Source organism: Spirosoma montaniterrae, assembly GCF_001988955.1.
Lineage (GTDB): Bacteria > Bacteroidota > Bacteroidia > Cytophagales > Spirosomataceae > Spirosoma > Spirosoma montaniterrae.
Window position 1 is genome coordinate 1,381,429 of record NZ_CP014263.1, and the last position, 922,746, is coordinate 2,304,174.

At 53.0% G+C, this 922,746-nt stretch carries 801 protein-coding genes, 8 tRNA genes and 8 pseudogenes (1 of these 817 only partly in view); 368 read left to right on the forward strand and 449 right to left on the reverse strand.

Annotation, left to right across the window (positions count from 1 at the left end):
* The first annotated feature begins 61 nt into the window (after positions 1 to 61).
* On the forward strand, positions 62 to 2,548 hold the full coding sequence (locus tag AWR27_RS05975; RefSeq protein WP_077130350.1) for a heavy metal translocating P-type ATPase: 2,487 nt from the start codon (positions 62 to 64) through the stop codon (positions 2,546 to 2,548).
* 16 nt (positions 2,549 to 2,564) lie between these two features.
* Positions 2,565 to 3,242, forward strand: a complete 678-nt coding sequence (locus AWR27_RS05980; protein WP_077130351.1) for a hypothetical protein — start codon at positions 2,565 to 2,567, stop codon at positions 3,240 to 3,242.
* A gap of 13 nt (positions 3,243 to 3,255) precedes the next feature.
* On the opposite strand, the gene AWR27_RS05985 is transcribed toward AWR27_RS05980, so the two are convergent.
* Positions 3,256 to 3,663 (reverse strand): hypothetical protein, encoded by a 408-nt coding sequence (locus AWR27_RS05985; RefSeq protein WP_077130352.1) that lies wholly within the window; start codon positions 3,661 to 3,663, stop codon positions 3,256 to 3,258.
* 268 nt (positions 3,664 to 3,931) lie between these two features.
* On the opposite strand from AWR27_RS05985, the gene AWR27_RS05990 reads away from it, so the two are divergent.
* The 8 genes from AWR27_RS05990 (at position 3,932) to AWR27_RS06020 (ending at position 10,841) form a co-directional block, all read left to right on the forward strand.
* Positions 3,932 to 4,327 carry a hypothetical protein gene (locus tag AWR27_RS05990; RefSeq protein WP_077130353.1) on the forward strand — a complete coding sequence of 132 codons (396 nt, stop codon included), beginning with the start codon at positions 3,932 to 3,934 and terminating at the stop codon, positions 4,325 to 4,327.
* Between the two features lie 179 nt (positions 4,328 to 4,506).
* Positions 4,507 to 4,710 carry a cbb3-type cytochrome oxidase assembly protein CcoS gene (ccoS, locus tag AWR27_RS05995; protein ID WP_077130354.1) on the forward strand — a complete coding sequence of 68 codons (204 nt, stop codon included), beginning with the start codon at positions 4,507 to 4,509 and terminating at the stop codon, positions 4,708 to 4,710.
* Complete coding sequence (gene ccoN, locus AWR27_RS06000) at positions 4,707 to 6,917, forward strand: cytochrome-c oxidase, cbb3-type subunit I (protein ID WP_077130355.1); 2,211 nt, start codon at positions 4,707 to 4,709, stop codon at positions 6,915 to 6,917. The genes ccoS and ccoN overlap by 4 nt, the downstream gene beginning before the upstream one ends.
* A gap of 88 nt (positions 6,918 to 7,005) precedes the next feature.
* Positions 7,006 to 7,173 (forward strand): hypothetical protein, encoded by a 168-nt coding sequence (locus AWR27_RS25475; RefSeq protein WP_198045098.1) that lies wholly within the window; start codon positions 7,006 to 7,008, stop codon positions 7,171 to 7,173.
* A gap of 16 nt (positions 7,174 to 7,189) precedes the next feature.
* Positions 7,190 to 8,002: a cbb3-type cytochrome c oxidase N-terminal domain-containing protein gene (locus AWR27_RS06005; protein ID WP_077130356.1), complete on the forward strand. Its 813-nt coding sequence runs from the start codon at positions 7,190 to 7,192 to the stop codon at positions 8,000 to 8,002.
* Between the two features lie 120 nt (positions 8,003 to 8,122).
* Positions 8,123 to 9,556, forward strand: a complete 1,434-nt coding sequence (ccoG, locus tag AWR27_RS06010) for a cytochrome c oxidase accessory protein CcoG (RefSeq protein ID WP_077130357.1) — start codon at positions 8,123 to 8,125, stop codon at positions 9,554 to 9,556.
* A 164-nt stretch (positions 9,557 to 9,720) separates the two neighbouring features.
* Entirely contained in the window at positions 9,721 to 10,155 is a 435-nt protein-coding gene (locus AWR27_RS06015) for a FixH family protein (protein ID WP_077130358.1), read from the forward strand.
* Positions 10,152 to 10,841 carry a sulfite exporter TauE/SafE family protein gene (locus tag AWR27_RS06020; protein WP_077130359.1) on the forward strand — a complete coding sequence of 230 codons (690 nt, stop codon included), beginning with the start codon at positions 10,152 to 10,154 and terminating at the stop codon, positions 10,839 to 10,841. The genes AWR27_RS06015 and AWR27_RS06020 overlap by 4 nt, the downstream gene beginning before the upstream one ends.
* Before the next feature lie 82 nt (positions 10,842 to 10,923).
* Here the strand turns inward: AWR27_RS06020 and AWR27_RS06025 are convergent, their stop codons facing one another.
* Entirely contained in the window at positions 10,924 to 11,235 is a 312-nt protein-coding gene (locus tag AWR27_RS06025; RefSeq protein ID WP_077130360.1) for a thioredoxin domain-containing protein, read from the reverse strand.
* A gap of 132 nt (positions 11,236 to 11,367) precedes the next feature.
* Here AWR27_RS06025 and AWR27_RS06030 point away from each other — a divergent pair, with 132 nt between their 5' ends.
* The gene (locus tag AWR27_RS06030; RefSeq protein ID WP_077130361.1) at positions 11,368 to 12,621 is read left to right on the forward strand and encodes a PAS domain-containing sensor histidine kinase; all 1,254 of its coding nucleotides are present in this window, start codon (positions 11,368 to 11,370) and stop codon (positions 12,619 to 12,621) included.
* On the opposite strand, the gene AWR27_RS06035 is transcribed toward AWR27_RS06030, so the two are convergent.
* The 21 genes and pseudogenes from AWR27_RS06035 to AWR27_RS06135 form a co-directional block, all read right to left on the reverse strand.
* Complete coding sequence (locus AWR27_RS06035) at positions 12,595 to 13,968, reverse strand: hypothetical protein (protein WP_232325988.1); 1,374 nt, start codon at positions 13,966 to 13,968, stop codon at positions 12,595 to 12,597. The genes AWR27_RS06030 and AWR27_RS06035 overlap by 27 nt on opposite strands.
* Positions 13,969 to 14,054: 86 nt before the next feature.
* Positions 14,055 to 14,612 (reverse strand): bifunctional nuclease family protein, encoded by a 558-nt coding sequence (locus AWR27_RS06040; protein WP_077130362.1) that lies wholly within the window; start codon positions 14,610 to 14,612, stop codon positions 14,055 to 14,057.
* The gene (locus AWR27_RS06045) at positions 14,599 to 14,829 is read right to left on the reverse strand and encodes a hypothetical protein (protein WP_077130363.1); all 231 of its coding nucleotides are present in this window, start codon (positions 14,827 to 14,829) and stop codon (positions 14,599 to 14,601) included. The genes AWR27_RS06040 and AWR27_RS06045 overlap by 14 nt, the downstream gene beginning before the upstream one ends.
* A gap of 2 nt (positions 14,830 to 14,831) precedes the next feature.
* Positions 14,832 to 15,488 (reverse strand): urease accessory protein, encoded by a 657-nt coding sequence (locus tag AWR27_RS06050; protein ID WP_077130364.1) that lies wholly within the window; start codon positions 15,486 to 15,488, stop codon positions 14,832 to 14,834.
* Between the two features lie 11 nt (positions 15,489 to 15,499).
* A complete protein-coding gene (locus AWR27_RS06055; RefSeq protein ID WP_077130365.1) occupies positions 15,500 to 16,624 on the reverse strand; it encodes an NHL repeat-containing protein in 1,125 nt (374 codons plus the stop codon).
* A gap of 3 nt (positions 16,625 to 16,627) precedes the next feature.
* On the reverse strand, positions 16,628 to 17,665 hold the full coding sequence (gene hypE / locus AWR27_RS06060) for a hydrogenase expression/formation protein HypE (RefSeq protein ID WP_077130366.1): 1,038 nt from the start codon (positions 17,663 to 17,665) through the stop codon (positions 16,628 to 16,630).
* Entirely contained in the window at positions 17,662 to 18,786 is a 1,125-nt protein-coding gene (gene hypD, locus AWR27_RS06065) for a hydrogenase formation protein HypD (protein WP_077130367.1), read from the reverse strand. Before hypD ends, hypE begins: the two co-directional genes overlap by 4 nt.
* Complete coding sequence (locus AWR27_RS06070) at positions 18,783 to 19,058, reverse strand: HypC/HybG/HupF family hydrogenase formation chaperone (protein WP_077130368.1); 276 nt, start codon at positions 19,056 to 19,058, stop codon at positions 18,783 to 18,785. Before AWR27_RS06070 ends, hypD begins: the two co-directional genes overlap by 4 nt.
* The gene (gene hypF, locus AWR27_RS06075) at positions 19,036 to 21,372 is read right to left on the reverse strand and encodes a carbamoyltransferase HypF (RefSeq protein WP_077130369.1); all 2,337 of its coding nucleotides are present in this window, start codon (positions 21,370 to 21,372) and stop codon (positions 19,036 to 19,038) included. The genes AWR27_RS06070 and hypF overlap by 23 nt, the downstream gene beginning before the upstream one ends.
* A gap of 3 nt (positions 21,373 to 21,375) precedes the next feature.
* Entirely contained in the window at positions 21,376 to 22,089 is a 714-nt protein-coding gene (gene hypB / locus AWR27_RS06080; protein WP_077130370.1) for a hydrogenase nickel incorporation protein HypB, read from the reverse strand.
* Between the two features lie 4 nt (positions 22,090 to 22,093).
* Positions 22,094 to 22,435: a hydrogenase maturation nickel metallochaperone HypA/HybF gene (locus tag AWR27_RS06085; RefSeq protein WP_077130371.1), complete on the reverse strand. Its 342-nt coding sequence runs from the start codon at positions 22,433 to 22,435 to the stop codon at positions 22,094 to 22,096.
* A 17-nt stretch (positions 22,436 to 22,452) separates the two neighbouring features.
* Entirely contained in the window at positions 22,453 to 23,955 is a 1,503-nt protein-coding gene (locus AWR27_RS06090) for a tetratricopeptide repeat protein (protein ID WP_077130372.1), read from the reverse strand.
* A 6-nt stretch (positions 23,956 to 23,961) separates the two neighbouring features.
* Positions 23,962 to 24,267 (reverse strand): hypothetical protein, encoded by a 306-nt coding sequence (locus AWR27_RS06095; protein ID WP_077130373.1) that lies wholly within the window; start codon positions 24,265 to 24,267, stop codon positions 23,962 to 23,964.
* Positions 24,254 to 24,733 carry a hydrogenase maturation protease gene (locus AWR27_RS06100; RefSeq protein ID WP_077130374.1) on the reverse strand — a complete coding sequence of 160 codons (480 nt, stop codon included), beginning with the start codon at positions 24,731 to 24,733 and terminating at the stop codon, positions 24,254 to 24,256. Before AWR27_RS06100 ends, AWR27_RS06095 begins: the two co-directional genes overlap by 14 nt.
* Positions 24,730 to 26,325: a nickel-dependent hydrogenase large subunit gene (locus tag AWR27_RS06105; RefSeq protein WP_077130375.1), complete on the reverse strand. Its 1,596-nt coding sequence runs from the start codon at positions 26,323 to 26,325 to the stop codon at positions 24,730 to 24,732. The genes AWR27_RS06100 and AWR27_RS06105 overlap by 4 nt, the downstream gene beginning before the upstream one ends.
* 30 nt (positions 26,326 to 26,355) lie before the next feature.
* Complete coding sequence (locus AWR27_RS06110; protein WP_077130376.1) at positions 26,356 to 27,336, reverse strand: NADH-quinone oxidoreductase subunit B family protein; 981 nt, start codon at positions 27,334 to 27,336, stop codon at positions 26,356 to 26,358.
* Positions 27,337 to 27,508: 172 nt separating this feature from the next.
* A complete protein-coding gene (locus AWR27_RS06115; protein ID WP_077130377.1) occupies positions 27,509 to 28,132 on the reverse strand; it encodes a TetR/AcrR family transcriptional regulator in 624 nt (207 codons plus the stop codon).
* Between the two features lie 6 nt (positions 28,133 to 28,138).
* Entirely contained in the window at positions 28,139 to 28,498 is a 360-nt protein-coding gene (locus AWR27_RS06120; protein WP_077130378.1) for a hypothetical protein, read from the reverse strand.
* Between the two features lie 135 nt (positions 28,499 to 28,633).
* Positions 28,634 to 29,920 (reverse strand): annotated as a pseudogene (eat, locus tag AWR27_RS06125) (ethanolamine permease); the annotation flags it as partial.
* Between the two features lie 47 nt (positions 29,921 to 29,967).
* Entirely contained in the window at positions 29,968 to 30,528 is a 561-nt protein-coding gene (locus AWR27_RS06130) for a hypothetical protein (protein ID WP_077130380.1), read from the reverse strand.
* A gap of 85 nt (positions 30,529 to 30,613) precedes the next feature.
* On the reverse strand, positions 30,614 to 30,817 hold the full coding sequence (locus AWR27_RS06135) for a YgaP-like transmembrane domain (RefSeq protein WP_198045099.1): 204 nt from the start codon (positions 30,815 to 30,817) through the stop codon (positions 30,614 to 30,616).
* A gap of 200 nt (positions 30,818 to 31,017) precedes the next feature.
* On the opposite strand from AWR27_RS06135, the gene AWR27_RS06140 reads away from it, so the two are divergent.
* A complete protein-coding gene (locus AWR27_RS06140) occupies positions 31,018 to 32,364 on the forward strand; it encodes a transposase (protein ID WP_077130382.1) in 1,347 nt (448 codons plus the stop codon).
* A 70-nt stretch (positions 32,365 to 32,434) separates the two neighbouring features.
* On the opposite strand, the gene AWR27_RS06145 is transcribed toward AWR27_RS06140, so the two are convergent.
* The 6 genes from AWR27_RS06145 to AWR27_RS06175 form a co-directional block, all read right to left on the reverse strand.
* Positions 32,435 to 33,721 (reverse strand): adenylosuccinate synthase, encoded by a 1,287-nt coding sequence (locus tag AWR27_RS06145; RefSeq protein ID WP_077130383.1) that lies wholly within the window; start codon positions 33,719 to 33,721, stop codon positions 32,435 to 32,437.
* Between the two features lie 272 nt (positions 33,722 to 33,993).
* Positions 33,994 to 34,224 carry a hypothetical protein gene (locus AWR27_RS06155; RefSeq protein ID WP_077130385.1) on the reverse strand — a complete coding sequence of 77 codons (231 nt, stop codon included), beginning with the start codon at positions 34,222 to 34,224 and terminating at the stop codon, positions 33,994 to 33,996.
* 1 nt (position 34,225) lies between these two features.
* The gene (locus AWR27_RS06160) at positions 34,226 to 34,729 is read right to left on the reverse strand and encodes a DUF3291 domain-containing protein (protein ID WP_077133833.1); all 504 of its coding nucleotides are present in this window, start codon (positions 34,727 to 34,729) and stop codon (positions 34,226 to 34,228) included.
* Between the two features lie 90 nt (positions 34,730 to 34,819).
* On the reverse strand, positions 34,820 to 35,365 hold the full coding sequence (locus AWR27_RS06165) for a Fur family transcriptional regulator (RefSeq protein WP_077130386.1): 546 nt from the start codon (positions 35,363 to 35,365) through the stop codon (positions 34,820 to 34,822).
* 120 nt (positions 35,366 to 35,485) lie between these two features.
* Complete coding sequence (locus tag AWR27_RS06170) at positions 35,486 to 37,804, reverse strand: RelA/SpoT family protein (protein ID WP_232325992.1); 2,319 nt, start codon at positions 37,802 to 37,804, stop codon at positions 35,486 to 35,488.
* A 127-nt stretch (positions 37,805 to 37,931) separates the two neighbouring features.
* Positions 37,932 to 38,300, reverse strand: a complete 369-nt coding sequence (locus AWR27_RS06175) for a helix-turn-helix transcriptional regulator (protein ID WP_077130387.1) — start codon at positions 38,298 to 38,300, stop codon at positions 37,932 to 37,934.
* A gap of 220 nt (positions 38,301 to 38,520) precedes the next feature.
* Here AWR27_RS06175 and AWR27_RS06180 point away from each other — a divergent pair, with 220 nt between their 5' ends.
* From AWR27_RS06180 to AWR27_RS06240, 12 genes are all read left to right on the forward strand, one after another.
* Positions 38,521 to 40,548, forward strand: coding sequence for a prenyltransferase/squalene oxidase repeat-containing protein (locus AWR27_RS06180; protein WP_077130388.1), 2,028 nt, complete (start codon positions 38,521 to 38,523; stop codon positions 40,546 to 40,548).
* 380 nt (positions 40,549 to 40,928) lie between these two features.
* Positions 40,929 to 43,328, forward strand: a complete 2,400-nt coding sequence (locus tag AWR27_RS06185) for a TonB-dependent receptor (RefSeq protein WP_077130389.1) — start codon at positions 40,929 to 40,931, stop codon at positions 43,326 to 43,328.
* 2 nt (positions 43,329 to 43,330) lie between these two features.
* Entirely contained in the window at positions 43,331 to 44,212 is an 882-nt protein-coding gene (locus AWR27_RS06190; protein WP_077130390.1) for a DUF4249 domain-containing protein, read from the forward strand.
* Positions 44,213 to 44,214: 2 nt separating this feature from the next.
* Positions 44,215 to 45,489, forward strand: a complete 1,275-nt coding sequence (locus AWR27_RS06195; protein WP_077130391.1) for a zinc metalloprotease — start codon at positions 44,215 to 44,217, stop codon at positions 45,487 to 45,489.
* A 74-nt stretch (positions 45,490 to 45,563) separates the two neighbouring features.
* Positions 45,564 to 47,024 carry a radical SAM/SPASM domain-containing protein gene (locus AWR27_RS06200; protein WP_077130392.1) on the forward strand — a complete coding sequence of 487 codons (1,461 nt, stop codon included), beginning with the start codon at positions 45,564 to 45,566 and terminating at the stop codon, positions 47,022 to 47,024.
* Positions 47,017 to 47,889, forward strand: a complete 873-nt coding sequence (locus AWR27_RS06205; RefSeq protein ID WP_077130393.1) for a TlpA family protein disulfide reductase — start codon at positions 47,017 to 47,019, stop codon at positions 47,887 to 47,889. Before AWR27_RS06200 ends, AWR27_RS06205 begins: the two co-directional genes overlap by 8 nt.
* Positions 47,890 to 48,028: 139 nt before the next feature.
* Entirely contained in the window at positions 48,029 to 48,673 is a 645-nt protein-coding gene (locus AWR27_RS06210; protein ID WP_077130394.1) for a head GIN domain-containing protein, read from the forward strand.
* A 197-nt stretch (positions 48,674 to 48,870) separates the two neighbouring features.
* Positions 48,871 to 48,952 (forward strand) — tRNA-Leu (locus AWR27_RS06215).
* A 105-nt stretch (positions 48,953 to 49,057) separates the two neighbouring features.
* Positions 49,058 to 50,419: a trigger factor gene (tig, locus tag AWR27_RS06220; protein WP_077130395.1), complete on the forward strand. Its 1,362-nt coding sequence runs from the start codon at positions 49,058 to 49,060 to the stop codon at positions 50,417 to 50,419.
* A 363-nt stretch (positions 50,420 to 50,782) separates the two neighbouring features.
* Complete coding sequence (locus AWR27_RS25045; RefSeq protein ID WP_083732766.1) at positions 50,783 to 52,024, forward strand: adenylate/guanylate cyclase domain-containing protein; 1,242 nt, start codon at positions 50,783 to 50,785, stop codon at positions 52,022 to 52,024.
* Positions 52,021 to 52,227 carry a hypothetical protein gene (locus AWR27_RS06235; RefSeq protein ID WP_077130396.1) on the forward strand — a complete coding sequence of 69 codons (207 nt, stop codon included), beginning with the start codon at positions 52,021 to 52,023 and terminating at the stop codon, positions 52,225 to 52,227. The genes AWR27_RS25045 and AWR27_RS06235 overlap by 4 nt, the downstream gene beginning before the upstream one ends.
* A gap of 36 nt (positions 52,228 to 52,263) precedes the next feature.
* A complete protein-coding gene (locus tag AWR27_RS06240) occupies positions 52,264 to 52,602 on the forward strand; it encodes a hypothetical protein (RefSeq protein WP_077130397.1) in 339 nt (112 codons plus the stop codon).
* 216 nt (positions 52,603 to 52,818) lie between these two features.
* Here the strand turns inward: AWR27_RS06240 and AWR27_RS06245 are convergent, their stop codons facing one another.
* From AWR27_RS06245 to mltG, 6 genes are all read right to left on the reverse strand, one after another.
* The gene (locus AWR27_RS06245) at positions 52,819 to 53,835 is read right to left on the reverse strand and encodes a hypothetical protein (RefSeq protein ID WP_198045100.1); all 1,017 of its coding nucleotides are present in this window, start codon (positions 53,833 to 53,835) and stop codon (positions 52,819 to 52,821) included.
* 101 nt (positions 53,836 to 53,936) lie between these two features.
* Positions 53,937 to 54,557 carry an L-threonylcarbamoyladenylate synthase gene (locus AWR27_RS06250; RefSeq protein WP_077130398.1) on the reverse strand — a complete coding sequence of 207 codons (621 nt, stop codon included), beginning with the start codon at positions 54,555 to 54,557 and terminating at the stop codon, positions 53,937 to 53,939.
* A gap of 74 nt (positions 54,558 to 54,631) precedes the next feature.
* Positions 54,632 to 55,702 (reverse strand): glycosyltransferase, encoded by a 1,071-nt coding sequence (locus AWR27_RS06255; protein WP_077130399.1) that lies wholly within the window; start codon positions 55,700 to 55,702, stop codon positions 54,632 to 54,634.
* Positions 55,703 to 55,957: 255 nt separating this feature from the next.
* The gene (locus tag AWR27_RS06260) at positions 55,958 to 56,911 is read right to left on the reverse strand and encodes a YihY/virulence factor BrkB family protein (RefSeq protein WP_077130400.1); all 954 of its coding nucleotides are present in this window, start codon (positions 56,909 to 56,911) and stop codon (positions 55,958 to 55,960) included.
* 32 nt (positions 56,912 to 56,943) lie between these two features.
* Positions 56,944 to 57,357, reverse strand: coding sequence for an acyl-CoA thioesterase (locus AWR27_RS06265; RefSeq protein ID WP_077130401.1), 414 nt, complete (start codon positions 57,355 to 57,357; stop codon positions 56,944 to 56,946).
* 5 nt (positions 57,358 to 57,362) lie between these two features.
* Complete coding sequence (gene mltG, locus AWR27_RS06270; RefSeq protein WP_077130402.1) at positions 57,363 to 58,400, reverse strand: endolytic transglycosylase MltG; 1,038 nt, start codon at positions 58,398 to 58,400, stop codon at positions 57,363 to 57,365.
* Between the two features lie 117 nt (positions 58,401 to 58,517).
* Here mltG and AWR27_RS06275 point away from each other — a divergent pair, with 117 nt between their 5' ends.
* From AWR27_RS06275 to AWR27_RS06285, 3 genes are all read left to right on the forward strand, one after another.
* A complete protein-coding gene (locus AWR27_RS06275) occupies positions 58,518 to 59,018 on the forward strand; it encodes a YybH family protein (protein ID WP_232325993.1) in 501 nt (166 codons plus the stop codon).
* A 101-nt stretch (positions 59,019 to 59,119) separates the two neighbouring features.
* Positions 59,120 to 60,331 (forward strand): MFS transporter, encoded by a 1,212-nt coding sequence (locus AWR27_RS06280; RefSeq protein ID WP_077130404.1) that lies wholly within the window; start codon positions 59,120 to 59,122, stop codon positions 60,329 to 60,331.
* A complete protein-coding gene (locus tag AWR27_RS06285; protein ID WP_077130405.1) occupies positions 60,328 to 60,729 on the forward strand; it encodes a hypothetical protein in 402 nt (133 codons plus the stop codon). Before AWR27_RS06280 ends, AWR27_RS06285 begins: the two co-directional genes overlap by 4 nt.
* Before the next feature lie 35 nt (positions 60,730 to 60,764).
* Here the strand turns inward: AWR27_RS06285 and AWR27_RS06290 are convergent, their stop codons facing one another.
* The 5 genes from AWR27_RS06290 to AWR27_RS06310 all read right to left on the reverse strand — a co-directional run bounded on the left by AWR27_RS06290 (position 60,765) and on the right by AWR27_RS06310 (position 64,734).
* On the reverse strand, positions 60,765 to 61,166 hold the full coding sequence (locus AWR27_RS06290; protein ID WP_077130406.1) for a VOC family protein: 402 nt from the start codon (positions 61,164 to 61,166) through the stop codon (positions 60,765 to 60,767).
* Between the two features lie 2 nt (positions 61,167 to 61,168).
* On the reverse strand, positions 61,169 to 62,089 hold the full coding sequence (locus tag AWR27_RS06295) for an RluA family pseudouridine synthase (RefSeq protein WP_077130407.1): 921 nt from the start codon (positions 62,087 to 62,089) through the stop codon (positions 61,169 to 61,171).
* 32 nt (positions 62,090 to 62,121) lie between these two features.
* Positions 62,122 to 62,907, reverse strand: coding sequence for a LytR/AlgR family response regulator transcription factor (locus tag AWR27_RS06300; protein ID WP_077130408.1), 786 nt, complete (start codon positions 62,905 to 62,907; stop codon positions 62,122 to 62,124).
* Between the two features lie 138 nt (positions 62,908 to 63,045).
* On the reverse strand, positions 63,046 to 64,176 hold the full coding sequence (locus AWR27_RS06305; protein ID WP_077130409.1) for a sensor histidine kinase: 1,131 nt from the start codon (positions 64,174 to 64,176) through the stop codon (positions 63,046 to 63,048).
* A 204-nt stretch (positions 64,177 to 64,380) separates the two neighbouring features.
* Positions 64,381 to 64,734, reverse strand: coding sequence for a T9SS type A sorting domain-containing protein (locus tag AWR27_RS06310; protein WP_077130410.1), 354 nt, complete (start codon positions 64,732 to 64,734; stop codon positions 64,381 to 64,383).
* A 193-nt stretch (positions 64,735 to 64,927) separates the two neighbouring features.
* On the opposite strand from AWR27_RS06310, the gene AWR27_RS06315 reads away from it, so the two are divergent.
* The gene (locus tag AWR27_RS06315; RefSeq protein WP_077130411.1) at positions 64,928 to 65,797 is read left to right on the forward strand and encodes an SdiA-regulated domain-containing protein; all 870 of its coding nucleotides are present in this window, start codon (positions 64,928 to 64,930) and stop codon (positions 65,795 to 65,797) included.
* A gap of 120 nt (positions 65,798 to 65,917) precedes the next feature.
* Here the strand turns inward: AWR27_RS06315 and AWR27_RS06320 are convergent, their stop codons facing one another.
* Complete coding sequence (locus tag AWR27_RS06320) at positions 65,918 to 66,280, reverse strand: hypothetical protein (protein ID WP_077130412.1); 363 nt, start codon at positions 66,278 to 66,280, stop codon at positions 65,918 to 65,920.
* Positions 66,281 to 66,395: 115 nt separating this feature from the next.
* Here AWR27_RS06320 and AWR27_RS06325 point away from each other — a divergent pair, with 115 nt between their 5' ends.
* Together AWR27_RS06325 and AWR27_RS06330 are read left to right on the forward strand one after the other, a co-directional pair.
* Entirely contained in the window at positions 66,396 to 67,418 is a 1,023-nt protein-coding gene (locus AWR27_RS06325; protein WP_077130413.1) for a S66 peptidase family protein, read from the forward strand.
* 16 nt (positions 67,419 to 67,434) lie between these two features.
* Positions 67,435 to 70,842, forward strand: coding sequence for a S8 family serine peptidase (locus AWR27_RS06330; RefSeq protein ID WP_077130414.1), 3,408 nt, complete (start codon positions 67,435 to 67,437; stop codon positions 70,840 to 70,842).
* An 18-nt stretch (positions 70,843 to 70,860) separates the two neighbouring features.
* On the opposite strand, the gene AWR27_RS06335 is transcribed toward AWR27_RS06330, so the two are convergent.
* Both AWR27_RS06335 and AWR27_RS06340 read right to left on the reverse strand, forming a co-directional pair.
* A complete protein-coding gene (locus AWR27_RS06335) occupies positions 70,861 to 71,082 on the reverse strand; it encodes a DUF433 domain-containing protein (protein ID WP_077130415.1) in 222 nt (73 codons plus the stop codon).
* 34 nt (positions 71,083 to 71,116) lie between these two features.
* On the reverse strand, positions 71,117 to 73,795 hold the full coding sequence (locus AWR27_RS06340; protein ID WP_077130416.1) for an MGH1-like glycoside hydrolase domain-containing protein: 2,679 nt from the start codon (positions 73,793 to 73,795) through the stop codon (positions 71,117 to 71,119).
* 278 nt (positions 73,796 to 74,073) lie between these two features.
* On the opposite strand from AWR27_RS06340, the gene AWR27_RS06345 reads away from it, so the two are divergent.
* Complete coding sequence (locus AWR27_RS06345; RefSeq protein WP_157579158.1) at positions 74,074 to 74,871, forward strand: hypothetical protein; 798 nt, start codon at positions 74,074 to 74,076, stop codon at positions 74,869 to 74,871.
* A gap of 1 nt (position 74,872) precedes the next feature.
* Here AWR27_RS06345 and AWR27_RS06350 read toward each other — a convergent pair whose 3' ends face one another.
* The 4 genes from AWR27_RS06350 to AWR27_RS06365 are packed head-to-tail and all read right to left on the reverse strand — an operon-like array spanning position 74,873 to position 78,268.
* Complete coding sequence (locus AWR27_RS06350; RefSeq protein ID WP_077130418.1) at positions 74,873 to 76,024, reverse strand: serine hydrolase domain-containing protein; 1,152 nt, start codon at positions 76,022 to 76,024, stop codon at positions 74,873 to 74,875.
* A gap of 17 nt (positions 76,025 to 76,041) precedes the next feature.
* Complete coding sequence (locus AWR27_RS06355; RefSeq protein ID WP_077130419.1) at positions 76,042 to 77,556, reverse strand: M28 family peptidase; 1,515 nt, start codon at positions 77,554 to 77,556, stop codon at positions 76,042 to 76,044.
* Between the two features lie 35 nt (positions 77,557 to 77,591).
* Positions 77,592 to 77,948 (reverse strand): helix-turn-helix domain-containing protein, encoded by a 357-nt coding sequence (locus AWR27_RS06360; RefSeq protein WP_077130420.1) that lies wholly within the window; start codon positions 77,946 to 77,948, stop codon positions 77,592 to 77,594.
* Positions 77,945 to 78,268: a type II toxin-antitoxin system HigB family toxin gene (locus tag AWR27_RS06365; protein ID WP_232325994.1), complete on the reverse strand. Its 324-nt coding sequence runs from the start codon at positions 78,266 to 78,268 to the stop codon at positions 77,945 to 77,947. The genes AWR27_RS06360 and AWR27_RS06365 overlap by 4 nt, the downstream gene beginning before the upstream one ends.
* Before the next feature lie 31 nt (positions 78,269 to 78,299).
* Between AWR27_RS06365 and AWR27_RS06370 the strand changes: the two genes are divergently transcribed.
* Entirely contained in the window at positions 78,300 to 79,835 is a 1,536-nt protein-coding gene (locus AWR27_RS06370) for a serine hydrolase (protein ID WP_077130422.1), read from the forward strand.
* A gap of 7 nt (positions 79,836 to 79,842) precedes the next feature.
* Here AWR27_RS06370 and AWR27_RS06375 read toward each other — a convergent pair whose 3' ends face one another.
* On the reverse strand, positions 79,843 to 80,748 hold the full coding sequence (locus AWR27_RS06375) for a LysR family transcriptional regulator (protein WP_077130423.1): 906 nt from the start codon (positions 80,746 to 80,748) through the stop codon (positions 79,843 to 79,845).
* 99 nt (positions 80,749 to 80,847) lie between these two features.
* Between AWR27_RS06375 and AWR27_RS06380 the strand changes: the two genes are divergently transcribed.
* Entirely contained in the window at positions 80,848 to 81,246 is a 399-nt protein-coding gene (locus AWR27_RS06380; RefSeq protein ID WP_077130424.1) for a hypothetical protein, read from the forward strand.
* 5 nt (positions 81,247 to 81,251) lie between these two features.
* Here the strand turns inward: AWR27_RS06380 and AWR27_RS06385 are convergent, their stop codons facing one another.
* The 4 genes from AWR27_RS06385 to AWR27_RS06400 all read right to left on the reverse strand — a co-directional run bounded on the left by AWR27_RS06385 (position 81,252) and on the right by AWR27_RS06400 (position 87,096).
* Positions 81,252 to 83,606 carry a gliding motility-associated C-terminal domain-containing protein gene (locus AWR27_RS06385; RefSeq protein ID WP_077130425.1) on the reverse strand — a complete coding sequence of 785 codons (2,355 nt, stop codon included), beginning with the start codon at positions 83,604 to 83,606 and terminating at the stop codon, positions 81,252 to 81,254.
* 204 nt (positions 83,607 to 83,810) lie between these two features.
* The gene (locus AWR27_RS06390; protein WP_077130426.1) at positions 83,811 to 84,416 is read right to left on the reverse strand and encodes a YceI family protein; all 606 of its coding nucleotides are present in this window, start codon (positions 84,414 to 84,416) and stop codon (positions 83,811 to 83,813) included.
* 212 nt (positions 84,417 to 84,628) lie between these two features.
* Positions 84,629 to 85,444 (reverse strand): PepSY-like domain-containing protein, encoded by an 816-nt coding sequence (locus tag AWR27_RS06395; RefSeq protein ID WP_077130427.1) that lies wholly within the window; start codon positions 85,442 to 85,444, stop codon positions 84,629 to 84,631.
* Between the two features lie 173 nt (positions 85,445 to 85,617).
* Complete coding sequence (locus AWR27_RS06400) at positions 85,618 to 87,096, reverse strand: S41 family peptidase (RefSeq protein ID WP_077133836.1); 1,479 nt, start codon at positions 87,094 to 87,096, stop codon at positions 85,618 to 85,620.
* A gap of 247 nt (positions 87,097 to 87,343) precedes the next feature.
* Between AWR27_RS06400 and AWR27_RS06405 the strand changes: the two genes are divergently transcribed.
* From AWR27_RS06405 to AWR27_RS06415, 3 genes are all read left to right on the forward strand, one after another.
* Complete coding sequence (locus AWR27_RS06405; RefSeq protein ID WP_077130428.1) at positions 87,344 to 88,489, forward strand: sensor histidine kinase; 1,146 nt, start codon at positions 87,344 to 87,346, stop codon at positions 88,487 to 88,489.
* Positions 88,482 to 89,222, forward strand: a complete 741-nt coding sequence (locus AWR27_RS06410) for a LytR/AlgR family response regulator transcription factor (RefSeq protein WP_077130429.1) — start codon at positions 88,482 to 88,484, stop codon at positions 89,220 to 89,222. The genes AWR27_RS06405 and AWR27_RS06410 overlap by 8 nt, the downstream gene beginning before the upstream one ends.
* A gap of 84 nt (positions 89,223 to 89,306) precedes the next feature.
* Positions 89,307 to 90,179: a sugar phosphate isomerase/epimerase family protein gene (locus AWR27_RS06415; RefSeq protein ID WP_077130430.1), complete on the forward strand. Its 873-nt coding sequence runs from the start codon at positions 89,307 to 89,309 to the stop codon at positions 90,177 to 90,179.
* Between the two features lie 67 nt (positions 90,180 to 90,246).
* Here AWR27_RS06415 and AWR27_RS06420 read toward each other — a convergent pair whose 3' ends face one another.
* The 4 genes from AWR27_RS06420 to AWR27_RS06435 all read right to left on the reverse strand — a co-directional run bounded on the left by AWR27_RS06420 (position 90,247) and on the right by AWR27_RS06435 (position 93,052).
* Complete coding sequence (locus AWR27_RS06420) at positions 90,247 to 91,662, reverse strand: PQQ-dependent sugar dehydrogenase (protein ID WP_077130431.1); 1,416 nt, start codon at positions 91,660 to 91,662, stop codon at positions 90,247 to 90,249.
* A gap of 16 nt (positions 91,663 to 91,678) precedes the next feature.
* Positions 91,679 to 92,053, reverse strand: coding sequence for a hypothetical protein (locus AWR27_RS06425; protein ID WP_077130432.1), 375 nt, complete (start codon positions 92,051 to 92,053; stop codon positions 91,679 to 91,681).
* A gap of 67 nt (positions 92,054 to 92,120) precedes the next feature.
* Positions 92,121 to 92,606 carry a nuclear transport factor 2 family protein gene (locus AWR27_RS06430; protein WP_232325996.1) on the reverse strand — a complete coding sequence of 162 codons (486 nt, stop codon included), beginning with the start codon at positions 92,604 to 92,606 and terminating at the stop codon, positions 92,121 to 92,123.
* A 53-nt stretch (positions 92,607 to 92,659) separates the two neighbouring features.
* Positions 92,660 to 93,052: a helix-turn-helix domain-containing protein gene (locus AWR27_RS06435; protein ID WP_157579160.1), complete on the reverse strand. Its 393-nt coding sequence runs from the start codon at positions 93,050 to 93,052 to the stop codon at positions 92,660 to 92,662.
* A gap of 772 nt (positions 93,053 to 93,824) precedes the next feature.
* Here AWR27_RS06435 and parS (AWR27_RS06440) point away from each other — a divergent pair.
* Both parS (AWR27_RS06440) and AWR27_RS25220 read left to right on the forward strand, forming a co-directional pair.
* Positions 93,825 to 94,229, forward strand: coding sequence for a type II RES/Xre toxin-antitoxin system antitoxin (gene parS, locus AWR27_RS06440; RefSeq protein WP_077130435.1), 405 nt, complete (start codon positions 93,825 to 93,827; stop codon positions 94,227 to 94,229).
* Positions 94,177 to 94,422 carry an RES family NAD+ phosphorylase gene (locus tag AWR27_RS25220; RefSeq protein ID WP_157579162.1) on the forward strand — a complete coding sequence of 82 codons (246 nt, stop codon included), beginning with the start codon at positions 94,177 to 94,179 and terminating at the stop codon, positions 94,420 to 94,422. Before parS (AWR27_RS06440) ends, AWR27_RS25220 begins: the two co-directional genes overlap by 53 nt.
* Here the strand turns inward: AWR27_RS25220 and acs are convergent.
* From acs to AWR27_RS25225, 11 genes are all read right to left on the reverse strand, one after another.
* A complete protein-coding gene (gene acs, locus AWR27_RS06445; RefSeq protein WP_077133837.1) occupies positions 94,417 to 96,312 on the reverse strand; it encodes an acetate--CoA ligase in 1,896 nt (631 codons plus the stop codon). The genes AWR27_RS25220 and acs overlap by 6 nt on opposite strands.
* A 131-nt stretch (positions 96,313 to 96,443) precedes the next feature.
* Positions 96,444 to 96,668, reverse strand: coding sequence for a DUF6814 family protein (locus tag AWR27_RS06450; RefSeq protein ID WP_077130436.1), 225 nt, complete (start codon positions 96,666 to 96,668; stop codon positions 96,444 to 96,446).
* Between the two features lie 125 nt (positions 96,669 to 96,793).
* Positions 96,794 to 98,386: an MFS transporter gene (locus tag AWR27_RS06455; RefSeq protein ID WP_077130437.1), complete on the reverse strand. Its 1,593-nt coding sequence runs from the start codon at positions 98,384 to 98,386 to the stop codon at positions 96,794 to 96,796.
* A gap of 83 nt (positions 98,387 to 98,469) precedes the next feature.
* Positions 98,470 to 99,000: a DUF4385 domain-containing protein gene (locus AWR27_RS06460; RefSeq protein ID WP_077133838.1), complete on the reverse strand. Its 531-nt coding sequence runs from the start codon at positions 98,998 to 99,000 to the stop codon at positions 98,470 to 98,472.
* Positions 99,001 to 99,099: 99 nt separating this feature from the next.
* Entirely contained in the window at positions 99,100 to 100,548 is a 1,449-nt protein-coding gene (locus AWR27_RS06465; RefSeq protein ID WP_077130438.1) for a DEAD/DEAH box helicase, read from the reverse strand.
* 116 nt (positions 100,549 to 100,664) lie between these two features.
* Positions 100,665 to 101,438, reverse strand: coding sequence for an SDR family NAD(P)-dependent oxidoreductase (locus AWR27_RS06470; RefSeq protein ID WP_077130439.1), 774 nt, complete (start codon positions 101,436 to 101,438; stop codon positions 100,665 to 100,667).
* Between the two features lie 5 nt (positions 101,439 to 101,443).
* Complete coding sequence (locus AWR27_RS06475; RefSeq protein ID WP_077130440.1) at positions 101,444 to 102,259, reverse strand: phytanoyl-CoA dioxygenase family protein; 816 nt, start codon at positions 102,257 to 102,259, stop codon at positions 101,444 to 101,446.
* 318 nt (positions 102,260 to 102,577) lie between these two features.
* On the reverse strand, positions 102,578 to 103,246 hold the full coding sequence (locus tag AWR27_RS06480; protein ID WP_077130441.1) for a phosphatase PAP2-related protein: 669 nt from the start codon (positions 103,244 to 103,246) through the stop codon (positions 102,578 to 102,580).
* 48 nt (positions 103,247 to 103,294) lie between these two features.
* On the reverse strand, positions 103,295 to 104,377 hold the full coding sequence (locus tag AWR27_RS06485) for a complex I subunit 1/NuoH family protein (RefSeq protein WP_077130442.1): 1,083 nt from the start codon (positions 104,375 to 104,377) through the stop codon (positions 103,295 to 103,297).
* A 98-nt stretch (positions 104,378 to 104,475) separates the two neighbouring features.
* Positions 104,476 to 105,963, reverse strand: a complete 1,488-nt coding sequence (gene asnS, locus AWR27_RS06490) for an asparagine--tRNA ligase (RefSeq protein WP_077133839.1) — start codon at positions 105,961 to 105,963, stop codon at positions 104,476 to 104,478.
* A gap of 192 nt (positions 105,964 to 106,155) precedes the next feature.
* The gene (locus AWR27_RS25225) at positions 106,156 to 106,584 is read right to left on the reverse strand and encodes a hypothetical protein (RefSeq protein ID WP_157579164.1); all 429 of its coding nucleotides are present in this window, start codon (positions 106,582 to 106,584) and stop codon (positions 106,156 to 106,158) included.
* A 163-nt stretch (positions 106,585 to 106,747) separates the two neighbouring features.
* Here AWR27_RS25225 and AWR27_RS06495 point away from each other — a divergent pair, with 163 nt between their 5' ends.
* Entirely contained in the window at positions 106,748 to 107,248 is a 501-nt protein-coding gene (locus tag AWR27_RS06495; RefSeq protein WP_077130443.1) for a SixA phosphatase family protein, read from the forward strand.
* A 108-nt stretch (positions 107,249 to 107,356) separates the two neighbouring features.
* Here AWR27_RS06495 and AWR27_RS06500 read toward each other — a convergent pair.
* A tRNA-Thr gene (locus AWR27_RS06500) sits at positions 107,357 to 107,440 on the reverse strand.
* A 104-nt stretch (positions 107,441 to 107,544) separates the two neighbouring features.
* Complete coding sequence (locus AWR27_RS06505) at positions 107,545 to 109,902, reverse strand: DUF349 domain-containing protein (RefSeq protein ID WP_077130444.1); 2,358 nt, start codon at positions 109,900 to 109,902, stop codon at positions 107,545 to 107,547.
* 91 nt (positions 109,903 to 109,993) lie between these two features.
* Here AWR27_RS06505 and pdxH point away from each other — a divergent pair, with 91 nt between their 5' ends.
* The 6 genes from pdxH (at position 109,994) to AWR27_RS06535 (ending at position 116,046) form a co-directional block, all read left to right on the forward strand.
* Positions 109,994 to 110,635, forward strand: coding sequence for a pyridoxamine 5'-phosphate oxidase (gene pdxH, locus AWR27_RS06510; RefSeq protein WP_077130445.1), 642 nt, complete (start codon positions 109,994 to 109,996; stop codon positions 110,633 to 110,635).
* A gap of 39 nt (positions 110,636 to 110,674) precedes the next feature.
* Positions 110,675 to 111,559, forward strand: coding sequence for a bifunctional 5,10-methylenetetrahydrofolate dehydrogenase/5,10-methenyltetrahydrofolate cyclohydrolase (locus tag AWR27_RS06515; RefSeq protein WP_077130446.1), 885 nt, complete (start codon positions 110,675 to 110,677; stop codon positions 111,557 to 111,559).
* Between the two features lie 59 nt (positions 111,560 to 111,618).
* Complete coding sequence (truA, locus tag AWR27_RS06520) at positions 111,619 to 112,386, forward strand: tRNA pseudouridine(38-40) synthase TruA (RefSeq protein WP_077133840.1); 768 nt, start codon at positions 111,619 to 111,621, stop codon at positions 112,384 to 112,386.
* Positions 112,387 to 112,447: 61 nt separating this feature from the next.
* Positions 112,448 to 113,047: a nucleotidyltransferase family protein gene (locus AWR27_RS06525; RefSeq protein ID WP_077130447.1), complete on the forward strand. Its 600-nt coding sequence runs from the start codon at positions 112,448 to 112,450 to the stop codon at positions 113,045 to 113,047.
* An 87-nt stretch (positions 113,048 to 113,134) separates the two neighbouring features.
* Positions 113,135 to 113,710 carry a DinB family protein gene (locus tag AWR27_RS06530; RefSeq protein ID WP_077130448.1) on the forward strand — a complete coding sequence of 192 codons (576 nt, stop codon included), beginning with the start codon at positions 113,135 to 113,137 and terminating at the stop codon, positions 113,708 to 113,710.
* Positions 113,711 to 113,724: 14 nt separating this feature from the next.
* A complete protein-coding gene (locus tag AWR27_RS06535) occupies positions 113,725 to 116,046 on the forward strand; it encodes a glycoside hydrolase family 65 protein (RefSeq protein ID WP_077130449.1) in 2,322 nt (773 codons plus the stop codon).
* Positions 116,047 to 116,108: 62 nt separating this feature from the next.
* On the opposite strand, the gene AWR27_RS06540 is transcribed toward AWR27_RS06535, so the two are convergent.
* Positions 116,109 to 116,849 carry an FkbM family methyltransferase gene (locus AWR27_RS06540; protein WP_083732768.1) on the reverse strand — a complete coding sequence of 247 codons (741 nt, stop codon included), beginning with the start codon at positions 116,847 to 116,849 and terminating at the stop codon, positions 116,109 to 116,111.
* 99 nt (positions 116,850 to 116,948) lie between these two features.
* Between AWR27_RS06540 and corA (AWR27_RS06545) the strand changes: the two genes are divergently transcribed.
* The 7 genes from corA (AWR27_RS06545) to AWR27_RS06575 all read left to right on the forward strand — a co-directional run bounded on the left by corA (AWR27_RS06545) (position 116,949) and on the right by AWR27_RS06575 (position 123,548).
* The gene (gene corA, locus AWR27_RS06545) at positions 116,949 to 117,899 is read left to right on the forward strand and encodes a magnesium/cobalt transporter CorA (RefSeq protein WP_077130451.1); all 951 of its coding nucleotides are present in this window, start codon (positions 116,949 to 116,951) and stop codon (positions 117,897 to 117,899) included.
* 47 nt (positions 117,900 to 117,946) lie between these two features.
* Positions 117,947 to 119,485 (forward strand): glycoside hydrolase family 32 protein, encoded by a 1,539-nt coding sequence (locus AWR27_RS06550; protein ID WP_198045101.1) that lies wholly within the window; start codon positions 117,947 to 117,949, stop codon positions 119,483 to 119,485.
* 72 nt (positions 119,486 to 119,557) lie between these two features.
* The gene (locus AWR27_RS06555) at positions 119,558 to 120,439 is read left to right on the forward strand and encodes a cell division protein FtsX (protein WP_077130453.1); all 882 of its coding nucleotides are present in this window, start codon (positions 119,558 to 119,560) and stop codon (positions 120,437 to 120,439) included.
* 21 nt (positions 120,440 to 120,460) lie between these two features.
* A complete protein-coding gene (locus AWR27_RS06560) occupies positions 120,461 to 120,805 on the forward strand; it encodes a DUF3098 domain-containing protein (RefSeq protein ID WP_077130454.1) in 345 nt (114 codons plus the stop codon).
* 93 nt (positions 120,806 to 120,898) lie between these two features.
* The gene (locus tag AWR27_RS06565; protein ID WP_077130455.1) at positions 120,899 to 121,744 is read left to right on the forward strand and encodes an undecaprenyl-diphosphate phosphatase; all 846 of its coding nucleotides are present in this window, start codon (positions 120,899 to 120,901) and stop codon (positions 121,742 to 121,744) included.
* Between the two features lie 116 nt (positions 121,745 to 121,860).
* Positions 121,861 to 122,562: a tRNA pseudouridine(55) synthase TruB gene (gene truB, locus AWR27_RS06570; RefSeq protein ID WP_077130456.1), complete on the forward strand. Its 702-nt coding sequence runs from the start codon at positions 121,861 to 121,863 to the stop codon at positions 122,560 to 122,562.
* Positions 122,563 to 122,618: 56 nt separating this feature from the next.
* Positions 122,619 to 123,548 carry a bifunctional riboflavin kinase/FAD synthetase gene (locus AWR27_RS06575; RefSeq protein WP_077130457.1) on the forward strand — a complete coding sequence of 310 codons (930 nt, stop codon included), beginning with the start codon at positions 122,619 to 122,621 and terminating at the stop codon, positions 123,546 to 123,548.
* Here the strand turns inward: AWR27_RS06575 and AWR27_RS06580 are convergent.
* The gene (locus tag AWR27_RS06580) at positions 123,545 to 124,771 is read right to left on the reverse strand and encodes a BaiN/RdsA family NAD(P)/FAD-dependent oxidoreductase (protein ID WP_077130458.1); all 1,227 of its coding nucleotides are present in this window, start codon (positions 124,769 to 124,771) and stop codon (positions 123,545 to 123,547) included. The two genes, AWR27_RS06575 and AWR27_RS06580, sit on opposite strands and share 4 nt — an antisense overlap.
* Before the next feature lie 46 nt (positions 124,772 to 124,817).
* On the opposite strand from AWR27_RS06580, the gene AWR27_RS06585 reads away from it, so the two are divergent.
* Positions 124,818 to 125,876 carry a DNA/RNA non-specific endonuclease gene (locus tag AWR27_RS06585; protein ID WP_077130459.1) on the forward strand — a complete coding sequence of 353 codons (1,059 nt, stop codon included), beginning with the start codon at positions 124,818 to 124,820 and terminating at the stop codon, positions 125,874 to 125,876.
* A gap of 133 nt (positions 125,877 to 126,009) precedes the next feature.
* Here AWR27_RS06585 and AWR27_RS06590 read toward each other — a convergent pair whose 3' ends face one another.
* Positions 126,010 to 127,272 (reverse strand): asparagine synthetase B, encoded by a 1,263-nt coding sequence (locus AWR27_RS06590; RefSeq protein ID WP_077130460.1) that lies wholly within the window; start codon positions 127,270 to 127,272, stop codon positions 126,010 to 126,012.
* Between the two features lie 169 nt (positions 127,273 to 127,441).
* On the opposite strand from AWR27_RS06590, the gene AWR27_RS06595 reads away from it, so the two are divergent.
* A complete protein-coding gene (locus AWR27_RS06595) occupies positions 127,442 to 128,680 on the forward strand; it encodes an ABC transporter permease (RefSeq protein ID WP_077130461.1) in 1,239 nt (412 codons plus the stop codon).
* An 82-nt stretch (positions 128,681 to 128,762) separates the two neighbouring features.
* Here the strand turns inward: AWR27_RS06595 and AWR27_RS06600 are convergent, their stop codons facing one another.
* Positions 128,763 to 131,132 (reverse strand): ATP-binding protein, encoded by a 2,370-nt coding sequence (locus AWR27_RS06600; protein ID WP_077130462.1) that lies wholly within the window; start codon positions 131,130 to 131,132, stop codon positions 128,763 to 128,765.
* A gap of 208 nt (positions 131,133 to 131,340) precedes the next feature.
* Between AWR27_RS06600 and AWR27_RS06605 the strand changes: the two genes are divergently transcribed.
* The 6 genes from AWR27_RS06605 (at position 131,341) to AWR27_RS06630 (ending at position 140,221) form a co-directional block, all read left to right on the forward strand.
* Positions 131,341 to 131,424 (forward strand) — tRNA-Leu (locus AWR27_RS06605).
* Positions 131,425 to 131,979: 555 nt separating this feature from the next.
* Positions 131,980 to 135,339, forward strand: a complete 3,360-nt coding sequence (locus AWR27_RS06610) for a HEAT repeat domain-containing protein (protein WP_418346635.1) — start codon at positions 131,980 to 131,982, stop codon at positions 135,337 to 135,339.
* A 128-nt stretch (positions 135,340 to 135,467) separates the two neighbouring features.
* Positions 135,468 to 137,102, forward strand: a complete 1,635-nt coding sequence (locus AWR27_RS06615) for an NADP-dependent glyceraldehyde-3-phosphate dehydrogenase (RefSeq protein ID WP_077130463.1) — start codon at positions 135,468 to 135,470, stop codon at positions 137,100 to 137,102.
* Positions 137,103 to 137,114: 12 nt separating this feature from the next.
* Positions 137,115 to 138,101, forward strand: coding sequence for an SPFH domain-containing protein (locus tag AWR27_RS06620; RefSeq protein WP_077130464.1), 987 nt, complete (start codon positions 137,115 to 137,117; stop codon positions 138,099 to 138,101).
* A 19-nt stretch (positions 138,102 to 138,120) separates the two neighbouring features.
* Entirely contained in the window at positions 138,121 to 139,215 is a 1,095-nt protein-coding gene (locus AWR27_RS06625; protein WP_077130465.1) for a TFIIB-type zinc ribbon-containing protein, read from the forward strand.
* 1 nt (position 139,216) lies between these two features.
* Positions 139,217 to 140,221 carry an ABC transporter ATP-binding protein gene (locus AWR27_RS06630; RefSeq protein ID WP_077130466.1) on the forward strand — a complete coding sequence of 335 codons (1,005 nt, stop codon included), beginning with the start codon at positions 139,217 to 139,219 and terminating at the stop codon, positions 140,219 to 140,221.
* 8 nt (positions 140,222 to 140,229) lie between these two features.
* On the opposite strand, the gene AWR27_RS06635 is transcribed toward AWR27_RS06630, so the two are convergent.
* The 7 genes from AWR27_RS06635 to AWR27_RS06665 all read right to left on the reverse strand — a co-directional run bounded on the left by AWR27_RS06635 (position 140,230) and on the right by AWR27_RS06665 (position 148,204).
* On the reverse strand, positions 140,230 to 141,192 hold the full coding sequence (locus AWR27_RS06635) for an AAA family ATPase (RefSeq protein WP_077130467.1): 963 nt from the start codon (positions 141,190 to 141,192) through the stop codon (positions 140,230 to 140,232).
* Between the two features lie 91 nt (positions 141,193 to 141,283).
* Positions 141,284 to 142,663, reverse strand: coding sequence for a peptidylprolyl isomerase (locus AWR27_RS06640; RefSeq protein WP_077130468.1), 1,380 nt, complete (start codon positions 142,661 to 142,663; stop codon positions 141,284 to 141,286).
* Between the two features lie 60 nt (positions 142,664 to 142,723).
* On the reverse strand, positions 142,724 to 145,087 hold the full coding sequence (locus tag AWR27_RS06645; protein WP_077130469.1) for a peptidylprolyl isomerase: 2,364 nt from the start codon (positions 145,085 to 145,087) through the stop codon (positions 142,724 to 142,726).
* A 47-nt stretch (positions 145,088 to 145,134) separates the two neighbouring features.
* Positions 145,135 to 145,836, reverse strand: a complete 702-nt coding sequence (locus tag AWR27_RS06650) for a hypothetical protein (protein ID WP_077130470.1) — start codon at positions 145,834 to 145,836, stop codon at positions 145,135 to 145,137.
* The gene (locus AWR27_RS06655) at positions 145,826 to 146,173 is read right to left on the reverse strand and encodes an avidin-fold protein (RefSeq protein ID WP_077130471.1); all 348 of its coding nucleotides are present in this window, start codon (positions 146,171 to 146,173) and stop codon (positions 145,826 to 145,828) included. Before AWR27_RS06655 ends, AWR27_RS06650 begins: the two co-directional genes overlap by 11 nt.
* Positions 146,174 to 146,410: 237 nt before the next feature.
* Complete coding sequence (locus AWR27_RS06660; protein ID WP_077133842.1) at positions 146,411 to 147,451, reverse strand: agmatine deiminase family protein; 1,041 nt, start codon at positions 147,449 to 147,451, stop codon at positions 146,411 to 146,413.
* Positions 147,452 to 147,523: 72 nt separating this feature from the next.
* Positions 147,524 to 148,204 (reverse strand): HAD family hydrolase, encoded by a 681-nt coding sequence (locus AWR27_RS06665; protein ID WP_077133843.1) that lies wholly within the window; start codon positions 148,202 to 148,204, stop codon positions 147,524 to 147,526.
* Positions 148,205 to 148,240: 36 nt separating this feature from the next.
* On the opposite strand from AWR27_RS06665, the gene AWR27_RS06670 reads away from it, so the two are divergent.
* Positions 148,241 to 148,813, forward strand: a complete 573-nt coding sequence (locus tag AWR27_RS06670; RefSeq protein ID WP_232325997.1) for a GAF domain-containing protein — start codon at positions 148,241 to 148,243, stop codon at positions 148,811 to 148,813.
* Here AWR27_RS06670 and AWR27_RS06675 read toward each other — a convergent pair.
* The 3 genes from AWR27_RS06675 to mnmA all read right to left on the reverse strand — a co-directional run bounded on the left by AWR27_RS06675 (position 148,810) and on the right by mnmA (position 150,944).
* Positions 148,810 to 149,016 carry a hypothetical protein gene (locus AWR27_RS06675; RefSeq protein WP_077130473.1) on the reverse strand — a complete coding sequence of 69 codons (207 nt, stop codon included), beginning with the start codon at positions 149,014 to 149,016 and terminating at the stop codon, positions 148,810 to 148,812. The two genes, AWR27_RS06670 and AWR27_RS06675, sit on opposite strands and share 4 nt — an antisense overlap.
* A 10-nt stretch (positions 149,017 to 149,026) precedes the next feature.
* Positions 149,027 to 149,713 carry a 3-keto-disaccharide hydrolase gene (locus tag AWR27_RS06680; RefSeq protein WP_077130474.1) on the reverse strand — a complete coding sequence of 229 codons (687 nt, stop codon included), beginning with the start codon at positions 149,711 to 149,713 and terminating at the stop codon, positions 149,027 to 149,029.
* A gap of 79 nt (positions 149,714 to 149,792) precedes the next feature.
* Positions 149,793 to 150,944: a tRNA 2-thiouridine(34) synthase MnmA gene (gene mnmA, locus AWR27_RS06685; RefSeq protein ID WP_077130475.1), complete on the reverse strand. Its 1,152-nt coding sequence runs from the start codon at positions 150,942 to 150,944 to the stop codon at positions 149,793 to 149,795.
* Positions 150,945 to 151,149: 205 nt separating this feature from the next.
* Here mnmA and trpF point away from each other — a divergent pair, with 205 nt between their 5' ends.
* From trpF to AWR27_RS06700, 3 genes are all read left to right on the forward strand, one after another.
* A complete protein-coding gene (trpF, locus tag AWR27_RS06690; protein ID WP_077130476.1) occupies positions 151,150 to 151,770 on the forward strand; it encodes a phosphoribosylanthranilate isomerase in 621 nt (206 codons plus the stop codon).
* A 126-nt stretch (positions 151,771 to 151,896) separates the two neighbouring features.
* The gene (locus AWR27_RS06695) at positions 151,897 to 152,352 is read left to right on the forward strand and encodes a PspC domain-containing protein (protein WP_077130477.1); all 456 of its coding nucleotides are present in this window, start codon (positions 151,897 to 151,899) and stop codon (positions 152,350 to 152,352) included.
* A gap of 2 nt (positions 152,353 to 152,354) precedes the next feature.
* Entirely contained in the window at positions 152,355 to 153,389 is a 1,035-nt protein-coding gene (locus AWR27_RS06700; protein ID WP_077130478.1) for a LiaI-LiaF-like domain-containing protein, read from the forward strand.
* Between the two features lie 126 nt (positions 153,390 to 153,515).
* Here AWR27_RS06700 and AWR27_RS06705 read toward each other — a convergent pair whose 3' ends face one another.
* From AWR27_RS06705 to AWR27_RS06760, 12 genes are all read right to left on the reverse strand, one after another.
* On the reverse strand, positions 153,516 to 153,950 hold the full coding sequence (locus tag AWR27_RS06705; protein WP_077130479.1) for a Spy/CpxP family protein refolding chaperone: 435 nt from the start codon (positions 153,948 to 153,950) through the stop codon (positions 153,516 to 153,518).
* A gap of 30 nt (positions 153,951 to 153,980) precedes the next feature.
* Positions 153,981 to 154,445: a hypothetical protein gene (locus tag AWR27_RS06710; protein ID WP_077130480.1), complete on the reverse strand. Its 465-nt coding sequence runs from the start codon at positions 154,443 to 154,445 to the stop codon at positions 153,981 to 153,983.
* A gap of 84 nt (positions 154,446 to 154,529) precedes the next feature.
* A complete protein-coding gene (locus AWR27_RS06715; protein WP_077130481.1) occupies positions 154,530 to 155,102 on the reverse strand; it encodes an RNA polymerase sigma factor in 573 nt (190 codons plus the stop codon).
* A gap of 33 nt (positions 155,103 to 155,135) precedes the next feature.
* Positions 155,136 to 156,089: a transketolase family protein gene (locus AWR27_RS06720; RefSeq protein ID WP_077130482.1), complete on the reverse strand. Its 954-nt coding sequence runs from the start codon at positions 156,087 to 156,089 to the stop codon at positions 155,136 to 155,138.
* 30 nt (positions 156,090 to 156,119) lie between these two features.
* On the reverse strand, positions 156,120 to 156,680 hold the full coding sequence (locus AWR27_RS06725; RefSeq protein ID WP_083732770.1) for a hypothetical protein: 561 nt from the start codon (positions 156,678 to 156,680) through the stop codon (positions 156,120 to 156,122).
* A 2-nt stretch (positions 156,681 to 156,682) separates the two neighbouring features.
* On the reverse strand, positions 156,683 to 157,678 hold the full coding sequence (locus AWR27_RS06730) for an AAA family ATPase (protein ID WP_077130484.1): 996 nt from the start codon (positions 157,676 to 157,678) through the stop codon (positions 156,683 to 156,685).
* Positions 157,679 to 157,797: 119 nt separating this feature from the next.
* A complete protein-coding gene (locus AWR27_RS06735; RefSeq protein WP_077130485.1) occupies positions 157,798 to 158,655 on the reverse strand; it encodes a transketolase in 858 nt (285 codons plus the stop codon).
* A gap of 83 nt (positions 158,656 to 158,738) precedes the next feature.
* Entirely contained in the window at positions 158,739 to 159,188 is a 450-nt protein-coding gene (bcp, locus tag AWR27_RS06740; protein ID WP_077133844.1) for a thioredoxin-dependent thiol peroxidase, read from the reverse strand.
* Positions 159,189 to 159,211: 23 nt separating this feature from the next.
* Entirely contained in the window at positions 159,212 to 161,125 is a 1,914-nt protein-coding gene (locus AWR27_RS06745) for a M23 family metallopeptidase (protein ID WP_157579316.1), read from the reverse strand.
* 152 nt (positions 161,126 to 161,277) lie between these two features.
* Positions 161,278 to 161,535, reverse strand: coding sequence for a Txe/YoeB family addiction module toxin (locus AWR27_RS06750; protein WP_077130486.1), 258 nt, complete (start codon positions 161,533 to 161,535; stop codon positions 161,278 to 161,280).
* Positions 161,528 to 161,779: a type II toxin-antitoxin system Phd/YefM family antitoxin gene (locus AWR27_RS06755; protein ID WP_077130487.1), complete on the reverse strand. Its 252-nt coding sequence runs from the start codon at positions 161,777 to 161,779 to the stop codon at positions 161,528 to 161,530. The genes AWR27_RS06750 and AWR27_RS06755 overlap by 8 nt, the downstream gene beginning before the upstream one ends.
* A 60-nt stretch (positions 161,780 to 161,839) precedes the next feature.
* Complete coding sequence (locus AWR27_RS06760; protein WP_077130488.1) at positions 161,840 to 162,451, reverse strand: fumarylacetoacetate hydrolase family protein; 612 nt, start codon at positions 162,449 to 162,451, stop codon at positions 161,840 to 161,842.
* Positions 162,452 to 162,591: 140 nt separating this feature from the next.
* Here AWR27_RS06760 and AWR27_RS06765 point away from each other — a divergent pair, with 140 nt between their 5' ends.
* Positions 162,592 to 163,401, forward strand: a complete 810-nt coding sequence (locus tag AWR27_RS06765; RefSeq protein ID WP_077130489.1) for a M48 family metallopeptidase — start codon at positions 162,592 to 162,594, stop codon at positions 163,399 to 163,401.
* An 81-nt stretch (positions 163,402 to 163,482) separates the two neighbouring features.
* Here the strand turns inward: AWR27_RS06765 and AWR27_RS06770 are convergent, their stop codons facing one another.
* Together AWR27_RS06770 and arr are read right to left on the reverse strand one after the other, a co-directional pair.
* The gene (locus tag AWR27_RS06770) at positions 163,483 to 163,773 is read right to left on the reverse strand and encodes a hypothetical protein (RefSeq protein WP_077130490.1); all 291 of its coding nucleotides are present in this window, start codon (positions 163,771 to 163,773) and stop codon (positions 163,483 to 163,485) included.
* 174 nt (positions 163,774 to 163,947) lie between these two features.
* Positions 163,948 to 164,394: an NAD(+)--rifampin ADP-ribosyltransferase gene (gene arr / locus AWR27_RS06775; protein ID WP_077133846.1), complete on the reverse strand. Its 447-nt coding sequence runs from the start codon at positions 164,392 to 164,394 to the stop codon at positions 163,948 to 163,950.
* A gap of 124 nt (positions 164,395 to 164,518) precedes the next feature.
* Here arr and AWR27_RS06780 point away from each other — a divergent pair, with 124 nt between their 5' ends.
* From AWR27_RS06780 to AWR27_RS06805, 6 genes are all read left to right on the forward strand, one after another.
* Positions 164,519 to 165,640: a vWA domain-containing protein gene (locus tag AWR27_RS06780; protein ID WP_077130491.1), complete on the forward strand. Its 1,122-nt coding sequence runs from the start codon at positions 164,519 to 164,521 to the stop codon at positions 165,638 to 165,640.
* 115 nt (positions 165,641 to 165,755) lie between these two features.
* Positions 165,756 to 168,011 (forward strand): phosphoribosylformylglycinamidine synthase subunit PurL, encoded by a 2,256-nt coding sequence (purL, locus tag AWR27_RS06785; protein WP_077130492.1) that lies wholly within the window; start codon positions 165,756 to 165,758, stop codon positions 168,009 to 168,011.
* A gap of 2 nt (positions 168,012 to 168,013) precedes the next feature.
* The gene (locus AWR27_RS06790; RefSeq protein ID WP_077130493.1) at positions 168,014 to 168,928 is read left to right on the forward strand and encodes an Rpn family recombination-promoting nuclease/putative transposase; all 915 of its coding nucleotides are present in this window, start codon (positions 168,014 to 168,016) and stop codon (positions 168,926 to 168,928) included.
* A gap of 50 nt (positions 168,929 to 168,978) precedes the next feature.
* Positions 168,979 to 169,779 carry an inositol monophosphatase family protein gene (locus tag AWR27_RS06795; RefSeq protein ID WP_077130494.1) on the forward strand — a complete coding sequence of 267 codons (801 nt, stop codon included), beginning with the start codon at positions 168,979 to 168,981 and terminating at the stop codon, positions 169,777 to 169,779.
* Between the two features lie 127 nt (positions 169,780 to 169,906).
* Positions 169,907 to 170,443 (forward strand): YfiT family bacillithiol transferase, encoded by a 537-nt coding sequence (locus AWR27_RS06800; protein ID WP_077130495.1) that lies wholly within the window; start codon positions 169,907 to 169,909, stop codon positions 170,441 to 170,443.
* Positions 170,444 to 170,461: 18 nt separating this feature from the next.
* Positions 170,462 to 170,605: a FeoB-associated Cys-rich membrane protein gene (locus AWR27_RS06805; RefSeq protein WP_077130496.1), complete on the forward strand. Its 144-nt coding sequence runs from the start codon at positions 170,462 to 170,464 to the stop codon at positions 170,603 to 170,605.
* A 12-nt stretch (positions 170,606 to 170,617) separates the two neighbouring features.
* Here AWR27_RS06805 and AWR27_RS06810 read toward each other — a convergent pair whose 3' ends face one another.
* From AWR27_RS06810 to AWR27_RS06850, 9 genes are all read right to left on the reverse strand, one after another.
* A complete protein-coding gene (locus tag AWR27_RS06810; RefSeq protein WP_077130497.1) occupies positions 170,618 to 171,052 on the reverse strand; it encodes a nuclear transport factor 2 family protein in 435 nt (144 codons plus the stop codon).
* Between the two features lie 12 nt (positions 171,053 to 171,064).
* Positions 171,065 to 172,396, reverse strand: a complete 1,332-nt coding sequence (locus AWR27_RS06815) for a four-carbon acid sugar kinase family protein (RefSeq protein ID WP_077130498.1) — start codon at positions 172,394 to 172,396, stop codon at positions 171,065 to 171,067.
* The gene (locus AWR27_RS06820) at positions 172,393 to 173,052 is read right to left on the reverse strand and encodes an aspartate/glutamate racemase family protein (protein ID WP_077130499.1); all 660 of its coding nucleotides are present in this window, start codon (positions 173,050 to 173,052) and stop codon (positions 172,393 to 172,395) included. The genes AWR27_RS06815 and AWR27_RS06820 overlap by 4 nt, the downstream gene beginning before the upstream one ends.
* 4 nt (positions 173,053 to 173,056) lie before the next feature.
* Positions 173,057 to 174,379 carry a GntP family permease gene (locus tag AWR27_RS06825; protein ID WP_077130500.1) on the reverse strand — a complete coding sequence of 441 codons (1,323 nt, stop codon included), beginning with the start codon at positions 174,377 to 174,379 and terminating at the stop codon, positions 173,057 to 173,059.
* 15 nt (positions 174,380 to 174,394) lie between these two features.
* Positions 174,395 to 174,613, reverse strand: a complete 219-nt coding sequence (locus AWR27_RS06830; protein WP_077130501.1) for a hypothetical protein — start codon at positions 174,611 to 174,613, stop codon at positions 174,395 to 174,397.
* A gap of 180 nt (positions 174,614 to 174,793) precedes the next feature.
* The gene (locus tag AWR27_RS06835) at positions 174,794 to 176,227 is read right to left on the reverse strand and encodes a RagB/SusD family nutrient uptake outer membrane protein (protein WP_077130502.1); all 1,434 of its coding nucleotides are present in this window, start codon (positions 176,225 to 176,227) and stop codon (positions 174,794 to 174,796) included.
* Positions 176,228 to 176,239: 12 nt separating this feature from the next.
* Positions 176,240 to 179,755 carry a TonB-dependent receptor gene (locus tag AWR27_RS06840; protein ID WP_077130503.1) on the reverse strand — a complete coding sequence of 1,172 codons (3,516 nt, stop codon included), beginning with the start codon at positions 179,753 to 179,755 and terminating at the stop codon, positions 176,240 to 176,242.
* A gap of 123 nt (positions 179,756 to 179,878) precedes the next feature.
* Positions 179,879 to 180,970: a FecR family protein gene (locus tag AWR27_RS06845; RefSeq protein WP_077130504.1), complete on the reverse strand. Its 1,092-nt coding sequence runs from the start codon at positions 180,968 to 180,970 to the stop codon at positions 179,879 to 179,881.
* Between the two features lie 72 nt (positions 180,971 to 181,042).
* On the reverse strand, positions 181,043 to 181,633 hold the full coding sequence (locus AWR27_RS06850; protein ID WP_077130505.1) for an RNA polymerase sigma factor: 591 nt from the start codon (positions 181,631 to 181,633) through the stop codon (positions 181,043 to 181,045).
* A 237-nt stretch (positions 181,634 to 181,870) separates the two neighbouring features.
* On the opposite strand from AWR27_RS06850, the gene AWR27_RS06855 reads away from it, so the two are divergent.
* From AWR27_RS06855 to AWR27_RS06870, 3 genes are read left to right on the forward strand one after another with little or no spacing between them, the layout of a single operon-like run.
* The gene (locus tag AWR27_RS06855) at positions 181,871 to 182,833 is read left to right on the forward strand and encodes a pentapeptide repeat-containing protein (protein WP_077130506.1); all 963 of its coding nucleotides are present in this window, start codon (positions 181,871 to 181,873) and stop codon (positions 182,831 to 182,833) included.
* A 16-nt stretch (positions 182,834 to 182,849) separates the two neighbouring features.
* Positions 182,850 to 183,350 carry an ATP-binding cassette domain-containing protein gene (locus tag AWR27_RS26005; protein ID WP_198045102.1) on the forward strand — a complete coding sequence of 167 codons (501 nt, stop codon included), beginning with the start codon at positions 182,850 to 182,852 and terminating at the stop codon, positions 183,348 to 183,350.
* 55 nt (positions 183,351 to 183,405) lie between these two features.
* Positions 183,406 to 184,794 (forward strand): DUF4403 family protein, encoded by a 1,389-nt coding sequence (locus AWR27_RS06870; protein WP_077130507.1) that lies wholly within the window; start codon positions 183,406 to 183,408, stop codon positions 184,792 to 184,794.
* Here the strand turns inward: AWR27_RS06870 and AWR27_RS06875 are convergent.
* Entirely contained in the window at positions 184,751 to 185,428 is a 678-nt protein-coding gene (locus tag AWR27_RS06875) for a DNA-3-methyladenine glycosylase family protein (protein WP_077130508.1), read from the reverse strand. The two genes, AWR27_RS06870 and AWR27_RS06875, sit on opposite strands and share 44 nt — an antisense overlap.
* The gene (locus tag AWR27_RS06880; protein ID WP_077130509.1) at positions 185,415 to 186,572 is read right to left on the reverse strand and encodes a hypothetical protein; all 1,158 of its coding nucleotides are present in this window, start codon (positions 186,570 to 186,572) and stop codon (positions 185,415 to 185,417) included. The genes AWR27_RS06875 and AWR27_RS06880 overlap by 14 nt, the downstream gene beginning before the upstream one ends.
* Before the next feature lie 203 nt (positions 186,573 to 186,775).
* On the opposite strand from AWR27_RS06880, the gene corA (AWR27_RS06885) reads away from it, so the two are divergent.
* Both corA (AWR27_RS06885) and AWR27_RS06890 read left to right on the forward strand, forming a co-directional pair.
* Positions 186,776 to 187,858: a magnesium/cobalt transporter CorA gene (corA, locus tag AWR27_RS06885; protein ID WP_077130510.1), complete on the forward strand. Its 1,083-nt coding sequence runs from the start codon at positions 186,776 to 186,778 to the stop codon at positions 187,856 to 187,858.
* A 99-nt stretch (positions 187,859 to 187,957) separates the two neighbouring features.
* On the forward strand, positions 187,958 to 190,429 hold the full coding sequence (locus AWR27_RS06890; RefSeq protein WP_077130511.1) for a bifunctional UDP-N-acetylmuramoyl-tripeptide:D-alanyl-D-alanine ligase/alanine racemase: 2,472 nt from the start codon (positions 187,958 to 187,960) through the stop codon (positions 190,427 to 190,429).
* A 72-nt stretch (positions 190,430 to 190,501) separates the two neighbouring features.
* Here AWR27_RS06890 and AWR27_RS06895 read toward each other — a convergent pair whose 3' ends face one another.
* Both AWR27_RS06895 and AWR27_RS06900 read right to left on the reverse strand, forming a co-directional pair.
* Positions 190,502 to 191,191 (reverse strand): hypothetical protein, encoded by a 690-nt coding sequence (locus tag AWR27_RS06895; RefSeq protein WP_077130512.1) that lies wholly within the window; start codon positions 191,189 to 191,191, stop codon positions 190,502 to 190,504.
* A gap of 40 nt (positions 191,192 to 191,231) precedes the next feature.
* Positions 191,232 to 192,428 carry a THUMP-like domain-containing protein gene (locus AWR27_RS06900; protein ID WP_077130513.1) on the reverse strand — a complete coding sequence of 399 codons (1,197 nt, stop codon included), beginning with the start codon at positions 192,426 to 192,428 and terminating at the stop codon, positions 191,232 to 191,234.
* 106 nt (positions 192,429 to 192,534) lie between these two features.
* Between AWR27_RS06900 and AWR27_RS06905 the strand changes: the two genes are divergently transcribed.
* Together AWR27_RS06905 and AWR27_RS06910 are read left to right on the forward strand one after the other, a co-directional pair.
* Complete coding sequence (locus tag AWR27_RS06905) at positions 192,535 to 194,136, forward strand: SulP family inorganic anion transporter (protein WP_077130514.1); 1,602 nt, start codon at positions 192,535 to 192,537, stop codon at positions 194,134 to 194,136.
* 51 nt (positions 194,137 to 194,187) lie between these two features.
* Positions 194,188 to 195,459, forward strand: coding sequence for a Gfo/Idh/MocA family protein (locus AWR27_RS06910; RefSeq protein ID WP_077130515.1), 1,272 nt, complete (start codon positions 194,188 to 194,190; stop codon positions 195,457 to 195,459).
* Positions 195,460 to 195,476: 17 nt separating this feature from the next.
* On the opposite strand, the gene AWR27_RS06915 is transcribed toward AWR27_RS06910, so the two are convergent.
* From AWR27_RS06915 to AWR27_RS06925, 3 genes are read right to left on the reverse strand one after another with little or no spacing between them, the layout of a single operon-like run.
* Positions 195,477 to 196,694: an Lnb N-terminal periplasmic domain-containing protein gene (locus tag AWR27_RS06915; protein WP_077130516.1), complete on the reverse strand. Its 1,218-nt coding sequence runs from the start codon at positions 196,692 to 196,694 to the stop codon at positions 195,477 to 195,479.
* A complete protein-coding gene (rsmI, locus tag AWR27_RS06920; protein WP_077130517.1) occupies positions 196,672 to 197,394 on the reverse strand; it encodes a 16S rRNA (cytidine(1402)-2'-O)-methyltransferase in 723 nt (240 codons plus the stop codon). Before rsmI ends, AWR27_RS06915 begins: the two co-directional genes overlap by 23 nt.
* Positions 197,391 to 197,630 (reverse strand): 4a-hydroxytetrahydrobiopterin dehydratase, encoded by a 240-nt coding sequence (locus AWR27_RS06925; RefSeq protein ID WP_077130518.1) that lies wholly within the window; start codon positions 197,628 to 197,630, stop codon positions 197,391 to 197,393. The genes rsmI and AWR27_RS06925 overlap by 4 nt, the downstream gene beginning before the upstream one ends.
* 93 nt (positions 197,631 to 197,723) lie before the next feature.
* Between AWR27_RS06925 and AWR27_RS06930 the strand changes: the two genes are divergently transcribed.
* Complete coding sequence (locus AWR27_RS06930) at positions 197,724 to 199,661, forward strand: hypothetical protein (protein ID WP_077130519.1); 1,938 nt, start codon at positions 197,724 to 197,726, stop codon at positions 199,659 to 199,661.
* Positions 199,662 to 199,741: 80 nt separating this feature from the next.
* On the opposite strand, the gene AWR27_RS06935 is transcribed toward AWR27_RS06930, so the two are convergent.
* Positions 199,742 to 199,828 (reverse strand) — tRNA-Ser (locus tag AWR27_RS06935).
* Between the two features lie 23 nt (positions 199,829 to 199,851).
* A tRNA-Ser gene (locus tag AWR27_RS06940) sits at positions 199,852 to 199,941 on the reverse strand.
* Positions 199,942 to 200,609: 668 nt separating this feature from the next.
* On the opposite strand from AWR27_RS06940, the gene AWR27_RS06945 reads away from it, so the two are divergent.
* Positions 200,610 to 202,385: a hypothetical protein gene (locus tag AWR27_RS06945; protein WP_157579165.1), complete on the forward strand. Its 1,776-nt coding sequence runs from the start codon at positions 200,610 to 200,612 to the stop codon at positions 202,383 to 202,385.
* A 63-nt stretch (positions 202,386 to 202,448) separates the two neighbouring features.
* Here AWR27_RS06945 and AWR27_RS06950 read toward each other — a convergent pair whose 3' ends face one another.
* Together AWR27_RS06950 and AWR27_RS06955 are read right to left on the reverse strand one after the other, a co-directional pair.
* Entirely contained in the window at positions 202,449 to 203,564 is a 1,116-nt protein-coding gene (locus tag AWR27_RS06950; RefSeq protein WP_083732986.1) for an asparaginase, read from the reverse strand.
* An 81-nt stretch (positions 203,565 to 203,645) separates the two neighbouring features.
* The gene (locus AWR27_RS06955) at positions 203,646 to 204,449 is read right to left on the reverse strand and encodes a TatD family hydrolase (RefSeq protein WP_077130521.1); all 804 of its coding nucleotides are present in this window, start codon (positions 204,447 to 204,449) and stop codon (positions 203,646 to 203,648) included.
* A 153-nt stretch (positions 204,450 to 204,602) separates the two neighbouring features.
* On the opposite strand from AWR27_RS06955, the gene AWR27_RS06960 reads away from it, so the two are divergent.
* Together AWR27_RS06960 and AWR27_RS06965 are read left to right on the forward strand one after the other, a co-directional pair.
* Positions 204,603 to 205,421 (forward strand): MBL fold metallo-hydrolase, encoded by an 819-nt coding sequence (locus tag AWR27_RS06960; protein WP_077130522.1) that lies wholly within the window; start codon positions 204,603 to 204,605, stop codon positions 205,419 to 205,421.
* Positions 205,418 to 205,891 carry a hypothetical protein gene (locus AWR27_RS06965; protein ID WP_077130523.1) on the forward strand — a complete coding sequence of 158 codons (474 nt, stop codon included), beginning with the start codon at positions 205,418 to 205,420 and terminating at the stop codon, positions 205,889 to 205,891. Before AWR27_RS06960 ends, AWR27_RS06965 begins: the two co-directional genes overlap by 4 nt.
* 1 nt (position 205,892) lies before the next feature.
* Here AWR27_RS06965 and AWR27_RS06970 read toward each other — a convergent pair whose 3' ends face one another.
* From AWR27_RS06970 to AWR27_RS06985, 4 genes are all read right to left on the reverse strand, one after another.
* Complete coding sequence (locus AWR27_RS06970) at positions 205,893 to 206,897, reverse strand: glycosyltransferase (RefSeq protein ID WP_077130524.1); 1,005 nt, start codon at positions 206,895 to 206,897, stop codon at positions 205,893 to 205,895.
* Positions 206,884 to 207,513 carry a polysaccharide deacetylase family protein gene (locus tag AWR27_RS06975; RefSeq protein ID WP_077130525.1) on the reverse strand — a complete coding sequence of 210 codons (630 nt, stop codon included), beginning with the start codon at positions 207,511 to 207,513 and terminating at the stop codon, positions 206,884 to 206,886. The genes AWR27_RS06970 and AWR27_RS06975 overlap by 14 nt, the downstream gene beginning before the upstream one ends.
* Positions 207,514 to 207,630: 117 nt before the next feature.
* On the reverse strand, positions 207,631 to 208,749 hold the full coding sequence (locus AWR27_RS06980; RefSeq protein WP_198045103.1) for a glycosyltransferase: 1,119 nt from the start codon (positions 208,747 to 208,749) through the stop codon (positions 207,631 to 207,633).
* Positions 208,746 to 209,705: a lysylphosphatidylglycerol synthase transmembrane domain-containing protein gene (locus tag AWR27_RS06985; RefSeq protein ID WP_077130526.1), complete on the reverse strand. Its 960-nt coding sequence runs from the start codon at positions 209,703 to 209,705 to the stop codon at positions 208,746 to 208,748. Before AWR27_RS06985 ends, AWR27_RS06980 begins: the two co-directional genes overlap by 4 nt.
* 46 nt (positions 209,706 to 209,751) lie before the next feature.
* Here AWR27_RS06985 and ruvC point away from each other — a divergent pair, with 46 nt between their 5' ends.
* Entirely contained in the window at positions 209,752 to 210,342 is a 591-nt protein-coding gene (gene ruvC / locus AWR27_RS06990) for a crossover junction endodeoxyribonuclease RuvC (protein WP_077130527.1), read from the forward strand.
* Between the two features lie 180 nt (positions 210,343 to 210,522).
* Here the strand turns inward: ruvC and AWR27_RS06995 are convergent, their stop codons facing one another.
* The 4 genes from AWR27_RS06995 to AWR27_RS07015 all read right to left on the reverse strand — a co-directional run bounded on the left by AWR27_RS06995 (position 210,523) and on the right by AWR27_RS07015 (position 216,250).
* A complete protein-coding gene (locus tag AWR27_RS06995; protein ID WP_157579166.1) occupies positions 210,523 to 210,936 on the reverse strand; it encodes a DUF3592 domain-containing protein in 414 nt (137 codons plus the stop codon).
* Between the two features lie 412 nt (positions 210,937 to 211,348).
* A complete protein-coding gene (locus AWR27_RS07005; protein WP_077130530.1) occupies positions 211,349 to 212,416 on the reverse strand; it encodes a DUF3500 domain-containing protein in 1,068 nt (355 codons plus the stop codon).
* 113 nt (positions 212,417 to 212,529) lie between these two features.
* Positions 212,530 to 214,545: a thioredoxin domain-containing protein gene (locus AWR27_RS07010; protein WP_077133849.1), complete on the reverse strand. Its 2,016-nt coding sequence runs from the start codon at positions 214,543 to 214,545 to the stop codon at positions 212,530 to 212,532.
* A 55-nt stretch (positions 214,546 to 214,600) separates the two neighbouring features.
* A complete protein-coding gene (locus tag AWR27_RS07015; RefSeq protein WP_077130531.1) occupies positions 214,601 to 216,250 on the reverse strand; it encodes a T9SS type A sorting domain-containing protein in 1,650 nt (549 codons plus the stop codon).
* A 114-nt stretch (positions 216,251 to 216,364) separates the two neighbouring features.
* Between AWR27_RS07015 and AWR27_RS07020 the strand changes: the two genes are divergently transcribed.
* The 3 genes from AWR27_RS07020 to AWR27_RS07030 all read left to right on the forward strand — a co-directional run bounded on the left by AWR27_RS07020 (position 216,365) and on the right by AWR27_RS07030 (position 218,297).
* Entirely contained in the window at positions 216,365 to 216,823 is a 459-nt protein-coding gene (locus AWR27_RS07020) for a hypothetical protein (RefSeq protein ID WP_077130532.1), read from the forward strand.
* A gap of 6 nt (positions 216,824 to 216,829) precedes the next feature.
* Positions 216,830 to 218,161: an MFS transporter gene (locus AWR27_RS07025; RefSeq protein WP_077130533.1), complete on the forward strand. Its 1,332-nt coding sequence runs from the start codon at positions 216,830 to 216,832 to the stop codon at positions 218,159 to 218,161.
* A 61-nt stretch (positions 218,162 to 218,222) separates the two neighbouring features.
* A tRNA-Val gene (locus tag AWR27_RS07030) sits at positions 218,223 to 218,297 on the forward strand.
* Between the two features lie 35 nt (positions 218,298 to 218,332).
* Here AWR27_RS07030 and AWR27_RS07035 read toward each other — a convergent pair.
* From AWR27_RS07035 to AWR27_RS07050, 4 genes are all read right to left on the reverse strand, one after another.
* Complete coding sequence (locus AWR27_RS07035; protein WP_077130534.1) at positions 218,333 to 219,364, reverse strand: MlaD family protein; 1,032 nt, start codon at positions 219,362 to 219,364, stop codon at positions 218,333 to 218,335.
* A 170-nt stretch (positions 219,365 to 219,534) separates the two neighbouring features.
* Positions 219,535 to 220,281 carry an ABC transporter ATP-binding protein gene (locus AWR27_RS07040; protein WP_077130535.1) on the reverse strand — a complete coding sequence of 249 codons (747 nt, stop codon included), beginning with the start codon at positions 220,279 to 220,281 and terminating at the stop codon, positions 219,535 to 219,537.
* A 136-nt stretch (positions 220,282 to 220,417) separates the two neighbouring features.
* The gene (locus AWR27_RS07045; protein WP_077130536.1) at positions 220,418 to 221,230 is read right to left on the reverse strand and encodes an MlaE family ABC transporter permease; all 813 of its coding nucleotides are present in this window, start codon (positions 221,228 to 221,230) and stop codon (positions 220,418 to 220,420) included.
* Positions 221,231 to 221,388: 158 nt separating this feature from the next.
* Entirely contained in the window at positions 221,389 to 222,186 is a 798-nt protein-coding gene (locus AWR27_RS07050) for a lytic transglycosylase domain-containing protein (protein ID WP_232325998.1), read from the reverse strand.
* A gap of 172 nt (positions 222,187 to 222,358) precedes the next feature.
* Here AWR27_RS07050 and AWR27_RS07055 point away from each other — a divergent pair, with 172 nt between their 5' ends.
* Positions 222,359 to 223,201 (forward strand): CvfB family protein, encoded by an 843-nt coding sequence (locus AWR27_RS07055; RefSeq protein ID WP_077130537.1) that lies wholly within the window; start codon positions 222,359 to 222,361, stop codon positions 223,199 to 223,201.
* A 2-nt stretch (positions 223,202 to 223,203) separates the two neighbouring features.
* Here AWR27_RS07055 and AWR27_RS07060 read toward each other — a convergent pair whose 3' ends face one another.
* Complete coding sequence (locus AWR27_RS07060) at positions 223,204 to 224,454, reverse strand: cation:dicarboxylate symporter family transporter (protein WP_077130538.1); 1,251 nt, start codon at positions 224,452 to 224,454, stop codon at positions 223,204 to 223,206.
* A 182-nt stretch (positions 224,455 to 224,636) separates the two neighbouring features.
* Here AWR27_RS07060 and AWR27_RS07065 point away from each other — a divergent pair, with 182 nt between their 5' ends.
* The 7 genes from AWR27_RS07065 (at position 224,637) to AWR27_RS07095 (ending at position 234,817) form a co-directional block, all read left to right on the forward strand.
* On the forward strand, positions 224,637 to 225,227 hold the full coding sequence (locus AWR27_RS07065) for an RNA polymerase sigma factor (protein WP_083732771.1): 591 nt from the start codon (positions 224,637 to 224,639) through the stop codon (positions 225,225 to 225,227).
* Between the two features lie 49 nt (positions 225,228 to 225,276).
* A complete protein-coding gene (locus AWR27_RS07070) occupies positions 225,277 to 226,431 on the forward strand; it encodes a FecR family protein (RefSeq protein ID WP_077130540.1) in 1,155 nt (384 codons plus the stop codon).
* A gap of 14 nt (positions 226,432 to 226,445) precedes the next feature.
* Positions 226,446 to 229,871: a SusC/RagA family TonB-linked outer membrane protein gene (locus AWR27_RS07075; RefSeq protein ID WP_083732772.1), complete on the forward strand. Its 3,426-nt coding sequence runs from the start codon at positions 226,446 to 226,448 to the stop codon at positions 229,869 to 229,871.
* Between the two features lie 96 nt (positions 229,872 to 229,967).
* Positions 229,968 to 231,338 carry a RagB/SusD family nutrient uptake outer membrane protein gene (locus tag AWR27_RS07080; protein WP_077130541.1) on the forward strand — a complete coding sequence of 457 codons (1,371 nt, stop codon included), beginning with the start codon at positions 229,968 to 229,970 and terminating at the stop codon, positions 231,336 to 231,338.
* Positions 231,339 to 231,444: 106 nt separating this feature from the next.
* Positions 231,445 to 232,647: a mandelate racemase/muconate lactonizing enzyme family protein gene (locus AWR27_RS07085; RefSeq protein WP_077130542.1), complete on the forward strand. Its 1,203-nt coding sequence runs from the start codon at positions 231,445 to 231,447 to the stop codon at positions 232,645 to 232,647.
* Between the two features lie 11 nt (positions 232,648 to 232,658).
* Positions 232,659 to 233,684 carry a hypothetical protein gene (locus AWR27_RS07090; RefSeq protein WP_232325999.1) on the forward strand — a complete coding sequence of 342 codons (1,026 nt, stop codon included), beginning with the start codon at positions 232,659 to 232,661 and terminating at the stop codon, positions 233,682 to 233,684.
* A gap of 50 nt (positions 233,685 to 233,734) precedes the next feature.
* Positions 233,735 to 234,817, forward strand: coding sequence for a WD40 repeat domain-containing protein (locus AWR27_RS07095; protein WP_077130543.1), 1,083 nt, complete (start codon positions 233,735 to 233,737; stop codon positions 234,815 to 234,817).
* 2 nt (positions 234,818 to 234,819) lie between these two features.
* Here the strand turns inward: AWR27_RS07095 and AWR27_RS07100 are convergent, their stop codons facing one another.
* Both AWR27_RS07100 and AWR27_RS07105 read right to left on the reverse strand, forming a co-directional pair.
* Complete coding sequence (locus tag AWR27_RS07100) at positions 234,820 to 235,164, reverse strand: XisI protein (protein ID WP_077130544.1); 345 nt, start codon at positions 235,162 to 235,164, stop codon at positions 234,820 to 234,822.
* Positions 235,152 to 235,565, reverse strand: coding sequence for a XisH family protein (locus AWR27_RS07105; RefSeq protein ID WP_077130545.1), 414 nt, complete (start codon positions 235,563 to 235,565; stop codon positions 235,152 to 235,154). The genes AWR27_RS07100 and AWR27_RS07105 overlap by 13 nt, the downstream gene beginning before the upstream one ends.
* Positions 235,566 to 235,630: 65 nt before the next feature.
* Here AWR27_RS07105 and AWR27_RS07110 point away from each other — a divergent pair, with 65 nt between their 5' ends.
* A complete protein-coding gene (locus tag AWR27_RS07110) occupies positions 235,631 to 236,914 on the forward strand; it encodes a mandelate racemase/muconate lactonizing enzyme family protein (RefSeq protein ID WP_077130546.1) in 1,284 nt (427 codons plus the stop codon).
* A gap of 5 nt (positions 236,915 to 236,919) precedes the next feature.
* Complete coding sequence (locus AWR27_RS07115) at positions 236,920 to 238,161, forward strand: mandelate racemase/muconate lactonizing enzyme family protein (protein ID WP_077130547.1); 1,242 nt, start codon at positions 236,920 to 236,922, stop codon at positions 238,159 to 238,161.
* Positions 238,162 to 238,177: 16 nt separating this feature from the next.
* Here AWR27_RS07115 and AWR27_RS07120 read toward each other — a convergent pair whose 3' ends face one another.
* The 4 genes from AWR27_RS07120 to AWR27_RS07135 all read right to left on the reverse strand — a co-directional run bounded on the left by AWR27_RS07120 (position 238,178) and on the right by AWR27_RS07135 (position 242,509).
* A complete protein-coding gene (locus AWR27_RS07120; RefSeq protein WP_077130548.1) occupies positions 238,178 to 239,836 on the reverse strand; it encodes a glycoside hydrolase family 5 protein in 1,659 nt (552 codons plus the stop codon).
* 76 nt (positions 239,837 to 239,912) lie between these two features.
* Entirely contained in the window at positions 239,913 to 240,587 is a 675-nt protein-coding gene (locus tag AWR27_RS07125) for an outer membrane beta-barrel protein (RefSeq protein WP_077130549.1), read from the reverse strand.
* A 99-nt stretch (positions 240,588 to 240,686) separates the two neighbouring features.
* Entirely contained in the window at positions 240,687 to 241,412 is a 726-nt protein-coding gene (locus AWR27_RS07130; RefSeq protein ID WP_077130550.1) for an alpha/beta fold hydrolase, read from the reverse strand.
* Positions 241,413 to 241,546: 134 nt separating this feature from the next.
* A complete protein-coding gene (locus AWR27_RS07135; protein ID WP_157579167.1) occupies positions 241,547 to 242,509 on the reverse strand; it encodes a helix-turn-helix domain-containing protein in 963 nt (320 codons plus the stop codon).
* A 117-nt stretch (positions 242,510 to 242,626) separates the two neighbouring features.
* On the opposite strand from AWR27_RS07135, the gene AWR27_RS07140 reads away from it, so the two are divergent.
* Complete coding sequence (locus AWR27_RS07140; protein WP_077130552.1) at positions 242,627 to 244,327, forward strand: IlvD/Edd family dehydratase; 1,701 nt, start codon at positions 242,627 to 242,629, stop codon at positions 244,325 to 244,327.
* Positions 244,328 to 244,373: 46 nt separating this feature from the next.
* Here the strand turns inward: AWR27_RS07140 and AWR27_RS07145 are convergent, their stop codons facing one another.
* Positions 244,374 to 244,544: a hypothetical protein gene (locus AWR27_RS07145; protein ID WP_157579168.1), complete on the reverse strand. Its 171-nt coding sequence runs from the start codon at positions 244,542 to 244,544 to the stop codon at positions 244,374 to 244,376.
* 229 nt (positions 244,545 to 244,773) lie between these two features.
* Between AWR27_RS07145 and AWR27_RS07150 the strand changes: the two genes are divergently transcribed.
* Entirely contained in the window at positions 244,774 to 245,409 is a 636-nt protein-coding gene (locus AWR27_RS07150) for a class I SAM-dependent methyltransferase (RefSeq protein ID WP_077130554.1), read from the forward strand.
* 7 nt (positions 245,410 to 245,416) lie between these two features.
* Here AWR27_RS07150 and AWR27_RS07155 read toward each other — a convergent pair whose 3' ends face one another.
* From AWR27_RS07155 to AWR27_RS07165, 3 genes are all read right to left on the reverse strand, one after another.
* Positions 245,417 to 246,022 (reverse strand): cysteine hydrolase family protein, encoded by a 606-nt coding sequence (locus AWR27_RS07155; protein WP_077130555.1) that lies wholly within the window; start codon positions 246,020 to 246,022, stop codon positions 245,417 to 245,419.
* Between the two features lie 73 nt (positions 246,023 to 246,095).
* Positions 246,096 to 246,467: a helix-turn-helix domain-containing protein gene (locus AWR27_RS07160; protein ID WP_083732774.1), complete on the reverse strand. Its 372-nt coding sequence runs from the start codon at positions 246,465 to 246,467 to the stop codon at positions 246,096 to 246,098.
* A gap of 27 nt (positions 246,468 to 246,494) precedes the next feature.
* Complete coding sequence (locus AWR27_RS07165; protein ID WP_077130556.1) at positions 246,495 to 246,788, reverse strand: type II toxin-antitoxin system HigB family toxin; 294 nt, start codon at positions 246,786 to 246,788, stop codon at positions 246,495 to 246,497.
* Between the two features lie 106 nt (positions 246,789 to 246,894).
* Between AWR27_RS07165 and AWR27_RS07170 the strand changes: the two genes are divergently transcribed.
* The 7 genes from AWR27_RS07170 (at position 246,895) to AWR27_RS07195 (ending at position 252,614) form a co-directional block, all read left to right on the forward strand.
* A complete protein-coding gene (locus AWR27_RS07170; RefSeq protein ID WP_077130557.1) occupies positions 246,895 to 248,991 on the forward strand; it encodes a TonB-dependent receptor in 2,097 nt (698 codons plus the stop codon).
* A gap of 84 nt (positions 248,992 to 249,075) precedes the next feature.
* Positions 249,076 to 249,357 carry a TerC family protein gene (locus tag AWR27_RS25925; protein WP_250637984.1) on the forward strand — a complete coding sequence of 94 codons (282 nt, stop codon included), beginning with the start codon at positions 249,076 to 249,078 and terminating at the stop codon, positions 249,355 to 249,357.
* A 20-nt stretch (positions 249,358 to 249,377) separates the two neighbouring features.
* Positions 249,378 to 249,815: a TerC family protein gene (locus tag AWR27_RS25930; RefSeq protein ID WP_250637985.1), complete on the forward strand. Its 438-nt coding sequence runs from the start codon at positions 249,378 to 249,380 to the stop codon at positions 249,813 to 249,815.
* Complete coding sequence (locus AWR27_RS25480) at positions 249,808 to 250,551, forward strand: hypothetical protein (protein WP_198045104.1); 744 nt, start codon at positions 249,808 to 249,810, stop codon at positions 250,549 to 250,551. Before AWR27_RS25930 ends, AWR27_RS25480 begins: the two co-directional genes overlap by 8 nt.
* Positions 250,551 to 251,096 (forward strand): BamA/TamA family outer membrane protein, encoded by a 546-nt coding sequence (locus tag AWR27_RS07185; RefSeq protein ID WP_077130559.1) that lies wholly within the window; start codon positions 250,551 to 250,553, stop codon positions 251,094 to 251,096. Before AWR27_RS25480 ends, AWR27_RS07185 begins: the two co-directional genes overlap by 1 nt.
* 73 nt (positions 251,097 to 251,169) lie before the next feature.
* The gene (locus AWR27_RS07190) at positions 251,170 to 251,709 is read left to right on the forward strand and encodes a TetR/AcrR family transcriptional regulator (RefSeq protein WP_077130560.1); all 540 of its coding nucleotides are present in this window, start codon (positions 251,170 to 251,172) and stop codon (positions 251,707 to 251,709) included.
* A gap of 50 nt (positions 251,710 to 251,759) precedes the next feature.
* Entirely contained in the window at positions 251,760 to 252,614 is an 855-nt protein-coding gene (locus AWR27_RS07195) for an SDR family oxidoreductase (RefSeq protein WP_077130561.1), read from the forward strand.
* 7 nt (positions 252,615 to 252,621) lie between these two features.
* On the opposite strand, the gene AWR27_RS07200 is transcribed toward AWR27_RS07195, so the two are convergent.
* Positions 252,622 to 253,848 (reverse strand): mandelate racemase/muconate lactonizing enzyme family protein, encoded by a 1,227-nt coding sequence (locus AWR27_RS07200; protein ID WP_077130562.1) that lies wholly within the window; start codon positions 253,846 to 253,848, stop codon positions 252,622 to 252,624.
* A gap of 116 nt (positions 253,849 to 253,964) precedes the next feature.
* On the opposite strand from AWR27_RS07200, the gene AWR27_RS07205 reads away from it, so the two are divergent.
* Both AWR27_RS07205 and AWR27_RS07210 read left to right on the forward strand, forming a co-directional pair.
* A complete protein-coding gene (locus AWR27_RS07205; RefSeq protein WP_077130563.1) occupies positions 253,965 to 254,603 on the forward strand; it encodes an ABC transporter ATP-binding protein in 639 nt (212 codons plus the stop codon).
* Between the two features lie 7 nt (positions 254,604 to 254,610).
* Entirely contained in the window at positions 254,611 to 255,687 is a 1,077-nt protein-coding gene (locus AWR27_RS07210; protein WP_077130564.1) for a hypothetical protein, read from the forward strand.
* 7 nt (positions 255,688 to 255,694) lie between these two features.
* Here AWR27_RS07210 and AWR27_RS07215 read toward each other — a convergent pair whose 3' ends face one another.
* From AWR27_RS07215 to AWR27_RS07225, 3 genes are all read right to left on the reverse strand, one after another.
* The gene (locus tag AWR27_RS07215) at positions 255,695 to 257,002 is read right to left on the reverse strand and encodes an aminotransferase class V-fold PLP-dependent enzyme (RefSeq protein ID WP_077130565.1); all 1,308 of its coding nucleotides are present in this window, start codon (positions 257,000 to 257,002) and stop codon (positions 255,695 to 255,697) included.
* Between the two features lie 138 nt (positions 257,003 to 257,140).
* Complete coding sequence (menB, locus tag AWR27_RS07220) at positions 257,141 to 257,965, reverse strand: 1,4-dihydroxy-2-naphthoyl-CoA synthase (protein WP_077130566.1); 825 nt, start codon at positions 257,963 to 257,965, stop codon at positions 257,141 to 257,143.
* A gap of 86 nt (positions 257,966 to 258,051) precedes the next feature.
* Positions 258,052 to 258,510, reverse strand: coding sequence for a DUF2452 domain-containing protein (locus AWR27_RS07225; RefSeq protein ID WP_077130567.1), 459 nt, complete (start codon positions 258,508 to 258,510; stop codon positions 258,052 to 258,054).
* Positions 258,511 to 258,738: 228 nt separating this feature from the next.
* Here AWR27_RS07225 and AWR27_RS07230 point away from each other — a divergent pair, with 228 nt between their 5' ends.
* From AWR27_RS07230 to bioB, 13 genes are all read left to right on the forward strand, one after another.
* Complete coding sequence (locus tag AWR27_RS07230; RefSeq protein WP_077130568.1) at positions 258,739 to 259,191, forward strand: QcrA and Rieske domain-containing protein; 453 nt, start codon at positions 258,739 to 258,741, stop codon at positions 259,189 to 259,191.
* A gap of 110 nt (positions 259,192 to 259,301) precedes the next feature.
* The gene (locus AWR27_RS07235; protein WP_077130569.1) at positions 259,302 to 260,378 is read left to right on the forward strand and encodes an AMP-binding protein; all 1,077 of its coding nucleotides are present in this window, start codon (positions 259,302 to 259,304) and stop codon (positions 260,376 to 260,378) included.
* Positions 260,379 to 260,426: 48 nt separating this feature from the next.
* Complete coding sequence (locus AWR27_RS07240) at positions 260,427 to 261,164, forward strand: hypothetical protein (protein WP_077130570.1); 738 nt, start codon at positions 260,427 to 260,429, stop codon at positions 261,162 to 261,164.
* A 151-nt stretch (positions 261,165 to 261,315) separates the two neighbouring features.
* On the forward strand, positions 261,316 to 262,773 hold the full coding sequence (locus AWR27_RS07245; RefSeq protein ID WP_077133854.1) for a DEAD/DEAH box helicase: 1,458 nt from the start codon (positions 261,316 to 261,318) through the stop codon (positions 262,771 to 262,773).
* 55 nt (positions 262,774 to 262,828) lie between these two features.
* On the forward strand, positions 262,829 to 263,806 hold the full coding sequence (locus AWR27_RS07250) for an MBL fold metallo-hydrolase (protein WP_077130571.1): 978 nt from the start codon (positions 262,829 to 262,831) through the stop codon (positions 263,804 to 263,806).
* Between the two features lie 53 nt (positions 263,807 to 263,859).
* On the forward strand, positions 263,860 to 264,498 hold the full coding sequence (locus AWR27_RS07255; RefSeq protein ID WP_077133855.1) for a ribonuclease H1 domain-containing protein: 639 nt from the start codon (positions 263,860 to 263,862) through the stop codon (positions 264,496 to 264,498).
* A gap of 120 nt (positions 264,499 to 264,618) precedes the next feature.
* Positions 264,619 to 265,347 (forward strand): tRNA1(Val) (adenine(37)-N6)-methyltransferase, encoded by a 729-nt coding sequence (locus AWR27_RS07260; protein WP_335695414.1) that lies wholly within the window; start codon positions 264,619 to 264,621, stop codon positions 265,345 to 265,347.
* A 53-nt stretch (positions 265,348 to 265,400) separates the two neighbouring features.
* The gene (locus AWR27_RS07265) at positions 265,401 to 266,399 is read left to right on the forward strand and encodes a glycosyltransferase family 2 protein (RefSeq protein WP_077130573.1); all 999 of its coding nucleotides are present in this window, start codon (positions 265,401 to 265,403) and stop codon (positions 266,397 to 266,399) included.
* Positions 266,400 to 266,585: 186 nt separating this feature from the next.
* Entirely contained in the window at positions 266,586 to 267,197 is a 612-nt protein-coding gene (locus tag AWR27_RS07270) for an inorganic pyrophosphatase (protein ID WP_077133856.1), read from the forward strand.
* Between the two features lie 117 nt (positions 267,198 to 267,314).
* Entirely contained in the window at positions 267,315 to 269,081 is a 1,767-nt protein-coding gene (sppA, locus tag AWR27_RS07275) for a signal peptide peptidase SppA (protein ID WP_077130574.1), read from the forward strand.
* A 97-nt stretch (positions 269,082 to 269,178) separates the two neighbouring features.
* Entirely contained in the window at positions 269,179 to 270,372 is a 1,194-nt protein-coding gene (locus tag AWR27_RS07280) for a helix-turn-helix domain-containing protein (RefSeq protein WP_077130575.1), read from the forward strand.
* Positions 270,373 to 270,448: 76 nt separating this feature from the next.
* Positions 270,449 to 271,648, forward strand: coding sequence for an acyltransferase family protein (locus tag AWR27_RS07285; RefSeq protein ID WP_083732776.1), 1,200 nt, complete (start codon positions 270,449 to 270,451; stop codon positions 271,646 to 271,648).
* Positions 271,649 to 271,860: 212 nt separating this feature from the next.
* Complete coding sequence (gene bioB, locus AWR27_RS07290; protein WP_077130576.1) at positions 271,861 to 272,856, forward strand: biotin synthase BioB; 996 nt, start codon at positions 271,861 to 271,863, stop codon at positions 272,854 to 272,856.
* A 158-nt stretch (positions 272,857 to 273,014) separates the two neighbouring features.
* On the opposite strand, the gene AWR27_RS07295 is transcribed toward bioB, so the two are convergent.
* The gene (locus AWR27_RS07295) at positions 273,015 to 273,800 is read right to left on the reverse strand and encodes a hypothetical protein (RefSeq protein ID WP_077130577.1); all 786 of its coding nucleotides are present in this window, start codon (positions 273,798 to 273,800) and stop codon (positions 273,015 to 273,017) included.
* A 164-nt stretch (positions 273,801 to 273,964) separates the two neighbouring features.
* Between AWR27_RS07295 and AWR27_RS07300 the strand changes: the two genes are divergently transcribed.
* The 3 genes from AWR27_RS07300 (at position 273,965) to AWR27_RS07310 (ending at position 275,357) form a co-directional block, all read left to right on the forward strand.
* Entirely contained in the window at positions 273,965 to 274,741 is a 777-nt protein-coding gene (locus tag AWR27_RS07300; RefSeq protein WP_077130578.1) for a UDP-2,3-diacylglucosamine diphosphatase, read from the forward strand.
* A gap of 74 nt (positions 274,742 to 274,815) precedes the next feature.
* Positions 274,816 to 275,034, forward strand: coding sequence for a hypothetical protein (locus AWR27_RS07305; RefSeq protein WP_077130579.1), 219 nt, complete (start codon positions 274,816 to 274,818; stop codon positions 275,032 to 275,034).
* Entirely contained in the window at positions 275,031 to 275,357 is a 327-nt protein-coding gene (locus AWR27_RS07310; RefSeq protein ID WP_077130580.1) for a type II toxin-antitoxin system RelE family toxin, read from the forward strand. Before AWR27_RS07305 ends, AWR27_RS07310 begins: the two co-directional genes overlap by 4 nt.
* Before the next feature lie 19 nt (positions 275,358 to 275,376).
* On the opposite strand, the gene AWR27_RS07315 is transcribed toward AWR27_RS07310, so the two are convergent.
* The 4 genes from AWR27_RS07315 to AWR27_RS07335 all read right to left on the reverse strand — a co-directional run bounded on the left by AWR27_RS07315 (position 275,377) and on the right by AWR27_RS07335 (position 278,413).
* On the reverse strand, positions 275,377 to 276,105 hold the full coding sequence (locus AWR27_RS07315; RefSeq protein ID WP_077130581.1) for a carboxypeptidase-like regulatory domain-containing protein: 729 nt from the start codon (positions 276,103 to 276,105) through the stop codon (positions 275,377 to 275,379).
* Between the two features lie 231 nt (positions 276,106 to 276,336).
* Positions 276,337 to 277,170 carry a phosphatidate cytidylyltransferase gene (locus AWR27_RS07325; protein WP_077130583.1) on the reverse strand — a complete coding sequence of 278 codons (834 nt, stop codon included), beginning with the start codon at positions 277,168 to 277,170 and terminating at the stop codon, positions 276,337 to 276,339.
* Positions 277,151 to 277,381, reverse strand: a complete 231-nt coding sequence (locus tag AWR27_RS07330; protein WP_077130584.1) for a putative signal transducing protein — start codon at positions 277,379 to 277,381, stop codon at positions 277,151 to 277,153. Before AWR27_RS07330 ends, AWR27_RS07325 begins: the two co-directional genes overlap by 20 nt.
* Positions 277,382 to 277,465: 84 nt before the next feature.
* Complete coding sequence (locus tag AWR27_RS07335) at positions 277,466 to 278,413, reverse strand: CPBP family intramembrane glutamic endopeptidase (RefSeq protein ID WP_418346615.1); 948 nt, start codon at positions 278,411 to 278,413, stop codon at positions 277,466 to 277,468.
* 127 nt (positions 278,414 to 278,540) lie between these two features.
* Here AWR27_RS07335 and dusB point away from each other — a divergent pair, with 127 nt between their 5' ends.
* From dusB to AWR27_RS07360, 5 genes are all read left to right on the forward strand, one after another.
* The gene (dusB, locus tag AWR27_RS07340; protein WP_077133859.1) at positions 278,541 to 279,578 is read left to right on the forward strand and encodes a tRNA dihydrouridine synthase DusB; all 1,038 of its coding nucleotides are present in this window, start codon (positions 278,541 to 278,543) and stop codon (positions 279,576 to 279,578) included.
* A 60-nt stretch (positions 279,579 to 279,638) separates the two neighbouring features.
* Positions 279,639 to 280,544, forward strand: a complete 906-nt coding sequence (locus AWR27_RS07345) for a DMT family transporter (RefSeq protein ID WP_335695415.1) — start codon at positions 279,639 to 279,641, stop codon at positions 280,542 to 280,544.
* A gap of 42 nt (positions 280,545 to 280,586) precedes the next feature.
* Positions 280,587 to 281,810, forward strand: coding sequence for an alpha/beta hydrolase family protein (locus AWR27_RS07350; protein WP_077130586.1), 1,224 nt, complete (start codon positions 280,587 to 280,589; stop codon positions 281,808 to 281,810).
* Positions 281,811 to 281,933: 123 nt separating this feature from the next.
* Positions 281,934 to 282,431: an acyl-CoA carboxylase biotin carboxyl carrier protein subunit gene (locus tag AWR27_RS07355; protein ID WP_077130587.1), complete on the forward strand. Its 498-nt coding sequence runs from the start codon at positions 281,934 to 281,936 to the stop codon at positions 282,429 to 282,431.
* A gap of 160 nt (positions 282,432 to 282,591) precedes the next feature.
* A complete protein-coding gene (locus tag AWR27_RS07360; protein WP_077130382.1) occupies positions 282,592 to 283,938 on the forward strand; it encodes a transposase in 1,347 nt (448 codons plus the stop codon).
* 540 nt (positions 283,939 to 284,478) lie between these two features.
* Here AWR27_RS07360 and AWR27_RS07370 read toward each other — a convergent pair.
* On the reverse strand, positions 284,479 to 285,090 hold the full coding sequence (locus AWR27_RS07370) for a hypothetical protein (RefSeq protein WP_157579169.1): 612 nt from the start codon (positions 285,088 to 285,090) through the stop codon (positions 284,479 to 284,481).
* Between the two features lie 340 nt (positions 285,091 to 285,430).
* On the opposite strand from AWR27_RS07370, the gene pyrH reads away from it, so the two are divergent.
* The 10 genes from pyrH to AWR27_RS07420 all read left to right on the forward strand — a co-directional run bounded on the left by pyrH (position 285,431) and on the right by AWR27_RS07420 (position 299,843).
* On the forward strand, positions 285,431 to 286,147 hold the full coding sequence (pyrH, locus tag AWR27_RS07375; protein ID WP_077130590.1) for a UMP kinase: 717 nt from the start codon (positions 285,431 to 285,433) through the stop codon (positions 286,145 to 286,147).
* A gap of 105 nt (positions 286,148 to 286,252) precedes the next feature.
* A complete protein-coding gene (gene frr / locus AWR27_RS07380) occupies positions 286,253 to 286,813 on the forward strand; it encodes a ribosome recycling factor (protein ID WP_077130591.1) in 561 nt (186 codons plus the stop codon).
* 160 nt (positions 286,814 to 286,973) lie between these two features.
* Entirely contained in the window at positions 286,974 to 289,028 is a 2,055-nt protein-coding gene (locus AWR27_RS07385; RefSeq protein WP_077130592.1) for a beta strand repeat-containing protein, read from the forward strand.
* Positions 289,029 to 289,190: 162 nt separating this feature from the next.
* Entirely contained in the window at positions 289,191 to 291,788 is a 2,598-nt protein-coding gene (locus tag AWR27_RS07390; protein ID WP_077130593.1) for a YfhO family protein, read from the forward strand.
* A 143-nt stretch (positions 291,789 to 291,931) separates the two neighbouring features.
* Positions 291,932 to 292,558, forward strand: a complete 627-nt coding sequence (locus AWR27_RS07395) for an HAD family hydrolase (RefSeq protein WP_052672571.1) — start codon at positions 291,932 to 291,934, stop codon at positions 292,556 to 292,558.
* A gap of 58 nt (positions 292,559 to 292,616) precedes the next feature.
* On the forward strand, positions 292,617 to 293,768 hold the full coding sequence (locus AWR27_RS07400) for a site-2 protease family protein (RefSeq protein ID WP_077130594.1): 1,152 nt from the start codon (positions 292,617 to 292,619) through the stop codon (positions 293,766 to 293,768).
* Positions 293,769 to 293,876: 108 nt separating this feature from the next.
* Entirely contained in the window at positions 293,877 to 294,467 is a 591-nt protein-coding gene (locus tag AWR27_RS07405; protein ID WP_077130595.1) for an RNA polymerase sigma factor, read from the forward strand.
* Complete coding sequence (locus AWR27_RS07410; protein WP_077130596.1) at positions 294,464 to 295,231, forward strand: tetratricopeptide repeat protein; 768 nt, start codon at positions 294,464 to 294,466, stop codon at positions 295,229 to 295,231. Before AWR27_RS07405 ends, AWR27_RS07410 begins: the two co-directional genes overlap by 4 nt.
* 17 nt (positions 295,232 to 295,248) lie before the next feature.
* A complete protein-coding gene (locus tag AWR27_RS07415) occupies positions 295,249 to 297,009 on the forward strand; it encodes a S8/S53 family peptidase (RefSeq protein ID WP_077130597.1) in 1,761 nt (586 codons plus the stop codon).
* A 50-nt stretch (positions 297,010 to 297,059) separates the two neighbouring features.
* Positions 297,060 to 299,843: a CHAT domain-containing protein gene (locus tag AWR27_RS07420; protein ID WP_083732777.1), complete on the forward strand. Its 2,784-nt coding sequence runs from the start codon at positions 297,060 to 297,062 to the stop codon at positions 299,841 to 299,843.
* Here AWR27_RS07420 and AWR27_RS07425 read toward each other — a convergent pair.
* The 12 genes from AWR27_RS07425 to AWR27_RS07480 all read right to left on the reverse strand — a co-directional run bounded on the left by AWR27_RS07425 (position 299,809) and on the right by AWR27_RS07480 (position 312,882).
* Positions 299,809 to 300,426, reverse strand: coding sequence for a 3'-5' exonuclease (locus tag AWR27_RS07425; RefSeq protein WP_077130598.1), 618 nt, complete (start codon positions 300,424 to 300,426; stop codon positions 299,809 to 299,811). The two genes, AWR27_RS07420 and AWR27_RS07425, sit on opposite strands and share 35 nt — an antisense overlap.
* A gap of 182 nt (positions 300,427 to 300,608) precedes the next feature.
* Positions 300,609 to 301,838, reverse strand: a complete 1,230-nt coding sequence (locus AWR27_RS07430; protein ID WP_077130599.1) for a helix-turn-helix domain-containing protein — start codon at positions 301,836 to 301,838, stop codon at positions 300,609 to 300,611.
* Between the two features lie 63 nt (positions 301,839 to 301,901).
* The gene (locus AWR27_RS07435; RefSeq protein ID WP_198045106.1) at positions 301,902 to 303,377 is read right to left on the reverse strand and encodes a S41 family peptidase; all 1,476 of its coding nucleotides are present in this window, start codon (positions 303,375 to 303,377) and stop codon (positions 301,902 to 301,904) included.
* Between the two features lie 34 nt (positions 303,378 to 303,411).
* Positions 303,412 to 304,065, reverse strand: a complete 654-nt coding sequence (locus tag AWR27_RS07440) for a hypothetical protein (RefSeq protein WP_077130601.1) — start codon at positions 304,063 to 304,065, stop codon at positions 303,412 to 303,414.
* A gap of 8 nt (positions 304,066 to 304,073) precedes the next feature.
* Positions 304,074 to 304,457 carry a hypothetical protein gene (locus AWR27_RS07445; RefSeq protein ID WP_077130602.1) on the reverse strand — a complete coding sequence of 128 codons (384 nt, stop codon included), beginning with the start codon at positions 304,455 to 304,457 and terminating at the stop codon, positions 304,074 to 304,076.
* 138 nt (positions 304,458 to 304,595) lie between these two features.
* Positions 304,596 to 304,952: a hypothetical protein gene (locus tag AWR27_RS07450; protein WP_077130603.1), complete on the reverse strand. Its 357-nt coding sequence runs from the start codon at positions 304,950 to 304,952 to the stop codon at positions 304,596 to 304,598.
* Positions 304,953 to 305,064: 112 nt separating this feature from the next.
* On the reverse strand, positions 305,065 to 305,925 hold the full coding sequence (locus tag AWR27_RS07455; RefSeq protein ID WP_077130604.1) for a hypothetical protein: 861 nt from the start codon (positions 305,923 to 305,925) through the stop codon (positions 305,065 to 305,067).
* A complete protein-coding gene (locus AWR27_RS07460; protein WP_077130605.1) occupies positions 305,922 to 306,107 on the reverse strand; it encodes a hypothetical protein in 186 nt (61 codons plus the stop codon). The genes AWR27_RS07455 and AWR27_RS07460 overlap by 4 nt, the downstream gene beginning before the upstream one ends.
* 76 nt (positions 306,108 to 306,183) lie before the next feature.
* A complete protein-coding gene (locus tag AWR27_RS07465; protein WP_077130606.1) occupies positions 306,184 to 308,592 on the reverse strand; it encodes a TonB-dependent receptor domain-containing protein in 2,409 nt (802 codons plus the stop codon).
* Between the two features lie 158 nt (positions 308,593 to 308,750).
* A complete protein-coding gene (locus AWR27_RS07470) occupies positions 308,751 to 309,893 on the reverse strand; it encodes an RNA-guided endonuclease InsQ/TnpB family protein (protein WP_077130607.1) in 1,143 nt (380 codons plus the stop codon).
* A 186-nt stretch (positions 309,894 to 310,079) separates the two neighbouring features.
* On the reverse strand, positions 310,080 to 312,251 hold the full coding sequence (locus AWR27_RS07475; protein WP_077130608.1) for an FUSC family protein: 2,172 nt from the start codon (positions 312,249 to 312,251) through the stop codon (positions 310,080 to 310,082).
* 202 nt (positions 312,252 to 312,453) lie between these two features.
* Entirely contained in the window at positions 312,454 to 312,882 is a 429-nt protein-coding gene (locus AWR27_RS07480) for a ribose-5-phosphate isomerase (protein ID WP_077130609.1), read from the reverse strand.
* A 212-nt stretch (positions 312,883 to 313,094) separates the two neighbouring features.
* Between AWR27_RS07480 and zwf the strand changes: the two genes are divergently transcribed.
* From zwf to AWR27_RS07520, 8 genes are all read left to right on the forward strand, one after another.
* Entirely contained in the window at positions 313,095 to 314,597 is a 1,503-nt protein-coding gene (gene zwf, locus AWR27_RS07485; protein WP_077130610.1) for a glucose-6-phosphate dehydrogenase, read from the forward strand.
* A gap of 5 nt (positions 314,598 to 314,602) precedes the next feature.
* Positions 314,603 to 315,331: a 6-phosphogluconolactonase gene (pgl, locus tag AWR27_RS07490; protein WP_077130611.1), complete on the forward strand. Its 729-nt coding sequence runs from the start codon at positions 314,603 to 314,605 to the stop codon at positions 315,329 to 315,331.
* 147 nt (positions 315,332 to 315,478) lie between these two features.
* On the forward strand, positions 315,479 to 317,170 hold the full coding sequence (locus AWR27_RS07495) for a CTP synthase (protein ID WP_077130612.1): 1,692 nt from the start codon (positions 315,479 to 315,481) through the stop codon (positions 317,168 to 317,170).
* Between the two features lie 125 nt (positions 317,171 to 317,295).
* Positions 317,296 to 319,149: a membrane protein insertase YidC gene (gene yidC / locus AWR27_RS07500; protein WP_077130613.1), complete on the forward strand. Its 1,854-nt coding sequence runs from the start codon at positions 317,296 to 317,298 to the stop codon at positions 319,147 to 319,149.
* An 89-nt stretch (positions 319,150 to 319,238) separates the two neighbouring features.
* Positions 319,239 to 321,026, forward strand: a complete 1,788-nt coding sequence (gene bamD / locus AWR27_RS07505) for an outer membrane protein assembly factor BamD (protein ID WP_077130614.1) — start codon at positions 319,239 to 319,241, stop codon at positions 321,024 to 321,026.
* 124 nt (positions 321,027 to 321,150) lie between these two features.
* Entirely contained in the window at positions 321,151 to 322,443 is a 1,293-nt protein-coding gene (gene hemL / locus AWR27_RS07510; RefSeq protein WP_077130615.1) for a glutamate-1-semialdehyde 2,1-aminomutase, read from the forward strand.
* Between the two features lie 82 nt (positions 322,444 to 322,525).
* Positions 322,526 to 323,533: a glycosyltransferase family 2 protein gene (locus tag AWR27_RS07515; RefSeq protein WP_077130616.1), complete on the forward strand. Its 1,008-nt coding sequence runs from the start codon at positions 322,526 to 322,528 to the stop codon at positions 323,531 to 323,533.
* Positions 323,534 to 323,615: 82 nt separating this feature from the next.
* A complete protein-coding gene (locus tag AWR27_RS07520) occupies positions 323,616 to 323,957 on the forward strand; it encodes a hypothetical protein (protein WP_077130617.1) in 342 nt (113 codons plus the stop codon).
* 4 nt (positions 323,958 to 323,961) lie between these two features.
* Here the strand turns inward: AWR27_RS07520 and AWR27_RS25485 are convergent, their stop codons facing one another.
* Positions 323,962 to 324,111: a hypothetical protein gene (locus AWR27_RS25485; protein ID WP_198045107.1), complete on the reverse strand. Its 150-nt coding sequence runs from the start codon at positions 324,109 to 324,111 to the stop codon at positions 323,962 to 323,964.
* A gap of 122 nt (positions 324,112 to 324,233) precedes the next feature.
* On the opposite strand from AWR27_RS25485, the gene hisS reads away from it, so the two are divergent.
* Positions 324,234 to 325,628, forward strand: a complete 1,395-nt coding sequence (gene hisS / locus AWR27_RS07525) for a histidine--tRNA ligase (protein ID WP_077130618.1) — start codon at positions 324,234 to 324,236, stop codon at positions 325,626 to 325,628.
* 193 nt (positions 325,629 to 325,821) lie between these two features.
* Here hisS and katG read toward each other — a convergent pair whose 3' ends face one another.
* A complete protein-coding gene (katG, locus tag AWR27_RS07530; RefSeq protein ID WP_083732779.1) occupies positions 325,822 to 328,173 on the reverse strand; it encodes a catalase/peroxidase HPI in 2,352 nt (783 codons plus the stop codon).
* A 90-nt stretch (positions 328,174 to 328,263) separates the two neighbouring features.
* Here katG and AWR27_RS07535 point away from each other — a divergent pair, with 90 nt between their 5' ends.
* On the forward strand, positions 328,264 to 329,583 hold the full coding sequence (locus AWR27_RS07535; RefSeq protein ID WP_077130619.1) for a gliding motility-associated C-terminal domain-containing protein: 1,320 nt from the start codon (positions 328,264 to 328,266) through the stop codon (positions 329,581 to 329,583).
* Positions 329,584 to 329,666: 83 nt separating this feature from the next.
* Here the strand turns inward: AWR27_RS07535 and AWR27_RS07540 are convergent, their stop codons facing one another.
* The 3 genes and pseudogenes from AWR27_RS07540 to AWR27_RS07550 form a co-directional block, all read right to left on the reverse strand.
* A complete protein-coding gene (locus AWR27_RS07540; protein ID WP_077130620.1) occupies positions 329,667 to 329,909 on the reverse strand; it encodes an OmpA family protein in 243 nt (80 codons plus the stop codon).
* 172 nt (positions 329,910 to 330,081) lie between these two features.
* Positions 330,082 to 331,625 (reverse strand): annotated as a pseudogene (locus AWR27_RS07545) (flavin-containing monooxygenase).
* Positions 331,626 to 331,685: 60 nt separating this feature from the next.
* The gene (locus AWR27_RS07550) at positions 331,686 to 332,408 is read right to left on the reverse strand and encodes a hypothetical protein (protein WP_077133862.1); all 723 of its coding nucleotides are present in this window, start codon (positions 332,406 to 332,408) and stop codon (positions 331,686 to 331,688) included.
* 188 nt (positions 332,409 to 332,596) lie between these two features.
* Between AWR27_RS07550 and AWR27_RS07555 the strand changes: the two genes are divergently transcribed.
* The 4 genes from AWR27_RS07555 (at position 332,597) to AWR27_RS07570 (ending at position 338,974) form a co-directional block, all read left to right on the forward strand.
* The gene (locus tag AWR27_RS07555) at positions 332,597 to 334,522 is read left to right on the forward strand and encodes a sensor histidine kinase (RefSeq protein WP_077130621.1); all 1,926 of its coding nucleotides are present in this window, start codon (positions 332,597 to 332,599) and stop codon (positions 334,520 to 334,522) included.
* Positions 334,519 to 336,390 carry a sensor histidine kinase gene (locus tag AWR27_RS07560; RefSeq protein WP_077130622.1) on the forward strand — a complete coding sequence of 624 codons (1,872 nt, stop codon included), beginning with the start codon at positions 334,519 to 334,521 and terminating at the stop codon, positions 336,388 to 336,390. Before AWR27_RS07555 ends, AWR27_RS07560 begins: the two co-directional genes overlap by 4 nt.
* 68 nt (positions 336,391 to 336,458) lie before the next feature.
* On the forward strand, positions 336,459 to 338,321 hold the full coding sequence (locus tag AWR27_RS07565) for a sensor histidine kinase (RefSeq protein ID WP_198045108.1): 1,863 nt from the start codon (positions 336,459 to 336,461) through the stop codon (positions 338,319 to 338,321).
* Positions 338,322 to 338,335: 14 nt separating this feature from the next.
* Complete coding sequence (locus AWR27_RS07570; protein ID WP_077130624.1) at positions 338,336 to 338,974, forward strand: response regulator; 639 nt, start codon at positions 338,336 to 338,338, stop codon at positions 338,972 to 338,974.
* A 120-nt stretch (positions 338,975 to 339,094) separates the two neighbouring features.
* Here the strand turns inward: AWR27_RS07570 and AWR27_RS07575 are convergent, their stop codons facing one another.
* Complete coding sequence (locus AWR27_RS07575; RefSeq protein ID WP_418346617.1) at positions 339,095 to 339,568, reverse strand: AraC family ligand binding domain-containing protein; 474 nt, start codon at positions 339,566 to 339,568, stop codon at positions 339,095 to 339,097.
* Between AWR27_RS07575 and AWR27_RS26100 the strand changes: the two genes are divergently transcribed.
* Complete coding sequence (locus AWR27_RS26100) at positions 339,510 to 339,701, forward strand: phytanoyl-CoA dioxygenase family protein (protein ID WP_198045110.1); 192 nt, start codon at positions 339,510 to 339,512, stop codon at positions 339,699 to 339,701. The two genes, AWR27_RS07575 and AWR27_RS26100, sit on opposite strands and share 59 nt — an antisense overlap.
* A 218-nt stretch (positions 339,702 to 339,919) precedes the next feature.
* On the opposite strand, the gene AWR27_RS07585 is transcribed toward AWR27_RS26100, so the two are convergent.
* From AWR27_RS07585 to AWR27_RS07620, 8 genes are all read right to left on the reverse strand, one after another.
* Entirely contained in the window at positions 339,920 to 340,663 is a 744-nt protein-coding gene (locus tag AWR27_RS07585; protein WP_077130626.1) for an RraA family protein, read from the reverse strand.
* A 136-nt stretch (positions 340,664 to 340,799) separates the two neighbouring features.
* On the reverse strand, positions 340,800 to 342,068 hold the full coding sequence (locus tag AWR27_RS07590; protein WP_083732780.1) for an MFS transporter: 1,269 nt from the start codon (positions 342,066 to 342,068) through the stop codon (positions 340,800 to 340,802).
* Between the two features lie 13 nt (positions 342,069 to 342,081).
* Entirely contained in the window at positions 342,082 to 344,985 is a 2,904-nt protein-coding gene (locus tag AWR27_RS07595) for a glycoside hydrolase family 2 protein (RefSeq protein ID WP_077130627.1), read from the reverse strand.
* A 26-nt stretch (positions 344,986 to 345,011) separates the two neighbouring features.
* A complete protein-coding gene (locus AWR27_RS07600; RefSeq protein WP_077130628.1) occupies positions 345,012 to 345,779 on the reverse strand; it encodes an SDR family NAD(P)-dependent oxidoreductase in 768 nt (255 codons plus the stop codon).
* Positions 345,776 to 346,774: a mannonate dehydratase gene (locus tag AWR27_RS07605; RefSeq protein WP_077130629.1), complete on the reverse strand. Its 999-nt coding sequence runs from the start codon at positions 346,772 to 346,774 to the stop codon at positions 345,776 to 345,778. The genes AWR27_RS07600 and AWR27_RS07605 overlap by 4 nt, the downstream gene beginning before the upstream one ends.
* Before the next feature lie 17 nt (positions 346,775 to 346,791).
* Positions 346,792 to 347,256 (reverse strand): DUF4843 domain-containing protein, encoded by a 465-nt coding sequence (locus AWR27_RS07610; RefSeq protein ID WP_077130630.1) that lies wholly within the window; start codon positions 347,254 to 347,256, stop codon positions 346,792 to 346,794.
* Positions 347,257 to 347,264: 8 nt separating this feature from the next.
* Complete coding sequence (locus AWR27_RS07615; protein ID WP_077130631.1) at positions 347,265 to 348,677, reverse strand: RagB/SusD family nutrient uptake outer membrane protein; 1,413 nt, start codon at positions 348,675 to 348,677, stop codon at positions 347,265 to 347,267.
* A 14-nt stretch (positions 348,678 to 348,691) separates the two neighbouring features.
* On the reverse strand, positions 348,692 to 351,745 hold the full coding sequence (locus AWR27_RS07620) for a SusC/RagA family TonB-linked outer membrane protein (RefSeq protein ID WP_077130632.1): 3,054 nt from the start codon (positions 351,743 to 351,745) through the stop codon (positions 348,692 to 348,694).
* Between the two features lie 260 nt (positions 351,746 to 352,005).
* Here AWR27_RS07620 and AWR27_RS07625 point away from each other — a divergent pair, with 260 nt between their 5' ends.
* Positions 352,006 to 352,746 (forward strand): IclR family transcriptional regulator, encoded by a 741-nt coding sequence (locus tag AWR27_RS07625; protein WP_077130633.1) that lies wholly within the window; start codon positions 352,006 to 352,008, stop codon positions 352,744 to 352,746.
* 376 nt (positions 352,747 to 353,122) lie between these two features.
* Here the strand turns inward: AWR27_RS07625 and AWR27_RS07630 are convergent, their stop codons facing one another.
* The 7 genes from AWR27_RS07630 to AWR27_RS07660 form a co-directional block, all read right to left on the reverse strand.
* Positions 353,123 to 353,515, reverse strand: coding sequence for a hypothetical protein (locus AWR27_RS07630; protein WP_077130634.1), 393 nt, complete (start codon positions 353,513 to 353,515; stop codon positions 353,123 to 353,125).
* Positions 353,516 to 353,765: 250 nt separating this feature from the next.
* Positions 353,766 to 354,446, reverse strand: coding sequence for an SAM-dependent methyltransferase (locus AWR27_RS07635; protein WP_077130635.1), 681 nt, complete (start codon positions 354,444 to 354,446; stop codon positions 353,766 to 353,768).
* Between the two features lie 50 nt (positions 354,447 to 354,496).
* Complete coding sequence (locus AWR27_RS07640; RefSeq protein WP_077130636.1) at positions 354,497 to 354,967, reverse strand: DoxX family protein; 471 nt, start codon at positions 354,965 to 354,967, stop codon at positions 354,497 to 354,499.
* 9 nt (positions 354,968 to 354,976) lie between these two features.
* Positions 354,977 to 355,696 carry a DUF4386 domain-containing protein gene (locus AWR27_RS07645; protein ID WP_077130637.1) on the reverse strand — a complete coding sequence of 240 codons (720 nt, stop codon included), beginning with the start codon at positions 355,694 to 355,696 and terminating at the stop codon, positions 354,977 to 354,979.
* A gap of 13 nt (positions 355,697 to 355,709) precedes the next feature.
* Positions 355,710 to 358,046 carry a TonB-dependent receptor gene (locus tag AWR27_RS07650; RefSeq protein ID WP_077130638.1) on the reverse strand — a complete coding sequence of 779 codons (2,337 nt, stop codon included), beginning with the start codon at positions 358,044 to 358,046 and terminating at the stop codon, positions 355,710 to 355,712.
* A gap of 78 nt (positions 358,047 to 358,124) precedes the next feature.
* A complete protein-coding gene (locus AWR27_RS07655) occupies positions 358,125 to 358,895 on the reverse strand; it encodes a response regulator transcription factor (RefSeq protein ID WP_077130639.1) in 771 nt (256 codons plus the stop codon).
* A 156-nt stretch (positions 358,896 to 359,051) separates the two neighbouring features.
* Positions 359,052 to 359,390 (reverse strand): hypothetical protein, encoded by a 339-nt coding sequence (locus AWR27_RS07660; protein WP_077130640.1) that lies wholly within the window; start codon positions 359,388 to 359,390, stop codon positions 359,052 to 359,054.
* A gap of 156 nt (positions 359,391 to 359,546) precedes the next feature.
* On the opposite strand from AWR27_RS07660, the gene AWR27_RS07665 reads away from it, so the two are divergent.
* The 3 genes from AWR27_RS07665 (at position 359,547) to AWR27_RS07675 (ending at position 363,152) form a co-directional block, all read left to right on the forward strand.
* A complete protein-coding gene (locus AWR27_RS07665) occupies positions 359,547 to 360,932 on the forward strand; it encodes an ethanolamine ammonia-lyase subunit EutB (protein ID WP_077130641.1) in 1,386 nt (461 codons plus the stop codon).
* 158 nt (positions 360,933 to 361,090) lie between these two features.
* Complete coding sequence (eutC, locus tag AWR27_RS07670) at positions 361,091 to 361,888, forward strand: ethanolamine ammonia-lyase subunit EutC (RefSeq protein WP_077130642.1); 798 nt, start codon at positions 361,091 to 361,093, stop codon at positions 361,886 to 361,888.
* 124 nt (positions 361,889 to 362,012) lie between these two features.
* Complete coding sequence (locus tag AWR27_RS07675) at positions 362,013 to 363,152, forward strand: acyl-CoA dehydrogenase family protein (RefSeq protein ID WP_418346636.1); 1,140 nt, start codon at positions 362,013 to 362,015, stop codon at positions 363,150 to 363,152.
* A gap of 6 nt (positions 363,153 to 363,158) precedes the next feature.
* On the opposite strand, the gene AWR27_RS07680 is transcribed toward AWR27_RS07675, so the two are convergent.
* Together AWR27_RS07680 and AWR27_RS07685 are read right to left on the reverse strand one after the other, a co-directional pair.
* On the reverse strand, positions 363,159 to 363,539 hold the full coding sequence (locus AWR27_RS07680) for a VOC family protein (RefSeq protein ID WP_077130644.1): 381 nt from the start codon (positions 363,537 to 363,539) through the stop codon (positions 363,159 to 363,161).
* Between the two features lie 126 nt (positions 363,540 to 363,665).
* Complete coding sequence (locus tag AWR27_RS07685) at positions 363,666 to 364,628, reverse strand: helix-turn-helix transcriptional regulator (protein ID WP_077130645.1); 963 nt, start codon at positions 364,626 to 364,628, stop codon at positions 363,666 to 363,668.
* Positions 364,629 to 364,718: 90 nt separating this feature from the next.
* Here AWR27_RS07685 and AWR27_RS07690 point away from each other — a divergent pair, with 90 nt between their 5' ends.
* Positions 364,719 to 365,030, forward strand: a complete 312-nt coding sequence (locus AWR27_RS07690) for a GNAT family N-acetyltransferase (RefSeq protein ID WP_077130646.1) — start codon at positions 364,719 to 364,721, stop codon at positions 365,028 to 365,030.
* Between the two features lie 90 nt (positions 365,031 to 365,120).
* Here the strand turns inward: AWR27_RS07690 and AWR27_RS07695 are convergent, their stop codons facing one another.
* From AWR27_RS07695 to AWR27_RS07705, 3 genes are all read right to left on the reverse strand, one after another.
* A complete protein-coding gene (locus tag AWR27_RS07695; protein ID WP_157579170.1) occupies positions 365,121 to 365,843 on the reverse strand; it encodes a DUF6090 family protein in 723 nt (240 codons plus the stop codon).
* 516 nt (positions 365,844 to 366,359) lie between these two features.
* Positions 366,360 to 367,445 (reverse strand): toll/interleukin-1 receptor domain-containing protein, encoded by a 1,086-nt coding sequence (locus AWR27_RS07700; protein WP_077130648.1) that lies wholly within the window; start codon positions 367,443 to 367,445, stop codon positions 366,360 to 366,362.
* 304 nt (positions 367,446 to 367,749) lie between these two features.
* Positions 367,750 to 368,349, reverse strand: coding sequence for a hypothetical protein (locus tag AWR27_RS07705; RefSeq protein ID WP_157579171.1), 600 nt, complete (start codon positions 368,347 to 368,349; stop codon positions 367,750 to 367,752).
* A 142-nt stretch (positions 368,350 to 368,491) separates the two neighbouring features.
* Between AWR27_RS07705 and AWR27_RS25240 the strand changes: the two genes are divergently transcribed.
* Positions 368,492 to 368,710, forward strand: a complete 219-nt coding sequence (locus AWR27_RS25240; RefSeq protein WP_157579172.1) for a hypothetical protein — start codon at positions 368,492 to 368,494, stop codon at positions 368,708 to 368,710.
* A 123-nt stretch (positions 368,711 to 368,833) separates the two neighbouring features.
* Here the strand turns inward: AWR27_RS25240 and AWR27_RS07710 are convergent, their stop codons facing one another.
* The 4 genes from AWR27_RS07710 to AWR27_RS07725 all read right to left on the reverse strand — a co-directional run bounded on the left by AWR27_RS07710 (position 368,834) and on the right by AWR27_RS07725 (position 375,637).
* The gene (locus AWR27_RS07710) at positions 368,834 to 369,391 is read right to left on the reverse strand and encodes a hypothetical protein (RefSeq protein WP_077130650.1); all 558 of its coding nucleotides are present in this window, start codon (positions 369,389 to 369,391) and stop codon (positions 368,834 to 368,836) included.
* A gap of 424 nt (positions 369,392 to 369,815) precedes the next feature.
* Complete coding sequence (locus tag AWR27_RS07715) at positions 369,816 to 371,318, reverse strand: TolC family protein (RefSeq protein ID WP_077130651.1); 1,503 nt, start codon at positions 371,316 to 371,318, stop codon at positions 369,816 to 369,818.
* Positions 371,296 to 374,490: an efflux RND transporter permease subunit gene (locus AWR27_RS07720; protein WP_077130652.1), complete on the reverse strand. Its 3,195-nt coding sequence runs from the start codon at positions 374,488 to 374,490 to the stop codon at positions 371,296 to 371,298. The genes AWR27_RS07715 and AWR27_RS07720 overlap by 23 nt, the downstream gene beginning before the upstream one ends.
* 10 nt (positions 374,491 to 374,500) lie before the next feature.
* Positions 374,501 to 375,637, reverse strand: a complete 1,137-nt coding sequence (locus AWR27_RS07725; protein ID WP_077130653.1) for an efflux RND transporter periplasmic adaptor subunit — start codon at positions 375,635 to 375,637, stop codon at positions 374,501 to 374,503.
* A gap of 200 nt (positions 375,638 to 375,837) precedes the next feature.
* On the opposite strand from AWR27_RS07725, the gene AWR27_RS07730 reads away from it, so the two are divergent.
* Positions 375,838 to 377,232: a DUF389 domain-containing protein gene (locus AWR27_RS07730; protein ID WP_077130654.1), complete on the forward strand. Its 1,395-nt coding sequence runs from the start codon at positions 375,838 to 375,840 to the stop codon at positions 377,230 to 377,232.
* Positions 377,233 to 377,265: 33 nt separating this feature from the next.
* Here AWR27_RS07730 and AWR27_RS07735 read toward each other — a convergent pair whose 3' ends face one another.
* The 8 genes from AWR27_RS07735 to AWR27_RS07765 form a co-directional block, all read right to left on the reverse strand.
* Positions 377,266 to 377,475 (reverse strand): DUF4395 domain-containing protein, encoded by a 210-nt coding sequence (locus AWR27_RS07735; RefSeq protein WP_077130655.1) that lies wholly within the window; start codon positions 377,473 to 377,475, stop codon positions 377,266 to 377,268.
* 90 nt (positions 377,476 to 377,565) lie between these two features.
* Complete coding sequence (locus tag AWR27_RS25720) at positions 377,566 to 378,324, reverse strand: sensor histidine kinase (RefSeq protein WP_232326003.1); 759 nt, start codon at positions 378,322 to 378,324, stop codon at positions 377,566 to 377,568.
* Positions 378,243 to 378,932 (reverse strand): hypothetical protein, encoded by a 690-nt coding sequence (locus AWR27_RS25725; RefSeq protein ID WP_232326004.1) that lies wholly within the window; start codon positions 378,930 to 378,932, stop codon positions 378,243 to 378,245. Before AWR27_RS25725 ends, AWR27_RS25720 begins: the two co-directional genes overlap by 82 nt.
* Positions 378,933 to 378,954: 22 nt before the next feature.
* The gene (locus tag AWR27_RS07745; RefSeq protein WP_077130656.1) at positions 378,955 to 379,632 is read right to left on the reverse strand and encodes a response regulator transcription factor; all 678 of its coding nucleotides are present in this window, start codon (positions 379,630 to 379,632) and stop codon (positions 378,955 to 378,957) included.
* Positions 379,633 to 379,737: 105 nt separating this feature from the next.
* The gene (locus AWR27_RS07750; protein ID WP_077130657.1) at positions 379,738 to 380,601 is read right to left on the reverse strand and encodes an Rpn family recombination-promoting nuclease/putative transposase; all 864 of its coding nucleotides are present in this window, start codon (positions 380,599 to 380,601) and stop codon (positions 379,738 to 379,740) included.
* A gap of 371 nt (positions 380,602 to 380,972) precedes the next feature.
* Complete coding sequence (locus AWR27_RS07755; protein ID WP_077130658.1) at positions 380,973 to 381,554, reverse strand: Swt1 family HEPN domain-containing protein; 582 nt, start codon at positions 381,552 to 381,554, stop codon at positions 380,973 to 380,975.
* Entirely contained in the window at positions 381,551 to 382,195 is a 645-nt protein-coding gene (locus AWR27_RS07760; RefSeq protein ID WP_077130659.1) for a DUF5343 domain-containing protein, read from the reverse strand. Before AWR27_RS07760 ends, AWR27_RS07755 begins: the two co-directional genes overlap by 4 nt.
* A gap of 469 nt (positions 382,196 to 382,664) precedes the next feature.
* Positions 382,665 to 383,639: a hypothetical protein gene (locus tag AWR27_RS07765; protein ID WP_077130660.1), complete on the reverse strand. Its 975-nt coding sequence runs from the start codon at positions 383,637 to 383,639 to the stop codon at positions 382,665 to 382,667.
* Between the two features lie 414 nt (positions 383,640 to 384,053).
* On the opposite strand from AWR27_RS07765, the gene AWR27_RS07770 reads away from it, so the two are divergent.
* Complete coding sequence (locus AWR27_RS07770; RefSeq protein ID WP_157579173.1) at positions 384,054 to 384,323, forward strand: hypothetical protein; 270 nt, start codon at positions 384,054 to 384,056, stop codon at positions 384,321 to 384,323.
* Here AWR27_RS07770 and cobA read toward each other — a convergent pair.
* From cobA to AWR27_RS07785, 3 genes are all read right to left on the reverse strand, one after another.
* Positions 384,292 to 385,044, reverse strand: coding sequence for a uroporphyrinogen-III C-methyltransferase (gene cobA / locus AWR27_RS07775; RefSeq protein ID WP_077130661.1), 753 nt, complete (start codon positions 385,042 to 385,044; stop codon positions 384,292 to 384,294). The genes AWR27_RS07770 and cobA overlap by 32 nt on opposite strands.
* Before the next feature lie 96 nt (positions 385,045 to 385,140).
* Positions 385,141 to 387,360, reverse strand: coding sequence for a nitrite/sulfite reductase (locus tag AWR27_RS07780; RefSeq protein WP_077130662.1), 2,220 nt, complete (start codon positions 387,358 to 387,360; stop codon positions 385,141 to 385,143).
* Between the two features lie 161 nt (positions 387,361 to 387,521).
* Positions 387,522 to 387,770: a hypothetical protein gene (locus tag AWR27_RS07785; protein ID WP_077130663.1), complete on the reverse strand. Its 249-nt coding sequence runs from the start codon at positions 387,768 to 387,770 to the stop codon at positions 387,522 to 387,524.
* A 102-nt stretch (positions 387,771 to 387,872) separates the two neighbouring features.
* Here AWR27_RS07785 and AWR27_RS07790 point away from each other — a divergent pair, with 102 nt between their 5' ends.
* From AWR27_RS07790 to AWR27_RS07800, 3 genes are all read left to right on the forward strand, one after another.
* A complete protein-coding gene (locus tag AWR27_RS07790) occupies positions 387,873 to 388,907 on the forward strand; it encodes a tetratricopeptide repeat protein (RefSeq protein ID WP_418346618.1) in 1,035 nt (344 codons plus the stop codon).
* Positions 388,908 to 389,149: 242 nt separating this feature from the next.
* Positions 389,150 to 391,687, forward strand: a complete 2,538-nt coding sequence (gene gyrA, locus AWR27_RS07795; protein ID WP_077130664.1) for a DNA gyrase subunit A — start codon at positions 389,150 to 389,152, stop codon at positions 391,685 to 391,687.
* 159 nt (positions 391,688 to 391,846) lie between these two features.
* Positions 391,847 to 393,298, forward strand: a complete 1,452-nt coding sequence (locus AWR27_RS07800; protein ID WP_077133866.1) for a tetratricopeptide repeat protein — start codon at positions 391,847 to 391,849, stop codon at positions 393,296 to 393,298.
* Between the two features lie 246 nt (positions 393,299 to 393,544).
* On the opposite strand, the gene AWR27_RS07805 is transcribed toward AWR27_RS07800, so the two are convergent.
* Together AWR27_RS07805 and AWR27_RS07810 are read right to left on the reverse strand one after the other, a co-directional pair.
* Positions 393,545 to 394,030 (reverse strand): helix-turn-helix transcriptional regulator, encoded by a 486-nt coding sequence (locus AWR27_RS07805; protein ID WP_077130665.1) that lies wholly within the window; start codon positions 394,028 to 394,030, stop codon positions 393,545 to 393,547.
* A 171-nt stretch (positions 394,031 to 394,201) separates the two neighbouring features.
* Positions 394,202 to 395,017: a 2,3,4,5-tetrahydropyridine-2,6-dicarboxylate N-succinyltransferase gene (locus AWR27_RS07810; RefSeq protein WP_077130666.1), complete on the reverse strand. Its 816-nt coding sequence runs from the start codon at positions 395,015 to 395,017 to the stop codon at positions 394,202 to 394,204.
* Positions 395,018 to 396,034: 1,017 nt separating this feature from the next.
* Between AWR27_RS07810 and gap the strand changes: the two genes are divergently transcribed.
* Positions 396,035 to 397,030: a type I glyceraldehyde-3-phosphate dehydrogenase gene (gene gap / locus AWR27_RS07815; protein WP_077130667.1), complete on the forward strand. Its 996-nt coding sequence runs from the start codon at positions 396,035 to 396,037 to the stop codon at positions 397,028 to 397,030.
* 90 nt (positions 397,031 to 397,120) lie between these two features.
* Here gap and trmB read toward each other — a convergent pair whose 3' ends face one another.
* Genes trmB through AWR27_RS07830 form a run of 3 tightly spaced genes read right to left on the reverse strand, consistent with a single transcriptional unit; the run spans position 397,121 to position 400,014 of the window.
* A complete protein-coding gene (gene trmB, locus AWR27_RS07820) occupies positions 397,121 to 397,783 on the reverse strand; it encodes a tRNA (guanosine(46)-N7)-methyltransferase TrmB (RefSeq protein ID WP_077130668.1) in 663 nt (220 codons plus the stop codon).
* A 2-nt stretch (positions 397,784 to 397,785) separates the two neighbouring features.
* Positions 397,786 to 399,072, reverse strand: coding sequence for a bifunctional folylpolyglutamate synthase/dihydrofolate synthase (locus AWR27_RS07825; protein WP_077130669.1), 1,287 nt, complete (start codon positions 399,070 to 399,072; stop codon positions 397,786 to 397,788).
* Positions 399,073 to 400,014 carry an energy transducer TonB gene (locus tag AWR27_RS07830; RefSeq protein ID WP_077130670.1) on the reverse strand — a complete coding sequence of 314 codons (942 nt, stop codon included), beginning with the start codon at positions 400,012 to 400,014 and terminating at the stop codon, positions 399,073 to 399,075. It lies immediately after the preceding gene.
* 262 nt (positions 400,015 to 400,276) lie between these two features.
* Between AWR27_RS07830 and menD the strand changes: the two genes are divergently transcribed.
* Positions 400,277 to 402,010 (forward strand): 2-succinyl-5-enolpyruvyl-6-hydroxy-3-cyclohexene-1-carboxylic-acid synthase, encoded by a 1,734-nt coding sequence (gene menD, locus AWR27_RS07835; RefSeq protein ID WP_077130671.1) that lies wholly within the window; start codon positions 400,277 to 400,279, stop codon positions 402,008 to 402,010.
* Positions 402,011 to 402,132: 122 nt separating this feature from the next.
* Here menD and AWR27_RS07840 read toward each other — a convergent pair whose 3' ends face one another.
* Positions 402,133 to 404,325 carry a molybdopterin-dependent oxidoreductase gene (locus AWR27_RS07840; protein WP_077130672.1) on the reverse strand — a complete coding sequence of 731 codons (2,193 nt, stop codon included), beginning with the start codon at positions 404,323 to 404,325 and terminating at the stop codon, positions 402,133 to 402,135.
* Between the two features lie 263 nt (positions 404,326 to 404,588).
* Here AWR27_RS07840 and AWR27_RS07845 point away from each other — a divergent pair, with 263 nt between their 5' ends.
* The 6 genes and pseudogenes from AWR27_RS07845 (at position 404,589) to AWR27_RS07870 (ending at position 408,129) form a co-directional block, all read left to right on the forward strand.
* On the forward strand, positions 404,589 to 404,966 hold the full coding sequence (locus AWR27_RS07845) for a VOC family protein (RefSeq protein ID WP_077130673.1): 378 nt from the start codon (positions 404,589 to 404,591) through the stop codon (positions 404,964 to 404,966).
* Complete coding sequence (locus AWR27_RS07850) at positions 404,956 to 405,456, forward strand: helix-hairpin-helix domain-containing protein (RefSeq protein ID WP_083732782.1); 501 nt, start codon at positions 404,956 to 404,958, stop codon at positions 405,454 to 405,456. The genes AWR27_RS07845 and AWR27_RS07850 overlap by 11 nt, the downstream gene beginning before the upstream one ends.
* Before the next feature lie 55 nt (positions 405,457 to 405,511).
* Positions 405,512 to 405,673 (forward strand): annotated as a pseudogene (locus AWR27_RS07855) (antitoxin Xre/MbcA/ParS toxin-binding domain-containing protein); the annotation flags it as partial.
* A 362-nt stretch (positions 405,674 to 406,035) separates the two neighbouring features.
* Positions 406,036 to 406,263: a hypothetical protein gene (locus AWR27_RS07860; protein WP_077130674.1), complete on the forward strand. Its 228-nt coding sequence runs from the start codon at positions 406,036 to 406,038 to the stop codon at positions 406,261 to 406,263.
* A 37-nt stretch (positions 406,264 to 406,300) separates the two neighbouring features.
* Positions 406,301 to 406,666 carry a putative toxin-antitoxin system toxin component, PIN family gene (locus tag AWR27_RS26105; RefSeq protein WP_418346637.1) on the forward strand — a complete coding sequence of 122 codons (366 nt, stop codon included), beginning with the start codon at positions 406,301 to 406,303 and terminating at the stop codon, positions 406,664 to 406,666.
* 323 nt (positions 406,667 to 406,989) lie between these two features.
* Positions 406,990 to 408,129 carry a hypothetical protein gene (locus AWR27_RS07870; RefSeq protein WP_077130676.1) on the forward strand — a complete coding sequence of 380 codons (1,140 nt, stop codon included), beginning with the start codon at positions 406,990 to 406,992 and terminating at the stop codon, positions 408,127 to 408,129.
* A 205-nt stretch (positions 408,130 to 408,334) separates the two neighbouring features.
* On the opposite strand, the gene AWR27_RS07875 is transcribed toward AWR27_RS07870, so the two are convergent.
* Positions 408,335 to 410,191 carry a M61 family metallopeptidase gene (locus AWR27_RS07875; protein WP_077130677.1) on the reverse strand — a complete coding sequence of 619 codons (1,857 nt, stop codon included), beginning with the start codon at positions 410,189 to 410,191 and terminating at the stop codon, positions 408,335 to 408,337.
* A gap of 214 nt (positions 410,192 to 410,405) precedes the next feature.
* On the opposite strand from AWR27_RS07875, the gene AWR27_RS07880 reads away from it, so the two are divergent.
* The 4 genes from AWR27_RS07880 (at position 410,406) to AWR27_RS07890 (ending at position 416,389) form a co-directional block, all read left to right on the forward strand.
* Positions 410,406 to 413,420: a tetratricopeptide repeat protein gene (locus AWR27_RS07880; RefSeq protein WP_077130678.1), complete on the forward strand. Its 3,015-nt coding sequence runs from the start codon at positions 410,406 to 410,408 to the stop codon at positions 413,418 to 413,420.
* 133 nt (positions 413,421 to 413,553) lie between these two features.
* Positions 413,554 to 415,227, forward strand: coding sequence for a hypothetical protein (locus AWR27_RS07885; protein WP_077130679.1), 1,674 nt, complete (start codon positions 413,554 to 413,556; stop codon positions 415,225 to 415,227).
* An 11-nt stretch (positions 415,228 to 415,238) separates the two neighbouring features.
* Positions 415,239 to 415,493 carry an HU domain-containing protein gene (locus AWR27_RS25730; protein WP_232326005.1) on the forward strand — a complete coding sequence of 85 codons (255 nt, stop codon included), beginning with the start codon at positions 415,239 to 415,241 and terminating at the stop codon, positions 415,491 to 415,493.
* Positions 415,406 to 416,389, forward strand: a complete 984-nt coding sequence (locus AWR27_RS07890) for an SPOR domain-containing protein (RefSeq protein ID WP_232326006.1) — start codon at positions 415,406 to 415,408, stop codon at positions 416,387 to 416,389. The genes AWR27_RS25730 and AWR27_RS07890 overlap by 88 nt, the downstream gene beginning before the upstream one ends.
* 95 nt (positions 416,390 to 416,484) lie before the next feature.
* Here the strand turns inward: AWR27_RS07890 and AWR27_RS07895 are convergent, their stop codons facing one another.
* The 11 genes from AWR27_RS07895 to AWR27_RS07945 form a co-directional block, all read right to left on the reverse strand.
* Entirely contained in the window at positions 416,485 to 418,263 is a 1,779-nt protein-coding gene (locus AWR27_RS07895) for a D-apionate lactonase family protein (RefSeq protein ID WP_077130680.1), read from the reverse strand.
* 1 nt (position 418,264) lies between these two features.
* The gene (locus tag AWR27_RS07900; RefSeq protein ID WP_077130681.1) at positions 418,265 to 419,272 is read right to left on the reverse strand and encodes a substrate-binding domain-containing protein; all 1,008 of its coding nucleotides are present in this window, start codon (positions 419,270 to 419,272) and stop codon (positions 418,265 to 418,267) included.
* Between the two features lie 65 nt (positions 419,273 to 419,337).
* On the reverse strand, positions 419,338 to 420,345 hold the full coding sequence (locus tag AWR27_RS07905) for an ABC transporter permease (RefSeq protein WP_077130682.1): 1,008 nt from the start codon (positions 420,343 to 420,345) through the stop codon (positions 419,338 to 419,340).
* A 16-nt stretch (positions 420,346 to 420,361) separates the two neighbouring features.
* Positions 420,362 to 421,822 carry a sugar ABC transporter ATP-binding protein gene (locus AWR27_RS07910; protein WP_077130683.1) on the reverse strand — a complete coding sequence of 487 codons (1,461 nt, stop codon included), beginning with the start codon at positions 421,820 to 421,822 and terminating at the stop codon, positions 420,362 to 420,364.
* 147 nt (positions 421,823 to 421,969) lie between these two features.
* Positions 421,970 to 422,986 carry a Gfo/Idh/MocA family protein gene (locus AWR27_RS07915; RefSeq protein ID WP_077130684.1) on the reverse strand — a complete coding sequence of 339 codons (1,017 nt, stop codon included), beginning with the start codon at positions 422,984 to 422,986 and terminating at the stop codon, positions 421,970 to 421,972.
* 86 nt (positions 422,987 to 423,072) lie between these two features.
* On the reverse strand, positions 423,073 to 423,903 hold the full coding sequence (locus AWR27_RS07920) for a phosphogluconate dehydrogenase C-terminal domain-containing protein (RefSeq protein ID WP_077130685.1): 831 nt from the start codon (positions 423,901 to 423,903) through the stop codon (positions 423,073 to 423,075).
* Positions 423,900 to 424,736, reverse strand: coding sequence for a sugar phosphate isomerase/epimerase family protein (locus tag AWR27_RS07925; RefSeq protein ID WP_077130686.1), 837 nt, complete (start codon positions 424,734 to 424,736; stop codon positions 423,900 to 423,902). Before AWR27_RS07925 ends, AWR27_RS07920 begins: the two co-directional genes overlap by 4 nt.
* Positions 424,737 to 424,812: 76 nt before the next feature.
* Positions 424,813 to 425,670, reverse strand: a complete 858-nt coding sequence (locus tag AWR27_RS07930; protein WP_077130687.1) for a fumarylacetoacetate hydrolase family protein — start codon at positions 425,668 to 425,670, stop codon at positions 424,813 to 424,815.
* Positions 425,667 to 426,680 (reverse strand): zinc-binding alcohol dehydrogenase family protein, encoded by a 1,014-nt coding sequence (locus tag AWR27_RS07935; protein ID WP_077130688.1) that lies wholly within the window; start codon positions 426,678 to 426,680, stop codon positions 425,667 to 425,669. Before AWR27_RS07935 ends, AWR27_RS07930 begins: the two co-directional genes overlap by 4 nt.
* Positions 426,681 to 426,721: 41 nt before the next feature.
* Positions 426,722 to 427,495 carry an MBL fold metallo-hydrolase gene (locus tag AWR27_RS07940; protein WP_077130689.1) on the reverse strand — a complete coding sequence of 258 codons (774 nt, stop codon included), beginning with the start codon at positions 427,493 to 427,495 and terminating at the stop codon, positions 426,722 to 426,724.
* 121 nt (positions 427,496 to 427,616) lie between these two features.
* On the reverse strand, positions 427,617 to 428,540 hold the full coding sequence (locus tag AWR27_RS07945) for a ketopantoate reductase family protein (protein ID WP_077130690.1): 924 nt from the start codon (positions 428,538 to 428,540) through the stop codon (positions 427,617 to 427,619).
* Between the two features lie 132 nt (positions 428,541 to 428,672).
* Between AWR27_RS07945 and AWR27_RS07950 the strand changes: the two genes are divergently transcribed.
* On the forward strand, positions 428,673 to 429,530 hold the full coding sequence (locus AWR27_RS07950) for an AraC family transcriptional regulator (protein ID WP_077130691.1): 858 nt from the start codon (positions 428,673 to 428,675) through the stop codon (positions 429,528 to 429,530).
* Here AWR27_RS07950 and AWR27_RS07955 read toward each other — a convergent pair whose 3' ends face one another.
* Positions 429,531 to 431,753, reverse strand: coding sequence for a patatin-like phospholipase family protein (locus AWR27_RS07955; RefSeq protein WP_198045111.1), 2,223 nt, complete (start codon positions 431,751 to 431,753; stop codon positions 429,531 to 429,533).
* Positions 431,754 to 431,971: 218 nt separating this feature from the next.
* Between AWR27_RS07955 and fdhA the strand changes: the two genes are divergently transcribed.
* A complete protein-coding gene (gene fdhA, locus AWR27_RS07960) occupies positions 431,972 to 433,162 on the forward strand; it encodes a formaldehyde dehydrogenase, glutathione-independent (protein WP_077130693.1) in 1,191 nt (396 codons plus the stop codon).
* Between the two features lie 96 nt (positions 433,163 to 433,258).
* Here fdhA and AWR27_RS07965 read toward each other — a convergent pair whose 3' ends face one another.
* The 5 genes from AWR27_RS07965 to AWR27_RS07985 all read right to left on the reverse strand — a co-directional run bounded on the left by AWR27_RS07965 (position 433,259) and on the right by AWR27_RS07985 (position 438,841).
* A complete protein-coding gene (locus AWR27_RS07965) occupies positions 433,259 to 434,122 on the reverse strand; it encodes a sigma-70 family RNA polymerase sigma factor (protein WP_009282104.1) in 864 nt (287 codons plus the stop codon).
* 75 nt (positions 434,123 to 434,197) lie between these two features.
* Positions 434,198 to 436,324 carry a polyribonucleotide nucleotidyltransferase gene (locus AWR27_RS07970; RefSeq protein ID WP_077130694.1) on the reverse strand — a complete coding sequence of 709 codons (2,127 nt, stop codon included), beginning with the start codon at positions 436,322 to 436,324 and terminating at the stop codon, positions 434,198 to 434,200.
* A gap of 151 nt (positions 436,325 to 436,475) precedes the next feature.
* Positions 436,476 to 436,751 carry a 30S ribosomal protein S15 gene (rpsO, locus tag AWR27_RS07975; protein WP_077130695.1) on the reverse strand — a complete coding sequence of 92 codons (276 nt, stop codon included), beginning with the start codon at positions 436,749 to 436,751 and terminating at the stop codon, positions 436,476 to 436,478.
* A 110-nt stretch (positions 436,752 to 436,861) separates the two neighbouring features.
* On the reverse strand, positions 436,862 to 438,367 hold the full coding sequence (locus tag AWR27_RS07980; protein WP_077130696.1) for an LptF/LptG family permease: 1,506 nt from the start codon (positions 438,365 to 438,367) through the stop codon (positions 436,862 to 436,864).
* 81 nt (positions 438,368 to 438,448) lie between these two features.
* Positions 438,449 to 438,841 (reverse strand): START-like domain-containing protein, encoded by a 393-nt coding sequence (locus tag AWR27_RS07985; protein WP_077130697.1) that lies wholly within the window; start codon positions 438,839 to 438,841, stop codon positions 438,449 to 438,451.
* Between the two features lie 132 nt (positions 438,842 to 438,973).
* Between AWR27_RS07985 and AWR27_RS07990 the strand changes: the two genes are divergently transcribed.
* A tRNA-Met gene (locus tag AWR27_RS07990) sits at positions 438,974 to 439,047 on the forward strand.
* Between the two features lie 76 nt (positions 439,048 to 439,123).
* On the opposite strand, the gene AWR27_RS07995 is transcribed toward AWR27_RS07990, so the two are convergent.
* The 4 genes from AWR27_RS07995 to AWR27_RS08010 form a co-directional block, all read right to left on the reverse strand.
* Positions 439,124 to 440,305, reverse strand: a complete 1,182-nt coding sequence (locus AWR27_RS07995; RefSeq protein WP_077130698.1) for an ATP-binding protein — start codon at positions 440,303 to 440,305, stop codon at positions 439,124 to 439,126.
* 113 nt (positions 440,306 to 440,418) lie between these two features.
* Positions 440,419 to 441,714 carry an MFS transporter gene (locus AWR27_RS08000; protein ID WP_077130699.1) on the reverse strand — a complete coding sequence of 432 codons (1,296 nt, stop codon included), beginning with the start codon at positions 441,712 to 441,714 and terminating at the stop codon, positions 440,419 to 440,421.
* A gap of 44 nt (positions 441,715 to 441,758) precedes the next feature.
* Positions 441,759 to 442,544: an SDR family NAD(P)-dependent oxidoreductase gene (locus AWR27_RS08005; RefSeq protein ID WP_077130700.1), complete on the reverse strand. Its 786-nt coding sequence runs from the start codon at positions 442,542 to 442,544 to the stop codon at positions 441,759 to 441,761.
* A 1-nt stretch (position 442,545) separates the two neighbouring features.
* Positions 442,546 to 443,616 (reverse strand): sugar phosphate isomerase/epimerase family protein, encoded by a 1,071-nt coding sequence (locus tag AWR27_RS08010; protein ID WP_077130701.1) that lies wholly within the window; start codon positions 443,614 to 443,616, stop codon positions 442,546 to 442,548.
* Positions 443,617 to 443,740: 124 nt separating this feature from the next.
* Here AWR27_RS08010 and AWR27_RS08015 point away from each other — a divergent pair, with 124 nt between their 5' ends.
* Positions 443,741 to 444,496: an SDR family NAD(P)-dependent oxidoreductase gene (locus AWR27_RS08015; protein ID WP_077130702.1), complete on the forward strand. Its 756-nt coding sequence runs from the start codon at positions 443,741 to 443,743 to the stop codon at positions 444,494 to 444,496.
* An 82-nt stretch (positions 444,497 to 444,578) separates the two neighbouring features.
* Here AWR27_RS08015 and AWR27_RS08020 read toward each other — a convergent pair whose 3' ends face one another.
* The 4 genes from AWR27_RS08020 to AWR27_RS08030 form a co-directional block, all read right to left on the reverse strand.
* Positions 444,579 to 445,148, reverse strand: coding sequence for a hypothetical protein (locus AWR27_RS08020; RefSeq protein WP_077133868.1), 570 nt, complete (start codon positions 445,146 to 445,148; stop codon positions 444,579 to 444,581).
* 43 nt (positions 445,149 to 445,191) lie between these two features.
* Entirely contained in the window at positions 445,192 to 447,633 is a 2,442-nt protein-coding gene (locus AWR27_RS08025; protein WP_077130703.1) for a TonB-dependent receptor, read from the reverse strand.
* 167 nt (positions 447,634 to 447,800) lie between these two features.
* The gene (locus tag AWR27_RS25245) at positions 447,801 to 447,941 is read right to left on the reverse strand and encodes a hypothetical protein (protein WP_157579174.1); all 141 of its coding nucleotides are present in this window, start codon (positions 447,939 to 447,941) and stop codon (positions 447,801 to 447,803) included.
* Positions 447,938 to 448,204, reverse strand: coding sequence for a hypothetical protein (locus tag AWR27_RS08030; protein WP_077130704.1), 267 nt, complete (start codon positions 448,202 to 448,204; stop codon positions 447,938 to 447,940). The genes AWR27_RS25245 and AWR27_RS08030 overlap by 4 nt, the downstream gene beginning before the upstream one ends.
* 173 nt (positions 448,205 to 448,377) lie before the next feature.
* Between AWR27_RS08030 and AWR27_RS08035 the strand changes: the two genes are divergently transcribed.
* The gene (locus AWR27_RS08035; RefSeq protein WP_077130705.1) at positions 448,378 to 449,526 is read left to right on the forward strand and encodes an RNA-guided endonuclease TnpB family protein; all 1,149 of its coding nucleotides are present in this window, start codon (positions 448,378 to 448,380) and stop codon (positions 449,524 to 449,526) included.
* A 39-nt stretch (positions 449,527 to 449,565) separates the two neighbouring features.
* Here AWR27_RS08035 and holA read toward each other — a convergent pair whose 3' ends face one another.
* Both holA and AWR27_RS08045 read right to left on the reverse strand, forming a co-directional pair.
* The gene (gene holA / locus AWR27_RS08040) at positions 449,566 to 450,600 is read right to left on the reverse strand and encodes a DNA polymerase III subunit delta (protein WP_077130706.1); all 1,035 of its coding nucleotides are present in this window, start codon (positions 450,598 to 450,600) and stop codon (positions 449,566 to 449,568) included.
* 54 nt (positions 450,601 to 450,654) lie between these two features.
* Positions 450,655 to 451,632, reverse strand: a complete 978-nt coding sequence (locus tag AWR27_RS08045; protein ID WP_077130707.1) for a sterol desaturase family protein — start codon at positions 451,630 to 451,632, stop codon at positions 450,655 to 450,657.
* A gap of 69 nt (positions 451,633 to 451,701) precedes the next feature.
* Between AWR27_RS08045 and AWR27_RS08050 the strand changes: the two genes are divergently transcribed.
* Positions 451,702 to 452,268, forward strand: coding sequence for a Crp/Fnr family transcriptional regulator (locus tag AWR27_RS08050; protein WP_077130708.1), 567 nt, complete (start codon positions 451,702 to 451,704; stop codon positions 452,266 to 452,268).
* On the opposite strand, the gene AWR27_RS08055 is transcribed toward AWR27_RS08050, so the two are convergent.
* Both AWR27_RS08055 and AWR27_RS08060 read right to left on the reverse strand, forming a co-directional pair.
* Positions 452,258 to 452,857 carry an acyl carrier protein phosphodiesterase gene (locus tag AWR27_RS08055; protein WP_077130709.1) on the reverse strand — a complete coding sequence of 200 codons (600 nt, stop codon included), beginning with the start codon at positions 452,855 to 452,857 and terminating at the stop codon, positions 452,258 to 452,260. The genes AWR27_RS08050 and AWR27_RS08055 overlap by 11 nt on opposite strands.
* On the reverse strand, positions 452,854 to 453,375 hold the full coding sequence (locus tag AWR27_RS08060) for a deoxycytidylate deaminase (protein WP_077130710.1): 522 nt from the start codon (positions 453,373 to 453,375) through the stop codon (positions 452,854 to 452,856). Before AWR27_RS08060 ends, AWR27_RS08055 begins: the two co-directional genes overlap by 4 nt.
* 260 nt (positions 453,376 to 453,635) lie before the next feature.
* On the opposite strand from AWR27_RS08060, the gene AWR27_RS08065 reads away from it, so the two are divergent.
* Both AWR27_RS08065 and AWR27_RS08070 read left to right on the forward strand, forming a co-directional pair.
* The gene (locus AWR27_RS08065) at positions 453,636 to 456,266 is read left to right on the forward strand and encodes a TonB-dependent receptor (RefSeq protein ID WP_077130711.1); all 2,631 of its coding nucleotides are present in this window, start codon (positions 453,636 to 453,638) and stop codon (positions 456,264 to 456,266) included.
* A 254-nt stretch (positions 456,267 to 456,520) separates the two neighbouring features.
* Positions 456,521 to 459,052, forward strand: coding sequence for a DUF5686 and carboxypeptidase-like regulatory domain-containing protein (locus AWR27_RS08070; RefSeq protein WP_077130712.1), 2,532 nt, complete (start codon positions 456,521 to 456,523; stop codon positions 459,050 to 459,052).
* 135 nt (positions 459,053 to 459,187) lie between these two features.
* On the opposite strand, the gene pgmB is transcribed toward AWR27_RS08070, so the two are convergent.
* The gene (gene pgmB / locus AWR27_RS08075; RefSeq protein ID WP_077130713.1) at positions 459,188 to 459,850 is read right to left on the reverse strand and encodes a beta-phosphoglucomutase; all 663 of its coding nucleotides are present in this window, start codon (positions 459,848 to 459,850) and stop codon (positions 459,188 to 459,190) included.
* A 66-nt stretch (positions 459,851 to 459,916) separates the two neighbouring features.
* Positions 459,917 to 461,044: a dioxygenase family protein gene (locus AWR27_RS08080; protein ID WP_077130714.1), complete on the reverse strand. Its 1,128-nt coding sequence runs from the start codon at positions 461,042 to 461,044 to the stop codon at positions 459,917 to 459,919.
* 180 nt (positions 461,045 to 461,224) lie between these two features.
* Between AWR27_RS08080 and AWR27_RS08085 the strand changes: the two genes are divergently transcribed.
* The gene (locus AWR27_RS08085; RefSeq protein WP_077130715.1) at positions 461,225 to 462,019 is read left to right on the forward strand and encodes a LytR/AlgR family response regulator transcription factor; all 795 of its coding nucleotides are present in this window, start codon (positions 461,225 to 461,227) and stop codon (positions 462,017 to 462,019) included.
* Positions 462,020 to 462,070: 51 nt separating this feature from the next.
* Here the strand turns inward: AWR27_RS08085 and AWR27_RS08090 are convergent, their stop codons facing one another.
* The gene (locus AWR27_RS08090) at positions 462,071 to 462,277 is read right to left on the reverse strand and encodes a hypothetical protein (RefSeq protein WP_077130716.1); all 207 of its coding nucleotides are present in this window, start codon (positions 462,275 to 462,277) and stop codon (positions 462,071 to 462,073) included.
* Between the two features lie 22 nt (positions 462,278 to 462,299).
* A complete protein-coding gene (locus AWR27_RS25490) occupies positions 462,300 to 462,455 on the reverse strand; it encodes a hypothetical protein (RefSeq protein ID WP_198045113.1) in 156 nt (51 codons plus the stop codon).
* Between the two features lie 98 nt (positions 462,456 to 462,553).
* Between AWR27_RS25490 and AWR27_RS08095 the strand changes: the two genes are divergently transcribed.
* Positions 462,554 to 463,480 (forward strand): formylglycine-generating enzyme family protein, encoded by a 927-nt coding sequence (locus AWR27_RS08095; RefSeq protein ID WP_232326007.1) that lies wholly within the window; start codon positions 462,554 to 462,556, stop codon positions 463,478 to 463,480.
* Between the two features lie 40 nt (positions 463,481 to 463,520).
* Here AWR27_RS08095 and AWR27_RS08100 read toward each other — a convergent pair whose 3' ends face one another.
* The 5 genes from AWR27_RS08100 to AWR27_RS08120 all read right to left on the reverse strand — a co-directional run bounded on the left by AWR27_RS08100 (position 463,521) and on the right by AWR27_RS08120 (position 472,634).
* Entirely contained in the window at positions 463,521 to 465,044 is a 1,524-nt protein-coding gene (locus AWR27_RS08100; protein ID WP_077130717.1) for a RagB/SusD family nutrient uptake outer membrane protein, read from the reverse strand.
* Positions 465,045 to 465,050: 6 nt separating this feature from the next.
* A complete protein-coding gene (locus AWR27_RS08105) occupies positions 465,051 to 468,512 on the reverse strand; it encodes a SusC/RagA family TonB-linked outer membrane protein (RefSeq protein ID WP_083732785.1) in 3,462 nt (1,153 codons plus the stop codon).
* Between the two features lie 186 nt (positions 468,513 to 468,698).
* Entirely contained in the window at positions 468,699 to 469,811 is a 1,113-nt protein-coding gene (locus AWR27_RS08110) for a FecR family protein (RefSeq protein WP_077130718.1), read from the reverse strand.
* A gap of 124 nt (positions 469,812 to 469,935) precedes the next feature.
* Positions 469,936 to 470,550, reverse strand: coding sequence for an RNA polymerase sigma factor (locus tag AWR27_RS08115; protein WP_077130719.1), 615 nt, complete (start codon positions 470,548 to 470,550; stop codon positions 469,936 to 469,938).
* 212 nt (positions 470,551 to 470,762) lie between these two features.
* A complete protein-coding gene (locus AWR27_RS08120; protein ID WP_077133870.1) occupies positions 470,763 to 472,634 on the reverse strand; it encodes a glycoside hydrolase family 13 protein in 1,872 nt (623 codons plus the stop codon).
* A gap of 110 nt (positions 472,635 to 472,744) precedes the next feature.
* Here AWR27_RS08120 and AWR27_RS08125 point away from each other — a divergent pair, with 110 nt between their 5' ends.
* Both AWR27_RS08125 and AWR27_RS08130 read left to right on the forward strand, forming a co-directional pair.
* Positions 472,745 to 474,562: an alpha-amylase family glycosyl hydrolase gene (locus AWR27_RS08125; protein WP_077130720.1), complete on the forward strand. Its 1,818-nt coding sequence runs from the start codon at positions 472,745 to 472,747 to the stop codon at positions 474,560 to 474,562.
* A 61-nt stretch (positions 474,563 to 474,623) separates the two neighbouring features.
* On the forward strand, positions 474,624 to 475,505 hold the full coding sequence (locus AWR27_RS08130) for an N-acetylmuramoyl-L-alanine amidase-like domain-containing protein (RefSeq protein WP_077130721.1): 882 nt from the start codon (positions 474,624 to 474,626) through the stop codon (positions 475,503 to 475,505).
* 75 nt (positions 475,506 to 475,580) lie between these two features.
* Here the strand turns inward: AWR27_RS08130 and AWR27_RS08135 are convergent, their stop codons facing one another.
* The 7 genes from AWR27_RS08135 to AWR27_RS08165 form a co-directional block, all read right to left on the reverse strand.
* On the reverse strand, positions 475,581 to 478,415 hold the full coding sequence (locus AWR27_RS08135; RefSeq protein WP_077130722.1) for a M14 family metallopeptidase: 2,835 nt from the start codon (positions 478,413 to 478,415) through the stop codon (positions 475,581 to 475,583).
* A gap of 80 nt (positions 478,416 to 478,495) precedes the next feature.
* Positions 478,496 to 479,122, reverse strand: a complete 627-nt coding sequence (locus AWR27_RS08140; RefSeq protein ID WP_077130723.1) for a hypothetical protein — start codon at positions 479,120 to 479,122, stop codon at positions 478,496 to 478,498.
* Positions 479,123 to 479,233: 111 nt separating this feature from the next.
* Positions 479,234 to 480,832: a SusD/RagB family nutrient-binding outer membrane lipoprotein gene (locus AWR27_RS08145; protein ID WP_077133871.1), complete on the reverse strand. Its 1,599-nt coding sequence runs from the start codon at positions 480,830 to 480,832 to the stop codon at positions 479,234 to 479,236.
* Positions 480,833 to 480,871: 39 nt separating this feature from the next.
* The gene (locus AWR27_RS08150) at positions 480,872 to 484,117 is read right to left on the reverse strand and encodes a SusC/RagA family TonB-linked outer membrane protein (RefSeq protein WP_077130724.1); all 3,246 of its coding nucleotides are present in this window, start codon (positions 484,115 to 484,117) and stop codon (positions 480,872 to 480,874) included.
* 383 nt (positions 484,118 to 484,500) lie between these two features.
* A complete protein-coding gene (locus tag AWR27_RS08155) occupies positions 484,501 to 485,751 on the reverse strand; it encodes a sialidase family protein (protein WP_157579175.1) in 1,251 nt (416 codons plus the stop codon).
* 186 nt (positions 485,752 to 485,937) lie between these two features.
* Positions 485,938 to 486,333, reverse strand: a complete 396-nt coding sequence (locus tag AWR27_RS08160; protein WP_077130726.1) for a hypothetical protein — start codon at positions 486,331 to 486,333, stop codon at positions 485,938 to 485,940.
* A 38-nt stretch (positions 486,334 to 486,371) separates the two neighbouring features.
* Positions 486,372 to 486,758 carry a hypothetical protein gene (locus tag AWR27_RS08165; RefSeq protein ID WP_077130727.1) on the reverse strand — a complete coding sequence of 129 codons (387 nt, stop codon included), beginning with the start codon at positions 486,756 to 486,758 and terminating at the stop codon, positions 486,372 to 486,374.
* Positions 486,759 to 487,080: 322 nt separating this feature from the next.
* Here AWR27_RS08165 and glmM point away from each other — a divergent pair, with 322 nt between their 5' ends.
* Positions 487,081 to 488,481, forward strand: coding sequence for a phosphoglucosamine mutase (gene glmM / locus AWR27_RS08170; RefSeq protein ID WP_077130728.1), 1,401 nt, complete (start codon positions 487,081 to 487,083; stop codon positions 488,479 to 488,481).
* A 118-nt stretch (positions 488,482 to 488,599) separates the two neighbouring features.
* Here the strand turns inward: glmM and AWR27_RS08175 are convergent, their stop codons facing one another.
* Positions 488,600 to 489,532, reverse strand: a complete 933-nt coding sequence (locus tag AWR27_RS08175) for a YsnF/AvaK domain-containing protein (protein WP_077130729.1) — start codon at positions 489,530 to 489,532, stop codon at positions 488,600 to 488,602.
* A gap of 69 nt (positions 489,533 to 489,601) precedes the next feature.
* On the reverse strand, positions 489,602 to 490,015 hold the full coding sequence (locus tag AWR27_RS08180) for a YsnF/AvaK domain-containing protein (protein WP_077130730.1): 414 nt from the start codon (positions 490,013 to 490,015) through the stop codon (positions 489,602 to 489,604).
* A gap of 308 nt (positions 490,016 to 490,323) precedes the next feature.
* Between AWR27_RS08180 and AWR27_RS08185 the strand changes: the two genes are divergently transcribed.
* Together AWR27_RS08185 and AWR27_RS08190 are read left to right on the forward strand one after the other, a co-directional pair.
* Positions 490,324 to 490,587, forward strand: a complete 264-nt coding sequence (locus AWR27_RS08185; protein WP_157579176.1) for a hypothetical protein — start codon at positions 490,324 to 490,326, stop codon at positions 490,585 to 490,587.
* A gap of 26 nt (positions 490,588 to 490,613) precedes the next feature.
* On the forward strand, positions 490,614 to 492,230 hold the full coding sequence (locus AWR27_RS08190; RefSeq protein ID WP_077130732.1) for an FAD-binding protein: 1,617 nt from the start codon (positions 490,614 to 490,616) through the stop codon (positions 492,228 to 492,230).
* 44 nt (positions 492,231 to 492,274) lie between these two features.
* Here AWR27_RS08190 and guaA read toward each other — a convergent pair whose 3' ends face one another.
* A complete protein-coding gene (gene guaA / locus AWR27_RS08195) occupies positions 492,275 to 493,807 on the reverse strand; it encodes a glutamine-hydrolyzing GMP synthase (protein WP_077130733.1) in 1,533 nt (510 codons plus the stop codon).
* Between the two features lie 40 nt (positions 493,808 to 493,847).
* Positions 493,848 to 494,999 (reverse strand): exo-beta-N-acetylmuramidase NamZ family protein, encoded by a 1,152-nt coding sequence (locus AWR27_RS08200; RefSeq protein ID WP_077133872.1) that lies wholly within the window; start codon positions 494,997 to 494,999, stop codon positions 493,848 to 493,850.
* A gap of 242 nt (positions 495,000 to 495,241) precedes the next feature.
* Here AWR27_RS08200 and AWR27_RS08205 point away from each other — a divergent pair, with 242 nt between their 5' ends.
* Positions 495,242 to 496,468 (forward strand): ABC transporter permease, encoded by a 1,227-nt coding sequence (locus AWR27_RS08205; protein WP_077133873.1) that lies wholly within the window; start codon positions 495,242 to 495,244, stop codon positions 496,466 to 496,468.
* Between the two features lie 138 nt (positions 496,469 to 496,606).
* Here the strand turns inward: AWR27_RS08205 and AWR27_RS08210 are convergent, their stop codons facing one another.
* Positions 496,607 to 497,470, reverse strand: a complete 864-nt coding sequence (locus tag AWR27_RS08210) for a TraB/GumN family protein (protein ID WP_077130734.1) — start codon at positions 497,468 to 497,470, stop codon at positions 496,607 to 496,609.
* Positions 497,471 to 497,547: 77 nt separating this feature from the next.
* On the opposite strand from AWR27_RS08210, the pseudogene AWR27_RS25060 reads away from it, so the two are divergent.
* Positions 497,548 to 501,116, forward strand: a pseudogene (locus AWR27_RS25060) (methylmalonyl-CoA mutase family protein).
* A 3-nt stretch (positions 501,117 to 501,119) separates the two neighbouring features.
* Here AWR27_RS25060 and AWR27_RS25065 read toward each other — a convergent pair.
* Both AWR27_RS25065 and AWR27_RS25735 read right to left on the reverse strand, forming a co-directional pair.
* Positions 501,120 to 501,461: an META domain-containing protein gene (locus tag AWR27_RS25065; RefSeq protein WP_335695424.1), complete on the reverse strand. Its 342-nt coding sequence runs from the start codon at positions 501,459 to 501,461 to the stop codon at positions 501,120 to 501,122.
* On the reverse strand, positions 501,347 to 501,979 hold the full coding sequence (locus AWR27_RS25735; protein WP_077130736.1) for a hypothetical protein: 633 nt from the start codon (positions 501,977 to 501,979) through the stop codon (positions 501,347 to 501,349). Before AWR27_RS25735 ends, AWR27_RS25065 begins: the two co-directional genes overlap by 115 nt.
* Positions 501,980 to 502,087: 108 nt before the next feature.
* Between AWR27_RS25735 and AWR27_RS08235 the strand changes: the two genes are divergently transcribed.
* Positions 502,088 to 503,086: a bile acid:sodium symporter family protein gene (locus AWR27_RS08235; protein WP_077130737.1), complete on the forward strand. Its 999-nt coding sequence runs from the start codon at positions 502,088 to 502,090 to the stop codon at positions 503,084 to 503,086.
* A 111-nt stretch (positions 503,087 to 503,197) separates the two neighbouring features.
* Here the strand turns inward: AWR27_RS08235 and AWR27_RS08240 are convergent, their stop codons facing one another.
* The gene (locus AWR27_RS08240; protein WP_077133874.1) at positions 503,198 to 504,220 is read right to left on the reverse strand and encodes a hypothetical protein; all 1,023 of its coding nucleotides are present in this window, start codon (positions 504,218 to 504,220) and stop codon (positions 503,198 to 503,200) included.
* Between the two features lie 154 nt (positions 504,221 to 504,374).
* On the opposite strand from AWR27_RS08240, the gene AWR27_RS08245 reads away from it, so the two are divergent.
* The 3 genes from AWR27_RS08245 to AWR27_RS08255 all read left to right on the forward strand — a co-directional run bounded on the left by AWR27_RS08245 (position 504,375) and on the right by AWR27_RS08255 (position 508,879).
* Positions 504,375 to 505,892 carry a sensor histidine kinase gene (locus tag AWR27_RS08245; protein WP_077130738.1) on the forward strand — a complete coding sequence of 506 codons (1,518 nt, stop codon included), beginning with the start codon at positions 504,375 to 504,377 and terminating at the stop codon, positions 505,890 to 505,892.
* A 146-nt stretch (positions 505,893 to 506,038) separates the two neighbouring features.
* The gene (locus tag AWR27_RS08250) at positions 506,039 to 507,439 is read left to right on the forward strand and encodes a GH1 family beta-glucosidase (protein WP_232326008.1); all 1,401 of its coding nucleotides are present in this window, start codon (positions 506,039 to 506,041) and stop codon (positions 507,437 to 507,439) included.
* A 162-nt stretch (positions 507,440 to 507,601) separates the two neighbouring features.
* Positions 507,602 to 508,879, forward strand: coding sequence for an acetyl-CoA hydrolase/transferase family protein (locus AWR27_RS08255; protein ID WP_077130739.1), 1,278 nt, complete (start codon positions 507,602 to 507,604; stop codon positions 508,877 to 508,879).
* 3 nt (positions 508,880 to 508,882) lie between these two features.
* Here the strand turns inward: AWR27_RS08255 and AWR27_RS08260 are convergent, their stop codons facing one another.
* The 5 genes from AWR27_RS08260 to AWR27_RS08280 form a co-directional block, all read right to left on the reverse strand.
* Positions 508,883 to 512,566 carry a T9SS type A sorting domain-containing protein gene (locus AWR27_RS08260; RefSeq protein ID WP_232326009.1) on the reverse strand — a complete coding sequence of 1,228 codons (3,684 nt, stop codon included), beginning with the start codon at positions 512,564 to 512,566 and terminating at the stop codon, positions 508,883 to 508,885.
* 1,261 nt (positions 512,567 to 513,827) lie between these two features.
* Positions 513,828 to 514,982 (reverse strand): acetyltransferase domain-containing protein, encoded by a 1,155-nt coding sequence (locus AWR27_RS08265; RefSeq protein ID WP_077130740.1) that lies wholly within the window; start codon positions 514,980 to 514,982, stop codon positions 513,828 to 513,830.
* On the reverse strand, positions 514,979 to 515,878 hold the full coding sequence (locus tag AWR27_RS08270; protein WP_157579177.1) for a 3-keto-disaccharide hydrolase: 900 nt from the start codon (positions 515,876 to 515,878) through the stop codon (positions 514,979 to 514,981). Before AWR27_RS08270 ends, AWR27_RS08265 begins: the two co-directional genes overlap by 4 nt.
* A gap of 33 nt (positions 515,879 to 515,911) precedes the next feature.
* Positions 515,912 to 516,871, reverse strand: coding sequence for a Kelch repeat-containing protein (locus AWR27_RS08275; RefSeq protein WP_077130741.1), 960 nt, complete (start codon positions 516,869 to 516,871; stop codon positions 515,912 to 515,914).
* 77 nt (positions 516,872 to 516,948) lie between these two features.
* Positions 516,949 to 517,413, reverse strand: a complete 465-nt coding sequence (locus AWR27_RS08280; RefSeq protein WP_077130742.1) for an Lrp/AsnC family transcriptional regulator — start codon at positions 517,411 to 517,413, stop codon at positions 516,949 to 516,951.
* A gap of 172 nt (positions 517,414 to 517,585) precedes the next feature.
* Between AWR27_RS08280 and ald the strand changes: the two genes are divergently transcribed.
* A complete protein-coding gene (gene ald / locus AWR27_RS08285) occupies positions 517,586 to 518,719 on the forward strand; it encodes an alanine dehydrogenase (RefSeq protein ID WP_077130743.1) in 1,134 nt (377 codons plus the stop codon).
* 128 nt (positions 518,720 to 518,847) lie between these two features.
* Here ald and AWR27_RS08290 read toward each other — a convergent pair whose 3' ends face one another.
* The 6 genes from AWR27_RS08290 to AWR27_RS08315 all read right to left on the reverse strand — a co-directional run bounded on the left by AWR27_RS08290 (position 518,848) and on the right by AWR27_RS08315 (position 523,832).
* The gene (locus AWR27_RS08290; protein WP_077130744.1) at positions 518,848 to 519,135 is read right to left on the reverse strand and encodes a hypothetical protein; all 288 of its coding nucleotides are present in this window, start codon (positions 519,133 to 519,135) and stop codon (positions 518,848 to 518,850) included.
* Between the two features lie 13 nt (positions 519,136 to 519,148).
* Positions 519,149 to 520,165 carry a hypothetical protein gene (locus AWR27_RS08295; protein WP_077130745.1) on the reverse strand — a complete coding sequence of 339 codons (1,017 nt, stop codon included), beginning with the start codon at positions 520,163 to 520,165 and terminating at the stop codon, positions 519,149 to 519,151.
* A 49-nt stretch (positions 520,166 to 520,214) separates the two neighbouring features.
* Positions 520,215 to 521,012 (reverse strand): DUF3298 and DUF4163 domain-containing protein, encoded by a 798-nt coding sequence (locus AWR27_RS08300; protein WP_077130746.1) that lies wholly within the window; start codon positions 521,010 to 521,012, stop codon positions 520,215 to 520,217.
* 93 nt (positions 521,013 to 521,105) lie between these two features.
* Positions 521,106 to 521,834: a LytR/AlgR family response regulator transcription factor gene (locus tag AWR27_RS08305; protein ID WP_077130747.1), complete on the reverse strand. Its 729-nt coding sequence runs from the start codon at positions 521,832 to 521,834 to the stop codon at positions 521,106 to 521,108.
* 67 nt (positions 521,835 to 521,901) lie between these two features.
* Entirely contained in the window at positions 521,902 to 522,987 is a 1,086-nt protein-coding gene (locus tag AWR27_RS08310) for a sensor histidine kinase (protein ID WP_077133878.1), read from the reverse strand.
* 200 nt (positions 522,988 to 523,187) lie between these two features.
* The gene (locus tag AWR27_RS08315) at positions 523,188 to 523,832 is read right to left on the reverse strand and encodes a histidine phosphatase family protein (RefSeq protein WP_077130748.1); all 645 of its coding nucleotides are present in this window, start codon (positions 523,830 to 523,832) and stop codon (positions 523,188 to 523,190) included.
* Between the two features lie 69 nt (positions 523,833 to 523,901).
* Between AWR27_RS08315 and AWR27_RS08320 the strand changes: the two genes are divergently transcribed.
* The 8 genes from AWR27_RS08320 (at position 523,902) to AWR27_RS08355 (ending at position 532,237) form a co-directional block, all read left to right on the forward strand.
* Complete coding sequence (locus tag AWR27_RS08320; protein WP_077130749.1) at positions 523,902 to 524,318, forward strand: hotdog fold thioesterase; 417 nt, start codon at positions 523,902 to 523,904, stop codon at positions 524,316 to 524,318.
* Positions 524,319 to 524,345: 27 nt separating this feature from the next.
* Positions 524,346 to 525,359 carry a hypothetical protein gene (locus tag AWR27_RS08325; RefSeq protein ID WP_077130750.1) on the forward strand — a complete coding sequence of 338 codons (1,014 nt, stop codon included), beginning with the start codon at positions 524,346 to 524,348 and terminating at the stop codon, positions 525,357 to 525,359.
* Positions 525,360 to 525,493: 134 nt separating this feature from the next.
* Positions 525,494 to 527,761, forward strand: a complete 2,268-nt coding sequence (locus AWR27_RS08330; protein ID WP_077130751.1) for an NADP-dependent malic enzyme — start codon at positions 525,494 to 525,496, stop codon at positions 527,759 to 527,761.
* Between the two features lie 104 nt (positions 527,762 to 527,865).
* Entirely contained in the window at positions 527,866 to 528,840 is a 975-nt protein-coding gene (gene trpS, locus AWR27_RS08335) for a tryptophan--tRNA ligase (RefSeq protein WP_077130752.1), read from the forward strand.
* A gap of 72 nt (positions 528,841 to 528,912) precedes the next feature.
* On the forward strand, positions 528,913 to 529,827 hold the full coding sequence (locus tag AWR27_RS08340) for a sugar phosphate isomerase/epimerase family protein (RefSeq protein WP_077130753.1): 915 nt from the start codon (positions 528,913 to 528,915) through the stop codon (positions 529,825 to 529,827).
* 94 nt (positions 529,828 to 529,921) lie between these two features.
* Entirely contained in the window at positions 529,922 to 530,353 is a 432-nt protein-coding gene (locus AWR27_RS08345) for a hypothetical protein (RefSeq protein ID WP_083732791.1), read from the forward strand.
* A 30-nt stretch (positions 530,354 to 530,383) separates the two neighbouring features.
* Positions 530,384 to 530,950 carry a phosphatase PAP2 family protein gene (locus AWR27_RS08350; protein WP_077130754.1) on the forward strand — a complete coding sequence of 189 codons (567 nt, stop codon included), beginning with the start codon at positions 530,384 to 530,386 and terminating at the stop codon, positions 530,948 to 530,950.
* Positions 530,951 to 531,007: 57 nt separating this feature from the next.
* Positions 531,008 to 532,237 (forward strand): glycosyltransferase family 2 protein, encoded by a 1,230-nt coding sequence (locus tag AWR27_RS08355; RefSeq protein WP_232326010.1) that lies wholly within the window; start codon positions 531,008 to 531,010, stop codon positions 532,235 to 532,237.
* On the opposite strand, the gene AWR27_RS08360 is transcribed toward AWR27_RS08355, so the two are convergent.
* From AWR27_RS08360 to AWR27_RS08370, 3 genes are read right to left on the reverse strand one after another with little or no spacing between them, the layout of a single operon-like run.
* A complete protein-coding gene (locus tag AWR27_RS08360; RefSeq protein WP_077130755.1) occupies positions 532,161 to 532,769 on the reverse strand; it encodes a class I SAM-dependent DNA methyltransferase in 609 nt (202 codons plus the stop codon). The genes AWR27_RS08355 and AWR27_RS08360 overlap by 77 nt on opposite strands.
* 47 nt (positions 532,770 to 532,816) lie before the next feature.
* Positions 532,817 to 533,578, reverse strand: a complete 762-nt coding sequence (locus AWR27_RS08365) for a PIG-L deacetylase family protein (RefSeq protein ID WP_077130756.1) — start codon at positions 533,576 to 533,578, stop codon at positions 532,817 to 532,819.
* Positions 533,562 to 534,737 carry an acyl-CoA dehydrogenase family protein gene (locus AWR27_RS08370; RefSeq protein ID WP_083732792.1) on the reverse strand — a complete coding sequence of 392 codons (1,176 nt, stop codon included), beginning with the start codon at positions 534,735 to 534,737 and terminating at the stop codon, positions 533,562 to 533,564. Before AWR27_RS08370 ends, AWR27_RS08365 begins: the two co-directional genes overlap by 17 nt.
* Before the next feature lie 139 nt (positions 534,738 to 534,876).
* Between AWR27_RS08370 and AWR27_RS08375 the strand changes: the two genes are divergently transcribed.
* On the forward strand, positions 534,877 to 535,818 hold the full coding sequence (locus tag AWR27_RS08375) for a ribose-phosphate pyrophosphokinase (RefSeq protein ID WP_077133882.1): 942 nt from the start codon (positions 534,877 to 534,879) through the stop codon (positions 535,816 to 535,818).
* 89 nt (positions 535,819 to 535,907) lie between these two features.
* Positions 535,908 to 536,474: a 50S ribosomal protein L25/general stress protein Ctc gene (locus AWR27_RS08380; protein ID WP_077130757.1), complete on the forward strand. Its 567-nt coding sequence runs from the start codon at positions 535,908 to 535,910 to the stop codon at positions 536,472 to 536,474.
* Positions 536,475 to 536,579: 105 nt separating this feature from the next.
* Here AWR27_RS08380 and AWR27_RS08385 read toward each other — a convergent pair whose 3' ends face one another.
* Positions 536,580 to 536,786, reverse strand: coding sequence for a heavy-metal-associated domain-containing protein (locus tag AWR27_RS08385; protein ID WP_077130758.1), 207 nt, complete (start codon positions 536,784 to 536,786; stop codon positions 536,580 to 536,582).
* A 681-nt stretch (positions 536,787 to 537,467) separates the two neighbouring features.
* Here AWR27_RS08385 and AWR27_RS08390 point away from each other — a divergent pair.
* The 3 genes from AWR27_RS08390 to trxA all read left to right on the forward strand — a co-directional run bounded on the left by AWR27_RS08390 (position 537,468) and on the right by trxA (position 540,370).
* Positions 537,468 to 538,061, forward strand: a complete 594-nt coding sequence (locus AWR27_RS08390) for a hypothetical protein (RefSeq protein WP_232326011.1) — start codon at positions 537,468 to 537,470, stop codon at positions 538,059 to 538,061.
* Positions 538,015 to 539,682 carry a S8 family serine peptidase gene (locus AWR27_RS08395; RefSeq protein ID WP_077130760.1) on the forward strand — a complete coding sequence of 556 codons (1,668 nt, stop codon included), beginning with the start codon at positions 538,015 to 538,017 and terminating at the stop codon, positions 539,680 to 539,682. The genes AWR27_RS08390 and AWR27_RS08395 overlap by 47 nt, the downstream gene beginning before the upstream one ends.
* A 358-nt stretch (positions 539,683 to 540,040) precedes the next feature.
* Positions 540,041 to 540,370: a thioredoxin gene (trxA, locus tag AWR27_RS08400; protein ID WP_077130761.1), complete on the forward strand. Its 330-nt coding sequence runs from the start codon at positions 540,041 to 540,043 to the stop codon at positions 540,368 to 540,370.
* A 94-nt stretch (positions 540,371 to 540,464) separates the two neighbouring features.
* Here trxA and AWR27_RS08405 read toward each other — a convergent pair whose 3' ends face one another.
* A complete protein-coding gene (locus tag AWR27_RS08405) occupies positions 540,465 to 542,219 on the reverse strand; it encodes a pyruvate dehydrogenase complex dihydrolipoamide acetyltransferase (protein ID WP_077130762.1) in 1,755 nt (584 codons plus the stop codon).
* A gap of 102 nt (positions 542,220 to 542,321) precedes the next feature.
* Positions 542,322 to 543,515 carry a class I SAM-dependent rRNA methyltransferase gene (locus AWR27_RS08410; protein WP_077130763.1) on the reverse strand — a complete coding sequence of 398 codons (1,194 nt, stop codon included), beginning with the start codon at positions 543,513 to 543,515 and terminating at the stop codon, positions 542,322 to 542,324.
* A 48-nt stretch (positions 543,516 to 543,563) separates the two neighbouring features.
* Here AWR27_RS08410 and AWR27_RS08415 point away from each other — a divergent pair, with 48 nt between their 5' ends.
* From AWR27_RS08415 to metF, 3 genes are read left to right on the forward strand one after another with little or no spacing between them, the layout of a single operon-like run.
* Positions 543,564 to 544,412 (forward strand): sugar phosphate isomerase/epimerase family protein, encoded by an 849-nt coding sequence (locus tag AWR27_RS08415; RefSeq protein WP_077130764.1) that lies wholly within the window; start codon positions 543,564 to 543,566, stop codon positions 544,410 to 544,412.
* 15 nt (positions 544,413 to 544,427) lie between these two features.
* Positions 544,428 to 545,270 (forward strand): phosphatase PAP2 family protein, encoded by an 843-nt coding sequence (locus AWR27_RS08420; protein WP_077130765.1) that lies wholly within the window; start codon positions 544,428 to 544,430, stop codon positions 545,268 to 545,270.
* Positions 545,271 to 545,282: 12 nt separating this feature from the next.
* Positions 545,283 to 546,242, forward strand: a complete 960-nt coding sequence (gene metF, locus AWR27_RS08425) for a methylenetetrahydrofolate reductase [NAD(P)H] (RefSeq protein ID WP_077130766.1) — start codon at positions 545,283 to 545,285, stop codon at positions 546,240 to 546,242.
* A gap of 104 nt (positions 546,243 to 546,346) precedes the next feature.
* Here metF and AWR27_RS08430 read toward each other — a convergent pair whose 3' ends face one another.
* Both AWR27_RS08430 and cobT read right to left on the reverse strand, forming a co-directional pair.
* Positions 546,347 to 547,129, reverse strand: a complete 783-nt coding sequence (locus AWR27_RS08430; protein WP_077130767.1) for an adenosylcobinamide-GDP ribazoletransferase — start codon at positions 547,127 to 547,129, stop codon at positions 546,347 to 546,349.
* The gene (cobT, locus tag AWR27_RS08435; protein ID WP_077130768.1) at positions 547,126 to 548,115 is read right to left on the reverse strand and encodes a nicotinate-nucleotide--dimethylbenzimidazole phosphoribosyltransferase; all 990 of its coding nucleotides are present in this window, start codon (positions 548,113 to 548,115) and stop codon (positions 547,126 to 547,128) included. The genes AWR27_RS08430 and cobT overlap by 4 nt, the downstream gene beginning before the upstream one ends.
* Positions 548,116 to 548,315: 200 nt before the next feature.
* On the opposite strand from cobT, the gene AWR27_RS08440 reads away from it, so the two are divergent.
* On the forward strand, positions 548,316 to 548,810 hold the full coding sequence (locus AWR27_RS08440; RefSeq protein WP_077130769.1) for a DUF421 domain-containing protein: 495 nt from the start codon (positions 548,316 to 548,318) through the stop codon (positions 548,808 to 548,810).
* A gap of 51 nt (positions 548,811 to 548,861) precedes the next feature.
* On the forward strand, positions 548,862 to 549,824 hold the full coding sequence (locus AWR27_RS08445; protein ID WP_077130770.1) for an alpha/beta hydrolase family protein: 963 nt from the start codon (positions 548,862 to 548,864) through the stop codon (positions 549,822 to 549,824).
* Here the strand turns inward: AWR27_RS08445 and AWR27_RS08450 are convergent.
* The 3 genes from AWR27_RS08450 to proS are packed head-to-tail and all read right to left on the reverse strand — an operon-like array spanning position 549,799 to position 552,533.
* Complete coding sequence (locus tag AWR27_RS08450; RefSeq protein ID WP_077130771.1) at positions 549,799 to 550,332, reverse strand: hypothetical protein; 534 nt, start codon at positions 550,330 to 550,332, stop codon at positions 549,799 to 549,801. The genes AWR27_RS08445 and AWR27_RS08450 overlap by 26 nt on opposite strands.
* Complete coding sequence (locus tag AWR27_RS08455; protein ID WP_077130772.1) at positions 550,329 to 551,033, reverse strand: alpha/beta fold hydrolase; 705 nt, start codon at positions 551,031 to 551,033, stop codon at positions 550,329 to 550,331. The genes AWR27_RS08450 and AWR27_RS08455 overlap by 4 nt, the downstream gene beginning before the upstream one ends.
* 27 nt (positions 551,034 to 551,060) lie before the next feature.
* Complete coding sequence (gene proS / locus AWR27_RS08460; RefSeq protein ID WP_077130773.1) at positions 551,061 to 552,533, reverse strand: proline--tRNA ligase; 1,473 nt, start codon at positions 552,531 to 552,533, stop codon at positions 551,061 to 551,063.
* A gap of 259 nt (positions 552,534 to 552,792) precedes the next feature.
* On the opposite strand from proS, the gene AWR27_RS08465 reads away from it, so the two are divergent.
* Together AWR27_RS08465 and AWR27_RS08470 are read left to right on the forward strand one after the other, a co-directional pair.
* Positions 552,793 to 554,163, forward strand: a complete 1,371-nt coding sequence (locus AWR27_RS08465; RefSeq protein ID WP_077130774.1) for a hypothetical protein — start codon at positions 552,793 to 552,795, stop codon at positions 554,161 to 554,163.
* Between the two features lie 137 nt (positions 554,164 to 554,300).
* Positions 554,301 to 555,866, forward strand: a complete 1,566-nt coding sequence (locus tag AWR27_RS08470) for a hypothetical protein (RefSeq protein WP_077130775.1) — start codon at positions 554,301 to 554,303, stop codon at positions 555,864 to 555,866.
* Between the two features lie 124 nt (positions 555,867 to 555,990).
* Here the strand turns inward: AWR27_RS08470 and AWR27_RS08475 are convergent, their stop codons facing one another.
* The 3 genes from AWR27_RS08475 to AWR27_RS08485 all read right to left on the reverse strand — a co-directional run bounded on the left by AWR27_RS08475 (position 555,991) and on the right by AWR27_RS08485 (position 558,305).
* A complete protein-coding gene (locus AWR27_RS08475) occupies positions 555,991 to 556,497 on the reverse strand; it encodes a shikimate kinase (RefSeq protein WP_077130776.1) in 507 nt (168 codons plus the stop codon).
* Positions 556,498 to 556,571: 74 nt separating this feature from the next.
* A complete protein-coding gene (locus AWR27_RS08480) occupies positions 556,572 to 557,720 on the reverse strand; it encodes a BT_3928 family protein (RefSeq protein ID WP_083732793.1) in 1,149 nt (382 codons plus the stop codon).
* 30 nt (positions 557,721 to 557,750) lie between these two features.
* Positions 557,751 to 558,305, reverse strand: coding sequence for a DUF1599 domain-containing protein (locus AWR27_RS08485; protein WP_077133884.1), 555 nt, complete (start codon positions 558,303 to 558,305; stop codon positions 557,751 to 557,753).
* An 11-nt stretch (positions 558,306 to 558,316) separates the two neighbouring features.
* Here AWR27_RS08485 and folP point away from each other — a divergent pair, with 11 nt between their 5' ends.
* From folP to AWR27_RS08535, 9 genes are all read left to right on the forward strand, one after another.
* On the forward strand, positions 558,317 to 559,162 hold the full coding sequence (folP, locus tag AWR27_RS08490; protein ID WP_077130777.1) for a dihydropteroate synthase: 846 nt from the start codon (positions 558,317 to 558,319) through the stop codon (positions 559,160 to 559,162).
* A 78-nt stretch (positions 559,163 to 559,240) separates the two neighbouring features.
* Positions 559,241 to 559,313: transfer RNA gene (locus AWR27_RS08495), tRNA-Lys, on the forward strand.
* A 364-nt stretch (positions 559,314 to 559,677) separates the two neighbouring features.
* Positions 559,678 to 564,276 (forward strand): glutamate synthase large subunit, encoded by a 4,599-nt coding sequence (gene gltB / locus AWR27_RS08505; protein ID WP_077133885.1) that lies wholly within the window; start codon positions 559,678 to 559,680, stop codon positions 564,274 to 564,276.
* 104 nt (positions 564,277 to 564,380) lie between these two features.
* A complete protein-coding gene (locus AWR27_RS08510) occupies positions 564,381 to 564,716 on the forward strand; it encodes a DUF2442 domain-containing protein (RefSeq protein WP_083732794.1) in 336 nt (111 codons plus the stop codon).
* 73 nt (positions 564,717 to 564,789) lie between these two features.
* Positions 564,790 to 565,005 carry a hypothetical protein gene (locus tag AWR27_RS08515; protein ID WP_198045115.1) on the forward strand — a complete coding sequence of 72 codons (216 nt, stop codon included), beginning with the start codon at positions 564,790 to 564,792 and terminating at the stop codon, positions 565,003 to 565,005.
* Positions 565,006 to 565,010: 5 nt separating this feature from the next.
* Complete coding sequence (locus tag AWR27_RS08520; protein ID WP_077130780.1) at positions 565,011 to 565,436, forward strand: DUF29 domain-containing protein; 426 nt, start codon at positions 565,011 to 565,013, stop codon at positions 565,434 to 565,436.
* 6 nt (positions 565,437 to 565,442) lie between these two features.
* Positions 565,443 to 566,933, forward strand: a complete 1,491-nt coding sequence (locus tag AWR27_RS08525; RefSeq protein WP_077130781.1) for a glutamate synthase subunit beta — start codon at positions 565,443 to 565,445, stop codon at positions 566,931 to 566,933.
* A gap of 149 nt (positions 566,934 to 567,082) precedes the next feature.
* Positions 567,083 to 567,385 carry a DUF4160 domain-containing protein gene (locus tag AWR27_RS08530; RefSeq protein ID WP_077130782.1) on the forward strand — a complete coding sequence of 101 codons (303 nt, stop codon included), beginning with the start codon at positions 567,083 to 567,085 and terminating at the stop codon, positions 567,383 to 567,385.
* Positions 567,382 to 567,636, forward strand: coding sequence for a DUF2442 domain-containing protein (locus AWR27_RS08535; protein WP_077130783.1), 255 nt, complete (start codon positions 567,382 to 567,384; stop codon positions 567,634 to 567,636). Before AWR27_RS08530 ends, AWR27_RS08535 begins: the two co-directional genes overlap by 4 nt.
* 24 nt (positions 567,637 to 567,660) lie before the next feature.
* Here the strand turns inward: AWR27_RS08535 and AWR27_RS08540 are convergent, their stop codons facing one another.
* Entirely contained in the window at positions 567,661 to 568,509 is an 849-nt protein-coding gene (locus tag AWR27_RS08540) for a hypothetical protein (protein WP_077130784.1), read from the reverse strand.
* Between the two features lie 60 nt (positions 568,510 to 568,569).
* Positions 568,570 to 570,285, reverse strand: coding sequence for a glutamine--tRNA ligase/YqeY domain fusion protein (locus AWR27_RS08545; RefSeq protein ID WP_077130785.1), 1,716 nt, complete (start codon positions 570,283 to 570,285; stop codon positions 568,570 to 568,572).
* Positions 570,286 to 570,518: 233 nt separating this feature from the next.
* Between AWR27_RS08545 and AWR27_RS08550 the strand changes: the two genes are divergently transcribed.
* The gene (locus tag AWR27_RS08550) at positions 570,519 to 571,556 is read left to right on the forward strand and encodes a spore photoproduct lyase family protein (RefSeq protein WP_077130786.1); all 1,038 of its coding nucleotides are present in this window, start codon (positions 570,519 to 570,521) and stop codon (positions 571,554 to 571,556) included.
* 141 nt (positions 571,557 to 571,697) lie between these two features.
* Here AWR27_RS08550 and AWR27_RS08555 read toward each other — a convergent pair whose 3' ends face one another.
* From AWR27_RS08555 to AWR27_RS08565, 3 genes are all read right to left on the reverse strand, one after another.
* Positions 571,698 to 572,504, reverse strand: a complete 807-nt coding sequence (locus AWR27_RS08555) for a DUF2490 domain-containing protein (RefSeq protein WP_232326012.1) — start codon at positions 572,502 to 572,504, stop codon at positions 571,698 to 571,700.
* Entirely contained in the window at positions 572,501 to 573,247 is a 747-nt protein-coding gene (locus tag AWR27_RS08560; protein WP_232326013.1) for a carbonic anhydrase, read from the reverse strand. Before AWR27_RS08560 ends, AWR27_RS08555 begins: the two co-directional genes overlap by 4 nt.
* A gap of 213 nt (positions 573,248 to 573,460) precedes the next feature.
* Entirely contained in the window at positions 573,461 to 573,895 is a 435-nt protein-coding gene (locus AWR27_RS08565) for a DoxX family protein (RefSeq protein WP_077130787.1), read from the reverse strand.
* Between the two features lie 441 nt (positions 573,896 to 574,336).
* Between AWR27_RS08565 and AWR27_RS08570 the strand changes: the two genes are divergently transcribed.
* Positions 574,337 to 574,777: a RidA family protein gene (locus tag AWR27_RS08570; protein WP_077130788.1), complete on the forward strand. Its 441-nt coding sequence runs from the start codon at positions 574,337 to 574,339 to the stop codon at positions 574,775 to 574,777.
* A gap of 22 nt (positions 574,778 to 574,799) precedes the next feature.
* On the opposite strand, the gene AWR27_RS08575 is transcribed toward AWR27_RS08570, so the two are convergent.
* Complete coding sequence (locus AWR27_RS08575) at positions 574,800 to 575,093, reverse strand: hypothetical protein (protein ID WP_077130789.1); 294 nt, start codon at positions 575,091 to 575,093, stop codon at positions 574,800 to 574,802.
* A 115-nt stretch (positions 575,094 to 575,208) separates the two neighbouring features.
* On the opposite strand from AWR27_RS08575, the gene AWR27_RS08580 reads away from it, so the two are divergent.
* From AWR27_RS08580 to AWR27_RS08595, 4 genes are all read left to right on the forward strand, one after another.
* Positions 575,209 to 576,126, forward strand: coding sequence for a helix-turn-helix domain-containing protein (locus AWR27_RS08580; protein WP_198045116.1), 918 nt, complete (start codon positions 575,209 to 575,211; stop codon positions 576,124 to 576,126).
* Between the two features lie 89 nt (positions 576,127 to 576,215).
* Positions 576,216 to 576,680: a hypothetical protein gene (locus tag AWR27_RS08585; protein ID WP_077130791.1), complete on the forward strand. Its 465-nt coding sequence runs from the start codon at positions 576,216 to 576,218 to the stop codon at positions 576,678 to 576,680.
* Positions 576,681 to 576,692: 12 nt separating this feature from the next.
* Positions 576,693 to 577,028 (forward strand): DUF3817 domain-containing protein, encoded by a 336-nt coding sequence (locus AWR27_RS08590; RefSeq protein WP_077130792.1) that lies wholly within the window; start codon positions 576,693 to 576,695, stop codon positions 577,026 to 577,028.
* A gap of 66 nt (positions 577,029 to 577,094) precedes the next feature.
* Complete coding sequence (locus AWR27_RS08595) at positions 577,095 to 578,699, forward strand: Na+/H+ antiporter (RefSeq protein ID WP_077130793.1); 1,605 nt, start codon at positions 577,095 to 577,097, stop codon at positions 578,697 to 578,699.
* A 120-nt stretch (positions 578,700 to 578,819) separates the two neighbouring features.
* Here AWR27_RS08595 and AWR27_RS08600 read toward each other — a convergent pair whose 3' ends face one another.
* Positions 578,820 to 579,794, reverse strand: coding sequence for a helix-turn-helix transcriptional regulator (locus tag AWR27_RS08600; protein WP_077130794.1), 975 nt, complete (start codon positions 579,792 to 579,794; stop codon positions 578,820 to 578,822).
* Between the two features lie 71 nt (positions 579,795 to 579,865).
* Here AWR27_RS08600 and AWR27_RS08605 point away from each other — a divergent pair, with 71 nt between their 5' ends.
* Positions 579,866 to 580,567 (forward strand): HAD family hydrolase, encoded by a 702-nt coding sequence (locus tag AWR27_RS08605; RefSeq protein WP_077130795.1) that lies wholly within the window; start codon positions 579,866 to 579,868, stop codon positions 580,565 to 580,567.
* 11 nt (positions 580,568 to 580,578) lie between these two features.
* The gene (locus AWR27_RS08610) at positions 580,579 to 582,003 is read left to right on the forward strand and encodes an MFS transporter (protein ID WP_077130796.1); all 1,425 of its coding nucleotides are present in this window, start codon (positions 580,579 to 580,581) and stop codon (positions 582,001 to 582,003) included.
* On the opposite strand, the gene AWR27_RS08615 is transcribed toward AWR27_RS08610, so the two are convergent.
* Both AWR27_RS08615 and AWR27_RS08620 read right to left on the reverse strand, forming a co-directional pair.
* A complete protein-coding gene (locus AWR27_RS08615) occupies positions 581,957 to 583,126 on the reverse strand; it encodes a hypothetical protein (protein ID WP_157579178.1) in 1,170 nt (389 codons plus the stop codon). The genes AWR27_RS08610 and AWR27_RS08615 overlap by 47 nt on opposite strands.
* A gap of 40 nt (positions 583,127 to 583,166) precedes the next feature.
* The gene (locus tag AWR27_RS08620; RefSeq protein WP_077130798.1) at positions 583,167 to 583,676 is read right to left on the reverse strand and encodes a DUF2911 domain-containing protein; all 510 of its coding nucleotides are present in this window, start codon (positions 583,674 to 583,676) and stop codon (positions 583,167 to 583,169) included.
* 104 nt (positions 583,677 to 583,780) lie between these two features.
* Here AWR27_RS08620 and AWR27_RS08625 point away from each other — a divergent pair, with 104 nt between their 5' ends.
* The 4 genes from AWR27_RS08625 to AWR27_RS08640 all read left to right on the forward strand — a co-directional run bounded on the left by AWR27_RS08625 (position 583,781) and on the right by AWR27_RS08640 (position 592,117).
* Positions 583,781 to 585,055, forward strand: coding sequence for a hypothetical protein (locus AWR27_RS08625; protein WP_077130799.1), 1,275 nt, complete (start codon positions 583,781 to 583,783; stop codon positions 585,053 to 585,055).
* Between the two features lie 153 nt (positions 585,056 to 585,208).
* On the forward strand, positions 585,209 to 587,134 hold the full coding sequence (locus AWR27_RS08630) for a heparinase II/III domain-containing protein (protein ID WP_077130800.1): 1,926 nt from the start codon (positions 585,209 to 585,211) through the stop codon (positions 587,132 to 587,134).
* A 185-nt stretch (positions 587,135 to 587,319) separates the two neighbouring features.
* The gene (locus AWR27_RS08635) at positions 587,320 to 590,442 is read left to right on the forward strand and encodes a SusC/RagA family TonB-linked outer membrane protein (protein WP_077130801.1); all 3,123 of its coding nucleotides are present in this window, start codon (positions 587,320 to 587,322) and stop codon (positions 590,440 to 590,442) included.
* Positions 590,443 to 590,473: 31 nt separating this feature from the next.
* The gene (locus tag AWR27_RS08640) at positions 590,474 to 592,117 is read left to right on the forward strand and encodes a RagB/SusD family nutrient uptake outer membrane protein (RefSeq protein ID WP_083732796.1); all 1,644 of its coding nucleotides are present in this window, start codon (positions 590,474 to 590,476) and stop codon (positions 592,115 to 592,117) included.
* A gap of 144 nt (positions 592,118 to 592,261) precedes the next feature.
* Here the strand turns inward: AWR27_RS08640 and AWR27_RS08645 are convergent, their stop codons facing one another.
* The 3 genes from AWR27_RS08645 to AWR27_RS08655 all read right to left on the reverse strand — a co-directional run bounded on the left by AWR27_RS08645 (position 592,262) and on the right by AWR27_RS08655 (position 594,269).
* Positions 592,262 to 593,140 carry a DUF3822 family protein gene (locus AWR27_RS08645; RefSeq protein WP_077130802.1) on the reverse strand — a complete coding sequence of 293 codons (879 nt, stop codon included), beginning with the start codon at positions 593,138 to 593,140 and terminating at the stop codon, positions 592,262 to 592,264.
* 74 nt (positions 593,141 to 593,214) lie between these two features.
* Positions 593,215 to 593,715: an NUDIX domain-containing protein gene (locus AWR27_RS08650; RefSeq protein WP_077133890.1), complete on the reverse strand. Its 501-nt coding sequence runs from the start codon at positions 593,713 to 593,715 to the stop codon at positions 593,215 to 593,217.
* Positions 593,716 to 593,831: 116 nt separating this feature from the next.
* Entirely contained in the window at positions 593,832 to 594,269 is a 438-nt protein-coding gene (locus tag AWR27_RS08655) for a CBS domain-containing protein (RefSeq protein ID WP_077130803.1), read from the reverse strand.
* Positions 594,270 to 594,381: 112 nt separating this feature from the next.
* Between AWR27_RS08655 and AWR27_RS08660 the strand changes: the two genes are divergently transcribed.
* The 3 genes from AWR27_RS08660 (at position 594,382) to AWR27_RS08670 (ending at position 597,773) form a co-directional block, all read left to right on the forward strand.
* The gene (locus AWR27_RS08660; RefSeq protein ID WP_077130804.1) at positions 594,382 to 595,872 is read left to right on the forward strand and encodes an ATP-dependent DNA helicase; all 1,491 of its coding nucleotides are present in this window, start codon (positions 594,382 to 594,384) and stop codon (positions 595,870 to 595,872) included.
* A 107-nt stretch (positions 595,873 to 595,979) separates the two neighbouring features.
* The gene (locus tag AWR27_RS08665) at positions 595,980 to 596,558 is read left to right on the forward strand and encodes a DUF4126 domain-containing protein (protein WP_077130805.1); all 579 of its coding nucleotides are present in this window, start codon (positions 595,980 to 595,982) and stop codon (positions 596,556 to 596,558) included.
* A 15-nt stretch (positions 596,559 to 596,573) separates the two neighbouring features.
* A complete protein-coding gene (locus tag AWR27_RS08670; RefSeq protein WP_077130806.1) occupies positions 596,574 to 597,773 on the forward strand; it encodes a carboxypeptidase-like regulatory domain-containing protein in 1,200 nt (399 codons plus the stop codon).
* A 117-nt stretch (positions 597,774 to 597,890) separates the two neighbouring features.
* On the opposite strand, the gene htpG is transcribed toward AWR27_RS08670, so the two are convergent.
* The 3 genes from htpG to AWR27_RS08685 form a co-directional block, all read right to left on the reverse strand.
* The gene (gene htpG / locus AWR27_RS08675) at positions 597,891 to 599,720 is read right to left on the reverse strand and encodes a molecular chaperone HtpG (protein ID WP_077130807.1); all 1,830 of its coding nucleotides are present in this window, start codon (positions 599,718 to 599,720) and stop codon (positions 597,891 to 597,893) included.
* Positions 599,721 to 599,879: 159 nt separating this feature from the next.
* Complete coding sequence (locus tag AWR27_RS08680) at positions 599,880 to 601,358, reverse strand: beta strand repeat-containing protein (RefSeq protein ID WP_077130808.1); 1,479 nt, start codon at positions 601,356 to 601,358, stop codon at positions 599,880 to 599,882.
* A gap of 84 nt (positions 601,359 to 601,442) precedes the next feature.
* Positions 601,443 to 605,897: an endonuclease/exonuclease/phosphatase family protein gene (locus AWR27_RS08685; RefSeq protein ID WP_077130809.1), complete on the reverse strand. Its 4,455-nt coding sequence runs from the start codon at positions 605,895 to 605,897 to the stop codon at positions 601,443 to 601,445.
* Between the two features lie 332 nt (positions 605,898 to 606,229).
* Here AWR27_RS08685 and AWR27_RS08690 point away from each other — a divergent pair, with 332 nt between their 5' ends.
* Positions 606,230 to 606,697: a MarR family winged helix-turn-helix transcriptional regulator gene (locus tag AWR27_RS08690; RefSeq protein ID WP_077130810.1), complete on the forward strand. Its 468-nt coding sequence runs from the start codon at positions 606,230 to 606,232 to the stop codon at positions 606,695 to 606,697.
* A gap of 566 nt (positions 606,698 to 607,263) precedes the next feature.
* Positions 607,264 to 607,572 (forward strand): rhodanese-like domain-containing protein, encoded by a 309-nt coding sequence (locus AWR27_RS08700; RefSeq protein ID WP_077133892.1) that lies wholly within the window; start codon positions 607,264 to 607,266, stop codon positions 607,570 to 607,572.
* On the opposite strand, the gene AWR27_RS08705 is transcribed toward AWR27_RS08700, so the two are convergent.
* From AWR27_RS08705 to rplS, 3 genes are all read right to left on the reverse strand, one after another.
* Complete coding sequence (locus AWR27_RS08705; protein ID WP_077130811.1) at positions 607,565 to 608,494, reverse strand: bestrophin family protein; 930 nt, start codon at positions 608,492 to 608,494, stop codon at positions 607,565 to 607,567. The genes AWR27_RS08700 and AWR27_RS08705 overlap by 8 nt on opposite strands.
* 48 nt (positions 608,495 to 608,542) lie before the next feature.
* Complete coding sequence (gene dapF, locus AWR27_RS08710) at positions 608,543 to 609,316, reverse strand: diaminopimelate epimerase (RefSeq protein ID WP_077130812.1); 774 nt, start codon at positions 609,314 to 609,316, stop codon at positions 608,543 to 608,545.
* Positions 609,317 to 609,513: 197 nt separating this feature from the next.
* On the reverse strand, positions 609,514 to 609,888 hold the full coding sequence (rplS, locus tag AWR27_RS08715; RefSeq protein WP_077130813.1) for a 50S ribosomal protein L19: 375 nt from the start codon (positions 609,886 to 609,888) through the stop codon (positions 609,514 to 609,516).
* Positions 609,889 to 610,002: 114 nt separating this feature from the next.
* Between rplS and AWR27_RS08720 the strand changes: the two genes are divergently transcribed.
* Both AWR27_RS08720 and AWR27_RS25495 read left to right on the forward strand, forming a co-directional pair.
* Positions 610,003 to 611,505, forward strand: a complete 1,503-nt coding sequence (locus tag AWR27_RS08720) for an NAD(P)H-hydrate dehydratase (RefSeq protein ID WP_077130814.1) — start codon at positions 610,003 to 610,005, stop codon at positions 611,503 to 611,505.
* A 227-nt stretch (positions 611,506 to 611,732) separates the two neighbouring features.
* Complete coding sequence (locus AWR27_RS25495; RefSeq protein ID WP_198045117.1) at positions 611,733 to 611,897, forward strand: hypothetical protein; 165 nt, start codon at positions 611,733 to 611,735, stop codon at positions 611,895 to 611,897.
* A gap of 281 nt (positions 611,898 to 612,178) precedes the next feature.
* Here AWR27_RS25495 and feoB read toward each other — a convergent pair whose 3' ends face one another.
* A complete protein-coding gene (gene feoB / locus AWR27_RS08725; protein WP_077130815.1) occupies positions 612,179 to 614,314 on the reverse strand; it encodes a ferrous iron transport protein B in 2,136 nt (711 codons plus the stop codon).
* A gap of 19 nt (positions 614,315 to 614,333) precedes the next feature.
* Positions 614,334 to 614,558, reverse strand: a complete 225-nt coding sequence (locus AWR27_RS08730) for a FeoA family protein (protein WP_077130816.1) — start codon at positions 614,556 to 614,558, stop codon at positions 614,334 to 614,336.
* A 95-nt stretch (positions 614,559 to 614,653) separates the two neighbouring features.
* Here AWR27_RS08730 and AWR27_RS08735 point away from each other — a divergent pair, with 95 nt between their 5' ends.
* From AWR27_RS08735 to AWR27_RS08750, 4 genes are all read left to right on the forward strand, one after another.
* Positions 614,654 to 615,832 carry a methionine aminotransferase gene (locus AWR27_RS08735; RefSeq protein WP_077130817.1) on the forward strand — a complete coding sequence of 393 codons (1,179 nt, stop codon included), beginning with the start codon at positions 614,654 to 614,656 and terminating at the stop codon, positions 615,830 to 615,832.
* Between the two features lie 132 nt (positions 615,833 to 615,964).
* Positions 615,965 to 616,507, forward strand: coding sequence for a carboxymuconolactone decarboxylase family protein (locus tag AWR27_RS08740; protein ID WP_077130818.1), 543 nt, complete (start codon positions 615,965 to 615,967; stop codon positions 616,505 to 616,507).
* Entirely contained in the window at positions 616,504 to 617,307 is an 804-nt protein-coding gene (locus AWR27_RS08745; protein ID WP_077130819.1) for a mycofactocin-coupled SDR family oxidoreductase, read from the forward strand. Before AWR27_RS08740 ends, AWR27_RS08745 begins: the two co-directional genes overlap by 4 nt.
* A 55-nt stretch (positions 617,308 to 617,362) precedes the next feature.
* A complete protein-coding gene (locus tag AWR27_RS08750) occupies positions 617,363 to 619,255 on the forward strand; it encodes a beta-N-acetylhexosaminidase (RefSeq protein ID WP_077130820.1) in 1,893 nt (630 codons plus the stop codon).
* A gap of 81 nt (positions 619,256 to 619,336) precedes the next feature.
* On the opposite strand, the gene AWR27_RS08755 is transcribed toward AWR27_RS08750, so the two are convergent.
* Both AWR27_RS08755 and AWR27_RS08760 read right to left on the reverse strand, forming a co-directional pair.
* Complete coding sequence (locus tag AWR27_RS08755) at positions 619,337 to 620,410, reverse strand: phosphotransferase family protein (RefSeq protein WP_077130821.1); 1,074 nt, start codon at positions 620,408 to 620,410, stop codon at positions 619,337 to 619,339.
* 82 nt (positions 620,411 to 620,492) lie between these two features.
* Positions 620,493 to 621,764: an acyl-CoA dehydrogenase family protein gene (locus tag AWR27_RS08760; protein WP_077130822.1), complete on the reverse strand. Its 1,272-nt coding sequence runs from the start codon at positions 621,762 to 621,764 to the stop codon at positions 620,493 to 620,495.
* Positions 621,765 to 621,862: 98 nt separating this feature from the next.
* Here AWR27_RS08760 and AWR27_RS08765 point away from each other — a divergent pair, with 98 nt between their 5' ends.
* The 3 genes from AWR27_RS08765 to AWR27_RS08775 are packed head-to-tail and all read left to right on the forward strand — an operon-like array spanning position 621,863 to position 623,427.
* Entirely contained in the window at positions 621,863 to 622,228 is a 366-nt protein-coding gene (locus AWR27_RS08765; protein ID WP_077133893.1) for a type II toxin-antitoxin system RelE/ParE family toxin, read from the forward strand.
* Positions 622,194 to 622,502 carry a helix-turn-helix domain-containing protein gene (locus AWR27_RS08770; protein WP_077130823.1) on the forward strand — a complete coding sequence of 103 codons (309 nt, stop codon included), beginning with the start codon at positions 622,194 to 622,196 and terminating at the stop codon, positions 622,500 to 622,502. The genes AWR27_RS08765 and AWR27_RS08770 overlap by 35 nt, the downstream gene beginning before the upstream one ends.
* 31 nt (positions 622,503 to 622,533) lie before the next feature.
* On the forward strand, positions 622,534 to 623,427 hold the full coding sequence (locus AWR27_RS08775; protein ID WP_077130824.1) for an aminoglycoside phosphotransferase family protein: 894 nt from the start codon (positions 622,534 to 622,536) through the stop codon (positions 623,425 to 623,427).
* A 30-nt stretch (positions 623,428 to 623,457) separates the two neighbouring features.
* Here AWR27_RS08775 and AWR27_RS08780 read toward each other — a convergent pair whose 3' ends face one another.
* A complete protein-coding gene (locus AWR27_RS08780; protein ID WP_077130825.1) occupies positions 623,458 to 624,363 on the reverse strand; it encodes a 1-aminocyclopropane-1-carboxylate deaminase/D-cysteine desulfhydrase in 906 nt (301 codons plus the stop codon).
* A 101-nt stretch (positions 624,364 to 624,464) separates the two neighbouring features.
* Here AWR27_RS08780 and AWR27_RS08785 point away from each other — a divergent pair, with 101 nt between their 5' ends.
* The 4 genes from AWR27_RS08785 to AWR27_RS08800 are packed head-to-tail and all read left to right on the forward strand — an operon-like array spanning position 624,465 to position 628,753.
* Positions 624,465 to 625,490 (forward strand): RluA family pseudouridine synthase, encoded by a 1,026-nt coding sequence (locus AWR27_RS08785; RefSeq protein ID WP_077130826.1) that lies wholly within the window; start codon positions 624,465 to 624,467, stop codon positions 625,488 to 625,490.
* A gap of 60 nt (positions 625,491 to 625,550) precedes the next feature.
* Entirely contained in the window at positions 625,551 to 625,976 is a 426-nt protein-coding gene (locus tag AWR27_RS08790; RefSeq protein WP_077130827.1) for a four helix bundle protein, read from the forward strand.
* Positions 625,977 to 626,026: 50 nt separating this feature from the next.
* A complete protein-coding gene (locus AWR27_RS08795; RefSeq protein ID WP_077130828.1) occupies positions 626,027 to 626,479 on the forward strand; it encodes a GNAT family N-acetyltransferase in 453 nt (150 codons plus the stop codon).
* Positions 626,480 to 626,524: 45 nt separating this feature from the next.
* A complete protein-coding gene (locus AWR27_RS08800) occupies positions 626,525 to 628,753 on the forward strand; it encodes a transglycosylase domain-containing protein (RefSeq protein WP_077130829.1) in 2,229 nt (742 codons plus the stop codon).
* Between the two features lie 60 nt (positions 628,754 to 628,813).
* Here AWR27_RS08800 and trmD read toward each other — a convergent pair whose 3' ends face one another.
* Genes trmD through AWR27_RS08815 form a run of 3 tightly spaced genes read right to left on the reverse strand, consistent with a single transcriptional unit; the run spans position 628,814 to position 630,695 of the window.
* The gene (trmD, locus tag AWR27_RS08805; protein WP_077130830.1) at positions 628,814 to 629,497 is read right to left on the reverse strand and encodes a tRNA (guanosine(37)-N1)-methyltransferase TrmD; all 684 of its coding nucleotides are present in this window, start codon (positions 629,495 to 629,497) and stop codon (positions 628,814 to 628,816) included.
* Complete coding sequence (gene rimM / locus AWR27_RS08810) at positions 629,487 to 630,071, reverse strand: ribosome maturation factor RimM (RefSeq protein WP_077130831.1); 585 nt, start codon at positions 630,069 to 630,071, stop codon at positions 629,487 to 629,489. The genes trmD and rimM overlap by 11 nt, the downstream gene beginning before the upstream one ends.
* A gap of 60 nt (positions 630,072 to 630,131) precedes the next feature.
* The gene (locus tag AWR27_RS08815) at positions 630,132 to 630,695 is read right to left on the reverse strand and encodes a 30S ribosomal protein S16 (RefSeq protein ID WP_077130832.1); all 564 of its coding nucleotides are present in this window, start codon (positions 630,693 to 630,695) and stop codon (positions 630,132 to 630,134) included.
* Between the two features lie 168 nt (positions 630,696 to 630,863).
* On the opposite strand from AWR27_RS08815, the gene AWR27_RS08820 reads away from it, so the two are divergent.
* Positions 630,864 to 631,313, forward strand: coding sequence for a hypothetical protein (locus AWR27_RS08820; protein WP_077130833.1), 450 nt, complete (start codon positions 630,864 to 630,866; stop codon positions 631,311 to 631,313).
* Between the two features lie 32 nt (positions 631,314 to 631,345).
* On the opposite strand, the gene AWR27_RS08825 is transcribed toward AWR27_RS08820, so the two are convergent.
* On the reverse strand, positions 631,346 to 631,798 hold the full coding sequence (locus AWR27_RS08825; protein WP_077130834.1) for a hypothetical protein: 453 nt from the start codon (positions 631,796 to 631,798) through the stop codon (positions 631,346 to 631,348).
* A gap of 395 nt (positions 631,799 to 632,193) precedes the next feature.
* On the opposite strand from AWR27_RS08825, the gene AWR27_RS08830 reads away from it, so the two are divergent.
* From AWR27_RS08830 to dnaE, 3 genes are all read left to right on the forward strand, one after another.
* Positions 632,194 to 632,382, forward strand: a complete 189-nt coding sequence (locus AWR27_RS08830; protein ID WP_077130835.1) for a hypothetical protein — start codon at positions 632,194 to 632,196, stop codon at positions 632,380 to 632,382.
* Complete coding sequence (locus AWR27_RS26110) at positions 632,375 to 632,569, forward strand: type II toxin-antitoxin system RelE family toxin (RefSeq protein WP_198045118.1); 195 nt, start codon at positions 632,375 to 632,377, stop codon at positions 632,567 to 632,569. The genes AWR27_RS08830 and AWR27_RS26110 overlap by 8 nt, the downstream gene beginning before the upstream one ends.
* 65 nt (positions 632,570 to 632,634) lie before the next feature.
* Positions 632,635 to 636,249, forward strand: coding sequence for a DNA polymerase III subunit alpha (dnaE, locus tag AWR27_RS08840; protein ID WP_077130836.1), 3,615 nt, complete (start codon positions 632,635 to 632,637; stop codon positions 636,247 to 636,249).
* A gap of 48 nt (positions 636,250 to 636,297) precedes the next feature.
* Here dnaE and AWR27_RS08845 read toward each other — a convergent pair whose 3' ends face one another.
* Complete coding sequence (locus AWR27_RS08845) at positions 636,298 to 637,197, reverse strand: hypothetical protein (RefSeq protein WP_077130837.1); 900 nt, start codon at positions 637,195 to 637,197, stop codon at positions 636,298 to 636,300.
* Between the two features lie 102 nt (positions 637,198 to 637,299).
* Between AWR27_RS08845 and AWR27_RS08850 the strand changes: the two genes are divergently transcribed.
* From AWR27_RS08850 to AWR27_RS08865, 4 genes are read left to right on the forward strand one after another with little or no spacing between them, the layout of a single operon-like run.
* Positions 637,300 to 637,974: a porin family protein gene (locus AWR27_RS08850; protein ID WP_077130838.1), complete on the forward strand. Its 675-nt coding sequence runs from the start codon at positions 637,300 to 637,302 to the stop codon at positions 637,972 to 637,974.
* A gap of 13 nt (positions 637,975 to 637,987) precedes the next feature.
* On the forward strand, positions 637,988 to 639,067 hold the full coding sequence (locus AWR27_RS08855) for a sensor histidine kinase (RefSeq protein ID WP_077130839.1): 1,080 nt from the start codon (positions 637,988 to 637,990) through the stop codon (positions 639,065 to 639,067).
* Positions 639,064 to 639,822 carry a LytR/AlgR family response regulator transcription factor gene (locus AWR27_RS08860; protein WP_077130840.1) on the forward strand — a complete coding sequence of 253 codons (759 nt, stop codon included), beginning with the start codon at positions 639,064 to 639,066 and terminating at the stop codon, positions 639,820 to 639,822. The genes AWR27_RS08855 and AWR27_RS08860 overlap by 4 nt, the downstream gene beginning before the upstream one ends.
* Before the next feature lie 29 nt (positions 639,823 to 639,851).
* Positions 639,852 to 640,334, forward strand: a complete 483-nt coding sequence (locus AWR27_RS08865; RefSeq protein ID WP_077130841.1) for a GNAT family N-acetyltransferase — start codon at positions 639,852 to 639,854, stop codon at positions 640,332 to 640,334.
* Positions 640,335 to 640,592: 258 nt separating this feature from the next.
* Here the strand turns inward: AWR27_RS08865 and AWR27_RS08870 are convergent, their stop codons facing one another.
* On the reverse strand, positions 640,593 to 641,249 hold the full coding sequence (locus AWR27_RS08870; RefSeq protein ID WP_077130842.1) for an ABC transporter ATP-binding protein: 657 nt from the start codon (positions 641,247 to 641,249) through the stop codon (positions 640,593 to 640,595).
* 140 nt (positions 641,250 to 641,389) lie between these two features.
* Between AWR27_RS08870 and sucC the strand changes: the two genes are divergently transcribed.
* From sucC to AWR27_RS08885, 3 genes are all read left to right on the forward strand, one after another.
* Positions 641,390 to 642,607, forward strand: coding sequence for an ADP-forming succinate--CoA ligase subunit beta (gene sucC / locus AWR27_RS08875; RefSeq protein ID WP_077130843.1), 1,218 nt, complete (start codon positions 641,390 to 641,392; stop codon positions 642,605 to 642,607).
* Positions 642,608 to 642,860: 253 nt separating this feature from the next.
* Complete coding sequence (locus AWR27_RS08880; protein ID WP_077130844.1) at positions 642,861 to 643,376, forward strand: hypothetical protein; 516 nt, start codon at positions 642,861 to 642,863, stop codon at positions 643,374 to 643,376.
* A 210-nt stretch (positions 643,377 to 643,586) separates the two neighbouring features.
* Entirely contained in the window at positions 643,587 to 644,669 is a 1,083-nt protein-coding gene (locus tag AWR27_RS08885) for an FAD-dependent oxidoreductase (RefSeq protein ID WP_077130845.1), read from the forward strand.
* 323 nt (positions 644,670 to 644,992) lie between these two features.
* On the opposite strand, the pseudogene AWR27_RS08890 reads toward AWR27_RS08885, so the two are convergent.
* From AWR27_RS08890 to AWR27_RS08905, 4 genes and pseudogenes are all read right to left on the reverse strand, one after another.
* Positions 644,993 to 645,244: pseudogene (locus tag AWR27_RS08890) on the reverse strand (acetyl-CoA carboxylase carboxyl transferase subunit alpha); the annotation flags it as partial.
* Between the two features lie 192 nt (positions 645,245 to 645,436).
* Positions 645,437 to 646,201 (reverse strand): SDR family NAD(P)-dependent oxidoreductase, encoded by a 765-nt coding sequence (locus tag AWR27_RS08895; RefSeq protein ID WP_077130847.1) that lies wholly within the window; start codon positions 646,199 to 646,201, stop codon positions 645,437 to 645,439.
* 123 nt (positions 646,202 to 646,324) lie between these two features.
* Positions 646,325 to 646,711 carry a hypothetical protein gene (locus tag AWR27_RS08900; RefSeq protein WP_077130848.1) on the reverse strand — a complete coding sequence of 129 codons (387 nt, stop codon included), beginning with the start codon at positions 646,709 to 646,711 and terminating at the stop codon, positions 646,325 to 646,327.
* Positions 646,712 to 646,791: 80 nt separating this feature from the next.
* Positions 646,792 to 647,334: an NUDIX hydrolase gene (locus tag AWR27_RS08905; RefSeq protein WP_077130849.1), complete on the reverse strand. Its 543-nt coding sequence runs from the start codon at positions 647,332 to 647,334 to the stop codon at positions 646,792 to 646,794.
* A gap of 70 nt (positions 647,335 to 647,404) precedes the next feature.
* Between AWR27_RS08905 and AWR27_RS08910 the strand changes: the two genes are divergently transcribed.
* The 7 genes from AWR27_RS08910 (at position 647,405) to AWR27_RS08940 (ending at position 660,771) form a co-directional block, all read left to right on the forward strand.
* Positions 647,405 to 648,304 carry a DUF2911 domain-containing protein gene (locus AWR27_RS08910; RefSeq protein WP_077130850.1) on the forward strand — a complete coding sequence of 300 codons (900 nt, stop codon included), beginning with the start codon at positions 647,405 to 647,407 and terminating at the stop codon, positions 648,302 to 648,304.
* Between the two features lie 226 nt (positions 648,305 to 648,530).
* On the forward strand, positions 648,531 to 650,927 hold the full coding sequence (locus tag AWR27_RS08915; protein WP_077130851.1) for an ABC transporter permease: 2,397 nt from the start codon (positions 648,531 to 648,533) through the stop codon (positions 650,925 to 650,927).
* Positions 650,928 to 651,052: 125 nt separating this feature from the next.
* The gene (locus tag AWR27_RS08920; protein WP_077130852.1) at positions 651,053 to 653,446 is read left to right on the forward strand and encodes an ABC transporter permease; all 2,394 of its coding nucleotides are present in this window, start codon (positions 651,053 to 651,055) and stop codon (positions 653,444 to 653,446) included.
* Between the two features lie 109 nt (positions 653,447 to 653,555).
* Complete coding sequence (locus AWR27_RS08925; RefSeq protein WP_077130853.1) at positions 653,556 to 655,958, forward strand: ABC transporter permease; 2,403 nt, start codon at positions 653,556 to 653,558, stop codon at positions 655,956 to 655,958.
* A 148-nt stretch (positions 655,959 to 656,106) separates the two neighbouring features.
* Positions 656,107 to 656,445, forward strand: a complete 339-nt coding sequence (locus AWR27_RS08930) for a PadR family transcriptional regulator (protein ID WP_077130854.1) — start codon at positions 656,107 to 656,109, stop codon at positions 656,443 to 656,445.
* Complete coding sequence (locus AWR27_RS08935; protein ID WP_083732799.1) at positions 656,442 to 659,126, forward strand: ABC transporter permease; 2,685 nt, start codon at positions 656,442 to 656,444, stop codon at positions 659,124 to 659,126. The genes AWR27_RS08930 and AWR27_RS08935 overlap by 4 nt, the downstream gene beginning before the upstream one ends.
* A 115-nt stretch (positions 659,127 to 659,241) precedes the next feature.
* Positions 659,242 to 660,771, forward strand: a complete 1,530-nt coding sequence (locus AWR27_RS08940; protein ID WP_077130855.1) for a T9SS type B sorting domain-containing protein — start codon at positions 659,242 to 659,244, stop codon at positions 660,769 to 660,771.
* A gap of 25 nt (positions 660,772 to 660,796) precedes the next feature.
* Here the strand turns inward: AWR27_RS08940 and AWR27_RS08945 are convergent, their stop codons facing one another.
* From AWR27_RS08945 to AWR27_RS08955, 3 genes are all read right to left on the reverse strand, one after another.
* Positions 660,797 to 662,827 carry a beta-L-arabinofuranosidase domain-containing protein gene (locus AWR27_RS08945; RefSeq protein WP_077130856.1) on the reverse strand — a complete coding sequence of 677 codons (2,031 nt, stop codon included), beginning with the start codon at positions 662,825 to 662,827 and terminating at the stop codon, positions 660,797 to 660,799.
* 73 nt (positions 662,828 to 662,900) lie between these two features.
* Positions 662,901 to 664,592 carry a sodium:solute symporter family protein gene (locus AWR27_RS08950; RefSeq protein ID WP_077130857.1) on the reverse strand — a complete coding sequence of 564 codons (1,692 nt, stop codon included), beginning with the start codon at positions 664,590 to 664,592 and terminating at the stop codon, positions 662,901 to 662,903.
* 179 nt (positions 664,593 to 664,771) lie between these two features.
* Positions 664,772 to 665,992 carry a hypothetical protein gene (locus tag AWR27_RS08955; RefSeq protein WP_077130858.1) on the reverse strand — a complete coding sequence of 407 codons (1,221 nt, stop codon included), beginning with the start codon at positions 665,990 to 665,992 and terminating at the stop codon, positions 664,772 to 664,774.
* 41 nt (positions 665,993 to 666,033) lie between these two features.
* Here AWR27_RS08955 and AWR27_RS08960 point away from each other — a divergent pair, with 41 nt between their 5' ends.
* Positions 666,034 to 667,311 carry an aspartate aminotransferase family protein gene (locus tag AWR27_RS08960; RefSeq protein ID WP_077130859.1) on the forward strand — a complete coding sequence of 426 codons (1,278 nt, stop codon included), beginning with the start codon at positions 666,034 to 666,036 and terminating at the stop codon, positions 667,309 to 667,311.
* 69 nt (positions 667,312 to 667,380) lie between these two features.
* On the opposite strand, the gene AWR27_RS08965 is transcribed toward AWR27_RS08960, so the two are convergent.
* Positions 667,381 to 668,214 (reverse strand): DUF5694 domain-containing protein, encoded by an 834-nt coding sequence (locus AWR27_RS08965; protein ID WP_157579179.1) that lies wholly within the window; start codon positions 668,212 to 668,214, stop codon positions 667,381 to 667,383.
* Positions 668,215 to 668,561: 347 nt separating this feature from the next.
* Complete coding sequence (locus tag AWR27_RS08970) at positions 668,562 to 670,136, reverse strand: acyl-CoA carboxylase subunit beta (protein WP_077130861.1); 1,575 nt, start codon at positions 670,134 to 670,136, stop codon at positions 668,562 to 668,564.
* 127 nt (positions 670,137 to 670,263) lie between these two features.
* Here AWR27_RS08970 and AWR27_RS08975 point away from each other — a divergent pair, with 127 nt between their 5' ends.
* The 6 genes from AWR27_RS08975 to AWR27_RS09000 all read left to right on the forward strand — a co-directional run bounded on the left by AWR27_RS08975 (position 670,264) and on the right by AWR27_RS09000 (position 674,708).
* Positions 670,264 to 670,797, forward strand: a complete 534-nt coding sequence (locus tag AWR27_RS08975) for an LVIVD repeat-containing protein (protein ID WP_077130862.1) — start codon at positions 670,264 to 670,266, stop codon at positions 670,795 to 670,797.
* Positions 670,798 to 670,802: 5 nt separating this feature from the next.
* Positions 670,803 to 671,546, forward strand: coding sequence for an LVIVD repeat-containing protein (locus AWR27_RS08980; RefSeq protein WP_077133895.1), 744 nt, complete (start codon positions 670,803 to 670,805; stop codon positions 671,544 to 671,546).
* Positions 671,543 to 672,259, forward strand: a complete 717-nt coding sequence (locus AWR27_RS08985; protein WP_077130863.1) for a DUF3575 domain-containing protein — start codon at positions 671,543 to 671,545, stop codon at positions 672,257 to 672,259. The genes AWR27_RS08980 and AWR27_RS08985 overlap by 4 nt, the downstream gene beginning before the upstream one ends.
* The gene (locus AWR27_RS08990; RefSeq protein ID WP_077130864.1) at positions 672,256 to 672,993 is read left to right on the forward strand and encodes a hypothetical protein; all 738 of its coding nucleotides are present in this window, start codon (positions 672,256 to 672,258) and stop codon (positions 672,991 to 672,993) included. Before AWR27_RS08985 ends, AWR27_RS08990 begins: the two co-directional genes overlap by 4 nt.
* A gap of 160 nt (positions 672,994 to 673,153) precedes the next feature.
* Positions 673,154 to 674,185 (forward strand): type IX secretion system protein PorQ, encoded by a 1,032-nt coding sequence (porQ, locus tag AWR27_RS08995; protein ID WP_157579180.1) that lies wholly within the window; start codon positions 673,154 to 673,156, stop codon positions 674,183 to 674,185.
* 16 nt (positions 674,186 to 674,201) lie between these two features.
* On the forward strand, positions 674,202 to 674,708 hold the full coding sequence (locus AWR27_RS09000) for a KdsC family phosphatase (protein ID WP_077130865.1): 507 nt from the start codon (positions 674,202 to 674,204) through the stop codon (positions 674,706 to 674,708).
* Positions 674,709 to 674,723: 15 nt separating this feature from the next.
* On the opposite strand, the gene AWR27_RS09005 is transcribed toward AWR27_RS09000, so the two are convergent.
* Positions 674,724 to 675,611 carry a dienelactone hydrolase family protein gene (locus AWR27_RS09005; protein WP_077133897.1) on the reverse strand — a complete coding sequence of 296 codons (888 nt, stop codon included), beginning with the start codon at positions 675,609 to 675,611 and terminating at the stop codon, positions 674,724 to 674,726.
* A 130-nt stretch (positions 675,612 to 675,741) separates the two neighbouring features.
* Here AWR27_RS09005 and hslU point away from each other — a divergent pair, with 130 nt between their 5' ends.
* Complete coding sequence (hslU, locus tag AWR27_RS09010) at positions 675,742 to 677,130, forward strand: ATP-dependent protease ATPase subunit HslU (protein ID WP_077130866.1); 1,389 nt, start codon at positions 675,742 to 675,744, stop codon at positions 677,128 to 677,130.
* A 272-nt stretch (positions 677,131 to 677,402) separates the two neighbouring features.
* Positions 677,403 to 677,954 carry an RNA polymerase sigma factor gene (locus tag AWR27_RS09015; RefSeq protein WP_077130867.1) on the forward strand — a complete coding sequence of 184 codons (552 nt, stop codon included), beginning with the start codon at positions 677,403 to 677,405 and terminating at the stop codon, positions 677,952 to 677,954.
* Positions 677,955 to 678,026: 72 nt separating this feature from the next.
* On the opposite strand, the gene AWR27_RS09020 is transcribed toward AWR27_RS09015, so the two are convergent.
* The 7 genes from AWR27_RS09020 to AWR27_RS09045 all read right to left on the reverse strand — a co-directional run bounded on the left by AWR27_RS09020 (position 678,027) and on the right by AWR27_RS09045 (position 685,422).
* Positions 678,027 to 678,632 (reverse strand): CAP domain-containing protein, encoded by a 606-nt coding sequence (locus AWR27_RS09020; protein ID WP_077130868.1) that lies wholly within the window; start codon positions 678,630 to 678,632, stop codon positions 678,027 to 678,029.
* 129 nt (positions 678,633 to 678,761) lie between these two features.
* Positions 678,762 to 679,316 (reverse strand): RNA polymerase sigma factor, encoded by a 555-nt coding sequence (locus tag AWR27_RS09025; RefSeq protein WP_077130869.1) that lies wholly within the window; start codon positions 679,314 to 679,316, stop codon positions 678,762 to 678,764.
* A 197-nt stretch (positions 679,317 to 679,513) separates the two neighbouring features.
* A complete protein-coding gene (locus tag AWR27_RS09030) occupies positions 679,514 to 680,200 on the reverse strand; it encodes a LytR/AlgR family response regulator transcription factor (protein WP_077130870.1) in 687 nt (228 codons plus the stop codon).
* A gap of 91 nt (positions 680,201 to 680,291) precedes the next feature.
* Positions 680,292 to 680,996, reverse strand: coding sequence for a SanA/YdcF family protein (locus tag AWR27_RS09035; RefSeq protein ID WP_083732800.1), 705 nt, complete (start codon positions 680,994 to 680,996; stop codon positions 680,292 to 680,294).
* Positions 680,997 to 681,047: 51 nt separating this feature from the next.
* Positions 681,048 to 683,750: a DNA gyrase/topoisomerase IV subunit A gene (locus AWR27_RS09040; protein ID WP_077133899.1), complete on the reverse strand. Its 2,703-nt coding sequence runs from the start codon at positions 683,748 to 683,750 to the stop codon at positions 681,048 to 681,050.
* A gap of 139 nt (positions 683,751 to 683,889) precedes the next feature.
* Positions 683,890 to 684,018 carry a hypothetical protein gene (locus tag AWR27_RS25965; RefSeq protein ID WP_257788525.1) on the reverse strand — a complete coding sequence of 43 codons (129 nt, stop codon included), beginning with the start codon at positions 684,016 to 684,018 and terminating at the stop codon, positions 683,890 to 683,892.
* Positions 684,019 to 684,039: 21 nt separating this feature from the next.
* A complete protein-coding gene (locus AWR27_RS09045; protein ID WP_077130871.1) occupies positions 684,040 to 685,422 on the reverse strand; it encodes an OmpA family protein in 1,383 nt (460 codons plus the stop codon).
* A 227-nt stretch (positions 685,423 to 685,649) separates the two neighbouring features.
* Between AWR27_RS09045 and AWR27_RS09050 the strand changes: the two genes are divergently transcribed.
* Together AWR27_RS09050 and AWR27_RS09055 are read left to right on the forward strand one after the other, a co-directional pair.
* Positions 685,650 to 687,632 (forward strand): sensor histidine kinase, encoded by a 1,983-nt coding sequence (locus AWR27_RS09050; protein WP_077130872.1) that lies wholly within the window; start codon positions 685,650 to 685,652, stop codon positions 687,630 to 687,632.
* Positions 687,629 to 688,387: a LytR/AlgR family response regulator transcription factor gene (locus AWR27_RS09055; RefSeq protein ID WP_077130873.1), complete on the forward strand. Its 759-nt coding sequence runs from the start codon at positions 687,629 to 687,631 to the stop codon at positions 688,385 to 688,387. The genes AWR27_RS09050 and AWR27_RS09055 overlap by 4 nt, the downstream gene beginning before the upstream one ends.
* Before the next feature lie 8 nt (positions 688,388 to 688,395).
* Here AWR27_RS09055 and AWR27_RS09060 read toward each other — a convergent pair whose 3' ends face one another.
* The 3 genes from AWR27_RS09060 to AWR27_RS09070 form a co-directional block, all read right to left on the reverse strand.
* Complete coding sequence (locus AWR27_RS09060; protein ID WP_077130874.1) at positions 688,396 to 689,700, reverse strand: acetylxylan esterase; 1,305 nt, start codon at positions 689,698 to 689,700, stop codon at positions 688,396 to 688,398.
* A gap of 396 nt (positions 689,701 to 690,096) precedes the next feature.
* Positions 690,097 to 691,065 carry an acetyl-CoA carboxylase carboxyltransferase subunit alpha gene (locus AWR27_RS09065; RefSeq protein ID WP_077130875.1) on the reverse strand — a complete coding sequence of 323 codons (969 nt, stop codon included), beginning with the start codon at positions 691,063 to 691,065 and terminating at the stop codon, positions 690,097 to 690,099.
* A gap of 101 nt (positions 691,066 to 691,166) precedes the next feature.
* On the reverse strand, positions 691,167 to 692,597 hold the full coding sequence (locus AWR27_RS09070) for an MBL fold metallo-hydrolase RNA specificity domain-containing protein (protein ID WP_077130876.1): 1,431 nt from the start codon (positions 692,595 to 692,597) through the stop codon (positions 691,167 to 691,169).
* A gap of 141 nt (positions 692,598 to 692,738) precedes the next feature.
* On the opposite strand from AWR27_RS09070, the gene dacB reads away from it, so the two are divergent.
* On the forward strand, positions 692,739 to 694,304 hold the full coding sequence (dacB, locus tag AWR27_RS09075; protein ID WP_232326014.1) for a D-alanyl-D-alanine carboxypeptidase/D-alanyl-D-alanine endopeptidase: 1,566 nt from the start codon (positions 692,739 to 692,741) through the stop codon (positions 694,302 to 694,304).
* 66 nt (positions 694,305 to 694,370) lie between these two features.
* On the opposite strand, the gene AWR27_RS09080 is transcribed toward dacB, so the two are convergent.
* The 4 genes from AWR27_RS09080 to AWR27_RS09095 all read right to left on the reverse strand — a co-directional run bounded on the left by AWR27_RS09080 (position 694,371) and on the right by AWR27_RS09095 (position 697,421).
* On the reverse strand, positions 694,371 to 694,832 hold the full coding sequence (locus AWR27_RS09080) for a response regulator (RefSeq protein WP_077130878.1): 462 nt from the start codon (positions 694,830 to 694,832) through the stop codon (positions 694,371 to 694,373).
* Positions 694,786 to 696,276, reverse strand: a complete 1,491-nt coding sequence (locus AWR27_RS09085) for a sensor histidine kinase (RefSeq protein ID WP_232326015.1) — start codon at positions 696,274 to 696,276, stop codon at positions 694,786 to 694,788. The genes AWR27_RS09080 and AWR27_RS09085 overlap by 47 nt, the downstream gene beginning before the upstream one ends.
* A 52-nt stretch (positions 696,277 to 696,328) precedes the next feature.
* Positions 696,329 to 696,862, reverse strand: coding sequence for an ATP-dependent protease subunit HslV (hslV, locus tag AWR27_RS09090; RefSeq protein ID WP_077130879.1), 534 nt, complete (start codon positions 696,860 to 696,862; stop codon positions 696,329 to 696,331).
* A 64-nt stretch (positions 696,863 to 696,926) separates the two neighbouring features.
* Complete coding sequence (locus AWR27_RS09095) at positions 696,927 to 697,421, reverse strand: Lrp/AsnC ligand binding domain-containing protein (protein ID WP_077130880.1); 495 nt, start codon at positions 697,419 to 697,421, stop codon at positions 696,927 to 696,929.
* Positions 697,422 to 698,016: 595 nt separating this feature from the next.
* Here AWR27_RS09095 and lepA point away from each other — a divergent pair.
* The 4 genes from lepA to AWR27_RS09115 all read left to right on the forward strand — a co-directional run bounded on the left by lepA (position 698,017) and on the right by AWR27_RS09115 (position 703,092).
* Entirely contained in the window at positions 698,017 to 699,804 is a 1,788-nt protein-coding gene (gene lepA, locus AWR27_RS09100; RefSeq protein ID WP_077130881.1) for a translation elongation factor 4, read from the forward strand.
* A gap of 93 nt (positions 699,805 to 699,897) precedes the next feature.
* Positions 699,898 to 701,493, forward strand: a complete 1,596-nt coding sequence (locus AWR27_RS09105) for a hypothetical protein (protein ID WP_157579181.1) — start codon at positions 699,898 to 699,900, stop codon at positions 701,491 to 701,493.
* 107 nt (positions 701,494 to 701,600) lie between these two features.
* Entirely contained in the window at positions 701,601 to 702,323 is a 723-nt protein-coding gene (locus AWR27_RS09110; protein WP_077130883.1) for an OmpA family protein, read from the forward strand.
* A 13-nt stretch (positions 702,324 to 702,336) separates the two neighbouring features.
* Positions 702,337 to 703,092: an oxygenase MpaB family protein gene (locus AWR27_RS09115; RefSeq protein WP_077130884.1), complete on the forward strand. Its 756-nt coding sequence runs from the start codon at positions 702,337 to 702,339 to the stop codon at positions 703,090 to 703,092.
* 31 nt (positions 703,093 to 703,123) lie between these two features.
* Here the strand turns inward: AWR27_RS09115 and AWR27_RS09120 are convergent, their stop codons facing one another.
* Positions 703,124 to 706,534 (reverse strand): hypothetical protein, encoded by a 3,411-nt coding sequence (locus AWR27_RS09120; RefSeq protein ID WP_077130885.1) that lies wholly within the window; start codon positions 706,532 to 706,534, stop codon positions 703,124 to 703,126.
* Positions 706,535 to 706,696: 162 nt separating this feature from the next.
* Between AWR27_RS09120 and AWR27_RS09125 the strand changes: the two genes are divergently transcribed.
* Both AWR27_RS09125 and AWR27_RS09130 read left to right on the forward strand, forming a co-directional pair.
* Complete coding sequence (locus tag AWR27_RS09125) at positions 706,697 to 708,070, forward strand: L-serine ammonia-lyase (protein WP_077130886.1); 1,374 nt, start codon at positions 706,697 to 706,699, stop codon at positions 708,068 to 708,070.
* A gap of 60 nt (positions 708,071 to 708,130) precedes the next feature.
* Complete coding sequence (locus AWR27_RS09130) at positions 708,131 to 709,204, forward strand: AI-2E family transporter (RefSeq protein WP_077130887.1); 1,074 nt, start codon at positions 708,131 to 708,133, stop codon at positions 709,202 to 709,204.
* 63 nt (positions 709,205 to 709,267) lie between these two features.
* Here AWR27_RS09130 and AWR27_RS09135 read toward each other — a convergent pair whose 3' ends face one another.
* Both AWR27_RS09135 and AWR27_RS09140 read right to left on the reverse strand, forming a co-directional pair.
* Positions 709,268 to 711,808, reverse strand: coding sequence for a GIN domain-containing protein (locus AWR27_RS09135; protein WP_077130888.1), 2,541 nt, complete (start codon positions 711,806 to 711,808; stop codon positions 709,268 to 709,270).
* A 48-nt stretch (positions 711,809 to 711,856) separates the two neighbouring features.
* Positions 711,857 to 712,267 (reverse strand): PadR family transcriptional regulator, encoded by a 411-nt coding sequence (locus AWR27_RS09140; RefSeq protein WP_077130889.1) that lies wholly within the window; start codon positions 712,265 to 712,267, stop codon positions 711,857 to 711,859.
* Between the two features lie 328 nt (positions 712,268 to 712,595).
* On the opposite strand from AWR27_RS09140, the gene AWR27_RS09145 reads away from it, so the two are divergent.
* Both AWR27_RS09145 and porU2 read left to right on the forward strand, forming a co-directional pair.
* The gene (locus AWR27_RS09145; protein ID WP_077130890.1) at positions 712,596 to 712,997 is read left to right on the forward strand and encodes a DoxX family protein; all 402 of its coding nucleotides are present in this window, start codon (positions 712,596 to 712,598) and stop codon (positions 712,995 to 712,997) included.
* Between the two features lie 47 nt (positions 712,998 to 713,044).
* Positions 713,045 to 716,779: a putative type IX secretion system sortase PorU2 gene (porU2, locus tag AWR27_RS09150; RefSeq protein WP_077130891.1), complete on the forward strand. Its 3,735-nt coding sequence runs from the start codon at positions 713,045 to 713,047 to the stop codon at positions 716,777 to 716,779.
* A 5-nt stretch (positions 716,780 to 716,784) separates the two neighbouring features.
* Here porU2 and AWR27_RS09155 read toward each other — a convergent pair whose 3' ends face one another.
* From AWR27_RS09155 to moaC, 5 genes are all read right to left on the reverse strand, one after another.
* Positions 716,785 to 717,453, reverse strand: a complete 669-nt coding sequence (locus tag AWR27_RS09155) for a thiamine diphosphokinase (RefSeq protein WP_077130892.1) — start codon at positions 717,451 to 717,453, stop codon at positions 716,785 to 716,787.
* A 93-nt stretch (positions 717,454 to 717,546) separates the two neighbouring features.
* Entirely contained in the window at positions 717,547 to 718,020 is a 474-nt protein-coding gene (locus AWR27_RS09160) for a nucleoside deaminase (RefSeq protein ID WP_077130893.1), read from the reverse strand.
* 64 nt (positions 718,021 to 718,084) lie between these two features.
* Complete coding sequence (locus AWR27_RS09165) at positions 718,085 to 718,690, reverse strand: DUF6992 family protein (RefSeq protein ID WP_077130894.1); 606 nt, start codon at positions 718,688 to 718,690, stop codon at positions 718,085 to 718,087.
* Positions 718,687 to 719,280, reverse strand: a complete 594-nt coding sequence (locus tag AWR27_RS09170; protein ID WP_232326016.1) for an NTP transferase domain-containing protein — start codon at positions 719,278 to 719,280, stop codon at positions 718,687 to 718,689. Before AWR27_RS09170 ends, AWR27_RS09165 begins: the two co-directional genes overlap by 4 nt.
* Positions 719,252 to 719,719, reverse strand: a complete 468-nt coding sequence (moaC, locus tag AWR27_RS09175; RefSeq protein WP_077130895.1) for a cyclic pyranopterin monophosphate synthase MoaC — start codon at positions 719,717 to 719,719, stop codon at positions 719,252 to 719,254. Before moaC ends, AWR27_RS09170 begins: the two co-directional genes overlap by 29 nt.
* Positions 719,720 to 719,826: 107 nt before the next feature.
* Here moaC and AWR27_RS09180 point away from each other — a divergent pair, with 107 nt between their 5' ends.
* The 3 genes from AWR27_RS09180 to AWR27_RS09190 all read left to right on the forward strand — a co-directional run bounded on the left by AWR27_RS09180 (position 719,827) and on the right by AWR27_RS09190 (position 722,831).
* Positions 719,827 to 721,035 (forward strand): molybdopterin molybdotransferase MoeA, encoded by a 1,209-nt coding sequence (locus tag AWR27_RS09180; RefSeq protein ID WP_077130896.1) that lies wholly within the window; start codon positions 719,827 to 719,829, stop codon positions 721,033 to 721,035.
* A 32-nt stretch (positions 721,036 to 721,067) separates the two neighbouring features.
* Positions 721,068 to 721,667 (forward strand): DUF4254 domain-containing protein, encoded by a 600-nt coding sequence (locus AWR27_RS09185; RefSeq protein ID WP_077133902.1) that lies wholly within the window; start codon positions 721,068 to 721,070, stop codon positions 721,665 to 721,667.
* Positions 721,668 to 721,739: 72 nt separating this feature from the next.
* Entirely contained in the window at positions 721,740 to 722,831 is a 1,092-nt protein-coding gene (locus AWR27_RS09190; RefSeq protein ID WP_077130897.1) for a glycosyltransferase family 9 protein, read from the forward strand.
* On the opposite strand, the gene AWR27_RS09195 is transcribed toward AWR27_RS09190, so the two are convergent.
* The 4 genes from AWR27_RS09195 to AWR27_RS09210 all read right to left on the reverse strand — a co-directional run bounded on the left by AWR27_RS09195 (position 722,782) and on the right by AWR27_RS09210 (position 729,099).
* Positions 722,782 to 723,768 carry a glycosyltransferase family 9 protein gene (locus AWR27_RS09195; RefSeq protein ID WP_232326017.1) on the reverse strand — a complete coding sequence of 329 codons (987 nt, stop codon included), beginning with the start codon at positions 723,766 to 723,768 and terminating at the stop codon, positions 722,782 to 722,784. The two genes, AWR27_RS09190 and AWR27_RS09195, sit on opposite strands and share 50 nt — an antisense overlap.
* A gap of 64 nt (positions 723,769 to 723,832) precedes the next feature.
* Complete coding sequence (locus AWR27_RS09200) at positions 723,833 to 724,879, reverse strand: DUF4249 domain-containing protein (protein ID WP_077130899.1); 1,047 nt, start codon at positions 724,877 to 724,879, stop codon at positions 723,833 to 723,835.
* 77 nt (positions 724,880 to 724,956) lie between these two features.
* Positions 724,957 to 727,347 carry a TonB-dependent receptor gene (locus tag AWR27_RS09205; protein ID WP_077130900.1) on the reverse strand — a complete coding sequence of 797 codons (2,391 nt, stop codon included), beginning with the start codon at positions 727,345 to 727,347 and terminating at the stop codon, positions 724,957 to 724,959.
* A gap of 42 nt (positions 727,348 to 727,389) precedes the next feature.
* Positions 727,390 to 729,099 (reverse strand): helix-hairpin-helix domain-containing protein, encoded by a 1,710-nt coding sequence (locus AWR27_RS09210; RefSeq protein ID WP_077130901.1) that lies wholly within the window; start codon positions 729,097 to 729,099, stop codon positions 727,390 to 727,392.
* Between the two features lie 107 nt (positions 729,100 to 729,206).
* Here AWR27_RS09210 and AWR27_RS09215 point away from each other — a divergent pair, with 107 nt between their 5' ends.
* On the forward strand, positions 729,207 to 729,509 hold the full coding sequence (locus AWR27_RS09215; protein WP_077130902.1) for a 2TM domain-containing protein: 303 nt from the start codon (positions 729,207 to 729,209) through the stop codon (positions 729,507 to 729,509).
* A gap of 241 nt (positions 729,510 to 729,750) precedes the next feature.
* On the opposite strand, the gene parS (AWR27_RS09220) is transcribed toward AWR27_RS09215, so the two are convergent.
* The gene (parS, locus tag AWR27_RS09220) at positions 729,751 to 730,134 is read right to left on the reverse strand and encodes a type II RES/Xre toxin-antitoxin system antitoxin (RefSeq protein ID WP_077130903.1); all 384 of its coding nucleotides are present in this window, start codon (positions 730,132 to 730,134) and stop codon (positions 729,751 to 729,753) included.
* A gap of 436 nt (positions 730,135 to 730,570) precedes the next feature.
* On the opposite strand from parS (AWR27_RS09220), the gene AWR27_RS09230 reads away from it, so the two are divergent.
* Complete coding sequence (locus tag AWR27_RS09230; protein WP_077130905.1) at positions 730,571 to 730,810, forward strand: hypothetical protein; 240 nt, start codon at positions 730,571 to 730,573, stop codon at positions 730,808 to 730,810.
* Positions 730,811 to 730,838: 28 nt separating this feature from the next.
* Here AWR27_RS09230 and AWR27_RS09235 read toward each other — a convergent pair whose 3' ends face one another.
* The 3 genes from AWR27_RS09235 to AWR27_RS09245 form a co-directional block, all read right to left on the reverse strand.
* The gene (locus AWR27_RS09235; RefSeq protein ID WP_077130906.1) at positions 730,839 to 731,741 is read right to left on the reverse strand and encodes a hypothetical protein; all 903 of its coding nucleotides are present in this window, start codon (positions 731,739 to 731,741) and stop codon (positions 730,839 to 730,841) included.
* 59 nt (positions 731,742 to 731,800) lie between these two features.
* Positions 731,801 to 733,729, reverse strand: coding sequence for a molecular chaperone DnaK (gene dnaK, locus AWR27_RS09240; RefSeq protein ID WP_077130907.1), 1,929 nt, complete (start codon positions 733,727 to 733,729; stop codon positions 731,801 to 731,803).
* A 324-nt stretch (positions 733,730 to 734,053) separates the two neighbouring features.
* Entirely contained in the window at positions 734,054 to 734,596 is a 543-nt protein-coding gene (locus AWR27_RS09245; protein WP_077130908.1) for a DUF937 domain-containing protein, read from the reverse strand.
* Positions 734,597 to 734,761: 165 nt separating this feature from the next.
* Between AWR27_RS09245 and AWR27_RS09250 the strand changes: the two genes are divergently transcribed.
* Positions 734,762 to 735,157, forward strand: coding sequence for a nuclease A inhibitor family protein (locus AWR27_RS09250; RefSeq protein WP_232326018.1), 396 nt, complete (start codon positions 734,762 to 734,764; stop codon positions 735,155 to 735,157).
* A 50-nt stretch (positions 735,158 to 735,207) separates the two neighbouring features.
* On the opposite strand, the gene rplT is transcribed toward AWR27_RS09250, so the two are convergent.
* The 8 genes from rplT to AWR27_RS09290 form a co-directional block, all read right to left on the reverse strand.
* Positions 735,208 to 735,552, reverse strand: coding sequence for a 50S ribosomal protein L20 (rplT, locus tag AWR27_RS09255; RefSeq protein WP_077130910.1), 345 nt, complete (start codon positions 735,550 to 735,552; stop codon positions 735,208 to 735,210).
* Positions 735,553 to 735,721: 169 nt separating this feature from the next.
* Positions 735,722 to 735,916, reverse strand: coding sequence for a 50S ribosomal protein L35 (gene rpmI / locus AWR27_RS09260; RefSeq protein ID WP_077130911.1), 195 nt, complete (start codon positions 735,914 to 735,916; stop codon positions 735,722 to 735,724).
* Positions 735,917 to 735,976: 60 nt separating this feature from the next.
* Positions 735,977 to 736,531: a translation initiation factor IF-3 gene (infC, locus tag AWR27_RS09265; RefSeq protein WP_077130912.1), complete on the reverse strand. Its 555-nt coding sequence runs from the start codon at positions 736,529 to 736,531 to the stop codon at positions 735,977 to 735,979.
* Between the two features lie 267 nt (positions 736,532 to 736,798).
* Complete coding sequence (thrS, locus tag AWR27_RS09270) at positions 736,799 to 738,742, reverse strand: threonine--tRNA ligase (RefSeq protein ID WP_077130913.1); 1,944 nt, start codon at positions 738,740 to 738,742, stop codon at positions 736,799 to 736,801.
* A gap of 59 nt (positions 738,743 to 738,801) precedes the next feature.
* Positions 738,802 to 740,079 carry a tetratricopeptide repeat protein gene (locus tag AWR27_RS09275; RefSeq protein ID WP_083732801.1) on the reverse strand — a complete coding sequence of 426 codons (1,278 nt, stop codon included), beginning with the start codon at positions 740,077 to 740,079 and terminating at the stop codon, positions 738,802 to 738,804.
* 76 nt (positions 740,080 to 740,155) lie between these two features.
* Complete coding sequence (locus AWR27_RS09280; protein WP_077130915.1) at positions 740,156 to 741,043, reverse strand: class I SAM-dependent methyltransferase; 888 nt, start codon at positions 741,041 to 741,043, stop codon at positions 740,156 to 740,158.
* 62 nt (positions 741,044 to 741,105) lie between these two features.
* The gene (locus AWR27_RS09285) at positions 741,106 to 741,519 is read right to left on the reverse strand and encodes an EVE domain-containing protein (protein ID WP_077130916.1); all 414 of its coding nucleotides are present in this window, start codon (positions 741,517 to 741,519) and stop codon (positions 741,106 to 741,108) included.
* 123 nt (positions 741,520 to 741,642) lie between these two features.
* Entirely contained in the window at positions 741,643 to 742,218 is a 576-nt protein-coding gene (locus tag AWR27_RS09290; RefSeq protein WP_077130917.1) for a DinB family protein, read from the reverse strand.
* Positions 742,219 to 742,557: 339 nt separating this feature from the next.
* Between AWR27_RS09290 and AWR27_RS09295 the strand changes: the two genes are divergently transcribed.
* Positions 742,558 to 743,967 carry a capsule assembly Wzi family protein gene (locus tag AWR27_RS09295; protein WP_232326019.1) on the forward strand — a complete coding sequence of 470 codons (1,410 nt, stop codon included), beginning with the start codon at positions 742,558 to 742,560 and terminating at the stop codon, positions 743,965 to 743,967.
* 4 nt (positions 743,968 to 743,971) lie between these two features.
* On the opposite strand, the gene AWR27_RS09300 is transcribed toward AWR27_RS09295, so the two are convergent.
* A complete protein-coding gene (locus AWR27_RS09300; protein ID WP_077130919.1) occupies positions 743,972 to 745,300 on the reverse strand; it encodes an ABC1 kinase family protein in 1,329 nt (442 codons plus the stop codon).
* 90 nt (positions 745,301 to 745,390) lie between these two features.
* Positions 745,391 to 746,071: a TetR/AcrR family transcriptional regulator gene (locus AWR27_RS09305; RefSeq protein ID WP_077130920.1), complete on the reverse strand. Its 681-nt coding sequence runs from the start codon at positions 746,069 to 746,071 to the stop codon at positions 745,391 to 745,393.
* Positions 746,072 to 746,273: 202 nt separating this feature from the next.
* Here AWR27_RS09305 and AWR27_RS09310 point away from each other — a divergent pair, with 202 nt between their 5' ends.
* Complete coding sequence (locus AWR27_RS09310) at positions 746,274 to 746,825, forward strand: hypothetical protein (protein WP_077130921.1); 552 nt, start codon at positions 746,274 to 746,276, stop codon at positions 746,823 to 746,825.
* 156 nt (positions 746,826 to 746,981) lie between these two features.
* Here the strand turns inward: AWR27_RS09310 and AWR27_RS09315 are convergent, their stop codons facing one another.
* From AWR27_RS09315 to AWR27_RS09330, 4 genes are all read right to left on the reverse strand, one after another.
* Positions 746,982 to 749,105: a ComEC/Rec2 family competence protein gene (locus AWR27_RS09315; RefSeq protein ID WP_077130922.1), complete on the reverse strand. Its 2,124-nt coding sequence runs from the start codon at positions 749,103 to 749,105 to the stop codon at positions 746,982 to 746,984.
* Complete coding sequence (locus AWR27_RS09320; RefSeq protein ID WP_077133903.1) at positions 749,102 to 749,560, reverse strand: GNAT family N-acetyltransferase; 459 nt, start codon at positions 749,558 to 749,560, stop codon at positions 749,102 to 749,104. The genes AWR27_RS09315 and AWR27_RS09320 overlap by 4 nt, the downstream gene beginning before the upstream one ends.
* A gap of 64 nt (positions 749,561 to 749,624) precedes the next feature.
* The gene (locus AWR27_RS09325) at positions 749,625 to 751,064 is read right to left on the reverse strand and encodes a M43 family zinc metalloprotease (protein WP_335695416.1); all 1,440 of its coding nucleotides are present in this window, start codon (positions 751,062 to 751,064) and stop codon (positions 749,625 to 749,627) included.
* Positions 750,976 to 751,938 carry a PhoH family protein gene (locus AWR27_RS09330; RefSeq protein ID WP_077133904.1) on the reverse strand — a complete coding sequence of 321 codons (963 nt, stop codon included), beginning with the start codon at positions 751,936 to 751,938 and terminating at the stop codon, positions 750,976 to 750,978. Before AWR27_RS09330 ends, AWR27_RS09325 begins: the two co-directional genes overlap by 89 nt.
* A 364-nt stretch (positions 751,939 to 752,302) precedes the next feature.
* Between AWR27_RS09330 and AWR27_RS25250 the strand changes: the two genes are divergently transcribed.
* Positions 752,303 to 756,220 carry a replicative DNA helicase gene (locus AWR27_RS25250; protein WP_157579182.1) on the forward strand — a complete coding sequence of 1,306 codons (3,918 nt, stop codon included), beginning with the start codon at positions 752,303 to 752,305 and terminating at the stop codon, positions 756,218 to 756,220.
* Between the two features lie 92 nt (positions 756,221 to 756,312).
* Here AWR27_RS25250 and AWR27_RS09340 read toward each other — a convergent pair whose 3' ends face one another.
* From AWR27_RS09340 to AWR27_RS09375, 8 genes are all read right to left on the reverse strand, one after another.
* The gene (locus AWR27_RS09340) at positions 756,313 to 757,113 is read right to left on the reverse strand and encodes an LOG family protein (RefSeq protein WP_077130924.1); all 801 of its coding nucleotides are present in this window, start codon (positions 757,111 to 757,113) and stop codon (positions 756,313 to 756,315) included.
* Positions 757,114 to 757,306: 193 nt separating this feature from the next.
* Positions 757,307 to 758,518: a pyridoxal phosphate-dependent aminotransferase gene (locus AWR27_RS09345; RefSeq protein ID WP_077133905.1), complete on the reverse strand. Its 1,212-nt coding sequence runs from the start codon at positions 758,516 to 758,518 to the stop codon at positions 757,307 to 757,309.
* Positions 758,519 to 758,624: 106 nt separating this feature from the next.
* Entirely contained in the window at positions 758,625 to 759,632 is a 1,008-nt protein-coding gene (locus AWR27_RS09350; RefSeq protein ID WP_077130925.1) for an MBL fold metallo-hydrolase, read from the reverse strand.
* Positions 759,633 to 759,738: 106 nt separating this feature from the next.
* A complete protein-coding gene (locus AWR27_RS09355) occupies positions 759,739 to 760,221 on the reverse strand; it encodes a methylated-DNA--[protein]-cysteine S-methyltransferase (protein ID WP_232326020.1) in 483 nt (160 codons plus the stop codon).
* Between the two features lie 14 nt (positions 760,222 to 760,235).
* Positions 760,236 to 760,646: a response regulator gene (locus AWR27_RS09360; protein ID WP_077130927.1), complete on the reverse strand. Its 411-nt coding sequence runs from the start codon at positions 760,644 to 760,646 to the stop codon at positions 760,236 to 760,238.
* Positions 760,612 to 761,826, reverse strand: a complete 1,215-nt coding sequence (locus tag AWR27_RS09365; protein ID WP_232326021.1) for a sensor histidine kinase — start codon at positions 761,824 to 761,826, stop codon at positions 760,612 to 760,614. Before AWR27_RS09365 ends, AWR27_RS09360 begins: the two co-directional genes overlap by 35 nt.
* Before the next feature lie 37 nt (positions 761,827 to 761,863).
* Positions 761,864 to 764,041 carry a S9 family peptidase gene (locus tag AWR27_RS09370; protein ID WP_077130929.1) on the reverse strand — a complete coding sequence of 726 codons (2,178 nt, stop codon included), beginning with the start codon at positions 764,039 to 764,041 and terminating at the stop codon, positions 761,864 to 761,866.
* Positions 764,042 to 764,165: 124 nt separating this feature from the next.
* Positions 764,166 to 765,401, reverse strand: a complete 1,236-nt coding sequence (locus AWR27_RS09375; RefSeq protein ID WP_077130930.1) for a PQQ-dependent sugar dehydrogenase — start codon at positions 765,399 to 765,401, stop codon at positions 764,166 to 764,168.
* Positions 765,402 to 765,624: 223 nt separating this feature from the next.
* Between AWR27_RS09375 and epsC the strand changes: the two genes are divergently transcribed.
* Positions 765,625 to 766,443 carry a serine O-acetyltransferase EpsC gene (epsC, locus tag AWR27_RS09380; protein WP_077130931.1) on the forward strand — a complete coding sequence of 273 codons (819 nt, stop codon included), beginning with the start codon at positions 765,625 to 765,627 and terminating at the stop codon, positions 766,441 to 766,443.
* A 17-nt stretch (positions 766,444 to 766,460) separates the two neighbouring features.
* A complete protein-coding gene (locus AWR27_RS09385) occupies positions 766,461 to 767,333 on the forward strand; it encodes a YitT family protein (protein ID WP_077130932.1) in 873 nt (290 codons plus the stop codon).
* On the opposite strand, the gene AWR27_RS09390 is transcribed toward AWR27_RS09385, so the two are convergent.
* The 5 genes from AWR27_RS09390 to AWR27_RS09410 all read right to left on the reverse strand — a co-directional run bounded on the left by AWR27_RS09390 (position 767,330) and on the right by AWR27_RS09410 (position 770,897).
* Positions 767,330 to 768,193: an SDR family oxidoreductase gene (locus tag AWR27_RS09390; protein ID WP_077130933.1), complete on the reverse strand. Its 864-nt coding sequence runs from the start codon at positions 768,191 to 768,193 to the stop codon at positions 767,330 to 767,332. The genes AWR27_RS09385 and AWR27_RS09390 overlap by 4 nt on opposite strands.
* Before the next feature lie 45 nt (positions 768,194 to 768,238).
* Positions 768,239 to 768,880, reverse strand: a complete 642-nt coding sequence (locus AWR27_RS09395; RefSeq protein ID WP_077130934.1) for a DsbA family protein — start codon at positions 768,878 to 768,880, stop codon at positions 768,239 to 768,241.
* Positions 768,881 to 768,897: 17 nt separating this feature from the next.
* Positions 768,898 to 769,491, reverse strand: coding sequence for a TetR/AcrR family transcriptional regulator (locus AWR27_RS09400; RefSeq protein WP_077130935.1), 594 nt, complete (start codon positions 769,489 to 769,491; stop codon positions 768,898 to 768,900).
* 145 nt (positions 769,492 to 769,636) lie between these two features.
* The gene (locus AWR27_RS09405; protein WP_077130936.1) at positions 769,637 to 770,392 is read right to left on the reverse strand and encodes an SAM-dependent methyltransferase; all 756 of its coding nucleotides are present in this window, start codon (positions 770,390 to 770,392) and stop codon (positions 769,637 to 769,639) included.
* A gap of 37 nt (positions 770,393 to 770,429) precedes the next feature.
* Positions 770,430 to 770,897 carry a redoxin domain-containing protein gene (locus tag AWR27_RS09410; protein WP_077130937.1) on the reverse strand — a complete coding sequence of 156 codons (468 nt, stop codon included), beginning with the start codon at positions 770,895 to 770,897 and terminating at the stop codon, positions 770,430 to 770,432.
* A gap of 153 nt (positions 770,898 to 771,050) precedes the next feature.
* On the opposite strand from AWR27_RS09410, the gene AWR27_RS09415 reads away from it, so the two are divergent.
* Positions 771,051 to 771,971, forward strand: a complete 921-nt coding sequence (locus AWR27_RS09415) for an ROK family protein (RefSeq protein ID WP_077130938.1) — start codon at positions 771,051 to 771,053, stop codon at positions 771,969 to 771,971.
* Between the two features lie 9 nt (positions 771,972 to 771,980).
* Here AWR27_RS09415 and AWR27_RS09420 read toward each other — a convergent pair whose 3' ends face one another.
* Positions 771,981 to 774,629, reverse strand: a complete 2,649-nt coding sequence (locus AWR27_RS09420) for a TonB-dependent receptor (RefSeq protein ID WP_083732802.1) — start codon at positions 774,627 to 774,629, stop codon at positions 771,981 to 771,983.
* Positions 774,630 to 774,791: 162 nt separating this feature from the next.
* Positions 774,792 to 775,550 (reverse strand): SOS response-associated peptidase, encoded by a 759-nt coding sequence (locus AWR27_RS09425; protein ID WP_077130939.1) that lies wholly within the window; start codon positions 775,548 to 775,550, stop codon positions 774,792 to 774,794.
* Between the two features lie 131 nt (positions 775,551 to 775,681).
* Here AWR27_RS09425 and AWR27_RS09430 point away from each other — a divergent pair, with 131 nt between their 5' ends.
* From AWR27_RS09430 to AWR27_RS09460, 7 genes are all read left to right on the forward strand, one after another.
* Complete coding sequence (locus tag AWR27_RS09430; protein ID WP_232326022.1) at positions 775,682 to 776,269, forward strand: pyridoxamine 5'-phosphate oxidase family protein; 588 nt, start codon at positions 775,682 to 775,684, stop codon at positions 776,267 to 776,269.
* Between the two features lie 66 nt (positions 776,270 to 776,335).
* Complete coding sequence (gene parS / locus AWR27_RS09435; RefSeq protein ID WP_077130941.1) at positions 776,336 to 776,761, forward strand: type II RES/Xre toxin-antitoxin system antitoxin; 426 nt, start codon at positions 776,336 to 776,338, stop codon at positions 776,759 to 776,761.
* The gene (locus AWR27_RS09440) at positions 776,758 to 777,216 is read left to right on the forward strand and encodes an RES family NAD+ phosphorylase (RefSeq protein WP_083732803.1); all 459 of its coding nucleotides are present in this window, start codon (positions 776,758 to 776,760) and stop codon (positions 777,214 to 777,216) included. The genes parS (AWR27_RS09435) and AWR27_RS09440 overlap by 4 nt, the downstream gene beginning before the upstream one ends.
* Before the next feature lie 74 nt (positions 777,217 to 777,290).
* Positions 777,291 to 779,411, forward strand: coding sequence for an outer membrane protein assembly factor BamB family protein (locus AWR27_RS09445; RefSeq protein ID WP_077130942.1), 2,121 nt, complete (start codon positions 777,291 to 777,293; stop codon positions 779,409 to 779,411).
* On the forward strand, positions 779,408 to 780,265 hold the full coding sequence (locus AWR27_RS09450; protein WP_077130943.1) for a sterol desaturase family protein: 858 nt from the start codon (positions 779,408 to 779,410) through the stop codon (positions 780,263 to 780,265). Before AWR27_RS09445 ends, AWR27_RS09450 begins: the two co-directional genes overlap by 4 nt.
* Before the next feature lie 449 nt (positions 780,266 to 780,714).
* The gene (locus AWR27_RS09455) at positions 780,715 to 781,134 is read left to right on the forward strand and encodes a hypothetical protein (RefSeq protein ID WP_077130944.1); all 420 of its coding nucleotides are present in this window, start codon (positions 780,715 to 780,717) and stop codon (positions 781,132 to 781,134) included.
* Between the two features lie 205 nt (positions 781,135 to 781,339).
* Positions 781,340 to 782,224: an Rpn family recombination-promoting nuclease/putative transposase gene (locus tag AWR27_RS09460; RefSeq protein ID WP_077130945.1), complete on the forward strand. Its 885-nt coding sequence runs from the start codon at positions 781,340 to 781,342 to the stop codon at positions 782,222 to 782,224.
* Between the two features lie 513 nt (positions 782,225 to 782,737).
* On the opposite strand, the gene AWR27_RS09465 is transcribed toward AWR27_RS09460, so the two are convergent.
* From AWR27_RS09465 to AWR27_RS09500, 8 genes are all read right to left on the reverse strand, one after another.
* A complete protein-coding gene (locus tag AWR27_RS09465) occupies positions 782,738 to 785,104 on the reverse strand; it encodes a TonB-dependent receptor (protein ID WP_077130946.1) in 2,367 nt (788 codons plus the stop codon).
* A gap of 43 nt (positions 785,105 to 785,147) precedes the next feature.
* Positions 785,148 to 786,185, reverse strand: coding sequence for a DUF4249 domain-containing protein (locus tag AWR27_RS09470; protein ID WP_077130947.1), 1,038 nt, complete (start codon positions 786,183 to 786,185; stop codon positions 785,148 to 785,150).
* 28 nt (positions 786,186 to 786,213) lie between these two features.
* On the reverse strand, positions 786,214 to 787,464 hold the full coding sequence (locus AWR27_RS09475; protein ID WP_077130948.1) for a Kelch repeat-containing protein: 1,251 nt from the start codon (positions 787,462 to 787,464) through the stop codon (positions 786,214 to 786,216).
* 55 nt (positions 787,465 to 787,519) lie between these two features.
* Positions 787,520 to 788,503, reverse strand: coding sequence for a DUF4249 domain-containing protein (locus AWR27_RS09480; protein ID WP_198045120.1), 984 nt, complete (start codon positions 788,501 to 788,503; stop codon positions 787,520 to 787,522).
* 193 nt (positions 788,504 to 788,696) lie between these two features.
* The gene (locus AWR27_RS09485; protein ID WP_157579183.1) at positions 788,697 to 789,995 is read right to left on the reverse strand and encodes a Kelch repeat-containing protein; all 1,299 of its coding nucleotides are present in this window, start codon (positions 789,993 to 789,995) and stop codon (positions 788,697 to 788,699) included.
* A 109-nt stretch (positions 789,996 to 790,104) separates the two neighbouring features.
* Positions 790,105 to 791,304, reverse strand: coding sequence for a DUF4249 domain-containing protein (locus tag AWR27_RS09490; RefSeq protein ID WP_077130951.1), 1,200 nt, complete (start codon positions 791,302 to 791,304; stop codon positions 790,105 to 790,107).
* A 185-nt stretch (positions 791,305 to 791,489) separates the two neighbouring features.
* A complete protein-coding gene (locus tag AWR27_RS09495) occupies positions 791,490 to 792,644 on the reverse strand; it encodes a DUF4249 domain-containing protein (RefSeq protein WP_083732805.1) in 1,155 nt (384 codons plus the stop codon).
* A gap of 228 nt (positions 792,645 to 792,872) precedes the next feature.
* Entirely contained in the window at positions 792,873 to 795,284 is a 2,412-nt protein-coding gene (locus AWR27_RS09500; RefSeq protein ID WP_077130953.1) for a TonB-dependent receptor, read from the reverse strand.
* Between the two features lie 64 nt (positions 795,285 to 795,348).
* Here AWR27_RS09500 and AWR27_RS09505 point away from each other — a divergent pair, with 64 nt between their 5' ends.
* Complete coding sequence (locus AWR27_RS09505; protein ID WP_077130954.1) at positions 795,349 to 796,608, forward strand: DUF4249 domain-containing protein; 1,260 nt, start codon at positions 795,349 to 795,351, stop codon at positions 796,606 to 796,608.
* Positions 796,609 to 796,902: 294 nt separating this feature from the next.
* On the opposite strand, the gene AWR27_RS09510 is transcribed toward AWR27_RS09505, so the two are convergent.
* The 4 genes from AWR27_RS09510 to AWR27_RS09520 form a co-directional block, all read right to left on the reverse strand.
* Positions 796,903 to 799,866 carry a PD-(D/E)XK nuclease family protein gene (locus tag AWR27_RS09510; protein WP_077130955.1) on the reverse strand — a complete coding sequence of 988 codons (2,964 nt, stop codon included), beginning with the start codon at positions 799,864 to 799,866 and terminating at the stop codon, positions 796,903 to 796,905.
* A 187-nt stretch (positions 799,867 to 800,053) separates the two neighbouring features.
* On the reverse strand, positions 800,054 to 802,705 hold the full coding sequence (locus tag AWR27_RS09515) for an outer membrane beta-barrel protein (protein ID WP_232326023.1): 2,652 nt from the start codon (positions 802,703 to 802,705) through the stop codon (positions 800,054 to 800,056).
* Positions 802,669 to 803,223 (reverse strand): carboxypeptidase regulatory-like domain-containing protein, encoded by a 555-nt coding sequence (locus AWR27_RS25740; RefSeq protein ID WP_232326024.1) that lies wholly within the window; start codon positions 803,221 to 803,223, stop codon positions 802,669 to 802,671. The genes AWR27_RS09515 and AWR27_RS25740 overlap by 37 nt, the downstream gene beginning before the upstream one ends.
* A gap of 172 nt (positions 803,224 to 803,395) precedes the next feature.
* A complete protein-coding gene (locus tag AWR27_RS09520; protein ID WP_077130956.1) occupies positions 803,396 to 803,974 on the reverse strand; it encodes a Crp/Fnr family transcriptional regulator in 579 nt (192 codons plus the stop codon).
* A 105-nt stretch (positions 803,975 to 804,079) separates the two neighbouring features.
* On the opposite strand from AWR27_RS09520, the gene AWR27_RS09525 reads away from it, so the two are divergent.
* The gene (locus AWR27_RS09525; RefSeq protein ID WP_077130957.1) at positions 804,080 to 805,096 is read left to right on the forward strand and encodes an alkaline phosphatase D family protein; all 1,017 of its coding nucleotides are present in this window, start codon (positions 804,080 to 804,082) and stop codon (positions 805,094 to 805,096) included.
* A gap of 10 nt (positions 805,097 to 805,106) precedes the next feature.
* Here AWR27_RS09525 and AWR27_RS09530 read toward each other — a convergent pair whose 3' ends face one another.
* Entirely contained in the window at positions 805,107 to 805,703 is a 597-nt protein-coding gene (locus AWR27_RS09530; RefSeq protein WP_077130958.1) for a MiaE family protein, read from the reverse strand.
* Between the two features lie 101 nt (positions 805,704 to 805,804).
* Here AWR27_RS09530 and msrA point away from each other — a divergent pair, with 101 nt between their 5' ends.
* The 7 genes from msrA (at position 805,805) to AWR27_RS09565 (ending at position 812,374) form a co-directional block, all read left to right on the forward strand.
* Entirely contained in the window at positions 805,805 to 806,458 is a 654-nt protein-coding gene (gene msrA, locus AWR27_RS09535) for a peptide-methionine (S)-S-oxide reductase MsrA (RefSeq protein WP_077130959.1), read from the forward strand.
* A 181-nt stretch (positions 806,459 to 806,639) separates the two neighbouring features.
* Positions 806,640 to 807,347 carry a hypothetical protein gene (locus tag AWR27_RS09540; protein WP_077130960.1) on the forward strand — a complete coding sequence of 236 codons (708 nt, stop codon included), beginning with the start codon at positions 806,640 to 806,642 and terminating at the stop codon, positions 807,345 to 807,347.
* Between the two features lie 116 nt (positions 807,348 to 807,463).
* Positions 807,464 to 808,492, forward strand: coding sequence for a hypothetical protein (locus tag AWR27_RS09545; protein WP_077130961.1), 1,029 nt, complete (start codon positions 807,464 to 807,466; stop codon positions 808,490 to 808,492).
* A gap of 137 nt (positions 808,493 to 808,629) precedes the next feature.
* Positions 808,630 to 809,700, forward strand: coding sequence for an acetate and sugar kinases/Hsc70/actin family protein (locus AWR27_RS09550; RefSeq protein WP_077130962.1), 1,071 nt, complete (start codon positions 808,630 to 808,632; stop codon positions 809,698 to 809,700).
* Positions 809,697 to 810,200 carry a hypothetical protein gene (locus AWR27_RS09555; RefSeq protein ID WP_077130963.1) on the forward strand — a complete coding sequence of 168 codons (504 nt, stop codon included), beginning with the start codon at positions 809,697 to 809,699 and terminating at the stop codon, positions 810,198 to 810,200. The genes AWR27_RS09550 and AWR27_RS09555 overlap by 4 nt, the downstream gene beginning before the upstream one ends.
* A gap of 99 nt (positions 810,201 to 810,299) precedes the next feature.
* A complete protein-coding gene (locus AWR27_RS09560) occupies positions 810,300 to 810,977 on the forward strand; it encodes a response regulator (protein WP_198045121.1) in 678 nt (225 codons plus the stop codon).
* Complete coding sequence (locus tag AWR27_RS09565; protein WP_077130965.1) at positions 810,974 to 812,374, forward strand: sensor histidine kinase; 1,401 nt, start codon at positions 810,974 to 810,976, stop codon at positions 812,372 to 812,374. The genes AWR27_RS09560 and AWR27_RS09565 overlap by 4 nt, the downstream gene beginning before the upstream one ends.
* A gap of 3 nt (positions 812,375 to 812,377) precedes the next feature.
* Here AWR27_RS09565 and AWR27_RS09570 read toward each other — a convergent pair whose 3' ends face one another.
* From AWR27_RS09570 to AWR27_RS09620, 11 genes are all read right to left on the reverse strand, one after another.
* On the reverse strand, positions 812,378 to 812,653 hold the full coding sequence (locus AWR27_RS09570) for a hypothetical protein (protein WP_077130966.1): 276 nt from the start codon (positions 812,651 to 812,653) through the stop codon (positions 812,378 to 812,380).
* Positions 812,654 to 812,709: 56 nt separating this feature from the next.
* Positions 812,710 to 814,155: an NADP-dependent isocitrate dehydrogenase gene (locus AWR27_RS09575; protein WP_077130967.1), complete on the reverse strand. Its 1,446-nt coding sequence runs from the start codon at positions 814,153 to 814,155 to the stop codon at positions 812,710 to 812,712.
* A gap of 76 nt (positions 814,156 to 814,231) precedes the next feature.
* Positions 814,232 to 814,924 carry a hypothetical protein gene (locus AWR27_RS09580; RefSeq protein WP_077130968.1) on the reverse strand — a complete coding sequence of 231 codons (693 nt, stop codon included), beginning with the start codon at positions 814,922 to 814,924 and terminating at the stop codon, positions 814,232 to 814,234.
* Positions 814,921 to 815,301 carry a GntR family transcriptional regulator gene (locus AWR27_RS09585; protein WP_077130969.1) on the reverse strand — a complete coding sequence of 127 codons (381 nt, stop codon included), beginning with the start codon at positions 815,299 to 815,301 and terminating at the stop codon, positions 814,921 to 814,923. Before AWR27_RS09585 ends, AWR27_RS09580 begins: the two co-directional genes overlap by 4 nt.
* A gap of 2 nt (positions 815,302 to 815,303) precedes the next feature.
* Positions 815,304 to 816,134, reverse strand: a complete 831-nt coding sequence (locus tag AWR27_RS09590) for a hypothetical protein (RefSeq protein WP_077130970.1) — start codon at positions 816,132 to 816,134, stop codon at positions 815,304 to 815,306.
* Positions 816,131 to 817,003 carry an ABC transporter ATP-binding protein gene (locus AWR27_RS09595; protein ID WP_077130971.1) on the reverse strand — a complete coding sequence of 291 codons (873 nt, stop codon included), beginning with the start codon at positions 817,001 to 817,003 and terminating at the stop codon, positions 816,131 to 816,133. Before AWR27_RS09595 ends, AWR27_RS09590 begins: the two co-directional genes overlap by 4 nt.
* Positions 817,004 to 817,150: 147 nt before the next feature.
* Positions 817,151 to 817,387 carry a hypothetical protein gene (locus tag AWR27_RS09600; protein ID WP_077130972.1) on the reverse strand — a complete coding sequence of 79 codons (237 nt, stop codon included), beginning with the start codon at positions 817,385 to 817,387 and terminating at the stop codon, positions 817,151 to 817,153.
* Positions 817,388 to 817,430: 43 nt separating this feature from the next.
* On the reverse strand, positions 817,431 to 817,757 hold the full coding sequence (locus AWR27_RS09605) for a hypothetical protein (protein WP_077130973.1): 327 nt from the start codon (positions 817,755 to 817,757) through the stop codon (positions 817,431 to 817,433).
* A gap of 109 nt (positions 817,758 to 817,866) precedes the next feature.
* Positions 817,867 to 819,462, reverse strand: a complete 1,596-nt coding sequence (locus AWR27_RS09610) for a peptide chain release factor 3 (protein ID WP_077130974.1) — start codon at positions 819,460 to 819,462, stop codon at positions 817,867 to 817,869.
* A gap of 114 nt (positions 819,463 to 819,576) precedes the next feature.
* Entirely contained in the window at positions 819,577 to 819,954 is a 378-nt protein-coding gene (locus AWR27_RS09615) for a DUF423 domain-containing protein (RefSeq protein WP_077130975.1), read from the reverse strand.
* 133 nt (positions 819,955 to 820,087) lie between these two features.
* Positions 820,088 to 820,747: a YggS family pyridoxal phosphate-dependent enzyme gene (locus tag AWR27_RS09620; RefSeq protein WP_077130976.1), complete on the reverse strand. Its 660-nt coding sequence runs from the start codon at positions 820,745 to 820,747 to the stop codon at positions 820,088 to 820,090.
* Positions 820,748 to 820,933: 186 nt separating this feature from the next.
* Here AWR27_RS09620 and AWR27_RS09625 point away from each other — a divergent pair, with 186 nt between their 5' ends.
* The 20 genes from AWR27_RS09625 (at position 820,934) to AWR27_RS09720 (ending at position 844,561) form a co-directional block, all read left to right on the forward strand.
* On the forward strand, positions 820,934 to 821,875 hold the full coding sequence (locus AWR27_RS09625; protein WP_077130977.1) for a hypothetical protein: 942 nt from the start codon (positions 820,934 to 820,936) through the stop codon (positions 821,873 to 821,875).
* Between the two features lie 151 nt (positions 821,876 to 822,026).
* Positions 822,027 to 822,395, forward strand: a complete 369-nt coding sequence (rpsF, locus tag AWR27_RS09630) for a 30S ribosomal protein S6 (RefSeq protein WP_077130978.1) — start codon at positions 822,027 to 822,029, stop codon at positions 822,393 to 822,395.
* Positions 822,396 to 822,397: 2 nt separating this feature from the next.
* Complete coding sequence (gene rpsR / locus AWR27_RS09635; RefSeq protein WP_077130979.1) at positions 822,398 to 822,649, forward strand: 30S ribosomal protein S18; 252 nt, start codon at positions 822,398 to 822,400, stop codon at positions 822,647 to 822,649.
* Between the two features lie 98 nt (positions 822,650 to 822,747).
* On the forward strand, positions 822,748 to 823,191 hold the full coding sequence (gene rplI / locus AWR27_RS09640) for a 50S ribosomal protein L9 (RefSeq protein ID WP_077130980.1): 444 nt from the start codon (positions 822,748 to 822,750) through the stop codon (positions 823,189 to 823,191).
* Positions 823,192 to 823,350: 159 nt separating this feature from the next.
* The gene (locus AWR27_RS09645) at positions 823,351 to 824,013 is read left to right on the forward strand and encodes a Uma2 family endonuclease (RefSeq protein WP_077130981.1); all 663 of its coding nucleotides are present in this window, start codon (positions 823,351 to 823,353) and stop codon (positions 824,011 to 824,013) included.
* A gap of 73 nt (positions 824,014 to 824,086) precedes the next feature.
* Positions 824,087 to 825,100 (forward strand): GSCFA domain-containing protein, encoded by a 1,014-nt coding sequence (locus AWR27_RS09650; protein WP_077130982.1) that lies wholly within the window; start codon positions 824,087 to 824,089, stop codon positions 825,098 to 825,100.
* Positions 825,093 to 826,196: an Mrp/NBP35 family ATP-binding protein gene (locus AWR27_RS09655; protein ID WP_077130983.1), complete on the forward strand. Its 1,104-nt coding sequence runs from the start codon at positions 825,093 to 825,095 to the stop codon at positions 826,194 to 826,196. The genes AWR27_RS09650 and AWR27_RS09655 overlap by 8 nt, the downstream gene beginning before the upstream one ends.
* Positions 826,197 to 826,284: 88 nt before the next feature.
* Entirely contained in the window at positions 826,285 to 826,551 is a 267-nt protein-coding gene (locus AWR27_RS09660; RefSeq protein WP_077130984.1) for a NifU family protein, read from the forward strand.
* 5 nt (positions 826,552 to 826,556) lie between these two features.
* Positions 826,557 to 826,799: a DUF433 domain-containing protein gene (locus AWR27_RS09665; protein ID WP_077130985.1), complete on the forward strand. Its 243-nt coding sequence runs from the start codon at positions 826,557 to 826,559 to the stop codon at positions 826,797 to 826,799.
* Positions 826,783 to 827,106 carry a DUF5615 family PIN-like protein gene (locus AWR27_RS09670; RefSeq protein ID WP_077130986.1) on the forward strand — a complete coding sequence of 108 codons (324 nt, stop codon included), beginning with the start codon at positions 826,783 to 826,785 and terminating at the stop codon, positions 827,104 to 827,106. The genes AWR27_RS09665 and AWR27_RS09670 overlap by 17 nt, the downstream gene beginning before the upstream one ends.
* 57 nt (positions 827,107 to 827,163) lie before the next feature.
* Entirely contained in the window at positions 827,164 to 828,810 is a 1,647-nt protein-coding gene (locus AWR27_RS09675; RefSeq protein WP_077130987.1) for a D-alanine--D-alanine ligase family protein, read from the forward strand.
* 110 nt (positions 828,811 to 828,920) lie between these two features.
* Entirely contained in the window at positions 828,921 to 830,678 is a 1,758-nt protein-coding gene (locus AWR27_RS09680) for a phospho-sugar mutase (RefSeq protein WP_077130988.1), read from the forward strand.
* A gap of 200 nt (positions 830,679 to 830,878) precedes the next feature.
* Positions 830,879 to 834,034, forward strand: coding sequence for a SusC/RagA family TonB-linked outer membrane protein (locus AWR27_RS09685; RefSeq protein WP_083732991.1), 3,156 nt, complete (start codon positions 830,879 to 830,881; stop codon positions 834,032 to 834,034).
* Positions 834,035 to 834,049: 15 nt separating this feature from the next.
* Positions 834,050 to 835,615 carry a RagB/SusD family nutrient uptake outer membrane protein gene (locus AWR27_RS09690; protein WP_077130990.1) on the forward strand — a complete coding sequence of 522 codons (1,566 nt, stop codon included), beginning with the start codon at positions 834,050 to 834,052 and terminating at the stop codon, positions 835,613 to 835,615.
* Positions 835,616 to 835,828: 213 nt separating this feature from the next.
* Positions 835,829 to 839,074, forward strand: coding sequence for a SusC/RagA family TonB-linked outer membrane protein (locus AWR27_RS09695; protein ID WP_335695417.1), 3,246 nt, complete (start codon positions 835,829 to 835,831; stop codon positions 839,072 to 839,074).
* A gap of 54 nt (positions 839,075 to 839,128) precedes the next feature.
* The gene (locus tag AWR27_RS09700; protein WP_418346638.1) at positions 839,129 to 840,850 is read left to right on the forward strand and encodes a RagB/SusD family nutrient uptake outer membrane protein; all 1,722 of its coding nucleotides are present in this window, start codon (positions 839,129 to 839,131) and stop codon (positions 840,848 to 840,850) included.
* 112 nt (positions 840,851 to 840,962) lie between these two features.
* Positions 840,963 to 842,270, forward strand: coding sequence for a Gfo/Idh/MocA family protein (locus AWR27_RS09705; protein WP_077130993.1), 1,308 nt, complete (start codon positions 840,963 to 840,965; stop codon positions 842,268 to 842,270).
* A gap of 21 nt (positions 842,271 to 842,291) precedes the next feature.
* Positions 842,292 to 842,714 carry a tRNA (adenosine(37)-N6)-threonylcarbamoyltransferase complex ATPase subunit type 1 TsaE gene (gene tsaE, locus AWR27_RS09710; protein WP_077130994.1) on the forward strand — a complete coding sequence of 141 codons (423 nt, stop codon included), beginning with the start codon at positions 842,292 to 842,294 and terminating at the stop codon, positions 842,712 to 842,714.
* 77 nt (positions 842,715 to 842,791) lie between these two features.
* Entirely contained in the window at positions 842,792 to 844,003 is a 1,212-nt protein-coding gene (locus tag AWR27_RS09715; RefSeq protein ID WP_077130995.1) for an alanine dehydrogenase, read from the forward strand.
* A gap of 153 nt (positions 844,004 to 844,156) precedes the next feature.
* Positions 844,157 to 844,561: a hypothetical protein gene (locus tag AWR27_RS09720; RefSeq protein WP_077130996.1), complete on the forward strand. Its 405-nt coding sequence runs from the start codon at positions 844,157 to 844,159 to the stop codon at positions 844,559 to 844,561.
* Between the two features lie 227 nt (positions 844,562 to 844,788).
* Here AWR27_RS09720 and AWR27_RS09725 read toward each other — a convergent pair whose 3' ends face one another.
* The 8 genes from AWR27_RS09725 to AWR27_RS09760 form a co-directional block, all read right to left on the reverse strand.
* Positions 844,789 to 846,102, reverse strand: a complete 1,314-nt coding sequence (locus tag AWR27_RS09725) for a DUF3748 domain-containing protein (protein WP_232326025.1) — start codon at positions 846,100 to 846,102, stop codon at positions 844,789 to 844,791.
* Between the two features lie 103 nt (positions 846,103 to 846,205).
* On the reverse strand, positions 846,206 to 847,390 hold the full coding sequence (locus AWR27_RS09730; protein ID WP_077130997.1) for a sialidase family protein: 1,185 nt from the start codon (positions 847,388 to 847,390) through the stop codon (positions 846,206 to 846,208).
* A gap of 4 nt (positions 847,391 to 847,394) precedes the next feature.
* A complete protein-coding gene (locus AWR27_RS09735; RefSeq protein ID WP_077130998.1) occupies positions 847,395 to 848,870 on the reverse strand; it encodes a RagB/SusD family nutrient uptake outer membrane protein in 1,476 nt (491 codons plus the stop codon).
* A 4-nt stretch (positions 848,871 to 848,874) separates the two neighbouring features.
* Positions 848,875 to 851,925 (reverse strand): SusC/RagA family TonB-linked outer membrane protein, encoded by a 3,051-nt coding sequence (locus AWR27_RS09740; protein ID WP_077130999.1) that lies wholly within the window; start codon positions 851,923 to 851,925, stop codon positions 848,875 to 848,877.
* A gap of 69 nt (positions 851,926 to 851,994) precedes the next feature.
* Positions 851,995 to 852,921: a dihydrodipicolinate synthase family protein gene (locus tag AWR27_RS09745; RefSeq protein WP_077131000.1), complete on the reverse strand. Its 927-nt coding sequence runs from the start codon at positions 852,919 to 852,921 to the stop codon at positions 851,995 to 851,997.
* Positions 852,918 to 854,477 carry a sodium:solute symporter family protein gene (locus tag AWR27_RS09750; RefSeq protein ID WP_077131001.1) on the reverse strand — a complete coding sequence of 520 codons (1,560 nt, stop codon included), beginning with the start codon at positions 854,475 to 854,477 and terminating at the stop codon, positions 852,918 to 852,920. Before AWR27_RS09750 ends, AWR27_RS09745 begins: the two co-directional genes overlap by 4 nt.
* Complete coding sequence (locus AWR27_RS09755) at positions 854,470 to 856,092, reverse strand: ribulokinase (RefSeq protein WP_077131002.1); 1,623 nt, start codon at positions 856,090 to 856,092, stop codon at positions 854,470 to 854,472. Before AWR27_RS09755 ends, AWR27_RS09750 begins: the two co-directional genes overlap by 8 nt.
* A gap of 4 nt (positions 856,093 to 856,096) precedes the next feature.
* Positions 856,097 to 857,614: a fucose isomerase gene (locus tag AWR27_RS09760; RefSeq protein ID WP_083732992.1), complete on the reverse strand. Its 1,518-nt coding sequence runs from the start codon at positions 857,612 to 857,614 to the stop codon at positions 856,097 to 856,099.
* Positions 857,615 to 857,970: 356 nt separating this feature from the next.
* Between AWR27_RS09760 and AWR27_RS09765 the strand changes: the two genes are divergently transcribed.
* The 3 genes and pseudogenes from AWR27_RS09765 to AWR27_RS09775 all read left to right on the forward strand — a co-directional run bounded on the left by AWR27_RS09765 (position 857,971) and on the right by AWR27_RS09775 (position 860,510).
* Positions 857,971 to 858,831, forward strand: a complete 861-nt coding sequence (locus tag AWR27_RS09765; protein ID WP_077131004.1) for an AraC family transcriptional regulator — start codon at positions 857,971 to 857,973, stop codon at positions 858,829 to 858,831.
* Positions 858,832 to 859,195: 364 nt separating this feature from the next.
* A pseudogene (locus AWR27_RS25745) lies at positions 859,196 to 859,354 on the forward strand (IS481 family transposase); the annotation flags it as partial.
* A 358-nt stretch (positions 859,355 to 859,712) separates the two neighbouring features.
* Positions 859,713 to 860,510: a bestrophin-like domain gene (locus tag AWR27_RS09775; RefSeq protein WP_077131005.1), complete on the forward strand. Its 798-nt coding sequence runs from the start codon at positions 859,713 to 859,715 to the stop codon at positions 860,508 to 860,510.
* 101 nt (positions 860,511 to 860,611) lie between these two features.
* On the opposite strand, the gene AWR27_RS09780 is transcribed toward AWR27_RS09775, so the two are convergent.
* The 8 genes from AWR27_RS09780 to AWR27_RS09815 form a co-directional block, all read right to left on the reverse strand.
* The gene (locus tag AWR27_RS09780; protein ID WP_077131006.1) at positions 860,612 to 862,123 is read right to left on the reverse strand and encodes a S8 family peptidase; all 1,512 of its coding nucleotides are present in this window, start codon (positions 862,121 to 862,123) and stop codon (positions 860,612 to 860,614) included.
* Positions 862,124 to 862,135: 12 nt separating this feature from the next.
* On the reverse strand, positions 862,136 to 864,136 hold the full coding sequence (locus tag AWR27_RS09785) for an NAD-dependent epimerase/dehydratase family protein (RefSeq protein ID WP_077131007.1): 2,001 nt from the start codon (positions 864,134 to 864,136) through the stop codon (positions 862,136 to 862,138).
* A gap of 35 nt (positions 864,137 to 864,171) precedes the next feature.
* A complete protein-coding gene (locus tag AWR27_RS09790; protein WP_077131008.1) occupies positions 864,172 to 866,295 on the reverse strand; it encodes an aminotransferase class III-fold pyridoxal phosphate-dependent enzyme in 2,124 nt (707 codons plus the stop codon).
* A gap of 46 nt (positions 866,296 to 866,341) precedes the next feature.
* Positions 866,342 to 867,346: a lantibiotic dehydratase C-terminal domain-containing protein gene (locus AWR27_RS09795; RefSeq protein WP_077131009.1), complete on the reverse strand. Its 1,005-nt coding sequence runs from the start codon at positions 867,344 to 867,346 to the stop codon at positions 866,342 to 866,344.
* Positions 867,343 to 869,985 (reverse strand): lantibiotic dehydratase, encoded by a 2,643-nt coding sequence (locus AWR27_RS09800; RefSeq protein ID WP_077131010.1) that lies wholly within the window; start codon positions 869,983 to 869,985, stop codon positions 867,343 to 867,345. Before AWR27_RS09800 ends, AWR27_RS09795 begins: the two co-directional genes overlap by 4 nt.
* Before the next feature lie 2 nt (positions 869,986 to 869,987).
* On the reverse strand, positions 869,988 to 871,544 hold the full coding sequence (locus AWR27_RS09805; protein WP_077131011.1) for a hypothetical protein: 1,557 nt from the start codon (positions 871,542 to 871,544) through the stop codon (positions 869,988 to 869,990).
* On the reverse strand, positions 871,495 to 873,438 hold the full coding sequence (locus AWR27_RS09810; protein WP_077131012.1) for a RiPP maturation radical SAM C-methyltransferase: 1,944 nt from the start codon (positions 873,436 to 873,438) through the stop codon (positions 871,495 to 871,497). Before AWR27_RS09810 ends, AWR27_RS09805 begins: the two co-directional genes overlap by 50 nt.
* 188 nt (positions 873,439 to 873,626) lie before the next feature.
* On the reverse strand, positions 873,627 to 873,836 hold the full coding sequence (locus tag AWR27_RS09815; protein WP_077131013.1) for a hypothetical protein: 210 nt from the start codon (positions 873,834 to 873,836) through the stop codon (positions 873,627 to 873,629).
* A 546-nt stretch (positions 873,837 to 874,382) separates the two neighbouring features.
* Between AWR27_RS09815 and AWR27_RS26115 the strand changes: the two genes are divergently transcribed.
* From AWR27_RS26115 to AWR27_RS09835, 4 genes and pseudogenes are all read left to right on the forward strand, one after another.
* Complete coding sequence (locus AWR27_RS26115) at positions 874,383 to 874,574, forward strand: DUF4143 domain-containing protein (RefSeq protein WP_418346639.1); 192 nt, start codon at positions 874,383 to 874,385, stop codon at positions 874,572 to 874,574.
* Between the two features lie 966 nt (positions 874,575 to 875,540).
* Positions 875,541 to 875,654 (forward strand): annotated as a pseudogene (locus AWR27_RS25750) (transcriptional regulator); the annotation flags it as partial.
* 172 nt (positions 875,655 to 875,826) lie between these two features.
* Positions 875,827 to 876,051 carry a DoxX family protein gene (locus AWR27_RS09830; RefSeq protein WP_335695418.1) on the forward strand — a complete coding sequence of 75 codons (225 nt, stop codon included), beginning with the start codon at positions 875,827 to 875,829 and terminating at the stop codon, positions 876,049 to 876,051.
* 22 nt (positions 876,052 to 876,073) lie between these two features.
* The gene (locus AWR27_RS09835; protein ID WP_198045123.1) at positions 876,074 to 876,631 is read left to right on the forward strand and encodes a DUF4256 domain-containing protein; all 558 of its coding nucleotides are present in this window, start codon (positions 876,074 to 876,076) and stop codon (positions 876,629 to 876,631) included.
* Here the strand turns inward: AWR27_RS09835 and AWR27_RS09840 are convergent.
* The 3 genes from AWR27_RS09840 to AWR27_RS09850 all read right to left on the reverse strand — a co-directional run bounded on the left by AWR27_RS09840 (position 876,592) and on the right by AWR27_RS09850 (position 879,285).
* Positions 876,592 to 876,999, reverse strand: a complete 408-nt coding sequence (locus tag AWR27_RS09840; RefSeq protein WP_077131016.1) for a DoxX family protein — start codon at positions 876,997 to 876,999, stop codon at positions 876,592 to 876,594. The genes AWR27_RS09835 and AWR27_RS09840 overlap by 40 nt on opposite strands.
* A gap of 270 nt (positions 877,000 to 877,269) precedes the next feature.
* Complete coding sequence (locus AWR27_RS09845) at positions 877,270 to 878,799, reverse strand: serine hydrolase domain-containing protein (protein WP_077131017.1); 1,530 nt, start codon at positions 878,797 to 878,799, stop codon at positions 877,270 to 877,272.
* Positions 878,800 to 878,826: 27 nt separating this feature from the next.
* Positions 878,827 to 879,285: a DUF4440 domain-containing protein gene (locus AWR27_RS09850; protein ID WP_198045124.1), complete on the reverse strand. Its 459-nt coding sequence runs from the start codon at positions 879,283 to 879,285 to the stop codon at positions 878,827 to 878,829.
* 175 nt (positions 879,286 to 879,460) lie between these two features.
* Between AWR27_RS09850 and namA the strand changes: the two genes are divergently transcribed.
* Positions 879,461 to 880,525, forward strand: coding sequence for an NADPH dehydrogenase NamA (gene namA / locus AWR27_RS09855; protein WP_077131018.1), 1,065 nt, complete (start codon positions 879,461 to 879,463; stop codon positions 880,523 to 880,525).
* Positions 880,526 to 880,531: 6 nt separating this feature from the next.
* Here namA and AWR27_RS09860 read toward each other — a convergent pair whose 3' ends face one another.
* The gene (locus tag AWR27_RS09860) at positions 880,532 to 881,248 is read right to left on the reverse strand and encodes an SDR family oxidoreductase (protein WP_077131019.1); all 717 of its coding nucleotides are present in this window, start codon (positions 881,246 to 881,248) and stop codon (positions 880,532 to 880,534) included.
* A 177-nt stretch (positions 881,249 to 881,425) separates the two neighbouring features.
* On the opposite strand from AWR27_RS09860, the gene AWR27_RS09865 reads away from it, so the two are divergent.
* A complete protein-coding gene (locus tag AWR27_RS09865) occupies positions 881,426 to 882,586 on the forward strand; it encodes a PQQ-dependent sugar dehydrogenase (RefSeq protein ID WP_077131020.1) in 1,161 nt (386 codons plus the stop codon).
* 81 nt (positions 882,587 to 882,667) lie between these two features.
* Here AWR27_RS09865 and AWR27_RS09870 read toward each other — a convergent pair whose 3' ends face one another.
* Positions 882,668 to 883,537 (reverse strand): alpha/beta hydrolase, encoded by an 870-nt coding sequence (locus AWR27_RS09870; protein ID WP_077131021.1) that lies wholly within the window; start codon positions 883,535 to 883,537, stop codon positions 882,668 to 882,670.
* Positions 883,538 to 883,650: 113 nt separating this feature from the next.
* Between AWR27_RS09870 and AWR27_RS09875 the strand changes: the two genes are divergently transcribed.
* From AWR27_RS09875 to AWR27_RS09900, 6 genes are all read left to right on the forward strand, one after another.
* On the forward strand, positions 883,651 to 884,223 hold the full coding sequence (locus tag AWR27_RS09875; RefSeq protein WP_077131022.1) for a DinB family protein: 573 nt from the start codon (positions 883,651 to 883,653) through the stop codon (positions 884,221 to 884,223).
* On the forward strand, positions 884,223 to 884,930 hold the full coding sequence (locus AWR27_RS09880; protein ID WP_077131023.1) for a pseudouridine synthase: 708 nt from the start codon (positions 884,223 to 884,225) through the stop codon (positions 884,928 to 884,930). The genes AWR27_RS09875 and AWR27_RS09880 overlap by 1 nt, the downstream gene beginning before the upstream one ends.
* A 47-nt stretch (positions 884,931 to 884,977) precedes the next feature.
* Entirely contained in the window at positions 884,978 to 886,093 is a 1,116-nt protein-coding gene (locus AWR27_RS09885; protein WP_077131024.1) for a Fic family protein, read from the forward strand.
* Entirely contained in the window at positions 886,090 to 886,341 is a 252-nt protein-coding gene (locus AWR27_RS09890) for a DUF3820 family protein (protein ID WP_077131025.1), read from the forward strand. Before AWR27_RS09885 ends, AWR27_RS09890 begins: the two co-directional genes overlap by 4 nt.
* Positions 886,342 to 886,413: 72 nt before the next feature.
* Positions 886,414 to 886,737, forward strand: a complete 324-nt coding sequence (locus tag AWR27_RS09895; protein WP_077131026.1) for a nucleotidyltransferase domain-containing protein — start codon at positions 886,414 to 886,416, stop codon at positions 886,735 to 886,737.
* Positions 886,734 to 887,114: a HEPN domain-containing protein gene (locus AWR27_RS09900; RefSeq protein ID WP_077131027.1), complete on the forward strand. Its 381-nt coding sequence runs from the start codon at positions 886,734 to 886,736 to the stop codon at positions 887,112 to 887,114. The genes AWR27_RS09895 and AWR27_RS09900 overlap by 4 nt, the downstream gene beginning before the upstream one ends.
* Positions 887,115 to 887,123: 9 nt before the next feature.
* Here the strand turns inward: AWR27_RS09900 and AWR27_RS09905 are convergent, their stop codons facing one another.
* Positions 887,124 to 888,719 (reverse strand): serine hydrolase domain-containing protein, encoded by a 1,596-nt coding sequence (locus AWR27_RS09905; protein WP_077131028.1) that lies wholly within the window; start codon positions 888,717 to 888,719, stop codon positions 887,124 to 887,126.
* A 33-nt stretch (positions 888,720 to 888,752) separates the two neighbouring features.
* The gene (locus tag AWR27_RS09910) at positions 888,753 to 890,105 is read right to left on the reverse strand and encodes an amidohydrolase family protein (protein WP_077131029.1); all 1,353 of its coding nucleotides are present in this window, start codon (positions 890,103 to 890,105) and stop codon (positions 888,753 to 888,755) included.
* Positions 890,106 to 890,180: 75 nt separating this feature from the next.
* Here AWR27_RS09910 and AWR27_RS09915 point away from each other — a divergent pair, with 75 nt between their 5' ends.
* Positions 890,181 to 890,651: a DUF3592 domain-containing protein gene (locus tag AWR27_RS09915; protein ID WP_077131030.1), complete on the forward strand. Its 471-nt coding sequence runs from the start codon at positions 890,181 to 890,183 to the stop codon at positions 890,649 to 890,651.
* A 6-nt stretch (positions 890,652 to 890,657) separates the two neighbouring features.
* On the opposite strand, the gene AWR27_RS09920 is transcribed toward AWR27_RS09915, so the two are convergent.
* The 6 genes from AWR27_RS09920 to AWR27_RS25970 form a co-directional block, all read right to left on the reverse strand.
* Positions 890,658 to 891,371 (reverse strand): membrane or secreted protein, encoded by a 714-nt coding sequence (locus AWR27_RS09920; RefSeq protein ID WP_077131031.1) that lies wholly within the window; start codon positions 891,369 to 891,371, stop codon positions 890,658 to 890,660.
* 56 nt (positions 891,372 to 891,427) lie between these two features.
* Positions 891,428 to 892,570: a DEAD/DEAH box helicase gene (locus AWR27_RS09925; protein ID WP_077131032.1), complete on the reverse strand. Its 1,143-nt coding sequence runs from the start codon at positions 892,568 to 892,570 to the stop codon at positions 891,428 to 891,430.
* 10 nt (positions 892,571 to 892,580) lie between these two features.
* Positions 892,581 to 893,921: a DEAD/DEAH box helicase gene (locus AWR27_RS09930; protein ID WP_077133910.1), complete on the reverse strand. Its 1,341-nt coding sequence runs from the start codon at positions 893,919 to 893,921 to the stop codon at positions 892,581 to 892,583.
* Positions 893,922 to 893,991: 70 nt separating this feature from the next.
* A complete protein-coding gene (locus AWR27_RS09935; protein ID WP_077131033.1) occupies positions 893,992 to 895,248 on the reverse strand; it encodes a DUF6600 domain-containing protein in 1,257 nt (418 codons plus the stop codon).
* A gap of 515 nt (positions 895,249 to 895,763) precedes the next feature.
* Positions 895,764 to 896,069 (reverse strand): DoxX family protein, encoded by a 306-nt coding sequence (locus AWR27_RS09940; RefSeq protein ID WP_077131034.1) that lies wholly within the window; start codon positions 896,067 to 896,069, stop codon positions 895,764 to 895,766.
* Positions 896,070 to 896,291: 222 nt separating this feature from the next.
* Positions 896,292 to 896,852 carry a TetR/AcrR family transcriptional regulator gene (locus tag AWR27_RS25970; RefSeq protein ID WP_083732993.1) on the reverse strand — a complete coding sequence of 187 codons (561 nt, stop codon included), beginning with the start codon at positions 896,850 to 896,852 and terminating at the stop codon, positions 896,292 to 896,294.
* A 130-nt stretch (positions 896,853 to 896,982) separates the two neighbouring features.
* Here AWR27_RS25970 and AWR27_RS26195 point away from each other — a divergent pair, with 130 nt between their 5' ends.
* Both AWR27_RS26195 and AWR27_RS09960 read left to right on the forward strand, forming a co-directional pair.
* Positions 896,983 to 898,248, forward strand: a complete 1,266-nt coding sequence (locus AWR27_RS26195) for an ATP-binding cassette domain-containing protein (RefSeq protein WP_232326027.1) — start codon at positions 896,983 to 896,985, stop codon at positions 898,246 to 898,248.
* Positions 898,245 to 900,632: an FtsX-like permease family protein gene (locus AWR27_RS09960; protein WP_077131036.1), complete on the forward strand. Its 2,388-nt coding sequence runs from the start codon at positions 898,245 to 898,247 to the stop codon at positions 900,630 to 900,632. The genes AWR27_RS26195 and AWR27_RS09960 overlap by 4 nt, the downstream gene beginning before the upstream one ends.
* A 1-nt stretch (position 900,633) precedes the next feature.
* Here the strand turns inward: AWR27_RS09960 and AWR27_RS09965 are convergent, their stop codons facing one another.
* Together AWR27_RS09965 and AWR27_RS09970 are read right to left on the reverse strand one after the other, a co-directional pair.
* Complete coding sequence (locus AWR27_RS09965; RefSeq protein WP_077131037.1) at positions 900,634 to 901,605, reverse strand: ParA family protein; 972 nt, start codon at positions 901,603 to 901,605, stop codon at positions 900,634 to 900,636.
* A complete protein-coding gene (locus AWR27_RS09970; protein WP_077131038.1) occupies positions 901,580 to 902,797 on the reverse strand; it encodes an ATP-binding protein in 1,218 nt (405 codons plus the stop codon). The genes AWR27_RS09965 and AWR27_RS09970 overlap by 26 nt, the downstream gene beginning before the upstream one ends.
* 103 nt (positions 902,798 to 902,900) lie before the next feature.
* Here AWR27_RS09970 and AWR27_RS09975 point away from each other — a divergent pair, with 103 nt between their 5' ends.
* The 6 genes and pseudogenes from AWR27_RS09975 to AWR27_RS10000 all read left to right on the forward strand — a co-directional run.
* Positions 902,901 to 903,362 carry a hypothetical protein gene (locus tag AWR27_RS09975; protein ID WP_077131039.1) on the forward strand — a complete coding sequence of 154 codons (462 nt, stop codon included), beginning with the start codon at positions 902,901 to 902,903 and terminating at the stop codon, positions 903,360 to 903,362.
* Positions 903,363 to 903,582: 220 nt separating this feature from the next.
* Positions 903,583 to 903,831 (forward strand): hypothetical protein, encoded by a 249-nt coding sequence (locus AWR27_RS09980; RefSeq protein WP_077131040.1) that lies wholly within the window; start codon positions 903,583 to 903,585, stop codon positions 903,829 to 903,831.
* Positions 903,832 to 905,352, forward strand: a complete 1,521-nt coding sequence (locus tag AWR27_RS09985) for an efflux RND transporter periplasmic adaptor subunit (protein WP_077131041.1) — start codon at positions 903,832 to 903,834, stop codon at positions 905,350 to 905,352. It abuts the gene before it with no gap.
* A 6-nt stretch (positions 905,353 to 905,358) separates the two neighbouring features.
* Entirely contained in the window at positions 905,359 to 908,511 is a 3,153-nt protein-coding gene (locus AWR27_RS09990) for an efflux RND transporter permease subunit (RefSeq protein WP_077131042.1), read from the forward strand.
* The gene (locus AWR27_RS09995) at positions 908,501 to 909,682 is read left to right on the forward strand and encodes a TolC family protein (protein ID WP_077131043.1); all 1,182 of its coding nucleotides are present in this window, start codon (positions 908,501 to 908,503) and stop codon (positions 909,680 to 909,682) included. The genes AWR27_RS09990 and AWR27_RS09995 overlap by 11 nt, the downstream gene beginning before the upstream one ends.
* 447 nt (positions 909,683 to 910,129) lie before the next feature.
* Positions 910,130 to 910,456, forward strand: a pseudogene (locus AWR27_RS10000) (PVC-type heme-binding CxxCH protein); the annotation flags it as partial.
* Between the two features lie 61 nt (positions 910,457 to 910,517).
* Here the strand turns inward: AWR27_RS10000 and AWR27_RS10005 are convergent.
* The 6 genes from AWR27_RS10005 to AWR27_RS26130 all read right to left on the reverse strand — a co-directional run bounded on the left by AWR27_RS10005 (position 910,518) and on the right by AWR27_RS26130 (position 919,951).
* Positions 910,518 to 911,825, reverse strand: coding sequence for a serine hydrolase domain-containing protein (locus tag AWR27_RS10005; RefSeq protein ID WP_077131045.1), 1,308 nt, complete (start codon positions 911,823 to 911,825; stop codon positions 910,518 to 910,520).
* A 30-nt stretch (positions 911,826 to 911,855) separates the two neighbouring features.
* The gene (locus AWR27_RS10010) at positions 911,856 to 913,076 is read right to left on the reverse strand and encodes a serine hydrolase domain-containing protein (protein ID WP_077131046.1); all 1,221 of its coding nucleotides are present in this window, start codon (positions 913,074 to 913,076) and stop codon (positions 911,856 to 911,858) included.
* 65 nt (positions 913,077 to 913,141) lie between these two features.
* On the reverse strand, positions 913,142 to 914,431 hold the full coding sequence (locus AWR27_RS10015; protein WP_077131047.1) for a serine hydrolase domain-containing protein: 1,290 nt from the start codon (positions 914,429 to 914,431) through the stop codon (positions 913,142 to 913,144).
* Between the two features lie 10 nt (positions 914,432 to 914,441).
* Positions 914,442 to 915,596: a hypothetical protein gene (locus AWR27_RS10020; RefSeq protein ID WP_157579185.1), complete on the reverse strand. Its 1,155-nt coding sequence runs from the start codon at positions 915,594 to 915,596 to the stop codon at positions 914,442 to 914,444.
* Positions 915,597 to 915,737: 141 nt separating this feature from the next.
* On the reverse strand, positions 915,738 to 919,682 hold the full coding sequence (locus AWR27_RS10025) for a hybrid sensor histidine kinase/response regulator transcription factor (RefSeq protein ID WP_198045125.1): 3,945 nt from the start codon (positions 919,680 to 919,682) through the stop codon (positions 915,738 to 915,740).
* A 125-nt stretch (positions 919,683 to 919,807) separates the two neighbouring features.
* Positions 919,808 to 919,951 (reverse strand): helix-turn-helix domain-containing protein, encoded by a 144-nt coding sequence (locus AWR27_RS26130; RefSeq protein ID WP_083732808.1) that lies wholly within the window; start codon positions 919,949 to 919,951, stop codon positions 919,808 to 919,810.
* Between the two features lie 588 nt (positions 919,952 to 920,539).
* Here AWR27_RS26130 and AWR27_RS10035 point away from each other — a divergent pair.
* The gene (locus AWR27_RS10035; protein WP_077131050.1) at positions 920,540 to 921,862 is read left to right on the forward strand and encodes a DEAD/DEAH box helicase; all 1,323 of its coding nucleotides are present in this window, start codon (positions 920,540 to 920,542) and stop codon (positions 921,860 to 921,862) included.
* Here AWR27_RS10035 and AWR27_RS10040 read toward each other — a convergent pair.
* Positions 921,859 to 922,257 (reverse strand): hypothetical protein, encoded by a 399-nt coding sequence (locus AWR27_RS10040; RefSeq protein WP_077131051.1) that lies wholly within the window; start codon positions 922,255 to 922,257, stop codon positions 921,859 to 921,861. The genes AWR27_RS10035 and AWR27_RS10040 overlap by 4 nt on opposite strands.
* 4 nt (positions 922,258 to 922,261) lie before the next feature.
* A protein-coding gene (locus tag AWR27_RS10045) for a 3-keto-disaccharide hydrolase (protein WP_077131052.1) crosses the window boundary here: on the reverse strand, positions 922,262 to 922,746 show its 3' portion. It continues 322 nt past the right edge of the window; 485 of the gene's 807 nt are visible here — the last part of the coding sequence; its start codon lies off the right edge, out of view — the gene reads right to left on this strand; its stop codon occupies positions 922,262 to 922,264.

The following is a 922,746-nucleotide window of genomic DNA, read 5'->3' on the forward strand; positions in this document are numbered from 1 at the left end:
CTAACGTCTGTCAGGGCTAAATGGGAACCATGAGCGCAACTTGCCGGAAACTTTTACGGCTATGCCCACAACGTCGGTCACGCAAACGCAATGCTACCACTGCGGCAGCGAATGCGCTCAACACGACCTGCTGTTCGATCAGAAACATTTCTGCTGCAATGGTTGTCGCACCGTTTACGAAGTGCTGAACGCCAACCAGCTTTGTCAGTACTACGACCTCAACGAGCGGCCCGGCACGCAAACGCAGCCACTCCCGCAAACGCGGTTCGCCTTTCTGGATCTGCCCGACGTGCAACGGCAGTTGGTTGATTTTCAGAATGAAATCCAGACAACCATCACGTTTTACATCCCAACCATCCACTGCTCGTCGTGTTTGTGGCTACTCGAACACAGTTATCGGCTCAACGCGGGTATTCGGCAGGCACGGGTCGATTTCCTCAAAAAACAGGTGACGCTGACCTTCGAGCAGACCCGGATTTCGCTGCGACAGGTGGTTGAACTGCTGGCGTCGCTGGGCTACGAGCCGCTGATTAGCCTCAGCGACATGGTGAAAGAACAGCAACGGCCCACCTACCGTCCGCTGCTCTATCGGCTTAGCGTGGCTGGGTTCTGCGCGGGCAACATCATGTTGTTCAGCTTTCCCGAATACCTCGGCCTCGATGACCCGGCCTTCAAAATCTGGTTTGGCATCATCAATCTGATGCTGGCTACGCCGGTAGTTTTCTATTCAGGATCGGGCTATTTCATATCCGTATGGCAAAGCCTGCGCAAGGGTATCATTAACATCGACTTTCCAATTTTGCTGGGCATTCTGGTGGCCTACGCACGGGGGACTTACGAAGTGCTGGCGTTGGGCGGAGCGGGTTATTTCGATTCGCTTAGCGGCCTGATTTTCTTTTTGTTATGCGGCAAATGGTTTCAGCAGCGCACCTACGATTTCCTGTCTTTCGAGCGCGATTACAAAGCCTACTTCCCCCTAACGGCGTCACAATTAACAGTGAACAGTGAAAAATTAAAAGTGAAAAATGACCTGAACGCGCTTGCTACCGACGGCTCATTTTTCACTAATCACTTTTCACTTTTAACTGAAACCCCTGTTCCCGTTGCCGAACTCCGCAAAGGCGACCGGATTCGGGTGCGGCACGGCGAACTGATTCCGGCAGATGGGCTGCTGTACCAGGGTGTGGGCCTGATCGATTATTCGTTCGTGACGGGCGAATCGGTGCCGGAGCGTAAGGAGCCGGGTGCACTGCTCTACGCGGGCGGGCGTCAGATGGGCGAAGCCATTGACCTTGAACTAGTGCGCGAAACCTCACAAAGCTACCTGACTCAACTCTGGAACAACGACGCCTTCCGCAAGAGCGACACAGGCCGCTTTACCACCTTTGCCGACTACGTAGGTCGCTATTTCACGCTGACCGTACTGACGCTGGCAACACTCACGGGCTCATACTGGTACGCGCTGCGGGGCGATGCCCACACGGCAGTCAATGCCTTTACCGCTGTGCTGATTGTAGCTTGCCCGTGCGTATTGTCGCTGGCCTATCCGGTAGCGTTGGGGCATGGGCTACGGCTGCTGGGAAAACGACGTTTTTACCTCAAGAATGCCGATGTGATCGAGCAAATGGCGGCCTGCGATACGGTCGTGTTCGATAAAACCGGCACACTGACAGAGGTGAACGATAAGGCAGTAGCGGGCGTTACCGAAGATTTTTCGCCAGCGTTGACGGACCTGGAGCGGGCAATGGTGCAGGCTGTGGTGCGGCAGTCAGCGCATCCGCTAAGTCGACGGTTGACGAGGCATCTGAGCGGTGCCAGCCCGTTGCCTGTAGAAGGGTTTACCGAAGTGCCCGGACAGGGCGTTCAGGCGTTGGTCGATGGCTGGGTGGTGAAAGTAGGCCGGGCTGCGTTTGTAGGCGCGTTGGCGTTGCCAGCGAAAACCGAACCCGGCACAACCGTACACATCAGCATAGAAGGCAACTACCGGGGCTGCTTCCGGCTGGCAAACGGCTACCGGCCCGGTATCGAGACCATGCTCGATACTTTATGCCAGACCCACCGGCTATACCTGCTTTCGGGCGATACCGACGCTACTCGCCCGCACCTGCTACGGTGGTTCCGGCCCAACCGAATGGGGTTCGGATGCAGCCCTCAGCAGAAACTCGATACTGTGCGCCAGTTGCAGGCCGAAGGGCGTCGGGTGCTGATGATTGGCGACGGGCTAAACGACGCGGGTGCTCTTAAACAAGCCGACGTGGGTTTCGCCGTTACCGACGATACCATCCAGTTTACGCCCGCCAGTGATGGTATTCTGGCGGGCGAATCGCTGCGCGAACTACCTCGATTTCTGCGGTTTAGCCGGTTTGCGATGGGCCTGATTCGGTTCAGTTTCGGCATATCGTTACTCTACAATTTTGCCGGCCTGAGTTATGCACTCACGGGGCAGTTATCGCCCATTGTGGCGGCCATTCTGATGCCGCTTAGTTCTACTACGATGGTAGTGATTGCCACAATCGGGACGCGGGCGTGGTGGCGGATACGGGCGTAAAAACAGAAATAAGCCTATGCAACCCAAATTAGATCAGCAACGTATTCGGTTCTGGCAACGCTGGGCCGTTCACTGCGCCCTCGGCGAAGTGTTGGGCATTGGCACGGCGGGAGCCATTGCCTATGCTGTGAATCAGGCTATTGGCGAGCCGGAGCAATTAGGCGATAAGTTCACTGTGCTGGGGTGTATGCTGCTGGCGGGGGCTATCGAAGGGTCTGTGCTGGGTTGGTTGCAATGGCGGGTGCTGCGCGAACGGATTCCACAGTTGACGGCTACCGAATGGGTTGGCCTTACGGTTGCCATCGCCGTGCTGGGGTGGTTTCTGGGGATGTTACCCTCGCTGTTTTTCATTGACGCTACCCCGTCGAATCAACCCGCTGAAACGGCTATTGATCTGGAAAGTCCGCTTATGTTCGCAGCGTTAAGTATTGGAACGGGCCTGTTATTAGGAGCTTTATTCGGACTTTTTCAGTGGATTTCGCTCCGAAAATACGTCCGGCAATCGGGTATGTGGATACTGGCAAACGCGCTTGGCTGGGGGCTGGGCCTGGGCTGGATTTACGTAGCGGCATCGCTGCCCACTGCCCAAACGCCATTTGCGCTAACGGTTGTTTGTGGCGCAGTGGGAGGGATTTTGGCCGGGCTGTCAGTTGGAATCGTAACGGGCTGGTTTCTTCTTCGGCTTCTTTGGTGAAGCAACACGCCGATTAAATAAAACGTGATCCTGCGGGGCCTGTCATAAACTGATAACAGTCGTCGCGTACCTGATCGAAAATAAAACCGAGCGACGCGAACGCGTTGGGCAGAGCCTCATACTTCGCAAATCGCACACTGTAGCAGGGGCAAAGCAGGTTAGCTGATTCACAGGCATTTTCGTGGCATAAGTGGGTCGCCCGCAGGTACTCGACGTGTTGCCTGAGCGCGTTCAATCGGTTTGCCAAAGCGGTCGCTTTTGGGATTATGGCTGCGCTATCGGGTTGCGTTTGTACATCGATCAGCAGACTTATCAATTGATCGATTTCCTCGATGGTATGATCGAGTTTGAGGCTCCACGCGAAATTCTGGGTCAGGCAGGTTAAACGACCTGGCCGGGCGGGCGTAGCAGAAACAGACATACTAAGACAGGGTTTATATTGAATAGATACGTAAAAGTCGACTACTTCGAGTTAGTGATTTATGACATTTGTTACTATAGTGACTGACTTTGGGCAGGTCGTTCTTTAAGCCGCACAAACTGTTCAAATCCGAACACCGATTGTCCGCTTTCGTACAGAAAAAAGAATAGTACTTTCTTGAAATTACCTGTTAATCAGATAGTTAAAAACTTGGCACGTCGTTTGGCACAGGGTAGTTGAACAGTAAACAACAAAAACTACCAAAGCCATGATTACTACATTTGTTCAGGTTAGCCTGATAGCCGGTGTCAAAAACCTGATGGGTGCGTTACTTTTCAGCACCACTTTCTTCGCCAATCCAGACGCGCCCACCAAACCGACCTCGTTCGACGCCAGTGTTTATGTTACAAAGGCTGGCAAGGTCAGGTTGTCGGTTGCAAAAGTTAAGCCCACCACCGTAACGGTTCTGCTGCTCGATGAAAAGCAGCATGTGATTCATACGACAACGATTCCCAAAAAACAGATGAAAGCGGGTGTTCTGTTCGATATGAGCGAAGTGGTCGACGGCGAGTACACGCTCGAACTTCGTTCGGACGACGGGCTGCTGTTAAAGCAAATCAATCTGGCTACGCCCGTGCGAGATCGCGTCATTGCCCTGCTTTGAGGGTAAAAGTTGGTTCATCAATAGGTTAAGAAAATGAGGAAAGCCAATCCGTGCTGCGGATTGGCTTTTTTGTTTCCTGTCTGCTCTTCAACCTGATTTCTATCACCTTGCCCGTTGACGTATCTCATCGGTTACGCGCCTGCTACTCCGCACTTTTGAGGCATCAAACACCACCGGGTATGTCGGTTATCTTCTTTATGATTGGTATTAGTCTGCTGATGGCCCTGGGGTTTCTGGGGGCATTCATCTGGTCGATGCGCACAGGCCAGCAGGACGACCTCTATACGCCCTCGCTCCGTATGCTGCTCGACGATACCGTGCCCGAAGAGCCTGTCAATCAATTATCTATGGAACCAAAAAATACCTCTGCCAACACCTTATGAACGTTACATCGAACCAACCAACCGTTATAATCTCCGCCGACCGGTCCGCGATTGGTCAGCCCCCGCCGGGGTCGCGGCCCGTGGCCGAACGCTTTGCCTACGACAATCGTATTGTCCGTGATTTCGGCGTGGCTACCGTTATCTGGGGCATTATCGGTATGCTCGTAGGCGTTATTGCGGCCACACAGTTGTTCCACACGGGAGCTAACCTCGGCAATCAGTACACCACCTTCGGGCGCATCCGACCGCTGCATACCAACGCCGTAATTTTCGCGTTTGTGGGCAACGCCATCTTTATGGGCGTGTACTACTCGCTGCAACGGCTTTGCAAGGCCCGCATGTTCAGCGATTTGCTCAGCAAAATTCACTTCTGGGGCTGGCAGCTCATTATTTTGTCGGCGGTGGCAACCTTGCCGCTGGGGATTACTACCTCCAAAGAATACGCCGAACTCGAGTGGCCCATCGACATTGCCATCACGCTCATCTGGGTGGTATTTGGCGTCAATATGTTCGGCACCATCATCAAACGGCGCGAACGGCACCTGTACGTAGCCATCTGGTTTTACATCGCTACGTTCGTGACGGTGGCCGTGCTGCACATCGTCAACTCGATGGAAATGCCGGTCAGTTTCCTGAAAAGTTACTCGCTCTATGCCGGGGTGCAGGACGCGCTCGTGCAGTGGTGGTACGGGCATAATGCCGTAGCTTTTTTCCTGACAACGCCCTACCTCGGCATGATGTACTACTTCCTGCCCAAGATGGCGAACCGTCCCGTGTATTCGTATAAACTGTCGATTCTGCACTTCTGGGCCTTGATTTTCATCTACATCTGGGCCGGGCCGCACCACCTGCTGTATAGCTCGCTACCCGACTGGGCGCAGTCGCTGGGCGTCGTGTTTTCGGTAATGCTCATTGCACCCTCGTGGGGCGGCATGATTAACGGCCTGCTAACCCTGCGCGGAGCCTGGGACAAGGTTCGTGAAGACGCTATTCTGAAGTTCATGGTCGTGGGGCTGACCGCCTACGGCATGGCGACTTTCGAGGGGCCGCTGCTCTCGCTCAAGAACGTAAACGCCATTGCCCACTTCACCGACTGGGTGGTGGCACACGTACACGTGGGTGCGCTCGGCTGGAACGGCTTCCTCACGTTCGCTATGCTGTACTGGCTCATTCCGCGCCTGTATCATACGCCGTTGTTCTCGAACAAGCTGATGAACACGCACTTCTGGCTCGGCACGCTCGGCATTCTGTTCTATGCCATTCCGATGTACATTTCGGGCTTCACGCAGGGCATGATGTGGAAAGAGTTTACGCCCGAGGGCGTGATGAAGTACCCCAATTTCCTCGAAACCACCATCCGGCTGCTGCCCATGCACCAGATGCGGGCTATTGGCGGAACCATTTACCTGATTGGTGCCATTCTGATGGCCTACAACCTGTTTAAGACAATGGCGAAGGGGTCGCTCACGGCCAACGAACCCGCCGAAGCCCCGGCCTTAGCCAAAGCGTATACGCCCACCGGCCAGGATACCTACTGGCACCGCTGGCTCGAACGCAAGCCGATGCCGCTGCTGGTTGGCTCATTAGTTGTAATTCTGATCGGTTCGCTTATCGAGTTGGTGCCGACGTTTATGGTTCGCAACAACGTACCGACCATTCCGGCAGTGCAACCTTACACCGCGCTTGAGTTGCAGGGTCGCGACCTCTACATCCGCGAAGGCTGCGTGGGTTGCCACAGTCAGTTGGTGCGACCGTTCCGCTCCGAAACCGAACGCTATGGCGACTACTCGAAAGCAGGCGAGTACGTATACGACCACCCCTTTCTGTGGGGCAGCAAGCGCACCGGTCCCGACCTACAGAGACAAGGCGGCAAATATCCCGATTCCTGGCATTACCACCACATGCGCGACCCACAGTCGATGTCGCCCGGCTCGATTATGCCTGCCTACCCGTGGCTGCTGACTCAGCAACTCGACGTATCAAACACGGCAGCCAAGATGCAGGCGTTGCAGAAAGTAGGCGTTCCCTATGCCGATGCCGACGTGCTCTATGCCAACGACGACCTGAAAAAACAAGCCGACGCCGTAGCGACCCGACTCGCCGAAGATGGTATCAAGGTGAAATCGGACCGCGAAATAGTAGCCCTGATCGCCTACCTCCAGCGACTCGGCACAGACATTAAGAAAATGGAAACCGTAAATCAGTGAAAAATTAAAAGTTAAAAGTGATAAATGTCTGATGGATAATCTGTCTTATCATTTTTCACTTTTAACTCTTCACTTTTAACTTTTCCCCATGTTCAAGCAATTTATCTCTGCCATTCCGGGTGCCGATGTGTACATGGTTGGCTCGTTTCTGACCTTTCTGATTTTCTTCGTGCTGGTAGGGCTGTATCTGCTGCTGGCCGATAAAGAACACCTCCGGCATATTAGTCAACTACCGCTCGATGATACGTCTGTCTAATCAGCTACCCACCTTTATGAACAAACTTCTTGTAATCGCACCCGACTCGATCTGGAGCCTGAAATCGGGTGAGGAACTGCTCTGGCTGATGATGCTGATGCTGGTCGGCATCGGTATGCTGATTATTCTCGGCGTTACGGCGTATCTGGCGTTCGTGCTGAAGCAGGCCCTCTACCCCGATACCCAATCCGACGCGCCTAAGCTGACGTTCTGGCAACGATTTACGGGGTTGAAGCCTCTTAGCGAGGAGAAAAATCTCGCCATGGAACACGCCTACGACGGTATAGTCGAACTCAATAACCCAACGCCCCCGTGGTTTATGTATCTGTTCTACGGCACCATCGGGTTTGGGGTTATCTACCTGTTTTTGTTTCACGTTGTGAGCGTGGGCAAACTGCAAACGGAAGAATATACGCAGGAAGTGGCCGTAGCCGAAGAAAAGCGGGCCGCTTACATCAAGCTCGTGGCGGGTAAAATCAACGAAAATACCGCCACCCGCCTGACCGATGCCAAAGCCCTCGCCGATGGGCAGACGCTGTACACCCAATATTGCGTAGCCTGTCACGGAGCCGCCGGGCAGGGGGGCGTTGGTCCCAACCTGACCGATGATTACTGGCTGCACGGCGGGTCGGTGAAAGCTATTTTCCACACCATTACGGAGGGCGTTCCCGAAAAAGGGATGCTACCGTGGAAGAAACAACTCAACCCGTTGCAGGTGCAGCAGGTCACGAGTTTTATTCTGTCACTCCAGGGTACTAATCCGCCCGGTGCCAAACCCCCGCAGGGCGATAAAGTCGCGCCTGAAACCGAGAAAGTAGCGTTGCGGTAAATACGTAAATAGTTGTTACACAGAGATGCACAGAGGAAAGTGAGTTACGCGGAGATTTTTTCTCTGGGCGACTCTGTGTAATCTCCGGGCATCTCTGTGTAACAATTTGTCTCTAATAGTATGATTGACGCCGACGAATCGTTTCGTATACACCTGCCAAATCAACAGGCCGATGGCGGGCGGAAGTGGCTCTATCCACGCGCTACGTCGGGGCGGTTTACGCGCTGGCGGACGTGGGTGGCCTGGGTGTTGCTGGCTTGTTTGTTTGCCGGGCCGTTTGTTTGGGTCGATGGGCATCCGCTGTTTCTGTTCAACGTGATCGAACGGCGATTCGTCGTATTTGGCGTTCCGTTCTGGCCGCAGGATTTTTATTTGGTCGCTATCGGCCTGATTACGTTTGTCGTGTTTATCGCACTGTTTACGGTGGTGTTTGGGCGGGTCTGGTGCGGCTGGGCCTGTCCGCAGACGATTTTTATGGAGATGGTGTTCCGCAAAATCGAAACGCTGATTGAAGGTGATCACAACGCCAAACGACGCTTAGACGCCGGGCCGTGGACAACCGAAAAAGTCGCGAAGAAAACGGCCAAGCACGGCGTATTTTTTCTGATTTCGTTTCTGATTAGTAACACCTTTCTGGCATACCTGATTGGCCGCGACCAACTGGTTGCCATTATCACCGACAACCCCGCGCAACACCTCGGCGGGCTGGCGAGTATGCTGGTATTTACGGGTGTTTTTTACCTCGTTTTCGCCCGATTGCGCGAAATCGTTTGTACGACCATCTGCCCATACGGACGCTTGCAGGGCGTTATGCTCGACAAAAATTCGCTCGTCGTCGCCTACGACTACCTGCGCGGAGAGCCGAGGGGAAAGAGAGTGAAAAATGAAGAGTTAAAAATTAAAAGTGAAAATCATTTTTCACTTTTAATTTTTAACTCCCCAAAGGGGGACTGCGTCGATTGCAAACTGTGTGTGCAGGTGTGCCCGACGGGTATTGATATTCGGAACGGGATTCAGTTGGAGTGTATCAACTGCACGGCCTGCATGGACGCCTGCGACGAGGTGATGGACAAAATCAGTCGCCCACGCGGGCTGATTCGGATAGATTCGCAAAACGGTATCGAGCAGAGACGCCCGTTTCGACTAACGGGGCGAATCGTAGCCTACAGTGCGGTGCTGCTGGGGTTGCTGGGCCTGATGGGATTTCTGCTCATCAGCCGACCCGCTGCCGACGTAACGGTGTTGCGGGCACCGGGGCAACTGTATCAACGCGGGCCGGGACAGACCGTCTCGAACCTCTACAGCGTCGAAATTATTAACAAAACCTACCAATCTATGTCGCTGACTATCAAGCCCGAGCGAACAGATGCACGGTTGCGGTTCGTACAGCCGCTCTATTCGCTGCCGCCCGGTTCGCTTACCAAAGCTTTGTTTTTTATCGATCTGCCCGAACGCGCCATCCACGCCAGCAGCACACCCGTAACGCTCCACATCACCGCCAACGGCGAACCGGTGAGCGATGTAAAAACAACCTTTTTAGGACCAACGGATTGAGTGGTTGAATGATTGAATGATGGAGTGGTTGAATGATTGAGTGGTTGAATGATAGAATGAAACCATCGCGCACCATTCAACCATCCAATCACTCAACCATTCAACCACTCAACCACTCAACCATTCAACCATTCAATCATTCAATCATTCAACCACTCAACATCATGAATTGGGGAAAAGCTATTACGTTGACATTCATTGCCTTTGCCGGATTCATTGGCACAATGGTGTACTGGATGTGTCAGCAGCGCGTCGATTTGGTACGCGACGATTATTATCAGAGCGAACTGGCTCATCAAAAACACATCGACCGGGTAAGCAACGCGGCCCGGCTAACCAATTTGGTAAACATGACCTACCTCGAAACCGAACAGCAACTGGCGTTTGCACTGCCTACCTCACTCCGGCGCGGCACCATTACCTTCTACCGCCCCGCCGACCGGCAGCAGGATTTTCGCGTGTCGATACCCAACGCGCAAACCACAAGCCGCCGAACTCTTGTACCGACCAGCAAACTGGCACGGGGCCACTGGCGCGTTCAGATTAGCTGGACCGACGGGCAACGCGACTACTACACTGAAAACGAGGTGTTTTTATGAGTGCCTGGCTACTAACGGCCTTGCTGGCGGGCGTGGCCGGTAGTCTGCACTGCGTCGGAATGTGCGGCCCGCTGGCGGCTGCGCTACCCGTTGGCCGACTGCCACAAGCGCAACGCGGGATTGCCGTGGGGCTGTATCATGCCGGGCGGTTGCTGGCCTACGCGGCTTTGGGTTTAGTGTTGGGCAGTGTCGGGCATGGGCTGTTGCTGGCTGGCTTACAGCAACCGTTAGCTATTGGTGCCGGGCTGCTGCTATTGGTTTGGCCCATAGTTACCCGGAGCCGATTTGGTGGGCTAACGGCGTTGCGGCCTATGCGCTGGCTTTCGGTGCCGATGGCGCGGTTGTTTCAGTCGCCCTCGTTAACGTCATTCGGACTATTGGGGGTACTGAATGGACTGCTGCCCTGCGGCATGGTATATGTAGCCTTGGCCGGGGCCGTTGTAACCGGGAGTGCGCCGGGAAGTGCTACCTATATGGTTCTGTTTGGCTTAGGCACCGTACCCGCATTGGTGCTGGTACGTTTTGTGCCAGCGTTCTTTTCGGCAGGTCTGCGTCGGCAGTTGTCGCGACTGACACCGTTGGTAACGGTGGGGCTGGGTATTTTACTGCTGGGCCGGGGTCTGTATCAGCCTACCCTAAAATCGGATACGAAAGAGCCAATAACAATCTGTCACGGAGGGCGTTAGCAGTCGTACCTGCGGGCTTTACCTGTATTTCATATTGCTTCATTTAGCGCGCGAATTAATTCGCCCGCTAAATGAAGCAAATTCACAACAGCCCCGTAAGCGACACCACGTCATCCCAACTGCGGGTTCCTTCCCGACGACCCAATTCAACGCCTTGCTGTACCAGGACGAAAGCGGGCAACTGACTCAGGTTAAAGCTCTTAACTACGTCGGCGTGGCGAATTTCATCAACTTTCAGGAGCCGTACCGAGGGCGGTAACTGTTGTTGCAGCCGGTCTGTCAGTACCGAAAGCGATGCACCCTCTGCCGGCGGTTGAGGTTTGGCGGGCAGAAAACACAACAGCACCGCTGTCTGGGCCGGTATGTAAATTGGCGTTGTGTGCGTAGCATCCATAACAGACTGATGGAATTTCAGATTATACGGACAAAAATCGGTCGATTAATCGCTTTCAGCCCTGATGCCTGTCAGAAACGCGGCTGATTTTAGTAGGTATCGGCTATTTTTACCAGCGGTTTGCCCAACGACATGCATACGCTATTTAACAACCCTGTTTTTACCCACGCTACCATCGGCATACTTGTGTCTGACAGCGCGGGACAGATCGTATCAATTAATCAAATGGTTCAGCAACTGTTTGGTTATGAGCGTGATGAGTTATTAAACCAAAACATCGACGTGCTGGTGCCGGTGCCGGTTCAGGGTATTCATGCCCGGCTGCGGCAGTCGTTTGTCGAAAATCCATCGGTGCGGGCTATGGGCCACAACCGCGATTTACACGCCCGCCGGAAAGATGGCTCGGTGTTCCCGGTCGAAATCAGTCTCAGTTATTTTCGACAGAACGATGAGTTGTTCGTGGTAGCATACATCATCGACATCACCCTCAAGAAAGAAACCGAACGGCAGTTGCTGGACCAGCGCGACTATATTCAGCGGCTCAACGCCGACCTCGAACAGAAAGTAGCCGACCGCACCCACGCGCTCATGAATACGCTCGAACAGTTGGAGCAATCGCGTGATGAACTGACCCGCGCTTTAGCCGCCGAACGGGAATTAGGCGAACTGAAATCGCGCTTTGTGTCGATGGCGTCGCACGAGTTTCGCACGCCACTCACTACCGTGCTCACGTCAGCCGCGCTCATCGAAAAATACACAACCACCGAACAGCAGGACAAACGGCTGCGTCACCTCGACCGCATCCGGGCTTCGGTCAATCACCTGAACGATATTCTGGAAGAGTTTCTGTCGGTTGGGCGGCTGGAAGAAGGGCGTATTGAACCGCACCCCGCCGAAACGGATGTGCCGAAGCTGATTGCCGAAACTGTGGCCGACATGCAGGGGATGCTGAAAGAAGGGCAGACTGTGCAAACCGACGTGCTGTGTGACTGCCCGGTTTGGCTCGATTCGTCGCTGCTGCGTAAAGTGATGGTCAACCTGCTGTCGAATGCCATCAAATATTCGGGGCCGGGGTCGGTTGTGACGATACGGTGCCACTGCGCCGAAGAACAGCTAACCCTGGTGGTGGCCGATCAGGGCATCGGCATTCCAAAAGATGACCAGGAACACTTGTTCGGGCGGTTTTTTCGGGCCAAAAACGCTACCAATATTGCCGGAACAGGGTTGGGCCTACACATCGTTGGCCGTTACGTCGAACTGCTGGGCGGCACCGTTTCGCTCACCAGCGAACCCGGCGTGGGCACTACCGTAACCGTTGTGCTGCATAGCCTGAAAAACCCGTATCCGGGCCAGGCTGCATCACTCTTCCCGAGTCGGCACGTATGATTTTCCGTTTGTGCCATTCATGCCATTTCCGTTCGTGTGGTGTCCGTTGCGGGTCGATATGTGTCGATACCGCAAGTCCTGACGAAACTGCCGTTGTTCGTCGGGGCTTAGGGCTGTGCGGGTGGCTTCACCCTGTCCATATCCGTCGTTAAAATTATGAATGCGGCTGTCGGTTTGGGCCAGCTTCAGGTCTTCCAGCAGCACGTCGAGGTCGTTGGTCAGCGATTGTTGGCGGGTTTTCAGTTCGGCCAGATCGGGCAGCAGATCGAGGTTGTGCTGGAGAATGTTTTGGCGGGTACGCTGTTCGGCCAGTTCGGTTTCGAGCGGGGTCAGTAGTTTCTCTAATCGCTTCTGCCGACGGCGCAGTTTCCACAGCTTACTATCGGCCTGCAACCACCGGAACCAGAACGCCGACAACACCGGCAGCGCAATGCCCAGACACACAGCACCCGCCAGCGCAAACAGAATGCCGCTCAGTACGAATGAAAGCAACGCCCACGGGCTGTTTACGAGCGTCAGATTTAACTCACTCGACTCGCGTAGCTGCTGCTCGATTTTGTTGAGTGTCCGCTCGTCCAGCGTTTGCGACGTTGCCAGCGGGTCGGTGTTAAGTTGCAGTTGCCGCACCGATTTGTTGATGGCGGCTTTCAGTTGGTCGGTGCGGTAGGCTTCGTACCGAAACCAGCCCAGCACGGCCAGCGTCACAACGGCGAAACCGGCCAGTGCCAGCTTGAAACGCCCATAGCGGGAGCCATGCTTTACGGGGTCTTGCTGATACGGCTGCTCAATGAGCCGGTCGTAGGCGGGTTTCAATAGAATCGACACCATTGCCAGACCCACCGCAAAAGCCCAGGCTTCGTTGGTATCACGGATGTTGAGCGCGTAGGCCACAATTTCGTGCGAAATAATCAGATCGCCCGCCAGAAACGATATGCCTGCCACCAGAAACAGCAGCCCCGCCAGCAGCGAATACTCAGGAGCGGCTTTGGCCCGGCGTTCGCGCAGGCTCTCGCGCTCGGTCAGAATGGCCTGCCGGTCGGCTTCGTACTGACCAGCCTGTTTTGCCAGCCGGTCTACCTGTTGCGTATGCGTTTGTAAATCGGCGAAGGTGTTGCGCCGGGCTTCGGTAGTTTCAGCGGTATGCTGGTCGAGTTGACGGAGTGCGTCTCGTTTTTCCTGAATACGGTTGGTTAGCCAATCAACGCTGACCCGGCTCGACAGGTAGCCTTCGTAGGTTTCACGATTTACGCCCTCCACGCCACTCGCGTAGCCGTGCTGAAAGTCAGGCTGTTGAATTGGCTCCAGACGGTTTGGCTGTTCGGGCTGTTCGTTCATCAGGTTGTTCATCTTATTAAAACGCCTGTAAATACGCGAATAGTGCCTTAACAAACCAACTATTAGACTGGAGAATTCTATTCTTTTGCCGACATAAGCTACCCCATCCCGCGCCGTCGGTCGATGGCGTCACGAATGCGGGCCGCGCTTTCGTAATCTTCTTTTTTGATAATTTTCGTCAGTAATTCCTCCAGTTCAGCGAGCGTGTATTCAGCGTAGGAGCCTTTTTTGTCGCGTGTGCGGTCATCCACAAAATACCCCGAAGCTTCCACCACGTCGGGCGTGGCCCGGAGCGGGCAATCGAACCGAACGGCCAGAGCAATGGCATCGGAGGGCCGGGCATCCATGCTGATTGCCTCGCCATTGTCCCGAAGCAGCACGATGTCGGCGTAAAAAATATCGTTCTCGAAGCGGCTGATGAGTACTTCTTTGAGCCGCACACCTGTTTGCCGCATGATGTTCGTTATCAGGTCATGCGTAAACGGACGTAGCGGCTGCATCTTTTCCATAGCCACAGCAATCGCCTGTGCCTCGGTGGGGCCAATGACGAGTGGAATGCGCCGTTTTCCTTCCTTGTCTTCCAGAATGAGGGCGTAGTTGCCCGGCTGGGAGATGCTTTCCGACAGGGCTATAATCGATAAGTCAATTGGCGGCATCGGTTTCGTTGCGTTGAATAAACAGGCACAGTTCGCCAATGTCATCGAAGGGAGAAATTACAAATCCTTCTACTGAAAGTCGGTACAGGTTGCGCCCTTCTACCTCGATGTGATACCCGTTTTCCAGCGTAATATGCCGCCCTGCGCGTACCTGCACCGCTATCTTCATCTGCTCAAGGGCATACAGCACGAAATCTGTTTCGTTATAGTCGGACATGGTCAGTTCAGGTTTTCCCACAATACCCGGATACCGAGCACGACGCAACAGACCGACGAGAGAACGGTCAGGACGCTGCGGACGGCACTGCGACGTTGCCAGCGCAGTGCCAGGGGAACGCTAAACGCGCCGGCAGCTACCATCATGCCGCCGATGGAGCCTGTTCCGAACAGGGTCAGGTAAAGTAAACCCGCACCCGTACCTTTGATCTGGGTGAGTACCGACAAAATCAGTGCCCCGCTACCAGCCAGCCCGTGGATTAGCCCCACGCCGTAGGCCAGCCTGTGGGTGTGGTTGCTGATTGGCTGCGTGTGCAGGTGCAACACCTGACTACCCGGCACGTGTGCCACCGCATTGGTTGATTGCGTGGTCAGGCGATACAGTCTGAAAACGCCCAAACTCAGCAACATTACCCCCACGCCCGCTTCGAGGTAGCGGAAATTCTCTTCATGTAGCACGAACTTCCCGACGATGAAAATGCTACCCACCAGAAGGATTGTAGACGAGTGGCCCAGCCCCCAGAAAATCCCGTCTTTCAGCGCAAGCCCGATGTTGTTTCGGCGCGTAACGATGTTGCTGACGGCCACTAAATGGTCAGCCTCGAAGGCGTGGGCAAATCCTACGCTCAGAGCCAGCAAAAACGGCAGCAGTTGATCCATAAATCGGTTCGTTAGTGGGTAAAGTGGCTGATGACAATGCGGTGGTTGCCCGTATCGGCAATGAACAGCCGCTCTGCGTCGGTACAGATGGAGAAGGGCCAGTAAAGCTGCCTGTCGGTGCCAAAACGGGTGTTGGCGTTCTCGCTGCCAGTGTCGAAACGGGCGTGACCGATGAGGTTGTCGGCGGGTGGATTATGCTGCGTAGGTACGTTCGCGAACCACAGCAGGCGGCTATTACCGGTATCGGCTACCAGCAGCCCTTCGCCGTGAAAATAGGCGTCGTAGGTCCAGCTTTGCGTGTGCCGGGCCGGAAACAGACCGTACTGATTCTGCCCGTTGCTGTCAAAATCGGGTTGCCCCAGCACTACGTCGGCCTGTTGATGGGGGGCGGTTTGCCAGTCGTGCCAGAGCAATGTTCGGTAATATTGCGTATCGGCCACGGCCAGTTGTCCCCCCGGCCCCAGCCTGACCGAGTACGGCCAGATGGGTTGCTCCGACTCGTAGTCGCGCTCGGTAAAACTATCTTTGCCAATTACTGCCGTGGCCGGGGCGTAGGAGTCGACAGGAAGTGTGTCATAGTAGAGAATTCGCCGGTTGCCGGTGTCGGCAATCCAGAGCCGCTGTCCATCGGAGGTTACGCCGTAAGGCCAGTTCAGACTCCGCTCGGTTGGCCCGGCCCCAATGCCGCGTATGTTCGGCTCGTTATGGCTAAAGTCGGGTTGCCCCAGTACTACGTCGGCCTGTTGGCCGGTTTGGGTTGGAAACCGGTGCCAGACCAGCACCCGGTGATTCCAGGCGTCGGCCACCACCAACCGCTCACCATCCGACCACAGACCCGAAGGGTACTGCAACGTACTGGCACCGGCACCGCCCCCCGCATTGCGTCCGGTTTCAGCGGCATCGGTCTGCCCCAGCACCACGTCCGGCTCGGTAAACTCGGTGTCGGGTATGTGGTTCCAGATAAATACCCGGTTCTGCCCGGTATCGGCAACGATGAGCCGCCCACCTACGGCCCATACGCCACGCGGGGCCAGCAATGGACGCCCGGCACTGCCCCGAAAGACCCGGCTGTCATGAACCAGCGGTGGGGCATCTGGCAGCGAAGGAGTAAGATAGGAGAGGGTTGTCGTAGTCATAGTTCAACAGATACGGGGCAGTTGCTCACCCACCAGCATATTTACCACGCGCCGACCACCAATACGGCTCGTCAGAACGACCTGCCCCGGATGCGCGGCCACCACCTCGCCGATGATCGCTGCCGATTCGCCGTAGGGTAGTGACTGAAGCATGCCCACAAACCGGTCGGCAACCTCTGCCGCCACCAATGCCAGAAAGACGCCCTCATTGGCTACATAGAGCGGGTCGAGACCCAGCAGTTCGCAGGCACCCATTACTTCGTCGAGAACGGGGATGGCGGCCTGCCGGATATCGACACCGGTTTTCGTATCGCGGGCTATTTCGTTGAGCACCGTTGCCACACCCCCGCGTGTGGGGTCGCGCAGCAGGTGAATGCCTGACCCGAACTCATCGAGCAGGGCGCGCACGGTGTGGTTCAGCGGGGCCGTGTCGCTTTCGAGTGTCGTATCGAATGCCAGCCCTTCGCGCACCGACATAATGGCAATGCCGTGGGTGGCAACCGGGCCGCTGACAATGATTTTGTCGCCCGGCTGCACCCGTCGGCTGCTAATGGCCGCACGCGGATGCACCTCGCCCAGCCCCGATGTATTGATAAACAGTTTGTCGCCTTTTCCCCGCTCCACCACCTTCGTATCGCCCGTTACGACCTGTACGCCAGCCCGTTCGGCGGCTTCTTTGATGCTGACCAGCACCTGCCAGAACTCGGTCATGGTCAGCCCTTCTTCGAGAATAAAACTCAGCGACAGATACCGGGGAATGGCTCCGCACATAGCCAGGTCGTTGACTGTGCCGTTCACGGCCAGTTCGCCGATATTGCCGCCGGGAAAGAAAACGGGCGTAATCACGTAGCTATCGGTGGTGAAGGCCACCGGCCCGCCGAAAGTCAGCATAGCCCCGTCGTGGTGGGTGTCGAGCAGCGGATTTCGGAGCAGGTCGAACACGCCCGCTTCCAGCAGTTTATGGGTTAATATGCCTCCGCTCCCGTGACCGAGGGTGATTACGTCAAAATCCAGCTTGGGCATCGGGCAGGAAAGTATCATAATTTTGAAATTTGTAGAGACGCAACATCTTGCGTCTCTACGGAAGCAAAATGGTAATAGGCTGCGCAGGCTCCTTCTGATGACACCATCGGCGCACCCAGCGGACGTTCGGGGGTGCAGGCTCGACCAAACTGACTGCACTCGTGCGGTTTTTTGATGCCTTTCAGCACCAGTCCAGCAATGCAGTCGGGGCATTCGGGAGCTTTGGCAATGGTTACTGCGAATTTTTTGTCGGCGTCGAAGTCGGCCAGTTCGGGACGCACCGCCCAGCCGCTGCCCGGAATTGTGCCAATGCCCCGCCATTCGCGGTCAACGGTCTCGAACACCTGTCCGATGATGCGCCGGGCTTCGGGGTTGCCTTCGGGCCGCACCACGCGAACGTACTGATTTTCGAGACGCGCTTCGCCCCGTTCCAACTGCCGCACGGCCATCAGAATGCCCTGCAACAAATCGACCGGCTCGAAGCCCGTAACCACGATGGGCAACCCGTACCGGCGCACCAGCGGAAGGTACTCATCCAAACCCATGATGGCACAAACGTGCCCTGCCGCCAGAAAGCTCTGAATGTTGGTATCGGCATCCTGCATCACGGCCTCCATAGCGGGCGGCACCAGCACGTGCGAAGCCAGAATCGAATAGTTTTTCAGGCCCAGTTGCCGAGCCTGTAGCACGGAAAGGGCATTGGCCGGGGCGGTTGTCTCGAAACCCACGGCAAAAAACACCACGTCGCGGTGCGGGTTTTCACGGGCCAGCCGAACCGCTTCGAGCGGAGAATACAGAATCCGCACGTCGGCCCCGGCGGCTTTGGCGTCAAGCAGGCTTTTCTGCGAACCGGGCACCCGAATCATGTCGCCAAACGAACACAGCATTACGCCCCGCTCTTCGGCCAGATAAACGGCCTTGTCGATCAGGTTCAGCGGGGTTACGCAGACGGGGCAACCGGGTCCGTGTACCATCGTGATAGATGGGGGCAGCAGGTTCAGCAGTCCATTTTTCACTAAGCTGTGGGTTTGCCCTCCACACACTTCCATGAGGGTCCAGGGGCGCGTGGCGGTGCGGTGTAGTTCCGCCACGTACTGCTCAACCAGTTCTACGCTTCGGTATTCGGTCAGGTGTTTCATAGCGGGTGGCGGTCAATCTGACTGCTTTCGGTGAGTTCATCCAGTTCGCCGATTTCGGCTAAATACTGAAATGATTTCTGCGCTTCTTCTTCATCGACGACGCTGATGGCTACGCCGACGTGTACCAGTACATAGTCGCCGACCTGCGCCTGCGGCACCATGTCGAGGCTGGCTTCTTTTGTAATGCCACCGAACGAAATCTGGGCCATACGTACCAGCCCGTCGTACTGGTAATCGATGGATTTTATTTTACCGGGAATAGCTAAGCACATCGTTATCAGAGATTTCGTGAAGTAACTGAGTACAGGTAACGTGGGCCAGTTGGCCGAGCGCAATGCATTCGTCGCCGGGCGACAACTGACGATGGAAAAACAGCGTATGCGTATGTCCAAACCGGTGTCGAAGCCAATCGACCAGGAGGGCATTCTGGAACACACCCCCACTAAATGCCAGTCGGGTATGTCCCGTTTGCCGGGCCACCGCAGCAACAACTTCGACTAAGGTGTAATGAAACGTGGCCGCAATTTGCCCGACCGGCACGTTGGCGAGCCGGTCGGCCAGCACACCCGCAGCAATGTGTTGAGTCGGTACGTTGGTGCCGAACCAGGGACGGGGCAGGTAGCTACGAAGGGTCGTAAAGCCATTTTGCTCCACAAACCGGGTGGCGTGTTCCTCCAGCAGCAAGGCCGCTTCACCTTCATAACTGACCTGGTCGGTCAGCCCCAGCAGCGAAGCTACCGCATCGAAGAGCCGTCCTACACTGCTTGTTTTCAGCCGATTCTGTGGTAGCAGTTTCTGGTAGAAAGCCCACTCGACAGCCGTGAACCTGTTGCGTAGCAGGCTCTCCGCAGCGGGATGCTCATGCACCAGCGACAGGGCCGACAGGCGGGGTTCACGGGGCATTTTATCGCCCAGCAGTGCGTCGAAATAGGCGAAGTGGGCCATTCGGGTAAACGGCTCGTCGGTGTTGGCTTTGTAAGCAATAAACTCCCCGCCCCACACTTGCCCATCGGTGCCGTAGCCGGTGCCATCCCAGAGTATACCCAGCACAGGCTGGGGTTGGTTCAGCAGGTCGTGTTCGGCCAGTACAGCCGCCAGATGAGCCTCATGGTGTTGCACCAGCCGAAGCGGTATGTTCCAGGTTGCCGAGAGTTCGCGGGCCAGTTGGGTGGAGAAATAGCCCTCGTGGGCATCGGCCAGCAGCAGGGTGGGAGTAGCGTTGAACAAGGTGCGGAAGTGCGTGAGCGTTTGGCGAAACTGCTCCTGCGTGTCAAAACTTTCCAGATCGCCCAGATACTGACTTACATAGGTGTTTCCCCGCAACTGCCAGGCGAAGGTACTTTTGAGCGAAGCCCCCAACGCCAGCGTGTTTGCTCCGCTGCCTTCTGGCAGGGCCGGGATGTAGGTCGGCGCGTACCCCCGCGACCGGCGCAGCATAACCGGCTGGCGAAAAACGGGCGTCAGCCACATCACCGAATCGTCCTGCGGTACGGCAATGGCCCGGTTGTGGGTCAGGATGTAGTCGGCCACGGTGGTGAGCTGGGTCAGAGCCTGCTCGTTGGTGTAGCAGATGGGGAAACCACTCCGGTTGCCGCTCGTAGCTACCAATGGCCCACTAAAACCTTCGGCCAGCAAAGCCAGCAGCGGGGCGTAGGGCAGCATCGCGCCAATATGGTCAAGCCCCGGTGCCAGTTGCTGAACGGCAATACCCGACGCAGGCTGCTCGTGCCGACGGAGCAGCACGATTGGTGCGGCCACACCCGTCAGCAAGTCCCATTCGTCGGCCCTGACGTGGCAGTCTCCTTCCAGCGTAGCCCGGTCAGGATACAGCACCGCCAGTGGTTTGGCGGGGCGGTGTTTGCGCTCACGCAGCGTTTCAACAGTGTCGGCGTTGGTGGCATCACAGAGCAACAAATACCCGCCAATACCTTTCACGGCCACAATGCTGCCCTGCCTGAGTGCTGTTAAACACACGTCTACCTGCATTTCCTGACGCGCGTCGATGGCTGTTCCGTCTGCCCCGAACAGCCGAAACTCGACCGGACAGGCCGGGCAGGAATTGGTCTGGGCAAAAAAACGGCGGTCAGCCGGATTGTAGTACTCGGTTCGGCAATCGGCGCACATCCCGAACGGGGCCATCGTGGTGGCGGGTCGGTCGTAGGGAAGCTTTTGCAGAATCGAATAACGCGGCCCGCAGTGTGTACAGGTTGTGAACGCGTAGCCAAACCGACGGTTCGCCGGTTCGGTCAGTTCTGTTCGGCACGTAGCACACAGAGCAATATCCGGGGGCAGCAGCAGATTGGGTTGCCCCTGCACGTCGCTTTCGATAATCCGAAAGTCAGCGAAGTCTGTCGGCTCGGCTGTCTCCATCCGAATCGTGTCTATCTGGGCCAGCGGAGGGGCTTTTTCCCGCAACAGGTGCCGAAACCGCTCTGCCGTATCCCTGTCGGCATTGACGTAAATATGCACACCATCGACCCCGTTGCAGACCGTGCCGCGAAGCTGCATAGCCTGCACCAGTTGCCAGACGAATGGCCGAAAGCCAACGCCCTGTACCAGGCCGGTTAGATGGAGGTGCCAGGTCATGGGTCAGGCCGCGATGGCTACACGCCGTTTGGTTTCTGCCTTCGCCACCAGCCACTCGCACCAGGCTTCCATGCCCTCGCCCGTCAGACTCGACAGCGTAATCACCTCAATGTCGGGGTTGATGTCGCGGGCATCGGCCACTACGTTATCGACTTTGAAGGGAACGTAAGGCAGCAGGTCGGCTTTGGAAACCACCATCAATTCGCTGGTCAGAAACATACGGGGGTACTTCTTGGGTTTGTCGTCGCCTTCGGTCGATGCCAGCAGCGTAACGCGGTAATCTTCGCCCAGGTCGAAAGCCGCCGGGCAGACTAAGTTTCCTACGTTTTCGATAAACAGCACGTCTACGCCGGTGAGGTCAATGTGGTCGAGAGCCTGGTAAATCATCTGGGCTTCGATGTGGCACATACCGCCCGTCACGATTTGCAGGGCATTGATACCCACCTCGCGCATACGGATGGCATCGCGCTCGGTTTCGGGGTCGCCCACCAGCACGGCCATGTTCAGCCGATTTTGCAGGCGTTTGCCCGTTTCCTGCATGAGTGTGGTTTTACCGCTGCCCGGCGACGAACACACGTTGATAACCAGCACGTCGGGCAAACGGTCACGGATGGCTTTAGCCACAAAATCGTTGACCTTGAGCAGGCTTAGCGTTGTGTTCTCGCACTGCACGGCTCCGACCGAAGCCTGGTTGGATTTGGGTCTGTTGGTTGTCATAAGGCTATTCGTCAAATTCTACTTTGCTGATGAGTAATTCTTCGCCCTGTACTACGTTCCGGCTCGGTTTGCCACAACTGCACACAAAGCGGTACTGCTGCACTTCGGTAGTTTTATCGCAATCGTCGCAGTGAATCAGAATGGGCAGCACCTCCACGTGCAGGCTGGTCTGCTGGTAACGCGGTTCATGATCCAGCACAGCCGCAAAAGCGTTCTGCATCAGAATCGGCTGAACATTAGACAGCAGCCCCACCTTCAGATAAATGCCCCGCACCCGATTCATTTCAGCCGGAAATTCGTCTTCAAGCGTTCGGAAGATGTTGCGTACCAATGAAATCTCGTGCATGACCGAAAAAGGTAAAGTTAATCGAGACTAACCAATTGAAGCCGGTCTAACTGAGTCTGGGCCTGCCGAAGCAGGGGTTCGTCGGAAACAAGCGTTTCTACTTCCTGCGCTTTTCTGATGAGATCGTTCAGCAGGCTGCGCTGCAATCCAGGATCGTCTTCGCCCACGTACCAGCCTGCTTCTAAGTAGTTCAGGATGGTCAGGGCGCGTTCGTAAGGATACGTTTCTGCGGTGCGGATGCGGAGTGCTTCTCGGTAATACGTGATGGCTTTGGCGTAATTGTCAGACCGGGCAGCCGGGGGGTACTTGGTCAGGGCATTGGCATAGTGGTTGCAGATGGTAGCATATTCATACGGGAACTGCTCTTTGGTGAAGTAAGTCAGTGCCTGCTGAAAGGAGCTTGACGAAACGGCTGCCCAGATGCTTTTCTTTTTGGCTTCGTCGGGAACCTCGGAGTAGATGACCCCCAGATGATGCTGAATCTCGGCAAATACGGCGGGGGCGTTTTCCTGCGTAAATACCTTCAGGGCTTCCTGGTAGGCTTCCATCGCCGGACGGTAGAACTGCGGACTGCCATGCTGCGCCCAGGTATAGAGCAGCACCCCTTTCCGGTACTGCGCGTTGGCCAACAGCTCCACTGCCTCCTCTTCCCGAAAGATGCCGATGGCGCGGTTGATGTAGCCGAGTGCTTCGGCGAAACTATTCTGAAAATTAGCTACCTGCGCGGCATCGACCAGCAGCAACCCCGTTTGCAGCGTCCGGCCTTCGGTTTCGTAGGTCTGCAATACAGTCCAGAGGGCGGCTTTGGTGCGGTCGAGCAGGGCCGGGTCGTAGGGAACCGTCAGTTGCTGAAGCCACACGGCATATTGAACTGCCAGCAGATCAACCCGCGCTGTTTCGGGCGTTTGGGGGTTCTCCAGTGCCGTACTCAGCACCCGGCTGGCTTCGTCAAGCTGGCCGCTATCGAGCAGATACGTAGCAAAATGCTTGCTGGTGAAAGCGCGATGGGTTGGGTCGGGGCTGTGCCGTATAGCCATCTGGTAGGCTTCCTCCAGCGCATCGCTCGCTACGTCTTCATCGAGGTAGCCGTAGTGCAGCACAACAGCCCGATTATGCCAGCCCTGATACAGTCCGAACGTGCCAACGCCATTGACGGGCCGGGTCGGCAGTGGCACCGGCACACCCTGTTGCAGCCGGTTGGTCAGGTCGAGTGCGTCGGCTACCGAACGGTCGTGTTGGCTATATTCATACGCTTTTTCCCAGTTGCCGAGGTGCATAAACACCAGTGCCAGCAGGTTTTCGGAGCTATAGGTCAACGGGCGGGGTAGCAGCACCGGCGGCAGCGACTCGTCCCAGGGCAGGCTACCTGCCAGTTGCTGGTCGCAGATGGTCAGGTACGGCCCGGTTTCGGCTGTCTCTGCCAACGGGTAAATGCCAACCAGTTCGTCCAGCCGAAATTCGCGGCCAACGACCTGCCGGGTTGCGTCGATTTGGTCGGTAAAAAGACTCAGGTAGGGCATAGCTGTTCAGAGCGTGATACTGAGAATTCCGGTGTTTTTGAGTTCGTACAGCAGCGGTCGGTCGGTGTCGTCGAGGTCGTGATCGAGCAGAATATCCCGTATACTTACCAGCTTATCGCCCAGCAGGTTACGTTCTTTTAGTATCACCCAGTGGGTTTCGTGCAATTTCTCAAAAAATGCCTTCGACTTCCCCGCCACCAGCAGCGCATTCCGGTCGGGGTAATACACTAAGCTCACCTGTGCGTCGTTGCCGAACGCGTCGCGGGCCAGTGCCGCTTCGATGAGCAGGTTACTGTTTTTAAGGTAGAGCATGAAACGCTTCCAGGTCTTTCGTCAATACATGCGCCACCTGCTCGCCCGCCTGCCGAACGGCTTCCGACAGACCTATCTCCAGCCGGGTATCATCTACAGCAATCAGATACACCTGTATGTCGTCGGGGTAGGTATCGCCCAGGATTTTGCGGGCGTAAGACAGAGCCTGATCCCACTTGAGGCTGTGCAGAAACACCATCGGATCCTCCTGAATGGCGGCTTCTATGGCCTCGGCGGGCAGTTTATACAACGTACCCGGCGTTTCGCCCGTGTTCACAACGGCATCCACAATTCGGATACGCGTATAGCCTTTCAGCTTGAACAGCACCTCGAATGCCGATGTACCCATATCAAACAAACCAACTCCGGGCGTGCCGTCAAACACAGGCCGGAGTTGGTCGATTACGTAGCAGCCAACCCCATCGTCGCTACGAACGGGGTTGCCAAAACCCATGATGGCGGTCATAGTTTAAACTTTGCCAGTTCTTTACCCGACTTGCCATCGTGGGCGTGTACGGTGCAGACTAAGCACGAGTCGAACGAGCGGGCTACCATGCCCACTTCTACCGGGTCGTGCGGGTCTTCGATTTCGGTGCCTTCGAGTGCGGCTTCAATGGGTCCTGGTTTGCCCTGATCGTCGTTTGGGCCAACGTTCCAGGTTGTGGGGGCCATTACCTGGTAGTTTTTGATAACGCCGTTCTCGATTTCGATCCAGTGGGCCAGCGCACCCCGTGCAGCTTCGGTGGCCCCAAAGCCTTTCCCGTCTTTTTCTTCAGGCTTGATGTAAAACTCGCCGTTGAGGTCAATCTGCCGGAGCCACTCATCGATGAGCACATACAGCCGGGCGGCTTCATGCACACGGGCCAGGGTGCGGGTAAACACGTTTGGTCCCATCTTATCCATGACATCGCCAAACAGTGGGTCGAAGACCTGGTGGGGCAGCAGATTGTCTGGGTTGGCGTTCATAATCACCCGCGCCAGTGGCCCTGCTTCGGCGGCAAAATCCTGGTAGCGCGGTGCCTTCGACCAACTGTATTTTTTCTTGAAATCGGTTTGATGAAGCGTATGCGACTGCACCGGTACGGGCATCGGCTCGTCCCAGGGGTGCGCGGCTGGAACATCCTCAAACCACGTATGCGAAACGTGTTCCTTGATACTCATATGGTCGAACACGCTGTATTTATTACCGTCGTAAAATCCGCTGCGGCTAATCAGGGCTGCGTTGCGGCCTTCAACGGTTGGCTTCTGGTAGTGGTCTTTGTGGAGGTAGGTGCCATAGGCAACGAATTTGCCTACGCCCTGCCCAAACTTATGCAGCCCAAACTCTAAACTGGCCCGGACAAATAGTCCCAGATCAGAGTTGCGCTGCGACTCGTTCTCATCGACCCAGGCCATCAGGTCGTCCCAGGACTTGATTTGCAGGTAGCGTTCGATGGAGCAGCCCAGCCAGAGCGTTTCGAGCCAGTCTTTGCGAAACTGGTTCATGATGGCATGGGCGCGGGTGATGTCTTTGAGCGTGGGCGCACACATCACACCCCCCGGCACCATATAGCTCGAATGCGGCCACTGACCGCCGAAGAGGGCATACACCTCCACGGGCCGACCACTGGCTACGACACCCCGCTGAAACGAAGTGCCGACGTAAGCCGCAAAGCGTTTTACCACCTCGTCGTACAGCGGCTTGTTGGCAAATTTTTTGTTTGCCATATCGGTTGCGAAGATGGCGTAAAACCAGCGCGGAATACTCTGAATGGTTTCGGTAGCCTGCCCAATGGCACGCAAGAGCAAGGCGTTGGGAGGCAACGTAGTTTGCCAGGCCGTATCCAATGCCGACGATGCGCAGTAAAGGTGCGAGCCGCCACAGATGCCACAAATCCGGGGGGTCACAATCAGGCCCGCCTGCGGGTCTTTGCCTTCCATAATTTTTTCGAAGCCCCGAAACATGGCGGCCTGCGTGTGTGCCCGCGTTACTACGCCATCTTCCATGTACACCTTTACGTCGAGGTCGCCCTCAACCCGACCCACGGGCGAAATATTCAATTCCTTCTGAATAGCCATTTTTAGCAGGTAGTTGACAGATTAGCTTGATTATTTAGACCCCTGTGTGTACGCTTTTTCAACCCCGAGTGCGCCTTCTACGCCGTGCATAACTTTCTCGAAACCCGCCCGCATGTAGTAGCCAAGTTTAGAATTACCCGTTGGCACTTCCATTGGCAGGCCCAGGTACTTCATTGTCTTGAAAATACTGCCCTGCACCAGGTCGTGGTGAGGAAAACCCGGCTCCGTACAGCCCAGACAAGGGTGGTTAGCCCGCGTTTTGCTCGACTGTCGGTTCCACAGAATGCGGTTGCAACTCGCGCGGGTCATCGGCCCACGGCAACCCACTTCGTAGAATAAACAGCCGTTGCCGCGCTTGCCAAAGCCCCCATCCACTTTGTTGGCGAAATTGACCACGTTGGTGCAGCCCGTCTGAACAAAGTCGGTGAAGAACGTTTTGGGGCGATGGTAGTCATCGAGCAGCACGTCGCCGATGCGGCCCGTGGCAATGGCGACCAGAATCTGCGTGATCCAGTCGGGGTGGGCCGGGCAACCGGGGATATTAATAACCGGCAGTCCGCCCTTCGAGGTGTAATTACTCCCCAGAAAGCCGCCTTTGGCTTTTTTGAGGAATTGCATGCCCGTCGACTCGCTGGGATTAGGCGGAACGGCTGGAATACCTCCCCAAGTGGCGCAATCGCCGATGGCAACCACGTAGCCAACTACTTTCGAGAGGTCGCGCACCCATTCCTGCATGGGTCGGTCGGCAAAGTAGTTCATTGTGCCGGTGCCGTGGGGTCCCTGAATAATGCTACCCTCATATACCAGAATATCGCACTGGGTGCGGCCCTGTACAATGTCGTTGAGCAGGTGAATGACCTGGTCACCGATTTCCAGCCCGATAGACGGATGCCAGAGGATATTCACCCCGAAATCGGTTACTAAATCGACAACAGTCGGTTCCTCGGCGTTTAGGAATGACATGGTGTTGCCACTACATGCACCACCCTGAAGCCACAATACATTAGCCATGCGAGACGGGTTCTTAAGGTTAAGGCGACAATTGAACTATCTGTAGTGCAAATATAATTTTTATTGAGAATTAGAAAAATTTTTCTAAAATTATTTTCTGCCAACAGTACGCTCAGGTTCGCACGCCCTGAACGAGTGCCGGAGTCGCTATAGAATACGGTGGGCCAAAGGCTCAGTAATTGATCAATGGTGCCACCACATCGTCAAATTCGGCAACTCCTTCAGTGGTAAGATAAGGCTTGAGGTAATTCCAGATCGTTTGTTTATAAACGGTCTCGTTGCACAACCGCCCTCGCATGGTGTTTGATACAGGCAGAAAGATCAGACTCGTCCAGAGCGTTTCTGCCAGTTGATCGTACTGACCTGAGTTTTCTTCGGCTCGCAGTACACCGCGTTTAATCTGAAAATCGAGCCAGCTCCGAAGCTGAATAAGCATTTTATTAACGGCGCGTTGCCAAACCTGCTGAGACGGAGTCTGTTCAAGGCTCTGCTTGAAAAATTCGGCTAAGTAAAACTGGTTTTGCCGGAAAAACTGATAGTATAAACTCAACTGCTGATCGAACGCGCTCAGTTGTGGACTTTGCAGATACTGGCGGAAAATGTGGGCGAATTCATCGAGTACCTGCTCATAAACCGACTCGACAATAGCGTCTTTGGTTTTAAAATGATAGGCAAGATTGCCAACGCTGATGCCAATTTCTTCGGCAATTTGCTGAAGCCGCACTGCATCGACGCCGTACTCATTAAAAAGCCGGATCGAGGCCGATAAAATGCGTTGTTTGGTAGAGACAGACATAGGCCATTAGTTGAGGCAAACGTTGAGTTGGCTGGCCGAAACGCTGAGCGTACCGCGCTGGTCCTTGGCTGCCAGTCGGCGCATGAAGTACGCCTGCTGGGCAGCCCGCTTGGGGCAGGCGTGCGAGGTGATCCGGCGTTTGATAAACTGAAGCGGATTGGCTGTGTAGGCAAAGATAAGTTCGACCTCCCACTCGCCCCGGTACAGGTGAATATTATCGATAACAGCCGTATCAGACAGCCACAGATCGTCGTAGTAAAGCCGGAAGTCGGTCAGGTTGCCTTTCCGCTCAACAAAGTGGAGGTTGTTCAGGCCCGCCAGTAAGTTGGCGTAAGCCGCTTTATCCATTGTAAAGAGCGGATTCATAGCTACTTAAGTTAGTGGCCTTAGTATTTTCAAAACGAAAGTAGAGCGTTCTGGTCTGAAATGCTACTGTTTAGTAAAAAACTCTCACCGCACAATGCCCATACCGTTCAGATACCAAATTCATTTTTTTACGAATTAACGCACTAAAGCTTCACTTTTCAATTTGCCCACTACAAACCGCCGAAACAGTAACCACGAAATGGCCAGCAGGCCCGTAAAAATCAGACTAAGGCCCGGATTATACCACGCAATAGCCACCAGACAGACGCCCGATAACAGCAGCGCGATAAGCGGAAACGCCGGATAAAAGGGCGTTCGGTAGGGGCGGAGCAGATCAGGCTCAGTTTGCCGTAGCCGAAATAAACTCAGCAGACTACTGATATACATGACTAATGCACCAATCACCGAGAGCGTAATAATCTGGCCCGTAGTGCCCGAAAACAGGGCGGCCAGACCAATCAGCCCACCCACAATCAGCGACCAGTGTGGCGTTCGGAAGCGCGTGTTTACGTCGGCCAGAAACGCGGGCAGATACCCCGCCCGTGCCAGCGCAAACAACTGCCGCGAATAGCCGAGCGTGTTGGCATGAAACGACGCAATTAGCCCGAACAGGCCCAGCCCGGCAAAAATCCTGGCCCACGAGTTGGTGCGGCCCAACACAATTGCCAGTGTTTCGGGCAGGGGATAATCGATGCTGCTGAGTTGCCGCCAGTCGGTAGCACCGGCGCAGAAGAGCATGGTGCCCAGAGCCAGCACGACCAGTGTACCAATGCTGAGCAGATAACCGCGTGGAATGGTTTTTTGCGGGTTATGCACTTCTTCGGCTACCATCGCTACTCCCTCGATAGCTAAGTAAAACCAGATGGCAAACGGTAAAGCGGCAAACACGCTCCCAATGCCAAAACCCTCGTTATGAGCCAGAACGTTCTCAGTTTTGAAGGCTGGAGCCACCAGCACCATAAACACGAGTAATTCAACCACCGACAGTACCGTAACAATTACCGAGAAGTTGGCCGACTCACGAATGCCCAGAATGTTTACACCGATAAACACCACATACGCACCCACCGCCACCACCAGCACCGGTAAATCAGGGTTCAGGAAATGGGCATAGGCTCCCAGCGCGGCAGCAATGGCGGGCGGAGCCATCAGAAAATCAACCAACGTGGCAAACCCCGCCATAAACCCACCCGTTGGCCCAAAAGCCCGAAACGCATAGGAAAACGGTCCACCTGCTTCAGGAATGGCGGTGGTTAGCTCGGTGTAGCTAAAGATGAAGGTGAGATACAGCACCGTTACAACGAGCGTGGCAACAAGAAAGCCCAGCGTACCGGCCACGGCCCAGCCGTAGTTCCAGCCGAAATACTCGCCCGAAATGACCATACCAACGGCAATAGCCCAAAGCTGTGTGGTCGTAATAACTTTCCGTAGACCCGTCTGTGAGCCGTCGGGGGAGGTTTAGACATAGGTTATCGTTGCAGGAAAATCTGTTGAAGGGCACTCCACAGGCGTTTTTTGAGCGTTTGGTCGGCTTCTATGGTTGGCAGCGAGTCGGCCATCAGGAAGTTAATGCCAAAGAACCGAACGGGCTGGTATCGGTCCATCAGTATATCTAAATGAATGCGGCTGAACGGCACGCCGAACGTGATGAAGTGATGAATGTGCTTCCCGTGTACCAACTCGGCGAAATCGATGTCGCCCGAACCGTGGAGATTCAGCAAATCGACGCCATCGACGTTCAGGTTCACTGCCTTCAGGATTTTTTCTAAAAACAGTACGTTGCTGGGGTCCAGCTCTTCGTCGGCCAGCAGCAGCACTTTATGGTTCAACTGGGGCATAGAGCGGTGGGGCAATACTGGTGGCCGAACGGATGGCACCGTAGGCCGGGGAGCGGCTTTTGGCAGCGGTTCGGGCATAACCACCAAAACGGTAGGTTCTGGCTCGGTAGCATCAATCGCCCACGATTCGTTTCGGAACTGGAAAAGCTGATCGGTTTGGTACAGAGTCTGATAGAACGCTCGGACGGACATAGGCTTACGGCGACAATTCACCAAAACTACAAAAAAACGGCCCCGCTTTTTCGGGAGCGGGGCCGTTTCTGGTCGAAAAACGCAATTAAAAGCTGGGGCCGGAATCGCCGGACGTAGATACATCAAGCACGTCGTACAGCCAGCAGTAGGCTGTTACACAGCTTATTAACAGGTTCACTGTAATGATAATCAACAAGCCGGTGAGCAGAGCAGGCCCCCAGCCAGTAGCGGTTAGAATAATTAAATCTAAAATCAGAAAAGCCCGAACGTATCGATCAAAGAGAGACATATTGCGTTTGACTTTCATGAGCGGTTAGAGAGGAAATAGGATGAAATGTAAATATATGAAATAATGAACATAGCAATTAACCCTATGAAGAAAAATCAAACATGAGTCATCCCGAATTTTAGGGACACTCTGAAAAAAGAACCTCCTTTCTTAGCTTTGAGCATCACCACAACGCCAAAGCCAGAAAGGAGGTCTTTTTTATGGCAACGCCATGCACACAAAATAACAATACGACGCGCGTAAAGTCAACCGCGAATGACTTTCTACAAGCCCGAATACAGCACTATCTCCAACCCATTCAAGACCAGCTACTCCAGCAAATCGACAAGCGACTCGTAGCTACCTTTGCGACCTTGTTTAGCAGCATTCTGCTCTTTCGTAACACGAAGATGGGACTGCTACTGAGTGAGTTAGGAGGCTATATCGCTGGGCATGCCCACGCCCCGGCAGGTACCAAACGCCTAAGCAACCTCTTACGATGCGCCTATTGGGACGCTGCTGTTATCGAGGAGTTTTTCTGGGCCAAGACCCAACGACGCATTGCCCAACTGGCGACTATGGGCAAACGGCCTTTGCTGGTGTGGGATGATAGTCGCATCGAGAAGCCAGAAAGTTGGTTTGTCGAAGGACTTTGTTCAGTCGAAAGTAGCAAGGGGAAACGACTCACCAAGATCAAGAAAGGCTTCTACAAGCCCCCTTCAGCCCGCATCTGCGTGCCGGGCTTTCACTGGACGGGTGTATTACTGGCCGCGCTGGGCGAAACACCCAGTGTGTGCCAGATGAGTTGGTGGACGACGCGGGGCAAGCATAAAGAGGTGGGTACCAACATCATGTTCCGTCTGCTTAGGCAGTTACAGGCCCATCTGCCAGCTTCCGTGCTGCATGTGCTGGATCGGGGCTATGCCAGTAGCTGGACGATTGAGTGGATGAGCCACTTCAAACAGGACTTTCTGGTGCGCTGGAAAAAGAATCACCTACTGACTCACGGCGAAAAAGGCACCAAACAGACCCATCTGCTGGCCCGTAGTTGTGCGCCCCAGAGCCGTAAGCTCCTGCGCGACAAGGAACGTAAGATTACCAAACAGGTCAGTGTGGGTTGGCTGGCCGTTCGTCATGCGGAGCATGAGCTATTGCCTTTATGGTTGCTGGTGGTCCGGGATCGCAGGCATCAGCAACCGCCCATGTACCTGCTCACATCCGTACCCGTCCGGGATGTGCATCAGGCTTGGCTACTGGTACACAGTTACATGCACCGTTGGCAGATTGAACAGGCTTTTCGAGCGGGCAAGGCCGAGTTCGGCCTGGAGTCGCCCCGGCTGTGGTTCTGGGAGAACCGGCTAAAGCTGTTGGGCATAGTCAGTTTAGTGTATGACTTTCTGTTATCGCTGTTACGCCACTGGCCGGATTGGATACCCCTATTTTTGAAACGGTGGGTACCCCGAACAGGCAATCGGCACCGATGCTCGTCGGTGCCGATTTACAGACTGCGGTTAGCCATCTCAAACGCTTTAATGGTGGCCTTCGCCCTCACTCAAAATTCGGGATGACTCATGTTTGTCAGATAAATTGTAGTTAATTCTATGACCTGCGCGAAGGCCACTGCCCGACGCAACAACGTCAGGCTGCAACACCCTGGCGTTGAATGATGGCTTCGCGGTCGGGGCTGGTCGAAATGAAACTGATGGGCAGATTAAGTGTTTCTTCCAGAAACAGCACGTAATCGGCCAGGGCAGGGGGCATGTCATCGAATGAGCGAATCCCGGCCAGATCGGTCTGCCAGCCTTTAAACGATTTATAAATGGGCGTTACGTCGGTATCGGTCAGGTCGTATGGCATTTGCTCGGTTAGCGTACCATCGGCGAGTTGGTAGTGTGTGCAGACCTGAATTTCGTCGAAAATATTCAGCACGTCTACCTTCATCATCACCAACTGCGTTACGCCGTTAATCATAACAGCGTATTTCAGCGCGGGCAGATCGAGCCAGCCACACCGGCGCGGGCGGCCCGTGGTGGAACCAAATTCGCGTCCTTCCTGCCGCATTCGTTCGCCGGTTTCATCGAGCAACTCAGTAGGGAATGGCCCACTGCCAACGCGGGTACAATAGGCTTTAAAAATGCCGAATACCTCGCCAATCTGACGTGGTGCTACGCCCAGACCCGTGCAGGCTCCGGCGGTCATGGTGCTGGATGAGGTCACAAACGGATACGACCCGAAATCAATGTCGAGCAGTGATCCCTGTGCGCCTTCGGCCAGAATTCGTTTACCGCCCGTAAGGGCCGCGTTGATGGCATACTCGCTGTCGGTAAGCTGAAACTGCTTCATGAACTCTACAGCCGCAAAAAACTCCGTTTCGGCATCGGGCAGTATTGAGGCATAGTCAAACTGGTTTTGCTCCAGAATTATCTTGTGCGTCGTTACCAGCCGGTTATATTTTTCGGCGAAATTGGGCGACAGAATATCACCCACGCGCAGCCCCTGCCGGGCCACTTTGTCCTGATAGGTGGGGCCGATACCGCGCAGCGTTGAGCCAATTTTCGAGGCTCCTTTGGCCTGTTCGTAAGCTGCATCTAAAAGCCGGTGCGTCGGGATAATGATCGACGCTTTGCGCGAGATTTCTAAATTCTGCGTCAGGGCCAAGTTAAATTTAGCCAGCCCGTCGATTTCGCGTCTGAACACAATCGGGTCGAGTACTACGCCGTTGCCGATGATGTTGAGCGTGTCATTCCGGAAAATGCCAGACGGAATCTGGTGCAGAACATGCTTGATGCCATCGAATTCGAGTGTGTGCCCAGCGTTGGGGCCACCCTGAAACCGGGCCACAACCTGATACTGTGGTGCCAGTACATCCACAATTTTCCCTTTTCCTTCGTCGCCCCACTGGAGGCCCAATAAAACGTCTACCATTCGTCTGGAAATTAAAAAATGCCTCTATCGGGCAACCTGACTTTGTCGTTGAATCGGAAGATGTCAACGGTTACTTTACCAATAATTGATAGTGCTTCAATGAATCCGCCTACTAACCGAAAGTGTTCAGACCAGATGTCTGTACGCGGATTGTAAAAACGAACTATCTCATGATTACTCCAATCGATGGAAGCAATGTCGGTCCCTTTATTTCGCATGAATAAGCTGCTCGCTGGGCAACTTGTTTTCGGGATGAAAGGGGAACTGGAACGCTATTGGTGGGCATACTGCTTTGCTTTTGCCTTTGCCAATCGCATGATGTGTTCTACATTCATGAAGTTGTTGATTGTTTCAACCTCGTCGGGTGTAGCTGTGCCGTTTTTCTCCTTGTCCAATAGTGAATAAAAATAGTCGTGTACTTCTTCAGAAACCCTGAAACTTAACACTTTCTCTGGAGAGATATTAGCCAGCATAAAATCGACTAAAGTTGCATATGGATTCATATCAGGCAGCAGTTTTAATAACTGATTGATGGTGCAAGTTAATAATGCTTTCCGGCTCAGGCCATACGTTACGAAACGTAAACGCTGTAGGGCCGGGGCCGTGTGCGTTCAGACGTGCCAGCCGTTCTTTGGCTTCGTCGACCGTGGGAATGTGTCCCGCAGGTATCCACCAGAGTACGGTCATAAACTGGTTGGGCGAATCCACGCCGGGCTTCTCAAACCACTTCGTCCGGTCGCGCATGACGGCGGTATGCATCGAGCGAAACACGAAATGCTGCAACTGTTCCAGCGATGCCCAAACCGACATATTCACGATAATCCGCTCGTCATCGAACGGGCGCAGCGACGTAGCATCATTTCCGTCGCCGGTCAGTCGCCAGATAAATCCGTCGCTTTGTTCGGCCAGCGTATTGATGGTGTCTAACTGGGCTACGAAGTCCGCCATGATCGGATGGGCGATGGTAGAGGCGAGCATCCGCGAAATGTTCAGTTGGGCAAGGGGCATGATTTCAGTTGTCAGTGAACAGTCAGCAACCAACAGTGTTTGCAGTCCGTAGTGAGTGGTCAACAGTTATCCGTTACCATCGGCCAGCACCTATCCGTTGTTGCGGTTCCCTGCCGGGGTTGCTGACTGTTCATTGTAAACACTGTTGGTTGTTGGCTGCTCACTGTTCACTGTGTTTCGGTTTTCGCAGAAATCGCGGGCGCAGGAGCCGTAGAAGATAAGCGAGTGATGCATGACATTGAACTTCAGCATGTCGCCCACCATATTTTGAATATTCTGCACACGCGGATCGCAGAACTCCATCACTTTGTGGCAGTCGGTACAGATCAGGTGGTCATGCTGGCGATAGCCATACGATTTTTCGTATTGGGCCAGATTGCGGCCAAATTGGTGCTTCGTCACCAGATCGCAGTCAACCAGTACGTCGAGCGTATTATAGACGGTGGCCCGGCTAACGCTGTAGTTTTTATTTTTCATTGAAATAAACAACTCGTCCACGTCGAAGTGGTCTTGCCGGTTGTAGATTTCTTCGAGAATAGCAAAACGTTCGGGCGTTTTCCGTAAACCTTTCCGTTCGAGGTAGGCCGTGAAAATCATCCGGGCCGATTCAAGATTTGTTTGAATAGGAGCAGGCATAATGCAAAAGTAGTGATTTGTTAGTGATGAATGATGAACGATGAGTGATGAGTTGGCTGACGCGAGGAAATACACCGGCGTCAGCCAACTCATCACTCATCGTTCATCACTCATCACTATTCAAAAGTCAAACCGTATCACTTCATAGACGCCGGGCACCCGTTCGAGTTTGCCCATGAGCGTTTCGAGGTGGCTTGTATCCTGTACGTACAGGCGAATGTTTCCTTCAAAAACACCATCTTTCGAGTCGATGGTAACGGAGCGCATATTGATGTGTAATTCATTACTAATCACCCGCGTTACGTCGTTAACTAAACCCACGCGGTCGGTGCCGGTGATGCGTAAACCGGCCAGAAAGGCCAGTTCTTTCTGGCTCGTCCATTTAGCCTTGATAATCCGGTTGCCGTGGTTCGACATTAGCTCTACGGCGTTGGGGCAGGTGACGCGGTGAATTTTTATGCCATCGTTGATGGTCACGAAACCGAACACGTCGTCGCCTGAGATGGGGTTACAGCACTTCGAGAGCGTGTAGTCGATACGGTCCATGTCTTCGCCAATTAGCAGTACGTCGGCATCAACACGTTCGCCATGAATTTTTTTCAGTTCTTTGACGAGTGCTTTCCCGTCCTGATACGCATCGCTATTGAGTTTATTGACGCGGTTTTCTTTGGCCTCCTTGTCCGCTTTGAACTTCTTCAGCTCGGCCACGTCGATATGACCTTTGCCAATGCGATAGAAAAAATCGTCGGTGGTTTTCGAGCCGAAATACGCCCGCAGTTGGTTAATGATTTCGTTGCTCATCTCCATCCGCAGAATCCGCAGCCGCTTCGCCACCAGTTCGCGGCCATCGGTCACGTACCGCTTGTTATCCTCTTTAATGAGGTCTTTGATTTTGGTTTTCGCCTTCGACGTCACCACAAACCGCAGCCAGTCTTCGCTCGGTTTCTGCCGGTTCGATGTAATTACCTCCACCTGATCGCCATTTTGCAGGACGTGACTCAGCGGCACGAGCGTATTGTTGACCTTGGCGGCCATACAGCGTGCGCCAATCTGCGTATGAATGTCGAACGCAAAATCGAGGGCTGTGGCTCCGCGTTGCAACACTTTCAAATCGCCTTTTGGCGTAAACACGAAAACCTCTTCACTATATAGGTTGCTACGAAAATCATCGACAAACTCAATAGCCGCTTTCTTATCGCCACTACTGGCCGATTCAATCAGATCGCGTACCTGACTGATCCAGGCTTCAATGCCTGCGCCCGTTCGGGTTTCATTGCCTTTGTATTTCCAGTGAGCCGCGTAACCTTTTTCGGCAATTTCGTTCATTCGCTCCGTCCGAATCTGAACCTCTACCCACTGCCCCGATTTGCTCATAACGGTGGTGTGCAGCGACTCATAGCCGTTGGCGCGGGGCGTACTGATCCAGTCTTTCAGCCGGTCGGGGTTGGGTTTATAGTGGTCTGTCACAATAGAATAAGCTCGCCAGCAGGCTGCTTTTTCTTCTTCGGGCGGCACGTCGAGAACAATACGCACGGCAAACAGGTCGTAAATTTCCTCGAACGGCTTTTTCGATTTGCTCAACTTGTTCCAGATCGAATAAATCGACTTCGGACGTCCTTTAACTACGTAATTTATGTTTGTATCGGCCAAATCGGTTTCAATAGGTTCAATGAACCGGGCAATGAAGCGGTCGCGGGCTACTTTGGTTTCACGCAGCTTTTTGGCAATGTCTTTGTAAGCTTCCGGCTCAACGTGTTTCAGATACAGGTCTTCCAGTTCCGATTTAATGGCATACAGGCCAAGCCGGTGGGCAAGAGGGGCGTAGATATAGATTGTTTCGGCGGCAATTTTCAACTGCTTGTCACGCGGCATCGACTCCAGCGTCCGCATGTTGTGCAGCCGGTCGGCCAGTTTAATCAGAATAACCCGCACATCGTCGGACAACGTGAGCAGCATCTTCCGAAAATTCTCGGCCTGTTGCGAAGTGCCATACTCGAAAATGCCCGAAATTTTGGTCAGTCCGTCTATAATTCGGGCTACTTTCGGTCCAAACGCCCGGTCAATGTCGGCAATGGTTGTATCGGTATCTTCGACCACGTCGTGCAGCAGGGCAGCCACGATGCTCGTTGGCCCAAGCCCGATTTCTTCGACCGCAATCTGGGCTACGGCAAGCGGATGGTAAATGTATGGTTCGCCCGACCGCCGACGCATATTTTTGTGTGCCTCGGCAGACGTATTGAACGCCTTCTTAATCAGTTTGGCATCATTGTCTTTCAGCAGCGGTTTGGCTTCGCGGAGCAGCCGCCGGTATCGTTTAAGAATTTCCTGGCGTTCCTGTTCAAGGTCAATAATGGGCGTATTTGTGTCGGGCCGCACCGATTCGGCTACAGTTAGCGTGTCTGTAACGGTCGAATCAGCAGGTTCGGTTACGTTGATCATAGGTGGTGTCTGTTCAGGCGGTCGTGCAGGTTGTACTCAATAGTACAAGTTACACCAATATAAACAAAAGTTGAACAGAGCTGGTCAGAAAAATATGTTATGGAAAGACAGTCAGGCTGGACATTCATCAATCGAAGGAAGCGTGTGTCTGTCTGGCTTGCATCCGTAGCTTGTTGTTTTCGTCTCTTAATAAAGCAATGGTTTCCCTGAGCGACCCCACCAAATCTTCGTAGAGTTGTCGGGCATCGAAAGTTGCTCCCGTTTCTTCATTAGCAGGCTGAATTACCCGAACCTGTAGGCCACCGGGAAATAAATCAACTACATCGATACCAAACACCTCAGCGAGTTTGGGCAGGTAATCGACGGTGAACACCCGCTTGTCGCTCTCCCAATTGTGGTAGGTAGTTTTGCAAACGCCGATGCGCTCGGCCACTTCTTTTTGCGTGAGTTTCGTGCGCTCACGATGTTGGATAAGGACAGCACCAAAAAGAATCATACGTATTGATAAGTTATCATGTTTCTGTCCAAAAATAGCGATTTGGGTGATTTATATTATAGCTAATACTTTTGTAAATTGTAGTTGTGGATAGAAATTCACGTTTTTAGGCCGCTTTCCACGATGATAGTACAAAAAGGTTACGTTTTTTAGTCAGGCTATCAAGTTTAACCTGTCACATTTGTGATGTTAAAAATGAATTAAAAAAACAGGTTTTTTCATGAATCCGGTAAGTGCTATTCCATCATCCCAACCTCGTTACCAGAACGTCAATAAAAATGCCATTAGTACTTTCTTTGTGCAAGACCAATATATGCAGATCGTTAACAGTATTATTTGTAAGCATAGTATTAAAGATGACTTATTAAGCTTAGATACGTACAATACTCATCAGTTATACATAAAATTATTCCGATTTCTATCTCCTTTGTTCCCAGCTATTTCGGGTCAGATTGTAGACGAATTGTCGCTTAGTGGGTATCTGTATTTCCGTTCGCTACTAATTGCCGACGGTTTGGAAGATAAAATCACAAACAATTTTAATTTAGAACTATTGGATGAACAATACAACGTAGTTGAAATTTTAGCAAGTGAGTCTCTGCTATTAATGAGTAAGCATTTTCCTGAATACACGCCCTTCTGGCAAGAATTTCAGGAATTGAAGCAGGAGTACGAACGTACAACATCAGTAGAAAAGCAACTATCAGTAGACAGGCCGCTGTTTAGTGAGAACTTATTTAAAAATATAGCTACTGGAAAATCAGTAATGAGTCATGCGGCAGTAGCGGCTTTCTGTCACCTCACTGGTGATTTTGCTTATCACTGTGATTTGAAGCAATGCTTAAATCATCTTCATATCGCTATCCAGTATATGGATGATGTTGAAGATTTTGACGAGGATATAATAAACGGACAATATACTTACCCGCAGTATCTGATCGGGACCTACCTCAATGAAAGACAATTACACACAAACAACTCTCGTGAGTTACTAAAATACCTACACTTGTCTGGAATAACGAATAATTTGATCGGTCAATCTCTTATTCATTTGGAGGAGAGCAAGGCTATTGCTTTTCGTCTTAAACTTGATGATTTAGCTATATTCATCGAGCGGAAAATAGAAAAATATAAACTTCACAAGCAAGAGATAACCTTTTTGATAAAAAAGGCAGAAATAAAAATTGGTAAGAGCGTAGTATTTTCTCAAAACTATTCATTGGGTGAATCTTTAGACAGGGCCAGTAATTACTTGTCAGCAAATGCTGATGAAGAAGGCGTATGGACAGATTTTTTGACGAGTGCTGGCTTTGGTGAAAGCTGGATTACTGCATACGTAGGGCTACAATTAGCGGAATCGGGAAGACATAAGTCTTTGCTAAACAAGAGTATAGATTGGCTGATGAATCCGAAGCTTTCTGAAAGACCAATTTCGTATAACCATTCGGTAATACAGGACGGGGATACAACTACATTTTCGATTGGCTTTCAAAATGCTATGGGATGGCCCGTTAGCTCCTGTCAGTATGCAGACTGGTTTCGGTTTATGAATAATGATGGCGGCTGGGTAACCTACCGCGATGAGCAAAATCTTCGTCGTCGGCTCATGTTGGAAGAAGAGGGCGTAGCGGGGTGGCTGTCAGCTAAAAACTGTGTTTCGGCTGCTGCTGCTTATGTGCTTTCCTGTCGTCAGGATTCGCACGACCATTTCGAGCTGACGTGTCAGTATTTAACTGGGAAAATAAACGAAAATGGTTCTGTTGATTCATATTGGTGGACAGGGCCGACTTATGCTACCGCTTATACGGTCATGGCTTTGTCGAGAAGCAGACAGCATCGACACAAAACACAATCGTCGGTCGATTGGCTGCTGAGTTGCCAACATCCAGGGGGATATTGGCTTAATGAGTACGTGAAAACTCATAGCCCTCTCTTTACGGCCTTGTGTATAAAAGCCCTTATCTTATTTGATGCCAAACGGTATCAAAAGCAAATAAAGCAAGGAATTGACTGGTTATTAGCAGTTCAGACATCAGACGGTAGCTGGCAGACTAATCGCGTTCTGCAAATACCAGCCACCGATATTGACGATCCAAGTACTGTTTTTAGCTGGCGGAATAGCTCGTTCGGCGTGAACTGTATTGTAGATGACCATAACCGAGTATTCACAACAGCTACAGTCTTGAATGCACTGGAGTTGTTTGGAGGTCTCGCCAAAATATTGCCTCCGGAACGCAATGAGGTGTAAGCCAAAAAACCTAAAAAGAGTAGGCATCATTTTTTCAGTATCATGTGACTATGTCTAAATTTTTAGAAAACTCTGAGATTCAAAACGTATCAGAACTGTTTGAAGTGGAAGAGTTAGAATCACGTCTTGAGATGGCCTGGAGCAGTTCCAATCCCTGTTGTGGCAATGGATGTTGCTGCAATACTACCTGCCCTGGTTGCACAGGCACCGGCGGTGATGCGGGTTGCTCTCCTCCCCGTGATATAGTGTGTAGCATTGACGTAGCGGTTTAACAACAGTATAGGGGGCAGACGGTTTCTGCCCCTACCACTTGCCGCAGACAGAGTGTTCTACATGCAAACCGATGTATAGCCGATTTTAGTTATGATAAGCCTGCTGTTATGACCCGAATCTTACTGTTTACAGTGTTATGGATGTACGGTAGCACTGATTGGGTGTTCGCTCAGACCACGCAACGCGCCTGTACGGTTAGCGGTTTTGTGCGAAACCGCGAAAACGAACTTTTGCCACATGCAACCGTGCAGGCAATAGAAGGTGATCGGATTACACAAGCCAACAGTTATGGATTTTATTCGATTACGGTTCCATCCGCCGATTCCATACATCTGCAAACATCGTATGTAGGCTATGCAACGGCATCCGTTCGGCTGGCTTGTCGGCAGAATGCTATAGCTGATGTACAACTCGACGATACAAGCCATCAACTTAACGAGGTTGTTGTTAGCGCGTTGTCCCGACAGGCGAACAATTCGCTGACTATTTCGCCCAAACAATTAGCTGACATCCCGTTTATGCTCGGCGAGAAGGATATTGTAAAGGGATTTCAACTTATGCCCGGTGTGCAAAAGGGGATCGATGGAAGCGGAGCCTTGTATGTGCGCGGGGGCAACGGCGATCAGAATCTGATTATTCTTGATGAAGCAGTTGTATACAATGCCTATCATGCGTTTGGTATCTTCTCGGTTTTTAATGCCGACGCTATCAAAAATGCTGAACTGATAAAAGGCGGCTTTTCGGCGCAGTATGGGGGGCGGCTTTCGTCGGTTATGGCAATTCAAATGAACGAGGGCCGACGCGACAGTTTTCATGGCAAAGCATCCGTTGGCTTATTGTCGGCAAAGGCAACTGTCGAAGGTCCCCTTGCAGCCGGGAAAGGGTCATATATGCTGTCGGGTCGGCGAACTTATTTCGACGCGCTGACAGCCCCCTTTTTTGACGATAATTTTCGGGTGAACTACTTCTTTCACGATGTAAATGCTAAAGCTAATTACGATTTAGGGCGTGCTAATAAACTATTTATCAGTGCCTATATCGGTCAGGATAACGTAGGGGTCCGTGAAAAAACAACGAGTATGCCCCCCAACCGATTTTTTAACGACTTTCAGTTTAGAATGGGTTGGCAAAGTCAGACCGTAACCACCCGGTGGAATCACGTGTTTTCGGGTAAAGTGTTTATGAACACGTCGGCGATTTTTTCAGCTTACACGTTCAATCTGAGTCAGAGCCAAAACAGCCAGGCCCTTTCATCCGAAAACCGCTCATTTACGACCAATCTTCAGTATGCGTCTAAGGTGCGCGACATTAGTCTGAAAACGGATATCGATTATTTTGTGAATGCCAGTCATGCTCTCCGATTTGGCGTTCTACTCACGCGCCATTCCATCACGCCTAATTCCATACAGGCAAGCGACTCGCGGGCTGGCACCCTAACGCAAAACGTCGTTCAAAATCAGCCTGCCGTATCTATAGAGGGAGCGGCTTATGCAGAAGATACGTACCGAATAGGTAATTGGTTCAAAGCGGTGTATGGCCTGCGGCTGTCGGGTTTTCAGACAGGAGCGCGGAGTTATGTGAAGGCCGAACCTCGTTTAAATACCGCTTACACGCTAACGACGCAAACGGATTTGTATGCTACCTACGCCCGCATGAACCAGTATATAAACCTGCTGTCGAATTCAGGCGTGGGTTTCCCGACGGATATGTGGGTGCCAGCAACCGACCGGATCGCTCCGCAGCAGGCCGATCTGCTGACGGTTGGTTTCTCTACCCGGAGGGGTGTCAGTAGCTGGGTGTTTAGTGCAGAAGGCTACTACAAAACTATGCGTAACCTGTTGTCGATCAGGGAAGGGGAAAGTTTTTTAAGCCTCAATAAAACAGATAATGGTCTGCGGATTGCCTACGACGAAAACGACTGGCAGGACAAAATAACGCAGGGAACGGGCTATAGTTATGGCACGGAATTACTGGCTCGTAAAAACCACGGCAGGCTCACGGGCTGGGTCGGCTACACGCTCTCCTGGACGATGTATCAGTTTCCTGACATCAATGGTGGGGTAGCGTTCCGTCCCAGGCAAGACCGCCGTCATGACCTCTCGGTGGTGGGTGTCTATAAACTAAACCGTGTGGTTCAGGTTTCGGCGAATTGGGTTTTTGGCAGTGGTCAGCCCATAACCGTCCCGGAGAGCCGCTATGTGGCAACCGCGCATGTGCCGCTTTTTTCGCTGAATCGAGACGCATCAACTGCGCTGACTTACCCTGCGCGCGGTTCGGTGTTGCTGCCAGCCTATCATCGGCTCGATTTGGGCGTACAGTTCATAAAGCAAAAATCGCGTAACCGTTCCCGAACCTGGGAGATTAGTGCCGTGAATGTGTATAACCGGCAAAATCCAGCTTTTTTCTACGTTGATACAACCGGTGGCAGCAACACGAATGCCGGTCAGCTAAACCGGGTCGTGCTGGTGCCGTTCATACCGTCTGTCTCTTATTCGTTTACGTTCTGACTATGAAGGCGTTATTTATTGGTTTTTTGCTAAACATCAGCGTAGTAGGGTGCATACAGGTAGTAGAACCGCTGGTGCCTTTTACCGAACGGTTAGTGGTTCAATCATACATCAGCCCCCAAGATAGCGTGATTATCGTAGCCGTTGGCAAGTCGGCACCATTGACGGGAATGGGGTTAGCAAATCGTCTTGTCAATCCCAAAGACGTTACGGTAAGGCTTACGGCAGTGGGTGGTACTTCGGTTACGTTGATTAATCAGGCGATGAGCCAAGTAGATTCGGCAAATGGCTGGGTGCGATTTGGGGCTTTAGCCCGGACGTTTCCAGTTGAGTACGGAAAAAGCTATCAACTCAGCGTATCGCATCCGCAGTTGGGCGTAGCCGAAGGTACATGCACAGTACCCGCCCGACGAATCGACCGCGTCAGTGTAAACGTCGATGTTAGCAAAAGGCCCGACGTGCCCGGTGGGCCACTCACGGTCGGTATCAACTGGAAAGACCCTGACAATGCACCAACTTACTACAGTTGTACGCTTTATTCGTCCATTGAGCTAACTGACCCGCTGGCTACTCCCAGAGTGATTACTACCAGTCAGCCGACACTGTATCTATCGGACGAAAACAAGACTGGCGATTTAGTCGGCTCTGGAATAAGGTTCCCTGTTAGCGGTACCGAACGGTTGTTTACGAACCAGTCGTTTGTGGTGGTATCGGTCTGCCTTACCGACGAGTCTTATTACCAGTACAATAGCAGTTTAACCCGGCAGCGTCGGGAGCAAACTGCCAGTCAGATTCCCGAACCTGTTGCCATTGTGAGCAACATACGTGGAGGATTCGGCGTATTTGGAGCCTATACCATCACCAATATTCTTACCCGTCTGTGACAATGCAATCATTTAATGCTTTCGAACCGGGTTTACTTATTCCGCAACTTTCTGCTGATGTGGAATTTTACCCCTTCGACTCGAACACGTATTTAGTTAAACACGGGCTGTTAGGCCATCAGTTACGGGTTAGTAAAGCCATCATGCAGGTGTTGGAGTTAGTGGACGGTGAACGGCCAATTCAAACCATTGCCACTCAGATGTCAGTTCAGTTGAAAAGTGCTGTCAGCAGTCAGCTTGTTTTTGATATGCTGTACAAAGGGCGGTTGTCGCAGTGCGGCATTGTACTCTCTGAACAGACTGTAGCCTCTAAAAAAGCCGATGCATACATCTGGGCTAAGATAATTCTACTGAAAGCACATCAGATCGATAAACTCTGTGATTGGCTGGCACCGCTTTTTCGGCCTAAGTTCTTTTACGCTCTCTTTATGTTGTTGTTAGTTTATTTGCTCACTCTTATACTGAGTCAGAGTATTGACATAGCGAAGTTTGCCCACTGGAAGTTTGGCCCGTCTATGGCTTTGTATTTTTACGGTATTTTTATTCTTAGCACATTGTTGCATGAAATAGGACACGCAGCCGCCTGTCGTCATTTCAACGTTCGCCACGGTCATATTGGGCTGGGTATGTACCTGTTAGCACCAGTGTTTTTCGCCGATGTGAGCGATGCATGGCGGGTTTCTAAATACAAACGACTCGTCATTGATCTGGCCGGAATTTTTATGGAACTGCTGTTCTACTCGCTTATATCTGTCGTGTACTTCTGCATTGATAATCAACTTGTTCTACAACTTATTCTTCTCAGATTAATCGGCACAACAGCCAATTTAAACCCATTTCTACGATTCGACGGTTACTGGGCCTTGTGCGACTTGACGAATGAGCCTAATCTGAGGACAAAATCAAACGCGCTGTTTCAACAAACCCTAACCTGGCTTTTTAGTAGTACAAAATCTCCCTTGAAGACCACACGTGACTATCTGATGGTTACCTACGCTTCGGTAAGCTGGTTTGTGATTATTTTTTTCATTGCCAGTTCATTACTCTATAATTCTGGTGCTATAATGTACGCCCCCCACCATTTGGTCAGGTTGATTGAGCGCATTATTCAAAACTGGGATACCATTACTATCACATCAATATGGCAGTCGATTACCCAGTTGTTGCTACCGCTATTGTTCTATTATATGCTCATCAGGCTGCTGACTCCTCTCGTTATCCGTTTTTGGAAACGTTTGCAACACAGGAAGCTGCATTACATGCGAACGAGATATTAATTCCCATCCATCCCTGCTCAGCAATTTGTTTTTGTTGAAGGTAGGTTGTTTTGTTAACTGTTAACGCAAAATTTATGAATTACAAATTGTCGCACTACCTTGTTGCTTCTGAAGAGATTAACCAGAAGAAATCCCGCATTTTGTTTTCCACCCGTAGTTGCCGAACCATCAAAGTATCTAAACATTGCTATGATACGCTAATAGAAGGGGCGTTCGACCGTATTCCGGCTGGTCTGATTCAGAGGCTGACCGATGTGAAGGTGCTTGTGCCTGCCGAAGAAGATGAACTGCAAATTGTGGTTTCTGAAAATAAACAAGCAATTGCCGACGAATGGAATGGTGCGCTTTATGAAGTGATACAACCTTCAGCCATGTGTCAGTTAGGTTGTTACTACTGTGGGCAGAATCATACCAAGAACTACTTAAATCATGACCATTACGATAAAATTCTGCAACGCATTACCATGAAAGCTAGGATGGGCAACTTTACGTATTTCTATATTGGCTGGTTTGGAGCCGAGCCACTCATGGGACTACGGCAAATGCGCGAATTAACGCCTATGCTCAAAAAACTGGCCGCGTCGTATGGCATGGGCTACGGTGCTAAAGTCGTCACTAACGGACTGAGCCTTAAGGAAAACGTTTTCGAAGAACTCGTTAACGATCTGGCAGTGAACCACATCGAAGTGACACTTGACGGTACGGCCCCGTTTCACGACCAGCACCGATATACGAAAGAGGGAGGAAAATCATTTGACCTGATCCTACAAAACCTGACGAATATTCTCAACAAACCCAATTTCGCTGATTACAAATGCCAGATCACCATCCGTTGCAACGTTGACGAAAAAAACTGCGAGGGGGTGAGTCCTCTTATCAAATTGCTGGCTCAGCATAATCTCCAGCGTAAAGTAGCTTCTTTCTATCCAATTGGGGTGTATTCCTGGGGTAATGATGCTCATAAAAAATCGTTGACCAAAGAAGATTTTGCACAGCGGGAGTTAGACTGGATGCTGGAGATGATGCAGTCTGATTTCCCAAAATCTACCTTTATCCCAGACCGAGTCAGGCGGGTTTGTTTCGCCGTGTCGAAAATATCGGAACTGTACGATGCAGAGGGTAACATCTGGGATTGCAGCGAAGTGTCATATGTGCCGACCTACGAAGGTACTGACTATAAGCTCGGTAACTTGTCCACACAGGCAACTGACACGTTGACGCGGAGTCATTTAAACGATTGGAATGATACAGTTCTCACGGATAAACATCCGTGCCACACCTGTACAATGTTGCCGGTGTGTGGTGGTGCCTGCCCGAAATCATGGAGCGAGGGCATTAGAGCCTGTCCGCCAAACAAATTCAACATAAAGGACAAGTTGTTGATGCAGTACGTGTTAGGTGTAGCCACAAAAGAGGAGTCGCTTGAGCGATACGCCGAACTCAAAACGGTACAACCCCAATTGGGATGGTTGCCTAAAATGGAGGCTTTATTCGCAAACGTGGAACCAGGTTTACTAAATTATTCCGATGAATAAAATACGTGTATTTAATCTGACTACGATAGCTCTGGGACTCGTATTCTTGTTTTCCGGCGTCTCCAAAGGTATGGATATTGCCGCCTTTGGAAAGGTGTTGAGTCAATACGGATATAAACAATTTTTTTACGTTGCCCCAGTTGTTTCAAGTTTTGAGCAGTTTTTGGGCTTTGCTATGATTTTCGTCAGCAAGCCACCAAAGATAAGTTTTCTGGCGTTCTTGTATCTCATCATGGCAACGCTCATACAAACAATCGGCTATACAGTTTTTGACATTCAGGATAGTTACTGTTTCGGTTCGCTGCTAACACTGTCACCTATGATGGCGTTTCTAAAAAATATAATTATGTTGGGAGCGTGTTTATGGATATGGACAAGTTACCCGGCAGCGGTCAGTAACCCCCGTTGGTCAATGCTCCGAATTGGCACGGCTGGTCTGTTTAGTTTAGTTGCTTTAACGATTGGAACGTTTGAAGTAAAAGCCGCACACGACCAGAAAAAAGATTTGTTTACGGGGAAAGACATAACGAGTATTCAGCTTAATCGACTAATACCCGTCCCTAAAGTAGACAGTTATGCAGTGTTTTTTTTCCTGCCATCCTGTTCTCATTGCCAGGAAGCAGTTCCTGATGTAAAGCGATACGAAGAAAACGGCAATGTAAAGACACTCATTGGGGTATATCCCTCTTACGTGTCAAAAAGCGAAATAGAAGCGTTTAAGGCAGATTATGGCGTTACTTTTTCGACTTATGCCTGTGACATCAAGGCATTGAATCGTTTTGTGAAAACGTATCCGACAGTATTGCGTGTGAAGGGTACTAAAATCGTAGAAGCGCACATAGGCTCAATGAATGACACTCCGTAATACTATTCTTTTTGCTATTCTAAATCGCATAGAACTCATGAAAATATCAGTCTATTCCTGGCTGCAAAGGTGCCTGATTCTCTGTCTGGTTACATTAGGTGCGGCTTGCCAACCTTCATCTATCTCGACTAAAAAGGTAATGAAAATTTCAGGCGGCACTAACACAACCGACAAACGAGCCGTTTCTAATTTTATGGCTATTGATGTGTCGCGTGCCATTCAGGTGCGGATAACCAAAGGAACAATGCCCAGTTTAACGCTCGAAACAGGCGTCAACTTTCTGCCCTATATCATCACCGAAGTAAGGCAGGGCGTACTGGTGCTGACTATAAAAGATGATGTACAGTTGCTCGATGGCTCCATTATTGCGAACGTCGTTATGCCTTCGCTCGTATCGGTTCGGGCGTCGGGCGCATCGGTTATCAGCAGTTCCGATACGTTTGGAGCAACAGACTTTGCGACAACTTTGACGGGTGCCAGCCAACTAAGTATGCCCCTGACTATGCAATCGATTACAGCAACAATTGAAGGGGCATCAACGGTCCGCCTTACTGGTCAGGCACAGACGTTGACAGTAGCTGGCCTGAGTGGAGCCAGTCAGCTACTAAGCGGAGAGTTACTGACCAACGTGTGTTCGCTGAATGTATCAGGAGCGAGCCGAGCTGAAGTGAACGTTAAGAAAACACTTAGCGGAACAGTGTCCGGAGCCAGTCAAGTGCAATACTGGGGCGGTATCGTTGCTTCTTTACATGTAGATGCTTCCTCTACGGTTTCCCGACTGTAGCAGATTTTATCTATGTCAGAGAAAATTTCGCCGTGACACTACTTGCCTGTTCAAACTTATTCGTACCTTTGCAGGCCGAAAAAGAAAAGTTGTAAGGAAAAGTTGTAGAGTTTTAGAGTAGTAAAGCTGTAGAGTTGGCATGCCTTCCGATACAGCGAAGCAACTTTATAACGCTATAACTTTAAAACTGCCAGACTGCGGGCGTGGCGAAATTGGTAGACGTGCCAGACTTAGGATCTGGTGCCGCAAGGCATGGGGGTTCGAGTCCCTCCGCCCGTACAAGTTTTGAATGATTGAGTGATTGAACGATTGAATTATGAGCCTGTCACGCCCATTCAATCAATCAACCATTCAATCATTCAATCATTTTAAACCGATTCTGTTGTGGAAATTACGCTCGAAAAAGCCAGCGACACCAATGCTTCGCTGAACATCACGCTGACCCCGGCTGATTACAAGCCCGAAGTCGATAAAAAATTGAAAGAGTATGGCCGCAAGGTTCAACTGAAGGGCTTTCGGCCCGGCCACGTACCGACGTCGCTCGTGCAGAAGATGTACGGTAAGAGCATTCTGGTCGATGAGATCAACGCCATGTTGAGCCGCACGGTGAGCCAATACATCCGTGAGAACAAACTACAGGTTGTGGGCGACCCGGTGCCGAATCGCGATCAGGCCGATGCCATCGACTGGGATAACCAAACGGAGTTTGCGTTTAGCTACACGCTGGGGCTGGCGTCGGAGTTCGACATAGATTTCTCCGATCTGCCGAGTGTTACCCGCTACGACATTCAGGCTGGCGAAGCTGAAGTAAGCAGCACTATTGCCGATTTGCAGCAGCGGTTTCATAGCCATACACATGCCGACGAAGTGGGCGATTCCGACACCATTTACGGCGAACTGAAGCAGGTAAATACACCCGAAGGAGCAGAGGCTTTTGCGGCTAAAACCGCCTTCCCGATGGCGCAAATGGCCGATGACGCCAAAGGTCAATTCGTCGGTAAGAAAAAAGACGATACCATCACGTTCTTGCTGGAGCAGGCGTTTCCCGATGAGAAAGCCCGCGCCAACGCTACCGGTGTGAAAAAAGATGAAGCCGCCAACCTGACCGGCGAGTTTACATTTACGATTGACGACATTACCCGCCACGAACCTGCCGAACTGAATCAGGAGTTTTTCGATAAGGTGCTGGGAGCCGGTGCTGTCGACAACGAAGAGCAACTGCGCGTGAAGGTAGCCGAGATTATTCAGGGGAACTACGCCCGCGAGTCGGACAGTCTGCTGCGGCTCGACATTGAAAAAAACCTACTCGACAACACACCTATTCTGCTGCCCGACGAGTTCCTGAAAAACTGGTTGCTCGAAGTCAACGAAGGTAAGTTTACGCCCGAGCAGATTGACGAGCAGTACGACGATTTCACCAAGTCGGTGAAGTTGCAGCTTATCAAGAACAAAATTGCCGACAAGGCCGACATCAAGGTTGAGTTTGAGGAAGTGCTGAACGTGACCCGCCAAATGGTGCGCGAACAGTTCGGCTTCATGGGTGGTGAAAATGAGGAGATGAATCAAACCATCGACCGCATTGCCCGCAACTACCTGATGGACGAGAAAAACAACGGTCAGAACTACACGAGCACGTTTAACCGGGTGTATGACGACAAAGTAATCGAATACGCCAAAACGCAACTGACCATTGTCTCCCAGGACGTAACGGTCGATGAGTTCAAGGCAATGGCTGAGAGTAGATAACTCTACGTCAGACAATCATAGTATAAAACAGGCCCGGTCATTGATCGGGCCTGTTTGTTGTTGTTGTGGGGTTTGTTACTTTGCGGATATCAAGAAACCGACAATGAACCTAACGTACCGACTCGCCACCGAGGCTGATTTGATTGAGATCGTGCGTATGCTCTCCGACGATAAATTAGGCGCACAACGGGAAGATTTTCAGGAATCGCTATACCTTCTATAGACTTCTTATAGACAGAACAGGCTGTGTTACATTAGAACAAGCGGAGCCAGGGAAGGGCATATACATTTGGTTAATGCCTTCAACTGAGCGACGTACAGGTAGCCAGTTTTCGCGGATAATCTATCAACCACCCCAACGTTATGCCGGAACTATTCGCTACACTTCTTCGTAATTTTCGCCGGAAGCCAATCGGCATTGGAGCCAGTAATTATCCACTCAGAGTCAGCGGGGTGCTAATGGCGAACCTGATTATGTTGGGCTACGGCTATGACTTCGGCTTTTCAGACGCGCTTATCGGTATCATCCTGTACTTTCTGATTCGCCCGCACTTGTTGTATGTGCTCTATCGGTTCAGTGGCTCAAACTACAATGTCGAATTAATCTGGCTTTGGTTCGATACGTTCTGGGCGGGTATCGTGATGGTTATGCTTTCGTTTTCAATACAGGCGTCGGTTGCGCTCGCTATCATGACCTGCGCCGGTAACATCGGCGTGCGGGGTATGCGGCAGTTTTTATACGGACTACTTGCCATTGGACTGGGCATCGGTTTTGCCGGGCTGTTCATGCCCATTCAGTTCAACTATCAGCACGGTTTCTACGTCGATCTGGCAACCGGGTTTTCCATTTCGGTCTACACGCTATTTTTCTCGTATACGGCTTATCGGTCAGCCATTTATCAGAAAAAGCTGCGTAAAGAAATTGAGCGCGAAAAGCAGCATTCCGATGAACTGCTGCTCAATATTCTGCCCGAAGAACTCGTCAACGAATTAAAAGAAAAAGGCATTACCCAGACCCGGCTGCACGACGAGGTAACGATTATGTTTACTGATTTCAAAGACTCTACGCAAATCAGCGAACACCTTAGCCCAACTGAACTGGTAGAGGAAATCGATTACTGTTTCCGTAATTTCGACCGGATCATCAGCCGCTACGATAGCATCGAAAAAATCAAAACCATTGGTGATGCTTACTTGTGTGTGGGTGGGTTGCCCAGTTCGCACCCTACCCACGCTACCGATATTGTGAGTGCTGCGCTCGAAATGCGTGACTTCATCCGTCGGCGCGGAGAACAACTCCAGGGGCAGGGCAAACAGGCATTTCAGATACAAATTGGTGTTCATAGCGGGCCGGTGGTGGCGGGGGTTGTTGGGGCAACCAAATTTGCTTACGACATTTGGGGCGATACAGTGAACACCGCAGCCCGGCTGGAGTCATCGAGCGAACCGGGACACATAAACGTCTCAGAAGCAACGTATCTGCGCATTAAATCGCAGTTCGAGTGTCTGTACCGGGGAAAAATATCGGCCAAAAATAAAGCCGATATGGCGATGTACTATGTAGAGTCCGCCTTTCAATTATCCGCCCTTTATCAGCCCGTATGAACACAGCTTCTGCCTGGCAACACATCCTGCATCGATTAACCATCGGTTTAGATCCCGAACAGACTTACCATACCGTAGGAAATACGATAGACGTGGCCGAACAGGTCCACCAAATTGCCCAGGCAGAAGGCATTACCGACACCGAAGAACTGAACCTGCTTCAGATAGCCGCTTACTATCACGATGCCGACAAAATACTTTAGAGTAAATCAGGCAGGCTTTGCCGCAGGAATAAGCTTATGAATGTCAGCAAAATACTAATTGCCGTTGGGCTGTTTCTCATTGGTTCGTTTGGGCATTGGTATATTATGTACTGGCAGTTCAAATCGCCGAACTGGATACGGTCGCCGGTGCCGTATGTATTGGCCGTGGGTTGTACGTGGCTTTGGATTCAGGCATCGAAGTATGGCGTCGAAGGGCTGAATGGCTCGATGTGGGCGAACCGATTTTTGTTTTTTGCGACGGGCGTAATGGTTGGTGCCATTCTATACCCGTACCACTTCGGTCAGCCATTCACCGTCAAAGTTCTTATTCAATTGCTGCTGGCACTCTGTATTTTGCTGGTTTCTGTGATTTAATTCTGGCATATCCCAAACGCTGCATATATGAAGAGCCGTTCTGCTAATTGGAACGGCTCTTCAGGTAATACGACATTGAGTCAGGTGTGGCCCACGGCTGGCGCATGTAGAGACGCAAAGGGTTGCGTCTCTACACCGGATGGTCATTCGTAGAGACGCAACCCTTTGCGTCTCTACATGCGCCAGCCACACGTCAAATTAGTGCAACTACCTAAACTACTGATACTGAATGTACATCGGTATGGGGTTGAGAGCCAGTACCTCTTCGGGCGTCATGATGCGCGAACCGGGCTTGCGGAAGTCGTTTTTGTAGAACAACTTGAAGCCTGTGTACTGGACAGGTTCTTTTACGATGTAATCCTTGTACGAATCTTTTTTAAGCACTGGCGGCCCCCAACCGTCCATATCCATCACAATCTGCACATTGGGGTCGAGTTTGATGTTTTTGTAATTCTTAATCATGCCCTGCGTGAAGCGGTGAACCACCAGCACTTTGGGCGGCAGGTTGTTTTCTCTCACGACGCGGCTCAGAAACTGCACCGCCTGATTCACGTCGGCGGCATCGTAGGAGCCAATTTTGGTGCCGGGTTTCGCCCCTGTCACCATCGAGAATTCCGGGTCAATGCCTAAATGAACGAACGGCAGTTTCAGGTATTTCTCTAAAAACTTCATTTCGCCCGCCAGTGGTGCATGACCTCGCTGGATATCCAGAAACACAATGGCTTTGTGTTCGTTGCCCCACTTCAAAACTTTCTTGATGGTTTTATCAGACATGCGCATTCTGTAACCGCCGTCTTTACCAGGTGCGCCCTGCGCCGAAATGGCTACCAGATGGAGCGCGGGCTGAATAGGCGTTTTGGGGTCGGCTTTTTGCCAGTTCTCAATCTCATTGTCTAACCGGCGCAGCATTTCCTCTTTCGGGTACTCGCCGAGGATACCCATTTTTTTGGAGTGCGGATTGCCGTAGTACGCGAAAATGCGGTGTTTGGGCAGAATGGCCTCTGTAGGGGCGTAGGTGAGCGAATCGAGGGTGGAGTCGCCCGTGCTGACGGCTCGTGTCGATGACAGGGCTGGTGGTGTTTCTGACGAATCGGATGAAGTGGCTGACGTTGAGGAGGCTGCCGACGCTTCAGGAGCCAGCTTACCGCGTTCGGTAGTTTCTTTTGAGGAAGATGAGCAGCCAGTTAAATGGCTGAAAGCCAGCAGAGTAAGAGCGGCTATGGAAAAACGCATACAGGGCAGTAAGTTAGTCGGTTACTTTATAAAAAAAGGGTTAGTGCCAATTCGAAGGCACATAACCCTACGGTGCAAGTATAGAATCTTATGGCAACTTTTCAAAACAAAACCTCGCCAAGTCCCAGCCGCACAATCGAAAAATCGTCGTCGGTAGCGTCAATGATGGTAGAAGGTACGTTGCCGCCATAGCCACCGTCGATCACAATATCGACCTGATGCTGAAATTTCTCGAAGATTAGTTCCGGGTCGGTCGAGTATTCAATGATTTCGTCTTCGTCGCGGATGGAGGTCGTGATAATCGGGTTGCCCAGTTCACGTACAATCTGCCGGGGAATATCGTGATCAGGAACGCGAATACCTACCGTTTTCTTGCTGGTATTCAGTACTTTAGGCACACTGCCGCTGGCTTCGAGCAGAAACGTATAGGGTCCTGGCAATACCTTTTTCATAAGCTTGAACGCCTGATTACTCACGCGGGCATAGTCGGCAATGTGGCTCAGGTCGTAACAGATAAACGAGAAGTCATTTTTTTGCGGCTTCACCCCTTTGATACGGGCTACCCGCTCCACAGCGCGGGCGTTGTGAATATCACAGCCCATGCCATAAATTGTATCGGTAGGGTAAATAATTACGGCACCACCGCGTAACGCATTGACTACGTGGTCAATTCGGCGTTGGTCGGGATTTTTTGGGTAAATCTTTAAAAATTCAGCGGGCATACGTTCTCAGGAATCAATACAGCGTAAACGCTGGTTGGGTTCCAACAGTTTTGAGCTATATTGATGTAAGGTTGTCAGCCTAAGGCGGCAAAGGGGCTGTGCATCCGGTTGCGGTGAGGCAGCATCTGCTTAGAATAGTGCCATCGGATGTATTTTCGGTAAAGCCCATTCACGGGTACGTGTAAACGACTCATGCCCAGCACTAACTCGGTGAGCAGACCGGGTTGCTCGATTTGATGTAATAGCCCGCCAAACTGAAGAGCTAATTTAAATTGCTCGGCGTAAAATGCCTTGCGCACAAACCGCCGAATGCGTTCGGCTAAGGCATGACTCTCGTCGGGGGTACGGCAGCGGTCAAGGGCTTTTCGGCAAACGGCCAGCGACGATGCCAGTAGCCGGTTATCGGGCAGCACCACCTGCGCCGACAACGAATCGGGCAATCGACGTTTCTGCATTAGCACTTCATCGAGATACGCATACTGATATAGCCGCGACGAACGAACCCAGAAGTCAAAATCTTCATAGGCCAGAGATTCGTCATAACCACCTAATTCCTGCAATACGTCCCGGCGCATCATCATCGTAGGCGTAGAGATAAACGACGATTCCAGCAGTTGGCGAAAGACATCGCCCGATGGTATTTTTTCAATTGCACGCCCTTGCTCGTCTACCGGATAATGAACCGCTATTTTTTTGCCTTCACGATCAATGTAAACGGCGTTCGAGAAAACGACGGCATATGGCCCCGCCAGCCGTTCAAACAAATCAGCCTGTCGCGAAATTCGACCGGGTAGCAATACGTCGTCGGCAGCTAAATCAATAAGATAACGACCACAGGCCAGAGCCAGGCCCTGATTGAAAGCGCGATTCAGGCCAACATTGGTTGGGTTCTGAATGAACTGAATTGCGGGATGCTTCGCCACAAAATCGGCGATTCGACTGGCTGTAGCGTCGGTGCTTCCGTTGTCGATCACAATCAGTTCCACATTCGGGTAGTCCTGATCAATAACAGACTGGAGCGCATCGGCTACGTATGCTTCATGGTTGAAACTGGTACAGATAACGGTCACCCACGGTTTAATCCGGTTGAGATACGGACTCATGGGAAGCGTGTTCAGGTTGGATTGACCGGTAACGGAAATCATACGAATACTGAGTTGAGCACAACACAACAATGACGAATTGAGCTAACTGGAATTATTGGTACAATACTACAGCAGTGTTGTCACCTATTCGTTCTTCTTTTGATTAAACGGAAAACTTGGCGTAGTTTTTTTATTAAATGAACATTTTGGCATGATTTTTCCATAAATGTTTCTCTGAACGGTTCGATGAACAACTTTCGGGAAGTTCACCAACTGTGCTTTTACATTTATGGGTTAGGGTTCACAAACGTCACCTCATGTATTGGAGGTGGCGTTTGTTGTTTTAGCCGCTACATCAGGGTCTTTTTCGCCTTCCAGATTATACAACGCTACATTCATCTCAAACCCCAGAATAAGCAGAAGCGAGATCAGGTTAATCCAGATCATCAGTGCAATGAGCGTACCAATTGATCCATACACTTTGTTATATGAACCAAAATTGGCCACGTAATACGAAAAGGCCAGTGTAGTTAAAACAATTAATAATGACGCAGCAATGGAGCCGGGTGTTACAAACGCCCACTTCATATTTACGTCAGGGCCAAACCGATAAATAATAGAGACAGCTCCCACAAATACGCCAAAGACAAGGGCGTATCGGGCCAGGGTCAATAGCTTAACAACAATAACGTTATTGAGAATACCAAACCGTAGCAAATAGTCGCTCACGACACCGCCCACAATCAGCACTACAATTGCCAGAACAAGCGCAAAGGCTAACGTAAAGGTTAAGCCAATAGCAACAGCACGAATCTTGAAGAATCCCCGGCTGTCTTCTGAGCGATGCGATGAGTTGAAGGCATTCATTAGGGCAACCAACCCGCTCGTGGCCGAATACAAAGCCAGCAAAAAACCCAGCGACAGCACTCCCCCGCGTGGTCGGCTAATGATGTCGCGAATGGTAGTGTTGACCGTGCTGAACGTATCGCCCGGCAGCACCCGCTCAAAGAAGGCCATAATCTGGTTGTCCAGATTCTCGATGGGGATATACGGGATCAGCGTAAAGAGAAAAATAATGGTCGGAAAAACAGCGAGAATCAGGCTATACGATACCGAAGCAGCCCGCTCGCTCGTGTCGTTCTCAATGATTTTTGCGGTCATTTTCCGCAGAAATTCATACCAGGTTGTTTTTGAGTCGAAAGGCCGGTGATCGCGCAGCCATACACGCACGCCCCGCAGCGCGTTGAAACTCATTAATTTGTCGAACATAGCGTTGAATAGGTGTAACCCATTTGTCTAACCTATTCAACAAAAAAAGGTTTGATAGCCTCAACCAGTTCGGGTGGGGCAGAGCAGGGGCGTCCGGTATCGGCCCGTATGAAAACAAGCGTTGTTTGGCCGGTATTGAGCAAATGTCCGTGCTGGTTAAAAACCTCATAATCGAACATGAATCGCGTTTTGGGCAATTGCGGAATTGTTACCCGAATGGTTAGCAGATCATCATATCGGGCGGGGCGGATAAAGCGCGAATTCAAATCGTAAACAGGCATTTGAATACCCCGCTCTTCGATGTCTTTGTAGTTTAGGCCCAGTTGCCGCATGGTTTCGACACGGCCAATTTCGTAAAAACGGGCGTAGTTGCCATAATAAACAATGCCCATCTGATCGGTATCGTAATAACGGACCCGGATACTCGTAACGTCGTAGGTAAACATGGTGGTTATTTCATGATTTTCATTCGATTCAGTGCCTGCTGATACAGGCGGGCGTTGGCGAGGTGTTCGGCCAGCGTTTTTGAGAAGGTATGATAGCCGTTGAAACGCGCATCGACCACAAAATATAGGTAATCGTGCTGTTCGGCGTTCAGCACGGCGTCGATGGTGGCGGGGGCGGGGAGGTTGATGGGGCCGGGCGGCAAACCGGCATACCGGTATGTGTTATACGGCGAATCGATGGTCAGTTGTTTGTTCAGTAGCCGCCGGATGCTGAAATCGCGCAGGGCAAAAATAACGGTAGGGTCAGCTTCGAGCTTGATGCCCCGCTTCAGCCGGTTGAGGTACACGCCCGCAACGCGCGGCTGCTCGTCGCGTTTGTTGGTTTCGGCAGCCACAATCGATGCCAATACCTGCGTTTGCGTTTGCGTCAGACCCAACGCTTTGGCTTTAGACTGTCGTTCGGGCGTCCAGAATTTTTTATACTCAGAACCCATGCGTTCCAGAAAGGCATCGGGCTTGATGGTCCAGAACAGTTCGTAGGTATTGGGCAGAAACAGGCATACGATGGTGGTGGTGTCGAAGCCAAATTTTTCGCAGGTAGCGGGGTCGTTGAGCAACTCGCCAAGGGCTTCTGAGCCAAACGCGAACTTGCTGCCCACGCGCTGAATTAAATCGCTTTTCTGACGCATACTGTTGAATGTCAGCATCATCGGGTCCTGGCTACCATTGCGCAGTTTAACCAGCACTTCGCGGTTGCCGGCACGCGGGCGAATTTCATAGCGGCCTTCTTTTACCAACTCCGGGTATTTCATCAGCTTAGCCAGGAACCGGAACGACATCTCGTCGTTGAGCACTTTGTGTTTTTGCAGCGTGTCTATCACCGACTCGAAGGTGGAACCACGCGGAATAAGCAGCGCAAAGGTTTTGTCGCCTTCGCGGACTTGCAGGTTAGGGCTTTTGAAAATCTGCCAGAAGTAGAACGTGAACGTCGTCAGCAGGATAGAGACGGTAAGGAAAATGCCGATTTTGATAGTACGCGACATAAAGTACAGTGATGAGAGATGAGTGATGAACGATGCGTGAAGAAAAATTCATCAGTTAAAATTCATCATTCTTTCTGCAAATTTACGCCAAATCCCAACCAAACACCGTACCCGTTCATGAAGAACACCCTACTTCTTGTACTTCTTACTACACTTTTTAGCCAGGCATGCCGTTCGCGGGTCGATAGTCCGCGCGCCATGAATCCGGCGGCTGTGGTGCGTCAGCGTGCCATCGATGAAATCCGCGAAGCCGACCTGAACTTTAGCATTCTGTCTGAAAAACAAGGTATGGCGAAAGCGTTTACCACCTATGCTGCCGACGATGCCATCAAACTCAACGACGGTGCGGCACCCACCATCGGGTTCGATTCGCTGCGGGCGCAGATGGCCCGGATGCCCAAAACCGAGGCCGTGCTGACGTGGCAGGTGCTAAAAGCCGATGCAGCCCAATCGGGCGATTTGGGGTACACTTTCGGGCAGTGGCTATTGAGCAGCAAAGACGATGCCGGTAAAGTATCTTCTCTCGAAGGCGTGTATGTCACGGTCTGGAAACGGCAGCGCAACGGCCAATGGCGGTTTGTGATCGATGGTGGCAATCAAACCGGCCCGGCGAAATGAAACGGTAGATAGATAAATAGGAAAAATCTGCTTTTCGAGCTTGATTTTCGCGCCGTTCCGGGTAAAAATGGTACTTTTGCCCCGAACAAACGCACCCGGTTTTGCTAGTTCGCTCATTTTCCTTTCGTCGGCAGTCCAACAGTACTTCGCTTTATACGATCTCCTTCTGGTTGCTGAGTGCCAGTAACTTTCTTTTTTCGGCGAGTTTCTCGATGATGATTCCCGAACTGCCCGATTACCTGCGGCAGATGGGTGGTCAGGCGTATGTAGGGCTGATTATCGCCTTGTTTACGCTTACGGCAGGTGTATCGCGTCCGTTCAGTGGCAAAATTACTGACACGGTAGGGCGGGTGCCGGTCATGGCTTTCGGGTCTGTCGTTTGTTTTATTTGCGGGTTTTTATACCCATACCTGCTTACGGTCTGGGGGTTTCTGACGCTCCGGCTCATCCACGGCTTTTCGACTGGCACCAAACCCACTGCAACCTCCGCCTATGTAGCCGATGTAGTGCCTGCCAATCGCCGGGGCGAAGCAATGGGTACGCTTGGTTTGTTTACCGCAATGGGCATGTCGCTCGGGCCGGCCATTGGTAGCTGGCTGGCCGACGATTTCTCGATGAACGTGATGTTCTGGACGTCATCGGCGTTTGCCCTGCTGTCGATTCTGATTTTACTGCGGATGCCCGAAACGCTGGCCGACCCAAAACCGTTTCGGTTTGCCCTGCTAAAACTGAATAAAGACGAAATTTTCGACAAGCAGGCTATTCCGCCGTTCGTGGTACTGTTTTTACAATCGTTCGGGTCGGGTGTTGTGCTGACGGTAGTTCCGAGCCTGAGTACATCGCTGGGAATCAGTAATAAAGGGCTGTTTTTTACAGTATATACGGTGGCGTCGCTGCTGGTGCGATTGGTATTCAGCCGGTCGTCGGATCGGTATGGGCGGGTGCCGGTGCTGTTTGTCTCAACCGTTGTTCTGGCGGTGTCGATGGGGTTGCTTATACTGGCAAATTCACCGTGGTGGTTCTGGCTGGCGGCAATTTTTTACGGCATGTCGTGGGGAATGAACTCACCTACCGTACAAGCCTGGACCGCCGATTTGAGCGACGAAGCCACGCGGGGTCGGGCAATGGCAACCATGTACATTGCCCTTGAAGCAGGTATCGGTATTGGTGCCGTGGCATCAGGCTGGCTGCTCAATCACATCCTGAACGATGCCAATGGCACACCGGGCGGCATCGACGCGTCGTTTGCACTGTCGGGTGTTATGGCGGTGCTGGCCGTACTTTATTTAGGCTGGTACTGGCGCAAAAAATGACTGATATCGAACCCCAAATTCGCCCGTTGGTCGATGCGCTGAATGCTACCGGGCTGGTGCAGACGTTTTCGAGCTGCGCCGGACATTTCGCGCCCGACGAGCAAACGCTGCGCGACCGCAACCATGCCGAAGTACGGTTTGTTCCTGCGCCCGGCGTTTCAGACAATGCGGTAGAAAATTTTCTGAGCGTGCTACTGCAAACCTACAAAAAACGGCACGGCCTGTTGCCCGTCGCGCTTATCGGCTACAAACTTTTCACGCCCCTCGACGACGATACCACCGAGCAAACCTACGTACTCGAACTACGTCCGTTTAACCGCTTCGATCCGCCCGACCGCAAACGCGCCGATATAGACCGGGCCATTGTGCAGGTGTTAAGAGTGATGAGTGATGAGTGATGAGCGATGAGTTTGCTGACGCGGAAACTCATCACTCATCGCTCATCGTTCATCACGCCAATCAAATCCCACAGATTTCCGTACAGATCTTCAAAAACGGCCACGGTTCCGTATGCTTCAACCGAGGGTTCGCGCACGAAACGGACGCCGTTTTGCCAGTAGCGGTTGTAGTCGCGCCAGAAATCGTCGGTGTGCAGAAATAGAAATACACGCCCGCCGGTTTGGTTGCCGATGCGGCTCTGCTGCTCCTCGCCAACGGCCTGCGCCAGCAGCAACCGGCACGAGCCTTCGCCTTTGGGCGCCACCAGCACCCAGCGTTTGGTATCGCTCAGGGGCGTGTCTTCAATTAATTCGAAACCAAGCGTTTGTGTGTAAAAGTCGATAGCCTCGTCGTAGTTGCGCACGACGAGTGCAATGTGTGCCAGTCGTTGATTCATAACTATTCGACTTGTTTCAATATGCTCTGAAACGCCTTAGGGGTCGGTGCGTCGAAACGCATAGCCTGACCCGTAACGGGATGGTCGAATGCCAGCACTTCGGCGTGCAGGCCAAGCCGCCCGATGGGGTCGGTGGTGGCTCCGTACTTGGCATCGCCCGCAATAGGATGGCCGAGATCCTGCATGTGTACCCGAATCTGATTTTTGCGCCCCGTTTCGAGTTCAAGTTTCAGCAGTGCGTAGCCATTGGCCGCTTTTTGTACGCTGTAATTCGTGACGGCCAACTGCCCCCCTTCCGGGTTTTGGCTCGAATACACAATCAGGGCTTTGCTCTCGCGCAGGTAAGACGTAATAGTGCCGGCGGGTGGTTCGGGTACGCCCTCAACCAAAGCCAGATAAGTACGCTGCTTCGTTGTTGCGTTCCACGACTCCTGCATAAGTCGCTGCACTTCCTCGCTGCGGGCAAACACCATTACGCCCGACGTTTCGCGGTCGAGCCGATGTACAATAAAAATTTTGTTTTTTGGATTCTGCTTCTTCACATAATCGCTCAGAATGCTGTAAGCAGTACGCTCGTTGCCCTTGTCGGTTGCCATCGACAGTAGCCCGGCGTGCTTATTGATAATCAACAGATTATGATCTTCGTGAAGCAGCGTCAGGCCCCGGTACTGGGCGCTTTGGGCGGTGCGTTCGGCGGTAACGGTCACTGCCTGACCCGGTTGAAGCGGATGGTTATATTGCGTATACACGTTTCCATCGACCAGAATCTGCTTATTTTTTAGCAGCGACTTGATGTTGTTGCGGTTTTTGCCGGGCAGATTGGCAAGTAAGAATGCCATCAGTTCGCCGGGGGCTTTCACCGTCAGGTCGATGTTGCTGCGTTGCCCGCGTGGTCGGCGTTGGGGCCGGTTAGTTTCTTCCATCCGGCAAAGGTACAGCTTTCCACGTAGGCGATTTATTTTCCCAGCCACTCTTTAAAAGCTGTCATACGGTCGCCACTGACGAAAACTTCGTGCCGGGATTTAGGGCGCAGGTCGAGTTTGAGTTTGCCTGCCGAGTAGGTATGAATGGTGTGAATGGCCGACAGTGAAATCAGAAACTGGCGGCTGATACGGAAAAACTGACGCGGGTCGAGCACCTGTGTCAGTTTGTCCAAACTGTAATCAACGGGTAGGGTAGTTCCCTCTTTGTCAACTAAAAAGACGATTTTTTCTTCCAGAAAAAAATAGGCTACGTCGGCAGTTTCGATGCTGCGAATTTTGGTGCCGATGGTAATCATAAACCGGTCTTTATAGTCGGCCTGTTTGGGTCGGCCAATCAGATTCAGGAGTGTTTCCAGATCAGGCGCAGCCGGGGCCGACGGGCTACCCGCTCCGAACTGCTTTTTCAGTGCCTTGAATTTCTCGATGGCCGCTACCAGTTCGTCGTAATTGATGGGTTTAAGCAGGTAATCGATGCTGTTGACCTTAAATGCCTGAATCATGTACTCATCGTAGGCGGTAGTAAAAATAACCGGTGTAGTCAGCGTTGTTTGCTCGAAGATGCGAAAGCCGAGGTCGTCTTCGAGGTGAATATCCATAAACAGCAGATCGACCGGCGGGTGCGTTTCCTCAAGCCACGCCACGGCATCGGCCACCGACGGAATGCGGGCCAGCACCGAAATCGTGGGGTCGTATTTCAGCAACAGGCTCTCTAACCGTTTGGCTGTCAGGTTCTCGTCTTCAATAATGAGTACGTTCATAGCCGAGTGATAGAATGATTGACTGGTTGGATGGTTGAATGGTTGAATGATAGAATGATAGAATGACTGAATGGTTGAATGGAGTGCAGGGGTTACATTCAATCATTCAATCATTCAATCATTCAGTCATTCTATCATTCAACTAAGTAGGGGTATCTTCACAACAAAGCGTTCTTCGCCTTCTTCAATACTGACGGGGCGGTTGGTGAGCAGGGTGTAGCGGGTGACTATATTCTGTAAACCAACGCCTGTCGAAACTTCCGATTGCGGGCGAGGCTGGAAGTTATTTTCAACAACCATACAATCGTTTTCTAAATAAATCTGCACATGCAGCGGCTCTTTGGCCGACATGCGGTTGTGTTTTACGGCGTTTTCGACCAGCAGTTGCAGCGTGAGCGGGGCAATGGCATACCGGCTTTGGTCGGCTTCAGGTACGTCGATAATCACGTCGAATTTGTTCTCGAAGCGAATGTTGAGCAAAAACCGATACGCCTGAATAAACTCCAGTTCGGTTTTGAGCAGCACGCGCTCATTGTCGCGTTGTTCGAGGATGTAGCGATACGCCCGCGAGAGTTGATCGATAAATCTTTCGGACAACTCGGCGTCGGCATGAACCAGCGACGACAGAATGCTGAGGCTATTGAACAGAAAATGCGGATTTACCTGGCTTTTCAGCGCGGCAAACTGCGCCTGTACGTTTTCTTTTTCCAAGCGTTCGGCCCGCACCTGCACGTCTTCGAGCCGCCGATTGGCCCGGCGGTTGGCGGCTAAATAAAACGCCGATAACATGGCCATCACCGTGAGGCTATTGTTGGCTTTGGCGCGTTGGTTGCGGTTGCGGGCGCGTTGTTCCGGGCTGAGTGGTGGTTCTGCGGGGCGTTGGGGGGCAAGGCTGTACCGCGTATAACCAAAATTATCTTCCAGAAAATCGCTGGTAGAATGCCAGATGGTGAAAAAACCAATGTTGAACAGAACCGCTAATCCGTTGGCGATGAAGAGCGTAGCCAATTGAGCCGGAATCCGAAACTCGATCAGAAAATTCTCACCCTGCCGTTTGAAAATCCGTTGCTGCAACCACTCGGTAAACACCAGCCAGACGTAGAAAAACAACAACGTTAGCGCGATTTCGACCACCCAGAATGGCAGCGAACGCAGTACCATTTCCCACGACCACTCAGAAATGTTGACATACAACCGGAGCGGCCAGTAAACAGCAAATACGCTCAGGGCGAGTTGCCATTTTTGTTGGGTTGTCAGGCGGTACGTCATACGGCAGCGGGTAGCAGGTCAGTTAACAAAACTAAGTACGGCTTTAGGCCAACCAAAAACAAACCCGCCGAATGCCAGATTTCATCTGCCGAACGCCGGGTTTGTTGACCCCACCCCTGTCCCCTCCCCGTTAGGGAGGGGTGAAGCTCAACAAGCTTCGCGCTTCTTGCTCCTTTCTAACGGGGAGGGGACAGGGGTGGGGTGTTACGACTGTACCGTTATAATTTTCTGAGCGGGCTGCTCATCAATAACAAAGCGGTTCGTTACGGTTTCATTGCCGACCGATACGGCCAATTGATAGGCACCATTTTCCAGTTCAGCGATGTTGAAATACTGACGCAACCCATTGCTCAGGTCAACTTTCTGGGTATATAGTACGTTACCGTTCGCATCGCGCAGGCTGACGGTGGCAACGGCCTGTTCGCGGCCAACGATGAGTTTAACGCGCTTGTCAGTAGTAACGGTTACGCTCGTGGCAGGGGCCTTGTCGGCAGTGGTTTGGGCGAATGATGCGGTTCCGGCTACCAGACCCAACATCAACAGAAGTGTATTTTTCATGGCTTCGTTTGTTTTTGTTTCGTTTGACTGTGACAAAGTTGCGCCGTGTTATCTACTCCGGAAAACGAAGCTGACGGAATGACGATTTTTGTGGTATGAGTCTGGTTTTCAGTGTGCTGAGTGGCAATTGAAATCGTAATGCATACTATTAGAAGTTGCTGTTTTACCTTTGGTGCCAAACGTTCGTTCAACCATGCATCGTTTCTATTTGGGCCTTGCCCTATTGCTCGCCGGTTGTGGCGGCTCATCGAACAAAACCGAACAGCAAACCGAAGCCGCTACAAGGGCCGCTCCGTTTACGTTGCCCTACACGCTCAACCAGCCCGACCACAATACTACGCTACCCAAAAAGCTGAAAGAAGTGTCGGGCCTGACGTATTATAAAGCCGATAAGCTACTTTGTGTACAGGACGAAGAAGCCGTGGTGTACGTCTATGATACGAAGAAAAAGCAGGTGGTGCAGGAATTCGGTTTTGGCGGTTTTGGCGATTATGAAGGCATCGAATACGTCGATGATGAGGTATATGTGCTGCAAAGCAACGGCGACCTGTTTCGGTTTACGCCCCCCGCCGACACTGACGCTATTGAAACCGAAGTAGCCAGTAATATCCGGCGTACTAAAACAGACTTGCCCGAAAAAACGGAAGTAGAGGGACTGGGCTATGAGCCGAAAACCAAACGGTTGTTGTTGGCCGTGAAAAATGGGGGAGGAGCATCGAGCGATAAAACCGTGTACTCGTTCGATTTGCGGAATCGGGCCGTATTCAAAGATATGCAACTGAACGACGAGCAGCTAACCGGCGCGGGCATCGATCCCAAATCGTGGAAACCGTCGGGCATTGCCGTACACCCGATTACGGGCGAGTGGTATATTCTTACCTCTGCCGGAAAACGCCTGCTTATCACCAATCGTCAGGCCAAAATTCTATACTCCGAACCGCTCGATCCAAAACTGTTTCGCCAACCCGAAGGCATCTGCTTTGCTCCCAACGGCGACCTGTTCATCGCCAGCGAAGGCGACGGAAAGAAAGGCTACATTATGCAGTTTACGTATAAAAAGTAGAGACGCAAGATGTTGCGTCTCCTGACCGGATGGTTTAGGCTGGCCAACTGTCGTCTCCTGACCGGATGGTTTGGGCTGGCGCATCAGGAGACGCAACATCTTGCGTCTCTACGCGCTGGCTTACGATACCACAAAATCCATTGCCTGTTTCAGGGTGCGTTCGCTGCCCGTGTTGGGGTCGCTGTAGGAGCGTTCGCCAACGGTGATGTCGAGTTCTTTACCCAGTAGTTGTTTGGTATCCAACTCATCGCCTGCCTGCACGTCGATGCCTACCCGCTCGAATAAACTGACGATGTTCGACATGCCCGCCCGCGACTGGTAGAAACGGTGCGAAACATAGCCGGTTTCGTTCTCGAACCGAACGGCAAAAAACGGAACGCCTTTATTTTCGCTCGTACCTTCTTCAATATCGGTGATCGTAACATGCTGACGACCATCGGCCAGTAGGGGTTTGTCCTGCCCTTCTTCTATGGCGATTTTCATAACGTATTTATTATGTTTGATTTGTATTATAAACTGAGGATTTGTGTGATTGTTTTGTCGTAATATAACTCGCAGTAGGCCAATTGGTTATTTTTGACCAAATCCGTTGCCTGTCATGCTTAGTCGTCGTTCGCTTTTAAAAACTGCTGTCCTCGCGCCTGTTATCGGTGCTTTTCAACCGCCCGTTTCAACGGTGAAACCGCTCCGGCTTAAACCCGGCGATACCGTTGGGCTGGCCTGTCCGGCAGCACCTGCCTACAGTCGCGAACAGGTGCAGGTAACAATAGAATCGCTGGCTGCGCTGGGGCTGAAAACCAAACTGGCACCTCATTTCTACGACCGCTACGGCTACCTCGCCGGGCACGACGCCGACCGGGCCGCCGACCTCAACGCCCTGTTTGCCGACCCGACCGTACACATGGTCATGGCCATGCACGGTGGCTGGGGTTGTGCCCGGCTGTTGCCCCTGCTCGACTACGACCTGATGCGCCGGAACCCGAAACTGCTCATTGGCTACAGCGACATCACGGCCCTGCTGCTGAGTATCTACGCCAAAACCGGCCTCGCTACCCTGCACGGCCCCGAAGGAGCCGCCACCTGGAATGCGTACACGGTCGATTGGTTTCGGCGGGTGCTGATGAACGGCGAAGCAGTGACGTTTCAAAACCCCGCCGAGAAAAGCGATTTACTGGCGCAGACAAAAGACCGCATCTGGACAATTCAATCCGGTACGGCACGCGGCCAACTTGTAGGCGGCAATCTCACGGTACTGTGCCACCTCGTTGGCTCACCCTATTTGCCCGACTGGCGTGGTAAACTGCTGTTTATTGAAGACGTGGGCGAAGACGTCTACAGCATGGACCGGATGCTAACACACCTGAAATTAGCCGGTATTCTGGGACAGGTGGCGGGGGTGGTATTCGGCAAATGCACCCGCTGCGATGCAGGCAGTGGTGGTTATGGTTCGCTCACCCTCGAAGACGTACTGACCGAACACATTGGGCCGCTGAACATACCGGCTTATGCTGGTGCCATGATCGGGCATATTGCCGATAAATTCACTATCCCGCTCGGTATCAACGCCGAACTCGATGCTACAAAAGGAACCATTCGCCTGCTCGAAAGCGCAGTGCTGTAACTAAACAGAAATCTGTATGTCAGCTATTTTTTACCGTTTTCTGTTTGTGGGATGTATCGCGGTTGTTCCGGCTTTTGGGCAGCTTGTTGATCCAGATTACGTTGATGGTGAGGTATATATAAAAGTCAAAGCCCTTGCCGACCCAACGCAGGTGAAAACCAGCCCGGTTACGAATCTGGCTGCCGAACTACCGTCTTTAATCAAGTTTACGAACCGCTTTACGTTCGACCGTGCCGAGCAGTCGTTTTATTTTGCGACCGACGCGGGTCTGAAACGAGTGTACCGGCTGAAAATTGCCGATGCCAAGCGCGTTGATGAACTAATTGAGGAAATCAGAAAAGACGGCGATATTGAGTACATCGAGAAAGTGCCGCTGATGCGCGTATCGCTTGTGCCGAACGACCCCGCCACAAACACGCAATACCATCTAAACACCATAAAAGCGTATCAGGCGTGGGACATCAATCAGGGAAACGCGCTGATTAAAATCGCCATTTGCGACGATGCTGTCCAAACAAATCATCCTGATTTACAGGGAAATATGCTGCCCGGCTACGATGTAGCCAACGGCGACACTGACCCTAACCCGCCCAGCACCGGCTTGTCGCACGGCACGCATGTTGCCGGTATTGCCGGAGCTGTAACCAACAATGGCGTAGGTATAGCCTCGCTGGGGTTCAATAAAGTCAAGCTAATTCCGGTTAAATCAACGACCGATGCGTCGGCAGGGCAGACAATCATCACCCATGCGTATGAGGGCGTGGCGTGGGCAGCCCAAAACGGTGCCAATATCATCAACACCTCGTGGGGCGGGGGAGGGTATTCTCAAACGGCGCAGAATCTGGCTAATTCTGTTTATAATCAGGGTATTATCTGGATTGCAGCCGCTGGCAATGACAATGTATCGACCGTTAGTTACCCAGGGGCCTATAGCAACGTAGTTGCCGTAGTGAGTACCACCTCGACCGACACCCGCAGTGGTTTTAGCAACTATGGTACGGCGGCAGACGTTTGCGCACCCGGTTCGTCGATTTACAGTACAGTGCCCTTCAATACCTATGCCAGCTACAGCGGTACGTCAATGGCCTGCCCGCTGACCGCCAGTTTGTTCGGCTATATCTGGTCAATAAATCCGGCCCTGACGCCTGCACAACTTATCACGCTCATCAAAAACACCTGCGACAATATCGACGCGCAGAATCCGGGCCTGACGGGGCTGTTGGGTAGTGGCCGTATCAATGCGCTCCGGGCCGTGCAGCAGGCGTGTCCAACAATTCCGGCAGTTAATATATTGCCGGGTGGCAACACCCTTGTCTGCGCCGGAACTTCGCTTACGCTGACTGCTACCCCAGTGTCGGGCGGCACCTACCAATGGCGGAGAGATAATGTAGCGACCGGCACGAATACCAATACACTGGTGGTCAGCGAAACGGGCGTGTACAATGTTACGGTTACAACGGCAGATGGTTGCTCCGCGTCGGCAACGGCGGTAAACGTTACGGTCATTCCTGCTACGCTCACCATTTCGACCAACAAGCCGCCCGTATTGTGTGGAATCGATTCGGTAAGGCTAACTATTCCGGTTACGTATGCCGGCCTGGTCGAGTGGCGCAGAAACGGTCTTACCATCAGTAACGCCCGCAATTCGCTGGTGGTGCGCGAGCCGGGCGATTACTCGGTGCGGCTCTCGGCAGCAGGGCTAAGCTGCACCGCCGTGAGCAACGTACTCAGCGTGACGGCGGTTATGGTCGATACGCAGGTTACGGCATCGGGTAGTCCGCAACTCTGTCCGGGGCAAAGCCTGACGCTGAGCGTTGCCCCTACTGCCGGAGCAAACTACCAGTGGCGACGCAGTGGCGCGTTCGTTGGTACAAATGCCAACTCGCTGACTGTCAATGAAACCGGAGCCTATTCGGTGAGTATCACATCGGGGCTTTGTACATTCTCGTCAACATCGATAGCGGTTACGGTACTACCTGTTTCGCTGGTTATCTCGGCCACGCGCCCAACCACATTCTGTACCGGCGATTCAACCCTGTTGACAACTACCAACGTGCCGGGCCTGGCATACACCTGGCTTCGGAATGGCGCGGTCGTGAGCGGTAGTAGCTCGGCAACACTGGTGGCAAAAACCAACGGTCAGTACGTTGTAACGTCGGCGTTTAGCAGTTGTAGCGTGGCTTCAACCCCGGTAACAGTGCTAATTCCGTCGTTTAGCGTAGCCATCACGAATACGCTGAATACCTCACTGGCCTGCACGGGTGCCCGGCTTCCGCTGACGGCAACGGTAATTCCAGCGGCTGGTTATCAATGGTTTCGGAACAATGCGACTGTAGCTGGTGCGTCTACAGGGTCATTTACAGCGGTGCAACCGGGCAATTACCGGGCAGTGGCCACCACGCAGGGGTGTTCATTTAGCTCCAGTGCGGTTGCGCTTCAATTTCTCGATGTGCAGACGGCCAGCCCGGTTACGCAGTCGGTATCGCTTTGTTTGTCGCAGCCGGGCGTCCCGGTCAGCTCATCGCTCACGGCAACGGCTCCTGTTTGTCCGGCCAGCCTGACGCAAACACCGGTCTATGCAGGCGGAACCGTGGGTTACGATGCCGGACAAAAGAGCGGCTCCGACCCGACGGTAATGGTCAGTAATCTGCCACTGCTGAGCAACCTGCGCGTGTCGATCACATGGCTGAAAAAACGGGGTGGAGACCAGACCACGTGCGGAACGGCCACACAAACCGGCAACCCCTACAACAATGAAGTTCAGTTCCAGCTTCGGTCGCCCCAGGGAACGGTAATCACGCTGGTGCCTGCCGGACTATATGGCGGTGGTAACGCCGGTATGGTGACAACGGTTTTTCAGGATGGTGCAGCCACGATAGCATCGGGAGCAACGCCTGCGTCGGGAATGTTTTCGCCTGCTCAGCCGCTGGCTACGGTATATGCCGAAAACCCAAATGGCACCTGGACGCTGCTGCCCTTCGACAATGCCATGACCGACCCGCTCTGTATATCAGGATTCTCACTCACAGCCGTTTCGGTTGCCAGTTCATCGGCAACCGTAAGTTGGTGGGATGCTATAGCAGGCGGTAATCTGTTGGCGTCGGGTAGCGCGTACACGCCCGTAGCCTCAACCGTTACGAGTCAGGTCGTTTTTGCTCAGGCACTTTGTTCGGGACTGTGTCCGAGCGTTCGGGTGCCGGTTACGCTAAACCAACTGACCATGCGCACATTAAAAACCGGCGACTGGACTAACCCAACCACCTGGTCTTGCAACCGTGTGCCAACCCTTGCCGACATGGTGTACATTGATGCGGGCCACGTTGTATCGCTTACCGACAGTCAGCCACAGGCCCGGCAGATTATTTATCAGGGAGGCACACTGCGTTTCCTGACAAATGGCGTAGTCAGGCTTCAACAGAATTAGCATCTTCACTGATGATCATTACTCAATGACAATTTCGTGAGCAATTAAATTGGCTGCGTAGTCAAGGGCTGCTAAAACCTGCTCCCGGCTCAAGTGCGGGTACATACCGAGAATATCATCAATTGTAAAGCCCCCCGCCAATTTACGCACGATCAGTTCAACAGTGATACGAGTTCCGGCTATGGTAGGTTTCCCCATCATAACAGCCGGATTTCGTATGATGCTTGCTTGCTGAGTCATGGAAATGTTTTTGTCAAATTTACGAAACACCGGCCTATTTCGCTACTGGTGTTTCTACGGTTTCGGTGCGGTATTTATACAAATACTCGATCAGGTCGGCAACGAGGCCCGTCCAGCCAGTTTGGTGATTGGCACCTAAGCCAGCCCCTACGTCGCCGTGGAAGTATTCGTAGAATAAATACAAACCGTCGAAATGCGGGTCGGTCTGCATTTTTTTGTCGAAACCATAGGCTGGAATCCGCCCGTCGGCCCCGCGCCGGAAGATGTTGATGAGCCGCTCAGCCACCAGCACCGTAGCGTCTTTGATGCTCATGACCTGCCCCGAATGCGTTGGGTATTCTACCTCGAAATCATCGCCGTAATATTGGTAGAATTTCAGCAGCGAATCGACCAGCAGGAAATTCACCGGGAACCAGACCGGCCCGCGCCAGTTGGAATTGCCACCAAACATGCTCATCTCCGACTCGGCAGGCACGTAGCGCACCTGGAAAATTTCGCTGTTCAGCTCGAACTGATAGGGCGTTTTCTCATGGTATTTCGACAAGGCCCGGATGCCGTAGTCGGACAGAAACTCGGTTTCATCGAACATCCGTTTCAGAATCATCTTCATACGGTGGCCACGCAGCAAACTAAGCAGGTGCGTTTCACCCTTGCCCGGCTCATGCCAGCGCGATACTAACGACGCCAGATCGGGGCGGTTGGTCAATACCCATTCTACACGACGCTTGAAATCAGGCAGTTTCGAGAGCAGGTCTTCATCTAAAATTTCGACCGCAAACAACGGAATCAGCCCTACCATCGACCGGATTTTGAGCAGCCGGGCGTTGTTGTCGGGCATGTGCAGAACGTCGTAGTAGAACTGATCGACTTCATCCCACAGACTGATATTCTGCCGACCGAGGTTGTTCATGGCCCCGGCGATGTGCAGAAAATGCTCGAAGAACTTGCTCGCCATGTCCTGATAGCTGGGACGTGTCAGACCAATTTCGCAGGCAATGCGGAGCATGTTCAGCGTGTACATTGCCATCCAGCCCGTGCCGTCGGCCTGCTCGATGCGCCCGCCCATCGGCAGCGGCTGACTGCGGTCGAATACGCCGATATTATCGAGACCGAGGAAGCCTCCGCCGAAGATGTTGTTTCCTTCAACGTCTTTGCGGTTCACCCACCACGTAAAGTTGAGCAGCAGTTTATGAAACACCCGCTCAAGGAATGAGATGTCGCCTTCTCCGTTCAGTTCTTTATCGATCTCATACACTTTCCAGCACGCCCACGCATGAACGGGCGGGTTCACGTCCGAGAAGTTCCATTCGTAGGCCGGAATCTGCCCGTTGGGATGCATGTAATATTCGCGCAGAATAACGGCCAACTGCCGCTTGGCGAAGTGCGGGTCGAGCCGGGCCAGTGTGAGGGTATGGAAGGCCAAATCCCAGGCTGCAAACCACGGGTATTCCCACTTGTCGGGCATGCTCAGAATATTGGCCGTGTACATATGCCGCCAGCCTTCGTTCCGGGCATACACGCGCCCCTGAAACGGCACCGGCATTTTGGGGTCGCCCTTGAGCCATTCGTTGACGTTGTAATAATAAAACTGCTTGTTCCAGAGCATACCGGCATAAGCCTGTCGCTGAATTGCCAGCAGTTCGGGGTCAGTTACGTTGCGTTGCAGGTTGGCATAGAACGCATCTGCTTCATCGAGCCGTTGCTGCCAGATGGTGTCAAAATCGGCAAAAGGCTGCGACAGCGTCGTCTGATCGCTGAACCGTAACCGGATTTTAACGCTGCCACCCGCCGGAACCTGCCGCACATATTGCGCAGCCGCTTTGGTGCCAATTTCGTTTGGGTTAATAAACGATTTGCGCCCGCCCGATACAATGTAGTTGTTGATCCCGTCTTTTGGGTATTTCGATACGTTGGGGCGTCCGTAAAGCCGTTCGGTGTTTGTGTCGTTATCGCAGAACAGCAGCGCGTCGGCCTCTTCGCAGTAGAGTTTATATTTGCCTAACTGCTTGTGATTCACCTCGATTTGATTCGTACCGATGCCGTTCAGCATTGGCCGTATGTTGCTGTACTGCTCATAGCCCCAGGCCCATGTATTCCGAAACCAGATGGTAGGCAACAGCGTTAGCGGGGCGTCTTTATCGGAGCGGTTGTGCGCCGTTACGGTCACTAACCAGTCGTTCTGATCGGCTTTGGCGTACTCAATGAAAATGTCGAAATACTCATCTTTGTCGAAGATGCCGGTATCGGTGATCTCAAACTCCGGCTCCTGCCGACCACGCCGGGCGGTTTCGATTACGAGCCGGTTATAGGGGTATTCCTGCTGCGGATATTTATACAGCATTTTCATGTACGAGTGCGTGGGCGTACTGTCTAAATAATAGTACAGTTCTTTTACGTCTTCGCCATGATTGCCTTCCGGCCCGCTCAGGCCAAACAGCCGTTCTTTAAGGATCGAATCTTTATGGTTCCAGAATGCCAGTGCGAAGCAGATGTGGCCCTTGTTGTCGGCTATACCGCCAATGCCTTCTTCGCCCCACCGATATGCCCGCGACCGGGCCATATCGTGGCTGACGTAATTCCAGGCATCGCCGTAAGGACTGTAATCTTCGCGGACGGTGCCCCAGGCGCGCTCGGTTAAATAAGGCCCCCATTTCTTCCAACCTTTGTTATCGGCTCGTTCGTAGATGCGTTCGCGTTCGGCAATAGAAGTCATAAAAAAGTCAATACGGCAGGTGAGTAGATGGTCTAAGCGGATATGTAGCTTCAAAAATACGCGTAAATACGTGTCGATACAGTGGAACTGCCACGAATCCGCTGATTTAAAGTTAGTTTTACACAGGTTGAGTGGGTTATGACTGAATTTTTGCCAATAAGTATCGCTAAAAATTTACGAAAAGAGCAAATACATCGGAGTCCGTACAAAACATTTTCGTGGAACACGCCGTAAATCGTCATAGCTTTGATGTGGTTTTAGGTGGAAATAATATGACTATGCGTACAACCGTACTCATTGGATTGGCGATGGCAGGATGTATGATCCTATATGCCTGTGCAAAAACATCGCCCGATCCGATGGCCGACGATTCGCTTACGCCTAAAGGTGCGATAAGCAGTGCCGATCTGCCCAAAGGCGACATTACTGGTTTCGTAAAACTCCACGACGAGTTCGGTACGCCTAAAGCCGACAATGCCGGTATGATTGTGTCGCTGGAGGGGTTGCAAACGGCTTTCCCCGCCCGCACCCGCCCCGAAGGTCGGTTTACGATCACCAATGCTCCGGCGGGGCTGTATAATCTGAGTTATCGAAAAGAGGAGTTTGGCAATACCAAGCTAATTGGTATCATACATACCGGCGGATCAGTGCCCACCACGGCCCCGCCGATCAACATCTGGGAAACGCCCCGCACCATACCGGCTAACCTAACGGTATCGATCAATAAGCTGACTATCAGCCTAACCGGCATAGCGACGCCCGTTCAGCCTGCCGGAACCGCCCCGGAGCAGCAACGCCGGGTGCGCGTATTTTTTGGCCGCGACGATAAAGTAAACGCCCTGAATTATACAATGACACTGCCCCAGTTTACGCTGGCACCGGGTGGTACGGGCGCGTTCTCGCTGAACTTTCTGGCCGACGATCTGCTGTCGTTCAAACCCGGCGAACGGGTATATGCCATCGTCTACGGCATCACGGCCACCGAAAACGCTTATGTTGATCCCGAAACTAAGCGCACTATCTACGCTGGCATCAATCCAACGCCCTCGAATGTGGTAAGTTTCGTATTGCCATAAACTAGTTTACGGCTGCCAGCACCCGCTTTATCAGCTCATTTGGATTGCCGTCGTGCCACCGCCACACAAGTACAATGTCGTGTTCGGGGTCGATCCAGACGGTGTTTTGCCCGGCACCGAGCGCGGCAAAGCTGTTCGTGGGCGCGTCGGGCCAGGGCTTTTTGCCGCTTTCACCCTTGCCGGTGTTGAGCCACCACAAATAGCCATAATCGGGGCCAACCGGGCCAACGGTAGTGGCCTGCCGTACCCAGTTGGCCGACACAATCTGTTGGTTCTGCCAGCGTCCCTGCCGCAGAAACAGGTAGCCGAAGCGAGCGAGGTCACGGGCGTTGATCCACAGCCCACCTCCCCAGCGCGTGCCACCGCTCACCGAGGGCATAGGCTTTCCGTTGATGTCGGCCACGGCAGTAGGGTAAGGAATATACTGCCACGTATCCGATGCGCCGATGGGGTTCATCAACTCGTCGCGCACGACGTCGGGAATGGGCTTTTTCCAGAGCCGGAGCAGCGAAAGAGCCAGTCGGTTGATTCTGACGTCGTTGTACTCGTAATACGTACCGGGTTTTTGCAGGACGCGGGGTTTTCGTTCGCCCCGCCCGAAGGCTTCTCGGCCCACAAAATTGCTGTGTTTGCCCCATAATTCTCCCTCCCATTCGCTGGTCTGGCGCAGGTGCTGTTCCCACGTAACGGCCCGGTTCTGATCCGAATCGTAGCCACCATCGCGGACGCGCTTACCAACCGGTTCCTGAAGATCAGGAATCAGACCACGCTCGTGGCTGATGCCGGTAATGGTCGACAGTACGCTTTTGGCGACGCTATAGGTAGGATCGGCGCGTTGGGTTTCGCCCCATTCGGCCACGATGTAGCCGTGCCGCAGAATAATGCCATTCGTAGCTGCCCGGCTGTTGGGAATGGGGCCAAGCAACTTCCCGAAAATTTCTTCCTGCGTCGAGAAGTCAGGCTTCATCTGCTTGGTTTCCTGCGTTTTGGCGAAAGCTACTGCTGAATCGAGCCGGGCGGGGTCCATACCGGCCTTGTCGGGCGAGATTCGCGCCCAGGCGTCTTTGGGCGGGAAGTAGGTTTTCGAGGTAGTAGCAGCGGGCCGCTGACAGGCAACGGCGACGATGAGAAAGAGAGGGTAGAAACGGTTCATAGAAAGATGTAGTCAGGCTAACGCTCCAGTTTAAACCCTTCATCGAGCCGGACGCGCTGCGGGCGGTTGGCAACATCCCAGCCGGTCAGATACATCCAGCGGGTAACGTTGGTCAGCTTACCGAGGTCGATACGGGCGGGTTCGTCGCGGGGGGTGTGGTAGTCGGGGTGGAGCAGGCTCGTAAAGAAAATGGCTGGAATGTTCTGGCGGGCGTAGGGGAGGTGGTCACTGCGGAAATAAAACCCTTCACGGTGATCGACCTTATCCCAAAGCGTATCGAGCTTAAACTGCGGGCCGTTCTGATTGGCGGTCAGAGCCGCATTCACCAAATCGAGCGAGTTGCGGTGGGGTAGCTGCGAACCAAGCAGGGCCGCGCTGTCGGGGGCATTGCGGCCAATCATGTCGGCATTCAGCACTGCCACCAGCGATTGCTTCGGCACGGTCGGATGTTCGGCGTAATAGCGTGAACCAAGCAGCCCCCGCTCTTCGGCTCCGTGAAAGACAAACAGAGCCGAGCGTTTGGCAGGTTGCCGCACAAAGGCCCGTGCAATAGCCATCATTGCCACACAACTGCTGGCGTTGTCGTCGGCTCCGTTGTAGATAGAATCGCCCGGCGTGGATGCGCCCGCTACCGGCATCCGAACGCCATCGTGATCCTGGTGCGTGCTGAATAAAACGTACTCATTTTTCAGTGTCGGGTCTGTGCCGGGGGCGCGGGCAACGATATTGACCGACGGGTAGCTAAAACTTTCGACGTTGACTACGTTGGTAAATCGCTGACCGGGCTGCTGCACCAACGACAATGCACTGGCCGGAAGCCATACCGTGGGAGCCTGGGCGAAAACGCGGGTATTGGGGCCACCGGGCAGGTCGTAGCGGCCCCGTTCGAGCAGCATACTCCAGCGGTTATACACGCCCTGCGCGAAATTATCCGACACGAATAGCACCGCCGATGCACCCGCTTTAGTCAACTCTGCCGACCGGCGTTGCATGGTGCCGAACACAAACCGATACACGTTCTGATTGGCCGGGGCCGTACCTGAAAATAGCAGGGCTACCGCCTTTCCGTTCAGATCAACGCCAGCCAGTTCGGCGGGTGTGCCCGTTCCAACAAATACCAGGGGCGCATCGACCGAGGCAATGGCCGGAACCGTCACAACGGCGTCGCGGCCATGCATCAGGTCACGGTTGCCGATGCTCAGGCGGCTGGTTTCGGTGATGCGGGTGCGCTGGAGGTGAAAAAACTGAAAAAACGTGCCATCGTCGCCAGCGGGTTGCAAACCAATAGCCCGAAGCTGATCGGCCAGCCACACCGACGCTTTCAGTTCGTTGAGCGTACCGGCTTCGCGGCCCTGAAAATGATCGTCGGCCAGCGCAAACAGGTCGCGTTTGATATCGGCTTCACGAATGGCCGACAGCGCGTTGGCAGTGGCAGGTGTTGCGCTGCGGGGCTTCGGCTGGGCAGAACAGATAGGTAACAGGCGAACTATGAGCAGTACAGCTAAAAAGATGTCGATCCGGTAACAGCGCATGGTAGTGGTTTGATGGGTATGTTTTATGATAGACGCTAAGCTGTTTCGAGAATGAAATTACCGTCGATGTCCAACTTCTCATGCAGACGCTTGGCGAGTTCAAGTGTTATCCGTCTTTTCCCGTTTAAAATCTCCGAGACACGCGAAGTTTCAATATCTAAAAGCTGTGCCAGGTCTTTCTGTTTCAATTTCATTTCATACATTTTCCACTCAATCATGCCAACAAGCGTCGTCGGTTTTGGAAAGTTCATAGTTGCTTCTTCATAGGCTTGAATGGCTTCGGCCAGCGTGCGAGCCTGCTTTTGCAGAGAAATGTCTTCCCCCATTTGGCTAATCAAGGCATCGAATGTTGCGAAAGCCTGCTTGTAATCGGTTTCGTTTTGAATGGTCATGTTTTGTGTTCCACTGTTTTAGCATCGATTTTATCGTATTCGGCATGTGTACCGATAAACTTGATATAAACCGTGCGGATGCTGAATAGGATAGTTACAACTAAACGATAACGGTTGCCGCGTATGTTAAAAATGAAACGGTCATTGCCTACATAGTCAACCGTGTTGAAAGTAGCCCGAACATGGTTTATATTGGCCCAATCAATAGCCGCTACCACATCATACCACTCCATCAACGCAACCAGCACATCAGGGTGTTTTTCTGTAAATCGGATCAGGGTAGCTTTTGCAATTATTACCATAACGCAAACGTACCGCATAGATTCCATTTTTTAGAATTTTTTTACACGTATGCTAACTAAATGTACGCTCTTTCTCACCGCTGTCGGCTATTGCCTCAGCCATTCCCTTTACGCTCAGCCCCGCAGGCCACAACCCGATCCTGTGGCCCGCTACGACGCTTACGTGCAGCAGGCTCTGCGCGACTGGCGCGTGCCGGGTATGACTGTCACGGTCATTAAAAACGGGAAGGTAGTGCTCAAAAAAGGGTACGGCGTTCGCGAATCAGGAACGACGCAATCCGTTGATTCACAGACGCTGTTTGCGATGGCATCGACCACCAAAGCTATGACGGCGGCCTGTCTGGGAATGCTCGTAGATGAAGGTAAACTGCGCTGGAACGATCCCGTTATCAACTACCTGCCCGATTTTCAGCTTTACGACCCCGCCGTAACCCGCGAGTTGCGGGTGCGCGATCTGCTACTGCATAACACAGGGGTGGGCAACGCAGATCTGCTGTGGACGATCATGCAGATTCCGCCCGACGAAATACTGAACCGAATGCGGTACGTGAAACCGGCCTATTCGCTACGGTCGGGATTCATTTATCAGAATATCATGTACTTAGCTGCCGGAAAAGTAATTGAAAAAGTAAGCGGGATGCCGTGGGAGACGTTTATCCGGAAACGCATTTTCGAACCGCTGGGCATGACCCGTACCCGCGCCCTGTTCCGTGATGTAACCGACGCTAACCGGGCCAAACCGCACGTGAACGTGAACGATACGGTGCGGGTCGTGAACAGCCGACAGGAAGAAAGCGCGGTCGATGCTGTTGGACCTGCCGGGTCGGTATGGTCGTGCCCCGACGATCTGACGGCCTGGATGCAGTGTATGCTCGATTCGGGGCGATATGCTGGTAAAACGCTACTCAAACCCGGCACGTGGGCCGAACTCTTCAAGCCGCAGACCATTGTAACCGATGCCCAGTTTTACCCAACGCAGGTGCTGACAAAGCCGGTCTGGAAAACCTACGCGCTGGGCTGGTTTCAGCACGACTACCGGGGGCATCGCGTTAATTTTCATACCGGAAGTTTAACAGGAATGATAGCACTTCACGCCCAACTGCCTGACTACAAGTTAGCTGTGTATGTGCAGGGCAATCTCGACCATGCCGAAGTGCGGCACGCGCTCATTTATCGGGCCTTCGATGAGTTTGCACTGAACCCCGCCAACGTAACGGGCCGGGACTGGAGTGCGGAGTTCCGTAAACTTTACGGATCGATTGAGCAGCAGGCCAAAGCCGCCCAAGCCAAAGCCGACAGCAGCCGTGTGCCGAACACTAAACCCACGTTGCCACTTTCGGCTTACGTCGGCACATATACCGACCCGCTCTATGGTAAAATCGACGTTGCAATGCAGGATGGCTCGTTGCGCTTTTCGGCCAATAACTTTACTACCGGACGGCTCAACCACTGGCATTACGATACATTCCGGCTTACCTACGACGATTTCTGGAGCGGCACCGATGCCGTTGTGTTTATCCTCGACGCACAGGGTAAAGTTGCCAAACTCAACTGGGCCGGGGGCGAACTGGTTCGTCAAAAATAAGTGGAATTCAGGTAGTGATGGCGAACGCTTCGGTTTCCAGTAGCGCAACGGTTTCGCGGCAGATAGCCAGGAAGTTGTGCAACACGGGGTTAAGGTCGTCGGTGCGCCAGATGACATACATATCCGTTTTTGTGGGCAGAGGCAAAAACCGTAGCCGCAGCGAGGAGCCATGCTGATAACTGATTGGCAAAATGGCTAACCCCAGCTCTTTTTCTACCAGACGCAGTACCGTGGCTCCATAATTGGCTTCGTACACTTTGTGCGGCAGATAACCCGACTGCTCGAACAAACCCATCAGAAGTCGCCCATAGTTCAGACTCGCGTCTAACGAGCAAAGAATGAACGACTCATGGCGGCATTGCTCAAGGCCGGTAAACGGCCCAGCCGCCAGCGGGTGCGTGTCGGGTACAACCAGTGCGAGCGATTCGGCGAACAGATGCACCGACTGAATGCGAGAATCCGTGTTGACTTCGCGCGTTAATCCCACATCCACGCGGTGGCTCAACAGCGATTCAAACAACTCACGCTCACTGATTTCGGCCAGCGAGGTGGTTACGTCGGGGTAGCGACCTTTGAGCGTTACGAGCGTATCGGGCAGAATAGAATACAGGGCCGACCCCGGATGTCCGATGCGGAGCGTGCCAATCTGACCGTTGTGAACGCGCTGGGTTTGTGTCACAATGTCGGCTACAGTTAACCGCAGTTGCCGGGCCTGTGTGAGCAGGTAAGCACCAGCGGGTGTGAGGGCCACGTTTCGCTTGTCGCGTTTGAATAATAACACGCCCAGATCATCTTCCAACTGCTGAATCTGCCGACTCAGGGCGGGCTGAACAATCGCCATTTTTTCAGCCGCGCGCGAAAAATTCAACTCCTCGGCTACGGCTACGAAGAAGGCAAGCTGACGTAAGTCCATTTATGCATTTCCGCTATAAGATGATGCGAAAGTAGCATTTCCAATTATAAATCAATAGCGGCTATTTTGTAAACGGTATCATGCAAAGCCGCATCGATCATGAAAATGGTTTGTCTTTTACTCGTCGCGCTCAGTGGATTCAGTCCTGTTCTGGGGCAGGAAATTGGACATTACGACCTGTTGTCGGTTAACGAAGTCGTTCGCGGAGAAGGCTTTACGGTTACTATTACGTCTACGAAGGCGCAAACGCTGGACGTAACCGTTGAGAAACCCGTTCGGGTGTTGTCGGTCATCAGCATTCGGTCGGCCAACCGGCAATTGCTCTGCTCAGAGCAGGCCAACCGGCTCGACGGCGGCTATCGCCGGTTGTTTAATCTGGCGCACCTCGAATCGGGCCGATACTGGCTGGAAATACGAGTCGGAAAAGCCCGAATCTGGCGCGAACTTCGACTCGAATCCATCGTACAACCGTCGTTTCGGACACTAACGATGAAGTAGTCGGGCTATCGCGTCAGCACGACATAGCCGCGAATAACGGGTCGGTCGGGTACGGTATAGAGCGTATAGGGGTAAAGACCGGGCGGCATTTGTTCGCCCCTGAAAAGACCGTCGAAGGGCGTCGGATAGCCGCGTTCGGAGCGGAAAATAACTTCGCCCCAACGGTTAAAAACCGTTACGATGGCGTCGGGAAAGGCGCGGATGCCCGGAATTGTCCAGACATCGTTCATGCCGTCGTTGTTGGGAGAAAAAGCGTCGGGTATCCACACTTGCTCCAGCACCGTGATATGGATGGTGTCGCGGGCTTCGCAGCCTGTCGCGTTTTTCACGCTGACAACATACTGAATATCATTTCGGATACTCAGCACAGTTGGATTGGCCGCGCTGGGGTCATCCAGAAACGTGCTGCCCGACCACGTAAACCCGTTCGGATTGCCCGTGTAGGCGGGGTCCATCGTGAACGTATTGCCCCGGTACGTCACCATCGAGTCGGGCAGCGTAATTGTCGGGATGGGTGCCACAATTGCCGTGCGGGTCGCTACGGTGCCGGTGCATTCCGGGGCGGCTTTCACGGTGTAAGTCAGGGTATGATTGCCCACCCCGGCCTGTTTGGGGCTAAAGCCAGCCTCATCGACGCCCGGCCCGGCAAACGCGCCCCCCGGTGGGCTACCCACGAGTGCATAGGCAGGGGCATCAGGCCCGCACACGCCCGGCAGCGAATCGAACCGCACGTTGGGTGTAGGTAGCTGCGTGACAACGAACGGAGCCGACACGCCTTCGCACCCAAACAAATCCGTGGCCGTAACCACATAGCTGCCTGCCGTGCTGATTGAGAGTGGATTCGTAGCCGAAACGGCCTGTCCGTTAAACTGCCAGGCGTAGCGGGTTCCGCCCGATGCGGTTAAGGGTAGCGTACCGTTCGGGCAAAGGCGGCTCTGCCCGGAACCCGACTGAATAACGGCCTGCACAGCGGGCGACCGTTCGAGGTTAGCCGTGTCGGTTCTGAATAGGCAACCCAGCGTCGTATGCGTCAACACGGCCCAGTAGCGGCCCGGTTCGGTCGTGCGCAGCGTATCGGCGGTTTGGCCGGGCAAGCGTTGGTTGTTTCGTTCCCAGCGATACGTTACGGGGTCGGCAGTGTTGGCGGTCAGGCTTATGGCCCCGGTAGTGGCGCAGAGGTGGCCGCTGACCGAAAGTTTCGCCCCACTACCTACAACAGTGATTTTCAGCACCTCGGAGTTGCCAACTTTACTACACGTATTTTTGGTTGAAACCACCACGGTGTACTCACCTGACTCCCGCACGGCTAAAGTAGGCTGAGTGGCTCCGCTCAGATTGATGCCATCCCGACGCCATTGATAGTTCCAGTTTGCGTTGGCATTGGCAATGAGCACACTCGAATCGCCCCGGCAAATGGTAACGTCGCGCTGGGCAGGTGGCTGATTCCGAATCCGAACAACGGCATCGGGGGTGGTTACGGGCGGGCAGTCGATCACTAAAAACTGGAAGTCGCGCCGAACCTCACCGATTTTCACGCCATTACGGTACTCTGCCACGTTCACTGCAAATACAAACAACCCCAACTGATTGGCCGTAACCGACAACTGTCCCGTTTGCGGATCGACCCGTAGGGCCGGACTGCCGGGAATAGCGTTATCGGCACCGAATCCCGATGCCCAGATTACGTCGGGGTAGGGGGCTGGTGACACCTGCTGATTGCGGTCATTTTTCTGGTTGAGGGGCGTTGCCATCGAGTAGCGCAGTTCGTCGCCGTCGGGATCGGTGCCGCCGAAAGGAAATACAAACGGCTCGCCCACGCAGATGTATTCGCCATTGATAGGCGCAAAGCGGGGAGAGGAGTTGGCAACGTATTGACCGTTCTGCAACAGAGCCGGAAATTCGAGATAGAATGTGTAGCCGGTTTGAACGGCGTTTACGATATTGTTGATACCGCCATTGCGGTTGCGGGTCTGGTAGGAAATGTAGTAGCCGCCGGGGTCGTCGTAGCGAGCGGGGTCGAGCTGGATGTCAGCCGCAAACGTAGCGGCAATAAAGCGCAGATTGCGTTGGGCCGCGCAGGTTTCGTTGGCAAAAACAAGCGCTTTCCGCTGCCCGGTTTCGCTGACCGAAAAGCTCATCATCAGCGTATTGTCGCGTTTGCGGAAAATACCCAGTACGCCACCCGCCTGCTGATCGGCCCGAAAACCTGCTTCGAGGTAATTGGTTACAATAATACGAAACTGACCAGGCGTGTTGCCTATGGCCCGCATTTCGATCTCCCCGCCCACGTGGTGCGTGGCCCAGGCCGAAGCCGACAGAATCAGAAACCAGCTACAAAAGAGTAAACGATTCAATCCCATACGCCAGCCCCGTTCGTTTCGTGTATAAAGTTAAAATCTTTACTCAGTTACGCGCTTCTTTGTCAGGAAGTTAATTAAGCGGTAGATAAATTAGGAAGTGGGGGTGAGATGCCAATAAAAATAGCCCCGGCTGATTATGCCGGGGCTTTCGGGATGTTCGGCGTAGTCGTCAATTACGCTCAACCGCAGAGCGATTGATCAATTTTACTTTTTCTCAGCCGTAGCTCCGTCCTGTTTTATAAATTCGGCGTTGGCCTTCAGTTCAACTTCATCGCTCACGACCGTTACGGGAATGGTACCGAGCGAAAAATCAGACCGTTTGATCTGGCCGTTTACTTTAAAACCCACTTTATCCTGCTTGCCGTTGCGGCCTTCCTGCGTTACAGGCCCGTTCATGACCACGTCGAGCGTAACGGGTTTGGTGATGCCGTGCATGGTCAGGTTGCCCATCGCTTTGTATTTTTTGGCTTCTACTTTCTTGAACGACGTGCTTTTGAACGTTACGGTCGGGTTTTTGGCTGCGTCGAAGAAGTCGGGGCTTTTCAGGTGCGTGTCGCGCCGGTCGTTGTCGGTGTCGATGCTATTAACGTCGGCGGTCATTTCAAAGACCGCGTCGGAGAGGTCAGGCTTGCCTGATGTGATTTTGGCGTCGAAGGTTTTAAAATTACCGTCTACCTCCGACAGCATCAGGTGCGTAACGGTGAAACCAACTTTGGCGTGCGATTTATCGACGTTCCAGGTCTGGGTTTGCGCCTGAGCGAAGGGCAGAGCGAGCAGGGCAACGAGTGGGGTAACAAGCAGGCGTTTCATGTTGATACAAGGATTGTTTTCAGGAGTTAAAGTTGGCAATCCGGGTAAACCTACTGAAATCAATCTGGCCGAATGCCTGATTTTGAGAGCTGAAGAGTTAATTTTTAAGTTTAAACGCAGAGGAGCAGAGATGGCGCGGAGAACGCAGAGTTTTTCATGAGATATACTCTGTGCTCTCTGCGCTACCTCTGCTCCTCTGCGTTTAAACCTACCTATCTCCGGCGTCGGTTGGCCTGGATGAATGCGCCATCGGCGGCAAACAGGAGTTCGACTATACCCCCGCTGCTGGCCTGAACAATTACTTTAAACTGGCCCGTGCTGCTTTTACCAGCGACTTTGATTGTTGAACCGGCATAGTTCGTATTGATGTAGGCCGTTACGTTGGTGGGCAACGCGCTGGTTTCGATAAGCGTATAGTTTCGACCAAGACCGCGTACAATCTCCTGCACAAACTTACCAGTCGTATCGAACAGCAACGATTTGCGCTGGCCGTTCTGCGTAATCATCACGATATATCCCCGGTCGGGGTCGTTCACCGCCCCGTTGATGGTGGCACTGGCGTAATTGGTGGTGATGTACGAGGTAATGGCAGCAGGCAGAGCCGATACCGCTACTTTCGCCAGACTGTCACGGTTGCTCCGGCCCGGTCCACCGTGACCACGCCCCGGCCCGCCTTTGCCCCGCAGAGCCACTTCTTTGTTAAACGAACCATCGGCATTGAACAGCAAAGCTTTCCGACCATCGGCCTGTGTAATGGCAACTAAAAAATTGCCCGCGTCGTCTTTGGCGGCATAGTTGATGATGGCACTGGTGTACTTCGAGGTGATGTACGACGTAACGGTAGCGGGCAGAGCCGACACGGCAACGCGGGTCAGGCTGTCGCGGCAGTGGAAGCCGGTCGAGTCAGCACTCAGTCGGGCCGCGTTTACGGCAGAAGCGGCATCGACCGTCAAACCTTCCTGCTGGTTGCAACTCCATAGCGTTAAGCCGAACAGGGCGATCAGGCTGCTAAAGATTAACTGTTTCATGGTTATTGTTTGGTTTACAGTAGCCGATTACGCGGCCTGAAGCAGCTCCGTTGCAGTCACCCAAAAACTTTTTTAGTAGCGTATAAACACAATTTAACAAACGCCTTTCTCGTTCAGGCGCGAGTACCCCCAATCCCCTGAAGGGGGCACTCACACCGAATAAGCCAACGCGGTTATTGAATCGTTGGCAGCGTTTTCAACGCCTTAATCATGCGGCCACCCCCCGCTTTGCGCTCAATTGACGACCCAACAGACGTTAGCGGATTGGCCGTTACTGACGACGTTCGCCCACTCGATGTAGAGCCGCTGATCTGGGCCAGAGCCGCACTGAGCAGAGCCTCACGGGTGTCGCCCAGCGGTAGCAGGTTGAGTGGCTCCGAAACGGTTACGTTGGGCGCGAAGCCGGTCCAGTAATCAGACTGATTCTGGCTGTTGAACGACCGGAATACGATGGGCTGCATACCCCATTTGATCTTACCCGTTTCGTCTTCAATCGTAATCGAACCTACGTTTTTGCCCGTGGTTGTCGTGCCAATCGTAATGACGGGCATATAGGGGCGCAGTCCATTGATAATCAATTCGCTGGCTGACGCTGTGTGGTCAGTGGTGAGCACATAAAGTCGAGTCAGATTGTTGCCGATGTTCTGTGGTTTATCCAGAAAATTCTGCACAAAAAAATCATCGCCTTCCTGCCTGCGTATGATGGGCGTAACGGTAGCGTTCCACTCTTCGCGGAAGAACAATTTGCTGGCATTCACGCCTTTGCCAATCAGACTGGCGAGGTTGGCCGACGATGACGTATAACCGCCTGGATTATAGCGCAGATCGAGCACAAGTTCATTCACGCCCTGCGCTTTGAAGCTGTTGAAAATGGCATCTAATTGGGCGTCGTATTCTTTGGCAGTACTGTTGTTGGCACCCGGCACAAACTGATTATACACTACATAACCGACCTTACGACCGCCTACCGTGTAAATCGAATCTAAGAATACCGGGTTCTCCTGAAAAACCGTGGCCGTAACGGTGCGCGTCTGGTCGGTATCAGTAAGCGTAGTGCCAGTGGTTGTGGTGGTCGGCGTAGCTAAACCAAACGTGAACGTCGTAGAACCGCCAAAGAGCAGGTCGATGTAATTTGACCGGGTAAGCAGTTGACCGTTCACCTTCGAGATGATGTCGCCCCGCTTCAGACCCGAACGCTCGGCTGGCGAACCGGGCAGCACGTACAGCACCTGCACGATGATGTTATCGGACCCCGCCGACCGCAGATAAAAATCGTATTCCATGCCGGTTGTCACCGATTGTCCGCTCAAACTGGCCTGAAGTTCGTCGGCACTTTCGTTAATCCACGAAAACCGGTCGCCGTTGGGATTGGTGGTGGCATTGAACTTATTTAGCAGCGAGTCGAAGAACTTGTCAGGTGTCAGTGTCAGGTCAGGATTGGCCGGAATTTTGGTATTCCAGTAATATAAATCCCGCATGTTTTCCAGAATCCATTCGTTTACGGTCTGATTGGCCGAAACGGTGCTCGTACTGGTAGGTGTAGTGCCCGACTGGGGCGTAACGTCGTCAGTTTCCTGTTTACAGGCGGTGAAGAGCAGCCCAAAACTGGCGACAAAGAGCCAACGGGCAACAAACGAGTTGTTAATTTTCATACGATGAAGAAGCTTTGCCGACACGCACAGCCACGTGTCGTGGATAAAGGGTAATACGTTCATGTAACAAGGATTGTTGCATTATAAATCCATTAAATTAGTCAACTATTCGGTTGTGCCGACCAATGGCCCGGATGTGTCCACGAAGGCCCGAAACCGTTGGTTAGCCCGTTATTGGTCGGCAAAGGCGCGGTTTATGTCGGCAGAAACACAGTTGATTTCGTCGGGTTTTGTAGCTTGCTGACCCATGCGCTTTTTCGAACGATATCAGGCAATTCTGCACGTCGTTGGCTGGCTGGTGTTTATCGGTCTGCCTTTTCTGACGTTACCCGGTTTTCTGTTTAATCCGCAGGATTTGTTCAGCATGGGTATGGCCCAACTGCTGACAACAGCCCTGATTATCACGTATTTTTACGCCAATCTGCGTCGACTAACGCCAAATCTGCTTGGTCATAACAGTAATGGATTGTCGACGGGGTTGTCGTTGAATCGGTTTGTACTGATTATGGCAGGTATGCTCCTTAGCGTGGTGTTGATGCGGTACGCATGTTACCAGCTTTTTCCACCCTCGTTTGTTGTGCAACAGGGTACTTCCGACGGGCCACTTATATCCCGACCCTTCGGCACAGGAGTGTCCCCGCGTGACCCAAAGCCAGGCCCGCACAGCCCCTGGCCGGGTGCGCTTAGCAGCGGTATCTCGTTTGGATTTGCTATGATGGTCAGTTCGCTGATGGCGTTATTTCGGTTTCATGCCCGCAGTCAGGAGGTGCAGCAGCAGATGGCTCTCGAAAAAATATCTGCCGAGTTAGCCATGCTGAAATTGCAGGTAAGTCCGCATTTCCTGTTCAACACGCTCAACAACATCCGCTGGCTGGCCCGCAAAAAATCGGATCAGACCGAAACCGCTGTCGTGACGCTGGCGCAGTTGCTGCGCTATATGATTTATCAGGCCCGGCAAGACCGTGTGTCGCTCCGGCAGGAAATCGAACATCTAAAACATTACATCGACCTGCAAAAAATGCGGCTGACCGAAATTCATACGGTTTCATTTACCTGCGAAGGCGACCTCGACAGGCAGCAGATTGAGCCGTTGCTGTTTATTCCATTCGTAGAAAATGCGTTTAAGTATGGCATTCACGGGCAAAAACCGAGTCATATTCGTATCTGGCTTACCGTTACTGACGAACAGCTTACCTTTGGTGTAGAGAATCCGGTTTTCGACGTGCCCACCGTTCCGAAACCCGTATCGTCCGAAGAAACCGGTTCGGGTATTGGTATCGAAAACGTGCGGCACCGGCTGAGGCTACACTACCCCGACCAGCACGCGCTGACGCTGACCAATGCCAACAACCGCTTTCGCGTATTGCTGACCCTGCACCTCGCTCATGACTAAACTGCGCTGCATCGCTATTGACGACGAACCGTTCGCGCTCGATATGCTGGCCGACGACATTCGGAAAGTACCATTTTTAGACTTGATCGACCAGTTTTCAAGCCCGCTCGAAGCCTACGACCGGCTCCAGCAAAATAATGTCGATCTGTTGTTTCTCGACATTCAGATGCCCACACTGACCGGCATTCAGTTTCTGCGAACGCTGACCCAGCCGCCGATGGTGATTCTGACTACCGCCTACGAGCAGTACGCGCTTGAGGGCTATGACCTCGACGTGGTGGATTACCTGCTGAAACCGATTCCGTTCGAGCGGTTCATGAAAGCCGTCACCAAAGCGCGGGAACTGTTCCGGCTTCGGCAACCCGCCCTGCAAACCAATGAGTCAACCCCGCCCGTAGCCGACACGCCCGAACCGCAGCGCACGTTTTTCTTCATCTTCTCGGAATACCGGGAGATCCGAATTTTCCATGATGAGGTGCTGTATGTGGAAGGGCTGAAAGATTACGTAAAGATTTTCACGACTCAGCAACCCCGCCCTTTGCTGAGCCGCCTGACGCTCAAGGCCATCGAAGCCAAACTACCCGCAGACCGGTTTTGCCGTGTACACAAATCGTTCATTGTGGCGTTGGATAAGATAAGCTCGTTTCAGCGAACGAACTTGTATATTGGCCGCCAGGAAATTCCTGTCGGCAGCAGCTACGCCGACGAGTTTATTCGTCGGTATGGGGCCTGATTTTTAATTGTTCTCAAACTAAATAGTTGCCCACTTACACAAGCGGGCGACTTACGTTGCCCGCTTATTAAAACAAAAAACTCTATGAACAGACGTCAGGTACTTAAAATCAGCGCGTTAGCCACGTCGACTGCGCTGCTCCCTTCGGCCCGGTTGCTGGCTGCATCGCCCAAACGGGTGGGCCTACAACTCTATACGTTGCGCGAAGACATGGCGAAAGACCCCGACGCCACGCTGAAGCGGGTGGCCCAGATTGGCTACAAAGAAGTTGAATCGTTTGGCTATGGCGATGGCAAATTTTTCGGGAAGACGCCGAAACAGTACGCAGCTTTGCTAAAAGACCTCGGTCTCAGCACGCCCAGCGGCCACTACATGACGGGCAACGTGATGATGAAAGGCGAAGGTACGCTGACCAACAACTGGAAACGCGCCGTTGACGATGCCGCCGAAGTGGGCCAGAAATACATGGTCTGCGCCTACCTGTTTCCGCCCGAGCGGACAAAGATTGACGACTACAAAAAATTTGCTGAGTTGTTCAATAAATCGGCAGAGGTATGCCGGGCGGCTGGTATTCAGTTCGCCTACCACAATCACGATTTTGAGTTTCAGCCACTTGACGGTCAGATGCCTTACGACCTGCTGCTGACCAACACGGACCCAGCACTGGTGAAGATGGAACTGGACCTCTACTGGACAACCTTTGCCGGGCAAGACCCTGTGGCGTTGTTCAAAAAACATCCAGGCCGGTTCCCGCTCTGGCACATCAAAGATATGGCGAAAACGCCCCAGCGGGAGTTCGCCGAAGTTGGCACGGGCAGCATCGACTTTCAACGTATTTTCGACGCGCAAAAAACGGCTGGTCTGACGAATTACTTTGTTGAGCAGGACGTTGCCAAACGCCCCCCGCTCGAAGCTATCGAGATCAGCTACAAAAACATGCAAAAACTGTCGGTTTAATTCAGTACATATAGAACCAAAAAACGCCGGGCTGTGAGTCCGGCGTTTTTGGTTCTATATGTACTTATTACTGCGCCATTGGCACCAGCCGGAACACGTAGCCGGGGTCTTCAACGGATACGTAGATGTAGCCATCCGGCCCCATATCGACGTTGCGGAGCCGACCGATATTTTTCAGAATATTTTCCTGTTTCACCACTTTATCGCCCTCGATTACGCAGCGATTCAGGTACTGAAACCGCAGCGAGCCGACCATTAGGTTGCCTGCCCAACCGGGATATTTGTTGCCCGTTACGAACGCCATTCCGCTCGGCCCAATCGACGGTAGCCAGTAGGTGAGGGGCTGTTCCATGCCTTCTTTGGCGGTCAGGCTCGTAATTGGTTTGCCATCGTAGTTGATGCCGTAGCAGATGACCGGCCAGCCGTAATTCGCTGATTTTCTGACGATATTGATTTCATCACCTCCGCGCGGGCCGTGTTCGTGTGTCCAGACGGCCCCTGTGTTGGGGTTCACGGCCATGCCCTGCGGGTTACGGTGGCCGTAGGAGAACACCGATGCATGGGCGTCGGATTTGCCCACAAACGGGTTGTCTTTGGGAATCCGGCCATCATCGTGCAGGCGGTGTACTTTACCCGCGTCGCGGCTTAGCGATTGCGGATTTTCTTTCTCATTGCCCCGGTCGCCTACGGTTACGTACAGATAGCCGCTTTTGTCGAACGCCAGCCGCGAACCGTAGTGGTGGCGGGTTTTCGAGTAGGGGAGTGCTTCAAAAATTACCTTCGGCTCGGTCAGCGCATTGCCCGATAGTTTGGCCCGCATCACTGCCGTGGTTGCCAGCTTTTCACCGCCCTCTTCTTTTGGCACCGAATAAGACAGATAAATAAACTGATTTTTAGCAAAATTGGGGTGAATTTCTACGTCGAGCATACCACCCTGACCCTCGGCCACTACCGCCGGAACGCCCGACAGCTTCGTTTTTTGCCCGGCTTTATCGACCCGATAAACGTCGCCCGCCCGGTCGGTCACGAGCATACCGCCATCAGGCAGGAACGTCAGCCCCCACGGCGATTTCAGCCCACTTGCCACCGTATCTAACTTCACCGTCATGCCTTCCGACGCGAACACGTTTGAGGTGGGCTTGCTGGCGAATTTGTACTGATCTACGTTTTTCAAACTCACCAGGATGAGGTCGGCCAACTCGTCGATTTCTTTATCGGTCATCACACCTTTCCAGGCGGGCATACCCAGATCGGTATACCCGTTGGTAACACTGGTGATCAGATCGTTTTTGGCGTTACCATGTTTCCACTTGCGATCAACAAAAGCTTCTACTTTCTCGCCGTGGCACGACGCACAGTACGTCTCGTAGTTTTCGCGGGCAGTTTTGGCCTTGCCTTGATTAGAGTTCGGTGCCGGTTCAGCCAGAAAACTACTGAGGGCAAAAACGGCCACGAAGGCCATGCCGATGGTGTAACGGAGCATGATGGTATTTTTTAGATTAAAATGCAGCAGCGGGGCGGGTTCTACTTAGACGAATTAAGCCAGCGCAGGCCCGCCTGAAAATAGTCATGCAGTTTTTTATGTATTGACGGGCATCATCATTTTCCGAAACAAACTCAACGACAAAAGCTGGAATGGCATTATCGCCAGTAGCCATTTTCTGAAATTGCTCACGAGAAAACAAGGCTACGTCTGGCCGACGCATTACCTCTATTTGTTTCATACTGGTGGTGGGTTCCAGAACGCCGTTGTTGAATTCGTACACGTAATTATCATCCGACTCCCAGCGCAGAAATTCGGCCTTCGTCATTGTTAGACCGGCGTATTTTGGAATGCCATATCGCTCGTTATAGGCTACTGTCAGCGTCTCCATTATGATTGGTTATCTTCATTCAAAGATACAAAAAACGCCGAACCTCTCAGTCCGGCGTTTTTTTGTATCATGGGTAGTTGCCAATGTGCCACTTCCAGGCTTTGTTCTCTGTGGAAATAAACTCCCGAAAGTCGAGTGGCCCCTTCACGAAATACTCCCTCCAGAAACTGATTTTACCATTTTGCAACTGTACAACAGCCACTCCGGTCACGGCACTTTTCGTTAGGGTATTACCAAACGTAAACTCCCCGGTTCCGGTTTGCTTTTGTTCATCGAACCACAAATTATGAAACGTCATGGTTGTTCCCTTCTTCAGCGCACCGAAATAAGGCTTTAGCTGCGTATGGCCTCTATAAAACTGCTGGTCGGGCGGCTGCATGTACACGGCATCGGGCGTGAAACAGGCCAATGCCTGCTGCGTATTTTGGGTTGTCCAGGCTGTTGCAAGCTGGTTCATCAATTCCCGAAAACGCGCGTCATCCATCGCTTGTTCATGTGGTTGACACGACAGCAAAGTCAGGATGAATAATCCCATAGCGAAAGTCATTTTCATACGCATCCGTTCGCGTTTGAATAGCTCTGACGTATAGATATGCACTGGCCGACTTAGGCATGATCCAGAATGAACCCGGCGTCGATGTTTAGCTTTGTGCGCAACTTTTTGGCTAATGCCAGATTGATTGAACGTTTGCCGCGTAGCACTTCTGATAAGCGTGTTTCGGGAATTTCCAGCAGAGCTGCCATATCCCGTTGACTGGCTTTGCGCTCATACATCTTAAACTGAATCATCTCCGGGATGCTTTGCGGGACTTTAATAGGCATCAATGGGAGACTGTCTTCATAGGCTTCAGCCGCTATCGATAGCCGGGCCAGTTCATCGCCTTCGTCGGGCATTAAGGCTGCAAAACCCCCACCCGCCGTCGCTTTCTGTAAGTAGGTTTCAATCCGGACCATTAAGGCCAGATACAGATAGTCCGTTTGGTTGGTTGGTGTCTGCATACCGGCAAAGTCAAATGGTTGTACAGTCAATTGTGAAGGTAGTACGTTTGTAAATATAGTCGAAACCCGGTCTGCTCATCTAACAAAATTAACGTTGAACCAGCAAGTTTAACCTGTTTATAACGCCACTTTACCAGCATGTGTGCGCAGAACAAAAATTTGGTGGTCTGTGTTTAACTTATACCATTTTGACTTGGCTATGACGTATTGCTGACGCGAGTGAGACGCAAAGGATTGCGTCTCTACGTCGGATGGTCAACCGTAGAGACGCAACCCTTTGCGTCTCCTCATGCGTCAGCAATACGTCATAGATGATTCCATTGGGTATTAGCTGAGACATAACGGCAAAACTACATAATGCAAAAGCAACTGGAAATAGAACCATTTAAAACCCACTTTGAAAAATTTCTCAATTTTTTGGGTCAGTACAATAAAAATCGTAGAGCTAATAAATGTGTTTTACATTTAGAGAAACCTTTAAAGGATGCTTCAAGTCAGGTTAGTTGGTTTTTAAAACGAAAATAAAAACCAACTTTTAACTAACTTTCTGCACAGAAATAATGGTGTGTAAGCCAAATTCAATTTGAACGTACTGTCTGGTTCTATCCATCAATTCAACATAAGCTGACTCTTCAAGACTCTTAGGCTTAACAGTTGACGATAAGGAGATGGCACAAAGGCGTATTTCCTAACTGGTCGGGCTGAACCCATGAAAAAAATGTCAGTTGACAGTCTAATGGCATGTAAATTAGTGCCAGATAACACGAAGCTAATGGACTTCGCAACCGATACCGACTGGACGGGCAACGGCTTCGCCATCGTTGAGCAGGCCCGCGCAGGCGTCAGCCGGGCCAGAGCCGATGAACTTGCCCGACCGCTGGGCCTGACCGACAAAGAAATGGCCCGGATGCTTAACCTCTCCGAACGGACATTCCACCGGCTGCGGCCCGACGCCCGTTTCGATAGCAACGCGTCGGAACGGCTCTTGTTGCTGGAGGTGCTGATTCAGCATGGCCTTTCGGTGTTCGATGGCCGGGCCGACGTGCTGGGCCGCTGGCTGCACGGCCCACTGCCCGAACTGCGCGACCAGGCCCCTGTTGTACTCTTGGACACCACTACCGGTTTTGGTATGGTGCATACCGTACTGGGCCGTATCGAACACGGCGTTTACGCCTGAGTTTCTACATGACAACCACCGCTTTCTGGCCGACTGGCTTAACCAGCCCGACAGGCTGGCTCTCGGCGTACCGTCGGCGGTGGTGCCCGACTCGTATAACATCCTGCTGCATCCGCTACACCCGGCCTACCGACGCGTTGAGGTTATACGCACGTCTGTCTTTCCTGTCGATGCGCGTTTGTGGATTTCATAACGCCCCTGCTTTAATCTCATCTACAACGGCTGGGTCGAGCAGCGTGGTCGTGTCACCTAAGTTACTGGTGTCGCCCTCGGCGATTTTGCGAAGGATTCGGCGCATGATTTTGCCCGAACGGGTTTTGGGCAGGCCCGTCACGAACTGGATTTTGTCGGGTTTGGCAATTGGGCCGATTACGCGGCTGACCGTCGCCAGAATGTCGCGCTTGGTCAGGTCGGCGTCGTGGTCGGCGGGCATGGCGTCGGCAATGACGTAGGCGTAGATGCCTTGTCCCTTGATGTCGTGCGGATAGCCTACTACCGCGCTCTCAACTACGCCCGTGTGCATGTTGATGGCATTTTCGACCTCCGCCGTACCGATGCGATGCCCCGATACGTTCAGCACGTCGTCGACGCGGCCCGTGATGCGGTAGTAACCGTCTTCGTCGCGCAGGCAGCCATCGCCCGTAAAATACAGTCCGGGATAAGCCGAAAAGTACGTTTGGCGGCAACGTTCGTGATCGCCCCAGGTGGTGCGCAACATGCCCGGCCACGGAAACTTCATGCACAGATTGCCCGACACGCCGTTGCCCTCAATTTCTTTCCCGTTTTCATCGACCAAAACCGGCTGAACGCCCGGCAGCGGCAGCGTAGCGAAGGTGGGTTTCGTTTTCGTGACGCCGGCAACAGGCGAAATTAAGATACCGCCTGTTTCGGTCTGCCACCACGTATCTACGATAGGGCAGCGGTTTTTGCCGATGTGGTCGTCGTACCAGTGCCAGGCTTCGGCGTTGATGGGTTCGCCTACTGAGCCGAGCACCTTCAGGCTGCTTAGATCGTGGTTCTCTACTTTCTCCAGCCCAAAGCCCATCAGCGACCGAATGGCCGTTGGAGCCGTGTACAGAATGTTGACCTGGTGTTTATCGACAATATCCCAGAACCGCCCGCAGTCGGGCCAGGTTGGTACGCCCTCGAAGAGCAACGAAGTAGCTCCGCAAGCCAGTGGGCCATATACGATGTAGCTGTGTCCGGTAATCCAGCCGATGTCTGCCGTGCAGAAAAACGTTTGGTTTTCCTCATACTGGAACACATTCTGGAACGTGTAGGCGGCATAAACCATATAGCCCCCGCAGGTGTGCACCACGCCCTTTGGCTTGCCCGTTGAGCCGGACGTATATAAAATAAACAGTACGTCTTCGGCATCCATTTCTTCGGCGGGGCAGTCGGCGGTTACTTGTTTGAGTTCCTGCTCCATCCACACGTCGCGGCCTTTCAGCATGGCAACGGGCGTGCGGGTGCGCGTCATCACGATTACTTTTTCGACGCTGGGACAGCCAATCAGCGCGTCATCGACCACGCTTTTGAGCGGAATTTCTTTGTTGCCCCGGTACGCCCCATCGGCAGTGATGACCAATCGGCACTGGGCGTCGTTGATACGGTCGGCAATGCTTTGGGCCGAGAAGCCGCCAAATACCACCGAGTGAATAGCTCCAATGCGGGCGCAGGCCAGCACGGCAATTGCCAGTTCGGGCACCATCGGCATGTAGATACATACCCGGTCGCCTTTACCAACGCCATTGCGTTTCAACACATTCGCCATACGACAGACCTGCTCGTGCAGCATTCGGTAGGTCAGGGTCATGCCTGCTTCGGCGGGGTCGTTGGGTTCCCAGATGATGGCGGGCTGATCGCCCCGTGTAAGCAGGTGCCGGTCGAGGCAGTTTTCAGTAATGTTGAGTTTGCCGCCCTGAAACCATTTTACGTTAGGTTCGTCAAAATTCCACTGTAGCACCCGTTTCCAGGGTTTACGCCATTGAAATTCCTGAGCAATTTCGGCCCAGAAAGTTTCGGGGTCTTCGATACTGTGTTGGTAAGCAGCCTGATACTCGTCAAAGGTTCGGATACGCATAGGGAGAAACGAAAAGGTGAGAGGGTAAACGAGCGAATGCTGACACTCGCGTAAATCGCTCTGCAAAATTAGTGGTTGATAAATTGCTATTGCGTATAGTGATGGGGTAAGGTTGCTAAATAATTATAGCACTACTCATAGCTATCGTACTCTCCCTGCAACGCGTACCAGCCGAAGGTAATCATGCCACCAACAATGATGGGCATAAGAATGAACAGGATGATAATACCAAATACCAGATCATCGGTCTTGCCAGTACTGAGTTTAGGTAGGCCGAAATCGACAGTACCGTAATACCCTACTACGGCGGCCAATGCCAGCCAAAGAATTCCCGCGTATTTTTTCAGCATGTTCATGTGTTGAAGAGATTATGTAAGGTTGTTACGCAGAGATGCGCCGAGGAAAATGGAGACACCCTGAGGGGTTTCTCTGCGCAGCTCTTTTTTCTCCGTGCATCTCTGCGTAATAACCTCATCTTAAGTTAGTCATCGATTTTTGTGTCTTTCCCATTAATATAAAGCAGGCCAATAACGAAGCAGACGGCAGTTACGGCAATAGGATACCATAACCCTTCGAGATATGGAGCCGCGTAGGGGAGGGCAGTGCCAGCTTCTTTTGCCGCCGTGTTGGCACTGTTGGCGTTCGTGGCTAAGTAAGTGGCTACGGCAGGCATCAGACCTCCGAATACGCCGTTGCCGATATGATACGGCAGCGACATCGACGTGTACCGAATGCGGGTTGGGAACAATTCTACCAGGAAAGCCGCAATCGGGCCATATACCATCGTTACGAGCAGCACCTGCGCGAAAACCAACCAGATCAGCGTCCATCGGTCGCTGTCGTTAAGCATAACAGTCTGTTTGATGTCGGGTCGGGCTGCGTTTGGCGCGTCGGTGGCCGAAGGGTCTATTTTCGTTGTGGTTACATCGGTGGTCGTGGTGCCGTCGGTGAATGTGCGCTTCACTGTCTCGGTGCGAATCATTCCGCCGGGTGTTTTTGGATCGCGGGCCGAAGTGGTTTCGAGGATCGTTCGACTGGGTATCTCAATGCGGTTGTTCAGGCTCATAGCCTCGTACATCCGCTGATAGATAGGCCGATAAGCAAACACAGCCAGTAGCATGCCCACCATCATAATACCCTTACGCCCGATTTTGTCGGACAGCCAGCCGAAAATGACGAAAAAGGGCGTACCCATCAGCAATGCAATGGTCATTAACCCGTCGGTCTGCATCTTGTCGACATGGCCGATTTTTTCGATAAAACTCAGTGCATAAAACTGTCCGGTATAAAAAATAACGCCCTGCCCCATTGTGGCTCCAAACAGAGCCAGCAGCACAAATTTGAAGTTAAACCGATTGCCGAAACTCTCTTTCAGTGGGTTAGTAGCCGTTTTACCTTCGGCTTTGGCTTTGGCAAATAATGGCGACTCGCTCATGTTTCGGCGAATCAGGTACGACACGCCCACCATGAACACCGATGCCCAGAACGGCACCCGCCAGCCCCAGTCGTCGAAAGCTTCTTTGCTCAGAGCCAGCCGCGTACCCATAATCACCAGCAGCGATACAAACAGACCTGCCGTGGCCGTAGTCTGAATCCAGGACGTCCAGTAGCCACGTTGATGAACTGGCGCGTGTTCGGCCACGTAGGTCGCTGCTCCGCCATATTCGCCACCGAGAGCCAAGCCTTGCAAAAGTCTGAGGATCAGCACTAAAAGCGGGGCTAAGAAACCAATAGTTTCGTAGCCCGGCACCAGGCCGATGGCGAAGGTAGCTCCGCCCATCAGCAGCAGCGTGACCATAAACGTGTACTTCCGACCAATCAGATCGCCAAGTCGCCCGAAGAACAGCGCACCGAAAGGCCGCACGACAAACCCGGCAGCAAAAGTGGCCAGCGTACTCAGGAAAGCCGCCGTGGAGTTGCCTTCCGGGAAAAACTTGGTAGCCAGCACCGATGCCAGCGACCCGAAGATGTAAAAATCATACCACTCGATAAGCGTACCGACTGACGAAGCGCCGATTACACTGTAGAGACTACTTTTGTTCGCTGTCCCAGTGGCGGTTGGTTGCGTGACCATTATTTAATGTGTAATGATGAATGCGTAATGAGTAGCACGAACGAATCGATACATCGGACACGAAAGCTGTAAAGATTCTGGAACTACCCGTACATCTCCTGCCACGCTTTCCGGAGTTGTTTATAGTCAGGGTCTTCGCGGGCCTGTACATATTTGGCGTAAAAAATACGTGCCGATTCAGCCTTTACGGGGTCTTCATCGCGCGGTAACTGATCGCGCCCGTGTGCGCCCGACTGCCCTTTTTTGTCGTCGGGCACGGGGCCGTCATATTTTTGGCCTGTACGGTGGTTGGCATAACGTCTGGCCCGTGTGTATCCCATTTGCAGGTATTTTCTCGCCATATCCATGCCGATAAAATCGCCTTTGGCTTTGTAATCGAGAAATAACTGATAAATTTTTTCCGACGATTCGCGGGCAATATCGGGGGTTTTGAACCGCCAGTGAGGTAGAATTTCAGACTTATAGGGCTGCACGAGCAATACGCCCATCTCACCCTTGCCAACGCGATATAATTCGGGGTGTTCGCGCAGATTCAGTGTCTGGTAATTCAGGTCGTAGTTAAAGGCACGGTTATCAGCCGTTTCGGCTGGCTGTGGCTGCTTTCGGGTAGGCATGATTTCGGCGTATAACGTTGGTATCGTTATAACGCAAAACGCCGGGCAGATGATTTGGCGGTAAAACAAACAACCCCACCGGGGTGGGGTTGTGATTGCTTAATAATTCTTTTCATTTCCGAAGTCTAAATAGCGACTGTTTCCAGTACCCCGGCTGGGCTTCTCGCCCGTTGCAGGTCGAGAGCGTTGCGGATTATCGCTACGGCTGTGTCGCTGGGGTCGGTCGGGGCGGGCCGAACCAGCAGCCGTGGCATCGGGTCGGGTATTGCTTCGGTTCGGATTGCCGCTGTTGCGCGATAAATTGGACCGTTGCCCGTCGTGTTGCTGGCGTTGACCGCCGTTGCGCGGTGCATTTCCCTGCCTTCCCTGCCGTTGTGGGGGTGGAGGTGTTGAAACCGCCATGTCTACGGCCAGTACATACGGATGGTTTTCGATAACCGGCACCCGTTTGCCAATCAGCTTCTGAATATCTTTCAGATAGGCTGTTTCCTCGGCTTCGCAAAATGAGAGCGCGATACCATCATTCCCGGCACGGCCCGTGCGACCGATACGGTGAACATACGTTTCCGGAATGTTCGGCAGTTCATAATTGATTACGTGCGAAAGCTGGTCGACGTCGATACCACGGGCGGCAATGTCAGTAGCGACCAGTACCCGCGTTTCGCCCGACTTGAAATTCGACAGCGCACGCTGACGGGCATTCTGCGATTTGTTGCCGTGAATAGCTTCCGCTTTCACGCCCGCCTTGACGAGGTCTTTTACTACTTTGTCGGCACCATGTTTGGTGCGGGCAAACACCAGAGCCGACTTAATGGCTTTGTCGTCGAGAACGTGAATCAGCAGTTTGCGTTTATCGTCTTTACTGACAAAATACAGGGCCTGCTCAATGGTGTCGGCAGTCGATGAAACGGGCGTTACTTCTATCTTGGCAGGATTATTCAGAATGGTATCGGCCAGTTTTGCCACGTCGGGCGGCATCGTAGCTGAGAAAAACAGCGACTGCCGCCGTTCGGGAAGTTTGGCGATCACCTTCTTTACGTCGTGAATAAAGCCCATATCGAGCATCCGGTCGGCTTCGTCCAGAACAAAGAACCGGATGTCGCGCAGGTGTACAAACCCCTGGTTCATCAGGTCGAGCAAACGGCCCGGCGTTGCCACCAGAATATCGATGCCTGCCTTAAGGGTATTTACCTGGCTGTGCTGCGAAACCCCACCAAAAATAACGGCGTGGCGCAGATTCAGATGCCGCCCGTAAGCCGCAAAGCTTTCGTCGATCTGAATGGCTAATTCGCGGGTGGGCGTCAGTACAAGTGTTTTTATCCGGCGTGGACCGGTTGAGTTTTTGCTACGTTCTTCGGTAAGGAGCTGGAGAATCGGAATGGCAAAAGCGGCTGTTTTGCCGGTGCCAGTCTGGGCGCAGCCGAGTAAATCGCGTTGGCTCAGCAGAATAGGAATCGCCTGTTGCTGAATGGGTGTTGGAGTTGTGTATCCTTCTTCGGTAAGAGCCTTCTGGATCGGGTCAATAAGTGCTAAATCAGAAAATTGCATGTGTTGGTTGGACGTCGATAGGCAGTGGAATAAATTGGTTTGTGAAGTCCAGCATCCAACGTCGAAAAAATGAAAGTATATAGGCACAACCACGCCGTGGCAAATAAAGTGCCATTCTACTCGTAGATGCTCCCGGCGGCTTTTTCGACAATGCTTTTCGGCATCAGCCACGCCATAAATTTACCGACTTTATTGAGCAGCCCCGGCACCAGTTCGAGCCGCCCGGCCAACGTAGCATCGATAGCTTGCCGGGCTACGTCGGCGGGTTGCATGTACACGCGTTCAGCGGCTTTACGGCCTTTTTCGCCAATCTGCGCCCGGTCTATAAAACCTGTTTCAGTAGCACCGGGCGAAACACAGGTTACGCTCACAGACGTTTTTTTCAGTTCGTGAGCCAGCCCCCGACTGAACTGTAGCACGAATGATTTCGAAGCTGAGTACAGACTGAGCCGGGGAATAGCCTGATAGGCCGTAGAACTGGCAATGTTCAGAATATAAGCGCGGGGTTGCTGCCTGAGTTGTGCCAGAAACAGATGACAGAGTTCAACGAGCGTAGTCATGTTGACCTGCATCATGTCGGTGTGTTCGGGCAGCGGGTGACTGTCGAACGGCCCGCTCAGTCCATAGCCTGCGTTATTGACCAGCATCGTTACCACATAGCCTTCTTGCTGGCACCAGTCGAACACACGCCGGGTGCTGCCCGGCGTAGCTAAATCCATTGCCAGACAAGCCGTTTTAATGTTATACGTTCGGGCTAATCGGTTGGCGTTTTCGTGCAGCAAAGACGCTGAACGGGCCACCAGCAATACATCGAATTGACGGCGGGCCAGGTCTTCGGCAATAGCCAGACCAATACCTTTACTGGCCCCTGTAACGAGCGCGTAGGGCATAATCCCTAAATATTTACTTTCGAGATGAACCGGTGATAAAACGGCGTTTTGCTGTTTTCATCTTTAGGCATGTACTTACCCGTCACCACCGGCACGTACATTACCCGCCGACGGCTGGCTTCGCCAAAGTAAGGCGATTGCTGCGCCCGGTGCCACAGCCGCCCATCATGAACCGACAAATCGCCCGCAGCTATGTCAAATCCGATTTCGTGCTTATCGGGGTCGTTATCGACAAAATACTTTTTGCGGAACAGCATCTTCAATAATCCCTGCTTATGGGTGCCGGGAATTACGCGTAATCCACCGTTTTCATAGGGCGTGTCGTTCAGGTGGATACCCACGTTGAGCATAGGCATGATGCGCTGACCTAAAAAAATGTCGCGGGGGCTATCGGTATGCCAGCCCATCTGCGAGAACTTGCTATTGGGCGTTCTGACGTAATGGTTTAAAATTAACCCGTCTTTCTCGATTTCGGCAATGCGCCCCTCATACGGCTGAAGCAAGTCTACAACAGCCTGTAGTCGAGGGTCTTGCAAAAACTCATGAAGCGTTGTGCTATACTGCGAGAGGAAGCACATCCGTTGAACCATCGGATTACCCTCCTCGTCCTGACCGAACTTGAGCGGAACGCCGTTGACCTTGTCCCGACCTTCGGCAAGCCACTGTTTTTCTATACGTTCAGTTTCGTAAATAAACTGTTTAACGGTTTCAGCGTTAATGAAGTTACGGAAGATGATAACGCCATGCTTATTAAAAAACTGTCGTTGCTCTGGCGTAATAGTTTCGCCTAAAGTAAATGGCGGAAGGTTTATTTTGCTCATATTGGTGTTTACAGTCGGGCGGTTATTCCTGTTCCCATTGGGGCGGGCTACCCTATTTGCCGTGAGGCAGTCAAAATAATCAAGTCTCAAATCTACTAAATTTAGGTTTTTCTGATTATATAGATTTGCTATAATTAATCCGATTCTAATCAGCCCGGTGATTGCCCGTGTGCATACGACCCCGTTCAAATACTTTGCACATCTTTGTCAATCAGCTTTTTACTGCTAAAAAAGGTTTTTACCTACTCGCGAAATCTGTCGATTTGACAGCATTTAAATTTTCAGAAAACTTCCGTACAGGCTTATACGACGGCTGATTTACCTGACTTTCGGGCCAATCTGATTCCAGCCCCGGAGAGCAATTTTTTTACCAACCCAATAGAGCGGATAAGTAAATACAAACGCGCCCAATACATCGACCGTGTAATGCACATGCTGCACCAACAGCAGCCCACCTACCAGCAGCGTGCCAATGAGCGCGAATAAACGATCTGACCACCGGCGCAAGCACAAAAACATGAGGAAAATACTCGACGTGTGGCCCGAATAGAACAGATCTTTCGTGATGTAGCTTTTGCCGTAGAATGCATTGCTGATTGGATCGATAAGCGGAATAAGCCCGGCAGGTGGGTCGAGTGGCACAAGGTTGATGCTCAGCATACGCGACAGGCTCACGATGATGTAGCCATACATGAACATCATAAAAATAGCCGGACTTCGCCGGGCGCGAACGAGCAACAATAAAGCTGTAGCCCAGATGGTCAGGAAAATTGGCACCGACACGTCGTGCGGGGGAAGTTGGTTCAGCACCCAATCGTTCAATACGGGGCCGCTGTTTTTTTCGATAGTTTGAAAAAAAGCAGGAAAAGCCATCAACAGCGTCAGTACGCCTATAATGCCAATTATAAATTTCCAGCGAAAAGTTGTTGACTGCCAGGCTGTTTGCCAGGCCAGATCGCCCGTCGGATCGGGAGTGAGTATGCCCATTGGTACGCAAAAAAGGGCCGCAAAATTACGCAGTGATGCGTTAAGAAGCTACACCATCAGCAACCGCCACACGCCCGACAGCAGCAGCAGCAGCAGACTGGCGGGCGTCAGCACCTTCCAGCAGAGATACATCATCTGATCGACGCGGATGCGCGGGAACGTCCAGCGCACCCACATTTGCAGCAGCACAGCCAGATACACTTTGCTCAACAGCCAGAAACCGCCCGTCAGGTTGCCCCATACGGTGCCGGGTGCGCCACTCGTCCAGTCGGCCAGGCGTAGCGGCCCCAGGTTGGGCAGGGGCGTATTCCAGCTACCCAGAAATAAAATCACGCCCAGAAACGATACCAGCAGCATCATCGCGTATTCGGACAGGTACAACAGCGCGAACCGCATACCCGAATATTCGGTATGGAAACCGCCTACAATTTCCGACTCACCTTCGGGCAGGTCGAAGGGGGCGCGGTTGCTTTCGGCCAGCGTGCAGATAAAGAAAATGACGTAGGCGATTAGCAGGAATGGATTCCGAAGCACATTCCAGGCAAAAATGCCGCCCCAGCCCGATACGTCGATGCCGAGGGCTTTCAAACCAAAAAGGTAATTTGGTTCGATTGCGTAGATGCCCTGTTGAAAGCTGATTTCCTGTAAGTTGAGCGTCTGACAAATCATCACGGCGCACAGAATCGTGAGACCGAGGGGAATTTCGTAGGAGATAATCTGCGCCACCGACCGCATCGCCCCAAACAGCGAATATTTGTTGTTACTGCCCCAGCCCGCCATCAGGATGCCAACCACGTCGAACGAGACAATTGCCATCAGGTAGAACACGCCCACTACGGCCCCCGAACCCTGCAAATCGGGCGTAAGGGGCATCACGGCAAAACCCGCAAATACCGATGCAAAAATAACTGCCGGAGCCAGCAGGAACAGCCGCCTGTCAGCCGCATAGGGCACAATATCTTCTTTCTGAAGCAGTTTCAGCAAATCGGCGAAGAGTTGCAGCAGTCCCCACTTACCCGTTTCCATTGGCCCAAGCCGGTCCTGCATGAAAGCCGAGACCTTCCGTTCGGTATAGACCCCGACAATCACGAAGCCAGACGCAATGGCGAGAAAGATAGGAAGAGCGAGCATGTTCTTGGTAGAGACGCGACCCTTCGCGTCTCGGCAGGCGGTAGTATTTTTGTAAAACCATTCGGTTAGTGAGACGCGAAGGGTCGCGTCTTTACGCGTTAAAATTCTGCTTGTTTCGGTGCTCTTGGAAATGGAATAACGTCGCGGATGTTGCCCATGCCCGTCACAAACTGAACCAATCGCTCGAAACCCAACCCGAAGCCCGCGTGCGGAGCCGACCCAAACCGGCGCGTATCGAGATACCACCAGATGGCGTCGGCTTCGACACCAACTTCGGCCATGCGGGCTGTGAGCTTATCGAGGTCGTCTTCGCGCTGCGAACCGCCGATGATTTCACCAATACCTGGAAACAGCACATCCATTGCCCGCACCGTTGGCCCAAACACCTCGCCACGGGCACCGACAGCCGGAGCATCGTCCTGTTTCATGTAAAACGCCTTGATTTCGCGTGGATAATTGGTCAGAATCACTGGCTTTTTAAAATGTTTCTCAACCAAATATCGCTCGTGTTCCGACTGTAAATCAACACCCCATTTCACCTCATACTGAAACTGCCCTTTTTTGGCTGGCTTAGACTGTATCAGAATGTCGATAGCTTCGGTGTAGGTTAGTCGCTCGAACTCATTACTGATGACAAATTGAAGTTTTTCAAGCAGACCGAGTTCGCTCTGCTCTTCTTTTTTCTTCATTTTCTCTTCCTCTTTGAGCCGGTTATCTAAAAATGCCAGATCGTCGGGGCAGTGTTGCAGCGCGTACCGAATCACGGTTTTCACGAAATCTTCGGCCAGAGCCATATTTTCGGGCAGTTCATAAAACGCCATTTCCGGCTCAATCATCCAGAACTCGGCAAGGTGGCGGGTGGTGTTCGAGTTTTCAGCCCGAAACGTTGGCCCAAAGGTGTAGATTTTACCCAATGCCAGCGCGCCCAGTTCGCCCTCTAACTGCCCCGATACGGTCAGGTTGGTTTCGCGCCCAAAAAAGTCCTGACTATAATCTACCTTTCCGTCTTCGGTGCGGGGCGGATTAACGGGGTCGAGCGTAGTTACGCGAAACATCTCGCCCGCACCCTCGGCGTCGGATGCAGTAATAATTGGCGTGTTGAGGTAGTAGAAGCCATTATCGTTGAAGTACTTATGTACGGCAAAAGCCAGCGCGTGGCGCACCCGCAAAATTGCGCTGAACGTGTTGGTACGTGGGCGCAGGTGGGCAATTTCGCGCAGAAATTCGAGCGAGTGCCGTTTGGGTTGCAGCGGATATTTGTCAGGATCGGCAGGACCGTAGACGTGTATGTTGTTGATTTTAACTTCCACAGCCTGCCCCGCCCCCTGCGACTCTACCAGCGTACCCGTAACGGCAACGCAGGCACCAGTCGTAACTAACTTCAGAACATCGTCGGATAGTTGACCAGCTTCAGCCGGGCCGCGTTCGGCTACAGCCTGAATGTTATTGATCGTTGAGCCATCGTTGAGGGTTATGAATAAAGCGTTTTTACTTTCGCGTTTGTTGCGAACCCAGCCTTTCACAGTTACAGTGACGTGGGGGCCGGGTGTAGTTTTGAGAAGTTGTTGAATAGGTAGATAAGACATACGAATACAGCTACCGGATGGTGTTCGGCCCGCAAAAATAGGCATTGTTCACCGAACTGCCCACTGTGTATTTGGGTGAGTCTCGATTAAACAAAAGAACGCTTTGGACGTATATCCCCTTACTTCATGTATATACGTTCAAAACCACTGTTTTGTAGTAGGCAGTGACTGAAAACGTTCAACGCTTCATATTTACCATGTCAGATTGGTCGACCAGTGCTCTCGGCTAAGTGCTTTGATCAGATAGGTCAGCTCGTTGGGCTTTATTTCCAACCGAACGGTAAGGGGCGATGTAATGGCCCAGTTCCACCAGGAAGGTACAGCCTGATCGGGCTGAAATGTGACGTCGAACACGGTTGCGAAGTCAGTAGTATCAGTGAGCCGGGTTATATGACGCAGGGGATGGGGAAGCACAAATGGGCTTACAGAAGCTGTAGAAAGCCATTGTTGTAGACGAAGAATTTCATCTTCACTGAAAAATGTATTGAATCGAACACGTGGAGAAGCTGAATCCGGCAATGCATTTGGCCGACGCAACCAGATGGTTCCGCTCAACAACACACGCCCGGCCTCGAAATAAAGGCCGAATGACAGTGTGCTATTTTCACCTTGAAAGCGCATAACCAATCAGTACGTATTGATAATACTCTACTTTTGTAATTGGTAAATGTACAGTATTTTTCCGTTAATAATCATGCTCAGTGAGTCTATTTTGTTTAAGGAGTCATAAACAGGTTGCCCGCTGTCGAAAACAAACTAAGTACCGCCTAATTTAACAAGTCACATGTCGCTTACTCTTTACATCGTTCGTCATGCCAAAGCCGAAGACCGGGCTATGTTCATGGCCGACCATGATCGTGAACTGACCCCCGACGGGGTAATTGCAGCCGCCCGCATTGGGCGGTATCTGCGCGATAAACTTATTCATCCGGGCCTGATTATCAGCAGTACCGCTCCTCGTGCCTACGACACCGCGAAGGTAATTGCGGAACAGATTGGGGTTGATACGGATACAATTGTGTTAAACGAGCAACTGTATGAGGGCGGCCCAAAAGCCTATTTGGCTGCCGTAAATGCCATTCCCGAAACGGCCAAATCGGCAATGATTGTGGGGCACAACCCCGACGTATCTTACTTCGCCGAATTCTTGACTCACCAAAGCGTTGGCTCTATGAGCAAGGGGGCAGTTGTGGCTGTTACGTTTGCCGATGTAGAATGGGCAGCGGTATCGGGCCGCACCGGTGAGGTGGCCTTTGAAATCAGCCCGAAAAAACTTTTGCATTGAACGAACAGGCATGATCGTCCCTACCAAGAAAAGCCCCTATAGTTGGTAAGGTCATACTAACGAAAAAAGCACTCACGTTTTTAGGCGTGAGTGCTTTTTTCGTTAGTGAGCCAGTGGAGGGATTCGAACCCCCGACGCGCTTGCGCATCCTGATTACAAATCAGGCGGAATCGACCGCTATCCGACACTGGCGTTTCTGAATTGTGGAGCAAAAGTAAGGGTATTCTCTATTTTTTGCAAGCTTAGTTAAAAAAAACGAATGCCACTACTCAAGGTAATGGCATTCGTTTTGTTGACTAAGCTTGCGCTACGCGCAACTGATGCCGGAGGTCGGCGAGTTGTTTTTCAGCATCGGCGATTTTCTTATCGATGTCGGCGCGAAGTTTATCGGCATTTTTCGAGCGGGCGAAGAACTCGATGTTATTGCGGTAAGTAGCAATATCGTTTTCGATGGCTGTGATCCGCCGACGGATATCATTTTCACGTTTGCCGCCACCGCTATCACGGTCGTTCCGGTTATAATCACTTCGGTCGCGGCCACCACCGCGCAGGGCTTCGGCTTCGCTCTGGAGCATAATTCGCTCCTTATCTTTAGCCGGAATCTTGCCCGTTGCACCTACCAGCGCGTTGATAGCGTTGATATATCGCTTCTGCACTGATTCTTTGTCTTTCTTCGGTACAAAGCCAATAGTATTCCACTCCTTCTTGAACTCGTTGAGTTGCGAAAGATCGGCATTCTCTTTAGCTGCGGCCTCAATACGTTCGATCAGGGCAATTTTCTGGGCGAGGTTATTTTCAAACTCGCGTTCTGTTTCCTGATTTTTAGAGCGTTTCTTATTGAAGAACGCGTCGCAGGCGGCTTTGAAACGGTCAAAGATTGAGTTCTTTTGCTTTTCAGGTACCTGACCAATGTTTTTCCACTGCCGTTGCAGATCGATTACCCGCTGCGTAATTTCCGGCGATTCTTCGCCCGACGCCAGAATACCCTCTACCTGTTCGCAGAGTTCGGTTTTCAGCCGCAGATTTTCTTCGCGCTTACTTTCTAACTGCCGGAAAAACTCGCCTTTGTTATGAAAGAACGTTTTCAGCGCGGCCCAGAATTTTTTACTCAATTCTTTGCCTTCCTCGCGCGGCATAGGGCCTTTGATAGCATTCCAGCGGTCCTGAAGGGCCATTACCACTTTGGTACGGTCGTTCCAGTCATTGATACTGCTCGATGAGAACGAGGTGAGTGGCACTAACTCTTCGTAAATAGCCGACTTCTCTTCATACAACTGCGCCGATTCTTTCCGCTGTTCGTTGGTCAGTTCCCGGCGTTTGTCATACAGTACGTCGAGGGCAGCTTTCATGCGGCCCCAAAGTTCTTCCTGTTCGGCTTTAGGAGCCGGGCCAATGTGCTTGTATTCTTCAAATAATGCGTTGGCTTCGTCAATGGTCTGGCGTGTCACGGCGGTTTCGCCGGCAGCTTTTGCCATCGCTTCTACCTTCTCGATCACCTCTGTTTTCAGCGTAGCATTGCGCTTACGGTCCAGTTCTTTGAGTTCAAAGTAGATGTTCCGGTTACTGTAGTACCGATCAACCAGCGCATGATACGTAGCCCATAAGGTAGCATTGTGGGGCGAGTTCATGTTCCCCGCAGCTTTCCAGTCGTCCTGAATTTTCTTGAACTCGTTCCAGCTTGCTTTAGGGTCGCCTGCGTTGTTTTCGTCGTTCTCTACCAGTTCGCGCAGGCGGGTCAGCAATTCCGTTTTCGTCACGAAATTGCCGTCTTTAGCCTTGTCTAAGTTCTGGAAGTACGTATTTTTCAGGCTCTTGATTTGCTTGTACAAATCGTCGAACTGCTGAACGCTTTCATCGTGTTTATACTCGAAGCCTTCTTCCGAGCCTGTCTCGGCAGCGTATGCCTGCAAAGCGGCTTCGCGCTCGGCCCGCTTCATCTGATCGAAGAGAGGTTTCGCTTCTTTCAGCACCTGATCGGCCCGTTTGAAATCGCCCGGCGTTACCGACGTGCCATTTACAATAGCCAGTTGAGCTTCGAGCAAGGCTACGAATTCTGATTTGGTCAACTGACTATAATCAGCCACGGGCTGAGCAGCCACCTCTTCTTCTGCCTCGTCGGCCTCTGCCACTGTTGCGTATTCGGCAGCTACCGATGCATCGGGAGTTGGAACCGCTACGGCTTCGGGTTCAGTCACTGCGGCTTCTGCCAGCGGCTCTGTTGCCGGGGCTTCATCGACGGCCACCTGCGGTGTTGACTGCTGGGCCTCAGCGTCCGGGGAAAGTTCAGCAACTGGCTCTGTATCAGCAGCCGACGTAAGTTCTACTGAATCGGCCACCGGCTCGGCGACGATTGGTTCATTGACAACGGGTTCAGACACAGCGGGTACGTCGGCCTCAGCAACTGGCGAATCAGGTATTTCACTTGATATGTCGTTGGATGTTGGCAAGGTTTCTTCGTTGGCGGGAGCCGTTTCTGGCTGCGTTTCGGCGACAATATCGGCGGGAGCATCGGCCACAGGAGCCGTGTCCTCAGCCAAATCGTCAGGATTCGCGGCTGGGGTTGGGGTGTCGTTGGGAGTATTCACAGCCAGCGCGTCGGTAGTGGTAGAGAGAGCTTCCGGCTGCTGGTTAATTTCCTGTTCTTGGTTTGCCATGTTGGGAACGTACCGATTACTTTTGCAAAACTACGACAAAATGCGATTTCCTTGCAGTTCAGCCGGGAAAAGCCACTAAACTACCCAGTTCATGCCGTCAGTAATCAGTGATTTACGGAAAGAATATACGTTAAACGGTTTAGACATAGCTGATGTTTTACCTGATCCTTTTGCCCAGTTCCGGCAGTGGTTCGATGCGGCTTTGAGTGCAGGCGTACCGGAGCCTAACGCTATGTATGTCAGCACATTGTCTGTTAATGGACGACCTGATGGGCGCATCGTTTTGCTGAAAGACGTTACGCAAAACGGCTTCGTTTTTTACACAAATTACGAGAGCACGAAGGGCCAGAATCTGACCAAACATCCTGTAGCATCACTGACGTTTTTTTACCCGGAACTCGAACGTCAAATTCGCATTGAAGGGCAAGTTGAAAAAGTTAGTTCGGCAGAATCAGACGATTATTTCAACAGCCGCCCGCGTAGTTCGCAGATTGGTGCCTGGGTGTCGCATCAGAGCGAAGTGATTGCCAGCCGAGCCGTACTCGAAACGCGTCAGCGCGAAATCGAAGCACAGTTTGCCGACCAGCTTATACCGCGCCCTCCACACTGGGGCGGTTTTCGGGTAATTCCTGATAGTATTGAGTTTTGGCAAGGCCGCCCCAGTCGCCTGCACGACCGCATTCGCTACCGGCTCGACAACGCAACATGGCTAATTGAACGGTTATCGCCTTAACCAGTAAAAAGCACTCCCACTCATTCATTAATTAATCACATGCAACTTCTTGACGGTAAAGTACTTTCAGCAGAAATCAAACAGGAAATCGCGGCAGAGGTCGCGCAGATTCGCGAACAGGGCGGCAAAATTCCGCACCTTGTCGCCATTTTGGTGGGTAATGCCGGTCGGTCGGAAACATACGTTGCCAGCAAAATGAAAAGCTGCGAAGAGGTGGGTATGCACTCGACGCTTATCCGGTTCGACGATGATGTTACTGAGACACAACTCCTTGATGCTGTGCAGGATGTGAATACCAATCCCGATATGGATGGGCTGATTGTGCAGTTGCCGTTGCCGAAACACATCAACCCAGACCGCGTGATGGAAACCATCGACCCGGCTAAAGATGTCGATGGGTTTCACCCCATTAATATTGGTCGCATGGCAAAAGGGTTGCCTGCTTACGTGTCGGCTACTCCTCAGGGGGTGCTGGAAATGCTGAAACGCTATGGCATCGAAACTGCCGGAAAGCACTGTGTAGTAGTCGGTCGCAGTCAGATTGTGGGCCTGCCGATGAGCATTCTGATGCAGCGTAACACCTATCCGGGCAACTGCACCGTTACGCTGACTCACAGCCGTACCCAAAACTTAGCCGATATTTGCCGCTCGGCAGATATTCTGGTAGCGGCCCTCGGCAAGCCAGAGTTTGTAACCGCCGACATGGTAAAAGAGGGCGCGGTCGTAATCGACGTAGGTCTGGAAAAAGTACCCGATGTCAGCAAAAAAAGCGGTTTCGCGCTCAAAGGAGATGTTAAATTCGATGAGGTAGCTCCCAGAACCAGCTACATTACGCCCGTACCCGGTGGGGTGGGCCTGATGACGATCTGCTCGCTGATGCAAAATACGCTGAAAGCTGCACGGGGCGAGGTCTACGGTAAATAGCTACGATATGTGTATACAGGATTAACCTTTATCAGTCAACATTGACCAGCAACCGTCGCGTGCGTTATTTTCTTGAATTAGCTTACAGAGGTACCAATTACCACGGCTGGCAGCGGCAACCCAATGGCCTGAGCGTACAGGAAGTGCTCGAAACAGCTTTTTCAACCGTACTGCGCGAAACCATCGTTATTGTGGGTAGTGGCCGCACCGATGCCGGTGTTCATGCCGGTCAGCAATACGCTCATTTTGAAACCGACGTGCTGCTGCCTACGCACCTGCTCCGGTCAGTGAATCGAATTATTCCCAACGACATTGTGGTATTCGATTGCTTCCCCGTTGGTCCGCGCGACCACGCCCGCTACACAGCTACGTATCGGTACTACCAATACAGTATTATTCGGCGGAAAGACCCGTTTCGCGATGGACTGGCCTGCGTATTTTTTCTGCCGCTCGACGTTGATCGGATGAACGATGCCGCTGATAAACTGCGACAATACACTGATTTCAAGAGTTTTAGTAAAGTTAAAACCGATGTTCGGACGTTTAACTGCCGCATCGACTTTGCTTACTGGGAAGTGAAACCAAACGGCGAATTGATGTTTCATATTCGGGCCGACCGGTTTTTGCGCGGTATGGTGCGGGCCATTGTCGGTACGCTGATGATGGTGGGGCAGGGGCGCATGACCGTAGCCGATTTCGAGCGTATTATTCAGACGCGTGATCGGCAGGCGGCTGGTCGGGCGGCCCCCGCCGAAGGGTTGTCACTGGTAGAAGTGGGCTATCCCGACGCGGTGTTTAGCCAACGGACGAACCCCCTCGAACGGTAGGATGTTGAGAGAATAGATTAGACAGTCGGCTTCAAACCATACAGATCAACTGAAAGAGAAATTGAAAATCGGAACCATTATATTGGCGGCTGGTGACTCTTCGCGCATGGGGGGCGACCCGAAACAATTGTTGCAATTTAAAGGGCAATCGCTGATTCAGCGCGTTACCGAGAGTGCGCTGGCCCTGCAATGCGGGCCGGTCGTGGTAGTGCTCGGGGCGAACCGCACTCAAATTTTGCCCGAACTCAACGGCCTGCCAGTTACTATTATCGACAACCCAGCGTGGCCCACGGGGCAGGCATCGTCGCTGAAAACGGGGCTGGCGGCTCTGTATATCACCCATAAAGATATTGATGCCGTTCTGGTGTTGCACGTCGATCAGCCGTTGGTGTCGCTGGGGCTGTTGTTGCACATGCTCGAAGTCAGTAAAGACGAAGGCCGGGGAATTGTGGCCTGCCGTTACGATGCGCAGGTGAGCGTTCCGGCCCTGTTTACCCGCGATTATATTGCGGATTTACTTCAACTGGAAGGCGACAAAGGCGTAAAATGGGTGATTGGCAAGCATCGCGCTGACTGCTCTGAAGTGCTCTTTGAAGCGGGTGCCATCGATCTCGACTCCAAGCGCGACGTTGAGTTATTCCGGCAAGCGCAACTTATTTAAACGCAGAGTGACAGAGAACTTCGCAGAGTACGCGGAGTTTACTCTGTGATCTCTGCGCAACCTCCATTCCTCTGCGTTTAAAAAATTATGCAAAAGCTCGAAACTGCCCGCAACCTGCAAACCCGGCTGACTGTCATTATCGATACCGTCGAGCGTGAGTTTGCCCCGCTTTCCGACGCGCAACTCCGCACGAAGCCTGCCCCCGGTAAATGGAGTATTGTTGAATGTCTACAGCATCTCAATCTGGCCGAGCGATACTACGTTCGGCAGCTTCAGCATAAATCGGAGCGGCTTGGGCTGGTAGAGCATAGCCCTGATGATCAGACAATTGAATCCGATTTTGTGGGTCGGCTCATGCTGCGAATGCTCGACCCGAAAAGCACCATAAAACTACCCGCACCGGGCCTGGTACGGCCCCGCTCAGCGTCGGACCTTGACCCGGCTTCGGTTATAAGCCAGTTTCTGGAACTGCAAACCCTGCAACGCGAACTGACCGGGCGGCTGATTTATTTAGACTGGAACCAGGAGAAAGTGCCGACCCTATTTGGCAACTGGCTGAAAATGCGACTGGGCGACGTATGCCAGATGCTGGTGGTGCATACCGAACGACATATGCAACAGGCTATGCGCGTCAAGGCAGAAATCGCTACTTTTGTTGGTTAGTACAACCTGTGATTATGAAACAATACATTACCCAAGACCCCTGGAATATTGTTGAAGAGGGTTTCCACCGCGACCATAACGAAATCACCGAAAGTCTGATGAGCCTCGGCAATGGCCGGATCGGGCAACGGGGCAATTTTGAAGAAAAATTTACGGGTAAAACCCTGCAAGGCAACTACGTAGCAGGCGTGTATTATCCCGACAAAACCCGCGTAGGCTGGTGGAAAAACGGATACCCTGACTACTTCGCCAAAGTCCTGAACGCGGCAAACTGGATCGGCATCGACATTGACGTCGAGTACGAATCACTTGATCTCAACACCTGCGACGTGCATGATTTCCGGCGGGTGCTGAACATGCAGGCAGGCTACCTCGAACGCTCGTTTGTGGCGACGCTCAAAAGCGGGAAACAGTTGAAAGTCAACTCGAAACGCTTTTGCTCGATTGTTGACGACGAAGCGGGCGTTATTCGTTACAGCATTACCCCGCTTAATTTCGACGCCAAAATTACGATTACGCCCTACATTGACGGCACCATCCGCAACCGTGATGCCAATTATGACGAAACATTCTGGGACGAAGTGCGGAAAGAAACGGCTTATGGTGAGGCATATATCGAACTGCGTACCCGGAAAACCGGCTTCCATGTAGCGTCGGGGATGTGCGTCGAAATTGAGCAGGACGCTGCAAAAGTCGATTACCAGTCACAGCCGATCAAGTACGAAAAATACGTTGCCAACCGCATCACGCTCGACTGTTGGCAGGGGCAGGAAACGGTGATTTATAAATATGCCGTGAATCTGTCGTCGCTGAATTACGATTCAGATTCGCTCGTGAAAGAAGCCCGCCAGTACATTCAGCGGATTACGCGTAAGGGTTTCGACAAGATGCTGTTCGAGCAGAAACAAGCCTGGGCCGATAAGTGGAAAATGAACGACATCACTATCGATGGCGACGTGGCCGCGCAACAGGGCATTCGGTTCAATATTTTTCAGTTGAACCAGACTTACACCGGCGAAGACGAGCGGCTCAACATTGGCCCAAAGGGATTCACTGGTGAAAAATATGGCGGCTCAACCTACTGGGATACAGAAGCTTACTGTTTGCCATTCTACCTCTCCACCGCCGACCAGAAAGTGGCGAGAAATCTGCTTGTGTATCGCTACAAACACTTGCAGAAGGCCATCGAAAACGCGCAGAAACTCGGATTCAGGGCCGGGGCCGCGCTTTACCCGATGGTGACAATGAACGGCGAAGAATGCCACAATGAGTGGGAAATTACCTTCGAGGAAATTCACCGCAACGGGGCTATTGCCTATGCCATCTACGATTACGTGCGCTATACCGGCGACGAGTTGTATTTAGTCGACTACGGGCTTGAAGTGCTGATTGCCATCAGCCGCTTCTGGAGTCAGCGCGTCAACTGGTCGAAGGATAAAAATCAGTATGTAATGCTGGGTGTGACGGGGCCAAACGAGTACGAAAACAACGTCAACAATAACTGGTATACCAATTACATTGCTGCCTGGACGCTTCGTTACACGATTGAAGCGGTGGGGAAAGTAAAAGCCCTGAACCCCGATAAATACGCCGACCTGATCGACCGGATTCATTTCCGCGAGGAGAAGGAAATCTCGACAGCGCAGCACATTGTCGACAACATGCACTACCCGTTCGATGACGGGCGACAGGTGTTTTTGCAGCAGAGCGATTTCCTCGATAAAGACCTGATGCCCGTATCCGATATTCCGAAAGGGCAGCGGCCCCTGAACCAAAACTGGTCGTGGGATCGGATTCTGCGGTCGTGTTTTATCAAGCAGGCCGACGTATTACAGGGGTTGTATTTCTTTGAAGATGAGTTTGATACAGACACGCTTCGCCGGAATTTCGACTTCTACGAACCCATGACCGTACACGAATCATCGTTGTCGCCCTGCGTTCACAGTATTCAGGCATCAAAGCTCGGCATGGTCGAAAAAGCCTACGAGATGTATCTGCGCACGGCCCGGCTCGACCTCGATGATTATAACAACGACACCGAAGACGGATGCCACATCACGAGCATGGCCGGTACGTGGCTGGCTGTGGTAAAAGGTTTTGGCGGTATGCGCGTCGACGCCAAGGGATTGTCGTTCCGGCCTTACTGCCCGGCAGGCTGGCAGTCATTGGCGTTCAAGATTCGGTTTCGGGGCGTATTGTTGCAAATCACAACCACGCAGCAGGACGTCACGGTGCAGAATTTCTCGCAACAGCCCATCACGTTGCGCGTTCATGGCGAGCCGCTGATTATTGCCGGCAACAGTCAGGAAACGGTTGTTGTGAAGGAGTTGGCATAAACATTTTACCCCAATTCACCCTCTCGTTCCAAGAGGATGGATTGGGGTGCTTTTTCAAAAGGCTAATTTTGCTCAGACTTCAGGAAAATAGCATCCTGTTGCAGCAGCCGCCCGTCGCGGGGGCTGTGCAGTTGGTCGAAGGCACCGGCGTAGTAGAAACCGAGGCTCTGCATGGCGTCTACAATATCACAGAACAATGCCTGCCCTTCGTACATCGGCACAAACGACGTTTCGGCAATTACTATTGTGGCTTCGCGGAGCGTGTTACGCCCGCCTTCAATGACCTGCATTTCGTAGCCCTGCACGTCGATTTTTACGAGTAGGTTTCGTTTGATTGTCATTGACTTCGCGGCTTCATCCAATTGCATGACTGGCACGGTAACGGTTGTTGAAATAGCCGTTTCGGGAAAATTAGCTACGTGAACAGAGGCCATTGTCAGCATCGAAGACGACACCGTGTGCTGATTGCGTTCAAAGGGAGCATCGCCATTGTAGTTGCCGAGAGCCAGGTTGTACGTAACTAAGTTGGGAAGTTTGCTCGTCAATTTGGATAGCGTTTCGTAACAGTCGGGCAGCGGCTCGAACGAATGAATTGTAGCGTTGGGAAACACCTGCGACAGCACTAAAGCTGCCTGACCGATGTTGGCTCCAATGTCGAATACTGTACCAATTTGCAACTGCTCAATCCACAGTTGTCGGTACTGTTTATACATGTGAATATCAAGATTAAGCGAGGAATACGGCAAAAGATGTCGATTCTTCATGTAAAATCTGACCGACTTCGCTTTTTCGATTAGGTGCATGGGAGAGGAGCGTTACGCTAATATTTTTACACTTGTTTTTCTTTAAACAAACTTTGCTGCTTACAAGTCAGCTACTACCTTCGGGTAATCAACCTTATTATGATTCGGATCTTTCAGTTAGACGAAACGGCAGTTCGTAAAATTCGCGATATCGACTCATTCTCAGATACCGAACGCACTCTTTGGGTCGATTTGCAAAACGCCACACCTGCCGAAATTAAAAGCGTTGAAGAAAAGTTTGACGTCGACTTCCTGAGTCAGCAGGAGCAGCTCGAAATTGAAAGCTCATCGCGCTACATCGAAGAAGATGACTACCTGATTGCGAACTCTAATTTCCTGGTTCCCGACGACGAGCAGCGATACCGCACTGTTCCGGTTAGTTTTATTCTAAAAGACGACACCCTGTTTACATACCGTAATGCCGACTTAAAAACCTTCGCCGACACGGTAAAACGCATTAAATCGCGCCGGGCGGTGTTTAGCGATGGTGCTCAAATCCTGATTTTCATCTTCGAGTCACGCATCGATTACGACGCCGACCTTGTTGAAATGGTATCGAGCGAAATCAAGGCGATTAACCGAATGCTCGACCTCGATGCCACGCTTGACCGCGAAATGCTGCTCAACATCAACGATTACCAGGAATTGACCATGTCTATTCGCGAAAACGTAGTAGACAAGCAACGTGTTATCTCGGCCATGATTCGTTCCGACGGCTGGTTCAACGACGCCGAACAGCAACGACTTCGCACGCTCATTAAAGATATTAACTCACTAATCGATCATACAAATTTTATTTTTGAACGGTTGGAGTTTTTGCAGAATACCTACCTCGGTCTGATTGATCTGGAGCAAAACCGGGTTGTGAAAATTTTCACGGTAGTGTCGCTTGTATTTATGCCTCCTACCCTGATTGCGAGCCTGTATGGCATGAATTTCGACGTAATGCCTGAGTTGCACTGGCCCTATGGATACGCTTTTGCCGTGGGACTGATGGTGCTGTCGTCGGCATTGACGGTCTGGATTTTTCGACGCAAAAACTGGCTGTGAAGATGTCGGTAAAAATGGCGAACTTGCTCCCGTTTTCAGCCTTTCTTATGTTCCGCCCGTTTGCTTTGCTGCTGGTTGTTGGCGCGTTTCCAACGTTGCTTCTGGCCCAGCGGTATTCGTCTGATACTACCTACCAACAGCCGTTTCGGCCACAGTACCACTTTTCGCCCCGCATCAACTGGAGCAACGATCCCAACGGTCTGGTGTACTACGATGGCGAATATCATCTGTTCTTTCAGCACAACCCCGTTGATTCGCACTGGGGGCATATGACCTGGGGCCACGCCATCAGCCGCGATCTCGTTCACTGGCGCGAACTGCCACCAGCCATTCCCGAAGAAAATGGAGTGATGATTTTTTCGGGAAGCTGCGTCGTCGATAAAAATAATACGAGTGGCTTCGGGCGCGACGGACGCGTGCCGATGGTAGCCATATACACCGGTCATGAACCGAATCGGCAAACGCAGCACATTGCTTACAGCTTAGACAAAGGCCGCACCTGGACCAAATACCAGAACAACCCGATTATCGACCTGAACAAGAAAGATTTCCGCGACCCGAAAGTTTTCTGGTACGAACCCAGTCAGCGGTGGGTGATGGCTGTGGTGTTGCCTACCGAAAAGAAATTGCTGTTTTATAATTCATCGAATCTGAAACAATGGACCAAAACTGGCGAGTTTACAGCCGCCGACAGCCCGGCCAGCGTTTGGGAATGCCCCGATTTGATAGAAGTGCCGGTAGAGGGGACAATGGAGCGCAAATGGCTCCTGATGTTGTCGATGGGGAACAACGGCGCGGCTGGCGGATCGGGTATGCAGTACTACGTAGGCCGGTTTAATGGCCTGACTTTTACGAATGAATCGGCACCCGGCCCTACACGCTTTGTCGACTGGGGGAAAGATTATTACGCAGCCGTTACGTACAACAACCTGCCTGTTCGGGGTAATCGGGGCGCAATCAGCATTGGCTGGATGGCGAATCTGCACTATGCTGGTGAGGTGCCAACGTCGCCTTTTCGGGGTATGATGACCCTGCCCCGCGAGTTGCGTTTGGTGAAAACACTGACAAAAAGCTACGAACTGGTGCAGCGGCCTATTCAGGAACTCAAACAATTGCTGGGGCCTGCTTTTCGTTGGAATGGCACCGACGTGTCGCAACTGAATCAGAGTTTAGTCAATGCGGGCGTATCGGGCGATTCGTATGTGCTGACTGCCGAACTCGAACCTATCCGAACGGAATCGGGCGTTCGGGTACGGCAGGGCAAAACGGCGCAAGGCGATACCGAAGCAACGGTTGTTGGTTACGACCCGCTCAAACAGCAGGTACACGTTGATCGAACGCGGTCGGGACTGGTGGCGTTTAAGAAAGAGTTTGCAGGCCGGTTCACGGCTCCGCTGAAACCGCAGAATGGGCGTATAACGTTGCAGATTTGGGTAGATCGGTCGTCGGTCGAGGTGTTTGGCAACGACGGGCTGATAACGCTCACCAACCAGATATTCCCCAGTCCCGACAGTCTGGGCATTGAATTTTACGGCAACGCGCTGCGCTCCGTAACGGTGCAGGCGGTTGAGGGAATCTGGAAGTAGGCTTAAAAATTCTTAATTAAAGCCATCATCCGGCTGAAACTGTTAGTTTTGTTACACCAATACGAACCCTGAATGGCTCGTCAGAAAAAAAATGTAGGTCAATATCCCAGCGGCATGATTCTGTTCAGCCTGACGCTGGCGTTGTTTTTAATTGGTTTTTGCGGATTGCTCGCTATTCAGTCGAAACGACTGGTGACGTACATCCGTGAGAACTACGAAATGCGGGCTTTCTTAGACAAAGACCTCAATTCGACTGAACTGAAAAAACTATCGGAAACGCTGGCCGATCAACCTTACGTACTAAAAACCGACGGCGTAGCGCAGCTCGGTTTCGTACCGAAAGAAGACGCTGCGAAGGAGTTTATTGCTGATACCAAAGAAGATTTTTCGAAGTTTCTGGGCGAAAATCCACTCCGCGACAGCTATCGGATCAAGCTAAACGAAGCGTATTTTGAAGAAGCGAAGCTGACAGAAGTAAAACAGGACCTGGAGCAGATCGACGGAATTTTTGAGGTAGTGTACCCCGAAAATCTGGTAGACAGCATTAACCGGAACGTAACCAAGATTTACATAGTGATGTCGGCCTTTGCGCTGGTTCTGCTATTAATAATTGTGGTGCTGATGAACAACACGATTCGTCTGGCGTTGCATTCTCAGCGGCTTCTGATCCGTAGTATGCAGTTGGTGGGGGCTACGAATGCTTTTATCACGCGCCCATTTCTGGGGCGGGGTATGTGGCAGGGGTTTCTGGCCGGTGTTATTGCGGTGGTGCTGTTGCTGGTGGGTTTGTACATTGCTATTCAGAATTTGCCTGAACTGGCGGCTTTTCAGGAACCCGAAAAGATTGCCATGCTAATGGGCGGAGTTGTTGCACTGGGCGTGGTGATCGGATTTTTGAGCACGTTTCAGGCTGTAAACCGGTATTTGGGCCTAACGCTGGACGAATTGTATTAAGCAGTCAACTGTAGACGAGAAATGGCAAAAGATAAACAGGGTGGTTCTACAACCCTCGCCCGCGAGGAGTTAGCCCGGAAAACAAACGCTGCTGCCGCCCCGGCAACGGCTCCTAAAACAAATCCTGTTCGGCCCGTTACTGAGCCGACACGGACGCTGGCAGTGGCTACGCTTCCGTTTGGACGACGTAACTACGTGCTCATGCTGGCTGGCATTGGCATTATTCTGCTCGGATTTTTTATCATGAGTCTCGATAAAGAAGAGTTTGGCTTCGGCTTTCTGGGCCTTACGCTCGGCCCATTGGTGGTTATGAGCGGCTTTGTGCTGGAGTTTTTCGCCATTCTGGCAAATCCGAAAAAAGTATAAAGTTGCAGGGTTATTGAGTTGGAAAGTTGTAGAGTTGCGATACACATCCCAACTTTACAACCTTACAACTATATAACTATACAACTGTATTGAATGGAGTTAATTCACGCGATTGCGCTGGCTATCATTGAGGGCCTGACCGAGTTTTTGCCGGTTTCCTCAACCGGACACATGATTATCTACTCGTCGCTGGCGGGTATTGCCGGTAACGAATTTACGAAGTTGTATACAGTCAACGTTCAGTTTGGCTGCATACTGTCGGTGCTGGTGCTTTATCACCGCCGTTTCCTGACTGATACGCGCACGGGTGATATTGAGGTCTACGACTGGGTAAAACGACTGCCTCCCAACCTGCAACGGCTAACCGACTTTTACGCTAAAATCCTGATTGCCTTTCTCCCTGCGGCCATTATCGGTTTTCTGCTCAATGATCTTATCGACTCGTTACTCGAAAACGTAGTGGTTGTAGCAATCTCACTGCTGGTGGGAGGTATCGTACTGGTATTTATCGACAAAATCGTGGCCGAGCAACCGAAAGACCACGATGTAACGGTACCCGATGCACTGCGTATTGGCTTTTTCCAGTGCATTGCTATGATTCCGGGCGTTTCGCGGTCGGCAGCCACTATTATTGGGGGTATGTTTCAGGGGTTGACGCGCCAGCAGGCCGCTGAATTTTCGTTCTTTCTGGCCGTGCCGACAATGGCGGCTGCATCGGGCTACAAACTCCTTAAAACCTATAAGTTGCTTCAACCCGCCGATTATCAGACGCTACTGATTGGCAATGCCATTGCGTTTGTGGTGGGGCTGCTTGCCATTCGTGGCTTTGTCGGTTTTCTGACCAAATACGGCTTTAAAGCCTTTGGCTATTACCGCATCGCGCTTGGCCTGTTGTTGTTGGGCCTGATGGCATCGGGCGTGAAGTTAGATGTCTTGTGAGGAGTTATTACACAGAGATACACGGAGGGAAAAGAGATTCACAGAGATTTTTTTAAAACTTTCTCCGTGAATCTCTTCTCTTTCTGTGTATCTCTGTGTAACAAAAAAACAGTCCTGTGTCAGAAACGCAAATACCAGACCCCGGCCAGCTAATTCTCATCGATAAGCCGTTAACATGGACGTCGTTCGATGCGGTTAATAAACTGAAATACGCCTGTAAGTTTAAGAAAATCGGTCACGCCGGTACGCTCGACCCGCTGGCAACCGGTTTGCTCATTCTTTGCACGGGCAAAATGACCAAGCAAATCGACCAGTATCAGGCGCAGGAAAAAGAATATACCGGCACCCTTGTACTGGGCAAAACCACGCCCTCGATTGATCTCGAAACGGGATTTGAAGCCGAGTTCGATACAAGCGGTATTACACCCGAACAGGTTGCCGACGCAGCCCGGCAGCTAACCGGCGACATTACGCAGGTGCCGCCCATTTACTCGGCGGTACGGGTCGGTGGAGAGCGGCTCTACGAAAAAGCTCGTCGGGGCGAAACCGCCGACCGAGTTCAGGGTGGTATCAAGAGCCGACAGGTTACGGTATCGGTCTTTGAGGTAGCTACAGAGCGGTTCCCCGAAGTTGATTTTCGCATTGTGTGTTCCAAAGGCACGTATATTCGCAGCTTGGTACGCGATTTGGGCCTGTTGCTCAACAATGGAGCTTACATGAGTGCGCTGCGCCGAACCCGCATCGGCGATTTTCGCGTTGAAGACGCCGACACGATAGAAGGTTTTATTGAGAAGTTTAAACTGAACAATGAAGCGTGAAAAGTTGGGTTGTTTTACATGTTCACCCATTACTTTTCACTTTTCGCTCCTGAAGAATGCGTATTCACCGTGGTCTCGACGACCTTCAACCGATAGCCAACGCCGTTGTTACGAGCGGCACCTTCGATGGGGTGCATCGCGGCCATCAGACCATTCTTGCCAGGCTCACCGAAGCCGCCCAAAACAGCGGGGGCGAATCGGCGTTGATTACGTATTGGCCCCACCCCCGAACGGTAGTCTCCAACGACAGTCAGGATCTGAAATTGCTGACAACGCTCGAAGAGAAAATTACCCTGCTCGAACAGGCGGGCGTTAATCACCTGATCGTAATTCCCTTTACGCGTTCGTTTTCGCAGCTCACGTCCGAAGAATATATCCGCCAGATTCTGATCGAAAAAATCGAAACGAAGAAATTAGTCATTGGCTACGACCATCGATTCGGGCGCGACCGCGAAGGCGGCTTCGACTACATCCGGGCGCATCAGCACGAATACGGCTTTGAGGTGGAAGAAATTCCCCGACAGGACATTGACGCCGTGGGCGTTAGTTCCTCAAAAATTCGGGCCGCCCTCGGTGAAGGTAACATACACACGGCCAACCTGTTTTTGGGCCGACCCTACAGCCTGACCGGCACCATTGTAAAAGGCCGTCAGTTAGGCCGAACCATCGGTTTTCCTACGGCAAATATGCAGGTCGATGATCCGGTGAAGCTGATTCCGGCCAATGGTGTGTATGCCGTCGATGTGTTGTATGCCGGGCAAACGCTCGGCGGTATGCTCAACATCGGGTTTCGCCCAACCGTGGCTGGAACGCACCAAACCATCGAAACGTACATTTTTGATTTCGATAAAGATATTTACGGCGAGCATATGACCTTACAGTTCCGTGAGTTTCTACGACCCGAACAGAAATTCGACGGGTTGGCTGCCTTGGTAGAACAACTCAAACGCGACGAACAAACGGCGCGGGAAATGTTGAGTCGTTAATTCCCAATGTGTCTACCTGCCACGTAGCCGGTGGTCCAGGCGTTCTGGAAATTAAAGCCGCCCGTAATGCCGTCAACATCAAGCACTTCGCCCGCGAAAAACAAGCCCGGATGGCTGCGGCTTTCAAGCGTATCGGGGTGTAGACCGCCCGGCGCAACACCTCCACAGGTAACGAATTCCTCCTTGAACGTACTTTTGCCTACTACCTCAAACTGACTGTTAATCAGCCGTTCGGCCAGTCGGCTTAGGGGTTTGGCGGGCAGGTCGGCCCAGCGTTGGGTGTCGGTAATGCCCGATTCGCTGGCGAGAGCCGTCCAGAGTCGCGAGGGCAGGCCGAATGGGTTCTGCGACACCACCTGTTTTCGCCCGTTCTGCTGCCGAAACGCCTGCAAAGCGGCCCGTAAGGTGTTGTCGTTCAGGGTGGGCGTCCAGTTGATACGGAGCGTAAACTGGTAATTGCGTTCGGCCAATTCGCGGGCAGCCCACGCCGACAGCCGCAACACCGCCGGGCCACTGAAGCCCCAGTGCGTAAGTAACACCGGCCCGCGCTGCGCCTGTTTCGTGCCCGTAACAGACACCTGAGCGTCGGGTACGGCAACACCCGCGAGGGGAAGTAGAAAACTGTCGGGGACGTTGAACGTAAACAGCGATGGTACGGGGAAAATCAACGGTTCGGCCTGTTCGGGGAGCCAGCCGTAGGCCGGTAGTTGCGGATAACCGCCCGTAGCAATCAGCACCCGGTCGGCAGTGATGGATTCCCCCGTCAGCAGATGCAACTGCCAGCAGCCGCGCGGGTCGTGTGTCAGCGTATCGACACCACAGCTTGTCCGAACGTTGATATTGAGTTGTCGGGCCGTATCGAGCAGGCAGTTGACGATTGTTTCGGACGTGTTGGTGGTTGGAAACATTCGGCCATCGGCCTCTGTTTTCAACCGAACTCCCCGGTCTTCAAACCAGCGCACAGTTGCTGAAGCGTCGAAGGTGGGCAGCAAATTTTTCAGCGTTTTCTCGCCACGCGGATAGTGTTTGAGCAATTGCCGGTTATCGAAACAGGCATGCGTGACGTTGCAGCGGCCTCCGCCCGAAATGCGGACTTTGTTGAGAACGGTTCGGTTTTTTTCGAGAATGGTAACGTGGGCGTCTGGAAACGTTTCGGCGGCAGTAATGGCACCAAAAAAACCGGCGGCTCCTCCACCAATAACGGCAATGTGCAACGATGACATGCGTTTTTAACAGGAGTTTGCCACTTGTAGTTCGTATTTTTACGCCATGCCCTCACCAAAACACTACGTTCGCCGGGGCTTCCGGCTACGCGGCAATACGCTCGTTTTATTGTTCATCTTTTTTCTGATCGGCCTGTTTCTGCATTATGGCGGTCGGACTCAGCCGGTTGTGGCGTTTTGGAACGACATTCGGCGGATCATCGGCATTGGCCCGTCGAACGCAGACCGGCCCGAACGCAACCCATACAAAGCTCCCGAACCCAACGAAGACGTAGCTTCCGACGACCGGCGCAGGAATCCGGCCAACGACGCGAGCGAAGCCAGCGACGAAGCATCGGACGAGACTAATTCGGGCAACAAGGTTGAGATGGAGCAATCGGGCAATGCCCGGTTCGATTTTGAAAAGCAGGCTGGTTTTATATTGCCTGTTTCCAAAGCCGAGGGGACGTTGGTCGAACACGAAGGTTACACACTACACTACCGCGATGAATATAAAGTAGCCGATTGGGTCGCATACCCGCTGTTGGCAATCGAACTATCGGGCGATGCCGAGCGCGACCGTGAGCAGTTTCGCCCCGACCCGCTGGTACGCAACGGCACGGCCCTGACATCTGACTATACGCGTTCTGGCTACGACCGGGGTCATCTGGCACCCGCCGGCGATTTCAAGTATTCGCAGCGGATGATGAGCGAGACGTTTTATATGAGTAATATTTCGCCCCAGGTTCCGCAGTTCAACCGGGGCATCTGGCGTGAACTCGAAGAATTGGTGCGGGCCTGGGCCAGACGCGATAATGGGCTGTACGTGGTGACGGGGGCCGTGTTGAAGCCGGGCCTCGAAACCATTGGTCGCACTACCGAAGTAAGTGTGCCCGAGCAGTTTTATAAAGTGATTCTGTACTGTAACAAGCCCGACATTCGGATGATTGGTTTTTTGCTCCGCAATGAGCCATCGGATGCCTCGTTGCGGACGTTCGTAGTACCCGTTGACCAGATTGAGCGGCTCACCGGTATCGACTTTTTTCCGAAACTGCCCGATAATCTGGAACGAGACTTGGAAAGCCGAAATCGCGACGCGATGGTAGCCGACTGGTTTTCGTATTGATACAGTATAGCTGTAGTGGATAAACAGGTTATTACACAGAGATTCACCGAGAAAAATGGATACACGGAGTTTGCTACTGAAAACAGGTTCTGTGTATCTCTTTCTTCTTGGTGAATCTCTGTGTAATAACTTCTTACGTTTTCTGCTTCTTTTTCTTAGCTGCTGGAAACAATATGTTGTTCAGAATCAGGCGATAACCGGCTGAGTTGGGGTGCAGATTCAGGTCGGTGGGTTCTTCGCCAATTTCGTGGCGGTAATCTTCGGGGTCGTGGCCGCCGTAGAACGTAAAGAAGCCGCGTCCGTATGGGCTGTGAATGTACCGGGCCTCGCCCGCCGACCGATTTTCGGCCATAATGACCACTTCGGGCTTAATCAAATTCTTTTTAAATGCCGTCGTCTGCCCCATAAATCCTTTGATGACGTTCAGGTGATTCTGCGTCAGCATGGTTGGAATGGGATCATACTTGGCCGAAAACTGAAACAGCGTGAAATAATCGTTGTGTTCGCTCAGACCACGTTCTTCGGGCTGATTGTCGATATTCGAGAACTCGATCAGGTACGGGTTGGTATAAATCTGGAAGTTGCGAAAGGCAAACGTCTGCGAAAAATCTAACTTGTTATTGCTGGCGGGGTCGGCAGGATCGCCATCGTAGAAGCTATCGACAATATCGGTATTGTGCGAAGCCAGAGCAATGTCGTAGGTATCGGTGGCGTTGCACATGGCAAAGAGATACCCCCCGCCCAGCACGAAGTCACGAATTTTCTGCGTAACGGCTAATTTCAGCTGCGGCACTTTCGAAAAACCAAACTTTCGTGTAATAGTCTCGGCTTCAATGCGTTGGGCGATATACCACGGCTGATCCTTGAAGTGGAAGAACTTCCCAAACTGACCTGTAAAATCCTCGTGGTGCAGGTGCAGCCAGTCGTATTCGGGCAGTTTGGCATTCATTACTTCCTCGTCAAATACCACGTCATACGGAATCTCGGCATAGGTCATTACCATCGTCACGGCATCGTCCCACGGTTGTTTGGTTTTGGGGGAGTACACGGCCACTTTAGGCGGCTTTTGCAGCTTCACAGCGTCCATGTTGGCATCGGCAGCAGCAATTTCAGCTAAAATCTGCCCGGCCTGCGCTTCAGAAATAACTTCGTAGCTAACCCCGCGAATCACCATTTCATTGATAAAAGCCTGACTCTGTGGCATCATGAACGACCCACCCCGGTAGTTGAGCAGCCAATCGATCTCGGTGTCGTGGGTTTTTAGCACCCAATAGGCAATGCCGTAGGCTTTCAGGTGATTCCGTTGGGCATCGTCCATTGGAATCAGAATGCGCGACGCCCAAACCGGTCCGGTCAGTGCTAAAAACAGGATAAGCGGTAACAACAGCCGTTTCATTGGTTCTCTCCGTAAGCAAGCGTTCAGTACTTTTGTCATAACGAAAGATAAGCAAGAATTGTGCAGAGTTTTCAGTGAATGAATGATTGAGTGGTTGAGTGATTGAATGAGCTGCCGCAAGATGTCATTCAACAAGTCAATCATTTAACCATTCAACTATTTGTCATATATGAACCTGATTGAAAATATACGTGAAGGGCTGCGCTCCATTGCCGGAAACCGACTGCGGACTATTCTGACATCGCTGATTATTGCCATTGGCATTACGTCGCTGGTAGGCATTCTGACGGCTATCGATGGTATTCAAAATTCAGTCAACAGCAGTTTTGAAGGGCTGGGGGCCAATACATTTAGCATTGTGGCCCGGCAGGATGCGTTTCGGCGGGGTGGGCGCGTACAGAAGCAGGACGAACCCATCGATTACTTCGACGCCGTACAGTTCAAACGCCGGTTTCCCTACGGGGCTACTATTTCTGTTTCGACCGTAATTGCGGGTACGGCACAGGCCAAGTTTGGCTCGAAAAAAACAAATCCAAACATTCAGCTAACGGGCGTTGACGACGCTTATATGGCCGTAAAAGGCTACACTCTGCAAAGTGGTCGCAATGTTTCGATTAACGACCTGGAGTCGGCCCGAAACGTAGCCATTGTGGGTAGCGAAGTTGCTAATACGCTGTTCGAGAAAAAGTTAAACCCGCTGGGGAAGGCTATCCGCGTAGCTGGCAATCAGTACGAAATTGTGGGCGTCCTGGCAAAAAAAGGCGGCTTTTCGGGGGGCGATGCTGACCGGGTTATTCTGATTCCGCTGGATAATGCCCGCGCACTGGCGGGTACGCAGAAAATAACGTTCGACATCACGGCGTCGGTGCCAACGGTATCGGATCAGGACGAGGCCGTGGGTGAAGCGCGCGGTACTATGCGACTCGTTCGGCGCGACCAGCTCGGTCAGCCCGATTCGTTCGAGATTCAGCGTGCCGATGATCTGGCAAAAGAAACTGAAAGTATAACCGGCTATTTACGTATTGGTGGTTTTGGCATTGGTTTTATCACGTTGTTGGGCGCATCGATTGCGCTGCTAAACATCATGCTTGTGTCGGTAACGGAGCGCACCCGCGAAATTGGCATCCGTAAATCGCTGGGTGCCACGCCACAGCGCATCCGGGAGCAGTTCCTGATCGAGGCCATTGTTATCTGCCTGCTGGGTGGTTTAGGCGGGGTGGTGCTTGGGTTAGGCATCGGCAACCTGATAGCCCTGCTAATTAGTCAGGGCGAAGGCGGTTTTGTGGTGCCGTGGGGCTGGATGAGCCTCGGCTTAGTAGTGTGCGTGGTAGTCGGCTTATTTTCAGGGATATACCCCGCCGTTCGGGCATCCAAACTCGACCCAATCGAAGCACTGAGGTACGAGTGAAGTTGTATAGTTATAAGGTTGTAGGGTTGTAAAGTTGCTGCCGCGTTCTACTCGTTCGACGCAACTCTATAACAGTACAACATTACAACCCTACAACTCCCAAAGGAAGGTACACTGTGAACGTAGCTCCCTGACCTGGCTGACTTTGGGCTGTGATGGTGCCGCCGTGGTTTTCGGCTACTTTTCGGCAGATGGCAAGCCCAATGCCCGTTCCGGCGTATTCGCTGCGCCCATGCAGCCGCTCGAATAATTGGAAAATACGCTCCTGAAACTCAGGTGCAAAGCCAATCCCGTTGTCTGAAATGGCAATGGTCGCCCATGTTTTGTTGGCCCGGCTATGCGGAGGAATCGGCACATAACTGGCTTCAACAATACGAGTTGATACCGTAACTTGTGGAGGTAAACCCGGTTTGGAAAATTTTAGCGCGTTGCTGATCAGGTTTTGAAAAAGCTGCCGGAGTTGAAAGACATTACCAGCCAGGGTGGGTAGTGGAGAATCGGCCCCGATAATAACACGCGCTTTTTTCTCCTGAATAGTGATCTCCAGGTCAGTCAGTACCTCTGTCACAAGCACTTGCAGATCAACGGGCTGAAATGGCTCCTGTTGGCTCGCCAAGCGGGAAAACGTGAGCAGGTCGCGGGTGAGCAAACTCATTCGATTGGCTGCCGATTGCATCCGGCGCAGTATATCGACGCCATCTTCGGATAACGAATGACTGTACTGGTCAATTAAAATAGCTCCAAACGATTGAATTTTACGAAGCGGCTCCTGTAGGTCGTGGCTGGCAACATAGGCAAACTGTTCCAGACTGGCATTCGACCGTTGTAAATCGGCCACTAACTGCTCGGTCCGTTGCAGGGCGTTCTTTTGCTCATTGATGATCGAATACACGGATATAATACGATTCTCATCTAAGCGAGTGATCCAATTATCTGTATAATTATCCAAGCCCTCGCCCTTATAGTGCACTTCAAAACGCTGAGGTACTCCCGTTCGCAGTGTTTCCTGATAGGCCCGCCAGTAGTCGGTTTCTTTCACAGACGGAAATAGGGCGAGTACGGTGCTGCTCAGGGTTTGTGCTTCGGTCAGACCAGTATCCTGCAAAACCGACCGGCTGGCCCGAACGTAGCGCAGATCGGCTACCTCACCATTTTGGTCGCGAATGGCTTCCAGTATTGTGAGTCCATTGGTCATGTTTTCCAGGACGCTGTCGAAAAGCCGCGCCTGCTCTTCTACCTGCTGCCGAACCCACTTAATTTGGGTGGTCTCATTAAAAGTAGCCACCAGGCCGTCGCCTAATTTGTTGATCGTTACATCGAACCATCGGTCAACGCTATTGTAATAATGTTCACCCCGGAATATTTCGCCAGTATTATACACTTGCATGTACTGATTCCACATGCCGTCTACCTGCGTTACTGGATATAAGTCGGTCAGCAACCGGCCAATCACCTCCTCACGCGACCGACCGCTCATTCGCGTGGCGGCATCGTTGGCAAGAATGATCTGAAAATTCTGAACCTGGCCCAAATCGTTTTTAACCGCTTCGTACACCACAATCGAACTATCGGACGTGCGCAAAATGCCATCGAGCAGTGTATTTTTCTGGCGCAGATCATCAGCGTACTGTTTCGCCTGTGTGATGTCGTTAAACAACACCACAATGTGATCGCTGTCCATCCGGGTCGCCAGCAGTTCGAGGTGTTTATTGGCAGGCGGATAGAATACGTCGAGATGGAGCGGATAACCTGACTCAAGTACACGGCAATACGCATCGAGTAAACCCGATGATTTGAAGTTTGGATTCAGTTCGCTGATGCGCTTCGTCAGCGCGGCTTCTTCCGAATGCCCACCTAGTTGCAAGGCGGCAGCGTTAATCAGAGTCGCCTGAAAGTCAATGATCTGCCCGGTTTCGTCGCGCACGGCCCGCTCAACGGTGATGCTGCTGGGCGATGTATCCAGCACGCTTTTCAGCAACGTTTGCTGTTGAGTAGCCTGTTCGGCCTGCTGCTGGAGCCGCACAGCCTGGTCTTTAAGCTGGCTTTTGGCTTCTTCCAGATCAGTAACGTCTTGAAAGGTAGCAAAGAAGCCCCCCGTTAGTGATCGGTTTTGTACGTTCAGCCACCGACCCGACCGTTCGTTGAAATACAAAAAATCGAATGGTTTTCCTTCTTCGGTCAATTCCCGGAACTGACTGGCCTGGACACGGGCATACGGTGCCCGCTCGAACAACATGCGCTGGTAAAGTTCTTCGGTCGAATAGCCGGTAATGGCAATCAGTTGCGGGTTAACGTAAAGCGTGCGGTAATCAATGATTGGGTTACTGGCATTGCCTGTGTTTTCCTGCCTGACAGCTTCGTAGGCAATCACACCGTGGGGTGACTGAGCCAGTAGATCAGCTAAAAGAGCAGGAATCGGTTGCGAGCTGTTCGTCGAGTACACAGATGTCATACGGAAAAGTAAGCAGAAACAAAAGTAAAGCTAATGAGTTGGCTACGAACTTACAACGCCTAAACTATTCTCCAAGCTTTGACAGCCTGATGGCGAAGAATAAATTAGATTTTTGTTTTGATTTGGAAACCAACCCGCAAAACGCTACTTTTGCACCCACGTTTGACGAACGCTTTGCTCTTTACAGGGTAAAAAATCGATTCTACATGCCGGGATGGCGGAATCGGTAGACGCGATGGTCTCAAACACCATTGTCTGCAAGGACATGCCGGTTCGAGTCCGGCTCCCGGTACAACCTATAAGTCGTAGCTAATTGTAAATCAATTGGTTACGACTTTTGGCTTTTATGGTGGATAGGAATTCGGAAAATAGATTCTTATCACCAGCAAAAAGCCACCCTGTAGAGTGGCTCTTATCTTACCGACGTGATTAGAGGCTCTACAAGCCAATTCCGGTTCAGTCGTTGTTTCGGGGCAGCTATGCTGTTATAGGTGCAATTAAAGCGGAATACACAGGTTAAAACGGCGAAAATTACAATACTATCTCTTATGTTATCTATGGCGTATTGCTGACGCGAGTGAGACGCAAGGGATTGCGTCTCTACGTTTGACTGTCCGGCGCGTAGAGACGCAACCCTTTGCGTCTCACTCGCGTCAGCAATATGCCATAAATAACTCCATTTGCCACGTATACATCATCTCGCAGCACGGGTAAATAAAGGACGTTTTGATGCTTTGTCTGAACATCTATCAGCAATTCGTCATTTGTTTGCCTTATGAACCGAATACCGCGCTCCCGGCTTCGTCAGTCAATACTTCCGCTGACTGTTTTGTGCCTTACCACCTGGATGGGCCTCGCCAGCTTTATGGATGACCCGATTAGCCGACGCATTAAACGGCTGGCTCCCCAAAAAGCCGCCGACATGGCAAAGGCGGTTGAAGCGTTGGTGAAGCCGCAACTCGCCGAAGGGCTGACGCTCAGTGTGTGGGGCGTCGATTCGCTGGTCATGGACCCCATTGCCATCGACATCGACGATCTTGGTCGGCTGTACTACACCCGCACCAACCGCCAGAAAAATTCGGAGTTCGATATTCGCGGACATCAGGATTGGGAGATTGAGTCGAATCGGCTTCAGACGGTTGAAGATAAGCAGGCCTTCCTGCGCCGGGTGCTGTCGCCGGCCAATAGTAAGCAAAACGAATGGCTGACCGATGTGAACGGCGATGGTTCGCACGACTGGCGCGACATGACCGTTGAGAAAGAGCAGGTGTTTCGGCTCGAAGACAGCGACAACGACGGAGTGGCCGACCTTTCGCGGCTATCGGTCGAAGATTTTCACGATGAAACAACCGATGTGATGGGGGGCGTGCTGGCCGATGGCAACGACCTCTACGTGGCGGTTGCACCCGACCTCTGGCGGCTGCGCGACAAAAACGGCGATGGCATTGCCGATGAGAAAAAGTCGCTTTCGCACGGCTACGGGGTGCATATTGGTTTCAGTGGCCACGGCCTGTCGGGGGTAGAAATGGGTCCCGACGGTCGGATATACTGGCAGATTGGCGACATTGGGTTTAACGGCAAAGGCCCGGACGGGCGTAAGTGGGAACACCCCAACAGCGGAGTGGTGGTGCGGGCTAACCCCGATGGCAGCGACTTTGAAGTGTTTGCTCATGGCGTTCGCAACACCCACGAGTTTGTTTTTGACGAATACGGCAACCTCATCAGCGAAGATAACGACGGCGACCATCCGGGCGAAAAAGAGCGGTTGGTATACATCGTCAACGGGTCGGATACGGGCTGGCGGAGCAATTGGCAATACGGCAAATACCGCGATCCGCTCAACAATACGTATAAAGTCTGGATGGATGAGCAGATGTATAAGCCCCGTTTCGACGGGCAGGCGGCCTATTTTCTGCCACCCATTGCCAACTTCGTCAGCGGCCCAACGGGGATGCTCTACAACCCCGGTACGGCACTTAGTCCCAAATATAGAAATACGTTCTTCATCGCCGAATTCGTGGGCAGTCCGGCGCAGTCGGGCATTCATGCCTTTACACTGAAACCAAAAGGGGCTGGTTTTGAACTGGATACGCACAAGAAAATTCTGGGTGGCGTACTGGCAACGGGCTTAGACTTCGGCCCCGATGGGGCGATGTACGTGGCCGACTGGATTAATGGCTGGGGAACCAAAGACTATGGTCGCATCTGGAAACTCGATGATAAAGATGGAGCCGCCTGGACCGAACGCGCACAGACCAAAAAACTGCTGGCGCAGGATTTCGGCAAAACGTCGGTAAGTGACCTGGGCAACCATCTCAAAAATCCCGATATGCGCGTTCGCCTGAAAGCCCAGTTTGAACTGGTGAAGCGCGGGGCAGCGGGGGCTACCGTGCTGGGGCAGATGGTGCAGCAAACCGGTAATCAACTGGCGCGGGTGCATGGCATCTGGGGACTTAGCCAACTGGCCCGGCAAGATGCGAAGTACGCCCAACGCTTATTACCTCTGCTGACCGATTCCGACCCCGAAATTCGGGCGCAGGCGGCCCGGTGGCTGGGCGACATTCGCTACGCTGGGGCAGGCACGGCGTTGGTGCCGATGCTGACCGATGCCAACAGCCGCGTTCGTTTTTTTGCTGCCGAAGCCCTCGGACGCATTGCCCATGCTCCGGCGATTCAGCCCCTGATTAAGATGCTCGAAGCCAACAACGACGGCGATACCTACCTGCGCCATGCCGGTAGCCTGGCTCTGGCCCGAATCGGTAAACCTGAACCCGTTGTCGCACTGGCGAAACACCCTTCGCGGGCCGTGCGGATTGCGGCTGTGGTGGCCCTGCGTCGGATGAGTCACCCCGGCATTGCGCAGTTTCTGGCCGACAGCGACGAGTTTATTGTGACCGAAGCCGCCCGTGGCATCAACGACGACCTTTCAATTCCGGCAGCCTTGCCTGCTTTGGGTACACTATTGACTACCACCCGGTTTTCCAACCAGCCACTCATCCGTCGGGCCATTAACGCCAACCTGCGTGTCGGTACGCCCGACGCCTTACAAAACCTGATTCGATACGCGAACGCTGATGGAAATCCGGCTGCGCTGCGTGCCGAAGCAATGGACGCTCTCAGCACCTGGGCCAAACCATCGCTGCTCGACCGGGTCGATGGCCGGTATCGTGGGCCGGTCACGCGTGATCTGGCAGTGGTAAAAGCGCAGTCGGGGCCACTCTATGCGTCGCTGGCAACAAATCCCGAACAACCCCTCCGCCGGAGTGCCATTCGGGCCATTAGCCGGTTATCGCTCAATACGGCGAGTCCTGTGCTGTTCGACCGATTGAAAACCGACCGCGAAGCCGAGATTCGGGTAGAAGCCCTACGGGCCTTAGCTGCGCTTAACGACAGGCAGATTGGGCAGGCCATCGAAACAGCGTTGAACGATACCGACAAGCGGGTGCGGGTTGCCGCACTCGACCTGATCGGCAAAACCAATATGCCTAAAGCACAGGTGGTGACGCAACTGGCCGAGGTGCTGAAAACGCATTCTAACGAAGAAAAACAGGCCGCGCTGGTAACGCTCGGAAAACTGCCCATTGCCAATACGAAACCCGTTTTCGATCAGTTACTAAACGATCTGGCCGCCAATAAAATACCTGTAGAGATTTCGCTCGAACTTGATGAAGCCATTACGGCCACGAAATCGGCCCCATTGATAGCGCGTTATAACGAGATTTTGGCGAAACAATCGCCCGACGCGCTGCTGGCATCGTATCAGGCCAGTTTATACGGGGGCGAACCCGATCAGGGCCGACGTGTTTTCTTCCGGCATCAAACGGCGCAGTGCATCCGCTGCCATGCCTACGATGATCTGGGTGGTAACGCAGGTCCCCGGCTCAATGGTATTGCCAGCCGCCTGACTCGTCAGCAGTTGCTCGAAGCGGTGATTAACCCCGACGCGCGGCTGGCTCCCGGCTATGGTACGGCCACTGTTGAGTTGAAAAGTGGTAAAACGCTGAGCGGGATTGTGCAGCGCGAGACTGATACGGAACTTGTGCTGAAGAGTGGCGACGACCCCGATGCCGTCATTCGCAAAGATCAGATTGGTAAAATCACCTACTCCCCATCGAGTATGCCCGATATGAAGTATCTGCTTACCAAGCGCGAAATCCGGGATGTCGTTAGTTTTCTCGCAACGTTAAAGGAAGAAAACAGGCATTGAACCAAACTTGCTCTTTTCCGGCGACGTGTGAATTGATAAATCAATAATTTTCCTGAGTTGTAATTCATCAACTGAATGGTGAAGTTTACGGTTATTGTATCTTTCGATTTGTGAATACAACCAACTGTATGTCTCAAACTACCTTTATTCCGTTAGAAACTCTTTTTCCTGTCAACGCTTCGCAGATTCCTGCCGAGTTTCAGATTGAACCCGTCCACCAGCGCGAGTACCTGCTCAATGGCGAGATGCGCCCGTGGCAAGGCAAACTATCCGATGTGTATTCGCCCATCTGTATGCCCGATGCAGACGGAAAGCTGCAACGTCAGCTCGTTGGTAGCTTCCCGGTCTGTGGCCCCGAACAGGCAATGGAAGCCCTCGATGCTGCCGTGGCCGCTTACGATAACGGTCGGGGCGAATGGCCGCAGATGTCGGTGGCGGGCCGCATTGCCTGCATGGAAACCTTCGTGGGCAAAATGCTCGATCAGCGGAAGTTAGTTATCAGCCTGATTATGTGGGAGATCGGCAAAAACCTCGCCGATGCTACCAAAGAATTTGACCGGACGGTGAAGTATATCTACGACACTATCGACACGCTCAAAAACATGGACCGCAACTCGTCGAGGTTTCGGATCGAAGAGGGTGTGATTGGGCAGATTCGGCGGTCACCCCTCGGCGTGGTGCTGGCAATGGGACCGTTCAATTACCCGCTCAACGAAACGTACACGACGCTGATTCCGACGATTCTGATGGGCAATACCATTCTATTTAAAACGCCCAAACACGGTTCATTGCTGCATTACCCGCTGCTCGAAGCCTTCCGAACCAGCTTCCCGAAAGGCGTCATTAACTCGCTCTACGGGCGCGGGGCCGACGTGGTGCCGCCCGTGATGCAGTCGGGTAAGGTCAATGTGCTAACCCTTATCGGTAGCAGTCGCGTGGCCGACGAGTTGCAGCGACATCATCCTAAACTAAACCGGCTGCGTTCGATTATGAGCCTTGATGCCAAAAATGCGGCCATCATTCTGCCCGATGCCGACCTCGACGTGGCCGTGAAAGAATGCCTGTTAGGTGCGCTATCGTTTAATGGGCAGCGATGTACGGCCATCAAGATTATCTGGGCGCACCGTTCCGTCGTTGATGCGTTTCTGAACCGTTTTTGCCCTGAAGTAAGCAAACTCAAACCCGGTATGCCGTGGGTCGATGGCGCGCAGATTACGCCCTTGCCTGAACCCGGCAAAACCAAATACTTAGCCGATATTATTGCCGATGCTGAGGCCGGAGGGGCTACCATCCAAAACGAAGGCGGTGGCGACACGGTGGCTTCACTTTTCCGCCCGGCGGTAATGTATCCAGTGCAGGAAGGAATGCGACTGTACCGGGAAGAACAGTTCGGTCCGGTAATACCGGTGGTGGCTTACGACGACGAAGAGGAGTTTATCCAATACCTCATCACCGACGACCATGGGATGCAGGCCAGTATTTTTGGTACTGATACTGACGCCATTGCCCGGCTCATCGACCCGTTGGTAACACTCGTGAGCCGCGTCAACATCAATGCTCAGTGTCAGCGGGGGCCGGACACGTTCCCGTTCACGGGTCGCAAAGACTCTGCCGAAGGAACGCTCTCGGTAGAAGACGCGCTACGTTCATTCTCCATTCGCTCGGCAGTGGCTACGAAAGACACACCTGCCAATAAACATATTCTGAACGAGATTGTCAGTCAGCACAAATCTGAATTTTTAAGCACGAATTTCATCTTTTAAACCTACAGTCGCGTGGGCCTTTTTGATTTTATTCGCAACGAGTTTATTGAGGTTATCGACTGGGTCGATAACTCGACCGATACGGTTATCTGGAAATTTCCCGACAACGGCAACAACATCAAATACGGAGCGCAATTAACCGTTCGTGAATCGCAGATGGCCGTGTTTATGAACGAGGGTAAGATTGCCGATGTGTATCCGCCGGGCCGCTACGAACTCACCACCCAGAACATGCCAATCATGACCACGCTGCGGTCGTGGAAGTTCGGGTTCGAGTCGCCGTTCAAAGCCGATGTGTACTTTGTTTCGACCAAGCAGTTTACGAATCTGAAATGGGGTACGCAGAATCCGATCATCGTGCGCGACCCCGAACTGAAGCAGGTACGTATTCGGGCATTTGGCGTTTTTTCGCTGCGTGTTACCGACGGAGGCAGGTTCATTAAAGAGTTTGGCGGCACAACGCCCGTGGTGCGGCTGGGCGATCTGGAAGAACAACTCCGCACGGCTATCGTCAGTAAGTTTTCGGATACGCTGGCCGAACTGGGCGTGTCGGTCTTCGATCTGTCGCGTAACTACCAGGAATTGGGTGAGAAACTCCGCCCAGTTTTGCAGGACGACTTTTCGGCTTATGGGCTGGAACTGACGAAGTTTTACATCGAAAACACCAGTCTGCCGCCCGAAGTCGAAGCGTTTTTGGACAAAACTACGCAGATGAACATGGCGGGCGACATGGCCCGGTTTCAGCAGTTTCAGGCCGGGGTTGCGCTCGAAAAAGCCGCCGAAGAGGGCGGAGTCGGTGGTGCGGCTGTGCTGATGGGTGGATTGGGTAATTTTATGGGTAACACCAACGCCCAAAACGCTCAGCCTCAGCAGCCTGCTGTAGATGAGAAGACCAAAACAATGGAATTGCTCAAACAGTTGGCCGATCTGAAAAACGCGGGTGTGCTGACCGAAGACGAATTTGCGGCTAAAAAAGCCGAACTGCTGGCTAAACTCTGACGCCCGCGTTGCTGCCTGTATGGAAATGTCTGCCCAGATCGATTCGTTTCGCGTTCCCTGTCCCAACTGTGGTGCTCAGTTAACGTTTTCGCCGGAGAAACAACAACTTGCCTGCGTTCACTGCGGCACCACGGAGGCTATTCCGTTCACCAAAGAAAAATTGCAGGAGCGGCCCCTTCATGCGGCTCAAACCGGCTTTCAGTCGCTGGCAGCTACGCGGGAGAAACGGGTGTTCGGCTGCCCCAACTGCGGTGCGCGTACCACCGTCGAAACCGATCAGCCGACGATTACCTGTGCGTTTTGCGGGACAAAAAACGTAAATCCAGAAGCCGTTACGACTCGCCTGATTGAACCCGCCGGAGTAGTACCTTTTCGGCTCTCGAAACAACAGGCTCTCGAACGCTTCAAAGGCTGGGTTGGCGACGACTGGTTTGCGCCCTCCGACCTGAAAGCTGGTGCCATACCCGATAATATCCGGGGCGTTTACATTCCATTCTGGACCTTCGATGCACAGGCCGATTCAGATTGGCAGGGCGAGGCCGGTTTTTATTACCACGTCCCTGTCTCGGTATCCGATGGTAAGGGCGGCACCGTGCAACAACAGCAACGGCGGGTGCGCTGGGAATACCGAAATGGCTATCATTCAGCATTCTACGACGATGTATTGGAAATGGCTTCCCGGCAATTAGCCGGTCAGTTGAATAATGTAGTGGAAGTTAGTCAGTACGACCTCAAAGAGGTTGTAGACTATGACCCGCGTTTTTTGCTGGGCTGGGAGGCCGAAGTGTATAGCATTGATGTGGCCGAGAGTGCCCAACAGTCCGAAGCCGCCATTCGCCAACGCGAAGAAAATGCCTGCGCCAATCAGATGGGGGGCGACGTGCAGCGCAACCTACGCGTATCGACCCGGCTCAGCCAGCAAACCTTCAAACACATTTTGCTGCCGCTGTGGGTGTGCGCTTACGTTTATAATGGCAAATCATACCGGTTTCTTATCAACGGCCAAACGGGGCGGGTAGCGGGCAATCGGCCAAAATCGGCCTTGAAGGTGGGTATCGCTATCGCACTCTTCGTACTATTTGTGTTGATTCTGATTTTCTTAGCGAAAAAATAACTTGCTCACCGCCACCAAACTGACCAAATATTACCCCGACGTGCGGGCCGTGCGGAACGTATCGCTGACGCTTGATGCGGGGCGGATTATGGCACTGGTGGGCGAGAGCGGTTCCGGTAAAAGTACGCTGCTGAATTTGCTGGCGGGTTTGGCCGATGCCGACGCGGGTGAGGTGCGATTCAACGATGAACGCGTAGTAGGGCCAAGTGAGAAGCTGGTGCCGGGCCACCCGCAAATTCGGCTCGTGCCGCAGGAGTACCAGTTGATGCCGAACGTATCGGTTCGCGAAAATATCACCTTCGCGCTGCGCTATTACGAGAAAAACTACCGCGACTTCCGGGTGAACGAACTGCTCCGCCTTTGCCGCCTGACCGATGTGCAGCATCGATTGCCACGTCAGGTGTCGGGGGGCGAAAAACAGCGCACGGCCATTGCCCGTGCTGTGGCCGACCGTTCGCCGGGTAGCGCGGGTGTAGTGCTGTTGTTAGACGAACCGTTCAGTCATCTTGATTTACCCAACCGACTCATTGTCCGCGACCTGCTGTTCGATCTCGTTCAGCACGATCATATGACTTGCCTGTTCGTCACGCACGACGCCACCGACGCACTCTCCATTGCCGATATGCTCGGTATCCTGCGCGATGGGAAACTTGTTCAGCTTGGTTCGCCTTTCGACGTTTACCGGCAACCCGCTACAGCCTATGCTGCCCGAATGACCGGCACCGCCAACATACTGAAAGCGAAACATTTGCCCGCCCTCGGCTTGCCCAAAACCGACGACCCCGACGCGTTGGTTTGCCTGCGCCCTGAAGCGATTATGTTCGATGATACAGGCGTAGTGGGTACTGTGCGTGCGGTATTCTTCCGGGGAAGTTTCTCCGAAGTTGATGTCGAACTGTCGCGTTACGTATGCGTTCGTGCGCTCACAAACCGCCACGGCCTGCGGGCAGGGCAGCAGGTAGGAGTGAGGGTGGCCGCAGAATCAGTTTGGCAGATAGGCTATTGATTTTCGTGTTACATCATCCGTTTCACCAACTGTTCAACCGTAATGCCTTCGGCTTCTGCCTTGAAGTTTCGCACGATACGGTGGCGCAGAATAGGCATAGCCACCGCCCGCACGTCTTCAATATCGGGTGAATACTTGTTGTTGAGCAGAGCATTGCATTTAGCTGCCAGAATCAGTGCCTGTGAAGCTCGTGGCCCCGCACCCCACTCAAGGTATTGATTGGCATCGGCTGAACCGCGTTCAGTGTTGGGTCGGGTTTTATGCACGAGCGACACGGCGTATTCAACCACATTGTCAACTACCGGCACCCGGCGCACTAACTGCTGAAACTCCCGAATTTCGTCGCCCGTAATGACGCGCTGCACGTCTGGTCTCTTATCCGATGTAGTGCTTTTCACAATGTCCAACTCCGATTGGTACGATGGATAATCGAGGTAGATATTGAACATGAAGCGGTCTAACTGCGCTTCGGGCAGCGGATACGTACCCTCCTGTTCGATAGGGTTTTGTGTTGCCAGCACAAAAAACGGACGACCCAGCGGGTATTTCTGCCCGGCAATCGTTACCGAATATTCCTGCATGGCTTCAAGCAGGGCCGATTGTGTTTTCGGGGGTGTCCGGTTAATCTCGTCGGCCAGAATAATGTTCGCGAAAACAGGCCCTTTAATAAATTTGAAGTTGCGTTCCTGATCCAGCGTTTCGGAGCCGAGAATATCGGACGGCATCAGGTCGGGCGTGAACTGAATCCGATTGAAATCGAGGTGCAATGCGCTGGCAATGGTCTGGATGAGCAACGTTTTTGCCAGCCCCGGTACGCCCACCAACAGGCAGTGGCCCTGACAGAAAATGGCCGTCAGCAGCAGCCGAACGGTGTCGTCCTGACCAATAACAACTTTAGAAATTTCGGATTTAAGCTTCTGATATGAATGGGAAAGGGCTTCAGCAGCCGCTACGTCGGATGAGTAAGGCACAGTTTTTTAAGTGATAAGTGATGAGAGATGCGTGATGAGTTTTATACGTGATGGGCAACCAAACTCATCGCTCATCACTTATCACTCATCACTAATTGCCGCCCCCGCCGACCTGGGCCGCGCTGTTTTGCGTGGTGCCAAAAATGCGGCAGCTACTGAACTCAGGATCGACGGTAATGTACACATCGGCAACCGATTTGCGGAACCACTCATCAATAGCGCGGTTCTTTTTGTTGGTCAGCACAATGTTCTGCAACTTCTCGAAATCGAGTTTATAATCAGCCGTGTGAGGGGCAATTTTGCTTTTGTAAAACAACAATCGTACCGCACTTTTACCATCTTCAGTGCGGTAGGCTAAAGGTTTGGAGATGCTGCCCACGGCCATTGTATCGAGCATCTGAAACATGGCGTATTCCATCGATCCGTCCATTGCCAGCCGCGAGCTACCCGTTTCGGGGTTACGCAGCAAACCACCGGCATCGGCAGTCGATTTATCGTCGGAGTATTCTTTAGCCGCTTTTTCAAACTTGAGCGAGTCCACTACAATCAGTGCCCGCAGACTGTCTAAATATTTCGTTGGGCCGGCAAGATCCAGCCGGTTATAATCGGGGCGAAGCAGGATGTGCCGGGCGTGGTATTCGGCTCCGCGCGTTTCGAGCAACTGAATCAGGTGCAGACCAAAGTCCGACTCTACTACGTCCGACATCTCGTTGGGTTTCAGTTTCAGGGCCGCACCTTCAAACGGGGCCACCATCATACCGCGCTTGGCAAAACCGAGGTCGCCCCCATTTTGGGCCGAGCCTACGTCTTCCGAAAATTCTTTGGCTAATTTGGCGAAGTCTTCACCGTCCTGAACGCGCTTTTTAATATCGAGCAAACGTTGTTTAAGGGCATCTTTCTGCTCTTTGGTTGGCTTGGCAAAACGAACAATCTGGCCGACTTCAACTTCGGCGGGCATGTACGGAAGGCTATCTTTGGGGATTTCTTCAAAGAATTTTTTTACCTCGCGGGGTGTCACCTTCATATCAGAGGTGATTTTCTGCTGCATTTTCTGCACCACCTTCTGGTCTTTCACCTGCTGGCGCAGTTCGCTCTTCAGCATCTCTAAACTTTTACCGTATGCTTCAACGATATTTTTGTCTGAACCAAACTGCTGAATCATATACTGCATCCGCGAATCGAGTTCATTATCAACCAGTTTGTCTTCAACCACCACCGAGTCGATTTCGGCTTTGGCGAGCATCATTTTGTTGATAACCAGGCTTTCAAGTAACTGACACTTTTGCGGGGGTGTTTGATTCTGCCCAACGTAAGACTGGTACGCTTCTTCCAGATCTGTCTTCAGCACGTAATAGTTGTCGACCTTCGCAATGATTTTGTTCAGACTAATGCCTTGTCCCTGCCCGAAAGCGGGTGCTATGGCAAAAAAGCCCATAAACAGAATCAGCGTGTTGGTTAGTACTTTTTTCATGTTTTAAAGATACGCAATTCAGCCGCAAGCGGCTCTGTTTTAATGTTTTTTAACGATTTATCACTTCATCAGTTTCCTGATTTCTTCCTCATTCACGTTAACCGGGTACTTCTGCCGGAGTTGAGCCAGCCATTGTTTTTCCAGTACGGCCTGATAGTCGTTGATAACAGTGCCCCGCGCTTCGGCGAATGTTTTGGCACGAGCCGGTTCAATACGGTCAATACGAACGGCAATCACGCTGTCGTTACGCCGGAGCGTAGTAGTGCCGGGTCTCCACTGCTCAATGGCATCAACGTATGAGTTAGCCCCCTGAGCAAAGACGCCTTCGACAAGACTGATGGCCGGTTCGTTCGGATTGCCACTTGTTTGCAAGGCTTTGTTGTTCAATACGTTGACTACATCGGCTTTGGCGTTGGAAAAATACTGAAGCCCCACCCGACGCTGTGCGGCACCGCTGCTGCCGGGTCGTGCGCCCTGATAGTCTTTCTCCATGATGCGGCTTAGGGCAATGCCGCGTGTCTGTAAATAGCTAACCACCGACCGGATGCGCCCTGCCGATACCGAGTCCTGTTCGGTCGGGTCGTGCGAACCGGATACTTCAACCACATAATCGGGGTTACGGGTCATTGCTACCAGCACGTCGTACAGCGATTCGCGCAGATTGGGCGTTAGCGTTGTCTGACCCTTCTCAAATGTCAGGTCGGGGGCCGAACGCCGGAGTTGATACGGAGCTTTACCGCTTAGCCGCTCTGTAGCCTGCCGAATCAGGGTATCGTGTTTAGCTACTAAAATTGTGGCAACGGCGCGTTCGGGAAGCGTGTATTTGGCGCGGTTTTGCTCGAAATACTGCCGTTGACTCGTCGTGTCGGCCATCGAACGCTCCCAAACGTTCTTTTCCATCATCTGCGACAAGAGCACACCATCGCGGATTTCAGCCAGTAACGACCGAAATTCGGGTGATTTTTTTTCTAAGTTCGCTTCTTCGGTGGCAATAAGCTGATCGCCTATGAACCGGTCGAACAACCGGCGCATGGCAACGGGTGGGGAGCCAGCCGCTGCGGGCGTAGGATCGGTGGCTGTAGCGGCTAAAGCCGGATTACGCGGTGGCTGTTGACGCTGCCGCACGTAGTCGAAAAACTGATTAACGGTATGGTCTTTACCGCCAATAGTCACAAGGGTTTTGTTCTGCAACGTCTCGTCTAACGGTTCGCTGAATCGCCACCGACCACGCAGCAAACTGCTGTCGGCCTTTGCCAGCGCGGCTGTCAGTACAGCTTTATCTTCACGAACGGGGTATTCCTGCCGAAGCCGTTGCACCGCCGATTGGCGCAGCACGTCGGCGCGGGTGTCGGTCGTAACGCGCTGCCGCAGCGACGGGGCCAGGTCGGCGTAAGCCGGGACGCCCTGCCGTTCGAGTAGTTTAATAACGTGCCACCCGTAGTTCGTCCGCACCGGTTTGGAAACATCGCCCGGATTGACGAGCGAGAAGGCTGCTTCCTCAAAAGCAGGCACCTGCCGCCCGGTCTCAAAAGGCGGTAGCTGACCGCCGTTCTGCCGCGACGTTACATCGTCCGACATCTCCCGGCAAACGTCTTCAAAACGATCTCCTTTCTGTAGGCGGGCATAGGCCGTATTGATGCGCTCTTCGGCGACCCGCTGCCCCGGCACGTCGGCACCTGGGCTGAGCCGTACCAGAATATGGGCTACGCGCAATTTACCCCGGCTGGGTCGGCGGTCGTTGACGCGCACAAGATGATAGCCAAAGCGCGTTCTGACGGGGGGCGACACCTGCCCGACGGGGGTGGTGTAAGCTGCCGTTTCGAGCGGATAAATCGCCGAAAAGACGGTAAAATAACCGAGGTTGCCGCCATTGGGCGCGGTAGTAGGATCTTGCGAGAACTCGCGGGCGAGCTTGCTGAAATCTTCCCCGCTGGTAGCCCGCCGTCGAAGCGTTTGCACCGATTCGTAGGCCGTGAGTGTATCGGTGGGTGCCGCGTCTTCGGGTACGTTAATCAGCAGGTGCGATGCATTGACCTCCTGCTGCATACGCTGGTATGCTTCAGCCGTCAGCGATTCAACCAGCACTTTATCGGTCAGGTATGACTGCGCCAGTTGTTTGCGGTAGGTATTCATCTCCTCCCGAAAGGCTTCGGTAGTGTCGTAGCCTTCGCTTTCAGCAGCCAGTACCTTTAATTTCAGGTTGGTGTAAAGGTCGAAATAGTCCTTGATATCGGTCCGCTGTGCCGAGTCAGTCGAGAGTTGATTCTTGGTAAACGACTGAAAAAAATCGTCGGTTGTAAACGATTTCTGGCCTAATTTCAGGATAACAGGCTGCGGAGGAGCGGGCTGCTGAACAACCGGTGCTGCCGTTTTACAGGCTGCAACCGCAAGAGCTACCAGAAAGCCGCCGGTGAGTTGGCGCATAAATGGGGAAAAATTATTCGTTTAATAGAACGTTTCGGGCGGGTCACTTATTGGCGAACGGGCCGAATTTGCACGGTTTTGAGCGTAATATCATATACCAGCCTGTACTCGTATGCATCTTTCATGTGTTGCCCCGTAAAGATTGCAGGAACCTCCATGCGCGTCTTTTTCTGTCTACGCAGGTCGGCTTCCTGCACCTCCACGCTGCTTTGGCCCAGCAAGTCGTCGCTGTCAAGCTGATCGACTAATTTCAACCCTACGCCCGATGCCCACAGCCCTGCCGTGACATATTTGAGCGGTGTCAGCACCTCGGTAGCCGTCAGCACCAGCGACACCGGAACGCTCACGATGTTGTGAATCTTTCGCACCTGTTCGAGCATCTGCTGCGCCCGTGCGTACTCATCGACTTCAATGAGCACTAAACTCGCCACCATGCGCCCGTTGCGGGGCAGTTCGAGCCGAATCGACTGGGCTGGGTTTGTGCCGCCACTCAAGTCGAGTTGCTGGCCTTTCTGCACGGTTTCAACGCCCCAGCCGCCGTTTACTACGCCGACGGGTTTGTTTTTTGCGTCGTAACTCGTTAGCGTGTAAGCCAGCATCAGTTCGTCGCGTCGGCTGATGTTTTCTTCTAAGTTCACCGCCTGCAACGACCGGGGCTGCAACTCCGCCGTGAGGGCTGTGGGGCGGGTGCAGGATGTCTGAACCAGGATTAACAGGCTTACAAAGATTGGCTGGATTTTATAGTTCATGCGCTAAAACTTCTTCAATAATAGACTCGCCCGCCGAGCCGTCGCCACTGGTCCACTGCCAGCGTTCGTGAAGCCGAATGCGGCCATCGGGCAGAATTTCGGGTGTAGATTGGCAGCGGCCCGTCATCAGTTCGCCCCGCTTGTTAACGTGTTGATACCGCATATTCAAACTATTATCGTTCTGCACCGTGGCGATGAGGAAGCCTTTGACGATACTGCCCCCGCTATAGTCAGCCCAAACAATTTGCCCCTGCTGGCGATAGTAGAACAAGGTCTCATTGCCTACTTCGCCATTGGCCGTATTCGTGACAGAGCGGAACGTTTTGTTGTTGTACATCTGAACCGGGATTAGCCAGGATTTACTGGATTAATACAAGATTTTACGCTTCGCTGTTCGGGACATAAGTTCCGAACTACTTAATAGCGGGTATTTACCCGCCCATTTACTTAGACGGACAAATGTCCGGTATTATCGGGTCCGGGACTTGTGTCCCAAACAGCTTCGGGTAGTTTCGGGCAATTAAGCGCAGCGCAGCATCTTGTATTAATCCAGTAAATCCTGGCTAATCCTGGTTCAGACAGGCTCCTGCTGACTCAGGCAGTGGAAACTGCCTAATCCCCAAACAATATCGGTTGAGTCGATACCGATGATTTTTCGGGTTGGAAAGCACTGCCCGATGATGTCGAGCGCGGGCTGGTCTTTAGCACAGCGGAACGTCGGTACAATTACGGCACCATTGGTAATCAGGAAGTTGGCGTAGGAAGCCGGGAGCCGCAGGCCATCGCTCACGACAGGGTTGGGCATGGGCAGTTCAACGATGTTGAGTTGTTTGCCGTTTAGCAGCCGCATCTCGCGGAGTTCGCGGTGAATGTCCTGCAAAAATGGGTAATTGTCATCGTTGGGATTCGACTCGTAAGCGGCTACAACGGTATCTTCGTTTACAAACCGAACTGTGTCATCAATATGCCCGTCGGTATCATCGCCAACAATACCTTCTTCTACCCAGAGCACCTGCTGAACACCGTAATAATCGCACAGATACTGTTCAATATCAGCCTGGTTGAGATGGCTGTTGCGGTTCTGATTGAGCAGGCAGGCCCGGCTTGTCAGCACGGTTCCGGCTCCGTTGAACTCCACCGAACCACCTTCCATAATGATGCCCGGCGTCACATAGGGTAACTGGCGGTAGTGGGCAATCTGCACCGGAATCAGGTCATCGCGGTCGTAGGGCGGGTATTTGTTGCCCCAGGCATTATAGCCCCAATTGACAATCATCCGCTGGTTGGTATCGGGATTAATCAGGAATGCCGGGCCGTGGTCGCGGCACCACGAATCGTTGGTGGGGTGGGGCAGGAGCGTGATGCGGCTCATATCGGCCCCGGCCAGCAGTAGCCGCATGTTGGCCGCCTGCATCACGGTTTCATCGTGCGCGTTGATACACACGTGTTCGCTTTCGGCAATGGCTTTGATGAAGTCGATATAGGCCGGAAACATCAGCTCCTGCCGGTCGCGCGTCCACGACGCTTCGGTATGCGGCCAGCTAAGCCAGGTTGCTACGTGCGGATGCCACTCAGCCGGAAAGAAAAAGCCCTCGCGGGCGGGAACAAGAGACATTGGATACTGTGCCATTTTTGGTGGGGCAAAGATACGGTTTGTCGGGCCGGGTCTGTTCAGTAAGGGGTCGAATTAATTCGATTCCTCATCGAGCAACGCCAGCAATTGCTCCACGGTTAGTTCGGTAAAATCGTTTATAATCAAGGCTGCGCCGGTATCCTGCAATTCATTATGTGTGTGTGTCGTTGCCAATGCGATAACGGTCATGCCTGCCCGCAGACCCGCTTCGATGCCCGCAAAGGCATCTTCAAACACAACACAACGGCCCGGTAATACGCCCACGCGCCCGGCGGCTGTCAGGTAAATTTCGGGGTTGGGTTTGCCATGCCGAACCATGCTGGCATCGACAATGGCGTCGAAGCGGTTGCGGATGGTTAGCCCGTCGAGCGTGAAATCAACGTTACTGGCAGGAGCCGAGGTGCCAACGGCAAGCCGGGCGTTGGCAGCCTTCAGAACATCTAAAAACGCCAGCAGACCAGGTGCCGGTTGCAGGTGTGAACGATATAAATCGCGATAAATACCTTCTTTTTCTTCGGTCAGGGCTACTAATTCCTCACCCGAAACGGTACGTTTAAGCACATACGCCATAGCATCTGCCGATACGCGCCCATTGATGTTGTCGATGTATTGTTCTTTGGTGATCGGGTTGTTGTGATGCTGCGAAAATTGCAGCCACGCATTGATGTGAAAGTCGGTATTGTCGATCAATACGCCGTCCATATCGAAGAGGGCGGCAAACGGGGGCGTTGGCATGAGCAGATAAATGGTTTTGGCCGCAATGATAAGATAATGACCACACAAAAAACAGTAAAGCCCAGCCAGAGTTTATCGGGCATGACACTACTCCATGCGCTTCCTGCTGCTATCGACGCGCTTATCATGAAGGAATACAATCCCGAAAAAACCCTGAACGGGGTGGTTGACATCGTAGGGTCAACGCTCAACGCCGACCGCTGTTTTCTGTATGTTCGCCAACCCGACAAAGAAAGGGGGCGTATTGCATTCCAGTGGCGCAAAGACAACAGCATCCCCGATGTGATTCAACCTGACTGGCAAACTGATACCACCAGCCTGCCACAGGAAGACCCGCTTTTTCGGGCCGCCATCGAGCTACGCCCGTCGGTGTACGTCGATGATGTAGAAACTGCCAGCCCCGATGTACTGAATCGGGCGTTTGAACACAAAACCTTCGGCCATCGCGCCCTGATTCATGCCCATATTCAACAGGACGGCCAGCTTTGGGGCATTCTACAGCCCTGCGTATTTGGTCAGCCGCGCCTGTGGACGATTGACGAGCAAACACAGATCGAGGCAATTCTGCCCCGTCTGCAACCCATTATTGCAGCTTATGTTAATGATTAATCAACATCGCCCACCAGCACGGCGGCTTCGTGAAGCAACTCGGTCGCAACCAATTCGTCGGTAACGTCTTCAATTCGTTCATCGAAGGTGTCTACCTGTTCGTTGTTTACCGATGGCTGCATACCCAGCAAAAAACGCCCGACGTATAGCAGGTTCAGCGAAAAGCGCAGTTCGGGCAGTGCGTTACTATACCGGGTTTGCATGAATCAGGCCCTACAGGGCTTTTATTTTCAAATTTCTATAATAGATGGGAGCACCCGCATGTTTGCCCTGCAAGCCTATAAAACCGCGCAACGGTAACTCGGCAGGTGGCTTACTGAGCCAAGCGGGCACTTCCGACCCGTCGGGGTTGGTTTTGGCTGACGTGAATTTCGACAGATCAATGCTATTGACCAATTCGTTATTCAACACGATGAACAGCATACTGCCCTGACACGTGATGGTGTACCGATTCCATTCGCCCGGACGTTTTACTGCACTTTTAGTTGGAGCCTGATGCCCGAATAATGCCCCGCACTGCCAGTTTTTGGGCGATTCCGACCATTTCTGTGCGTAATCGTCGGCAATCTGAATTTCAACGGAATTGGGTATCCAATTGGTTGTGTCTGAGCAGTGTACTACGACTCCGCTGTTGGTGCCATCGGCAGTTTGGAAGAACAGATCCAGCACAAAATCATCATACGGAACGGTTGTCCAGATGGCTTTGTCAGCCGATGCGGTCAGTACGCCTTCTTCATATGTCCAGACGCCTTTGGGGAAATTGGCATCGGAGAGGTCTGCCGCAAACAACGGTTTCCAGCCGGCTCCGCTTGGGTTGGGATGGCCTTTGGGTGGTGTTTGGGCAAATACTGACGTGACAACGCCAACGGTCAGAAGCAGCAACAGGCAATAGTTGTTCATGCAGTGTTTGGTCAGAAGTTAATCTCCGTTAGAACCCGTCAGAGCAGATTTTCTACCCATGTATTTTACCCGGCCAACGCTACATGGACATGGTTAAGTGATGCTCGGCCTGTTGAATGTCATCGCGTTGCCGGTAACTTTTCATAATCCAGCCGCCCCCAATCACATCATCGCCTTCGTAAAAAACGGCAGCCTGACCGGGTGCAATGGCCGATACGCCTTCGTGGAAACGCACGTCGATACGGTCGTCGGCGGTTTGCCGGATGAGGGCGGGTGTGCCGTCGTGTTTATAGCGTACTTTGGTGACGGTCTCCAGCGGCTCCGGTACCGATGCGTATTTCTGGAGGTTCAACTTAGTCACAATCATGCCATCGCGTAGCAGATCGTGGTCAACGCCCAGCACCACCTCATTGGTGTCTTTGCGGATTTCGGTTACGAACATGGGCTTGCCGAACGCCATGCCCAGACCTTTACGTTGCCCAATGGTATAAAACGGGTAGCCTTCATGTTTGCCCAGCACACGGCCCGTATGTTCTTCGATAAAATTGCCACCCGCTACTTCGGCTTCCAGACCCGGCAGGCGTCGTTTCAGAAATCCGCGATAATCATTATCGGGTACGAAACAGATCTCATACGATTCTGATTTGGTGACGAGTTCAATGAAACCCCGCTCTTTCGCCATTTCACGGATTTCCGACTTGCGCAAATGGCCCAGCGGGAGCTTCGTGCGGCTCAAACTCTCCTGCGACACTCCCCACAGCACATACGACTGATCTTTGAGCGAATCGACGCCTTTCGAAATCACGTATCGGTCGTTCTCATGACGGATGTTGGCGTAGTGGCCGGTAGCAATAAACGCACAGTCGAGCCGGTCGGCCCGCCGGAGCAGGGCATCCCATTTGATGTGCGTATTGCACAACACGCAGGGATTGGGTGTACGCCCTTCGAGGTATTCGCCCGTAAAATGGTCAATGACATAATCGCCGAACTCCGCGCGAATGTCTAAGATATAGTGCGGAAAGCCGAGGTTGACGGCAATGTTACGGGCGTCATTGATGCTGTCTAAACTACAGCAGCCCGTTTCTTTTTTAGTGCCGCCCGAAGAGGCATAATCCCAGGTTTTCATGGTCATGCCAATGACCTCATAACCTTCTTCGTGGAGCATGACTGCTGCCAGCGAAGAGTCAATGCCGCCACTCATGGCGACCAAAATACGTCCGTGTTTGCTCATGATCTGCGAGGGGTCAAAGCCCTCCGATTGATGGTTGCGGTAAACATACCCAATATGAACGCAACATCTGAAACGCTGAATTTGGTTTCCGGGCGACGCAACGGTTTTTCACGTGTATCACGAATGCCATTATTCTAAGTAATGGCATTCGTGATACACTTTTGTACCTTCGCCCCATAAATGGTTAACTGCTCATTCGTCAAAGATGGCTCTGAAAACACTCGTTAAAGTTTCTAACGTTACCAATTTAAGCGATGCCCGCTACTGCGCCGGGATGGGCGTCGATATGCTCGGCTTTTCGATGGATGCCGACGCGCCAGACTACGTCGAACCTGGAAAATTTGCCGAAATCCGGTCGTGGGTGGCGGGTGTGCAGATTGTGGGCGAAACCCGCAGTACGGACCCCGATCAAATCGAACAATTACTTGAAACCTACCAACCCGATTGGTTGCAGGTCGATGAAGCGGCTCTGTTACCGTATCTGCACACCTTCGGGAAGTCGCTTATTCTTCGCATCGATCTGGCGCAACTGACGCTCGACCAACTCGAAACACTCGTTCAAACCAGTGCCGCCGGAGCCGATTACGTGCTATTGGAGAGCGATGCAGCCGTTCATCTCGATCCTGACCTGAAAGCGACCCTGAACCGCGTTGCCAGCCGGTCTTCGATTCTGCTCGGTTCGGGTATTTCTGCCGATGGCGTTCATAACCTGCTGGCCGAACTACCCCTACGCGGCATTGCGCTGCGTGGTGGTGATGAAGAACGCCCCGGCAACAAAGAGTTCGGAGAACTTATGGATATTCTGGAATCACTTGAAGAAGATTAAGTACTTTGTATTACCTACTATCATTGAAAACATACTTCTATCCATAGCCGCGTCCATTTGTCTAAATCTGCTTCCGCAGGTTGTGGCTGGCTCCTACGTTTGTTACGGTTTTAGACACAAAAAGCCATGAACAAACGATTAGAACGCATCTCCGATGAAGCCATCCTGGGGGGCGTATGTGCGGGCTTAGCCCACTATTTTGGCCTGAATCGCACTGTGGTGCGACTCCTTTTTCTGATTGGTATTCCGCTGCCCGGTTTTCCGGCATTCCTGATTTACATTATCTTGTGGATCGTGATGCCAAAGCAGCCGCAGGGCGCATCGGTCAATTCCTTAACCTTCTATGCAAACCCCGTTTTTTCTATGAATCCCTACAATCCAAATCAACCCGCTCCCCGCGACCGGAGCATTATTGGCGGTGCCGTGCTCATCATTCTGGGCGTACTGTTTCTGCTCGACCGCTACTTAGACATCGATTTCGGCGATCTGTGGCCGTTTGTCCTCATCGCCATCGGTCTGTGGCTGATTTTCAAAGACCGCATCAAAACGCCTTACGACTCCAATGATAACAACCCGCTCTAACTATGCAACGACGTAACGGACTCTTTTGGGGGCTGTTTCTCCTGACGCTCGGCGTACTATTTCTGGCACGCCGGGCCGGGTGGCTCGACGTAGACTGGCATTCGTTGGTCAACCTGTGGCCGGTGCTTCTCATCCTGGCTGGTATCAATGTCATTCTCGAACGGCAGGGTAGCCCGGCGGCCTTTGTGACCACGGTAATGCTGGCCGTAGCTGTTCCTACAACACTCTTTGGCTTCTTATCCCGTGACCGAGACCATGGCCGGTATGGATGGAATTGGCACGACCGCGACGATGAACGCGACGATGAAAATGAGGAGTCGGAAGACGAAACGGACGGTGAAGACAACGAAGACGCCTATCGGTCGGAGCGCGAAAATCGCGATGAAGAGCCGAAAACAGTGCAAACCAACACGTTTGTGGAATCGATGGATGCCACAACGAACGAGGCCGTACTGAAACTGGCAGGTGGAGCAGGTCGATTCATTTTCAGTGAGCCTACTACCGAGTTGATCAAAGCCGAAACAAAGAACAACATCGGTGCTTACTCCATGACGGTCGACCGCGATGCCACAACCCGCGTTCCGACGATTGACCTGAAACCGACGGAAGAAAAGCAGGAGATTGATCTGGAAAATGGTAAGATCGAAAACCGGGTCGAGGTGCATCTGAATGCCAAACCTATCTGGCAGATGGACATCGCCATTGGAGCCGGTCAGGGCGACCTGGATTTAAGTGCTTATGCCGTAAAACAACTCAAAGTAGAAGCCGGAGCTGCCGACATTGACCTGAAGTTGGGCAACAAAGTGGATCAGGCCGATGTGAAACTCAATGTCGGTGCTGCTTCGGTTACGGTTCGAGTGCCTAAAGACATAGGTTGTCTGGTCAAGAAAGACGGTGCGCTGAACCTGACGCAGTTAGACGATTTTACCGACGCGGGTGGGGGCGAATTCACCAGTCCCGGTTATGCATCGGCCACAAAAAAAATAACGATACGCTTCGACGGGGGCGTATCGCGGTTCAAAGTGGTGCGGTATTAACCCGGATTCGTCGGATTCTACTGACCGACTATGATTTGTTAGATTTTGCTGCCGAAGGCAGCGATTCAGCCAAAATCATAGTCGGTCAGCAAAATCCGATGAATCAGACCGGGCTGGCGTTCCAGTTTAGTTTTGCCGGTTCAACTGATTGATGAGCATTTTATTGAATACCTGCTCTGTCTTGTTGAGCTCGGCCAATTGCGCCGGGGTGATAACCTTGAGAAAACGGTCCATATACTCCTGATCGAGGTCAGCCAATTTCTGTTTGGTTGCGTTGAGTTCGCGCAGGCCATTCCGTAGCTGATCGTCGGAGAGGTTGGTGCGCGAGGGTTCGTTGGTTAACTGCCGAACGCGCCGGTTCAAATCCTGTTTGCGGGCATTGTATTCATTATAAACAGCCCAGAATTGCGGAGCCTGATCGGTGGTCAGGTTAAGCCGATTCGTAATCAATCCTATTTTAGCGGCTTCAATCTTCTGGCGTCCGCCCGGTTCACCCTGCGCATTGGCTGCGTGGGTAGTCAGCGTCAGCATAAGCAAAAAGCCAATCCATACGTGTCTCATTGTATGATATAGTAAGCAGACTGTGCTGTCTTAAGATTCTTGATTCTGTGTTTCAGGTGCGGTTTGGGCATCAATATGCTGCTGAATATCAGTTGGTTCTACATTCAGATAATCAATGCCATCGGTCTCATCATTGAGCGACGAGTGCAGTTGCTGACTTTCCATCAACTGATCAGGATCAACGCCCTGTTCTTCCAGATAAGCTGTAATGGTGGCGTTGCTCACACCCGCCAATGTCTCGCCGGGCAGCGACTCCTGCCGTTCGGGCAGCGTTTGCCAGACCAGTACGGCAATCAAACCTGCCCCCGCCAGCGTTGCCGCCGTGCGCTGCCACGACCAGCTAATGCTAAACGCAGGCTTGGGCCTGCGCATCGCACGGGCCTGAATTTGTGCGGGCAGAGCATCAAAATAACCCTCCGGTGCGCTAAACGGCTGTTGCCGAAGCGGGTGTTCGGGAGGCAATTCGTCGAGCCGGATGTAGTTTTTTTCGTTCATTTTCTTTGATGTGTACAAATTACACGATTCACCGCCCACGTTTGGGCCATTTCGTTGGTTTGACAGGCCCAGCTACGTCCAGGTTTAATCTGTAGTATCAGTTTTATTCAGGAAATCCTCAATTTTCTTGACCGCCAGGTGGTACGACGCTTTCAGCGCACCCACCGACGTACCCGTAATATCGGCAATTTCCTCATACTTCATATCATCAAAGTACTTCATGTTGAACACCAATCGCTGCTTATCAGGCAGTTTGAGCAGCGCCTTCTGCAGCTTCAGTTCAATACGTTCGCCACTCAATTCGCCACCTGAAGTCACAAAGTCGGAATTGCTTTCTAATTTCTCCATCAGTTCGCCCTCCACATCGCCGATAGGCAGGAAAAACCGTCTTCGCTTTTTATTGAGGAAGTTCAGGCATTCGTTGGTGGCAATCCGATAAATCCAGGTGTACAACTGACTGTCGCCCCGAAACTGTTCCAGGCTGTTCCAGACTTTAATAAACGTCTCCTGCACCAGGTCATTGGCATCGTCGTGGTCGATTACCATCTTTCGTACATGCCAATAAATTTTCTGCTGGTACTGTCGCACCAGCAGATTAAAGGCGTAGTTACGGCTCGATGGATCGCGGTATTTGGCGAGGAGTTCTTCGTCAGTCATTTTTTCTTTGTGGAGACGCAAGATATTGCGTCTCTACTTCCGGGCCATTACTTTTTTCACCTGCTGAACAATTTTGTCGGCGGTGAGGCCATATTTCTGCATCAGTTGGTCGGGGGTTCCGCTTTCGCCGAACGTGTCGTGAACGCCGACATATTCGAGCGGGGCAGGGTAGTTGCGGGCCAGCACCTGCGCCACGCTGTCGCCCAGGCCGTTGTTCAGCATATGCTCTTCTGCCGACACGGCACAACCCGTTTTCTTCACCGATGCCAGAATGGCTTCTTCATCTAACGGTTTTATCGTGTGAATGTTGATAATATCAGCTTCAATGCCCTGCTCGCTCAGGATTTCGCCTGCTTTAATGGCTTCCCAGACTAAATGCCCGGTGCAAAAAATCGATACATCTTTTCCTTCGTTTACGGTCCAGGCTTTGCCAATCTCAAATTTCTGATCGGCGGGCGTAAACACCGGAATCACGGGCCGGCCAAAGCGCAGATACACTGGTCCAACGTGTTCGGCGATAGCGAGGGTAGCCGCTTTGGTTTGGTTATAGTCGCAGGGGTTGATGACCGTCATGTTAGGCAGTGCCTTCATCATGCCGAGGTCTTCCAGAATTTGGTGCGTAGCTCCATCTTCACCCAGCGTCAGGCCCGCGTGACTGGCGCAGATTTTCACGTTTTTGTTCGAGTACGCCACCGATTGCCGAATCTGATCGTAGACGCGCCCCGTGCCGAAGTTGGCAAACGTAGTGGCGAACGGAATTTTGCCGCCGATGGTCAGCCCCGCCGATACGCCAATCATGTTGGCTTCGGCAATGCCGCACTGCACAAAGCGGTCGGGGTTTTCTTTGATAAACGTTTCGAGTTTGAGCGACCCCGCCAAATCGGCGGTCAGCGCAATCACGTTGGGGTTCGAGCGGCCCAGTTCGGCGATACCCGCGCCAAAGCCCGAGCGTGTGTCTTTTTTGTCGGTGTATTCGTACTTTTTCATGGTCTGTATGGGCGCAGGGTTCGCGCCCTGTTAGTTCGCCGAAGCGAGGGTTTGCAATTTAGTGAGAAAATACCGTGCCGAAGGGCAATTGGGGTGTTTGGCGGCTGCTTCGATGCTAAAACCGTATTTAAGCATTCGGCGTGCTAACATAGGTTTGGTGCCAACGCCCCGGCCCGTTTTGTTCAAAAAGATTTGTTTGATCGTTTCAAAAGGCTGCTCTTCCTTTTCAGGATGATCGAAGTAAACAGGCGCACCGATTAAATCTGTCAATACGTCGCTATCCGCCAAAAACCAGGCTTCAATTTCTTTGACGGCTACAACCACAACCTGATTGGAAAAGTCCTGTATGCGCTGCTTTGTTTTCGTGATGCAGGCATCTTTATCTAAATCAGTGAGTATAACAATGAGCGAAGCCCCTGCTGAGAATAGCTTATTACGCTTTTCTTCAATAGTATGCGGTAATAAATTTCCGTTGCCTTTGGCATCTTCAACCGGCCCAACACACCGGATGCCATTACGGATCAAGAATTGCTGGAAAGCACTCGATTCAATAATTTTTCGTTCGGTGTCGCCTTCGCAGATAAAGCCCATTTTTACCACGCCAGCCCACCTCCGAGGGAGTTGGTTAGCCAGGCTTCGTCGGCCCGCATACCGTGGAAATCTTCACCTTTAAACTGCCTGACCTGCGTGGCTCCGTCTTTCTTCTCAACGATAACCAATTCCTCTGCCCGAACCCGCGATACCATCGACTGCGAATGTGTATTGAGCCAGATGTAATGCCCACGTTCTTCGCACATAATGCGAAAAAAATCGACCAATTCACGCGCCACCTGCGGATGCAAGCCATTCTCCGGCTCTTCAATACACAAAAATTGTGGCTGATCGTCGCTTTGATAAACTGCCGTAAGCAAGGCCAAGATGTTATACGTGCCGTCGGAAATGAGGTCTTTAGTGAAGTAGTCGGCTGATGAATTTTCAAACCAATGCAATTCGTTCCGGTCGTCCACTTCAATCGCTTTGAAGCCGGGGACGAACAGTTCGAGCCACTCGAATATTTCGGTACGAATCGTCTCGTTGGAGAGTATGCGTTTTAGAACTTTTTCGAGGTTGTAAGCTGACAATGATAACTTTTGATTGTCGTTTAAAGGGAATTTAACTAAACGTTCATTTTTTATAAAAACTCTACTAAAATTATTTTCAAACATATGAATGGAGGGATTAAATATCTGAGTGGAAGAATCAGAAAGTAGCCGATTTCTATTGTCTTCAAGATCAGAAGAGTAAGATATTGTCTGTTTAGGAAAGAACGTATAGTATTCAGATAAGCGAATGAAATCAAAATCAATTTCAAAATAAGCTGGTTTATCTTTAACAGTTTTTCTTGAAAGGGATTCTGAGCCGCCAAATAAACTTCCCACTATTTCATGGAAACGTATACGAGTTAAAGCGTTCATAAACTCCAGCCCCTCGAAAATATTCGACTTGCCCGACCCGTTGGGGCCGACAAAGACCGTGAACGGATTCGGCTCAATAAGCTCGATCCGTTCAATGGACTTGAAATTTTCGATGACTAACCGGTTGATTTTCATTCGTTGGCATGTGTGTAGAGACGCAAGATGTTGCGTCTCCTGACCGGATGGCTTTTTACACCATCTAAACGATTGCTGACGCACAGGAGACGCAACATCTTGCGTCTCTACACAAAATATTAATAATCCGTAACTCCTACCGATAGGGGCAGGCCGTTGAGGGCTTGTTGCAGTTGGTCGGCGTTGGGGGCGGTGCCGTGCCATTTATAGTTGCCCACCATGTACTCAACGCCGAAGCCCATTTCGGTGTGCATCAGAATTAATGTTGGCACGTCGGGGTCTTCCTGTGATTTGCGGAGCGTCCGAATCACGTCGGCCATGTCGTTGCCTTCCATCTCGTCGATGTGCCAGCCGAAAGCGCGGTATTTGGCGGCCAAATCGCGGTTGTCGTTCACGTTCTGCGTCGTGCCGTCGATTTGCGCGTGGTTCAGGTCGATGATTGCCGTCAGGTTGCCGAGTTTTTTGTTGGGTGCAAACTGAGCCGCTTCCCAGATTTGACCTTCCTGCTGTTCACCGTCGCCCATGAGCACGTACACATGTTTATCGTCGCCGTTCAGTTTTTTAGCGTAGGCCGCACCAGCCGCTACCGACAAGCCCTGCCCCAGCGAACCCGATGCAATGCGAACGCCCGGAATATGTTCGGCAGTGGCGGGGTGGCCCTGCAACCGGCTGTCGAGCTTACGGAACGTAGCCAATTCTTCGATGGGGAAGTAGCCCGCCCGCGCCAGCACCGAATAGAAAACGGGCGAGATGTGGCCGTTCGACAAGAAGAACAGGTCTTCGTCGTGGCCGTCCATATCAAAAATGGGTGTGCCACTTTCGTCGCGTTTCAACCGCATGATGTCGAAATAAAGGGCGACCATAAAGTCGGTGCAGCCGAGCGAGCCGCCGGGGTGTCCTGAGTTAACAGCCGCAACCATGCGGAGAATGTCGCGCCGAACGGCGGTAGCAATACCTTCGAGTTGTTGGAGTTCCATAGTTATTGAATGATGAGTGATGAACGATGAGTGATGAGTAGCTTACGCACAAATACTCATCACTCATCGTTCATCACTCATCATTATTTTAAAATTTGTTCTGCGTGTTTTTTTGTGTCGACTTTACCGATGATGTTGGTGATGATACCGTTTTCATCAATCAAAAACGTTGTCCGAACCGTACCCATGTATTTGCGGCCATACATCGATTTTTCCTGCCAGACGCCGTAAGCTTCCACTACCTGCTTGTCGGTATCGGCTACGAGCGTGAACGGTAGACTGTACTTATTGATAAACTTCTGATGCGACGATTGGTTATCGACGCTTACGCCCAGCACCTCGTAGCCAGCCGCCCGCAGGTCGGCATAATTGTCGCGCAGGCTACACGCCTGGGCCGTACAGCCCGAGGTGTCGTCTTTTGGATAAAAGTACAGGACTACTTTTTTACCCCGATAATCGGACAGCCGAACTGGATTACCGGTCTGGTTGGTGCTGGTAAAATCGGGAGCGGGGTCGCCTATGTTTAAAGCCATTTTTTCGGACATTGAATAAAATATTAACGTCTTTTTCGCTTTCGTGCCGGTGCCTTCTTCCGAACGGGCGGGCGGGGTGTTTCTACAGTTGTGCTGTCGGAACCGATGTTGCCGCAACGGTCTTTAACCTGCACCAGCACTTCAGCCCCGTTTTCAAAATCAACGGCGGGGTCGAGCTTATCCGACCAAAGCAACGCCCGCTTATAATCATACTGCATCAGTACCCACTCGCCGTTGACCAACGCCCGAAAATCGGCAATGCCCGACAAATCATCGCGGATTCGGGCCGAAATTCCTTTCGGGGTTGCGCCCAAAATTTCAACTCTGGGCGGGGTGGCGTCGGTCATGAGCCGGAACTGACCCAATGTGCGGGTTTTAAATTCAATGCGCCCGTTGCGCCATGTGCCACCCAGAAAACTTTCTCGCCCGCCACTTGTCCAGTAGGCTTTGGTGCGGGCCGTGTCGATGGCAATTGGGTAGTTGGGAGCATACTGAATCGTTAGGGCATCGTTGAGTGGAATGGTTGACTGATTAATCTCCAGCCCACCTCCCGGCAGCGGTCTAACGGCCAGATGGAGTGTATCGAACACCGTTTTTGGGCCGAAATCCAGCCGGGTATTCCCATCAACGAGCGTTTCGGCCCGGCCCGGTATAATTCGTTTTTTAAAGAACGTTCGGACAACGCTCCGGCCAAACTGCACCGAATCGGGCAATGTCCGGCGCAAATCTATAAGATAAAGGGCTACATTAGTGCGCACATAACTAACCGGCTGCTCGGTTACGGTGCGTCCGCTAATCAGTTTTGCCACGGGCGGGTTGGTCAGCGATACATGCTTGACGCTGATTTTCAGTACGTTCTCGTCAGTTGTAATCGTAGCTGATGGGTCGCTGACCGGTTCGGTTTCGGGAATCTCTTCATCGACTGTCTGTAACTGAACCGAGTCGGGCCGGGCTGTAGCTGTAGCAGCAGGTTCGGGCAGCAGCGTAAACGTGAGTCGGGTGGCATGTTCATAGGCGTCGTACAGCGTCAGCGTAACTTCGTGTGGCTGCCCGTCTAAGAGTGGCAACCGGCCTCGGTAGGCTGCGTTGCTTTGCAGCTTGTAGAGATTCAGAATATTACCATCGGCGATGTAGGCGCGGTGATAGCGTTGCCCGGTTATCTGCTCCACTTCGTAGTTCTCGTGTACGTTCATGAACCGCGTTTGTTCGTGCGGAAAACTGTTCATGTTATACGCGAATACCTCTTGTCCGTCGAGCCTGATTTCCAAGCAACTAATGCCGTTCCGATAAGGCGAGCCGCTGGTTTTATCATAGGCCAGTACCTCCAGCCCAATCAGGCCCGACGCCGTGATGGGTTGCGAAATCACGTAGCTGCCATCGGCCCGGCGCGTGGGTGCGTAGCTGACGCGCTGATACTCGCCGTTAATGCGTGACGTGGGCGTCATGGTCTTCAGCGCAACCCGCTCGAAATAGGGCGGCACGTCGTCGCGGATTTCTGAAAAGCCGTAGAGCAGTGGATTAATCAGGTTGTCTCGTGCATCACGAATCTCGAAGTGCAGGTGCGGCCCACCCGACCCCCCCGTATTGCCCGATGCCGCGATGATGTCGCCCCGTTTTACCGGAAACTGACCCGGTGCGGGCCGTAAATCGATCTCAAACGTTTTGCGGTCGTACTGTTGCTGACGGAGGTAGGTGCCGAGGGAATCGTTGAGGTTGCGCAGGTGGCCGTATACGGTGGTCATTCCGTTGGGATGCCTGATAAACAGCACGTTGCCGTAGCCACCCGTGAATACGGCAATGCGTGAGATGTACCCATCAGCAGCAGCGTACACGTCCAGCCCCTCGCGTCCGCCCGTCCGAATGTCTAAGCCAGCATGGAAGTGATTCGTCCGCAAATCGCCTAACCCGCCCGACAGCGAGTTGGCCGCGCCGGGCATAATTGGAAACAGAAAGTAGCCTTCCTGAATTGTGCCGGGCTGAATGTAGCCGGTTTGTGCGGTGTGCTCAACTGGCGAAGTGGTTTGCCCACAGGCAAAATGCCAGCCCAAAAGTAAAATGACAAAAAAGCTACGCTTGTTCAACGGTGCAGTTAATAATGGTATTTGCAGGCCAGTACAATAATGTGCTCGTCTGTGACTTCATAAACTAATCGATGCTCCTGTGTAATTCTCCTCGACCAGCAACCGCGCAGGTTGTATTTTAGCGGTTCAGGCTTACCTATACCGCTAAATGGCGTTTCTGTAGCATCGTCTATTAAGTCAATAATTTTCTTCACGATTTTAAGGTCAATCCGGGTCCATTCAGTGAACTCTTCCCAGGCTTCGGGCGTAAAAACTGGCCTACGCATCGGCTGACGATTGACGGTAAGCACTTAGGTCAGGAGCGACAAAATTGCCGCGCCGGGCATTCTCAAGCGACTGTAGTAATCGCTCACGGTTCGCGGGCGATTGCAGGAGATAATCTGTTTCGTCTATCTCGTCATCGACCACGATGGTTACTCGTTGTTGCTGAGTCCCTTTAAATAGAGCTTTTAGCTGATCAATCAATCCGCTATTTAACTCATCTAAGTTTAATTGAATCGTATGTCTCATAAGAGTTGCATTGTATGACAGGTAACGAAGATTCCACTGCTTTGGGTTCTTTCATCAACGCTACTTCACGTCGATCTCCAGCATTTTTCGGTCTTCGATGTAAGCTGCCAGCCGGTCGCCGATTTGCACGGGGCTAACGCCTTTGGGAGTGCCCGTAAACAACACGTCGCCCTGTTGCAACATGAAGTAGCGCGACACGAATGAGATCAGGTAGTCGATTTTAAACAGCATCAGGCTGGTATTGCCCTGCTGCCGGGTTTCGCCGTTGACTTCCAGCCGGAAATTCAGATTGTGTAAATCGGCAAAATCGGTTTTAGGCACGAAGCCCGACATCGGGGCCGAACTGTTGAAACTCTTTGCCAACTCCCACGGCAAGCCCTTTGCTTTCAGCTTGCTCTGCACGTCGCGGGCCGTGAAGTCGATGCCAACACCGATTTCATCGTAGTATTTGTGGGCAAACTTCTCGTCGATGTTTTTGCCTACGCGGTTGATTTTTACCAGAATCTCGACCTCGTGGTGCACGTCCTGCGAAAAGTCGGGGTAGAAAAACGGCTCGTTTCGTAACGGAATGGCCGTTTCGGGTTTCAGAAAAATAACCGGGTCGTCGGGTTGTTCGTTGTTCAGTTCCCGAATATGATCGACGTAGTTGCGACCAACGCAAATAATTTTCATGTCTTCTGTAAACAAAACTGGCGTCTGCAAATCTAAGCACTAAAGCCGCTTCGACCGTGCTAAGCTGGAAAATTTGAACAAATCTGTAACGTTATCGGTCTAAGTACGTCGAAGTACTCAACTAACATTACATTCACAAGATGAAGAGAATCCTCACAGCAACGCTATTTGTTGCGTTGATAATTGGCTGTCAGAAAGTCCCCCTGACAGGGCGCAATCAATTAACGGTTGTTCCCAACAGCACATTATTGCCACTAAGCTTTCAGAATTATCAGCAGGTACTCGACACCAGCCGAGTGGTTCGGGGTGGGGCACAGGCCGAGATGGTACAGCGCGTAGGTGGTCGGCTCCGGCAAGCTATGGAACAGTACATGACATCCAACGGCTACGGCGACCGGCTGAGCGGCTACCAATGGGAGTTTGCCCTTATTGAGAGTCCGCAGATCAACGCCTGGTGTATGCCTGGCGGCAAAGTGGCTTTCTATACGGGCATTCTGCCGTACACGCAAAACGAAGCCGGAGCGGCTGCCGTAATGGGCCACGAAATTTCGCACGCTATTGCCGAGCATGGCCGCGAACGTATGAGCGAAGGGGTTATTGCCAATGGCCTCCTATCGGGGGGGCAGTTGGTGCTGGGTACGCTCTCGACACCGCAGCGGCAACAAACCAATATGCTGTTGTTGCAAGCTGCCGGCGTAGCGTATCAGTTTGGGCGGCAACTGCCCCACAGCCGGGCACAGGAATCGGAAGCCGACAAATTAGGTTTGATTTTTATGGCGATGGCGGGCTACGACCCGCAGGAAGCCGTTAGTTTCTGGGGGCGTATGGCGCAGGCCGGAGGAGGCCGCAAACCACCTGAATTTCTCTCGACGCACCCATCTGACCAACGCCGTATTGCTGACCTGAAGAAGCAACTACCCGAAGCCATGAAATACTACCGGCGCGGATAAGGCACACTGTTTTATCTGTTGAGCCTATCGTTCTGTATAGAACGATAGGCTCATTGGTTATATCCCGTATCGTCGTCAAATTCAACTCCCGGCAAAGGGCGATCCGAAGAGACCAACGGCCAGTTCTACCCAAACCAGGAACAGAGCCGCCAGCAGCATCGCGCAGAGCGCAATCCGATGCGTGGTTTTATTGACTTTTCTCAGAATAAGTTCGCCCGTGAGACCGGTGCCGAGAAGCAGGGTGCCAGCAATAATGAAATCAGAAAGTGTCCAGTTTACTTCGTCTGTTAATTGCATTGCGAAAAACGGTACCGACAAAAGGAAGGCTACCGTAAGCAAAATGCCGATCAGTCGTTGATTTTTAGTGACCATGAGGAGTTTGTTTTGATTGCGATTCAAATTTATGAAAGTACTTTGTATTTCAAAGTGAATTGATTGAGTTTTTATTTATTACCCAACGTTTGTGTCCCCGCCTTGTTGACTGACGAGTAGTTAGACGCCAAGCCATCCTCTGAACCCGCTGATTATCAAATTAAACCGACTGAATTAATCGTTTAGCGAGTCAATGCCCTGTTCTTTAAGTTGTTCAAGATGTTCTTTCATTGTTTTAACTTGCTCGGGCGGGTGCCCTTGCCAACTCGTCACTTCTCCGACAACTTTAAACGGATGGGTTGACCGATACGATTTTGTTGGGTTACCTGGGAATTTTTTATCTGTCAAATCAGGGTCATCTTCAATGGCTCCTATTGGTTCTACTAAATAGATTTTTTCTCGTCCGTCTCCGAAGGCAAGTTCAGCACCCCAGATAGCGGCATCCAATGTTGCTGTTAGAAAAATATATTTCGCATTTTTTCTTTGTCCGTAGTTCGAGTTGAAACCAACGTCGATCAGGTCGCCAACCATAAGGTCTGCTTTTGTTCCGTGAAAATATGTCTGAGCGAAAGGAGTTGCCCCTTGTCTGGCTGATTTGAGTTCGTCTTTGTTTTGTTTCATTGTCGAGGTATACGTTTGATTGCTGCGTGGTTCAGTGAGTTTCTTCTGTGTGCTGACTTTAATAACCATCGCAGGCAATAGTGTTGTTTACCGAAAAGAGACCCTAAAATAACCCGTTCTACCCATGATCCTCCGCCGAACTTCGCTTTCGCACAATATCGTGGCGTTTTGCCGGTTTCTGCGGGCTAATGGGCTGGGCGTGGGGCCCGACGAAGAGGCAACGGCCCTGCTCGCGCTGGCGCAGGTCGATCTGGCCGACCGCGAGGGGTTTCGGCTGGCGTTGCGAACGGCCCTGTGCCGGCAGGTGCGCGACCTCGAACCGTTCGACCGGCTGTTTGCGCAATACTGGAAAGAACTCGAAACGGCGGTCGACGCCAAAACCAAAGACGACCCCAATAAACGGCAGCAACAGAAACCCAAACCCGGCCCCGATTTCAATCAACTCAAGTCGTGGCTGTATGGAAATAAACCCAGCGAAGAAACCGAGATTACGACCTACTCGACGCTCGAAAGCGTAAGTCGGCAGGATTTCTCGCTGGTATCTGCTGATGACCTGGCCGAGGTAATGCAGCGCATCCGCGAACTGTCGCTGACGATGGCCCGACGTGCCAACCGACGCTACCGCAAAACCCACGCCCCGCGCCGGTTCGATCTGCCCCGTACACTCCGCAAAAACCTCCGGCGCGGGGGCGAAATTCTTGACATTGCCTACCGTAAACCGCGCAAAAATCACCTCAACGTAGTCGTGCTGGCCGATGTTAGTCAGTCAATGAGTCTCTACAGCACGTTCCTGATCCAGTTTCTGTATGCTTTCCAGACGGTGTACCGGCGTATCGAAACGTTTGTGTTCAGCACGCACCTGCACCGCGTAACGCCCGCGCTCAGAAACCAACCATTTGGTGAAGCACTGCACGAACTGTCGGCCAATGCCACAGGATGGGGGGGCGGCACCCGCATCGGAGCATCGCTGCGGCAGTTTACCGACGAGTACCTAAACCTTGTTGACCGCCACACGGTAGTCATTATTCTGAGCGATGGCTGGGATACCGGCGACGTAGCGGTGCTGGCCGAAAGCCTGGCGCATATTAAAGCTAAAGCCCGTAAACTGGTCTGGCTCAATCCGTTGGCGGGTAATCCTGCGTTCAGGCCAACCGTGTCGGGCATGGAAGCTGCGTTGCCGTTTCTCGATGGTTTCGCCCCCGTACACAACGTTGAAAGCCTACGAACGCTGGAGAAGTGGCTATGAAGCTGTAGCTTTGCAAGGCATTTATTGACTGGTTGACTGATTGAGTGATTGACTGGTGCGCTTAGGCCAAATTCAATCAGTCAATCAGTCAACCAGTCAATCACTCAATAACCGAATGGACGCTACCGAATCCCTCCCCACGCTTGATACCGCCCGCAAACTGGGCCTGCTTCCCGACGAGTTTGACCGCATTCAGGAAATTTTAGGTCGTCGGCCCAACTTTACCGAACTGAGCATTTTCTCGGTGATGTGGTCGGAACACTGCTCGTACAAAAACTCGATTGTCTGGCTCAAAACCTTGCCCCGCGATGGTGACCGGATGCTGGCGAAGGCGGGCGAAGAAAACGCCGGATTGGTCGATATTGGCGATGGACTGGCTTGCTCATTCAAAATAGAATCACACAACCACCCGTCGGCACTCGAACCTTATCAGGGCGCGGCAACGGGTGTAGGCGGCATCAACCGCGATATTTTTACGATGGGTGCCCGGCCTATTGCCCAACTGAACTCGCTGCGGTTTGGCGATTTGACACTGGCAAAAACCAAGCGGCTGCTGCGGGGCGTGGTAAAAGGCATTGGCGATTATGGTAACGCCTTCGGTATTCCGACCGTTGGGGGCGAGTTGTATTTCGATGACTGCTACAACACCAATCCGCTCGTAAACGCCTTTTCGGCGGGTATCGTAAAAGTTGGAAACGTAGCGAAGGCTACAAGCTACGGCGTTGGTAATCCGGTGTTTATCGTTGGGTCGGCAACGGGAAAAGACGGCATTCACGGAGCTACGTTTGCGTCGGAGGATATTTCAGCAGCCTCGACCGACAAGTTGCCCGCCGTGCAGGTCGGCGATCCGTTCATGGAAAAACTCCTGCTCGAAGCTACGCTCGAAATCATCGCAACGGGCTATGTAATTGGTATTCAGGACATGGGCGCGGCTGGTATCATCTGCTCGACTTCGGAGATGAGCGCGAAAGGTGAGCATGGCATGGTAATCGACCTCGACAAAGTGCCAACGCGCCAGCCCAACATGCAGCCGTTCGAGATTCTGCTGTCGGAGTCGCAGGAGCGGATGCTGGTAGTGATTGAAAAAGGTAAAGAACACATCATTCAGCAGATTTTTGACAAGTGGGACCTCAACTGCGCCCAGATTGGTGAGGTAACGGCCCCCGGCCCCGACGGTATTGGCCGACTGCATTTTTACCGCTACGGCGAGTTGGTGGCCGACGTGCCTGCCCACGATCTCGTGCTGGGTGGTGGTGCGCCCCAATATCACCGCGAGTACCGCGAACCGGCTTATATCAAAGAGTTCTCAACATTCGACATCGCCGACGTTGACGACCTCGACACCGATGAACTGCCCGACGTAGCGCGGCACCTCCTGAGCCACCCGAATATCTGTTCGCGCAGATGGGTGTATGAGCAATACGACTCGATGGTTGGCACGGCCAACCGCAGCACCAACGCGCCATCCGACGCGGCAGTAGTGCGCATCAAAACCCCCGAAACGGGCCTGAGCAACAAATCGATTGTCATTACGGTCGACTGCAACAGTCGCTACGTAAACGCCAATCCGCGCCGGGGGGCTATGATTGCTGTAGCCGAAGCGGCCCGCAATATCGTCTGTAGCGGGGGCGAACCGCTGGCCGTCACCAACAACCTGAACTTTGGCAACCCCTACGTACCGGAAGTCTACTGGCATTTTGTGGAAGCCGTGCAGGGCATGGGCGAAGCCTGTCGCCGGTTCAGCACGCCAGTTACGGGCGGCAACGTCAGCTTTTATAACCAAAGCTCCGACGACGGACCGGTGTTCCCAACGCCCACTATCGGTATGCTTGGTCTGATGGACGACCCCAGCCACCAGATGACGCTCAACTTTAAAAACGAAGGCGATGTTATTTTCTTAGTCGGCCCGTCGGCCAACGACATTGCTTCGTCGGAGTATCTGTATTCGTACCGGGGCATCAAGGCTTCGCCCGCGCCTGTGTTCGATTTTGGCGATGAGTGGCAGGTGCAGGAAGGCATCAAAACCATGATTCGGAATGGCTGGCTGCAATCGGCGCACGACGTTTCGGACGGAGGTTTGTTCGTTACACTGGCCGAGTCGGCGATGGCGGGCGGCACAGGGTTTTCAATCCAGACAGATGACCGGTACAGAACCGATGCGTTTTTGTTCGGCGAAAGCCAGAGCCGTGTCGTGATTTCGGTAGCACCGGAGTTCGTAAACGAAGTGGAAAGCTACCTGACCGAAGGCACGCCATTCGTTAAACTCGGCACCGTTACGACCCACGACTTCGTCGTGGATGGCACTGCCGTGCTGACCACCGCTGAGGCCAAAAATCTGTACGACAACGCCTTAGGTCGAATTATGGCGTAAGTATGGCGGAAAATATTCACGACAAGTTTTTCAAAGAAAACTTTTCACGTCATGATATTGCGCTGGCATTTGTGGAAGAGGTGTTTCCTGCTTCATTGCTCAAAAAGCTAAAACTGGAAACATTTGCCTTAAGTAACGCATCATACGTTGATACAACGCTGGAAGAGTATTTCGCCGATATTGTTTATTCGTGTCGGTATGACGATGAACAATCGCTTGAAATAGCAATTTTGTTCGAGCATAAAAGCTATAAGGAAACATACCCGCATTTTCAACTGCTGCGTTATTTACTCAACAGTTGGGAACAGGCCCGCAAACAAAATCAGTTGCCAACGTTGCTGATTCCGATAATTATTTATCATGGCAAAGCTCGTTGGAACTATGAACCCTTGCGATCTTATTTTGGCGTGGTGGATGACAACCTGAGTCGGTTTGTGCCAGATTTTGAGTATTTGCTGTTTGATATTTCCCGCCATACTGATGATGAGATACTCGGTTTCAGAAATCGATTTCTGGCTACTTCATTATTTCTGATGAAACACAGGGAAAATGAGCAGCGATTGCTGGCTCAACGGGATCGACTATTTGTCTGGCTGGAAGATATATCAGACCTGCAAACCGGAAGCAACTACTTGCAGGCAACCCTTGTTTATCTATTCAGAAATCTTGATTTTAGAACCAAAGAGTTTTATCAACAACTATTTTCAACGCCACGTAATAGTCAGAAAGCCATGAGTACGTATGATTATCTCATAGAAGAAGGTCGTAAAGAGGGCCGGTTGGAAGTTGTGGTTGCTTTTCTCAAAATGGCTTACCAGCAGGGCATCGACATAACGAAGTTCCTGAATCAGGACTACGGCTTGCCAAAAGAACAGGTACAGGTAGTTGTTGACAAGATTAAAAAAGGACAATTATAGTAGTTATTAACCGTTTACGAGTACCTCGAACTGGAAGAAAAGTCCGACGCATGACCCACGATTTAGCCCAGCTTACCGACAGTATCTGCACCATTGCCCGCCATGCCGGGGCGTTTCTGATGGCCGAACGCGCCAAATTTCAGCGCGACGCCATCGAATACAAAGGGCTGAACAACTTAGTTTCTTACGTCGATAAAGAAACCGAAAAACAGTTGGTAGCCCGCCTGCACGACCTGCTGCCTGAAGCCGGGTTTATTACCGAAGAAGGCACCACCGGCACCACTGCCGACCAAACGGCCCTGAACTGGATCATCGACCCACTCGACGGTACGGCCAACTTCATTCACGGCCTGCCCGTATTCTCGGTTAGTATCGGGCTGGCGCAGGGCAAAACGCCCATTGCCGGCGTGGTGTATGACCCCAACCGCGACGAATGTTTTTCGGCCTGGCAGAACGGGGGAGCGTATTGCAACGGACAGAAAATCAGCGTATCACCCGCGCAGTTGCTGGGCGAGAGCCTTATTGCAACGGGTTTTCCGTATTATAAATTCGAGGAAATGTCGGTCTATCTGCGTATTCTGGAAGACCTCATGCAGCGAACGCACGGCCTGCGTCGGTTAGGGTCGGCGGCTATCGATCTGGCGTATGTGGCCGCCGGGCGTTTCGAGGCTTTTTACGAATATAACCTTAACTCGTGGGATATGGCGGCTGGCGTGTTGCTCGTGCGTGAAGCCGGTGGTATCGTCACTGACTTCGAGGGTGGCAACGAGTTTCTGTTCCGGGGCGACGTAATTGCCGGTTGTGGAATGCAACCCGAACTGCTGGCAGCTATTCAGGAATTTTGGATATAAATGGGTTGTTACATAGCGGTTGTTACACAGAGATACACAGAGGTAAAGGAGACACGCAGAGGTCTCCATGAGACTCTTTTTACTCCGTGTATCTCTGTGTAACAACCACTGTGTACAATCTATCATCATGCAAAATATCGACGCCCTCCGTTATCCCATTGGCGAATTTGTTTACGGCCAGTCGTATACACCCGAACAAACCGAGCAGCACGTCGCAGCCATTGCCAGTTTTCCGATAAAACTAACTGAACTCGCAGGTAAATGGGGTGATGACCGGCTCGACACGCCCTACCGACCCGACGGCTGGACGGTGCGGCAGTTGGTGCACCATATCGCCGACAGCCACATGAACGGCTATATCCGCACCAAACTGGCCTTAACCGAAACAAATCCAACCATCAAACCCTACGAAGAAGGTGACTGGGCGAAACTGCCCGATTCGTTGCTCGACATTGCTCTATCATTAGTCATTCTGCGGAATCTGCACCAACGCTGGGCCACTGTGCTGGGTTCTCTTTCTGAAAATGAGTTGCAACGTACCTTCTTTCATCCGGGTAGTCAGGTCACGTACACGCTTGCCGAACAGGTTGCCCATTACGCGTGGCACGGCGAACACCACTACCAGCATATCTACCGACTGGCGCAACGGAACGGATGGGCCTGAAAAAATTGTTCGGTGTTTATGCAGCAGCTCATTATTTTTCTCGCTTTCCTGGCCGCGCTGGTTTACTTAGGCAACCGGGCCTATCGCAGCTTTGTCAAAAAAGAAGCGGGCTGCGGCAAAAATTGTGGCTGTACAACCGATACCAAACTGCGGCACTTATGATAAGTGTCCAGGTCATGGTAGCTTAAACGATTGCCACGTCACCATCTGCCAGCCGCCCTTGCGTTTCACCCACACGTCGGTGTAGCGCAGGTGCAGGTCGTTGGGGTTGCCATCCTTGTCTTTGCGATAATATATGCAGACGGCGTTGATAATGGCCGTGTTCTCGTAGAGTCGCACCTTCGATTCTTCGATTTTAATATCGTCGTAGTTGCGCTTTCCGTCTTTGATGCCCTGAATAAACGAGGCTTTAGTATCGATTTCGCCGTTAGAATGCTGGTAATACAGATCGTCGCCGATGAGTTTGTCGAGCGTGGGGTAGTCTTTTTTTACCTGGGCGGCAAAGCGGGCTTTTTCGGCGTTCATTACCTCAGTTTCAGCGGCAGACGATTGAGCACGCGCCGTCAGCAGGGTACTGACCAGCGCAAGGCTAATGAAAAGGAATTTCATGTGTATAGAGGTTCAATGGGTGAGTTCCTGCCAGATAGACGATAAATCGGATGGTTGCCCCGTATTTCCGGGGAAAATAATGTAAGGTAGCTGCGGAAACCGGCTTTCTGCGTCTGTCAGCACAACGGGGATGCTGGGCCGTATCTGCCCCAGAATCAGGGCCTGTTTCATACCTAAACCCTGCGTGGCAACGTCGCTGGAGGTAATGCCTCCTTTGGCAATGACAGCACGTGGACGTACCGGAAACGCCTGCACAACGGCCATAAGCGCGCCGGATACCCGCCGGGAAAATGCCAGCGCGTCGGTGGCAGACGCATCGGTACCCTGCACCTGCCGACTGGTAAACAGCACCGGCTGGTGCCCTGCTATTACTGCATCCTGCATCTGCCGGATGGCTTCGGCCACTACGCTCGTGGCGTCGGTTTGCAGCTTAGTTACGTTCAGTTCGATAGCTTTGGTGCCGGGTCGCGCCAGTAACTCACTCAGTTGCCGGGTGGTGTTGGCCGTATGCGACCCCACCACTGTTAGCACAGGGCCATTGGTCAGGTACGGGGTCAGATCGGCGCGGGTAAGCAGCGGGCGGTCTGGAATCTGGGCGTAGGCTTTGACAAACGCGGCTGCGGTGCGAAACACAAATCGTTTGCCCCGCGCTTCGGCCTGCCGAATGGCCTCGGCAGCTATAGCCAGGTGGTCGTAGGTAACACCGTTGACTACCAGCGGTTGCCCATTTTCCAGTGTTAGCAACGTAGACAGACAGGCGGCTACGTTGCTGGCTTCGAGCCAGGCAAGCGGCAGGCTACGTACCGTCTCGGCGGGTACGCGCCCGCCCGTTTTTTCGGCCACATACGCGCTCAGGTCGGCACTACGGTAGCCGAATGTTGCATCGCGGGCGAACTCCGTGTCGGCAACGGGCCGGAGCGTACCGTCGGACTGACGGATGTAGTGAACGTTCTCCTCCGTCTGCCGACCGGCTTCGGGCAACACAAAGCACAAAATCACGCCATCGATTAATTGCCCGGCATCGGCTTCCAGCACCTGCCGAATCGTGTCGGGTTCAGCCGGGAAATGACCCCGCAACGACGAATCGCTGCGGCTGATGACCCGAAAATCGCGGCCTGTTATCTGGCTTTCGGCAAGGGCCAACTGCATAATTTGCCGGGTAATATCGATGGCTTCGGCCTCGGGCAGCGAGCGGCTATTGGTCTGAATAAAAGCGAGTTGATCACGGTCAAAGAGTGTTTGCATTACGGCTGCCGACCAACCGTAATATACCCACACGTCGTGAACGGTCTGGATGCCTGTTGGGTCGTCGTCAAGAACCAGCATCAGCGGATGGTGCATCATGTCGTCAGAATTTCCCGCAGCCGCTCGATACCCGAACGCGGGCTGGTCAGCACGGGTGTTGAAATATGGGTCAGTTCATCGAGCAGTAAAACCATGCTGCCCTGTGCCAGCACAATCACGTCCACTGAATCGGCTATGTTTTCGATGGCTTCGCGCACGAGTCGATTGTGTTTGGTCCGGTCTTTTTCCTTCATCAGCACATCCAATGCCCCATCAACCAGCACCGGCACCACGTCGATGATTTTCCCGGCGCGGTGGGCGGCATCCTCAACCAGTGCCACGCTGGGTTTCATGGTAGAGGCCACCGTGGCCACTACCGCAACCCGGCTTCCGAGCAACACGGCCTGTTCGGCCATTGCCAGATCAACCGGCACGAGCGGAATATGAATGGTTTTAGCGGCTTCAACGGCAGCTTCGCGCACCGACGAGCATTGGTTCAGAATTACATCGGCACCCCAATCTTCGGCCTGCTGCACATAGGCGGTCATGCGCCGGATAATGCCGGGCGTGATGCCATTGTGGGCCATTGCTTCGGGCAGTAGACTGTCGTCTACGATGTTACGAACTTCGGTGCCGGGCAGCAACTCCCGGCAGAGGTCGTTCAGCGTCTCGACCGAGACGAAACTGGTATGGAGAATAGTGACTTTTTTTGTCATGGCCTTACAACCAATCGATAAGCAGCACAACCGCAAATCCTACTACGCCCGCAATAGTGCTGGTTAATGTCCAGGCCCGGAGCATCTGCGGTACGGTCAGGCCCGAAAATCGCGCGACAACCCAGAAGCCCGAATCGTTGGGAAATGAGCAACACATACTGCCGCAACAGATTGCCAGCCCGACGGTGAGCGCGTTGGCACCGGCGGGGGCGATCATGGGGGCCAGCAGCGAGGCCGTTGTAACAGCCGCCACCGTAGCCGACCCCTGAGCCGCCCGCAGAATGGCCGTGAGCAGAAACCCCAGCCACAGCAGCGAGAGGTGCAGGGCCGAGAGTGTCTGCACCAGCGCGTCGGCAATACCCGACCCGTTGATGATGGCACCGAATGAGCCGCCCGCGCCCACAATCAGAATCAGCAGCCCGGCATTGGCTCCGCCTTCGGCCACTAATTCCTCAAACGATTTCCGGCGATAGCGGGCCAGCAGCCACCCCGCCACCGCAACCCCCAGGAGCATAGCCACGTTTTTATCACCCACAAACGCCAGCACCGGACGGGCCGGGTGGGTGGCGGGCAGCAACTCGGCGGTGAGACTCCCAATCAAAATCAGCAGAATCGGTAGCAAGAGCAGCAGCAACGACAACCCACCCGGAGGCACGGGTCGCCCGTCGGCTTCGGTAACGGGTGTTTTACCCGATGCTTCAGCAATCTGCATAAACGCCTGCCTGCCAAATCGTTGTGCCGCTATTAATCCAACCAGTGCGGGCGGCAGGGCCACCAGCAGACTCCAGCCAATAAAAGAGCCGGGGGCCAGACTCAGCGTTCCCATTACGGCCAGCGGGCCGGGCGTGGGCGGCACTAAGCAGTGGGTAGCAATGCCCGCAATGGTTAAGGCCGTTACGAGTGTTACCAGCGGCAGGCGGGTGGTTCGGGTAAGGTCGCGCAGCAGGGGCATAAACACGATAAAGGCTGCGTTGAGAAATACCGGAATACAGACTAAATAGCCCGTCAGGTTCATGGCGAGCGGAGCACGTTTGGCACCAACCGTTCGCAGCAGCAGGGCCGCAATCTGTTCGGTGGCGCGGGCATCGGCCAGCAAATTGCCCAGCACAATGCCCAGCCCAATCACCAGCCCGATACTGCCCAGCGTTTGCCCAAAACCGTCGCCGATGAGTTTGGCTACCTGCGGCAGGGGCAAACCGGTTGCCAGTCCCGTTAACAGCCCAACGCCCGGCAACACTAAGAATGGGTTGATTTTGAGCCGGATAATGGCAAACAGCAAGCTGGCAATAGCCACCAGAAACACAACCAGCAGATAGGTAGTTGACATAAAAGTTTTTATAACTTACTTCAGTGGGTTCTCAAACCAGACTATGCTGAATACGGATTCGTTTTTACCACCAACGGGCCGGTAATGTTCTTCAACGTTACCAACAATATCCATATCACCGTCGCGGTCTATGTCTGAGAAGAGGCAGTGATCCCACTTTTCGCCTACCCACTCGAAGCCGTCGCCGGGATTCAACGAGTTGGCAATCAGATACTGGTTATTGGGGTGGTGCATTATCCACGGCTTCGGGGTCTTTATCAACCGGGCCGGTCATGAACGCAAACATAGCGGCAAAGATGATAGTAAGAAGTAGGTGCGTCATTAGATTATTCATCATGTCTATGAGTTAAGAATAACAAGCCCTCAAGCCTAACAGGTTGCGGCTTATCATATATACTCATTTACAATGCACTATTAATAGCCCGGATTCTGCTGGATACGCTCGCGGTTGACGTCAATTTGGCTTTGTGGGATAGCAACCACCAAATTATTACTCGATAGTGTGCCTCGGATGCCTATGGCCTGCGCTTTGGCCTGCAAAACGGGCAGGGCGCGACCCGTGCGTACCAGATCGAACCAGCGGTGTCCTTCGAAAGCTAACTCCCAGCGTCGTTCGTTTTCTAAGGCGAGCCGCATATCGGCCTGTGTCGTTATTGACCGTTCGGCCAACCCGGCCCTACGCCGAATGCGGTTTAGTAGCGGAAGGGCGGTGGCTGTTTGCCCCTGCTCGTTCAGGCTCTCAGCATACATCAATAGTACGTCGGCGTAGCGAAGCACAGGCCAGTTGTCTTCCGAATCATATTTGACAATCGGCGGGTCGGTGTATTTACGAATGAAGTTATAGGCAATACGCGCCCCGGATGCGTTCACAAAGCTCGTCGCCAGCGATAGATCCCGGCGAAGATCGCCCGGTTCGTAGCTGTTGATGAGGTCGGTGCTGGGCTGGTTGTTGCCGTCGCCCCCAAACTGAATTACGGCGTTGCCGGAGTTTTCGGGCGCGTAGGAACTGGCAAACGGGCTACCTTCGCCCAGATTGCCTTTTCGGTACTGTACGTCAAAAATCGACTCACGATGATTTTTGTTTGAGGGCCGGAATACGTCGGCGTAGGTCGCCACCAGGTCGTATGTACCGGCATCGATTACCTCTTTTAGCTTGGTCGCTGCGGGCGCGTATTTGCGCTGAGTCAGCAATACCTTGCCCAGCAAGGCTCTGGCAGCACCACGGGTGGCCCGGCCCACGTTTGCGCCGGTGTACGACACAGGCAACACGGCCTCAGCCTCGGTGAGGTCTTTTTCGATCTGGGCATAGACTTCCGTAACGGCGTTCCGACCATATTGATAGCCTTCCTGCGGGTCAACGATTTCCTTTATCACCAGCGGCACGTCGCCGAATACCCGCACGAGGTTGAAATACATTAAGGCCCGCAAAAACTTGGCTTCGGCCACGATGCGGCCTTTTAGCGTTTCGTCCATCTGAATAGCCGAACTCCGGTCAATCACGGCGTTGGTGCGGTAAATGCCCCGGTATCCATCGGCCCAGCGAGTACTCAAAAACGGGTTGGTGGTACGCAAATAAAACTTGTCGAATTCGTCCTGGTCAGTTACCGATCCCGACAGGACAGGGACCGTATCGTCGGACGGAATTTCAGCCACCACGTAGTACTGACCGTACTGCCCGTTGAACTGAAGGGCACCGTAGGCTCCGTTGAGGGCATTGAGCAGGTCCGATGCGCTGCGGTAGAACGTAGCTGTGCTGGCTTGCGAGAGTGGTGCCAGTTCGATGAACGTTTCGCGGCAGGCCGTCAGGCTTAGGCACAGACCGAGTGTGAGTATGAGTTTGCGGTTCATAGTCTGTTTTGGTTAGAGGCCGATGTTCAGGCCGATGGTGTAGGTTCGGGCAACGGGATAACTGCCATAATCAACCCCTCCGGTCAGGGGGCCTTCGTAGCCGCTTACTTCGGGGTTATAGCTCAGGTAATTCGAGATGGTCAGCGCGTTCTGCACACCCGCATACACCCGTAGCGTCTGGAGCCGGGCGCGGCTCACGAGCGATTTGGGCAGGTTGTAGCCCAGGGTGATGTTGCGGATGCGAAAAAAACTGGCATCCTCAACCCAGCGCGTCGAGAGGGCGTTATTATTGCCGGTGGTCCGGGTGTTGGCCCGTGGCACAATGCCATTACCCGGCTGCTGGGGCGACCGCCAGCGGTCGAGCACGGTGGTGATTTGATTGGAATTGCCTTCCAGGTTTTCGTAGAACCGGCGCGACAGGTTAAGAATTTCGCCCCCCTGCACCCCCTGAATCACAATGCCGAGGTCAATGCCCTTGTAGGCAAACGTATTGGTTACGCCATAGATAAAGTCGGGCTGGTTATTGCCGATGCTCGTGCGGTCATTGGCATCGACGCGGCCGTCGCCGTTGACATCCTCGTACTTCACATCGCCGGGCCGGGCATCGGCAAAGCGGGGCGAAGCATCGAGGTCGGCCTGATCACGGAACACACCCAGTTGCCGGTAACCGAAGAGGTTGCCCAGGGGCTGCCCGATGAGGGTGATGTTGGTTTCGCCAACACCCGTGCCACTGCGTATGGGGTCGCCGGTGGGTCCCAGGGCCAGCACTTTGTTCCGATTGAAAGAGATGTTCAGGTCGGTGTTCCAGGTGAGCATACCCGTAAGGTTGCGCGTATTGAGCGCAAACTCGAAGCCTTTGTTTTCGACCTGACCAATGTTCTGCACCGCCGAACCGAAGCCCGTCAGCGTAGGCACCTGCACCGCCAGCAACAAGTCGGTAGTGGTGCGTTGGTAATAATCAGCCACAATAAACAACCTGTTGTTGAGCAACCCAATCTCAGCCCCTATATCCAACTGTCGGCTACGCTCCCACGACAGAGCCGGGTTCGACGTAGTGGTTACGGCCAGCCCATTGGCCAGTGCATTGCCGAACACGTAGTTATCGGTACTGACCAGACCCAGAGCCGGATAGTTTGACGTAAATGCGTTGTTGCCCGCTATGCCATAACTGACCTTAAGTTTCAGTTCAGAAAGGACACGGTTGTTTTTCAAGAACGGCTCTTCGCTCACCCGCCAGCCTACCGAGGCCGAGGGAAACGTACCCCAGCGGTTGGCTTCGCCAAAGCGGCTGCTACCATCGCGCCGAATGGATGCGTTGAACAGATACTTGTCGGCCAGCGAATAGGCCACCCGCGCAAAATACGATGCCAGCGACCATTGATCGCGTACATTACGGTTGGCGTTGTTGCCCAGAATCGTCCCGGCGTTAACGGTACGGACCAGATCGTTCGGGAAATTATTGGCATCGATACGGGTGCGCTCAAAGTCGTTTTTCTGCGCTTCCATACCCAGCAGGGCCTCAAACCGATGCTTGCCGCCGATTTGCCGGTCGTAGGTCAGTGTATGGTTCGTGACCCAGTTGACGTTCTGCGAGTTTTCAGCGAAGGCCGAATTGGGCGTTGGCGGCAGTAACTGGTTTAGCGGCAGAGCCGAGGTCTGGTACTGATTTTGCCGGAATTGGATAATGTCGCCCCCAATGGTTCCCCGGTAGTTCAGCCCCTCTATCAACCGCAGTTCCAGATAAGCGTTACCCAGCAGTCGGGTGATACGGGCCTGATTGTCCACTTCATAGATATTGGCAACTGGATTGGTGATGCCGGGCCAGTTGTACGGAGCCGCGTAGAATGCCTGCGAGTTGTAGGTAACGCCGTCGGCCTGGAAGATCGGAATGAACGGCGGTAGGTTCAGGGCCGAGTTGATAATGCCGTTGCTGGCCCAGTGTCCGTCGGTGTTTAATCGATCCTCAACCGTAAACGACGGGCTGATGCTCAGGCCCATTCGCACGGCGGGATTCAACTGTGCGTCAACGTTGGTGCGGAACGTATAGCGGTCGATGCCTGAGCGTTTGATGATGCCATCCTGCCGGAGATAGTTGCCCGACACCATAAACTGCAGTTTATCGGTACCGCCGGAGCCTGTAATCTGGTAGTTGCTGATGGGTGCCCGCTGAAAAACCATGTCCTGATAATTAAAGCTCGAGAGTGCGGTCGGGTTGTCGAAATCAACGCCCGGAAACTCGCCACGGGGATAACGAAACCGCTGCCCGGCTGGACGCGCATTGTTGAGGTCTTCAATGCGGGCACCGGTCACGCGTTCGAGATAAGCATTGTTGGCGGCTTCTTTTGAGAAATCGGCGAACTGCTGGGCGTTGAGCATGTCCATCCGCTTAGTTACTTCCTGCGTACCCGTGAAGTAATCAACGTTCAGGCGCATCTGCCCAGACTTACCGCGTTTGGTCGTCACTACAATCACGCCGTTGGCCCCACGTGAGCCGTAGATGGCCGTTGCGCTGGCATCTTTCAATACGTCAATTTTTTCTATGTCGTTCGGATTCAGCAGGTTCAATCCCCCGCCGTTGGTTAGGTCGCCGGAGTTGATCGGTTGTCCGTCGATAACCACTAATGGCCCATTACCCGCACTAATGGACCCCAGCCCACGAATTTTGATGGACGGACTATTGCCCGGTGCGCCCGTGTTTTGCTGAATCTGCACGCCCGGCATCCGGCCCGCCAGTCCTTCCACCACGTTCGGTACGGGCTGGTCTTTGATTTCACGGGTGCTGATTGATGCAATCGAACTGGTAACGTCGGCCCGGCGCTGCGTCCCATATCCTACCACCACCACCTCGTTCAGCGATTTGTCGTCGGGGCGGAGTTGTACATTCACGGTCGTTTGCCCAGACGAAAGGGCCACCTCCTGCGAGGCATAGCCCACAAACGAAAACACCAGCGTTGCAGGGCCGTCGGGAGCATTCAGGCGGTAGTTTCCTTCGCTGTCGGTGGTGCTGCCCCGGCCAGTACCTTTCACCACAACCGAAACACCCGGCATACCCTCGCCCGATTCGCTGCTGACGCGGCCCGTCACAGAACGGTCTTGAGGAGTCGTGCGTTCCGGAACTGTTGCGCCGTTGGCGTCCGGCACGTTAGTAGGCGACGAAGTTGCGGGAGCCGACCGGTTCAGAATAATGTAGTCGTTTGTGACTTCATACTGAATACTAAGCGGTTTCAGCAGCCGGTCGAGAACGCTTGCCAGTCGTTCGTTGTTGGCCGTGAGCGATACCGTCCGGGCTGAGCGTACTAAAGCCGATTTGTACACGAAGCGCGTTTGGGTAGCCCGTTCCAACTGGGCGAGGGCCGAGCGGAGGTCCTGCCCGCTAATCTGCACCGTTACGGGCCGGTCGAGGAGTTGCTGTGCCCGACCCGGTTCGGCCAGCGAGAACGTGGCGAACAGCAGGGTCAGTAGAAGCGGAAAGGCGGTTAGTTGCATGATACGTTGCCACGGAATTCGTGGGTAAAGGGCATTTTTCATACCTTTGGAAGTTTTGTTCAGGAATTAACAAACGGGGCAAAACACTCTCCGCGCCGGTCAGATTGCCGTCTGCCGGGCGGGTTACGTTGAACCGACAGTGTTGCCGCACTGTCGGTTTTTATCTTATTCGGCACACCCTTCGGCCTGAATTACCACCTGCGCCCCCACGACCTCGTAGCGGCCACCAATGGCCCGACAGATAATCGTTAGCTTATCGAAGAGTGGTTCGTTGCCGAGTGGTGCCGTGAGCGTGCAGCGTTGCAGCGCATCGCTGTCGTAAACAATGTCTACACCATAGGCTGTTTCGAGTGTGGAGAACACCTGTGCGATGGGTGCATCGGTGAATACAAAGTCGCGGTTCTGTTCGGGAATGGTGAGCAGGGCCGGTTCGTCTACTAAGCTCCGGTTCATCTGCCCGGTCTTCCGCTCAAACACCACCTGCTGATTAGGGGTTACGAGCAGGCTCGGTGCCGACAGTCCAGGCGATTGCCGCACCTGGTCGAGGTCGGTTTGGGCAAATACGGCCACGCGCCCGGTTTTCACTTCGAGCGTTACGGTCGGGTCGGCGTCGTTGGCCCTGATGCGGAAACTGGTGCCCAGCACCTTCGTCACCATGCCGTTTGCCAACACCAGAAACGGCTGATCGGGGCGTTTTGTCACCCGAAAAAACGCTTCGCCCGTTAACGCTACTTCCCGGTTTCTACCCCCAAACCGAATGGGGTAACGCAGTGTCGCACCGGGTTGCAGCAGTACTGTTGAGCCATCGGCCAGCGTCAGCCGTTGCCGGGTGCTGGTGTTGTTTCGCGTTTCGCGGGGTCTCTCGTTCGGTACGTCTATCCCCGTTTCTAATGGACGACTCACCCGATTTGGAGTACCCGACTGCATCCGCCACCAGCTCAGACCGAGGGCCAGCGTCAGCGTAGCGGCTGCTACCACCGGCCACGTCCATAACGAACGTACCCGCCCCAGCGGACGTATCTGCGTCAGCGTTTGCGCCACAAATTGTTCAGTACGTTCGGGCGAAACAGTCTCATCGGGCAGGTGGGCTGCCAGCAACAGGTTTTGTGCCTCGCGCATGGTGGGCTGTTGCGCCGGGTGGTCGTGCCAGTACCGCGACCAGTAGGTGTCGGGGTGGCGTAACCCACCGGTTCGTACCCAATCACGGAAGGTTTCGTCAGACAGAAATTTTTCTACTTGCTCGTTATCAGGTTGCATCGTTGAGAAAGAAGCTTCTACTACCAGAAGACCCCCTCATGAACCCGATAACCTCGGAAAAACAAAATTTTTTCAGGAAAAGAAAACAAGCAGCAGCAGCGGGTTAAATTCCTCGTGCCAATGTTGCCGCAGATAGGTCAGGGCGCGGTAAATGAGATTGGTAGCGGGCTGATAACCGATGTGCATGACCCCGGCAATCTGCTCATTGTTCAGATTCTGGTAGAACTTAAGATACAGAGCCTCGCGCTGCCGGGCGGGCAAGGTATTGATCAGATAGTTCAATCGACGAAGTTGCTGCTGTTGAGTTTCATCGTCAATCAGCCGTTCTTCCACCGAAAACTGCGCCAGAAACGGCAGGTCGAGCGCGTCGGTGCCTGTAAACTGGAGCCAACGGTCGCGGTTGAGGGTGCGTACCAGCCGCCGACGCAACGAAGCCAGTAAATAGGGCCGCACGGCGGTAGTAGGGCCGAGCGACTGCCGTTTGGTCCAAAGCTCCACAAACAACTCCTGCACAGCATCATCGATGCGGGCAGTGTCGGGAGTAAGCTTACGGGCGTAGCTAACCAACGGACTGTGATACCGGCGCATTAGTTCAGCAAAGGCCCCTTCATGGCCGTCGCGGAGTTGCTGCCAAAGCTGTTCGTCGGTAAAGGGCTGGGGCATTACGAATCAATTTTATGCTACAAGGTCAGAGAAATTGACTTATACTGTTCTCGTATTGTCTGATTCATTGATGCAATTATCGGCGGCAAAGGCACAACCTGTCTCGCCATACGGTTTGTTTGTCGAAATACAACCAGAAGTAGTGTAAATACAACTATAAGTGGTTGCATTTTTTCTGATTCTGGAAATGCCTCCCAATACCTTTGCGGTGTCGAATAACATAAAGACAACAGGTGTATGATGAACACGAAGATCATTGGTGAGCGAATTGCCGAAGCGCGAAAGAAACTAAATCTGTCTCAGGCGCAACTGGGTGAACAGGTATTTCTCAGTGCCCAGGCCGTGGGGAAATGGGAACGCGGAGAGTCTGTTCCAGACATTATTACGCTGAACCGTCTGGCCGAAATTCTGGGCGTTGATCTCAACTACTTTTCAGCAGCTACAGAGCCTGCATCCACTGAAACAGCACCCGTTATCTTGTCGGGAAACTACCCGAACGAACTGCCATCTGGAGGGGAGAAGAAAAAGGGTAGTTGGAATATGTCGGGCGGAAACTGGGTCGATGCAGACTTTTCCGGGCTGAAAAACCTACACGAAAAATTTAGTGGTTCCAATATCCAACGCTGCCAGTTTATCGGCTCAGATTTGTCGGGACTGTCGCTCAAAGGTAACAATGTCGATGGCTGTGACTTCTCTGATTCCGACATCAGTAGCAGCCAGATTCAGGGTTCCAACCTGGCAAAAAATCAATTCAGGAACTGTTTGCTTAACCAGGCGAAATTTTCGGGAAGCTATGTAGAAGGCTGCAATCTCTCCGGTGCTACTCTTTGCGAAACGGAATTTTCAAAAAGTTATCTGTCCAATTGCGATTTCACTGGCTGCGATTTCACCGGAATGGTGATTAAATCGGGCGGCTTTGAGAAAAATATAGCTGATGCTGCTGTGTGGAACCGGACCTCGTTTATCGACACACATATTGCTGATATAATTTTCGGCGGTACGCTGGATGATTGCTCCTTTGAGAACTGTTCATTCACCAAAGTGACGTTTCAGAACGCAACTCTACGTAGCACCTTCTTCAAGAACAACCTTAGATTGAAGCGGGTACAATTCATTGACTGCCAGGTTGATCGGTTGACCTACGAATTTCTGAAGGCCGGGAAAGCGGAGTTGTCCGGTGTTACGTTGGTAGCATCTTAAGCGGGAAAACCTCATCATGATTGCCAGACTATGGCATCGTAACCATCCGCGTCAGGTTGCGGATGATCTGCTGAACCGCTTCGGCCTGACTGATGCCGCCTACCGGGCGGTATCCACCTATTCGGGTGGGATGCGCCGTCGGCTTGATATTGCCATGAGTTTGGTAGGAAAATCACCCCTTGTTTTTCTCGATGAGCCGACCACCGGTACAGCGAATTATGTGAACTATGTAATGCCCGGCATCCTGCTCATTACCATCGCCAACGGGATCGGCTACGTGGCGTATCGTCTGCCTTACGCTGTTTACACTGTCTCTGACCTGGGTTGCGGTGATCATTACTGGAGACTATTCGAGCGTTGTCGTCAGATCAGCCCGTTGGTAACGAGATATGGGTTGCGCTGGCCTGGTGCATTGGCATTATGCTCGTGGCCTATGTCTTCGCGATGCGGACGTATAAAAACCGGGTGTAAACGACCCCCGTCGCAACAGGAAGGATCGCGTTCGGGTGATAACTAAAAAACTATAATTTTAGTAGGCTAACATTTTCATAGTCTGGTAGTTTGTTGAGAAAATGACTACTCAACGTATTACCGGAATCTTATTTTTACTGCTGGCCCTCCTTGGCGCCATTGGCTGCAATCGTGTGCGTCCCGACGCGCCCGCCACACTTGATTTTGAGCCGCCCATTCCTGACCCCGTTTCTTATGTTGCGGGCGAGGTCACGTTCCGAATAAACGATCTGGAACGTAAAATCAACAAATCGCTCAATCCGGTTTTGGTCAACGAGGAGACATTTAAGGGGCGCAAAGGCGAAGCCTGGCATCTGCGCGTTGTGCGAACGGGGCCGGTCAAGATTCAGTATGCCAATCAGCGGGTGTCGTTCTCAGCTCCGTTGCAGGTGTGGTACAGCAACCCGCTTGGTCTGCGTAAACACCGCAAGAGCCGTCCGCTTTGTGCCTTGGCCGTTAATTTTGTTTCTCCGCTGTCGGTAGAATCCAACTGGCGGTTAGCTACCCGTTCGCGTTTTGAACAATACCGCTGGATTCAGAAACCCAAAATCCGACTGCTTGGCATCAACGTGGGCATCACGAAACTGGCCGAAAATCTGCTCGATAAACGCCGGGCTGAGATTGAAGCGGCCATCGATCAGGCCGTACACAGCGAGTTGCGCCTTGACCGCGAAATTGGAAAAATCTGGCGCGATATGCAGAAACCGCTTCGCCTTGCCCGCCAACCCGATGACATCTGGCTGATTCCGCGCCCGTTCAGTATTGCAGCCGCGCCCGTTTATGGTGATGCCCGACAAATTACCGTGCCACTACAGATTGCGTTTCGGGTTGACACGCGACTGGGTACTTTGCCCGAACGCGACACACTCGAACGGTTGCCCCGGCTGCTCCGACGGGCTAAAGTACCCGAAGCGTCGCGGCTGCGGGTGCTGGCGTTTATTCCTTTCACTGACCTGAACCGGGCGTTAGACCGGCGGCTTATTACGCAAAAGCTCGAACTGGCAGGTGGTACAATCAAAATAAACAGTGCCTTGGTTTACGGCAATGGACGCTCCCTGATTGTGAAAACCGATATAGGCGGGGCCGTAAACGGAACGCTCTATTTTCGCGGACAACCCCACTACGATACGCTCCGGAATACGCTTCAGGTCAGACACGTTGACTTCGATGTTGATACGAAAGAACGCCTGTTTGCCACCGCCGACTGGCTGCTGCACGACCGCCTGCGCGACACGCTCGAAACGGTGCTGGCGGTGCCACTGCATCAGCACATTGCCAGTATCCCCGACAAAATCGAGACGGCATACGCCCGCGCTGGTGCCGGTAAAAAAACGGCTCTTGACGTCGACCAATTTCGATTGGTGCCGCAGCGTATCGTTGTCCGGCCCGACGGTGTGCAGATTTTAATCAGCGTTCAATCAAAGGTTCAGGTGCTGGTAAAACGGCTGTAGGTTTCCACCGCCACAAATACCGGCAGGCCGTGGTTCGATACGGTTGCCAGGCAGCAGCAATGTCATGCAACGCTTTGTATAAAGCTTTGCCCGTCAGGCCATTAACGCGGTCGGGGTAGGCGCGTATCATTTTCTGGCGAATAACCAGATCATCAATTGGAAATACGTCGGGGCGGTCGAGTACAAACATCAGCAGCATCTCAACCGTCCAGCGGCCCACGCCCTTGATTGGCAGTAGATACTGGACAATCTCCTCATCGCTCATAGGGTCGAGATGCGCCCGGTCGAGGGGGTGGTGTTGCGTAAACTCGGCAACGCTCTGGAGGTATTTTATCTTTTGAAACGACAGTCCTGCACTGCGTAATTCATCGGGCGTTTTCAGCAATAGCGCGTCGGCGTGGGGGTAGTTGTCGACAAATAATGCCCGGAAACGGGTAAAAATGGCATCGGCGGCTTTCACCGAAATCTGCTGCGACACAATACTTTCGAGCAAAGCCAGATAGACGTTATCGGCCCAGTCGTAGGCAGGTTTGGGTACAGGCGAATCCACGCCGGGCGTATCAACAATAATCTGAGCCAGAACGGGGTCTTTGGAAAGATGCAGTAGGGCAGGAGTGAAGTCAGTCGTGAGCATATCGGTTTCGGAGTCGGCGGGCTACGTCGCGGGCCAGTTCGTCGCGCATACTGTCGTAGAACGACCAGCGTGAGGGCGGAAACGAGTCAGCACTTTTTAAACTGTGTCCATTCAGAGCGCGGTCGTCGCCACTGAACGTTTGCCATTCAGTTACCCAACTCCGACTTTCCCAAACTGGTTCATTCCACCGTTCCTGGCCGGTTTGCGTGTCAATGGCCCGCATTCGCAACGTTAGCCCGGCTGTTATTTCCCGCCGAAACGTTGTGAGTGTACCCTTCACTTTTTCCATTATATCGACTTTTGTGGAGTCGTTGATTTTCTTCTCGCCAACTTTGTATTCCTGATTGCTGTAAACCGTTGTGCAGGACGACGATACGTGTTCGTTGTAGGACGAATAATCTGTTACCTGCATCTGCACGGCCTCATGAATCGGATAGCCTTCTCCGGCGTTTTCGTCGGGCGGATAGAGCCGCACAAAGGGTGAAGGAGCGTCGTTGCGGCCAATCTGCTCGAAAATCAGCCCCTGCAACTGCGTGTTTTCTGTGGCACTGATTTCACGGGTAGGGCTAAGCGGTTCGACCACCACCCGCAACACGGCAAACGGCAGCGCGTCCTGTGCTTTAGCCTGCGCCTGCCTGAAGTCGGGCACCCACTCGGCGGCTTTCCGGTAGTTCAGAAACGCATCTTTGGCCGCGAGTCGGTTTTCTTCGCGCAGCGCAAACGCCTGTTCGGCAACCTGATACCGGTCGGCGGCAGCTAATTGGCGCGTTTCGGTCTGCTGGTCGCGGTAAGAAATTGGGTACGCCGATAACCAGTCGGCACAGTTTGTGCATTTAGCGGCATTATCGGTCAGCTTTTGCAGGTTTTCGTATTCGGCGTACACGCGTTCCCACCGAAATGGCTCTGTTCCTGCCGACAACTGCCGGATTGTATTTTGGCGTTGTTCATAAGCCCGGACAAACGCTGCTTTCAGTACTAACGGAGCCAGCACATGACCCCGTTTCGACCAGCCCGGCTTCTGGCTGAGCCGGTGCGATGCCCGCTGCACCGCCAGATCATAATGCCCATGACGCAGGGCCGTATTGCCGCTGCTACAGGCCGTCAGCAGGGCGAGTATACCGAAGAAAATAAACAGACGAGCCATGCAACAAAATAACAAGTTTTGTTCATTTGATAAGGTAAATAAGGAGTTGGTTTAGTTTATGTACCAATTTGGTTTATTTCGCAGAAAGGGGAACACGGATTTGACGGATACAACAGATTAACACGGATTTTTTAACATACTCTGAAAAATATCCGTGTAGACCCGTGTAATCCGTGTTCCCCTAAAAAAATCCGTGGCTATTTATGTCGAAACGCAAACGATACCGGTCTGCCGAAAAAACGCTGGGTACATCGCCCGGTACACTAACCTACATAGGCGAGGAAATTGAACACGCTACCAAAATCAAACGAATCGAATACAACGCTACCGACTACCGGGTCGATGAAAGCAGCAAACTAAGCGCGTGTCGGTTGCCGGGCAATAATGCGCCTTTTGTGGGTTGGATCGACGTAGATGGCATTCACGAACCAAAGGTTGTGGAGGCTCTCGGTCAGCAATTCCGGTTGCATCCGCTGCTGCTCGAAGACGTGATGAACACCGAGCAAAAACCCAAAATTGATTTGTATGACGATACCATCGTGTTCGTGACGCTGAAAAACCTGCACCATAGCGGGCAACGGCAGGAGATCGAAACCGAACACGTCAGTTTCGTGCTCGGTAAGGGGTTCCTGATTTCCTTTCAGGAGGAGCGAAGAAAAGATATTTTCGAGCCGGTGATCGAGCGCATCCGGGCATCGGCGGGCAAAACCCGGCGCAACGGTGCCGATTATCTGTTGTTTGCCCTCATGGACCTTATCGTAGACCATTATTTTCTGATTACCGAGCGTATCGGCGAAAAAATGGACGAACTCGAAGATTATATTATTCAGGAACGGGCTAATCAGCAAACGCTGGCAACGCTCTATACACTCAAGCGCGAATTGGCCCACATCCGGCGCGTGGTAAACCCGCTGCGCGATATTGTGGGTGTGCTGCTGCGCGAAGAATCGGACCTGATCCGGCCCGGTACAGTGCCCTACCTGCGCGACCTGGCCGACCACGTTAGCCAGATTATTGAACTGCTCGAATCGTATCGCGAACAGATTGCCGGCCTAATGGACGTATATTATTCGATTGTGAACAACCGCATGAACTCGGTCATGAAAACGCTGACCATTGTATCAGCCATTTTTATTCCGCTGACGTTTATTGCCGGTATCTATGGCATGAATTTCGACAACATGCCCGAACTTCGTACCAAAACCGGCTACTTTTGGACCCTCGCGGCCATGACCGCTATCGCCATCGGCGAAATAATTTATTTTAAACGAAAAAAGTGGATGTGAAGTCAGTTAACAGTCATCAGCCAACAGCCAACAGTTGCTGCCGCCAGCTAAACTGTTGGCTGTTGACTGTTGATTGTTCGCTGTTGGTTGTTAACTGATATGATTTGGCTTACTGACTCGCGACAGGCGACGGGAAATTTATCCGACGTTCTATTTTTTGCCATTCGGGGCGAACACCACGACGGGCACGATTTTATTGATGACCTGTATAACAAGGGCGTCCGGCATTTCGTCGTTGAAACCCCGGCACTAACGCCCGCCCGTTTAGCCAAACTGGCCGACTACGCCGACGCACGGTTCACAGAAGTAGACAACAGCCTGACGCACCTGCAAACGCTGGCGGCTGCGCATCGGCAGCAGTTTCGCATTCCGGTTATTGGCATCACCGGCAGTAACGGCAAAACCATTGTCAAAGAATGGCTCGCGCAGCTTTTAGCCGATGACTTCGCTATTGCTCGTAGCCCGCGTAGCTATAACTCGCAGTTAGGTGTGCCGCTATCGGTACAGCAACTGGCTGACCATCACACGCTTGGCATCTTTGAGGCCGGTATTTCGCGCCCGCAGGAGATGGCCGCCCTCGAAGCCATAATCCGGCCTACCATCGGTATTTTCACCAACATCGGCACGGCCCACGACGAAGGTTTCCGAACGCGACGGCAGAAGATAGCCGAAAAACTTCGGCTGTTCATTCATGCCCAAACGCTCGTCTACTGCGCCGACCACACCGATATTGCCGACGAAATAAACATGGTGCTGAAGGCCGTGAACCCCGATATGCGGCTCATTACCTGGTCATTGACGGGTCAAAACGCTACCTACAAGGCGCATCGAAACGGCAATCGCCTGCACCTGACCGGGCCACGGGGCGACTATCACCTGACACTGCCTTTCACCGATCCGGCGTCGGTCGAAAACGTGCTGCACTGCCTCGTTACGATGCTTCTGTTCAGGTCGTTCAACGTTGATGCGCTGCAAACCCGGCTCAGTCGATTGCGGCCTGTGTCGATGCGGCTTGAGCAGAAAGAAGGCATCAACAACTGCGTATTGATCGATGATTCATACAATAATGATCTGGCCGGGCTACAGTTGGCACTCAACTTTCTGAATCAGCAAACGGGCCGCAGCGGGCGCGTCGTGATCTTGTCCGATGTATTGCAGTCGGGACAATCTGAGTCCGACTTATACGCGCAGATTTCGGGGTTGATAGAAGCCAACCTGATCGACCGGTTTGTGGGCATCGGCCCGGTGATGAGCCGTAACGCCGGTCTGTTTCCGCCCAACAGCCTTTTTTACGAAACCACCGATCAGTTTTTAGCCCAGTTTTCAGTCAGTGCGTTGCGCGATAGTGCGGTGCTGGTAAAAGGGGCGCGAACGTTCTCGTTCGAGCGGATCGTAAATCGACTGCAACGCAAGGTGCATGGAACGGTGCTGGAAATTAATCTCGACGCGCTGACGCACAACCTCAACTACTACCGCGAGCGCATTAGTCGTACCGATGGGCCATCAGCCACGAAAATTATGGTGATGGTGAAGGCGTTTGCCTACGGCAGCGGCAGTGCCGAAGTAGCTCAGTTGCTTCAGTATCACCGCGTCGACTACCTCGCCGTGGCCTATGCCGACGAAGGCGTTTCGCTCCGGCAAAACGGCATCACGCTGCCCATCATGGTGATGAACCCCGCGCCCGAAACGTTCGCCACATTGCTGGAATATGGTCTGGAACCCGAAATCTACAGCCTGCGCCTGTTGCGGGAGTGGGGACTGTTCGCAGCAGCGGTGGCAGGGAGCTACGGGCAGGGAGTGCCGGATAGCCAAAGCAAAGATTTGCCAAACCTGCACCTGAAAATTGACACCGGCATGCACCGGCTGGGGTTTCTGGAAACCGAAATGCCCGAACTGATTGCCTACCTGCAACAGCATCCGCAATTGCGCATTGCTACGGTGTTCAGCCATTTGGCAGGTGCCGATGAGTCGCAGTTCAACGCCTTTTCGCAGCAGCAATACCAGACGTTTTTGCGCTGTACCGAAGCCCTCGAAGCCGGGTTGGGATACCGCCCGGTGCGACATCTGCTCAATTCGGCGGGCATCGTGCGCTTTCCCGATTACCAACTCGACATGGTGCGGTTAGGCATTGGGCTGTACGGCGTTGAATCGAGTCAGACCGACGTATCAGCAGTAAGGCCCGTGGGTACGTTGCGGACGGTGGTGAGTCAGATCAAATGCGTATTGGCGGGCGAGTCGGTAGGCTACAGCCGTCGGGGCGTTCTGGACCACGATGCCCGTATTGCCACGCTGGCAATTGGTTATGCCGACGGATTCGACCGGCGATTGGGCAACGGTGTGGGTCGGGTGTGGGTCAACGGGACGCTTTGCCCCACGGTTGGCAGCGTGTGCATGGACATGACCATGATCGATGTCACAGCCGCATCGGTGCAGGAAGGCGACGAGGTAATCATTTTCGGCCCCGACCTGCCCATTACCGAATTAGCCCGACAGATAAACACGATACCTTACGAAGTACTGACCGGCATCAGCGAACGCGTAAAGCGGGTGTTTGTGAAGGAGGGAAATTAAGTTAGCAGTGAACAGCCAACAACCAACAGTTAACAGTTCGCTGAAGACTGTTGACTGCTAACTGTTGGCTGTTCACTGCCTTTTCGCTTTTACGGCTTCAACGTTTTTCTTACGGTTTTCGAGTTCGGTCAGGGCGTTCGTTTGCTCACCTTTATTCGTTTCAACGTCTTTCAGGAGTTGTTCCAGCTCTTTGGCGTTCTCATCGATGCGTTTAAGCAGCCGGTCTTTTTCCTTCGCATTGGCTTCAATATCGCGCTGGAGTTGTTCGCCTTTTTTAACCATACGCTGATGCGCTTTCTGCGCTTCGTCAAAACCATCTTCGGCAACGCGTACTTCCTGGGCGAACAGTGTTTTGCTGGCAAAATCTTTCAGGAGTTGTTCGGCTGCGTTGTAGCCTGTGCCGCCGGGTGTGACGAAATTGCCGCTGCCCAAATCGAAAGAAGCAAAAATAGTAATCGACGAGCGCGACGATTTTACCGTGCTGACCAAATTTATCGGTTCGGGTGAAACAGCGGCAATGTCGGCGTTGGTAACGCGATACGTACCCCGCGACTCCGTTAGCCGACCGTAGGTTCGTAGTTGGTTTTCCCAGTCTTTTTCAATTTGCCGACCATCGCCACTGAGTGTGAGGTTCAACCCCTTTAGCGGCACTTTGTCGACGGTGGTTTCGCCCGCATAAACGGTTTGTGCCAGAGCGGCAACCGATGCAAACAAAAAGCATGACAGACTCAGAACAGAGACGTAATAGTGAACAGGTTTCATGGCGGTTACGATTTTGTCTGAACCGGGACAGCATCCTGGTTCAGACGATTTTTCGGCAAAGTAACAATCGTTTGCTGCCATTGGCTAAGGTAGTAGCAAAAATATAGACATCGCCCCCTTCCCGCAGATTGAGCTTACGACGCAAGTCGGCCACCGACTGTGGGAAATTCCGAACGGTCAGGTTGGCTTTCAGCGTTGGCAACACGTACTGAAGCCCTTTTTTATCGACCTTTAATACGTGTTCAATCTGAAAAACACGGCCTGGGAAGCCGCTGATTAATTCGGCAGATGTGTACAGATGGCTGTTTGGAGCTAATTTTTGCAGACCAAACCGAACCCCTGCTAATCGAAACGCCCCGGCTTTCAAAATAGCCGCGTTTGGTTCATACAGGTACGTTTGCGGATCGCTCAATATAATCTCCGCCTGCCACTCCTCTCCCCGGTTGTACGAAAACGTATCTGTCTGATTTTCCGATAGGTTAACAGCGTTAACTTGAATGGTTTCTAAACTTACTGACTGTTTGCCAACGACAAATACTATTTCTTTCACTTCGCCCGCTGCCGCCACAACGTGCACAGCCTCAACGCCCGGCAACTGGCCGATTGTTGCGCCAATGTCGATCATAGGCGAAGTTTTCAGCAATAGCTGGTTAGCTTTTGCCAGCAGGTTAGCCAGTACGCCGGGGCGCGATACGTCGGGTTCGCAGTCGGCAAGTTGCACGACGCGCCCGCCCTGCTCACTGCGCCGGTGAGGGTCGAGGTAGAGCCAATCGGCAGCCGCTCCGGTTAGTCCGTCAACATAAGTCAGGCCATCGCCGGTATGTACGTCCACATTGGTTGCACCCAGCCGGGGCAGGTTGTAAGCCGCCAGATCGGCCAGATCGGGTCGGTGTTCAATGTACGAAACGCGGCCCATTCGCTGGGCAAACGCCCAGGCATCAACGCCCATGCCGCCAGTCAGGTCAACTAACAGCTCACCAGATACCAACGACGCTTTGTAGTGAGCCGTTAGCTCGGAAGACGCCTGCTCGACCGAGAGTGCGGGCGGAAAAATCAGGTCATGTTGCGCGTACCACGCTGGCAGTTTACCACGGGCTTTCTGGCGGGCCGTTATCTGTTCGGCTACCCGACGCAAATCGATGTTCGGGATCGCTTCACCGCGTAATACTAACGTGGCAACATCGTCGGTCAGGTGTTGCTGAATAAACTGCTGTTCGGCGGGTGAAATACTGGTCAAACGATACGTAGTTTAGTAACTTTCTAATCTTTTTCTAATCTAATGCAACGATGCACCGGAAAGCGTCGTTGGCTAACTACCTAACGTTAGACGAAACCAACAGTTCATGCAGCGCGTCAATCCGGTACGGACATTACGTCGGTATCAGCTATCATTTCTTAAGCAGGACATTCCGTCGGGCTTATCCGTCTTTTTAGTGGCCCTGCCGCTTTGTCTGGGTATTGCATTGGCGTCGGGTGCTCCGCTTTTTTCGGGTCTGGTAGCGGGTATGATCGGTGGCATTGTGGTTGGCGTATTGTCTGGTTCTGAGGTTAGCGTCAGCGGGCCAGCGGCTGGTTTGGCCGTTATCGTGGCCGATGCCATTGCAAAAGTAGGGTCTTACGAAGCGTTTCTGGCAGCAGTAGTGCTGGCGGGTATCATACAGATTGGCATGGGGCTGCTCAAAGCCGGAAGGTTCAGTAGCTTTTTCCCCGACAGCGTCATCAAAGGAATGTTGGTTGCTATTGGGCTGGTTATTATTCTCAAACAGATTCCGCACGCGCTCGGTCGCGACAACGACTATGAGGGCGAATTTGAATTTCAGCAATTAGCCGATGGCGAAAATACGATTTCTGAAATTTATCGGGCATTTGAAACGGCCAGTCCGGGGGCGGTTGCTATCAGTCTCGTATCGCTATTGTTTCTGCTCGGCTGGGAGCGTATGGCGGGGCGCAGCACACGCGCTTTTTTTAAAAACATACCCGGCGCGCTGCTGGTCGTATTTATTGGTATTGCGCTGAACGAGTTGTTTCGGATTGCCATACCGACCTGGTATCTGGGCGACACGGCTCATCAGCACATGGTTCGGATTCCGACGCTTGAACCGGGGCAGAGTCTTTTCTCAATCTTTGATTTCCCGGATTTTAGCAAATTTGCCGACCCGCAGATTTACGTACTCGGTGCCACCATTGCGCTGGTAGCCAGTTTAGAAACGCTATTAAACCTCGAAGCCTCGGACCGGCTCGACCGGTTGAAGCGAATTTCGTCAACGGACCAGGAATTGCTGGCGCAGGGTACAGGAAATATACTATCGGGCCTGATCGGTGGGTTGCCCATTACGTCGGTGGTGGTGCGTTCATCGGCCAACGTTTACGGTGGTGCCCGAACCCGGATGTCGGCGGTATTTCATGGTGTATTTTTGCTGATTGCTGTTTTTCTGGGCGGGCCAATTCTGAATCTAATCCCACTGTCGTGCCTGGCCGTCGTACTGATTATGGTAGGATACAAATTAGCCAAGCCTGCTATCTTCAAGAAAATCTATCGCGATGGCTGGAGCCAGTTTTTGCCGTTTATTGTAACGGTGCTGGGCATTATTTTTACTGATCTATTGAAAGGTGTTGCCTTAGGGTGGGTGGTGGGTATTGGTTTTGTGCTGTATTCTAATTTTCAGGCAACGTTTAGGGTCGTTCGTTCGGGCAGTCAGGTTACTATTTTGTTCGTCAAAGACCTGTATTTTTTAAGCAAACTGCCACTTAAAGAAACCTTAAGCAACCTCAAACCCGGCGATCAGGTGGTGGTTGACGGTACCAGGGCGTCATTCATCGACCACGATATTTACACAATGTTGCACAGCTTCGCTGAAACGGCTGAAACGCAGGGTATTCAGTACGAACTGCGGAACGTGGAGCGTCAACGTCGTCGGCGTAAAGAAGAACTAATCAGTGAATAGTAAGCGGAGTGCGTAAGTGCCTTTTGGAGAGAACACAACTGGTCATTTACGATGAATCGCAGGGAGTTTCTGAAAACCAGCGGGGGAGGAGTACTCGGCCTGACACTCCTTCCCGGCCCGGCCCGCAAGGTGGCACCGAGCGACCGGCTGCGCGTGGCACACGTTGGCCTGAACGGCATGGGAACCAATCACCTCAACTGGTTCGCCAACTTGCCCGACGTTGAGGTCGTGGGCCTGTGCGACGTTGATGAAACCCATCTCAACAAGGCATTGGGCGCACTGCAAAAACTCCAGCCCAACACAACCGCCAAAACCTACGCCGATTTCCGCTACCTGCTCGACCGTCCCGACATCGACGCCATTACCTGCGCTACCCCCGACCATTGGCACGCCCAAATCGCTATCATGGCGTTTCAGGCCGGGAAAGACGTATACGGCGAAAAACCACTGTCGTACAGTGTGCGCGAGGGGCAACAGATGCTGAAAGCACTTAACCGCTACGGTCGTATTTTTCAGTTAGGTACGCAGATTCACGCGGGCGAGAACTATCACCGCGTGGCCGAAATCATACAGGCCGGAGCCATTGGCAGGGTGCATACAGTACGACTCTGGAAAACGGGGTTCCCACCGGTGCTTGGCCCGGCCAATTACCAGACGCCCCCAACCGCGCTTAACTGGGAGATGTGGCAGGGACCCGCGCCCGCGTCGGCCTACACGCCCGAACGCTGCCACGTCAATTACCGCTATTTCCTCGATTATTCGGGTGGGGTGTTTCAGGATTTCTGGTGCCACATTGCCGACATTGTCTGGTGGTCGATTAACCCAACCGGTTTGCGGAGTATCCGGGCGAAGGGAGAAGCCCCCGAAGGTATTGCCGACGCCCCCAAATGGATTGATGTAGACTACGAATTCGACGGGCTGAACCTGCACTGGACCAGCACGCCACCCAACGTGCCGGGAGCCGCTAAACGACACATCGGCGCGTATTTCGAGGGCGATAAAGGCACATTGCTATGCGATTACAACACCCGCGAAATCACCATCAACGGGGTTGTAATGACCGACGTGCCGACAGTGCCGATCACGCTCGAACGGTCGCCGGGGCATCAGCAGAATTTTGTCAATGCCGTAAAGTCGCGGCAGCAGCCCCAATCGAATCTGGCCTATGTTCGGCAAATGACCTTGCCCATGCACCTCGGCCTGATTGCCTGGCGACTCGGCGAACCCCTTGAATGGAACCCCCGCAAAGAGAAATTCCGGCACAACCGGGCGGCCAATGCGTTGCTATCGCGCCCGTATCGGGAAGGCTGGAAGTTAATCTGAGCAATCCGAACCGACGTTTAGACGACTTCGGTACGCATCAGTGCCCGTTGCCGAACGGGTTGCAGGTTTACGATACAGCGAATGAGCAGCGTAAGCGGAAACAGCACGTCGACCCCGCCCGGCACGGTCGATAGCACCATGCCCACCAAAATCAGCACCGCCGTAATGCCAAAATAAGCTGTTCGTCGGCGGGCCGTGGTGTTGCGGCTCGTGGCCCAGAATACGAGCGGCAGATGAAACGGGGCCAGCCACAGCAGCGTTGGGTTCCAGGCCGTTACGCCGTGGTCGGTGCCAATCCAGAGCAGCAGCAGAAACCAGCCCCAGAAACCTACTACGCTAAACAGCAGCCGGTCGAGCCAGCGGTCGACGCGGCCCCGCTGATACCGGCGGGCGGTGAAGAGGGCAACAACGATACCCAGCAGCGCAAACACGACTTCAGGGTCGAAGATAAACGGCACCTGCTTTCTGAATATTTTCTGAGCCTCGAACAGCGTCGCCGAACGCGTCACAACCGGAGCCGTTAGCCCACCCGGTTGTTTGACCACCGCAGCCGCCAGATTGTCATAGACGTTGTTGGGCAGATACATCGATTCCCAATTGCTGGTCATTGCATCGGCAGGGCGACCGATTGCCAGGTTCATACCGAGTTGCGCCCAGGGTTTCTCCCCTAAATAATCGTTCATCCAGGCCCGGTACGATTTGGTGGGCTGTTGCGGAGCGCGGAATTGCAGACTGTCGCCACAGGCTTGTGCGATCATATCGCGGGGGCGAGTAGCGCAGTTGTCGTAGTAGAAACGGTAGCGGTACTCGCGGTTTTCGGGTCGGTTATTTTCTTCCAGTGCCGCAAACAGCCGCTGTTTTTGAGGGAGCGAGAGATTCAGCACCTGTTCGCGGACGCTCCGGTTGTTCTGCTGGTAATAATAGAGTACCTGATACAGACTATGTGCCGACAAGCGATAGGGCAGCGTGCCACGCAGAAATTTGACAATAAAATTGTCGGCGTTGTAATCGAAGCCGCCATAGCTATAGTTGCGGTCGAGACCCTGAACGGGGTCAAAGATGCGGATTTCGGTATGCCCAAAAGCCGACGAAATATCATCGCTGCCGGGGCCGTAAGTAATCAGGCTAACCTGCACTGACGGAGAGAGCGGCTGGGCCTGGGCAGAGTGAAACGTGAAAAGAGAAAAATAAAAAATGAGCAGCCAGTGCCAGCTACTCGGCTTCGTCTTCGTCATCGCGGTCGTATTTCTTTCGTTTCTCTTTGCTGGGTTCGTTGCCCTGCACGCATACCACCAGTTCACCTTTCACGGGCTTTTCACTAAAATAAGCCACCAGTTCGGTCAACGTGCCGCGCCGATTTTCTTCAAACAGCTTGGTCAGCTCACGCGACACGCTGGCGGGCCGGTCGGGGCCAAACACGGTGGCAAATTGCGTCAACGTTTTCAGCAGCCGGTGGGGCGATTCATAAAACACCATTGTCCGTTCTTCGTCGGCCAGTTCGGCCAAACGCGTTTGGCGGCCTTTTTTGTGCGGCAGAAACCCCTCGAACGTAAAGCGGTCGCTGGGGAGGCCGGAGTTGACCAACGCAGGAACAAAGGCTGTTGGCCCCGGCAAACACTCGACCGGGATTTCGGCCTGCGTGCAGGCCCGCACCAGCAAAAAGCCGGGGTCTGAAATACCGGGCGTACCGGCATCCGACACCAGCGCAAAGGTTTTTCCTTCTTTCAGTTGCGTCACCAACCGTTGCACGGTCTGGTGCTCGTTGAAGATATGGTAACTATGCAGCGGTTTACTGATACCCAGATGCCGAAGAAGTACGCCTGACGTACGCGTATCTTCGGCCAGGACGGCATCTACGGTTTTCAGCACGTTGATAGCGCGCAGGGTTATATCGTCAAGATTACCGATGGGCGTCGGCACGAGGTAGAGTTTCATTCACTCTTTACAAGTTCATCAATTGAAGCAGCTAATTTACGGTCTTTTTCTGTCACAATGTTGCCCGCATCGTGAGTCTGTAGTTTTATCGTTACCTGATTATAGACGTTCGACCACCAGGGATGGTGATCCATTTTTTCGGCCAGCAGTGCCACGCGGGTCATGAACGCAAAAGCCTCCTGAAAGTCGGAAAACGTGAAGTTTCGGGTTAGCTGATTATCTTCTTCCTGCCACATTGTGCGTTAGTGATTTATCTTCGTATACAACCTTATTACCGGACCGGGAGTTTGTTCAGTGTAGAAATACTACTGTCCGCAACCACCAACTGCATGAAAACCATTTTCGCTGCTATTCCGTTTCTGATTGCTGTAACCTGTCGGCAGGCTCCTTCGCAAACCACCAATGCCCCAGACACCCAGCCTTCACAAAATCCGCCTTCGGCCCGGTCGGGGGCGGTTTCCCGGCTGGGCATCCGGCTACTGACGACTTACACGCCCGAACCGAAGCGGCAATTTAACCCCGGTCAGTTTGGCCTGAATAGCTACTTTTCGCCCAATTACCGGTTCTCGGTCGATTTTGCGGCTACCGGCACACCGGCCCAACGGCGGGCGCAGGGCGTAAACCTGTTCAATATGTGGGCCGTAAGCGAAGCCGACAAGCCCCGTCTGCCGCTGGGCGACGGGTTGTATTACGTTTCGGAGAGCGGGCTGCACGGCGAACTCGAAGGCGCGGGGTATTACGAAAGTAGTTTACAGCAGTACTACACTAAAATCTGGCAAAGCTGCCCGGCGGCTGGCTACGGCAACGAAGCGGGCGTTCGGCACCTGATATTCAATATCGAAACGGGTAATCTATGGTCGAAAGATTTTTACGGCGGACCAAAATATCCCAGTTGGAACGACGCCAGGAACCGGCGTATCCTGTGCGAATCGGACGGGCAAACCCGAACCCTTGAGCAACTTCACAATTCGGGTCTGTGGGAACGCGAAATGGTGGTTCGGCGTACCAACCGGCTGGTGCTGCTGATGCAGGTGGCGAAGGAGAAAGGCAAGCCCGGCACACTCGTCAGCTATGGGGCCAGCCTGTATCAGGGTCGCCCGCGCATGGACTTCGCCAACCGCAACAACGTGTTTCAGGACGGGCAGGCCGACGTTACAAAAATTGGTGGTAACGCGCAGGGATTCATTGCGTTACGTAAACCCGGCGGTGGCACCGGCACCTACCGCATCACCGGCTCGCAGTGGGATTACGAAGACGTAATGCTGGGGTATTATTACCTGTTCAATTTCGATATTGGCCGAGCCGATTACAACGACATTTGGGTGAACCACAAACCGGGCACGCAAACGTACCCCTATCTCTGGGGCCGAATCAAGCCCATTCACATTGTGGCCGACGAGAAGGGTTACTGGCAGTTGAACCGGCGTCTGATGCAACTCCGGCAGGGAAAATACCGCCCTACGATACGCATGATGGAACCGGTGTACGAGGGGAATACGGGCGGCTACGTCGATGGCACCATTCTGCCCAACGGCGATGGCGAAGCGGCCCGCGTACCATTTCCCGACTTGCAAAACGCGTGGAAAGAGTACGATCAGTCGGGGCGCGTAGTGTACGAGGAAACGCCGAAAGTATGGCAACCGCCCTATCTGTGGTACAGCCGCTACGTGGTGCATCGGTTTCTGGAAGGCGATACCCCCGGCGCAGGTTTCCACGTGTTCCCGAACGACCCGCGTTTGGTTCGGCGCGACCCCGCTACTGTGCCGGGGTTCAACCATCATCTGCACGCCTACTCGTCGCTGTTTCAGGCGCGTCACGACATGCAGCCGTATGAAAAATTTTATGCCGGTTCTACGCTGGTCGAAGACCCTGACGTGCAACTGAACGGCTCTGGCCCGTTTCAAACGTACAACGGTACGCAGGCGTACAATTACGATGATGGCAAGCAGAATCCGCCCAAACCAGCCTACATGCTGCGCTACAAACCCACCGCTACGGGCTGGCAGGTCGTGGTGGTGGGCGGCATGAATCAAAACTGGAACGAGCAACGCACCGACGTTCTTCGCGTACCGGGCAACGGGCTGAATGGCAACGTGTTTCGGGTGACGCTACGCGGACCGTCGGCCCACGTTTTCTCGTTTACGGTTGCCAAAACCGATCAGAAACAGGTGTACCAAAGCAGCGGATCAGCTACCGGTGGTCGCACCGCTGCCATACCCGACGTACCGGGCTATGCAGGGCAGGTAATTGGAATGCCGGAACGGTAGACGTGATAACTCAGAAGTGGCTACTGATAAGCTCATAATAAAAAATCCAGCAAGTTAACTTGCTGGATTTCAACGCTTTGCAGAGAGCGAGGGATTCGAACCCCCGGTACCCTTGCGAGTACTTCTGATTTCGAATCAGACCCGTTCGACCACTCCGGCAGCTCTCTATATAGGTCACGTCACGCTGTAATGGCAGAGAGGAAGAGATTCGAACTCTCGATGCGGTTACCCGCATACACACTTTCCAGGCGTGCTCCTTCAACCACTCGGACACCTCTCTGTGTCATTTGGGAGTGCAAAGATAAGGTTTTACTGGATTCAACGCAAGATTCGCTCCCGAAAAATTTACGTCGGGTTACCTTATTCGCTCATTTCGCCCGCCAGTGGCGTAGCCAGCAACGTGCGTAAGTGGTTGGTGAATAGCCTTAATTAGTTAGTTCACGAGCTACCCTGCCACTTCGTTTGTGGTCGCAGGTGATGATAGGCTTTGCCGGGAATGACCTCGCTATGGGCGGTGCCAAGTGTCGACGGTAAGCTTTATATTTACGTCAAGCTGGGCAGAGGGCTTGCCTTTGCTGGTAACGGGTGAGCTGCTTACCGACTAATATGGTCCGACATTTAGGTAAAGAAATCAGACAATTGGGGTTCATGTGTAGCATTTAACACGCAGGACGGCAATACGATACAGGGTACTGTCAGTCCATTCAATCAGAAGACCAGCACGTTTGCAGGTAAAGATCACAATTATACAATTATTACATACCCGTGTTTGGGATGCCGCCCGGTCGGGCCGTTACGATTTTCGTACTGACCATCTTAGTCACCGACACCGGGTAGCCAGGAGATTTGCGTTCTACATTCCTGTGATACTACCGGTAAAGCGGACAATATACCACGCACCCGTTTGTTAACCGTTTAATGTGTTTAACCCAAACGAAAACCTCAATTATGCTTTTACGAACATTCATGTTTCTACTGGTATCGGCGTCGGCATTGGCGCAAACCACGCTACCGTTAAGTATGACTACGCTCCAAAACGGAGCGGCAACAATTCGGGAGGGCAAAACAGGATCATCACGGACACTGGTGACGACCTACACAGTTTCACAGCTTCGCAGTCTACGCCTGTCAAAAAACGCTGCTTTGCCAACCATTGTTGAAACAACTGACTTTGGCGGGGGACGCTGGCGATATGACCCGGCAGATACATCAACCCCCGACAACACCGGCACATGCATTGTTACCGCTAACGGTGGACGATTTAAGCGACAGTACTTTCGCTCGATAGATGTGGGTTGGTTTATTAGCCCCGGTGCTACCGATCATAGGTCGGCCCTGCAAGCAGCATTCAAGGTGGCAAAAACTGAAAAAGCCTTAGTGTATGATACGGGCATGATGACCTACAACATCAAAGGGCCGATTGTTGTTAACGGCGATGGCATTGCAGGCATTGCCCTGAACGGTACGATTTCTTGTCAGGGGGCAGGCTATACGGCCTTAACGTTCACCGGGCCGCTGCGTATGCGCACCTTTCGGATTGACTTGGAGGGCAATAACAACGCACTAAATGGAATAGATATTCAGTTTGCGCTCATTACCGAGTTTGACAACATCCGTGTTCACGCCTGTAATGGTTTCGGCCTACGTATTGGACGCACCTATGACAGCATTTATAAGAATATTTCGGTTGAGTTGTGTGGCAATGCCACTAATTATGCCTTCTCGGTTGTAAATGGAGGGGACACCTCCAACATGAGCCATTTTCTACGGCTACAAGTCGAACAGAGCCGCGAAAAAGCTATCTATGTGGCACCTGAGACATTGGGCTGTGTGTTTCATAATATTCACTCAGAGCGTCAACGAGTAAGCCGGGCAGGAACTGATACATGGTTTTTGGGGGGCAGCACAGTCACGTATGCAAATGTCCGTTTACAAGCTAATACAGAGGGTGTTTTCTCATCGGCCAACGCCATTGCAAGATTTTACGGGACGCACCTGACTGTCAATGACCTTCGTATTGAAAACAATTGTCCGCTTGTACTTGAAAACTGGGCTGAGGGACTGGCGCAGGTCGTTGTGAATCACATCAACGCGTCGGGCAATGTAAGCCGGGCAGGTAAGGGTGAGGTTTTGATTGATAAGGGGTACATAACCACCCTATTAGGGGCTACCAATCGTTTCTATCTGCGTGACGTAACGATTAATTCTGTAGTCGTAGGCTCGGCTCCGAACGAGAACTTCCCTCTGACGCTCACGCGCTGCTGGGTGAAAAATTTGTCGAGTGCGGGGGAGCTATCGTATCTGAAAGCCACTGACTCACAAATTGACGCAGGCGACTTTCCGAAGGGGGCCTGCTGGCTAATTAATTCCAAATTTTCGTTTGGCACTGAAACAGCCGGGTATAGACGCATCTATGCGAACAATAGTACGCTCGTGGGTAATTTGACGACCGACGCGGGCTACGTCGAGCTAAGCAACAATTCGAGTGTTGTGGGCAACCTGACTTGCGGTTTTGCTCGGGCAATCATCTTCGATGCATCCTCTTACGTGACTGGAGTGGTCAAGAACTATGGCCCCCCTGAATCAAGCACGTATTCGGGCGGGTTTTCGGTTGGCAGACGTACTTTCAATCCAGCCCCAACGGCAACAGGCGTACAGTACTGGGTTTGCACAGTTCCCGGCGTGAAGGGTCAACCGGGCACATGGACACCAATTTCAAATTAACTGTATGATGGGGATACGCTTCAATTCGCGCAATAGTACAGTAAGTAAATGACGCTTTTCACCTTATTCGCTCATTTCGCCCGCCAGTGGCGTAGCCAGCAACGTGCGTAAGTGGTTGGTGGCTACGGTCCCCCGGTCGTGTTCGCGCCCCAGCAGGACCATCAGTTTGGTAATAGCGGCTTCGGTGGTGATGTCGGCTCCGCTAACTACGCCAATCTGTTGCAGGTAATGGCTTGTCTGATACTGCCCCTGCGTCACGCGTCCACCTGCACACTGCGAGACGTTGAAAATGAAAACACCCCGGTCAATAGCGGCTTTGAGCAGTGCCAGCAGCCAATCGTCGGTGGGGGCGTTACCCGCGCCGAAGGTTTCCAGCACAACCCCCCGCAGCGTTGGCATAGTCAGAACGGCTTCGACTATGGGCTGGGAGATACCTGGAAATAGCTTCAGGATTGTTACGTTTGGGTCGAGGACGGTGCGAATATGCAGCGGCTGATTGGGCAGACAGGGCCGAATAAACGGTCGGTTATAATCGATACTGACCCCGGCATTGGCTAAGTGCGGATAGTTTTCGGAAACGAAGGCGTTGAACTGTACGCTTTCGCGCTTGGTGGAGCGATTACCGCGTAACAGCAGCGAATTAAAATATACGCAGACTTCCGGTACAATTGGGCAGGGGTTGCCGGTAGCGTCGGTATCAACAGCGGCAGCAATCTCCAGCGCGGTAATAAAATTTTCGCGGGCGTCGGAGCGGGCTACGCCAATAGGAAGTTGCGCACCAGTCAGGATAACGGGTTTGCTCAGACCTACGAGCATAAAACTCAGTGCCGAGGCCGTGTAGGCCATTGTATCGGTGCCGTGCAAAATGACAAAACTGTCGTACTGCGTGTAGTGCTGCTCAATAATCTGCGCCAGTTCGATCCAAACCGCTGGTTTCATATTCGAAGAATCGAGAATGGTCGGCAGCGTCAGAATTGTAATGCTAATGTCGAGCCGGTTTAATTCGGGCAGGCGGTCGAGAACGCGCTCGAAATCGAATGGTATCAACTGACCTGATTCGCGGTCGTAGACCATGCCGAAGGTTCCACCAGTGTAAATCACCAACACCGACCGGAGCAGTGCCGAACGTTTGTTACTGGAATCGATGCGCGGATCGATTCGGACAGTTTGGTACTTCATTCCCCAAAGATGAAAAACGTAGCCCAAAGAGCCATAGTCGGAGGTTGATTTCGTTCAAAACCGCTCAGCATGTGTTGCTACTCAGCCCGGCAACAAATTGGCGTACAGCGTGGGCAGTAGTGCCTGCGCGTTTGCCGTTGTATGCCGGGCCACGTCGTCGAAGCCAACATGCATCAGATCGGCCACGCGCTGGGCAATGAGCCGCAGGTAGGCGGGTTCGTTGCGCTTGCCCCGGTGCGGCACGGGCGCGAGATAAGGCGCATCGGTCTCCAGTACAATGTGTTTTAAACTAATGTGCGGCAGCACTTTATCCAAGCCACCGTTTTTAAAGGTCGACACGCCCCCAATACCCAGTCTGAAGCCCATGCCGATGGCCCGCCGAGCCTCATCGAGCGTGCCGACGAAGCAGTGAAAAATGCCCGTCAGACCCGGCAGAGCTAATTTTTCAATCAGGTCGGCGGCTTCGGCGAACGCGTTTCTGTCATGCCCGGAACGTGTGTGCATCGACACGGGCAGTTGCTGTTGAGCCGCCCATCGAAGCTGCGTTTCAAATGCTGCAAACTGCTGGTCTACGTAGCTCATGTCCCAGTAAAAATCCAGGCCGATTTCGCCCACGGCCATAAACGCATGGCGATTGAGCAGCTCTTCAACCGAGGTCAGCTCGGCGTCAACGTCGGCCTTGACATACGACGGATGCAGACCCATCATGGGCAGGCAGCGGTCGGGAAATTGTTCGGCAAGAGCCATCAGACCCCGAACGCTCTCGCGGGCGCAGTTCGGCATCCAGATTTGCGACACCTGCTGTGCTTCGGCTTGCGCCAGAATGGTATCGCGGTCATTATCAAACTGCGGATCGTAAATATGGGCGTGGGTATCGATAAGCATTTTTCGTGCGATACGTCGGATTACGGTTCTTCTCCTTTCGTCGGAAGGACAAAACAAAACAACCCTGTTTGGTTCAGCTAATCAACATTTTTCTACCACCCGCCAAACCGTTATCTTTGACCGTAACCTTGCATTTATCATCTGTTTTTCTGAATGTCTCTTTCTATTGCATCGCTGAATTCGGGCAGTAACGGCAACTGCTATTACATTGGTAATGAGCACGAAGCCGTACTGATTGACGCGGGTATCTCGTGCCGCGAAACGGAACGGCGCATGGCCCGGCTGAAGTTGTCGATGGATATGGTGAAAGCCATTTTCATTTCGCACGAACATACCGACCACGTTCGGGGTGTAGCGATACTGGCAAAAAAATATCAGCTACCCGTTTTTATTACCCGTCAGACGCTGCAACGCACGGGCCTCTCGCCCGAACGGCTTCAACTTCGCCCGCTCAACGCTTATCAACCTGTCAGTATCGGTGAACTGAGCGTGCTGGCGTTTCCGAAGCGGCACGATGCCGTTGATCCACATAGTTTTGTAATTAGCTGCCGGGGAGCTACCGTGGGCGTTTTTACTGACATCGGCCAGCCCTGCGACCACCTGACGCGTCATTTTCAGCAATGCCATGCTGTGTTTCTGGAAGCCAATTATGACGAGCAGATGCTGGAACAGGGCCGCTACCCGTTTTTTCTGAAACAGCGCATTCGCGGGGGCGACGGCCACCTGTCCAATCAGCAGGCACTGACGCTCTTTCGCGACTACAGACCGGCGTCGATGAGCCACGTTTTGCTGTCGCACCTGTCGAAAGACAACAACTGCCCCCAATTGGTACTTGAGCAGTTTGCACCGCATCAACAGAACACGACCGTAGTTGTGGCGTCGCGGTTTGAAGAGACGGAGGTGTATACCATTAATCCCAACCTACCAATCGGGCTTCAGCTTCGGGAGCCAGCCCTGCTTACTGCCGTATGAGTTTTCTGCTAAGCATATACTTGTTTTTCAGTACGTTAAGCGCACAGCAACAGCCAGCCTGGACGTATAAGCGCACCGTTGAAGCGGGAGCGGTGGTTTATAGAGCAACGGTACTGTCGCCAACCCGGCTCGATTTTGGCTACCCCTACGGCGGTGGGGCCATTCCGAGGCTGACCCTGCGTAGCCGCAGTGATGGCACTACGCACGTCTATGTCGAGGTCTCGAAAGGGCAGTTTAACCGTAGCTTCCAAAATGGTACGGCCCGCATCCGATTCGATCAGCAACCCGAACGAAAATACAGCGTATCGGCGGCTGCCAATGGTCGGGCCAATATTGTGTTTTTAGACACCGACCGGGCCTTTATCGATCAACTTAAACGCGCCAAAAAACTGACAGTCAGGCTGGCATTCGTGGAGCAGAAAGGCTGGCAAATGGACTTCCCGGTTGCCGGTTTAGTATGGGCCAGATAAGTTAGTCGAACCGGCGACCTTTCCATTCTACCCGTGTCGGCCACCAGTAGAAAAGCACCGACAGCGGCCCTGTCAGCAGTTGATACAACTCGAACAGGAGCGCGTAGGGCCACAGCCGGGTTTGTCGCAACCGGCTCATCCCGAACGACAGAACCGTGGCTTGTACCATCAGCCGGGTTATATACATTCCTACTGCCAGTGCGGGCATAAACCAGCCCAGCAACAGCAGCAATGGCCCGGCAAGGTGCTGCGCATACAGCAACGTTACCAGCCAGCATGGCAGTTCGGACGCCCCACGCATCCAGCGTTTGCGTTGATGCAGAAAGGCCCGAAGCGTATCGACTGGCTTTGTGCGCGCCAGCACACGCTCGTCGAGCAGCGTTTGCCAGGCAAATCCGTTGCTCACAATTGCCCGGAACAGGGTGTAATCTTCCGTGATAGAAAACGGTAGCGACTCGTAGCCACCAACGGCGTCGTAAGCCACCCGGTTCACGGCCATGTTGTTGCCCATCGCGGTTACTGGAATACCGACGTGGCCGAGCAGGGCCGTGAGCGTGAGGTTATAGAGCCAGTCGACCGTTTGAAGGTTGTGAAAAAGTCGCGGGCCTTCGGGCAGTGTTACCCCCGTTACAATTCCCACGTGTGGGCTACCTGGCTGAAGCATGGCCGTGAGCCAGGTGGGTGGCACCTGCGTATCGGCGTCGGTAAAAAACAGGTACTGACCCCGCGCCTGTTGGGCTAATTGTGCCAGAACGTTGGCTTTGCCGCGCAAACCCGCAACGGCTTCCTGAATCGGAATAAGCTGATAATTTGCTCTGTCGGCAATGAAACTGGCTACAATATCGGCGGTCAGGTCGGTCGATTGGTCGTTGCCAATCAGTACCTCGAAGGTATTGGCTGGCTTATTAAGTTGCGAAATGGCCCGCAGGCAGTTGGCAATAGTGGATGCTTCGTTGCGGGCGGCAATCAGGATGCTAACGGTGGGTGCTGACTCAGTAACCGGCATACACAGGCTGCGGAACAGCGCGGAACGAATACCCCCGCTCAGAAAAATAGGCCAGCATTCGGGGCAGCACGTAGCGCATTGTTGGCCAGGCTTTCAGGCTGTCGTGGAATACCACAATGGAGCCGGGTTCTGTGTGCTGAATGGTTTTGCGCAGGCAAAAATCGGCTGGCTGACTTTGGTTGAAGTCGCCGGTTAGCACGTCCCACATAATTACGGAATAATGCTCCATCACCTCGGCAGCCTGCGACTTCTTGATACGCCCGTAAGGCGGCCGAAACAGGGCTGTTTCTACCCGGAGTTCATCCTGACAATTTTGTATATTTTCCAGATAGCGTGCATCATCCGTTTTCCAGCCATTCAGGTGATTATAGGTATGATTACCTACCATGTGCCCGGCTTCAAGAACCTGATATAACACGTTGCGGTGCTTACGTACATTGTCGCCGATGCAGAAAAACGTGGCCTGCGCTGCGTATTTATCCAACTGCTCAAGCACAAATTCGGTTACGTCGGGTATCGGTCCGTCGTCGAACGTGAGATAGATCGTTGGTTCGGGTGCGTCCTGGCCGCTCACGCGGTCGATTTTCCACCAGAATTCGGGGTAAACCGTGCGCATCAGGAAGTTAGACTTATGCAAAAAGAACGACAACGTGATTTTAGTTTGCAGTTTGCAGCATTCAGTTTGCAGTATTCGGGTCACATGCCGACTGCCTACTGTAGACTGCTTACTAATTTAACTTAGTTTCCGCCCTTTCCACAGATAGCCTTTTTTCTGAGCAGCCAGCCCAAAGAAAAGCACGTAAAAAGGGTAAATAACCTGCGTTAGCGGGATGAAGACCACTGACGTTTTTTTTTGTAAAAAAACAAGAACCTGTCGTAAAAACAAAAACTCTGGAACGACCTTCAGCCCAATAACGACTAAAGCAGCTTTTCCGTTTAAAAATCCGAGTAACCAGCCACCAGCGGCCAGCACCGGCGTCAGGTTCCAGGCAAAAACCAGCATAGCCAGCAGTGTAGGCCAGACAGTGCCATACGCCCGCCACTTGCTGGCCCAGCGTTTGCGTTGCTGATAAAACGCCCGCCACGACTGGTGCGGCCCAGTTTGTACAATGGCCGCCTGACTCTTTAAAAAATGAACCCCACCCGGATACTGGTTTGCAATTTTGTGCATCAGAAACTCATCGTCGCCCGAGGCTAAATGATCGACGCCCGCAAAGCCGCCAACAGCCGTAAATACTTTCTTTACGTAACAAAGGTTCGCCCCGTTGCACATCGTTGGCCGACCCCACGCCAGCGTACAGGCTCCCGACCCAATCAGGCTCGAAAACTCAACTATCTGCAAGGAGTCGAAAATTGTTCGTTCGGTTGTAAAGGTAACGGGTCCAAACAGCATTTTTGCGCCTGTGTGCTGATACTGAGCCGCATACGACGCCAGCCAGTTCGGCCCCACCCGACAGTCGCCATCGGTAGTCAGGATCAGATCGCCCGTGGCCTGGGCGATGCTTTGCGTAATGGCGCGTTTTTTGGGCGATGCCGTTTGTTCGTCGGCGAGGGGCAGCAGACAGATAGGGTAGGAGGCCATCTGAGTATATTGCTCAACAACAGAACGCGTGTTGTCCGTAGAAGCATCGTCGGCCACAATGACCTCAAAATTGCGGTATGTCTGGTGGCTCAGGTCGTTCAGCAACAGGCCGATGTTGGGTGCTTCGTTCCGCACGGGCACCACCACGCTCAGGCGCGGGCCGGTGGCGGGTAGCGCACTCTGTTCAGACGCAGGCATTCGCAGCCATGTCAACCAAAGGGCCAGGGTGAAAACGGCATACGAAGTGGCAAGAAGCAGTAAGATTATCATCGTAATTTGATTTGCCACACCCAAACCAATCCGACCAATACGGGCGTAAGCAGATTGGCTGTCCAGAGTGTTAGCGTGGCGGTAATCAGCACTGGCGCAGGCACGCCGAATGGAGCGAACACCCACAGCGAAGCCGCTTCCCGAACGCCCAGATCGCTGAGCAGGTTAAACGCAGGCGTAATCGTTTTCGCTAAAAATACCAGCCCAATCCCCGACGCCGAGACATCGTTTGGCAAACTTACGCCGACTAAGCGCAGAGCGAGGTAAAACTGCGTCGAAAAAATCATGTACCGCGCGGTGGCCGCACCAAGAGCCAGTCCAATTTCATAATCATCGTATAAACCAGCTACATTCCAGTAGTTGGCATACCGACGCAGACCCGAACGGGTTTCAAGCCAGCGTACCAGCCGTTGCCGCACCAATCCGAACAGCACACCTGCCGCCGACAGGCCGACCAATAACACCAGTAGCCACCGTCCGGTGGGCGTGTCACGTTTGGGGACCTGCACGAGGTAATGCGCCCAGGCTACGGCTCCAAACACCAGCGCGACATAAAACTGCATTCCGCCCGATACGAGCGACGCACCAATGGCCGCCCCCCGTTCGCCCGACCGCAGCGACAGCACCCGACCAGCGGTATCGCCCAATTGCGCCGGTAGAGCAAAGCCCAGCGATACGCCTGCCAAAACGCCCCGATAGGCATCCCAGAACGACGTCTTTTCAATACGCTGGAGCAGAATTTGCCACTTCAGGGCCTCGAACCCCCAGTTGACGGGGATGAGCACTACCAGCCCCGCAGCCCAGCGTCCCGGATTGGGTACGGTTTGCCACTGCTGCCGCACCAGTGTCCAGTTGAACGGCTGTTGCCGCAGCACGTGGCCGATGTAGGCGAACATCCCGGCGAAAACGGCGATTTTCAGCCAGAAACCGATTTTTTTTGCTGGAGAGAGCGACAAAACGTATAAGAAGACGTTACTTTGTGAAAAGCCTCACTGACCCATTATGCTTATCGTTCCCAAATCAGTTGCTACAGCACCGGAAAAAATTATACTGGGCGTCGATCCTGGTACGCAGGTGGCGGGTTACGGCATCATCTCGGTGCAGGGGGGCGTTATGAAAATGATTCAGTACGGCGTGGTTCAGTTGAGCAAATATAGCACCTACCAACTGAAGCTACAGAAACTGTATGATACCATTCTGCGGCTGATTGACGAGCATCACCCCGACGAGATGGCGATTGAAGACCCATTTTTCGGAAAAAACGTGCAGGCCATGCTGAAATTGGGCCGGGCGCAGGGCGTAGTGATGGCCGCTGCCCTGTCGCGCAATATCCCAATCGTGGAATATGCTCCCCGGCGCATCAAGCAGTCGGTAACGGGCAACGGCAACGCCAGCAAAGATCAGGTATCGCACATGGTAGGTCATCTGCTGAAAGAAGACCTCAACCCGCAATTCTTCGACGCTACCGACGCGCTTGCCATTGCCGTCTGCCACCATTTCCACGAGAACGCCCTGCCCGTTGCGCCCGGCAAAAAGAACAGGAAAGGGGCCTGGGGCGCGTTTGTGAGCGAAAATTCAGGCCGGGTTATGTAAGGGAATTTGCTTCTTCGACCCGGTAAGCACATCGCCCGCGCTAATTGGTTCAATGGAATTTCCTGCCAGCTTGCTTCGCCCCGAACGCGCCAGTGCAGTTTCGGGCTACTGTCTACCAATCCTTTCCGGCTATAGTCGATGAGAGCGACATAAAGCGTTAAGGTTAGTGGCAAACAGCAGTCAAGCCAATTCGAGTAGCTTATTCACCTCTGGTTTTTGTTCAAGAAATACAATGCTCAGTGAGGTGCCTTTCGGAAGATTATACCAGCTTTTAGTCTTTGTTTCGTCCTGGTATTTGACAACGAAATCAGGGCTGAACTGGTAAAAAACGTAATACTGGTCCTCTTCGCCACGCGCATCTTTTTCATGCCCAACCACAACGGCAGTGCCGCTTATGCCGCGTTGGTTAAGTTGTCGTACCAGAAACATGTCCCGTATCTTGTCGTACACGTATAGCCACGTCCCCAATCCCAGTAAAACGATCAACAGAAACGCCAGCGCATACGCTATCAGGCCGCCCAATGGCCATTTCTGATCCAGAAATAGGTAAAGTCTTCTTCCCTGAAAGAAAATAAGGTATAGTACAAGCGTCATGGCGACCAACATGACAACCGCATCAACCATTGACCGCTTCACGTTCCGCTTTGCGTCTACGACCCTGACGTTGTCTGGGAATGATGGATTTGGTTCCATTGTCATGTTATTCTGCATCGTTGAATACCCAAAACCAACCGCCTGTTAGTGCAATGAACGGGATTAACGTAAGCAATACGAAAACGAAGAAGCTCAACAACGTTATCCATACGCGTATCAACCAACCGGCATTGCCGGACTTGACTATCCAGCCCCGTTCTGTCATTGCAATCTCGACATTGTACTGATGCTCAAGCCAATGTCGTAGTCGTGGTTCGAGGGCGCGATAAACGTATAGTAGCCAGAAACAATAAACAGCCATAGCCAGCAACCCGCACAGGGTGGCTATCATCATGGTGCCCATCATACTACGTTACTTATGGGTTTGCAGATAGTGCTGCTTCAGCAAATCGGCTCCGAAGTCCTGCTCTTTCTCGCGTAGAATGGCGTGAATGTGGTTGCCATCGTTCTGAAAACCAACGTTATCGTATTCAATCAGGAAATCGGGACCGTTGATGATGTAGTAGTGCGGCTTGTTGTTGTCTAATGCGCCCACCCAGGCGAAATGCACCTTGTCGAGACCCGATTTCAGGATTTTGTCGAAAAGCTGATGCGCTTTCTGATGCTCGAAATTGTGGGTGTATTCCTGAATCAGCACTTGCAGCAGCACGCGCTGCCCTTCGTCCATCTGCGACGCCGGAATGCCGTAGTAACTCGTGATACGCTGACTTCCCTGGGGGCTGGTAATAATGTCTTTTGGTACGTCCTGTTTCAGCACGGCGGTGGCCCGCTGTTTCTCGGTGAGGGCGTTGATGAGCATAAAACCGTAGTCTTCTTCCTTGCTCAGCACCCGTAGCCCTGCATATTTTCCCACCTTCACCTCAGAGGGATCAGTGCCAATGAAATAGGGCGACATCGAGACGTTTTTGCCGTCGGTGGTCAGGCTCAGGGCCAGGTGATGCCCACCGAAGTTCAAACCCCAGGGTTGGTCGGCGCGGGGCTGTCCCCAGACTGATACGTAGTAATTGCCATGCGCCCATTTCAACCCCTGCATCATCGTAAGCGTTCGCTGGTCTATCTCGCCCCGGTCAAACGCCTGCTGGTAGAGGGTGTTCAGAATGTCGTCTAACTGCATGATGCTGGTGGTTTTCAGATACCCCTGCGAACTGAGCATGGCCGACAGCACCCGGTGAAACGCCAGTCGGCTTTTATCGGTCAGCGAACCATACTGAATACCCGGTCGCGGCACCATGCCAACGGGCAGGTTGGTCCACTTGTAGCGTAGCGAATCGGTGAAGGCATACTGCGTTTTGGTCCGTTCGTCGGCACTGAGCGTAGCCAGAAACTGGTTTGTCGTTTCAGTAAGCGACCGGTTCGGCTGGGCTAACACGGTGGTTGACAGTCCAAGGAGCAGCAAAAAAAATGGGAAGAGCTTTTTCATAGATCGCACATTACCGTATGCAGAAAGAGAATATTCTCCGCTAAACTATAATTTTCTGGCAAGTACTATGCTGCTCTATTTTTTTAACGGAAAAGTCTATAGCACCTGTCTTTTTACTTCACTAATTGCCACATCTCGGCCACACGCATAACGGGCAACTGACAGGCGCGGTTGTAGCACACGTAAATAGCGGTTTTACCGTCGATTGGTCCGCGCTGTTGTAGCAACGGCAGGGTACTTTGGTCGGTAGTGCCACTTAGCACTTTGTTCGGGAAAAACTCCGCATCGATGTCAGCCCGGAAGGCGTCGGCGTCGGGACCAACAAGGGCGATTTCGGCGGTTGGGTAGGTGCGAAGCGCGAACTGCGCGGCCCAGTTGGTCAGGTAATCGGCGTTTTGCTGTACCAGCGGCTGCACGCGTCCCAGCATCCGGTCGGCGCGTTCGGCGTAGGTGGGGCGGTCGAGCAACAGGCTGAGTGTGAACAGATTTTCGGCCATCATCGAGTTCGATGATGGAATAACGTTGTCGAATAGTTCTTTACGCCGGGCAATGAGTTCTTCACCGTTTTTGTCGGTAAAAAACAGCAGGTCGTCGTTGGGGTCGGCAAAATTCGTCAGCACGTACTGCATCAGTTGGTCGGCTTCGGTGAGCCAGCTTTCGGTAAACGTGGCCTGATATAGAGCCAGCAATCCGTCGATGACAGCCGCGTAATCGTCTAAGAAACCCGCTTGTCTGGCCCGGCCCTGTTTATAAGTATGCCAAAGCCGCCCGTTGCGGGTGTCGCGCATGTGTTTGAGCAGGAAGTAGGCCAGTCGCAGGGCCAGCGTTAGAAACTCTGGTTCGCCAAAAACGCGGTAGGCCGTAACTAATCCTTTCAGCATCAGACCGTTCCACGAACACAAAATCTTGTCGTCTAAGCCGGGCCGGATGCGCGTATTCCGAACGGCCATCAGCCGGGCGTATGTTTTGTCGAGCTTTTCGGTTAGCTCACCCGGCGACCAGCCCATGCGGTCGGCAAACGCTTCGTTGGTTTGGGTGCGGTGCAGTATGTTACGGTGTTCCCAGTTACCCGCTTCGGTCAGGTGATGCAACTCGGCGAACCAGTCATAATCGTCGCCCAACACCTCGCTCAACTCAGGCGTCGTAAACGTGTAAAACTTGCCTTCAACGCCTTCGCTGTCGGCATCGAGGGCCGAATAGAAGCCACCTTCGTGGCTGAGCAGTTCGCGCTGGGCAAAGGCAATAGTCTGGTAAACAACGTGTTTGTAGAGCGGACGTTTGGTCAGGCTGTAGGCTTCGGCGTAGAGCGAGAGCAACTGGCCGTTATCGTACAGCATCTTTTCAAAGTGGGGTGCAAACCACTCATCGTCTGTCGAGTAGCGGGCAAAACCGCCCCCCAGTTGGTCGTAGATGCCGCCGAGGGCCATGCGGTCGAGGGTATGCGTTACCTGGCGCAGGGTGCTTTCATTACCCGTTACATCGTAATACCGCAGCAGAAACCGCCAGATGCTGGGCATCGGAAACTTGGGCGAACGGCGCATACCGCCCTTCTCGTCGTCGACTTTTACGGCTACTTTTCGGTACAGCGTTTCGAGCGTTTCGGGGGCAAACAGCGGATCGGCTTGTTTCAGCCCGTAGCGTTCAGTGTCCGACAAATTCAACTCGGTAGCAAACCCCTCTGCCGACTGCGCGAGGTCGGCGCGGTGATCGGCGAAAGCGTCGCGGATGCTGCCCAGCAGGTTCACCCAGTTCTGGGGTGGGAGGTAGGTAACACCGTAAAACGGTTTGGCGTCGGGCATCAGAAATACATTGAGCGGCCAGCCGCCCCGCACGCCCATCGCCTGTACGGCATCCATATAAATAGCATCGACGTCGGGCCGTTCTTCGCGGTCTACTTTGATACAGACGAAATGTTCATTCATGACCCGCGCCACACTGTCTTTCTCGAACGATTCGCGTTCCATGACATGGCACCAATGGCAGGCCGAATAGCCAATGCTGACTATAATCGGCTTGTCTTCGTCGCGGGCGCGGCTGAGTGCTTCTTCGCCCCATGGATACCACTCGACGGGGTTGTGGGCGTGTTGCAGCAAATAAGGGCTGGTCTCGTTGATGAGTTGATTCGGCACGGCTAACTTACGAATTACGATGTACGACTGCTGACTACGAGCCAGAATGAAAAACTCACCGCGCAATGACAACCTTACGGGTTTGGCTACCCTGTTCGTTTGTTACGCGAAGCAGGTACAGACCAGCGGGCAGGCCAGCCACATTCAGCGTTTCGGCTGAAGTGTGGGCTATTTTCTGCGCTACGGTACGTCCGGCAGTATTCTGTAGTACCAACTCCGTATCGGTCGCTGGTGTTTGGCCGAATCGTATCGTTAGTTCAGAAACAGCCGGATTGGGAAATACCTCTATGTCGGGCTGGGTAGGTTCAATAGCTGTAACGGTGCCCATATCGAATTTACACAGATAGACCTCGCGGCCTGTCAGTTCGATAGTACGTTGCCAGGCGTTTTTATAGCGCACGGTCAGGCTTGTTCTGGCTCCATCGGCAGCGTAGGGGTTCTGGGCTGCAATGAGAATTGCGTTATTTTTCACAACGCCCCGCCAAACAGGTGCCCGTTTGTCCATCAGGTCGCGGGCGGGCGTTTCGATCACGCGTTCGTAACTGCCCTGAAACATGTCTGAAAAGCGCGACAGCCGATACAGGCCGTGAATAAAATGCTCGTAGGCTGCGTAATTGTCGGTATTGGTGGTCTCTACGCTCGGATTCTCCCAAAGCCACAACCCGGCGGCACCTGAAAAAAACGGGAAAATAGCGGTGGCTTCGGCCATAAACGGCTGCACCATACGCGGATAGAACGGAGTACTGTTGTGATACCGCATCCAGACCCACGGCACCACCGGCTTATTGCTCCACGCCCGGTTGGCTTCAACCTGAAACAACAGATACGCCAGATAATCCTGCGCCAGTTGGTTCGGATAATCGTAATAGTAATAAGCCGACGGCGAAAGCGCGTCCAACTGCGTGTAGAACGGACCGCCCACCGCACGTTCGGTAGAATCTTTTACTAAATAATTCACCCGGTTGAGGTTCGTTGTCCAGTCGGCCCACGTATTGCCAATCACGTTCAAGTAATTGTTCAGAATGGGCGTATCGGCGTAGCTGCTGACCACAACGCCTGTCAGGTCGGCGTTTCGGCGGATGTAGCCGAGGGCTTCGGCATACAGGTTGCGGATGGCTTTTTTATAGGTTAAAACAAACTCACTGTCAGGTAGTTGGCGGAATTGGGCCGGTACGCGGTTGTCTTGCTTAAGCCGTAAAATCCGGCTGTCGGTTTCGGCAATGCGCTCAACATCGATAGTAAGCCGACTGGCCGGAATGATGTATTTACCGGCAGCGTTCCGGCGTCCGCCCGATACGCCTGCCAGCCATTGTTCCCACTTGGCCCGGTATGCCGTGAGGTCGTTGGCCCACGGGCTGTCGATGAGTTCCCAGGGTTGATTAAGCCCCGTAGCAATGCCATAATAGGTGATAGACCGCTGCCCCGGCTGCACCACTGATCCCGCTTCGGCGTCGGCTACCGACTCGATATGACTGAAGCCATGCCGGAGTGGTCGGGCCTGCGTATCGCCGAAGCGCGGCCCTGCATATACGACCGGGAAGGGTAGCGTAAATGCCGGAAATTTATCCCACTCAATCCGGTTCGACTGACTTACCGGTGTGAAGGTCAGCCGGTCGGCGCACTGACTTTGTGCAATCAGTGGTTGCTGACCGATGAACCAAACATGTATCCATAACGTAAGAGAATAGCCGAGTCGAACGCGCATGGCTTGTTTTTTCGCCAAAAGTACGGAATTTTAGGGGCTGTAGTGCCGAAGTCAGCACATCGGCTGTAGTCTATTCGTTATCTGCCGGCGTCAGTGCTTCGGCTTTACATACCTATGAAAACGCGCTTTTCCAAAACACTCCTGCTTTTGTTTGTCGCTCTGGCGAGCCTGACGGCCTGCAAAAAAGATGACCCGGCCACGCCGTCAGCGGCCTCGCAGACCGAACTGCTGGTTGCCAACAACTGGCAGACGTCCCGCGTAACTACGGTAGACGGGCAGACTATCAACCGCAACCGGCTGAACATCGCGACGCAGATACTATTCGAGCTGAAAATGCAGTTCCGGGCCGATGGGCGGGTGAGTGCGCTCGACCCAAACCAGTCGAATCAGATCATTAACGGCGGCACCTGGAAACTCGCGGCTGATAATCAGTCGATAGACGTAGACGTGACAGGCTTTAAAGGTAATTTTCCTATCGTGCAGCTTTCACGCTCCCGGCTTATATTGCGGCAGAACGCTCCCGTCGATGGCAAAGCCACGGACATTAATCTGGAATTTGACCCGGTGCTGTAACAAAACGTGAAAAATAATCCCCGCATTCTTAGTGCCTGGGCGTTTTATGACTGGGCTAATTCGGTACACGCCCTCGTTATTGTATCCAGCATTTTTCCGGTTTATTTCTCGGCAACGGCCCTTAATGAAGCGGGTGGGCCGGTGATACGTTTTCTGGGTTTTCAGATTAAAAATTCAGTACTGTTTTCCTACACCATATCGGCGGCTTTCCTGTTTACCGCCCTGCTGTCGCCTATCTGTACGGCCATTGCCGACTACAGCGGTCGCAAAAAGGCGTTTATGAAAGCGTTTTGCTACCTCGGTGCCGTGAGTTGCAGCCTGCTGGTTTTCTTCACCCGCGACACCACCACGGTTGCTGTTATCTGCTTCTGGCTCAGCCTGATTGGCTGGAGCGGCAGCATCGTTTTTTACAATTCGTATCTGCCCGATATTGCCACCGAAGATCAGTTCGACCGGGTGAGCGCACGGGGCTACTCGATGGGCTATGTTGGCAGCGTGTTGCTGATGATCCTGAACTTAGTAGTGATTCTAAAGCGGGAGTGGTTTGGCAATATTTCCGAAGGGCTGGCTTCGCGCCTTGCCTTTCTGACGGTAGGCTTGTGGTGGGCCGGATTCGCTCAGATTCCGTTCAATCGCCTGCCCAACCCGGTTCGGCCTGCTACCACGCCCGGCCCACCCGCCGACGGGCGACTCCGTTACCTGCTCAATGGCTTTCGCGAACTGCGGCAGGTATGGGCTGAGGTGAAGCAACAAACGCTCATCAGGCGGTTTTTGGTCTCGTTTTTCGTGTATAGCATGGGCGTGCAGACGGTCATGTACGTGGCTACGATTTTCGGCTCCGATGAGTTGAAAATGAGTGGCTCAAGCCTGATTGTGCTGGTGTTGCTGTTGCAGTTGGTCGCCATTCCGGGGGCTTATGGCTTCTCGCGGCTGTCGGAGCGGGTGGGTAATACCTACGCGCTGATGGTGGCGGTGGTTATCTGGATTGGCATCTGTGCCGGTGCTTACGCCATCCGTACCGAATCGCAGTTTTTCGTACTGGCGGGCGTAGTCGGGTTGGTGATGGGGGGCATTCAATCGCTGTCGCGGTCGACCTACGCCAAGCTGATTCCTGCCACCCACGACACGGCGTCGTATTTTAGTTTCTACGACGTAACGGAGAAATTATCTATTGTTTTCGGTACGCTGGCTTACGGCCTGATCGAGCAACTGACCGGCAGCATGCGCAATTCGGTGCTGGCCCTGCTGGGCTTCTTCGTCGTGGGGTTTTTGTTGCTCTGGCGCATTCCGTCGCAAAAAATCTATGCCACCCGCTTGCAAACCGAAGGCATCGTGTAGTATGTTTGCAAACCAATGCGTGAACAACTGTTGACTGTTCGCTCTTGGCTGTTCACTGTAAAGGAGGTTAGCTCAGTTGGTTCAGAGCGCTGCTTTGACAGAGCAGAGGTCAGCGGTTCGAGCCCGCTACTTCCTACCCGGCCCCGCTAATCGCATCGATTGGCGGGGCTTTTATAGTTTCCCGTTTGCCGCTGCCGTACTATCAGCTTTTCGTTTTTCGGCTTCTTTGGCCTGTTTGCGGAAGTAGCCACGCAGCAGGAAATTGTTTTGAGCCGCTCTCAGGTCTTCATTCAGCAGTTGGCTGCCCCGGTTCAGGTTGCGGAGCGTGCTGCGGAGATTGCCCGCCGTTTCTTCATCCGTGAGCAGTACGCCCAGCGGACTGTTGGCGTTGTTGAGCTTCTCCGATGCCCGGTTAATATTCTGCGACGTCTGGTTCAGGTTCGACACCGCCTGATTGGCAGAGTTGGCCGCGTTCTCAAACTGACCCACCGACCGGCTCAACCGCCGAAAGACCGTTGTATCGGTCACTAACTCATTCGCCAGGGTGCCTTTGTTGTTTAAGTTACTGGCAAACTGCGAAACCGTGCGGGTCAGTTGCACCGTATTTTCCGATGCCCGGTTCAGGTTCGTTAATGTATTACGGAAACGGTCGGCCAGCACCGAGTCGGTCATAACGGCCCCAACCGTGCCTTTGCCGCGCTTGATGTTGCCTACCAGCTCTTTCACGTCGTTCGTGACTTTCAGCAGGTTATTACTATTCTCCTGAAGCGTTTCGAGCAGTTTGTCGGAGCTTACGGCACCAATGGTTTTTAGCCGGTCGCCGTCTTCAATGGGAGCGGCTTTGGTGGTGCCGCCAAAAATCTGGACAATCTTATTGCCAATCAGCCCGTCGGAGCCAATAGTGGCATTGGCGTCTTTTCGGATAAACTCGGTCGCATTTTCCTCGATGTTCATATCGACTTCTATCTGCGACGGACTCAGAAAATGAATACGCTTGATATTGCCGATTTTCACGCCCGAAAACCAGACGTTGTTGCCCACTTTCAGACCACCCACGTCGTTGAAAACGGCGATTACTTTGATGCTCCGGGTAAATCGCTTCTGCTGACCGCCCAGCACGAACACGCCTGCAATGAAAATCAGGATACCCAAAGCGACAAAAATTCCGACAGTGACCGTTCGTTTATTTGATTCGGTTGACATGCTTCTGTTTGTTTACTGTTCCGCTTGCTGTGTAAATTGCGTGAGACCATTGTTACACAGAGATGCGCTGAGAGAAAGAAGATACACGGAGATTTTCTTAAAATCTTTCTCTGAGTATCTCCTTTTTCTTAGTGAATCTCTGTGCTATAGCCATTTCACACATAATGTGTTTAATTGACAAAGTTGTAATTGTAAAACTGCTGTACGCGCTCGTCGGGGTCGGCAAAAACTTCCTCGAACGTGCCGACGCGCTCGAATTTGCCATCGAGCAGCATTGCCACGCGGTCGCCTACGGTTTTGGCGCAGGTGAGGTCGTGCGTGATTACGATGGAGGTTGCCCGGTAGCGTTCGCGCACTTCATTGATCAGGTTATTGATGTCGATACTCGTGATGGGGTCAAGCCCGGCAGTGGGTTCATCGTAGAGCATAATTTCGGGTTTCAGAATCAGCGTGCGGGCAATACCGATGCGTTTGCGCTGCCCGCCCGATAGCTCCGACGGCATTTGGTTGATGGTCTGCGACAGGCCCACGTCGTCTAAGGCTTCTTCAACGGCGCGGTTAATGTCGGCCCGGCTCAGGTTGCGCACATTGCGAACGAGCGGAAACTCCAGGTTCTCACGAATGCTCATGCTATCGTACAACGCGCTGTTCTGGAACGAGAACCCAACTTTCAGCCGAAACGCGTCTAATGCTTTGCCGCTCAGTTCCTCTACTTCCTGCCCCAGCACGTTTACGCGCCCGCTATCGGGTTTGAGCAGGCCTACAATAATTTTAATCAGCACCGACTTCCCTGTTCCAGACCGCCCCAGCACCACCACGTTTTCGCCCCGATATACGTCGAGGTCAACGCCCCGCAGCACGTGCAGGTCGCCAAATGATTTGCGCAGGTTGCGGATAGAGATAATGGCGTCTTTCATAGTTGAATGGTTGGATGGTTGGATGGTTGAATGGTTGGATGGTTGAATGGTTGAATGATAGAATGGTTGAATGATAGGATGGGCGGAGACCATACATTCAATCATTCTATCATTCAACCATTCTATCATTCAATGTTTAGTTTCCCCGGATCGCATTGGCAATCTGTAGCGACAGCAGTTCTTCGATAAATACTAAAAACATGGCCGTTACGACCGAGGCATTGGCGGCTTTGCCTACGCCTTCGGTGCCTTTCGACGAATGGTAGCCCTTATAACAGCCTACCATCCCGATAGTAAAGCCAAAGACCGTCGATTTGATAATAGCTGAGAAAATATCCAAATAGGTAAGTGCTCCGAACACTTCCTGAATGAACGTCGTGAAACTGGTCTCTTCGTTCTGATTTACGTTGATGTACGCGCCCATGAGTGCAATAAACGTGGTGTACATCGTCAGAATCGGGATGGTAATGGTGGTTGCCAGTACCCGCGTTACGACCAAAAATTTAAACGGATTTGTACCCGAAACCTCCATCGCGTCGATCTGTTCGGTTACGTTCATCGAACCGATTTCAGCTCCGATACTCGATCCCACTTTCCCGGCAGCAATCAGAGCCGTAACGAGCGGGCCCAATGCCCGCACAACCGCGATGGCAATCAGCGAAGGAAGCCACGACGTAGCACCAAACTCGCTCAGCGAGGGGCGCGATTGGTTCGTAAAAACGATGCCGGTGATAAAACCCGTGGTTGAAATCAGCAGCAGCGACCGATAGCCGACTTCGTAACACTGCCGAATAATCTCCTTGAACTCGTAAGGAGGCAGCACCGCTTCGCGAAAGAAGCGGCCCATAAACGCCGATACGTCGGCTAAGTTGAGAAAAAAACGGTCGAGTCGGCGGGTCAGAACGGGCCGGGTCGAAGCCGAATCAGAAGAATTGGTGTCAGATTGCATTCAACGTTAAGCATAGTGCAGGCCAAATGGCCGGGCGAATCTATGCTAATAACTACAATCTGCCAACAGGGTTTTAAGGAAGTGATGAGTGATGAGCGATGAACGATGAGCGGCTGACGTACAAATACTCATCACTCATCGTTCATCACTCATCACTATTACGATTGCCAGGCGGGGGCGGGGGTCAGAAACGATGCGTATTCGTTGGGGCGCGACAGCACCTCTTTGTAGACCAGTACCCGGAACAGGTAGTAGCGGGTTTCGCGGGGGAGGTTCATGCGGTAATAATCGCGATGACCGTGGCGTTTCAGTTGATTTTTGATGTAGCCCGGCCCAACGTTATACGCTGCCGCTACCAGCGACCACGACCCCAGCACGTCGTAGAGCCGACGCAGATACCGACAGGCGGCATCGGTTGCTTTCACCACATTGAACCGCTCATCAACGCGCCCGCCCACGCGCAGGCCGAGTTCGCGGGCGGTGCCGGGCATCAGTTGCCAGTAGCCAGCCGCACCCATGCGCGATACGGCTTTAGGACGTAAACCGCTCTCAGCCAATGGGATATATCGGAAATCGTCGGGAATGTCGTATTTTTCCATGATCGGCTCGATGATCGGAAAGAAAGCCTCCGCTCGTTGGCGGAGGTTGCCGAGATCAGCCGCGTGGGGCCGAAACAGGGTGAAGACGTGCTTCCAGCGGTTGACCACGTCGGTTTGGTCGATTGGCAAACATTCACCGCAAAAATTAACGTCGGCCAGCAGTGGCAATTCGGGGGCTGTAAGAGCAGATGTGAGGGTCGTTCGCGGCATAAGCCGGGTAGCGTCGGGCGGGGCCAATCCAGGCCGGGCCACGAGAGGTCGGGCTGCTGCGCCAACGCTGGCTGGGTCGGCAACTGGAATTGGAGGAGGAATAAATCTGGCGGCTACACTAACAACAGGCCGCAGGGCAGTAAGCAAAATGGATAAACCAACTCGTTTAAGCAAAACTGTACTTGGATGATGATAAGTCTATAACGGCGATAGCCTTTGTTTAGTGCCTTGATTATCAGACCTAAATAGGTTACAACATGGTGATAGTTAGTAAAAAATAGCTGAACTTACCCCGAAAAAATCAGACCTTTACGCTGTTATGATTGAAATAGGACGTATCAACACGCTTACGGCTCTGCGCGAAACCAGCGTTGGCTTTTTCCTGAACGAACCCAACGGCCACCCCGACGACGATGTGCTGTTGCCGAATAAGTACATACCTGAAGGCCTGCGCGTCGACGACGACATCGACGTATTTATTTACACCGATTCAGAAGACCGGCCTATTGCTACTACCCTGACGCCCGCCGTGATGCGCGATGAGTTTGCCACATTGCAGGCTGTGGCCGTAACGAACGCAGGCGCGTTTTTAGACTGGGGACTCGAAAAAGACCTGCTCGTGCCGCACCGCGAACAGAGCCGCCCCATGACTGTGGGGCAGTGGTACGTAGTATTCGTGTATTTAGACGAAACTACCAACCGGCTTGTAGCGTCGAGTAAAATAGGTAAGTTTTTAGACCCCGACGTACAGGATTTATACGAAGGCGATGAGGTTCAATTATTGGCTTATGAACGCACCGACCTCGGCCTCAACGTAATTATCAACAACCGCTACAAGGGGCTGATTTACGCCAACGAAATGTTTCGGATAGTGCGCCCCGGCGATCCGGCCATTGGCTACATCAAGCGCGTTCGCGACGATGGCGGCATCGATGTAAGTCTGCAACGCGCCGGTTTCGAGAACGTTGAGCCGAATGCCCAGCGGATTTTAGCCACGCTTAAAGCCGAAAATGGGTTTTTGCCACTGACCGATTACAGCGAACCGGGCGAGATTTACAAGACGCTCGAAATGAGCAAGAAAACGTTTAAAAAAGCCATCGGTACACTGTACAAAGAACGCCGGATTACACTGGAAACCGATGGTATCCGATTGGTAAACTAACCTCATCGGCGCACGTAATCGATATTATCCTGCTGAATGTCTTCGGTTTGCTGTACGTTGGCAAACGCGTGTTCCAGTTTGGCGCGGTCGAGTTCGCCTTCGTTGCTGGCTAACCAGAGCGTGGCTACGCCGTTGCCGATGAAGTTGGTGATGCTGCGGGCTTCCGACATGAACCGATCAACGCCCAGCAGCAGGGCCAGCCCTTCGAGCGGTATTACCTGAATGGCCTGCAACGTGCTTGCCAGCACAATGAACCCGCTGCCCGTTACCCCCGCTGCCCCTTTCGACGTTACCATCAGAATACCAATAATAGTTAGTAACTGACTCATAGTCAGCTCAACGCCGTAGACCTGTGCCAGAAATAACGTCGCCATCGAGAGGTAGATGGTTGTGCCGTCGAGGTTGAACGAATAACCTGCCGGAACCACCAGCCCGACTACCGATTTGCTGACCCCGGCCCGTTCGAGCTTTTCCATTAAACTCGGCAGGGCTGCTTCCGACGACGACGTACCCAGCACAATCAGCAACTCCTCGCGTATATAGCGCAGAAACCGCAGCAACGAAATCCGGTAAGTTCGCAGAATCAGCCACAGCACCCCGAAAATAAACAGGGCCATTGTGGTGTAAACCGTAATCATCAGCTTGCCCAGCGGCAGCAGCGTTGCCAGTCCATATTTGCCAATGGTAAACGCCATGCCGCCGAACGCACCGATGGGCGCGAACAGCATCACCAAATGCAGCCCTTTGAACACCCACTTCGAGGCTACCGATAAGTAGCTTACAATCTGGTCTTTAGCCGAAACCCGGTTGAGCACAACGCCCAGCACAATGGCCAGCAGCAATACCTGAATGGTGGTGTTGTCCAAGAAAAAATTCAGCCAGCTAAACTCAGCCGCGCCTTTGGTGTATTTCGAGATGTCAGCACTGCTTTGTTTGGCCACCACGCCGTCGCCGGGCCGGATGATGTTGGCAACCAGAATCCCAATCAACAGGGCAAGCGTGGTTACGATCTCAAAGTACAAAATGGCCTTGCCGCCCACGCGCCCCACTTTCTTGAGGTCGCTCATGCCTACGATGCCGAGCGTAATGGTCAGGAAAATAATGGGGTTGATAAACAGCTTGACAATGCTGATAAATGTTTTGCCCAGCACCTCCATCCGAACGGCGGTATCGGGGGCAAAATGGCCCAGCAAAGCCCCAGCCGTAATAGCCGTAAGCACCCAGAACGTGAGGTTGGTAACGATTTTTTTCATTGGGAGAAAGGCTATGAACCTGCGTTGGCCGAAAAGCCACCGGACAATCGATTTCTATAAGAACGCTCTTTCGATACTTTACCCCAATCGGCCTGCGAAAACAAACCCCGTATCGGTAGATTTATAGATGATTGTTGTTTTTATCATATAATCTGCACGCCTGTCGGTGACTTGAACGCTCTATGCACTTATCTTCGTCTGTTCCGTCTGAACAAGTAGCCGATTTGATGCGGCAGCACTACAACACGCTGTTCGACTACGGTCTGAAGCTAACCAATCATGACGAAGACCTGACCAAAGACTGTATTCAGGACGTGTTTGTTGCCTTCTGGAACCATCGTGCCGAGTGGGGCCAGATTCAATCGGTGAAGGCGTATTTGTTGATTGCATTGCGCAACCGGATTACCGACGCTCAGCGGGCCAACCGGCGATTTGTGCCGCTGCTCACGTTTCCTGATGCCGACGAATCGGAAACGGTGCTTGCTTTCTCGATGCCCGAAGAACCCGCACTGGATGGCGGCACGTCGGCCCAGCACCTCAAACGGGCGTTCGAGTCGTTGTCGCGTCGGCAGCGCGAAGCCGTTTACCTCCGCTACTACAATGAAATGAGCTATACCGACGTAGCCGCCGTGATGGGCGTAAAAGAACGGACGGTTTACAATCTGGTTCACGAAGGTTTACAGCAGTTGCGCCAGCAACTGACCCCTGCCCGGTGGATTATGCTGGCCGGCCTGATGGCTGGGTTACTATTTTTTCTAAAAATTTTCGTATAAATTCCGGTAAAAAACAAGCGGGTCTTCGTCCTGTACAAAAAACAACAGGATGGAGAACCCGTATACCACTCCCGGCGATCTGGCTGACGACGCGTCGTTTCGGGCGTTTGTGCGACGAACCGACCCGGTAGCCGTACAGCACTGGACCGAATGGCTGGCGCGTCACCCCGAACGAGCTGCCGACGTTGACGAGGCTGCACACCTGGTTCGCCACCTCGATGCGTACCGTCCGCGCCAGCTTGCCAAACAGGCTATTGAGCGCGAAATTGATCGGCTGACGCAACGACTCGAACGTGAGAACAGCACGCCGGTGGCCGATAGCAGCCCCGATGTTACGCCTGTAAGGCCCCTGCGCTGGTGGCGAAATACCACTTTTCGGCAGATAGCGGCTGCGTCGGTGCTTACGTTACTCGCAACCTGCGGACTGTACTGGTACATAAATCAGGAAAAACAGCCAGTCAATCAACGCCCTGCCTTAGTGTCGGTACCGCTGCCAGGCCCGACAACACCCCAACCCGCTACCCTGAAAGTGGCCTCCGAACGGCTCACCCAAACTGAGTACGGGCAACGGCGAACCGTGCAACTACCCGACGGTTCGGTCGTGACGCTCAATGCGCATTCAACGCTCGTGCTTTCGCCCGACTGGGGCAGCGGTCGGCGGGAGGTCATCCTGAACGGTGAAGCCTTTTTCCGGGTCAGCAGGCAGCAGCGAAGCGGACGGCCCGTGAAGTTCATCGTGCTGGCGAACAACGTAGCCGTAGACGTGCTGGGTACGCAGTTCAACGTATCGACCCGCAACCGGCGCGTAAAAGTGGTGCTGAACGAAGGGCGCATCCGGCTCAGCGTACTGGCCGACGCTGGCAATACAACCGCCCGAACGCTCGACATGCTGCCTGGTGATCTGGTAGAAGTTTCTGATAAACAGGAAGTAACACTTAACAGCCGGGCTGACGTAGCCGAACATTCTGCCTGGGTTATGGGCGAATTAGTGTTCGATGATACGCCACTGGCCGAAGTGGCTAAGGTCATTCAGGATAACTACGGCTACACCGTCGAGTTTGCTGACCCGACCTTAGCCACCCAACGCCTGACCGCCACGCTGCCCGACCCGAACCTCGACGTGCTGCTCAAAGCCCTCGAAAAAGCGTTCTCGCTGTCGATTACCAAACAAAAAAATACCATCCGATTAGCCCGCAATCAATAGACTCCTATCCGTCAATGAAACGCAACTGTACACGACATCACCAGCTAATCCGGTATGGATTGCTGCTGTCTTTGCTCGGCTGGCCGCTGTTCGGCTCGGCCCAACTGCTACTGGCAAATAACCGCACCCGGCAAACGCTGCCCGACGCGCCCGCAACGCAGCGCACCCAATCGCTCCGGCAGGTGCTAAAAGGGCTGGAAACCCGCTATAACATCCGGTTTGGCTACGATAGTCGCCTGCTCGATGGCAAACCCGCCGTGATTATGCCCGTTGCCGATAATCTCAGTCAAGCCCTCGTTCAACTGCTGACGCCCCTCAACCTGACTTACGAAGCCGTTAGCGACAAACTGATTATTCTGCGCGATGGTCCCGTAGCCGCAACCAATCAACCGGCCCCGCAGGACCGGCGCATTACGGGTCGCGTTACGGCTACCGACAATAGCCAGGCATTGCCCGGTGTGAGTGTCACGCTGAAAGGCACCAACCGGGGTACCACCACCGACGCCGATGGGCAGTATTCGATGAACATTCCTGACCAGGGTGGTACGCTCGTATTTTCGTTCGTGGGGTATCTGTCGCAGGAAGTGGCCGTGGGCAACCGCAACGCAGTCGATGTGAATCTGGCCCCCGACACCCGCGCCCTCAACGAAGTGGTGGTAGTGGGCTATGGCACCGCCCAGCAGCGCGACCTGACCAGTGCCATTACGTCGTTGAAATCGCGCGATTTGCAGAACCAGCCCGTTACCAGTCCCGATGCGCTTTTACAGGGTAAAGCGGCTGGTGTTCAGGTAGTTCAGAACTCCGGTACTCCGGCGGGTGAAATCTTTATTCGTATTCGGGGAACAGCTTCGTTGCTGGGCGAAACCCGGCCTCTGTACGTGGTCGATGGCGTGCCGCTCAACAACTTCGGTGGTACGGTGCTCGACGCGGGCGGGCAGCGGCAATCGGCATTGGCTGACATCAATCCGAACGATATTGAAAGCATCGACATCCTGAAAGATGCAGCCGCAGCCGCCATTTACGGCGCACGGGGCAGCAACGGCGTGGTGCTGATTACGACCAAGCGGGGCCGTTCGGGTAAAGCACGGTTCAACTTCGACGCCTACACGGGTGTGCAGAGCGTAACCAAAAAACTCGATCTGCTCAATGGCGATCAGTTTGTGGAACTGCTACGCGAATCGCTCACCAACCGGGGCCGTAATCCGCTCACCGAGTTTCCGTTCAGCGAGGTAAAACCCACTGGCATCAACACCAACTGGCAGGACGAGATTTTCCGCACGGCACCCATCAGTAACTACAATCTGTCGGTAGCAGGCGGCAACGACAAAGTCAGCACGTTTGCATCGCTGGGTTATTTTCGGCAACAGGGTACGGTAATTGGTCAGGATTACAAACGGTATAACCTGCGCATCAACCTCGATTACCAGGCTACTGACCGGCTCAAAATCGGCACCAGTACGTTGTTGAGCAATGCCCTCCAAAATCGCGTTGCCAACGATTTCAGCGGCTTTTCGATTTTGGCGAATGCGCTCACGCGCAACCCCAACCTGCCCGTGCGTAACCCCGACGGCACCTACCCGCTCGACCCGCTGCTGAACGAAAACCCGGTGATGCTGGCCAATGATATTCTGGCCCAGAGCAATCAGAAGCGCGTCATTGCCAACCTCTATGCCGAGTACCGAATCCTGAATAACCTGACGTTCCGAACCACCTTCGGCATCGATAACCTCGACGACCGGCAGGAGCGGTTCGTGCCGAGCTACGTGATTGCCCGCAACGGACGCGCCGAAGCTTTAGCCGTTGACGCCGACCAGTTTACCTACGTAACCGATAATACGCTGACCTACCGGAAGCAGTTTGGCGATCATACGCTGTCGGTGCTGGGCGGGTTCGGGTTTCAGCGGTCGCAGTCGAATTTCTTGCAGGCGGGCGGGCAAACGGCTGGCTCGAACATCATCAAAACCATCGCCATTGCCGACCCGTATATTCCGCTTCACAACATCTCGGAGTGGGCTTTGCTGTCGTATTTTGGTCGGGCCAGCTACAATTACAAAGACAAATACCTGGCCGATGCCAGTTTTCGGGTCGATGGCAGCAGCCGGTTCGGGGCCAACAAACGCTACGGCGTATTTCCGGCCTTGTCGGTAGGCTGGCGTGTCTCGGAAGAGCCATTCCTGAAAGGAAGTTCGGTTGTCAACGACCTGAAAATCAGAGCAGGATACGGCGTTACGGGCAATCAGGAAGGGCTGGGTGGCGACTATCCCGCACTGGCCCTTTACGGCACTGGCCGCAACTACGATGGCAACCCCGGCATTGGGCAAGCCAATATCCCGAACCCCGAACTCGGCTGGGAATCGACCGCAGCGGCCAACGTAGGCGTCGACGTGTCGGTGCTTAACAACCGCATCGCGTTCACGGCAGAAGCCTATCTGAAACGTACCACCGACCTGATTTTTGAACGGCAACTGCCCTGGACGTCGGGTTTTGGTGGCATTGGCAACGCCAACATTGGGGCCATGGAAAACCGGGGGCTTGAGTTCACGCTCAACACCCGCAACCTGACGGGCGCGTTTAAATGGACGACCAATTTTAACATCTCGTTCAACCGCAACCGAATTACGGCCCTGCCCAACAACGGTCGGCTGGGGTCCGATTTCATCTTCAAACTGCCCGATGCTTACGGCGTTGAAGGCCCTTACAGCATTTACCGCATCGGTGAGTCGGTCGGTAATTTCTACGGCTACCGGTTCTTCGGCGTGTATGCCACCGACGAAGACGTGCCGCGCATTCCTGACACCCCCGACCGGCGCGTTACCGACCTCTACGAACGTGGAGTACGCGGGGGAGAAGCCTCGTTTCAGGATGTTAATAACGATGGGTTTATCTCGCGCAACGACGACCGCGTGCTGATTGGAAACGCGCTACCGCTGCACATCGGCGGTATTACCAACACGTTCAGCTACAAAGGTTTTGAGCTGAGCGCGGTGATTAACTGGTCGTATGGCAATAGCATCTATAACATGACGCGGGGCGTATTGACGGGTATGATTGAAGACCTCAATCAAAGCACCGAAGTGCTGACCCGCTGGCGTAAATCGGGCGATGTCACCAACGTACCCAAAGCCCTGTACGGCTCAAACTCGCTGAGTGGTGCGGCTCCTACCGACGTATCGAGCCGCTACCTCGAAGACGGTTCGTTTCTGCGGTTCCGCAACATCACGCTGAGCTATAACCTGCCGCAGCCACTCATTAACCGCGCTGGTTTGAGCAACGCCCGGTTGTACGTAAGCGGTCAGAACCTGATTACCATTACGAATTACAGCGGTTTCGACCCCGAAAGCCAGAACACGGGCGGAGGTCGCATTCCGTCGCTGGGCGTCGATTACCTGACTCAGCCACAGGCGCGGGTCGTTACGTTTGGGTTGAGCGTAGGATTTTAAAAAAAATACCTCCAACCCCCTGAAGGGGGCTATCCCGACCCTAAAGGAGTTAGAAGAAGCCCCCTTCAGGGGGTTGGGGGCGAAAACATACGAGTAATGAAAACGATTTATAAACTGTCTCTTTGCGCGGCCCTGTTGGGAGTGTCAGGCTGCGCCGACCAATTAGAACTGGCACCGCCGAGTGCCATTGTGGCTCCCAACTTCTGGAAAACGGCGGGCGATGCCGAAGCGGGCCTGATGAGTGCCTACAGCGGGATGCAGAACCCGATGTGGCAAAATTTTGTGACGGTGCCGCTGGTTTTGGCCGACGACGTGCGGGCCAACAGCGGGGGTAATTTTACCCGCCACGAAGGGTTTGTGGCTACGCCTGTACACGGCAATATTCAGGACGTTTGGCGGGAGACGTATTTCGCCATTCATGCCGCTAACGACGTAATCGCCAACGCACCGGCCATCAACGACCCGGCTCTGAACAAAGACCGCGTGCTGGGCGAAGCTTATTTTATTCGGGGCTGGGCGTTTTATCAGCTCACGCTGCTGTTCGGAAAGATTCCGCTGCCGCTACAGCCTTCAAAATCGGCAACGCAGGATTTCAATATCAAACGTAGTGAAGTAGCGGAGGTGTATCAGCAGATTTTCAAAGACTTGCTCGAAGCCGAGAAACTGTTGCCCACTACGCACACTAACCGGGCACGGGCGGCCAAAGGGTCGGCGCGGGCGTGGCTGGCAAAAGCCTATCTGCAACAGCCGCAACCCGATTATACCAAAGCGTTAGCTGAATGCGAGGAAATTATGGCCGATACCCAATACCGGTTGTTGCCGGGAACCAACTACGCCGATATTTTTACGGCGGGCAAGCAAAATACGGCGGAAACCATTTTTGAACTATCGTTCCGGCCCAGCACGGCTACCGAAGGCCACGGTCTCGACCGGGAGTTTGTACCGTTTCAGGGTGCCGACTTCCGGGTGCGGCCTACGACCAACATTATCAACGCGTTCGCGGCCAGCGTCGGCGACTTGCGGGCACCCGTCACGCTGGGCTTGCACAACAACAACCGGTATATCAAAAAGTACGAACAGGCACCACCCACCACTACCAACCGGGGCTTGCAGGCTTGTAACGTAGTGTTTTTGCGGCTGGCCGATATTGTGCTGCTCCGGGCCGAGTGTCTGAACGAACTGAACCGCACCGCCGAAGCTATTCCGTTCCTGAACCAAATCAGAACCCGCGCCGGGCTGGCTGCTACCACTGCCACCACAAAAGCGCAGGTGAAGCAGGCCATCGAAGACGAACGGTTTCTTGAACTGGCCTTCGAGCCGCACCGCTGGTATGACCTCATCCGCTGGAATAAAGCCGTGGGTGGTGTGCCTAATCTGACCGAAGCTAATCGCGCCCGCATTCTGTGGCCCGTACCGTCGCGGGAGTTGGATTTAAACCCGAATCTGGACCAGAATCCGAGTTACTAACTTACACCCCACCCCAACCCCTCCCCGTTAGGGAGGGGCTAAAACCATCCGGTTCGCAAAGCCCCTCCCTAAAGGGGAGGGGTTGGGGTGGGGTTAACATAACACGATGGCTAACCGAAGAGAATTTTTGACAAAAGCGAGCCTGCTGGCCGTGGGTTCATTGGCGGGCGTAATGCCGGGCTATGCGGCCCCAACGGACATCCCCACCGACATCACCATCAAGGATGTAAAAGGACTGGTGTTTCAGGACGGCTACGACCGGGGCGTGTACGTGCGCATCGAAGCCTCAGACGGTACGGTGGGCTGGGGCGAAAGCAGTGCCAACGGCATTCGGGCCGTGCAAACCATTATCAATGACCTGCTGAAACCACAGGTGCTGGGTAAAAGCCCTTTCGACACCGAACAACTCTGGGAACAGATGTTCTGGAAAAACGTAGACCTGGGGTCGGGTGGGATTCTGACGTACGCCGTGGCTGGCGTCGATTGTGCGCTCTGGGACCTGAAGGCTAAATTCCTCGGTGCCCCCGTTCACCAGCTCATCGGCGGTAAATTTCGCGACCGTGTACCGGCCTACGCCGGATTTGGCATCGGGGGCGGAAAAATGTCGGTCGATGATGCCATAAAACAGGCCGTCAAACTGGGCGAAAAGGGATTCAGAACGGTGAAAATCAGGGCGCAAATCCGCGAATACAACATCAACCCCAAAGACGACCCCAGCCTGAACTATTACACAGCCATTCGGAAAGAGTTGCCCGATTCTGTGAATCTGTTTCTCGACCCCAACGAAGGCTACACGGGCTACCGGGCTATCGAAATAGGCAAACGACTCGAAGGCATGGGCATGACGATTTACGAAAGCCCATGCCCCAACGAGAACCTCGAAGATCTCGCTACGGTGGTCGATGCGCTGACGATTCCGGTGATGGCTGGCGAGAAGTGCTACACCCGCTGGATGGTGCAGGACCTGATCGTGAAAGGCAAACCCGACATGGTCAATACCGATTTTATCAAGTCGGGCGGCATTACCGAAGGACTGAAAATCTGCCACATAGCAGGCTTGCACCACAAGCCCGTGGTGCCACACAACACCAAGCCGATGCAGGGCAGCGCGGCTACCATGCAGATTCTGGCGTCGATTCCCAACTGTGGGCCGCTGGTGGAGTACATCGAAGCCGACAAATACAAAACCATCTGCTCGATTTTCGACGAAGGGATTGAGTTTAAGAACGGTGAGATGCTGTTGCCCAAAGGCAACGGACTGGGATTAGTGATTAATGAAAAACGGGCTAAAGCGTTATTTAAGTACTGATTATCAACAGTATGAACTATAAAAAACTGACAGGTTTCAGAAAGTGTATTGCCTGCTCAAGCCTGTTTATCGGCATATTACCCACGTATGCACAAGTCGGCGGGTTGCGGTTGTCGGTCATTGCCGAACGGCCTTCGCGTCAGGTTGTAGCCGCCTATGAAGGAGCTGATAGAGGAACGGGCAATACGTCCATTGCCTTCGACTCTGCCGATATTTATAAATGGTCGGGTACTTCTAAAGAGAGAGCCGAAAGTTGGGGTTATTTTACGACAGATGGCCGCGAAGTGCCGTACATCAAACGCGACCGCGATCTGGGGCAGACGTTTCTTTACACCGGAAAAACGCTCAAAACGCTTACAGCCATTACGGTGGCAACGGGCTATGGCACCAACGCCGTTCGGCTAAACACGTATCAAAAAGCCGTCTCGATTCAGATTTTTGCCGTTTCGGGCGAGCCGGTGCCGAACGACAATGGTTCAGACGCTACAACCGAAGCCTTCCACGGCTTTCCGCACAACCGCATGGGTGATTCGATTCTGCACCACCGCGACGATTATTTTACGGGCGAAACCTACACCTCGCTGGCCGTGTTTTCGGGAGCCGTTTTTCCCGGCAAACGCGCTTTTGGCTTTGCTACCGAAACAGAAGCCGTATCGCCCGACCATCCCCGGCTGAAGGGCCGATTGCTCCGCTTCAACTTGCCCGCCAGCAAGCCTGTTGTGCTAAAGCCCGGTACGCGATACGCTTTTCTGATAATGCTCGACCGGAAGGGCGACGAATGTGGCTTTACGTTAGCGAATAACTACTACGGCACGTACCCCGACGGACACGGCATCCGGCGCGATGGCAACGGCGTGTTTCCGCCCGCTGCGGCAGACCCGGCGAGAGCGTTTACTGACCCGGCCAATGCCAACGCTTATACATCGGCGCACTTTCCGGCAGATTTTGCGAAGCGAACGGCCATTCCACCCGGCACCAACGGCTACCCCGACGTATGCACCTGGCGCGATTTGTTGTTTTACGTTGAAGCCAAGTAGAGACGCATAGTTGCGTCTTTACTTCTTTGCGTTTTTACTTCACAGAAAATATGATAAAACGCTTGATTTTCCTGGCATTATTGCCCGCAGCGGCTCTGGCGCAGGAGCCGATTTACAATCCCGACGTGCCGGAGGTTTTTCCGGTCTGGCACCGTGTGGCCGATTTTGCGCCCGCCCTGCGTTCGGTAGAGTCGGCCCGGATTTCGCCCGACGGTCGGGTGGCGGTGTCGGCGTCGAAGTTTGGCCCGGCTATTCGGGTGTGGCGCGTGGCCGACGGTACGCTGCTCTGGGAGAAAGACCAGCCTTCAGAAGTTGAATGCGTAGCGTTCGCGCCCGACGGCAAGCGTTTCGTAACGGGCGATGAGGAGTTTATGGTTACGGTCTGGGATACGCAAACGGGCAACATCGTCAAGCGGTTCGAGGTCGATAGCGGGCTGGACGGTATTACGTGGTCGCACGATGGCAAGCTGATTGCAGCAGGTTCTGAAAAGGGCGACGTACTGTTCTGGAACGCCGATACGTTCGCACCGATGGGCAAACTCAACGTTGGTTCAACGGTGAACTCGCTCGATTTCACCCGCGACGATAAGCGGCTGGCCGTGGCGGGCAACAGTCAAACGCCCAATCCCACGACGAAAAAAACCGACTATTTCGGATTTGTTCGGCTTATCGACGTGGGGCGAAAGCAGGTAATCCGCTCCTATGATGGTCCGGTGGGGTCAATTAAGTCAGTACGTGTATCGACCGACGGGCGGCTGGTGGCGAGTGGCGGCTTCGACAACGTGGCCCGCGTGCATGAACTCGAAACCGGTAAATTGCTGCACAGTTTTGCCGAACCGCTCAAGATAGAAGCCGTAGCCTTAACCGGCGACGGTAATTTTCTGGTCACGGGCGGGCATCAGCGCAAAATCACCTTCTACCGCCTGCGCGACGGACAAAAAGTACTGGAGCAGCCCAGTCCCCGGACTGAGTACCTCGATTTTTCGGCAGATGGCCGACTGTTGCTCACGGCCCATGAAGACAGCGGTCTGTTATCGCTGTATTTAATGCAGTCGAATCTGCAACATCAGCCTGATTTGTACCATAAATTAGAGGTGAAGTACCTGCGAAACCGGGATTTGAAAAAGAGGTGATTCTAAGCAACGGCAAAACCGGAAAAAGCACGGGCGGCTGGTGCTACAAACCCCAATACAATATCCTGACGATCAACGCCATCGGCCATAAGTTCATCGACAATCTCGCGCTCTGTATTGTTACATTGAATCCATATCTTACCGTCGATCAAATCGAAATGAAAGATTGGGCCAAAAAGATAGTGATTACCCCGCCAACCCGACGAGAGCAACTGAAAACTGTTGTTTTCCCGGTCGATCAACACCCGCCGTTGTACCTCGTCATGGTAAATTTCCTGGCTGGTTTCGGCTACGTAACGACGCATAAAATTAATAACAGCGTCCTGATAACGGGTTAGCTTTTCCATTGTACTATCTTGTTTTGATGAGGGTCATAAACAATCACCTTAGCACCGATGCGTTCCAGTGACTTTTGAATAACATTTTTCTGAAAAAACCGATTCCAAACATCCTCCGGTATGGCTAAATACAGTATACGTTCGGGGTCCTGAATTGACATAGCCACATAGTAATCATTAAACTGCCCGACCGCTTTATGAAACTCATTGATTGTCGAAGGACCAGCAAAGCTTTTTATTTCTACCGCAATTTTTGTGGTGCCTTTCTCAGCAGCTATGAGCATTTCTGCTCCGAGATCAATCTCGTAGCCCACTTCTTCAACCCGCATGGAATATGGGTCGTGTGTAATAGACCAGCCGTCTTTTTCGAGGGCTTTCCGAACGTTGTTGTGGTAAAGATCGCGAGCCATTTGAGTTTTTTAAACAAAGATAACAGGTTGGCATAAACACACTGCCGATGTAAATGAACGTATGTATGTCAACCCCCCGACGCCATTTTCTGAAATCGGCTTTGCTGGCTCCAACGTTGCCCGCGCTAACCGGTCGCGAAAGTGCTCCCGCCGTTGCGCCCGGTGTACCGCTGAAAATCAAAGACGTGCGCACCATCGTACTGGCCGACCGGCTGACACTTGTCCAGATTTTTACCGATCAGGGTGTGGTGGGTTTTGGCGAGTGCAGCCCTATGAGCGCGAAAATCATTGCCGAAACCGTGTCGGTCATGCGCGATACGCTGCTGGGCGAAGACCCGCGCAACATCGAATACCTTTGGGAGCGGCTGTATATCAACACCTACAAACTGGAAGGTCGTAGTGCGGGCATTGCCCTCAGCGGCATCGATCTGGCTTTGTGGGATATTCTCGGCAAGGTAGCCAATCTGCCTGTACACAATCTTATGGGCGGAGCCTACCGAAGCGTAGTGCCAGTTTATTCAACGCTGTTTCGTGAATCTTCGCCCGAAAACATGGCTCGCCGGGCGCAGGCTGCCGTAGCGTCGGGGTTTACAACGCTGAAACTCCAGGTTGCCACGCGCTGGGGCTTCGACGCTAAACCCGATACCTCGATTGCCGTTATCGAAGCCGTGCGGAAAGCCGTTGGCGATCAGATTGATCTGGTGGTCGATGCCAACTCGGGCTGGAGCGTACCCACGGCCATTCGGCGGTGCCGCGACATGGAACCTTACCGCATCTCATGGCTCGAACAGCCTACACCCGAACGCGACTTAGCCGCCGTGGCCGAAATCTGCCGCGCTACCGATATTCCGATGGGATTCGGCGAAGAAGAATGGTCGGTCTGGCGGTTTAAAGACGCGCTGGTGGCCGGTGCTGCCGATATTCTCCAGCCCGACCCAATCAAATCGTCGGGGCTGACGGGCTGCAAAAAAGTGGCGGTGCTGGCCGAAGCTTTCAGTAAAACCCTGACGCCCCATAACACCAGCCGACACCTCGGCATGGCCGCTACGCTTCACCTGATTGCGGCCTCGCCCAATGCCCGCAGCCCACACGAATGCACGATTCTGCCCGATGAAGCCGCTGCCAAACCAATGGATCAGAACGCCAGCCGCAAAACAACCGAAGCCTCGTTTGCCCCCCGCGCATCCGACGCCGAAGACGTGCTGCGACGGGAGTTGCTGACAGAGCCTTTTGTGGTCAGAAACAGCGCATTAACCGTACCAACCGGGTCGGGCTTAGGGGTTAAGCTCAACGTAAACGTGGTAAAGAAATACGCCAGTGGCCCGGTCGATATTACCGAACAAATGTGAACCCCATGAACCGACTCGAGTTTCTAAAAACCGCCAGTGCAGCCGCCCTTCTGGTTTCGGGTGCCCCCCCAACTGACGCGCAGGCTGGCACAACTGCCCCTAATGACGCGCTGCCCACCTGGCCGCTGCCCGATTTGAAAAAAGCCATTACCAGTCCGGTTAAGATTCGGTCGGTTGAGTTGATGAAAACGCAAAACCGGCTATTGCTGATGGTTACGGCGGAAGACGGTACGCGGGGCATCACGCAGTGCAACGACCGTATGCCCAACCTGACGTCGCTGCTGAAAGGGCTGGTTTTGCCGCATTTTGTGGGGCAGGACGCCCGCGACCTGCCCCAGTTAGTCGATAACGCATACCGGCTTAACAGCAACTATAAATACGCCGGTATGCCGCTCTGGAACTGCATCGGCTCGGTCGAAATTGCAACCTGGGATTTGCTCGGGCGGCTGGCTCAGAAGCCGGTCTACGCGCTGCTGGGTAAGCCCGTTCGGCAGGAGTACCCGGTGTATATTTCAGACTGGTATCGGGGGGGCGAACCCGCCGAAGGCGTAGTGGACCGGCTGCTCGAAAAAATGGCGGCTACCGGGGCTAACGGCGTGAAAATCAAACTCGGCGGGCGCATGGTGAATACGCCCGAAGACGACGCCCGAACCCGTATGTATGTGCCGCTGGTTCGGAAAAAGTTAGGCGATAAAGCCATTATTTATGCCGATGGAAATGGGTCGTTTACCCCGAAAGAAGGCATCGAAACCGGTAAGTTTCTGGAAAACTACGGCGTAGCGATTTTTGAAGAACCCTGCAATTTTGAGGATGAAGAGGGGATGCGGCAGGTGAATCAGGCTCTGACCAAAATCAAACTGGCCGGGGGCGAACAGGACAGCAGCCTGTACCGCTTCGAGCGGATGGCCCGCACCAGCGTGTATGACCTCTACCAGCCCGATCTGTATTACAACGGCGGCATTTTACGGGCGTTACAGGTAGCCGAAATCGTGCGAAAATACGGCAAGCTGATAGCTCCGCACACGCCCAAAGCCGACCCGCTCATTGCACCTTTCTGGCAGTTTGCGGCACTGGCTCCGAACCTGTACGGCCTTCAGGAGTTTGTTTACAATCCCAGCGAAAAACCGGCGTCATGGTTTACGCCCAACATGCGCGTTCAGAACGGCAACATGCCCATTCCAGCCACGCCGGGGCTGGGTATCGAGTACGATGAGGGAATCTGGAAACAGGCCGAGAAAATCGTGTGATATAACATGCCTGTTCCTACTTTAATTTCTGCCTGAACAGGTCGATAAGTGGCTGATTACCCTCGCTGGCGACGGGCAACCGACCGTAGCCGGGGTAGATACCGAAACTGTCTTCGTGATAGGCATGATATGTAAAGTGCAGATTATTCGGTCTGGCAATGTCCAGTACGTCGCTGACCCATTGCACTCCGCCTTTGTTGTTGTCGAAACAAGGATCGCCCACGCCAAACTCACCCATAAACAGCGGCACGTTATTGCGCTTGCCCCAGTCGAGGTAAGGCTGGATGTTTGCGAGCATGTACATTTTATCGCGGGTAAACACCGGTTGGTCGCTGGTTTCAAAATCAGCCCGTAGCCGGACTGTGGCCGTAGCGGGTAAGTTGCTGGTTTTCATCCATCCGCTGATGCGGTACGCGTAGCCCTGCTTAGGCGCGAACGGCAAGGCATAGCAACCGGCGTTGGCGTCTTCGGTTGTACCGGTGAAACGCAGCGACTTAGCGTCGCTGTGTCCCTCCGACGCCAATTGCCAACCGCCCGTGTTGTTGCTCGACCAGAAGTACCAGCCGTTCTGGTCGTTGAGGGGTTGCCACAGCACGTCGCGCACGAACTGCCCGTTGGTAGTATACTCTTTCACCACTACGTCGTCGAGCCAGACGGCACCCCCACCTACTTTCGACACCTGAATAACGGCCTTTGCCAACTTCATCTTCGGATCGGCAACGGTGTAGTTTGTACCCTCGTAGTACGTCCAGTCCGAGCTACCGGCAGCGAGGGCCGGGTTGTTGAACGAGGCCGCGTACCAGCGGGCGTCTGACGGAGCATATACCCGATTCGGGTCAGGGTAGGCACCGCCGTCGCCGAGGTTGGTCCACGACATCAACTGGTGGGTATATTCGTGCGGGTCGTAGGTATGAAACTGGTAGAGTACGTTGCTGTCGTTAATCAGAAACATATTCCGCTCGCCGTTGAAGTCCTTCCACTCGTTATTGATGGCGTTGACTCGCTCGATCACAACGAGGTGGTTGCGGTCAACGGTACGGATGGCGTCGGTAATTTGTTGCGCCAGTGTTTTCCACTGGTCGATGCTACGGGTGGTGTTGGGTTCGTTGACGAGGTCGTAGCCACCAATCACGGGTTCGGTGGCATAGCGTTGGGCGATGGCCTTCCAGAGTGCCGTAAGCCGTTTCTGGTTCTCAGGTACGTCCCACAGTGCCTTCCCGTTGCCCTGCGACTGATAGCCACCCTGGGGCGCGTGCATATTCAGAATGAGGTAGATGCCGTGCTTTTTCGCCCACGCTATGTTCTGATCGAGCCAGGCCCAGCCGGTTTGTTTGTACACGTATGGTCTGGCATCATCCTCAAAGAACGTATAGTTCAGATAGAACCGGACGGCGTTCATGCCCATGTCGCGCACCCGCTCATAATCGACTTCGGTATGGTGCGTTGTGGGCGGCACAGGCGCGTTGCTCCAGATTTCGTTACCAAACGCTACGCCCCGCAACCAGATGGGCTGTCCGTCGGGGCCAAGCAGACGGGAGCCATCGCGCCGGATAACGGCCATTCGTGCACCAGAGGCTTCTGCCGCTGCATCGGTCGGCGTTACCCCGTCGGTGGTTGGGCCGGGTTTGCAGGCGTAGCACAAGGCTACAAAAACGAACCAGATAAGTTTGTTCATGGCTGATAAAGCGTTGGTGAATTCTGGCAATGTACCGATAATTGAATAACCCAACAACCTGCTGGTCACTATCTTATCAAAGCGAATACATCAGCCGAACCTGACCCTGAAGCTGGTAGGAAACGGTCCGGTTATACCGAATAAATTGATCGCCTTGGGGTCGGAACCGCCAGACCAGCAGCGGTTGTGCCATCAACGACCAACGCTCCGTCAGCCGATAGGCGATGCCTGCACCCAGCAGGGGCTGTACAGTAAGTTCGTTACCAAAGTTGATGCGGAATTCCCGGAAGCTCGAACCGGCTTCGGGTTTAAACACCGTGCTGCCGCCAAACGACCCCTGTATGCCCACGGAAACCAAAGGCGAGAATCGGCGGTCAGAAAAACGATAATTGACCAGCAACGGAACGGCCCAGCCTGAACTGATAACGCGGGCCGACGTATTTGCCGACCCAAACGAATAAGGCTGTTTGCTACGCGACTGGCTGAACCAGATACCGGTTGAAACGCTCCAGCGCGGAGTGAACGCATAATCAGCCGATGCGCCCACGATAGCAGCCCAACCGGAAGAACGCTGGTCGAAATCGGTGGAAACAAGCTGGCCGTTCTGATTAGGGGCCGTAAAGGTTAAATTAGTGTGGCTATAGTTAAAGGCCGGAGCCGCCACCACGCCCACCGAAAAACGTTTTTGCGCGAAGGTTGGCGCAACACAGACGCAAAGCAGACTGAACAAAAGCGGAAACCGGGTTTTCATACAGCATCGAGTAGAGTTTGTTAAGGATGCCGTAATGTACAATAAAACCCGGTAAACGGGAAGCAAGCGGGTGTGGGATAAAAGCGGATTCGGGGGAAATTAATCCGGTAGCTGGTCAAGAATGGCCGCCAGTTCGGTTGGCAGCGCAAAGTACGCGCTGTGTCCGCAGTTCATCGAATAAACCTGCCGAACCTGACTGTTGGCGGCTACCATGCGTCGCTGTAGCGTGTTGCCAACGCCCTGATCGGCAAGGGTTTCGATGTAAAATTTTGGCACCCGGCCAAAGTTAGCGTCGGTCAGTTCTACCTTTGTCTGGAAAGCGGCTAATGGTTCGGGCCTTGCTTTGGCTTTGACTAAGGCTTTAATTTCGTCGGAACAATCGCCCGCAAAGACCTGTACGGCCACTTCTTCGGGCAGCGAGGCACTCGAATAATCAGGCGCGAATTGCAGGTTTGGGCCAATCAGACTTTCAGCGTCGCTACCGGCCAGTGTCTGTAAGTCATCGCCATTTTGGGGCAGATAGGCCGACAGATATACCAATTTGGCGAGTCTGTCGGGCAGTTGTTCAGCAACGGCGGAGATAACCATACCGGCCATGCTGTGACCAACGAGCGTTACCGGCCCGGCTTCGGCGGTAATGCGCTGGCTCACCGCATCAACGTACTGCGCGAACGTTACTGAACCGGGGGGCGTGGGGTCGTCGCCGTGGCCGGGCAGGTCGAGCGTGATGACCGTATGTCCCGCCTGTTCGAGCAGCGGTTTTACCAACTGCCAGGCATATTGGCCCGCAAAAGCACCGTGGACAAGCACAAATGTTGTTTTCATGTCAGGTTTGTGTTTTGGTTTTGAATAGATCGCCAACCGACCGAGGAGGAGACAGCAGCGCGATAACACCCGCAAATGTCTGTTATTCAAGTGTATTCTGCCCGGTATAGAAGTGGGTATTCTGGGTATAAATCTCAGCCCAGCCGGTGTTTGCGACGGTAAGTCGAGGGAGACGCGCCCATAGCTTTTCGGAAAAACTTAGCTAAATGCGACGTGTCGGTGAAGCGAAGCTGGTAGGCAATTTCTGACATCCGCAGGTCGGTGTAGCGTAGCAGTGCCCTGAGTTCCATCAGCAGCATATCATCAATTAGTTCGCCGGGGCTTCGGCCTGTTTCGTCTTTCACCATCTTGTGCAGATGGCTTACCGAAACAGCCAGTATATCGGCATACTCCTTCACACTCCGGCGCGTAACGTACTGTTGGCCCACTAATTTTTTGTACCGCGTCACCAGCGGTGAGTGGCTGACACTCGCCGAACCGGGCGAAATACGCTGTCGGCTATAGCTGCGTTTGGCGGTAATAAAAATGAGATTGAGCAGCAATTTAATCCGGCGGCTGCGGTCGGGCCAGTGGTTCAGCACTTCATCGGAGATGTCGAGCAGCAACGCTTTGATGGCATCGGCTTCGTTCTGGGCCAGCCGAAAAAAAGGCACCTGTTGGTAGTCGAAAAACGGATAGGCCGCTGCCAACTGACTGTCGGTCAGCAACTCGTCTATAAAATCAGACGTGAAAACAAGGTAGTACGCGTCAAGGTCAGCGGATTTGTTTCGCAACCAGAAGAGCTGATTCGGCGTGTGGAAGTGAATACTGTTTGGTTCGTGCGTGAATTTTTCCAGCCCAATATGCACATCAACAGAGCCGCGTAAACACAGCGCGACCCGGTACACGTTTGACTTTAGCGGGCCAATCTCATCGCGCAAATTAACGCAGGAATACAACCCAAACCCACCATCGATCAGCACAGCCTGATTGTCTGAACCGAAGCCCGTATCGGCAACGGCTGTTTTGTGAATATAAAAATACGGCTCGTCAAGAACGAACGACGGAATGTCGGCAAGGGGCGTCAAGGCAGTTATGGTTCTAAAGAGTAGCTTCACACCATACAAACCAACGCGGTAGAATGTTTCTGCCTGACTCTTTTCTCATTGAGAAAAGTCAACGCTGCCATCGGGCAGCGCACTGTTTACCGCTAACTGTTTACTGCTCACTGAATTATGCGTTCGCAGGATTGGTTTGGCCGCACCGGAAAAGACGGCTTTATTTACCGGGCCTGGATGAAAAATCAGGGATTTCCGCACCACGAGTTCGAGGGAAAACCCGTTATCGGCATTTGTAATACCTGGTCGGAACTGACGCCCTGCAACGCGCACTTCCGCGAACTGGCCGAAGCCGTAAAGCGGGGCGTGTGGGAAGCGGGTGGTTTTCCGCTCGAATTCCCGGTAATGTCGCTGGGCGAATGTCAGATAAAACCCACAGCTATGCTGTTTCGCAACTTAGCCAGCATGGACGTGGAAGAAAGCATCCGGGGCAACTCGCTCGATGCCGTAATTCTGATGTGTGGCTGCGATAAAACCACGCCCTCGCTCGTGATGGGAGCCTGCTCGGTCGATTTACCAACGATGGTTATTTCGGGCGGGCCGATGCTGGCGGGCCGGTTCCGGGGCCGCAAAATTGGCACGAGCGACGTGTGGCGGTTTGCCGAAGCCTACAAAATGGGCGAGATGAGTCAGGCCGATTTTATTGCCGCCGAAGCCAGCATGGCCCGCAGCCCCGGCCATTGCGCCGTGATGGGCACGGCTTCTACGATGGCTGCAATGGTCGAGTCGCTGGGGCTGGCCCTGCCCGACAACGCCACGATTCCAGCCGCCGATTCGCGCCGGAAAGTGCTGGCCCACATGACCGGCGTTCGGGCCGTTGAACTGGCCCGACAAAACATAAAACCGTCGGATATTCTGACCCGGCAGGCGTTCGAGAATGCCATCATGGTAAACGCGGCTTTAGGCGGTTCAACCAACTTCATCATCCACCTGATGGCAATAGCCGGTCGGGTGGGGGTTGATTTATCGCTTGATGATTTCGATACACTGTCGGCCAAAATTCCGCTGCTGGCAAACCTGCAACCGTCGGGCGAACATTTTGTGGAAGACCTGTTTTATGCCGGTGGTCTGCCTGCCATTATTCGCGAACTGCGCTCATTCCTGCACAACGACGCCATGACCATAAACGGCAATTCGCTGGGCGAAAACTGCGCTGAAGCCCAATGCTACGACCCGGCGGTGATTGCGTCAGTCGAACACCCATTCAAACCCGAATCGGGCGTGGCGGTGCTACGGGGTAATTTGTGTCCCAACGGGGCCGTGCTGAAACCCTCGGCGGCCTCGCCCCACCTGATGCAGCACACGGGCCGCGCGGTGGTATTCGAGGATATCGACGACTACAAAGCCCGCGTCGATGACCCCAATCTGGACGTTGACCCCGACTGTGTGCTGGTACTCAAAAACGTGGGGCCGCGTGGCTATCCCGGAATGCCCGAAGTGGGCAACATGCAGCTACCGGCCAAAATTCTGGCCCTCGGCGTTCACGACATGGTGCGAATTTCGGACGGACGCATGAGTGGTACTGGCTTCGGCACGGTGGTGCTGCACGTATCGCCCGAAGCGGCTGTTGGCGGCAATCTCGCGCTGGTGCAAAACGGTGATCTCATCACGCTCGACGTACCGAACCGAAGTCTGCATCTGCACGTTTCCGACCAAGAGCTGGCCGGGCGGCTTGTTCATTTCAAACCGCTCGACCTCGGCTATCATCGCGGCTACGTGAACCTCTACGTGCGGCACGTAACGCAGGCCCACGAAGGGGCCGATCTCGATTTTCTGCGGGGCGGCTCCGGCAGCGTAGTGAAGCGCGATTCACATTGACGATATTTCGTTGCGTAAGGGGGCGACTACGAAATGAAACATGCCACTACCCCCGAAATACGTTGCCGCCGTGCGGGGTTGACTGGCGCGACAGAGCCTCGAACGCCTGCGCGTTCTCGGCGATGAATCGGTTAAACGAGTCTCTTAGAAAAAGCCAACTACCGGCGACTGCGTGAGACAATTGATTTTCTATATGGCGAAATTTAAGAACTTGCATAGTCGTAAAAATTTGTTCAGAATCAACGTGCTGCACACTCGGCTGCACGTTCCTGTTGACGACAAAGTAACAGGAGCGTTTCCCTAAAAAATTCGCTATTCTTGGTTTTGTACAAAAAGTACCTTTAAAATAGCAGCGAATAGTTGAAGGGTGATGAAGATTCTTGATTGGGTACAATGAAAATTTGGGGCATTTTTTTGGTTGTTACCCGTTCGTGACGTAAAAAAGAGTGAGCTTTGATCGAATAGCCTTCTTCTACGATGGTCTGGCCTGGCTGGTGTTTGGCAATTGGCTGCAACGTGCCCAGCTAACGCACCTCCATCAACTGGCTGCCAGAGCCGATGCCCAACCCCCGATTGTATTACTGCTGGGGGGCGGCACGGGCTGGCTGCTCAAACCGCTGCTGGCCCTGCTACCCAACAGCCGGGTTGTTTACCTCGAAGCATCGGCCCAAATGCTGGCCCGGTCGAGTGAACGCATGGCGCGGCAGGGTTTGGCCGGGACGGTCGAGTTTCGACTGGGCGACGAAACAAACCTATATCCCGGCGAACAGTTCGATATGATTTTCACGCCTTTTGTACTGGATTTATTTACGAATCAAGCCCTTGAAAACCAGTTGATTCCGCGCTTGCAGGCCGCGCTCAAACCCGACGGTCTGTGGTTCGTCACCGATTTTGTGCATACAACCGTCTGGTGGCAGCGGGCTTTGTTGTGGTTGATGATTGCGTTTTTTCGCGCGACGGCAGGTATTGGCATCGGGCAGTTGGCCGATTGGCAGCAATGTTTAGCCGAAGCGGGTCTGATGCGAATAAAGGAGCAACGGCACGTTGGTGGGATGGTGTCAGCAGAGGTTTGGCGGGGTTGAAAATAGCTTACACGTCGGTCACTAATTTCTCCAGATTTATGGCTGTCGATGGCGTGGTTTCGGCTTTCAGAACCCGCTTCATGTAGGCCAGTGCTTCAGCCGTGTAGGCGGGCGAAGCAGCCACCACGCAGTCTTCGGGGACGAACAGTTTGTAGTCGCGCACGTAAGCGTCGTTGGCTGTAAACAACACGCAGGCATCAGCACTGATACCCGTCAGAATCAGTGTTTTAGCTTTCAGATAAGTTAGCAGCGTTTCGAGCGTAGTGGCGTAAAAAGCCGAGTTTTTTGGTTTCAGTACCGAATAATCGCCGGCGTCGGGACGGAGCAATTCGGCAATGGGCTGCCCCCGAACGCCATCGTTCAGGCAATGATCGAGCACTTCATTGAAATCCGAACGCCACCGGCCAAAGTTGTCGTTGACGTACACGACCGGAATGTTGAGGGCTTTGGCACGCTGTTTTAAGTCAGCAATGTGGTTGGCAATTTGTAAAGTAGGTTCGAGAAAATCCGGGCCTTCAGGAAATTCCAGATCATTAATCATATCGATAATCAGCAGGGCGACCGGTGCTGAATCGGGCGCGTTGCCGTGCAAATCGTCGCTTGCCTGAGCCATAACAAAAACGTTGAGTTGGTAAAACGTATAACCAAAAGCCGTTCAAGCTGTTTTTGTTTGGCAGGGCAGCGAGTTAAGCTGTTTTCAAAATATATTCAGCCCGAATGTGTAGCTGTTCGTGCAGCCGTTTGGCTAAATCCATATTGACTTTACGCTTGCCCGTTAAAACTTCTGATAAGCGGGTTTCTGTAATGCCCAACATTTTGGCTGTGTCACGCTGTCTCAAATTTTCCTGAAACATGCGTAAGCGTATCATCTCCGGTAGCGTTGCCGGTTCTACAGGCATAGGATAATGCTCTTCTTCATAACGCTCAACCAGCAACGAGAGCCGTTGAAGTTCAGCCAAATCCACTTCGGTCATGTTCGATGAGCCTTTCGCCAGAAAAACTTCAATCTCAGCCAAAGCCCGTGTGTATTGTTCCTGGGTCTCTATGGTCAGAATCATGTACAATGTTTATGCAACAACGCTTCGTCAGGCTGATGAAGCGTCTATTTTATCATACTCAGCGTGCGTGCCAATGAACCGTATAAAAACAGTTCGGACCGAAAAAATAATCCGAACAATAAGCCGATACTGATTACCTTTTATGTTAAACACGTAATTATCATTACCAACATAATCAACGGAGCCAAATGTATTTTTTACGTCCGATAGATTACGCCAGTCGGCAGCTTTTGTTTTCAAGTACCACTCGTTCAGCGCTTCAGTTGCCTGTGGTTTCGTTGACGCATACTCGTGAATGGCCTTGCGGCTTACAATTACCATTTTTTGATGTGTGTTTCATAAGCAATCGCCGTCCGGTAACGATTATAAGTTGCGTAAAGAAGTCTATTTATTTACACTTTTCAAAATATATTTTTGTTTTTGCTAAATGAAATTACTTCGCACTACGTGTCTTGCCCTATTTATAGGTTGGCTACACTCAACAATTCTCGTCGCCCAAACGCCCTTGCCTTCTTTGCTCGATGATACACTGCAACTCAACGAGGTGGTGGTGCGCGGCTACGCTACCAACCGACGGCTGCTTGAAACGCCCGCGTCGGTGGGCTTGCTCACGCGCCGGGATTTGCAGCAGCGGTTTGGCATACCAACGCCCATAGCGGCTTTGAATACGCTCCCCGGTGTGCGGGCCGACGAACGGTCGCCGGGGAGTTACCGGCTGGCAATTCGGGGCAGTGCCATCCGGTCGCCATTTGGTGTTCGCAATGTGAAAGCCTACTGGAACGAACTGCCCCTGACCGACGCGGGCGGCAACACACCCCTTAACGCCCTTGATGTCAGAACGCTGGGCCGGATTGAAGTCATCAAAGGGCCATCGGGTAGTTTATACGGAGCCGGAACGGGTGGTACGCTGCTGTTTGGCGGGTTGGCTGTGCCGGGTGGCAAAACCACCGCCGAAGTATCGGCATTGGGTGGCAGCTACGGCTTGTTCGGTAACGGCCTGACCGTGCAGACGGGTAAGGCAAACACCGCCCTGTCGCTCAGCTACAACTATATGGAAAGCAACGGCTACCGCAGCCATTCGGCCCTCCGACGCGATGTGCTGAACCTAACCGGTTCGTTCAACGTGAGCGACAATCGAACCGTTTCGGTGCTGGGTATTTTCTCCGACATCAACTACCAAACGCCCGGTGGCCTGACCGAAGCACAGTACCGCGCCGACCCGCGAGCCTCGCGACCGGCTACGCGCACCCTGCCCGGCAGTGCCGAACAGCAGGCGGGCATTCGGCAGCAATATGGCTACGTTGGTATCTCGCACGAGTATCGTTGGAATAACCGGTTTCAGAATACTACGGCACTGTACGGCTCAGGCACCAACTTGAATAACCCCTTCATCACCAATTACGAACGACGAAACGAGCAGGGCGTTGGGGGCCGAACCGTGACGCAGATACGCCTGTGGAAAGGACCACTGCCCACCACCTTTACGCTCGGTGCCGAACTGCTGGCAAACCTGACCGTGAGCCGAAACTACGGCAACCGGCGCGGCCAGCCCGACACCATCCAGACGAATACCGAACTAACGGCCCGCCAGATTACGGCCTTTGCCCAGGCCGAAGCCGAATTGCCCGCTCGCTTTCAGTTTACCGTAGGACTGAGCCGCAACGACCTTAGGTATGGCTACATTAACTATCCGGTTCGGGCTGTTGTGGGTGGGTTATCTGCCGAGCCACAAAGCCAGTTATGGAAGGGTGTGTGGTTGCCGCGTGTGGCTCTGATGCGTACATTCGGCGCGAATATGGCTGCTTTTGCCAGCGTCAGCACTGGCTTCTCGCCCCCGTCGAGTCAGGAAGTGGTGCCGTCGGCGGGTGGGTTCAACGGCGAACTTGACCCTGAATACGGCACGAGTTATGAAGTTGGCTTGCGCGGGTCGGCTCTGCAAAATCGGCTGCGGTTCGACGTGGCTGTGTACGATTTGGCCCTGCGCGAAACCATTGTCAGGCGGTCGAATGCGGCTGGAGCTGAATTTTTCGTCAACGCCGGTCGAACCAGTCAGCGCGGATTAGAAGCACAACTGAGTTACGACGTGCGACTTGCGGCAGTTAATCTGCTGCGATTCTGGAGCAATGCAACCCTGACCAACTACCGATTCCGCGACTATCAGCAAGGCACTGTCGACCTCTCGAACAACCGCATTCCGGGCGTCGCTCCAACCACGCTGATTGCCGGTGCCGATCTGGAAACCAAACGCGGTTTTTACGCTCACCTGACCTACCAGTTTCTAAACCCGTTTCCACTTAACGACGCCAACACGGCTACGGCAGACCCCACGCGGCTGCTACAGGCCACGGCGGGCTTTCGCCGAACGGTTGGCCGCTGGACTGTTGACCTTTACGCGAGTGGCGATAACCTGCTAAACCAGACCTTCTCGCTTGGCTACGACATCAACGCCCTCGGTAACCGCTTCTACAACGCGGCACCGGCCCGTAATTTTCTGGGGGGTGTCAAACTTGGAGTTGGCTGGTAATTAAAACACAAGGCCCCGGCCTGTAGTTACTGAACGTAGCAGCCACTCACCGGCTGGTTCGGTTCACTACGTCGCCAACGCTCTATGGATTTTGCAACTAATATTGTCCCTCTGCTCACGCTGATTGTTCTGGAAGTCATTCTTGGTATCGACAACATCATCTTTATTTCTATTCTGGCCGACAAACTGCCGGTCGACCAACGCGATAAACTCCGGTACTGGGGTATTGGGCTGGCAATGTTTATGCGGCTGGGGCTGCTGGCTCTGATCTCGTGGATTATGCAACTCGACCAAACGCTGTTTACCGTATTTGGTATCGACATCAGCGGTAAAGGGCTGATTCTGCTGGCCGGGGGCTGTTTCTGATCTATAAGAGCACCGTAGAAATATATCACAAAGCCGAACTCAACGACGATGCCAACGCCCCCAATCTCACAACCAAAGTTACCTTCCGCGATTCACTGATTCAGGTGCTGATTCTGGATATGGTGTTTTCCATTGACTCTATCATTACGGCAGTCGGTATGGTCGATCAGCTTTGGGTGATGTACACGGCGGTAATCGTTACGGTCGGTATTATGCTGGTGGCTTCTAAACCCATCAGTTCGTTTATCAGTCAGCATCCATCGTTCAAGATTCTGGCTTTGTGTTTTCTGTTGATTATCGGTATGTCGCTGGTGGCCGAGGGGCTGCATTTCGAGATTCCGAAAGGGTACATTTATTTCTCGATGGCCTTCGCGTTTTTGGTCGACGTAATTCAGATGCGGACAGTTCGACCGGCGGTACGGGACGTTGCGTCGTCGGAGCGTAAGCAGAATGCATAACGCAGGTTGCAAAGTAAAATGCCGGGTAGCCATGCATTGCCCACGGTCGGTTTATACGAATGTGCTCTGGTTTGGTATGCTGCTCATCGGGTGGCATACCGGCCTGGCTCAGGGTGGGGTAGAGCCAGGTAGCCAATCGGCGAACGATACTATTTCGGTGAAAACGGATTCGGTGCAACGAACATCATTCTGGCGCAAACTGCATCCCGATTCGCTGACAAATCGTCCGCTTAAATTTATTCCACTGCCGGTATTGCAAACAGGACCGGAGATCGGTGTAAAAGGCGGCATTACGCTTGATTATTTTTTCAATGCCGGAACCGGGCAACCATACAAACGCCGGTTTCACAGCCGCTATTGGCAACGGCTCGATTCTGTCGAACGCACCACCCGCGATTCATATGCCTTCGTTCATGCACTCTACAGCACCCGCCGACAACTAACGATTGAAGGTGTCTGGAACACCTACGGGGCCGCCGAACGCTACGTGCTGCGCGGGCGGGGTGGCTACATCGACTTTTCGGAAGATTACTGGGGCGTTGGCAATCAGACGGTGAGTGAGCGCGATTTTGCGGTACTGAGCTACCAACGCTGGTACGTGCAGAACCGGGCGTGGCGCAGGTTGGGAGGGCGTGTCTTTGCCGGGTTGAGCTATCAGTACAGCGACACGCGAAACATGGGGCTAAACCTGGGCAGGAACTTCCCGAACGCCTGCCGGGCAACAACGGTAGCGTAGTGTCTGGACTGGGGCCAACCCTGCTTGCCGACTACCGCGATAATCCGTTCAGTCCAACACGCGGCTGGTATGCCGAATGGGCCACGCAAATCTACAAACATAAGTTAGGCAGTCAGTTTAATTACGTCGAACACCTGTTCGACCTGCGTCGGTATATGCCGTTAAATGCCCGGAATTTGCTCAGTTTTCAGGCGATAGGCCATTTCACAGCCGGAACCGTACCCCTGCGCGAACTGCCTCGGCTGGGTGGCCCTAACATGCTGCGAGGGTTTGTTATGGGCCGTTACCGCGACCGGCAGTTGTGGTCGGTGCAGGCCGAATACCGCCGAACCCTGAATCGGTTTCTGGTAGCAGCCGCTTTTGCGGCTGCTGGGGGTGTGGCCGATACGCCCGCCAACTTCGGTCTGGAAACTACCCGCTACGCCGGTGGGGCAGGGCTGCGGGTATTGCTGAATCGCAAAAAAAGCGTCTATCTGCGTACCGACGTTGCTCTGAACTCTAATGGCACGGTCAACTTCTACATGCGGATGCTCGACGCTTTCTGACGATTAGTTTTATTCTGTTTTGGTAGTATAAAAAAATTGTACATATATTTGTGAGTAATTACTCACTTTTGTCGTGACAGAGAAAAAAGAAACTATTCTGACCATAGCCCTGCAACTATTTGCTGAGCAGGGTTATGAAAATACGCCCACCAGCCAGATTGCCAGGCAGGCGGGTGTGTCGGAAGGGTTGATTTTCAGGCATTTTGAGAGTAAAGAAGGGTTGTTCAAAGCGTTGCTGGCCGAAGGGCAAACGCGTTTAAAAGGCTATGTCGATGCGATTGTCAATGAGCCGGATTACAAAAAACGCATTGCGTTGGTCATTGAATTGGGGCCGTTACTGATGCGTCGTGAGCGGTCGTTCTGGCAGTTGCAGTTCACGCTTAAATTCAAAAGTGCGCTGTATGCTAAATTAAAAAATGAACAGGCGGAGTTTGTTGCGCTGTTTCAGGCTGGCGTAGAAGCGTTTGCCGGGCTGGGATATGCCGAACCGGAGCAGGAAACGTACCTGTTAATGCTGTTACTCGAAGGGTTGACCGGGCAAATGCTGGCGCAGGGTGATAGTTATGACTCAGCCCCAGTCGTTGCGTTTATCAAGTCGAAATACAACGTTTAATTTTTTTGTAAAATAATGTAAGTGATTGCTCACAAACGTACTTTTCAACCATGACTAAATTCGTGTTGATTACAGGGGCTTCGACGGGTATTGGCCGGACAACTGCCATGCGAATGGCGAAACGGGGCTACACAGTTTTCGCTGGCGTCCGAAACGAACGGGACGCGCAGGACCTTCGGAATGAGAACATAGCCACGCTTAGTCCAATCCTGCTTGACGTAAGCAAACAGACCGACATCGAACGCACCGTTTCAGTGTTGCAGCAGGCATGTAGCACTGCCGGTCTGATGGCTCTCATCAACAATGCTGGCATCAATTACGTCGCTCCGTTTGAACTGGCCGACGAGCAGAAAGTGCGTTACCTGATGGAGGTGAATTTCTTTGGCATGATGAACCTCACACGGGCTTTGGTTCCGTTGCTGCAAACTTACGCGCAGACCAGCCAGAAAACGGCCAAAGTCGTTAACGTCGGCTCCATTGGCAGCAAAATTGGGTTGCCGTGGGAGTTCAGTTATCACGCGTCCAAGTTTGCCGTGCTGGGTATGAGTCAGGCGTTGCGGTTTGAACTCGACGCGCTCGGCATTCGGGTGTGCTGCGTAATGCCGGGTGGGATACGAACGCCGTTTTTCGCCAAATCAGGTACAGAAACTCAGCAGACAAAGCAGACACTAATCGGCCCGAACGCTGCCTATTACGAACGAAACATGAGCAAAATGTGGGACGCAGCCCTGCAATTTGAACGTTTTGCCACCCCGCCCGAAACCGTGGCTCAGGCCATTCAGCGATTGGTTGAAAAACGAAACCCACCCCTGCGAAAAGTGATTGGCATAGATGCTAAACTAATCAATTTTCTGGTCTGGGCCAGATGGGAGAATGTTCTGAAAAGTCAGTTTGTAAGCGGTTGACAATCAGTTATCGGCTCAGCACGGTCTCACGTCGGACTACGGCGGGGTGCGTCCAGACATCGGGTTTTACCTCCATGCCGAAGCCGGGCAGGTCGGGCGGGCTGATGGTGCCGTTCTGCGGGCGCAGTGGATTGTTGAGCATCGTAGGCCAGTCGCGCTCGTAAAATCGCTGGCAGCTTTCCTGAATCCAGTTGTTGGGCATAGCCGCCGAGAGGTGCGTAGAGGCATAGAACAGCAGTGGCCCGCCCGCCGTGTGGGGCGCAAACGGCAACTGGTAGGCATCGGCCATCGTCGTGATTTTTCGGGCTTCGGTCAGTCCACCGCACCAGCATACGTCGAACATGATGAACGTAGCCGCCCGCGATTCGAGCAGGGTTTCAAACTGGAGTTTTCCGGCCATGCGCTCGCCAACAGTTAAGGGAATGCCAGTGGCTTCGGCTAACTGGCGGTACTGCGAAAAATTGCCCGGCATGAGCATGTCTTCGAGCCACATGGGTCGGTAAGGTTCCAGTGCTTTGGCGATGCGAATGCCCGCTGTCAGGTTCCAGTACGAATGCAGTTCGATGAGGATGTCGATGTCGTCGCCGAACGCATCGCGCAGAATTCTGACGGGCTTCAGGGCTTCTTCCAGTTCGGCGTGGGTAATAAACTGCCCCCGGTTGCGCTGTGCGGCCCCATCGAAGGGCCAGATTTTTATGGCTTTTACGCCGTAGCCATCGCGTACTTCGCGCATAATCTTGTCGGGGTCGGTCAGAAAGCTGTGTTTATGCGGGAAGCAGGTGTTGTAGAGTCGCACCGCCGGGTTTGCCAGCCCGCCCAGCAGCCGATAAACGGGCGCGTTCAGTGACTTGCCGAGCAAATCCCACAGGGCCAAATCGAGCGCACTCTGGGCGCGAATTTCGGCCCCGCCCGCAATGTTAAAATCGTTGCGCTGGTAAATCTGCCGCCAGAGTCCTTCAATATCACGCGGGTCTTTGCCGATTAAGGCCGGGGCCAGAATGCTGTGAATGGCTTCGGCTTCAAGGCTGTTGCGCGGGTAGGTTTCGCCGATGCCCACCAATCCGGTGTCGGTATGAACGCGGAGCCAGGTCCAGTGCGGCCACCACGGAGCGTCGTTGCGGTCTTTCCAGTAAAAGGTTTCGACTTTAGTAACGCGCATCGGCGGAGCAGCCGCAAAGGAAGAGGCCAGAAACGGCAGAGCAGGCATCAAACCCAGAAAATGGCGACGATTCATACAGAGGAAAGGATTTTTGCCCAAAAGCGCATACCAAACAGGTTTTACTAAATGTGATGAGCGGTTTGGCGCTTTGAACAGGTTGCCGCAGGTTTGCAGCGAAAAAACCAAGCCAATTGCTCACAGTTACAAACCTGATAAAAGCCTACGACGGTCGGCCCGTACTGACCGTGCCAAGTCTGCAGTTGCCGACGGGTATTCATTATTTTCGGGGCAGCAATGGGTCTGGCAAAACCACGTTTTTCCGCACGGTGGCGGGTTTATTGCCCTTCGCCGGGCAAATTACGCTGAACGACCAGTACGAAATCAGCCGCGACCCGGTGGCTTACCGACTGCGGGTAAACTACGCTGAAGCCGAACCGCTGTATCCCGATTTTTTGACACCCCGCGATCTCGCCGGGTTTGTGGGCCAGGCTAAACGCGCTCCGGCGGAGCAGGTCAGCGAACTGGTCGAAGTTCTTGGTATTAATCCCTTCTGGACGCAGCCAACGGGTACGTTTTCGAGTGGAATGCTCAAAAAACTGTCGTTGCTACTGGCGTTTCTGGGCCAGCCCCGCCTGATTCTGCTCGATGAGCCGCTAACGACTTTAGACACGGCTACGGCTTCGCAACTTTTCGGCTTAGTCCGTCAACTCCGCGCCGATCAGGACGTTTCATTCTGCCTGACTTCGCATCAGGACGTTAGCCTGACGGGCCTGCCCCTGACGAGCATCTGGCAGGTGAATGACGGACTTCTTACGGATGTAACGCCCTGATTGTTCTATGCTTGCTGTACTCAATCGAACGCTGGTCTGGCCGTTTTTTACCCGCAATGCCGGAACCTTCGGGGTGGTGTTTTACTTTGCTTTTGGCTTCATGCGCCCGCAGGACCACGAAGCGTTTATCCGGGCGACCCTAAACGCGCCGTTTCTGCTGGCGTTGGTGTTTGCGGGCTGGAGCCTGTACGCAACCCGAACGGTGGCGTTTGTGCGAAAACAACTCAACGCGCCCGAACACCTGTTTCTACAAACGTTCCGGCTGGTTCCGTGGCATTGGCGTGGGCTGCTTTGGGGCTGTATGTTCGTTCAACTGCTGTCGCCTGTTCTTGGTTACGCTGGCTGGCTGGGCGTCAGGGCCGTGCAGATGCGGTCGGTCGGGGCAGGTTGTGCGCTTGTACTGATGCTATTGGCTCTGTTGCTGATGGGTGTTTGGGCGGCAGACGTCCGGCTCCGACGGCCTAATCCCGACACAACGCGGTGGATGCCGAAGCGTACTGTTTCGCTGCCGTATCTGCTGTTTTTTCCGGCCTACTGGCTGCGGCACGAACCGCTGTCGATGCTGTTGACAAAAGCTATATCGGGTGGCTTGCTGCTGGGCGTTTGTCGGCTCTACCCAACCGATGACTACGATGAGCGGCTGCTGCTGATTGGCCTGATGCTGGCCCTTATCACGCACACGCAACTGGCCCGGCAACTCACCGCGTTTGAACGCCGATACCTGCTCCTGCTGCCTAATCTGCCGCTGTCGATGGGGCAGCGTTTGGGGCGTTATACGCTGTTGTATGGCCTGCTCTGGTTGCCCGAACTGCTGATACTACTACGCAACAATCCCGCCGGAGTGCCGACCAGCTACGCGGGCTGGCTTTGGCTGACAGGCTGGGGCTGGCTGCTATTGTTACACGCGCTGGCCTACAGCCGCTCCATCGCGTCCGACTGCTGGCAGACGGCTGTTTTTGCCAGTTTTATTCTGGGTTTATTATTGATTATGTTTGGCTTAGCAGTGGGCGTATGGTTGCTGCTGGGTTGGCTGGGCGCGTGGCTAATCTGGCGCAGGGCTGCTCCCTTTCAAACAAATCTGTAGACCAGCTTTAGCCTTTCCTAATTTGCCCTACCTGTTTGTCAGCCAGGTCGGTAATGGCCGTAACGAGTCGGTCGAGGTCTTTGGGCGTGGTGTATATGTGGGGCGTCACGCGAACGCCACTGATATTCTCCCACACAACCGGCGAGGTATGAATTTTATACTGACCCAGTAACTGACTTTCGACCTCGCCCGGCTTCATGCCGTCGATAGAAAAAAGAGCCAACGCCCCGGCATAGTCAGGTTTGAGCGAAGTATGCACCCGCACGCCCGGCATCGACTGAACGCGCTCGGCCCAGTAATTTTTGAGGTAATGTAGCCGTGCGAACTTCCGCGCCGAACCAATGCCGAGGTGATAATCGACCGCCGTACCAATTGCCATTTCCGACGCAAACGAGCGGGTGCCGAGCGTCTCGAATTTGCGAATATCCGGCCCGTCGGGTTTATCGTTGGAGAGTAAGGCCCACACGTCAGGAATGCGGTCTTTTTTGATGTACAGCATCCCGCTGCCAAAGGGCGCACACAGCCATTTGTGCAGGCTGGTAGCGTAAAAATCACAACCTAAATCAGGGATTTTGTAGTCGAGATGGGCGAACGAATGTGCCCCATCGACAATCACCGCAATACCCCGTTTGCGGGCTTCGTCGGCGATTTTACGAACGGGTAGCACCTGACCAACCCAGTTGATGAGGTGCGTAAGATGTACTACTTTGGTGCGGGGCGTAAAGGCCCGAACAAACTGCTCGACAAAATACTCGTCGGTTTCCTGCGGTAACGCCAGATTCAGAAATACCAGCTTTACACCATCGCGTTTTTCGCGTTGTTTCCAGGCATTGAGCATGTTCGGATAATCCTGCCGGGTCAGCACAACCTCGTCGCCCGCTTTCAGGTTAAGCCCGAAAATTACCGTGTTCAACCCTTCGGTGGCGTTGCGGTTAATGGCGAGTTCGTCGGGCGAGCAACCGGCAAGGTCGGCGAGTTTGCCGCGCAGGGCTTCGCGACCCTGATCCAGAATCCGCCACATATAATACGTAGGCGCTTCGTTGGCATACTGATAAAACCGGATGTGTGCGTCCTGCACCAGTTTCGGCTGCGGACTAACGCCCCCGTTGTTGAGGTTCAGCAGGTTGGGCGATACGGTAAAATCGGTTTTGATACGCGCCCAGAAATCTTCATCCCGCGCCCATTCGGCGGGCGATTTCAGCCCGGCATCGGGCAGTGGCTGCGCGTAGGCATCGGGCAGAAAACCGGGCAGCGCGAACGCCCCCGCAACGGCGGCACCCGACTGGCGAAAAAACGAACGGCGAGAGGTAGGCATAAAACGATACAGGCTTGAGGATGAGCGACGTATCGTAAAGCTATTGATTTTTATGGAATATCGGGCAGATGATGTACCGCTGTTTCGTATTCCGTAAGAGGCTGAATTTATTCAGCCTCTTACGGAATAGCCGGTCTACTACGGAAATTTTGGAAACTTGCTAAAATCAGGTTTTCGCTTTTCCAGAAACGCGTCTTTCCCTTCTTTGGCTTCGTCCGACAGGTAGTACAGCAGCGTAGCATCGCCCGCGAGTTGCTGAATACCGGCCTGCCCGTCGAGTTCGGCGTTGAACGAAGCTTTCAGCATTCGGAGCGCGATGGGGCTTTTTTCGAGCATCTTGCGGCACCACTCAATGGTGGTCTCTTCCAGCTTATCGAGCGGCACTACTTTGTTCACTAAGCCCATGTCGAGAGCTTCCTGCGCGTTGTATTGATCGCAGAGATACCAGATTTCGCGGGCTTTTTTCTGGCCTACAATCCGGGCTAAATAACTGGCACCGAATCCACCATCGAACGAGCCAACTCTGGGGCCGGTTTGCCCAAAGCGGGCGTTGTCGGCGGCAATGCTCAGGTCGCAGACCACGTGCAGCACGTGTCCGCCCCCAATGGCATAACCCGCTACCATTGCTACCACGGGCTTCGGAATCCGGCGAATCTGCATTTGTAGGTCCAGCACGTTCAGGCGGGGCACAGCATCTTCGCCAATATAGCCGCCATGCCCCCGCACCGATTGGTCGCCACCAGAGCAGAACGCTTCACCGCCTTCGCCAGTTAGAATTACCACGCCTACGCGTTCGTCCTGCCGGGCCAGTTCCATCGCTTCCGACATCTCCTTCACGGTCAGGGGCGTAAAGGCGTTGCGCTTGTGTGGACGGTTGATACTGATTTTGGCAATGCCGTCGTAATACGAGAAAATAATCTCCTGATATTCTTTAATCGTCTCCCAGGGGTAGTTGCTTGTCATACAGATTGAATGGTTGACTGATTGAGTGATTGAATGATTGAATGGGGCAGCTTGCGTCAGCATAATTCAATCATTCAACCACTCAATCAGTCAGTATAAGATACATCGTGATACTGCACATCCCACGTGTGGTCGGCCATCATGCGGACGGTGGCAAGGCACCGCTCGAACGGAAATTTGCGGCCCCATTCGGTTGGGCCAACCATCGAGAGGGCGTCCTGACCGTTTTTGCGGGTGTAAAAATAATAGGTATGACCCACCACCGGCTCAAAACTCATCTGGGCCGAATAGATGCGCTCCGACACTTCGACCCGGTGCCGAATGGCTGTGGCCTGCTCGGCCAGCAGTTGCATCTGTTTATACAACTGGCTCAGTTGCATATCGGTCTGTTCGCGCATGGCCGCTACGGCCCGGCCTGTAATTTTGCCTTTGTCTTCAGGGCGAATAACGGCTCCGCCTGCTGTGTGGGCATAAGCCAGCAGCCCCGGTGCTTCGGCTACTTTGTCAGGCGAAATGGGATTAACGAAAACTTTAGCTTCTTCCATGAATATGGGGTTAACCAACGGTAGAGCCGGATTGTTCGGTGCCGCAGAATGCCGAAAAAATGGCATATTTACGGCAGGAAAATGAGAAATTAAAAGTGAATAGTGAAGAATGAGAGATCAATTCTAAAGTAGGGTCAAGGGACTATTGACCGTTCATCGCTCACTATCAACTTTTCATTTTTCACTATTCACTAAAAAATATTGCCTGCAAAAATACAACGAACCGCTATGGAAACCAGCCCTACAACCATTGACCGTCAGGAGTTTTTTCGCCGGGTGGGCACGGGCGTGGGTGCTATCTGGCTCATGCGTTGCCTGGCGGGCTGCTCCAGCGAAGCCAACGGCGACCCCGCTCCCAACGGCGGGCGTAACGTAGATTTCACGCTGAACCTGACCGAAAAAGCCAACGAAATACTGAAAACGAAAGGCGGTTATGTGGTGGTCAACGATATTATTGTCGCCCAAACCAAAGACGGTCAGTTCGTAGCGGTGTCGGCCAATTGTACGCACCAGAACACCCAACTGACTTACCGGCCTATAGAGAACCTGTTTTATTGTCCGCTGCACTTATCGCGTTTCGATGCAACAGGCCGGGTGCTGAATGGCCCCGCAGCCCAGGCTCTGACTGCCTATAAAGTAACGGCTAATCTGGGAGCAAATACGGTACGGATTTTTGAGTGATGAACGATGAACGATGAGTGATGAGTGTTTCTCTTGCGTCAGCAAACTCATCACTCATCACTCATCACTCATCACTCATCACTTATCACTTATCACTTATCACTCCTCCAATGCTTCTCTCAGCGTCTCTGCTTCCCGAACCTGCAACCTCTTATGAAGCTGAAGCTACTGCGTTTTGCCGGGCGTGGCTTGGCGGGCAGGATACGTTTACGCTACACACCTCTGGCTCAACGGGTTCGCCCAAGCCCATTGTACTCACGCGGGCGCAGATGCGGGCGAGCGCACACCTGACCGGCCAAACGCTGGGCCTGCAACCGGGCGATGCCGCGCTGGTGTGCCTGAACGTTCGCTACGTGGCCGGGGTGATGATGCTTGTACGCGGGCTGGAACTGGGCCTGCCAATGACGCTCATCGAACCCACGGGCAACCCACTGGCTGGCTTTTCGGTCGATACGACGTTTGCCTTCACGGCTTTGGTGCCGCTGCAACTACAGGCCATTCTGGAGAATACGCCCGATAAACTGCCGATTCTGAATCGGATGAAAGCGATTCTGGTAGGTGGAGCCGCCACAAGCCCCGCACTTGAACAGGCGTTGCAGGCGATTGACGCGCCGGTCTATGCCACCTATGGTATGACCGAAACCGTGTCGCATATTGCGCTGCGTCGGCTCAACGGTCCTGATCGCAGTGATTTGTTTACGGCTCTCGAAGGCGTTTCGCTTGGCACCGACGAGCGGGGGTGTCTGCATATTACGTCGGCAGTTACCAACTTTGAGCGCGTTCAGACCAATGATGTCGTTGAACGGCTTGATGAAAAGAGATTTCGGTTATTGGGCCGGGCCGATATGGTCATCAACAGTGGTGGCGTGAAGGTGCAGCCGGAGCCGGTCGAGCGGGTTGTGCAGGAGGTGCTGGCCCGTTTCGGGCTGATGCCGCGCCTGTTTGTAGCGGGCCTGCCCGATGAGCGGCTGGGCCAACAGGTTACGGTTATCATTGAGCAGATGTCGATAAACGGCACTCAGTGGGCTGCGATACAGAATGCCGTTCGGGTGCGGCTGGGGCCATACGCCGTGCCGAAAGACTGGCAAATTGTACCGACCTTTGCCGAAACGCCCACCGGCAAAATTGACCACAGGGCAACGATTGACCTGTTGTTTTCTAAAGACTTCCGTAAGCAGGCGAATTAATTCACCCGCTTACGGAACGATGTCCGGCATAATTCATAAACCGCTCCGATGTCTTTTACCTCGCTTCAGATTCGCTTCCAAACGGCCCGGTCGTTGCCCGCGCCCTATGCTTACTTTTATACGCTCGCGGCCAAACCTGCCAACACCGCCGTGCAAATTGACTTCTCCATTACATACCCCGACCGCGACGACATTGACGACGACGAATTGCTGGCCGAAGGATTCACGCGCGACGACGATTTTAGCTGGTCGGGGCAACTGCCCAACGCGTGGTTGCAAACGTTGACCGAATTAATCAGCAAAACCCAATTGAGGGCTGTAGACGAGGATGCATTGGACGAAGATGATGAGTTCTGGGACGTAATGCTCGAACAAAACGGGCAACAGCGTCAAACGGGGCGACCAACCGATACCGACGGCTGGCAATATAGCCTTCAGGAGTTAATACAGGCCATTTACGAGAAAATGGGCCGCGAACGTCCGTTCGAGCTTACGTTTCTGTCGCAGAACGGGCCGAACGACTCGTTTGAACGGCGCGTAACCGCTTCGTTTGCAGATCGTTCGGTATTGATTCGTACAATGCAAAACCAGCGCGATGAAAAAAGCTACCGCCCGTGGTCGGCCCTGAAACGGCTGATGAGCGAAATTTACGCCCACGATTATGACCCCGACGAGTCTCAGCCCAAACGACCCCGGCAACCCGGCCAATGGTTAAACCTTGGCACCGACGAATGGTATGAGATCAGTGACAAAAAGAAGATCGCTGAACTGCTGATGCGACTGTAAACTGAACTATTTTTAGTTTATATTTGCTCTAAATCAAGCGGTTTGCTGACCGGAGAAACAGGGTCAGCGTTTTTTACCACCAACACAAGCTGACACGTTGATATTCTCTGAATTTAATCTGCACGACGACCTGCTGGCCGGTGTAGACGCCATGAACTACCTGAAGGCTACGCCCATTCAGGAGTTGGCTATCCCCAAAATCCTCGAAGGTAAAGACCTCATCGCCAGTGCCCAAACCGGCACCGGCAAAACAGCGGCCTACCTGATTCCGCTCCTCGACCGCATCTCGCACGCCGACCACGATCATACCAGTACGCTCATTCTGGTGCCTACCCGCGAACTCGCCAAGCAAATCGACGAACAGGTCGAAGGCTTTGGCTATTTTGTATCGGCTACCAGCATCGCTATTTACGGCGGAGGCAAAGGCGACGACTGGGACAAGCAGCGCAAAGCTCTCGAAACCGGAGCCGACATTATTATTGCTACCCCCGGCAGGCTGATTGCACACATGCAGCTCGGCTATGTCAAATTCAATAAAATCGACTATCTCGTACTCGATGAGGCCGACAAGATGCTCGATATGGGCTTTTCGGACGACATCCTGAATATTGTTGACAAAATTCCGGCCAAGCGGCAGACGCTGCTGTTCTCGGCTACAATGCCCAATAAAATTCGCGAATTTGCCAGGCGCATTCTGACTGATCCCGAAGAAATTCGGCTGGCCGTATCGAAACCGGCGGCTGGTATCGATCAGCAGTTTTACATGGCTTTCGAGAATCAGAAATTGCCCTTACTGGCTCATTTGATCAAAAATAGCTCGAAGCCGGTGCAGAGCATGGTGCTGTTTACGTCCAAAAAAGCCGAAGTCAACAGCATTGTGCGGACATTGAGTAAACTTGGTTATGAAGCACGCGGCATCAGTTCCGACCTCGAACAGGACGCCCGCGAGGTAGTACTGCGCGATTTCAAAAATAAACAATTCCCGATTTTAGTTGCGACCGACGTGCTCTCACGCGGTATCGACATCGACAACCTGACGCACGTTGTTAACTACGATACTCCCCGCGACGCCGAAGATTACGTTCACCGCATTGGCCGCACAGCGCGGGCGTCGACCACCGGCACGGCTATTACGTTTATCAGCGATCAGGATCAGAATCGTATTGTTGCTATTGAGCGGCTGATCGAGCGCGAAATTGAAAAACAATCGCTGACCGAAGAACTCGGTATGGGCAAAGCCCCGGAGTATGACCCGAAACGATTCGGTCGGCGACGGGAGCAGAATTGGGGCCGCAACGACCGGCGGGGCGATGGAAAGCCACGTGCCCAACAACCCCGCCCCGAAGCCGCAAACGAGACCGAATCTGGCGAAAAACGGGAAGGTAAAAATAACCGCAACAAACGCCGTCGCGATGGTAAGCCCCGTCCGCAGGGTGTTGCAGTCGAGGGCGAAATTCCAGCGGTAGTGACTGCCGGTGCTGCAACGGTGGTGGTAAACGCTGACGACGGACAGGCAACCGACAAGCCTAAACGCCGGAAAAAGCGTCGGCGCGGGCCGCGTGGCGAAGAGCAGCCGGCAACTGCGCCCGTACCGGTAGGGCAGGAGTAGGTTTCAAACAATCTACTGGCTGTGTAGGTTGAACGGCTAACCAAACTCGACGCAGATGGAAAGCCAATTTGAAACCGACGTTCCGATCTATCATGATCCTGTTGCAACTCCGCCCCAATCGCCCTACGATGTAACCCACGACGTGGCGGGGCTAAGAACCTTATTTGTTAATGTATTTTTTATTGGTACGCCCGGCTCCGGTAATCCGTGGGTGCTGGTCGATGCAGGTTTAGCCGGGTACACCGGGCAAATTCGCCGGAGAGCCGAACACTTGTTTGGCACCAACAATCCGCCAAAAGCCATTGTGCTGACCCACGGTCATGCCGACCATACGGGTTCGCTGCGGAGCCTGCTGAAACAGTGGAATGCCCCTGTATATGCCCACAAACTTGAACTGCCTTACCTAACCGGCAAGTCGAGCTACCCACCACCCGATCCGGCCATTGGTGGAGGCTTGATGGCGTACATTTCGTTTATTTTCCCCATTGGTCCCGATGACTTTGGCGACCATATTCGGGCTATTCCCGATAATGGGGAGATACCTGAACTGCTTGGCTGGCAGGTGATTCATACGCCGGGCCATGCACCGGGCCACGTTTCCCTCTTTCGCGAAACCGACCGGACACTGATTGCGGGCGATGCGTTCGTAACAACCAATCAGAATTCAGCACTGGCGGTAGCGCAGCAAAAAGAGGAATTTCATGGACCACCCGCCTATTTCACCTGCGACTGGGAAGCCGCCCGGCAGTCGGTTGAGCGATTGGCAACACTGAATCCACTGGCTGTTGGCACAGGGCATGGCGTGTCGGTGCGGGGCTACGAACTGCAAATCAAGCTCAACCACTTAGCCGAACATTTTGACGAACAGTCGATTCCGTCGGAAGGTCGTTATGTGAAGCAGCCGGCCCGAACCGACGAGACCGGCATTGTCGATATGCCCGCGCCGACTTCATTCCATGTAGCCCGCGCACTCGGCTGGGGACTGCTGGCGGGCGTTCTGGCCTACGCGCTATGGCCGAAGTCTGACGAGTAGCGTACTTTCTCTAAGCCATGATTCGTACCTTTGCCCGTAAAGCAGTACGAATCATGGCTCAGAAAAAGCCGAAATTTTACGTTGTCTGGCAGGGTCGGAAACCCGGTGTATACGACAGTTGGGACGATGCCAAAGCCCAAACCGATGGGTTTGCCAAACCGTTATTCAAATCGTTCGATACTAAGGCAGCGGCCCTGAAAGCCTTTGGCGAAAAACCGCATCTGCACGTTGGGAAACCCACAAAGCCCGCTGCCAAACAAACCAAAATCGACGGATTGGTAGGCTCTCCCAATCCAGACAGTTTAGTAGTCGATGCGGCCTGGAACACCGCCACTGGCGATATGGAGTACCAGGGCATCTATTTAGCAACGGGCCAAAAACTGTTTTTGAAAGGACCATACCCCGACGGCACCAACAACATCGGCGAGTTTCTGGCAATTGTTCATGCACTGGCTTTGCTGCACCAGAAAGGCAGCAACATACCCGTTTATTCCGACTCGAAAACGGCTATCGGCTGGGTCAAAAAAAAGAAAGCCAACACCAAACTCGAAGAAACAGCCCGCAACGCCGAACTCTTCGACCTGCTCGACCGCGCCGAAACGTGGCTCCAGACCCATCGCTACGCCAACCCGGTGCTGAAATGGGAAACTACCGTATGGGGCGAAAATCCCGCTGATTTCGGCAGAAAATGAGCCATCAGCACCAGGATTAACCAAGATTTGCGAGATTATTACAAGATGCTACGCTTCGCTTACCTAAATTTTCATTTAATAAACAAGCGAAGCGTAGCATCTTGTTTAATCGTATAAATCGTGGCTAATCCTGGTTCTTTTTTCTCCTTCAAACAATTCACCATTCAGCAAGACCGCACGGCAATGAAGGTTTGTACCGATGCCTGTGTGCTGGGTGCATACGCTGATGTAGGTTCAGGTGCCGAATCCAGAGCAGAGCGTGTCCTTGACATTGGTACAGGAACGGGGCTGCTCGCACTCATGGCCGCCCAACGCAAGCCAACGACGCAGGTCGACGCGGTGGAGATTGATGATGAAGCATTTCGGCAAGCCGTTGATAATGTGGCGCATAGTCCGTTTGCCGGGCGCGTTCGGGTTTGGCACGGGCCGATACAATCGTTTGACGGTGAGCCATACGACCGTATTCTAACGAACCCGCCGTTCTACACAAACCATCTACGTTCGCCCGATGCCGCCGTAAACCGTGCTTTACACACCGGAGAGCTACCTTTTACGGACCTGCTGACGGCTGTAAGTCGATTGCTCCGGCGCGATGGGCAATGGTGGGTGTTGCTACCGCCCTATGAAGCCGGGCTGCTGAGCAAGATGGCGCAGACGTATGGGCTGCGTCCGTTTCGGCGGCTGTATCTCCGGCACAACACGCACAAACCCCCGTTTCGGGTCATTACGGGCTTTGGATACGGGCCGGAAACTGCGACCGACGAAACGCTGTTCATTTATGAAATCGATAACCGGACATACACACCCGCATTTCGGGCGTTGTTGCAGGATTTTTACCTGATTTTCTGAAAACTCTGCGACCTTTGTGTCATTCAACGCAGCCTAATGCGTTTATTTATCAAATGACTGCATCGCTTCAACTGACTGTTCTGATTCCGCTTTACAACGAAGAAGAATCGCTGCCCGAACTGCACGACTGGATTGTGCGGGTAGTAACTGAACAGCGGTTTTCATACGAAATTTTATTTGTTGACGACGGCAGCACCGACGATTCATGGGCGGTGGTTGAGCAACTGGCTGGCGTGAATCCGCACGTGCGCGGCATTCGGTTTAACCGCAATTACGGCAAAACGGCGGCTCTACAGGCAGGGTTTACGGCAGCACAGGGCGGTGTCATCATTACCATGGACGCCGATTTGCAGGACAGCCCCGACGAAATCCCCGAACTTTACCGGATGATCGTTGACGACCGGTACGACCTTGTGTCGGGCTGGAAACAGAAACGCTACGACCCCATTACCAAAACGCTGCCAACCAAACTGTTCAACGCCGTATCGCGCTGGATTTCGGGCGTGCAGCTTCACGATTTCAACTGCGGCCTGAAAGCGTACCGACAGAAAGTAGTCAAAACCATTGCCCCCGGCCTGTATGGCGACATGCACCGAAATTTGCCGATTGTAGCCAACTGGAACGGTTTTTCGAAGATTGGTGAGAAGGTAGTTCAACACCGTGCCCGCAAATATGGCACCACTAAGTTCGGGCTGGAACGATTCGTCAATGGCTTTCTCGACGTGTTGGTGATTGCCTTTGTGAATAAGTTTGGCAAACGACCCATGCACTTCTTCGGCACCTTCGGCACACTGTCGTTTTTTATTGGCACAGTGCTGGCCGTTTGGATCATTGTTGAAAAACTGGTCAATATTTCGCAGGGTGTCAAGTTTCGTAATGCCACCGATAACCCGCTGTTTTATTTCGGTTTAGTGGCGATTATTCTGGGCGTGCAGCTTTTTCTGGCCGGTTTTCTGGGCGAGTTGCTGGTGCGTCAGAGCCTTGTCAAAAGTGCCGATTCGCAAATTGCTGAGCGAATTGGGTTTACGGAAACGGCCCGTTTCCTCGGTTAAACCAAACGACTGTGTTTTTTGCGTAGCTTTGCCGTGGATTTTACACCGTTCCGCCCGCTACTGGTCTGGCTTTGCCACCCATCGGCAGGCGGAATGTTTGTTTTTGTGTCTCGGCAAACACCGAATTTTCTAATTTTTTCTCAAAATTGTATGCAGGCATTTTTTGCGCCAACCGAACTCGATCTTATGGCAAAGACCCCTTCCAAAGCTCACCCCTGGCACGGTATCTCGCCAGGCGATAATGCTCCTGATATTATCACTGCTTTCATCGAAATTGTGCCGACTGATACCGTTAAGTACGAAATCGATAAAGAGTCGGGATATCTGAAAATCGACCGGCCTCAGCAGTATTCCAACATTATTCCGGCTCTGTACGGCTTCGTGCCACGCACCTACTGTGGCGACCGCATTGCCCGGCTGGCCTCGGAACGGTCGGGACGGTTTATCGAAATGGGCGATGGCGACCCACTCGACATTTGTGTATTGACCGAACGCGAAATCACCCACGGCGACATTCTGTTGCAGGCGGTGCCCATCGGTGGTTTCCGGCTGATCGACAAGGGCGAAGCCGACGACAAAATTATTGCCGTACTGAAAGGCGACGCCATGTACGGCCAATACAAAGACCTGAGCGAACTACCCGAAGCGGTGGTGAAACGCCTGCGTCACTACTTCCTGACTTATAAGAACTTGCCCGGCGAACCGGCTTTGATGGAACTGGCAAACGTGTACGGACGCGACGAAGCCTGCGAAGTCATTCAAACGTCGATGGATGATTACGCCGACATGCCCGCGTAGCGTTTTTCTACCATTTATCCCCCAAAATACGCACTCAACATTTTTCCGGTTATCGGGAAAACTGGGTGCGTATTTTTGTTTATTGCGTATTTGGATTTATTAACCTACTAAGCAACTATGCTACAGTTTTTTAAATATGTGCTGGCTACAATTGTTGGGCTGCTGCTGTTCTCATTTGTGGGCTTCCTGCTCCTGATCGGTCTGACAGCGGCCCTGTCGTCGTCGGCTGACACGAAGGTAGATGTCAAAGAAAATTCGGTGCTGAAACTAAACCTCGACAAGCCCATTCAGGAACGCAGTACCGAAAATCCGTTCGAGGGTTTTGGACCGGTAAGCGGCTCGGGTAGTGCGCTCGGCCTGATCGAGATCAAACAGGCGTTGAAAGCCGCTAAAGACGATGATAATATCGAAGGCATTTATCTCCAGGCCGAAGAAATACAGGCGGGCTGGGCCACCATCGAAGAAATCCGTAACGCGCTGATCGACTTCAAACAATCGAAAAAATTTGTGTATGCCTACGCCGAAACCATGTCGGAGAAGGGCTATTACGTGGCGTCGGTGGCCGATAAAATTTACCTGAACCCGGCGGGCGGCATGGAGTGGAACGGCCTGAACGCTGAACTGATGTTCTTCAAAGGAACCCTCGACAAACTGGGCCTGAAACCCGAAATCTTCAAAGTCGGCGATTTCAAAAGTGCCGTAGAACCGTTTGTGCGCGAAAACATGAGCGATCCTAATCGACTCCAGGTCAGTTCGTTCCTGAATTCGATCAACGACCACATGCTCGTGAAGGTGGCCCAAACACGCGGGCTGCGCGTAGATTCGCTGAAACGCTATGCCGACAACCTGACGATTCAGAAACCTGCCGATGCACTGCGGGCCAAACTGATTACGAACGTAGGTTATCAGGATGAACTGGAAAGCCTGATTAAGAAACAGTTGGATCTGGACGAGAAAAAGAAAATCAGCTACATCTCGCTCGGTAAGTACGGGAAATCCGCAAAAGATGATGAGGGTGAATCGAGCAAAAACCGAATCGCTGTCATCATAGCTTCGGGCGACATCAGTACGGGCAAAAGTGGGGAAGAAAGCATTGGCTCCGAAACAGTTGCCGAAGAAATCCGGAAGGCACGTTTAGATGATAAAGTGAAAGCCATTGTGTTGCGGGTTAATTCGGGTGGGGGCAGTGCGCTGGCCTCAGACGTGATGTACCGCGAGGTCGAGCTGGCGAAAAAAGCCAAACCCGTGATTGGCTCCATGTCCGATTATGCCGCTTCGGGTGGGTATTACATGCTTATGGGCTGCAACAAAATCGTGGCACAGCCCAACACCATTACGGGTTCGATTGGCGTGTTTGCGCTCTTGTTCAACACCGAAACATTCTTCAAAGATAAACTCGGCGTGACCTACGACCGGGTCAAAACCAACGTCAATTCCGATTTCCCGGCGTTGACGCACGAAATGACGCCGTTTCAGAAGCAGGTGTTGCAACGTAGTACCGAAAAGATTTATGCCGACTTCACGACCAAAGCCGCTGCCGGTCGGAAATTGCCGGTCGATAGTATCCGGGCCATTGCTGGCGGGCGCGTCTGGACGGGTTCGCAGGGTAAAGCCATCGGACTAGTCGATCAGTTAGGTGGGCTGGACGATGCCATCAAACTGGCGGCTCAGTCGGCTAAGTTGAAAGAGGGCGATTATAAACTGAAATATCAGCCGCGCAAAAAGCCGTTTTTTGAGCAACTGATGGCTTCGTTTGGCGGTGATGAAGAAGCCCGAATTTCGGCTCAACTCGGCGAACTGGCTCCGTATGTAGCGTATCTGAAAAAGGTCAAAACAATGGAGGGTGTGCAGATGCGCCTGCCGTTCCAGGTCGAGATTCGATAAAATAGTTTGGTTTGCAATGCTTAGACCTGAACGGGCATCAACGTCGTTCAGGTCTTTTTTGTGTATTTTGCGATTGTACCATGTAGCCTGAAGGCTTATGAAAATCCTGCCACCGCAGTTGGATGTATTCGCGCTGATTATGCTGCTGGGCGTGGCCCAGGGAATATTTTTAGGTATATTTTTCCTGACGGGCGAACGTGGGCGGACGGTAGCAAATCGCTGTTTGGGCTGGTTTATGCTGGCGATCTCGGCTGTAACAGCCGAAATTTTTCTGGGCTATACCAACTACATGTTCCGGGTGCTGTGGTTAGTCGACTTTTCGGAGCAATTCAATTTTCTGGTAGGGCCGCTGTTTTATTTTTTCGTGTACGCCCGGCTGTACGACCAATTACCAAAGCGGTGGGTATGGCATCTGGTGCCATTTAGCCTCTGGTGCCTGAATGCTATTACCTGGTTTTATCAACCTGTCGAGTTTAAGTACAATGCATATATTTCAGCCTATCATCCTGAATTATCATTTGTTCGCTTTAATGAATATATACCCCACGATTTTACGGAATTACGTGATTATGTGAGTGAGCTAACACTGTTAAGTTGTTTCATATACAGTATGTTATCGATGGTGGCTGTTTGGCAGGCTTACCGGCAGGCAGGCAGGACTCTGGGCCAGTTTGTATCGGTTCAACTTACCCAGCTTCGGAATCTGGCGATATTGAACCTGACGTTTCCACTGTTGATTGTTGTCGTTAAACCGCAGTTTGAAGAAGACCTGGGCGATTATATTCTGGCCTGTTACGTAACGGTTCTTATCTATACGACCTGTTTTTTAGTTATGCGCGGCTCCGATTTTTTTCGGACGGCCCCCATGCCTGCTCTGGTTGCAGACGAATCAACGCCGACCGTCGAGCCAAAGAGAAAATACGAAAAATCGGCTCTGTCGGAAGAACTGGAAGAGGCTGTATTAATCCGACTGGCCCGGCTGCTCGATACTGAGAAACCGTATCTGCAAGCCGATCTCTCCTTGCCCAAACTGGCCGAACGGCTGCAAACCAGCCCGCACCACCTCTCGCAACTGCTCAACGACCGGTTGGGGCAAAGCTTTTTCGACTGGCTGGCCGCGCATCGTATCGCCGAAGCGCAACAGCTACTTAATAACTCCGCAACAGCGCACCTGAAAATTGATGAGATCGCCGAGCGGGTAGGCTACAATTCGCCGTCGGCGTTTCACACCGCTTTCAAGCGCATTACCGGTCAAACTCCGGCTCAGTTTCGTGCGTCCCTATCGGCGTGAACTTCGTAGTTGTCGGCAGATAGGGCGTTGAACACGGTTGCAGGCCAGTTTTGTCGCATCGAACAACCAACCGATTATGCAACCCGATCAACACGCAACTACAGCCGGTTCCTTGCCGCCTGTTGTCAACCAACTTCCTGCCCGCCGGTACGATCTCGACTGGCTGCGGGTGGGTGCTATTCTGATTCTACTGTTCTACCACACCGGCATGATCTACGTGTCGTGGGGCTGGCACATCAAAAGCACCGAACACAGCCAGCCGATGGAGGAAGTAATGCGATGGCTGCACCGCTGGCGGATGCCGCTGCTATTTTTTATTTCAGGGGCCGGTACGTATTTCGCCCTTCGGAAACGCAGCTACGGTGGCTATGCGGGCGAGCGCGTTCGGCGACTGTTTGTGCCGTTAGTGTTCGGGATGTTTGTTATCGTGCCGCCCCAAATTTATATCGAGTGGTTGTTTCGGGGACGGTTTTCAGGCAATTACGCCGAATTTTACCCAAACGTTTTTGGTTTTGAACCTTACCACGATGGTGGTACGGGCGGGGCCTTTAGCTGGCACCATTTGTGGTTTGTGTGTTACCTGTTTTTCTATTCATTGCTGAGCATTCCCGTGTTTCGCTGGCTCCGAACCAGTGCCGGACAGCGATTTACTGACCGAGTAGGGCGGCTACTGGCCCGGCCCGGTGGGGCTATGTGGCTGGTGGGCCTGCTGTGGCTGAACGACGTGGCACTGGGCAGTTTTTTTCCCAATGAAACCCACGCCCTCATCAACGACTGGGCCTACTTCATGAAAAACCTGATTATTTTCTGGTTAGGCTACCTGCTCATCAGCCGACGCGACTTCTGGCAAATCATTGCCGATCAGCGACGATTTTTTCTGGCCGGAACCCTCATTTGTACGTTGTTTCTCTACGGTTCGCGGGCCATGCTGACCGAAGAGGCCATCGACGGTTCGACTCTGATAAGAACCTTGTATAGTTTCAACAGTCTGGGCCTGACGTGGTTTTCGGTGCTGGCAACGGTGGCCTACGGTTATCGGTATCTGAACGTAAACCGGCCCATTTTGCCGTACCTGAACGAAGCCGTGTACCCGTTTTACATCCTGCACCAAACCGTTATTGTTGTTGTTGGGTACTACGTGCTGACGCGCACCGGGCTGGGTGTTTACAGCGGTTTCTTGACAGTAAGTTTCGGTTCGCTGGCGGTGTGTATTGCAATTTATTGGCTGCTGATCAGGCCGTTCTGGCTAACGCGGCTGCTGTTTGGCATGAAATAAATTAACGGCTCCAACGCAACCGTTTGGCCCTGATTTACGTATATGAGCAATAAACCAGCAATGGTTGCTACCAACCTATGATGGTGGCCGCAGAACGATGATTGGGCATCGCGTCTGCGGCTTTTTTGCGTTCCTTTTCAGCCAAAAAATTGCTTCGCCCCGCTCAATTTCCGACTTTTGACAATATAAATTCGTAATTCGTAAATCAACCCATGTTGCGTACCGACTGGACCCGCGCCGAAATCGCCGATATTTATAACGCTCCCGTACTGGACCTGATTTATCAGGCCGCTACCGTTCATCGCCAACACCACGACCCGCAGGAGGTGCAGGTTTGTACGTTGCTGTCGGTTAAAACGGGTGGTTGCCCCGAAGACTGTGCCTACTGCCCGCAGGCGGCCCGCTATCACACCGACGTAAAGGTGCACAAACTGATGGAGGTTGATGAAGTGCTGACAGCCGCTCAACATGCCAAAGACAGCGGCAGTACGCGCTTTTGCATGGGCGCGGCCTGGCGCGAAGTGCGCGACAACCGTGATTTCGATAAGGTTCTCGACATGGTGCAGGGCGTAAATGCAATGGGCCTCGAAGTCTGCTGCACGCTCGGTATGCTTACCGAAAGTCAGGCGGAGAAGTTGAAAAACGCCGGGCTTTACGCCTATAACCATAACCTCGATACGAGCGAAGAATTTTACGGCGACATCATCACCACCCGCACCTACGACGACCGTTTAGACACCATCAACCACGCCCGTAAAGCTGGTATTTCGGTTTGTTCAGGCGGCATCATCGGTATGGGTGAATCGGATGGCGACCGGATTGGTATGTTGCACACGCTGGCAACGCTGCCCCAACACCCGGAGTCGGTGCCGGTCAACGCGCTCGTGCCGGTAGAAGGAACGCCGTTGGAAGAGCAGCCGCGTGTGTCGGTCTGGGAAATGGTTCGGATGATTGCTACGGCGCGGATTATTATGCCGAAAGCGATGGTGCGGCTCTCTGCCGGGCGCGTTCGGATGACCACCGAAGAGCAGGCATTATGCTTTCTGGCCGGGGCCAACTCGATCTTCGCGGGCGACAAACTGCTGACAACGCCGAACCCTGCCGAAGACGCTGATCAGCAGTTATTCCAAACGCTCAACATCCGCCCGCGCAAAGCCTTTAAAGACGCCGAAAAACCTTCCGTTGTGTTCGAGCAAATACCAATGTAGTTGCACCAGATTTTACGTACAGGCAAATAGTTTATAACACAGAGATACGCTAAGGAGAAAGAGATACACGGAGATTTTGTTGCTATTAGCCTCCGTGTATCTCTTTCCCCTTAGCGTATCTCTGTGTAACAATAGTATGCAGTGCCTGAATAACTGCATTACGCCGACGCGTCTTCAATAAAGTGCGACAGCACCAGATTGGCGAGGTCGGCGGCTTTTTTCTGTCGCTGCTGTTCCGTACCCTTCATCTGCACCGTGATCGACAGGATGTGATTGTTATAGAGCACGTGTAGTGCCTGTTTGGTGGGGTCCCAAACGGCTTTATCGCCTACGTTCGGCATGGCAACAAACCGGCCCGCGCTCACAACGGGTTTAGTAAACTGCGTAGCTACCGGTGTTATGCCTGATACGGAGTTCGATGAGTCGTTGTTGGCCGTAGCATCCTCGTCAGCATCGGCAGCGGCCCCGCCTTCGGGTTCAATGGCTGGCCGTTCGGCACCCGTTCCTGCTGGTTCAGGCCCGCTCAGAGCCGGTTTCTGATTGGCTTCGCCCGATTGTCCTGACACCTGCCCGGCTCCACCCTGATAGTTTTTGTCGAAGTTATATTCGGCATGGTAAATTGATGGATAGGGGCGGGGGCCACCCAGGGCAAGACTTACTGTGCCGCCCGACCATTTGAACTGACAACCAGTCTGAGAATCCAATACGGTGAGTTCGTCGGTGGGCTTGATATCGAACATCTCCTGAATCAGCCCCTCATTCAATTGGTTACAGATTTCATCGTAGCCGAGCCGCTGGTCGGTGCTAAGTTGCCAGACGCCCGTTACCTCTTTCGCCAGAATTTTGCTGCCCGTACCGGCGGCATCGTTGGCATCGTCGTTTTCGTGCTGACCACAGGCCATCAAACAAAAAGGCAGGGCCAAAAAAAGCAATTTGGTTTTCATAAGAGCGGAGTACGTTTTTGTGTATTACCAAAATACCCGCTTAGTTGTTTTACCTTTTATCAATCGCAGACTATTGAACCAACGGTAACGAGAACCGAACAAATCAAACAAGCCGCTGAGCGAATGGCAATCCCTGCTTACTTTTGCGTTGAATAATTCGCTGCATGTCCAACCTCGAACACATTCCGCTGCCCGCCGGTCGCCACGTTTATTTTGCTTCTGATTTTCACCTCGGAACCCCTACACCCGATCAAAGCCGTGCCCGCGAACAGGCCGTTGTTAACTGGCTCGACACCGTTCGTGCCAATGCCGAACTGATTTTCTTAGTCGGCGACGTGTTCGATTTCTGGTTTGAGTACAAACGTAGTATTCCAAAGGGATTTATTCGATTACAGGGCAAATTAGCCGAACTGACCGATGCCGGAACGCGCATTGTGCTGTTTACGGGCAATCACGACATGTGGATGCAGGATTATTTCACGCAGGAAATGGGTATTCCTGTGTATCGGAATCCGCGTCAGTACGAAATCGGCACGAAACGATTTCTGATCGGCCACGGCGACGGCCTCGGCCCCGGCGATTTTACCTACAAACGCCTGAAACGGCTGTTTGAAAGCGGAGCGGGGCAGTGGTTATTCCGATGGCTGCATCCCGACGTGGGCATTACGCTGGCGCAGGCATGGTCGCGCCGGAGCCGCATCAGCAATCAGGAAAAAGGGGAGGAGTTTCTGGGTGAAGACCGCGAGTGGCTCATGCAGTACTGCCGTGAAGTAGAGCAGCGCGAACACCATGATTATTACGTATTCGGCCACCGCCACCTCCCGCTCGATCTGGCCGTGAACGACCGCAGCCGGTATATTAACCTCGGCGAATGGGTATCGGCCAAAACCTACGGTGTGTTCGACGGCGAACGACTGAGGTTAGAAACGTGGCAGGGTTAAGCAACATAACACGGAAGGCTACAAACTGGCACGGCTTTTCGTGTAATTTTGTTCACCAGCAAAGAAAACAGCGTATGGCAACGATCACAGTAGAGGTTCAGGACAAGAAACTGAAGTTTTTTAAAGAACTGCTTAACCAGCTTTCTTTCGTAAAAATTCGGGAAGACGAACCCGACGAAGATACCGACGAGCAGGTAATTGCCAACATACGTGAAGGTGTTCGACAAATGCGGTTGGTGGAGCAGGGGAAGATACAAAGTCGCCCGGCACGCGAGTTTCTGGACGAATTATGATGTATCGCGTTGACAGTATCGAGCATTTTGAACGCGAAGCGAAACGGTTGAAAAAGAAGTTTCCTTCACTCAAAGAAGAGATCAATCGCCTAATTGATTCGCTTGAAAAGGACCCGTTTCAAGGCGCAGCTATGCGCGACGGATTCTATAAAATTCGCTTGGGAATCAAATCGAAAGGCAAAGGAAAACGGGGCGGAGCGCGTGTCATCACGTGCGTGAAGGTCGTTGCCGAAACGGTTTTTTTGGTTTCGATCTACGATAAATCGGAACAGTCGGATATTGCCGACAGCGAACTGACCCGGTTGCTAACCGAATTGCCTTAGTAGTTGAAAGCAGATAAGATCAATTACCATCCTGCAAGATGTCCTTGCGGGTCATGTTTTCGCGAGGAGCTTTGTTGAGTTCGCTGCGGAATTCCTTGCTTTTGAAATCACCCCGTTTTACTGACCGGATGAAATTAGCCCACGCGAAGGGGTTCGTAAAGGCAAACGTGGTCATGTTGCTGCGCCCGTAGGCCGATTCGCGCCCGAAAAACTGCTGATTCACGAAATTCTGGTGGTTGGCAATGGCACCCATCGGCATGGTTGCGGCCTGTCGCATAATAGCCGCCGGGTCGGTGTTGCGGGCGAGGTTATCGCGTTCCATCTGATCGGGCAGTTTCAGACTAACAAATGCTTCCTTGAACAACTGCTCGGTGGCGTAGGGGTACACTTTTACCTCGGCCAGCGTTTTCACGTCTTCCTGCAACGCCACTACCGCCGAATAGGTCAGGTCAGAGAGTCGGCGCGGGATGATGTGGTACTGCGTTTTGAAGCCTACATAGCTGAAAATGATACTGTCGCCGGGGAAAACGGGTAGGGCAAAATAACCGTTCGGAGCTGATAATACGCCTTTTCCGGCTTTAGGAATGTAGATATAGGCATTGGGCAGCGGCTCGTTGGTTTTGCCGCCTGTAATGAAGCCTGTGAACGTTACCTGACGCTCCTGTCCTTGCGCGAATGCGACCGAAAACAGCCCTGCACCAATGAACAGGAATAAAACCAAACCCAGTAACGCCAGCAATTTCTTCATGAGCAGTCAATCAATTCACAAAATAAACGAGTAAAGCCCCTCCTTCGGTTCGTCTAACCAAATTTTAACAAGAATTAAGCCCGACGGGTTGAATGATTGAATGATTGAATGAAGGCTACTACCTCAGCACCCCATTCAATCATTCAATCATTCAATCATTCAATCATTCAATCATTCAATCATTCAATCATTCAATCATTCTATCACTCAATCATTCAATCATTCAACCATTCAGGCAAACAGTTTCAGAAACGAGATGATAAACGGTGCGGCCAGAATCAGGCTGTCGAAGCGATCTAAAAAGCCACCGTGACCGGGGATGCTCGTACCCGAATCTTTAATAGCTATGCTGCGCTTGAACAACGATTCGACCAAATCGCCGTAAATACCCGTCACAACAATAATAGCCCCTACGCAATACCACTGCCAGGGTTGCAGGGTGCTGTCGTAGAAGGCCAGAGCCAGGGCCACGAGGGCGGCAGCACCCGCTCCGCCAATGGCCCCTTCCCATGACTTTTTCGGCGACACGCGCTCGAACAGTTTGCGTTTGCCAAAGGTGCGCCCGGCAAAGTACGCGCCAATGTCGCTCGCCCATAGCAGAAACAGACAGCCCAGAATAATAGTAGGATGATACGCCCCGCCCCGTAACGCCAGCACAATGAGCAGGGCAAACGGCATTGCCACGTAAATAATGCCCAGAAACGTGAAGCCAATGTTGGTGAATGGCTTCATATCACGCTTTTTGTAAAGCTTGATCAGGAAAATCATCGACGACGCCGGGCAGATCAGAAAGTACGAATCGGTGTGTAAATAGCCTTTTTCAATCAAATAGGCTAATGCACAAACCAAACACCCGACCAGTGTACCGTAGGCCGTTAGCGGCTCGAAGCCGTCGAGACCCAGCAGCTTGTAGAACTCGCGCTGCGTCATGGCACTGATAAACGTAAAGAGCAGCGCGAACGTCCAGTCGGCGTACCAGATCAGAAAAATAATAAACGGAACCGCCACCACAGCGGCAAACACCCGCTGTTGAAGGTTCGACATATTAGCTAAACGTCGCTTCATTATCAAGGATAACTTTGGCAAGAATCGCGTCCTTAGCCATAACGTGCACTTCACTTTTGCCCAGACTCAGCGTGGGGTAGCTGCTGCTTTGGCTGTTCACGACCACTGCCGGAATGTCGTGTTCGGCCAGCAGGGCTTTTGCCAGCTCGGCCCGATGCGGCAGCGGTGACGAATAAATTGATTCCCAGGAGTCTGAACCAGGATTAGCCATGATTTTTAGGATTAAACAGAATTATAAATTCAACAAATCAACTAAGCGCAGCGTAGTATCTTGTTTTAATCTTGTAAATCATGGCTAATCTTGGTTCAAATGATTTTGAGATCTGAAAATTACCAGCAGCCCCGCCGTAACAACCCCAGCTATCAACCCTGCCCAGACCGGTACGGCTTCTGTACTGTCAACATCGAACGAAACCAGTTTGCGTTGGTTCAGATAAACCATAAAAACGGTGAAGCCATTGTTGACAAAATGCGCCAGAATCGCCACCCACAAATTGCCCGACCAGACGTACAGATAGCCAAACAACGCGCCCAGCAACATGCGGGGAAAAAAGCCAAGAAACTGAACGTGAATAGCACTGAACAGAATGGCCGCTACCCAGATGCCGACATGAACGTTTTTGGTCCAATACGTCAGATTGCGTTGTAGGATACCACGAAACAACACCTCTTCGCCAATGGCCGGAATAACGCCGATCACGAGCAGAGCCACCAGTAGTTGCAGGGGTGTATTAAATGTGGTGAGATATTTGGTAAGCCCTTCAAGGTCTTTTTCCTTATCCCGAATCCATTGCTCAAGCGGAGCCAGCGTCTGGGGCAGATGCAGGTTGCGGTTCCAGTCGATAATCAGGCTGTCGAAGGGCATAAATGCGATGACAATCAGAGCCACCAGGCTTAGTCCCACCACCGCCGATAGGGGCCGAACGCTGAACTGCGCCCAGTTTCGGCGTTCGATCCAGTACCAGTAAGCCAGTGCGGGCAGCAGAAACGTGCCGAGGTGATTGACGGTCTGGAGCAGCATGATTTCGTACCACGCGCCGGGTTTCGTTGCCGGGCTGGTGGTCAGATCGAGCAGATAGGGCTGAATATCAGACACCGGAAGTCCTTTGGTCAGCACCAGTAAAACCGCCATCAGCATCGTACTGACAACACCCCCGATAAGTATAAAACCGATAAGAATCATCAGGCCGCCGAGCGTGGGCGGACGAGACGTTGCGTGGTTAGGTGCGTAGACGGATTGCATAATTTGTGTAAAAATACAAGTAATGCCGATAATTGTATGTATTACCTGTAGCATCAGGCTCAACACCAGGCGGAACCAAACGCGGGCGCAAATCGTAATTCGTACATCGTACCTGGTAAATACTGCTGTGGTTTCTATTGGCAACATTCAACTTCCCGACTTTCCGCTACTGCTCGCCCCGATGGAGGACGTGAGCGACCCGCCGTTTCGCGCCGTTTGCAAGGCCAACGGAGCTGACCTGATGTATACAGAATTTATTTCGTCGGAAGGCTTAATCCGCGATGCGGCCAAGAGCGTACAGAAACTCGATATTTTTGAATACGAACGGCCCATCGGTATTCAACTGTTTGGCTCCGACGTACAAACAATGGCCGAATGCGCCCGTATTGCTACCCGCGCCAACCCCGACCTGATCGACATCAATTACGGCTGTCCGGTGAAGAACGTAGCCTGCCGGGGAGCAGGGGCCGCTTTATTGCAGGATATTCCGAAAATGGTGCAGATGACCGAAGCGGTAGTAAAAGCAACGCACCTGCCCGTAACCGTGAAAACCCGGCTCGGCTGGGACGATACCACGAAGAACGTAGAGGAAGTAGCCGAACGCTTGCAGGACATCGGTATCAAGGCCCTTACCATTCACGGGCGTACCCGGTCGCAGATGTACAAAGGCAGTGCCGACTGGACGCTGATTGGCCGGATCAAAAACAACTCACGCATTCAGATTCCTATCTTCGGCAATGGCGACATCGATTCGCCCGAAAAGGCCGTGGAATACAAAAACCGGTATGGCGTCGATGGCGTAATGATTGGTCGGGCGAGCATCGGCTATCCGTGGATTTTCAACGAAATCAAGCATTTTGTGAAAACCGGGCAGCATCTGTCGGCACCCACCATTGCCGACCGCGTGGCTGTGTGCCGCCAGCACCTCGACTTTTCGATTCGCTGGAAGGGTGAGATTACCGGTCTGTTCGAGATGCGCCGGCATTATGCCAACTATTTCAAAGGGCTGCCCGATTTCAAACCTTACCGCCAGCGGCTCGTTACGACCGATACCTACGCCGACACCCGCGCCGTGCTGGATGAAGTGGCTGAACATTATACGTCTGAACCAGGATTAGCCACGATTGACAAGATTAGTACAAGATTGTACGCTGCGCTTACCTGACTTTGACTACATATGTAAGCGCTAAGCGCAGCGCATAAATCCTGTTTAATCCTGTTAATCGTGGCTAATCCTGGTTCAGATGGTTCAAATCATCGCCCGTTGTTGGCGTGGGTGCTGCTGTGTACACTTGCAGTAGTGTGGGGCAGTTCGTTTATTCTGATGAAACTGAGCCTACAAATCTTCACGTCGGAGCAGGTAGCTGCCGGGCGGATTATGCTGGCATGGCTGTTTTTTCTGCCGCTGATTGGCTATCAGGCCCGCCAGCCTGCGGTTCGGGAGACGGTTCGGAGTCGATGGGTCTATTTGCTGATTGCCGGACTACTGGGAAATCTGTTGCCGGCCTTTCTGTTTGCCATTGCCGGGGCGCATCTGAACAGTTCGCTCGCGGGTGCGCTGAACTCGCTAAGCCCGCTGTTTACCCTGCTGATTGGCGCGGCTTTTTTTGGCGGCAGCATCCGGGCGCGGCAACTGACGGGTGTTCTGCTGGGATTGGCTGGCTCAGTTCTGCTCATCTTTTTTAGTGCAACGGGTGCGTTTTCGGTGAACGGCTACGCGCTGCTTATTGCGCTGGCAACGCTCTGCTACGGCCTGAATATCAACCTGATCGGCAAATATCTGAGTCACCTGCCCCCGCTGGTGTCGAGCGGCTGGATTTTCGCACTCATCGGTCCCATAGCCCTTGCGGCCTTACTCCTCACACCCTATAACCCGGCTATCTGGCAGGCCGAACACCGCTGGTCGCTGCTGGCTCTGCTGGTGCTGGGCGTATTTGGATCGGGGGTAATGACGGTGCTGTTCAACCGGGTTGTGCAGCTTACCTCGCCCGTTTTTGCGGCATCGGTCACGTATCTTATGCCGATTGTGTCGCTGGGCTGGGGCTTTGTGGCGGGCGAAATTATTTATCTGCCGCAGTATATCGGCATGGGAATTTGCCTCTTGGGCGTGTGGTTAAGCAACCGACGCTGATTTTTTTCGTTATACCTTCGAACCATTCATCTACCAGCCCGCATGAGATCGTTCCGCCAGCAGACCTACGCCGTATGGCTGCTTTGTTCACTCTTTCTTTTTGTTACAAGCTGCCGCGACCAGACTGCCGATAACACCCAGCCGAAACCCGATCAATACCTTGTTAGTGCCACGCCCATCGGCTCGGTTACTACGACCGAGCAGCTACGCGCCCGTTTTGCTGATTTTGGTCCGCTTGTCGGTACGTTCCTCCGCAATAATATTCGGGTGTATCGGGTGGTGTATAAAACCAAAAACTTCGATAACTCAGAAGTGAACGCGTCGGGCGCGCTGATTGTGCCGGAAGGGAATACATCGTTCCCGTTAGCCAGTTATCAGCACGGTACGCTGTTCGACGAAGCGCAGGCACCGTCGTATTATACTCCGCAAACCGAATCGTTTTCCGTGGGTTCGCTGGTGGCCTCGCTGGGCTATATCGTAGCCTGCCCCGATTATATCGGCTATGGCGAATCGAAGGCAATAGAACATCCGTATGAACACCGGCAGGTGACAGCCCAAACGTGTTTAGACATGCTGCGGGCATCACGGGAATTGCTCGCCAAACCCGCTACCGACGGGCGACAGGCTACCTGGGACAACCGGCTGTTTCTGGGCGGCTATTCGCAGGGGGGAGGAGCCACAATGGCCCTGCTCAAACACATCGAGGAGACTGTACCAACTGAGTTTCGGCTGATTGCCGCTACCTGCGGGGCAGGAGCTTATAACAAAGAAGGCTTCATGCAGGATTTGATCAATACCCGAACCCACGGCATTGCGTCTTACAACAACCTGTATTCGTGGGTGTTGCGGACGTACAACCGGACCTACCCGAATCTGAGCCGACCGATGAGCTATTACTTTCGGGAGCCGTTCGCCACCGACGTGCAGCAGAACGGCAACCGGGCCAATATCAACGTCAGTATCAACACGGCCTTTTCCGACCAGTTTCGCAACGGCGTCAACAGCGGCTCCGACGCGGCTTTTTTAGCTGCCGTGCGCGACAACAACATGTACGACTGGAAGCCCAACACTCCTCTTCAACTCTATCACGGCACCGCCGACCAGCAGGTATTTTTCCGCAATTCGCAGGACGCCTTCGATGCCATGCGGAAACGCGGGGCCACTAACGTTGAATTGATTCGGATTGAGGGTAAAGACCACGGCCCCGCTATTCAGGACTATCTACTTGGCACATTCAGCTTTTTTACGACGAAAAATGTACGATAAAGGGGGTAAGGTGTACAGGTATAAGGTGTAAGGTTTGAAGGGGCAGGGTTGAAAAACTTTCCAACCTTACCCCTTTATACCCTACTCCCCCTTTACACCCTCCCCCTTTACACCCTCCCCTTTATGTTCCAGACAACCTTAAACCAGCAACCGGCCACTATCGACTTTTTGGCGGGAGGACAGCCCACGTTAAACGGCGAACCATTCCAATGGGATTTTTCCCGGCTTTCGGACCGGACGTTTCACATTATCCGCAACCACCAGTCATACACGGCTGAATTGCTCGATCTCAATCTGGCCAACAAGACGGTGAGTCTGAAAATCAACGGGCATCTACATACGGTCGAACTTAAAGACCGCTTCGATCTGCTGCTCGAAAAAATGGGTATGAGCAACGCAGTAGCCACCAAAGTCGGCGATCTGAAAGCACCTATGCCCGGCCTGATTGTGGGTATTGGCGTTGAACCGGGCGTGCCCGTAAAGAAAGGGGAAACCGTGCTGATTCTGGAAGCCATGAAAATGGAAAATACCATTAAAGCCCCCGCCGACGCCGTTGTGAAAGCAATCCGGGTTCAGAAAGGCGACCGCGTTGAGAAAGGGCAGGTGTTGGTTGAATTCTAATCTCAGTACAAGATTGCCCGTACAGTTTTATTATATAATTGCAAGTGTTCAAAATAGAAACATGAGTCATCCCGAATTTTAGGGACACTCTGAAAAAAGAACCTCCTTTCTTAGCTTTGAGCATCACCACAACGCCAAAGCCAGAAAGGAGGTCTTTTTTATGGCAACGCCATGCACACAAAATAACAATACGACGCGCGTAAAGTCAACCGCGAATGACTTTCTACAAGCCCGAATACAGCACTATCTCCAACCCATTCAAGACCAGCTACTCCAGCAAATCGACAAGCGACTCGTAGCTACCTTTGCGACCTTGTTTAGCAGCATTCTGCTCTTTCGTAACACGAAGATGGGACTGCTACTGAGTGAGTTAGGAGGCTATATCGCTGGGCATGCCCACGCCCCGGCAGGTACCAAACGCCTAAGCAACCTCTTACGATGCGCCTATTGGGACGCTGCTGTTATCGAGGAGTTTTTCTGGGCCAAGACCCAACGACGCATTGCCCAACTGGCGACTATGGGCAAACGGCCTTTGCTGGTGTGGGATGATAGTCGCATCGAGAAGCCAGAAAGTTGGTTTGTCGAAGGACTTTGTTCAGTCGAAAGTAGCAAGGGGAAACGACTCACCAAGATCAAGAAAGGCTTCTACAAGCCCCCTTCAGCCCGCATCTGCGTGCCGGGCTTTCACTGGACGGGTGTATTACTGGCCGCGCTGGGCGAAACACCCAGTGTGTGCCAGATGAGTTGGTGGACGACGCGGGGCAAGCATAAAGAGGTGGGTACCAACATCATGTTCCGTCTGCTTAGGCAGTTACAGGCCCATCTGCCAGCTTCCGTGCTGCATGTGCTGGATCGGGGCTATGCCAGTAGCTGGACGATTGAGTGGATGAGCCACTTCAAACAGGACTTTCTGGTGCGCTGGAAAAAGAATCACCTACTGACTCACGGCGAAAAAGGCACCAAACAGACCCATCTGCTGGCCCGTAGTTGTGCGCCCCAGAGCCGTAAGCTCCTGCGCGACAAGGAACGTAAGATTACCAAACAGGTCAGTGTGGGTTGGCTGGCCGTTCGTCATGCGGAGCATGAGCTATTGCCTTTATGGTTGCTGGTGGTCCGGGATCGCAGGCATCAGCAACCGCCCATGTACCTGCTCACATCCGTACCCGTCCGGGATGTGCATCAGGCTTGGCTACTGGTACACAGTTACATGCACCGTTGGCAGATTGAACAGGCTTTTCGAGCGGGCAAGGCCGAGTTCGGCCTGGAGTCGCCCCGGCTGTGGTTCTGGGAGAACCGGCTAAAGCTGTTGGGCATAGTCAGTTTAGTGTATGACTTTCTGTTATCGCTGTTACGCCACTGGCCGGATTGGATACCCCTATTTTTGAAACGGTGGGTACCCCGAACAGGCAATCGGCACCGATGCTCGTCGGTGCCGATTTACAGACTGCGGTTAGCCATCTCAAACGCTTTAATGGTGGCCTTCGCCCTCACTCAAAATTCGGGATGACTCATGTTTGAGAGGGTTATTTGATAATGACCAGTTATGTTAAGAAACTATTCTCATAAATCAGACCTGCCCGGTAGCACCAGAAAACTCCGAAAAGTGCAACAAGCATAGAAGCGCAGAACAAAACCGGAGTTTTGTTAGTCCTTGCGAGAAACGAGGAAAAAGACGCAGTTTACCGCCATAACAAAACGTTGTATTTTACTGTAATGGCTACTCAAGACGACAGAACAAAACCGGAGTTAAGTTTTGCAGTCGCTGACCGGTGCGCAGCAGAGCCGGAGCCAGAGGGCAAAAAAGGGAAGGGCGGCAGGCCCTGACGCGCCCCGGACGTCGGTTTGTGGACAGTACGCGGGGTTGATCTGGAGACTCGTACCGCTATTGAAAAAGCTGCGTAGCGTAGCGGTAAGACGATAGGCCAGTACGTGAACGAGGATTTCCGCCAGTACGCCCAGGAGCAACTAAAGAAGGGCAGTCAGCCCCCATAAGCATATATAAGATGTTATATTCAACCATGAATGATAGCAAGAAAGTATAATCGTTTTAAAAGTAACTTTTTGCACAAGCTGCGGTTCGCCGAATATCTTTTTGGTGGCTTTTGTATAACTTTTTTGTTCTAATTTCGATACGGTCGTCGATTTTAGTGAATGTAGTCCTTTTTGAGAAAGCAGGATGGTCTTTAGGAAAATTAATTTCCACATATGGATTAACAAAACGAGGATGTAAATCGAAAGCATATTCTTTGATGTTAAACGCTGCCATGTGGCTGACATCCTTCTCAGTAATCTTTGATACAAAACCTACGTGAAAATATTCTATTCTAAATAGGACTGCTTTCATCTCAGCTCGCTTAGGTATGTAATTTTTCTCATTGATTAATTGAATAGTGTATCCATTGTCTAAAATTACCCAAGCACTATCACCAATGGAAGAAGATAAGGGTATAGGTGTCATTATATCAAATTTGATGTAAGTGGTTTTAGGAAATTGTTTGTCGGTAAAAAATTGCACTTCATCGGTAAAATAATCAACGTTAAGCTCTGTTCTTGTCATCCAAGAATCGGTATTCGTGATTGGATTAATGTTGCTACTGACGCGGCAAGGCTGCGCTATGAGCTGAATATAGCCTAAAATCATTATAGCTAATGTAAGCACGTTGGGTAGTCGACTCATGAATATTTTACTACATAGTTCCTCTGCTCGGTACGGCATCCGCACCGAGCAGAGAGCTTACGTGGTTTTCTCTGCGATGTTTGACACACCTAATTTTTCGGCGAAGTCTTCAGGTGAGCCAGTACTTCGTGTTCGGATGTGATAGTCTATACGTTCTATCTTCAACAATGCTTCTTTAATTCTACGTAGTGGCATAATTTAAAAATAAATTTATATCGTACTGTCCAATTCTATACTGCTTAGACCCATGTCACTTGAAAGAAGTTGCAAAAAGAAGTAAATTTTAATTTTATATCTTTGCCCCCGCAAAAAATACCCCTTCATGACACCAACGAACTACAAACGCATTCTGCTTAAGCTGAGCGGAGAGGCTTTGGCTGGCCCAAGCGGTTATAATATCGATCCGGCAGTGCTGGAACAATACAGTAAGGAGGTTAAACAGGTTGTCGACCTGGGTGTTGAAGTCGCCATTGTAATTGGAGGAGGCAATATTTTCCGGGGCGTGTCGGGCGAACGATCCGGCATCGACCGCGTGCAGGGCGATTACATGGGTATGTTAGCCACAGTTATCAACGCGATGGCTATTCAAAGCTCGCTCGAAAAACAGGGCCTCTACACCCGCGTGATGTCGGCCATTAAAATGGAACAGGTCTGCGAACCCTACGTGCGTCGGCGGGCGGTGCGGCATCTTGAAAAAGGACGCGTGGTCATTTTCGGAGCTGGCACGGGCAACCCCTATTTCACGACCGACTCAACGGCGGCTCTGCGGGCCATCGAAATCGAAGCCGACGTGGTACTGAAAGGCACGAAGGTCAACGGCGTGTACACTGCCGACCCGATGAAAGACAAAACCGCCACACGCTACACCAGCATCAGCTTCCAGGACGTTTACGAAAAGAAACTGAACGTGATGGACCTCACGGCCTTCACACTTTGCCAGGAAAACAACCTGCCCATCATCGTGTTCAACATGAACGAGCCGGGTAGCCTGCTGCGCGTGGTGCAGGGCGACGAAGGCACGGGAACATTGATAAAATGAGTTATAAGGTTGTAAAGTTATAGGGTTGTAAAGTTGATTAAACGGCAACATTTGCGGCTCAATAACTTTACAACGCTACAACCTTACAACTTTACAACTTAAAAGATGGAAGAAATCGAGCTATATCTCGACGATGCAAAAGATACGATGGAGAAGGCTCTCAAGCACTTAGCCATTGAACTAACCAAAATTCGGGCCGGTAAAGCCTCGGCCCAGATGCTCGACGGTATTCAGGTTGAATACTACGGCAGCATGACACCCCTCAATCAGGTAGCTTCGGTCAACACGCCCGATGCCCGCACCATTGTGGTGAAGCCGTTCGAGAGAAAACTGATTGGCGAGATCGAAAAAGCCATTCGTAACTCGAACATAGGGCTGGCTCCCAACAACGATGGCGAGATGATTCGGCTCAGCGTACCGCCCCTGACCGAAGAACGCCGGCGCGACCTTGTCAAGAAGGTGAAGCAGGAAGTAGAAGTGGCGAAAGTGAACGTGCGCAACATTCGCAAAGACACCAACGAAGACATCCGTAAACTAACCAAAGAAGGTGTTTCGGAAGATGCCGTGAAGCAGGGCGAAGAGCGCGTTCAAAAACTAACTGACGCCTTCATCGCCCGCATCGATGAAACGTTTGCGGCCAAAGAAAAAGATATTCTGGTGGTGTGACCACACGGCAGCTATCCAGATCCTTCACTTTCTACAATGGGGTGGGAAACAGGGGTGGGGTGATCAGTCAGCTACCTCTCAGTATATTTATCGAACTGATAGGTAAGGGGCAGTTACATTTGGTAATTAAAATGCCGAATTAAAAACTCTTCCTTACCCCATGCGCTACTTTTTCTTTCTGATTGCCTGCCTGATTGTTTTTATATCAGCCCAGGCACAAACCAACACGTCTATTGTCTCACAAACGGGTAACATCCAGTCGGCGTCGGTTACGCAGGGCGGTTCCGGCCAGCAGTCGACCATTACGCAACAGGGTGCCAGTCAGACGGCCACCGTCTCGCAGTCGGTGCAGAGCAATAGTGCCATCATCACGCAAACGCAGGGAGCTACGGGCAACATAGCTTCGGTGGTGCAGAGTGGTACGGCCAATACGGGCGTTATCGACCAGAAAGAAGATGCCATCGGCAATACGGCGGGCCTGACACAAACCGGGAGCGGTAATACGGCCCTGATAACCCAGATCAAGTCGAGCAGCAGCAACAGTGCTTCGATTCAGCAAAACGGCACCGCCAACAACGCGCTCATTACCCAGCGCGAATCGGCTGTGTCGAATACGGCGTCCGTAACGCAGATTGGTACGGCCAATTCGGCTACGGTGACACAGAGCAACAACAGTGTTCGGAACAGAGGAAACATGTCGCAGAGTGGTCTAACGAACACAGCCACTCTATTTCAACGCGATGATTCTAACACAAATGCCGCCGATTTAACGCAGACCGGAAACAGCAATGACGGCACGATTCGGCAAACCAACAATAGCCGTAATAATACCGTTACGAGCCTTCAGGTTGGTGATAACAATATTGTTCGGGTCGATCAGATTAATGATTCTGGCAATAATACGGGAGATATATCCCAGGAAGGTCTCGCGAACGAGGTTGCGCTGGCCCAGCAAAACAACGGCCAGAGCAACACGGCTACGGTGGGCCAGGGTGGAAATTCAAATACAGCGGTGGTTACTCAGTTTAACGCGGCTACCGCGAACACCGCTACTGTGTTGCAGAACGGTATAGGCAACCAGGGAAGTGTGACCCAGGGCAGAGGAGGTATCCTGAATATGGCCAGCCTGACGCAGACAGGCAATACCAACAACGGATTGATCTATCAGGGTGAATCCGGTAATACCAATGCGGCTACAATGGTGCAAAGCGGCACTGGCAATGTAGGGTCAATTACGCAGCGGGGCGGGGCGGTCGATAACAGAGCCAGCTTAACCCAAGTCGGTACGGTCAATAACGGAGTTATTTATCAGGGCGAATCGGGCACCAGCAACACGGCTACGGTGGGCCAGAGTGGTGAGGCCAACCGGGGGCTTGTCGACCAGAAAGGCGACGCCCGTACCAACCTGACTACGCTGACCCAAACCGGCGTGTCGAACACGGCGACCGTAGCGCAAACCAACTCAAGTAGTACCAACGCGGCTTCGGCAATACAGGATGGTAACTCGAATACCGGTATTATTAATCAGCTTGGATTTTCAGTAACCAACACAGCCAGCCTGAGCCAAACGGGCGATAATCACTCCGGTGCCATTAACCAAACCAATAACAGCGTTAACAACAGGGGGGCAATTGTGCAGAGCGGCAACGCCAACGTAGGGTTTGTTAACCAACGGTTCGATTCGAGAGATAATCAGGCATATATCACGCAGGCTGGTACGTCGGGTACGGCGACTATCAACCAGACTTCAGGTCTTGACAATGCCACTGCTTTTATCAATCAGGGTACGGGCGGTACGGGCAATTCGGCACTGATTACCCAGGAGGCCAACAGCAAATCGGGAGCACCGAACTCGGCCACCATCAACCAGAACATGACCACTACCGGCAGCGGCAACTCGGCTACGGTGACGCAGGGCAACGGCACGGGCAGCAACACGGCCCTCGTGAATCAGGAAGACAGCAACAATACAACGCTGCTCAACCAGACCGGCGTAGGCACCAACGTAGCGACCATCAGCCAAAGCGGCAACGGCAACGGCGTGTATGGGCTGGGTGGCATCGGCACCTACGCGACGCAACTCAGCGCAGCAGGCGACCCTAACATACTCACTGTAACCCAAACAGCCAACGGCGGAGTCGCCAACAACGCCTTCGTGGGTCAGAACGGCGCAGGCAACACCGCCACGATTACGCAGACGGGGGTGATGCCGTAGGGGTGGGGCTAACCTGCCTGAACCGGTTTTGAAGCAGCCAGCCCACACGCAAGTTTGAGCTGGTTGCTTGGTTTATGAACACAATCCCGCTTCTGTCTCGGTCGTTTTTTGGGGAAAGCCGTATCTTTGGGTTTCGCAGACCTCCGTCGCATAAACCGTTTTATGAACCAACCTACCCGTTTTCAACGGCTGCGCCCGCACCTGATTGCCGTGCTGGGCCTGTTTGTTTTGGCCGTTATCTACTTCTCGCCCGTGCTGTCGGGCAAAACGCTGAGTATGGCCGACGTGCAGCAGGCGACGGCCTCGGCCCGCGAAGTCCGCGAAATTGCCCAGCAAACCGGCGACAAACCGCTCTGGACCGACGCGGTCTTCAGCGGTATGCCCGCCTACATGATCGACTTCAATTACCCGTATATTTTTGTTTATAAGGCCACTATGGCCGTCATCAACGTGCTGCCCAACACGGCGTCGGTGGTGTTTGTGGTCATGCTCTGTGCATATATTCTGCTGGTGGTGCTGGGCTGTAATGCGTGGGTGTCGGCACTGGGAGCCATTGCGTATGGCTTTGGTACGTTCGGCATCGTGAGTCTCGAAGCCGGGCATATTTCCAAACTATTTGCGATGGGCTACGGAGCCGGGCTGCTGGCGGGAATTGTGCTATGTCTGCGGGGCCGATACTGGCTCGGCGCGGCTCTGACCGGTTTTTTCGGCTGTATGGAACTGGGTGCCAACCATATCCAGATAACCTATTACCTGTTTCTGACCATCGGCCTGTACGTGCTCATCGAAGGCATTGCGCTGGTGCGGGCGGGTAAGGTTCGTCAACTTGCGCTGGGGCTTGCAACGGTGGCCGTGGTGGGGCTGCTGGCAGGTGGCAGCTTCGGCAAACGCCTGCTGGTGATGAATCAGTACACCAAAGAAACCATTCGCGGCACCTCCGAACTGACCGCAAAGACAACGAATCCTGATGGGAAAGCGGCCACGAACGAAACCAAATCGGGTCTGGATAAGGAATACGCCTTCAACTACAGCTATGGTCTGGGCGAAACGCTGACGCTGCTGGTGCCAAACGCTTTCGGTGGCGCGTCGGGGGGCGGGTTAAGCACCGATTCGGAGTTTTACAAAGCCCTCGTTAACCGGGGACTCGACCCGGCATCGGCTAAACAGTTTGTTGAACTCGGCACGCCCACCTACTGGGGCAATCAGCCGATGGTGGGAGGTCCGGCCTACGCGGGCGCGGCTCTGCTGTTTCTGTTTGCGCTGGGTATGTTCATCATTCCGGGTACTATTCGCTGGTGGCTGCTGGGCGCGGCTTTCCTGATGGTGATGCTGGCGTGGGGCAAAAACTTCGCGGCTGTCAACTACTTCCTGTTCGATTACCTGCCGTATCTGAACAAGTTCCGGGCTATGACAATGGCCCTTTGTTTAGCGCAACTATTTATCGGCATTGGAGCCGCACTGACGCTGCAAACGCTGGTGACGCAAAAGCCGACTTTCGCGCAACTCAAACAACCCCTGCTTATCAGCTTCGGGCTAACGGGCGGGCTGGCTCTGGTGCTGGCCGTGCTGGGCGGCTCACTGTTTTCGTTTCAGGCCCCCAACGACACGGCCATTCTGGGTAACTATTTCGGCGACGCAGCCAAAGATTTCCTGCCCGCGCTCATCAGCGACCGGCAGGGCCTTTTGCGGGCCGATGCCTTCCGGTCGCTCATCCTGATTCTATTAGTTGCCGGGGCTGTGTGGGCGTTCGTTACAAACAAAATTAAACCGGCTGTGCTCTATCCGGTGGTGTTGGCCGTAGTAGTGTTCGATTTGCTGGCTGTTGACAAGCGATTCCTGAACAATGCGGATTTTGTATCGAAAACGCAGGCAAGTCAGATTTTTGAACCGACGCCCGCCGACCAGCAGATTTTGCAGGATAAAAGCTTAGGCTATCGGGTGTTCGATCAAACCATCGACTTCATGAACAGCAACCGCACGTCGTATTTCCACCGCTCTATCGGTGGCTATCACGCGGCTAAACTGCGCCGGTATCAGGAGTTGATTACCTATGCGTTTCAGCCCAATACGCTGAATTTGCTCAACATGCTGAACGCCAAATACATCATCCGAACCGGCGAACCGGCTCCCGGTGCCGATCCGGCGCAGCAGCAGCCAGGCGCACCGGTGGCCCTGCCTAATCCCGAAGTCCTCGGCGCAGCCTGGTTTGTGAGTCACGTGCAGCCGGTAGACGGAGCCGACGCCGAGATAGCGGCTATGCAGAAACTGAACCCACGCGATACGGCGGTGGTCGATAAACGGTTTGCCGAACAATTGGCCGGCTTGCCTGCCACAATGGACCATACCGGCAGCACGGTTGAACTGACCAACTACCGCGCCGACAAACTGACCTACGCCGTTAATGCCGCCCGCGAGGGGCTGGTGGTGTTTTCGGAAATTTATTACCGGGGCAATGAAGACTGGCAAGTGACCATCGACGGTAAACCCGCCCCGCACTTACGCGCCAACTACGTATTGCGGGCCATGCGCGTTCCTGCTGGCAAACACACCGTCGAATTCCGGTTCGACCCGCCCGTTGCCAAAACCGGCGATACCATCGACCTGATTTGCAATATTCTGCTGATTGGTCTGATTGGTTTCGTCGCTTTCCGCGAAGGACGTGGCTCCCGTTCGGTGCCTGCGCCACAGCCCGAACCTGCTCCCGTAGCCGAAGTACGCGCCGAACCAACCAAGCCCGTGTCGAAGCCGAAGCGGAAATAAGCCGCGATATGCCAATCTAAGCCTATCTTTGGCTTTTCGTTCCTGACGGGGAACACGGATTAAACGGATTTTCGCCGAGGGCTCTTCTATACTGTTATCCGTGTAAACCCGTAAAATCCGTTGATTCCGTGTTCCATCCCCATATGAAAAACCTGATTTTCGACCTCGGCGACGTTATCATTCCTATCGACCTGTCGGCACCCATTCGCAACTTCGCGATGCTGGCAAATCTGCCCGAAGAGGATGTGCGGACACTCTGGCAGCAGCACGATTTCCTGAACCATTACGAAACCGGCCTGATCGACGATCAGGGTTTTCGAGACCATGTTCGGCAGGTCATCGGCGAACGCAACGGAACATCGGTCGATTGGGCCGATGAAGTTATCGACACAGCCTGGAACACGGTACTGCTCGATTTGCCTGTAGAGCGTATCGAACGCATTAAACGGCTGCATGGTAAGTACCGATTGTTTCTGCTGAGCAATACGAGCCCTATTCACATTCGGCAGGTGAATCGCGTTCTGAAAAGTATGAATCAACCCACGCTGGAAGAACTCTTCGAGCGGGTGTTTTATTCCTACGACGTGCGCATGGCAAAACCTTCGCCCGATATTTATCGACACGTACTCGAACAGGCCGGGATAAATGCCGACGAAACAGCCTTTTTCGATGACAATGCCGCAAACATCCGGGCCGCTGCCGAGTTGGGCATACAGGCGGTGCAGGTAGTACCGCCAAAAACGATTATTGATTACGTAGAAGGATTGTAACGCGGGCACAAGCCCGTTTCATTTAGTTCCTGATGCGGGTTCGCCCCGCGTTTCTGGTATGACGTCACGGACCAAAACGTACCTCCTCCACGGAGGTCTTTTTTTAATTACGCTGATTACGACCACGATGGCTGGTGCCGAGTGGATGTTTGGGCGATTGTTTATCCCGCTCGAAGGCATGAAAACGCTTGGCTGGAACGAGTTTCTGGCCGGGTTTCAGTTTTCGATTCCGTTCCTGTCGATTCTGACTGTCCACGAGTTTGGGCACTACATTGTGGCGCGGGCCAATCGGGTGCGCGTTACGCTGCCATTCTACATTCCGATCTGGCTCGGTATTGGGCAGGGCATTGGTACGCTGGGCGCGTTTATTCGCATTCAGGATTATATCAACAGCCGCCGAAAATACTTCGACATTGGTGTAGCCGGGCCGCTGGCGGGGTTTGCCCTGGCGTTAGTGGTGTTGTGGTACGGTTTCACGCACCTGCCACCCCCCGAATACATTTTTACCATTCACCCTGAATATCAGAAATGGGGCCTGGCCTATGGGCAGTTTGCCTACGAAAACCAGCCGCCCGGTCAGAATATTGGGCTGGGCGATACGCTGCTGTTTTCCTTTTTTAAAACTTACGTAGCCGATCCGATGCGGGTGCCACATCCCTACGAAATGGTGCATTATCCCTACTTGCTGGCGGGGTATCTGGCTCTGTTTTTTACGGCCCTGAACCTGATTCCGATTGGACAGTTAGACGGTGGGCATATTCTGTACGCTCTCATCGGACGTGAGCGGTTTCGGTGGGTAGCACCGGCGTTATTCATCCTGTTTGCCTTTTATGCCGGATTGGGTTCGTTCAGGCCCACCGACTTCGCTATAGCCACCGACGAAGGCTTTTACGAAAAGCTGGGGTATTTTGGCCTGTATATTTTTATGCTATACCTCGCTTTTTCGCGCATCAGCGAAAACCGGCTGACGGTTCTGCTCATTACCCTGAGCGTAGTGGTGGCACAACTGGCCCTATCGTGGTGGCAACCCGCCTGGGAAGGCTATTCGGGCTTTTTAGTCTTTGTGTTTGTGCTGGGTCGGTTACTGGGTATTTATCATCCCGAAACCGAGTTGCAGGAACCTTTAGGCACCAAACGAACCGTGCTTGGCTGGCTCGCACTGCTTGTATTTATTCTGTGTTTCAGCCCCCGGCCATTTCTGATTTCCTGATGCGGGAAACTGCCAACAACCTGGCGAAGTTGTTAAATAAGTAATACGCTTATTTTCAGTCAATTTATATATCTTACGGCAAAGAACCACTCTACTGAACCTACACTTATGGCACTGTTTTCAAGACAACCTTCCGACGCAGAGCTGATGGCGGGTATTCGGGCAGGTGGTGCACAGCGTCGGCAATCCGAAAACAAGTTGTACGAAAAATATGCTTACCTCATCGCCGACGGCACCCGAAAGCATCGGTTAGATGAGGAAGACTGCGCCAGTGCCTATTCCGATACAGTGCTAACGATCTTCGATCATATCATAACCGGGCGTTTTGAAGGACGTTCGGAACTTAAAACGTACCTCTATCAAATATTTACGAATAAATGTGTTGACTTTATCCGAAAAAAGACGACTAACCGAAGTAGTGTACATGATGCGCTCTCACTCGACGATTCGCTGATGCAACTGCCCGACGTGGCCCGGTCAGTGGTGCAGCAACTGATTGCCCAGAGCGACGTAGACCATCTGCACCGGCAGTTGCGCGACATTGGTGAAAAGTGCCGGTCGATGGTTCTGGCCTGGGGTGAGGGGTACTCTGACGAGGAGATTGCGCAGACGCTGGGCTACAACTCAGCGGCTGTTGCCAAAACCAGTCGCTTACGCTGCTTGGAAAAATTACGCGAACGTTATCGCACAGACCTATGAATAATCTTGAATTCATTGAACAATATGTAACGGGTCAGCTTTCGGCTGCCGAACGAACTCAGTTTGAAAATGCGCTGCAAACAGACCCGGCCTTAGCCGATTTGCTGGCTTTTTACGTCCTATCCAAACACACCGCCAAAGCCGAAGCCCGCGAGCAACGCCGGGCCGAACTCGACGCCCTGCGGCATCAACTGGCGCAGCCACCGACCGCCAGTGAAGGTGCCGACAGCCGTGTTCGTTCGCTCTGGAGTGCGCCCATGCGCTGGGCCGCAGCCGCCAGCGTTGTGCTGCTGCTGGGCCTGGGCTGGTATTTCCTACGCGACACGGTCAGTACCGCCAACCCGCGCCAGTTAGCCGATGCTTACATTAGCCGCAACTACGACCAGTTGACCACTACCATGAGTGGCGGTACAACCGACAGCCTGACGCAGGGCATTGGCTTGTATAATGAGAAGAAATTTTCGGAAGCTGAAGCCGTCTTCGAGCAATTGCTGACCCAGCAACCCAATAACGACCGGGTGTTGAAATTCGCCGGTATTGTTGCCCTGCGCCAGCAGAAATACGACCAAGCAATTGCCCGTTTTAACCGCCTGAGCCAGCGTACAGACCTCTTCAGCAACCCCGGCACCTTTCTGGAAGCCCTCGCCCGATTGCAGCGCAATCGACCGATGGATAAAGAGCAGGCCAAAAAGTTGCTTAATGAAGTGGTTGTCAAGAACTTGGAGGGCAAAGCAGAAGCGGAGCAACTGCTAAGTACGTATTAACGCCAACCCCACACACTATGACCACCGACGAACGCCCCGATGCCAACGCCAACCCAGCACAAACGAGTAATTCACCGTCTGGACTTATAAACGGGCATCACTCAAAACCCTACTCCATTATTGAGACCAACCGCGATAAACTTCGGAAATTAGGTTGTTTCGTGCCGGTCATTCAGATTCCCGTCGGCAAGGGCGAACCGGCTCCGGTGGTGGTACAGCGACAGAAAATTCTGGTGTTCAGTAAGGCTGAAATCGACCAGTTGCCAAAACGGAAAGGCGAGAAGCCATTCATCTGGTTAGAACTGGAGGGTAAACGTCGGCGGGCTACGTTTGTTCGCATCAGCGATTGCCCTAATCCACCCGGCGAGTATAGTAAGTTGGGGGAGGAGACGTATACGGTATTAGTTGAATTCGGTTCTCTTGTCAGTGCAAAGCGGGTAGCGACTGAGTCAGTAAATCGCGATGCCGACACGCAGGCCAATAATTTTGTGCTGAACTCAGAACCAGCCGGTTCGTTGCCGTCGCCACCCATTCAGGATGCTATACCGACGAAGCAAGTACAACATAGCGATTTTCAGATTGTTGATGGAGAAGATCTAAAGCAATACCAGGGGGAAAGTACGCTTGTGGTAGCCGTGGTCGATTCGGGGGTCAAATATGACTTGAGCAATCTTTCTGATGATGAAGATGATGATGAAGAAATCCTGTGTGCATCGGAGCCGCTTCCAGCTAAATCGGGCCTGTATCATTATGATGAGCGCGGTGCCTACCGTTTCCGGTTGTCAACCGGGTTGCCAGGCTGTAACATACAGGCACCGGCCATCGGCTACTGCGGTATTACCGATTACGTTGAACTACCAGATAATGCCAAAAAATTGTGTGTACTGAAACACTACACACCCGAACAAATCCGCAGCAGTGCCTTCGACGACAACCGGGTAATCCGGGACGATAAGTCGACTTCGCGGGGCGGTCGGCACGGCACGTATATAACGGCCATTATCAACCATAATACGCCCAAAGAGGTGTCGGTACTGCCGGTGAAAGCGTTCAACGTGGGCGGCTACGGTACGCTGTTCGACGTGCTGTGCTGCCTGAACTACGTGCTGGCTCAGAAACGCGCCGGGTTGCCCATTCAGGTGTTGAATGCGAGTTGGGTCGGGCAGATCAATGCGGACGGGAAACGGCTGTTAGACAGCAAGTTCCGCGAGCTGGAGAAAGCAGGAATCATTGTTGTGGCCGCAGCCGGTAATCAGAAGCGCGATCTGGGAGACCCCGCCTTGGGTACGTTATACCCAGCCTGTTACAGCACTGAGTGCGAAAACGTAATTACCGTTACGTGCGTCGAACGGAAATACAAGCCGGTTAAACAAGGTACGGCGGGCAAACGCGGTGGCCTGACCGGAGCCGAACAGCAGGAGATTTTACAACACATGGGCTTAGACCCGAATCAGTACGATGCCGTGGTTGATGGGTATGAAGTAACCCAGAATTTTTCCAACCGGTTGGTGTCGGTGGGCGTATATGGTGGGCTGCTGACGGAGACAGGGACAAAAAATCCATTCCAGGAGGTCATTCCCACCTATAAGGAACCGCTACAGGGAAGTTCGTTTGCTACGGCCCGCGTCAGTGCCATTGTCGCGTCGTATCTGGCGGCAAACCCAACTGCGTTGACCTCAGCCAATATAGCTTCAGTCAAAGAACAGATTCTGACGGCGCACACGCGGGAAGAGGCTACTATAGAACCGCGTATACACATGGGACGATTAATAAGTTAGTGAAATTTGCCAACCGACCGGGTTGGCGTTCGTTCTGATCGGGTTGAACCATGAAACGTGTACTACGCTGTCTGGCTGTTGCGCTACTACTAACCTGCCGGATGTATGCTCATGGGGCGTCTCCGGCAGCGTTGGCCGTAGAACTGCGTACCATTCTTCAAAAACCACTGTCCGACCAGAATAAGCTGTTAACCGATTGGCAGCAACGCTGGAACCGGGCGGGCTATGCCAAAGATTCGGCCTACGTCAACGCGCTGTTGCAGGTTGGGATGTTACGGCTGTTCGATGGCAAATACGACGACGCAGCTACTACCGTTCAGCAGGCCGTAACGGTATGTCGCACTAATCCGGGCCGCACCCGCCCGGCTGATCTGTCGAAGGCTTTGTACCGGCTGGGGGTTATTTACAACCTGCAAAGTAAAATCGAACCAGCCATTACCGTGCTGAAACAAGCCGTAATGGCTGGTCAGAACAGCCCTGAAGCAGCCACGTGGGTTGCCAATGCCTACCTGTATTTAGCCTACGCCTACGACACGAAAAGCGATTTCCAGCAGACCATTACGCAGGCCGACTTCGGGTTGCAGACATCGGCTCGTTTGGGTAACAAACCCCTGACCGCCAATCTGCTACGCCAGAAAGCCCAGGCGTTGAACTCATTGCAGCGGTATGCCGAAGCCCAGCAAGCCGTTGAACAGGCCATCCAAACCATAGAACACGAGCCGGGGCTGACAGCGGCTTTGGCCGATAACTACAGCCTGCTGAGTATTATTCTTGGGCATCAGCATCAGCCCGAACGGGCACTTCGCTACGCACAGCAGGCGTTTGCATCAGCCAAAAGCATAGCCTATAATCAGGCACCCAGCATGGCAAACCGGGTGTGTTTCCTGCTCAACAATATGGGCCGCTACGACGAAGCACTGGCTTACGGTCAATACACCATAGCTACGAGTAAAGACCCGTTCAGAAAAGCCGAAGCGTTACAGCTCATGGGGGTAACGTACTGGAAAAAAGGCGATTATGCTCGGAGTTTGCAACTTTATCAACAGGGTATTACCGAACTGCCGATCAATTATGCGAACCGAAACATCGAGCAGTTGCCCGACGACCAGCGTATTCGTTTAGTAGCGCACAAAGAGGTTTTATTTACCCTGCTGCGCGACAAAGCCGATACCTGGCTCGACTATGCCAACGCAACGCGCAACAACCGCCAGCGGCTCCAGCACGCGCTGGATACGTATAAAGCTGCCGATCAGTTAATCGACTTTATGCGCTGGGAACACACCGGACAGCAGTCGAAATTATTCTGGCGGCAAAAAACGCGCGGACTCTACGAACGGGCCATCGAAACCTGTTACCGCCTGAACGATAGCGAACAGGCGTTTCGGTTTATGGAAAAGAGCCGGGCCGTACTATTGGCCGATCAACTCAACGAACTCGGCGCACGTCAGCAACTGTCACTGGCGCAGACAGGCATGGAACATCGGTTGCGTCTGGCCGTTGGTGAGCAGCAGACCAAGTTAGCGGTTGTGCAGCCCGACAGCCCGGACTATGGCCCTTCCCGCGCGGCATTGACGCTAAAACAGGATAGTTTAGAAACGTTTCTGCGACAGTTGGAAACCTCCAACCCGGCTTATTTCCGCTACAAATACGACAACCACGTGCCTCCACTAACCGACGTAAATGCGTTTTTAGCCGGACACGGAACTTCGCTCGTTACCTATTTCGTGGGCGATAGTGCGCTATATGTGCTGAGTCTGGATGGGCGAAAAGCGAAATTAGTACGGCAGTCTGTTTCAGCGTATAACCAGACTATTCGGGCGTTTATGCCGCTCCTGACAACGCCCGACGCACTAAGTCGCCGAACCGAGGTGGAACGGTTCTGGGCCTTGGGTAGTCGGCTGTATCAGCAACTGCTGGCTCCGCTGTCGTTGCCGAAAGGTCGGGTAGTAGTGTCGCCCGATGGCTTTTTTATTCCGTTCGAGACGCTGAGCCGATCTGCCACCCGCGACGAGTATCTTGTTGCCGACTATGCGTTTAGTTACGTTTACTCGGCGCGGCTGCTGTTACGAAATCAGGGCAATCCGGCGCGGCTGGCAGCACTGAGTAGCCATGATTTTGTGGGTATGGCTCCCGTTGCCTTCGCCAGTACGTTAAAGCAGGTCGCGCTACCCGGTTCCGATGAAGCTCTGAAGCCCATAGCTGCCCGGTTTGGCTCGTCGGTGTTAGTTACAGGCCCTGCCGCTACCCGCCGAACGTTTCTGTCAGAAGCCGCCGACGCCCGGGTAGTACACCTGTTCACCCACGCCACTGCCGACACCAGTCAGCGTGAACCATTACTTTATTTCGCCGATTCGACGCTCCGCCTGTCGGACCTGGCCGACGGTCAACTGACTAACACGCAGTTAGTTGTACTGGCAGCCTGCAAAACCGCCGTTGGAGCCAATCAGCGGGGCGAGGGGGTGTTTAGTTTAGCACGCGGGTTTGCGGCTCTGGGCGTGCCGAGCATACTGACGACCCTCTGGAGCGTTGAAAACAAAGCTACTTACGAAATTACAAACCTGTTTTACCAGTACGTAGCCGACGGTTTGCCCAAAGATGAAGCCCTGCAACAAGCCAAACAGGACTGGCTCCGCACTGCCGATGGAGCCAATCGACTGCCCAACGTCTGGGCCGGGCTGATCCTGGTGGGCAACACCGAACCCCTCGACCAACCGAGTCGGTGGCCCTGGGTAGCGGGTGGCCTGCTGGTACTGCTCGGTGCCGGGGGAGTGTGGTGGTGGCGACGGATGCACCGGCTGGCTACACCCGCAGTTGCATGGCTTCGGCCAGTTTAAACACCTCTTTCAGGCATTGGGCGGTCAGCACGGCATCTTCCAGCGCGTTGTGAAAGCCATCTTCGCGGGCAAAGCCGAAATAGTTCGCTATAGCCGTCAGGCTAAGCCGGTCGGGTACGCTGCGGCCATTGGCTTTCAGCACGCGAAACGTGAAGTAGGCCAGCGTGTGCAGGTCGAGCAACACCCGCGAGTAAGGCCATTTTAACTTCTCGTAGCGGTAGGCTTCTTTTAGGAAATTGATGTCGTTGATCACGCTCTGTCCGCAGATTATCACATTGCGCAGAAACGGAGTCCGGTCTAACTGACCGGGCGGCACCCGAATGCCCAACTGCTTACAAATCCACTCTTCCATCGCCGGTAATACGTCGTACATCATCGGCGCATCTTCGAGGTCGGCCAATGAGAGGTTGTGAATTTTTTCGGACGACGACGAGAATGCATCTTCATTTTCTGGGTACACATTGGTCAGATAGCGGCCTTTTTCCGTCCAGTCGTCGTCGAACAGCACCGCACCGATCTGGATAATTTCATTGTAGTCCGGCTCCGGGCCGGTCATTTCGAGGTCAAGAACAAGATAAGGCACAAGAATGATATGATTTACAGCGTATAATCCAGCGTAGTTGAGAGCGAAATAATAGCAGAACTATTAGGCTTGCAAGTAATTTTTATTCTGAAAAATAATCGCGTTATTTTTCAATGATGAAACATTTTGGTATCCATTGCCGTTTTACCTACAACTTCCAATCCAAAACCCGTCTGACCATTTCAGGCGGGTTTTATTGTTTCTGCGAATTCCTTCGGCGATTGGCCCGTAAATTTCTTAAACGCCCGGTTGAAGGTAGCTTTTGAGTTGAAGCCGCAGTCGAGTGCGAGGCCCAAGAAACTCAGGTGAGCATTGGCCGGGTTGTGCAACTGTCGTTTAAATTCATCGACGCGGTATTCGTTCACAAAATCGTTGAAGTTCTTGCCAGTGCCTGCGTTGATTACCTGCGACAATAAAACCGGATTCAGGTGCACGTGCCGGGCCAGGTCGGTCAGCGACAAATCAGCATCGAGATACGGTTTCTCCGTTGTCATGTAATCCAGCAACTTATCGCGCAGGCTAACCAATTCGTCGGAGAGGGGAGGAGACGATGCGACTGAAGGTATGGGTTGATGCGCCGGTGCTTCGGCGGATGAAACTTCGGCCAGTACGGGTGTGGCAGTCCGTATCGACACAGCGTCGGGTATGTCTGAAACGGTAGCACCGGCAGACGCAAAGGCCAGTCGTCGGCCCGGCTGCACCTGCGCGTAGCCGTTGATGCTGACGTAATAAATCAGAACAACTTCCGCCAGTTCGTCCCACCAGTCCTGCCAGAAATTAAGTTGGAGCGTAAAACTCAGCCCGTCCATCAGAAAGCCAAACACCGTAACAACGGTCAGGGCAATGATGAAGTTACGAAACCAGCGGAAGCTAATGGTTTCGGTTTCGGAAAACTGGTGCTTAATCCACTCCCGATAGTGCCGATATAGCCGCAGCGACAGATAGAGGTAAAAAAAGTCCTGAAGAACGCCAAACCAGAACTCAAACGTACCAATGTAATAGGGTTCGTGCATGTTGGCTTCCCACCAGCGCACAAAATCGGTACCCATTGCAAAAATGCTGACCCGGTAGATGACCTGCACCAGAAACGGAACCGCGTGCCACAGGTCGCGCCGGGTAAACTGAAAATCAGCGTTAAATTGCGTTTTGAGGTAAAAATAACACAGGGGCGGAAACAGGTAGCCCAGCGTTCGGGGGAAAAATTCCAGCTCGCGCCAAAGAATTTCGATACCCCCGAAGCCCAGCATATACTCCCAGATGTTGAACGCCATCCCCACCAGCACCCAGCCCAGCAACACGTCGGACAGTCGCTCTTCGCGCCGACCGCGTAGCCACAGTAAAACGGCATATACCCAGGCTTGTACAAATCCAAACAATAGGGGCGACGAATAAGCGGAAAAATAGAACGACATAAAGTGAATTTCGGAACGGTTAGCAATATACGAGCTGAATGGCTTGTCTGTTTTGTGCGGGTATCAATCATTTTTGCTGATCCGATCCAGTACAAACTGCAACACCTCGTCGTGGCCCTGCAACAGGCCGGTAATGGTAGGTAAAACGCGGTAATCAGGCAGGCGTTTGGCCGGATATTTTTTGGTAAACTCGCCCCAGCACAGAAACGGCATATCGACCGTGATGGCACTGTTGGGTAGTTTGATAATATAGCTCTGACCAGCGCACAGGATACCGGCATAAATATCGCTCCCTAACTCTTCGCCCACGAACGTAATCTTCTGGCCCGTTGTCTGCCGATATTTATACAGCTTTTCGACAAAGCCCGCCCCCGCCGAAAAAACTCCTTCGTTTATCAGCACAACAATCTGTCCCGTAAACCGGTCTTTCGTCGGTAGGATGGTGGCCCCCATCATGTCGAGGTATTTCTGCTTGATAAACAGCGTTTTGTCATCTCTTAAAAACTCCGCCGGGTCGGCTATGTAGCCCTTAATGTCGTCCGACAGATTGATGGCGTATTGCTGAAACGGGAATGTTTTGCTCGGCACGACCATCTGACCGGGCAAAATGGGACTGGGAGTAATGTGTGCAAGCAGTTTCTCGCTGTAGCCATCGCTCCCGCCTTCGTTGTCGCGCAGGTCGATAATCAGGTGTTGGGTGCTACGGCTGTTCATGTCCCGGAATGCACTATCGACAAATGTTTCAAATCGAACCCCAAAATTTTCGATAAAACCCTTATAAAAGCTACCCACTTTCAGGTATGCCGTTTGCGGGGCCACCACTGCCTTGTATTGCGTTGGGTTCTCAAAGTGGCTCAGGCTTTTGCCCGTCAGCATTTTGTGGGCTTTCTCCATTGCTGAAGGCAGTTGAGCCTTTACACGCACGGGCTTCGGTTGACCCGCCAACCTCAACGAGAACTCCATTTCGTTAGGATAGAGCATGTTATAAAGAAAATGGAGGTAGTAATATTTGTAGAGAAAGTAGGTTTTGAACGTCTGGTTGATGCCATCGGCGGGGATGTACCGCGCCATCGAGTCGAGCAGTTGCCGGGCGGGTTTGCCATTGATGCTCAGAATCTCGGCTCCTCTCGATACCCTTTGTTCTTCGCTGCAATCACCCAGCACATACAACTTCTGGTCGATCACCATCAGTTGCAGGGGTAAATACCGCCGGTCCTTTTTGAGATTATTCAGCCAGTAATTCGGCTCGCCCTCGCCGGGCAGGTTAATGCGCGAGTGACCATACCGCAGGAGCGTGAGCAGATAACGAAGTTTGAGGTAATAGCCATCGACCGTAATCCCTTCCCGAAACGTTTTGCCGATGCTGTCGCACTGCCTGGCAAACGTGGCCTTATCAATGAAGTAGTACAGCCCGCCGTGACCTTCCTCAAGCGAACCGCGAAAAATGGCGAAATCGTCGCGTTGCTGGCTGAGAGTTAGCCTGGGCGGCTGGGCCTGTCCGGAGGCAAACTCAGTCAGCAACAAGCATATTGCGATCATCAACACAAGTCTCATGGCAGTGTAAAAGTGAGGGTTATTCGAAAATATCAAACGTTTTGCCCTTATCTCCTTCCTTAACGATCAGAAACGGCTTGTCGGAGTCGATGCGTTTACCGCTCATGACTGTGTTTACCTGTTCGTTATCAGCCAGATACACCTTCGTGCCAACCGGATAGGTATGTCGGTAGCTTACTCTTGGAGCCATCACCTCAATTTGAGTGCTGTTGCCAGTTTCACCCGGCTCGTAGCTGATAATGGCAACTTTTTGAGGAAGCAGGCTCGGATTTCGTAGACGGACCGTAACCCGTAGTGACGCATCCGGGGTGCTATTTTCCCGCTTGACCTGCCGTTTCTCTTTTTCTTCTTTAGCCCCGGTGTCGGTGCCGAGGGTTTTGCCTTCGTCTTCAGCCCGAACGGTGAATATCAATCCTGTGCCTGTTTCGCCATCGTTTGTGAAATGGAGTCTGGCACCAACGGGCCAATTGCAGGGGATGGTCTCGCGCCGACCCATCGTGAAGCCGTATTTGATGCCCGGCCCTTCGACTAAGAACATGCGGTGGTAGCCGAGCGTATTTTTAAGCATGAAGGTAATACGGGGCGGGTCGTCGGAGAGCGAACGAGCGGTTACGCCAGTGGTGGTAAACAGAGCTACCGAAAGCAGGAACAGGATGATTGCGTTGGTTTTCATGGGCCGGATTAGTTTTTAACGTCGAACGATTTACCGGCATCGTCGGCTTTGACGATCAAAAACGGCTTGCCTGCATCGAGTCGCTTACCACTCATAACTACGTCGACCTGCTCGCTATTGGCCAGATAAAGTTTCGTGCCCACAGTGTAATAGACCTTTTTACTCCCTTTAGGCAGCATGACGAAACCGTAAGTACCGTTGCCTTTTTCGCCGGGCGAATAACTAACGAGCGTAATTTTTTTCGGCAACAGGCTGGGGTTACGAAGCGTGAACGTAATGTCCTTGTTCTGCCCGGTCTGAACAGTCTCCGCTTTAGTGTTGGCGATTGGCGTGAAGCCGGTGTTGGCTGTGAATAGCGTTGCTACGAGCAGGATGATTACGATGGTTTTCATTGTGTTTAGTTCGTTCTGTGTTGGCCCGGATGTGCCGGACGGTGAGACAAAGGTGGTAGGTTGGCAGGCTCTGGTTCGACTCAAAAAGAAGTTGAGACGACTCAAATTATGTCCTGAGCCGTTTTGAGGGCAAATCGTTTATGGCTGAACCAGATTCACGGTTTTGCCATCGTCTTTCGGTTTTACGACCAGCAGGGGTTTGCCGGGTGCTTCCAGGCCGCGCATGTTGGCGTTGATTTCCTGCTGATTCACCAGCGAAAGCCGGGTGCCGGGTTTGATTTCTACTTTGTGGGCCTGACCGGGCAGAATATAGGCCGTGAACACGTTAGGGTATTTATTATCGGGATAGCGTTCCAGAAACCTAAACTCGCGGGGCACCAAACCGTTGTTTTTGAGACGTAAACGCACCTTTTTCGGGTCTTGCGCGAAGGCTGACGAAGCAAACAGGAATAGTAAGATGAATAGCACATTCCATGCGCGATGTGTTGTTTTCATAGTCGTTTGCAAGAATTGATTATCATTGCAAACCTCCCATTGATACGTCGATGGATCGTCTCATAATTTTTTCGAGACGGTTCAGATTATAAATTGAGTCAAGAAAGAGAAGTTAATCGTCTGAGCTGATGTCTGTCTGAGCCTGCAAATCGACATAGGTAATAGTCATATTGCGGACCTGCGCGTAAGGAATAATGATGTACTCCTGTTGTATCTCTCTTTTGTCGGCGCGTTCAAATAATTCAGATTGATTGACTTCCTCCCGAGTGGCTGTTTCCTGCGTTTTCGATATAATTTTTTGGCTACGTGATGTCTTTTGAAACACTGATTTTGACGCATAAAACAGAACCAGACGGTCGAGCGTGTTACTGGTTTCGTTCAGTGTGAAGTCATATAGAAAACCGTCGTAGATAATCGTATTCTCTTTAGTTTCGGTTAAGATGTGAACAGCAATCAGATCAACCGTTCGATCTTTAGTAGTCGGATTGGTTTCTAAAATGCGGCCCGTCAGCCAGTAGAACCATTCATTTGAGAAACGTAGCAGCGTATACTTCGAGTCCAACTTGTTTCGGAATACAAGGTCACGTGCCACAGCCGCACCAACCAGTGCTAACGTTAGGGATGCAATCAAATACCCCGAAAAGCCGAGCAGGTAATTACCAATTTTAGCGTTGACATAACCTGATGGCGCACCAATAGGAGCGTCTATCGACTTGCCAAGCAAAAGGTTGTAAACGAATTGATAATCGATTTGGAAAGGCGTAAAAAAGTCTATGAATACGGTACAAACCAGATGGATGGTTAAGGCAGGCATAATCGAAGCCGTTACCTGCTCCCAAATGGGTTGCCTGAGTACGTTATACTTGATTTTGTAAGTACCGCCGTTGCGACTTCCCCGGAAGTATGCGCCCCGAAAAAATATGCCCGGATACAGCAGTAAAATAATTAGCAGTGCGCTTAAAACAACATTCATAAACTACGAGTCGTAGCGATGTCGTCCAGTTTTTCAGCATCGATTTTTATGATCTTGCCATTTTCATTTTTTACTATTATCTCGCCTTTCTTGTGCTCACTGCTTAGAAAACGGCGCAACTGAGCAGCCGACTCTGGCGAAGAAAGCACCTGCTTGGCTAACGGACTGAATGGAGCACGCATAGTAGAGAAAATATAATTTCAACAAATAAACAACATTTGCCAAGCAAATGTCAACTAAAAGACAGACGATTTTTCATTACAAATTCCCTTTCGCTTTAATCCGCCCTGCATCCTGACCGGTTTCGCGGTCGCGGGCGGCTTTTACGTCGTTGCTGCCGAAACGGTAGCTGAATCGGATGCTTACCCGGCGGCTTTCCCATTTGCGGTCGATGCGGAACTGCTGGCTTTGAAAATCAGCCGATTGCCGCCAGCGCATGGTATTCAGCAGGTCATCGACCGCAAGGGTGAGTTTGCCGCGCTCCTGCATCACTTTCTTCTGTAGGCTCAAATTCAGCGCACCCAGCCCGCCAATCCGATATACGGTTTGCTTCGTGGGCGCACTCCAGAAGCCCGATGCCTGGGCCGACCAGCTTTTCGACACGGTAAACGAGTGCTGCATGTAGCCGTCGAAGGCAAACGCCCGCTGGTCGAACGCTTCGGTTGCCGAAAACTGGCCCACAAAGCGGTTCCAGGTAGCACCGGCGTAGGCGTATAAACTCCACCACTTCGTAAACTGATACGGTGTACTGATCGACAGATTCAGCGCATCGACCCGGCCCACGTTAGCAATGGTCTGGTAGGCGATAAACCCCTGTTGCTGCACCACGTCGGTAGCAAACTGATTGGTTCGGCTGTAGGAAACTTTCAGACTGGTGGCCCATTTATACGTCCAGCCCGCTTCGATGTTGTGCGTGTAAGATGGCCGCAGAAATGGGTTGCCGCGTGTGCTGGTGTAGGGGTCGATGGGATACACGAACGGGTTCATGTCCTGGTAGCTGGGCCGGTTAATCCGCCGACCGTAATTGACTGAAAACAAACTGCTTTGCGTAGCCTGATACTGCACAAAAGCTGTAGGAAACAGATTTAGGTAACCCGTGTCGGGCCGGGCGATGCGCTGGTTCAGCAGATCGGTGGAGCGACCCCGCACGTCGGAATGCTCGGCCCGCAGCCCAGCCTGCATGGCCCATTTGCCCGCCGAACGGTTCAGTGAGGCATAGGCCGCGCTGACGACCTCGCGGTAGGTGAATCGGTTGGTGCGGCTCAGGTCAGGCTGTTCGGGCAAGCCGCTGAATGCCAGCAGATTATTGTCGGTTGCTACGTCGGTGTGCTTTAGCCCGGCTTCCAGCTTCAGCCGCCGTGCTTTCCATTCTTTCACGCCATCGGCTTTCAGCGTTACGATACCGATGGTGGTGCTGGCATCGAAGCGATTCCGCAGCCCGAACAGCGGTTGCCCGTCTGTTCCGAAATAATTGCTCGTGATGGTGTTGGGGGCGGTGTTGCTGAAACGGGTAACGTCGGCATCGAGGTTGATCTCAAGTCCCAGCGTATCGGCATAGCGGTAGTTCAGAGCCGCGTTGACGCGGTTGTTCCACGACGGATTCTCGACGCGGTTTACCAGACTCGTGTCTACCACCTGCTGTTGATTGAGGATGTTGGTCGTGGTGTAGGTGCCGAAGCGGTTCGCGCTGCTATTGCCCGACACGACGAGACCGAGCGTTTGGCGTGCGTCGATGAAATAATCGGCTCCGGCTTTGTACACAACGGCCCGTGTACCGTCGGAATCGTAGCCGCGCTGCAAAAATTGCGAGCCAGCCGCCAGCCGATCCAGCAATACATTCGTAATCTGGAAGTTATCGGTCCCCGACAGATTGCCGAACAGGTTGACGCGTTTGGCGCGGTAGTTCAGGTCAAGAGCGGCATTGGCGCGGTGGTGGTCGCTTTGGCCGTAGCCGCCCGATACGCTGCCGTTCAGACCTAAGCTTTTATCGCGCCGGAACCGGATGTTGATAATACCCGCTCCGCCCTGTGCGTCGAACCGGGCCGAGGGGTTGGTAATGAGTTCAACCTTATCGATACTGCTGGCCGGGGTAGCCCGGAGCAGATTCGCCACATCAGCCGACGACAGGTTGGTCGGTTTGCCGTCGATAAATACGATGGCTCCCTGCTTGCCGGCCATTTTAATGGTCTCATTGGGATCAATAACCACGCCCGGAGCCTCCTGCAACAGTTCATAGGCGGTTTTGCTCTGTGCCGTGGCGTTATCGGCTACGTTCAGCACGGTCTTGTCTATCTGCTGTTCGACGTAGGGTTTCTGCGCCCGAACGTTCACCGCAGCCAGCGTTTGCTCGGAAGCCCGAAGGATTAATGGCTCCAGCGTAGTGGGTTGATTCCCGGATAGCGTCAGCCGCGAACTACTGATGGTCTGCATGCCTACCATCGACGTTTCGACGCGATACGCTCCATCGGCCACGTTTGTAAACGTATATCGACCGGTTTCGTCGGTGATGGTGCCGGTTGCCAGCGTGGAGTCAGCCGCCCGGAGCAACTTTACGACGGCAAACGGCGCGGGCTGTCGGTTGGTATCCTGAATCGTGCCTGTGATGGTTTGGGCCATTGCCGAAAGGGTGGCGAGAATGAAAAGGGCGCAGGTAGTAAAGCGAGCCATAATCGAATGCCCGGCAGGGCGTTTGTGATTGATGGCTCAAAGGTGGCGGATTGGGAAGCCCGGCTTCGACTCACGAAGAATTTGAGACGACTCAATGTATAAGTTGAGTCGGATAGGCCGCACGTCAGCGAATGGCGCGGTCTTTGAAGCTCTCCCGGCTAAAGCGCGGGAGATTCTTGGGCTACCACCTCAACAGGCGCGTATACCTCCCAAGCTGACACGGCACTTCCTGCCGCCTTTGCTTTTATGTTTTTAGCCGCGTTAACGTCCCGGTCATGAACCGAATCGCAACTCGGACAAATCCACTCCCGCACGGCTAACGTTAGTTCCGTATTGCGGTAGCCACAGCATGAACAATCCTGCGAGGTGTGACAGGCAGAGACTTTCTCAAAGCTGCGACCGTACCACTTCGCTTTGTAGTCGAGCATCTGCGTTAGCCCATACCACCCTGCATCCGCTATGGATTTAGCCAGATGGTGATTAGCCAGCATGTTGCTGATTTGCAACGATTCCACGCTGATAGATTGGTTTTCTCCTATCAACCGCGTTGTCAGCTTATGCTGAAAGTCTTTTCGGGTATTGGCTACTTTCTGGTGTTGACGCGCTAACTTCTTAATCGCCTTACGGCGGTTGGCACTGCCTTTCTTTTTCCGGCTAACGCCACGTTGCAGCCGCTTTAGTTTGCGTTCGGCTTTGTAGAGGTGCCTGGGGTTTTCAATGGTTGCACCGTCCGAGGTGACAAGAAGCGACTTGATACCTACGTCAATACCAATACTATTCGGACTGATTGGCAACGGTTCTATGTCAGTTTCCACGCACAGACACATGTACCAACCATCGGCACATTCCCGAACCGTTGCCCGTTTAATTGTACCAGAAAGGGTTTGACTATTCCGGTATTTGACCTTGCCAAATTTGGGTAGTTGTACGTATTGACTGGTTAGTTTAACGCCCTGTTTAAAACTAAATGATTGGTACTGACCCTTGCGGGCAAACTTTGGAAAGCCTTTTCCTTGCTTAAAAAAACCATCGTAAGCGTTAAATACCCTGTCCGTTACGTCCTGCAAGGTTTGAGAGTGGACACAGCCTAACCAGTCGGTATCTTTGGCAATACTGGCCAGTTCCTTCTGAATGTCATTCTTGCCAATAGAAACTTTGTTGTGTTCCCAGAGCGTCTTTTTGTAGGACAGCGACAGGTTGTAGATATACCGACACGCGCCTAACCACCGCCCTAACGCCCGTTGTGAGACGGGGTAGGGTTGAGTTTGTAGCGGTATGTTTTGACCTGAATCATTAGACAAATATATATCATTTAAATATTGTTTGCAAACCTAAATGATACGTATTTTCTTTGTGACATGGAAAAGGAAAAATCAAAGGCGTATCTTGTTCGTATGACCCCGACGTTGCATGAACAGGCGGAAAAAGAAGCTCAGAAATTAGGCTTAAACTTCTCGGCATATGTCCGCTATCTAATCAGCAAAGAGTTAAGGGCTGTATCCCCCGCCTGAAGGCGGGAGCATTAGCCCTTTAGTTATCGTAACGGCTGAAATATCGGCACACACCTGCTGAATAAACGTTAGCTGTTCGAGCATAGCCGATTCATCCGTCGTTAGTGGAGCAGCCGCAGTGGTTGGTGCTGCGGTCGACTGTTCCCACAGCCGATGCTTGTTGAAAGCAGGGTCGAGTTTGCGCTGTGCTTCGGCCAGCAATACCAGCCCGCGCCGAACCGGGCGCAGCAACGGAGCCGGGTAGGGGCGGGGCTGACCCGGCGGCAGTCCCGTTAGCAGCGTAGCCACGTTGGCCGACAGAATGTGCGTCAATACCACAAACTCGTAGACTTCTTTTTCATTGCGTTGCGTGTGCTTGGGTTCGGAGGTCATCCGCTGGAAAGCACTCGCTAAATTGGCCGATGATACGTAGACTTCTTTACGGGCGAGCTTATAATCTAACACTGTTAAGTAGCTGCCCGATAGTCGATTATACAACTGGGTCATGTAGTGCAGGTTGGCTGCTAATACGTCTCGCATCGGCGTAATCAACTGGTCTGATTCCCAGCGCGGAAAGAGGGCATACCCCGCCGAAAGCGCAATCAGGCCCCCCAGCAGCGTGTCGAGCAGGCGTTCGCCAGCCGCGCTGATAAAGCTAACGCCCAGAAACGTAGTCAGTATCAGCACAAAGGGCGTTACGCAAATCACCATCACGATATAGTTGATCCGCAACGCGCTGTAGGTGCCCAGCATAAACAGTACCATCAGCACCAGCAGTGCGACGCTGTTCTGAACGAACAGCAATATCAACACGCCTATGATGCCGCCAACAACAGTGCCAATGATGCGTTCGCGGTTGCGTTGTCTGGTCAGGCTGTAGGCAGGTTTCAGAATGACCAGAATCGTCAGCAGTACCCAGTAGCTATGGTGGCCGGAGGGCATCAGCTTCGTAACCACGTAACCCAGCAACAGGGCTAAGGCCATGCGCAGCGAAAACCGGAACGTCGATGAATCGAACGTCAGGTTGTCGCGAAACGATTGCCAGTCGATGGCCTGATGCGACACAAACCGCCCATATTCGAGCCGATTACCAGCCGTCAGGTTCTCGGTTGGAGCCGACCAGTTGGCCCGGATGCGCTGTAGCCGCTGGTTTAAATTCCGAAGGCTGATGAGCACTTTGCGCAGCACCAGCGTAGGGCCTTCGCTATTGTCGAGGGCGTCGATCTGTCGCTTCAGGTCGGCTAATGGCTGGGCGAAGTCAGGTGGCTGCCGGTTCGGTACGATGGTCTGAACGGTTAGGCCGAGGTGATCGAGTTCGTCGGCTATCTGCTGAATCAGATGAGCAACGGCGTCGAGCACCCCCGATTGACCAAACCGCTGCCGAATGTCGCTGTAGTCGTAGTACATAGCCACCACCTGCTCGTAGAAATCGACCATTTCGGAAAAAGTCAGCACCAGCCGCTGCCCGGTAGGATCGGCTTCGGCCAGATACTGATCGCTTTTGAACAGCAATTCGCGCACGGCGTTCTGCTGCTCACTCACCACTACCTGCTGCGCCAGCAATCGACGGTAATCATCGTTTATGTCGGTATTGGCCCGGTAAAAGTCGGCTTTGATTGCCATGAACCGGGCAATTTCGTGGATACACAGGCTAAGAGCCTGCTGCGCCGGTCGGTAGGGCCGCAACGTGGCCGACAGGATACTGATGGCCGCATACCATACACCACCCGCCAGCACCAATCCACTCTCGCGCAGAATGGCCGGACCGTCCATGTCGCGGTCCATCATCAGCACCATCACCAACAACGCCCCCGTGCCGACCGACGTAGCGCGGGGGCCGTAGAGCGTAAACATGGAGAAAAAAAAGCTGGCGATACCAATGACGAAACCCAGCGTAAGGTCGTTCAGGCGGGCGAAGCCGGTAATGAGCGTCATCAGAAAACCCGCCAGCGCGGCAATGGCCATGCCGTTGCGCCGGTGCTGCACCGGGCCGGGCGCGTCGGCCAGGGTTACGCTCAATGCGCCAATCGACAAGGTAATGCCGGTCGATAGCTGATCGAACTGGCTGAAAACCAATGCAGGCAGCAAAATGGACAGCGTGATGCGCAGGCCCGCCGAAAAGTACTGGCCCGACAAAAAATAACCCACCTGCCGAACCCGCCTGTCCATACGCTTATACTACGTTCTGTGTACTACGTTCTATATGTGTTGGGTGAAGAGGTTGTTACACAAAGATGCACTGAGAAAAAGAGATACGCCGAAATTTAACCCAATTCTCGGTGTATCTTCCTGATTACTCTGCGAAGCTCTGTGCAACAATCTCTTTACCCGGCATATGTAAAATATAGACGGCAGTTCACACTATGAAAAGTCACTCGTCCAACTGCTGAATACGCGCCAGATGCCGCCCGCCTTCAAAGGGTGTGTCGAGCCAGATTTGCACGATTTTCAGGGCCATTTCTTCGCTTATCATCCGTTCGCCAATCGAAATCACGTTGGCGTCGTTGTGTTGCCGTCCGAGCCGGGCCGACTCTTCGTTCCAGCACAGCGCACAGCGAACCCCTTTAACGCGGTTGGCCGCAATGGCTTCTCCGTTACCCGACCCGCCCAGTACAATACCCCGGTCAACGGCTCCGGCGGCAACAGCTTCGGCAACAGGCCGGATAAAACGCGGATAATCGACCGAAGCTTCCGAGTCAGTGCCTTTGTCGATAACGTCGTGGCCGTGGCTGATGAGGTACTGTTTGATGGCTTCTTTGTAGCGGAAACCGGCGTGGTCGGAGCCGATGGCAATTTTCATAGTGTTATTTATTGGTACTGCGTTCTACGTGAGCTGGCTGGGTGAACAAGTTGTTACGATTGCTCTGCGAAGCTCTGTGTAATAACATTTCTTTTAACTTGAAACGTGGCGCAAAAGTAGGTAAATGGCTCGCCAAGATGAAACCTTAACAGGCTAAACTTGTTCGGAACGGGGCGTGTAGGTAATTTGCGGCCCAGCAATACAACCGGATTATGATTCCAGCCACCAACCAGCGGCTATCCGCCACGGTGTTATTTATCTTCGGCGGCAGTGGAGACCTCAATCTCCGCAAACTGACCCCCGCTCTGTACAACCTCACTATCGACAACTACCTGCCCGAACAATTCGCCGTTGTTGGCCTGGGCCGGAGCGACTATACCGACGAAACGTTTCGCGAGCGGCTGCTCGAAGGCGTTCGTCAGTTCTCGCGCCGAAAAGACGATCTTGACGTTACGTGGGATCGGTTCGCGCCCAAAATTTCGTACCTGCAAATGGACGCGGGCAATGAAAACGCCTACGGAAAATTAGCCGATTACGTGTCGGCCCGGCAAACGGAGTGGGGCATGCACGCCAACGTGATATTCTACCTCGCCGTAGCTCCGCAGTTGGTGCCTGGCATTGCTACCAACCTCGGTAATCTGCCGCTCTGTGGCGATAAACAGAACGTGCGAATCGTGGTCGAGAAACCGTTCGGACACGATCTGAAAACAGCCAGAGAACTCAATGCGCTGCTGGGCGGGCTGTTTGCCGAAGAGCAGATTTACCGTATCGACCATTATCTCGGCAAAGAAACCGTGCAGAATATTCTGGCCCTGCGGTTTGCCAACTCGCTCTTTGAACCCATCTGGAACCGCCGGTACATCGATTACGTGCAGATTACGGCTTCTGAAACGGTTGGGCTGGAGGGGCGCGGGGGCTACTACGAAGGCTCCGGTGCCCTGCGCGACATGATTCAGAATCACCTCCTTCAGGTGCTGTGCATGGTGGCTACCGAAGCACCGGTTAACTTCGACGCCAACGAGGTTCGTAACAAAAAAGTCGACGTGTTGCACGCCATCCGGCGCATCCGGCCCGAACAGGTCAACGACATGGCCGTGCGCGGGCAGTACGGCCCCGGCCCGATTAACGGCGAAGAACGGCCCGGCTACCGGCAGGAGGAGGGCGTAAAACCCGACTCGGCCACCGAAACGTTTGCAGCCATCAAACTGTATGTCGATAACTGGCGGTGGGAAAACGTGCCGTTCTACCTGCGCACGGGTAAATCATTGCCCGAAAAAACGACGGTTATCAAAATCAAATTCAAGGCCGCGCCCGATTTTGCGTTTCCCGACGAAGCCACCAAAACCTGGAAATCGAACCGCCTGAGCATTGGTATTCAGCCCGCTATGGATATCCGGCTGCGAATTCAGGCCAAGCGGCCCGGCCAAACCCTGGCCCTCGACCCGGTTGAGATGGTGTTTAGCTACAAAACCGAATACGCCGGGCAGGAACCGGAAGCCTACGAAACCCTGCTCTTAGACGTGATGACCGGCGACGCTACCCTCTTTATGCGGGCCGATCAGGTCGAAGCGGCCTGGCAGGTGGTTACGCCCATTCTCGACGCCTGGGCTGCCGAACCACCCGCCGACTTCCCAAACTATGCGCCCGGCTCGTGGGGACCACAGGCCGCCGACGAATTGGTAGGCAAAGATGGATTCAGGTGGGAAACGAAATAACGCCTATGCAACTGATTGTAACGAAAAATTCGGCTGATCTGGCGAAGAAAGCTGCCGACTTCATAGCGAAACGCATCGTAGATACGCTTAAAAAACAGGAACGGTTTACCATCGCACTGTCGGGCGGCAGTACGCCCAAAGCCTTGCATGAACTGCTGGCGAAATCGCCTTATGCTGAGCAGATTCCGTGGCTGCAACTCCATGTGTTCTGGGGCGATGAACGGTATGTTTCCATCGATGACCCGCTCAGCAACGCGGGTATGGCCTACGATACGCTGCTGGGTCATGTATATACACCCGAGGATCAAATCCACGTCTGGCGTACCGACCTTGACCCCGAAGCCGCTGCCGCCGATTACAGTCGGATTTTACACGACTATTTTCCTGATGCCGCTGCGCCAACGTTCGACCTTGTCTTGCTGGGCATGGGCGACGATGGGCACACGCTTTCGCTGTTTCCCGGCACCGACGTCGTTCATGAACAAACTGCCTGGACGAAAGCGTATTTTCTGACGCAGCAAAACATGTATCGGCTAACACTGACGGCTCCCGTTGTGAACCGGGCGGCCTGTGTGCTGTTTTTAGTGGCCGGTCCGAAAAAAGCGGAGCCACTGCGCCACGTGCTGGAGGGCGAATTTCAGCCTGACAGCTACCCCTCGCAGATGATAAAGCCGACGAATGGCGAACTGGTCTGGATGGTCGATGAGCAGGCGGCAGCGGGGTTAAGGGTATAATTTTTTTCTGGCTCCTAACCGCCAAGCACTCAGACAGATTACGGCGAAGTTTAGCCAACGGTCTTAACTTTTTCATGACTGCCTGCCCGCTTCCTCCGTTTTTTCCGTACCTTTATACCCCGTAATGACCCAAACAGGTTTTCACTTATGGCGGCTACGGGACCTAAATCCGCAAAATATATTTTCGTCACAGGCGGGGTGACGTCTTCGCTCGGCAAGGGCATCATTGCTTCATCACTTGCCAAACTGCTGCAATCACGGGGGCTTACGGTAACGATTCAGAAATTCGATCCGTATATCAACATTGATCCTGGCACACTCAATCCCTACGAACACGGCGAATGCTACGTCACCGACGACGGAGCCGAAACAGACCTCGATCTTGGTCACTACGAGCGGTTTTTGAACACACCTACCTCGCAGGCCAACAACATCACCACCGGTCGTATCTACAACAACGTCATCACCCGCGAACGCCGGGGCGACTTCCTCGGTAAAACCGTGCAGGTGGTGCCGCACATCACCGATGAGATCAAGCGCAACATCCGGCTGCTGGGCGATACGGGCGAGTACGACATCGTTATCACCGAGATTGGCGGCTGCGTTGGCGACATCGAGTCGCTACCGTTTGTGGAGGCCGTGCGGCAGTTGAAATTTGAACTCGGCGAGAAAGATACGCTCGTCATTCATCTTACGTTAGTGCCGTACCTGCAATCGGCGGGCGAACTGAAAACCAAACCAACGCAGCACTCCGTCAGGATGTTGCTTGAGAATGGTGTACAGCCCGATATTATCGTGTGCCGCACCGAATATCCGCTGCCGCAGGAGATTCGCCGGAAAATCGCGCTGTTCTGTAACGTGCAGGTGTCGTCGGTCATCGAAGCCATCGATGCCGAAACGATCTACGACGTACCGCTGCTGATGCAAAAAGAGCGGCTCGATCAGCGGGCGTTGTACATGCTCGACCTGTATAATGACAAAGATGCCGAACTTGACGCCTGGAAATCGTTTCTGGGACGGCTGAAAAACCCCGGCGACGTGGTGCGGATTGGGCTGGTAGGCAAGTACGTTGAGTTGCACGATGCGTATAAATCCATTGCCGAGTCGTTCATTCATGCCGGAGCGCAGAACGAGTGCAAGGTGAAAATCGAGTGGATTCAGTCTGAAACGCTCCTTGACGAACATCACTGCGCCGACGTACTCCACGACCTCGATGGCGTGTTGGTAGCACCCGGCTTTGGCGAACGCGGTATCGACGGTAAAATCAACGCTGTACGCTACGTCCGCGAACACGGGGTTCCTTTCTTAGGCATTTGTCTGGGTATGCAGATGGCCGTAATTGAGTATGCCCGGCATGTGATGAACATTGCCGATGCCCACTCGACCGAAATGGACCCGCACACGGCCAACCCGGTCATCTGCCTGATGGAAGATCAGAAAAACGTGACCGACAAAGGCGGAACCATGCGGCTGGGGGCGTACACCTGCAAACTCAAACGCGACTCGCTGGCGCATCAGATTTATGGTAAAACCCAGATCAGCGAACGCCACCGCCACCGCTATGAGTTTAACAGCAGCTATGCCGACGCGTTTGAGCGGGCCGGGCTGCGCCCCACGGGCATAAACCCCGATACCGGGCTGGTTGAAGTGGTTGAACTGACCGGGCATCCGTGGTTTATGGGCGTGCAGTTCCATCCCGAACTGAAAAGCACGGTTATGAACCCGCATCCGCTCTTTGTGAAATTTGTGGGAGCGGCCCTCGCCCATAGTCAGCACAAACGTGCCGCTCAGCCCAATGAACATGCCGCTCCCGTAGAAACCGCCGACATGGTTGATTAACCAACCGATTGGGTGTAATTTTGCAGTAAATTTTGTTTGTCGTTTAACGTTTTACCGGGTATCCGGTGCGATTCGCTTTCAGTGTTGAACCGCAAACGTTGAACGACGAACCTCAAACTATCGTAATGGATCGTAATCAACTTATCGGCATCGTCCTGATTCTGGCGATGATAGTCGGCTACCAGCTACTGATGCCGAAACCGGAGCCGGTGAAAGAACCTGCCAGGGCATCACAAACTACCAAACCGTCTGCTACTACAGCTCCACAGCCATCGTCAGCACCAACTGCACAGGGCACCGATTCGGTCGCGCTGAAAGCACAATTCGGCGATTTTGCCGCTCTTGCCAACGGGCAGCTCCGCGACATTGTTGTTGAAAACAAAGACGTTAAAGTAACGTTCAGCACGCTCGGAGGGCGTGTTAAAGAGGTTATCCTCAAAAACTATAAAACCTACGACCAGAAGCCCCTGGTGCTGATTGATGAACAAAGCAGCAAAATGGTGCTTGAGCTGCCCACCAATCGGGGTAAGGTCGATCTGCACCAACTGTATTTTCAGACTGCCGCAGCCGGTGGCATCGCAAACGGGAAGCCACAACAGATTGCATTCCGGGCTGAGGTAGCACCGGGGCAGGTGATTGAACAGGTGTATACCGTGCCGGCAGAAGGCTACGTGATTAACTACGACCTGAAACTGACGGGCCTAAGCAACGTGGCTGGCAACGAGAACATCCACTTTGTTTGGGAAGACCGGATGCGGCAGTACGAAAACGATTTGGCGAACAACCGCCGGGCCGCTACAGTCAACTACCTGACCGCCAGTGAAAGCTTCAACGGCCTGACCGAGAGCGAAGCCAATGAGCAGGCCACCGCTGACGAACCCGTTCGCTGGTTTACCATTAAACACAAGTATTTTCTGTCGGGCTTTGTCGCTAAAAATGCCCCGCTGGAAAAAGCCAGCTTCCAGACTACGGTAGACCCCGCCGACCCGAAAACGGTAAAAACGGCCCTTACCGACGTGATGCTGCCGATGGCAGACGTGAAAGCGGGCAAAGGGCAGTATGCATACTATTTCGGTCCTAACGACTTCCAACTGCTGGGCGACGTAGCCCCCGAATTCGACCGGAATGTGTACCTCGGTTACTCGATTCTGAAGCCCATCAACAAATATTTTTTCGTGCCGGTATTTAACCTGCTCGAAAAATTTATTTCCAACTACGGCCTGCTGATTATCGTGCTGGTGGTGTTTGTGAAACTGATTCTCACCCCGTTAACTTACCGGTCTTATGTCAGCATGGCGAAAATGCGGGTGTTGGCTCCGGAAATCGAGGCCATCAAAGCCCGTGTGGGCGATGACATGGCGAAGCAGCAGTCCGAGCAGATGAAGCTGTATCAGGAAGTGGGCGTTAGCCCGCTCAGTGGCTGCGTGCCGGTGCTGGCAACCATGCCCATTCTGTTTGCGCTGTTCATGCTCTTCCCAAATCTGATCGAATTGCGGCAGAAACCATTCTTGTGGGCCAGTGACCTCTCGACCTACGATGCTGTGCTGACCTTCCCGAACATTCCTTTCGTAGGCGGTCACCTGAGCTTGTTTACGGTACTTATGACGGTGTCGTCTATCGGATTTGCGTATTTCAACAACCAGACCACACCCACGCAGCCCGGCCCTATCGACATGAAAAAGCTGAGTTACGTATTCCCGATCATGTTTATGTTCGTGCTGAATTCGTATCCGGCAGGTCTGACGTTTTATTATTTTGTGTCGAACGTCGTCACTATCGCTCAACAGCAATTGATTCGCCGATTTGTTGACGAGGATAAAATAAAGGCGGTGCTGGACGATAACCGGAAAAAGATTGCCAGCGGGCAGGGCAAGAAGCCGGGTGGTTTTCAGGCGATGCTCCAAAAGCAGTTAGCCGCTGCTGACGAGGCCCGCAAACAGGCCGAAGAGATTCAGCGCAAAGCTAAGCCGAAGAAATAACTGCGGGGAGTCAATGCAATCGAAATTCCTGATTAACTTAACAAAAGCAACGCGGCTGCGTTGCTTTTGTGCATAAACTCCAACAAACTATGAACATAAGCAGGTGCCGGTTCATTATTGGTCTGATCACGCTGTTGTTCGCCAATCAGGTTCTGGCTCAGGTATCGACAGACGCGCAACGGCGATACCGGTCGGCTGTTGAATCAGTAAAAATAGGCGACTACGTCCGCGCCAAAACCGACCTGAACGCAATTATCCAACGAGGGGGTGTGCTGGCACCCTATGCCCACTACTACTATGCCCTCGCCTGCCTGCGCGAACGCAAACTCGATCAGGCCCGGCTGATGCTCAAGCAGTTGCAGAACCGCTTCCCCGACTGGCCCAAAAAAGACGAAGCCCACTACCTGCTGGGAGTGGTGAATATGGAAAACGGCCAGTACGAAGACGCCCTGACGGCCTTGCAGCAGATTGGCGACCCAGGATTACGGCCCGCCATCAACTCCCTCGAAGAAACGTTTGTCGGGCGTATCACCAACCTGAACCAACTGAAGCAACTGAATCGGGAGTTCCCGCAGAACCGAAGCGTCGGGCTGGCTCTGATTAACCTGATTCAGCGCACGTCGAGCGATAAAGATGATCTGGAACTGTCGGACCGGCTGACAAACCGGTTTGGCGTACCGGTAACGGCCTCGGCGCGGTCGAATACTCCGCCGGTTCAGCCCGCAACAACGCCTGCTGCCTCGCCCGCCACGCGCCCAAATAACCGGTCGGGTCGGGCGAAGGGATATTACAACGTCGCGATTATGTTTCCCTTTCGCATCAGTGAGTTTGATTCAGGTAAGCGGCTACGGTCAAATCAGTACGTATATGACCTGTATGACGGCATCAGAATGGCGAAAGATAAACTTCAGGAGGAAGGAATTACGGTAAACCTGTTTGCCTACGACGTTGACAACGATGCTGCCAAAACGCAGGAGTTACTCAACGGTTCTGCCTTCAGCCAGACCGACCTGATTATCGGCCCGTTGTATGTGGAACCCAATAAAATTGCAACGGCCTACGCCAATCAGAATAATATCCTGTTACTGAATCCAATTGCAACCAGTAACGAGCTGATACTCAACCAGCCGATGGCGTTTCTGGCACAGCCATCGCTGACCCGGCAGGCGCAGCAAATGGCAGCACACGCCATGCGGCTGGGACCGAATCGGCGGGTTGCCATTTATTTCGGTGCGTCGCGGAAAGATTCGCTGCTGGCCGTGGCGTACCAGGCTGAACTGAAACGACTGAATGCTCAGGTTGTTGATTTTCAGCGACTAAAAGCAACCGCCCAGGCAACCGCCGATGCCATGCGATTGACACCTGCCGCCCGCCCGGCAACGGCTTCGGCTGCTCAATCGGCGACCACCGTGTCTCCCATTACGCTGGGCCACGTTTTCTTAGCCAGCATCAGCGATGACGATGGCCCCCGACTGCTCGACGCGCTCGCCCGTCGGCGCGTGAGTGGCCCGCTGATGGCAACGGCATCGGCCTTCGATTACTATCGGAACTCAACCTCAACGTTTACCCGCCGGGATTTGTACCTGCTCTATCCCGACTATATTGACAATCAACGTGAGTTTGTGCTGTCGTTTGAAGAGCAGTATTTAGCTAAACGCAATACTATTCCGTCGGTATTTACGGCTCAGGGCTACGACATGATGCTATTTTTCGGGCGGCAGTTGGCGAAAAACGGCGTACCATTTCGGAGCCGGGCCACCCTGCGCTCCGACACCGACGACTACCTGCTGTCGGGATTCGACTATACCCAATCCAATGAAAATCAGATCGTTCCCATCGTAAAATACGACAGCGGACGGTTCACTAAAATCAATTGAGTGGTTGAATGATTGAGTGGTTGAATGATAGAATGATTGAATGGTTAGGTCGGGCTAAGCCGGTATTCAATCACTCAATCACTCAACCATTCTATCATTCAACCACTCAACCATTCAACACCACATGACCACAAGCGAACAACTTTTTGAGAAGGCTAAAACATTGATTCCCGGTGGCGTAAATTCGCCGGTACGGGCATTTCGGGCAGTGGGCGGTAGTCCGCTGTTCATTAAATCGGGCAAAGGACCGTATGTATACGATGAAGACGGTCGGCAGTATATAGAGCTGATTAATTCGTGGGGGCCGATGATTCTGGGTCATGCGTTCGAGCCGGTTGAAAAGGCCGTGCGCGATGCCATTCAGTATTCGTTTTCGTTCGGGGCACCCACGCGCAAGGAGGTCGAAATGGCCGAACTGATTGTGTCGATGGTGCCCTCTATCGAAAAAGTGCGGATGGTTAATTCGGGTACTGAAGCCACAATGGCTGCCATTCGGGTAGCGAGGGGGTTTACCGGTCGCGATAAAATCATTAAGTTCGAAGGGTGCTACCACGGTCATGGCGATTCGTTTCTGATTGCGGCTGGCAGTGGGGCCGTAACGATGGGCGTACCCGACTCGCCCGGCGTGACCAAAGCCACTGCCGCCGACACGCTCACCGCGCCTTATAACAATCTGGCGGCTGTTGAGGTACTGCTCGACAACAATCAAAATCAGGTGGCGGCTCTGATTCTGGAGCCGGTAGTAGGCAATATGGGTTGCGTGATACCCGAACCCGGATTTCTGCAAGGCGTCCGCGACCTGTGCAACAAACACGGGGTTGTGCTAATTTTCGATGAAGTCATGACCGGTTTTCGGCTGGCAAAAGGGGGCGCACAGGAACGTTTCGGAATTACGCCCGACCTGACCACGCTGGGTAAAATCATTGGGGGCGGAATGCCAGTGGGTGCTTACGGGGGGCGCGCCGAGATCATGAACGTAGTGTCGCCCGCCGGACCGGTCTATCAGGCCGGAACACTGTCGGGCAACCCCATTGCCATGTCGGCGGGTTTAGCCATGCTTCACCACCTCAACGACCACCCGGACGTGTATACGCGCTTAGACGAGATTGGCGAAAAACTGGCAACAGGATTCCGGGCCGGACTCCAAAAAGCCGGACTAAATTATACTATCAACCAGATCGGTTCGATGTTCACGCTCTTCATGACCGAGCGTTCCGTAAGTGATTTCGCCGACGCCAAATCCTGCGACTTGCCGTTGTTTGGCCGTTATTTCCATGCCATGCTAAAGCGGGGCGTTTATCTGGCCCCGTCGCAGTTCGAGAGCCTGTTCGTCTCCGTCGCCCTCACCAACGACCTGATCGACGAGGTAATTCAGGCGAATGAAGAAGCTTTATTGGAAGTGATGAGTGATGAGTGATGAGTTTGCTGACGCGAGAGCAGAATACTGGCGTCAGCCCACTCATCGTTCATCACTCATCACTCATCGTTCAAAACAAACTATGTTTTTCTCCATCATCATCCCCGTCTACAACCGCCCCGGCGAACTGCGCGAACTGCTCGACAGTCTGACGAAGCAGACATATACGCAGTTTGAGGTGCTGGTTATCGAAGATGGTTCGGTTGAGAAAGCCGACGGCGTTGTAGCGGAATTCGCTGACCGGCTGCGGATTCGGTATTTTTTTAAGCCCAACTCCGGGCAGGGCTTTACGCGCAACTACGGTTTTGAGCGGGCCGAGGGCGATTATTTCGTGATATTCGACTCGGATGCCCTCGTACCACCCAACTATTTTGCCGTTGTCAATCAGCGGCTTACGAGTCAGTGGCTGGATGCCTACGGTGGTCCCGACGCGGCCCATCCCGACTTTACGCCCGTTCAAAAAGCCATCAGCTATTCGATGACTTCGCCTTTTACGACGGGGGGAATTCGGGGCAGCAAGAAAAACTTAGGTGGTACGTATCACCCGCGTAGCTTCAACATGGGGTTGTCGCGGAAGGTGTGGGAGCGCATTGGCGGTTATAAACTGAGCCGGATGGGTGAAGACATTGAATTTGCCATTCGTATTATCAAGAATGGTTTTTCTACGGGCCTGATTCCCGATGCGTTTATTTACCACAAACGTCGGACGAATTTCGGGCAGTTTTTTCGGCAACTGCGATTCTTTGGCCGCGCCCGTATCAATATCAGCCGTTATTACCCCAACGAATTAAAATTGGTGCATACATTCCCGGCCCTGTTCACACTTTTTGTCGTGTCGGTGCCGATATGGGCATTGGTTAGTCCGGTGTTAGGCTGGTTGTCATTGAGCGTATTAGCCATTTTTTCGCTTGTGGTTTTGATTGATGCCATTCGAAAAGAGCGGAATCTGACCGTTGGCCTGCTCAGTGTGGCAGCGGCTTTTGTGCAGTTGACAGGCTACGGCGTCGGTTTTTTAAGCGAAGGCTGGAAACGACTGCGTGAACCTGCCGGATTTAAAGAAACGGGGGCCAGCATCGAGTATCCATCGTAATGTTATCCAACTGTTAAGCCGATAGTAACGAAGCATACATCCGTACCGTTATCTTTGCCTGTTAATCAGAATCTGATACGTGATGGCAAAGCTTCCCGAACCACCGGGCCGGAAATTGGTGAATAGGATGAGTACCCGAACCAAATGGCTGCTTACAGCTCCGTTGGGGCTGGTGCTGGTAGGAGCGGGCCTGTGTGTACTATCTGAAGCAAGCTATGCCAAACACACGGGTGCCTCGTGGCAGCAGTGGGTCGGGTGGGGCACCTACGGCCTGATTTTGGTCAATGGTGGGCTATCGGTATTTGGGCAGGCCGTGCGCTACCGGGCGCAGTTGGATTACCGCCGATTTGTGCGTCGGGAGTTGAAAAAACGCGACCGCAGCCGGCATAAACGAAAAACCTCACCGGGTAAGGGCGAGGTTTAGCGGCTTATTTTTTCTCGGCGAACGACGCTTTGATGGCCTCAACGTCTACGTTTTTAATGATAGGTCTGCGCAGTAATTGCTTGATAGCCGCCGTTTTGTTATTGGCGATGGCCCGGTTTTTCCGACCTTTGCGCTTGAGTTCTGTTATTGCCATGACTGGTATTGTGTTTATCTGAATTCCGTTTCGAGCCGCAAAATTAAGGTTTTTTTAGACAGGATTTACAGGATTTACAGGATTTTATGTACAGTAACCGCAAACCTGCCTAATTTTGCAGGATGCAGAAACCCACGCTACCTAAAGGAACACGCGATTTTGGGCCGGAGCAGATGCGTAAACGGCTTTTTATTTTCGATACGATTCGGCAGACGTTTCAGCGGTTCGGCTTTCAGCCACTCGAAACGCCTTCCATCGAAAACCTCTCGACGCTGACAGGAAAATACGGCGACGAAGGCGATCAACTCCTGTTTAAAATCCTGAACTCCGGCGATTTTGCCGCCAGCCTGACCGACGCCGACCTCGATGCCGTCCGTGGTTCCGGCGGTTCTAAAAAACTGACACCTAAACTTGCGGAGAAGGGATTGCGCTACGACCTCACGGTGCCGTTTGCCCGTTACGTCGTTATGAATCGCAACAACATTGCCTTGCCCTTCAAACGCTATCAAATGCAGCCCGTTTGGCGAGCCGACCGGCCCCAAAAAGGTCGTTATCGTGAGTTTTACCAGTGCGATGCCGATGTGGTAGGTACAGATTCGCTGCTGTGCGAAGCAGAAATCGTGCTGATGGTTCATGAAGTATTCAGGAATCTGGGCGTTCAGCATTTTACGCTCAAAATCAACAATCGGAAAATTCTGGCAGGCATTGCCGAGGTAATTGGCGTTCCCGGTCAGGAGAGTACGCTGAGCGTCGCTATTGATAAACTCGACAAAATCGGCAAAGACAAAGTACTGGATGAACTCCGCGAACGCGGTTTTTCGGATGCCGCTATCGCCAGTCTCGACCCGCTCTTCGCCGAAACGACCGACCTGACCGCCACGCTCAACCAGCTCAAAAACTGGCTGGCTACGTCAGAAATCGCTCAGAAGGGTATTATCGAACTGGAAGAAACGATGCAATTGGTTGAGCAATACGGCCTTACCAATCCGCGTATCGAATTCGACGCTACGCTGGCGAGGGGATTGTCGTACTACACGGGAGCTATTTTTGAAGTCAAAGCCAACGGAGTGAGCATCGGCAGCGTGAGTGGTGGCGGACGCTACGACAACCTGACCGGCGCATTCGGTATGCCGGGGCTTTCGGGTGTTGGCATCTCGTTCGGCGTCGACCGCATTTATGACGTAATGGACGAACTGAACTTGTTTCCGACCGGAGCCGGGCAGGGAACAACCGTATTGCTCGTGCCGTTTGACGCAGATGCCCGCGCCGTAGCGTTGCCGCTGCTGCGTCAGCTACGAACGGCCAGCATAGTCGCCGAACTATATCCCGACTTTGCCAAAGTGAAGAAGATGCTCGAGTATGCCAACACCAGGACTATTCCGTTTGTGGTGCTGATCGGCTCCGACGAGGTGCAGACAGGCCAACTGAGCGTCAGGAACATGACAACGGGCGAACAGCAGAAAATGAGCGCGGACGAAGTTGTAGCGTTTGTGCAGCAAAAAAGTCCGGTACGCTAAGCACCGGACTTCTTTGTTCAAAAAATCTAAAATTGATACCAATTTGGCGTTGCCCGTATGGCTGGCGCGAGGGAGACGCAAAGGGTTGCGTCTCTACAGATAACCATCCGGTGTAGAGACGCAACCCTTTGCGTCTCTACCTGCGCCAGCCATACGAGACACCTGGATTACTGTTGTATAATCACTTAAACCATTACTTTAACTCAAACCGGTCCAGGTTCATCACTTTGTTCCAGGCGGCTACGAAGTCATGGACGAACTTAGCCTGTGCATCGCTGCTGCCATACACTTCGGCTACGGCGCGGAGTTCGGAGTTAGACCCGAACACGAGGTCGGCGCGGGTGGCCGTCCAGCGGGGCTGACCGGTAGCGCGGTCGGTGCCGAGGTACGTCTCCTTGCTGTCGTCCATTGCTTTCCAAGCGGTGTTCATATCCAGCAGGTTTACGAAGAAATCGGTGGTGAGCTGTCCGGGGCGGGTCGTCAATACGCCGTGTTTCGAGCCGTCGTAGTTGGCGTCCAATGCCCGTAAACCACCCACCAGCACCGTCAGTTCGGGGGCTGTCAGGGTAAGTAGTTGGGCTTTATCGATCAGCAACTCCTCCGTCGATACGCGCGATGTCGTAGAGCGGTAGTTCCGGAAACCATCGGCCAGCGGCTTCAGATAGCCAAACGATTCAACGTCTGTCTGCGCCTGCGAAGCATCCATACGGCCCGGTGTAAACGGAACGGTAATGGCATGACCGGCATCATGGGCAGCTTTCTCAACGGCGGCACAACCTGCCAGCACAATCAGATCGGCCAGCGAGACTTTCTTACCGCCGGTTTGGGCGGCATTAAAGTCGTTCTGAATGACTTCCAGTACGCCCAGCACTTTTTTCAGCCGGGGCGGATTGTTTACCGACCAGTCTTTTTGGGGAGCCAACCGGATGCGGGCACCATTGGCACCGCCCCGTTTGTCGGAACCCCGGAACGTAGATGCCGATGCCCAGGCCGTCGATATCAGTTCGGCAATGCTCAGGCCCGATGCTAAAATATTGGTTTTCAGCGTTGCCACGTCTGTTTCATCGATCAGGGCATGGTCAACAGCCGGAATAATGTCCTGCCACAGCAGTTCTTCTGCCGGTACGTCGGGGCCGAGGTAGCGGCTGCGCGGGCCCATGTCGCGGTGGGTGAGCTTGAACCAGGCGCGGGCAAACGCATCGGCAAACGCATCCGGGTTTTCTAAAAAGCGACGCGAAATTTTTTCGTAGGCCGGATCAACCCGCAACGACAGATCGGTGGTTAGCATCGTCGGCTTGTGCCGCTTGTTCGGATCGTAGGCGTCCGGGATGATGTCATCGGCATCTTTGGCAACCCACTGATGCGCTCCGCCGGGGCTTTTGGTCAGTTCCCACTCAAAACCGAAGAGGTTTTCAAAGTAGTTGTTGCTCCACTGCGTTGGGGTCGTGGTCCAGATTACTTCCAGGCCACTCGTGATGGTATCGGCCCCTTTGCCCGTGCCGTAGCTATTGGTCCAGCCAAAGCCCTGCTCTTCGATCAGCGCGGCTTCCGGCTCCTTGCCCACGTGGTCTGACGGGGCGGCTCCGTGTGTTTTGCCAAACGAGTGTCCGCCAGCAATCAGCGCAACGGTTTCTTCGTCGTTCATCGCCATGCGGCCAAACGTTTCGCGGATGTCGTGGGCTGCGGCCAGCGGGTCGGGGTTGCCATCCGGGCCTTCGGGGTTCACGTAAATCAATCCCATGTGCGCGGCTCCCAGCGGGTCTTCGAGCGGACGGGAGTGAATAGGGCGGCCAGGGTCTTCGTCCGACGACACTACCCCGTGGGCCGCTACTCCTTCCGAACCCCGCCCGTACCGCGCATCGTTGCCGAGCCAAGTCGTTTCAGAACCCCAGTACACGTCTTCCTGCGGCTCCCACCGGTCTTCGCGACCACCAGCAAACCCAAACGTTTTGAAGCCCATCGACTCCAGTGCTACGTTGCCCGCCAGAATCATCAGGTCGGCCCACGAAATTTTCTGGCCGTATTTCTGTTTGATGGGCCACAGCAACCGACGCGATTTATCGAGGCTTACGTTATCGGGCCAGCTATTGAGCGGAGCAAAGCGTAGCATACCCGCCCCAGCACCACCGCGACCGTCGCCTACCCGGTACGTACCGGCACTGTGCCAGGCCATGCGAATAAACAGACCGCCGTAATGACCAAAATCGGCAGGCCACCATTCCTGCGAGTCGGTCATGAGTGCGTGAAGGTCCTGCTTCACCGCATCGAGGTCGAGGCTTTTGAATTCGTCAGCGTAATTGAACGACGACCCCATTGGGTTCGACAATTCGGAGTGCTGACGCAGAATGTTCAGTTTCAACTGATTGGGCCACCAGTCGCGGTTGCGGGTGCCGCTCCCGGCTACGTTGTCCAGTTTGCCGCTCATGAACGGGCATTTGGCGGCCTGCGGGTCGTTTACGTCGAGTGCCTCGTGATGGGCGTGATGACCATTGCTACCGTTACTCCCGTTAACGGCGTAGCTTTGTGAAGGGTCTGATGGGTTCATATGCTTGTTTAGCAAAGATTCATTGCAAATCTGGTGATCTAAGCGCAATAGATCAAATTAATATTTTCTATATTTATATCTATAATATCTATGATTGATAAGTCGGTGAGGCCACTGTTGCTGGTAATGACGAACGCAGGTTTACGAAAAGAGTTGTTCAGCCAAACAGAAACGTTAGTCAATCTGTTGTCTGCCAGAGTCGTAGTGCGCTCGCGAAACCACCTGCCGATGCCCTACTGGTTTACTACACTAAAAACGCTGTTTGTATGCCTGCTGCTTGGTAGTGGGTTGTTCGGATACGCGCAATGCCCGCCCCGCCCCGCCAATTTGTTTACCGGAGCCATGCGCACAACGGCCACACACGGCTGCGTACCGTTCCGGGTCGAAACCAGTAACGTGATGATCGACGTGGAGAACGTGCGGCAGATTTTTGAGTACGACCGTAACCGCCCCAACAACCCAACCACGACTCAAACGAGCTATACCTACAAAAAACCGGGCATCTATTACCTCGTTCAGTACTCTGAGAAACAAGGACTTTCGATGATGTCGTGCGCCGAAATATGGGTCTACGACACCCTACAGCCGCAGGTAGAGCTGTCGGCCTGCGGCACCCGCGCCAGCCTGACCATTACCGACCCGTTCAGGTCTCCGATGAAGTACGACTATTTTTTAGTCAGTTGGGACGATGGCAAAACCGACACCGTCAGCACCACGCCACTCCGCGCCGAACACACCTACGCCAACACCGACCCGCGCCGGATTCGCGTTCAGGGCATTCACCGGTTTGGGCGTTGTGGCGGCACAACAGCACTTTCGTTTACGCCCAACCAACCCGCCAGCATTCGGGCCGTGGGGCCGGGCGAACGAACCGGCGATGGGCGCGAAACGGCCCGGGTACAGATTCAGAACCCCGGCAGTTTGCCCCTCTCGCTTCAGCAGCGCGTGGGCAATGGTGCGTATGGCAGTGGGCGAGGGGTGCCATCGGGCACGTCGGTGGAGGTGGTTGTGCCTGTCGATACGGGGCAAACAACCTGTTTTCGGCTCGTGCCGGGCAGTGTGTGTCCGGGCTATGAACCTTCGGCGGAGGTGTGTTACCGCCCGCCCTCAGCCAAACCCGCTGCCGAGCCAATCAGTGCGTTTTATTTGCCCGATGCCTTCAGCCCCAACAACGATGGCCTGAACGAAACGTTTGGCCTGATTGGCACCAGTACCGCCTATTCGTTCACGCTAACCATTTTCGACCGGTGGGGCCACGCCGTATTCACCACCGACGACCCGAAGCAAGCCTGGAACGGCCTGATAAACGGGCAATTAGCCCCGCCGGGCAGCTACGCCTACGAACTCCGGTCCAACAGCCCTTCCGGTTCAGTTACGCAGAAAAGTGGCCGCGTACTGCTGGTGCGGTAGGGGGGAATGTTCAATGAAGTGTGTCATTGAACATTCCCACAGACGATTCCGGTCGGTATAGTTCGATAGAAGGCAGACCAAGGTCAACGAATAGGAATCTCTACGCGACGGTTATTGCTCCGTTCGCTTTCAGTCATGTTATTGCCAATGGGCTGTTTACTACCAAACCCTTCCGTGGTGATTCGTTCTTCAGCTATCCCCCGCCGTGTCAGGTACGTAGCGACTACTTTCGCCCGATGCTCGGATAATGCCAGATTCAGTCGGGAATTACCGCCATTGTCGGTGTGACCTGCAACATGGATGTGCCACGGTAGATTGGCTTTCATGGATTGAACCAATTTGTATCCGCATAAATGACGTTAAACGTGGGTAATTGCATTCGCTGAACAGCCATTTAAAACTCCGACAGATTTTTCGCTTTTGCCATCGCATGATGCTCGGCAAGGTGGCTGAAGGTAGATAGCATGGACGAGGTTTGACGCATCGGCAAGATAGCAATCATGAATAAACTTCAGACTCTGTCGCTACGTTCGGGCGGGGCGGGGTGCGTTCAGTCGGGTTATGTTCAGCCGGACGTAGTACCGCCAGTTCGGCAGCGAGACCCCGGTAGATAGCCGGGTTGAACGGGGCCACAAACTCGGCGATGGGGTTACGCGTTCGGCGCGGGTTCAGGCCCATGTCGCGCATTAGTTCGTCGGCATGGTGGAACGAGAACGGGATAATGCACGTACCCGACGCGCTACTGTGCGGGGCGCGTTGCAGCAGCCACTCCTGATGCAGCGCAATCTCCATTTTCATAGCCTGCGGGTTGGGCAGGGCCAGTTGTCCCTTGAAATGCTGCGCCGAATAATGCGCGGCCAGTTCCGACGTAAAGGGGGTAAACAGCGACGGATTGTACCCCACAAACGACAGGTTCGGTACGTCGGTGGGCAGTACGTTGCGGTACAGTTGAAACCAGCCCTTCGCGTTACGTATCCGGCGGCTCAGGCTCTCGTCGAAGAACGGCACCGACTGCCGGAAACCCGTCGCGAAAATGACCTGATCGGCCCGGATGTGCTGCCCGGTGTTCAGCTTCACACCGTCGGGCAAAAAGCGCGTAATCTCGCCCTGCGCCAGTTCAATCTCGCCCGAAGCCGCCCGCTCGTAGAACTTGTCGGACGTTAGCCCGATGGAGCAGTTGGCGATGCTGTCGAAGGGTTTGGCGGGCAGCAGACCGCTTTTGCGGAGCGTCAGTTGGGTCGATACCAGTTTGCCGAGCGTTTTCACCAGCAGATTTGTAACGGGTTTGCCCAGCGGCCCGTGCAGAAACTTGTGGATGCCCAACAAGTGCCGGTACGGAAACAGGGACTCGCCGAAGCGGTGCAACAGCAAATACTTGAAATTCAGTCCCAGAAAGATGCGCGGCATTTTCCACTTGGCTTCGCGGTAGATGCAGACGGGTTTTGCCGATACGTTGCTCACCTGCGAGAGAATGTCGTGCGCCGACTTAGCAAAGCCCACCACCGCCACTTTCTGATTTCGGGCCGCGTCGAGGTGGTGCTGCCGGAATTCTGTGCTGTGCAGCACCGTCCCCCGGAACAGGTCGCGCCCCGGAATGGGTGGCATGTTGGGTTCGCTGAAGACGCCGTTGCACACCACCAGAAAATCGACGTGCGTTTGGTCGGACAGGCCGTTTTGGCGCGTGTGCAGCACCCAGCCGTCGGCTCCGCCATCTATCAGCTCGGCCCGTTCGACGCTCGTTCCGAAGCGGATGCTCGGCAGTAGGTCGAAGTGTCGGGCGTAGTTGGTGAGGTATTCCTGCACCTGTTCGCCGGCGGGCCATTCGGGTAGTGTTTGGGCATCGGAAAGTCCGAGAACGTGTAGGTATCGCGGGTGTTCTGCGTTGTTACGTTTGGGTATCGGCGGGTAGAGGCCCACACCCCGCCCAGTTCGGCTTCGCGCTCGAACACCACGACAGAGAAGCCGTGTTCGCGCATGGTTTTGGCCGTAACCAAGCCGCTGACGCCCGCGCCGATGATGCCTACTTTTTGCGTTGGTTTCATGGTGACTTTGGTTAGAAAAGAGGGTTTGCCGCCCCCACCTGCCTGTGGGGGCAGAACAGGCTAATCGTTCGGCTCGGCTAAATAGACCTCAAGGATGCGGGGCGTCATCGAGACAATCCGAATGCCACCAAACTGATCGGGAGTTAACGCGTCTCCATCAACTAGTTTAAACTGGTAGATTTCACCCTGCTGGTAAGTTGGCGTTTCCGTATTGGTATCGATGGTCTGCTCCCAATACGTCTGAAAATGACTGGGCCGTCCTTTCACCCACGTCTCGACCGTAGCGGCTGAATATTTGCTCTTCGTGAAGTAGGTTATTGCCATGTTTCCCCCGCCATTAAGCACGTGAGTAATTTCTTCCCAGAGCTGACTTACTGTCTCCAGTTTGTTATTGTGGTACAGATTGAAGTTAGCCTTAAACGTGTTCGTAGCCGACGTGTTGTTCAGGTAGTTGAAACTGTTCAGGTTCCCGTTTTTAACCGTAAATACCGTCGGAATTAAGTTGGGATTGGTGCCCACGGGGTAGGTCGGCCACGTAATCCGCCAGGCGCGGCACCGGGTGTGCGCCCAAAAATCGTTAGCCGGAATGTATGTCTGTGCGATGATCGTTGGCAAGGGCAACGACGGCCCGTTGCTGATGCCTCCGGGGCCGCTTCGTGCGGAATTCGCCACTGCCAGATCAGTTGACGGGGTTAGTTCCTGTGGCGTAATGCCCTGCTCCCGGCAACTGCAAAGGGCCGTTAGGAGAAGTGAGAAAGCGATTACTTGTGTCAAAGATTTCATGTTGTGTTGTTGGCCGTTAGCCAGTTTGGTTAAAAATCGGATCGCCGAAGCGGAGGAAGATGTTACCGCGTTTGGGTGGTACAAAGGTGGCAGATGCGGCAGGGGCAAATCCATACAACCTTGTTTGTATTTTCGTCAGAATCTGCCTTGCTTTGATCTTCCTCTCCGCCTAACTCCTGATATACAGCATGAAACCCGCCCGCTGCTTTTGGCTGTTGCTTCTGCTAACGCACTGGGCCGGGGGCCAGCCGGGACGCCGGCCACCAATCACTCTCGCTACGTATCAGTCCGGTACGTCCGGCGAGGTGTCGCTGCGGGGACATTTATGCCATCTGGTCGATTCAACCGGGCGACTGTCGGTTCGCGACGTAGTGGCGCAGCAACGGGCCGGGCGGTTCATGCGGTTGACCAGCACCACCAACCGGCAGGATTTTGGCGTCAATAACACCGACGTACACTGGCTCTTTTTCGAGTTGCAGGCCCCCGCCAACGTAGCGCGACCCATCCGGCTGATGCTCGACATCGAGTACGCCAATCTGGACGAACTCGAACTTTTGGCCGTTCGTGGGGAGCAAATAGAGCGGCTGGGTCTGACGGGCGACCAACGGAGCTACGACCACCGGCCTTACCCGAATAATAATTCCGTATTCCCGATTGAACTTCGGGCGGGCGAGCGGATTGGCTACTACCTGCGGGTGAAACAGCCACACGCCATTCTATCGTTTTTTGTGCGGCTCTGGTACCGCCCGGCTTTTGTGGCCCACGACCGAAGCGAATACCTGCTCTGGGGCCTGTTTATCGGCATCGTTTGCATCATACTGGTGCTCAACTTTGTGCTGCTGGCCGCCCTGCGCGACTGGATTTACGCCTGGTACAACGGCTTTGTTCATTTCATGACCATGCACCTGTTCACCGACGCAGGCCTGAGCTTCCAGTATCTGTGGCCCAACGTTCCGCGCCTGAACGACTTTCTGCCGGTCTATCTCTACATCTGGGCGGCCATGCTCTGCCAGACCACCTTCATGCAGTATTTCATCCGGCAGAACCGCCACAACAGCCGGGTGTTTCGCTACGTCATGGCCTTTAAGTGGGTGGTGCTACTGGCCCTGCTGACGGCCATTGCCGTGCCGCTCACTGGCTGGCCGGGCTATCAAACGTATTACTACCGGCTGGTGTCGTCCGCTACGTCGGGCTTTGTGCTGATCGTGACCGGACTCACCGTGTTGAGTCTGGTAGAAGCGAGTCAGCGATCAGATACAGAGCGGATGGTACGGCTGTACGGCTACGCGCTCGTCATACAGTTTGTGGGGTATCTGGCGGCTGCGATTATCAACTTCTGTCAGGCGCGGGGGTGGCCGCTGCCCTTCGACGTAGAGACGTACGTCATACTGGGTATCATTCTGTTGTTTGACCTGATTTTCTTTACGTATGGCCTGACGTATCGGTATCGGCAAGCCAAAGAGCGCAATCAGCAACTGGAACTGAATCTGCTCACTAATCGGCAGCAGGCTCAACAGCGCGTAATTACCTCGCTCGAAGATGAACACCGACGGCTGGCGCAGGACCTGCACGACGACCTCGGTCCGTTGCTGGCTACTACCAAAGGCTACCTCTCGCTGCTGAGCCGCGCCAACCCTCAGCCCCTACTGCAACGCGCACAGATGCTCATCGACGAAGCCGCCGACGAACTCCGAACGCTGGCGCATCAGTTGCTGCCCCGGTCGCTGGGGCGGGGCGAACTCCCCGACGTACTGGCCGAAGCCGCCTATAAGGTGGGTCGGCGGGGCGTGCCGGTGCAGTTTGTGGGTATTGGTACGGTGCGGCCCCTGGGTGGGCAGCGCGAGCAACTGCTGTTCAGTATGGCTACCCAACTCATGCGCCACGCCCGCCACCGCGCCGAGGTCACCGAAGTAACGGTGCAGTTGCTGTATCACGACAGTCGGGTGAATCTGTCGGTCGAAGACGATGGCCGGTCGGGGCGGTTATCGGAGGCCGACGAAGCGAATCTGCAGGCCAAAGCGAACCTGCTCAAAGCCGACCTGTTCATCGATGCAACCGACGCGGGCAACTCCATCATGGTGAGCCTGCCGTTCGATAAACCCGTTCCCGCATGATCCGTAACCTGCTGTTTCTGTTGGGGTTGGTGCTGCTGTTTGTGGTGGGCATGGCTACGTATCATCAGCAGTCGATTCGGTCGATTCGGGAACAGCCGACGCCGTTTGCGTATTGGGAAGATACGTCTGGTACGGCGACGGTGACTAAGGCTATACGGGCTACTGGCTATCAACCCGTTCAGCAACAGCGACTCAACGTGGGCTACACGGAGTCGATGTATTGGGTACGTTTCCGCATCACTGGCCCGAATCGCCAGACCGCCCGCGAACTGACACTGGAGGTACGCAACCACACCATCGACCGGCTGGAATTGTTTGCCGTACAACCGGGACGAGTGAAATCGCTGGGCCGCACGGGGAGCCGCTATCCGTTTGCACAGCGGCCATCGCCCACCCGCACGTTTGCGTACCTGCTTAGCGTACCGACCCACGAGCAAATCGACTACTACCTACGAATCGACAAACGCTACGAAAACCTTACCACCGACCTGCGGCTCTGGGACACCGATGCGTTCGAAAACCGGGCGCAGCGCGAGTATTTTTTGTGGGGCATTTTTCTGGGCGTTGTGAGCCTGATCGTCGGGCTGGCCTTCCTGTTCTACGCCAACACCCGTGACCCGGTTTACGGCTGGTATGGGCTGTACGTACTGGCCCTGATGTTTCGGCAACTGGCCGATACGGGGCTGGGTTTCCAGTTTGTGTGGCCCCAACTCCCGGCCATCAACCACCCCGATGCCGTAATTATGGCCCTGTGGCTGTACCTGCCAGCGGTGTTCCAGTTTCAGCAGTATTTTCTGGAATTACGGACCCATGCTCCGTTCGTTTTCTGGATGAATCAGGTGCTGAAATGGGCATTCTGGGGCTTGTTCATTACGTTGGTCATTGCGCAGACAACAGGCGTTACCGAACGCTATGTAGCTACGTATCAGGTTGTAACGATGGGGCACATGCTGCTGACCAACGTAGGAATGGTTGCGTTTGTGATGAATGCAATGGTGGCCCTGCGGTCGGGCGACCCCGTCGAGCAACTGTACGGCATCGGGTTTGGGCTGCAAACGGCGGGGCAGTTGGTAGTGATTGCCCAGAGTATACTCTTACGCTATCAGGCCAACGGGCTGATGTTTATCGATACCTACCTGATTGTGGTCGTCAACTTCTTTATCGACCTTGTCATTTTTTCGTTTCTGCTGGCGCATCGCTACCGAACCTCTATGAACGAACAACGGCAATTGCAACTCCGCATCGCCCAAACGCAGCAACAAACCAACGACGCCATCATCGACGTGCTGGAATCAGAACGACAGCAGGTAGGTAGTCTACTACGTACCGACGTCGGGGGCCGACTATCTCAAACCCGCGCCCTGCTCGCCGACGTACCGCCCGCGCCCCTGCTCACCGAAGCCGTTACGCTGCTCGACAAAACCGACGACTGCCTCGACCAAATCCTGCGCGACAGCCTGCCGCCCGACCTCCTTCAGAAAGGCCTGCCCACCGCCCTCGCTGACCTGACCGCGCAACTTGGCCAAACCGGCGGGGTGCGGCTGTCGTTTCGGCATGAGGTGGCGTCTGATGACGCGGTCGCTACGTTCTCGGCCACCCAAACCCGGCAATTGTATCGCATCGCGGGCGAACTGCTCAACAACCTTCTCAAACACGCCGGCGCTACAGAAGGACACGTAACGTTGCGGCAAACGCCGGTGGGCTGGCAACTGAGCGTGTCGGACAATGGCCGGGGCTTCGATACTACCCGCACCGGGCAGGCTGAGGGCATTGGCCTGAAAAACCTCTACGCCCGCGTCCATACGCTGGGGGCAGTTGTGCAGATTGAGTCTGGTTTGGAGGGGACGACGGTGGTGGTAAGTGGGTGAAGAAATACAAACTTGTTTGTATGGCATACCCACACGTTGGTTTTTACTTTTGGTCAAATTTGCCCCTGTTGAAAACCATTTATCTCATAACTCTGTGGCTGCTGTGGCCAACCCTTGCGCCGAGTCAGCCCGTTGTGCCAATTGGGCCGGGGACTCCCAGTACGCTAAATGGGTATCTGGAAACCTTCACCGACTCGACCGGTCGGTTGACAATGCGCCAAATCAAAGCCGTATACGAACAGGGAAAATTCAACACCATGCCCGGAAGTCGGCTGTTAATCAACTACACCACTGCCAACCATTGGCTGCATATCCGGCTCCCCCCTGCAAAGCCCCAGCGGTCTGCCGTTGCGGCATATCTGGAAATTGATAATCCACGTATCAACCGCGTTAATTTTTATCAGATAGTAAACGATTCGATTATTAATCAGGCTATTACGGGTGACTCGCTGCCGTTTGCCACGCGTGGGTTTCCGCATTACAACTGGGTTTTTCCGGTACTGCCCCAGGTCGGCATGGATACCGATGTGTTTGTGATGCTGAGCAAACACGGCGAAATTCTGAGTACTGGCATACGGCTTTGGCGGGCAAACGCTTTCGAGCAATATGACCGGAGCAGGTATTTGTTGTGGGGGGGACTGGCCGGGCTGACGGTGTTGGTGCTGTTGTTGAATGGTATGGTCTGGATTGCCACCCGCGACGCACTCTACGGGTGGTTCATGGCGGTTGTTGTTGTGACGGCCTTCAACCTGGGGGCAGCATCGGGTTTGAGCTTTCAGTACGTTTGGCCCAATGCGCCTGTTATCAACAACTGGTATCCGCAAACGATTTCTGCCTGGCTTATCGTGCTAACCCACGTCCATTTCATGCAGCGATTCATTGGTCAGGTAGCAGGCAATAGCCGGATGGTGCATTGGGTTAACCGTTTCAAATACAGCATCGTTGCCTGCACGGTACTTACGATTGGACTGCTGATATTCGATGCCGTGCCGGGCAATTTTTTCCGGTTTCTGGTCTGGGTAACGCTGTTTTTTTCGGCGATGGTGGTGCCGTTGGCCGTTTTGAGCCTGCGCGAACGCATCCATCAACGGGAGCCAATTATCTTATTTTACGCGGCCATCACGGCCATCCAATTTTTAACATTGGCACTCTTTTTTATCAACTTATTCCTGACGCGGGCAGGCCGACCTTTGTTCACGATGCCCAACGAAGGTCTGGTGCTGGTCAACTACCTGATCGATTTGATTATGATGTCGCTGGGGGTGCTGTATTTTGGATTTTCCAACTACCGGCAACGAAACGAGCAACTGCTCACTACGTTGCACCAACAGCAGCAGGCGCAGTCGGGCCGGATTATCGAAGCCCTCGAAACGGAGCGCAACCGCATCGCCGAAGACCTCTACGACGACGTAGGGGCCATGCTCTCGACGGCCATCGGCTACGTATCGAGCGTACTACGTACCCCCGACGTGCGCGAGCGGTTTCCGCTGTTGACCGAAGCCCGGCACCTGCTGAGTCGGGCCGTCGATAACCTGCGCACCGTATCGCATAACCTGATGCCCAAGAACTTCGCCGAACTGGGACTCGCCAACTCACTGGCCGAAACCATCGACAAAGTGTCGGCCAGTACCGATATTCGGTTTCGGTTCATCGTGGCTGGCGAAGAGCGGAGGTTGGACGCGGGCACCGAAGTGCAGATTTTCAGGATTGCCGCTGAACTCATCAACGACATCGTGAAAAACTCGAACGCGACGCAGGCCACCGTGCAGTTGGTGTATGGCCCTGATACGTTGCTGCTCATGACGGAAGACAACGGGCCTAATCCGCCCCAGTACACCAACCTGCACTCGAAAGTGGCGTTTGTCGATGGCCGCATCGACTCCGACGTTAGCCCCGACGGCGTAACGGTGCAGGTCGAAATACCGTATTGAAACCCTCCTTTGTTATGGAAGCGCAAACCAAAATTCTAATCGCCGACGACCACCAGTTATTCAACGATGGCATGAAACTAATGCTCACCGCCGAAGATAACCTTCAGGTGGTGGGGCAGGTGTTTAGCGGGAAGGACGTACTGGATGCCGTACATCGGCTTCAACCCGATGTAGTGCTGTTAGACATCAACATGCCACACCTCAACGGCCTCGACGTAGCCGAAAAACTCCTGAAAAGCTACCCGACGCTACGGATCATTATGCTCACCATGTACAGCGACCGCAAGTTTGTGGACGACTGCGGGCGGCTGGGCGTGCCGGGCTACATCCTGAAAAACTCCGGCGTTGACGAAGTGCTCAACGCCATCGACACCGTGCTGGCGGGCAACCGCTACTACGACCCCAAACTGAGCAAAAGCACCCCCCCCAACCAACACGCCGACGACTCGTTTCAGAAACAGTTTCAATTGACTAAGCGCGAAATCGAGATTATCAGCTACGTAGGGCAAAGCTTCACGAACGATGAAATTGCCAACAAGCTATTTCTGAGCGTAGCGACAGTGAAGACCCACCGCAACAACATCAACCTGAAACTGGGCATCAATAAACCCGCCGACCTGGTCAAATTCGCGGTAGAACACGGGCTGTCGTAATCTACTGGCCAATCGTGTAAGTAGCATAAAGCTCCTTTTTTCTATATCTGTGTTAAAAAAATTACTTGGTTTCACCAGCATAAGACACACTCTGCAAGTCGCGACTGTAGTCTTGCAGAGTTAGGGCGCATTAGGGTTGATCCGGCTGGTACGTAGCGTGGCGAATAACTGACCGAATAACGCCAGCAACGATTCATGCTCACCCACATGAAATACGGGTTGCGCCGGGTTGAAAAACGGGCCACTCGATAATTGCTCGACCAGTAGTCCTTTCACGCCCACCCAATACTCTTCCCAGCCACAACGGACATCGGGCCGATACTGGTGCCATACACCCGGAAACAGCACAAAGCAGGTGTGCGGCCCAATCCGCTCGACAGCCGACCGCTCAGACTCAAACAAGCCCTCGCCCCGACTGATGTACACAAAATAGAGTCCATCCAGAACCCGGCCCGTATTCCAATTGAAGAAATAACCTTCCGGGTGTTCGTTGGGGGTTGCATCGGTGAAATGGCCGCCCAATTGGCTGGCGTCGATGGCATCCTGGGCCAACCCCACATCGTGGCATCTCAACACGCCATTCTGGTCGTTCACCGACCGGCGGGCTCCCTCAATCTGGGTAGCGTTGGACGACGCTACGCTCGAAAACGGCTGTTTGTTTTTCATTCCGGGGAGCGTATCCGGGGCAACGGATCCATCACTAACGACAACAGCCCGCTTCACGTGATCGACGGTTTCCCAACCAACGACGGGTAGCTGTTTAATAACATTCCGCCCACTGAAATCGAGAGCATCGACGTACTGAAAGATGCCGCTTCGGCTGCTATTTAGCGCAGACGATTACGCTTTCTATAAATGGTCGAGTAAACCGCTTTGAGTGGTTGCTATGTCTCGTCCCAAGAAAAATTGACCTATTTTTCTTGGGACGAGACAGGATTAGGTACGTTAAAAATAGCCGCCCTTTTCGGTGATCTCGTGAATGGTTTGCCCTTCGTGTACCCAGTTGAAAATGGCTTTTTCGTTTTCCTGGATTTCCTCGGCCCTCAGCAAAACGTCGTAAGCGATGGAACGCGGCACGACCAGTACCCCGTCGATGTCGCCGAGAACTACGTCTCCGGGCTTAATCGTTACGTCGCCAATCTGGAGAGTAACCTGGTAGTGAGTAATCAGGCAACGCCCCAGGCTGCCGTTGGAAATCCGATATTTGTAGAAAACCGGAAACTCCTCCGCCAGAATCTGGTGTGTGTCGCGGATGCCCCCATCAATGCAGGCGGCTTTGACTTTTTTACCCTTGGCCGTAGCCGTCATCACGCCCCCCCAGAGTGTGGCTTTTTCGTCTTTGGAGGTGTCCCAGATTACGAAAGCATCCTCGTGCAATTCGTCGAGCATTTTCACCCGAAACTCCATTTCGCCCTGAATCATGGCGTTGGGCGCACTTTTCACCGTGAAGGCAAAGCCGGCTACCGTCTGATACTCCCGTAGAGGGATAATGTGGTTGGGCAGAGCCTGATTGAGCAGGCAATATTCCCGCAAAACGTCATTGACGGCCCCCGTGTAAAGTTGCTCAAACCGGTACAATAACTCCTTCTCATTGACCGGAAATTCGACCAATGAAATACCTTCCCGCATGTCAATAAGCCCTTCGAGGTTCATCATTCCGACCTCTTTCTTATACTGGTCAACGCTCATATCGTTTTGATTTTTGTTTTCGTACTTAATGGCAGTATCAAGCCCTACAACTCGGCTGTTAACGTAACCAACTCGCCCTTCTCCGCTTCGGTTATGACCAAATCCGCTTACAGGGTTCGGACGAACAGCTACGTTTTCATGCTTCCCGGTCGCGTTGAAAGTAAACAAAACTGGCCAGACCCAGCAGACCGCTACCCAATACGTAACACGCCGATAAACTGGCCAGGCCGGTCGATAGGCCCAGCGTTGGCTTTAATACGCCGAGCAGATACGGAGCCGACGCGCCGATGAGGAATGCGCAGGCCAGCATCAAACCGTAGGCCGATGACCGCATTCGGTCCGGCACCACCTCATATAGCGAGGCTACGATGTTGGAGTCGTACCAGCCCCGGAACATCCCGAAACCGAACAGAGCTGCGTAGGTAAGGGGCTGGCTGTCTGCCTGGCTCATCCAGTAGATGAACGGCGCACCCAGCAACAGCCCGGCACTCTGTACCACGAGTCGGCTACGCGGGTTGATGCGGGCGTAGTGGTCGGCGATACGTGCCCCCGACAGTACGCCCAGAAACGCGCCGAGGTGATGATAAAACAGCGACGAAAACCCCGCGTCGGTCAGGCTCAGGCCGAACTTATCGACCAGAAACGACGGCATCCAGGTCAGGTAGCCGACGTTGACGAAGACCATGCAGCCGAATCCCAGCGTCAGTAGCACCACGGTCGGCTTGCGGACGATCACGCGGGCCGTTCGACCTACGTCGGCGAGGGTCTGGCTGTCAGCAACAGAGGCCCGAATGTCTTTCGGAATACGGCTGAAAAACACCGCTGCCAGCAGAATCCCGAACCCGCCAAAGAGGTAAAACGCCCGCTGCCAGCCGTAGTGTTCACCGACGTATCCGGCAATCAGACCGCTCAGAATAATGCCGAAATACACGGCGGTCTGGTGAATCGACAAGACGAAGGCCCGCTTCTCCGGGTAACGTTCGCCCAGAAGCGCGTTGGCCGAGGGAGCATAGAACGCTTCGCCCCCGCCCGTAGCCACACCCCGCAGCAGGACGAACTGAAGCAACGTAGCGCAGAAGCCTGTGAATAAGGTCGCTACCGACCAGAACAGCAGACAAAACCCCAGAATATTCCGGCGCGAAAACCGGTCGCCCAGAAAACCCGCGACGGGTACGAGCAGGCCGTAAGTCCAGACCAATGCCGATGCAATCAGGCCCAGTTCGGCATCGCTCAGGCCCAAATCCCGGCGAATGAGCGGCAGCACGACGCTGAAAATCTGGCGGTCGGCCTGGTTCAGAAAGAAGGCCAGCCAGAGCAGCACCAGCAACTCCCAGCGGTAGCCGGTTCGTGCAGTCGGCGGGCCGTGTGCCGGTGTTGGCTCGGTGTCTGGGATGGGTTTTGTCATGATTGCGTTCTACTTATTTACCCAGTTTCTGCACCGTGACTGCCTTCGTATTCAGTGGTACTTTTACGTCGGGCGCGTTCCAGGCCGAAGCGACTACCGAGACACTCTCGGTCGGTGTTTCCCGCCAGAGTACGTCAGCAGTAAGGGTACGGCTTTCGCCGGGAGCCAGCCAGAAATAGTTGTCGTCGGCAACTAATGCCCGTTTCGCCGTAGCGACGGACCGTCCCACTACGTCGATTTTGGTCATGAAAGCGGGCGTAGTGCCCACGTTGCGAACCTGCACCGTGACGACGGACCGCGTTACCTGCGAACCCGTACCGTCCAGCGGCTTCATCGACACGACGCTGCTTTCGAGTTTGGTAGCGGATTTCTGAACGGTTGGCTTCAGGAACGGCCCTTTCTCCAGTGCCGGCCAGGCGATGGGTTCCGCTACGTATTTGTCGTAGAAAGTCTGATCGTCCAACATTGTCAGCGAGCGGGGGTAATACAGCGACCGCGAGACGAGTTTGCCCGACGTATCCTTCAACTCGGCGACTACAAACAGAAACCGGTCTTTATACGTATCGGGGATGGTAAAACTGCCCACCGACGCGCTCGTGACCGATGGCCCCGGCTGCACCGTCAGGCGGGTCTCTTTCGACCAGAGTGGCTTGAACGTATCGTCCCAGACGGCAATCGAAACCGTCCCCGGCAAGGTCGTCTGATTGGCGTGTGTAACCTTGACGTTGAGCGGAATCGCTTCGCCCGACCGCCAGAGCAGTCGCGGCAGGTCAACCGATACGTGTGTGGGTTCGTAGGTACGTTTGAGGAAGTAATAGGGCGCACCGGCGTTGCCAAACCAGTCCATGAGCTGAATGGCGATCACCGGCCAGTGTCGTTTAAACACCCAGGGCATCAGGCCCGCCGTAACGGGGTAATTGCTCTGCATTTTCTCCGAAAACACCTGATAAAATTCTCCCGCGCCAATCTGCGACGCTTCCGAAATGGACTCCAGCGTGGGGTCGGTCACGTCGGCGATGTGCGACGCCCGGCTCAACATCCGGGGTACACGACCGGGTCCGTATTCGGTGAAGTGGTGAATGAACTCCGGGTGCGACGGGCCAAAACTTTTGTCCCACATCTTGCCCAATCCGGTAAACTCTTTATTATCAACGGTTTCGTAGAAAACACTGGCTTCCGGGATGCTGTGCATCCCTGTTTCCGACACCCACGGTTCAAACCGGTAGCTGCGGTTATACCAGGTCGGGTCCATGTCGGGGTAGGCGTGCATCGAGCCGTCGTCGGGCGTGGTGCGGACAAAGAATCGTTGCTTGTCGAAGATGTCGAGGTTGCGCTCGATAATACCCACCGAAGCCGCGTTGCCGTAGGAGTAGGGGTTGAACTCGTTGCCCCCGTTCCAGACCACCAGCGACGGGTGGTTGCGGAGCCGGACGATGTTCTGCACGACCTGCGCTTCCCAGACGTCCTGCGGGTAGTCGGGCGTATCCTGATTGCCGATGGGAAAATCCTGCCAGACCATGATGCCCAGTTCGTTACAGAGTTCATAGAGATGATCTGTTTCCAGGATTCCCCCGCCCCAGATTCGGATGAGTTGCACCCCCATTCGTTTGGCGGCTTCGAGCGTCCAGCGGTAGCGTTCGCGGGGCAAATCGAGCAGGATGTCCTGCGGGGTGAAGTTCATACCCTTCACAAAAATCTTCCGCCCGTTAACGATAAACTGCCAGTTTTCCCAGCGGTCGGCAATGCGTGGCCCGGCGGTTGGTACGCGCTCGATGGTGCGGATACCGTAGTCGAAACTATGCCGGTCAACCGGGGTGCCATTCCGTTTCAGCGTCAGGTTGACGGTGTACAGATTCGGATCGCCCAGCCCGTTGGGTTGCCAGAGTTTTGGATTAGGTAAGGTCAGGTCTTCTTCGAGCCAGATACGGCCCTCGTAGGCCTTGACGGGAAATTCTTTGGTCACGACGGTACTTTTTCCGTTTACCAATTCGACCAGTACACTCAGCTTATCGGCGATGGGCCTGAAGATCGTTCCCTTCTCATTGGGGTGATTCAACTGCGTATTGTGCCAGGGGTGTAGTTGCTTTTGCAGCGAATGGGCGTTTGCAAATACCTCCGCCGACAGGTGCAGTTGAGCAGTCGTGTTCGTGACGCTTTTGGTGGTCAGGTAGGGCCGTTCGAGGTGGACCGATGGCACAACCTCCAGCCGAACGCCCTGCCACATGCCGACCGTAAAGAACGCTTCACCCCCGGAGCCGCCCGAAATGACCCAGGGCTTGATGATCTTGCCGCTGGCGCGGGGGTTGTAGCCGGTACGTTTCGAGTAGTCGAACTCGCCCGAAGCCGTGCGGGGCAGCTTTTCATAATCCGTAGCCCGATTGCCCCAGTTGCCCGCCCGTACCTCCACCGTTACGTCGTTCTTCTGACCAAATCGTAACAACCGGCTGATCTCCACCGATGGCCCGCCGAACATCCCTTCGTGAACACCCACCAGACTATCGTTTACCCAGACTTTCGAGAAATAATCGACCCCGTCGAAGCACAGAAACACGTACTGACCGCTGGCCGATGCCGGTACGTCCACCGACTTTTTGTAGTACCACGCTTTCTCCTCGGCCCAGCGGTACTGGGTAGAGTTCTTCGCATAGTACGGATGCGGCAGCTTACCGGCCTTGTAGAGCGACCAGTGTACGGAGTTCGGTACGCTGGTCTCGAACGCGTCCTTTCGCGGCTCTTTCAGGTCCGAAACGGGCCTGTCGGTATGCGAGAGTTCCCAGCCGCTGCCCGACAGGTCGATGTGCTGTACGCCGGTACGTGGGCTGATCCGGTAGGGATTCCAGAGGGGTTTGACGTTTCCGGCCTGCTGACCGCAAACGAGGGTCGGTAATAAGGTTAAACAAACGATAAGTAGTTTCATGTCAGGGTGTTGAAATACGTAGTCAATCAAAGGCTCATGCCGCCATCTATGAAAATGTCCTGGCCAGTAACGTAGCGGCCCGCTTCGGAGCAGAGCAGCAGAGCCAGACCCGCGCAGTCGGTTGGTTCGCCAAAGTAGCCCGCCGGAATGCGACTGCGGACCTGCTCCCGGTACGTAGCATCGGCCAGCGCATCGGCGTTGCGGTCGGTCAGGATTACGCCGGGGGCCAGGTTGTTGACGGTGATACCGTCCGGTGCCAACTGCACGGCGAGGTTACGTACCATGTTCACGACAGCGGCTTTGCTGGCGGCATAGGCAATCATCTGCGGGTGCGGTTTGGTCTGCTGCACACTCCCGATGGTCAGAATCCGGCCCCAGCGTCGTTGCTGCATGGTCGGCGCAAACGCCTGAACCAGTTCGAGGGTTCGCTGCCAGTTAACCGTGGTCTGCTCAACGAAGTCGGCGGGTGATACGTCGGTCCAGGGTTTTCGAAGCTGCACCGATGCGTTAATGACCAGCGTATCAATCGCTCCCAACTGTCGTTGAGCCGTATCATATATCGCTCGGGCTGCGTCAGCGTCAAGCAAATCCACCAGGATCAGGTCGCTCCGAACGCCCCGTGACCGTATGTCATCAACCACATCCTGACCAGCTTCCGCTTCATCGCGTCCGTGAATCAGTACATTGGCACCGTGTTCGGCTAAGGTGAGGGCAATGGCGCGTCCAATGCCCTGCGTGGAGCCGGTAACGAGCGCGTTTTTGCCCCGCAGCGAGAATGCGTCGGTTACGGTCATGCCGATGTTGTTTGGCTATGAGATTTCTCAGTCGGAATACCGATAGCGTCCATCAGGCCCCGGATATAGCCGATGCCGAAAAGATTTCCCAGCATACCGTAGCCAGCGTGGGTGTTGTCTTCGCCCGCCATCGTGGGTACGTGGTCGGAGCGAATTGGGCCGTTAAACCCACTATCCCGGTAGCAGCGGAGCATCGCGGCCATGTCGGTTGGGCCATTGTCGTGGAAGGTTTCGCGGAAGTTTTCCCGCGTACCGGCCACGTCGCGGATGTGTACGAAACGAATCCGGTGCTGCCACTCCTGAATCAGCGCAGGTACGTCTTCGCCCATCGTGGTGTAGGTTCCCTGACAAAAGGTCAAGCCGTGTGATGGGCTGTCCGACAGCGACAAGGCCCGCCGGATACCGTCGGCACTGGTAAAAATCCGGCCAATGCCGCGCAGTGGTGATACGGGCGGGTCGTCGGGGTGCAGGGCCATTTGAACGCCCGCCTGCTCCGCAATGGGCAGTACGTATCGGATGAACTGCGTATAATTCGACCAGATTTGTGCTTCCGATACGTTGCCCCAGTCGGTCAGGGGGAGCGTTTGGGCGTAGTCGGCATCGAAGCCGCTGACCAGCGCACCACCTCGTTCGGCCACATTGGTTTGCGTCCGATACCAGCCGATGCCCGCCATGAAGTTGTAGCACAGCAGCCGGATACCCAGCCTGCCCATGCTCGCCAGCATCTGTCCGTAGCGTTCCAGGTCTTCGTCTCGACCCTCTGCTCCGAATTTGATGCGGTTCATGTCGAATTGATCGCCTTCGAGACCAATCAACTCGAAACCAGCATCGGCAAAGCGGTATTTGGCCCGTTTTAAGGCTCCAAAATCATACGGTGGCTCGTCGCCAGTCAGGTCGGGGGCCAGTTTGGCGATGGCGTAGCGAACGCCCATCTGCCGCACCAGTGATGCCTGCGGTTCGGTAGGATAGCCAAAAAAGAGGTGCGAAAGCTGCATAACGTGCGGTTAAACTGCTACGGCGTAATGGTGTACGTAAACGTGAAATACCCGCGTGGAAAGCCGATGCCGAGCGCGAACTCTTCCGTGGCCGAGGTCATCGTAAAGACCACGGTTCGGTTGGCGGTTTGGGCGGGGTTGTTCAATACCGGGAAGGTGATTTCGCCGAAGTATTTACCCGCCGGAATCGTCACCGACATAGCCGCCGGGGGCGTATAGTCCTGACCGGCCACCGCCGTGCCGCCAATACTGAAGTTGACCACTACGTCGCGGTCGTACAACTGGTTGACATAGATGCGGGCCACGCCCGTAGGAACCGTCCGGCGGCCACTGGCCGAGTTGGTCAGGTTAGCCGCGCCCGTAGCCGGTCGGTTGGCGAAGTAAACAGCTTTGGGTAGCTCTTTATAGACTTCCTCGTCCGGGGCGCAGCTTTGCAAACCGAACACCAGCAGGCCAATTAAGGCAATAAGATATGTTTTCATGGCAGGGATCAATAACCGGAGTTCTGAACAAGGTTGGGGTTGCGGATCAGCTCGTTGGCGGGCAGGGGCCAGCGGAGCCAGTTGGGATCGGCGAAGCCCGTCACGGTGGCATACCGGCCCGTGCGCTTGAGGTCGTAGTAGCGTTTGCCCTCGAAGGCCAGTTCCAGAAAGCGTTCGTTTTCGATAGCCAGCCGCACGTCGGCCTGCGTGGTGGCGGTGGTGGCGGCCAGTCCTGCCCGCGTCCGAACCTGATTCAGTAGCGGAATGGCCGCCGTAGTCTGTCCCAGTTCGTTGAGGGCTTCGGCCCGCATCAGCAGCACGTCGGCCAGCCGGTAGATCACCTGATTCGAGTCGAAAAAGCGCGTGGCATTGGCGTTGGCGAGCGTACCCTGGTACTTGTTGACGTAGGGTATGTTGGGGTCGCGCCAGGGTGCCGACGGGCTGGTGGTTACGCGGAAGGTAACGGGGCCGCGTTGGTCAGCCGCTATGTAGGACCCCATCAGTTTCGCCGAAGGACCGATGTCCCAGTTGCCCCCGGCGAAGCCCGTACCGCCCAGCGGCAGAAACCGGTTGGCTAAGTTGTTGTTGCTGCCTTCGAGGTAGATGTTATTGAATTGAATCTCCCAAATCGACTCGCTCGTGTTCTTGTTGAAGAAGATCGTGCCGAAGTTGGCTCCGCTCACCAGCACGTAGCCCGCTGGGCTGGCAATCACCTGCTGGGCCGCATCGGCAGCGGCCTGATACTTCTTCTGCCACAGGTATAGGTCGGTCAGAGCCGCCCGAACGGCCCCCAGCGACGCTTTGCCTTTCAACTCGACGGTAGCTGTAAAGGGCCGGTCGGGCAGGCGGGTTTCGGCGGCTTTCAGGTCGGCTTCGATCTGATCAAAAATCTGTTGTTGGGTAGCCTGTTTGGGCAGAAAATCCTGCGTCAGACTTTCGTAAGGTTCCAGAATCAGCGGTACGTTGTCGAAGGTACGGGCCAAATAGAAGTACGCCATCGCCCGCAGGAAATAGGCTTCGCCCAGAATCCGTTCGCGCCGGGGTTGCAGTGCCGGGTCAGTGATAGTGGGGACGTTTTTAAGGACACTATTGGTACGGGCAATGGCCGTGTACATGTCTTCCCAACCGACATATCCATTAACCGCGTTGAGGTTGCCGTTGGCTAACTGAATCTGGTTCAGTCCTGACCGGTCCGTCACGGCGAAAAGGTCGGTGCGGGCATCGCCCCAGAACACGTAGCGTTCGGGGTTCTGAAACGCATCGTAGCAGCTATTGATGGCTACGTCGGCATCGGTGGCCGTTTTGTAGAAATTATCAGCCGTCAGCCCGCTGGGGTTTAGTTGTTCGGTGACGTCGCGGCAACTGCTCAACAGACTCAGCAGCAACAGGCCACTCCCAATTAATTTATATGAAGAGGTCATAAATAAGGAGACGTTTAAAAGCCGACGTTAACACCAAACAGGAAGGTTCTATACTGCGGGTAGGCCGCGTAGTCGAAGCCGAGGTCGGTGACCCGGCCCGACCCACCCGAGTTCGATTCGGGGTCGATGCCCGTATAGGGCGTGAACGTGAACAGGTTCTGAGCCGTGGCGTAGAACCTTACATTGTCAATTTTTGCCCAGCGCAGCAGCGATTGGGGCAGATTATAGCTGAGTGTAACCGTCTTGACGCGCAGGTACGAGCCGTCTTCGAGCCAGCGGGTCGAACTGCGCCGGTTGAAGCCGGGGTCGGTATGGTCGGCGCGGGGGATGTCGGTTACGTCGCCTTCCTGCCGCCACCGGTTACGGATAATGCGTGCTCCATTGGCAAACTGAAACATGCTCTCCGTAACGGTGCGCGTTCCGTTGAAGACCTGCTTCCCCCCGACAAACTGGAGCAGCGCGTCGAGCGAGAAATTACCATACTGCACCGTGTTGGTCATGCCACCCGTAAAGCGTGGTATGGCATTGCCGATAACCACCCGGTCGCGCAGGTCGATGATGTTGTCGCCGTTCTGATCCACAAACCGCATGTCCCCTCCTTTAAACAGATAGCCCGTGGCGTTGTCGGCCCGCAGCCCGCGCTCGTTGTCGGTCGAACGGGCATATACGCCGTTGGCCTGCCAGCCGAAGAACGCGCCGATGGACTCGCCTTCACGCAACAGCCCGAACGTTTGCGCCTGCCCGAAGCCGGTATTGCCCGACGTATTAATGATGTCGGCCCCGCCCGACAGTTTGGTAATGCGGTTGCGGTTGAAGCTAATATTGAAATTGGTCGTCCAGCGCAGCCCTTCCCGCTCGATGTTGACCGTATTGAGGTCGAACTCGATGCCCCGGTTTTCGGTGCTGCCTACGTTTTGCAGCACACTGCCGAAGCCCGAGGTAAGCGGCAACTGTACATTCAGCAGCAGGTTGCTGGTCAGTTTCTGGTACAGATCGACGCTGAGGTTTACCCGCGATTTGAGAAACGACAGGTCGGCTCCCAGATTGAACTGATCGGTGGTCTCCCATTTGAGGTCGGGGTTGGCAATCAGCGAGGGAGCTACGCCGTTTTGCCCCACGTAGCCCTGCCCGGTGGCAAAACCGCCCTGACTGGTGTAGTTACCGATGCCGCCCTGGTTGCCGGTGCGCCCGTAGGAAGCCCGCAGTTTCAGATCGGAGACGACGCCCGACAGGTTTTTGAAGAAGTCCTCCCGGCCCACCTGCCAGCCCAGCGAAGCCGCCGGGAACAGCGCGTAGCGGTTGTTTTCGCCAAACTTCGACGAACCATCCCGGCGCAAACTGGCCTCTACGTAGTACTTACTGGCAAAAATATAGCCCACCCGTCCAAAGAGCGACGCCAGCCCGTTGGCCGTGCGCGAGTTGGTGGCGGTAGTGGGCGTTGAAGCCGCGTTGAGCGTTTCGATGCTGTTGGTGCCGTAGTCGCGGGCAGCCGCCGTGGTAGTACTAAAATTGTTTTCCAACTGGCTGAACCCCAACAGCGCGTTGACGCGGTGCTGCCCGAACGTATTGATATAGTTGAGCGTGTGTTCAAAAAGCCAGTTGTTTTCGTCGTTATAGTTGGAATTCCCCTGCGCAAATGAGTTCCGGCGCGAGTTCGAGGGCTGAAAGAAATCATTCCGGTTCAGCACAATGTCCGATGCCCACGAGGTCTTAAAGTTCAGGCCGGGTAGAATCATATATTCGGCGAAGAAATTGCTCATCAGACGGGTGCGGGTGTTGAGCCGCGTTTCCAGATCAGCCACCGCTATCGGGTTGAGGATTCCCGAAATATCCTCCAGAAAATACGAGCCGTCGATGGCATAGACAGGGTTGACCGGGGCTTTGAACAGAGCCGCCTGAAAAATGCCGCCTTCGTTTTCGGGAGCCTGATTGGTGATCCCCCGCGTGGCATTGAGACTCACGCCCAGCTTTAGCTTGTCCGATGCCTGATAATCGAGGTTCAGCTTACCGGTGTAGCGTTTGAAATCCGTATAAACTAAGTTGCCTTTCTGCTTGAGGTAAGAGCCGCTCAGAAAGAAACGCAGTTTGTTTTCCCCGCCCCGGATCGAGAGTTCGTAGTTGTCCATGCTGCCCTGCCGGATGACCTCATTGACCCAGTTGGTGTTGCTGATGCGCCCATTGCCGCCAATGATGCCGTCGTCGGGCAGGATGAACGCATACAATGAGGTGATGCCCGTGCCGGTAGCCCGCTGCTCCTGAATGAGTTCGATAAACTCCCGCGAGTCCATCAGTTTGGGCAAGCGGGTGCGGTCCACCTGCTGAATGCCTTTGTAGTAGTTCAGGTTGATCTGGGGTTTGCCCGCTTTGCCACGCTTGGTCGTAATCAACACTACGCCGTTGGCGGCCCGCGAGCCATAGATAGCAGCCGCAGCCGCATCTTTCAGAATCTCCATCGATTCCACGTCGTTGGGGTTGATGTCTGCCGTACCGCCCTCGAACTGAATGCCGTCCACGATAAACAGCGGGTTGTTGCCCGCGTTGATGGACGTAGTACCCCGCACCCGGATGGTAAAGTTGGTGGCTCCCGGTGCGCCCGTGTTCTGCACAATCTGCACCCCGGTGGCGCGTCCCTGCAACAGGGCTACGGGCGAGGTGACGGGCAGGTTCTCTATCTGCTTGCCGCTCACCGACGAAACCGCACTGGTCAGGTCGCGCCGGTCTTTGGTGCCGTAGCCCACCACGACCACTTCGCTGAGGGCTTTGTTATCTTCTTCGAGCGTTACGTCCAACTGGCTGCGCCCATTGACTGCCACGCGCTGGGTGGCGTAGCCGATGTAAGAGAACACTATCGTGTTGTTAGCCGACGGTACGTTAAGTCGGTATGTACCATCGGCACCAGTGGTAGTACCGGTCGTAGTGCCTTCTATCGATACGTTTACGCCGGGCAGGGCTTCGCGCCCGGTCCCTGTAGTAACCCGCCCGGTAAGGGTAATCGCCTGAGCAAGTCCTTCACCAATACTGCCGGTAAAAAGACTAAGGCAACACAGCAGGTAAATTAGTTTGGTCATCGGATATTTGTATTTTATAATGTAAAAATTTAATTCATTATAATAGTAAGCATAGAGCGGAATTTTTAGTTTTCCAAACTAAACACAATTTTTTCTTGCAATAGATTAAGCTTGAATTTGGGTGTCCAGAATCAAAATGCTCTTAGTGTAGCAGTAAAGTGATTTTTGACGTATAATTAATTTATAAGAAAGAAAAACAAACGTACCGCTTTGATTTCAATATTAGAGTTTATAATTTTATATTATAAAAATATAAATGCATGATTCAAGTTATTCACAGAGCCTTCGACATATTGGAGTTTGTCGCTGCAGAGCCAAACCGCCCTAAATCGTTGACCGAAGTAGCCGAAGCGGCTGGACTGAATCCCGGCACCTGCGCTAACATCATGAAAACGATGGTTAGCCGACGATACCTTGATCAGGTCGGCCCGAAGAAAGGGTATTGCTTAGGATCGCAGGCATATTGGCTCACGGGTAATACTTCGTATCGGAAAGATATTCTCGAAACTGCCCGTCCGGAAATGGCTGGTCTTACCGCCAGATTAAACGAAAGCTGCCTGCTGTCTGTGCTGAACGGCGATCAGCGGCTCATCATTCACCGCGAATTGTGCGATCAGCCACTTCAAGTACAGACGGCCAACGAAAAACACGCCTATGATTCGGCTTCGGGGCGGCTGTTGGTAAGCCTGCTGAACGATGCTGATCTGGTCAAGTTCAAAAATCGTTACGGCCTACCTACAGCCGAACTGTGGGAAGAAGCCACCAGCGAACCGGCGTTTTACAGCCAGATAAAGGCTGTTCGGGATCGTGGTTATGCCTTTCAGGAAAGTACTCGTCAGGTCATTGGCTATGGGGTAGGGGTTTTTCGGCAGCAGGAAGTCGTGGCCAGTTTGAGCGTATATCTGCCATTGTATCGCCACACGCCCGAAAAAGCCCAGGCCGTTCTGCATGATCTTCAGCGAACGGCCCAGGTCATCAGCCAGAGCCTAACGGGTGGTTGACTGGAGCAATGCTAACTGCTGGCCGCTGAGGTCGGTCTGGGCTACGTAACCAATTTTCAGCCCCTTTGTCTCTACAACTTGTTGATAATCAGAGAATTTATATCTAAGGTGACTGCCTGCACTATCATAAACGGTAATCACTACGTTTCCCCACTCATCTCTTTTTTTCCTTAGCCCATCGTTTTCCCATTGCTCACCGGTGTATGTGGGGCAACTTTGCACAGAGCCATACCGCTGATTTCAGGAGGTGGCTGCTGACGTAACCGAGCTTCCGGGTCGTTGTTTTCAATAGTAGTATTACAAGTTGTTGGTTTAAAGATGCCAAGCTGACCGAACGGGTTGTAACGGGGCCTGTGAGTAAAATTGTCGGGGATACTCACCGGCATGAGTACGTTATGACCCGCTGCTCTACGAATACCAACCCACAGATTACCATTATTTCACCTACGAAGTAAGCCACGCCTAAGGCGGTCAGTTGACTGTAGTAAGCCACAACCAGATAGGCCGTTAGGGCGCAATACAGTCCGTTGGCCACGCTGACCACCCGTAGAAACGGTCGCCAGTTGCCTTTCACGAATAAAAAGCAAACCCCCGAATACAGGGCCAGCCCTGCTGCCACGATAGCCGAGAGCACCAGCCACCGGCGGGGCATGCCGAACCACGGTTCGAAAGGCATCAGGACCACCGTCAGGCCGATGAACGTCAGCACGGCCCCCAGGCTGTCGATTAGAAAGAGTCGGTTCGGGTTTTGGACGAGGGTACGTATCATTAGTGCTGGTGTTTGGAAACGAGTGAGTTATCGGTGGAGGCCACCAGCAGAAAGCACCCCATCCCGGCACTGAGCCACCGACGAAAGTAGCTCACCGCCAGCAGGGCACCGCCCACAAGGTCATTGACCGTAACGGCCCAGGCCGTTGATAATCAGAATACGCTTGCTCATGAGCGAAATGAGGTCAGATGGAAGCTCAAAAGTAGCGTTGTCCAGATAGCCAGATGAAGACATTTGTCTAAAAACCATACTACTTGTGGGTGAGTTGCAGCATCTGATTCCCATTTTTTTGAAATTCATAATCTACATTCACAATTTCAATGATGAAGTCGGATTCCAGGTGCTTTATCAAGTCGGCCACCAGTTCGGACTGTTCGGCGTTTAAATTCAAGATGGGAAATATCCGAACCTGATTGCATATCCTCAGCATTTCCGTTAGGGTAGCCAGGTGAAAGTCCAATCCCAATTGAGAGTACAGCAGTAGAAAATGCGAACTTAAGCCTAAGTCGAACGAGGCATTCCCGAAGGCAGTTCTGGCAGGCATTTCGTGATCTACATAGCGAAACGCTCGTTTTCCTTTCTCGAAATCTTCCAGAAAATGGTTCATCGCTGCTAAACGAATCGTTGCCAGTTCTTCGATCGTTTTGATCTTTGTCCAGACAAACTTTTGGAGATTATTTTTGGTCTGCTCAATCACAACATCTTTTGTCTCCATGATTCGTTGTCTAAGCTCAGCAGTAGAGAATTTATAAATGGGGTCGATAGAAACAACGTTTTTTCGTAGCTGCGTCATTTCAGCATTAAAACTTGCCGGTCCATCGCCAACACTAACAATCCGCTTGTTTAGGTCTTCGTCGCGGAGATTGAACATGGCTCTGTATTCATTCAGGTTGCGTCCCCAGGGAACGGTAGTGCTTAGTTCGAATGGCATCAGTCATTTGTTAAAACTTTAGGCTGCGCAAAACCGCGCAAAAGAAACGCTTATCGCCAGTCAATTAGGCTGGGATGTAGGGTGGTTAGATAGACCCAGGCGATAAAGAAAAACTGCAAGGGAATTCTAAACCATAGATACGTAGGACCCTTTCCGGTGAAGGTGGCCTGCTGATAATCAATTGAGAGCAGAGCTGCCTTTATATTGGCCGGCAGAATCAGCAGGAAAAAAATGATCAACAGCCAACCCGCCACCGGTTGGGTAGCCGGAACTAACAAACTGACTGCAGCGACAATTTCCAGAATTCCTGTAACCTTAACGACAACTGCTTTAAACGGAATGAAATCAGGAATCATCAGCGACATACCGTTTGTAAACGTAAAGTGGCCAATCGCCGTGAAAAGCAGCATCATAGCCATGCCAATTCGCCCGGCCAGCGGTATGTTCCAGCCTTTTCCGGTAAAATACAGGCTAAACAGGGCGATAACGAACGTTCCAAGCAAAACAAGTAGTGGTTTCATGGTAAAAGGTTAGCTAAGTACGTTTGGTTGTAAACAGGACAGATTGAATCCTCTTCGAATAAGCCATACGGCGACCGTCATTTCGTAGAGGAAGATGGGGAAAGCCAGCAGAAAGCCCATCGCCGACACTTGTTGGACGATGCCAAATAGTTCGAGGAGCGACACGGCAAGGATTAACGCTGCCGCCGTCAGGCCCAGCAGGGCGATGGGTTTGGGCAAAAGACGGGAAACAAGAAATACGTAGCTGTACAGGATCGTATTGACACCCAGCATAAAATTAGGCCCCAAAATAAATGTCCAGCCGTGAATGCCTCGGAGGGTTGCCCCGACCGATTCAAAATGGCCTATATCGGGCTGGGAAGCGCCTATGAATGCCTTGCTCAAACTAATTAATGCCAGCACGCTGACCAATCCAATCAAAATAAACACCACTTCCAGCGCTCTGAAAAACACGTAGCCCAGTCCCAGACTTTCGTTCACGGCCCGAAGAAACGGATACATAAACAGGCCAGTGCCGATGGCTGTAACGGCCAGCATCAACTCAAAAACGGCCCCCAAAATAACCCCGTTCGCCTGTACTATGCTTATCGTCAGGTACTCAGGATTTGCCAGAACCGGAGCGTACAGCAACTTGCCTGCAATTGACGTAACGGCTGCCAAAATGAAGCAAATCCCCGTGGCCACGGCGTTTCTTCTGTTGATATAAGTGAGTGTATTGATAGGAGCCATGAATGGTTCTCGGTTAAAATTCCACTTTGTAGCTTAGATTAGGGATAGACAGGGTGGGCCGTTCCTGATCGACAGTATTTGCTAGCTGGTTAAAAAGGTGCCCCCTGAAATCGGGTTGCTGCGTCAGGTTCAGGAGTTTCAGGGCAATCTCGCTCGTCCGCTTCTTCCGGTTGATGCGGTAAATAGCCGTGAAATGAACATGCAGTAAGGGGTCTGATTGCAATGAAAAGGCGTTGGTTTCGTCGTACACGACCATTTTGGCTTTTACCGATGCCGTCTCATCGACGGGCGAGTACCAGTTGCCGCCCTGGTAGCTCAGTCGGGTATTCAAACTGAGGGTATTTTGCTTAGCCCTGCCCGTGGCCCACTCTTTCCCGATCAAGAAATTGACCACGTACCGGCGGTTAAAACGGGTATTTCGCCAGATACCGTCGCCCCCTTTGTATTCGGCGTTGAACAACGATCCCGACAGCAGATAGTAATAGCCTTTCGACACGTATTTTTCGAGCATCAGGTCAATACCGTAGTTTCGGCCCACGCCCGTGTTTTGCAACTTCTCGCCGAAGAACAGGTCGCTTTGCAGGTTGATGAACGAAAACGAGCTATCGGGGATGACCGGAATCGAAAACAATTGCTGGTAATATGGCTCAATTTTCAGGTGGACCAGTTCAGAGAGGTTCCAGTCGTAGCTGAGAACGAGGTGATGCGCTTTCGAGAAGTCGAGGGTTTTATTAACCGCTTTCTCGCCCGTTGTGAGCGAATTGTTAAAATAGTAGTTCAGCTTCTCCAGTCGGCTGTGCAATCCATAAGCCAAGCCCAGGATGTGGTTCGCGTTAATCTGATGCCGAACCCCAATTCTCGGCTCCACGGTGTAGCGGTTATTCAGTGTAAACAACTGGGCGTTCACTCCGGCATTCATCACTAATTTGTTTGTCAGGTAGATCGAGGAGCTACTGTAGCCTGAAAGCAGCATACTCTGCCCGTTGGCGTTTACAATGTCCTGGGGTACGTCTCCACCGTTGCGGGCTTTATTGAGCAGGATGTCGTAGTGCATACTGTTGAGCGTAATTCCCGTCCGGTTAGTGTGCCGTGTGCTGAATTTCTTATTCAGGTAAGACGATAGAATGCCGTTCCAGTTGGTGTTAGCTATTTTGCTGTAGGGCCTTAACTCCAGTGCATTATCCATTTTCTGCGTGGTCCAATCAACCTCGTTGGCCGTGGCGGTTACGGTTGTTTTCCAGTAAGCGTCGTCTTTAAAGATGTACGTATGGCCAACGCCCACCACGCCCGTCGACTGCCGGATGACGTTGTCTTCGTTATCGTCGGGGTATGTCCATTCGTTCCGGTTCTTCTTTGGCTTTGCACTCGCCCCGTCCCGGAAGCCCATCCCCCAGACCGAGAACGTACCGGCCCTACGTGTGGGGAAATTCATCTTGAACGACAGGTCCTGGTACGTAATGCTTTCAGCATCTTCGGGCAGGAGCGGCTTTAGCAGTGCCAGCGTCGCGTACCGGTAATTGTAGAGATACGACGAGCGTCCGCCTTTTTTAAACGGGCCTTCGGAAGCATTTTCCAGCCCCAAGACTCCCAACTGGATGGTGCTTTCGCGTTTCTGGTTGCTGCCCGTCCGCATCGTCACATCGAACACGCCCGACAAGGCGTTGTTGTATTCCGCCGGGAAGGCCCCCGTCAGGAAATCGGAATTGGTCAGCATTTGGCTGCTGAGGGCCGTCAGAATGCCCCCGCCGAGGTAGTTGAGGTCGCCGAAATGGTTGGGGCTGGGAATCTCGACGCCCTCCATCCGCCATTGCAGAAACTTGGGGGCATTACCCCGCACGATGATGCCGTTGTCGCCCATATTACCCGCCACGCCCGCTATGACTGAAGCGAGCCGGGCCGGATCATCGAACCCACCGGCATAGCGTTTGGCTTCTTCGACACTCAGCATTTTGGCACTGACTGTGGCCATCGTGTTGAGGGGCCGCTCTTTACTCACACGTGGTTTTACCGATATCTCATTGAGTAAGGCTACATTTTCATTGAGGTGAATCGTCAGGAAGGTCTGCTTGCCCGACCCAACCGTAACCTCGCGCACGATGGCTGGTTCGTAGCCCACCACCGTAACCTGTAGGTCGTACCGACCCACGGGTACATTATTTATCAAGAACGTACCGGTTTCATCGGTGGATGCGCCAATAAATGGGGTTGTATTCAGGATGACAATTGACGCAAAAGCAATTGGTTTTTTGGAAGCCTCGTCGAGGACAGAGCCGCGAATGGTTTGAGTGAACTGAGCGCGAACGGTGGTTAAAAAAGTCGCAAAGAGGAAGGTAAGGGTGAAACGTATCATGCACACTTGGTTGATGTTTTGACCTCACAAAGGTCTTGGCACCCCTCCCCCGGCACAATACTGATTTATTAGTACACCCTAGTCCAGAAGCCCGTACTTAGCGGCAAATGCGACGGCCTCGAAGGAATTATTCGCGCCCAGTTTTTCCAGAAACCGATATCGGTGCGTGTTGACCGTATGTACGCTGATAGCGAGTTTATCGGATATCTCTTTGCTCAAATAACCCTGTTTGACTAATTTGAGAATTTCCAGCTCCCGTCTGGTTAATTCCAACTGGGGTTTTTGCTCGATCTCAACCGGAATAAAATGACCCGTGTTGAAGTTCAGAATCTGACATTTCACCCCACTGTCGGGTTCCTGATTAGGCGAGATATCGACCAGACTAAACATGAGCCATATCTGCCCCCGTGCGTCCACCTCCAGCACCTGATACTGCTCCACAAGCCGGACATAGTTGTTCTCGCTGTTGAGCATCCGGTACTCATAGATGGCTTTATGAGCCAGTTTTTCCGTCTTGGAAAAGGCACCAAATAATTTTAACACCGAAACGCCCCGCAGGGCCAGTTGCCGTTTTTCGTCGGGATGGATTTTCGCTTCAAAAAAGTGGTAGTTCTGACCTTCGTAACTCGCCGGATCATAGCCCAGTGTTTTGCCGAAGTTGGAGGAGAAAAAAACTATTTTTTTGTGGCAATGGTCGAATATCTGCACCCCCGAATTGGTCACGTCGGCCAGCACCTGTAGCGATTGGGCATGTCTGGCAATAAGCGACTCGTCTAACTCGGCTTCGTCAAACACGAATTGGCTCATATATCGAAAAACAATCTCCTGAATGCTATTCTGTTCATTCATCGGCTACTTTATTGCTGGTTTACACATGGTTGTAAGATTTCCAAAGTAGGGCATCAGCGCGGGAATACCAAGCAGATTTGGATGAGTGGACAGGTGACGTAATTTAAACGGATAGCTTTGAATCAACAACGAGTGCCACGTTTTAGCCCTTCATTTCTATTGCTTTTCATGTACTTTCAAATGCAAAAATGTTGCAATAAGAAATCCTATTCCTGCAATTAAAGTGACATAAGGTAATAAAGTTTTACCTTCTTGAAAGTAAACGTAGGTTGTCAAGAATAAAGCAATACTTTCAAATAGATGTATAAATAATTCCAATAATGAGTGTGGTTTTTTTGAGAGTTTTATAAAAATAAAATATATCAAAACGATTATGCCTAATAATTGAATTGTCCATCCTATAAAACTGTGGTGATGTTGAATTTTGTCAAACCCTTTGGTTATTAAAACAACAGCAACAAAGAAGTGGTGAAATGACAATAATTGCTTCTTCATAATAAATACATTTCAACTGTTGCGATTAAATTTCCTGTAATGTGCATAGTTATGAGTGTGTAAATAGATTTGGTAGTTGTTCTTGCATAATAGAAAAGAGTCGCGTCCACAAATATCTAAAACGTATCTTTAGCAACCAAACTCAGCCTTTGCCCGATGCCCTATCGTCATACCGTTCGCCAGACAACTTACCTGTTCGATGACCTGCGCACACTGCTGGCGCGGGCAACGCCGTTGCGGTCGGGCGATGAACTGGCGGGCGTAGCGGCCCAATCGGCGGAGGAGCGGGTGGCGGCTCAGATGGCCCTCGCCGAACTGCCCCTCACTACATTTCTCAACGAAGCACTCGTGCCCTACGAGCAGGACGAAGTAACGCGGCTCATTATCGACAGCCACGATGCCGGGGCTTTCGCACCGATTCGGCACCTGACCGTAGGGGATTTTCGCAATTTCCTGCTGAGTCATCAGGCCACTACGCAAACGCTTCAGCAACTGCAACCGGGCCTGACGCCGGAAATGGTAGCGGCTGTATCGAAGCTGATGCGAAATCAGGATTTGATTGCCGTAGCCGCTAAATGTGAGGTAATTACGGCGTTTCGGAACACCATCGGTTTGCGCGGGCGGCTCAGCACACGGCTCCAGCCGAACCACCCTACCGACGATTTGCGGGGTATTGCGGCCAGTATAGTCGATGGGCTGCTCTACGGCTCCGGCGATGCGGTCATCGGCATCAACCCCGCCACCGACCACGTACAGACCACCGTCCGGCTGCTCACCATGCTCGACTCTATCCGCGAACGCTTCGCCATTCCCACGCAAACCTGCGTACTGAGCCACCTGACCACAACGATACAGGCCATCGAGCAGGGCGCACCGGTCGATCTGGCCTTTCAGAGCATCGGCGGCACCGAGGGCGTAAATGCGTCGTTTGGCGTAAATCTGGCCCTGTTGCGCGAAGGGCTGGAAGCTACCCGGTCGCTGAAACGGGGTACGCTGGGGCAGAACGTGATGTATTTTGAGACGGGGCAGGGGAGTGCGCTCTCGGCCAATGCCCACCACGGCATGGATCAGCAAACCGCCGAAACGCGGGCCTACGCCGTAGCGCGGGCGTTTGAGCCGCTGTTGGTGAATTCGGTGGTTGGGTTTATCGGACCGGAGTATTTGTTCGATGGTCGGCAGATTATCCGGGCGGGGCTGGAAGATCACTTTTGCGGCAAACTGCTGGGGCTGCCGATGGGTATGGATATTTGCTACACCAACCACGCTGAAGCCGATCAGAACGACATCGATACGCTTCTGACGCTGCTCGGCACGGCGGGCATCACCTTTATCATGGGTATTCCCGGTGCCGACGACGTGATGCTGCACTACCAGAGTACCAGTTTTCACGATGCCCTCTACATCCGCAACCTGCTCAATCTGCGACCTGCCCCCGAATTCGACAACTGGCTCCAGACAATGGGCCTGTTCGACGATTCGGGCCGATTGCTGCCCGTGTCGGCGGGGCATCGGCTACTAACAGGGCCGCTATTCGGAACGTAGCTGCTCAGAACATTTGTTCGTAGCTGTTCGGAACATTTGTCCCGAACGATATAACAGTGGATATTCATCCACGTTTATTGTTAATTTAGGCGGACGAATGTCCGCTTTTAGTGGGTTCGGGACATGTGTCCCGAACAGCCTGCTGCTTCCTTGCTGTTATGCAAACAGATCCCTGGACTTTCCTGCAAACGCACACAGCCGCCCGCATTGCCCAGGGCCGCGCCGGACATAGCCTGCCTACCCGCGCCCTGCTCGACTTTCAGCTCGATCATGCCTGCGCCCGCGACGCCGTGTACGCCCAACTCGATACGGCTACGCTCCTGAACGCCTGTCAAACCCTGCACCTTACCCCCTTACTCCTTAAAAGTCAGGCTGTTGACCGGCGGGTGTATTTGAAGCGGCCCGACTTAGGCCGTCGGCTCGGGGAAGCGTCGAGGCAGACGTTAACTAATTTGTCAAAAGATGTTTTCGGAGCAAACGAACCAATAGACCTGTGCCTTGTGGTTGCCGATGGACTGTCGGCAACAGCGGTCAACCGGCACGCGCTGCCGGTGGTATCGGGGCTGCTGGAAACCGTGCGGTCGTTGGGCTGGTCGGTGGGGCCGCTGTGTCTGGTGGAGCAGGGGCGCGTGGCCGTTGGCGATGAAATCGGTCATGCGCTTGGGGCCGAACTGCTGGTCGTGCTGATTGGCGAGCGGCCCGGCCTGTCGTCGCCCGATAGTCTTGGCGCGTACCTGACCTACCGCCCGCGCCCCGGCCTGACCGACGAATCGCGCAATTGTGTCTCGAACATCCGGTCTGGTGTAGATTCGTCTGACGGTATGCCCTATACGTTTGCCGTTCAGAAGTTAGTGTATCTGCTGACCGAGATGAAAACCCGGCAACTGTCGGGCGTTGGGTTAAAAGATGAGATGAATACGTTGCCCACTGGTACAGAACGTGCCGAAAACTCGTAGATTTCGGCAACAACAACCGCCTTCTCCCTGTTCAGCGCGTATGCAACCCGCAACCCCAATCTCAACCCGCAGCCGGGCCGATACCCGGAATCTGCCACCGGCTGACTCGCCGGATTTTTACCAGATGGACGACCTGCTCACCGCCGAGCATAAATTGGTTCGGTCGGCAGTGCGCGACTTTGTCCGGCGCGAAATTTCGCCCATTGCCGACGACTACGCCCAACGTTCCGAATTTCCCCGGCAGTTAGTACCGAAATTTGGTCAGATTGGCGCATTTGGCCCAACCATCCCGGTGAAATACGGCGGGGGCGGGCTGGATCAGATCAGCTACGGCCTGATGACGCAGGAAATTGAGCGGGGCGATTCGGGTTGCCGGTCGTGCGTGTCGGTGCAGAGTTCATTGGTAATGTATCCGATCTGGGCCTTCGGTTCCGAAGCGCAGAAGCAAAAATACCTGCCCCGGCTGGCGAAGGGTGAACTGCTCGGCTGTTTCGGCCTGACCGAACCCAACCACGGCTCCGACCCCGGCAGCTTAGAATCGGGCTTCAGCGAATACAGCGATTATTACCTGCTCAACGGCTCGAAACTCTGGATTACCAACGCCTGCATCGCCGACATTGCCATTGTGTGGGCCAAAAACGATCAGGGCAAAATCAGGGCGTTGATTGTTGAACGCGGGATGGACGGGTTTTCGACTCCCGAAATCAAGAACAAATGGTCGCTGCGGGCCAGCGTTACGGGCGAACTCGTTTTTCGCGACGTGCGGGTGCCCAAAGAAAATATTCTGCCCGACGCGTATGGGCTGAAGCACGCGCTCAAATGTCTCGATCAGGCCCGTTACGGCATTGCCTGGGGCGCGTTGGGAGCCGCGATGGAGTGCTACGAAGTGGCTCGCCGGTACGCCCTCGAACGGATTCAGTTTCGCAAACCGATTGCCAGTTTTCAGTTGATTCAGAAGAAGTTAGCCGAAATGCTGACCGACATCACGCAGGCGCAACTGCTGTGCTGGCGGCTCGGTATGCTCAAAAACGAAGACAAAGCGACTACGGCGCAAATCTCGATGGCCAAGCGCAACAATGTTGAGATAGCACTGCGCACGGCCCGCGAAGCCCGGCAGATTCTGGGCGGCATGGGCATTTCGGGCGATTTTCCGATTATGCGCCACCTGATGAATCTGGAAGCCGTGAGTACCTACGAAGGCACCCACGACATCCATCTGCTGATTCTGGGAGCCGAAATTACCGGCATTCCGGCGTATAAATAAGCGAGTTTACGATTCCGGCGCAGCGTACCGAACCAGGTCGATGTTCACCCCGTTGGGGTCAGTGATGGCAAAATGACGGTCGCCCCAGGGTTCGTCGCGGAGGTTGAAGGCAATGGGTACGCCCAACGCCCGAATGCGTTCGTATTCAGCATCTACGTTATCGAACTCGATGGTCAGATACACACCACTGCCGGTAAATGGCGCGTGAAAAAGTGGCTGTTGCGATGGGTGATTGGGGAGCAGAAAACTCAGTTCGGCCTGCTGATTGGGCGTGTGCAGCAATAAGTAAAAATCGTTCTCGAACGATACACCGAAGTTAAGTACGCCGGTATAGAACTGCTTCGTTTCCAGCAGCTTGTCAGTGATGATGCCTGCATTCAGTTTCATGGCTATTGTGCATTTATGGTTTGCTGATGACTGCCCACCAAAGTTCGCACGGGACCATGACAGCCCTATGTCAGCAAGGTTTTGGCGTGGGTGGAAAATGTTGCTGACAATTTTGGGACAACGCTGTCAGGCGGGTACGAGTGCTTCGGCGTAATGATCGCTGACTTCTTTGACCAGCAATCGCATCAGGCCGTGGAGTTCGTCGGGAGCTTCGATGGTCACGGCGTCGCCGTAGGAGAGGAGCCACCGGCCCAAACCTTCGAGGTAGGGTGTGCAGAGGTGAAGCCGGACGCTGTCGCCGAGGTCGTCTTCGCCCTGAAACCCCCAGCTATATCGCTGCTCCTGCACATACCGGGCCACCGATTTGGGAAACACGACCCGCACATTGATCAAAGGCATGTCCATCACCCGCGCCCGGTCGAGGTACTGGCGGAGCGTAAGCCGGTCGCGATGGGCGAATCGTTCGCCGGTATTGGTCAACTGCCGGATGCGATCCAGCCGAAAATCGCGGTAATCCTGCCGGTTGCGGCAGTAGGCAATCAGGTGCCAGTTCATACTATAATGATACAGGCCCACGGGTTCTACCTCACGGATGCTTTCGGGCTTTTCGTAGCTCTGATAGCACAACTCCAGCACCTGATGCCGCGCAATGGCCTGCTGAATGCTGTTGAGCCAGCCGCCCGGTTGCGCGGGTGCGCTGTTGCGGTGCCGGGCAATCAGCACCTTCGGGCCAAGATCGTCCAGGTGTTCCTGATCGGGTCGTTTCAGTACCGACTTAATCTTGTACAAGGCTGATTCAAAGGCTGTCTGCACCGATTCGTCGCCCCATTTCTCGACTAATTTGGCCCCAAACAGCAGCGCACTGGCTTCGACATTGGAGAACATAACGGGCGGCAGGTGGTAGTCGGTCAGGAAGTAGCCCACGCCGGCTTCGGCCCCGATTGGAACCCCCGCTTCTTCGAGCGACCGCACGTCGCGGTAGACCGTCCGCAGGCTGATTTGAAACCGGTCGGCGAGTTCCTGCGCTTTTACGACGCGCTTGGTTTGCAGATGAATCAAAATGGCCGTCAGGCGGTCGAGTCGGTTCATGTGGGGCGTATTTGGTTGTACGAAAATACGCCCTTTGCCAAACATTTGCCCAAAAAATGAGGTAATAGAACCAAACGAGACACCGCGCCCATGAACCTGACCGACGCAACCGTTACCGATAATCGACACCATCACCGCTTCGAGCTAAAACTCGATGGCAAGCTGTCCATCATCCAATACCAACCCGTTGACGACGAGACGCTGGCGTTGCTGCACACCGAAGTCGACCCCAGTTTAGAGGGGCAGGGAGTTGGCTCTCATTTGGTAAACGGTGTGCTGGAATACGCCGACCGCAACGGCCTGAAGATTGTGCCGCTCTGCCCCTTCGTAAGCGCGTACCTCAAACGCCACCCCGACTGGCAGCGGGTGGTCTCAACGGCCTACAGCGTAGACGATTTTTAGTGAAAAACACGCTGCCTGTCATCCGACAAGCCGCCCACGCGGAGCGAACCAACGCACTAACCGCCGAAATCGAGCGTTATGCACACCGCATCACTGATTGTATTTGTCAATTTCGGCCAAAAGCTTATTTGCCTCTTTCAATATCTCAGTATAATTATTAACCATTGCCTGGGAATAATCAGTACTTAATTTTAAATAATTTTTAAACTTAGGATCAATTATTTTATCTGATTCTTTCTTCGGATAAGAAACAAGTTCTTTCTCGGGATTATCGATAACATAACTCAAAGCTTTATCATCGACATTTGCTGCAAGTTTTTCGACTTCCACAAGGCTGGGAGTTGTTACCTGATAATAGCCTAATATTGATTTCTTCAAATCTTTATCTTCTATAGAACCAATCTTCCCACTGGATTTAAAGCCTTCATAAGTACCATTGTTCAACTTGGTTTGACTAAACTCGAATTTGTATGAAACACTTGCGTCAGCTTTTTTCAAACTGTCTATTCTTGCTTTAGTCAGACTTAACATAAACAGGTTTATTTTTAAGTTTTTTGCTGTTCTATTTTTCGATGTAGTTATGTTCTCAATATCGCGTTTTATATCTTCTTTAAGATCTACCAGAAAAGCTTTCGCTTCTGCCTGCTGATGCCTATGCTCACTCCAACCATGCAACCAAATTGAGAGTGACACGGCAAAAACAATTATTCCTATTTCAAGCAATACTTCCTTGACCTTATGTCCAAAAGACGTTTCAGAGTTACTCATAACTGCAAAGGCTTTTTTGGTATGTTTTAATATTTCGTCCTGCATAATCCTGTCGTCAAAAGGCTTTGTCTGGAAGCATTCAAAATGTGTGTTAACTACCCTCGTCAGACGTTCCGTTTGTCGTCTGCAGTCCGAAGTAGAAAGCCCAAATCTACATAATAAAGCCGTTCGTTTTGTCACCTGCAACCCAAAAAAATTAAGCATAAACCTGCCTAACCGGGGCGTTCAAACTGTTGTACGGCACACGCGGATTAGCTACAGCTAACCAAATTACTTAGCTTTCTTCTTGGGATAGGAAAATAGCGGTTGATTTCTTCCTACTGCACATGCAACCTGTCGCCGAGACGCTGGCAAAGAAGCACTTTATGGACGCGCACCCAAAGGCCGAAAGGGCTGATGGTGAACGAGTTACTTGCTTAAACACACGTATCTGCTATCTTTACACCCTTTCCCGCGTTGGGCTGAATGCCTAACTTCGGGACGTGCTGCCTGTCGCCCGCGACACGGCACACATGGAGTACATACAACACAAGGTACGCTATTTTTCAGTCGGTCATTTGGCTAATATCCTCTTTTGCGTCTCATCTCCATAGATTTTTTTACTACTTCTTCTATCTTTTCCATTAGCCACAAGAAAGCCATTTTACTAACTTCTTCCCCCCTTAAATCTTTTTGGCCGTTGGTATCCTTCCAGAACGGATTCAACTTACTATCAACATCAAAACTGTACTGTTCAACCATTATTCTCTTGGGTTCGTCGCCCCGAAAATAGAATCCTCCAGGTTCAAGAGAAGGAGAACCGTCATAATATTCTAAAAAGAATATGCTACCTTCAGTGCTATTCGAGTATATAGTACGCCAAGTAAATTTGATAGAGTTTCCCTGTCCGTTATGTAATATTGCTTTATGATACTTCCTTTCTAAAAAAAACCTAAATTCGGTTGAAGATTGATATTTGTTGGCTTTAGCTTCAATCTCATCAAATAGCTTTTCTACTACGTAATCAGCATTATTTTTTGCCTGTTGGCTTCCGAGAAAAGCAAGCCTTTCGTTTTCAATTTGCTGCTCACGGTAGATTTTATTCGAACGCTCTACTATTGGATCAATTTCTGGGATGCTGTCAAAATCTGGTATATCACCGAGCTTGGGCCTAACAACCTGCGGTTTTTCGTATATGTCTTTCGTAAGTTTAAGCAAATCCGATTCATATTGATTGTCATTCACCATTGAGCGATGAATTAGCGTTTTGATATAGCCGGGTGCGCTCGTTTGGTTTGTGCCAGCCCTCAACACAGGCAAGAATTTATTGTTATAATCTTGTAGGCTGTATAATTCCTGAGAGATTATTGAATGTTCAAAACCTGCTCCACCTTTTCTGTTTTCAGCTTTAGTTTTGTATGATGGCGTTAGTATAATCAAAACCTTATCAGCAGCCTCAAGAGATTTCTCCATGAAAGCCGTCATATTTTTCCCTACAGTTAAGTCATACTGGTCTAGTAATATTTCCAAGCCATATTTCTCTGTTAAATCATTTGCTAATTTTAGTACCCATTCTTGATGCAATTCTCCATCCCACGAGTAGGATATGAAAACAACTTTCCTCTGATTTTCCACACGTTTAAATTTTAAACCTACCTTCTGAGACATTCACCTTGTCAACCGAAACCTAGAAATGGAAGTTCAGACTAACCCAACCGGGGCGTTCACACTGTCGCCCGAAACCCGGAAATGAAAACCAGACGCTCCCCTGCGAGACGTGCCACCTGTCGCCAAGGCGCTGGCATATAAGCACTTTTGGACCCACACCCAACGTCAGCGGGGGGTGATGGATAGTTACGTACTTGACTGAACAACAGCAGCTTGCAACCTTTACACCCCTGCTTGAGTTGGGTTGCTCTCTGACTTTGGGACGTGCGGCCTGTCGAACGAGAAATGGCAGCGCGGAGCAATATCATTCAGTTCCTTCAATCAGTCCATTATCTTGGTGTTTACCCAATTCCATTAAAGGTTTACCTACATTCGTCCATATAATTTGCCTAATTTCTTGATCCGAAAAGCCTAAGTCTCTAAAGATAGAAATCCGCTCTTTCATTGTCCTATTATCAGCTTCAAATATTTGCCGTTGGATTAACTCATTTTCGAGCATTGCCTTCTCTTTCTCGGATTGCTCACGCCATCTCAAATCCTTTCCTCTGCTATGTCTGTCGTTTAAGTATTCTCTGATTTGTTGTAAGGGATTTAAAGTACCTAAAACCTCCCAAAAGCCGGGTGACTGAATATTGATTTTTGATATAACCATCCTGTGTTCCGGTAAAAGGAACTCATTAGAGTTATCCAGTTTAAAATTTGGGGCGAGAGATAAACCCAATTCATAAAAAAAGAATTTAGAACGCCTTCTTGAATACGAATTAGGGGAAACAACACCCAAAAAATCATCAAACACGTACAAGCAGTTGTAAGCATTCTCTAAATCAAACAGATAGTCGGTAATTTCTTTAACCGTGCCAGCCCTATTAGCATTGATTCGTAATGTGGTATTCTCTGTCGGCATTAGGAGTAACATTTGAACTGAAAGAGACTTGTTAATAAGCGGAACTCCGATTGTAAAGATAGAAAGTGATTTGTCAAGAGTTAAAAATGTAGCGCAAAACTTGGAAATGAACGCCTAAAACGTCCGTCCGGGGACGTTCCCTGTGTCGCAAGAACCGCCGAAATGGAAACCCACAACTTGCCTTAGCAGGGCGTTTGGCCTGTCGACCGCAACTGCCCTAACGGACCGCCCGACGGCTCCGGGATGTGCGGCCTGTCACACGAACGACGGAGCACGCACAAGCCAACAGCCTGAACGGGCCACCCAACACCGGCATGTGCTGATGCGCGTAGCGCATTTACACATGCCGGTGTTGGGCTGACCACATAAACTACCGGTGAGCATCCTGTCGCCCAGAAACTGAAAATGGAAGCACACCAACTTAAACGACTTGCTAAATTAACGACCATTCGGCCTGACCAAATTCAGGCCGAATGGCTCAGTTTTATGGCCGAATTCGGCTTCGTTCTTCGTCTGTCTTCAAACCTTCAGGCAGGCTTTGTTGAAAACTTTCTCTGGCTGCTCTTAAAAAACCGGGGTCGTACTTTTGAATTTCTTCAAATTCTTGAAGAATGGCACCCGCATTTAATGGATACCGCTCTTTGACCAGTGTTTCCATTTCCTCTTTAGGAAGGGGGGCCAAGTGGTCAATCATAGCATCCAGCAGTTCTTCCAGTCGCTTATATTGGTCGCTCTCGATAGCCTGCTCAATTTTCTCCTCGAATGGCTTCATGAAATCCTTTTTCCATTCATCCGATTCTAATAATTCTTTGGTGGCTTTTTGAGCGGCCAACTGGCCTTTTGTTTCGGCCCGTTCCTCCATGACGGCGACGTATTTTTTGATTTCATCAATTTTAAAAATATCCATGTATGTTTTCATGGATTCCATTGATGATTTCATGGCGTTGATTTGTTCCTGTTGTGATTTGATTTGCTGGCGCAAAACCAAAAGAATGGCAGCAGACGACGCAAGGGTTATGAGTGGTTGTAAATATTCGTTCATAAATTGAATTTAATCTTGGTTGTCGAGCCGCGCGCTGTGTCGCACACAACCCTCCCAACTCACTAACTTGGCCTACACGGGGCGTTCCCTGTGTCAGCCAAAAGCTGGAAATGGACACCTTTTAAACTTGCCCAACCGGGGCGTTCACTTTGTCGCACGAAACCCGCCCGCAAGTAACGGTTTGGTTGATTCACCCAACTAGTACATGTACGCAAGACTGCGGAACTACCACAGTCTCCCAATCAGCACGATGTGATTCCGCGAGGTTGGTCCGTTTCGTACAACTTTGCAGAGGTTTGGTAAAGAAAAATGATCGGTGTGATACGCACAAATTTAGGCACGCTGAATTAATTAAACGGTAGGTGAAGTTGCAAATAGCTGTGCAATGCGGGTGAGACACTGAATCAAACAGGTGTTTATGCCGTTATTCCCAGCCGCCACCCAACGCCCGGTACAAATCCGTCAGGGAGAGAAACTGGGCTTGTTTGGTGTTGATAAGGGCCAGTTCGGCTTCCAGTACGTTTCGCTGGGCGGTAATCACTTCGAGGTATGTAGCGTAGCCGCTGCGAAACAGGTCGTTGGCGATATTCACCGCGTTGGTTAGCGTGGTCACTTCCTCGGTCTGTAACTCGGCCACCTGCCGGTAGTTCTCCACCCCCCGTAGTCCCGTGGTCACTTCGCTGAAGCCGGTCACGATGGTTTGCCCGTAGCGGTAGAAAGCTTCGCGGCTCTGTGCCACCGACCCCCGGTAGTTGGCCCGGATAAACCGCCGGTTGAATACCGGTGCCGACAGCCCGCTCAGCAGCCCGGCAGCAATCGACGCGGGATTAGCCAGCGTACCCAACCGGAACGAGTTCAGCCCGAGGTAGCCCGTCAGGTTCAGGCTGGGCAGAAATTCGGCCCGCGCTACGTCCACGTCCACGTTGGCGGCCTGTAACTCAAGTTCAGCCTGGCGGATGTCGGGTCGGCGGAGGAGCATCTGCGCGGGCAATCCCGTCAGCACCTTCCCCGGCAACTCGCGGGACTGTAGCGAACTGCCCCGCAGAATGGGCTGCGGGTAGCGGCCCAGCAACCGGTTCAGTTCGTTCTCGGCCTCGATGATCTGCTGCCGTACCTGTCCCTGCCGGCTGCGGGTGTTGAGCAGTTGGGCCGCAAACTGCTGTACGGCCAGTTCGGTGACGCGCCCGGCCTCTTTCTGCACCCGAACCAGTTCCAGGGCGTTGCTCTGGTACGAGATGTTTTTCTGGATAATCTCCAGTTCGCCATCCAGAGCCAGCAGCGTGTAGTAATAGCGGGCCACTTCGGCTACCAATCCCGTAATAACGGCCTGACGACCCCGTTCGGACCCCAGCAGCCGCAGGTACGCAGCTTTGCGCTGGTTGCGGAGCTTCCCCCAGATATCTACCTCCCAGGTGCTGCGGACACCCACAAAAAAGTCGGGGGTTGGGTTGGGAATGAGCAGGTCTCCCCGCACGTTGTCCGACAGGTTGGTGTCGAAGTTACCGACGCCGTTGAGCGTATTGCGTCCGTAGCGATCCACCCCGGCAGAGGCCACTACGTTGACCTGCGGGGCCAGAAATCCCCGGCTGTAATCGAACGTAGCGCGGGCCTGCTCGATCCGTTGCGTAGCGATGCGGAGGTCCAGATTTTGTGTCAGGGCCGTGTCGATCAGTTCGATCAGGTTGTCATCGTCGAAGAAGGTGCGCCAGTTCAGGGCCGCAATGCCGACCGAATCCGACGGCCCGACGCGGTCCGGCCTGACGTGGTCCGGCCCGGCGAAGGTCGTTGGAACGGGCCGGGCCACTGGTGAAGCCGGTAGAGCCGGTTGCAGCGACCGGATGGTCTGACAACCACTCAGCAACACCAGACAGAGCACGCCCAGCGGGGCAGTTTTACGAAGCGTTTTACGAATGAACGGGACTTCCATTGACGTGTGATTGCGTGGATAATGACGTTGTGTGGGCGGGCTGTTCTTCATCCTTCGTGGGTTTTCCGCCGAAGCGTTCGCCGAGTTTGGTGAAGAACACAAACAGGCCGGGAATGATGAACAGGCCAAAGACAGTGCCGGTGAACATGCCCCCGGCGGCAGCGGCCCCGATGGAGCGGTTGCCCAATGCCCCGGCTCCCGATGCAATGCAGAGCGGAATCAGCCCGGCAATGAAGGCAAACGACGTCATCAGAATCGGGCGCAACCGCGAAACAGCCCCTTCGATGGCGGCCTGCACAACGGGCAGGCCCTCTTTGTACCGCTGGTTGGCAAACTCCACAATCAGAATGGCGTTTTTGCCCAATAGTCCGATGAGCATTACCAGCGCAACCTGCGCGTAGATGTTGTTTTGCAGCCCCATCAGATACAGCAGCGCAAACGACCCAAACACGCCCGTCGGCAGCGAAAGCAGTACCGACAGGGGCAGCAGCATACTTTCGTACTGCGCCATCAGCAGGATATACACGAACACTAAGCAGATGGCGAAGATATACAGAGCCTGATCGCCCGATATAATCTCTTCGCGCGTCATGCCCGACCATTCGTAGCCGAATCCTTTGGGCAGCACTTCAGCGGCCACCTCCTGAATAGCCCGGATAGCATCGCCACTGCTGTAGCCGGGCGCGGCCTCGCCGTTAATCATCGCCGAGGTGTACATGTTGTAGCGGGTCAACTGCTCCGGTCCATAGACCCGTTCGAGTCGTACAAAATTGGTGTAGGGCACCATTTCGCCCTGCTCGTTCTTGACCCGCATGGCCAGCAGATCGTCGGGTTTGGTGCGGTAGCTGGGGTCGGCCTGCACCATCACCTTGTACATCTGCCCGAAACGAATAAAGTTCGACGCGTAGTAACTGCCCATCAGCGTTTGCAGGCTGCTCATGGCATTGTCGATGGAGACGCCCTGCTGCGCTGCCTTCTCCTGATCGACGTGTAGCAGGTACTGCGGAAAACTGGGGTCGAAACTGGTGAACGCGCTGCCGATTTCGGGCCGTTTTTTCAGCGTGTCAATGAATTGCTGAGACGTAGTGGCCGTTTTTTGCAGGTCGCCACTTTTGCCCCGGTCGAGCAGCCGCAGTTCGAAGCCGCTGGCGTTGCCGAAGCCCGGCACAGTGGGGGGCGGGAAGAACTGAATCGTGGCGTCGGTGATGTGTCTGGTCTTTTCTTCGAGTTGGGCGATAAGTGTCTGCATCGATTCGGCTCGTTCGTCCCAGGGTTTGAGGTTAATCATGCCCATGCCATACGAAGCCCCGGCCCCGTCGGTCAGCAGGCTGTAGCCCGCCAGCGTCGATACGTTCTCGACGGCCTCCTCTTCCGACGCTACGGCTTCGATGGCATCCAGCACCCGCTCGGTCCGCGAAACGGTAGCCCCCGGCGGGGTGGTCACGCTGACGTAAATCATGCCCTGATCTTCGGTCGGGATGAAGCCGCCCGGCAGGATGGTTGCCATGCCCCACGTACCCAGCACAAAGGCCAGCAGCAGGCCCCACGTAACAGCACCCCGGTTCACGATTCGGCGCAACACCCCCTGATACCGACCCGCCACCCATTCGTAGCCCCGGTTGAAGCGGGCAAAGAACCGACCCAGCAGCCCTTTCTTTTCGCCGTGCATGGGTCGCAGCAGCAATGCGCAAAGCGCGGGTGTCAGCGTCAGGGCATTGACGCCCGAAATGACAATCGAAATAGCCAGCGTCAGCGAGAACTGCCGGTAGAAAATGCCCACCGGACCCGACATAAACGCTACGGGGATGAACACCGCCGACATCACCAGCGTAATCGACACGATGGCTCCGGCAATGTCGCTCATGGCGGCAAACGTAGCGGCACGAGGGCTTAGACCGTCCTCTTCCATCCTGGCGTGAACAGCCTCGACCACCACAATGGCGTTATCGACCACAATCCCGATGGCGAGTACCAGCGCGAACAGGGTTAACAGGTTGATAGAGAAGCCAATCGTACTCATGAACGCGAACGTACCCACGAGTGCCACCGGCACGGCCAAGGCGCAGATAAGCGTAGACCGCCAGTCCTGCAAAAACAGAAATACGATGATAAATACCAGAATAAAAGCCTCGAACAGCGTATGCAGCACTTCGTTGATGGACGCGTCCAGGAACCGCGATACGTCGTAGGCGTAATTGTAGGTCATGCCCGGCGGAAACGAGCTTTCTTTCAGGTCGGCCATGCGGGCCTTCACGTTGGCGATCACCTGACGGGCGTTGGAGCCGGGCCGTTGCTTCAGCATGATAGCCGCCGAGGGGCGACCGTCCGTCTTCGACAACACCCCGTAATCGACCGATCCGAACTCCACGTTCGCTACGTCTTTCAGCCGCAGCAGCGAACCGTCGGGGTTGGCCCGTAACACCAGATTCTCGTACTGCTTCGGCTCGAAAAACTTGCCGGTATAGCGCAGTACATACTGGAGCGTCTGCGGGTCGCGGTCGGCACTCTCGCCCGCTTTGCCGGGGGCAGCTTCCACATTTTGCCGGCGAATAGCGGCCACTACCTCATCTGCCGACACCTCGTACACGGTCATGCGGTCGGGTTTGAGCCACACGCGCATCGAATAGTCGCGGTTGCCCATAATCGCGGCAAAGCCCACCCCGTCGATGCGCTTGAGTTCGGCCAGAATGTTGATGTCGGCAAAGTTGTAAATGAACTTCTCATCTACGGTCGGGTCGTCGCTGACAATGTTGAGGTACAGCAGCATACTGTTCACCTCTTTCTCGGTGACAACCCCGGCTTTGATAACCTCTTCGGGTAGTTCGTCCAGCACGGTTGTTACCCGGTTCTGCACGTTCACAGCCGCAAGGTCCGGGTCGGTGCCGACCTGAAAGAAAACCGTGATGAGCGTAGTACCGTCGTTGCCCGAAATAGACGTCATGTAGGTCATGCCCGGCACGCCGTTAATGGCCCGTTCGAGGGGCGTAGCTACGGCTTTTACGCAGACGTCGGCACTGGCTCCGGTGTAGCGCGACGTCACCGTCACCGAGGGTGGCACAATATCGGGGAACTGCGTAACGGGCAGGCCCGTCAGTGCCAGCACCCCCAGCAGCACGATCAGCACCGAGATCGCGGTCGACAGCAGGGGACGTTTTATGAAGGTGTTGAACATAACGGTTGATTTACTGGGCTGATGCAAACAGGATTTTCAGGCTATCGGCGGGTAGCGACCGGGGCGTAATGGCCATACCGTCGCGGAGTTGCTGAATGCCCTCATACACCACCCGGTCTCCGGGTTTCAGCCCCGACTTCACGACGTAGAACTGATCGACGCGGCTGCTGGGGACGAAGCTGCGGGTACGGACTTTGTTGCCCCCATCGACCACATACACAAAATTTTTGTCCTGCACCTCGAAAACCGCTTTCTGGGGCACCAGCACCGCATCATCGACTTCGGTAGTCAGCCGGATTTTGCCCGTTGCGCCATGCCGCAGCAATCGGTCTGGGTTAGGAAACGTAGCCCGGAAGGCAATCGTACCGGTGTTGCCTTCAAACACGGTTTCGGTGGTTTCAATTTTGCCCTTGTGCGGGTATGCCGAATCGTCGGCTAAGAGCAGATCGACCTCCCGGACAACTAATTTGTTGGGGTCGCGCCGTTTCCTGATGGAAGCCAGATACTCCCGCTCCGACACGTTAAAATAGGCGTACATCTGGCTGAGGTCGGAGATGGTTGTCAGCAGCGTGCCTTCCTCGATCAGGCTACCCCGTTTAAACGGCAGCCGGTTGATTACCCCGTCGAAGGGTGCCCGAATGCTGGTGAGCGAAACCAACAGCCGCGCGTTGGCGAGAGCCGCTTTGGCCTGGTCGATGGCAGCACGGGCCGTTGCCATTTTGGCGCGGGAAAGTTTGAGTTCGGTAGGGGAGATGACGTTTTTATCGACTAACAGCTTCACCCGGTCCATCTCCACCGCTGCCGACTGCTGTTGGGCCACGGCACTTTCCAGACTGGCCTGAGCTTCGGCGATTTTCACCTGATACTCGGCCTGATTGAGCTGAAACAGCAACTGCCCCTTGTGGACAGCCTGCCCTTCATCGACCAGCATTTTGTCTAAGTACCCGGCCACGCGGGCACGAACCTCTACATTCTGCACCGCTTCGAGTTGACCGGCATAATCGCGGTCGAGCGTGGCATTCTGCCGGGTCAATTCAAGAACGGGTACGGCTGGCTTATCCGTTTTTTTGGGTGTCTCGCTCCGGCTCGTGCAACCGGCCAGCAAGGCACACGCGATGAATACTTGTAGGCTTCGATGGCTTCTCATGAACAGACTATTGACAGCAGCTATAGGTGCGGATGAACGTCCGATACGCTCATCACATTCAGCAAGTAGTGCATTAGAATTAGACTATTGCTTAGAAATTACTTAGAATTTGCTTAGAGCCAGCTACTTTATAGGATTTGTCTAATTATGTCCTAAAATTCGTCTATCGTTAACGCTCTTCTAAGACGCACGTACCAATTATGCTGGTAGACGACCCAAACCTGCCCCGGAGCCGCAAAACCGACGTACTGACCCGCATCGGTCATTTGCTGCGCGACCGCTTCAGTCTGGACGAAGACAAAGACGACGAAGCGGGTGTTATCCAGTCTGTTAGCCGGGGCATCGAGTTCCGGGGTATCAATCTCTGGACCCTTATCTTCGCCATTTTCATTGCTTCCATTGGCCTGAACGTTAATTCCACGGCTGTCATCATCGGGGCCATGCTCATTTCTCCGCTAATGGGGCCAATCATGGGCGTCGGGCTGGGGGTGGGCATCAATGACCTCGCCATGATCGGGCGGGCACTGAAAAACTTAGGCATCGCCGTGTTCATCAGTTTGTTGACGTCTACGGTATACTTTCTTATCAGCCCGCTCCACATTGCCCAGTCTGAACTGCTGGCCCGTACCTCGCCCTCCGTCTGGGATACGTTCATTGCCTTCTTCGGTGGTCTGGCGGGTATTGTTGCCGGGTCGCGCCGGGAGAAAGTAACGAACGTAGTGCCGGGTGTTGCCATCGCTACGGCTCTTATGCCGCCCCTCTGTACGGCGGGCTATGGTTTAGCTACCGGAAACGGCTACTATTTTGCCGGAGCCTTCTATCTGTTTCTTATCAACAGCATCTGCATCAGTCTGGCTACATTCCTGATTGTGCGTTTTCTGGGGTATCATCAGAAAGCCTATCCTACGGCTGCCATCGAACGGCGCGTGCGGCTGACGATCTGGGCGGCAGTGCTGGTGGTGTTGCTGCCAAGTACGTACTTAGGCTACCAGATTGTTCGCAAAACTATTTTTGAGCAGGCTGCCAAGCGGTTCGTGACCAACGAATGCAACTTTCAGTACCGGCAGGTAATCAGCTATGCAGCTCAATACAACCGCCATCAATCGAGACTTGAGCTAACGATGGTGGGCGAACCCCTGCCCCCGGATTCGGTTGACCTGCTCCGCTCGAAACTGCCGCCCTACGGCCTGACCAACACCCGGCTGGTGGTGCGGCAGGGGAGCTTCAAGGATGAAGACATTGATGTAAACGCGCTGAAGACAACCATTACCGAGCAGGTTATTCAATATAGTCAGTCGGTTATTGCCCGTAAAGACCAGACTATCGATTCCCTGCGCCGGTACATCGAGCTGACCCAGACCTCGCGGCTACCTGTGGCCGACCTTCGCAACGAACTAAAAATGCTTATGCCCGACGTGCAGACCTTCACGGCGGCCCGGTCGCTGGTGATGAACGCCAATAGTACCCGGCCCGATACGGTTATGCTGGTATACGCCAAATTCTCCCGCCGACACACGCCCGCCGAACGCTACCGGATTCAGAAATGGCTGCAAACCCGCACGAAAAGCAAACGCATAAAGCTAATTGTAGAATGATCTTATTACCCATATGCGATGGATATGAGTCGTTTACAGGTTGTCGTCCAGTACGGGTACGCCGGCAAGCCAGGCCACCAGCAGAGTCAGTAGAAACAGAATGCCTACCATAATCAGCAGCCAGTCGGGTTGGCGGGGCGGTTCATCGCCAAATGGCCGGTTCGGCTGATTCCGGGGTTTTCTCGTCTGCGCAGATGACGGAGAATACGGGGAGTAGGCTCGCCATACGGGATAAAGCATCATCGAACAAGCGTTTGGTATAGGCCAAAAGTCGCTCGACGGACTTAATTTCTGCTGATAAACGGCTTAGAATTTGCTTAGAAGAACCTGAAATCAGCCCGGCAGCCTGACCCTGAACCGGGTGAGTGTACTGGTCTCTGACTCAACCTCGATGCTGCCCCGATGTAGCCGGACAATCTGGTCCACCAAAGCCAGGCCCACGCCGTAACCCCGCACCCGGTCGGCGGCCTGGTGGCTTCGGTAAAACGGCTCGAAGATGTACGGCAGGTCGGCATCGGGTATGGGTCGGCCATTGTTCTGGATGTCGATCTGTACGCTGGCTGGCGCAAAGCCAATGCGGAGGAGCGCGTGACCATCGTCAGAAAATTTACAGGCATTCTCGGTCAGGTTTTTCAGGGCCGTATACAGCAGGGGTCTATTGCCCGGCAGCGTCAGCCCGTCAGGGTCTTCGGGCAACGTCCCTAACTCGACCGTCACCCCGTAGCGTGGGTTGATACGCATCACCTCGTCGCGGATGTCCCACGCCAGTTCGTCGGCCCGTATTCTATCGGTAAGCAAACCGGCTGCGTCGTCCTGGCTCACCTGCGAGAGTTGAAGCAGTTCGTGGGTCAGGGCCGATACCTGACGCACGTCATCCAGCACCGAACGAATGGTTTGCCGGTAGACCTCCGGTTCGCGCTGATTCAGCAGACTCACTTCTAACTGCGAACTAATTTGGGTGAGGGGGTTCTTCAACTCGTGCGACACATTGGCAACGAACAGCCGCTGCATCAGAAATGACTCGGCCACCCGGTCGAGCAGCCGGTTGATCGTTGCCGACAGGCGGCTGATTTCGTCGGGTTGCGTTCGCACGCGCAGCCGTTCGTCGCGGTTTTGGGAAAGATATGGGCGAGTGTCTGGTCGATTTGCTGAACGGGCCGCAGCGCATCGCCCGCAAACAGCCTTCCGGCCAGTGCCGTCACGCCGATAATCAGGCCAAACAGTGCCGTCAGTGCCCACCGCAACCGCCAGAGAAATGCATCGCCGTATGTGTTCTGAGCACTGGCTATTACCACAAACTGACCATCGGGCGTGAGGTAGCGACTTGCCGACACGTAATATCCGTGCTGCCGAAAATCTTTTTGTTTACGTTGGCGGATGTCGGCCAGTACCGATGGCGTAATGGTGAGGGGGTGGGATTCGTGGGAGGAAAAGACCAGCGAATCACGCCCGTCGAAGGTTAGTATGTTCTGGTTCGGTAACTGGTCGCGCCGGATGCGGCTGAGTTGCCGAATGAGGTCGGCATCAAACCGGTGTCGAATAAGCATTTCACCCGTGGTAGCGGCTTTCCGGTCGAGTCTTCGGTAAAAATCCTGCGCGATAAAATACGAGCAGAAGGCATAGATACTCACGAACGCCAGCAGCAGGATGCTGGACACCAGAACCGTAAAGCGCAGGGTCAGGCGATCACGAATGGTCATAGTCGATCCGTCGGGTCAGGGCTTATTCCTCCTTAAACGTGTAGCCCATGCCAAATTGAGTATGAATGAGCTTTTTCGGAAAATCCCGGTCGAGCTTCTTTCGCAGGTAGTTGATATAGACCTCTACGACATTGGTGCCCGAATCGAAGTTGATGCCCCAGACCTGTTCGGCGATAGTCGGTTTCGACAGCACCCGCCCCTGGTTTCGCATGAGGTATTCGAGCAGGGCAAACTCGCGGGCCGTGAGGTCGATGGGCTGACCATCGCGGGTAACGGTCTTGGTATCTAAGTTCATCTCAACCCCGCCGTAACGAAGCATCTGGGCCGTCATCGACACCTGCGTTCCCCGTTTGGTGAGCGAACGGACCCGCGCCAGCAATTCGGCAAACTGAAAGGGTTTGGTCAGGTATTGGTCGGCTCCTGAGTCGAAGCCCATAATTTTATCATTCGTTTCACCCAGTGCCGTCAGCATCAGAATAGGCGTTGTCAGCCCCTCCGCCCGCAACTGGCGACACAGTTCGTAGCCGTTGATACCCGGCAGAATCAGGTCGGTTATAATGGCTGCGTAATTGGTTTTCAGGGCCAGCCGTTTGGCCAGCAGCCCATCATACGCTATATCGACCTCGAACTGACTTTCTTCCAGCCCCTGCCGAATGGCCTGGAGCGTTTTGGGTTCGTCTTCAACGACTAATAATTTCATACGCGTTCAATGCACAATGTCTATTCGCTGAAAACGTTGCGTACCTGACCTGCCCAAGCGGGGCGTTTCTGGTGTGAGCCGCACCCCGCCAACCTGTCGCACTTATTACTTGTTAGAAGCCAATTCTTGCTGAACTTGGAGCACAAAATCAACAGAAACGTCATTATCCTCCGCTATTTCTTCAATGGTGAGTTTGCCACGATTGAGTGCTCTTGCAACAGCTTTTGTTTTGATCTTCTGAATCTTCCTTTGCTCGTTCTTGACCGCCAGTGCATTAGCCGATATTGTCATTTCGTAGCTCAACCGCTGCTCTGGCGTCAACGCCCGCTTGTCCAACTCCTGAATCGCCACCTGCAACCACTCCTCATTCCAGAACGCCGGAAACTGCGTTGGTTCACTCACTTCATGGATCGTCTTCATCGTGTAAATCAGTTTATCCAAGTCGCTTTCAATTTCAACCAAGCCCTTGGTGAACTTGCCTAACTCTACTGTGATAAACGTCATCTGCTCGTCTATCAGTTCGTTATGCTGATTCTTTAGAACAGCAACGTTATGATAGTCAGCAACGTGCGAAAAAATACTGACTGATAAAATGCCGATGCAATAGATTTTAGGCAAGTCGTCAAACTCGTAATCACCTTTCCGAATTAGCGTGTTCAACCGATAGAACGCGTAAAATTTCATGCGTTGAATAAACTCCGGGTACTCACTCAACTGCATTTCGACGATGAACTGATTGCCTCGCTCGTCCTTACAAAATAGGTCATAAATCCCGCTTCGACTGTCGCGGGTTACACCTTTAATTTCGTTCTGGATAAACGTGACCTGATTAATTCCTACAGGTGAGTTGATCAGAGCCTGTAGAGCTTTTCTCAAAAAGCGGGTATCGGATTCGTTGCCAAAGGTAACGTTGAAACCATAATCGGAGACGAGGGGAATGAACCGCTCGTTATCATTGTACAAGTCCATGGGGTAAAGTTAGCTAAAAAGGGCCACCCAAGCGGGGCGTTTCTGGTATGAGCCGCACCCCGCCGAACGAGCAAAGACTTGACCTCTGGAACGCGCTACCTGTCGACAAGATGCTGACTTGCAACCACTTGATGAACCCACGCTCCCCGCTGGCATTGGGATGTCCTCAACTTGGCTCCGCAGGCGAGCAACCTGTCGCCCGAACGATGGCAGCGCAGAGCGGAACCACAGCTCACCGCAAACCCTCTTTCCTTTTAAGGGTATAAGAAATAAATTTCTTTTTCATGTCAAAATATGCAAAAGGTGTTGACTGTTGACATTCAAGTGATTGATTTTCAGCGTAAATAAGTATTTATATTTTGTGTCAAAAGTCATGCCCCAACCTGTTTAATCCAGTCTCTGATAAACATTCCTATCCTCTCTATGTCTTGATCAACCAACTCCCCACTGTGCATAATTACGTTTCGGGATCTTTCAATCGTTCTTATTATCTGTTCAGCCCACTCTTGGGAAATTATATAAGGTTGAAAGTCAATCCAGTTATTTTTGATGATAATAAACAAGTCACCAAACTCCGTGTAGTTAATAATGGAATCCCCTCTTGGGGTATGCCAACGTATTTTACTCTCCTCGAGCCGTCTGGATTCTGCCTTTTTCTTAATACCTTCCATTACTTTCAGTTCCCACCAATTCTCACCATGATTTTCTAAGAGTACGTTTGCTACAAATTTTCTAACCGTGTTTTCGAAGGCGCTTACACCTGTATAGACGATTGCCATTTTCCGGGCGGTCTTTACCAAGTCTTCATCAAGCTCATTAATACCCAAACTATTGATTATTTCTTGACCCTCTTGTGCAGTAAACGTTCGCTTCCTAATGCAAGAGGTTTTTTCAAGAGCATTTAACGTTAAGAGACCTCTAAAGGCAAAATTATATATTGGGTCAGTATTCATAAAAGATGTCGTTTTAAGCTCTCAAAAATTGCATCATAAACAGCTATATCTTTAGTTTCGGGTAGGTGAATCTGAATATTATAATGAAGTTCTGTATTTATAGACTTGTTTACTAAAGGCTGTAAATCGTGTTGCTCAAAGATTGGATTGTAAGAATTTTTGCTTTTTTCTTCTTGATTTATCTTGACCTCTGGCTCTTGTTTGACTAAGTTTTTAGTTTGCGTGAAATCTGCTATCTCACATAACGCCTTAAAAGTGTTCGCGGTCAATTGTAGAATTTTATCTGATGCTTTACCTTGAAGTATTGTCTTTAATTTGTTTTTTATATCGCTTATAGTCATCTCATTTGCTCTAATATTCAATTGAAATAAATCGCCGAAGGCTTCACGAATACTATCCGCAAGTATAAATTTTGATTGGGAGCTATCCAAAAACTGGAAATAACGATCAGTTGGAACGCTATTATTATCTATAAAACCGAGACCCTTCAACATTTTTATCAATAGCCTATCACTTGTACTTTTAAAGCCAAGTTGCTCTAAAAACTTAGTGGTGAATTTGGGAGGGGCTTGTGCATTCGCAATAGATTGCAAGAAATTGCCAAGATTTTTGGTGGTCATTAAATAAAAGTCGGCTATCATAAATATGGTCTGGTTTTATCGTTTATTGAGACGAACTCTGTGTATCTCAGAAGCTGATTAACTCATTTTGTTACTAAACTCAAAGTGCCTATTGTCGCACGGAGCTTGAAAATGGGAGCCTGAACTTGCCCAACAGGGGCGTGCGGACTGTCAGCCGAACGACGGAAATGAAAGCCCACCACTTGATTCACTCAGGCGTGCGCTTTGTCGCCCGAAAAACGGCCCACACGCAGCCCGACGGCCCCTGAGCCGTGCGACCTGTCACACGGAAAACCGAATACGCACAAGCCAAATGCTTGGACGGGCCACCCAACGCCCCCATGTGTTGATGGTGAGCAAGTTAGTTACCTGAACGCATGAACGCAAGACCTTTACACACATGGCTTCGTTGGGCTGTTCGCTCAACCTTGCGGCCCGCTTCCTGTCGCCCGAATCCCCGCCCATGCGGAGTGAAACACAGTACATACAATCACATCTGACTCTTTATTAGATCAGTTACAACGCTTGTTCCTACTTTTGTGGCAAAGTCGAAAACCCACTTACCTGCTGCGGTCAAATGCTTTATCAGTTTGCTGCCATTCTTTTCTTTGGCTGCGAGTTCAGCATTTGCGACTTCTCCAATAGCTTGGTAATGTTCTGGTGAGGTAGCATTAGGCAACAAGGCTTGGCGCAGTAAGGACAGTTCTTCTGCCAACTGTTCATAATTTAGATTGTCGGCGAGAGGGTTGTTCATTTGATTGAACGTATTACCGCTTGCCGAAGAATTTGGGCCAACTGCGCCTGCTTGATTCACATGATATTGGTCTCCCATATTATTGTGATAATGGTTGGTTACAAAAACTTGTTCTATCTGTTCAACTTCATCGTCAGAAGCCAACCATTTCCAAGCGTTTAGATGACCATAAAAAGGAACAGTTTTATAGTCATTGTACTCAGCATGAGAAAAAAAGACTTGTCGCTCATGAAATCTACAGTTTATATTGAAATCAAAGAACCCATAGCGGGAAGTGCATTCTACGTAAACGACAAATCTGTGCTTGTCATCATCTCTAAAAACATTCTTTGTAAACTCTCTCCCTTCACTTCGTGCGTCGGTAACATTTACATTGGTTGGTACGGCAAACTCAGGTAGGTATAAAGCGTAGTATGTCAGTTCTCCCCTTTGTGTTGGAACTCTTTGCCAAGTAGTCTTGAAGATATATTCAGAGCCTATTTTATAAAAATTATTTGCCGAAATCTTTACCTGACGACATGATGATTCTTTGGAATGGAATATAGTCTCGTACTCTTGGTCCATAAAGTAGAAAGGCCCTCTTCTCCTATGTGAATACTCATTGGGAAAAGCAACCCATAAATCCCCAATGCTATCATTAGCTTTAAGTTGAAATGATTTGGCTGTGCCGTCCCATTCAATCTGTTCGTGAATAATTGCGTGAATATTCATATCAATTTCCTTATCTAATGTTCGGTCTGATTTTTGCCCACCGAGCGAGAAGCGGACAACGCACGAAATCCGATTTTACCGTGTCAAATCAACTGTCCCTACCGGGGCGTTTACCCTGTCGCCAGGGAGCCAGACTATGAAGTCAAACACTTGACTAACAGGGGCGTTTACCTTGTCAACCAGAAGCTGGATGTTGAAGCCACCGGCCCGACCTTGCGGCCTGCACCCTGTCGCCCGGACACTGGACGTTGAAGCACTTTTTGAACCGTCCGCCCAACAAATCATTGTACGCAAAACTACGGAACTACAAACAGTTGATAATGAGTTAACAATAGTTCTGTAATATTGATTTGTTTTGTGGTGTTGCTGACTGCTTTGATAAAGAAAAAGGATTGGCATGACACGCACAAATTTATGCCTGCCAAATTAATTAAACGGTATGTGCAGCTACAAAAAGCTGTTCAACGAGTGTGGGATATTGACGGATATCCTACCTATTTTTTTGACGAGAAAGGGCAGCTTTATCGATTTACGGCACGGGGCGACGTGAAGCCGCTGCGCCGTACAGTGAAACGGTACACGCAGGGCTACACCCTGAAAAGCCGGTTTTATAGCTTGTCGCAGTTGAGACCAATGCTAAGGCGGCACGAGGTTATAAACCGCTCTGATTTACATGGGCTGTGACATGCTCCGTGACGTTCGGAAGTCCGGCCACTTCGCCGATTACAATGATGGCCGGGTTATCGATGCCCGCCTGTTCGGTACGGTCAACAATCGTGTCTACGCGGCCAACTACGGTACGTTGTTCAGGGAGGGTGCCGTTCTGGATAATGGCAACGGGCGTGTGGGCTTTACCGGCGTTGGTAAAAGCGGCCATGATTGCCGGGAGTTTGTGCATACCCATCAGCACCACCACCGTGGCCGACGATTGGGCGGCTAACTGTAAATCAGCCGAGAGCTTGCCGTCTTTGGTTGTACCCGTCACGACCCAGAAACTCTCCGACAGGCCGCGCGTTGTAAGCGGCACCCCCGCCGAGGCCGGTACGGCATAACTGCTCGATAGCCCCGGCACCACATCGACCAAGAGGCCATGTTGCCGGGCGTACGCCACTTCTTCGTAGCCGCGCCCGAACACGAACGAGTCGCCCCCTTTCAGCCGCACTACGTGGCCGTAGTGCCGGGCATAATGCACAATTAGTGGGTTAATGTCTTCCTGCATACACGAATACGCCCCCCGTCGTTTGCCCACATACACCTTCAGCGCGTCGGGGCGGCAGTACTCGAGCAGTTCGGGCGATACCAGTGCGTCATACATCACCACGTCGGCAGTGCGTAACGCCTTGATTCCCTTTACCGTTATCAAATCCGGGTCACCCGGCCCGGCTCCTACAAGTGTGAGTTTCATGTTGAATGATTGAATGATTGAGTGGTTGAATGATTGAGTGGTTGAATGGTGTGCGATAGTCTCATTCAATCATTCAACCACTCAATCACTCAACCATTAGCTATCCTGCGCCTGTACTAATTCGTGTAATTCGGGGGTGCCTTCGAGGGCAATCCGGGTTTCGCGCCAGGTTTCTACGGCTTGATGGAACTGCGCGGCCTGCGCCACAAACCGGCGGGCGAAGGCTTCCGACGGTTCCTGTTTGTTGATGCTGAATACCAGCGTTTTAAATTCGCCTTCTTCGGTATGAAAATCCGCTTCGCCCGCAAACGTCCGGTCGAAATCGTTTACGATGCCGTGTTGGGTGTTGGTTGGTACGTCGCGACTCATCAGCCCGGCTTTCGCGCTCGTAATGAACACGTTGTAGGCGTGGTAGAGCGCGTCGGCCCAGCGGCTGTCGGCGAGGGCTTCATTGGCCCAGCCGAGTTTTTCGGCGGCTTCGGTCAGGGTTGTTGCCACAAGGTCGATCAGTACGCTGGCGCACTCGCCAACGCCCACCTCCGTTACATACGCTTCCGTATGGTCCCAGTCGATGTAATCGCTGTCGATCAGCGTTTTGAGGTCGGCCAGCGGTTTCAGTAGCTGATAAAAATAGTTTTTCCCCTGCCGGGCGTAGTAGTCGCTGTAGTATTCGTCCTCGAAGGCGTTGGTCTCAAAATCGCGCAGCAGCGACCGTAATACGTCAGGCCCGCGTTTGCTGGGTACTTTAATCACCTTGTCGGCAATCAGCCCTTCGCCTTTGCCGTTGAAACCGCCACCCAGCAGCACCTGTAGGGCAGGCAGCACGTAGGCTCCGTTTTTGAGCGACGAGCCGTGGAAGCCGATGTTGGCTACCGAATGCTGACCGCAGCCGTTCATACAACCCGAAATCTTGATTTTGATGTCGTTGTTGTAAATGATGTCGGGAAACTCCTCGCGCATCATGGTTTCCAACGCCCTTGTGATGCCGTAGCTGCTCGAAATGGCGAGGTTGCAGGTGTCGGTGCCGGGGCAGGTCGTAATGTCGGCGGTGGTGTCGAAGCCCGGTTCGGCCAGCCCCAGCGCGTCGAGGGCGTCGAAAACGGCGGGCAGGTGTTCGGGCCGCACAAACCGCAGCAGATACCCCTGATTCACCGTTACGCGGATATCATCGGCGGCATACTGCTTCACGACCTGCGCCAGTGCCCGCGCCGTATCCGAATGCATGTCGCCCAGCAACACCCGCAACTGCACGGCATACCAGCCCGACTGCTTTTGCTCGAAGACATTGGTTTTCAGCCAGGCGTCGTATTTTAGTGATGAGTGCCGCAACGGATGTTGATGAGTGATGAGTGATGAGTGGACACCAACTGGTGAGGTGGACGGGGTCGAATGAGGATCATTACTCACCGTTGATTGCTCATCAACGTCCGTAACGTCCGTTGTGGCACTCATCACTGAAAACTGTTTGGTTTTCAAGGCTGGTGTTTCGTCTTCTACGCGCCGGAGCAGCTCGTCTAAGCCGATGTCGTTGAGGAGGTATTTCATCCGGGCTTTATGGCGTTTCTGGCGTTCGCCGTAGCGGTCGAATACGCGAATAACACCCTCGATGAACGGAATCACCCGCTCTTCGTCCAGAAACTCAAAGGCCGTCTGGGCCGGGAAAGGCTGTGCGCCCAAGCCACCGCCCAGCATCACTTTGAAGCCCCGCGTTTCGGTGCCATCGTCGTTCTGGCGGATGCGGGGTACCAGACCTACGTCGTGCATATACCCATAGGCCGAATCCTTTTCGCTCGATGAGACCGAAATCTTGAACTTGCGGCCCATGTCCTGACAAATCGGATTACGCAGGAAGTAGTCGAAAATGGCGTAGGCGTAGGGGGTAATGTCGAACGGCTCGTCGGGGTCGACACCGGCGCGGGCCGAACCCGTCACGTTTCTGACGGTATTGCCACAGGCTTCTTTCAGGGTTATGCCCGCGTCTTCGAGTTCGGCCCAAAGCCGGGGCGAGTCGGCGAGTTTTACGAAGTGAAGCTGAATATCCTGCCGGGTGGTGGCGTGCAGGTTGCCCGTCGCGTATTTATCCGACAGATCGGCAATGCGGATAAGCTGGTCGGCAGTGATGCGACCGTGGGGCAGTTTGATCCGAATCATCTGTACGCCCGGTTGCCGCTGTCCATACACGCCCCGCGTAAGCCTGAATTTTCGGAAGGCTTCATCGGCAATGCTGCCCGATTGAAACGAATTAATTTTCTGGTCGAGGTCGAGAATGTCGCGCCGGGCCGCTGCACTGACCTTGTCGCTGATCTGGATAGACATATAGTATAAAGTCTATAGAATTAATAGTCTGAAATACTAAACGAAACGCCGGAGAACAAGTCCGGCGATCAAATCGTTTTTTCAGGTGCAAGTATAAGCAAAAACCGCAGGGCTTCAGTTCCGGGGTGGGGGGTGATTTAGTAATAAGGTATAACGATTGGTTATAGCACACCATGCCGGTCAGCACTTTGTTGCCAATCCAGGTCCATATCCCGAAACCGTCCGGCCACCCGGCTCAGAAACGGCTCATCGAGCAGTAGCAGCACCTCGTCGGCACTGCTAACGTCCAGTTCGCTGATTTTATACGTCTGCTCATACGGGCCTGCTTCGATTTTGACAATATATTTGCCATTCCAGGCATACAAGCCAATCTTGAATTGCGGGTTGGGAATATCCTGTACGTAACGCATTTTTTAGTGAAAAATGAAAAGTGAAAAATGAAGAATGATCGTATGAGTGAGGGGAGGGGTAACAGCAGGCTAATGAATAGGCAGACCACAAAAATAGGTAGTGTGCACGCCAGTTTTGTGCTACTGGCACTTTTCACTTTTCATTTTTCACTTTTCATTAGTAGTTGCAGGCGAGACAACGATGAAGCGGCTCAGTTTTTTCTGCGGGGGAACGTGCAGCTTCAGAAGCGGGAGTACCGCGAAGCCATTCGGTTCTATACCGAAGCACTCGACAAAAAGCCCGACTTTGCCGATGCCTACAACAATCGGGGGTTAGCTAAATTCCGCAACGATGACCGCGAGGGTGCCTTAGCCGACTACACCCGCGCCATCGACACCGATCCTGATTTTGGGGCAGCCTACCTGAACCGGGCTGAAGTGCGGCTCGAAACAGGTGATGTTACTGGTAGCCTGGCTGATTTACAGCGCATTGCCCGTGAATACGCCGACTCGTCGTTTTATCAGGTGCGGCTGGCCGATACCTACGTGCGCCTGAATCAGCCCGCCCCCGCACAGGCCGCCTACGACCGCGCCCTGCAACTCGACCCCAAAAACGTAGAAGCCCTGACCAACCGGGGAGCTTTGTTTTTCGGTCAGAAAGCCTATGAACCTGCCGAACAGGATATCCGCGAAGCACTCCGGCTCAACCCGAAACAGGATGCCGCTCTGAACAACCAAAGCCTGCTCATGGCCCGTCGGGGGCAGTATGCCGAGGCACTGGCTTTTGTGGAGCGGGCACTGGCGATGCAGCCTAATCAACCGTATTATCTCAATAACAAAGCGTACCTGCTGCTGATGCTCAACCGCCCTGGCGAGGCCCTGCCCCTGATCGAAGAATCGCTCCGGCGCGACGATAACAACGCGTGGGCGTATCGAACCCAGGGTGTCTACTACCTACAGCAGCAAAAGCCTGCTCAGGCCCTGACGGCGTTTCGCCGGGCCGAGTCGCTCGACCCGGCGGTCGATGCGCTGTATTATTATATCGGTATGGCCGAGCGGGCCGGTGGTAACGTCCGGGCTGCCTGCGATGCCTGGCAGCGGGGGGCATCGGTCGGTGACGTGCAGGCGGCAGCCGAACGCGAAAAGCAGTGTTCGTAAGTAGTTGAAACGGGTATCTTATGCTTGAAATAGAATTGTATTTCAGATAGAATATAGTATCGGTGTAAACCAGACGCGGACAAGCCGTATGACGACCCGCGATTTGTTGAGATAACGCTCTTTTGCGTCCATTTGCTGATTCGTTTTCATATATCCCGAATTTTTTGTATATTTGTCTACAACGTGGCGTGTAGCCAACAGACGCGTCTGAATTGTAATTTTTTGCGAAACCCCTTGTCATAATGGCGGAAGAAACTCCCGACCTCGAATCGCCCAGTAACATCATTCCCATTAACATTGAGGACGAAATGCGCGGTGCCTACATTGACTATTCAATGTCGGTTATTATTTCCCGTGCCCTGCCCGACGTGCGCGACGGCCTGAAGCCCGTACACCGCCGGGTGCTCTTTGGAATGGCTGAACTGGGCGTCAATTACAACAAACCACACAAAAAATCAGCCCGTATCGTCGGCGAAGTACTTGGTAAATACCACCCCCACGGCGACTCGTCGGTCTATGATACAATGGTCCGCATGGCTCAGGACTGGTCGCTGCGGTATCCGCTTGTAGACGGGCAGGGTAACTTCGGCTCCATCGATGGCGATTCGCCGGCGGCCATGCGGTATACCGAAGCGCGTCTGAAGCGGATTGCCGAGGAACTGCTGACGGATATCTACAAAGAAACGGTTGATTTTCAGCCCAACTTCGATGATTCGCTCGAAGAACCGAGTGTGATGCCGGGCCGACTGCCCAATCTGTTGCTCAACGGTTCGTCGGGAATTGCCGTGGGAATGGCTACCAACATGGCCCCACACAACCTCACGGAAGTAGTGGATGGTATTACCGCTTATCTCGACAATAACGACATCACCGTTGAGGAACTGATGCAGTATGTGAAGGCTCCCGACTTCCCGACGGGCGGCACCATCTACGGCATGGAAGGGGTGAAGTCGGCCTTTAAAACGGGCCGGGGCCGGGTTGTGATCCGGGCCAACGCCACCATCGAAGAAAACCGGGGCAAAACGCAGATCATCGTCTCGGATATTCCGTACATGGTCAATAAGGCGGTGATGCTCGAGAAGACCGCCGATCTGATCAATGAGAAGAAGATAGAAGGTATTTCGGCCTTCCGGGATGAGTCGGACCGCGACGGGCTGCGGGTCGTGTATGACCTGCGAAAAGATGCCATCGCGAACGTTGTCCTGAACAATCTCTACAAGCATACGGCCCTGCAATCGTCGTTCAGCATCAACAACGTCGCGCTCGTGAAAGGGCGTCCGATGGTGCTGAACCTGAAAGACATGATGCGGTATTATGTCGAACACCGCTTTGAGGTTGTTACCCGCCGAACCCAGTACGAACTCCGTGAAGCCGAGAAACGGGCACACATCCTCGAAGGGCTGCTCATCGCGCTCGATCACATTGATGCCGTGATTAACCTGATTCGCTCATCGCGTGATGCGGAGATTGCCAAAACCGGCCTGATGGATCAGTTTAGCCTGAGTGACGTGCAGGCGAAAGCGATTCTGGAGATGCGCCTGCAACGCCTGACCGGTCTCGAGCGTGATAAGCTACAGGCTGAGTACGACGAGCTGATGGCTGAGATTACCGACCTGAAAGCCATTCTGGCGAGTGAAGAGCGGAAGCGGCAGGTTATCAAAGATGAACTTGCCGACATTCGCGCCCGCTACGGCGACCCGCGCCGGACCCAGATCAACCCGCTCGGCGATGGCAACATCAGCGATCTCTCGCTGATTGCCGACGAAGACATGGTGATTACAATCTCGCACGAGGGCTATATTAAACGTACGCCAACGACCGAGTACCGGGCGCAGGGTCGGGGAGGAGTGGGGGCGAAGGCCGCTGCTACCAAAGAGGAAGATTTTACCGAGCACCTCTTTACGGCCACCATGCACAATACGCTGCTGGCGTTTACCCAGAAAGGGCGGCTGTACTGGTTGCCGGTCTACGAACTGCCCGAAGGCTCGCGCATCTCGAAAGGGCGTCCGTTAGCCAATTTTATCAACATCGAATCCGATGATAAAGTCCGGGCGGTAATCAACGTAACCGACCTGAAGAACGAAGACTACATCAACAATAACTACATTGTGATGTGTACGCGGCAGGGTACGATTAAGAAAACCATGCTCGAAGCGTTCTCGCGACCCCGCCAGAACGGCATCATCGCCATTACGATTGATGAGGATGATCAGCTCATCGGCGTGTGCCTGACCAATGGCGACAATCACATCGTCATCGCGTCGAGTGCCGGGAAAGCCGCCCGTTTCCATGAAAGCCGGGTGCGTCCGATGGGGCGTACAGCCGCTGGTGTCCGGGGTATCTCGCTCGATGAAGACGATCCAACCGACCATGTTATTGGTATGGTATGCATCAGTTCGCCGGACGCGCAGTTGCTGGTGGTTTCCGAAAAAGGCTATGGCAAACGGTCCGACATCGACGAATACCGGATCACCAACCGGGGTGCCAAGGGCGTGGGTACGCTGAAAGTAACGGAAAAAGTGGGTCGGTTAGTGGCCGTACTCGACGTAGCCGACAACGATGATCTGATGATCATCAACAAATCGGGCATTGCCATTCGCACGCCCGTGTCGGCCATCAGCGTCATTGGTCGCAACACGCAGGGGGTTCGCCTGATTAGTTTGCGTGATGGAGACGAGATTTCGTCGGTCACAAAGATCAGGCAGGAAGAAGGCGAGGAGGGAACCGGTTTGGATGAATCGTCCGAACCCATTGGCGAAGTTGACGCGCCGGTAGACTAAACGACCTGTGCAATTCGTTGTCTTTTTAGTTACTTGAGCCACTGATCGTACCATAGGGGATGGGTCAGTGGCTCAAACAATTTCGGTTAGGTCATGCATATACGGATTGATTCTGTATTTTCGTTCCTGAAAACAAAACACAACAACCCCAATTTACACATGAGATCAGTTTATTTCGGTCTGCTGGCGTGTTTCCTGACAGTAGGAGTACAGGCGCAGAACCAGGACGGGGCAGCAAATGCATTGGACAAAGCTGCCATGGAAGCCGTTCAGAAAGACAAGGAGAAGAGCGATAAGGATATTCAGGATGCCAAAGCATCGGCCAAAGCCAGCACCTGGCTCGACCGCGCCAAGACGTACCAGAGTATTGCCGGTCAGTACATCCGTATCGATTCGGCGGCTGCGACCAAGTCGATGGAAGCCTTCAATAAAGTCATCGAATTAGACAAGGATAAGAAAGGCGGGCCGGGTCGGCTGGCTAAGGAAGCCCAGGAAGCTTTGACAGGAACAGCCATGTATGGCGCGTTCATGCAACAGGGGGTAGCTAAGTTCCAGAACAAAAATTACCCCGATGCCATCAAGTCGATGAGTATTGCCGGGGAAATAAACCCGAAAGATACGCTGGCTCCGCTCTACACGGCCATTGCGGCCCAGCAGGTAAAGGACAATGCCACCGCGAAGACCCAGTTGGAAAAGTACATCACGGCGGGTGGCCGGGATGCGCAGATTTACGGCTCACTGGCAATGCTGTACCGCAGCGACAACGAGATGGATAAGGCCCTCGCAACGCTCGATAAAGGACTGGGGCTACAGCCGAATAACAAAGATCTCTCGAACGAAAAAATCAACATTTACTTAGCCACCAACCGGATGGAGGAAGCCATCAACGGCGTAAAGGCATTGGTAGAGAAAGACCCGAACAATACCCAGAATCTGCTGAACTTAGGTTTGTTGTACGACAACGGTGCCGGTAAACTGACAGATGAAATCCGTAAACTGAGCGACGAGACAAAAAAAGGATCAGACCTGACGAAGAAAGTGGCCGATGCCAAAGCCGTTCAGGAAACATACGCTGGTGAAATTACCCGCCTGAGTGGTCTGATCAAAAAACAGCCGAAGAATGCTGATTTGAAGCGTCAGTTGGCCGACGTGCAAAAGCGGCTGGCCGAGCAGAAAACCGAGGTAGCTTCGTTAGAAGCACAGGCGAAAGAAGAAGCGGCTAAAAACACAAACGTAGCCGACAACGAGAAGAAACTGGCCGATTTGCGGAAGCAGCAGGCTGAGCAGAAAGCAACGGCTAAAGGCTATTACGAAAAAGTATTGTCGATTGAGCCAACCAACTACGATGCGAATTTCAACATGGGCGTGTATTATTACAACGAAGCCGTTGAGATGAAAAAAGCCGTTGACCGCATGAGTATGGATGAGTACAACAAGAAAGGTAAGGAAATCGACGGTCAGGTGTGCGGCAAGTTCCAGCAGGCACTACCTTACTTTACGAAAGCAAAAGCTGTGAAAGATGAACCCGATCTGAATGAGAACCTGACGAATCTTCAGAATATTTTAAAGCAGTATGAGGAGCGTAAGATTGTTTGTGTAGAGAGCAAATAAGTAAGGAAGTAATAAGGCCGGAACTTTGCCCGGCCTTATTCATAACTAAACAACTTAACATAATATAAATTATAAAACAAAATAAACGCTTTAATCCACACGCTTTTCCACAAGTTATCCACGTGGAACACTAAAGTATTGCTTCACAGATAGTTAGGTAAAAACCGCCCTGTATCGACCCAGAAGGGCTTTTTGCCGCTGATATGATCTATGATAACCTACCTATATCATCGCTAAATCACGTAATTATTTATCAGGCATGTACTCGCGGAATGACCCGTCGGTATAAAAAACGAGAATCCGCTCAACTCGTTTTTCGGCGATTGCTGCTGGTGCGGTTGTCTCCGGATTAAAATCAGCCGGTGTAGCCGCCATCATAACGGGTGGGATTTCGCTGCGCTGTACCCGTGTAACAGCAGGCTGTACTGCGGGTTGTGGTGACTGCACTTGTGGATGTGGATACGGATATGCCGTTGCTGGCGTCGGCACACGATTCATACCCGGCACGCGTCCCGAATAAGCAGATGCCGCTGGCTCCTCTTCCATAATCCATTCATAGCCAAGATCCGGAAACCGACGAATAATTTTCTGGATGATGTCAAAACTTGGTCGGTTGCGCCCGGATAAGATGTGTGAAATACTCGACCGCTGAACGCCTATTTCATCTGCGAAATAGGAAGGAGTCAGATTCTTATCGATAAGGATCTGTTTAATCTTGTCATTGATGTTCATAAGGAAATAGGTAGTTGAACAAGACAAATTTAAACAGAATAATTGAATTGCGATATATCAATGTAAAATATGAGATAAATGTAAATAATGTAACAAAGTAAATGACGTTAGTAAATCAACAAACATAGTTTACAAACGCCGATTCACAATATTATGTAAATCGGCGTTTGTTTACACGGATACACTGTTCTCGCGCAGGGCTTCATTCAACGACGTTTTCAAATCGGTCGATTCTTTTCGTTGCCCTATAATCATAGCGCAGGGAACAGCATACTGCCCTGCCGGAAATGTTTTTAGGTAACTACCTGGAATGACAACGGAGTTAGCAGGAACAAATCCTTTATACTCTACGGGCGTTTCTTTAGTAACGTCAATGATTTTAGACGAGCCGGTGATGGTAACGCCTGCACCCAGCACGGCACGTTTCCCAATTCGGGCACCTTCTACTACAATGCAGCGAGAACCAATGAAGGCACCATCTTCGATAATGACGGGTGCTGCCTGAGCCGGTTCGAGAACCCCTCCTATGCCGACGCCACCACTCAGGTGTACGTCCTTACCGATCTGAGCGCAACTCCCAACGGTTGCCCAGGTGTCTACCATAGTACGTTCGTCAACGTAGGCTCCGATGTTGACATACGATGGCATGAGTATAACCCCCGGTGCCAAGAACGAGCCAATCCGGGCTACGGCTGGTGGCACAACCCGAACGCCAGCCGTAACGAAATCAGACTTTAACGGAATCTTGTCGTTGTAGTGAAAAATCCCCACTGTCTCGGGCTGCATCTGGCGACCAACGAAATAAAGCAGAATCGCTTTTTTCACCCATTCGTTTACGGTCCACTCCGCTCCTTCTTGTGCTGGTGGCGACGCTACACGAAGTTGGCCGCTATCTAATTGATTTATTACGTCCTGGATAATCTCCGTTGACCGGACATCTTTAAGTAAGCTACGATCTTGCCAAATGGCCTCAATTTGTTCAATCATTATGGTGAAGTAAAGGTTTAACAATATGATATAACTACCTGAAAAATAGCAACTTATAATTTCTTACAGAATAATATTCGGTTTGCTGCCTATTAATTGTAGAGGTGGTGTTTCTGCTTACTCAAAGATACTACATGGCATCTATACTTGAAATACATTCCGATCTTTTTTTATAGAAACGCTCTCTCACTTGTTCATACGAACTACACTACACTATAAACTGCAAATTTCGGGCCATTTTGATAGTATCTCGTTCGTATCAAAAATACTGATTTTTCGGCTTGGTCGGAACTTGTCCAGTCCCCACCCCTTGTATATATGCATTGAGCAGCCGCTTTAATTTCTTGGCTGAGTAGACTGTATCGTATGATCTGCTGGGCTACGAAGTTGGCAGTGATACCATGCTATAGTAAGGACAGAAAGAAGCTTAGGCTAAAGGATCAGGTTGGTTGAAAGGTGTCAAACTATCCCAACAACATCTCAGTATCAATTATGGTATCGTGCTATTTAGCCAGGGATTTTAAGCAAATTGAGGAAGAATCTGGGTTGAAATAATGCCTCACTCTCGTTCGAGGTATTTAGTGCTATTGAGACTAACTTAATCTATGATACGGTTGGTACCAGCAAAGATTTAGTACAGCAGTATAGTTCGCGAGTAAATACGGCTGGAGTATGTGCAAGATAGCACATCTCTCCTACTTGCTTTTATACCATAGAAAAGGATCATAGATTTAGCTAATGTGTATTCTTTAGTTTTTGTTTCTTTTGTATAGTGCCATTACTGGTGCCAATCTATTTTAGTAATTGTAGTAAAATAGGTGCTTAAAACTAATTCCTTTAGTATAAATTACTAACAATGCTAAATATAGTTAGTAAAATTAACACAAAATACTAAGATAGTCTACTATTTACTAATACTATTAGCTTTTTTTACTATCATTTTACTAAAAATACATCCTATGTGGTGCCGACTACTATTACGTATATTTGACCCGAAATTAAACCATCCTGTAATTCATGGAAAAAATTCGTGTTGCCATCAATGGCTTTGGTCGTATCGGTCGTCTTTCGTTCAGAAAGCTACTGGAAAAGGAAAACATCGAGGTTGTTGCTATCAACGACCTCACCGACAACGCTACGCTGGCTCATCTACTGAAGTATGATTCTGTCCACGGTCGGTTTGCCGGCGAAGTAACGTCAGACAATGAAAGCCTGACCGTGAACGGCGTTCGTATCAATGCCTACGCCGAACGCGATCCCAAAAATCTCCCCTGGAAAGACCTGAGTATCGATGTTGTTCTGGAATCGACGGGCCGTTTTGTTGATGAAGCAGGTGCCGGTATGCACTTGCAGGCTGGTGCTAAAAAAGTAGTTATCTCAGCACCGGCCAAAGGAAACATTCCTACCGTTGTTATTGGCGTCAATGATGACACGCTGACGGGCGAAGAAACCATCGTCTCGAATGCATCCTGCACAACCAACTGCCTGGCACCAATGGCCAAAGTACTGGACGATCTTTTCGGTATCGAAAAAGGGTACATGACAACGATCCATGCCTATACCGCCGATCAGAATTTGCAGGACGCTCCTCACTCCGACCTGCGCCGGGCACGGGCAGCCGCTCTGTCAATTGTACCAACTTCAACCGGTGCTGCTAAAGCAGTGGGGCTGGTGTTACCCCAGTTGAAAGGCAAACTCGACGGAAACGCTATGCGGGTACCAACCCCCGACGGCTCACTCACGGATTTGACCGTTGTGCTGAAACGCGAGGTTTCTGCCAGCGAAATCAATGAAGCGATGAAACAGGCTTCGGAAACTACTCTGAAAGGGATTCTGGAATACACTGTTGATCCAATCGTATCAATTGACATCATTGGCAACCAGCACTCCTGCATTTTCGACTCGAAGCTGACTACCGTAAATGGGAATCTGGCAAAAGTTGTCGGCTGGTACGATAATGAGTATGGCTACTCAAGTCGTGTCGCTGATTTGATGACAATGCTATTTAAGTAGGTAAACAATGTGATTTACATAAGTATTGTTATCTATGTAAATCAAAGTAGTTGAACAATATAAATCACATAAATAAACAGGTACGATTTGTTAAATCGTACCTGTTTTACTTTGTAAATAGTTAATTGTAAATCCCTTATCGAAGAACAGTTGTTCGTATTTTGTTTTGATACCGAAGTGAATTTCGTTCAAGGGTGAGTTATACAAGTCAGTTGTTGATTGTAAACTACCACCCATGTGTTCCCGAATAGTTTCTAAGCTATACGCAAAGAGGTCAGGACTGTCCGTTTTCAAATGTAACGTGCCGCCGGGCTTGAGCAGTTGTTTATATATGCTCAGAAAGCGGGGGTGTGTCAGTCGATGCTTCTCCTGTCTGGGGCGCGGCATTGGATCAGGAAAGGTGATCCATATTTCATCTACCTCCCCCGTCGTGAAAAATTCAGTCAGGTAATTTATATCTGTCCGCAAAAACGCTACGTTCGTTAATCCCAATTGTTCGGCAGCTTTAGAACCACGGGCAATCCGGTCTCCTTTTATATCGACCCCGATAAAGTTTTGCTCAGGAAATGCCTGGGCCAGCCCAACTGTGTATTCGCCCTTTCCACAGGCTAATTCAAGGACGATGGGATTTGTATTGCCAAAATAGTCGGTTCGCCAGTTTCCTTTGATGGTTTTATACAGTGGTTTACCTAATTCCAATACAGTGGAGCTTTCGGCATTGTGCTGAAAGCGGTGTAGTTTACGACGGGTCACGGTTATAAATCAGTTAATTCGGCAACAATGAAATTACTCCCGGTGATCAGGATTAGATCATCGGGCTGGGCGTTCTGCAACGCGGATTGATACGCACTGTTTACATCAGTATAGCTCTCCCCTGTCAGGCCCAAATCACGCAGTTCGGTTTGCAAATCCGAAGCAGCCAGCGAACGGGGCGTATGCGCCTGACAGCAATAATACCGGGCGTTGACGGGTAGTATTTCGTAAATCCGATGCCGGTCTTTATCCGCTACAAAGCCAATCACTACGTGCAGGTCGTTGTAGATGAGGGTCTGTACGGTTGTAAACAGGGCGGCCAGGCCAGGCTGGTTGTGGGCGGTATCGGCAATAACGCGCGGCTGATGCCGAAGCGTCTGAAACCGGCCTTTTAATCCCGTTAATCCAACTACGTTGGCAACAGCCCGCTGAACAGCCAATGCCTCAACGGGCAAAGCAGGCTGTAGGATAGCAACGGTAGTTAAGGCAGTACGCAGGTTGGAAAGCTGATAAATGCCGGTCAGATCAAGGGTGTACACCTGCTCGGGGGCATCCGTCGGGCTGACCCGCACCTGTCGACGCCCGTTGTGAACCCCTTCGTCGGCAACGCCCATTCGCTGCTCACTGCGAATGAGTGGGGCGTTGGCGGCTGTGGCTACGTCAGTAAATACGGGCAGGGTGTCGGGGTGGGTTTCGCCGATGATAACCGGAACACCGGGCTTGATGATGCCAGCTTTTTCGCGGGCAATTTGCGGCAGGGTGTCTCCCAGTACGTCCATGTGGTCGAACCCGATGTTAGTAATGACCGATGCCAGCGGGGTAATTACGTTGGTCGAATCGAGCCGACCGCCCAGCCCTACTTCGATAATCGCCACATCGACGGCCTGCCGGGCAAAATAGTCGAACGCCATGGCGACCGTCACTTCAAAAAAAGACGGTTCAACTGCCTCGATCAGCGACTGATGCTGCGTCACAAAAGCCGCTACCTCAGCTTCGGCAATGGGCTGACCGCTGAGCCGGATGCGCTCGGTAAAGGCTTGCAAATGGGGCGAGGTGTACAAACCCACCCGGTAGCCCGCCGATTGGTAGATAGCGGCCAGCATGTGGGCGGTGCTGCCTTTGCCGTTTGTTCCGGCCACGTGGATGCTACGAAACCGATGCTGCGGATTGCCTAAAGCATCGCACAGCCGGAGGGTGTTACCCAACCCCGGTTTGAGTGCCTTCGGACCGATGCGATGAAAAACGGGGAGCCGACTGTAGAGGTAGTCGAGTGCTTCCTGGTACTGCATTTACTTCGAGGTAATGATAAACGTAATCGTGCCGGTGGCCGTAGGGGGCGTTGCTCCGCCTTTGGGCCGCAGCCGCAGCCGCTGTACGGCTTTTCGGTAAACATCCACCACGGCGGGGCTGACAGTGGTTTGCATGGTGCGAACGTTCACAATGTCGCCACCGGCGTCTACTTTAATCTGAAAAACGATTTTACCCGTTTCGTCGGAGTCGTCGTTTACGCTGGGGCGACCGGCAAGCGACCAGCCCGATACGTCGAAGGCAACGCCCGTGGCGGCTCCGCCGGGGGTGCCATAAAGGGCTTTGGCGTCGATTTTGCCGTTGGGATTTCCTTTGTCGCCTACTCCGCTGGCATCATCGCCGTTGTTGTTGCCACCCGTGCCGCTGGCTTTGCCGACGGTTCCGTTGGAGCCACCCCCACCCGACGACTTTTTGAACAGCGCGTCGGAATTCACCGTTTCCACCTTCCTGGGGGGCGTTGGCGGGGCCGGGCGTTCGGCGGGGGTGGTTGGCTTCGTGGTCGATACCCGCTTCGGTTCGGGGCGTTCGGGTTCGCTGACGGGGCTTTCGGTCTTGCTGGTAATGACCGGCTTCTCGGTAGCGGTTTTAGCCGTTTTTACGTTTTCGACCTTCGGCACGGGCGTCGGGGTAGCCCGTTCGGGCCGGGGGGTGGTGTTGCGCTCCGGGTTCGGGCGTTTATCGGCGGCTTTGACGTTTTCGGGATTGGGCGAGTCAGAGGCTTTGTTATAGGTCTGGATTCGCCCGCTGCCCCGCAGGTCGGTGCCGAAGTTTACCTCCACAAACTGAATGGGGGGCGGGTTGGGAATGGTCTGCGAGAGCCGAACCAGCAATAGCACTGTCAGCAGCACTAAGGTTAGCACGACTGCACCCACGAACGACTTGACGCGGATTTCTTTTTCGTTCTCAAACGTGATACGATTCATACGGGAACACGGATAGTACGGATTGAGCGGATCAACACGGTTTTTTTAGTAAACGCTGGAGCCGTCCGTATCGTTTGTTTAGTCTGGGGATTCCTCGCGCAGACACCCGCGCCGGCTGGCTTCGTTTGAAACAAAATAACACAAAATTTATGGTTACGGCCCAATCCACTATTTTTGCCCGCCGTTGACCCCATCGCTGACCACGCTTGCCTGCTGCCGTTGCGGTTTATCCTGGTAATCCTGTAAATCCTGTCCGACATACATGCCCGTTCTGCAACCTATTGTCAATATCGCTGAATTGCTCGTTCAACAGGGCATCACCGACGTGGTGGTATCGCCGGGTTCGCGCTCGGCTCCGCTGACGCTGGCGGTGGCGCGGCACCCCCGGCTGCGGGTGCGGGTTATGGCCGATGAGCGGTCGGCGGGGTTTGTGGCCCTCGGTATGGCGCAGCAGAGCAGGCGGGCCGTGGCCGTTATCTGTACCTCCGGCAGTGCGGTCTATAACTTAGCTCCGGCGGTGGTGGAAGCGTATTTTCAACAGGTGCCGCTGCTGCTGCTGACCGCCGACCGGCCCCACGAATGGCTGTACCAGCAGGATGGACAAACCATCGACCAGCCCCGGCTGTTCGGCGCGCACGTTAAACGCAGTTACGACCTCCCCGCCGACTATACCCACGCCGATGCCCGCTGGTTTATCGAACGCTCGATCAATGAAGCCATTCTCTTCAGCCAGCAAACCCCCGCCGGTCCGGTTCATGTGAACGTGCCCCTGCGCGAACCGTTTTACCCGGCAGCCGACGAAGCGTTCCGGTACGAACCCGTCCGCACGATTGACTGGCTGCGGACCGAGGCTACGCTGCCCGCCGAAATCTGGCACCGGCTGCTGACCGAGTGGGAACGGAGTGAACGGACGCTGATTGTGGTGGGACAACACCCGCCCGACCCGGCCCTGCTGACGGTGTTGCAGCAAATCAGCGACGAACTGGGGGTGCCGGTTGTGGGGGAGATTACCAGCAACCTGCCCCGCAACGACCTGTTTATTACCCAGACCGATACCCTGCTGGCCGGACTGACGCCAGACGTGGCTGAAGCACTGCGGCCCAACCTGCTCATTACCCTCGGCAATTCGGTGCTGACCCGGAATCTCAAAACGTTTCTGCGGCAGTATCCGGCCCGCCAGCACTGGCACCTGACCGAAAACCCCGACCGGCTGACCGATGCGTTCCAGAGTCTGACCACCCTTATTCCGGTGTCGCCCCGGCTGTTTCTGGAAAAACTGTTCGCCGACCTGGATTACCAGCGGTTTTTGCAGGGCGACGATGACGACGATTCGGAAGGATTCGCCTTTCGGCAACACTGGCAGCGCGCCGACAGGCAGGCACGGCGGCTGGTGCAGCAAACCGTTTTCGGCCCCGATGTTCCATTCACCGACTGGTCGGCTACGGCGCGGGTGCTGGAAGCCCTGCCCGCTAACTCGGTGCTGCATCTGGCTAATAGTATGCCGGTACGTTATGCCAACCTCTGCGGGGTAGATGCCCGCCAGCAAATCAGCGTATACGCCAACCGGGGCGTCAGCGGCATCGATGGGTGTTTGAGCACCGCCGTAGGAGCCGCCCTCCAGACCGACCGGTTAGTGACGCTGCTGACAGGCGACGTTGCCTTTTTCTACGACCGCAACGCGCTGTGGTCGGCACCAGTGCCACCCAATCTGCGGGTCGTGCTGCTCAACAACGACAGCGGGCATATTTTCAGGATGATCGACGGCCCCAGCCGACAGCCGGAATTAGAAACGTATTTTGAAACCCCCCACGGCTATACCGCCCAACGCACTGCCGCCGACGCCAGCCTGAGCTACCGGGCGTGCGATAACGTAGATGAACTGGCTTCCCTCCTCCCCGACTTTTTCCTGCCCGGCGATCAGGCGAAACTGGTAGAAATCAAAACCGACAAATTGGCGAACCAACACCAGTTCGCAACCTACAAAGCGAGCTTTTGACGTTACCACCGCACAGCCTGCCCGACGCGTCGTTCGCTGGAACACAATAACTAAAACTACAGTTATAGTTATTGTGTTTTGTCCATTCGTAGAATCTGGATAAAGGATTTGCTGACGCCACCTCAACCCACTCGCTCGACTGTTACGGCTACTCCTGATAAAGCCGCGTTGCCCGTAAGTTCGTCTACTTCGGTTTCGTCGGTGAGGTCGTTGATGCTGACGCCTGCATGCTGCTGCGCTACGGCCAGCCGAACTCCGGCGCGGTGGTGCCCGTAGCCGTGCGGCATCGACACCACCCCCGGCATCATATCCGCCGTGACCGCTGCCGGTAACTCCACCACCCCCACCCGCGAACGAACCCGAACCCGGTCGCCGGTGGTGATCCCTAATGACTCCGCATCCTGCGGATTAAGTTCCAACGTACACCGGTTGGGGCCTTTTACTAACCGATGTACGTTGTGCATCCACGAGTTGTTATCGCGCAGGTGTCGGCGGCTGATGAGTTGAAACGTGCCGGTTTCCGACTGGCTTGTCTGCCGAAGTACGGTTCTGGCGCGGTCGAGGTCGGCTAAGAAGGGGGCCGTTGCCACGTCGATGCGTTTGTTGGCGGTCAGTAGCCGCATGGGCAGTTGCGGACGCAGCGGGCCGAGGTCGATGCCGTGCGGATGCGCCAGCAGGGTTTGCAGCGACAGCCCCGGTCTGGCTGGGCCGGTGGTTGGCTCATCGCCCGTGGCAGGTTGTCCATAGGGTCCGTAGCGCAGGCCGAGGTCGATTTTATGGGCCGGGTCAGTGGGTGCCGGGGCCGTAGCCGGGTCGTACTCGTCGGTCTCCAATCGCAGTCGGAGTTCCTCGAAAATTGCCCAGTCGTATCGGGCGTCCGGTGCTTTGTCGAACAACGGCTCGGAGTAGCGGGTGGTGTTCCGAATGGCAAGCCCGTGGAAAGTCAGGTCGTAATGGGCCGTTTCCAGCCCGGTGGCGGGGGGCAGAATGTAGTGCGCGTGGCGGGTGGTTTCGTTGATGAAAATATCGACCGATACCATCAGATCGAGTTGCGCGAACGCCCGATCCAACTGCCCGCCGTTGGGTGTCGACAAAACCGGATTGCCGCAGCTTGTCACCATCGCCCGGATGCGGGTGTCGCCGTCGCGTTCGGGTTCGGTCAGGATTTCCTCGGCTAAACACGCCACAGGCAGTTCGCCCATGAACTCGGGCCGACCGCTGACCCGGCTCCGGAACCGGTCGTATTTGGTGTACGGCTGCGCCCTGCCCAGTATGTCGATAGCTGGCGAGGTAAACAGCATCCCACCCGGTTCGTCGAGGTGGCCCGTCAGCAGGTTGATGACGTTGATGAGCCACAGACAAAGCCCGCCGAATGCCTGCACCGACACCCCTACCCGACCATAACAGACTGCCCGCCCCGTTTGAGCCAGCTCATGCGCCAGCCGCCGAATCACGACCGGGTCCAGCCCCGTCTGCGAAGCTACGGCTTCGGGCGTAAACCCGGCTACGGCGGTTTGCAGCGTCTCTAACCCATCGATTACCCCCGCCAGTCGGCCCAGCCGGACGAGTTGGTCGGCAAAGAGCGTCTGTACCATAGCCAGCAGCAGAAACACGTCGGTGCCGGGGCGGATGAAATGGTGTTCGCTGGCCCGGTGGGCGGTTTCGGTCCGGCGCGGGTCGATAACCACTACCCTGCCGCCCCGCTGCTGAATGGCCCGCAGCCGGTTGGCAACATCGGGGGCGGTCATGATGCTGCCGTTCGAGGCAATGGGGTTGCCGCCGATGATGAGCCAGTAATCGGTATGGTCGATGTCGGGGATGGGCAGCAGCAGCGGATGCCCGAACAACTGCCACGCGGCAAAATGATGCGGAAACTGATCGACCGACGACGCCGAGAACACAGCACGCGTACCGAGGGCTTTTACGAAACCGGGAGCCGACAGAAACGTGCCGGAGTTATGGACAGACGGGTTGCCGGCGTAGAAGCCAATGGCATTGGGACCGTGAGCCGCCCGAATCTCCTTGAGCCGGTCTGCCACCTCGGCCAGTGCCTGCTCCCAGCCAATGGGTTGCCAGTCGATGGTGCCGTCGGGGGCTACGATGCGTTTGAGCGGGTGTTTCAGCCGGTTGGGGTCTTCGTAAATATCTTTCAGGGCCACGGCCTTGGGGCAGACGTGCCCCCGGCTGAAGGGGTCGTTTTTATCCCCCGCAATGCTGATGACTTCGTTACGGCCCGCATCGGTACGGTACGTGATTTCCAGTCCGCAGATGGCTTCGCACAGGTTGCAGGCCCGGTAATGGGTTTGAATCGCCACGCGCTTGTTCGGTTATGATGATACAAGTAGAAAAGCCCCCAACCGACTGTTTATAATGCGTTGCCATCGGGAACTGCTACCCCGGTAGGGGCTTCACGGCGCAGCGTCGGTAGAAAAATAAATTTTTTCCAAGCCTTTATAAAGACATTGTTCTCTAACAAGGGTATAAAACAATACAAAAAATACGGCAAAAATTTCGTATATTTAGGAGTCATTGGCAACCGTAGACGACCACCACGCAAACAGACAATACAAGAAAAAATATGGAAACAGTATCACCAAACATTTTTGTAACCGACATCAAACAGACGATTGACTTTTACAAACAATTAGGCTTTAACGTTGTTGCGACAGTTCCCGAACAAGGCGACATTGTTTGGGCAATGATGACTTGCGGAAACGTAACGTTTATGTTTCAGACTTTTGACAGTTTAGGCAACGACCTGCCAGTGATTTCAAGACAAAACGGTGGCTCATTGCTTTTGTACATTCAGACAACTGAAATCAGAAAATTTTTTGACCAGATAAAAGACAACGTAAACGTGGTTAAAGGACTTGAAAAAACATTTTACGGTGCGACAGAATTTTCGATAGAAGATAATAACGGTTATTTGCTGACTTTTGCCGAAGATGAAAAATAAAACAACCATAAAACTTCCGCTGACGGACATTGAAAAAGCAAATTTGAGAAAGAATAAAATCAAAATTGCTAACATTCCTGACTTCGCAACTGACGAATTGGAAGTGTTGTTAAACGCTACAACTGAACGGGTAAAAGAAATTTATGCGTTAGCAGAATTTCAAACCGTTCCGTCAGTCGGAATAAAGTTTGCCGAAGACCTTGTGTTTTTAGGTTATTATTCACTCAACGAACTAAAACAAAAAGACGGGGCTAAACTCACAGACGAATACGAACAGAAAAAAGGTTATTGGATTGACCCTTGCGTTGAAGACCAATTTAGATTAATCGTGAATTTTGCAAACACAAATGACACGAAAAAGACGTGGTGGGACTTTACCGAAGAACGAAAAAAGTTTCGCACTGAAAACGGTTATCCAAAAAGCAGACCTCAAAAAGCGTGGTTTGAAACATCAGGATTTGAACGAAAAGACGATAAAGGCAGCCACTAACAGTTTGCACGAAGCCGAGCAGATTATCGATTGGGTGGCGTGATGCCCCCGACCATTGGACACCTTTGAGGGACGAGCTACGACCGTGCTCAACTGGCTACGCGCCCCCCTGCGCGAACTGGATTATCAAACGCCACTGCAACTCTTAGATACCGTTACGGGCTATACAGTTGTTGACCGGGTGCTGGGCCGCATCGACCACGGCATTTTCGGATAGCGTATGGCGTTCATAAATGGCTCCACCCGGCCCACCCAGACTTTGCACACATCAACATTCTGGAAGAAAACCCGTTGCTGGTTGACCCGCGCTTGTGGCGGTAAGTCAGCAAGCCCAACATACACCATTTAGGATAGCCCACTCTGCCCCGGTAGGGGCTTAACAGCGTAGCGTCGGTAGAAAACAGGCCGGTTCTCCGCACCACCCGCTTGCCGAAACCGGGGCTATCATTCTGTCTACCAACGCTATGCTGTATAAGCCCTACGGGCTAACTTTGGGCTTCGGTTCCGGGCTGGACGTTATATTCGTATATTTGGGAGTTAGCGTCAATTGTGAGAACTGAAAACTTAACGAAACAAAAAATGCGGACAGTTCAGATAAAAGTAAGTGAAACCGACTTTGTAAAGTACAACCTGGGAAGTGGCGAAATAAAGTTCACCGACTTAGTTGAAGCGATAAGTCGTGAGTATGCCCGTAAAGCACTTTTGGAATTCAACGAAATAGCTGAACAAGTTGGGCTTTCCAATATGACGATAGACGAAATAAATGCCGAAATCAACGCTGTAAGAAGTGTAAAAACTCATTCTTGATACGAACGTTATTGTTTCTGCACTGATTTCAAATTCTATTCCGACCAGGATTTTATACGAATTAGTGCTAACCCAGAAGGTGGAAATTTGTCTTTCTGAAGAAGTATTTGTAGAGTATGTGGACGTATTGAACAGAGCCAAATTTTCCAGGTTTGCCAACTTCAGGACGAAAGCTGAAATAGTGCTGAATAGACTGCGGGAAATAACAACATTCTACCAAACGGACAGAAGAATAGACGTTTTGACCGACACAAGCGACAACAAGTTTTTAGAATTGGCAGCAGTCAGTGCAGCAGACTACTTGACTACGGGTAATACGCTTGACTTCACGATAACTGAATTTGAATACACACGTATTCTGACCCCGAGAGAGTATTGGGATAATTACGCGCCGAGAGAATAACAAATTCAGCCAACATTGGTCTGGCAAAAAACGGGGCTGATTTGAGTCAGCGTAACGGGTATCTCGCGCAGCAGACCGGCCCGGTTCACCAACACCGTCAGCTTCTCGCCCACGCGACGACCGCCAATGAACCGCAGCAGGTTTTAAGGTAGAACACGGCGAACAACGCTGACCAAACATGCCAGATTTCTTACGGGCGTGCGGGGCGGTTATCAACTATTTCTTAAAGACATATTAAGTGGCCGTTGATGCACAAACAATACAAAAAGTATGGCAAAACTTGCGTATATTTGGGAGTTAGCCGTAAATCTTAAAACCTGAACATGCTGACAAACTTCATCATTAAATACATTTTACGACAAGAACAGGAAATGGGACTGTTTTTGGGAAGCGTGAAACAAAAGGGTTCAACAATTGTTTACATAAATTCTGTTGACATTTGGAGAAAAGAACCTTTAGGCAAAAAAATTAAAAGCATTTTAACTCTTAATTGGATACCATCCGAAAATCTAATTCAAACGGCAAGTAAAGGAATCCTTAACCAAGTAATATATGGCGGTGAAGCAGATTATAATGAGGGGCTTTTAAAAATAAATTCTTGGCACAATTCTCAACATTGGACTTTAGATAAATTGACTGAGTATGACACAAAAAAATCAGAAAGCCTTGATACAATTACTGTATTAATTAGGACAAGCCACAGAAGATTATCTTCAAATTTACTACATCTAAGTATTGCAGAAAGATTTGAGTTTATGTGTGTTTTATTACATCCAATGGTCGTAAAAATACCTGTGACTTCAATCATCCATTACGTAGATATTCATTCCTCATTTGCATTTAATGAAATTAGAAAAGCAAATTTCCCAAACGCAGATGATTTGATATCATACATATACGAGCTTCAATTTATTCAACAAAAAATTGCACTATCCCTTCACGAGCTTTTATACTTAATCGATTTTGCTCAAAAGAACAAGTCCAATGCTTTGTTAATTAAAGCGGAACTTTCATCAATAAGCGAGGTTGAAACAATATTCGCGTATTTAAAAGCTTCAATTGAGAAGACAATTGTGATAATTGGTTTGACTTTTGGAATTAAGAACTTAGAAACAAAAAAAACTCATAAATCAAAAATAGATGCCTTAACGAAAGGTATTCCGCAACGAGTAAAGGAGTTATTTTATTACGAATTCGTGCTTAACTTTATTAGCTCAGACAGTTTAGAAAATTTGAATAATTACAGAACAGGGATCTTACACAAAAAAGGAATTTCAGATTTGCAACCTCACTCGTATATTGGACAAAGTGCAATGGAAAATCCACTAAAGAAAATTTTTTCTGTGCTTATGGAGCAACACGCAATAAATAGTGCTGTTTTGATTGGAACATATGCAATGTTGACGGACGAATTAGTTAGATTACAACCACCAAATATTTCACCTTTTGATTTACCTTATTAAAGGTTAAACTGCATCTAACAAAGGGGTTACGTCAGGCGGGCTGAAGTGCGAAACTCAACAGTTGAGTTTCGATTAAACATTAGTAATAAACTCGGTTTTTGTGCTTCTATTTCCCGCCCGAACGCGCATATCCCAAGAACGCTACCCCAAACAACCAAAAAACAAGCCCGATCCCAACCAAACCGGGCTTGCGCTTTCAAAACCTCTACTTCACATACAACCACTTGTTATACAACGCTTTCTGCGCGTCGGTGCGGTTGGGGAGTGGCTCCAAGCGGTAGCTCAGGAGCGGATTTTGGGTCAGCGTGACGGGGATTTCGCGCAGCAGACCGGCCCGGTTTACCAATACCGTCAGCTTCTCGCCCACGCGACGACCGCCAATGAACCGCAGCAGGTCGTCGCCCACGCGCACGCCATCGACCGAGATTACCTCATCGCCCACGTTCAGCCCATCGGCGTAAGCCGCCGACCCGCGCCGGACGCTCGAAATCACGGCTTTGCCGTTCTGCACGGTTGTGCCTGCGCCTAAGAAACCGTCTGCCGATTTTCCGGCTACGTTCACCAATTGCAGCCCCACGGGCGCGAAATAGGCGTTGTAGTCAATCGGGTTGGTGCTGTTGACGGCAATGGTAAAGAAATCGTCGAGTTTGCGGCCCGCTACCTGCTCGGCGGCCTGCCGGAATTCGGCGTCGGTGAAACCGCGCTTCTGCTTTTTGTAGTATTCGGTATAGAGCAGCCGCATCAGGTCGTCCATGCTGCGTTCGCCGTTGCTGCCTGCCAGAATCGCGAGGTTCAGGATGGTGCCCAACACCGAGCCTTTGCTGTAGTACGAAATGGTGGTGTTGGCCGAATTTTCGTTCGGGCGGTAGCCTTTAATCCAGGCGTCGAAGCTCGATTCCGAAACGGTCTGTACGCGGGTGCCGGGCTGATTTTCAATCTGCGTGATGTCGTTGGCAACGATGCCGAGGTAGGCTTCGGGCGTATGGAAACCGGCCCGGCGCAGGATGTAGTCTTCGTAGAACGACGTGCAACCCTCCGCCAGCCAGAGCATGGTGGTGTAGTTTTCGTTCTCGTAGTCGAACGGCCCGAGCGCAACGGGCCGGATGCGCTTCACGTTCCAGAGGTGGAAATATTCGTGGGCCACGAGCGTCAGAAACCCTTTGTAGCTCGCTTCGGTAGCGTAGGCATTGCGGTAGGTTTCGAGCACGGTCGAGTTGAGGTGTTCCAGCCCGCCCCCGCCCTGCGGAATGTGATGCACGATAAACGTGTAGTCGGTGCAGGGGTGTTCGCCAACGACCGTTGCCGCCGTTTCGCAGACGCGCTTGTAATCGGCGGCTAAGCGTTTTTCATCGTACAGCACCTCGCCGAACATCGCCACCGTGTGCGGAATCCCCGACGCCGTGAACGTAAACGAGTTGTGGTTGCCAATCTCAATCGGCGAATCGACCAGAATATCGTAATCCTGCGCTTCATAGGTATACGCCTGCCCATCAACGACTTTCAGGCCGGTAGCCACCTTTTTCCATTCTTTATAGGGTTGAATGATGACCCGGTGCGGCAGCGGTTTCAGCGCATCGACGTACATAAACACGCTGGCCGGGGTGATGTAGCCGTGGTCGGCGTCGATGAAGCTGGTACGCACCGTTAACTCATTGGCATACACCCGGTAGCGAATCGTCAGGTCGTTATCGGCGGAGTAGACGCGCCAGGCATTTTTGCGGATTTTTTCGGACCGTACCGGGCTGCCGTTGGCCGTTGCCGTGAAGGCTTCCACGTTTTTGGCATATTCGCGAATTAAATACGAGCCGGGTGTCCAGACCGGCATTTTAATGTCGATGTAATTGGTTTTGCGGGCATTGGTGGCCGACGCTGCGTTTTTCACCTGCATTTCGACCTCGAAATAGTGGGTCTGCGGCTCCGGCATCGACACCACGTAGGTTATGGTTGGCGCGGGGGGCGGGGTGGGTTCATCGGTGCGTTCGCGGGGGGTTGAGTAGCCAGTAAAGGCAGCAAAAAGAGTCCAGAGGGTAAGTAAATACACGTGCCGGGCGTTTTTTTTCATACGGAAACCGAAAAGCCTTCGTTTTTTGTCCAGATTTGACGTGAAATTTGCCAATTAATCGGCGAAGTTACTGCGAAATAATGGTTACACAGAGATGCACAGAGAGAAAAAAGAGATACACAGAGGTCTCTGCGAGACGTAGAACTTATTTCGGAAGGTCTCTGTGTATCTCTTTTTTCTCCGTGTATCTCTGTGTAATAACTTTACACCCCATATGCCCCATTTCCGTTTAACCGCTTTCTATCTGTTATTAGTCGGGATAATTCCGGCACTGGCCCAGCGTACCCAGAGTTATCAGGAACCCGATTACCACTACCGCAACGGGCTTGAACTGTTCGAGCGCAACAACTACGCGGCTGCCCGCTACGAGTTTCGGCAGTACCTCGAACCCCGCCGGGGCGACGGTGCCCATACGCTGCTCAACACCAACGACCAGAACGCGGTGGAGGCTGAGTATTACATTGCCCTGTCGAGTTTGTACATCGATGAGCCGGGGGCCGAACTGCTCGTGGATCGGTTCGTGAACAACCACAGCCAGCACCCGAAGGCCGCGCAGTTGTACGGCGATTTGGGTTCGTATTATTACAACCGGCAGGATTATGCAAAGGCGATTACGTTTCTGGAAAAAGCCGTAGAGCAGGGCGGCAGCAACGCCCGCCAAACGGCCTACAAATACCAGTTGGCCCTCTCCTACTACAACACCCAGGATTTGCAGCGTGCCCTGCCCCTGCTGAACGAGGTGAAACTAAACCCCGATTCGCCCGATGCTGCGGCAGCGTCGTACTATGCCGGAACCATTAATTTCAGGAACCGCAACTACGACGAAGCGGTGACCGACTTCCGGCGCGTCGAGAACAACCCGACCTACCAGAATCAGGTGCCGAACTGGATTGCCCAGGCCCTGTATCGCCAACGCCGGTTCGATGAACTGCTGACGTATTCGGAGCCGCTGCTGCGCCGGAACAACGGCCCGGGGCTAAGCGAGGTCGCGCTGTTTACGGCGGAGGTCTATTACCAGCAAAACCAGTTTGCCAAAGCCATTCCGTACTACCGGCAGTATATCGGTTCGGCGGGCGCGAAAGCTCCCGGAGCCGTGAAGTTCCGCTACGGGCAGTCGCTGTTTCGCACGGGGGCCTACAATGACGCCATTACGCAGTTGAAACCGCTGGCGGGAGGCAAAGACACCACGGCCCAGTATGCCGCTTATACGCTCGGTGTCAGCTATTTGCAGACCCAGAATCCGGCCTACGCCCTCAACGCCTTCGATCAGGCCGGGCGGCTGTCGTTCAACCGCGAGATTCAGGAAGAAGCCCGGTTCAACCACGCCAAACTGCAACTCGATCAGAACAACGGAGCCGACGCGGTGAAAGAACTGACCGCGTTCCTGAAACAATACCCCGACAGTCGCTTTGAGAACGAAGCCAACGAACTGGTCGGCGAAGCCTATTTCGTCTCGAACAATTACCCAGCAGCCATCGCCTACATCGAAGGGCTGAAACGCCGGACGCCCAAAATAAATGCCACCTACCAGCGGCTGACGTATAACCAGGGCGTCAACGATTTCAACGCCGAACGCTACCCGCAGGCCGTTGCCAACCTCGACAAGTCGCTCAGGTACCCGGTCGATAGTGAGTTGCAGCAGGCTGCGCAGTTCTGGAAGGCAGAAGCGTATTCGGCTGGTAAACAATACGATACGGCCATTCCGCTCTATGCCAGCATTGCCAAAGGCTCCGGCGAGTATGCGGCCAAAAGCCAGTACGGTATCGGCTATGCGTATTACAACAAGAAAGACTACACCCGCGCCCTCCCCTACTTCCGCGATTTCATCAGCCGGGGAGCATCGGCGGGTGAGTCGGATCTCACGGCCCAACTTTCGGATGCAACGGTTCGGCTGGCCGACAGCTATTTTGCAGGCAAGCAGTACAACGACGCCCTGCGCTACTACGATCAGGCCATTGCCCGCAACGCGCCCGACAAAGATTATGCGGCCTACCAGAAGGCCGTGATTCTGAGCTACACGGGCCGCGACGCCGAAGCCAAAGCCCAGTTCGAGCAGGTGCAGCGGCAGTTTCCGAACTCGCGGTTTGTGGATCAGAGCCTGTTCCAGACCGCCAACGTCGACTTCGAGAAAGGCAACTACCAGGCTGCTATTCAGGGCTTTTCGCGGTTTATTCAAACCAAGCCAGCCAGTTCGCTGGTTCCGGCTGCACTGCTGAAACGGGCCATCGCCTACGGCAACCTGCAACAGTATGACCCCGCCATTGCCGATTACAAAAGCATCTTAGACAATTACGGCAACTCCGATCAGGCGCAGAGTGCGCTGCTCGGCATTCAGAACACGCTCAACGATGCTGGTCGGCCCGAAGAGTTTTCGCAGGTGCTGGGTCAGTACAAACGCGGCAATCCCGGCAGCACGGAGGTGGAAAAGGTGCAGTTCGAGAACGCCAAGAATATTTATTTCAACGAAAAATACGCCCAGGCCATTCAGTCGCTGCTGGCGTATGTGCAGGAATACCCGAACAGCCCGAATCTAAACGAAGCCCGGTTCTACATTGCCGAATCGTACCGGCAAACCAACGACCCGGCCAATGCCCTGCGCTATTATTACCAGGTCAGCGGGACGTCGGACTATGTGCTGCGGGCGGCTACCCGTGCGGCTGACCTCGAAGCCAAACAGAAAAATTACCCCCGCGCCGTGCGAAATTACCAGTTGGTGATTGGCCGCGCCAACGACAAAGCCGCGCAGGTAACGGCTCAGCTTGGCCTGATGGACACCTATTTCGTGATGCCCAAACTCGATTCGGCGGCAGTGATTGCCCGCGAATTGGTAGCGGGCGGGGGCGTGGTGCCGGGGGCGCAGAACCGGGCGCAGTTGATGCTCGGCAAGGTTGCCTTCCAGAAAGCCGATTACAAAACAGCCCAGACGGAGTTCGACAAAACGATTGCGCTGGCAAAAGACGTGAACGGAGCCGAAGCACAATATTACCTCGGCGAGATACTCTACCGGCAGAAAAAATATAAAGAATCGGTGCAGACGCTGTTGAAATTCAACGAGCAGTTTGCCGATTTCGAGTACTGGAAAGGCCGGGCGTTCCTGCTCATCGCCGACAACAACGTGGCCTTAGATGAGATGGCGCAGGCCAAAGCGGTGCTCCAATCCATCATCGACAACTCATCCGACGAAACCATCGTCACGGAAGCAAAGCAAAAACTGGCAAAACTGAATTAGATTTTTGGGACACAGAGATGCACAAAGGAGCACAGAGATACACAGAGAAAATTTTAGCTAAATCCTCTGTGTATCTCCGTGCGTCTTGGTGTATCTCTGTGTCCCAAAAAAAACTGCCTCAAAAAGTAAATCCATGACATCACGTACTATCCCCCTTCTCCTTCTCGTCGTTCCGGCACTGGCGCAGCAACCAAGGCCGACACGGCCTGTGAGAGAGGGTGAGGTTGACAATCAGGAAATTACGGTCGAGAAAAGCCGGAAAATTGAGCTACCCCCGGCCAATCGGCTGTTCAACAAGATTCCGTCGGTAAAACCCTCGGCAGAGCAGCGTAAGCTGACCTATGAGTTTGAAGACCGTAAACTCACCGTGGGCGACCCGCGCATTACGCCCGGCGTATTGCCCCCTACTACCACCGCCCCCGACGAAACACCCCGCTACGACAATTACGTAAAACTCGGCGCGGGCAACTACAACTCGTTTTATGGCGAAGGATTCGTGGGCATCAATACGCTGTCGAATCTGGCGGTAGAAGGGTCGCTGCGGCACCTGTCGTCGGGCGTGGGGCCGGTCGATGGCCGCAATTCGTCGCAGGCCGATACGCGGCTGCGGCTCACGGGCAAATACCTGACCGACGCTTTCAAGTTTCAGGGCGATTTAGGTTTCGACCGCAACGCATACAACTTTTATGGCTACAGCCGCGCTTTTGCCGAGCAACCCGACTTCAGCCGCGAACTGATCCGGCAGCGGCTGAATACGGTCAACTTTAAGGTCGGTATCGAAAATGCGAACGCAGAAAGCGCGATTGACTACTCGCTGAAAACGGGCATCACCTCGCTGCGCGATTTGTATAATGCCTCGGAAACCGACTGGGGCACCAACTTCAACGGTTCGCTTGGCATTACCGATAAAATTGTTGCGCTGGTGGCCGCCGATGCCTACGTGACGCAGCGTTCCGACGGGTCGATTGTCGATAACCGGAACCTGTTTCGGGTGAAGCCGACCTTCAAGTATAACTCGAACCTGCTGACCGTGACGGTGGGCATCAATGCCGTGAACGAAACCGACCGGCGGGCAGGCATCAACAGCACGCGGGCCTTTCCGGTGGTCGATATTGACGTGACGCCCATCGGCAACATACATTTTTTTGCGGGTGTCGATGGCGACATTAACCGAAATACGCTGCGCTCCTTACTCACTGAAAACAGGTGGCTTGCCCCGCAGGTGGTTTTAGCGAACACCGTTAAGTCGCTCGATCTGTACGGTGGCTCGAAGGGCGACATTGGGGGCGGTTTTTCCTACGAAGGCAAAGTATCGTATGCCCGCTACCGTAACTTCTCGACCTTCAACAACGCCGTACCCGACACCTCGAAATTCTTTGTGCTCTACGACGGGGGCGTGTCGCAGGTGCTGACCATTTCGGGGCAGTTGGCCTACGCGCAGAAAGACAAATTCCGCTCGACGCTCAAAGCCGACTTTTTCAGTTACGGCCTCGACCGGCTGACCGAAGCCTGGGGCCGTCCGCGCGTGGCCGGTACGTGGACGAACTCGTATGTGCTGAACAAGAAATTATTCATCACGGCAGATTTGTACTTTTACGAGGGCATCAAAAACCGCAACTTCGTATCGGGCCTGACCTACACGCTGAAACCCATCTACGACGCCAACGTCAAGATTGACTATTTCTTAGGCAGGCAGGTATCGGCCTTTGTCTCGTTAAATAATATCTTCGGGCAGAATTACCAGCGGTATTTGTATTATCAGGTGCAGGGCCTTAACTTTCTCGGAGGAATCAGTTATTCGTTCTAATCACACACACGATGGCATCCGTAAATGAGTACCTGAAAAAACTGCTGTACCAGTACGACTGCGTAGTTGTGCCGGAACTGGGGGCTTTTCTGACCCACTACCAGTCAGCTTCATTTACGGAATCGAGCAGTCAGTATCTGCCCCCCGCAAGCGCGTTGCCTTTAACGAGGCTCTGCGGTTGGACGATGGGATTCTGGCAAACTACATCATGCTGCACGAGCCGCTCACCCGCGAGGGCGCGCAACGGCACATCAGCCTGTTTGTGAATGAGTTGCGGCAACAGGTGCAGCAAACCGGCTGCTTCGACATCGACGGAATCGGCATGTTCACCCAGAACGACGAAGGTCGGTTGCAGTTTGAGCCGGGGCTGCGGCATAATTTTTTCGGCGAAGCCTACGGTATGAACGCGGTAGAAGCCCAGCTATTGAATCGCCAGCCTGCCGAAGAACCCGTGTTCGACGCGGTGCCTGTGACAACGGCCCTCGGCCCGGTGCTGGTGCGCGACGAAGAAACCACGCTGGTGCCCTACCGCCCGGCCCGGCCCTACTGGCGCGTAGCGGCTGCGGCCCTGCTGGTTGGTTCGCTCGGTCTGGTGAGCTATTTCTCGGTCATCAAGCCGGGGCAACCGCTGCAAAGCAGCCTCGACCCGGCGGGTCTGCTGCGCATTCCGGCCACGCTGGCGTCGTACTGGAGCAACCCCCGCGACCCAAACGAGACTCGTAAACCAGTTGTCATTCGCCCCGTAACGCCTAAGCCAGCGGTTGCGGTAGCTGTAACAGCCGAAGCAACACCGGCCCCGAAGCCAGTCGAAAAACCCGCCGTAACGCCCGCGCCAGTCAGCAAACCCAACGTAGTTGCTGCGCCAGTGGTTAAACCCGCATCGGCACCGGTTGCCATGGCAAAACCCGTTACCAAACCGGCTCGGACGGGGCCGTTCTTTACGGTTATTGCCGGTAGTTTCGCCAATAAGCCCAACGCGCTGCGGCTGCGCCGACAACTCCGCAAGGTTGGTTTCGCCGATGCCTATATCATTCCGCCAACGAGAAGAAATAAGTTGTACAAAGTAGCCGCTTCCGGCTCCGGGAATATAGCCGACGCCCTGACAGCCGCCGATTCGATCAGCACTTTCGCCAAAACCACCGCCTGGATTATGCGGAACTGATTCGGACAGAGTATATCGACCTCAGAATTGACTACCACGTAAACCTGTTCAGGGATCGGTTTATTTTCTGGTCGAGCCGGGTCTCCAGGTTGGCGTCAAATTTTAGCCCAGGCATACCCCGCCACGTCCACTTCCCGCTCACCAACCTTAACCGTCTGCACCTCAGGGGTGTGATTGATTAGCAAAAGCGTGTCCCCAGCCGCCCCGCGCAATACCCAGCTACTGACCGCCAGCGGACGGCTACTTTCCGACCGCACCACCTGCGTGGGTGCCAGTGTCCGCACCTGCCGGAGGGCTTCATAGACGGGGAAGATGGAATTTTCGACGGTGAAACGCGGGTGTAGCTCGTCCTGCCCGCCCAGCAGAAACCCGGCCATGCCGTGCGTTTCAAACACAGTCACACTGGCTACGTTACGCTCAGAAAGGTATTTTAAACAACCTAATAGCCAGGTGGCGGCAAAAGGCGTGGCCTGTCGATGATCGATGGCGTAGGGTAACTCGGCGGGGTCGGTGAGTGGCTCGGTCGTGGCGTCGGCGTTGACGCGGGGCCGTAGCGTTATGGGCGACATGTGCAGGGGGCGGTCGCCAACAAATTGACGGGCACTCACGACGGTATCGGCCTGAGCAGCTATGTTTTCGACCAATGTCCGATCATCGAAGGCGTGAATCTGCGGGTTGATGGCGTAGACGACGAAATCGACCTGGCGGGCATCGAAGCGGTTGCGGTTCAGGTCGGTGAAATGAATTGGCGACCCCGCCCCTATCCGCGCATTCGGAAACGTTTGCCGAACGTGGGGCAACAGTTGATCGAGCAGGGTGTCGGGAGTGGCGCGGTGGTGGGCAGAGAACAGATTGAATGAGTGATTGACTGATTGAGTGATTGACTGATTGAATGAATGAGTGGGGTTCTGGAGGAAGGCCTGCCAGTCGGCTTCGGGATCAGGGCCAAAGGTTAGCGCGAGTTCGATGGGCAGATGCAGACGCTGGGCTTCGGCAAAGCCATTGTGCAGGGTATTCTGCCAGTCGGGTTTTGTCAGGTTCAGGTCAAGGCGCAGATGATCGAAGGCCAGTTCGCGCAGCCGGGCGGCTTCAGCGTCGGTCGGCAACGGCTGACCAGCGGCATGACCTGTACCAATCTTGGGAAACGGGGTTACGGCTGACTCATCAACGGTAATGCGTATCGGCTCGCTATCAGTGGGTTGCACTGGCAACGCTTCGATTCCTGACAGTCGGAGCGTAATCAGTTGGTCAACGCGGTCGCCGGGGTGCAGCGTCACCGGGAACGGAATCGACAGCGGAGTGCAGTAGGTTTTAAACGACGCGTCGGTCCAGTTGCGCTGATCTTCGGTCTCGAACACGTCGCCGGCGAAGGTCAGTTCGGCCCAAACGCCCGGCTGCACGGGCCATCGCATCTGCTGAATGTCCAGAAACGGCTGGTGGGGGCTGATAAAAGGCGGAAATACAGCCTCGGTCTGCGTACCATCGGGGTGAACGAGTGTAACGGGTTGGCCGACCGTTTCGCGGATGGGGTGCAGCACACAGAAGCCCGCCCGGTTGCGGCTGAACCGGGCCAATGCTTCGCCCTGAATCGCAAACGTCAGTTCGCCCGCTGTGTGGCCCGTAATCTGCACCTGCCAGCGAAATACGGGCTGATTGCCAACGGAATGATGGCAAACGTACCGAATCGAAAACCCGTCGGGTGTTTCTTCGATATGCTCGTCGGTTATGGTTGGCTCCAGCGTACTCCAGTTCTGATCGCGCAGGGCGAAATAGAGCATTCGGATAACCTCGCGTTCGCCCAACCGCAGGTAACGCAGAAAACCATTTTCATAGAGTACGGTGAGCGGACCGAGAGGGAGCTGGCGGGTTGTCATGTTAGTTGCGAACGCGAAAATTAGCAATGTTCTGCCGGTCGATTTCTACCGCGCCCGTGCTGATGGCCTGCGGAATGGGTGCGATACCCGCCCGCCGGTCGTTGGCCGAAAAGCGGTTGGTGCCGTGCGCCATGTCGAACAGAAACTGCGCGCCGTACCAGGTAAACAGCTCGCGCTTCTGCCCGACTAAATAATCGATCACGCCCTCGCGGACGAGTTTAAGGTGCTCCGGTTCAGCATCGACGGTTGTAATTTTCAGTTTTCCGGCCCGGCCTGCTTCTTTAACAGCCAGCCCGGCACCCGGCCCCGACTGCGAATCGAAGCCGCAGAAACCGGCCAGATCGGGGTGTGCCGCAAGAATGTCGGCGGCTGTGCGGGCGGCTGTTTCAAAATTGCCTTTGTCGTCGTACTTGCCAACGAACTGAATGCCGGGATGTTTTTTGAACACGTCGAGCATTCCCTGAAAACCAGCTTCCTGATTGGCCATGCCCAGAATACCCAGACAGGCCACTTTTCCCCTGCCATTCAGGAGTTTAACCATGCGTTCGCCCTGCAACCGGCCCATGTCGTACCAATCGCTGCCGATGAAGCAGGGCGCACGCGAACCGGGTACTTCCGAATCATACACCACCGTCGGGATACCCGCATCGACGGCTTTGTTGATGGCCTGGGCAATGCCGGGGTCGGTGCCGTTGATGAGCAGGCCCGCCGGGCGGGTGCCAATGACCTGTTCGATAGTCTGAATCTGCGCCGGTACGTCCCAGTCCGACGGGCCGAGGATGCTGATGCGAACACCCGTTTTTTGTCCCCACGCGCGGAAAGCAGCCTGATCGTGGTTGACATAGAGCGGCAGGTTGATGGCCGTCGTTACCATCACGTATTCTTCATTGGGCGATGGTTCTGTATTCGATAGCTGGACCGTGTCCGCGTCGGTCGCGGTTGTGTTGTCTGTGCGCGGGGGCGGCTCACAGGCAACGAGTAGCAGGAGAAAAAGGAATTGTAGTTTCATAATGTTTTAAACGCAGAGGGAACAGAGATTGCGCAGAGGGCGCAAAGAACGCTGTTTACTCTGCGCTATATCTCTGTGTTCTCTGCGTTTAAAGACGTTTTAACAACTCGTTGGCTCAGAACGCGCTCCGAACGACGCACAAACCACTGGTCTACCCCGACGGCGACAATCAGAATCAGCCCCAGAATTACCTCCTGCCAGTAGCCCGATACCCGGCTGATAATAAGCACGTTGTTGACAATTGCCATGAACAGCGCACCGAGGAAAGCCCCCCAGATGCGCCCCTGACCACCCGACAGACTCGCCCCGCCCAGAATCACCGCCGTAATCACGCGCAGCTCCAGCCCACGCCCCGACGTGGACAGAGCCGCGCCCAGCCTTGACGACAGCAGGATACCCGCCAGCCCGGCCAGCCCCGCCGAAATAACGAATGCCCAGATTTTCATCCGGTCGACGTCGATGCCCGACAGCCGGGCCGCTTTTTCGTTGCCGCCGATGTAGTAGTATCGCCGGAAAAAGACCGTTCGGTTTACCAGAAACGCAAAAATCAGCAGCACGGCCAGCATCCACCAGACGGGGGCCTGAAGCTTGAACAGTTTCGATTGGCCGATGTAGATAAATTCATAGGGAAAATTCTGGATACCGGCTCCGCTGAGCATCAGCGCGAATCCCCGCACGATGCCCATCATCGCCAGCGTCTGAATCATGGGGTTGATACCCGCCCGCGCAATCAGCAGCCCGTTGACGTACCCCACCAGCAGCGCGGCCAGCAGCCCCGCCCCGATTGCTACCAGAAAATTCGTGTCGTGGTAGTACATCAGATAGCCCGACAACCCGCCCGACAACGCCACCACCGAGCCTACCGAGAGGTCGAACATGCCGCCGATGAGCAGAATCATCATACCCACGGCCACAATGGCATCAATCGAGAGGTTCAGCAGTATCTGCGACGCGTTGCCGACCGTAGGAAACGTGGCCGGGTACACCCCCGACGTGATGATACACAGCAGCCCAATGGTCAGGCCGAGCGTGACGACGCGGTTTTGCCAGTTTATCGAAAAAGGTTGGTTCATAGGTTAAGCCGGACTTTTAGCTGCCCGATGCATGATACATAATTGTTTCTTCGGTGGCGTCGGCGCGGGGCAGGGTGGCACAAAGCCGCCCTTCGTGCAAAACCAAAACCCGGTCGGCCAGCCGGAGCAGTTCGGGCAATTCGCTTGAAATGAGCAGTATAGCCGTTCCATTGGCCGCTAACCGGCGCAGCAGGTCATAGATGTCAGCTTTAGCACCAACATCGACGCCGTGCGTTGGCTCATCGACCAGCAGCACGTCGGGCCGGAGGCTGAGCCAGCGGGCCAGCACCACTTTCTGCTGGTTGCCCCCGCTCAGTTTGCCCACAGGCTGGCGGATAGACGGCGTTCGGATACCGAGTTGCTGCACGAAATGAGTAGCTGTCTGGTGGGCTTCGGCGGTTCGGTGCCAGACCGTTGCCTGTTGCGCCACCACAATGTTTTCTTCCACACTCATCTCGGCAAAAATACCCTGACTTTTGCGCTCTTCGGGTACATAGGCAATGCCCAGCGCAACGGCTTCGGCAGGGTGTTTCGGCGCAATCGGCTGGCCGTTCTTGAGCAGTTGCCCGGCTGTAATGACCTCTTCGCCGAAAATAGCTTTCGCCAGTTCGGTGCGTCCCGCCCCAACCAGCCCGGCCAAACCCAGTATTTCGCCCCGATGCAGTTGAAAGTCGATAGCATGAAATTTTCGCCCGCTCAGGTTCCGGGCTTCGAGCACAACCGTATCCGTCGCGAATGACTGATAATCAGCCGTTACCAGATCCCGCCCAACCATCAGTCGTACCAACTGTTCGATTGGGGTTGTGCGGGCATCGAAGGTGCCCTGCATCCGGCCATCTTTCAGCACCGACACGCGGTCGGCTATCCGGGCAATTTCGGCCATGCGGTGCGAAATATAAATTATGCCCACACCCCGGTGTTGCAGATCGCGGATGATGCCAAACAGCGTGTCGATTTCGCGATCGGTAATCGAAGCCGTGGGTTCGTCTAAAATCAGCAGCTTCGGATTGGTTGCCAGTGCTTTAGCCAGTTCAACCATCTGTTTTTGCCCCGGTGAGAGCCGCCCCACCAGCGTTTGCGGGCGCAGGTCGGTCAGGCGCAGGCGCGTGAGCAATTCGGCGGTCTGCCGATGCAGGGCCGGGTAGTCGATCAGCCCCCAGCGGCTGCGGGGCTGCTGGTCGGGAAACAGGTTTTCGGCCACGCTGAGCGTATCGACTAAGCTACGTTCCTGATACACAATGCCAATGCCCAACTGCCGCGCCTGCTGGGGCGACGTGATCCGTATCGACTCACCCTGCCAGATCAGTTCGCCCGTATCGGGCTGGAGGTTGCCCGCCAGCAGGTTCATAAGCGTACTTTTACCCGCCCCATTTTCGCCACATACCGCATGAACCTCCCCCGCTTCGACCGTCAGCGAGACATCGCTCAACGCCCGAACGCCGGGAAACGATTTCGATATTTGACTGATGATCAGCATGTTATTTTTGTTACACAGAGATGCACTGTTACACAGAGATGCACAGAGCTATCACGGAGATACACGGAGGGAATATACACTCTGCGTATCTCCGTGATAACTTTGTGCATCTCTGTGTAACAACTTATTCATTCTCCGTGAAATAATTTATCCTTTCAATAGAATCACTTCCCCCGTCCGGGCCGATTCGTAGGCGGCATGCACCATACGAACGGTTTGCAGATTATCGGCACCCGTGGTTTCGGCAGGGCCTTCATGCCGCAACCCGCTCAGTATGTTTCGGTTACAGTCGACGATGCTGGCGTGAACAACGGCGTAATCAGGGTTAGCCCAGGCATACAGGGGTGGCCGGGCATATTCGACGCGTGTACCGGAGCGGGTGGTAATCCGCAGGTCAAACCCTTTTCGCAGTTCGACCGACCCCGCGCTGCCTTCTACCGAAATCAGCGTTTCGGGAAATGCATCGCTTTCCAACACCGACGCATACGACATTTCGACGTAGCACGTTAGCCCCGAAACCATGTCGATCAGCGTATTCGCCACGTCTTCGCCCCGGATGCGCGGGTTAATGCGCTGCGTTCGGCAGAACAGCCGCGCAGGTTCTCCGAACAGAAAACGGGCCATGTCGAACGTATGCGAACCAACGTCCGAAATAATAAACTGCTCGATTTCAGCCAGAAACGGCTGGTTATCGAATACCGGAAAGCCAGAACAGAAATAAATCCGTCCTTTGAAGGGCGTGCCTATTTCGCCCGAATCCAGCACTGCTTTCAGGGCGCGGATCGGCGTTTGCCAGCGGAAGTTTTCGTGAACAAACAACGGCACGTCCGCCCGCTCACACGCGTCGACCATCTGTCGACAGGTTTCCAGGTCGTTTGCCATTGGTTTCTGCGTGATCACCGGCACGCCATGTTCTGCCGCCAGGAGCACCAGCCCCGCGTGGGTGTTGGGGCTGGTAATAACGTCGAGCGCGTCGATGCGTTCGGCATCGAGCATCACGCGGGCATCGGTATACACACCGGCAACGCCAAACGTTTCAGCCAGTGTACGAGCTTTGGCCGCGTCGGCGTCGCACACGGCCACAACCGTCACGCCGGGCAGTTCGCGCCAGCCCGCAACCTGATAAGTCGCCCAGAAACCACACCCCACAATGGCAATGTTCATGGTTTTTTAGTGATGAGTGATGAACGATGAGTGATGAGTTTTTCAAGCGTCAGCAAACTCATCACTCATCGTTCATCACTCATCACTCATTTAGTGGTAATGTCTTTCACCTGCTGGCGGATGTCGTCCATCTCGAAGATATGCTGCCAGCCGTCGCGGAACAGGATTGGTTTGGCGCGTTTGCTGATTTTATAGGCCGCGTCGGAGAACGTGCCATTCACTTCCTTGAACAGCACGGCGATTTGAATGCGGAGGTGGCCCAGCACGAAATCGCGGGCGGCTGCTTCGGGAACGCCGAGCGCTACAATGCGGTCGTAGCCTTCTTTTACCACCTCCATGCAGGTCTGGGCCAGCGTTTCAACCATTGCCGGTTCCAGAATCGCCATTTGTTCCAGCGTAATCCGGTGCGTGTCTTTGGTGGGCGCGTACATCTCCTGCGCTACCCGCTCGCCCAGGGCGTAATGGGTCTCGCTACCGTGCATGAGCGCGACCACAATCGATTGTTTAGCCGAGATACCGCCGTAGAAATCCCGGAAAGCCTCTTCGGTTGGCTCCCAGTTGAAAACCGACGGGTGGCAGGGATGGGCAATCACATAGCCGAGGTCGTCGCGGTGGGCAATAACCCCGTCGAGCGGAGCCGCCGGGTCGAGCGTAAGCACGAGCGCACCCGGTTTCATCTGCGGAATCAGGTCGTCGGAGATGGCACCAATGGCTACGTCGGGAACAGCCAGAATCACGACGTCGGCGTCGGGAATGGCCTCGGTTCCTACCACAATGACTCCCCGCTGCCGGAGGTTGTCGATACCGCGTTCGCTGACTTCGAGATAGGCAACGTCATAGTGGGGGTACTTCAGAAAATTGTCGGTCAGGCGGCATCCCATTTTTCCACCGGCACCAACGAGGGCAATTTTGGTCATTGTCGTTTTTGGTTAATCGCTATTTCTCGCAAATTTTGCTTAATCCAGTTTACGCCAGTCTCAGCCCAGTCGGCTTCAATAGCGATGGTTTCGGCGAGGGTGTCCCTAAAAGGCGGCCACTGTTCCAACGTTACTGTCTGGCAACGGCCAAACGGTGTCAGATGGCGCAGTGCGTCGGCCAAATCGAGCCTGCCCGTTCCTGGGCGGGTGCCTTCGACAACAAAACCCATTTTATGCGTAACCCGCTCACAAACAAAGTCTTTGGCGTGCAGATTGACCGTGTATGGCCCCAGCACCGACAGCACCGTATGCACGTCTTCAGCCGCGCCGAATGAGTTGGTGGTATCTAAACAAATTCCGACGCGCTCAACGTTGGTCTGCTGAATAATTCGTTCGAGCGAGCGGGCAGCAAAGCGGTCGTGGTTTTCGAGAGCCAGCACCACGTTCGTGTCTGCCAGCACCGGCAGCACAGCCCGAATCACGCTCACAACGTCCTGTTCTGAAGGCTTGTAATCGCCGTCGTCGATCACAACCCGCAAAAACGGTGAACCCGCTTCTGCCGCCAGCCCCAGATACGTCCTGAGGTTGTCTACCGTCAGTCGGCGCGTGCCCACTTCGATGTGCAGCCCCAACGCACGTGCCCGCGCCCGCAACGCCAGCCAGTCGTCTGCCGACAGCCTGTGCAAGGGCAGGTTGTCGCCGAACTGTACGGCCTGCGCACCCAGCCGGGCGGCCCGGTCGAGCAACTCCAAAGCAGTCAACGGGTGTTCGGGCCAATAACCCGGCACCCCTACCGCCCACGGGTAACTATATGTACTGATGCCAGTTTGCATAGGCAGGGGGGGGTGAATAGTTGAATGGTTGAATGATTGAATGATTGAATGAGCCTTGTCACAACCATTCAATCACTCAATCATTCAACCATTCAATCTTGTTCTCCAATGCGCCAATTCCTTCGATTTCCAGTCTGACCGTGTCGCCTGCCTGCATAAAGTGCTGGGGCCGGGAGAAATAACCAACGCCCGCCGGGGTGCCGGTGGTCATCAGGTCGCCGGGGTGCATGGTCATCACGCTCGTCAGCCACGATAGCAGGTGCGGCAACGAGTAAATCCAGTCGGCAGTAGAGCCGTTCTGTACGAGTTGCCCGTTGAGCAGTGTGCGTAGTTTTACGTCCGACAAATCGGGCAGTTCGTCTTTGGTAACGATGCACGGCCCAACGGGAGCAAACGTCTCGAAGTTTTTGCCGAGTGTAATCTGATTATCAACAAATTGCACGTCACGGGCCGAAACGTCGTGTAGAATTGTGTAGCCGAATACCGCATCCATCACCGATTCATCTTCGGGCAGGTGCCGCACTTTTTTGCCGAACACGAGCGTAAACTCTACCTCCCAGTCTAATTGCCGAATACCCGCCGGATGCAGAATAGCCTCGCCCGGCCCGATTACGTTCGACGGAAATTTGGGGAAGAAGAACGGTTTCTGCGGTAATTTAGCGGCTGGATTTTCGGCAAAATGTCCGTGATAGTTGATACCGCAGCACAAGATTTTTCCCGGTTTCAGCGGAGCTTTCAGGGTCACGTCGCCAAACGGAATCGTTGTTTCGGTAGTGGCAACGGCATGGAGCAGGGCTTCCCGCAAGTTATCGAACTGTTCGATTAGCGCGACCATATCGTTTGTACCGGCAACGTCGGTTACGTCGACTAAGTTACCGTTTTTCTCAACCCCGATACGGGTTTGTTGCTGACGTTGGAAAGTGTATAGCTTCATCGTATCAATAATCCTTTATGCACGTTTTCAGGGTGGGCGGTTATGTCGGCAAAAACAGCGGGGGCCTCCCACATCGGGAACGCCGTTGCCCAGTCGGGAAAACGAATTTTACCCTCGGCCAGCAACTGCATCGATGTTGGGAAACAGTCGGGCGTAGAGGTACGCGAGCCGTAAATGGTTGGCTCTTTCCGGGTAAAATCCAGCCCCTGAAACGGCACAGCCACCCCCTTCCCAACCAATCCGACAATAACGATGCGCCCGCCCGCTGCCACCAGATCGAGCGTTTGAGTCATCACCGCTGGTACGCCCGTAGCCTCGATCACCACCGGCATACCTTCGCCGTTGGTGCGTTCCAGGACGTTTTTTATCAGATTTCCGTCCGACAGCATCCCGTCGGCTCCTAACCGGGCGGCTGTTTCTACGCGTTGGGGCAGCACATCGACGGCCAGCACGCGTGCGCCGAAAGCCCGTGCCACGTCAATCGTCACCATACCGATGGGTCCGCAGCCCAGCACCAGCACGTCGTCGGCGGCTGTGACCCCGGCGCGTTGGCAGGCGTGGAGCGCTACGGTCACGGGTTCGGTAAAGGCCGCCTTTTCAAGAGACAGACCGTCGGGGATTTTGTAGGCGTGGGTAGCGGGCGTCAGCACAAAATCGGCATACCCGCCCGGCACGTGAACGCCCGTAATCCGCAGATTCACACAGCAGTTCCGCTTACCGATACGGCACGGATAACACCGCCCGCAACTCACAAACGGATCGACCACCACCCGGTCGCCGATGGATAACTCTGCTACGTCTGGGCCAACCGCTTCAACATAACCCGACACTTCGTGTCCGCCAATATTCGGATAGGCAACATACGGGTTTTTGCCTGTATAAATGTACAGATCGCCCGCGCAGATACCCGCTGCGGCTACGGCCACGCGCACTTCGCCCGGCCCCGGCTGTGGCATGGCCCACGAGCCAACGGTCATGGTTTGCGGAGCGGAGATGATGAGGGCACGCATGATAGAGGGAGAAGGGAAAAAAGGGTAAGTAGTATGAGACGTTAGTTTACGGGGTCGAGGTCGAACCAGTTACCGGGGGCAAGTAGAATCGATTCGGGTAATGCATTACCGGCTTTGTAGTGCTCCAGTATGTAGTGTTGGAATGTGAGAACATCCTCGTGATCGGGGTTGATATAGTGGCAGGGAAACACCTGTCGGACGCCGAGCCACTGGGCAGCCAAAAAAGCTTCGTGGGGGTTCATCTCGCCGGTCAGTACCCGGTCGGGGCCTTCCATCAGGTGAATCACCTCCCAGGGCTGCGTAATGCCAATGGCTGCGTGGGTCGGTTTGTACAACTCGCCCTGTAGTTTCAAATCACTGAACAGGGCGGTATCGCCGTAGTGGTAGAACCGAATGCCTTCGTCAACGTGAATAATAAACGCCATCGGAACGCCCGTAATGAATTCACCCGTAGGCAGTTTGATATGCGACCAGTGATGGCATTCCAGCGGATGCACCTGAATACCAGCGATTTCGACCCGAATATTCCAACAGGTCGCCGTTATCTGCGAACCGGGCAGGCCGAGTGCCATGAGGTGCTGCTTTACGTCGGCCCCGCACACGACCCGTGCGCCAGTACGTTTGGCAATGGCAAACGTATCGCCGTAATGGTCGGGAGCCGCGTGGGTCACGCAGATCAGGTCGACCCGCTCCAGGTCAGCCGATTTCACGGGCGAACCCGGATTGGCATCCAGAAACGGGTCAATCAGAATATGCTGCCCCCGCGAGTTGACGAGTTCGTAAGCGGCCACCCCAAAAAATCGCAACCGAGTCATAAAAAAGGGATTTAGGGGATAAAGGGGGTAAGGGGTAGGGTTAGAAAGTGAATAAAGTTAAACAAAAGCTTTTCCAACCTTTCCCTTACACCCTACCCCCTTTACCCCCTAAACCCCTTTTCTAAAACGTACTTTCTAAGCCCCGGATGAGCCGGACCATTGTTTCGTTGACGGGTGTTGGAACGCCAGCCTGCTGCCCCATGCTGACAATGGCTCCGTTGATGACGTCGATTTCGGTCTGCCGTTTGGCTTCTACGTCCTGCAACATCGACCCGCGTGCACCAACTGCATTTTTCAGCAGATGATGGATGGCCGCCCGCCGTTCATCGAACAACATCGTAACGCCCCTCGTACTCACGACGGCAACCAGTTCGCGCAGCAGGTCGTCCATAAGCGCAATCGTGCTGTCATTCTCAATGAGTTGGTGTGCCTGCATACCCAGCAGAGCCGACGTGGGCAGGGTGGTAACATTGATCGCTAATTTACCGAATACTTCGTTTAGTATATTGTCAGAAACGGTAGTGGTAAATCCGGCAGCGTCGATAGCCTGCGCAATCAGGTGTACCGACGCATCGGCAGCGTGCCCGACCCGACCCATGTACACCAGCGGGTTGCCGACCTGCCGGGCGTGGCCGGGTGCCAGCGTCGTGCCACTTACATAGGTTACGCCCACCAGCACCTGTTCGGGTGGAATAATGGCTGTGATGACGTCGTAGTTACCCCAGCCGTTTTGCAGACTCAGCACGGTAGTTTCCGGTCCGACGCAGGGCAGCGCATTCAGCAACGCGCTTTCAGTCCAGTAGCATTTGGTAAAAACGATGAGCACGTCCGTCGTGTCGATGGTAGTGGCATCAGCCGTGGCCCGCAGGTTTGTAACCGTCTCTACCTCACCTGTTTTGTTGGTTAGCCTGCCGCCGGCGCGGTTGACGGCATCAATAGCCACCGGGTTTACGTCGAGGAGCGTTACCGTGTGGCCCTGCTGTGCCAGTCGGATGCCAAAAATCAGGCCCATCGCGCCCGTGCCACCAACGATGGTTATAGTCATAAGAGGAGTGTTCAGAAAAGTCCGTCAAATGTAAAGCAAATTTTATCTTTGCATTATACCATGTTTTGCTGAATTGCGTACTATCTTCACATTACACCGTCGACAGGCTTAATTTAGCCTCTTCACCCGTTTATGGCCCCTCGTTTCGTCAAAATCATCCCTGCCGCAGCCCACTCCTACGTATATAAAGTTGACCGGATGCAAAACCCGACCGGCTGGCATTCGCACCCTGAAATTGAACTTTTGTGGGTTGTATCCGGATCGGGCACGCGCTTTGTTGGCGATAGTATCGAGCCGTTTCAAGAGCAGGAACTGGTGCTGCTGGGCGAAAACCTACCGCATTCGTGGCAGGCCGAAAACCTGACGGATGAGCGGCCCGAAGCCGTTGTCATTCAGTTTCAACGGACTTTTCTGGGGAACGAGTTTTTTCAGACGCCCGAATTTGCTCACATCGACCGGCTGCTCGACCGGGCCGACCGTGGCCTGCTCTTTTCGGGCGAAACCCTTTCGCCCGTAACTGCCCTACTGACTCAGTTGCCTACGCAATCTGCTCTTGAACAGGTCTTTACAATTCTGCGCGTTCTTGACCGGCTGTCGACCATTGACGCATACCGGACGCTGGCCCGGCCCAGTTTCAGTGCCGATTACCACCGCTCGACCGACGGGCGCATCGACCGGGTGTACGAGTTTACGATTGCCCAATTTGGGCAGAACATCACCTTACGGCAGGCTGCGGAAGTGGCCGGACTGACCGAGGCATCGTTTTGTCGGTATTTCAAACTCCACACCCGCCGAACCTACGTCGAGTTTCTGAACGAAATCAGGGTTGGTTATGCCTGTAAACTGCTGATTACTACGAATCGTGACATTACCCAAATCTGCTACGAGTGTGGGTTTCTGACGCTGTCGAACTTCAACCGACGCTTTAAGCGCGTTACGGGCCTGACGCCCACGCACTACCGCGAACGCATCAGTCAGAATCAGGGGTAGTTAGGGAAGCATCTGCTGCACTGCCGAAAAATCGGTGTAATTTAAACTACCCGGCATGGCCATACGGTCTACCTGCTGGTCAATCAATCCGCGTGCGGCCTTCGACAAATACCAGCCCAGCGGTAGTACTTCATTGCGCCGACGTTCTAACACAAACCGGTGAAATTTAACCGGTTGCTTTGAGTTAACAACAAAATACCGCAGATCGCCAACCGTGGCCGGGGTTTTACGATCCCAGGCGTTATAAAAAGCCGCCAATGGGGCAAAGGCATTACCGGCCTGTACAGACCCGCTCGTAGCTGACGCTCCATTCTGAATGAACACAATAACAGGGCAAACTGAGCGATTGCCAATTTGTCGCAGTAATGTGCTGTCTTTCAAACGACTGTTTACCAATTGAAGCATCTGGTAGGCGGTTTGCAGCCCGGTATTTTCGTAATAGCCACCATCAACCAATCGGTATGCAATGGGTTTATCATCGGCGTTATGCAACAAGCCCGCCGGGGTCACGACCGGGAAACGGGCACTCAAGCTCATTGCGGTCTTCAGCGGCACATCGCGCCCCAAGTCGGCCAGTGCATCGTGTGCATGATAAAATGATGGAGCATCAAGGGTGACGGGCGATAAAATAGCCTTTTGTCCCAATTCAACAATTGTGCTGTTAAGCAAAAGCAGCGGCAGGTCGGTGCGGTTCTGATACAATGTAGTCAGGCCCGCGTCGAGCCGGTCTGATTGGCTTATGGCGCGGTATCGGTTCCGAAAACTATCTTCCAGCCAGCGGGCACGGTCGAAATACGGTGTAAAAAAGCACAAACCGCCCAGCGTTGGGTCGGGGTAGCAAAACGCTCCCACCAATGGCGATAGAAAATCACCGGCGGCAATGCTGTCTAACGTGGGCCGTATGGTCGTTGTCCGCTGCCCTCGGTCGTGGAGTTGGGCTACATAAAACGCTCCACCGACGGTGCCGCCCGATACGCCCGAAATAGCCAGTATATGCTGGCGGAAACCCGGAATGTCATCGGTCAATTGCCCCAGCACCCCGGCAGTCCAATAAGCGCTGCGGCTCCCTCCCCCTTCTGCAGCAACGATAAATACCGGTAGCGGCTTCGCACTGCCGGGCTTGCTGGTTCGTACCAGATTGATCAACCAGTTGTCGACATACGTGACCATCGACTGCCGGGCAAGGGGCTTATCGCTCACGGTTCGGATGGCCCGCCGGGTCACATCGACACCGGAGAAATAGATTAACAGTGCAGCGGCAATCAGGAAGCCCAGCAGCGAAATAGTCCGACGACGCAGTTGGTAATTTGCCCACATACCCAGCAGACTCCAACCCGCAAAAGCACTAATCGTGATGGCTCCGAAGCCAAACCAGTGAGCCGGTTCGAGAGTGTGGTTGGGCAAACAAAACAAGATAATCATGGCCGCGTTCACACCAATAATAACCCGTACAATTCGCTGAAACAGCGGAAATTGATCGGTTTGAACGGCCTGCCGCGTCAGGATAGCCACTTCATAGTCTGACGTAGGTGTTAAGACCGAAGCCATTGGTTGCTGTGGCATGCCGGGCGTTGGCGAGAGGGCCACCATACCCTGCCGTTTCAGACTTCTATGAATTCGGTTAAAGCTATACCACACCAGACCACCTACCGTTAGCACCACGCCTACCCATAGCCACGATTGGGCGTTATGATACTGCACGCCCCGGTAGTTCATCACAAACGCCAGACTAATCACGACGAAAGGAAGCAGGCCGAGGGTGCGGGGCGCGTAAAACAGCAAGGCATCCTGAAACCGGTTTACCCGGTTGCGCAGGTAAGCAAACGACTCCCGAATCATGACGGGCGGTATCCGCGACTTAAACAAACACCAGCGGGCCGTGAACGCCAGCGTAAACGCCCACAACACCAAAGCCGCCAGAAACGACGCGTCACGCACCAGTATGTCCATAATGTCCTGAGACGAAGGGCCTTTGCCAGCCGGATGCCGCCATACAGTGGCCCAGTCGGAGATCATGGCGATAAACAAATCCTGAAACTGATCGACCCGCGTCAGCCCGTAAATCAGCAGTACCGCCAGCAGCCCGACGCCTACTACGGCGGTGATACTAAGCAGGGCCTGTAGGTATTTGAACGCTTCATACGCAAATACCCACCAGGGTCGACGGGGGTGGTTGGTATCGGCCCGATTCGGTGCGGAGTGTACGGGGGGTGAAGTTTCCATGAAAAAGGGGGTTGGTTTGGTAACGTAGATAGTCGTAAAACTCGCTAACGTCCGAACCATTTACAACGGGTTATTTACGGATTTCGCCCCGTATTAACCCGGTAATGCACTGGTCATCAAATACTATTTATTACCCGGTGTGGAGTCATTTATAGCGAGTTGGGTAATTATCGCCCTGAGTTTACTTCTACGTTCTGAACCCTTAATTTGTCTTTTCGATGTGTACCAACAGAGGAGTAGCCTACATCCAGCCCGGTGTGGTTGAGGTGCAGGAGATCGCCTATCCTGAATTGGCTCTGGGCAGTCGCAAATGCGAACACGGCGTCATTCTCAAAATTGTTTCGACCAACATCTGCGGCTCCGACCAGCACATGGTACGGGGGCGCACAACGGCCCCGGCTGGTCTTATTCTGGGGCATGAAATTACAGGGCTTGTCGTTGAGGCCGGGCGCGACGTAGAGTTTATTCAGGTAGGCGATCTGGTATCCGTACCGTTCAACATTGCCTGCGGGCGGTGCCGTAACTGCAAGGTGGGACAAACCGGTATCTGCCTCAACGTAAATCCGGCGCGGCCCGGTGCGGCCTACGGCTACGTCGACATGGGCGGCTGGGTTGGCGGACAGGCTGAGTACGTGATGGTTCCATACGCCGATTTCAACCTGCTCAAATTCCCCGACTCGGATCAGGCTATGGCTAAAATCCGCGACCTTACCCTACTCTCCGACATCTTCCCGACGGGTTTTCACGGGGCCGTAACGGCGGGCGTGGGGCCGGGTTCCATTGTATACGTAGCCGGGGCCGGGCCGGTGGGGCTGGCTTGTGCGGCCTCGTGCCATTTGCTCGGCGCAGCAGTCGTGATTGTGGGCGACCTGATTCCCGAACGGCTGGAGCAGGCCAGAACATTCGGCTGCGAAACGGTTGATTTGCGTTCAGAAACGCCATTGGCCGACCAAATCGCGGCCATTGTGGGCGTGCCGGAAGTCGATTGTGCCGTCGACTGCGTAGGCTTTGAAGCACGCGGACACGGTCATGACGCAGTCACCGAACGGCCTGCCACTGTGCTCAATGCGGTGATGGAAGTGACGCGGGCAGGCGGTGGCATTGGTATTCCCGGTCTCTACGTTACGGGCGACCCCGGTGCCAGCGACGAAGCGGCCAAAGTGGGTAGCCTGAGCATTCGTATCGGACTGGGCTGGGCTAAATCGCACTCCTTCATGACCGGCCAATGCCCCGTAATGAAATACCATCGGCAACTGATGAACGCCATTCTGTACGACAAAATCCAGATAGCCAAAGCCGTAAATGTAGAGGTAATCCGGCTTGACGATGCAGTACGTGGTTATCAGGACTTCGACCGGGGGGCGGCCAAGAAGTTTGTTATTGACCCACATGGCCTGATTGCGGCTTGAGTAATCGGTCAGCAACTGGTTTATGAACGCGATAACGCACAACAAAAAAGGGACTCCGGCTTGTGCGGGAGTCCCTTCTCAAAAAGTACTCAGGAATTAACCCAGATACGTCTTTAGGGCTTTCGACCGCGACGTATGGCGTAGTCGCCGAATGGCTTTTTCCTTTATCTGCCGAACCCGTTCGCGGGTCAGGTTAAACTTCTCGCCGATCTCTTCAAGCGTCATGGCGTGTTCGCCGTTCAGACCGAAATACAGCGTAATCACGTCGGCTTCGCGCTGGGTGAGCGTCGACAGGGCGCGTTGCACTTCTTTCCGCAGCGAGTCGTTGATCAGGCCCGAATCGGGTTTGTCTTCGCCATCGTTTTCGAGCACGTCGAGCAGGCTGTTTTCTTCACCCTGCACAAACGGCGCGTCCATCGACACGTGTCGACCCGAAATTTTCAGGGTATCCACTACTTCGGCGGCTGAAATTTCCAGCACGGCAGCCAACTCTTCGGGCGACGGTTCGCGCTCGAACTTCTGTTCGAGGTCGGAGAACGTCTTCGAGATTTTGTTCAGCGAACCAACCCGGTTGAGCGGCAATCGCACAATCCGCGACTGCTCGGCCAATGCCTGAAGAATTGACTGGCGAATCCACCAAACGGCGTAGGAAATAAATTTAAATCCGCGCGTTTCATCGAAACGTTGAGCGGCTTTGATCAGACCCAGGTTGCCTTCATTAATTAAGTCTCCCAACGACAGCCCCTGATTCTGGTACTGCTTAGCCACCGACACCACGAAGCGCAGGTTGGCTTTCGTGAGTCGTTCGAGCGAGAGTTGGTCGCCTTCACGTATTTTCTGGGCGAGCGTTACCTCTTCGTCGGGGGTAAGCAAGTCCACTTTACCAATTTCCTGCAAGTACTTGTCTAACGACTGGCTCTCGCGGTTGGTAATCTGTTTTGAAATTTTTAGCTGTCTCATTTTACGTTTCCCCCGTTGGGGTGACTATATAACGCACAGTTTTGACGTTGCATTACACGAAAAAGTAACAAAGCCTTACGCATTTTTGTTCTCCGGCTTCGGGAGCAACACTTTGCGCGACAGCCGGTATTTTCCGGTCTTTTTGTCAATGTCAACCAATTTGACAGTAACTTCTTCGCCGACCTGCAACACCCCGTCCATGGTCTCTAAGCGTTCCCACTTGATCTCGGAAATGTGCAAAAGACCGTCTTTCCCTGGCATGAACTCAACAAAGGCACCGAACGGCTGAATAGTCTTCACTTTACCGACGTAGGTTTCCCCTACTTCAGGTACGGCAACGATCCCTTTCACCCGCGACACGGCCCGGTCCATGCTTTCTTTATTGGTCGCAAAAATGCTGACCCAACCAGCATTATCGTGTTCGTCAATATTGACTACAGCACCCGAATCTTTCTGAATATCCTGTACGACCTTACCACCTGGCCCAATAACGGCACCAATCTGATTCGTATCAATCCGGATCACGGTAGCCCGTGGTGCGTGTGGCTTCAGATCGTCACGGACGGCGTCGATGCCTTTCGCCATTTCGCCGAGGATGTGCAAACGGCCACGGCGTGCCTGCTCCAGTGCCTGTGCAAGCACGTCATACGAAAGCCCGTCTACCTTCAGGTCCATCTGACAGGCGACAATGCCCTTTTCAGTACCCGTCACTTTGAAATCCATATCGCCGAGGTGATCTTCATCCCCCAGGATGTCGGACAACACGGCATATTTTTCCCCGTCTGAGATCAAACCCATCGCAATACCGGCAACGGGAGCTTTGATTTTGATACCGGCATCCATCAGTGCCATCGTTCCGGCGCAAACCGTCGCCATTGACGATGAGCCGTTCGATTCCAGAATATCCGAAACCACCCGAATCGTATACGGATTTTCGGCTTCCGGCGGCAGCACCTTCTTCAGCGAACGGTGAGCCAGGTTGCCATGACCAATCTCGCGCCGACCGGCACCCCGGTTAGGCTTCACTTCGCCCGTTGAGAAACCGGGGAAGTTATAATGCAACAGAAACTTGCTGTAGCCCTGGTACATCGCCTGATCGACAATCTGCTCGTCAACTTTTGTACCGAGCGTCACGGTCGTCAGCGACTGGGTTTCGCCCCGCGTAAACAGAGCCGACCCGTGCGGACCGGGCAGGTATCCGGCTTCGGCCAGAATAGGGCGGATTTCATCGAGTTGCCGACCGTCTAAGCGGGTGCGTTCGTCCAGTACCAGCCGGCGCGACGCTTCCCAGACTAAATCGCTGAAATACGTTTTCACTAAAGCCACGTTCACCTCACTGCCTTCGGGGAACGATGCCAGATAAGCTTCACGAACCTCCCGGAAGCCTTCGCTACGGTTCTTTTTGTTGGGATTCTGCTGACGCGCTACGTCATAAATTTTATCGTAGCAGGCCGCACGCACTGCTGCCCGTAACTCCTCATCGTGGGTTTCGTGGCTATACTGCCGCTTTTCGGTCTTGCCAACTTTGGCTTCGAGTTCTTTCTGAGCCTGACACTGTACTTTAATGGCTTCGTGGGCGACTTTTAGAGCGTCAATTACTTCGATCTCTGAACACTCGCTCATTTCGCCTTCCACCATGCAGATGTCGCGTTCGGTGGCCGCTACGATCAGGTCGAGCGTAGCCCGTTCGAGGTCGGCGGTTTTAGGATTGATGTGATATTCACCGTCGATTTTGGCGACGCGTACTTCGGAGATCGGGCCGTTGAATGGAATGTCGGAAACGGCCAGGGCTGCCGAAGCCGCCAAAGCTGCCAGCGCGTCGGGCTGTACCTCAGGGTCTGCTGAAATCAGCGTAATCATCACCTGAGTATCGGCGTGATAATCTTCGGGGAAAATAGGCCGCAGGGCACGGTCGACTAAGCGGCTGATCAGGATTTCGTGATCGCCCAGGCGACCTTCGCGCCGTTGGAAGCTGCCGGGGATGCGGCCTGCCGAGGCAAATTTCTCCTGATAATCAACGGATAAGGGCAAAAAATCGACCCCTTCTTTAGCTTCTTTACTGGATACGACCGTGGCTAACAGCATCGCGTTACCCAGTTTTACGACCACCGCCCCGTCGGCCTGACGGGCCAGTTTGCCGGTTTCGATGGTAATTTCCCGCCCGTCGGGCAGCGCAACGGATTGCGTGGTGATTTGAAACATATAACAGATTTTAACTTCGTCTTCTCGTACAGCTTTACTACCAACTCGTCACCGCAACAATCCTCTTTTTTTCAGGAACAAAACTCAAAAAATGAGGGAATCTACTCAACCGACGTGGCTGAATGGTAGATTCCCTTCGGGCATAAATGGCTTATTTACGCAGACCAAGTGCGGCAATAATAGCCCGGTAACGCATAATGTCTTTACGCTGAAGGTAATTCAGCAGACGACGGCGTTTACCGACTAATTTCAAAAGCCCCAGTTGTGTGCCGTAATCGTGCTTGTGTTTCTTCAGGTGGTCGGTCAGGTGACTGATCCGGTACGTGAACAGCGCGATCTGGGATTCGGCCGACCCGGTGTCCGTTGCACTTTTGGCAAAGCCCGAGGTGGAGAAGATCTCCTGCTTTTTTTCGGTCGTTAGATACATCTTCAGACAGCTAAAATGAATAAAAAATTAATTTGGGTGCAAAGGTAGTGAAAAACAGCGAACACTTAACAGCCAACAACCAACAGTTTTATCGAGAGTGCATCCGTCACTTAAGCCATATGCTTACTGTTGGCTGTTGACTGCTGGTTGATAGCTGTTTTCAGCCGCTCCCAGGCTATGATATACAGGTCTTTATCGAATAGACGCGAATCGTGACGGGCGCGTTGCATTAAAAACAAACCCACCGGGAATAAGACAATATTTGCCAGCCATGCACCCACCGGCACCCACACTAATCCATCTTTGGCGTATTTATCGCCTACAATGGTCAGAATGTAAAGGAAGATAAAGAAGACGATGGCAATCAGCACCGGTACGCCAAAACCGCCCTTTTTGATGATGGCCCCCATCGACGCGCCAATCAGAAACATGACAAAAATAGAGATCGACTGCGTGAACTTGTGGTGGCTTTCCAGCTCGTATTTCCAGACGGTTTTCTGCTTCTCATTCAGATAGGCTACGTTCGACGTGGCATAACTCAGCATATTCTGCGCCTGACTGAGCGCGAGTTGAGCCATGTCGCGTTCGGTCATTTTCTGCTTTGTCAGCAGCGAATCAATCCATTTGCCTTCCTTGATGGGTTTGGGTTTCTGCCCCTGATTCTGCTCGGTTTTGAACTGATAATTGTAATACTGCCGCGACGTGCTGGCAACGCTCAGGCTGGTTTGCCTGAAGTCTTTCTTCAGCGAGTCGGTCAGTGTCGATAATTCATTAAGGTTTTTCATGTACTCGTGGTACTCAAACTGGTTTTCGTCGGTGCGCTTCAACCCGAACGATTCCATGCTGATGACGAGTTTGTAATCCTTGAATCCGTTCCGAATAAACTGCCCGCCCTGCGTTCCGGTGCTGGCGTAATTCACAGTACTGTTGTCGGAATATTCCTGGTAATTGTTGCCGTTGAAGAGTTCAAAAACCAAATACGTCCGGTCTTTATCGGTATACATCCGCCCCGAATCGGCCAGAATAATCTCGCGGTTGCCCGTTTCGATACCATTGGTCGGGTGTTTGTAGATGACCAACCCCTTCAGCAAATCGCCGGTAGTGCTTTCTTTGGCGGCTTTGATTTTCTTGTCGACTTTAATGCTGTAGCCGGGCAGGTCGTTATAAAAAATACCTTCTTTAAGATTCAGGGCAGCTTTTGCCGTTTTAATGTCGTACAGCAGGCTATACCCTTTTAGATTGGCCCAGGGCGAGACTTCGTTGTTGAACCAGAATGAAAACGCGCTGATTAGCACCGCCACCACCAGCAGCGGACGCATGGCCCGCGTGAGCGAAATACCAGCACTTTTAAGAGCGGTTAGTTCAAAAAATTCGCCCAGATTTCCGAACGTCATCAGCGACGACAGCAGCACGGCGAGGGGGAGCGCGGTTGGAACGGTCAGCAGGGCAAAATAGAACAGCAATCGACCGAAGGTAGCCAGGTCGAGGTCTTTGGATACGAATTCTTCGATGTAGAACATCAGCAGCCGCATCAGAAAGATAAAGATGACAACGGCCAGCGTCAGGAAAAACGGCCCCCAAAAGGAGCCAAGTACTAATTTATCTATTTTCTTCATTCCAATGAATACGGTACGTTGGTGGTGCTGCCTTCTACTAAAACGCACCGCTGCCCACTATTCATTCCCGATTAACCATTTTTAACTGCCTACAATTTCTTTAAGCTTATCGATCAGGCCATCCCAAAGGTCCTGTAATTCTTCTTCGTCGGTTGTGCTGGAATAGTCGGTAACGCGCAAAAAAGTCGATTGTGTCAGTTCCGACTGATCGACCCGGAAATCGACGTAGTTATTATCATGCCCGTTTTCGCCGGTATCTAAAAACTCGAAGCGCACGCCTTTGTTCTGCCGCAGCGATACCTGCCGGGCAAAGTGGCTTTCATTGTCCCACTGAAAATCGAATCGTTGTTCGGGTAATGTATTGACTTTACTGGCAAACCACTGCGACAGCCCTGAGGCCGTACTGATGTACGGGAACAGCATTTTGGGGGATGCCCGCAGCTCATATTCGGCTACAAATTTTACTTTGTCCATAGTTATTCAACAGAAAAGCATCCGGCCCGTCACCGAATGGGGTATGGGCAAAGGTAAACGAATTTTTTCGCGAAAGTCAACGTATGATTTTGCATCGGCGGGAAAAATACGTACTTTTGTGGCATCAAACCCGGCGGGGTAGCTCAGATGGTTAGAGCGTAGGATTCATAACCCTAAGGTCGGCAGTTCGATCCTGCTCCCCGCTACTATAGTTGTCAGGCCGTTACCCACGTTGTGTGTAACGGTTTTTTTATGTGCAACCAACGCTTAGGAAAATGCCCGCTACCGAACAGCGCGCAATTCCTGCATCATCTCGACCAATGGTATCGCGGTAACATCTTTGGCAATTGGGTAACGCTCGCTGCCCGGATAAACCACAAACCGGCCCGTTGCACCAATGTCATCACAGCCTGAATAAAAACCTTTGGAGATTGAGGGGGTAAATGAACGTTTGATCTCGATAGCGTATAGCTGTTGTCGGTTTCGTTCGATAACGAGGTCAATCTCCGCACCCGCTGAGGTTCGGTAAAACCAGGGCGTAACACCGGATGGAAGACAGGTTAATAGGTTTTCTATCACGAACCCTTCCCAACTGGCCCCAGCGACCGGATGCCCCAATAGATCATCTAACGTTGTGAGGTTCAGCAACGCATGGGTAATGCCACTATCGCGGATGTAGACCTTTGGCACTTTGACTAATCGTTTCCCAATATTACCAGACCACGGACGCAATGTGCGGGTCAGCAACAGATCATCGAGCAGGTCAATATAGCGTTTGGTCGTTGGTATGCTAACGCCAAGAGCGGCCCCTACTTGCGCCATATTCAACTGCGTTCCCTGATTGTGAGCAAGCATTGTCCATAGAGAACGTAAGGTAGTGGCTGGAATACGTGGTCCAAACTGTGGCACATCCCGTTCCAGGTAGGTACTGATAAAGTTCAGCCGCCAGCGCAGGCTTGCGATGTCGGTTTTGGCTAAAAAGCTGTCAGGAAAGCCTCCACGCAGCCAAAGCCTGCTTTGATCACTCGTTGTTTGGGCGATGATTTCGGCAGCAGTTAACCCTGGCAGTTCTTTGTAGGCAATGCGTCCTGCCAAAGACTCAGATGCCTGCTTCAGCAAATCCAGCGATGCCGACCCCAAGATAAGAAACTGTCCGGTCTTAAAACCTTGCCTGCGTCGTCGGTCGATAACACCGCGTAGCACGGCAAATAACTCGGGTACGCGCTGAATTTCATCCAATATAATAAGCTGTCCCTGATGCAAATCGAAATAGGCTTCTGGTTCTTGCAGTTTGGCAAGATTGCTCGGACTTTCCAGGTCAAGATAAATCGGATCAGGGCTAACCGATGCGGCAATGTCCTGGGCCAACGTAGTTTTGCCCACCTGGCGAGGGCCAAGAACGGCAACGGCGGGGAACTCGTCCAAGAGTTGGGCGATTTCGAGTTGAGTATCGCGAAGTATCATCCTTGCAATTATAACACAAAATGTTATATTTACAAGGATAAATCAACAGTTTCAACGAAGAAACACCTTGTTCGCCAACGCGTGTAGTTGCTCATTTTGAGGAGAGATTACGTTCAAAAATTCACGGGCTGCGACGATACCGGCTCCGGAACCCGCTCGATCTTGCCGACGATAAACATGTACGACAACGCCCCGACCAGCCCCAACGCCCCGACAAACAGCAGCGCGGGCCGAAAATCGCCCCCTTTGGCCAAGTAGCCAATCACAATCGGCACCACAATCGACGCCAGATTGCCCATAAAATTAAACACGCCCCCCGTTAGGCCGATCAGCGGTTTGGGCGACAGCAGCGATACAAACACCCACGAAATCAGAGCCATGCCCGCGCCGAAAAACGCGAGGGCCATAAAGAAAATAATCAGTGCCGTATCGTTGGTGTAGTTGGCCCCTACAATGCTCACCGACAGCAACATACCGATAATAATGGGGGTTTTTCGGGCCACGCTCACCGACCGGCCCTGCTGCACGAGCCGGTCTGATACAAAGCCCGACAGCAGCAGTCCGACGCAGGCCGCCAGAAACGGCACAGAGGCCAAGTAGCCCGATTTGATAAAGTCAAGCCCCCGGTAAGTAACTAAATAGGTTGGAAACCAGGTCAGAAAAAACCAGAGCAGCGCGTTGACCGAGAACTGCCCGATATAGACGCCCCACAGCGTTCGGTTCGATAGTACGTGTTTCAGATTAGCCCACCGCCAGACGGTTGGTTTGGCCGGTTGCCGACCGCTGACCAGCCCGCCCCCGGCTTCGATATGCGTCAGTTCGGCTTCGTTCACACCCGGATGATCGAGCGGGTCGCGGTAGAACAGATACCAGATAACGCCCCAGACCAGCCCCACCAGCCCCGTTACGAAAAACAGCCCCGGCCAGCCTGCATACGCCTGTATCGTCACTAAAACGGGCGTCAGAAAGGCCAGCCCGATAAACTGCCCCGACACATACAGGGCGATGGCCGATGCCCGCTCGTTTTCGGGAAACCAGTTGGTAACGATTCGGTTGTTGATTGGATACGACGGAGCCTCGAACGTGCCGGTTGCGAGCCGCAGCGCGAACAGAGCCGCAAAACTGCGGGCAAACCCCTGCAAAACAGTGACCAATGACCAGCTTATCAGGCAAACGGCGTACAGCACACGCGGCACGAAACGGTCGGCCAGCAACCCGCCCGGAATTTGCAGCAGCGCATACGTCCAGCCGAAGGCCGAGAAGATATAGCCCAACTGCACCGACGTCAGATTGAGGTCTTTGCTTAGTGCGGCCCCGGCCACGGAGATATTGGTTCGGTCGATGTAGTTGATGACTACGTTGACAAACACCAACGCCAACATGCCATAACGAACGCGGGTTCTTTTCATATTGACAGTCAATCATTCTATCAGTCAATCACTCTATGACTCCGTTACTTCGCCGTCCAGCCGCCATCGACGGTGAGCATCGAGCCGATCATGTAGCTGGCCGCATCGCTGGCGAGGAAAATGGCGGCTCCCTGAATTTCACGCAGTTCGCCCCAGCGGCCCAGTGCTGTTGCACCCACCACAAACTTTTTACCCTCTTCGGTGTCAGCAATGGATACGTTCATATCGGTCAGGAAAGGTCCGGGGCAAATGGCGTTCACTGTGATATTGAATGGTGCCAGTTCCAGAGCGAGGGCGCGGGTCAGTTGCACCACGGCTCCTTTGCTGGCCGTATAAGGAGTGCGATTCGCCAGCCCCACCAGCCCCAGCGTACTGGCGAGATTGATGATCCGCCCCTGCCCTGCCTGTTTCATGTACGGCGTTACGGCCCGGCAACAGAGCCACGTGCCCGTCACGTTCACCGACATTACCTGGTTGAAATCGTCGGGGCTGAGTTCGTCAATTGGCCCCCGAATGTTGATACCGGCACTGTTAATCAGACTATCGATGCGCCCGTAAGTATCCATCGCTGCGGTGGCTGCGGCTGCGGCATCGGCAGGGTTGGTTACGTCGGCGGCAAAAGCAACGGCCTGTACGCCGAAATCCTGCCGGAGTTGGCTGGCAGCCCGTTCGCCCTCGGCAATGTTTCGATTCACGAGCATCAGGTTCGCGCCCGCCGAAGCCAGTCCAGCAGCCATTGCCAGGCCCAGCCCTTTGGAGCCGCCCGTAACGATAGCCGTTCGGCCAGTCAGGTTAAATTGGTTGATACCGGGTAGGGGTTGTTCTGTCATATCAAAGTCCTAATTTTTCGCGCCCGTAGGCCAGGCAAAGCCGAATGTTGCGATCTTCTGCGGCCAGCCGGTCGTTGGGGCTGCGTTGCATAACGGTGGGCAGGCCATCGGCAGGTTTATGCTGACGAACCAGGCGGAGCGTCCGGGCCAGGTCGCGCCCGCCCGTACCGGCTTCAGCCGTATCGGCAAACGTAGTCCAGTACTTATCGGTCAGGCAGGGAATAGTCAGTGGGTCGCGGGTAATCATTTCCAAACTGAACGTGACCGCCGGGTTGTGTTGCCGACACAGCGCAATCATAGCAGGCAGGTCTAAAATACCCTGCCCGAGCGGTACTTCCGACAGCCGGAACCCATCGGCGTATTCTTCCACGGCCATGTCTTTGATGTGTGTACTGACCACATACGGAGCCAGCGTTCGGACCATGTCCAGCGGGTCGTCGAGCAGGGCGACGTTATTCCCGAAATCGAGCGTAACGCCAATCCATTTGCTACTCAACTGCTTCATTACCAACGCCATTTCATGCGCCCGCCAGTCTTTGTGGTTTTCGACACCCAGGCGCATAGTATGCCGTTGCAGTATTGGCTCGACGGCCTGTAAAATGGCAACGGCGTTTTTCTGAAATGTTTGCCAGGCTTCCAGCGATGTAAAGGTTTCGTAGCGACGGCCCGGCGAACATACGGTTCGGACGATGCCAACACCAGCTTCTTTGGCCCGTACTAACTGCTGCTCGAAGGCAACCGTGTCGTCTGGTTTTTTAGGCAGGGCAATGGAGCCTTCGAGATACAGCCCCCATTTGTCGCATTTGTCGCGTATCTGCCGGGCAAAATCGCTGGTCCAGCCATCTACGCCTACCTGTATGCCACCCGCACCGAGTTCGTGGCAGTGGGTCAGCAGGTCGAGCGCGTTCGTAAAACGTGGATAAGCCGGACTGTCGGTTTTGGCCTGCCACCGCTGCCAGTACGAATGCACGACGATACCCATGCGCGTGGCGGGTGCCGGGCGGGCGAGTCCCGGCCACGACAGAGCCAGCGCACCAGCGGCTGTTTGGGCTAAAAAATGGCGTCTGTTCATCGAGGTGATTATAACCGAAAAGAGCAACGCCCCCGGCAAATACTCCTATATCGACTATCAAATTTGCGCTTCAGAAGAAAGTAAATCCTGCCCGTGTGCCGCTTACTTTGCCTAAACCATCCGCATGAGCAACCGTTTCGCGCAGCAAATCGCCATCGTCACCGGCGGAGCCGAAGGCATTGGCAAAGGTATTGCCCAACGGCTGGCTACTGAGGGGGCAACGGTAGCCCTGTTCGACCGTAACGGGCCGTTGCTCAGCCAAACCGTTGCCGAACTGACCGACCTGGGATTATCAGTGTCGGGATATACACTCGATATTTCGGACGAAGAACCGGTTGCCGAAGCCGTACAGGCGGTTTTAGACACGCATGGTCGCTTGGATATTATGGTCAACTCGGCGGGCATCGTCGGGCCGACCAATACCCGTATCACCGACTATTCAGCCGCTGATTTCGACCGGCTGTATGCCGTGAATCTGCGCGGGGCTTTTTTGATGACCAAGTGGGCAGTAAAGGCAATGGAGCCGCGCCAGTATGGGCGAATTTTGCACATGGCTTCCATTGCAGGCAAAGAAGGAAATCCGCTCATGGTTGGCTATTCGGCAACAAAAGCGGGGCTGATTGGCCTGATAAAAGGCATTGGAAAAGAGTATGCCGAAGCGGGTATTACCGTAAACGGCATGGCTCCCGCCGTAATCCGAACGGCTATGAACGCCAACACCGCCCCCGAACAGTTGGCCTATATGACGGCTAAAATACCCATGAGTCGTTTGGGTACGGTCGAGGAAGTAGCTGCTTTGGCTGCGTGGATCGTTTCGCCCGAAGCGAGCTTCACCACCGGCTTTATTTTCGACTTATCCGGTGGCCGGGCCACGTATTAGTTACGCGGCTACGCTACTGCCTTATAACGAAACTGCCTGACTTGCTGTAAGTCAGGCAGTTTCGACAAACAAAATGATGCGATTACTGAATCACAACGTTGAAATCGGTATCGAGGTCAGAGCTACCCGGCGTAGGGGTTCCGTTTTTGGTATTGGGCTGGTGCCGGAGCACAACTTTGAGTCGGCCACTGCCTGCTACACCCGTGCGCACCTGCGTGGCTAATCCGATGGGATACGGCCCCGGCGCGGGGTTAGTATCGCGGTCAGTTGCTGTAACGGTCATCGACGCGGGCGAGCCGGTAGCGGGCGTGAACGTGTAAACCAACAGGTGTTCGTTGGCTTCTTCGGCTACTTCTTTCGACACGTCGAGCGTAGGCGATTTGGTTTTGTCGAGCAGCGTAATCGAGCCGGTATAGGTTGTGTTGGCCCGCAGGTTGAGCGTGGCCCGGCTGAAATCGGCGGTGGTATGCAGGTTTTCGACCGTAGCCGTTACCGTCTGCACGGGCGTTGTCTGACTGGTAAGCGTCAGCGTAGCCGTAGTAATGGCTTCGTTATCATCGGTTGGGGCCGGGTCTTCTTCATCTCTATTACAGGCCGAGATCAGAACAGCCATAGAAAGAATCAACAACAGCGATTTACGAACGAGATTCATACGAATGAACATTTATTGTGAAACATCAGGTTGATAAAGATTTTTAGGATTCAGAATCATTCCAGACTAATTCGGTGCGGTTTTGCCCAAACGAGAGGGGTAGTTTCAGTTTGAGCATAACATTTCGGCCCGGCTCATCGGCGAAGTAGCGGAACCTGTCTAAATAATCGCGGTAGGCCCGGTTCAGCAGGTTTGTACCCGTCAGGATGAGGCTGATCGGCTGCCGGCCAATCCGCGACCTGAAACCCAGTTCAGCCCCGAAGAGCGTGTAGGCGGGTGGTGGCGGAGCAAAATCGCCGGTAAAGATGATCCGGCCCCCTTCTTCGCGTTGCGTCACGGTTGGCACCCGGTTCTGCCGAGACACGTACTGACTGCTCACGCTCACGTACATACCCGAAAATCGCCCCCGGTCAGGCAGGGTATAGCGCAGACCATTATCCGTTCGATTGGGCGGGATGTATACGAGATAATCGCGGTTGGTGTGGTCGTAGGCAAACAAAAGCGAGGTCTTCGACACCAGCGTAAGCCCTTCGGCGAGTTTGTAGCGCAGGGTAGCGTCGATACCCCGGAACGTAGCCCGTACCTGATTGTAGGTAAACGACGGAAACGCGCCCCGCTGCCGCACAATAGGCACTGAGTCGGGTTTGAGGTAGATGTAATTATTGATCCAGTTGTTATACAACGTCAGGTCGGCATAAAGCCGTTTGCCGGTGTACTCGACCGACAGGTTCAGGTTGCGGGCCTGTTCGGGCTGTAAATTCGGATTGCCGCGCTCGTAGGCTACGGCACTCTGGTGCAGGCCATTAGAATACAGATCGTTGACGTTTGGTGCCCGCCAGGCCGTGCCGAGGTTGCCCGTGATGGTCAGTTGTGGACTAAGTTGGTAGGTCACGCCGAATGAGCCGGTCAGGTTCTGCCATTGTCGGGTGGTATTGGTAACGGCGTTGGTGATTTCGTCCAGGAAAAAGGCCCGCAGCCAGCGGTAATCGTAGCGAATGCCACCCTCCACTGTCCAGTTGTTGTAGGCGTAACGCTGGAGAGCAAACAGCCCCGCCCCGTAATTGCGGTAATTGGGAATCAGAAACAGGAATTTCCGAACGTTGCCCTGCGTAATGCCGTTGGCCCCAACGCTGCCCGAAAACTGCCCGCCATTAGCTGTTTTTACGGGTTTCTGCTCCCAGATCAGGTCGGCAGTCTGCGTTACTAATTTCAGATACAGTTCGGGGTCGGTTACGCGGCTGAACGACAAAAAGTCATATTCACGCCGAACGTTCTGCTGCCGCCCATAGGTAAACGTCAGATTCCCCAGCCGGTCGGAGCGCAGGAAAGCCCGCAGCCGCAGCAAGCCGTGCTGTACGTGCTGATAAGGTCGGTCGAGGGCGTAGGAGAAGCCGGGTTGTCGCAGCGGTTCGGGCCGGGCAATAGCCGCGTAAAAATCAGACAAACTCCCTACCTGCGCTCCCGTGAACAACCCTACTTTGGTATTAAACTGGCTGTAAAACAGATCGATACCCGCCGTTCCGCCTGTGCGCAGTGAGCGGGTGTAAGCTACTGCGCCCGAAAAATTAGTTTCGTGGTAGCTGCTGTTTTCGAGGAAATAATTGGGTGTCCGGGCGTATCCAACCCGTTTGAGCGTACTCTGTACCCGCCAGCTCAGGCCGGTCAGGTTGCCACCAACTGCCTGTTCGAGCAGTGCCGACGCCGTTCCCTGCCGCCCGTTGGTGCCACCCACAACGTTTATCTCGCCCCCCAGGCCGGGGGTTGTGGGCATAGGTTTTGGCTCTACCAGAATAACCCCGCCGATGGCGTCGGAGCCGTAGCGAATACTGGCCGCGCCTTTGATAACTGTGATACGCGAGGCCAGAAACGGGTCGATCATGGGCGCGTGTTCGCTGCCCCACTGCTGATCTTCCTGCCGAACCCCATTGTTGAGCGTCAGAATCCGGTTGCTGTACAACCCATGAATCACTGGCTTCGAAATGCTCGGCCCGGTCTGCACTGAATACAGCCCCGGCAGCGTTTTCAGACTCTCGCCCAGCGACAGCCCCCGCGATGCGTCGAGCGCGTGGCCGCTTAGTTCGGCCTGTGTTTGCAAAAGCTGTTTTGCTTCGGAGCGGTGTTCCGTAACAGTTATTTCCTGCAACGTCTGGCTATCGGGCCTTAGTTGTGCGGGCGATACAATCTGGGCCAGATCAGTTTGAATCGTTACAATCTGCTCAATGGGCTTGTAGCCAATCGATTGATAGACAAGCGTATATTTCCCCCTGCAAAGCGTTGACAGGCGAAATGTGCCGGTCGTATCGGCCACGGCACCGATGCTCAGTTCACGAACATAGACGGTGGCACCGGGCAAAGGCTGACGTGTCGTTTGGGCCAGAATCTGGCCTGTCAGTACGGTTGAGCAGGGTGTCTGGGCATGAATAGCTGCGCTTGCCCACAGGCACAGCCCAACTGCGATTCCCCTTTTTAGCCAACCGTTCTGCATCAATGCTTTTTGTTCCCACCAGATTTCTACGAAAAGGGAACCTATTTCATGCAACAATGTTGCAAAATTACAAAAAGCCGCAGTAGAAAGCTATATGTCGCGGTAAAATAAGGCACAAAAAAGCCGCTCCTGAACGGGAACGGCTGGCTATCAGACTAATGAGTTCGTCACATGTTATGACGTTTGTACCAGTCTTTGTTAATCTCACGGTCATCTTTCTGAATGCCGCGCAGGAACCATAAAATAATTCCCGCCATCGTGAGTAAGCCGCTAACGCCCACTATCTGTCCGATTATCAGTTCATTCATGGTTCTGTCCGATTAAGGTCATTAATAAGTTTATAAATAACTTTATGTTTTTGGCGCAAAACGGCAATGATAGCAGCCGAAACAATTATCCCCGTAAGAATAACTAAACCATCAAGCCAGTTTACATTATTCACAAATCTTACAAAGATAGTCGTCGTCCCAGAAGCGACTAATAAAAACAAAGTGGCTAATTGTTTGAAAAACTCAGTCTCAAACTTAATCCGTTCTTTAATGTAATCAGGTTTATCGACGGTGGGTTCCATATTCGCCCGGCAATATAACGCAAAAAGCCGTCTTTGCGTTTAGGAAAAATGACCGTAAACCCCCGTGCCTTCAGGCCGGGGATATAAGGTCAGCCTGTCAGGGCAAACTATATTAACCGAAAACAAGGGTAGTCCTGAACTAAACTTATAGAGTCTGAATTACATCTATAACCATGCTCAGGGCTTACAGATACTGCATATTGCCGGACGACCAACAGAAAAGCCAACTGGCGCAGATGTTTGGCTGTACTCGTTTTGTGTATAATCTGGGCTTGGAAACCAAGATTTCAGCCTACAAACAGTATGGCAAAACACTCAACTATTTTGAGTTGAACAAGCAGCTCACCGACCTCAAAGCCGGTACGCAGTGGTTGAGCGATTGCCCCTCGCAGGCGTTACAGATGGCCCTTCGCAATCTGGACAATGCTTACACCGCTTTCTTCAAAGGGGCGGGTTTCCCTAAGTTCAAAAGCAAGCGGGGTAAGCAGTCGTTTCAGTTGCCACAGGGCGTAAAGGTTGACCTTGAAAACGGGAAAGTGTTTCTGCCTAAACTCAAATGGGTTGATTGTGTATTCAGCCGTGCGTTTACAGGCAACATCAAAACCGTTACTGTGAGCCGGGTTCCCTCCGGCAAGCATTACATTTCCTTTCTGATTGACACTCAACAGTCTAAGCCCATCAGGCAACCTATCAGCCGAGACACCGCAGTAGGTATCGACCTCGGTGTTAAGACGTTTGCTACTTTGTCGGATGGTCAAGTATTGGCCAATCACAAATTTTTGGGCAAGTCGCTCAACCGCCTTCGTGTCGAACAACGCACGTTGGCGCGTCGATTTAAGAAGGGGCGGTCCGGCGATCCGGCTAAAGAGCAGTCGAAGAATTGGCACAAGCAAAAGTTGGTTGTTGCCAAACTTCACGAAACCATTACCAACCAGCGTCGGGATTTTCTGCACAAAGCCTCAACTCAGATAATCAAGGAGTATGATACGGTGTGTCTGGAAACGCTCAACACGTCGGGTATGATGCAGAACCGCAAGCTGAGCCGGGCCATTGGTGAGATGGGCTGGGCCGAGTTCAACCAGATGTTGGACTACAAAGCCGACTGGTACGGCAAGAACATCCTGCGCATCGGTCGCTTTGCACCAAGTTCACGAATCTGTTCGATATGCGGTTGGCATAACAAGGCATTAACGTTGTCAGACCGTGTTTGGACGTGTGCGAACGGTCATACGGTGGAGCGTGACCAGAACGCGGCTCTGAATATTTTGGACTTTGGGCTGAGGACTCAGCCTTTACTCGGTAACGTAAGGCAAGTAGCCTAAGCGTTGGGTAAGAATCCCCCTGCTTTAGTAGGGGGAGTGTCAATGGAGTACGTCAAAAACCAACTCGCGCAGAATGTCGCCCTCGGTGAGCGTGGGGGTATCGATGCCTTTGCTGCGGGCATCGGCCCGGCGAATGGCATGGATGATGTCGGCAACTTTGGGCAGTGGAAACGTGCGGGCCGCCGACAGATAATCTTTCACAAAAAACGGGCTTACACCCAGGAGCGGAGCCAGCCCTTTCTCCGACTGATCGGGCGAATGTTGCACTAAGATTACTTTGCTGAAATAGCCGAACAACTGCGCCAGAATCACGACTAACGGGTTGTCTTTCGGATTGCGGGCGAAATAGTCGACAATGCGGTTAGCCTTTACCACATCGCGGGCTACGAGTGCTTTCTGCAACTCGAATACGTTGTACTCTTTACTGATACCCACCAACCGTTCGACCGTGGCGGCTGAAATTTCTTCGCCTACGTGCAGGTTAATCAGGATTTTGTCGATTTCGCCCGCCAGCCGTTTCAGGTCGTTGCCAATGTGGTCGGCTAAGAGCTGGCAGGCTTTGGGCGATACTTTGGCCCCCTGTTCGCGGCAGTACTCTCCTACCCAATCGGGCACTTTATTATCGTACAATTTCTTAACAGCCAGCAGCTTGCCCTTGGCACCGAAGGCTTTCACCCAAGCTTTGCGCTCGTCTAAGCCTGGCTTGCCATCTTCTTTCACGTGGCACAGCATCAGGATAGTACTGGGCAGCGGATTCAGGGCGTAATCTTCGAGTAGTGTCTGCGCCGACTTGTCGTTGATACCCGCCAATTGCTGGGCTTCTTTCACTAATACCAGTTGCCGTTCGGCCATGAACGGATACCGACGGGCGTAGTTCAGCACCGCACCGACGTCGGCGTCTTTACCAAACAGTACGAACTGGTTAAAGCCACGCTCGGCCACGGGCACGGCTACTTTTTCGAGTTCGTCGGCGATGCGGTCGAGGTAAAACGGCTCATCGCCGTGAATGAGATAAACGGGCGCAATCCGCTTGTTGCGGATGTCTTTCAGCAGAGAATCAACGGCGGCAATCAACTGATTTACGAAGTACGATGTACGATTTAACGACCAGCAATGTCTTAACTGGCCTCAAATATCGCACGTTGCTGTCTCACTTCGTAATTTGTAGTGTGCCCTTCGTATATCTTCAGCGGTCTGGCCGGGGCCGTCGTGTCGCCAGCCGGGTGGTTTGTAAAGATACCGAAGCTTATCGGGCCAGCGGTCGGCAGATTGCATTTGCAGCCAGAGCCAGCGAAACCCCGCCACCTGCACCCGCATCGGATTGTACGTATTGATGTTGGTAATCAGGCCATAATCAGGTTCCTCTTCCTCGCGCTGGTAAGTGCCGAACAGTTTATCCCACACCACCAGCACCTGCCCGTAGTTGCGGTCGAGGTAGTGGGGATTGGTGCCGTGGTGGACGCGATGATTCGACGGAGTTTCGAGAATATGCTCGAAAAAGCCCATCTTTTTAACCAGACGCGTGTGATTAAAAATACCGAACAGGCTGGTCAGGATATTGATCACCACCATCTGAAACGGCGATACACCCAGCAAGGGCATCAGGGCGTAGAAAGGTGCCTGCTGCGCTTCGTCTAAGAACGTTCCCCGTGCGGCTACCGTAAAGTTAAACTCCCGCGAGGAGTGATGAACGGAATGAAAGGCCCATAACAACCCCGTGCGGTGCGAAAGCCAGTGATTGGCGTAGTAGATGAAATCGTGCAGCAGAAAGGCCAGCAGCCAGCCCCAGCCCGTTTCGGGCAGCGTAAACAACCGCCATTCGCTGTATATATAATAAAAGACGGCAAACGGCAGCAGCACCCCCGAAACAACCGAAAACACCATGTTCATCGACGATATGGCCACGTTGCTCCAGGCGTCGCGCCCGTTCCATTCGTCCCGATGCCGATACATGTACACCGCCCATTCGCCAACAATCATCAGCACGTAGAGTGGCAACATGACCCGGAAAAAGATCGACCCATCGTTCACCATACCGCGCAGGCTACCCAGCCAGTTTCCGACTGCGTCCAGGATAATGTTTATGTCGTCTTGAATGATGTCCATGCGCGCTGTAATCAAAAAAATGTAATATTATACAGCTTTTAGGCTAATTCCCTTCAAATTTTTTAAGAAATGACGCACCCGCTCCTCGCCTACTTCGCGCAATTCATTCCGCTATCGCCGGTAATCGAAGACGCCGTAGCAGCCAGTTTCATGCATCAGTCGCTGAAACGGGGCGATTATCTGCTGGAAGCCGGGCAAACGGCCAGCTACGCGCATTTCGTTGTGTCGGGGGCGTTGCGTGTGTTTACCCACACAGAACGGGCTGACATTACCATCTGGCTCGGCCTGGCCGGATCGATGGTGGTGTCGCTACCGAGTTTTATTGAGCGTAAACCCAGCCCTGAATGGATTCAGGCCATTGACGATACCCGCGTTTATTCGGTTCACTACAACGCGCTGCAACAACTCTACGACGCCCATCCCGAACTCGACCGGCTGGGGCGGTTGCTCATCGAACGTTACGCCATTCAGTTGCGTGAACATGGCTTTTCGCTCCGCTGCCATACCACCACCGAACGCTACGAAAACCTGCTTCGACAACGCCCTGAACTTTTCGAGCAGGTGCCACTTACCCACATCGCATCGTTTCTGGGCATGACCCCGCAAGCCATGAGTTTGGCGCGGGCTAAACGCTAAGCCGCTGCTTTACAGCCTCGATGTGCGCCACCAACGCCGGCCAGTAGTGCGCGAATCGGTCGCCAATGGCCGTATAATGCGTCTCCAAATCAATAATGGCCGTATCTAACCCCGATGCAAAGGCGGTTCGGCGCGACAATCCTTTCAGTGACCGGTCGATACCTTCGAGCGTTTGATAGTTGGTTAACCAGTTTTGCCGGATCATATAGTCGGCCATGTGGGTGGCTCCGGCGGGCAGGCGGTGCTGGTTTGTTTGCACAACGTCGTAAAAATACGGCACAAACTCAAGCAGCGAGTCAGTCGTAAAAAATTGGAAATCAGCCGCTAAGTAGTGATCAAAAAAAATATCGACGGCGGCACCGGCGTATTTGTGGCAGCGCGGGCGAAGGATGTCGCGGATGGCGGCTACGTCGGGATGGGCGTCGGTAAAGCTGTCGATGGCCCGATGGAGCCGAACGCCTGCCAGTTCGCCTGAAGTCAGGCCGTGGCGCGGGTGAGCCGGATCGCCTTTGATGAAATCGCCGATAAAGTTACCGATCATCAGCCCCTCGTCGCGGCCCGACAGCCAGGCGTGTGCCAGCAAATTCATGGCACCGTCGGCAGGGCCGCTTTTCGGGGAATGGGCGGTTCGGAGTGCAGCACAAAGCCATCGCTCGGCACGTAACGGTCTACTTTTACGCCAAAACGGCGCAAAAAATCAACACCTTCGTCGGAGCCAATGCCTTTGTATTCAGCGTAAGAATGGAGGTAGATGACATGGGCAATTTTCATGCTGTAGATAATCCGGGCGCAGGCAATGCAGGGCGACAGTGTTACGTAGATAGTAGCCCCCTCTATCTCCGAACCGTTTTTAGCTGCATACAAAATGGCATTTTCTTCGGCGTGCAGAGCCAGCGAACAGGAGCCTTTCGAATCGCGCGGGCAACCTACGCCGGGAAATTCGTCGTCGCAGTTGTGCGTACCGGCGGGTGGGCCGTTGTAGCCGATGCTAATGATGCGGGTGTCGCGGGTCAGTACGGCCCCCACCTGCGCCTTTATGCAGTGCGACCGTTTGGCCAGGTTAACGGCCAGTTCCATAAAAATATCGTCGAAGCGGGGGCGAGACATGTCTGAACCAGGATTAGCCAGGATTATCAAGATTAAACAAGATTGGGCTGGCGCGTCACAAAAATCCTGATTAATCTGGAAAATCAAGATAATCCTGGTTCAGAATCCTGTTTAATCTGGAAAATCCCGACTAATCCTGGTTCAGACATCCGGTTCAGACCGATTCGGCACCCAAAAACCGGCATTCAGCAAGATAAATTTCGTAGCCATAGCTGGTGGCGGCAACTTTGAACCATCAATTAGACGCATGGTCAACCACTATGAAATCGCTCCTACTTTCTATACTTATCGTCAGTGCAGCCAGCGCATTCGCTCAGGGTCCGGGTGGCCCCGGCGGGTTTGGTGCGCCGACGGACGAACGGTCCCGGCGTAACTCAGCCGTTGTCGATGCTGAGCCTACGCCACGCGGCAATGGCAAAATTTCGGGCGTTCTGATCGACTCCACCAGCCAGAAACCCGTCGAATTTGCCACGGTTGCCCTGCTTAATTCCCAAACCAACAAACCTATCGATGGTACTACCAGCGACGATAAGGGCAAGTTTAGCCTCACCAAACTCGCACCCGGTCAGTATCGGCTGCTGTATTCGTTTATTGGCTATAAAGACAAACGCTCGGCTCTCGTTACCATTGAAAAAGGCACCGAACTAAACGTCGGCTCGGTGACACTCGCGCCCGACGTGCGCACGCTCAGCGAAGTAAACGTAGTGGGTCAGGCGGCCATCATCGAAGAAAAAGTAGACCGTCTGGTGTACAACGCCGACAAAGATATTGCCGCCAAAGGGGGCGACGCCACCGAAATCATGCGAAAAGTACCGATGCTATCGGTCGACCTCGATGGCAACGTAAGTCTGCGCGGCAGCAGCAATGTAACGGTGCTGATCAACAATAAGCCCAGCACAATTATGGCGCAAAGTGTGGCCGATGCGTTGCGCCAGATTCCGGCTGATATGATTAAGACCGTAGAGGTAATTACCAGCCCATCAGCCAAATACGACGCCGAAGGCTCAGCCGGAATCATCAACATCGTCACCAAAAAAACAACGTTGCAGGGCATGACCCTCGACCTGAACACGGCTGCGGGCAACCGGGGGTCGATGCTGGGGCTGAACGGCAACTACCGCACTGGCAAGATGGGCTTTTCGCTCAGCGGGTTTGGCCGGGCCGAATACAACGTGCGGGGCGCGTTTGAAAACGAACAAACGACGGCCTCGCCCACGGGCAACGTTCGCACCCTGCAAACGGCCAGTACGCTCAACCAGCGGCTGCATGGCAACTACCAATTCGGCTGGGATTACGACATCGACAAAAATACCTCGCTCACGGCCAGCGTACGCTACGGGGCCAGAAATGGCATCATCAACCAGAGCAACCTGCTTACACAGACGTTTTTACCGACGAGCCTTTCGCCCCTGCTCAACAACCGGAACGTGAAAACCACCGACCTGTCGGGCACGGTCGATGCCAACGTGACGTACACGAAAATCTACAAGCCGCAGCAGGAATTCAGCATTCTGGCTCTGTACAGCCGCAATGACCGCACCAATGATTTCGTGGCCGACATTCTGGGCGGTACTGACTTCCAGACGATTACGGCCCGGCAGAAAAACCTCAACCCCAGCTACAACCAGGAATCGACCCTGCAAATCGACTATCAGACACCCATCGGCAAAAACCAGTTGATCGAGTTTGGCGGGAAGGGCATTCTCCGGCAGGTGAACAGCGAATTTCAGTACCTGACGGCCACGGGTGCCAACGGCCCGTTCGTGACCGACGACAGCCGCCCGGCCAATACGCTGAACTATGACCAGGAAATTGCGGCCACGTATTTTTCCTACACGCTGTCGACCAAACAAAAGTATACCATCAAGGCGGGTGCCCGCTACGAATACACATTCATCAATGCCCGCTTCTCCAACGAAGCCAACGGCCCGGCGGCTTCCATTCCGAACTACGGTGTATTTGTGCCAAGCATCAACGTGTCGAAAAATCTCGGTGGTGGCAAAATCGTCAAAGTAGCCTATAACCGACGGGTACAGCGTCCGGGCATTCAGTTTCTGAACCCTAACCTGAACGCAGCCAACCCCACCAACATCAGCGTTGGCAACCCGTACCTCGCCCCCGAACTGACCGATAATATTGAGTTGGGGACAAGTGCGAACATTAAAGGGCTGTATATCAACGCTTCACTCTTTGCCCGGCGCACCAACAACTCGATCACGGCAGTTCGCGACACGGCTACGCAGGCTTTTGGCGACGCAGCGAACCCGGTTTTACAGCAGGTCATTCGGACCACGTTTCAGAACGTAGGCCGCGAAGAGGCTGTGGGGCTAAACCTCTTCGCCAACGGCACACTGTTTTCAAAATGGCAGATTGGCGGGGGAGTCGACGTGTTCCGGGTCAGTTTGACCAATAATAATCCGAATCCGATTTATTCGGCTTCCAATTCGGGATGGGTAGTGGCCGGGCGTATGATGAGCAGCCTGACACTCAAAAAAGGCTGGGGCGTTCAGGCATTCGGGGGCATACGCGGGCGGCAGGTACAGTTGCAGGGCTATCAAACGCCGATGTATTTCTACAGCCTCGGCGTTCGGCACGATTTCAACCAGAAGAAAGGCAGCATCGGATTAGCCGCCGAAAACTTCTTCAACCACCCGTTTGTGCAAACCACCGAACTGCGCTCGCCCATTCTGAGCCAAAGCAGCCGCAACAGTTTCTATAATGCTGGTGTGCGGGTAACGTTCAGCTATAAAATTGGCAAAATGAGCTTCGACGCTCCGCAGAAAAGACGCAAGTCGATTGAAAACGACGACGTGAAAGGCGAAGGCGGTGGCGGCAACGATGGTCAGCAGCAGGCGGCCCCGTCGGGTGGCGGTGGACGGCCACGGTCATAAAACATGTATTAGATAGGTTGACGGGTAAACCCTTTCGCTTTGCGGGAGGGTTTCCTTTTATACTTGACAATCAGTTATCTATTGTTATCAGGCTGCAACGAATCCCGCCCTTTTCACGTACCGATAGTAAGAACGGGCTGGCAAATGGTCTCTTACGAGGAAGTTCTATTACTTTTTTTGGTTTACGATAAAGAGGTAAACCTAATTGACTACGTGCGGGTTACGTCAGCAATCACGGTAGGTTCAAAGGCTGCATGAAACACACGCTACGCCTTCTCTTTCTGGTTTCGGTATGGCTTCTGTACGCGTTGGCTCCGGCCTCGGCGCAGTCCGGCTATACCATTTCGGGCCGCGTGACCGATGCCGCTACGGGCGAAGGGCTTCCGTTCGCCAGCATTGCAGCGAAGGGCGTTACCACCGGCACCACCGCCGACGTGGAGGGGCGGTATACGCTCCGGCTCCGGCAACGGGCCGACTCGCTGCTGGTGCAAAGTCTGGGCTATCAGACAGGCCGCTACGCCATTGCTAACCAATCGAGCCAAACAATTAACGCCCGGCTGCTTTCAGCGGCAACGCGTTTGCAGGAAGTAAAAGTCTATGCCAAAGGGGGCGACCCGGCGTACCGCATCATGCGCGAAGCCATCCGGCGGAGCGATCAGTTTAACCCGGCCCGGATGCCCGCCTATCAGTACGACAGCTACACCAAGATTGAAGGTTATATCAATAATTTTTCGCAGAAACGCCGGAATCAGAAACGGCCCGGTCCGGTTGGGCGGCTGCTTGGCAAGCTGCCCGCCATTACCGACGAGAACGGGCAACCCGCAGTGCCGGTGTTTATTTCCGAAACGTTTTCGGCGTTTTTCGCCCGCACGAAGCCCGATAAAACCAAAGAGCAGGTGCTGAAATCGCACGTTACGGGGGTGGGCGTTAGCGATGGCGGGCTGATTGCACAGCTTACGGGCGCGTCGTTTCAGCAATATAATTTTTACCGCAACTCGCTGCTGATTTTGCAGAAAGACATTCCCTCGCCCGTTGGAGCGCAATGGGAAACGGTATATACGTTCCGGCTGAAAGATACGGTGCTGCTGGGCACAACTCCCTGCTACGAAATCGACTTCACACCCAAACGTGCCAGCGATCTGGCGTTTTCGGGTACGGTCTGGATCGATACGCTGCAACTGGGCCTGTCGCAAATCGACGCGCTGGTGGAGAAACGGGCCAATATCAATTTTGTAGACGAACTGCGAATCGAGCAGGAATGGGAGTTACTGGCATCGGGCGTCCGGTTTCCGACGCAGACGCGCGTTATGATCGACTCCGATGAACCAACGCCCCGTGCGCCCGGCGTGCTGGTCCGGTTTCTGACGTCGGCCAGCAATGTGGCGAAAACCGAACCCAAGGAAGTCGGCTTTTACAACCCATCCATCGAACTCGCCGACGATTACCGAAAAACCGATTCCACGTTCTGGCAGCGGGTTCGGCCCGCGTCGCTGGGAGCCAGCGAGTGGCAGGCCATGCGCGTCGTTGATTCGGTGCGTAACGTGCCGTTTATGAAAGTGGCCGGGGAAGTTATCAGGCTGGGCGTGCTGGGCTACAAGCCGCTGGGCAAACTGAATGTCGATCTGGGGCCGCTCTTGTATTCGTATGCCAACAACAACATAGAGGGTCATCGGTTTCGGCTGGGGCTACGTACCAACACCGGTTTCAGCCGCAAATGGCTGCTGAGTGGCTACGTGGCTTACGGTACGCTGGACCGGCAGCTAAAGTACAGTGCCAGTGCCGAATACATTCTGAACCGCAAACCCTGGACGGTCATCGGCGTTCGGCGCAGCCACGACCTCGAACGGGTGGGCATTTCGGCAGATAACATCGGCGGCAACTCGTTTTTCGCGGCCTATTCGCGTTTCGGCACCATCCGGCGACCCTATTTTCAGGATGAACGACTGGTGTATTTCCAGCGCGAGTTGGGCCGGGGTTTTACGCAAACGCTGGCACTCCGCAACCGCAGCTTCGACCCACTGTTCTCATTTGCGTACCTCCCTCCCGCTGGTGATATCGACCAGACGATTCGCAGCGCGTATAAGCTGACGGAATTTATTTCCGAAACCCGATTCGCTCCTGACGAGGTGATGTTACAGAACGACAACGTACGCGTTAGTGCCGGAGCCGTTCGGAAACCCATTTATACGTTTCGCTACGCCGTCGGGCTGCGGCACGTGCTGGGTAGCGATTTCACCTACCACCGCCTGTCGGCCAGCATGAAACATTCATTCCGAATGGGCGTGCTGGGCCGGACCTATTACACGCTGAACGCGGGTATCATTCCATCGACGGTGCCCTACCCGCTGCTGTACACTCCCCTCGGCAACGAATCGTCGTTCTACGTCGGCAACGCGTTCAACATGATGAACTTCTTCGAGTTCGTCTGCGACCGCTGGGCAACGGTGCAGGTCGAACACAACTTTAACGGGCTGTTGTTCAACCGAATACCGCTGTTGCGTAGGCTGAAATGGCGCGAACTCGTCACGGGGAAAGTGCTGGAGGGCAACGTATCGACCAGCAACATGGCTCTGATTCCGGCTACCAACGCAACCGGGCAGGCTGTTGACGGTTTCCAGTCGCTGAGTCGCGTCCCTTACGTGGAAGTGGGGTATGGCATCGATAACATTTTTAAAGTCCTGCGCGTCGATGCCATCCACCGCTTGACCTACCGCAACAACATCAGCCCGGCAGGTATTCCCGTCACGCCGTTTGCCATTAAAGTATCAGGTTGGCTGGCGTTTTAGGTTAGAAGGGTAAAGAGGGTTGGAAGGGGGTAAGGGGTAAGGTTGGAAAGGTCATTGGTATTAGTAAAACCTCTTCACCTTTACCCCTTCTAACCTTACCCCTTTACCCCTTACACCCTTCTAACCTTATACCTTTTACCCTTCCCCCTGAAATCTCGCCAGCACCTCGTCTACGGTCAGGGTTTCGAGCGACGGGGCTACCAGATCGGCCTGCGTCAGCACGTCGGGTGAGCCGAGGCCCACAACGTACATACCACCCCGTTTGCCCGCTTCTACGCCCGCTACGGCATCTTCAAACACCACGCACTCGGCTGGGCTAACCTCAAGTTCGGCAGCACCTTTGGTGAACACCTCCGGATCAGGTTTGCCTTTGCTGATTTTATTGCCGTCGATGATGGCGTCGAATACATTGTTCATACCAATGCGTTCCAGAATCAGCGGGGCGTTTTTACTAACCGAACCAAGTGCCGTTTGCAAACCGGCTTTGCGCACCTGCGAAAAGAAATTCGGTACGCCGGGCAAAATATCGTCGGAGGTCATGCGACTCACCAATTCGAGATACCACTCATTTTTCTGGGTTGCCAGTTCAGTTTTCCGGGCCTCCGACAGGGTCAGGCCACCGTGGGCCAGGATGATATCGAGCGAATCGGTTCGGCTAACCCCTTTCAGCCGCTCGTTGAATTCTTCCGAAATATCGAATCCCAACTCGTTTGCCAGCCGACGCCAGGCTTGATAATGATAAATGGCCGTGTCGACGATTACGCCGTCGAGATCAAACAGAAACGCCTTAATGGGCATAATTACTCGTTTTTCAGGTTATACGAGTGGCAAAAATACGGGTTTGGTTCGGCTTTCCGGCAGCCTTCATAAATCAGCTATTAACTGGTTTAGCTGAGTCGTAGTTACGGTTGTTCCAACTATCTTGCCAATCACCCGGCGTTGCCTGAAGGCCAGCACGGTTGTTATAGCGTCGGGGTGAATGTTGTAAAGAAAAGTGCTGGCTTTATCGTTTGGCCCCGGCACGTACAGCACCGATACATCGCGCAAACCGGCCTGCAAGGCGAAAGCTTTAAGTTTTGGTTTTATCATCGGCAGAAGCGTTCGGTCAGAATTCGTGTAGATAATAAAAGCTTTAAATGCCTGCGCCCCACGTTGCCGACTTACCTGCTCCAACCGTCGGGCGTTTTGAAGGGCCTGCTCGGAGGTCAAATCCGACGTCCAGACCATTAGCCCCTGCCGCTTTCCGTAAGCACACATCGGGCAGGTGCGTTTATCCTGGTCAGGCCCCCAAACGTGCTGCGGATCGAAAGCTGGGCAATCATCGCCCACGCGTAGGCCCGACTGGTCCGGTACTCTGTCGAACTGTGGCAGCAACACAATATCACGCTGCCCCACCAGCAGACCATCTTTGTGCAGGAGTGCGACACCGCCGTAGCGCAGAAAACCTTCCGTTTGCTCAACCTTATACCAATACGAATCGGTCACGAGCGGATCGTTTTGAAACACAAAATCGCTTAGGTAATAACAGCTACGTTGTGAAGGCGCATTTACGTAGAAATGAATATGCGCCGGAATGTTTTGGCCCGGATAGGCTCCGGGCCTGATGGTATTGATTTCGTAGCGGCCCCGGTCGTCAGTGCGGAGCCAGCCCCGGCAGTATCCGTGCCACCACGCATGACTGGTGCGGGGTTCGGTGCCAAGTTTGGCGTAGTAACCCTGCGCATTGGTATGGTAAAAATATATGGCTGTGTTTGAAGAAGGCGTTTTACCATCCGATTCGTAGACTGTACCTGAAATGCGCAGGGGTTGGCCTTTGGCCGAATCGGGAGCTAGCCGGGTTTGCCAATGACGGGATTTTGTTTCGTCGAACACGCAGCAGTCGCAGGTGGGCGGATCGTTGGTACGAGCCACAGATGAAGCAACGTTAGCCGGTTGCGTGGCTGATTGACAGGCCATCAGCACCAGAAGCAGAAGCAGAGCGGGTGAAAACATGTGATTTGACGTTTTTCGCAAATCAGCTTTTTATTACCAACTCAGGCAAAAAAAGTAGAGCAACGACGCTGAAAATAGATGAACCGTTCGGGGTCATTGGTCGATTCTCGCGGTTGTTCATCGATTTTGTTACCCGATTCAGTCAGACCTCTGTAATTTTAACCGACTTACACTCAAGCCATGCAACTGACTTATTCTGCGTTTAAACGACCTGTGTTTTCGGCCATGTGGCTACTCTGGATTGCCATTACGGTGCTGTTTCTATATGAACGCACGTACCTGATTCAAAAAGCCGGATTGCCGTACTTTGTGCAATGTGCGGTGATACGGGTGGGTCTATTGTTGCTTCTCTGCCAAATTCACCTACGGGTGCTGGTTGCTGGTTTTCTGGCTCATCGGCGGTTTCTGGCATATGGCGTACTAACGGCCCTGAGCATCGTGGCTTATCTGCTACTGCAAGGGGCGTATGATCGTTATTTGTTTGGGTTTGTTATCGGCGATCAGCAGAGGCAGGGCTGGCTATCCAATACCCCCTACAACACCGTGTCTACTATATGGTATCTATTAATCACCTACCTCATTCAGCGCGGAATGACTCTGGCAGTTCGACCCCAAATTACCACGCCCCCACCTACAGTTTCATCTGATATAGTCTTAGATGCTTTCAACATTAAAACTGGTACTACTCACGTTAGGCTTCCGTTTGCCGCCGTTACTTATGCAAAAGGGTTAAAAGACTATACGCTGATTCATACAGAAACCAACCGGTACGTTATGAAAGGTTCTATTGGCAAAATTGCCGATGTCTTACCAGCCGATCAGTTTGTACGGATACACAAGTCCTACATCATTGCCCAGTGTTTTATTGACGGCGTTACCCGACAACGTGTGATTGTAGCCGGTAAATCTATCCCGGTTGGCCGGGCTTACGCCAACAAATTGCAACAATTAGGATTTACCGGACGAAAGTTTTGAGCATAGTTGTCTGACATTTTCGGGTCAGACAACGCCAGCCTGAAAGAAACGTTAATAGGCCGAAATCTCGCCGTTGGTCCTGATCGTTAGTTCGTCGTCAAATGGAATAACTCGCACACTGGTATCCCGTGCATTAGGATAGTCGCGCAGAAATCGTTGCCGGGCGGCTTCCTCATCGCTGTTGAGATACGCTTTTCGGAAAGGCTTAGCCGAAACGGAGCCGTATCCCGTGATGATGAGTAAGGTGTTGGTAGCCATGATGGAGATAATGGTTAGACATTTATTTCTTGCCTTTCTTTGCCTGGGGAAATGAATCGGGGGGCGTCAGGGCCGACTCTTTCTGTGCATACTTGGGCAGATTAGGTTGTCCGGCAATTTTAGCGGGCTTAGTGGCCTCTTTCTTCGCGTTCTTATTTTTCTTATCCTGATTAGCCATAGGTTTTATATTGATAACACCGCTGGCGTGAAAACGCTTTAATTAGTTTTGGCTGATTCGCTGCTTGATAAACATACATTCGCATACGTTAAGCTATTATGTCTCTCCATCCGGTACAATCCATATTATTCGCAAGCCTGTTGAGCCTGCTGCTGTGCTGCACTGGCAGCTCTGAAACCAGTACCAACCAAACAGACGTACTTCTGACGCCAACGGTTACGTATTTGGTCAATCATCCATCGAAGCTAACACCGTTAACCAGCTTACAGTCAACCAATTCAAAGAACGCTATTTTTGTACCGGGTGGCGAAACAGAGATCGGTGCCGCCGACGGCCTGGACCAGGAAAAGCCGATGTTCTGGGTGCGGGTGAAACCGTTCTGGATGGATCAGCATCCGGTTACGGTGGCCGAATTTCGGGCGTTTGTGCAGGCTGCGAATTACAAAACCCAGGCCGAAATTTTTGGCGACGGTGGCACATTTGACGAAGCTACCAAGGAGTGGACGCTGACCAAAGGAGCCTGCTGGCATCACCCGCAAGGCCCCAACCAGCCAGCCGCACCCGATAATCACCCCGTTACGCAGGTATCGTGGAACGATGCCACGGCCTACGCCACCTGGGCGGGCAAACGGCTACCAACCGAGATGGAGTGGGAACATGCCGCCCGCAATGCCCGCAACACCCGCTCGATATATCCGTTCGGCAACTCGCTTGAGCGAAATGGCAAAGCCCTTGCCAACACCTGGAATGGCCGCTTCCCCGACTACAATGCCAATACCGACGGGTTTAAAAACACCTCGCCCGTGGGCTACTTTGGAAAAACGCCCCTCGGTCTCGCCGACATGACCGGCAACGTCTGGGAATGGTGCGCCAACTGGAAGTTCAACTACGCCGATATAGCGAACGGATTGCCCCAAAACGGACAGGAACGAGCCATGCGGGGTGGCTCGTTCCTGTGTGAACCGGGCTGGTGCCACGGCTACCGGGTGTCGGGGCGGTCGTTCAGCACCCCGAAACCGCGCTGATGCACGTTGGCTTTCGGTGCGTAAAAGACCTTTGACCCGGTTACTGCGAATAGCCCGGATTTTGGCTGATGGCGGTATTCTGGCGCAGTTCATCGAGCGGAATCGGCAACAGCAGCCGGTTATCGTCGGGCAGTTTGTTGCCCAGCAGTACCTTAGCCGTACCGGGCGTTTGCCGGTTATAGCGCAGAATATCGAACCAGCGTTTGCCGCCTTCAAAAAATAGTTCGATGCGTCGTTCCCGGCGCACGGCCTCGCGAAAAGCCGCCTGATTAGGCGTATTGGCAGGGGTAAGGTCGGGCAGCAGCACCCGACGCCGAACCTGATTTATAGCCTCAAACGCCTGGGCATTGCCATACGCTGCTTCGTTGAGGGCTTCGGCTTTGAACAACAGAATTTCGGCCAGCCGGAATATGTGGTAATTGTCGGGGTTGGGCGTACCGAAAATCCCGTATACGTTGTTGTAGCGGCCATCGAAGTAAAACTCGCGGTATTTAGTGGCATAGCGCACGGTTGGGCTGGCAATACCCACGCTCGTAACTTTGCGGATGCTGTCGGCCTGTTGCGCGGGCGTGGCTCCCTGGTCGGGGTAGATGAAATTAGACAATTCGGGCGAGACACCGAAAAAAGGCGGAAACCCGTCGAGAAAGAAAAACATCTGCCCGCCGGTAGCATCGGAGCCGGGAATGGCCTGGACTTCCATAATGCTCTCAACCGTATTCTGATACACCGACAAATCACGGTTGAACGTAGTGCGCGGCCCCCGGAAATTCGTCCGAAAATCGGGCGTGAGCTGATACAGGCCGCTGTTGATAATCAGGTCGGCTTTCTCCACAACGCGGGTGTAGTTGCGCTGCGTCAACGCCACGTCGGCCTGCAACGCCCGCACCGATGCCAGCGTAAACCGCCCCTTGCTCTCGATTACCGGCACCGACAGCGTGAGGCCCTGCGTGGGCAAAACCGGGTAACTGGCGGGCACACTCGCTTCGGCAGCGTTGAGGTCTTCGTTGATCTGAGCATAGAGTTGCTCTTCGGTGGCGCGGGCTACGGCATTTCCCGACGAGGTGGCCGAAGTTGGGTATCGGAGAATCAGCGGCACACCCCCATACAACCGCACTAAGTGGTAGTACGTGAAGGCCCGTAACGCCCGCAACTCGCCCAGAATCTGGGCTTTTCGGCTACCAATAAACAGGTTGTCGGGCATGGCGGTGATGCGTTCCAGCCCTAAATTGATATTCGCCAGCAGGAAGTACGACCGTTGCCAGATGCTGCGGACACCCCCATCGTCGGGGCGCATGAGCGTGCGGTCGTCGAAAGCATCCGGCCCCGACCGAATCGGGATGATATCGTCGGACGAGCGATTGCCCGCAAACATGATATCGGTATAAAACCCGGCATTGACGAACAGCCGCGAGTAGCAGCCAATGAGCAGCGTTTCGGCGTCGTTGGCTGTCTGGAAATAACGGGGCAGGTCGATTTCGCTGGCGGGTGGTTTGTCGAGTACGCGTTCGCAACTCAACAGCATCAACGCCCAGCCACATAGCAAATAGGTGAAAATGAATTTCATGGTGTCTTAAAAGTTTATATTGAGTCCGGCCAGAAACGTGCGTGTTTGCGGGAATGAGCCATTATCGACCCCAATCAGCAGGTTGTTGTTCAGGCGGGCACCCAGCCCCCCTACCGTACTTTGCTGCGTTTGGGTGCTGCCGCCGAAATTGGCACTCACTTCAGGATCGTAGCCTTTGTAGTTCGTGAAGGTGAGCAGATTGTTGGCCGTCACGTATACGCGCACCGAACTCATTTTCAACTTATTAGTCAGTTTTCCAGGAATTGTATAGCCGAAATTCAGGTTTTTGAGCCGTAGAAACGACCCATCTTCCACGTAGCGCGTGGAGGCATAGCCGAGGTTGGCGCGGGCTGCTGCCGCATCATACGACACCCGGTGCTGCGCCGTTACATCGCCCACCTGCCGCCAGCGGGTGAGTGCCTCCGTCGAGCTATTATTGAACGAGCCAACGGTGCCGTTAAACGTCAGTTCTTCGATAATCTGGCGGGTGGTGTTGTAGATTTTGTTGCCATACGACCACTGGAAAAATATACTCAGGTCGAAGCCAGCGTAGTTGAACGTGTTTGTAATACCGCCAAAATGCACCGGTAACGGGCTACCGGCATTAATCAGGTCGCGGTCGTCAAAAATGGGCGTACCATCGTTGCCCCGGTCGTTATTGATATTCCGGCGTACCACAAAACCCGTGGCCGGGTCAACGTTGGGTTCGCGGTCAAATACGGCGAAATACATGCCGCTGCCCACCTGAAACGTATTGGCCCCCGCCCGAATGGGCAGCGAATCGGCCAGCGTCAGCACCTTGTTTTCAATAAAGGCGATGTTAAAATTAGTTTCCCATTTGAACTTGCCAGTCGTGTTGCGGGTGGTCAGGGCCAGTTCGAGGCCCCGGTTCTGCATCCGCCCCACGTTGCTGAACACGCTGCCAAAACCCGAACTCAGCGGCAGTGCCACGCTCAGCAGCATATCGCGCGACTGCTTGTTGAACCAGTCGGCAGTAAACTGAATCCGGTTGCTGAGCAACGATACGTCCAGACCAATGTCGGTTTGCAGATTGCTCTCCCACGACAGACTGGGGTTTGCCAGCCGGGCCACCGAGCCACCCAGCCGCCCGAGGTAGTTGTTGTCGCCACCGCCAAGAGCAAACGTCCCGCGCCACTGCGAATTCGGAATTTCCTGATTCCCCGTCACACCCACACTGGCCCGAATTTTCATCTCGCTAATCCAGGGAACACCCTTCAGAAAAGCTTCTTCCGACAGGCGATAACCGACCGAACCGGACGGAAAAAAGCCGTATTGCCGGTCGGGTCCGAAGCGCGACGACCCATCGACGCGGGCGTTGGCCGTGAGCAGAAATTTATCCCGGAACGAATAGTTGACCCGCCCGAAGTACGACAGAATCCCCCACCCCTGTACGTCGTTGAAGGGGTTGACGTTGAACTGCGATGCCCCGTTGAGCGTACTGACCAACGGCGTAGTGAAGTTGCTGCCCTGCGCCGTGAGGTAGTTGCTGTTGTTGTTCTGTATGCTGAAACCCGCCAGCGCATCGAGCGTATGCTCTTTGGCAAACCGGGTGGCATAGCTCAGGTAGTTCTCGTTCAGAAACGACCGGCTGGTGCTGTTGCTGTAAATGGCCGTGCCGCCCGGTCGGCCCGCATTGGGGTCGGGTGGGAAGAAGAAATCTTCGTTAAACGCCGAAAAATCGCCCCCGACATTGCTGCGGAATTTCAAGCCTTTGAGAATGTCCCACTCGGCATATACATTGCCGATAAAGCGCAGGTCGCGCCCCAGCAGCCGCGAGTTCAGGGCCAGTTGAACGGGGTTATTGCCGCCAGCCAGCGAATCGCGCCCAAATGAACCATCGGCGTTATAAACCGGAAAGGCCGGGCTTGCCACCAATGCCGACGAAATAATGTTGGGGCCGAAGGCTACGTTGCCCACGTCCTGCACGTTCGCCCCGCCACTGTTGCGTTGCCGGTTGGTGATCGATGAGGCTCCCGTCAGCGAAACGCCAACTTTCACTTTCTGGCTCAGCCGGTGGTCGATGTTGGCCCGAAAGCTGCCCCGGCTAAATCCCGAATTGATGATAACGCCCTGCTGATTGAAATAACCTGCCGAAATCAGAAACTGCGTCTTCTCATCGCCCCCTGTCACGGATAAGTTCACGCTGTTGAGCGGTGCCGTCCGAAAAATCTCGCGCTGCCAGTCGGTGTTCTGCGTGGGCGTGGTGGTAAACCGGGGCGGACGCCCGGCGTATTGGCTCCCTTCGTTCACCAGTTCGGCAAACTGCCGGGCATTGAGCATCGGGTAGAAGTTATTGAAGTTCTGAAGACCCGTGAAGGTGTTCAGGCTCACGCGGGTTTTGCCGGTTTTGCCGCGTTTGGTTGTAATCAGCACTACCCCGTTGGCGGCTCGTGCGCCGTAAATAGCAGTGGCCGAGGCATCTTTCAGAATCTCCATGCTCTCAATGTCGGCAGGATTGATACTGGCTAAACCGTTTGCCAGATCATTACCACCGGCAGCCGAGCCGTTGAGGGTATTGTTGATCGGTACGCCATCGACCACGTAAAGCGGGTCGTTGCCGCCGTAAATGGAGCCTGTGCCACGCACCCGAATCTGAACCGCACCGCCCGGTGCTCCGCTGTTGTTAACGACCTGCACGCCCGCAGCCCGGCCCTGCAACGCCTGGTCGAGGCTTACGACCGGGACTTTTTCGATGTCCCGCGCCGTTACGGTCGAGATGGCTCCGGTCAGGTCGCGCCGTTGCTGCGTGCCATAGCCAACTACCACCACTTCGCTCAGATTGCCCACCTGCGGCTGGAGCGACACGCTGATTTGCGTGCGGTTGCCAATGGCTACTTCCTGCGTGATGTAGCCAACCGAACTGATAACCAGCGTACCTCGCGTGGCATTGTCGGGTATTCGAAGCGTGAACTCGCCATTGGCGTTGGTACTGGTGCCAACCGACGTTCCTTTCAGCAGGATGGTGGCACCCGGCAACGGCGTATTGTTTTCGTCGAGTATCTGGCCTGATACCGCCACGTCGGCCACGGCTTCCGCCAAATTATCGGCGGGAAGTGCTGGCCCATCCAGCCCCGACTGGTCGGGGCGTTGTCGGCTGATAACGATCTGACGGCCAACCACGTCGTACCGAAGCTGCCGGGGTAGCAGCAGTTGATCGAGCAGCGCACCCAGCGTTTCGTTGGAGGCCGACAGCGACAGGCGCGGATTGTCGCCAATTACTTTGGCCTGATACATGAAACTGATTTGCGCCGTTTTTTCGATGCGCTGCAAAACCGACCGCATCCGTTCGTTATCGACGCGCAGCGTAATGCGCTGACTCAGAATTTCCTGTGCATTGCCATCTCGGGCAAAAGCAATGCTACTGAGCAGAAGTGTAAATAAAGCCTGTACCAGCGAGAAGCGCATAAGTTGGTAAAGGAACGAGCGATTGTACACCCATTTTTCCATAAATTGGGCTGTTTTTGAGGTTTAGACGACTTTGAAAACGAGTATGTACTCCGCCAGACCTGCCAGGGTCGACGCGGAGGTGCCCGATTGGGCCGGAGAGCCGGATGTATGCCAGTACGTCCGGTTTCTTTTTGTTAAGGTGCTTTGTGTTTTCCGGTGATAGGGGTTTAGGGTTAATGAACTGAACTACTGGCAACCTCCGCCTGTGAGTACAATGCGTCCGTCGGTTACGGCGTAGGTAGCCCCCACGCTTTTACAGAGCAGACTAATTTGTTCCAGCAGCGGTTCGTCGTACAGGCGGGCGGTCAGCAGGCACTCGCGCAGGGCGATTTCGTCGTACACAATCTCGATACCATACGAATCTTCCAGCTTTTGCAGAATCTGGCTCAGCGGCACGTCCGTGTACACCGTACCGGCATGAACCACGTCTGGATTCAGCAAGACCGGCTTGGGCACTATCGACTTCACCAGCGTTTCTTCGGGCGTGAGTACCACCTGCTGGTTGGGCGTCAGTATGATGCCATCGACCAGATTAGTGAAAAGCGAGGCTGCATTTTTGGCGCGGGTGCTGGCAAAGACCGACACCCGCCCCGTGCGCACCTGCACCGTAACGTCGGGAACGTTGTCGTAGGCTTTGATGCGAAAGCTGGTGCCCAGCACTTTCGTTACTATGCCGTGGGCATACACCTGAAAAGGCCGGGCCGGGTCTTTGACAACCTCAAAAAAGGCTTCGCCCGACAGGTACACGGTTCGGTTTTTTTGCTGTGCCAGAGTCGGCTCGTAGCTGATTTTACTGTTTGGCGACAGCGTTACCACGCTACCGTCGGGCAGTGCGATTCGGCGGGGCTGCCGGGCTGGATTCTGCTGTTCAACGGGTTTAGCGTCGCCAATGTGGTCCAATACCTGCTCGTAGCTGATTCGCTGCGACCTGCCGGTATCGGTTGGTTGCAACTGGTTGTAGGCCAGCCAGCCCAGCCCGCACACCAGCACTATTGCTGCCGCTGCGGCCCATCCACGCCAGCCCCCCAGCCGACGCACTACCGGCTGCCGAAACCGGGCAGCACGAGCCAGTTTGATACGGGCAACCCGGTCGACCCGCTCGGCTTCGGGCAAATCGTCGAACTCTGTCCAGATAGCCAGCAACCACTCGCGGGCCTGTTGCACGGTTTCATTTTTCTCCGGATGTGTCCGAAGCCAGCCCTCCCAGAACGCCGACGCATCGGCCCGGCCCGCTACCCAGTCGCGAAACGAGGGGTCGTGCATGAAATCGTGCGCGTCGAACTGCTGGTAATCCTTCATTATCAGTATGTGCGTTAGAGCCGTTTGCCGTAAGGGACAAAAGCAACGATACCATACTGTATTTTTCTTGAAAAAATTATTTCTATTTGACGAAATCGAGCATGCTCTGCGTCACGAACTCAGATCACGAGAGCCACCAGCGCAGGGCAATTGCCCATAGTGCAAGACCCGAACTGATGCCCCACAGGCTACGCAGCCGTTGCAGGGCGGTATGCAGCAGATTCGCCACTGACTGCTGCTGGAGGTGCATCAGCTCGGCTACTTGTTTATTGCTCAGGTTGGCGTAGAATTTCAGGTAGATAGCCTCCTGCTGGCGGGCAGGCAACGTAGTCAGTAACCCTTTCAGACGCAGCCCGTTATAGCGTATGGTTTCTTCGCTGATGAGCCAGTCTTCGGCGGGCGTTTCCTGCAAATGTTCCGTAGTGATCTCGTTCAGTTCCTGATGTGTTCGTTCGTGCTGTTTCTCGCGAATCAGTTTATTACGAAAGGCCCGTAGCAGATAGAACGATACGTTATCAAGCGTCGCGTTTAGCCGTTGCCGCCCGTCCCACAAGTCCAGAAACAGATCATGCACACAATCATGGCTTCGCTCCCGGTCAATCCCGAAGCGAAGCCCATAATTGAATAAAATGTGGTAGTGAGCATCCAGCAGCGTTCCCCATGCCGTTACGCTGCCTTCGAGGAACTGGGTCCACAGCAGAAGATCATCGTGGGCGTTGCGGGAAGTCAGCCGGGCCATTAGCAGCTACGAGAGAGTGAGAACGTTGATAACGTATAAAAAGCTAAATTTTAACCAAAATGTTGCTTATCTCCGCAACTTGTAGCTGGTAGCTGTTCGGGACATAAGTCCCGAACTCATTAACAGCGGACATCCGTCCGCATACATTACTTGTTTAGGCGGATGCATATCCGCTGCTATTAGGTTCGGGACTTATGTCCCGAATAGCTACCTTACCGCAGTTCCAGCACTACTGCCGTTTTAGCCGGTAATTTAATCAGTTTCAGATCGCTGACCGTGGCGTCGGTCAGCACGTTACGGGCCGAGGTGTACCCGCTCATACGCTCGGCAAAACGGGCCGTATCGAGCGAAATTTCTTTGTCGCTTGTGTTCGTGGCAACCATCACGGTCTTTTTACCATCGTAACGAAAATACACATAGGTGCCGTCCTGCGGTAGAAACTGCATCAATTTGCCCGTATGCATTACCGGATTGTCGCGCCGGTAGGTGGCTAACTTCCGCACGAACAGATGCGCGTCGTTTTCGCGGTCGGTGCGTCCGGCGGCTTCAAACTTGTTCTCCTTATCGCCGGGGAACCCGCCGGGAAAATCGCGCCGGACTTCCGCATCGGACGGATTTTTGAAATTCTTCATCAGAATTTCGGTACCATAATACATGCTGGGAATGCCGCGCGTTGTCAGCAGCCACGTCATTCCGATTTTGTACTTGTCGAAATCCTCGCCAATCACCGACAGGTAACGGTCGGTATCGTGGTTGTCTAAGAACGTCACAAGTTTGTTGGGGTCGGCGTAGACGGCATCCTGCGCCAGAGCCTGATAGAATTTATTTACGCCATCGTCCCAGCTAAAATTGGTTTTCAGCGCGTCGAGCATAGCCTGATACACCACAAAATCCAACGCACCGGGCTGGTTCGACTTGAACGGAAAATCAATCTTGTTTCGTGTATAATACGCCTGATCGACAACATTGTTGACCCACGATTCGCCGAAGATGTGAATGGCGGGATACTGCTCCAGCAGGGCCGCGTTGCATCGGTTCATAAACGGCTGATCGTTATACATGTACGTATCCACCCGCCACGCATCGACACCAAACTCCTCGACGCTCCAGATGGCGTGCTGAATCAGGAAATTCGACACAAACGGGTTACTCTGATTCAGGTCGGGCAGAAACGGTACAAACCAGCCGTCGAGGGTTACGCGCCGGTCGCTTTCGGCCCCGTGCGGGTCGGTAATGGGCTGGTATTTGTACGATGTGTTGGTATACGTCGGCCACTGATGGAGCCAGCTTTTCATGGGCATGTCTTTCAAAAACCAGTGATTGATGCCGCAGTGATTATAGACCGCATCCTGCACCACCTTGATGCCTGCCGCGTGGGCTTTCCGAACAAACTCTTTGTAGGCTGCATTGCCACCCATTCGCCTGTCAACGGCATAATGATCGGTGAAGCCGTAGCCATGATAGGCCGAGCGCATGTTGCCGCCTTCGTTGGTCAGGGGCTGGTTGTTTTCCAGCACGGGCGTAAACCAGATGGCCGTAACGCCGAGGTCTTTCAGGTAATTGAGCCGCTCGCCAGCCCCGGCCAGATCGCCCCCGTGCCGGTAAAACGGATTGTTGCGGTCGGCGTTGGGGTCGGCCATGTCGGCAAATTTGTCGTTGCTTTCGTCGCCGTTGGCGAAGCGGTCGGGCATGGCAAGGTAGATAAAGTCGGCGGCTGACACGCCCTGCCCTTTGGGGCTGTTATCGCGGGCTTTCAGCTCAAACGTCTGGGTCAGGGTCTGACTGCCGCGTTTGCCCGTAAACCGCAGCGTACCGGGTTTGGCCGAGGGCGAAATAACTAAATCCAGAAAGGCGTAATTCGGATTTTCGACGGTATGCGTTTTTGCCAGCCGAACGCCGGGGTAGCTGAGCGTATAGGTCAGCGAACCGGCATTTGGGCCGTAAATCATCAGTTGCAGGTTAGGGTTTTTCATACCTGTCCACCAGTGCGTTGGGTTTACGCGCTGAATAGAGGCTGGTTGTGCCAGCACCGGCAGACTCATCAGCAGGGTGCAGAGCGCAGGAAGCAGTAATCGCTTTAGCATAGATCGGTTGGTTTCAATTCGGCAAAAATAACCCAAGTTTTTCGGCAAAAAAGAACATAGTTTTGCGAACCCATTTTTAGCGCATACCGTAACAAACGACCCGCAACGCTATGAACACCACATCGGCCATGCCTGTGATGAATAAACTCATCATCTATCAGATTTTCACCCGGCTGTTTGGCAACCAGAATACAACCAACGCCCTCAACGGTTCACGCGGGGAGAATGGCGTTGGCACGTTCAACGATATCAACGACGCGGCTTTGCGGGCCATTCGGCAGTTTGGGGCTACGCACGTCTGGTATACAGGCATACTCGAACACGCTACCGAAACCAATTATTCAGCCTTCGGTATCCGGCCCGACGACCCGTCGGTTGTGAAAGGCCGCGCCGGGTCGCCCTATGCAGTAAAAGACTACTACGACGTTGACCCCGACTTAGCCGTTGACGTGCCAAAGCGCATGGCCGAGTTTGACGCACTTATTCGGCGAACGCACGCGCACAAACTGAAGGTTATCATCGACTTCGTGCCCAACCACGTCGCCCGCCAATACCACTCCGACGCCAAACCAGACGGCGTTGCTGACCTCGGCGAATACGACGACACGACCGTCAACTTCGCACCCAACAACAATTTTTATTACCTGCCCGGCGAAACGTTTGTGTCGCCAAACCCCACCGAAACGTCGGACCGCCCCGGCCCCTCCCCAGAAGGGAGGGGAGCAACCCATTCGGAGCATTCACCCCTCCCTTCTGGGGAGGGGCCGGGGCGGTCCGACGTTTCGGTGGGGTTTGGCTTTCACGAACACCCTGCTAAAGTGACCGGCTCCGGCTCTATTACGGCCTCACCCGACGTGAACGACTGGTATGAGACAGTGAAACTGAACTACGGGCTGAACATCTTCGACGGTAGCCAGCATTTTAACCCCGTTCCGGCAACTTGGCAGCAAATGCTCGATATTCTGCTGTTCTGGGCTAAAAAAGGCGTCGACGGGTTCCGCTGCGACATGGCTTATTATGTGCCCATCGAATTCTGGCAGTGGGCTGTGTATCAGGTTAAAAAGGCATATCCGAAGGTTCTTTTCATTGCTGAAATCTACGACCCCGGACTGTACCGACCGTTTATTTTTCAGGGTGGATTTGATTACCTCTACGATAAAGTGGGCCTCTACGACGCCGTGCGGGCACTTACCGAAGGCCACGGCTCCTGCTATGATCTTACGCGCGTGTGGCAGCAACAGTCGGGCGATTATGCCCAGCATATGCTCCGGTTCATGGAAACCCATGACGAACAGCGGATTGCATCGCGCTTTTTTGCCAGCGACCCCTGGGCGGCTGTGCCGGGCATGACACTATCAGCCACCATGCACACGGGTCCGTTTCTGCTCTATTTCGGGCAGGAAGTTGGGGTTCGGGCCGACGGTGCGTCGGGCTTCAGTGGCGACGATGGGCGCACGACCATTTTCGATTACTGGGGCATTACCGAATGGCAGGGCTACCTGAACAAAGGCCGCTACGACGGAGCAGGACTAAGCGACGATCAGCAGCGGCTGCGGGCGTTTTACCACCAGCTCAATCACCTCGTCAGCGGTTCCGACGCTGTTCAGAACGGCTATTTTTATGACCTCCAATGGGCCAACGACAACGGCCAAAGCCCCGGCTATGATGCCCACCGGATTTACAGTTACCTGCGCTACACCGAACGGCAAAAACTACTGATTGTCTGCAATTTCTCGAATGAACGCACCTATGAAACTACGGTTCGGATTCCAAATCATGCGTTTGAAACGCTGAATCTGAATTCGGCACGAACGTATCGCTTTATCGACATTTTTCTGACCGATACACAGGTAGAAGCCGTTGGACGTGAGGGTGTTCCGCTACTGCTGCCGCCCCGCGCCGTTCGCGTGTTCGAAATTAAAGCGTAAGTTTGTGGTACTTTCTGGCTGGTAATGCGTCAGAATCGTTTATTAACCCATTCGCTGTACTATGACGAAACGTTTTACGGTTTTTTTTCTGTCACTTGTTTCGCATCTGTCTTTAGCGCAGGACCTCGCATCGATCGATCTGCATCCGTTCTATAGTGCGGGTGAAAAAACTCCCGGCAAAACCGCCGTGTCGATTGGCAGGCAACTACTGGCGAAGCCCTACGTGCCGCATACGCTCGACGTAAACCCGACGGAACAGTTGGTCGTCAATCTGCGCGAATTCGATTGTACTACGTATTTGGAAACGGTATTGGCCCTAACCCTCGCAAACCACGAATTACGGGGCAAAACCAACGCAACCGCCCTGTTTGAAGCAACGTTTCGGCGGCTGCTCACCCAGTTACGCTACCGAAATGGCAAAATCGACGGCTATGCCAGCCGGTTGCACTACTTCTCTGACTGGCTATACGACAATGAACGGAAGGGACTGCTGACCGATATTACCCGCGAATTGCCGGGCAGTATGTCGGTAGCCAAACCCGTGACGTACATGACCACCGCCACCTGGAAGTACCCCGCCCTGCGCGACCCGGCAGTGCTGAAACAGATGGCCCTCACCGAAGCGGCTCTGAGTCAGCAGTCGTTCGCGTTTGTGCCGAAGAAGCATGTCCGGCAGGCCGAAGCCGCCCTGCGCGAAGGCGACATTATTATGCTGACAGCCGCCCGGCCCGGTCTCGACATGAAACACGTTGGTCTTGCCGTGCGCCAGCCTAACGGGCGGATGCACCTGCTACATGCCTCGTCGGAGCAGGGTCAGGTAGTGATTACCCCCTACCCGATCAGCGATTATATACTGAACAACAGGCGATTGTCGGGCATTCGGGTAGCCCGGCTGCGAGACGCTACCACTGGGCTGGCAACGGCGTTTACGAAGGCTGACTGATGTAGGCAGAACAAAAAATATCGGATAATTTTAACAAAGTCAGTTAAAATTATCCGATATTTTTATGGAAAGCCATCAATCCTCACTCACCACATCAACACTCTGCGAACCGCTGCGGCCCGTGTTGTAGAGTTGATTGAAGAGCAGCTTGAACGTACCGTGTGCCTGCGCCCGGAACGTGATTTCGGGGCCGAAGGCGTAGAATTTACCGGCTCCTACCGGTGCCATAAAAGCGGCAACGCCACCCTGCAAATACGATTGCCCCCAGGCCCAGCCGCTACGGAGGGGTTTCTCGCTGCCAAACCACGCCAGTGGCATAATGCTGCCTTTGGCAATGGCATCGGGAGCCAGTTTAAACACCGGGCTGGCATCGAAATACACGTCGGTGCGACTTGGCAGACCCCATGTGGCCTGTTGGGTCGAATCGATCTGCACCTGCAACACGCTGCCCGGAATGTAGTATTTCTCACCGGGGAGTGGTTTTTCCTGACCGCTGGCGGTCATTTCGGTGAGGGCACTTTTCACAGGCAGTTTCAGGTGATACGCCAGGTTGGTGCTGCTGCCGATGGTGATGATGGTGCCGCCCGCTTCGAGGAACGTTTTCAACTGCGGAATCGACTTGTCGGGGGTAATTTTGCCAAGCCACGGGCGGTACTCGGCGGGTGTGTTTTCTTCTTTCGGTTCACGCTCCATAGCCCGCCAGATGTCTTCGTCACCGCCACCCACGGGCGGAATGGCGCGGGTTACGAACACGATGGCGTCGTATTTTTTACGCAAATCGCCCCCGTCGATTTCCTGCGGGTAGATGACTTTCATCGGGAAGTGATACTGCTCCATCAGCCAGCGTACCCAGCCCGACGGCATCGAGCCACCGTAGGTGTCCCAGAGCGCAATGCGCATCGGTGCTACTTTGACCATCGAACCTGCCGGTTTTTTCGATACGCCCGTCACGACTAACCCTAAGTCTTTCACCGACTTATCGAGCAGCGATTTGGCTTTTGCCGACGCTGGCACATAGAACGAACCGGCTTCGACGGTCGATTTGCTGCCCATGCCGCCCGGTAGCCGGAACACGTCGATGCCCGCTGCCAGCAGGTCGTTCACGGCAATAAACGCGTCGTTGACCCGCGCACTCAGCACATAGCCCGCGCTGCCTCCGCCGTCGATGCGGCCATCGGGTAACTGGAGTTCGCCAATGGGCAGTTTTTTGAACGGGCCATCGAAACTGTCGAGAATCCGGTCGAATTTAACGTGCATCAGGTAAGCCAGCGTCCAGCCAGCGGCATCGTAGGGGCGCACGGGCGGGCCACCGGGGTACTGGAAATCGTTGGGGTGATCCTGCGGTTCAAACATGTCGAGCAGGTGGGGCCGGAATGCCTGATCGGTTTTTACCACATACGACCCCGCCGGGTAGTTGCGGCCCGCTACCGTAAAGTCAGCCGTGGCCTGCTGTACCTGAATACCGGTGCGGATGAGCGCGTTCACGAACTTCACCGCCGAGCCAAAATCAGGCTGGTTGACCGGGATGATAAAGCCGCGTGGGTCGCGCATGACCGGGGCTTTCATGACGGTATCGTAATACTTCACCGGCATACCGCCCCCGCGTGGCAACATACCATACTGCGCCAGAGCCGCAGCCCCCGCGCTGGTAGTCGATACGGGCTTCTTCGGATCATTCTTGAAAGCGTCGTTGATGGCCTCAATTTTCTTCGGCGACAAGGCCCAGAAGTCTTTGCTACCCCGCTCGATGGAGTTCTTGCCCATCCGGTAAATGTTGTACAGCAACTGGTCGCGGTGGCGGGCGGCATAATCCAGCACGGCATAGTTCAGCGACAGCGAGTAATCAATCGACTGCTTGAAATACCACTTCTGGGGCGTCACCGGAAAAGGCGTGTTGCCGTTGGGAATCAGCCGGTTCGGCACCAACGGTACGTCTTCGGGCGTAGGGCCACCCACAATCTCGGTCAGCAGCCCGATCATGTTGTGGAAGTGCGTGGTAGTCCGCAAACCGCCGTTGTACCAGGTCGAAAATACCGACCCGCCCAGCCGCGTAAAGCCGGGCTTGTTTTCAACGTTGAGCCGGTTCACCATAGCCGCGCCGAGGGCGTCGATGCCCGTCACCATCAGTGGGTCGAAGACGTAGTTGAACGGGTCGCGGTAGGGCGGGCCAGCCAGAATCGACCCCGCCGGGCCGCGCTGGTGGTGATTGTACATAATCTGCGGGATCCACTCCACAAACAGTTGCCGACCGATGTTGCGGGTTTCTTTCATGTTCATGATGAAGAAATCGCGGTTGTTGTCGTGGCCGATGTATTTCTGATACAGGCGCGGCAGGTTGTCGAGTACGCGCTTGTTGGCAACGGGTTCGCGCATGTACCAGTTGGTCACGATTTCCTGCCCGTCGGGGTTGGCGTGGGTAAGCAGAATCACGTCCTGGTCGAGAATCCGCATCGTTTCGGGGTCGTTGCGGCTTACGAGTTGCCAAATCGTTTCAATCAGTTGCATCATGCCTACCGTTTCGGTGGAGTGCAGCCCCCCGTCGATCCAGACAATGGCGCGGCCTTCTTCGGCCAGCGCACGGGCCTGTTCGTCGGTCAGCCCTTCGGCGCGGGCCATCTTCTGCGAAATCTCTTTGTAGCGGTCTACTTTTTTCAGGTTCGCGGGCGACGATACGATGAGCATGTACTGGTGCCGCCCTTCTTCGGTCATGCCAATATCGACCAACTTAACCCGGTCGGAGGCAGCGGCTACTTTCTTGAAATAATCTTCGGTTTTGGTATACGTAACCAACTGGTAATCGTCGCCGATGTTGAAGCCAAAGTGTTCTTTGGGCGAAGGGATTTTCTGGGCCAGCGTGGTGTTCAGCACCAGCAGCAGCACGGCCAGCAGGGAATGAGTAGCGTAACGCATTGTTGAGAGGTTCGTTTAAATGGTATATACTTGGTTATTCATCAGCAAACCGGCACGGGCGTTGGCTCGTGCCTTTCCTGTCAGCGTCGGCGAAAACGAACGCCCACGCGGCAGTCACCCACTTCGCCACGGGCTTCGTCACAGACGTTTTCCTGAAAGCCTGCAATCTGGCGACCATCTTTCAGCAGGAGGGTGAATTTGAATACGAAATAATCGTTCTGGGCCACCGTCGCCAGATTAGTACCGGTAAAAGCCGCCAACTGGGCCGCAGTTACCGTAAACGTTTTTGGGAACTCGGTTACGGTGGCGTAAAGCTTGTCGGTCGTGCCTACGCGGCTCGGCAGTGGGTACTGCGTTACGCTCGGATACACCCCGCCCGGCTGCGACAGTACAATCGGATAAGCCGGGTTGCCCGTAGCAGGAGCTTTTACGAAGCCCAGAAACACATTAATGGATTGCACCTCGGCTTTCCCGAAGCCTTCCCAGCGCAGCGTGTACTCAAACACCTGATCGGCCATATTGGCCGCACTCAGGTCGAAAAACGAGGTGTTGGCCGTGGCTACCGTAGGCAGGGCCGATTTGCTGGTGTTGACCGCTACCAGCGGCACGGCAGTGTATGCCCAGTTTTCCCAGACGTATTCTTCGGTTTTGCAGGCATCGAGCACTACCGGCAACGTCAGTAAGAGGTATAAAAACAGTTTTTTCATGGCGATTGATTGTTAACCCCACCCCAACCCTCCCCGTTAGGGAGGGGCTTACTTCTAAAGAAGCTTACGCGAGTAAGTCCCTCCCTAACGGGGAGGGGTTGGGGTGGGGTGCTATTTGTCCCAGAATACGGGGGTGATTTGCTGGGCGGTCTGTACCTGATCGGCTTTGCCCGATACAGTGGCGTTGGTTGCCAGTTCGGTGATGGAATAGGCTAACCGGAGCGGGAACGAGTTCAGGGGTGCAATGGGCGCGGCCAGAGTGGGCAGGTTTGTTCGGCGGTAGTCCGTATAGGCTTCGATGCCGTTGCCATAGAGAGCAATGTATTTCTGCGTCATCACGGCGGCTAATTTACCCCCCGCGTCAGCCGCGTCGTACTGCGCCGTTCGGTTTGCCACAAAAGCCGTAATCGTGGCCGTGGGCAGCACCGGAGCCGAGTTACCCGACGTTGTGGCGATGGTGTTGATGCTGTTCAGACTCGCCGTTATACCTTCCTGAAACAGTTGTTTCGGGTCGCCCGCCGTACCCATAGTCAGCGCGGCTTCGGCCAGTATGAACTTCATCATGGCGTTGGTGATAAACGGGAACACACCCGCCCCCGACCCGTCGATATTGGTCACGACTTTAGGCGCACCCGTGGCCCCGCTGTTGGTAACAAACACATTAGCCGCCGTCAGGTTGTTGATCGGGCTGGCGTCGTACAGCCCACCCGCCGGATATACACCCACTGTGGCTTTCAGGGCATTGTCGTTGGGAGCCGCCGTAGCATCGCCCGTGTAGCGGCCAAAGTAGCCGTTGCCGGTGGGCGTAAACCCAACCGTATAGTTCGACGTTTGCCGGAAGAAATAATACCGGATGCGCGGGTCGTCGGTGCCAAACAGTCGCTCCATAAAATTCTGGCTCATGTAATAACTCTTCCCCGCCTGGTATTCGGTACGGTGCCAGGGGTGGCGATTGGCCGGGGTTTCGGTGGTGCCGAAGCGGAACGAGAAATCCTGCGCGTTGGTGCTGATGAGGGGCGCATTGGCACTCAGGAGCGCGGCAATACCCGCCTTCGCCTTGTCGGGCTGCACCAGCCGAATCTGGTTAAAGAGCTTTATTTTGAGCGAGTTAGCCATCCGAATCCAGGCCGCTTTGTCGCCCCGGTAAATCAGGTCGGCGGTGGTAGGTTGAATGGCGAAGTTGCCTTTATTGGCATCGGCCAGCCCTTCATCAATGAGCAGAAACAGCTTGTCGTAGATGGCGGCTCCGCTTTCAAAGGTCGGGTCCGACACGGTCAGGCCCTTCGAGGCATCGGCGTAGGGAATGTCGCCCCAGAGGTCAACCATCAGGCTGTAGACATACGCTTTTTGCAGTTTGGCAATAGCAACGTAATCCCAGCGTTGCAGGCGGGTGCCTTCGCGGATAATGATTTCCAGGTCGTTCAGCACCTGCGTGTACAGCGAATTCCACGACTGCTGATAATCGGTGCCGTCCTGAAAATTGCGGCTCGTAGCGATTGTGTACAGGTGTTGCGACAGCACCGAAGCACCCTGATTTACGTCGCGCAGACTACCCGTCATCGACACCTGCGTGGCGGGCAGCAGCAACTCCAGCACGGGCGTGGTCGGGTTGTTGGGGTCGGCATTGATATCGACAAATTCGCGGCAGGCTCCGGCCAGCATCAGCAGCCCCAGTAGCGAAATCGTTCGGAACGTTTGCATGAGATTCATGATCGTTTTTTTGGTCAGAAACAAGTGACGTAGAGACCGTTAGAAGCTTAACCGGAGGTTGACACCCACCCGGCGCGTGGTCGGAATTCCGATAAAATCGAAGCCCTGCGAGTTGCCCGCACCCAGCGAACTAACCTCCGGGTCGAAGTTGAGGTACTTCGGGAAGTTGGGAGCCAGATACCACAGGTTGCGCCCGCTCATCGACAGCACCGCCATACCAAACGGCGTTTTCGACAGCCATTTTTTTGGCAGTTGATACCCCAGCGACACTTCGCGCAGCCGGAACACGGTGGCATCGAAGACGTTGACTTCGCCCGCGCCCCCCGGCCCGAAACCGCCGGAGAAGTAGTAATCGGCCACGGCAATGCCGATGTTGTTGGGAATCTTTTTACCCTCGCCGTCTAAAATTGGCTGAAGCGTATTTACGTTACCCAGCACCCCCGGCCCGACCAGAATGGCCTCGCGCTCGTCGGTATCCCGCGTAACGCCCCGGCTCAGGAGTTCATAGGCCGTGAACGAGTACATGTCTCCGCCCTTCTTCCAGTCGAATAAGGCACTGAGCGTAAGCCCTTTATAGCTCAGCGTGTTCGTTACGCCCAGGATAAAGTCGGGGTTGGGATTGCCAATGGGTCCGGTTCTGCCGCTTAGAATTGGCTTGCCCGTGTTGGGATTCACGAGAATGTTGCCTTCGTCGTCGCGGGCGTAAGTCGAACCGCGAATCTGTCCGTAAGGTTGACCGGCAATGTGTACGCTGCCGAGGTCGGAGAAGCCGCCGTAGGGCAGTTCTTTCAGCGCACCAATATCCAGCACGATGTTGCGGTTCAGGGTGAAGGCCGACGAAATATCCCACGAAAACCCGTTGGGCAGTTTCACGGGCGTAGCACTCAACCCAATCTCTATCCCTTCGTTCGACGACTTGCCGAGGTTAATCACCTTCTGCGTGTAGCCCGTCGACGGGGCCGCGTTGACGGTGAAAATCTGCGAGGTGCTGATTTTGTTGTAGTACGTAATATCTAACCCGATTCGGTTGTTGAAAAACTGCAACTCTGCGCCCAACTCCAGTTCGGTAATAAATTCGGGTTTGAGTTCGGCGTTGGCGAGCAGGTCCGATTCGGTCAGCGTACTCTGCCCGTTGAAGGGCGAGGCAATGGCCCCCGTGCCGGTGCCGGCCCCCAGCACCGGGTTGGCGATGTACACGGTCTGGGTCTGGTAGGGCGTGGCTTCGTTGCCCACCCGTGTGTAGCCCGCCCGGAATTTGCCGAACGACAGCACATTCTTGGGCAGTCGGAGAGCCTCCGTAAAAATCAGCGACGCACTGGCTCCGCCGTACAGGTAACTCCGGTTGCTGGCAGGCAGCGTTGACGACACATCGTTGCGGGCCACGAGGTTCAGAAAGGCGTAGTTTTTATAGTCGAGCGAGATGTCGGTAAAAAACGCAAAATACCGCTGTTTGAAGTTGTTGCGGTTGTTGGGCAGCACGCGCGGAATGGTCACGCTGGTGTTGTTGAGCGAGTTGATGCCCCGGAAAATAATTCCGTCGCCAAATACCACGGCCCGCTCCGTCAGTCGCTGGTTTACGTTGTTACCCAGAATCACTTTCAGACCGAAGTCTTCGCTGAGGGATTTGGTTGCGGTGATTAACAGCGTGTTGTCGATTTCCTGGCGGTAAATATTATCGTTGGTAACGTTGCCATTCGGGAAATAGTCGCCCCCTTTGCCGTTGACCACTACGCGCCGGTCGGTGTAGGCGTTGAAGCCAATGGTATTCTGAATATTCAGCCAGGGCAGCACGTCGGTGCCCAACACCATGTTGCCGTAATAGCGGTCTACCTTGCTGGTGGTGGGGCTGTTTTGCACCGACCAGTAGGGGTTGTCGGTGCCAACGCGGTCGTACACATTGTTGCCGTTCAGCGGGTTCGTGTTCGGAAAGCCCGTGAGATCGAAGCTCGTCGGTACAAACAGCAGGATGTCCATGATAGATGCTCCTGCGCCGTTTGCCGCCGTCACCTGGGGTGATACCTGATTGGTATTCACGTAGTTGAGCGATCCGCTGACGTAAAACTTATTGTCGAGCTGGGCGTTGCCGCCGATGTTGATGCCGGTACGGGTAATTTCATTTTCCGGCACTACCCCCTGATTGCCCGTCCGCGACAGTCCTACGGTCAGGTTGCCCTTCTCGCCCCCGGTCGATACCGACAGTGCGTTCTCGAAGACGTTGCCCGTTCGGAAAAAATTCTTCGCGTTGTTCTGTGAATACGACTGGTACGGCACCTGAACGGGTGTTCGGCCATCGGCCTGATAGAACTCTGGAAATACCGAGACCGGGTAGCGGTTGTTGGTCGTAAGCGGGTGCGGAATGGTAGCCCGCGTCGGAATCAGGCTGGATACGCCCTGATACGGTGGTCCCCACGACCCAAACACGCCACTCCGGTAGTCGAAGTTGGTGCCTTGCCCGTAACGGGTCTGGTACTCCGGCAAACCGGCTACCGTTTCGATGGAATAGCCTGTGTTATAGGTGATTTCCAGCCCTTTTCGGCTCTGACTTTTTCCGGCTTTGGTCGTAACGATTATGGCTCCGTTGGCCGCCCGCGACCCGTAGAGCGCGGCTGCTGCGGCTCCTTTCAGCACGGTCATGGTCAGGATGTTGTTCGGGTCTAAGTCGAAGGCCCGGTTGGTGATCGTGGACCCGCCCACGGTGCCGTCGGTGCCGCCGAAACTGGAGTTGTCGAACGGCACGCCATCGACTACAAACAGCGGCTGGTTGTTGTTGCCCAGCGACGAATTGCCCCGAATGGTGATGTTGGTAGCTCCGCCAGCCGCCCCACCCGACCCCTGAACGTTGACCCCTGCCACTTTCCCCGTCAAGGCCCGCAGTGGATCGGGTTCGGAGCGTTGGGCGAGTTTGGCGGCATCGAGTGTGGTGACGGCATAGCCGAGTGCGTTTTTGTCGCGTTTGATCCCGGCGGCTGTTACAACCACTTCGCTCAACTGCTTGGTATCGACGGTCAGCACAACGTCGACCACGTCTTTGTTGCCAACGACGACTTCCTGCGGTCGGAAACCTACCGACGAAAACACCAGCGTGGCATTTCGTTCGGGAACGTTGATCTGATACGTTCCCTGCGCATCGGTGACTGTACCCTGCGTACCGCCTTTTACCGTGATGGTCGTGCCGGGCAAGGCCGATTTTTCAGCAGCATCCGTAACCCGCCCCCGCACCACGCGCTGCTGCGCCAGAGCGACAACGGGCAACGTCAGAACAAGCAGAAATAAACATGTTTTCATAGAGATTGATCATAGATTTTGAGAGGGGACATTTTAAATCAGATTGAATTTATGTGTTTTTATTCGTCGCTATCACAATATCACAGCATAAAATTTTAATTTGTTTTTAATATTCAAAATTTTCTTTTTTAATGTCTATTTACTTTATCCCCAACAAGCATTTATGTGTATGAGTGTAAAAAAACAGCCTATCCGAAGGCAGGCTGTTCTGAATAATAATATGAAATTGAATCAGGTATGACGTATTGCTGACGCGAGTGAGACGCAAGGGGTTGCGTCTCTACAACGGGATGGTCACATGTAGAGACGCAACCCTTTGCGTCTCACTCGCGTCAGCAATACATCAATGCAATGTCAAATTGGTATAAGTTACCCTTTGTAGTTTACAACTTCACGAGCGAAACGCCAAGCGCGTTTTTATTGTTGGCCTGCCGCACTTCATAGGCAACCACCAACTGCCCATCGGCAGCAAGCCCGCTGGCATTGGTTCCGTTTGCCGAACCCGTAACTACCTGCATATCGGTGACTTTACCACCCTGAATGCTGCGATAGGCAATGGTCGATACTGGCGTCGATTCGGTGGGCTGATTTTGCTCCCAGAGCAGCACCGAAGCCGAGGGCGTTGGCACCAAATACGGGTTCTTAGCCGTAGCCTCGCTCAAAACAACCAATTTCCTGCCATTCTGGTCGGCCACCCGAATGCCGGGGGCATCGGTCGCGCCGGAGAACCAGGCCACCAGATTCTGCCCACCGCCTGCGCTCGACGTTGGCCCCGAATGCGGGCAACCGTTGACCCGCCAGTTGTCGGGCGAGAAAATACTGGCTTTCGAGAAGGTGGCTCCGTTGTCGGTCGAGCGCATGGCGGCAATGTCACGAATATTATCCTGATTCTCCCGATAATACAGGTGCAGCGTACCGGCTTTATCGACTAACAGGCTGATGTTGCAACAGTCGCACACGAACGGATCGAGTACCTGTTCATCGCCAAATTTGCCGCCCGCTGTGCGTACCAGACGTAGATCACGCTCGTGCGGCTTGCCAGGAATATCTTTCAGATAGGTTACGGCCACTTCACCATTCGCCAGTATGGTGGCATCGAAAAAGCCGCGCACGGTGTTGGGCGTGCGGTCGGCATGAACGGGCGCGGGCTGCGTCCAGGCGGTGCCATCAGCCGAAGTCGTATAAACAATCTGCAAATCGGATGGTCGCCCGCCCGCACGTCCCTCCTGTTTTGGTTTTTCACCTGCCGGGGCTGCGCCGTGGTTATGATGATCGGCCTGAGCCGGAGCTACGTCGGTGCCACGCAGGGCAAATACGGCCATTATAGAGCCGTTGGGCCGGAACAGCAGCCGGGGGCGCATCAGCCGCGACCCGCTCATGCCCGGTGAGGCAAAAATCTGTTTCTTCGTCCCGAACGTGCGGCCCTGATCGACAGACTCGGCCCAGTAGAAATATACCATGCCATTGGCGTCTTTTTCGGTCCACGACAGCGCGACCGTGCCTTTGGGTGTTTTTGCCAGCGTCGGAACAGCGAAGGTGCGGGTCGAATCAGCGAAGATAGTGCCGGCCTGAGTCGGCAACAGGGCCGTCAGCATGATGAAGGCCGTAAGAATGAATCGTGGGGAAAGGCTCATGCGAACAAGCTTATTTAGATTGATTTGAAACAAAGGTACAGATCGTTGTGTGAAATGCACATAGTTATTAAGAATTGTTCCAAATAATTTTTAACCGAATTCCCCTATAATTATTTCAATTAGTGTGATTTACGTTCTGTGATTATCGATTCCGTTGCTGACAGGCTGCGTATCAGCACAATATCCCTACTTCTCGAAATCGCCGGGGGTTTCGGGGCCGGTTTTGAAACCCACCGCCCGAATGTTTTTAACCGGGCTGTTGGGGTTGGCTGGGTCAGCCGCATACTCGAAAAGCAGCGTGACGGGCTTTTCGTTGCTCAGCACGGCATAGAACGAATCAAAGGCCGACGGGTCAATCCAGGCGGCAAGGTCAACGGGCTTCAGGCTCTGGGGCGGGTAGTTGCCCACCTGCCCCACACTACCGGGACCATACACGTTCTTGGGAAAGCTGAGCAACGTGGCCTTCACCACCGAGCTGTTAGTCATGAAGTCGCTGACGAGTTCGATGACCCGCGTGGCCTGACCGGCCTGCTGCGAGGTCGTTACCTTGTACGATTTTACGGTAATCTGGATGGTTGGCATACGTAATAGCGAGAAGTGGTCTGAAGAGGAACGTGGGGCTATTTTTCAAAATCACCGGGAGTTTCGGTATCGGTTGTTATATCTACCGTGTTCAGGTTCCAGCTTGTGGTTTTAGGCTGGTCTGTGTTGATGGTGTAGTTATAGCGACAGAACACCGGCTTCTCGGTTAGTAGTATGGCATACATACTGTCGAACAGGCCGGGACTGATCCATGATACCAACTCGACCGAACTCGTTTCAACGGCACCGAGGGTGGGTGCGAAGGGATTGACTGGCTGACTCAGCAGCGTGGCAGTGGTACGCTTGCCCCCCGCCACCTGCGGACTAACGAGCGTGAGGGTGCGCTCAGGGCCACCCGGTTTCTGAATCACGCTGACTTTGTAGGATTCGACCGTAAACTGATCGGTTTTGGAAACGGCTGGCATTGGGCTGGCGGTTGGTTGTTTAGGTGAACTGGCAAGTAGGTCATGGAGGGCAGACTGAAAGCAACCCCGGCACGGCGTTCGCAGAGCAAAATATATTACCTTTATGAGTCAATGTTCATAAAAACATATATCTTTTGAGTAAGCGGTAGAAAAAACTAAACCGCTTAACCCAAAAAGCCTTCATTTTCACGCGCAGATGTCTACTGTGCCCGGCCACCCGGCGTTTTCAGTCACTCATTATGTATCTTACTCATCAGTTGGGAAAAAACTCAGCCATGAATGGTTATCTTTGTGAATTACTCTTTTCAGCTAAATCCGTATTGTGGCATTAATTAAGTCTATTTCCGGTATCAGAGGTACAATTGGCGGGCGCAGTGGCGACGGGCTTACGCCAGTAGATGTAGTGAAATTTACGGCGGCTTTCGGGCAATGGCTGCGGCAGCGCAACCCCGACCGCCAAACCGTACTTGTTGGGCGCGATGGTCGTTTGTCGGGCGAAATGGTCTCGCGCTTAGTGGTCGGCACCTTGCAGGGGCTGGGTCTGAACGTCGTTGATCTGGGTTTATCGACTACGCCAACGGTGGAAATGGCCGTGCCTGATGAAGGCGCAGTGGGTGGTATTATCCTGACAGCCAGCCACAACCCTATCCAATGGAACGCGCTCAAGCTGCTCAACGAAACAGGTGAATTTATTTCAGCAGAGGACGGAGCCGAGGTGCTGTCTCTGGCCGAAAGCGAAGCATTTGATTTTGCCGAGGTGCGTAAGCTGGGCCAGTACCGGGCCGACGATACCTGGCTTCACAAACATGTTGAGAAAATTCTGGCCCTGCCGTTGGTTGACCGCGACGCTATTGCCAACCGGAATTTCCGGGTAGTAGTCGATGCGGTGAACTCAACTGGTGGACTGGCCGTGCCGATACTACTCGAAGCCCTTGGCGTTGAACACGTTGCCAAACTGCATTGCGAACCCACCGGCCAATTCGCCCACAACCCCGAACCGCTGCCCGAAAACCTCCGCGATATTATCAAGGAAATGGAAAAAGGTAATGCCGATCTGGGTATCGTGGTTGACCCCGACGTCGACCGGCTGGCCCTGATCTGCGAAGATGGTTCCCCTTTCGGTGAAGAATATACACTGGTTGCCGTTGCCGATTACGTGCTGAAAAACAGTCCGGCTAATGGCAATACGGTCTCAAACATGTCGAGTACGGTGGCCCTGCGCGACGTGACGAAACGCTACGGCGGGCAGCATTTTGCGTCGGCGGTGGGTGAAGTGAACGTGGTCGAGATGATGAAAGCGCAACAGGCAATCATCGGGGGCGAAGGCAACGGCGGTATCATTTACCCCGAACTGCACTACGGGCGCGATGCATTGGTAGGTATCGCGCTGTTTCTGAGCCATTTGGCCCGCTCCGGCAAGTCGGCGTCCATGCTGCGCCGGACGTATCCGAACTACTACATTTCCAAAAACAAAATCGAACTCACCCCCGACATCGATGTCGATGCGGTATTGGAGCGGATTCAGGCCAAATATGCCCGTAACCCCATCAATACCATCGACGGTGTGAAGATTGAGTTCGATAAAGAATGGGTACACCTGCGAAAATCGAACACCGAGCCTATTATTCGCATCTACTCCGAATCCGACACCCTCGCTACCGCCGACCACCTCGCCGGCAAACTCATCAGCGACATCCGGGAAGTACTTGCGGAGAAGCGATGAGTTTTTTTATAGAGGGGAACACGGATTAAACGGATGGTACTGACAAACACGGATTCTATCTAACAAAAAAATCTGTGTTTATCAGTACCATCCGTTTAATCCGTGTTCCCCTTAAAAATTATATCCCTCGCTGTGTACCCGTATTGGTACTGGTACCCAGATTTTCTACCTCTACATCGGTACTGCGGACGGTCTCGTGAACGGTTTCTACCCGTTCGTTCACCTCTTTGCCAATCGAAATTTCTTCAACCACATTAGCCGTTTTCGATACAACAGGCACTTCAGCGTGTTCGGTTAGTTCAATCTGACCTTCCTGGAATGCCGTCATGTCGGCGTCGGTGGCCGGGCGGTTTACGGGCGTGCGGGTTACGTGAACGCGCTCTTCGCGCAAACGTACACTTTCTTCGACGGGCCGCTCAATGATGCGGCTCCGTACCCGAACACCACCGGTTTCTACCTCACGCTTACCCACCTGCAAATCTTCCTGAATTACCTTGATCGTCTGATCGGTGCCGGTGGTCAGGTCGCGGTCGGTGGTCAGGTCCGCTGCGCCGTAGCCCATCGTGGCCGAACTGCCCGTTGCGCCCAGCGTAGCGTCGGTGCCCGTCATGGTGCTGCTGTAGCCGTACTGCTCGTCCTGCTCATCCACGTTGATAGCTCCGTTGTCGTCGAGGATGTCGGCAGCGCGTTCGGCCTCGTCATTACCTGTAACGTGTACTGTTACAATTGAGCTGCGTTCGCCTACGCGGGTGTATCGCTCCCGGCGGTCGTCATCGTCGCCACCAAACAGCGAACTGAAGAAATTACCGATGCTGCTGCCTACGTCTTTGGTGTCGTCAACAACCTCTTCGGCATAGGTTCCGCTGGTGTTCCGGTGGCGATCAGGCACCGTGCTGTTTGAGGTATCGGCATACGTTGTGCCATCGCTAAGCGAGCCCGTCTGGGCCGATAAATCGATGTTGCTGCGCGAGAAACCGTCACTTACTAATTCGTCTACTGCGTTTTGGGCGTCGGTGGCGTTGTCGAATACGCCGACTACTGTAAAAGCCATGATTGTACTGGGTTTACGTTGAGAAATTGATTTTGATTTATAACGAAGGCCATCGCTATGGCCGAACGTTCAGATTTGTGGCGGCAACCGTTCAACGGTCACGGCCTCGGTTCGTACTGGCACCGACTGCGTTTCTACGCGAGTTTGCTGGCGTTTCGTCACACGCACTTCTTCCAGCAGCATCAGCCGCTTTTCCACAATCAGCACTTCCTGTAACACCGGATACACAACCGTATCGCCCTCGTAACGAACCGCCGGGGCCGTGTCTACATATTGGTTCATAGCCACCCGCTCCACCTCATACGATTCGTTCATCAGCGGCACGTCTACCGTCTGCTCCTGCGTTTGCACGGACTTAACGATACGGATTCGACCTGTTTCCATCTGCTGCGTATCGACCGTTAGCTGTTCGGCGATGACAGGAATTGTCAGCGCGTCGAGTTGGTTTAGGTCAGGCCGTTGCGTTGCCTCGGTATCGCTCATTGGGCGTATGGATTTGGCGTATTAGTGTTACTCGTAGTAATAAAGAGACGAGCGGCATATTTGTTCTATAAATTCTGTAGAAATTATCTACATAACCCACTATTCAGTAAGTACAAATCGGTAAAAATCAACATCTCTTTAATCGTATCATCCGGTTAATCAAATTCTTAACCATAATGTAGGCTGTGTCTGATAGTTTTCCGACTAATCAGACATACCTATCATACGCACTACTTATGTTATGCCCGCCTGTCTTCCGTCTTGTTTTGGTTGTGTTGTTATCTCCGCTATTATCGGGCTGTATGACCGTGCGCGTTGTCACAGAACCCGACTGCGATACGCCCGCCAGCGTACCCTACACAAAAACCGTAGCCACGGCCTATTTCTGGGGATTAATGCAGCCTAAAGACATCGAACCGCCCTGCGATAAACGGTTCTATCACCTCAATGGAGTTACGGTACGCTCTACGTTTGGGCAGTATCTGTTGTCGGGCGTTACGCTTGGCATTGTCAACAAACGGCGCATCGAATGGTGCTGTGCGCCTTACGTCCCACCCACCGATTCGCTCTGAATATAAATTTTTTAGCAATTCCCGCCATGAGTCTCCCCAACGGTCTCGAACAGGTATCGGTGCATTCGCTAACGAATCGCCACCAGAATTTCACCCAGCCGCTCACGCCCGGCGCATCGTTTAAACTGCGCATTCCCAACGGCTTATCGAGCCGCGCGGCCTACCAGCAAACGACTGCCAACTTTCAGTGGCTGATCCAGTACGCCCTCGACCGGAATCTGCGGCTGCGGGCCATCGGCAAAAACTGGTCGTTCACCAAAGTGGGCGTTACCAACGGTGGCATGGTCGATACCAATGCGCTGATGCAGACGTTTACGCTCACAGCCGCATCGGTAGCTCCGGCCTACACAAATGCGGGCAAATCGGCGAGTAATCTGTTTTTTACCGAATGCGGCACTACGGTGCATATTCTGGAACAAAAGCTTGAGGCTATCGGCAAATCGATCCGGGCGTCGGGGGCGAGCAACGGCCAAACCATTGCCGGGGCTATCTCGACCGGTACGCACGGGGCCGCGTTCGGGTTCGGGGCCACGCAGGATATGGTTGTCGGTATTCACCTTGTCTGCGGTCCCGACCGGCACGTATGGCTCGAACGGGCCACGTATCCGGTTGTCAGCCAGTCGTTTACCGATGGCTTAGGCATTTCAGAAGTGCTGCGCGACGATGATCTGTTCAACGCGGCTCTCGTCAGCTTCGGCTCATTCAGTTTTATTCACGGCGTGTTGCTCGACGTTGAGGATTTATTCTGGCTGAAGTCGTACAGTAAAACGAGTGTGCCGTACAATACGCTCGAAAAAGCCATGAGCGAGTGTGACTTTTCAGCCTTGAAAGCAGAAATGAATCTGCCCGACGATACAGACCCGACAGCGGGCGAAGCCTATCATTTTCAGACGATTGTCAACCCACACCAGATCGACCTGACGGGTCAGAACAACGATAGAGGTCCGTTTGTGCGGGTGCTTTACAAACACAAAGCAAAGCCCGACGGCGAATCGGTGGCCGACGTGCGAAAAGCCGATTTTACGTATGGCGACGATACGCTGGGCTTGATTCAGACGCTTTTGGATAGACTTCGCCCCCGCATGCTCGTGCCAACGCTCGTCAATAAACTTTACCCGATGGCCCTTGAACATACCGACGGCTTAGTTGGCACCATGCGTGAATTTTTTGCACCTACCAACATCCGGGGAAAAGCGTGTAGCTCGGCCATCGGCATCGACGCCAAAGACAGCCTGCGCGTACTGGCCGAAATCTGCGCCCTCAACCGCGAATCGGCCTTTCCGGGGGTAATGGGCCTGCGCTGGGTCAAAGGCACACAGGCCACGCTTGGGTTCACGAAATTTCCGATTACCTGCGTACTCGAACTCGACGGAATCGAATCCAACCTGACCAATGCGTTTCTGCACCGCGTCTGGAACCGGCTCGATGCACTCCATATTCCATTTACGATGCACTGGGGTAAAGTGAATTTCGGCTTAGATGCCGCCCGCATTCGTCGGATGTACGGCAGCCGGGTCGATGCCTGGCTTATGGCCCGCGAGCGGCTGTTAGACGCGCCCACGCGGGCCGTTTTCACCAACGAATTTATGGAGCAGTGCGGCCTGGCAATAGTGCCGGTTCCGGTGGCTGACCCTGTTGCCTGAACGAAAAACGCCCGGTTTGCGCCGGGCGTTTTTCATCTATTTTGTTACTCCCACTCAATTGTAGCGGGGGGTTTCGAGGAAATATCGTAGACCACGCGGTTAACACCCTTCACGCGGTTGATGATTTCGTTCGATACGTCGGCCAGAAATTCATACGGCAGATGCGCCCAGTCGGCGGTCATCCCATCCACGCTCGTTACGGCCCGCAAGGCTACGACGCGCTCGTAGGTACGTTCGTCGCCCATTACGCCTACCGATTGCACGGGCAGCAGCATCGCACCCGCCTGCCAGACTTTGTCGTACAGTCCTTCACGCTTCAATCCATTGATAAACAGCGCGTCTACTTCCTGCAAAATCTGCACTTTCTCTGGGGTAACATCGCCCAGAATCCGAATTGCCAGACCAGGACCGGGGAACGGGTGACGACCCAGAATGGCGTCGGGCAGGCCGAGTGTTCGCCCTACAGCCCGCACCTCATCTTTGAAGAGCGTGTTTAAGGGTTCTACTACTTTCAGTTTCATGAAATCGGGCAGGCCACCCACGTTGTGGTGCGACTTGATGGTAGCCGACGGCCCTTTTACCGATACGGACTCGATTACGTCGGGATAGATCGTGCCCTGCCCCAGCCACGAGACGCCTTCAATCAGATGCGCTTCCTGGTCGAAGACCTCGATAAACGTTTTGCCGATGGCTTTGCGCTTGGCTTCTGGGTCGGTCAGCCCGGTCAGGGCGGTATAAAACTGCTCTTTAGCATCAACGCCTTTCACGTTCAGGCCCAGCGTTTTATACGATTCCAGCACGCCCGAAAACTCGTCTTTCCGCAACACGCCATTGTCTACAAAAATGCAGTACAGGTTTTTGCCAATGGCCCGGTGAATCAGCGTAGCAGCCACCGACGAATCGACCCCGCCCGACAGCCCCAGCACAACCTTGTCGTTGCCAAGTTTCTGCTGTAGCTGCGCCACCGTGCTCTCGACAAACGAGTCGGCGGTCCAGTTCTGCGAGCAGCCACAAATGTTCACTACGAAGTTATGCAACAGCACTTTGCCTTGCAGCGAATGCGTTACTTCGGGGTGAAACTGAATGCCATACGTCGGTTCATTCGCTACGTGAAAAGCCGCCACCCGAACACTATCGGTTGAGGCAATGATCTCAAAATCAGCCGGAACGCTCGTGATGGTATCGCCGTGCGACATCCAGACCTGCGAATGAGAATCGATACCCTGCATCAGCGGACTACCGGCAGTAACCGTACCCAGTTTAGCCCGGCCATATTCGCGGATAGCCGACGCCTGCACCTCGCCCCCGCTGGTCTGAGCCAGCAGTTGCGCCCCGTAGCAAACACCCAGGAGCGGCAGTTTTTGCCGGAACAGGCTCAGGTCAATGTTGGGTGCGTCGGCATCGCGCACGGAGGAAGGACTGCCCGATAGAATAACGCCTTTTACGTTGGGCGTCAGTGCAGGAATATTGTTGTAGGGATGGATTTCGCAGTAAACGTTCAGCTCGCGCACCCGACGGGCAATGAGTTGGGTGTACTGCGAGCCGAAATCCAGAATCAGAATCTGTTCGGTGGTCATGGATTGCTCTCTAAAGTACAAAGGTAGAGCATTTTCGCGCTCAATCTGGGTACAACAGGTACTTTTTCCGCATCACTTTGTAGGTCGTCAGACCCGTTTGCCAGCTTTTACGGATAGTCTTGGGCGATACTCCGGCCAGCAGTTGCAGCCGAAGCTGATCTGTTCCGGCCAGTCTGTCGATGTAATTTGTGGGCAGGAAAAACTTGCTTTTGTCGGTAGCACGGTTAAAAAAATCGAAGAAATAATCGAGCATCAGCCCCTGCCGCGACACGGTGATTTTCGACAAATCCAGCCCATAACACAGCTTACCTTCGAGGGGTGGGTTCATGGCACCGGGCTTATCGACGGGTGTGAACGTGAACGGGCCGTATTGGGTGTAGGGCGAACCAATTACCTGAAACTGCTTGTCGGTGCCGCGCCCTACGCTTACGGTTGTGCCCTCAAAGAAGCAGATAGACGGATAGAGCAGAATAGCCTGCTGGTTGGGCAGATTGGGCGAGGGCGGCACGGGCAGCACATAGGGCGTTTTGCGCGTGTAGCTTTTCACCGGAATCACCGTAAGGGGGCAGGTTTTACTACCCGCCAGCCAGCCTTCGCCGTTAATCATCCGGGCCAGTTCGCCCACGGTCAGGCCATGAACCACCGGAATGGGGTGCATTCCCACAAACGACTTAAACTTCGGGTCGAGTACGGGGCCGTCGATGTAGTGGCCGTTCGGGTTGGGACGGTCCAGCACCAGCAGCGGCTTATTGGTTTCGGCGCAGGCTTCCATCACATAATGCATGGTACTGATGTAGGTATAAAACCGGGTGCCCACGTCCTGTACGTCGAAAATAATGACATCGAGCGAGTCCATTTGCGCGGGCTTGGGCTTGCGGTTATCGCCATACAGCGACGTGATTCGAATCCCGGTTCGGGTATCGCGCCCGTCGCTGATGGTTTCGCCATCGGTAGCATCACCCCGGAAACCGTGTTCGGGCGCGAAAATCGTTTTGATGGTTATGCCCCGCGCCACCAAACTATCGACTAAATGCGTTTTGCCAATGCGCGACGTATGGTTTACGACCATGCCAACGCGTTTGCCGGCCAGGGTGGGCAGATAGAGATTGGTTTGGTCGGCTCCTGTTTGGAGCGACTGTGCTGTGCAGTGAACAGTTGTCAGCCAACAGCCAACAGTGAGCAACAAGAGCAGGTGTCGGTTAATAAGTTTGGCGGTTCTTCCCGGCACAGTGGGCTGGGTTACTGCGGTGTCCGTTTCAGGGACATTTGTGAACTGGTGAATCATTAGTGATGGCTTTCTGCAAAACTCTTACTTTTACGGACGATTACAAAACGAGTCAGTGAACAGGCGGCAACCAACAGCCAACAGTTGCTGCACTGATTCCGTTTGTACACATAGTACTGTTGGCTGTTCACTGTTGGCTGTTCACTGTCTTGAACGTTCCGCTTTTTTTGGCCCGCAAGGTCCGCCACGCCCCGCAGGGCAGTTTTTCGGCTACGGTAACACGGGTCGGCATTGCCAGCATCGCGCTCGGTTTAGCCGTTCTGATTGTCGCATTTGCTGTTCTGTTTGGCTTTAAAGACACCATCCGGCAAAAAATTTTCCTGTTCGGGGCGCATTTGCAGGTGGGCAAGTTCACCAATAATCTCTCGTATGAAGAATCGCCCCTGCCGCTGAACACGAAGCTGTATCAGGAACGCGACCAGATTCCCGGCATTCAGCACATGCAGGCGGTGGCTCTGAAAGCAGGCATTCTGAAAACGAAAGACGAACTGGCGGGCGTGGTCTTGAAAGGCGTTGGCCGCGATTATAACTGGGATCTCGTGCGTGAGTCGCTCGTGGCCGGTACTGTACCCGATGTTGGAGCCGACACCGGTACGGGCAGTACGCAACTGCTGCTGAGTCAGTATATGGCGAATCAGTTGCGGGTGAAGGTAGGCGATAACGTGCCGCTGTATTTTCTGGGCAATCCGCCCCGCGCCCGCCGAATGAAGGTTGTCGGCATCTACGACACGGGGCTGGAAGAAGTTGACAAAACCATTGCGCTGGGCGATATTCGGCTGATTCAGCGGCTCAATCGCTGGGGCGTCGATTCGGTGGGGAGTTACGAAATTTTCGTTACCGATTTTGAGCGGCTACCCCAGATTGAAGGCAACGTTTTCGACCGCATGGCCCCCGACATGCGCCTGACCCGCGTAACGGACCAATACCGCCCGCTCTTCGACTGGATGGTGCTACTCGACCGCAACATGGTGATTCTGCTGACGCTGATTGCCTTTGTGGCTTCGTTCAACATGGTGTCGGTATTGCTGGTGCTGATGATGGAACGCACACCAATGATTGGTCTGCTGAAAGCCCTCGGTGGCCCCGACCCGCTCATCCGGCGCATGTTTGTATACGTGGGCCTGAACATGGTTGGCTGGGGCCTGCTCATCGGCAACGTGGTTGGGCTGGGCCTGTGCTTCGTGCAGGACCGCTTCAAAGTGATTCCGCTCGACCCGAAAAATTATTACATGAACTACGTTCCAATTTCGTGGGACTGGCCCACAATTCTGGCCCTGAACGCAGGCACCATTCTGCTCATCGCGCTGGTATTGTGGCTTCCTACGTTCATCATCAACCGCATTCAGCCCGTAACGGCGATTCAATTTAAAAAATAGTCTTTGAACCGGGATTAGCCAGGATTATCAAGATTAAACAGGATTTATACGCTGCGCTTACTCGCTTAGCTGAATCTTGCAAAGCAAGATGATAAATCCTGTTTAATCTTGATAATCCTGGCTAATCCCGGTTCGGAATCATTCCACCGCCTTCACGGTATACCCTTTCTTTCTGAGGAGGCTCACGACGCCTTTTTCATTGCCGAGGTGGCCCGCGCCGAAGGCGAAGAATGTGGGCTTTTCTTTAGCGGCTTTCTCTATAACCGGAATCCAGTTGACGTTGCGTTCGGCCAGTAGTTTGTCTTCAAATTGGGTGGTGTTGCCCGCAAACTGGCTGGTTTTAATCTGACTCATCATCTTCGCCAGATCGTGCGCTTTGTAGGCCGCCAGCATTTCCATAAATTCCTTTTGCGCGGCTTCGGGCTTTTTTGCCATGTCGACCAATCCTTTCAGTTGTTCTTCCATCGGGATATTATCCAATGCGGCCAACTGTGCGTCGAGGGTTTCGAGACCCAGCACCTCTTTCTTGCTTTGCCCGGCCATCTGCGCGAAGGTCATGTCGTAGGAAGCGGGCTGGCATTTGAGCAGCGACATGTACATGAGCGACATAATGCCGATAGGCTTCATCATGCCTACCTGCGTGAGGCCCATTTTCATGTTGTCTTTCAGGTAATTATCCAGCAGCGTATAGTCGTCGGGTTTCAGGTAGTCTCTCACGGTTTTGCCGCCGGGCAGCATCATGGCTTTCATCATACCCTGCATCATGGCCGGGTCGTCCATGTCGAGTTCGAGATACACCTGCTGAGCGTCGCCGATGGCTTTTTTGGTAGCTTCGGTAATAGTCAGGTCAGTAGGACAAACGAGGTGGAAGGTGCCATACAGGTACGATGGCTGCGTAAGACCATTGCCCGACACTTCATAGAGCAGGGCGTTATCCTGCGCCTGGGCCTCGCTCAGGAGGGTTCCGGCAACCAACAGGCCGGTCATCAGTTGTTTCTTCATGCGATTGGTAAGCGTTGTTTGTTTTTTTGTAGTAAAGTTATGACGTGTACCTTTGCTTTCTGACTTTCTTCATCAATATGATTGCTCAACCCGCTAAACCCGAGTCGCTTTTGGCTCAACCTTTTCTACATAAAATCCGCATCGTTACGGCGGCTTCGCTCTTCGACGGCCACGATGCGGCCATCAATCTTATGCGTCGGCTGATGCAGGCGTCCGGGGCTGAAGTGATTCACCTCGGCCACAACCGTTCGGTAGCCGAAATTGTTGACTGCGCCATTCAGGAAGACGTACAGGGCATTGCCGTTACGAGCTATCAGGGCGGCCACCTCGAATTCTTCAAATACATGTACGACCTGTTGCACGAACGTGGCGCGGGTCATATCAAAATCTTCGGGGGCGGGGGCGGCACCATCCTCCCTTCCGAAATCAAAGAACTCCACGCCTATGGCATCGCCCGTATCTACAGCCCCGACGATGGCCGCGCCATGGGTCTGCAAGGCATGATTGACGACCTGCTGCGCCAGTGCGATTTCGAATTACCGCCACCTGTAGAGACGCGACCCTTCGCGTCTCCTTCGCGTCAGCAACAACCATCCGGGAAAGAACCATCCGGGAATGAGACGCAACATCTATCCGGGGGGAATGAGACGCAACATCTTGCGTCTCTACACAATGACATCGCGCGGCTCATCACGACCGCCGAAAACCACCCCGACCAATTCAATCATTCCATCAGTCAATCAGTCAACAAATCCACGCCCGTTCTCGGCATTACCGGCACGGGGGGCGCGGGCAAATCGTCATTAGTCGATGAATTGGTGCTGCGCTATCTGCGAACGTTTCCCGACAAAACGCTGGCGATTATTTCGGTCGATCCGTCGAAACGCAAAACGGGCGGTGCGCTGCTCGGCGACCGGATTCGGATGAATGCCATTCACAACCGCATCGGCGGCCCGGCCCGTGTGTACATGCGGTCGCTGGCAACGCGGCAGAGCAATCTGGCCCTGAGCCGCCACGTCCAGGACGCCATCGACGTGTGCAAAACCGCTGGTTTTGACCTGATTATCGTAGAAACATCGGGCATTGGGCAGTCGGACACCGAAATTACCGAACACGCCGACAAAACGTTGTACGTGATGACCGCCGAGTACGGCGCGGCTACGCAGTTGGAAAAAATCGACATGCTCGACTTTGCCGACGTCATTGCCATCAACAAATTCGACAAACGCGGCTCACTCGACGCCCTGCGCGACGTCAGAAAACAATACCGGCGCAACCACAACCGCTGGGACACGCCCGACGACGATCTGCCCATCATCGGCACCATTGCTTCGCAATTCAACGACGCAGGCATGAACGCGCTGTTTGCCCGACTGATGAGCGTATTTGGCACTGACGTACCGGCGATCAGTCTGTCTGCTATCGATAGCCGGGACGTCAGTGCCATTATCCCCCCCGACCGGACGCGCTATTTGGCTGAGATTGTGGAAGAAAGCCGCCGGTACGATCAGTTTGTGAACGAGCAAACGGCCATTGCCCGGCACTTGTATCAGTTGGATGGGGTGATGAAAATGCCCACCCCACCCCAACCCCTCCCCGTCAGGGAGGGACTAATCCATCCGGGTGCTGTTAGCCCCTCCCTGACGGGGAGGGGTTGGGGTGGGGTGGTTGATGAACTTCAGCAGCTTTACACCGACCTCGACGCCCGGCTGCACCCCGACTCCCGCGCCCTGTTGCAGCAGTGGCCGCAGATGCAGCAACGATACACGGCTGACTATTATGAGTTTACGGTGCGCGGCAAGGTGATTCGGCAACCGCTCTATACCGAAACATTGTCGCACCTGAAAATACCGAAAGTGGCCTTGCCCAAATACAGCGACTGGGGCGACGTGCTGCGGTGGCTGCTGACCGAGAACGTGCCGGGTGAGTTTCCCTACGCGGCTGGCGTGTTCCCGCTCAAGCGCGAAGGCGAAGACCCCACGCGCATGTTTGCGGGCGAAGGTGGCCCCGAACGCACCAACCGGCGGTTTCATTACGTGGCAAAAGACATGCCCGCCAAACGGCTGTCGACGGCCTTCGATTCGGTTACACTCTATGGCGAAGACCCGGCCATGCGCCCCGATATTTTCGGCAAAATCGGCAACTCCGGCGTCAGCATCTGCACCCTCGACGATGCCAAGAAACTCTACTCCGGCTTCGACCTCTGCGACCCGGCTACGTCGGTATCCATGACCATCAACGGCCCCGCGCCGATGATTTTAGCCTTCTTCCTGAATGCCGCCATCGACCAGCAGTGTGAGAAATGGCTACGCTCCCCCCTCACCCCCGGCCCTCTCCCAGAACGGGAGAGGGGAGCAGAGCTCCCGGTTTGTCTCCCCTCTCCCGTTCTGGGAGAGGGGCCGGGGGTGAGGGTACATCGCGTTACAACGGCCCCCTGCCCGATGGCAACAACGGCCTGGGTCTGCAACTGCTGGGCACTACGGGCGACAAGGTGCTGCCACGCGACGTGTATGAACAGATCAAAGCCGACACGCTACAGAAGGTGCGCGGCACGGTGCAGGCCGATATTCTGAAGGAAGATCAGGCGCAGAATACCTGCATTTTCTCGACTGAGTTTGCCCTCCGCATGATGGGCGACATTCAGCAATATTTCACCGACAACCGGGTGCAGAATTTTTACTCGGTGTCGATTTCGGGGTATCACATTGCCGAAGCGGGCGCGAACCCGATTTCGCAGTTGGCTTTTACGCTTTCCAATGGCTTTACGTTCGTAGAATACTACCTGAGCCGGGGAATGCACATCGATGATTTCGCGCCGAATCTGTCGTTCTTTTTCTCGAATGGCATGGACCCCGAATACACGGTGCTGGGCCGGGTGGCGCGTCGGATCTGGGCGAAGGCGATGAAAAACAAATACCGGGCCAACGAGCGCAGTCAGAAGCTGAAGTATCACATCCAGACGTCGGGGCGGAGTTTGCACGCGCAGGAGATTGCCTTCAACGATATTCGTACCACGTTGCAGGCCCTGCTGGCAATCTACGATAACACCAACTCGCTGCATACCAACGCCTACGACGAAGCTATTACGACGCCCACCGAAGAATCGGTTCGGCGGGCGATGGCGATTCAGTTGATTATAAACCGCGAGTTTGGGCTGACCAAAAACGAAAACCCGCTGCAAGGCTCGTTTGTGGTTGAGGAACTGACCGATCTGGTCGAAGAAGCTGTTTATCAGGAATTTCTGGCTCTCAACGAGCGGGGCGGTGTACTGGGCGCAATGGAACGGATGTACCAGCGCAGCAAAATTCAGGAAGAGTCGATGTATTACGAGACGCTGAAACACAACGGCGACCTGCCCATCGTGGGCGTCAACACCTTCCTCGACCCGAACGGTTCGCCCACTATTGTTCCCGCCGAAGTCATTCGCAGCACCGACGACGAAAAACGGTATCAGGTCGAAAATTGCCGGGCTTTTCAGGAGCGTAATCGCGAAGCCGCAGCGACGGCATTACATCAGTTGCAGGCAGCGGCACTGGCCGGAGGTAACATTTTTGAGAGCTTGATGGAAGCCGCTAAAGTGTGTTCGCTGGGGCAGATGAGCCACGCGCTTTATGCCGTAGGCGGGCAGTACCGCCGGAATATGTAGTAGCTACGTCCTTCGTAACGTCATCACATACTGACCATCGACCAGCAGCGTCAGGCGGTTTTGACTGACCCGAAATAGCGACACCTGCCGCAGCGCGTCTACGAAGCTGGTTTCAAACGGGTTCGCCGGGCGCGGGTTGGTTTTCGGGTCGATGGTCAGTTGGTCGGCGTTGGCGCGGATGTCGCCTTTGAGTTTGCTCCAGCCGGTTGAGCCGGTCAGCTTACCGGTTTTCAGGTCAAATTCCAGCGTGGGCAGCATTTTGTCGCCGAATTGTTCGGGGCGAAGGCGTTGCCCGCGAAACGTTTCGAGTGTCCAGATGCCGTTGAGCCGGTGGCTGGCGTGCAGAAACGCCCCGCCCCCACATACTGCCGGGCGTTGGCTTCTACCCGAACGGTGTAGGCATAATCGCGTTTCGTCAGCGGGTCGCGGTAGGTTGTGGGTTCTATGGAAACAACTAATTTGCGTTTACCCGTTGAACTACGCTGGCTCACGTTTTTGCGCCGACTGGCCGACGCCAGCACCGGCTCTGCCTGCGCGTCGAGTAGCACGCCCATGCCCCGGCTGCTGGGTTTCGGCTTGGGCACAGGCACGAGCAGTTCGTAGCCATCGGACGCCTGAAACTGTATTTGTTTAGCGAAGTCAATATCGAGTTGCCAGGCCAGCGCACCCGTTTTGGCCGGGCTGCTGCCAACGGCTACAAAATCAATACCTTGCCGCCGTTTGTTGGCCCAGTCGTTGCTTAATACTGGCTGCTTTTCAGCCTGTTTCGGCGTTTTCGACAGCGGTTGAATCGCGCGGTGGCAGCTCAGGTTAAGCAGCACCAGTATCGGCAAGAGCCAGCCGTTGCGCCCCTGGAATGTCATAAAAAGATAGTCTGGATAAAGCCGTATCGCTTATTGTAACGTTTTGCTTTACCAAAATAGTGTAGCTTTTCGACCAAACGAAATCCTGCGTAGTCGGTTACTTAACCTATGGTGAAATCATCATTTACAGCACTGCTGGCCCGTGTGGGCTTAGATTGGTTTATTCTGGCCCTGCTCGGCATGGTTGGTCTGGCAAAACTATGGCCCGGCCCCGGCATTCTGGAGGGGCCGCTGTCGGTATCGGCACTGGCGGGCTATGGCGTCTCGCTGATCTTCTTTTTCTATGGGCTAAAACTTAATTTCGGGCAGCTACGGGCGGGTTTGCGCAATTACCGGCTGCACCTGCTGATTCACCTGACCACGTTTGTGCTGTTTCCGGTGGTGGTGCTGCTGGCCCGCTATCTGTTTCAAACGCCCGCTACCGAACTGCTCTGGCTCGGCATTTTTTACGTAGCTGCGCTGCCGTCCACCGTTTCGTCGTCGGTGGTGATGGTGTCTATTGCGGGGGGCAACTTGCCAGCGGCCATCTTCAACGCCAGCATTTCGAGCCTGATCGGCGTGTTTATTACGCCCCTCTGGATGAGCTACTTACTTACCACTACCGATGGTTCTTATGACCTCGGCGGTGTAATTGGCAAATTAACCCTGCAAGTTATTGTACCGGTGCTGCTGGGGCTATTGCTCAACCAACGCTTTGGCTGGTTTGCCAGCCGCTACAAAACACACCTGCGTTATTTCGACCAGTTTACGATTCTGCTGATCGTTTACACATCGTTTTCAGAGTCGTTTTCGCGTAACCTCTTTGCCGGGTATTCGGTTCGCGACCTGATGGTGCTGTCGGGATTGATGCTCGGCCTGTTTTTTCTGATCTACGGATTTATCTGGCTCGGAAGTCGCCTGTTGGGGTTCAACCGCGAAGACCGCATTACCGCTCTGTTCTGCGGCTCCAAAAAGTCGTTGGTGCAGGGAAGCGTAATGGCGAACGTACTGTTTCCGGTCAGCGTTGCGGGTATTGCCCTGCTGCCCATCATGGTCTATCATGCGCTTCAACTGATTGTAGCCAGTATGCTGGCACAGCGAATGGCCCAACAAGGGTTGAGTGGTTGAATGGTTGAATGGTTGAGTGATTGAATGATTGAATGATGGAATGGGGTGCTGAGGTAGTAGCCCCCATTCAACCATTCCATCATTCAATCATTCCATCATTCAATCATTCAATTAGTGCTGGCTGACGAGTTCCAGACTTTGCCACACGACATCGCCCATTGTGTGGCAGTGGTCGAACTGGCGGGTGCGGTAGTGTCGGTTCAAAGCCTGACTCAGTTGCCCGACATTCGTTGCCGGGGCAATTTGATCCTGACGCATGGCCGTCATGAGATCGCCGGTGCGGGTTTGCTCCACGCGCAGCCGCCCGGCCATCAGCGACCGTTCTTCAATCTGATACTGCCGCACACTTTCGGGCGTCAGATACTGCGTGCCGAGGTCGATGATGGGCTGGTTTTGCCGGTAATACTGCGGCATATAAACCGATTTGCGGCCTTCATATGATTGCTGATCGAAGTCGATGGCCCGGATGCGGTAGTAAACTTCATCGAAATCGGGGGTAATATCGACCACAAAATTGCTGGAATGCATATCGCCGAGCAGCCGCACAAAACAGCGTTCGTTGAACTTTATAAACTCTTTGCTCAACCGAATCGGGTTCATGTCGGCATCGCGCATTTGCTGGTCGAAGAACATATCGCCCGGCACGCCCGCAATGTGTTCTTCGATGAGCGTTTGCCCGCTGGTGAGGTAGCTGATGCGATTGGGCGACAGAATATGCTCTAACTCAAGGCCATAAATACGCGACGCGTCGGCATTCTTGATGTAGAAATAGTCGAAATTGTCGTTCACCTTGTTACGTATCCGCACCCGAAACGGGCGCGTATTACCATACAGGCACAAGTCTACGCGGTCGATGGTCAGGTGGCCCGTTACCGACATATCGCCGTCGGCTTTCAGTATCGCATAGATCGTTTTGAGTGCCAGTAGAATATCATCGGTTTCGATAGCCGGGTAATAAACTGTTTCCCAGAGCGTATCACGGTCGCGTTTGTCGTAGAGCGTGGCCGAGTTGTCGTACCGCAGCAGGTCGGCGTACTGAATAGGCAGCGTATGTTCGCGGTTGTACTGTTGCAGATACGACCGTAACGGCCCGCTGATTGGGTACGTCAGTTTTTTCTTTGAAATAATAGGCATGGTCAACTCCAGAATGGCGCGTGGGTAAAGATAAGTGCTGACCCGACGAGGCCAACCACCGTGGGTATATTTGCTTATTTTAGTAGCTTTGCCTGCTATCATATATTACCGTACTCAACCGGTTATGATGTCTACTTCTACATCAGCGGAACAGATGCTCCGCAGGTTACTCAACGACTCGCCGGTAGGCATGTTTATTGCCAATGCCGTGCGCGACGAAACAGGTCAGCTTATCGATTTTCGATACGCAGCCGTTAACTATAAAATTGCCGACATCACCGGCCTCACCGACGTGCGGCAACTGGAAGGGCGGCTTATGAGCGAGGTTCTTCCGGGCTCAGTTCACCCGAGCAATTCTTTCAACCGCATCAAAGAGGTACTTGAACGTCGTGAATCCGTTACGTTTGAGACGCAGTATACGAACCAACTAAGCCAGAACGGCTGGTATCGAATCACTATCACCCCTCACGATGACAGCGTTACGGTCATAATCGTCGACATCACCGATATTAAGCAAACCGAGCAACAACAGCAGGCCGAACGGCTTGTGCGCCTTTTAGATTGTTTACCAATTGCTGTCTTTGTTTCAGAAGCGGTTTATGACTACAGCAAACCGGAGCAGATTATAGATTTCGTGATTCGGGACGTCAATATGCTGGGGGCGCAGCCGCATGGTATACTACGTGAGCAGATTGTTGGTTATCGGGCATCGGAACTGTTTCCCAACGACCGACGGAATGGCATTTTCGAGCGATACGTTGCCGTTATTCACAATCAGCAGGCGCAAACATTTGAGTTCGATTACGTGGCCGCCGATGGCGTTCGACGCTGGCTCGACATTCGGTTAGCCCCCTTCGATACGTCGTCGGTGGTGTCAACTACGCTCGATATTACCCCCATCAAGCAGGCGCAGGTGTCGCTCGAAGTCATGAACGACGAACTCCGACGCTCGAACGAAAATCTCCAGCAGTTTGCCTACGTTGCCAGTCACGATTTGCAGGAACCGCTTCGCAAAGTGCAGTCATTCGGCGATTTACTGCTGAGCCAATATGCCGACCAGATTGATGCCGACGGAATCGATCTGGTTCAGCGGATGCAATCGGCGGCCAATCGCATGTCGGTTCTTATCAAAGACCTGCTCACTTATTCACGACTGGCAACACAGCAGGAAACATCTGAACCCCAATCACTTAATAAGCTGATTACCACTGTGCTCGATGATCTCGATTTAGTTATTCGGGAGTCGTCGGCAGCGGTCTACGTAGAGGAGTTGCCAACCATTACGGGCGATGCGGGGCAACTTCGGCAACTCTTTCAGAACCTGATTGGCAATGCACTCAAGTTTCGAAAACCGAACCAGTCGCCGGTAATTTCCATTACCCACCGTCGATCCGGCCCTGATAATCTGCCAATGCATGTCTCTCTATCAGGCAAAAAAACAGGCCGGTTTTACTGGGAAATCTGCGTAACCGACAATGGCATTGGCTTCGACGAGAAATATACCGACCGTATTTTTCAGGTCTTTCAGCGGCTTCACAGCAAATCACATTATGCCGGTACGGGTATCGGGCTGGCAATCTGCCAGAAGGTAGCTGAAAACCACGGCGGCTTTATCAGGGCCAGTAGTAAGCCCGGCGAAGGAGCTACGTTCCGTGTGTTTCTACCTGCCTGAAACACCGCCGATTTCCGTAAGTTCCGTAAGGGGGCGAATTAATTCGCCCCCTTACGGAACTCACGGAAATCGCTGTTAAGTTTTTGTTACGCCTAAACCCATCGGGCCATTTTAGGTGTTATTAATGAATAGTTACTTATTCTGCTTTGTCGATACCTATTACGTCGCCCGGATCACATGCATCCGGCCCACGGCTGTCCCGCTCCGATTTTGGCCCCGATTTTGTTTGGGGGACCGCCACAGCCGCCTACCAGATTGAAGGTGCCACCGACCGCGACGGACGCGGGGCGTCAATCTGGGACACGTTCTGTAAACAGAAAGGCAAAATCAAAACCGGCGAACATGCCGATACTGCCTGCGAATTCTACGACCGCTACGAATCCGACCTGCATCTGCACAAAGCACTCGGTTTCGAGAACTTTCGCTTCTCGATTTCGTGGTCGCGTGTGCTGCCCGACGGCCTGTCGCCCCTGCGCGGAGGGCGCATCAACGAAGCGGGGCTTGCTTTTTATAACCAACTGATCGACCACTGTTTATCCTTGGGAATCACGCCCTGGATTACGCTATACCACTGGGATTTGCCGCAGGCACTGGAAGACCGGGGCGGCTGGGCCAACCGCGAAATTGTGTACTGGTTTGCCGACTTTGCCGACCTCTGTACCCGCGCCTTTGGGCACAAGGTGAAGCACTGGATTATTCTGAACGAACCGCTGGCGTCGTCGGTGCTGGGCTATTTTACGGGTCAGCACGCCCCCGGTCGGCGCAGTTTTCGGAGTCTGTTACCAGTCATTCACCACACGGCACTGGCGCAGGCCGAGGGCGGACGGATGGTGCGGCAGAATATTCCTGACGCACAAATTGGCACCACCTTTTCGTGTTCGCCCGTGGAGCCGTTTTCCTCGTCAAAAGGCGACCGCGAGGCAGCCGCCCGCGTCGATGCGCTGCTCAACCGGCTGTACATCGAACCCGCACTGGGACTGGGCTACCCAACGCAGGAGTTACCCTTTCTGGCCGACATTCCCAAAAAAGTAGCCAAACCCGGCGATATGGAGCGGTTGGTGTTCAACTTTGATTTCATTGGTTTGCAACACTACTTCCGGGCCGTGGTCGAACAGTCGTATTTTATGCCTTACCTGTGGGCCAGGGAAGTTTCTCCGCTTCAGCGTCGGGTGCAAACCATTACGGAGATGGGCTGGGAGGTGTATCCCGAAAGCATGTACCGCATTATTCAGCAGTTTTCGCAGTACGACGGCGTTCGGAATATTTACATCACCGAAAGTGGAGCCGCCTTCTACGACAGCGTTCAGCAAGGTATTGTCAACGACTCGGCCCGGCTCGATTATCACCAGAACTACCTGCAAAACGTGTTGCGGGCCAAACAGGAAGGTTTACCCGTATCGGGCTATTTTGTCTGGACATTCATGGATAATTTTGAATGGGCCGAAGGCTACCGTCCCCGCTTCGGGCTGGTCTACGTCGATTTCCGAACGCAGCAACGCATCGTCAAAGCATCGGGCCGCTGGTTTCAGGAATTGTTGATAGAATGATTGAGTGGTTGAATGATTGAATGATGGAATGATTGAATGGGGTGCAGAGGTAGTAGCCCTCATTCAATCATTCCATCATTCAATCATTCAACCACTCAATCACTCTATTATTCAATCATTCTATCATTCAACCACTCAACCATAATTACCCCCTTTCTCCCCATGACTCTCCCCTTCACTACTGCTACCGAGGCTGTTTCGGCCATCCAGTCGGGCAACCGGGTGTTTATTCATAGTGTGGCCCAAACTCCGCACGTACTTATTCGGGCAATGGTCGATCAGGCCGACCGCCTGCGCGACGTTGAACTGTGCCACATCCATACCGAAGGCCCTCTGCCCTACTTAGACGCAGCTTTGCAGGAAAGTTTTCATCCGAATGCGTTTTTCATCGGGGCCAACATGCGGAAACAGTTGGCGCAGGGCATTGGCGATTACGTGCCGGTGTTTCTGAGCGAAGTGCCGCTGCTCTTTAGCCGGAAAGTGTTACCCATCGACGTGGCTCTGATTCAGGTGTCGCCCCCCGACGCGCACGGGTACTGTTCGCTCGGTCCGTCGGTCGATGTTTCGCTGGCGGCCATTCGGTCGGCCAAGTATGTGATTGCTCAGGTGAACCCGCGTGTGCCGCGTACTCACGGCGACGGTCTGATTCCGGTCTCGATGCTTCATGCTGCGGTGGAGGTCGATGAGCCGTTGTACGAGGTACTGCCGGGCGCAATCAGCGAGCAGGACCGGAAAATCGGACAGTACGTAGCCAGTTTGGTAGAAGACGGAGCCACGCTGCAACTCGGCATCGGCGGCATCCCAAACGCTACCCTGGCCGAACTGATTCACCACAAAGGCTTAGGCATTCATACCGAAATGTTTACCGACGGCATCATCGACCTTGTCGAACGGGGTGTAATCACGGGCGAACACAAAACTGTATTGCCCTATCGGATTGTGTCGGCTTTCGTGATGGGCAGTCAGCGCGTCTATGATTTCATTGACGACAACCCCAGCGTGGCGATGAAACAGGCCAGCTACACCAACGACACGGCCATTATCCGGCGCAACCCCAAAGTCACGGCCATCAACTCGGCCATTGAAATCGACCTGACGGGTCAGGTGTGCGCCGACACTATCGGCACCATGCAGTACTCGGGCGTGGGCGGGCAGATGGATTTTGTGCGGGGCGCGTCGCTGTCGGAAGGCGGCAAACCAATTATTGCGCTGCCGTCGGTGACGAGCAAGGGGCTAAGCAAAATCGTGCCGTTTCTAAAAGAAGGCGCGGGCGTAACCACCACCCGCGCCCACGTGCATTACATTGTGACCGAATACGGCATTGCTGATTTGTATGGCCGCAACCTCCGCCAACGCGCCCGTTCCCTGATCAACATCGCCCACCCCGACCACCGCGAAGCCCTCGAACGTCAGGCCCACGAGCGGTTCGGGCGTTTGTGAAAGTTAGAGTTTGAGGACGCGTTTAGTAGCTGTTTTATCGCCTACCCGGATGCGAAGCAGGTACGCTCCTGCTGCTTGCTGATCGAGCGGCAACGTAGTTGTTTCGCGCCGGATGTCTGTCCGCAAAATCGCCCGCCCACTGGCGTCAAGCAGTTCTGCATAAGCCGACTGCGTAGCCGAAAGCCCACGCACCGCTACGGTCAGTGCCGAGGTGGCTGGCACTGGATAAACCGAAAGGCTTTCGGCCAGTGTTGGGTCGTCAACGCCCAGCAACGGCGATACAGTGATCACAATCAAGTTTTTATTGATAGCGTTGTTGCCGCAGACATTGCTTACGCCTGTCAGATAGTAGGCTGTGGTCCTTAGCGGCATCACGTCAAACTGGTAGGGGTTTACGTCGGTCTGAACCGAGCGAATTTCGCCTGTTCCCGTAGCCGAACTATCGCGGTAAGAAAATATCCAGGGCGCATCGCCCGTTAGTGCAACGGATAGTTTGGCCGTTTCGCCTTCGTAAATTGACTGCGTACCTGTTAAGGTAGCTGTAGCAATCGGTCTGACAGTCAGGCGGGTTGGGCTTATAGTACCATAAATCGGAATTTTCGGGTTGGTTGCCATGACCCGAACCCAGTACGTTCCGGTCGCTACTGTTGTTGGCATTATGCCCGTTATCCGCCCGTTTAATGCAATAGCATTTGCCATATCCATAAAATTGGCCCTATTTGAATCAGAATCAACTTTAGCTAATTGCAATTTGAAAATACTGCCCGGATTAAACGACCCGGTAGTGGTATAGTCGATTGCTACACTGGTTCCAACACAAACTGAGTTCGACACCGAAGCCAGCGTTTGAATCGTAGGTATCAACACCGTTATGGTAGCACTACCTAACGCTTGCCCTACTCCACACCGGTTTGTTACTTCCACAACCTGATAGGTCGTTGTGCGTTCGGGCAAAACCAAAATCGTTGTGTCTTTGGTAGCCGTTCCGGTAATTTCCGCAGATAGCCGATAACGGTAAGGACCGACACCAGCAAAGGTCAGTTTTAGGGGTACTTCCAGCCCCAGATTAGTTGTTGCGCTTCCGCCAACAGCAAGCGACGGCGTCGTTTGCACAAAAACCCGAATGACAACCCGTGGGCTTTCGCAGCCGTTGTTCCCGGTTTGCGTGACGTAATACACATTCCCATCTGCATTCGAGGTAGGCGTTGATGTAGATGGTACGGGCGCATTGGCTGATGTGGCTCCGCTCGGGTCGGTCCATTTCAGATTCGTACCTGTGGCGTCAAGTGGTTGGGCCGTAGTACCCTGGCATAATTCGAGGGTGGTCTTCGGCACGATTGGCGTGGGCGTGGTCAGCACATTGACCGACAGCGTTGCGCGTGGCCCCTCGCAACCATCAACCGTTTGCGACACCTGATAGCTAAAGGCAGCTCCTTTTTCGGTGTTGATGATGGGCGTTTCGTTAAATCGATTTCCCTCCGGGTTGTACCATTTGAGATCGACTCCGGTAGCCGTTACTGGCTCAGGTTTGGCGAACTGGCAAATATCGCGTTGTGTAACACCCGGCGCAGGCGGCAATGGTTTCACCGTGGCAGTGAGCGTAGCGCGTGGCCCTTCGCAGCCGTCGAGCGTTTGGCTCACGTAATAAGTAGTCTGGCCTGACTGGTTTGTATTAATAGTAGGGGCCATACCCGCTCCCGTTCCGCCCGTGTTGGTGGTGTACCAAAGCAAGTTCTGCCCCGATGCAGTTACTGTTTGTGCATTTGCGTTTTGGCAAACTGTCACTGCCGAAGTTCCCGGTGCACCGGGGGTGGGCTTCGTAGTAATTTTAATGTCGACGCGCCCACTTTCACAATTCTCAACGGTTTGGGTCACGAAATAACTTACCGTACCGGGCGTGTCGGTCGAAGGAGTCGGGGCTGTATCGCTGCGTTTTCCGCTTGCATCATACCATGTCAACGCATTACCCGTGGCTTTCAGCGCGGTAGCAGCGTCTTTCTGGCAGTAGCTGTAAGCCGTAATGGCACTGGGCAAAGTAGGCGCAGGAGTTATTTTCACGGTAAAGCTACTCCGCCCGCCCTCGCAGCCGTTGATGCTCTGGCTAACATAATATGTAAAACTGCCCGGCTCTTTTGTATCGGGCGTAACGGTACTTCCCATCGATGCTCCCCCCGATGCATCACGATACCATTTTAGGTTCTGCCCGGTAGCCACAACCGGCAGAGCCTGCGTATACTGGCAATATGGCCCAGCCGGTTCAACTTTCGGCAAATCAGGCGTTGCATAGACCGTCACGGGCAAAACCGCCCGTCGACTCTCACAGCCATCTAACGACTGACTGACGTAATAGCTGTTCTGGCTGGCCTGTGACGTACTGACGACGGGAGCCGCAACCGAGCCAGTGCCACCCTCCTGGCTGTTGTACCAAAGCAGGTTTTGGCCCGTTGCCCGCAACACCGGAGCCGTTTCCTGCTGGCAAGCCGTTACGGGCGATGCGTCGGGAGCGGCTGGCGTGGGTTTAATGACAACCTCGATAGACGTTCGCTCACTTTCGCAATCGTTTAGTTGCTGGGCTACATAGTAGTTGAGTGTTCCGGCATTAGCGGTTTCGGGTGTCGATGCCACAGTTGAACCTTTACCGCCCGTTGCACTCGTGCCATACCAAACCAATGACGCCCCGCTGGTTGCCGACGCATTCAGCGGTTCAGCTTTTTGTCCCTGACACCACGAGAGCGATTTTACGGAAGCGGTAGCTTTATCAGGTCGTGGTTTTATCGTAACAACCAACTGATTATGTGGATTTAAGCTGGCTGGGCAACCGTCTAAATAGGTCATGAACCCTAAAGTAGCCGTGCCTGCCTTATCAGTTTTCGGAGTTGGAGAATTAGTAGAGGTCTCCAGATCAATATCGCCTGACAGTTTAATTACACTCAACGTGATATTGGCTGGTAGCGGCTTTACGCCATACTCAACAATTGGCTTTGCCTGACTACCCACGCAGTATTCGATCTTACCCCAAAGACTATTCACACTACTATACACATTAATCGGTTCGGCATAAACGTTGGCTTTAGGCTTAATAATCAACCTAACTTCGCTGCTTCGGCTTTCGCAGCCATTCAACACCTGCGTAACCCGGTAAATGGTTGTGCTGGGAAAACCGGGCTTGGGAACTACAAACGAGCTAAGCGACCGATCAACATACTGAGCCGGGCGACCAGCTTCGTCGTATAGTTTTGTAACGGCATCTGCCGAACTGGCCGTTACCGATATGAGACTGGTGATATTATTTGACCCGTCGGCCTTCTGACAGTTGACAACTTCAGGCAGCACAGTTGGTGCATTGGGTGCTTTTTTTACTTCTACCGTAATTTCAGCCCGTTCACCTTCGCAATCGTTAACCCTCTGAGCCACATAGTATTTGAACGTTCCAGCGTTAGTAGTTGCCGGGCGCGACGCATTTGCCGACCCGGTGCCACCCGTTGCATCGGTGCCATACCATACTAACGAGGCTTCGCTTGCTGTGACCGACGCGCTAAGTGGGTCACTTGTCTGATACTGGCACAGCGAAACGGTGCTTGCCGGAACCGCTGGTTTGACAGGTCGAGCCGTAACATTGACGAAAAGAGTTGTTCGTGTTGTCGGTTCACTATTGCATCCTCGCTGGTCATTGGAGATAAACCTCATTGTATAGGTAGTTGACCCAGGATTCTTGGTATCAGGTACCGGAGGTTCCATAGTGATGTTCTGGTCACGTTCATAAGCCACTCTGTAGTTTTCAGGAGCAGGACCGTGTCCATTTTGGTTGAGCGGGAGAGCTACATCATTTTGACAGTATGAAAGTCTGCCATGCAATCCTCCTATCGGATTAGCTGGTGAAGGACCGCTCCCAGGTTTATAGAGTGTTCTCAGGACAATAGGCACTTTCTCGCTCTCACACCCATCCACCGTTTGTGTGGCGTAGTATGTGGTTTCATTCACAGGATACACGAAAGCGGGCGTATTGTAATAAGGTTTTGTAAGCTCAAAATTCCCAGCGTGAGCTATATAATTGCCTACCGCTTCGCCACTCTGATTATACAGTTTTGGGATAGCACCCTGAATTGTAGGAACCATAATCCAAGCGGTTAACTCATTCATCGAGCCACCCCCTCTACGTTCACAAGTGGTTTGAACAAAATTAGGCTTTGGCGCAGCCGGTTTTGCTTTGATAGTCAGCACAGTTGGACTTGGCGTACCAATCACTGCCGGGCTGCTTGACACAACGCGAACCCGGTAGGTTGTTCCAGCCGCATGACTAGCTGGAATATTGGCAACAATAGTAAATAGATTCTTCTTACTATCGTATATGAGCGACTTTCTTTCAAGATTTTTGTAGTCCCCCCCATCTGAAAGTTGCACTGTAAAAACGTTGTCTGAGCCATAAGACAGCCCGGCATTAAAAGGTACAGTGAGTGGCGAACCGGGACACACCGATTCTACTGGAAGTTCTAACGTACTGATTGGTAGCTGCGCCCACACCTCGGAACAGAGCGACGAGATTATCAGAAAAAGCAGGGTAATAGATAGACGTTGAGTCATACGTAGAATAAGATAAAAAGTTGAACAGTTTCAAAAATACGTACACTTACTGTTTTACCCAACCACGTTTATCAATTAAATGTAATAATTGATTTTTCGGTAGCTACCTGAATGAATAAGTGTGTCTGCCATCTACACGGAGCAATAGAAAGCCTTGCCATAGTGGTGTCTTGGCTTAATCAGTGAAAACAGGAAAAGGTGAATGATTTTTCTGACAGAAATAATAATTATATTTCAATTACCTAATAATCAACACTTTACACTCTAACTATTACTCCAATATCTCGGCCAGCACGGTTTCAAAACCCACCAGCACAGTCTCGCACGACAGCGTTTCGGTAAATGCTCTGGTTTCGACGGATAACCTTCACACATACCGCAGCCAGCCAATTTCGGGGTGGGCGGCTTTGTAGCGGCCATACCAGCGGCAGAGCGGATACAGAGCCAGCACTAACCCCGCCCAGACCAGATACACCCCGCCCAGCGAAATACCCGCACCCGACGGTCGACCAAAGTTGAGCGGGCCGCTGGGGATGTCGGCCCCGGTGTAGCCTTGTAAAAAAACCATTGCCAGCATGAGCAGATGCACAGCGTACCAGTGCAGAATGTAATAAAACATTGGCACTTTCCCATACACTATCAACCACTGCGTCAACGCGTTACGGCTCCGCTCTGCCGCTGCCAGCACCAGTAATGCAAGCCCCAGCATCAGCAGCGTGTACAGCAGCGAAGGCGGATATTTACTTACGTTCAGGAGAGACAGCATGGTAAACACCGTGTCTGTCTGAACGGCCCAGCGTTTCGGATCGCCGTAACTGTTCTGTAGCCGGAGCATAGCAAACAGAGCCAGGAAAATCCCGCCCAAATACCATAAGACTTTTTGGCGCGTTTCGGAATCCTGATAAAAAACAGGGCCAAGCGCATAGCCCAACAGCATAATTCCCAGCCAGGGAATCAGCGGATAACTAACGACCACCGTCAGGGCCGGGCTAACCGCAAAGAGGTTTACGCCAAAGAGTAACGACCAGCCGAAACGCGCCACCGGGTCGGTAAACGGGGCCGGAGGCAATAGGCCATGCCCGGCCACGATGATAACGCCGAGTATAGCCACCCACCAGACGGGCAGTTTCGATATGACCGACAACAGTACCAGCCCGCCCCCAATGGCAAAAATGACCTGCAATAGAATGGTACGAAACTGAATATCGAACCAGAATGCAAAGTTGATGACGGTCAATTCCAGCAGAATAAGCACCAGCCCCCTTTTCAGCAGAAACCACCGGGTTGTTTTGCCATTTCGTTTCTGCAACGACAGGTAAGCCGACGTTCCCGATAAAAACACGAACGTGGGGGCGCAGAGGTGCGTAATCCAGCGCGTCAGAAACAGGGCGGGCGTGGTAGTGGCAAGGTCGGTAGGGTCCTGCGTCATAGCGGGCGTATGCAGCAGGTCGCGCACGTGGTCGAGGGCCATAACGACCATTACTAAGCTACGCGTGACGTCGATACTCTGGATGCGGTTCATTTTTTATACCAGCATTGCGTAGTATCTGACTTTACGTAGTACGACTTGTAATTCAACGCTTTAGGGTCGGTACAGCCTTTCAGATTCAGGATTTCGACGCGCCGGAAATCAATCGGGTGGCTCTCGGCCTGAAGCGCGATGTAGCCTTCGCCCAGTGGCGTATTCTGGCGGCTCATCCAGTAATCGGCGTTATCGACACCGGCCTGTTTCCAGCCATAAATGGCACTCACAAAGCCCCCGCCCACTTCGGGCCGCTGATAGGTCAGCACCGTATCGCCCTCCACGACGTGATGCACCACCGAGTCGCCCAGAACGATGGCTTCGGCAGTTACCCATTGGTCGCCGTCGTAGGTTTTTGAGTCGGAGTCGATGCAGTGATTCGAGTTTAGTTTGCCATCCATAAAGACCTGCGTACCGGGGGTGCAGAGATTACCCGTGTGCCGTGCTCCCTTGCCCAGTCCGCCCAGCAACTGCACCTCCAGCGACACCGGAAAATCCTGCTTCATCGATAAACTCTGCGCCGACTGCGAATGCACCATCACGCCACTATTTCGCACGTTCCAGGGTGCCCCGCCTTTAGTTTGATCGCCCACGAAACGATAGGTGAACCGGACGATGTAGTGCGAAAAGGGTTTGTTGTAATACAGATGCCCGTATTTACCATCAAACTTGTCGTACTCGTCATACCGAATCCGCAGGATACCGTTTTCGACCCGGAACGTGTTTTTGTAGTTGTCGTTGAGCGGTTGTCCGGCAATTTTAATGTCCCAGCCCGTCAGGTCTTTACCATTGAAAAGCGGCTCCCACTCGCGCTTGTCGGGTTGCGCCATTACTGACAACGTGGCCCAGAAGCAGCAGGTTAGTGTAAACAGGATTTTAAAACAATCCGTGTTCATCAGTCGCATCCGTATCATCCGTGTTCCAATTTATTATTTCAGCACTTCCACCGTGTTCAGTTCCGGCCCGCCCCCATGATTAGCCGATCCGGCCACGATATAGATTTTGCGGTCATAAACTACCGCCTGTGTACCGTGTCGGCCCTGTTGCAGCGTAGGACCGGCGGTCCAGCGGTTGGTCGCAGGGTCGAAGATTTCGGCTTCGTTATGGGCTTTGAGTTGCACCGTCTCGCCCCCAATGACGTAGGCTTTGCCGTTCAGCGTTACGGCTGTAGCCCCGGCACGTTGCGTGGGTATGTTCGACGTTGCGGGCAGCGTTTCCCACCGGCCTGTTTTGAAATCATAGACATCTACTTCGGCAATAGTGGTTTCGAGCACCTTACCGATACGGGCCGTGGAGTTACGACCACCAGCCAGAACAAGTTTATCGCCAACAAGGGTCGCGCTGATGTGGTCGCGGGTGCGGGGCGCGTCGGGCAGGCGTTTCCACGCATTGGTTTTGGGGTCATATTCATCGAACCACGCTACATGTCCATCGTAATGTCCGTCGATAATGCCGCAGACCATGTAGATTTTGTTCTGCCGGACCACCACGCCCGCCGACCCACGCAGCCGCTCGGTCGGAATCGTCGGTCCTGTGCGCCACTTTCCCTGACGCGGGCTATACATGTGGATGTTTGGCAGGGCTGTTTCGTGCGGGTACTTACCCTGAAACGCGCCCATCACATAAATCTCGCCGTTATACGTAACCGCCTGAAAGTGATTCATTTCGACGGGGGGCGAGGGCAGACGTTGCCAGACCAGCGTCTTCAGGTTCAGGGCTTCGAGCGGCTTCATACCCCGCCCACCAATGGCGTAAAGGCTATCGCCGACCAGCGCGGCTGCGTTCTCGTGCCGAACGTCGCAGGTATTCTGCGTCTGTACGGGCTGCCACGTTTGGGCCTGGGCGATAGTGGTTAGTAGGATAAAAAGAGGAAGGATCGTGCGTTTCATAGGTAGTTAGTAACGTATCAGCCTATACGCTCATAAGCCAGAATCGGCGCAATCTACTTTTTCAATAAGGCCATTTCTCACTCCACCGGCACAACCGTCGTATTTTTTATCTCGGCCATGACAAAGAAACTGCTGATATGCAGCGCACTCGGAATAACCGATAGCCGCTCCTGATAAAAGCGGTTGTAGGTTTCCATGTCGCGGCTTACAATCTTGAGCAGGTAGTCGAACGTGCCGGATACCCGGTTGCATTCGAGTACTTCGGGCAGTTCGCGGATGGCCGCATCGAAGTCGGCAAACGAATCGCGGGTTTGTTTGTCGAGCGTCACCTGGCAATATACCGTAAGCAGATTGCCCAGCTTTTTCCTGTCGATAATTGTTACGTATCGTTCGATAATCCCTTCGCGTTCGAGTCGTTTGATGCGCTCATGCACGGGCGTTTTCGAGAGGTTGATCCGCTGCCCGATTTCCTGAATGGTTAGTTGTGCATCCTCCTGCAATAGCCGCAGAATCTGCCGGTCGGTTTTGTCTAAAATCTCCATCAGAACGTTTTACGGAAACGGTGTCTAATCAGGGGCCGTTTACAGACTAATTTTCTGTAAATTATAGATAATGCGTACTATTTTCCTAAATAAACGACAGCTAATAGAAAACACATACGGCAAATTTACCTTTGCACTATTGTTCATAAAACCCTAAGCATCCCGAAACGTCATGGTTATTGGTGTTCCGAAAGAAATTAAAAATAACGAAAACCGCGTAGCCCTCACCCCGGCAGGCGTTACCGAACTGCGTAAATACGGCCACACGGTTTACGTGCAGGTCAACGCGGGTGAAGACAGTGGTTTTGACGATGAAGAATACATTGCCGCCGGTGCTATCATGCTCCCCACCATCGAAGACGTCTACGGCATTGCCGAGATGATTATGAAGGTGAAGGAGCCAATCGCGCCTGAATACGATCTGATCAAGGAAAATCAACTGCTGTTTACGTATTTCCACTTTGCCTCGTCGGAAGAACTGACGCGGGCCATGCTGGCGAAAGGAGCCGTTTGTTTGGCTTACGAAACCGTAGAACGGCCCGACCGTAGTTTGCCGCTGCTGGTGCCGATGTCGGAAGTGGCTGGCCGCATGGCAATTCAGGAAGGTGCTAAATACCTCGAAAAACCGCTGAAAGGCCGGGGTATTCTGCTGGGTGGCGTACCGGGCGTAAAACCCGCCAATGTGCTGGTCCTGGGCGGGGGCATTGTCGGTACGCAGGCCGCTAAGATGGCCGCCGGGCTGGGCGCACACGTCACGATTATGGACGTTAGCCTGCCGCGTCTGCGCTATCTGTCGGATATTATGCCGCCGAACGTGCAGACCATGATGTCGAACGAATATAACATCCGCGAGATGATTCGGGTATGCGACCTGATTGTCGGTGCTGTACTGATTCCGGGTGCTAAAGCTCCGCACCTCATCACCCGCGAGATGCTCAAGCTGATGCGTCCCGGTACGGTGCTGGTCGACGTGGCTGTAGATCAGGGTGGCTGCATCGAAACCTGCCGACCCACTACCCACGAAAATCCAACGTATATTATCGACGGCATTGTGCATTACTGCGTGGCTAACATGCCGGGTGCAGTACCCTACACCAGCACGGTAGCCCTGACGAACGCAACCCTGCCCTACGCGCTGCAATTAGCTAACAAAGGCTGGCAACAAGCCTGCCGCGACAATAACGACCTGAAACTGGGCCTGAATGTAGTTGATGGTAAAGTGGTCTACAAAGGCGTTGCCGACGCATTCGGTCTGCCGCTGACGTCAGTAGAAGAGATTCTGCGTGAAGAAGAAGTAGACGCTTAATCGACGCTCCGGCCAAAGCATAACCCGCGTTGGTGGTGCGCGAAACATTTCATAACGACACATCGTTATACGTTCATTACACTTTATAAACAAACGCAGACCGCTCTCCCTGAGGGCGGTCTTTTTCTTTACAGGTTTTGCGTCACCAGCATCTGCCACTCCTCGTCCAGCGATTCGTTGAAGAAGGACGTACCGGCCCGACGATACCAGTAAGCAGCGTTGAAGCGGTCGCCTTCTTTGCGGTGCAGGTACGCGTGCAGCCGGTCGTAGCGGGGTTCGCCTTCGCGGTGCTGGGCAATGTTGTGGGCGGCTTCCCATTGCCCGTTGGCATCATACCACAATGCCTGCAACACCGGATGAACGTCCGTTGGCGGCTGCGGTTGGGTGAGCGTTTGGGTAAATTCGGTAAACGTCATACTGAGCGAAAAATTACACCGGCAACCGCTCGCGGAGTTGCAGATAGCGCGGGTCGCGGTCGAGGCCGGTCAGGGATTCAAACATGCTGATGAAGGTGCGTACCAGTTCGGGGTCGGCGGTGAGCATGGCGCGGGCGTCCTGAATGCGATTCATGTTGTATTGTCCCACGAAGATAATCAGGGCTTTAAACGGTTCGTGATGTTCCAGATCTACCCGAATAAATGCCTGAAACGGCAGGGTGGTCAGCTCATGACAGGGCGGTACGCCCAGTTCACGCTGTTCTTTGTGGTTGGTGTAATAGGCAAATGCATCCTGAATCTGGCGGATGGTCGTTTGGTGCAGCCCCAGATGCTCCTGCCAGTGCGTTTCGGGCAGCGGTTCATTGTGCAGCGTTTGCCAGATTGGCAGCACGTAATGCTGATACAGACTGTTGGTATGCCCGACTTCACCCGCCGTTTCGTCGTCGCTGAGGGTGGCAATATAAAACTCGCGGGTATCGCGCACCCGTTCGAGCAGCAGTTCGTGCAATCGGTCGGCCAGCCGGTCGAGTTCGGGCGACGAGTGGTGCAGGCCGGGGTTATAGTGTGCCGGGAATTTGCCGATGGCTGCCGTGTCGGAAATAATGTACAGGCATTCGCTGTTGGTGCCCTGTTCGAGAAACTGCTGAATTTCGGTCAGAATCTGGTGATAGCCCCGGTAGAGTTCGCGCGTTGAGTCGGAGATGGTTGCTACGGCCATCTGAATCCGCTGATCGATTTCGTAATTGCTGCGGGCTACGCGGTGTGTTTCCTGCGCGATGTTTTCGATTTGCCTAATGGCTTCGTCCGTTTTGCGCGAGGCATCGTCGGCGGCTTTCCAGCTTTGAAACGCCACAAAGAACGCCAGAAACGACGCTACGCTGCCAATGATGGAGTAATGACCGTTCAGAGCCTCGAAAAACAGTAACCCAAACGTAATCAGGGCACCGAACAACAAAAAGTAGAAAATGCCGCTCTGTGCCGGGTCGAACAGAAATGATTTGCGATTCATAAGACGGTGTCGGTTCTCGCACAAATCTGCGAAAATCTGCGCGAAAAAATCACAATACGCCTTCGCGTAGAATGCCGTTCAGTTGCTCATACGGCACAACTACTTCAATGGGGCCAACTGCATACGCGGCAATTTCATACGGATTGTAGTAGAAGATCATTCCCTGCCTGCTCAGCCCTATGTTGGCGGGCAGAAAAAACTGACCATCGCGCAGAAAGTAGCCGCGCTCTTCCAGGCTGATTGGCGATGGCACCTGCTGTTGTTTCCGAAATGCCTGTTCTACCACGTTGAGCAGAACCGTTGTATCAGAAATCATGTCTGTCAGGTCCAGCGTTTGGCCGGTTCGGCGGTCGAAGGTGTAAAATGATAGATTTGAGTTAGGATGCGCTCCGCCCGTATAGGCATAGGTTTCACATTTGGCCGTTAGCACCCGCTCATTCGAATAGGCTGTATCGACGCTTGTTTTTAACTCCCAGCAACCCTCCAGACCACCCATTTCGCGAGCCATATCGCGGTAGCTGTCGGCAAACAGCAACGTGGCTTTGGCAAGGTCGGCGCGGGCATCGGGCTGACTGGCAACCAGCGCACTATCGAGCCAGCCAACAACACTGTTCACCACCAACTGGCGCAAACTATCGTTGATAAGCCTGGTTCCCTGCGACTTATCGCGCAGCAGAAAATAATCCACCGCCACGTCGACACCCTGATTTGTGGTTGTATCGCAGCGATTGGAGTCGGCTAAAGCATACTGTTGTCGTTCAAGCACCGGCGGCCCTGACGGGGTTTCGCGGCAGGCACTCAGAAAACCAGCAAAAGCAATTGATAACGTTGCGAAAATATACTTCATGAAGTCGTTGTACGCCGGAACGCGCTTGCAAAGTGTCGGCAAACAAAGCTGGCTTTGACCAGCTTAGACCGGCAGCAACCGCGTTTGTTTACGCTACAAACTTAGTAAATCTTTGAACCGAATAGCCTGCCGCCGACTGATTTCAATTTTATCTCCCCCGCGCAGCGTCACCAGCAGACCACCACTAAACCAGGGTTCAATTTTTTCAATCCATTGCAGATTGATAATGTGTTTGCGGTTAGCCCGGAAAAACGTAGTCGGGTTAAGTCGGTCTTCGAGGGCATTCAATGATTTGAGAACCAGCGGCTTCTGATCGTCAAAATACAGCCGCACATAATTGCCCATCGACTCGAACAGCCGCACCTTGCCCAATTTCACGAACCAGCACTTTTCGCCGTCTTTCACAAACACCTGATCGTTTTCGCCGAGCAGCTTTGTTCCCTGCGCCGGGGTGGTGGCTTCGGGTGCGTGTTGTTCTTCTTCTACCCGGTGAATAGCCTCCGACAACCGGGCCAGTTCAACGGGTTTGAGCAGATAGTCGAGCGCGTTGAACTCAAACGCTTTGATGGCGTATTCGTCGTAGGCAGTCGTGAAGATTACCTCCGGCGTTTTGCCCTCGATGGACTGTAGCAATTCGAATCCATTTTTGCCCGGCATCTGAATGTCGAGGAACAGCAGTTCAGGTTCGAGTTCATCGATCATCGGCAAAGCCTCATCGGCATTGGCGGCTTCGCCTACTACCTGAATTTTTGGGAAATTTTCCAGCAGCCGGCGCAGTTCATTTCGGGCCAGCCGCTCGTCGTCAATGATAAGAGTTTTCATATTTAGTGATGAGTGATGAGTGATAAACGATGAGTGATGAGTGAGCTTACGCTGGTCAACTCATCACTCATCGTTTATCACTCATCACTTTTAAGTTTCGTCTAAAAAGTCCTTCCGATTGGGCAGGAATGATAATGTCGGCGCGAACAACGGGCGTATCGCTGCTGTCGTCTTCCTGAACGATCTGAAAGTGGGCATCGGGACCATAGAGGAGTTCGAGTCGCTGAGACGTATTTTCCAGCCCAAACCCGCCCGATGCTGTTTTGTTGCCCAGTACACCCGTGTTCCGAATGGTGATATGCAATCGGTCGGCTTCGATAGCTGAGGTAACAACGATAAAGCCGCCCCTAACTGCTTTGGAAACACCATGCTTGATGGCGTTTTCGACCAGCGTTTGCAGCATCATGGGCGGCACCTGCCAGAACAGCGTTCGCCCATCAAGTTCGATGTGCGAGGTAAGCCGGTCTTCATAACGTACCTTTTCGAGGGCTAAATAATCTTCGACTGTCTTGATTTCTTCACGCAGTTCAACGGTTTTGCGCCGGTCGGCCAGCAGCGAATTACGAAGCAGATTCGAGAGTTGGGTAATGCTGTGTTGTGCTTTGTCAGGGTTTTCATAGACCAACGCCCGGATGCTGTTGAGGGCGTTGAACACAAAATGCGGATTCAACTGCGACCGCAGCACTTTGGCTTCGGTTTCGCGAATACTGGTTTTGAGCAGTATTTTCTCGATTTCAGCATTGCGTGTCTGTTCAACGTAGTGGTACACCGTATAGCTCAGCACCCACGCCAGCATCGCCTTACCCCAGCTTAAAATATAACCAATAACGGGCCACGGTTCGGCAATGAACTTATCGGGAATGATTTGCCAGTCGAAGGGCATGTTCACCACTGTCATAATAACGGCCAGCACGAATACCGAAAACAAGACGCGGGGTGCCAGTTGAATAAACGGCAAACGCACCCAGTTCCAGCGTCGAATCATAAGCCGATACAGGTGCGTGAGCGTGATACCCAGAAAAATATTGGCGATGGCTAAATAGAGTGCGTCGGGGTCGAAGCCGTCTTCCAGCACATAGGCCAGATACTCCACCAGAATCAGGAGCGTCCAGCCGAAGAACTGGCAAATCCAATAAATTTTCTGCTTCGCAATCCCCATAATAGTATCCGCTCACTACCGGATAATTCGCGAAAATACAGTTTTCGGCAAGTTATACGCAGCAGGCAGTGAGCAGTGGCAGAATATGGGGACTATCGGCAGATATCAGTGGTGACAGTTATCAGTGAGCAGCCAACAACCAACAGTTGCTGTGTCTCCAATGTAACCGAACGGAACTGTTGGTTGTTGGCTGCTCACTGATAACTGTTCACGGCCAGTGTCAGCAAATGTGCCGTATCGTTCGCCAGTTCGATGGTAAACGTTTGGGTGGCGTAATCGTACTGTAGTTTATACAGGCACAGGTTGCTGTGTTCAAAATGATCCATTTCGGCCAGCGGACGGTTAGTGAGCCAGCAAAGCAGAATGCGCATTGCCCGGCCATGCATAGTAATCAGGATGGGCGTTTCGTCGGGGTGCGAGAGGATAACGTTAAAAGCTGTTTTTTGCCGGGCCGCTACCTGCTCCGGGCTTTCTCCGCTATCGGTAGGCAGGGCCGTATTACCCGACGACCACGCTTCGATGAGGGCGCGGTAATATTCATTATCGAGGTTGCCCGGTACTTTGCCTTCCATCACGCCCCAACTGATTTCGTTAAGGCCGGTCAGTTTTTCATAGGGAATACCCAGTTCAATGAATGGCAGCGCGGTTTGGTAGGTGCGCTTCAGGCCGGAGATATACACTTTACTAAATGGAACGTGTTGGTAGGCGTCGAAAAACGCCTGCGCCTGCGCACGTCCCATGTCGTTGAGGTCAGAATCAACGCCACTGCCCTGCACCACGCCCCGGCGGTTGTAGTCGGTTTCGCCGTGGCGAATGAGGTAAATAGTTTTTTGTATCAAGCGAGGTTGGTTGCCTATTGGCATTTTTTACCCAATTTGGCCGCGAAATTACACAAAAACCCTGTCAATATGAAAGCAGGAATCGACCTGAATAACTTAGGCTTTACGCACAATCAATCCATTGTAGGGCATCTGGGCATCGAGTTCATCGAAGCGGGTGAAGGCTACCTGATAGCCCGAATGCCGGTCGACCACCGCACGCATCAGCCGTTTGGCATTCTGCACGGGGGCGCGTCGGTGGTGCTGGCCGAATCGCTGGGCAGCGTAGCCTCGTTCCTGATGCTGCCCGACCCCACTACGCAGCGGGCCGTTGGGCTGGAAATCAACGCCAACCACATTCGGTCGGTGCGCGAGGGCTGGGTCTATGGCCGCTGTACGCCTATCCACGTTGGCCGCAGCACCCACGTCTGGGACATCCGCATCACCGACGAGCAGAACCGTCCCGTCTGCGTCAGCCGACTCACGATTGCGGTGGTGAACGCGTAAGCAGGTTAATAACACTGAGACCAGAAAATGACCAGCGAACCCTTTATTGCAGCTTTGAAATACCAATTTCTGTGGTGGTTCGGAATCGGATTAGTAGCACTAAGCACATTGCTCATTCCTTTTCTAATCGCCACAGACAATACACCCAACCTCGACCTGCTGCTTACAAGTTATTCCATCGCTGGTTTTTTCTGGATTGGGCTGCTATACGAATCCGGCAAGCGAACAACGGCTGTTACGCTGCATCCAGAAGGTTTTGCAGTAAAAAAAGCAGGTCGCTCAGCCCGGCATTTTCTCTACTCGGCGATACAAAGCCATAACGAACGGCCAAACTACAACCGCCAGGGAAGTTTCAGCGAGTTAACTATTTACCTGCCTGGCTATTGGTTCGCTGTTCGGTCGAATGAGTTCACCGACTATGAGTACCTGAAATCAGTGTTAACACAGTATGGGCAAGCAATGATCTATCGGCCCGCGCTGACACTACCGGAACGCAACTGGCTGAGAGTCGCCATCGTTGCACTGGTGGGGCTGATTCTTGCCAACATGGCATTTGGCTATCTGGCTCACGATGAAGCGAATCCCAACCCGGCCCGGCTCAAAACCCTCCCGGTTGTGGTCGCAGAGGTCAAAGCGCAATACGTCAAAAGCAGGTTCAAAGGCGTGAGCATTTGTTCGCCCGACTGTTCCGGGATTACGTTCTACGTAGCCCGCCGTCATTACGAAGCCGCCATCGACACCTTGCCAGAAACCATTGTTGCGGGTATGCTTATTGAGTTGTTGATTCGGGAAAGCGACTACCGCAAGAAAATAGCGAAGACCCAGCCACTGACCTTTGGCGATAAATACACGGGTGATTTTGACGAGGTCAACGTCTTTGGTGTGCGGCAGGGCAGTTGGGTTCGGGTCAGAAGTAGCCAGCCCGTCTACGAACCTACGCATACGAAACCCCATCAGCGGGCGATGCTGCTCAGTTTTCTACTCCTGCTATGCTGGACCGGCTGGGTACAGATTGACCGGTACGTCGTGCTGCGAATTTAACAAACTCAGATTTACGTCCGTCTCTCTACGCGCCGGGTTCACTCTTTTCGAATTGCGGCACATATCGGCTTCTTCCGTACCTTCGCAGTCCCGAAACCGGCTTATCGAAGCCTACTCGTCAACACGCGGAACCTATGCAGCAGAAAATACGGCGCGAAGATGCCCTCGACTACCACGCCAAAGGAAGGCCCGGCAAGCTCGAAGTCGTGCCAACCAAAGAGTATAACACCCAGCGCGACCTCTCGCTGGCCTATTCGCCGGGCGTGGCCGAACCCTGCCTCGCCATCGAAGCCAACCCCGACGACGCCTATATCTACACCGCCAAAGGCAATCTGGTAGCCGTAATCTCCAACGGCACCGCTGTGCTGGGCTTGGGCGACATTGGCGCAGCCGCCAGCAAACCCGTCATGGAGGGTAAGGGGCTACTATTCAAGATTTACGCCGACATCGACGTGTTCGACATTGAACTGAATACCAAAGACGTCGATGAATTTGTGCGGACGGTTACGATTCTCGAACCTACGTTCGGGGGCGTCAACCTCGAAGACATCAAAGCACCCGAATGTTTCGAAATCGAAGAACGGCTGCGTCGCGACATGAACATTCCGGTCATGCACGACGATCAGCACGGCACGGCCATTGTGAGCGGGGCGGCTCTGCTCAATGCGCTCGAACTGGTTGATAAACAGATTGAAACAGCGAAGTTCGTGTTTCTGGGAGCCGGGGCTGCGGCCATTTCGTGTGCCCGGCAGTACGTGGCCCTCGGTGCCAAAACCGAAAACATTGTGATGTTCGACGTGAACGGCCCGCTCCGCACCGACCGCACCGACCTTAACGACATTACCCGACCGTTTGCCACTAATCGCGACATCCGCACAGTGGCCGAAGCGTTCGTCGATGCCGACGTGTTTGTGGGTTTGTCGAAAGGCAACATCGTCACGCAGGACATGATTCGGTCGATGGCCCGCGACGCGGTTGTGTTTGCCATGGCGAACCCCACGCCCGAAATCAGCTACGACGATGCCCGTGCCGCCCGGCCTGATATTATCATGGCAACGGGCCGCTCCGACTACCCCAATCAGGTCAACAATGTGCTGGGCTTTCCGTACATTTTCCGGGGTGCGCTCGACGTGCGGGCCACGGAGATCAACGAAGCCATGAAATTAGCCGCTACCTACGCACTGGCCGACCTCGCCAAAAAATCCGTTCCCGACATTGTGAATCTGGCCTATGGGCAGGATAATCTGATGTTTGGGCGCAATTATATTTTGCCCAAACCTGTTGATCCGCGACTGCTGGCAACGGTAGCCCCGGCAGTGGCGAAAGCCGCGATGGAGTCGGGTATGGCGCGGTTGCCGATTACCGACTGGGAAGCCTACGAAACGCAGCTTGCCCGGCGGCTCGGCCACGACAACCAGATTTCGCGGGTGATTCTGAACAAAGCCAAAACCAATCCGAAGCGGGTGGTTTTTGCCGATGCCGAAAATCTGAAAGTGCTGAAAGCGGCTCAGCAGGTGCGCGACGAGGGCATTGCCTTCCCGATTTTGCTTGGCGAAGTGGCTAAAGTACAGCAGATTATTCTCGACAGCGGGCTTGATCTGGGCCAGATTCCAATTATCGACCCCCGTTCGCCCGAACAAAATGATCTCATCGACCGCTTTACGGCCCTGTATTTCGACAAACGCAAACGCAAGGGCGTGAACGCGACCGAGGCCCGGAAGCTGATGTATTACCGCAACTACTTCGGAGCGATGATGGTGGAGACAGGCGAGGCCGACGCGCTGATTTCGGGTCTGACCCGCTCCTACCCCGATACCATCCGGCCCGCGTTGCAGGTGATTGGCAAGGAGCCGGGCGTGCAGAAAGTGGCGGGTATGTACATTCTGCTCACTAAACGCGGGCCGCTGTTTTTCTCCGACACAACGGTGAACTTCAACCCCACCGCCGAAGAAATTGTGGAGATTACCGAGATGACAGCCCGCGCCGTGGAGCGGTTCAACATCAAGCCGCGCATCGCCCTCGTAACGTATTCCAACTTTGGCAGCGCGAAGGGCGACGACGCCGAGAAGATGAACCGGGCGGTCGAGACGTTACAGCGAAAACATCCCGATTTAATCGTAGATGGCGAAATTCAGGCGCACTTAGCCTTCAATACCGAACTGCTGCAACAGAATCACCCGTTCAGCAAACTCGTGGGCGAGGGAGCCAACACGCTGATTTTCCCGAACTTATCGGCAGCCAACATCGCCTACAACCTCATGAGCGAAACCGCCGGGTTCGACACCATCGGCCCGATTTTGCTCGGCATTCGTAAACCCGTTTATGTACTTCAACTCGGCTCTTCCGAACGCGAAATCGTCAATATGGTGGCGATTGCCGTGGTCGAAGCGCAAGGTAAATAAATTTTAGTGATGAGTGATGAACGATAAGTGATGAGTAGCTGACGCAACAAGCACTTATCACTTATCACTTATCACTCATCACTCATCACTCATCGTTCGTCACTATGAGAATCTTAACTGGTATTCAATCGAGCGGGCGACCGCATCTGGGAAATATTCTGGGGGCCATTAAGCCCGCCGTTGATTTGTCGCTGCAACCCGGCAACGACTCGTTTCTGTTCATTGCCGACCTGCATTCGCTTACGAGCCTGCGCGACGGCACCACCCGGCGCGAATACGTCCGGGCCATTGCCGCTACCTGGCTGGCGTTTGGGCTTGATACTAACCGGAGTACCTTCTGGCGGCAGTCGCGGGTGCAGGAGCATACTGAACTGTACTGGTATCTGAACTGCTTCACGCCCAAGCCAATGCTTGAAAATGCTACGTCGTTTAAAGACAAGTCGGAGAAGGGGCTGGAAGCCAACGCGGGGCTGTTTACCTACCCGGTGTTGCAGGCGGCTGATATTCTGCTGTACGACGCTGAAGTCATCCCGGTTGGCAAAGACCAGCGGCAGCATATCGAAATGACCCGCGACATTGCCGGGACACTCAACCGGGCCGTGGGCGAGGCCATTCTGGTACTGCCCGAGCCGCGTATCGACGAACGGCTGATGGTGATTCCCGGCATCGACGGGCAGAAAATGAGCAAGTCGTACAACAATTACATCGACATCTTCCTGCCTGAAAACGAGTTATGGAAGGTGGTTAAGAAAATAAAATCGGATTCGACCCCGCTCGAAGAACCGAAGAATCCCGACACGGATATTACGTTCCAGTTGTTTTCGCTGCTGGGGTCGGATGAGCAGATTCAGGAGCAGCGCAGTTTGTACGAAGCGGGCGGCTACGGCTACGGACAGGCCAAAAAAGCGTTGTACGAGCTGATTATTCAGAAATATGCTACCGAGCGCGAGCGGTTCAACTATTACATGCACGAAAACCCCGACGCGCTGGAAACCGAACTCCAGGCGGGCGAAGAAAAAGCCCGCGCCGTGGCCCGCCAAACCATTCGTCGGGTGCGCGAAAAATTAGGCTTTAGCTGATTACCAACACCGTTAGTAGATCAGAGCCAACGGTGAACTTTAAACCCTTAACCTCGAACAACGCAATACGCTATGCTTTCTCTCGGCTTTGTATCGGCCATTCTCGCCGATTATGACCTGAACTCAGTGCTGAAATTCGCGTCGGAACACCGTTTCAAATGCGTTGAACTGATGTGCTGGCCCGCCGATAACGCCGATGCCCGCCGGTATGCAGGTGTCACGCACATCGACGTCGACAATCTGAACGTCAGGCAGATACGCGATCTGGCGCGGCAGCACGGCGTTCAAATTTCGGGCTTAGGCTACTATCCCAACCCGCTCGACCCCGACCCGGAGAAGGCTGAGTTTTACCGCGAACACATCAAGAAAATAATCCGGGCGGCTGCCAAACTTAACGTGCCGGTGGTAAACACATTTATTGGCCGCAATCCGTCGCTCAGTATGGCCGACAACCTGAAACTGTTTGCCGACCACTGGCCGGGCATTGTAAAAGCGGCCGAAGAAAATAACGTAAAAATCGGCATCGAAAACTGCCCGATGTGGTTTACAGACGACGAATGGCCGGGTGGTAAAAATCTGGCTACTACGCCCGCTGTCTGGGATCGCATGTTTGAGATTATCCCGTCGCGGGCGTTGGGGCTGAACTACGACCCCAGCCACCTGATCTGGCAGATGATGGACGAAGTTCGGCCCATTTACGATTACCGCGACCGCCTGCACCACATTCACCTCAAAGACGTAAAACTGTATCGCGACAAGCTAAACCGGGTGGGCATCATGGCGAACCCGCTCGAATACCATTCGCCCAAGTTGCCCGGCCTCGGCGACGTGCGCTGGCGTGATTTCTTCGCGGCCCTGACCGACGTGCGCTACCGGGGGCCAGTCTGTATTGAAGTAGAAGACAAAGCCTACGAAGGCAGTTTCGCCGACGTGCAAACCGCCATCCTAACCGCCCGAAACTACCTAAGCCAGTTTTTAGTGCTATGATGGTCAAGGGCAATCTTCCTATCTTTACCGCAGATGAATACGAATACCGACACGCGACGTATAGCACAAGATTGAACGAAATCGTTGGTTAACTATGAATAAATTCACCGTTTTTCTGGTCATCGTTTGCCTCTGTTCAACCGTTACGCTGGCGCAACGCTCTGCTCCTGTCGCTATCGTTGATTTTGTCAAAATCCTTAACGGACGGCAGCAGGAGGCTATTTTTTACTACGAAAACAACTGGAAAGTTTATCGGGAAGTCGCGCTGGAGAAAGGGTATATCAAAGGATATAAACTAATGAGAACAGCATCTGATTCTACAGCCAACTTCGACTTGATGCTAATTACAGAATATACTGACAGTTTACAGTACAATTTGAGCGAAGAACGATTTCAACAGATCATCAAAGACAGAAGTCCCAATGGCTCAAAGCTGCTGAATGATTATAAACCGGGTGATTTTCGGAAGAATCTGTTTTTCAAGAAGAGCCGAATCCTATTGGAAGGTGGCTTGAACCGAAAATAAACGCACCGCTTCCTATTATCTGTGCGCCCCATGCGCGAAACGCTGAACTATCTCGATACGCAACTTTTCCTCTGGCTCAACGGCCAACACGCCCCCTGGCTCGACGGGCCGATGGTATTTGCCACCGAGCGCAATAGCTGGTTTCCGTTCTACGCCGTGCTGATTGGCTGGCTGGCCGTGCGTTACCGCAAACAGGCCTTCGGTATGATTCTCGCCCTCGTTGCCGCCGTTGCCATCAGCGACCAAACGGCGTCGGCTCTACTAAAACCCCTCACCCATCGGCTGCGACCCTGTCACGAACCGGCTCTGCAACAACTGATTCATCCGGTACTGGAATGTGGCGGCTTATACGGTTTTGCATCCTCACACGCGGCCAATACGTTTGCGCTGGCAACGGGCGTGTGGCTGCTGGTCGGGCGGCAGTACCCGGCTGTTAAATGGCTGTATCTGTGGGCGTTCTGGGTATCGTATAGCCGCCTGTACGTGGGCGCACACTACCCGCTCGACCTGCTGGCGGGCGCGGGCATAGGCACATTGGCGGCTGCGGGCTGCGTGGCCCTGTACCGACGCTGGCAGATGCGTAACCTTATCGTATAGCCCTAACAATACCTATAAACACAGGTTCATTATGTATAGGCAGCGAACAATAATGTTATGCTGACCATGCACCTGATGACCATCAACGTTACTGAAAATCAAAGTTTTACGCCTGCAAAACGCTATCTATTTCCTGTTCCGCCCAATACCCGGCTTCATACCACCGTAATTGTTCCGGTTCGGAATGAAGCGCACCACCTCGCTCAAACGCTCGATGCACTCCGGCAGCAGGCGAACCCCGATGGTTTATTACTACATCCAGCTTGTTTCGAAGTCTTGCTATTAGCCAATAATTGTACCGACGACTCCTATGAAATCGCGGTTCGCTACCAGCAACGTTTTCCCGATTTCCGGCTGCATGTGGCTCAGATTCAGTTGCCGCCCCAGCACGCCAACATCGGTACGGTTCGGCGTATGCTTATGGATGAAGCTCATCGGCGGCTTACCAATCTTGGCAAACGCAACGGCATTATTGCGTCTACCGATGGCGATACGGTAGTCGATAAACTGTGGCTGCATCATATCGTGCGCGAAATTTCGGCGGGCAGCGATGCCGTTGGCGGTCGCATCCTGACCCAACCCGATAAAAGCCACGTTCGGCTGTTTCACCTGCGCGACGTTACGTACCGCACCCTGATAGCCCGCGCTGAAAGTCTGTTCGACCCTTGCCCACACGATCCCTGGCCGCGTCATTTTCAGCACTTTGGAGCCAGTATTGCCGTTACCTGCCAGACGTATGAGCGCGTAGGCGGTTTGCCCGTAAAGCCGTTTCTGGAAGACGAAGCCTTCTACCGTGCTTTGATTCGGATGGATGCTAAAGTTCGACAGAGTCCGCACGTAAAAGTGTTTACGTCAACCCGGATACAGGGCCGTGTGGCGGTGGGGTTCTCGGAGCAACTGCGCTGCTGGTCCGACATGAGCCGGGTCGGGCAGTGTCAACTGGCCGAACCTGCCGACGCCGTTTTGGCACGGCTGAACGCCCGGCGTCAACTGCGCTTGTGCTGGTCGGCTCAAACCGTTTCGTTGAACGACATAGAACCTATAGCCCAAACCTTGCACATCGACCCGCTTTGGTTAGCCAGTGAAATCAGCAAATACCGTTACTTCGGGGAACTTTGGGAAAACATAGAGGAAAAAATGACGAGCGGTTTGTGGAGCCAACGCTGGCAGCCCGTGCCGATTGTTGACGCCATTCGGGAATTGAGAAAACTTATCCGTCAGTCCGTACCTGCGAATGAACCGTTCGCGATACAAGATCCAGCCGATAACTATCTGTGCGCTGGTTGAGCAGGTGCGTAAGCGGTTGACCTTCGCCCGTTGCAGCCATAAACAGGTCGTGAACCTGGTCGCCGGTGAGCGGGTAATCGGGTACGAACGGTGTCCAGTGTACGAGTAGCAGATGCCCGCCATCAGCAAGGTGATCGATAAGAAGTTGCCGCGCCCGCGTCAGGTCGTCCAGCGACAGGTAATAACCGACTTCCGACAAAACAATCAGGTCGAACATCTGATCCGGGAAATCAGTCGGAAAGCTGTGTTGCGCTACCGTTACGTGGGCATACGGCGCAAGCCGCTGGCGAGCCGTTTGAAGCGGCAGTTCGCTGGCATCGACCGACAGCAGCCGTTCGCACCGATGGGCGAACATTTCGCTTAGTACACCAATCGAGCAGCCAATTTCGTAGGCGTTCTGATACCGCTCACTGGGCAGGGCGGCTATGGTAGCCTCGTACTTAGCGCGTTCGTAAGGGCTGGTTTCAAACGACCACGGATCGGTATTGGCCCGGTACACGTCGTCGAAATAGGTAGTTGGCAATGTTTTCATAACGTTGGTTTTTCTTCTCAGGGCGGGTTTCCACCCGCGTTACGTCTTCATAACGTTGGCTTTTCTTCCAGAAACAGTTCCCTCGGTGCCTTGAAATGCGTCAGTAATTCGGGCGACAAATAAAACCCGGCGGGGTCGTCGTCAATCAGGCGCGTCACTTGCGAGCGATGCGCGGCAATGGCCCGATCACGCTGCTCCAGCACCCGGTCGATGGGTACGCGCCAGACAATCATCTCGTCGGGGCGGGGCATATCGGTTTCGCTGCCTAATTCCCAAAGCCAGATCAGGTATTCAAACACGCGGGGTCGGGCGCGGTGGTGCTCCAGGGCGGTCCGCAACAACTGCCACGATGCGCGGTGGTCGGGGTGCGGGTCGCGACGCCACGGAGCGAAAATAGTGGCGGGGCGTAACGTTCGCAGCAGGTTCGCAACAAACGCAGCGGCACTGGGAAAGTCGGGATTATCGGGCAAGGGTACGCTTCTGTCTTTCAGGCGCATGAACGTGGCATTTTCGGGCGGCACGTTCAGAACACGCAGCGCATCGAGGGCTTCGGCTTCGCGCAGGTCACGCAGACGCTCGGCAGGATAGCCGGGCGAATTGGGGTGCGACATTGTACCGTCGCTCACGAACAGCACATGTACGGGTATGTTGCGTTCGCGAAGCCGGGCAATGGTCCCCCCACAGCCCAGCGATTCATCGTCGGGGTGCGGAGCAATAACCAGCACGGAGTCCATTTTCTCGAGATCGCCGGTGGGCATAGCACGGGCACGCTGGTCTAATACGGTGGATTTGTCAATGCCAGATGTCATGGATATGTGTTGGGTCAGTGGAAACAAAACGGCCAATATCGGCGACGGTGGCGTCGGGTGCCGGTTGGCGGAGGTAGAACGTCAGGTCGCGGTGAATCCGTTCAAACGGCAGCGGTCGCATTAGTCCCCTTGCCCCCACACACCGCTCGGCCAGCGGCATCACGCGCAGGCAAATGTCCTCGATGGCCGTCCGGGTCATGTTGGCATAGGCCACAATCCGATCAGCTTGCTCCCCCTGCGCCAGCCACTGGTCTATTTTCTGTCCGGCAGTATAAATCCACTGATTGCCAGACTCAACCAACCATGCCATTTCGGCCAAACGTGCCCGTTGCATCATATCGTCGGTTCGGTTCATCGACCTCAGTAACAAGCGCGTATTCTCAAGCAGTGCTTCTGCCCCACCCAACTGCACAGCCGCGAATCGGACGGCTCCGCCACTAAAAAACGGTTGCCGATAATAATCGTCAGGCTTTCCCAATAGGTCATCTTCGGTTAGTTCAACACCCGTGAAATCGAGTTTATAACTGACCGACGCCCGCATACCGAGCGGTTGCCAGAAACGGTTGTCCTGCGGAATTAGGTTGACGCGCTCTGTGGGAATGATGCACATTTGCCACCCCGACGCGCCTTCGCCCATTAACTGCCCCGTTATGAGGGGTCGGTGAATCCAGCCCGCGCCGGAGCAGAACGTTTTGCATCCTTCAAGCCGGTAACGCCCATTGCCGAGCGGGTGAATACGCACACCATCGTCGGCCTGCGTATTCCAGACGCTGAACAAACGGCGGTGTTGGCTAACGTCGTCGTGCCAATGTCGTTTTTGCGTCGATGTTCCGTATAAATCAATGAGACTGAGCGCGTTGATATGTCCTTCGTATACCCGCCCCACCGCCAGATTGCCCGTGCCGATGCGTTTCAGGAGTTGGAGAAGTTTACCGGTCTGACCCGGCTGCTTACCGATTGGCTGTCCGGGCAACGTTACGGCCAGCAAGCCCGCGTCGGCCAGCCAGCCGAATGCCTCGACGGGGAATGTGTCTTCGCGGTCGGTGTCTGGAGCAGATTCGGCCAACTGACAAACCAGCACGTCGATGCGCTTCCCAAACGAGTCACTTGTTTCGGCAGTGGGGGTATGAACGGGTGCGGTAAACGTTGAGATTGTCATAAGCAAAGAAGGTGCAGAGCAACTACTTTGTTTGGCTGAAGGGCCTACCTATTTACCTTTCTGATTGAATGGTTTTTGAGGACAACGAAACATTCATACCGTTTTTTCCGTACCTTTGCGGGAAATTTTTGCAGTACCAATGGCATCATTCAATCCGGTCAAGATTTTTTCGGGCAGTCAATCCACCTACTTAGCCGAGAAAATCGCGCATTACTACGGCAAAGACCTTGGCGGCTATACCTGCCGTCGGTTCAGTGACGGTGAAATGTCGCCCAGTTTTGAAGAGTCGGTGCGGGGCTGCGACGTGTTTCTGATTCAATCGACCCCGCCCCCAGGCGACAACCTGATGGAGTTGCTCCTGATGGTCGACGCAGCCCGGCGGGCTTCGGCACACTACGTAACGGTGGTGATTCCGTATTTCGGTTATGCCCGGCAAGACCGCAAAGACCGCCCCCGCGTGGCAATTGCGGCCAAATTAATGGCAAACATGCTGGCCGCGTCGGGTGCCGACCGGCTGATGACGATTGACTTACACGCCGGGCAAATTCAGGGTTTCTTCGACTTTCCGGTCGATCACCTGGAAGGTACGTCAGTGTTTGTGCCGTACATTAAAAGTCTGAACCTTGATAATCTGGTGATTGCCTCGCCCGATGTGGGGGGTGCCAACCGTGCCCGCGTGTTTGCGAAGCATTTCAATGCCGATATTGTGCTGTGCGATAAACACCGCAAACGGGCCAACGAAATTGCGTCGATGCAGGTCATCGGCGACGTAGAAGGGGCTAACGTGGTGCTGGTCGATGACCTCATCGACACTGGCGGCACAATGGCAAAAGCTGCTCAGATTATCCTCGAAAAAGGAGCCAAGTCGGTGCGGGCCGTTTGTACGCACCCGGTGATGTCGGGCAATGCACACGACAATATCGCCAACTCGGTGCTGGAAGAACTGGTTGTGTCAGATTCGCTGCCGCTACGCCAGTCCAACGCCAAAATTCAAGTGCTGTCGGTGGCTGAGTTATTTGCCAAAGCCATTGGCCGCATCCGTGACCATGAATCTATTAGTTCACTTTTTATTCGATATTGATTGAATGAGTGAATGATTGAGTGATTGACTGTTTCGGTCGCTTAGCCATTCAACCAGTCAATCAGTCAAAATTCAATCATTTTACAAACATGAAACAAATCGAGATTGTAGGGTATCAACGAGCGAATCTCGGCCGTGCGGAATCACAGGCGATTCGGGCTGAGGGTAATGTTCCGTGCGTGTTGTATGGCGGCAGTGAGCAGGTGCATTTTTCCGCGCCCGCTATTCTGTTCCGGTCTTTGCTGTATACGCCAAATGTGTATGAGGTGCTGCTGAACATCGAAGGCACTGAGTACCGGGCTGTTTTACAGGAAGCCCAGTTCCATCCGGTTAGCGACACGCTGCTGCACGCCGACTTTTTGCAGATTATTGAGGGTAAGCCGGTTAAACTGGCAGTACCCGTTCGGCTGATCGGTACGGCTCCGGGCGTTCAGAAAGGTGGCAAGTTAGTAACACGCGTTCGGAAACTGCGCGTGAAAGGGGCTATCGAAAATATTCCTGATTTCATTGATGTCGATGTGTCGGGTCTCGACCTCGGCAAGTCGGTTCGCGTGGGTCAGATTCCCGTGCAAAACATTGAAATGCTGGAGCAGGCATCAAACCCTGTTGCGAGCATTGAAATTCCCCGTGCATTGCGCGGTACGGTGGGCAAGTAAGTTTATTATTTGCCTGATTTTTAAGCTAATAGATATAACCAAATGCCCGGCCACTATTGGTCGGGCATTTGGTTGTTATGCGGGTACATACACGCCCGTCGGTATTTACTGCATTAGCTCGGCCCTATAGCCGGCTTTCTCAACGGCCTGCCGGGCATCGCTCGCATCTTCTCCCTTTACGGTCAGCACTTTAGCCGGGTTTTGCGTGTCGACTTGCCAGTTACCTTCACCTACTGCCTCATTCAGAAAAGGGGTTACAGTAGCTACGCAGTTGGCACATTTGATATTGGTTTTAAACTGAGCGGTTTCCATGAATCTGTTTGTTATTGAGAACAATCTGGTTTTCCCTATAACACCTGTTGCCGCGAAAAAGCACCAGGTTGGTCTGGTAAAATTCGGGTTATTATTTACACAATTTGCGGCATATTTATCTCCTCGAATCGATTAGCCTACGTTCCATACAATAACTTTCAATCGACATGCCAATAGACGCCCGATGTACCAGCAGTTCCTTCAAGTAACTATATGTTTTGATTGAACAACAGCTTAAGTATATTTCTCTTAAACAAAGACTTACCGAATGTAGTTGCGGGGTTGTTTTTTTGCTACGTTTAATAATATTAGCTATTCGGGTAGCGTTATTATTGTGTAATGTCGCCAATTTTAAGGTGTGCAAGGACGTACAATACGGGTTATTGAAAAATAAAAATTTGCCTGAGATATTGTACTCTCAAAGAAACTGCTTAGTTTAGCATGACAATCCTTTACAAAGGGAAGGTTGAACATCAAGATTAGACGGCCGCCCGGTCGTCGGTCTTGAAATGGTGTGGATAGAAGCGGAAAGCCGCCCCGAGTTTCGGAGCGGCTTTTTTGTATTTTTAGAATCCCTTCAATTAGTATTACCCTATGCGTCTCGTCGCGCTGCTTTCAGCATTGTTGTTACTCCACAGTTGTCTGTCTCCCCCGGTTGCGGCCCCACCCGATACCGCGTACTTGCCAATCGAAACAGGCCGGTACATACTATATACGGTTGACGAAGAACGGTACGCACCAGCCCGGTTGGTTCAGCGGCAGACGTATCAGCTTAAAGAAATCACGGGCGAAGCCTATACAGACGTCAGCGGTCGGCCTGCCTTTCGGCTCTTGCGATTTCGGCGGGCTGATGCCGCACAAGCCTGGCATCCCGATTCGATCTGGTCGGTGCGGCTAACGGAAAATGCGGCCATTCGCACAGAAAATGGACGCGATTATGTTAAATTGATGTTTCCTCTGCGTACCGGACTTCGATGGAACGGCAACCGGTTCAATAATCTGGGCGAAGACATCTACGAAGCTCATACTACCAATGAGCCGTACCGCGTTGTAGATAAGCCATTTGCGCCAGCAATACGCATTGTTCAGCGCAATGACTCAACACTTGTTTCGCAAGACAGACGCACCGAAATCTACGCGCTCGGCATCGGTATGATTTATAAAGAACGAATTCAACTAACGTACTGCACGGCCACGCCCGCCTGCATCGGGAAAAAACAAATCGAGTATGGCATCCGACAAATCTACCGCATCACTGACTACGGCGTCGAGTAAAGCTATTTTGCTGCTTGTAGTTTTTTTGCTGACGCATACCCTGTCGTTTAGCCAAACCACGACCCGCACCTATTTGGTTCGGCTGCGCGACAAGGTCAGCTCACCCTACAGTGTCAGCCGTCCCGAACAGTTTTTATCGCAGCGATCCATTCAGCGCAGGCAGAAACAGAACATCGCCGTGCTGGAACGCGACCTGCCCGTAAATCCAGCTTACGTAACACAACTGCAACAGGCCGGAGCTAAAGTCCGGTTTACCTCGCGCTGGCTCAACGCTGTGCTGATTGAGGCTACCGACGCCACAATGACCGCCGTGCAGCGATTGCCGTTCGTGACAGGATTGGAGTTTAACCGTGCCCTGTCGAGACCCGTTCGGAGTGGTGGGCGCCTTGGTGCAGAGACAGATACGAAGTTTGGGCAGGTGCAAACGGCCATCAACTACGGCACGTCGCAGACGCAGATTACACAGCTTGGCGTCGATAACATGCACGCTGCGGGCTTCCGGGGCGAAGGTATCCTGATTGGCGTGCTGGATTCCGGGTTTATGAACGCCGACGAGGTCAGTTTTCTGAAACCGCTGTTCGATGAAAAACGGATACTCGCAACCTATGATTTTGTAAAAAAAGAGACAAGCGTATACGAAGACGACTCGCACGGCACCTCTTGTTTAGCGGCCATTGCCGCCACCGCCGACGGACAACTGTACGGCACAGCCTTCAAAGCCTCCTTTGTGCTGCTCCGCACCGAAGACGCCGACAGCGAACAACAGGTAGAAGAAGCCAACTGGCTTTTCGGAGCCGAATACGCCGACAGCGCGGGCGTCGATGTCATCAGTTCCTCATTAGGTTATACTACCTTCGACGACCCTTCACAGAACTACACCTACGCCAACATGGATGGTAAAACAGCCCTCTGTACGCGGGCCGCGCAGATTGCTTCGGAAACGGGCATGGTAGTGGTGGTAGCGGCTGGTAATGAGGGCAGTAATGCGTGGCGATACATTTCGGCACCGTCTGATGCTGCCGGGGTGCTGTGCATTGCCGCCGTTAATCAGACTGGGCAATGGGCTTCGTTCAGTTCTATCGGCCCGGCTGCCGATGGGCGCGTAAAACCCGATCTGGCAGCTCGCGGACAGGGTACCATCATCGGCAATCCTGACGGACGTATTGCTTCGGGCAATGGCACGTCGTTTGCCACGCCGTTGGTAGCGGGGCTGGCGGCTGGGTTCTGGCAGGCAAATTCCCGGCTCACGGCGGTGCAGGTGGTAGAAGCCCTGCGCCGGTCGGGTACTCAGGCCGGTGCGCCCGATGCGCAGCTTGGCTATGGCATCCCGAACTTTGCCCGGCCATTGGCTACCGAAGAGCCAATGGCCCCGTTTGTGGTGTTTCCTAACCCATTTAGTGATGGCGAACCACTCACTATCGACTGGCAAACGATCAATGCCAACGCTTCTGTCGACGCCACGCTCGCTGACCTAACGGGCCGGACCGTGTGGCAGTATCGTTATCAGCCCGGCAAACTCGGCACCCTGACTGTGCCCAGCCTGAATCTGTCGGCAGGCTTCTATGTGATGACGATTGTATCGGGCGATAAACGACGGGTAATCAAGCTTTTAAAACGATGATGTAGACCTGCTCAGCAGATTCAGGCTAATATTCGTTTCAATCCTCGCAGTGGCCGTCAGCCGGGGCGGCTTACGTTATTTTGATAAACTACTTGCTACACTAACTCTAATTGATTTTACTAAGTAATTTAGTATATTCTTTAGACAAAAAATTTTGCAAAAAAAACAGCCCTTTCAAAAACACTATACTCTTACAAAAATAACATCGCTTAAGATATTGGTTCTACCAATATCTTAAGCGATGTTATCGATACTGATGTGGATGAACTCCCAGAGGTATTTCAGGTCGGAACTAATCGGCCCGGTGCGGGTTTATACGAGAGAAACAAGAACAACTTAATTCAAACCGTTTTCAATTATGGCAGCAGGATCACTTGCCGTAGAAGCGACCGACGCGAACTTCAACGAGTTAATAAATTCCGATATACCGGTTCTGGTCGATTTCTGGGCCGAATGGTGCGGACCCTGTAAAATGATCGGCCCGGTTGTGGAGCAACTGGCTGGCGAATACGAAGGCAAAGCCGTTATCGCTAAAATGGACGTTGACCAAAACGCCCAGATTCCGGCTAAATTCGGCATTCGTAGCATTCCCACGCTGATGGTGTTCAAGAAAGGCGAACTGGTCGATAAAGTGATCGGTGCTGTTCCCAAAACCGTGCTGGAGCAAAAATTACAAGCCGCGCTGTAAATAATCAGGGGTAAAGGAGAAGGGGGTAAGGTGTAAGGGGATGACGCGAATCAACCCCCTACACCTTACCCCCTTCTCCTTTACCCCTGATTATTTACACCAGCATCCGCATGGGGTTTTCCAGCAAGTCTTTCAGCGTTTGCAGGAAAGCCGCGCCGGTAGCACCGTCGACCACGCGGTGGTCACAGGAGAGCGTTACTTTCATGACGTTGGTCGGTTGCGCCTGACAGTCAACGAATTTCACGGTTTCTTTGATCGTTCCTACGGCCAGAATGCACGCATCGGGCGGGTTGATGATAGCCGTAAACTCGTCGATGCCGAACATGCCGAGGTTCGAGATCGAGAACGTGCTGCCTTCCCAATCTTTCGGCTGAAGTTTTTTGTCTTTCGCCTTGCCCGCGAGGTCTTTTACTTCGGCGGCAATGGTCGAAAGCGTTTTCTGGTCGGCGTTGCGTACTACCGGCACCAACAGACCATCGGGAATCGCTACGGCCACGCCTATATTTACGTACTTGTATTTCCGAATCTTATCGCCGAGCCACGATGCGTTAACGTCGGGGTGTTGTTTGAGGGCCACCGCCGAGGCTTTCAGCACGAAATCGTTGAACGAAATTTTGACCGGGCTAACCGTGTTGACCGTACCGCGCAGTTCCATCGCCTTGTCCATGTTGATTTCCATGGTCAGGTAGAAGTGCGGAGCCGTAAACATGCTCTCACTGAGTCGGCGGGCAATGACTTTCCGCATCTGACTAACCGGCACGTCTTCAAAGTCGCCGGCTGGTGTGGGTGCTTGTTGAGCCGCCGGAGCCGGTTGCGCGGCTGGGGCGGGTTGTGCGGCTGGCTGCGCTGCCGGTTGTGAAGCCGCTTTTTCCGATGCGTCGGACCGTTTGGGCACGAACGATTCTACGTCGCTTTTCACGATGCGGCCTTCGGGGCCGGAACCCTGCACCTGCGCGAGGTTAATGCCTTTTTCGGCGGCAATGGCTTTCGCCAGCGGAGACGCTTTCACGCGTCCGTTCGATTCGGCACCGCCCGTTTTATCGCCCGCATACGACAGGTCGGTAGCGGCATTGGCAGGTACGTCCGCCTGTGCCGGTCCGTCATTACGGTTTTGCCCGGCGGTTTCCGAACCGCTGCCATTTGCTGCCGGAGCCGGTGCGCCCGAACCACCGTCGAGCAGTACTTTAAAGTTGGCACCTTTTTCGCCCACCACAGCGATAATTTCATCGACCGCCACCGACGCACCTTCTTTCACGCCGACGTACAGCAATGTACCTTCTTCGTAGGCTTCGAGATCCATCGTGGCTTTGTCGGTTTCGACTTCGGCCAGAATATCGCCCGACTTCACCGTATCACCTTCTTTTTTGTGCCACGCTACAATGGTGCCTTCGGTCATGGTGTCGCTCATTTTGGGCATCCGAATCACCGACGCGTTCACGTTCTCAGCCGGTGCCGCCGACAGGGCTTTCTGGTCGGGCAGGTTAGTGGCTACTTCGGCTTTGTTGGCATCGCCACTCGGTGCCGGGGCGGGTTCGGATTTTGGCGATTCGGCTGCTGCTGGGGCCTGACTGCCGCCACTGCTGCCGTTGAGCAGTGCTTTGTAATCTTCGCCCTCCGCCCCGATAATGGCTAACACGCCATCGACCGGCACCGACGCGCCCTTTTCAACACCGATGTAGAGCAGCGTACCTTCTTCATACGACTCTAAATCCATCGTGGCTTTATCGGTTTCGACTTCGGCCAGCACGTCGCCGGATTTTACTTTATCGCCCACCTTTTTGTGCCACTCCGCAATGACGCCTTCGGTCATGGTGTCGCTCATTTTGGGCATTCGGATTAACTCAGCCATAAACGGTATGTGTATATCGGGTTGTACAGATGCAGTCGGCGCGTTGGCCGGGTCGCCAAAATTAACGCAAAGCCGCAAAGTTTGTATCGCTCGGTAGGGTTTTTACTCTACCCAAAGCACTAATCCTTTCAGATAACCACCTTCTGGATGGAACAGGCTAACGGGATGGTCGGCGGGTTGACTCAGGTGATGCAACACGCGCACCTGCCGCCCGGCTTCGATGGCAGCCGCTACGATGGTGTTATAAAATAACTCGCGGTCAACTACCTGCGAACAGGAGAACGTAAACAGAATCCCGCCTTTCGCCACCCGGCGCAGCCCTTCGGCATTCAGGCGTTTGTAGCCCTGCACGGCCCGGTGCCGCGCTGGCAAACTCTTGGCATACGCGGGCGGGTCGAGTATCACTACGTCATACTGGTGGTCGTGACTTTTTAAATAATGCATCACATCGTCGGGGTGGGCTTCGTGCGCTGTTGCATCGCCGAAGTTAGCCGCCACATTCTGGTTGGTCAGGTCGATAGCTTTCGGCGACGAATCGACCGAATGCACCTGCGTGGCTCCGGCCTCCAATGCATAAACTGAAAATCCGCCCGAATAGCAGAACGCGTTCAGCACTTTTTTTCCCTTTGCATACTGCGCCAGCAATGCCCGGTTGTCGCGCTGGTCTAAGAAAAAGCCGGTCTTCTGGCCCGTAATCCAGTCAACCAGAAAGGTATTGCCATTTTCCTGAACCGGATGCGGCACGGGCGTTCGGCCAAAGAGGTAGCCGTTCGTGACCGATGCGCCGTAGTCGCCGGGTAAAGTTTCGCTGCTTTTGTCGTACACGGCCCTGAGTTCGTCGCCGAATACGTTACGAAGCGCGTCGGTAATGAGTTCGCGTTCGCGGTGCATCCCGATAGAGTGCGCCTGCAACACGGCCACGCCATTGTACATGTCGATGATTAAGCCCGTGCAGCCGTCGCCTTCCCCGTGTACAAGCCGGTAGCAGTTCGTCGCGCCTGTAACGATGGCTTGCCGGATGCTACGGATGCGGGCCAGTTTGTCGGTCCAGTACGGCACGTCGGGCGTAACGGGGCCACCCGCCGAAGCGGCAAATGAAAACAGTCGCACGGCAATGCTGCCATCGTGGTAATGGCCCGTAGCCAGGTACTCGCCTTTCCGGTCGAAGACCTCAACCACGTCGCCATCAGCAACATTGCCTTCGTGCCGACCAATGGCTCGCGAGAACACCCACGGGTGAAACCGCCGAACGGCCTCGTCGCGCCCGGCTTGCAGATATATTTTGGAATACGTCATTTTTCAGAAACGCAAAGATACTTTTGTATAGGCAAATCTTTTATCACTATGCAACGACGTTCATTTCTTCAACAGGCCGGTCTACTAACGGCTGGCACTTTCGCTTTCGGCTCCGATGTACTGGCCGCTTCGCCCCAGAAATCAATCAAACCATTTGGTGTTCAACTGTATAGCGTTCGCGACCTGCTGCCCAAAGACCCCAAAGGCATTATGACGCAACTCGCTAAAATGGGCTACAAACAGTTTGAGAGTTACGGCGGACCGCAGGGCTTTTTATGGGGCATGGAGCCGAAAGAAATTAAAAGCTTTCTCGGTGATATGGGTGTGAAATTAGTCAGTACGCACTTCGATTTTCGGAAAGACCTCGCCAAAAGCATCGACATGGCAAACGGCGCAGGGTTGAGTTATCTGCTCTGCCCGTATATTGGTCCGCAGAAATCGATGGACGACTGGAAACGTATTGCCGACGACTTCAACAAAACTGGCGAACAGGTTCGTAAAGGCGGGTTGAAGTTTGGCTACCACAACCACGACTACTCGTTCAAGCCGCTCGACGGTCAAATTCCGCAGGAGTACCTGCTGGCAAATACCGACCCGCAGAACGTAATGTTTGAACTGGATTTGTGCTGGATCGAAGCCGCCGGACAGGATGCCGCCCAACACCTCAAAAAATACGGCAAACGCTACGAACTCTGCCACATCAAAGATTTTAACAAAGTCGATGGCAAAGTTGTACAGGCTGATCTGGGCAAGGGCGTAGTAAACTACCGGCACATCCTGAACACGGCTATAGACAATGGCATGAAGTACTTTCTGGTGGAACAGGAGCAGTACCCCGTTTCGCCGATGGCAAGTATGCAGGCCGACGCCGACTATATGAAGAAGTTAGTGATCTGACGGTATCTTTGCCTAATGAACCCATTTCGCCCCAAAGCAACCCGCTTTTGTTTCTTGTTCATTTTTTACTTTTCATTTTTCATTTCCGTTCAGGCCCAATCGCCCTACGCGTTGAAAACGGGCCGCGAACTGGCAATTTTCGGCGCGGGGGCGGCAACGGGCATTACGGCACTCGTACTTGAAAAACAGGTAACGCCCCTCACCGTAGCCCAAATCAACAGCCTGAACCGTAACGATATACCAGCGTTTGACCGCCCGGCCACCTACCGATTCAGCCACACATACGACCGCCTGAGCGACGTTACCTGGGCGAGTGGCGTGGCTGGCCTGGGGCTGCTCACCCTCGGCACGAAGCCCATGCGGCAGGATTGGAAAACGGTGGGGGTGATGTATATCGAGACCGTTCTGCTGGCAAATGGCGTTCAGCGTTCGGTTAAAAACATTGTGCAGCGCACCCGCCCCTTTGCGTATAACCCCGACGCGCCGTTGGCCGAAAAACTGGACCGCGAAGCGCGGCAGTCTTTTCCTTCGGGACATGCCACCAACGCCTTCGCTACGGCGGTGTTTACGAGTGAGGTGTTCCGGCATTATTTTCCGCAGTCGAAATGGAAGCCTGTGGTTTGGGTTGGTTCGCTGGGGCTGGCAACGACGACGGCGGTGCTGCGCTACACAGGCGGACAACATTACCCTACCGATTTGCTGGCCGGGGCCACGATTGGTTCGCTGCTGGGCTGGGGCATTCCAAAACTGCACGAAGTGAAAAACCGGAGCGACCTGGGCCAGCGGCTCGACGTACAGCCCTGGAGCAACGGGCAGGCATCGGGAATTTACCTGCAATTGGCCGTGTTCTCGCGTTAACTTTGCGATGTAATGACTAAAATTACCGACCATATCAAGGCTGCGAACGGCAAGCCAATTTTTTCGATTGAAGTGATTCCGCCTATCAAAGGCGACAACCTGAAAAGCCTGCTCGATAACATCGAACCGCTGATGGAGTTCAAGCCGCCCTTCATCGACGTTACGTACCACCGTGAAGAATACATTGAGCGGCCCCTGCCCGACGGAACCATCCAGAAAATTGTGACGCGCAAACGGCCTGGCACCGTCGGTATCTGCTCAGCCATTATGCACCGTTTCGGTGTTGACCCCGTGCCGCACGTGCTGTGTGGCGGCTTTACCCGCGAAGAAACCGAAGATTTCCTCATCGACCTGCATTACCTCGGCATCGACAATGCGCTCGTGCTGCGGGGCGACCCGGCCAAGCCGTTCACAACTTTCAAACCGAAAGAAAACGGCTATGCCTACGCCAGCGAACTCGTTGAGCAGGTTGCCAACATGAACCGGGGCGTTTATCTGCACGAAGAAGATACCGCACTGGCACCCAGCAACTTCTGCATCGGCGTAGCAGCCTATCCCGAAAAACATTTCGAGGCCGAAAACCACGACATCGATTTCGAGTACCTGAAACAGAAGGTCGACCGGGGAGCTGATTATATCGTGACGCAGATGTTTTTCGACAATGGGAAATACTTCGATTTCGTCGACCGATGCCGTCAGCATGACATCACCATCCCGATTATTCCGGGTCTGAAACCCCTCAGTACCCGTAAGCAGTTACAGATTCTGCCCAAGATTTTTCATCTCGAAATGCCCGCCGATTTAGTACGGGCCGTTGAAGCCTGTGAAAACGACCAACAGGCCCGGCAGGTTGGCATTGAGTGGAGCATTCAGCAATCCCGCGAACTCGTTGCCGGTGGTGCGCCTGTGTTGCACTTCTATACGATGGGCAAAGCCGATAACATTATGAAAATCGCACGGGAGGTTTTTTAAAGAGTTATAACACAGAGATTCACAGAGGAAACGGAGATCCGCAAAGACTAAAAATAAAACTCTGTGCATCTCCCTTCTCTCAGTGAATCTCAGTGTAATAGTTTTCATATTGACACCCACAGCAGCGACACAAACGACAGATACACCACCACTTCGGCGAGTTGCTGCGTGGCACCGAGGCAGTCGCCAGTGTAGCCGCCGAGCCATTTTTTGAAGAATGCAATCAGTCGCCAGCGCACTAACGCCAGCGGAATCAGAAACAGGGCATATATCCACAGGCCAGTGTAGGCCATCAACGCCAGCAGCGGCCCCAGCCCAAACAACGCGGCAATGGCTAACTGCCCGCCCGTGATACCCTGCGCGATAGGCTTGGCTTTGCTGTCCATGTCTTCGCGGGCGTAGGGCAGTGCGCGTATCACCGTCGTGGCCGTCAGGCGGCTCAGGCTGTGTGCCGAGACGTATTTCAGAGCTACCGCCCAGCCGAACGCTTCGACCGAGAGCATGGATTGCAGCGCGAAAAACTTAACTGCCAGCAGCGACCCCAGCCCAATGGTGCCGTAGGTACCGAGCCGACTGTCTTTCATAATACTCAGGATTTGCTCGCGGGTCCAGCCGCCCCCGAAACCATCGCACACGTCGGCAAAACCATCTTCGTGAAACGCGCCCGTAACCCAGATAGTGGCAATCATGCTAAAAAGCACGGGCAGGTTGCCGGGCGGAAACAGCACCGTGCCGAGCCAGTATGTGCCAACGCCAATGCCGCCAACAATCCAACCGATAAATGGAAAAAAGATGGTAGCCCGGTTAAGCGCGTCGGGTGAGTGGTCGATGTGTTTAGGCACCGGCAGGCGGGTGTAAAACATCAACGCCGTGAAAAATAAGTTCATAATACGTCCATTGTTGCCATGTCGTTGAGCATCCCAACGGCGGCCTGAATGAGTGGATAGGCCAGCGCACAGCCCGTGCCTTCACCCAGCCGCAGGTCAAGATTCAGCAACGGTTTCGCGCCCAGAAAATCAAGCATGAACCGATGCCCCGCTTCGTCTGATTGGTGGCAGAAAATACAGTTTTTCAAAATAGACGGGTTCAGCGCATGGGCCACCAGCAGGGCCGACGTAGCAATAAACCCATCGACCAGAATCAACATGCCGTTTTCGGCGGCCTGCAACATTCCACCCGCAATAGCCGCAATTTCCAGCCCGCCCACAGCCGTCAGCACGTCGAGTGGCTGCGTAGCATCGGCGTGACGTTCGGCAACGGCTTGTAAAACAGCCAATTTCCGCGCAACACCCGCGTCGTCGAGACCCGTGCCGCGCCCAACGCACTGCGGCAATGGAAAGCCCGTGAAGCGGTGCATCAGCAACGCAGCCGCCGAGGTGTTGCCAATACCCATTTCGCCGAAGCCAACTATGTTGCAGTCCCGGTGCCGCACCCCATCGACCAGCGTTCGGCCCGCGTCCATTGCAGCCGCGCATTCGTCGGGCGTCATGGCCGGTTCGTAGCGCATGTTGCGTGTTCCGGGCCTGATTTTGTACTTTACCAACGTTGGCCCGGCCTGGTCAAAGCTGCCGTTTACGCCCACGTCGCACACCAGCAGACTCAGGCCATTTTGTTTGCAAAAGACGTTGATAGCAGCCCCGCCCGCCATAAAATTATGCACCATGCCGAAGGTTACGTCGGCGGGATAGGCACTTACGCCCTCAGCCGTCAGCCCGTGGTCGGCGGCAAAAACAAGCACGTGCGGATTTTCGAGACGGGGCGTTTCGGTTTGTTGGAGAAGGGCAATTTGCAGGGCCAGGTCTTCTAAGCGGCCCAGCGCACCGAGAGGTTTGGTTTTGTTGTCGATTAGTTGGCGGATGCGTTCTTCGAGCATGTAGTGTTTGGTTTTGCCACAGTTGTTGTAACACAGAGATACACGGAGGTTGCACAGAGATGCACAGAGCAGCTTCTTTCATTAATTTTCTCTGTGTGTCTTTGTGCAACCTCCGTGCACCTCTGTGTTACAACGACTGTGGCTTAAAAAACCCAAAGGTCTGAAATCAGTTAATACGAGCAGACTCAACGCTACACAAAATGGATAAATTATTGTCGATTGACTGGGATACTATGTTTACACCCAGTCTGTCGGTGGCCGAAATGATTATTCGCGGCACCATAACGTACTGGTTCTGTTTCCTATACATACGGTTCTTCCGACGCAGTTCGGGCCAACTGAACATCAGTGATATTCTGCTGATTACGCTTATTTCCGATGCTGCCCAAAATTCAATGGCTGGTCAATATGAATCCGTGACCGAAGGGTTCGTGCTGGTCGGAACGCTGGTTTTGTGGGATTACGTCATCAACTGGCTCGGCTACCGCTCTGTGCTGTTCGACCGGCTTAGTTCGCCCGAACCGGCGTTGCTCATTAAAGACGGCGTGATGCAGCGACAGACCATGAAAAAGGAACTGATTACCGAAGATGAACTATTGGGCCTGTTGCGCGGTCAAGGCGTTGAAAAGCCCGAAGAAGTGAAACTATGCTACTTAGAAGGCAGCGGTAACGTGAGTGTTATTCAAAAAAATTAAGCTGGTCGATTCTGTTTCTGCCTATTTTGGCGGCAACTTTCCTCATAGTACATGACCCATTGCCTATCTTTCCTCCTACTGTTGCTGACGAGTGCTACGCTGGCTCAAACAACAGAACCGATTCAGTATGCTATTACGCAACCCGCCAATAGCAGCGTCACGCTCGAAGGCACGCTTAGTTTGCCCGCCAATGCTAAAGGTCGCGTGCCGGTGGTGCTGCTCATTGCCGGGTCTGGCCCTACCGACCGCGACTGCAACAGCGGCTACGGCCTGAAAACCGATGCCTTCAACATGCTGGCCGATAGCCTGAACCGGCTGGGCATTGCCGTAGCCCGCTACGACAAACGCTATTCTGGCACCAACCTGATGAAAGCGGCAAGGCAATTGCCCGAACAGGATTTCCGGTTCGATTACTTCGTTAGTGACGCCATTGGCTTCATCCGGCAACTACAGGCCGACAAACGCTTTTCCAAAGTCGTTGTGGCCGGGCATTCGGAAGGCTCTTTAGTGGGTATGCTGGCAGCGAGGCAAACAAATGTCAGCGGTTTTATTTCGATAGCCGGGGCGGGTCAGAACATCGCCGACGTGCTGAAAACACAGATGCAAACCCTTCCCGATACCCTGCGTCGAGTGGCCTACCGAAGTCTCGATTCGCTCCGGGCGGGTCAGTTGGTCAAGTCGCCAAACCCGCTGTTGTTGTCTTTGTTACGCCCTTCGCTCCAGCCGGGTATGATTTCCTGGATGAAGTATGACCCGGCTCAGGAAATCAAACAGTTTAAAGGCTCCGTGTTAATTATCAACGGCAAACGAGACTTCCAGGTAGCTGTCAGCGAAGCCGAACGCCTGAAAGCTGCCCGACCTGATGCGCAGTTGCTTTTGTTCGACCGAATGACGCACGTACTGAAAGATGCCGCCACCGACAGCATGACCGATAAGCAGAAAACCTACTCCGACCCTACCCTGCCCCTTACACCCGGTTTGGCAACAGCTATCGCGCAGTTTGTGATGCCGTAAATAAAACGCCCACTGACAGTGGCACATCAACGTAGCGATTAATGCTTCCATAACGGTCGTAGGCCGGACAGGCAGCGTAGGCAATGCCAGCCGCTGCCATTAGCCCAAACCGTTTCCCAAGTTTGTAGGCACCCACAACCTCACCGCCAACCCGGTACGTAAACAAAGGACGGGGCCGGAACAGAGCCGCACCCGGCATGACATAGGCCCGCACGCTGCTCAGCCAGCGCGACGATTTTGTTAGCTGATACTGCACCCCGCCCTTCGCTAAAACCTGACTGCCCCATCCGGTGTAGCCCATCTCGGCCCCAGCCAGCCAGCCCAGGCCGTTCGGGGCCGAATGGCTTTTCTCTACCTGCAATGCCCAGCCGTTCCAGCCCAGATCGTTGACGTTGTTATAGCGGAGTGAACCGAGCCGCTGTATCCGAATCTGCAACGCCGACGGCTGCGCCTGAACAGCCGCAGCATACAAACCAGCAAGCAAAAGACCGTAGCGAATCAGTTTCATAAGCCAAGCGTTTTCATAAAACCGATAAACTGACGGGCCGTTTCCAACTGCTGCTCCCGGCGGCTGACGGTGGCCGTTCCATCGCCTTTTTGCTCGCCGTAGTTGCCAAAATAAGCATGATTACCACCGGCAATCGTAGTCGTAATGGTCTGTTTGGGCAGCCGGTCTTTTGCCTCAGCTAAAGCTACTGCATTAAGCACCTCGTCGTTTGTGCCGTATACCGACAAAACGCCCCCCGACCATCCCGACAGATTATCGGCTCCAGCCGGGTAAGCGGCCAGCAGCACCAGCCCCCGCACCGATTCGGGGTTGCGCCGAACCCACGTACAGGCCATAGCCCCACCCAACGAATGCCCGCCAATAACCCAGGTACGAATTTCCGGGTGTTCGTCCATAATTGACCGGGCCGCTTCGGGCTGAAGTACGGCTAAGTTAGCCGGTACTTTTGCAATGAAAACCCGGTAGCCGGGAGGTGCATCGGCCAATAGCTCCATCAGACCAACATAAGCATGTGGATCAACCAGCGCACCAGGATAGAAAATAAACCCGGTTGTCGAAGCCACACCGCGTGTAGTTGTTACCGTAATGGCTGTACGATTTTCGCTGACGGTGGTCCCCGCAGCTACCGATTCCGGTTCGGGCAGGTACGTACAGGCTCCGGCACTTAGCCCGACTAACAGCAGCAACGCGTAAAAACGCATAAACCAACGAGTTTATCGATGTACTTGTTAATACGCCCGTGCGAACACGACGCGGCCTTTGGAGGGCTTGCCCGAATACACGCAAACGCCTTCTTCCGGCTCCTGATCGAACGGAATGCAACGGATGGTAGCTTTGGTGGCCTCTTTAATGGCTTCTTCGGTTTCCGACGTACCATCCCAGTGCGCCAGCAGGAAGCCGCCTTTTTCAAGCTGGTCCTCAAACTCGGCCATCGTATCGACCCGGAAGGTGTTGGCCTCGCGGAAGGCTTTGGCTTTATTGTAAATCGTCTGTTGAATATCGTCAAGCAGCACTTGAATGCGTTCTACCAGCCCGTCGAAGGGTACGGTTTCTTTCGTTTTCAGGTCGCGCCGGGCCAACTCGATGGTGCCATTTTCCAGATCACGCCCACCCATTGCCAGCCGCACCGGAACGCCCCGGAGTTCGTATTCGGCGAATTTCCAGCCAGGCTTGTTAGCGTCCGAATCGTCGTATTTAACCGAGATACCCGCCTTTTTTAATTCCTGAACTAATGGTTTCAGTTTGGCGGCCAATAGGTCTAATTGCTCATCGTTGCGATAAATCGGCACGATAACTACCTGAATGGGGGCCAGTTTGGGCGGCAATACCAAACCGTCGTCGTCGGAGTGGGCCATGATGAGCGCGCCCATCAGCCGGGTCGAAACGCCCCACGATGTACCCCAGACGTATTCTAACTGGTTCTGTTTGGTCAGGAACTGCACGTCGAAGGCTTTGGCGAAGTTCTGCCCCAGAAAGTGCGACGTACCGGCCTGCAACGCCTTGCCATCCTGCATCATGGCCTCGATGCAAAGCGTATCATCGGCCCCGGCGAAGCGTTCATTTGGCGTTTTGTGACCTTTCAGCACAGGCATCGCCATCCATTCTTCGGCAAACCGGGCATAAATTTCCAGCATCTGTCTGGTTTCGGACTCGGCTTCATCGGCGGTGGCGTGGGCGGTGTGGCCTTCCTGCCAGAGAAATTCGGACGTGCGCAGAAAAATCCGCGTCCGCATTTCCCAGCGTACCACATTGGCCCATTGGTTGATGAGCAGGGGCAGGTCGCGGTAGCTTTGAATCCAGTTTTTATAGGTGCTCCAGATGACCGTTTCCGACGTGGGCCGAACAATCAGTTCTTCTTCTAATTTCGCGTCAGGATCGACAATAACGCCGGAGCCATCTTCAGCGTTTTTCAGGCGGTAATGCGTCACAACGGCGCATTCTTTCGCAAAACCCTCCACGTGGCTGGCTTCTTTGCTCAGGTACGACTTCGGAATAAACAGCGGAAAATAGGCATTCTGATGACCGGTTTCCTTAAACATATCGTCTAAGGCCCGCTGCATTTTTTCCCATATCGAAAAACCATACGGCTTAATGACCATGCAGCCACGAACGGCAGAATTTTCGGCCAGATCAGCCTTTTTAATCAACTCATTGTACCACTCGGAATAATTTTCACTACGGGAGGGAATTGCTTTCGCCATAAAATTAGGGTATAGGGTATTTAGGTGTAAGGTTGGAAAAGCATTTGTGTCAATATATTCTTTCCAGCCTTACACCCGTACGCCCTACAACTTTTTTTAAAACCAGATTAAACCTTTCAATTCTAATCAGAATCTAATAGGCAAAGAGTTGCAAAGATAGACGTTTATGCTATTTTTGTAATCAATCAAAGCCCATTCTGTGTTATAGACACAGGCGGGAAACCACCAGATTTTTGAACACAGCAAATTCCCTTGCCAAATGAATAAACAACATGCATATCGCTACCTGACGCTGGCGTTGCTGATGGGCTTCTGGAGTTGTAGCTCCAGCCGTCAGACCGCCCAGAACGTTGGCGAAGTGGATGATTTGTACGGTAACTCGGCCAACGCCGTTGTCTTAGCCGACAATTCGTCCGACGCGTCGTCGGTTGCTGAGCAACGGCCAACGCGGCAGCAACAGCGGTTCGACCGGCAACAACAACGCCTGAGCCGCAATGCCAATCCAGATTATTCGGAAGAGCAACCTTATAACGAGGCCAACTCCGACGAGTATTACTCGGAGTTGAGTGCCCGCAAACTGAAGCGCGGTCTATCGCCCGATCCAGGCTGGAGTGACGGTACTGATGCCTACAACGCTGGTTTTGTGAACGGCTTCAATGCTGCCCAAACCTCGGCACTAAGCTGGAACCGGTGGGGCTTCAACAACACTGGCTTCTGGAACGGATTCAACATTGGCGTTGGGTTTGGTTCGTTTGGCGGCTGGGGCAGTCCGTGGGGCTTCAACCGCTGGGGTTGGGGTGGTGGCTGGAACAACTGGGGCGGTGGTTTTTACGACCCGTTCTGGGGCAACAGTTTAGCTTATAACCCGTGGGGTTGGGGCGGTGGCTGGGGCAACGGCTTCGGCGGCTGGAACAACTGGGGCTGGGGTAATGGCTTCGGTGGCTGGAATACCTGGGGCGGTGGCTGGGGTCGTCCGGTTTTTGTCAACAACGTAACAGTTATTGGAGCCGACCCGTATCGTAATTCGCGGAGTTACGGACCTCGCTACGGTGGCTCATCGGGCCGCTACAACGATAGTTTTGTAAATAACCCCCGTTCCAACAACAACGGTGGTCGTACTCCTGCTTACACGGGCAATGCTACCAACAACAGTTCATCGTATGGCAATCGCGGCAACAGCAACGGTGGCTATTACGCAGCCCCGCGTCAGAACAGCCGGGGTTCGTATTACTACGAAAACAACGGCGGCACAGGTGGGCGCGTGAGCGGCAACTCAACTCCGTCGTACAACAGCTCGACGCCTTCGTATAACCGAAGCAATTCGAACGAATATTACGCAGCACCACGTCAGAACAGCCGGGGTAGCTATTCAGGCAGCGGTGGTGGCGGCTATAGCAGCGGTAGCAGTGGCCGGAGCAGTTACCAGTCGCCGAGTTACAGTGCTCCGCAGCGTAGCTACAGCCAGCCAAGCTATTCGGCTCCGCAACGCAGCTATAGCTCACCCAGTCCGAGCTATTCGACCCCATCAAATAGCGGTTCGCGTGGCGGAGGAGGTGGCTACTCTGGTGGTAGCAGCGGAGGTGGCTACTCTGGCGGCAGCAGTGGCGGAGGAGGCCGTGGCCCGCGTTAAATGTCAACGATAATTTGATAGAAAATCCCGGCATTTGCGACAAATGCCGGGATTTTTCGTTTAGTAGAAACAACAATTAAACGTCTGCCCCGCTACCTTGTCCAAGGGTTGGCAGACACTATACAACCACTACTTTCATGAAGACCCGGCTATTCGTTCTCGGTGCCCTATTGCTCAACGCGGGGGTATCTTTCGGTCAGGAAAATATCTATGCAGCCGAAGCATTTCGCTTTTCAGACTATCAGCAAAACGGTACGGCCCGCTTTCGGGGCTTGGGTGGCAACCATACCGCCCTTGGTGGCGATGCCAGCAGCACGTTTGGCAACCCCGCCGGACTGGCGTTCTATAACCGTTCGGAGTTGAGCATCAGCCCGATGATTAATCTGAAAAATACGCAATCGACATTTCTGGGCAGTTCGCTGTCGGACAACAGCACGAAGTTTTCAATCGGGCAACTGGGTCTGGTGTTTGCCGGAGGTGGCGACCGGGGTAGCCGGTGGCGCAGAACCACATTTGGCGTAACCTACCACCAGAACGCCAACTACGCCAACCGATACGCCTTTCAGGGCCGCAACAACCGCTCATCGTTTGTTGACCCAATCATCTTAGACGCTAATGACCGCAACGTAACGGGTCGCCAAATCAATGCTGAGTATGACCGGAATACAAATCAGGCAACCGACTTATTAGCGGCTGCCTACCAGTTGTACTTATTAGAAGGAGAGCCTTTTGTTGACCAGGATGGGGAAAATAGCGGCCCGCCCTACACGCGGTTTGATGCCAATCGCCCCCGCGACCAGCGTGGTACGTTCGAGGCTACGGGCGCACAATCGCAGTGGACGTTTGCTTATGCCGGAAATTTAGACGACAAACTGTATTTAGGGTTGAACGTAGGGCTTTCCCGGGCACGTTACACAACCGATTTTACGCTGGCCGAATTTATTCAGGGTGGTCAGGTATTCAACAGCTATTCACAACGTGACCAGTTGAGCGTAACGGGCAATGGCTTCAACATTTCAGCGGGAGCGATTTATAAGCTTAGTCCGATGGTACAAATTGGGGCCACTTTTGCCTCGCCGACGTTCATGAGTTTTCGGGAAACATTCAACCAGAGCGTGAGTGTAGACCCTCGCCTGCCTAATCCGGTTCCCGGATTAAATGATCTTTTTACTAACACTGTAAATGTTCAACCCAACGATTTCAACTACAGTGTTACGACACCGTTGCGGGCATCGGGTGGAGCTACGGTATTTCTGGGCGGGGGTAAAATCGGCTTCCTGACCGCTACGGCAGAATACGTGGGCTACGGTGGTATGCGCGTTACTACGAGTGAATTAGATGCGCAGGGTAACAGCAACTTCCGCAACAGTGCCCGCAGCACCGTCCAGAACACCTATCAGAATGTTATTAACTTCCGGGGCGGGGCCGAGTTTCGCTTCAATGTGCTACGTGTTCGTGGGGGAGTTGCCTACTTAGCCGATCCTTATCGCACTGGTTTCGACAATATCGACCGGAGCCGGTTGTTGTTTTCGGGTGGTTTGGGTGTTCGTAACGAGCGTTTCTTCGCCGACGTGTCGGGAACATTCAGCACCTTTACCACCGCCACCACGCCCTATACCCTGCCCAATAGTGCCGATTACGGCTCGGCTGTTATTAACAACAACGCCACGAATCTAATGCTGTCGGTAGGAACATTTTTCTGAACCAGGATTGGCCGGGATTTCTACGATTAAACAAGATGCTACGCTGCGCTTAGTTGCTCACCTGCATCTTGCGGGGCAAGATGCTAAATCTTGTTTAATCGTAGAAATCCCGGCTAATCCTGGTTCAAAGATATTCCCCCACTTGCCGAAGTACGTCTTCCTCGTCGGTTTCGCCCGTGACAGTGATGTGAGCCTGCGAATAAAAGGGAAGCCGGTCCTGATACCGTTGTTGCAGCGTATTGAACAAATCGGGGTCAGCCTGTCGATAGAGTGGGCGGTCGTCGGCCTGATGAAGCAGCATCCGGGCTACCAGCGTTTCTACGGATACGTCTAAAAAGACCGACACGCCAGTGGCATTGATGTAGATCATGTTGTCGTGAAAGCAGGGCATCCCCCCTCCCGTCGAAACAACTAAGCTTTGGCCGGGGCGGATCGTTCGCAGCACCCGCCGTTCGGCTTCGCGGAAATAGGCTTCACCTTTTTGCGCAAAAATATCGGCAATCGAGCGTCCCTCTTCGCGTACAATCAATTTGTCGGTATCAACAAAGTGGTAATGCAGCGCATCGGCCACACGCTTCCCCAGCGTACTCTTACCCGAAGAAGGCATACCAATCAGATAGATGTTTTTCATCTAATAATGGTTGAATGATTGAGTGGTTGAATGATTGAATGGTGTGCGATAGTCTCATTCAATCATTCAACCACTCAATCATTCAGTAAACGCTTAACCTCATCGGCATTGGGCGTAGTGTTATAGTGCCATTTGCCGCGTACTGTGCCATCTTTCAACAGCCACGTGCCAGGGTTCGAGCGCATGATGGTTTTGAGAACCGTGCCATCTACTTTGTAATGCTTAACTGGCAATTGATACTCCGTGCGGAATGCATTGATCTCGTCGTCACTAACTGAGGTCAGGATATACGTTTCGACCGATGAACCCTGTAAATCATTGACCAGCGAACGAATGGCCGGAATGCTGCCCGAATCGATGTCTTTAGTACTTTTTACGATTACGAACAGCTTACTTCCCGTAAATGTCTGCTGCGTGAAATCGCCTTCCAGCGCATCGTTCCAGACGCGGTAATCCGTGATTTTGGGCTTTGCGTTTTCATTAACCAGGGCCATTTCTTTGAACTTATATGTCGTGTCGGTCGGGTATTGGTCAAACGTTTTGGTCTTACCATTTTTCTCCATCACATACGTATAGCGCAGTGGTTCGGACGGCTTCATCTGCGCCGGAATGCTTTTACCAACGGCATACGGCAGCAAATCGAGCGGGGGCAGAAACTGAATGGCGTAAATACCCAGCCCCAGCGTCAACACAGTAGTCAGAACCACTACCCAGCCGGTTTTTCGGGGCTTGATGCGGTTACGATGGCCGATGATGAACAGAATCAGGATGGTCAAGGCTACATCCTTATAGAACGACGTCCAGGGTTTGAGCTTTATGGCATCGCCGAAACAGCCGCAGTCGGTTACACGGTTGAAATAAGCCGAGTAGAACGTTAGAAACGTGAAGAAAACAATCAGGAAAAACAGCAGCCATGTTGTAACTTTAGGCTTGTAGGAAACCAGCAACGCTACGCCCAGAATGATCTCGGCTGCGCAAAACAGCACCGACATCGCCAGCGTAAACGGCACTAAGCCCATAAAGAAGTTGTGCAACAGGGGCACATCCTGAGCGAATACCTCAAAATATTCCTCGAACTTGATCTGCGTACCAACGGGGTCATTCAATTTGATGAGCCCCGAAAAAATAAAGATTCCACCCACCAGAAAGCGGGCAATCCGGGCTGCCCACAACATAGGGGGCGTTCCGGTTTTCAGTTTAGGCTGCGAAGTGGCTGTATTCATGCGTAACGCGGGTGGAAACCCGCTGTTTAGCTATTGATTCGGGTTTCCACCCGCATTACTTTTAATTAAACAAAAAACGGCGTAGTTGATCATGTCCATATAGTTCGCTTCAACACCTTCAGACACGAGTGTTGCCCCTTCATTATCTTCAATCTGCTTTGTTCGCAGAAGCTTCATCAAGATAATATCCGTCATTGAACTAATGCGCATATCGCGCCAGGCTTCGCCGTAATCGTGATTCTTGGCGAATAACAAATCAATAACCCGGCCAATTTGTTCATCATATAGTTTTTCGAGTTCGCCGGTCGGAATGTCCGTGCGTTTGTCAGTTGCCAACTGCATCTGAATCAGGGCCATCACGCAATAGTTGATAATACCCACAAATTCCGGCTCAATGCCCTCACCTACCTTGCTGACCCCCGTTTCCTGCAATGTTCGGATACGCTGGGCTTTGATGAAAATCTGGTCGGTGATGCTCGACAACCGCAGAATGCGCCACGCGGTGCCATAATCTTTATTTTTTTTCAGAAATAAGTCCTTGCAGCGTTGAATAACCTGCCGATATTCGGTCTCTGTAGTTAACATAATCATATATAATGCCGAAAGGTACGAAGAAAACACTAAACTGCCGGGGCCGACTTATTGACCTGACTACGCCCGTTGTGATGGGCATTCTGAATGTAACACCCGATTCGTTTTATACCGGGAGCCGGGTTTCAGCCAACGCCGATCTGGTTGAACGTGCCGGGCAGATGCTGGCCGACGGGGCGACGTTCATCGATATTGGCGGTTATTCGACCCGCCCTGGTGCCAATGACATCAGCCCCGCCGAAGAAGCCGACCGCGTGTTGCCCGCTATTGAAGCCGTTTTGCGTCAGTATCCGAACGCGCTGATTTCGGTCGATACGTTCCGGGCCGAAGTAGCCCGACAAGCCGTAGACGCGGGTGCCTCTATGGTCAACGACGTGGCCGGTGGCACGCTTGACCCGCTCATGTTCGAGACTGTGGCCGGGCTGGGTGTGCCGTATGTGCTGATGCACCTGCGCGGAAATCCCAAAACCATGCAGTCGCTATCGGTTTATGAGAATCTGGTCGTTGATGTAGTAGATGAAATTGGGGTTCAGTTGGCGAAACTTCGGGCATTGGGCGCGAAAGACGTGCTGCTCGATCCTGGTTTTGGTTTTGCCAAAACACCTGCGCAGAATTTCGAGCTACTTAGTCAGTTAAACGCTTTTCAGCAGTTCGATGAACCACTACTGATTGGCCTTTCGCGCAAATCAACCATCTGGAAAACACTTAACATATCGGCGGATGCGGCCCTGAATGGCACAACGGTATTGAACACAGCCGCCTTGCTGAAAGGAGCCTCCGTGCTGCGTGTACACGATGTTCGGGAAGCTGTTGAAGCGATAAAATTAAGCCAGCGTCTAAATTTTTTTTAAGCCGGGTCTTGTGTTTACTGTTATAAACTTCTACTTTTGCAATCCCAAACGACAACGACCCGTTGTTTGTCGGGTGCCGATCTGGTAGCTCAGCTGGTAGAGCAATACACTTTTAATGTATGGGTCCTGGGTTCGAATCCCAGCCGGATCACGAAGCCGCTTCAGAGAAGCGGCTTTTTTTGTTTTTCTGTTATCCCTGTCTGGCAAAAATTACAGAAACTACTCTCCTCTATAATCAGGCTGGCAATAGTCACTTTCCAAGAACAAATATCATCAAATTCATAATTACTACTGATTGCTATTAAATTCCGCCAAACGCGGTTTTTGCCAAATATATTTTGTATTATATTGCAAGACTTTATCGCAAACGCCCTTCTTTTCTCACGCAACGTGCCGATTTTATTCTTCTGAGCACAGCGTATTATTTTAAATTTTCGTAATTATTAGGCTTGTTTTTTGAAAAACTGTCAAAAACAGTGTTCATTGAACGGCTTTACCCAACACTGTTTACGACCATGTCTGATCAGGTTGACCAACCCACCGTTCGGCAGGAGCCGCTGCATCAGGGCCTTTATCGCTCCGAGTTTGAACATGATAATTGTGGTATTGGCTTCATTGCCCATATCAAAGGCCGAAAATCGCACCGGATCGTCTCCGATGCGCTCCAGATGCTCCGGCGCATGGAACACCGGGGAGCCGTTGGTTCCGAAGCCAACTCGGGCGATGGCGCCGGTCTGCTGATTCAGATTCCACACGAGTTTTTCCTGGACGAAACCCGTAAACTCGGTGTTCACCTGCCCGCTGCCGGTGAATATGGCGTGGGCATGGTGTATTTTCCGAAAGACGTGTGGCTGCGTGAAGAATGCCGGGCCATTCTGAATCGAAAAATGAAACGGCTGGGGCTGGAGCTTCTCTGCTACCGCGTGGTGCCGGTCAACAATGGCGATCTCGGCGCAGGATCGCGGTCGGCAGAGCCACAGATGGAACAGGTGTTTATTAAACGCCCGGCAGACATTACCAATACCGACGATTTCGAGCGTAAACTTTATATTCTTCGTAACTATAGTACTCGCATTATCAACGAGACCGTAACCGATGTCAACAACTTTTACTTCTCGTCGCTATCGTGCCGTACCATTACCTATAAAGGGCAGCTTACAACGTTACAATTAGAACCGTACTTCCCGGATTTGCAGCATGAAGACGTGGTTTCGGCTCTTGGTGTAGTACACTCGCGCTTTTCGACCAATACGTTTCCCTCGTGGAAACTGGCGCAGCCGTTCCGCTACATCGCTCACAACGGGGAGATTAATACCGTTAAGGGCAATGTAAACTGGATGAAAGCCGCCGAAGGGCTGCTTGAATCGAGCAAGTTTACGAAAGAGGAGATGGACATGCTGCTGCCCATCTGCGACCCCAAACAATCAGACTCGGCCAACCTCGACAATGCTATTGAATTGCTTGTCATGAGTGGCCGGTCACTGCCACACGTGATGATGATGCTGATTCCCGAAGCCTGGGACGGCAACGCACACATGGACCCCGCCCGGCGGGCATTCTATGAATTTCACGCAGCCCTGATTGAACCCTGGGATGGCCCCGCGTCGATTTCATTCACGGATGGTCGCATCGTCGGTGCTACCCTCGACCGCAATGGCTTGCGTCCGTCGCGCTTCTGGGTCACGAACGACGATATCGTGATTATGGCTTCGGAAGTGGGTGTGCTGGACATTGACCCTGTCAAAGTAGTCAAAAAAGGCCGTTTGCAGCCTGGCAAAATGTTCCTCGTTGATATGGAACAGGGTCGGATTGTGGCCGACGAAGAGATTAAAGAGCAGATGAGTTCCCGTCAGCCCTATCAAACCTGGCTTGATGAGAACAAGATCAGAATCTCGGACCTCGAAGCCCCCATCCGGTCGTACAACCCGTATGATCCGGCCAAACTGCTGCGGATGCAACAGGCGTTCGGCTTCACGTCGGAAGATTTGCGGATGATTCTGGCTCCAATGGTCGAAACGGGCAAGGAAGCTCTCGGTTCGATGGGCGTCGACGTGCCGCTGGCTGTGCTGTCGGAACAGAGTCAGCACATGAGCCATTATTTCAAGCAGTTGTTTGCGCAGGTAACGAACCCGCCCATCGACTCGATTCGGGAGCGGGCCATCATGTCGTTGATTTCGTTCGTCGGTGCTACCTACAACCTGTTGAGCGAATCGCCCGAACACTGCCGGCAGGTCGAACTCGATCAGCCCGTGCTTACTACGCCGGAGTTCGACAAGTTACGGTTTATCGACAAGCCTAAGTTTCAGGCTAAAACCATCAACTGCCTGTTTACGGCTGATGGTAACGGCAAATCGCTCGAACGCGCCCTCGACCGCATCTGCCGCTATGCTGAAGATGCCATTCAGGACGGCTACTCGATTCTGGTATTGTCGGATCGGTCCATTGATTCGAGCCACGCGCCAATTCCGTCGCTGCTGTCAACCTCAGCCATTCACCACCACCTCATCCGGCAGGGTCTGCGGGGTAAAGTGGGCATTCTGGTCGAAGCGGGCGACGTTTGGGAAACACACCACGTTGCCACGCTGATTGGCTACGGCGCATCGGGCGTGAACCCGTACATGGCCTTCGAGACCATCGCCAACATGAGGGAAAAAGGGCTATTGGCGGTTGAGTACGACCTCGATAAACTCTACAAAAACTACATCAAGGCCGTTAATGGCGAGTTGCTCAAAATCTTCTCCAAGATGGGCATTTCGACCCTGCAATCGTATCAGGGAGCCATGATTTTCGAGTGCCTCGGCCTCAATGCCGACGTAGTGAACCGCTACTTTACGGGTACCGTGTCGCGCATTGGCGGTATGGGATTAGACGAAATTGCCCGCGAGATTTTAGTGCGGCATTGCGTGGCTTTCCCGCCCGTTCCGGTGGCAAACCCACGGCTGGAAGTAGGTGGGATTTACCAGTGGAAACAACGGGGCGAAAAGCATATTTTTAACCCCGATACTATTCACCTGCTCCAACAATCGACCAAAAAGAACGACTACCAGTTGTTCAAAAAATACAGCAAACTTATTGACGATCAGACGCAGAAAGCCATTACGTTACGTGGCCTGATGAAGTTCAAAAGAGGTACGCCCGTCTCTATCGACGAGGTCGAACCCATTGAAAGCATCTTCAAACGGTTTGCTACGGGGGCTATGTCGTTCGGATCGATTTCGTGGGAAGCACACACCACGCTCGCCATTGCCATGAACCGTATCGGTGGCAAGAGCAACTCCGGCGAAGGCGGTGAAGACGAACTGCGCTACACCCCGCTTGCCAACGGCGACAGCCTGAACTCGGCCATCAAACAGGTGGCATCGGGTCGGTTTGGCGTTACAAGCTACTACCTGACCAACGCGCAGGAGTTGCAGATTAAAATGGCGCAGGGTGCCAAGCCCGGCGAAGGTGGTCAACTGCCCGGCTTTAAAGTTGACGACTGGATTGGCCGGACGCGCCACAGTACGCCCGGCGTGGGTCTGATTTCGCCCCCACCCCACCACGATATTTATTCCATCGAAGATTTGGCGCAGCTAATCTCCGACCTCAAAAACGCGAACCGGGCGGCCCGTATCAGCGTCAAATTGGTGTCGGAAGCGGGCGTTGGCACCATTGCCGCCGGCGTTGCCAAAGCCCATGCCGACCATATTCTGATTTCGGGCCATGATGGTGGAACGGGAGCCTCGCCCCTGTCAAGCATCCGGCACGCGGGTTTGCCCTGGGAACTGGGCCTGGCCGAAGCGCACCAAACGCTGGTGAAAAATAAGCTGCGGGGCCGTGTAACGGTGCAAACCGATGGGCAGATGCGGACAGGCCGCGACCTGGCTATTGCGGCTCTGCTCGGTGCCGAAGAGTTTGGCGTAGCCACGGCGGCATTGGTCGCTACGGGCTGTATTATGATGCGGAAGTGTCACCTGAACACTTGCCCCGTTGGCGTGGCAACGCAAAACAAAGAGCTACGTGCCCTGTTTACGGGCAAGCCCGAACACGTGGTGAATATGTTTACGTTTCTGGCAATGGAACTGCGCGAGATTATGGCCGAACTGGGTTTCCGCACCGTAAACGAGATGGTTGGTCAGTCGCAAATGCTTGAACTCCGCTCCGATCTGGCGCACTGGAAACACAAAAACGTTAATTTCGACGCCCTGCTGTATAAAGAGCCGACCAACCTCGACGTGGCACTGTACAAGCAGGAAGAACAAAACCACGAACTCGAACACGTACTCGACCGCAAACTAATTGAACTGGCGAAACCCGCGCTCGACGCTGCGGAGTCGGTCTACGGCGAGTTTACGGTGCAAAATATCGACCGGAGCATTGGCACGATGCTCTCGAACGAAATCTCGAAAGTGTATGGTGGTCCGGGTCTGCCCGAAAGCACGATTCATGTCAAGCTGCGCGGCACGGCGGGCCAAAGTTTCGGCGCGTTTGCAACAGGCGGTATTAAACTCGAACTCGAAGGCGATGCGAACGACTATTTCGGCAAAGGGCTGTGCGGGGCGCAACTGATTGTGTATCCCGACCGAACAGCTACGTTTAAACCCGAAGAAAACAGCATCGTTGGCAACGTTTCGTTTTATGGCGCAACGTCGGGCGAAGCGTTTATTCGGGGCATGGCGGGCGAGCGGTTCTGCGTCCGCAACTCCGGCGCAAAAGTTGTGGTCGAAGGTGTAGGTGATCACGGTCTGGAATACATGACGGGTGGTTTGGCCGTTATTTTGGGACAAACCGGGCGCAACTTCGCGGCTGGGATGTCGGGCGGAGTGGCTTACGTCTGGGATCAGGACGGAAGTTTCGCGAGTAAGGTCAATCCCGAAATGGTGACGCTGGAGCCACTGAACGACGAGGACCGGAGCATTGTGCGCGAGTATGTCGATAAGCATTTCCAGTACACGACGAGCAACGTTGCCCTCGCGCTGATTCAGGACTGGGACGCCCGTATTGGTCAGTTTGTGAAGGTTATGCCCGAAGACTTCCGCAAGGCACTGGCCGGTCGCGGCATCGCCCTGTCTGAACAGATTCGCGACAAAAACGTGGTCTATCAGGACATTACGGTGGATGTGACGCAGGGGTGATAAATTAGCTACTGAAGAATATTCTTATGGCTACACAGTGCGAGAACGTCGAATAATTCGCGAACTTGTAGAAGCAAATCGAGACTTCTTAATCAGCAAATGGAATGACTTCTTTGGAAAATAACATCGTTGACAAACCAGCGACCGATCCGGTGGACCAGTTAATTTTAGAAAGAGGGCTTCGTATTAAACAGCTTTTCTTCAGCGTAGAGATGGATCGAATGCTGATACTATTAACAAATGGCAACGTGCTGAATTTGAGGCTTTCACAGTATGAAAGACTTAAAAATGCTACTTCCGTTCAATTGCTTCAGTATTCGTTGATTGGCAACGGTATTGCTGTTAGTTGGGATGAACTGGATGAGGATTTATCACTGAAAGGATTCATCAAACAAGCAGCGTTGACTAATGCGGTAAGACAACTGGAAGTTGCTGTTTGAACGATGACAAGATGATTGACGAAAGCGATTCTCCATGTCCCAGAAATGTCCCTTGTATAAACAGGTAGATCTGTTGAAGGATTTTCCTGAACACAAACTCCTCGCTAAGGACTTAGTGACACCTATTGAATACTTAGAGTCGCCGGAGCCGGGAGTTTCTAATGGTTATTACGTGGAAGCCTTCAATGCTATCGGTAAAACTATTGCCGTATTTATTGTTGAGGAAGACGCACTAGAGCCATTAACTGAACATGACGTGTTCTCAAAACGGACCCTCGAAACCGCCTGAAAGCTATGAAAAATTGGGAAGACATAACATCGACTTCCGAGTTGCTGGCCGCGCAGGAAATCAAACAATCGTTCGATGCCGGCGACCTGGCCGACGTTGAATACGGCCTAAATCAGCTAATTGAAACCATGGCGCGTTCGGAGCGACGAGCGTTGAAGAGTCAGCTTATCCGGCTAATGATGCACGTAATAAAATGGAAGGTTCAACCCGAAAAGCGGTCAAAAAGTTGGTTGCTCACAATTCTTAATGCCCGCTTCGAAATTGCCGAACTCCGTGAATTTACTCCATCACTGAACGAAGACGTTATTCAGGCAATTTGGGAAGCAGCCTTGAAGCAGGCCCGCACCGAAGCCAATATTGACACTGACCTGCCGACCAACCACGTTGAGTTAACCTGGGAAGACGTATTTGACACAAAGTACACGCTGTAAGTTGTAATGGGAAAACCGACCGGATTTTTAGAATTCACGCGCGAACTGCCAAAGAAGCGCGACCCGCAACAGCGGATTCACGACTACAAAGAAATTGAGATGCCGTTCTCGGAGCAGGACTCCCAGCGGCAGGCAGCCCGTTGCATGGACTGCGGCACGCCGTTTTGCCACAGCGGCTGTCCGCTTGGCAACATCATCCCCGAGTTCAACGACGCCGTGTATGAGCAGAACTGGGGTTATGCTTATGAAATTCTGGCGAGTACCAATAACTTCCCGGAGTTTACGGGCCGCATCTGCCCCGCACCCTGCGAAGCAAGTTGTGTGCTGGGCATTAACAAACCGCCCGTCGCCATCGAGTTCATCGAAAAGTCGATTGCCGAAGTGGCGTTCGAGCGTGGGCACGTGGTGCCGAAGCCGCCCAAAGTACGCACCGGCAAAACAGTTGCCGTGGTTGGTTCGGGTCCGGCGGGGCTGGCGGCTGCGGCCCAACTCAACAAGGCCGGGCATACCGTAACAGTGTTTGAGCGGGCCGATCAGATTGGCGGGCTGCTGCGCTACGGCATTCCCGATTTCAAACTCGAAAAGTGGACTATCGACCGCCGATTGGCCGTGATGGAAGCCGAAGGGATTATCTTCAAACCAGGCGTCAACGTAGGCGTGGACATCAAAGCCAACACACTGCTGAACGATTTTGACCTCATAATGCTGACAGGTGGCTCGACCGTACCACGCGACCTGCCCATTCCGGGCCGCGATCTGAAAGGCATTTACCCGGCGATGGAGTTTTTGAGTCAGCAAAACAAGCGCGTAGCCGGGCTGTTTGTTCAGGTCGATCACCGGGGCGAAACCTACGGCGATGGCGATATTTTCGCGACGGGTAAAAACGTAGTGGTCATTGGCGGGGGCGACACGGGTTCCGACTGCGTGGGCACCTCGAACCGGCACGGTGCCGCGAGTGTGACGCAGATTGAGCTGATGCCGATGCCGCCCAAAGAACGCGCTGACAGCACCCCCTGGCCCAACTGGCCTATGATGCTACGCACCAGCACCAGCCACGAAGAGGGTTGTGAACGCCACTGGAGCATCAATACGAAGGCGTTTATTGGCGATGAAGAGGGCAATCTGAAAGCCCTCCGCTTAGTTGACCTGACGTGGGAAAACCGCGATGGTCGTATGCAGATGGTTGAACTGCCCGGCTCTGAACGCGACATTCCCTGCGAGTTGGCTCTGTTAGCGGCTGGCTTCCTCCACCCGCAACACAACGGTCTGCTCGATGATCTGGGCGTGGAGTACGACGAGCGCGGCAATGTAAAAGCAACTAATTATCAGACTACTACGAACCCTAAGGTATTTGCCGCTGGCGACATGCGCCGGGGTCAGTCGCTGGTCGTGTGGGCTATTTCAGAAGGTCGCGAAGCCGCCCGTGCCGCCGACTGCTACCTCATGGGCGAAAGCCTGCTCGAAGCGAAAGCCGTGTCGCTGATCGAAGTGGCGTAGCAGACTACACAAATTTTACACCGCCCGGTGGCTAATCTACAGATTGGTTATCGGGCTGTTTTCTTGTAGGATTAGATACCCTAAATACGGTTACGGTCTAACAAGCGTACTATTTTTGGTAGATTGCAGAGAAGTCTGACCAAATCTGTATGCCTAAACTATACGAATACCTGGGTATCGCTTTTTACTTTTACGCAAATGAGCATTTGCCTATTCACGTTCACGCCAGGTATGAGCAGTACGAGACCATTTTTGAACTCATCTATGAAGATGGTACGTTGATAGATGTGCAGCAACGAAAGTCGGGAAGCGGCCCGGTATTGCCTGCTAAAAAGCGAAAAGAAGCCGAGAAGTTCGTTAGGGCATATTACGACAAAATCACAGAAAAATGGGAAGCGTTCTTCATTCTGAAAAAAGAAATAACCGCCGAGCGAATCACGCAAAAACTGTGAAATATATCCGGGTCACGGAGGCCCGGCACATCGGTGATTATAAGGTATTGATCCGTTTCAACGACAACACCGAGCAAACGATTGACTTTGGCCCGTTTCTCTACGAACATCCGCACCCGCAATATAATCGCTACCGCGACCTTGCCCTTTTCAAAACATTTACCGTTGAGATGGGCAACTTGGTTTGGGGCGAAAACTGGGATTTGATTTTTCCGGTTGAGGAGTTGCATAGGGGAATACTGAAGGCGTAGAAATGTTAGAAAATCCGATATATTTTAATCTCGCACGAATGTAAAACTATCGTGTTCAACACTGTAGCGAATCTTAGTTCTACGACACTTTCCCCCTGTTAACAGACTTGGATGAGATATTTCATAAATGCTATCTTTCAGAGAGGTTCGCTCTGTACGTATTTTTTCTAATAAATAATGCGCTAAGGATATAGTTAGAGCGAATCGGTCATGCCATTCTTCGTAAGTGGTACTTTTTAATTCCCAATTCTTCCCAGTATAGTTGTTAAAATAGATTTTACCGCCAATTCCGGAAGGAAAACTAAAATTATAAGCATTATGTGCAAATGCGTTGCGTATTTGTGAATGATAAGATTTCATTACCTCCACAATCTTTAAATTCTCCTTTTCAAAAACTCCTCTTATTTCTTTTGTAATAAACTCTCTTCGCTCAAAATCTGGAATTTCACTTTCTATCTTCCAATCGTACTCTCTACCAGCCACGAGATTTGATATTTGTTTTAAAGTTTTTAAAAACCAGTTTGACTCCCAAATGTGAGTGTATATCATAAACTCTAAAGAGGTGCAATAACGAAAGAAAGCCGCTTGCTTTTCTTGGTCAAGTTTATTGTAATAGACTTCTCGATCTTGGTTGATGTATGTAACATAGAACTCGCGTCTATGTAAGTCTCGGTAGTGGCCCATGCGATCATCAATGACGTATGGGCTGAGATTCTGTACTGTTCCAATATAGTTTTCCTTATATGAGCCATCAGCAAGCAACACTATATAATCATTTAGGTTGTGTTCTCTCTTCTTTATCAAATTGAACAATTCGTCAATGGCTTCACGAACCTGTGCTTCACAATCCTTTAAATGTGTCTCTGTAATCATAAATTAAAATATTTAGGCTGGACGTATGTGCATTGCAATGCACATACGTCCAACTTAGCATTACCCCTTCTTCTGCTCCTTCGCCCAGCCGTCTTTGAGCGTGACGGTGCGGTTGAACACGGGTCGGTTAGTTGTTGAATCAACGTCCAGCACGAAGTAGCCTTTGCGCATGAACTGCACGTTCGTGAGCGAACCGCTGCGGGTGGCCTCTACCAGTGCGGGTTCAACAAACGCCCGGACAACTTCCAGCGAGTTGGGGTTCAGCAACTCCTTAAAACCACGGTCGTCGGCGGCTGGGTTTTCGACTGAGAAAAGCCGGTCGTAAAGTCGCACGTCGGCTTCAACAGCGTGCGGTACGGATACCCAGTGAATGGTGCCTTTTACATTAATGCCGGAGGTATCAGAACCACTGCGACTTTCGGGAATATAGGTGCAGCGCAGTTCGGTAATCTCGTCCGCGTCGTTTTTGATAACCTCCTCGCATTTAACGATATACGCACCTTTCAAGCGCACCATGCCGCCCGGAAACAGCCGGAAGTATTTCTTCGGCGGGTTCTCCATGAAATCGTCGCGCTCGATGTACACTTCCCGGCTAAACGGCACTTCGCGCTCCCCTGCCGACGGGTCTTCGGGGTTATTTTCGATGCGCATAATTTCCTCGCGGCCCTCCTCATAATTCGTAATCACGAGTTTCAATGGCTGCTCGTCGGGGCGGCCACCCGCCAGCACGGCCATTACGCGGGGGGCGGTGCGGTTCAGTTCTTCGCGGATGCAGAACTCCAGCAGCCCCACATCAATCAGGTTGTCGCGTTTGGCAACGCCGATGCGGTCACAGAACTCGCGGATGCTGCCGGGTGTATAACCGCGCCGGCGAAGGCCCGCAATAGTCGGCATACGCGGATCGTCCCAGCCGCTAACGTGGCCTTCTTCCACCAGCAGTTTCAGCTTGCGTTTGCTCATGACCGTATAAGTCAGGTTGAGCCGGGCAAATTCGTACTGACGCGAGGGGAAAATGGCTAACTGTTCGATAAACCAGTCGTACAGAGGCCGGTGCGCTACAAACTCCAGCGTACAGATCGAGTGCGTAATGTGTTCAATACTATCCGACTGCCCGTGGGCGAAATCGTACATCGGGTAAATGCACCAGGCGTCGCCTGTGCGGTGGTGGTGCGCGTGTTTGATACGGTAGATGACCGGGTCGCGCAGTTGCATGTTGGGCGAAGTCATGTCTACCTTCGCCCGCAGCACTTTGGCTCCGTCGGGAAACTCACCCGCCCGCATTTGCCGGAACAGGTCGAGATTTTCAGCAACGGGCCGATTCCGGTACGGGCTTTCGGTTCCAGGTTTGTCGGGCGAGCCTTTCTGTTCGGCAATTTCCTCAGCAGTCGAATCGTCAACGTAGGCTAATCCCTTCTGAATCAGCTTTTCAGCAAACTGATAGAGTTGCTCGAAATAGTCGGACGCGTAGAACTCGTTTTCCCACTCAAAGCCTAACCAACGCACGTCGTTCTTGATGGAATCAACGTACTCGGTATCTTCGGTAACGGGGTTGGTATCGTCGAAACGGAGATTCGTTTGCCCCTCGTATTTGTCGGCAAGACCGAAGTTCAGGCAAATCGACTTAGCATGGCCGATATGCAGGTAGCCGTTGGGTTCGGGCGGGAAGCGTGTGTGTACGCGCCCACCGTGCTTACCGCTGGCAATATCGTCTTCAACAATTTGTTCGATGAAGTTCAGAGACCTTTCGGTCGAGGATTCATTGGTGGCTTCGGTCATCATCTCAGGCTGCTGCTATAAAGCCCCGAATTTACGTCGTTTTTTCATAACCACAGCGGCAAAGTGGTTGCAGAGTTATATTCTCATGGGCCTAAATTCTGAACTTGCGTCATCTAAATCAGGCAGCAAAATCACCCAACAACTCACTGTATGTCAATTAATTACAAACAATTTTTCATGAACTATACCCCCCTTTGTACTGTTCTGTTTATATATCACTCAACGCCCTTTTGATGCCTGATTTCAAGCCGAATCTGATTCTGTACACTGCTGATGCACTCAACGAACGGGGTGAGGCCATCGTGGCAAATTTCCCCGACATCGAGATGCTCGAAGTGAAGCAGCACAACCGCCTGCCCGAACTGGGCATGAACCATTTTAAGGTAAAATCCGACGTGCTGGTGCTGGGCAAGCTGAAAACGCAGGATGTGAAGTGGAGCGGTCGCTCGTCGGATTACATCGCGCCCAGTCTGGCGAACGGCTGTTTCGGCGGCTGCGCCTATTGCTACGTCGACCGGCACAAGAAAGTCAACCCAATTACGCTGTTTACCAACGTTGAGGAGATTACGGCGACGGTCGATAAGCACGTGCATACGTTGCCGTGGCCGAAGCCCGCCAACCAAACCGACCCAACATTCTGGACGTATGACATCGGCTGTAACTCAGATATTTCCATTGATTATAGCCTGACCGACGGTGTTCAACAAGTGTTTGACTTTTACCGCGACCACCCCCGCGCCAAAGCAACGTTTGCAACCAAATTTGTCAACCCTGACCTGCTCAGCTTCGACCCGCAGCGTAAGGTACGGATTCGGTTTAGCCTGATGCCTGCCCATGTCAGCAAGTTGGTTGACGTCCGTACCGATAGCATCGAAAAGCGTATTGCGGCCATCAACGACTTTTACGACGCGGGTTACGAAGTTCACGTCAATTTCTCGCCTGTAATTGTGTACGGGGGGAAACAATGGCGTGATGATTACCGCGAATTATTCCGGCAATTAGACGCGCAGTTGCGGCCTGAAGTGAAGGCACAGCTAAAGTGTGAAGTCATTTTCCTGACGCATAATCAATGGCAGCATCAGGCCAATTTAGCCATCAATCCAAAGGCTGAAGAGTTGCTGTGGGTGCCGGAGTTGCAGGAGAACAAACGTAGCCAATTCGGCGGCTGGAACATCCGCTACGACCATCAGTTGAAGGGCAAAATGGTTGCGGTGTTCGAGCAGATGATAACGGACGAGATTCCGTGGTGTCAGATTCGGTATATTTTCTGAATACCCAAACCATCAGAACCAGGATTAGCCGGGATTAGCCAGATTAAACAAGATTATAAATCCTGCGCAGTAATTAATTAAGCGCAGCGTAGAATCCTGTTTAATCCTGTAAATCCCGGCTAATCCTGGTTCTGATAGTTCTTACTTCTTTCTCAAATCCATATTAACGACCGTATTAACGATAATACCGTTGTTGTACTGGAATACGTTTCGGTTTTGAATTTCGCGTGGTAGCTGTACGATTTGCTGAAAGAAACCACCCTCCAGCCGGAACACGGGACTGAACCGATAGCCAAGCAACAAACCTAACCGGTTCTGATCGAACACGTTTTCGCCAACGTTACGCCCGAAACCCAACAGAATTTCGTCGTAAGCAGCTACGTAAGGCGTTTTGTCTTCAAGCTTTGGTTTACCAATGGGCATCTGCGCCCGAAACATGTAGCGTAGCCGGTTCACGTACACGGTCTCGTCGGGGCGGGGGCTGTCGGCGTTCAGGTAGCGGCCAAACCAGCGTTGTTCGAGCATAAACCGGTGACTAATCTCGACGCGCCCGATGGGATTATTGAGCGTAGCCATCTGATAGAGCCGGTGTTCGGGAAACTGCCGCCCGGCAGCCTGAATGGTATAATCGCCGTAGGGAAACGTCTCGATCCAGGCATAGCCGAGCCGCAGCGTCAGCTTATCATTGGCGTGGTAGTTGATACCCGTTCGGAGCAGACTCTGCTGCCATTTCTGCACCAGTTCGTCGCGCCGAAACTGGTACTCGAAATGCCCACTCCAGCGATTTGAAAAGCGCAGCGTGGTTGTGTTGGTGAACCAGCCAATTGTGTTGTAATCGTTCAGACGGGTGTTCTGGGCCATAACTATCAGCGGCATACTCAGAAAGCCTGCCAGTATGCAGCGTTTCGCGTAGACGGCGAAACGCTGCACCGAAGAAGACTGTATCATTTGGTCGAAGCGCGGAATTCGGGTAAATCTTTCAACGTTTCGGGCAGGAATTCAACTTTACCAGTGCCAAGATTATAAACAGCCCCCACAATCAGGATTTCACCGTTTCGGTATTTTTTGGCAAGCACCGGCTCCAGGTCACGCAGTTCGTTGACCTGATCGATTACATTGGCCCGAATGGCGTTTTCAAGCATGTTCCCGCCCATAGCTTTGGCCTTCTGCGCTGCGGGTTTGATGCTATTTACCAGCGTAACGATATGGCCCGGTACGTCGGGACGCTTGATGGCGGCATCAACGGCTCCGCAGCTTTGGTGCCCCAGTACCACAATCAATTTTGAGCCGAGTGCCACGGTTGCAAACTCAACGCTTCCGTAAGAAGCCGCAGCCATTACCTGACCCGCCGTGCGGATGATGAACAGATCACCTACGCCCTGATCGAAGATAATTTCATTCGGTACACGACTGTCGGAACACCCCACAATCACGGCAAAGGGCTTTTGGCCTTTCTCGGTATTGGTGAGGTCCTGCCGGCTTTGCCGGGGCCGGATGCTCTTATCTTCAATAAACCGGCGATTACCGCCCATCAGTTTGCGAAGCGCGATGCGCGGGTCGGCATAGGCCGAGTCTCGGTTCACCACGTAGTGATCTTTTCGCCATTTGACCGAGTCAATTGTGGCAACAGTAGTGGCAGGTGTTACGTTGCGGTTTGCCCGGCGACGAGACTGGGCTTCGGTTGTTTCCATAACGCTTACAAGAACAAGTAAGGTAAGCAGGCAATAACGCGTAGACATAAAAAAAAGAATGATTAGGTACAGAAAGCTTAACCCGGCAGAGATACTGATGGTTACTTAAAGCGATTAGTAAGTGATTAACAAATGATTAAAATATAATTAGAAACCAAAAAGCCGGAGTTCACCTACGAGGCTACTCCGGCTTTACCCTAAAGTCAATCTATGTTATTTCGCGTGTTGCCGCACGTATTCATCCATCGAATACCGGCCCGAACCCAGCACAATAAATGTTAGCAACAGCCCCAGCACCACCAGCGACAGCCACAACTCGGAGTTGAGAGTCGAAAACCCCCGGCTGATGTTAACGAAGAAAACGGCACCCACCAGAATTGGCAGTTGTAGCAAACACATGAGCCGCGTCAGGCAACCCACGGCAATCAGAAAGCCGCCCATCAAATGCGCAAACGCCACGTAATGCACAATCATCACCGACCATAAATCGAATTTCAGGCCACCCACCAATTGCGTGAGGTACGTGGTATCACTGATAAAACTGATGCCCTTCAGCACCAGAATCGTGCCCAGCATGATGCGCAGGGCGTCGGTCCAGGCGGGGTGATGCGTATCGCCCCAGTGTTCAACGCGGTGTAAGAGGTTCATGCGTGTAAACGGTTTAGTAGTGAACCGAACTTACAGGAATGAAATCAAAAAAGCAAGCTGATTGTCAATATGTTATCAATAGCCAGCGAGGATATGCCCGAACAAATAGCGCAATTGGTTATCTTTGGTCAGTTATGGCAACAAAACCTACCCTAAAAGCTGCCTTCACAGCCGCAACGTTTGCGTTTCTGCGCGATTTGGTTCAACATAACAACCGCTAATGGTTTCAGGCCAACCGCTCTCGTTATGATGCGGCCAAAGATGAACTCTGCGGGGTGGTAGCGCGTGTTTTGGTATGCCGAAACCCAGCCTTGCCGATGAAGTTGTTCGCGGGAGCCGCCTGCTGAAACCTTATTGCGACTTGCTGAATTATTTGTTCTTCGACGAAAAAGAAGAACCCGTTGTGCTTTAATTCGTGGTATCTAATCTGCTTTACCTGCTATGAAACATTACCTGCTCGGTCTGACCCTTTTTCTTGCCACTACCGTTGTTCAGGCCCAAACTACGCCTACGACGGGATATATTTACAAAGTCGATACCGCCCTGCCAGGCAAAACCGTGTACGTTTGTGGGCAACGCCCGTTCGACGGTAAAGGCCGGTTGGTAGGCAAAGGCGACTTTGTTCAGCAGGTTCAGCAGGTCTTTACAAATCTGAAAACAGCCCTCAATGAGGTTGGTCTGGATGTTGATAACGTGAAGCAGGTGACGTACCACGTTAAAGGTGAAACCGGTTCGATCAATACACAGGCTCAACAGCAACTTTCCAGTTTGGGCACGGTTTTCTTCGCACAGGCGGCCCCCGCCATCTCCGAAACACGCACTATCTCGAAAATCGCCAGCGACGACGTACTGGTTGAAATTGAGGTAGTTGCGATCAAATAAAAGTTCTCGTTAAGCAAACGCGCTACAGCGAATCTTTACGGGCTTTGCCTTTGCCAATCGGAATGCCAACGCCGAACGCACGCGGGTCGGCGGGTGGATTGGTTTTACGTTTGGTATCAGATGGAGGCAGCACGTTCGGTTGGGGCGACGACTGCATGAGCGTTCCGGGTGCCGATACCGGCGCATCAACGCCTGGAATCAGTACTTGTTTGGCAGGTGATGCACCCGACGGAACGGCCCGGCGAACGGAGTCGGTCTGGGCGTAGCAAACCGTAATGCAACTGCTGAGCAGCAAACCAATTAAGAATAGTCGCATGATTGAAAAACGTTGAGTTGAAGCAAGCGCACTCTGTTAACGAATCCGTTGAAAGATAGTTTGCCAGCCAATTTATGCTGGCCTATTTTTGTGATTGATTTGTCTGCTTATGGCTATGCCTGATTTATTCGATGTGCCGCAACTGAACACGGCTGATTTGTGGCAGCGTTTTATTCACGATGGCCCGAATCAGCCCATTCCATTCCGCGAAAAGCTCGATGATTTTCTGATCCTTCGGCTCGAAGATTACCGGCATCTTATCAAACTCCCTACTACCCCATTTCGGCGGCAGGTGCATGAACTGGTGTTTGTCACGAGCGGTTCGCTCACGCGCGGCTGCGACCTGAACACCGTCATTGTGGAGCCGGGCGAAGTACATCTGCTGCTGGCAAACCAGATTTCAACCATCGAGAGTCAGTCTGACGATGTAACGGGTTTTTACTGCCATTTCAGCATGGACACCATCATTCAGCTCTACCATAAAGAACACATGGTTAGCGAGTTGGCTCGACTAAGTGCGTTGATGCGAAATGGTAGCGTAAAGCTTTCAAACAAAGCATTTTTAGCTGTAAAAATAGTGTTCGAGCGGCTGATGGACGAATATAAAACCAAGAACGACCTGAGCCTGATTGATGCGTATCTGGTCACGCTCTGCTACGAAATCCGTAACGACGTATCAACGAATCAACCCGTTATCGCTACGAAGCAAAGTAAGCCCTATGAATTGGCCGAGCAGTTTAAACGGTTGGTGTTGCAATACATAAGTCATCATCCCTCAATGGTGTTCTATGCCGATCAGTTGGGGGTATCTCCCAACCACCTGAACAAGTGCGTGAAACAAACTACTGGCAAAACAGCGAGCGCGCTCATCAACGATGTGCTGTTGATGGAAGCCAAAGTTTTACTGAAACATTCGGGGCACAGCGTTAGCGAAATTGCCCATCGGCTTGGGTTCGATGACCCTTCCTATTTCGGGCGGTTTTTTAAAAAAAGTACCGGACTTACTCCCCAGTCGTTTCGCGAAAATGATTGAAAAGTACCAATCTATTCCGAAAATGTCCGCTTAGTGAGTCAAAATCAATTCAGAACTTTGCCGCATCATTCACGACACATAGATTGTTCATGTATTTAACGCTTCTCGCGCTGCATTCCGTTATTCGCTGGTTTGTGGTTATAATTCTGGGGCTTACGCTGGCGGCAAGCTGGCAAGGCTGGCTCTCCAACCGACCCTACACCCCCACTGACGCCCGGCTGCGGAGCATTGCCACCTCGATTACGCACCTGCAACTGCTGCTTGGCTTTGTGCTCTACTTTAAAAGCCCTATAACTGGCTACTTTCGCGAAAATTTTCGGGAGTCGCTGAACTCATCAGACCTTACGTTTTTCGGTCTGATTCATATTAGCCTGATGCTTGTGGCCGTGGTGGTGCTTACGTTCGGTTCGTCGCTGGGCAAGCGAGCCGCTACCGACGCGCAAAAGCACCGAACCGTAGCGTTGTATTTTCTGGCTGGCACGCTTATTCTGCTGGCCGCCGTACCGTGGCCGTTTTCGCCACTGGCCCAACGTCCTCTATTTCGTAGTTTTTAATCGCTCTGATTTATGCACTTACTCACCACCCGCATTGGTCGGCTCAAATTAGTCGCTCTGCTCGAAGGCATTTCGCTTATTGTCTTGATTTTCATTGCCGTACCCCTCAAACACATCTGGGGTAAGCCCTGGTTGGTACAGAATGTAGGCATGATTCACGGGTTACTGTTTATTCTGTATGTGCTGAACGTGCTTCAGGCCAAGCTCGAACTGGGCTGGAATACGGGTAAAACCCTGCTGGCTCTGGCTCTGTCGTTCGTTCCATTCGGTACGTTTTACGTCACGGCGAAGATGCTACCCACGATTATCGACGACGCCGACCGCAATCAACAGCAGCCGAAGCCATGATAGTACTGCTGTAGCATCGGAACGGGCTTTTCTTTATTTTTAGAGCGAACCCCGTCATTCGCTGCCATGCAACAAACACTGCTACTTTGCCTGTCGTTACTGCTGCTCATTTCGGTACTGGTAATGGTAGGGCAACGACTTCGCATCCCTATACCTATCTTTTTAGTTATCAGCGGATTGCTTATCAGTTTCATTCCAGGCATTCCGCGCATCGAAGTTGACCCCGAACTAATTTTTCTGATTTTTCTGCCCCCTCTGCTCTACGAGGCCGCCTGGTTTACGTCATGGAAGGAGTTCTGGCGGTGGCGACGCATTATTGTCACGCTGGCGTTTGGGCTGGTATTTTTTACAGCCTTCGCAGTGGCTTATTTTTCGAGCTGGCTCATTCCGGGTTTCACGCTTGCGCTGGGCTTCCTGCTGGGCGGCATCATCTCGCCCCCCGACGCCGTGGCCGCAACTTCGGTACTACGCGGCATCAACGTTCCGAAACGGCTGATGAGCGTTATTGAAGGCGAAAGCCTGATAAATGATGCATCGTCACTGATTGTGTTTCGGTTCGCGCTGGCGGCTGTGCTGTCGGGCACCTTTGTACTGCACGAAGCCGTCACCAACTTTTTCATGGTCACGTTTGGCGGCATTGGCATCGGGCTGGCCGTATCGGCGGTGTTTTATGCCATTCATCGCTGGATACCATCGCCCGTGCGTATTACCATCCTGCTCACGTTTATTCTGCCCTACACCCTCTACTTAGCCGCTGAGTATTACCACTGTTCGGGGGTGATGGCCGTGGTGAGCGGGGGGCTATTTATGGCAAATCAGCGCACTACCATTTTAAATCACTCGTCTCGACTACAAAGCTCGTCGATGTGGGCAACGGTAGTTTTTGCGCTCAACGGTGCCGTATTTATCCTGATTGGGCTTGAACTGCCTGTTATCATGCGCGGCTTGGACGGCTATTCGCTGACGGAGGTAGTTGGGTATGCTGGCCTGATTACGCTCCTGGTAATTATCGTTCGGCTGGTTGCAGCCCTGTTCACGGCAGGGTTCACGCGGGTGGTTGGTAGTATACTACCAAAGGCCGTAGCCGACACTAATCCGGGCTGGCGGGCACCCATCATTGTTGGCTGGGCCGGTATGCGGGGCGTGGTATCGCTGGCGTCGGCCCTGTCGGTACCGCTCACGCTGACCAATGGACAACCGTTCCCGCAGCGCAATCTGATTCTGTTCATCACGTTCGTGGTTATTCTGATAACGCTTGTTTTTCAGGGGCTTACCTTGCCAATGGTGGTACGGAAAGTACGTTACCGCGCTCCCGAAGAGCAACTTTCCGAAGATGAACAAGAATCGGCAATCCGGCTGAAACTGCTGGAAGTTGCACTCGACCATCTGAACAACCACTATGGACCCGACATTCGGCAGAACGAATTAGTGGAAAACCTGAAAAGCCGGATGGAAAGCGACCAACGGCTGACAACGCAGCATCTGAACTCGCTCGACTGCGATACACACAAGATTAACCGCTATAACCACATCATAACCGACGTCATCAATGCTAAACGCCGGGCCTTGTATCACTTTCGGCGTAAACAGGAATTTGATGACGACATTATCCGCAAAGAAGAAGCCCGGCTCGATCTGGAAGAAGAAAAAATAGATCACCCGATTCACTGACCAGTTATACTTGTTCTTGATATAAAAGAAACTATATCATCAGTACAAGTCAAAATCTTGATTATGAGAACCTTATTCTGGACTGCTTGTAGTCATCACGAACAAAATACAACGTTGTGTCTAAAAGCAAACGACAGAAAGCCGGGCGTAAGCCGATGGCGTCAGGCCAACCACTTGCTTAAACGCTGAGATAAAATGGCCGGGACTGCTGTAGTGCAGTTGAGCAGCAAGGTCGGTCGGGCTGGTTCGGTCGGCTTGCAGGCGTTCGCAGGCGTAGCGCATCCGCAGGGTCAGTACGTACTGGTAGGGCGTGGTTCCGAACAAGGCTCTGAAGCCTGTTCGCAGTTTGAAGTTGTTCAGGAGAAACTGCTTCGCCAGCGTTGGCACGGCAATCTCGTCTAAGAAATGGCTATCCAAATACGCCTTCACCGCCCGTAGTTTGTCTTCGTCGGTAGCCGATACCGTAACGGGCATCGCCCTGCCGTTCGGCGGCTCGTGCTGCCACCGATACCACAGCAACAGTTCGGTGAGTTTGGCCCGCTGGAAAACGGGTTGCAAGTCGTCGGGAAACGGGTTGGTCATCAACTGCTGCAAAATCTGGAGTTGCTCGGCCCGATACCGTAGCGGGGCCGGACTGGCCATAGTGGCTTCGCGCTGAACGACTTTTTCGGCAACGGTGGGCATTCCGCAGTCAACGAGTAATTGCACCGCTACGCCAGGATTCAGGTTGACGCTGATGTATTCGTAATCGCTCTGCTCCGGGAAGTCGATGGTTGCTACAGGGTCGAAACAGGCGAAGAGATTCATCTGGCCGGTCTTCATCAACTGATTGCCCCGGATGCCCCGTATATGCGCGTCGGACTGCCCCCGAAGTTGAAAATGAAGGCTTACGTGATCGACGTCGCGCACGTCCACGACGCTCAGTGGTCGCTCGAATCCACCTTTCAGGTTCACAATCGACAGCATCTGATCGTACTGTTTGTGCGACTGCATCCGAAACGCGTCTGTACAGCGGCTGTGTTCGCGGGTAGCCCGTTCGCAGCCCGAAAATGTCCGCTCCAGGATGTCACTCAACTCGTCGCCTTTGATAATCATCGCTTTTTCGGAATTTATTATCGGTTTTTCGGCACCATCACCGGTCCGATAAGGGCTAACTTTGCACCCTTATGAATTCGTTCCCCAAATTAATCGCCTTCGATGCCGACGATACGCTCTGGGCCAACCAGCCGCTGTTCGACGACGCAGAAGAAGAACTTCGTCTGTTGTTGAAACAGTTCGGTTCCGACGAGCAAATTAATCAGACGCTTATCGACGTGCAAACCGAAAACCTGCGCCTGATGGGCTACGGAGCCAAAGGATTCATGCTGTCGATGATTGAAGCAGCCATTCGCCTGACCGATGGCGCGGTGCGGGGCACGCAGATTCAGCAGATTATCGACCTCGGCAAAGAACTGCTCCGGTTCCCGATTAACCTCATCGACGGCGTGGAAGAGGTGCTTGAGACGCTCAGTGCCGAGCATGAACTGATGGTGCTGACCAAAGGCGATCTGCTCGATCAGGAGAGCAAACTGGCGCGGTCGGGCGTGGGGCAGTATTTCAGTCACGTAGAGATTGTCAGCGAAAAGCACGAAGCCGCTTACCGCCGGATTCTGTCGCGCTACCACGTAGAACCCGCCGATTTTCTGATGATTGGCAACTCGCTCAAATCCGACATTCTGCCCGTTGTCAACATCGGCGGTCAGGCTATCTACGTACCGTATCACACGACGTGGCATTTCGAGCGGATGGCCGAGACCGGGCATCCGAACGGTTACGTACAGGTCGAGAGCATCCGCGACGTACTCGGGCTGTTACAGGCTCTCCGATAAGAATTTCCACTATGCGCTACGTACCCCGCCAGCAGCTTATCCTGATTATTGCGTCGATCAGCGTCTTCTTTGAAGCGTTGGACATTGCCATTATCAACCTGACAATGCCCCTGATTCAGCGCGGTTTCGGTCTCACGGCCAACAGCGTACAGTGGCTACAAACGCTGTACGTACTGCTGTATGGCGGGTTGCTGATTCTGGGTGGGCGACTGGCCGATACGGTTGGCCGCAAACGCGTGTTTCTGACCGCTTCGGGGCTGTTTTTGCTGACGTCGCTGGGGGCGGGACTGGCTCCGTCGTTTGGCTGGCTGCTGTTTTTCCGGGGATTGCAGGGCGTGGCCGCTGCGCTGCTGATGCCCTCGGCCCTGTCTATCGTGACCAACGCCTTTACCGACGCTGCTGCCCGCAGCCGGGCCATTGGTGTGGTGAGCGCGTTTGCGGCCATCGGTTCGGGCAGCGGGCTGTCGGTGGGTGGGCTGATTGCCAGTGGGTTTGGCTGGCAGTGGGTGTTTTTCATCAACGTACCCGTTATTCTGCTCACGCTTGGGCTGGCGTACCGCTACATTCCCGACGATGCTCCCCAGCACAGTACCCCGCCCGACGTGGGTTCAGGACTGTTATTGACCGGGCTGATTACGGCCCTCTCCTACGTGGTTCATGAACTGGGCAACTGGCGCACCCACGGTGGCCTGCTGGTGGGATTGACACTGATTGTAGGGGTAGGCAGTTATTTTTTTCTAAAGCGAAACGCTACTCAGCCCGTGCCACTTATCGACTTTGCGATACTCCGCCCGGCCCTGACCGGCATTGGCGTGTATGTGTGTCTCGGCGCATCATTTACAGGCTTTCTGTTCCTGATTTCGTTGATTTTACAGAACGACCGGGGACTAAGTGCGGCTCAGGCCGGGCTGATGCTCCTGCCGTTCAGCGTACTCTCGGCTATTACGGGTAAGGTGTTTATCCCGGCTTTATTGAAGCGATTCAGCGTCCGGCAAATCGCCCTGATGGGCATGATCTCACTGACGGTCAGCGCATTATTTCTGCTGTTTTCTGCTCAATCTGGGTCCGATAGCCACCTGCCGCTGTTACTGGCGATGACCTGCGCCAACGGACTGGGCATTGCGCTGGCCTATTCGGGCCTAACGGTGCTGTCGATTCAGGGCATTGCCGAAGCACACCACGGGTTAGTGTCGGGCGTGGCAACTACGGCTTATTTTTTCGGGGGCGGGCTGGGCCTGTCGCTGCTGTCATTATTTCTGGGCAGTGGCCTGGCGGGCGAACCGGTAGTGGGCGTTGGGTCACTCCTGCTATTCGGAATGTATGGCGGCATCGGGGTGACTTGGCTGCTGGTCACGAATGCCCTCACTCACAGTAAGGGCATTCGTGATACTACGGAATCACCTCAACACCTTCCATCGAGTCGAGCCGGACAATGAGACCCCAACCAAAGAAGTTGTTGGCCACGCCGATCACTAATTCATTATCACCGGCTTTAAGGGGCAGGTCGAACGTACCGTTTTCGATGGAGATGCGTCCGTCCGGGGTTTTTCGCAAACCCGGAGCCGTGTACATATTCTTGTCGAAATACACCGGCTGACCGTTCGCAAACACCCATACGTCGTCGCTGAAACCAATGACTACCCGTCGCTTCTGTTCGGCACTGGCTTTAAATTTGGTACGTAGCCATACCAGCCGCCGTTCTTCGCTTTTTCCGTACTGCCGCGTCAGATTCACGAGACCGTAGCGTTCGGCCAGCAGCGGTTGCCACGTCGTTTCGGGCTTCGGCAGATGAGTAGGCATCACCTCCTGCCCCATCGGCAACGGCTGTGGCTGACTCACCTGCCAGGTACGAACATAGCGCGGGTCACGACGGGTAGGATCGTAGCCTTCGGTGGCGGGCAGTCCCTCGGTCAGGTTCGGTTTCACAACTACGTTGGCGATATACCCCGCTCCCTCGAAGGCAAGTTCGCCCTGTTTGGCGTCGGCTTCGAGTCGCGGCACTTCCAGCACGGGCCGCTGCATATCGTTCACATACACGAGCATCTGAACACCCGACACGACCAATTTTACGTGGTTCCAATCCCCTTTTCTGAAGACCGGCACCGGAGCCTGAAACTGATCGAGCAGATCCCAGATCAGTACGCCTTTTTGATAAGGTGCATACTGAATGGCGTCCATCATAGCAGGTTGGCCCAATTGGGTGATTCGGAAGTACATGTATTCGCTTTCGGTCGAATCCTGCCGCCGGAAATAAATACCAGCAAAGCGGGGGTCTTCCGGCACGATGTCGTACTCGATGGTGCCGTTGGCGAACGTAACACTGCTCACGGGAACGGTTTTCGCCTTCGGTAAGATATGCACAGCCGGTACGTCGCGAAAGGTAGTCAGTTCTACCTGCCCGGCCTGAATGGGCCATGCTGTTGCATCGATGGGTACGCGAATCTCGGCGGTTGGTGAAGGGGGTACATCGCTCCGTTTTTTAGCTGGTTTTTGAGCTACAACCAGCATACTTGACAGCGTTAACAGGGCAAACCCCATGATTCGCAGGCACTTCTTCATGATGAGTATCATCTGGTAGATCAAGTGAACGACATCCCCCCTACTTCACTGTAAAATCGACCTGCGCGTCGGCCCACGCCATCGACACTACGCCCTTATTCGATACGTTGATGGCAAACTTCTCGGCGAAGGCTTTGGCTTTTCGGGCGGGCACCGTCACGCGTAGTACGTCTTCGTCCTGCTTATAGCTGAAGGCTCCCCACTTGATGGTTTTGTTCAGGATGACGGTCCAGTCTTTTTCGCCGGGGATCGTAAACAGCGCGTATTTGCCTTTGGCGACGGACTTGCCTTCGAGCGTTACGTTGTCGGAGAACTCGATAGACGTGGTTTCGTTGGCTCCGGTGCGCCATACCTGCCCATAGGGTACAATGCCGCCGAAGACGGTGCGGCCTTTCGCGGATGGCTGACTATATTTGATCGTAATGGTTTTGCCATTGACGGTACCGGTGGCTTCGGCGGGCGGGCTGGGACGCTGGGCCGGGTCGTTCTGAGCAAAGGTAGTCAGGGTCAGAAACAGCCCGACGAGTAGAAGAGCAAGGTTGCGGTTCATTTTTGTTAGTTTTGTTTGAACGGCTCAAAATTGCCCGTTTCGCGCCGGAAGCAGGTTTTCAGGAGTCGTTCATGTCTGTTCAAGTTTGTTCATGCTGATTACCAATGATTTCGGAAGATGATATTTGGACACGTTGCCGCCGATTGATCGAGCAGAAAATGGGCTGGGGTAGCAGCGACCATTGGCAGAACCGCGACTTCGAGCAACTCAGCGAGCAGATACGTATCGAAACGGGCGTATCGCTCAGCGTCAGCACGCTCAAACGACTCTGGGGGCGCGTCCGCTACGAGAGTTCGCCCAACCTCACCACGCTCGATACGCTGGCGCAGTTTGTGGGCTACGACAACTGGCGGTCGCTACGGACCAGCGACTCCGCTACGCTGTCCACAATGGCCGCGCCAATCGACGACGAAACGTCCGCGCTGGTAGCCTTGCAGCCAGCCATGCTACCCGCTCAGCCACTTAGTCGCTACAGCCGCTGGCTGCTGGCCGGACTGGCGGGTATGCTCATCCTGGCGGCTATCATCTGGGGCTATCGCCAGCGGAATACGAGGCTACGATATGGTAACGTAGCGTTTTCGAGCCGACCCGTGGCGAAGGACGTACCCAACACAGTGGTGTTCGATTACGACGCCCGCGACTCCAATGCCGACAGCGTGTTTGTCCAACAAAGCTGGGACCCCAGCCTTCGGACACGGGTCGAAAAAAGCGGTCGGCAATACACCACTACGTATTACTACCCCGGCTACTACCGCGCCAAGCTGATTCTGAACGATTCCATCGTCCGCGAACACGATCTGTTTGTGGCTTCCAACGGCTGGCTCGGCACCGTGAACCGTCAACCCATTCCGCTTTACCTGAGGGCCAACGTTGTAGAAAAGCCAACCGGCGAAGTCAGCATCACGACCGCCGACCTGCAAACGCTGGGTGTTGCGCTGGGCGACAAAGTACCGGAGGTCAGCCTGTTTCGGGTCGATAGCCGTCAGACGGCCAACGGCGAACGGTTTGTGTTCGAGACTGCCGTGCGCAGTACATATAGCCGGGGCGATGCCGTTTGCCAGTCAGTACGTATCATGCTCATCTGCACCGACGGTTTCCATCTGATTCCCCTATCAGCTCCCGGCTGCGTCGGTAATCTGACAGTAGTGACGGGCAACCGGTCGGTCTCCGGCAAAACAACAGACCTGTCGGGTTTCGGCGTCGATTTCAGCCGCTGGGTGCCCGTCCGCTACGTCGTGGCCGACAGGCGGGTGCAGATTTTTGTCAACAACCGGCTGGTTCATGCCGGGCGGCTGGGCGATACGTTGCCGGGGCGGGTCATGGGTCTGCGCTACCAGTTTATGGGTACGGGGGCGGTGCAGTATGCAAGATTACGATGAACATTTATGGATTCTATGGAACAGACACTTCTCCTTTGCCTGCCCTTGTTTCTGCACATCGGGGTGGTTTGGCTGCTGTACCAACCGGCTCAACCTCACCTGAACCCGGCACAATAGCTGGGTAAACTCGGCGCGGCTTCGTCTTTCTCAGGCATGAAGACGTACACGCGCCTACTTCTGACGGGCTTTTTCCTCTTAATGCTACAACCTGTATTTGCCCAGTCCGATTCGGTGCGGGCCACCACTTCCCTACCCGATCACCCGCGTTTGCTGCTGCTGAAAGGCGAAGAAAAAACCCTCCTGCGAACCATTCAGACCGATTCGGTCTGGCTGCGCGTTCACCAGACCATTCTTCAGGAATGCGACCGGATGCTGACCACCGCCCCTGTGCAACGCATTCAAATCGGGCGTCGGCTGCTCGACAAATCGCGCGAGTGTTTGCGTCGGGTATTTTTTCTGGCCTACGCCTATCGGATGACAGGGCAAAAGTCGTATCGCGACCGGGCCGAACAGGAACTACTGGCCGTGTCGGCGTTCACCGACTGGAATCCGTCGCATTTTTTAGACGTGGCCGAGATGACAATGGCCGTTGCCATCGGCTACGACTGGCTCTATAATGACCTGTCGGAAACATCACGGACGAAACTGCGGGACGCGCTGCTGACCAAAGGTTTGCAGCCATCCCTCGAAACCCGGTACAGTGGCTGGCAAAATGCCAGTCATAACTGGAATCAGGTGTGCAATGCCGGTATGGCATTCGGTGCGCTGGCCCTGTTCGACCAGCCGAGCGCGGCCCGGCCTAACGTGGCCCGGCCCGATCTGATGCCCTATATCATTAACCGGGCCATCCGCACCGTAACCAAACCTATGGCCGATTATGCTCCCGACGGGGCTTATCCCGAAGGTTATAGCTACTGGGGCTATGGCACAACGTTCAATGTTCTGCTTATCAGCGCGTTGGAAAAAGCATTCGGGTCCGATTTTGGACTAACGGCACAGCCCGGTTTCCGGCAAACGGCGCAATATCTGCTGCACATGACCGGGCCTACCGGGGCGTCGTTCAATTACTCCGACGCGGGCCGGGGCGGCAGCATTCAACCGGCTATGTTCTGGTTTGCGCAAAAACAAAAAGACCCATCCCTGCTGTGGGTCGAGCGCGATCATCTGGCTCCGGCACAAGCTAAAAGTATGCTACGGGAGCGGGTACTACCTGCTATGCTTGTTTGGGGTAACGCCTTTATGCTGAGTCAACTGCCCAAACCAACGCAAACAGCCTGGGTGGGCGGTGGCAAAAACCCGGTGGCCCTGTTCCGGTCATCGTGGCAGGATTCTACGGCGGTGTTTGTAGGGTTAAAAGCCGGATCGCCGTCGGTCAATCACGGACACATGGATGTTGGCTCGTTCGTCATGGAAGCCGATGGGGTCCGCTGGGCGTCGGATTTGGGAATGCAGGAGTATAATTCGCTCGAATCGCGGGGAATGAACATCTGGGGCAAGGAGCAGAATGCCCAACGCTGGCAGGTGTTCCGCTACCGAAATCACGTGCATAATACCCTCACCGTCAACGATTCGTTGCAACGTACCAACGGTTATGCGGCCATTGCCAGCCATGCCGACACGCCTTCGTTTCAGCATGCCATTACCAACTTATCAACGTTATACGCAGGTTCTCTGCAAACGGCCCGGCGTGGGGTTGCGCTGCTGAACGGGCAGTATGTGGTTGTGCGCGACGAACTTACGGCCTTAGCAAAGCCCGCTACCGTCCGCTGGACCATGCTGACACCCGCCGACGTGACCATCACCGGACCCAACTCTGCCGAACTGCGTCAACAGGGAAAGACGCTTACGCTGCGTGTGCAGGAACCCGCACAGGTCACGATGAAGACCTGGACAGCCGAGCCGCCAAACGACTACGACGCCCCCAATCCGGGCATGTCGCTGATTGGTTTTGAGGTAACGATGCCTGCCGGGTCGAGCGGAGCGTTAACGGTGCTGCTTTTGCCGGGGGCAACGGCCAATCAGCCCCTGCCGCCCGTTCGTTCGCTGCGCGACTGGCCGCAAACGAAGGCCGGGAAATGAGGATCCATAACTTAACTTTATTGTCTCTAAAATTTTCGTACCCATCACCCTAAACTTTAAATTCTGCTAATCTGTAGAGGAAAAATCTTGCTTGATTGTCTTTATATATCAATACCACCTTAATTCATCTTTTATTTACCCAATAGTCTGTATACAATTTTTTTCAAAGACAAAAATGCCTCCACATGAAAACACAACTACTTAGGTGCCGCACTGCCGTTACCCAACGCTTGCTGTGCAGTTTACTGGTTCTCCTCGGATTGAGCAGTGCGACCTTCGGTCAAACGGTATCGGGCCGAATCACCGCTTCTGAAAGTGGGGAAGGGTTGCCGGGTGTAAGCGTCGTATTGAAAGGTACTACCCAGGGTACTACGACCGACAATAATGGGCAGTACACGCTGAAAGTACCCAATACCAACGCTACGCTGGTGGTTAGCTTCATTGGGTACGTGCGGCAGGAAGTGGCCGTTCGGGGTCGCTCGACCATTGATGTAACGCTGCTGGTCGACGACAAAGCACTGGATGAAGTCGTCGTTGTCGGCTATGGTACGCAGCGCAAAGCCAACCTGACGGGGGCCGTCTCAACTATCGACTCGAAGGTGATTCAGAACCGGCCCAGCACGAATGTAACGAATGCTCTGCAAGGTACAACGCCCGGTCTGATTGTAACGCGCAGTTCCGGGCAGCCGGGGCAGGAAGGGCTGAACATCCAGATTCGGGGCGTTACAACCGCCAACGGTGCAGTGCCGCCCCTGATTATTCTGGATGGCGTAACCGTTCCGAGCAATACGCTCAACACACTGAACCCCAACGATATTGAAAGCATGAGTGTGCTGAAAGATGCTGCTGCTGCCGCCATTTACGGCGCACAGGCAGCCGGTGGGGTTATTTTAGTGACAACTAAAAAAGGCAAGTCGGGCAAGGTCACGTTCGACTATCTGGCGCAATACGGCACCGACTGGGCTATTAACGTACCCAAACGCATGGGCCTGCTCGACGAAGCCCTGTACGTGAACCTCGGCAATCGCAATGCAGGCATCAACCCCGAATACACGGACTTTGACCTCGAACAGATTCGGAACAACGTGCCCTACGTGGTGAACCCCGCCGATACGAGCACGTATCTATACTACGGACAGGAAGCTCTCACCGATCAGGTGCTACGGAAATACACCTCCATGCGTACCCATAACATCACGGCTCGTGGCGGCACCGATAAATTCAACTTTATGGTGTCGGGTGGTTTCTACGAAAAACAGGGCATTTTTAAAGTAGGGCCAGACAAAAACACTCGCTACAACCTGCGTGTAAACCTCGGTGCCCAACTAACGCAGCATGTGTCGCTGGAAGCACTGATGGCCTATACCAATGAAACCACCCGGCAGTCGTCGTCGGCGGCAGATGGCAACCTGATCTACCAGATTTACCGACTCCGCACCCGCACGCCGTTCTTCACGCCCGAAGGCCGCTACAACGGGGCTGGTTCGGCAGCATCGACCTACGCCGAACTCGAATCGGGCGGCTATAACAACCTGTTTAAGAACCACTTCGACGGTACGTTTACGCTCCGGGCGGCCAACTTCATCAAAGGTCTGTCGCTGCGGGCGGTGGCCGGTACGCAGTATCGCCCCGAAAACCGGAATGTATTTTTTCGCACGGTACCGCTCTGGGGCAAGTCGCGAATTCTGCGCTACCACAATCAGGTCAACTCGTATCAGGTGACGCGCGACCTGACCAAAAACATCAACCTACAGTTTCTGGCCGATTACAACTTCAAAATTGGAGCCAATCACAACTTCGCGTTGCTGGGCGGCTATCAGTGGGAAGATTTCCGGTTTGAGCGCGTATTCACGCAAGCCAATAACTTGGTTAGCAACGACTTACCTACACTCAGCCTGGGCGATGACCTGACCAAGTCGAACAGCGAAACGATTCGGACGTATGCGTTTCAGTCGATTTTTGGACGACTCAACTACAACTTCGCTGATAAGTATCTGTTCGAGGCCACTGTTCGGCAGGACGAAAGTTCCAAGCTGGCTCCTGGCCTGCGCACGCAGATTTTCCCGGCAGCATCGGTCGGCTGGAACCTGCACCGCGAAGGCTTTTTTGCCAACAGAATCAACTTTGTCAGTGAGTTGAAACTGCGCGGTTCGTGGGGTCGTCTGGGCGGTGCGCTGGGCGACGTGCTGGGCTTTTACGATTACCTGAATCAGTTGGGACGGGGCAATACTCTCGTGTTGGGCGACACGCGCACGTCGTTTATCGGGCAAACGTTCATTCCGTCGGCGTCGCTCTCGTGGGAAACCATCGAAACCACCAATGGCGGGGTTGATCTGGGCTTTTTCCAGAACCGCCTGCAAGCCAGTTTCGATTACTATGTGAAGTTTAACCGCAACATGCTGACCCCACAGCAGTTGCCCGCCACCATTGGCATTGCCACGCCCCGTAAGAACAATGGCGAACTGAAATCGTGGGGCTGGGAACTTGACCTGCGCTACCGCGACCGCATTGGTAAAGAGTTTAACTACAACGTGGCACTCAACCTGTCGGACAATCAGAACCGTCTCATCAATTTCTCGGGTCGGCGGGTTGTCAATGCCGGGTTCAACAACCTGATCGAAGGCTACCCCATCAACACATTCTGGGGCTACCAAACCGCCGGGTTCTTCAGCACCGCCGACGAAGTAAAAGCCCATGCCTTCCAGGATAACCGCACCGGACCGGGCGACCTGAAATACATTGACCGCAACGGCGATGGTCGGCTAACGGTAGGCAAAGGCAATACCGAAGATTTTGGGGATCTGGTACTGATCGGCTCCGATCAGCCCCGCTGGTTGTTTGGCGGTACGTTCGGGTTCGATATCAAAGGTTTCGACTTTCTGGCTTTCTTCCAGGGCGTTGGCGAACGCTGGTTCCGCCCTTCCACCGAGTCGATTGCCCCACGGTTGGTGACGTGGAAACAGCCGCTGGCTCTCCACGCCGACTACTGGACACCCGAAAACCCCGACGCACTTTATCCACGTCCGTTTACGGGTGCCACCCACAACTACGTGGCCTCGGACCGCTGGACACTCAACGGGCGGTATATGCGCCTGAAAAATTTGCAGGTGGGGTACACGCTGCCCGCTTCGCTGACCCAAAAGGTAAAAATTGCACGGGCGCGGTTCTTCTTCTCCGGGCAGGATTTATTCACGGTTTCTGCTTTAGGCGGCTTCAAAGGCTATTATGACCCCGAAACCCGGAATAACGTCGAGAACGATTACCCCTTCTTCGCTACGGCCTCGCTGGGCTTAAACATCGGATTCTAACCGGCTTTGTTCACATCAATTTGTTACGACTATGATTCAGTCTTTTTCAACCATACTCTCGAAAACCGTTGCCAAACCCTTTCGGTACGCGGGGGTGGCGGCTTTGCTGCTACTGGCATCCTGCGAGGTAGATCGTTTACCGGAAACAGCCATCAGCGACGATGTGTTCTGGCGGTCGGAAGCCGACCTGAAACAGGCAGCTAACTACCTCTATACATGGATGCCGAGTTTCAACAACGCAGACGTTTGGTCAGACGATGCCTTCGGGCTGGCATCGAACGGCGTCAGCGATGGGTCGCGGCTTCCGCCCGCGACCGATGGTGGTTATAACATACCCTACGCCCTGATTCGGGCGGCTAACAACATCATCGAGAAGGCTCCGCGTGCGTCGACGGCGAGCGTGTCTGCAATAGAACGTTATACCGCCGAGGCTCGCTTTTTTCGGGCATTGGGCTATTTTCAACTGGTACAACGGTATGGCGGGGTGCCGCTGATTCTGAAAACGCTGACCGATGCCTCGCCGGAACTACAGCAGCCCGCAGCCACCCGCGAACAGGTAGTTGATCAGATGTATCAGGATTTGGATTTTGCTGCGTTGAAACTGCCCACCCCTACCCAACTTGGCAACGCCGACTATGGGCGCATCTCCAACACGGCGGCACTGGCGTTCAAGGCGCGGGTGGCCTTGTTTGAGGGCACACGAGCCAAATTTCATACCTACGGCGAACCGGCCAAACACCTCAATGTAGCCTTAGCCGCAGCCAAAGCCGTAATCGACAGTCGGCAGCACGATTTGTTTGGTAACTATTTCAACCTGTTTCAGTACGAAGGCGAAGGCCGGCAAAACCGCGAAAACGTGATGGTGCGGCAGTTCGGCGTGTCGCTGACCGACCGCGTATCGACGCACGGTTTCTACCGGGGAACGCTCGAAAACGGCAACATGAACCCCACAAAAGTGCTGGTCGATGCGTATCTGATGAAAGATGGGTTGCCCATTACCAAATCGCCCCTCTATAAGACGCCAACTACAACGCTGGAAATTTTTGCCAACCGCGATAACCGCCTGAGCGAGACGGTTATGAAACGGGGTGATCCAATGATGGCAACCAAACCCGTTTTCGACGTAGCCAATCTGGCCTTTAACAAAACAGGCTACATGTTCCGCAAATTCGCCAATATCGACGACTGGAATACGCAGGCATCCCGCATCGACTACCCGGTGCTGCGCTATGCCGAGGTGCTGCTGACCTACGCCGAAGCCGATTTTGAGCTGGACAACCAAATCAGCGACGCCGATCTGGAACTGACCGTCAACCGGTTGCGAACACGCGGGGGCATTGCCAAACTGACCAACGCGTTTGTAGCCGCCAACGGACTCGACATGCGGGAGGAACTCCGGCGCGAACGGCGCGTGGAACTGGCAATGGAAGGTTTTCGGTACTGGGACCTGATTCGCTGGAAAACCGCCGAAACTGAGCTTCCCAAACCGGTGCTGGGCATTTACTTTTTCAAATCGGAGTTTCCGCCCGCCACGGTCAACCTGACGCCCGACAATTTCGTTCTGGTACAAACCGCCAATTTCCGCAAGTTCGACCCGGCGCGGGATTACCTTTTCCCGCTACCCATCAACGAACTTAGCCTGAACCCGGCTCTAAAACAGAATCCGGGCTGGTAATGCGGTAGTCAGGTGTGATTGATGGCTGACGCGAAAAAGATGTGAGAGGTTGATGGCTGACGCGAAAGAGACGCAAAGGGTTGCGTCTCTACACCGGATGGATTTGTAGAGACGCAACCCTTTGCGTCTCTTTCGCGTCAGCCATCAATCGTTCAGCAGCACCAGCCCGTACAGGCTTAGATACCGGTGATCGGGCAAATCATCGAATTCGTCGGTGAGTGTGAGGCCGTTGGGTGCGTGACCGAAGGTCAGATTCGGCAGAAAGCGGCTTAACTCGGTGTAGGCATCGGCGAATGGAGTTATCTCGCCAAACAGCAAAACGGCAGTATCTTCGACCGAGAGGTTTAGTTCGCTTAGTACGTACAGAACATAGTAGGCTAAGTCCTGCGTGGTTTTATACCCAAACCGGTTGCAGTAGCGCAGTTGCTCTGCTTCGCGGCAGATAATTGTAACAAACTCATCTTCAAAATACAGGTACAGCGATTGCGCGTTGAGGGCATGTCGGCTGAGGTTGGCCGTAGCCTGAATCAGCGCGCTCGTCTGATGCACGAACGTTAGCGGTTGAAGCGGATAGACTTCCGAAAAATAGTCGGCCAGCGGATGGGCCAGATTAAACACCGACAAAAAGCCTTCGCTCTCGTGGCTATACGTCTGGGCAAATTCATGCGCTGGCAGCGTATTGCCCCGCATCAGCGAAAGGTAGCTACCGGCATACTCTTTCCGGTACAACGGTTTAGGAATGAGCGTAAACGACGGCGAATTAACGCTGACGCGGATCTGCTGCCACGGTCCCGCCGACAGTACGGGATGGTGCCGGAACACGTCGGGGAGCATCTCAGTCAGGGGCCGGTCGGTAAGGAGTGATGAAAACGGATAATCTTCCAGATAACAACCCTGCTTACGGCTGTCCTGCACCAGAAACCGAAACCGATCTCGCCCAACTTCCAGACACAAAACAGACTGAGCCGTTTTAGCCGGATCAAAAACGGAGGAGCGGACAGCAACAGTGGGCGCAAGAGACACAGCAGTTAGCACAGGAGCGATCAGATTAACCGGTTCAACAAAGTAACGGGATAGTATAGTGAATGTGTAGAGACTTATTTATGCAAATACCCCCGAAGCGTAAATACATCGTCGAGCGAGTCGCAATACTGAAACAGCGCGTGAACCTCGTGGGGCGGATACCGCTTGATTTCCTCGAACGTCATCAGCCGCACTTCCTGAATAATCTGCTCATCATCAGCCATTTCGGGGTCGAGACCCTGCCGCAGCGAACCGCCCTGAACCTCCACCGCAAAAAACAGTTCGAGGGCGTGTAGCGGAGGTTGCATGAACTCGTTGACAAACAGCAATTCGCCAATGGTTACGTCTAAGCCGGTTTCTTCGGCAAACTCGCGCACGAGGGCATCGGGTGCGGTTTCGCCAAAGTGCGTACCGCCACCGGGCGGACACCAGAATGTATCGGTTGGGCCGATGCCCCGATGCCGAACCATCAGCAGCCGGCTGTCTTCCCGATATAACCCACAAACGCGCAGCCGCTGCCGGTTTCCGTACAATTTAATCACCTCCTGCCGGGGCTTATCAAGTATTTGCGTCACAGTATACAACTATTTTTCCGATTCGGGACGCAAAGGTACGATTTAGTGATGAGTGATGAACGATGAGTGATAAGTTTGCTGACGCTCGAAAACTCATCGTTCATCACTCATCACTTCTAATAAGGGCTTCCTGAGATATAGCTTTCGAGCGAGCTGATCTGATTTTTCTGTTCGCGTATAATAGCCGTAACCACGTCATTAATAGAAATAATGCCTGTCAGTTCGCCTTTGTCCATGACGGGCAGGTGGCGAATATGCTTATCCGACATAATCTGCATACACTCGTCCAGCGTTTGTTCGGGTTCGATGGTGATCACCCGCGCCGTCATTACGTCGGCAATGCGGGTATCGTCGGAGTGGCGGTCTTTCAGAATGATCTTGCGGGCGTAGTCGCGTTCGGAGAAAATGCCCGTCAGCACACCTTTATCGACAACCAGCACGGCCCCGATGTTTTTGTCGGCCATAAGCTTGAGGGCCTCAAGTACGGTTTGATCCGACGAAACCGTGTACAGCGCATTAACAGCTTTGCCTTGAAGTATCTGGCGAATTTTCATAATAGAGAAGGGTTTAATGTGATTTCAAACAGGGTGAAGGTATTAAATTTTTAGGCCGAACGCAAACGCGTCTATGCGTAATTCTCTGGAATAGTTTTCGTAAATTAGAGGTATGAATGACACGCAAACGGCAGCCCAGTTGCTGGCGAAACGTTTTCCGTATAAACCAACACCCGGTCAGAAGCAGTTTTTTGAGCAGATCGGCACCTTCATCACCCGCGAAGAGTTTGAGCGATACCGCGATTGTTTTTTGCTGCGCGGCTATGCCGGTACGGGTAAAACCACACTCGTTGGCACGCTCATCAACGTACTTCCCCGCTTTGGCTACAAGTCTATTTTGTTAGCACCCACGGGCCGGGCCGCCAAAGTGATGTCGAACTATGCCAAGAAACCGGCGCAGACGATTCACCGCAAAATCTACCGGCAGGTGGCCGACCCTGCGTCGGGAACACTGGCCTTTCAGCGGCAAAAAAATTACCACGAAAATACGCTCTTTATTGTCGATGAAGCATCGATGATTTCCGATGAGGCCGACTTTGGAGGCAAGGGACTGCTGACCGATCTGGTTGAGTTTGTCTTTGAGAATGAAGGCAATAAGCTGCTGCTCGTGGGCGATATGGCGCAGTTGCCGCCCGTAGGCCGCGACCTTAGCCCGGCCCTCGACCGAAGTTTTCTGTCCGCATCGTTCGACATGACCGTGTTTGAACAGGAACTGACCGAAGTGATGCGACAGGATGAAGAATCGGGCATTCTCTATAACGCTACCAACCTGCGCCTGCTGCTCGACCCTATCGAATCGACGCCCAAAGCCGTAGGGTTCGACGCGCTCCTGAACGACAACGCCCCCGCTCAGTCTGCCGATGCGCCGAACATTCAGCTCAACGTTCGGTCGTTTGGCGACGTGTATAAGATGCCGATGAATAAGCTCGAAGACGGCATTCAGTATGCCTACAATAAATACGGTCGGGAAAATACGGTGATTCTGTGCCGGTCGAACAAAACGGCGGTGCAGTACAACCAGTTTGTTCGGCGAATGATCGATCAGTGCGAAGAAGAACTTGACGCGGGCGATATGCTGATGATTGCCCGCAACAACTACACTACGCTCGATGAAGACGCGCCGGCGGGTTTTTTAGCCAACGGCGAATTTGCCGAAGTCCTGAAAATCCGAAACAAAGAAGAGCTGCACGGGTTTCGATTTGCAACGGTTACGCTGCGATTAGTCGATTACGAAGAACAGCCCGATTTCGAAGCTAAAATCATTCTCGACACGCTGCATTCGCCCACGCCCTCGCTCAGTTCGGAGCAGCACCGGGCGTTGTATGAAAGCGTACAGAAAGATTATTTTTACATCAAAAGCAAGAAAGAACGCGCCGAGGCCGTTCGGCGCGACCCGTATCTGAATGCTTTGCAGGTAAAATTTGCCTACGCACTCACCACGCACAAATCGCAGGGTGGGCAGTGGAGCGCGGTATTCATCGATCAGGGGTATTTGCCCGACGGACAAGTGAATCAGGAGTTTGTGCGCTGGCTCTACACCGCCCTGACCCGCGCCACCGACGAAGCGTTTTTAATGAATTTCAACCCGGCATTTTTTGGGTAAGTGGGTAAAGTATTGTTACACAGAGATTCGCAGAGTTAAAACAGATACACAGAGGTCTCTGCGACCCTCTTTCTTCTCTGTGAATCTCTGTGTAATAACTACTACCAATGTCTATCGACTGGATTATGAGTGCCTGTATCGGCGTGGGGCTGGCGGCTTGTTGCGGCTTCCGGGTGTTTGTGCCGATGCTGATTGCGAGTATTGCCACCAAACTTGGTATCATTGGCACCATCGGCGGGTTTGAGTGGCTGGGCGGCTGGCCTGCACTGGTTGGCCTGAGCGTGGCAACACTGGCCGAAGTGGGCGCGTATTACATTCCCTGGCTCGACAACCTGCTTGACACCGTAGCTACGCCCGCGTCGATTATTGCCGGTACGCTGCTCAGCACGTCGTTCTTACCTATCGACAATCCCGTCTTGCACTGGGGGCTGGGCCTGATGCTGGGCGGTGGCTCGGCGGGCATTGTGCAGGCCGGAACGAGTCTACTCCGGCTCGGCTCAACCGCTACGACGGGTGGGCTGGCAAACCCGGTAGTAGCAACGGGCGAAAACGTAGCCTCGTTCGGTTTGTCTATCCTGACCGTGTTGTTGCCGCTCGTGGCCGCCGTGCTGATAGCTGCCGTTATTGTCTTCATTATTAGTCGGTTAGTGGCAAAACGACGCGTGTGGTTTACGCGAAAAAGCTGATAACTCTTTCTGGCTATGCGTGCTGCACCTGGCTTATTCACAAAACGCTGCTGTTTTCTGGTATGCTGCTTATCGATACTGCTGACGTCGTGGCGCAGTGTCGGTCAGCACCTAATTACCGGACGAGTGGTAAATGGTGAAGATCAAACACCATTGCCCGGCACGACAGTTTTTTTAGCCGGTACGCAAAAAGGCACCACCACCGACGCCGAAGGCCGATTCACACTGGATAACCTTCCTTCAGCGACTTACAAGCTGGTGTTTACGCACATCGGCTTTAAAACCCTGTCAACTACAATAGCAATTCCGGTAGCAAAGCCCTATCGCATCGTTCTGAAACCCGATGCAAACCAGCTTGCCGTTATTACCATCCGGGCAAAACGCCGGGATAACCGGTGGAAAGAACACGTTGATTTATTCACGAAAAATTTTGTTGGGCAGAGCGAGAACGCGAAATTATGTCGTTTACTGAATCCAGAAGTGCTATACTTTGACTATAAATCAGACGGTTTCGTAGCCCATACCACCGATGTGTTGCAGATTGAAAACCTTGGACTTGGTTATCGAATAAAATTTCAGTTGGATACGTTTGCGGTTAACAATACGACTCACAACATCTATTTTAAGGGTTATTCAGTATTCGATACATTAACAGCCAGCAGTCCACAGCAGGCAGACCAGTGGGCTACCCGGCGTCTCAAAGCTTACCGTGGTTCGCTTATGCATTTTATGCGGGCCTTATTTCAGAATAAATTAACGCAGGAGGGTTTCGTAGTCCAGTTTATGGAAGAAAACTTTAATCGTCAGGGCGACCGCTGGCTCAAAAGTTTGGCTACTGACACTACGGCCACGCTGCCTCCATTAACTGGAAATCAGCCCATTGTCTATCCAACGCTGCACTACCGCCGATTGGTTGACACAACCCGATTCCGTTCATCTTTACTGAACTGGCATTTGAAGCATCTCCTTGAAGTGCGATACACTCAGGAGAGTGAGTCATTCGACTATTACACCATAAGAGATCGGTCTTATTTTGGGTATAAAAAGAAACCGCAAACGTCGCTCATTCGATTTCGCGACGTAGACGTGTCGGTTCAGGCCGACGGACAGTTTTTCGAACCCGATGGATTTCGTACTGAGGGTTACTGGAGTTGGGAATTAATTGCCGAAGAGTTACCCGTCGATTATCAGCCAAAGAATCAGAACCAGGATTAGCCGGGATTTACAGGATTAAACAGGATTCTACGCTACGCTTATTTGTAGAGTCGGACAAGCGCAGCGTAAAATCTTGTTTTAATCACGAAAATCCCGGCTAATCCTGGTTCTAATGGTTCAGATTTGAGCCACCGTGCGCTTTACGAAGGCCGTTAAGTCGGCACCGGTCAGCATGTTTTGTGCCAACAGAGCCAGGTCATAAACCTGTTTGATCTGTGTTTTCTGGGCATCGGCATCGGTTTCGGCCAGAATCCGGCTCGTGAGCGGGTGGTTGGCGTTTACTACTACGTTGTGGCCCATCGGGAAGTTACCATAGAACGACTGCTCGCCCGACAGGGCCGACATATCTTTCATCCGGCGCATAAATTCGGGTTGTGTGATGGTCACGGGCAGTTCGTCGGTCGGCTGTGCTTCTACGCTGACCGTCAGCGTTTTATTATCAAGAACCTGCTCAAACAGCTCTTTCAGTTTCGTTTGGTCAGCCTCCGATAGTACGCTTTCATTGTTCAGCCCTTTGTCGATCAGTTTGTCGAGCGTATCGGCATCGACGCGCTGGAAACGCACTTTTTCGAGTTTGTATTCGAGCGAATTGATGAAGTGCGAATCGATTACGTTATCCATCAACAACACGTCGTATCCGCGCCGACGTGCCGACTCGATGTAGGCGTCCTGCTGCTTGCGGTCGGTCGTGTACAGGATTATCAGCGACTCGTTTTTGTCGGTTTGGTTGGCCTGAATCTTTTCGCGGTATTCGTCAGGCGTGTTGTAGGTGCCTTCCGTATTTTTGAGTAACACGAAGTTTTTAGCCTTCTCCCAGAATTTATCGTCCGACAAAATACCGTACTTGATGAACAGGCCGATATCGTCGAATTTTTCCTCGAACGCTTTGCGGTCGGCGTTAAACAGATCGTTCAGTTTGTCGGCCACTTTGCGGGTAATGTAGCCGTTGATTTTCTTCACGTTGGCGTCGGCCTGTAAGAACGAACGCGACACATTGAGCGGAATATCGGGCGAATCGATTACGCCGTGCAGCATCATCAGGAAGTCGGGCACAACGTCTTTCACCTCGTCGGTGATAAACACCTGCCGACTATACAATTGTATTTTTTCGCGCTGAAACCGCAGTTCGTTTTTGACGCGGGGGAAATACAGAATCCCGGTCAGGTTGAACGGATAATCGACGTTGAGGTGAATCCAGAACAGCGGCTCCTCGCTCATCGGATAGAGTTCGCGGTAGAACGTCTTATAGTCCTCCTCGGTGAGGTCGGCGGGGGCTTTCGTCCAGATCGGCGTAGTATTGTTGACAATCTCGCCATCGAACTCAATCGGCACGGGCAAAAAGCGGGCATATTTATCGAGAATGCTCCGCAAACGGCCTTTGTTCAGAAACTCTTCCGAATCGGGCGCGATATGCAGAATCACGTCGGTGCCACGTTCAGTGCGTTCGGCGGGTGTCAGTTCAAACTCGGTCGAGCCATCGCAGACCCAGCGCGCACCTTCGGCACCGTCGCGGTACGAGCGGGTAACGATTTCAACTTTCTCGGCCACCATGAACGCCGAGTAGAAACCCAGCCCGAAGTGGCCGATGATCTGTCCTTTATCGTCCGTTTTGTCTTTATATTTTTCGAGAAAATCCGATGCGCCGGAAAAGGCAATCTGGTTAATGTACTTCTTAATCTCGTCGGCGGTCATGCCAATACCATTGTCCGAGATGGTAATGGTTCGGGCTTCCTCGTCAAGTGCTACGTTTACTTTCAATTCGCCGAGTTCGCCCCCAAATTCACCGAACGATGCCAGTTGCCGCAGTTTTTGCGTGGCATCAACAGCGTTGGAGACCAATTCGCGCAGGAAAATTTCGTGGTCTGAATAGAGGAACTTCTTGATAATCGGGAAAATATTCTCGGTATGAATCGAGATTTGTCCTCGCTCGTTCTGTAGGGCTTCCATAATCTATCGTGTCAGGGAATTGTTGTTATTCGGGCGGTCGTCAAATCCTGTTCCAGATCAATCAGGGCTGACAGATTGACAGTCAAAAAATCAGTAACCCCGGCCCACCATAGATAGCAGACCGGGGTCATTGAGTGTTTTATAACCTGAAACGATCTATTAAGGCGTTGGCACGGTCTGACCAACCGTAGCTGTATTGCCGTTACCGATCTGGCTGATGTTTGCCACGTTCGGGTTGCCCGCACTGCCCGTCTGAATCACGGTCATTACATTGTTGTTACCAATCTGTAAAGCTGGATTTGGCAATACTGGGTCGGGGGTAACTCCCTGCAAGGTGCTGAATCCGTTCTGAGTGGCGGTGGCTGTGTTACCAATACCCCCCTGCAACAGGTTGGCCGCGTTAACGTCATTTTCCTGGCTGATACTGGCTGCGTTATTATCCGACACGACGGACAGACCCGTGATCGTTGAGAGGCCGCCCGTAAAGCCCTGCTGAATCTCGGCGGTGTTGCCCACGCTACTGTTCGTAGTCTGGTTCTGACTGATGGTGGCACTATTGCCGCTGCCTGATGCCGTACTGGCCCCTGCGCTGGCTCCATCGTAGGCATACGTCTGCGTAATCACTGCCGAATTATTCTGGCCGCCCACCCCTTGCCGAATCAGGGCGTCGTTGTTTGCCGATTGTTCGTTCTGGTTAATCAGTGCTCCGCTGCTGCTACCGGCCTGCTCTATATTGGCCCGGTTGTAGCTACTCTGATTGGTCTGGTTCACCGTGCCCTGGTTGCCGCTGCCTGCCATGTCGGTTTGTACCACCGTCGCTTGATTGTAGGACGAATTGTTGACCTGATATACTATCGCTATTCCATCCACACCCAACTGGGTCACGCTGGCTTGGTTGTTGTCACTGATGGCCGACTGTAGTACTTCGGCGATCTTATCGGCTCCTTCCTGCACCACAGTCGCCTGGTTCAACTGGCTGTTATCTGATTGCACCACTACAGCATTATTGCCCGTGGCCGCGCTGTTACTCACGCCCTGGTCAATGGTGGCGGTGTTGCCCAACGAGAGATTATTCTGCTCGATAACCGTACCTAAGTTGGCATCGCCTACCTGCCGAATGCGGGCATAGTTGGCCTGACTCGTGCCATCGGCTCCGGCGTTCTGAAAAATAGACGTCTGATCGTTACCCGCTCCTGCCTGGCTAATAGCGGCATAGTTGCCCGCATTGGCCGATGAGGGCGTTGTTGGATTGCTGCCGCGCAGTTGCGTTCCTCCACTGCGGAAGCTGGCATTGCCCGTTTGCTCGATGGTTGCAATGTTATTGGAACCCGCCGTCTGGCTGATGTTGGCTTCATTGTAGTCCGAGCCATCTATCTGGCGAACGAACGCCTGATTCACATCGCCCACGGTGGCTGCACCGGCAATTTGCGTGGTACGGGCCACGTTGCCCGTGTTGGGCGTGGAAGCTGCGCCGGTCAACTGGAGAATTGTGGACTGGCTGGCATTGCCCGTCTGCACTACCGTACTCGACTGCATGGTGCCGGTCTGGCTCACCACCGACGTGTTGTTTTGGGCCTGTGCGCTGATAACGAACGCCAGCAAGGCTGTGCTCAGGGTCAGTATTCTTTGTTTATCCATAATTTTCGAGAGTAGTAGACTCACAATAAGAGGGTTAGAGCAGAAGCTGAGGCAATATACAACCATTACCCCAGCTTCTGACTATTATGGTTTTATTAACTTGATGGTCTTCATCTGCTCGTCGGTAGCTACCTGCAGGAGGTACGTTCCGGCTGGTCTTGCCTGCCAGTTCCAGTCAATGGTATGTTCGGCGTCGGCCTGCTCCCACTGTTGCTGACGAAGTACCTGCCCGCTCAGGTTGGTAGCCTGTATGCGGAGCCGCTGCCCGGCCACGCCCCGAATCACTGCCCGCAACTGACCGTCAATCAATGGGTTGGGAGCTACGTCTATCAAAAGACCCGTACCTGCTTCGGGAGCCGGCAGCCGACCCGAACAGTTGGTGTTGACTGTCGCCCGAATTGGTCCAACGATAACCGTGCCGGTCGTTCCTGTAATCTGGCAGTAATAATTACCAGTCGTCTGCGCGTTTACCAATGTGAGGCTGGCCGTTTGTGTACCGCGCTGCACGCCGTTGATGTCAATTAACCGGAAAGCTGCCGTAGTACCATTGCGGAACCACTGGTAACGCAGGTTCGTACCCACCGCCGATACGCTCAGCACAACCGTTGTACCCCGGCATACGGTCTGATCGCCGGGCTGGGTAGCCGTGGTACTTTGCAATACCGTCAGGCTGAAGGGCGTAGCCGCGCTCACGCAGCTATTGCCGTCCGTTTGCGTTACTGAGAAGTTCTGAAAACCACTCGTGCTGATGTTGGCTGTTGGCGGATTCAGCAGCCCATTTACTCCAGAAAAGCTTAAGGCGTTGCCCGTTGCTACCACAAACTGCGTCAGCGAGATTGGCGTGGCACTGCTGTTGACCTGCCGACTCACACCCGATAAAGCCGGTGCTGCCGGGCGTGGATTAACTGTCAGGGTGAACAGGTTACTGGTCTGAGGACTACCGCAACTGCCTGTCACGACCACATAGTAACTGCCATTATCCCCCGTCTGCACGTTGCTCAGGCTCAGCACAGCATTCGTTTGCCCACTTAGAATCTGGCTATTTTTATACCATTGGTACGAGAGGTTCTGCCCTGCCGCTCCAACACTGACACTGACTACTCCGCCCACGCAGACCGTGCTGGCCGATGCGGGCTGAGCCGTGATGCTGGTAGCGGGCGTTACACTTACCGATAGGCTGGCCGTGGCCGTACAGCCGCTGGCGTTTGCCACGATCACCGAATACGTACCGCTCTGGCTCACCGTAGCGGTATTACCACTACTGCCCCCAATCTGGCTGGCCCCACTGCTGAAGGTGTAGGATGTACCCCCACCGGCGGTAAGCGTCAGTGTGTTACCGGCGCAGAAGGTCAAACTACTGGCCGTCAGCGAGGCTGTGGGCGTTGTATTCAACGCTACGTTACCGCTCACTGCCGACGCACTCGCACTGGGCGAACTCAGTACGGTTAGCGTATATGAACCCGCTACGGTAGGCGTCAGGCTGGTTTGTACCGCCGTAGCCGAGATACCCGTTGCGCTGGTGTTATTCGTACCGTTGCTGATGGTGTAGCTATAGGTTTCGGCATTGGCTAATCCACCGACGGTTATCGAGAAATTGACCGGGCTACCCACACACACGCCCGTGGCACTGGCTGCAAGCGTTGCCGACAGCGAAGGCGGAATCGTGAACCGGGCCACACTGGGGTCGTGGTCGCTCAACTGATCGAGGAACTCAGCGTTGATATGTACCGCATCAAACGCATCGAGTTTGCTGTTCATGGCATTACTCGCCAGAATGTAGTCGAGTGCCTGCGCGTTACCGTCGAAAATATAGGTGTACCGCTCCGCAACCGGCAGCGTCTCGATGAGGTTGGTCAGCACGGGCGTTTCGGCGTTGACGTTGCCCGTCAGGTATTGCAGCGCCGGGAAGAACTGGAATTCGTTGAAGTCGCCCAAAACGACTACGTTCGTATTCGGGTTCACGGCCAGCAACTGATCGACAAAGGCATTGACCACTTTACCCTGCTCTTCGCGCCGTTCCTGATCGCCCTGAGCCGGTGGCTGAAAACGCCCGGTCAGCGGCCCACTACCACCCCGCGACGAGAAGTGATTGACAATCACGTAAATGGGTTGCCCATTGAAAGTAAATTCGCCCACTAACGGCTTGCGTGTCGAGGTAAAGTCATCACCCGGATAGGAGTCTGTTTCTGCCGGGTTGGGGTCAAGAATACGACCGGGACTGGCCGAAATACGCGGCAAACCGCCTACGTTGCTAACGGTGGTGTTTGTGGTTGAGCCGCCCCCCGGACGGTCGACAAACTGCACGCGAGCCGGATTGAACAGGAAACCAACCCGGATGTTACCGCCTGGTTCGCCACCATCCTGCCCGTTCACGGGGTTGATCTGCCGAAATTCATATACAGGGCCTGTTCCTCCGTTTTGCGCTGCAATAGCCTGAATGAGTCGGCTCAGCGTTACGTCGGCGGCAACCGTACCGTCGTTGGTGGCTCCATTGTTGTCCTGAATTTCTTCCAGGCCGATAATGTCAGGCGAACGCAGGTTTGTGACAATGGCTGCGGCCAGCCCATCAAACTTGGCCTGATCTTCGTTGCCACCCAGATTTTCGACGTTGAACGAAGCAATCGTAACCTGATTGGTTGTTGGTGTTAAGGCAGTAATTTCCTTCTGATTTGTGCTGGGCGTTACTACCGTTGGGGCCACCGAGGGCAGCACTTCATAACTCTGGAAATCGTAGTTCACTACGCCGATAATGGTGCTGAGCGTCGAACCAGGGTTTACGTTTGGCGTATTGCCCGTGCCGTACAGCACGTCGTCGATCTGGATACGCTCGGGGTTGAAATCGCTGTTGGAAATGGCAGCGGTAATGTTGGTGGTATTCGTACCGCTGATGGTGATGGTTTTACGGCTGTTGAAGCCGGTGGCTCCTGCGCCCCCGTCGGCGATGACGAACAATTCACCGAAAGTACTACGGAAGCCCGATGTGACTGGCGAGTTGATCTGCACCCGCATTCCTTCGAGTGTCTCGAAGAAATCCAGCCCGTCTTCTGCCGGGTCGAAGGTCGACAACTCGACGTCGCCACTGGCCGGGTAGTCGTTCGAGATGCTATTCGTCGGAATTACCCGCACCCCCGTTCCGGCCTGCGAACTGATGACCGTGGGCGCAGGTAATGTATTGCCGCTCGACGTTACAGTAATGACCGGACTGGTAAGTTGCGTGAGACTCAGGTTGTTGCTATTCGCTCTAAACTCCTGCACGGTTCCGCTTACCAATACGCCATCGCCCACGACCACGGTTGGAGCAGAACTGGTGAAGACGAAAATACCTTCCGATGTGTTATCGTCGCTGTCGGGATTAGGGTCCTGCATCCAGAAGCCGTTATTCCGTCGCACCGTTACAATACCCGTTACACCCGTCACCGATTGCCCGGCTACTGGCGAAATATGCCCATTTCCCTGAATTTCGCGGATGCGAACAGTGGTGGCTGGCGGATTGCTCACCGTACCGGCCACGGCTATGGTGGTAGAAGCTCCACCCCCAGCGAAAGTCAGCGTGGCAGAATACGGTCCGGCAGTCAGACCTGCTACCAGCCGGGCGGTTAGTGTGGCATTGGTGAGCGTACTGTTGCTGTATGGCAGCGTTACCGAGCCAACGAACGTATTGCCATCGGTCGAGAGTGTTACGGCGGTGTTCGACGAAGTAACGGTTACGTTGCCCGATGCCGTCGACAAATTGCTGGCGTTCACTGTCACGGTTTGCGAAGCCGGGCCGCTACCAGCTACGTAGTTCAGGTTTACGGGATTAGGCGTAGCGGTGATCGTAGCAACCGGCTCAGGGGTTGTGCCATTGGTGGTCAATGAAAAATCATCGACAGACAGCCCATCGTCGGAATTAGTTACGTCAAAATCGGTGAACCGAATCCAGAACGTAGCTCCCGGCTGTATCGATAAACCCGTAATTGTATTGGAAACAGCGGTTCGGTTGGCCGCATCGTTGCCATCTCTGGCTCCCACCGTTCCCGCTAGATTAGGTGTTATAAAGTCTAAAGCGTCAACATCCGTGTATGTTCCCGCCGACAGGGAGGTAGCATTCAGGCTGTACTGAAAATCCAGCCGGTCGGCAGCCCCCCGGCTTGCTGTACCAAGCCGCCATTGCTCACCGGTATAGTTGATGGTAATAGAGGTTATGATACCCCCTGTGTTGTTTGTAAATGAAGCTCCGATTAGGGGAACAAGACTGCCGCTTCGTAACCCACCAAACGCACGTTCATTGTTGCCGTCTAACCCAAAGCTGTAAGTATCGCCAGCATTGTTGCTACCCGTGCCGACCCGGTATTGCCCATTGGCATTGGTACCCGTTTCAACCAGCGTCCAGCCGGTAGGCAAACTGGTATTCGCTGTCCCCGATGTAGCCAGTGTGTTAAACGATTCGCTGTAGGTGGCCCCGGTAAGTGATACCGACTGCGCCCAGGCACCTGATGCCCATAAAAGTAGAAGAGACCATGCCCAGAGCGAGATGGCTTTTGGTAAAAGTTTGCCCATGAAGAGAATGAGTAGTTGTGTTTCGGACACAAAACTACCGGCTCTCATCACTACAAAGTTCTATCAGATGTTATGTTATTGTTAAGTCATAATATTATAGCTATGTTCAGATGCCATGATTTCATCGACTAATTTCATAACTAAATTTTTACCTTTCCACTCCTTGTCGCCGAACGTTGCTACCAACTCAAAATAAATAGTTGCTTGACGTAACAGTCTACCAGCTAACATTTACCGGACGACTGCTTCCCTGAGCTTACCAAAATAGTTTGCTTAACCGTTTGGTTTTGTACATACGAAGTATTTATCTTTGCCGCTAAGATATTTAGGCAATGAGTAAAAACAAACCTGATAGTATTATCCAACAGTTCAGGACTGTAAGTCGGCAATATTCGGATGCCTCAATATTTATGCATGAAGCAATCGCCCGCAAAGCAGGGCTAACAGGCTCTGACCATAAATATTTGGGGCTTATTATACAACACAAAGAACTTTCAGCGGGCGAACTGGCAAAAATTACCGGCCTAACAACAGGTGCAGTAACCGGTTTAATTGATCGCCTGGAAAAAAAGAAATTAGTTAAAAGGCACTTTACGGAGGCCGACAGACGCAAAGTGATGATAGTGCCCAATGAAGAGAACACCATGAAATTATTACAACCGCTCTTCCACGACCTGCAACAAAGAACATCAGCCCTTATTGCGTCTTTCTCATTAACAGAAATACGAGCTATTGAGCGGTATTTTGTTGAAGCAACTTTAGTAATGAAAGAGGTGACTGATACTATAAATAACAAGTAAAGTGATTAAGATGGAAAATATAACAGCGAGCTATTTGACAAGAGCCGAAATATGGCTTTGCGTCACAACGCTCATCTATTTTTTGATGAACGGAGCACAAATTTTTGAAACGCTTGTATTTGTTCCCAAATGGGTAGCATCGCCACCTGACAATTTTAACCTCCTGATAGACGGACGAGGAGCAAGCTTAAAATTCTTTTGGATAATTTTCCACTCATTACATGAAATTACGTTCATCCTTGCAATAGTCTTCTGTTGGCAAATTGACCCAGTGAGAAATTGGCTTCTGATCTTATTTGCAATCCATTTTGCCGTTAGGATTTGGACACTTTCGTATTTTGCGCCAAACATTATTGACTTTCAGAGAATTGCTGAGACAACAAATCTCACGAAAGACTTAATGGACAGAACTTCGCTTTGGCAGACGCTGAATTACATTAGGGTTGCACTATTTATGGCTGTTTCATTTGGACTTATACCTCTGTGTATTAAGATCCATGTTCTACTAACTAGCTCATCCCATCTCACTGGTGAATGAATACATTTGTATTTTATTAGTTGCTATAGTGACACGTACCGCCTACACAGATATCTCCCTCAACGAACTGGAAACGCTGCGCCAACAGCCCGGCACTGCCGTGGTCGACGTGCGCGACGTTTGGGAATATGATGAGTTTAACCTCGGTGGCATCAACCTGCCTCTATCCGACATTCGCGCCCGCCGACACGAACTTCTCCCCTACCAAACCCTCATTATGGTTTGTACCAACGGCACCCGCAGCCGCATTGCCGCCAAAGACCTGCGCCGTCAGCCTGAATTTGATAGCAAAACCATCTACCACTTACAAGGCGGCCTTATTGAAGATGTTACGTAACCACGGTGAAGCCGGGCCGGGCCGCTTCTTTATCTACATGTGGCAGATACATTTGCAGTATATCGTGGGCATTGACCCGGATTAGTTGACTCAACTGATTCAGCGGTAAATCGTTACGATCTAAATTGAACGGGTCTTCGATTTCTACGCCAATCATTTCCAGGCCTACCAGAATATAAGAAGCGGCAATAACTGCCGGAATGGTCATGTAGCCGTACACTTCGATCACGGTAAAGGGCAGCACGAACACGTACATCATAATAAACAGCCGGATAAACAGGCTGTACGAAAACGGAATGGGCGTACTTCGGATGCGTTCGCAGATGCCGCAAACGTCCATCAGGGTAGTCAGGTGCTGATTGAGGTTAATATGCTGCGACTCCGAGAATTTACCCTGCCGGTAGAGTTCTTCGGTGCGTACCCAAAGCTGATTCGCCACAGCAGCCGGCTTGTGGTCGAAACTTATCAACTCCTGAAGAGAGCCTTTTCCGGCTTCTTCCAGTTCCGTTATGTCCCGATTGTCGCGCAGGTGGTTTTTGAGGGCGAACGGAAAGTTGGAGATGGCTTTGGCAAAAAATTCGCGATTCTCCCGATCATCGACAGGTAGCACGGCGTTGAAGAAAATAGCCAGATTACGGCAATTATTGACGAGCGTTCCCCAGGCAATGCGGCCTTCATAAAAACGGTCGTAAGCCGTATTGGTACGAAAAATCAGCAGTAAGCTGAGCAGAATACCCATTGCCTGCAAAAACGACGTGGGTGTTTCTTTCAGCTTCAGGTCAAAGTAATTTAGCTCGACAATCGTGATAAACGTGACGTACACCACCACGATAAGCAGTCGCCGAACCAATGATTTGGCCGTGGGGCCGGTATGGAAATAGTAAAGGGCTGACAGCCAGTTTTTATTCTTGTAAAGAATCATACGGTATTTCTAACGTTGAGGTGCTGTCAGAAGTAACGCATGAAGGGGCTAAAGAGTTATGCTTCCAACAAAAACGCGCCGGGCCGGGCCAATCAGATAGATACTCTCAAAACGGCTGTTAGGCTGCGGGCTGAATGATATACGCAGGTTGCCGCCGAGGGTTCGGATAAATACCGGGTCAGACATGCTGCGCTGCTGATGCGCCACCAACGCCACCGCCGTTACGCCCGTGCCGCACGAATAGGTCTCATCTTCAACGCCCCGCTCATAGGTTCTGACAAACAGCGTGTTGTCGTCAATTACCTGCACAAAATTTACGTTTGTTCCTCCGGGTTGAAACCGGCTGTCGTAGCGAATGGCGCGACCATCGGCCACCACGTCGAGCGATTCGAGGTCATCGACAAACTGTACTACGTGGGGCGAACCGGTGTTCAGAAACGTCAGCCCGTCGCGGTCTTCGATGCCCGATACGTCGGCCATCTTCAGGAAAATATCGTCTTCACATACTACCGCCGTATGTTCGCCATCGACGGCGATGAACCGCGTTTCAGACTCGAACAGGCCCAAATCGTGCGCAAACCGAACAATGCACCGACCGCCATTGCCGCACATGCTGCCTTCGGCTCCGTCGGCGTTGAAATACACCATTCTGAAGTCATAGTCGGCATCGGTCTGCAACAGAATCAACCCATCGGCTCCAATGCCAAATCGCCGATGACACAACCGCTCGATTAGTGGCTGATCGTGAGCCGGAAACGTTTTCGCCCGGTCGTCGATCAAAATGAAGTCGTTACCGGTACCCTGGTATTTTGAGAAATTCATAGCCCATAAGTGTATTCCGTGAAGAGGTTATCACACAGAGATGCACTAAGAGAAAGGAGATACGCAGAGATTTTGCAGCAATCATTCTCAGTGTATCTCCGTGTTCCTTCGTGAATCTCTGTGTAACAGCCTCTTACACCTCGTTCATAAAAAAAGCCGCCATCAGGCAGCTTTTCAGAGTTTTGATGCGCAGATAATTAAGCCGCTGCAACTGGCTTGGGTTTGCGCTCTTTCAGACGAGCCGCTTTACCCTGACGACCACGCAGGAAGAATAACCGTGCCCGACGTACTTTACCCATACGAACGACTTCAATTTTGTCGATATTGGGCGACAGAACCGGGAAGATACGCTCTACACCGACGCCGTTCGATACTTTCCGGACGGTAAAGGTTTCACCACCGCTGCTTGGATTCCGGCGTTGAATCACCGTACCCGTAAATACCTGAATCCGTTCCTTATTACCTTCGCGGATTTTGACGTGTACGTTCACCGTATCGCCCGCCCGGAACGTGGGCAACTCGGCGCGACGCTGCGCGTTGTCTGCCTCCACTAATTTGATTAACTCGCTCATGACCGTATATAAATCGCCAGATAACTATTTGCGAAATGAGCCGCAAAGATAGTAAACTTATCGCTGACAGAAAATACTTTTGCAAAATTACCCCGCAATACCGACGCCAACTCCATGAAAATTCTAAACGTTGATCAAATCCGCGCCCTCGACCAAGCTACTGTCCAACACGAACCCATCGCTCCTATCAACCTGATGGAACGGGCGGCCCTCTCCTTCGTCAACTGGTTCGCCGACCAATTTCCCCATAGCAGCCCTACCAAAATTTTTTGTGGCTTAGGCAACAATGGCGGTGATGGACTGGCGATTGCCCGGCTGCTGCTCGAACGCGAATACCCGGTTGAGGTGTTCGTGGTGCGTCACGCCCCCCGCGAATCCGACGATTTTATGCACAATCACCGGCGGCTGAAACTCGTTACCGACAAGATTAGGTATATCGAACAGGTTCAGGACATTCCGACGTTGCGGCACAACGAAATCGTTATCGACGCCATCCTTGGATCGGGGGCGTCGCGTCCGGCAGAAGGTATTGTAAAAACAACCATCGAAGCCATCAATCGCGCCCCGGCCACGGTGGTATCGGTCGACATTGCCAGCGGCCTCTATGCCGATAAGCCCAACGAACCGGGCGATATAATTATCGAACCCGATTACACGCTGACGTTTCAGTTGCCCAAACTCGCGCTGCTGTTGCCCAAAAATGGCCGTTACGTAGGCGAGTGGCACATGCTCGATATTCAGCTTCACAAACGATTCATCGATCAGGCTCCTACACCCTATTATTTCACCCAACCCCACGAAGCCCGGCTGCTGCTACGAAAACGCGACCGGTTTTCCAACAAAGGTACGTTCGGACACGCGCTCCTGCTGGCGGGCAGTTACGGAAAAATGGGCGCAGCCGTATTGTCGGCGCGGGCGTGTCTGCGGGCGGGCGTTGGCCTGCTGACGGTGCAGGTGCCCCGCTGCGGCTATGACATACTCCAGATCGCTGTACCCGAAGCGATGTGCCGCCCCGATACGCACGAAACCGTATTGACCGGCCAAACGGCTGTCGATGGTCCCGAACCGGCAGCTTATACGACGGTAGGCATAGGGCCGGGGCTGGGCAAAGCACCCGAAACGCTGGCGATGCTCCGAACGTTGCTGCCTACCCTCGCAAAGCCGATTGTTGTCGATGCCGACGCGCTCAACCTGCTCGCCGAAAACCGGGATTTATTGAAAAAGCTGCCGCCCAACAGCATTCTGACGCCCCACCCCAAAGAGTTTGAGCGGCTCACGCAGGCATGGGCCAATGACTATGAAAAGTTAGATTTATTACGCGATTTCGCACAAAAAAATCGAGTGGTGGTGGTGCTGAAGGGAGCTTACTCTGCCGTAGCGACGCCCAACGGAGAGGTGCATTTCAACGCAACCGGTAATCCTGGGCTGAGTACGGGCGGCACTGGCGACGTGCTGACGGGCATTCTGATGGCGTTGCTGGCGCAGGGCTACGACGCTGTGGAAGCGGCTGTGCTGGGTGTGTACGCGCACGGGTTGGCAGGAGACCGTGTGGCCGAGCAACGTGGCCCCATCGGTATGACCGCTTCCGACGTCATCGACGCCCTACGGTGGCACTAATCGTAGAACTTTTGGTACGGACCTGTAGCAATCTTTCTACACTGCCAACTAAGTAGAAAAAAGCTTTAGTGAAACTGACTACCGCTTACGAAATCTTGCTATTCGTCGGCCCAAATAATGGTCAGGTATTTATACGTATTGGTCAAAAAGCGGGTTTACGCGCTATTTTGGCAATTGTAACGGTCTCAAATTTGTATCGGTAGTTTAGCCTCATACCGACACACACTATGAAACAGACCATGCAGCGCGACTGGCGCGTCAGTCGCCCTTCGCGCCGACCACGAGTAGCGTTCGATCAAACAACCGCGCTGGGCGGCCTAACGGTAGCGTTGTTTGCCTATATCATTTACCACTTTATCTACCCGCTCATTTCGAAGGGATTGCTGTTTTAAGTCTGGTTTGCCTATAAGAAGAAAGCCCGGCGATGACAAATCGCCGGGCTTTTATGCGTTTTTTTTACGCCACCTGAAGTGTTATTTCCTCATCAACTGAATGAAAATCAGCTTGTTCTAACTTACGTGCCCCGCTTTCGAGCAGTGCCGAATCAGCTACTATGCTAATCTGAACCAGGATTAGCCGGGATTGACAGGATTAAACAGGATTTATGCGCTGAGCTTACTGGATTATCAAACAAGCGCAGCGTAGAATCTTGCGGTAATCTGGCAAATCCTGGCTAATCCTGGTTCAGAATCTGGTACGTCAGGAAGGCTGCGCCGTAGGCCAGCGTCATCATGTAAGCAAGCTGCACGGCGGGCCAGAACCAGCTTTTGGTTTCGCGCTGCGTAGCGGCCAGCGTACTCATGCACATCATGGCGAACACGTAGAACACCAGCAACGACCACGCCAGCGCGGGTGTGTACATTGGTCCGCCGGTATCGGGGTTACGTTCCTGCCGGAGTCGTTCGCGCACGGTAACGCCTGCATCACTGCCCCCGTCGCCGATGCTATAGATAGTTGCCATTGTGCCAACAAATACCTCGCGGGCAGCAAACGAACTAAGTAGCGCAATGCCGATTTTCCAGTCGTAGCCCAGCGGGCGGATGGCGGGTTCGATAAAATGCCCGAACCGCCCGGCATACGACGCTTCGAGCCGCTCGGAAGCTACGTGATTTTCGATCTCGTTTTGGTCCGTCGTGCTGGCAGAAGAAGTGGCGTATTGCCGCCGAACGCGGGTTTCGGCCTGCTGCATGGTATCGCCGGGGCCGTAGCTTGCCAGCACCCACAGAATAATCGAGATTGCCAGAATAACCCGCCCGGCTTCCCACACAAACGACCGGACGCTTTCCCAAACCGTTAGGCCAACGTGGTTCCAGCGGGGCAGTTTGAACGTAGGCAATTCCATGATAAAATAGCCCCGCTCTTTAGTTTTCAGCATCAGCTTCAGGATGTAAGCCGCCATCAGCGCACTAACTAATCCCAGCAGATAGAGAAACATCAGAGCTAAGCCCTGCAAATTGAAAACGCCCAGAACGCGCTGATTCGGCACGACTAATGCAATCAGGATAGTGTAGATGGGCAACCGGGCCGAGCAGCTCATCAGGGGCGTTACGAGGATGGTGATAAGCCGGTCGCGCCGGGTGCCGATGCTGCGGGTTGCCATGATGGCGGGCACAGCGCAGGCCACGCCCGAAATAAGCGGCACCACGCTCCGGCCATTCAGCCCAAAGGTTCGCATGATGCGGTCCATGATAACCATCACCCGCGACATATAACCCGATTCTTCGAGCAGGGCAATCAGCAGGAATAGAAAAGCAATCTGCGGGATAAATACCAGAATACCGCCAATACCGGCCAGAATTCCATCGGTCAGCAAATCGGTGAGCGGCCCGGCAGGCAGGCTTTCTTTAAGCTGCCCGTTGAGCCAGGCCACACCCGCGTCGATGGCGTCCATAAACGGTTGCGCCCAGGCAAAAATCGCCTGAAAAATCAGCGATAGCACCAACCCGAAAATAACGTATCCCCAGACCGGATGGAGCAGGATGCGGTCGAGTTTCTGGGTTCGGGTAGGTTGCCCGGCAGGCCGCTTGTCGGTAACGGCGTCGGCTACGATAGTGGCGATGCGCTTGTATCGTGCAATGGTCTCGTTGGCCTGAAACTTGATTTCAGCAAACCCATGCCGCTCAATCAGCGCGTCTAAGCCCTGTTGCTGCGGTTGGTCCAGAAACGTAAACCCATCGTGCTGAATCAGATATTGCAGGGCTAAGTAATTGTTAGTCAGGCCATATTTTTCTTTTGTATCGGCAATGAGCGCGGACACGTCGTTGGCGGGGTCGAAGAAAAGTTTGCCGGGCAGCGTGGGCGTTTGCATTTGTCCGAGCACCGCTTTTTTGAGCGAGTCGACACCGTCGCCGTTGCGGGCGTTGATACGCACCACCGGCACCCCCAGCCGCATTGCCAGCCGCGTGGCATTTATATCTTTATCCTCCTGCCGGGCTACGTCGAGCATGTTCAGGGCCAGCACCGTTGGTACGCCCAGATCGGCTACCTGCGTGAACAGCAACAGGTTACGGTGCAGATTCGACGCATCGACTACCACCACCGCTACGTCCGGGTAATCGGGGTGAGCGGGGTTGGCGAGGATATCCGAAACAAGCTGCTCATCGAGCGATTTTGGATAAATTGAATATAGGCCGGGCAAATCGACAACCGTAGCCGTCGTATGCGCGTCGATAGGCCACACGCCCGATTTTTTATCGACCGTGACGCCGGGGAAATTGCCCGTTTTCTGGCGTAGGCCGGTCAGTTGATTAAACAGCGACGATTTTCCAGCATTCGGGTTGCCCAGCAGGGCTATGGTGGGGGCACTCAAGATAGTGGGGGTGTTGTGATTACTCGATTAAAATCGTAGCCGCTTCAGAGCGTCGCATCGACAGGCAGTAGCCCGACACATTCAGACAGATCGGATCGCCAAACGGGGCCTGCCCGTCCAAGCAAATTTCAGCTCCGGGCAAACACCCCATCTCCAACAGTTTAAGCGACATGCGCTCATCATTGAACGACTGGATAATAGCCCGTTCGCCTAAGCGGAGGTCTGCGACGCTACGTTTATTCATTGGCATGTACGGTGGTGCGTATTTAGATTAATTACAAATTAACGCAAGAATCCGTTCCGACTGATAACTTGCCATAAAATACTTTACTCCGTTGCATGGTTCCTCTCGCTCCGCCCGTGCTTTCGTCCAAACTCCCCCGCGTTGGCACCACTATTTTCACGGTAATGTCGAAGCTCGCTACCGACCTGAACGCGCTAAACCTGTCGCAGGGATTTCCGAATTTCCCGACCGACCCGGCCCTGCTTGATTTGGTGACGAAAGCGATGCGGGCCGGGCATAATCAGTACGCGCCGATGCCGGGGGTGCCGCTGTTGCGCGAAGCCATCGCCCGGAAAACCATTGATTGCTACGGCGTTAGCTACCATCCTGACACCGAAGTGACCGTTACCACCGGCGCGACCGAAGGGCTGTATGCGGCCATCACAACCGTTGTGCAGCCGCTGGATGAAGTTGTCGTGTTTGAACCGGCCTACGACAGCTACGTGCCGGCCATCGAACTGGCCGGGGGCGTTCCGGTATACGTGACGCTGACACCCGCCAATAACTACGCCATCGACTGGGCGGTAGTGCGCGAAAAAATCACCGACCGCACCCGGCTCGTTATCATCAATACGCCCCATAACCCCACGGGCCGCGTCTGGACCCGCGATGACCTCGACACGCTGGCCGGCCTGATTCGCGACCGGGATATTTTTGTGGTGAGCGACGAAGTATACGAACACATTCTGTTCGATGGCCGGACACATCATTCATTGATGACGCACCCCGTTTTGCAGGAACGGACGTTCGTGATTGGCTCGTTTGGTAAAACGTTTCATACAACGGGCTGGAAAATCGGCTACTGTCTGGCTCCGAAAGAGCTGACCGCCGAGTTTCGGAAAGTGCATCAGTTTGTCACGTTCAGCGTTTCGACGCCCATGCAATACGCACTGGCCGAGTACCTGCAACAGCCCGAACGGTATCAAAGCCTACCCTCTTTCTACGAACAAAAGCGCGACCTCTTCCTGGCAGCCATCGCGCCCTCGCGGTTTACGTTTATCCCTACAGAAGGCACCTTTTTCCAGAACGTCTCCTACGCCAGCATCACCGACGAACCCGACTACGACCTCGCCATCCGCCTAACCCACGAGATTGGCGTAGCATCGATACCTACGTCCGTGTTTTACGAGCCGAACGCGGCCCGCCCGAAAAACGATTACAAGATGCTGCGATTCTGCTTCGCCAAAGACGATGACACGCTGCTTCAGGCCGCTGAGCGTTTGTGTAAATTATGAAAATAAAGGGGAACACAGATTGTACGGATGCTACGGATGAACACAGATTTATTTTTGGCTAAAAATCCGTGTTAATCCGTCTCATCCGTACAATCCGTGTTCCCCTTTTCTGTGTTCCCCTCAACAAAAAACATGACTCCCCGTATTCACCCCCTACCCGAAACCGATGCCCCGCCCGACCTGATAGCGGCCTGGGCCAAACATATTGCCGACTACCCCGGCTCACGCATTACGAACATGAAAGCCACGCTGAGCCATTCGCCACTGGCGTTTGACGTGTATATGCAATGGTATCCGCTGTACTATGAGGTGATAAAGATTGTGGGCGAACGAACGGCTTACCTGTTTGCCCATGCCATTTCGGAAGCCAGTAACTGCCCGCTCTGTACGCTGTTTTTCCGCAAGATTATCATCGAAAACGGCGAACGTCCCGAAGACCTGCACCTGAGTGAAGCCGAGCAACAACTGCTCGACTTTGGCAGCGAAATGGCCCGCAACCGGGGCGAAATTCCCGACGCGCACTACGAACCCGTCCGGCAGCGATACAACCCCGCCGAAGTCGTGGTGCTGGTGGCCTTCGCCGGACAGATGATTGCCACGAACGTATTTAACAATGCCCTGCACGTAGCCATTGACGGGTATCTGGCCCCGTATTACCCCGTAACGCAGTCATGACCAATCAATCAAAAAAGACAGCTTTTATTACCGGCGCAGCACATGGGCAGGGCCGGGAAGTGGCGTTGGCACTGGCCCGCGAAGGCTACAACATCGTTGCCTTCGACATTGCCAGAAACCTGACTTATCCGGCTTATGATTTCGGTTCCGAAAACGAACTCGATTCATTACAACGCGCCATTGAAACAGTTGGCGGCTCGTGCCTGACCGCGCAGGGCGACGTTCGTAACGACGACGATATTGCACGGGCCGTTGATGCCGCCATTACTCGTTTTGGGCGGATCGACGTGCTGTTCAACAACGCGGGCATCTGTGCGTATGGCCTGGCCCATGAACTGACCGAAGCCGAATGGGACGCCATGCTCGACATCAATCTGAAAGGGGCGTGGTTAGTGGCCCGGCGCGTCATTCCGGTGATGCAGCGGCAGCAGTCGGGCGTGATTCTCAACAATTCGAGTATTGCGGGGCTGCGCGGTATGAACCGGCTGAGCCATTATGCGGCCTCGAAATGGGGGTTAGTGGGCCTGACCAAATCGTGGGCTATCGAACTGGCTCCCTACAACATTCGGGTAAACTCTATTCACCCAACGGGCGTCAACACGCCCATGAACGACGGACTGGCCGCGCTGGAGGGCACCACCACGCAGGAAATAGCCGAACGCTCGGCGGGCAACCTGCTGCCTGTGCCGTGGGTTGAACCCGAGGACGTGGCCGGTATGGTGCTGTATTTGGTATCGGATGCGGCCCGTTACGTCACGGGTTCGCAGTTTGTGCTCGATGCCGGCTTGCTGACCCGGTGAGGGTAGAGATCTGTTGCCTTTCACCTTTAACGCCTAAACTTATATCTCCCCTCCTATGCGACCCTTCACTTATCTTCTCCTACTGCTTACTACACTCGCACAGGCGCAGAAAACGCCCATCTACCTCATTCCCCAACCCGTTGAAATTCAGGAAAAAACCGGCTCGTTTGTCCTGAACAAAACAACAGCCATTTCCTACGACCGCCCCGATGCCGAAGTAACGGCCAATCAACTCGCGCAGCGGCTGCGTCGGGCAACGGGGTTTGCACTGCCGGTTCGGTCGGTTAAAACGGCGTCGGCCAACAGCGTTTTGCTTCGGATTAATCCAACACCCAACGCAACGCTGGGTCGGGAAGGGTACGAACTATCTGTGTCGCCAACGGGCGTGGTACTATCAGCCAATCAACCGGCGGGGCTGTTCTACGGTACACAGACGCTGCTGCAACTGTTCCCGCCCGACGTCGACAACCAGACTATTGTAAAACGTGCCTGGGCCGTTCCGGCGGTGCGGGTCGTCGATTATCCGCGCTTCGGCTGGCGGGGCTTCATGCTCGACGTGAGCCGAAACTTCTTTACCAAACAGCAGGTCATGCGCTACATCGACAATCTGGCGCAACTGAAAATCAACACGTTCCATTGGCACCTGACCGACGATGAAGGCTGGCGAATCGAAATCAAATCGTTGCCCCGGCTTACGGAGGTGGGCGCATTCCGGGTGCCGCGCGTAGGAAAGTGGGGCGAACGCGAACCGCCCAAACCCGGCGAAGCAGCTACCGATGGCGGTTTTTATACCCAGGACGACATTCGCGAGGTGGTTCGCTACGCCCAGGAACGCCACATCACCATCGTACCCGAAATTGACGTGCCGGGCCACAGCATGGCGGCCATTGCTGCCTACCCCGAACTGTCGACAACGAAAGACCCCAACACCCGCGTAAATCCCGGTGCTACGTTTGCCGAATGGTTTCCGAACGGTACGTTCAAGATGAACATCGAAAACGCGCTGAACCCGTCGGACGAAAAAGTTTATGCGTTCTTAGACAAAGTATTCACGGAAGTAGCCGCCCTGTTTCCGGGGCAGTACATTCACGTTGGGGGCGACGAATGCTACAAAGGGTATTGGGAGAAAGACCCCGGCTGTCAGGCACTGATGAAGCAGGAAAATATGCAGCACGTCGAGCAGTTGCAGGGCTATTTTATGAAGCGCATGGAGCAGATTCTGAAAAGCAAAGGCAAAAAGCTGATTGGCTGGGACGAAATCCTCGAAGGTGGCATTGCGCCCGAAGCCACCGTAATGAGCTGGCGCGGTATCAAAGGCGGCATTGAAGCGGCCAAAATGGGCCACGACGTGGTGATGTCGCCCACCACCTTCGCCTACATCGACTACATGCAGGGCGACCCAACGCTCGAACCGCGCATTTACGCATCGCTGCTGCTGAAGACATGCTACGAGTTCGAACCCGTTCCCGAAGGCGTTGACCCACAGCGGATTCTGGGCGGGCAGGCCAATCTCTGGACCGAAAAAATACAGTCTGTACCCCATGCTGAATACATGAGTTTCCCACGTGTGTGGGCGTTATCGGAGGTGTATTGGTCGCCCAAAGCCCAGCGCAATTTTGCCGGGTTTGTGCCGCGCATGGAAACGCAGATGGCCCGCGCCGACCGCGCCGGTATCAACTACGCCCGTGCAGCCTACGACCCCGTCGTGACGCCCACCCTCACCGACAACAAACTGATGGTTTCGCTCGACGGCGGCATTCCGGGATTACAAATTTACTATACCCTGAACGACGGTATGCCGGGCCGCTACGACACGTTGTACAATCAGCCATTCGAGATACCCGAAGGCCCGCTCACCCTGCGCGTTATTACTTACCGCAACGGGCAACCCATCGGTCGGCAAATCACCGTCACGCGGGACGAGTTACTGAAGCGGGTGAAAAAGTGATTTAAACGCAGAGGGACAGAGGTGACGCAGAGTGCGCAGAGAAACTCCGTGTACTCTGCGTCACCTCTTGTCCCTCTGCGTTTAAATCACCCCTTTCTTCAAACTTCCAGCCGCTTTATTACCCAGTTCAACAATCATTGGCAGCAACTGCCCGAAGCGGTCGTCTTTGGTGTGGCCCTGCTTCCAGCGGGCATAAATCTGCTGGGCAATCACGGCGTTTTTGTACAGCCCGAACACATAATAAAACAGAATATTCGAGACGTCGCGGCCAGAGCGTTCGGCATAGCGGGCCACGACTTCGGCGCGGGTCAGGTTGCCGGGCAACCACGTCAGGTTAAAGTTCCGATGAGCGGGGTTGTCGCCCGCTTCCGACCAGTAGGCCAACGATGCACCGAGGTCCATGAGCGGGTCGCCCACGGTTGCCATCTCCCAGTCCAAGACACCGTTGATGAGTGGCATCGGCTCGCCCGTTTCGGGGTCAGCGGCCAGCACTACGTTATCGTATTTGTAATCATTGTGCAGAAAAGCGGGCGGCTGTTCAGGCGGGTAATTTTCAGACAGCCAGGCTCCTACGGCGTTCATGGACGGGATTTCGTCGGTTTCGGCAGCCCGGTAGCGTTTTATCCAGCCCTCAACCTGCCGTTGTACATACCCTTCAGGCTTTCCCAACTGCACCAGCCCCGTTGTGTTGATGTCAAGACCGTGAATCGTTACCAGATTATCGACTAATGCTTCAGCGAGTTGCCGCATCCGGTCGGGCGTGAGGTTGAGTTTGGGGGCCATGTGCGCCCGCAAAATCAGCCCCGACACGCGCTCCATCACGTAGAACGGCGCACCCAGCACGGCCACGTCTTCACAGAAAACAACCGGCCTCGGCACCCGGTCGTAGTGCCCGCGCAGCAGCGACAGCACCCGGAATTCGCGGCCCATGTCGTGCCCGCCTTTGATGTTCGCACCAAACGGCGGACTGCGCAAAACATACTCACCATCAGCCGTTTGCAACAAGTAAGTCAGGTTAGAAAAACCACCCGGAAACTGCTGTACGTTCAGCACCAACCCCATATCGGGCGCGTGTTCACGCAGGTAATTATTTAAAACGGCAATGTCAAGTTCTTCGCCAGGCCGAACCGGGCGGGGAGAATCGGGAGAAAGCATTTTTAGTGAAAAATTAAGACGGGGTCGCCCGTGCGATGAAAAGTGTAGAGTGGCATTGACTGCATTTTTCATTCTACATTTTTCACTTTTCATTAAGCGAAGCGTACTGCATCATCCGGCGAAGTTCCTGCAATTCGCGGGCTTTTTTCTTGATGTCGAGGCCGTATTTTTTCAGGATACTGGCCGCTAAGTTTTGCTTGTGCACCTCGTCGGCACCGTCCCAGATGCGGGCACCACGTTCGTGTCGGTACATGGCTGAGAGAATGGTATCGTCGGTTACGCCCAGCGCACCATGTACCTGAATGGCCCGGTCGAGGACGCGCAGAAAGGCGTTGGCAACGTAGAATTTGATACCCGACACCGCATCGCGGACATTGGCAACGCCCACCGTATCAATCATATAGGCCGTGTTCAGGACGTATAATCGGCAGGCGTCGATTTCGGCGCGGCTTTCGGCAATAAAATCCTGAATAAACTGCTTTTCGCCCAGCATCACGTCGTCTTCGATCTCGCGGGTAGCAGCCCGGCGGCACATCAGGTCGAGGGCGCGTTCGGCATTGCCAATCCAGCGCATACAGTGGTGAATGCGCCCCGGCCCCAGCCGCTCCTGCGCCAGCCGGAAGCCCATCCCTTCGCCCGCAATCACGTTCGAGACCGGCACCCGGCAGTTGGTATAAGTCACTTCGGCATGGCTGAACCAGTCGGAACCGGCTTCGCCAAAGACCGGAATGTTGCGTTCTATTTTGAAGCCCGGCGTATCGGTCGGCACTACAATCATGCTGGCGCGTTGGTGCATGGGCGCGTCGGGATTCGTCACCACCATTGCTACGGCAAACGCGGCCCCGTCTGCCGACGACGTAAACCATTTGCGCCCGTTTATCACATACTCATTGCCTTCGCGCACGGCGGTGGTTGCCATGCGGGTCGGGTTCGAGCCAGCGTAGTCGGGTTCGGTCATGGAGAAGCACGACCTGATTTCGCCCGCCATCAGCGGTTTCAGGTAACGTTCTTTCAGTTCGTCGGATGCGAAACGGTGCAGCAGTTCGGTATTGCCAATATCGGGAGCCTGACAACCGAATACGTAATGGCCGAAAAACGGCGCGTGGGCCAACTGTTCGCTGATTTGCCCAAACTCGGTGAGCGTCAGACCATAACCCCCATCGGCTTCAGACAAGTGCAGCCCCCACAGCCCGGCGGCTTTTACCATCTGCCGTTTCTGCTCCAGCACAGGCAGCATGGTTTTTACGTCATGGTGCGAAAAATCGGCTTCGAGGGGTATTAGTTCGTTGTGAACGAAGTCGCGCACCTGCTTTAGCAAAGGCCGGACGCGTTCGGTTGTGAAAATCGTTTCCATAGCCGAAAATTAGTATTTTTTTCGTAAGGAGTATTGTTTATAATAGTTATTCGCGAAAAAAGTTGCCCGTAAGTGCTACTTTTATTATCTTTATAATCATGAGCGACCCACCAAAGCATCGTACAGTTATAATCTACAAAGAATATTTCCAGGATTTTTTTATCCAACAACGCGACAAAGTGAAAGATAAAATAATCTGGACGTTAACACTGATTGAGGAACTTCCCAAGATACCCGAAACCTACCTGAAGCATATTGAGAATACCGATGGCCTGTATGAAATTCGGGTGCAGCAAGGCAGCGATATATTTAGAATATTCAGCTTTTTCGATGAGGGCCAATTAGTTGTACTGACCAATGGTTTTCAGAAAAAGACCCAGAAAACCCCGAAAAGTGAAATAACCAAAGCACTCAAAATCAAGAGCGAGTATGAAGACGAAAAAAAATACGGCAATGACGCTTAGTGAATTTAAGCGTAAGCATTATGGTGAGCGAGGAACGCCTAAACGAGACGAATTAGAGATTGGCTATGACAATTTTAAAATTGGCGTGATGGTTCAGGAAGCTCGGTTAGAGAAGGGGCTAACGCAGGCTGAACTTGCCGAAAAAGTAGGCACAACAAAGTCATACATCTCCAAAATCGAGAACAACGTGAAAGAAGTGCGCATTTCAACACTTCAAAAAATTGTAGAACTTGGTTTGGGAGGGCAACTACGGGTTATAATTGATCTGAGATAAGTCAGGAAACACGAATGAACCGCTGACCATTTTGAGCGACAAACTTGACATTGACCTGCCGTTAGTGCGGCACCTGATTGACACGCAATTCCCGCAGTGGACCGATCTGTGCATAAAACCTGTAGCGTTGTCGGGCTGGGACAACCGAACGTTTCACCTCGGCGACGCGCTCTCGGTGCGGTTGCCCAGCGCGGAAGGCTACACGCCACAAGCCGCCAAAGAGCAGTATTGGTTGCCCCGACTGGCTCCGCAGTTGCCGCTGCCCGTACCGCAGTTGGTGGCAGCCGGGCAACCCGACAGCCGATTCCCATACCAATGGGGCATCTATCGCTGGCTCAACGGCGAACCCGCCCATGCCGGACCAATCGACAGTATGGACGAGTTCGCCCGGACGCTGGCGCACTTTCTGCGAACGTTGCAGCAACTCGACACCACCAACGGCCCATTGGCGGGTCAGCATTCTTTCTTTCGCGGGGCACCACTGAGCGTGTATGACAGCGATACACAAACAGCTCTTGAAGCCCTTGAAAGCGAAATAGACACTAACTTGATGCGCAACATCTGGGCCGAAGCCCTGTCGTCAGACTGGCAACAGCCGCCCGTCTGGTTTCACGGCGACGTAGCATCGGGCAATCTATTAGTGAACAACGGGAAACTCTCGGCGGTGATCGATTTTGGCTGTTGCGGCATCGGCGACCCCGCCTGCGATCTGGCTATCGCCTGGACGTTTCTGCCCGCCCCCAGCCGACGCCTGTTTCGCACCGAACTCAGCCCCGACGATGCTACCTGGGCACGCGGACGTGGCTGGGCGTTGTGGAAAGCCCTCATCACCCTGCGGGAGCATCTGCAAACGGGCAATGCAGCAAAAATCAGCGAAGCCCGGCATACGCTCGAGGCTATAATAGGGGAATTTCTTGTTCCGTAGTTCCGTAAGAGGGCGAATCAATTCGCCCTCTTACGGAACATTACGGCCCTGTAGCCCGCCCGTATGCACGGCAACGACGGTAGCGTTATCGGGAAAATAACCTTGCCGGGCGAGGTCGTAAATAGCATAAAACAATTTGCCGGTATAGACCTGTTCGAGCAGGACGCCCGTTCGCTGTTCAAACGCCCGGATGAAATTCAGCAGTTCGGGCGTGGTTTTGGCGTAACCACCAAAGTGATAGTCAGTGAGCAGGTGCAGACAATCTTCTGGGTATTCGTTCAGATTTAAGCAAACAGCCGGGAAACTGTTTATGCCTTTCAGCACCACAACGCCCAGAACCTGCGTGGCTGGCGTGGCCGATTGCGCGATGCCCGCTACGGTCCCGCCCGTGCCTACGGCACAGCCTACGTAGTCGGGTGCTTGACCTAATTGCTGCGTGATTTCGGGCAGAATTTCGGCGGTGCCGCGCCGGGCGAGGTCGTTGGTGCCACCTTCGGGCAACACATAGCACGGGCCGAACTGCCTGAGCAAATCGGCCACAAATTCCGGTTCATCTTTACGGCGATAGTCGGTGCGGCTGACGAAATGGAGCCGCATCCCCGCCGATTCACAAAACGCGAGTGTTGCGTTGCGCGGCAGATACGCTAACTCATCACCGCGCACGATGCCAATTGCCTGAAAACCAAATACCTGCCCGGCTGCGGCTGTGGCGTAGAGGTGGTTGGAAAATGCCCCTCCGAAGGTCAGCAATGTAGAAAAATCCTGCTCGCGGGCGGCTATGAGGTTGTATTTTAGTTTCCGCCATTTGTTGCCCGATACTAATGGATGCAGCAGATCGTCGCGTTTCAGAAACAGCCGGATTGGTACAGGTTCGGGAAACGGGTCGGGCAGATAGTGCAGGGGCGAATCGGCAACAGTGTGCAGAATATCAGGCATGGGGCTGTATCTTCGTGGAGGGAAATAGTTATTACACAGCGATTCACAGAGAAAATAGAGACGCACTGAGGTCTCTGGGTATCTCTGTGTAACAAAGAAAAATGCAAAACGAGATTACCGACGACGAAGACGAGTTATACGAACACCACCGAATTGTGGTCGATAAAGGGCAAAGCCTGCTACGCATCGACCGGTTTCTGATGGACCGGCTGCAAAACGCTACCCGCACCAAAATTCAGGCCGCCATCGACGTCGAATCGGTGCGCGTGAACGGCAATGTTACCAAAGCAAGTTACAAAATTAAGCCGCTCGACGTTATCACGGTATCGTTGCCGCACCCGCCCCGCGATACCGACATCAAGCCCGAGGCAATTCCGCTCAACATCGTTTTTGAGGACACCGATTTGCTCGTATTGAACAAACCGGCTGGCATGGTGGTACACCCCGCCCACGGCAACTGGGACGGCACACTCGCCAACGCACTTGTCTATCATTTTCAGAACCTGCCGACCACCCAAAACGGCGTGGCCCGGCCCGGTTTGGTGCATCGCATCGACAAAGACACGTCGGGGCTGATGGTGATTGCCAAAACCGAATACGCCATGACGCACCTGGCCCGGCAATTTTTCGACCACAGCATCGAACGCACCTACCAGGCACTTGTGTGGGGACTACCCGAACCCGCCAACGGCACCATCACGGGCTACATTGGCCGCTCGGTAAAAGACCGCAAAGTGCAGACCATTTACGACGACGAGACGAAAGGGAAATGGTCGGTAACGCACTACAAAACGCTGGAGCCGCTACGTTACGTATCGCTGATGCAGTGCAATCTCGAAACGGGCCGGACGCATCAGATACGGGCGCATTTTCGGCATATCGGCCACCCGCTCTTCAACGACGCCATGTATGGGGGCGACCGCATTCAGCGCGGTATGCCCGTTGGCAGCTACAAAGCGTTCGTAGAAAATGCCTTCAAACTGCTTCCCCGGCAAGCCCTCCATGCTAAATCGCTGGGTTTCGAGCATCCTCGCACCAAACAATGGCTTCAGTTCGATTCGCCCCTCCCCGACGACTTCCAGGCCGCGCTGGAGAAATGGCGGAAAATAGTGATGAGTGATGAGTGATGAGTGATGAGTGATGAGTGATGAGTGATGAGTTTTAAAAATAATTTTACTTTTTTCAAAATGCACAAATTATCGAAACAGCCGAGTGCTTTACAGGAGAAAACGCTGAATCTGGCGGTCAGAATTGTCAATCTTAGTCGATATTTGGCGCAGGATAAGAATGAGTATATTATCAGTAAACAGATACTGCGTTGTGGTACAAATCCAGGAGCGATGGTTCGGGAAGCCGCCAATGCTGAAACCGGCGTTGATTTTATTCACAAATTAGGCATAGCTCAGAAAGAAGCTGGCGAAACGCTTTATTGGCTCGAACTGTTACACAAAACCAATTTTTTGACTGCAAGCGAATACACTTCTATAGCTGTAGACACTGAAGAAATAATGAAAATGCTAAGAAGTTCAATTTTGACGAAAAAGAAAAATTTGGCAACAAAAGCCGTCTCAGCCATATCACTAATTGCTATTCTCGTTTATTTTGCTTTTTAACTCATCACTCATCACTCATCACTCATCACTCATCACTCATCACTCAAAAGATGATTTCCATACGCCCCGGAACCCGCACCGACATTCCGCAAGCTTTCGATTTAGTTACTGAACTGGCCGTTTATGAACTTGCCGCCGATCAGGTTTCCAATACCGCCGAACAAATGGCCGAAGACGGCTTCGGGCCAAACCCGCTTTTTGGAATGCTCGTAGCCGAAGACTCTGAAAGTCAGAAAATTGTGGGCATGGCTCTGTATTATTTTCGCTACTCGACCTGGAAAGGCAAGCGGCTCTATCTCGAAGATATTATCGTGACCGAAGCGTTTCGGGGCTACGGCATCGGTAAATTGCTCTTGGACGCCACCATCGAAATGGCCCACGAAACCAAATGCACGGGCATGATGTGGCAGGTTTTAGACTGGAATCAGCCCGCCATCGGTTTCTACCAGCAATTCGGCACCCGCTTTGACAACGGCTGGACCAACTGTCATTTAGATTTTTAACCCGGCTGAAAACCCTATCTTTGCGCTTCCGAATAGTGATTGAGCATGACGGATCGTCAACGTAAAGCCCTCCGTATTACCGGCTGGGTATTTTTAAGCCTATTTCTGATAGGACTGGTGGGTGCTGGTATTGCCTACTCCAAACGCGAAAACCTGTTGCGCGTAGCACTCGACCGGGCCATTCGTAAAGCCAAACGTGATTATAATCTCGACGTAACCATCGCGTCGGCCCAGTTCACCGGGTTAAGCTCCGTAGCGTTTACCGGCATTTCGGTGGTGCCGCAGAATCGCGACAGTCTGGCCCGTATCGACCGGATAGAGGTGGGCGTTCGGCTGTGGCCGATGCTGGCAGGCAAAGTAAGTTTGTCGGCCATGACGCTCGAAAACGGGCTTATTCAGGTGGTGAAGCGCGATTCGTTGACGAACATCGATTTCCTGATTCGCCGGAAAAAGCGCGACTCGACCGAAACACAAACCACCCGCCGGACAGACCTCTCGGACGTTGCCGAAAATCTCATCGACAACATTCTATCGAAAGTGCCTGACGATCTGAGCATCCGAAATTTAGAATTTAGGGGCATCTCAGACACAACTACGGTTAGTCTGCTGACTGAATCGGCGGTTATCGATGATGAAGAGGTAAACTCAACCATTCGGGTCAACGGTAATTTTGCAACCTGGCACATCACCGGCACCGCCGACCCCGCCGACCGCGAGTATGACCTGGCCCTGTTTGCCGAAGGGCAGAATGGTCAGCCGCGCCCGCTCGAACTGCCGTATATTCAGCAACGGTACAAATTGAAACTACAGGTCGATACGCTCCGGGCAAAGTTAGACGACGTTGACCGCGACGGAAGTGAGTTTCGGATGGAAGGAGCCGGGTCGGTACGAAACCTGCGTATCAACCACCCCGCCGTGGCCCGCACCGACGTGTTGGTGCCGTCGGCGTCGATGGAAGCCAATGTATTTGTGGGCGAAAATTACGTGGGCGTCGATAGTTCGTCGGTGCTGCGGTTAGGTGAAGTCAGTGCGCGGCCTTTCGTAAAATATACGCTCTCGCCAACCAAAGCCTATGAACTGCAAGTGCATACCGACCCGATGGACGCGCAGGCGGTGTTCAACTCATTTCCGCAGGGCCTTTTCGAGTCGCTCGAAGGCATGCAGGTTACAGGCAAACTCAAATACGATCTGGCGTTTCAATTAGATACCGAACTACCCGATTCCGTCAGATTCAATTCTGCTTTAACGCAGGATGGTTTTCGGATTCTGAAAATGGGCCGGACCGATTTTGCAGCTATCAACCGCCCGTTTGTTTACACGCCCTACGAAAAAGGGCAACCCGTTCGCCCGATTATCGTTGGCCCCGAAAACCCTGATTTTACGCCTTTAGACCAGATTGCCCCTGATCTGCGTAATGCGCTGCTGACGTCGGAAGATTACACGTTTTTTACGCACAAGGGCTTCAACGAGAAAGCGTTTCGGGTGTCGATAGCAACTAATTTCAAGGAAAAGTCATTCAAGCGTGGTGCCAGTACGGTGTCGATGCAGTTGGTAAAAAACGCCTTCCTGAACCGAAATAAAACGCTCTCGCGCAAAGTCGAAGAAATTTTGATTGTGTGGCTGATTGAAAACGAGCGGCTGATTCCGAAAGAGCGGATGTATGAGGTCTATCTCAACATCATTGAATGGGGTCGCAACATCTACGGCATCGGCGAAGCAGCCCGCTATTATTTCGACAAAACACCTGCCGAACTGAACCTCGGCGAAAGCATTTTTCTGGCTTTTGTGGTACCGCGCCCTAAACGCGCCCTCGACTGGTTTTTGCCCGATGGCTCGTTGCAGGTTCGTAACGTGCGCGGCTATTTTAGAATTATTGGTCGGCTGATGGCTAAACGCGGCCTGACCGCCCCTGATTCGGGTGCTTACGGCTTCTACGACGTGCGCCTACGCCCAGCCCTGCGCCGTCAAATTGCTCCTGTCGATAGCCTATACCCATCTGATAGTCTGCTGCTCGACGGTATGGAGGGTGATATTGACGATGGCGAAGACGGCGTTGGTGGTTTCCTACGTCGACTATTCAAAGGCAAGGACGATGATAACCGGCGCGAAACCGAACCAACCACGGTTCAACCCGAACGCCCGGAGCCAGTACCCGGCGAAGTCACCCCGACCGACACAGTCAAAACCCGCAAACAACTCCGGCAGGAACGGCGCGAACGCAAACGACGCGAACGCGAAGAACAGCGATTGCAGGAAGAAGGGACGTTGAATTGAAAGTGAAAAATTAAAAGTGAAAAATGCCTGCTGGTGAGCAACATTTTTCACTTTAATTTTTCACTGTACATTATCAAGTAAATCAGGTCGTCTGGCCTTCGTTCTGGCTAACGCTTGTTCGTGCCGCCACTCGTCAATTTTGGCTTCGTGACCGCTTAGAAGGATGTCGGGAATGCGATGGCCTTCCCATTCTGCCGGGCGGGTGTACACGGGTGGAGCCAGCAGGTTGTCCTGAAACGAGTCAGTCAGAGCCGATGTTTCGTCGTTCAGGACGCCGGGCAGCAGCCGTATAATGGCGTCGGCCAGTACGCAGGCTGCCAGTTCGCCCCCGCTCAGCACGTAATCGCCGATGCTGATTTCTTTGGTAACGAACAGCTCCCGCACCCGTTCATCAACGCCTTTATAGTGGCCGCACAGGATAATCAGGTTCTGCCGCAGTGACAGCGCATTGGCCGTTTGCTGATTCAGCCGTTCGCCGTCGGGCGTCATGTAAATCACCTCGTCGTAGGTGCGTTCGGCCTGCAACATACGAATGCAGCGGGCAATGGGTTCAATCTGCATCACCATCCCCGCGCCACCGCCAAACGCATAATCATCGACGCGCCGGTGTTTGTCGGCGGTGTAATCGCGCAGGTCATGAACAACCACTTCGACGTAGCCGCCCGTTTGCGCCCGTTGCAGAATCGAGTGCGCAAAAAAGCTATCTAACAACCGCGGCAGGCAGGTGATAATATCAATCCGCATCGGTTTCGTCTTTGTCGCCGTCAACATCGGGGGCATCCTTACTGTCTTCCATGTAGATTTCGAGCAACCCATCGGGCAGAGCCACATTCAGTTTCTGGTTGGCCCGGTCAACAGTGCGAACGATGTCGCTATTGATTGGAATCAGCACTTCGCGCCCCTGATAATCCATCGCAATCAGGTCCTGTGCGTTCATGGCATACACGCCCCGCACGATGCCCAACGCGCCCGCTTCGGCATCAACTATTTGATAGCCAACGATTTCGTGAAAGTAAAACCGGGTTTCGTCAGTGATCGGTTCGAGTTCGTCTAAGGGCAGATAAGCCGCACAATTGATGAGCCGCTCGGCCTGCTCAAGGGTATCGACGTCTTCAAAGGCCACAATGGCACGGCTGCCTTTCACAATGGCAATCGACTCGATGAAATACGGCACCAACTGCCCTTTTACTTCCAGCAGAACCGTCTCTAAATCAGCATATTCGTTGGGCTGGTCAACGTCTAAGTATAAGACCAGTTCACCACTCACGCCATGCGTTTTGGTGATGTGCCCCAGTTGATAGCAATCGTCTTTTGTCATATACAAAATGAGCCTGCTCAGGGTTGAACAGGCTCAGGAATAACCATGTTTGGCGAAAAACTATTCCGCTGCGGGCGTTTCTTCCGTAGCGGCTGCAACATCCGTTGCGGGCGTTTCTTCGGCAACAGCTTCTTCGGCTGCAGGAGCCTCAGCAACTGGCTCTTCTACGCGGTTTTTCTTGGCAATTGCTTCGGCGCGGGCTTCGTTCACCTTACGCTCAGCTTCCAGACGAGCGGCACGAGCCTGCTCTTTGGTTTGCGTTTTGGTGTCGGCAGCGGTGGCTCTACGACCTGCTTTTTCTTCTACCCAGGTATTGAATTTTTCATCAGCCTGTTCCTGCGAGATGGCCCCTTTATTGACGCCCACTTGCAGGTGTTTTTTAAACATGATGCCTTCGTGCGACAATACCGAGCGGGCGGTATCGGTCGGTTGGGCACCTACCATCAGCCAGTAGAGCGCACGCTCCGGCTTCAGGACGACCGTTGACGGGTCGGTGTTGGGGTTGTACGTACCGATTTTTTCGATAAACCGGCCATCGCGGGGCGACGTCGATTCAGCGATTACGATGTCGTACATCGCCATTTTTTTGCGTCCACGACGCGCTAAACGAATTTTAACAGCCATTTGTGCTTGTTGGTTTTGATGGGAGGACGAACCCCCCGCGTAAAACGTGGCCGCAAAGGTACGAAAAAAGTTGGAGGTTCAACGTTTTCTGCCCGAAGTTGTTTTGAACTAAGTAAATAAGCTGATACGCTTTGCTTTGATTGACGCATTAGCGTTACACACAACGATATGAAAACGATTCAATTCTGGGCAGCCGGATTGCTTTTAATCATGGCAGTCAGCGACTGTAAAAAAACGGTTGTTGATAATGAGGAATTAACTTGCCAGCCACCCGCAAATCTCATTGCCCAGTCTCCCTGCGAAAGCAATTACCCCGGCGCATTGCTGATTGCGTCAGGCCACCAACCGGCTACTGGCGTACAATTTGAGTATCAAATCTTTGTGCAGAAAGACACGCTGTCGAACGATGTCTCGCCGGGCCGCACCACCTACGGCAATGCGTCGAACGAGCGCATTATCATTCCCGAAAGTGCGCTGAAAGATGCCCCCAAGTTTATCGTTGGTGTATTGCTCAATTGCCCATTCATTCCCAAGCAGCAGAGCGGACCAGTCTATTTTGCGTTCGTCAGACGACCGTCCACCACTTCGTGTTACGTTTGGGCACGGCAAAAACTATGAGACCTCTCACAGTACTGTCGCCTTCCGGTCTGTTACAATTTTTGCGGTATCCACCTGTAGCAATTTTCGTAATCGTCTGCTCGCGCCGGACGCTTGATAAACGCGAATGCAGAAGTTGCCAGCGGGATACCATTACACGTCATTGTTAGCTTCACAAAAAATTTAGGTGCAGTTCGCAATACCGAATCGAGAACGAATGTCCGCTCGCGATTGGCTGATACCGTACCCCATTTATTTCTTTTTATAGAAACATCGGCAGACAATGTATCAGATTGTGGATATAGCTGAAACACGAACTGCGAATTCGGGGCGTCCGTGAAACCAGAAGCAACCAGTAACGTTGTTCCAATGCCGCTTTCGCACGGGCCGAGGGCAGTCAGTGCAGTTGGCGGCTGGCAGGTCGCCGTAGCGTTGTCATCTGGTTTTTGACAAGCATTTAACACCAGTAGCAACAGCACGTAGCTGCTGAGCAGTCGTAGCTTCATAGCGAGTTGAGCCGTAAAACAGGCAAAGATTATAGTATTGTAGATCTACCGAGAGCATATAAAATGGCTGACGCGAGAGAGACGCAACCCTTTGCGTCTCCCCTGCGTCAGCCATCAACCCGTTGCGTCTCTCGCGCGTCAGCCATCAATCCTTTGCGTATCCCTTGCGTCAGCCATACGACAAGGCTATTTTGTATTCTGTCCCGAACGTGTTCTGTAATCCATCGGTTAATTGAGACACGCACCCGGCGCAACCGGGTCACCATCAGGAAATAAGCCTTTTCGTTTCCTTTTTACCTGGAATTATCGTGAATATTTGTCAGCGTAAAGTCGGGATAAACCATCTCAGATTCGCCGTTTTTTATCAAATTTACAGAAGCTAATCCGCTACAGATATGAGAGGCATTCATTATTTAACCGATGACAACGGGCAACGGACGGCAGTAGTCATTGATATTCAGACTTACGGTGAAGCACTGGAAGATTTTCTCGACGGTCTGGAAGCCGAAGCCCGCAAAGCCGAACCAAAAGAAGATTTCAACGAAGCCGTGGAGCGGATAGTAGCCGAAAAGCAGAATGGCTGAGTATCGTATTATCATTTCACAGTCGGCAAGCAAAGAACTTTCAAAGCTACCCGTTGTCATAATCCGGCGAATACAGACATCCGTAAATGCCTTAGCTTCAGACCCACGTCCGACTAATTGCAAAAAGCTAAAAGGCCACACAGATTTATACAGCATTCGTGTGGGCGATTACCGGGTTGTCTACTGAGTTGAAGATCAGGAGTTAATCATTGAGGTTGTCAAAATTGGCAACCGTAAAGACGTATATAGTTGATGCAATTCTCACACCTCCACTGCCATACCCAATACTCGCTGCTCGACGGGCAGGCCGATATTAAGAAGCTGATTAAAAAGGCCAAAGCCGACAACATGCCCGCCGTTGCCATCACCGACCACGGCAATATGTTCGGCGTATTCGAGTTTGTGGCCGAAGCCAGCAAACAGGGAATCAAGCCCATTGTCGGTTGTGAGTTCTACGTCGTGGACGACCATACCCGCAAGCAGTTCACCAAAGAACAGAAAGATATTCGCTACCACCAGTTGTTGCTGGCAAAGAATCCGCAGGGCTACAAAAACCTGGCAAAACTCTGTTCGCTGGGTTACATGGAAGGGCTGTATGGAAAGTACCCCCGCGTCACGAAAGCCCTTATCGACCAGTACAAAGAGGGGCTGATTGCCACGACCTGCTGCATCGGAGCCATTGTGCCGAAAACGATTCTCAAAAAAGGCGAAGAAGCGGGCGAAGCCGAGTTCAAATGGTGGCTCGACCGGTTCGGCGAGGATTATTACGTGGAACTGCAACGCCACGAAATCCCCGATCAGATCAAGGCCAACGAGGTGCTGGTGAAGTTTGCCCGGAAGTACAACGTCAAAATAATTGCGTCGAACGATTCGCACTACGTTGACCGCGACGACTGGGTGGCGCACGATATTCTGCTATGCGTTAACACGGGTGAAAAGCAAAGTACCCCGTCGATGAAGGAGTTCAGCGACGACGAGGCCATGCCCAAAAATACGCGGTTCGCGTTCTTCTCCGATCAGTTCTATTTCAAGAACACGCAGGAGATGAGTACGCTGTTTCACGACATGCCCGAAGCTATCGACAACACCAACGAGATTGTCGATAAGGTAGAAACGCTGAAGCTGAAACGCGATATTCTGCTGCCCAACTTCCCCATTCCGCAGGCGTTTCAGGTACACGACGACAACGTGTTGAACCAGTGGGAATACCTCAAACACCTGACCTACGAAGGTGCCCGCAAACGCTATGGCGAAATTGAAAGCCATGTGCAGGAACGGCTTGATTTTGAATTGTTTACCATCAAAACGATGGGCTTCGCGGGCTACTTTCTTATCGTGGCCGACTTTATCCAGGCCGGGCGCGACCTCGGCGTGATGGTGGGGCCGGGGCGTGGTTCGGCGGCAGGCTCAGCGGTGGCGTATTGCATCGGCATTACCAACATCGACCCCATCAAGTACGACTTGCTGTTCGAGCGGTTTTTGAACCCCGACCGGAAGTCGATGCCCGATATCGATACGGATTTTGACGACGAAGGCCGTCAGAAAGTGATTGATTATGTGGTCGATAAATACGGCAAGCAGCAGGTAGCGGCCATTGTTACGTATGGTACGATGGCGGCCAAGTCGGCCATTAAAGACGTGTCGCGGGTGATGGATTTGCCGCTCAACGATGCCAACGCGCTCGCCAAGCTCGTTCCCGACAAGCCGACCTACAACATGACCCTCAAGCGCATTTTTGAGGACCCCATCGACGGGCCGGGCGGGCTGGCTAACCTCATTCAACCCGAGGAGGTGGAGAACGTAAAGCGGATGCGGGCACTCGAAGCGGGCGATCAGAGCGTGGGGCGTACCATGAAGCTCATCGACACCGCAAAGGTGCAGAACGTGCTGCAACAGGCGCGTCGGCTCGAAGGTACGGTGCGTAACACGGGCGTTCATGCCGCCGGGATTATTATTGCCCCCGACGATCTGAGCAACATCGTACCGGTATCGACCTCGAAAGATACCAACCTGATTATCACGCAGTATGAGGGCAAAGTAATTGAAGATGCGGGCGTTATCAAGATGGATTTTCTGGGGCTGCGTAACCTCACCATCATCAAAGAATGCCTGCGGCTCATCAAGCAAAATCACGACATTGAGATCGACATCGACGGTATTCCGCTCGATGATTCAAAAGCCTACGAACTGTTTCAGCGGGGCGAAACGAACGCCATTTTCCAGTTCGAATCCGACGGCATGAAAAAGCACATGAAGGACCTCAAGCCCGACCGCTTCGAGGACCTCATTGCCATGAACGCCCTCTACCGACCCGGCCCAATCGCCTACATTCCGAACTACATCAACCGCAAACATGGCCGCGAAGAAGTCAAATACGACCTGCCCGAAATGGAAGAGTATCTGGCTGATACCTACGGCATTACGGTCTATCAGGAGCAGTTGATGCTGCTGTCGCAGAAGCTCGGCAACTTCACCAAAGGGGATGCCGACGTGCTGCGGAAAGCAATGGGGAAAAAGCAGAAAGACGTGCTCGACAAAATGAAGGGCAAGTTCATGGACGGCTGCGCAGCCAACGGCCTGAACCTGAAAATCTGCGAAAAAGTCTGGACCGACTGGGAAGCCTTCGCCAGCTACGCCTTCAACAAAAGCCACTCGACCTGCTACGCCTTCGTAGCTTACCAAACCGCCTGGCTCAAAGCGCATTACACGTCGGAGTACATGGCCGCCGTATTGACAAGCTGCCTCGGTAACATCGAAAAAATTACGTTCTTCCTGGAAGAATGTAAGAACCTCGGCCTGCCCGTTCTGGGGCCGGACGTGAACGAATCGGAGCGCGTATTCGGCGTAAATAAAAAAGGTGAAATCCGGTTTGGGCTGGGCGGTATCAAAGGAGCGGGCGATGCGGCTGTAGAAGCCATTATCGAGGAGCGCAAAGCGGGTGGCCCTTATCAGGATATTTTTGACTTCGCCATCCGGGTTAATTTACGGACGGTAAACAAAAAAACGTGGGAATCGCTGGCCTACGCCGGTGCGTTCGATTCTATTGACGAGTACCACCGGGCGCAGTATTTCGACGTGCCACCGACCGAGAACAGCCCGTTTCTGGAGAAAATCATCCGCTACGCCAACAATTACCATACTGAGAAGGCAGCCGCGCAACAATCGCTGTTTGGCGGGGCTGGTGGCGATCCCATGATTCCGCGCCCCAAAGCCCCGACCGTGCCGGAATGGAATCAGATCGAGAAGTTGAAGTACGAGAAAGAAGTGGTTGGTTTCTACATCACCGGCCACCCGCTCGATGAGTTCCGGCTTGAAATGGATGCATTCTGCAACTGTGCGTTGAACAAGGTACTGGAAAGCAAACAGCCTGAAATCAAGATTGGGGGTATTGTGTCGTCGGCAGAGCAGCGGGTATCGAAAAACGGGAATCCGTGGATGAAATTTGTGCTGGAAGACTACGAAGGGTCAATGGAAATTGCTCTCTTCGGCGATGATTACGTGCGGATGGGGCAGTACGTTGAAACGGGTCGGTTTTTGCACATTACGGGCAAAACGCAAAACAAATGGAGTTCCGACCAACTGGAATTCAAAGCCTCGTCGATCCGGCTGCTGAACGAGATGCGGGAGAAAATGTGCAAGGAAATCCGCGTATCGCTCACCCTCGACGCCCTGAACGCGCAGTTGGTGGCCCGGCTCAACGAGTTGGTCAGCGCACACCCCGGTCAGTGTACACTCTCGCTGAACGTGGTGGATCCTCAGGAAAATATTCAGGTTAGTTTGCAGTCACGAACGCTGAAGGTATCTCCGGGAAACACCTTCCTGCGGGCGTTGGAAGCGATGGAGGGCGTAACGTGTAAGGTGGCGTAGCGATTATCTGCGTAAATCCGTAGCATCCGCTTAATCCGTGTTCCATCATTACACCAACTCCTGCCACGAAATTAGGCCAATTGCCACTACCGCCAACGCCAGGCCGATTTTGTTGGCGGTTGACAGCTTTTCCTGAAAAAACAGTGCGGCTACCAGCGCGGCCAGTAAAATGACGCCGATGTTGTAAATGGGATAGACAAACGCGCCGTTGCCGCCGTAGGCCGACAGAGCCAGCAGCAGGGTATAGAAGCTTAGAAAGTTCGGAATGCCCAGCGTTACAGCCGCCACCAGACTTTTGGCCTGAAACGTCTCCTGCCCACGCACGAGCCGGATCGCCAGCATGAGCAGGCCCGTTACGATGGCCCCCAGCACCATCGTCAGCGTCACCTGAATGGTTTTGTCTGCCGACGGAATATAGCGCAGGTTCATGTAATTAATCATGGCGTTGGTGGCCCCGTAGAGCACAAACACCGCCACCGGCAACAGCACGTCGGCCCCCGCCCTTACGCCTTTATCCCCCACCCCCTGCTCCTTTTTATATGTACTCAAGCCTACGGCCACCACCGCCAGTACTAATCCGGCGTAGTTGAGCGCGTCGAACGGGCGACCCGCCGAACCGAATACAAACAGGCTGAAACTGACTGGAATAACAAGCGACAGATTATTAGCCAGCGACGTAGCCGTGATGCCTATGCGCTGCGTACTGGCTCCAGATAGCAGAAACGTTACTATAAACCCAACGCCCAGCCCCAACGCCAGCCACGTCCACGTAGCGGAGAAGTCAATACTGAACGATTGACCGGCAGGAAGCAGCGCGTAGCCCGTCAGGAAACAGACTAAATAGTTGACAACAATGGCCTGAAAGGTGTTGACGCCAAAGCGCGGAAATAGCCTGAAATTCAATAGCAACGCAACCGACAACAGAATACTGAGCACCAGAAAGAGCATAAGCGCAGGGTGGAAGGGATAATTTTCGGGCGAAGTTAACAGCCCAATAGCGTTGTTAGGCTTATCTTTCGAGCGATATTCGCAAAAAAGACAACCTGCGTTATGAGTCGAAAATTATGCCTGTGGATAGGTTTGGCCGTTCTGGGTAATGTTTCAGTCAACGGACAAAGTAAGTTAGGCAAGTTGTCCGTAGCGGCTACACTGTCGCCCACCTATCGGCATATTGCTTATCGACCACAATACCTGTTTCCTGAAAGCGACGGCCAGATTGTTGAACCCGTTTTTGTGGTCGGTAATCGCTGGACGCCCGGTTTCACTACGGGCCTGACCGCCCATTACGAGTATGCGCCCGGCTGGTCGGTAGTATCGGGAGCCTGGTTTCAGCAAACAACACTGCGACAAACCCGCCCCGGTAACGACGGTACTACCCGGATACAGAATCGGATAATTCGGATTCCGGTAGTGTTAAATTTTCAGTCGTCGCAAAAGCAGCTATCACCCTATTTTTCGCTTGGTTTCTTTGCCGATTGGCCCTTGATGGGCCGGAACATCGTTACCCGAACCGACCAGCCTACGCAGCGGCTCCGGCTTCAGAGCGACAAAGGCCCGTATTTTCACGTTATGGCTGGTGCCGGAGCCATCTATCGTATCAACAAACAATATAGCGTTGTCGTACAGCCGCAATACGCCTATGACCTGGGGCGGTTTGGCGGCTACCGAACGCATAATCCGGCGTTTGGCCTAACGCTGCTGACACAGGTTTTGTACACGTTCTGACCGCATACCGACAATGGCAACACCCTTCAACAAATGGTTTCGCTTGGTGGGAACGCCGTTGCTGGGGCTGCTGCTGTACCTGACCGTCTATTATATCGACCCCCGTTCGTTTGAGCAGGATGCCCATTATCACGGCGACGACGCCTGGCAAACCTATTGCCTCGACATCGTGGCCGCGCTGTTCGGTGCCTTTCTACTGTCGGAAACCAGTTTCTGGATTATCGAAGAACTCAATCGGCTTATCTCGTGGGAAAACCACCCCGCATGGCGTGCGCTGGTTCAGCTCGTAACGCTGACCGTTGCCAGCATTGTCCTGATCTGGCTGTTGGTGTTGGGCATTACCTGGCTCGAAGACCCGGCCTATCAATACACCGAAACCGATCTGCTCAGTATCCGGCAAACGATTGTATTCGGTAGCCTGATGGCCCTGTTTATCAATGCAATTCATACGGGAGAGTACTTTTTTGGCCGATGGCGAACAACCACGCTCGAAGCCGAACGACTCCGGCGCGAATCGGCAGAAGCTCAGTTGCAAGCCCTGCGAAGCCAGCTCGATCCGCATTTTCTGTTCAACAATCTGAACACGCTGCTGAACGTGGTCGAAGAAACGCCCGAGCAGGCCGCCGACTTCGTTACCAACCTGTCGATGGTGTACCGGGCCGTTCTGCAACAGCAGGAACAACCGCTCGTGACGCTGGCGCAGGAGTTGCGATTAGCGCAGTCGTATTTGTATCTGCTCGAAAAACGTTTTGGCAAAGGCTTTCACGCCGACATCGACGTACCCGACGCCTGGCATGACCGGAAACTGCCGCCCCTGACCCTGCAACTGCTGCTCGAGAACGCTGTAAAACATAACAGTTTCACAGCATCGAAGCCGTTGCATATTCAGATAGAAAGTACCGAACCCGACAGGCTGACGGTTCGTAACAATCGCCAGCCGAAACCTGCCAATGGCGTTCATCTGACCGACCTGGAGCCATCAGGAATTGGCCTGAAAAATATTGATAACCGTTACCGGCTGCTGGGTCAACAACGGCCTCTTGTTCATAAAACGGAGACCGAATTTTCTGTACAACTGCCGCTTCTCCTATGACCGTACTACTCATTGAAGATGAACAGGCAGCCGCCCGTCGACTCACCCGGCTCCTGCTCGACATCGACCCAACCTTACAGATTGGCCCCGCGCTGGGTAGTGTAGCCGCTGCCGTAATGCATCTGCAAACCCAACCCCATCCTGATCTGATTTTGAGCGATATACAGCTTTCCGATGGGTTGAGTTTTGCTGTTTTCAGGCAGGTTGAGCCGCGTTGCCCCATTATTTTTACCACTGCCTACGACGAATATGCCATTCAGGCGTTCAAGCTGAACTCGCTCGATTATTTGCTCAAACCCATTGTGGCAACGGAATTACAGGCGGCTTTGGCAAAGTTCAGGAAATTGACACAATCCCAATCGCCCTCCGTTGACTATCAGCAGCTTTGGCAGGCGCTGAATCAATCGCAGCGAACGTATAGGCAACGATTTCTGATTAGCTATCGCGATACCTACCGCACAATTCCAGCCAGCGAGGTGGCCTATTTTTACTCAGAAAACAAAATTACCCGGCTGGTATGTCCCGATGGCAAATGGTATCCGCTAACCGAAACCCTCGAAGAACTCGCCGAACAGCTAAACCCGAATCAGTTTTTTCGCGCCAATCGGCAGTATATTATCAACCTGACCAGCATCGTCACCATTCATAAGCACTTTAACGGTCGTTTGAAAGTAGATTTGCAGCCACCCATCCCCGACGACCTGTTCGTAAGTCGTGAACGCGCCGACGAGTTCAGGAATTGGTTGAATCAATAAGCAGGCCGATCAGGCTATCTTCACATACTATGCCCCTAACTCTCCAACCCCTCACTGAGGCCGACGTTGCCTTTGCCATTGATGCCGAAAATCACCCCGACAATCGACGGTTTGTTGGTCAATGGACAGCCGAGCAATACCGTAACGCCCTCGCCGATCCCAATTACCAATGCTTCGTATTCATGGCAAACGGCGAACGTGTAGGCCACTGCCTGCTCTATGATTTGCAGAATCCCGACAATGCTGTGCTGCTAAAGCGAATTGTGATACAGGCGAAAGGAAATGGCTACGGACGAGCCGCCCTGCACGAACTGGCGCAGTACACGTTTAAAATACTAAAAGCCAACCGGCTATGGCTCGACGTTCGGGCATTTAACGACCGGGCTAAGTCGTTGTATGAATCGGTGGGGTTTGTTTGCGAAGGTACGTTGCGCCGGGCCTCGCGCGTAGACGACGACTATGTAGACCTGAACCTGTACGGTCTGTTGCGCGAAGAGTATGTTGAAAAATAGAAAAAGCCGCGCAGGGCGGCATAGCAGATTAACCCTAAGGTAGAGATAGTTGCGTTAAAACAAAAAAGCCAAGCGAGACACCCTCTTGGCTTTCTGATTTACTCAACGTTATGAAAAACTTTTCTTTTCGACACAAGTATAGAACAAAATTCGCAAAAAAAGATTCTATCGCAACAAAAAATTTTATTAAACAGGCTAATACCCTGACGATTAGCTATTTACAAATAATTTTTTCTAAATTATTTTGAGTATATATACTTACTCTATCACACCATCGCGGATTGTAACGGTCCGGTCGGCAAGGGCTGCGAGTGCCTCGTTATGCGTCACAATAATGAACGTCTGCCCAAGTTCATCCCGTAATCGAAAAAATAACTGATGTAATTCTTCCGCATTTCGCGAATCTAAGTTACCACTCGGTTCGTCGGCAAATACAATTGCCGGTTCGTTGATAAGTGCCCGCGCCACCGCCACACGCTGTTGTTCGCCCCCCGATAGCTGCGAGGGCAGATTACCGAGCCGCTCACGCAGCCCCAGCGTAGTTAAAAGCGATTCGGCCCGTTGCCGTACAGTGCGTTCATCTTTGCCCGCAATGAAACCCGGCAAACACACGTTCTCCAGTGCCGTAAACTCGGGTAGCAGGTTGTTGAATTGAAAAACAAACCCGATACGTTCGTTGCGGAAACGAGCCAACTGGTTGTCGGTCAAAATAAACACGTCCTGATTGGCAATCTGAAGGCTACCCGTGTCGGGCCGGTCGAGCGTACCCAGAATGTGCAGCAGCGTGGTTTTTCCCGCGCCCGACGCCCCTACAATCGACACCACTTCGCCGGGTTCGATGGTCAGATTAATCCCTTTTAGAACAGATAAATTACCGTAATTCCGGCGCAAATCAGAAGCGTGTAACAGCGGCATTTTTGAGTAATGAGTGATGAATGATGAGTGATGAGTGGCTTGAGTTGGCTAAAAACTCATCGTTCATCGCTCATCACTCATCACTTCGTATTAACTTGCCGCCAAAATTACGATTTTCAACACTCCTTGTTATAGTTGCCATGAACATACACGAGTATCAGGGTAAAGACATTCTCAAGAAGTACGGCGTTCGGATTCAGGAAGGCATTGTAGCCGAATCGCCCGAAAAAGCCGTTGAAGCCGCCAAACAGATTATGGCACAAACTGGCTCAAAGTTCGTGGTAGTAAAATCACAGATTCATGCGGGTGGCCGGGGTAAAGGTAAAATCGTTGGCTCCGAACAACGGGGTGTGGCCCTGGCAAAGTCGGTCGATGATGTACGGACTATTGCTATTAACCTGATTGGCAACGTATTGGTTACGCACCAAACGGGTCCCGAAGGCAAAAAAGTAAACAAAATATTAGTTGCCCAGGATGTGTTCTACCCCGGCGCATCGGAGCCCAAAGAGATGTACCTCGGCATTCTGCTCGACCGCTCGAAAGCCTGCAACGTAATTATGGCGAGCACCGAAGGCGGTATGGACATTGAAGAAGTGGCCGAAAAAACGCCCGAAAAAATCGTTAAAGAGTGGATCGACCCCGCCGTTGGTCTACAGCCGTTTCAGGCACGCAAAATTGCGTTTGGTCTGGGGTTGGAGGGTGAAGCTTTCAAAGAAATGGTGAAGTTCGTGACCTCGCTCTACAAGGCGTATGTGGATACCGATGCGTCGATGTTCGAGATCAACCCGGTGCTGAAAACGTCGGATAACAAGATTCTGGCCGTTGACGCGAAGGTAAATTTAGACGACAACGCACTCTATCGCCATCCCGACCTCGCCAACCTGCGCGACCTGAGCGAAGAAGACCCGCTCGAAGTAGAAGCCTCGGCCAACGACCTCAACTACGTGAAACTCGATGGTAATGTGGGCTGTATGGTGAACGGAGCCGGACTGGCGATGGCAACGATGGACATCATCAAACTGTCGGGTGGCGAACCGGCCAACTTCCTCGACGTGGGCGGTGGTGCCAATGCCAAAACCGTTGAAGCCGGGTTCCGAATCATCCTGAAAGACCCGAACGTTAAAGCTATTCTGATCAATATTTTCGGCGGTATCGTTCGCTGCGACCGCGTGGCAACGGGCGTTGTAGAAGCCTACAAAGCTATCGGCGATATTCCGGTGCCAATCATCGTGCGCTTACAGGGCACCAACGCCGAAGAAGGTGCCCGCATCATCGACGAGTCGGGCCTGAAGGTGCAGTCGGCAGTGCTGCTGAAAGAAGCCGCCGACAAAGTTCGGGCCGTGGTAGAAGCGATGTAAATGCGTTTAAATCGTCCCGTCAGCAACGTAATGTTATGTTGCTGACGGGACGATTTGCGAAATGCGTATTTTTGTATTTTACGCAAATTTTCAAGATGTTAACTAATTAACAATCAGATATTTACTAAAAAATAAAACTTGTTTAGCGAATTTTTGAGAAAGACCGCAAAAGTCAAAGTACGCGTCTATTTAGGAGTTGATGGCAACTATTGAAGGCAGAATTAAGCGTTGACTATTAAACAAAAATTAAACTATGGCAAACAATCCTATGCTACATCTTATGGTCGGGAAGTGGAAAACGCCCAATCATTCAAATTGTAAAGCAGACGATGACAGTCATAAAGTTAAAAAAAAAATACTCAAACGAATTGGACGAAAAAATTTTTCAAAAAAGGTTGGCGACAACCCTGATATTGATATTACTGTTGAAGGGGTAATAATCTTAAAAGGCAGGGGGAAATTTAAAAACAGACCCTATTTCGTTTCAGATATTTCTGCTGACGACTATTTTGTTTTGAAATTTGTTCCTTTCACCGAGTCAAATGAAGTTGAGATTTCTATTCTTGTTCCAGACAAGGAGGAAGAGAACAATGATACTGGATTTGAGTTTGAATTTATCTCAGACAAATTATACATCATTCCTAATGATGAAAGGCTTATTTTAATCACTATCAATTATCTAATTGACAAATATATTAACAATAACACCAAGCAAGAAGAGAACTTTCTAGTTGTGTTACAGTCAAACAACTTGAAAAATGAGGACTAAAAATAAGGCTGCTGCCAACATGTGTTTTGTGTCAGGCGGGCTGATGTGCAAACTTGAAGCTTTGTGCTTCTAATCAACTTTAGTAATAAAATGGAACTTTTTGCTCCGAAATACCGCCCGAACGCAAAGCCCCAAACCGTTGATGGCAAGTGTAAAAATCACACCTTTGGACAACATTAAGCATCTTGACAACCATTTTAATTTAAATTTGTGGACAGAGATATAACAATTATTGGTGCAGGTTCGACAGGACTTTCGGCAGGATTATTTTTGGAGTCGTTGGGCTATAAACCAAGGATATTTGAGAAAAGAGATAGAGTAAAAATAACAAAAGCAATCGGCATAAATCCTGTAACGCTTCAACTTTTTGAGAAATATGGACTTACAAAAAGATTCATAAATAATGGTTGGAGATTAGATTGCATGAACTTTTGGTACAATGACGATTTAATATATAAAAACCAATTTTCAAAAGTAAGACACCCCTACCCTTTTATGGTTATTCAGCCTCAGTTTGAAACTGAACAAATATTAGAGGACTATTTGAGCGAAAAAGGCATTAAAATTGAAAGAAACGTTGAACTTTTGAAAATATCGAATGACAGAACTTCAATGAACTTGGAATTCAAAAATATCAATAATGACACAAATTTTAGCCTTCAAACAGACGGAATTGTTATTGGGGCGGACGGAAATAAAAGCAAAGTCAGACAAGAAATTGGTGTAGAAATGAAAGGTTGGGAACACCCTACCGAATATACTTTGTACGACATCGAATTAGAAACCCCTATTTCGCACAAAGAAGGACATTATCGCTTTTATAGAGACGGTGCTATGCTTATGTTACATATTCGTGACGGAGTTTGGCGAGTTGGTGGAAATTTAAAAGACGTACTCAACTATTTACCAAAAGACACTAAAATTGGAAAAACAAGTTGGGAAACAAACTTTACTATTAGTGAAAAGGTAGCTCAAAATTATAGTGTTGGCAATGTACACATCATTGGTGATGCGGCACATATTCATTCGCCTTTGGGCGGAAAGGGCATGAATATGTGCATTGAGGATAGTTACATTTTCTCAGAGCTTTTTCACCAAAACAGAGAGAAAGAGTTTTCAACTATTAGACGTAAAAGAGTACAAACTACGGTTGGAGTGTTAGGGCAACTTACCGAAGTAGTAGGCGGACAGCATTTTATTGGTAGGGTAATGCGAGGTAGCATGAAACCTTTTTCATTCTTATTTCCAGTTTTTATGCCTTACATGAGAAACTTTTTACTCGGACTAAAATGATAAAAACAGTATCAAGCGAACATAACACCTACCGCCAACATAGGTTTGTGACAAGTGGATCTGACAGAAATTATTGAACATTCGTAAGTAACTCAACGTCAGCAATTTACACTGGAAGATATTCCAGCCGATGAGTCCTCACCCACCTGCCACAACCCCCAAAAGCTGTCAACGAATAGCTATATTATCCTAACTTAGCAAAGAACACCCCACATTGGTTGAAGCGATACAGCAGACAACTGTATACCGTTTGGAATGCAGTCTACTGCGCTCCAAACGGTATTTCGGAAAGAATGGCTGAATTTTCCCGACACAAGCCAAGCTTATTCGAGGACAACGCCCATATCGCAAAACTTCTCGATGCGCTGATTGATGCGCTCTTCCGGCGTCAGGGCGTTGAGTTCGGCGAGGGTATCGAGAATAACGGTCTTGAGTTGGTGAGCCATTGCCACGTGGTCGTTGTGTGCTCCGCCGAGAGGTTCGTCAACGATGCCATCGATGAGTCGGGCCGTTTTCATGTCTCGGGCCGTAAGTTTCAGGGCTTCGGCGGCCTGTTCTTTAAAATTCCAGCCACGACTCCGCTAACGTCAGCACTGCTGCTTTGCGCCAGTTTCCTGGTTTCTTCCAGCCGCGCTTCGAGGTCGGCATAGGCTTTTCAAAATTGGGCGGCTACGCTTCAGCAGTTGACGATATTGTTCAGTGAACGGGTGAAAAGCTACATCACCATCTGAAACGATGACACACCTCATCGAAGAACATTTCCTTTCTTATGCGGCTGTCTGACCGCCATCGACTGTAAACTGACCACCTGTCAAAAACGATGCATCATCTGAAGCGAGAAACAAAACTAACTTCGATACGTCGGTTTCCTCGGCGTAGCGTTGAAGCGGAATAGCTTTGGCAAACTGCTCCTTAGCCTGAGCCGCCCCACCCGGTGCAAAGCCTTCTTCGAGCGAGCGCATCATTCGATTATCGACCGGCGAGGGGTGTACGGTATTGACCCGAATGTTATCGGCGGCTCCTTCCAAAGCAGCAACCTTCATCAGGCCGACTACGGCGTGTTTGCTGGTGACATAGGCCGATACGTTGGGAGTGCCGCGCAGACCCGCCACCGATGACGTGATGATAACACTGCCACCCCCGCCCTGTTTCATAATCGGCATTACGTATTTCAGGCCCAGCCATACACCCAGTACATTGACAGACAGTACTTTCTGAAAGATATCTTCGGGATAATCGACGAGTGGCTTCACAATACCTTCGATACCCGCATTATTGAAAAATATGTCTACACCACCCATTTTATCGGCGGCTGCTTTGGCATATGCCTCTACTTCGTCGGCCTTTGTTACATCGGCTTTTGCGTAGTGAGCGCGGTCGCCGAGTTCGTTGGCAACCGCCTGAAGTTTCTCTTCGTCAAGGTCAACGAGTAATACTGTTGCGCCTTCTTCCAAAAAAAGTTTGGCCGTGGTCTTTCCAATTCCGCCCGATCCACCGGTAATAATAACTCGTTTTCCCTGAAAGCGATTCATAATTCTGTTGAGTTTGGTACTACTAACCCAACAGAATGAATAGCGTATTGTTTGATAAAGATCGGCAGACATAAAAAAGCCACCCCGGCTGGGATGGCTTTTCGACGGGACCACAACGATTGGTTAGTCACCAATCGTTGTTTCAACCATCTTGCCTTTGCGCTTACCGGCGATAGCGGCATTGTTAGTAGCCGACTGCGCCGGACGCTGCATTTTATAGTTACGCTCGGCCACGTCGGTCGAGGGTGTATGCTCTACAGTGACGCCACCAGCAGGTTGTTGGGCCGGAGTTTGCCGCTTGTAGTTAGCCACGCTGGCATCGCCCGGTTTTGGCTGTTGTACGGCCACGCCTTTGTTGGCTTCCCACTGCCGGGCTGTAGCTGCTTTGTTGGCATGCTTGTAGTTGGCGGTCGAATAGGTATGATCGTTTCGCTTGTTATCCTGAGCCATCGTACAGCTTGTCAGTGCCAGTAAACATAGCACGGCTAAGGTGAAGATTGATTTTTTCATGGCCTTTACTGTGGTTTTGTTGTTGGGCAAATGTATAGTACACTTACCAAATATAAAAACACAAAAAAGTACTACTATGTTTATAGTTTTGCATATATTTTACTCCGTATTCGGGAAAAAGCAGAATCGTTGGTATAGAAATCGGCTTCATCAAGAGAAAACCATCGGATATTTTTAATTTCTGTAGAAAAGCCAAATTTTTCTCTTGTATTAGAAACAAACAAAAAACGCACGTCATAGTGCAAATGTTCGGGCACGTCACCCCGCGCCGGAATCGTGTGTACGTCAACATCGAAAATCTGCTGGCTGGCGAACTGCAACTGAGTCAGTCCGGTTTCTTCCTGCGCTTCGCGAAGAGCTACGGCGGCTACGTCGGGGTCGCCATCGGCATGACCGCCGGGTTGCAGCCACCGGTCGAGTTTGCGGTGATGAATGAGTAGCATCTGCGCGTAGTCGGGGCTGACAATAAAGGCCGAGCCGGTAACGTGACCAATCAGCAACGACCGCTCAAAACAGTCGGGGTGCTTTTCTACGAAGGCAATGGTTGCCTCGGTCATGGCGCGTTCGTGGGTATCGGCGGGTGTGTGCTGACGGAGTAAGGTCAGCAGGGGCAGTCGATGCATAAAAAGCGTTGGTTTTTATGGGGTAAAAGGCGCAATTTCGCGGTCGAATCACAATTCAAAAACAAAAACCATGCGTAAGCTCGTACTTAGTGGCGTCACGCTGTGCTTAGTAGCTCAGTTGGCTACCGCCCAGATTAAACTCCCCTCACCCAGCCCGGCGGCTACCATCATGCAGACCGTTGGTACTACCGACCTGACCGTAAAATACTCGCGCCCGAGTCTGAAAGGCCGCACGCCGTTCACCGATGCTTTTGTACCGCTCGGCAAAGTGTGGCGTACAGGTGCCAATCAGGCCACGGCGTTCACCACTACCACCGACCTGATGGTAAATGGCAAAACGCTGCCCGCTGGCACATATGCTATTATGTCGATTCCGACCGAGAACGACTGGACGCTGATTTTCAACAAGAACACCAGCGTATCGGAGCAGTCGTACAAACAGGAAGAAGACGCCCTGCGCGTATCGATTCAACCCACCGAGACCAATGAGAAAGCGGAAACGTTCACCATCGGTTTCGGCGACCTGACCGACAGCACAGCCACGATGAGTTTTATGTGGGCCAACTACAAAGCCACGGCCAACTTAGCCGTAAATACCGCTGCCAATGCAGCCGCCAATGTTGACAAAGCCGTAGCCGAAAAACCCGACGACGCGGCTGTTTTACAGGCCGCTGCCAGCTACAACCTCTCGAAAGGTCGTAATCTCGAACAGTCGCTGGGCATGATCGACAAGGCTATTGCGGCTAAAGAAACGTTCCGCAACCTGTTCGTGAAAGCGCAGTTGCTGGGTAAGATGGGTAAGTTCACCGAAGCCCTGCCCGTAGCGCAGAAAGCTCTCTCGCTCGGCCAAACCTCGAACGACGCAGCCTTCCCGTTCTTCAAAGACGGCATCGAAAAGAGTATTGCTGAATACACCAGCAAACTGCCCGCCATGCCTGCGCTGAAAGGTAAAAAAGGCAAGAAAGCGTAAAGAGCAGATTAGTTTATCAGGCGCAACGCCCGCTGGTGAAAGCCGGGGGCGTTGCTGTTTTCAGGCATTGCCGTGCGTCCATCCCCGGACATTTACTGTACGATTTCGGACGCTTCCTTTTCCATTATCATTCGGCAACTGCGACAGAACGCCTTTTTCGAGGTTGGCAGGTTGTTTGCTCACCTTCCGTAAGGGACCGAATTAATTCGGCTCCTTACGGAAAGCTATGCTCCAGAACTACCTCAAAATCGCCGTTCGGAATCTCTGGCGGAACCCGCTGTATAGCCTGCTCAATCTGGGCGGGCTGGCCCTGAGTACGGCCTGCTGTCTGCTTATTGCACTCTATGTGTATGACGAATGGAGTTACGACCGGCATTACCGCGACGCGTCGCGGATTTTTCGGGTGGTCGAACGGCAGCAGCAACCCGACGGTGTGTATGACGTAGCCGCAACACCCGGCCCGTTGGCACCGTCGCTCAAGGCCACCATGCCCGACGTGGTCGAAGCCGGGCGGATTGGTCGCTGGAATGGTTTGCTGCGGTATGGCAGACAAGTTTATGAAGAGAAAAGTCTGTTCTTCGCGGATAACGGCTTACTTCAACTCTTCAATTTCCCATTTTTAAAGGGCAACCCCGCCACAGCCCTGACCCGCCCCGACGAACTGGTGCTGACCGAGACAGCCGCCCGGCGTTATTTCGGGGCTAACTGGCAACAAAATCCGAAGGTAATCGGAGCTACGTTGCGACTTAACAACGAGCGCGACTACCGGGTAGTGGGCGTACTGCGCGATCTGCCCACCAATACCCACCTGCGATTCGATGTACTGCTGTCGTTCAAAAACGTAGAACTCGATAAGTCGAGTTATAGCTGGGACTGGAATAGCTACCATACCTACGTGCGGATGCGCCCCAACTGGTCGGGCGACCGGGCCGACTTTGGTCAGAAGCTAACAGCCCTGTACGTCCGAAATAACCCTACGAGCAAAAACACGCTCAGTCCACAACCGCTCACCGACATTCATCTATATTCTGATTTTGCCTTCAACACCGACTGGGGGCAGCGTGGCAGCATTTTCTACGTTCGGCTGTTTGCTACCGTCGGGCTGATTGTGCTGCTGATTGCCTGCGTCAACTTCATCAACTTAGCCACAGCCCGTTCGATGCAACGCGCCCGTGAGGTGGGCGTTCGCAAAACGATTGGTGCCCATCGGCGGCATCTGATTTTCCAGTTTCTGGGCGAGTCATTTTTGCTGACGGGCATAGCCGTTGGCCTGGCTCTGCTACTGGCAAGTGGGCTGATGCCGCTCTTTAACGACCTGACCGGCAAAACGCTGACGCTGGACGTAAGCCGGCTCTCATTCTGGGTTGCGCTGGTGTTGCTGACTGGTTTGATTGGCCTGTTGGCCGGTGCCTATCCGGCGTTTCTGCTCTCGTCCTTTCAGCCCGCTACCGTGTTAAAAGGAGCTATCACGGTGCGGGCGGGCGTCACCTTCCGGCAGGTGCTGGTCGTGGGGCAATTCGCCTTGTCTCTTATACTAATTATAAGCAGTGTTTTGATTTACAGGCAGTTGGTTTATATTCAACAGAAAGACCTCGGATTCGATAAATCGCAATTGTTGTATGCTAGGATGGCTGGTGCGCTGCGATTCAAAGCGGCTGAGTTTAAGCAGGAACTGTTGCGGCAGTCAGGCATCGAATCGGCTGCGGCCACCACAGCAACGCTGGTCGACGTAGCGAATGAATCGGACATTGAGTGGGAAGGGCGGCAGGGCCGGATCGAGCGCGTCAGGACTGACTTTTTCATCACCCAAATGAACATCGACCCCGATTTCACAAAGACGGTGGGCATGAAAGTAGCGCGGGGGAGCAACTTCAGGCCCAAAGCCGCTACGGATACCAATCAAACCTACCTGATCAACGAAACAGCGGCCCGGCGCATGGGCTACACCGTAGAGTCGGCTATTGGCAAGCGGGTAAAATTCTGGGGTAAAGTCGGCCCGATTGTTGGCGTAGTGCGCGATTTTCATTTCCGCCCACTAAACGTCCCGATTCAGCCGTTCATTTTCCGCTACGCGCCCGACAATCCGTACTTCCAGCTTTTGGTGAAAACCCGCCCTGGACAAACGGCCACCGTACTACGCCATATCGAACAGCTTTACAAACAATACGAAAAAGAAAGTCCGTTACACTACGGCTTTGTCGATCAGGAATTGGACCAGCAGTACCAGCGTGAACAGCGCACCGGGCGCATCGTACTCTATTTTTCAGGGCTGGCCGTGCTGATTTCGTGTCTGGGCCTGTTCGGGCTGGCCGCGTTCACTGCCGAACAGCGCACCAAAGAAATTGGCATCCGTAAAGTACTGGGGGCCAGCGTTGCCAGCATCGTAGCCCTGCTCTCCAAAGATTTCCTGAAATTGGTAGGGGTGTCTATCCTGATTGCTTCGCCCTTAGCCTGGTATGCTATGAACCGCTGGTTAGCCGATTTTGCGTATCGTATTGATATTGAGTGGTGGGTGTTCGCCCTGGCGGGAGTGCTGGCGGTAGGTATCGCCCTGCTGACGGTGAGCTTCCAGAGCATCAAAGCCGCCCTGATGAACCCGGTGAAAAGTTTGCGGAGTGAATAGCGTAGAGACGGAAGATGTTCCGTCTCCCTCGCGTCAGCCATACACCTGCGTCAGCCATACATTAAAAAACCATCCGGCGTGGAGACGGAACATCTTCCGTCTCTACACGGCAATCCCCTACAACCATGTTCCGAAACTATTTCAAAATCGCTTTTCGTAGTCTTTGGAAAAACCGTGTTTATAGCGGTATCAACGTTGTTGGCCTGGCGGTGGGGCTGGCAGCTTGCCTGCTCATTACGCTCTACGTAGCCGACGAACTCAGCTACGACCGTTACCACAAACGCGCCGACCGTATCTATCGAGTGGTTCATCGGGCAACGTGGGAAGGCGGCAGCATGAACCTCGCGCCCACCTCGGCTCCCTACGCGCCGACGCTCAAACAGACGTACCCCGAGATTGAACAGGCCGTGCGTATACTGCCTGAAGGCGGGGGAATCATTCAGTACGGTACTACCAAAGTTGAGGCCGAAGACATCGCCTTTGCCGACCAGAATCTGTTTCAGGTGTTCAGTTATTCGTTTCTGCACGGCGACCCCAACATGGCCCTCAGCAAGCCTCATTCAATTGTTCTTACGCAAACATTGGCTGCCCGCCTGTTTGGCGATGTAGCCAGTGCTATGAGTAAAACTGTACTGTTTGAGAACAACTTTCCGAATGTGGTAACAGGAATTATCAGCGACATGCCCGCCAATTCGCACGCCCGGTTCAGTGCCCTGCGTTCCTTCTCGACGGGTTTCACGAGCGGATGGCAGCAATTCAATCTACACACGTACCTACTCTTGCAGGAAGGGGCTGACCCGAAAAAAGTAGAAGCTAAATTCCCGGCTTTCTTCGAGCGGTACATCAAGCCCGAAGTGGGGAATGTTGCCTATGAGATGAGCCTACAACCGCTCACGTTTATTCACCTGCGTTCCAACCTGGATTATGAATTAAGCCCCAACGGCAGCTACCGCACGGTATCGGTATTTGCCATTATTGCGGGTTTGATTTTGTTGCTGGCCGGGATCAACTACATCAATTTAGCCACAGCCCGCTCGTCCATCCGGTTGCGCGAGGTGGGCGTTCGGAAGGCAGTGGGGTCAGGGCGGGGCCAACTGGCAGGGCTTTTTCTGATTGAAACATCACTGCTGACAGTATTGGCCACTACGTTGGGCGTTGGGCTGGCCTACGCGCTGATGCCTTTCTTCAATCAGCTTACGGGCAAAGAACTATCTATGTGGCGATTCGGGACAGGATATAGTATGCTAATTTTGGTCGGATTTGCCGTGATAACGAGCCTGTTGAGCGGTACGTATCCGGCACTGTTTTTGTCGGGGTCGCGCACCGTAGCGGCCCTGCGCGGCCAGATGGGCAGTCAATTGGCGACGATTATGTTTCGGAAGTCACTCGTTACGTTTCAGTTCGCCATTACGGTCGCGCTCATAGCCGCGTCGGGCATCATCTACCAGCAATTGCAGTTCGCGATGAATAAATCGCTTGGTTTCAACAAAGACCAGGTGCTGACCTTCCATCTGCACGACGATGAAACGCGCACTAAAATTCCGGTCCTTAAAGCCAAACTGCTACAAAGCCCGCTCATTGAGGACGTTGCAGTAGCGAGCAATCCTATCGGTACGAACAACTTAGGCGGGGGTGGCTATTATTTTGAGATTGACGGTAAAATGACAACGTCGTCTAAAATCATCCACAGCATCATGGTAGACGGCGACTTCTTGAAAACGATGGAAATTGGCTTAGTGGAGGGCCGGAGTTTTTCGAATACCATCCCCGCCGACCGCTATAATGCCATTCTGGTCAATGAAACGTTGGTGAAGGAACTGGGCTGGAAAGACCCAATTGGCAAACGGGTAAAGTTCTACGTCGATGACAAGGGTACGCAGGCCGAACGCCGGGTAGTGGGCATAGTGAAGGACTTCCATACCCATTCGCTACAACACAAAATTGAACCGCTGGCTTTGCAGATGCCCCCCTCTGCCGACGAGCAGGACAACGTGTATATCAGAATAAGGGCGGGCCAAACGGAAGCCGCGTTAGCATTCATCCAGAAAACATATGAGCAGTTTGAACCGGGCGGGGTATTCGACTACCAGTTTCTGGACCAGAATTTTGCCCGACAATACACCAATGAGCAGAACCAAAATAATCTACTCCTGATCTTCACGGCCTTAGCCATTTTCATTGCCTGCCTCGGTCTCTTTGGCCTCGTCACGTTCACTGCCGAACAGCGCACCAAAGAAATTGGTGTTCGAAAAGTGCTGGGAGCCAGCGTAATCAGCATCGTAGCCTTGCTCTCAAAAGAGTTTTTGAAATTAGTGCTGATCGCCATCATGATTGCATCACCTTTAGCCTGGTATGCCATGAATCGTTGGCTACAAGGTTTTGCCTACAAGATCGACATTTCGTGGTGGATGTTCGTGCTGGCGGGTCTGCTGGCGGTGGGCATTGCCCTGCTGACGGTGAGCTTCCAGAGCATCAAAGCCGCCCTGATGAACCCGGTGAAGAGTTTGCGAAGCGAATAGCGTAGAGACGGAACATCTTCCGTCTCCCTCGCGTCAGCCATACATTAAAAAAACCATCCGGCGGGGAGACGGAACATCTTCCGTCTCTACACGGCACTCCCCTACAACCATGCTACGAAACTATTTCAAAATCGCCTGGCGGAATCTTCTCCGCAACAAAACCTATTCTTTCATTAACATTGGCGGGCTGGCCGTAGGCATGGCCGTCGCGATACTCATTGGCCTGTGGATTTACGACGAGCTATCGTTCAACAAATACCACCAGAATTATGACCGCATTGCGCAGGTTAGGGAGCATGGTATTCGGGAAGACGGGAAACACTATTCAAACACATCGCTCCCATACCCGCTGGCAACTGAATTAAAAACCAGCTATCAACGCTTCTTTAAACACATTCTGATTGCTAATGATCCAGGCGAGTATATCCTAACTACCGGTGAAACGAAACTAACCCAAAAAGGTCAATTTATTGAAGCAGGTGCCCCCGAAATGCTCACCTTGACAATGCTTAAAGGCTCTTGGGCCGGGTTGACTGATCCACACTCAATTTTGCTTTCCGCATCGGCTGCTACCGCATTGTTTGGCGACGCAGACCCAATTGATAAACCCGTCAAAATCAACGCGGATATGGAAGCTAAAGTGACAGGAGTTTATCTGGACTTACCTCATAATTCGGAGTTTCACCCGATAAAATTCTTCGCTCCGTTCGACTTGTGGACTTCGGCAAACCCCTGGGTGAGAGAACAGCAGTGGAATAACTGGTTTCTTTCTGTATATGCTCAAGTTCAGACGAACGTAGACTTCGATAAGGTTTCTGCTATCATTAAAGATATTGAAATTAACCAGATCAAGAACCTGAAAGACAGGCAGGAGCAGGTGGCCCGCCAGCCGCAAATAGCGTTACTCCCAATGAGTCGGTGGCATCTGTATGGCAGTTATTACGTTGATGATAACGGGCCGGTACAAATGGTTTGGCTCATTGGTTTGATTGGTGCATTTGTATTGCTGTTGGCCTGCATCAATTTTATGAATCTGAGTACGGCTCGTTCAGTGAAGCGAGCACAAGAAGTAGGTATTCGTAAAGCGGTGGGTTCGTTGCGCGGGCAATTAATGAGTCAATTTTTCAGTGAGTCGTTTTTAGTCGTTTTATTGGCCTTTATGTTATCGTTATCGCTGGTTGGCATTTCGTTGCCGTGGTTCAATGATATTGCTGCCAAGCAACTGACCGTCCCCTGGACCGCTTCTCCCTTCTGGCTGGCGTGTGTTCTGTTTGTTCTGGCGACCGGATTTTTAGCAGGGAGTTATCCAGCATTTTATCTATCTTCATTTCAGCCAGTTAAGGTTCTCAAAGGAGTCGTCATACAGGGGCGTTTTGCGGCTCTTCCCCGAAAGCTCCTGATTGTGTTGCAGTTCACCGTTTCGGTAACGTTGATAATTGTCACTCTCCTCGTTTACCGGCAGATTCAACACGCTAAAAATCGCCCAATCGGATACGACAAAGCGGGCCTGGTGATGGTCGAGAAAAAAACGGCTGATTTTAACGACAAGCAGCAGTTGCTCCGAAGTGAATTGAAAAATACGGGCGTGGTGGTCGAGGTGGCTGAATCAAGGAGTTCGCCGACTGGCATTACAATGTGGAACGGCGGTTTTTCGCGAAAAGGTATTGCTTTCGACTGTCCAAACGGGTGCGGCACCCTGCCAGTCAGCCCCGAATACGGTCAAACAGTAGGCTGGCAATTTGTGGCAGGCCGAGATTTCAGCAAAGCATTGGCGACCGATTCATTGGGGTTTATCATAAACGAGTCATTCGCCAAACTGCTTGAGCTAAAAACACCCGTCGGTGAGCAGGTTACGTGGGGTCCTGGGCAGCGGCTGCCAAAAACGTATACTGTTTTAGGAGTAGTGAAAGACATGGTTGCCCTGTCGCCTTACAAGCCGACCATCCCAACTGTTTTCTTTTTAGAAGACAATTATAACTGGATAAATATCCGGCTCAATCCTGCCATAAGTGCCAGCGAAGCGTTGCCGAAAATTGAGGCTGTTTTCAAGAAGATTATTCCAACGGCTCCCTTCGATTACAAGTTTGCCGATCAGGAATATGCCGCCAAGTTTGCTGCTGAGGAGCGCATCGGTAATCTCGCTTTGGTCTTCACCGTCCTCGCCGTTCTCATTTCCTGCCTGGGTTTGTTCGGGCTGGCGTCGTTTATGGCTGAAGCCCGGACTAAAGAAATTGGGGTGCGTAAAGTACTGGGAGCCAGTGTGCTGAACCTGTGGGGGTTACTCTCCAAAGATTTCGTCATACTGGTCATTATCTCCTTCTTCATCGCCACGCCCATTGCGTATTATTTCCTCTCGAACTGGCTTCAGAAATACGAGTACCGCACGGAGCTGTCGTGGTGGATTTTTGCCGTCTCAGGTGCGGGCGCGTTGGTAATCACGTTATTGACCATCTCATTCCAGAGCGTGAAAGCCGCCCTGATGAATCCGGTGAAGAGTTTGCGGACGGAGTAGGGGCCTGTCCTGAACCGTACACATACTGTCCGGTAATGGACAATTCAAAACGGTTTTTTCTGAGCAGAAAGCCTTTTCTGAGCAGGAGAGGCCGTTTTGCGTTATTGGCAACCTATTTGCTCAGCAAAAATAGAGTTAATAAGAAATCATGAAACGAACCTACTTAGGCGAGTTTGAAGAGATTGTGCTGCTACTGGTGGTAAGTATGGATGGCGAAGCCTACGGCGTCGGCCTTACGCACAAGCTGAACGAGGAAACCGACCGCTCGGTACGGCTCAATCAGGTCCATGCGGCCCTGCACCGGTTGCAAGAGAAAGGCATGGTGGCCTCGCGGCTGGGCGATCCCACGCCCGAACGCGGGGGCCGACGCAAGTTGCTGTTCACCGTAACGGCCTATGGCTACCGGACCTTGCAGGACATCAAAGTGATGCGGGCACAACTGTGGAACGCCGTACCTACCACACCCAAACTCGCCATTGGCTTATGAAACCAAGCCCGCCCCGCCTTGCCGACCGCCTGCTGGAATGGTTCGTAGCTCCGCACCGGCTGGAAGCCTTGCAGGGCGACCTGCACGAGGAGTTCGCCTACCAGGTCGGGCGAATGGGTGTTCGGCGGGCGCGGTGGCAGTATTGGCGCGACGTGCTGGGGTTTATGCGGCCCTGGGTGGTGAAACGTAAAGCGAACGAATATCCTAATCCAACAAATACGGACATGATCCAGAATCATCTGAAAATCGCCTGGCGGAGCATACTGCGGCATCGAAGTTTTACCGGCCTGAATGTGCTGGGCCTGAGTGTAGGCATAGCCGCAGCCCTTTTGTTGTTCATGACGGTACGTTACGAACTCAGCTTCGATACGTTTCACCCGGAACACGACCGAATTTACCGTGTCGTTCGCGAGCAGTTTCTGACGAACGGCGACAGAGACGTAACGCCGGGAAATCCGTTGCCAGTGGCAGACGCCCTTAAAACCGACGTCGCTCAGTTCGAAAACGTTGTTTCGGTTTTCGGAACGCTCGATCCGCAGGTGACGGTGCTTGGCAGCGATCCCAAAACAACCAACGCAACGACCAAATTCCTGGAAGATGACGAGGGCATGATTGTGGGGCCGGAATTTTTCCGGCTGTTCAACTTCCCCTGGCTCATCGGTCGGCCCGACGCGCTGACGCAACCGAACGTAGTGGCTCTGTCGAAAACGTTTGCGGAGAAGTATTTTGGCAGCCCACAACAGGCGATGGGCAAGTTTCTGCGTATCAACAAACACACGACCATGCGCGTAGTAGGTGTGCTGGCCGATGCGCCCCCCAACACGTCTTTCCCCATGAATTTGGTAATCTCGTATGCCACGAAGAAAGCCGACAAAGGTGAGCGGTTTGGCTTCGGCTCCTTTGACGATTGGGGCAGTACGTCGAGCCAGGACCAGATTTTTGTTCGGTTGCCGCGCAACCTCCCGGTAGCTTCGGCCAACGCACTGCTGGAGAAGTTCTCGCGCAAACACTACGATGGGCGAGATGAAAGCAAAAAGACGCATTTTCTCAGTCCACTGGCCGATCTGCACCACGATAACCGGTTCGATACGTTTACGACCAAAGTTGCCGTCGTCCCCTTCCAACGTATCTGGAATCTGGCTTTGGTGGGTGGTCTATTGTTACTGATGGCCTGCGTCAACTTCGTCAATATTGCTTCAGCACTGGCGACCCGCCGAGCTAAAGAAGTGAGTGTTCGGAAAGTGTTGGGCAGTCAGAAAAGCCAGTTGGTCGGGCAGTTTCTCACCGAGACCTTCCTGATGGTGCTGGCATCGCTGATGCTGGGCATTGGGCTGGCCTATGTTGCCCTGCCGCTACTAAACACGCTGTTCGCTATTCCGGCGGATGCTTCACTGTATTTCAAGCCGGAACTGGGGCTGGCCCTGCTGGGGTTGCTGGTTTTGCTCACGTTGCTGGCGGGACTGTATCCGGCCTTAGTACTATCGTCGTTTTCTCCGCTCGACGTATTTCGGAAGCGGGTAGCACGCGGTTGGCTACGTGGCATTTCGGTACGCCAAAGTCTGATTGTGTTCCAGTTTGCAACGGCGTTAGTGCTTATAATCAGCACGGTCATCAACCTAAGGCAGATGAACTACCTGAGCCGGATGGACACGGGCTTTAGCAAGGAAGGCGTGTTCAACTTCGGCATGGATACCGAATACCGCACCCGAAACGCGACCTTGCGTAATGAACTCCTACGGGTGCCCGGCGTTTCCGCCGTTACGTTTTCATCGGACGTTCCCTCGTCCGACAGCCGGTGGCAAAGCACATTTGCCTTTGCCAATCTCTCGAAAGATGAGGACTTTACCGCATCCATGAAGATGGCCGATGGCAACTACTTTACAACGCACGGAATAACCTTTGTGGCGGGTGCATCCTACGCGGTCGGTGATACGTTGCCTAAGTTCGTGGCCAACGAAACGCTGCTCAAAAAGCTGGGTGTGAAGAATCCGGCGTCGGTTATTGGCCGAAACCTACGATTAGGTGATGTTACCGGCCCCATTGTGGGCGTTGTAAAAGACTTTCATACGAACTCGGCGCGAGACGACGGAGGGCCGCGCACCAGGGGAATCCAGCCGCTGCTGCTTACGCCGTCCGATAAGTTCTATTATGCGGGCAGCGTGAAAATTCGTTCGCAAAATCTGCCGCAAACAGTGGAGCGTATCAAGGCTGTTTACGCCCGTGTTTTCCCCGAAGTAGCCTTTACGGGTCGTTTTTATGAGGATGCCTTGAATGCCTACTACAAAGCCGAGCAACAGATGGGTCTGCTGTACCGCGTCTTCGCCGGACTAACGATCTTCATTGCCTGCTTAGGTCTGTTTGGTTTGGCTGCATTCACGGCAGAACAACGCACCAAAGAAATCGGGGTACGTAAAGTGCTGGGTGCATCGGTAGCTGGTATCGTTGCTCTGTTAAGCAAAGATTTTCTCAAACTCGTACTGGTTGCCGTTCTCATTGCCTCGCCTATTGCGTGGTATCTGATGAATGGATGGCTCCAGGATTTCACGTACCGTATCAATATCGACTGGTGGGTGTTCGCGCTGGCGGGCTTGCTGGCGGTGAGTATCGCGTTACTGACGGTGAGCTTCCAGAGCGTGAAAGCCGCCCTGATGAATCCGGTGAAGAGTTTACGGAGTGAATAACAGGTAAAGAAACGCGCTTTTTATAGCTCAGAATGAGTAGATTAGCGTATCGGTTGGCTCTTTTTTGGTACGGCTGATATTGTGATATACAGCAACTTATCTGTCTTGTTCTGTCATGCGCTGGTCGGTGGGCTTGATCGTGTGTCTATCGCTATGGACGTCTGTCCGGGCTTTCGGGCAGGAGTTGATACCCAATGGCGGCTTTGAGACCTACGCAACCTGCCCCCGGAAAGACAACCTGCTCTCCGAAGCTACCCCCTGGTACAACCCCAACACGGCCACACCCGATTTCTACCATAGCTGTTTTCCAACCCCTCAGATGGAGCTTCCGCCCCATTCAGGGCAGGGACTGGCCCGGCTATTTATGGATTTGGGCTGGGCCGAATATCTGGCTACCCCGCTGAAAGAACCCCTGCTGGCGGGCGAAACCTACCAGTTTGAACTGTACGTGGCCTCGCCAAAACCGACCCAATATCCGATTGGGTCGTTCGGGGCTTATTTCGCCAATCAGCCGGTTGGTTCGGCAGACAAAACACTGCTGCGGCTCGACAATCCACCCCAGGTACTCGATAATACGCCCAGACGACTGACGCAGCGGCTGAAGTGGGAGAAAATGGGCGGTTGCCTGCTTGCGAAAGGTGGGGAACGCCACGTCGTTATCGGCAATTTTGCCGCACTACCCAGCACCTTAGGCGACTATTACCTGTTCATCGACGACGTGTCGCTGAAACCCATCCGGCTCGACCTGGGTCGTGACACCACGCTTTGCGGACGGAGAAGTACCCTTCTACTCGATGCGACAACCCCCGGTGCTATCTTTTATGAATGGAACACGGGCAGCAACGCACCCACCCTACAGGTAGCAAAACCGGGCCGCTATTGGGTAACGGTGCAAACGCCCTGCAAAACCCTGCGCGACACCATCACTGTTACGTATCCACCTGATTTCAGCTTAGGTGCCGATACTACGCTTTGCGAGGGTAAAACCCTGATGCTGCACGTCGATGCGCCCGGCACCTACCAATGGCAGGATGGTTCCCGGCGAAACACGTTTTTGGTCGAAAGAGCGGGGCAGTATGTTGTTCAGGTTACAAATAAAAACTGCATGGTAGCTGATACAATCGCCGTGCGGTATAGCCGACCTCCCCAGTTGGATTTAGGAGCCGATCAGCAGTTGTGCGGAACCGAGGTGTACACTATCCGCCCTACGTTTGCCAACGGCACATTCCGCTGGCTCGATGCCTTCGCCGATGTGGAGCGAACCGTCAACGCGTCGGGCATCTTCCGGGCGTCGGTAACGAATGCCTGTGCCACACGCACCGACGACGTGCTGATTGATTATAGCGGCTGCTCGTGTCAGGTGTACGCGCCCGATGCCTTTTCGCCCAACACCGATGGCCTGAACGATGTTTTTGAGCCGTTTGCCTGCAACGACATTACCTTTCTGACCTTAACGGTTTACGACCGATGGGGCGAAGCCGTTTTCCATACCGACCAGCCGCCTTTTCGGTGGAATGGTACGTATCAGGGCGAACGCTGCGCCACAGCGGTTTACACCTGGCAGTTGAGCTACCTGTTCCAACGCCCCGACGCCCCACCCATTCGCCAGACAAAGCAGAAACGGCTGACGCTGTTGAGCCAATAAAAACTTTTGTCGGTACGGCGATTCCTCATCGCACTACAGGGAACTGCGATATCCGAAGCGTTGTGCAGCCGTAAGGAATCAGCGTAATTTCCTCTTCCTCTTTCGCTACCTCCATATAGTCGATAACGCTGAATGGAATTGGCCCAGCCATCTCGTTGTACAGTTTCCACGACGGGATTCGCCGGGCCTTTAGCCGGATTTCAGACGGGGCGTTGGCAACGTTCCACGGGTAATCAGAGGTGGTCTCTCTGGAACTAAATCGGGCATTCTGTTCTACCGGCTGCTTATCGGTCTCGATCAGGCCGTAATTCCAGGGGGTAGTGGGCCGCACTTCGATGTACTCGGCTCCGAACTCGATGGGGTCTTTATCATTTCTGACAATCTGCGTCTCCTCCCCCATTTTCAGCGCGTATGCCAATGGGCCGCGCTCCACCGATACAGAATTCTCGTGCCACTGATTCTTGAAAATATGCATCGGCAGGCGTAATTCTACCACGTCGCCCGACTGCCAGACACGCTTCACAACCGCAATCTGATTACCTGCTGATTCCTTTACAACCTGCCCATTTACCAGCACCGTTGCTTTGCGGCACCAGGCTGGTATCCGCAGATGAAATGGAAACGACACGGTTTTACTGCCGCCGTTCAGCGTCAGCGCAAACCGGATGCTTTCGCCGAATGGGTAGTTTGTTTGTTCGTCAACCATCACGCGGGTTCCGTTACCAACGGTAGCCGTTACCGTACTCGGCGAGTACACAAGCGCGGCCAGCCCCCGGTCTGGGGTAGCGTACCAGAGGTTTTGCACGAATTTGGGCCAGCCCTGGTGCATGTTCGAGGTGCAGCACGGGTAGCCCGTCAGCAATCCCATACAAAGGTCGGTGCCGCCGTGGTTGACGTCGAAGTTGCGAACGTGCCGGGTCAGCATCACCTGATTGGCCTGCTGAAAATACTGCCGCCCCATGTAATCGTCGGTGGCCTGCGTGGGCAAGGCATTGAACGCAATTTTCTCCAACTGATCGGCATACGTTACGTCGCCGGTAATAGTCAGCATACTTTCGAGACTGAACATCATCTCTACGGCACTGCACAGTTCAGACCCCTGCGTGGGGTTGTTGCCGTGCAGAGCCTCGTCGCCCCCATACAAACCGTGGGCCATGCCGTTGAACCGGCGCAGGTCGGCCAGCCCTTTCTTCGACGCGTTCAGGTAGCGAGCGTCGGGCCGGTGCTGGTAGTACACGAGCGGCTCTTTAAATCCCTGCGCCAGATTTACGCAGTGGATGCTGCCGGGCGTCGTTAGCAGGTCGCCCGCCAGAAACGCGCCGGTATAATCGAAAGTTTGCTTATGAATCAGGTCGGCCAGGTCGAGCAGAAATTTATCGCCAGTGATGGTATAGAGCCAGTACACAACCTGTAAATTATCGCCCCCGCGATACCGCGCCCAGAATGTCCAGTGGTCGAGGGGTTTAGTTGGCAACTCCTTCAGTTGATACCGGAAGTAGTTGGTCATCAGGCGAATAACACGCTTATCGCTGGTAGCCGAGTAGTACTGTTTGAGCACCTTCAGCATCACCATTTTGGGCCACCAGTCGCGGCTGTTGTTGCGCTGAATGCCGCGTTCGTGCGGGTAGTCGGTTTTGGGGCCGAAATAGCCGTCGGGCTGCTGACTGTTCAAGGTCCACTCGATCCAGGGTTTCGCCCTGGCAATTAACGTGCTGTCGTTCAGAATGTAAGCTAACGGCACCAGCCCATCGATCCAGTACGGGCCGCGTTCCCATTGGTCGCCATCGCCCCCCAGCCAGCCGTTTCGTTGGTTCATTACCAGCGGATAGAGCTTGTCCAACTGCCCGGTCATGCCCGTTTTCTGCCGAACCAGCATTTCGTTGAGCCACCCCTGTGGTTTGATGGCTCCCAATGGCAGTTCGATATACGGATTGGGCCGGAGCGGGGCGCGGTTGTTCAGGTACGGTGCTACCGACGAACGGGTTTGAGCCGTGGCGATTAGGGTAGCAAAACAACTGAAAACGAAAAAGATTCGGAGCGACCTGCTTAGTGCCATGAGACGATGCGGTGAACGTTGATTTGCCATCTAAAGCCAGCCCCTAACGTGGTCTAATCAAAAGTCAACCTTTCTACGAACGATCTGCCCCCAACACCCGCTGCAACAACCACGCAAAGCCCATTACCAGCACGCAGCCGATGGCATTAAGCCAGAGAAAGGCCGTCAGGTCAAAATACCAGCTCAACACAACAAATACCTGCCCGATGAGCGCGGCCCAGAACGTGGCCCGCCCGCCAATCTGCTTCATGTAAAACGCCACGACAAACACGCCCAGAATGACGCCATAGAACAGCGATCCCAAAATATTGACAGCCTCGATCATGCTGCCCATGCGATTGGCAAACTGCGCGACTACAATACAGAATACTCCCCACCCTACCGTGGCCCAGCGCGACGCCCGCAGGTAATCGGCATCACTACCGTTTGTGCTAACCAACCGCTTATACACGTCTACCACCGTTGTTGACGCCAGCGAACTGTAGGCCGACGCTATCGACCCCATCGACGCGCTGAAGATGACCGCAATCAGCAGTCCAATCAGGCCGTGTGGCAGGTGATCGAGTACAAACCGCAGAAACACGTAGTTGGCATCGTTCGTGTCGGCAGCGGGGTTATTCTTATCGATTAGCTTCACCACGTCGGCTTTAACGGTTTTCAGGGCCACGTCGGTTTCCTGAAGCATCGCGTTGGCGGCCTGTTGCCCGGCTTCATCGTTCGTTTTCAGAGCCACCTGCATATCGAGTACGGCCCGCTGGCGTTGGGCGGCCAGGTTCTGATGCCGTATTTCGGTAAGCTGATACTCGCGGGCGTAGGGGCTGGTTCGGAGCCGGTCGGTTTCCTGTTTGTTGAAAAAAGCCGGAGCCGGGTTAAACTGGTAAAACACGAATACCAGCACGCCTACCAGCAGAATCAAGAACTGCATCGGTACTTTGAGCAGGCCGTTCATGAGCAATCCTAACCGACTTTGCCCGATGCTCTGCCCCGTCAGATACCGCCCCACCTGCGACTGGTCGGTGCCGAAATACGACAGTTGGAGAAAGAACCCGCCAATCAGTCCCGACCACAGATTGTATCGGTTATCGGGGTCAAACTTCAGATCGATGAGGTTCATGCGCCCGGCTTTTCCGGCCACTTGCAGCGCATCGACAAAGCCGACGCTTTCGGGCAGGAGTCGCACCGTCAGGAATCCGGCCACCACCATCGCCAGCGTTACAACCAGCATCTGCTGGAGGTGCGTGTGCGAGATGGCCTTCGTGCCGCCCGTAACGGTGTAAATCAGCACAATACCACCCATGAGGAGGTTGGTCCAGTAGATATTCCAGCCCAGAATAGTTGACAGAATAATGGCCGGCGCGTAGATCGACAGGCCCGTTGAAAGACCTCGTTGCAACAGAAACAGCCCCGCCGTAAGCGTTCGGACGCGCACGTCGAAGCGGGTTTCGAGAAACTCGTAAGCGGTGAAAATTTTCAGCTTGTGAAAAATCGGCACGAACGTAATCGACAGCACGACCATCGCCAGCGGCAGACCAAAATAGAACTGCACGAACCGCATTCCATCGACAAAGCCCTGCCCCGGTGCCGACAAAAACGTGATGGCACTCGCCTGCGTCGCCATCACCGACAGCCCTACGTGATACCACGGCAGCGACTGCCCCGCCAGCAGGTAATCGTCCATGCTGCGGCTACGTCGGCTCCGAATCATGCCATAGGCAATGATGCCAAACAACGTTATCACGAGCACACCCCAGTCCAGTATGCTCATGACAGCCAGCGCATTAACCAATAAAACAATAAAATTTCAGCTACTAAGCTACCTAACACGATAGAGTATAGCTGACGCCAGGAACGAACAAAAGGGGGCAGGTCGGGAAAGTCTTCGGGCATGAAACGGCAGGGTCTTTTACTATTAACGGCGAAATTAGGGAAACTATGCCGTAAACATCAATCCTTGCCGATAATCAGGTTATAGCCGATGTAGGGAAAGAGACGCGCTTTTTTGTCGCCTTCCCACAAAAAGGGTTTTTCGTAGATGAGCATGTAGGCACCCGCATCGAACGCGTGACGTTTGCGGTCGAAACGGAGGGCGAGCGACACCCGCGCCCGCCCGTCGGCATATGAATAATAGCGGTATTGCTTCCCTAAACTAACCGAGTTGTCGCTAACGACCGTTAGCTTCGGACTTACTTTTTTAATCACCCCAAACGACAAAAGCTGCTGATTGGCAACACTGACGGACACCGGTTGCGGTGGCATGGACGATGAAAAGCTTGGCCATGCCGGGTAAAGTACGTATTTGAACTTCGGCACGGCGATGCTATAGCCCAGCGTTACGTTGTTCTGACTGCTGCCAAACGACAGCAGCCCCTGAAGCGTAAATTGCCCGCCCGTTTTCGAGGAGCCAATGAGTTGGTTGGCCGTAAACGACGCATTCACCCCCGCCCGGAACAGCGGGCCGACACCCGCGCTCAGTTGGGTGTATAGCCGGGGCATATTCCAGCTATATAGGCCGCTGCCGTAATAATTTTCGGCTGTGGCAAGGTATGGAATTGGTGTGATGAACGTGGCTCCTACGCTCCAGAACCGGGTGATGCCGTATTGAAGTTCATGGCGCGAAAGCCAGGTGTTTCGGTAATAAAAACGCCCTTTTTCGGCGTTGTGAGCCGTATTTCCGGTCAGCAGCCATGGCGCAAACCGATTTGGGGACATGCCGGTCAGTTCGCCGACTGTTTCCATCGACAGCGTATCGGTACGCAGCAGTAGCTCCGGCTCAAAGTAGGTTAGCTGCCCATTCCGTTTCCTGACCGTTATCATGGTACTGTCGCGCCGAACGAACGTACCTTCTACCCGCGCTCCGTCGCGCATCACAAACACCTGATAGGGCAGTATTGTATTTTCGGAACCAAACGCCGGTTTGGGTACGGCTGCCGCATCGCCCACCACCCGAATTACCTGATCGGCCTCAACAAAACTCATGTTGCCGTTGCGTTTCCTGACGCTGATAAGTATGCTATCCTGCCGCAGAATCTGTCCCCGCACGGTTGAACCATCGCGCATGAGCAGATACGACTGCCGCCGGGCCAGGTCGTCGGGCGTTACTTTGTAGGTTTGAGCGAAGAGTAGCGATGGTAAAAACGCAAATAGACCAAGCAGAACTGTTTTCACGGTTGAGGGTGTTAGTGGATTGTTAATAATGAAGTTTTGTCATGCAAACGGTTACACACCGGCAATTATTTTTCCAGCATATAGCACAGACCTCTGATTTCCCTTTAGCGTTGGAAATCGACCGGGCCGAAGGCATATTTATTTATGGTCCGACACTCGGCGGTTCAGCGGAAGGCGCGGCCCAACAGCCGAAGCGGTACATCGACCTGATTTCGGGCATTGGCGTCAGTAACGTAGGTCATCGTCACCCGCACGTACTGCAAGCGATTCAGACACAGTTAGATAAATACCTGCACCTGATGGTCTACGGCGAATACGTGCAGTCGTCGCAGACGCAACTGGCCCACGCGCTCGCGCAAACGCTTGCTTCTCATACTGGCCCGGTTGGCGTTTTAGACAACGTGTATTTCACCAACTCTGGCACCGAAGCCGTTGAAGGGGCAATGAAATTAGCGAAACGCTACACGGGCCGCACCGAAATCATTAGCTGCCTGAACGCCTATCACGGTGCTACGCAGGGCGCGTTATCGTTGTCGGGCGATGAAAATTTCAAGCGTAACTACCGCCCGTTATTGCCCGGAGTCAGGCACATCAACTACAATAACTGGGCTGACATTGAGAAAATTAGCTGCCGAACTGCCGCCGTGGTGATGGAAGTAGTCGGTGCCGAATCGGGCGTTCGGGTGCCGGATGCGGGCTATTTGCAGGCCGTTCGGCAACGCTGCACCGATATGGGTGCGCTAGTGATCTTCGATGAAATTCAGACCGGCTTTGGTCGAACGGGCACGTTCTGGGCCTTTGAGGGCGCGGGCGAAAACGGCACAGCGGTTGTACCCGACGTGTTGCTATGTGCCAAAGGCATGGGGGGCGGAATGCCCATCGGTGCGTTCATTAGTTCGGCAGCGGTGATGAGCGTCTTCAAAAACAACCCGGTGCTGGGCCACATCACCACCTTTGGTGGGCACCCGGTGTCGTGTGCGGCCTCGCTGGCAACATTGCAGGTGATTCGGGATGAGAAATTATACGCCGATGCCGAAGCCAAAGGGCAGTTGTTCAGGCAGTTGCTGGTTCACCCCGCCATTCGGGAAATACGTGGCAAGGGGCTGATGCTGGCCGTCGAGTTCGAGTCGTTCGACGTACTCAAACCTATCATCGACCGGGCCATACAACCCGGCGAATCTACGCCGGGCGAGTCCACGCCGGGCGTCATCACCGACTGGTTCCTGTTCTGCGATAATTCCATGCGCATTGCCCCGCCGTTAATTATCACGGAAGAACAAATCCGCGAAGCCTGTGCGGTGATTTTGGGGGCGATTTGACCGACACGAGCGGAATGAATGCCATTACTCAAAGCAATGGCATTCATTTTTCAGATAGCAAGATAGCCCCTACTTCAAATAGTCTCCAACAGGCACCAGCGTATAATCTGGGTCATTCTCAAATATCTTGGTCAGAACCGCTGCATGGCGCTGCCCCATCACAACCAGAATACGTTGCTTTTTCTGGGCCAGTTGTGTAGCCACAATGTTTGCGTAGATACGTAACTCCCGGTTGTAGAAGTGGCTGATAAAGTCGGCACCTACGTAATCATACGAAACGCGGCTGCTGTCGAGTGTTCGGTCGGTTGTGTTCAGCAGACCACGGCGTACTTTGGCGGGAGTAACGAACATGAGGTGGTACGTTTTCTGGAGAACCTCTGGCGCGTTGAGTTGCCGCAGATAACCAGATACTGTAGTTTTCCCCTGCCGGAAAGGTTCATTAATCTGGCTTCCCAGCACATTAAACGTCTTCAGTTCATCGAGATAGTATTCGATTCCCTGCCCCTGGTTAAGGATCCGGTTTGATGTTCCGCCGTAATAATCGACGCCGTAGATGCGGTCGTGCCGTAATGTTTTACCCAGCGCGTAGGCAATCTGATACGTTTCGGCCCGTCCGTAGTCGAGGTCAGTGAGTGCCAGCTTACCTGCTGTGTATAAACGATAAAGGCTGTCTGTGGTAGATTGTGCTGTAGGCTCCCGCTCAATCAGAATCAGGTCAGGCTTAAACCGCGCCAACTGGTCGCGCAACTGTTGCAACTCCTGCTGCCGCCGTTCGATAAATAGGTCTGCCAGGGGTGCATCTTTATAAAAACCTGCCTGACCGAAGTGATTACTCCCAAGCAGCATAATCTGTATTTTGGGCGGCTGCTGCGCCAATGTACTACTGCCCAAAGTATAAAACACGAGCAAAAGAAAAGAAATCGCGATCCGAATCATAAACGTTGAAAAAAAGAGGGCTTTTATAGCCACTTATGTACACACCTGCAAGGTGCATTAATAAATTTAATTGACAGTGTTTACGGAAAATACGTAGCGGCCAGCCCGACGAGCAGGGCAATACCGAAAATAATGGCTAAGCCGATGAGTACGGTTCGGAGCAGACTACCGGGCTTCTGAGTCATAATTCTTTATGTGTTAAAACCGTTTTTTTGCCACAGAGATGCACCAAGACGCACAGAGATTCACGGAGAAATCTTATAAAACTTTGTGTATCTCCGTGCGTCTTGGTGCATCTCTGTGGCAAAAAAACCCTACAACGGAATGTTGCCGTGTTTTTTCTTCGGCAGAGTTGCTACTTTATTTTCCAGCATCCCGAACGCCCGGAGCAGTTTTTGCCGGGTTTGGTCGGGCATAATCACCTCGTCGATGTAGCCCCGGTGCGCGGCCCGATACGGGTTGGCAAACTTCTCGGTGTACTCCTGCACTTTCTCATGAAGTTTGGCCTGCGGGTCGTCGGCTTCGGCAATTTCGCGCTTGAAAATAATCTCGGCGGCCCCACTCGCGCCCATCACGGCAATTTCTGCCGACGGCCACGCATAATTCATGTCGGCTCCGATGTGCTTGGAGTTCATCACGTCGTAGGCACCGCCGTAGGCTTTGCGCGTGATGACCGTGATACGCGGCACCGTCGCTTCGCAGAAGGCATACAGCAGCTTGGCCCCGTTGGTGATGATGCCGTTCCATTCCTGGTCGGTGCCGGGCAAAAAGCCGGGCACGTCTTCCAGCACCAACAGGGGCACGTTGAAGCAGTCACAAAAACGCACAAACCGGGCGGCTTTGGCACTGGCCTGGATGTCGAGAACGCCCGCCAATACCGCCGGTTGGTTGCCTACAATACCGATGCTGCGCCCACCAATGCGGGCAAAACCTACGACAATATTTTCAGCAAAATTTTTGTGTACCTCAAGAAACGACCCACCATCGACCAACTCATCGATTACCTCGCGCATGTCGTAAGGCTGGTTCGGGTTGTCGGGAATCAGGCTGTTCAGCGCGGGGCGAGATTCGTCGCCCGGTTCGTAAGGCAATCGGGGCGCGTCGTCTTCGCAGTTTTGCGGGATATAACTTAGTAGCTGCTTAATATGCTGAATGCAAGCCAGTTCGTTCGCGCAGGCGAAGTGCGTCACGCCCGATTTGGTGCTGTGCGTACTGGCTCCGCCTAATTCTTCCGCCGTTACTTCTTCGTGCGTTACAGTTTTGACCACGTTCGGGCCGGTCACAAACATATAGCTCGTTTGTTCGACCATGAAAATAAAATCGGTGATGGCTGGACTGTACACGGCCCCGCCCGCACACGGCCCCATAATAGCTGAAAGCTGAGGAATCACGCCCGACGCACGCGTGTTGCGGTAAAAAATGTCGGCATACCCCGCCAATGATAGCACGCCCTCCTGGATTCTGGCACCGCCCGAATCGTTCAGGCCGATGACGGGGGCACCGTTTTGCAGGGCCAAATCCATGATTTTACAGATTTTTTCGGCGTGGGTTTCGCTCAGTGCGCCCCCAAACACCGTAAAATCCTGCGCGAACACGTAGACCAATCGCCCGTCGATGGTGCCGTAGCCCGTTACGACGCCGTCGCCGAGGTAATGTTCTTTGTCGAGACCGAAGTCGCGGGTGCGGTGCATCACGAACTTTCCGATTTCCTCAAATGAATTTTCATCGACTAATAGGGCAATGCGCTCGCGAGCGGTCAGTTTACCTTTTTTGTGCTGGGCGTCGATGCGTTTTTGCCCGCCACCGAGTTCGGCTTCGGCGTTTTTCTGAGCCAGAATGTCAACGTTGGAGAGCCTGGCATTAAGCGCGGGCTGGGTTTCGGTCTGCATGGAAATTGGTCTGTCGAATCACGTGTCGGCAAAGTTAATTATTCATTACGATTCCAACTGTTTCGATTCATTTTGTATCATAGCCGTAATTACACAAAAAACTCGGCCTTCAGACCGTAGGTGCGATATGACCCGACTATTCCCTTCTCTCCTGCTACTTTTTAGCTGTCTGCTGCTCGACGGGTGTAAGCATTATGCGCCCCCTCCTCCGCCCACAACCGGCGCAACCTACCGCCCGGTCTATGCCACCTATGCTACCGTTCGGTCGGTGCAGACGCTGGCTCCGCAACCGCTCAAAAACGTAGGCAAAATCTACGTAAAAGACAACTATCTGTTTATCAACGAGGTCGGCAGCGGTATCCATATAGTCGACAACCGCGACCCAGCCAATCCGGTACGGCTATCGTTCGTTTCGATTCCCGGCAATCATGAACTGGCCGTGAAAGACAGTATCCTGTATGCCGACAATACGCTCGATCTGGTGGCCCTGAACATCGCCAATCCGCGCAGCATTCGCGTGATGAAGCGTATTGAAAACGCATTTCCATACCCCGCTTTTCCGCAGTTTACCAACGTTCGGTTCGAGTGCGCCGACCCCGACCGGGGTGTGGTTGTCCGCTGGGAAAAATCCGATGTGAAGAATCCACAGTGTTATCGCTGATTGCCATGAGACCAACGCTCTACTTCTTTATATCATTGTTGCTGTTCTCCTGCGCTCAGGATAGTGGCAACTCGGCCCCGTCGCCCGGCGCAGGGATTGGCGGTTCAACGGCCCGCTTTACCGTCAGCGGCAATACGCTCTACCTGATTCATAACGACGACCTGCACGCCTACGACATCACGCAGAGCAGCGACCCCAAACCCGGCAACAAAACCGACCTCTGGACCAACGGCGTTGAAACCATTTTTCCGTATCGGAACAACCTGTTCATCGGCACACAAACGGGTATGCTCATCTACGATGTTCGCCAACCGGGCAACCCGCTGCGGTTAGGCGTTTATACCCACATTCAGGCGTGCGACCCGGTGGTGGCGCAGGGCAATTACGCCTATGTGACGCTCCGCTCCGGCACAACCTGCCGAGCTACTACTATCAACTCGCTCGATGTAATCGACATCAGTAATCTCGTCAGTCCAAAGCTTATCAAAAGTTACGCGATGAAAAATCCGCACGGGCTGGGTGTCGATGGTTCGCTGCTGTTTGTGGGCGAAGGCGACTACGGTCTGCGTGTAATGGACGTCAGCAATCCGCTCGACGTGCGGGAGATGCAGTACATCGACAGTGTGCGGACCTACGACGTGATTCCAACCCAGAAGCGGCTAATCGTGACCGGGCCGAATGGCATCTATCAGTATGGTTACGCTGATTTGAAACAACTGACATTGCTCAGCAAAATCCCGGTTCAATGATGCGCCCCGTTTATCTGATTGTCAGCCTGTTGCTTACTGGCGGCTCGTTGGTGGCCCAGCAACGGATCAACTCGCCAAACCCTGATTCGTCGGACCGGTTTGTGCGCGAACGGGCCTGGGTCGTGAAAGTCGCGCCGTTGAGTTTGTTCGACCCTGATAACACCATTCAGTTCGGCGTCGAACGCTGGTTGGGTGGGCGACACGCGCTACAGGCCGAGTTTGGTTACGGCTGGCAGAGCATAAACCTCTGGCAAAACAGTCAAAATCAGCGATACAGCGACCGCGAAGTCTGGCGAGGCCGGGCCGAGTACCGTTATTATTACCACCCTACGAGCCGATTGGGCGGCAGTTATTTTGCGGTTGAAGGGTTTTACAAGCAGGTAAACGCGTTGGAAAGCGGCACTTACGGCGTTGGCTGTCAGTCGGGGCCGTGCCAATATTACCGTATATTTCGCGAACCCGTTCAGAAGTATGTATGGGGGATGCACGCCAAAACAGGTCGTCAGTTCGCGCTCACCCCCGACGACCGCTGGCTGATGGACATTTACGTGGGGCTGGGCTTTCGCAAAAGCGAGATCAACCGATACGAACGCCCCAGCAGCAGTGCATATTTCTACGAATCAGCCGGTTATAGCCTGTTCGATGCGTTTTCACCCCGCCCCTACCCCGTCGTAAGCCTGGCGTATGGTTTTAAAATTGGTTATGCGTTATGAAAAACTTTTTCTTTTCGCTGTTACTTCTAACCGTTACATCTGCCTTCGCGCAGGATTCTACTATCGCGCTCCGGTATCAGCCCCGCGCCGTATTCAAACTGGCTCCGCTCGCGTTTCTTGAGCAGGACGCCACGCTTCAGGCAGGTCTGGAGTACCGCACTGGCATCAGAACGTCTGTTCAGGGCGAGTTTGGCTACGGCTGGAAGGGGCTGTCGCCGTTTGAGACGGATTTAGATGATTTCGTAAGTGCCGAAATCTGGCGGGGCCGGGCCGAAGTGCGGTTTTACTCGGGCCGATACCGAACTAACCGGCGCAAAGGTATCGCCATTCGGAGCAGTTATCCGCTGGGCAACTACTGGGCCGTTGAGGGGTTGTACAAGCAGATCAACGTAGTGAAACAGGACAACCTGTACAGCCGGGAAGCGTCATCGCAAAGCAGTTTTCCAGGCGTAATCATCGGCACGCAGCAACGGGCCATCAGTCGCTATGTGTTTGGCTCTCACCTGAAAATAGGCCGTCAGTTTTCATCCTACGAACCGCAGCGACGAGTGTTTACCCGCACCCTGCTCGACATCTACTTCGGTGCCGGTGTGCGCTGGGCGATGAACGACGTACCTCCACCACCAAACCCCTTTCCCACCTGCGGCTGTGGCTTTGGCCGCTCGTTCGAGCAGACCGGTACGGCGATTATGCCCAGCCTGACCGCCGGGCTAAAGTTCGGTTTTGCGCTCTGACGCGGTTTTCAGACCTTTGCCGAATCATGAAGAGGTTATAACACAGAGAGACACCGAGATAAAAGAGATACACGGAGTTTTTGTTGCAGACAATCTCTGTGTATCTCCCGCTTACTCTGTGAATCTCTGTGTAACAATCTCTTAATACCCTAAATAACTTTTGGGCCGGTTCTTCTTCCTTGTCACGCTGCTTATTGGTTTCGCCAAATCCGGCTGGGCACAGCCGCTCGGCGGGCAACGCGTGTTTTCGTTCCTGAACCTGCCGACCCACGCCCGCGTAGCAGCCCTCGGCGGGCAGGTCGCCACCGCCATCCGGCCCGATGCGGCTTACTTCCTGAACAACCCTGCCTTAGCGGATTCGCTACGCCAGAACGAACTGACTATCAGCCTGATGCCGTATCTGGCAGCGGCCAAATACTACACCTTGCACTATGGTCTACCCGTAAAAACCAAAGGCATGTGGGCCGTTGGGATGCAGTACTTAAGCTACGGACAGATGCCACTGACCGACCCGCTGGGGAATACGCTTGGTACATTTTCGGCCAACGACTACGCCCTCGGCCTGACCCACGCCCGTACCGAAGGTAATTTCTCGCTCGGGGCTACCGTAAAAATGGTCGGCTCAGCTATCGAAACCTATTCCGCCTTTGGCATACTGGCCGACCTCGGCGGGGTCTGGCGACATCCCAGCGGCAACCTTACATTTGGGCTGACCGCCCGAAATTTCGGTTATCTAATCAAAAACTTCGGCCCGACCGATGCCAACCTGCCGTTTGATTTACAGGCGGGTGTCACGCTCAAACCCCGCTACGCCCCGTTCCGGCTAACCATCACGGCTCACCACCTCCAGCGTTTCGACATTAGCTATAACGACCCCAACCTGAACGTGCGCTTCGACCTGAACGGCAATCCCATTCCGCAAACGCTCAGCCCGGTAGAGAAAGCGGCCCGGCATCTGAGTGCAGGCGTTGAATTTCTGATTAGTCCGAACGTGCATCTGATGGCCGGATACAATCACCAGAAGCGGCAGGAAGGGCGGCTCACCACGGGCGGAGGACTGGCCGGTATTTCGCTGGGGGCGTCGGTGCAGGTGCGGGCGTTTCAGTTGACCTACGCCCGGTTTGCAGCCGCTCCCACTGCCGGAACCAGCCAACTCTCCCTGCGCGTGGACCTTGAACGAATTATGCAGTAGTTTCTCAGCAAAACCTATGACAGACGAACTCCGGGCAAAAGCGGCCCGCATCAAATTAGTACTGACCGACTGCGACGGTGTTATGACCGACGCGGGCGTTTTCTACGGCGAAACCGGCGAAGTATTCAAACAATTCAACATCCGCGATGGCATGGGCGTAGTGCGCCTGCGCGAGTTGGTAGGTGTAGAAACGGGCATCGTCACGGGCGAGACCTCGCCCTCGGTGGTAACGCGGGCCGCCAAGTTGAAAATCACGGAATTGCATCTGGGAGCCAGCGACAAACTGTCGTTGCTGCGGGGCATTCTGGAGCGTAAAGGTTTAGACGGCAGCGAAGTAGCGTTTATTGGCGACGACGTAAACGACCTCGCCATTTTACAGGCTGTAGGGCTATCGGCCTGCCCCGCCGACGCCACCCGGCAAAACAAAGCCATTGTCGATTATTGCTGCGAGATGCGGGGCGGGCAAGGTTGCCTGCGCGAACTCGCCGAACTCATCATCGAAGCTAAATTAGGTAGCGTGTAGCACGCTTAACTACGGCTACGTCAGGTTCTTTTTGAAAAAATCGACGGTGCGCTGCCAGGCCAGTTCGGCGGCTGCTTTGTCGTAGCGGGGGGTGGTATCGTTGTGAAAGCCGTGGTTGGCATTGGCATACATATGCGCCGTGTAGGCTTTGTTATGCTGTTTCAACGCGGCTTCATAAGCGGGCCAGCCCTCGTTTACGCGGGTGTCGAGTTCGGCATAATGCAGCAGCAGCGGAGCTTTTATGTTCGGCACGTCTTCAAGGCCGGGTTGCCCGCCATAGAACGGCACCGAAGCAGCCAAACCGGGAATCCGCACGGCCATCATGTTGGCAATCCAGCCACCAAAACAAAACCCAACCACGCCAATCTTACCGTTACAGTTATTGTGGGTTTTCAGATAGTCGTAGGCAGCAATGAAATCCTCCAGCATCTCGTTGCGGTTCCGTTTGCTTTGCAGCGCACGGCCCTCGTCGTCGTTGCCCGGATACCCGCCCAATGGCGTTAACGCGTCGGGGGCAACAGACACAAATCCACTGAGTGCAGCCCGTCGGGCCACGTCGGCAATATGCGGATTCAGGCCCCGGTTTTCGTGAACAACCACAATGCCGCCCAATTTCTGGCTCGTATTCACTGGCATCGACACCAACGCTTTGATGGAGCCGCCCCCTTTGGGCGATGGATACGTAACATAGTCAGATTGCAGGCGGGGATCGTCGGCTTTGATTTTAATCCCGCCTTTGTAATCGGGCATCAGGAAGCCCATCAGAGCCGACACCGTTAGTCCGCCTACGGCATAAGCTGATAGCCGCTGCACAAAGTCACGCCGGTCGATCCGGTCGTGAGCATAGTCGTCGTACAAATCAAACACCTCCTGTTTGATGTCTTCTTTTTTAATTTCACTCATGTCGGTCTCGGTTGGGCGATAATACAGGCGTAGTTTACAGCTATTTTTAAAATTTACCCAGCCAAATCGCACATTTTCCGGTTTATGATGTTTCTAAGCCGTAGCGACACCCAACGTCTCTAAAGAATCAATGACTGAAGTACTGAAAGACCTGACTCCCCGGCAGATTGTTGCCGAATTAGATCAATACATTATCGGGCAGCACGACGCCAAGCGTAACGTAGCTATTGCCCTGCGCAACCGCTGGCGTCGGATGAATGCTCCCGACGATATGCAGCGCGAAATCACGCCCAATAACATCCTGATGATTGGGGCCACGGGCGTTGGCAAAACCGAAATTGCCCGACGGCTCGCCAAACTGGCCGATGCGCCATTCATAAAAGTTGAAGCATCGAAATTTACCGAGGTCGGTTATGTGGGCCGCGACGTAGAAAGTATGGTGCGCGATTTAGTCGAGCAGGCTGTAAATATGGTTCGGGCCGCCAAGAAAGAAGCCGTAAAGGCACGGGCGCAGCAGGCTGTTGAAGATGCCATTCTCGACATTCTGATTCCGCCCGTTAAACCCGCCAACGGCCAACACGTTGGCTTTGAGACCATTCCTGCCGATTCGGATTCGGAGCTAAACGAGCGCACCCGCGAACGTTTCCGCGACAAAATCCGCTCCGGCGAAATGGACGACCGTAAAATCGACATCGACGTGCAGCAGAGTCAAATGCCCAGCATTGGCGTTATGGGCGGCTCGGTCGATGATTTGTCGATGATGAACATCCAGGAAATGATTGGCGGCATGATGCCCAAGCGCGGCAAAAAGCGCAAAGTGACCATTGCCGAGGCCCGCACAATTCTGCTCGAAGAAGAAGCCGCTAAACTCATCGATATGGACGAGGTGAAGGAAGAGGCCATTCGCAAAGCCGCCGACGCCGGGATTATTTTTATCGATGAAATCGACAAAGTAGCGTCGGCCCGGTCGGGCAACGGGGGCGGTGGTCCCGACGTTAGCCGCGAGGGCGTCCAGCGCGACCTGCTGCCGATTGTAGAAGGCAGTGCGGTGAATACAAAATACGGCGTCATTCATACCGACCATATCCTGTTTGTTGCTGCGGGCGCGTTTCACGTTGCCAAACCCAGCGACCTGATTCCCGAGTTGCAGGGACGTTTCCCCATTCGGGTAGAGCTGCAAAGCCTGTCGGAAGACGATTTCTATCAGATTTTAAAAGAACCTAAAAACGCGCTGACAAAGCAGTACGAAGCCATGTTGCAGGCCGAAAACGTGGGCCTGACCTTCAACGACGACGCCCTGCGCGAACTGGCCCGGATTGCCTTTGAGGTGAACGCCGAAATAGAAAACATCGGTGCCCGCCGTTTACAGACCGTGTTGAGTCATCTTATGAACGATTTCATGTTCGATATTCCCGACGTTATCGGTGCCAACGCTCACCTTGTGATTACTAAAGAAATGGTTAGTACCAAATTAAATGATTTGGTAAAAAACCGCGATATGAGCCAGTTTATTCTATAGGAAAGCTGTTATTCCTCAACGCGTATACAGCCGTCTAAGTGGTTATTTAGGCTACCGAATAGTAAATCTTGACACAAATGTTGGGTCAACGTAACTTAAGTTTTACTTAAACAAGCTACTTTACAAGTAGAAAATAAGCATTGGGGCAATCTGCCCCGCTGGCTAACGTTCACACACGTCACTTTTTTACTCCCGCCGATGCCTATGAAACAGCATTCCTGAACTAAATCTCAGGTCCTCTTTTGCCAACTCTCTACAACTCTAACCCAACAATGACGAATTACTATCAGCTTAAAGATGAGGAACTCATCCGAATGTATCTGCATACCCAGCAGAATAACTACTTCGAGACGCTGTATACTCGTTACGTTAGTAAAGTGTATCGCCGATGCTTATCGCTCACTAAAGATTCCAGCAAGGCCGAAGACTTTACGCACGACATCTTTCTGCGCGTGTATGGTAACCTGAGCAACTTTAAAGCTCATTCTACGTTCTCCACCTGGTTGTATTCTATCTCGTACAACTACTGCATGGATCAAATCCGTTATGCCCACCGAACCGCTACAATCGAACTTGAAGCTGAACATGAGCTTTTCTGGAACGATACCAGCGAACATGAGCACCTGGAGATGCAACTTCAGCAACTGAATCAGGCGATGGACGCTATCAGCCCTGAAGAAACGCAGTTACTACGCCTTAAATACGAAGATGGTCTTGATATTAAGGCCATCGCTACGCAATTTTCACTCAAAGATAGTGCAGTGAAGATGCGACTTAAACGCACTCGAGACAAAATCCGTCGATTATATAGACCGGTTGAATAAGCCTTTTCTACAATACATGGGCCAGTTAGCGATCTGCTGACTGGCCCATGTATTGTAGAAAAAGTGTGCGTTTTACCGACGCGTGCCAAAATTAGTTACCCAATAATGACGATACGTACTCCCTGCTGAATAAGCGTAGCCAACGCCGAGGTCTTTGAAATTAGCACTCATGATATTCCGGCAGTGCCCCGGCGACCGCAGCCAGCCATCGACCACTGCGCGGGTTGTTGTATAGCCTGCTGCAATATTTTCGCCAGCGGCCCGCCAAACGTACCCTTCGCGGGTCATACGATCCCAGGGTTGCGAACCGTCGCGCCCGGTATGGCTGAAGTAATTGTTGGTAGCCATGTCGAGCGCGTGCTTATCCGACGCGGCATTAAGTTGGGTGTTCAGCGAGAGTGCCGGTACAGCAGGGTACGTTGTTGTGCCACACTGACAGGGTTTGGAGCGGGCCTGATTGATGTACGTAAGAATCTCCTGCTGTTGTGTAGTCGATGCGGCTGCAACCCGCGCTCCGGTCAGGTCTGGCATGGCCGGGGCTGCCTCGCCCAACGACGAATTCTCGGCATGTACGGATGAGGCTACTGGCGCGGGTGTCTGATTCGTTTCCTGATCTGACTGGCAGGCCGTGGCAGTCCATAACAAGGCAGCAACGCCCAAAAGGTAATTAGATTTCATAGAAAGAAAAGCGCGTTTATTTGTTGATTAAACGGTATCTTTTCTTTCAGATTGTACAACATAGCCCAAAAATTCTTGTTTCTTATTTACCAATAATAAAAATCATTCACTAAAGGCCGCAACACTTGGCTAATCCTCCTGATACTGAAGCTTAAAATAGAGATAGCGGGCACGGTCACGAGCACGTTTGATGCGCATCTTCACCGCACTCGGGGTCAGATCCTGCTGTTCGGCAATGTCTTTGATTTGGTTCCCTTCCTTGTATTTAGCCAGCAACAACTCGCGTTGCTGACGCGATAGCCGGTCTAATATTTTCTCAACTAAACCTGCCTGAAGCCGGTCTGAATCCGGGTTTACTTCCTGAGCAGCACAAATGTCCCGAAAGTACATTTTGTACCGGAGTTGCTCCTGTTGTCGTTTCCGATTCTGATCGATACAGTAATTAACCGTTATAGCGTGCAGCCAGGTAGTAAACTGAGCATCGCCTTTAAAAGCGGGTAACTTATCGGCTAATCGAACAAAAATATCCTGAGCGAAATCTTCTGAATCGAAAACGCTTTCAGTATACGATAAACACCTTCGATAAACCCGGCAATAATGACGGGTATATAGTGCTGAATAATAACGATCATCAGCCGTTGTAATGTACAATGATACTAATTCGTGGTCGGTGAGGTGGGTCATTGCGGAATAGGATGTATATGCAACTTTTCAAAGTTACACACCAGGCACTTATCGTATCCAGTCGACCGCTGCTAACCAAACGAACACGCTAATTATCATATGAACAGCGAAAAAAAATAACAAACTCACTTCCTTGCCCGTCAGTATAGGCAACATAATAGCATCTGCCGCAATGCGCCAGCTACATTCAGCTTTATTTAACGCAGTGATTTTTCTACTTCCTGGCGATACTTCGCTCCAATAGGCAACTGATTTTTGTTTATCGTGATAAATCGAGCCGATATACGCATAACATTCTGCTTGGCGACAATATATGATTTATGAATACGTAGAAACGAACCTTCCGGTAATTGTGCGTGCAAATCCGACAAAAGTTCGCTGACAATCATAACGTCAGTAGGTGTATACACTTTACTAAATGCGCCAAATGCTTCTATAAATTGTATATCGTTGACAAGAATGCGAGTAAACTCCCGGCCCATCTTAAGAAAGATATACGGATTGCTCTCCACAACGGGGGTTTCTGACCGATGCCCAAGTGCCCGATCTACAGCCTTCACCAACCGCGCGAAGGTATACGGTTTAACAACATAGTCGGCAACGCCTACCTCAAAAGCAGCTATCGCATACGACGGATCGGCGGTTACGAGTATCACATTAGGGCGATGAGTGATTGATTCCAGAAATGCCAGCCCATTCATATCGGGCAGAGAGGCATCTAAGAAAAGCAAATTTATATCCCGATCAGCCAATATAGGCAGCGCATGCAACGGATTGGCAAACACACCTGTCACCGTTAAATACGGTAAGCGTTGAATATTTTGCTTAAGTATTGTCTGGTCGCTCGGATCGTCTTCTATGATAAGGGTATTATAGGTTTTCATATTTGTATGACGTACAACTATGGCAAAAGTAGCAGCAAAACCAACTTATTTAGCAGAAAAATGTCTTCTGACCCCCAGAATGCTATAGTCATTACGAATTTTTACTTTTCTCCCGATTCTCCTTTGTTGGCTGTGGCCTAAAAAAATAAACGTCTAATATAGCGTAAGGGCGAGCCAGATACTCACGCACCAACGTTCGCAGGGAGTACCCGTCGGGCACGTCCTGAGCCGCAAAAGCGATGGCTTCTACTCCTTCGTGGTTGCCAATGAATAACGCGCGGGCATTATGAAAGTTCTGCGAGATGATGGTGATTTTCTCCTGATTAAAAACGTCTTTACAGCGTACTACCGAATCGAACGTGCGAAATCCGGCATAATCAAGCGTCATTGCCGATGCCGGAATACCCAGTTTTACCAACGCCCGCTGCATATCTGCCGGTTCGTTGTAGTATTCAGAATCATTGTTTCCACTCAGTATCAGATATTTTACCTTGCCCTCTTTCCAAAGGCGGGCCGTTGCTTCCATACGATAGCGGAAAAACAGGTTTTCTTTACCCGACCGCACAAATTTACTCGTACCCAACACCAGCCCGACATCATTGGCAGGCAGTTCGTGAATATTAAAATAAATCTGATTACGGGTATTATATACGACCCACCAATTGCAGGCAAGAATCACCGTAGCCCCAAAAAAGGCTATGGCAATGCCTACTTTTATAGTCCGCTTGACTACGCGCACCCCGGCGGCTTCGCGGGGCGTCTCGTTTGAATAGTCGGTGGACAAGGTCGTGTGCATTAAGTAAATACCTTACAGACCCCATATTGAGCCTGTAAGGTGTAATGTCGGTTACGAAAATAATCCTAACTGTATCGGCTCAGCCGTTTCACTTTCTTCTGCTACCACGTTTACAATTGGCTCTATCTTCACCTCTTTCACCACTTTCGGCGCCAATAATTTAACTTCCTTTACCCGAGCGAACGGTAGTTTGTTGCCCAATGCTTTCCAGCCCCGCACTTCGATGAAACCTTCTGGTTCCAACACCATTTTCTCGATGGGAGCCCGATCTTTTACCTGATGCACCAGCTCGATGCGCGGATACCGGTCTGTTGTAACGGCCAGTGCTTTCGAGCCTTTCGCATCACCAATATAGCTAAATTTCTTATCCAGTGATGTCGTCTCTACTTTGAACCGCTTCACGTACCAGGCTTTCTGATTAGCTTCATAGTACACCGCCGACAGCACGGTTTCGGGATCAAATTTCATCAGCACGGCAATGTCGTTCGGCTCATATCGGTTGGTCAGGTCGAAGTTGGTCAGCTCGTACTGCCCGTCTTTATACACGACCAAGATGCTGTCTTTTGCATCGAAATTGCCGAGTAGTTTGCCCCGCTCATCGCGGTTGAGCCGCCCGAGGTGATCGTCATACCAGATGTCTACTCCACCCAGCGTGGAGGTTCCTGCCGTTTTCTGGGTAATCTTCCGAACCGGGTATTTGGTCAGGATATTGCCCTGCGCCGAACGATTCTTAATGCCAACTGTAGCGAAATCGAAGTCGAACTGCTTGATTTTGGCTGAACTCTGTGCGGTCAGGTTTACGGTAATTACCTCAGCCTCACCGTTGTCGTTGGCACTAAAATACGTGATCTTCGACTTCGGATTGCCCATTGTCAGGTCGTACTCGCGGTCACGCGTGACGCCCGTAATGGGGAATCGCTTCACCATCGTAATGCCCGATTTGGCGTCTAAGTAGGCCAGGTTATAAATCTTCCGCTCGTCGTTTTTCTTGAACACCGACACGTAAATGATGTCTTTGCCAACGAAAATCTTTTCCTGAATTTTCGTGACCACACATTTGCCATCGCGCCGGAATACAACGATGTCGTCTATGTCGGAACAGTCGGAAACGTACTCGTCTTTTTTCAGCCCGTAGCCAATAAACCCACCCTCCCGGTCGACATATAGTTTCTGGTTGGCAGCCGCTACCACGTTCGCGGCAATGGTATTGAAGGCCCGAATCTCCGTTTTGCGTTCGCGGCCTTTACCATACTTCTTTTGCAGGTCTTTATAATAGGCAATGGCGTATCGGGTAATGTTGGCTAAGTTGTCTGCTGTTTCGGTCAGATCCTGCTCCAGCTTCCGCATCAGCTCATCGGCCTTGAAACCGTCGTATTTCGAGATTCGCTTGATCTTGATTTCGGTGAGCCGAATCAGGTCGTCTTCCGTAATATCACGGTAAAACAGCTTCTTATGCGGTTTCAGTGCTTTGTCAATCGTCTGTAAAACAGCTTCAAACGTTTCACACTCCTCAATTTTGCGGTAGATGCGATTCTCGATAAAAATCTTTTCGAGCGAACTATACAGCAGCCGCTCCATTAGCTCACTACGCCGAATTTCGAGCTCCCGTTGCAGCAGATGCACTGTCTGATGCGTATTGACGCGCAAAATGTCGGTTACGCTCACAAAGTGTGGCTTGTCGCCAATAATGACGCAGGCATTGGGCGAAATACTGACTTCGCAGTCGGTAAAGGCGTAGAGCGCATCGATGGTTACGTCGGGCGAAACGCCGGGTTGCAGATGCACCAGAATTTCAACGTCTCTGGCCGTATTATCAACCACGGCGGCTACGTTGCGGCTGGGAGCTTTTATGCGGATTTTACCCAGTTCAGCGGCCTTGACAATGGAGTCGATCAACTGCGGGGTTGTTACGCCAAACGGCACGTCGCGGATGGCGAGTGTTTTTTTGTCGACTTCTTCAATTTTGGCCCGCACCCGCACTTTACCCCCCCGATGCCCGTCGTTGTAGTTGCTGACGTCGATATGCCCGCCGGTTTGAAAGTCGGGGAATAGCTGCACCGGCTTGTCTTTCAGAATCTGAATCGATGCCTCGATGAGTTCGTTGAAATTGTGGGGCAGAATCTTGGTCGAAAGCCCCACGGCGATGCCTTCTACACCCTGCGCCAGCAGCAGCGGAAACTTCACCGGCAGCGTGACCGGCTCTTTTTTGCGACCGTCGTAGCTGAGCTGCCACTCGGTAGTTTTATCATTATACACCGTGTCGAGCGCAAACTTCGACAGCCGTACTTCAATGTAACGCGGGGCCGCTGCACCGTCGCCCGTGCGCACGTCGCCCCAACTCCCCTGTGTATCGAACAGCAGTTCTTTCTGACCGATGTTAACGAGAGCTTCGCCGATGGACGCATCGCCATGGGGATGATACTGCATGGTTTGCCCGATCACGTTGGCTACTTTGTTGAAGCGGCCATCGTCCATTTCTCTGAGGGCGTGCAGAATCCGGCGTTGCACGGGTTTAAGACCGTCTTCAACGGCAGGCACGGCCCGTTCGAGAATGACATACGAAGCGTAATCGAGAAAGTAATTTTCGTAAAGCCCCGACACTACGGTTTGATCGTGCAGGACTTCTTCTGTTGGATGGGTTTGTTCATTAACCGGCTCCGGGGCGTCGGCGAGTTCGGCACCATCGGCGGGCAGAGCCGCGTCGGGTTGTAAAAGGTCGTCGTCTATCGGCTCGGAATTTTCGTCGTGCATCATGAATAGCAGCGGAACTTTTTCAGTGGACATTCAGGGCTTTTTCGCCCGGTCAATTCATAGCTATCGCTCCCTAAAGATACAAAAAAAAGGCGAAACCACGCAGTTTTCGCCTTTTTATCTACCAGACACGGGTAAGCCTTCATGAACACGCAGGCGGGCGAAATTCTGCCGATGCTCTTGCCAGAGTTGCCGCTGCGTAGGTTTGCATCCCGTCGCCAGCGGTCATTTCCACCAGTAGTTTGCCGTGTTCTTTCGATTGGGTAAACATGCGCTGGGCCTGTGTGCCTGACTACAACTTAATAAATTCAACCCGACGGTTGTTGGCTTTGCCCTCGGCGGTGGTGTTGGAGCCAACGGGCTGGCTTTCGCCCTTCCCATCGGTATCCATACGGCTGGCGTCGATGCCAAACTCTTTCGATAGCGCGGCCCTCACCGAATCGGCCCGGCGTTTGGAGAGGGCAAGATTGCTGGCGTCGTCACCATCGGCGTCGGTATGCCCAATGATTTTCACCTGCACACTCGCGTTCTCTTTCAGCACCGTCCCGATTTCTTTCAGCACCCCGTAAGATTCGGGTTTGATAGTAGCCGAGTTCACATCGAACAGAATGCCGGTCGTGCTGAATTTGCCCTCGGTGATGAGTTTACTGCGGGTATCGGGCGTACCTACAGCCACGCGCAGATTGCTGAGGTACCACGCCTGATTCTCGGTCGTAAAAAAGCCGCGTTCCAGCAACAGCCGGTAGGGGGTTGCCGGGTCGAAGGCGCGGGGAATGTCCCAGATTTTTGTTTCGTCAAGATAAACGCGCAGCCGGGTTTTCTGCCTCCATACCGACAATTTAACCGTTGGTTTTTTTCCGCTTACCCACTGATCCGTATACAGTTCGTTGGTCAGCCGCTCGGCATCGGCGGCATCCCAAGCCTTGACATAACTATACCCTTTATCGCCACCACCGGGGTGCAACTGCACCTGTACTGCATTGACCGTACCCGACTGAAGCAGGTTGGGATAGGCTTTGCTATCGAGAAACCACAGGGCCGTGCCAAGCATATTGTTATCCAGCCCCGGCGTAATAACCATGTTCATTTCCAGCGTGAAGTTTTCGGGCAATACCTTCAGAAATTCGGGATAGAGATAGCCGTTTTGAGTAACAGCCAGCCACTTGCCGGATTGCCCGTCGAGCGTTACCACTTCGCCACTGGCGTTGGTGTTCCATTTGGCCGGAAAATCGCCTACGGCATCCTGCGCGAAGTCTTCCACAGCCACTACCTTTTCGCCCGGCACAAAGTCGAACTTGCTGTAGGCTCTCAAACTACGGGGTTCGTCGGCCCTACTGGCGACCGGCTCTCTGCCTGCCCGCTGCCGGCCCGACGCTTTTTCGGGTGCATTCACCGTTTCGTTGGTTTCGGCTTCCGGCGTTGACTGATCGTAGGTATCATCGGCAGGTTTCTGGCTTCGGGGTTTCTTTTCTTTCTTCTTGAAAATAGTACCGATGCCTTCTTCGACTTTATCTAAGCCCCGGTTGATGCCCTGATCGATGCGGCCATTCACGCGGCCTTCCACGTTGCGTTCGGCGGTTTCTTTCGGGTCGTAAACACGCACCTGCGCCAGTGCCGCCGGGGCCGTCAGAACTACTGTCAGCACGACCACGCTCATAAGTCGGTTGTTCGTCATTTCTGTTTTTTTGCTACGTATAGTGAAATAATGACCCGAACGTAAGTAGGCTCGTGAACAGGCGGATAGCCTAACCAATCGGCAGGGCATTTGGGTCTATCGGCATCGGGTTTGAGTCAATGTTTCGTCAGCGTTTCGTCAACTGAAATCGCCTGTGCGTAGGCCGACATCCGTTCTGTGTTGATTGCCATTATTGAAAGTGAAGGCGTTTGTGTAGTATTGGCCCAATGAATAGACCGGGCATTTTCAGGAGTCTGCTTTGTGGCCTGTTGCTGGCGGGTTATGCGGCTATGGCCCTACCCGACACCATCCGGGTGCAGGAACTCGCCCGCCCGCTTTCGCTCTACAACCGGGCCACCCTGACACCTGCCCCGCTCAACGCCGACTGGCTTTTTGTGCGCACCCAGCCCGCTCAGCCCCTTCGGACCGGTTTGCTCACCACCGGGCAGCAGGCATACTGGCTGCACGTATGCCTACAAAACGATAGCCCCACAGCCCAAACCGTCTATTTGTCGAGTGCCAATAACCAGGTCGTCAGCGCGTTTGTGGAAACGTCGGCGCGGGTCGATTCGCTGCGATTTGGCACTATGATACCCGCAGCCGACTGGCCAACGCCCGAAAACGAACACTACGCGCCGTTGCGGCTTGCCCCGCGTCAGACCTGTTCGCTCTGGATTCAGATTGCACGGGCGCGGTCGGTGCTTGACCCGATCACGGCCTCACCCCTGCCCCGGCCCAGATTAGGTGTACTGCTGCTCAACGAACAGTCTTACAGACAGACTATTCTGTACGAACGGCAGCAAAACGCACCGGAGTTGCTGTACCGATCCTGGATACAGGGTGCCCTGCTGTTTTTTCTGCTGCTGGTGGTCCTGCTCTACAGCTACGACCGGCAGCGGCTGTATCTTTTCTACGGTCTGTACGTGCTGGCCGGGTGTTTGTACTCGCTGCTGAAAACGCGTTCATACACCCCGCTGGGCCACTGGTTCGGTCAGTTTCCGCTGGTAAAAGCCCATTTACTCGACCCCATTGTTTGGGCGGGCTGGGGAGCTTATCTGTACTTTCTAATTGAACTGCTCGACCTTAATCGAATCCACCCGGTGGTGAGTAGCCGGATGCGGTGGTGCGCCCGCGTGGCCGTTGTTTACAGCACACTCTATGCCGGTTTATTGATACTCACCAACGACGAAGGACTTCAGCAACTCGGATACTGGTTCAACCGGGGCGTGTTTATTGGAGCGCACGTCTGGATACTCGGCTGGGTAGCCCGCGCCGTGCCGTCGATACTGACGCGCTACGTGCTGATTGGCAATGCGCTGCTGACGGGCATCGGCATATTGGCCTCGCTCCGGGCGGGTGGTATCATTCTGCGCGATACGACCATGCCGGGCTACGTTGATAACCTGCTGATGTTGCCGCTGGGAATTCTGCTCGAAATCATCGTATTTGGCATAGCAATGGCCCACCGCATCCGGCTCATCGACCGCGAACGGCAGGCCAGTCAAACAGCTTACATTGAGGAAATAGAACAGCGAACGGCCTACGAAAAACGGCTGGCCGAGGTTGAAATGCTGGCCCTGCGAAGCCAGATGAACCCCCATTTTCTGTTCAACAGCCTGAACACCATCGAGTATTTTGTGCTGAAGGGCGACGAAGAGAAAGCGTCGCGCTACCTGTCGAATTTTTCGCGACTGCTGCGGCTCATTCTCAACCACTCGAACGAAGACACCGTTCGGCTGTCGGAAGAACTGACGGGGCTGCGGCTCTACCTCGAGCTGGAAGCAACCCGGTTTGGCGACGAATTTCAATACAGTATCGAAACCAACACGGCCATTGACCAGGATGAGGTGCTGCTGCCACCGTTGCTGTTACAGCCTTTCGTTGAAAATGCCATCTGGCACGGCCTGCGCCAGAGTAAGCGGCCCGACAAACGGCTGTGGGTTCGGTTGCTGGTACAGGACGCCCAAACGCTGCGGTTCGAGATTGAAGACAACGGCATTGGCCGACAGCGGGCCGCCGACCTCAAAAGCCGCTCAGCCTCGGCCCGAAAGTCGTATGGCATGGCAATTACGCAGCAGCGCATCGAACTCTTCAACCGCAATTACCCCTCACAACTCGACGTGCAGTTACTTGATTTAGAAGGCAATGAACAAACCGGCACACTCGTTCGGATGACCTACCGGCTGGCCCTGTCGCTTCAGAAACCATGAAAGTTATCTTACTTGACGACGAAAAGCTTGCTACCGAACTGTTGGCACTGAAGCTCCGGAAACTCGGCATGGGCGTAGAGATTATAGCGCAGTTCAACCAGCCCGAAGTTGCCTTAGAAACGCTCCGCACCACGCCGTTCGACCTGCTGTTTCTCGACATCGAAATGCCGCGTCTGAACGGCTTCGACCTGCTCGCTCAGCTCGACCCGTTTTCGTTCGACGTTATTTTTACCACCGCCTACGACCAATACGCCATTCGGGCCTTTCGGTACAGTGCGCTGAGTTATCTGCTCAAGCCGATTCGGGAAGACGAACTCCGTGAGGTGATTGTTCGGTGGCAGCAGCGCAGTGTGCGGCAGTTGCATCAAGCCCAGTTGAGCCTGTTGCGCGAGCAGTATCAGACGCCCACAACCGCGCCCCGCAGCCGTATTGCCCTGCCTACCAACGAGGGCCACGCCATTGTTGAAATTGCCGACATCGTTCGCTGCATGGCCGATGCCAGCTACACGCACATCTACCTGACCAACAATCGAACGCTGCTGATTTGCCGCACCCTGAAAGAAGTAGAACAGGCTCTCGATACCAGCGGCTTCGTCCGAACCCATCACTCGCACCTCATCAACCCAGCTTACTTAACCAAAATTGTGCGGCAGGATGGCGGCTATCTGCTCATGGCCGACGGGGCGCAGGTGCCCGTCACCAAACTCAAACGCGACTGGTTACTGGAGCAAATTGGTGGTATCGAACGCACCTGACCAGTCGACTACCGTTCGCCTTTGAGCCGGGCCACCAGCCAGTTGTTCATGCGTTCGACCTGTTCGGGGTAAGTCCAGTGGCCGGTGTCGAGCGACAGGTCGAGTGTTTTGGGCGCGGCAATCACGTTGTAGGCGGCATACATCGACGTGGGCGGGCAGGTTTCGTCGCTGAAGCCCCACGAATAATAACCCGGCACGCTGACTAAGCGGGCAAAATTCACAACGTCGTAATACCCAACGGTTTTGATTTTTTCGGGTTTGTTATTGAACGCCAGCGCACTGCCCGTAAACAGGTGCGGCCACCCGCCAGCCCGCCCGTTCAGGTAGCCCGTTACGTCGGCTAAAGCCGGGTAATACGCGCCGAGCCATTTCACACGACTGTCTAACCCCGCCGTGATAATCGATAACGCCCCACCCTGACTGCCGCCCGTTACGGCGAGGTTCTGCCCGTCGTACTGCGGCAAAGTCGTCAGAAAGTCGATGGCCCGCACGCAGCCAAGATAGACCCGCTTGTAATAATAACGGTCGCGGTCGTCGAGGTTGATGTTCTGGTAGTTCTGGAGCGGCCCGGCCTGCAGGTTTACGTACACCGACGGGTCCATGTTGACCGGGATGCCGTGAATGCCGATTTCGAGCGTAATAATGCCCTTTTCAGCCATCGCTACGTCGCCGTTGTAGGGTCGGATACCCGCACCCGGCACTTTCAGCAGGGCGGGGTACTTGCCCTCGGCTTTGGGAACGCACAAGATGCCGAACAGCCGGGCCTTCGCGTTGTTCCAGACGGGTTCGGCATGATTCTGAATGTTTACGTGATAGACATTGACGGTGGCCGTGCAGCGGTCGGGCAGCAGCGTTAGTTTGGCGTCGAGCGGCACCGTAGCGAGGTCGGCTTTAGCTTTATCCCAGAACGCCTGAAAGTCGGCGGGGTTTTCAACGGTGGGCTTAATGGTCAGCGGCTCGAAGCCCGCCGTTGCCATGCTGCGGTACTCTTTACCATTGACTTCTGCTGTGGCCGTGCAGCGCAGAAACCCGCCCGTCCGCATCGTACCGCCGTCGAGCATGAGGGTACCATCGCGCAGGGTAGTTGTTTCTTTTTTGGTGGGGTCCATCTTTTCCGGCCCCAGTTCGTAGCGGACTTTAGCTCCTTTCAGCAGCACGTTGTTCTGGTAAACGGCTACTGTAAACCGCGCCGGCTCGCCGAGTTTATAGAGCCAGTCGGCCCGGTCGGGCGAAACGATGACTTTAACGGGCTGCTGCGCCGGTTGGGCCAGCAGATGGGTGGTAAGAAAAAGAAGAAGGAGCAGTTTTTTCATAGGACTATCACGGCGTACTGACCGAGATTCAAAGCCGCTCCCACCCGAAAGTTACTTGCTGCCAGCTCATTGGCTAAGGCCGTGAAGCCGCCCCATCCTACCCTTTAATCAATTCGCGCTGCTGGCGGTTGCGATGTTGTACTGACGGCAAATGTCCTCAACAGACTATCCCTGACTGGTTAAGGCTAAAATTTCGACAATTTTGGCTTCACCGAATTGCTCCGCTTCGGCGGGTCGACTTTCACAATAAACTATTGATTAGCTGAAATCTATGACTTTCTACTTTCCAATGGTCACTTCATTGAGTAGGCGGACACCGTTTGGAGCACAACCTCCTGCGCTCCAAACGGTAGTATCTCGGAAAGAATGACTGAATTTGCCTGACACAGGCGGGGCTTATTCGAGGACAACGCCCATATCGCAAAACTTCTCGATGCGCTGATTGATGCGCTCTTCCGGCGTCAGGGCGTTGAGTTCGGCGAGGGTGTCGAGAATAACGGTCTTGAGTTGGTGAGCCATTGCCACGTGGTCGTTGTGTGCCCCGCCGAGGGGTTCGTCAACGATGCCATCGATGAGTCGGGCCGTTTTCATGTCTCGGGCCGTAAGTTTCAGGGCTTCGGCGGCCTGCTCTTTAAAATTCCAGCTACGCCAGAGAATTGACGAGCAGGATTCGGGCGAAATCACTGAATACCAGGTATTTTCGAGCATCATCACCCGGTCGCCGATAGCAATACCCAACGCCCCACCCGATGCGCCTTCGCCGATAATGATACAGATAACGGGCACGGTGAGCATAAACATTTCTTTCAGGTTGCGGGCAATGGCCTCGCCCTGCCCCCGCTCTTCGGCCTCCAGCCCCGGAAATGCGCCCGGCGTATCAATGAGTGTGATAATGGGTTTATTGAATTTTTCGGCTAATTTCATCAGGCGCAGGGCTTTACGATAGCCTTCAGGGTTCGCCATGCCAAAATTGCGTTGCTGCCGCTGCTTGGTATTACGCCCTTTCTGCTGTCCGATAATCATAACCGTTTGACCCGGTCCGTCATTGCGGCTAATTTCACAAAAGCCGCCTACCATCGCCAGGTCGTCGCGCACGGTTCGGTCGCCGTGGAGTTCGATGAACTGATCGCACATGAGCGAGATATAGTCGAGCGTATAAGGTCGGTCGGGGTGGCGCGAGAGTTGTACGCGTTGCCAGCGGGTAAGGTTCTGGAAAATTTCCTGCCGCAGTTTGTCGATGCTCTGCTCCAGTATATCTACGGCTCCACTAACGTCAACATTGCTGCTTTGCGCCAGTTTCTTGGTTTCTTCCAGCCGCGCTTCGAGGTCGGCAATGGGCTTTTCAAAGTCAAGGTACGTTCTCATCGGTTGTAGTGATGAGTGATGAGTGATGAGTGATGAGTGATGAATTTACTGACCCTGCGCTGGCACCAGCAAACTCATCACTCATCACTCATCACTCATCACTATAAAACAAAACTTTCTCCTTTCTTCGGTATCACAACCTGTGGGTAGCCAATTTCGGCGAGGGTATCGCGGAAGGCTTCCATGCTGCCATACTCGCCGTGTACAAGGAAAATACGTTTAAGTGTTTCGGGCGACTGCATGCCTATAAACTCAAGCAGGTCGTCGCGGTCGCCGTGGCCGCTGAACACGTCGATTTTTTCGATATTCGCCAGCACCTGATGCTCTTTCCCTTTGATTGTCAGCGTAGATTGACCATTGAGCAGCCGCCAGCCGAGGGTTCCTTCGGCGCAGTAGCCAATAATCAGAATGGTTGAATACGGATTGCTGATATTTTCGGCTACGTGGTACTCAACCCGCCCGCCCTGCACCATTCCCGACGAGGAAATAATGATGCAGGGTTCGCCATAGTTCGAGACGGCCTTGCTGGCTTTTGACGATTCCAGAAACTGGAAATTTTCAAAATCGAACAAGGATTCGTTCTCCTTGTAGAACGCTTTGGCTTCACCGCTCAGCATCTTGACGTGCTGCATGTAAATCTTGGAACTCTCGAACGCCATAGGGCTGTCGGAGAAGACTTTGATGGGCGGGAAGTCGCGTTCTGTATAAAGCCGGTTGAGTGTATAGAGCAGTGCCTGCGTGCGCCCCACGCTAAACGACGGAATAATGAGCCGACCGGGAATGTCGATGCAGGTACGCTGAATTACGTCGGCCAGTGCATCTTCAGGGGTTTGCGTATTCTCGTGCAGCCGATTGCCATAAGTGCTTTCACAGACCAAATAATCAACTGGCGGCACCGGGGCTGGATCAACCAGCAGGGGGTAGTTTTTGCGGCCAATATCGCCCGAAAAGCAAATGCTTTTACGTTCGCCGTTTTCTACTACGCTGATCAGGATATGGGCCGCGCCGAGCAGGTGCCCCGCCGGAATGAACGTTACCTCAACGCCCTCCGTAACGCGAAACTTGCGGTTGAAAGCAATCGGCACCACGCCTTCCATGGCGTCGCGAACCTGCTTGTCGAGATACAAATCTTTCTGCATCTGCGCCTGCCGCTCTCTCACGCGCTGTTTCTTGCTGGCATTCAGTTCATTGATACGCTTCTGATTGAGAGAAGCCGCATCTTTCAGCAACACGTTGGTGAGTGCGAAGGTAGGTTCGGTACACAAAATCTGACCTTCGTAACCTTCCCGATAGAGGTTAGGTAAGTTACCCGAATGGTCGACGTGGGCGTGGGTCAGCAATACTAAATTGATACTTGAAGCCTCAAACGGGAAGAAGTTCCCATGAGGAGTTGCCGGGGCAGGCTGGCCGTTTGAGGAGGATCGCTCCAAATCCGACCCGCAGTCTATCAGGATACGGTAGTCGTCGGCCACTTCCAGTAAATACATACTACCTGTCACCTGCCGGGCCGCCCCCAAAAACGATACTTTCATGCGTTAGAACGTAGATTCCGAACTCTTGATTTTGCTAAACAATACAGATTAATAGAACACAAGTTAGGTAGTCCGAATTCCGTAAGTTTGCAAAAGTAACGAATACGACCCGAATCGCCTAACCGTTATCAAATGCGCCTTATGAGCCAAATTAAATTCTGTTTATTTGTTGATATATTACTACGTCTCACTACATTTTCCAGCACTGTTCAAGGCTACGCCCTGCCTGCGGCCCCGCCCGATTCGTTAGCCACGCAGCAACTGCTACGGCAGGTCGAAGCGTTTCAGGGTGGCCCGGCGGCCCGTTTCGGCACGGTGGCCCTGTCGGTTCGGCGATTGCGCGACGGAACCGAACTCATCGGCTACAACGCCCGTCAGAGTCTGCCGTCAGCCTCTACGCTCAAACTCATCACCACGGCCACCGCATTGGCCGTACTGGGCAGCACCTACACCTATACTACTACGCTCGAATACGACGGCACCATTAAGGATAGTGTGCTGACGGGCAATATTTATGTTCGCGGCACGGGCGATCCTTCGCTCGGCACCTGGCGTTTTACTGGCTATGACGATATAGCAACGCTGATGAACCGCTGGGCCACAGCCGTGCGTCAGGCTGGTATTCGGCGGGTTCAGGGGCGGGTGGTAGGCGATGCCAGCCTGTATGGCGACATTACAACCCCCGACACCTGGCCGTTTGGCGATCTGGGTAATTACTACGGAGCCAGCCTGAGTGCGCTGAATATCAATGAAAATTTGTATCGGGTGTTTTTCCGGCCCGGCAAAACGGTGGGTAGCCCCGCCGAAGTTCTGCGCCTTGATCCGCCCCTGCCCTACCTTAGTTACCGGAATACCGTAACGACCGATGCCGCCAACACGGGCGATCAGGTAACTATCTACGGGGTTCCGTTCATGAATCAGCAATGGCTGACGGGCAAGGTGCCGATGGGCGAACCCGCCAACGAATTCAGCGTAAAAGGTTCGTTGCCCGACCCAGCTTTTTTTACGGCTTATATGTTGCAACAGGCGATGCTTCAACAGAAAATAACCGTCAGCAACGGCCCCCTTTCGGTAGGTGGCGGCTTGCCCGATGCGTTGACCGGCAACGGCAAACGGGTAGAAATTGCGCGGCAAACCTCACCCCCACTGAGTTCACTGGCGCAGCAAACCAATTTTCAGAGTATAAATCTTTACGCCGAGGCTCTGCTGCGCACGGCGGCTTTGGCCCTCGACAAATCGGTTCGGTCGACACCCGCCAGCATCGACGCGCTGACAGCCTTCTGGAAAAGCAAGGGCGTCAATCTCGATGGTTTCCGCATCCGCGATGGCAGTGGCCTCTCGACTGTAGGAGCACTCACCGCCGATAATATGACGGGGCTTCTGGCCGCCATGAGTCGCGAGAAGGCGTACTCGGCTTTTTACGAAACCATCCCGATAGTAGGGCAGAGCGGTACGGTGCGCAGTTTGGCACGGGGCACAGCCGCAGCCGGAAACATCCGTGCCAAGAGCGGGTCAATCGAGGGCGTGCGGGCCTATGCGGGTTACTTCACAGCCGCCGATGGCGAACCGATGTGTTTCTGCGTTTTAGTCAACAAATTCACCCCCGGCCAAAACCGCACCATTACCCAGGAACTGGAGAAAGTGTTTGTGGGACTTGTGGGGCTGAGTGGGAAAGAAGTAGTGGTAAGTGAGAAAAGTGGCAAGTGAAAAGTGTACAGGTAAGCTCTTGGTCTATCACTGAAACACTTTTCATTATGCATTTCTCACTTTTCACTACTCCCCCTCGTGTTCGCAAACGGTGACGACATTGAACCAATATTGGCCGATGGCTTTGGTAACTTCGCTGAGCCGCTGGAAAGTCGGCGGCTTTGTAATGAAGCTATTGGCTCCGTTGTAGTATGACGTCTCAACATCGTCTTTAGCGTCGGAGGTAGTCAGCACGACAACTGGAATATGGCGAAAGCGTTCGTTGGCTTTAATTTCGCGCAACACTTCACGCCCGTCTTTGCGGGGCATATTCAGGTCGAGCAGAATGAGTTCAGGTAACGCATGAGCCGCTCCTACATAACGCCCTTTGTAATGCAGAAAATCGAGCAGATCTTCCCCATCTTCCGCAAATGAAATCCGGCTGGCCGGATAGTGCTGATGAAAAGCCTCACGCGTCAGGTAGCGGTCATCTTCGTCGTCGTCAACCAGCAATATATGAATGGACTTCGCCGGTGATTGTTCGGTCATAATCTAAAATGGATTGGCTTTCAGGTAGTACAACCACAAAGGTTGTACCTTGTTTGGGCGTACTACGTGCGGTAATATAGCCCTGATGATAAACAACTACGCGTTTGCAGATGGCTAAACCGATGCCAGTGCCTTCATACTCGCTTTTTCCGTGCAATCGCTGGAAAACTTTGAATATATGTTCAATATACTTCTCATCAAAACCGATGCCATTGTCTTCCACTGAAATCTCGAAATAGCGTCGGCCCGGCGTTAGTCCTGCCTGCGCGTACTGACTGCCGTCGACAGCCGTTGCGCGAATCTGCAAACGGGGCTGTCCGTCAGCTTTCATAAATTTAATGGCATTTGAGATCAGGTTAGCAAACAAATGATCTATTTGGCTGGGTACAGCCTGAATCATGGGTAGCGGTTCTACCTGAACGTCGATACGCCGGGCTTTGATACGCAGTTCCTGATCGTCTAAGATGCGCTGAATTACTTCATCCAGCCGAACCGGCTTTGCGCTTTCCCGATGCGTGGATATGCGCGAAAAATTCAGCAAATCTTTTATCAGCTTCGACATTCGTTCGGCAGATCCCGAAATCTTGCTCATGAACAGTCGACTGTCGCCATCAAACAGATTGGCATACCGATCCATAATCAAATCGCTGAACGATTGAATTTTACGGAGCGGTTCCTGAAGATCGTGACTGGCAACAAAGGCAAACCGTTCAAGTTCTTCGTTCGATGCTTCGAGTTGCCGGATTTGCTCTTTCAACTGTGCTTCATAGCTTCGTAGCTGATCTTCCGTTCGTTGCCGCCGGGCCAGTTCCTGTTCGAGCAACCGATATGAAGCGGCCAATGCCAGAAACGTCAGTACCGATAACATGAAGATCAGTAGGGTGGTATTGCGGTACGAACGGTCGGCCTGCTGATAGCGTTCGCTGATTCGGATGCGCTCATACTCGGTCATTCGAGCCGTAAAAGCCCGAATGCGATCCATTCTGATTTTGCCGATTCGCAGGTATGTCGTCTGCAAAGCCGTTGTTTGCTGACTTGTCTCCAGGATTTGCCGGGCCGATATTTCCAGCTTATCGTCGATGAGCTTCGCCAGCGAATCGGCACGCTTTCGTTGAATCGGATTGTCGGAAACGAGTTGCTGCAACCGGTCAACCATAGTGGGCAGTTTGGGTAATGCCTGCCGATAAGGTTCCAGAAACAGGGTATCATTGCTAATCATATAGCCGCGCGCTCCCGTCTCAACGTCTTTCATGGCCGACAGTATGTCTTCCAACTGCCCAATTACCTGCTGCGTATGTTCAATAAGCTCACGGTCTTTCCGGTATTGGTTGTAGCTATAGAACGATAGTGCAAAGCCCATCGCGATGAGTGTCATAGCCACCAGAAACCCGAGCGCAATTCGCCGATTCATCGGGACTGGAAAACTGCGCAGCAGGTTCATCATAGCGTTGATAACAGAGGTAGGCTACAAATATAAAAAAAGCACGCGGCTTCTTTTACAACGTTTCGACCACCAGATTGTGATTTGTGTAGATACACACGTCGGCGGCAATATGCAGACTTTCACGCACCATGTCTTCGGCAGTCAGGTTGGCGGCATGTTTTTTCAGAGCTAATGCTGCCGATTGGGCATACATGCCGCCGGAGCCGATAGCTGCCACCTCGTTGTCTGGTTCGATTACATCTCCTGTGCCTGAAATAAGCAGCAGATCGTCTTTCGATGCCACAATGAGCATCGCTTCGAGCCGACGCAGATAGCGGTCGGTGCGCCAGTCTTTCGCCAGTTCAATGGCCGCCCGTTTCAGGTTGCCTCCGTAGGCATTCAGTTTTTCTTCAAAGCGTTCGATGAGCGTAAACGCATCGGCGGTTGAACCGGCAAAACCAGCCAGAATTTTACCGCCCATCAGTACGCGCACTTTTCGGACGTTACTTTTGGCAACGGTATTTCCCATCGTAGCCTGCCCGTCGGCACCGAGCGCGACCTGCCCGTTGTGCCGAATGCCGACTACGGTTGTTGCATGAATTGTCATTTATAACCAGTTATGAAGTTGTTTCTTGCAGATTCGTGATTCTACAACCAAACAGACAAACAATTTATTCCCCAAACGGAATGGGGCGGTTCACGCTTTCTTCGAGCGAGATAAAGGTTTCGGTTCGCTGAATGCCGCTAACTTTCTGAATCTTATCGTGTAAGACCTCGCGCAGGTGCTGCGTATCACGGCAAACAATTTTGGCAAAGATGCTGTAAATACCCGTTGTGTAATGAATGTTCACTACCTCTGGAATTGTTTCCAACTGCTTCGACACTTCGGCATACAATGAGCTTTTGTCCAAGTAGATGCCCAGAAACGCGCTGATGTCCCATCCGAGTTTAGTATGATCGATAACCAACTGCGACCCGCGCACGATGCCCATCTGTTTTAACTTATTCATACGCACGTGTACCGTACCGCCCGACACGAAGATGCGCTTACCAATCTCCGTGTAAGCCATATTGGCATCCTGCATCAGTAGATTCAGGATTTTCAGGTCAGTAACATCAACTTTCTTTACGTCTGCGTTATCAATTTCTAAATTTTTCTCGGTCATTTTTCCAACGTTTTACATGATTATCAACAAAAATACTGTTTTTTTAGATGAATTATAAATTTTAAGAAATACTGCTACGAAATTTGCAAATACACTTTGTTCCCTATTAACTTTGCATTGTCAAGTTGATCGAGCGGGGTCACACGCCGGTCTTCTTGATGTCTTTACGTCTCACACTGTAGGGTGTCGAAATTGGCAGACGTGCCCTCCTGTCTCGGGGGTGGTGATAAGGGATAAACGCAGCATAATGCCGCCTTCCGGGGCGACTGGGGTTGACCACCAGGATTTGTACTGTGGCTAACTGCACCGTGGGCGGTTCGAGTCCCCCTCCTACAGCATTTGGTTTTTAGTTTGTTGATGAAGTGTAATCAGACACGCCGGTCTCCCTGAGGTCGGCGTTTGTTTTTTTGATGGAACTGATTTGAAGGGGAACACGGATTGTACGGATGTCACAGATAAACACGGATTGTGTCGTTTAATTTATAAAGAAATCTGTGTCAATCCGTTGCATCCGTTTAATCCGTGTTCCATCCCCCTTCGGAGTTTTTTGCGTAGTTTTGTGGTTTAACAGACACAGACCTATCGTTTCCTACGCGTGAAACATATTCGCAATTTCTGCATCATTGCCCACATCGACCACGGCAAAAGTACACTTGCCGACCGGTTACTCGAATTTACCAACACGGTTGGTGCCCGCGATATGCAGGCCCAGCTACTCGACGATATGGACCTGGAGCGCGAACGCGGCATCACCATCAAGAGCCACGCCATCCAGATGAACTATACCTACAAAGGCGAAACCTATACGCTCAACCTCATCGATACCCCCGGCCACGTTGACTTTAGCTACGAGGTATCGCGGTCGATTGCAGCGTGTGAGGGTGCTTTGCTGCTGGTCGATGCCTCGCAGGGAACCGAAGCCCAAACGATCTCGAACCTGTATCTGGCAATGAATAACAATCTGGTTATCATTCCGGTACTCAATAAGATCGACCTGCCCGGTGCCATGCCCGAAGAAATTAAAGATGAGATGGTTGATCTGCTCGGCTGCGAACGTGACGATATTATTCCGGCCAGTGGTAAAGAAGGCATTGGCATCGAGGAAATCCTGGCCGCCATTGTTGAGCGGGTGCCCCCTCCGGTCGGCAACCCCGACGGCGAACTGCAAGCCCTGATCTTCGATTCGGTCTTCAACTCATACCGGGGTATCGAAGTTATTTTCCGGGTCAAAAATGGCCGCATTCGCAAAGGCGATAAGGTGAAATTCATGAATACCGGCAAAGAATACATTGCCGACGAAATCGGCACGCTCCGCCTGACCAAAGAACCAAAGGATGTGGTTGAATGTGGCGACGTGGGCTATCTGATTTCGGGGATTAAAGTAGCCCGTGAGGTCAAAGTAGGAGATACCATTACCGAGTTTGACCGCCCCGCCAAAGAAGCCATTCAAGGGTTTTCTGAGGTAAAACCGATGGTTTTCGCAGGCATTTACCCCGTGGAAACCAGCGAGTTCGAAGATTTGCGCGAGGCTGTAGAAAAGCTTCAGCTTAACGATGCGGCCTTAGTCTGGGAACCGGAAACATCGGCGGCTTTGGGCTTCGGATTCCGCTGCGGATTCCTCGGTATGTTGCACATGGAAATTGTGCAGGAACGGCTCGAACGCGAATTCGACATGACCGTCATTACGACCGTGCCATCGGTGCGCTTTGAGGTGATGACCACCAAAGGCGAAATTATGAGCGTGTCGGCCCCGTCGGAAATGCCCGAACCGAATTATATCGACTTCATCGAAGAGCCGTTTATCAAAGCACAGATCATCACGAAGTCGGAATACGTGGGCGGCATTATGAGCCTATGTATGGATAAACGGAGTATCCTGAAAAATCAGGTATATCTGACCGCCGAACGCGTAGAGCTTCAATTTGAAATGCCGCTGGCCGAAGTGGTGTTCGACTTTTTCGACAAGCTAAAGACCATTTCACGCGGCTATGCCTCGCTCGACTATGAGTTTATGGACAACCGCGAGTCGGACATGGTGAAGCTCGACGTAATGCTCAACGGCGATAAAATCGATGCGCTGTCGGCCATTGTTCACCGCTCGAAATCGTATGAGTGGGGCAAAAAACTCTGCGAAAAGCTGCGCGAATTATTACCCCGTCAGCAGTTCGAGATTGCTATTCAGGCGGCTATCGGCCAGAAAATCATTGCCCGCGAAACGGTGAAAGCACTCCGTAAAGACGTACTGGCAAAGTGTTACGGGGGCGATATTTCGCGGAAGCGTAAACTGCTCGAAAAGCAGAAAAAAGGCAAGAAACGAATGCGACAGGTCGGCAACGTCGAAATTCCGCAGGAAGCGTTTATGGCGGTGCTGAAAATCAACTAAGTACAAAAAAGAGTCAGTTCACACGAGCTGACTCTTTTTTGTGTAATTGGGTTAGGCATTTTTTTATATTTGCCAACGTCCTTCGTTGGCTATATGATTCGTCTTCTATCCTCCTCTACATCATTTCCTGTTCGTTTTTCAGTAGTCTTTGTACTACTCTGTTACGCGCTCCTGCTCTTGTTCGGAGCCTGGCACCACGAACCCTGGCGCGACGAAACCCATTCGTGGCTGATTGCGCAGCATAGTTCATCCATTGCTGATTTATTCTGGAATAAGCGATATGAAGGGCATCCCGGCGGCTGGTACGTGTTGCTGTATGGGCTGAAAAGCCTGAGCCAATCGTGGGTGGCCGTTCAGGTCATGCATGGTTTGCTGGCAATGGGCAGTGCTTATTTGCTCATTACCCGGTCGTCGTTTCCGTGGGTTGTTCGGGTACTGTTGCTATTTGGATATTTTTTTGTCTACGAATACGCCGTTATAGCCCGTAATTATGCGGTAGGTGTGCTGCTGCTTTTCGGGCTGTGTGCGCTGTTTCCGCGCCGGTACGAGCGGGGTGTTCACATTGGCTGGTGCCTGCTGCTGGCACTGCTCTGGCAAACCAACCTGTTTGCGCTGCTGCTGGGATTGGGAATGTACGGTCTGTTCTGGCTCGAACTGCTCATCTACCGGCAAGACGTCTGGAAAACCAACTGGCCCTATTATGTCGGCGGGGCAATACTGGCGGGCGGCAGCCTGTTGCTCACGTACATTGACCTGCTTCCGCCCGACGATCTTAGTTTCCCGATGGTCGTTCATGGCGACCGCTCACTGTTCAACGCCCTGGCAACTCTTTATTCGCTGAAGCAGGCTTTGCTACCCCTCCCCGACAGTTTTCATCATTTCTGGAATGGCGACCTGCTCGACATAATCGGCAACAAGACCAACAAAACTATACAGGGAGCTATTGGGCTGAGCCTGCTGGCCGCAATGGGCTACGCCATTATACTCCCTCTGTTTCGGAGTCGGCTGGCCCTGCTGGGCTGGGTGCTGATTTGTCTGGCAATCCAGATTGTCCTGTTTTCGCAGTATAGAGGATCGTTGCGGCATCACGGACACCAGTTTCTGGCACTGATTATTTGCTTGTGGATACAGCCTTATCTGGCTGACCTGCGGCCAAAGCCCCTTGTGCTCAAGCGAAACGAAACGCTGGCGTACCGGCTCGTGCCAGTGGTGCTGGGCGTTCATATACTAACCACCGTGGTGGCGTTGCTGGCCGACTGGCAGTACCCGTTTTCGATGGCCCGCGCCACGGCTCAGTACATCCGTCAGTCGCCCCAGCGCGATTGGTTCCGGGCTGGGCATACCTATTATGCCGTTGAGAACGTGGCCGCTCACCTACCCGATTTCCGAATGTATTATCCTACTGCGAAACAACACAACGGCTTCATTATGTGGCGGGTGAACAACGGATTGCCATCGCTTACGATTGCTACGAACATGACCAAAGAGGTGGGTCGGAAACCCGCGCTGCTGGTGTTTAGCGGGTACTTGAGCAACGATTCGGCCCGGTATCTGGGTCTCAAACCAATTATCTCGTTTAAAGGGAGCATCGTGACCGACGAGCAGTTCTGGCTATTCGCCTACCCAGCCGATAGCCTGCCTCCTCGCCTTCCAGCCAGACCAATACGGGCAAGTGTTGCCCAACAGTAGTGGGCATTTAAAGAAGAACTGCCTGCGCCAGAAAGGCAGACAAACTAATTCAGACTTGGCACTTTGTTTGCATATCGTTCGTATCAGAACTTTTTGATACGAACGACATGCGCTTTGTTTTTCTGATCTTACTGATTAGCAGCACGTTGCCCCTTCATGCTCAGGTAACGAAGACCTCAAAGCCGGTAACGGTGTTTGTGATAAACGCCGTCGATGCTAAAACCAGCACCGATCTACCCGCATCATTCACCATCAGCGCGCTGAGTGCCAAACAGAAATGGGTGGGGCAAAGTCAGCCCGGCAGGCCGTTTTCGTTTACGCTGACCCGCACCGATACGCTCAACGTAATCGCCAACGCCAAAGGCTATTACGAAGCCGAAGAGATCATGGTGGTTTCGTGCGATACCTGCCCCGACTATGGCTACGCCATCCGGCTCGATAAAGAAGACCCTAAAGCCGACAGCATTTTTCGCAATCTGGAAGTCAACAAAGTCTTTCGACTTGATAAAGTATATTTCGATCAGAGCAGTTACGTACTCCGTCCCGAATCGTACCCGCAGTTGGATAAATTAGCGAAAACGCTCCGGCAAATGCCCAATGTAGTCATTGAAATTGCCGGACATACCGACAACGTGGGCGACCGACGGCTGAATCAGGCGCTGTCGGAAAATCGGGCTAAGGTCATTCGTAGCTACCTCACCCGCCACGCCATTACCGAGACCCGGCTCCGCGCCAATGGCTACGGCGACAGTCGGCCAGCCGCCCCCAATGATTCGGAAGAAAACAAACGAAAGAACCGACGCGTTGAATTCGTTGTCTTAGCAATGTAGCAACTGACAACGAATGACCTATTTTGTTCAACCCGGCTCGATTGTTCGGCAGATTTGGGGTGACGCCGACGTGATTTTGCTGGTCTTCGCCGGATCGTCGGCTGAGTTCGCGCTTAACAGGGCCGTTGACTGGCTTTTTTTCACGGGTAAACTCCCCGCCGACCCGATTGCACGGCTATTTTCGACGGTTCGGTATGCACAGGAAATCGTGTTTGCCCCCGACGACCGCGCCCGACAGGCCATTGCCCGAATGGCAACCATTCACGCAGGGGTTGAACAGAAACGAGGGTATCAAATTCCCGACTGGGCCTACCGCGACGTGCTGTACATGCTCATCGATTATTCTGAGCGGGCCTTTCAAACGCTGCACCGACCGCTAACCCTATCCGAAAAAGATGAATTGTTCAGCACCTTCCGGGCTGTGGGCGCGGGCATGGGCGTCCCCGATTTGCCCGGTTCCTACGCCGATTGGCAAACCGACCGGCAAACCCACCTGAACCGCGACCTGGCTCGCAGCGAATTTACCGACCGGCTGTTTCAACGTTACCGCGACCAGTTGGGCAACTGGCGATACGATCTGCTCCGGCAGGCGCAGGCACTACTTGTACCACAACAGGTTGGTCAGCTATTGAACTTACCACCGAAGCCGTTACTTTCGCATACCATCGGCCTGTACAAACTGCTGAATGTACTCCGGCTGCGGTCGGTGGTGCAGCGGGCACTGCTACCGACCGAGTATCTGGCGCAGATTCGGGCGTTGGATCGGTAGGCACGATCCATCAAGCCTGTACAACTATAATTCAATTGTTTTCTTCTTCCCGACGATACACGCCAAGTGCCTGAATCAATTGAGCCAAATCGGCATTATTGCGGCTGCGGGACATGTCTGCCATGTAGGCGTTGGGATTCAGGTTCCACTCCGGCGTGTTTACGCGCGGAACGCTTCCATTTGTAGACCGCAATAAATTCAGTAATTCATCTAACGGGAAATCATAACCTAACTGTCCCCGGAAAGCTAACCTGAAAACACGTTGCAATTGGGTAAACTGCTGCATATCGCCCAGCACCGGGCTATATTTCTGATTCTGGGCTACTCCGCGCATAACGGCATCATTCACAGCATTCCTGTTAGCAAGTGTGGGAAATTGCCAGGGGTTGTTATCCGTTGGCTCTTCGTCGGTCTCAGCCGTTAGGCCGTTTGGATTGGTTACCGACGTAAAAGCAACCTGCACCATGAAATCGAGCGGGTAATACGGATTTAAGCGCTTATTTTGTAGAAAACTCAGTTCTTTATCAACGCTATATTTCTGTTCGCGAACACCCGACCAAACTTCAAACTCGCTTCCAAACGGGTCACGCTCCTGCCCATTCTCCGCTTCTGCACTAAAGCTGGCAATCACAGCCTGTTTGAATACTTGAAACGTAGTAGTATTTCGCATAGCCTGCTGGATGCCATCCAGCAAATCCAGATCAAAGTAGGCGGCTTTTTCCCGGAACGGATACTGGTCCGGCTGGTCGGCGGGCATAACCGAACGTAGTTCAGGCCAGGCACCTTCCAGTGCTGTCCAGCGAGCCTGTTGAGCCTGGCGAAGCTGATCGATGTATTTTTGCTTATCAACGTCCTGGCTCACTGCCGGGAAGGCGGCTAACGTTCGCTCCAGATAAGCCGTCCGGTACAGTTCGCCCCATACCTGAACACGCTCACGTGCCCGCTCGATTTCAGGACTTTGGAACGTATCCACCAATCGGTCTAAGTCCATAGCCGTCAGCCCTAACTGACTATTTACCAGCGACGGGTGTAGCAGCACTTTCAGTTGAGCCACCGGCGGCACCGTAACCATAGTAACAGTTGTAAGCCGGCCATCGGCGGCATAAGCTAATGCCTGCTGCACAATCGCTTTGGGGTATGTGCCTACCCGCACAACCGAACTATCACGATTTCGGAGGTAAATCGTAAGGTTGCCTCCGGTTTCGTGCCAGGATAGATTGACAAAATCGGCACCCGTTTCTTTAGCGGTTGCGTGGCTGTTATCGGGTTCTTTTCCAATCAGTACGCCCCCAATCCGGCTGAAACCGCGTAGCCGAATATAGCTGCGGGAACGCACAAACGAGGCTCTGGACCTGCTCATACTACGACCTCCTCCTCCACCCCCGCCAGTACCGATTCCACCACCTCCACCCCCGCCCGCAGGTATATACTCATCTGCCGATGCTATAAGTAGTTGCTCCGGGGTATCAGTTCCCGATAACAGCGACGCACGCAGTTTGCCCGCCGACGTCCGTGAATCGGAGCCAATCTGACCGGGAAAAAAATCTTCGTATGAGTTCAGAGCCGCCGTAGTCCGCTCGTTTAGCGTACCGCCACCAAGATTTTTCAATGCTTCTTCGGCGGCTGTTGCATTAACAGGTCTGGCGTTCGGCTTCAGGCTGGGCGGATGATGATCAGCAATAGCGTCGGCAAGGCCCGCCGGTAGTTTTGGCACACTTGATCGCATGGTAGCAGCTCGGTGGTTTCCACCAAACGTTTCTGATGGCGTCAGGTCATTGAACCGCCGAACAATATCTTCGTATGCTTCTCCCTTCGCCATCATATCCATGAATTCATACGTCAGCTTATCGTTCGCTTTTTTAATCAGTTCTCCCTGCGCTTCGCCAACCAGATCATTGATGATTTTGTCGATAGTTTCATTTTGAACCAGTTTGAAGTCAGGTTCGATAATTTTCCCAATAGCCTCGGTAAAGAGACGGCCCCGCAGATCATGAAGCGGAATTGTTTCATGGAATGACGCCTTATAAGCGGCAAAATTTTTCTTCGCCTGCGTCCATAAAATATCCGATTGCGTGGCAAAATCCCGGCGCATTCGGGCTTTAAAGGCTTCGCCCGTTGCCGTTTTCGGCTTCCGGCGAATCGTTTCGCCAACTGGCCTGACTGGCTCTGCGGTGGTTTGCCGCCTACTTGTCTCGAACGCACGTTCTAACGAAGCCGATGCCGACTCAAGGCGTGTATAGGTCTGAACGGCCCGCCATGCTGTCCGTTCTTCGGGTATGGTAATATCGTAGTATGAGCTGTCGGCTATATCGGGCTGAGTGCCGAAGTCAGGGTTATTGCTGCGGTTGGCCGCCAGTTTGACGAAGGCGTCCAAAATTTGCTGACGCACTACCAGCGACCGTACTCGAAACGTAGCGGCTTCGTCGGCAGGCGATTTTTCAAAAAGACTATTGGCAAACAGCAACTCGTAGTCGGAGGCCATTTCGTCTAATACAATCTCGTCTTCTTTCGTAACCGTGCGGGGTGCTGCCGACCGGCTTACTGTTTCTTCGAACGAACTGCGGGCTTCTTCTAATTTTTTGGTCAGATACGTTTCGCCCAACTGATCGGCCATAAGCCGACTGCCCTGTAAGGTTTGTATGGTAATTAACGACACCAGCGTACAGGCCAATGTTACCTTCGAGAGTGTACCGGTAAGAGAGGTAACGGTATCTACAAACCCTCTGCTCACCAGGAAAGAGAACACATCGTCTTTGAGCGATGACTGCCTATCGGGTGTAACAGTATCGAGTTGTACCCGCCGAAAAATATCGAACTGATACCATGCCTGGCTGTATATACCAACCAATTCTTCACCATCTTTGAGTTTTTGAGCCAATTCGGGCGACGGATTCTGTTTATATTCCTCGCGCAGATAGTTCAAATAGTCGGAATATTGCTGTAGCCGCTCCTGAATTGCCTGCATGTCTGACGTAGGCGGCAATTCGGTGTACGGTATAGTCCCCTGATGAAATCCTTCGGCGAGAGCGGCTGCTTTCTGGTCAAATTGTTTACTGTATTGTATTTTGTAGTTGCGATATAAAGCCGCACAAAACGCGACAAATAAAACGCTGAAACCCAGAAAACTGTAATAGGGTTTATCGGTGATGAAACTTAGTGCCTTGTTTACACTATCGAACAGATGAAGCATATTTCCAACAAATCCCACCGACCCGGCTCCGGCCAGCAACCGGGCCGTTACAAACAGAATCCCCAATGCTGCGTAAAGGATAGCGGCCAACAAAACAAACGAGTTGATGGTATGCACTGATGACACCGCTACCTGTTTCAGAATTTGCTTCGACGCCGAAACAGACTGCATGCGTTCCAGTGTCGGAAGTAACAGGTATTTTACGGCTGCGTAAATACCCAGGCAGATGAATGGGAGCAGGTAAAAAGACATAATTCTGGCGAATTAATAGTGAAGAATCGTCCGTGTACCATCAGCACATAGGCAAAACCCAGCCGTAACGGTAACTTAGTCAAAATACGACATCACTTTACTGATAGTCAACGGGTTATTTCACGTATCTTCATAGGTATTTCTCCCTTTTATTTACAAGTAATGTCTGTCATCACTACGTCTGTCTTCGATTTGTTTAAAATTGGGCCGGGGCCGTCGAGTTCGCACACGATTGGTCCGATGAAAGCCGCGTTCGATTTTCGCCAGCGAATCGGGCAACTGCCTACCGGGGTGCAGCAGCAAGCCAGTGCCATTCACATTCACCTCTATGGCTCGCTCAGCGCGACCGGCAAAGGACATGGCACCGACCGCGCCGTAGTGGCTGGTCTGCTGGGCTGGCAACCCGAAACCACCGACCCTGTTGCGCTCCTCGCCCTGCTCAAAGACCCGACTGTTACGTACCCCGTGATGGTGGGCGATGAGCCGATTCATGTTGGGCCGCATAGCCTTCACTTTGAGCGCAAACGCTACGATTCGCCTTATGCAAATACGATGGTGCTGCGGCTCACAGCGGGCGAACAGACACTGGCCGAAGAAGAATATTATTCCATCGGGGGCGGGTTTATCATCCGCAAAGGTGAACCGGAAAATGGCCCGGTAGCCGCGTCGGTGCCGTATCCATACAGCACGATGAACGAGCTGAAAGCACATCTCAAAAACGGCCTTTCGCTCGATAACCTGCTGATGGCGAACGAAATGGCGTTGACAGGGCGCACCCGCGCTGACATCAATGCCCGAATTGATCAACTGCTCGAGTTCATGCACAAGGCCGTTCGGCGGGGTTTGCGACATAAAGGCATACTGCCCGGCTCGATTCGGCTTAGCCGGAAGGCTCCGGTGCTGTACCAGCAAGCCAAAACGATGGCTAATTCATCAGACAGTTTCCTGATTTTCCTGAATGCTTACTGTTTGGCCGCATCGGAAGAAAACGCGGCTGGCGGCATTGTCGTAACGGCTCCAACGTCGGGCGCGTCGGGTGTGATTCCGGGGCTTACATACTTAGCCAGGCACCATTTTCATTATGACCGGGCCACGCTGCGGGCCGGTATGCTGGCGGCTGCCATGATTGGTTTTCTGGTGAAACACAACGCCAGCATTTCGGGCGCAGAAATGGGCTGCATGGGCGAGATTGGCACGGCATCAGCAATGGGCGCGGCTTTCCTGACGCGTTGCGCCCAGCCCACCGGCTCGATTGAGACTATTGAAGCAGCCGCCGAAATTGGCATCGAACACCACCTCGGCATGACCTGCGACCCCATTGGTGGCTACGTGCAGATTCCATGCATCGAACGCAACGCAATGGGTGCCGTGAAAGCCTATAACGCCTTTCTGCTGGCTACGTCGGGGGCGGCTTCGTTCCAGAAAATTTCGCTCGATGCCGTCATAAAAGTGATGAAAGCCACAGGCCGCGACATGTCTACCAAATACAAAGAAACTTCCGAAGCCGGACTGGCCCTGAGCGCAACAGAATGCTGAGCGTTAAACATTTCGCATCCCTTTTCAGGTTTATAGCGTATACTCAACACGTCACCAATTATGATAAACAATACGATTTACACGCCTAAGCAACAGCGTATTCTGCTCATTACCAGTCTGATCATCATTGCCGGGTTCATGATCGTAGGGCTGCGAAACTACATTTCGGCCTTTCTGGGTGCGGGCATTTTATACGTGGTTCTCCGCCCGTGGTTCGCGGCCCTGGCGTTGAAACGGGGCTGGAAACGTCCGCTGGTAGCTGCCCTGCTTATCCTTTTCTCGTTCGTGGTCATTGTGATGCCGTTTCTGACCCTGAGCCTGTTGCTGGCCGACCGGATTCAGCAGTACAGTCAGAACCCACAGCAGATTCTGGACCTGATTCACAAAGGGGAAGACCTGACGGGCTTCAAGATTACCAGTCCGCAAAACATCCGGCAGATTGTGCAGCAGGGAGCTTCGTATGCCAGTCGGTTGCTGCCGTCGGTGGCGGGTGGCCTGCTCGACTTCATTATCATTATCGGCCTGATGTTCTTCACGATGTATTTTATGTTCGTGCAGAACGAAGCGTTTCATAATGGTCTGCAAAAGTACCTGCCTTTCAAACGCGACACGCAGCGCGAACTGGGCGAATCGCTCAAGAACAACGTGAACGCCAACGTGTTGGGGCAGGGTTTGGTTAGTTTGGTACAGGGGATTTTGACCGGACTGACGCTCTGGATTTTTGGCGTACCTGACCCGGCCTTCTGGGGCGTGGTGGCGTTTTTTCTGGCGTTTATTCCGGTGCTGGGTACGCCCCTTGTCTGGGGACCAGCCGCTTTGATTCAGCTCTCGCAGGGCAACACCGGGCAGGGCGTCGGTATTCTGCTGGTGGGGGCCATCGTGATTACCAACATCGACAACCTGCTACGCATCATGCTCGCCAGGCGCATGGGCGACATTCACCCGTTGGTTACACTGGCCGGCATTGTGCTGGGCGTACCTATTTTCGGCATTCTGGGCCTGGTAATCGGTCCGCTGCTGGTGTCGTACTTCATCGTGCTGATGGGCGTTTTCGAGCGCGAAAACCGGCAGCAGCGCGACGAAGTTGCCCGCGACGAAGCGAAAGTGGAGGAAGTGGCGAGTAGTGAAAAATGAAAAGTGTAGAGTGAGAAGTTGCCTTCCGGCTATTTCATTTTTCACTCTACACTTTTCACTTCTTTACTGCCGCGTTACTTTGCTGGCTCCCGATGTTTCGGAGTCGAGCGTGCCGACCTTACCGAGATCGGCACGGCTGGCTCCGCTGGCATCGACCGTTGCTTTATCGACTTGCAGGCTGGTAGCTTCTATTTTGCTGGCTCCGCTCAGGTCGGCATCCAACTGCCCGGCCCGGCCCCGCAACACGGCGTTCGATGCACCCGTAAGGTCAATCGAGAGTTTATCAACGTCGCCATCGAAAACCGTGCGACAGGCACCGCTCATCTCGATATTCAGTTTATCGGCTTTGCCAAATCCCGTCAATTGAGCTTTCGACGCCCCCGACAGTTTCAGTTCTTCGATGCGCGGCACTGTGATGGTCAGACCAATACGTTTGCGGTTGCCCCAGTCGAACAGGCGTTGCCGGTCGATGTACACTTCCAGCGTATTGCCTTTCGTGTCTACTTTTACGTCTTCAAGATCTTCCTCCCGACCATCGGCCACGACTTTGTAGGCATCGCCCTTGCGGAAGCGCACCACAAACGCGCCCGACACGTCAGTTTTAGCGAATTTGCCAACGGTGAACTGCCGCGTATGTTCGCCTATCTCATCGAAATCGTCGCCGAGTTCGCTGGCAACGGCGTTCTGTACGTCGTCGGTAAGGTCGGTTACGTCGTTGTCTTCGCTGTCGTCGCTGCGGTCTTTTTCGCGGGGAAAGTTAATGCAGATCAGTTCGTCGCGGTCTGAATCGGGTACTTTACTGAATTTCCACAAACTGGCCCGCATCCGGTCTAACTCCTTTTCACCGAACACATTGCGGATATACCGGGCAAACTCGGCAGTCATACGGAATGGTTTTTCGTAGGGAATCTGGATGGTCATGTCCAAATCCTGTCCCCGGAAGCGTTTCCGAATCTCCAGCGCGTCGTTAAAGGTCACAACCGAATCCTTTACGGTATACTGATACGTTATCTGCCGGGCGTTCTCCTGAGCTTCAGAACGGGTGCTGCCCTGCGCCCGAAACCGCTGGATGAGGTTGATGGTCGTGCCGTCGTAGCCTTTCAGTTCGATAGACGGACGCGTACCCCAGTCTTCATACTCGTCTTCAGTGTCGTTCAGCGCGAAAGTTGGCACGGCTCCGGCTACGTTCAGCACCTTCGTTTCTTCGACCGTTCCCCGGCGTTTGAAGCTGTTGATTACCGGCGAAGCCATTCCAAAAAATGCCACCAGACTAACTAACCAGATACCCGCCAGTGTGAGCGACGTGCGGCTGCTGATAACGTTACGCATCGTAACGAGCATAACGCCCAGAATAGCGATGCCAAAGGCAGGCAGAATGCCCGATGCAAAGCCCGCCAGCACCATCGGCAGCGTCACGTCGGCACGAATCAGTTCGGTTGGGAAACCGCCAGAGCCAATGGCCGTGCTGGACCACAGCCCGATGGCCGCGCCCAGAAAGGCCAGACACGCAATCATGAGCGCGAAACCAATCACCAGCAGCATAATACCGGCAAACACCCGGATCACGGCTACTACCCCGTTCAGAAACGGCCCCAACGCGCTGCTCAACCCGCCAATAACGGTGGCAATGGCCCGGAACGGGAACAGCAGAATGCGGGTAAGCGTACTTTCATTCTGCGGATTTTCGTTGATATTCAGGTTCTGTTTAATGCTTTGCTCGATGTTCGAGAGCGTGATGGGTCGGCCCTGCATTTCCATTTTCTCGGTGAGCGTATTGGCTTGTGGCGCAATGATCCAGAGTACGATATAGAGCAGAAAACCGACGCCGAAGAACACGATACCCAGCACGAACAGCAACCGGACAATGCCCGTGTCGATACCGAAATACGACGCAATACCCGATGCTACGCCCCCAAGTACTTCGTCGTCGGGGTTGCGGTAAAATTTCTTGACGGTTTTATCTTCCTCGATGGTCATTACTCCCGGCAGGGCAATCCACATGGCAATGTAGGCCAGCACGGTAAAGCCGCTCAGACCACCCGACGCATCGCCCCCACTGGCTCCGAGCAGGGCAGGCAGCCCCACCACCAACGCCACAAAAATGAGCCGTATCCACACGACGTCCATGTTAAAATAATAGGCCAGACCAGCCGCTACGCCCCCCAGCGTTTTCCGACGCAGGTCGCGTACGAGTCGGCGGGGTTGTTCGCCAACGCCCGCGCCCGTCTGTGAACCATAGGCTCCGGCGGTTGGGCCGCTTTGCGCTCCCGTTGCCGACCGGCCTGCCGTTGTGGCTGAATTGCGCCCACCGTTGGTTACTAAAACCTCTTCCTCTTCTACAGCCTCAAAGTCGGCTACGGTGCCCATAGCGGCAATGAGTTCGTTCACGTCTTCGAGCGAAACCGCCTGTTTGTCAGCCGCTTTCAGCTTACCCAGCAATTTTTCGGCGATGCGGTTTTCGATGTCGGTGATAATTTCCTGGCTGTCTTCATAAGTCGAAAAATACTGCTGAACCGTTGCCAGATAGCTTTTCAGTTTATCGTAGCCGTCTTCCTCGATGTGGAAGATAACGCCACTTATATTGATGCTGATGGTCTTTTTCATGTCTGTATTGCGGGGGTGAACCCGTGCTGTTTTGGTTTAGGTTGAGGGTTAGATGGCTGATGAAGGAGGTGTTTGTGATCCGGGCATTTCCATAGGGGCGGCTGTGCCGTTGGCCGGTTTGGTGTGCTGCTCCGTCTTGCTGATGATGGCATTGACCGAATCCGACAACTCCAGCCAGGTTTCGTTGAGGGCGTCGAGCGACGTGCGGCCCAACTCGGTCAGGATGTAGTACTTGCGCGGTGGCCCGGAGGTCGATTCTACCCATTTGTAATCGAGCAGACCAGCGTTTTTGAGCCGGGTCAGCAGCGGGTAGAGCGTTCCTTCCACCACCATGATGCGGGCCGACGTAAGCTCGTCGAGCATATCGGACGCGTAGATTTCGCCCCGCGATATGATGTGCAGAATGCAGAATTCCAGAATTCCTTTCCGCATCTGCACCTGTGCATTTTCTATATTCATGACATTACTGGTTGAATGATTGAGGGGTTGAATGATGGAATGGTTGAATGGTTGAATGATGGAATGGTCAGCCAGCGATTCAGATGGTTTACTTATCCATTCGATCATTCCATCATTCAATCACTCAATAATTCCATCATTCAACAACTTATTGCATCAAAGGTACAATAAGGTACTATGCAATGCAAGGTACTTTGGTAAAATATTTCGATCCGATGGATTAGCGGTCGATAATACCGGGCGAGCGGTTTGTTATGTGGCAATTTATTTAGCTCAAACCTATGCCGTTTTTTTGGGTTAAGTAGTTTATTCACTCAACATACTGTCAATGAACGAGCGCGTCATTAAGAGAACAGCCCGCGTAGTATTAGGTACGTCGTTGGTTTTGGCGGGTGTCAGCCATCTGACCGTTGCCCGGAAAGCGTTCCGGGCGCAAGTCCCCGACTGGGTACCGTTGCCCAAAGACGATACGGTTCTCTATTCGGGTCTGGCCGAAATTGCTTTGGGCAGCAGTCTGATACTAACCCCTGAAAAGCACCGCAAAGCCGTTGGCCGGGTTGCTGCCGCTTTTTTCACGGCCATCTTTCCCGGCAACATTTCCCAATATATGAATCAGCGTAGTGCCTTCGGCTTGGATACTGACCAGAAGCGGCTGACACGTTTGTTTTTTCAGCCAGTCCTGATTTACTGGGCGTTAAAAAGCACAGAAACGGAGCAGCCCGACAAATAAACAATTCGCGAAACCGCATATCTTTATGGCCCGCTTTGTCCATAAAGATGTTCGCTCGTTTTGTACTCCCATTACTGCTCATAACCAGTTCGCTGACCGCGCAATCTGTTTTGCCCTCGTCTGACCCCACGCGCTGGATCAACTATTACCAATCGTATGTGAAAATCCCGGTGGCGCAGAGCGGCCTTTACCGCATTAGCGCGGGTCAGTTGCGGCAGGCGGGCGTACCGACAAACGCTATTGATCCGCGCACGATACAGTTATTTCATCGGGGCATTGAACAGGCGATTTTTATTTCCGGCGAAACCAATGGGCAATTCGATGCCGACGACTATATCGAATTCTATGGCCGCGCAAACGATGGCCTTGCCGATTCGGCTTTGTACAGGCCCACGTCGGCCCAACCGCACACCTACTACAGCCTGTTTAGCGACACTACGGCCTATTTTCTGACCTGGCGGCTCGACGGGATGCCGGGCCGACGCATGGCTGCGTACACCGACACCACCGGCGCGGACCTGACGCCGGAGCCGTTTCACTGGGCCGAAGACCGGCGCGTTTTTACCGACACTTACCCCGGCTACGCGACTGGGCTTGTTGGAAAAACCGAGTTCAGCCATTACGAAGCGGGCGAAGGGTATACGGGACCAATTCAGCAAAAAGACAAACCCTATGACACGGCTATTCCGATGCCCAACGCCTACCGAAATGGCCCGCGCCCCGAAACTGAGATCCTGCTGGTTGGACGTGAGTTTCAGAATCACCACGTCGAGTGCTTCGCCGGGCCGCTGACTGGCCCGCAATGGTTGCTCGATTCGATACGATTTTCGGGGTACGACAACGCCCGTATTAAACAACTACTTGATTGGCAACAAATTGACGCCGGCAACTGGCTGCGACTCTCGACCGTATCGCGGGGTGTTTCGAGCGAAACCGACCGCTATTCGATTTCTTATCTTCGGGTGCGGTATCCGCAGCGGCTCACGGTCGGCAATCAGCCACTTTATCGGTTAGAGTTGCCGCCTAACCCCGCCGGGCGGTCGCTGATGGTGGTTGGCGACGTACTGCCTGACACGCGCTTTTTTGACATCACGGAACCCAACGCGCCCGTCTGCATCGGTCATACAAGGCCCGCACCCGCTACGGCCCGGCTGGTAGTGCGCGGGACCGACATACGCCGAACCATACTCAGTAGCAGCCACCCGCTAAACGTTACGGGCATCCGGCCTGTATTGTTTCAGGACTTCAGCAGACGCCGACCAACGTATCTGATAATCAGCCACGAAGACCTGATGCAACCTACCACTGGCAGTGCCAATCCCGTGCGCGATTACGCGGCTTACCGGGCGTCGATAGCCGGGGGCAGTTTCGATACACTGACAGTTACGATGACGCAATTGATCGATCAGTTCAGCTATGGCGAACGGCACCCGCTGGCAATTCGCCGGTTTGCCGGGCAACTCCTGCACCAAAGCCGGGAGTCGGCCAAACGACCGCACTATTTGCTCCTGCTGGGTCGGGGTCGGCTCACGCCCGGCGTTCGGCGCAACCCCGATCAGGCCCGGCTGGACTTAGTTATGACAATGGGATTTCCGGCTTCCGACGCGCTATTTACGGCGGGTTTGGACGGCTTCGCTGCCGATGTACCGGCCATTCCGACCGGACGCGTGAACGCCGGAAGTCCGCAGGAGGTACTGGCTTATTTAGACAAAGTGACTGAGTACGAAAACCAGACCAACGACCAGCTTTGGCGCAAAAACTGGCTGCACCTGAGCGGAGGCCGTTCGCCCGGCGAAGTAGAGTTATTCCGGTCGCTGGTGGATGGTTATGCTGCAAGAGCCACTGCCGAACCGCTGGGGGCGCAGGTCAGTACCGTAGCCCGGCAAACGACCGATTTTGTGGAGCCGGTCGATGTGTCGGGACCGGTGAACGCGGGCGTGGGGCTGATGACGTTTTTCGGCCATTCGGGACTTGACGTAACGGATGTAGACATCGGTTTTTGCTCAAACGATGCGCTCGGCTATCGCAATCGGGGTCGCTACCCGGTGCTGCTCATCAACGGCTGTGCGGTCGGTAACTTTTTCTTCGGTCGGCCAACGCTCTCTGCCGACTGGATTCTGACGCCCCGGCGCGGAGCCATCGCCTGTCTCGCCCCCAGCCATCTGAGCTACGCCGAATACCTCGATCAGTACAGCACAGAATTTTATAAACTCCTCACCGACAGCACGCAGCTTCATAAATCTATCGGACAGTTGCAACAGGAAACCATTCGGCGGGTGCTGGCCCGGTCGTCGGATGGAGGTACGGTCGCCAATGTTCAGCAGATGGTGTTGCAGGGCGATCCGGCCATTCGCCCGTTCCCGTTCCAAACGCCCGATTACGCCATATCGGTGGGCGGTTTGCAGATTCTGGGCGACAGCAGCCAACCGCTAACGGCACAGAGCGATTCTGTTCGGATACGGGCGGTAGTGCAAAACAGCAGCCTGTTTCGGGGCAGGTCGTTGCCCGTGCGGGTGCGCCGGTTTGTGAATGAACAGGAGACTGGTATCTACAACCTGCGGTGGCCGCGTGCGGTAGCATTTCGCGATACGCTGGTGCTGACATTGCCCAACGAGCGAAATGCCGTTGGCTCCCATCGGTTCGAGATTACGTTGAATCCGCTGGGCGATATTGCCGAAGACAACCGCGCCAACAACACGGCCACTGCCGAACTGAACGTGTCTGGTTCTGACCCAAACCTGGCAAACCAGCCCAACACGCACTTACCCGATGGCGTCATTTTTCTGGCTAATGCGCCCCTCCGCGACGTGTACCAGGGCGACACGGTGACGGTTACGTTCGGGCTTGCCAACCTCGGCCCGGTTTCATTTACCGACTCGCTGACGGTTCGACAAACCCTGTACGCTGCCAGTCAAACAGTTCCATTAACGCAGCAATGGCGCATCGGATCGCCCCAGCCCGGCGATACGCTTCGGTTCACTACCCGCCTGCCAACCGAGTCGCTGCCGGGTCTGAATCGGCTGGTGCTGACCGTCAACCCGCGCATCCTGCCCGAATATTCGTTTGCCAACAACACCCTCAATCTGGCCCTGCCCGTGCAGCCCGACACACGCGGGCCGCTGCTCGAAGTGGCTATCGACGGTGCGCGAATAGAAAACGACGCCGTAGTGTCGGCCCGGCCTATTATCGACCTGCTGGTAGCCGACGATAACCGCGCCCTGCTCCGGCGCGACACGTCGGGCATCGACCTGTTTCTGCAACGCCCCGGCTCCAACCGCCCGTTCGAGCGGCTGAGCTGGCGCGGGTCTACCAGTCGGCCCGCTGGCCCGGATAACGTGTTTCGGCTGCGCTATGCCTCGCCAGACCTGCCCGATGGCACCTATCACCTGCTCGCTACTGCTCACGACGCCCTCGGCAATCGGGCCGCGCCCTATCGGGTTCAGTTTCGTATTCTGCGCGAACGCTTGTTGACCGATTTCACGGCTTATCCAAACCCCTTTCGCGACCAGATTTTATTCTCCACGCAACTAACCGGCGACCGCGCACCTGATTCACTCCTGTTGACAATCAGCGATTTAGCCGGGCGTATAATCCGTCGATTCCGCCAGCACGGGCGCATTGGGCTAAACGAACTGGTTTGGGATGGCCGCGCCGAATCGGGCGAATCGTTACCGGCTGGTTTATATTTTTACACGCTGCAAATCAGCGATTCGGGCGCACCGTGGCCCATCGCCGATGCCGCGCAAGGTAAGCTTAGCGGACGAATTTTATTGGTTCGGTAGGGGGTCTAATCCCAGCATTCCATAATGAGCAAATCGCCCGATTCGGCGGTGATGCATACAAAACCGTCTTCTGCCGCTTCGTTGCTGTTGCCGGTGCGGTAGCCGAGCGTCAGCGTTTCGTTGTGCAGATTATACGTCAGCCCTTCGGTGCGGATGCCCGTTACGGTGCCAACCGGAATGAGCGAAATAGGCGTTTTGGCCGCGTACCACTTTTCGAACCGCCCCACCAACGGAAAAATTTTGGAGTGGTCGTCGAACACGACAATCCGAATGCGGTCTTTGTAGCGCACGATATTGGTCATGTTCGTGATGGCATGGTCGGCCCGGCGACCGGTGGCCCAAATGATGTTCACTGCCGGAAAACCGCGTTCAATGAGATAGTCGATACCTTTTTCCAGATCGGTTTTGTCCTGATCGGGCGTATGCACAATATCAAGCGGATACTGCCGCGCCCGAACCTGCTCAAAATCAGTTTCCTGAATCTGGTCGAAATCACCGAGCCAGACGTCTATTTTGATGTCCAGATCAAGTACGCGGTAAATGGCATGGTCGAGCACTACCACGACCGGACTCCATTCGAGCAGTTGGCCGAGCAACTCGGGGTGGCAGCTTTCGCCGTTGGCAATCAGCAGGGCCGGTTCCTGCTCATCGCGGACAATGTGATGGGAAGACAAAGTAGTGATGAGTGATGAGTGATGAGTGATGAGTGATGAGTGATGAGTGGGCTGGCGCAGAAATACTCATCACTTATCGTTCATCACTCATCACTAATAATTAAGCTTATCTTCCATCGCTATCCACTCCTGAAACACGGCGTCGGCTTCGGGGCGGAGATGCTGTTGCATCGGAATGCTGCGCTGCTCGCGGGGTTTGTCGATTTGTTCGTAAATAAACTGATCGTCGAAACCAGCGCGGGCAGCATCGGAATGCAGCGCACCGTATACAATGCGGGCCGGACGCGCCCAATAGATGGCACCCAAACACATGGGGCAGGGTTCGCAGGACGTGTAGAGGGTGCAGTCGGTAAGCTGAAACGCCCGGAGGTTTTGGCAGGCGTCGCGAATGGCCACCACTTCGGCGTGGGCTGTGGGGTCGTTGGTGCTGGTAACGCGGTTGCACCCCTGTCCCACCACTTCGCCATTGCGCACAATAACGCAGCCGAATGGCCCGCCCTGCCCGCTATTCATGCCCTCGCGGGCCAACTCAATTGCTTGTCGAAGAAAATATTCGTCTTGTTCCATACAGTAACGCGGGTGGAAACCCGCATGACGATTCAACTTGTGCGGGTTTCCACCCGCGTTACGTTTAGCGAATCGGTAGTACCAGCCCAACGCCCGACGGCGTGGCCTGTAACAACCGTTCCTGCTGCCGGTCGCCCCGATTCTTGAAAATCAGATAGTTCACCAAATCGAAGGCAAATAGAAATCCGCCCTGTAGCATGACTGAAGTGCCGTAGCCACGCAATTGGTCGGCCCGGTCGGGGCGGGTTTGTGCCCGTTCGCGCAAATATAGCCCACCCATCACATAGGCCACATCTAAACCCGTATTTATCAGCAACACCTGTTTCATGTTTTCGTGTTGCCGGATGGCCTGCGCCAGCGTTTCACCCTCCTCCGTGCGTTTGCGCGAACCGAGCAAACCTACGCCCGCAATTCCCAGATTGAACAGGTTCCAGTACACATTCATCTGATGGAAATACCGGGTCTCGCCCGACGTTTGCCCGGCGGCAATACTACCTACAGCGATGTTTGCCAGTGCATAACCGCCTAATGTCAGACCGAGCGTTTTCTGGTGACGAATGCGCTGCTCGCTAAACTGACGAAGGTCGGCGGGCGGGTCGGCGCGTTGGGCCGTAGCCGTACCAAACAGCAGCGAACCCGCCGTTAGCAGCAAAGAGCGGAGTGGAGTCATACTAATTGCCTGTTTATGGGGTCATTCACATTAGTTAGCTCGCGAAGGTCGGGAGCGATGAGCAACCGGGTGGGGTGCTGCATAAGTAACTGCCGGGGCGAAAAACAGTTTTGAGCGACAGCCTCCAACGCTACCGGCGCAAACGCAGGTTCGTAAATACCCAGCAACGGGTCGGGCTGCCGACCGTCGGTGTCGTAGAAAACCGTCGCCAGCTTCGTTGGGTCGCGGTTCTGCACGAGCGCGTCGAGCGAGCGGGTCGTGAGCAACGGCAAATCACAGGCCACCACGAGCCACGCCCCGGCAGAGTCGTACCGAAACGCCGACAGTATACCGTTGAGCGGTCCCGGCCAGTCGAATGCATCTACGATGTACGGTTGCGTCGTACCGTTTAGTTCAGCCGCCTGCTGCGCATTGACCGACCAGAAGACGCGTTTGCAATAGGGCCGCAATAAATCGGTAAGATGGTCGCGCTGGGGCTTGGCGTGATACACCAACTGCGACTTGTCGCGGCCCATACGCGTACTGCGGCCACCCGTCAGCACCAATCCGTTGAGCGTTGGCTCAGTCGCGTTTGAAATCGCGTTTTCCACCCGTTTTTTCTATCAGTTTGATTTCATGAATCACGATGTCGTGCGAAAATGCTTTGCACATGTCGTAGATGGTCAGAGCCGCCACCGACGCGCCCACTAAGGCTTCCATTTCCACACCCGTCTTGCCTTCTGTCGAAACCAGACAATCGATAAGGGCGTCGTTGCCCTCGGTCGTAATGGTGATTTGGCAGTTATCCAGACCCAGCGAGTGGCAGAGCGGAATCAGATCGTCGGTACGTTTGGCGGCCATTGTTCCGGCAATGATAGCCGTTTGAAATACCGGTCCTTTTTTGGTCAGAATATCAGCCCCGTTCAGGTGCTGCATGATCTCGGCGTTGAGCGAAACCACGCTCCGGGCGCGGGCCGTTCGGCGCGTTACGGCCTTGCCGCCCACGTCGACCATTGCCGGGTTGCCATCGGCGTTGAGATGAGAGAACATAGTGATGAGTGATGAGTGATGAGTGATGAGTGATGAATAATACTACTTTTTCTTTACATTCATCGTTTAAATTCATCGCTCATCACTCATCACTCATCACTAAAATAGTGCTTTCCGTTTTCGACGCCTTCGCCCTTACGCAGCAACACCTGCTTACGCTGCCCAACGAAACGATTCCGCTGACCGATGCGCTCGGTCGGGTGTTGCGCCAGCCGGTGCGGGCCGACCGCGATTTTCCGCCGTTTCACCGGGTTGCAATGGATGGTATCGCCATTCGCTTCGCTGACTATGCTGCCGGGCAGCGCACGTTTCCGATCACGGGAACGCAGTTTGCCGGGCAACCGCAACAAACGCTGACCGAAGCAGGCACGTGTCTGGAAGTAATGACCGGAGCCATGTTGCCGGTCAGCACCGATACGGTAGTGCGCTACGAAGACGTGCAGACCACCCAGAAACAGGCGACCATTACCGTCGATGATTTGGCAGAAGGCCAGCACGTTCATCATCAGGCTACTGACAGGCGGGCAAACGATGAACTGATGCCAGTCGGCACGCAGCTTGGCCCCGCCGAAATAGCGGTGGCGGTGTCGGTCGGGCAGGTACATGTATCGGTTGGTGTGCTGCCCCGCGTGGCGTTGATTTCTACGGGCGATGAGTTGGTTGGCATTGCCGATACGCCCCTGCCCTACCAGATTCGGCAATCGAACACGTTTATGCTGCAAGCCGCGCTACGGTCGCTGGGTATTGCGGCCACTGTGCATCACATCCGCGACGATAAAGCGTTGCTCCGCGACCGATTGGCTAACCTGCTCGAAACCAACGATATACTAATTGTAAGCGGGGGCGTATCGGCGGGTAAAGCTGATTTTGTGCCGGGCATTCTGATGGAGTTGGGCGTACAGCAACTTTTCCACAAAATTGACCAGCGGCCCGGCAAACCGCTCTGGTTCGGCACCCGCGTGGCCGCTGGCGAACCGCAGCGAACGGTGTTTGGCTTGCCCGGCAACCCGGTCTCAACGGTCTTGTGCGGCTATCGCTATGTGCTGCCCTATCTGCGGGCCTCGCTCGGTTTGCCGCCCCAACCAGCACAGTTTGCCCAGTTGGCCGCGCCCGTCACGTTCCGCCCCCCACTGACCTATTTTCTGCCCGTGCGTCTCGCGTCAGAACCCGACGGGCGTACCGTAGCGCATCCGCTGCCGGGTTCGGGTTCGGCTGATTTTGCCAACCTGCTCGATACCAATGCGTTTATGGAACTGCCCGCCAGCCGCAGCGAGTTCGGCGCGGGCGAAGCGTTTCAGGTATGGCCGACGCGGTGAAAAGGCGTATCTTTGCGGCCCAATCGCTGATTATGAACGCTACTTCCGCCAACGATATTTTCCGGCAGAGCATCCGGGATTACCACCGCGCCGACCATGTTGATACGCCCATCGACAACCCTTATCCATCGGGCGATTTCGCCCACCTGCTGTACCGCAAAAACTGGATCGACACGGTGCAGTGGCATCTCGAAGACCTCATCCGCAGCCCCGATATACAGCCCGGCGAATTGGTAGCCGTAAAACGCCGAATCGACCAGTCGAATCAGGACCGGACCGACGTGGTTGAAATCATGGATTCTGTTTTATACCAGCAATTCGCGCAGATTACGCCCAAACCCACGGCCAGAATGAACTCCGAAACCCCCGCGTGGCTGCTCGACCGCATGTCGATTCTACAACTGAAAATATACCACTTCGCCGAGCAAACCGACCGCACCGACGTTTCGGACGAACACCGGCAACGGGCCGCCCAGAAACTCGCCGTCTTGCAGGAACAGGAAGCCGACCTCGCCCGCTGCTTCGACGAACTGCTCGACGACATTCAAACCGGCAACCGCTACGTGAAGGTCTACCGCCAGATGAAAATGTACAACGACCCCACCCTGAATCCGGTGCTGTATAAAAAGTGAAAAATGAAAAGTGTAGAGTGATAAATGAGGTAACAGGTTCACTTTTAACTTTTCACTTTTCACTCATATGAAATGAACATTCTCCTTCTCCGCTTTTCGGCTATGGGCGACGTAGCCTTGCTGGCACCGGTGGTGCAGGCTTTGACGGCCCGCTACCCGGACGCCCAGGTGACGGTGCTGACCCGTGCCAAGTTCGCGCCGTTTTTTAGCGGAATACCCAACGTGCGGGTAGTGGGGGCCGATTTTGCCGGACAGCATAACGGATTGGCGGGATTGGTGCGGTTGTTCGGGGAGTTGCGGCAACTGGCAACGTTCGATATAGTGGCCGATGCTCACCAGAATCTACGGTCGGCAGTGCTTAAAAACCTGTTTCGGCTGTCGGGCGTGCGCGTCGTAACAATCGATAAAGGTAGGGCCGAAAAGAAAGCCCTGACCCGTAAAGCCAACAAAGTACGGAGCCATTTACCCCACACGGTTGAGCGATACGCCCGCCTGTTCGATGCCGCTGATCTGGCGGTAAAACCCGCACCCACGTTCCGGTTTGCTAACCTGGACCCCTCGGCAAAGGCTGACTTATCGGCCTTTTTAGACCGGCAAACGCTCGTGACCGATGCGCCCTGGTTAGGTATTGCGCCATTCGCCCAGCACGCGCAGAAGATGTGGCCGTTTTCCCGCTACGAACTGCTGCTGGAACAGCTTTACGCCCGTGGCCCGCTTCAGGTATTTCTGTTTGGGGGTGGTGACGCTGAAATCAGGCAGCTCGACAGCCTGCGACAACGCTTTCCACAGGCCGTTCTGGTGGCCGGGCAGCTTTCGTTATCGGCAGAATTACAGTTGATTGCGCGACTTGATGCCATGCTCTGCATGGATTCGGGCAATATGCACTTAGCCGCGCTGAGTGGCGTACCGGTGGTATCGATCTGGGGCAGTACGCACCCCGACGCCGGTTTCGGACCGTGGGGGCAATCTGATGAGGCAATTGTTCAAATCCCGACCGACGTGCTGACCTGCCGCCCCTGTTCTGTGTTTGGCAATAAACCCTGCTGGCGGGGCGATCTGGCCTGTCTAAACAACATTACGGTAGCGGCTGTAGCCGGGCGCATTCTGGAGCGACTTAATCCAGATTCTCTTTCTGCTGACGCGACTGCTGCTCCTCAAATTTGAACGGCAGTTCGTTCATGCAGCGAAAATGTCCTTTTGGACACTTCCCCGACCCCGTCAGCGAACACGGACGACACGACAAGCCTGATTTTTCGAGCCGCAGGTAGGACGTTTTGTAGGGCGTTTCCCCAAAATTGGGCGTTGTGCTGCCCCAGATCGAAAATACTTTCTTGCGAAAGGCTGCCGCAATTTGCATCAACCCCGTATCGTGGCTGAATACCACCCACGCGCCCTGAATAATAGATGCCGACTGATTCAGATTAAACAAGCCGCAAGCGTTGTAGATGGCCTTAGTACCTACTTGTTTCTCCACCTGTTCGCCAATTACGCGATCCCGTTTGTCGCCCAGCAACACAATAGGGTGGTTTATTTTGCTGCACAACTCAACCAATCGTTCAATGGGGAGCCGATTGGTGGCGTGGCGTCCGCCAATGGCGAAGGCTATGTAATGGTCGCGGTGCGTAGGCGGTAGCCAATCGGTTTCGACCTGATCTTTATACGGAATAAAGTAATCGAGACCGAAGTCGTCATTTTTAACGCCAAGCGGTTGCAGGGCTTCCAGATAGCGATCTACCACGTGCTGACTCGGCATAAGATTTACCTTCCAGCGCACGTAGAGCCATTTTCTGAACCCCAGGTTATCAACGCTATACGACTGAACACCCAATGCTTTTCTAATGAGCGCGGTGGTGAAGTTATTCTGTAGGTCAATCACGCAGTCGAACTGTTCGGCCCGGAGTTGTCGAATCAGGCGGTATAAACTACCTGCCTGGTAATGCACTTTATCGATGTACGGATTGCTGTCTACAATCGGCGCATGGTCGGGTTTGGTACAGAAATGCACAACGGCTCCCGGCAACTGTTTCTTCAGACAACGCACCACGGGCGTTGACAGAACAATATTACCGATAGACGACATTTGTAAAATTAGAAGTTTCATTGGTGAGGCCATACCCGAAACATTTACGCAAATTTATTTGATTTATACCGGGTCTGCAAACCGTTTAATAAACCCAGAAGCGTGGTTTGTTGGGTGTTCGATAGATTGAGTTCTCACATGGAAAGCAGGGTGCCAACGGCGACACGACCACCGGGGGCGACACCTGCGGAATGCCCTGCCCGTTGCCCCGATCTACGTAAAATCCCCGCTCTGAAATGCCGGTTGCACCAAAGTAACCGTAAACGGGTTCGGCGGCACTGGTCAGATTACGGATGTTACCTTGCACGCTGGCCGGTGCCGGATCGAACAGCCCGCCCGTGTTGTTGACCAATCCGCGTACACTCTTCCAGAACTGATACGCCCCCCGGCTGATTGCCTGCTGCTGAATCTCCAGATAATAGCGCGACCGCGACGTATAAGGCACTGTTGTGATGCGCTGACGACTCAGGTTTCTGCCGTTAAAATTTGCGTCGGAACTCACGTTGATACAGTTGTAACACCGCACAATGTCCCAGCAGGGCGAGCAACAGAACAGCCCGTTGAACGAACCGTCCGATTGCTCCGTTTTCTGGCAAATGTTGATTGCTTCGTAGTGTGTCCATTCCCAGCGGTAGAAATTGCCCGCCGTTTCGGGGTCTTTCGTATCGAGATAAACGTCCCAGGTTTCCTCCCGCACCTGTGTTCCGGGCCGCAGTTGATTGTTATATTCCGTATACACGTTCAGGATGGGCGGGGCCGCCGTCAGCGTTTCGGCATCCGATTCGAACCGTTGCCCGTTTCGGGTCTGAACCGTTAGTTTATATCTTCGACCGGCCACGCCCTGCATGCCGTTGGCGCGAGTCTGATACACGCCCGGCGACTGTTCGCGCAGGGCTTCCCGATTCCCCACATTGTCTTCGATGCTCACTATGGCCCCGGTTTCGAGCAGGTTGATGCCCTTGTTCGAGAAATCGCCCGTGCGCGTAAGCCGCACCGTGTAGGGGCCGGGCTGATCGGTAATCTGGCCTTCCACTACGAGCGCGGGCGCAATCCGAATGGTTTCGGGCTGGTACTCCGTCACGCAGGAGATTGCTACCACGAGCAGGCTAAGAATGAGGAATGTGCGTTTCATAAATGAGTGAAAGAGCGAAAGAGTGAAAGAGTGAAAGAATGAATGTGCCACTCTTTCGCTCTTTCATTCTTTCGCTCTTAAAATTTAAAGTTATACGTCAGCGACGGGAAGGCGGTGGCGAATATAGACAGCTTGTAGGCATCGGACAGGGAGCGCGGATTCAGCCGAAAAAACACCGAATAGGCATTTTTTCGGGCGTAGACGTTGTAGACCGAGAACACCCAACTGCTCTGATTACGCTTTTTCTTTTCGGGGTTTTGCTCAAACGTCATCGAGAAATCGAGCCGGTGGTAGTCAGGAATACGCTGCTGATTCCGGTCGACGTAGATCGGCACGAACACGCCGTTGATGCGGGCGCGGGCGTAGGGCTGCGTAATGGGTCGGCCCGTGCTGTACGTAAAATTGAGCGACAGGCTAAACCACGTCAGCGGGCGGTACGTAGCTAATACATTCAGTGTGTGGGGTTTATCGAAGTTGGCCGGATAGGCCCGCCCATTGTTCACGCGCTCTTCACGAAACGGGCTGTTCATGGTCAGAAACGTGCGGGCGTAGGTGTAACTGGCAAAACCCGTCCAAAGTCCTTTATTTTTTTTGATTAATCCCTCAAACCCATACGCCTGTCCGCTGCCCTGCACAATCTGGGTCTCAACGGCGGGTGCCAGTTGCAGATCGGCCCCATCGCGGAAGTCGATGGCATTTTGCATGGTTTTGTAATACACCTCCGCCGACGCTTCAACGGCATTGTCGCGGGTGTTTCGGAAATAACCCAGCGACCACTGATCGGCAATTTGCGGTTTGGTGTATACGTCGCTCAGGTGCCAGCGCGACGTAGGCAGGGCCGCCGTGGTGTTCGTAACCTGCTGAATGTATTGCCGCAACCGGCTGAAACCCGCTTTGATGGATTTGCCCTCTCCCACCGACCAGCGCACCGCCAGCCGGGGTTCAAGACCGCCCGCCGAATGGTAAATCTGCCCCGCGTCATACGTCTGCCGCGACACGACCGATTCGTCTTCGCGGGGTAGCCCCTCGGCGTAGGTGCGTACTTCGGCGGGGCCACGGTTCAGCAGGGCCGAGTAGCGCAGCCCGGCCAGCAACGCCACATTTGCATTCAGTTTCCATTCATCCTGCACGTAAGCCGCCAGTTCATACGCCCGTTCACGGGGCAGGTCGATGGGCAAAATGTTCGAGAACGGACCAGCAGTGCGGGTGTTGGGCTGCACGAGGTAGTCGATGACACTCAGGCCGGTTTGCCACTGATGGGTTTCGTTGGGCGTGTAGGTCAGGTCGGTTTTCAACTGCCGGTGCCAGATGCCCGACCGCAGGTTGAACGCATTGGCCGAGTCGGGAGCCGACAAATCGGCCCCGTACTGAGCGAAAACCGCCGACGTTGCCAGATTCAACTGCTTGCTGATGAAGTAATTCCAGCGCAGGGTGCCATTGAGTGTCTGATAATCGAACTGCGTCGATGAAGCGTTAATCTCGGCACTCGACAGCGAATCGGACGCCAGCTTGAAGACGTCGCGGCTAAAGTAGCCCGTCAGGGTGATGGTGTGCTGTTCGTTGGGCTGGTATTTCAGTTTGGTCGTGATGTCATAGAAATTAGCTTTCGTACCGCGCAGATTTGGCGGACCCAGCGCAAATAGCCAATCACTGAACGACGCCCGCCCAGCCGCCAGAAACGACAGTTTTTTACTGATTGGCCCCTCAACACCCAACCGACTCGAAATCAGTCCGATACCGCCATTAACACCCCACTTGTCGGTGTTTGGTTCGCGGATGCGCACGTCGAGTACCGACGACGCCCGACCGCCGTAGGCAGCAGCCACGCCCCCCCGGTTCAGCGTCACGTCGCGCACAACGTCGGGGTTGAAGACCGAGAAAAAGCCCATCAGGTGGCTCGAATTGAATACCGGCGCATCATCGAACAAAACTAAGTTCTGATCGGCACTACCCCCGCGCACGTTGAAACCCGGTGCGCCCTCGCCCACCGTCGTCACCCCCGGCAGCAGCAGCAGACTCCGTACAATATCGACCTCACCCATCAGGGGCGGAATCCGGCGGATGCTGCGGATGCTGAGTTCGGTTACGCCAATCTCCACCTTCCGCACGTTGCGGTCGGGGGCTTCGCTCGTGACCACCACTTCTTCGAGGTCTTTGGTGGCGTCTTCCATCACAATCTCACGAAACAGCAGCTTATCGAGCGTAATGGTGTCATATTTAGGCCGATAGCCGACGTGCGTAAATTTCAGCACATACTTACCAGGCAGCATCGTAACTACGTAGTACCCGTCTTTGGCTGTAACATATCCTTTCGATACGTCGATTACTACGATATTGACGCCCTGAATAGGTTTTCCACTCTTCGCGTCGCGCACGTAGCCCGTTGCCGAGTAAGCCGTTTGCGGTTTTTGCTGGGCCAACGCCCCGTTGAGCAGGCAAACAGAAAGCAGTAAAACAAGAAAACGCATACGCGGAGGTTAAGGAGTCGCCTTACTCATAAAGGGCGTTACCTACGAATTATCATGTATCCGCTTGCGACGTTTTTGCAGAAATATGTTCATCTCACTCAATGTCAAGGCATTAAATGTCATATTTTTCGTCAATCCACCCTTTCGGCCAACCGCCACGCCGTAGTGCATGTCGAGCAGCCCGGCCAGATTGTGCGCATCAGGATTGATACTCAGCATCACGCCCTGTTCCATACAGTAGTCAATCCAACGCCAGTCAATGTCGAGCCGGTAGGGGCTGGCGTTGATTTCGATAGTTACTCCATGTTCGGCGCAGGCGTCGATGATGGCGCGGTGGTCGATGGGATAGCCTTCGCGGGCCAGTAACAACCGGCCCGTAGGATGGCCCAGTATGGTGGTGTACGGATTTTCGATGGCCCGTAACAATCGGCTCGTAGCTTTTTCGAGCGACATCGTAAGTGTCTGATGCACACTGGCTACTACGTAATCGAAGGTTGCCAGTGTTTCGGGGTCGTAGTCTAACGAACCGTCGCTCAGAATATCGGATTCGATGCCTTTAAAAATGCGGAAGCTATCGCCAAACCCGGCGTTGAGCGCGTCGATTTCGGCCTGCTGCGCCCGAACCCGCTCGGCATCAAGCCCGCTGGCGTAGCTGGCCGTCTGCGAATGGTCGGCAATACCAAAGTATGATAGCCCCAGTTCACGGGCGTAAGCGGCCATGTCGGCCACGCTCTGTTTGCCATCCGACCAGGTGCTGTGGTTGTGGAGCGTACCACGCAGGTCGTCCCAGGTCACAAGTTCGTCGGTACGGTGGCGGCTGGCCCAGCGGAAGGCGAAGTCATCTTCGCGCATTTCAGGCACGATATACGGCAAGCCTGCCCGCCCGTAAATGGCTGTTTCTGACGTGTCTGTGCTTACATAAGCGGCCTGTAACAGGGCTATGCCACCCGCACCTACCTGCTGCAAATGGGCATCGGCAGCGGTCTGAATAAACAGTTGCCGGTCCATCTGTTCGGGCGGCAGCAGCAGCAATTCAACCCGCACGTCGAATCCTTCGCGCTGCCCGCGCCATGCAAACGGCGACGAGTCGGCTTCGTGCTGCGCCAGGTTGGGCAGGCTGTTGAGCGTGAGCATGGCCGACACCGGATCAGCGGTTTGCAACAGCAATTGCACCGTATCGACCTCCTGCGCTTTCCGGCGCACCTGCCCGCTGATGTCTACCCGCCCGAAATGCGGCTTTAGTTCGTCGTGCAGCAGCCCGGCGAGCATGGCGGCTTTGTCCATCCGCAGTTTGCCTTTCTGCTCCTGCAAAAACTCCAGCGCGACTAAAATTTTGTCCTGCGTGGCCTTGCCGAATCCTTTGATTTTAGCGACCTCCCCGGTTTCGCAGGCGGTTTGCAGCGCGGCCAAATCGGTAATGCCCAACTCGCGCCAGAGGGTGCCAATCTTCTTGACACCCAGCCCTTTTATGCGAAACATGTCGAGAACTCCAGCGGGTGTTTTGGCTAAGAGTTCATCGAGGTCGGTCAGGCGACCGGTTTCGGCAATTTCGCGGATTTTCTGCGCGATGGATTTGCCCACGCCCGGCAGTTTGATGAGTTCTTCGACGGGCAGGTTGGCAAGGTCGGCGGTTGATTTATCGAGGTTAAAAGCCGCCGACGAAAACGTGCGGGTTTTAAACGTATCGTACTCGTGCAGTTCCATCAGCCGGCCCGTGAGTTCGAGCAGGTCAACGATTTCGGAATTAGTCATTGGAGAAGCCGTATTTACTCCGCAAATTAGGCATTTGGTCGGATTTTGCGGGCGTTCGGGGGTGCTTTTGGTGCATCTTTGACCTGTTCATTAACCACTAATCAATCATGGCAACATACCCCGAAACCCCGCAACGCGACGAATTTTTATGGAAACAGGCCAAAAAGCGCGTTGGCTTCAAAATGCACCTACGTTCGTACCTGCTCGTCAACGCGATGTTATGGGTACTCTATTTCGTACTCAACGGCTTTCGCTTCGGCGACTTTCGGGGCGCGGGCTTTCCGTGGCCGCTGGTGGCAATGATAGGCTGGGGCATCGGCCTGGCGTCGCACTATCTCTCGGTCTATACGCAGGGCAGCGAGAAGGCTATGGTTGAGCGCGAGTACGAGAAATTGAAAAACGGGCGGTAACAATTGCCGAATAGGCTGTAGCTGACGCGAAAGAGACGCAAAGGGTTGCGTCTCTACATTTGATCGTCCCGCGTAGAGACGCAACCCTTTGCGTCTCTTTCGCGTCAGCAACCCTTTGCGTCTCTTTCGCGTCAGCAACCCTTTACGTCTCTTTCGCGTCAGCAACCTTTTGCGTCTCACCTGCGTCAGCAACCCTTTGCGTCTCCTGGCTTTCTTGATGCAATAACCACGTATTGGCTAATCAGGCTAAATCACCAAATTCGATGCGTGTTACCTCATCCATAATGAGGTTTGTACCGCCTGACGTATGCAGCAGGTCGAACGGCACCTGACCATCAAGGTCAAAGGCTGGTTTGTCCATCCACCGCCGAAACGCATCGGCGGAGCCAAAAACGCCCTCGTCTTTTTGGAAAAGGGCCATGATTTTCAGCACTTTCTCACTGTCCTGCGGATTTAGTTTTTTCTGTTCTCGCTCGTATCGCTGAAAGGTTTTCAACGACGTATCGAACACCTCGGCCAACTGCTCGCGCTTATAGCCGGTAATGTCAGCCGTTTTAAAGAAATCCGTTGCCGATATTCCTTTCAAGGCACGCAACATAAGATTTGTGCGGTCTTGCGCTGTCATGATGGTAAAGATGCGGAATTTTGTCTGGTCATTTGAGAAATTTGTCTGATCTCTGATACACACATTGGTGTTGATTATCTCTATGCTTCGTTTGGCGTCGCGTCAGCGACCTAATGTTTGTAGAAAATCGCTTTCTATGGCTTCTCCCGTCGCATAGCGACCAATCCTTACGCGCCTTCTTCGTTTGGTCGCTACGCGACGGTGGGGTTGGCGGGGTTCGTTATTGCTATAAACATTAGGTCGCTAACGCGACGGACTAACGAGCAAGATTACGCCCAATACCGCCAGCCCGACCTGTTTCAATCGTTCAAAATCGACAGCGGCAACTTAGTATGGGGCGACGATTGGGACATTATCTACCCAACTTGGGATTTACACGACGGGCGGATTTGGTAATGGCGTTGATTTCATTTTTTTGAGAAAAACAGCCATACATATGACGGCAACAGAACTCAAAACAACCTTGCATCAGCAAATCGACCACATCCAGAAAGAGGAAGATTTAGAAGATTTGCTGCTGACGGTCAACGATTTTTTGAATCATCGTACTGGCAAATCTACCGAGTCGCCCGAACTGATTGCCCAATTGGAATGTGCCTTAACATCGGCCAACGCAGGCCGTTTGGTGCCAAATACTGAGGTGATGAAGAAAGCGAAAGAATGGCTTACACGGTAGCATGGGCTGAAGAAGAACTGTGTCCAAGTCAATACTTTTTAATAACAAACACTGAGTTAAAATCAATTTTTTTCAGTTCATTTTTGTTGACTTCACCAGTTTCAAGATATTCATCGAGAGTTGCATTTTTTTCCCCCATCATAAGCATCCCACAATTTGACAAAGCGTCGAGGGCAGAATTTAGAGCATTATATTCAGCTATTAGAAAATTGACATTGGGGGACCACGTATTGTTTATAAGCGTCTCGTCTGACGCACTTGATTTTTCGTTTTCTTCTTGAGATTTATTGTTAACTACCTCAAGTTCAGACTGTATTGTGCGGACCAAATCTAATATAATGATGAATTTTTGAGCAACCGCAAGTTGTAGACGCTTCTGGAACATTTTTCCTAATTCTCTTTTCAGTAACGATTTGTTAGCGAACAATCGTCCAACAACAAAACAGAACAACTCCACTGATCTACGTACATCGCTAATTAATCTTTTATCCTGTGGTGTCAATGAGCCAATGAATCCGTCCTTCGTTTGATGAACGCTAACCCAATTTGATACAGCTTCTAAACCATTATGAACAGACATCAACATCATATTAGGTACTGTGTATTGAATTGATTCTAACTGGTTATCTACTTCTTCTAATAAATTTCTCAGTTCACTAACATAAACTGCATCACTCTCAGTCTTAGTTGCTTTCTTCTGATCCTCCAATTGCTCTCCCTGAGCCTTAAACGTTTTATAAATTAAATAGATGCTAAAGCCCCCAATGATAGGAGACAATAACCCTCCGAACGTATCACCTAAAGGTCCTGACTTCGTAACCCAATCCTCACCAACCCAAGTACTTGCCCATTTGGCTAAAAGCGGTAAAGAAAAATAAGCGTTTGCTATAGTACACGCTACAATTAACAGTTCTGAATAGTATTTCTTCATCTTCGGTAAATCAAAAAAGCCCCGCCAAGTTTCCTCGGCGGGGCTACACTCAAACTGTTTTACTTCACCTCTTCATACGGTACGTCCGACACGTTGTCGCCGGTGGGTTGGCCTTGCGTGTTCGGGTTGGTGTTGCCGCCGTCGAAGCCAGCACCGGCCATTGGGTCGGCACCCGCGCCGTTGGTGGCATTGTATAACTCCTGCGAGGCCGCAGCCCAGGCGTTGTTCAGCGTTTCGAGAGCCGCGTCGATGGCCGCAACGTCGCGCGAGCCGTGGGCGGTACGCAGACCGGCAAGGGCCGTTTCAATCGCCGTTTTGTTGCCTTCCGACAGCTTATCGCCGTAGTCTTTCAACTGCTTCTCGGTCTGGAAAATCATAGAGTCGGCAGCGTTTACCTTCTCGATTTTTTCGCGCTCGGCTTTGTCGGCGGCTTCGTTGGCTTTCGCTTCTTCGCGCATCCGGTTGATTTCGGCGTCGGTCAGGCCGCTGCTGGCTTCGATGCGGATTTTCTGCTCTTTGCCCGTGCCTTTGTCTTTCGCCGTTACATTAAGAATACCGTTGGCGTCTACGTCGAAGGTTACTTCAATCTGCGGCACACCACGCGGAGCAGGCGGAATGTCGCTCAGAATAAACCGGCCAAGCTGACGGTTTTGCTGCGCCATAGGCCGTTCGCCCTGCAACACGTTGATTTCCACACTCGGCTGATTGTCGGAAGCGGTCGAATAGACTTCTGTTTTCTTGGTCGGAATGGTGGTGTTGGCTTCGATCATCTTCGTGAATACGCCACCCATCGTTTCGATACCGAGCGAGAGCGGAATCACGTCGAGCAGCAGCACGTCTTTCACTTCGCCCGTCAGCACGCCACCCTGCACGGCAGCACCAATGGCTACGGCTTCGTCGGGATTAACGGCTTTCGAGGGCTTGCGGCCAAACAATTTCTCTACCTCTTCCTGCACTTTCGGAATCCGGGTCGAGCCACCCACCAGAATCACCTCATCGATCTGAGCGGCTGACAGCCCGGCGTTTTTCAGCGCACGGCGGCAGGGTTCGAGCGACCGCTGAATGAGCGAATCGGCCAACTGCTCGAATTTCGCGCGGCTCAGCGTCCGAACAAGGTGCTTCGGAATGCCGTTCACCGGCATGATATACGGCAGGTTGATTTCGGTCGAGTTCGAGCTTGACAGTTCAACTTTCGCTTTTTCGGCGGCTTCTTTCAGGCGTTGCAGGGCCATCGGGTCTTGCCGCAGGTCGATAGCTTCGTCGGCTTTGAACTCGTTGGCAAGCCAGTCGATAATTACCTGATCGAAGTCATCGCCACCGAGGTGTGTATCGCCATCGGTCGATTTCACTTCAAACACGCCATCGCCGAGTTCCAGAATCGAAATATCGAACGTACCGCCACCGAGGTCGAATACGGCAATTTTCTGGTCTTTGTCGGTTTTATCCAACCCGTAGGCCAGAGCCGCAGCGGTCGGCTCGTTGATGATTCGTTTAACGTCGAGACCGGCAATCTGCCCGGCTTCTTTGGTAGCCTGCCGTTCGGCGTCGTTGAAATAGGCCGGTACGGTAATAACGGCTTCAGTAACGGTTTGGCCGAGGTAATCTTCGGCGGTCTGCTTCATTTTTTGCAGAATCAGGGCCGAAATTTCCTGTGGCGTATATTGCCGGTCGCCGATGCGCACGCGGGGCGTCCCGTTGGGGCCGTTTTCCACGTCATAGGCAACGTTTTTGGTTTCGTTCGTTACCTCGCCGAACCGCTTACCCATGAAGCGTTTGATCGAGGAGATTGTGTTTTTCGGGTTTGTGATGGCCTGACGTTTCGCGGGGGCACCGACTTTACGTTCGCCGTTGCCGTTGTCCATAAACGCGACCACCGAGGGCGTTGTCCGGGCACCTTCCGAGTTCGGAATCACGACCGGCTCATTGCCTTCCATCACGGCTACGCACGAGTTCGTGGTGCCCAAGTCAATACCAATTATCTTTCCCATAATACCAACTGATGTTGCGGTTTAGTTTCTTGCTGTGGTTGTACACTGACATACGTGACCTATCTATCAATACAAATGCCAGTTGGCAAAATTGTTCGATTTGCTGTCAGATTGGCAGAACGTGTCAGTGTACAACCAACAGTCATCAGCCAACAATGTCAGTTTCTACAACGAAAGCGAATAATCAGCAGCCAACCGGTATTGGCTGTTGCCAATACTGGCCAAAACACACCGTTAATTACAGTAAAACCCCCGCCAGGACTGCTGGACGGGGGTTTGGGGCAACCTACACGGTTGGTTGCTGGCTGTTAACTGTTGGCTGGTTTATCGCCCAAACAGGCCACCCAGCATACCGCCGAGGCCACCACCGCCACCGCCCTGCTGTGTCATCACCCGCATGAGGTCGTTCATATCGAGTTTACCATCGGCCATTGCCGACGAAGCCGCACCCATCCAGTCGATACCCTGCTGACCGGTGGCCGCCCCCAGAATGCTGTTCCCGTCAACGCTGTTGTCGTTCGGGTCAGCGGCTTTGTTCATCAGTTTACCCAGTACCATCGGCACAACGGCACCGGCAATCGACATGGCTACCTGGGGCGAGATACCTAATTTCTGCATCAGGTTTTCTTCTACGTGGTGCTGCACGTTGCCCGTTACGGGGTTATCCTGTACGTTATTCCCGCCGTTAACGACCATACCGAGCAGGTTACCTAAGCCACCGCCCTGCGCCTGCTGCCCTAAGCCGCTCAGGATGCTGCTTGCCACCGTCTGCATGACGTTGTCGTTCTGCTCGTTCGGAATCGCCGGGTTGTTAATAACAGCCTGACCCGATTGCTGTTGTACCAAATTCATCAGGGTTTCAAACATGATTGTAAGGTTTTGCTGGTTTGCGGATTGTTTTGGTTAGTTCCGCGCAAAATTAAACGGCTTTTGGTCGCTTTGTTCGCCATCGACCTATTAATTTGCCATGACTAACGTTGCCAGTTTATGACGAACGAAACGCCCGAAAGTTGCAGTCAGCCGACAGAAATAATGTCATTTACTGACCAGATTAATCCACTCGTGACCGGCTTGTTCTATCCCAGCGAATCTGACGAGCCACTCGACGCTGTCGCCTGTTATCTAAAACAGGAAGAACTGCTCACGACCAGTCAGATTAAAGACTGGCAAATGCTGCCGCCATCGGTATACGTCGAAGAAGTACCCGTGGCCGACTTCTGGGAGCCAGTCCTGACCGAACATGACTGGTATGGCGACGAGGAGAAAGCCCGCACGGCGCAGTTTCAGCAGCTAAAAGCGGTTATAGACAGCCAGTTGACTACTCAGCAGGTTTTCCGCGTTGGCGAATACGAGATCGACGTTTATCTGCTCGGGCGGCTTTCTACCGGCGACCGGGCGGGGTTGAAAACAAAAATCGTGGAGACCTAAAACACGGAAGCCCGGCCAGTGGCCGGGCTTCCGTTTATTGTAAGCTCTGTTTACTTCACTTGTTCCACAACGGCGGCAAACGCTTCGGGGTGGTTCATAGCCAGATCGGCCAGCACTTTGCGGTTGAGTTGTACGTCTGATTTGCTCAGCGCACCCATCAGTACCGAATACGACATACCGTTGATGCGGGCACCTGCGTTGATCCGCTGAATCCAGAGTGCGCGAAAATCGCGTTTCTTGGCCCGGCGATCACGATAGGCGTAACCCAATCCTTTTTCGACGGCGTTTTTAGCAACCGTCCAAACATTTTTGCGCCGGCCAAAATAGCCTTTAGCCAGCTTCATTACTTTTTTCCGACGCGCCCGTGAGGCAACGTGATTGACGGAACGTGGCATAATTTTTTTGTTTTTTGACGACTGGCGGAAGATTCAGTGAAAAATGTAGAATGAAAAATGTAAAATAGTTACCCACTTTTCACTTTTCACTTTTCACTCTCTATTCACTTTAAAGCCCTTTGTCGGGTAAAACGTGAAACCAGGACGCAACCGCGCCCTTTCTTTGTTATTAGATACTGAGCATCACTTTAATACGACGCTCATCACCCGCAAACACCAGCGTATCGTGAACTAAGTTCCGCTTACGCTTGGTCGATTTTTTCGTCAGAATATGACTGTGGAAGGCGTGCTTCCGCTTAATTTTCCCGGTGCCGGTCAGCTTGAAACGCTTTTTGGCACCTGAGTTGGTTTTAACTTTTGGCATTGGTTTGACCGCTTAACGTGGGAAATTCAGTAAACAGGCCGCAAAGATACGGAAAATTTCCTATTTCTTGATTACGACTTTCGGGGCCAGAAACATGCTCATGCGTTTGCCTTCGAGTTTGGGTTCGGCCTCTACTTTGCCGTACTCTTCCAACCCTTTCGAGAAACGCTCCAGCAACTGAAAACCACGGTCTTTGAATACAATGGCACGGCCAACAAACTGCACATAAGCTTTCACCTTCGCGCCTTCTTTCAGGAAGTTGATGGCGTGTTTGAGCTTAAACTCAAAGTCATGGTCGTCGGTGTTGGGGCCGAATCGAATTTCCTTGATAACGACTTTGGTGGCGTTGGCCTTAATTTCTTTCTGCTTTTTCTTCTGCTCGTACTTGAACTTTGAGTAGTCAACAATACGACAGACGGGCGGCACGGCGTTGGGCGATACCTCAACGAGGTCGAGGTTTTGGGCTTTAGCCAACGCCTGTGCTTTATTTATATCGTAGATTCCCTGCTCTACATTTTCACCGACCACCCGCACTTCGCGGGCCAGAATGCGCTCATTAACTTTGTAGGGTTCTTCAACCACGCGACGGGGTGGTCTGCGCTGGGGTAATGCCATAAATTGTGTTTAGTGTGCTCCTTTGTTTCGTTTTGAAAACGTACTGTCTCCCAAAAAGTTCGGGAAAGTATTGAAAATACTGATGCCACGCAAGAAGTTGGCTGATTGTTCTATGCATTACGTGTACCGGATGGGCAAGTTGTTACACAGAGATGCGCTGAGAAAAAGAGATACACGGAGATTGATTTAAACCCTCCTCCGTGAATCCCCCTATTTACTCTGCGAATCTCTGTGCAATAACCTGTTTACAGATAGCGCGTAGAACAACTATATTTTCGCTTCGGCCTGGAACATGCCGACAAACTCAGCTACGGTCATGCTGCCAAGATCGCCCTGACCCTTGCGCCGAACCGAAACTTTACCTTCGGCGGCTTCTTTCTCACCCACGATAAGCATAAATGGCACTTTGTTTACTTCAGCATCGCGGATTTTACGGCCAATTTTCTCATCGCGCAGATCGACAAAGCCACGAATATCATGTTCCTGCAAGCCAAAAAACAGCTCGTTGGCATAGTCTTCATACTTCTCGGAAATGGGCAGAATGGCAATTTGATCGGGCGAAAGCCAGAGCGGGAAATTACCACCCGAATTCTCGATTAAAATCGCAATGAATCGTTCCATCGACCCAAACGGGGCGCGGTGAATCATGACAGGCCGGTGCCGTTGATTGTCGGCACCGATATACTCAAGTTCGAAGCGTTCGGGCAGCGTATAATCGACCTGAATCGTGCCTAACTGCCATTTCCGGCCCAGCGCGTCGCGTACCATGAAATCGAGTTTAGGGCCGTAGAAGGCCGCTTCTCCCAGTTCGGTTACGGTTTTCAGCCCTTTCTCGGCGGCTGCTTCGATAATAGCCGATTCGGCCTTTTCCCACAAGTCGTCGGAGCCGATGTACTTGGTGCCATTTTCAGGATCACGCAGCGAAACCTGTGCGCTATAATCGGCAAAACCGAGCGACTGGAAAACGTACAGCACCAGATCGATCACTTTCAAAAACTCTTCTTTTACCTGATCGGGACGGCAAAAGATGTGGGCATCGTCCTGCGTGAAACCACGAACCCGCGTCAGTCCATGCAACTCGCCCGACTGTTCGTAGCGGTACACCGTACCGAATTCAGCCAGTCGCAGCGGCAGGTCGCGATAGGAGCGCGGGCGGGTTTTATAGATTTCGCAGTGGTGCGGGCAGTTCATGGGTTTCAGCAAAAACTCCTCGTTCGGGTCGGGCGTTTTTATGGGCTGAAACGAATCTTCGCCGTACTTTTCCCAGTGCCCCGATGTCACGTAGAGCTGTTTGCTACCGATGTGGGGCGTTACAACCTGCTGATAACCAGCCCGCACCTGCGCCCGACGCAGGAAGTTTTCGAGCCGTTCGCGCAGCATCGTGCCTTTGGGCAACCACAGCGGCAAGCCCTGCCCTACCCGCTCCGAAAATGCGAACAGGTCGAGTTCTTTACCCAATTTACGGTGGTCGCGTTTTTTCGCTTCTTCCAGCAGGTGGAGGTAATCGTCGAGTTCTTTCTGCTTCGGATACGTGACGGCGTAGATGCGCGTAAGCTGTTTGTTTTTCTCGTTGCCGCGCCAGTAGGCTCCGGCCACGTTCATGATCTTGGCAGCTTTGATAAAGCCAGTGTTCGGGATGTGTGGCCCCCGGCATAAATCCGTAAAATCGCCCTGCGTATAAAACGTAATGGTGCCGTCTTCCAGTCCGTCGAGCAAATCGAGTTTGTATGGATCACCCTTTTCTTCAAAATAAGCAATGGCCTCCGCTTTGCCCATTGGCTTACGCAGATACTGCTCTTTCCGGCGTGCCAGTTCGAGCATTTTATCTTCCACTTTCTTGAAGTCGTCCTGCGAGAACGCCTGTCCGCCGAGATCAACATCGTAATAAAATCCGGTTTCGATGGCCGGGCCGATGCCAAACTTCACACCGGGATACAGACTTTCGAGAGCCTCGGCCAGCAGGTGGGCCGACGAGTGCCAGAAGGTAGCTTTGCCTTCGGGGTCGTTCCAGGTCAGAAGCTGGATGGCGGCATCGTCGTCAATAGGCCGGGTGGCATCCTGCACAACGCCATTTACTTTGGCAGCCAGCACATTGCGGGCCAGCCCTTCGCTGATTTGGGTGGCAATGTCCAGACCTGTCGAGCCTTTTGGATACTGCCGTACGCTCCCATCAGGCAGCGTGACGCGGATTTGTTCGTCCTGCGCAATCATTGATTTGTTGGTTAATCGTGGCACCCGCAGCCTACCTACAACTGTAAGCTACTTGATTGTTAATTTATTGGTTTTACTGTTCGCCGGAGCGAGTCGGATTCGGTGGTTAATACGCGTGTTTTTGGCTGAATGGTCGTGATTCTAACGCGAGTGGTATCCAGCGTAGGCCGGTTGACCGCCGACGGCAGCGGATCTGACGCATCGGGCAAAATTACGGAGTTATACGGGTTTTGTTGCGCATATTGCCGCCGTTGTGAACGCCACAGCCCAGCCGCAGCCTGCCGGTCGCCCGCATTTTGCTGCGAGGCTTTCGTGTAGGCGGCAATTGCCAGGTCATATTGTCCTGTTTGTTCATAGCAGAAGCCAATGTACGTATCAATACGCGGAAACTGCGGGCGGAGTTGCTGCACCCGCTGGTAGTTTGCCAATGCCCCGTAATAGTTCCGGTACTTCTGGTTGATCAGCCCCGACTGAAAAAACGCCTGATAATACGTTGGTTGCAGCTTGATAGTCTGCTGATAGCAGATCATCGCGCTGTCGAGCCGACCCGACGTATGGTAAATCAGCCCTCGACCATATATCAGTTTGGCATTGTTCGGAAAATACCGCACGGCTCGTTCGTTATAGGCTAAGGCAGCGTTCAGGTTGCCCAGTGTACGGTAGATAGCCGACAGTTGATTATAGGTTTCCAGGTAACGCGGTTTGAGCCGCAGCGATTGGTCGTAGAGGGCCAGTGCCTGCGCCGTATCGCCCTGCTTAGCTGCCATCAGCCCGTTGAAAAAATACGCTTCCCCATCATAGGGAGCCATTTGCAACGCCCGCGCTACGTATAGCCTGGCCTTGTCGAACTGATTCTGCTGTTGCAGCAAGTCTCCCTGTAATGTATAAAGTTCTGGTGTATTTACGCCCAGAATCTCAGCCCGCTGCGCATTTTCGAGTGCCTTTGCCGGTTGCTGCAACGCCCGCAGCACTTTAGCCCGCGTCAGGAAATACGAACCGGCATTGTCATTGCGCTCAATGGCTTCGTTTATATCGGCAAGTGCATCGGCATAGCGGCCCATCGCCAGCAAAATAACCGCCCGTTTGGCATAGGCCGATGCCGGCGACGACGTGTTGATGGCCTGTGTCAGTGCCTGCAAAGCTAACTGCGTTCGACTGCTGTCGCCCGATTTAGGCACATCGGGGATGTGCGCCATCTGTCGGTTATCAGAGGTGCAGGCAAGTAGAAAGAGCGAAAGAGCGAAAGAGTAAAAGAGTGCTGCAACAGATGCTAAACGAATGCCGCAACGAATACTGAACGGGTGAAAGGCATAGTTGGGCAGAGAAGCCTTTTTCATAAGGCTTTCACTCAATGAAACTTCAGACCGCAACGGTCCTCTTTCGCCCTTTCGCTCTTTCACTATCTCACTCTTTTTACAAAGGTACTGATGCAAACCGGTAGAACACACCGAGCGGCAGGCGTTTCTGATAGCTATCGGCCAAAAACAGTTCGCCCCATTCGGCATTGGCTACGTTACTGAAGGTCTGCCCCATAATATTTTCAAGAATCAGTGCCGAAAAACCAAGCGAGTACAGATTGATGATGAAGAAGAAATCGGTGCGGTCGAGCAGGTCGGCGCAGGATTTGAGCAGGTCGTTAAGCTGTTCTTCCAGCACCCATTTTTCGCCGTCGGGGCCACGTCCGTAGGCGGGTGGATCAAGAATAATGCCATTGTAGCGGTTGCCCCGGCGCACTTCCCGGCGCACAAACTTTACGGCATCTTCGACCACCCAGCGGATGTTGTCTAACTCGCTGTGGTCCATGTTTTCGCGTGCCCAGCTAATGACCGGCTTCACCGCATCAACGTGCGTGACGTCGGCACCAGCCTGCCGCGCAGCCAGCGATGCCCCGCCCGTGTAGGCAAACAAATTCAGCACTTTAGGGCGGGGGGTGTTCAATTGACTGATCGCCTTGTGCAAATAGACCCAGTTATCGGCCTGTTCGGGAAAGATACCGACGTGTTTGAAGGTAGTGAGGGCCAGCTTGAATGTCAGATTCAACCCCTCCTGCCGAAACTTCACGAACCACGGATCGCGCATGTCGGGTTTGGTTTGCCAGTCGCCCCGCTCGGGCGAATTGCGGTCGCGCCGGAAAGTGGCGTGAGCCATGCCCTGCCAGTCGCTGTCGGTCAATGACTTATCCCAAATCGCCTGCGGTTCGGGCCGGGCCAGCACAAACGCGCCGAAGCGTTCAAGTTTTTCAAAATTACCCGTATCAATCAGTTCATAATCGGGCCAGGATGCAGGAGAGATTAGCTTCATAAGTAGTGATGAGTGATAAACAATGAGTGATGAGTGGGCTGACGCACAAAACGCATCGTTTATCACGTATCACTCAATTTCAGTAGTAGCTCAAACTCATCGGGTCGGATGGGCATGACCGACAACCGCGACTGCCGGATGAGTGCGATAGTTGCCAGCATGGGTTCGGCTTTAATTTGCGCCAGCGTAACGGGTTGTTCAAAGGCCATCACCGGCTCCAGTTCTACCGCTACCCAGCGATTGGGCGTTTCGGTTACGGTTGGGTCGGGGTAAGCTTCGCGCACAACGGTTGCCAGCCCTACTACTGCGGGTTTGGATACGCTGTGGTAAAACAATACCTGATCGCCCAAGCGCATAGCACTGAGATTGTTACGCGCCTGATAGTTGCGAACGCCATCCCAAACAGCGCGTCCCTGCGCCGTAAAATGTGCCCACCCGTACACGTCGGGTTCGGACTTTACAAGCCAGAAATTCAAGGATAGAGAGGTTGAATGATTGAGTGATAGAGTGGTTGAATGATTGAATGATTGAATGGAGTGCAAGAACTGACATCCAATCATTCAGTCATTCAATCATCCAACCACTCTATCACTCAACAATTAATAATAATCGTCCTGATCGTAGCTGCTGCCGAAAGGTGAGCCGAATTCGTCTTCGTCGCTTTCGGCGTAGCTCGACCCGACTCCTTTAAACGTCAGGACTTTTTTCAGGATTACGATCTGACCCGTGTGGTAGAGATCGTGGTTGATAATGCCGTGAAGCATATCGTAATACGTGTAGTCACGACCGGGTACAATGTCTTCCAGAAACTCATCGTCATCGCGCTTGTCGAGTTCATTGACAAGTTCTTCCTGACTCAGGCTGAGTTCCATTTGCAGAGCCTCCCATTCAAAATCATCGATTTTGTCGGGCAGGGCACCGAAGTTTTTGTCGGGCGTGGTAATATCGAACGTGGCGTCGCCCTGCATCTTTTTGACACAGAAAATCCGCCAGCTTGTCATATGAAAAACCAATTCGGCGATGGAGTGCGTGTTGGGCGTGATTTTGCGGCCAGCCATGTCGGGCGTAACGCCCCGCAGGGCTTCTACTACTGACGGGCCATGCCAGGCTTCTTCGCTTTCGTAGGTTGTATTGAGCAGATCAATGATCCGAATTAGTTCGTCGTTGGGTACCATAATGAAGCATTACAACGGAATTTGGCCGTCACAGTTGATTAATCTTAAGTCGCCCGAATGTGATAGCATGTTCGGGAATCTCTCACAAAGGTAAGCCAATATTTATGGCCTTCCGAAAAATACAGGCCGGTGATTAGTAGCTCCCCCCTGTTTGGGCCGGCAGAATGCTGCCGGTAACGGGTGAATCATGAATTTAGTGATAATAGCAAATGAACAAATGATTTTACGAATAAACACAAAACAAGATGGCATGTTTTATGCACGAATTGCTCCATGCGATTAGGTGTACTCTTAAGTATATGTTGGGCAGGCTGCTCGTTCGGGCAAACCCTGAAACCGGTGCATACAGGCACTGAGGTTGGCAGCTATTTCGCAACATCAGGCGAAACCCCGTTCTGGTTACGCACGAATCAGTTTGGTATCGTGCCGCGTGATGCGGCTATCCTCACGATTCGGCAGGCGGTGCGCGTCGACTACCACGATAAACCACGTACCCGGCTCGACAGCCTGCGGGCCGCCAACCGGCGCGTCGACTGGGGCTGGGGTACCGAGGCCGTACTGAATGCGGGCTATGACTATAAGCTACTTATACCCGAAGCCTACGTAAAAGTGAAAATAGGCAGCTTTGAAACCTGGGGCGGGCGTCGGCGCGAAATCATTGGCTTAGTCGATTCTACACTCACTTCAGGGTCGTATGCGCAGTCGGGCAATGCGCTCCCGCTGCTTAAATTTCAGATGGGCTTTCCCGACTTTACCCCCAAACGGAGTTTGTTTGCCGTGAAAGGGTTTTATGCCCACGGCTGGTTCGAGAGCGACCGGTTTGTAAAAAACACGCTGCTGCATCAGAAAGCCCTCTATGTGCGCGTAGGAAAACCCAACTGGCGGTTGAAACTATACGGCGGCATCAATCACCAGGTCATGTGGGGGGGCGGCACCGAACGGTTGCCGGGCAGTCTCATCAAAAACAATCAGCTTCCGGCTACGTTCCGCGATTACATCGACATCGTAATGGGAAATACGCTCGCCAACCGCACCAATGTCGATACAACCCGAATCAGCAACTTCGACCGTGAAAACCGCATCGGCAATCACCTCGGCACGATTGATGTGGGGCTTGATTACACCACCGGTTCGGTCGCTATTTTCGCGTACCGGCAAAGCATTTACGAAGATGGTTCGCTGTTCTATCTCATCAACATTCGCGACGGGCTAAATGGCCTCCGCATCCGCAATCTGCGCCCAACCAACCGCGATGGGCTGCAAATTCAGGCCATTCTGCTCGAACACCTGTACACACAAAGTCAGGGTGGCTCCGTTTTTGGGGATGGCGACCTGCTGCGTGGGCGCGATAATTATTTCAACCACTCGCAATATCAGGATGGCTGGTCGCGCTACGGCCTCACGTTGGGAACGCCCTTCATCACCCCCAGCACCGACAGCCGTAGCGGCCTGCCGCGTTATGGGTTTACAAACAACAACCGCGTATCGGTCTGGCACCTCGGCGTATCGGGACAGGTAATGGACTTTTTCCGGTTTCAGTTAAAAGCGTCGTACAGTCAGAATCTTGGCACCTACGTAGAGCCGTTTCCCCGCCCGATTCACCAGTTTTCATCAGCACTAACCGTTTCGGCCCCGCTCTACATCCTTAACGGCGTGACAGCGCGGGCCTCCGTAGCGGTCGATGCGGGTGAGTTGTATGACAACACCCTCGGCTTCTATGTCGGGATTCGGAAAGATGCAAGTTGGTAACAGCCTACGCCAATACCGCTTTCTGCGAACGCAGCCACGCGGGCTTGGTGGTGCGGACGCGGGCTTTCAACTCGTTCAGCATAGCATACAGGCCGTAATACGTGCGGTTTACGTACAAACCATCCTGCGAACCACGCACAACTTTCGAGGAACGCAGTTCTTCTAATTTCGACAGTTCTTCGGCGAAGGCGTAGACTTTGGTGAAGTATTCGTTGTCGCCAAAATCAAACTCATCGACGGCGAAGGGCGCACCCAGCATCTCGATCATCTGCACAAACAGATCCGAAAAAAACCGGCGATCCTGGGGTGAATCCTGTGGCACCAGAAATTCCAGATTCGTGAAAATCTGTTGCGTCAGGGCCTCATCTTCGAGTGTGTCGGGGTTGATAAGCCGGAAATAGTTGTCGTAGTAATAGTCGGGGATGACCTTCACGCAACCAAAATCAATGACGCCCATCGTACCGTCGGGGCGCATCAGGAAATTGCCGGGGTGCGGGTCGGCGTGTACCTGCCGGAGGGTATGAATCTGGTGGTCATAGAAATCCCAGAGCAGTTGGCCGATGCGATCACGAGCATCCTGCGAGGGATTGGTTGCCAGAAACTCTTTGAGGTGCAGCCCGTCGAGCCAGTCCATTGTCAGGATGCGCTTCGAGGAATAATCGGGATAGTAGTTTGGGAACACCAGCCCGTCGATATGGGCGCAGGCTTGCGAGATTTCGATGCTGCGCCGGAGTTCGAGTTCGTAGTCGGTTTCCTCGAGCAGTTTACTTTCTACTTCGCCCATATACCGGTCGATCTGCCGCTCGTCGAGGTTGAGGAGCCGCACAGCTAATGGTTTGGCAATCTTCAGATCGGAGCTAACAGCATCGGCTACGCCGGGGTACTGCACTTTCACGGCTAACTTTTTTCCGTCTTTCCATGCCTGATGCACCTGCCCAATGCTGGCTGCATTCACGGAGTTGATGTCGAATTTATCGAACAACTCGCCCGGCGATTTACCGAAATACGTCCGAAACGTTTTAACAACCAGCGGCCCCGATAGCGGGGGGGCCGAGTACTGCGCCATCGTGAACTTATCAGAATAGGCTACGGGCAGCAAGCCCCGGTCCATACTGAGCATCTGCGCCATTTTCAGGGCCGAGCCTTTCAGTTCGCTGAGGGCGTCGTAAATATCAGCCGCATTGTCTTTATGCAGTTCTTCTTTCGAGCGATCCGGGTCCAGCAGTTTTTTGCTGTAATGCTTGATATAATTGCCGCCTACCTTCACTCCGGCTTTCACGAATTGGCTGGCACGGGCAACTTTAGTAGTCGGAACGGAGTTCTGGGTTTTCATAGATTGAATGATTGAATGATTGAATTGTTGAATTGTTGAATGAAGTAGAGGGGTCTGATTATTCATTCAATCATTCAACAATTCAATCATTCATTTATTTTGGTAGATGAACTTGGCAAAGTCAATCAATGTATCAATGGGCGAACGGCCAATGAGGTCGAAGGAGGTATTGACCGCTTTTTCGATGGCAGAATCGGTTTTCTCAAAATTCTTGCTGACATCACGCACCCAAAAATTGAGTACAAACAGCGTTTGCATCCAGAGTGCATTGGGGTAGCGGTCAGTTACAAACGGGCGGGGTTCCACCTCCCGGCTTTCGCGTCCCTCGGCCAGCAAATCGCGGGCGTAGTCGAAAAACGCTTCTTTGAACGGCATCAGCACACGGCTGTTGGCAGTTGTTTGACCGGCCCGCATCCGGGCTTTGGCTACCGGCGAGGCCGTTGCCGATGCTTCCTGTAGATGGCTGTAGCTGTAGACCACAAAGCTCCGCTGGGCTTTCAGCAATTCGATCCAGGTGTAATAAAAGGCCAGCAGTTTCTCACGAACCGAATATCCCTGATACGTCTGGTCGGCTTCTACAGTGGCTTTCGCATCCTGAAAAAACGCCAGCCAGATATCTGCTTCGATTGCATCGAACGACGCGTAGTAGGTATAAAATTCGGCTTCGGCCAATTTCAGCTTTTTGGCAAACTGGAAGACGGAGGTGGGTTGTTTACCGTTTTCAAGTACGTATTCGGTGTACGACTTACGGATTTTTTCGAGCGTTTCCATATAGTTAGCTAACGGACTGTATCGCCGAAAAGTTTAGAGCTATCCGCCATCAAAATAGACGCTACACAAAGAAATTCCGTTTCTGCCAGCATCTGTCCGAACCTCAACAGCACTAATCTTATGCTGGGGTTTCAGAAACTTTGGCGTATTTTTTTCGAACTTTGCCCAACGATAGCAACTAACAAACACTACTAACCTGGCAATGAACGGATTATCGTTACGAACAACGGCCCTGACAATGGGCCTGACCATATTGTTTATCGTATCGGCTTATGGGCAGTTTATGCCCGGTGGTGGTATGGGCGGCATGGGTGGTATGGGTCGGCGCGGGCAAATGGCGCCCATGCCCAGTAGCCCGCGTGCATCGGTGCCCAACATTGCGGGCGAGATGGCAAATAAGGAAACCAACTGGCTGAGAGATAACCTCGCCCTGACTAAAGACCAGGGGAAAGCCGTGAAGAAGTTGAATAATGAATACGCTGAGATGCAGCAGGACGCCATCAAAGACATCGTGTCAGCGAATACCGGTGCCGATGGTCGGCCCTCGCCCGAAACCATGCAACAGATTCGGGAGGTAATGCTGATGTTCAACGAAGAAAAGGAAGAAAAGCTGAAACCGATTCTGACGCCGGACCAGTGGACGTTGTACCAGTCGAAAAAAGAGCAGATGCAGAAAGACATCGGTGGTTTCCGGCCCCCGGCCCCGAAATCTGTGCAGGCCCGGCCCGATTCGGCGGGTTCAGCGAAGCAGTGATGCACCATTTGTCGTGAAGGCTGGAATGCCAATAGCTGGCGCGGGTGAGACGCAAAGGGTTGCGTCTCTACGTGGGACGAACAAATGTAGAGACGCAACCCTTTGCGTCTCTTTCGCGTCAGCAATCCTTCGCGCCAGCCATACGGCAAGGCAATGTCAATAGGGCATAAATTCTGTTGCATACGCGCCCATCTGCCGGACAGAATAACAGGCAATGTTCCGTGCTTTGGCCTCGATTAATAGCCGGTCAGTCAGGGGCGTTTTGTTGGAGTCGTCGAAAATAACGTGCCGGGCCACGATGCGGCCATTCAGGTCGTTCCAGTCGCGCAGGGCATTTCGGCGGATGATGCAGTAATCGACCACGGCAGGTAGTCGCCAGCGTGAATAGCCTCCCAGTTTATTCACAATCAGCAGGGTTTTGCCCTGCCATACCCACAGCGCGTAGTCTTTGTGCCGTTTATAGGCCGGAACTAATTGTAGCGAATCGGCTCGAATGTTGGCAATTGTCAGATCGTCGACGCCCCACTGCCCGAACGTGTTTTTCAGGTAAAAATCATACGAACGCGTATCTGCCGTATCAAGGTCGGTAAGCAACGTACTCGTATGCCCGTCGGTCAGGCTAATGGCCGTGCGGTGCGGCAGAAAATGCACAGCCAGCCGTCGTTGGTGACGTTGTTCGTAGTCGTTCCAGAGCGTAACGCCCGTCAGCAGCAGAGCCGATGCGCTCGTGGCCCACAGATAAGCCCGGTTTCGGGTCAGCAATACAGCCACGCCGAACAGAATCACGGCGTAGACCAGCACGAGCGCAGTGGGCGACAGCCACAGGCCATCCCAGGCAGCACCGGGCAGGCGGCTCGTTTGCATGACTACGGCGTTGAGTAGCCAGGCCGTTTTCTGCAACAGCCAGCCCAGCGCATCGTTTAGCAATGGCACCCAGCTAACCGCCAGCGTCGCCATTGCCAGCGGCAACAAAATAAACGACAGGCCCATCACTGCCGGGTTTGCCAGCAAAAAGTAGGTCGGAAACTGGTGAAAATAAAATACGCCTAATGGAAACGTAATCAGTTGCGCCACCAACGCCACGGCGGTCAGTTCCCACAGTTTATTCGCAGCTTTGTACCGAAACGTCAGCGACTGCACCAGCGACGACTGCCACGCACCAATACCTGCCACGGCTACATACGATAGCTGAAAGCCTGCCGAGAACAACGCGTAGGGATCGAAGCAAAGAATAAAAAATGCCGATGCTCCCAATGTATTCAGCAACTGCTGCTGCCGCCCGGCTGCGTTGGCAACAATCAGCAATGTAAACATGCCCGCCGACCGCAGCACCGGGGGCGACAGCCCCGTAACGAGCGCGTAGAACCACAAAATGAGCAGTTGCAGCGCGGCCATCAGCAGCTTGCCACGGGGCCGTTTGATGAGAAAACTGAGCAGGTACGTCAGCACTGCAAATAAAATACCTACGTGCATTCCAGACACCGACAGGATGTGTACTGCCCCGGCTGCCGAGTAGGCCCGATACAACTCAGTATCCAGATCATCGCGAACGCCCAGAATCATAGCGTTGACGATAGCGTATTCGGCACGGGTGCCAATCCGGTCGATAAACACGCTATCGGCCCAGCGGTTTACCCGTGTGGCTAACCGTGTGACAGGGTTGGGCGGGTTGTAGGCCACCACCTGCCGCTGCCACGGACGCAGGTACTGCTGGTGGTAGATGTTACGGTGACTGAGGTAGCGTTTATAGTTGAACTCACCGGGGTTCAGGGGTGGGTCGATAGGCCGGGGTGGGCCATTCACGAGCCAGACTTCACCGTAGCGGGGTAGCCGGCCAATGGCCTTATCGACATACACAATAACACGCCCGCTAAGCGGATGCCACTGTCCCGAATCGGTGCGGCTGGACCAGCGGCCCCGGCTGATTTCCAGTTCAACGCGGTAGGTTTTGGCGCGTTCTTCGGGCTGAGCAGCTACGACGCCCTCATATGTCCGCAAGGTATCCCGCAAATGCACGATGTTGTCGGAGCAATTGCTGGCCGTTCGCTGGTAGGTGATGGCCCAGCCGAGAGCCAGCAACACCAGCAGGCCGCCGATGCCCTGACTTGTTTGAACGGGCTTCCTTGTTTGGCTGGCATAACGAACGAACCCCCAGATGAGCAGTCCCGCGCCCACCAGCAACGCAGTTACCGGAATGCCATATTCGTTGGGAAAGCTCACGTACAGCAAAATGCCCGCAACCAGCCCGGCTGCGTAGCGCACAAATGGCTGGCCCTTCATTGGTTGGGATAAGCGGAGCCGGTGAGTACCATTTTGTAATGCTGGATGCCCGCTTCCTCGAACATTGGCCCAACAGCCGCAAAGCCGAAACCGGCATAGAGCGGCATGGCCGTTAGCTGTGCGTGGAGGTAGATGCTTTCGGTAGGTTCGGCGGTCTGTTGTTGTGCGAAAACATCGTCCAGCACGGCCTGTACCAATGCCTGCCCAACCCCCTGCCTTCGGAACGCGGGCAAAACGGCAAATCGCTCTAACTTGATGCCATTGGATGTGCGTCGCCAGCGGGCGGTTCCGGCAGGGGTGACGCCAACACGGGCCAGAAAATGGGTACTGATGGACTCAAACTCGTCGTATTCTTCGTCGTGGGCTACGTGCTGCTCGACCACAAACACGGTGTGGCGAATACCAAAAACAATGTCAAGATCGGTGGGGCTGGATATGGGTGCAACGGTAATCATAGGCGGGCAAGTTAAAAAAATAATGCCCAACATACGCTTTCCGGCCCATATCTGCGCTTGTTTCCTACAAAACCAGCAGCCGCTTGCTCGCCGTTTCGCTGTCCGTTTTAACACGAACCACGTAAACGCCCCTCGGCAATCCGAAAACGGGAATCGTCAGGCGCGTACTCGGCACGTCGAAATACGCCATCGTGTACGTCTGTCGCCCCGACGCATCGAATACGTCGACGGTAAACGACTGAAATCCTTTCAGCCGCACTTCCACTGCCGGGTCTGAACTGGCGGGGTTCGGGTACACAAAAACGTCGAGCGTTTCGGACTCGGTCAGGGGTGTACCAGCCGCCCGAATCAGCCGCGCCCGGCGGGGGCTAACGGTCAGTACGGTTCGCATCCGGGCCACCTGCCCCGCCGTAAACATATTCATGCAGGCATCGGGCCAGTAGTTCATATAGTTCTCCATCAGGTCGCGGGTTTGGCCGCGCCCGTTGCAGTTGGAAAACGTCTGCCGACACGATTGGGGTGCAACAGAACCGTCCTGCATGGGTGGTGTATCGGCTACGTAATCTTCGTTGCACCCGGCTCCATCGCCCCACGTGTGAATAAGCCCCAGCCAATGCCCGATTTCATGCGTGACCGTCCGACCAAGCAGATAAAGCGGCAACGTAATCGTACCCGTCCGCCGGCCAAACACCCGATAGTCGATAATTGTACCGTCGGTTAATTCGTTGGTATTCGCCGGAAGACCGCCGAGCGTATCGGCGGCTGTCGGGAATTGCGTGTATCCCAAATAATCATCTAATTTCGTTACCCAGACATTCAGGTAACGGTCTGACGGCCAGTAGGCTATTTGCGACAATAGCACATCATCGTCAAAAACATTGAACGACGCTTTATCGGCGTAGTAATGCCGGGTAATGCCGTTGCTGGGCTGGCCGCTGGGGTCGGTCGTGGCTAAGTAAAACTCGATCATGGCATCGGCCCCAAGCGGGTTGGTGTTAAACCCGTTTGTTCCCTCTCTTCGCCGGTAATCCTCGTTCAGCACCTGAATTTGCGACCGAATCTGCTCATCGGAAATATTGACATTGTTCGGACCGCCAATCTGCCCCGACGGATTGCTGTGAATTACGTGTACCACCACCGGAATTCGGTAAATGGTCTGATCGGCCTGCTGACGCAGATTTTGGGTTTGGAACAACGCCTGCGCTACTTTTCGGTTCAGGTCTTCTACCTGCCGCAGCCGGTTAGGGTCGCGTTGTTGAAGAATGCGCTCATGTTCAACCAAACCGCAGCGGTGGGGAGTCATGCCAAACGCCCGCGTACTGCCTGGCATCTGCGCGTAGGTCAGTTGGCAGGCAATAAGCATAAAAGAACCGGCCAGCCAAAGCCGCCCGGTTCTGATTCGTTGGTATACCCGATTACTGACCCGCTTTATCATATGCCACAATAATTTCCCGAACGAGTCGGTGCCGCACCACATCGCGACCATCGAGTTCAACAAAAGCAATGCCTTTGATGTTTTTCAAAATGTCAATCGATTCAATCAAACCCGACTTCTGCTTATTGGGCAAGTCGATCTGCGAACGGTCGCCGGTGATGATGGCCTTCGAGGTTGGCCCCATCCGCGTCAGAAACATCTTCATCTGCATTGACGTTGTATTCTGGGCTTCATCGAGCAGAATAAAAGCATTGTTCAGCGTTCGACCGCGCATATACGCCAACGGAGCAATCTCAATGATCCGATTCTCTTCGTAGAATTTCATCTTCTCCGCCGGAATCATGTCGTCGAGCGCGTCGTAGATTGGGCGCAGATACGGGTCGATTTTTTCTTTCAGATCGCCCGGCAGGAACCCTAAATTCTCACCCGCTTCAACGGCAGGCCGGGTAATGATGATTTTCTTGACCTCTTTGTTTTTCAGGGCACGCACGGCAATAGCTACGGCGGTGTAGGTTTTACCCGTACCCGCCGGACCGATGGCAAACACCAGGTCGTGTTTTTCGGCGGCTTCCACCAATCGTTTCTGATTGTCGGTTCTGGCCCTGACAACTACGCCCCGGTTGCCATACACAATGACTTCGTCATCGTTGGGCGGGGCAGGTGGCACCGGATTACCGCTAACGGCAATGCCACTGTGGCTGAGGTAACTCTGCACGTTTTCGTGGGTAATTTTGCCGTATCTCTGGTAATGTTCCATCAGCGAGTCGAGAATATCGCTGATGCGGCTAATCTCAGGCGTGGTGCCTTTGATGCGGATTTCATTGCCGCGTGAGATGATTTTGCTCATCGGAAACGCAGCAGCCACTTCTTTGATGTTGTGGTTCTCTACGCCCAGAAAGTCGATGAGCGAGACATTGTCGAGGGTAATGACTTTTTCGACCAAACGATGATATGCGTTAAATGTATGATTCCGAAAAGTAAGTGATTCCACTTCATTCACAACACCGTTCGTCAAAAATTTATTCGTTTTGGGCGAATTCTTATCAAATGCAAAACAATCTTCGATTCGCACAACAAATTGTGAGCCAATTGTTATCTTGCTCAGCCAAAGTCAGTTAATTTCGTCACATAATCCATACGCTGACACGACTATGTACCGTTGCAAAAAAAGACGTGTTTTTTTTGAGCGAGGTAGCGTCAAGATTACCAGAATGTTACGCGGCAAATGAACGCCCTGATGTCTATACGCTGACCGAACGGAACTTGCCTTATGGGGGTATGATTTCGTAAACTTGCAGTAGAGATTTATGGAACAGAACCCCCGACCCAACCAACATCTTCGTAAGCCTTCCGCCTTTGCCGGTGGTCGTCAGCAGGCTGGTAATGCCTGGCTCGATACGGGCCTCGGCAAACTGCCTCCGCAGGCATTGGACCTCGAAGAAGCGGTATTGGGCGCACTTATGATCGAGAAAGACGCCCTCTCATCGGTGGTTGACATTCTTAAGCCCGAAACGTTCTATAAAGAAGCGCATCAGCGCATTTACAACGCTATTCTAACGCTGTTCGGCAACTCCGATCCTATTGATTTGCTGACCGTTACGCAACAATTGCGTAAAATTGGCGAACTGGAATTGGTGGGCGGGGGCGGCTACGTATCGGAGCTGACATTCCGGGTAAATTCGGCAGCCAACATTGAATACCACGCCCGGATTGTGTCGGAGCAGGCCCTGAAACGGGCACTTATCGCCATGTCGTCAACGATTTTGCGCGATGCTTACGAAGATACGACCGACGTATTTGAACTGCTCGACCGCACTGAGCAATCGCTCTTCAAGATTTCGGAATCGAACATCAAGAAAAACTACGCCGACATGAGCACCATTGTGCGCATGGCGTTGAACGAACTCGAAACCAAGAAAAACCAGGAAGGGCTGACGGGCGTTCCGTCGGGTTTTACCAACCTCGACCGCGTGACGTCGGGCTGGCAACCCACCGAATTGATTATTCTGGCAGCCAGGCCCGCGATGGGGAAATGCCTCGGCAAAGGCACCAAAGTGGTCATGTTCGATGGTTCGCTGCGCAAGGTTGAAGATGTTCGCGAGGGCGAATTGCTGATGGGCGACGACTCGACCCCCCGGCGGGTGTTGAGCATTGCACGGGGCCGCGAGCGGATGTACTGGGTGCATCAGAACAAAGGCATTAGCTACCGGGTGAACGAAAGTCACATTCTGTCACTGAAGCGGTCGCGCACGGAAGGACCGCACCGGAAAGGCGATGTATTAAATATTTCAGTACGCGACTACCTGACCAAATCCGACAAGTTTAAAACGAATTACAAAGGCTATAAAGTAGCCGTTGCGTTTCCCGAACAGACCGTTCCCCTCGACCCGTATTTCGTGGGTTTGTGGCTCGGCGACGGTCATAGTTACAGTTCCCGGATCACAAACACAGACCCCGAAGTCATTGATTATTTGCAGGAATATGCCGATGGCCTGGGCTTGCAAATGGTAACGTATCAGCAGGCCAATCGCACGGCCAATTACGCTATTACGTCGGGGCAGCGTGGCGGGGCGCAATACGGCAATCGGCTGGAGATATTCAACGTGCAGGAGCAGCTTCGCGGGCTTTCGGTACTTGAAAACAAGCACATTCCGCGTTCGTACCTGATCAACTCGACCGAAAATCGGCTGAAACTGCTGGCCGGATTAATCGACAGCGACGGGCACTATCAGGAACAGTTCAACTGCTACGAGATTACCCAGAAGAATAAAGAACTGGCCGAACAGCTAAAATATCTCTGCGACACGCTTGGTTTCCGTTGTTCGTTGAAGGAAAAACAAGCCGTTATTACCACACGTGGCTATGTATCAACCGTTTACCGGCTACGAATCTTCGGTAATTTGGACTCGATTCCTGTTCGCATCGAACGAAAAAGAGCACGGCCATTACGTGCCCGCGCCGACTGGCGCGTGACAGGGATTCGTGTGGAGTACGACCAAGTTGATGATTACTACGGCTTCACTATCGACGGAAACCACCTGTTTTTGCTCGAAGATATGACCGTAACGCACAACACTGCTTTTGTAGTTAGTGCCCTGCGGAATGCGGCTGTGGATCATGGCAAGCCGGTGGCAATTTTCTCGCTCGAAATGTCGTCGGTGCAATTGGTCAATCGTTTGATCTCTGCTGAAGCCGAAATCGACTCCGAGAAAATCAGAAAAGGAACGCTCGCTCCGCACGAGTGGACCCAACTGCACCACAAGATTCAGCGGCTGACCGAAGCCCCGATTTTTATTGACGATACACCGGCCCTCTCCATTCTGGAACTGCGGGCCAAATGCCGACGTCTGAAAGCCCAACACGATATTCAGATGGTGGTGATCGACTACCTGCAACTGATGTCGGGCGATACGAGCGGGCGGGGCGGTGGCAACCGCGAGCAGGAAATTGCGTCGATTTCGCGGGCGTTGAAGAACCTGGCAAAGGAGTTGAACGTGCCGGTTATCGCGCTTTCGCAGTTAAGCCGGGCCGTTGAAACACGCGGTGGCGACAAAAAGCCGCAACTCTCCGACCTTCGCGAATCGGGCTGTCTGACGGGGGATACGCTTCTGGTAGACGCCGTTACGGGCCAACGAACAACCATCCGCGAACTGGCCGAAGCCAACGCACACAACTTTTATATATCCGGCACGAGCGAAAGCTGGACTGTTGGCCCTGAGCGGGTTACGCATGTATTTAGTACGGGTCGTAAGCCGGTGTTCAAACTTACAACGCGTTCGGGCAGAACTATAAAGGCAACGGATAATCACGAGTTTCTGAAGCTAACCGGCTGGTATCGCTTAGACGAACTGAGTGTTGGCGACCACGTTGCCGTACCCCGCAAAATTCGGGTCTCGGCTCCGCAGAACCCACTTTCTGACAATGAGCTGATACTGCTGGCGCACCTGTTGGGCGATGGTTGCATTCTGCCCAAACAGCCCTATCATTACACAAGTGCCGACGAGGCCAACCTCGCCATCGTTGAAAAAACGGCAAACGCGCTATTCGGCATTGAACCACGCCGGGTGGCCCAGGGGAATTGGCAGCACACGTATCTGCCTGCCCCCTACCGGCTCACGCATGGTAAGCGTCACCCCATCACGGATTGGTATAATCGTTTAGGTTTGGCGCGGAGCAGGAGTTATGAGAAACGCATTCCCGACGCAGTTTTCGGTTGCGATGAAGCCAAAATAGCACTCTTTTTGCACCATTTGTGGGCTACAGATGGCAACATTAGCTGGAAACGATTGCCAGATCGAAAACCGGGTGCGGCCATTTATTACGCGTCTTCGAGTCAGCAGTTGGCCCGCGACGTTCAGCACCTGCTGTTGCGGCTGGGCGTTCTGTCGACGGTTAAACAGGCATCGTCGACCGGGGAGTACCGGCCTATGTACCATGTTCACATTCAGGGAAAGACGCAGCAAAAGGCTTTCCTGACACTGGTGAACAGCTACGGGCAACGGGGTGAGTTAGCTCCTGAATTATTGGCAGCTTTAGATGAAGTTGCCGAAAATACAAATGTCGATGTAATTCCGAAGGAGGTTTGGCATTCCGTGATAACGGGCTGTAAAACTGATGATCAGATTAGCTGGCGTACATTGTCGGACCGAATCGGTATGCAATATGCGGGCAGTAGCCTGTTCAAAGCGGGCGTATCGCGGCAGCGCATGGCCCGGCTCTACGAAGCCATGCCCTACGACGTACTGAAGCAGTTGGCCGAATCTGACGTGCTTTGGGATGAGGTTGTATCGATAGAGTCGCTTGGCGAAGAAGACGTATATGACGCCACCGTACCCTCGGTACACAATTTTGTTGCCAACGATATTATCGTTCATAACAGCATCGAGCAGGACGCCGATATGGTTTGCTTCCTGTATCGGCCTGAGTATTACAACATTACCCAGGATGAAAGTGGCAATTCAACGGCGGGTATTGGCGAGGTAATCATTGCAAAAAACCGGAGTGGCTCGCTCGATACGATCCAACTCCGGTTCATCAACAAATACACCAAATTCTGCGACCTCGATACGTACTTCGAGCCAGTACAGGCGCAGGGCTTCGCGCCCGACGTAAACGGCCTGAGCAGTTTCGACGCTCCCCCGGCCAGCGGCAGTGTCTTTAAAAGCAAAGCCAATAACTTGTCCAATTTCGGCAACGCCGACCCCAGTCAGGAAACACCGTTCTGAGTAACGCGGCTGGAAAGCCGCCCTAAGCGTCAGCAATGCACATTTCGGCTGTTCTCGGCTGATGCTCGGGACGGCTTTCCAGCCGCGTTACATTAGAAATTCGGTTTTAGCAGGTATCTGCTGTAGAACTCGTCAATCACCTTTACGGCATCGGTAGGCGTGTCAACGATGCTGATGAGTTTCATGTCTTCGGGATTGATGTTGTGTTCCTGCCCCAGCATTACCTCGGTAATCCAGTCGATGAGACCCTGCCAGTAGGTACGTCCCACCAGCACGATGGGGAACCGGGCAATCTTGCGGGTCTGAATCAGCGTCAGAGCCTCAAACAACTCATCGAGTGTGCCCATGCCACCGGGCATCACAATGAAGCCCTGCGCGTATTTCACGAACATCACTTTCCGCACGAAAAAGAAATCGAAGTTGATGCTCTTATCGGGGTCGATGTAGATATTGCTGTGTTGCTCGAACGGCAGTTTGATATTCAGACCGACCGATTTGCCGCCCTGTTCGTAGGCTCCTTTATTGCCCGCTTCCATGATGCCGGGACCACCGCCTGTAATAACGCCGTAGCCATGCCGCACGAGTTTGGCGGCTATTTCCTCCGTCATCTTGTAGTACGGATTGTCGGGCTTGGTACGGGCTGAGCCAAAAATCGATACACAGGGGCCGATTTTGGCTAATTTGTCGAAGCCCTCTACAAACTCGGCCATCACTTTGAAAATGACCCACGAGTCTGCCGTTTTGATTTCGTTCCAGTTGTGATCCTGAAACGCTTCTTTAATGCGTTGTTCGTCGGGGGTAAGTAGTAATTCGTCGCGTTTGGGAATGTCTTGTGTAAGGCGTTCGGTACTTTGCGCATCAGAACGTTGAACGTTCTCTTTGGTTGCTTCCATTTTTTACTGTAAAAGGTAGTGGGTACGGTCAGTACTCGCTATGTTCAACAACTATTTATCCGCTCGTTTGGTCAAAAAATACCCAGCCGACAGCCATATCGACCCGTATTTGTACACAGGCGGAATAGGATAACGACGAAATGCATGAAAACGTTTCTTAAATTTTTGTGACCAGCGGTGAACGCCCCTACCCCTACCGCCGGTGGTTTTCGAGGCACTGCGCGATACGGTCGAGTGCCACGGTCAGTTCATCGACGGTGGGCAGGCACACGATACGAAAATGATCGTTAGCGACGTAGTTGAAGCCCGTTCCGGCTACCACCAGCACCTTCTGCTCAGTCAGTAGTTTCAACACAAAATCCTGATCGTCAACAAAGTCAAACTGTGTCAGGTCAATTTTTGGGAAGATGTACAAAGCTCCTTTGGGTTTCACGCACGTAATGCCCGGAATAGCCACCATGCGCTCCCAGGCCAGCATCATCTGCCGGTAGAGCCGCCCTGTAGGCAGCACTAAGTCGTTGATACTCTGATAACCACCGAGTGCGGTTTGAATAGCATACTGAGTTGGCACGTTGGCGCAGAGCCGCATACTCGCCAGCAGCGTCAGTCCCTCGATGTATGATTTGGCCCGGTGCCGCGCTCCGCTCAGAATCAGCCAGCCCCCCCGAAAACCAGCCGCGCGGTAATTTTTCGACAGCCCCCCCATCGTAATACAGAGCGTGTCGTTTACCATCTTCGAGATCGGGTAATGCACATTGTCGTTGTACAGAATCCGGTCGTAAATCTCGTCGGAGAACACAATCAGCTTGTGCCGTTCGGCAATACGGGCGATGCCCTCCAGCGCGGCTTTGTCGTAGACGGCACCCGTAGGGTTGTTGGGGTTTATGACGACAATGGCTCGTGTGCGGGGGGTGATTTTGCGTTCGAGGTCGGCCAGATCGGGATTCCAGTCGGCGGCTTCATCGCAAACATAATGTACGGGTTTGCCGCCACAGAATGCCACAGAAGCCGTCCAGAGTGGGTAGTCGGGTGTGGGAATCAGCACTTCGTCGCCTTCATTGAGCAACGCCTGCATGGCCAGCATAATAAGCTCGCTGACACCATTTCCAATATAAATATCGTTGATGGTAATGCCAGGCAGGCCAATGTTCTGGGTATAGTGCATCACGGCTTTGCGGGCAGCAAACAGCCCCCGCGAATCAGAATAGCCCTGTGCATTGCGAATGTTCAGGATAATGTCGTGAACGATTTCGTCGGGCGCGTCGAAACCGAAGGTTGCGGGATTGCCGATGTTCAGGCTGATAATCTTGTATCCCTGACTTTCGAGTTCGAGCGATTTTTCATAGATCGGGCCCCGAATGTCGTATTGCAAATGGGTTAAGCGGTCGCTTTTCTGAATGTCCATACCGGGTACTTCCACACTGGATACTTGCTCGCCGGGCAAATCAACCACTGGCACGTCTGTGTCAACTAATTCCATGCCGTAAAATTACACAATATCCGGGCCGATTTTACTTCCCGAAGGTCATGGCCCGGCCTTCCTGCGGCACGATGAAGCGGCTGGCTGGTACAAAGCGGGCATCCAACGCTTTTTTCAAATCGTCGGCGGGTTCGGTCAGGCCATCGTCGCCCTGTTGAAAAGTACCAAAATGAATACCTACGGCATGTTCGGCATTGAGGTCGAGCAGGGCCTGAACGGCTCCCTCGGGCGAGACGTGAACAGGAGCCATAAACCACTGCGGGCGGTACGAACCAATAGGCAGCAAGGCCAATTCAATAGGACCGTATCGCGTGGCGATATCCTTGAAATGAGGACCGTACCCGCTGTCGCCACAGAAATAGGTTGTGCCAAATGAGGTATGCAGCAGATAGCCCACCCAAAGCGTTCGGTCGCGGTCGCCCATGCCCCGGTTACTGAAATGCCGGGCCTGCGTACAGGTCAGCGTTAGCTGGTCATTAACGCGTAACGTATCGTTCCAGTCGAGTTCGCGGGCAACGCGGGCACCAGCCTTTTTGGGTAGATACGACACACCGAGGGGCGTTACGAACAGCGGGTTGAAGGCTTTCACCAACCGCCGAATCGTGGGCAGGTCAAGATGGTCGTAGTGCAGATGACTGAGTAACACCACGTCGATAGGCGGTAATTCATCAAAGCGCAGCCCCGGCGGGCGTTTCCGCTTCACGCTCAGCCAGCGGGTCGGCCCGACAAAATCTGACCAAACCGGGTCGGTCAGAATATTGAGTCCGTTGGTTTGCAACAGAAACGTTGAATGATTTACAAACGTAACCACTAAGCTATCGCCCTCCACCCGCGCAGCCGGGCGCGGACCAACAAAGGCGTTGGGCTGTTTGGGCCACGCGCCTTTGTCGCGGTGTAGCAGCCATTCCCAAACACTTGCTGACCGCTCAGGGGCGTTGGGGTTACTGAATTTTTTGCCGTTGAAGTGGTCGGTGATAGGGCCACGATAACGCGGGGCGCAGGAAGCCATTAGCATCAACAAGACAATAAATCGCTGCATTCGTAAAAAGATTTTGTTGCGCAGAGAGATACGCGCTGATTTATTGGCTTCTCCGTGCATCTCTTTTCGCTCTGTGTATCTCTGTGTAATAACTAAATTTTACCCGTCAAAACAAACGCATCTGCCCCGGTGCAGCCTTGCCAGACGCAATGCCTTCATGTTCCAGCAGCCATTGTTTGCGCCAAAGGCCGCCTGCGTAGCCCGTCAGCGAACCGTCGGAGCCGATGATACGGTGGCAGGGTACAACAATCCAGAGCGGATTTTTGCCGTTCGCAGCCGCCACCGCCCGAATCGCTTTTTCGTCGCCCAATCGCCGAGCCAGGGTCAGATACGACAGCGACGTACCGAACGGAACCTCCAGCAGGGCATGCCATACGCGCTGCTGAAAGGGAGTACCGGCAGGATTTAGCTTAAAATCAAACGTTTGGCGCGTACCGGCGAAGTACTCGGTTAACTGGGCGATGGCTTGCTGAACGGGTTCGGGAAGATTGTCGGGCGAAGTTGATTCGGCAGGTTCGTTCAGGCACGCAATGACCGACACGCCCGCATCGTCGCCCGTGATACGCACTGTTCCTACCGGAGAAGTCATGTACGCAGTCATCGCTATTCAGGGAAATATCTGGCAACAATTTCGGCCAATATGCCGGTAGTCAAGGGTTTAGCATAGTAGCCCCTCACTACCTCAAAAGCCGCAGCCTGCCCCCGGTCGGCGGGATTTATTGACGTCGTAAGCATCATCACCAAAACAAGGCTTTTCAATTCTTCGGGCAACCTGTGGTATTCCTCCAAAAACTCGAACCCGTTCATACCGGGCATGTTGATGTCGAGGAAGATAACGTCGGGGCGTTCATAATCAGCGGCTTCCGGCTGTGCCAGATAGCGCATAGCGGCCATACCGTTTTCGGCAATACGCACCGTTTCGCACAGGCCCGATTCCGTGATAACAAGTTGGTGGTAAAAATTATCGTCGGGATCATCGTCAATCAACAGGATGCAATGAATTGGTTTGGGCATAATGCTGAACGGTTTTTATTTCTTTTGGTATGGTCAGATAGAAAGTTGTGCCAGCACCGGGTATACTGGTAAGCCAGATTTGTCCCCCATAAATGTCGATTACTTTTTTGCAGGTTGCCAGACCAATGCCCGTACCAGGGTACTCATTGCGCCCATGCAGTCGCTGAAAAATCTGGAATACCCGCTCATGATACTGTGGCTCAATACCAATGCCATTGTCGGCCACGGCAAACTGGTACGCATCGCCCAGATCGGTAGCCTGAATGCTCAATTTGGTGGGCACATCGACACGTCGGTACTTTAACCCGTTGGTAATCAAGTTCTGGAACACCTGTTTCAGATCAGTGCGATGCGCTGTCAGCACGGGCAACGGGCCAACCTCTACCGTTGCATTGGCCGTTTCTATATCATCCTGATGTTCAGTCAGAATTTCGGCAACGAGCTGATTCATATCTACCGGCTGAAATTCCGTAACTGATCCCACCCGTGAGAAATCAAGCAAATCGTTGATAAGGATGCGCATTCGTCCGGCAGCCGCCGTAGACGTGTCAATCAACCGCTGGGCATCGCCATCTAACTGATTACCGTATTTGGTTTCGAGCAGTGTCAGGTAATTGACAATCGTTTTCAGGGGCGACTGAAGGTCGTGCGAGGCTACGTAGGCGAACTGCTGAAGCTCCTGATTGGAGCGGGCCAGTTCCTGCATGGCCTGCTGCCGAAACACCAGTTCGCGGTCAAACTCACGCGAGGTTTTCAACCCTACGGCTTCGTTGAAATACCGAATCAGGGCAATAACGGTTGCTACTGATACTACGCCCGTCAGAAACCGGATAAAGGCACTGAAGCGGTAGGCCGGCCACCAGAACATCATGGCATCGAGGAGATGCGTAGCTCCGCAGAGCAGGATAAACGCGCCAAACAGGACAAAAACACCGGGCAGCGGTACTCCTTTTTTAAGAACAACAAAGCGAATCAGAATCAACGGAATCGCCATGTAAGCCAGCCAGATTGTTAAGTCCGAAACAATATAAAGCCAGCCGTGAAAGTCGGTCCAGCGGCCACAAAACCAGCGCGGGGGCCAATCATTCGTTTGAAAAAGACGCTGAAAAAAATCGATAAGCTGTTCCATGAACGCGAGCGCAAAACCACTTCGTTTCGTTGGTGGAGTTGGGTGAGTCAAAGTTAATCACATTTTAAACGATAGCGTGTACTATCGTTTACTTCGTTGCCGTTGAGGAACGGTCGGATGCCAACAGGTATTTCCCGAAGAATACATCGAGTGCCTTGTAGGTCTTTACCCAATTTTTATGCAACAGAAAACTATGCACGTCGTCGGGAAAAATCAGCACTTCGGTAGGTACGTTGCGGGCGCGGAGTTTCTGAACCAGATCAACCGTTTCGGCAAACGTTACATTGCGGTCGTCGTCGCCGTGAACGAACAAACAGGGCGACCGCCAGAAGTCGAGGTTATGATTCGGCGACGATTCGAATGCTACTTTCATGTCGGCCTCGCCAATGCCCCAGCCGCCCCCCGGCGAAAACATGTTACCCCGCCACGACCAGTCGTGAACGCCGTGCAGATCGACGCCAGCCGCGAACAGGTCGGAGTTGCGGGCCAGGCCCATTGCCGTCAGGTAGCCACCATACGACCCGCCCCATAACCCGATGCGGAGGGGGTCAACGTCGGCACGGTTCTGGAGATATTTAGCACCAGCCAGCACGTCCTGATACTCCGACGCCCCGCGCGGCCCCTGTTTGTCGGCCCGCCGAAACGCCCGCCCGTAGCCAATGCCGGCCCGAAAATTCACCGACAACACCACGTATCCCTGCGAAGCTAAATATTGATTCATGGCGTAGGCATTGGCGTAGTAGCTGCCCCGGTAATGCCAGCCCAGCAGCATCTGTCGCATGGGGCCACCGTGGAGGAAAATCAGGCCGGGGTGACGGGCAGCCGAGGTTTGCCGGGATGGCGGGGGAAGAAAGAGTTGGGCGTGAACGGTGGTGCCATCGGCAGCTTTCAGGATTACCTGCTTAGGTTCGACCAGTGCGGCTGTCGGAAAACGTTGGGCATCGAAGTCAGCAGGTTGCGGAAACAGGGTTGTTTCGCGTGGTTCGCCCAATTTCCGGTAAGCAATACCCGTACTGCGGTTCCAGCCTGCCGAACGATAGAAAAGCCGGTCGCCCACCAGCACAGGGTCGGTTTCGATACCGGTGCCGGGCGTCAACAGTTCGGGTTTCCCTGACCCGTCGGTGCTGACCCGCCAGATGTGTCGCCGGTCTATATCGAGCGTATCATTGGCCGGATTATTTGCGCTGAAATACAGCGTTTTGCCATCAGGCGACAGGCAGGTTTCTTCGGCTTCGTAGTGGCTGCTGCCATCGGCATTACCCGTTACATTGCGGGGTTGTCCGGGCGAGTCGGGCGACAGGGCATATACGTGCATCCAGCCTTGATGTTCCGAAAAAAACAGGAGTTGATTGGCCGCTGTCCAGCGCAGTGGTTCGGCGGGATAATACTGGGCAAATCCACCATCGTCGGCGGGCGAGTGCCACAGTTCGCGGCCTTCGCCAGTGGCAACGTCGGCTACCCAAACGGCAAATCGATTGCCGCCCATGATGTTTTCCAACTCGCCATGCCGCTGCCCCGGTTGCCGCAAAAACGCCACCCGCTTCCCATCGGGCGACCATACCGGTGTCTTGTCGCGGTCGACGTCCGGAGCCAGCCACGTAATGGTACGCTCCGCCAGCCTGTATACGCCAATCAGGTTATGATAGCCCCGATTGCTCACAAACAACACGCTGCTGCCATCGGGCGACCAATTTGCGTCGGACAGAAAGCCCCGCGCCGAAAATAGTTTGGTTGGTACGCTGTTGTTTTGCCCGTTGCGTTTGGTTTGGTTCGTTACCAAATCAGCTACCATCACCTGTCCGCCCTGCATAAACAGTAGTTGATTTTCGCTGGGCGAAAACGTCGGATGGCTACCCGCACCAATTCGGCGCGGCTGACCGTTGCCATCCACGGCAACAACATACACGGCCTGTTCGGCACCGGCGGGGTTGCTGGTCGGGTTGGGGCTAACACCCTCCCGATTCTTGCCGCTTCCACGCACATAAGCCAACTGCCTGCCATCGGGTGAGAAGCAAAATTCGCTGAAGTCCTGCCCATCGTCAACTGTCTGGCTCGTGAGTTTCCTGGTTTTGTTGCTGGTGGGCGTATAGACATACACGTTCCGGACGCCTTCGGTTGTACTGACCCACACCACATGGTCTGAACCGGCAGTCAGATTCGAGCAGTAGGGTGCTGATAGAACATCATCAATAGAAAAACGGGCGGGAGTCTGGGCGTCTGCGCGATAAAAGAAGAGGAGAAGAAACAGTATAACGGCGCGTTTCATACAGAACAGGGTTTGCTGTTCCAAGATACTATTTAAACGCAGAGTTACGGAGGCTGACAGAGAGACCGCAGAGAAAAAACTTTGCGGCCTCCGCGTTAGCCTCTGCCACGCTGCGTTTAAAATCTCACTCAGAAACGATTTTTAAAATCTTGCCGCCGTAATCGCAGATAAAGAGTTCGTTATTCTGGTCTTCGCCAAAAGCTGAGATGCTGCCTGCCCGGTTGATAAGCAATTGATTAGCGGTTTTTCGTCCCCCAGATTCACTCAACGCCCAGAGCCGACCGCTGCCGAAATCACCATAAATATATTTGCCCCGCAACGACGGATTGGCTTTACCCCGGTATATCACACCCCCCGTTACCGAATTTCCATCGGCCCCATGACTGTATTCATGAATAGGATCGATGAGCGTTTCATCGGGTTTGGGGTCGCGGTTGTTAAACGGCTCGTTGGCTTCGCGGATACGCCAGCCGTAGTTCCCCCCTTTCGTGACGATGTCGATTTCTTCTATTTCGTTCTGCCCCACGTCGCCGGTCCAGAGTCGGCCACGCTCATCAAAACTAAATCGCCACGGGTTGCGCAGTCCCCAGGCATAAATCTCTTCCCGCAGGCCGTCTTTATTGCCCGCAAAGGGGTTGTCTTTCGGGATACCGTAATTGCCTTTTTGCGTACTGTTGACGTCAATACGCAGGATTTTGCCAAGCCACGACCGTTTGTTCTGTCCGTTATTCTGTGGATCACCCCCGCTGCCACCATCGCCCGTGGCTACGTACAAAAATCCATCCGGCCCAAACGCCAGTTTACCGCCGTTGTGGTTCGAATAGGGTTGCTTAAACGTAAACAGAACCACTTCCGACACCGGGTCAACCTGCGTGGCATTCGCCGAAGCGACCTTAAATCGGCTTACCACTGTCTCGCGCGGACTGTCTTTCGTGTAGTTTACGAAGAAATAGCCGTTCTGTTTAAAATCGGGGTGAAAAGCCAGTCCCAGCAGGCCCATCTCACCACCGTATGCCACTTTTTTACGAATGTCGAGAAACACGGGTGCCGAGGTCGTGTTCGGATTGTTATCAACGACACGAATGCGTCCGGCCTGTTCCACAACGAAGACACGGTTAGTACCGTCGTTTGCGTATGTGTATTCGACTGGAGCCTCGAATGACAGTTTTGGGTACGCATTTACGGCCTTAACGGTTGATTCTGCTGCTTTTTCGGGTATTGAAACATTTCCTATAACCGATGCCTGATCTGGTGTGCTTGCCGGTATATCTTCGTCCGCACAGAAAGACGCCAGCAACCAGGCGAACCCGGCAGTGGCGACCAGCGAAACGAGAAGGATTCCAATAGTTTTGCTTAACATGGCTATTCAATAGACTGTTGTTCACTAAATCCTAAACAAACCTGAGACCAAATTTGACAGCCGAACTTTACGGTACGTTATTTGTTCCTGAATCAGTATAATACGTTGTTCATTTCGCGTTATTTGTTTAGCGTATCAATCACGACCTGTTGGTTCATTTCCTCATTCTGGGGCAACGTTTCCACTACCGGCATTATCAGCTACAGCATCGGCCAATCTGCATATGACCTTCGCCACAACTACGTTTCTCGATCATCTGCTCAATCAGCGGGCGCAGTATCGATACAAACTGCCATCGCGGCCCGATGCCGGGCGGTTTATCGACCAGCTTATGCGGCTGCTGTTTCCCGTAACGCAGGACTGTCAGTCGGCTTCGCAACAGGTCGAAGAAACCTACAATCGGCTCAACGAGCAGTTGGTATGCCTGTTTCGCCCCCTCGCCGATAACCTGCCCAGCCGCCCCGAAGATATTGCCGACCGTTTTTTCGACAACCTGCCTGCCATTTACGAGCGGCTGCTGTTAGACGCCCGCGCCATTGCCAGCAACGATCCGGCGGCTGTCAGTCTGGAAGAGGTTGTGGCCGTGTATCCAGGTTTCTACGCTATTGCCGTGTACCGGATTGCTCATCAGTTGCTGCACCTCGACGTGCCGCTGCTGCCCCGGATGCTGACCGAATACGCTCACAGTCAAACGGGTATCGACATTCACCCCGGCGCGCAGATTGGCCCGTCGTTTTTCATCGATCACGGCACAGGGGTAGTTGTTGGCGAGACAACGATTATTGGCGAGAACGTAAAAGTCTATCAGGGCGTCACGCTGGGAGCTACGCACGTTGCCAAGTCGATGGCCCAGAAAAAGCGGCACCCAACCATCGAGAACAACGTAGTAATCTACGCGAATGCTACCATTCTGGGCGGCAATACGGTGGTGGGTCACGATTCGGTGATTGGTGGCAACGTCTGGCTGACAGAGAGCGTTGAGCCGTATTCCTTAGTTTATAATCAGCACCAGACCGACGTGCGGTCTAAAAAGACTGAATAGATAACCTGTTATTTCTGATGGCCGAGCGCAGCAAGTCGCCTAATCGCATTATCAAAGATACCATCCTGATTGTGGCTGGGGCATTAAGTGCAGGGCTGGGGCTGGAAGGGTTTCTGTTATCGAGCCGGTTTATCGATGGGGGCGTTACGGGCATATCCATGTTGCTGGCCGACCTGCTCCACCTGCCCTTAGCCATTCTATTGGTGGTAATCAATCTGCCTTTTATTCTGCTGGGATACAAGCAGTTCGGGCGATTATTTGCCCTCAAAAGCGCGGCTGCCATTGGTGGCCTGTCGCTCTGTCTGACGTTCATTCCTTATCCCGACATCACGCCCGATTTGCTGCTGACTGCTGTTTTTGGCGGCTTTTTCATTGGCCTCGGCATTGGGCTGACCATGCGGGGCGGGGCAGTGCTCGACGGCACCGAGATTGCGGCTCTACTCATAAGCCGGTCGAACCTGCCCGTAAAAGTAGGTGATGCCATTCTGCTCATGAACGTGTTTATTTTCAGCGCGGCAGCCTTTTTTCTGGGCATGGACCTGGCGTTGTATTCCATGATTACCTACTTCGCGGCTTCTAAAACCGTCGATTTTGTGATTCACGGCATCGAGCAATACACCACTGTGCTGATTATATCGCAACAACACGAAACGTTGCGTACCCGCATCATTGAACAAGGCTGGGGCGTTACGGTGCTGAACGGCGAGCAGGGCTACGGCAAACAGGGCCACCGACAAAATACGGTTCGGGTGTTGTATGTGGTTTTAACCCGCCTGCAACTCAGCCGCTTGTTGAGTATCATTAACGAAGTGGATGCCAGCGCGTTTGTTATTCAACATAGCGTTGACGATGTAACGGGCGGCAAAATAAAAAGTCGGCCCCTGCACTAAAAGGTGAACCGAGTCCATTCGTCAATAGTAAGTTTAGGCTTGCCAAGCTCGGCCCAGGTTTTTTCGGCTTCAAAGACTTCGGGGTATTTGTTGAGTGCTTCGCCAATGTGCCAGCCGTAGCTTGCCTGAGCCGAAAATGGCGAACCTGCTTTAAGCAGAATCGGCGGAATTGTTACGACGCGCAGCTTTTCGTTAGTATGGACCCGCGCAAACCGTTCGGCGGCTTCGGTTTGTGTAATGGCTTCCGGTCCCTGAATCACGTATTCCTGGTTTTGGTCCTGCCTAACTATCTGCAATGCGCTCACTACCTGACTGCCGTAATCGTGGGCCGAAATATACCACGGCTTCACGGGCGACTGCCCCAACAGCAGTACAAACCGTCCCACGCGCTGCGTCTGATTTATTGAATCCATAAAACACGACGGGTAAAAGATGCTGTAGTCTAAACCCGATGCTTTAATGAGTTCCACCGCCTGCTGCTTTACCCGAAATACCCACCAGTTGAAGCCGTTTATGCCCTGATACCGCATCACCAGCGACGATAGGTAAGCCACCCGGCGAACGCCCGCCTGTTTGCCCGCTGCCAGCAGATGACGCATGCCATCCGTTTCGGTGTGAAAATCGCCCGGTTTCTCGGTTTGCCTGACCGATAAGTTCAGGTAAACTGTGTCGACCCCGCTCAGAGCGGTGTGCAGACTTTCGGGTTTCCGCAGGTCGCCAAATACCACCTCGACCTGCGGGAACAGTTGCTTGGTTTTTGCCACGTCGCGGGCAATGATGCGCACCTCGTATCCGGCCCAGATAAGTTGGTTCGTGACCGGCTGACCGATCATGCCAGTTGCCCCTATAATAGCAAGCATTGTCTCTTAAATGCGATGTCCACTGCAAAATGGCCCGTTCGGGCGTTATTCAGGAGAATTGAGCGCGCGCTTTACGTTGGCTTCGAGGGCATCGTAGGGCAAATACCCCCGCGCTACCTGATACAGTTTATCCCCGGTATCGACAATCACCGATGGGAAACCGTTGATACCGTATTGCGACACCAGATTGAACTCAGCCCAGGTTTGTTCTTTGATGGCCGCATCGGAAACGTGGGCCACAAACTCGTCGGGGTCAATACCGAACGGCTCAACCAACGGCCCATAATGAGCATCGACGTTCAGATCGACGCCGTCGTAATAGAGAGCATGTTGCAGGGTGCTGGCAAACAAAACGGCCTGATCGGGGCTGATAGCTTTGAAAAGTGTCATCGCCATACCGGGCTTCTCGGAGTCGGACAGGTAGGTGCCTTTTGCCAACAGTCCGTTCAGGTACGCATCGCCGAACCGAACGCCCGTATGATCTTCCACGGTTTTGTACGCCTGCTGAATATACCCCATCGATTCTGATACGGGCCGAACCCGCGTGCCAGTCATCATGCCGCCACTCAACACGTCGAAATCAGCCTGATCACCGTAGCTGGCGTAGAGTTGACGGATTACCGGGCTGAAGCCGTAACACCACCCGCACAGGGCGTCATAAACATAAATAATTCGGGGACGAGACATTTATTCGTAAAAAGTGTTTACCGCAGGCCGCGTACAAATCGGCGCATGGTGTCGCGGAAAATCTGTTCCGATTTCTCTAAAGGCTGTTCCTCTTTCAGCAACATCGCCATTGAGATCAGCCCATGCGACACCGACCACCACTCAAAATAGAGCTGCCGGATACTATCCTGCGATTTGGGGATAAACGAAAAAATAGCCTGACTTACTAACTTACCAACGTCCTGCGTAGCACCCGACTGGTAGACAGGCAACGAGCAGAAAGCACCATCGAGGTTATACATCACCTGGTAACTTTCGGGGTGTTCGACAGCAAACGTCCACAGGCTGACCGACATTTCGTATAACCGCTTTTCGGGATCGCGATAGAGCTTCAGAATACGCTCATATTCGGTGTGCAGGTGACGAAAACCCTCATCGCGGATTTCGGACAGCAATACGTCTTTGCTATCAAAATATTCATACACGATAGGTGCACTATAGTCAATGGCATCGGCAATTTTGCGAATTGAAACGGCCTGCCAGCCCTCACATCGGGCAATAGTTTTAGCCGTACACATGATGCCAGAGCGGACTTGGTCGCGTGACCGCACTTTTCGCTCAAGACTTTCCATACAGTTTGTTGCAGTTAGGTAGCAGTTAACGGTGTTATACTGGCTGAAAACTACGGATTTATGCTTACTTATTAAAAAAATACCATGTATTTATTTGAATTTTTTATCTAAGCAACTTTCAGGGAAGGTCCGCCCTGAAAGTTGCTTAAGACCGTTCGGCAAGTATCCACACACCTTCATCACCAAGTTCATACGGTTCGCCGTCAACAGTGCCATAGCAGGTTATCACTGATAAGCCCGCTTCCGTAAACAGCCGACAAAGTTCGGCCAGTGTGTACACATAATGCTGGGCGGTACGATGCTGTACAATGCCATTCTGCACGTAAGTCAATCGCGACTCGATGCGGCTTTCGAGCGGGTGGTATTCATTCTCGACCAGAAATAAAAAATTATCGCCAACGGGTTGCCAGTTGCGAACCTGATAGTCGGGCAATACCGATTCGGCTACCATTTCGGTGTGCGCCAGAAACCGCCCGCCCGGCTTCAACCGTTCGGCAATACGGGTTAGAAAAGTTACCATATCAGCTCTGGGAAAAAAGCTGAAGCTATTGCCTAAGCAGTAAGCCGCATCGAAGGCAGCCCGGTGTGCCAGTGCCTGATCGGGCAAGGTGGTAAAATCCCCTAACACAGCCGTCAATGCCAGCTTTTCGGTGTCTGCCGCCCGGCTTAATTCAGCAATGTACTCGTCCGAAATATCAACGCCAACCACCTTTGCGCCCATACGCGCCAGCGGGAGCGCGTGCCGGCCATAGCCACAAAAGACATCGAGCAGTTGATCGCCGGGGCCAAATTCAAGCGTTTCGACCAGTAGTTCAAGATCGAGTTGCGTCTGCTCGTCGGTTTGGGCCGCTTTCCAGGCCGTTTGTGGCAATCCATGAAAAAAGTCGTGATACCAGGCCATTTCATGTTTAGTATCGTTTATCACCCATCACTCATCACTACTTCAGCTTTGTCAGCGTTTCCTGGATGGCCTGGAAATTAGGCACTTCGCCCGCATTGTCGAGGACTTCGGCATATTGTACAACGCCGTCGCGGTCAATAACAAAAGCCGAGCGTTTGCTGACGCCTTTAAGATTGAAAACGAACGTTTCGTAAATCGAATCGTAGGCGGTCGATGCCTCTTTATTGAAATCTGACAGCAGCGGAAACGGCAGATTTTGCTCCTCGCGGAATTTGGCAAGCGTAAACGGCGAATCGACCGAAACGGCGAGAATATCGGTGTTCAGACCAGCATAGGTGCTGATGCTGTCGCGCATTTCGCACAGTTCGGCGGTGCAAACACTGGTAAACGCCATCGGGAAAAACAGCAAAACCACATTTTTGCCGCGATAATTCTGGAGCGACACTTCCTGTTTGTCGCTGCTAAACAGCATGAAGTCAGGAGCTTTTTGTCCGGGAGAAAGCATAGAAATTTATGAGATAGATTCGGTACACTGTTCGAGTTGCTCTGCCTGAGCGACAGAATGTGCGTACAAAGGTACGGTTGCGTATTTATAAAAATCGTAAATCGTGCCTTATAACCGGGCGGGCATCCCCGTCATAAATTTATACATCCATCCATGCAAACGTTTTGGGGCATCGACCTGGGCGGTACTAAGGTCGAGGGCGTAGTGTTGGCGGCTCCATCGCCAGAAGCTGTTTTACTGCGCAAACGCATTGATACAGAAGCTCATAAAGGCTACGATCACATCATAAGCCAAATTATCCGGCTCATCGACCTGATGAAAGCAGAAACGGGTCTGACACCCGAGCGCGTTGGCTTCGGCACACCCGGCACGTTCGACCCGGCCCGGCTGGTCATGAAAAACTGTAATACGACGGTGCTGAACGGCAAGCCCATGAAGCAGGATTTAGCCCGGCGGCTGGCTGTTCCGGTTGAAGTTGCCAACGACGCCAACTGTTTCGCGCTGGCCGAAGCTACAATGGGCAGCGTGCCGGTTACTGCGCCAAATTTTCAGACCATGTTTGGCGTCATCATGGGTACGGGCGTTGGTGGTGGCGTAGTGGTTCGCGGACGCGACGGCGTGCCGTTCGTGCTGAATGGCCTACAGGGCATCGGGGGCGAATGGGGCCATAATATTCTCGAAGAGAACGGATTTCCGTGCTATTGTGGCAAACGCGGCTGTACCGAGCAGGTGCTTTCCGGCCCGGCTCTGCAACGATTTTACCACGAAAAAAGCGGCCAACAGCGCACCATGAAACAGATCATGGAGCACTATGCCGCTGGCAACGATCCAGCAGCCAACCAAACGGTAGATCGGCTGCTGGAGTATTTTGGACGGGGTATTTCAACAATTATCAACGTGCTCGACCCCGATGTAATCGTGCTGGGCGGGGGCGTCGGCAATGTCGATCTGTTGTATACAGAAGGCGTAGAACGGGCTAAAAAATATGTCTTCAATTCGGGCAACCTAAGTACCAGATTTCTGAAGCCCAGGCTTGGCGACAGCGCGGGCGTATTCGGAGCCGCGCTATTGTAAGGCGAGTGCTTAACGGGGTCGGCGACTACCGCCCGGTGCGCCACCGGCGGGTGCATTGCCCCCACCCTGCGGTTGTCCGCCACCGCTGTCGCTCCCTTCGTCTTTAAGGTCGTTTTCGTTGTTACGTCCCCGCTGCCGTTGGGGCTGATCGAAGCTGAGCTTGCCAAGCCGGTAGCTGAAATTCACCCGGACACCTGCGTTGTAGAGGCTCGTCAGGCTGCTTTGGCTCAGCAACGGCGTTTGTGTTTCAGAGCGGATGCGGAATGGGTGGTTGAAGAAGTTTTCACCCGCAATGCCAATGCTTCCGCGCTTGTCTTTAAAGTCTTTTTTAACACCCAGGCTGTAGAAGGCAAACCCGCCCTGATACCCCTGCAACTGCACCTCGCGGCCCCGTATAAAACTGAAGCCCGATACGCCCCAGCCGTTTTTCAGCGTCAGGTTGGTAAACAACCGGCCCGACACGACCCATCCCGAATTACTGGCCTGATAGGCTGGGTTAGGGCTATTATTGGTCAGTATGGCGTAGAATACATCAACACCCCCGCCAATCTGCCATTTTGAGAACAGGGTGGCGTTTCCGAAAATATTAGCACCCACCGCTTCTTCGCGGCCAATGTTCAGGAAAAACGTGCGAATCGGGCGCGGCAGCGACGGGTTCGTAACTTCGCCGGTGCTATTGGTGATCGTGTCGCGTACACTGGTGATCGAATTGTTGGTACGCCGGTAGAAAAGCGTGGTGTTAACGTAGACGCTTTTAACATAAGCACTGGTGCCAAGCTCAACATTGTCGGTTAGTTCGGGCATCAGCAGCGGGTTTCCCTGGGTGATGTTGGTGGGGTTGGCCGCGTTGGCGTTCGGATTCAGAAAGCGCAGACCGGGCCGCTGCAACCGGCGGTTGTAAGCCAATTTAACGGTTCGGCCCCCTTTCAGCGTCTTCGAAATGTTTATGCTCGGCACCAGATTCCCGTAATTGGGTATGCCCAGGTCTTCACCGGCTCCCCCACCCAGTTCGCCCGGCTGACTCAATTTATAAAACGCCCTGATGGTTGTGTACTCATACCGCGCTCCGGCTTTGATGGTATACTTGTTTTTGGTCGAGAGCGTGTACGACAAATAGCCGGCAGCAATGTTTTGGTCATAATTCAAGGTATTGGCCGGTCGATTCGGGTCGGTTTCCAGTGGGCCATTACCCGCAGCAAACTTGTAGCCAAACGCACTTTCTACCTGCCGGAAAATACCTTTGCCGCCAAATTCAACCAACTGATTTTTGCCAATAGGCGTCTGATAATCAGCTTTTATCGTTGTTTCCTGATTGTAGCTTTCGTTCAGGTTCTGCTGCCGGGCAATAATAGACGCCCGGTCGCTGTAGTTGAGAATATCAGCCGTGAAATCATTGTTACGATTGTTGCGGCTGTACTGCGCCGACACGCTGAACTCGTGTTGCGGCTTGTACGTCTTCGTGTAGTCAAGATTGGCATCGACCGTTCCCGACAGGTCTTTGGTCAGCACGTCGCGCAGGTTATAGACCGGGAAATACGGGCCGGTGGATTTTGTCAGAAAGTTGGTTTGATCGACGATGTTGTTGCGGGTTCCGTAGCGCAGGCTGGCCGTGATAGCACTCGTCTTTGAGATGTCATAATCCCAGCCGAGGGTATACTGCCCAAACATACCCCGGTTCAGCGTGTTGGCCGACTGTTCGGTAAACGCAGTGCCTACGCGCTGGGTGTTCTCGAACTGACCTCGAACGTTGTAATTGGCCCGCCCGAAACCACTGAGTGAAAAGCCCATTTTACCCGTCCGCAGGTTGCCGTTCAGGCCGAGGTTGGCTCCCCGGTTGCCTACGCCCGTATCGAGGTTGAGCGTAAAGCCCTGCAATGTATTTTTCTTGGTAACGATATTGATAATCCCGGCTGAGCCTTCGGCGTCGTATTTAGCTGATGGGCTGGTAATTACCTCTACCGTCTTGATCATATCTGCCGGAATCTGCTTCAGCGCATCGGCTACGCTGCTGGCAACAATTGTGCTGGGTTTATTATTGATCAACACCTGTACGTTCTGGCTCCCGCGCAGGCTCACATTTCCGTCAAGATCAACTGTCAGCAGCGGAACTTTGCGCATTACGTCGGCAGCATCACCCCCTTTGTTGGTGATGTCTTTATCGGCGTTGTACACAATACGGTCTACTTTTTCTTCGACGATTGACGCCTGCCCTACCACTTCAACTTCTTTCAGCGTTCGGATGTCGGCAGCTAACTTCACCTGACCCAGATTTACGTCGCCCCGGCGGTCGAGTTTTACGCTCGACAGGGTGCGGTTCCGGTAGCCAACAAATGAAATCAACACCTGAAAATCGCCTTGTGGGAGTTTGGTGAGCGTGAAGCGGCCCTGATCATCGGCTACGGTGCCGTCGATAGGTTTTTTAGTTGTCGGATCAACAAGGGCAATGCTGGCGAATTCGACGGGTTTGTTGGTGGCCGAGTCGACCACAACGCCGGTTAGTTTGGCGTTGCCGCGTGGCGAATTGTCGGTACTGGTGCCGGGGATAGCGGCAGGCGGCTGTTGTCCTCCGCCCGGTGCGCCCGGAAACTGGGCCAGGGTTATATGTGCTGACGACAGCGCAATTGTACCAAAAAACAAGAACAGTAATGGGTTTTTCATAAGCGATCTAACAAGCAATCAGGTGTTAGTAGTATAAACGGTTGAAGCCGAATATGTTCCCGGAAAAAGACAACTTTGTTGACCAAAATTCGTGCTAAACGCATGTAGCGGCCCGGAATACTACATAAACGGCCCGCCAAGTTGACGAACGGCCCCGATTACTTAGGTAAAAAGCTCTGGGTGCTGAGCCAGTTCTGGATAAATAGCCGGTTCGAGTACTGTCGGCACGTCGCTCGGTTCGGTGCGCGAGGTAATGCGTTTACTGATGCTATGACTGTGCATTCGTTCAGCCGGATAAGGTGCCGACAGCAGTTCAACTACCTCTTTTTCAGACAGATTTTCGTGCAGCCAGGCGTATTCCTGTTCGGGCGTGAGCAGGCAGGGCATTCGTTTTTTGGTGTTGTGAATAGCCGCCAGCAGCGGGTTTGCATCGGTAGTTAGCAGCGTATAAGTCGGGATGAGTTCGCCCGTTTTAGTCGGGGTCGCGCCCGACTCAGGCCATTCGTCCCATAAACCCGCAATAGAGGTAATGTTCTGGTCGATGGCGTTGATGTAAAACGGGTATTTTTTCTTGCCTGTAGTGTACCACTCGAAGAAGCCCGTAACCGGAATCAGACACCGTTGGCCTTTTTGGGCGGCAGTTCGGTACGACGGCTTTTCGTAGATGGTTTCTGAGCGGGCGTTGATGGTTCGGGTGCGGATTTCGGCGGCATCGCCGGGCGATTTGACCCAGTGCGGAATCAGGCCCCATTTCATCAACTGCAACTGACCCGGTTGTTGCCGCGTCACAATGGGCCATGCCGGAAATTCGTAGGCATTAGCGTGATATACCGGCTGAAACCGTTCGGCTTCGGGCATGGTGGCGTCGTAGCGTGTTTGCAGGTCAGCCGCCGTAACGTTGAGCGATTTGTGATAACACATTTTTTAAGTTGTAGGGTTGTAAGGTTATAGAGTTGTACAGTTGCCGGGTCCGTTCAGGATAGTTTGTTTTCAGCATGCCAACCCTACGACCATACAACTCTATAACCCTGCAACTTTCTAACTTCTACTCTGTGAATTCATTAAACGATCTGGAACGCGACGCATGGCTCTGGCTGACGTCGGCCCCTAAACGTAAACGCGACGGGTTCAAAACAATGACGCTTGCCACCCGAACTCTCGACGGTGTCAATGCCCGAACGGTGGTGCTGCGGAAAGCCGATGCCGACGCTAAAACACTCTGGTTTCATACCGACGTCCGCTCCGACAAAGTAGGCGAACTGAGTCGTCACCCGAAGGCCACGCTGCTTTTCTGGGACAACCGGCGGCAGATACAGCTCCGGCTCAGCGTGACCACGGCACCCCACACCGACGATGCCATTGCCAGCGAACACTGGGCCGGTTTGTGGGTTGGTGGCCGCAAAATGTATTTATCCGAGCACATGCCCGGACTCCCCTACCCCGAACCCTATCCCGGCTTCCCGGCGCAGTTCGGCGAAAACCTGCCCACCGAAGCCGAAAGCGAAGCCGGGCGCAACAACTTTTTAGTGGTTGAATGCCGGGTACTAACAATGGACTATCTGCACCTGAGCCGGGCCGGGCAAACCCGCGCCAGATTCCGGTATGAGCCGTTTCCGGGCATGGAATGGTTGGTGCCGTGATGGAAAGTTGCATAGCTTATTCTCGTCAATTGTCGTTACATTTACGACAATTGACGAGAATAAGCTATGCAAACCAGCAACATTAACGCGTATCTTGGGCTTACCAACGCGCAACCCATCCGGTCGACCTACGATCTTGTGCTACTCAGTAGGCAAGGGATTACCAAAAAAGCGGTTGATACGCTTGCTCAACGGCTGTCGATTCCATTGCCTGTTTTGTTCGACGTTCTGCATGTTTCGGCCCGTACCTGGCAGCGGTATACTAACGACAAGCTTTTGCCACAGAACGTGACCGAACATGCATTGCTGCTGGCCCGGCTCTACGACCGGGGCGAGCGCGTTTTTGGCGATTTAGATCGATTTAAAGCGTACATGACGCACCCTATCATTGCGCTGAATGGCAAACGGCCCATCGATTTGTTAGATACTACGTTTGGCTTTCAGCTTATTCATGACGAAATCACCCGCATTGAACACGGCGTATTGGCATGATCGATGTTTTTCGGATTACCACCGGCCCGTATGCCAATGATCTGAGCGGCACCGGAGCTAAATTAGTGGGCGGACGCTGGAACCGACCGGGCATTTCCGTACTGTATACGAGCAGTTCGCGGGCGTTGGCAACGCTGGAAGTGTTGGTACACGCACCGATTTTTGCAGTGCCGAAAGACTATTTTGTATTGACTATCAGACTGCCGGAAGACAGTATGCAAACCGTTCCTGCCGATCATCTTCCCGACGGATGGGACGCTACACAACCGCCCGAATCAATCAAAGACATTACTGAAGAATGGATTCGGGAAGGTCGTTTTTTAGTGTTGAAAGTACCGTCGGCTATTGTATTGCATGAGTACAATTATTTAGTTAATCCGGCTCATCCACGTGCGTTGGAGGTCTACACGCTTGACAAACAACCGTATCGCTTCGACCCCCGTTTAATGCGGTAACACTCGGCTGGGGCAGCATAGAATTGCACAAATAGCGGATTTATTGGTAACTTGTCGGTTCGTTACCATCCGCTATGAAACGTTTCCTTCTTCCGCTTGGCACAATGGCTCTGCTGGTTTTCGGCTGGTCGCAGTACCGCCAGAACCTGACCGATGACAAACCCAACGACTATACCAACTGGAGCGAGTACCTCGGCGGTCCCGACCGCAGCCACTACTCGGCTCTGACGCAGATTACGCCCGAAAACGTTGCCCAGTTACAGGTAGCCTGGACGTATACCACTGCCGACAGCGGGCAGATTCAGACCAACCCGATCATTATTGACGGAGTGCTGTACGGCGTAACACCTACGGTTCAGGCGTTTGCGCTCGATGCCGCTACAGGTAAAGAAATCTGGAAGTTTGGCGACCCGCTCAAGGTCTGGCACAGCACCAGCCGGGGCGTTGCCTACTGGCAGGACGGTTCCGACAAACGAATCCTGTACACGGTTGGTCCGAAGCTCTACGCCCTCGATGCCACGACCGGCAAGCTCATTTCCGACTTTGGCGAGCATGGAGCCGCCGACCTGCACGCGGGTCTGGGCGAATCGGCTAAAGACAAATTCGTGATCTCAAACACCCCCGGCACTATCTTCGATGACCTGATTATCATGCCGATGCGGTTATCGGAAGGAGCCGATGCCGCCCCCGGCTACGTGCAGGCGTTCAACGTGCGGACGGGTAAATTAGCCTGGACGTTCCACACCATTCCGCGACCGGGCGAGTACGGTTACGAGACATGGCCCAAAGATTCATACAAAAACACCGATGTGGGCGCGGCCAACAACTGGGCGGGTATGTCGGTCGACCGTAGGCGGGGTATTCTGTATGTACCGACCGGCTCGGCAGCTTTCGATTTCTACGGCGGCAATCGCAAGGGGCAAAACCTGTTTGCCAACTGCCTGCTGGCACTGGATGCCCGCACCGGCAAACGACTCTGGCATTTTCAGGCCGTTCATCACGACATCTGGGACCGCGACTTTCCGGCTCCGCCCAACCTCCTGACCGTGACGCACAATGGCAAGCGAATCGACGCCGTGGCCCAGATCACCAAATCGGGCCATGTCTTTGTGTTCGACCGGGTCACGGGCAAGCCACTGTTTCCGATCAAAGAAACGCCCGTCCCCAAATCCGACGTGCCGGGCGAAGAAGCCTGGCCCACACAGCCGCTGCCCCTGCGTCCGGCCCCGTTTGCCCGGCAGACGTTCGCCGAAAAAGACCTCAACCCGTATTCTACCGATCTCGATTCGCTAAAGGTACGTTTCCGCAAAAGCCGAAATGGTGTTTTTCAGCCGCTTAGCAAAGAAGGTACGTTTATTTTTCCGGGTCTCGATGGCGGGGGCGAATGGGGCGGTGCCGCCACCGACCCCGACGGCATTCTATACGTAAACAGCAACGAAGCGGCCTGGCTCATTGCCCTGCGCGAAGCCCCCAAACAAGACGAACTGGCACACCTCAGCCCCGGCAATCGGCTCTATACGCTCAACTGTTTAGCTTGCCACGGAGCCGACCGCAAAGGCAACACGGCCAGCGGCTACCCGTCGCTGGTAAACATCGGCCAGAAACGCGACCGCGACTATGTGCAGCAGCTTATCAGCAACGGAAAAGGCATGATGCCCGGTTTCACGCAGCTTTCTGCCGACGACAAACGGGCGTTGGTGGCGTTTCTGTTCGGCGATGAAAAGCAGGAAGTAGGCGCGGCTGAGTCGAAAGTCAGTAAAGTGCCGTTTGTGCCGTACAAGATTTCGGGCTACAACAAGTTCTTAGATAGTAAAGGCATGTCGGGGATTGCGCCACCGTGGGGAACACTCAACGCCATCGACCTCAACACCGGTAATTATCTGTGGAAAATTCCGCTCGGCGAAGAACCCGAATTAGCCGCCAAAGGCATTCGGAACACCGGCACCGAGAATTACGGCGGACCGGTTGTTACGGCCAGCGGGCTGCTGTTTATTGCCGCCACCAAAGACGAAAAATTCCGGGCGTTCGACAAGAAAACAGGCAAACTACGCTGGGAAACGACGCTTCCGGCGGCTGGTTTTGCTACCCCGGCCACCTACCAGGTAAACGGGAAACAATACGTAGTGATTGGCTGTGGCGGAGCGAAATTGGGGGCTAAAAAAGGGAATCAGTACGTTGCATTTGCTTTGCCATGAGAGATTTGATTCAATACGCCATTCCGGGCTTTGTTGTGTTGCTGGTAGCCGAAGTGCTGGTAACGGCGCATCAGCAAAAAGATTATTACGACGCCAAAGACACCGCCAGCAGTTTGGCGATGGGTATCGGCAACGTGATTGTGGGGCTGGTGGGCAAAGTTATTGTGTTCGGTGCCTATTCGTTCGTGTACCAGTTCCGGCTGTTCACCATCGACATGAGTCAGTGGTGGGCATGGGTGATGCTGTTCTTCGCCGACGATTTCAGCTACTACTGGTTTCACCGCATCAGCCACAGCAGCCGCTACTTCTGGGCCTCGCACGTGGTGCATCATTCGTCGCAGAAGTACAACCTCGGCACGGCCCTGCGCCAAACCTGGACGGGTGCGCTCACCGGCGCGTGGGTGTTCTGGCTCTGGATGCCGCTGCTGGGTTTCTCGCCCGTGGCCGTCATGACCATGCAGGCCATCAGCCTGTTGTACCAGTTCTGGATTCATACCGAACTAATCGACAAACTCCCCGCCCCCATCGAGTTTGTGTTCAATACGCCGTCGCACCACCGCGTACACCACGGCTCCGACCTCGATTATTTAGACAAAAACCACGCCGGTATCCTTATTATCTGGGATCGGCTTTTCGGCACCTTCGCGCCCGAAAAACAACGCCCTACCTACGGCCTGACCAAAAATATCGACTCATACAACCCCGTCCGCATCGCCTTCCACGAGTGGACCGACATCCTGCGTGACCTACGCCGGGCCGGTTCGTTCCGCAACGCCCTCGGCTACCTCTTCGGCCCACCCGGCTGGAGCCACGACGGTAGCCGCAAAACCACGAAGCAACTGCGGGGCGAGTGAGAAGATTTAAACCTTTACTACCGTTTAGTCAATTCGGAGTTAAATAGTATGAATATGCATGTCTCTTTCTCGCATACTCTACTGGCGATTCTTATGATTGTGATAGCATAGTACAATTCAACAGTCGTTGAATTCATGCAGGAGTCGCTAATCAGTAGGATCAACATTAACCTACTGATTTTGAAAGAGTTAATATTAAGCGAGTTTACGTACAATGAGTAGTTGGGTGGTGCCAAACAGCGAGTGCTTCAAAGTCCGGCTTCCGTGCGACAAGGGGGCCGTCCCCAGACCAGGCGGTTTTGGCTCGTTAGTCAGCTTCGTTCGACACGAGAAACGCCCCGGTTGAGGCAGTCAAAAAAGTGCATATGCCACGTAGCGTTCGACAAAGGGAACTCTTTGATAAACGTACCAAAAGCTGTTATAAATCAAGTCTCTAATTAAATCCAAGAATGAGTTTTCAAAATCTTCTTGCCACACTTACCGCTTTAGGGCTTGGGGCTATTTTGACGAAGTTTTTTGAGTATGCTTCTGACAGGCAAAAGACGAAAGAACAAACTAAGCATGATTTCAAACAGACGCGCTACAAGGCAATTATTCTACTGATGTATTCATTGCTGGATTTTGAGAAGCAGAATAAAATGCTTCAGCAAAACAACCGGCATTTCACGGATAAAACGGAGCTATGGGAGGAGCTAAAAGCGGAGTGGACGAACATGACTTTGTATGCCTCAGACAATGTCGTTAGAGCCATGAAACAGTTTTTACGAGAGCCAACCCTTGATAGCTATAACGTAACGACACTTGCTATGCGAAAGGACTTGTACAACATCAAGACCAAACTCACTCTTGAAGATTTACGGTTAGATTGATGGGCAGGCTGTCCGGCGACAGGTTGCACGTCCCGAAACAAGGTTTAAGCTCCCAACGCGACGGGGGGTGTAAATGTCTCGCTTCCCTATCCATTAGCCACTGCGGGCGTTGGGCGAATAGTCCAAACAGTGCTTCCCTGTCCAGCGTTGGGCGGCAGGTTGCCAACTGCTTCGGTAGTTGTCGCTTTTGCGGTAACTTTACCGCATGGACTTGTACAATGACAACGAGCGGTTTATTTCCATTCTTTCTGATTACGGTTTTAAAGTAACTTTCGGCAATGAGTCCGATACGAGGTTTTTGCGTAGGGCGTTACAGGCTCTGATTCAGTCGCCGGCGACTATCACGCAGGTTGAGTTTATCGAAAGCGAGATTCCCGGACTGACCCGCGACAGTCGCAGTGGTGTTTACGACCTTGCCTGTGTGGATGAGCGGGGAAACCAGTTTATCGTTGAGATGCAGTTGAGCAAGTACCCCGACTTCATTCAACGCATGAAATTTTATTCGTTTTATCGGTTAAACACACTGGTTCGTAAAGGCAAATACAAGTTTGAGGGCTTACCAAGGATTTATTGTATTGGCATTTTGGCTTTCGATATTTTTCCCCACGTTGGCGATTATCATAACGTTGCGATGCTGAGAAACGAAAAAGGCGAACTGATTGACGACCAGACAACGTTTATTACGGTAGAACTGGCTAAATTCAAAAAGCGGTTAGCCAATGTACAAACCGACCTTGACAAACTGATTTATACGATGAAAGCGACCCACAAAGCAACCAAACCCAAACAGTTTCCGCAGTTCTGGAACGAGGAGTGGTTAGAAGCGGCCATCAAGGAGTTGGACACCAGACAGATGACGCCGGAAAAGCGAATGGCTTACGAGATGACGCTTTCAGCTAATGCACTGGCTGTTGAGAACGAAAACCGGAAAATTGAGGAAGCGGAAGAACGTAGAGAGAAACTTGTAAAAACTGAAACTGTCACAAAAGCCTTGAAACGCGGTAAGCTCACAATTGAGGAAATTGCCGAAGACAGTGGTGTTAGTGTCGATTTCGTTTTAGAAATTCAGCGCGGCCTTATCAAAAATTAGTAAGTCAGGTCTTCGGCAACAGGGTGCAGGCCGTAAGATCAAGGCTCGTACCACACCATCCTCCCGGCGCGTTGGATGCATCGGCTATAAGTGCTTCCCTGTCCAGTGTTTGGCGGCAGGTTGCCAGCCGCCCCGGTAGTTGTCGCTTTTGCGGTAATCTTACCGCATGGACTTGTACAATGACAACGAGCGGCAACGTAAAGTCAATAAAGCGTATATCGTAAACACAGACTAAAATCAGTATCTTGAAGCTTAAATGGCACAAAACCTGTTAACAGCCGATGAAAACCGTCCTACTTGCATTCTTAACGTTGTCGGCCTGTACAGGATGGGCGCAGACTATCGACAGCTCGAAAACTAAACCTGCTAATTCGCTCTCCAAGTATCAGGAGCCGAGCCGTTTTAGTCTTACACAGCCTACGGCCACCTCGGCAAGTCAGCCAGTTCCTGCGATCAAAACGACAACGCAAAGCCGCACTAAATCGACGTACATCTACGCGCAGGATAGCCCCCTCACCACGTCAAATTCCAGCTTACCGAGGGTATTACCGTGCCAAACACAGAGAGCTGATAGCTGCGGGTGGTAGTATTAACCCGCTGAAAATAAATCGAATACGCATTGCGCCGGGCATACACGTTGTAGAGCGAGACCGACCAGTTGCTGTATCGCCGTTGCCCCGGCGTGCGCCGACCGTCTTTGCTGAACGATACGTCTAAACGGTGGTAGTCGGGAATGCGGTCGGCGTTGCGCTGCGAATAATCGAGTACGACCACGCCGTTGAGTCGGTACGTACCGTCCGGGTACGTTGTCGGGCGTCCGCTGGTGTACACGAAGTTGGTGCCGAAGGTCCAGCCGCGTTTCCATTTCCACTGCGTCGAAACGGTCAGGTTATGAGGGCGGTCGAAGGTAGCCGGATACCAGTTGCCGGCGTTAATCTGATCGACGGCATAAGGGCTGTTCACCCTGGCAAATGTGCGGGCGTAGGTGTAGGCCAGCAAGCCCGTGAGCAGGCCGCGCGTTTTTTGCACGCTCATTTCTGCACCATATGCCCGCCCCTGCGCCCGCAGCAGGTCGGCATCTAAGGCCGGGTTCAGGAGCAGCGTGGCCCCGTTGCGGTACTCAACCAGATCGGTCAGTTGCTTCTGATACACCTCTACCGACGCTTCGTACATATTCTCGCGGAAATTGCGAAACAGCCCCACCGCCCACTGATCGGCCAGTTGGGGCGGCACGAGCGCGTCGGAGAGTTTCCAGAAATCGACCGGCGAGATAGAGGTTGTGTTGGAAATCAAATGCAGATACTGACGGGTGCGGTTGTAGCTCAGTTTCAGCGATGTATTGGCCGCCACTGTGGCCCGCACCGTCAGGCGGGGTTCCCAGCCGCCGTATTGTGCGATGGTCTGACCCGCTCCTATTTGCAGCGTATCGGTGATGGTTTCGCGCGAACGGGGTAAACCTTCGGCGTATTGATAAACCACACCCGGCCCCCGGTTGGTGAACTGCACATAACGCACCCCCGCCTGCACCGACAGCCACCGCACAGGCGTCCACTCGTCCGAGACGTAGGCAGCCGACTCCACAGCCTGCTCGGTGGGCAATGTTTGGGGATTGATATTGGTGTCGGTGCCGGTAGGCTGGATGCTGCCGGGCCTGATTCGGTAGCTCGTCAGGCTCCCCCCCCACTCCAAGCGGTGGCGGTTGGGCGTAAAAAGCCAGTCGAGCCGGGCATCCTGCTGGCGGATTTCCGACTGGTATCGGTAGGTGTTTCGGGATGTCAGCCCGTCTAAGAAAAAGCGGTAGTCGCTATGACTGGCTCCGGCGTTCAGGCTCAGCCGGGGCGTTAGCCGCTGACTCCAGCGCAGGGTTGCCAGCGTACTCTGCCAGCCAAAAACGGTATCCTGCGGAAACTTAAAACTATCATAGGCATGGTAGGCCGTAGCGGTCAGTTGACTCCCTTCGGCCAGCCGGTAGGTCAGCCGCCCGTTGAGGTCGTAGAACGAAGCCCGGTTGCGTCGGGTAGGATCAGGAAACAGCCCCAGCATCAGGTTGGGGTAGGCCACGCGTCCGCCCGCCACAAACGTTAGCTTTTTGTTTTTAGTGAGCGGCCCGTTTGCCAGCAGTCGGCTGGTTATCAACCCAATACCGCCCGTTATGCTCAAGCGTTCGTCGTTGCCGGGTTTGGTGTTGAGCAGCAGCAGGCTCGACAGCCGCCCGCCGTACTGCGCCGGAATACCGCCTTTGTAGAGCGTTACGTCCTGAATGGCATCTGCGTTGAGGTTGCTCAACAGGCCCAGCAAATGGCTGGTATTGAAGATGGGAGCACCGTCGAGCAGCACTAAGTTCTGGTCGGCGGCACCGCCCCGCACGTTGAAGCCTGCTGCTCCTTCGCCCACACTCGTCACGCCCGGTTGTAAAAGCAACGCCTTCAGCACGTCGACCTCACCAAACACGACAGGAATATTTTTGAGGTTTTTCATATCGAGCCGCACCACGCTCATTTCGGCGGCTGTTACGTTGGCATCGGGGGCGCGGCCTTTTACCTCCACCTGCGCCAGTTCGCGGATGTCGGGGTTGAGTGTTATGTCGAGGTAAGCATCGCCCCGGCTCATGTCGATGAAGCGGCTACGGGCGTAGTAACCGACCGCCGAAAACGTCAGGTTATACGGGCCGGGCAACACGCGCAGGCTGAACTGCCCCGCGCTGTCGGTGCGGGTGCCCGCGCCCTGTTTAGCATCGACCACCGACACGTTGGGGAGCGGCTGCCGGGTGGTGCCATCGATGACTTCCCCACTGATAACGAAGCGTTTCTGGGCGTGGGCCGTTAACCCTCCGAACAGCAGCAGGGTTAGTAAACCAATCAGCGCATAAAGTTTTTTCATCTTGTTATCTTAATGACATAAATGACACAAACACAGCCTGATATTACCGCGCTGGCCAGCCTCGGGGTGGCACCAGAATCGGATTAGAAAAATTGCTGAAACAATCCCCCGTGGGCAGAATAAACAGCTTGCCGTAGCGCACCAGAAATCGGTCATAGTTGATCGTGTCGCCCGCAATGGTGATGCGTCGGCGACTCACCGCCGAGGCCCCCCAGAAACCTAACGCCCGAATAGTAGTATCATTCACTGCCCGTACATTGCCCTCGATGCTGGCGGGCTGCGCATCGAACAATGACCCGGTACGAGTCCGCTGCTGCTCAAAGAGCGTCCAGTACTGGTAAGCAGCCTGCGTGATAGAAAACTGCTCCACCTGCACGTACTGCGGGGCAATGGCAAGCACTGGCAGGCTATAAACCAGTCGCTGGGTGATTCGGTTGCCGTTGATGAGCGCGTCACTCAGCACATCGCCCGGCGGGCCATAGTCAGGTATCCAGCACGAACAGGTGTTACAAGGTATCCTTGGGTTTTTGGGGTCTGACTGCACCCAGCGACGCACCCAGCCCAGGGCCGACCAGCGGTAGTAGTTACCCGGTGTAGGCGAGTCCTGCGTGTCGATGCGGATGTCATAGAAATCGGGTTGGCCCGTTTCGGGTACACCCTGCCGAAGCGTAGCCCGTAACGGTTCGAGTACCGGTACGGGGTTGAGCCGTTCGGGACGAGATTCGTAGCGGGTACCATCGGGCAGGGTGATATAGAGCGTATATGTACGACCCACTTCACCCCGGAAGGTGCTGTCGCGCGGGGTGTAGTACGAAAGCGCGAACGGGTCGGGCAAGAGCCGAACGCTGCGGTCCAGGTCATCTTGCAGTACTACCAACGCGTCGTTCACGACAAGTTGCGGGGGCGACGGATTGTTGGAATTATATCGCCCTGAATAAGTCAGTCGCACCCACGGGAACGGCTCGTTGGTCAGCAGCCCCTCCACCACTAACCGCCGGTCTACTTGCCGGATAGGCAGTTGTACCTCCTGCACACAGGTCATGAGCAACACGCAGAGACAAGCTATTAGCAGTTTATTCATGGCTTAATCTCCCACCAGTCTGAACACCCTACCAACCGAATGCCCCCACGCCGGTGGGTTGCTGCTCGTAACCCCAGCCCAGAAACGTGCGACCCCGCTGCATCTGCGCCACCACCACGTAGGTACTACCCTGGCCGGGATAATCCGTTACGTATTGCCAGCGGTCGCCCAGAGGGTCATACTGCCAGATGTCCCGTAACGTCTCTTCGTTAGGGTTGATACCCAAACCAAAATAAGCGTTTCCGGCAACGGTGAACCCTACGCCCAAACTGCGAGCCGGGCCGGGAAAATCGGCCCGGCGACTCCACTGCTCTGTTTTAGTATCGAACGCCCACAGGTGAGCGGGCTGGCCTGAGCGTTGGTTGACAGCATAGCCAGTGCTACCAATGCGGAAAGTAGCCAGCGTACCAGTTGGTTCGGGCAGGTCGGCGGTGCGGTACTGTGCCCAGTTACCCTGACGTACCCACAACTCTTGTGAGCCATCGGTAAGCTGATAGGCCCGGTCGCGTGTAGCGAACCAGCGTAGTTCACCATCGGGTCCGGCGTAAAAAGGTACCACTAATCCACTACTAACCATGCTCTTCAGGTACTGCCGCTGTCCAGGTCTTAGCTCGTCGGAGAGAAACCCCAACCCGGCAAAGTCATAGACAAGCCCGGCTTCTGCCTGTAATCGGTAACGTACCGTTCGGTGTGACCGTCCTCCAGTGGTAGAAGATCGCACCACCCACTCGTTATTCGGCACAAGATAATCAAGTCGCTTGGCATAGAATCCGTTTTGACTTACCGACAGTAGCTTGGTTTCCTCCGATTCGGTAATGTTATCCGTACTCATGGCAGTTCCGGCAAAGTCGCCCTGGTCAATGGGAGCGTGAGCGAGTCGTAGCCAGCGTGGGCCACTGGTGCGGTGGGTGTATGTGCGCTCGATACGCACCGAGTCGCCCCCAGCGTTGCGTGTACGCATTCGCAGTCGGTAGGTTTGCTCCGGTCTCAGGCCCGTAACCCGGCAGGGTACAATGTTGAAGAGGCCGAGCCGCAGAACGGGGTTAATACTGAGCGCGACGGGTCGGTCGCTGGCGTCGGTCATGGTTAGATGCCAGTCAGTCGCGCCGAACTCGGAGCCAGTTTTGAGTACCACCTCAGCTTGTTCTGACGACGTAGTATTAACGCTCACCAGCGTAGGCGAGAGAATATTGGGCAGCACCTCGGCCAGTGGCACCGGCTCAGTGGGGCCGCAACTGACCGCCAGTAGCAAGAGCATCCAAATACAGAGTTTCTTCATACTTATTCGTACAGAATAACGAAACACAGGTAGAATGGTACGCGTTGGTGGTTGCTTATCGACCATATGTGAGCCAGTTGGGGGGCGGGGCTGCCTGCGTTTGTTCACGGGCGAGACCGGGCACCGAAGGGGGTGTATTGCTGAACAACACCGGTCCGAAGCGGGCTACGAAATCGTTGTAATCCAGCGTGTCCGTTTCCATAACGATGCGTCGGCGGCTCACCGCCGATACCCCGAAATAGCCGAGGGCCAGCCGGGTGCTGTCGCCCGCAGCATACACGTTACCTTCAATGCTGGCGGGCTGAGCGTCGAACAGCGTGCCGGAGCGGGCCAGTTGCTGCTCGTAGCGGGTCCAGTATTGGTAGGCTTCGCGCGAGAGGCTGTACTGCCGCACTTCCACGTACTGCGCCCCCAACCCTACCAACGGCGGTGTCAGTACCAGCCTCCCCGCAACGCGGTTGCCGTTGATAAGCTGATCGCTCAGCACATTGGTCAGTAGCCCGTAGAAAGGCGCGTAGGAAATCGCACCCCGGCCCCGTAATGGGTCACTACCGCTCCAGACCGGCATGTAACACATGGCCTGCCAGCGGTAGTAGTTACCGGGCGTAGGCGGGTCCTGGGTGTCGATGCGTACCAGAAACGTATTTAGCTGGGAGGTGTTCCGATCCGATTCGCGGTACTCGCCATAAACGCGTTCCAGTTCGGGTACGGGGGCCATCCGCTCCGGGCGCGACTGGTAGCGCGTGCCATCGGGCAGGGTAACGCGCAGGGTGTACGAACGCCCCGGCACACCCCGCAACCGGGCATCGCGCAGCCAGTAGAAGGCCGGGTTGAGCGGGTCCTGGAGTAGCTGCGTCCGATTGCCGAGGTTATCGTCAACGAATACAACGGCCCCGTTGATAGCCAACTCGTCGGGAATCAGCAGCGACCGGCTCAGGTTGCCCGAATACGTCAGTTTGATAGGATACGGCGGGGGTTCGTCGGTAATCAGGCCATCGACCACTAATCGACGCTCCATCTGCCGAATGGGTAGCTGCACTTCGTTAATGCAGGAAAGAGTTGTGAGACAGAAAAAAGTTGTGACACAGAGATACACAAAGCTTTTTTTCCTCTGTGCATCTCCCGCTCCGGCGTACCGGTACTGTCTCTGTGTATATCTGTGTCCCAAAAAATTCATGGCGTTAGTTCCCACCAGTCTGTGCATCCTACGACGCGGTTAAAGCCCTCACTCGTCAACTGCGCTTCGTAGCCCCAGCCCACATAAGCCCGCTCAGGCCTGGCCCCGTCGGGTGCACTGAAGACGGCCACAAACTGATTGCCCTGACCCGGATAGTCCGTGATGTACTGCCAGCGGTCGGCCACAGGGTCATACTGCCAGAGGTCGCGCAGCCCCGGCCCTCAGCCGTTACGCCCAGACCGAAGTAGCCCTGGCGGGCCATAGCGAAGCCCACCCCCCGCTGCCGGGCATCGCCGGGAAAGTCGGCTCTCTTCGTCCACGAATCGGTAGCGGGGTTGTAGGCCCACAGGCGCGTAGGCTGACCAGGGCGTTGATTGACGACATAACCGATGTTGCGAATCGAAAAAGTAGCCATCAGGCCGGGGGGTTCGGGCAGGGGGGCACGCACGGTCTGGGTGAATACAGCGTCGATGCTCCGCATGGCTGGTGAGCCATTTTGGGTTAGAAAGTAGGCTTCGTCGGTGGTGGTGAAAAATACCAGTTCCCCATCTTCGCCCCCATAACTTGGATTAACAGGACTGCCACCAACCGGAAAAATAGCCCCCATCCCCCGGAAAAAGAAATACTTACTGGCCGAACGCTCTTCGATAATATACCCCAATCCACTAAATTGATGACGGTCAACGCCCTGAAAAAACACATTATACTGCACAAATCCATGCCGGGGCGTCCGACGGTCAGCCGACAGTAACTGCCATTCATCGGCCTGACGATTGTAGATTTTCACATCCATAAACGGTTGAGTAGGCCCTGCGTATCGTACCACCTGTACCTGATTTCCCACGTAAGCCCCAATTGTGGGGTTTCCACAACCGTTCATTGGATTAGACCCGCAGATGCCATCGACTGCCACCGGACAGGTCGTGTAGTCGCCCCCGCTGAACGACGCATGGGCCAGCCGCGTCCAGCGGGGGCCGCCGGTGGGCGAGTTGTTAAGCCGGTGCGTGTACGTGCGCAGAGCCGTAATCGAGTCGCGGTCGGCAAAGCGAAACGCCAGCCGTAGTTGATACGTCTGCCCCACCGTCAGACCGCTCAGCCGTAGCGACGTTAACATGAAATCGCGCAACGTCTGTGTTTCGCCCACCGTGAACGGCACTACCCCACCCTGCCCGGTTTGGGCCGTGAGCCGCCAGCCCGACGGCTCCATACGAATGCTTTTCACTATCACCTCTGCCGACGAAGCCCCCGTTGCCTGCACACTCACCAGCGATGCCTGCGAAGCCGTAACGGGGTCCGGCTGCACTACCACCGGCACCGGCTCGGTCGTTCGGCAACCAGCAAAGAGTATTAGCAAGATCAGGTAAGTGTTTTTCACAACGGTAAGGACAGCAATTTGGTCAGCGTGTGCCCTATCTTTGCGATAGGGCACACGCTGACCAAATTAAACAAAATTTTTTATTTGCTTACTCCTGCCAGCCTTCGGGCTTGATCGGCGTTCGGGTGGGGCCGGGTACACATAGTGCCAAAGGCGGGCGACCCCGAATGCCCGATACAGGTTCTTTGTAGGGGGTCCGTCCGTTTAAGTAGGTAAACAGCTTAGGCCGGTCTGGGTCGGCAGGCGATGCCGGTAGCTCATTTGTCACATTTCGCCGGGTGAGCCAGTAACGCACAGCCGACACACCCGACGCCGTGAAATAGCCGACAACCTCTTCGCGGTCATTACTTAGGTTGCGAATGTTACCAACGGGAGCCGCCGGGGGCGTGTCGGTCAGGCCACCGGTTTGCTGGCTTTGTTCATCTAAACGCCGAAAGTATCGGTAAGCCTCTGCCGTCAGTGCCGACTGACGAATCTCCACCAAAGCTGGGTAGTACTGATAAAACGGAATCTGGGCCACCCGTCGATTTGTGATGCGTTTCCCATCGCTGAGTGCATCTGAAAATAAGCTAAGCTGTGAGCTATAGAGTATTTCCCAACATTGAGTTCGACACTCATAATCAATGTTTTGGGGACGAGGGAACGGCAGGGGAACGATTCGGTTTGGCATACATTTTTCGACCAGATTGCCAGCGTCGTCGCGCTCGTAATACACCTGGTCATTCCCGCAGGTCTGGCAGAAATCCTGCTTTTCCCATAATACCCAATCCCATCGATAATAGTTGGGCGTACCAGCCGGGTCCTGCGTGTCGATAAACAGGTCATTAGCGGCTGTGAGCGGAGATAGTTGGCCGGTTAAACTACGCGGATTGTAAACATCAGTAGTAGTCAAAATTGGGGATACGGCGGGCATTGTTTCTGTTGACGACGCATAGCGCATACCATCGGCCAATTCAAGTTGCAACTGGTAGCGGTTGCCCACCCGCCCCCGGAAGCCGTCGGGCAGTTGATACGTGCCGGGGCTGACTTCCCTCGCCGTTATAGTTTCGTCGTCGTTCACTCGCACTGTAACCCGCGCTCCGGTCAGGGGTGTGTCGCCAAAGCGGCCCGTAAACCGGTCGGCGGCAGAGCGGTTGAGCCGAATACGCTGCGGTTCGGCCCGGTCAGTAATGGTGCCATCGACCACCAGCACATCGGCGGTTAGGTTGAATCGGGGCGCGATAGGGTCAATGCAGCCTATCAGCATTGACAAAAAGGCGATAACAGCATATCGTGCGATGGGCTTCATTGGCTTGTTTAAACTCGAAATTATCGTTGCCTGACTTTCATAGCCCCATAGATACGTCCACACAGACGTACTCAACACGCCCAGAACCGATTGCCCTGACGGGAATAGTCAAACAAGATCAGGTAAGGGTTTTTCACAACGATAAGGGCAGACGCTGACCAAATTAAACAAAATTTTTTATTTGTTTACTCCTGCCAGCCTTCGGGCTTGATCGGCGTTCGGGTAGGGCCGGGTACGCATAGTGCCGCTACGCGACCGTCTTCCTGGGGTATACGGCCCGTTTGGGCTTCAAACAACGTGTTCGCAATAGGGGGGCCGGTGTTGGCCGACCGGTTGAGCCAGTACCGCACACGGGCTACCGACGTAGCTCCAAAATAGCCCACTACGGCCTCCCGCTCATTAGCCAGATTGCGCACGTTGCCAATCGGAGCGTTTGGTGGTACATCGGCAAGTCCACCCGCATTTTGAGTTTGAACTTCTAATTGACGAAAGTACATAAAGGCTTCTTTAGTCAGGGCAACCTGCCGGATTTCGACTAAGCAGGGACCGGCGTGTAAATAAGGAATTTGTCCTACTAACCGGCCACCGATTGTGCGACCATCCGTATAAATATCGGCAAGCAGGTTTAGCTGTGTGCTTTGCAGAATCTCCCAGCAGGGCGTCCGGCAACTGTAATCCAGATAGCCCTGAATGGTAAAGTTGGTAACGCAGCCCTCTACCAGCCGCTGCTGATCGTCAAAGATTTGGTAGCGTCCCTGATAACAGCTTCGGCACCAGGGCTGCTTTTCCCAGGCTTTCCAATCCCAGCGGTAAAAGTTAGGCTGTTTAGCCGGATCGTTCGTGTCGATGAAGAAGTCGTTGGCGGGCAACAGACGGGCAGGGTTGGTAGCTACAATACTGGCGGAGTTGAATCGCTGATACACCCGACTGATAGCCGGGGCAGTAGGCATGACCTCCTCTGTTGACACATAGCGAGTACCGTCTGACAGCAGCAGTTGAAGTTGATACCGGCGACCAGCCTGCCCCCGAATACCCGTCGGCAATTGATACGTACCTGGGGCAGTCTCCGAAAACGCCACTGTCTGTTGCCCGTCAATCAGTAGGGTTAGCGCAGCGCGGCTCACGGGCAACACGCCGAAACGCCCTGTTAGCTTTTCTGTTCGGGAGCGATTCAGCGTCACTATTTGCGGCTCATCGAGGTCTGTCAGGAAACCGTCGATGACCAGCACGTCCAGGTTATAATTCGCGTCAGGCTCATACGGGTCAATGCAGGCCGCTAAGCTGACAGCTATAACCAGCAGCCACAGTACAAGCCGAATCAGTTTGGTCATCAAGGTCATTTCAAGTCGAAATTGTACAAAATTGAATCAGGTGTGGCGTATGGCTGGCTGACGTTGCATTGACGCATGGCTGACGCGAGCGGAGACGCAAAGGGTTGCGTCTCTACGCCGGATGGTCAATTGTAGAGACGCAACCCTTTGCGTCTCCACGTGCGTCAGCAACCCTTTGCGTCTCCACCTGCGTCAGCAACCCTTTGCGTCTCCACGTCAGTCAGCCATGCATCAAGATCATTTAAACTCGAAATTATACGACAGGCTGGGAATGGGTACGGCAAAAATAGCCAGCCGATAGGGGTTGGTGGCCTGCCCTTCGGTGCGAAAAAAGATGGAATAGGCGTTTTTGCGTCCGTATAGATTGTAAACCGTAAACGTCCAGCGGCCCTGCCACCGACGTCCCTTCAGGCTGGGATTGTAAATGTTCCAGGCAAAATCGAGCCGGTGGTAGTCGGGCAGGCGGTACTGGTTCCGCTCGTTGTAGTACGGGTAGTTGCGACCCTGATAGCGGACAAACCCTTCCGGTGCGGTGTAAGGTCGCCCGGTGCTGTACACAAAATTGAACGAGAAACTATGGTGTTTGGTCTGGTTGATGGTCAGGCTCAGGTTCAGGCTGTGCGGGCGGTCGAAGTTGGCCGCGTACCAGTTGCCGTTGTTGATGCGCTCCTGAAAACTGGCTCCTTCGGCTACCTGATTAAACGTTCGGGCAAAGGTGTAGTTAACCCAGCCCGTCAGCTCACCCTTCTTTTTCGCCAGCATCAGTTCAACGCCGTAGGCTTTGCCCCGCCCCTGTAAGAGTTGGGTTTCGGGATACGGCTGCAACAGAAAATTGGCCCCCGGTCGGTAATCGACTACATTCTGCGTACTGCGCCAGTAAACCTCTGCCGACAGTTCATAGATATTACTCTTCAGATTCTGAAACCAGCCCGCCGACCATAGCTGACTGATTTGCGGGCGAATGAACGGGTCGGCGAGTTTCCAGCGGGCGGTAGGCAACGGCGTGGTCGTGTTGCTGATAACCTGCAAATATTGCCGCATCAGGTTGTAGCCCACCTTGACCGACGCGTTGGCTCCAACGGCGTAGCGCAGCCCCAGCCGGGGTTCCAGCCCACCGTAGGTTTGCGCGACCTGCCCGGCTCCGTACCGCACCGAGTCGGTAACGGTGGTTTCGTCGGGCAAGGTTCCGGGCCTGTACTGACGCACTAAGGACGGGCCGACGTTCAGGAAATACGAGTACCGTAACCCCGCCGACACGGCCAACTGGGGCGTAATGCTCCATTCATCTTCGGCATGAACGGCCAGTTCGAGACCGTTTTCGAGCGGGGTGGCCTGGCGGTTTACGCTGGTGCTGCTGCCGGGAAGCAACTCGCCCGGATTGAGCCGGTAATGCGTAGCACTCAGCCCCACTTCCAGCTTATGATTGTCAGTCTGGTAGCCCAGATTCGTTTTGGCCTGCCGTTGCCAGATCGATTGTTCAAGCACTACCTTGTTGGCCGCAACTGCCGGATCGGTGGGCGGCTCTATCGACAGAATACGTGGGGTGTAACGGGCCACGATGGCCGAGGTTTGCAGGTTCAGGCGGGGCGTGATGGCCCAGAACCACCGGACCATGCCGTTGGCCGTTTGGTTGTCGTACTGCGTAGCCGTTGCGTTGATGTTGGCGATGCTGCCCAGCAAATCGGTCTGGAAAATATCGCGGTTAACGTAGCCCGTTGCCGTAAGCGTATGCCGGTCGTTCATCCGCCAGAAAACCTTACCGACCAGATCGCCGAATCTGGCCCGTATCTGATCGAAACGGGGCAACACCAAGGGCAGTAAAAAATCGTTGACTGCCCCCCGCCCCGATACCATAACGGCCATCTTCTGGCGGATAATAGGCACCTCAGCCGTTAGCCGGTTCGAGACCAAGCTAACGCCCCCCGTCAGCCGGAATTGGTTCAGATCGGGATTGCGTAGGGTAACGTCGAGTACCGATGCGGCCCGCCCGCCGTACCGCGCCGGTACGTTGCCTTTGTAGAGGTCAAGCCCGCTAACAGCATCTGCCGGAAACACCGAAAACATGCCAAACATGTGGGTTGGGTTGAAGATAGGTGTATCGTCTAACAGAATCAGGTTCTGGTCGGTAGTGCCGCCCCGGATGTTGACGCCATTGGCCGCTTCGCCCACGCTCGTTACGCCCGGCAGCAGTTGCAGACTGCGTAAAATATCGACCTCGCCGAGAGCTGTAGGCAGTTTCTGAATGGTTTTTAAGCTAATCTGACTGACACCCAGCAACGGCTGGCGCACCGTGCGGTCGAAGCCTTTGCTGGTCACGACCACTTCCTCTAACTGACTCGCTACGCTGGGCAAACGCACATCGAGCATGGTATTGCCCCGAATGCGCAGCGATTGTCGAAACGGCACATAACCCACGTGCCGGGCCACCACCACGTGCCGACCGGCAGCTACTTTAATCGAAAAACGCCCTTCGTCATCGGTGTATGTCCCCGACGATGCCTTTTCGTAATTCAGCACGATGGCCGCCCGAACAAGCGGTTGCCCCGTGGCCGAATCCCGGACGGTGCCGCTTAGCGTGTATAGAATCTGGGCCTGGGCCAGACCGGTTAGATTCATCAGCAAAATCAGGAACAGAAGACGTCGAGACATAAACGATAGATTAACGTACTATCATTCTTTAAAGAATTAATTGCGCTTTAGTTACCTACTCATTATGAATTTCCGGATCACTATACTACTCAGCGTTATTCTGCTTTTGTTCATCGCAGTTGCCTGCGTTGATCCGTACCAGCCCGACTTTAAAGCGACGGTCGATGTCGTTGTGGTCGATGGCACGATCAACAACCTGCCCGAACCGCAGGTTATTCAGCTTAACCGTTCGCGGGCCGATCCGGTAACGGGGCGGTTTGGGGTACTGCCCATCCGCAATGCGAAAGTTGACATCATCGTGAATGGCGACCAGACGCTTTCGCTGGTTGAGACGCAGAACGGCACCTATCAGTTGCCCTCCGACTTTAAAGGGAAAGTGGGCGCATCGTATCAGCTTCGGTTTACGCTGGACGATGGTACGCGCTACGAATCGACGCCGGAGGTGATGCCCGCCGTTGTGCCGATTAGCCGCCTGTCGCACCGGTTCAATGCAAACAGCCTGCCTGCCAAACGACCCGACGGGCAACCCAGCCGGGTACGCGACGCAACCGATATTTTTGTAGACTGGCAGGACCCGCCCTCCACCGTCAACTATTACCGGTGGAACTGGATTCTCTGGGAACGTCAGGCGTGGTGCCGGAGTTGCGGCAACGGATATTACCTGATCTGGAACCGAAACAACACGAACCTCCTGTATGAAGACTGCTACACACTTCAGAATACCGGGTCCGTAAGTGGCCCCAGCCCACCTTATTTTATCAACGACTACCGATGCCGAACGCCATGCTGGGAGATTTTGTACGGCTACGACATCAACCTGTTCGACGACGCTTTCAGCAACGGCGGTCAGCTAACCGGGCGGCTTGTGGCCCGGATACCCTTCTACCAAAGCGAGGGCTGTTTAGTCGAAATTCGGCAGGCGTCGCTGACCCGGCAGGCGCATCGGTATTTTCAGCAGTTGCAGCAGCAGACTCAGAATTCGGGTGGTTTAGCCGATACGCCCCCGGCGGCTCCCATCGGCAACATACGCAATAAGACGAACCAGGCAGAAGCAGTAGTGGGGTATTTTACGGCGGCAGGCATATCAGCACAACGCTATTGGTTAGACCGCTTAGACGCTACTGGCAATCCACCGGGACTGTTTCAGGCTCTGAACAATCTGGAACCTTCGCCCGAAGATATTCTTGTTGACCCCAACAACGACCGGGGCAAGCCCGCACCCGACTTCGTAGGCGGCACCAAAAACCAGAGCCGCCCCCCCACTGCCGTGTGTGAACCGAGCGACAGCCGAACGCCATTTATGCCAGCGGGTTGGCGCGAGTAACGCTACGTATGTCGGGCTTTTAAGCGATTCGTTGGTTTCTATTTTTTTATATCTACCAGAATAGTTGTAAAAAATCTTTTTATTTACCAATTTTGATGCACTTGCTGATCTGACAGATGGCATCAAGATTGTCTTTATTTTCAATTCAGGTTGTATTCAAACCAAAAAGGCTGGCCGCACTACGACCAGCTTTTTTTGCAAAAATGGAACACGGATAGTACGGATGTTACGGATCAACACAGATTTTTTATCTCATCCGTGTTAATCCGTAACATCCGTACTATCCGTGTTCCATTACCTTCCGCAGATGCCTTTAAAATTGCAGTATTCGCAGCGGTCGAGCTGGTCGGTTTTGCGAAAGGGTTCGTTCATATCCAGCATTCGGTGAATGAGTTGCCGGAGCAGGTCTTCCGAATCGGCAATGTATTGGTCGGGGTCGTCGGTGGCGGTAAACCGGACGGGGTTGGTTTTGAAGCCGCCCTGTACGTCGCGGAACGAGTAAAACCCGGCTTCGACGGGCATACCGGCAGCCGGGAAAATGTCGCGTTTGGCTTTGTCGCGGGGCAGGCCACCGTGGTCGCGGATGTTTTTGATGGCTAAATACCGATATAGCCACAACTGCCGCATTTTGTCTTCTTTACCATCGTCGAGCAACTTCTCGCGCAGGTTGGCGGGCGTTTTATCGGACAGTTTAACGTTCCCCGTCTTATAATCAACAATCCGAATCTGATCGCCGAAGCGTTCGATGCGGTCAATTTTTCCGGCGATGCGAATATGCAGCGGTTCGTGACCGTTCATCGGCACGTCTAAGTAGGTTTCGAGCGTTTGCTCGGTGCCAATCACCGTCAGGCCGGGCAAATTGCCCTGCTGTTTCTGAAAGTCGAGCATCAGCTTTTTCGCCAGATCGTAGAGCAGCAGATTCATGCCCGATTCAATAACGCGGCCTTTCATGGTATTGGAAAATTCCTCTTCCAAAAGCCTGATAACCAGCGGTTCTTCGACGGGCAACTCTTTCAGTCGGTACTCTATATCCAAGCGTTCGAGCACTTTGTGCATCCAGTTCCCGAAATCGACCGCGCCCATTTTTTCCTCAATGTCTTCTTCCTCACTGATGTTCACTACCCGGCTGAAATAGAACGACATCGAACAGCGTAAAAACTGGTTCAGATACGACGGATATAACCCTTTCGTCGTCAGTAACTTCTGAATTTCATCCCGAATGCTCTCGGTTTTAGGCACTTCCAATTCGCTGACGTCGGCCACTTTTGCGGCATTCATCTGCCCAAAACGCACGGTTGGGCGACTAAGCCGGATGCGGCCTCCCGATAGTGGCACCAATTCATGCTCGATTTGCCGAATAAAGCGGCTCGGTTCGCCTTTGCTGTTGCCGTAGGCATCGGTCGACGTGGTGTGAATCAGCACAATATCACTCGCCCGTTGCAAGAGCCGGTAGAAGTGATACGCCATTACAGCCTCCTGCTCCCGGTAAGTGGGCAGCTTCAGTTCATGCGCTATATCGAACGGAATCAGCGAGTTAAGCCGACGCGACTGTGGCAAAACGCCTTCGTTTACCGACAGAATAATGACCCGGTCGAAATCGAGGGCGCGGGTTTCGAGCATGCCCATTACCTGCAACTGACTGTTGCCCTCGCTGGTAAACGGAATGGTCGTTTGCCGAATCAGTTCGTATAGAAACTGCCGGAAGCTTTTCACCGTCACCGGAGTACGGCCTTCCGGGGTCAGTGCCTGCCGTTCGAGTGTCGTTTCGAGTTGGCGCAGCAGCGTATAAAACAGGTACAGATATTCGATCTCGATGGCGTCCTGACTGGCCCGGTACACATCGCGGAGCAGATCGACCAGATCGTAGAACGTGCGAATAACGCGGTCGGGCTTATCGTCGGGCCAGCGGGCAAACAACACCCGAACGAGCGGGTCGTTCTGGCCCATCTCGCGGAGGTCGCGTTCGGTCAGATAAACCCGTTGTTGTTTTACGATGTCTTTCGCCATCCACTGAAACAACGGTTCTGGGGGCAATACCTCCCCTTTTTCGTTCACCTCTTCCGGCCCCATCAGGCCGCTGATTCGTTCGTACTGCTTCACAAACGGATGGTTCAGCACCTTCACCACGTGCCGGTGGTGGAACTTCGGCAAACGCAGATTACGCCCGTCTTTGGTCCGAAACTCATGCACCGTTCGCTGCATCTCGAACAGCGTATCGACCAGCGTAAACAGCAGCGACGACCGCAGCGACAGACCCATTGTTACGTTCAGGTCGGTTACACTCTCATCGAGTGCGTACAATACCGGCACGAGCAGCGTCTCATCAGCCAGCACAATCGCCGTTTTGCCGGAACCTGCCGACTGAACCAATGCCCCCGCCACCTTCGCCTGCATACTGGCATTGGGAACACCCACGACGCGGATGTTTTTTTCGGTACTCAGCAGATTATTCGACAGATCGCGGAGGTCGGCGTGGTTCTGTTTCGCAAAAAACCAGCCGTTTTCGCGATAGCGACGCAGAAACTGACCGGCTTCCTGTCGGCGGTCGTTCATGTAATACAGGTCGGCATCCCAGAACAGTTCGGCTTTCCGGGCATCGACCAGCACGCGAATGACGTGTTCTTCAGCCGCACTCAGCGCGTTGAAACCAACGAAATACACACGCTCGTAGGCGTAATTGTCCCGAATCAGCGATTCTACGTTATCAGCCAGCAACCGGTAGGCCATGCCCCGGTAAGCCAGCCCCTGTTCGGTCAGGCGTTGGCGGAGCGCGTGGTAGGTCGTGTGCAGATTCTCGAACAATTTGAAATAGCGCGTGGTGCCGAGCGTTTCGGTGATGGGCTGGGCCGACGACGGCACATTCACCTGCCAGCGTTCGAGTGCTTTGGCGGCTGTGAGATAGCTGAACAGTTCGTGCGGGTCGACGAGGTACTGATCGATACGGTCGAAGTCGGCCAGCAGCACGGTTGCCCAGCCGATAAACTGCTCAAACTCAACCTGCGGGTCAATGTCTTTAAACACGTCGTATAGCTCGAAGAGCAAACTAACCGAGTCAATCAATTGTACGCCAGCCGCCTGCGTAATAAAATCATCGACGGCCATAGCATGGGGAGCCAGAAACGGGCGGTCGGACTGCGCGGCCAGTTCATCGAGAAAAACCGACACGGCCCGGCGCGTAGGCAGAATCACCCACACGTCGGCCATACTGGGACCGTGGGCTTCATAGATGCGTTGAGCCGTTTGCTGGAGAAAGGTCATTCTGTAAAGATAACGGAACTCTATGTGCCGCCCTACATCTGTTCGGATCAGAACACAAAAGACCCCGCCTGAGCAGGGTCTTTTGTGAGAAGTTTCTCTACGCTGGCGGTTCTGTTCCGGCTGTGTCAGAATGAGTATCGCGCTCCAAGCTGCACCGAGTAGGGTGTACCGTTTTTCTGGGTGACGCCTACGTTTTCGTTGACACGATAGGCATACTGGCGCGTGGTTGGATTAAAGCCCGTTGGCACCAGCAGCGTCTGGTTGTTGAGGTTGAAGTTTCCGCCCCAGTTCCGGCGGGAGGTAGCTTCTCCCCCCGAAACGTTACGCCATCGAGCGTTTGGCCCAGCAGGTTGGCAAAATTGAACACGTCTACGCTAACCTCCAGCCGCTGCGTTCCAAAGGTTTTGATCGATTTGGCGAGCCGCACGTCGAACGTGCCGGCGAATGGATTTTCGCCCCCGTTCCGGTCTGAGATGGTGCCAATGCTGTTGCGGATAAAATCGGCGGCCCGGTTGTCGGGGTTATCCAGCACGCGCTGCATCGACGTCCGAACCGTTTGCGCTACCTCCAGGCTGTTGGGGTTGAAAATAAACGCCAGGTCGTTGTCGTTGCCGGGGCCTCCCACAAAATCGCCGTTGATATCGCCATCGACCAGCAGGGAGTAACGGGTTCCGCCCAGCCCCGTAAACCGAACGCTCAGCACCACCCCGCCAACGGCAGGCGTTGAGCCAAAAGCCACCAGCTTATGCCGGAAGTGATTATCGGAATAGTTGATCTCACTCAGGCTGCGCGGGTCACTTTTGATGGGTCGAAACGTTGACGTATTAGCCACATTCCCGTTGTAGGAGGTATTGTCCTGCGCATCGTTCCAGGTGTAGCTGAAGGCCAGCGAGCCGTTGCGGGGCAGTCGAATTTCGCCGTCGAATACAAACGTCAGCGTCTGAAGTCTGGCTCCGTTGGTCAGAATCAGCGTTCGACCCACAGCCTGCGTTTTGCGCCCCAGTACGTTATTGGTTTGTCCGCTGTTGGTAGCAATGGTATTGGCTGGCACAAACACGCCCCGGTTGGCTTCGTTACTGAGCGTAAAGTAGGGTTGATCGACCAGATTGCGATCTAAATACACGTAGTTATTGACCGTTCGCGAGTAAAGCAGGTTAGCCCCAAGCCGTATGTTGTCGCCGAAGAAACGACTGTACGACAGGTTGGCTTTGTAGATGGTTGGCACCTGAAAATTCGGGTCGTTGAGGTTAATGGTCGAGACGAAATTAGCGCCAGCAGGTATGCCCGGCGCGGTGTTCGGATCGGTGCGGTACGACACAAAGTCGGGGCGCGGCACGAGGTTCGGCTGACTGGCGTTGGCGGGTCGGGTCACGTCGATAGAGGCCACTTTGGTGCCGCTGTTCTGGATGTTGTTCACCTGAGCGTAGTTGATGACGTAGGCCGAGAAAACACCGCCCCCCAGCCGGAAGATGTCCCGGTTTTTGCCGCCAGGATTCCAGGTCAGTTGCAAACGGGGCTGAAAGTTATTCCAGTCGGTTGGGTTGGCATCCGTCCGCAGGCCCAGTTCACGGTCGACTACGGGATTATAATCGCCTTTGGTCAGGTAGCTCGTGAGGTCCCAGCGCAGCCCTGCCTGCACGGCCAGGTCGGGATGTGGGTTAAACGCCACCTGCCCAAACAGCGACGCATTCAGCACGTATTGCTGCACCGACGGGATACCGTCGATGGGTACTTCACGGGCATAACGCGACGGATTCAGATCGTCGAACTCCCGAAGGCTGTTAAAGACAAACCGGCCATTCTGCTCGTTCGAGATATAGGTATCCAGATAGGTTAGCGTATTATCGGTGCCAAACGTGAAGTTGTACCGCCCCCGGTTCCAGTACAGCGTATTCACCAACTGAAGCTGGTTTTCTGTGTTACGCTCCGGCGTAAACCGCTGACCGCCAAGCTGTACCGACGTAGTGCCGGTACGTCCGTTGGGCAGTAGCGACCGCACCGTAACAATGGCTCGCGGAATGTTGGCCGATGGCAGCAGGCTGTTTGTTTCGTAGTTTCGGGTGGCGTGCTGGTACTGAATCTTCAACTCGTTGACGAGCGTTGATTTGAAGGTTGACCGCAACGAAAGCAACGTACTGTTCTCCAGCGATTTGAAATTACTGAACACCTCAAAGAGGTTAATGGCCGAGTTGTCGTTAACGCTGTTGGGGTTATTCCAGTTGCTGAAATTGTTGCGCAGGGTCAGCGTATTTTTGGCGTTGATCTGCCAGTCGAGCCGGGTAAAGAGCGTGTTGGCAACCGTTTCCCGGTTGAATTCACCCACCTGCTGCGCGTTGCTCAGACCATATTTCTGCCGACCGATGGTAATGACGCTGTCGAGCACGGCCTTGCTGATACCCAACGCGTTGGCGTCGGCATCCTGTCGAATGTCGGCGATGTAGAATGGAGCCGATTCGGTTTGCCGGTCAAGAGCCACGAAGTAGTGTAGTTTGTCTTTAATAATTGGCCCGCCCAAACTAAAGCCGTACTGAAACCGGCTGAAATCAACCGTTCTGACATTACCCCGAATGTCGCGTGGGCTGGACAGCCCGTCAGCGTTATAGTAGGTAAAAACCGTTCCGGTGATGGTGTTGGTCCCCGATTTAGTTACCGCGCTGACCGTGCCGCCCCCCTGACGCCCTTTTGTAACGTCGTATTCATTGGCAACAATCTCGAATTCACGGATGGCTTCGAGCGACAGGGCAAACGGGCCATTACCCAACTGTCCGCTGGTCAGGTTATTACGCGCACTGGCTCCGTCGATCAGGTAGTTGGTCGATGATGGAAGCTGGCCGCCCACGCTGATGCCGTTACTGAGGGGGAGAGCGCGATCAGGTTCGTGAAACTCCGGTTAAAGACGGGCAATTTAGCAATGTTGTCGGCGGTAATGGCTGTTGTGGCACCCAGCCGGTCGATGCGGCTCTTCAGCCCGGTTTCTTTTACGACTACTTCCTGAAGATTCTGGTCGCTCTCGGCCAGCGTAACGTTGATGGAAACCAGATCGGCCTGATTGAGCTGGTAGCCCGTGCGCGTCTGGTTCGTGAAGCCGATGAATGAAAATGTAACGGTGTACGGGCCACCCAACGGCAATTGCTTGATAGAAAACCGGCCATCTACGCCCGTCTGCGTACCCGTGCGGAAACCCGTCGATTCGTTTTTGATGGTAACGGTAGCACCGGGCAGCGGACTCCCGGCAGCGTCTTTAACCAAACCGGCAATGGTGGCATCGGTAGCTTGCCCAAACAGTGTCAGCGGCATCGACAGCATACCGGCAATCAGTACCAGCAAACCGATGAATTGAATAAAGTTATGTCTCATAAGGGGTGAAGATTGGTTAACAATTCACCCCAAAACTCACCCACCCAGGTTGCGAAGGCACGTTAAATTTTAACACCGTGCCAATCCTTAACAATATGTTTAAAAAGGCTCAATCGATAGCCGAAAAATATAGCAATAGCATAATATGTGTCACGTATTTGGGTAACACAGGTCAGACCGGCATACGTCTCAGTTTTTTGGAAACTGTTTGGCGGGTTGCACCAACCAGATCGGCTATTTCCTGATGCGATAGTAATTGAAGTACCTGATGCGCCAGTCCATCGGCATCTTTCACCACCTGAATATGTTGTTCTTTCAGCCGATAGAGCCGGTTCTCCACGGTTTCGTGCGCCCGGTGCAGAAGCCGCATTTCGGCTTTGTACCAACGCCTGACAATCGTTTCGTTGAACCACTCGGCCACTACCGGATCATGGATGATGATGTGGCGAAAAAACGACAACTGAACCACCACGATAGAAAGGCTCGTAGCGGCCTGCGCAAACTCAAAAAACTCGACCTCGTCTAAATAATCCAGATCACCGAATACTTCACCGGGTCGTAAAACGTCGTAAACTACCCGTTCGCCTAATGGTCCCAGACTTCCAATTTTAACGACACCTTTCTCCAGCAAATAAACGTAGGGAGCGTCGTCGCCGGGTTTATAGATGTAATCGCCCCGTTCCAGCCGCTTTCGCAAACAAGCCTTCGGCGATTGGGTGATGAGGTAATCGGTCAGTATGTCGGTGGTCATATAAGTTGCGTCGAACGCTCAAATCGTCTGTTAACAAATAATGAAACAGGCATCAGGTAAGGCAAAACGTCTTTACTATTGCGAAAAAAAAGAAAACTCTGCTTTATGAAGAACCTTATTCTGCTCAGTTTGTGCGCATCTTTTCTATTTTCCGGTTGTCGAACTTCGCAATCCAATTCAGCGGCCCCACCAAAGCGGGCGTCTGTTATTGCGTTTGGGTCGTGCAGCGATCAGAAACGCCCACAGCCGCTCTGGGACGATATTGTAGCCCAAAAACCCGACGTCTGGATTTGGCTGGGCGACAACATTTATGGCGATTCAGAAAACATGGATACGCTGACCGCCAAGTATGCCCGGCAAAAAGCCAACCCCGTATATGGGCAACTGCGCCAGTCGGCCTCGGTCATTGGCATCTGGGACGACCACGATTACGGCGTTAACGACGGCGGCAAAGAGTATCCGCGCCGACGGGAGAGCCAGCAGTTGATGCTCGATTTTCTGGACGAACCGGCCAACAGCCCGCTTCGCAGCCAGGAGGGTGCTTACTCGTCGCATGTGTATGGGCCTGTAGGTCAGCGCGTAAAGGTAATTTTGCTGGATGGCCGGTATTTTCGCGACCCGCTGAAGAAAGAGGGTAAAGTCAACGTACCTGACCCATCGGGCGATATTCTCGGCGAAGCACAGTGGCAGTGGCTCGAACAACAGTTAACCAACTCCGATGCCGACGTTCACATTATCGGCTGCGGCATTCAGTTTATACCCGAAGAACACCCCTACGAAAAGTGGGCTAACTTTCCGACCGCCCGCCAGCGGCTAATGAACCTCCTGGGCAAAACCAAACCGAAAGGAGCAATACTTATCAGTGGTGACCGTCATATTGCCGAAATTTCCCGCGAAAGCGTACCAGGATTAGGGTATGACCTGTTCGACATTACGAGCAGCGGCCTGACCCACGTGTCCAAACCGCACGACGAGCCGAACCGGCACCGGGTGGGCAACATGATAACCAAACTAAACTACGGCCTGATTACGATAAACTGGCAGCAAAAACCGTTGACAGCCACCGTCCGCATCAACGGCGACGAACAGGCCACCTACCTGACCCAGGAAATCAGGTTCTAAACTATAGCTCTTAGTGCATCCGGTCGCCCCGGAGGTCGAGGCTGGCGATGATGTCGGCTTCAACGGCCAGAAACTCTTTCCAGCGTTGGCGAACGCGCTCGGCGGGTAGATAGGTTTCGGCCAGTTCAATGAAATTGCGGTAGTGACCCGCTTCCGAAATCATCAGTTCGCGGTAAAATTTTTGTAGCCCTTCGTCGGCAATGTGTTCCGACAGTAGTTTAAACCGTTCGCAGCTTCGGGCTTCGATGAGCGCGTTGATGAGCAGGTTATCCATCAGTTGCTCGTTCTGATCACCCGTTGACCGGCGCAGGCGGCTCCGCAACTGATTCACGTATTCATCTTTCCGCTGCCGACCAAGCGGAATATTGCGCTTACGTAGTTCCTTGAGCACCCGCTGAAAATGCCCCCACTCTTCGGCCACCACGGGCGTAAGGGTTTCAACTAATTCTTCTTTGTCGGAATAACTGACAATGAGCGAGATACACGACGATGCGGCTTTTTGTTCGCAATACGCATGGTCGATCAGAATGTCGCCAATGTTCATTTCGGCGATGTTCACCCAGCGCGGGTCGGTGGGTAGTTCGAGACCGAGGGTGGTTAATGACATGGTTTTTTCAGTGAACAGTCAACAATGAGCAACCAACAGTTGGCATATATTGTAGAGGCAAAGTTAAGCAACTTATGCGGCTGATTTAGGGTTTTAAACGCATGAAAGCACTTACATCTTTGCTGTTGGTTTTTGTTCTGGTGGCGGGCTGCCGGCAACAAACCAGCCAGGCAACTACCGAGAAAGATACACGCCCGGCCAAACTCCCTGCGTTGCAGCCGGGCGAAGCCGTAGCCACGTTTGCCGCCGGGTGTTTCTGGTGCATCGAAGAAGAATTTGAACTGCTGCGGGGTGTGCGCGAAGTGGTGTCAGGGTATTCGGGCGGTGATCTTGAAAACCCAACCTACGAGCAGGTTGGCACCGATCAGACCGGCCACGCCGAAGCTGTACAGATTTACTACGACCCCAAAATTATTCCGTTCGATACGCTGCTGACGGCGTTTTTTGCGGGCCACGATGCTACGTCACTCAACCGGCAAGGCCCCGACATTGGCACACAATACCGCTCGATAGCCTTTTACCGAACCCCCGCCGAAAAGGAAGCCATCAACGCAGCCATCAAACGCGAAACGGCGTCGGGTCGGCACCAGCGGCCTATTGTTACGGAGGTCGTGCCGTTCAAAGCCTTTTACCCCGCCGAAGTCTACCATCAGGGTTATTACCGGCTGCATCCGAACGAGTTATACGTGCAGACCGTCTCGAAGCCGAAAGTCGAACATTTCAAAGAACGCATGAGCGCGTGGCTGAAAGAGTGATAAGTGATGAGTGATGAGTGATGAGTGCTTTAAGCGTCAGCCACTCATCGCTCATCACTTATCACTCATCGTTAATAATCTACGGCTGTTCATTGAAAAATGCCGTTCGGCTTAATCAGGTATTGTGCGATTGTTGGGAACCTCGTAACATTGCTACGTCTTTCACCAACGACTGACGCCCATGCCCGAACCAGAGCCATCACTTGGCCGTAAAATCCTGAGTTTCTTCATCAAGTCCGAAGAAACCGCCGATAAACCCGCTACAGGAACTGCGCCCGCCAGCGTACCGGCGTCGCCACGCCCGGCTGCGGTGCCTGCTCCCGCTGCCACAACCGGCCCTGCGCCAACGCCGTCAACCCAGCCGGGCAGCATCGATACGAAGTTTGCCGAACATTTTGCCGACGTGCTGGCGCAGAACAACCCGCCCGGTCCTGATTACTTCGAGTTTCGCGAAACGCTGCGGAGCCTGAGCAACCTCGGCCTGACCGAAGAAAAACAGTATCAGGCGGCCTGGGCCAGCTTTAAAGCACTGGCCGGAACCGCCGATATCAACCTGCTGACCAACACGGCCAAACAGTATCTGACCGCGCTGAACAAAGACCGCGACGGCTTCGGCAAGAGCGTAGAAGCGGCCATTTCAGAACGCGTGGGCGGTTTGCAGAACGAGCAAAAACGGCTGCAAACCGAAAACGAATCACTGGCGAAACAACTGCTGGCGATTCAACAGCAAATCGACGCCAATAACAACCGGCTGGGGGCCATCGGGGGCGACATTGCCGAACAAAGCGCGAAAATCAACCAGAATCGGGAAAACTACGACGCCACGTTCGCCCACTTCACCAACCAGATCAATGCCGACATCAACAAGATGACGCAATACCTGAAATAGAGTTGTATGGTCATAAAGTTGTAAAGTTGTACCGTTCGATTCGCGTGAGCGTAAACGGTGCTTCAACAAACCAACTATACAACGCTACAACCCTATAACTTTATAACTCTCAAGCAATGGCTACTCCCGATTTCTCGCAATTAGGCGGCAATACAGAACCCGAAAAAAAATCGTTCTGGAGCCGCCCCGAAGGTATTCTGGGCATGATTGCGCTGGCCGGGCTGGCTGGCTTTGCCCTCGTTAACGTCAACCAAATTTTAGAATTTCTGATTCGGGCTACTTCCAATGTGCTCGAACTGGCTCTGTTGCTGGGCGTGTTGGGCGTAGTTATCTTCCTGATAACCAGCCGCGATGTGCGTACTGCTGTATTCTTCCTGTTCAAATCGCTCATGCGCACATTAACGGGTACGGTTATTCAACTGAACCCGATTGCCATCATGAAGATTTACATTGACGACCTGAAGAAAAAACGGCGCGAGATGCAGGGACAAATCGATACGCTGGCGGGGCAGTTGGTGAAACTCAACAAACGCATCAACGATAACAACGAAAGCATAAAGCAGAAATTTGCCGAGGCCAACAAAGCCAACAACATGGCCGACCGCCCCGGTATGCGCGAACAGGCACAACTCGCCACCATCGAAGGCGCGGGCTTGCAGGAGATGAATGAAAAACTGCTGCCCCTGCAACGGAATATTCAGATGGTGCTGGCCTTCATGGAAAAAGTGAACCAGAGTGCCGACTACATCATTAAAGAAACCGAAATCAAAGTTCGGCTGAAAGAAACTGAATATCAGATTGTTAAAGAAAGCTCGAACGCGCTCAAAACCGCCGTGAGCATCTTTAAAGGCGACCCCGACAAGAAGTTTTACTTCGATGAGTCGATGGAATATATTCAGGACGACATGAGCCGCAAACTCGGCGAGATGAAGCGGGCTATGGACCTGTCGATGGATTTCATCAACGGCGTTGATATTCAGAACGGTATCCTGTCCGACAAGGGGCAGGCTCTGCTCGAAGCCTACAACAAAGGCGAGTTTAAGATGGTACAATTAGACGCCCCCAAAGCAAACCCCATTACCGCCCCGCAACCCGGCCAGCTCAATCCGCCAAAAGATGCAGGGTACCGCAACCTTTTAGATTAACTACCGAGTGATTGAATGGTTGAGTGATTGAATGATTGAATGAGGGTACTACCTCAGCGTTCCATTCAATCTCTCAACCATCCAATCACTCAATCATTCAACCACTCAACCATTCAATCATTCAACAAAACATCATTATGCAACGCTTAACTGTCGCGGGCCGGCTGCTGATTACGGCCCTTATTTTAGCCGCTATTTTCTTTGGTTTTCGCTACTTCGGTGGCAGCGAAGCCCTGCGTAAGCTGGCTCCCGGCGTGGATTCGCCAAAGCAGGAGTCGGAATCGGCCACCATGCCCCGTGCTGAAGACCAGACGTCATCAACTTCGGCAGACGAATCAACGGCGTCTGATAATGGCTCATCGGCTGGCTCATCAGACGAGTCATCGGCCAGCAGTGGGGCGCGCCGGACGTTTACCTATACGCCCCCGGCTCCGCAAAACGGTAAGCTGAAAGGGGTAGTTGAACTGGGAGCCAGTGGGTTCAATTCGTTCATTGTACGGGTTGATGCCGATAAAAACTGGAAGCTTGAGAAAGCTGAGTTTGGCAACAGTCTCGTGATGGAAAACATGGCGACCGACGACGACATTCGGGCGGGGCTGAAAAGCTATATCGGCAAGATGCTCGATTTTGGCGTGGGCGGGCGCGACATTCAGTTCGTGGTGTCGTCGGGCGCGGTAAAAGCCGAAGGTACGCAGAAGATTATCAAGGCGTTGAAGTCGCTGAACTACGTGGTGAACACCGTAACGCCGGAGCAGGAAGGTTCGCTGGGCCTACGGGCCGTGCTGCCCGCCGACTATGCCGATAACTCGTTTGTCGTTGATATTGGATCGGGAAATACCAAGATTTCGTGGAAAGAAAACGGTCAGACCAAAGCCGTGGAAACCCACGGATCGAAATATTTCCAGAACGGTATGAGCGACGAAACGGTAGCCTCGGAAGTAGGCGCGAAAGCCAAGCAAGTACCCACCAGCCACCGCAAAACGTGTTTTATCATCGGCGGAGTGCCGTTTGAGTTAGCCAAAGCCGTTCGCAATGGGAAAGAACGCTACACCGTGCTGGATGCACCTTCGGCCTACAAACTCGAAAACGCCAAATCGAAAGCTGGCCTGAACATCTACAAAGCCATTGCCGATGCCACCGGCTGCGATCAGTTTGTCTTCGATTGGGACGCTAATTTCACGATTGGGTATTTGTTGACGCTGAAATGACCCTTCGCGATGTTTTTCAGGCCATTTCGGCCCAGCCTGCGCTTTTATTTATGCTCCTGTCGGCCATTCCGACAGGAGCATTTTTGACAAATAAATGGTCAGGCGAAACCGCTGAACAAATCTGGAAATGGCGATATGTTTACGCCGTACTGGTGTACTTAGCTTGCATTCCCGGCATTTTCGCCGTTACGTTGAACATCTACCTGTTTCTGTTCGAGCGGCAGAGTGTGTGGGACATGAATCTGGTTGTGCAGGTATTTCCCATCCTGACGATGATTGCAACACTAACGCTCATTCGGCGAAAAATTCCATTCGACTACGTGCCCGGTTTTGGTAAGTTGTCGGGCTTTATGACGCTGATTGCAGCTCTTATAGGCGTTCTGTGGCTCATTGACCGCACTCGTATTTACGCTGTCAGTTATATACCCTTTGTTTATCTGCTCATCGGTTTTGTTACCCTGCTCGTCCTCATTCGTTTTGCGTGGAGTCGCCTGTTCTGAAAGACTCTAATAGTATTCTAATTTCGCTTTTACATACTTTTAACTTTATAAGGTGTATTTCAGGCAACAATTCAGGGAAGCATTATACATGTTGCTGATATGAAGATTTTAGTAGTAGAAGACGAACCGAAACTGGCCTCATTCGTGCGAAAAGGGCTGGAAGAACAATCATGCGAAGTTGATCTGGCTTACGATGGGCAGACTGGGCGAGTTATGGCACTCCAGAATTCGTATGACGTGATTATATTGGATGTGAACCTGCCCCGAATGAACGGCTTTGAGGTGGTTCAGTCTCTTCGACGGGCGCAAATTGGCACTCCTGTTCTCATGCTGACCGCGTTGGGTTCGGTTGAGGACAAACTGACGGGTTTTGATGCCGGTGCCGATGATTATCTGGTAAAACCTTTTGAGTTTCGGGAATTACTGGCCCGTTTGCGTGCGCTTTCCAAACGAAACAGCGACAACGGTGTGCAAACCACTATACTGAAAGTTGCCGACCTTGAGTTGGATTTAGGCGAGAAAGTAGCCCGGCGCAACGGAAAACGTATTGAGTTGACGGCCAAAGAGTTCGGCCTGCTTGAGTACCTTATGCGTAATCGGGGTCGGGTGGTATCACGAGTTGATATTGCGGAGAAAGTCTGGGACATTCACTTCGATACCGGCACCAACGTAATTGATGTTTATGTGAATTTCCTTCGCAAAAAAATCGACAGAGATTACCCGCAAAAACTCATTCATACCGTAATTGGCATGGGATATATGCTAAAAGAAGAATGACTATTCGCACCCGACTAACGCTCCTTTTTGTATTGCTGGTAGCGTCAATTATGCTCCTGTTTACGGTTTCGATCTATTATCTCTACGATCAGTTTCGGCAACAGGAGTTTCAGCAACGACTTGAAGAAAAAGCGGTTACGACGGTGCGTTTACGCGAAGATGTAGGCGAAATACCCCAGGATGATCTGCCTGTACTGGCCGATGAGCAGGTAACAGTATATAACCAGCAGGGGCAGGTGCTGTATGACTATAAAAATCAACGACCTCAATTTCTGATTTCTACCGATTTCCTACGCAATATTACGGCTGACCGCGTTTCTTACCTGCGAAGGGGCGATGTTGAAGCGGTGGGTGTGTTCTATCAACGACCCGGTACCGAACCGCTTTATATAGTAGCATCGGCCAATGACCGGTATGGTTTGTCGAAGCTCGACCGCCTGCGCGAAATTCTATTTTTCGGCTGGCTTCTGAGCCTATTTATCGTTGGCTTAGCCGGTTATCTTTTCGCTACCGACGCGCTGCGCCCCGTTACCGAGCTGATTAGTCAGGCCAATGCTATTTCGGCCACCAACATTCATAAACGCATGAGTGTGGGTCGTCAACGCGATGAACTGGCCGATCTGGCCCGCACGTTCAATGCGTTGCTGGCCCGACTCGAAGACGCGTTTATCGTTCAGAAAAGTTTTGTTTCTCACGCATCGCACGAATTGCGGACACCGCTAACCGTGATGATGGGGCAGATTGAAGTGACCCGTCTGCATCCGCGCTCTGGCAGCGAATATGAGGTGGCATTCGATGCGCTGCTCGATGAAGTGAAAAGCATGATCCGGCTCGTAAATGGGCTGCTCGAACTGGCCCACATTAGTTCAGACGGAACCACGTTTCATCGGCTGCCCGTTCGAATCGATGAATTACTGTGGCAGGCGCAAAGTCAGCTCATGCAGAAAAACAAAGCTTATGGTATCAGCATCGACTTTGATGAACTACCAGATCAGGAAGATGATCTGGTAGTTTTAGGCGAAGAATCGCTCTTACAAACAGCCTTTCAGAACCTTATGGAAAACGCCTGCAAATACTCGGCAGACCGCAGCGTGTTGGTTCGGATTCGGATAGAAACGGGGCAGATTCACCTCACCATAAGCGATCACGGATATGGTATTTCTGCCGACGCCCTGCCCCACATTTTCGAGCCGTTTTACCGGGCCGACTCTACTGCTACTACGGAAGGCCACGGCATTGGACTGGCTCTGACCCAGCGCATTATCGATCTGCACCGGGGTAAAATCAGCGTTCAATCGGTCATCAACGAAGGCACTACGTTCCAAATCACGCTGCCAACGTATTCAGCGTCTTCAACCGTACCCAATAACGCCGACTCGGTGTCTATCACGTCCTGATGCTTATCGTTTGGCGGGCAATGTAAGCGCAATCGTTCCTTCAATATCAACACCGGTATCTGCCGATGCGTTGGTTTTGATATAGTCAAGCGTTGAACGCAGATCGGTCTCGATTTCGCGAATACGCTTCTCCATTGCTTTAATGTCCTCTTCCGAATGGTCGTGCCAGGCCATTCGGCGCATATGGTGCTGAATTTTGGCCTGAGCCAGTTCGGTCAGCAGCAGTTCGGCCTCGCCCGCACTGAAGCGGCCATCAATAAGTTGGAATGTATGAGCCATGTTTTTTGCGTTTGCCGTTCCGATGGACGGATTGCCCGTCCATCGGAACGATTAGTTTAGGCACCCTGACCCGCCGAGAAAACCGGCTGACCGTCGAACGTACAAAGGTTTTCGGTTTTGATAATCTCGTAGCCAGCTTCCGTTACGGCCTGTTGCAACTGAATGATATCCTGATACGTCGATGGTGCCAGATCATCCGATTTGAAGCGGCAACGCCAGTGGTCGGTGCAGAACGTTTCGGCGAAACCGTTCGGCCATACTTTCACGCCCCGGTTGGTAATCATGCTCAGGTGCATATTGCCTGCCGTGTAATCTTTCAGAGCCTCGCCTAATTTGTTGGGGTCGCGGTCGTCGCAGCGCAGGAAAATATCTACGCCTACCGTATCGATTTTTACGGGTGCCTGTGGCGTTGGCGTTGTGTTAAAGTTCACGTCTTTTGCCTGTGCGTAGCTCACTGGCGTCAGTGTTGAAGGCTTCTGACCCATCCGGGCAATAACGGCCTGTGCAAACTCTTTGGTGCCTACTTTTTCGGTGCTAACAGCCTCATCGTAAATATCATACGTATGTATGCCATCTTCGAGCGTTTTGAGCCAGGCATTATGCACGCGCTCGGCAACTTCGCTCTGTCCGATGTGTACGAGCATCATAATCGACCCCAGCAGCAGCCCCGATGGGTTGGCTAAGTTTTGCCCTGCCCGGCGCGGTGCCGACCCGTGAATAGCCTCGAACATAGCGACCTCCTGCCCAATGTTCGAGCTTCCGGCCAGACCCACCGACCCGGCAATCTGAGCCGCTACGTCAGACAGAATATCGCCGTAAAGGTTTGGCATCACTATTACGTCGAAGGCTTCGGGCGTGTCGGCGAGTTTGGCCGCACCGATGTCCACAATCCAGTGTTCATTTTCGATGTCGGGATACTCTTTCGCTACTTCATCGAATACCTTGTGAAACAGGCCGTCGGTCTGCTTCATGATATTGTCTTTGGTGAAGCAGGTCACTTTTTTACGGCCATACGCACGAGCGTATTCAAACGCATAGCGAACGATTTTTTCGGTGCCGGGCCGCGAAATCAGCTTCAGGCACTGCACTACTTCGGGTGTTTGCTGGTGTTCGATACCGGCATAGAGGTCTTCTTCGTTTTCGCGCACAATCACCACGTCCATTTTGGGGTGCTTGGTGCTTACGAAGGGCGCGTAGGCCACGCAGGGCCGCACGTTGGCATAAAGACCCAGCACTTTCCGGGTTGTAACGTTCAGGCTCTTGAAGCCCCCACCCTGGGGCGTGGTGATGGGTGCTTTCAGGAACACCTTTGTCCGGCGCAGCGATTCCCAGGCTTCGGGTGCAATACCCGCCGAGTTGCCGCTGAGATAGACTTTCTCACCAATTTCGATGGTTTCGATGTCGAGTTGCGCCCCGCCCGCCGTCAGAATGTCGAGCGTGGCCTGCATAATTTCGGGACCGATACCGTCCCCGTAAGCGACTGTAATGGGTGTTTTGTTCATGTGCATTGGAAAGTTTGCACAAATAAACAGCACAGAAACGAATTTGTTAGTATTACTATCAAATTTATTACCGGTACTACTTTTTTAGGGTCAACCAATGCAACGCCTTACCCCGTAATTGTACTTCACTTTTCGGCGAAACGATTGGCGTAAACGCATCGGTTTGGGTATTGTTTAACTGTGCCCCGCTGGAGTCCTGAATGGTGAGTTGCAATGCTTTATAACGGTCATCGCCCAGCACAACAAAGCTATTCTGGCTGGCTGTAAGGCTGACAGGCCCACCTACTGTGAGGTTGTGGGTCCTCAATCGTGTATTCTGGAGCGATACGTTCAGGCGGTCGGGTGCGAAGTTGCGTAGCGTAACGCGGGTGTCGATAGCCCGTAAACTTTGCAACTCAGGCAGGCGCAGTACCAATCCGGCAGGTAACTCATCGTTGATGTCATTATGCGGGTCGCGCGGGCTGCTGTCGTAGTTCATTGTAAAATCAATAAACAGCGTATCGCCCTGTTGCCGGGTTTTGTAAGACTGAGCCATGGAGGGTAGCAGCAATGCCTGCGTCGCGCTGCTTTTCTCAATGACAATTTCGGCTGTGGGAGCCGACCGAACAATCAAATGCCGGGCCGGAGGTAGCGGCTTTTTCTCGAAACTCTGGTAGGCGTCGCTCCAGTCGATTTTCCGGTATTGTTCTTTGAGCAATACATTTGTAGCAACCATACCCATGAGCGTGATGGCTACCGTTATGACAAACAAAATGTGGCTGGTTTTCATGGTTGGGGCTGGTAATGCGTGGCAATAAACTGGTTATAGCGGGTTTCAATCTCGGTTAGGTCGATGCCCAACAGGTAGAGATTTTTGAAAAATACGGGCAGGTCGGTTTCCAGAAACTGCTCGCGTCGGTAGGCTTTGATTTTATCGGGCGCGTCGTCGGTCACGAAATAGCCCATGCCGCGTTTGCTGCTAATCACGCCTTTCTGGCTCAGGAACTCGTAAGAGCGCATCACCGTATTGGGGTTCACTTCCAGCTCGCTGCCCAGTTCGCGCACCGACGGAATTTTGTCGCCCACGGGCCAGCGGCTCAGCAGCACCTGTTCGCTGACGTGTTCGGCAATTTGCAGATATATGGCTTGTTTGTCGCGAAAATCCATCGTTACACCTCCCGTTCTTTAAGCCTGAAAAAAGCTGTCAAATACAACAAAATCACGACTGTAATACCCAGCAAATAGCGCAGTTGATTGCCGAGCGGTTGCGGCAAATCAAGGTCAAGCCCCGTTGATTGCTTCTGGTCCGTGACGAACACCGACTCAAACGGCATGGCACTCAACATCTCCGGCAAGTGCAAGAGTTGAGTTATCATATAAGAATTTAGTAGGTATCCCCCGCCCAAAATTGCCAGAATCAGCACCCCTACAATTGGTAGTGCGTAGCGTTTTATGGTTAGAAACAAGAATACACAAACCGGGTGCAACAATCCAGTCAACACCAGATTATGCGCGGGCGGCCAAAAATCAGGCGTTCGGTAAAAGGGCCTCATCGTTCTGATATTTCCCCACCGCTTTATCTGCTTCAACTCCGCAGCCGACCACTCGCGGTTGTTCACATAGTCAATCAGCCCAGCGTCGATTAGCGTGAATAATAGCAGGTAGGTTATCACAAAACCCACGCCCGTCAGCAGCCAGATTAGCAGGAATTTTTCTACCATCGAAGCCGGACGCAGGAGGTAGGCAAATGCCCGTTCGCGCTGATTCAGTACGTCGGTTTGTAGCCAGATAAACGTAAACCAAAGCGGCCAGCCGAGAAGGAAAAACATAATCGAGCGGTTGCGCTCTACAGCAAACGGAAAGCCCCGTGAAAAAAGCACGGCAAAAGCCAGCATTAGTCCCGTCATAAGGGCCAGGCTGGTTAGCGACTGTCCCTTATTTTCAGACAGATGCGTGCGTAGAAGCCGCCCGAAGCGGAGCAGTGAGAATGTCTGGTTCATGCGTTAGTTGTGATGTTGGCTGACGAAAACAGTTGCTTAATACGCGCCGGATTGGTCTGTACGGCATTGTAGAGCCGCTCCAGATCGAGTCGGCTGGATTCGCCCGTGTGGTTTTCGGCTACGATGGCATAGCCGCCCACGGTCCGTTCGGAATAAACAATGGGCCGGTGCAGGTCTAATTCGGCGGTAAGGCCAAACCACAGCCGGGCCGAAATTTCCTCGACCGATGCATTCAGCCCCACATTCATAACCCCGCCCGGCTCGCCCGCCAGAATCACAATGGGGTCGATAAGTGCTTCGAGGTCGCGCACCTGATGAGTCGAAATCACCACCGTCCGGCGTTCGTCGATGGCTCCGGCCACGAGCCGCCGAAACTGACTTTTCGACGGAATGTCTAAGCCGTTGGTGGGTTCGTCCATCAGCAGCACTGCCGTATTGGTTGCCAGCCCGAAGCCGATCAGCACCTTTTTTTTCTGACCATACGAGAGTTCGCTCAGTTTCAGGTTATCGGTCAGGTCAAATTCACGGAGGTAGTGCGCCATCTGTGCCCGGTCGAAGCGCGGGTAAAAGGGTGCGTTGCTGTCAATGAACTGCCTGATTCTGACGGGTGGCAGATAAAACTCTTCCGGCACAAAGAACATATCTTCCAGAAACGCCGGTTTGCGGTCGGCGGGCGAGTAATCTCCCGCACGAATTTGCCCCGATGTCGGGTAAAGCAACCCCGCCATGAGCCGCAGTAAGGTTGATTTCCCGGCTCCGTTCGGTGCCAGTAATCCGTATACGTTACCCGGCGAAAGCGTCAGGGTCAACGCGTCGTAAATTGGCCGATTGCGCTGGTAACGGAACGACATACGCTGAATGTCAATCATGCGCTACATTGGTTTAGTGTATTACATAAATAGTACACTGCAATAGTAAGGCAAATAAATGTACTATCAAATGGATGGACGATTTTTTTTGCATAAAAAAAGCCCCAGCCATTTGGCTGGAGCTATCAATAGCACCGAAGCGTCGAATTAGCGGTTGTCGACTTTCTTTGCTTCTTTCTTCATGGCCTTGCTGGCATCTTTCATTTCTTTAGCCGCGTCTTCTTTCACCTCGTTACCGGCCCGCTTGGCATCTTTCTTCATTTGCTTGGCCTCCTTTTTCATTTCTTTGGTGGCGGCCTTCGCTTCTTTCTTCACATTGTCCTGTGCAACTGCGGCTCCCGATATCATCAGGAAGGCAATCGCTGCCATCAGCATCTTTTTCATAGTCGTTTGTTTTTGATGAACCTACCAAGAGAACGGGTTATGCTCAATTTTGCTTGCTGGTCGACCGCTTTCTGAGCGTACGGGCCTTCACGTTACTGGCTCCTGTTGTGGTACTGCTGCGGGCATCGGTAGTTTTGGTCATGCCTGAGCCGCTGGCTTTGGTGTTGTCGGTAGTGCTGATACCGCTATCCTGGTCGAGCGTGTTGCCCGTACCCGCCGTGGCGTTGGTATTGCTGTTGGCCGTTGCGCCCGACGAGTTGGGCCGGGCCGCGTTGGTGCTGCCGTTATCGTTTTGCCCGGTGTTTTGCTGGGCTACTGCGGTACCCGCTATCCAGAGCAGCACAGCCGCAGTGAAAAGTACTTTTTTCATAGTCGTTGAGTTTTTCCAATACAACTCTACTCAGCGACTGTAGTTCAAAAAAATAACCCCTGAGCTGTCAAAGGTTATTGTCAAAGTGAGTGCCGAAATACTACCGTTTCTACGCCGTTACCTTAAACTCCGATGTCAGGTGGAACGTCACGTCGGGGTTGTTTTGCTGATTCATGCGCAGCATCCAGTCCGACTCGGCCAGAAACACGGGGTTCTGATCTTTATCGTAGGCAATCTGGTTGCCTTTCAACCGAATAAATTCGTTGAGTTTTTTAGGGTCTTCGGCAGTAATCCAGCAGGCTTTGGTGTAGTTGAGCGGCACCCACCGGCACTTGGCTCCATACTCGTTTTCGAGCCGGTACTGAATTACCTCAAACTGAAGTTCGCCCACCGTACCCACAATTTTGCGGTTGCCCAATTCGAGCGAAAACAACTGTGCTACACCCTCGTCGGTCAGTTGCTGAATGCCCTTCTCCAACTGCTTCGACTTCATGGGGTCGAGGTTGACAAGTTCCTTGAAAATTTCGGGCGAGAAACTCGGAATGCCCTGAAACTGGAGATCTTCGCCCTCGGTCAGCGTATCGCCGATTTTGAAGGTTCCGGTGTCGTACAAGCCCACCACGTCGCCGGGGAACCCTTCTTCTACGACGCTTTTGCTATCGGCCATGAAGCTAAACGGGCTGGCGAAGCGCACGTTTTTGTCGAGCCGGGTATGGTGGTAGAATTTGTTGCGCTCGAACACGCCCGAACATATACGCAGAAAAGCGATGCGGTCACGGTGGCGCGGGTCGAGGTTGGCGTGAATTTTGAAGACGAAACCGCTGAAGTTTTTCTCGCCCGGCAACACCTCGCGCTTGTCGGTTGGGCGGGCAATGGGTTCGGGCGAAATCTGGCAGAAGCCTTCGAGCAACTCTTTCACACCGAAGTTATTGACCGCCGAGCCGAAGAATACCGGAGCTAATTTACCATCGAGATACGCCTGCCGGTCGAAGTCGTCGTAGACGCCCTCAATCAGTTCAACGTCTTCGCGGAGTTGAGCGGCATCGCGTTCGCCCACTTTCTGGTCGAGCAGGTCGTCGGCCAGTTCAATGGGGAGTACGTCGTCTTCAACTTTAGTTTTATTGACTTTAAAGAAATATAATTTTTTCTCGATCAGGCTGTAAACGCCCTTAAAGTTCTGCCCCATATTGACGGGCCACGTCATGGGCCGCACCCGGATGTTCAGCTTTTCTTCCAGTTCATCGAGCAGATCAAACGGATTCTGCCCTTCGCGGTCAAGTTTATTAATGAAAACAATTACTGGCGTGTCGCGCATCCGGCAGACTTCCATCAGGCGTTTGGTCTGTTCCTCAACGCCTTTCACGCAGTCGATAACCAGAATAACACTGTCGACGGCGGTTAGCGTCCGGTATGTATCTTCCGCAAAATCTTTGTGGCCGGGCGTATCGAGAATATTTATTTTCAGATTATTGTAGTCGAACGTCATCACCGACGTAGCTACCGAGATACCGCGCTGCTTCTCGATTTCCATGAAGTCAGACGTGGCCGACTTCTTGATTTTATTGGATTTTACGGCTCCGGCGGTTTGTATAGCACCACCAAACAGCAGCAGCTTTTCGGTAAGCGTAGTTTTTCCGGCGTCGGGGTGGCTAATGATGGCGAACGTCCGCCGACGAGCGGTTTCAGCCTGTATATTAGTTTGCATTTTTCTCAGAATCAAACCACAAAAATACGAAATAAAGTGATGAGTGATGAACGATGAGTGATGAGTACTGTTTTCGCGTTAGCACTCATCACTCATCGTTCATCACTCATCACTTTACAGAAACGCCCAGAACAGCAAGGCCCAGCCTGCAATCATCAGAACGCCCCCAATGGGTGTGATGGCACCGAGCCATGTAATGCCCGTGAAGCACAGCACATAGAGCGAGCCGGAAAAAATCAGCACTCCGCCCAAAAACGAATAGCCTGCCCAGCCGAGCAGTTTCACGATAGTCGGGTTACTGCCAAACGTATGCATCAGCAGGCCAACCAGCACCAACGCCAGCGCGTGGTAAAACTGGTACTTAACGGCGGTCTCGAACGTAGCTGCCCTACCCGACGCGTCGAGCATAGCCCGCAGCGCGTGCGCACCAAATGCACCCAGTGCAACTCCCAAAAGGCCCAGAATCGAGCCGGCTTGTAAGAATAATTTCATAACTGAACCATCTGAACCAGGATTAGCCTGGATTGTCAAGATTAAACAAGATGCTACGCTTCGCTTATTTCATTTGCTGAGTTTGCTGGATTGTCAATCCTGTTTAATCTTGACAATCCAGGCTAATCCTGGTTCAAAGACGCGCGCCAAAAATAGCACTGCCCACCCGAACCAGCGTACTGCCTTCCTCGACCGCAATCTGGTAATCGCCACTCATGCCCATCGACAATTCCGAAAACTGAACGTTCGGGCGTTGCGTTTGAGCCAGTTTGTCGTACAACTGTTTCAGACCGCGAAATTCCCGGCGCACCTGCTCCATATCGTCGGTGTTGGTAGCCAACCCCATCAGACCAATAATGCATACATTGGGCAGTTGGTCGAGTTCGGGAGCGTTGAGAAGGGCTTCGGCTTCATCAGGCGAAAGGCCAAACTTAGTATCTTCGTCGGCGATGTAAATCTGGAGCAGGCAGTTGATAATGCGATTATGCTTAGCCGCCTGTTTATTAATTTCCTGTAAGAGTTTCAGACTATCGACCGAGTGGATCAGCGAAACGAACGGGGCAATATATTTAACCTTGTTGGTTTGCAGATGTCCGATTAAGTGCCAGTCAACGTCGGCGGGCAGTTGGGGCTGTTTATCGGCCATCTCCTGCACTTTGTTCTCGCCAAACCGGCGACAACCGGCGTCATACGCTTCGCGCAGTAATGCAACGGGTTTTGTTTTCGTTACGGCAATTAATCTGGCTCGGTTTTGTAATTCAGTTTCAATTTGCAGTATGGCGTTGGTAATCATTCGTTTTTGCAGTTTCGGCACACATAAGAAACTTACCGTTTATGAAGAAAGTGCAAAGATAGGTTTGAGAACTACGTGAAAACGCGTAGTTTTTGGCCGCAAACCAATTTAATGTACAATAAACGACTTGCTGGTTCAGTTTAGCTACCAACACAACCAGCAACCCTCGATTAAAACATGACGTCAATGGAACCCAGACCTCAACCCAAAAACAACAGTCGGAGTTACTTATTAGCTGCACTGCTGATTCTGGCGGCTTTAAACATATTGCTGCTGTATTTCTATTATCAGGAACGGCAGGACAACAAAACCAAAGATGCGACCATTGCTGCCAAAACAGAGGAGGTACTCACAACCAAAACCAAACTCGACTCTATCTCAGCACAGTTAGACGCCAAGATCGCTGAAATCCAGCAACTTGGCGGCAGCGTCGATTCGCTGTTAAAAGTGAAAGAACAGTTGGAAGTTGACAAGCGCGAACTACGCAACGTAAACTCGTTCGACGCGAAAAAGTACGAGCAGAAAATTAGAAACTACCAGACGTTACTGGCCCAGAAAGATCAGGAAATTGCCCGGCTGAAAGAAGAAAACGGGATGCTGACGCAGCAAAACCAAACGCTTGCTCAGGAGAATACGGGGCTGAAATCGGCCAGAGACAGTTTGAGCAACGAAGTGGCTACGGTGTCGTCTAAAAACCAGGAACTGGCCGAAAAAGTAACGATAGCAGCCGCGCTCAGAGCCGAAAACGTGACCATCACGGCTATTAATGCGCGCGGCAAAGAACGCGAAGGCGAAAGCTTCAAAGCAAAACGGGTCGATAAAGTCAAGGTAGCCATTCGGATGGCACCCAACGGATTAGCCAAGCAGGAAGAAAAAGACCTCTATATTCGGATTGTGGACCCCAGTGGGGCCGTTATTTCGGATATGGCGACAGGTTCGGGCGAGTTTACGTACAACGGGCAGGGCATGATTTATACCGCTATGCAACGTTTTACCTTCGACAACAGCCGCCAAACGGTTAACTTCCTCTACGGGCGTGGTGGTCAGCGGTTTGCAGAGGGCAAACATACTGTAGAGGTCTACTGCGAAGGTTTCCGCATTGGCGAAGGTGAGTTTACGATACGGTAAAATAAGGGTTATAAAGTTATAGGGTTGAATAGTTATAAAGTTGGCTGACGCTCGTGTGACTAATGCGTCAGCCAACTTTATAACTATTCAACCCTATAACTTTATAACTTTTTCACTATCTTTGCGCCCTCATTTCAAACCAATTAGATAAATGTTTCTTAATAACTACGAAACGGTGTTCATTTTAACTCCCGTTTTATCTGATCTTCAGATGAAGGACACCGTTGATAAGTTCCGCAAAGTGCTGACCGACAATGGGGCGGAACTGGTTCACGAAGAGAACATGGGCCTGCGTAAGCTTGCCTATCCGATCCAGCACAAGAATACGGGCTATTACCAGCTTTTTGAGTTCAAAGCTCCCGGTACGCTCATCGAGAAACTCAACATCGAGTATCTCCGCGACGAACGCGTGATCCGTCACCTGACGATTGCGCTCGACAAGCACGCTGTTGCGTACAATGACCGTAAACGCAACGGACTGGTGGGTAAGAAAAAACAAACCGAAAACGCTGAGAAATAGCCATGAGCCTGCAAAACGAATCTGTCTCGAAAACCGAGAATCGCAAAAAATACGACCGCTTCAAGAAAGCCGGTATCAAGTACATCGACTACAAAGACGGTAACTTTCTGCTGAAGCTGCTCAACGAGCAGGGCAAAATTCTGCCCCGCCGACTGACCGGCACCAGCCTGAAAAACCAGCGTAAAGTAGCCCAGGCCGTGAAACGCGCCCGTCATTTAGCCATTCTGCCGTTCGTCGGCGATTCACTAAAATAAAGTTGTATGGTTGTAAAGTTGTAGAGTTCTAAAGTTTGCCACCGCATTCATCAACAATACAACTTTATAACTCTACAACTCTATAACTTTTTCAAAAAATGGAGATCATTCTTAAAACTGATATCGCCGGCCTGGGCTACAAGAACGACACCGTTACGGTGAAGCCGGGCTATGGCCGCAATTACCTGATTCCGCAGGGATTTGCGATGATGGCAACCCCATCGAATAAGAAGGTCGTTGCCGAAAACATTCGTCAGGCGGCTCACAAAGTCGAGAAAATCCGCAACGATGCGCAGGCACTGGCTGAAAAAATTGGCGAGCTGACACTGACGATCCCGGCGAAGGCAGGCGAAAGCGGCAAAATCTTTGGTCGTGTAACCAGCACTCAAATCGCCGACGCTCTTCGCGAAAAAGGCTTCGACATTGACCGCAAGAAAATTGCTATCGATGAGGTAAAAAACCTCGGCACTTATACGGCGTCGCTCGACCTCCACAAAGAGGTGAAGCACAAAGTAACGGTTGACGTAGTGGCGGCTGAGTAATCGGCCAATCAACGTACATAGAACCGGCCAACTGAGTAGCACTCGGTTGGCCGGTTTTTTTGTTATATTTGGGTCATTACCCCAACTCCCTGAAGAAGGCTATTAAACCCAAATGGTTCAGCCCCCTTCAGGGGTTGAGGTCTCTCCGCAAAACTGCTAATGGCTCTCGATTTAGAACAACTGCTGGAAGCCCCTAACCTGCCCCAGTTAGTACAACAGGCGCAGGACGCGCTACGCGACGAAGCACGTCGGCGAACCGAATTTTACGCGTGGCTGCGCGAAGACGTAAAAGCTGAATTTATTAACGGGCAGATTGTAATGCATTCGCCTGTGAAAGAACGCCACTGGACAACCGTTGGTAACATTTATAGCCTATTACGTACTTATGCGCTGAAACATAAGTTAGGCCGCGTGGCCTCGGAGAAAGCTCTGATTGCCCTGTTGCGTAATGATTATGAACCCGACGTGTGTTTTTGGAAACAGGAAAAAGCCATACAGTTCACTGCCGAACAGATGAAATTACCCGCTCCCGATCTGGTAGTTGAGGTATTGTCGAAAGGTACGGCCCGGCGCGACAGAGGGGTTAAATTTACCGATTACGCCATCAACGGCATCAGCGAATATTGGATTGTGAATCCCGGTAAACAAACCTTGGAACAGTATTCGCTCGATCCCGAAATGGAAGCTTACGAACACGTCGGCACGTTCGACAATACGCAGGAATTTGCGGCCAAACAGGTTCTGGGCTTCCGTATTCCGCTGCTGGCGATGTTCGATGAAGTAGCCAACGTAAACGCGCTTTCCGCGCTCCTTTCCGATTAATTATCAGCACATTACATATCTAAAATAAATTCAGAAGACGGACCCAAACGGGCCGTTTTTTTGTTAATAAGGTATGCAGTTCCATACCGAATTTACGCCCGAACCACTCCCCCATCGCATCGCTCTCACCAGCCGGATTGTGAGCATTGGCTCCTGCTTTGCCGAGGTTATGGGCCATCGATTAGCCGCCCACAAACTGACGGTACTGAACAACCCGTTCGGTACAATTTTCAACCCCGTGTCCATCGCCAAACTGCTGACGATGGCCCTTAACGGCACCGCGCCCGATGAGAACCGTTACGTAGAGCGCGATGGCGTATGGTTTCATTACGACTTTCATTCATCGCACCATGCCCGTAGTCGCAACGACCTGCGTGAGCAATTGATGCAGTGTTTGCTTACTACGGCAGATGCCATCCGACAGGCTGATTTTCTGCTGCTTACACTGGGGTCGGCAGTGGTATACAGGCATATCGAAACGGGCAAAGTAGTAGCCAATTGCCATAAAATGCCCGGCACGCTTTTCGAGAAATATTTATACAGTTACGAGTACCTGATTGATGACCTGAAGCGACTGCTAAAAACACTGCGGAAGGCCAATCCGAAGCTGCGTATGCTGCTGACAGTAAGCCCCGTGCGCCACACCCGCGACACGCTACCCCTGAATGCCGCGAGTAAAGCAACCCTGCGCGTAGTGGCTCACGAACTGACGACCTGGAATGATTGGGTCCATTATTTTCCTGCCTACGAACTGATGGTCGATGACCTCCGCGATTACCGCTTTTATGAAGCTGATCTGATTCACCCCAACGCACAGGCACACGACTATATTTTTGGAAAGTTTGCCGAATGCACCTTTGATGCCGAACTTCGCAGCTTCGTTGCCGAATGGACGGCTATCAGCAAATCGCTGGCACACCGCCCGTTATATGGCGATGATAGCCCTACCCACCAGCAGTTTTTAACGAAATTACTGACCCAGTTGGAAACACTTTCGAAACGGGTTGACGTTTCGGCGGAACTGACTGAAGTACGTGGGCGTTTGAAAAAATGTATTTTAAGTGAAGTGAGAAATTCTCATGTCTGACTACCGACTAACGAAAGAAGCCGTAACACGTGCGTTGAGCACCGTTGAAGAGCCTGATTTGAAGCGCGATATTGTGTCGCTCAACATGGTGAAAGACATTGAACTGGGTATCGGTTCGGTGCGCTTCACGGTAGTGCTTACTACCCCCGCCTGCCCACTGAAAGAAGTAATTCGCAAACGTTGCGAAGACGCCATCCATACACACGTTGGTTCCGATATTACGGTAACTATCGACATGATTTCGGATGTAACGTCAACGCGCAGCAATGCGCCGGTGCTGCCGGGTGTCAAAAACATTATCGCCGTATCGTCGGGTAAAGGGGGCGTTGGCAAATCGACCGTAACGGCCAATCTGGCTATTGCGCTGCATAAATCGGGCGCAAAAGTCGGCATCATCGACGCCGATATTTACGGTCCGTCAATACCAACCATGTTCGGGGCCGAGGAGATGCAGCCGCGCATTTTCCAGGTCGACGGGCAAACGCGCATGGAACCGATTCAGCAGTTCGGCATTAAACTGCTGTCGATGGGTTTTTTAGTAGCACCGGGGCAGGCTATTATCTGGCGCGGTACAATGGCGGGCCGGGCTTTGCAGCAGTTTTTTTCTGATGCCGACTGGGGCGAATTAGATTATCTGCTCATTGATTTGCCGCCGGGCACGGGTGACATTCACCTGACGCTGGTGCAGACCGTACCTGTAACTGGGGCCATTATCGTGACAACACCCCAGAAAGTGGCCTTAGCCGATGCAACGAAGGGGCTGGCGATGTTTCGACAGCCGCAAATTAACGTGCCTGTATTAGGGGTTATCGAAAACATGTCGTATTTCACCCCTGCCGAACTGCCTGACAGCCAGTATTTTATTTTTGGCAAAGGGGGTGGTCGGCAATTGGCCCAACAGTTCGACGTACCACTTTTGGGGCAGATTCCGCTGGTACAGAGTATCCGCGAAGCTGGCGACGAGGGCCGACCGGCTATCAGTGCTGGCGAACCGGTTGCCAGTGCTGCTTTTAAGGCCACTGCCGAAGCACTCGCCCAACAGGTTGCCATCCGTAATGCTACCCTCGACCGCACACAGCGCGTTGAAGTGGCGTAGTTTCTGTATCGATTCTTCAGAGGGCGATACAGAACGGAGTTGAATAAAATCTGGTTATTCTGTAACTTTACCGTAAATCAAAGTAGTCATGGAGACGGTCGTTGACAACGAACAACTTACCGAGAAAATTGAACGGGCATTAGATGGAATGCGTCCCTATTTAGCTGCTGATGGCGGGAACGTAAAGATTCTGGAAATAACCGAAGACCGCACCGTTCGGCTCGAACTGATGGGTTCTTGCGGCTCATGTCCGATGTCGGCCATGACGTTTAAGGGCGGTCTGGAAGAGGCCATTCTTCGGGCCGTACCGGAAATCAGGAAAGTGGAAGCCGTGAACATCACGCCAGCGTTTTAAACACTATGAATTCACTCGCCGACGTTGTTTCAATTAATCCTAAAGTCATGGGAGGTACCCCCGTGTTCGCAGGGACCCGTGTGCCGATTCAGTCGTTATTCGATCATATTGAATTGGGGATTACAGTTGATGCGTTTTTAGAGGACTTCCCCAGTGTATCAAAAGAACAGGTTATGGGTGTCCTGAAGATTGCGGAACGGTTATTGACGGCACCCAACCTAACAAGTATCTATGCGGCTGCTGCTTGATGAAAACGTTCCTGTTAAACTCAAACAAGATTTAACCGGTCACACAGTTTACACAGTACGAGAGCTACGTCGGGATGGCCGAGAAGATGAAGAGGTGTTACAATTGCTGGTTGACTTTAATTTTGATGCGTTGATTACCTGTGACAAGAATCTTCGTTTTCAACAAAACCTTAGTAGATACACTACGCCTGTTGTAGTGCTTGACACTTATACCAACGCCTACCTGGTCTTGCGACAAACAGTGCCAAATTTGCTTAGCTTGTTACAACAAGCCTTGCCTGCCGGTGCCACCATTGTAAAACCATAAACGCCCAAATCAGGCGTTTTTTCGTTTCTTTGCGGCTGCTACTTTCCCCTGACTATTGTGAAAATTGGTATTTTCTTTGGTGGACCAGCGCGTGAGCGCGAGGTGTCGTTTGCAGGTGGGCGCACGGCCCTCGCCAATTTAGATAAAGGCTTGTTTGAGCCAGTGCTGGTGTTTGTTGACGGGCGCGGACGATTTCGGCTCGTTCAGCCCGATTTTTTAAACCACGAATCATTGCTTGACGCCCTGCCGCAGGATGAATCGGGCTTTTCAGTTTACGACGAATCGCTGCCGAAAAACGCCCTCGACGCTGCCCTGCCCGAACTGCGACCCGAACAGTTCCGCGACTATTTCGATCTGGTTTTTTTAGCAATGCACGGCCCCAACTGCGAAGATGGTGCCATTCAGGGACTGCTCGAATGGTATGGCCTGCCTTATACCGGGCCTGGGCTGGTTGGGTCGGCGGTGGGTATCAACAAAATCCTGCAAAACGAACTGATTGCACTGGCAACGGGCCAACAAAAGAAAACCACGACCATTAGCCGCGACGCCTACGAACACGCCGATAAAGCGCAGTTTTTTGAGTCGCTGGTGGCGCATTTGGGTTTGCCGATTGTGGTGAAAGCTCCGCATCAGGGGTCGAGCATTGGCGTAGCCATTGTGCGCGAGGCCGACCTGAACACGTTTTGCCGGGCTGTTGAACAGTGCTTTTTTACGATGAGCATTCAACCGGATGGCTGGTCGAAACTGGGCGAATGGAACGATTTGTCTGCCGAAGAGAAACATAATCTGGCTCAACAGATGGTAAGCCTGGACTCGGGCATCAGTTTTCCGGTCGTAATCGAGCAGACCGGCGAAATCATCAGCCACCCCGCCCAACTCATTCAACTACTCAACCAATCAACTAATCAACCCGTCAACCTCTCGTCGGTCAACGCCGAAGACGAAGTGCTGTTTGAAGAGTTCATAAGCGGTCAGGAGTTTTCGTGTGGGGTCATACAAGACGACGATCAAAACGCCATTGCCCTGCCGCCTACAGAAATTTACAACGCCGAAGCGTTTGATTTTCAGACCAAATACAAAACCAACGTTGCCCGCAAGCGCATTCCGGTTGAAACAAGTTTAGAAAATAACCGCAAGATTCAACTGGCGGTCGAAACCGCCTTTTCGCGCTTGGGCATCAACGTGTATTCACGCATCGACGGATTTCTGACGCCCGACGAGCGCGTGCTGCTCCACGACCCGAATACAATTCCGGGCATGTCGCCCTCGTCGCTGATTTTCAAGCAGATGGCCGAAATCGGCATGAACCTCGCCAACTCGCTAACGTACCTGATTCGGCAATCACTGCGCGAACGCATCCGAACCGGCAAAAACACGCCCCACCTCAAACGCCTGCTCGCCAATCTCGACGCGCGTTTGGCCGCCCGTAAAGCCAACCCGCTGCCCGAATGCGTGGTCTCGTTCGGCGAAAGCGACGAAGCCTTTACCGACGCTAAACAGCACTATCACAAACTGGCTGCGTCGGGCACGGTGCGGCCCGTGTTGCAGTACATCAAAAACAAAACCGAGAGCCACGAAGTCCCGGTTTATTGTTTGTTCAAAGAAACGATTGCCGAATTAGAAGCGACCTTAACGCAGCCCCGCCATCCGCTGCTGGTAGAAACCACCGAGCGCACAGCCCATATCACCGAGCGGTATTTGTAGTTAGTTCGTAATTATCTCTGAATCTACCCTGTGCGTTTGGCAGCTTGGCGGGGAGTCGTAATTTTGCCCATATCGTTTCGTCCAATAAACAGTGCCTTTTCTATTTCTTTATGACAACGCAAACCCTCGACACAGCCACTCAACAGCGCGTTGACCAATGGCTCGGCGGCAACTACGACGCCGATACAAAAGCCTCTATCCAGCATCTGCTCGATTCGGGTAATTACACCGAACTGACCGACTCGTTTTACCGTGACCTCGAATTTGGTACGGGCGGGCTGCGCGGCATTCTGGGCGTTGGCTCCAACCGCATGAACCGCTACACTGTTGGCGCAGCCACACAGGGACTCTCTAACTACATCAACGCAGCCTTTCCAGACCAGCAGCCGAAAGTTGCTATTGCTCACGATAGCCGCCGGATGAGTCCTGAGTTTGCCCGGTTAGTGGCCGATATTTTTTCGGCCAACGGCATCAAGGTGTACCTCTTCAGCAGCCTCCGCCCCACACCCGAACTCTCGTTTGCCATTCGGCAATTGGGGTGCCAAAGCGGTATTGTAGTTACGGCGTCGCACAATCCGCCCGAATACAACGGCTATAAAGTGTACTGGAACGACGGGGCGCAGGTGGTATCGCCCCACGACAAGGCCATTATTGCCGAAGTAAGTAAGATTACATCTATCGACGACATCAAGTTTGAGGGCATACCCGAACGGATTCAATTGATTGACGAAGAGATTGATGCGCCCTACATCGAGCGTATTAAAACGAATGCTGTAAACCCTGACGTAATCCGGCGGCAGGCCGACCTGAACATCGTCTTCACGCCTATTCATGGCACGGGCATCACGCTGGTGCCTCGTGCGCTGGAAGCGTTGGGCTTTACAAACGTACACATCGTGCAGGAGCAGGCTACGCCCGATGGTAACTTCCCGACGGTGAAATCGCCAAACCCCGAAGAACGGGCCGCCATGCAGCTTGCACTCGATCAGGCACTGGCCCAAAACGCCGATCTGGTAATTGCCACCGACCCCGACGCCGACCGCGTGGGCGCGGGTGCCCGCAATCACCACGGCGAATTTGAGTTGCTGAACGGCAACCAAATGGCGAGCCTGATTATCTACTACCTGCTCAACGCCTGGCGCGACGCAGGCAAGCTGACAGGCAAGGAGTTTGTGGCGAAGACCATCGTAACAACCGACCTCATCGACCGCATGTGCGAACGCTACGGCGTAACGTGCTACAACACGCTGACCGGCTTCAAATACATTGCCGAAGTTATTCGCGAACTGGAAGGCAAGGAGCAGTTTATTGGCGGGGGCGAAGAAAGTTACGGCTATTTGATCGGCGATTTTGTACGCGACAAAGACGCGGTTGCCTCCTGCGCCATGATTGCTGAACTAACTGCCTACGCTAAAGATAAGGGCCAAAGCCTGTTCGATTTGCTGATGGCAATGTATCAGGAAAATGGCTTCTACTACGAGTCGTTGGTGTCGCTGACGAAGAAGGGCAAAACCGGAGCCGAAGAAATTCAGCAGATGATGGCCGACTTCCGGGTCAACCCGCCGAAAGAAATCGCCGGTTCGCCCGTGGTGCGAATTGACGATTACAAAACGCTGCAACGCACTGACGCCGAGGGCAACACTACGCCAATCGAAGCAGGTAAGATGGGAATCGAATCCTCGAACGTACTCCAGTTCTTTACCGCCGACAACACGAAAGTATCGGCCCGGCCCAGCGGCACCGAACCGAAGATTAAGTTCTACGTGTCGGTGAACGAGCCCCTGGAAAGCAACGAAGCATTCGATGACACCTATGCCAAGTTAAAAGCGAAAGTGCAGCGTGTAATCGATGACCTAAACTTATCATAACCTATCAGTTAGTAATATAATTAAAATCAGGAAGCCCGGCCATGTTTAGCCGGGCTTTTTACGTGGATATTAACAAACACACCGACAAGATTTTAAAAAAATTAAATATCTATCAGTTAGAACCCAGCCTCCTCCTACTTTAACAGGTAGCATTCTCCTATGGAATGTTATAGATGAACTTTATTTCATTCAAGAAAAGTATGAAAAACATTTTACACCGAACGTACCGCACGTTGCCCCTACTCGTTTTGAGCTGGCTACTGTGTATGGTTGCAGTGGCCCAGGACCGTCGTGTTTCGGGCGTTGTCAAAGATGAAACCGGGTCTGCTTTGCCCGGTGTCAGCGTAGTGCTGAAAGGCTCTACGCAGGGAACCACTACTGATGCCGAGGGCAAATACAACCTCGCCGTACCGGGCAGCAACGCCCGGCTTGTGTTCTCGTATGTAGGCTATGTATCTAAGGAAATTGCCGTGGGCAGCCAGTCTTCGCTTGATGTTGCGCTACAGGCCGACGACAAAACGTTGAATGAGATTGTAGTTATCGGGTACGGTACGGCCAGAAAATCAGATTTAACCGGCTCTGTGGCAAGCGTAAAACAATCGCAATTGCTGGAGCGGCCCGCGCCCTCACTCAATCAGGCGTTGGCAGGCCGCATGGCCGGTGTGCAGGTGAATACCAACTCGGGCCGGCCCGGTGGCCGTACAACGGTTCGGGTTCGGGGCTTTAGTTCGATTAACTCCTCCAACAACCCGTTGTATGTGGTCGATGGGGTGCAGTTGCCGGTTGGCAATCAGGATCAGTTTACCAACGCCATCGACTATATCAACCCGAACGACATTGTATCGGTAGAGGTGCTGAAAGATGCTTCGTCAACGGCTATCTACGGAGCGCGGGGCGCCAACGGAGTTATCTTAGTAACGACTAAAAAAGGCAAATCGGGTGAAGGCCGTATTTCGTACAACGCTGATTTCAGCGTAAACACCATCGGTCCCAACCGCCCCGAAGTGCTCAATGCACGGGAATATATGGCCGTTGAAGACCTCTCATACAAGAACATTGAGAAGTATGACCCGGTAGGCTGGGCCGCCGGGCGATATGCCAACCTAAACCCTGTACTGAAACGGACGCAGATGCGGGCACTCTACCCGGACGTGTTCGACGAGAACCTGAATCCCCGGTACGATACCGACTGGTTTAAGGAGTCGAGCCAGAACAAGCTGTCGCAAAACCATCAGTTGAACTTCAGCGGAGGTAACGACCGCACGCAGTACTCGCTCTCGCTGGGTTTCCGCGACGATCAGGGTTTGATCAAGACTTCGTACATGAAACGCTATTCGGGCCGTTTCACCATTGATGACCAGGTGAAGTCGTGGTTAAAAATTGGCGGTACGCTCAGCTACAACAATCAGTCGGAGAACTTAGTGGACATCAACGATGCCGTGGCGCGTCAGATTGTTGAAGATTTTCCTTTCCTGCCGGTTCGCTACCCCGACGGTACGTTTGCCAACAACCGCGATTATCCACAGGCTGAAGGAACGTTTAGTTCGGTACACCGCCTGATGGGTCGCCGGTTTATTATGAACACGCAGACCACAACGGGTAGCCTGAACTCAGACATCACGCTGGCGAAAGGGCTGGTATTCAAAACAATCGTAGGTGCCAACATTATGACGCGGGAAGTTAATCAGTCAACGACCCGTACGCTCGATTTAGGCGGTCAGGGCAACGCGTCGGTTTCAAACCGGAAAGACACCTTCTGGTCATTCGAGAACTTCCTGACATACAACAAGCAGGTGGGCCGCCATTCGTTCAACGGATTGTTGGGTCTGTCGTGGCAGGAAACGAACCTTTTCGGCATTAACTCGAACGTTCGTACATTTGCCACCGACTATTTTGGCTTCAATAACCTCGGTGCAGCAGCTATTCTGGGCGGTATTGGTTCGTTCGCCCAGCGCGAGGCCCTGAACTCGTATTTCGGTCGTTTCAACTATGGCTTAGACGAGAAGTACCTGTTTACGTTCACGGGCCGGGCCGACGGTTCCTCAAAGTTCGGGGCCAACAACAAATTTGCGTTTTTCCCCTCGGCGGCTGTAGCCTGGCGGGTATCGGAAGAGCCGTTCCTGAAAAACAGTTCAGTAATCTCTAACCTGAAAATCCGGTCGAGCTATGGTTTGTCGGGGAATTCCGAGATTCCGCCCTACACCTCGCTGCCCCTGCTTAGCTCAAACTACGCCACCATCTTCAACGATGCACGGGTGTCCGGTACGGGTGTATCGCGTCTGGCTAACCCCGACCTGCGCTGGGAGCGCACCGCACAGGCCGACGTGGGCGTTGAACTGGGCTTGTTTAAAGGCCGGATCTCCATCGAAGCTGATTACTATTACCGGAAAACCACCGACATGCTCCTCGATGCCCCGGTGCCGCTGTCGAGCGGATATGGTATCATTCGCCGGAACGTTGGCTCCATGCAGAATCAGGGTATCGAATTGGGCCTTAACACGGTTAACGTAGCGACAAGCGACTTTAACTGGACGACCAACTTTAACCTCTCCATGAACCGCAACAAGGTGTTAACGCTGGCCACGCCCGCCGACATCTTTAACGTGGGTGGGCCAAACTTCACCAACCCAACCAACGTAATTCGGGTTGGCGAGGCAGTAGGTTCGTTCTGGGGACTGACGCGTTTAGGTGTGTGGAGTGAAGCCGAGCGCGAAACTGCCGCCCGATTCCGCAGCTACCGCAATAACCTGACAATTCTGCCCGGCGACATCAAGTACCTCGATGTAAATGGTGACTTTGCCATCACCGATGCTGACCGCAGCATTATCGGGAATGGTAGTCCGTTTGTGTGGGGAGCTATGAGCAATACGCTACGGTACAAAAAACTGGACCTGACGGTCGAATTGCAGTACTCGTATGGGAATGACATTATGGACATGACCCTGCACCCGAGCGAAGACCGGCAGGCTTTAGCCAACAGCTACAAAACAGTACTGGATGCCTGGACACCTACCAATCAGAATTCGCAGATTGCCGAAATCCGTGACACCCGTGCTGGTTACGTTACCAATGTCGATACACGCTGGATTAAAGATGGCTCGTTTTTGCGAGGCCGCAACCTGCTGCTTGGCTACACGCTGCCCAGCAACCTCATCAGCCGCTGGAAGATGAATCAGTTCCGGGTGTATGCTACCGTGCAGAACTTCTTCCTGCTGACCCACAAAGACGTGATTGGCGACCCTGAGGCTACGCCCACCAACCAGGGAGATAATAACAGCGCGTTCTCGCAGGGAATGATCTGGCACAACTATCCCCGTCCAACTACGTACATGATAGGTCTGCAAATTGGCCTGTAAACCCCAACCACGATTATGACTTTCAAACTACATAAACCACTAAGCATGCTGCTCCTGAGCGGGGCCTTGCTACTGGGACCAACCAGTTGTAAAGATTTCTTAGAGGAGCAGGCTCCGTCGGCCCTTACGCCCGACAGTTTCTATACCATTCCCGACCATGCCGAAGCAGCCATTGCAGCCGTCTATGCTGACCTGCGGGGTATGTATGGCGGAGCCGGTATTTTCTCTTCGACCTGGCAGATGCTCGAAGCCCCTACCGGCACGTCTACTACCGAGACAGCTCAGAACTCTGACCTGAACAATTTGTACTCGCTGGTGTACGACGGCAACACAGCCCATATCATCAACGCCTGGGGCAGCCTGTATCGGGTTATCGCCAACGCTAACCTCGTACTCGACAAAGTGCCGGGCATCACACCGATGAATGCTGACCAAAAAGCGCGGATTCTGGCTGAGGCCCGCTTTTTGCGTGCTTACGCCTACTTTCATGCCGTGCGTCTGTGGGGTGATGTGCCGCTGATTACCAAGCCGCAGGATACTACCACCGAGGACTTTAATCCCGCACGCACCCCGCAGGAGCAGGTATACAATCAGATTGTGGCTGATCTGGTAGAGGCCGAGAAAGCTCCTCTTGCCTGGATGAATCAGAACGGACGCGTGGGTATGGCTGCCGTGAAGTCGCAGTTAGCCAAAGTGTACCTGACAATGGCCGGTTTCCCGCTCAGCAAAGGTGCGACCCACTTCAAACTGGCGGCCGACAAAGCGTTTGAAGTAATAACCTATGCCAACGCCAACCCAACCGCTATCGGGCTGTTTCCGACCTACATGAACGTACACGACGAGCGGCTCGAAAACCGGCTGGAGCATATTTTCTCGCTGCAATACAACGTGGTCGTAGCCGGAAATCCGATGGGCAACATGTTCCCCAACTTCAAGGCGGTAACGTTTGCCGGGCCCGGCGGCACGGGAAGTACGGTGCCGGTGGCGGCTTTCTACAACTCGTATGAAACAGGTGATTTGCGGGCCAAAGATCAGGAGGGCTGGTTCTATACAACCTACTTCACGAATGGCAATGGAGCGCGATTTAACCTCGGTGCGCCCTACATTTTCAAGCACTTTAATTTCGTAGCAAACGGAATAGAAGGCATACCGGGTACACGCAACGACAACCTGAACGTGCCGCAGATTCGCTATGCCGAAGTGCTGCTGACCTACGCCGAAGCGCAGAACGAACTGGGGCCACCTACGCAGGCCGCTTACGATGCCTATAAGCGCGTTCGCGACCGGGCCAAACTGACCACGCCGGCAATCGGTACGTTTACGCAGGCTTCCTTCCGCGAAGCCGTTTGGCGCGAGCGTTGGTGGGAGTTGTGCTACGAGCAGATTACATGGTACGATATGGTTCGTTTACGGCGGTCGTTCAACCCCACTACGCGCCAGTTTGTTAACTTCGTGGGAGCCATCTCACCGTCGTCCAACGCGCCGTATCAGGAGAAGCACCTGCTGTTCCCGATTCCCCGGCCTGAACTGCTTAACAACCCGAACCTGAAGACGCAGAATCCGGGCTATCCGGGCGTGTAAGGTCTATCTGATTCAGTGACTGAATAAAGCCGAAAGCGGGTGGTTGCACAAACAACCTTCGCTTTCGGCTTTATTTGTTATCAAACGATTAGCACTATTGAAATAAAAATTAGAATTGTCGACCTTGCTACTTTGAGCAGTAGCACTTAAGTAGTTCTGACCAAACAGTTTAATCAACCTATTTCTTACATTATGACAAACGTATACCCGCCTTTGAAACGTACACTACCGGTTTTGCTCCTGAGCTGGTTTTTGTGCATAACCGCTTTTGCACAGGACCGGCGACTAACAGGCCGGGTTCTGGACGGTAACGACAATAGCCCGCTACCAGGGGCCAACGTTGTTATCAAAGGAACACAAACGGGCGTAGTTACCGACGCCAACGGGCAGTTCACGCTGCAACTGCCAGCGGGCCGTACCGTACTGACGGTTTCGGCCATTGGCTTCGCAACCCAGGAAGCTACCATTGGCAATCAGAGCGATCTCGCCATTACGTTAACCCCCGACATAAAAACGCTGAGCGAAGTTGTTGTAACGGGATACGGCACCCAATCGAAGAAAGACATTACGGGCGCAGTAGCCTCTATCGACTCGAAAGCCTTGCTGGCGGTGCCCATCACCAACGCGGCTCAGGGCTTGCAGGGGCGCATTGCGGGTGTGAACGTCAGCAACGATAACTCGCCGGGCGGGGGCATCATGGTGCGTATTCGGGGATTTGGTACTATTAACGATAACACCCCGCTCTACGTAATCGACGGTGTACCAACGCAGGGCAACCTCAACACCATCAACCCGAATGATATTGAGTCGATGCAAATTCTGAAAGATGCGTCGGCAGCCAGCATCTATGGGTCGCGGGCAGGTAATGGGGTTGTTATTATCACCACTAAAAAAGGAAAAGCCGGTAAACCACGCCTGACTTACGACGCTTACTACGGGCAACAGAGTGCCTGGAAATTCCTGGACCTGCTTAACACGCAGGAGTACGCCAATCTGGTTTGGGAAGCAGGCATAAATTCGCTCAACCCGCTCCGCAACGGTGTGCCGCAGCCAGGCACCAATGGGCAGCTAACATACCCCCGCCATGCCCAGTTTGGCAACGGTGCCCGGCCTGTAATTCCTTACTGGATTCTGCCCGCAGGCAGCACCGACCCCAACGACCCACGCGCTGCCGACGCGCTCTACAACAACACGCCCACGGCCCGCAACCTGATTACCCGCGCCAATCAGGAAGGCACCGACTGGTACGACGTTATTTTCAACCCCGCCCCTATTCAGAATCACCAGATTGGCGTATCGGGGGCTACCGAAGCGGCCCGCTACGCCATGTCGCTCAACTACTTCGATCAAAAAGGCATTATGGAGTATACGAGCTACAAACGCTATGCACTGCGAGCCAACACCGAATTTAACGTGACTAAGCGCGTTCGCATCGGTGAAAACTTCCAGGTATCATATGGCGAACGTATCGGGCAACCTAACGGCAACCAGAACGAGGCTAATCCCGTGTCGTTCGCCTACCGTATTCAGCCCATCATACCGGTCTACGACATTCGTAATTACTTTGCCGGTACGTCGGGGGCCGACCTCGACAACGCCCGCAACCCGCTGGCCGATCTATGGCGAAACAAAGACAATAAAGAGCGGGAAATCAGGCTGTTTGGTAACGCCTACGCCGATTTCGACATCCTGAAAAACCTGACCTTCCGCACCAGTTTCGGCGTTGATTATAACCTGTTCAACGTTCGGCGGTATCGGGCCATCGACGTAGAGTCGAACGAACAGGCCGGGTCGAATTCGCTGATTCAGGAAAACCGATACGACTACACCTGGACCTGGTACAACACGCTGACCTATAATATGACCATTGCCAACCGGCACCGCTTCAACGTCATTCTGGGCACCGAAGCCATCAAAAGCTTTGGCGAAGGGTTTCTGGCCGAACGGCAGGGCTTTGCTTCCGACGACCTCACCAACCGTTACCTGTTTGCAGGCCGCAATATTATCCGGGCCGACGGTCGGCCATTTGTCGACTACCGGCTGGCATCGGAATTTGGCCGAATCAACTACGCACTCGACGACAAGTATCTGGTTGACTTCACCTTGCGCCGTGACCGTTCGTCGCGGTTTGCGCCCAATTTCCGCACGGCCATTTTCCCGGCAGCAAGCGTGGGCTGGCGCGTATCACGCGAGGGCTTTCTGTCGCGGCTGTCGTGGCTGACCGATGCCAAACTGCGGGCAGGCTGGGGCCGAACCGGCAACCAGTCGATTGGCGATTATAACTTCGCCACGCAATATGCCTCATCGCCCGAATCGTCGTTTTATGACCTGACCGGCTCACGCACGTCGTCGTTTCAGGGTTACGAACTGGCGCAGTTTGGCAACGAAAACGCCCGCTGGGAAACTACTACATCTACCAACATCGGCCTTGATGCTACGTTGCTCAAAGGTCGCTTAGACCTCAATTTCGACTGGTTCAACCGCCGAACCACCGATATGCTGTTTCCGGTGGAAGTGCAGTTCACACAGGGCGTAGCCACCAATCCATTCCAGAATATCGGCGAGATGACTAATAAAGGGGTTGAACTGGGCCTGAATTATAACGACAAAGCCCTGCGCGGTAATCTGACCTATGGCATCGGCGTCAACTTCTCGACCTACCGTAACCTCGTTACCCGTACCAACGGCGACCCGGCTACGCAGTTTTTCGGCTTCTCAAACCTGCGCTTACCAACTGGCACTGTGAGCGTTACGCAGCAGGGCTTCCCGCTGGCATCGTTCTTTGGCTATTTTGTGGACGGTATCTTCCAGTCGGACGAGGAAGGCGCGGCTGCCCCGCGTCAGTTCGACGGTGTTACCAACCGGGCGGGTAATTTCCGGTTCCGCGATATCAATAACGATGGCCTGATTACAGCCGCCGACCGTACCATCATCGGCAACCCCCATCCCGATTTCATGTACGGCTTCAACGTGAACGTAGGCTACAAAAACTTTCGGCTCGATTTGCTTGGGCAGGGTGTACAGGGCAACCAGATTTTCAACTACGTAAAATACTGGACCGACTTCCCAACGTTTGCTGGCAACCGCAGCCGCCGGATGCTCGAACAATCATGGCGACCGGGCAGTACCAACGCCGTACTGCCGCTGCCCCGCTCCAGCGATAACATCAACTCGAACCCGTCGACCTATTTCCTCGAAAACGGTTCATTTCTGCGGCTGCGGAACATTCAGCTTACCTACACGCTGCCGAAAACCGTGTTCAGTCGCCTGAACCTGAGCAATGCCAACGTGTATGTTCAGGCGCAAAACTGGCTGACTTTCACGAAGTACAGCGGCCTCGACCCCGAAATCAACCTACGGAGTTCGAGCGGCATCGGGCAAGACCGGCAATTGGGCGTTGACGAAGGCGCGTATCCGGCGTCGCGGGCGTTGCTGGTGGGTTTAAGTCTTGGTTTTTAATCTATAGTAGAAAAACGAACTATCATGAACCGATTGCATAAATACAGTGTGGCGATGCTGACAACAGCCGCCCTCACGACCCTGTCGACGTCCTGCTCCGACAAATTTCTGGAGGTGCAGCCTACTGCCGTACTCAGTGATGCCAGCTTAGCCAACCGCGAGGGGCTGAACCTATTGCTGATTGGTGCTTACTCCATGCTCGACGGCGTACAGGCACTCTCGTCGTTCTCCGACTGGCACGGTGCCGCCGATAACTGGGTATATGGCTCCGTCACCTCCGACGACGCCTACAAAGGCTCGATTGAAACCGATCAGCCCGAAATTACCTTTATCGAAACCCGTAACATTCAGGCTGATAACAACCATTTTCGGGGCAAATGGCGGGCCATGTATGACGGCATCGCCCGCACCAACGACGTGATGTTGATGACCGCACGGGTAAACGATATGAGCGATGCCGAGAAAACCCAGGCACGCGCTCAGGCTCGTTTTTTGCGCGGCCATTACCACTTCGAGGCCAAGAAGATGTGGAACATGGCCCCTTACATCGATGAAACCATCTATAATCCGTCGAACCCGAATAGCACCAAAGTTCCCAACAACGAAAATATCTGGCCCAAAATTGAAGCCGATCTGAAATTCGCCTACGACAATCTGCCCGAAACGCAAACCCAGCGGGGCCGCGCCACCAAATGGGCGGCTGGGGCTATGCTTGCCAAAGCCATGCTGTTTCAGAACAAGTTTGCCGAAGCCAGACCGCTGCTCGAAGCCATCGTAGCCAGCAACCGCTATCGGCTGGTAGATCGGTATCAGGATAACCACCGCATCGGAACCAACAATAATGCCGAATCGATTTTTGAGGTGCAGTTTTCGGTCAACGACGGAGCCTCGATCAGTAACAATGGCAACCGGGGTGCTACGCTGAACTACCCGATGGGAGCTGGTGCATTAACCACCTGCTGCGGCTTTTTCCAGCCATCGCAGAACTTGGTTAATGCATTTAAAACCGACGAAAACGGCCTACCCCTGCTCGATACGTTCAATGAAGCCGACGTTACCAACGACCAGAACATTCTGAGCGATCAGGCATTCACTCCCTTCGCTGGCCCGCTCGACCCCCGGCTCGATCATACCGTAGGACGCCGGGGTATTCCGTTCCTCGATTGGGGCGTTCACCCTGGCCGGAACTGGATTCGTAACCAGAACTATGCCGGACCGTATTCGCCCAAGAAGCACGTGCCACAACGCTCCGACGCGGCAGCAGGCTGGACCTGGAGCGGCAACCCCCGCCAGAATGCCAACAACTACCGCATGATTCGGTTGTCGCACGTGCTGCTGTGGCTGGCCGAAGTTGAGGTAGAACAGGGCAACTTTGAGCGGGCACGGCAGTTGGTGAATCAGATTCGCCGACGGGCCGCCAACCCCGACGGTTTCCTCAGAACGGCGGCTGGTGCTCCGGCGGCTAATTATGTTATTCGCGAGTATCCGGCCAGCCACCCGGCCTTCAGCAACCGCGACCGTGCCCGGCAGGCCGTTCGGTTCGAGCAGCGATTAGAGTTTGCTATGGAAGGCCACCGTTTCTTCGACCTCGTGCGCTGGGGTACTGTTGAGCAAACCATGAACGAGTATTACCGCGTGGAGCAAACCAAACGCACGTATCTGCGGGGGGTTACGTTTGTGAAAGGCAAGCATGAGTATTTCCCGGTGCCGGTTCAGGAAATTTTCAACAGCAAACTCGACGGCAAAGAAACGCTGAAGCAGAATCCGGGCTACTGATTACAGGTAACAGTCAGCAGGTAACAGCCAGTAGTGGTTCGTATTGGCAGGGAGCGTGACTACAGTAAGTAAAGGCTGTTGGTCACGCTCTTTTTATGCAAACTGTATCGCCATGAACAACCCCTCTTCTTCTGACCGCCGAACGTTTCTCAAACAGGCTGCTGCGCTGTCGGTGTTTTCAATTGTTCCCCGCCACGTACTTGGGCGCGGGTTTCTGGCCCCAAGCGACCAGATTACGATTGGTTTTATCGGGGTTGGCAAACAAAGTGGCGGCCTGCGCGGGCAGTTTCTGAAAAATGACGCCCGCATCATAGCCGCGTGTGATGTCGACGCGTCGAAAGTAACAGCGTTTGCCGATGCTGTAAACGCGCATTATGCCAGCAAAACCGACAAAGGCACCTACAACGGCTGCGAACGCTACGACGATTACCGCAACCTGCTCGATAACAAAGGTATAGACGCTGTGGTAATCGTTACGCCCGACCACTGGCACGGCGTTATGGTGGTTCAGGCGGCTAAAGCCAAAAAAGACATTTATTGCGAGAAACCGCTGTCACTGACCGTGCAGGAAGGCCGCGACATGGTGCGGGCCACCCGCAAGCACAAGCGCGTGTTCCAGACGGGCAGTATGCAGCGGTCGTGGAATGAATTTCGGCAGGCGGTTGAACTGGTGCGGGGGGGCTACATTGGCGAAATCAAAACTATCAACGTGAACGTAGGTGGGCCACCACGCCCGTGGGACCTGGACGCACAGCCCGTGCCTGCCGGGGTCAACTGGGATGCCTGGCTCGGTCCCAACACCATTGCCCGACCGTATAACAGTGTGCTGCTGCCCACGCCTAAAGATACTTTCTGGGGTCAGTGGCGCAATATCGACGAGTTTGGCGGGGGCGGCATGACCGACTGGGGCGCACACATGTTCGACATCGCCCAGTGGGGCTTAGGCATGGACGAATCTGGCCCGGTCGACATCGTTCCGCCTACCCGGTCCGACGCTTCGGACAGCAGTAGCAAGGGCTTGATTTACCGCTATGCCAACAGCGTCGAAATGCGGCATCAGCCCGTTGAAGGCAAACAACACTGCCATTTTATCGGCACCGAAGGCGAAATTAAAGTAGCCCGTGGCGAACTGATCACCACCCCAACCACACTGAAAGACAAGATAATAGCCGAAGGCGAACGCAGGGCATACTTCAGCGATAACCATTACAAAAACTTCTTGGACGCCATCCGCAGCCGCAAAACACCCATCTGCGACGTGGAAACCGGCCACCGCACGGCCACCGTTTGCACTATTGGCAACATAGCGTACCGGCTCAAACGTCCGCTCCGCTGGAATCCGGCCAAAGAAAAATTTGAGAACGACGCCGAAGCGAATGCGTTACTGAGCCGCCCGATGCGAAAGGAGTGGGCGGTGTAAAATTCCGTATCTTTGCAGCTTATGAAGCTGCACTTTCACCAACTCGACGAACTCGATACCGTTGCCCACCGGCTGCTTGCCGACGGGCGCGAACAGTCGGTCTGGCTGTTTGAGGGTGAGATGGGGGCGGGTAAAACTACGCTCATCAAAGCCCTGTGCCGGGCGTTGGGCGTAGTGAGCATGGTGCAAAGCCCAACGTTTTCTATTGTCAACGAGTATACTACCCACGAAGGTCATTCGGTTTACCATTTCGACTGCTACCGGCTCCGCAACGAAGCCGAAGCGTTGGACATTGGCATCGAAGAGTACTTCGACTCGGGTAATTATTGCTTTATCGAATGGCCCGAACGTATCGCATCGCTCTGGCCGCCAGCGTATTACCACATCCACCTTACCGCCGACGAAACCGAACGGCGAACGGTGGAATCGACTACTGTTCATTAGTTCAACATTCAAGGTTCAACGTTTTCCTGAGGGAAACAACATTGAACGTTGTGCATTGAACACGAAACATTGATGAAGTGACTGGATTTGAAGAATTAGCCAAGCAAACGGCACTCTACCCCAAAGAAGCTCCGATGGCCGTAAGAACCAGCCGGAATAGTTTGCTTATTGGCCTGCCGAAAGAGGTATCGCTTCAGGAAAACCGGATTGCGCTCACACCCGAAGCGGTGGCAATTCTGGTGCGCAACGGCCACAACGTGATTGTTGAGCAGGGCGCAGGCGAGAAAGCTAAATTTACCGACTCGGAATACAGCGAAGCGGGGGCGCAAATTGCTTATTCGCCCAAAGAGGTGTACGAAGCCAATCTGATTCTAAAAATCGAACCATTGGTCGATGCCGAGTTTGAGCATGTTCGGTCGGGCAGTACGGTGATTTCAGCGTTGAATTTACCCACGCATGAGCGGAAGTATTTCGAAAGAATCAACGAAAAAAATATTACGGCGTTCGGCTACGAATTCATTGAGGATCAAGCTGGTAATATGCCCATTATTCGGTCGATGAGCGAAATTGCGGGTAGTACGGTCATGCTTATTGCTGCCGAATACCTCAGCAACGCCGACAATGGCCGGGGTATCATTCTGGGCGGTATCACGGGCGTTCCGCCTACGAAGGTGGTGTTGCTCGGCGCGGGCACGGTAGCCGAATACGCCGTTCGCACAGCCCTCGGCATGGGAGCCGACATTAAGGTGTTCGACCGGCATCTATACAAATTGCAACGGCTTAAATACGCCGTTGGGCAGCATATCTACACGTCTATTATCGACTCCGACACGCTGACCGAAGCCGTTCAACGCGCCGACGTGGTGATTGGTGCCATGCGGGCCGACGATGGCCTGAGTCCGGTAGTCGTAACCGAAGAAATGGTGGGGCGCATGAAACCCGATTCCGTTATTATCGACGTGTCCATCGACCAGGGTGGCAACTTCGAGACGTCGCGCATGACCACCCACAAGCAGCCCACTTTTCGGCACATGGGCGTGATTCATTACTGCGTGCCAAACATTGCCGCCCGCGTGGCCTATACGGCCAGTATGGCACTAAGCAACGTGTTTCTGCCCTTCCTGCTGGAAACCGGCACCACCGGCGGCATCGAGCAGATGCTGTATGCGAACCGTTGGTTTATGAAAGGTGTTTATGCCCATAGAGGTACGCTGACCAATCTATACATCGCCCGCAAATTCAACATGCGGTTCAAAGATTTGCAGTTACTGCTGGCCGCACGGTTTTAACACGAAATAGTATTTATGTGTGTTGTATGGCTGTATGGCTGACGCGCGTGGAGACGCAAAGGGTTGCGTCTCTACAATTGACCATCCCGTGTAGAGACGCAACCCTTTGCGTCTCCACGTGCGCCAGCCATACAACGCAACGTCAATAAAATTATGATTAACCACAGCAACGAAAATACGCTACTCGACGATGCCAACTCGTATGACGTCAACAAACAGTTGATGGGCGAAATTTCGTCCGATTTTGTCAAAGTAGCCGATCAGTTAAAGGAAGCGTCGTATCAGATTCGGAAACGCGGTTTTTCGGATTATCCGGTGTTTGTCGCGTCACGCCGGGAGGTGCCGGTGGGGCAGTTGCTCATTGGCGCAACCGAGTTGGAAAACAAGTGGAATTACAAAGCGTCGTTTGTAGACGAGTTCATTCAGCGTGCGCTCATCGGCCCCGAATCGGTCGAACTCTGGAAAGAAAACTACAAAACGCCCGACGAATACTGCTGCCTGTTCGTTGTTCACGGCGACTTTGCCGGATTTGTATATATTCCCTATCCGGAAGATTAATCAGGATAAACCAAGTAAAGTCGACTGGTATAGGTAGGTATTAGAAGTATTTTTGGGAATAACGTGGTTGCTCGTTATGATGCCTTGAAAAAGCGGATACGAGAGCAAGCCTACAGCCTCGATAAGCAAGTTGCTCGTTATCGGCGACAGAAAGTGACTTAGAAAAATGCTACATTTCTGCGTGAGTAAGATGTAGCAGATCTATGGAACCATGACAGATTACTGGCTTATTCAGATAGAATAATCTTTCGAATCTGTAAAAAATCATTTCCTTTTCGGTCTTTAATGTACTGGTTAAAAACCAATACATGATCAAGAGGTGAAAAAGAAGGGGTTCCTACGATTTTCCCCTTTTCTTTGCTGACAATTTGTGTCGAAACACCTTTTATCAGATCGAAAAGATAGATAGAATTTTGCGCTACATAGGCTATTTTACTACCATCTTTATTTAGATTAAATGAGTAGTCAATTGAAAAGTCATTGTTGGTTAGAAACCTCATATTGCCCGTTTGAACCTCAATTTCAATAAGCTGATTGTATTCATTTTGGCCCTTAGCCAAAGCATAGATAAATTTTCCGTCAGGACTCGAACGCAACCAATGCCGGGTATCCGAAAGTCCTTTATCAGAAAATGTAATCCGTCTTTGGTGTATCCCAATCGGTACGCGGGGCCTTTCTCCTATTTTTCCAACGGCTAAGGAGTCCGCCAGGATCTTTTCTGAATCAATATCGACAATGAAAACCTCCGTAATTTGCTTGCCCTCCTGGTTTAAAACGTTGCCCTGAAAAGCAATAGCGTGCGGAATACGTTTACCTGATTTCAGTGTATAGCCATTTTTCCCTACCCAACACTCGTCAAACGCCTTGTTGATTTCGTCAGAACCAGGCTTAGGATTTCTCACTACATTTGCTACAATAGATGAAAACATTATCCCATTATTGTTTCCTTTGGTAGAATCAACCTTAACGCCCTGTGGGAAGGGGAGCATTACGCCCACCACCCTTAGATCAGCATCTATCAATTCATCGTTATATGTAAAACTGACTAACTGTCCATCTCCACTCCAGCAATGAGAATGTGTTCCACCACGGAGCGATCCGGGTGTGTATGGAAAATGTATATCTCTGGCATCGTAAAAGAAAGACTTGTAAGGAAAATTAATATTGATGCCAACACCAGTTCTTCGAGACATGGCATACGGTTTTTCACCATTCGCATTAGACAATCCATGGATAAAAATCACTTTATCCTCCAACGGACTAAAGGACACCGCTCCCACACCCGGTCCATAAACGGTTTGGTTCGAGGTTTTGTAAATTATCTTCTCTTCCCCGGTCTTTACGTGGACAATACCAATGGTAGAAGTTTCTCCAATTTTAGTGTCATCATTCCTACTATCGAAAACAATCCATTGTCCATCATTTGAAAACACACCATTATGGTGTAACGTGTGGCCTGTTGGCGAAACTGTCAGGCTAGTAGTAGTTAATGTCATGCAACTATTTAACAAAACAAGAGCGATTATCCAGAGCCATTTCATAGCTATTAGAGAATTACATACCCTTTGCAGGAAGAAGTTAACCTGAATGTTGCACACCTCTGCTGCAACATTCAGTGGTGTTTAATACATCGGGGTACCTTTCTTAAATTTTACTCTTGATTTTTCTAAAGTTTTCTACCCTATGAAACGTCAAATAATTAGCATCATGGTTATTCTTGGCGTTGGTGATCCCATCAAAATAAGCCGTTCTGGAAAGCACTATAATATCATTTCCTTCAAATGACCAGTCTACATACTGAAACCCATGATAAATAACATCTTCGTGTTCCAGGATAACCTTAACATCATCCCATTTTTTTAAATCCGCAGAACATTTTAGCATCAAAATATTCCGAAAACCGGAAGGATTACGTTCTGGAAACTGCTTTCGATATTTGTCGGGTATTATATTGACGAGAGTCCAGTATTTCTTACTGAGTGTATCGTACTTTATCACAAACTTTTTACTACCGCCATCAAAAGGTATAAAACCCGTCTTAGGATCAAAGTCCAGTGCTTTGCCGTCAGGGGATATAGACACCATGGCCGCTTTCTCTTCAGTCGACTTTTTGTTGGCCACTCTGAGCATATCCCACATTTTCTGGTCTTTATCAACCACAAAGTTTCCTTCCAGCCATCCGGCAAAATCGCCATTGTTAAACGTGCTGTCATACAGGATAGGCGTACTGCTTTGCCAGGATTTCGAATTCATAAGGTCCGAATCTACCGGTGCCGACATCACCATCGCTCCATATCGTTTACCCCATTGTAATACAGGTCCATGTGCCGTCTCCATTGGCCTCCAAAGCCTGCCGTTGTATTCCATTACCGGCATGGGAGCGCAGTGAAACTCTCCTGTAAGCAATACACCATTTTCTTTGTTTGTTGGTTTAGTCCAGGTATTACCTCCGTCGGTTGACTTTCTTATAAGAACCGTCCCATGATGCCTGTCTGGTCCCAGCAGATAGAGTTCCCCTTTATGAACAAACAGTGAGCTCCAAAATGCCCCATTGATTTCAGTAAGATAACGCCATGTTTTCCCCTTATTGTTTGACGTATAAATTCGGCTAACAGCTTGCTGCCATTCAGAACTTTTAGGTCCAAAAAAATCGTGTGATGCCACGTAATCTCCATTGGGCAACGTTACCAAACTGGGCGAACCGATATATTTTTGGGATGAACTTGGTTCATAGCAAACAATATTGCCCGGCACGGTCTGAGCCTGGATTACAGACCAACTGACCAAAAAACATACGATGAGAATCGCTTTGCTTTTTATGTTTTTCATCTTTTTAATAATTCGGATTTTGTTGAATAACCGGATCAGAATCAATCACAACCTGAGGAATTGGAAAAACCAGGTGGAAAGGTTGCGCATTTTTACCTCTTGCCTGTGCGTCTGAAATGAACTTTCCCGTACGAATAAGATCCATTCGTCGGTGTCCTTCATTGAAAAATTCATGCCCTCTTTCCAACAGTATCAGCTCTCTGAAGGCCTCTTTTGTAGTGATGGATTCGAGTTTTAAGTTTACGAGTCCAGCCCTGGCCCTAACCTGATTGACGAGCTGAATGGCTTCGGGCCCTGGCCCATTGATCTCGTTAAGTGCCTCGGCCCTTGATAGAAAGATGTCGGCTAAGCGTATTTCGGGAATATCATTTCCATGAGCCGCTCCTACATTGTTTGGATCTGGCCAATATTTAAATGAACGGATATTGTCTTTACCACGCAGTTCAACCCGCTGATCGGATGTGTTTATATAGTAGGTAATCATCAAATCTTTTCGCTTATCACCAGCTTCAAACGTATTATAGAACTTGTCATAAATTCTGAATTCGTTTGGCCAGTTGAGCCAGGTAGATTTAAACACAAGCCCTATTTCAGGCGCGGATTTGAAGTTATCCGGAAATGACACATTACTCCAACTGTTTGCTGTTGTACGATCAGAGGAAGCGAAAGCTGGCCTTACCCAAATGTATTCACTGTTGTTTTTATTTTCGACTTTGAACATATCCTTATAGGTAGGAAATAAGGAATAGTTCTTAAACGAGTTCAAAAACTGAGCGGAGACGGTATTAGCTTCATTCCAGTTCTTCGTGTTTAGATAAAATTTCAGCAGGTAGCCAGCCGCAGCAGCCTTATGGGCTCTGTACTTCTGCACTTCAGCGCCTGGATTGGGTAATTTTTCGAGTGCAAACTTTAGTTCAGTATCTATGAATTGCTTCAGTTCAATTTCTGAAGCTCTTGGCAAACTCAACCCCTGCGAACTACTTGTTCTCAAAGGTACTGTTCCAAAGAAGAAGTACAGTTTGTAATAGCTGACTGCTCTCAAAAACCGGGCTTCGGCTTCGTATACAGTCTTTTCTGTAGCCGACAGGTTTGAGCTCGGAATATTTTCGATGATAATATTGGCATTTCGTATGCACTGGTAGTAGGAATCCCAGTTCTGTGTAAGAAAGTCCATGGTTGGGTCCCAGTTAAACTCTCGGAAATTTCGTATAGTGGCTTCTACATTATCACCACTCTGATATAAAATATCCGTCACAAACTCCTGCGGGCCCAGCACATAAATCGAGTTGTTACTATTCATGTTGGCAGCCTTAGCATACGTTTCATAAAGAACCGACGTCAGTCCTTCTTTCGTTTTGAGGTAGTTTTCAGGAGCCAACTGTGAAAACACCTCCTCTTTCAAAAAGTCCTTGCAACCTGTTAAGCACAGTGTACCGACGACAATCAGTCCTGTCAGGATGTAGTTTATTGTCTTTTTCATGATGCTATAGATTTATGTTCACGCCAAAGAGTATCGTTCTGGCTGTTGGAAATGCATTCCAGTCTATTCTAACGCCACCACCATTCGGATTTATGGAGGGGTCATATCCCCTGTAATTAGTCCACATGGCCATATTTTGTCCCGTAACAAAAACGCCCAAGCCTTTGATGGCAAAATTTTTGACGGCAAAATCATAGCCCACTCTGATCGTATTCAGCCTGAGGAAGTTTGCGTTTTCAACTGTGTACGTATTTACCTCTTTCTTGCCTTGCCCCAGCGGATTAATAAATGATGGGTAAACCGATGACGGGTTTGATGGGGTCCAGCGGTTGAGCAATGGTTCCGATAAACGGTTTCTCATCAGGTTAGCAGGAAAATAAGTGTCAACTAAATTATTGTTCAACATTTTCGCACCCCACGAGCCATCCAGAAAAATGTTAAGATTGAAGCCCTTGTAGGTAAAGTTATTCGTTAATGAAGCGATGAATTTGGGAAATGGATTCCCGATTACCTGACGATCATCCGCATTAACGACCTTGTCTCCGTTTAAGTCCCGGTACTTGAAATCACCCGGCTTCACGTTGTCTTTTGTAGTGGTGAAATCATCCTCCGTTTGCCATACTCCATCAATTGTGTATCCATAGAATGAATACATGGGTAATCCTTCTTTAATGATGGATACGTTCGCTGTGCCCCCTGCACTTCCGGTAAAAATGTTCTGAATTCCTCCTAAGTCGAGGACTTTATTATGTAGCCAGGTCATGTTTAGGGTCGTTTCCCAACTCAGAGGCCCGGAGAGATTGTTGCTGTTTATCAAAACTTCAAACCCACCATTACGAACGGATCCTATGTTGGTCATCATGGTCGAGAAGCCTGTGGTTCGGGGGATAGGCAAATTCAGGAGCATGTCTTTCGTCGTCTTGGTAAACCAGTCCAGGCTACCCGTAATTCGGTTACCCCAGAAACCAAAGTCCAGTCCGAAATTCAGTTGCTCAGAAGTTTCCCATTTCAGGTTAGGATTTGGCAATCGGTTGGGCGTGGTTGCGCTTACCTGCTGATTTCCGATTACAGCTTTTTGCCCAGTTGTATACGTAGTCAATGACTGATAGTTATCAATCGCCTGATTTCCTGTTTGTCCCCAACTGGATCTTAGTTTTAATGAAGTAATATATTTTGCGTTCTTAAAGAACTCTTCATTTTCAAGTCTCCAGGCAAAAGCGACGGACGGGAAGACGCCATATTTGTTATTTTCACCAAAACGGGAAGACCCATCAATCCGTAAAGAGGTCGTCAATAAGTACTTATCCGAGAGGTTATAATTTACTCTCCCCAGATAGGATAACAAACTATTTCTTGATTTTGAACTAGTTGCGATAAAGCGAGTGGGGTCGCCTAAGCTAAGGTTATCTGTTTTTGTTGCGTCTGAAGGAAAACCACTTGCCTGAGATGTCTGATCATTCGTATCAAACTGTTGAGCTGTAGTTCCAAACAGCAGGTTCAGATCCTGTCGACCAAACCGTTTTTTGTAGTTCAGCGTGAATTCAGACAGAAAGCTGTTGTTGGTGCCTGTCAAAATGCTGGCTATGCCTCCATTGGCTCTACCCTCTATGGTTTGTCTATCCACATACGTATCCCGGCGTTGTGTGGATATATCAGCACCCAAGTTTAATCTCGCGGTAAAATCCGTCAAAAATTTGACTTCGCCATAAACACTTCCTAATGTCCGATAAAGATCTGACGTAGAAGTTTTTCCGTTTGCTATGGCAAGCGGATTGTCTATATTCATGTTTTTCGAAAGAACATAGTTGTTGTTCTGATCAAAAACGGAAAGTGTAGGCTCATAGGCGATGGCAGCATAAATTATACCCGCTCTTTCGTTCAGATCCATCCCGTTGGCAACGTAGGAGTCAGCTACGTAAGCCGAGGTAATGTTTGTACCAATAGTAAAATTCTTGTTTGTATGCTCAAGATTGACTCGGGCACTGTAACGTTTATTGGCCGAGTTTATCAGCACGCCGTCCTGATCGAAATAATTTAGCGAGGTGAAATATTTCGTTGACTGGTTACCGCCTGAAAATGAGATATTATGACTGTTGATTGGGGCGTTTTTACGGTACATTTGCCTGAGCCAGTCTGTTCCGCCCGAAAATTCACCGATTTTCAAATTGACATTTCCGGCTCCGGCGTCAATCAAACTGTTCATCACGGTTTTATACTCGTTCGCGCTCAACAGGTTAATGTCATTCATAATATTTTGAACCCCGTAGTAGGCATCATAGCTTACTTTCAGCCCGCCCTCTTTACCTCGTTTGGTGGTTATCAAAACCACCCCGTTCGCTCCTCGTGATCCATAGATTGCCGTTGCCGAAGCATCTTTCAGAACTTCTATTGAGGCAATATCAGCCGGGTTAATTGAGTTTAATGGATTTCTCGCTGTACGCATTCCCGTAAAATTGGCTCCTGTTCCACTCACGGTAGTTGAGTTATCAATCGGAAAACCATCCACTACATACAAGGGTGCATTGCCAGCATTAAGTGACCCCATACCTCGAATGTTCACCGTAATTCCACCACCGGGTTCTCCACTGTTCTGAATAATCTGAACACCTGAGACCTTCCCTGCTATTAGTTGTTCGGCAGAGACATTGACACCTTTGTTGAAACTCTTTTCGGTTAGGCTGGCCACCGATCCGGTTATATCACTTTTCTTAGCAGTTCCATACCCAATTACAACGACATCGTCGAGTAACGAGACATTTGGTTCCAGCTCTACATCTATGCTTTTCCGGTTGAGGAGATCAACTGTTTTAGTTAAAAAACCTACATAACTCACCGTGATTTTGCCATTCAGCCTGGGAACGGTAAGACTATACGTTCCTTCTGCATTAGTGATCGTTGCCACGGTAGTTCCCTCAAGTTGAATGGTGGCTCCGGGCAAGAGTTCTCTGGTTTTGGCATCAATTACCTTTCCGGTAATTACATTTTGTGCTAAGGCCGTTATCGAAAAAAACAGCATTAGCCCTACCAGCCGAAATTTGAGTAGATTTCGTTTCATAGTTTTAAAGTAAAGGCAAGTCAGTTTAGAGAAGTGTTACTGTTCTTTGACTGGATCACATTTTATTGTTCATAGGCTTATCATGTTTAAATTGATCTCCTTTGCCAATTCTTTGAATTTATAGAACAGCGCGTCAAGGCTATCGTGATCTGCTGTGGTCCTTAGCTCACTTCCATTGCGGCAAATTTGGGTGATACCCAGACCTCGTTTTTCGAGAATATATTTTGCACTGGCGGGATAGGTGTCATGCATAACCCCCATGTTTTGAGCAAAAAACTGCTGCACTTTGTCTACGTCTTCTGAGTCATCATCGTAATGATTGCACAACCAGACAATCAGCTCAGGGAAATAATTTCCCTGGATACAGGATAGACCTGCCGAGTCGGCTTTCATTGAATCCACCGCATGCACCATGTAGGCATCGTAAAGAACAAAGTCCTCGGCGTCTTTACTGGCAGCAATCTTAGCCCGTACACTGTCTATATTTAGTGATGTATCCTTGTGAAATTTAATCCGTCCTGTCTTGACTAACTGCCCCAGCAACTCAGACCTTAAAATCCGTTTATAGGGCAGAGGGCATTCATAAAACCCAAGGGGAATATCCCCCGTTAGAGCAAGCAATTGTTTTACTCTGGCTTCAAACACGTCTTCAGAATCCATCTCTCCGGCCAGCAAGCTTGTAATAACAATTACACTGTCGACTCCCGTGCTATATATCTCCTTTACAAAAGCGGCCTGATTTTCTAAGCTGTCGGGGAAAGTACCTGTGGCTACTATAGGCACTCTTCCATTCACTTTCTGCACGATAAAAGACACAGAAGCCAGCATTTCTTCTTTGGAAAGATGATACATTTCACTCGACAAGCAGTTGGCAAAAAGTCCGGCTGCTCCTGCTTCCAGGTAGAACTCGATCAGGTCTGCCAGGATTTCGTAATCAATAGCATTTCCATCCTGAAATGGAGTGAGCATGACAGGTACAAATTTTTTAGTTGTCATATGGTTAAATTCCTTCTTAGTTTTTGAGTGAGGTTACCCGTGAGGAAAATCGATAATGTACCCACTACAATAATCATATTCGCATGTAGGGGGTATCGTAAATAATTGTATTGATCTGGTATGAGGTAAGAGAAGCTCATCCAGAGAATAATCAAGACACCAATCAAACTAGCCGTAAGAGCATCTTTATTCGTAGTGTTCTTGCTCATTAAACCGAGTAGAAAGAGCCCCAACATGCCCCCTGCAAATATTCCAGAAAGTGTCCACCAGACATCCAAAAGGCTTTTGACACCTATCATGGCTATGCCGCAGAGCATACCAATTAAGCCTACTATAACCGTGGCGATGTAAAGGATTTTCAAGTTGTTCTTTTCGGTTGACCTCGTATTGACATATCGCTTGTATATGTCTTCTGTAAAGACTGTGGCCGAAGCGTTCATGCCAGAACTTATAGTACTCATAGCCGCAGACAGAATGGCAGAGACAATCAATCCTAAAAGACCGGTTGGAATCATATGCACCATAAAGTGCGGCATCACTTTATCGGCATAATCTGATGGCTTCATCATTGTTGCCAGTTGCGCTACTTCCGGCTTATTGATCGCCAGACCGAGTTGCTCAGAAGCCGCCTGCAGTTTAATGGTCCGGAGTAACTCCGGGTTTTGCATATAATACGCGTATAAACAGGCTCCTATACTAAAAAACAGGAGAGACACAGGAACATAAATCCACACACAAAGCCATACCGACTTATTGGCTTCTCTGGTGCTGGTGGCTGCGTGGTAACGCTGGATGTAGTTCTGATCCATTCCGAAATTATTCAGATTGATAAAAAAGCCGTATAGCAGCACAACCCAGAAAGATGAACGGACAAAATCAAACTCTATAGTACCAAGGCTGAATTTATTAGCTGCCGCTCCTATGGTAAGAATGCCGTCGAATCCCCCCATCACTTGGTTCACCACTAAGTAAATAATGATTACTGCACCCAACGTTTTCAACAAACCTTGTACGACTTCGGTCCAGATTACGGCTTCAATGCCACCCATCACGGTATATACTATAATGCAGATTCCCGTCACCACCATGATCGTCACCATGCTGTACCCTGTGAGAGCCTGCAAGGTCAATGAAATTCCAAAAAACACAGATCCGATCCGGGCTAGCTGAGTGGATAAAAAACAGACCACTACATAGGTTCTGGCCCATGGACCGAATCGTTTTTCAAGATTGGTGTAAGCAGATACCTCTCCGGTACTCCGATAAAATGGGACAAAGTATTTAGTGGCAAACCAGGCGGCCAAAGGCATAGAGAGACTGAACACGAAGGCATTCCAATTACCTCCAAAAGCCTTACCCGGCACGCCAAGAAAAGTGTTCGAACTTAGAAAGGTAGCATAAATCGATATGCCTACTGCCCAACCAGGAATCCGACCAGCCGCTCGGGTAAATTCATCGGCTGAGGTGTTTCTTCCGGAAAAGTAAACGCCAACCAATACCATTGCTATTAGATAGGCAATAATAATGGCAATATCCAATATCGGTAAATTAGTCATAAGCTAATTTTTTATATCGGTTATACAGGGCATCATACGTTTTCTGCTTTTCCGGATTAGGGCTATACGTTTTTACGATTTTTGCCGCTATTGTCTTTTTAGCTTCCTCAATAGTGGGGTAAATTCCACAGGCAGTGGCGGCAAAAATAGTCGAACCCAACGCGCAGGTCTGCTCGCTGTCTATTATCTGAATTTCCACACCCATAACATCCGCCAAAACCTGTACGACATAGGGTGATTTATTGGGTATGCCTCCAGTAGCTATCACATGCTCAATTGGAATACCGAAGGCTCTGAAACGCTCCAGGATGGCTCTTGAACCAAATGCCGTTGCTTCAACTAACGCCTTGAAGAAATGTCCTGCCTGCGTAGCCAGGCTAAAACCGTACCCCGACGCGTGAACCCCAAAATCAGCATCAGGTGTTCGTCTCCCATTATGGTAATCGGTAAATACCAGATCTGACTCTGTTACCTCTATTTGGCTGGCCTCACCAGTAACATACCCAAAAAATTTATCGTCCAGTTTATTCGCCAGTTCCACACTTAGCTGATCGCCAATAATAACCTGGGTAGGTTCCAGTATCATTTTTTTGAACCAGTTGAAAATATCCCCGAAAGCCGACTGCCCAGCCTCAAAACCAATCATCCCAGGTTCAATAGAGCCATCTACCTGCCCGCAAATGCCCTCAACCAAAGGCAATTGGTCTGATGCTGGCACTACCAGCATGTCGCAAGTCGATGTTCCTATTACTTTGACAAGGGTGTAGGGAGCGATTCCTGCGCCTACCGCGCCGTGGTGGGCGTCAATGGCTCCAACAGTTACGATTGTCGCCGGATTAAAACCAAACTTGTTGGTAAAATAAGGAGCAATAGTTCCAAAGACCTGATCGGACGTATAGGTTTCGGTATAGAACCTGTTGCTCAGCTTTTCAAATGTATTGTCTATAGCATTTAGAAACGCTGCAGAAGGCAAGCCCCCAAACGCTTCGTTCCACATGGCCTTATGCCCGGCGGCACAACGGTTTCTCTTTACAGCAGATGGGTTATCGGTTCCGCACAAATAGGCAGGAATCCAGTCGGATTGTTCCATCCAACTGTATGCTTTCTGAAATACATGTTTGTCCGTTCTGTTGATGTGAAGAATTTTCGACCAAAACCATTCGGAGGAGTATATTCCTCCGCTGTACTTAGTGTAATCCACCACCCATTTTTTTGAAAGCGCATTTATTTCCCCGGCCTCCTCAATGGCACTATGATCCTTCCAGAGGACAAACATGGCATTAGGATTTTCTAAAAACTCCGTTGACAAGGCCAATGGGCGGCATTTCGCATCTACTGCCACAGGTGTAGAACCGGTCGTATTAGTACCAATAGCCAAAACATTGGTAGCGCTTTCTACGTCAAAAAGTTTTCCAAATACCTCATCGATAGACTCTATATAATCCAAAGGATGCTGGCGATATTGGTCCTTTTCCGGGTTGCAGTATAGCTGGGCCTTCCATCGCTTATAGTACGAAATTCCAACTGCTACTTCTTCTCCATTTACTGGGTTGAGCAGCAATCCCCGAACGGAATCCGTACCAAAGTCCAGTCCTATCACGAGCTTCTTTTCCATAGGATCAGATTCCGCAAAAATTTACGTTGATTCCCAGATTAACGAAAGTTGCGGCTTTGATTTCTGCGGCTTTACGTACCTCATAATCTCCGTCAACATAGACCACCTGAATGTGGTTTGCTTTATGTTTAGCCATCATTTGGTCACGGCTCACTCCGTCAAGAACGCCATGCATTACAGGCCATTGAGGGTCGGTCAGTTTCCAGAGACGGTCAACTTCCGCATCTGGCAATTCTACGCATCTACCCGTACCGATATCACACCAAAGCTTATCGTTTTCAATATAAACCCTGCTCCATACAATCTTTCCGGGCCTGCTCACTCCGCGAAGTGTACCCCCGCCTTTTCCGAAAAACATAGGTGGCTGACGCATACTAACTGCCCCGGCATAGCCACCACCTTTAAAATGTGATGCAGGAGCCGCTCCCGAAATCAAAAAAACCCATACAAACTCTTCTTTGCCATCTATAGTGAAGGTTTCACCATACCGTAAATCGTGTAGGGTATTATCGCCATTAAGTCCAAGTTCTCGCCAGAGGTGATAGGTAACGTAACCATCTATACCAGCACATTCGTCTACCTCATTGAAATGAGGCAATGCTACTTTCGGATATAATTCTTTCCCTTTACCAGTAAAAACCGGCGGGCGATCCGTATTATTTAGCAGCCCTTCTGCCAAATCACTCGCTGCTGTAAGTTCCTTTAAACCTTGCTGATATTGAATACCGATCGTGTCGCAACCAAATTCGTCAGCCAGTCTAACAGCCGCAATGTACATTTTGCATTGTTCCAGCGTTTGCTCTTTGGTAAGTTCATTGACCGGGTCAGTTCCCCAAACAAATTTCATTCCTTTTTGGAGCATCCAATCCAGCACTGCGTTTGCTTCTGCATCCGAAACGGTCTGCATGGTAGCATATAAGGTCGACTGGCTTAATCGCTCCTTATAGATACCAAGAGCCTGTATTAAATCATCAGGTACGATGGCATTGAACATACCCATGCAGCCCTCGTCAAACACCCCCATAATTACTTTATCGTCCTTAATGCGGGTAGCAAGTTTTTCAGCTATGATTAGGTCTCTCTCCTCTACATTATTGATAGCAAACGGATTTACATGGGAGAGGTCATGGATAACCTTACCGGTGTCCAGCCACTCGTTTAATTTTGCGGTGAAGAATGGATCATCAAAGTCTTTACTCCATAAAAAACTATATTTCACACCGGCTTTTGTTAATGAACCCGTAAGGTTAAGAGCACCAACAAGCCCAGGATAGGTGCCATCCCAGTTGGCTACAACCAAGATGGGACCTTTATGCGAAATGAGTCCGGCCAAAACGTGGTGACTGTACTGCCATACGCTTTCGGCTACTATCAGAGGCCGCATTTTGTCTATTTCTCTGAAGATCTTTATTCCTATGTGCTGGTAATCGATAAAACCATGCCCTTTTTCTTCATTATATGCGTGGGCTCTTTTGATTTCCCAGGAATAGTTACGTAAGGCCGCTGCCAGGTCTTCTTCCATTTTTTGTTGCATCGGCCAACACTTAAGGTTAGCCGATGGCCTGAGGTCCCCACTACAGACCAGAAGTGCATACTTGTGCTCCATCTTTCCTTGTCTCTTGAGATAGTACAAAGATTGAATGCTTGTATCAGAAAAGAATTCATTAAATTTTCCAACTTATCCAACATATTATCACATTGAATAAAAAAATGGCTGGATATTAATAGCTTCGTATATAACTAAGTATTTCGGCCAAAGTGGTTCTTCGCGTTGGCTGGTGGTGATGACGTTAAGATGAGTAAACAGGCCGGGTATCACCGAAAGTGATGAAGAACTCACTTTGGCTGAAACACACATAACTGTGAACATAACTAACTATGGTGCCTAAACTTCATATTGTTCCTAAACAGATTGACAATGCGTTTAGTATTCGTCATGATAAAGTGCCACAATTTGGCTCTATCTGGCATTACCATCCTGAGATCGAGCTTCATTATCTTATAAAAGGTGAAGGAATTCGTTTCGTGGGGGATAGTATAGGCAATTTCCAGCAGGATGATATGATTCTTATGGGCTCAAATGTGCCACATACCTGGAAATGTAATAGCCCCAGTTCTTCAGATTATCATGTAGAAGCTTTGGTACTTCACTTTCATCCTGAATGTCTGGGAAAGGAATTTCTTAATGTATACGAAACTCAAGGGATTTCGAAACTCTTTGAACAAGCTAAAACTGGGCTGGTCATCAAAGGAAATTCGAAAGAGAAAATTAAACGGCTTATGTGGCGGATGCTACAGGAGACGGGCTTGAACAAAGTGGTTTACTTGCTTAGAATCTACGTTATTTTACTGGAAAGCAGAGAGTATGAGATTTTATCGAATACTATTGAATACACAAAATCCAATCAACTTGATGGAAATAGAATGGAAAAGGTACTTTCATTTACCTTACAAAATTTCAGGAATAAAATTCTGATTGAGGATGTGGCAAAGCTCACAAATCTGAGTGTTACTTCTTTTTGCCGCTACTTTAAAATGACAGCTAATAAATCGTACTTTGATTTCCTTACGGAGGTACGCCTTAGCCATGCCTGCCGTTTACTTATTAAAACGGACTACACGATAGCGCATGTTGCCCTGGACAGCGGATTTGAAAACACCTCTAATTTTTACAGGCATTTCAAAAATATTAAAGGAACTACGCCCAAACAATACAAGAATGTATTTTTTTCAGGGTAATTCACTATGGTGTTCCTGCTTAGTTAGTCAGCTTTTAACCTAATTCAAACTTGGAGGGTATAGGCCGAAAATTGTACTTTCCCCTTTCCCACTTGATTCTTTGACGTATCGTTGGGCGGGCGTCTGGTAATCTAACGACTGGCACTTTCGCTCGCAATTGTCGCAATGAAAGTACTTCTCTAACCCCTTCTACAAAGATAAGCCGTCTTAACCATATCCATAACCGGACTGTTTTATCGCTAGTACGTGAATGGCCAGGCATTGACGACTATAATTACCACCACACGGACGGCCCCGTACAGATAAGGTCCGGATTCTTCGCCCGCCAAAAAGCTGATCTGCCACAAAATCCATTCAGAACTCAATTGCTTTTCTGGATCGGTTGTTGGAGCAGATGTCTTTCCCTATTCAGCGTATTCAAAGGGATCGGGGTCGAGAGTTTTTTGCCTATTGCTTTCAAGAGCGACTTATGGCTTGTTATATCAAGTTCCGTCCAATCAAGCCACGCTCTCCCCACCTCAACGTTTGAGCGGGCAGTTTGGTACGAAGCGAAACCAGCGAGATAACTTTGCCGTGATGGCGAGCCAGTTTACGCAGGCGTTTCAGGGCCGATTCGGCTATTTCCCGGAGAGAAGCCTGCACATCGGCAAACAGACTAACGATAGGTTTCGTGGCATTCCAACTGCTAAATAATACTGTCGGCGCAAGCCCGATTCAGATGGGTTTCAACGTCGGAAGCGATGAAACCCATCTGGATAATGTGTTGGAATATTGTGCTAAAGCATTATATATTTGATGACTTTACTACGCAGCATTAATTTTCCTGATTGGTGTTCGTAGTTACCTCGCCAGAAACCACCTGCAACCAAATAAATGAAACTATGCCAGTAGTGTACTATGCCCTACAGATGAATCCTGTGATCTTACTTGTGGTTATTATTGGCTTGTTCGTTCTGTTTAGTACCGGTTTAACGCTGTTGTTCAAACGCTATGGTCGAATAAATATAAGACATAGTGATAATGGCGGCTTAGGTGACGTTTTTGTAGCAATAACTGCCATATATGGTCTATTGATGGGTTTCGTCGTGTTTTTGGTATGGGATTCATTCAATACCGCGCAGACCAACGCTGACCGTGAAGGTAGCTTAGCCCGAAGTTTGTACCGCGATATATATTACTATCCTGACTCTGCTAAGATTGCTCCGTTGATGTCTGCCTATATCGACTATGTTCATTATGTTATTGAATACGAATATTCACACATGGAAAAAATCCAACCTACCTCTTCGGAAGATAGGTATGCCTTCAGCAAGGTTTTTTCTACGATAGAACGAGATAAGAGTAATGATTATCGAATGGAGGAAATATTTAAGACCTTAAATGAACTCGCCACTTACCGTAGTTTACGACAATTAGACGCTGTTAATAATATTCCATATCCAATATGGATGACTTTAATGTTAGGCGGCATATTGATTATTGGCTTTGCAACAGTATTAGAGTTTAAAAATCTAAATTTACACTTGATAATCAACGGGTTATTAGGTGCTTTTATCGGGTTGCTCGTTTACATCATTGTTTTGTTAGATTACCCGTTTACAGGCTCGATCAGCATCAAGCCTGAAGCCTACCAACAAATATTATTGATGCATAAAGAAGCTCATCAGAAAAGCTTTTGATGCAGTTTGTGCTGCTTTTCACCACTCCAATAGCAAACATGCTCATTGTGTTTGCTATTGGAGTGGTGAAAAGCAGCACATTTGTTTCGACTGGTGTAGCATTAGCGTATAATCGGCACACCATTGCCCTCAAGTTCTTTGGGAAGATTCAAACTTGAACAGATTTTGCGAAGCGTAGCCCGGACGTACTCGCATCGCGACGCGTCAGGCGTCATAGCCTGATACGTTTCATCATTCTCTAACAGAATGCATAGCAAAGATACGACCATGGGGGTAGCCAGCGAAGTTCCCGCCAAATCGCCGTATGCTTCCGTTAGTCCATACCGGTCGGGAAAGGTCGAAATAAGCCCGACTGCCGGTGACACACAATCCAGTGCATCGCCCGAATTGCTGAAGTTTGGAACGTAATATCCCTGAGCTGATATGCGGGTGGGGTCGGGTGGCACCATAATCTGCGTAATCGAATTGGGTGGCCCCCATGTGGTAAGTCCCAGTGCGCCAACGGCAATCGTTTCGGGAAAAGCGGCTGGGTAGGCGACTGTTGTCCCTGAGTTACCCGATGCACAGATACAGACAACTCCCTTTTCGTATGCATACTGAATCGCATCATGTTCAATAGCTGATGGTGCGGACGCTGTCAAGCTCAAATTAATAAGATGTACTTGGTATTCATCGACCAGCATCCGTATGGCACTGGCAATGTCGCCCTGGTTAGCGTTGCCATCGCCTTCGGGGAATACACGCAGGGAGTAGATGGTAGCTCCGGGCGACATACCAGCGTACTGCCCTGATTTTTTTGGCTGTGCCCCGATTAGTCCACAAATCGCGCTGCCATGAATATCTATGTCGGCCCCGCCCTCACTGTCATGAATACCGTCAATGATGGAGCCGAGATTGATTATGTTATCAAGGCAGGGATTAGGCCCCATGCCCGTATCGGCAACGCCCACCCGCATCCCTTTCCCCCGCGATTCGTCGTAGGTAGTCACGCCCATTAGCTGCTGCCACCAGCCAAATGGACCGTCGTCACCAAGAGCAGGGCAATTAATCTCACAGGTTGTCTCAACGGTGGCATCGCCCATGCTCCAGTAAACCCCGGCTGGCGCACAGGTAATCATCCCAACCTGCATGGTAGCCTCCGTCAGCACGAAGTTTGTCCGTCCCGTTTGGTCAGTCTGCTTCGTTTTAGTGGTAGGGAGTTTACCTTCCTGAACCAGAACGGCTGTTACCGAAGCACCATAGATTGCCTCAGGCTGTGTTGCCCCGGGTTCACCCACTACGTGTACCTGCACAGCATTGGCACCTGCCGGTGGCTGAGCAGTTGCTTTGGGCGGACTTTTGAGCAGTTGCTGTTGGGGTGGTTCGTGCCAGTGGACGTGCTTGATCTTAGGCTCTATATGAAAGTTGGGGTCCAGCTTGTTTTTTTGCTGGGCGACCTCATCGGGAGAAGCCTCAAAGTGTAATATTTTGTGATGGGCTGTTTTTTGCGCGTTTAGCTCCGACGACATTACGTTATGCACCTTATGCTGCCAGAATTCATTCGATGTATCGGTTGCCATCTGAAGCGATTGCGCAGCAGCCGACCGCTTAGGAGTCAGTATGAAATGAGCCATATGTAAAAGGGTTTAGTGTGGCACCAATGATCTGATAATTTGCTCTTTGCAGAACATTTTGACATGTTTGACAAACTCGTTTCTATAAACCTCATAAACCTCGATGGCTTTGACGGCATCGAGGTCAAATATCTCTTCAAGCAGACTGGCCGATACCATAAAAGGATCAACATAATCCAACAGGATAGCAAACGGCTTAGGCACAGAGCAGAGTGTTTGGCTGGCTATATCGTATAGGTAATTCTGGTTGTTAACCGTCACTTTCAACGCTGAATCCAAGAATGCCCCGTTAACCGGAACAGACTGATCGGGTTCGGTCCGTGTGAAACAACAGTGGTTGGCTCTACCAATAAACAATTGGTGCGTGTGCATGTGGCCTGCTTTTATCAGGAGTCTCGCTAAACCAAACAGGTGCACCCAATCTGCCAACACTTCCAGTTCGCGCTGGTCTGACAGACAATTAGCAAAAGCGGTATAGTCATCGGCCAAATAACATTTGCTGAACAAATCAAGATTGACATCGGTCATGGTTTGTTTGTTCAGCCGACTCAGTAGCCAGTCAGCAAATTCGCCATGCACAATAGCCCGGTCTTTTTCACCTAACGATAGTTGCCGCACGTGTTCAAACCGGACTGTGTAGAGTTTGGCCGGGAAATTGTCATGCGTATAATCAACCCGGTTTCTGAGCGGTTGGTGTAAGAAACAGTCATAGCTGTCAGGGACCGACTCGACCGGTTCGAGAACACCAACTAACTGGCAGCTTTCTTTGTAGCAACAGGTTGGAAGCGGGTCAGCACTCAACTCACTGCCCAAAAGCAGCGATGTAAGCTGAGTCGGGATTATCAACACAGGCATCGGATCGTCTTCTCCATACCTGTGCCAGGTCGGCTCAAAACAGGTTTCGCTCTGAAGCCAACGCTCACGATCAGTAAGCACGAGGGCGTCTGGCTGTTGAGTCAGTTTTTTGAGCAAATCATCGACTGTCAGTACGGCTGGCGGTTTTTTCTGGTCATACCAGCACTGCTCTGCCTGCTCATGCAGTAATTCATGTATTCCGCACAAGCGCGTTTGTGTAGCCGTTCGACCGGGCCAGGCCGGCACCATCTGGAGCGAACGTATAGTAGTTGAAACCGGGTCTAATGTGCGGACTAAGGCCTCCCGGAACGGCGTTGGCGAGAACCCTAAGTCGCGCTGAGCGTTGGCGATGTTCAATCGTCCCGGCGAGCCGGGAGCATACGGAAATGCGTACACCGAAAAACCCCCATCAAGCAGCGTTTGGGTATCCGTTGGGTCATTGTGAATAGGTTGGACGCCTGCCCAGGTAGCTATTGCCTGCATATACTCGCTAACCGTTGGACAGTCTCCTGCCGACAAATGATAGGCATTGCCGATAGCTGAAGGTGTTGTCAGGGTTGCGTAAAACGCTTCGATCAGGTCATCAATAAATATGGTTAAAATGAAGCTATCCCGTAGCAAAGGGGTAATTAATGGTTTTTTTCTAAGCAGGCGTTTCAGCATGTACACTTCACGAGACACCGGGTCAGAGGGTCCCATAATAGGCGTAGAACGTAGAATAACCATTGGAAATCTTTGGGTTTGGTAAGCATCCGTCAGCACCCGTTCGCAGTCGGCTTTTAGATTACTGTAACTATGTCCGCCGTTATTCACTAACGTAGCCTGATCTTCCTGTAGGGGAAATGTAAAGGGATGCGCGTAAACGGCGATGGTGCTTAGGTGAACGTAGCAACGGATTCGGCCCGCAAAGGCGTTCACCAACTCGCGGGTTTGCTGGGGCCGATACGCTATCAGGTCAACTACGGCATCGACTTTCAGTTGCGCCAGTCTGGTTAGAATGTTCGGATCCGAGCGGTCTCCTATTATGACACGGACATGAGCAGTCAGCCCGGGCATCGGCTCTTTGGCAAGAACCGTAATTACCATGTGACGGGCCAGCAACCGATCAACCAGCCGACTACCAACGTATCCTGTACCACCAATAATTAGTACGTGCATATGCTTGTTTACGTTAATCGGGTTGGGCAGTAACCTCAGCGCATACGTGTTCCGTTATTAACCAGTTGCACGCTGCTCAACACCTCACCTAACTTCTGAACAACCGTCTGCAACTCATCATCGGTAATAGTCAAGGCTGGAAAAAAAACGACGCTCGATACAGCCGGATAAGCTAAAACGCCCTTTCTCTTCAGTAATTCATAGATAACAGCGACTTGCTCTTTCGTGGCTGGTTTATGGTCGTTCTGGCACAGCGCAACCCCTGCCATCAACCCAAGCGATCTGATCCCGCTAACATTAGGTTGCTCGTTCTTCATTTGCTCAAGTAACTCTCTGACATAATGACCTGCTTCCCTTGCCCGTTTGATTAGTTGCTGGTTTGTGAGCACATCGATAGTTGCCAGCGCAGCCACACAACAGGCCGGATTTCCGTTGTGGCTGGAACCATGCATAATACCGGCTCCGTGGGCCAGCAGGCGATTACCAATTTCGGCAGAGAACAGCGTTGCCCCCAATGGCAGGTATCCGCTGGTGATGCCTTTTGACAAAAGCATGATGTCGGGTTTGATTCCGAAATGAGTAGAACAGAACCACGCGCCCGTACGCCCAAAACCCGTTGCGATCTCATCAACGATCAGCAAGATGTTATGACGCTGGCAGATTTCGGCGATGCGGTCGAAGTAAGCCTGAGGTGGAATCACGACACCCGCCGAACCAAGCACGGGTTCTATGATGAAGGCGGCTATCTGGTCTGACTTCAAACGAGCAACGGTTTCTAATTGCTCGGCGCAGGTTAGCGCATACGTCTCGTAGTCCTGATTGGGCGGGCAGTTGTCGGGGTTGGGGGCATTAATGCAGTCGAGGCCGGGCAAACCGGGGCCAACCGTTTCCTTAGCAGGGTACAGCCCGGAGACACCCATACTTCCAAAAAAGGTACCATGATAGGACTGATCGAGATAAACAATGCGATTTTTGTTGGCTAACCCCGCGAAGTGCCAGAACTGCCGGGCCAACTTAATCGATAATTCGACACTTTCTGAACCAGATCCGGTGAGGTAAACCCACTCCAGCGGATAGGGAGCCAGTTCAACTAACTTTCGTGCCAGTGCCAGCGCGGGCTCATTGCCACGACCCGCAAACAGCGTTCCGTACGATAGTGTTGACAATTGCTTCGTTATGGCGTCGATGATGTAGGTATTCCCCAGACCGCACTGCACGCTCCACAAACCGCCCGATGCGTCGATGTATGTTTTGCCATGCTGATCCGTCACCCTACAGCCCTGCCCGCTCACCAGTGTCAGGACATGGTTTGGCAATTGATTGTGCGGCATGTAGGGGTGCCAGAGCGGATACGTATCGGTATCGCTTTTGCCGCATACGTACAAGTAGCGGAGGGTTTTGCCGTTGTCCGACAAAGTCGGTATGCGTTTGTAGACATAAAAACCGGCCTCCTGCAACTCCTGCTCCAGTTCGCCCTCAGCAAACAGTGCCAGTTTTTTATATTCTAAAATGGTGTATCGTTTATTGGTACTTTTGGCAACCTGAAACAGCGAGTTTTCCAGCATCACCTTCTGCTCATGGTAGGTTTTGATTCCTAACGTAACGACGGTTTTACCCGATTCGATGGGTAGATCAAGTTCAAAAATTCGCTCCTGATTCAGTGACTCCTGTACGGGCGCATCAAACGCAAAAAGGCCGCTCGATGTAAGGTGCCGCCTGACTGATTTTAAGATGCTTTTCCGGTCGGCGGGGTCGGTAAACAACAGCAGTGAGCAATAGGGGAAAATAACGAGTGAAAAAGCGTTACCAAGCTGAAAATTTCGGGCATCTTCCCGGCACATCGTCAATCGGCTTTGTTCTTCTCTGGAGCGGTGCTGCATGCGTTTGCTCAGAATATCCAACATATCCTGCGAATTATCGACGCCCGTTACGTGGTATCCTCCGCTAAGCAGGGGCAGTGTCACACGCCCCGAACCACAACCAAGCTCCAGGATGGGCCCGCCTGCTTCCTTAGCCAGATCAACATAGTAGGCAATATCGGACCGGTCGATGAAAAGCGCATCGTTGAGTTCGGCCATCAAGCCGTTATAGTTTGCCACCTCAAGAATAGCGTTCGTCTGTTCTTTTAACTGAGCAAAGGGGCCCCAGTAATTAGGCACCTCAGCCGCCCTGTTTGTAGGGCTTTCGTCCAATATAATGTCCTCACTAACGTATGACATGATTCAGCTCGGTTAAATGGTTTATGGCCTTAGCAGTCAGGTAATAAGTATAGCACTCCAACGAAAAGGCTATGTCGAGCCGGTTGAACAACAGGTGGAGGTACGTCATCAGAATGGCCGAAGGATTGATGGGCAACAACTGCCGTTGATCGAGCTGTTGTAAACTCACCCACCGTTTCCGCAGTTCCACTTGCCATTGGTGCAAGAAAGCTTGTACGGCGGGGCTTTGGCCGGGCACATGCATCAGAGCCGACATGTCTGAGCCTGACAACCAGTATTGTAGTTGAGTTAGAACGGGTTCAAGGTCGGCAATTTGCTCGTCAAATGTGGGGAAACCACGACTAACATAGGTATCTTCCACCGAATCATCAGGATGATTTTTAAGCAGCAGTCCGGTTTGGCTGGCCCGATGGAACAGATCGGCAATCGCGCCTGGCTGATCATCGATAACACCAACCATCATCATCGACAGATGCATAAGCAGGGTAATACGGGCGGGCAGATTATCCCGCGTCAACTTTAACAACCGTCCGGCAAACACTGACGAAAACGCGAAATGATCTTCGCTCAATGCCTGTGCTTCGTCAGTTCCATAGCGGTGTTTCTCAAACCGATACGGATGCAGTTCGATACCCGGCTCCGGGCGTAGCGGCTCAATATTTTCAACCTCAACAGCGCCAAGTTTATCGTACAACGCCCGCATGTTGTTGGCATACGCATTGTAATCGTGGACCGGCTGAGCTACGTGCGGATGGTATCGTAGATGTTCTGAGAAGGAATTGGCAAGCTGGGCAAGGGCATCGGCTTCGTCGGTACAGGCGAACAGCCGCAGCCGCAGATGATCGCCCCCATTCCAGTACCGCAGAAACGCGTATTGACTGATACGTCCGTTTTTCTGCCAGTTAACCAGTATTGGCAAGACATAATCCAGCAGCAGCGCATCCTGATGGCCACGATAATAGATATGGATCGACGTGACGGCACGATTCATGGTAATCGGTCGTTTTGGTACATCTCTATCTGATATTCAACCACCCGATTGTCTGCACCTAACTTATCGCGGTCGAGTATCGGTAGTGCTTCGATAAAGCTCATTCGGCCAGCCTCGAATACCGTATATCGTAAAAACAGCCGAAAGCTGGTGTAATCGTCCCAGTTCAGATAAACGGGTTTGTGTACACGTTTGAAGGCCAGGCCACGCCCATCTTCTGAATAATACGTAGCAGAATGCATGGGTATAACAAACACTTCTTTGGGCATACTCACCTCTGATGCCCATGCTCTTACCTGTCGATAATACGCAAAATCAGATTGTTTGGCCGATTGTCTGGGCACCTCAGCAAGCGGCACCGACCAGGCACGACGCATCAACACAACCCCACCGCTCACTATGCGGGCATAATGGCGTATGCCTTCTACGCGCTGTGTTTCGGCCTGGTTCAGCAACCGTTCGTACAGCGAAAAATCGGGCGTAAACGATGGCCCAAGCGTGGTCAGGAACCGGTAGAAGGGCGGAAAATAGATTGATGCTAACGTACCCCGGTGCAGCGGTACGATTCGCTTGCCGGTTGACCCTTCGATAAGCACAGGGTTACCAGCCGCATCGCGTTTAACAAACAAGTTGTCCCAGCAAAAGCACTGCCGGGCCGGATCACTCACCTGCTGGCCGGGATAGTATAAACTTCGTCTGCCTACCGGTAGTCTGATCTGCCCCTGAAACCCCATTGTCGCTATAATGTCGGCATACTCACAGGCTGGCTCTATATCCATTAACTGTCGCTCAATCATCGTGTTTGACCGGTAGCTCCGGGCTGACAATGGCGGTTCGGTAAACATTGTACCATACCCCGCAAATAGTTTATTGACAACGAAACGAGGGGCGTCAGTTGTCCATGTATTCGTAAACTGACCCATTACGGTCATCGACAGCGGAAGCGACTGCGTATTGAAAGGGGATGCTTCCTCCTCCCACTTCGCCCAGAAAAAGGAGTCGAGCGTAAGTTGCTCCGACGTTTCGGATAGCAGCGAAGCAATCTCGGATACAAAGCGATCCTGAACGGTGATTTGTTGCTGCATGGCGTTGCCCGTGACCAGAGCCTGCGGATTTAGCAGGGGGTGGTTCTCGTTCAGCGTATTTGGGTCTGCGTCGATAGCAGACTCGAAAAGTCGATGAAAAAAAATAAGCGCGGGCAACGGCGTATCGGTATCGGTCAACCTACCAGCCACCCACTGTTGAAGCGCGTAGTCGTTATTGAACAGCGGAAGAACACGTAGTAGGGAATCGAAAACGGGGAACTGCTCAATGAATTGGTCTGGTTCCGGAGTTGGCGGAGCGGCCAGATACACACTGTTATGAACAATTTTCTGGATTCCTCCAACCGGCGTTACCACACCAACCGAAGCCAGTACGCGCTCACTGTTCTGAGCGAGTGTCTGTAGTGCGTTTAGCCGATTGGCAGGTGTTGTTTTGGCCAGCGAGTCTACGTGCAATGCCAACCCGGCAAGCTGATTGCTTAACGCACTCGATACGTGCGCTACGCAGGGGCTTTCGGCAAGAGCAGCCGGCCAGTCGAGCCGATTCTGATCAACACCCAGTGTCGGAATAATGAGTTTATATTCCAGCAGTTTGGTCAGTATTCGCTGTGCTTTTTCTTCATCGCAGGCTAATGATTCTATCAATAAGGCCACCAGTTCGCGCTGGTCGATGGGCGTGATGCGCTCAGAAAAAATATCTTTTACCAGAAATAAAATGGGGTTAGCGGACATAGCGACCGTCGATTCGGTCGACGTTGCTCCATTGTTTGCCAACGACAAATCGGTACGTAGCACGTAACAGCCGTCTTCCGTCAGTACCGATGCCGGATTCCAGAGCAGGGGTAGTTTATTGCTATATAAGTTCTGGTTCAGCAGCGCGTCGATTAGTTGCTGTCCAATACGAATATTCAGTACGTTTACTTCTTCCACCGATGACGGCTGATCGGGGGATGTTCTCTCGTCCTGATTGAGTGGCCAGCAGCCTGTTCTGGTAAAATAACTGAAGGGGCTGGTTTTAGTAGCCATTCGGTAAGCATAAGCCGTACCCGACAGCAATACTTTGCGTTGTTGGCTGTTCAGATTTTGGGCGTTAGGCAGTTCAAGAAGTTTACGATATAACTCGGGTTGGGCATGGCATATGGCCGTTTGAACAGATGACTCGCCAAATAATAAACCAAACGCCTGATTCAGCGCAGCAAGCGACTGACCAATAGCCGTTTCAGCCACTTGCTTCGTTTCGTTCAACTGATTCAGCCGACCGCTCCAGTTGTCGAATAGTGTATGAAGATGTATCGGCAAACTTTTTTTGACATGTTGTTCATCAACCCGTCGGCTATTGTAAATAGCCCGCTTTAGGGTAAGTAGTTGATTACTTTGGTCTGATTCCGTTGTGTATTTTATCAGCTCATAAAGCGCGTCAACCAGTTGAGAAGCTGCCCATTTGAGTTCTGCTTCTTTATGCGTCAACTCATCGCATAACCGGGCTATCTGAAAATTACCTAATTTCCAGATAGCGTCGGTTGGAAGCCCTACCTGCCGACATGCATAGTAAGGAGCCAGCACAAGGCCGTTTTTGACAAGTTGATCGGTACGCATATTTATAATTCGGCGGTAGCCCAAGCCTGCGTAAAGTCTCTCCGTTGAGAAGCATTAAGAAAATACTGACCATTATTGATCGATACAATCAAGCGATGATGCTCCAGAAACGACAAAAAATTATCTATCTTATCTGCTGGAATATGCGCCATCCGTTCCTTAATCTGTGCGGCCTGGGTAACATCATCTAACTGCTGGTAAAACTCTGTCTGAGCCGAATTCAAATTCAGAAAACGCCAGTTTTCTATGGCACCACGCCGGTCGAACAGTCGGGCAAACGCGGGGCCGGTACCCTTCGACAGGTAGCGATCCTTGGGGTGCGTTCGCCAGTCGCCCAAACAAGTACGCAACCCGTTCAGTACGTCAGCGATAAGTATCGCTGCGTCGTCGGCAGTATCAGACGCTGCATTTGATACCGGTGGCTTCGGCTGCATCCAATACACTCCGATTGGAGCGGGAAAGCCGAAAAAAACGGGTAATTCATTAATAAACTTCACCCACAAGTCGCTCCCAAGGTTGATCCGAGACAACAACAGCCGCCACTGTACCTCTATCCCCAATCCATGCAATCGCTTAACCAGACTGATTTGGCGCAGATTCAACAGTATGGTTTCCTCGTCATTGGCTGGCCTATCCGGTGCTCCTACAACTGGCAGCAGATGCACCGAGTCAACTTTGGCCCGTTGTAGGTACGCAAAATACTCAGCCGGGCTGTCGGCAGGCAGGGTGCAATGTAATCTAAAGCTGTATGACAAGGATGTAAAGACGGTGGCTATTTCATTCAGTTTAACGCGGGTTTCGGGATTGTCTAAATCCACAAATCCTAGATCAAAATCGAGTATTTTGTATTGTTGCGAATACCCTAAAATATGGTTTGTGAGTTGTTCTGATACTAATTCGTTTAAACTGACGGGTAATCGGACAATTTGGCTAAAGCTTGTCTGGTCTCTGTGTTGTTTCAGCAGAAGACTATAATCAACGGTCGCATCGAGGTCGAAGCAATCCGTCGTATTATCAGCGGGCAATTCGCCTGAACTGTAAGTATTCAGGCAATCATACAGCGCAGTGGTGAAACTACTGGTTGCATTGGCTGTTATCCGCTGAATATCAATGGTCAATAGTGCGTGCAGGATTGCTTTGGGTATAACACGAACCACATTGATGAGCGACCAGGCCCGATACATTTTTGACGACAGCCCGTTGGTAAATACCACTAATTCAATGCTCGGAAAAGCGGCAGAGAGATGCGTAATGTATTGCTCAGAAAAGCTAAGGTCCAGCTCGGTCTCGTCCTGCACAAACCAGATGGCACTGTTGTTTTCAGACTTAGTCATCAGGGAATCAAGTAGAGTCAGATGCTCCGCTTCACACGTGTTGAACGCGACCATGTCAGTGTGTGCATACTCGCCCAGAGCCTGTTTGAAAGCTAACCCGCCCAGTGTGACGGTGTACTCAATCTGACATTGTTTCAATAACTGTGTCAGGCGGACAACAGCCCGATCAACATGATTAACGAAGCTCGAGCAGGGCGATGTTATAATCAGAATTTTTTCCTTCATTAGCGTCTGCACCTGTCGGGCGTTTAGGAATGTCAAGACGAAGCGGGAGATTAATCAACTGATCACTCTCTGACCGGTATATCTGGTAGCAGGCAACCATCCGGTCCACAAATTGCCGAATCTCGCCTTCATCAACTCGGTCGATGAATAGCCTGACCAGGCTATCTTCCCGAATCACTTCATCGCAGGCCGAAAACATCTCCGCTTCGATACCTTCAAGCACAATACGACCTACAGTGAGACGGTCTTTACCCGTATAAGCAAGTTGCCGCTGGTCGATAATTTCGATAAAGCCGGGGCCTCTGCGCTGAACAAGAGTGCGTTCCTGATAATTTTCCCGCCACGCTTCGAGCCGGTCGTGAAGCTGACTGTGCAAAGCTTTGAGTTTGGGAGTTATTTTATCGTTTCTGTCGAAATCGAAGTAGAAAGCCAGATTATCGAAGTCAATGGATTCGTCCGGAAAAATATCATAGTAATATCCCTTAGGTCTAATATTTACTATACCAAAACGTTCGGGCGTGTTGTGTAAAGGCGCGTAGCGATTGAGCTGTACCGGAATCATTCCTTCGGCATGTAGGGGCGGCAGGTGCGTGATGAATGGAATCAGCCGAATCATTATTTCATAATCCTCTTCGCGCTCACCTATATTTTCATAGATCAGATTCCAGTTTACGACAATCTCTCGTTCAGCACACAGTTTCAGGCATTGCACCTGCTTGGCTCCTGTTGTGCCCTTATCCATCATACGTAGTATATTATCGCTGAAGCTTTCTATACCCGGTTGAACCGACCGTACTCCTGCGTCTCTGAATCGAGTAGCATGGTGCGTAGAAAGGTTGGATTTACACTCGAAGAAGAAACTGAAATCATAGCCAAATTCGCTACGTAGCTGAGTAAGCTTGGGTAGTAGTGAGTTAAACGCCCCGTGACTGATGATGCTATCTACCGGAAAAAACTCAAGTCCCCGATGCTTACTCGATAACGTAATAATCTCGTTCAGTACGTTATCATCCGATTTAGTTCGATATTTCAGAATCTCGTCTTCAATACCGCAGAACGTACAGTGGTGTTTTTCTCCCCACCAGCACCCCCTCGACGTCTCAATCTGTAAATAGGGTTCGATATTGGTAATGCCATACTGGCTAAGCTGGCTAAAATAAGGCCCGTAATCAGGTACTGGAAGCGTATCCAATTTAACGAAAGGTCGGTTCGGCGCGGTTCTGGAAATCGTTCCGTCATTGTTCCGATACAGTAAGCCGTGAATTTGTCTCAAGTCTTTCTTCTCCTGCCGGAGCTCCTGCACGAAAGGCCCAATAGTAGCATCGACTTCACCTTGTAAAATATAATCTATCTCGGGAAAAGCACGGATCATGGCTTCGCCCATTGGAGCGCTTGTACTGGGGCCCCCAAACAGTATGGCAATAGTGGGGTAGTGTCTTTTAATTTTCTTAGCTAAGGCCAGCGAAGCAACGGTCTGTTGCATCATCACGGAAAAACCAACCACATCGTAATCTCCCCAAGGCGTACTCTCGAATAAATAATTGATACAGTTTTCTGCCTGTTCGACAATATTGAGGTAATATGCGCTCGATTTACGTTTTTCATCTCCTTTTTGACTGGTTCCTTCTACGTGACGCTCAAGTTTGTCAGCAGCCGTTTGCTTACTCACCGCGAAATAAAGCGGAGAGAATGCTATCTCTGAAATAGGCAGTTTTGAAACCTGCTCAATAACAAAGCGATCCCCCTGTAGGAAATGACAATAAGCCAAATTTCCATACATCATCTCGCACGGATAACCCTGCTGGTTTAGAATTGAATGGACAAGGGTTGGCCCCAGCCCCGGAAAATCAATACTGGCCCATGGCATAAGGGCTATTAACACTTTCTTGTCCATTATTTATCTATTTTAGACACTAAAGTTATTCGACAACAAATTCATTCACATAGTTGATTCTTTTAACTTTACTCAACCATTGTTATTTATCAATAAAGCGTTCTGTACCTAAATTAGTGAAGAAGCTGTATAAAACAGGAAAACAGTTTCTCTGTTTTATACAGCCATCGACGCATTGGTCATAATACCTACGTTACGGCTATATACACAACGACCGAAATAATGCTGGCTTTTTCGTCGTTGCTCAATACCCGTTCGGTCTCGCCGAAGACTTTTAGCTTCAGCTCTTTAACCGACATGCTGTCCAAATCATCGATAGCCCCGCTTTCGACATGCTTTTTAACGATTGAATGGACATTGTCAATCGTTTGTTGCAGTTTTTCACTACCCTCGGCCATAGTTTTAAAGGTTTAAAGGATGAATACTTCTGTACCATCAGTGGATTATAGATCCCTTAGGTGTGTGAAATCTAATATTTATAAATTCAATGCTTTTAAAAATATACTGGAAGGTATATGTTGTGCTAATAGCATGCTAAAAAATAACCAAGAACTAAGTTTGGTAAATATCAGCTTTGAACTTGCAACAGCATAGTGGCGATTACTTCGATACGTATACTTTTGTAACAAAAACGTTTCGAGTCCTGGCTCAAACTGATCCACGCGGGTTTCTGGTCAATTACGCCAACGGGGCCATCTTTGACGAGGTTCAGCGGGTGCCGGATCTGTTTGCTTATTTATAAGGTATCGTAGATCGGCAGACGGCTCAACAGCCCTTTGTGTTGACAGGCTCCCAAAACTTCCTCCTGCTGGAAAGTATCAACCAAAGTCCGCAGACCGAATCGCCGTTTTACGCTTGCTGCCCCTCAGCTATCTCGTCACTTAGCACCCGCCGACTTCTGTCCCAGCTACATCCAAACCTATCTCGACCGGGATATAGGGTCACTGAAAAACGTTGCCGACCTCAGTACGTTCACCCGCTTCCTAACGAATTACGTGGTCTATCTGCTTCCGCCCTATTATGAGAACTTCAGCAAACGACTCATCAAATCGCCTGAACTGTACTTCTATGACACAGGACTCCTTTGTTCGCTACTGGGCTTATGGTCGAGTCCGTGTCCTGACGGCACAACGTAACGGCAGAGCCAGGAATCGTGAGGGTTAATACGACGCTTTTGAGTGTGATTTGCTGAAATAAGTGCCTGATTTTGTTTGTCAAAAGTTGATAACCCACGTTAATTTGACAAATTCAAGGCATACAGGGTCGCTCAACGGTGTTGGTTTTGTTGCGCAAATTTGGTAGCTTGGACTGGCAGTTCCCCCCTCGTCCCAGTATGAAAGCTAAACCGCCTGTGGCCAGGCCACCTACCCCTGAGCAACGCATCAAAGAGTTAGAAGCCGCTCTACAACGAGAAAAGGACCGGGTTCTGGCTTACAAGACGCTTATTTGAGGTAGCCGAGAAGGAGCACGGCCTCACCATCCGAAAAAAGGCTTCCCCCGCAGAGTCCATCGGCTCCGGCAAGAGCGGCAAATGAGTCTGGCCTACATTTGTCAACTGTTCGGGATGAGCCGCCAGAGCTATTACCAGGCCCAGCAGCGTTGCCAGCAGGTGAAGACTCAAGTGATTGCGTTAGTGCAGCAACAACGGCGGCTCATGCCCAGGGTGGGTACGCGCAAGCTATACTATTTATTGAAAGAGCCGTTTCAGCAACAACGAATCAAAGTAGGCCGGGACAGTTTATTTAGCTGCTTACGGGATGAAGATTTGTTGGTGCGACCGGTACGCAGTTATCACAAAACAACAGATTCCGGGCATTGGATGCGTGACCCGTCCTGAAATAAGCTGGTGTTTAGAGCGTGTTTTGTTGATGGTAGACAAGGTGGTCACGAACTACCCATGTGCCGGGTAGTAATCCAAGTTTGAGCGACGAACATAGCCGATAGCCCCGGATACACAACCGATTTGGCCCGTTAAATCGCCTGAATAAGCCACGACGCAGCATTGTTGTGACGAGCTTCATCAACGAACCAATGACCAAAATTTCGGAAATGCTTGCGTAGTCAAATAGCTACGCGTATATTTGTAGCCAAATGACTACGCGATGAATTTAAGACGAGACGGTTTCGAGGCCATCGCCGACCCAACAGTCTCAAAGCACCTGCAAATCTTTGCCGATTGCGAATTGCTCCGACAGGAGCAGAATGGCCGGGAGTTGTGTACAGATTGGTCGCGGCCAGAGACCAAATGCTGCGATTACCCTTCGCACAAGGGCTGAACATAGCCCACAACCGATTACAGACCCTTGTAGGCCAGGTAAAAGCTAACGCGCTATGACAAAAAGAGACAAAATCATTTATTGAGTTGCCACGGGCTTCCTGGCGTTTGGTATGCTGGCACAAGGGCTGGCGCAGTTATTTCAGACAAAAGGGTACGTGGACATTCTGGCTCACCTGGGTTACCCCCTGTACTTGTTGTACATCATTGGCGTCTGGAAACTGCTTGGCGTAGTAGCGATTGTGCGACCCAGTGACGGCCCTGCTGCCCTCGCTGGTATTGCTCGGTCTGATTGGGGTATCGTGGTATTTCAGACCCGCCGACAAAAGAATCATTAGGACTTACCAATAAATCAACAACATGAAAAAGGACTTATCACCAGATCAACGGGCCGAATTCATTAACACGTTGCAAGTCCGTTTTGAGAAAAACAGAAGCCGCCATGACGGTTTTGACTGGACTACCATGCAGGCAAAGCTGGAAGCGAACAAGAACAAGCTGTGGTCACTCCACGAAATGGAACGAACGGGCGGTGAACCGGATGTTGTTGGTTATGATGACGCGACGGGCGAATACATTTTTTATGACTGCTCGGCAGAGAGTCCTAAAGGTCGTCGAAGTGTTTGTTACGACCAGCAAGCTTTGGATTCAAGAAAAGAACACAAACCCCAAACCAGTGCGGCAGAGATGGCGGCTGAAATGGGCATCGAGTTGTTGACGGAAGAACAATACCGGGCGTTGCAGACACTTGGAACGTTTGATGCGAAAACATCGAGTTGGGTGAAAACGCCCGCCGACATAAGACAACTCGGTGGTGCCCTCTTTGCTGACCACCGCTACGGGCATGTTTTCGTGTATCACAACGGAGCAGAATCGTACTATGGCTCCAGAGGATTTCGCGGGTTGCTACGGGTCTGATTTTGCTTAGACAGGGGCCGGTCTGCACGATGCGACAAACCGGCTATGACAAACGCAACGCCACTCATCGCTAAGGCAATCAACAGGCTCGTCCACTCCGGCTCGATGTGCGGCTTAGCCACGGCGCGGGGCGCGTGCAGCATCATGACCCATAGCAAAAACATACTGCCCAGCCAAACGCCCGAAATAGACACGTCCCGGTTCAGGAATAAACTAATGGCCGTGGCCACGAACGCCACACTAACGAAATACGCCCAGAACAACGGCCACGGAATCCAGGCCGGAATCAGGGTGGCGATGAACGGGGCAAACAGAAAGTGCAGCCCGCCAAAAACCAGCAGCGACCCGGCAAACAGATACCGCCCCACCGGCTCAAGCGTCTGCCCGGATTACCATCTGTGCGCAAACCGTTATCACCCGGCGAAACCCTACCGGCCAGTACCAATGCCCCTCCAGTTAGCGCAACAAACTCGAAAAAAGGAAGCGTTGCCCTGAACAAACATACCTGAAAGTCAGTCGTGAACCCACCAATAAACATCGTCCAACGGCCATCGATGAAGACTCAAATATTGTAGAAACGGAGTAGCTAAACAAAGGATTAAGATAGACGGTGTGTTTTTACTGAATCGCGTTCCCCTTCACAACTTATCCAAATCCAACTGCTGAATCAGAGCTGGATTTTCGGGTGTGAGCGTGAAATAGACCTCAATCTTCCCGCGTTCCCCTTCGACTACGAACGTGCCACGTAGCTGATTTTCAGGCACTAACTCCCCTACGTTCAGTACTTTCCCAATCGTCGCGAACAGGGCCTGTGCCTGTTTCCGACGCGTGTCTGCTGACTTGTCGGGGAAGAAGTTCTCGGCAAAAATGCCGCTGCGCTCGGCGTTGGTGAAGTCGGGCAGGAGTCGTACCAGCTCGGCTTTGCGCTGGGCCAGAATGGGCGAAACGGGCAGTTGACGGGGTTGTAGCCTGCCAATCGTCACCAGCGTATCGAGTACGGCGGTGTTTGCGCTGCCCAGCCCGGCGTAGGTCAGGTTTCCGTAGGCAATTACGCCGATGCCGTAGTCGGGCAGAATGCGCCACTGACTGCCGAAGCCGGGCAACCCACCACTATGCCCCACCGCCACCCGGCCAGTGCAGTTCTGACTCCAGCCTAATCCATAGCCGTATCCACTCGTAACGGCACACACCTGCCCGGCGGCATTTTTCGCCTGCGCATTCAAACCCGAAAATACCCAGGGTTGCTGCATCTCGCGGATCGAGCTGCGCTTTACAGGTGATGCGGCATTCCGGGCGGTATCGGCGTTGCTGCGCGGGGGCCAGGCCGCCTGGTGCAGCGCCACGTATTTACTGAAATCTTCGATTGATGTAATCAGCCCGCCCATTGCGCCGTAGCTGCCGTCGCGTAAAAGTGGTTCTTCGAGCCAGGTGTCGTTCTGCCAGCGGTAGCCTAAAGCCAGCCGGTCGGCGGGAACGCGGTCGTATTCCCACTGCGTATCGGTCATGCCGAGCGGTTTCAGAATAGTGTCGGTAATGTACTGCTGGTAAGGTTTGCCAGACACCAACGTAATAATGCGGCCCAGCATCGCAAAACCGAGGTTGCTGTATTCATAGGCTACACCCGGCGCGTTTGAGTTGGTGATTCCACCTTTGATCAGGTTCAGTAAATCAGCATCGGAGTCGGCTAATTGGCGGTCGCCCCAGGGATTGTCTTCGGGGAAACCCGCCGAGTGCGTCATCAGGTTGCGTACCGTAATGCGGGGCGAATCGGTGGTCAGGTATTTATGCTTTTTGAGTTCGGGAATATATTGTTCGGCGGGGTCATCGAGCCGGAGTTTGCCTTCGTCGCGGAGTTTCAGAATCGCCATTGCCGTAACGCTCTTGGTCATCGACGCAATCCGAAACAGCGATTTCGGCGTAGCAGGCAGCTTTTTCGCTACGTTGGCAAAACCCATCCCACCCGAATAGACGAGTTTACCATCTAACACAATGCCAAATGCCAGCCCCGGATAATGGGCTTTCTCGAACCGGTCGCGGTAGAGTTTTTCAACAATCGGGAAGGCAGCTTTTAGTTTTTCGAGCCGGTCGGCATCGGCGAAAATAGGTGGCTGGTACTGAGCGCGAACAGTGGTAGCTGTCAGGAATAGGCACAGGAGAATGCGATGCATAGGTTTAGAGGTGTTTCGCAGTATAATTTATTCATTTTTAATTCGAGTTGAGTGAAGCATTTCCAGTTTCCATCCATTCTCCGTTAAAATTGCCGTTGCGCTTTCTAACCAATGAACTTTTCTAATGATTTTATTATCAGTTGAGAATGTTGCATAGTTTTGGTACGCAATCCATGCCATTCTGTCTGCGATTTTAATTTCAATAATTTCAATTGTATTATTTCGTTTGGGATTCGGTTTCCGAAGTATGGCGTTATTCAAATAATTTGTAATAGAGTCGTTATTCCAAACTTCTCCATTTTCCAAAAGCAGGAAGTCTTTAGTGTAGTATTTATCAATGTTTTTAGAATTTAGTTTAGACCATATTTCGTCAAAAGATTCAATTATTAAATTTTTGATACGTGTTTTATCGGTTTCATTTGAAACCTGGCCGAATGATGTTGTCGTAAAAAACATCATTAAAATTATGGAGTTAAATCTTTTCATTTTTGTTATTTTTAAATGATCGCTAACTCGCAGATTTACGCAGATTTTGGGCTCAGATTAGCGCGGATAAGTTAGCGTATTTTTGTCATTCCAACGAAGGAGGAATCTTAAATAGTGGCTATCTGTTAGACGGGTTACAGTCTAAGATTCCTCCTCCGTCGGAATGACAAAAAGTATGTCGCTTCTCTTTTCACCCCTCACGCTGAAAAGCGTTACGTTAAAAAACCGCATCGTTGTTTCACCTATGTGTCAGTATTCGAGCGAAGACGGTTTCGCCAATGACTGGCATCTGGTGCATCTGGGAAGCCGGGCCGTGGGTGGCGCGGGCCTGATTTTTACCGAAGCAGCCGCCGTCTCGTCCGAAGGCCGCATTACGGCGCACGACCTCGGCCTGTGGACCGACGAACACATAGCAGGGCTACGGCGCATCACTCAGTTTCTGACCGAACACGGAGCCGTTCCGGGCATCCAACTCGCCCATGCAGGCCGCAAAGCCAGCCACACGCGCCCGTGGGAAGGTGGCAAGGCCGTTGCGCCCGATCAGCCGATGGGCTGGCAGACCGTAGCTCCCTCGCCCGTACCCTTTGCCGAAGGCGGCCCCGCTCCTGCCGAACTGGCACCCGACGGATTGGAAAAAATTCGTGCCGATTTCGCAGCCGCTGCCCACCGGGCATTGGAAGCCGGGTTTAAAGTGGTCGAAATTCACGCGGCACACGGCTATCTGCTCCACGAATTTTTGTCGCCCCTGAGCAATCACCGCACCGACGAGTACGGCGGCTCGTTCGACAATCGCATCCGCCTATTGCTCGACGTTGTTGATAGCGTTCAAACCGCGTGGCCCGAAAATCTGCCGTTGTTTGTGCGTATCTCCGCCACCGACTGGACCGAGGGCGGCTGGACCGCCGACGATTCCGTTGACTTGGCTAAAGTTCTGAAAACTAAAGGTGTAGACATAATCGACTGCTCGTCGGGTGGCAACGTACCCCGCGCCAAAATCCCAACCGGCCCCGGCTATCAGGTGCCATTTGCCGAACGCGTCAGAAAAGAAGCGGGAATAGGCTCGGCAGCAGTCGGCCTGATCACGTCGGCGGAGCAGGCCGAAGCCATTCTCGCCAACGGTCAGGCCGATCTGATTCTGCTGGCCCGCGAGTTTCTGCGCGACCCGTACTTTCCGCTCCATGCCGCCAAATCGCTGGGCGATGACGTAAGCTGGCCGGTGCAATACGAACGGGCGAAGTAGCCCAAACTACCTGCCGCCCGGTTTGGTTGGCCGCACTTCTACTTTGCTGGGCAGCGTGCGGGGGTGCATTTTCAGCAGGTCGTAAACGATGTGGCCGATGTCTTCGGGCTGGATTTTCCAGGCGTCTTTTTCGCTCGGCTGGTGGTTGGCAAACTCCGTTGCCACTGAACCGGGCATGATGGTGCTGACTTTGATGCCATCTGACCGCAAATCGAGCATGATGGCCTGCGAAAAGCCGACCAGCCCAAATTTGCTGGCGTTGTAGGCGGCCCCTTTCTCGAAGAAATTTGTACCGGCCAGACTGGCAATCGTGATGAAATAGCCTTCGGTCTTTTTCAGTTCGTCGATTGTTGCTTTGGCCGTGTTAAATACGCCGGTAAGGTTGATGTCGATGGTTTCCTGCCACTGCTCCGGGGTTAATTCCTGAATAGGCGCAAAATGTCCGACGCCCGCGTTGGCAATAACGTAATCGAGCCGCTCCCACTGCTGCGCAATCATGGCAACAGCCCGTTGCTGCGACGCCAGATCGCGCACGTCGGCAGCTACGCCCAGCGCGTAACCCGGTTTTATTTCATTGAGTTTAGCCGCTGCCAGTTCAGCCGCCACCGACGACCGGCTGGTGATGGCAACTTTAATGCCCTGTTTAATGAGAACTTCGGCCACGCCGTAGCCAATACCTTTGGAGCCGCCCGTAATCAGCGCGGTTCGGATGTGATCTGCCATGAGAATACAAACTTTTCTTTTGTCAACTCTGCGCCAGTGGCGAAGGTTTCGGCAACAAAGCCTTTAAAGCCATCGTTTTTAAACGCAGAGGGAACGGAGGTTGTCGCAGAGAACACGGAGAACTTTGCGTCCTCTGCGACAACCTCCGTTCCCTCTGCGTTTAAACACCATCAACAGATGAAATTATTCGTTCTGCTTTCGCTCCTGTTCTTATCGGTCGCCTGCCGTGAAGCCGACAACACGCCGGTCGACAATACAACAACGCCACCAGCTACCGGCACTACCCCCACCCTTCGTTCGCAAACGCTGCTGACGGGCTACGAAATTATATGGGGGATGGACTTTCTGCCCAACGGCGATATGCTGTTTACCGAGAAACGCGGGCGTATTTACCGCTTCTCGAACGGCACGGCCACGCAGCTAACCGGCCTGCCGAACGATATTGACGCACGCGGGCAGGGTGGCTTGCTCGATGTGCGCGTTCATCCAAACTATGCGTCTACCGGCTGGGTGTATGCGGCTTATTCCAGCACGCCGTCGGGTAGTCAGGGAGCGCGGCTGAATTTGGTTCGCTTCAAGCTCAACGGGAATGCCATCACCAGTACTGAAACCATTTTTCAGACACCGGCTACGAATACCTGGCGCGGGCACTACGGCGGGCGCATTGCCTTCGACCGCAACGGTTTGTTATACCTGAGTATTGGCGAAGGCGGGTCGGGTAGCTACGGCGGAGCGACGGCCCCGAACCAAAATTCGCAGAATCTTCAGAACCCGTGGGGCAAGATTCACCGCCTGACCGACGCCGGGGGTATAGCGGCTGGCAATCCCGTTCTGCCCGGCACTACCGCTCCCGGCACCATTTTCTCCTACGGCCACCGCAACCCGCAGGGACTGGCGTTCGACCCCGCAACGGGCCAGCTTTGGGCTACTGAACACGGGCCGCGTGGGGGCGACGAAATCAATCTGGTGCAGGCCGGAAGAAACTATGGCTGGCCGCTCGTCTCGAACGGCGTCAACTATGACGGTACACCCGTTTCGGCCAGCCCCACTCGTGAAGGCATCGAAGCTCCACTCTATGCCTGGACACCCTCCATCGGTACCTGCGGACTGGCGTTTATCACAAGCGAACAATTCGGCACCTGGCGCGGCAGCCTGCTGACGGGTGCCTTAGCACTGACGCACCTGAGCCGGGCCGAAATCAGCAACAACCGCGTCACCAACGTCAGCCGCCTGCTCGACGGGCAGGGCCGTTTTCGGAACGTGATACAAGGCCCCGACGGTGCTATTTACGTATCGGTTGAAGGGCCGGGCCGAATTCTGCGGCTAACGGCGGAGTGACCCCACCCCCGTCCCCGTTAGGGAGGGGCAAATCATCTGGGTGCTTCACCCCTGCTTAACGGGGATGGGACGGGGGTGGGGTCATTTCACCAATACCAGCAAATCACGGTAGATGACATTGCGCTTCCAGAACATCTGGGCAACCATCGGAACGTGTTTTTTGCGCGGAATAATCCGGTATTGACTCTGAACGCCCACAGCCTGTAATTTCTCCTGCAACGCTTTCGTACCGGCAATGATGCTGGGATAAGTGCGCTCACCGGTGTAAAGCAGCATCGGCGGCAGGCCGGGCCGGACTTTGTATAAAGGCGATGCGTCCCGCCAGCCTTCGGGGTTTCTCCCGAATGAAGTGAGGTACTGCTTATCGTTGGGGTACTCCATTTTCAACAGGTAGTCGTACATATTGATACCGGCGGGGTCGTTCAGGATAGCCCCTTTCACGGGATTTTTTCCCACCCCGATGTCGGTAAACAGCTTGTCGTCGGTAGCGAGCAGGGCCGCCAATCCGCCACCGGCAGAGTGGCCCATGACGTAAATGCGGCTGGGGTCGCCCCCGTACTCGGCAATGTGCTGCGTTGTCCATTGCACGGCGCGGGCGCAGTCGTTGGCCATAGCAGGCACCTGTACGGCGGGCGACAGGCGGTAATTGATAACCACGGCCACTACGCCCTGCTTTGCCAGCCGACGGCCAATAAACCAGTAGATGTCTTTTTTGCCGCTGGTCCAGTTGCCGCCGTGAATGAACACCACTACGGGCCGCAGGGCTTCCGACTTTTTGCGCGGGGTATAGACGTCGAGCAAGTGACGCTCTGCCGCCGTGTCGGGCGTTGTGGTGGTCAGGTATGAAATATTTTTGATGCGCCGACTGGGAATAGCCGAAAGTGTGTTGTGGGCAACGAAAACCAATGCGGTGAGCAGCAACAGCGCACCGATTTGATGAAGGTGGGGCATGAGATTTTTGTTTACGTTTTACTAACTCATACGCACCTTCGGTAGTTTCAGATTGAGTGTAGCCCAATGAAGTTATTGTACCTTTGCCAATCAACATCCTGACCCAGACACCTATGCAGTCTCTACAACCCGGCCCCACCGATACCGTTACCAACGAGCAACGCGCCTACGCCATCGACGCCCTGCACAGCACCCGGCAAGCCCTGCACGACGCCGTTAACGGTCTCTCTGCCAAACAGGTAGCTTTCAAGCCCTCGCCCGACCGCTGGTCGATAGCCGAGTGCGTCGAACATATCGTACTGGTGGAAGCCGGTATTTTTGGGGGTATTCTGAAAGGAATGACTTACCCCGCCGACCCCGCCAAACGGGCCGACATCCGCGTGTCGGACGTCGACGTGATTAAAGCCGTTCGGAGCCGGAGCGTTACGATGCCCGCCCCCGAACCGTTTGTGCCAACGGGTCGATTTGCCGACATTGCCGAAGCCTTACGCGCCTTCGACAACCAGCGCGAAACGGCTATTCAGTATGTACAGACCGTTGATGGCGATCTCCGACATCATTATTTCAGACACATAGCACTCGGCTGGCTCGATTCTTATCAGGCCATTCTGCTGCTGGCCGCCCACGGCGAACGCCATCGCAAGCAAATCGAGGAGGTTAAAAGCAGCCCCGGTTTTCCTGCCTGATGCCCGACCGCTTATCCATCCTGTACCAATCCGACGACCTGGTAGCGATCAACAAACCGCACGGGTTGCTGGTGCATCGGTCGCCCATTGCCAGCGACGCCACTGAGTACGCTGTGCAGCTACTGCGCGATCAGTTGGGGCAGCGCGTGTATCCGGTGCATCGGCTCGACCGCAAAACGGGCGGAGCATTGCTGTTCGCGCTCAACGAAGCTATGAACACGGCCATGCAGCAACAGTTCATGGACGGGCAGGTGCGTAAGACATACCTCGCCATCGTGCGCGGCTACACCCCCGCCGAACTGACCATCGACTATCCGCTCCGGCGCGACGACGGGAACGGTAAACCCGAAACCATCGTAATGCAGGACGCTGTCACGCATCTGAAAACACGCCGGCAAACCGAGATTCCGCTGGCGTTCGGCCAACACGCTACCTCGCGCTATTCATTAGTTGAACTAACGCCCGAAACAGGCCGTATGCACCAACTGCGTAAACACATGGCCCACATTCTGCACCCCATCATCGGCGACCGTCCGCACGGATGCAACAAACAAAACCGGCTGTTTCTGGAGCAGTTTCAAATGAACACCATGTTACTCCACGCCCAACAACTTCGGTTTAGGCACCCCGTTTTGGGCGAAGACATCACCGTAGAAGCACCCATTCAGCCCGAATTTTCACGAATGCTGACTACATTATTCGATTGATGCGGTAAATATTGTTTATATTCACCGCAAATTATGCGGTGAATAGTATGTATATCTACCATCGGCGCGGTTGGCCTACTTTTCACTGGAGCCACGAAAAACTATCTACTTTGCTGGCAAACATACGTTACCGCCAGGGAAAACTGGTTGGTCATATGGCCTCGCTGGGGTTCTCATTACGTTCTGAAGCTATCTTGCAAACACTCACACTGGATGCTGTAAAGTCGAACGAAATTGAAGGCGAAGTACTTGACCCTGAGCAGGTCCGCTCCTCTATTGCTCGTCGGTTAGGTATTGATACGTTTCAGTTAGTGCCTGTCGACCGAGCCGTGGAGGGCGTAGTTGACGTGTTGCTTGATGCTACGCAAAAATTCGGCGAACCGCTCACGCAAGACCGGCTATTTAGCTGGCACGCTGCCCTGTTTCCAACAGGTTATAGCGGCATGTATAAAATCACGGTGGCAAACTGGCGCACCCACGAAGCAGGGCCGATGCAGGTTGTATCGGGAGCCATTGGCCGTGAGTATGTACATTTTCAGGCACCCGATGCAGCCGTTCTGGCCACTGAAATGAAGACATTTCTCGACTGGTTCAATAACGCTACTGCTATCGATCCTGTACTCAAAGCTGCCATAGCTCATTTATGGTTCGTTACTGTCCATCCGTTCGATGACGGCAATGGACGGATTGCCCGCACAATTGCCGATATGCTGCTGGCACGGGCCGACGGCAGTTCGCAGCGGTTTTACAGCTTATCGGCTCAGATTCGGAAAGAACGAAATACCTATTACAATACACTTGAACGCACACAACGGGGCGACTTAGACATCACTGATTGGCTTGAGTGGTTTTTACACTGTTTAAACCGGGCGTTGACGGCCACAGAAACTATGCTGACCAGTACTTTAACCAAAGCTAAGTACTGGGAGTGGCTGGCGTCGAAATCGTTGAACGAACGTCAACGGCTTTTACTCAACAAACTCTTAGACGGTTTCGACGGTAAACTTACGACCTCTAAATGGGCCAAAATTGCCAAAACTTCACAAGACACTGCCCTTCGCGACATTCAGCACCTGGTAGACCAGGGCATCCTGATTAAACAAAACGCCGGAGGCAGAAGCACAAACTACGAGCTACGCCCGTTAGATGAATCGTTATCATGACCAACAATCTGCCCCCCGGCACACCTGCCCCTGCCAATCCCGAACTGCTGCTCGAATTGCTGCGCTACCCCATGCCGTTCGGTAAATACAAAGGTCGCCTGCTCCGCGAGTTGCCGACGTATTATCTGGAATGGTTTGCCAAAAAAGGCTTCCCGCCCGGCAAGTTGGGTATGCTGCTGCAAACCCTCTACGAAATCCGAATTAACGGCTTAGACTACCTGCTCGATGAGTTGGCGAAACGGAGATAAACCAGATTTCCACTACAAATAGTTGAGCAAATTCCCGATAAATCTTACTTTCGTTCAACAAGCGTATTTGTAATGGACAATCGAACGAAAAACATTGCGAATGATTTTAAACAGGCCATGCAAAAACTGTACGGTCATCGGCTCGACTGTGTTGTTTTGTTTGGTTCATATGCTCGTGGCGAAGCTACCCCGGACTCTGACATTGATTTTATGCTGGTGCTAAACGATGAGCAAATCTCCCGAATCGAGGAAATTAACCGCTTTGTCGAAACACAATCGGAACTGAGCCTGAAGCACAACGTCACGGTGTCAGTTTTGCCCGTCACCCGCACCAAATACAGTCAATCGCCGTTGCCGGTATATCATTTTGCCCGTCTGGAAGGAATTGCAGTATGAAACCAATAAGTGAATTGGTCTGGAATCGGGCTGTAGAAACGTTGGACGACGCCACTGCTAACCTACAGGATGAACGATACCTCGTAGCCGTGAATCGGAGTTACTACGCTGTCTTTTACGCGCTTACTGTTCTGCTATACGAGAAAGAGCATCTTAATACCAAAAGTCATTCGGGTGCCCATGCGAAATTTAGAGAGTTGTATATAAAGACGGGTGAGTTTCAAAAGAAAGCAAGTACATGGCTAGATAAAGTTTGGGAGCTAAGACAGGCCGGCGACTATGATTTTGACGAACACATTACAGGTGAAGAAGCTGAACAGGCAGTAGAGTCTGCCCGGCTGTTCATAAAAGCAACGGCAAATTATTTTGAAAAATAATCTCAGTAATTATCCGCGTAGACCTCCCTGCCCCACTCTCCCCACCAACTCCGGCCTGGCATCCTTCGTTTTGTTGATCTTCGACAGGCTGCTTTGGAACGCTACCGTCAGGCGGTCGTCGGCGAAGTGGCAGGTGACGGTGTCGTAATGAGCGGTTTCGATAAAACGCCAGGTCATTACGAACGTGTTGGGGTCTTGCCAGGTGCCAGTAGCGGCTACAGGGCTTTGGGTTTCGCCGGGCACAGGCGTCTGCACCAATTTTAGTGGCATAGTCGAGAATGTAGTGCTGCCTTCGGCCCAGCGGTTTAGCCCGCACATAACGCGGTGGTCGCCCCGGTCGTCGCGGAGGGTGAATACACATTCGTCTTTGCCGAATGTCAGTGCGGCTGATTTGGCATTCAGGGTGTTCGTATCGAATGTGTACGTTTTTCCGCCGACGGTAGGGATTATGGGCGAGGTTACGGCCCCGGTCGGCAAGGGCAGGGATAAACTTTTTAGTTTCTGCACAAGCGGTGTGGCAGCGGCTCGGGCCGTTATCAGGCCGTTCCCGTCGAGCGCGGGCAGAATGTGTTCCCAAACGACGTTCAGAATAGCGGGCATATTGGCCGTTTCGGAGGTAATGGCAATAACGGTGTCCTGCTTCGGCAACACCACGCAATACTGCCCGAACGCGCCATCGCCCCGGTAGGCATCGTGGCGGCACCGCCAGAACTGATAGCCGTAGCCCTGTAGCCAATCGCTGTTGGCGCGGTCGGTGCCGGGTTGCAGAATCTGCTCGCGGGTGGCGTCGGCAACCCAGCTTTCGGGCAGCAGTCGTTTGCCCTGCCAAACGCCCTGCTGCAAATACAACTGCCCGAATTTGGCGATGTCTTCGGTACGCACGCGCAGCCCCCACCCGCCCGTGCTGACGCCCGTAGGGTCAACCTCCCAATCGGCTCCTTCAATACCCAACGGATCGAACAGACGCGGTTTCAGGTAAGCCAGCACCGTTTGGCCGGTCAGTTGCTGCACAATGGCCGAGAGCATGTAGGTGGCCCCGCTGTTGTACACAAAGTGCGTACCGGGCTGACGCTGAACGGGTTGCGCCAGAAAAGCTTTTGGCCAGTTTTTATTGCCGAAAGCCCGCACGGTGGCCGTAGTGTCGCGTTCGTGGCCGGTACTCATCGTCAGCAAATCTTTTACCCGCATAGCGGCCAGATTATCGCTGACGGTAGCGGGCAAATCGTCTTTGAAAAACGAAGTCACCTTGTCGTCAACCGTCAGCCTGCCTTCGGCTACGGCCATGCCTACGGCGGTTGACGTAAAACTTTTGCTGAGCGAATAGAGGGTGTGTTTGCGTTGGGGCGCGTAGGGTGCCCACCAGCCTTCGGCTATGACCCGCCCGTGGCGCACCACCATCAAACTGTGCAGATTAAGATCGGCTTTTTCCACAGCATTCACGAAATTGAGCAGTCCGCCCGATGCCACGCCCTGCGCTTCGGGTAAACTACGCGGCAGTTTTGCTGAACGAGTCGGTACGGCCCAGCCCGTATTGGCAGGCGCAAAAGTCAGGCCGGCAATGCCGAAACCAAGTTGTTGTAGAAAAAGTCGACGATTCAGACTCATGGGTCAGGTACTGGTTGGGAATATAGTGTTTTGTTATTTTTCCAATCGTTTCAATTCTTTGTCGAGGTATGCTTTGGGCAACCAGTTTGTGCCAATCATCACGCCCTCGATGGTGCGGGTTTGAGCAATATCGGCCAGCGGATTGCCGCTCAATAACACCAAATCCGAGACATTGCCGGGTTTGATAGTGCCCGCATCGGTTTTGTTGAGGTAGGTTGCCACGTTCACGGTGCCGGTGCGAAGGGTTTCGTAGGGCGACAACCCCGCGTCGACCATGTACTGCATTTCGTGATGAATGGCAAACCCCGGCACGTTGAACACCTGCGGAGCATCGGAGCCGAGCAGCAGCGGCACCCCGGCCTTCTGGCATTCGTAAATCAGTTTCCGGCGAATCTGCACCAGCGCGTCGGCCCGTTTTTTCGAGTAGTTCGGGTTGTTAAGATAGTCGGTTTTGGCTCGGGTCCAGTTCTGAAGGTCCTGCGCTTTCATGTACTTCATTTCGGGCGCACGGGTAAATTCTTCCGCCGGGCGGGCCGATAGCCAGCGTTCGGCCAGTGCCTGCGTTGGCACTACGTAAATGGTTTTCTCGCGCAGGGCGTTTACCAATTTCGGAATCATGGCCGCGTCGGCCCGGTCAGCTATCCAGGCTCCAAACAAGCCCGTTTCCTGCTCTACAAGCGTGTCGCTGCCGGGCGTGATGGCTTCGATGAACCCGTCTAAGTGGTCGATAGAGGAATAGCGGGCGTCGATAGCCCGCCAAACGCCCACGTTGAACGACACGTGGCCGACAAACGGAATGCCCACCTCCTGCGCCGTGCGGGCAATGGCCGGAAACGTTTCGTTGGTCAGGCCGGGGTGCAGTTTCAGGAAATCGTAGCCAGCCGTTTTCTGCTCGCGCACCATCTGCGCCCCGCGCTCGGCGGTTTTCACCGACTGCCCGTTAAACGACGGCCCGGTGGCGTAAAAGTGCGGCCCCAGCACGTCGCCACTGTTGATTTTGCTGCGGAGTTCGAGGTGACGCGGGTGGCCCAGCATCCCGCGAATGGTGGTGATGCCATTGGCGAGGTAGAGTGTCAGCACGTCTTTCATCGGCTCCATATCATCGATGGGCGGCACGTGGGCGTGCATCTCGGCCCAGCCGGGCAGCAGGTATTTGCCACGCCCGTCAATCACCAGCGCGGCTTTATTGTACCGGACTCGCCCGGCATCGCCCATCGCTGTGATGCGCCCATTGCGAACAATAACGGTCTGGTTTTGAAGCACCCGCTCCTGATCCATCGGAATCACGTTGACCGACAGAAATACAATATCACGCGGGCGGTTGCTGACCACGTCCTGCGCTACGGCTGTGAGCGCACAAAGTAGAAATAAAACGAGTAAACGCATGCGCTGGCGGATTTTGGAAAGTGATGATATATTTAACATAAATTTCTCACCATTAACTCATTACGTCGATCAATTATGACAGGAAAAGACAAAGCATGGCTGGGATTCTGTCTGCTGTTTGCCGGCGTTGGTACGCTTTTCGCCATTATTGCCTATAGAAGCTGGGACAATACCTATTCTATCGTTCGCAACGGCATTCAGACGCAGGGCGTTGTCATCGAAAATCGATATAAAGAGCGAATTAACCTGAAATCCCGCTCAACGGCTATGGCTCCAGTGGTTCAGTTTCGCACTGCCGATGGTATGTCAATTACGTACTACTCACAAACTTACACATCGCCCGTTCAGGCCGAAGTGGGCGAAACAGTATCGATCTGGTATATGCCCAACAACCCGCAGGAGGCCACGCTCGAGGGGGTCGATGCCTGGTTGCTGCCGGTTGTGTTCGGCATTTTTGGCGTTGTGTTCGGTTTAATTGGTTATTCCAATTTGCTGCCCCTATTACTTTCGACCCGGAAAAACAGGTCGGCAACGCATTCTTCATAAAACACCCTACCGCTCGCGCGTCCAGATTTCATCGACTTTGCCGCCGGTTGAACTTTGGCCGGTGTGCCGCCATTCGTTGCCGTTGACCGCTGCGCCAAACGTAAGTGAGCGACCTACGCGGCTGTTATCGCGCGAAAAAAAGTCGATAGTTTCGGTATATTGCCCGTCTTTAGCGGTATAGGTTCCTCCGCCCGTTCCCGAAAATTGTTTCGTCTGCGGGTTGATAGCCGCCCACTGGAACCGGCTTCCGGTGAGCAGTTTAATGGTTTTTCGCGCCCCGCGCTGCATAGTCGTAATCTGCCCGGCATCGTTGGCGCGGCCTGTAATCCGCCATAAACCGGCCATTGGCGTCTGAGCCGACGGTTCATCTACGCGGGTAAACGTTCGGTTGCCCGACGGTCCGTTTAGCGTCAGTTGGCCCGCTTTGAGCGCGAGTTTATAGGTTTCAGTTTGCCCAACCCGGCTGCTGTCCTGCGTGTCGAACTCGACGGTTAGTGTCATGGCGTCGTCGGAGGGCTGGCATACACCTCCACGCGTACCGATGAACCGGTTGGGTTCATACGTCGTCTGCATCAGGTAGTTATCAACTACTGTTAGCATAACAGTAACTCCCGACGCGTCGGTGGTGCGCCAGGCTCCGTCGAGGGCGGTTTTGGCAGGTTGCAGCGCGGCAGTCAGTGCCATAACAAGCAGGCCCAGAGAAATAGCGAGCGTTTTCATTTGGAGTCGAGTCGTTGAAGTGGTTATCTACTACGGAAGACAACCGGGCCGCGAACCTAATAACCCATTAAATCAAAATCTTCACTTTCGACCATCTCGACGCGCTTGCCCATTTTTTTCTGGATGATTTTAAAATGGTGTTCATCGTCGGGCGTGATGAGCGAAATAGCTTCGCCCGACGCTTCGGCGCGGCCCGTGCGACCGATGCGGTGAATATAGTCTTTGGGCGAACGCGGCAACTCAAAATTAATGACGTGCGGCAACAATGGAATGTCGATTCCCCGCGCAATAAGGTCAGTAGCCACCAGCACGGGCAGGGTTCCGGCCCTGAACTGCCGCAGGGCGTCGGTGCGGGCGGCCTGGGTTTTGTCGCCGTGAATAGCCGCTGCCCGGATGCCGTTTTTGGTCAGTTTGCCAACCACGTTGTCAGCCGTGCGGGTCGATGACACAAATACCAGCACCTGCTTCATAGCACCGGTTTTGATGAGGTAGCGCAGCAGCGGCCCCTTGCGTTCAGCCGACGTGCGGTAGGCCCGTTGCCGAATCTGGTCGATGTCTTCGGGTTCCTCCGCGATTTCTATTTTGACGGGCGTGCGCAGCAGGTTCTGGTTGATGTCCTGAATGGCGTCGCCGAGCGTGGCCGAAAACAGAATCGTCTGGCGTTTTTTCGGGAGCCGCGCAAACAGGGCGTTCATCTCCTCAGCAAACCCCAGTTCGAGCATTTTATCGGCCTCATCGAGTACCAGCACCTCCACCGCCGACAGTCGCAGGGCGTTGCTGTTGAGCAGGTCGAGCAGCCGACCGGGCGTAGCTACCACGATTTCGGCTCCGTGAACGGCAATCATCTGCGGGTTGATGGACACGCCCCCAAATACGGCTACCGTCTTGACGGGCGTGGGCAAGTAACTCCCCATCGTCTGAAACACCTCGGCTACCTGTACGGCTAATTCACGCGTGGGTACGAGTACCAGCACTGCCAGCGGCTTTTTGGGGTCGGGTTTGGTACGATGAAAGAGTTCGAGAATGGGCAACACAAAACTGGCCGTTTTCCCCGACCCGGTTTTGGCAATGCCCAGAATATCTTTACCCCGCAGAATAGCCGGAATGGCCTCGCGCTGAATGGGATACGGCTTAGTGTACTCTTGAGCCGCAACAGCTTTGAGCAGGGGGTCGGACAGGCCGAGCGAAGAAAATGACATAGGACTTGGTTTATTTTTTACCGCTCCGTTTAATCGGGCGACCGTATTTCAGGCGTTTCTCGGCGGCAATGTCGCGCCGAACGTTTACTTTCTGATTTTTCAGTGCTTTCTCGTGAAAAGCTGATGATGCGGCATTCCGACCAACGTCGTCGCGTTTGGGTGTCAGGTCGATGACCTTCATCTTGACGGTTGGTTTTTCTTCCTCGATCAGTTCGTCGGAAATTACCAGCTCGTCGGGTAACGGTAGTGTTGGAATGGCGTAGTTCATTAGCTGCTCGATGGCCGCTTGCCGGTCCTGCTGACTGTCGCTGATGAAGGCGATAGCGATACCCGCCCGGTCGGCGCGGCCCGTGCGGCCAATGCGGTGGATGTAGGCCTCGGGCAGGTCGGGCAGGTCGAAATTAATGACGTGCGACACATCGGACACGTCGATGCCGCGTGCAATAACATCGGTTGCAATTAGCACGCGGTAGGTGCCGGCTTTAAACTCGTTAACCGAATTGAACCGGGCGTTTTGCGCTTTATTGGAGTGGATAACGCCAACGCTCCCGCTCATGCCAGACTCGATTTCTTCATACAGCAAATCAGCCAGTGCTTTCGTTGCTACGAACACCAACACTTTGGTCATGGCTGGGTCACGCCGGAGCAACAAGTTGATCAGGTTAACTTTTGTGTAAAAATTAGGAACATGATAAGCCGACTGCTGAATATTGTCGAGGGGCGTACCTACGGGGGCGGCCTCTACCCGCACCGGATTCGTAAAATAGGTATCGAGCAGGCTTTCGACATCGGCGGTGAGCGTGGCCGAAAACAGCAGATTTTGCCGTTTGGCAGGCAGCAGATCGAAAATGGTTTTGAGCTGCGTTCGAAAGCCGAGGTTCAGCATTTCATCTACCTCATCGATTACAAGGCGTTTCAGGCTTTTCAGTTTTACCGTACCCGTTAGCAGAATATCGGTCAGTCGGCCCGGCGTGGCAACGAGTATATCGGCTCCCTGCTGCACCTCCGCCAGTTGCGGTTTGAGGTTGGCTCCGCCATATACGCCTACTGTCTGCACATTCATGTAGGCCGTTAGCTGCCGAATGGTATCAACTACCTGCACCACTAATTCGCGGGTGGGCACCAGAATCAGGATTTGCGGGTGCCGTTCGTTCATGAACTGATGCTGACGCAGGCAGGGCAGCAGGTAGGCAATCGTTTTGCCGGTTCCGGTCTGCGCAATACCGCACACGTCGCGCCCCGACATAACCACCGAAAAAACGCGCTGCTGAATGATGGTAGGCGTAGCGAAGCCCATGTCGGTAAGGGCGTTGAGCAGCGGCTTGGTTAAATTGAGGTCGTTGAATGTCATAGGCGTACCGTCGTGGTGTACAAACCACAAAGGTACGCCTATATCTGATGCCTTTTATGATCTGGCGACGTTAGCGCGGCCCGCGCGAACCGCTCCGCTGACCGGGAAACGATCCCGCGCCGGGTGCTGCTGGTGACTGCGCGCGGCTGCGCGGCTCATATCCGCCCAACCGTTGCGGCTCCATACGCGGCTGATCCGTGCGCGACGGATTATCGATACGCTGCTGATTTTCAACGCGCTGTGGCGTAAAATCAGGGCGATTGCCCCGGTTGAACGATCCCGCCGGAGCCGACTCGCGCCGTTCAAAAGGCGAGGGCGCGGGTGTCTGCGACGGCTGACTCGGCTGGCCTGGTTGGCTTGGTGCTTCGTAGCGCGGTCCACGGCTTCGGCTCCCCTCTATCGGCCCCCGCTGCCGATAAGTCGGCGCATCGGGTGTTGGCATTGTTCGCGTATTTCCGTTGTAAGTACCTCTGTCTGAGCGATACTCTGGCCGCGAATAGCCGTCCATACCACGACCGTAGCGGCCAGCGGTGTTGTCGCGATCAAACGTCCGGCCCGGTCGGCTAACTTCCTGCGCCCGGTATACCGGCACGCGCTGCCGGGTTACGGTTTCGATTTCTTCCCGGCGCGGCCCGTAGGCATAGGCCCGGTTATTGACCCGATACACATTGTTGATGATGGTAGTGTTCTGGTAGACGTTGACAACCCGCTGCCGTGGCACGCAGTAGCTGAACAGACGTGGGCTGGTGATGTATGTCTGCGGCACAAACACCCACCATGCAGGCGGAATGTTGGCATTTACATTGACGTTGATACCAGGTCCGAGCGGTGCCCAGCCGTAGTAGCCCCCACCCGACCGCCAGCTCACCCAGGCGGGTCCCCACTCGGTGCCAGGCACCCAGGCCCAGCGGCCAAAGCGGTCGAGATACCAGCGTCCATAGTGAAACGGGGTCCGCCCCCAGGCGTAGTCAGACACCCACGTATTGCCGTACTCCGTAACGACCCAGCGGCCATTGGTGGCGTAGGGCTGAAACCCCGGTTCTACGTTCGGCATCCAGACCATGCCATATTCGGGCGTTTGTACCCACTGACCATATTGGCTTAGTTCGTCCCGAAAGTTTGGCGCATAGCCCGGCTGGTCGTAGGGCTGATTGTACGACGGGTCGTAGTTGGGCGAGTAATCGGGCTGGTTATAGCCGGGTTGGTCATAGCTATACTCCGGTCGGTTGTAGGTTGGCTGCGCCGTAACGCACGAACTCATCGACAGGCCCAGAGCCACCACGCTGCCAATTGCCATCCAGCTATGCACTATTTTTTTCATGGTCATGGTATTTAGTGCTTGGATGCAAAAACTACCAAAACGTTTAAAATGAGTAAGTTTGTGTCTTATCAATGTCTACTCAATGCCTATTGTCCTTACTACCGATCTGCTTATTGCTGAAGCCAACCGTTTTTGCCTTCTTCAATCAACAATTTTACTCCGGGGAACTCAGCCAACGCTTAAGTTACCAATCTCAAGTTGATACCCATCTTCCAGCCTGTACATGATTGGTTTCAATCTATTTCATATTTTCATCAGGATATCAACACTGGCCGTATCCATGCTAATTGTTTTGAGTATATTTTTCATCTTCACTTTCAAACGCTTCTTCCACACCCAGGAAGCTGTTTAAACTTTAGCAAAAAACCCCCAAAGCTGTGTAAATTTTGAGCAGGGTCGCCTGTGCGGTGCGAACTTTCAAGACACATAGTATGGGAATCATCAGCAAAGCTATGATCGAAATCGGTGCGCCGAAGCAATGGTTTTGCCACAGTTGACAATCGGACAACGTGGACTTGAGACTACCCTTTCACTGACGGAGGTTGTCGAATGCGTTTTTCATTAACGCTGTATTCACTGCCGCCCCTACCGCATACGCCCACAAACCAGCCCCGCGACGCATTGATGAGCAATAGCCAGAGCCACCACACGCAGCGGCCCAGTGCCAGCAGTCCGCCCACGATCTCAAAGGCGGTGATGAGCCATACGGGCAACGCACCGGTAAACAACCCTTTGGTGGTCAGAAACTGTCCGAATTGAGGAATATAATCATTAGCAACCCGCACGAGTGTATAAGCCAGAAACACAACGGCCAGACTAGGGCGCAATAAGCGCAGCGCGTTTTTGAACGAGAGAAAAAGTGGGTATTTAGTAGAGTGGGCAACCAGTGGAAGAGCAAAATCAGCAGGCGGGCATACATCCTGATGTGGATAAAAATCGTATTGGCTAACCCAGACTTGTAAAGCATATCTAAACGGTTAACGTTTTTTAGGACAAGTCACAAAAGCCTTAGTATATACAGAGCATAATGAGTACCTATCAGAGTGAGTTCAACCGGCTAAACTACTCTTTATCAAACGCTCCGCCAAGTCCGTTACCTCCTGAGCCGAGATAGGCATATCCTGTTCAAGCCAGCTTCTAAGCAGACCGATGAGCATGGAAGCCAATGCCTGAGCCGTTAGGTTGGCGTTCACCTCGGCGATGCCACCAACCTGCACTTTAAGGGCTTTACGCATCTGCATGGTCAGCGATTCGCGGATGTGGTTGATAACCAACTCACCACTACTTTTGCCCAACATCGCCTTCGCCAACCGATGATTATCGACCACATGGCGGAACAGGGCAGACAGGTTTACGCCCAGCGTCAGTTGGTCAGCCGATGTACCTGACTCATCGAACAGATCCTCCGTCAGCCAGCCACGACCACTGAACAGCAGTTGTTCCTTGTTCTCGAAATGAGCGTAAAAGGTCGAACGGCCTACGTTCGCCCGGTCGATGATGTCCTGCACCGTCACGGCTTCGTAGCCTTTCTCCAGTACCAGTTCGATCAGGGCATCCGTCAGTAGCTTACGGGTTCGGTCGATGCGACGGTCGGAAGGGGCTTTTTTCATGGACAGTTGGGCCGTTTTGTTCAGTAACAGACAGATACCGATTTCTGTGGATTGACAGCGAGGGAATAACGAGGCTACCTTTGGCCAATCGAACACCGTGTTCAAAAATAGACAGATTGTTCGACTTTTAATGACCGATCAACTTAGAGACGTATTGCTGGCTAGTGGCAGTGGCTTTGTAGGACAGGCACTGACGCAGCATCTGACAAAAGGTGAGCACAAGGTGGCCATCCTAATCCGCCGGGCCACTTCCGGCATTTATCCGCACTACCAGTGGAACCAGGCGACGGGGCAGATTGCCCCCAGGGCCGTCGAGTGGGCCGACGCAATCATCAATCTGACCGGTGAACGTATCACCGACGGAGCCTGGACACCAACCCGGAAGGCCGAATTGTTGCAAAGTCACTCTGAGCATGCCCTTCGGGATGAACACTGGCAGAGAGCATTGAACGCGGTGGTTCCTAACCCCGTACCCAACCACGTATTGGTCAAAACGCTGGCTCAGGCGTTGGGCCGACGTCTGGCTACCCCGACTACTGCGGTGGCGGCTGGGCGAAAAAAGCGAGTTTCTATTAGCCTCCCATCGGCTCAGTGTTCAGAAAGCCATACAGTTGGGTTACTCGTTTCGCTATCCGACGATTCGGGAAGCCATTTATTCATTCCATCAACACACTATACCATCATGACAGACGCATCCCGCTCCTTACTGCGACTAACCAATGTAAGTAAAGCATTTACCCGACCCGACGGTACGCCCTTTATGGCCCTAAACCGGGTAAGCCTCGACGTACCTGCCGGGCAGCGCGTGGCGATTATCGGTAAATCGGGCAGCGGCAAATCGACGTTGCTCAATCTGTTGACCGGCATCGATCAGGCTACGGATGGTACTGTGCTGATCGGCGGACAACTGCTCGGCCAATTATCCGAAAATGAACTGGCCCGCTGGCGGGGCAAACACGTAGGCATCGTCTTTCAGTTTTTCCAACTCATGCCCACGCTGACAGTGCTGGAAAACATCGTCTTTGCAATGGACCTGGTCGGTATCGTGCCAACGGGTCAGCGCGAAGACAAAGCTCGTAATCTGCTTGACCGGGTGGGGTTAGCTGATCAGGCCGATAAATTGCCGCAAACGCTGTCGGGCGGGCAGCAGCAGCGCGTAGCCATTGCGCGGGCCTTAGCCAACGACCCACCCCTGCTGGTGGCCGACGAACCTACCGGCAACCTCGACTCACAAACGACCGAGTCGATTCTGGCTCTTTTCGAGTCGATCAACGCACAAGGCGTTACGTTGCTGATCGTGACCCACGATGAAGACGTAGCCCGGCGCGCGCACCGCACCATCCGGCTACGCGATGGGCAGCTTGTCGATGATACGCTAACCACTCCTGCCTCATGAACACTTCCTGGAGAAAAATTCGGGGCGATGTGCGGGCCAATCCCGTGCAACTGGGGCTGGTCGTTCTGGCCATCCTGATCGGAGCCGTCGCCTTATCGACTGCCTTTACCTCGCGCACGGTGATGACCCGCACCATGAACCAGAACTATTGGGGTACGTCCCCTGCCGACGTTACGTTCTGGCTCGACGCGAGTCCGTTGGCAACGGATTCAATCGCCCGGCGCGTGGCCGCATTGCCCCTCGTAGCCGATGCCGAACTGCGTCGAACTATCCGGGCCAGAGCTAAGATCAATGCTACTGACTGGCGACCCCTACGGACGTATGTGATTGCGGAGTTTGCCAACCTGCGCGTCTCAACCTTTCGTCCTGTATCGGGCAAAACCCGACCGGGATTGGGTGAGGTACTCATCGAGCGGTCGGCCCTGCCGGTGCTGAACGTGAAGCAGGGCGATTCGCTGACGATTCGCGTTCCGGGTGGAAGGCTAAGGAACGTACTGGTAGCGGGCATCGTGCATGATGCCGGGCTGGCCCCCGGCTGGCAGGACAACGCAGGCTATGCCTACCTCACGCCCGAAACAGCAGCCTGGCTGGGCAGCGACCGCCCGTTTGATGAACTCCGGGTAAAGTTGACCAACGGCGCGGCCACCCTCGACAAAGTGACTATTAGCCAACAGGCTAACCAGTTGAGTCAGTGGCTGACTGAGCATGGTCAACTTGTTGGCCGGGTGGAGGTGTCGGAGGGCAAACACCCTCACGCCGATCAGATGCAGGCGATGGTGACGCTGTTGACGTTCTTTTTCGTGCTGGCGATTCTGCTCAGTGGTACGTTAGTCGCTAATGTGCTGTCGGCCTTGCTGGCTAAACAAACCCGGCAAATCGGCATCATGCGGGCGGTGGGTGGTTCGGCCCGGTCGGTGGGGCTGCTATACGGACGGCTACTGCTGGGGCTGGCCGCACCCGCCGTAGTCCTTGGTCTGCCGCTGGGTACTTGGGTAGCGAATGCGTTTTGCACGATGGCTGCCGATATGCTCAACCTGGAACTCGATAATTGGTCGGTATCGCCCATGACGCTGATCGCTGAACTCCTGATTGGCATCACGATTCCGTTACTTTTTGCGGCTCTACCCATCCGCAAGGCACTTAGACAGTCCACACGCGAAGCTCTCAGCTACACAGGTGCGACTGTTGGAACGGGAGGGGAACGGGGGTGGCTAACACGGCTATTTCGCACTCCTCAACTTCAGTTGGCAGTTGCCAACACATTTCGTCGGCGGGGGCGGCTGGTGCTGACCGTCGCGGCTCTGTCGGTTGGCGGAGCGGTACTGCTGACCGCGCTGAACCTGTACCGGGCCATCGAACGGGCGATGGATGCCAACTTAGCCAACCGGGGAGATACCATCGACCTGCGGTTGTTGCGGCCCATGCCCGCCGATTCGCTTCGACGGTTGGCACAATCAGTGCCGGGCGTGACCTACGCCGAAGCCTGGGGCAGTGTGCTGGCTTCCGTCGAGCTGACGACGGGTTCGGGTCGGGGGCCTGCCGTTGGCAGCGTGCGTTATTCGGTGCTGGCTCCGCCTACTAACAGCCGCTACTGGCATCCGGTCGTGGTGGGGGGTACGTTACCCAACCCAAATCAAGCAGGGGCACTCATTGTAAGCCGGGGGATGCAGGGCCGACTGCCGGGCCTTCAACTTGGTGCTTCGGCTACGCTGCTGGCAGGTGGTAAACGTCTGCCAGTAAGGGTGGTAACGGTCATCGAAGAAATTGCCGAACCCGCCCTCTATGCCACTCCCGCTACGCTGTCGCAACTGACCATCGATGCCAATTTAGCCGGGGCCTTGCGGATCGAAACCGAGCTGGGTCGTCAAAACGACGTAGCGGGGGCAATCGAAGAGGTATTGGTTAGCCGGGGGGCGTTTCCGTTGGTGGCCATGACCAACGCTGTACTGCGACAAAGCATGCTCGACCACATCGTCATCCTGCTCATCTGCCTGACGAGCGCGGCCATTGCGGTACTGCTAGTGGGTACGCTCGGCATGGGAACGAGCCTATCCTTAAACGTCATCGAGCGGTGGCGCGAGATTGGCGTGATTCGGGCGATGGGTGGCACCAACCAGAGCGTGTTCCGGCTCCTGCTCACGGAAGGCTTCGTTATGACGACCCTGAGCGTAGGATTGGCCGTGTTGCTGTCGTTACCTCTGACTGCCGGGGCCGGTAAAGTCGTTGGCGCACACGGACTGTATGTCACGCTCCCGTTTGTCTTCCGGCTCGACGCGCTGGCCCTGTGGCTGGGTGTGGCCGTAACCGTAACGCTGCTAACAGTATGGCTAACCACCCGGCGCAGTTTGCAGGTACCGGTGCGCGAAGTGCTGGCGTATGAGTGAGCTATGGTAGCCGTATAATTCGTTCACACAGGCTCTTGAAGTGGGAGTACACTTCTTTGACTGCCTGATAATGGGCACCAATGGCACCGTCTGATGGGTTCAATAGAAAAATCGGTTTACGCGCTTCCATAGCCATAGGCATCAGGCTACGGTAATGCTTCAGAATGGCCAGGCAGTTGGGATCATCAGGTAATGCTGGCGGAGGTGTCGATAAACCAAGCACAAATTCACTGTAAGCACCCGGAATACGATTTGCCCATGTGGTATATGCTTTCACCGGGCGATTATCACGCACCGCGTGTTGCATGACAATATACCCTGATGGGCGCATAATAGCATCGGGCAGGGCAAGTGTTGGCTCCGGGTTTCGGTTGCGACGGTCGGCCCACTCCCGTCGCCAGGTGGTGAGGGTGGCTCCCACGTTTTTCAATCCTTGCAGCGAGAATAAATCGGCGGCCATTGGAATGATGACATGGTCGGCGGCTATGAGGGTGGCTCGATTGATAGCCCCGAAATTCGGTCCTACATCAATCAAACAATAATCTGCCTGCACCTGACTGACCGCTTCCTGAAGTACCCGATAAAAGACGGAAACAGTTCGAAAGGCTAATTCATCGCCGTTCAAACATTTGGTCCAATTGTCGCTTAATCGGTCTTCAAAACCAGACAAATCCAAATCACCGGGTAGCAGGTGAAGATTTTCCGCTATCGTCTCCAGTTGAGCGGGGTTTATATCGCCGATCCCCCGTACCACCGGACGAATGCTATTCATGATGGTGGGACGGTTCTGAGGTATATCGTAGATAGCCAGCAGCCGTTGATCGGTCAACAGCATGGAGGTCAGGTTCATCTGTGGATCAAGGTCCAGCAGCACAACCCGTTTACCGAGTTGGGCCAGCATATACCCAACGTGATATACCAGTGTTGTTTTGCCAACCCCGCCTTTGTTATTGAAGAAGATCAGCGTTTTCATAATCTGGGTGTCGATAAAGCGTTACGCCAAAATAAGTAGGCTGATCTTTTTCAAAAACAGGAGCGGGACTTTTATTCGTTTCCAGGGCGGTTTGGATGCGGCTAATTCCCCGATTAAATCGGTTCACGTAGCCCGTTACTTTCATCACTTCAGCCAATGCCGGATTACGATAATCATTCACTTTTGGGAAATTTTCAGGGCGAGCGGCACCAAATAAACCGCCTGGATTTTGAATTTCGATTCGATCACTAAATTGATAAAAACGAATAGGTGAATTACTCTGATAATCACGATGTAATAGGGCGTTCATCAACGACTCCCGAATAGCAATGTATGGAAAATCAAAAAGTTGTTGCTCACGAAGATAACTGGCTCCTACCGGACGCTGGTGGACTACCTGGTTTTTAACAAATGAGTCAAGGTCGCTCAACAACGTAATCAGGGGGCCGGAAAATAATGTTTCGTTGACAACATCACTACTTAGGGAATCACCCGCAAACTGAACGAACTGAATGTAAGCACCCGGAAGAAAGTAAAGTGGATTCGTGCCAAAGACAAGCAAACCGGCAAAGGTTGGGCTGCCAGCCGTGAGGTCGTAAAATTTGAGGGAAGCCATTTGTTCGACCAACACACGACCATTAGCGATTAGCTCCTCGTCGGTGATCGCCAATGGCAGGTACGTTGTCCTGAAAAACGCCTGACTCAGATCGGCGAGGCTACTCCCCCGGCAAGGTAAGGTATCAAAGCTGCGGGCATAGTGCGAACGTTTTTCGTTCAAAATACGCTCTTCGGCTTCCCCTGCGGTAGCCCGGCGTGGCCCGTTCCGAATCCATATCTGCTGCTTGTATCGGACCGGGGGCAGGTGGTGCGGTTGCACTTCTACAACGGCCAAATCGCCTTGTTCGAAGCTAACTTTTTGAACAGACAAAGCAGGGGGAGGGACAATATTGCCATCCGTGCGGATAGCCGCCAGATTTTGCAAAAGTTGATCCGTGATTGAAACACCCGCAATTGAACCGTCATCATTGGCCCCGATAAATAAATAGCCAGGCTGATTATTATTGGGAAGATCATTGGCAAACGCACAAATAGCCTCGCCGAATTTATCAGTGTTTTTGGTCGAAATAGTGCGCTCTACCCGGTCGCTTTCGCTATCCATCAATAAACGCCGTAATTCATCCTGATTAATCATAGGGCGAAATTAGCCATTTAACACCGATTACTTGTCTTCTTGACGAGTATGATACGGTTTGACCAGAGAAGTTTCACAAAAAACTGCTTACTTTTACAACCAAATGCCAATCCGTCCTCTCATCGTCGCGCTGCTCTGGCTGACCTACGTACTCTCGTTGGGTCACAGCCTGTTGCCGCACCATCACCACCGGAACGCCGGCTGCGACGACCACGAGGGACAGATCGCCCACCATCATGCGGGGGCCAAGCATCATCATGATCGGACCGCCGACCGCAGCGACCACGACCATGACCACGATTCAAAGGAAGCGTCCGATGAGGCCGATTGGTGGTTTGGGCATCAGCATACGCCGGGTGTCGAATTTAGTCAGTTAACCGCGTCGGACCAGTACCAGGCTCCGGTTGCCGCCGAGCTTACCGCCGTTACACTGCCCCGGTTTGCCGTTGTCATCCGGTGGGTCGGGCAAACCGTTGGCTGGCCCCCCACGCAGGCTAAAGCTCCGCCCGTACCGTATCGTTTCCGTCCGTTACGCGCCCCCCCTTTATTCTCTCTCCCTGCCTAACCGGGTAGTCCTGCTCAGGATCGGTTCAGGTACGTAGTCGGTCGCTCAGACCCGACTCATTTTTCTCATTTATCTTTTTCAAGGAGTTGCCGCAGCCCCTCGCATTGGTGGCCGTTTGCCCGTCTGGGTCAATGGATCGTCGTGTCGCTGGCTTATTCATTCCCCGCAACCAGAGAATAGATCGGCTATTCTTGTCCATCTAACAAATCAAACCAAGTCAATGAAAACGACCTTATTTGCCTTTGCCTTTTCTTCCCTGCTGTTCCTGGGCTGCTCCGGCGGCTCCTTAAAGGAAGCTGGTACGCACACGCACGACGATGGCTCCGTCCATGCCGACCATGTCAAAGGCGATACAACAAAGCAGGAGGAATTTACAGTCGGCAGCGACACAACAGCCGCCAAGCCGCACACGCACAAAGACGGGGAGAAACACGATCACGCACATGGCGACGATCACAAGCACGAATAGATGCTAACCAAACAACGAATCAGGCTCACCGCGCTACTCGTGGTGGGCCTGATGGGCTGCAACCGTTCCAGCCAGAATCAACCCCACGACCATCCGCACGAAGAAGCCGGTCTGGAATCACTGGCCTACACGCTATACAGCCCCCACGCCGAGGTCTTTGTGGAATTTAAACCGCTGGTGGTCGGTACGGAATCACGCTTTGCTACCCACGTTACGGTGCTGGGGGAATCGTTCAAGGCCCTTTCTGAAGGCACCGTGACGGTCAGTCTGCTGGTAGGCGAACGGGGTCTGCGAAAGTCGGCCAACGTACCCAGTCAGCCGGGTATTTACCGGCTGGCCCTCAGCCCCGTCGCAGCCGGTACGGGCAGGGTGGTGTTCGACATCAAAACGCCCGCCTTCACCGATCAACTCGTTATCGAGAACGTACCTGTTTACTCAGACGAGAAAACTGCGATGGCGGCCCAGCAACCCGAATCGTCGGTTGGCTCCCCGGAGATAACGTACCTGAAAGAGCAAGCCTGGCAGGTCGAGTTCGCCAACGAACCGCTGCGTCCGCAACCCTTCGGTGAGGTTATCCGCACCACGGGCCGCGTTCAACCGGCACCGACGGATGAAGCCGTCGTGTCCGCTACGTTCGACGGCATCGTGCAACTCAACGGCCCCGCGCTCGTGGCGGGCCGGGCGGTGCGGGCGGGCGACCGGTTGGTCACGCTCACGAGCCGGTCGCTGCCTGATGGCAATTTAGATGCCCGGCTGATACAGGCCCGCACCGAATTGAACCGGGCCAAAGCTGAATATGACCGGGCGCAGGAACTCAATAAAAGCGGGCTTATTGCGGGCAATGATTTTGAGCGCATCCGGGCCAGTTACGAATCGGCCCGTACGGCGCTGAGTGCCTTGTCGGGTAGTTACGGACCGGGGGGCAAAACCCTGACGGCTCCCGTGAGTGGGTACGTGCGCGAACTCTTCGTCAAATCCGGTCAGTTTGTGGCGGCTGGGCAACCCCTGGTGAGCCTGACCCGCAACCGCAAACTCGTCGTCAGGGCCGACGTACCACCGCAGTACGCGCCCTTGCTGCCCCGCATTCAGTCGGCTACCCTCCGAACCATCGCCGATAACCGTCGCTACGAACTGGCGGAACTCGGCGGGCGGGTACTTTCCTATGGCCGGAGTACTGAGGCCGAAACGGCCTTTACATCCCTGCTGCTGGAAGTGAACAACGTCGGCGGGTTAGTACCCGGAACGCTGGTAGATGTGTGGCTCAAAACCCCTCCGCAGGGCGCGGCCCTGACCGTCCCCGAATCGGCCCTGATCGAAGAGCAGGGGCAGTTTTACGTCTATGTCCAGACGGGGGGCGAATCGTTCCAGAAACGGCTGGTTCAACTCGGCACCCGCGATGGCATCCGGGCGCAACTGCTGTCGGGCGTAGCATCCGGTGAGCGCGTGGTGACCAAGGGAGGCTATCAAATTCGCTTGTCGTCGCTATCGGGTACGTTGCCCGCGCACGGCCATGAACATTAATCGCCCATGCTGAACCGACTTATTTATGTGGCCCTCCACAACCGGCTGCCGGTACTGGTGGGGGCGTTGCTGCTTCTGATCGGCGGCTGGCAGGTGGCCCGCACAACCGATGTCGATGTGTTTCCCGACCTGACCGCGCCCACCGTTGTCGTGCTTACCGAAGCCCACGGGCTGGCTCCCGAAGAGGTCGAGCGGCTGGTGAGCTTTCCCATCGAATCCGCCGTGAACGGAGCGACCCAGGTGCGCCGGGTACGCTCGTCATCTTCGGCGGGCATCTCGGTGGTCTGGGTAGAATTCGATTGGGGGACCGACGTATTCCGCGCCCGGCAGGTGGTCAGCGAGAAAATGCAGACCATCACGGGCAACTTGCCCCAGGGCGTGGGTGTACCGACGCTGGCCCCGCAATCGTCGATCATGGGCGAAATCATGCTCATCAGCCTAACGGCGGCCGGCGATCCGGCGACAGGCGACCCTGCGAACAAAACCTCGGCGATGGACCTCCGTTCGCTGGCCGACTGGACCATTCGGCCCCGGCTGCTGTCGCTGTCGGGCGTAGCGCAGGTCATCACCATCGGGGGCGATTATAAGCAGTATCAGGTCTTGCTGGACCCCATGCGAATGAACCAGTTTGGCGTAACGCTGCCCGACGTACTGGAAGCCAGCCGCGACGTGAACCGCAACACGTCGGGAGGATTATTGTACCAGTACCACAACGAATACCTTGTTCGGGGGTTGGGCCGCACCAGCGACGTGGCCGAGATGGGCAGTGGCGTGGTGACGTTGCAGAATGGATTACCCATTCGGTTAGCCGACGTAGCTGAGGTACGTACCGGCGCGGCTCCTAAAATCGGTTCGGGGGCACTCCGGGGCGATCCTGCCGTCATAATGACGGTGATGAAGCAGCCCCAAACCAACACGCTCAACCTGACCGAACGCATCGACAGCGCGGTGGTGGACCTGCAAAAAACGCTCCCCGCCGACGTAAAGCTGAACACGCGCATTTTTCGGCAGGCCGATTTTATCTCGGCATCGGTGGGCAATGTGCAACGGACCCTGCTGGAAGGGTCGCTGTTCGTGGTCGTGATCCTGATCCTGTTTCTGGCGAATGTCCGCACCACATTCATTTCGCTGCTGGCTATTCCGCTCTCGCTGTTGGTGTCGATTCTTACCCTGCGCGGGCTGGGGCTGACCATCAATACGATGACGCTGGGCGGCATGGCCATCGCCATCGGTGATCTGGTGGATGATGCCATCATCGACGTAGAAAACGTGTACCGGAGACTTCGTGAAAATGCCCGACTACCGAAAGCAGACCGACAGCCCGTGCTGGACGTGATTTATCATGCCTCGGTCGAAATTCGGGCTTCGGTCATTTCGGCGACATTCATCATTATTGCCGCCTTTCTGCCCCTGTTTTTCCTCGGTGGTATAGAGGGCCGATTGCTGCAACCGCTGGGCATTGCCTTCGTGGTGTCGCTGCTGGCTTCGCTGTTGGTGGCCCTCACCATTACCCCCGTCCTGTGTAGTTTCCTGCTGACATCGTCCAACATGCTGGCCGACCGCCAAGCGGATGGCCGCCCCCACGAGTCGTGGCTGGTACGTCGGCTCAATGGCTGGTATAGCCGAACGCTGACCCGCGCCCTCCGGCACGGGAACGCCGTGCTGATTGCCAGTGGGGTATTGCTGGTAGCTGCGTTGGGACTACTCTCGCAGATGGGGCGGAGTTTTCTGCCCGAATTCAACGAAGGCTCTCTGGTTATCAGCGCGGTGAGTCTGCCCGGTATTTCGCTTGATGAATCCAACGCCATCGGAACGCGGGTCGAACGGGCGTTATTGACGATCCCTGAAATTCAGACTACTACTCGCCGAACGGGCCGGGCCGAACTGGACGAACACGCACAGGGGGTCAATGCCGCTGAAATCGACGCGCCGTTTGTGCTGGCGACCCGCACCCGCGAGGAGTTTATGGCCGACGTGCGGAAGAAACTGGCCGGACTGTCGGGCCTCAACATCACCATCGGCCAACCCATCGGTCACCGCATCGACCACATGCTGTCGGGAACGCGGGCGAATCTCGCCATCAAAGTATACGGCCCGGACTTAGGGCAGTTGTTCACCCTCTCCAACGGTGTGAAAGCAGCCATTGATGGCACCGATGGGTTGGTCGATTTGTCGGTTGAGCCGCAGATTGAGATTCCCCAGGTGCAGATCCGCCCCAACCGCCCGATGCTGGCCCGTTACGGCATCACGATGGGTCAGTTCACCGAGTTCGTGGACGTGGCTTTGGCGGGCGAAAAAGTGGCCGACGTGTTCGAGGGCAACCGCAGCTATGACCTCATCGTGCGCTACGCCGATGCCTACCGCACCCGCTTAGAAGTGCTGCCCAACACGCTGATCGACACGCCGACAAGCGGTAAAATTCCGCTTCGGTTGGTTGCCGACGTGATTTCGACCAGTGGCCCCAACACCATCAACCGCGAAGGCGTACAACGCCGGGTGGTAGTGTCGGCCAACGTCGCCGGGCGTGATTTGCGGAGCGTGGTCGAAGACGTACAAGCCCGGATTAATAGCCAAATCAAACTGCCCGAAGGGTACCGCATCGAGTACGGCGGGCAGTTCGAGAGCGAAGGCCGGGCCTCCCAGACTATCGCACTGGCTTCGCTGGTATCGCTGCTGCTGATTTTTCTGCTGCTGGTGGGCGAGTTTCGTAAACCGTCGCTGGCCGGTATCATTCTGCTCAACCTGCCGCTGGCCCTGATTGGGGGCGTGGTAAGCCTGTGGTTAACTGGAGGCATTGTCAGCATTCCTGCCCTGATTGGCTTCATCACCCTGTTTGGCGTAGCCACGCGCAACGGCATTCTGCTGGTAGCCCACTACCGGACGCTGGAAGCGGCTGGCGAAACCCGGCACGATGCGGTCATTCACGGCTCGGTGGACCGACTCAGCCCCATTCTGATGACCGCACTCACGGCGGGGTTGGCCCTGATTCCACTGGCTTTGGCTGGCAGTGAACCGGGCAACGAAATTCAAAGCCCAATGGCAAAGGTCATCTTGGGCGGGCTACTGTCGTCCACGCTGCTGAATTTGTTTGTCATCCCCATCGTATATGGGCGGGTGATGAAGCGACAACCCATACTACCTCAAACGCATGAAACATAGCCTGATTTTTCTCCTCATGGCCCTGCCTGGATGGGTGTACGCCCAATCGTCCTCGTCCATCGAGCGGGTGCTGCAATCGGTGGGGCAGAACAACAAAACGCTCCGGGCCGAAAGCCAGGCGTATGCCGCTCAACGCGCTACGTTGCAGACGGGCCTAAATCCCGATGATCCGTTCATCGAATATGATTACCTGCCAGGCCGACCCGAAGGTGCGGGTTTACAGCAGGAAATCAGCCTGACGCAGGGGTTCGATTTTCCGACCGCCTATAAACGGCGACGGGAAGTCGCCCGGCTGCAAACCGAGCTAACCACGCCCCAGCAACGTGTAGGGCGGCAACAGGTGCTGCTGGAAGCCAAACGACTCTGTCTGGAACTGATTTACCACAACATCCGGCAACGGGATTTGCAGCAGCGGCTGGCGCGGGCGACGAGGCTGGCCGAGGGGGTACGTGAACAGGTACGTGGGGGTACGGCCACCGCGCTGGACGTGAGCAAAGCCGATCTGCAACGGTTAGGCTTAGAAAACGACCTTCGGCAGAATACCCAGCAGATCCGTCAGCGGACGCTGCGACTCACCCAACTCAATGGCGGGGAAGCCATCAGCCTGCCCGATACGCTTTATCCGGCCCGGCCCCAACTGCCCCCCTTTTCCCAACTCGACAGCCTGATCGAAGCTGCTGACCCCGCCGTAGCTGTTGTGCGGCAGCAGGTCGCCATTGACCGGCAGCGGGTGGCTCTGGCCCGTGCGCTAACGTTGCCCCGCTTTCAGGTTGGCTACCATTTTCAGTCGTTACTGGGGGTGTGCTACCAGGGTATTCATGCGGGCCTGAGTATTCCGCTCTGGCAGCAGCGCAACATCATTCGGGCGGGACAGGCGGGTGTAATGGCCAGCGAAAGCCGGGTGATGGAACACCGCACAGAGCATGTTGCCCGCAATCAGCAACTGTATGAGCAGGCCCAGACGCTGGAAACCAACCTGGCGCAGTACCGGCAGGCCCTTGACGACACCAATACGCTTCTCCTGCTGGATACGTCGTTCCGGCTGCGGCAACTCACGACAGTAGCCTATATTCTGGAAACGACGTACCTGTACGGAGCCACCGACACGCTCCGCCAATTAGAACGCGACCTCCAGCTAACTCTCGCTGACCTGCTGGCGTATCAATTGTAAACAAACACAATGCCAGCTATATCATGGCCAAGAATCAAACCTCGGCAATACCACGCCGAAAGTACGACGAAGAGTTTAAGCATACTGCGGGAGCAACTGCGCCTAACCGAACAAGAGCGCGACATTCTAAAATCAATCGACAAGGGTTGCCTTGTTGAATACCGGAGACAACGAACCCGCTCAGTCCGTACTTTTCACTGGTGATCGTCTAACGAATCCCAAGCTAAAAACTCTTATTCATTCCGTATGTTTCCTGAGGCTTTTTACCACTTTATTATGGAGACTCAGGACATCACCTTTCAGGTTGTCAACCCCCACGCAACCTCAACGACATCACCGGGCTGCCGGGCACGGCTGTCATCGAGACCATGCTGGCTGGCCAACATGAGCCGGAGCAATTGGCGAGTCTGGTGAGTGTGCCATGTTATATAGAAGCAGGGAGCCCACTTTGGCCCGGAATTGACCAAGATTGGGGCAAAATTCGCGCGCGAGGGGTTGTACCGGGCCATTCTGTACCCGAACGAGGGCGTTAACCACGGGTATGAAACATACCTGATTCAGACCTCCGACGGTGATACCTACATTGGCGTTATTGGCTTTGAAACCTCCACCGACCTAACGCTGAAGCTGCTTGGCGGTACAACGCAAAAAATCGCTAAAGCCGCTATCAAAGACCGCGCAAAGCTCGATACCTCGCTCATGCCCGGCTTCGGCGAATCGCTGAGCAAGAGAGATTTAGTCGATTTGGTGCAGTATCCGGAAGCGTTGAAGTAGCAGAGAAGCTTTTTGTTACTGTAGATTATCTGTGTTCTGCGTTAATGCCCCTTATTCTATATCAGGGTTTGCCCGGATACCCTAAGGCTACTCGGGCTGCATAGGCTGCGTCGTACATCGAATTGAAGCATTTTCCAAACGAGGTATCGCCATTCGGTCCCTGCGTAAGATCCCAAAACGGCAGCATCGCCACCAGCGATACCTCCGTGGCGGGGTCGTACACCATCAACGTCAGATAGCCCGCAATGGCCCCGTTGTGTCCGTAGCCCAGATTGGTGAACAGGGAGGTTCCCAACGCATAACTGGGCCTGGTTACCGAGCCATCGGTTTGCATCAGCTTGACCATTTGCGGCTGCAAGACGTTCTGGCCCTGCATCAACGAGCGCACATAGGTGTTCAGGCTTGCCATACTGCTATAGCCGTTGCCTTCGCCCACATGGCCACTCATATTGAAGCGGCCAAAGCTATCAAGCCGGCCCGATGTTCGCCAGAGCAGGCTGGCTACATTTGGTTGAGGCAACTGAACGTCGTTGGCCCGGTAGGGAAACGAAATCGGCAGAGGCACCCGGCTGGTTGGTCCGGTGATGTGATCGTAGAGATAATCGGCATACGTCTTCGCGCTACCACGCCTGGCCGAGTAAACCCGCTCGATGATCCGGCTCAACATGACGTAACCCGTATTGCTATAGTGGTAGCCGGTGCTGGGCGCAAAGTATTGAAGCTGGTGGTCGAGAATCGGTTTGAGCATTTCCTCGGCGGTGAACTGGTGCGTCGAGTCTCGGGATAGAACGTAATTGACGTAGCTCTCCCCGTTTAAACCCGGCACCGGATCATTATCGACATCATATACGCCCGCACTGTGCTGGAGTAGTTGTTCAATGGTGATCTGATTTTTGGCCGGAATATTCCAGTCCGGAGTATTGGGTACGTAAGGCAGACTGGTCCCTGGGATCAGATCGATGATACGGGCTTTGTAGTCGAGCCAGCCGTCCTGATGCATCTTCAGGATAGCCGTGGCGGTGAAGTTTTTGGTGACGCTGGCGAACCGGAAGAACGTAGTAGGCGTAATGGGTTGTCGCCCTTCGGGAACCGAGGATGCGAAGTAGGTTTGGGTAGGTGTCTGAACATACACATTGAGTGAAGGAACCTGTTTCTGAAGATCTTTTTCCAGGCCGGCCCGTACCTTGTCGACGGCTTCCTGAACCCGCTGCATCGCTGGAACCTGCTGATCAGCCGGGTCGATTCGGCTACAGCCAAGTAGCAACCCGATCAGTCCGCCAACCAGCAAACAGCGGACAAAAACTGTATAGATAGTGGTACGCGGGAAGCTAAGCCACTTACTCAGGGGCGTAAATGAGAGAGCGTTCATCTTGGTTAGTGCGAGGTAGTTAGCAAACCATTATTTAGTCGCGATTTGAGCTGCCCGTAAGGCCGTGTTCCGTACGCCATAAGCTAACTCCAGAAAATCGGTATAGCTTGCTTCCGGCGTGTTACCCGTTTTGAATAAAGTAGCCACCATCAACACCGTCGTCTTCGTAGCCGGATTATAACGCAGAGTGGATATATAGCTTAGATGGGCACCGTCGTGTCCGTAGCCCAGTCCATCGTTGAAGGTAAGCCCCAATCCGTACACCCCATGCGATACGTCGGCCACCTGCATCTCTTCCATCATGGACACTGTTTGGGGCGTTATACCGGCTTTGCCCGTTAGCAGTAGCTCGATCCATTTGGTGATATCAGCCGGTGATGAAACCATATCGCCCTCCGTAACATGAATCGACATATTGTCTTCAAACGTACTGGTCGGACTCGTGCCGGGTACGTAGAGGTAGGATCCAACGAATGGGTCTTTCATTCGTGTATCGGTCCCTTGCCACACATTATACGTATTGGTCAGCCGTAGAGGCTCCAGGAAGCGGGTGCGGATAAAATCGCTGTACGACATGCCCGAAGCCTTTTCAATAATTTTACCCAGCAGGTTATAGCCCGTATTCGAGTAACCGAACGTAGTGCCCGGTGAGAAATTGGACAACTTGTTCTGCGCCACCACCCCGACCAGTTCATCAAAGGTGAAGGTATGGGTATCCTGCTTGAGGTCGTCCCGGATATACTCACCGTATCGTTTGCCGGCGTAGGGCTGATTGACCGTAGTTGGGATGTCCTGATTGGTGACGTCAAATACGCCCGCCCGGTGCTGAAGCAATTGTTTGATGGTGATCTTGTCTTTATAAGGAATATCATACGCTGGTGTAGCAGGCAGATAAGCCGGAATAAAGTCGGTGATGACCAATTTACCTTCCTGTTGAAGGAGCATGATGGCTGCCGCCGTAAAGATTTTGGATAGGCTGGCGATTCGGTAATGTGAATCACGCTGAACACCCGGCTCAATGTTACTGGAAACCAGATTCGAACCAGCCGGGCTGTTGACCTGTAGAAAAAAGCCTCCTTTATTTTTTTCGATTTTCCATTTCGCATTAAAGTGCTGGTAGAGACTATCACTCACTTGTTGGAGTTGGGCACGAACATCGGTAGGTTGTATATGATCCGTGAAACAGGACTGAAGCGTTGTACTACCCACGATAAAGAGGGCCACCAGGACAAATAAGTGCGCAGGTTTCATGGCAGGATGCGTTAAGAGGAATGGCTAAAAATCGATCTCCAATAAGCTGGAACTATACGTAATCGCTACGGCCTGCCCGGATAGCCCAAAGCCGCCCTGCCCCCGTAAGCAGCACCGTATATAGCATTGAAACACATCGCAAATGTGCTGCCCTGCGTTTCTCCACCCCTCGTTTTATCGACCAGATTGATAAACGCTACGACCGACACATCGGTAGCGGGGTCATACATGGCAAGCGAAAGTGTACCACAACGTTCGCCGTTATGACCAAATCCCAGATTCTTCGTGTAGAAGCACCCCAGCGCATACGTGTTCTGGGATTTAAGGTTAACATCGGATTGCATCAACTTCACGGTTTCGGGTTTCAGCACGTTCTCGCCTTTCATCAGCGTCCGTATGAACGTATTGAGCGATACCGGCGTGCCGTAACCATTCCCCTCTGCTACCTGAGCACTCATATTGTAGTCACCGAATATAATCGGCGTTTTTCCGGGAAGCCGCTCATTGCCCCCTAAGAAGGGTACCGGCATCTTCGTGTCGCTGGCCAGGACCGGGAACCGCAGTGCCAGAGGCACCTTCGTGGCTGGGCCGACTACGAAATCCTGCAAGTAATCCTCGTAGGTTTTGGTGCTGCCACTTTTCAGCGAATAAACACGGGCAATAATGTACCCGAGTATGGAATAGCCGGTATTGCTATAGTGATACCCGGTGCCGGGAGAAAAATCGTATTTTAACTTATGCTTGACAAGTTGACCCACCATTTCCTCGGTTGTGAACTGATGGTTCGGTTCAGCATCTTGAACAAACGCCGTGTAGGATAATCCATTGAAGCCGGGAACCGGGTCATTATCGACATCGTACACCCCCGCGCTATGTTGTAACAGTTGCTCGATGGTAATCTCATTTTTATTCGGAAAATCCCATTCGGGCGTATTGGGTACGTAGGGCGTGTTGGTGCCTGGAATATTATCCGTGATTTTCGCTTTATAGTTTAGCCAGCCGTTCTGATACATAGTCAGCATGGCAGTAGAGGTAAACGTTTTGGTATTGCTGGCGAAGCGAAAGTTGGTAGCTTCGGTGATAGGGAAATAACCAGCCGGTACCGAAGAGGCAAAGATTTTTTCGGTGGGCGTCTGAATATACAGATTCAGCGAGGGTACTGAATTGCCAAGGTCTTTTTCCAGAGCGGTGCGAACACTATCAACCGCTCTTTGTACCCGCGTCTGACTGTTAGGCGGAGACCCAATCGGGCGATGGTCGTCGAGCAGGGACGAACAGTTCGCCAACAACCCATAACTGAGTGCTGCTACAGCCAGACGTACTACGGCTTTCGGGGAAGAGGAATTGAGTAACATGGTTGACAGCTCAACGTTTTGTTAATATAGGGAAATCTCCTCCGGTGAACACAAAGTCATCCGGAAGATCAAAATCCAGTTCATTATCATACTTTGGAAATTCACTGGCGTCTTTTCTCAATTCATGGTAGCCAAAAAAATCAGGTTTTTCCGTATGAAATTGTTTAAATACGTAATCGCGATTAAACAAACCATCGGGGTTTATAATGTTCTGCGGGCTATCGTCCTTAAATAATTCATGTGCAGCCTCAGTCGATAATTCGCGGCCATCGAACGTGAAATACCAATACCGGAAATAATAACGCAATCCAACATGCTCATACCAGCCTCGCAAGTAAGTTGCCGGGTAATCTTTGTAATGAATATCTCGTCCGTATTTACTGGGCGTTTTAGAGAAAACAGGTATAGACCAATAAGCACTATAGGTCATCGAACCAGCTTTGATAAACATCACATTCCAGAGATGTTTTTTGAATTGATCGTATGCAACAGTCCGTAGGCTTGTGTATTCTTTACCCTTATCAAGGGTTGGGAATTGTGAGTTTGCCAAATCCTTGAGGGTGTATTTTTTGCCATTAAATTCAATCTCGCCTTTCCACCCTTCCCGCAGGTTCTTGTAATTGTCGGTTTCGTCGGCCAGTATAAGTAGCGTGTCTGAAATGGCTTTTTGCATTCGGTTGTGCCCCAGCGCGAATTCTGCGAATCGACCGTCTAAAACAGCCGGTCTTTCGGAAGCAGATATCCATTGTTTAATGCTTGCACCCAAAATGGCAATTGCCGGTTCAGCGAAAGGATTTTCTACCGATGCTGCTTCTAATAGACCAATCGCTATATCAACAAAGACGTCTATAATAAAGTCTGTCCAGTTCGTTGGCTTCTCTCCTGATTTTAAGAGTGCGTATACTGCGAGTTCATATTCAATGCAAAAGGGGTATAAATCCTGTGTCCATGCATTCATATGAAGCAGGTTCTGTGCCGCGCTTTTCAACTCAGACGGTGTTAGTGGCACGTCCGCTGGGGCACCTATTCCTACACCCGGCGGGATTCTATGATCGCTACAACTGGTAAGAAGTGAGGGCAGCACAGCGGCACCCGTAGTCGCAAAGGCGGCATTACGTAGCCAGTTTCTTCGACTTACCAGATTGGGTGTATTTTGTGATGTCATGGTACTATTCGGTTTAGAAGAGGATGGGGCAAAGGTAGGTGACCCCGCTGGCGGGCAGCGATAAGAAATCGTCCAAATCCGATAAGGAATGGTTCAATTGGAGCCAAAACGCCAAAAACAGGGTGCAATAAGGTTGGCTAATCAGCCTTGAGCCACAAATTCGCTGGGACTCATCTGATACAGGTTCCGGAAACATTTACTGAAGTAGGCCGGACTTTCGAAGCCCACCTGATAGGCCGATTCACTCACCGAGACGCCGGACCGCAGGAGTTGGGTCGCTCGTTTGAGCCGGTAGTTGCGTAGTAGCTCGTGGGCGGTCAGCCCGGTCAGGGCTTTTACTTTACGGAACAGGTTGGTGCGGCTCATGCCCAGCTCACTCAGCATTTGTTCGAGGCCATAGCCGGAATCACTCAGGTTGGCGTCAAACAAGGCGTACAAGCGGCTCAGAAAAGGGTCGGTGGGTTCGGGAGCCTGTGGGGACGACGCCGGATCGGGATTGCTCAGACTGGCCTGCACCCACTCGCGTTGCCGTTGTTTGCTAACCAATTGATTCCGCACCCGGAGCTGAAGTTCGGTGAGCTGAAAGGGCTTGGTCAGGTAATCATCGGCCCCCAGCGAGAGGCCCGCCAGCCGATTCTCAACCGACGACTTGGCCGTCAGCAGAATAATGGGAATATGGCTGGTACGGACGTCGGTTTTCAACTGATTGCAGAGCGTAAAGCCGTCCATCAGGGGCATCATCACATCCGAAATAATCAGGTCGGGCAGGTGTTCCAGGGCTTGTCCCAGCCCATCCTGTCCGTTAACGGCCCGCCGAATGCGGTAGTGCTGGGGCAGACTTTCGGCAATAAAGCGGGCCAGTTCATCATTATCTTCTACTACCAGCAACCGGGGATGGTCTGATTCATCCGAGACTGTCGAGGAGTCTTCGCTGACTTCTATGCGGGACGTAAAAACTTCATCCGGGTTAACTTCCGACGTATCAGCCCGTCGGTACGGCAACTCCACAACGAACGTAGTGCCCTGGTTTGGCTGGCTCTCAACCGCTATTTGCCCCCCCTGCAACTGAACCAGCTCCTGTACCAGTGCCAGGCCGATGCCCGTGCCCGGCGTAGTAATCGTATCCCCGACCGAACGCGGCCCGACCTGATAAAAGCGGTCGAATATATGGGGCAGATGCTGGGCCGGAATACCAACGCCCGTATCGGTAACGGTTAGCCGAATACGTCCCGACGCATCCGACAACGATAGGGTGATGGTGCCGACTTTGGTGAATTTTAGCGCGTTGGCCGTTAGGTTATATACAATCCGTTCCAGCTTTTCAGCATCGAACCAGTAGTCGCCCGTCACGTCGGACTCAAACGTCAGGGTAAGGCCCTGAGCGGTTGCCTGATCGGTTAAGGGAGTTAGCCAGTGACGGATAAATTCGGTCAGACTCCCTCTCGATTCATGAATGGGCATAACACTGGCTTCCAGCTTGGACAAATCCAGGAGCTGGTTAATCAACCCCAGAAGCTGATGCGCGTTCTGTTCAATCGTTTGCAGCCGCCGACGATTTTTAGGTTCTGGATTCTCACTTGCCATCTGTTCGGTTGGGGCCAGAATCAGCGCCAGCGGTGTACGAAACTCGTGGGTGATATTGGTAAAGAAGTTTGTCTTTATCGTATTGACGGCCCGGAGCTGGTCGGCTTCCTGCTGGCGGAGCCGAATGGTTTGGTTAAGCCGTAACCGATTCAGGTAAACCCGAAGTAGCCCCCAGCCGATTCCTACACCAATCAGGCTATAAAGAATAACGGCCCACCACGTAGCCCAGAAGGGTGGCTGAATGGTAATAGCCAGTTTGCGCACATGCCGACTCCACCGCCCTGAGGTATTGGACGCGTTGAGTACCAGTACGTAATTGCCCGGTGGCAGGTTGGTGTAAATGGCCTCGGGCCGGACTGTCTCCTTCCATGTCTCTTCCAGTCCGTCTAATCGGTAGCGGTAGCGGTTTTTGGTTGGTCGATTGAATTGTAAGGCAGCAAATTGAATGCTCAGGTAATTCTGGTTGTAGGCTAAGGTAAGCTGAGTGCTGGCCTGAATGGGTAAGGTGCCCAGAACGGATCGCCTGGAGGACGCGGTAGTGGCTGCGTCGTCAGGGCCTGGCAGATCGGGCTGAACGACCTGATTGTTGATTTGTAATTCCGTCAGTTCTACGATTGGTTGAAAGGCATCCTGATCGATCTGTTGGGGGTGAAAGAAGGTGAAGCCTTCCAGTCCTCCCATCAGTATTTTTTCATCGGGGAACTGGACGTAGTGAGACCGGTTAAATTCGTCGGCCATAATGCCATCATCGCGCGTGAAGGTTTGGGTCGTACAGGTTCGGCGGTTCATCCGGCATAGCCCTTTGTTGGTACCTATCCACAAATACCCGTACCGGTCGGGTATGGCCGAGTAAATGACGTTGTTGGGCAGGCCGTTGGCCTGGGTAAACCGGCGGGACAGACCCGTTCGTTTATCAAACAGACACAATCCACTACCAAAGGTGCCAATCCACAGCCGATTTGCGTCGGCGGGATCGGCAGACAGGCAGTAGAGGGAATTACTACTCAGGGAGGTCGCATCGCCGGGTCGGTTGACAAATTGCCGGATATGACCCGTCTGGCGGTCAAGCCGATATAATCCACCCATCTGACTGGCCAGCCAAAGCGCGTGTTCATCGGCTACTACTTCGGTGATTTTGTTGGTCGGCTGGACAGGGATTGGGTACGGGAACCGGGTCCAATGCTTACTGGTCTCATCAAACCAAAAAGCTGTTGAGTCATAGATCGCCCAAACGCGTCCCTGGGAATCGGTAGTCATTGGACAGGGGACGTGCCCCGGAGCGTCCCAACGAAAGGCAATCGGCAACGGGAAATGCGCTGTCTGGCCCGTTTTTCGATTCAGCCGATAGATATCCGAGCTACCCACATTAAACCAGAAGCAGCCAGCGGTATCGAAGGTGGATCGAAAATTATAGCTACTCAACCCGCTCAAGCGTACTAAAGCAGTCGGAGAAACAGGGGATAGCCCCAGCGAATCGCTGGTAAGTAAATCCTCATAAAAGTTGCGGTGATAGGGGCGTTTCCGAAATGGGTTAGGTTGTAGATCGTAGAAGCGGATACCCGATCCATTGGTACCAACCCATAACACATTGGTCCGATCAATGAGCAGACTGCTACACCCATTGTTACGCCCATTCCAGCGAGTGACGATCTGGACGCCCTGCCGGTCCGTGAATCGAAACAGCATGTTATCCTGGTCGAAATACACCGCTCCCTGCCGGTCGATACTTACATGAGTACCTAACCATTCGTTTCCCTGGGCTGGTAGTCGATGTGAGCGCAGTTGGCCCGTGTGGGGCTGTAGCAGTGTCAGGTAGTGCCGGGAGAAGAGCATGAGTTCTCCGGTCGGGCGGAGGTATACGCGGGCTAACGAATCTTCCGGCAGCGACTGGGAATTGCCCGGCTGGTGGCGCAGGTGCCTGAAACTGAGAGTGGCTTCCTCAAATCGATCTAATCCGTTCGCGGTAGCCAGCCAGATCGTCCCATCCGCTCCTTCCGATACATCATACACCTTATCGTTGCTGATCGATGCGACTCGATTAGGCTGGTGACGAAACCAGTGGCCCTGCTTTTTGTGGGTGTCCCAGCAAATGACACCATTGCCATCCATCAGCCAGAGCCGATCTTTTCGGTCGATGCGCAAAAAATACGTAGCGCCGGGTTTCACTAATCGGCGAAAAGCGGCTTGCCGGGAAAAGTTGGTAAACGTTTCGGTCCGTGGGTCGAATACATCGATATTGCCCCGCTCGGAAACGACCCAGATTCGCCCATGCCGATCCAGTTCGATTTGGGTCAACCCAGCAAAGGAGAGCGAGGGACGCCCGTCGGGGTCGGGCTGAAAGACCTTAAATCGATGCCCGTCATAGCGGCAGAGACCATCGCGGGTGGCGGCCCAGATAAAGCCCTGTTTATCCTGAAGAATAGCGGGAACGAAGGCCTGAGGCAACCCCTGCCGGTCGGTAATGACTTCAGGTTGAGGTAAGTCAACCGACTGCGCCCACAAGTAAACTGTTGATCTGCAAAAGCTTAGCAAACAGACCAAGCCAAGTAAGATCGACAGTATCCGCGTGTTCATATCCGATGGAAAGATATTGACATCCTCCCCCGCTTTAGCGGAGGATTATTGCTTCAACGACTACCTAAGGACTGATAAACTCTGGCCTTGATGCCTAACGCCCAATTGTACACGTACCGCATACTACCAGAGTGCCTGTTAAGCAACTCAGTTTGCGTAGCGTTCGGGTATAGCCGGTAGCGATAGGCGGTTAACATAGCGGTCCGTCGATACGGCCAAAGTTAGGTAAACCATTTAACATTAATAATAGAAAATGTTGAACGTTAACAAACCCGGTCGGCGCACCGATTAGGCCACGCCTGTCGCTGGTACGCCAGTCCGATTTCATCTGGCAGGGGCTAACCGTCCGCCCTCAAAGACGAGGCTTTTCACTGCTTTAGCGTAAAATACCCGGGTGTAGAAAATAAAAAGGCTCTTTTCCTGAGATTAGGAATACCCAACATTATTTCAAGGATTAACACGAAAGGCAAAACAGACTCTGAAACTATGTTAAAATCCTTTTTAAGCATATGTGAGTCTATAGCACATCAAAATCCGCCTAACTTACCTTTTGCCGACGTTGACAAAAATATAAAAAACATACCTCGGTTAGTGAGCCTGTCAGACAGAGAGTTATACAGCCATATAACAAAAACAAGTGGTATAAAATTCTGGCCTAAATGAGATGAACATTACCAAAGACCGTTTCGGGTCGAGTAGAATAAATCTAAAGTAAGAGACTCAACATAACTTTACCATCTCAACACCAGACCAATTCCCCGCTGCTTTCGGCGTATGTTTGTGGAATGATTAGCCCCGAACAGCAGACGCAACTTTTGGCCAAACTCGGCATTGCCGCGCTCAACCCCATGCAGGAGGCCGCCCTGACCGCCATTGCGCCCAATACCGACACGTTTCTGATTGCGCCCACCGGGTCGGGCAAAACCGTCGGGTTTCTGCTGCCCGTGCTGCACCTGCTGCAACCCGACCACACCGACATACAATGCCTGATTCTGACGCCCTCGCGTGAACTGGCTCTGCAAATCGAACAGGTATGGAAACAGATGAGTACCGGCTACAAGGTCAACGTCTGCTACGGCGGCCACCCGATGGACGTTGAAGTCAGGAACCTGAGCAGTCCACCGGCCCTGCTCATTGGCACGCCGGGCCGAATAGCCGACCATATTTCCCGCCAAACGGTTTCGCTCGATGCCGTTCATACGCTCGTACTCGATGAGTTCGACAAATCGCTGACGCTGGGCTTCCATGAGGAAATGGCGTACATTGTCGATGCGTTGCCGAATCTGCGTAATCGTGTGCTGGTGTCGGCTACGGCGGGTATCGACATTCCCGATTTTGTCCGGCTCCAAAAACCCACCATACTTACGTTCAGCCACGACGAAGAGATACCTGCCGCGCTGACGCTGAAGGCCGTATACTCCGAAGACAAAGACAAAATCGACGCGCTGGTTCGGCTGCTGTGTTCGTTTCGGTCCGAAGCGGCCCTGATTTTCTGCAACCACCGCGATGCCGCCGAGCGCACGAGCGCGATGCTGGCCGAGCGGGGCATTCACTCATTAGTGTACCACGGTGGTCTGGAGCAGCCCGCCCGCGAACGCGCCCTGATTCAGTTTCGCAATGGCAGTGCCCGGTATCTGATTACGACCGATCTGGCAGCCCGTGGGTTAGACATTCCCGAAATGAAGCACGTAATTCATTACCACCTGCCCGCTCACCTCCACGAGTTTACGCACCGCAACGGTCGCACCGCCCGGATGCAGGCATCGGGCACGGCCTACGTGCTGCTGCACACCACCGAAACCCGCCCCAACTGGCTTCCCGACCCACTCGATGAATGGCCGCTCCCTACCGACGTTTCGCTGCCCGACCCACCTGCTTTTCAGACGATCTACATCAGTGGCGGGCGAAAGAACAAACTCAACAAAGTGGATATTGTAGGCTTTTTCTCGCAGAAAGGGCTACTCGCGCCGGGCGACCTGGGCCTGATTGTGGTGAACGATACGATGTCGTTTGCTGCCGTAAAAACCGAACAGGTTGGCCCGTTGCTGGCGCGGGTTAACGAGCAGAAAATGAAAGGCAAAAAGTACAAAATCGACGTAGCCCGCTAAAGTGATGAACCGTATTTAGCCTCGCGGATAGCTACCCATTCGCGCACGGTGCCGCCGTTGGCAAAATGGTCGTCTTCGTCCTGCAACTCCTGATCCCAGCTAAACTCGGTCGTAAACTGGCCCTGCGCGGTCAGGTCGATTTGCAGGCGGTTGGCGTGGGGGTGCCCTTCATTGACGCGAATCAGGTACAACGCCTGTACGGCTTCCGCCACTTCAACGGGCCAGTCGGTGGGTAGCTGCTCGGCCTCGCCCGCTGGCGTCAGGTAGGTTCCTTCAAATTCAATATCCTGCCCGTCGGTCAGCATACGCACGTCTACGCGGGCAATGAGCCACTCGTCGGCAATGGTCGAGCTGATAGCGTCGGTCAGTACGTTATAAATGTCTTCGGTTGTCATACACTCAAAAATCCGTATTCGCCGTTTTGAGTTCCAGCGGCTGAATCCAGATGTTGCGGTAGAGTACGTCATGGCCTTCGGCCTGTAGTTTCAGCCCACCGGGTGTATCGGTAATTCCCTTGCCATCGTCGTTGCCGCCGTCGATGCCCGAGTTGGCTCCGCCCCAGACCTGATTGATCGGGAAATTGGTATGGGCTTTTTTACCGTTGAAATACAGCGTTATCCGGGCAGGTTCGGTGCGTTTGCCGTTCTCGAACCGGGCCGCCCGAAACACGATGTCGTAGGCGTTCCATTTCCCCAGCCCGGTATAAGCTGCGTAGGGCGAAGGCGATTCGTTGATAACTGCGCCCATGCCATGTTTGGTGGTGTCGCCATCGAGAACCTGAATTTCGTAGCGGCTTTGCAGATACACGCCACTATTGCCGCCCGGTTTCTGAATCAGGAATTCGATATGTACGCGACAGTCTTTGAATTGTTTTTTCGTCACGA

Coding starts and splice junctions, on each gene's coding strand:
- AWR27_RS09975 (WP_077131039.1), top strand. CDS start 902,901: ATGCCAATCCGTCCTCTCATCGTCGCGCTGCTCTGGCTGACCTACGTA.
- AWR27_RS07130 (WP_077130550.1), bottom strand. CDS start 241,412: ATGAAAACAACATTTGTGCTTGTCCACGGTGCTTTTGCGGGCCAATAT.
- AWR27_RS09065 (WP_077130875.1), bottom strand. CDS start 691,065: ATGAGAACGTACCTTGACTTTGAAAAGCCCATTGCCGACCTCGAAGCG.
- AWR27_RS06115 (WP_077130377.1), bottom strand. CDS start 28,132: ATGTCTGTCTCTACCAAACAACGCATTTTATCGGCCTCGATCCGGCTT.
- AWR27_RS09865 (WP_077131020.1), top strand. CDS start 881,426: ATGAAATTATTCGTTCTGCTTTCGCTCCTGTTCTTATCGGTCGCCTGC.
- AWR27_RS06430 (WP_232325996.1), bottom strand. CDS start 92,606: ATGAAAATGACTTTCGCTATGGGATTATTCATCCTGACTTTGCTGTCG.
- AWR27_RS06615 (WP_077130463.1), top strand. CDS start 135,468: ATGTCTCAAACTACCTTTATTCCGTTAGAAACTCTTTTTCCTGTCAAC.
- AWR27_RS08815 (WP_077130832.1), bottom strand. CDS start 630,695: ATGGCTGTTAAAATTCGTTTAGCGCGTCGTGGACGCAAAAAAATGGCG.
- rimM (WP_077130831.1), bottom strand. CDS start 630,071: ATGACAAAAGACGATTGCTATCAACTGGGGCACATCACCAAAACGCAT.
- AWR27_RS09660 (WP_077130984.1), top strand. CDS start 826,285: ATGGAGACGGTCGTTGACAACGAACAACTTACCGAGAAAATTGAACGG.
- AWR27_RS06205 (WP_077130393.1), top strand. CDS start 47,017: ATGAATAAAATACGTGTATTTAATCTGACTACGATAGCTCTGGGACTC.
- AWR27_RS09465 (WP_077130946.1), bottom strand. CDS start 785,104: ATGAAAAAACTTTATGCGCTGATTGGTTTACTAACCCTGCTGCTGTTC.
- AWR27_RS08385 (WP_077130758.1), bottom strand. CDS start 536,786: ATGGAAACCGCTCAGTTTAAAACCAATATCAAATGTGCCAACTGCGTA.
- pdxH (WP_077130445.1), top strand. CDS start 109,994: ATGCCGTCAGTAATCAGTGATTTACGGAAAGAATATACGTTAAACGGT.
- AWR27_RS08530 (WP_077130782.1), top strand. CDS start 567,083: ATGCCTAAACTATACGAATACCTGGGTATCGCTTTTTACTTTTACGCA.
- AWR27_RS09560 (WP_198045121.1), top strand. CDS start 810,300: ATGAAGATTTTAGTAGTAGAAGACGAACCGAAACTGGCCTCATTCGTG.
- AWR27_RS08000 (WP_077130699.1), bottom strand. CDS start 441,714: ATGAAAAGAACCCGCGTTCGTTATGGCATGTTGGCGTTGGTGTTTGTC.
- AWR27_RS06155 (WP_077130385.1), bottom strand. CDS start 34,224: ATGAATCCATATGCAACTTTAGTCGATTTTATGCTGGCTAATATCTCT.
- AWR27_RS06345 (WP_157579158.1), top strand. CDS start 74,074: ATGCGTACAACCGTACTCATTGGATTGGCGATGGCAGGATGTATGATC.
- AWR27_RS08290 (WP_077130744.1), bottom strand. CDS start 519,135: ATGACGTTTACCGAATTTACCCAAACGCTCACCCAACCGCAGCCGCCA.
- tsaE (WP_077130994.1), top strand. CDS start 842,292: ATGAAGCTGCACTTTCACCAACTCGACGAACTCGATACCGTTGCCCAC.
- AWR27_RS06170 (WP_232325992.1), bottom strand. CDS start 37,804: ATGATCAACGTAACCGAACCTGCTGATTCGACCGTTACAGACACGCTA.
- AWR27_RS07935 (WP_077130688.1), bottom strand. CDS start 426,680: ATGCGTGCCCTCATCATCTCCGCTCCGCAAACCATGACCGTTGGCTCG.
- AWR27_RS06300 (WP_077130408.1), bottom strand. CDS start 62,907: ATGAACGTACTCATTATTGAAGACGAGAACCTGACAGCCAAACGGTTA.
- AWR27_RS09935 (WP_077131033.1), bottom strand. CDS start 895,248: ATGACCATGAAAAAAATAGTGCATAGCTGGATGGCAATTGGCAGCGTG.
- AWR27_RS08780 (WP_077130825.1), bottom strand. CDS start 624,363: ATGCCTGATATTCTGCACACTGTTGCCGATTCGCCCCTGCACTATCTG.
- AWR27_RS08455 (WP_077130772.1), bottom strand. CDS start 551,033: ATGCGTTTTTACGCGTTGCTGCTGTTAGTCGGGCTAAGTGCCGGAGCC.
- AWR27_RS09145 (WP_077130890.1), top strand. CDS start 712,596: ATGAACGAGCGCGTCATTAAGAGAACAGCCCGCGTAGTATTAGGTACG.
- AWR27_RS06385 (WP_077130425.1), bottom strand. CDS start 83,606: ATGGGATTGAATCGTTTACTCTTTTGTAGCTGGTTTCTGATTCTGTCG.
- AWR27_RS09450 (WP_077130943.1), top strand. CDS start 779,408: ATGAGAGATTTGATTCAATACGCCATTCCGGGCTTTGTTGTGTTGCTG.
- AWR27_RS09980 (WP_077131040.1), top strand. CDS start 903,583: ATGAAAACGACCTTATTTGCCTTTGCCTTTTCTTCCCTGCTGTTCCTG.
- AWR27_RS07450 (WP_077130603.1), bottom strand. CDS start 304,952: ATGAAAACAACACATCGCGCATGGAATGTGCTATTCATCTTACTATTC.
- AWR27_RS25225 (WP_157579164.1), bottom strand. CDS start 106,584: ATGCGCTTTCAAGGTGAAAATAGCACACTGTCATTCGGCCTTTATTTC.
- AWR27_RS07555 (WP_077130621.1), top strand. CDS start 332,597: ATGAAACCCGCCCGCTGCTTTTGGCTGTTGCTTCTGCTAACGCACTGG.
- AWR27_RS09420 (WP_083732802.1), bottom strand. CDS start 774,629: ATGAAAAACCCATTACTGTTCTTGTTTTTTGGTACAATTGCGCTGTCG.
- AWR27_RS26100 (WP_198045110.1), top strand. CDS start 339,510: ATGGCATCCTGGGCCAACCCCACATCGTGGCATCTCAACACGCCATTC.
- AWR27_RS06285 (WP_077130405.1), top strand. CDS start 60,328: ATGACTGATATCGAACCCCAAATTCGCCCGTTGGTCGATGCGCTGAAT.
- AWR27_RS06110 (WP_077130376.1), bottom strand. CDS start 27,336: ATGGCTAATGTATTGTGGCTTCAGGGTGGTGCATGTAGTGGCAACACC.
- moaC (WP_077130895.1), bottom strand. CDS start 719,719: ATGTTCTCTCATCTCAACGCCGATGGCAACCCGGCAATGGTCGACGTG.
- AWR27_RS09905 (WP_077131028.1), bottom strand. CDS start 888,719: ATGAGTCTGAATCGTCGACTTTTTCTACAACAACTTGGTTTCGGCATT.
- AWR27_RS09460 (WP_077130945.1), top strand. CDS start 781,340: ATGGACTTGTACAATGACAACGAGCGGTTTATTTCCATTCTTTCTGAT.
- AWR27_RS06165 (WP_077130386.1), bottom strand. CDS start 35,365: ATGCCTGCTCCTATTCAAACAAATCTTGAATCGGCCCGGATGATTTTC.
- guaA (WP_077130733.1), bottom strand. CDS start 493,807: ATGACCACCGAACAGATTCTGATTCTGGATTTCGGCTCGCAGTACACC.
- AWR27_RS06370 (WP_077130422.1), top strand. CDS start 78,300: ATGCTAACTAAATGTACGCTCTTTCTCACCGCTGTCGGCTATTGCCTC.
- AWR27_RS09455 (WP_077130944.1), top strand. CDS start 780,715: ATGAGTTTTCAAAATCTTCTTGCCACACTTACCGCTTTAGGGCTTGGG.
- yidC (WP_077130613.1), top strand. CDS start 317,296: ATGGATCGTAATCAACTTATCGGCATCGTCCTGATTCTGGCGATGATA.
- AWR27_RS08600 (WP_077130794.1), bottom strand. CDS start 579,794: ATGATTATCAAAGGCGACGAGTTGAGTGACATCCTGGAGCGGACATTT.
- AWR27_RS09805 (WP_077131011.1), bottom strand. CDS start 871,544: ATGAAGGAAAAAATTCTGATTATAACATCGCCCTGCTCGAGCTTCGTT.
- AWR27_RS07330 (WP_077130584.1), bottom strand. CDS start 277,381: ATGGCTAATCCTGGTTCAGACTCCTGGGAATCAATTTATTCGTCACCG.
- AWR27_RS08175 (WP_077130729.1), bottom strand. CDS start 489,532: ATGGCTTTTACAGTAGTCGGCGTATTCGACAACGCCACCGACGCCCAA.
- AWR27_RS08345 (WP_083732791.1), top strand. CDS start 529,922: ATGAATAAATTCACCGTTTTTCTGGTCATCGTTTGCCTCTGTTCAACC.
- AWR27_RS09020 (WP_077130868.1), bottom strand. CDS start 678,632: ATGAAATCTAATTACCTTTTGGGCGTTGCTGCCTTGTTATGGACTGCC.
- AWR27_RS09900 (WP_077131027.1), top strand. CDS start 886,734: ATGAAACCAATAAGTGAATTGGTCTGGAATCGGGCTGTAGAAACGTTG.
- hslV (WP_077130879.1), bottom strand. CDS start 696,862: ATGACAATTCATGCAACAACCGTAGTCGGCATTCGGCACAACGGGCAG.
- AWR27_RS07080 (WP_077130541.1), top strand. CDS start 229,968: ATGAAAACGATTTATAAACTGTCTCTTTGCGCGGCCCTGTTGGGAGTG.
- AWR27_RS07230 (WP_077130568.1), top strand. CDS start 258,739: ATGGAAACCAGCCCTACAACCATTGACCGTCAGGAGTTTTTTCGCCGG.
- AWR27_RS08135 (WP_077130722.1), bottom strand. CDS start 478,415: ATGCGTTACGCTACTCATTCCCTGCTGGCCGTGCTGCTGCTGGTGCTG.
- AWR27_RS06350 (WP_077130418.1), bottom strand. CDS start 76,024: ATGAACCGTTTCTACCCTCTCTTTCTCATCGTCGCCGTTGCCTGTCAG.
- AWR27_RS05980 (WP_077130351.1), top strand. CDS start 2,565: ATGCAACCCAAATTAGATCAGCAACGTATTCGGTTCTGGCAACGCTGG.
- AWR27_RS07105 (WP_077130545.1), bottom strand. CDS start 235,565: ATGGCTCGCGATCTTTACCACAACAACGTTCGGAAAGCCCTCGAAAAA.
- AWR27_RS08970 (WP_077130861.1), bottom strand. CDS start 670,136: ATGCAGACCGAAACCCAGCCCGCGCTTAATGCCAGGCTCTCCAACGTT.
- AWR27_RS07060 (WP_077130538.1), bottom strand. CDS start 224,454: ATGAAAAAAATCGTTACCAACCTCACGTTCTGGGTGCTTACGGCTATT.
- bamD (WP_077130614.1), top strand. CDS start 319,239: ATGAACATAAGCAGGTGCCGGTTCATTATTGGTCTGATCACGCTGTTG.
- AWR27_RS06005 (WP_077130356.1), top strand. CDS start 7,190: ATGAACAAACTTCTTGTAATCGCACCCGACTCGATCTGGAGCCTGAAA.
- AWR27_RS25485 (WP_198045107.1), bottom strand. CDS start 324,111: ATGGCAATAACAGAACTCAAGCGCAAAGGTCGGAAAAACCGGGCCATC.
- AWR27_RS08615 (WP_157579178.1), bottom strand. CDS start 583,126: ATGAAGAAGTGCCTGCGAATCATGGGGTTTGCCCTGTTAACGCTGTCA.
- AWR27_RS08050 (WP_077130708.1), top strand. CDS start 451,702: ATGACGCACCCGCTCCTCGCCTACTTCGCGCAATTCATTCCGCTATCG.
- AWR27_RS06180 (WP_077130388.1), top strand. CDS start 38,521: ATGAATCCGGTAAGTGCTATTCCATCATCCCAACCTCGTTACCAGAAC.
- AWR27_RS07390 (WP_077130593.1), top strand. CDS start 289,191: ATGAACCAACCTACCCGTTTTCAACGGCTGCGCCCGCACCTGATTGCC.
- AWR27_RS08935 (WP_083732799.1), top strand. CDS start 656,442: ATGAAACCAAGCCCGCCCCGCCTTGCCGACCGCCTGCTGGAATGGTTC.
- AWR27_RS07895 (WP_077130680.1), bottom strand. CDS start 418,263: ATGACAACCCGCCAGCTCCCTCTCGGTCCGCTCACCGTACTCTATGAA.
- AWR27_RS06905 (WP_077130514.1), top strand. CDS start 192,535: ATGCAGCGCGTCAATCCGGTACGGACATTACGTCGGTATCAGCTATCA.
- AWR27_RS06755 (WP_077130487.1), bottom strand. CDS start 161,779: ATGAGACATACGATTCAATTAAACTTAGATGAGTTAAATAGCGGATTG.
- AWR27_RS09015 (WP_077130867.1), top strand. CDS start 677,403: ATGACGAATTACTATCAGCTTAAAGATGAGGAACTCATCCGAATGTAT.
- AWR27_RS09230 (WP_077130905.1), top strand. CDS start 730,571: ATGACGGCAACAGAACTCAAAACAACCTTGCATCAGCAAATCGACCAC.
- AWR27_RS08850 (WP_077130838.1), top strand. CDS start 637,300: ATGAGTCGAAAATTATGCCTGTGGATAGGTTTGGCCGTTCTGGGTAAT.
- AWR27_RS08630 (WP_077130800.1), top strand. CDS start 585,209: ATGAAGACGTACACGCGCCTACTTCTGACGGGCTTTTTCCTCTTAATG.
- AWR27_RS06175 (WP_077130387.1), bottom strand. CDS start 38,300: ATGATTCTTTTTGGTGCTGTCCTTATCCAACATCGTGAGCGCACGAAA.
- sppA (WP_077130574.1), top strand. CDS start 267,315: ATGCTACAGTTTTTTAAATATGTGCTGGCTACAATTGTTGGGCTGCTG.
- AWR27_RS09235 (WP_077130906.1), bottom strand. CDS start 731,741: ATGAAGAAATACTATTCAGAACTGTTAATTGTAGCGTGTACTATAGCA.
- AWR27_RS09990 (WP_077131042.1), top strand. CDS start 905,359: ATGCTGAACCGACTTATTTATGTGGCCCTCCACAACCGGCTGCCGGTA.
- AWR27_RS06320 (WP_077130412.1), bottom strand. CDS start 66,280: ATGAAAATCGCCATAGAAGAAGGGCAGGACAAACCCCTACTGGCCGAT.
- AWR27_RS09700 (WP_418346638.1), top strand. CDS start 839,129: ATGCTGACAACAGCCGCCCTCACGACCCTGTCGACGTCCTGCTCCGAC.
- AWR27_RS06680 (WP_077130474.1), bottom strand. CDS start 149,713: ATGAACAACTATTGCCTGTTGCTGCTTCTGACCGTTGGCGTTGTCACG.
- AWR27_RS07945 (WP_077130690.1), bottom strand. CDS start 428,540: ATGACTATAACCATCGTTGGTGGCACGGGCGCGATGGGCCTGATTTTT.
- corA (WP_077130451.1), top strand. CDS start 116,949: ATGATTCGGATCTTTCAGTTAGACGAAACGGCAGTTCGTAAAATTCGC.
- AWR27_RS06975 (WP_077130525.1), bottom strand. CDS start 207,513: ATGCGCACGGTTTACCCCGAATTCTGGTGGAAAATCGACCGCGTGAGC.
- AWR27_RS07070 (WP_077130540.1), top strand. CDS start 225,277: ATGGAGAACCCGTATACCACTCCCGGCGATCTGGCTGACGACGCGTCG.
- AWR27_RS07805 (WP_077130665.1), bottom strand. CDS start 394,030: ATGAACATCAATGACAAGATTAAACAGATCCTTATCGATAAGAATCTG.
- AWR27_RS08260 (WP_232326009.1), bottom strand. CDS start 512,566: ATGAGGTTTATCTCCAATGACCAGCGAGGATGCAATAGTGAACCGACA.
- AWR27_RS07125 (WP_077130549.1), bottom strand. CDS start 240,587: ATGAAAACCCGGTTTCCGCTTTTGTTCAGTCTGCTTTGCGTCTGTGTT.
- AWR27_RS07055 (WP_077130537.1), top strand. CDS start 222,359: ATGATTGAAATAGGACGTATCAACACGCTTACGGCTCTGCGCGAAACC.
- AWR27_RS06240 (WP_077130397.1), top strand. CDS start 52,264: ATGAATGTCAGCAAAATACTAATTGCCGTTGGGCTGTTTCTCATTGGT.
- AWR27_RS08980 (WP_077133895.1), top strand. CDS start 670,803: ATGAGACCAACGCTCTACTTCTTTATATCATTGTTGCTGTTCTCCTGC.
- AWR27_RS07655 (WP_077130639.1), bottom strand. CDS start 358,895: ATGAATGAACAGAATAGCATTCAGGAGATTGTTTTTCGATATATGAGC.
- AWR27_RS09310 (WP_077130921.1), top strand. CDS start 746,274: ATGAACGGATTATCGTTACGAACAACGGCCCTGACAATGGGCCTGACC.
- AWR27_RS08115 (WP_077130719.1), bottom strand. CDS start 470,550: ATGGCCCGGCTGACTTCCCGCAACGCCCACGATGATCTTCTGCTGTGG.
- AWR27_RS09385 (WP_077130932.1), top strand. CDS start 766,461: ATGGCCGAGCGCAGCAAGTCGCCTAATCGCATTATCAAAGATACCATC.
- AWR27_RS07590 (WP_083732780.1), bottom strand. CDS start 342,068: ATGACAAAACCCATCCCAGACACCGAGCCAACACCGGCACACGGCCCG.
- AWR27_RS05975 (WP_077130350.1), top strand. CDS start 62: ATGCCCACAACGTCGGTCACGCAAACGCAATGCTACCACTGCGGCAGC.
- AWR27_RS06745 (WP_157579316.1), bottom strand. CDS start 161,125: ATGCCCGGCGCGGCCAACTCGCTGTCGGGCGGGTTAGGCGATTTGCGG.
- AWR27_RS08370 (WP_083732792.1), bottom strand. CDS start 534,737: ATGACAATCTCAACGTTTACCGCACCCGTTCATACCCCCACTGCCGAA.
- AWR27_RS07085 (WP_077130542.1), top strand. CDS start 231,445: ATGGCTAACCGAAGAGAATTTTTGACAAAAGCGAGCCTGCTGGCCGTG.
- AWR27_RS07410 (WP_077130596.1), top strand. CDS start 294,464: ATGAATAATCTTGAATTCATTGAACAATATGTAACGGGTCAGCTTTCG.
- AWR27_RS08705 (WP_077130811.1), bottom strand. CDS start 608,494: ATGATTCTTTACAAGAATAAAAACTGGCTGTCAGCCCTTTACTATTTC.
- AWR27_RS08090 (WP_077130716.1), bottom strand. CDS start 462,277: ATGGCTACCAACACCTTACTCATCATCACGGGATACGGCTCCGTTTCG.
- AWR27_RS07215 (WP_077130565.1), bottom strand. CDS start 257,002: ATGCCTACCTCTCGCCGTTCGTTTTTTCGCCAGTCGGGTGCCGCCGTT.
- AWR27_RS07785 (WP_077130663.1), bottom strand. CDS start 387,770: ATGCGTTACGTACAGGATATTCCCAACCCGCAATTCAAGATTGGCTTG.
- AWR27_RS09970 (WP_077131038.1), bottom strand. CDS start 902,797: ATGATTAATCAGGATGAATTACGGCGTTTATTGATGGATAGCGAAAGC.
- eutC (WP_077130642.1), top strand. CDS start 361,091: ATGCAAACAGATCCCTGGACTTTCCTGCAAACGCACACAGCCGCCCGC.
- AWR27_RS07570 (WP_077130624.1), top strand. CDS start 338,336: ATGGAAGCGCAAACCAAAATTCTAATCGCCGACGACCACCAGTTATTC.
- AWR27_RS09750 (WP_077131001.1), bottom strand. CDS start 854,477: ATGACTAATTTACCGATATTGGATATTGCCATTATTATTGCCTATCTA.
- AWR27_RS06970 (WP_077130524.1), bottom strand. CDS start 206,897: ATGCCGGTTACTGAGTCAGCACCCACCGTTAGCATCCTGATTGCCGCC.
- AWR27_RS09490 (WP_077130951.1), bottom strand. CDS start 791,304: ATGAAGCCCATCGCACGATATGCTGTTATCGCCTTTTTGTCAATGCTG.
- AWR27_RS09930 (WP_077133910.1), bottom strand. CDS start 893,921: ATGACATTCAACGACCTCAATTTAACCAAGCCGCTGCTCAACGCCCTT.
- AWR27_RS09755 (WP_077131002.1), bottom strand. CDS start 856,092: ATGGAAAAGAAGCTCGTGATAGGACTGGACTTTGGTACGGATTCCGTT.
- AWR27_RS09995 (WP_077131043.1), top strand. CDS start 908,501: ATGAAACATAGCCTGATTTTTCTCCTCATGGCCCTGCCTGGATGGGTG.
- AWR27_RS08570 (WP_077130788.1), top strand. CDS start 574,337: ATGAAACATTACCTGCTCGGTCTGACCCTTTTTCTTGCCACTACCGTT.
- AWR27_RS08005 (WP_077130700.1), bottom strand. CDS start 442,544: ATGACAGAACAACCCCTACCCGGTATCAACCAATTTAACCTGACTGGC.
- AWR27_RS06790 (WP_077130493.1), top strand. CDS start 168,014: ATGGCGGAAAATATTCACGACAAGTTTTTCAAAGAAAACTTTTCACGT.
- AWR27_RS09670 (WP_077130986.1), top strand. CDS start 826,783: ATGCGGCTGCTGCTTGATGAAAACGTTCCTGTTAAACTCAAACAAGAT.
- AWR27_RS09000 (WP_077130865.1), top strand. CDS start 674,202: ATGACAGACGAACTCCGGGCAAAAGCGGCCCGCATCAAATTAGTACTG.
- AWR27_RS07075 (WP_083732772.1), top strand. CDS start 226,446: ATGAAACGCAACTGTACACGACATCACCAGCTAATCCGGTATGGATTG.
- AWR27_RS09165 (WP_077130894.1), bottom strand. CDS start 718,690: ATGACTCCACTCCGCTCTTTGCTGCTAACGGCGGGTTCGCTGCTGTTT.
- parS (WP_077130941.1), top strand. CDS start 776,336: ATGCAAACCAGCAACATTAACGCGTATCTTGGGCTTACCAACGCGCAA.
- AWR27_RS06290 (WP_077130406.1), bottom strand. CDS start 61,166: ATGAATCAACGACTGGCACACATTGCACTCGTCGTGCGCAACTACGAC.
- AWR27_RS07905 (WP_077130682.1), bottom strand. CDS start 420,345: ATGAACCAACCTTTTTCGATAAACTGGCAAAACCGCGTCGTCACGCTC.
- AWR27_RS07725 (WP_077130653.1), bottom strand. CDS start 375,637: ATGAGAAGCCATCGAAGCCTACAAGTATTCATCGCGTGTGCCTTGCTG.
- AWR27_RS06665 (WP_077133843.1), bottom strand. CDS start 148,204: ATGCCAACGCCCCCGTTTGCCGCCCTCTTCGATATGGACGGCGTATTG.
- AWR27_RS07640 (WP_077130636.1), bottom strand. CDS start 354,967: ATGAAACCACTACTTGTTTTGCTTGGAACGTTCGTTATCGCCCTGTTT.
- AWR27_RS06820 (WP_077130499.1), bottom strand. CDS start 173,052: ATGACAAAAAAAGTCACTATTCTCCATACCAGTTTCGTCTCGGTCGAG.
- AWR27_RS06375 (WP_077130423.1), bottom strand. CDS start 80,748: ATGGACTTACGTCAGCTTGCCTTCTTCGTAGCCGTAGCCGAGGAGTTG.
- AWR27_RS08405 (WP_077130762.1), bottom strand. CDS start 542,219: ATGGCTGAGTTAATCCGAATGCCCAAAATGAGCGACACCATGACCGAA.
- AWR27_RS06210 (WP_077130394.1), top strand. CDS start 48,029: ATGAAAATTTCAGGCGGCACTAACACAACCGACAAACGAGCCGTTTCT.
- AWR27_RS07830 (WP_077130670.1), bottom strand. CDS start 400,014: ATGAATCGTATCACGTTTGAGAACGAAAAAGAAATCCGCGTCAAGTCG.
- AWR27_RS06140 (WP_077130382.1), top strand. CDS start 31,018: ATGGCAACGCCATGCACACAAAATAACAATACGACGCGCGTAAAGTCA.
- AWR27_RS26130 (WP_083732808.1), bottom strand. CDS start 919,951: ATGTTAACCGCCTATCGCTACCGGCTATACCCGAACGCTACGCAAACT.
- hypD (WP_077130367.1), bottom strand. CDS start 18,786: ATGAAACACCTGACCGAATACCGAAGCGTAGAACTGGTTGAGCAGTAC.
- AWR27_RS09835 (WP_198045123.1), top strand. CDS start 876,074: ATGAAAAAGGACTTATCACCAGATCAACGGGCCGAATTCATTAACACG.
- AWR27_RS25250 (WP_157579182.1), top strand. CDS start 752,303: ATGGAACAGAACCCCCGACCCAACCAACATCTTCGTAAGCCTTCCGCC.
- AWR27_RS08605 (WP_077130795.1), top strand. CDS start 579,866: ATGAATTCGTTCCCCAAATTAATCGCCTTCGATGCCGACGATACGCTC.
- AWR27_RS09795 (WP_077131009.1), bottom strand. CDS start 867,346: ATGAATCGTGCCGTCACGTCGATCCATATCTATTATCGTGGCCATCAG.
- AWR27_RS09665 (WP_077130985.1), top strand. CDS start 826,557: ATGAATTCACTCGCCGACGTTGTTTCAATTAATCCTAAAGTCATGGGA.
- AWR27_RS09505 (WP_077130954.1), top strand. CDS start 795,349: ATGAATTTCCGGATCACTATACTACTCAGCGTTATTCTGCTTTTGTTC.
- AWR27_RS06260 (WP_077130400.1), bottom strand. CDS start 56,911: ATGTTCGACAAATTAATGAGTTTCAACGCGCTGCGGGGCGTGCGTGTA.
- AWR27_RS09340 (WP_077130924.1), bottom strand. CDS start 757,113: ATGGAAGCAACCAAAGAGAACGTTCAACGTTCTGATGCGCAAAGTACC.
- rpmI (WP_077130911.1), bottom strand. CDS start 735,916: ATGCCAAAAGTTAAAACCAACTCAGGTGCCAAAAAGCGTTTCAAGCTG.
- AWR27_RS07710 (WP_077130650.1), bottom strand. CDS start 369,391: ATGAACGAATATTTACAACCACTCATAACCCTTGCGTCGTCTGCTGCC.
- AWR27_RS08655 (WP_077130803.1), bottom strand. CDS start 594,269: ATGAAAATTCGCCAGATACTTCAAGGCAAAGCTGTTAATGCGCTGTAC.
- AWR27_RS08025 (WP_077130703.1), bottom strand. CDS start 447,633: ATGCAGAACGGTTGGCTAAAAAGGGGAATCGCAGTTGGGCTGTGCCTG.
- AWR27_RS06625 (WP_077130465.1), top strand. CDS start 138,121: ATGGAAATGTCTGCCCAGATCGATTCGTTTCGCGTTCCCTGTCCCAAC.
- AWR27_RS09120 (WP_077130885.1), bottom strand. CDS start 706,534: ATGTCTTTTTACCTGCTCCCATTCATCTGCCTGGGTATTTACGCAGCC.
- AWR27_RS08975 (WP_077130862.1), top strand. CDS start 670,264: ATGACCCGACTATTCCCTTCTCTCCTGCTACTTTTTAGCTGTCTGCTG.
- AWR27_RS06705 (WP_077130479.1), bottom strand. CDS start 153,950: ATGAGACACGTATGGATTGGCTTTTTGCTTATGCTGACGCTGACTACC.
- AWR27_RS09500 (WP_077130953.1), bottom strand. CDS start 795,284: ATGTCTCGACGTCTTCTGTTCCTGATTTTGCTGATGAATCTAACCGGT.
- trmD (WP_077130830.1), bottom strand. CDS start 629,497: ATGCGGATTGATATTATCACCTGCCTGCCGCGGTTGTTAGATAGCTTT.
- AWR27_RS07360 (WP_077130382.1), top strand. CDS start 282,592: ATGGCAACGCCATGCACACAAAATAACAATACGACGCGCGTAAAGTCA.
- AWR27_RS09110 (WP_077130883.1), top strand. CDS start 701,601: ATGCGCTTTGTTTTTCTGATCTTACTGATTAGCAGCACGTTGCCCCTT.
- AWR27_RS06640 (WP_077130468.1), bottom strand. CDS start 142,663: ATGAAAAAAGTACTAACCAACACGCTGATTCTGTTTATGGGCTTTTTT.
- AWR27_RS06040 (WP_077130362.1), bottom strand. CDS start 14,612: ATGCCGCCAATTGACTTATCGATTATAGCCCTGTCGGAAAGCATCTCC.
- AWR27_RS07045 (WP_077130536.1), bottom strand. CDS start 221,230: ATGCAATCTGACACCAATTCTTCTGATTCGGCTTCGACCCGGCCCGTT.
- AWR27_RS08750 (WP_077130820.1), top strand. CDS start 617,363: ATGCGACCCTTCACTTATCTTCTCCTACTGCTTACTACACTCGCACAG.
- AWR27_RS09620 (WP_077130976.1), bottom strand. CDS start 820,747: ATGATTACCAACGCCATACTGCAAATTGAAACTGAATTACAAAACCGA.
- AWR27_RS07780 (WP_077130662.1), bottom strand. CDS start 387,360: ATGTCTATCCAGATCAGCGACAAGGTCAGTGCAGCGGCCCGGCGCGAC.
- AWR27_RS09395 (WP_077130934.1), bottom strand. CDS start 768,880: ATGTCTCGTCCCCGAATTATTTATGTTTATGACGCCCTGTGCGGGTGG.
- AWR27_RS09280 (WP_077130915.1), bottom strand. CDS start 741,043: ATGAAGCTAATCTCTCCTGCATCCTGGCCCGATTATGAACTGATTGAT.
- AWR27_RS09575 (WP_077130967.1), bottom strand. CDS start 814,155: ATGAACAAAACACCCATTACAGTCGCTTACGGGGACGGTATCGGTCCC.
- AWR27_RS08640 (WP_083732796.1), top strand. CDS start 590,474: ATGATTCAGTCTTTTTCAACCATACTCTCGAAAACCGTTGCCAAACCC.
- AWR27_RS09895 (WP_077131026.1), top strand. CDS start 886,414: ATGGACAATCGAACGAAAAACATTGCGAATGATTTTAAACAGGCCATG.
- AWR27_RS07035 (WP_077130534.1), bottom strand. CDS start 219,364: ATGTCAACCGAATCAAATAAACGAACGGTCACTGTCGGAATTTTTGTC.
- AWR27_RS06675 (WP_077130473.1), bottom strand. CDS start 149,016: ATGCAAACCCGGTATAGTAACGCACTGCCCGAACTGCGCTTTTCGCTG.
- AWR27_RS07800 (WP_077133866.1), top strand. CDS start 391,847: ATGAGATCAGTTTATTTCGGTCTGCTGGCGTGTTTCCTGACAGTAGGA.
- AWR27_RS06575 (WP_077130457.1), top strand. CDS start 122,619: ATGCGTATTCACCGTGGTCTCGACGACCTTCAACCGATAGCCAACGCC.
- AWR27_RS06735 (WP_077130485.1), bottom strand. CDS start 158,655: ATGGAACTCCAACAACTCGAAGGTATTGCTACCGCCGTTCGGCGCGAC.
- dnaK (WP_077130907.1), bottom strand. CDS start 733,729: ATGGGAAAGATAATTGGTATTGACTTGGGCACCACGAACTCGTGCGTA.
- AWR27_RS07870 (WP_077130676.1), top strand. CDS start 406,990: ATGCTGACAAACTTCATCATTAAATACATTTTACGACAAGAACAGGAA.
- AWR27_RS09740 (WP_077130999.1), bottom strand. CDS start 851,925: ATGAAACGAAATCTACTCAAATTTCGGCTGGTAGGGCTAATGCTGTTT.
- AWR27_RS07980 (WP_077130696.1), bottom strand. CDS start 438,367: ATGAAGAAAATAGATAAATTAGTACTTGGCTCCTTTTGGGGGCCGTTT.
- AWR27_RS08085 (WP_077130715.1), top strand. CDS start 461,225: ATGCAACTGACTTATTCTGCGTTTAAACGACCTGTGTTTTCGGCCATG.
- AWR27_RS07695 (WP_157579170.1), bottom strand. CDS start 365,843: ATGCAGGACGAAATATTAAAACATACCAAAAAAGCCTTTGCAGTTATG.
- AWR27_RS08485 (WP_077133884.1), bottom strand. CDS start 558,305: ATGTTAACTACAGAGACCGAATATCGGCAGGTTATTCAACGCTGCAAG.
- AWR27_RS09415 (WP_077130938.1), top strand. CDS start 771,051: ATGCAAACGTTTTGGGGCATCGACCTGGGCGGTACTAAGGTCGAGGGC.
- AWR27_RS08745 (WP_077130819.1), top strand. CDS start 616,504: ATGACCAATCAATCAAAAAAGACAGCTTTTATTACCGGCGCAGCACAT.
- AWR27_RS09580 (WP_077130968.1), bottom strand. CDS start 814,924: ATGAAAACCAGCCACATTTTGTTTGTCATAACGGTAGCCATCACGCTC.
- pgl (WP_077130611.1), top strand. CDS start 314,603: ATGCAACTGATTGTAACGAAAAATTCGGCTGATCTGGCGAAGAAAGCT.
- AWR27_RS05985 (WP_077130352.1), bottom strand. CDS start 3,663: ATGTCTGTTTCTGCTACGCCCGCCCGGCCAGGTCGTTTAACCTGCCTG.
- AWR27_RS08950 (WP_077130857.1), bottom strand. CDS start 664,592: ATGAGCATACTGGACTGGGGTGTGCTCGTGATAACGTTGTTTGGCATC.
- AWR27_RS09060 (WP_077130874.1), bottom strand. CDS start 689,700: ATGAAAAAACTGCTCCTTCTTCTTTTTCTTACCACCCATCTGCTGGCC.
- AWR27_RS09215 (WP_077130902.1), top strand. CDS start 729,207: ATGGCAACATACCCCGAAACCCCGCAACGCGACGAATTTTTATGGAAA.
- sucC (WP_077130843.1), top strand. CDS start 641,390: ATGAACATACACGAGTATCAGGGTAAAGACATTCTCAAGAAGTACGGC.
- AWR27_RS09115 (WP_077130884.1), top strand. CDS start 702,337: ATGACCTATTTTGTTCAACCCGGCTCGATTGTTCGGCAGATTTGGGGT.
- AWR27_RS06760 (WP_077130488.1), bottom strand. CDS start 162,451: ATGAAAATTATTTGCGTTGGTCGCAACTACGTCGATCATATTCGGGAA.
- AWR27_RS06700 (WP_077130478.1), top strand. CDS start 152,355: ATGCAACGACGTAACGGACTCTTTTGGGGGCTGTTTCTCCTGACGCTC.
- AWR27_RS09965 (WP_077131037.1), bottom strand. CDS start 901,605: ATGAAAACGCTGATCTTCTTCAATAACAAAGGCGGGGTTGGCAAAACA.
- pyrH (WP_077130590.1), top strand. CDS start 285,431: ATGACACCAACGAACTACAAACGCATTCTGCTTAAGCTGAGCGGAGAG.
- AWR27_RS07445 (WP_077130602.1), bottom strand. CDS start 304,457: ATGAAAACCATCGTAATCATCCTGCTCGTAGCAACGCTATTCACAGCC.
- AWR27_RS06980 (WP_198045103.1), bottom strand. CDS start 208,749: ATGATAATCTTACTGCTTCTTGCCACTTCGTATGCCGTTTTCACCCTG.
- AWR27_RS08475 (WP_077130776.1), bottom strand. CDS start 556,497: ATGAAAAACATCTATCTGATTGGTATGCCTTCTTCGGGTAAGAGTACG.
- AWR27_RS08760 (WP_077130822.1), bottom strand. CDS start 621,764: ATGGAAACGATTTTCACAACCGAACGCGTCCGGCCTTTGCTAAAGCAG.
- AWR27_RS07245 (WP_077133854.1), top strand. CDS start 261,316: ATGAACTACCTGAAGGCTACGCCCATTCAGGAGTTGGCTATCCCCAAA.
- AWR27_RS09050 (WP_077130872.1), top strand. CDS start 685,650: ATGAATAGACCGGGCATTTTCAGGAGTCTGCTTTGTGGCCTGTTGCTG.
- AWR27_RS08255 (WP_077130739.1), top strand. CDS start 507,602: ATGACTCTCCCCTTCACTACTGCTACCGAGGCTGTTTCGGCCATCCAG.
- AWR27_RS06295 (WP_077130407.1), bottom strand. CDS start 62,089: ATGGAAGAAACTAACCGGCCCCAACGCCGACCACGCGGGCAACGCAGC.
- menD (WP_077130671.1), top strand. CDS start 400,277: ATGCCCGTTCTGCAACCTATTGTCAATATCGCTGAATTGCTCGTTCAA.
- AWR27_RS25725 (WP_232326004.1), bottom strand. CDS start 378,932: ATGACCATTCGTGATCGCCTGACCCTGCGCTTTACGGTTCTGGTGTCC.
- AWR27_RS09730 (WP_077130997.1), bottom strand. CDS start 847,390: ATGAAAAACATAAAAAGCAAAGCGATTCTCATCGTATGTTTTTTGGTC.
- AWR27_RS06415 (WP_077130430.1), top strand. CDS start 89,307: ATGAACAGACGTCAGGTACTTAAAATCAGCGCGTTAGCCACGTCGACT.
- AWR27_RS07730 (WP_077130654.1), top strand. CDS start 375,838: ATGCTGGTAGACGACCCAAACCTGCCCCGGAGCCGCAAAACCGACGTA.
- AWR27_RS07920 (WP_077130685.1), bottom strand. CDS start 423,903: ATGACCAAAATTGCCCTCGTTGGTGCCGGTGGAAAAATGGGATGCCGC.
- AWR27_RS08145 (WP_077133871.1), bottom strand. CDS start 480,832: ATGAATCTCATGCAAACGTTCCGAACGATTTCGCTACTGGGGCTGCTG.
- AWR27_RS09585 (WP_077130969.1), bottom strand. CDS start 815,301: ATGGATTTTCGCGACAAACAAGCCATATATCTGCAAATTGCCGAACAC.
- AWR27_RS07480 (WP_077130609.1), bottom strand. CDS start 312,882: ATGAAAATTGCCATCGGCTCCGACCACGCCGGTTTCCGCTACAAAGAA.
- AWR27_RS06390 (WP_077130426.1), bottom strand. CDS start 84,416: ATGAAACGCCTGCTTGTTACCCCACTCGTTGCCCTGCTCGCTCTGCCC.
- AWR27_RS08590 (WP_077130792.1), top strand. CDS start 576,693: ATGCACTTACTCACCACCCGCATTGGTCGGCTCAAATTAGTCGCTCTG.
- AWR27_RS06725 (WP_083732770.1), bottom strand. CDS start 156,680: ATGGGCTTTATCTGCGAAGGCGACACCGAACGAAAAATTATTGAATCG.
- AWR27_RS07605 (WP_077130629.1), bottom strand. CDS start 346,774: ATGCAGCTTTCGCACCTCTTTTTTGGCTATCCTACCGAACCGCAGGCA.
- AWR27_RS07645 (WP_077130637.1), bottom strand. CDS start 355,696: ATGGCTCCTATCAATACACTCACTTATATCAACAGAAGAAACGCCGTG.
- AWR27_RS07765 (WP_077130660.1), bottom strand. CDS start 383,639: ATGAATATTCACGCAATTATTCACGAACAGATTGAATGGGACGGCACA.
- AWR27_RS07665 (WP_077130641.1), top strand. CDS start 359,547: ATGCCCTATCGTCATACCGTTCGCCAGACAACTTACCTGTTCGATGAC.
- AWR27_RS08685 (WP_077130809.1), bottom strand. CDS start 605,897: ATGGGCAAACTTTTACCAAAAGCCATCTCGCTCTGGGCATGGTCTCTT.
- gltB (WP_077133885.1), top strand. CDS start 559,678: ATGTCTGATCAGGTTGACCAACCCACCGTTCGGCAGGAGCCGCTGCAT.
- AWR27_RS08550 (WP_077130786.1), top strand. CDS start 570,519: ATGCCTGATTTCAAGCCGAATCTGATTCTGTACACTGCTGATGCACTC.
- AWR27_RS26005 (WP_198045102.1), top strand. CDS start 182,850: ATGATTGCCAGACTATGGCATCGTAACCATCCGCGTCAGGTTGCGGAT.
- AWR27_RS09210 (WP_077130901.1), bottom strand. CDS start 729,099: ATGACTAATTCCGAAATCGTTGACCTGCTCGAACTCACGGGCCGGCTG.
- AWR27_RS09800 (WP_077131010.1), bottom strand. CDS start 869,985: ATGCGTACCGATCAACTTGTCAAAAACGGCCTTGTGCTGGCTCCTTAC.
- AWR27_RS09105 (WP_157579181.1), top strand. CDS start 699,898: ATGATTCGTCTTCTATCCTCCTCTACATCATTTCCTGTTCGTTTTTCA.
- AWR27_RS08920 (WP_077130852.1), top strand. CDS start 651,053: ATGTTCCGAAACTATTTCAAAATCGCTTTTCGTAGTCTTTGGAAAAAC.
- zwf (WP_077130610.1), top strand. CDS start 313,095: ATGATTCCAGCCACCAACCAGCGGCTATCCGCCACGGTGTTATTTATC.
- AWR27_RS07900 (WP_077130681.1), bottom strand. CDS start 419,272: ATGAAACTACAATTCCTTTTTCTCCTGCTACTCGTTGCCTGTGAGCCG.
- trxA (WP_077130761.1), top strand. CDS start 540,041: ATGGCAGCAGGATCACTTGCCGTAGAAGCGACCGACGCGAACTTCAAC.
- AWR27_RS08360 (WP_077130755.1), bottom strand. CDS start 532,769: ATGAAAACATTGCCAACTACCTATTTCGACGACGTGTACCGGGCCAAT.
- AWR27_RS08020 (WP_077133868.1), bottom strand. CDS start 445,148: ATGAATCTCGTTCGTAAATCGCTGTTGTTGATTCTTTCTATGGCTGTT.
- AWR27_RS07140 (WP_077130552.1), top strand. CDS start 242,627: ATGCGTTCGCAGGATTGGTTTGGCCGCACCGGAAAAGACGGCTTTATT.
- AWR27_RS08480 (WP_083732793.1), bottom strand. CDS start 557,720: ATGAATACAGCCACTTCGCAGCCTAAACTGAAAACCGGAACGCCCCCT.
- AWR27_RS08305 (WP_077130747.1), bottom strand. CDS start 521,834: ATGAAAACTCTTATCATTGACGACGAGCGGCTGGCCCGAAATGAACTG.
- AWR27_RS07120 (WP_077130548.1), bottom strand. CDS start 239,836: ATGAACAAACTTATCTGGTTCGTTTTTGTAGCCTTGTGCTACGCCTGC.
- AWR27_RS25045 (WP_083732766.1), top strand. CDS start 50,783: ATGCCGGAACTATTCGCTACACTTCTTCGTAATTTTCGCCGGAAGCCA.
- AWR27_RS06015 (WP_077130358.1), top strand. CDS start 9,721: ATGAATTGGGGAAAAGCTATTACGTTGACATTCATTGCCTTTGCCGGA.
- AWR27_RS07115 (WP_077130547.1), top strand. CDS start 236,920: ATGAACCGACTCGAGTTTCTAAAAACCGCCAGTGCAGCCGCCCTTCTG.
- parS (WP_077130903.1), bottom strand. CDS start 730,134: ATGACAGCGCAAGACCGCACAAATCTTATGTTGCGTGCCTTGAAAGGA.
- AWR27_RS07715 (WP_077130651.1), bottom strand. CDS start 371,318: ATGGAAGTCCCGTTCATTCGTAAAACGCTTCGTAAAACTGCCCCGCTG.
- AWR27_RS06945 (WP_157579165.1), top strand. CDS start 200,610: ATGCTTTTACGAACATTCATGTTTCTACTGGTATCGGCGTCGGCATTG.
- AWR27_RS07625 (WP_077130633.1), top strand. CDS start 352,006: ATGATTCAAGTTATTCACAGAGCCTTCGACATATTGGAGTTTGTCGCT.
- AWR27_RS09375 (WP_077130930.1), bottom strand. CDS start 765,401: ATGTTAAGCAAAACTATTGGAATCCTTCTCGTTTCGCTGGTCGCCACT.
- AWR27_RS08860 (WP_077130840.1), top strand. CDS start 639,064: ATGACCGTACTACTCATTGAAGATGAACAGGCAGCCGCCCGTCGACTC.
- AWR27_RS08180 (WP_077130730.1), bottom strand. CDS start 490,015: ATGAGCGATACCGAGGCAACGCAACGGCCTGACCTAAACCAACTCGAC.
- AWR27_RS08690 (WP_077130810.1), top strand. CDS start 606,230: ATGAGTAAAAACAAACCTGATAGTATTATCCAACAGTTCAGGACTGTA.
- AWR27_RS06805 (WP_077130496.1), top strand. CDS start 170,462: ATGCAGCAGCTCATTATTTTTCTCGCTTTCCTGGCCGCGCTGGTTTAC.
- AWR27_RS06145 (WP_077130383.1), bottom strand. CDS start 33,721: ATGGTAGACGTTTTATTGGGCCTCCAGTGGGGCGACGAAGGAAAAGGG.
- AWR27_RS08525 (WP_077130781.1), top strand. CDS start 565,443: ATGGGAAAACCGACCGGATTTTTAGAATTCACGCGCGAACTGCCAAAG.
- mnmA (WP_077130475.1), bottom strand. CDS start 150,944: ATGAGCAAACACGGACGTATTTTGGTCGCCATGAGTGGCGGCATTGAC.
- AWR27_RS07675 (WP_418346636.1), top strand. CDS start 362,013: ATGGACGACCTGCTCACCGCCGAGCATAAATTGGTTCGGTCGGCAGTG.
- AWR27_RS06400 (WP_077133836.1), bottom strand. CDS start 87,096: ATGAAAATTAACAACTCGTTTGTTGCCCGTTGGCTCTTTGTCGCCAGT.
- rplS (WP_077130813.1), bottom strand. CDS start 609,888: ATGAGCGAGTTAATCAAATTAGTGGAGGCAGACAACGCGCAGCGTCGC.
- AWR27_RS06670 (WP_232325997.1), top strand. CDS start 148,241: ATGACCACACAAAAAACAGTAAAGCCCAGCCAGAGTTTATCGGGCATG.
- AWR27_RS06840 (WP_077130503.1), bottom strand. CDS start 179,755: ATGAAAAATGCCCTTTACCCACGAATTCCGTGGCAACGTATCATGCAA.
- AWR27_RS08845 (WP_077130837.1), bottom strand. CDS start 637,197: ATGCTCTTTCTGGTGCTCAGTATTCTGTTGTCGGTTGCGTTGCTATTG.
- AWR27_RS06870 (WP_077130507.1), top strand. CDS start 183,406: ATGACTACTCAACGTATTACCGGAATCTTATTTTTACTGCTGGCCCTC.
- AWR27_RS10010 (WP_077131046.1), bottom strand. CDS start 913,076: ATGAAACCTGCGCACTTATTTGTCCTGGTGGCCCTCTTTATCGTGGGT.
- AWR27_RS07095 (WP_077130543.1), top strand. CDS start 233,735: ATGATAAAACGCTTGATTTTCCTGGCATTATTGCCCGCAGCGGCTCTG.
- AWR27_RS07985 (WP_077130697.1), bottom strand. CDS start 438,841: ATGGACAAAGTAAAATTTGTAGCCGAATATGAGCTGCGGGCATCCCCC.
- AWR27_RS08130 (WP_077130721.1), top strand. CDS start 474,624: ATGACGAAACGTTTTACGGTTTTTTTTCTGTCACTTGTTTCGCATCTG.
- AWR27_RS08960 (WP_077130859.1), top strand. CDS start 666,034: ATGCAAACGGTTACACACCGGCAATTATTTTTCCAGCATATAGCACAG.
- AWR27_RS07850 (WP_083732782.1), top strand. CDS start 404,956: ATGAAAAATAAAACAACCATAAAACTTCCGCTGACGGACATTGAAAAA.
- AWR27_RS08325 (WP_077130750.1), top strand. CDS start 524,346: ATGACCAGCGAACCCTTTATTGCAGCTTTGAAATACCAATTTCTGTGG.
- AWR27_RS07755 (WP_077130658.1), bottom strand. CDS start 381,554: ATGAATACTGACCCAATATATAATTTTGCCTTTAGAGGTCTCTTAACG.
- dnaE (WP_077130836.1), top strand. CDS start 632,635: ATGCAATTCTCACACCTCCACTGCCATACCCAATACTCGCTGCTCGAC.
- AWR27_RS07595 (WP_077130627.1), bottom strand. CDS start 344,985: ATGAAACTACTTATCGTTTGTTTAACCTTATTACCGACCCTCGTTTGC.
- AWR27_RS07235 (WP_077130569.1), top strand. CDS start 259,302: ATGCTTCTCTCAGCGTCTCTGCTTCCCGAACCTGCAACCTCTTATGAA.
- AWR27_RS06610 (WP_418346635.1), top strand. CDS start 131,980: ATGGGCCTCGCCAGCTTTATGGATGACCCGATTAGCCGACGCATTAAA.
- AWR27_RS25740 (WP_232326024.1), bottom strand. CDS start 803,223: ATGAGACATAACTTTATTCAATTCATCGGTTTGCTGGTACTGATTGCC.
- namA (WP_077131018.1), top strand. CDS start 879,461: ATGTCGCTTCTCTTTTCACCCCTCACGCTGAAAAGCGTTACGTTAAAA.
- AWR27_RS07405 (WP_077130595.1), top strand. CDS start 293,877: ATGGCACTGTTTTCAAGACAACCTTCCGACGCAGAGCTGATGGCGGGT.
- AWR27_RS09360 (WP_077130927.1), bottom strand. CDS start 760,646: ATGCCCAAACCAATTCATTGCATCCTGTTGATTGACGATGATCCCGAC.
- AWR27_RS07210 (WP_077130564.1), top strand. CDS start 254,611: ATGCTTGCTGTACTCAATCGAACGCTGGTCTGGCCGTTTTTTACCCGC.
- AWR27_RS09005 (WP_077133897.1), bottom strand. CDS start 675,611: ATGAGTGAAATTAAAAAAGAAGACATCAAACAGGAGGTGTTTGATTTG.
- AWR27_RS07515 (WP_077130616.1), top strand. CDS start 322,526: ATGTTTTTCTCCATCATCATCCCCGTCTACAACCGCCCCGGCGAACTG.
- AWR27_RS06515 (WP_077130446.1), top strand. CDS start 110,675: ATGCAACTTCTTGACGGTAAAGTACTTTCAGCAGAAATCAAACAGGAA.
- AWR27_RS09775 (WP_077131005.1), top strand. CDS start 859,713: ATGCCAGTAGTGTACTATGCCCTACAGATGAATCCTGTGATCTTACTT.
- AWR27_RS08915 (WP_077130851.1), top strand. CDS start 648,531: ATGCTCCAGAACTACCTCAAAATCGCCGTTCGGAATCTCTGGCGGAAC.
- AWR27_RS07760 (WP_077130659.1), bottom strand. CDS start 382,195: ATGATAGCCGACTTTTATTTAATGACCACCAAAAATCTTGGCAATTTC.
- AWR27_RS09140 (WP_077130889.1), bottom strand. CDS start 712,267: ATGAATATAGAAAATGCACAGGTGCAGATGCGGAAAGGAATTCTGGAA.
- AWR27_RS07560 (WP_077130622.1), top strand. CDS start 334,519: ATGATCCGTAACCTGCTGTTTCTGTTGGGGTTGGTGCTGCTGTTTGTG.
- AWR27_RS07015 (WP_077130531.1), bottom strand. CDS start 216,250: ATGCGCGTTCGACTCGGCTATTCTCTTACGTTATGGATACATGTTTGG.
- AWR27_RS25480 (WP_198045104.1), top strand. CDS start 249,808: ATGCATAACGCAGGTTGCAAAGTAAAATGCCGGGTAGCCATGCATTGC.
- AWR27_RS09080 (WP_077130878.1), bottom strand. CDS start 694,832: ATGACCGAACAATCACCGGCGAAGTCCATTCATATATTGCTGGTTGAC.
- AWR27_RS09040 (WP_077133899.1), bottom strand. CDS start 683,750: ATGATGCACGACGAAAATTCCGAGCCGATAGACGACGACCTTTTACAA.
- AWR27_RS06450 (WP_077130436.1), bottom strand. CDS start 96,668: ATGAACATGCTGAAAAAATACGCGGGAATTCTTTGGCTGGCATTGGCC.
- AWR27_RS08380 (WP_077130757.1), top strand. CDS start 535,908: ATGAAACAAATCGAGATTGTAGGGTATCAACGAGCGAATCTCGGCCGT.
- AWR27_RS07265 (WP_077130573.1), top strand. CDS start 265,401: ATGACTGCATCGCTTCAACTGACTGTTCTGATTCCGCTTTACAACGAA.
- AWR27_RS10040 (WP_077131051.1), bottom strand. CDS start 922,257: ATGACAACCGAAGACATTTATAACGTACTGACCGACGCTATCAGCTCG.
- AWR27_RS07720 (WP_077130652.1), bottom strand. CDS start 374,490: ATGTTCAACACCTTCATAAAACGTCCCCTGCTGTCGACCGCGATCTCG.
- AWR27_RS07635 (WP_077130635.1), bottom strand. CDS start 354,446: ATGCCATTCGAACTAAGCACTACCGTTCCCTGGGGACGCAACCTGAAT.
- AWR27_RS06380 (WP_077130424.1), top strand. CDS start 80,848: ATGAAAATGGTTTGTCTTTTACTCGTCGCGCTCAGTGGATTCAGTCCT.
- AWR27_RS08925 (WP_077130853.1), top strand. CDS start 653,556: ATGCTACGAAACTATTTCAAAATCGCCTGGCGGAATCTTCTCCGCAAC.
- AWR27_RS07915 (WP_077130684.1), bottom strand. CDS start 422,986: ATGAACATTGCCATTGTGGGGTGTGGTTTCTGGGCGACTTATCAGGTT.
- AWR27_RS07300 (WP_077130578.1), top strand. CDS start 273,965: ATGTCCAACCTCGAACACATTCCGCTGCCCGCCGGTCGCCACGTTTAT.
- AWR27_RS07860 (WP_077130674.1), top strand. CDS start 406,036: ATGCGGACAGTTCAGATAAAAGTAAGTGAAACCGACTTTGTAAAGTAC.
- AWR27_RS09315 (WP_077130922.1), bottom strand. CDS start 749,105: ATGAAGGGCCAGCCATTTGTGCGCTACGCAGCCGGGCTGGTTGCGGGC.
- AWR27_RS06200 (WP_077130392.1), top strand. CDS start 45,564: ATGAATTACAAATTGTCGCACTACCTTGTTGCTTCTGAAGAGATTAAC.
- AWR27_RS08110 (WP_077130718.1), bottom strand. CDS start 469,811: ATGAAGGATTACCAGCAGTTCGACGCGCACGATTTCATGCACGACCCC.
- AWR27_RS07550 (WP_077133862.1), bottom strand. CDS start 332,408: ATGAAATCTTTGACACAAGTAATCGCTTTCTCACTTCTCCTAACGGCC.
- AWR27_RS06915 (WP_077130516.1), bottom strand. CDS start 196,694: ATGACGAAGACGAAGCCGAGTAGCTGGCACTGGCTGCTCATTTTTTAT.
- AWR27_RS06470 (WP_077130439.1), bottom strand. CDS start 101,438: ATGCCCTACGCGCTCGTTACAGGGGCCAGTAAAGGTATTGGTCTGGCT.
- AWR27_RS07270 (WP_077133856.1), top strand. CDS start 266,586: ATGGCAAAGACCCCTTCCAAAGCTCACCCCTGGCACGGTATCTCGCCA.
- AWR27_RS07170 (WP_077130557.1), top strand. CDS start 246,895: ATGAAATTACTTCGCACTACGTGTCTTGCCCTATTTATAGGTTGGCTA.
- corA (WP_077130510.1), top strand. CDS start 186,776: ATGTCGAAACGCAAACGATACCGGTCTGCCGAAAAAACGCTGGGTACA.
- AWR27_RS07955 (WP_198045111.1), bottom strand. CDS start 431,753: ATGGAAACTTCACCCCCCGTACACTCCGCACCGAATCGGGCCGATACC.
- porU2 (WP_077130891.1), top strand. CDS start 713,045: ATGTTCGCTCGTTTTGTACTCCCATTACTGCTCATAACCAGTTCGCTG.
- dapF (WP_077130812.1), bottom strand. CDS start 609,316: ATGAATTTCTCAAAATACCAGGGTACCGGTAACGACTTCATTTTGATC.
- AWR27_RS07845 (WP_077130673.1), top strand. CDS start 404,589: ATGGAAACAGTATCACCAAACATTTTTGTAACCGACATCAAACAGACG.
- AWR27_RS25925 (WP_250637984.1), top strand. CDS start 249,076: ATGGATTTTGCAACTAATATTGTCCCTCTGCTCACGCTGATTGTTCTG.
- msrA (WP_077130959.1), top strand. CDS start 805,805: ATGAAAGCACTTACATCTTTGCTGTTGGTTTTTGTTCTGGTGGCGGGC.
- AWR27_RS09625 (WP_077130977.1), top strand. CDS start 820,934: ATGGAACCCAGACCTCAACCCAAAAACAACAGTCGGAGTTACTTATTA.
- fdhA (WP_077130693.1), top strand. CDS start 431,972: ATGTGTACCAACAGAGGAGTAGCCTACATCCAGCCCGGTGTGGTTGAG.
- AWR27_RS06250 (WP_077130398.1), bottom strand. CDS start 54,557: ATGCCCGCTGAATTTTTAAAGATTTACCCAAAAAATCCCGACCAACGC.
- AWR27_RS06085 (WP_077130371.1), bottom strand. CDS start 22,435: ATGCACGAGATTTCATTGGTACGCAACATCTTCCGAACGCTTGAAGAC.
- AWR27_RS07700 (WP_077130648.1), bottom strand. CDS start 367,445: ATGTCTCAGAAGGTAGGTTTAAAATTTAAACGTGTGGAAAATCAGAGG.
- AWR27_RS08620 (WP_077130798.1), bottom strand. CDS start 583,676: ATGAACCGCAACCTTGCTCTTCTACTCGTCGGGCTGTTTCTGACCCTG.
- AWR27_RS08105 (WP_083732785.1), bottom strand. CDS start 468,512: ATGGAAAAATGGGTGTACAATCGCTCGTTCCTTTACCAACTTATGCGC.
- AWR27_RS06645 (WP_077130469.1), bottom strand. CDS start 145,087: ATGCGCCAACTCACCGGCGGCTTTCTGGTAGCTCTTGCGGTTGCAGCC.
- AWR27_RS09525 (WP_077130957.1), top strand. CDS start 804,080: ATGAAGAACCTTATTCTGCTCAGTTTGTGCGCATCTTTTCTATTTTCC.
- AWR27_RS08520 (WP_077130780.1), top strand. CDS start 565,011: ATGAAAAATTGGGAAGACATAACATCGACTTCCGAGTTGCTGGCCGCG.
- AWR27_RS09680 (WP_077130988.1), top strand. CDS start 828,921: ATGACAACGCAAACCCTCGACACAGCCACTCAACAGCGCGTTGACCAA.
- AWR27_RS09130 (WP_077130887.1), top strand. CDS start 708,131: ATGATAAACAATACGATTTACACGCCTAAGCAACAGCGTATTCTGCTC.
- AWR27_RS08610 (WP_077130796.1), top strand. CDS start 580,579: ATGCGCTACGTACCCCGCCAGCAGCTTATCCTGATTATTGCGTCGATC.
- AWR27_RS06845 (WP_077130504.1), bottom strand. CDS start 180,970: ATGCAACCTGATAACGAGCAAGTAGAAAAATTTCTGTCTGACGAAACC.
- AWR27_RS09405 (WP_077130936.1), bottom strand. CDS start 770,392: ATGGCCTGGTATCACGACTTTTTTCATGGATTGCCACAAACGGCCTGG.
- AWR27_RS09725 (WP_232326025.1), bottom strand. CDS start 846,102: ATGAAATGGCTCTGGATAATCGCTCTTGTTTTGTTAAATAGTTGCATG.
- AWR27_RS06655 (WP_077130471.1), bottom strand. CDS start 146,173: ATGTACAACAACAAAACGTTCCGCTCTGTCACGAATACGGCCAATGGC.
- AWR27_RS09035 (WP_083732800.1), bottom strand. CDS start 680,996: ATGCACACGACCTTGTCCACCGACTATTCAAACGAGACGCCCCGCGAA.
- AWR27_RS09870 (WP_077131021.1), bottom strand. CDS start 883,537: ATGCCCCACCTTCATCAAATCGGTGCGCTGTTGCTGCTCACCGCATTG.
- gap (WP_077130667.1), top strand. CDS start 396,035: ATGGAAAAAATTCGTGTTGCCATCAATGGCTTTGGTCGTATCGGTCGT.
- rpsO (WP_077130695.1), bottom strand. CDS start 436,751: ATGTATCTAACGACCGAAAAAAAGCAGGAGATCTTCTCCACCTCGGGC.
- rplT (WP_077130910.1), bottom strand. CDS start 735,552: ATGCCACGTTCCGTCAATCACGTTGCCTCACGGGCGCGTCGGAAAAAA.
- AWR27_RS06925 (WP_077130518.1), bottom strand. CDS start 197,630: ATGTGGCAGGAAGAAGATAATCAGCTAACCCGAAACTTCACGTTTTCC.
- AWR27_RS08795 (WP_077130828.1), top strand. CDS start 626,027: ATGATTTCCATACGCCCCGGAACCCGCACCGACATTCCGCAAGCTTTC.
- AWR27_RS07250 (WP_077130571.1), top strand. CDS start 262,829: ATGGAAAGCCAATTTGAAACCGACGTTCCGATCTATCATGATCCTGTT.
- AWR27_RS09250 (WP_232326018.1), top strand. CDS start 734,762: ATGTCATTTACTGACCAGATTAATCCACTCGTGACCGGCTTGTTCTAT.
- AWR27_RS06960 (WP_077130522.1), top strand. CDS start 204,603: ATGTCTCTTTCTATTGCATCGCTGAATTCGGGCAGTAACGGCAACTGC.
- AWR27_RS09305 (WP_077130920.1), bottom strand. CDS start 746,071: ATGGAAACGCTCGAAAAAATCCGTAAGTCGTACACCGAATACGTACTT.
- AWR27_RS09410 (WP_077130937.1), bottom strand. CDS start 770,897: ATGCTTTCTCCCGGACAAAAAGCTCCTGACTTCATGCTGTTTAGCAGC.
- AWR27_RS06395 (WP_077130427.1), bottom strand. CDS start 85,444: ATGAAACAGTTAATCTTTAGCAGCCTGATCGCCCTGTTCGGCTTAACG.
- AWR27_RS09985 (WP_077131041.1), top strand. CDS start 903,832: ATGCTAACCAAACAACGAATCAGGCTCACCGCGCTACTCGTGGTGGGC.
- AWR27_RS06875 (WP_077130508.1), bottom strand. CDS start 185,428: ATGCTCACGACTGACTTCACTCCTGCCCTACTGCATCTTTCCAAAGAC.
- AWR27_RS06330 (WP_077130414.1), top strand. CDS start 67,435: ATGTCAGCTATTTTTTACCGTTTTCTGTTTGTGGGATGTATCGCGGTT.
- hypB (WP_077130370.1), bottom strand. CDS start 22,089: ATGACAACCAACAGACCCAAATCCAACCAGGCTTCGGTCGGAGCCGTG.
- AWR27_RS06565 (WP_077130455.1), top strand. CDS start 120,899: ATGGAGTTAATTCACGCGATTGCGCTGGCTATCATTGAGGGCCTGACC.
- AWR27_RS06020 (WP_077130359.1), top strand. CDS start 10,152: ATGAGTGCCTGGCTACTAACGGCCTTGCTGGCGGGCGTGGCCGGTAGT.
- AWR27_RS26110 (WP_198045118.1), top strand. CDS start 632,375: ATGGCTGAGTATCGTATTATCATTTCACAGTCGGCAAGCAAAGAACTT.
- AWR27_RS09185 (WP_077133902.1), top strand. CDS start 721,068: ATGAACGCTACTTCCGCCAACGATATTTTCCGGCAGAGCATCCGGGAT.
- AWR27_RS26195 (WP_232326027.1), top strand. CDS start 896,983: ATGACCGATCAACTTAGAGACGTATTGCTGGCTAGTGGCAGTGGCTTT.
- AWR27_RS08160 (WP_077130726.1), bottom strand. CDS start 486,333: ATGCCAACCATCCAGATTACCGTAAAATCGTACAAGGTAACGACCTCG.
- AWR27_RS08440 (WP_077130769.1), top strand. CDS start 548,316: ATGGATAAATTATTGTCGATTGACTGGGATACTATGTTTACACCCAGT.
- AWR27_RS07195 (WP_077130561.1), top strand. CDS start 251,760: ATGACTAAATTCGTGTTGATTACAGGGGCTTCGACGGGTATTGGCCGG.
- AWR27_RS08030 (WP_077130704.1), bottom strand. CDS start 448,204: ATGGAACCCACCGTCGATAAACCTGATTACATTAAAGAACGGATTAAG.
- AWR27_RS07395 (WP_052672571.1), top strand. CDS start 291,932: ATGAAAAACCTGATTTTCGACCTCGGCGACGTTATCATTCCTATCGAC.
- AWR27_RS09735 (WP_077130998.1), bottom strand. CDS start 848,870: ATGAAAAAGACAATAAACTACATCCTGACAGGACTGATTGTCGTCGGT.
- AWR27_RS07225 (WP_077130567.1), bottom strand. CDS start 258,510: ATGGAAGAAGCTAAAGTTTTCGTTAATCCCATTTCGCCTGACAAAGTA.
- AWR27_RS06420 (WP_077130431.1), bottom strand. CDS start 91,662: ATGCTCCGTTACACCATCGGCATGGCCTTCGTGGCCGTTTTTGCCCTC.
- katG (WP_083732779.1), bottom strand. CDS start 328,173: ATGAACCCATCAGACCCTTCACAAAGCTACGCCGTTAACGGGAGTAAC.
- AWR27_RS09570 (WP_077130966.1), bottom strand. CDS start 812,653: ATGGCTCATACATTCCAACTTATTGATGGCCGCTTCAGTGCGGGCGAG.
- AWR27_RS07295 (WP_077130577.1), bottom strand. CDS start 273,800: ATGAAAACCAAATTGCTTTTTTTGGCCCTGCCTTTTTGTTTGATGGCC.
- AWR27_RS07610 (WP_077130630.1), bottom strand. CDS start 347,256: ATGAAAACATATCTTATTGCCTTAATTGGCCTGCTGGTGTTCGGTTTG.
- AWR27_RS08560 (WP_232326013.1), bottom strand. CDS start 573,247: ATGGAAACAACCGAAGCCCAGTCTCGTCGCCGGGCAAACCGCAACGTA.
- AWR27_RS07910 (WP_077130683.1), bottom strand. CDS start 421,822: ATGCTGATCATCAGTCAAATATCGAAATCGTTTCCCGGCGTTCGGGCG.
- AWR27_RS08445 (WP_077130770.1), top strand. CDS start 548,862: ATGACCCATTGCCTATCTTTCCTCCTACTGTTGCTGACGAGTGCTACG.
- AWR27_RS25735 (WP_077130736.1), bottom strand. CDS start 501,979: ATGACATTCCAGGGGCGCAACGGCTGGCTCTTGCCGATACTGGTGCTG.
- AWR27_RS06800 (WP_077130495.1), top strand. CDS start 169,907: ATGCAAAATATCGACGCCCTCCGTTATCCCATTGGCGAATTTGTTTAC.
- AWR27_RS06465 (WP_077130438.1), bottom strand. CDS start 100,548: ATGCAATTTTCTGATTTAGCACTTATTGACCCGATCCAGAAGGCTCTT.
- AWR27_RS06360 (WP_077130420.1), bottom strand. CDS start 77,948: ATGACCATTCAAAACGAAACCGATTACAAGCAGGCTTTCGCAACATTC.
- AWR27_RS06580 (WP_077130458.1), bottom strand. CDS start 124,771: ATGTCATCGTTGCACATTGCCGTTATTGGTGGAGGAGCCGCCGGTTTT.
- AWR27_RS06650 (WP_077130470.1), bottom strand. CDS start 145,836: ATGAACTATAAAATCCAGCCAATCTTTGTAAGCCTGTTAATCCTGGTT.
- AWR27_RS07750 (WP_077130657.1), bottom strand. CDS start 380,601: ATGGACTTGTACAATGATAACGAGCGGTTCATTCCCCTCGTCTCCGAT.
- AWR27_RS08450 (WP_077130771.1), bottom strand. CDS start 550,332: ATGAAACTGATTCGCTACGGTCTTTTGCTTGCTGGTTTGTATGCTGCG.
- AWR27_RS06715 (WP_077130481.1), bottom strand. CDS start 155,102: ATGACTGACGAAGAACTCCTCGCCAAATACCGCGATCCATCGAGCCGT.
- AWR27_RS06190 (WP_077130390.1), top strand. CDS start 43,331: ATGAAGGCGTTATTTATTGGTTTTTTGCTAAACATCAGCGTAGTAGGG.
- AWR27_RS25245 (WP_157579174.1), bottom strand. CDS start 447,941: ATGAATGAACTGATAATCGGACAGATAGTGGGCGTTAGCGGCTTACTC.
- AWR27_RS08300 (WP_077130746.1), bottom strand. CDS start 521,012: ATGAAGTATATTTTCGCAACGTTATCAATTGCTTTTGCTGGTTTTCTG.
- gyrA (WP_077130664.1), top strand. CDS start 389,150: ATGGCGGAAGAAACTCCCGACCTCGAATCGCCCAGTAACATCATTCCC.
- AWR27_RS09290 (WP_077130917.1), bottom strand. CDS start 742,218: ATGGTACCCAACGACGAACTAATTCGGATCATTGATCTGCTCAATACA.
- AWR27_RS09025 (WP_077130869.1), bottom strand. CDS start 679,316: ATGACCCACCTCACCGACCACGAATTAGTATCATTGTACATTACAACG.
- AWR27_RS09555 (WP_077130963.1), top strand. CDS start 809,697: ATGACCCTTCGCGATGTTTTTCAGGCCATTTCGGCCCAGCCTGCGCTT.
- AWR27_RS09785 (WP_077131007.1), bottom strand. CDS start 864,136: ATGCACGTACTAATTATTGGTGGTACAGGATACGTTGGTAGTCGGCTG.
- AWR27_RS07630 (WP_077130634.1), bottom strand. CDS start 353,515: ATGATACGTACCCTCGTCCAAAACCCGAACCGACTCTTTCTAATCGAC.
- AWR27_RS07145 (WP_157579168.1), bottom strand. CDS start 244,544: ATGCAAGTTCTTAAATTTCGCCATATAGAAAATCAATTGTCTCACGCA.
- AWR27_RS09780 (WP_077131006.1), bottom strand. CDS start 862,123: ATGGCTCATTTCATACTGACTCCTAAGCGGTCGGCTGCTGCGCAATCG.
- AWR27_RS06305 (WP_077130409.1), bottom strand. CDS start 64,176: ATGACGTACCGCCTGACAACCCAACAAAAATGGCAACTCGCCCTGAGC.
- AWR27_RS07810 (WP_077130666.1), bottom strand. CDS start 395,017: ATGATTGAACAAATTGAGGCCATTTGGCAAGATCGTAGCTTACTTAAA.
- AWR27_RS07455 (WP_077130604.1), bottom strand. CDS start 305,925: ATGAATGTTGTTTTAAGCGCACTGCTAATTATTTTACTGCTGTATCCG.
- AWR27_RS06455 (WP_077130437.1), bottom strand. CDS start 98,386: ATGGTCACGCAACCAACCGCCACTGGGACAGCGAACAAAAGTAGTCTC.
- AWR27_RS07430 (WP_077130599.1), bottom strand. CDS start 301,838: ATGTCGTTCTATTTTTCCGCTTATTCGTCGCCCCTATTGTTTGGATTT.
- AWR27_RS08035 (WP_077130705.1), top strand. CDS start 448,378: ATGCTCAGGGCTTACAGATACTGCATATTGCCGGACGACCAACAGAAA.
- AWR27_RS08900 (WP_077130848.1), bottom strand. CDS start 646,711: ATGAAAAAATCAATCTTCACCTTAGCCGTGCTATGTTTACTGGCACTG.
- AWR27_RS07885 (WP_077130679.1), top strand. CDS start 413,554: ATGACATCACGTACTATCCCCCTTCTCCTTCTCGTCGTTCCGGCACTG.
- AWR27_RS08855 (WP_077130839.1), top strand. CDS start 637,988: ATGGCAACACCCTTCAACAAATGGTTTCGCTTGGTGGGAACGCCGTTG.
- AWR27_RS06710 (WP_077130480.1), bottom strand. CDS start 154,445: ATGAACGAAAAAAACTACATCCGGCTCGACGAATTGCCTCCCGAACAC.
- AWR27_RS06555 (WP_077130453.1), top strand. CDS start 119,558: ATGGCTCGTCAGAAAAAAAATGTAGGTCAATATCCCAGCGGCATGATT.
- AWR27_RS09720 (WP_077130996.1), top strand. CDS start 844,157: ATGATTAACCACAGCAACGAAAATACGCTACTCGACGATGCCAACTCG.
- AWR27_RS09615 (WP_077130975.1), bottom strand. CDS start 819,954: ATGAAATTATTCTTACAAGCCGGCTCGATTCTGGGCCTTTTGGGAGTT.
- AWR27_RS08065 (WP_077130711.1), top strand. CDS start 453,636: ATGAAATCGCTCCTACTTTCTATACTTATCGTCAGTGCAGCCAGCGCA.
- AWR27_RS07745 (WP_077130656.1), bottom strand. CDS start 379,632: ATGAAATTATTAGTCGTTGAAGACGAACCCAAAACGCTCCAGGCCATT.
- AWR27_RS25730 (WP_232326005.1), top strand. CDS start 415,239: ATGGCATCCGTAAATGAGTACCTGAAAAAACTGCTGTACCAGTACGAC.
- AWR27_RS06540 (WP_083732768.1), bottom strand. CDS start 116,849: ATGCACCTAATCGAAAAAGCGAAGTCGGTCAGATTTTACATGAAGAAT.
- AWR27_RS08015 (WP_077130702.1), top strand. CDS start 443,741: ATGAGCAACCGTTTCGCGCAGCAAATCGCCATCGTCACCGGCGGAGCC.
- AWR27_RS10020 (WP_157579185.1), bottom strand. CDS start 915,596: ATGACATCACAAAATACACCCAATCTGGTAAGTCGAAGAAACTGGCTA.
- AWR27_RS06245 (WP_198045100.1), bottom strand. CDS start 53,835: ATGCGTTTTTCCATAGCCGCTCTTACTCTGCTGGCTTTCAGCCATTTA.
- AWR27_RS09320 (WP_077133903.1), bottom strand. CDS start 749,560: ATGATTACCGTTGCACCCATATCCAGCCCCACCGATCTTGACATTGTT.
- AWR27_RS09705 (WP_077130993.1), top strand. CDS start 840,963: ATGAACAACCCCTCTTCTTCTGACCGCCGAACGTTTCTCAAACAGGCT.
- AWR27_RS08270 (WP_157579177.1), bottom strand. CDS start 515,878: ATGAACACGGATTGTTTTAAAATCCTGTTTACACTAACCTGCTGCTTC.
- dacB (WP_232326014.1), top strand. CDS start 692,739: ATGAGCCAAATTAAATTCTGTTTATTTGTTGATATATTACTACGTCTC.
- AWR27_RS07540 (WP_077130620.1), bottom strand. CDS start 329,909: ATGAAAGCCAATCTACCGTGGCACATCCATGTTGCAGGTCACACCGAC.
- AWR27_RS06235 (WP_077130396.1), top strand. CDS start 52,021: ATGAACACAGCTTCTGCCTGGCAACACATCCTGCATCGATTAACCATC.
- AWR27_RS08940 (WP_077130855.1), top strand. CDS start 659,242: ATGCGCTGGTCGGTGGGCTTGATCGTGTGTCTATCGCTATGGACGTCT.
- AWR27_RS07735 (WP_077130655.1), bottom strand. CDS start 377,475: ATGATGCTTTATCCCGTATGGCGAGCCTACTCCCCGTATTCTCCGTCA.
- AWR27_RS06890 (WP_077130511.1), top strand. CDS start 187,958: ATGATTTGGCTTACTGACTCGCGACAGGCGACGGGAAATTTATCCGAC.
- AWR27_RS06030 (WP_077130361.1), top strand. CDS start 11,368: ATGCATACGCTATTTAACAACCCTGTTTTTACCCACGCTACCATCGGC.
- AWR27_RS07680 (WP_077130644.1), bottom strand. CDS start 363,539: ATGAAACTGAATGCAGGCATCATCACTGACAAGCTGCTGGAAACGAAG.
- AWR27_RS09135 (WP_077130888.1), bottom strand. CDS start 711,808: ATGAAAAAGACCATCAGCATCAATATAAGTGGCGTTATCTTCCACATC.
- hemL (WP_077130615.1), top strand. CDS start 321,151: ATGACCACAAGCGAACAACTTTTTGAGAAGGCTAAAACATTGATTCCC.
- AWR27_RS08060 (WP_077130710.1), bottom strand. CDS start 453,375: ATGTCTCGCCCCCGCTTCGACGATATTTTTATGGAACTGGCCGTTAAC.
- AWR27_RS07110 (WP_077130546.1), top strand. CDS start 235,631: ATGTCAACCCCCCGACGCCATTTTCTGAAATCGGCTTTGCTGGCTCCA.
- AWR27_RS09765 (WP_077131004.1), top strand. CDS start 857,971: ATGGTGCCTAAACTTCATATTGTTCCTAAACAGATTGACAATGCGTTT.
- AWR27_RS07705 (WP_157579171.1), bottom strand. CDS start 368,349: ATGCCGACAGAGAATACCACATTACGAATCAATGCTAATAGGGCTGGC.
- AWR27_RS06795 (WP_077130494.1), top strand. CDS start 168,979: ATGACCCACGATTTAGCCCAGCTTACCGACAGTATCTGCACCATTGCC.
- AWR27_RS06095 (WP_077130373.1), bottom strand. CDS start 24,267: ATGCTCTACCTTAAAAACAGTAACCTGCTCATCGAAGCGGCACTGGCC.
- AWR27_RS08395 (WP_077130760.1), top strand. CDS start 538,015: ATGGCATCCGACAAATCTACCGCATCACTGACTACGGCGTCGAGTAAA.
- AWR27_RS25490 (WP_198045113.1), bottom strand. CDS start 462,455: ATGGCTAATCAGGATAAGAAAAATAAGAACGCGAAGAAAGAGGCCACT.
- AWR27_RS09440 (WP_083732803.1), top strand. CDS start 776,758: ATGATCGATGTTTTTCGGATTACCACCGGCCCGTATGCCAATGATCTG.
- AWR27_RS08755 (WP_077130821.1), bottom strand. CDS start 620,410: ATGCTTTCTCCCGATTCTCCCCGCCCGGTTCGGCCTGGCGAAGAACTT.
- hisS (WP_077130618.1), top strand. CDS start 324,234: ATGCAGAAACCCACGCTACCTAAAGGAACACGCGATTTTGGGCCGGAG.
- AWR27_RS06770 (WP_077130490.1), bottom strand. CDS start 163,773: ATGGTCACTAAAAATCAACGACTGATCGGCATTTTGCTTACGGTAGCC.
- AWR27_RS08905 (WP_077130849.1), bottom strand. CDS start 647,334: ATGCATCGACTGCCCCTGCTGACCTTACTCCGTCAGCACACACCCGCC.
- bioB (WP_077130576.1), top strand. CDS start 271,861: ATGTTGCGTACCGACTGGACCCGCGCCGAAATCGCCGATATTTATAAC.
- AWR27_RS06765 (WP_077130489.1), top strand. CDS start 162,592: ATGAAGAGAATCCTCACAGCAACGCTATTTGTTGCGTTGATAATTGGC.
- AWR27_RS06835 (WP_077130502.1), bottom strand. CDS start 176,227: ATGAACCGCAAACTCATACTCACACTCGGTCTGTGCCTAAGCCTGACG.
- AWR27_RS06185 (WP_077130389.1), top strand. CDS start 40,929: ATGACCCGAATCTTACTGTTTACAGTGTTATGGATGTACGGTAGCACT.
- AWR27_RS06495 (WP_077130443.1), top strand. CDS start 106,748: ATGTCGCTTACTCTTTACATCGTTCGTCATGCCAAAGCCGAAGACCGG.
- AWR27_RS09345 (WP_077133905.1), bottom strand. CDS start 758,518: ATGGACATTCAGAAAAGCGACCGCTTAACCCATTTGCAATACGACATT.
- AWR27_RS09475 (WP_077130948.1), bottom strand. CDS start 787,464: ATGAAGAAACTCTGTATTTGGATGCTCTTGCTACTGGCGGTCAGTTGC.
- AWR27_RS07090 (WP_232325999.1), top strand. CDS start 232,659: ATGAACTATAAAAAACTGACAGGTTTCAGAAAGTGTATTGCCTGCTCA.
- AWR27_RS09400 (WP_077130935.1), bottom strand. CDS start 769,491: ATGGAAAGTCTTGAGCGAAAAGTGCGGTCACGCGACCAAGTCCGCTCT.
- AWR27_RS09925 (WP_077131032.1), bottom strand. CDS start 892,570: ATGTCATTTTCTTCGCTCGGCCTGTCCGACCCCCTGCTCAAAGCTGTT.
- AWR27_RS06405 (WP_077130428.1), top strand. CDS start 87,344: ATGCGCTTTTTCGAACGATATCAGGCAATTCTGCACGTCGTTGGCTGG.
- AWR27_RS07350 (WP_077130586.1), top strand. CDS start 280,587: ATGAGATCGTTCCGCCAGCAGACCTACGCCGTATGGCTGCTTTGTTCA.
- AWR27_RS08240 (WP_077133874.1), bottom strand. CDS start 504,220: ATGCCTATTATTTCAAAGAAAAAACTGACGTACCCAATCAGCGGGCCG.
- AWR27_RS09370 (WP_077130929.1), bottom strand. CDS start 764,041: ATGAAACGCGCCGTTATACTGTTTCTTCTCCTCTTCTTTTATCGCGCA.
- AWR27_RS08365 (WP_077130756.1), bottom strand. CDS start 533,578: ATGACATCTGGCATTGACAAATCCACCGTATTAGACCAGCGTGCCCGT.
- AWR27_RS25495 (WP_198045117.1), top strand. CDS start 611,733: ATGAAACAGACCATGCAGCGCGACTGGCGCGTCAGTCGCCCTTCGCGC.
- AWR27_RS09195 (WP_232326017.1), bottom strand. CDS start 723,768: ATGAAACTTCTAATTTTACAAATGTCGTCTATCGGTAATATTGTTCTG.
- AWR27_RS08165 (WP_077130727.1), bottom strand. CDS start 486,758: ATGCCAGCCGTTTCCAAAACCGATCAGTTTACGGTCGAATCCTACAAA.
- AWR27_RS06550 (WP_198045101.1), top strand. CDS start 117,947: ATGTTCCGCCCGTTTGCTTTGCTGCTGGTTGTTGGCGCGTTTCCAACG.
- AWR27_RS06310 (WP_077130410.1), bottom strand. CDS start 64,734: ATGAAAAATACACTTCTGTTGATGTTGGGTCTGGTAGCCGGAACCGCA.
- AWR27_RS06850 (WP_077130505.1), bottom strand. CDS start 181,633: ATGCCCCAGCCCTTTACCGACGAACAGCTTTGGCAGCAACTCCGCGAC.
- folP (WP_077130777.1), top strand. CDS start 558,317: ATGCCGAAAGGTACGAAGAAAACACTAAACTGCCGGGGCCGACTTATT.
- AWR27_RS08770 (WP_077130823.1), top strand. CDS start 622,194: ATGAAGACGAAAAAAAATACGGCAATGACGCTTAGTGAATTTAAGCGT.
- AWR27_RS06265 (WP_077130401.1), bottom strand. CDS start 57,357: ATGTTTACCTACGACGTTACGAGTATCCGGGTCCGTTATTACGATACC.
- AWR27_RS07650 (WP_077130638.1), bottom strand. CDS start 358,046: ATGATACGTTTCACCCTTACCTTCCTCTTTGCGACTTTTTTAACCACC.
- AWR27_RS06475 (WP_077130440.1), bottom strand. CDS start 102,259: ATGAGCAAAATAAACCTTCCGCCATTTACTTTAGGCGAAACTATTACG.
- AWR27_RS07995 (WP_077130698.1), bottom strand. CDS start 440,305: ATGATACTTCGCGATACTCAACTCGAAATCGCCCAACTCTTGGACGAG.
- AWR27_RS09530 (WP_077130958.1), bottom strand. CDS start 805,703: ATGTCATTAACCACCCTCGGTCTCGAACTACCCACCGACCCGCGCTGG.
- AWR27_RS07880 (WP_077130678.1), top strand. CDS start 410,406: ATGCCCCATTTCCGTTTAACCGCTTTCTATCTGTTATTAGTCGGGATA.
- AWR27_RS06460 (WP_077133838.1), bottom strand. CDS start 99,000: ATGCCTACCCGAAAGCAGCCACAGCCAGCCGAAACGGCTGATAACCGT.
- AWR27_RS09860 (WP_077131019.1), bottom strand. CDS start 881,248: ATGGCAGATCACATCCGAACCGCGCTGATTACGGGCGGCTCCAAAGGT.
- mltG (WP_077130402.1), bottom strand. CDS start 58,400: ATGTCGCGTACTATCAAAATCGGCATTTTCCTTACCGTCTCTATCCTG.
- AWR27_RS07965 (WP_009282104.1), bottom strand. CDS start 434,122: ATGAGACAGCTAAAAATTTCAAAACAGATTACCAACCGCGAGAGCCAG.
- AWR27_RS08245 (WP_077130738.1), top strand. CDS start 504,375: ATGCTCCGCAGGTTACTCAACGACTCGCCGGTAGGCATGTTTATTGCC.
- AWR27_RS10035 (WP_077131050.1), top strand. CDS start 920,540: ATGATTAGCCCCGAACAGCAGACGCAACTTTTGGCCAAACTCGGCATT.
- AWR27_RS06090 (WP_077130372.1), bottom strand. CDS start 23,955: ATGCCCTACCTGAGTCTTTTTACCGACCAAATCGACGCAACCCGGCAG.
- AWR27_RS09495 (WP_083732805.1), bottom strand. CDS start 792,644: ATGACCTTGATGACCAAACTGATTCGGCTTGTACTGTGGCTGCTGGTT.
- AWR27_RS07280 (WP_077130575.1), top strand. CDS start 269,179: ATGAAAATCCTGCCACCGCAGTTGGATGTATTCGCGCTGATTATGCTG.
- AWR27_RS08375 (WP_077133882.1), top strand. CDS start 534,877: ATGGCATCATTCAATCCGGTCAAGATTTTTTCGGGCAGTCAATCCACC.
- ccoS (WP_077130354.1), top strand. CDS start 4,507: ATGTCGGTTATCTTCTTTATGATTGGTATTAGTCTGCTGATGGCCCTG.
- AWR27_RS06195 (WP_077130391.1), top strand. CDS start 44,215: ATGCAATCATTTAATGCTTTCGAACCGGGTTTACTTATTCCGCAACTT.
- AWR27_RS25475 (WP_198045098.1), top strand. CDS start 7,006: ATGTTCAAGCAATTTATCTCTGCCATTCCGGGTGCCGATGTGTACATG.
- AWR27_RS08785 (WP_077130826.1), top strand. CDS start 624,465: ATGCAAAACGAGATTACCGACGACGAAGACGAGTTATACGAACACCAC.
- AWR27_RS06855 (WP_077130506.1), top strand. CDS start 181,871: ATGATGAACACGAAGATCATTGGTGAGCGAATTGCCGAAGCGCGAAAG.
- AWR27_RS09890 (WP_077131025.1), top strand. CDS start 886,090: ATGACCAACAATCTGCCCCCCGGCACACCTGCCCCTGCCAATCCCGAA.
- AWR27_RS06815 (WP_077130498.1), bottom strand. CDS start 172,396: ATGATGCACCATCCGCTGATGCTGGTTCTTGACGACGACCCAACAGGC.
- AWR27_RS07535 (WP_077130619.1), top strand. CDS start 328,264: ATGATTGATAAGTCGGTGAGGCCACTGTTGCTGGTAATGACGAACGCA.
- AWR27_RS07240 (WP_077130570.1), top strand. CDS start 260,427: ATGTCTTTTACCTCGCTTCAGATTCGCTTCCAAACGGCCCGGTCGTTG.
- ald (WP_077130743.1), top strand. CDS start 517,586: ATGGTTATTGGTGTTCCGAAAGAAATTAAAAATAACGAAAACCGCGTA.
- AWR27_RS09095 (WP_077130880.1), bottom strand. CDS start 697,421: ATGACCGAGAAAAATTTAGAAATTGATAACGCAGACGTAAAGAAAGTT.
- AWR27_RS06355 (WP_077130419.1), bottom strand. CDS start 77,556: ATGCGCTGTTACCGGATCGACATCTTTTTAGCTGTACTGCTCATAGTT.
- AWR27_RS09885 (WP_077131024.1), top strand. CDS start 884,978: ATGTATATCTACCATCGGCGCGGTTGGCCTACTTTTCACTGGAGCCAC.
- AWR27_RS08765 (WP_077133893.1), top strand. CDS start 621,863: ATGAGCGACCCACCAAAGCATCGTACAGTTATAATCTACAAAGAATAT.
- AWR27_RS09595 (WP_077130971.1), bottom strand. CDS start 817,003: ATGATTGACATTCAGCGTATGTCGTTCCGTTACCAGCGCAATCGGCCA.
- AWR27_RS07940 (WP_077130689.1), bottom strand. CDS start 427,495: ATGACTCGGTTGCGATTTTTTGGGGTGGCCGCTTACGAACTCGTCAAC.
- AWR27_RS07685 (WP_077130645.1), bottom strand. CDS start 364,628: ATGAACCGACTCGACCGCCTGACGGCCATTTTGATTCATCTGCAAACC.
- AWR27_RS08330 (WP_077130751.1), top strand. CDS start 525,494: ATGCAGCAGAAAATACGGCGCGAAGATGCCCTCGACTACCACGCCAAA.
- AWR27_RS07415 (WP_077130597.1), top strand. CDS start 295,249: ATGACCACCGACGAACGCCCCGATGCCAACGCCAACCCAGCACAAACG.
- AWR27_RS08870 (WP_077130842.1), bottom strand. CDS start 641,249: ATGCCGCTGTTACACGCTTCTGATTTGCGCCGGAATTACGGTAATTTA.
- AWR27_RS08565 (WP_077130787.1), bottom strand. CDS start 573,895: ATGAACCTCTTACACCGCGTTGAACACTGGGGCGATACGCATCACCCC.
- arr (WP_077133846.1), bottom strand. CDS start 164,394: ATGAAACAAAACAAAGACGAACTCAAATCAGCCAGACAAGGGGCAACT.
- AWR27_RS07615 (WP_077130631.1), bottom strand. CDS start 348,677: ATGACCTCTTCATATAAATTAATTGGGAGTGGCCTGTTGCTGCTGAGT.
- AWR27_RS08100 (WP_077130717.1), bottom strand. CDS start 465,044: ATGAAATTCATTTTCACCTATTTGCTATGTGGCTGGGCGTTGATGCTG.
- AWR27_RS07690 (WP_077130646.1), top strand. CDS start 364,719: ATGAACCTGACCGACGCAACCGTTACCGATAATCGACACCATCACCGC.
- AWR27_RS08910 (WP_077130850.1), top strand. CDS start 647,405: ATGCGTAAGCTCGTACTTAGTGGCGTCACGCTGTGCTTAGTAGCTCAG.
- AWR27_RS09160 (WP_077130893.1), bottom strand. CDS start 718,020: ATGGAACAAGACGAATATTTTCTTCGACAAGCAATTGAGTTGGCCCGC.
- AWR27_RS09920 (WP_077131031.1), bottom strand. CDS start 891,371: ATGAAAACGCTCGCTATTTCTCTGGGCCTGCTTGTTATGGCACTGACT.
- AWR27_RS09830 (WP_335695418.1), top strand. CDS start 875,827: ATGCTGGCACAAGGGCTGGCGCAGTTATTTCAGACAAAAGGGTACGTG.
- AWR27_RS09960 (WP_077131036.1), top strand. CDS start 898,245: ATGAACACTTCCTGGAGAAAAATTCGGGGCGATGTGCGGGCCAATCCC.
- AWR27_RS06895 (WP_077130512.1), bottom strand. CDS start 191,191: ATGAAACCTGTTCACTATTACGTCTCTGTTCTGAGTCTGTCATGCTTT.
- AWR27_RS09815 (WP_077131013.1), bottom strand. CDS start 873,836: ATGGCCGAGGGTAGTGAAAAACTGCAACAAACGATTGACAATGTCCAT.
- AWR27_RS08990 (WP_077130864.1), top strand. CDS start 672,256: ATGAAAAACTTTTTCTTTTCGCTGTTACTTCTAACCGTTACATCTGCC.
- AWR27_RS08635 (WP_077130801.1), top strand. CDS start 587,320: ATGAAAACACAACTACTTAGGTGCCGCACTGCCGTTACCCAACGCTTG.
- hypE (WP_077130366.1), bottom strand. CDS start 17,665: ATGATACTTTCCTGCCCGATGCCCAAGCTGGATTTTGACGTAATCACC.
- hypF (WP_077130369.1), bottom strand. CDS start 21,372: ATGACCTGGCACCTCCATCTAACCGGCCTGGTACAGGGCGTTGGCTTT.
- AWR27_RS06025 (WP_077130360.1), bottom strand. CDS start 11,235: ATGGATGCTACGCACACAACGCCAATTTACATACCGGCCCAGACAGCG.
- AWR27_RS08730 (WP_077130816.1), bottom strand. CDS start 614,558: ATGAATAAACGTAGCGTCGCAGACCTCCGCTTAGGCGAACGGGCTATT.
- thrS (WP_077130913.1), bottom strand. CDS start 738,742: ATGATTGCGCAGGACGAACAAATCCGCGTCACGCTGCCTGATGGGAGC.
- AWR27_RS06930 (WP_077130519.1), top strand. CDS start 197,724: ATGAAAACCATTTTCGCTGCTATTCCGTTTCTGATTGCTGTAACCTGT.
- AWR27_RS06720 (WP_077130482.1), bottom strand. CDS start 156,089: ATGAAAAAGTACGAATACACCGACAAAAAAGACACACGCTCGGGCTTT.
- AWR27_RS06120 (WP_077130378.1), bottom strand. CDS start 28,498: ATGAATCCGCTCTTTACAATGGATAAAGCGGCTTACGCCAACTTACTG.
- htpG (WP_077130807.1), bottom strand. CDS start 599,720: ATGGAAGCCCTACAGAACGAGCGAGGACAAATCTCGATTCATACCGAG.
- AWR27_RS08070 (WP_077130712.1), top strand. CDS start 456,521: ATGAAACACACGCTACGCCTTCTCTTTCTGGTTTCGGTATGGCTTCTG.
- AWR27_RS07005 (WP_077130530.1), bottom strand. CDS start 212,416: ATGAAAAAGCTCTTCCCATTTTTTTTGCTGCTCCTTGGACTGTCAACC.
- AWR27_RS06485 (WP_077130442.1), bottom strand. CDS start 104,377: ATGCTCGCTCTTCCTATCTTTCTCGCCATTGCGTCTGGCTTCGTGATT.
- AWR27_RS07440 (WP_077130601.1), bottom strand. CDS start 304,065: ATGAAAACCAACGCAATCATCCTGTTCCTGCTTTCGGTAGCTCTGTTT.
- AWR27_RS09845 (WP_077131017.1), bottom strand. CDS start 878,799: ATGCATCGCATTCTCCTGTGCCTATTCCTGACAGCTACCACTGTTCGC.
- AWR27_RS06600 (WP_077130462.1), bottom strand. CDS start 131,132: ATGACATCTGTGTACTCGACGAACAGCTCGCAACCGATTCCTGCTCTT.
- AWR27_RS06585 (WP_077130459.1), top strand. CDS start 124,818: ATGCCCTCACCAAAACACTACGTTCGCCGGGGCTTCCGGCTACGCGGC.
- AWR27_RS06035 (WP_232325988.1), bottom strand. CDS start 13,968: ATGAACAACCTGATGAACGAACAGCCCGAACAGCCAAACCGTCTGGAG.
- AWR27_RS08355 (WP_232326010.1), top strand. CDS start 531,008: ATGCTGACCATGCACCTGATGACCATCAACGTTACTGAAAATCAAAGT.
- epsC (WP_077130931.1), top strand. CDS start 765,625: ATGACCTTCGCCACAACTACGTTTCTCGATCATCTGCTCAATCAGCGG.
- AWR27_RS08660 (WP_077130804.1), top strand. CDS start 594,382: ATGAATGACACGCAAACGGCAGCCCAGTTGCTGGCGAAACGTTTTCCG.
- AWR27_RS08010 (WP_077130701.1), bottom strand. CDS start 443,616: ATGAACAGACGCCATTTTTTAGCCCAAACAGCCGCTGGTGCGCTGGCT.
- AWR27_RS08410 (WP_077130763.1), bottom strand. CDS start 543,515: ATGACGTATTCCAAAATATATCTGCAAGCCGGGCGCGACGAGGCCGTT.
- AWR27_RS08740 (WP_077130818.1), top strand. CDS start 615,965: ATGACTCCCCGTATTCACCCCCTACCCGAAACCGATGCCCCGCCCGAC.
- AWR27_RS06255 (WP_077130399.1), bottom strand. CDS start 55,702: ATGATTTCCGTTACCGGTCAATCCAACCTGAACACGCTTCCCATGAGT.
- cobT (WP_077130768.1), bottom strand. CDS start 548,115: ATGCTCGAAGAACGCATCCGCCAACTAATCGACAACAAAACCAAACCT.
- AWR27_RS07385 (WP_077130592.1), top strand. CDS start 286,974: ATGCGCTACTTTTTCTTTCTGATTGCCTGCCTGATTGTTTTTATATCA.
- AWR27_RS09610 (WP_077130974.1), bottom strand. CDS start 819,462: ATGCAAACTAATATACAGGCTGAAACCGCTCGTCGGCGGACGTTCGCC.
- AWR27_RS09245 (WP_077130908.1), bottom strand. CDS start 734,596: ATGTTTGAAACCCTGATGAATTTGGTACAACAGCAATCGGGTCAGGCT.
- AWR27_RS08680 (WP_077130808.1), bottom strand. CDS start 601,358: ATGGATAAACAAAGAATACTGACCCTGAGCACAGCCTTGCTGGCGTTC.
- AWR27_RS09355 (WP_232326020.1), bottom strand. CDS start 760,221: ATGACTTCTCCGGTAGGAACAGTGCGTATCACGGGCGACGATGCGGGC.
- AWR27_RS09200 (WP_077130899.1), bottom strand. CDS start 724,879: ATGAAACGCACATTCCTCATTCTTAGCCTGCTCGTGGTAGCAATCTCC.
- AWR27_RS08280 (WP_077130742.1), bottom strand. CDS start 517,413: ATGGAGATTTTAGACAAAACCGACCGGCAGATTCTGCGGCTATTGCAG.
- AWR27_RS09205 (WP_077130900.1), bottom strand. CDS start 727,347: ATGCGTTTTCTTGTTTTACTGCTTTCTGTTTGCCTGCTCAACGGGGCG.
- AWR27_RS07435 (WP_198045106.1), bottom strand. CDS start 303,377: ATGATCGCAATATGCTTGTTGCTGACTGAGTTTGCCTCCGGACAGGCC.
- AWR27_RS08830 (WP_077130835.1), top strand. CDS start 632,194: ATGAGAGGCATTCATTATTTAACCGATGACAACGGGCAACGGACGGCA.
- trpF (WP_077130476.1), top strand. CDS start 151,150: ATGGCTCTGAAAACACTCGTTAAAGTTTCTAACGTTACCAATTTAAGC.
- AWR27_RS07970 (WP_077130694.1), bottom strand. CDS start 436,324: ATGTTTCAAATCACCACGCAATCCGTTGCGCTGCCCGACGGGCGGGAA.
- asnS (WP_077133839.1), bottom strand. CDS start 105,963: ATGTCTTATCTACCTATTCAACAACTTCTCAAAACTACACCCGGCCCC.
- AWR27_RS08150 (WP_077130724.1), bottom strand. CDS start 484,117: ATGAAAACATGTTTATTTCTGCTTGTTCTGACGTTGCCCGTTGTCGCT.
- AWR27_RS08125 (WP_077130720.1), top strand. CDS start 472,745: ATGAACACCACATCGGCCATGCCTGTGATGAATAAACTCATCATCTAT.
- AWR27_RS08735 (WP_077130817.1), top strand. CDS start 614,654: ATGGTTCCTCTCGCTCCGCCCGTGCTTTCGTCCAAACTCCCCCGCGTT.
- AWR27_RS09125 (WP_077130886.1), top strand. CDS start 706,697: ATGTCTGTCATCACTACGTCTGTCTTCGATTTGTTTAAAATTGGGCCG.
- AWR27_RS07520 (WP_077130617.1), top strand. CDS start 323,616: ATGGCAAAGCTTCCCGAACCACCGGGCCGGAAATTGGTGAATAGGATG.
- AWR27_RS06750 (WP_077130486.1), bottom strand. CDS start 161,535: ATGCGTAGGCCAGTTTTTACGCCCGAAGCCTGGGAAGAGTTCACTGAA.
- AWR27_RS07065 (WP_083732771.1), top strand. CDS start 224,637: ATGCACTTATCTTCGTCTGTTCCGTCTGAACAAGTAGCCGATTTGATG.
- AWR27_RS09510 (WP_077130955.1), bottom strand. CDS start 799,866: ATGACCTTTCTCCAGCAAACGGCTCAACGCATCTATGAAGCCCACGGT.
- AWR27_RS06105 (WP_077130375.1), bottom strand. CDS start 26,325: ATGGCTATTCAGAAGGAATTGAATATTTCGCCCGTGGGTCGGGTTGAG.
- AWR27_RS06045 (WP_077130363.1), bottom strand. CDS start 14,829: ATGTCCGACTATAACGAAACAGATTTCGTGCTGTATGCCCTTGAGCAG.
- AWR27_RS08190 (WP_077130732.1), top strand. CDS start 490,614: ATGAGTCTCCCCAACGGTCTCGAACAGGTATCGGTGCATTCGCTAACG.
- AWR27_RS09030 (WP_077130870.1), bottom strand. CDS start 680,200: ATGAAAACCTATAATACCCTTATCATAGAAGACGATCCGAGCGACCAG.
- frr (WP_077130591.1), top strand. CDS start 286,253: ATGGAAGAAATCGAGCTATATCTCGACGATGCAAAAGATACGATGGAG.
- AWR27_RS06435 (WP_157579160.1), bottom strand. CDS start 93,052: ATGCAGACACCAACCAACCAAACGGACTATCTGTATCTGGCCTTAATG.
- AWR27_RS06595 (WP_077130461.1), top strand. CDS start 127,442: ATGAACCTGATTGAAAATATACGTGAAGGGCTGCGCTCCATTGCCGGA.
- AWR27_RS06100 (WP_077130374.1), bottom strand. CDS start 24,733: ATGACCGCCATCATGGGTTTTGGCAACCCCGTTCGTAGCGACGATGGG.
- AWR27_RS07495 (WP_077130612.1), top strand. CDS start 315,479: ATGGCGGCTACGGGACCTAAATCCGCAAAATATATTTTCGTCACAGGC.
- AWR27_RS08930 (WP_077130854.1), top strand. CDS start 656,107: ATGAAACGAACCTACTTAGGCGAGTTTGAAGAGATTGTGCTGCTACTG.
- AWR27_RS06810 (WP_077130497.1), bottom strand. CDS start 171,052: ATGAAATTCCTTTTCATTAGCCTTGCGCTGGTCAGTACCCTGCTGACG.
- AWR27_RS06695 (WP_077130477.1), top strand. CDS start 151,897: ATGAACAAACGATTAGAACGCATCTCCGATGAAGCCATCCTGGGGGGC.
- AWR27_RS10005 (WP_077131045.1), bottom strand. CDS start 911,825: ATGAACGCTCTCTCATTTACGCCCCTGAGTAAGTGGCTTAGCTTCCCG.
- AWR27_RS06425 (WP_077130432.1), bottom strand. CDS start 92,053: ATGGAGACGCTGACAGTAGCCTATAACGAGCGATATGGCATTCCAAAA.
- AWR27_RS06070 (WP_077130368.1), bottom strand. CDS start 19,058: ATGTGCTTAGCTATTCCCGGTAAAATAAAATCCATCGATTACCAGTAC.
- AWR27_RS07160 (WP_083732774.1), bottom strand. CDS start 246,467: ATGATTCTGACCATAGAGACCCAGGAACAATACACACGGGCTTTGGCT.
- AWR27_RS06535 (WP_077130449.1), top strand. CDS start 113,725: ATGAAACAATACATTACCCAAGACCCCTGGAATATTGTTGAAGAGGGT.
- AWR27_RS07020 (WP_077130532.1), top strand. CDS start 216,365: ATGAAAACGCGCTTTTCCAAAACACTCCTGCTTTTGTTTGTCGCTCTG.
- ruvC (WP_077130527.1), top strand. CDS start 209,752: ATGCTTATCGTTCCCAAATCAGTTGCTACAGCACCGGAAAAAATTATA.
- AWR27_RS08665 (WP_077130805.1), top strand. CDS start 595,980: ATGTCTATCGACTGGATTATGAGTGCCTGTATCGGCGTGGGGCTGGCG.
- AWR27_RS08340 (WP_077130753.1), top strand. CDS start 528,913: ATGCTTTCTCTCGGCTTTGTATCGGCCATTCTCGCCGATTATGACCTG.
- AWR27_RS09070 (WP_077130876.1), bottom strand. CDS start 692,597: ATGAAAGTATCGTTTTTGGGGGCGGCCCGGCAGGTGACAGGTAGTATG.
- AWR27_RS08575 (WP_077130789.1), bottom strand. CDS start 575,093: ATGCGACTATTCTTAATTGGTTTGCTGCTCAGCAGTTGCATTACGGTT.
- AWR27_RS06160 (WP_077133833.1), bottom strand. CDS start 34,729: ATGCCCCTTGCCCAACTGAACATTTCGCGGATGCTCGCCTCTACCATC.
- metF (WP_077130766.1), top strand. CDS start 545,283: ATGACTAAAATTACCGACCATATCAAGGCTGCGAACGGCAAGCCAATT.
- AWR27_RS06950 (WP_083732986.1), bottom strand. CDS start 203,564: ATGAAGTACCAAACTGTCCGAATCGATCCGCGCATCGATTCCAGTAAC.
- AWR27_RS08945 (WP_077130856.1), bottom strand. CDS start 662,827: ATGGCACTAAGCAGGTCGCTCCGAATCTTTTTCGTTTTCAGTTGTTTT.
- AWR27_RS09880 (WP_077131023.1), top strand. CDS start 884,223: ATGCCCGACCGCTTATCCATCCTGTACCAATCCGACGACCTGGTAGCG.
- AWR27_RS08510 (WP_083732794.1), top strand. CDS start 564,381: ATGACTTCTTTGGAAAATAACATCGTTGACAAACCAGCGACCGATCCG.
- rpsF (WP_077130978.1), top strand. CDS start 822,027: ATGTTTCTTAATAACTACGAAACGGTGTTCATTTTAACTCCCGTTTTA.
- acs (WP_077133837.1), bottom strand. CDS start 96,312: ATGCGTATCCGAACCTTTGACGAGTATCAGGCTGCTTACCAACACAGT.
- AWR27_RS08985 (WP_077130863.1), top strand. CDS start 671,543: ATGATGCGCCCCGTTTATCTGATTGTCAGCCTGTTGCTTACTGGCGGC.
- rpsR (WP_077130979.1), top strand. CDS start 822,398: ATGAGCCTGCAAAACGAATCTGTCTCGAAAACCGAGAATCGCAAAAAA.
- AWR27_RS06825 (WP_077130500.1), bottom strand. CDS start 174,379: ATGTCAACTACCTATCTGCTGGTTGTGTTTCTGGTGGCTATTGCCAGC.
- AWR27_RS08880 (WP_077130844.1), top strand. CDS start 642,861: ATGGCAAACAATCCTATGCTACATCTTATGGTCGGGAAGTGGAAAACG.
- AWR27_RS06830 (WP_077130501.1), bottom strand. CDS start 174,613: ATGCACCACCCCAATAACCAGTATCTGATTGCCAACTCGTTGAATCCC.
- AWR27_RS07165 (WP_077130556.1), bottom strand. CDS start 246,788: ATGGTAATTGTAAGCCGCAAGGCCATTCACGAGTATGCGTCAACGAAA.
- AWR27_RS09875 (WP_077131022.1), top strand. CDS start 883,651: ATGCAGTCTCTACAACCCGGCCCCACCGATACCGTTACCAACGAGCAA.
- AWR27_RS06955 (WP_077130521.1), bottom strand. CDS start 204,449: ATGCTTATCGATACCCACGCCCATATTTACGATCCGCAGTTTGATAAT.
- AWR27_RS06135 (WP_198045099.1), bottom strand. CDS start 30,817: ATGTCTCTCTTTGATCGATACGTTCGGGCTTTTCTGATTTTAGATTTA.
- AWR27_RS09565 (WP_077130965.1), top strand. CDS start 810,974: ATGACTATTCGCACCCGACTAACGCTCCTTTTTGTATTGCTGGTAGCG.
- AWR27_RS09045 (WP_077130871.1), bottom strand. CDS start 685,422: ATGACGAACAACCGACTTATGAGCGTGGTCGTGCTGACAGTAGTTCTG.
- AWR27_RS08720 (WP_077130814.1), top strand. CDS start 610,003: ATGAAAATTCTAAACGTTGATCAAATCCGCGCCCTCGACCAAGCTACT.
- AWR27_RS06410 (WP_077130429.1), top strand. CDS start 88,482: ATGACTAAACTGCGCTGCATCGCTATTGACGACGAACCGTTCGCGCTC.
- AWR27_RS08465 (WP_077130774.1), top strand. CDS start 552,793: ATGAATAAACAACATGCATATCGCTACCTGACGCTGGCGTTGCTGATG.
- AWR27_RS09760 (WP_083732992.1), bottom strand. CDS start 857,614: ATGGAAGAAGACCTGGCAGCGGCCTTACGTAACTATTCCTGGGAAATC.
- AWR27_RS06275 (WP_232325993.1), top strand. CDS start 58,518: ATGAAGAACACCCTACTTCTTGTACTTCTTACTACACTTTTTAGCCAG.
- AWR27_RS06880 (WP_077130509.1), bottom strand. CDS start 186,572: ATGGCTCGTCTGTTTATTTTCTTCGGTATACTCGCCCTGCTGACGGCC.
- AWR27_RS08580 (WP_198045116.1), top strand. CDS start 575,209: ATGCCTGATTTATTCGATGTGCCGCAACTGAACACGGCTGATTTGTGG.
- AWR27_RS07950 (WP_077130691.1), top strand. CDS start 428,673: ATGGCCCCTCGTTTCGTCAAAATCATCCCTGCCGCAGCCCACTCCTAC.
- AWR27_RS09600 (WP_077130972.1), bottom strand. CDS start 817,387: ATGAAAAAGATGCTGATGGCAGCGATTGCCTTCCTGATGATATCGGGA.
- cobA (WP_077130661.1), bottom strand. CDS start 385,044: ATGAAACTCACACTTGTAGGAGCCGGGCCGGGTGACCCGGATTTGATA.
- ccoG (WP_077130357.1), top strand. CDS start 8,123: ATGATTGACGCCGACGAATCGTTTCGTATACACCTGCCAAATCAACAG.
- proS (WP_077130773.1), bottom strand. CDS start 552,533: ATGGCGAAAGCAATTCCCTCCCGTAGTGAAAATTATTCCGAGTGGTAC.
- AWR27_RS07155 (WP_077130555.1), bottom strand. CDS start 246,022: ATGGCTCAGGCAAGCGACGATTTGCACGGCAACGCGCCCGATTCAGCA.
- AWR27_RS08585 (WP_077130791.1), top strand. CDS start 576,216: ATGTATTTAACGCTTCTCGCGCTGCATTCCGTTATTCGCTGGTTTGTG.
- AWR27_RS07460 (WP_077130605.1), bottom strand. CDS start 306,107: ATGCGTGCTCCATTCAGTCCGTTAGCCAAGCAGGTGCTTTCTTCGCCA.
- AWR27_RS08825 (WP_077130834.1), bottom strand. CDS start 631,798: ATGAAGCTACGACTGCTCAGCAGCTACGTGCTGTTGCTACTGGTGTTA.
- AWR27_RS07875 (WP_077130677.1), bottom strand. CDS start 410,191: ATGAAAAAAAACGCCCGGCACGTGTATTTACTTACCCTCTGGACTCTT.
- trpS (WP_077130752.1), top strand. CDS start 527,866: ATGAGAATCTTAACTGGTATTCAATCGAGCGGGCGACCGCATCTGGGA.
- AWR27_RS07315 (WP_077130581.1), bottom strand. CDS start 276,105: ATGAAGAAATTGCTGGCGTTACTGGGTTTGGTTTTATTCCTGTTCATT.
- AWR27_RS09690 (WP_077130990.1), top strand. CDS start 834,050: ATGACTTTCAAACTACATAAACCACTAAGCATGCTGCTCCTGAGCGGG.
- AWR27_RS06050 (WP_077130364.1), bottom strand. CDS start 15,488: ATGGATCAACTGCTGCCGTTTTTGCTGGCTCTGAGCGTAGGATTTGCC.
- AWR27_RS07100 (WP_077130544.1), bottom strand. CDS start 235,164: ATGGAAAAGCTAACCCGTTATCAGGACGCTGTTATTAATTTTATGCGT.
- AWR27_RS08800 (WP_077130829.1), top strand. CDS start 626,525: ATGACGGATCGTCAACGTAAAGCCCTCCGTATTACCGGCTGGGTATTT.
- AWR27_RS09425 (WP_077130939.1), bottom strand. CDS start 775,550: ATGTGTTATCACAAATCGCTCAACGTTACGGCGGCTGACCTGCAAACA.
- AWR27_RS08670 (WP_077130806.1), top strand. CDS start 596,574: ATGCGTGCTGCACCTGGCTTATTCACAAAACGCTGCTGTTTTCTGGTA.
- AWR27_RS06340 (WP_077130416.1), bottom strand. CDS start 73,795: ATGACTTCTATTGCCGAACGCGAACGCATCTACGAACGAGCCGATAAC.
- AWR27_RS09685 (WP_083732991.1), top strand. CDS start 830,879: ATGAAAAACATTTTACACCGAACGTACCGCACGTTGCCCCTACTCGTT.
- AWR27_RS09445 (WP_077130942.1), top strand. CDS start 777,291: ATGAAACGTTTCCTTCTTCCGCTTGGCACAATGGCTCTGCTGGTTTTC.
- AWR27_RS08155 (WP_157579175.1), bottom strand. CDS start 485,751: ATGAGCCTTTCCCCACGATTCATTCTTACGGCCTTCATCATGCTGACG.
- AWR27_RS10015 (WP_077131047.1), bottom strand. CDS start 914,431: ATGTTACTCAATTCCTCTTCCCCGAAAGCCGTAGTACGTCTGGCTGTA.
- AWR27_RS06130 (WP_077130380.1), bottom strand. CDS start 30,528: ATGTCCGTCCGAGCGTTCTATCAGACTCTGTACCAAACCGATCAGCTT.
- AWR27_RS08295 (WP_077130745.1), bottom strand. CDS start 520,165: ATGAATCGCAAATCATTTCTGTTCGACCCGGCACAGAGCGGCATTTTC.
- rsmI (WP_077130517.1), bottom strand. CDS start 197,394: ATGAAACTCTACCTCGTGCCGACGCCCATCGGTAATCTTGACGATATA.
- AWR27_RS07465 (WP_077130606.1), bottom strand. CDS start 308,592: ATGGCTCGCTTTACTACCTGCGCCCTTTTCATTCTCGCCACCCTTTCG.
- AWR27_RS06910 (WP_077130515.1), top strand. CDS start 194,188: ATGAATCGCAGGGAGTTTCTGAAAACCAGCGGGGGAGGAGTACTCGGC.
- AWR27_RS09590 (WP_077130970.1), bottom strand. CDS start 816,134: ATGAACCAGACATTCTCACTGCTCCGCTTCGGGCGGCTTCTACGCACG.
- AWR27_RS07200 (WP_077130562.1), bottom strand. CDS start 253,848: ATGAATCGTCGCCATTTTCTGGGTTTGATGCCTGCTCTGCCGTTTCTG.
- AWR27_RS08595 (WP_077130793.1), top strand. CDS start 577,095: ATGCAACAAACACTGCTACTTTGCCTGTCGTTACTGCTGCTCATTTCG.
- AWR27_RS09545 (WP_077130961.1), top strand. CDS start 807,464: ATGGCTACTCCCGATTTCTCGCAATTAGGCGGCAATACAGAACCCGAA.
- AWR27_RS05990 (WP_077130353.1), top strand. CDS start 3,932: ATGATTACTACATTTGTTCAGGTTAGCCTGATAGCCGGTGTCAAAAAC.
- AWR27_RS09910 (WP_077131029.1), bottom strand. CDS start 890,105: ATGCGTTTACTCGTTTTATTTCTACTTTGTGCGCTCACAGCCGTAGCG.
- AWR27_RS06560 (WP_077130454.1), top strand. CDS start 120,461: ATGGCAAAAGATAAACAGGGTGGTTCTACAACCCTCGCCCGCGAGGAG.
- AWR27_RS07825 (WP_077130669.1), bottom strand. CDS start 399,072: ATGCAGTACCAGGAAGCACTCGACTACCTCTACAGTCGGCTCCCCGTT.
- AWR27_RS09550 (WP_077130962.1), top strand. CDS start 808,630: ATGCAACGCTTAACTGTCGCGGGCCGGCTGCTGATTACGGCCCTTATT.
- AWR27_RS08420 (WP_077130765.1), top strand. CDS start 544,428: ATGAACCCATTTCGCCCCAAAGCAACCCGCTTTTGTTTCTTGTTCATT.
- AWR27_RS07255 (WP_077133855.1), top strand. CDS start 263,860: ATGGCTCAGAAAAAGCCGAAATTTTACGTTGTCTGGCAGGGTCGGAAA.
- AWR27_RS09645 (WP_077130981.1), top strand. CDS start 823,351: ATGGCTCTCGATTTAGAACAACTGCTGGAAGCCCCTAACCTGCCCCAG.
- AWR27_RS06780 (WP_077130491.1), top strand. CDS start 164,519: ATGATCCTCCGCCGAACTTCGCTTTCGCACAATATCGTGGCGTTTTGC.
- AWR27_RS06730 (WP_077130484.1), bottom strand. CDS start 157,678: ATGAAAATCAACCGGTTAGTCATCGAAAATTTCAAGTCCATTGAACGG.
- AWR27_RS08790 (WP_077130827.1), top strand. CDS start 625,551: ATGCACAAATTATCGAAACAGCCGAGTGCTTTACAGGAGAAAACGCTG.
- AWR27_RS07600 (WP_077130628.1), bottom strand. CDS start 345,779: ATGACCGTAACCGACGCATTCTCGCTGCGGGGCAAAAACGCGCTCGTT.
- AWR27_RS07305 (WP_077130579.1), top strand. CDS start 274,816: ATGGCAACGATCACAGTAGAGGTTCAGGACAAGAAACTGAAGTTTTTT.
- AWR27_RS06660 (WP_077133842.1), bottom strand. CDS start 147,451: ATGTCTCTTGTTCCCGCCCGCGAGGGCTTTTTCTTTCCGGCTGAGTGG.
- AWR27_RS09300 (WP_077130919.1), bottom strand. CDS start 745,300: ATGAAAACCCAGAACTCCGTTCCGACTACTAAAGTTGCCCGTGCCAGC.
- AWR27_RS08350 (WP_077130754.1), top strand. CDS start 530,384: ATGCGCGAAACGCTGAACTATCTCGATACGCAACTTTTCCTCTGGCTC.
- AWR27_RS09520 (WP_077130956.1), bottom strand. CDS start 803,974: ATGACCACCGACATACTGACCGATTACCTCATCACCCAATCGCCGAAG.
- AWR27_RS08895 (WP_077130847.1), bottom strand. CDS start 646,201: ATGAATCGCTTTCAGGGAAAACGAGTTATTATTACCGGTGGATCGGGC.
- AWR27_RS09085 (WP_232326015.1), bottom strand. CDS start 696,276: ATGATGAACCTGCTGCGCAGTTTTCCAGTCCCGATGAATCGGCGAATT.
- AWR27_RS07475 (WP_077130608.1), bottom strand. CDS start 312,251: ATGGACAGGCGGGTTCGGCAGGTGGGTTATTTTTTGTCGGGCCAGTAC.
- AWR27_RS06315 (WP_077130411.1), top strand. CDS start 64,928: ATGCATCGTTTCTATTTGGGCCTTGCCCTATTGCTCGCCGGTTGTGGC.
- AWR27_RS08080 (WP_077130714.1), bottom strand. CDS start 461,044: ATGTTTTCACCCGCTCTGCTTCTGCTTCTGGTGCTGATGGCCTGTCAA.
- menB (WP_077130566.1), bottom strand. CDS start 257,965: ATGACAAGCAACTACCCCTGGGAGACGATTAAAGAATATCAGGAGATT.
- AWR27_RS08545 (WP_077130785.1), bottom strand. CDS start 570,285: ATGACCGAAGCCACCAATGAATCCTCGACCGAAAGGTCTCTGAACTTC.
- AWR27_RS09850 (WP_198045124.1), bottom strand. CDS start 879,285: ATGAAAAGATTTAACTCCATAATTTTAATGATGTTTTTTACGACAACA.
- AWR27_RS07400 (WP_077130594.1), top strand. CDS start 292,617: ATGACGTCACGGACCAAAACGTACCTCCTCCACGGAGGTCTTTTTTTA.
- AWR27_RS07335 (WP_418346615.1), bottom strand. CDS start 278,413: ATGCAATCCGTCTACGCACCTAACCACGCAACGTCTCGTCCGCCCACG.
- AWR27_RS07310 (WP_077130580.1), top strand. CDS start 275,031: ATGATGTATCGCGTTGACAGTATCGAGCATTTTGAACGCGAAGCGAAA.
- AWR27_RS06590 (WP_077130460.1), bottom strand. CDS start 127,272: ATGAAACGGCTGTTGTTACCGCTTATCCTGTTTTTAGCACTGACCGGA.
- AWR27_RS08555 (WP_232326012.1), bottom strand. CDS start 572,504: ATGATACAGTCTTCTTCGGTGCAGCGTTTCGCCGTCTACGCGAAACGC.
- AWR27_RS25970 (WP_083732993.1), bottom strand. CDS start 896,852: ATGAAAAAAGCCCCTTCCGACCGTCGCATCGACCGAACCCGTAAGCTA.
- pgmB (WP_077130713.1), bottom strand. CDS start 459,850: ATGCCCATTAAGGCGTTTCTGTTTGATCTCGACGGCGTAATCGTCGAC.
- AWR27_RS09275 (WP_083732801.1), bottom strand. CDS start 740,079: ATGAAAAAGGCTTCTCTGCCCAACTATGCCTTTCACCCGTTCAGTATT.
- AWR27_RS09350 (WP_077130925.1), bottom strand. CDS start 759,632: ATGCAGCGATTTATTGTCTTGTTGATGCTAATGGCTTCCTGCGCCCCG.
- AWR27_RS07620 (WP_077130632.1), bottom strand. CDS start 351,745: ATGACCAAACTAATTTACCTGCTGTGTTGCCTTAGTCTTTTTACCGGC.
- AWR27_RS06995 (WP_157579166.1), bottom strand. CDS start 210,936: ATGACGCTTGTACTATACCTTATTTTCTTTCAGGGAAGAAGACTTTAC.
- AWR27_RS08430 (WP_077130767.1), bottom strand. CDS start 547,129: ATGAACTTATTTTTCACGGCGTTGATGTTTTACACCCGCCTGCCGGTG.
- AWR27_RS08055 (WP_077130709.1), bottom strand. CDS start 452,857: ATGAATTTGCTGGCACACGCCTGGCTGTCGGGCCGCGACGAGGGGCTG.
- parS (WP_077130435.1), top strand. CDS start 93,825: ATGGACTTCGCAACCGATACCGACTGGACGGGCAACGGCTTCGCCATC.
- AWR27_RS08415 (WP_077130764.1), top strand. CDS start 543,564: ATGCAACGACGTTCATTTCTTCAACAGGCCGGTCTACTAACGGCTGGC.
- rplI (WP_077130980.1), top strand. CDS start 822,748: ATGGAGATCATTCTTAAAACTGATATCGCCGGCCTGGGCTACAAGAAC.
- AWR27_RS08540 (WP_077130784.1), bottom strand. CDS start 568,509: ATGATTACAGAGACACATTTAAAGGATTGTGAAGCACAGGTTCGTGAA.
- AWR27_RS08095 (WP_232326007.1), top strand. CDS start 462,554: ATGTCTCTCCATCCGGTACAATCCATATTATTCGCAAGCCTGTTGAGC.
- AWR27_RS08045 (WP_077130707.1), bottom strand. CDS start 451,632: ATGGACATCATTCAAGACGACATAAACATTATCCTGGACGCAGTCGGA.
- AWR27_RS09810 (WP_077131012.1), bottom strand. CDS start 873,438: ATGGACAAGAAAGTGTTAATAGCCCTTATGCCATGGGCCAGTATTGAT.
- AWR27_RS07040 (WP_077130535.1), bottom strand. CDS start 220,281: ATGAAAGACGCCATTATCTCTATCCGCAACCTGCGCAAATCATTTGGC.
- bcp (WP_077133844.1), bottom strand. CDS start 159,188: ATGGCTTTAAACATAGGCGACCCCGCTCCCGATTTTACCAGCACCAAC.
- AWR27_RS09540 (WP_077130960.1), top strand. CDS start 806,640: ATGCCCGAACCAGAGCCATCACTTGGCCGTAAAATCCTGAGTTTCTTC.
- AWR27_RS07925 (WP_077130686.1), bottom strand. CDS start 424,736: ATGCAAACTGGCATCAGTACATATAGTTACCCGTGGGCGGTAGGGGTG.
- AWR27_RS08120 (WP_077133870.1), bottom strand. CDS start 472,634: ATGCTAAAGCGATTACTGCTTCCTGCGCTCTGCACCCTGCTGATGAGT.
- AWR27_RS09055 (WP_077130873.1), top strand. CDS start 687,629: ATGAAAGTTATCTTACTTGACGACGAAAAGCTTGCTACCGAACTGTTG.
- AWR27_RS06505 (WP_077130444.1), bottom strand. CDS start 109,902: ATGGCAAACCAAGAACAGGAAATTAACCAGCAGCCGGAAGCTCTCTCT.
- AWR27_RS09745 (WP_077131000.1), bottom strand. CDS start 852,921: ATGACAACTAAAAAATTTGTACCTGTCATGCTCACTCCATTTCAGGAT.
- hslU (WP_077130866.1), top strand. CDS start 675,742: ATGACTGAAGTACTGAAAGACCTGACTCCCCGGCAGATTGTTGCCGAA.
- AWR27_RS07930 (WP_077130687.1), bottom strand. CDS start 425,670: ATGAAGCTATACACTTTCCAACGTCAGCAACAAACCCGTATCGGGGTT.
- AWR27_RS08140 (WP_077130723.1), bottom strand. CDS start 479,122: ATGAAAAAACTGTTTTTATACCTCTTACTGACGTTGCCGGTAGTGCTC.
- AWR27_RS06335 (WP_077130415.1), bottom strand. CDS start 71,082: ATGACTCAGCAAGCAAGCATCATACGAAATCCGGCTGTTATGATGGGG.
- AWR27_RS25965 (WP_257788525.1), bottom strand. CDS start 684,018: ATGTTTACCCAATCGAAAGAACACGGCAAACTACTGGTGGAAATGACC.
- AWR27_RS08820 (WP_077130833.1), top strand. CDS start 630,864: ATGAAAACGATTCAATTCTGGGCAGCCGGATTGCTTTTAATCATGGCA.
- AWR27_RS09655 (WP_077130983.1), top strand. CDS start 825,093: ATGTCTGACTACCGACTAACGAAAGAAGCCGTAACACGTGCGTTGAGC.
- AWR27_RS09915 (WP_077131030.1), top strand. CDS start 890,181: ATGACAGGAAAAGACAAAGCATGGCTGGGATTCTGTCTGCTGTTTGCC.
- AWR27_RS09390 (WP_077130933.1), bottom strand. CDS start 768,193: ATGCTTGCTATTATAGGGGCAACTGGCATGATCGGTCAGCCGGTCACG.
- AWR27_RS08275 (WP_077130741.1), bottom strand. CDS start 516,871: ATGAAACGCACGATCCTTCCTCTTTTTATCCTACTAACCACTATCGCC.
- AWR27_RS07420 (WP_083732777.1), top strand. CDS start 297,060: ATGAAACGTGTACTACGCTGTCTGGCTGTTGCGCTACTACTAACCTGC.
- AWR27_RS09650 (WP_077130982.1), top strand. CDS start 824,087: ATGCAGTTCCATACCGAATTTACGCCCGAACCACTCCCCCATCGCATC.
- infC (WP_077130912.1), bottom strand. CDS start 736,531: ATGGCATTACCCCAGCGCAGACCACCCCGTCGCGTGGTTGAAGAACCC.
- AWR27_RS06530 (WP_077130448.1), top strand. CDS start 113,135: ATGCAAAAGCTCGAAACTGCCCGCAACCTGCAAACCCGGCTGACTGTC.
- AWR27_RS08470 (WP_077130775.1), top strand. CDS start 554,301: ATGAAGACCCGGCTATTCGTTCTCGGTGCCCTATTGCTCAACGCGGGG.
- purL (WP_077130492.1), top strand. CDS start 165,756: ATGGACGCTACCGAATCCCTCCCCACGCTTGATACCGCCCGCAAACTG.
- AWR27_RS08265 (WP_077130740.1), bottom strand. CDS start 514,982: ATGAACCGCATCCAGAGTATCGACGTCACGCGTAGCTTAGTAATGGTC.
- AWR27_RS06965 (WP_077130523.1), top strand. CDS start 205,418: ATGAGTTTTCTGCTAAGCATATACTTGTTTTTCAGTACGTTAAGCGCA.
- ccoN (WP_077130355.1), top strand. CDS start 4,707: ATGAACGTTACATCGAACCAACCAACCGTTATAATCTCCGCCGACCGG.
- AWR27_RS06055 (WP_077130365.1), bottom strand. CDS start 16,624: ATGACTACGACAACCCTCTCCTATCTTACTCCTTCGCTGCCAGATGCC.
- AWR27_RS07355 (WP_077130587.1), top strand. CDS start 281,934: ATGTTCCAGACAACCTTAAACCAGCAACCGGCCACTATCGACTTTTTG.
- AWR27_RS07285 (WP_083732776.1), top strand. CDS start 270,449: ATGCAACCCGATCAACACGCAACTACAGCCGGTTCCTTGCCGCCTGTT.
- AWR27_RS09605 (WP_077130973.1), bottom strand. CDS start 817,757: ATGAAAAAAGTACTTTTCACTGCGGCTGTGCTGCTCTGGATAGCGGGT.
- AWR27_RS08210 (WP_077130734.1), bottom strand. CDS start 497,470: ATGAAGAAACAACTGATGACCGGCCTGTTGGTTGCCGGAACCCTCCTG.
- AWR27_RS08320 (WP_077130749.1), top strand. CDS start 523,902: ATGAAAGCAGGAATCGACCTGAATAACTTAGGCTTTACGCACAATCAA.
- AWR27_RS09470 (WP_077130947.1), bottom strand. CDS start 786,185: ATGAATAAACTGCTAATAGCTTGTCTCTGCGTGTTGCTCATGACCTGT.
- AWR27_RS07585 (WP_077130626.1), bottom strand. CDS start 340,663: ATGAGCGTTGACCAGTATAAGAAAGAGGTCGGAATGATGAACCTCGAA.
- AWR27_RS06480 (WP_077130441.1), bottom strand. CDS start 103,246: ATGGGCATACTCACTCCCGATCCGACGGGCGATCTGGCCTGGCAAACA.
- AWR27_RS08625 (WP_077130799.1), top strand. CDS start 583,781: ATGATTTCGGAAGATGATATTTGGACACGTTGCCGCCGATTGATCGAG.
- AWR27_RS07660 (WP_077130640.1), bottom strand. CDS start 359,390: ATGAAGAAGCAATTATTGTCATTTCACCACTTCTTTGTTGCTGTTGTT.
- AWR27_RS08865 (WP_077130841.1), top strand. CDS start 639,852: ATGCCCCTAACTCTCCAACCCCTCACTGAGGCCGACGTTGCCTTTGCC.
- AWR27_RS06325 (WP_077130413.1), top strand. CDS start 66,396: ATGCTTAGTCGTCGTTCGCTTTTAAAAACTGCTGTCCTCGCGCCTGTT.
- AWR27_RS09190 (WP_077130897.1), top strand. CDS start 721,740: ATGAACATTCTCCTTCTCCGCTTTTCGGCTATGGGCGACGTAGCCTTG.
- AWR27_RS07770 (WP_157579173.1), top strand. CDS start 384,054: ATGCCTGCCAAATTAATTAAACGGTATGTGCAGCTACAAAAAGCTGTT.
- AWR27_RS06365 (WP_232325994.1), bottom strand. CDS start 78,268: ATGCGGTACGTTTGCGTTATGGTAATAATTGCAAAAGCTACCCTGATC.
- AWR27_RS08235 (WP_077130737.1), top strand. CDS start 502,088: ATGGTGAAATCATCATTTACAGCACTGCTGGCCCGTGTGGGCTTAGAT.
- AWR27_RS07325 (WP_077130583.1), bottom strand. CDS start 277,170: ATGAAGCGACGTTTAGCTAATATGTCGAACCTTCAACAGCGGGTGTTT.